The organism is Oceanobacillus oncorhynchi (assembly GCF_000821065.1).
GTDB lineage: Bacteria > Bacillota > Bacilli > Bacillales > Amphibacillaceae > Oceanobacillus > Oceanobacillus oncorhynchi.
The window spans coordinates 2,822,255-3,745,000 of the sequence record NZ_CDGG01000001.1 but is presented as its reverse complement, the minus strand read 5'-3'; the positions used below and the strand labels follow the sequence as shown (position 1 = coordinate 3,745,000).

The window sequence follows — 922,746 nt, the reverse complement described above, 5'->3', positions numbered from 1 at the left end:
GTTCGTTCTAATTACCATTGGGCTGGGGGTAGGACTTCTGTTGAATATTTATATGCCAAGCTTGGATAATAAATTAAAGAAGCTGCAAGCACAGTTAGAAAAGAATTTCAGCCGTATTCTATATGAATATTCTTTGTATATCCGGGATGAAAATGACGCGTGGCAAGGAAAAGAAATAGCAGCTACAGAGGATATCCTGGCTGAAGCAAAACAGTTAGTTATCCGGGATAGAGATAACCATTTATTACGAAATGAGCATACCTATTATAATTATTTTAGGATGAGAGAAAGACAGTTTGAGCTGTTGAAGAAAATGCTTCCGCTTGTTACGCATCTTCCAAAGACAGATCATATTGCCCTTGAGATTGCAGATTTCTTTGAGCGATTATCTAAAGCTGTCCATCCAGGAAATACAGCAATTACTTTTTTAGAGCAGTTAAAAGAATTAAAGCGGGAATTTCACGCGGAGGAGTTACCGGAAACGAGAGAAGCGTTTGAAACAAGGGCGCACTTATTTCAATTATTACATGAAATAGAAGAGTACTTGATTATAAAAAATAAATTCAAAAAAAGTGACGTAACGCCTTGGAAGAAAAGGAAAAAAGAAGCTTAGCTTTTCCTTTTTACATAAGATTGGAACCATATCAAAAGGCTGTGCCAAAATGAAATAATCATTTTGGCACAGCCTTTTATTTTTAAACAAATGCAGCCAGTCCAGCTGTAATTGCTGAAATAAGCATTAGAGCGACCATGAAATAGATAATCATTTTCGTGCGGCGTTCACGTTTTGAACGCTTTTTTTGCACAGATTGCTTTGCTGCCATGAAATATCCCCCTTTAGAATCCGATATCATCTACCGCTATTTTAACGTGAAATGATTCATCCGACAAGCTAATCGTATGGTTTTTCTTAAAATGTTCTTCCGGATTTTAATTAACGGATGAGAGAAACTTAGACTCCAATTCATTCTACTGTAAAAAAAAGAGAAAATATAGTAGCCTAGAAGGTAGGAGGTTACGCAAATGAGTGTGAATGAAGAAAGATTAGTTAATGAATTTTTAGAACTTGTGCAGGTAGATTCTGAAACAGGTTTCGAAAGAGAGATAGCATCGGTTTTAACCAAAAAAATGGAAGCTCTAGGTGTGCAGGTGGAAGAAGATAATGCAAAAGAGCAGACAGGTCATGGTGCAGGAAATTTAATTTGTACATTGCCTGCAACCAAAGACGGTGCGGATGCTATTTATTTTACTTCCCATATGGATACGGTTGTTCCCGGGAAGGGTATACATCCAATTATTAAAGATGGCGTGATTTCTTCAGAGGGAGAGACAATTCTAGGTTCAGACGATAAAGCAGGCTTAGCTGCCATGTTTGAGCTGATTAAAGTGCTTCAGGAAAACAATATTCCTCACGGCCAGATTCAATTTATTATTACTGTAGGAGAAGAATCTGGTCTGGTAGGCGCTAAAGCGTTAGATTCCTCGAAGTTAGATGCTCGTTATGGATATGCGCTAGACAGTAATGGAAACGTTGGTGATATTGTTGTGGCTGCACCTACGCAGGCGAAAATCCATGCAACCATAACCGGCAAAACAGCACATGCTGGATTGGAGCCGGAAAAAGGTGTTTCTGCCATTACGATTGCCTCTAAAGCTATTTCTAAAATGCCTTTGGGACGTATTGATAAGGAAACAACTGCTAATATCGGACGCTTTGAGGGCGGCAAACAGACAAATATTGTTGTAGATCATGTAGAAATTTTAGCAGAGGCACGTTCCTTGTCTGAAGAGAAGATGGAAAAACAGGTCGAGAAAATGAAAGCAGCTTTTGAAGAGGCTGCTGAAGAGCTTGGCGGTTCCGCTGATGTAAAGATAGCAATCGCTTATCCCGGCTATCATTTTAAAGCGGGAGATCAGGTGGTTGAAGTTGCCAGAGAAGCTGCAAAAGCAATCGGCAGAGAAAGTAAATTAGAACAGAGTGGCGGAGGCAGTGACGCCAATGTGATTGCAGGGTATGGAATCCCTACCGTTAATCTGGCAGTTGGCTACGAGGAGATTCATACGACCAATGAGCGGATTAAAGTGGAAGATCTTGTGAAAGTAACTGAATTTGTTGTGGAAATTGTTAAAATCGCAGCAAAATAAGATAAAGCTTCCATTCTTGGAGCGGCTTTCTGTGAAAAAGGAGAATGCATTCCATGATGGAGTGTGTTCTTCTTTTGTTAAGAATAGAGGTGTTATGATGGAACAGCCGGTCAATTCGAAAAGACGAGTTATCTTCCATATAGATATGAACTGCTTTTATGCTTCGGTAGAAATGGCGCATAATCCGGAATTAAAAGGAAAGCCGATTGCAATCGCCGGAAACCCGGAAGAGCGGAAGGGGATTATTGTTACAAGCAGCTATGAAGCCAGAGCAAAAGGCGTGAAAACGACGATGCCCGTGTGGCAGGCAAAAAAATTATGCCCCGATTTATTATTGATGCGGCCTAATTTTGACAGATACCGGGAAGCGTCCCGGGCTATTTTTAAGATGCTTTCAGAAATTACACCGCTCGTCCAGCCGGTTTCGATTGATGAAGGCTACCTGGATATTACTGATACGGAAGGATTCGGAACGCCGGTAGAAATAGCTAATTACCTGCAGCAGCGGATATTAAAAGAGCTGGATATCCCATGCAGTCTTGGTATTGCCCCGAATAAATTTCTGGCAAAAATGGCGTCAGATATGAAAAAACCTTTAGGAATAACTATCCTTCGAAAGCGGGAATTATCTAACGTATTATGGCCACTTCCAATTGAAGAAATGCACGGAATCGGGAAGAAGACTGCTGAAAAACTTCGAAAAGTATCTATTCATACAATCGGTGATTTAGCTGTACATGATGTCTATCAATTAAAGCAGCTATTAGGGGTTAATGGAGAAAGAATGAAGAACCTGGCCAATGGAATAGACTATCGGATTGTGGATCCAGAAGCGGTACATGATTTCAAAAGTATCGGTAGCTCACAGACATTGGCTCATGATTCAACAGATTGGGATGAACTTCACCAGCTGTTAGGCCAGCTTACCGACAATGTAGCAAGAAGAGTGAAACGAAAAAATGCGACAGGAAAAAGCGTTCAATTAATGATTCGTTTTCACAACCATCAAACGATTACGCGCAGTAAAACATTGCAAGGGTATATCGATGAAAAAGAAGATATTCTTTTTGTCGCAAAGGAGCTATTAAAAAAACATTGGAATGAAGAGCCTGTACGGCTATTGGGTGTCTCTTTGCAAAGTGTAGAGGAGAAGAGTCAAGTAGGAGAACAGCTTGATTTGTTTACTTACCGCGATAACGCTAAAAAAGAAAAGCTCTACGAAACCATGGAAGCATTAACGGATAAATACGGAAAAGATATATTTTTATCTTTAAAAAATGAAGAGAAGGACAAACAGCAGCCACGGACAAGCTTTCAAAAAGATTTCCTAGATGATTATAAAAAGCCTTGATTTTATATCTATTGAAATAGAATAAAATCAAGGCTTTTGTTTTTTTAAGATAAGAATTTCTTCAAAATATTTGAAGTAACCGTACCGCCCGAATAACGGAATGGCAAATCAAATTTCGTTGTTTGTTTTAAGATGCTTTTCTGATGTGAAAATGTATCAAAGCTGGCTTTCCCGTGATAGCTTCCCATTCCGCTCTGCCCGACTCCGCCAAACGGAAGATACGGGTTTGCTAAATGGAAGAATGTATCATTGATAGAACCGCCGCCAAATGAAACGTATTCCATTACCTGAGACTGCATTCTCGGATTTTCTCCAAAATAGTATAGTGCTAATGGTTTTTCTCTTGATTTAATCAACGAAAGGGCGTCCTCTATATTCTCAAAGGATAATACGGGAAGAATCGGTCCAAATATCTCTTCTTGCATAATAGGGTCTTCCCAATCTATTTTATCAAGAATAGTAGGTTCAATGATTAATTCTTCATCATTATATTCTCCGCCATGAACAATATGATCTTCATTTAAAAATGCTTTTAAGCGGTTAAAATGATCCAGATTTATGATTCTTGAATAATTTTCACCCTGGAGTACATTCTTGCCAAATAAAGACTTTATTTGCTTTTTCATTGCTTTTAAAAGCTTGAATTTAACAGATTCTTGTACTAATAAATAATCCGGCGCCACACAGGTCTGACCGGCATTTGTATATTTTCCCCATACAACTCGTTTAGCTGCCAATTGGATGTTTGCATCTTCATCTACAATTGCAGGACTTTTTCCGCCCAGCTCTAACGTTACCGGAGTTAAATGCTCGCTTGCGGCCCGCATCACGATTTTTCCAACTGCACTTCCTCCAGTAAAGAAAATGTGATCAAAACGCTGTTTTAACAGCTCTGTTGTTTCTTCGACAGCACCCTGAACAACAGTGAAATAAGACGGGTCGAAATGCTCTTCTGCGATTCTGGCAAGAAAATCGGATGTATGCGGAGCATGTTCAGACGGCTTTAGAATAACTGAGTTACCTGCTGCAATCGCTCCGATAACAGGTACTAATGATAATTGTAAAGGATAATTCCATGGTGCAATAACGAGCACAACACCGAGCGGTTCTTTTATAATATAGCTTTTCGAGCCTTTATGCGTTAATGGAGAGGCAACTTTTTCAGGCTGCATCCAGTAGCGGAGATTTTTAATGGCTACTTCCAATTCGCTTTGAATAATGCCAATCTCCGTAAGTATTATTTCATGATCAGGTTTATTTAAATCTTTTTTTAATACATCATATATCTCTTCTTCATTATCTTTGAAAATCTTTTTGATTTTTTCTAATTGTTGTTTACGAAACGTATAATCAACGGTATTTCCTTGATCAATATATTTTCGATGATCATCAACAATTTGCTGATAGTTTTCTTGTAAGGTCATCAAATCTGTCTCTCCCTTTCTCACTTCAAGAGGATGTGCAAGCTGTAAACGATGCACAAACTATAATTGAAACACACTAAAATCGCCGGCTATGGATGTATTCAAAAATACTTCTTTTGTCTCTTCCAGAAACGCATCCATATCTGAAAATTGATATCTTGAAGATATGTGTGTCAAGATTAGCTGTTTACATCCTGCATCAAGCGCTATTTTAGCGGCTTGTATATTTGTTGAATGAAAATAGTCCTCTGCAAGTGTCTCTTTATCTGCAGCAAAGGTTGCTTCATGAATTAACAGATCGCTATTTTTTACAAATTCTTTATGCGCCGCCTGATAGGTGGTGTCCCCAAGAATCGAAATAACCCTTCCTTTTTTGGGCGAGCCGATAAAATCAGAACGGTAAATTATCGTGCCATCTTCCAGAGTGACAGAAGGTTTTTCTTTTATTTCGCCGTAAACTGGACCGGGACGTATCCCTTTTTCTTTTAATTTATCTACAAGAAGCTCACCTGGCTTGTCTTTTTCAACAATACGGAAACCGAAGCTTGGTACACCGTGGACAAGTTTTTTTGCATATACTTCGATGGCTTCCGTTTCAAATAACAGTCCTTCTTTTATCTCTATAACAGTAAGAGGATACGTTAAATGCGTATAGCTTAATTTCAAAGCAGCTTGGATAAATTCCTTTGAACCCTCCGGACCATAAATGGTTAATGGTCTGTCTGCGCCTGCCTGAAATGAACGGCTGCTGAGAAATCCCGGTAATCCATAAATATGATCGCCATGCATATGGGAAATAAAGATTTTATTTATTTTTCCCGGTTTAATTTTAGTATGAAGAAGCTGATGCTGCGTGGCTTCTCCGCAATCAAACAACCAGACTTCATTTAATTCTTGCAGCATGCTGAGTGCAACGGCTGTTACATTCCTTTCTTTAGAAGGAAGTCCTGCTCCGGTGCCTAAGAAAGTAATTTCCATGTTTCAATCTCACCTTAATATTATATTATAATTTAAAATTTTACCCAAATATACGACAATCATCAACGCAGAAGGTCAAAAATTAGGAAGCGCTCTTCAATCAAGACAAAAAACTGCGATATAATGCTTTGCGTACAGCAAACGCCCGATTGGGTACATCAGTAAATATGCTATTTACTTTGTAAGAAAAGCATCGATTTAAAAGCCGGGTTGAATTCACCGTATACACTCTTACCGGAATCCCGTTTTTCATCGCTTCATTTATGAGCTGCTGACGCAGCAGCGTGTGTTTTATATGAACGGCTGTTGCGCCGATAGACAAGGCATATGCTAATAAATCTCTTCTTGATCGCTTGGTTAACCAACCGATATTTGAAATTTCATCAAAACTTGCCAGGCGCGTTATACTGGTATCAGAGAATGTAGAAAAGTATGTCCGGTCCAGCATTTGATATTGTTTAATAAGCTGATATGTAATTTTCTCCAGATTCTTATGTGCAATTTTATTATTTTTTAATTCTAAATGAAGAATCAAAGGTTTATCTTTGATCCAGATTAGAAATTCCTCCAGTGTTACGATCCGTGTTCCTGCAAATTCAGTGTGAAAGGATTTGCCCATGTCTAATTGTTTTAGCTCGTCCAGCGTAAATTGAGTAATCCATCCTTTTACTCCAAAAATACGCTGCAAACCTTCATCATGAAAAAGGACAGGAATATTATCCTTTGTTAATTGGACATCTGTTTCAATGCCATCAGCCTTCATCTCGTAAGCAAGCTCAAAAGCCGGGAAACTGTTCTCAGGGGCATAATTGCTTGCACCCCGGTGTGCGATAATGGACGTCATCGTGTCACCCCCAATCTTATTGTGTTAGATTTTCCCCCGTAAGTCAATGTTTAAACCAGTGTACGGGAGGATTGTTTCGTTGTACAATATATATAAACACAGGATATCCATCTAATAAATGATGTTCACACTTTGAAAGCAAGGTCACACACTTTAAATCATTATATGAAGTAAGGGTCGATAAATATGAGAATAGGAAGAAATCATTTTGTTAAAGATAAAAAAATTATTGTCACCGGTGCATCAAAAGGAATTGGAAGAGGGATTGCTATAGAAATCGCTGCTCATGGCGGCATACCTATTTTAATCGCAAGGTCACAAGAATTGCTGCAAGAATTAGCAGATGAAATAGAAGCAAATAACGGCATTTGCAGGGTTTATCCCATTGACAGATTTTCAAGGGAAGCAATTGAAGAACAGATTAATGATATGTTGGAGACAGAGAAGCGTATTCATGGATTAATCAATAATGCAGGCTTTGGTGTATTTGATTCAATCGAAGAATTAAATATGGATGAGGTAGAGGAAATGTTTCAGGTGAATGTTTTAGCAGGGATGCAATATGCAAAAGCCTTCCTGCCACATTTTCTGCAGTTTAAAGGGAAATCGCATATTATTAATATTGTTTCTCAGGCTGCAAAATTGCCAACACCAAAAGCAGCAGGATATGCTGCGTCTAAACATGCGATGCTGGGCTTTACAAATGTACTCAGACAAGAGACAAGGGGAAGCAGCCTGACGGTCACTTCTGTTAATCTGGGCCCGGTGAAAACAAACTTTTTTGAGATGGCTGATAAGGAGGGCAAATACCAGCAGAATGTAGAAAAGTATATGCTTTCTCCTGAAAAAGTAGCTTCAAAGGTAGTGCATTCTTTATTTTCTAATAGAAGAGAAATCAATATGCCGTGGTGGATGGAAGCTGGCAGTATTCTGTATCGCTTATTTCCAGGGTTAATGGAGAAACTCCTTCAATCTCAATTTGATAAAAAATAATAGAGTAAGTATATCTTATAAAACAGGTCTGCTTTTCCTGAGCATCATCTCTCAGTGAAAGCAGACCTGTTTCTTTGGCAATGCTGTAAAAGGCTTATGAAGTTGCGGAAACTCCGCCTTTTTTAACGATGCTGCTCATACTGTGAAGCTTTGGACAGCTGCTGCAGAATAGGATAAGCTGCATCGGTGATTTCGTTAATTGATTGGTGAACTGCAATATTTTTTTCTAATTGTTCCAGAGAGCTTGCTCCAAAGACGGTTGACGTAATCGCAGGATGATTAGCTGCATAATACATCGCTAATTGCTGCAGAGAACTGTCCGGCAACGCCTGTTCCAATTCATAATAAAGTGATTTTAATTCGCTGTAGGAATAGTCGAGGTAGCCGTCCTCCGCTTTTTTATCGAGAACTTCATCGGCTTTATTGCTTAGTAGCCCCTGTGCCAGCGGACCGCGGGCAACAACACCGATTTTATTTTCTTCTGCAATCGGTAGAATGGCTTCCTCTGGTCTTCTGTCTAAAAGACTGTACTGTGTCATTAAAATATCAATAGAGGAGCGGATGGCGTATTCCCGGACAACATTTGGACGGATGGACGAAATACCATAGGTGCGGATTAGACCATCTTTCTTTAGTTCATCAAAAGCTTCTATGGTTTCATCGATTGGATCCTCCAATGTGCCGCCATGAAGCATGTAGACATCAATATAGTCTGTATTCAGTCTTTGTAAACTATCCCGGACGGCTTTGTGGATATATTTCTTCGAAGGATCCCAGAACCAATCATCTTTACCTTTTTCAAAATGGTTTCCGACCTTTGTAGTCACAACTACATCCGATCTGCGATGCTTTATTGCTTCTCCAACGATTTTTTCATTCTCGCCAAAGTGATAAAGGTCTGCCGTATCTAAGTGATTGATTCCTTTATCTAACGCATAATCAATCATTTTTTTACCTTGCTGTACATTTGTTCCCAGCGACATACAGCCGAGAGTTAAATCAGAAATTTCGATATCGCTTTTGCCAAGCTGCCGTTTCTTCATGCTATTCCTCCTTGTAAATCCGGTATGCATATATTGTAGAGGGTGATAGAAAAGAATACAATTAATACACTTTTTTAACGAATGAAATAAGTCATTTCTATCAAATAGTTTGTGGGGCGGATGGGAATGATAATCAGTGTCTGAAAGTAATGAATGGTTAAGAAATAAAATACCGTTTGTCATAAAAAAAGAAATCGAATCAGAAGAAAAAAAGAAATAGACTTGCTACAATAGAGTTCTGCGAATAAAATGAATGGAAAGACACATATAAGGGAATTGCATTCAGCAGGAATTTCACAGGCGATTGTCCATAAAAAAGTACTTGTTCAAACTGCTGGCGGGTCAGCCTGTTAACCTGCACTAAATGACGAAAAGGTGGAGTAGCATATATGCAACGTTTTGAAGAAAAAACAATGACATCCAAAAAAATATTTGAAGGGAACATTATTGATGTACAACTAGATGAGGTACGGCTTCCCAATGGAGAAACAGCTCAAAGAGAGCTTGTCTATCATCCAGGAGCCGTAGCGATTATTCCAATTACACCAGATAATAAAATTGTACTTGTAGAACAATATCGCAAACCATTGGAAAGAACATTAGTAGAAATTCCGGCAGGGAAGCTGGAGCAGAATGAAAATCCATTAACTGCCGCAGTCCGTGAGCTGGAAGAAGAAACAGGGTATACAACAACTAATCTCTCGCAAGTGACCTCTTTTTACACCTCTCCAGGCTTTGCTAATGAACTGGTGTATGTTTACGTCACCAATGATTTAATTAAAATGGAAAATCCGCCGGCGGGCGATGACGATGAATTTGTGGAAATCATGGAAGTAACGTTAGATGAAGCAAAAGACCTCGTGGAAAAAGGGCGTATTCAAGACGCAAAAACGAACTATGCTGTTCTTTATTTACATGCTTTAACGAAATAAGAAAAAAGGTTTTCACCGGACGCGTTCTACCTGCTCTATTAAAAGATAAAAATTAATAGGTATGTTTTAAGAGGGATTCTCATAGTTTGAAGTATAGGAACTATAGTGAAGTCAGGAGGATCTCAATGTATAATACCTCTCAACATTTATTAATCGGGCATATAAAACGGCACACGACCATTTATGTATTTACTGCCATTCTTTTTTTGACAGGCATCGTGTTCGGGGCTATCTTGGTAAATAGTATGGATTTTGTACAAAAACAAAATCTGTTCTTTTACTTGGAACGGTTCTTTACACAGCAAACAAATGAAGGAGAAGTTATTGGACGGCAGGATATATTTATTCAAAGTCTTCTTTATCATATTAAGTATCTTTCTTTTATTATATTATTGGCATTGAGTATGATTGGGCTCCCTATTATTTGGATTATGATATTCATGAAAGGGCTCGTTGTCGGTTTTTCAGTCGGTTTTATGGTCAATCAGCTGGGAGGGCAAGGGCTTCTTTTATCAACGATATCGATTGCTCCTCAAAACCTATTGATTATTCCTATATATATCATTGCAGGAAGTGTGGCTATGATATTTTCAATTGGTTTATGGCAGAAGCTTTTATTAAAGCATCAGTACCAGGAAGTATGGCCGCCTTTTATAAGATTGCTTATCACTTTTGCAATTTTAATTGTATGTACAGCATTAGCAGCATTGATGGAAGCTTATCTGTCAAATACACTTCTGTTAGAATGGATAGAGAGGTACCATGGATAATCCTCCTGCGGGAGAATAAAGTATCTTTATCTTAACTCCTTTACATTTTACATTACTTGCTTATTGCTTGATAAAAGGTATTTGTTTTAATATAATAATTTATGTTATTTTATAATAATTATTATTAACAATTGAGAATACCTTTGACACATGGAAGATAGATGCATATAATAAAAATGTAGAGTGAGGGAGGCGACTATCCATGGAACACCGGATTGAAAAAATAAAAAAACAGCTACATTCGCATAGCTACAAATTAACTCCCCAAAGGGAAGCTACGGTTCGAGTGCTTCTGGAAAGAGAAGACGATCACTTAAGTGCGGAGGATGTGTATCTTCTTGTAAAGGAGAAATCACCAGAAATTGGTCTGGCAACCGTTTATCGTACATTAGAATTATTATCCGAATTGAAAATAGTAGACAAAATTAATTTTGGTGATGGTGTATCCAGATATGATTTGCGTAAAGAAGGCGCAAAGCATTTCCATCATCATTTAGTATGTATTGAATGCGGCTCTGTTGAAGAGATTGAAAATGATTTATTAGGTGAAGTAGAACAAATCGTTGAAAATGACTGGGGCTTTGAGGTGAAGGATCATCGCTTAACCTTTCATGGGATTTGTCGCCAATGTCAAAAAGCAGCTGCAGCAGAAAAAGAAGATGTTCAAAAAGCAACATAAGTAATGAGAGTAAAACCTTTTTCCGGGAGAGAAAGGTTTTATTTTTATTTGGAGCAAAATACATATTGATCAGCAACAGGGATAGCCGGCGGCAGAATGTCATTACATACTGCCGCCGGGCTGAGGCGGTGAAGAAAATCAAATATATCTTTTTAAAATGCGATCTACGCTGCCGCCATAGACCTCGCCAAACATATTTAAATGAACAAGCAAGTGGAAAAGCTGGTAAATCGGCTTCACGTCCTGATAATAATCAGCTAGTGGCATTGCTTCCTGATATTGCGAATAAAACGTATTGGAAAACCCACCAAAGAGTTCCGTGAAAGCTAGTTCAAATAAATGGTCCCCGTAAAGTATAGAGGGATCAATCAGATAAGGCTGTCCTGCGCCCCCTATAATCCAATTGCCTCCCCATAAATCACCGTGTAATAAGGAAACCTTAGGCTGACTGGGGAGATAAAGATCTAAATCACGAATCAATGCCTCTAGTTTTAAACGTCTATTTTGGTTCATCCGATTGTACTGCACCGCCAAATCTAACTGGGGCTGAAGCCGATGCTCACGATAATAATCCACCCAATTGGTGTACCACTCATTTGACTGAGTTAATTTTCCAACATAAGTTGACTGATCTAAACCATATGCTGTGGAGCCGCCGACTAAATGCATCGAGGCCAGCTGTTTGCCTAAATGCTGCTCTGCAGCTGCAGTTTCTTCTCCCTCAATCCACTCCATAATCAGCATCATTTCTTCATTTCCGGCGGAATTATCAAAGTAGTATACTTCCGGTACAGCAATTGTCTGTGTCGAACGAATTTTTTCCAGTCCATTTACTTCTATTTGAAAAAAATCACTGGCTGCACTTTGATTCGCTTTTATAAAATATTCCTGCTTTCCGGTTTTTACATAGTAAGCCTGATTAATATCGCCGCCGGAAATGGGCGTCTTTGTTTCGATAGCGGAGTTGTCACCTAATTGTTTTAATTTTTCTTCAAGCACCTGTAAGACCTCCTTTTTGATTAATTTTAGTATGGCAAAAATCTGGACGACACAAAAGTGTAAAAGTGTTTGTAGTTTAACTCTGCTTCCAATCATTGTATAATATTAACAGAAGGAGATGTACCGATTTTGTTCCTGTCCGCATCTTTTTCTTGTATTTTTGAAGAGCTTGTTTGCATATTCTAACTATAAACGTGTTTGGCTGCGATACAGCGTAACAGCACAGGGAGGTTAGAGTATGGAGAAGCATGTTAAGGAAACTGTTAAAATATTTATTTGGTTTATGATAGGTGCTTGCTTTTTTTCGGTTTGTCTGCATTTTATATATAAAGAGTTTCAAGAAATGCATCGTTATGATTTGCCGGAAGGACCAGCGGTTAAGGTGGTGGAGGAGGGGATTCCCTGGTTTCCATTTGATTTTCTGAAAGGGGAATAAATATGTTGAAATATGCATTAGAGGATTTTTTTCATTTTCTGCGGGTAGAGAAGGGATTGTCAGATAATACCATCACTTCTTATCAGAGAGATCTTACTGCTTACGAGAAACATTTGACCCAAATCGGCTATAATGTTTGGAATGAAATCACCCGAAATGATATTATGCGCTTTTTGTATGAGCTAAAAGACAGCGGTAAGTCGACTGCTACGATTTCGAGGCATATTTCTTCTATCAGATCCTTTCACCAATTTTTAATACGGGAGAGAATTGCTGATACAGATCCCAGTCTGCATATTGAAACTCCGAAAAAAGACCGGAAGCTTCCGGATACACTTTCTCAGGAGGAAGTAGATCGATTATTAAGCATAAACACTGCAACACCGCTGTCACTGCGCAATAAGGCAATGCTAGAATTATTATATGCCACGGGCTTGCGTGTATCTGAAATGATAGGCTTAAAACTGGAGGATTTACACTTGACGATGGGCTTTGTCCAATGTATGGGGAAAGGCTCGAAAGAAAGGATTGTTCCACTGGGAGACACAGCCAGAAAGACTCTGGAGGATTATATACAAACGGCGAGAAAAGAGCTTGTGAAGAAAAACAAACAGGAGAGTGCACTTTTTTTAAATCAGCATGGCCGTCCTTTAAGCAGACAGGGATTTTGGAAAATTTTAAAGGGATTGGCTATAAAAGCTGATATTCATAAGACAATCACTCCGCATACTTTAAGGCATTCTTTCGCCACCCATCTATTGGAAAACGGAGCAGATCTAAGAATTGTACAAGAGATGCTTGGACATGCGGATATATCGACAACACAAATTTATACGCATGTAACGAAAGCTAGGCTGAAGGATATCTATCAATCTTATCATCCGAGAGCTTAATTTTATCTTTATTAAATGTAAAAAAGTGTTTCAGCAAAAATTTCATTGACCTTTTGTTGTCAGACATCTAACATCTATAATAAATATCATACGGAACCATAGTTTCGGGAATATAGTACATAGGAGGTAGATACAAATGAAATCATTTAAACGTGTATTTTTAATTGTCATGGATTCAGTAGGGATTGGAGAGGCACCGGACGCCGCGAAGTTTGATGATTTGGGAGCGGATACACTAGGCCATATTGCAGAAGAAATGAATGGGCTGGATATGCCGACGATGGGAAGCCTAGGCCTGAGCAATATTCGTGAAATTAAAGGGATTGCTCCGGCGGACAAGCCTAAAGCACATTATACAAAAATGCAGGAGGCTTCTAATGGAAAAGATACCATGACTGGTCATTGGGAAATTATGGGACTCCGTATTGACCAGCCATTCCGAACGTTCCCGGATGGATTCCCAGATGAGCTTATTCAAGCATTAGAAGAAAAGACTGGAAGAAAAGTAATTGGCAATAAACCGGCATCTGGAACAGAAATATTAGTAGAGCTTGGAAAAGAACATGTCGAAACGGGCAGCTTGATTGTGTACACATCTGCAGATTCTGTTCTGCAGATTGCTGCTCATGAGGATGTGGTTCCAATCGATGAATTGTACCAGATTTGTGAAATTGCCAGAGAGCTCACGCTGGATGAGAAGTATATGGTAGGGCGTGTCATTGCCCGTCCGTTCGTAGGAGAGCCGGGGGCTTTTGAACGTACATCCAACAGACATGACTACGCGTTAAAACCTTTTGGGCGCACAGTGATGAATGAATTAAAAGATGCCGGAATTGACGTTATCGCACTTGGGAAGATATCTGATATTTATGATGGGGAAGGAGTGACAGAGGCAGTCCGTACAAAGGATAACGATGATGGAATGGTGAAATTAAGTGATACGTTGAAAAAGGAATTCACCGGCTTAAGCTTCCTTAACCTGGTTGATTTCGATGCAAAGTATGGCCATCGCAGAGATCCAATGGGATATGGAAAAGCGCTGGAGACCTATGATAAACAGCTGCCGGAAATACTTGATCAGCTGCAGGAAGATGATTTATTGATTATTACAGCTGACCACGGAAATGATCCGATACATCACGGAACGGATCATACCCGCGAATATGTGCCGCTGCTTGTTTACCACATAGGTATTGAAGAAGGGAAAGAGCTTCCGGTCAGGACAACCTTTGCGGATATCGGTGCAACCATTGCAGACAATTTTAATATTACATTACCGGAACATGGTACGAGCTTTTTAGACGATATTAAATAAATAGAGAGGGAGATTAACATGAATACGGTAGAGATAATCAATAAGAAAAAATACGGAGAAGCATTATCTTATGAAGAAATCGAGTATATGATAGATGGATATGTCAACGATACGATACCGGATTATCAAATCGCAAGCTGGTTGATGGCCGTATATTTTCAAGGTTTAAACAGTGATGAGACCTCTGCACTTACAGACTTCATGGTGAAGTCTGGGGAAACCATTGATTTATCCTTTTTAAATACCACAGTTGTAGACAAACACTCTACTGGCGGCGTAGGGGACAAGGTCAGTTTAGTAGTCGCTCCGATTATCACGTCCTTAGGCATCCCTTTTGCAAAAATGAGCGGACGCGGGCTCGGTCATACCGGCGGAACAGTAGATAAGCTGGAATCGATTAAAGGGTTTCATACAGAGCTTCCGTTAGACAGGTTTAAAGAGCAGGTGCAAGAATTAGGTATCGCGCTGGTCGGACAATCAGGGAATTTAGTACCTGCGGATAAAAAGATTTATGCTTTAAGAGATGTGACAGGTACGGTTGACTCTATTCCATTAATTGCAAGCTCCATCATGAGTAAGAAAATAGCCTCCGGAGCAGATGCCATCGTATTAGATATTAAAGTCGGCAATGGCGCTTTTATGAAAACAGAAGAGGAAGCAAGGAAGCTTGCGGAAACAATGGTTGCCATCGGGAAAAAGTTAAATCGGGAAACCGTGGCTGTTTTAACTAATATGGATCAGCCTCTTGGCACAGAAATCGGTAATGGAAATGAAGTGCTGGAGGCAGTAAAATTATTACGTGACCAGGAATATAGTCAGGATTTATATGATGTCTCTGTAGAGATTGCTGCGCAAATGGTCTATCTGGCCGGAAAAGCAACGACGGAAGAACAAGGCAGAAAATTGGTTGAAGAAGTGATTCAAAATGGAGATGCTTATGAGAAGTTTGTTACCTTTATTGAGGCACAAGATGGGGATATGTCCAGTATTCATGAAATCGAAGCAAAGCAATCTATTGATGTGACTGCAGAGAAGGCAGGGTATATTTCTTCTGTCGAAACACAGCAGATGGGAGAGGCTGCTATGCTGCTCGGCGCCGGCAGAAAAACAAAGGATGATCAAATCGATCATCAAGTAGGAATCACCTTTCATGTAAAGCTGGGTGATAAGCTGGAGGCTGGCGATAAGCTTGCAACCATCCATACTAATATAGAAGATAATGCAGCTGTCATTCAGAAAATAAAGGATGCAATTACAATTACAGAAACTCCCGTTCAAGTAAATCCAAGTGTTATTGGTGTTATCCATTAAATAGAGATGAGTGGAAAAAGAGCTTTAGAAATCACTGTATAGTGTCTAAAGCTCTTTTTTTCTTTTTTTAAAATGGATTGGTCGCCCATTGTGCAGATTGCTTAATAAAAATACGCTGATTTAATTTTAATTGAGCTGCGATATATTCGGCGATATCTTCCGGCTGCATAAACTTATCTTCGTTCTTTTCTTCTAATTCATCGCCAAAAGCTAGCTCAGTTGCGACTAAGCTGGGGGTCATGGTAAATACACGGATGTTTTCTCTGCGTACCTCCTGCATCAATGCTTCTGACATGCCCTGAATAGCAAATTTAGATGCGCTGTAGGCAGTTGAGCCTGCGGTTGCTTTTAATCCATTGCTGGAAGAAATGTTGATAATGTCTCCTTTTTGCTTGCTGACAAGATGCGGCAGCACTTCCTTCAGCATATGATATGTTCCAAAAACATTCACTTCAAAAATATGCTTCCATACTTCCTCATCCATATCCTGAAAATTACCGTAATCGCTTATTGCTGCATTATTAATCAAAATATCTGCTTTGCCTAATTGCTGTTCTAGCGTCTGAACCGCAGATTTGACTTGGTCATGCTTCGAAATATCCGCACTGCAGGTGACAACAGAAATACCTTCATTTTCTAATCCCTTTTGGACATTCTCCAGCTTTTCCTGGTTTCTGGCAATTAAACCTAGATGAACGCCTTCTTTTGCTAATTGGCGCGCAGTCGCTTTGCCAATTCCGCTGCTTCCGCCAGTTATATAAGCAATTTTTCCCCTGATATCTTGACTCATTTCCAAAACTCCCTTCTTTATCCCAATTCTCATCCTAGTATAGATGAGAGTTTGCTGAACAACAAAAAAGATGCTCTCTCCTTCATTTGTTAATCAAAAAAATAGTATGAAATAGCGTCAATATGGAAATCCTAACAGTATTATTGTAATTTGGAGGGAAGCAGTATGAAGAGACGAATCTTATGCATGATTGGATTACTTATTGGAACGATATTTTTTAACTATTCAACTGTTTTAGCGAATGAAGAGAACAAAGAAGAAACAAAGTTAGCTGAGGATGCGTTATCCAGTGTTTTAATCGAACAAAACACAGGCACCGTATTGTTTGATAAAGATGCGCATGAACAATTACCGCCAGCCAGTATGACTAAAATAATGACCTTGCTTCTTATTATGGAAGCTTTAGAAAAAGAGGAAATCTCCAAAGAAGACATTGTTGTCGTCAGTGAATATGCTGCTTCAATGGGAGGGTCACAGGTATTTTTGGAGGCAGGGGAAGAAATGTCAGTTGATGATCTGATAAAAGGAATCGCGATTGCTTCCGGAAATGATGCCAGTGTTGCCATGGCAGAGAAGATTGCTGGAACAGAAGAGGAATTTGTCCGGGCGATGAATAAAAAAGCGGAAGAACTTGCGTTAGAGAATACTCATTTTGCGAATACAACCGGGCTGCCGGCAGCCGATCATTATAGCAGCGCCTATGATATGGCAGTAATGACGAGAGAATTATTACACTTTGAAGATATCACAAATTATACATCCATTTACGAAGATTATTTACGACAGGGGGAGGAAAATGAGTTTTGGCTGGTAAATACAAATAAGCTGATTCGTTCATACCCGGGGGCAGATGGCATGAAGACGGGTTATACAAATGAAGCAAAGTATTGTCTTACAGCTACAGCCAAACGCGATGATATGCGGGTTATCGCTGTAGTTATGGGAGCAGAAACGCCTAAAGAACGTAACAAAATGATATCCGGATTAATGGATTATGGATTCCAAAGCTACAAAACAGAACAGCTTTTTGCCAAAGAAGAAACTGTGATGGAGCTCAACAAAATAAAAGCAGACCCGCATCATTTTGATATTGTTACTGAACAGAGTGTGCATACCCTGCAGAAAAAAGGGCAGGAAGAAGCAGCTGTCACAACAGAAGTTTCCATTCAGGATAATTGGGAATTCCCAGTTAAAAAAGGCACCGTGGTTGGAGAGCTCACCGTCAAAGAAAATGATGAGCCTGTATACGCTACCCCGCTTATTGTGAACGAGGATATCAGCGAAGCATCTGTTTTAGAATTAGCAAAACGTACCATGCAAAAAATGGTGAAAGCAGCCGATTAACACGGATTTCCACTTCTTTTGTCGAGTAGCAGGAAATAGTCATTTGTTTAGAGAATACACTAACTAAGGACGTTCCGAAAGTCTGTAAAAAGAGCTTGAGAAAGAAATTTCCTGTTCTCTTTCCCGGACTTTCTGAACATGTATTTTAAGCAAAAACACAACTATTTCACAACAAAGAGGAGGAGCATTTGCACATGGGATTACAAACAACATTTGAAGTAAGAGGCGATGTGCTGATTGTACGTATGGAAGGTGAGCTGGATCATCATGAGGCAGAAGGATTGAGAGATACGTGGAAGGATTGGATTTATATGCATTCCATTAAACATATCATCTTGAATCTAAACGGAGTTAGTTTCATGGACAGTTCTGGGCTGGGGGTTGTTTTAGGACGTTATAAAGAAATTGTTCAATTGGGAGGAGAGATGGTTCTTTGTTCTGTGTCTCCTTCACTGCATCGTCTATTTGATATGTCAGGCTTTTACAAAATTATACGTTTAGAAGAAAATGAAGAACGCGCACTTCAAGGCTTGGGGGTGACATCATGAGAAATGAAATGTCTTTTTCTTTTTCAAGTATCAGTGAAAATGAGGCTTTTGCCAGAGTTGCTGTCGCATCTTTTATCACACAGCTGGACCCGACAATGGAGGAATTAACAGAAATTAAAACCGTTGTTTCGGAAGCAGTGACAAATGCCATCATTCATGGCTATGGAAGCGAACCGCATCATAAGGTATATATTGACTGCGTTCTATACGATGGAGAAATAGAGCTGACCATCCGTGATGAGGGACAAGGTATTTTAAACATTGATGAAGCAAGGGAACCTTTATATACATCAAAGCCAGAAATGGAACGATCCGGCATGGGTTTTACGATTATTGAAAATTTCATGGATACCGTGGAAGTCATTTCTGCTCCTGAAAAAGGGACTTCCGTTTATATGAAAAAGCAATTATCCAAATCAAAAACGGTATATAATTAAGGTCTCTGTCGTGAATATTCATAAAACGGAGGAAAGAGAGCAGCTTTCCAATGAGCAGGTAAAGAAAATGATCCGGTTAAGCCAATCCGGTGATAACGAAGCAAGAGAAGAGCTGATCCGCCGAAATGTCCGGCTTGTCTGGTCTGTTGTGCAGCGATTTGTTAATCGGGGATATGATCCAGATGACTTATTTCAAATTGGGAGCATTGGGCTGATTAAAGCAGTGGATAAATTTGATTTATCCTATAATGTTAAATTTTCTACCTATGCCGTTCCCATGATTATTGGAGAGATACAACGTTTTATTCGTGATGATGGCAGTGTGAAGGTCAGCCGATCTCTGAAGGAGATGGGGAATAAAATCCGCCGCAAACGGGAAGAAATGTCGAAAGATTTAGGTCGTTCTCCATCTGTAAATGAGCTGGCAGAAGCTTTAGAGCTGGAACCAGAAGAAATTGTACATGCACAAGAGGCGGCAAAATCACCCCAATCCATTCATGAAACGGTCTATGAAAGTGATGGAGATTCCATTACTTTATTAGACCAAATCGCGGAGCAGGACTCCAGATGGTTTGAGAAATTATCCATTCAGGAAGCCGTACGATCGCTTACTGAACGGGAAAGGTTAATTATTTACCTACGATATTATAAAGACCAGACACAGACCGAAGTGGCTGAAAGGCTCGGAATTTCTCAGGTACAGGTATCCAGACTGGAGAAAAAGATTTTAGAGGATATGAAAAAAAATATGGATGCAGGCTAAGAGGAAAGCTTATTTGTGTGACTCACACAGATAAGCTTTTTTTCGTTCAATTGTATTTATCGCAGTGTAACTAGCTGGGACTAGGACTGCGATTATTCCTCACATCGAAGAACTTTTGTAAGACTCCCGCTGAGTAAAGCCTTGTTTTACATTTAAGGCTTATATTTTGTTCTCTTTTAACAAATACTATTGGTTAAGGAAATGAAGATAAGGGTGAGTTAACCATGGCAGAGCTTGTATATATAAGAATGCGGAAAAAAATAGTCCTAGAAACATGGCAGGAGCTCAAACTAAAAGATATTGCTTATATATCCACACAGTCAAACAAAAAGGAATTATTGGAAGATACGTCGATTTACCGCCTATCCAAAAAAGATAAAAATATCTTGGTAATTGACAGCTTTTTGGTAATTGATCACCTTACAAAGGAATATTCCGATATTGAATTTCAGCTGCTCGGACCGGAACAAACGCTGATACAAATTGAACCGCGTAAAAAAGCAACCCATCCTTTGGTTCTTACATTTGTCTGGCTGCTGCTGTTTGTCGGATCGGCAATGACTATTATGAACTTTCATTATGATGTAAGCATGCAGCCCGTCCAGCAAAAACTGCATTTTCTCCTGACTGGCACCGAAAATGAGTATCCTTTATGGATTCAGATTCCTTATTCATTAGGTCTCGGCGTAGGAACCATTCTTTTTTTTAATCACTGGTTTAAAAAAAGATTTAATGAAGAGCCAAGTCCGCTGGAAGTAGAAATTTTTAATTATCAGCAGGATTTACAGCAGTATATCAATACAATGGAAAATGAATTGAATGATCCAAGAAATTCTTCTTAATATCCTGCAAATTTTTATTGGCTTCAGCAGCGGGGTTGCAGTGGGTGCGGGTTTTGTTGCTTTTATTACGGTATTGGGGATTATTCCGAGACTGATTCAATTAAGCAAGACAGAGAAATACATCAAAGTTTATGGAGCGGCAGTTATTATTGGGTTATTAATCGGGACTTATTTCTCTTTTGCTCCTATTTCCACATCACAATCTGTGTTTGCATTGATGCTATGGGGATTATTTCATGGCATTTTTAACGGAATGCTTGCTGCAGCATTAACAGAAGTATTAAATGTTTTCCCGATTCTCTCACGGAGGATAGGTATGGACGGCTATGTGATTTTATTTATGATGGCCCTGATGCTGGGTAAAGTATTTGGTTCGCTGTTTCAGTGGGTTTATTTTGTCCGGTAAAATACAGCAGGTTTTTTATCCAAAATTATTAATTCTTGATAATTTAAGCTTCCAAACAAGAAGCTGAGACGCAAAACAGTTTTGCTTTTCCAATATAAGCTGACAAACAGAAGGTGATTACATGCAGACAGATAAAGAAAAAAAGAGCCCAATCTCTCCTCATATTGATGATATCTATGCGTATATGAAAAAGAGGGTAGGCTTAGAAAAATCGTATGATTTGGGCTACAGGGAGACAGTCGTCCTGAATCAGCGTATCCAGATGTACTATGTAAATGGTCTTACGGATACCTCCGTTGTACAACAGATTTTAAGAGTAATGGTTGAAATCAATGATAATGAATCAGAAAGTGACAAGATTGGAAAAATCATTGAAAACCGGCTGGTCCATCAGCAGGTAGAACATGTTCAAACAATGGATGAAGCAGTTGATGAAGTACTCAGCGGTCTGATAGCTGTATTTATTGATGGAAAAGAATATGCACAAATTATTGATGTGCGTAATTATCCCGGAAGAACTCCAGAAGAACCGGATACAGAGAAAGTCATTCGTGGATCAAGAGATGGGTATACAGAAAATATTGTAGAAAACACAGCGCTCACCAGAAGACGCTTGCGGGATGAAAGTTTGCGGAATGAAATGATGAAGGTTGGCGAACGTTCGAAAACAGATGTTTGTATCACCTACATTGAAGATATAGCTAATCCGAATTTAGTAAAGCACTTAAAAAATCTGATTGGAAAAATTCAGGTCGATGGTATGTCGATGTCTGATAAATCATTAGAAGAATTTTTACTGGTTAAAAAATGGAATATATATCCGCTGGTTCGATATACAGAGAGACCAGATGTAGCGACAAGTCATTTATTAGAAGGTCATGTCATTATATTTGTCGATACTTCTCCCAGTGCCATTATTATTCCAACAACTTTTTTTCATCACTTGCAGCATGCGGAAGAATATCGGCAAGTGCCGACAATCGGTACATGTATTCGTTTTATTCGCTTTCTTGCTGTGCTGGCTGCATTATTTCTTTTGCCGACCTGGCTTCTGTTTGCGGTTGAACCGTCTTTGCTGCCGGATAAATTAAGTTTTATCGGGCCCAATGATGAAGGGAACATTCCAATAACCGTTCAGATTATTATTGCAACGATAGGGATTGAATTCTTAAGAATGGCAGCGATACACACCCCGACTCCTTTATCCACAGCGATGGGATTAATTGCAGCTGTTTTAATTGGGGAAATAGCGATTGAAGTCGGATTGTTTTCGCCAGAGGTTATTTTATACATTTCAACGGCTGCTATTGGAAATTATGTGACACCAAGTTACGAGTTAAGTGTTGCGAATAAGGTAGTTACAATTATTCTGGTCCTTGCGGTAGGATTATTCGGTTTTCCCGGCTATATGATTGGAATCACCCTTTATATATTTTTTATTGTTCAGATCAGATCGATGAGAACGCCGTATATGTGGCCTCTGCTTCCTTTTAACTTAAATGCAATGAAACAAATTATATTTCGGATGCCGGTTCCGAATAACAAACATCGCCCGAGTATTGTACATCCTCGTAATAACTATCGCCGTCCTTGAAACGATTATTCAAAAAGACAGGGGCATGATCGGTTTCCAGTTACTTGCCGCCTGTAAAATGGAGGGACTGCGAAAAGGAAATACAGCAATCCCTCAACCTTTGTTTATGACAGCTTATTGATTGTTTCATCTCCTTCTGGCTGAAGTATTGTTTTTTGCTTTCATTATTTACTGTCTTGTGATAAAGTATTTAATTATTTAAACAATGGGGGAAAAAGAATGATACTTGATGCACACCCCTTTACCGTCAATACAAAGGGACATTTAGAAATTGGTGGTGTGGACACCATCGAATTAGCAGAAAAATATGGAACACCTTTATATGTCTACGATGTAGAAATGATCCGAAAGCATGCCAGAGCTTTTGTACAAGCATTTCGTGATGCTGGAATTACCGGAAGGGTTGCTTATGCGAGCAAGGCCTTTTCAACTATTGCGATGCTACAGGTTGCCAAACAGGAAGGACTATGTCTAGACGTGATTTCTGAAGGTGAATTATATACAGCACTTCAAGCAGAGTTTCCTGCTGAAAGAATTCATATGCATGGAAATAATAAGAATGAAAAGGAAATCGCGATGGCTGTGGAGCATGACATCGGCTGTATCGTGATTGATAATTTTCATGATATTGCACTGTTGGACCAAGAGCTTATCAAACAGGAGAAAACGATGGATGTGTTATTCCGGGTAACCCCTGGTGTGGAATCAAAGACGCATAAATACATTATGACAGGGAATGAAGACTCTAAATTTGGGTTCGACCTGCAAAATGGACAGGCAGAAGCTGCTCTTAAGAAGGTGTTGGGACATCCGAGAATCCATCTGAAAGGCCTTCACTGTCATATTGGTTCACAAATATTTGAAACAAATGGTTTTCGAGCAGCAACGGCTATCCTTTTTGCTAAGCTGGAAGATTGGAAGCAGAAATACAAATTTGAAGCGGATGTGTTAAATTTAGGTGGAGGATTCGGCATTCGTTATACCGAAGATGACCAGCCGCTTCCGCTGGCGGAATATGTGAAAGATATGATTGACAGCGTGGAAGAAAATTGCGATAAATATAAGATGAAATTTCCAGAGATTTGGATTGAGCCCGGCCGCTCCATTGTAGGCGATGCAGGAATTACGTTATATACAATCGGATCTAACAAAAAAATTCCTGGTGTGAGAGAATATTATTCCATTGATGGCGGGATGACAGATAATATTCGCCCTGCACTATACCAATCAAAATATGATGCGGTGATTGCAAATCGTCCGGAAGCCAGTCCGGAAAAAGAAGTTTCTATTGCAGGGAAGTGCTGTGAATCTGGCGATATGCTGATTTGGGACCTTCCAGTGCCGCGTATTGAAGATAAGGATATCCTGGCTGTATTCTCGACAGGAGCGTATAATTACTCGATGGCAAGCCATTACAATCGTTTGACCAAACCTGCTGTTGTGTTTATTGAAGAAGGGCAGGATCACCTTGTCGTCAAGAGAGAAACATATCAAGATATTGTTAAAAATGATCTGTCTTATGATGGGATAAAGAGCTTTACTTGAACGGAATAAGTGGTAAAATAAAGTATAATTGTTTTTAGAAGGAGATTTGCTGAAATGAAAAAAGGTTATATCGAAATGGAAAATGGAAATAAAATTGAATTTGAATTGTATCCAAATGAAGCGCCGGGAACTGTAGCTAACTTTGAAAAATTAGCGAATGAAAAATTTTATGATGGATTGACTTTTCATCGCGTAATCCCCGGTTTTGTCAGCCAGGGCGGCTGTCCAGTCGGTAATGGTACAGGTTCTGCGGGATATACAATCAAATGTGAAACAGAAGGGAATCCGCATAAACACGAGGAAGGCTCTTTATCTATGGCGCATGCCGGAAAAGATACAGGAAGCTCTCAATTTTTCATTGTTCATGAGCCGCAGCCGCATTTAAATGGCGTTCACACAGTTTTTGGAAAAGTGACCTCCGGTGTTGAGCTAGCAAAAGCAATGTCTAACGGAGATGTAATGAAAGAGATTCGTGTCGAAGGATAACATTATATTTCTCGCTTCATCGTTATCGTTTTTTTTACTTAAATTTTAAAATGGTGCTTTTCATTATATTGGAAATGCGTTATACTTTCAGAGTAAATACTGATTAAAATTTAAAAGGATTACCATACAAGAAATTTAATGAGGGGTAATTATGTTAATTCGCTTTAAAAGAAACTTAGAAAAAATTGCTATGGGCTTATTATCATTTATGCCTGAGGAAAAAGATGTAAAAAAATTGCAAGAAACGATTCGTGAATATGAAGAAAATGAAGATTTGCATTTACATTTGTGGAAAGAAGGCGATGATGTCCTCGGAGCAATCGGCGTACAAATCGTGGATGACAATCAATTGGTTATTAACCACCTTACCGTGAATCCATCTCATCGGGATCATGGAATCGGTTCACGAATGATTGCTGAGATTCATCGTATTTATTCAAATAAATACGAGATTGTGCCCTCTGAAAGTGTAAAAGCCTTTTACGAGAAAGCAAAAGATGATGATAAAAGCCAACCCTGATACGGGTTGGCTTTTCATTCGTTGCAAAGTCTATTTATTTCAAGTATTTTAGTACCAAGCTGCTCCTACAATTACTAATAAAATAAATAGTACAACGATTAAAGCAAATCCACCTGCGTAACCACCAGAATAACCACTCATTTTATTTCCTCCTTTTTAGTTCAATCCATAAATGTTTTGTGCTAACATTTATATTACGTTATAACTTATGTAAGCTGAGCAAATAGTGTATGGGCTTTTGCAATTAAATTATTACTTTTTAAAGTAAATGATGGATTGTTTTGGTCAGCTTGAGAGGAATTACAGCGATGATTCAAGGATATGAAGTTAAATTAGAAAAATTTGAAGGGCCATTAGATTTATTGCTTCATTTAATAAATCACTATGAAATCGATATTTATGACATTCCGGTTGCTCAGATTACACAACAGTATATGGATTATATTCATACGATGCAGCATTTGGAATTAAATATTGCCAGCGAATATCTGGTAATGGCTTCTACCTTGCTGGCAATCAAAAGCCAGATGCTTCTTCCCAAGCAGGAATTCGAAGAGGAAGAGATGGATGAAGCATATATGGAGGATCCCCGTGAAGAACTGATGCAGCGTTTAATTGAATATCGAAAATATAAAGAAGCTGCGGAAGCATTAAAAGAAAAAGAGGCGAAAGAGCAGCAGGTCTATACGCGCTCGCCAGTTGTTTTTGATTTTAAAGATGTTCTGCCTGAAAATGTGAATGCAGGGAATGCTTCTGTTTTTGATATGATTGGCGCTTTGAAAAAAATGATGCAGCGAAATCAATGGAAAGAGCCGCAAGATACCGTTATCGAACGAACGGAAATACCGATAGAAAAACGGATGGATGAAGTACTGCAGCAGGTTAAAAGCAGTAAAAATGGCATTGCATTCTATGCTTTATTTCCTGTTCCTACGAAATCATATATCGTATCCACTTTTGTAGCTGTTTTGGAATTAATGAAAAAAAGAGAAGTATATGCAATCCAAGAAAATCATTTTGAAGAATTATATGTTTATAGCATGGAGGAGTCATCGTGGAATTAGATTATTTAAAAGGGGTTGCGGAAGGCCTGTTATTTGCCGGCGGTGATGAAGGAATAACCGTGAGCGAGCTGAGCAATGTCCTTGATGTTTCCTTAGATGAGGTTCGTCAAATTGTAGATGAGCTTCAAACAGATTATAAAGAACAGAATCGGGGGCTGATGATTCTCAATGCTAATGGGATGCTCAGCTTAACAACCAAACCGGATCACAGTGAATATTTTAAGAAATGGGTTATTCAGCCCAAGCCAAGCAGGATGTCTCAGGCTGCGTTAGAAACATTGGCAATCATTGCTTATCAGCAGCCGATCACACGGACAGAAATCGATGAGATACGGGGTGTCCGCAGTGAAAGACCTTTGCAAACCTTAGTATCCCGGATGTTAGTAGAGGAATGTGGAAGAAAAGAAACAGTCGGCCGCCCGACTCTTTTTAGAACAACAAAGGAATTTCTCACCTTTTTTGGTTTGTCTACGCTTGAAGAGTTACCGGAATTAGAAACCTCCTTAGACTCTGAAGCGGATGCATCCGATGTTGATTTATTTTTCGACCAGTTTCCGAACGAGTAAATAACAAAACCTTACAGATAAGTGATTCCCGCTTATCTGTAAGGTTTTTTCTTTCCCCAATATACATAATAGCTTGTTCCTCACATATAAATAAACAAGAAGCATGTTATGACTGGCTGGCAGACAAGGAGTTAGAAATAATGCAGTGTTTAATGAGGAGGAGCCAAGCTGATGCGTTTGTTTATATGGATAATTGTCATTATCATTAGTTTTTTATCATTCCCAATTCATGGACATGCTGCGGTAAATGTATCCGCACAGCATGCTATTTTAATTGAACAGTCCTCAGGCAGAGTTTTATTTGAAAAAAATGCAGAGGAACCAGCTTCAATAGCAAGCATTACTAAAATAATGACTGCAATTATTGCTGTGGAGTCTGGAAAAATGAATGAACAGGCGACGGTTTCCAGAAATGCCATTTATACAGAAGGCTCATCAATTTATCTAGAGCAGGGCGAAAAGATGAAGCTGACAGATTTAGTGTATGGACTGATGCTCCGTTCAGGTAATGACGCTGCTGTAGCAATTGCGGAGCATGTTGGCGGAAGTGAAGAAGGATTCGTCTATTTAATGAATGAAAAGGCTAAATGGCTGGGGATGGAGAATACACACTTTGATAATCCACATGGGTTAGATTCTGATACACATTATTCAAGCGCTCATGATATGGCGATTCTCATGCAATATGCAATGGAAAATCCAATTTTTCAAGAGATAAGCGGGGAAACCAGTTATTTATCGGAGAACAGGACGTACCACTGGCAAAATAAAAACAAGCTGCTGACCTATTTTTATGAATATTGTACTGGAGGGAAAACAGGGTACACCAAGCAGACAGGCCGGACGCTTATTACCACTGCGGAGAAGGATGGAATGGAGTTAATTGCAGTAACACTGGATGCTCCAAACGACTGGCAGGATCATATTTCGATGTTTGAATGGGGATTTGACCAGTTTGAAATGAAAGAAATCGATATGAACGGGGAAACGATAACAAATAGGGAGACAACAAAAGATACTGTCCAGGTACCGCTTTATAAAAATAGGCATGATGACTGGGCAAAGGATGTTTATCTCGAACAAAACCGGCCGGTGCTTCAGACAAGTAATGCGCATCACGTGCATCATGAGGAAGATTTGTTGAGTGAGGTAATGCATGTATTTCATTCGATAATAAGGTGGGATGCAAATGATTAATTGGATTTGGATCTGCATGGCTGCCATTGGAATTATTTATGCAATGTTTTCAGGCAATATGGAAGCGGTGAATGAAGCTATTTTTGAAAGTGCCGCACAGGCGGTTACGTTGGCTATAGGATTGATTAGTATCCTGGTATTTTGGCTGGGCATGATGCGCATTGCGGAAGAAGCGGGTATTTTACGGGGACTTGCCAAAATTTTTCGTCCGCTTATTTCGAAAATATTCCCGGAAATACCTAAGGATCATCCGGCGTTGGGCTATATTTTATCTAATTTAACTGCAAATATGTTTGGGCTGGGCAACGCTGCTACCCCTTTAGGAATTAAAGCAATGGAGGAAATGAAAAAACTAAATAAGCATTCAGAAACAGCATCTCGTTCAATGATAACTTTCCTTATTTTAAACACCACCGGACTGACACTAATCCCCACAACGGTTATCGGTATCAGGATGCAATACGAATCTGCTTCTCCTACTGAAATTGTCGGAGTGACGTTATTGGTTACCTGTATTGGTACCATTGCCGGACTGATTATTGATCGGTTTTTTTATTATAAGAGTACGTGGAGGAAATCATGATGGGGTTTATCAGTGTAATTAGTATTTGGATGATTCCTTGTTTTATTTTGTTCATTATGATCGCGGCAAGCATGAAGAGATTACCGGCATATGATTTGTTTGTGGAAGGAGGAAAGGAAGGCGTAAAAACAGCTGTTTCTTTACTCCCTTTTTTAGTAGGAATGATTACTGCTATTTCGATATTGCGCAGCTCCGGGGCGTTAGATGCGTTTGTAGATATATTATCTCCTCTGCTAGCCTTTATTGGTTTTCCAGCAGAAGTTTTACCCCTTGCACTCATCCGCCCAATCTCCGGAACTGCAGCGTTAGGGATGACAACTGAAATCATTGCCACCTACGGGCCGGATTCTTTTATCGGGACAATTGCTTCGGTTATGCAGGGAAGCACGGATACTACCTTATATGTACTTACCATCTATTTCGGTGCAATCGGTATTAAAAAAATTCGTTATGCACTGCAGGCAGGATTATTAGCTGATTTAATTGCTATACTTGCAGCTGTATTTCTTGTTACAATGATGTTTGGGTAAATAATCAGCTGAAGTGGAAATACCTTTTCCCTAAAATTATACTTTCCCAACAGATAAAATAAGGCTATGATGAAGATATGTGAAAAAATATCTTTATCATAGGCTTTCTTATTTTTGTGAAAACAGCAGATTATTAGGTATAACAAGTGAAAATAGTATAATATAAGAAAGCGATACATGGATTGGAGCTCGGATATCAGTTACAGTATGTTATCCATTTTGGGGAAAATAAAAGAAAAAGATAGGAGATTTATATGTCAAAGCATGAAGAAAGATTACAAAAGGTTATTGCTCAAAGCGGAGTGACATCCAGAAGAAAGGCTGAGCAATTGATTCTTGATGGAAAAGTAAAAGTAAATGATCAAATCGTTACAGAGATGGGGGTAAAGGTAACCTCCCAGGATAAAGTAGAGGTAGATGGGGTTCCGCTAGAAAAAGAGGAATTTGTATATTATTTGCTGTATAAGCCTAGAGGGGTCATCTCCAGCGTGAAAGATGATAAAAATAGAAAAGTAGTTACCGATTTTCTTCCGGAAGTCGAAGAACGCATTTTTCCGGTTGGCCGGCTGGACTATGATACATCAGGAATATTACTGTTAACGAATGATGGGGAATTCGCTAATCAGCTGATGCACCCAAGTAAAGAGATTAATAAAGTGTATGTAGCAAAAATCAAAGGTATTCCTCATAAAAAGGAATTGTTAAAATTACGGAAGGGTGTTGTATCTGATGGAGAGAAATTAAAAGCCGTCGATGTTCATATGCTTTCCAATGACAAAGAAAAGAAAACTTCCATTATTGAATTGACGCTGCATGAGGGCAAAAACAGACAGGTGCGAAGAATGCTGGAAGCGATTGACTTTCCAGTAATGAAACTGAAGCGTGAGCAATATAGCTTTTTGACACTGCACGGATTAAATGCCGGTGAATATAGAGCACTCACGCCGAAAGAAGTCAATCAGCTTCGGAATATGTCCACAAAATTGTAAGATAATATTCAAATTTAAACGCTTTAGTCAATGTTATAATGAGTTGGGAAAGGGGGACGGAAAACTATGAGCAGGGAAGAAAGAGATATTCAAAAACAAAAAAAGAAACGAAATCGCTTCATTTTTCGTTCTTCTATATTAGTTGTGTTGGTTGGCGCAGTCATATTTGCACTATTTTCAAATTCAAAGGACGAGGATGAGATATACCGTGCAGGCGACGCTGCTCCTGATTTTCAATTGACTCAAGTAAATGACGCAGTTGATGAAGATGTTACACAGCTCAGCGATTTCGAAGGCAAAGGGGTTATGCTAAACTTTTGGGCAACATGGTGCGGACCGTGTAAAGACGAAATGCCGTATATGCAGGAATTATATCCGAAATACAAGGAAAAAGGCGTTGAAATTGTAGCAGTCAGTCTAGATGGAACCGAATTAGTTATTGATAATTTTATTGAAGATTATGGGTTGACTTTCGCTATTCCGCATGATACAAATTCGGATGTCAGAGACTTGTATCGAATCAGGCCGATGCCGACAACCTTCTTCATTAATCCGGATGGTACGATAAATGAGGTTGTCCAAGGAGCTTTGACATTAGAAAGATTAGAGGGGCATTTAGACGCAATCACACCGGATGCATCATGATAATCCATGAGAATGGGGGCAGACAATGAATAAAATAAAATGTGAATGCGGCCACATGAATCCTGAAGGTACCGTATTATGTGAAGCGTGCGGAAAACCGGTAGAGGGAAATCAGCATATCGACGGAAATGATGATAAAAAACTGTTGAATATGCGATATGATGGCAGTGCCCGCCGTTCACAAACATATCAGAAATCAATCATTGATAAGATTTGGAGTTTTTTCTCTTCTGTAAAAGTAGGGGTATGGCTGATTGTTTTAGCGTTAATTGCCTCGATTATGGGTACGATTTATCCGCAGGAACAATTTATCCCGCAGGATGCTGTATCAAGAGACCCTGCCATTTTTTATGAAGAAACGTATGGTATTTTAGGGTTGATGTATTATCAGTTAGGATTCCATCATATGTACAGTTCTTGGTGGTTTATCACTTTAATCGCGTTAATAGGTATTTCGCTGGTCATAGCCAGCTTAGACCGTTTTGTTCCGCTATACCGGGCATTAAAACATCAGAAGCCTAAAAAACACAAGAAGTTTTTATCCAGACAGCGATTATACAGTGAATCAGCTAATGCAGCTGATGCGGATGTAGACAAGCTGGTAAAGAGTTTAAAGAATTCCAGATATAAAATAACAGAAAAAGATGGCCATATATTAGCTGAGAAAGGCCGGTTTTCAAGATGGGGTCCTTACGTAAATCATATTGGTTTAATTATTGTATTAATTGCAGCTATTTTGCGTACGACACCTATCATGTTCTCTGAAGATTATATGTGGCTTCGTGAAGGGGAGCAGAGAGTTATTCCCGGCACAGATAACCAGTATTACATAGAGAATAAAGACTTTATTGTGGAAACACACAATGGAGAAGGAGAAGACGGTTTTCAAGAGGGATCTGTTGATGATGAAATTGCAACGAATTTCCAGACCGATGTTGTTATTTATGAAGCAACGAATGCGGATATCGTTGGTGCTGAACCGGAGCTGGAGCCAATTCTTGATTACTCAATCCAAATGAATAATCCGGCAAAATTTGATGGATACACCTTATATCAACAAGGTTATCAGTTAAATGAATTTGAAAATATGACTTTTTATATTCATGAAGAAGATGATGAAACGCAAGAATCTCTAGGCTCTTTCACGATTGACTTAACTAATCCAGACCGGGTGTATGAATTAGACAGCGGTTTCCAGGTAGAGTTAACGAATTATTATCCAGATTATATTATGACGGAAGAAGGAACACCGGCTTCAGAAACAGACTATCCCAGAAATCCGGCATTTGTAGTGACTGTGTATCCTCCTGATTCAGAAGAAGGAGAGGTCAGCTTTCTTGGAATTGGCATGAATGTAGATGCTACAGGAGAGAACCAATACAAAGTAGCAATTGACGGTGTGGAATTCAGGGATGTCAGCGGTATTACAGTTAGTTCCGATCGGACGCTTCCTTTCTTTTTAATTGGTGCTATGATCTTTATGATTGGGGTTATTCAGGGAATGTACTGGCAGCACCGGCGTATTTGGATTAATAAACAAAAGGACAATACACTGCTTCTCGCAGCTCATACAAACAAAAACTGGTTCGGACTCAAACGTGATATTGAAAAAGCAGTAGAAGGTACGAATGTCACTATGGTGAAAGACCAGCAGGAGTTAGATGAGTAAAAATGAAATGGTTGAGAAAGGATTGGAGGTAAATGAATGGGTATATACAGTGTTAGCAGTACCGCCCTGCTTATTGCTTTTCTTTTATATTTGGTTGCCACCTTCTTTTTTGGAGGAGCAATTCGTCAAAATAAAAACGAGCGTCATCAGAAAACAAAAGCAGGGACTATCGGTTTAGTTATTACAATAATTGGTTTCGCTTCGCAGCTCGTATACTTTATAGCAAGATGGGTGATGACTGGTCATGCGCCGGTGAGTAACCTTTTTGAGTTTACAACCTTTTTAGGGATGTCGATGATTTTAGCATTTATTATTATTTACATCTACTATAAAACAGCGTTTTTAGGGGTATTTGCTTTACCTTTGGCTACGATTATTATTGCATATGCAAGTATGTTCTCGTCAGATGTGGCGCCATTGGTAGCGTCTTTACAAAGTTATTGGCTCCCAATTCATGTTTCGACAGTATCTTTGGCACAGGGCATTTTATTTATCAGCTTTGTTGCCGGATTAATGTATTTAATTCGGCAGATTGACCAAACCAGAGCAACACTGCGTAATACCATGCTGGAACTAGTTATTTATGGTATCTTTTTATTTGTTGGATTTATTGTCATGACAAGCATATTTAATGCTGTTTCGTATCAAGCAACCTTTGAAGTGGAAGGGAACGGACAGCAAACCGTTGCGGAATATCATCTTCCGCCTATTGCAGCCCCTCAGGACAGCACGTTATTATCGGAAAATGTTATGAGTCCGTGGTTTGAAGTGCCTGGCTGGATGCATGGTGATGATGCAGGCAGAAAATTTAATACGGTGATTTGGTCATTCTTTGGAGGAAGTATTATTTATGGAATTGCCTTTTTAATTTCCCGCAAACGAATCGGGAAAAGACTGCAGCCTCTTCTGAAAGGGGTCAAACCGGATATGCTGGATGAAATTATGTATCGTTCAGTGGCAATCGGTTTCCCTGTCTTTACTTTAGGCGGTTTGATATTCGCGGCGATTTGGGCCCAGATTGCCTGGGGAAGGTTCTGGGGCTGGGATCCAAAAGAAGTATGGGCATTAATTACCTGGCTTTTTTATGCAGCATTCCTGCATTTGCGGCTATCCAGAGGCTGGCATGGGGAAAAATCAGGCTGGCTTGCGGTTGTTGGTTTTGCCATTATTATGTTCAATCTGATTGTCGTAAACCTGGTCCTTGCCAGTCTGCACTCTTACGCATAATGTAAGTTGCAGAAGGATGCAGGAAGGGTGTGCGATAGAAAAGAGAATTGTTATCACAGAGCTGGTAGCAATTCTTTTTTCTATGGACATAAATTTAATAGGCGTCATAACAGAGAGGAATGCTCTTAATTCCTTAACTTTTCAAACGGGTTCGTTTATAATGCTAATTAGAGTTGATATGAGGAGTGAAATATAAATGAGTGAAGCACAGAAATTATTAGTGGTAGATGATGAAGAAAGAATTCGACGTTTAATAAAAATGTACTTAGAAAAAGAGGACTTTGAAATAGATGAAGCGGCAGATGGGAAGACTGCCTTGGAAATGGCTCTGCAAAATAATTACAGCGCTATTATTTTAGATATTATGATGCCGGAAATGGATGGCATCCAAGTATGTGAGGAGCTGAAAAAAGAAAAGGATACACCAGTTATTATGCTGACAGCTCGCGGAGAAGAATCGAATCGTGTGCAGGGATTTGAAGTAGGTGCAGATGATTATATTGTGAAGCCGTTCAGCCCGAGAGAAGCAGTATTACGGGTGAAAGCGATTCTGCGCAGAGTTTCTAACTTGAATTATCAGCAATCCGATACGACTGCCAAAAATCTATTAGTGTTTCCACACTTGACTATTGACCATGATGGACACCGGGTTACAGCAGATAATCAGGAAGTCAGCTTAACACCAAAGGAATATGAGCTGCTTTGTTTTCTGGCAAACTCTCCGGATAAAGTATTTAATCGGGAGCAATTATTAAAAGAAGTATGGCAATATGAGTTCTTCGGCGATCTTCGTACAGTCGATACACATGTGAAGCGTCTACGCGAAAAACTAAATTCTGTTTCTTCCGAAGCTGCGAAGATGATTGTGACAGTGTGGGGAATCGGCTATAAATTTGAGGTTGAACAAGACTGATGTTTTGGAAAAGCGTTGTCGGAAAATTATCATTAACGATTTTATTATTAGTATCCTTTGTGTTATGTGTATTGATGTTTTTTTTAATGCAGTTCTTTGAAAATTATCATATACAAGAAGCTGAAAATGATATGTCACAAATGTCTGAGAAAATTTCTTCGTTGGTAGATTCAGATTATGATACGGAATTTATTGAGGATGCAACAGAAATGCTGAGAGATCCTTCCAGCCGTGTTGTCATTTATTATGCTGATGAGGAACAGTGGATTTCGGGCACTGAGGATACGGATTTGGATTTTATTAATGAATCGTGGATAATAAACGATGCAGAAGCACAAAACTTGACCAGCCAGGTGGCATCACAGAGTTCACAAGGATTAGTCGTGGACGAAAATGAGGTTATTTCGGTAGGCTCTCCTCTAGAGGACGGCGGGGCAGTATTTGTATTTAAATCATTGGATATGATTAACGAAACAAGAGATCAGACAACCAAGCTGATTTTATTGAGCGGCGGAATTGCTATTCTCTTAACAACTTTTTTTGCCGTATTCTTATCATCCCGGGTTACAGCACCATTAATTAAAATGCGGGAGGCAGCTTATAATTTGACCCGCGGGGAGTTCAACACGAAAGTACCTGTGCTGACACGGGACGAGATCGGTGATCTAGCGATTGAATTTAACCGGATGGGAAGCCAGCTTAATTATCATATTCAAGCTTTGAGGCAGGAGAAAGAGCAATTATCAAGTATTGTAAGCTCCATGGCCGATGGTGTCTTTACATTGAACAGAGATGGTGAAATTGTTGTCATCAACCCGCCTGCGGAAGCGTATTTAGATAATTGGAATTATGAGCATAAACAGGGAGAACATAAAGAGAGACAGCTTCCGACAAAACTCAAGGATGCGCTTAATGAAGTGATAGCTGAAGAAAGAGCGGTTTTAAAGGAGTCTGTTCTACAAGGAAGGAACTATGTGATGCTCGTCACTCCTTTATATGATGAATCTCATGTCCGCGGCTGTGTTGCTGTTATCCGTGATATGACAGAAGAGCGCCGCCTTGATAAATTGCGCAAGGACTTTATCGCAAATGTGTCACATGAATTACGTACGCCTATTTCCATGCTTCAAGGGTATAGTGAAGCCATCGTTGATGATATTGCCGAAACAAAAGAAGACAAGAATGAGCTGGCTAAAATTATTTATGAGGAATCGCTCCGGATGGGCAGACTAGTTAATGAATTACTTGATTTAGCACGGATGGAAGCAGGGCAAATCCAGCTCCATGTTGATTCTGTTGCTGTTCAGGCCTTTGTAGAGCGTATTGTTCATAAATTTCAAGGTATCGCCCAGGATAACGAAGTGGAGCTCACCTTAACGTTAGATATGCATGAACAAATCGGGGAGATGGACGCGGATCGTATCGAACAAGTATTGACCAATTTAATTGATAATGCCATTCGTCATTCGGAAAAAGGCGGAAAGGTAGAAGTACATGCGCTTAGTAATTCCGATTTCCTTCATGTGGAGGTAGAAGACAACGGCAGCGGCATTCCGGAGGAGGATCTGCCATTTGTTTTTGAACGTTTTTATAAAGCGGATAAATCAAGAGTAAAGAAAGAGAAACAGGGAACTGGCCTGGGACTTTCTATTGCCAAAAATATTATTGAAGCCCACCAAGGGAAAATTCAAGTGAGAAGCAGACTGGATATTGGCACAACTTTTAGTTTTGAAATACCTATGAAACATTCCTAAAAAAGGAAAGATATGATAATATAACGGTATATTTAAATATCTATTGAGAGACGGGAAGGTCGCCTCAGTTGGCATGCCTTCTCTTTCTCCAGCTCTATATATTAAAATAAAGAAACGGCAGCGGACAGGGTACTGATATAGGTTCACAGCCGGTCAGACTTTCTTTACGAATAAGATGGAGCTGGCTATAGGGGGGAGATAAGAAATGAATAAGTGGCTGAAGTTTTTAAGTATTATGCTGTTATCCTTCGTTTTTCTTGCGGCATGTGGTAATGATGAGGGAGCTGAAGAAAATGAAAGCTCTAATACTTCGGTAAGCACCAATGAGTCAAGCGGAGAAGCTCAGGAACTTGCCGAAGATGAAGTACGTATAACGATAACGATTGATGAAGGAAACGAGAATGTATCAGAAGAGGTCGTACAAGTAGAAGAAGGAGATATTCTTTTGGATGTGATGAAGGATACTTTCTATGTAGAGGAAGACAGCGGCTTTATTACTTCTATTGAACGTGTATCAGATGATGCAGATGAAGGAAAATATTGGATGTATTTTGTAGATGGTGAAGCTGCAGAAGTCGGCGCTGGAGAATATGAATTGAATGGCGGCGAAGAAATTATCTTTGATTTACAATCGATGGAATAAGAAATGAACACATACAAGCTGACATTACTTGCACTCCTTGCAACACTGGCTGTTGTAGGCAGATATGCGTTTCAATTTATCCCTAATGTTCAGCCTGTTACCGCAATTATTATTTTAACAGGTATTTTCCTTGGACCAATGTCAGCTGTTATATTAGGAATATTAGTAGTATTTCTTTCTAATATGCTGCTTGGAATGGGAATCTGGACTGTCTGGCAAATTATTTCATGGTGTGTCATTGGCATAATCGCAGGTATCATGGGAATCACTTGGAAAAGAGTACCATTTATTTTTATAATTATTTTTTCTGTGGTCAGCGGTTATTTTTACGGATTTATTATTTCTTTAACCACGTATCAGGTAACAGGATATTTTTGGCCATATTATTTGGCAGGACTTCCTTTTGACACAGCACATGCAATTGGTAATGCAGTGTTTATCACTCTTTTATATCCATTGCTTCATGCATTATTTCAAAGATATGCCAAAAATAGATTTCGAATAAAGGATTAACCGGTAAACGATCGAAAAACTGCTAAACGGCAGCCTTTTCGGTCGTTTTATTGTTTATTTCTTTTCCTGTACCAGACAGATAGAACAATAATAAAGAAAATACATGTCGCTAAGCTGGCTATTGCGAAGAAAATGGAAGTTTGAAGTAAATTAGTGAAGGAGTAGAAAAAGCCCATTGCTATTAAAGCAATGAAAACATACGCTTTTTTCTTATCCTTTCCAGACACGCATTTTATCGAAGTGCAGCTGACTGCAAGGCTCCAATATCAAGAAAGAATGTAAGTGAAACTATCTGGCTGGGGAAAACATGGAAAGCGTATTGTTTTCGCCAACGGTGGCATTAATCTGACAAACTTAGTTAAAGTAGTCTCATTCAGCAGAGGTGAAAATCCGCTTGAAAGAAATATCATTTATCATCCTGCATATATAAACATCCATCCATTCGTGATATACTTTTCTATGAAATCAAATGAATTTTTATGATATAAAAACAGGAGTCAAACAAATGTCTATATTTTTAACCTATGAAGAAATTCTGCTCAAATGCGAGGAGATAAATGCAAAATATGAAATAAACCAGGAACGATTTGATGAAATCGTCGATGGCATCCTGGTTAAAGAAGATGTGTCAGCGGATGATAAAATTGCTCAAGCATTCGCTCAGCTGCTTCAGGCGGTAAGTGAAGAAATCAGTGATATGGAATCGACAGCTGATCTTATGCCAACATGTCAGATGGGCTGTGCTTTTTGCTGCTACTTTCCAATTATTACAAATAAGATGGAAGCTATGCTGATCAAAGATGCTATTTCTAAAATGCCTGCAGATCGAAAGCATTTTATTGAAAATCATCTTAGCGATTATTATCAAGTTTATGAAGAAAAAGTAGAGCAGCTAAGTGGCATCGATATCATTTCTGATCCAGATGCAAAATACAAATACAAAAAAGAGCAGCTCCCATGCCCATTTTTGAACTTGAAAACGAATGCTTGTATGGTCTATGAAGTACGCCCGCTGCCGTGCCGAACCTATGTGAATTATACGAATCCCAAAGTCTGTGCGGATAATATCATGCCTAAGGAAACCATCAGTTATGAATTTCTGTATCAGGAATATATGGGTGCAATGAATGAATTATTACAATACCTTTATGAAAATGACAGGATAGAGAAAATGGATTATCCTGGAGATTTGTATCAAGAGGGTTTATTAATCAATTGGATGAAAGAGTCTGTATTATAACTTTTTAAGAGAATGCTTTTGTATGAATGGTGGTGTCAGGATGCTTTTTCAAGGGATTCTTATTGAATGTTTCCAAAAAATAAATCAAGAGCGTACAACCTCCAGTGTTTACAATCTTTTAATCGGGAAAAAAGCCATTCAGACTATACAGGATGCCAGATTTTATCATATTGCTGACTACTACGGCATTTATCCTGATTTAACGAAAACAGACTATTATCAACAGCTGCAACAATTACTGGAGAGGAATTATTTGCTGGCGGATGACGAGCAGAGGCTGCAAATAACAAAAAAAGGACAGGAGTGGCTTACAGCCAATAAAACAACGCTTGCTGGATTTTATGGTTCGACTTACAAAAACATGATTGAGTCCTTCAAGCAGCGGTTTCTGCTTTTCATTCAGACCTTTACAAACATTGCTAAGAACGAATATCGATTCATTCCTATTACAGATAATCACGAAATCGAACAATTTGTAAAAGGCTTTTATAAACAATATAAGCATCGTTCCATGGTATTGCTTCAGCAGCTGTATAAGGAATTAGAACATGCCTTATCGATGGTGTCTGATTTAGAAGCCTCGATGTTTGTTGACCGTCTGACGAGTTTTTCTTCTTATGGAAGCAGTTTGCAGCAGCTTTCCCAGGATTATCAGCAGTCTATTCCAGATTGTTATTTAACCTTGCAGAAGGTGTTTTATCATTTATTATACGTACAGGAGTATGGCGAAGAATATTCAATGCTTAAGCTTTTCGCTAAAGACTTGGGTACTGCGGATACACCTTTAAGCCAAACAGCACAATTTACACGCCGGTTATTGAAAAAACAGCATACTTTTGAGGAAATCATTCAAATTCGCCGGTTAAAAGCAAATACGATACAGGATCATTTTGTGGAGATTGCCATGCATGAAGAAGCGTTTCCTTTTTTTGATTACTTAGATTCAACGATTTACGAAGAAATTAAAGAAGTTGTACATAAAAAGCAAACCTATCGTTTAAAAGAAATTAAAAATAATGTTCATCCGGATATCAGCTACTTCCAAATTCGCTTGGCACTGGTCTTATATAATAAATAGGGGGTGAGAATCATTCACTTAGAAGAAGCATTACATCAACATTTTAATTATGATTTCTTTCGTCAGGGACAGAAAGAAATCATTTCTGATGTCCTGCGTGGAGAGGATGTCCTCGGCGTATTGCCCACCGGCTCTGGTAAATCTATCTGCTATCAGCTGCCTGCAAAGCTGTTAGATGGCATCACCCTTGTTGTATCACCGCTTATTTCTTTAATGGTCGACCAAGTAAAGGAATTAAAAGCGGCTTCCTTTAAAGAAGTAATTGCTTTAAACAGTTTTTTACCTTTTCAAGAACAGCAGAGAATATTAAAAAATTTAGATGCTTACCGGCTTATCTATGTTTCGCCGGAGTGGCTGCAAAAAAGTGCACATTTAAATTATTTGAAACAGCTGCCTGTTAAATTGTTTGTCGTCGATGAAGCGCATTGTATCTCACAATGGGGACACGAGTTTCGGCCAGATTATCAGCGGCTGCATGAAGCAATAGCAGCATTAAATCATCCGCGGGTATTAGCGCTGAGTGCTACAGCAACTCCAGACGTGCAAAGAGACATTATCCAGAGCCTGCATAAACCAGATATGAAAAAGCATATCTATCCAATGGATCGGAAAAATATTGCTTTTTGTGTAGAGGAAGCAGAAAATGATCAAGAAAAATTAGAGCGCATTACAGAAATTATTGCATCGTATGCTGTTCCCACATTAATCTATTTTACAAGCAGACAGGCTGCAGAGGAGGTTGCTTTGTCTCTGGCCGCCAAGCATCCGGAACGAAATATTGCCTATTATCACGGAGGAATGGAAGCAGCAGAGCGCCTGCGGGTCCAACAGCAATTTATGAGCAATCATATTGATATCATCTGCTGTACAAGCGCATTTGGAATGGGAATTAATAAACCGGATATACGGCTGGTCATCCACTACCATCTTCCACTTCAGATAGAGTCATATATTCAAGAGGTAGGCAGAGCTGGGAGAGATGGAAAATCCAGTGTCGGTATGATTCTTTATCAGAAAGGTGATTTTCGTCTGTCGGCGAACATGGTGAAAAATGAACTGCCGGCGATAGAGAATATAGACCATCTGGTTTCGACGATTGTTGCCCTTCAGCGTCAGCATATGGATTTACCGTCTCCAGAACAGCTGCATATGCTTTTGGATATCAACGAAGGAGCAGCACGTTTTATTCAAAGACAGCTCCAAAAGCATGGGCTCCTTCGCGATAATGAATGGTTGATAGATGAAGAGAAGTGGAAGCAGGTTAGAGTTAGTGTCATGAACTATCTGGAGAAAAGACAATTATATAAAAACAAGAAGCTCAATGAATTGTATCAATGGATCCAGACAAAGAATTGTTTGCGGAAAACACTTTACCATCCTTTTCAAAATGGATTTGAGAAGCCGTCTGATCAATGCTGCAGCAATTGCGGATTTGATTGGAGTAAGTGGATGCCTTCATCGTCTTTCAAAACTGCAGAAGCCTCTTATCCTGTGAACTGGCGTAAAAAACTTCAGCGAATTTTACATTTGGAAGAGGTATAAGATGAAACAATATGACCTGTTAAAGCAAATGTCCGTCAAAGAGCGAAGGATTCAATTATTTTTTTCACAAGGTTTATTATTCCTGATAGCGATAATTATGAGTTTTTTCCTTTTTGATTCCTTTTTCGATTGGATGCACCTTTTCAAATGGGATACAAAAGAAATTTTCATCTTTGGTTTTTTATCTGCTGTTATAATTGTTTTAATTGAAATTGCTATCGTGTATACAATGCCAAAAAAGTGGTGGGATGATGGCGGAATCAATGAACTTATATTTAAAAATCAGCCGATTGGTTTTATTTTTATATTCACGCTGACGGTGGCCATTTGCGAGGAACTTCTATTTAGAGGTGTTGTCCAGACAGCTTTTGGGTATGTATTTGCAAGTATTCTTTTTGCTGCTGTTCACATACGATATATTAAGAAGCCTGTTCTATTTTCCGCTGTATTAGCCTTAAGTTTTTATATCGGCTGGGTTTATGAACATACAGCTAATTTAATTGTACCTATTGTCATGCATTTTTTTATTGACTTTCTACTTGGTTTAGTTATACGGTTAAACAAATGAGGTGATGGCATTGAGTTCCAAACAAAATGATCAGGCAGAAGCATTAAGACAAGCTATTCAAGATATAACAGAACATAAACCGGAAGAAACCAGACAAGCAGGCTCAGATGAGGAAGAACAATTGGAACAGGCATCTGTTGAAATAGATATATTGAATCTTCCTCCAAGAAATGAAGTACATAAAGGCAACCATAAAATGCGCTGGAAACTGAATCTTCCATTACTGCGTTTTATTTTCATGGTTGTGGTTCTTCTGGCACTTGCCGGTGTCTTTCTTTGGTTTACTTAAATTAAGACAAGCATCATATCATTCAATAATCACATAAAATGTTATAATAAATGTACAAGCATAGGAAGAATATATATAATGAAACTTCATTCACCAGAAGTTTTTGCTTATCTCTGTGATAAACAGGTTTATATAATAAATAAACGCTATGCTCATTTATAACCCATTTTCAAAACGATACAAGCAGGTTATGTTCATCATTTGAAAATAGTGCATATATTAATATAAATACTTGTTGCAAAAGTGAAGAAGATAAGGGGGATGCAGTATGCGGATCGAACGAATTTCAACAGACCAGTTTAAAATTTTTCTCACGTTCGATGATCTAATAGAAAGAGGATTTACCCGTGAGGACTTGTGGCATGATGCATCTAATGTTCGTACGCTGTTTAGTGATATGATGTACGAAGCAAGCAGTGAACTGGGAATGGAGTTTGAAGGAATGTTACTTGTACAGGTGCATCTCATGCAAGCTCAGGGAATGCATATTTTTGTTACCCATCAATACGACGATGCCGATATTGAAATAGATGATGAATATATTGAAATGAAAGTGACACTTGATGAAAGCAAAGAGCTTATATTTTCATTTGATGACTTTGAAGATGTAATTGCTGTGGCCGGTTATTTACCGAATATGCATATCAAAGAATCGAATGTGTATTTTATGGAGAACCGTTATTTTATGATGCTGGATCCTTATGTGCAAACAGCCCGGCATAAGGAAAATATTATAGGACTGATGTCAGAATTTGCTCATCCAAGTATCTTAACTTCCCATCGTTTACAGGAATACGGCAAGATTATTTTTGAAAGCGACGCAATAGCTAAAATCAATCATTATTTTGCTTCCTAAAAGGATGGACAAATGGGGAAGCAGAAAGCCCCTTGTTTGATTAAAAACTTCTCATCCAGCCGGTCACCTCTTTCATTGCATATTTTGTATGAAAGTGTATACTAAACCATGAGTGAGTAAAACATTGATATAATGGTAGGGGGTAAATATTAATGGCAGGCGATAAAGCAGGAGATGCTTCCCAAGCTAAAAAACAAGAAAATACGGATGTGTTAAATTCAACGTTATCTATTGTGGAAACCGCATTAAATAAACTTGGTTACCCTGAAGAAGTTTTTGATTTATTAAAAGAACCTTTGCGTATGCTTACTGTTCGTATTCCAGTCCGTATGGACGATGGTAAGGTGAAAGTCTTTACCGGTTATAGAGCTCAGCATAATGATGCGATTGGTCCGACAAAAGGCGGCATTCGTTTCCATCCGGATGTTACGGAAACAGAAGTGAAAGCACTTTCGATATGGATGAGTTTAAAAGCCGGGATTGTAGATTTGCCTTATGGCGGAGCAAAAGGCGGTATCATTTGTGACCCGAGGGAAATGTCTTTTAGAGAACTGGAAGCTTTAAGCCGCGGGTATGTTCGGGCGGTAAGTCAGATTGTCGGTCCGACAAAAGATATTCCGGCTCCAGATGTATTTACAAATTCACAAATCATGGCATGGATGATGGATGAATATAGTAAAATCGATAAATTGAATAATCCTGGTTTTATTACCGGAAAACCAATTGTTCTCGGCGGGTCTCACGGCAGAGAATCGGCAACAGCTAAAGGGGTAACGATTGCTTTAAATGAAGCGGCGAAAAAGAAAGGCATCGATATCAAGGGAGCCCGGGTCGTTATTCAGGGATTTGGGAACGCAGGAAGCTTTCTATCAAAATTTCTGCATGATGCCGGAGCAAAAGTTGTCGCAATCTCAGATGCTTATGGGGCATTACATGACCCGAATGGTTTAGATATTGATTATCTGCTGGATCGCCGTGACAGTTTTGGAACCGTAACTAAACTATTTGATAAAACGATTACAAACAAAGAATTATTTGAGCTGGACTGTGATATTATTGTTCCGGCAGCGGTACAAAACCAAATTACAAGAGATAATGCACATAATATTAAAGCCTCAATTATTGTAGAAGCAGCCAATGGCCCGACGACAATGGAAGCAACGAAGATCCTTACCGACAGGGATGTCCTTATCGTTCCGGATGTTCTGGCATCAGCCGGGGGAGTTACAGTATCCTACTTTGAATGGGTACAGAATAACCAGGGCTTTTACTGGACAGAGGAAGAAATCGACAGACGATTACATGAAATCATGATTAATTCTTTTAACAATATATATCATATGGCAAAAACAAGAAAAATTGATATGCGGCTGGCAGCTTATATGATAGGTGTAAGGAAAATGGCTGAAGCTTCCCGTTTTAGAGGCTGGGTTTAATTCATAAGGAAATAAATAAAAAACTCTTCCATGATAAGAGTTTTTTATTTGTGTAGAAGAAAAGCTTTTGTATTGCGATGCAGTCTGCTTCGTTGTACGATAGTAAATGAAAAATTTTTACGTGATAATATAGAATAAATCAGCGATTGGTTCTCTGATTAATAGCGGATGAATCGTTTTTCTAAGTGATGGATGAAGGAAGGATAAGAAATGCTAGACGAAAAAATTATTATTATTGGAGCTGGACCATGCGGAATGGCGTGTGCTTTAGAGCTTCAGCAAAAAGGCGAAAACCCTTTATTAATTGAAAAAGGAAATGTTGTTCAGACAATCAGCAACTTCCCGACTCACCAAACGTTTTTTAGCTCAAGTGACCGTTTAGAAATTGGCGGTGTCCCATTTATCTCTGAAAATAAAAAGCCGGTGCGCAATCAGGCAATGGTCTATTATCGGGAAGTTGCCGAACGAAATGAACTGCGTATAAATGCGTTTGAAACATTAGTGTCTATTGAAAAAGATGAAGAGCATTTTTGCTTAAAAACTGTTAAAAATAATGGAAGTGAGAATGAATATCGTGCGGAAAAAGTAATTATGGCTACTGGATATTATAACCAGCCTAACTACTTAGATGTCCCAGGAGAATCATTGCCTAAAGTAACCCATTATTTTAAAGAGGCACATGAATTTTTTAATCAAAAAGTTGCTGTTATCGGCGGTAAAAACTCTTCTGTAGATGCAACGCTGGAACTGCATAAAGCCGGGGCAGATGTCACCGTCATTTATCGTGGAGATATCTATTCGGAAAGTATTAAGCCATGGATTTTGCCAGAGTTTGAATCACTTGCCAGAAATGGGAAAGTGGATATGGTTTTCGGCGCATCTGTAACAGAAATAACCGATACGCATTTAACTTATGAAAAAGAGGGGCAGGAAGTAACGATCGAGAATGACTTTGTCTTTGCTATGACAGGCTATCGTCCGGATTATAGCTTGTTAAAGCAAGCTGGTGTGGAGATTAATCTGGAGAATGGCAAGCCTGTTCATGATGAGAACACGATGGAAACAAATGTGAAAAATTTATATATTGCCGGCGTAGTAGCTGCAGGATATGATAATAACAAAGTATTTATTGAAAATGGACGTTTCCATGGAGAGCAAATTGCTGCATCTATCTGCTCCAGATAATGACATGCTTTGGAACAGATAAAGCGGGAGGCCTGTTCTTCCTCTCGCTGCCGCATGCAGCTTGAACTTTATTTCAGTAAAAATTATTGTGATATACTAATAGATGATGCAGATAACTAACCAATAAAGAAGGTAATAACATGAAAAAAGTGTTGATGATTGCAACAGGAGGCACCATTGCAAGTGATAAAAACGAGGAGAGCGGTAAACTGGCTTCTGGTGTATTAACTGGAGAAGATATTATTGAAAAATGTGATGTTCCCTCCGATATTCAGGTGAAGGTGGATTCTTTCTTTCAAAAAGCTAGTATGCATTTAAACTTTTCTGATTTAATAAAAATCAAAGAAAAGTTAGACGAGTACTTAAATGAAGAAGCTTTCGACGGGATTGTAATCACACAGGGAACAGATACACTGGAAGAAGCTTCTTATTTTATGCACCTTATTTCAAACTACCATATTCCAATTGTATACACCGGATCGCAGCGTTCACCTAAAGAGGTGGGGACAGATTCCTTTATAAATATTAAAAATGCAATTTTGGCAGCCTGCAGTGAAGATTTAAAGGATGTCGGTGTGACGGTTGTATTCAATGAGCGTATTTTCCATTCCCGTTATGTCCGAAAAGAGCATGCTTCGAATATCCAAGGTTTTAATGCTTTTGGCTACGGCTATTTAGGAATTATTGATAACAACACGGTTCGAGTATTCCAAAAGCCGACGTACCGGGAGCATTTAGAGTTAAAAAAAGAGCTCCCGACGGTAGATATTATTAAAGTATATATGGAAACTGACGGAAAATATATCCAAGCAGCGATAGACAATAAAGTAGATGGACTGGTTCTGGAAGGTGTCGGCAGAGGACAAGTATCTCAGGCTATGATGCCTGCGATTAAAGAATGTATCCGAAAAGGGATAAAAGTAGTAATTACGACCTCTGCTGTGGAAGGAGAAGTTTATCCTACCTATGATTATGAAGGAAGTACCTATGATCTTATGGAGAATGGAGTACTTTTGGGAAGAGATTATGATAGTAAAAAAGCAAGAATTAAACTTCTTGTGGGAATGGCAAGTAACGCGGAACTGGAACATTTATTTGATATATAATTGTTTACCGACTAAAGAAGAGGAGTAAGAATCAATGATAGCTGCTCTATCTGCTGGTATAGCCCCTGCTGTAGCTTTTATGACGTTTATTTATTTGCGTGACCGTATCACAGAGCCGCTTTGGCTGATAGTACGTATGTTTATCGCCGGCGCATTGATTGTGTTGCCGATTATGTTTATTCAGTATGGTATTCATGCGGAGCTGGACAATATCCCGATTGTTGCAGAAGCTTTTCTATTTAGTGCGTTTCTGGAAGAGTTCTTCAAATGGTTTATGTTCATGTTCTTAATTTATCAGCATGATGAATTTGATAACCATTACGATGGAATTGTGTATGCCAGTGCAATCAGTTTAGGATTTGCTTCCTTGGAAAATGTATTTTATTTATTATCAAATGGAGTTGAATTTGCATGGATGCGTGCACTGTATCCTGTTTCTTCACACGCTCTGTTTGGAATTATTATGGGATATTATTTAGGAAAAGCAAAAATGAAACCAAAAAACAAACACAAATACTTGACGATTGCCTTTGTACTTCCATTTCTGCTGCATGGAATATATAACTACATATTACTCGGATTAAATCAATTTATTATTATCCTGTCGATATTTTTAGCTGGTGTATGGTTTTTTGCGATTTATCGTTTAAAGCATGCCAGAATGTATGATATCCGTTTCCTCCCAGACAAAATGTATAAAAGTAATAGATAAGAAGCTGACGAAATAGTTGTTCGTCAGCTTTTTTTGTGGCAAAAAGACGATTAAAACCGGCATGAAACAGGACAGAAAATGTATCCGCGAGAAAGCAATTAATTCGATTTTCATTGTTTATGAATAAAAAGAGGAATTGCACAAAAAATAGACGTAGATAAAACGAAACTTCATTCAGCTTAAGATTATCTGCTGGATGTTAGTTGAGTGGTTCAGGGAGTTAGCGCCTGTTATCTCCAACCTCAATAAATATATTTTCACTCTCTATTTCGAGGCAGGAGTTTTACGGGCGGTTCTCCGTGAGAAAATTTCTCATTTGCCAATCTTTTGCCGGCTATCCCTTTAAATATTAGAAGCAGCTGGTATGAAAAGAAAGGTTTATAGGAAGAAAATGGAGGCATCAATATGAAAAGACATCGCAAGCCTATGATTTTTAGCTTTACCCTTTTTATATTTCTATCTGCATTTATTTTTGCAAAACCAGAACAGACAAGTGCATTTAGTGATCAAGTGATTCAACAAGGAGCAGTTGGAGATGACGTTATTGAATTACAAGCCAGATTAAAACATATCGGTTTTTATAATGGCAAAATAGACGGTGTTTTTGGCTGGGGAACTTACTGGGCTTTAAGAAATTTTCAATATGAATTTGGAATGGAAATCGATGGGCTGGCCGGGCAGGCAGCAAAGGATAAGCTGACGCAGGCGACAGAATTCGATAAAGAGAAGGTGAAGCAAGAAATGTATGGGACTGGCTCTGCTCCATCCGGAGGGAATAATGGAGGAGAAGAAAGTACCCCTACCAGCTCGGTAAATGTCCCGCAAGGATATTCTAATAATGATATCCAGCTAATGGCAAACGCAGTATATGGAGAAGCAAGGGGAGAGCCTTATGAAGGCCAAGTGGCAGTTGCAGCAGTTATCCTCAATCGGGTAAACAGTGAGCTGTTTCCTGATACAGTATCCGGAGTTATCTTTGAACCGAGAGCATTTACAGCAGTGGCGGATGGGCAGATATGGCTGGAGCCGAATGATCAGGCCCGAGAAGCAGTGCTGGATGCGATTAATGGCTGGGACCCCTCTGGTAATGCACTCTATTATTTCAATCCAGATACCGCAACTTCAGGATGGATTTGGACCAGACCACAGATTAAGACAATTGGAAAACATATATTCTGCAGTTAGAAAGGTGTGAAATGAAATGTATCGTTGGATTACCATTACATTGTTAACCGTAGCCCTTATTTCTGTTTCCATTTGGGGCTACCAGACAAATAAACAAAAAAATGATTTATACGTTCAAGCAGAAAATGAATATCAGAGATCCTTCCATGAACTCACCTACAATATGGATGTGTTAAACGACCAGATTGGGACCTCACTGGCAATGAATTCGCCAGATAAATTATCACCGCAGTTTGTCGATATTTGGCGAATCAGTTCCAATGCACATGCCAATACCGGGCACTTGCCAATGGGATTGTTGCCAATTCATAAAACAGAGCAATTTCTCTCAGAGTTAGGAGATTTCACTTATCAGACGGCTGTTCGTGACTTGGATAACGACCCATTAACAGAGGAAGAAACAGCGCAGCTGGAAGAATTCTATCAACAATCTGGAGAAATACGGGATGAACTCAGAGAAGCGCAGCATCACTCCTTAAGTGATGGTTCGAAATGGATGGACGTAGAACAAGCATTATTAAATACAAATGACGAAAAAGATAATGATATGGTCAATAGCTTCCAAGCGGTAGAAGAAACTTTTGATACCACTACGGAGGAAACGCCTGAAAACAGTACAACCAGTACAGAAACGGAAGAACATTCTTATAAAAATATAGCAGGTCACGATCTTTCAGAAGAAGAAGCCATGAAGGAAGCCGAAAAGCTTTTTGGCAAAGAAGACGGAACCGATTGGACGGTTACAAAATCTGGGGACGGGGCATTAACGCCAATGTATAGTGTCTCCTATGATGAAAATGGGGAAAGAGGCTACGCAGATTTAACTGTGCAGGGCGGCCATCCGCTTAACTTATTAGTTTCAAGAGAAATAGGCGGCAAGCAATTAAGCTTGAATGAAGGGTTTGAAATAGCAAAGGATTACCTTTCAGAGCTGGGATTTGATGAAATGGAGCTTTTCCAGAGCAGTGAATATGATCAAGTCGGTATATATTCTTTTGTCTATGAAGATGATGGAGTTCGAGTTTTTTCGGATGCTGTCGAGGTGAAGGTAGCTTTAGATAATGGAGATATTACCGGTCTGACGGCAAATAATTACTTTAAAAATCATACAGAACGGGATATACCAGAACCGGCTATTTCAGAAGAAGAAGCACGTGATGCAGTAAATCAGGGTGTGAAAATTCAAGAAAACCATCTAGCGATTATTGATGATAATCAGGGTGAAGAGATTCTCACCTATGAATTTTTAGGAACCAGAGATGACGCGACGTATCGCATATTTATTAATGCTGAAACAGGGGAAGAAGAAAAAATTGAGAAAATGACAGATGCGGAAATTAATTACAATTCTGTAATATAAGTAAAAACATTCTTAATAGTAACCGCCTTCGAGAATTTATTTTATACATTTTCGAAGGCAATTTTCTTTGTTATTCTTACAAATAAGAAGTCTTATGGAGCGTCTGACTTTAGAATCCTGAAAGCAGAGATATAGAAATGTTCAAGAAAAATTGCAGGTGTTCTCGACTGTTTAATAAATTGGGAATATGTTATGATAGAGTAGTGTAGAACTCGCTTGGCAATTGTCAGGCTTTTTAATGGCAGGAGTGAAGAGAATGGAGCTTATTTCAATTGCAATTGACGGTCCGGCAGCAGCTGGAAAGAGTACGGTTGCTAAACAGATTGCAAAAAAGCTGGGTATTATTTATGTGGATACTGGAGCGATGTATAGGGCGCTTACTTATCAGACCCTGCAGGAGAATATTGATCTGGAAGATGAAAAAGCGGTCATGGAAATTTTAAATAAGATTGATATCAGGCTTGCACAGGATAAAGAAGGACAGCGTGTATTTATCAATGAGAAGGATGTCACGGAGGCAGTACGCTATCCGGATGTTACAGCGTCCGTTTCGGTTATTGCGAAGCATCCATTGGTTCGAAAAAAAATGGTGGCTGCTCAGCAAGAGCTTGCACAGGATAATAGTGTTGTCATGGACGGACGCGATATAGGATCGCATGTTTTGCCGGATGCGGATGTGAAAATATTTCTTATCGCTTCTGTAACAGAACGAGCCAAGCGCCGCTTCGAGGAAAACAGGCAAAAAGGCATCCCCGCTGATTTACATACACTGGAAAAAGAAATAGAAAAGCGGGATGAACTCGACTCTACCCGTGAGGCATCCCCGCTGGTCAAAGCGGAAGATGCGGTTGAATTGGATACTACTTCCTTATCCATTGATGATGTGACAAATAAAATTCTCGAGATATGCCAGCCATTCATTGAAAAACTTGGCATTCGCTAACGTGTTGCTTTTTTGGAATACCTTGGACTCTGAAGGGTAAGCTTGTTAACGAATACCTTCGTTGTTAATTGTATGTGAATGGGGGAATAACCTTCCCCTGTTCCATGCAAAAGTTTAAAAACCGGAGGCGGGCCTCCATGCTGTATTATTTGGGTAAATTTTTAATAAGTATTCTTTTTTATCCGTTATTTCGAGTTAAAGTGACTGGCAGACAGCATATACCGAAAAAAGGACCAGTCATTATTTGTTCCAATCATACTTCTAACCTTGACCCGCCTGTGGTAGGAATGACAGCATCTAGAACAATCCATTTTATGGCAAAGGAAGAGCTTTTCAGCGGAAAAATCTTAGGTGGTATCTTAAAAAGGGTCCACGCTTTTCCGGTCAATCGGGGCCTGGCTGACCGGAATGCTTTAAGAGGCGGCCTGAAAATTTTAGAAGAGGGAGGAACGCTCGGCTTGTTTCCGGAGGGGACAAGAAGTAAGGATGGCAAACCGGGAAACGCATTGCCTGGAGTCGGCTTTTTTGCACTCCGATCACAACGGAAGTCGTTCCCTGTGTCATTATGAGTGATTATAAATTATTTCGTCGGACGAAGGTTGTTTATGGAAAACCAATGGATGCAGAAGCTTTTCGAAAAAATAAATCTTCTGCAAAAGAAATGTCAGAGGGAATTATGGAAGAAATCAGAAATTTATACGAAATTCATAAAAATTAATTGACTTTACTTGACAAATAAAACTAATTATTAGAAGTTATAGGTAGAACATATGAATAATCTTTTTCTATTCGAATGTGTGAATAGGCGAACTGTAACTAGGAGGCTAAGGATATGAGTGAAGAAAATAAAGACCTTCAAGCATTAGAAGTTGGTGCTACAGTGACGGGAACAGTTGTAAAATTAGAAGAAAAACAAGTTCTTGTTGATATCGGATATAAAACAGAAGGTATTTTACCGATAAGCGAACTTTCCACGCTCCATGTAGAGTCTACAACTGATGTGTTAGCTGAAGGGGAAGAAGTCACTTTAAAAGTAAAGAAAATCGATGATGATGAAGTTGTATTATCAAAAAAAGCTGTAGATGCAGAACAATCCTGGGAAGAGCTTGAAAGAAAATATGAACAGGGTGAGACTTTTGAGACAACAGTGAAGGAAGTTGTTAAAGGCGGACTAGTTGTGGATGTAGGAGTACGCGGCTTTATTCCTGCCTCTTTAGTTGAAACCTATTACGTGGAAGATTTCAGTGATTATTTAGATCGTACGTTAAAAGTGAAAATCACGGATATGGACCGGACCCAAAACCGGGTGATCTTATCCCATCGTGCGATTGTAGAGGAAGAAGAAAAAGACAGAAAAGAAAAAGTTCTGCAATCATTAAACCCTGGTGATGTAATTGAGGGTGTCGTACAACGTATTACCAATTTTGGTGTATTTGTTGATTTAGGAGGAGTTGATGGGCTTGTCCATATCTCCCAATTAGCGCATGAGCATGTTGAAAAAGCTTCAGATGTTGTTTCTGAAGGAGATAAAATCAAAGTAGAAGTTATTTCTGTCGATTTAGACAGTGAACGTATCTCTTTATCTCATAAAAATACGCTCCCTGGACCTTGGGCAGAAGTAAGTGAAAAAATTAAACCTGGTTCCACTGCAGAAGGTGTTGTCAAGAGACTGGTCAGCTTTGGAGCATTTGTTGAACTATTGCCTGGTGTTGAAGGCCTTGTTCATATTTCTCAAATTGCCAACCGTCATATCGGCACACCACAGGAAGTCCTTGAAATTGGACAGCCTGTTACAGTGAAGGTATTAGATGTGAATGAAGAAGAACAGCGCATTTCTTTAAGCATCAAAGAATTGGAGCAGGAACAAGAAGAAAAAGAATACAAGCAATATGAAAAATCCGATGATCAGCCCGGCTTTCAGCTTGGTGATGTGATTGGAAATAAATTAGATAAATACAAAAAATAATAACAATGATTATTAGAAAAAGAAGATTGTCTCGAAGTATCAAGGGACAATCTTCTTTTTTTATGCAGTAAAAGACGTTTATGCTTTTTTGTTGCCCAAAAACTGTGCCTATCGATGAACAGTTTTTTTCAGGCAATAAGACCGGGTAAATTTATAAATAATCCGTTTAAAAAATAGCCATACTAACACATAAGAAAAAGAGGTGGTTTGTATGGAAATTGAATATTACGCACAAGCAATTTTATTTGGAGTGGTTGCAGGGACACTGGCCAGATTAATCACATTACGTAGTGATTATAGGCAGTATCCTACCTATCTGCATGGCCGGATTATTCACTTATCATTAGGATTTATAGCTGCGTCACTTGGTGCATTGGCTATTCCTGCTTTATTGGAAATGGAATTTACTGCTGTAACCTTCTTAACGGTAGCCGCAACTCAATTTAGAGATGTCCGGAATATGGAGCGAAATACGTTAACAGAATTGGATCAATTCGAACTGGTCTCCAGAGGCAGCACGTACATTGAAGGAATTGCTATTTCTTTTGAAGGAAGAAATTATCTTGTTATGTTTGCAGCCTTTTTAACAACGTTTGCTTATATAAATTGGGGGTGGTTTCCTTCCACCGTTGTTGGTGTATTAACCATCGTTGCAGCGCTTAGCTTTATGAGCGGGTCTTCGTTAAGAGACATTGTCGAAATCGAAGAATCAGATATCTCCTTTGACGGGGCCGGCTTGTATGTTGATAATATTTATATTATGAATATCGGGATAGAAGAAAGACAGGAAGAGATTTTAAAATATGGAATGGGGTTTATCCTCACACCAAAAAATATAAATGTTATCACTACGATCAGCAACCTGGGTCAGCGGCAGGCCATATTACATGATGTTTCTGCTACTTTAGGAATTTATAAAGATTCGGGAACCCCTGCTTTAGCCCCTTTGATAAAACGTGATCTTGATGACGGTAGGCTGGGTGTTTTTATTTTACCGCTTGTCCGGGATGCAGATCTGGCTAAAAAAGTAATCGGCTCGGTTCCTGTATTAGAAAATGCGATTAAAATGCCTTCAGAAGCTACATTTTTAAAAGGGGGTAAAAAGTAAATGATTGTCGAAAAAGCGATTTTAGCTGTCATCACTACTAAAGAAGAGCAAGTTGGAGGAGGAGCTCCTATCTTTATCTGTGCCTCGAATGAGGAGCTTCAGTTATTTTCAACCAATCTGGAAGCGATTATGGACGGCATTGCACATCGTTTGAGTGATGAGGTCTATATTATTGTAAAACACTAAAAGTAAGAGGCTGCTTTAAATAAAATCATTTTGAACAAGCGTTAATATATTTCGTTGTGGAACTTTCCTACTTTTGCTAGAATAAAGACTGAGATGCAGTGAGATTGTGTATTACTGGGTCGTATAACCTGCTGATATTTTAGAAGGAATTTTGAAAAAAGAGAGGATGTTCCTTACGTGAGGAAATCTGTAGTAGCAATTGTTGGTAGACCAAATGTTGGTAAATCAACGATATTTAATCGATTAGTTGGAGAAAGAATTTCTATCGTGGAAGATACACCTGGTGTAACCCGCGATCGTATTTATTCGGAAGCAGAATGGTTAAATCAAACATTTAACATAATAGATACTGGCGGTATTGAAATGGTCGATGAGCCATTATTAAATCAAATGAGACAGCAGGCTGAAATTGCCATTGATGAAGCAGATGTTATTATTTTTATGCTTAACGGCAGAGAAGGTATTACTGCAGCCGATGAAGAGGTTGCAAAGCTTTTATTCAAATCCAATAAGCCGGTTGTTTTAGCCGTGAACAAGATGGACAACCCCGAAATGCGTGAAATGGTGTATGAGTTTTATGCCTTGGGATTTGGACAGCCGTTTCCTATTTCCGGAACACATGGTCTCGGGCTGGGAGATATGCTGGATGAAGTAGTGGCTCACTTTCCGGAAAATGAGGAAACAGAAAAAGAGGACGATACGATTTACTTTAGTTTAATCGGCCGACCAAATGTAGGAAAGTCCTCCCTGGTAAATGCTTTATTAAATGAAAATCGCGTGATTGTAAGTGAAATAGAAGGCACAACCAGAGATGCTATCGATACGAAATTACGTAAAGATGACCAAGATTTTGTGATTATTGATACAGCTGGAATGCGTAAACGCGGTAAGGTTTATGAAAGTACAGAGAAATACAGCGTTTTAAGGGCGCTGCGGGCGATTGAACGCTCAGACGTGGTCTTGGTATTAATTGACGCAGAAACGGGCATCAGAGAGCAGGATAAGAAGATTGCGGGTTATGCACACGAGGCAGGCCGGGCAATTGTTATCGTTGTAAACAAGTGGGATACGGTGGACAGTGACGAAAAAGCAATGAAGGATTTTGAAACAAAAATCCGGGCGCATTTTCAGTATTTAGATTATGCACCAATTGTATTTTTGTCTGCAAAAACAAAAAAACGGCTTCATACGCTGATTCCAATGGTTCAATTAGCAAGCGAAAATCATTCGAAGCGTGTTCAGACAAATGTTCTCAATGACGTGATTATGGATGCCATTGCAATGAATCCGACGCCAACATTGAAGGGGAGAAGGCTGAAAGTGTTATATGCGACACAGGTAGCTGTGAAACCGCCTAGCTTTGTCGTGTTTGTGAATGACCCGGAACTCATGCATTTTTCTTATGAACGATTTTTAGAGAATAAAATTAGAGATGCTTTTGATTTTGCAGGAACTCCGATAAAAATATTTGCACGGCGGAGACAGTAAAGGGGAGAGATACGATGCGTAAGGTTGCAGTACTTGGAGCAGGCAGCTGGGGAACAGCACTTGCAATAGTTTTAGCTGATAATGGGCATGAGGTGCGATTGTGGGCACATCGACAGGAGCATGTAGACGAAATCAACCAAACTCGCCGGAATAACAAATACCTGGACGTTGATATTCCCGACGCTATAACTGCATTTCATGACATGAAGGAAGCTGTAAAAGATGCAGATGCAGTTGTTATCGTTGTTCCGACAAAAGCAATTCGTGAGGTTTGTCAGCAGTTAAAAGATGATATTCATTCAAGCACACAGATTATCCATGCGACAAAAGGGATTGAGCCCGGTTCGTTGAAACGTGTATCTGAAATGATTTCGGAGGAGATTCCTGATTTCCCTTATGAGAACATTGTGGTGTTATCCGGACCGAGTCATGCAGAAGAGGTGGCATTGCGTCATCCGACGACAGTATCTGTATCAGCAGTCAATCTGGACAGGGCCCGTCAAGCGCAAGATTTATTCAACAGTGAAAATTTACGTGTTTATACAAGCGATGATATTTTGGGGATCGAAGTCGGAGGAGCTCTCAAAAATATTATTGCATTAGGAGCCGGTATTTCAGATGGTCTCGGCTATGGAGATAATGCAAAAGCAGCTTTGATTACACGCGGTTTAGCCGAAATTGCCCGCCTTGGTACATCCTTGGGAGCTAATCCATTAAGCTTCCTTGGTCTGTCAGGTGTAGGAGATTTGATTGTTACCTGTACAAGTGTCCACAGCAGAAACTGGAGAGCTGGAAACCTGTTAGGTAAGGGGATGAATCTCGACCAGGTTTTAGAAGAAATGGGCATGGTGGTAGAAGGTGTCCGGACAGTGCAGGCAGCACACCAATTTGCGGAAGAGCAGGGTGTTGAGATGCCGATTACCCAAGGAATCTTCCAAGTGCTTTTTGAGGATAAAAAACCAAAGGACGTTGTAGACGAATTAATGAGCCGGAATAAGCGTCAGGAAATGGATGATATAAGCAATCTTTTAAAAGAACGTTATTCGGATAAGTAACACATAACTTTCCTTCTTGCATATACTGTGACGAATGAACTGCAAGGAGGAAATCATGTGAATAATTTTCAAAAAGGTATGTTTGATAAGATACAAAAGAACACAAACATTCGTCCTGAGGAAGTCTATAAAGTAGCTGATTCGGTAAAGCATGCAAATTTTTCGGATGAAAAAACCGTTCGAAATCTTGTGAAACAGCTTTCACAGATGGCAGGTAAACCCCTTTCAAAAGAAAAAGAAGACAAAATTGTACAATCCATTGTCAAAAATAAAATGCCTGGGGATGTCAATTCGTTAAATAATTTATTTAAGAAATAGGTTTTTATCACAGTATAACTGGCTGTGCAATTCCCGTGTCACGAAAATGAGAGAACTCGAAAATTCTATGCGGGAATAGTGGCAGCCAGTAGCGGCCTGATACATCGGGTCTGCAGGATGTATGCTACAAAGGCGCCCAAGATAACATTTTACGATGGGGCGAGTAACCGCGGTCCCAGCCTTTGTTCTTTATTCAGCGGGGATAAAAAAATCTCCGCTGAATAAAGTTTCACTTTATAGGCAGTTGAGTATACAGATTTTCAAAATACTGCATAAGATAAATCGCACCAGCATTCAAGGAATAGAGTTGCTGAGGATATTATTTAGTCAACCTGTGGTGAAGATACCCCCTTTGCCGCAGGTTTTTATATGAAGAAAAGACAATTTCAACTGAATGCGAAAGAAAGCGTTTAAAATGTTCAATGTTTCGTCAGTTATCTTAGAGTACATCGCCCAGAAGTTATGTTATAATAGCATCTGGTAAAATGTATTTTGATTGAAATAGAGGTGAACGCTTTGTCAGTATCCATGTTAATGATGTATATATCCTTTGTCGGGATGTTTTTATTAATCTTAGCTACAGGCTTGATCGTCTGGAGCAGAACAAAGCTGCGAGGCTGGTTTGGCAGTATTATTACATTTTTAGCTTATATAAGTCTCGTCAGCGGTGCTTTGATTATTTTATATGTTACATTTAGTGGACCAACAAGATAGGAAAAGGAGTTTCATGATGAAATATACATATTTATTGACGATACCCTTTATGTTCTTGCTTTTAAGCGGCTGTATGTATCCTCAAAGCGAGCGGTCGGAAAATCAGATTCCGAATGAAGAACAGTTAGCTGTTGTCCAGCAGGCAGTTGAAACCTATAGAGAAGAGGAAGATGGTTTAGTGCCGATTCAGACGAAAGACAGCGACACACATATCTTTGAAAAGTATTTGATTGATTTTAAGCAGATGCTGGAGAAAGGTTATTTGTCTGAACTGCCTGGAAACTCTTTTGAAGAGGGCGGCGTCTATCAGTATACGATTATTGACCCGGAAGACGATTTGCAAGTCCGCCTTATTGATTTACAAACCACGGAGCAATTGCGAAGCGTCAATGTACGATTAGACGTTTACAGGCAAGAGCACACATATCCAGCTTACGGACAGCAGATCACAGATCAAATATATACGGTGGATTATGAAAAGCTCGGATTAAGTGAACCGCCGACTGCGAAAAGTCCTTATTCGCAGGCTGATTTGCCGATTGTGATGGATTTAGACGGCAAATTATATATTGATTATTCTTATGATTTGAATCAGGCGCTGGAAGAGGATAATCATGGCTATGAAGAGGGCGATGATATCCGTTATCTTTTAGTGGATAATTATCCGTTTGTTCCAGCATATTCCCTGCCTTATACCGTAGAAGATGGACAAGCCGTATTTATGGAAGAAGACTAAATAGAAAAGCCATGCAGTTTCAATAATTGAACTGTATGGCTTTTTTTGAAGAATAAGAATGTTTATAAAAATAGCCGCTCCGGAAAAACACTACGCTTTCCATGGGCTTGCGCTCAGCTTCCTTTAAAGAAAACTTGCTGATTGGCAAGCCGTCAGGCGCAGACAGAAGCATAGTCGCACTTATGCCCCGCGGGTAGAAAAAAAGAAGTTCACTTTTTTTCTGCGGGGTCTTCACACTGGGACTGGGACTGCGATTACTCGTCCCATCGAAGAGCTTTTGCGATTACTTGCCCCACCGAAGACCATTGCGCTTTCCCATAGGAGTCTCCGTGTTTTTCCACCGCTAGAATCAGCTTCATTTCTTTGAAAGAAAGCAAATAAAACATATTTCTTCAAAGATGGGAGCGGAGGGAAGTCGACTCCTGCGGGAAAAGCAACAGGTGAAGACCCCGCAGGAAGCGGTTTTCTTCCGAGGAGGCTGAACGTTGCCCGCGAAAAGCGACTTCCTGGGACTGCGATTACTCGCCCCATCGAAAACCGTCGCAGCGGACATCGCTTCGGCGAGGACACCGGTGATTTAAAGACCAACCAATATTCTTGGTTTTCTTTGTCGTCTTCAAACAAAACAGAATAAATAGATTCATGCTGCATATACATGAGATATAAAGTTTGTTTATAAACACCTGTGTTTTATTTGTAGCTTGCTTAGAGGACCTTTTAAAGTCAAATATGACGTCTGATGGACGTGTGATAAAAATGTGTAAAACTTAGTCATAATCTAATAGGACAACGTCATAGACTGTTAGTGTCCAACTATTACGGGTGATGTATATCAAAGTACGGAGATCGGGAGGGGATCTTTTGGAAAAAACAGATATTTTTAAGGATATATCGAAACGTACAAATGGCGACATATATCTTGGAATCGTCGGAGCAGTCCGTACGGGAAAGTCCACCTTTATTAAGAAATTCATGGAGTTGGTTGTACTTCCTAATATTGAAAGTGAAAGTGAAAGAGCAAGAGCACATGATGAATTACCGCAGAGCGCAGCAGGAAAAACCATTATGACAACAGAACCAAAGTTTGTTCCGAATCAGGCTGTTCAAGTAAATGTGGAAGATGGATTAGATGTAAATGTCCGTCTTGTTGATTGTGTTGGATACGCTGTAGAAGGGGCGAAAGGGTTTGAGGACGAAAATGGCCCGCGTATGATTCATACACCGTGGTACGAGGACCCTATCCCGTTTCATGATGCAGCAGAAATAGGAACCCGTAAAGTAATTCAGGAGCATTCTACCATTGGCGTTGTCGTGACAACAGACGGTACTATCGGTGAAATAGATAGAGAAGACTATATTGAAGCTGAGACAAGAGTGATTGAAGAGTTAAAAGAGGTTGGCAAGCCATTTATTATGGTAATCAATTCTACAGAACCGCACAGTCAAAAAACAACTTTGCTTCGGGAAGAGCTGACGGAGCAGCATGATATTCCGGTATTAGCGATGAGCGTAGAAACAATGACAGAACATGATGTCTATAGTGTACTGCGTGAAGCATTATTCGAATTTCCGGTACTTGAGGTAAATGTAAACCTGCCTAGCTGGGTAATGGTTTTAAAAGAAGATCACTGGCTTCGTCAAAATTATCAGGAGGCCATTCAAGATACCGTAAAGGATATAAAACGCTTGCGTGATGTCGACCATATCGTTGGCCATTTCAGAGATTATGAACATATTGAAGGTGCCAATTTAGCAGGGATGGAGATGGGCGAGGGTATTGCCGAAATCGACTTGCATGCCCCTGATCAGTTATATGACCATGTTCTGAAGGAGATTGTCGGGGAGGAGATTCGAGGTAAAGACCATTTATTAGAGCTAATGCAGGATTTTGCCTATGCGAAAAGAGAGTATGATCAAGTTTCAGGTGCTCTGCAAATGGTAAAACAAACCGGCTATGGTATTGCTGCTCCCAGTTTAGAGGATATGCAGCTGGATGAACCGGAAATCATCCGTCAGGGCTCCAGGTTCGGTGTCCGTCTGAAAGCTGTTGCCCCGTCTATTCATATGATTCGGGTCGAAGTAGAATCTGAATTCTCTCCTATTATCGGAACCGAAAAACAAAGTGAAGAGCTGGTCCGTTATCTGATGCAGGATTTTGAAGAAGATCCGCTGTCTATCTGGGAATCAGATATTTTTGGCAGATCGCTCAGTTCGATTGTCAGAGAAGGTATTCAAGCTAAAATCTCGTTAATGCCGGAGAATGCAAGATATAAATTAAAAGATACCCTAGAGAGAATTATTAACGAAGGGTCAGGCGGTTTAATCGCTATTATTTTATAAAAAAACACTTCTCGATAAGCAGCTAAATTGATAGCTGTTTATTTTTTTTATAATTTTTTTGTCAGAACGGCTAAAAAATCTGCAAAACACCGTATAGATTTATGGAAAGGTGACAATGCTTGTTGCATAAGAGTTTAGCCTGTTTCTCTTAAGAAAAAGGAATTTTTATGTAAAATCTCAATAAATTCTAGAGAAATCGATAGTTTTTGTTGAATTTTATTCCAAACTCGTTTATTATAAGCCTTGTCATCACATATTAGGGTGACTTTGATGAAACAGACCATGGGATAGGCAGACTAACTAGCCTATTTGTCTAAAGAACATCCTGGGAGGAGGTGAATGTCATGAATAAAACAGATTTAGTAAATGCTGTGGCTGAGAAGAGCGATCTTTCAAAAAAGGATGCAACAAAAGCTGTGGATGCAGTATTTGATGCAGTCATGGATTCACTGAAGAATGGTGAAAAAGTACAACTAATCGGTTTTGGTAACTTTGAAGTTCGTGAACGTTCTGCACGTAAAGGACGCAATCCACAAACAGGAGAAGAAATCGAAATTCCTGCAAGCAAAGTTCCTGCTTTCAAACCAGGTAAAGCTCTTAAGGATAGTGTAAAATAATATTTTACATATCCGGACAGGAGTGTACAAAAGGGAGGGATACGTTGATAAACGTGTCCCTTTCCTTATTTCTGCATGAGAAAAGCATCAAGGGGCTGAACAGCCTATTAAAGCAAAGATGTTATTTAAATAGATTTATTTTACATAAAGAATTCCATTTAAGGAGGAGTAATGTATGAATGATCAGAACGCAAAAGCAGATTATTTCGTTATTAAAGCATTAGAAGACGGTGTTCATGTTATTGGCCTGACGCGTGGAAGCAATACAAAATTCCATCATTCTGAAAAACTGGACCAAGGCGAAATTATGATTGCTCAATTCACAGAACATACTTCTGCTATTAAAGTTCGCGGTAAAGCACTTATTCAAACAAGTCATGGCGAAATAGAAAATTAATATAATAACATCCCCTTATTAGTATTTTACGAAGTGATCCATAGCCTCGCTCAAAAACAACTCCACCTGAAGAAAGTTAGGAAACAGCTGGAAGGTTATTTGTTTTCCAGTCCATGTGAGATAAAGACTTGTTCATTTCTGTGAGCAGCGGCGATGTTTCGATGCCGAAAAATATTCTGGATATTGTTTCTCTGACAGAAGCAGTTGGAATAGGGGTTTTTATTTTTTTGCACGATAGGACAGGATAAGGAAGGCTGTGGATTCGCTGAAAAACAAGCGAATGCGAGGTTTTCTAAGACCAAGCCTATAATAGAATAAGTTCTTTCGTTTTTATAACATTTAAAATGTGCTATAATAGCTAGAGCAAAGAAAGGCTGAAAGGGTCCGGGTGATAGTGTTGACTACATTTATTACAACAGATAGAGGTTATAGAAAAATACTGGAAAATAAATTATATGATTCTTACATTCATAAGCATATACGTTATCCAGTGATCGATGAAGAAAAGTGGAATTTATTGCTATTTCTTGTTGAACAACATAAATCATTAACTCCTTTGCAGCGTGAAAAGTATATTATTTCAACCATGCTTGTTCAAATCGCCCTGGATACACATGATTTTGTTCCGGTCAAACAACATGCTGATACAGAAAATGAAATGATTGAGAAGCAGCTTCAGGTCCTCTCAGGAGATTATTATAGCGGACTGTATTATTTATTGCTTGCAGAAGCGGGGGAAATTCAGTTTATCCAGATACTCGCGAATGCGATTCGTGAAATAAATGAACTAAAAGTTACTTTATACTATGAAGAACAATTACCGCTTGAAACCTGGTTAAATATCAAAATGAAATTAAATGCATCCGTGCTGGTACATGTTGCTAAATATCTGCATGATCCTGAATTAGAATCGATTATTCAAAACTGGCTGATGTATCGCCGTTTAGATACAGAAGAAGCAGATAACGGATATACTTTACTGCGCAAAGAGTGGGAAGCACGTAATAATAAAGCAACTTCGATTCCGCTGATTGACGGGAAATTGATTCGGGATTTTGAAAAAGCTGTTTACCGTGATGTTTCGGAATTATCCAGCTCTAGTTTATTTATGGAGCAATTTATTTATTCCCGGGAAACGAAAGAAATAAGAACGTCAAGACTTTAAAAGGAAGTGTAATGAATTATGGGTTTTTCATCCAAGGAAGAACGTGTCCATCACGTCTTTGAGAAAATATATGAAAACTACGATTCCATGAACTCGGTAATTTCGTTTAAACAGCATACGCTATGGCGTAAAGATGTTATGAAACGAATGCACGTATCGCCGGGAGACAGTGCATTGGACGTATGCTGTGGTACAGGAGACTGGGCTATTTCCTTAGCGAAAGCTGTCGGAGCTGAAGGAAAGGTCATAGGGATTGATTTCAGTGAGAACATGCTGTCTATTGCCAGAGAAAAAGGAAAGCAGGAACAGCTGGATGAGATTGAATGGATGCATGGCAATGCGATGGAGCTTCCTTTTGATGACAATCAGTTTGATTACGTAACAATTGGCTTTGGCTTACGAAATGTTCCTGACTATATGGCGGTTTTAAAAGAAATGTACCGGGTGGTTAAACCGGGAGGAATGGTGGTTTGTCTGGAAACCTCTCAGCCTACACTGATTGGCTATAGGCAGTTATATTATTTTTATTTCCGTTTTATTATGCCGCTTTTTGGAAAAGTATTTGCGAAAAGCTATCAAGAATATTCCTGGCTGCAGGAATCCGCAAAGGATTTTCCAGGGAAGGACAAATTGAAGCAAATGTTCTTTGATGCAGGCTTCAAGCATGTCGATGTCAAAATGTATGCCGGTGGCGGTGCTGCGATGCATATGGGGCATAAATCTTAAAATAAAGAATGAATTTACTAGTAAAATAAGGTGACGTACATGAGACTACCAAAGATTTATGGATTTTTAACAAAAGATATGGACACTATTGAAAAAACATTACAGAAGAGCATTCAGGCTGAACATCCCGTACTTCGAGACGCTTCTACAGCATTATTGAAAGCAGGAGGGAAACGCATTCGTCCTGTTTTTGTTTTGCTTTCATGTCAAATAGGGGATTATGACTTTGAAAAAATACAAAAAGTTGCTGTAACGCTAGAGCTTATTCATATGGCAACGCTTGTTCATGATGACGTGATTGATGAAGCTGAGCTGCGTCGCGGGAAACCGACAACTGCTTCTCAATATGGAAACCGGATTGCAATGTACACAGGCGATTTCATTCTTGCAAGAGCTCTGGAAGAAATAACAAAAATAGATGATCCGAGAATACATACTTTATTATCCAAAACACTTGTTGAAGTATCCATTGGGGAAATTGAACAAATTCAATTTAAATACCAATGGAATCAAAATTTTCGGGACTATCTGCGCCGGATAAAACGGAAAACGGCATTACTGATAGCGTGCAGCTGCAAACTGGGTGCGCTCGTCGGCGGGTTAAGTGAACAGGATGCAAATAAAATGTATCGTTACGGCTATAATGTCGGCATGTCTTATCAAATTATTGACGATATCCTAGATTTTACATCTACTGCAAAAGAACTTGGGAAACCGGCAGGAAATGATTTATTACAGGGTAATATCACGCTCCCTGTTCTATATGCAATGGAGGATCAGGAATTAAGAAATCAATTGGTGACATTGATCAACAGCAATCAGGACATTGATGAAAAAACAATGCAGAAGCTGATTGCCTGCTTAAAAAATACAGATGCTATTCAAAGAAGTTATGCAGTCAGCGACCTTTATCTGCAAAAAGCGTTGAAATCTTTAGATGGCCTGAAATCGTCCAGGGCAAAGAAAAGTTTACAAGATATTGCTACTTTTATTGGAAAAAGGCGTTCCTGATTAAATAAAGATATTGTTATTTGTCTGATAATTTGTTACTATTTTAGAGGCTACATTTTTCATTTATTATAATTACATAGGGGCAGGGTGATTTTAATGGAAAGAACTTTTTTAATGGTAAAACCAGATGGTGTGCAGCGTAACTTAATTGGAGATATTGTTGCACGATTTGAACAAAAGGGGTTTAAATTAGCCGGAGCTAAATTAATGACAATATCTACAGATTTAGCTGAAACACATTATGGCGAGCATAAGGAGCGCCCATTCTTTGGGGAACTGGTTGATTTCATTACTTCCGGACCAGTTTTTGCCATGGTATGGGAAGGCGAAAATGTCGTTGCTTCTGCTCGTACCATGATGGGGAAAACGAATCCATCAGAAGCACTCCCGGGAACAATCCGGGGCGACTACGGCATTAATGTTGGCAAGAATATCATTCATGGTTCGGACTCTTTAGAAAGCGCTTCAAGAGAGATTGACCTCTTTTTTGACGAGAAGGAATTGAATTCTTATAACAAACAACAGGATGCGTGGATTTATTAAACTGAAAGCGTTGTCGAAACCTCCGTTAAATATACGGGGGTTTTTGCGTACAAGCAGAGGAGGTTAACGAATGAAAGATGATTATGATTTAATGAAGCAGAAGGTGCATCAATCACTTAAACTGAATTTGAGCTTATATAAAGAAGCGCAGATGAAACGAAGAATCACGACTTTAAGAGATAAACATGGTTTTAGAAGCTACATAGATTATTTTTCAGCCTGTCAAAAGGATACCAAGTTATTGGAAGAATTCACAGAGAAATTAACTATAAACGTATCGGAATTTTACCGGAATCCAAATCGATGGGATGTTCTGCAAAAAAAGATTATTCCAGAATTAACAAAAAATAAAAGAAAAATTACGATTTGGAGCGCTGCCTGTTCTACTGGGGAAGAGCCATATAGTCTCGCAATGATGCTGGAAGAATACTTTCCGGGTTTACGTTACCAGATTCGTGCTACAGATTTTGATCAGGCTGTTTTAAGCGCAGCAAAACAAGGAAACTATCAAGAGCGTTCTTTAAAAGAACTCCCGGCTGCTCTGAAGAAAAAGTATTTTACATCACAGGGGACCATTTTTCAAGTTGATCCGTCTTTAAGAAAGCATATTCGTTTTGAACGCCATAATCTATTAGAAGATACTTACCCTAGAGATGTAGATCTTATCGTCTGTCGAAATGTATTGATTTATTTTACCGATGAAGCAAAAAATAATATATTCCATCATTTTAATAAAGCATTAACGAAAGGAGGCTGCTTATTCGTCGGCAGTACAGAACAGATATTTAATGCAGAACAGTTTGGTTTTTATTTAGAAGACAGCTTTTTTTATCGGAAACAATAATTTATACTACCCGAAACGGGCTTTTATATGGTATAGTAATTAGAAAACTTTCAACTATTTAAATGGGTAAAGTATATTCGATATTATCTAAAAAATATGACATGTTCATATTGCAAAATGTATGGATAATAACAACGTTTATACGTATCTTATTTTAATAGCTTTATAAAGATAAAGGAGAATGTGTAGTGCGCTACTTAACAGCTGGAGAATCACATGGAAAACAATTAACGACAATTATCGAGGGCCTGCCTTCACAGATGGAATTAAAGGCAGAAGATATTAATGAGAGCCTGCGCAGAAGACAAGGCGGGCATGGCAGAGGCAAGAGAATGCAAATTGAAAAAGATACGGTAGATATTACAAGCGGAGTACGTCACGGATATACATTGGGATCTCCTGTGTCACTGGTGATACATAATGATGATTTTAAGCATTGGACAGATATTATGGGAGCAGATCCGCTGGAGGACGGAGCCAAACTGCGCAGAGTCGTAACAAAACCTCGTCCGGGACATGCAGATTTAAATGGCGGTCTGAAATATGGGCATCGTGATATGCGTAATGTATTAGAACGCTCTTCTGCAAGAGAAACGGGCGCTCGAGTTGCTGCAGGTGCAGTGGCAAAATCACTTTTAGAGCAATTGGGTATCTATGTTACTGGATATGTGAAAGAAATCGCAGGGATTCGGGCAGAAGAAAAAAATGATTTAACAGCGAAAGAACGCGCTGAAATTTCTGGGGATTCTCCTGTAATGGTATTAGATTCTAATGTGGAACAGCCAATGATGGATGCAATAGATGAAGCGAAAAAAGTTGGCGACTCTATCGGCGGTATCTGTGAGGTTTATGTAGAGGGCCTGCCTGCCGGAATCGGTTCTTATGTGCATTATGATCGAAAGCTGGATAGCAAAATTGCAGCGAGTGTTGTCAGCATTAATGCTTTTAAAGGTGTGGAATTTGGAATCGGTTTTGAAGCAGCCCGCTTAAACGGCAGCGAAGTACATGATGAAATCGCATGGAATGAAGAAGATGGATATCATCGGACAACGAATCGTCTTGGCGGTTTGGAAGGCGGAATGAGTACAGGGATGCCAATCATTGTTCGCGGGGTAATGAAGCCTATACCTACATTGATGAAGCGCCCATTACAAAGTGTGGATATTGAATCCAAAGAACCATTTAAAGCAACAGTGGAAAGGTCCGATGCTTGTGCAGTACCGGCAGCTTCTGTGGTGATGGAGCATGTTGTCGCGTTTGAAATTGCAAAAGCCGTCACAGAACAATTTTCAAGTGACCGATTCCCGCAATTAAAACAGGCAATTGATCAGTACAGAGAAGAAATCAGGTGCTTCTAAATGAAACAATTAACAATCCAGTCCAGCCAGCGTAGCTATCCTATTGTGATGGAAGCTGGATTACGGTTTCACGTAAAGAAGTGGTTAAAGAAGGAATACAGCTCTATTTTGGTGATAACAGACGATAAAATAGCTGATAAATATTTACAGGATGTTGTAAGCAGCCTGGAGGGACAACACGTTTATTCTTACATTGTTCCAGCCGGGGAAGCTTCTAAAAACATGGATCAATATTACAAATTGCAGACAAAGGCAATCGAGAGCGGTTTAGATCGTAAATCGCTCATCATTGCTTTGGGCGGCGGTGTTATAGGTGATTTAGGCGGATTTGTTGCTGCAACCTTTATGCGTGGAATCGATTATATTCAAATGCCGACGACTATTTTAGCACATGACAGCAGTGTGGGCGGCAAAGTAGCTATCAATCATGAATCCGGTAAAAATCTGATTGGCTGTTTCTATCCTCCGGCAGCTGTTTTATATGACACAGAAACACTGGCATCTTTACCATACCGTGAAATTCGGAGTGGCTATGCTGAAATTTTAAAAGAAGGATTTATTTCTGATATTCATCTGACAGAAGAATTATTGTCGCTGTCTTTACAGCAGGTTACCACTGCGCAGCTGGAAAATCATTTAGAGGCTGGTATAAAAGTAAAAGCAGCTATCGTAGAAGATGATGAAAGAGAATCTGGTGTCCGGAAATATTTAAACCTCGGTCATACATTGGGACATGCGTTAGAAGCTAGATTGGGGTATGGAACGGTAACTCATGGAGAGGCCGTTGCGAATGGAATGCTATTTGCGCTTCATGTAAGCGAGGATATGTCAGGGGAAGAGCTCCCTTTTCATGAACTGCACCATTGGATGAAAATAAATGAATATCCTGTTATCGACATAGAAGAAAAGCGTATCGCCGAGCTCGTCAAAAGCATGAAGGCAGATAAAAAGTCCGTTTCCGGACATATTCAGATGGTATTACTGAACCAAGTGGGCGAGCCGACTGTCGCAAACTTACATGATTCCTCTGTGGAGGCTTATATCAGAACATATATAGAGAGGATGAACAAGCTATGACAAGAGGCGTGCGCGGTGCTACAACCGTAGAAAATAACGAAGCAAATGAAATTATTGAACATACCAGGGCACTGGTTCAGGAAATGGCAGAGAAAAATAATATTCAGGCAGAGGACGTTTCCCATGCTTTTATTTCAGTGACAAAGGACGTGAACGCAGCATTCCCTGCGAAAGCCTTACGTGACATTGAGGGATGGAAATATGTCCCAGTTATGTGTATGCAGGAAATCGATGTCCCCGGCAGCCTGCCCAAATGTATTCGAATTATGATGATTGTCAATACCGATAAACAGCAAAAAGAGGTTGAGCATACATTTCAAAGAGAGGCTGTAAAGCTGCGTCCGGATCTTTTAGAAAGAAAGGATAGTTAAGTAATGAGAAGCAAAGAAGTATTAAAACAGCTTAGTCCATATAAACAAGGGAAGCAGACAAAGGATATTCAAGAAGAATTCGGTCTTGATTATATCGTTAAATTGGCTTCTAATGAGAATCCTTATGGATTTTCAGATAAAGTGAAGGAAGTCTTCCAGATAAATGAGCCTGTATTTAATATCTATCCGGACGGCTATACATCTGAACTCCGCTATCTGATCAGCGAAAAATTAAATGTAAGACCGGAATCGCTTATTTTCGGAAGCGGTTCGGAGGAAATTATTCAGATGCTTTGCCGTTCTTATCTTACTGTAGGGGATCAGGTTATTATGGCAACACCGACATTCCCGCAATATAAGCATTATGCTTTAATCGAAGGTGCAGAAATCATAGAGCATCCTGTAAATGAGGATGGAAGTCATCCGCTTGATAAGATGCTTGACTCGGTTCAGGATAATACAAAAATTATCTGGATTTGTACACCGAACAATCCAACAGGCACTGCGCTTTCCAAAGAAGAGCTGGAGGACTTTTTAAATAAATGCCCTTCAGATGTACTTATTGCTTTAGATGAGGCATATGTTGAATTTTTGCAGCCTGAGAAGGATTTAAATGCTCTGAAACTGTTGGATAAATATCCAAACCTGATTGTTTTACGTACATTTTCAAAAGCTTATGGACTGGCAGGACTGCGTATTGGCTATGGAATCGCCGATCCATTGATTGTGGAAACCTTAGATAAAGTCCGTGGTCCGTTTAATACAACGTCTGCAGCACAGCAGGCTGCTGTTATTGCCTTTTCAGACCAGGATTTTATTCAGCATACGTATCAGAAAAATAAAAAAGTATTAAAGCAATTTCAATCCTTTTTAACTTCCATCGGCTGGGATTATTATGAATCAGAAGCGAATTTCTTACTTGTGAAAACACCGGAAAGCGGAATGGATGCTTTTGATTATTTAATCAAGCATGGTTTTATTGTCCGACCTGGAGAATTATTAGGTATTCCAAATACCATTCGTGTTACGATTGGAAAAGAAGAGGATATGAAGGTATTGGAGAACGTACTAAGAGATTATCAAGAACAATTAAATTAGGTAAGGTGAATGTATGAAAAAGCAGCAGGTATTGATAGCTGGACTCGGCCTCATAGGCGGGTCCATTGCTAAAGCGATTAGAAAAGAGTCCGAACATTACATAATCGGTTTTGATGTAAACGAAAATACACTCCATTTTGCTTCGAATCATGGTATCATTGATGAAGCTTTTACCACTTTTGAAGAAGCTGCATTAAAGGCGGATATTATTATTATTTCTGCACCTATTTCAGAGACGATTCAGCTTGTTTCCAGACTGGATGACATTCCTTTCGAAAAAGATGTGATTGTCTCTGATACAGCGTCTGTAAAAGGTTCTGTACTTATTGCTGCAAATGGTTTAAGCAATAAAGCCATCCGTTTTATCGGCGGGCATCCAATGGCGGGCTCCCATAAGAAAGGGATTGAAGCGGCGAAGGAACATTTATTTGAGAATGCCATTTATGTTTTATCCCCTCTTGATAATGCAACTGAGGAGAATGTAGATACATTAAGAGACGTTTTATCTGCAACCAAAAGCAACTTTGTTGTATTGCAATCTGATGAACATGACGAAATGACAGGAGTTATTTCTCACTTTCCGCATCTTATAGCATCATCACTTGTCCATCAGGCGAGAAAATGGGAGAAAAAACACTCCTACCTTCCGAAGCTTGCAGCAGGCGGATTTCGGGATATTACCCGGATTGCCTCCAGTAACCCGGTGATGTGGCAGGATATTTTTTATCACAATCAATCGAAAATGTCTGCCATGCTGGATGATTGGATTGTTGAAATGGAGCAGCTGAAAAAGCTGATTGAAGATAATGAAAAAGAAGAGGTTATTACGTATTTAGACAGCGCCAAAAATTACCGTGATGGATTAAATGAAGGCGGACGCGGTGCAATTCCGGCGTTCTACGATGTTATCGTTGATATTGCAGACCAGCCGGGTGCCATAGCTGAAGTGGCGCTTATTCTGGCAAATGCATCATTAAGTATTAAAAACATTGAAATCCTTGAAGTACGGGAAGGAATTACTGGTGCACTGCGCTTGAGCTTTTACACAAAAGAAGCGCAAGAAGCCGGTCAGAAGATATTAAAACAACGTGGATTTGAAACGATGATCCAATCTTAACGGCAAGGAGGAGAACGTATTGTCGCATGTTCAATTTGAATACACCTCACCAAGATTAGAAGGTGAAGTTATCGTTCCTGGAGATAAGTCGATATCACATCGTTCTATTATTTTCGGGAGTATTTCACATGGAATTACAAAAATATCAAATTTCCTTGACGGGGAGGATTGTCACAGAACGATTGATGCTTTTCGGGAGATGGGAGTACAGATTGAAAAAGAAGGAAGCTCCGTACTCGTTCATGGGAATGGGTTAGAAGGATTAAAAAAGCCTGCTGGAGCATTCGATTTTGGTAATTCAGGGACCACGACCAGATTAATGCTGGGTCTATTATCTGGACTGCCATTTGAAACGAAGATTTTTGGGGATGCTTCTCTTACAAAGCGTCCGATGGATCGTGTGGTTACGCCATTAAGAGAAATGGGTGCTGCAATTCATGGGCAGGAAGATGGAAAATATCTCCCGATTACCGTTCATGGAGGCGCCTTAAAAGGAATTACCTACCGCCTTCCGGTGAAAAGCGCTCAAGTAAAATCAGCTGTTTTATTGGCAGGCTTGGTTGCAGAAGGAGAAACTGTCGTACAAGAAGACACTGAAACAAGAAACCATACAGAAGTTATGCTTCAAGCCTTTGGTGCTGATTTAAAGCAGAAGAAAGAAGGAATTGTCGTTACAAACAAAGGGAAGCTGACAGCTTGTGACGTGGAAGTCCCCGGCGACATTTCCTCAGCTGCTTTCTTTTTAGCTGCCGGAGCAATTGTGCCCGGAAGTACAGTTACGTTAAAGAACGTCGGTTTAAATGCGTCCCGGACGGGCATTTTAGATGTAGTCAAGCAAATGGGGGCAGCTATTACTGTTTCTAATGAGCGCACTACAGGCGGTGAAAAAATTGGTGATTTAACCATTAAATATACTGCCTTAAAAGGGACGACAGTAGAAGGGGAAGTCATCCCCCGCCTGATTGATGAAATTCCAATACTTGCCTTGCTGGCAACACAGGCAGAAGGAAAAACGGTAATCAAGGACGCCGAAGAACTGAAGGTAAAAGAAACAGACCGCATTGAAGCAGTGTGTCAAAATTTAACAACACTGGGAGCAAATATCACACCGACCGAGGACGGAATGATTATTGAAGGACCAACCCGTCTAACAGGCGGCACCATTTCCTCCTATATGGATCACCGGATTGCCATGATGGGTGTTATCGCAGCGCTCGTATCAGAAAGCCCGGTAAAAATGGATGAAAAAGACAGTATCAATATATCGTATCCGACATTTTTTGATGACCTGGAAGCAATTTTGCAATAACATTTTCGTATATTTAAATTCTGGCTACAGTTCTAGTTATTTGAACTGTAGCTATCTTTTTTGTATGATAAATTGGAAGCAAAAGAAACACAAAAAGAGAGGGGTTCTTTTAAATGAACACCATTCAACAAGCAATCGAACTGGCTGAAAAAAATGAAACAGAAAAGGCGTTAGCATTATTAAGTGATTACCAAAAAAACGCAGATGATGATTCTCTGTTTCAAATAGCTGAACTATACCTGCAGTGGGGATTTCTAATTGAATCTAGAACCATCCTCGAACAATTGATTGAAAAATATCCTGAAGAAACGTCGCTGAAGCTTACCTTATCTGATATTTTTATTGAATCCGAAGAAGATGAGCTGGCGATTACGATATTAAATGAAATTCCGGAAGAAGATGAAGGATATGTTCAGGCGTTGATCCAGCTTGCGGATTTATATCAGGCTCAGGGATTATTTGAAGTTTCGGAGCAAAAGCTGTTGGAAGCAAAGCATATCGACCCTCAAGAGAGCGTTATTGACTTTGCGCTCGGAGAATTATTCTTTTCTATCGGCGAATACCTAAAGGCTATCAACTACTATGAGCGCGTCTATGCGAAAGCAAAAGAAATAGGGAATGTTGCTATAGAAGACCGGCTTGGAGAAGCATATGCTGCTGCTGGTGAATATGAGAAAGCACTTGAATTTTACAAAGAAGAGGAAGACCCGGAACCGGATAATTTATTTAAATATGGAATCACCGCCCATCAGGCTGATCGTAATGACATCGCTATAAAAGCTTGGGAGCATGTGTTGGAAATCGATCAAGACTATTATGCGGCGTATACCCAGCTTGCCAATGTATATAAGGAACAAGGGACGCTGGAAGAAGCTTATAAAGTTGCGGAACAAGGTTTGGAAAGAGACTCCTATCAAAAAGAACTCTATTTCCTGGCTGGAGATATTGCTCACCAATTAGGGAGAAATGCGGAAAGTGAAGAGTATGTCAGGCAGGCTATCGCTTTAGAGCCGGATTATAAGGAAGCTGTCTTATTTTTGATTGAACTGCTTAAAGCAAGAGAAGCATTTGATGAGATTGTTGAATTAATCCAAAGTATTAAAAACTCTGGTGCAGAGGATGCACTCTATGATTGGGAACTGGCCAAAGCTTATGTTGAAATAGAATCGTTTGGTGATGCATTAAATAGCTATCAGGAAGCATATACTAGTTTACAGCATGACAGCGACTTTTTAAAAGAGTATGGCTATTTCCTGACCGAGGAAGGAAGACTGCAAGAAGCCATTCCAGTCCTGAAAGCATATCTCGGCCAGCAGCCTATTGATGAAGATGTGCGTGAGCATGTGGAACGCTTGGAACAAGATTTATTGTAGGTGACATGTCTAGCTTTTAGAGAGGAGAGAGGGGAGAGCGGAATGCTATCATCTGTAACTGCAAAAGATAAGAAGGACTTCATCCAGTGGTTTTTAAACCATTACCGCTTAAAAAAACGGGAAAGTGTATGGATACTTAATTACTTAGTAAACCATATGGATATTTTAGAACATGTGCATTTTGTTAGAGATGTAAAGTATTGTCCTAGAGGCGTAATGATTTCCAGTCGCTGTTCAGAGAAAATACCATTTCGATTTTACAAAAATCATCTGGTAACAACGGACGCAGAGAAAACTTTTCATGACATCCGGTTAAACAAACAGGAAGCGTTATTTATCCAATTAAATTTTCATCAGGCAAACCAAAGCGCTTATTATGCTGCTGTATTAGAAGAAAACCCATTCTTGCCGGATGATTACTATTTAACAAAAGATGACAAACAGACCACATCTGAATTATTGGATCAGCTCCTGATTAATCAAAAACAGGAACGTTTGCGGGAAGCGATTGATGAGGCTTTAGATTCGGGAAATCATACGAAATTTTTAGAGCTGACAAAAGAGTTAGAGAAACTGCTGAATAAATCATAAAGAGCAAGCTTAAAAACGTATAAATCAAATGATAATGTTTAAAAGCAACCTATATTTTTATGGGTTGTTTTTTTTCGTAACTCAAGTTTCATACATTAAAAAGTAACTTCATTTCCATAGAAACAGGAGTTACGGCGTTCCGTTTTGCTTTCCGACGTCCTGGGGCTGCGATTACTCGTCCCATCGAAAACATTTGTACGTCGGAAAGCGGAGTGGTTGGTTGCAGGAGCTATGGACCATCACCAATTCCAAAAAGGCCGGATATTTAATCAAAAAGTAAGCATGTAATGGAGAACATATTCATCCGGGAATAGCAAGATATATATGCTTATTCTTAGGTGTGAAAATTGAATTTGTAACAAATAGATTAAATATTATTCATCATGGATAGAATAAGAAAGATTGGCAAATAAGCTTGGAATCGCGAAAAAGAGACCGTGTTTGTCATGGCCTGGGCCTGTCTGTCTATCAGTTGTATTTGCTGACAATTTATCCTTTCCTATATGTGTGAAAAATTGTTACAATATAGGCAAGTATTTTGGAAGGGAGGATTGTTTATGAAATGGACAAGGGTTGATTTGCAGAAATATGAACAAGCGAAGGAGTATATTGATACAGTGATTGTACCGTTAGCACCTTTTCAAATTGGTGCTTTAGATGCTACTGCTAAAAATGCAGATCAGTATGAGATTTTAACGCTTTTTGCCAGAGAGCTGGAGAAAGAATTAATGGGCAGAATTATGCTTACTCCGACTTATACATACATCAACTCGGCAGAGAGGTCCGAAGAGGCAGAGCGATTAAATCAGTGGACAGCTCATTTTAACGAACAGCCTTTTAAACAGGTGCTCTATATCAGCTTTGATCCGTCTTGGCGAAAAATAGCCAATGATTTAGAAGGAGAATTTATTTGGCTTCCAACTATTCCTTTAAAAGATGCCGAACCAGCTGCAATAAAAGACATGATAAGAGACCAGACTATGCAAACAGCAGAATTAGTCAAGTCCTTTTGGTAGAGTAAAACAAAATTATCAAAACATTTACAGTTAACCTAGGATATATATTGACCGAACCAATAGTTTACGCTATCATTATTAGTGTCCTAGTAATCTGATTTTATCTTAAAAATGTCCGTGACTATTTGAACACAGAGGGGGGAAAACCATGAGTGATGAAAAACGCGATATATCCCGCAGACAATTTTTAAATTATACGCTTACAGGCGTAGGGGGCTTTATGGCTGCCGGTTTGCTGATATCACCTGTTCGGATGGCAATCGATCCTGTATTGAAGTCCGGTGAAGGCGGAGATTTTGCAAATGTTGGACTAGAAGTTTCTGAAATCACTTCTGATCCACAGCGTGTCGATTGGACTGTCGATCAGGTAGATGGCTGGTATGAATCAGAAGTAAATCAAACAGCCTGGGTATATCGAAATGATGATGACGAAATTGTTGCCTTTTCCCCAGTTTGTAAACATTTAGGTTGTTTTGTTTCTTGGGAAGGAAATGACGACTATCCAGAGGAGTACTTCTGTCCTTGCCACAATGGCCGTTATTACAAGAATGGGGTGAATGTTCCTGGAACACCGCCATTGCAACCGCTTGATGTTTATGAACAGGAAGAAAGGGATGGCATGCTGTTCCTAGGTAATATTAGACCACATGAGGAGGCGTAATAAACAATGTTACAGAAGATTTATGATTGGATCGATGATCGCATTGATATTACGCCAATATGGCGAGATATTGCCGATCACGAGGTTCCAGAGCACGTTAATCCAGCGCATCACTTTTCCGCATTTGTATACTGTTTTGGCGGATTAACATTCTTTGTAGTAGTAATCCAAATTCTTTCCGGTATGTTTTTAACAATGTATTATGTGCCGGATATTGAAAACGCATGGCAATCTGTTTACTACCTGCAGACAGAAGTAGCACATGCTCAAATTGTCCGCGGTATGCATCACTGGGGCGCTAGTGTCGTTGTCGTAATGCTATTATTACATACTTTACGGGTATTTTTCCAAGGGGCATATAAAAAACCTCGTGAGCTTAACTGGATGGTAGGAGTTCTTATCTTCTTTGTTATTCTGGGACTAGGCTTTACAGGCTACCTGCTTCCTTGGGACAACAAAGCGTACTTTGCGACTCAAGTGGGACTAGAAATCGCGGAACAAGTACCATTTATTGGAGAAGCTCTTAAAACGCTTCTAGCTGGGGATGCTACCATTGTTGGTGCACAAACCCTGACACGTTTCTTTGCAATCCATGTCTTCTTTTTACCGGGAGCATTGTTTGCATTATTAGCAATTCACTTTATCTTAATCCGTAGACAAGGTATTTCCGGACCACTATAAAAAGGAGGGCAACCAATGCATAAGGGTAAAGGTATGAAATTCGTTGGTGATTCTCGGATCACAGCGGAAAGAACATCAAAAGTACCAAAAGATTATTCCGAGTATCCTGGTAGAACAGAAGCTTTTTGGCCCAACTTTTTATTAAAAGAATGGTTGGCCGGAGCAGTTTTCCTTGTAGGGTTTTTATGCTTGGTGTTGGCACACCCATCTCCGCTTGAAGGAATGGCTGATCCGACAGATGCAGCATATATCCCGCTGCCAGACTGGTATTTCTTATTCTTGTATGAATTATTAAAGTATCAATTTGCAAGTGGTAATTGGATTATTCTTGGAATTCTTGTTATTCCGGGAATTGGGTTTGGAGCGCTATTCCTTGCTCCATTCTTGGACAACGGTCCTGGGCGCCGTCCGCGTCACCGTCCAATTGCTGTTGGGATGATGCTTTTAGGACTAGCGTCCGTTATTTGGTTAACGTATACTTCTGCAGCACCAGTTGACTGGGAAGAGCGTGCCGAGCAAAACAAACCAATTCCTCCAGGCGAATCTATTGTTGATGAGAGTCACCCTGGATTTGCAGCGTATGAAACAAGCTGTCTAAGCTGTCATGGCGGAGAATTGGAAGGTGGAGCAGGTCCTGCGTTAGTCGGAGGAAATGAGCACACCAAAGAAGAAATTATGGATATTGCTGTCAATGGTATTGGTTCCATGCCTGCCGATCAGTTCCAAGGAACGGATGAAGAACTGGAACAATTAGCAGATTTTATCATTGAAACCAATGAAGCAGCAGCAGAATAAAGAATAGTCAGAAGCACCTTTGTCCACAATAAGGCAAAGGTGCTTTCTCTATTGATGATAATGACAGAAGGGAGAAATTGAATTGAAAATGCTGTCATACATATTATTAGATAAAAAATTTTTGATCCTGCTTTTCATGATAAATTTCCTGGGGACCATCTATGGTTATTACTGGTATGGATCACAATTAGAAATAACTCCGCCGATATTTATTCCGTTTGTCCCGGACAGTCCGACAGCCAGTCTGTTCTTTACGATTTTCCTGTTGTTTTTTATTTTTGGGAAAAACATACCCTACATCGAGGCATTAGCAATTGTTTCTTTATTTAAATACGGCGTCTGGGCCGTCGTTATGAATTTATTAACCGTGGCAACTGGTGGAAATATTGGCGAAGCAGGCTACATGCTGATTGCATCCCATTTAGGAATGGCTATTCAAGGATTGCTTTATGCACCGTATTACAAAATAAAGCTGCGGCATTTAACACTTGCCGGGATTGTTGTGTTACATAATGATATTATTGATTATGTCTTTGGCCAAATGCCTATTTATTCCGATTTAACAGAGTATATGAATGAAATTGGTTATTTTACATTTTGGTTAAGCGTGGTGTCTGTTCTGCTTGCTTATTACCTGACGGTTCACAAGAAACAACGGCATATATAAGAAGCTTCCTGAAGTTAGAGCCCTCAGAATTTCGGGCAAGATATAGCTATTTCCAAAGTATTTATGTTACTATTTCATCTATTCTTACTAATCAGAAAAACCTGACCGTCATACCAAGTCGCCTCTCATCATAAACTTAGAATATACATCAAAAGATCAGAGGTGATCTCTATGGCAGAGAAACTGCTTCGTGTGATGACAATCGGATTCATAGGGATGTTTTACCATGCAAACGATGTTCATGCTGCCTCTATTCCATCAGGAAACATTTACTATAACAGCTTAGCGCCGTCTCCGTTTATTTTAGGTGTCATAATTGTAGGCGGTTGCATTATTGTTACATTATCTTATGTAAGTTGGAAAAAATACAAAGGGGAAAATGCAGGGAATAAGCCGGTCCGCAAAAACGACAAATCAGTTGACTAAAATAGAGATACTGACTAAAATTGACCTTATGATACAGTAATGGGGGTATTAAGAAATGGTCGCTTATTTGATTTATTTTGTCTTATTAATGATTGTACCGATGCTTGCATCAGGAAAAGTAAAAAGCACGTATACAAAGTACTCTAAAAAACCAACATCTTCCGGAATGACGGGCGCAGACGTTGCCAGGAAAATTTTAGATGATAATGGTTTGCATGATGTACAGATTGGAATGGTTAAAGGGGAATTAACAGATCATTATGATCCACGTAAAAAGCAAGTAAACCTTTCTGAAAATAATTACAACGGCAGATCGATGGCTTCTTCTGCTATCGCAGCACATGAAGTAGGCCACGCGATCCAGGATCAGGAAGAGTATGCATTTTTACGCTTTCGAAGTGCTTTAGTTCCAGTAGCAAACTTCGGCTCTAATATTTCTATGTTCTTAATCATTGCGGGTATGCTTATGCAAGCAAGTAATATGCTGCTTCTTGGAATTATCTTCTTCGCAGCTGCAGTGCTTTTCCAATTAGTGACACTGCCAGTTGAGTTTGATGCTTCAAATCGGGCGATGACCCAGATGGTTTCAGCGGGTATTATCCGTAACAATGAAGAACGGGAAACAAAAAAAGTATTAAATGCCGCCGCAATGACCTATGTTGCTGCAGCATTGGTTGCCGTTGCTGAGCTTATCCGCTTTATTCTTATCTTTGCGGCAAATAGAGACTGATATGTAAAAAAAGGTGATCCGAAAGGGGTCATCTTTTTTTAGCTAAGGAATAAATATAAATAAAACCAAAAAAATCACTAGTTCTTTAAAATATTGGTATTCTTGCCGGGCAGATGTCCGCTCCGGGAAGCCGCTTTTCGCTGGCAACGTTCAGCCTTCTCGAAAGAAGCCCACTTTCTGCGGGGGCTTCACCTGCTGCTTTTCCCGCAGGAGTCGACAACATCCGCTCCCATCTATGTGGAATTACATTTTTATTTGCTTTTTTACAAAGAAATAACACAAATTCTAGCGATGGTTTTGATGGGGCAAGTAATCGCAATCCCAGTGTGAAGACCCCGCAGAAAAAAGCGAACTCCTTTTTTCTACCCACAGGGCATAAGTGTGACTTTACTTCTGTCTATGCCTATAGGCTTGCCAATCAGCAGGTCTTCTTTGAAGGAGATGAGCTCGGGGCCCACGGAAAGCGTAGTGTATTTCTTATTAGCCAATCATTCAGCTATGTAAGAGAAAGGAGCTAAGGATAATTTCCTAAGCTCCTTTTTATCTTGCCTAATCATTTAACGGCTTTTTATTCTCATCCAATGTGAAACCTTCTCCCATCACCTCATGCACGGTTGTCATCGAAACAAAGGCAGAAGGGTCTGTCTGATTAATGATGTTTTTCATCCGGACAATTTCATTTCGTGCGACTACACAGTAGAGCACATTCCTTTTCTCTTTGGAAAAGCTCCCCTGACCATTTAAAATTGTCACGCCCCGTTCCATTTTTTCCATAATCTGTTCTGCGATTTCTTCACTTTGATTTGAGATGATAAATGCTCCTTTTGCAGCGTATGCGCCTTCCTGAATAAAATCAATCACCCGCGCGCCAACAAATACAGCCAGCAGAGTGTACATTCCTTCAGACAGCTCAAGGAATGTCAGAATAGAAGTGATAATCACAAGAAAGTCAAAGACAAACATCGCTTTTCCGATACTCCAAGAAGTGAATTTGTTAATGATGCGAGCGATAATATCCACTCCGCCGGTTGTCCCGCCAAAGCGGAAAATAATTCCTAATCCAATACCGATAAACACACCTGCAAATAAAGCGACAAGTGTCATATCATCCTCTAATCCAATTTGAATCTGATAGATTTGAAAAATCCAGAGAAAAAGAGACACGGATAAAGTTCCAACCATGGTATAGACAAACGCATTCCTGCCTAGTATTTTCCATCCAATAAAAAATACCGGAATATTAAGGACAATATTCGAGATTGCCGGGTCGATATCCCATAAGAAGAAAAGCAGCAGGGTGATACCTGTAAAACCGCCTTCTCCTAGATTGTGCTGCATATTAAAATGGACAAGTCCAAAGGAAAAGATGGCTGCTCCTATTAAAATAAATACAATATTTTTTACTCGAACCTTCAACTTATTATGCCTCCTTATGTTCACGTTTCAACCGTAAAGCTGACGATGTGCCTATGTATGCAATTCCTAGTATTTACAGCTTGTTTATAGCCAATATCTATTATAGCCAATATAAAATCAAGTAACAATCCGCATACTGTACCAATTAGTTGTCAAAATCCTTGCTTTTAGCTAACATGAAAGAAGAGAAAAAAAGTATATTGATTTTAAAGAGGTGTCAGAAATGGAGAATACCAGCCATACATTAAAAGATGTCCAAAAACGTGTGGATCAATACATATCTCAATTTAAGGAAGGATATTTCTCTCCGCTTGCTTTGATGGCAAGATTATCTGAGGAGACAGGAGAATTAGCAAGAGAAATTAATCATTACCATGGTGAGAAGCCAAAGAAAGCAGAAGAGAAAGAAAATACAGTGGAGGAAGAAGTCGGCGATATGCTTTTTGTATTGGCCTGTTTAGCTAACTCGCTGGATTTTGATTTGTCGGATTCCTTCGAAAAATCGATGCAAAAATTTGAAACAAGAGATAAAAATCGCTGGACAAGAAAAGAGGAGGAAAATAATCATGGCAATTAAAATAATCGTAGCAGGTCCGAGAGGAAGAATGGGAAAAGAAGCAGTCCATATGATTTATGACACAGCTGATTTTGAATTGACCGCTTGTTTAGACCATAAAAATGACGGAAAGAAATTAAGTGATTTAGAAGGCTTTTCAGGTGATTTTAATGCCCCAATCTACACAGACATCGAAAAATGCTTTTCCGAGCAGCAGGCTGATGTATTTGTTGATTTAACGATACCTGAAGTCGGTTATAAACATACAAAAGCAGCTTTGAATCATGGCATTCGTCCAGTGGTAGGAACTACAGGATATACAAATGAGCAGTTAGAAGAGTTAAAACAGCTGACAAAAGAAAAACAAACCGGGTGTATTATTGCGCCTAATTTTGCTATCGGAGCTGTGTTAATGATGAAATTTGCAAAAATGGCAGCTGCCTATTTTCCGGATGTGGAAATCATTGAAAAGCATCATGAGCAAAAATTGGACGCGCCATCCGGTACGGCGAAGAAAACCGCGGAGCTTATTCAGGAATCCAGAAAATCGAAAAAGCAAGGTCATGCCGATGAAGAAGAAACCATTAAAGGTGTCCGCGGGGGAGATTTTGATGGCATGCGTATTCACAGTATGCGTCTCCCTGGTCTGGTAGCCCATCAGGAAGTGGTGTTTGGCGGTGCCGGACAAACGTTAACCATCCAGCATGATTCGATGAACAGAGCCTCCTTTATGGACGGCATCAAAGAATGTGTCCACCAGGTCATGGATTTGGACGAGCTTATTTATGGTTTAGAAAATATTTTATAAGAAATAACAGATATAAATAAAGGGGGAGCCGTCATGAATGTTGCATTAATTGCGCACGATAAGAAAAAAGAAGATATGGTCGAGTTTACAACTGCTTATACACATGTACTAAAGAATCATCACTTATTTGCTACAGGAACAACAGGGACCCGGATTATGGAGTCAACAGGTCTTTCGGTCCATCGTTTTAAATCTGGTCCGCTTGGCGGCGATCAGCAGATAGGCAGTATGATTGCAGAGAATAAAATGGACATGGTTATTTTCTTTCGGGATCCGTTGACTGCCCAGCCGCATGAGCCTGATATCAGCGCGTTAATGCGGTTATGTGATGTGTATCAAATTCCTTTAGCGACCAATATTGCCGGCGGGGAAATTTTCATGCACGGGCTGAATCGGGGCGATTTTCAGTGGAGAGAAATCGTGAAGGAAGATTAAGAAAGAAGGGGAATTGTGAAGAAAATAGGAATTACATGCTATCCAACCATTGGCGGTTCAGGAGTAATCGCTACAGAATTAGGTAAGAAATTAGCGGAAAAGGGTCATGAAATACATTTTATCACCTCCAGTATGCCCTTTCGTTTAGAAAAAGTGTATGTGAATGTGTATTATCATCAGGTAGAGATGAGTCATTACCCTGTATTTCAATATCCGCCTTATGATTTAGCTTTAGCTGCCAAGATGGCAGAGGTGATCGACCGCGAAAAATTGGATATTCTTCATGTTCATTATGCGATGCCGCATGCTATTTGCGGTATTTTAGCAAGAGATATGGCGAAGCATCCTGTAAAAATTGTCACTACCTTACATGGAACAGATATTACTATACTGGGCATAGATAACACGTTAAAGCCTATTATCCGTCATGGTATCGAACAATCCGATGCAGTTACCGTTGTTTCAGAAAGCTTGCGTAAACAAACTGTAGACATGCTGGATATCCAGAAAGAAATGGATGTAATTTATAACTTTATTAATGAAAATGAATACTACCCCCAAAAAGGGGCGGAGCTGCGCAGCCAATTTCAGATAAATGCTTCTGACAAAATTATGATTCATATCTCGAACTTTCGGAAGGTAAAACGGGTCCAAGATATCATAGATACCTTTAAAATAGTTAATGAAAGCATTCCTTCCAAATTATTATTAATTGGTGACGGCCCGGAATATTCAGATATGGTTCAGCATGTTAATGAATTAGGGCTGAAAACAGAAGTACATTTTCTGGGGAAACAAAATAATGTCAGTGATATACTGGCAATGGCAGATGTAATGCTGCTTATGTCTGAAAAAGAGAGCTTCGGGCTAGTATTATTAGAAGCGATGGCTTGCGGCGTGGCTGGGATTGGAACCAATGTCGGCGGTATTCCTGAAGTATTGACCCATGATAAAACAGGGTATATTGTAGAGCTTGGAGATATCGAACAGGCTGCATCATACGCTATTGAGCTTTTATCAGATCCGGAGAAGCAACACCAATTTTCAGAAGCAGCTATCGAGCATGTGCGGAATCATTTTGCATCCGCAAAGATTGTTAACCAATATGAAGCTTTATACGACAAGGTTTTAGAAGAAGGGAAAAGAGGCTAGAAGCATGCTACCATCTATTTTCCATAAGGCAGCAAACATAATTTCCATCATAGAAGAGCATCATTACGAAGCATACTTCGTCGGCGGCTGTGTACGCGATTATATTATCGGCCGTCCTATTCATGATGTAGATATTGCATCATCAGCTTTCCCTTCGGAAATACAAGCAATTTTCCCGAAGGTCATCCCGGTGGGAATCGAGCATGGTACTGTGATTGTCCGGTATGAACAGGAATCTTTTGAAGTAACTACTTACCGGACAGAAGGGACCTATACAGATCACCGCCGGCCGGATGAAGTTCATTTTGTCCGCGATATAAAAGAAGACTTAAAACGCAGAGATTTTACCATGAATGCCATTGCCATGGATGCCAATGGCAAGGTATTAGACCCTTTTGGAGGAAGAGAGGACATTGCCGGCAGACGAATCCAGACGGTAGGTGATGCAGCAGACCGGTTCAAAGAGGATGCTTTGCGCATTATCCGTGCGCTGCGTTTTTCCAGCCAACTAGGGTTTTCCATTGAAGTTAATACAAAAGAAGCTATGAAAAGCTGCAGAGCATTAATAGATAAATTAGCAGTGGAACGGTTAACCGTTGAATTAGAAAAATTATGTGCTGGTGCTTATTTTAGCAAAGCAGTGGAGTATATTTTTGAATTAGAGCTCTATCACCACCTGCCTATTTTTAAAGACACTCCGCTGCTGTTAAAGGAAATAGAACCTGTTGCTTCGCTTGCTCCTGTTTTTGCCTTTGTCGAGCTAAATAGTGAGTCTATCACAGCAGCAGACTGTACCAAGGCCTATAAATGTTCCAATCAATTAAAGCAGCAAGCAAACACGCTTGTAGATGCATATCATCGCTATAAAGAGAATGGAATAGATGCCTGGTTTGTCTATCAGCTGCCAAGGAAACAGTGGGACTTTTTCATATACTTAGTAAAACAGACAGATAAGAAAATCATCGATATAGAAGTATTTTATTCTATCCGGAAGAAGCTTCCTATTTTATCTAAAAAAGAGCTTTGCGTGAATGGATATGATTTAATGAAATGGTTTCCTGAACGTCCAAAAGGTAAATGGATAAAGCAGCAATTAGATGCAATAGAATATCAAATTGTTACCTCCAAGCTGGCAAATGAAAAATCGAAAATAAAGGACTGGATACAATGGAATCTACCCGTTCAAGATTAATCAAACTATTATCCGAAAATAAAATGAGCTACATCTCTGGCCAAGCGCTCTCTGAACAATTAGGCATTTCCCGGAATGCAATCTGGAAGCATATGAAGGATTTGGAAAGTGATGGCTATCATATTGATGCGAAAAGAAGTCAGGGCTACCGGATTGTTTCGTTTCCGGATAAAGTCAGCAGTAATACGATCCGCTGGGGTTTGGAAACAAAATGGATGGGGCATCATATTATTCATAAAGAGGCAACACCGTCGACTCAAATCATTGGACACGAAGCAGCACGGGACAATGCTCCGGATGGCACGATCATCATTGCAGAGGAACAGACAGCAGGCAGAGGAAGAATGAAAAAGAATTGGTTTTCGGATAAAGAAGGTTTATGGGCGACCCTCCTGCTCAGACCGCCTATTCCACCAAATAAAGCTTCCGAACTGACGCTGTTAACAGCAGTTGCTTTAAGAAAAGCACTCCATCAGCTGACCGGATTACCCATCGGTATCAAATGGCCGAATGATTTATTGATCGGAGATAAAAAACTCTGCGGTATTTTAACAGAAATGCAGGGAGAGCAAGACCGAATCAATTATGTTTTAATTGGTATCGGCTTAAATGTGAATCAGGTTGAAGCGAGCTGGGATGCTTCCATTCGGGATATTGCAACCTCCTTAAAAAGAGAGTCCGGGAACAGCTGGGATAAGATTAAAATCGTTCAGACAATATTAAAGCATTTTGAAAATACATATGAGATGTATTTAAACTATGGTTTTAAAGCTATTAAATCGGAATGGGAAGAACATGCCTTTAAAATAGATGAAAATATTAAAATCAAAACATTTCATGAAGAGTGGACCGGCCGATTTTTAGGGATTACTGACGAAGGAGCCCTGATTGTGGAATCAGCGGAAGGCAGTCCTGTAACGCTCTATTCTGCTGAAATCACATGGTTTGACCGCTAGAAAAAATAAAAATTAGATTGGAGGTGATCTGTTGCGATATGTTGTGATTGACCTGGAAACGACCGGAAATTCTCCGTCAAAGTCGGGAAAAATAATTGAGATAGGCATGGTTGCGATTGAAAATGATGAAATTAAAGAAACAAAGACGACCTTATTAAATCCGAATCAGCCTATCCCTCCATTTATTTCTCATCTGACAGGGATTCATGATGGAGAAGTAAAGGACGCCCCGTTATTTAGCGATGAAGCGGAAGAAATCACCCGGATTTTAAAGGACAGTTATATTGTTGCACATAATGCCGCCTTTGATGTCGGCTTTCTCAATATGGAATTAACGTCGAACGGTTATCCCGAATTAAAAAATCAGGTTCTGGACACAGTGGAGCTGTCGAGAATATTATTCCCGAGTATATCCAGTTATAAATTGAGTCATCTGGCTGCGCATTTCGAGCTGCATCATGACGATCCGCACCGTGCTTTATCAGATGCGTATGTAACGGCAAAGCTATTTATGAAGTTAAAAGAGAAATTAGATCATCTCCCATATGAAACGTTATTTAAACTAAAAAATCTCGAAGAAAAACTGCAATCCGACTTAGCGGCTATCCTGGATAACCGCCTGGAAGAAATAGCATTCCGAGAGCATCCGGATAAACAAATAAAGCATTATCAGGGTCTTGCTTTTCGTATGTCTGAAAAAGAGATGAAATCTGATGCGCAGATAGACATATCGTTCGGAGAATACTTAGATGCCGTTTATAAAGAGCAGGGATCGCTTTCGAGAGCCTTTTCTTCCTATGAGCCAAGGAAAGGGCAGCGGCAAATGTCAGAGACGATTTATGATGCCTTTTCTGCAAAAAAACATGCGTTTATCGAAGCGGGCACCGGCACAGGAAAATCTTTAGCTTATTTATTGCCAGCTGTTTACCAGGCGGTTAACCAACGTGAACGCCTCGTCATCAGCACGTATACAACTCAATTGCAGAGCCAGCTGCTGGAAGAAGAAATTCCTTTATTAAGGAAAATTATCACAAGCCCTTTTAAAGTGGCTTTAATGAAAGGAAAAAATCATTACTTAAATTTAGAGAAGTTTCTTTATGAGCTTGATTACGGTCCAAAGGATAATTATGATTTTGTCCTGACAAAAGCGATATTACTTGTATGGATCACGGAGACAGAAACAGGGGATATTGATGAGATTCAACTGCCGGCAGGGGGCTATATTTTCTTTCAGAAGGTTTCTGCTGATGTAGAGAAAACAATGAACCCAAAATCGCCCTGGTTTCACCATTCCTATTATCAGCTGGCCAGACGAAGGGCACAAAAAGCTGATGTTGTCATTACGAATCACGCCTTGCTTTGTACGGATATGTTTAATGACTATGCTTTTTTACCAAGCTATCAAAAGGCCATTATCGATGAGGCGCATCATTTTGAAGAAACAGCATCCCATCATTACGGGCTAAAATTGGATTACATACAAATGCAATTTACATGTAATTATTTAGGGACAGCTGATGAGGATAAACAATTCAGTTCCGTTCTGAAAGCTTCTGATATAGGACAAAGAGAAGCATTAGCTCATAAATGGAATACAGCTATCAGAGAAGCGAAGTATGATATTGATGAACTTTTTCATCTGATTGAGCGCTTTGTCAGGTCACAGCAGAAGAACGATAAAGCAACCAGTGATTTGGGAAGAGTCCAATATCGTATCAAGCCGGAAACCTATCAGCAGGATTCCTGGCAGCTTGCTCAGGATATGGCGGCACGATTGCGTATGCATTTTCAGAGGCTGTTGGAAGTTTTATCTCAATTAATGGATACATATTCCGTGGACAATGGAGATGAAAAACAATTTCTGGAAGATATCGGTCAAATGCAGGATGCGTTAGTAAAATATATAGAAGATTTAAAAGTGATGTTCCAGGAACAAAATGAGGTAGCATTGATTAAATGGGCTGAAGTAGATTTAAAAGGAAAGCATCATAGTGTATTCCTTTACAGTGAGCCGGCGGATATCGCGCCGATACTGGCTGAAGAATTTTTCTCCCAAAAAGAGAGTATCATCTTCACCAGTGCGACATTAACAATGGGAAGCTCCTTTACATTTATAAAAGAAAGATTAGGTGTAGCTGAGCAAGATTTATTAACAGAGCAAATTGCTTCCCCGTTTCAGTATGATAAACAGGTGCAATTGTTGATTCCAACTGATTTTCCAGATATTAAATATGGAAACATTGATGATTTTGTTTATGCTGTATGTGAAGCAATCTTGTCGCTGGCAGAGATTACTTCAGGCAGAATGCTTGTCTTGTTTACCTCCTATGACATGCTGAAAAAGGCAAATGATTTGTTAAAGGAAATGATGACAGAGCAGCAATACGTCATTATTGCCCAGGGAGTGACAAGCGGAAGCCGAAGCAGGTTAAAGAAAAATTTTCAATCCTATGATCAGGCAATCCTGCTTGGAACAAGCTCTTTCTGGGAGGGCGTAGATATACCAGGAGAGGATTTATCGGCGCTTGTAATGGCAAGGCTGCCTTTTCAGCCGCCAAACCATCCTGTTTTTGAAGCGAAGTCGCATCAGATGAAAGAAGAAGGAAAAAATCCGTTTATGAACCTGTCCTTGCCACAGGCAGTTATTAAATTTAAACAAGGTTTTGGGCGGTTAATCCGTTCCTCAGAAGACAGAGGAATTGTATTTATTTGCGATGGACGGATTAAAACAGCTAAATACGGGAAATACTTTTTGGAATCCATCCCCTCCGTACCTGTTCATTATGAAGCAACACGGCATTTGATAAGTAATGCCGAAGAATGGTTTCATCAATAAATAAGAACAGCTGCTCATCAGCGGGAATATTTCCTCCCCGCTGATGCAAAGTTATTTTTTAACGGTATTTGTTTACAGAAACCGCACATCTAGGTATAGTAAATGATGAAAGATAATCTTAGAAGAAACGGATGGAATGACATGAGGGAATCAAAAAATAGATGGGTATTATGGACATTGATTATAATCACAGTCCTCTTGCTTATCGGAATAGGCTACAGCATTTATTTATATCAAATAATCAACGATAGCCGGACAGCAGGATTTGATAACACGAAAAATCAAATAGAATCGCAGACCTCTTATCAAAATGTTCATTCGATACAGGGCTACTATGGGGAAAATAATTACCACGTATTTTATGCGAGTAATGAAGACAATGAGGAGCGTCTTGTTTTTCTCCCGTTAGAAGGGGAGGAACGTGAATTAATTGCGATTGATACGGAGGATATGATGAGTGAAGAGGCTATCATAGATGCCTGGTCATCCAGCTGTGATACATGCCGCTTTGCAGATATCAGCCCTGCCTATGAAGATGGTCAGGCTCTGTGGGAAATTACGTATCATGATAAAGATAATCGGTTTGTCATGGATTATTATTCGATTGATGGACAGAGTCTGGAAGAAAGATACACGTACGATAAAATGTTCCCATAAGCGGATGAAGCTGCCGGAAAACAGTAAAAGAATCATCTTTTTTAGCAGAAAGACACAACAAATAAGAAACGTTTAATAACAAGTTGGAGGATTTTAAGATGAAGATAACAATTCAAGAAGCACCGAAACACGTAAACGAGGAGGTAACCATTGGCGGCTGGCTGGCAAATAAACGATCAAGCGGCAAAATTGCTTTCTTACAGCTTCGTGATGGTACCGGATTTATGCAAGGTGTGGTTGTGAAAAGTGATGTTTCGGAGGAAGTATTCTCAGATGCTAAAAATCTGACGCAAGAGACATCTTTATATGTTACCGGAAAGATTGTAGAAGATACGCGCTCTGATTTCGGCTATGAAATGCAGGTAAGTCATCTGGAGGTTATTCATGAAGCAACAGATTACCCGATTACGCCAAAAAATCATGGCACGGAATTCCTGATGGATCATCGTCATTTATGGCTTCGTTCTAAAAAGCAGCACGCCGTTATGAAGATTCGCAACGAGATTATCCGGGCTACCTATGAATTCTTTAATACGAACGGTTTTGTAAAGGTGGACCCGCCTATTTTAACCGGTTCCTCTGCTGAAGGTACAACCGAGCTTTTCCATACGAAATATTTCGATGAAGAAGCCTATTTATCTCAAAGCGGACAGCTTTATATGGAAGCAGCGGCAATGGCATTAGGGAAAGTATTTTCATTTGGGCCGACGTTCCGCGCAGAAAAGTCAAAAACAAGAAGGCATTTGATTGAATTTTGGATGATTGAACCAGAAATGGCATTTATGGACCACGAAGACAGCTTGCAGGTACAGGAAAACTATGTCAGCTTCATTGTACAGTCTGTGTTAGCGAACTGTAATTTAGAACTGAAAATATTAGAAAGAGATACATCTAAACTCGAGAAAATCACAGCTCCATTCCCGCGTATCAGCTATGATGATGCAGTAGAATTCTTAAAGGAAAAAGGCTTCGATGACATCGAATGGGGAGAAGATTTCGGTGCGCCGCATGAAACAGCAATTGCCGAAAGCTATGATAAGCCTGTTTTCATTACAAATTACCCGAAAGACATCAAGGCTTTCTATATGAAGCCGGACCCGGAACGTTCCGATGTTGTGCTATGTGCTGACTTGATTGCTCCGGAAGGCTATGGAGAGATTATCGGCGGATCACAACGTATTGATGACCTGGAATTAATGGAGCGCCGTTATGAAGAGCATGGACTTACTGGACCAGCGTATGCATGGTACTTGGAACTTCGCAAATATGGCAGTGTTCCGCACAGCGGATTCGGCTTAGGCCTGGAAAGAACGGTAGCCTGGTTATCCGGAGTAGAACATGTTCGCGAAACGATTCCATTCCCAAGACTGCTGAATCGTTTATACCCTTAAAAAAGCTTTAAGTGTCATATCAGAGGCGTTGGAACCTCTGTTTTACAAATACGCAATCCCTGGATTACGTTATGATTATCCATAAATCCCTTGCTCGTAAGCGAGGGGTTTTTCCTATCTTCATTATGAAAAAATGCTATACTGTTATCTGAGGTGCTAGAATGAATAAAAAAATAAATTACCAAGAAATTATCCAAGATCAAATGACTGTATCCAAAAAATTGCTAACAACTTATTACGAATTAGGTCTAAATGAAACAGAACTTATTTTACTCATACAGATTACCCGTTTTGCTGATGAAGGAAACCATTTTCCAACCCCTTTTGAATTGGCCCAATCAGGGAGTTTTTCAGAAGAAGAGGCGGCCCGTATGCTGCGAAAATTAGTACAGAAAGGGTTTCTGTCTATTGAAAAAAATGATTCTGAGCAGACGCCTATCAGTGAATCATATTCTCTAGAACCATTAATGGAAAAATTATATGAGGAAGATGCCGCTGTAGTTAATCGTGATGAAGAAAACATAGGGAATATCTTTATTTTATTTGAACAGGAATTTGGAAGACCTTTGTCGCCATTTGAAATAGAAACTATTAACAGCTGGCTGGATGAGGACGGAATAGAACCATCATTAATAAAAGCAGGGCTGCGTGAATCGGTACTTATGAGCAAATTAAATTTCAAATACATTGACCGTATTTTAAGAGAATGGAAGAAAAAAGGGATCCACACAGTACAGGACGCCAGAAAAGCAAGTCAGCAATTTCATCAGGGCAAATCAGATAATAATCATCAAACCAATACACATCCTAAAAGAGATACATCCTTTTATTATAATTGGCTGGAAGGAGATTGAGTTTATGCTGAATAATACACAAATTAGAGAATGTTTAGATGCCATGGCAGAAATGTTTCCAGATGCAGAGGGGGAGCTTGTGCATTCTAATCCCTTTGAGTTAGTTATTGCTGTTTTGCTTTCTGCACAATGTACAGATAAATTGGTTAACAAGGTAACAGCAGATTTGTTCCAAAAATATAAAACACCGGAGGATTATCTTGCGGTGCCATTAGAAGAAGTGGAAAATGATATACGTTCTATTGGTTTATACCGGTCCAAGGCAAAAAATATCCAAAAGCTTTGCCGGACATTAATTGATAATTATAATGGGGAAGTCCCGAAAACGAAAGACGAATTGGTTAAACTTGCCGGTGTCGGCAGAAAAACAGCAAATGTCGTTGCTTCTGTTGCTTTTAATGAACCGTCAATTGCCGTGGATACCCATGTGGAACGGGTATCCAAGCGCTTAGGTATCTGCAGATGGAAGGACAGTGTTGTAGAAGTAGAAAACACACTGATGCGCAAGGTCCCAAGAGATGAATGGAGTGTCACACATCATCGGATGATTTTCTTTGGGCGCTATCATTGTAAAGCCAGGAATCCCAATTGTCCCGAGTGTCCATTATTGTATCTCTGCAGAGAGGGAAAAAAGCGGATGAAGAAAATAGAGGTATGAGCTCCTTAGAAAAAACAATAAAAAATAATCCCGGCCCATCAAAAAGGACCGGGATTATTTTTTTATTCCTCTGTGTTTTCTTCATCATTGCCATTGTTGTTGTCTGATTCGTTCTGAGGCGCAGGGTCATCCGTGCTTTCCTCATCGGAATTGCTTTCTTCCTGCGGCGCTTCCTGATTATCTGAATCCCCGTTGCTGTCACCATTATCGGAGGAATCATTATTTTCTTCTTCATTCCCATTATTTGAATCATTATCATCTGTATTCGTATCTTCGGATGAATCCGATTCAGAGTCAGATCCCGAATCGGAATCGGAGCCAGAGTCAGATTCCGATTCTTCCCCGTTCTCATCTTCTGGGGGCTCTTCCTCTTCCGTTTCTTCTTCGTCTTCTTCCTCTTCTGCTTCAGGCACAGTCACACTTGTAGATGAAGAAGGGCCGCGAAGATCGCTGTTTTCTTCACTTATTGGCGTGACGGAAATATTGTAGTCGCCTGGGGTAACTCCGCTTATGTTGATACTATTTGAGCCTACATTTTCAGTATCTCCATTTACGCTTACTTCAAAGTTAGCGGATGGGCCATCATAGCTCCATGAAACATTAATGGTTTCATCTCCGTCATATTCAGCGGAAAGACCGCTCACTTCTGGTATTTCCTCTTCTTCTTCCTCTTCTTCGTCATCCTCGCCGCCAGGTACTTGAACACTTGTTGTAGCCGGGTCGCTGCTTAATGAGCCTCTTTCGGCTATAACCTGTATCGTATACTCTGCGCCTTCTTCCACATCCGAAATTTCCATGGATGTGTCACTGGTAGAAGAGAGGGACTGCATACTGCCGCCATCAATGCTGGCACTTACGTCGAAATTAACGTCTTCTTCCGAATCAGTATCATAATCCCAAGAGACTTCAATGGAATTATTGTCTTCATTATAGCTTCCAGACAGTCCGCTTACTGCGTCCAGCTCTTCATAGCGTTCAGAAACCTGACTCGGTTCCGTGCCCTTGACAAATAACTCTGTTACTTTGTTATCACTTGGTGTACTGTCACTTGCTAAGGCAGCCGGATTCGTTCCTTTTTCAATCGTCAACTCAACAACAGAATCTGGACGCGTAAAGTCAGGTGTATCCATTCCTTCTGATAAATGACTCATTGTCTGTCTGAACATTTGCTGAGACAGGGTAGTATCCTGGAGTGGTACACGGCCGCTGCCTTCTGAATCATAACCGCCAGTCCACGCTGCTATCGTATAGTTGGTCGTGTAACCGACAAACCAGGCATCCCGGCTTCCTTCTTGACCATCCATTGTCGTTGTTCCGGTCTTACCAGCAACGTTCACTCCAGGCACTGCTGCATTTGTGCCCGTACCAGAGCTGACAACAGATTTTAGCATATCCGTTACCATATAAGCCGTGTAATCTTCCATCACTTGTTCAGATTCCGGTGTTAAATCAATTTCCCGGCCATCTGAGAATTCTACTTTGGTTACGGCGTATGGCTCTGTGTAATTCCCTTCATTCCCAAATACGCTATATGCTCCAGCCATTTGCATCGGGGTAACTTCTGTTGCTGTCCCGCCAATTGCTTCACGGAGATCAAGGTTATCTGAATCAAATTCAAAGCCCAGATTTTCAGCAAATTCCTTGGAATTTTCAGGACCGACTTCTTCCATCAGTTTTACTGCTGGGACATTTAGCGATTGCTGCAGTGCATATCTCGCAGTTACCCAGCCGTTATAGGTTCTAGTGGCATTCCTTATTGGATTCGAACCTTCAATTTCATAAGGGCCTTCATCATCTAACTGATGGTACGTTGACATTTGATTATATTCAATCGCCGGTCCATAAGACATAATCGGTTTTGCAGTGGAACCAGCCTGTGTTGTACCTCTTGTAGCATAATTAAAACCGCCTTCGTTATTCAGACTGCCGCCGATTGCTTGAATAGCACCGGATTGTGTATCTAATACAACCATGGCTCCCTGTGTATTATCAGGATAACTGATTGACGATTCTTCTTCATCAAGCAGGCTTTCAACATATGGCTGTGCATCGGGATCAAGCGTTGTATATACTTTCAACCCATCCGCATCAAGCTCTACATCGTCTAGTTTTTCGTCGATTTCTTGACGAACCTGATCAATAAATGCATCGTATGGTGTCGGATCAGGACGGTCTTCTGTTAATAGAGAAGTAACATCGACACTTCTTGCCTCATCTGCCTCTGCTTCTGTAATCTTGCCATGGCGCACCATTAAATTTAACACGGTGTTCATTCGTTCTTCCGTCAATTCCGGATTTTCAAATGGGTTATAGGCTGTCGGCCGCTGTGGCAAACCAGCTAAAATAGCAGCTTCCGGCAAAGTAAGATCATTTAAATCCTCTTTTCCAAAATAGGTTTCTGCTGCCTGAGCAACACCATAGGAATGACTGCCGTAAAAAATACTGTTTAAGTACATTTCCATGATTTCTTCTTTGCTATATTGTCTTTCCAGCTTCATCGCCATCCACATTTCCTGGACTTTAATGCTTACTTTTTTCTCATTACTTAAAAATGCACGCTCTACCACCTGCTGTGTAATGGTACTTGCACCCTGAGAGCCAAATCCGCCAGTAAAGTTTCCACGGATTGCTCCGCCGATACGTCTGACATCGATTCCGTTATGGTCAAAAAAGCGGACATCCTCTGTCGCTGTTACAGCATCGATTAGTAAATCCGGCAGTTCTTCAAACCTTACTTCCTGTCTTTGTTCATCTGAACTTAAATTGGCAAATTGATCGCCATTTTTATCATAAAGTGTCGAAGCAAAAGGAACTGTTAACTGATCTTCATCAATATCCGGTGCGGTTGCAATCCAATAGGCACCAACAGCAGTTCCGCTTAAGAATAAAATCAATAATAATAACAAAGTAATTTTAATGATTTTTTTCCAAATCGGCTGTTTCTTTTTCTTCTTTGTTTTCTTTCCTTGCTGCTTTCTTCTAGCAGCTCTTGTTTGGCTCGTTTGATCTGCCATTTTTTATACCTCCATATCTATAGGTAGAGCTTATCAACAACAGATAAAAAATCAACTTTTTTCTGGTAATGAAAGGGGACAGGGTGTCCCAATTGTTTTACATGATTATAAGAAATTGATTTCTTACCACCATCAAATTGCTCCTCCCAGCAAACAAATAAATCTTTTGCATCGAATAGATAAGTTTCTTCATAAGCTCTAAACCGTAAAATAATAAAGCTGATTCCACCGTGCTTTATTACTTGCTGCATGTGATGAACTTGATGTTCATGGATATTGGCAAGCGGAAAGGATGTTTTATTTTTCGTTTCCTTTGCCTCAAAATCAATATACTTTCCTTTATAAATGCCGTTGTAATCAGTAGTTGATGCTTGTTTAAAGTATGCTTCGGTAATTACTGCAGCACTCCGTCTTGGGTAATGGACATTTACAATTTGCACGGGTGTCGGTTTTTTATGAATAACTGCCTGTCCTTGTATTCGATAAAAATCAGTGGTTTCATTTATTTCTTCTTCAAGCGTCATTCCTCTCCTGCTAAAACTTGTTTGCTTTGGTTTTATGGTTAGTGGTTTCCGCTGACCATTTGGATAATTCATTTTGCCAAGCCTCCTAACACTCTATCCTAAATGAAAAACAGCAATATTGAAACATTACTGTTTCGGGCAGGATACATATAAAACCAGTACACCATATATTATAATATAAATTCAAGAAGGAAACGAATTATAGCGTGCGAAATCTGAAAAGATATGGACAAAATATGGAGAAATCAAATCATGTACTTTCCTTTGCCTCAGCCTTACATAGTCTACGCAAAAATGCATCTATTCATAAGGGTTGAAGCTTAAAAAATAACCTAATTATATTTCGCGGGCAGGGTGCACCCGCAAAATAAAATTAGGTTATTTGCTGAAAATACTTTTTAACTTAAGTGGAAGGACGGTCAGGACCTGCTATTTTTTTATCTCTTGTTTTCTCATTGTTATTCTTTTTGTTATTTGCATTCGTTTTTTGCTGTCCTTTTGACGGTTTCATGAATATTAACCTCCTTTTTCCTTGTAAATAGCTGCTTTCGTTTATTTACTGTATTCCTCTTGAAGGAAGAGTTGATGAAACCTCCAGCAGCATAAGGCTTCAATATATAGCTTGTCTAATTTTGTGCAAATCATTACAGTTTTGCACTAGTTTTGTTTTGATTATTCTAGTTTTGTCGAATGGGAAGGAGGTTTCCCTTCTCACGTGGAATAAGTAGCGCATCCACTTTTAGAAACGAACGATTTTATTTTTAAATATATAGGAGGAGAATAAAATATGTTACTTTCAAAATCTGCCCTTCCCGAAGAAAATAAAGGATACAGCAAAAAGGATATGGAAGCACAAATAGAACAAATTCAGGAACAGCTTGCATTAATTCATTTTAAGTTAAAAGCAAAAGTAGATAGTGAAGTATGGGTGCAATTTCAAACAAAAACAAATAGTTTAAAACAAACCGAACTGGAATTTCAAAGACTAAAACAGCTATTATAATCATTTACAGGTGATTTTATGTGTTGTTCATGACTTTTCTATCTATTATATGATAAAATTTATTTAACGATTTTATATAAAAGCATGCAGTTTGAAATTGAAGGATGACTATTTAAAATGAAACTCAGCGAACAAACAGAGAAGTTAAATCACCATTTAGAAACACTTCGGGAGAGGTTTGAGAAAAGCGAAGCTCCCAGTGACCGAAAAGACCGTTCATTTTTTAATATGGTAAAAGCAGAAACAGCTCCTATCTATGATTTATTAGAAAGCTGGGAGAGAGATGCTTCAGCCGCAGTAAAAGAAAGAAAAGCGTCCGTTCACCCAAATCAAGTTCAATCAACAAGGGAGAATATGGAATTATTGTTAATGCATAGTTATTATTTGGATGTCAGAAGAAAAAGATATATGGAATTATATACATCCATTCGATATGTTTTTGATTTACTGCTGGATACCTTGGAAGAAGAAGATAAATAAAGAGAGATGCGAAAGCGTCAGGAGGAACATTCACATGAAAGAAAAATTACTCGAAGAAGCAATTCAAATCAGAGCTAGAGCGTATGTACCCTATTCCGAATTTCCGGTAGGTGCCGCACTGTTAACAAGCTCAGGGAAAATCTATACGGGATGCAATATCGAAAATGCTGCCTATCCATCTACCTGCTGTGCAGAACGGGTTGCTATTTTTAAAGCTATTTCGGACGGAGAGACAGAATTTACAGAGATGGCTGTTGCAGCAGATACAAAACGTCCAGTGCCTCCATGCGGGACGTGCAGGCAGGTGATGAGTGAATTTTTTGCTCCTGATATGACCATCCACTTAACTAATTTAAACAAAGATGTACAGACGCTAACTACAGATCAATTATTACCTTTTTCATTCCAAAAGGAAGATATGGATTAAAAAGCCTTTGCGTTTATCAGAAAGCGTCAAACCGGCAATGATAAACTTTTTTTAAATGGAAATATTGGAGAGATTTATAAATTTTAGAAGGAGACTGATATTCAGTTTCCTTTTTTATGTTATAATAGCTTTAATAAATATAGAATAATGTTAAAATAAAAACACATGATGAAAAATGATAAGTAATAGTATATTTCAGAGGTGATTTGGTAATGAGTATTGATCGCGTTCAACTTAATGGAAAGAAAATTTTAGAAAAAGATTTTAAAACAGGAATCAGAGGGTATTCTCAGGAAGAAGTAGATGAATTTTTAGATATCATTATTCAGGATTATGATAATTTCAAACAGGAAATTGATCGTCTAAACGAAGAGATCGAAAAATTGAAAAGCAATCGTCCAGCAGCAGAAACACCTAGAGCACGTTCTACACAGCAAAGCTCACAGGTTAATTATGACGTGTTAAAACGCTTATCCAATCTTGAAAAAGCTGTATTTGGAAAAAGATACGCTGATTCAGAAGAATAACTGAAGAGATGATTGATTTTTTTAAAGAACTTTGCTAAACTGTTTTAGGCTGCTTAAATGTCTATGTAATCGCTATGTCCATTTTTGGATGTAGAGGAAAGTCCATGCTCACACAGGCTGCGATGCCTGTAGTGTTCGCGCTTGATGAAATCATAAGTCAAGGTAGTTTTTAATAAACTAACGGCAGACGAGCTGTACTAAGTCACTTTTTGTGATATGTCAGCTCTCTTGAAAGTGCCACAGTGACGTAGCTGGTTTGGAAACATACCAGGTGGAACGAGGTAAACCCCGCGAGTGAGCAACCCAAATAATGGTAGGGGCATCCTTTAGTAGGGAATGGAACCGAACAAGGGACAGCAACAGCTGTAGATAGATGATTACAACCGGCGTACAAGGCTTGACCACCGTTTGCAGTACAATGGAACAGAACATGGCTTACCGGACATTTAAAGGTCGTGCTGATGAACAAACAGATTCTATTTCCAATTAAATGAAATAGAATCTTTTTTTCTTTTAATGATAAACCTACTAATAATGACTAATGACCGAGAGGAATATTTAAAAATGAAACAAGTAACTTTAATTGCTACAGCAGCGATGGGACTTGAATCAATTGTTGCAAAAGAAGTAAGAGATCTTGGATATGAAGCCACAGTAGAAAACGGAAAAGTTATCTTTGATGCGCCAATTTCCGCTATCCCAAGATGTAATTTATGGTTAAGAACCGCTGACCGCGTAAAAATTCTTGTCGGCAAATTTCAGGCCAAGACATTTGATGAATTATTTGAACAGACTAAGGCGCTTCCCTGGGAAAGTTATATTGATGAAACAGGGCAGATACCTGTATCAGGCAAATCTGTCAAATCGACGCTATACAGTGTGCCAGATTGTCAAGCCATTGTGAAAAAAGCAATTGTAGAACGAATGAAATTAAAATATGGACTCATAAATAAGCTGGAGGAATCCGGAGCGCTCTACAAAACAGAAATTGCTCTATTAAAGGATGAAGCAACACTGACGATTGATACTTCCGGGACAGGCTTACACAAGCGAGGATACCGTGTCGGGCAAGGGGAAGCTCCTTTAAAAGAGACACTTGCAGCAGCGCTTGTTCAATTAACCAACTGGAAGCCTGACCAGCCCTTAATCGACCCATTCTGCGGCTCTGGAACGATTTTAATCGAGGCTGCACTCATCGGCCAAAACATTGCACCCGGATTTAATCGTGAATTTGCTTCAGAGGAATGGAGTTTTGTAAAACAGAAGCATTGGGATGCGGCTTTTGGAGAAGCAGAAGAGGTAGCGAACTATGACCAGCCTTTATTTATCACTGGTTCGGATATCAGCCATCAGCTGATTGAAACAGCACAGGCAAATGCGCTGGAAGCAGGGCTTGGTGATTTGATTGAGTGGAAGCAGATGCAGGTCAGCGATCTTACAATCAAGCAAAAGGACGGGTATTTAATCACGAACCCGCCATACGGAGAACGTTTAAGCGATAGGGAAGAAGTAGAGAAAATGTATCAGGATCTGGGGACTATCATGCGTCATCATCCATCCTGGAGCGCATACATTATTACGGCGTATGAGCAATTTGAAAAAGTATTTGGTAAACCAGCTACAAAGAAACGTAAGCTGTTTAATGGTTTTATCCAGACGAATTATTATCAATATTTCGGGCAGAAAGAGGATTAGAACCCCTCGTAATCATGCATTAAAGACGGCAGCAGGTAATCATGGAAAACGATTACCTGCTGCCGTCTTTTATTATTTTTCAAATGAATTCTTTTTGTCTTGTTCAGACACGTGCTTTTCTGCAATCCATTTAAAAAATTCTTTTTCAATTTCCGTTAACTCACGGTCCAGCTTATGCTTAAAATCAGTTTCGAGATGTTTATATATTTTTCTGTTCATCATTTATTGAATTTCTTCCCCTTATAAAATACCGTCAAATGGAGGAGATCCTGGCGGTGCATTTTGAATAATATCTATCATCGGAATCGTATATGCAAATAATATCAAAGCAATTGTGATTCCAATCCACAGCTTCCAATTTTCCATCCATTGCGGTGTAGGCTGTGCATCCTCTTCTTCTTCCGCAATAGGGTATTCTTCTTCCCCTTTAGGAGCAAATGCGATTAAATCCACAAAAATGTATACCATCAGTACAATACCGATAAATAAGAGGGTGCCTCCAACAGCCTGTGCAGTCTGATAACCAACCCATTCTGCCGCTTGCTCGGTACCGCCGTATTCGGAGAAGGAGGATCTTCTTGGTCCTCCTAAAAGTCCTTGAATATGCATTGCCCCAGACATAATCAGCATCCCGACAGCCCAAATAATGGTTTGATAAATTCCCAGCTTATGAATCTTTGGCGTCAGCTTTCTGCCTGTTAAATGCGGTATTAACCAGTATGCAATCCCAAAGAAAGTGAGGAGTACTGTCGTTGCAATCGTTAAATGAAAGTGTCCTGTTACCCAAATCGTATTATGAACAAGCGTATTCAATTGGTGAGATGCGTTAATAATACCGCCTGCTCCGCCAGGTATAAACGCAAGCATTCCGACAAACGGAGCTACAAAACGGACGTCCTTCCAAGGCAATTTTTTAAACCAGTCAAACAGTCCGGTTGCACCCTGTTTTCTGCCTGTAGTTTCAAACATAGCAAACATTGAAAATGCAGTCATTAAACTTGGTACAATAACCATAAAGGTAAGAACTACCTGAATAAACTTCCATGTTGGATCAATTCCAGGCTCTGTAAGCTGATGGTGAAAACCAACAGGAATGGAGAAAAATAAGAATAAAACAAAGGAAAGCCTTGCTAACGAATCACTGAATATTTTTCCGCCAATAATCTTTGGTATAATCGCGTACCATGCCATATATGCAGGCAATAACCAGAAATAAACCAGCGGATGGCCAAAATACCAGAATAATGTCCGGCTTAACAGAACATTAATCGTCTCTGCATACCCTAATGACCATGGGATAAATTGGACCAGCACTGCGACTGCCACACCAATGGAACAAATAACCCACATAATCATATTAATCGTAACCATAAATGCTAACAGCGGTGTTTTCTGACCTGGATGCGCTTTTTTCCAAACATAGACCTGATGCCAATTTACAAAAGCCGAAATCCAAGAGCCAACGACCACAAGCGCAAGCCCGATATAAAAGATAGGGTGTGCTTTTAATGGCGCATAGAAGGTATATAGAACATTTGCTTCTCCCAGTAAAATGGCTGTTCCTGTTAAAGCTGTTCCTATCGTCATCGTCCAAAAAGACAGCCAGCCCAGCTTCCGTTGTTTATCGGACATTCCGACGGTTTTACCTAATAAGGAATATTGAAAGCCGATAATGAAGAAGGTAGTCAGTACTAATGCCAGGATAACGCCGTGTAAAGTAAGAATTTGATAATAGCCGATACCAAGCGGAAGTTCAAAATCGCCTGAACGCACCAATACTTGTAATAACCCCATTAATCCTCCAATAAATAAGGAAATAAATGCAACATACATAAAGGAAAGATATAATTTCGCTTCCGGTTTTGTAATCGGTAAGGGTGTTACATTAATTTCTTCATTCGGCTGCTGTTTCATTGCCAGACTCATCGTCGACCACCTCCACTGTCGCAAACATCATATGGTGTCCTACACCACAATATTCATTACATACTAATGTAAATTCTCCCGTTTGATTAAGCTCTACTTCCAAGCTGCTGATATATCCGGGCTCCACCATCATATTGACGTTGGTGCCGGCGATATTTAATCCATGGATAACATCGGTTGTAACTGCCTGAAATAAAACGGTTGATCCTTTAGGTATTTCAATGTGAGATACCGCGTTACCTTCCTCGTCATCACCTAAATCGTAATTGAAGGTACTCGCAACAATATTAACAATATATCTATCATCATCTACTTGTGTCAGTCCGAGGTTTTCTCTCTCGAAGGCCTCGTTTGTTTCTACATTCTCAGGGTCAATGGTCGCACCGTGACTTTGCGGATGTGTACCTAAATAGAATGCCCCGAATCCAAGTATCAGCAGAAATAATACAAGTGCTCCGCCGCCGAAGATAAGCCATATCTTCTCGTATTTGTGTAAGTGCATCTTCTTTCTCCTCCTTCTTTATCGCGATAAAAATAATAAAAATACTGCAAACCAGCTGATAAGAATAACAACCCCTATAGTGATAACGGAAAAAAATGTACCCTTTAAATTAGGTTCAGGTTTTTTCATGTGATTCACCCCTTTTGTAACTTCTTGCCTATATGACTATCATATCGAAAATAAGTCTTGTGTACGTTATCAAATCGCACTTTTCACAATTCGTTCACTTATTCACAAATAAGGTGATTTGACTATTTTACAAACTTTTTGGTTAGAAAAGTTTATGTCTTTTTGGTGAACAAATAAAGAAAATCATTGACAAAATGTAATAGTACGGATTCAAAAAGTATGGTCCATTTTATAGGGTTTTTGCCTATCTCCTTATGAGGGAAGCATTGCATCATGCATGATATAAAAAGGGGACGGAGGGTTGGACTGGTTTGTTTAAAGCAATGAGATTTTCTATGTTTCCTGCAAAAGCAGGCAAGGCAATTCGATTATTCACTTCGATGGCATCCGCAGCAGAGGTGAGACCTTACCTGAAGGAATCATTCTTGATTACCAATAAAAAAAGCAGAACCCCTCTCAAGGATCCTGCTTGCATCTATAATAGTTTTTATTTTTTCTCAACGTTTGCCGCTTGTGGACCGCGTTCGCCTTCCACTACATCGAAGACAACTTCTTGTCCTTCTTCTAATGTTTTAAAGCCTTCTTCTTGAATAGCAGAATAATGTACGAAAATATCATTCCCTTCCTCTAATTGAATAAACCCGTAACCTTTTTCTGCATTAAACCATTTTACTACTCCGTTTTCCATGTTAAATTTCCTCCTAAATACTTCCACGTAAAACGCGTGTGATTACAAAGCAGAAGAACGAAATATGAAAAAGGCAGCCTCCGATAGAAGAACGGGATCATAATCATCCACTTCTGTCTATCGAAGCTGCCTTTACTTTCTAATGATTCCGTGCTATCTTCTTTGCTTGTACCCATATTAGCTTAAATTTTTTTCGTAGTCAAGAAAACCTTACCATTTTCTATAATAATCAAAAGGTTTTGAATATATATGATTTATTTTCTTTTCTCTAAATGGATTAATTTAAAGTTGAGAAACATATAGGCCATGAATTTCTGTTATAATAGGGTTGTTTAAAAACCTAAGGATAGATAAAGGGAAATGAAATAATATAGTCAATATAAGCTCTTGCTAAAATATTTTAAGTTCAGGAGACATATTATATAGAGGAGGATTATAAATGCAGGGAGAACAAGGCTACTTAGATTTATGCCGTAAAATATTAGCCACGGGAGAGAATCGTGATGATCGGACAAACACAGGTACTTATTCCGTTTTTGGCCATCAAATCCGATTTGATTTACAGAAGGGGTTCCCGTTGTTAACTACAAAAAAAGTTCCGTTCCGATTGGTTGCTACTGAATTATTATGGTTTATCAAAGGAGATACAAACATCCGTTATTTACTGGAACATAATAATAATATCTGGAACGAATGGGCTTTTGAGAAATGGATTAAAAGCGCGGAGTATACAGGCCCGGATATGACAAACTTTGGGATACGCAGCCAAGAGGACGCTGCCTTTAAAAAAGAATATGACCAGCAAATGGAGCTGTTCAAAGAGAAAATACTCCAGGATGATACCTTCGCTCAGACGTATGGCGATTTGGGTTCTGTCTATGGGAAACAGTGGAGAGATTGGAAAACATCTAAAGGAGAATCCATCGATCAATTAAAAGAAACCATTGAAGCAATTAAAAACAACCCAAACTCCAGACGCCACATTGTATCTGCTTGGAACCCGGAGGATATTCCGACGATGGCCCTGCCTCCATGTCATACGCTGTTTCAGTTTTATGTAGCGGATGGAAAATTATCCTGTCAGCTCTATCAGCGCAGTGCGGATGTGTTTATCGGTGTTCCGTTCAATATTGCCAGCTATGCACTGTTAACGCATTTAATTGCACATGAATGCGGGTTAGAAGCGGGCGAGTTTGTTCATACCTTTGGAGACGCACATATCTATTCCAATCATATAGAACAGGTCAACCAGCAGTTAGAAAGAGATATCCGGGAGATGCCGGCATTAAAGATAAATGCCTCTGGAAAATCGATTTTTGATATTGAAATAACGGATTTGGAAATCGAAAATTATCACCCGCACCCAGCCATTAAAGCGCCAATTGCCGTTTAAATAATGAAGCATACACAACTGAATGGAGGCTAACGCATGATTTCATTACTATTTGCCGCTAGCAGGAATAATGTGATCGGCTATCAAAATGGGATGCCCTGGCATTTGCCGCAGGACTTAAAATTTTTTAAAGAGAAGACAACAGGAAATACGATTATTATGGGAAGAAAAACATTAGAATCGATGAACGGGCCTCTTCCGAAGCGGCGTAATGTTGTGCTGACCAGAAATAAAGATTTTGCACTCGACGGGGTAGAAATTATTCATGACTTATCTGATGTAGAGCGCTGGAACGAAGCACACCCAGAGAAAGAATATTTCATCATCGGCGGCGGAGAGATTTATGAACAGGCATTGCCTATCGCTGACCGCATATATATTACACGGATTGACGAAGAATTCCCCGGCGATACATTTGCGCCGGATTTTGATGAAGCGGCGTGGGAGCTGACGGAAAAGGAAAAAGGCATAAAAAATGAGAAAAATCCGTATGACTATTATTTTCTGCAGTACGACCGCAAAAATTAACTTGTCTAACGATTTCTAAACATGCTATGATGGAAAGAGATTATGTTCTATTAGAGGACACAATATGAATAAAGAGGGTGTCAATGATGGGTATTGCAAGTATAGGCGTTCCAGGACTTATATTAATCGTGATATTAGCCCTTATTATCTTTGGACCTAATAAGCTTCCGCAAATAGGGAAGGCTGCCGGACAAACGCTGAAGGAATTTAAAAGTTCTACACGTGATTTAACGCAGGATATCACAGATGAGACAAAAGAGGTTAAGTCGATTGTGAAAGAAGAAAAATGAGTTTAGTCTCATATACGGAGTGAAGGATAATGAACATATTTTCAAATATCGGATTTCCCGGTTTAATTTTAATCATTATTGCTGCTTTAATTGTCTTTGGTCCAAATAAACTTCCTGAAATCGGAAGAGCGCTTGGAACAACATTAAAAGAGTTTAAAAATGCAAGTCAGGATATTTTAAATGACAATCCTAAAAAGAAACAATAATCAAATGCAGAGGTGTAGGGATTATTCCTTGCATCTCTTTTGTGTCATCAGTTAAAAAGGTGGGGTGAACTATGTCTGAACCAGAAGAGCAGATACCTGGAGAAAAAGAAATGAACGTTGGAGGACATTTGACAGAACTCCGAAATCGTTTAATTGTTACAGCGATTATATTCTTATTGTTTTTTATTGTCGGTTTTATTAATGTGAAAAGCATTTATCAGTTTTTTGTAGATGATATTGATATGCAGCTGACAGTCATCAGCCCAGCTGAGATTATTTGGATCTATTTTTCCATCGCAGGATTACTTGCCTTTGCCGCAACGATACCTGTTATCGTATATCAGCTTTGGGCATTTGTCAGTCCCGCTTTAACCGCAAAAGAAAAGCGAGTATCCTTAGGGTACATACCGGGATCATTAATTTTATTTGTACTGGGGCTTGTCTTTGGTTATGTGGTATTTATTAAATTGATTTTTCCATTTTTATTATCTTTGAATGATGATATGTTTAATATTATGTTTACCGTGGATCGCTATTTTGGATTTTTATTAAAAATAACACTGCCATTCGCCTTTTTATTTGAGCTTCCGGTGGTAACCATGTTCCTGACAAGCCTGGGGATATTAACTCCGGCATTTATGGTGAAAAACCGTAAATATGCTTATTTTATTTTAATTGTTGTCGGGGTATTGATAACACCGCCTGATTTTTTTCTGCAGATTGTTGTAGCAATACCGTTAATCGTTATTTATGAACTGAGTATCCAATTATGTAAGATGGTATATCGAAAGAAACAAGCACAACATGAAGCCTTTATGAATGAATAGGGGAGGGGAACTATGCGTCAATCTTTTTATCAATTCTTATTAACACATCGCGGGAAATTGGAGCAGGATGATTATTCTCAACTAGCAGATTGGGCATTCTACGATCATCATTTCCCGAAATACGCTGAAACGTATGATGAAATCAGCGAATACCTTGAATGGAATAGTCCATTTCCTGCTGCATTGGCAGCGTTTGATGCACTTTGGTCGGAATATGAATGGAAACACAGCAGCTGAAACAGGCTGCTTTTTTCATGGAGAAATCATATTAGTTCATCGCAAAAGCTTAAAGTAAGAAGTTAAACAAACGTTTGATTAATGACTTTTTGACGAATATCGGATGATTTCGACATTCTTTTGGCTTCCCAGCTGTTTAATTGGTGATTCCTGCGGTTTCCCGGGAAATGATTGCATGAATACGGGGGAATGTCTACACAGTTATATGGCTTCCGCATATTCTATAGCAGAACACAAAAAAGAGTAAATATGGATGGATAAGGGGTGGATAGTGATGGTTTTTCCACGCAGAAATCAAATGCCTCGTTCGCCGCAGCCCCCTTTTCGTAATGGACGCCATGATTTGAGAGGAATCCCGAGAGAAATAAGAAACACAAACGGAGCTGTAAATACAAAAGGCGAATCAAGAGGATTAGCAAGTTTATTGTCCGGGTCGGGAGGCGGAGGTGTCACGCAAAGCCTGGCTCAATCAGGAGGCGTTTCTACGCTTTCTAAAACGTTGGGAGGGGTACAGCAGGTTCTGGGTGTTGTACAATCAACAGCACCCTTAGTGCAAGAGTATGGACCGATGATTAAGAATCTCCCTTCGATGTACAGGATGATGAAGGCTTTTAAAACATTCAGCAAGGAAGACAGTGAGGAAATATCAGAGGAAGAGCGTATTCCTCCAGAACGTCCAAATCAAACAGCAGAAATCAATAAGCAGCCGGAGCAGATGGCAAAAATCAAAGAAGAACCTGTACAAAATAGAGAAAAGGGTGTTTCTACACCGAGATTATATGTTTAAGTCAAGCAGAAGGCTGAAATTATGATTAAAATAAGCCTTCTGCTTGATTTTTTTTTATAAAAAAGGAAAAATAGGGGGAGAGTATAGAAAAGAAGGAAAATAGCGATTGGAGGAAAAAAAGTATGTCACAACAAAAAGAACTCGCCACTTTTGCAGGAGGATGTTTTTGGTGTATGGTAGAGCCGTTTTATGAACGTCCCGGGGTAATCAGCATTCGTTCCGGATATACTGGCGGTCACGTAGAAAATCCAACCTATGAGCAGGTTTGCTCCAATACAACAGGACATGTTGAAGCGGTTCAAATAGAATATGACCCAAGCATTATGCCATATGAAGAGCTTGTAGAAACATTTTGGCAGCAAATTGACCCGACTGACGCAGACGGCCAATTTAATGATCGTGGTGAATCCTATCAAACAGCTATTTTCTATCACGATGAAGAACAGAAAGAAATAGCGGAGCATTCCAAAGAATTGCTGCAGCAAAGCGGAAAATTTAAAAAAGATATTGTTACGCCGATTCTTCCGGCTAAACCATTTTATGAAGCGGAGGAAGAGCATCAGGATTATTATAAGAAACGCTCTTTTCATTATAGAATGTATAAAAAAGGATCTGGACGAGAAGAATTTATCAAAGAGAATTGGCAAAATAAGCCTTCTGCAGAAGAATTACAAGAAAAGTTGACACCGCTGCAATACCATGTCACGCAGGAAAATGGGACAGAGCGTCCGTTTGACAATGAATATTGGGATAATAAAGAAGAAGGTATTTACGTCGATATTATTTCCGGCAAGGTTCTTTTTTCATCAAAAGATCAATACGATGCCGGCTGTGGCTGGCCAAGCTTCACCAAGCCAGTTGACCCGCAGCAGGTTACAGATGTGACGGATACTTCTCATGGTATGATCCGTACCGAAGTACGCAGTAAACAATCTGATTCGCATTTGGGACATGTTTTTGAAGATGGACCAAAAGAAGCGGGAGGATTACGCTATTGTATGAACTCTGCTGCAATGCGTTTTATTCCAAAGGACAAAATGGAAGAAGAAGGGTATGGAAACTTTTTATATCTATTCAAATAGATTATAATATTATTATGTAAACAAGAGAAGGGGAACAAAAGAATGATTCATAAAGACTGGGAGAACAGCGAAACTATTAAACAAATCACATGTGTACATGCTAATGCCAAGAAATTTATCGTTGACCGTAAGCTTACACCGGGGAAGGTGTATGATGTAAAAAATGAAACAGAAGAGTTTTACTTTATTATTGACAATAGCGATCGGATAGCAGGATTCAGAAAAGATTACTTTGAAGAAAAATAAAGCAAAAAATAGCATGAGATAAGCCTTCTGCTTTGGAGAAAGTCTTATCTCATGCTTACATAAAGCGTTTCTTTTTATTTTAAAATGCGTTATAATGATTTAATATGTCAATAATATTGGTAAAGAGGAGGAGAATCTCGTTGGCTTTCATTATTACTTCACCATGTAAAACAGAAAAAGCGGGGGAATGTGTAGAAGTTTGCCCTGTTGATTGTATAGAAGAAGGCGAAGATATGTTCTATATCGATCCGGATATTTGCATCGATTGCGGTGCATGTGAGGCAGTTTGTCCAGTAGAAGCAATCTATATGGAGGATGAAGTGCCGGAAGAGGAGAATGAATATATTTCATTGAACCGGTTATTTTTTGAAAATCGTTAATTATACAAAGGCTGCTTCCTTTTATAGAAGCAGTCTTTTTCTATATCCTCATATTTATTCTTTTCTATTTCTGTTGAGTAATGATTACGTGAACAGGAGATACTAAAGAAAATATGTAAATGTGAGGTGCATTAAATATGGATATAAAATCAATTTGGCAGGCAGATACCGCATTCCAAGACTTTCCCAAGCTCGATGAATCAAAGAAAACAGAAGTTTGCATCGTCGGGGCCGGATTAACAGGAATCACTGCTGCGTATCTGCTCTCGAAAAAAGGCATAAAAGTTATCCTGATAGAAGCTGACCGTGTGCTGAGTGGTGTGACTGGACATACTTCAGCAAAAATCACTGCCCAGCATGGTATCATTTATTCAGAACTGATTGAAACCATGGGCGAGAAAAAAGCAAAACAATATTATCAGGCCATGCAAGAAACCATGCATTTTATAAAAAATGAAATCAAGGAAAACCAGATTGATTGTAATTATGAAGAACAGGATGCGTTTCTATATACAAATGATAACGCTTATTTAGCGCAATTAGACAAGGAAGCAGAAGCATATAAGACCTTAGATATTCCAGGAGAGCTTACCTCAGAGATGCCGCTGGAGATTCCTTTTAAAAAAGCGTTAAAAATGACTGGACAAGCCCAATTTCATCCTTTAAAGTATTTACAATTTATGCTAGAGGAAGCTGTAAAAAACGGCACAGAGGTTTACGAGCAAACTGTTGCAATGAAGCTGGAATATAATAGACAGCATACGGTCTTAACAAAGGATAAGCACCGTGTTGCATGTGATTATCTGATAGCAGCTACTCAATTTCCGTATATTGATCATCAAGGTCTCTATTTTGCCAAAATGTATGCAGAGCAATCTTATATTGTATCAGGAAAATACACAGGTAAATACCCGGGCGGAATGTATATTAATGTAGAAAATCCAACCCGTTCTATCCGGACAGCTACGTTAAATAATAAAGATACCTATCTTCTTATTGGCGGCGAAAACCACCGCTCAGGAGAAAGCACGGAGGAGAAATTATGCTATGACAATTTAAAGGCGTTTGCTAAAGAGCAATTTGAGATAACGGACATTTCTTATCAGTGGTCTGCACAGGACTTTACCACGCTGGATAAAATGCCATACATTGGCCCTATAACTGACGATGATCCTTCTATCTTCATTGCTACAGGCTATCGAAAATGGGGGATGACCAATGGCACATTAGCTGCAAATATTATAGCAGATAGTATTGCTGAAAAGGATGAAAATCCATACAATGAATTATTTTCTCCGGCACGTTTCGCTTCCAAGCCGATGCTAAAGAATCTATTCAAATTTAATATGGAGGTTGCCGCAGAGCTTTTAAAAGGTAAGCTGGATTTTATTCCGCCAGGGACAATAGATGATTTAGAAATAAATGAAGCCGTCATTACAAGGGTAAAAGGCTCTCGCGCTGGTGTTTATAAGGATATGGAGGAAAAACTGCATGTTTTGGATACGACTTGTACGCATCTAGGCTGTGAGGTCAATTGGAATAGTGCTGATAAAACATGGGATTGCCCTTGCCACGGGTCTCGTTACCATTATGACGGCGAGGTGTTGGCAGGACCTGCGAAAGAACCCTTAAGAAAATTATCTCTGGATGATTAATACAGAAAAGGAACACTCTTTTTTCAAATAAAAGTGTTCCTTTTTTTATGCAGCAATCATTGACTTAACTTTTAATCCCATTTAGTGTAATATGGATGAATCTAATAAATTTGGATAAAAAAATAGTTCAAATTTAGAAAAAAGCAGGTGATCATATTGGAAATGGAAATAGGTAATATTATTACGATGATTGGTTCTATCGTCATTTTTATTAATTTATTACTGGCACTAGGTGTGCTATTTTTTGAAAAAAGAGATGTCGGCTATACCTGGGCATGGCTGCTTATATTATTTTTCTTGCCCATTGTTGGATTTTTAATTTATATCTTTTTAGGCCGCAGTCTAAAACAGAATAACTTTTATGGCTTAACAGCAGAAGAACAAAAACTGCTTAAAGAAGAAGTAGACACACAACTAAAACTGATAGAGGAAGAAAAACGGGATGATATCCCATGGTTAAATCAGTACAATGACATTGTCACCATGAATTTACGCTCTTCTCACGGCAGATTATCAGAGGACAATGAAATTTTCATATTTAAGGATGGCCATAAAAAGTTTGATGCTCTGCTGAATGACATCAAGGAAGCGAAACAAGAAGTCAATGTGCAATATTATATAATTCAGCCCGATCAACTTGGGAAAAGATTAAGAGACGCATTAATTACTAAAGCAAAAGAAGGCGTAAAGGTCCGCGTTTTATACGATGAAGTAGGATCAAAAAAGTTGCCATCCCGATTCTTTGATGACTTAAAAAAGGCGGGAGGAGAAGTGCGTGTGTTCTTCCCATCCTTCTTAAAGCTGATTAACTTCCGAATCAATAATCGAAATCACAGAAAAATGGTCATTATTGATGGTGAATTCTCCTATATTGGCGGCTTCAACGTCGGCGATGAGTACCTTGGAGAGGATAAAAAATTCGGTTACTGGCGCGATACGCATTTGAAAATATACGGAAATGCTGTCAACGACATACAGGTCCGATTTATTATGGACTGGCACCAGGCTGGAAAGGATAAGCTTCATGATGATTATAAGAAGTTTTGCTTCCATTTAGAGAAGCACCATGGAACAAGCCCGGTGCAAGTTGTTTCCAGCGGTCCAAACTCTGAGACGGAGCATTTAAAGAATATGTATATTAAGATGATTCTCTCTGCAAAAGAGAGTGTCTGTATTCAAACGCCGTATTTTATACCGGATACGAGTTTCATGGATGCTTGTAAAATGGCGCTTTTATCAGGAGTAGACTTACGAATCATGATTCCTTGCAAGCCGGATCATCCGTTCGTGTATTGGGCTACATGGGCATATGCAGGAGATCTATTAGAATATGGAGCGAAAATATTGCTTTATGAGAATGGCTTTCTGCACGCAAAAACCATTGTAGTGGATAAGAAAATGGCTTCTGTCGGAACAATGAATATCGATTCCCGAAGCTTCCGGTTGAATTTTGAAGTAAATGCGATTACGTATGATGAAGCCGTTTCTAATGAATTGCATAATATATTTGAAGAAGATTGTAAGTTAAGCTCAGAGTTAACACTTGAACGCTACCATAAACGATCCTTATGGATTAAATTTAAAGAAGATATTTCCCGTTTGCTTTCACCAATTCTATAAAATAGAACGGGCACAGCTTTATCACGCTGTGCCCGTTCTATTTTTAATATTTAACGTTAAAAGAGGTATACTCCGGATCTCCGGAAAGCTTATTGACATCCATCTCATTTACTTTTGCAAATCGAGAGGGGCCTTTTTTAATTTCTTCAAGAAAACGGTCTACATTATTATCTTCTCCATATGCTTCAAAGGCTACTGCACCGTCATCTTCATTTTTTACCCAGCCGACAATATCATGATTCATCGCAGCATGTTGGGTAAAGTACCGAAACCCGACTCCTTGCACACGTCCTTGAACTCTAGCAGATACATACTTCATAGAAAATCACCTCTTAATAGATATGATAGCATAATTTATTTATCAATTTACAGTAAAGTGATATAATTACATACATAAATATTCTGAAAATTATAAAATGAAAAGAATAATTAATCAAAGTATCTGAGCAAGGAGGGAGGGGACGTATATGGAATGGATGATTAGAAATATTAATATGGAAGAGATAGACCAATTTGCATCGATTTTAAAAGAAGCCGCCGAATGGTTAAAGAGAACAAATAAGGAAATGTGGTATACTAGCGAACTTACCAAAGAAGCATTATTAGAAAAGTATGCACTGAATGAACTGTTTATTGGGTTTTTAAATGGGGAATCTGCTGGAACAATAATTGTTCAGGAACAGGATCACATATTTTGGCCGCATGAAAATAAAAATGACGCTTTATATTTGCATAAAATCGCTATACGCAGAAAGTATGCTAAAGAAGGCGTTTCTGTTAACCTGATAGATTGGGCTAAGCAGCAAGCCAAAATGCAACTGAAAAAATATATAAGATTGGATTGTGCAGCTGACAGACCTAATTTATGTTATTTTTATGAGTGTCAGGGATTTCAGCAAGTCGGCCAAAAGACGGTTGGTGAATTTTTTGTAGCTCTTTATGAATATCAGGTTTGAGATTAATAAATCATTTTGATTTAGCCGTATGAATGAACAATGGAATATAAAATCAAAAGTGTTAAAAATTTAATTTTGTCTCACTATCTAAAGTATACTTGGTTGTGAGATAGATTGTTTTATTAGTTCTCATAATAAATATTATGTAGGGGGCGTTATAGGAAATAAAAAAATTAAAGCTTTTCAATTCGATATTTATAGCTTCTCTTCTTCACAGAGTTAAAATCAATAAAATGAACACTATATTCTAGCACATCATTGGCGCTTAATTTATGTGCTTTTGCAAAATCCTTTATTTCAAGTAATAACTCTTTATCATAGGTTGTTTTATATTGAATACGATCTTTAGGGCGAGATTTTTTATCAAACTGAATAACTCCTTGCTTTAAAACCGCTTGTAAGCCTGATTCTAATAAATAATTTGGGTGTGTATCATATTGAATGGCCAATGTATTTAATTGATCAATAATCGATTTGCTAACATTTGTTCTAAATTTTACTCTCGATGTATCTGTTGTCTGAATCAGCTTTCCATCAATTAATTTCCACATTATATTACTCCTTTATTATTTGATTATATGCTTTTGAATGAAGCCTTAAGTAATTTTCTTTATAGGATTCATAATGCTCTATTTCGTCATTGTATATAATATCTGCCAGTCTGGGAAGATACAATTTACCTTTTACCCAAACCCGAAAAACTGGATTACCAGATTGAGTAATTTCTTCAGTTATTTCACTACGCAGCTTCCATGTTTGAAAAACGAGTAGAAGTCCTTCGGCAAAGCTAAAACTGGCTGTAGTAATATTCATCACATAACCTTTCTTTTGAACCCAGCCATCACCATCTACAACTCCTCTAATAAAAGAGGGGAGGAACTCATTTGGCAGCTCAGGAAATTGTACAGATAATGACTTATTAGGCAGTACTCCCAACTTCGCTAAATCATTCTTAATTTCTTTTGAATTAATAACCAATGTTGCTGTTGTTCTTGTTTTATATTTTTTCGATAAAATATAATCTGCACCCATATATCTCGCCACTTGACGAAGTATTGTTTGATTTTTTTGAGTTAAGGAAACACTAGAGATGCTCTGATTGATACAACCATCAGTTATAAACAACCCCAAAATCCACGCCATTTCATGTGACCACGTTTTAAAGAAATTTTCATTAACTTTATGCTTTCGCGGCTGCCCTGAAGATTGCTCTCTGTTCATTTTAACTCCATGTTTATAGATTACATTGCGAATAGCCCGATCAGAGATACCGACTCGTGCAACCATTTCTTTATAAGGCATACCGCTTTTATACATTCTAATAATAGCTTCGTCCGTGACCCCTGGGTTTCTAGGCATTTTTTTATCTCCTTTTGTTTGGTTTCTCTAATTATACAAACAAACGTTCGTATAATCAAGTGGAAACCTAGGAGAATTTAAAAATTTATCGTATAGTGAATTGGATAATACGCTAGTAATCACTCATCACCTTTAGGCATATCCATTTTATCTACAGCATTTTTCAAATCATCATTGTTAATATGCGTATAAATCATCGTCGTTTGTATCGATGAGTGGCCGAGTTGGCGCCTTAACTTCGGTACATCATTAATTTCATTGTGATACCTCGTAGCAAAAGAATGTCTTAGTTTGTGAACGGATAAGGATGGTTTTCCGAAAGCATTCGCGTATTTTTCGATTAACTTTTCAATAGAACGCGCAGTTAGTCGTCTTGGTGTGCCTTTTGGTCCCATTGCAGCAGCGATAAATAAAGCTTTGTTTGTTTTCTCAACATGATAGCGTTTTGCTCTGATTTGTAAATATTCATCTAAATCATCCATCGCTTGCTTGCTGAAATAAACATATTGTTCTTTGTTTCCTTTACGAATAACACGTGCAGTAAATTTGCTGTGATCAATATCATCTAAATCCAGGTTCACAACCTCTGAAAGTCGTAATCCAGAGCCTAAAATAAGCGAGACAACCGCTGTATCACGTTCACGATTTAGGCGGTGAAAATTTGCAAGCTTTTTGTTGTCTTTATAAAGCTCACCATAATCATGGGCAACAAATTGGCGAAATCGTTCATATTCATCACCAATTAAGATTTTTCCTTCCATTTTATTTGCAGTTGTTTCCATACTTTCTTTGATGTCGTTGAATTCAAGCTTTGCCATCACATTACGTTTTAAATATGGCTGTAAATCACGTGTTTCAGCAATGTTTTGCAGGTAGTTGAAAAGCGATTTTAAAGCAGATAACTTGCGATTTATTGTGAGTTCCTTGTTATGTAATTGGTATTTAAGAAAGGTCAAAAATCGTTCAGCTTCCTGAACAGTTAGTGATTCAAGCGACTCAAGGGGCAGATCTTTCAATTCACCAGAATAAAAATTTTCGGTCACAAGCCAATTGAAAAAAATTTTATAATCGTGTGCGTAATTGAGTAATGAAGCTGCTGATAATTTTCTTTCTTTATGATTGATAAATTCCTCGACATACCAAGGAAGTTCCTTAAGAAGCGTTTGAAGTTTATTGTAAAGTTGCTGTTTTGAATGATTTGCCATTAGATCACCTCATAGATAAATTTTACAGGACTGTAATCAGAATTGCAATTATTACGTCAAATTTATATTTTACGTAATAATCTTTTTGGATGATATTTTATATACACCAATAAATAAATCTTTTTTCTCTGCCTGCCCTCTACATAAAAGCTTGTTTGGGTTTGCCTGCCCCCTATTTGTTCATGTTGATATTCTCTCTTGAATAAAATACCGGATTTATTCAAAGTAATAATTCAAAGAATAAATCCAACTGAAAAATAATCGCCAGTTGGATTGGATCGAGTTACGTATAGATCTAATTGAATAATTCACTTAATATCTGTTTTTTAATTTTAACTTCTAAACCAATAGCATATATCTTTCACAGACTTATTTCAAACTCATTCCATACCTATTGCTTCATCCACATCGGTTCTAGCATATTTCCATCAATATCAGACACCTCTAAGCCATACATTTGTTCTTCCGGCATCCCCATGTCGACATGATAAGCATCACCGCCGTTTACTTTCGCTAATCGGCCGAATTCTTTGACTGCTTCAGCACTTTCTAAGCTAAAGCAGATTAAAACAGCATTTTCTTTTTGAGTATCGGCAATCTTTTTACCTTGGAGAAACTGTTGATAGAAAGCATGCTCTAAAAGCATAATATAAAAATTTTCGTCCCATACCATACAGCTTGCATGGGTATCAGAGAAGTCATCGTTCTTTGTAAATCCTAGTTTTTCGTAAAAATCAGTGGCATTAGCAACGTTCTTGACTGGAAAGTTAACAAAAATCATTGCAGTCATTAAAACGCCTCCTTTTCATCAGTTTACTATAAATGGATTATAAAAGCTTCTTCTCGATTGCTCAATTTTTTTCTCTACGTGACATAAATGTAAAAAAACGCTATCTGTCGGGAATTAACGTATTAATATTTTTTCGCCTGCTTTATATTTTCAGGTAAAAAAATTACGATGAACTCGAAACCAGCATTCGAGCCATCGCAATAGAATATTTCATTCCAAAAATGGTTCCAATCATTTCATTAAAAACAATGACCAGAACCATTTTTAAATTGATTGTGACTGGTGTTATATCCCAGCCTCAGTTATTTTCGTTTTATCTGCTCTTATTATTAAAATGGTGAATTCCCCGATTGTTTTCTAATTGATCCTCAACCACTCCGCTTTGATAACTTTCATTCAATTGATTTTGCACAGCTTGAACGCCTTTGTTATCTTCAAATAGCTGGTTTTTCTTATTTTTATTCTTTTTGCTCATTACTGCCACCTCCTTATCTTTTAGTATGTACAAAACGTTGTAATAGCATGGCGATAATTACTTCCAAATAGTGGTTGTAGAACGACCTGTTCTCTTATCTCATCCGATGAAGCTATAGCTGCCATGCTGCTAAATTTGATTTACCAATCCTTTTATTCAATCTTTACCCGAATATCTGCTTCCAGTTCATCCCCTTCCAAACTGAGATATTCCCAGCCGCCTTGTAAACTGATGGTTTCTGTATGCTCTCCGTGGCCTTCAAACAATAATTTCTTCTCTGAATCAGCGGTATTCCAAAATACTTCTGCTTCTCCGCTTTCGATGTTTCCGTTATAGGTAATCTGAATCACCTTTCCTTCACTTCCATCAAGTGATGCCCCGCCAAATAAATTTTCTGTGCCTGAAAAATGTTGATATACCGCTTCATACGTTCCTGTATAATCATCTTCTCCAAATACTCTTTCTCCTTCTAATGATTTATCTTTTGTTAAGGAGGGTTCACCAAAAAAACCGGTAAGTTTATCGCCTGCTTTTCGTATACTTTCACTAAAAAAGTTTTCATCATCATTTGATCCGGAGGAACTGCATCCAACAAGTATAATAAAAGTAGTAGTAAAAGCGACTAAAATTAATAATTGTTTTTTCACCTATACTGAATGTCATATCGGAAAAGAAATCTGATTTTAAAAACATATATATGGAATACCCGAAGGATACGATCGGGAATAAAAGCCCCATAAATCGATTCTTTCTAGTCGATAAATAAAACTGGATTCCTAAAATCAAAACTCCTCCAACAAAGATAAGCAGCAGCTCCATTAGACTTAAATGCATAACCTGTCCCCTCTTTCATACATATAACATAACTTATTGAACAATTTTGTAATAAACGCGTGCCGTTATTCGGTAGATGACCACATAAACAATCAGGAAAACCAGAAAAGCGATCAGCACACTGATTGGGAATAAGTTCACCTGATTAATCATGATCAGAATCAAGTCACTTGCTGCTTCTGATCGTGTGTCTACAACGACAATATCCATATCTTCCTTTTTCATATTTGAGCGCAGCTGTTCTCCAAATGCTATTTCCTGATCGTCATTTACTCCTTGTTCCAAGCTGATTTGTGTAGAAACGTTTGTGCTTGCAGCATAGTCACCCAATATTTCTTTTTGCTGGTGCTCTATTTGTCGAAGGGTTTCTATATCATCAACAATCATGTAATAGGTGTCACTAATTAAACTTGTCGTTTCATTGTCTATAGAAAATTCTTTCATATCTTCCATGACAGTGGCGGGAAATTGAAAATCCATCAGTGAAAGCGTTCCATTTGTATATTCATCCCCTGTTCCATGTACATATACTTCATTTTCATCAAGCGACAGGTTATCTCCAGTTAACTGATTATAGCTTTCCTGATCGGTCATATATAAATTGATCGGACTCTCATTCGCTAACATGGAATAGGCATCTTTTGTAACTTCGAAGCCATCGCCCGCAGCAAGTGTTACAAAATTTAGATAGGTATAAGAAGATGAACCGGTAACGGTATTGTTGGTTTCAGAAGCTGTTTGATCAATCAGCTCACTTAATTTTGCTTTGATTTCTTCCTCTGTTTCATCTGTCTCCTCTGGTAATCTTACCTCTGAAATCACATTACCTGAATAGGTTGCATCATCACTCTCAGATACGATATATAAGGAAACCGCAATCGAAAGTAAAAGAATCACACCGACAGATAAGATGGTAATGTTCCCAAGACCTACTGCATTCTTTTTCATCCGGTAAAGCATGCCGGAAACAGGGATAAAATGGTTGGTCTGATAGTAATAGTTTTTATTATTTTTTAAAATTTTGAGTACAGCAATACTTCCGGTGGTAAATAAGAGATACGTACCGGCAATAATCAATACTGCTGCAAGAAAAGCATAAGGCATACCACTAATGGGAGATTGCAGGGTTAACACAATATAATAACCCCACCCAGTTAATAAAACACCAAGAATCGAAAAGAAGATTTTGGTTTTTGGCTCTTTTTCACCGACATTTCCGCTTTTTAAAAGCTCTATCGGGTTGGCTAATCGAATTTGAGAGATGTTCCCCAATAAAATCAATAGAAAAATGATGCTAAAGAAGCTTAGTGTCCATATCACCGCTTCGGAAGAAAACTCAGACCCAAGAGCTACATCCGCACCAATCATTTGGCGAATCAATAATACACAAACTTTATTAAGGATGGTGCCTGCAACAAATCCTACGACCATGCTGAATACAGCAATATATAAGGTTTCGTAAGCAAGCATTTCGCGTGACTTGCTGCCTTAATACTATGCGTTACCATCAAAATCGTTTGTCCCTCTTTATTAATTTGTCCGAAATGCTCCAGTAATTCATCTGTAGATTTGGAATCCAGGGCGCCCGTCGGCTCATCTGCCAATATTAATTCCGGATCAGCAATCAATGCTCTGGCAACTGCCGCTCTTTGCTTTTGACCGCCTGATACTTCATACGGGAATTTAGTCAAGATATGCTCGATGCCAAGTTTCTTTGCTATCGGCATTAGTTTGTGCTCCATTTCCTTATGCTTTTTTCCGGATAAAACAAGTGGAACAAAGATATTATCCTGTATCGAGAACATATCTAAAAGGTTGAAATCCTGAAATACAAATCCGAGGTTATTACGCCGGAATTCAGAAATTTCTTTTTCAGGTATTTGCACAATATTTTTCCGGTTCAGCAATACATTACCGCGTGTTGGCTTATCCAATGCCGCCAGAATATTTAATAACGTCGTCTTACCGGAGCCGGATTCCCCCATAATAGCTATATAATCTCCTGCGTCCACGCTGAAAGAGACATCAGAAAGTGCTTCTACTTGATTTCCTCCAAACCTCGTTGTATAGACCTTTCTTAAATGTTGAACTTGTAAAAGTGTCATGGTACATCTCCTTTTTTCCAACAACTTTCTTGTTGATAGGTAAAGAATAGCAAAAAAGAGAAATGTCAATCTACAGTTCTATCTGACATTTCTCCTTTGTTTCTAACATTTTTGTTAGATTGGCTATTCTGTTGTCATTTGTTTATCATCAAACACGATAGAAACCTTCGTTCCCTTTTTAGGCTCCGATTCAATTTTTATTTGATGCTCCAATTTCGTCAGGATTTGCTTGGAAAGGTAAAGCCCAATTCCACTGGCGCTCTTATGCTCGCGTCCTGTAAACCCTGTGAAATTTCTTTCAGCTACACGAGGGATATCTTCTGGGCGAATACCGATGCCTGTATCCTCTATCACGACAGCATTTTCTTCCAAGTAAATAGAGATGGCTCCTTCCTTTGTATATTTCAACGCATTGGATACAATTTGCTCGAGCACAAAGCTCAGCCATTTTGAATCGGTAACGATGCGTTGATCTATCCCGTCATAATGAACAGATAGTCTTTTCCGAATAAAGACAGAAGCATATTTTTTGAAGCTTTCACGAATCATGGCATCCAAGTCCACTTTTTGAAAATGATAATCCGTCGAAGTGCTTCCTAAACGTACATACTGTAATATCAATTCGACGTATTGATCGATTTTGAATAACTGTTCCCTCATTTCTTCCGTCACTTCCCTATCCTCATCTTGAAGAATTAAATGAAGGGCAGAAATCGGTATTTTTATCTGATGGACCCACATGGTGAAATAATCTAAAATCTCCTGCTCTTTTTCCGCTTTTGTATTTTCCAGCTGAGAATGTGCTGCACTCAATTTTTTCAGTAAATCCTGATAGTCACTTTCTATTAAATTACCCGGCAGCGGTAATTGCTGTATCTCCATATGCGTTTGCTTTTGTTGAAAGGTGGGGAGAAATGTATAATCAAATTCATAAATAAATTCACGAAAATATACAATCAGGGAGATGTATAAAATGGATGAAAAAATAACTGCAGAAATAAAACGTTCTTCAAAAGCAGAAGACATTCTAGCTCAAATTAATAGTAAAACGAAGCTGGGAGACTTACGAAAAATCGCAAAGGAGATAAAAAAAGATCATGAACTAGCTCTGGAGCTTTGGTCGACCGAAGCATTTTTACCCAGACTATTAGCCATCTTAATTATGGATAAAAAGCTTCTTTCAGAAGATGTGCTTAATAAGCTTGATGAGGATATGCAAATTCACACGTTTGATGAACGAAATAACTTAATGGACTGGTTAATGGCTAATCAGCTTACCAAGGACAAAAAGAGAATTGCATTGATGCAGTCATGGGAAAATAGCCCCCGCGCTCTCCAAAGGCGAGCTTTCTGGTATTATCAAGCGCGCTTGAGATGGACCGAACAAGCACCGCCTGATAATACTGCAGAGCTGCTAGCTGCATTAGAAGCTAATATTATGCAGGAAGAACCGGAAGTTCAATGGGCTATGAATTTCACAGCAGGCTGGATAGGTATTTATGATGAAAAGAATCGTACCCGCTGTATGAAACTTGGCGAGAAAACGGGCCTTTACAAGGATGAAATAGTAGCAAAAGGATGTACTCCCAGCTATTTGCCGGAGTTTATTACGATTGAAATTAACAAACGACATCATATTTAATCACCTTTAATTTACTGCTTTCGCGGTACAATTCTAATCCACCTAAAAATAGTGGACTAGAATAATAAAGGGAGCGCTTCTTTTATAAAAGAACCAGCACACCTTTTACTATCGATAAGCAATATTGGATACAATATTGCTTATCGATAGTTTTGCATTTGAGAGTAAATATCATATTAATTTTAGATTAACAGCTTTTCAAAACAGCTCTTCTTCATATTGTCTTTTTCGCACCCGCAATATATAGTGTCTTCACAGCACTGATTGAATAAACTGCCGCGCAGTTAACACATTAGCAAATTCATCATGAATCGTTGCCATCGACAAATGATGGATGGTATCCGCATCGATGAACTTACCATGATGATCTTTCATTCCAAACGCAGCAGTGGCATCTGAAAGCAGATACGTTTTATACCCTAAATTCCCGCTCATTCTTGTCATGGTAGATACGCAATGCGGTGTGGTTAAACCAACAATTGCAATGGTATCAATATGACATGCTTGCAAATATTCGTCTAAATCCGTTCCAATAAAAGCACTGTTCACTCTTTTTGTTATTACTTTTTCTTGTTCCAAAGGAGCGACCATTTGTTTAATAGGAAATCCCTTTCCTTTATAATAAAATACAGACTCCGGATTATCTGAAATGTGCTGAATATGAATAATCTCCCATTGATGTTCCCGACATCTGTCTAATACTTCCTTCATCTGTTCTTCTGCATCAGGATTATTCCGTTCACCCCATTTTTTATCATCAAATGCCTTTTGCACATCAATCATAATTATAGCTTTCTTTCCTTCCATAACATCACCCCATCATTCTTTTTATGCCTCTCCTCTTCTAACATCTTATTTTATATAAAAAGGCAAAGCTTTTACATCATCTTAAAAAGGAAATTTGAGTGTTTGGCTTTTCATAATTAGGAACTTAAGTTATTCTGTTTTATAAAAAAAGGTTGAGGTATTATATGGACCAAATCGATAGAGAAATTTTGAGGATATTACAGGAGAATGCGAAAATCTCCATGAAGGAGTTAGCAAAAGCCGTTCACTTAACCTCCCCGTCCGTCATAGAAAGAGTACGAAGATTAGAAGAGCAGCAAATTATCGAAGGTTATCATGCGCATGTCTCCTTAAAAAAGCTGCATCGTCCCATTATTGCACTTGTCATGTTTAAATCTACTGATTGTAAAGCGTTATCGAACTTTTGTAATAATCATCCGGATGTGCTTGAGTGTTATCGAGTTGCCGGAGAAGTGAGCTATATTGCCAAATTAGCCACACATTCAGTGGAAAGCTTAGAACAATTTATTGATGAAACGATGCAATATGGAACACCATCAACAAATATTGTGCTGTCTTCCTATGAAAAGAAAGTAATTGATGCGTTTGATATGGAAGAATAAAAAATGAGTGGATTGTATAATCCCTCTCATTTTTGTCATTCATTTCCAAATCTCTTCCAAAGACATTATAATCAATATACCTTTAAATTGATAAGAGCTTCCCTCTGACGCAATAAATACTAGTTGTATTCACTTAAAAATTCTTCTATTTTTTGTCTGGTTGTTTGATTAGCTGTACTTTCCCAGTTAGTGTCATAACTATGATCAGAAAACGGAAAATAATAAGCTTGGTTGTCTATATTATTTTCTTCGAGTTTTTCATGCAGTATCTCTATTTGCTCTTCAGGTATTACTTTATCTTTTAGACCGACAAATGAAATCGTGGGTGCAGAAGTTTCATTTACATACTGGATAGGAGACATTTGAAGATAACGATGTTTGATTTCTTCTGTTTTTGGCTGGCCATCCATGAGCTGTTCAAGCAGTGGCTGAATAAATTCTTTACTATTAGTATCATCATAGAGCTGTAATAAATCCGATGGCCCATATAGATTAATAATAGAATTTATTTCCACGGTGGAATCGGAATCCGTTTCTCTGGGAGCAAGGCTGTTTTCCTTTAAATCCGTATACCCTGTTAACAATGCTAAATGGCCCCCGGCAGAAGATCCTATTAAATTAATTCTGTTTATATCTAAATGATATTCATCCGCACGTTCAACAATCCAGTTTACCACATCATGTGTATCTGAAATTTGTTTTTGCCACATGTCGGGTCCATTTTGACTGTATTCCACATTAAATACAACATATCCTTTCGAATTAAACCATTTACTCCATGAGGAAACCTCATTTTTATCCCCGCTGCTCCATCCTCCGCCATGAATATTTACGATAACAGGACGATTTTCATCATTCACTTTTGTATCCCATACATCCAGTAATAAATCTCCATCTTCCGCAGTTTTATAAACAACATCTTCTTCTAAATCGGAATACGTATCTGTTCCAGAAAAAGAGAATGTATAGTTATCCATCAATGCAGTTTCTGCGTCAATACGATCTGCATAATATTGGTTTTGAATCCCAGATAGGAGCGCGATTCCTAAAAAAGAAATACAGTTGACCGCCCAAATCATTTTTAAAAATAATGCAGATTTTTTCCAAATAAGAAGGAGTAAAATAATGAAAGCTGCTACACCTAAAATGAATAATGCTACAGGGAATGTGAGCAGGTAAAATGAAATTTGGCCTGAATAGGAACCATATCCACTAGCAAAAAATGTGCGCCAAAGCAAAACACACACGCCAGTTAGCACGAGTAAACTAGCAATAATACCAATTTTGTTGAAAATAGATTTAAATTTTGTAAATGTCATTTCTTTTCTCTCTTTCGTTAGTATGTCTGAATAGCGGTACCCTGAAAAGAGATTTTTGAAACTAAAACCTGTTTGTCAGACTACTTTAAATGCGCTAATGTTCACTAGATTTATAACTTTACTTAATTGTTCGCCGTTATTATTTTTATCTATAACATTTTACTCTTATTATTTTTATTTACCACTGAACCATTATTTGGAGTGCACTGGAAGAAAGATTGATATCTCATCTTCTGTAGACATAATAAGTATTTGTTACCATTTCCCCCTTTTTTCTGGTAAGATTCTCTTCCTCTTTGCATTCATATGGCAGGAGAGCATGTTTTACAGATAAAACAAAAAAGATCAAAAACGCTTCATGTTATTTAATCTGGATAAAGAAAGCATTATGTAGTTAGATTGGGGTGTAGAAATTCTAGAATAATATATTTTTACACTCCCTTTTTTAAACGAACGTACCTCATACTAAATCATAGAGGGGTTTATCCCTCCTCTTAAAATAACTAACAAAGTCTTTGTTTATTTAAACTTGTGAGATCTATATTCTCCAATTGTTTTAATTGGTTAATTTTAATGGCTAGCATTTCTTCTGTTTTCTTTAATTCTTCCTGATGCTTCTGAAGTTTTTTTGATGCGCTTTTAAAATATCAATTCGTTCACTTAATACTTCTCTATCCCCTTTTAAAAAGCTCATCATTTCTTTTAAATCAGCGATGGAAACATTCGCATTACGTAAGCAGGAAATCACTTCTATCCAAGATAAATCTTCGTCATTCAACCCAGCAACGATAGCCCATGTATCTTCATGTCCCTCCATCAAGCTGCTTGCCTGATTAAAGGGGGTTCTACCCCAAAGATCGACTAAGAATAATACTTCATCCTGATTGTCGAAAGAAGCAATGGCCTCTTCCATTTTTGCTCTTACGTCATCCGGACCTTCACTCGGCATCAACGTAACAGCCTTGACATTCTCTTGCTCTCCAAAGATCATCGCTCCAGACTGCAAGATACCTGTCGCAAATTCACCATGGCTGGCAATGATAATTCCTACCATCTTTTTAACCTCCTTTTTATGTTTGTTAAGGATTAAACTTGTATGAGCCGATTCTAAATAATGATTTTTCAATATTTGAAGCGCTTTCATAAAAAAAAAAAAGAGAAAGGAGAGAAGAGTAGTTTAATGAAGTTAAGGATACGAAGTGCCTTTATTCTTCATTCACTACCATTCACTCCTCCCTAATTGAGTTAGTAATATCAAAAATATTAAATGATTATTCTACTAGCTTTCAATGAGTCATCTTTTAATAGTAGCAAACAAAGGTGCTAGAAAATCTAAATAACCGGTAATAAGCTAATTAAACGTTTCAATTATTAATTACTTCTTTATTCTATACTTTATATTTAATTCTCTCCTACCAGCCGTATTTTTTATATCCCCATTCTTTTTCAATATGCTCTTCTTTTTTTATAACGAGTGTTTCGTGAGGTATATCTTTTTCCACATTTAAACCAGGATATAGTGCGCATTCACTTCCTACTTTTACACCTGGGAAGAATATATTATTAATACCTGTCCTAGTATAGTCACCAATAAAAATCGCATTAGAATAGGTATCTGAATAAGTTCTTCCATTTATTTTGTGTATTTGAGGAGTGTCATTAAATCTTACGATTCCACATACACAGGCTGCAGCAATATCTACATATTGGCCAATCACACCATACATTTCACTATAATGAATAGCAGAAATACCTTTCATTGTAACACCCTCAACTTCCGCATTATGTCCTATCCTATTCTCACAACCAATTACAGTATTTGGTTCAAGTTTTGCATAATCTTTAACATACGAGTTATTTCCTATTAAAACAGGGCCATTTATAATAGCACCAGTATCAACATTTACATTATCCCCAATAATGACATTGCCATTAATGGTTACATTCTTACCTATAATTGAATTATTACCTATCTGAATATTACCGTTTATAGTTGATTCTTTAGAAACAGATGAATTGTCCCCAATAGAATATCCGTTTATTTCCTTAGTAAATGAATTAAGATAGTATGCATTCACATTTAATATATCCCATGGAAATTGTAAACTATGCACTTTATCCTGAGCAAATACCGGTTGAATCTTGTTTCCCTCTTTTAAATAATCATTCAATCCATTTTCAATAAATAACTGGTTAGGAATCATAGCCCCTGTCACACGTTGACTGAATCCGTAATTAGCGTACGAAATTGTTTCTAATGCATGCTTATCTAACTTAAATACTCCTGCAACTTCAGAATTAACATAGTGTTCTCGAGCATGGGCTAAAAATTGATTTACTTGATTATTCTCTACAAAAGCCCCAATCATATCAATACTTTTTTGTTTTTTTTCTATTAGTAGAACACTGGTATCTTCTTCTGATTCCTTAAGATATGTCAAATCGTCTAGACTTATAAGACAATTCCCCTTTTGAATAATAACTCCTTCCTTAAATTGTTCTAAATTGTTTCGTAAAAAAACATCTAAATTTAGGGTTGGATCAATACAATTTATTTCCCGATACTTTCGTAATAAATTTCTAGTTTGGTCTGGTTTATAACTAAGAAATACATAGATATCCGATTCCAATATACCGACTTTTAATAATCTATCTATTTGCCAAAAAATCATTTCTTTATTCAATATTGGAAGGCTATTAATTTGATAATGTTTATCAAAAGGAAACATTTTTGGCTCTATTTCACCACATAATATAAAAGCTTTCATTGTTTTCCTCCTCATCTTATCTTGGAGTTTTATTAATCTAAATAAAACTCCAAGATAAGAGTGTCTAGAGAATGTTAACCTCTGTCGGGTTTATTTATATATAGTATGCATCAAATAGTAATTTTTTGTTTGATACAGTGCAAACCCTAAATTAAAAGGCTTTCCATTCTTCATACAAGCAATAATTTTTGTATCAATTAACGGTGCTCCTTCTTCAACATCCAAAAATTCAGCAATTTTTGAATTAGCTAAGGTAGCACTAATTCGTTGATCTATAAATTCATAGGATACTCCTTGCTCATTTAAATACTCATAAATAGAGTTTTCGCAAATTTCCACATTTAAATCTTTAACAATTGATGCATCAAAATATTCTATCTCATAAATAACTGCCACTTTATCAGCATATCTAATTCGTTCAACTAACCAAAGTTCTTCTCCAGCAGCGATTTTCATATCTTCAGCTTGTACAGCATTCGCTTTTACTTTTTCCAATTTAAGTAATTTTGTAGAAGGTTCCATTCCTCTATTTTTCACTTCTGAAGTAAATCCAATTCCAGCTTTGAATCCAAAAAATTTTGGTATGGGGTTAACAAAAGTTCCTATTCCCTTTTTTTTGGATAGTATTTTTTCATTAACAAGTTCTTCAATTCCTCGTCTAACTGTTATTCTTGACACTGAAAGGTTATTAGATAATTCTAATTCTGATTCAATAATTTGATGTGGTTGATAAATACCCGCCTTAATTTGACTTAGTATATAATTTTTAACAATCTCATATTTAGGTGCGTTATTAGTCATAATAAATATCCTCTCTAACTATTATAATCTGTTGTTATTATACCATCAGAAAGAATATTAATCACTTTGTAAATTATTTCCAATAACCGTAGTATTGGTTAAAGAGTCTATCATTGTACTCATCAGCACCATCTAAATTTGAACTCTTAAATACAGGTATTTCTAACTCTGCTTCTTTTAGGCGTGAAATTACACCAATAATAACCGATTGCGCAATTCCAATTCCTGTAAAATCAGATGTAGGCCCTAAATCTGCTTCTACTCCTTCTATTCGATAAGCTGCATCTCCTTTTGGAGCATGATTATCAATAGTGACATCAGCAATTTCATAGATATTTTTCCCTGACTCATGCCGGGAAGAAACTGATTGGGTATGCTCCATAGACGTCAAAGCAATCACATTTGCTCCCAGCTTTTTAGCTTCAATACACATTTCAACTGGTATATTATTTCTTCCTGAATTAGAAACGACCATAATTGAATCCCCGGCTTCAACTTTATAAAGAGATAACATATTCTTGGCATATCCATCTAATCGTTCCATATAAGTGCTTTTATTTGGCATTTGATGCAACATTACTTCAGGTGGGAGAATACCTTTCACATAAGCTAGTCCTCCTGCCCTAATATAAATTTCCTCTGCTACCATATGGGAGTGACCTGATCCAAAAATATAAAAACGACCGCCATCTTTACAACTATCAAAAATTAACTCTGTAGCCTTATCAATTGATTTTTCTTCATTTTGCACAACTTGCTCCCATGTATTGCTCAAATAATTCAAAAACTTTTTAACTTCTGTTTTAGTAGTCATTTGATCTCCACCTTTTCTTATTATGAATTCATATTAACACAACATGTTATAACAAGTAAAGGATTTAATATGTTCTTCGATTTTATTAATTAATTTCTCCGCCTCGCCTACTTTAAAGAAACTACTTTGAGCCTCTGTGAGCGTCAAGTAGAAATGAACACTTTTTGCTAATTAAATTTGGACACTTTATTCCATAAAAATGGAAGAACGGTGTTTCATTCGGTAACTATCATCATCATGAAAATGTATGACTTCAGCTCGATGTAAAATTCTATCTAGAATGGCAGTTGTAATCCCTGGATCACCTAGTAATTCTCCCCATTCATTTGGGCCTTTATTAGAAGTTAATATAATAGAAGCCTTATCATAAAGGTCGTTAATAAGATGAAAAAATAAATTCGCTTCACGTGTATCCATTGCCATAAACATTAAATCATCAATAATCACTAAATGAGAGGAACGAATTCGTTTCATTCTAGTTTGTGATTTTCTGGTAACTTCTTCTGTTTTTAATGTTTGAATCAGTTGCCCCATGGAAACAAAAGAGACTTTATATCCTTTTTGTATAGCTTCTATTCCGAGCCCTGTGGCTAAATGCGTTTTCCCCACGCCTGGCGGCCCTAAAACGATTAAATTATAAAGTTGATCCAGCCAAGTAAACTCCTTTAACTGATTTACCTGTCTTTTGCTGAGCGATTGTTGCTCATCTAAATGAAACTCATCTAATGTCTTATAAGAAGGGAATGCAGCCCATTTTAATCGTTTTTCGATTAACTTTTCATCTCTCCGTTTTAATTCATATCCGCATAATCGTTTCAAAAGTACTTGATACGTCCAATCTTCTGACTCTGCTTGTTGAATCAGAGAGGGCAAATAATTTGCCGTCTCTGTGAGTCTCAACGATCGAAATTGCTGTTGTATTTCTTCTATCGAATGACTCATACCGGTGCTCCTTTCAATAACTCTATATAAGTATCCAATTCTCTTGTTTTTGGCTTGATTTGAAGTAGCGTATCGTCCATACCATGCAATGTTTGGATACCTTCTACTTGCTGTGGTCTTTGATTAGAAACAGCTTGTCTTTGGATAAACTCTACGACATCTCTAAACTCTGTTGCACTATATATTTTGCGTGCTACACACTCTTCTAAAGCTTGATTCCTTATTTCTCTTGCTAATGTTTGGGACACCTTTAAAATAAGAGATAATTGATCCCGTATGTATCGAGGATATCTAAGATGAATTTCCTGAAGGAAATCAGAAGCCATTTCCTTATCATCAAAGTAAGTCGATACCGTTTCTATATAGGCGGTTATTCCTTTAGAACGATCCCTGGTATGCTGGGAATCTTGAATAAGTTTTCCTTTTTCTATGCTTAACGTGTGTTTGGCAATCATCGCCCCATCCGATTTTTCCCGTATGATTAATTCGTTCTGTTCATTTATTTCAATAAAAACTGTTTTATCTTTCTTGTATGTACCAAGCGGTACGGAATAACGATTTGATTGGTAGATAATAGTATTGTCCTTACGAACATTTCTTGTTATACTATTATCGATATTTGAAATTGAAATTTTTTTGTTGACTGGTCTTAAGTGTTGTTTTTCTAGGGCAAACACTTCGACTGGTCTTTTTTTTGTTGTATTATGCACTTTTCCGTTTCCGGTTCGAATCAGCCATGCTAAACAGGATTCATTCCATTTATCTATATGGTGAAATACGCGGTTCTTCGCAAAATTCTTCTTCACAAATCCTACGACATTTTCAATCTTCCCTTTACTTTCTGGATCAGCTTTTCTACATACAAAGAGCTTTAATTTTCTCTCTTCCCTGTATGCTTGAAACTCACTGGTAAGAATGAGATCTCCTTCATTTTCACTTACTACGATAAGGGAATCCTGATCATAAGCTAACTCATGTGGAATTCCTCCAAAATACTGAAAAGTATCTTCGTGAGCTTGAATCATATCCTTTGTTGTAAAAGGACGGGGGAGCCACACAACATATTTGTAACGTGAGTGCGAAAGCACGAAACTAATAAAATATAATTTCTTCTCCTTTCCCTGGGATGTTTTCTGTATCGTCTGGCCAAAATCTACCTGGGCTTGCTGCCCCATTGGTGGGTCTGGAATAGCTTGATAGACACGCTTCATTTCTGTCTTTGGAATATGATATTTTTCCCGGAGGGCTTTGACATAACTCCGAACGGTACTTTCTCCAACACGTAGAGTTGGAAACCTTTCTTTTAACCAATCATGAACTTGAGCACTAGAAAGGTCCGGATGTTCCGTTAGCCAAGTATGAATAAGTAATTCATAGGCATCTAATTTCTTCTTTCTTGTCTGTGTGGAAGCTACCCACTCCGCCATTTCCTGAGGAGACTTTTCAAGGTATTTATATACCGTTGTCCTTGATATACCTAGTTTTCTAGCTATTCTTCGTATTTTAAATCCTTCTTGTTTTAGTTGATAGATTTCCATATACACTTTCCATGTTTCCACCTTTCTTACTCCTCCCATTTCTGTATCGTACAAACATGTATTATACAGTAAATGAAAGATTGCAATAGTTGTTAGTTGGTACCCAGCGGAACGGCGAGCATGTAACAGGCTGCCGCCCCTACGGGGCAACAGCCTGTTACATGCCTATCCCCCAAGAAAAGTGTTCATTCTTATCAAGCAATAATGGTCTACTTTAGTTTAGCAGTTACAGCCTCGTACATATCAGTTTTATATAAATCCTTTTCTGCAAAGTAAAATAAATAATCATTTGTAAGACTAAAAATTAAAGCTTGATATTTGCTTCTCAATTTCTCTGTTAAGTTAGAAGTTATTTCTCCGGGTATAAAGACAATTAATTGACTATCTAATAGGCCTATCCAAAAAGGAACTTTAATTGAAGAAATATCATTTAAGGTGTCTTTCATTTTAATAGTGGCACGCTTTCCTTCAATTTCTACTTCAATTAATCTGCTTTCTTCTACACTATTTTCCTCTTTTAACTTCCATTTTAATTCCTCTATAGAAATTTGTTCCTCTCTCTTAGAAATATTACTTACATCTTTAGTTTTTAATCTTATTGATTTTTCGACAAAAGAAATTCGTTCTAATGTTTCTTTTTCTTTTAAGTACTCTTTCTCTCTTATAAACTGGCCATATAGTGAATTACTAAAAAATCTAGATTGGCTGAAACTTTGTTTTTCTCTTGTAAACCGTGTACTAATATTTGCACTGCTTCCATTGATAAAACTTACTAAATCAAAAGACTCGTTCATTTTTTCATAAAAACCAGATAGAAAATCTGCTGAAATTAAATAATTACTAGAAGACAAAACAGTAGGGTGACATGAATAATTAACTATAGCTGTTTTGCTTGTATCAGTAATAATTTCAAATACGGTCATTATTTGATCTATCTTTTTCGAAGGTTGATGTCTATTCGTAGCAACTTTATGAATATTCGTTTTACTGATACTGTAATTAAAAGTTTTCATTTTATATTTACTCAATACTATTGATTCAGTTATTAATAAAATAAGATGCTCTTCCATGTAGCTATCATAGTCTCCAAAAATCCCTGTTAAACCACTCTTTATTTTTTTATTTGTATTAATCATTCCACTGGGGCCCGAATGGGTATGTGTTGCAAAAAGAAACAAGTCGAATTTATGAGAATCAGTTAAGACATTTTCTTTAATTATTTTTTTAACTTTATAACGTAATGTACTGTCAATACCTATCACATCAAGTGATATGAAAAATAAGTAATGATGATTGGATTCATCAAAAAATGTATGAGTTTTAACAAATAATGGATCGTGTTCTCCTTTACACTCTCTAACAGGACAATAACCGCTTAACCCCTTAACTTTAATATAATTAATTTTCTTTTCTGAAAAACCATATCGAATTACCATTAATATTCCTCCTTAATAACCGAACATCACCTATTATAATATGTTATAAATACATGATATTCAATAGTTAAATAATTACAAATAATTTACATATAGTTCCAATTACGAACATAAAGCAGACATCTTAGTGATATTTGATACTTATTTTCAATAGTATATGCATTAAATATATACTAGTCTTGCGATCTTTTTTTGCCGCCAAATACAGTGTATTTCACCTGTTTAATGCATTTATAGGCTTATAAGCATAACATGATAAATTATAAGAGATTTTATGTTGTATATCGACAAATACTGAAATTATGTGATGAGGGAGGTAGTTAGTAAATATCGCAGCGCTGACTCGCCATTCACTTTAAAAGCTACAAAACGTGGATCGATAGCTTTACAAAAAAGCGCCAATAAAATGAGGTCTCTTATCTCATTTTATTAGCGCTGCTCCTGGGTATACGACCTTATCCCTGTCAGACGAACTATGACTACAATTTCTCTAAAGATATAGTAGTCGATATAGGAATAAAGCGCATAATCTTCATAAAACATATATTCCATTTTCAACTGTTAAATCCATTTGATAAATGAAACCGAATCTATGGACTAGGAGCCAAATTCGAATATAATCAACGAGCCTCTAGATTAAACTTTTCTAAAATAGCAAATAAGGCAGCTTGTTGTAGTGACGTTGGCACTTCTATATTTTATTTGTTTTAAAGGCGATTGTATTCTTTGTAATAAACGGTCTATATATGCTGCGAGTATTCAACTATAAAACGAAAAAAGTTCAACTTAAATTAAGAGAGATTCTTTTGTGTTAGTAAACTATATTAAATGCTTCAAATATAATTTACTAATCTGTATAACATGGTTCACTTTTATATTTTTATATCATATAAAAAGAATCACTTTTCTGTTTTTGCCGAGGTTTATAGCTACCTAAAAAATAGCAGGCAAAATCACTGATAAGCAACTTTGCCTGCTATTTTTTCTAATTTTTTTAGAAATATATTTTGCTATTATTAATCTAAATTAGTTAGAGATTTCTTTTAAATTATCTCTGTAAAACTGTAGAGTTTAGCTTCTTTCCTAAAATGAGAGACATACATTTACGCTAATGCGCTTATTTATTTTTGTTTGTCTGATAACTTTGGTGTGAAACTTTATTTTTGTCTACAATAATATATTCATCTCTTATTGGTGTATTCTCCATTAAATTCGTTAACATCTCGATAACGCCTTTTTGAATTCTTTCCTGCGCCTCTACGGTCATACCAGAATAGTGTACTGTTAATCCTGTTTGTTTAAGAGAACGCCATGGATGATCTACTGGAGCTGGTTGTGGATACCAAACATCGCCGCCATATCTGATACGACCATCATTGACCGCGTGAACAATTGCATTTTTATCTACAATTGCACCGCGAGCACAGTTAACAAGTACAGCATTTTCTTTCATTTGACTTATTATTTCCTGGTCGAATTTATTCTCAGTATCTGCAGTTAAAGGTGATTGAATAATCACTACGTCAGAGCTTTTAATTAGTTCATCGAACGTAACATATTCGACTCCGATTCTTTCTTCTGCATCTTTCTTTCTAAACGGATCATTATATTGCAATTCTACATTAAAAGCTTTTAATCGTTCTGCTGTTAATTGACCAATTCGGCCAAAGCCAAAAATGCCGACTTTTTTATTTAATAGCTCATTGGCACCAGAACCTACTCTTGGCAGATCCCATTCACCTTCTTCCGCTTGCTTGTGCCCCTCTTCATAATTTCTTAAGAGCAGCAATGTTTCCATTACATTTTGCTCCGCAACACTTTCGTTATTACTGCCAGTTACCTCGGCTACCGTAATCCCTTTTTCTGCTGCTGCTTCTATATCGACATGATCAGAACCAATTCCTGCAGTAATTGCCAGTTTAAGATTTTTTGCTTTTTCGACACGTTCTTTTGTAATATATGCCGGTAAAAAAGGAGATGATATAACAACATCCATATCTTCAATATGTTGATCGATTTCTTTATCATCAGTTATCAATACTAACTCATCTTCTGTGCCGTTCAGAAAATCTCTTAAGCCTAAAGATGCCTCTTTAGTTAGAAGTTGTGAAGAACCTGTTGACGCTGGAAATAATGCAACGATTTTCATTATAATCCTGCTCCTTTTCATTATAAATTTTCTTACTTCTCTCTTCAGGGTCTTTTTATTTACTTTAGCTCTCCATATAACACCCCCTTTATATAGAAAAAACCACCATCTTATAAAAATCGAAAGCGATTTTACAAGATAGTGGTTAGTAATTAGCACATAAGGTACCATAGACCAATCCGCCATTTATTTCTATATTAAATTCAAGTTATTTAACAACAATAAGCAATTTTGTTCTCAAGCATTAATCGGATACAAACCGAAACAATTTATTTATTTGATAACATAGCTGGATATCAATATCATGACCGTAGTTAGTAATCAGCACCTACGTACCATTGGCTAAGCTACCTAAAATAGTGTAATAGCTTTACAGTCTATCTATTGGTTTGTCAAATATAAATATTGAAATAGCTTCATCATCTTCCACATTAATATCCGCAAATAGTTTTAAAAATTTTGCACCAACTAATTCTTCTAAATCTGAAGGCCGTACTTTTTCATACAGTTGCTTCACCATTTGTGTCCTGGCTTGCCAGATCATTGTATGCCCTTCCTCGGTTTGAGCGATAAACTTTTCTACAGGACTAAGGCTCCCATTCATATAAGCAATAGCCCAAGTACCATGAAATGAGACTTTTATTTTCTCGGGGCCTTTTCCGATATGCTGTTTACGATAGGACCGAACTAGATTGGCAAACTGCTGTTCGACTTTATGAATAGTTGTGGACATGTATAAATCCTCTTTCATAAATAGTATTAATCTAATCTCAAAAATAATTATACCACTTTTTTTACATTAATCATATTAAACCAATCAAATTAAGCCGAAACACTAGATTAAAAATTATCTTTAGCCCCCGCTACTTCCATACGGATATTTGCTCCGATTTAGATACAAACTGCGCAGACATGGCTTTTGCTCTCGCTTGAAGCAATACTTGCCTTCCCTCCGGAGTTCTCGTATATACCAGTTCCGCTTTACCTAAGTGCTTTTCCCAACAAGCCAGGAAAAGTTCTGCCATTTCCTTATTTTGTGCCAGTATCGCAGGAACAGCATGGTAATCGATACGGTTCCACCATAATGTCCGCTGTTTTCGGACAACTATATATCTGGGACTCTCAAGTGGATCCAGTACCTCGCGCAATGCCTCCACATATATTTTTTGTTCATAGATGGGGGCATTCTCTAACCAGCAAGTAATGACGCCATTTTCTTCTTCTGTCTGAATGAGGGAAACAGCTGGCTTTGTCTCTATCCAACTTGACTCAAATAAGGCCTGATATACGATAGTTCCAACTTCACTCATGCTTTTCTCGACACTAATATTACGAAATAAGATTTTAAGTAATCTCCAAATGAATGGAGAAGCAATAATAAGAGCAATAGCTATAATAATAACAACTACCCATAAAAAAGCACGAAAATTACCTTCCAGAATGCGGAAATTCGTTATTTCACCAAGTACATTATCTACAAAGAAAAAAATGATAGAAAGTATCGCGAGAATCAAAGCCTTGATGGTATTCGTAAATAATAATGGACGCGGCACCTGCTGTTTTTTGGCAGATATCTCTTCCGTTAAAGTCCCATCTATTTCAACTGCCGACTTCCAGCGCCGGAAAAGCTGCCCTCTCTCCCTTGCCAAATCACACATCTGCCGGTTGGACTGTTCCTTATCGATGCTGTAAAAGGGAGGTTCGGCCAATGATAGTCGACCAATCCCTGTTTGAATCACATTCTTCTGATGCCCTAGACCAATCAAGGCCTTAAAACGTCTTTTCAATGCAAGGTAATCCTCCCCGCCTTCTGAATTGGTAGCATCCAAGCAAACAAGATGCCATATATTGGCTGTTTTTTGCGGATTGTTTTTCTCTACACGAATGGCTCTTCCTCGCATCTGATTGGACAGCATAAAAGAACCAACATAAGAAGCAAGGACTAATGAATTAATAAACGGTGCATCCCAGCCTTCTCCAAGTAATGCAGCTGTACCAATTAATACAGTGATTTCGCCACGTTCAAATAATTTTGTCATCATTTGCACCATTCGATGCCGTGCACTGGTATTGATAGTGATTTCTACATAAGATGCATCATAGGACAGTTCCGCTGCTGTTATAGCAACATCCCATTGTTCGGCTAAATCTTCACAGGCTGCCAATACCTTCTTGGGAATAATAACAATCGATCCAGTTAAAACCCCAAGCGAGACATCCAATTCCCTGCGGCGCAATTGTTCAAAAACAGGTATAGCTCCCAAACGCCGGAGATCCTGCTCATCTTCTGCTTTCTTAGGCAAATCTTCTCGTCTAATATAATCTGTAAGAATAACCTGGCGCAGCTCTGTTCCTAATTCCTGTGCCTCAAAGGCTGTCACTTGCTGGATGCTGTTTAATTTCGACGGGCTCTGCACCAATAAACGGTTGATTCGATCATTCGCTGTTAAGACCACCCTGCGCTTTTCAACAGCTCCGAGACGTTGAAGGTAAGACTGTATTTCTTTTCGTACCGGCTCCTCTTCATCCATAATATGCTTATCTTGATATAGAAGATGTGTCAGCATGAGTTCCAGCCATTCCAAACTCCACTCCGGAATTTGTTTTTTCTTCAAGCCCATTATCGGAAGCGGCTTTGTCCAGGCAGTACTTTCCACTTCCTTTAAGAAAATAAGCATACTGGACAAATAAGCCGGCTCCGACAGAATTTCTTCTGCATATGTATCCGGATCGGTGATCCATGGATGTGCTTCTATTTTATCAATAAGTGCTGGGTTGTGACGTATGGATTTTTGAAATGCTATGACCTGACTTCGAAATTGGTTGATCTCCTCCTGCTCCTCATGGAGGGGGTCGGATATCCAGACATAATCTTGAAACGGAGCGAGCTCTGCTTCTCGTACCAGCTCTGCTATGCTTATTTCAGCATCAATCTCGCCGCACAGCTCCAAATAGCGGTTCCATTCCTGGATGGATACATCATATGGCGGGGTAGCTGTCAAAGCTACAATAGCTGGGTTAGTAAGATTTTTTCTAAAAGAAACAGCAGAACGCCACCATGCAGTGCGTAAATGATGTGCCTCGTCCAGTACCAATGTCTTTACATAAGAAGCAAGCTTTTCCTGTACTTCTTCCTCCTGACCAGTCATCCATTGATGAAACCCTTGATAGGTTGCGACTGTAACCAAAGCCTTTTCCTTTAAATCTGTTGTCATCCATTCCGGCTGATTACCGCTCTGATCAAATAATTCTACAAAACGGGCCACCCATTGGTCGCGGATGGCGATAGTCGGTGCCAGTATTAATGCAGGCTGATTAAAACGCAGCATCATCTCCAATCCGATAACTGTTTTTCCTGAACCTGGAGGAGCTACTAAATGTAAATGACGTTTATTCAGATAGGTGTCCATATCATCTATGATAGCTTGTTGATAAGATCTCCATGAATATTTAAACTGTATTCGCTCAGGGAAGCTCTCCATATCTGTCTCCTCATTTCCTTGCTCTCTATTCTATATTATCATCATGATCAGTGAAAGGAGATACGCTTATAATTGGCATTTCCATCGTTTATCCCTCTGTCACATCTTTTTATTCACATTATACGATTCAAGTGGAGAATCTGTCTATTGCTGCAATATTGAGTAATCATTTACTATTCTTTGTTCGTATCTATTTTAGTATTTTTACACTAGTTATACGAATGTTAATACGTGTTTTCATAGCTTAATATAATAACTTATAACATATTCTTATATACGAAAAAGCAACCAGCCTACAGAAGATTCATAGGCGGTTGCTTTCTTTGCGTTAAATCGCGATAAGGTTTTTAACATAAAGTAAATCTGTCATCTAGTCCCTATACTTAATAGGTCCACACTTTAGCTTGAAGTTCTTGTACTCCAAATTCCAATGCATCGTCTAAGTCTTCCTTATAAATATCCAGATGGCCATTTGTAATAGCACTACCCCTGTCTTCGCACACGTAAGTTTCATCCTGCTCCGGGATATGTATTTTCGTGCCAAAAGGAAGCGATTGCGGACATGCAATGGTCCTTCCTTCTTCTACTTCCTCACCAGATGCTGTGATACCATAGGCTGGATCACCAGGTTCTTTACCAGTAGATTCTGGACCAGCTGTATAAGCTGTCACTGTAAAAGAGGCTCCGTTTTGATCTGGTATTGTTACTGTTTGCCCAGCTTCAATATATGCAGCATCCGATATGGATGGATTTGCTGCAATAAGCGCATTGACATCTACTTGATAGTTTTGTGCGATACGATAGACATTATCTCCCGGTTGCACTTCATGCTGCTGCTCAGCTGCTGCCGCCCCAGTAAAGAGCACGAATCCAGCCAAAGCAAGAAAAATTGAAAAAATATACTTGATAATAACACCTTCCTCTCCAATATGATAGTAACTATCTACCCCACTTCTTAGCTTATAAACTCAAATTCTATCTATTTAATCTAATTGTAATAAAAATGAAAAAATAGAAATATATTTTATTCTATTGATTATTTTCCATAGATGACCAATCAATGAATTACTTTTTCGCCGCTTTTAGTGCGTAATTTATAGTTGTATGGTAATCTGTTAAATTATTCTTCTCTCCGTCTTATCTTCCTCTTTTAATTTTAAAATAATGAAGGCAATGATTTTATCCCATTTTCCTTCTTGTCCAATTATATAAAACAGCCTGTAAAAAAGAGAAGGAATCTCTATCAAGTCTCTAATATGTTGGTTGGGGGGTAACACAATGAGTCATCTGATTTATACAGAACAATTTGATAGAGAAACCTTATTCCTCATTGATAATGATAATCATTATCACTTGAATTGTCAATACATAATTACAATATTATTTATTTTAGGGAATGGAATCATTGCATTTAAGCGGTGCCTTACCCGTTCACGACGATTAAATCAAATGATGCCGGCGGGCACAAAACGGAGAAATAGTAGTCCTCTGCACGATCCCATTGCTTATGCCAAGCCTCATCCGCATGCCCCTCTCTTACATTATGCCGATAACGGCGAACCTCAGGTAATACATCCACTAGAATCTTCAAATCAACAACATCAGAAAATTCGGGCAGCGAGCTATAAATTCCATCAAGAATAATGACCTTTGAGGGCTCTTTCGTTATGGAGGATGAGGCCAGACCGCTTTCAGCTGAAAAAGAAAAAGGATGATATTGAACGCTTTCCCCGGCTATAAGCGGTAACAATGCTTCTTTATGCAGACGTTGCCAGTCAATACATCTGCGACATTTCCATTCCGATGTAGAAGTATTCCATTCCTCGTCTGTAATCGTCGCGTCGAAAAACGCATCACACTGAATAACAGTTGCTCCTACGTGTGAAGCAACCTCAGCAGCCAGCGTAGATTTTCCTGCACCGCTCCCCCCGTCCAAAGCCACCACTACGGGGCTGATTCGTCCTTTCAGGTATCCATTTATAGCGGATACGATTTGCTCGGAAGCTTTTCTTGTTACTTGAGTGTTTTTCACGATTATCCCTCCTCCGTGTCAGACACAAGATTAAATTCACTATCTACAAGTATTCATTTCTTTGGAATAAATGCTTATTAAACTAAATTTCCGGCTTCGGCTTGTTTGCTTCTTGCCATTACGAAAATTGTATCACAAGTAAATTAGCTGCATCGTGTTTTTAACAAAATTGCGCAGTTGGTATAATAAATACTTTTCCCTTCCAGTCCAAAAAAAGAACCATCAGATAAATGAGAGTTCTTTAACATGGAACGAATAAACCAAACCCATTAAGAAATTGGAAGCCGTTCTGTTTCTTCTTAACGACTGTTCACTTTTTTACTTTCTGAAAGCCAGCCTTCAAGATTGTAGGACATTTCCCAGAAATGGAGTTCGTATTCTTTTGCGATAATAAATTGTTCTTTTACCTTCTCTTTTTCCTTATCATTCATATCTTCAACTAAAGTGTTTAGTAAATTAATCATTTCGGTAGTTGAATCTTGAAACCAGTCACTCGCATACATTTTAATCCAGTTACGATAAATTTCCGGCTCTGGAGTGGCATTTTCATTCACTTTTCCGATGTCCGCATATAACCAATAGCATGGCAGTATGGCAGCCACAGTATGTGCTAGATTTCCAGACAGGCTTGCTCGATACAAATGCGAAGTATAGGCATACGCAGTTGGCGCTGGTTTGAAGTTATCTAAATCTGCTTGTGTAATATTTAAAATCTCAGCGTGCTCGTTATGCACGGTCAGTTCAGCCTCTGCTGTAAAGCGCGCTTTATCAGCTAAAAGAGCAGTCAGCTTAAAATCTTCGGCCTGGGATGCTGCAGTCGCGTGGATCTTACCGTAATGTTTTAAATAGTAAATATCTTGTAAAATATAATACTTAAATGTTTCTAGCGGCAAATCTCCTTTCACGATTCCTTGCACAAATGGGTGATGTAAACTTTGCTCCCAGCTTTCCTTCGTTGCAGCACGTAATTCATCCGTAAATTTCATAAAAAAAATCCTCCTTTAATCTTTTTTCTAAAGACTCGTAGAAGGAAGCATCTGCATACAAAAACATACACACGAAAAAATAGCGCATGGTTGTCTGCTTATTCTACTTCCCTCCGCTGGCCTTAACCAGATCAGGTTCTAAGGGTGCTAAATATACATTTATCTCAGCCGTTACGGCGCCCCTAGCAGAAAATTGAAATGTATTCGATTGTCTATTATGGTAGCAGAACAAATTGTTAAGTCAAGTCTTTTTTGTTTATAAGAAAATCAGCAAAGAAATAATCAAATCTATTAAAAAAATAGGTTTCCAAGAAGCTTAAAAAACTAGTGTGTTTCACTCGTTATCATGGATAAATCATTATCTTAATGCTAGTATCCTTCTGATTTACGGCGGTTTCTACAGCCTCTTTGATATTATCTAAACGATACTTATGGGTAATTACATCCTCGAGACCAAGGTCCTGACTGCCAATTGCCTGTATTGCTGTCGGATAACTGTTTGCATAGCGAAAAACACCGTGAATGTCGTATTCTGAATCGACGATATGGGTAATATCTACAGGTATTTCTGAGGATGCAGGTAATCCAACTAATACAATCCTTCCTCCGCGTTTCGTAATCGTCAGTGCATCCTGAACCGCCCGGCCATTACCTGAAGTTTCAACGGCGATATCCAAACCACTGCCAGCTGTTGCCTTTTCTATCTCCTCATGAATATTATCTTGTGTTGGATCAAATACCTTTGTCGCGCCAAATTTCTTCGCTAATTCTCTGCGATATGGTACCACATCCGAGCAATAGATTTCGTTCACTCCGAATATTTTCGCTGCCTTGATCGCTAACAGCCCAATAGGTCCTAAACCGGTTATCAGCATTTTATCATTGGGATGAACTTTTCCGCGCTGCATCGCATGAATGCCAACAGAAAGCGGTTCAATTAAAGCCCCTTCTTCATAGCTCATTTGATCCGGTATTTTAAAGGCGAAATCACTGCGAATCGTGACATATTCAGACCAAGCTCCGTCAACTGGCGGAGTTGCCATAAATTGTACTTCCGGGCAGAGATTGTATCGGCCTGATTTACAATATTCACAAGTTCCGCATACCACACCCGGCTCGACAGCTACACGGTCGCCTGCCGCAAGATTCTCAACCTGACTGCCAGCTTTAACAATATCTCCTGCTAATTCATGCCCTAAAATGAGTGGTTCTTCTACGACATAACGCCCGATTTTTCCGTGTTCGTAGTAGTGCACATCAGAGCCGCATACACCGATACACTGCACTTTGATTAATACTTCATTTTCCTTTGGTTCTGGTATATTTATTTCCTTAACCTCAATATCCAATGGCTTATTCAGAACTGCTGCCTTCATCTTTTTCATTCCGCTACACCTCTTTGATATGTATTGTTTTGCCAAGCGTATAAATACGTCATCCTATACTATTTTGGAAAAATAGAGAGCTATAATTTTTTAAGAACATATTCTTCATTGTAACATGCGTGTTGATATACGATAAATAAACGTGCGATCTTTCTCTTTTTATAGAATACAATGTGCTATAAGCTCTTCCTCTATTTTCTTAGAACAGCTTCTCAATGTAAGGCATTCCATTTCCTCCAAAATTAAAACACTATCTTTGTTCGAGATAGTGTCAATAAGAAGATGGCATGTATCATTTAAATTCATATTTTCTGCCTTATTATTTCGTATACAAGTGAGAAAGCAGCTTTCTGTTTTTTTCATGAAATTTTGAGTTGTGAGAAGAGACATAAATCTCATTATAGGCATCCGGCTTCATATACAGCTTTGCTTGATTCACTGTATTCGCTGCATCATTGTACGCGCCGGCAATTAAGTGCACCTTTCCATCGAATGAAAGAATATCACCGGCAGCATATAAACCAGCTATGTTCGTTTCAGCTTTTCCGGATCCTTTTACGAAAAAGTCCTGTTCAAGTTCTACTTTCAACGGACTTTCTTTAATAAATTTCAGCTCTCTGTCAAATCCATGATTAATGATTAAATCGTCCACTTCAAAACGAACTTTTTCCCCGGTTTTTTGGTTTTTCGTCAATATTTCTTTGACATGATGACCTTCTTCGTCTGCAAGCAATTTTTCTATTTTTGTATTTTTATAGATATGGACAGAGGAGGCTTCCAGATGAGCGATATGCGCTTCCATCGCTTTGAATTCCTCCCCTCGATAAACCAATGATACCTGTTCCGCAATGGGCTCTAATTCGGTAGCCCAGTCAATGGCCGTATCTCCTCCGCCGGAAACAATCACTTTCTTATCTTTAAACCTGTCAAGGCTCTGTACTGTGTAATGAAGGTTGCTTACCTCGAAACGGTCCGCTCCCTCTATATCCAATTTAATTGGTTCCAGAATACCTCCGCCAGTTGCCAAAATAACCGTTCGGCTAACGTATTTATGTCCTGTATTGGTTGTCACCACAAAACAATCTTCCATATTCTTTTCAAGTTTTTCCACTTTTTCATTTAAAATAACTTTCGGGTTAAATGTACGTGCCTGCGCTTCCATTTGCTCTATCAATTGAGCGCCGGTAATCGGTGTTAGTCCTCCTATATCCCAAATCATTTTTTCAGGATAGATATGAACCTTCCCTCCGAGGTTTGGTTTAAATTCGATAATGCGGGCAGATAGATCGCGCATCCCGCAATAAAAGGCCGCATACAATCCAGCCGGGCCACCGCCTATAATGGTTACATCTTTGCATTCTGTCATCGTCTAACAACCTTCCATAAGTTAAATTTTCTGTATTCTTTTTCTAATATTCGTGAGGATTCACACCAGATCGATAAAAAACACATGCTAAAATATTGGATAATATCTAGAATGATGCGCAAATTGGGAGATGAAAAATGTCTTCAATTACTTCAATTCGCGAACGCCTTAGTTGGACCTGGGACTGCGTTTACTCGTCCCATCAAAACCGCTAGATAAAGAAATCCTACTATGTAATGATAATGATAATCATTATCATTACAAATGTCAATGTGTCTTTTTTTATTTCTATCTTTTCGTTCCTGATTAAGCTACTTAAAAAACCGGTAAAAGTCATCTCATACACAGCAAAAAAGTCTTGTACCTAAAGGATTCTGCCGGTGCAGCTCTCTTTTTTAGTACAAGGCTTCAAATTTCTTTCTATGAAAACAGCTATACTAATAAACCTCAAACTCATATTCATCGGATACGCTTATTGCATTGCAGAATATTAACATAAGATTTCAACCTTCTCTGTTGACTTTCGGTATTTCCTTTGTTTCACTCGCTTCTTCATCACTTATGATGCCTTCTGCTGATTTTTTAAATGAAGTCAGTGTTTTCCCTAAGGCAGAACCAATTTCAGGCAGTTTTTGGGGACCAAAAATGATCAAAGCCAGAATAATAATCAGAATCAAGCCTGGGATACCGATATTGGAAAGCCCCATCCTGTTCCCTCCTCTTTTATTCTATCATTAAACATGCTGGCTGTTTTTACTCACTTGGACCAATTGGCCTCCTTCATCAAGAAACTGTTTTTTTTTGCAGTAGGGAGAACGGTGATATTCGGGCTTGACTTTGCTCCGTACTCACAACCAAATCTCTCACAGAAACCGCAATACTGACAAGCATTGATTGTTTCCCCATCCGGATTTTCATATGCCTCCGATAAATTTGCGGACGCCATCTGGATAGGATGAAGATTTAAATTCTTAGCAGCTTTTTTAAAGCGATCCAAGATGGGAGTGCTTTTCATTGGGCCTGTCGGATAATCGTTCTTCCGAGGAGCTCCCATTGGATTCTCTTCTCCGCTGATGCCAGTAATTTGTTCAAATTTATAAAAATAAGGCTCTAGCTCATCATAAGTGATGCCCCAGTCCTGTAATGTATAATCGTCGCTCAGCTTGTCCTTTCCATATTTTTTATCTGTTTCCGATTTGATTTCCAAGTCATATGGCAAAAAACGCCACGTATGTCCATTCCAATGATCTCCAGCACCGCCGACACCTTCTCCCAGAAGAAATGAACCTAATTGTCTCATGGGCAATGCATGTTCATCCCGTTTATTCCGAAATGTGATGGTTTCTTTCGAGGTATCCTGCATCAGCCCATAACGGACAGCGTAACGGTATTCATCATGAACCATATGAAAATCTTCTGTTCCTCTGTCACCGCCTCGTTCCAGACCAACGACTTTATATCCTTCCTTTGTCAACTCGGCAATAATACCGCCTGTCCAGCCAACCCCAACAGTGACAACATCTACCTTGTCCAATTTCTTTGCCATATCAACAGCCTCCTCATCGTATTACAAATGATCGTTTAATGCTTTTGGTTCCATCTCTATAAAGCTTTCATCCTCAATTTTATCGGTATAACTCATTTGACTGCCTGGATATTCCTTCATTTTCCAACCGCGCATTTTATCATTCCCGCCATATAAAGGATCAGCATAAGCACCTGCGAGTGTCGATGCACGCAGCATTTTGAAAAACTCAGAGGACGCAACCCCTTTTAATTTTACTTCGTCATTTTCAAATTTTTGCAATATTTTATCCTGCTGTTCTCCTTCCAAATCTATAAAAGACTCCTTATAATCATTTTGGCTTTCCTGCTCTAATGCACGAATTCCCTGCATAAAGATTTCATGACGTTTTAATGCAGACTGATAGCCTTGAAAAGGGGTTCCCTTACGAAAGGGACCTTGCATATATTCTTTATCATTATTTCCATATGCTCCTGCTAACTGATGATCAATAAAATAGGGAACTCCAAGAGCTAACGCGCCAGGTCCATTATCATCTTCTGGAAATATACGCTCCGTCGCTGCACCAAGCGTATTAAAATCAGCATGTCTTGTGAAATACATTAATGCCTGGTTGAAATTCTCCTCTTCTTTTACAGTAGGTGCAGCTGGCTGTTTCGTTCCATTTGGATACGTTCTAAAACTTCCTGCTTTGCGTACCCTTTCTTTATTTCAAGTTTATTTTTCTATGTTCTCTCTATACGTTTTGATACTTTCACTAGTTTTTAGTTCGTTATTACATCTATATGTTTTCTCTGATGGTCATATACCTTGTAAGTCAAAAAATACGAAGATTGGTTTGTTGTTATTTCTAATATTCTATGGCAATCAGGTCATCTCTAAACAGTCAATTCAATTAAATATATAGATAACTTCTTTTACTCCATTTGGTTTCTTAAAAGGAACAATGTTTAATTAAAGTGCCTGCTTCTCAAAAAAGAAACTTTGGATTTACGATGATTTTAGTAACCAAATGAATACAGACTTATCGTTTGAACTACGCAATATAGATTTATTTTCCGGAAAATACTTCAGCTGCGATGAAGCGCTGATAAAGCGATTTATAGAAGGTGTTCGTATAAAATGAAAACATTAGTATTCGTTTTTCACCCCAATTTGGCTAAATCTCGTGGAAACCAGTATTTAATTGAAGAATAAAGAAGCAGCCTAACGTTACTTTCCACGATGTTTATAGAGCTTATTCCAAGGAATAAATCGATGTTCAAGAGGAACAAAAGCTGGTAGAAAATCATGATCGTATTATTTTTCAATTTCCTTTCTATTGATACAGCGTCCCTCCATTGGAAGCAGCTGTTAACTTTGTCGGTGCACATTATTTACCGCCATTTGCGCTGAATGGTGTCGGTCATCAAGGAGGAACAACTTGCTGAAATCACAAAAGAGTATGTAGATTATGCGTTGAACCCGGAGCTGCTTACCCCCTGCTATAAAAAGACACAGCGGAGCAGCCGTTTGCTCGATAATGACAAACAAACTAAAAACCAAACCTTATTTTATTGGAAGGTTTGGTTTTTAGTTTGTCAGGATCGGCAATTTGCTCTGCAATTGCAATTGCTTCCTAAGGCATTAACTCATCATGAGGTTTAGTAAATTCAAAAAAAGAATTGCAGATGGGAAGAATATGCTTATACAATATAAAGCAAGGATGTTATTCAGTATTTTAAGAAATCATTGAAATTGTAAGAAACTGTCGAAATAAACAGCGTAAAATTGTATAAGAGGGGGAAGAACATGTCTATTAATTCTTTTGAAAACTATCCGATGTCTTGGAAACCGTTGCTCAATAAAAACAAAAAGCCAGTTTATCAAACTCTCGCCCAGCAATTGGAGGACGATATACTAAATGGAAATTTATTGCCAGGAACAAAGCTTCCCCCTCAGCGAGAGTTGGCTGATTATTTAGATTTAAATTTAAGTACCATTTCAAAAGCTTTTAAAATGTGCGGGTTAAAAGGCTTGTTAAGTTCATCTGTCGGCAGCGGAACTTTTGTAGCTTACGATGCGCTATCCAATGCCTATTTACTAGAGGATACAAAGCCAAAGCATTTAATCGAAATGGGCGCTACATTGCCTGATAATGATTCTTATAAACTACTTCAGCTCCAATTAAAAAGCATGGCACAGGAAACAGACTATGAAAAATGGTTTGGTTATGGCCGTGCCGGAGACAGTCTTTGGCAAAAAGACGCTGCCGTAAAATTTATCAAAAGAGGCGGCTATGAAACGACTGTTGACCATATCTTATTTGCAAATGGAGGACAAAATGCCATTACGGCTATATTAGCCAGTCTCTATAAATCCGGCGACCGTATTGGCGCTGATTCCCATACTTATCCTGGATTAAAAACGGTTGCCGCAATGTTTGGTATACACATCATACCGATCAAAGCAGAGAATCATATCATGAGCCCCTCTGCTTTTGAAGATGCCTGTAAAAACGAGCATATCAAAGGGATATATGTAGTTCCCGACTACCACAATCCAACAGCTTGCTGTATGCCTGTCGAAAATCGAAAAGAAATCGCAGCAATTGCTAAAAAGTATAACCAGATTATTATAGAAGACGCGACATATAACCTTCATCATAAAAAAGCATATCCGGCAATTGCCGCTTTTGCGCCTGAACAGACCATTTATGTTGCCAGTTTATCAAAGTCCATAGCACCAGGGCTGCGATTAGCTTATGTGGCGGCGCCGAAACAATATAAGGAGCTCATTTCAAAAGCACTGTATAATTTAAATATATCCGTCTCTCCCTTATTAGCAGAACTGGCAGCACGGACCATTGTATCCAACCAGTTTGAAGATTTAATTGAAGGACATCTTCATGAAGCGATTTGCAGGAATGAAGTTTTTGACCGTTATTTGGCTGATTGCACATGCTTGGGGGCTGATATAGGCATCTTCCGCTGGGTGCTGCTGCCAGGCAAAATAACAGGTGCGCAATTTGAATTGCTTGCCGCACAGCAAGGTGTACAGGTCTACGCAGCAGAACGCTTTGTAGTTGGTAACAGTTCTCCAGAAAGAGCTGTAAGAGTTGCCGTTTGTGCCCCGGAAACAACTGAAGAGCTCGAGCATGGCCTGATTATTCTTAAACGATTACTAGACAGCATCCTTTCATAGGATTGAAAGCATCTAAAATGCCTGAACTTTTGAGATGAAAGGATTCAGGCATTTAGATAAATATATGTGTTATTTCATTCTTATATCAAAAGATGTATACGCATCACTCTATGAAGCTCTTTTCTGTTTATTAATATCTGCCCAAATAATGATAGGTATAAGCAGTAATGAAAGAATCGCACCACCAATGGAAAGGAATGCATAACTGGAATTTGCTACAATCATTCCAGATATTCCGCCCCCTAACGCTCCGGACAAAGCAATCCAGACATCTACGGTTCCCTGCGTCTTCGCCCGGCTGTCTAATGAAGTAGAGTCTACAAGGATTGCGGTTCCACTAATCAAACCAAAATTCCAACCAAGACCAAGTAACACGAGCGCTGTAATAAGTACTGTCATCGAATCCGCAGATCCCAACGCAGCTAAAACACCAGAAGCAAGCAGCGTAACCGCAGAAGCAACAGCCATCGCAGCCCGGCCGACTTTATCGACTAAGCTCCCGGTTATTAAAGAAGGAAAATACATTGCGCCAACATGAAAACCAATCACTAGGCCGACAGCCTGCAAGTCATGCCCATGATGCCCCATATGTATCGGCGTCATAGTCATAATGGCAATCATAACAAACTGCGTTAAAACCATTACTGCAGCTCCTGCCCAAATACCTTTCCTGTTTTTGGGTAGCCCACCCATGTTTTTTTCTGTCTTTGAATGGCTGTTGCTTTTCTCGGAATTAGAGATGGCTTTCGCTACAAGCAGCGGATCAGGACGCAGATAAAATAAAAGTACCAATCCTGCTAGTATATAAGCTGCTGCTGCTAATATAAATGGGCCTGCCAAAGCAGGTACTCCCAGAAATATCGCAACATCTCCCATAAATTCCACCAGATTCGGTCCGGCAACAGCGCCTAATGTAGTAGAAACCATGGCCATACTTACAGCTTTAGCCCGTTGCGTTGAACCTGCCAAGTCTGTTCCTGCATAACGCGCTTGCAGATTGGTGGCTGTTCCTGCCCCGTAGATAAACAGCGCAATAAATAAAAGGACAATGCTGTTCATTAATGCAGCCATAACGACACCAATGGCCCCAATCCCTCCAGTTAAAAAACCTGCTGAAAGTCCAAAACGACGTCCGTAGCGTTGAGAAAGCCGTCCTACAAGTAACGCTGTCCCTGCAGATCCTAAGGTAAATAATGCTGTAGGAATCCCTGTTATGCTATCTGTTCCCAGCATATCCTGTGCGAGGAGCGCCCCTACGGTAATTCCCGCTGCAAGACCTGCGCCTCCAAATATTTGAGACATAATGACAACCATTAATGTTTTCTTATACAGTTGTTTTTGTTTTTCTGGAGAGTCAATATATGCTTGCAGCCAAGCTGAACTATCTCCAAGTTTTATTTCATTATCTTCCGCCATTTTATCCCGCCTTCATACTAATACAGTTCTTTTTTAGTAACAATCATAATATTTAGATAGCTTATCACGAATGAAAAAACCATACAACACAATAATTGTATGGCAAACAATATTATAAAATTATTGTATGGCGGCCAAATAGATGAAGCATTTCTATTCTATGACGCCCTTCTATGATTTCTTTTGAAACGCCGCCCCTGCTTTTATCTGTTTCTGGAATTGTTCTTTGCAGTTCTGTGAAGAAAAACACAAATTGCCCCTTTTTCATTTGCCGAATCCGTTCGCAAATGTTATACTCTATTCTCAATTAGTTATTCAATTTTAGAATAAAAGAACAATATAAGACAGCTTATTTCGTTCACAATTTGTTAATAATTCAAGTGAAATAATGCACTTTTTCACTTGGGTTCCTTGACAAATTATCTCTAATTTAGAATAATTATTACTAGATTATAATTATTGTTTTTATTGATAAAAATCAATAATTATAAGATTACTATTTTGCAAGGAGGACATACATTATGTCACTAATAGGTAAAGAAGTACAACCATTTCAAGCAACTGCATTTCATCAAGGTGAATTTGTAGATGTATCCGAAGAAAATTTCAAAGGTCAATGGAGCGTTGTTTGTTTCTATCCAGCAGACTTCTCTTTTGTTTGCCCGACCGAATTAGAGGACTTACAAAATCAATATGCTGAATTAAAAAATCTTGGTACAGAGGTTTATTCTGTTTCTACAGATACACATTTTGTGCATAAAGCATGGCATGAAGCATCAGATGCTATCAACAAAATTGAATATACGATGATTGGTGACCCTTCTCAGCAAATTTCCCGTAACTTTGAAGTATTAAGAGAAGATGCAGGACTGGCTGATCGCGGTACATTTATTATTGATCCAGACGGCGTTATCCAAGCTGTAGAAATTAACGCTGATGGTATTGGCCGTGACGCCAGCACATTAATCAATAAAATCAAAGCGGCACAATATGTACGTGAAAATCCAGATGAAGTTTGCCCTGCTAAATGGGAAGAAGATGGAGAAACATTAAAACCAAGCCTAGATTTAGTTGGAAAAATCTAAGAAAGCACGGTTAGCCGGTTAACGGCTGTAATTTAAATTTAAACGGGGTTCGGCGTTACGTGCGTCGAACTTCCTTTGTGTTATACAGCCTATCGATACAGATTTCTCCATCAGGGGAAATTCCGAGACAGCTATGAACAAAGAGATTCATTTTAGTTTTTCCGATTTTAATAGAGAAAAGAGGTTTACTATGCTCGATCAAGAAATCAAATCACAACTTAAAGAATATTTGCAGCTATTGGAAAATGACATTGTACTCAAAGTAAGCTTTGGCGCTGACGATGTTTCCAAAGAAGCAGAGGAACTGGTCAATGAAATTGCCGGAATGTCTGATAAAATCACAATCGAACAAGGTGAATTCCCGCGCACTCCGACCTTTAGCGTAAATCGACCTGGAGAAGATTCAGGCATTGCTTTTGCCGGTGTTCCACTTGGGCATGAATTCACCTCTCTTGTTCTTGCATTATTGCAAGTGAGCGGCCGTCCGCCGAAAGCAGATGTGAAACTCCTGGAACAAATCAAGCAATTGCAGGGACCGCTCCATTTTGAATCGTATGTCAGCCTTTCCTGCCATAATTGTCCTGACGTAGTCCAGGCCTTGAATTTAATGAGCGTGGTTCACCCTGCAATTACGCATACCATGATTGAAGGATCTGCATTTAAAGAAGAAGCAGACGATAATGGCGTGATGGCCGTCCCATCTGTCTTCTTAAATGGAGAATCCTTTGTTAACGGACGCCAAACTCTAAAAAGCATCCTTGAAAAATTAGGCACTACGACTGTGGATGTATCCGGCCTGAACGATAAAGAAGCATTTGATGTGCTTGTTGTCGGCGGCGGTCCTGCTGGCGCCAGCGCAGCTATCTATGCAGCACGAAAAGGAATTCGTACCGGTGTCGTAGCGGAACGCTTTGGCGGACAGGTTCAAGATACCATGGGCATCGAGAACTTCATCACTACCAAATATACAGAAGGTCCGAAATTGGCAGCAAGCCTGGAAGAGCATGTTCGCGATTATGAAGTTGATATCATGGACTTGATGCGTGCTAAATCACTGGAGAAAAAAGACTTATTTGAATTAGAACTGGAAAATGGTGCAACACTGAAAAGTAAAACAGTTGTGCTTTCCACCGGTGCACGCTGGAGAAATATTGGCGTCCCCGGGGAAGCAGAATTCAAAAATAAAGGGGTTGCTTATTGCCCGCACTGTGACGGCCCAATTTTTGAAGGAAAAGATGTAGCGGTTATCGGCGGCGGTAATTCCGGGATTGAAGCAGCCATTGATTTAGCCGGAATCGTTAAGCATGTCACAGTTCTTGAATTCCTTCCCGAACTGAAAGCAGATAAGGTTTTACAAGAGCGTGTATATAGCTTGCCAAACGTAACAGTTATCACAAATGCTCGTACTTCTGAAATCTATGGTGATCAAAAAGTGCAAGGGCTTCGCTATGTTGACCGTGAAACGGAAGAAGAACACAGCATCGAACTTGCTGGTGTCTTTGTACAAATTGGCCTTGTGCCAAATACGGAATGGCTGGAAGACACGGTGGAACGCAGCAAATTTGGAGAAATCATTGTAGATAAACGCGGTTCTACCAATATTCCCGGCCTATTCGCTGCAGGAGACTGCACAGACAGCGCATATAAACAAATCATTATTTCAATGGGATCTGGAGCCACTGCGGCTTTAGGTGCATTTGATCACTTAATTCGTAATTAAGGCGGAAAGACTAGCGGGAAAATCCTGCTAGTCTTTTTATCTATGAATCAATTTAACTTTTATTTGGCGCAAACATAGGCAACGCTGCCGATAGAATCTGGATTTTCCAACTGATCTATCATCGATGTAGCCAAGTCGGCCCCAGTTATACGTCCCTTCCCTTTTGGTACAGGCTTATCGAGACTTATTCGGTAAGTCCCTTTTGCTAAAAAAATACCAACTCACTCCTAAAAAGTGTAACTTGGTATTTGGGATTTTGATAACTTCCTTTATGTTAACTTAACGCACTATACTGCATGATATTCAAAAAAATTTCTATTTTAAAAACGTACTCGGCATAACGACAAGAACGACCTCTCCACGTGCGCAGAGAGTATCATCTGCAAAGATTTCTGTATGGACCTTCCATCTTTTCGGATGAATTTCCTCCACTGTTCCAATGGCCTTTAGCGGCGTATCCTGTGGAGTTGGCTGCAGGAATTCCACATGGAGGCCTGCAGTGACAAATCTGGGCGGTACCGAACCATCACCAATTTCATTTCCGTTTTTGCGGTGTAAAGCAAGTGCAGCCGAACCTGACCCATGACAGTCCATTAACGAAGCTATCAACCCGCCGTAAACAAAACCCGGGATTCCCATGTACTTTGAATCAGGCGTAAAAATGGTAATTGTCTTATCTCCCTGCCATCCAGTCCGCAGGTGGTGACCATCTTTATTTAGTCGGCCGCATCCATAGCACCAGGAAAAATCATCGGGATAAATATCTTGTATTACTTTTTCTATCTTTTCTTCCACACTGTCCCCTCCTTCGACTTTATAAATCTCAATAAATCAGATGGAATATAAGCTGGTAATCTGTCATGTTGTACTATCAATATATACAAGTTCTTCCTGATGTGCAATAATATTCTGATAAATAAATAGAAAGAACCTATTTTGAAAAATAATCAAAACAAGTTCTTTCTATATGAATAACCATCAAGCTATTCTGTTCGTTAAAGCTCCTTTTCTTTGACTTCCCCGGTTTCTTTATCTACCAGATACCAGCCTATGGTGTTTGTCATCTGCGCTTCCCCTTCTTCTCCTGAAAACACAAATGCTTGAACAGTATAATAGCCTTCTTCGTCCTCGTCATCTTGTACCATGGCTTTTACATCTTCCCGGTTAGTGTCGCTATGCTCATCTACATAGTCAAACACGTTTTTTGTCGCATCCTCTTCCGTTATTCCGTTTTCCTCCTGTTCATTTGCGTTTGAAGTATCTTCGGATTGGTTATCATCCTCTTCTGCTGTGCCATTATTGTCACCTGCTTCATTCAATAAAGGGTAGGTGGAAATAACTTGATCCGTTTCATTTACCAGCTGGAGCTCCTCGACCTGAAAATCGAGCGCAGTTAGTTGAAGAACCTGCTCAAAATCTTCACGTTCTTGTTGAGTCGGTTCTGCCTCCTCATTGATATGATATGTCACCATCGCTTGATTCCCATCTACCTCTGCTTCTTCGATTTCCAGACCTTCGTAGATTCCGGAGTGATAAGACCCGTTGTCGTTCGTTGTGGTTGCCATCGCTTCAATTGTCTGGCCGAAATCAAATAGTTCGCCATCCTCCGCAGATATTTCTTCTCCCGCTACAGCCCCGCTGATATACGTGTGCTCCCCTCGCTCTGTTTCTTCTGGAGACATAACATAGTATCCGCGATTCGGCTCTTGTTCGATTTCAACGGGATCCTGCCAATGATTTTCCGCAAAAGTCAGTCCTCTTTCCCCATCCTGATTAAAAAGGTTAAATTCATCCAAACCATACCGAAAGCCAATCTCATTCAGCGCTTCCCAAAACATCGCCGACTCCGTGGATGCCATACTTAAATCATCCTCTTCATTATAGTACAAGTTCACTGCTGTTCCGTCGACCTCAAAATTGGTCGTAGCAGAGAACAGATCACGTTGTGAAGGATCACTTTCCATTAATGATTGATGTATCCGCTCTTCACGTGTCATCTCATCCGCTGTCCGCGTGAAGTAAAGCAATAAATCCGTGCCATCCAGCCACTCGGCGTGAATCAGGTAGTCACCGGAGACTTGTTCTTCTGTATAGTCCTGCTCTTCTGCTTCGTTATCGGAATGGTTGTTTTCCTCCTCGTTTTCCACCGGGTTCTTATCAGATGCAGCATCCTCCTCTGGATTGTTTGAATCTGTCTCATCTCCATCTTCTTCTGAATCTGCCTCATTATTTGACGGTGTTTCCTCTGCAGAATCTGTTTCATTTGTATTATTGCATGCCGCCAATACGAAACTAAATAAAAACAGTCCTAAAACAACGCCTATTTTTTTCAAAATAATCCCTCCAAAATAATGGCTTCGTTAGTTAAAACTATTCCCGGGATTTAAAAAATAAAACGATGTTTGCTTTCTGAGGTTGGATGAGACATATAAATGTAAGCAGAGTTCAACAATTTGTTTTAGAAGAATTTCACAAATGCGTTTAGTTCCTCGCTAAGCATTTACAGTAAATTTATCCCTTCGAATAAACGGAAGCAATGTAGTCAATCCAATAATCCCCAGGATAACGCCAACCCATAAAGGAGAAGTGACTCCAAACCCGGCATCAATCGTTAATCCGCCAACAGATGAACCAATCATGAGTCCAAGATTAATCATAGAGTTATTTACTGTGGCTACCAGCGTTCCTGTATTTGAAACACTTAAAACCCTTTTTGCCATCGCCGGATTTAAAGACACTCCGGTTAAACCGATGATAATAACTGCGGCAACAGCGATGACAGGAATTTCCGCAAAGGATCCAAACAGAATCAGTGCAGCTGTCAGAATAACTAGCCCAACTGTCATGACAGGCATCATATGCAAGTCTGCTAATCTGCCGACAATAATATTACCAATAACCGTTGCTGCACCATAGACTCCTAGAATAAAAGGAACAACACCAGCGCTAAATCCTGTGACTTCAGTCAGGATTGGCGTAAAATAGCTGAATGCTGCAAAAGTAGCGCCGATAATAAATACATTCGTCGTATAGGCAGCCCATAACCGACCGTTTTTAAAGGAACTGATTTCTTTTTTGATACGGATACTTTTCTTTTCCTTTGATTCGAAGGCTGGAATCAGGAACTGTACGAATATGGCTGCGATAAATACTAAGACAACAACCGCCCAGAAGCTGGCACGCCAGCCTAAATACAAATTAAACACCATCGCAAATGGGACTCCGGCAGCAGTTGCAATCATTAATCCGCCTAATACAATGGAAGCCGCCCTCGCTCGTAGCTGATCAGGGACGAGTTGATAGGCAAGCGACATAGCTGTTCCAAACGTTGCGGAAGAAGCTATCCCTTGTACGACACGTGCCGCCATCATCACTTCATAATTGGGAGAAACGGCAGCAATGGTCTGTCCAATCAGAAAGACAAGTGTTAAAGCCATTAATCCTTTTTTTAACGGAACCTTTAGTAAAGCAATGGTTAGAATCGGTCCGCCTGCAATCATCCCTACTGCATACGCTGAAATTAGATAACCGATGGCTGCAATCGATACGTTAAATTCTTCTGATAGAGATGGCATAATTCCAGCCACTATAAATTCTGATGTTGTTTGCGAAAATATAAGAAAACCTAATATAAAAACTGCAAAAGGCAATTGTATCCACTCCAAATTTATATTCTATTTTACGGAACAGTACAGAGTAAGCGTTATATTATGATGTTCCATAAAAATTCATATATATCGTCCAAATCTTGTGTTTAGCTTCTTCCGTATCCTTTGTTCGTCTTCTGCATCAGCATATATAAAGAAAAGCTTTTCCTCTCCCACTTTCCACAAGCAGTAAATGCCATTTAATTCTTTCACGTGCATGTCATGGATTTATCCCCCTTTGGTTACTAGCTATTAACACCTTTTATTATGGTGAGCAAAATATCACTTGAAAAGTAGACATATTTTTCATACTCAGTATGGTAAAAGGTACAAATAAAGCCCTGTCCGGGTTACAGCTTTATAATTTTTATCCATATCTACAAAGCCAGAATGCTGTAAGGCAAATTGATTACTTTTCTTTATTTTCTCTGGTATGGTTAACATACTTCGTATGAAATAGTGACTGAAAGCTTTTACTATAAGGAGGAAAGTTCTTTTGGACGATTTATCAAAATACGGAATTGTAACTGCGCTTCAAGCAATTGGCGGTAAATGGAAACCGCATATCTTATTCATCCTTTTAGAAAAGGGCACAAAACGCTTCGGAGAATTACGACACCTCATGCCTGAAATAACGCAGGGGGTACTTACACAGCAGCTTCGGGAGTTAGAAAAAGACGGACTGGTTCATCGTGTTGTCTACCAGGAAATTCCGCCAAGAGTAGAATATTCTTTATCAGCACATGGAAAATCATTGGAGCCTATTTTAAGAGAGATGTGTGCGTGGGGTTTTACGCATGAGGAATTTATGGAGAAAAATAAAAATGCTTTAGAGGTCTGCAATAAATAATTGAAATGCTGGTTTGGAGAGTGAATTTTAAAATATAAAAACAGACCACTTGTTATCTTTTAATAAATGATACAAGTGATCTGTTTTTCTTCTTACTCCAGTTTTCAAACGTTAAGCATAAAATATACCATGGTTATCCTTTACTTAAATTAAAACTAAATGTTAATCAAGCAGATAAATGATAGCCGTCAATTCCAAATAGCAATAAAGAAGTACATATTAAAGAATAGTGCTTTTTAACAAAATCCTCCCCATTTATCTGTTTTATAGTATTAAAACAATAAATCAGCTTCCTTCCACCCGCTCTTTTGCCATTTTCCAAAGCAGAATTGCGGAAACTAATGAAGCAATAAGATTATAAAACATCGCATTGACGAAAGCAGAAGCATATAGACCGCTGTTTCCCCCGTCAGCATCAGCAACAACACTCCCAAAAAATATGCTTACTGCTGCCAGGCCGACAGCTGCGCCAACCTGCTGTAAAGTAGAAATAATTCCTGAGGCCATGCCTGCTTTGCTTTCTTCTACAAACCCTAATACCAGGTTTAAGAGCGGTGTCATGACTAATCCTTGGCCAATCCCTACAAAAACAAGTGCTGTAATTAAATGAACAGCTACCAAATCGCCTCCTGCAGTCCATACTTGCCAGATTAATACAGCAAAGGAAAAGGTATAAAAGACAGCGCCCCAAAAGATCGTCATCGTTCCAAAACGCTCTACCAGGCGGGGCGCTGCTATCGAAGCAGCAGTAAATCCGATACTGCAGGGCACAAAAAGAATCCCGGCGGAAAGCGGACTTAATCCCAGCCCTGTTTGTACTAATAACGCATAGCATAAGAAAAACACGGACGAAGTAGAATGTATCAGCAAGACGAGACTGCCGCCCATGGCAAACCGGGATTGGCGTAAGAGCATGGTGTCTACCAGCGGCTGCCTTTTAGCAAGGCGCCGTCTTTCCTGATGCCGCCAAAAACCAAATAGTATCCATGCTGCCGCCGCAAGGGATAAGAAACTCCATATCGTCCAGCCATGATTCTGTGATTCAATAAGCGGGACAAGAAATAAAATCAGTCCAAGACTGACAATAACTACTCCGCCCCAATCCAGCAGTGGACGCTCCGGAGCATGCGATTCCGGGATGAATCGTGCCGTTAGAATGGAGAAAATGCCGATGGGAATATTGATTAAGAAGATCATCCGCCAGCCGAGTCCTCCAAAATCGACTTCTACAATAAAACCGCCAAGCACTTGACCCGCAATAGCAGCAAGGCCTAATACCATCCCAAGCAAACTGAAAGCAATTCCTCTTTCTCTGCCTGAAAAATTGACCCGGATGGAAGAGTAGATTTGCGGCTGCATCATCGCGGCGGTCAGGCCTTGAAGTATTCTAGCAATAATCAGCATATCTGGATTAATTGCCAGCCCGCATAATGCAGATGTAATAGTAAAGCCAAACATCCCCACGATAAACAGACGCCTGCGCCCAAAACGGTCCCCGAGCCTGCCTCCAGTAATCAAAAGCACGCCAAAACCAAGTTCATAACCAGCAACGATAAAAGCGATTTGTGAAAAGCTTGCCCCCAGATCTCCTTGTATACTCGGAATTGCCACATTCACTATAAAAAGATCAAGAATGGTCATAAAACCGGCTAACAAAAGAATAAATAACCCTAATAATGTAGCCGGCTGTGATAATGTTGGATATCTTTCTTTCAATCTAAAGCCCTCTCTTTCATTTTTAAGTTTTTCTGCTCTCTCCCTTTCCAACAGAACATGATTTGATTATACTAATACATAAAAGTTTAATAAAACGAATCTTTTTAAATGAATAGTTTAATAATATTAAACTATTCATCAAGGAGGACAAATAGATGGAATTACGTCATTTAATCACGTTTAAAACAATCGTGGAAAAAGGCGGATTTAAACGTGCAGCGGAATATCTGGATTATTCACAGTCATCGGTGACGGTACACGTGAAGGAGCTGGAGAAGGAATTAAAAAAACCTTTATTCGACCGTATTGGCAGAAAAGTATTTCTGACAAACTACGGAACCCAATTTCACCCATATGCTGTTAAAATCGTTGATTTATACAATGAAGCAGCGGAAACCATGAATATGAATGATGCGCCAAAGGGCTGTCTTGTTATCGGAGTTACAGAAATCTTCTCACAATACAGGATTCCGTCCATTCTGATGGAGTACAAAAAAAGATACCCCGATGTGTCGTTATCTTTACGTTCTCTTGAAAATAAGGAGATTTCTGCCGCGCTTAAGAACGGACAAATTGATATGGCCTTTGTTTTGGAAAGAAATGTCTGGTTTGATAAAGAGCTGACGATTGAAAAAATAAAGGATGAATCGATTGTTCTGGTACGGCCTGTCTGCCCAGAAGATAGTGAAAATACGATTCTCTCCACCGAAGAAAGCTGCAGTTATAAAAGCATGCTGGAAGCATATATACAGGAAGAACAAATCGAGGCAAAAAATACATTAAACTTTTCCAGTTTGGAAGCAATTAAGCAATGCGTGCTTTCCGGACTCGGTTTTTCCATCTTGCCCTATTTCGCGGTAGAAAAGGAACTTGCTTCCGAACAAATTCTAGGTGAATTTATTTCATTAAACCATACAGGAAATGCGACGTTTATTGTGAACCATAAAAACAAACAGCTCTCCCCTGCTATGCAAGCAATGATTTCATTGATGAAAGAGCAGAGTCTGCATTGGGGTGAATGAAATAAAGAGAAAAACCCCTTATAATGGCTGGATAGAAACAGTAAGAAAATATATTTGGAAAGCAACTGCAAGAAAAGTGAGAACGCGCCATGATTTTCCGTTCAAAAATAGATGGTTTTTTCGTAACGTTTATGTCCATTGTGGTTTTTATTAATAGGTGCCGTAACGCTCTTACCTCCACTCATTGATAAAGAGGCATCCATGGGCATCGTCATAATAATGACTGCTATCTTTATTATTTTAGCAGGAGCCTTGTTATGGATGTCTTTTTCGATCAAGTATATTTTCTATGATAATTATCTGTTAGTGAAAGGCGGACCATTCAAGAGTAAAATCGCTTATCAAAGCATAAGGAAAATTTCGTCGACAAAAGATATCTTTACTGGTTATCGCATTCTATCTGCCAGGAATGGACTTGAATTATTTTACGATTCAGCCATCCTTGGCAGTGTAAAGATTTCACCAAAGAATAGAAGAGAATTTATCACGGAATTAAAAAAACGATCTCCTCATGTAATTATTCAGGAATAAACCTTTATTCAAGGAAAAGAACCCCAACTTGTCAGAGAATGTGGGGTTCTTTTATCTATTCATTCATTTCATAATTACCTTGCCCGTTTTTGTTTAAGTAGAAAGAACACTGGATGAAAATAAACGCGATAATTACAAATAATCCGGCAATCCAGCTTAAATGGACGATATTTATATACTGAATAATAAGACCGCCCAGCGCAGAACCTAACATCATTCCCACATTCATTAATGCAGTATTAAAACTCAGTACGGTTTCAGATGTTTGCGGCTTTAAAGATACTAAATAAAATTGCTTTGCCGGCGTGGTTGTCCATGTTGCTATTCCCCAAACTGCCAACGTGATAAATACGCCTGTCATGGTATATTGTGTCAATGCCAAAACAAATAACACAATAATGTGGATACATAAGCTAAGCGATATGGTTCGATCAGGCCCCCATTTATCTACCGCGTATCCTCCAAAAAGGGAGCCGATAAAAGCAAAAGCTCCTAAAACAAATAAAGCGATACTTGTTATCTCTATGGAAAAGCCAGCTGTATTACTTAACAATGGAGCAATATAGGCAAAGACCATGGTATACCCTAAAATCCAAAAAATGGTCGTCAATAACCCTGTAAGCACCCGTTTATCTTTGATAATCAGCAATTGCTGTTTAAACGGCAGCGGCTGGTTTCCTTCAATAGCCGGCAATAATTTATACAGTCCTGCTAATAACAATACCGTACCAAGTGCAATAATCAGGAAAATATACCGCCAATCTACATATCCTGCTAAAAATGTTCCTAAGGGTACCCCAAGTACTAAGGAGATAGTAAAACCCGTAAGCACTGTTGCCATGGCGCTTCCCTTTTTTTCAGGTGCTGCAATTTGAGCAGCATAATTGGTAGCTACTACAATAAATAATCCTCCGCTCATTGCCTGGATAACTCTGGACAGCATAAGAACGATAAAATGATAGCTGAAAAACGCAACCAGATTTCCTAGAATAACCATAACGATGGCGTATAAAAGGACCTTTTTACGGTCAAATTTGGAGGTTAAGATAACCAATACCAAAGCGCCAACAGCATAAGATAAGGAATAAATCGTAATCAATTGTCCGGCAGTTGAAATAGAAATATCCAAATCAAAAGAAATCAGTTCCAATATTCCTGAAACCACAAACTCCCCTGTTCCTGTTACAAAAGCTCCTAAGGCCAAAAGAATAATTGTAAATTGGTTTATATTGTTTTTCATTTTGTATCCTCTCCCTTATTTAAACATTGAATTTATTGTAAATCCCGTGTTAACATAAGTAAAATTGATATTTTTAATAAGGGAGATGAGTAATTACTCATGAGCATTGTTCGTTTTGAAATTATTGCGACCGTATTTGAATTGGGAAGCTTTACCGCTGCCGCTGAAAAATTAAATATGACACAATCGGCAGTAAGTCATGCAGTTGCCGGTTTGGAATCTGAATGGGATGTTTCTTTATTCATTCGTGACCGCAGAAAAGGAATCACCCTGACGGAAGTAGGACAAAAAGTGCTCCCTCATATCCGGGAAGTATTGAAGAGAATGGAAAGTATTCACCAAGAAATCGCTCTGGCAACTAACTTAGAGACTGGTATCATTCGCATCGGTACATTTGCAAGTGCTTCTTCTTGCTTATTGCCAAAGCTGCTTGCCAAATTCCAGAAAAAACATCCGAAAATAGAATTTAAATTTTACGAAGGCACCTACGAAGAAATTACAGAGTGGTTGAGCTCTGGAGTGATTGATATTGGATTTGTTGTAAAAGGAGAAGCTAATCCAAATTTCGATTTTGTCCCTCTTATCAAAGATGATATGGTGGTTGCCTATCACCCGGCACATCGATTTCAATCCGAGGATACAGTGGATATGGCTGAATTAGCGAAAGAATCTTTTATTATGCCCACAGGGATGTATCAATCCCATGTAGAAGCATTGTTTGAAGAAGCACAAATAAAACCTTCTATTCGTTTTGAAGTGCATGACTGTACAACGATTGCGAATATGGTGCAGGAAGGCCTGGGGGTCACGGTTGGTCCTGAGCTGTTTTTAAAGACGCAGCAAAACATAAAGGTCAGTAATTTAACGATTCGAAACAGCCGTGAAGTAGCACTTGCCTGCCAATCTATTGCGGAAGCCTCACCGGCTGTAAAGGAATTTCTTCATATTGCAAAAGGGGTTTCTTACTGAGCTGAATAAAAACATGAGGGGTGACAAAATTAACCTGTAAATGAGGAAGCAGACATTACTTAAAATATTAAAAACCTGATGATTTTATTTGAAATCGCCAGGTTTTTTGATGCGTTTCTATTTTTAGTCATTACTAACAGGATGATTTCCCAGAACAGATAGTATATTTGAAAAAGCAAAATGTGTGGTATCCTTAGAGATTTGCTCCAGCTCCTCCATTTCTTCACAAACCACTTCTGCCATGTAATTATACTCTCCGCCAATTCTCCATAAATCTATTATATTACTATTCTCCTTACAGTAATTCATTAACTTTTCACAGCTTTTGGTCTTAAATAAAACGAAGCCATGGATTCCTTTATTGAGCTCTTTATTATTTACCTCAACCGTATAACGCTTTATTACATAATCTTCTAACCTTTCTATCCTTGTTTTCACAGCAGGAGATGACATATTTATTTGCTTGCCGATTTCTGTATAGGTAAGTCTGGCATTTCTTTTTAATAAATCTAATATTTGATGATCGATATGATCCAACATCCTTTTCACCAGCTTTCCAATTACTTTAAAATTTAAAGTTTTCCATAGCATATACTTTAATCATTCCATTGTAAACAATTCAGTATCGAATTAAAATTTGATATGAGGTGATAAATATGACGTGTTCTATCTTCTCCAAGTATAAAATCGGGAACTTAACATTAGATAATAGAATTGTAATGGCGCCAATGACAAGAGGATTTGCTGATAACGAAACAGGTGAAGTGAATTACTTGATTGCAGACTACTATGGAAAACGGGCAAGGTACGGGGCAGGATTAATCATTACGGAAGGTGTCGCCATCAACAAACTGGCCAAAGGAACCTATGGGATACCAGGGATATATACGCATCGTCAAATCTTAAGCTGGAAAAAAGTCACGCGGGAAGTTCATCAATATAAAACAAAAATCTTTGCTCAGCTCTGGCATGTTGGCAGAGTAAGTCATCAGGAAATTCTAAAAGGGAATGCCCCTGTTGCGCCCTCTCCTATCGGTGCCAACGGACATGTGCATCGTTTGAGGAAACCTTTCCAAGCTCCCAGAGCTTTAAATAATATGGAAATTTATCAAATAATAGCTGATTACAAGGATGCAGCAAAAAATGCGATGGAAGCCGGATTTGACGGAGTTGAGATACATGCTGCGCATGGTTACCTGATCGATCAATTTATCAATGAGAAAACAAATGACCGTCAGGATGAGTTTGGAGGTTCCTTACAAAATAGACTGCGATTTTTAGATTTAATTATTAAAGAAGTAAAGAAAGTTGTTCCTAAAAATAGAATCAGCATTCGAATTTCTGAAAAAAAAGATGATGATAAGGATTATGTATGGGAGCATCCAGAAGAAATGGTATGCGCTATAACAGGGATTCTTTCCAAGCATCAACTAAAAATTGTCCATCCATCGGCAGAAAACTACGGTGATATGCTTCAACATAATCAAAAATCGCTTCATGAATTATTCAGGCAATACTGGGATAAAACGCTTATTGCTGTTGGAAATATAGCACCTGAAAAAGGGGCGTCCATTATTGGAGGTAATCAGGCAGACTTGGTAGCATTCGGACAATTATTTATAGCTAATCCAGATCTGGTCGTTCGTCTGAAAGCGAATCAGGAGATTTTTCCGTATCAGACAAAAAATCTGCATACATGTTTAATTTAAGCAGTATATCAAGTAGGATAAGCACTCCTTTATCTCGTTTCTAGTTAAAAGGAGTGCTTTAAAATAACAGTACTTAAAGAAGCGCAAAAGCCTGTTTAAAACGAAGGGTTTTGAAATAGAATGCCATCAAAATATTCGAAGCTTTTTCACTATATATTCTATGAGAACTGTTTATTTAGTTCTACAACCATCGCTCCCATTTTAGGTTTCTTCGGCTGAAATACTTTCTCAATGCCATTCTTCTCTAATTCAGCCGCAGTCACCTTTCCTATCGCTGCTGCTAAAATTCCTTGATTAAAGGCTTCCGCCAATTTCTCCTTATCCTCCTTCATAAATAAATTTCGCACCTGTGTTTTACTGGTAAAAACAACAACATCTACATTTTGAGAGGTAATGGTTTCTTTTAGTATCGATAAAATCTGCTGGTCTGGTTCTTTATAAGAATAGGGTTTAGATAAATAAACAGCATACCCAAGCTGTTCCAGACTTCTTTTTAAATACACGTCATCCTCATTATATGTCTGCAAATAAATTTGTTTTTCTTCGCCCTGTTTGACCGGAGGTAAAGATGCAAGCAAATTTTCCATTGTTCCATCTGCAGAAAGAATGGTTGGTATCAGGTGATGCTGTTTCATCCACTTTGTCGTTTTACTGCCGCGAATGGCAAGGGTTGAGCTTTTTAGTTTATCTATGAAGCTGGTATGGATATGGAGTTTCTTTGCGGATTGCTCTAACGTTTCTGCTCCTATCCCAGTAGTTAGTATGACAAAGTCAAATCTGTTTTCTACAAGCTTTTTTACATCCTGCTGACAAATCGAATCATTCAGCTGATACTCTCCTTGAATCGGTAATTGAATTGTGTTTCCGCCATGTTTACTGATTAGTGTATCAATTGCTTTTGCCTGACGAGATGCAGCAACAGCAACTTGTTTCCCTTTAAGTCCGTCCATATATTTCTCCTTTTCCTATAGCTTTAGTATTCATTCTTTTATTTATTATATTACAAATATTCCAGTGGTTCAGCAAATGATTTCAAAAAATAACTTCTTAATCATTTTCTTTTATCATACCAGTCAAGTGTGTTCATAAACTCCACATTTCTTATTTCCTCTATGGAACAATTCGTTCCCCGTCCATCTTTTAAAAATAGATGAATCTGACCTTCTCCATATCCAGATACTTTACATTCCAAGTCTTTATAATAATTCCCGTTTCGCATCACATTCGCTTGAATCAAAACAGGAGAATTCGTTGCAAAAGCTTGGTTCAATACTTTTGCGATGGCTTCCTCAGTCATCTCTTCTTTTGCTTTCACTTCGATTAGCTGATCATTCATTTCTTCTTTTTTGAGCGCTTCTGAATGGTCGCTTAACATCATGCCTAACCATTTCATAATTCCTCTGTCCTTATACCCGAACTGTTCAGGCGTAACTCGTGTAATCGATATTTTTTCCATGTTCACTCTTCCTTTCCAGAACGATGACCGCCTAGCAATTTCGCACGGTATCTCGCCATTCCGTTTTTAAGCAGACTAGAAGCATGCAGCAGGGAAGTATAACCATGTTTTCTTCTTACAAAATCAATCGTCTTATCCAGCTCTTCGTTTTCCATTGTTTCTTCTGCCGATTCAAATAAATTCAGTTGCAATGATTGCTTTATTTGAAGTTTTCCAAAAGTAACATTAATCACTCGTACGGGCATATTGTCTTTATAATGTTTATGAAAGATAAACAGCATGTGCGCTTTTAATTTTCTGGATGAATCCGTTGCTTCAACCTTTATCTGATGGCTAAACCCGCCTAGTACTGTATCTCTCGAATATCCAATGGTCAGCTTGACAACACCTGTCATGAGCCGGTGCTTCCTTAACCTTGCCACATTCTCATCTGTCATTTCCCGAATAACCGTTTCAATATCGTGTTTAACCGAATAATCTCTGTTTAGTATCTGATTTCTGCTGAAGGAGGTACTTTCCGGTGTGTACGTGTCCGATAACACGGTTCGATCTATTCCATGTGCATGAAAATAGAGCTGTTGACCAATCACACCGAACTTTTCTTTTAATTTGCCAATATCATATTGAGCCAAATCATACATATTTCGAATCCCTATCCGATTTAGATTGGCTTCCGTTTTTTGTCCTATCCCCCAAAAATCAATTAAGGCTTCTATCTTCCATAATTTATATGGAACGTCTTCATAACGCCATTCCCCAATAAAGCCTCGTTGTTCGTCATGCTTTGCCTGATGGTCGAGTGCCAATTTTGCTAAAAGCGGATTATCCCCTATTCCCACAGTTAACACTAATCCCAACTCTCTCCATACATCACGTTGGATTTTCCTCGCTATGTCATGCGTACTGCCAAAAAGTTTATGTGATTTCGTTACGTCGAGGAACGATTCGTCAATAGAATAAACAAGTAAATCCTCTTTCGCTACATAACGCTTAAAAATACGTAATATCTCCATATTCTTTTGTAAATACACTGCCATACGAGGCTCCACGATATCTATATTTGCTTTCTGCGGGATTTCATAAATCCTTGTTCCTGTTTTCACGCCATACTCTTTTTTTACTAAAGGAGAAGCGGCTAACACCAAACCGCCTTGATTATCCGGCTTGGATACAACTGCAATCCGGGATTTTAAAGGATGCTGCTTACGTTCGGCAGCTTCTACGCTTGCGAAAAAAGATTTGACATCTATACATATAATGTCCCGCCGAGGCTCCTTCGAATAATCCATCATGATAATGTTTTTCATCATACTCTCTCCTAATACGAATGGGTGTTTGTATACTCATTATACGAACGTATATTCCTATGGTCAACATAAATCCGTTTAAATAGTCGTGTTAATATATGGAAAGCTGAGATGAATAAAAAAACCCTTCGCGAAATGTTATCGCAAAGGGCCTTCCGTAGTGAATTATCCTGTTATTCCATTTCGATTTTGCGGTCATCTTTGTTCCAGTTAAGGCTAATATCATCTTTTTTACACCTGGAGATTCTGCTTCAGCTGAATTATTTAGTCATTCTTTTAAATGAATCATGTGAATATCCCTTTCATCATGTGATAAGGAAAGCTGATTGTATATATAGTCTTGATCAGGGTTGCTGGGGTTAGAAAAATACACGGTATCTATTTGCGTATAATAAATCGTACTTAAACACATTGGACATGGCTCTGTACTGGCGTATATCTCACACCCTTTAAGATTCGTTGTATTTAACGTTTGACAGGCTTCACGAACAGCTTGAATTTCCGCATGCGTAGTCGGATCGTTCGTTGCTGTTACTTCATTCACACCAGACCCAATTACTTTTCCATCTTTGACAACAACTGCTCCAAATGGGTCTCCCTGATGCTTTTGTTCATTTTCATTCGCTAATTTGACTGCTTGTTTCATCCATTCTTTGTTCGACATGTTGGTCCTCTCCTTTATGATGTTTCGTTTTACCAATTATGCTTGAGATTCTTTCAAAATACGTTCAATTTCTTTAAAATCAAGGCGCTCTGCATGTTCTAAAGGAGTAATGCCATCTTTATCACCAATATGGATGTCAGCACCATGGTCTATTAATAGCTTTACTATCTTCTGATGATTTTCCCCGCCGTTTCCTAAAATAATCGCTTCCAATAATGCAGTCCATTGTAAATTGTTTATATGGTTTACGTCTGTGTCAGAGTTCATTAAAAGCTCCTCTACCACATCAACATGCCCGCGCTCTGAAGCGGGAATAAGCGCCGTTCCGCCGAACCGGTTTGTTAATGATGTATCTGCTCCTGCTCCAACAGCAAGCTTCACGATTTTAAGGAATCCTTCAGCTCCAGCATATAGAAGCACATTATCCTGGTTGCTATTGCGGATATTTATATCTGCTCCTTGTTCGATAAGCGCCTTGACAGTATCTGTATGATATTTTTGCGTCGCAGCCATTACTGCGGTTACACCGTGTTCATCTGTTGCATCAATATCTGCTCCAGCTTCTATTAATTTTAAAACCGTTTCTGTATTTCCTTCTTCTGCTGCTGAAATTAACTTTTGATCCAAATTGGTTTCCTCCTTCTTTTCTTTCTGTGTTGAAAAACCTTCCCCTGTTTTGGCAGCTGCCCTGCGATAAAAATATTTCAGCTTTATCATAACCTTTACCCCTATATAAATATGTTATCATGGAGGTAGCTATATGAAAAATATTAATTTAATTATATTTACTTATTTTTTTAATATATAAAATGAAACTTCATTATAGGTAGAGCTTTGCAGACGGTTCTCTGCGATTAAAGTAGAAAGGATGTTTACGATGGATATTAGGCAGCTGCGCTATTTTATTGCTATTGTAGAAGAAAGGAAAATTTCTGCCGCCGCTAAAAGACTTCATATGTCCCAACCACCCTTAAGTCAACAATTAAAAGCTATGGAAGAAGAACTCGGTGCCACATTAGTCGAAAGAAGCGGTAAATTTTTAGAAATGACAGAAGCAGGGAAAGCTCTGTATACAAATGCGCTGCAAATAACTCAATGGATGGAAGAAACCGAAACAGAGGTAAAAGAGGTTGGCAAAGGGGTAAATGGGAAACTCACTATTGGTGTTAACACATTTTCCGTTAGCGAATTGCCACATATACTTGAACAATTTCAAAAGGAATTCCCAAAAATCACATATAAAATCCAACAAAATGAATCCTCCCATCTTTGCCAATTAGTCAGGGATAGAATTGTGGAACTGGCAATTATCCGAATGCCGTTAGATTTGGACGATTTTTCTGTTCTCCATCTCTATAACGATCCTTTTTATTTCATTACGTCTGAGGAGCAGACATCATTTGATAAAGAAGTATCACTTGCTGAAATCCAGCATTATCCTCTCCTGTTTCCAAGCACAGAGGGATTAGGTGCGCACTATTTGATTTTAGAGGCATTTTCTCGATTTAAACTGCACCCTAATAAGATAGGGGAGTGCTCTGACATTAGCCTTTTAATGGATTTAGTTGCGTCTGGATTCGCCGCATCTATTGTTCCGGAAACTCTGCTGAAACGATATCGCGGGTACCCTGTAGATGCTTATCGGATATCAAGTGCGATGGAGTTAAATGGACCAGTCGGGTTGATATGGCTCAAAGATCATAGCTTGTCTAAATCTGCTCAAAATTTTATAGAGTTGCTCCAAAAAGGATAAGTTCCTCTCTTTCACAGTATTTTATATGGGTTTGGTTCATACTTTTCTGTTTGATTTTGTTTAATTGTCTTTTATCCCCTACAGAATATATCCAAGCTCTATACACAGCTTTATTTTAAATTTTGTATATAGTTCATAAAAACACCTGCTAAAAACCGTTAATTTTATATACGCTTTTAGCAGGTGTTTTTAGTTTTTATACTGGAGGCTATCTATCTCATTCATGCTTTTTTCTATTTCATGGTCTGCTTCTGCTATCCCTCAACTCAAACCCTTTTCGTCTATATAATTAAAATTTAGTATTATTTTTGTCATCATCTGCCACCATATAAGGCCGCATCATATCATAATCCTCATGCTCTAAAATATGACAGTGCCACACAAACTCTCCGCTATATGGAGCGAATTTAGCGATGACTCTGGTAATGGTTGCAGCAGGAACCTCAATGGTATCTTTCCAGCCGCGGTGATTTGCTGCGGGGGCCTCAGGCGGTCCGGTAAATATGATTTTGCCATCTTGATTATATTGCTCCAGATCGAAAGGCTGATGCTCCAGCACCTGAAATTGGACAAGATGAATGTGAATTGGATGAGAGAAGTTGGTTGTGTTTGTAAAAGCCCAAATCTCTGTTGTCCCTAGCTGCGGATTTTCCGTGATTGGATCATGCCAGTGCTTGTTGTTGAGAAGTAATAAAGGACGATCAAATTCATCAGCAGATCCAACTAATTTTAAATAACGAATACCAGAAATATCATTTTGCTTTAATGAAGGAATAACAGATAAAGTTTGTGGCAAATGGCTTCTATCTTTATTTTTCAATGACTTTGTAACACGGATCTGCATGATATCTCCAGTGTCATCGTTTGGATCAGCGTCTGGTCCTAAGTCATTTTTTAATAGAATGGACTGACCAGCTGCTTTTGAAAAATCAATAATGACATCGATTCGTTCTGCCGGCTGAAAACCGATTTTTTCGATTTCAACGGGATGCCTGAGCAGCCCGCCGTCCGAACCGATTTGTTGAAAGTTTATATTAGAATCAAGCTGTAACTGGTAGGACCTTGTATTGGAAGCATTTAAAATCCGGAACCGATATTTTCTTGGTTCCACCTCTAAGAACGGCCATGCCTTTCCATTAACGATTATTGTATCTCCATTGTATGCAGGCAGAATAGACGGATTTGGCAGTTTTTTTGCTGCATCATCAGGCTGTGATGGGTAAAATAAGGAACCATCTGCGTTCAAGCTTCGGTCTGTAATCATAAGCGGAATTTCATAGTCCCCAGCAGGCAGGTTCAATGATTTCTCGTGCTCATCCCGAAGAATATACATCCCTGCCAGCCCTGCATATACATTCAGCCGCGTAATTCCCATAGCGTGATCATGATACCAAAGCAGGCTTCCGCGCTGATGATTCGGATACGTAAATGTTTCTCTTGAAAAAACAGGTCCGGTTTCTTGGAAGTTATTTGTGTACCATGCTTCCGGATGTCCATCGCTGTCAGCTTTTGTTTCGATACCATGTAAATGTACCACCGTGCGTACGATGGGGAGCTGTTCAAGGCCATGAATCGATACATCAACTGGAAGCAGATGCTTATTCGGCAATTGGTTAAGCCATGCCACGTGAACCGGTTCATCCCGATTTGCCTCAATCATCGGGCCGGGGAACTGACCGTTATACCCCCATAAAGTGGTTGCTGGTAAATCACGATGCAGCTTACGCTTGAATTGCTTCATCGTGATTTCATAGTGAACCCCGTCCCCTGTTTTTTTATCAGGCTTTAGAGGCTGTAGATTAGGAAGTGGATCCACAAATTTTTCTAGCTTACGGCGCATTCGTATTCACCCCATTTCTTTATAATGCGTGTTCAAAAAGTACGATAAATAGGACCAAGAAATTCAAGGCGATGAGATTTTTACGAACGGAGCGTATGTTTTGAATACGTGAGTATTGGAAAAATCCTGTCAACGCAGAAATTCGCTGTGGCATTTTTATTGGACTTTTTAAACATCCTTTCGTAATAGTAAATGTGACTAGAAGCAAAAAAGTGCAAAACTGATGTACACGTATACTAAAGTAATTAGGGTGATACAAAAGGCGTCATTTATGAAAAAATGACTTGGATAAGCTTTACATGATTTGTTTATTGTTTGGTGTGTCATGGTATGCTTTTTTATATTTCAAATTATATTAGACTAAATCATCTAACTTCCACAAAGTTTGACTATTTCATCTAACTTTTGATATATTCGATGATATAATCAAACTATTCTCTGAGATGAATAAGGAAGGAGCTGTTTTATTCATGTCAACGGAAGTTTCCATCTTCATTATGGATATAAGTAATTCGTCAAAAGAAAATATCGGGAAGGCATTAAGTGATTACCTGGGACAATTAAAAGAAAGTATTTCTCTATGGACCAAAAATACAGCTGGAACACAAATCAGTCACCGCGCCGGAGATGAATTGGTACTTGTGAGCAACGGCTATGCAACAGCATATACTCTTGCTTTTTATATCAGCCGCATCTGGAAATTTACTGATCATCCGCCTTATTTTGGCCTGTCATTCGGAACGATTAAAGAGGATGTAAGGGATATAAATATAGAGACATGGATTCATCCATTGATGAAACAAGCAAGGAACGCTAATAATCATCTGAAAAAACAGCCGGATAGATTGCTGTTTCGTTTTGCGTTGCCTGCTTCATCAAATGAACAAGACTTCACGGTTTTTAGCAAGCAGTTCGAAATCTTGATTAATACGAATTTAATGCTGAAGCAGGGACAAATCAACGAACAAACTGACATACAATCTCTCGTCTGTTCGTTATATCTCATACTCGGTCAACAAAAAAAGGTAAGCGAACACCTTAAAAGAACAACAGCTACCATATCCCACCATATGAAACAGGGCAAAACGCAAATCATCTTGCATGCTTTTGATAATATTGTAAAGGTGCTGGATTCATTAGGTGCACAAGATAACCATCGTCTAACAGATAAGCTGCAAACAAATATTAACCATTATATCATCACACATCTATCTGATTATTTCCCTGAGGAAAGGAGATTATCATGACAATATTATTGCTTGTTCTCGCACATTTGATTGCTGATTTTTGGCTGCAATCTGACCAGATGGTGAAACATAAAATCAAGCATTTAAAAAAACACATCCTTCACCACCTGCTGACAACAAGTATTGTACTTGCGGTAATATGGGGCTATCAATATGAGTTTCAGCATGTCATTTCCTGTTTTATTTCACCTTTAGCTTTTATTATAATCACACACCTTTTGATTGATTTATTAAAAATAAAATTTGTAGATTCCCTTCCCAAAAGCCCGACGGATAATATGAAGAAACTCGGATATTTTCTAGCAGATCAGGTCTTACACGTTATGATGATACTCCTGACCTGTTTCCTATTCTTTCATATGACAATTGCAGAGATGACAGCAAGTCTTTTAAACCTGAATGGGTCAAGCAGTTTAACTCTGCTCAACACAGCATTATTTTTTGTCATCATTTATATTTTGGCGACAAGTGTCAGCGGGCATATTGTAAAATTTATCATTGGTTCATTACCATCCGAATTTGCTAATTTTGAAGGTGAACTGACGTTGAAAAACCAAATAGCTGCCGGAAAGGAAAAAATCCAACCGAGCACAGACAATCGTTTTACAGAGGAATATCATTATTTCACTTACTCTCCCCCGCTTCGTTCGCGCGGCAAGCTTATCGGCTATCTGGAAAGATTGCTGGTGATACTATTAACAGCAGCAGGCGCATATCAGTCGATTGCATTTATCATTGCCGCCAAGTCGATTGCCCGATTTAAGCAGTTAAACGACCGGAACTGGGCAGAATATTTCTTGTTGGGTACGCTGTCTTCTATTTTTCTAGGGTTGGTGCTTGGACTTGTTGTACAAGGAGTTCTTATGTAAGCGATAAGGACTTTCACTAGATTGCCCCCTTTCCTCCAGCAAAAAAATCAGGCTGCTGAATATTGCTCAGCAGCCTGATTTTTGGTGAATCACCGTACTTACTTAATTTGAATCACAATCTTTCCTTTCGCATGATGGGTTTCGCTCAATCGATGCGCTTCCTTCAATCCGTTCTCGATAAGCGGGAAAGTATGTCCAATATACGGTTTTAATTTCCCATCCTCCATCAGCTTCCCTAATTCAGACAGTTCTCCTCCATCTGGCTCAAGCCATAAGAATCCTGCCTTGACTCCTTTTTGTTTGGCTAACTTTTCATCTGGCTGTCCTGCAATGGAAACGAGCCGTCCGCCTTCCTTTAATACATGGAAGCTTTTATTCAGGATTTCACCGCCCAGCGTATCCACGACAATATCATAATCTTGAAGAACATCTTCAAAGTCTTCCTCTTTATAATTAATGAATTGATCGACACCTAATTCTTTTAAAAACGTCTCATTTTTACCGCTGGCAGTCGAAGCTACATAGGCATCGAAGCTTTTAGCAATCTGAATGGCCATGCTGCCAACACCGCCGGAACCGGCATGAATCAACACTCTATCGCCTTTTTTTATTTCAGAGAAGTTCACAAGACATTGCCAGGCAGTAAGACCTGCAAGCGGAACTGCTGCCGCTTCTTCAAAGCTGATATTTTTTGGTTTCATCGCCAGCAGTTTTTCATCAACCGCTGTATAGGCAGCATACGTGCCATTTCGTGTAAGGGCCGGTCGAGCAAATATCTCGTCACCCACTTGAAAAGAGGTTACATTTTTACCGACTTGTTTGATGACACCTGCCGCGTCCCATCCTAAAATAATTGGAAATTCAAAAGGCACCCCTTCTTGCAGGTAACCTTCACGCAGCTTCCAGTCAATCGGATTAATGGACGTAGCGTGCATTTCTACTAATACCTGGTTATCTTTTATTTCTGGTACGGGAATATCGTCTTTTTCCTTTAGCTGATTTGCATCGCCGTATTGTTCGATAATAATTGCTTTCATAATCAAAACCTCCAGCGCATATTTTTCTGTTGCATTTTTAATAGTATCAAACGAATTTCTTTTTAACAATTAACAGCAATTCACTTGATAATCCCATACTTAAGGAAGATTGGAAATTATTATATTATCTATTCTCTCTTGATTTTTTACTCCAGTTAATTCATTTCATTATTATTTAAAAAATGCTGACAATGGTTATAATTAATGTTACTATTAGTAATATTACTAATAGTAACGTCAGCTTTAAAAGCTGACCAAGGAGGAACTGTGATGCTTTCTTTTTCATTCCTAGGTGCGTTTATTTTTGGGTTCATTGCACTTTTTACGCTGCTGGTAACTTTAGGGTTGCCATTAGGTGAATTTACTTTAGGAGGTAAATTCAGGATCTTACCTATAAAAATGCGAATAATAAGCGGAATCTCGCTGGTCATCCAAATGATTGCAATTATAACGATACTTGACGTTGGCGGGATAATTATAATAGATTTCCCTTTTTCTATCGAAAGAGGATTATGTATTTTCTTTGGATTTTATTTATTATTGAATACAGGGATGAACATCATATCTTCCAGCAAAAAGGAAAAGTATGTTATGACCCCTTTGTCTTTCTTGTCATCTATGTGTTTTTTTATTACAGCATTTTTTAACTAAAGGAGAATGGATTACGATGGATACTATTATTTTAGGCTTTCTGATGATTCGAGGTTCAACGATTTATGAGTTAAGGCAATCTATCAAACAAACCTTATCTAATGTCAGCAGCGACAGCACAGGCAGTATTCAAGCAGGAATCAAAAAATTATTGAAAAAGGAATGGATTACTTTTGAAGTACACATAGAGGGGAGTGTAAACAAAAAAACATATTATATTACAGAAGCTGGAGTAAAACATTTTAGAGAAAATATATCAACACCTATGTTATACAAGGAAAAAAATATGGAATTAAGTAAATTTTTCTTTCAAGGGTTCGCAGATCATTCAGAGCACGAAGCGTTTATCAACAGCTATCTGGAAGAATTAGAAAAAGAATTACATCGCTTGGAAGCTATTAACATAACGATTGATCAGAGAAATAATTTCAGCCGTGACTATATAAATAATTTAAAAGAAGCTGGCGGTGCAACAGAATTTATGACGGAAGAGGGAGTAAAATCAATTGCCTATTTCCAATATGCAACGCTGGATTTAGGTATAGAGAAAATTAAATTTGAAATCGACTGGTTTAGGAATTTTCAATCAAAATTAAAGGCAGAAAGGATGGAGAATGACAAGGGACAATAAAGCGGAACATTATTCCATTGCATGGCGATAATTATTATTCAATAAAAAGCTTCCCTTCCCCGCCATAAACCTTACACAGAATGAAATCCCAAATAAAAAAAACATCAAATTACTCACTTTATCGTAATTTGATGTTTTTCTTATTTTACCTTACATATTATAAAGGAAACTCGGACGCTCCCAAAAACGCTGCTTCGCCATCGCATCAATAAACTTCTGTCCGAATTGCGAATCGATATCCATCACGACTCCAGGCTGTCCTTCAATACCCATTTCCTTCAATAAATGAGCACTCTCTTCTCTAGCACCTATCGGCTTGAAATGATTGTACATATTCATAATAAAGGTACGGGCTTGATGATGAAAATAGTCATTGACTCCGGTACCGCCAACAAGATATGCACCCTCATAGCTTAACGGAGATCCTGTCAGAAAGTTTTGGTCTACATCAAACCTCATTCCCTCGCTGCTCTTTACTTCACCGAGCTTATTGCTGACAATAACGGGATGCATCCCGGCCTTCTTCCATTGCTTGAGCAAAGCATCCACTTCCTTACCCGGAAAACCTTCTGCCAGAAAAACAGCTACTTTCAGTGTATTCGCCACAAAATTGGTATTCATCAAGCTTACAGCCGGCGATGATTTCGTAGCAGTTGACTCTTCTACGTCTGGTACAGTAACACCAACATTTGACGCAACAGCCTCTGCAAGCTCTTTGCTGACCCTTGCCAAGCGGTCCACCATCTGCTGACGCACAGGTACATGAAGACATCTTCCCAGCTCAAAGCTATACGCTCCAATAATATGCTCCCGCTCTACAGGTGTCATGCTGTTCCAGAAAATCCTTGCCTGCGTATAGTGATCTTTAAAAGAATCCGCTGTTTTACGCTGCTTCAACCCTTCTACGGTGGAAGGATACGTAACAAAGCCTCCCTTGTCTGGCGGAACTTCTGATGGTGTATTATCCGCTAATATGTTTTTATGATAAGATACTTTTCCTCGGTCAATCACATGACGCGAGTTTCCATCCCGCTGATTGTTAAAAACCGGACAAACCGGCTTGTTGATAGGAAGCTGTTGATAATTTGCGCCTATTCGCACCTGCTGTGTATCTGTATACGAAAATAATCGCCCTTGCAGCAGCGGATCATTGGAGTAATCCATTCCCCGAACAATATTCCCTGGGTGAAACGCACTTTGTTCTGTTTCCGAAAAAGCATTATCGACCGTTTTGTTTAACGTTATTTTTCCTATTTTTTGAAGCGGGACTTCCTCCTCCGGCCAAAACTTTGTCGGGTCTAAAATATCGAAATCAAACATAAACTCCTGATCTTCACTGATAATCTGTACAGCAAGTTCATATTCCGGATAATTGCCCATTTTGATATTTGTCCAAAGGTCTCTTCGATGAAAATCGGCATCCTCGCCAAGTTTTTGTGCTTCGTCCCAAATCAATGGATGAACACCCAGGACAGGCTTGACATGAAATTTGATAAAATGAGCAACTCCCTCTTTGTTTACAAAACGATACGTATGAACGCCAAAGCCTTCCATGGTACGAAAATTCTTTGGAATAGCCCGGTCAGACATAATCCACATCGCCATATGAGTCGTCTCCGGATTACTTCCCATAAAGTCCCAAAATGTATCGTGTGCCGTCTGCCCTTGAGGATATTCATTATCAGGCTCCGGTTTGACAGAGTGAATCAAATCAGGGAATTTAATCGCATCTTGGATGAAGAAAATGGGGAAATTGATGGCCACAATATCAAAGTTTCCATCATCTGTGTAGAATTTAATAGAAAAACCTCGTACATCGCGAACGGTTTCATTACAGCCCCGTGAACCGATTACTTGTGAAAAACGTACAAATAACGGTGTTTTTTTGGAAGGATCCTGTAAGAAATCTGCCATAGTCACTTCACTCATAGATTGATACAGTTCAAATTCTCCATAAGCACCTGTTCCTCGAGCGTGCACGACCCGTTCCGGTACTCTCTCTCGATCAAAATGCGCTATCTTTTCTCTGGCAAGAAAGTCTTCAATCAGAGTCGGGCCGCGGTCTCCGGCAGTCAGTGAATTTTCATCATCCACGATCTTTTTCCCTTCATTAGAAATCATCTCTTGATTACGGGTATCCCGAATAGATGGTTCTAATTGCTGTTCCTTATGGTAATAGAATTTATTTTTAGCAAAAAAATGAAAAGTATTCATTGAAGGTTTCTTTCTGTGTATGACTGGAACAACTTTAATACACCATGCACCATAATTAGTCGGGAAGACGTCCGAGCTTCCACAATGAAAGAAGCCGTCTGTGCTGCACAGACGGCTTCTTTCATTTATTGGAGGACTACAGAAATTTCTCCATGATAACGTAGGCCTCCCCATTTTTCATAAAACTTCTATCTGTTTCCTGGAGACCAAACTTCCGATAAAAATGGCTCTTATTCTTTCTGGCATTACACCAAATTCTTTTCACATCATGTTTTTTCGCTTCCTCAAATACGGACTCTAACAATCTGCTTCCATACCCTTTTCCCTGTTCTGATATCAGCGTCGCAAATTTTCTAAATTGAGCTTCCTCTTTGTCTATAAACAGCGTAACAATGGAAATCAGTATATTATCTTTAAAAAGTCCCAAATGAATACCCGAAGCATCATCCTTTAACTTTATGTAGTTGAAATCCTCATTCGGCCACATGACTTCATGCCTAAGCTCCCATGCTTGTTCTTTCTGTATTTTTGAAATTTGAATTTCCATGATAACCTCCTTGCCTGCTGTGAAGCTGGTCAAAAACACATGCTTAGAAAAATGCCAGTATACTGTTGGCGTAAAATAGCGTAACTACTGTCAACGCCAGTAAAACAACCCCTTCCGCTTTTCCGCCAGTTGTTGCAGCGAATGGAAAACGAATCGTAATCTTTGCAGGGTACAGCAGCTTGATTCCCTGCTTTGTCGCAGCATCTAGTATAAAATGCGTAACCATACCAGCTAAAATCCCCATGGTGATCGACGGATTACTGATGAACTTAGATAAAATAAACGCCACCAGCGCTAAGAATAATAAACTATGTGTAAAGGTTCGATGACCAAAGAGGGTATTAACTACTTTCGAAACCGCTGGAAACCTCCGTCCGATTTTGCTGCCGCTATGGCAAATATCCGGAAGCAAGCCCCCTGCTGCGCCTGCTGCAATGAACCATTCGGGCTGATATGCATCTGTGATGGCGACGATGGCTGTCGTCGCTGTGATTCCAGCCATAATATGTGTTTTTCCTGTCATGCTCTTTTTTCTCCTTCATTTGTAAATTGCGTTATCTTATCATAACACTATCCTAAGAAAAAGAACATACGTTTCTTTCAATTAATTTCCTTTTATTCAAAAATGCAGCAAACATTATTGTCTGCTGCAGTCATGATTTGTCTACATGGTTAAATGATAACTGGCATCTAAAAGTTCAAATATTTCCTCTTCTGAAATAGAACCGTCCAGCAGAATGCTGATCCAATGTTCTTTGTTCATATGGTAAGCTGGCAGTATTCCATTTTCTTTTCTTAAAATCGATGCCAATTCCGGGTCGCATTTGACATTTAAAACGGCTGCAGTCCCTTCTCCTTCTATATTTAATTTCTCTTTGTTCACATCCATCAGCAACCCAAACCATTTGCTGTTTTCCTTATGCCGAAGCACAGCGTAATTAGAAAATTTAGCCCAAGGATAATCTGGCTCTGTATCGTATTTTCTTTTTGCATAATGTATAACTGCATCTCTGCTCACTAAAATCACCTTCATCTGATAAATTAAACGGGTAAATTGCTTTTCTTCATTTTATCAGCAGATACAGGTTTGTTAAATAGGATGCTGCACACAGAAGCTTAAAAATACCATGATATCCTGCTACCTCTAATATATACGAACAATTTTTCCCAAAGTCAGACGGTGGTGACTATGCCCCTCGTCAGCTCCATATCCTGCTGCAACCACAGAAAGAATATTCCCCTCTATCTCCAATAATGCTTTTACCTTTTCCAGATCAAAACCCAGCATCGGAACGCTGGATATACCGTAAGCGGTGAGCGCTAACAGCAAATACCCAAGCGCAATATACCCTTGCGATTGCAGCACCTCAGGAGCCATATCCAGCGTTTCTAAAAGAGCTTCCTTGTCACTTTTCTTCTTTTCCAAATTCATTTCCGGATGAAGGACATCATCTGCTTTCTCCCGCACATCCATCAGATTACTGTATAGCACGATGACACAGGAGGCAGTATCTAATTGCTTTTGATAAGCGGAATATTGGTAGAGCTTTTGAATCATGGATTTGTCTTTCACAATAACAAATCGCCAAGGCTGTGCATTGAATCCGCTCGGAGCCAAACGGACATGATCGATAATATTAGCTACCAGATTCGTATCTACCTCCTGCTCTGTAAAGCTTCGGACGCTTTTTCGCTCTTGCATCCATTTTAAAAAATATTCTGATTCCATTGAAAATCACTCCTACCTTATTTGTTACGTTTCATTATGATAGAAGTGACCTCCCTTTGTTTAAAAATATGTAAAGCCTGTATCGATACAGACGCCTCTTGCTTTAGAGATATTTGCTGCTTTCTATTGCTTCATGGATTAATTGAACACCTTCATGGATTCTTCCTTCTTGAATACTCGTTGTATTCAACTTTAAGAATTTATGTTTCTGCTTATAATCAGCTATATAATTTGTTTTATAGTCATCGACTAAAACATGACGTTTCGCTAATGCTTCATGAAGTTTCTGTATATTTATCTGTTTTAGCAGCTTGATTAGGGTATGCATTTGATGATTGTCATTAAATGCATACCCGGAAAAACAAGTATTTTATGCATGCCGCAGTATCTCTGTTTTCTGCTGATGTTTGGAGACGATTTTGTCTTTATGGTGTGCATATAGACCGCTCTCCATAAATGTCTGCATAATAACCTGGCTCAAAGAATTGGTATGGATATCAATAATTTCTTTAAAACTCCGAAAGGGCTCGATTAATTTCTCTGGCACGACAGTAATACCTAACCGCTGCCCTGGAAACATGATTTTAGAAAAACTTTTTAAGTAAATAACACGTTGATCATTATCCATTTCGTAGAGTGTTTTATAACTGTTGTCCCCTTCAAAATCTCCCAGGTAATCATCTTCAATCATATAAAAATCAAATTTCTCTGCTAATTCCAACAGCAGCTTTTTTTCCTGTTCATTCATGGTTGTACCAAGCGGATTATGCAGGCGCGGCATTAAATAAACATAGCTTGGACGCTTGATTTTAATCGTTTTCTCTAATTCCTGCAAATCTATTTTATCCAGCCCTCGGCAGCATGTGACATAATCTAACTGAAGGCGTTCTATAAGATTGATGACTTGATGATAGGTGGGCTGTTCAATTAGAATGGATTCCTTTCTGGTCAGCATGATTAAAGCAAGAATATGCAAATCCTGCTGTGTACCGCTTGTAATCATAATCTGCTCTTTTTTTGTGAATATCTGGTCCTCCAACAGCTTCTGAAATAAGGTTTTCAACTCCTCATTGCCGGTCGTTGCACCATACGTAAATAATTCTGTTTTTTCATTTTGGATAGCAGCTTCCAAGCATTACGAATAGCTGTCCAATGGAAAGTCCGTCCAGGAAGTGGAAGCAGTTGAAAAATCATATACCCCGTTAAAAGCAGCAGCTTTTTCTTTTCTGGAAATAATATAATAACCGACCTTGGCATATATTCTATTGTTCTCAACTAGATATTTAAGCGCCTGCGTTACCGTCACTTGACTTACTCCAAAGGCTTCCATTAATTTACGTACCGTCGGCAGTCTATCTATATATATTCCTTCCTCTATACGTTTTAAGATTTTATCAGCTACGAATTGATATTTCTTCATAAGCAGCCCCTTTCCCCTCTACAAACAGATTACCATGAAACTATTTCAATTGTATTTTCCTTTATGTTTGTATCGATACACCTAAAAAAAGAATTGCTTCCGTTTAGACATTTTTTCTATACTCTGGAATAGAAGGAGGAGGAAGTCATGAAAAAAAATAATGCATTACTGGCAGCAGTCACTTTTTCCATTATTATTGGATTGTCCTTTATGTTTGTGAAAATTTCTTTGACGTATGAAGGGCAATTACTTATATTGGCGCAGCGATTTACATTTGCTTTTTTGGGATTGCTTTTATTTCTTGTCATAAAACCAATCCATTTACGGTTGAATCGGAAGGAAATCATGATTATGATTATTATTTCCTTGTTCTACCCGATTATATTTTTCAGCAGTCAAATACTTGGTCTTGATCAAACAACGGTTACGGAAGCAGGAATCATTCAGGCGATTGCTCCGGCCATAACTGTTCTCTTAGCAAGTGTATTTTTGAAGGAACAGGTCCGAATAGTACAAGGATTAGGAATCGTTTTTAGCATTGCCGGAGTCGTTTTCCTGCAGCTGATGAACAGCTCGGGAGGCTATGATTTTCATCTGCTTGGCAACCTGCTGATTATCGTATCTATTCTTGCAACAGCATTTGGCAGGTAATGTCCAGAAGTGCAACAAAATCTATCGCACCAATTCAAATTACGATATATATCATGTTCATTGGTTTTCTGTTCTTTAATGTCATCTACTTCATAAACGGCGGTTCTGCCGGCGAGTATATCGATTCCCTGACAGAAATTCCATATTTATTATCAATTTTATTTTTGGGTGTCCTGTCTACATTTGGAACGTCTTTATTGTCTATTTATGCTGTGTCCAAATTGCCGGTTATTCAAGTAAGTGTGTTTAATAATGTGGCTACGTTAATTACCATCCTGTCTGGAGTACTGATTTTAAACGAGCCTTTTCATTATTACCATATTATCTGCGCAGCGGTGATTATTTTTGGCGTTATTTTGGTTAATGCAAAAAAAGAAATCAAGACATTCTAAGGTAAGTTAATCAATAAAATCAGTTTTTATGAATAAATGCTATTTTTCTTTATATCATCTAGTTTGTATCGGAGCAAAGGTGAGCGTCACTTCAAGAGATGAAGAGAAGCTGCGTAAAGCTGGAGATCTCGGAGCGGATTATCTTTTAAAAACAGACAGGGATTGGACAGCTAAAATGAAAGATGAAAAATTCGATATCATATTAGATAGTATTGGGCCGGCACTCTTCCCGAAAATACATTGATGTCTTAAAGCCAGATGGAAATTTGGTTAATTTTGGAGCGAGCTCCGGAGACAGTATTGACCTTTCTTTACCCTCCCTCTTTTACCCGCAATTTAATATCTTAGGAACTTCTATGGAAAGTAAGGAAGAATTCGAACAGTATAACGCATCACAACATAAAACCGGTGCTGATAGCGTTTATCCGCTTATTGAAATCGAACATGCATTGGAGAGAATGAAATCCGGGAATCAATTTGGCAATATAGGCTTGGAAATGGAATAAAAAAGCCGAGTTTTTCATTTTTACGTTATCGTTATGAAGAAAAATCGTTTGAGGTGAATCAATGCCTAGCTCCTCTTTTGTGATTCATAAATGATTGTGCTACGATAAAATCGTATATCAACTTCACAAGGAGGCTCTATGTATGGCTTTGGAAAATTTTGATGAATACCTGCAAAAATATGCTGAATTAATCGTTTCTACCGGTGTCAACATTCAAGAAGGACATTCTGTCGTTCTAACGATTGATGTTGAACAGGCTCCATTAGCACGTAAAATCACAAAAGCTGCTTATGAAAAAGGCGCAAAACGTGTTATTGTCAAATGGGGAGACGATAAAATCTCAAGACTTGGGTTTGAGCATCAATCAACCGAAACCCTAACAGATATTCCAGATTATCGCATTGAAGAAATGAACTATATTATTGAACAAGGTGCCAGCCGTATCAATGTTGTTTCCAATGATCCGGATGCCTTAAAAGGATTAGATGGTGAAAAAATCGCTGCAACGCAAAAAGCGTCTGGTGAAGCATTTCAGCCATTATCGCAAGCAACACAGTCGAATAAAATCTCATGGGTCGTGGCAGCTGCAGCCGGTCCGGAATGGGCAGCGAAAGTCTTTCCGGATTTAGATTCAGCGGAAGAACAAACGGATGCATTATGGGATGCTATTTTCAAAGCGATTCACTTGTATGATGACGATGCGATCCGCACATGGGAGGATAAAGATAAGACCCTGGAAACGAAAGCGGAATCATTGAATAAGGAACAATTTACAGCATTGCATTACACTGCGCCGGGTACAGATTTAACGGTCGGCCTGCCGAAAAACCACCGCTGGGAAGGTGCTGGAAGCTTTAACTCCCGCGGAGAACGCTTTATAGCCAATATGCCGACAGAAGAAGTATTTACAGCCCCAGATGCCAACCGGGTCGATGGCGTTGTCGTATCAACCAAGCCATTAAGTTATGCCGGTTCTGTCATCGAAGGGATGGAATTTCATTTTGAAAATGGGAAAGTAACCAAAGTGACTGCTGAAAAAGGCGAAGAGGTTATTCAAAAATTAGTCCAGCAAGACGAAGGTGCTTCCCGCTTAGGAGAAGTTGCTTTAGTTCCGGACGCGTCCCCTATTTCTCAATCCGGATTGACTTTTTTCAATACGTTATTTGATGAGAATGCTTCAAATCACTTAGCGCTGGGTTCTGCATACGCGTTCAACTTAGAAGGCGGAACGGAGATGTCAGAAGAAGAATTAAAAGAAGCTGGTCTGAATCGTTCAGCAACACATGTTGACTTCATGATTGGTTCGGATCAAATGGATATTGATGGCATTAAAGAAGACGGCAGCCGTGTTCCGGTCTTCCGAAAAGGTGCTTGGGCTTAATTTGCTCATTAGTAATAGTCAGTAAAAAAATCCAACTGCAAGCTAGTTGGATTTTTTTACATTAGTATATAAAATGTATCTATTCTGCTTTTCTTTTGATAGAAACCATTTTCCCATAAGTCCCTATCCTCCAAAGCCATTCAAACGGTCCATAGGAGAACTCTTTCAACCAGAGATGACTGAAAATCATTTGTGCCGCGAATAAAATGACTCCAACCCCAAGAGCGAACGCATAGCTTGGTTCCTCCCAAATCCCTAAATTGATAAAAACCGTTCGTCCGCTCGATTGAAACAAACTTACAAAAACCAGAGATTGCATGATGTAATTCGTAAACGCCATCTTACCGACCGATGTGAACGGGACAAGCAACTTCGACATGCTCCCCTTGCTAGTTCCTAAAAGGACAATGAATAAAATCATGCCGATTGTCACCAAAAAGGGGTAGAAGCTTTCCAATGGATGTAATGCAATTCTATCATAAAGGCTTGCTTTCCCTGCTAACCCAATCACAAGAAAAAGTACTGACAATAAGCTCATGGTTTTTCTTCGCTTTTCGATTATTGTAAGCAGCCCCTTCCGATACGCATACATACCAAACAGGAAAAAGCTGATGTGTGCGACCATGGAAGAAAATTCAATAATAAGATATTCTGTTCCTGTCGGCGGCTCTTTTGAGTCAGGCAACAGACCTTTCAAACCGGCTTCCAGAGACAAATGATAGGATGAGAAATAACTGATTACATCCGCTCCAATGGTATAGCCGATCCAGAAAAGGAAAGCAGTAATAACCAATCCGGCTGCTGACCAATTCATAAACAGCAGAAGGAAAAATCCCGCCATCCCATACATGAGCAGAATATCTCCCGACCAAATTGCAAAACCGTGCACAGCACCAACGAGGGCAAGCAAAAATAATCGTCTGAATAATACTGGATAAGGGTTGATTTGCTTCGTTTTTAGGCGATTATAAAGTAACATAAGGCTCAGGCCAAACATGAATGCAAACAGCGGCCGGGTACTGTCTGTTAATATAATCTCCTCTAAGCTTCTTAGTACTTCATTAACCGGAGACAAATTTTCCGTATCGACGGAAGACAGCCCCGGGACGTTGGCTAAAAAGATTCCAAGTAAAGCAACGCCCCGCATTTGGTCTAATATAGCAATTCGTTGATGTTGATTTTTTTGCTTCATTGATGTCATAGAATCCTCTTTAACTCCTTACATTAAAATGCCCAAGTACATTTTTTAGAATACTAGATTCTTGCTTAATCCCGTGGTTCTACACGCCAATCAGCCTCTCGCCGGGGATCAGCCGCACCAGAGATGTCATCATTCTCCCGATCGATCATCAAAGCCTGAACAGACCCGAAATACAGCGGAGTCGGAGCTTCACGAATCTCGTTATACCCAATATTAAGCAATCCTTCCCTTACATCTGCTTCCGGAGCGGATTCCATCACAAGCGCATTATCCGTCAGGTGGAAACGATCCGCTTCAACAACAGCTTCCAGGTCCGAGTCTTCTTGAACCCAGTCAGCAATCACCTGCGTAAGCATAATTGGAATACGTTCGCCTCCCGGACTGCCAATCCCTAAAACAGGTCCCTCCTCATCTGCCACAATCATTGGAGAGGACCAGGTAACGGAACGCCGTCCAGGCTCAGGTTCATTTTGCTCCGTTTGACCAATATCAAATCGAGACATTTGATTATTCAAAAAGAAACCTTCTGTGTAGACACCGGAGCCAAAGAAATTGGTCAGTGTATTCGTCATGGAAACAACAGTGCCGTTGTCATCAATCACTGTAATATGTGTCGTATTAGGGGCCGAGTCGTCATAACTCCGCTCTTCGTCCTCAGGAAGCAAGCTGTCACCGGAGATTTCTTCTGCTAAAGCAGCATTCTGTTCACGGTCAACGAAAGAATCAACCGGAACATCCACAAACGAAAGGTCACCGAAATCCGTATAAATAAATGCTTGAGCGATTCGCCACGACATCGCAATGTCATGCACAAATGGCGTGCTATTCCGTTCTTCTTCTAATGTTCCCCGCTCTTCAAGGATTTGCAGCATTTGAATGACGCTGGCACCAGGAAGCGGCGGCGGAGCACCAGTCACCTCGTATCCAGCAAACTCTCCGGTCACGGGGGCATGCCGTCCGACACGAAAGTCAGCAAGTGAGTCTCCGTCCAGACCTTGAATCGCTGCTAACGCTTCTCCAGTATCCCCTTCATAAAAGGAAGCTCCTTCACTATCACGGATATCACGCAATGCTTCGGCCAATGCCGGCTGTTCTAAAGTGGCTCCTGCCTCAATCGCTGTCCCATCCGGATAGAAATGCTCCAGCTGCTCAACCGGCAGACGGTCCTGAGCAGATTGAAGCTGCTGTGCTAACGTTGCAGATACCTCCGAACTTTCTGCCAAATCAATCGCCGGGTCAATTACTGTCTCCCAGTCAGCAGTCCCATAGTCATCATGTAATTCCTTTGTCCCGGCTACAAATCCAGGTACACCAATATCTGATGAAGGAATGCCGCCTTCAGGGACAACTTCACGATAATCATATGCCTCAGGGTCTTGACCCTGCTCTTGAACGAGTGTTACTCCGCCGCCGCCAATTCCTGATGCAAAGGGCTCTACAACAGAAATGGCATACGCCGCTGCAACGGCCGCATCCACGGCATTACCTCCATTTTCCAAAACAGTCATTCCAGCTTCTACAGCATCTGGATGCCCTGCGCTGACACCATAAGCCTCTGGCACATCTGTTTCAGGTTCTGGCTCTTCTTCATTTTCTGGCGGAATCAGTCTCTCGCTTTCATCTTCTGATGGATTCGGCTCAGGCTGCTGGTCCGTCTCTTCCTCTGAGACACATCCGCTAAGCAACAGCAATACCGTTGCGGTAAAAGTAAAAATTAAACTGCTCTGGCGCTGGTTACGCCTTTTCACCTGCATGAATGCAACTCCTTCCATGATGTCATTGCGCTTTTTTTTGTTAAATATCATTTATCTAACATTCCCGTATTCGTATAAAGACCATGGACACGATGGTCTTTTAATCCTCGGAAACGACCATCGCGAATCCATGAATTCTTTCTCCCGTTAAATCATCCGGCCAATCCAGCGGTGCTTTTTCCCAGCTTTGTCCTGCATCAAAAGAAAGATAGAAGCCGAGATTATTCACAGCGTAAAAAATACCTGACTGGAATGGATGAGAAGTTAACGCAAAAACAGAGGAGCATTCTGCATCCGGCAAGCCTTTGTATACAGGCGACCAAGAACCGCCATCTTCACGCCGTACTAAAATCGTTCTTGCACGGGATGGATCGTATGCTTCATAAGGACTCCTGGACGCAGCAGCCACCATTGTATCTGCATCCCCTGAATCTACGGCAATATCAACCAAATAGTTATAAGGCTCCAAACCCTCATTGAACGTCTGCCAGGAGTTTCCGCTATCAAAGCTTTCAGCATACCCGCCGCCCGCAGCTTCGTATATCCGTCCTGGAGCTTGCGGGTGTGTTGTTAAAGCATGACAATCATGTTGGGAATTCGGTTTTCGATCTTCCCAACTGCCCCCTTTATCTTCACTTTTCATCACGCCGCCAAGTTCAATGCCGACAAATATGCGGTTTTTCTCATGAATATCCGGTTCAATCCAACGTACGTGATGCGTGTACGGCCGAGGCGGGAAACTCCAGGAAGATTTTGAAGGTAAATCCAGTAAAGCCGGGCAATCAACCCAGGTTTCTCCTCCGTCTTCTGAACGAAAAAGCCCGCTCGGTTCGGTGCCTGCCCAAACGACATGACATCCATTTTTAACCTCTGTTGAACTGACCGCAACACTCATCACCCTGTTATGTGATATTCCTGATCCAGCGGGTACCCATGTCTTGCCGCTGTCATTACTTATCCATAACCCTTCGTTAAAGGTCCCTCCATACAGCCGTCCTTTCCGGCTGGGATCTGCAGCAAGGCATATAAATGAAACCGGGGCCGGTCTTTCCTCCATTATCCATTCCTGTGCCTCTTTCTTCATTTCATAAAGAGAACGTCCAGCTGAAAAATATAAAACTTCCATGCGGTTCACCACCTTGATTTATTTGAAATCTTTTAAGACAATCCAGATACCTATTTAATAGAAATATTCGGGAAACGATTCAATCTATCGGGTATATTTGTAAAAAAACTCCCTTTTCTACAATAAGAAAAGCTAAGAGGATATCGAGACTTAATAAAAAATCTTTTATAGTTTGCTTTATTCACCATAAATCAAACTTGTAAACGTCCGAACCTGACTTTTTATCACGGAGAAACGCCCGTAAAACTTCCGCCTTCAAATAGAGCGTGGAAAATGAATTTATTTTAGCGGGGGATAACGGCGCTGACTCCCACTGCATAATATTTCGTCTTATGATTCCATTTTTTCAAAGTGAAATACGCTGTGCTGTACAATCGGCATTCACTTGGTTACATATCAACATACTTTTCGAGTCATGCAAGTTATCGCTAGAGTATCATAAGTCATTCTACAGTCAAAAAGATTTTGTTAAAAATTTTTAAACGATCATTTTTTAATAAAAGTAAGATGGGTCTTATCCCATACAGAAAAGGCCTTACCATGGATAAGACCCTTTCCCGAGACAATGTCGTATGTTATTTCTTGAACTGCGGATGCTGGGTTATACAGAAAGTCTCCTACCTCTACGCTAAATCAATATTCTTTAAAAAAGCTTTCTGGCAATGTGCTAAAAATGCTCCAAAGACTGATAACTGCACCGATTAATGACACAATACTGATACCCACAGCCTGGAAGCTGAATACACCGGTCGGTACAAGGATGATAAACCCCAAGAAAAAAATAGATTGATAAATCGCTGAGATAACCCTCCAAAATTTATGGTTGAAAAAAGATAATAACACAGGAGGAATGAACAAAATAATCATTATGATAATACTTGCTTGGATAACTTGCGGATCATTTAACGACAGTGTATTGACATCCCGTTGAAAATAAGCAGTGACAAACAACGTTACGATGGATACAATCAGCATGAAAACTAATAAAACGAATCTTTTCAAACAGCATCCTCCTATTCGGTAAAAAATGTATGAAATTTGAGCCTCCCTCTTCTGGTTAAACTGCGCCTTGTAATTTGCCCTGATAGATAGAAATTAATCCAGGCAGCTGCTGAATATCCTGCGGTGTGATAAGCTCCGGCGGCTTGTCAAAAGAAACCATACCAGCTTCCATCAGCAGATAAGCCACAAATTGCGAGCAGAAGTAAGCATTTGACCGTGGAATGGGCTTATTAAACATGACTCCAAACAGTCCTATTACGTTATAGTGGTAATTGTCTTTTCTTTGCTTAAAAAATGCTAACGTTTCTTGTAATTTCTTGTTTTGTTTTGAACTGATTGCATAAGCATAGATGGAGCAGTCCGCTTTCTGAAACAGTTCCTCTTCTGTATTTTCCTTCACAAATCCTCCCCAAAATGGATTGCGTAAATGCTTCCTGCCAAAGCTGTATATTTCATTTAATTCCAAATCCAAGGCTAACGAAACATGATTGTATTCTGCTTTGGTATACAGACTAATAGCTTTCGTCAATAAAGTACCAGTGTTTGTAAATAACAAATAAATGTAGTCTTGTTTCATCGCTAGTAACTCCTGTATATTTTGATTTTTCGGTCTTTTCAAAATAGAGACCTTATGTCATTAAGATATATCTTTGTGCTCAATGTTTTTTATTGATAAGTAAGAAGCAACGATACCAATAAGACTAAGTGTCACCGGAATACCAATAAAGGATCCTATCGATAAGTCTTCATTACTGACACCAAAGAAAATGGCAATAATAACAGAGGTAATAATGGTCGTCCTAACTGATTTTTTAAGCATTCCAAAGAACAAAGGAACTAAGCTGACACCACTGGCAGAAAGGTCATATAAAATCGTATTTCTAAAATGTTCGATGAGCATGGGAATCGTTATGTCACTGTCAATAAATCCTAAGTTGCTGTTTAACATAGATAAAACAAATGCAGCAAAAATTCTGGACAGAAGCATAGAGAAAAAGGTAAAGCCTATGATAATCAATAGCTTCGAGATAATGATCTTTTTTCTGCTGATTGGGTATGTGAACATCAAGGTAATGGTTTTATCATTGTATTCTTCGATAACTAATTTTGAAATTAACACTCCTGAAAAAACGATGAATACCATTCGTGTTATACTGTCAATCAGAAATAAAAAATCTGTACTGCTGGCAGCAAATTGTTCCCTGTCTATATATAGCATGAAGAATAAAAATCCGGTAACGGCAAAGCATGCCGCTAAGGAGTTATTTATATATCGGCTAAAATTTATTTTTCTCATTTCCAAACTCATTAACTTAAAGATTTTTCTCACCACTCTTCCTATTGACATTGAAAATTACATTGTTGGCAGTAATATTCCGGAATACCCTCATCGCTACGTTACATCCTTGCGCTCCATATTTCTTATCGCTAAATACGAAGCAGCCGCACCAATAATGATAAATACCAATGATCTGACAATGAAGGAACCTATCGAAAGGTCTGATAGATTTTCATTACTTATGCCAAAGAAAATGGCAATAATAATCGATGTGATAATGGTTGTTCTAACAGATTTTTTGAGCATCCCAAAAAATAAAGGAACTAAGCTGATACCGCTGAAAGAAAGGTCATAGATCACGGTGTTTTTAAAATATTCCATTATCAAATGAATCGTTATGCCTCCATCGATAAAATCCAATCGGCTGTTTAACATGTATAAAACTGCTGCTACAAAGATTCTTGATACATGTATAAGGAAAAATGTAGCACAAATGATAATCAATAATTTAGAGATAAAAATCTTTTTTCTGCTGATGGGATACGTAAACATCAAAGAGATGGTTTTATCATTGTATTCTTCAATAAACAGCCTCGAAATTAATATACCTGCAAACACAATAAAAACCATTCTCGTGCTGTCAACAACAAAGAAAAAATCTTCACTGGTGGCACCAATCGTGTTTCTATCCGTATACATTGCAAAGAATAACAATCCGGCAAGAATAAAAATTGCTGCTAAAGCACCAAAGACATACTGTCTGAGATTTATTTTTCTTAATTCTAAACGAATTAATTTAAACATTTTTTCCGCCTCCAATTAAGGACAAGAAATAGTCCTCTAATGAAGCCGACTTCGTATTGATTGATGTAATGGAAACATCCTTTTCCATTAACTTCTTATAGATTTGATTTTGTGATGTCCCTGATTCATATATCCTTATTTTGTTCGTATCAAGTACTTTGAAATTTTTTATATTCAGCTCTGAATCAATAATATATACTGCTTTCCCGGCATCATCGGTTTCTAATTCTATATACTCTGCATTATTTTCTCTAATCGAATCCATGGAAACTTCTTCTACTAGATATCCATTATTCATTACGCCTATTGTGTCAGCAATTTGCTCTATTTCCGCTAAAATATGACTTGAAATCAGAATGGTTATGCCATACTCTTTATTCAGGCTTGCCAGTAAGTCTCTCATCTCAATAATGCCAACTGGATCCAGTCCATTAACCGGCTCATCTAATATCAACAGCTCTGGCTTCGTGATTACCGCTCTGGCAATTCCCAGCCGTTGTTTCATACCTAAAGAGAAATTTTTAACCGGCTTGTTATCGATGTTTTTTAGATTCACAAGATTCAAAGCGGTCTCTATCTCTTTTTTATTGTGATAACCCATGTATTCACAATGCAAATCCAAGTTATCCATTGCAGTTAGCTTCTCATAAAAAATGGGATATTCGATAATTGCACTCATCCTTTTAAATAACTCATAAGAAGTATTCGTCAATGTTTCGTTAAACACTTCAACGGCACCCTGGCTTGGTTTAAACAGATTTAAAATCATTTTCATGACTGTACTTTTACCTGCGCCGTTCGGGCCTAAAAGCCCATAGATTTCTCCCTTCTTGATATTCATATTGACATTGGAAACAACATGACCTCCATGAAAAGATTTTCCTAAATCATGTGTTCTTAAAATGTATTCCATAATAATAAATCCCTCCCTTTCTCTGCAAAATTGCTATATTAATAATCATAAACATTAAAATTATCTTTTTTCTTAACAAAGTCTTACGAATTTCTTAAGTTTGCAAAGAACGGGACGGAAGCGGATTTTTAGTTTTCCTGCGAAGACAGTTTCTTTAATTTCACAGTAAATACTGTTTTATCATAAGCTTTGCTGGATAATGATATCTCACCTTCCAGACTTTCGACTAATCTTTTCGTAATGGTAAGCCCCAGCCCGCTTCCTTGATACAGCTTATTTCGCGAGTCCTCAAGCGTATACAATCTTTCAAATACGCTTTCTTTATTCATTTCATCAATACCTTTCCCCTTGTCCCAAACCTCGATGTAAGCAAATGCGTTATCATGTTTTAAGTTTAACCCCACTACTTGACCATCCTTTCCATACTTGATGGCATTCGATATCAGGTTTCTAAGGATTCTGTCCAGAGCTTCTTCATTTCCAGCTACATAGATATGCTCATCTGGAATGTTAATGGAAACATCTAATCCTTGCTGAGTTAACATTTCATAAAACTCTAAAATGCTCTTTCTGCAAATTTCATTAATATGTATCTTTTCGAGTGTTATCTCCTTATCTCCAGACTCCAGCTTTGCCAAATCAAAAAACGTATTGATCAATGTCAGCAGCTCTGCCGCCTTTTCATGTGCTTTACGAACCTCTTTGCCCGCTTCTTTTTCGATAACTTTATTCGATTGAATGATTTCTAAATATCCAACAATAACAGTCAGCGGTGTTTTTAAATCATGAGAAATATTTGAAATCATTTTCCGAATCGATTCTTCCTTTTTTGTATAATCCGCCAATATTTTCTGATTATGGTTTAAAAGATGATTGATGCTGATCAATAAAGGAATAAGCTCTTTATCATCGGTAAAAACAAGCAGATTCTCACTGGTTTTATCAGCGATAATCTTATCCAATTTTTCATGCATATATTTTATTTGCTTGTCTCTTGCTATCTTTGCTTTATATTGAAAAATGATAATCCCGGTTAAAATCAGGGTAATCCCTATAAAGAAATAAGCCATGCCTTTTCCCCCCTTTTCAAAAGATATTCACACATCTATTCCCCTAGTTTGTAGCCAATTCCCCAAATGGTCATAATATAATGAGGCTCAGCCGGGTTGTCCTCAATCTTTTCTCTTAGTCTTCTAATATGAACATTGATGACATTTTCGTCTCCAAAGTAGTCGTTTCCCCAGACCGTGGTATATATTTGAGCCTTTGTAAAAACATTATTGGGATGCTTGAGAAACAGCTTTAAAATATCGAATTCCTTGGAAGTCAGTTTGATTTCCTTACCATGTTTTTGAACAGAGAAATTATTGATATCAATTGTTAAATCTTTATGGTTTATCACCTGCTCTTCTTTTTTTGTCTCCGAATAACTGGTGGCACGCCGCAATGCCGATTTTACTCTGGCGGAAAGCTCTATCATGGAAAAAGGCTTCGCTATGTAATCATCTGCACCAAGCTCCAGGCCTAGCACCTTTTCCACGTCCGTATCCTTCGCTGATACAATTAGTATCGGCACGGAGCTGTCCCTTCGAATTTGTTTCATTACCTCTATGCCATCTAATTTCGGCATCATAATATCAAGAATGATTAAATCAAATGTATCGTTTTGAAATTTTTGCATTCCTTCTTCGCCTTCCAAAGCAGTAACTACCTTATAGCCTTCTTTTTCTAAATAATTTTGTATCATTTCGCTTACTGAGATATCATCTTCTACGATGAGAATGTTATTGTTCAAGTGAGACAGCCTCCTATGAAATTTTAGTTTAATAGATTTCTATTATCTTTATTGCCGACTATACCCTTTTGCCTGCCTCTTTATATATTACAGAGATTTTTACAGGTATTTCATAAAGTTTAACACATTCCTTTGCACTTTATAGATGCACTTTGCCTAAGGATGCCTTTTATGGTAAAAAGAACATATAATATTCTGTTAAAAAATCATATTGTTAGCTAAGCAAATGGTTAGGAAAGGGAGGAACACTTTATTGGTATCTGATATAGCATTGATGAAACATCATGTAAACGTGTTATTTAAAAAGGATGATAATAATCGAATGACCTTTGTGAATGAGCCGCCAAACGAGGCTGCACCTCGTATTTTCATTGGCGGGACGCAGCTTGGTAATGTAGTAAGATACTCCAATGCCCTTGAGGAGAACGTAATAAAGAAGCTGGAACGAAGCATTCATGCAGATTTTGCTATAGACTTGGCAGAAATAATCACCATTTTAAACACAGACCGGCAAATCAGCAATTTTTGGACTGGACCTGCTTTCGTGTTTCCTGATGTCAGCAGCATAACAACAAAAGCAATACGAATTACCGACTTCAACAAAGACTGCCTGAAGCAAAATTTCCCATATATCTACGAAGTGCTTAAATATAAACAGCCTTGCTTTGCTATTATTGAAGATGAAGCAGCTGTATCCGTTTGCTGCAGCGCGAGACAAACTAATGAAGCGGCTGAAGCAAGCTTAGCTACATTTGAAACGTATCGTGGAAGAGCATACGCGATAGACGCTTCCATTGCTTGGGCAGCTGAAATTCAAAGTCAAGGATTACTTGCATTGTATAGTACCTCCTGGGATAACTTTGCATCCCAATCTGTAGCAAGAAAATTACATTTAATACAATATGGAACGGACATTCATATGAAATAAGACAATATCCCCGAACACAAGTCATTCTTAAATTAATGGACACAATTACTGAAAATCTGATGTATTCTTTTTCATGCTCGAGAAATAAACCGGGATGAAGATTAACGCAAAATCAAAAATAGGCCCCCTTGGACTTGGTCAGTGGATCCTGTAAACACTCTGGAGCTCTCGTTTAACTCTCTACACAACAAAAAATCCTGCTCGTAGCAGGATTTTTATCAAACATTCTTATTAATTATCAAAGGGCAGATCGTTACACAAACTTATTCCTGCCAGCACCTAATCCTGCAACCATCATTAACAAGCAAACAACGATGATAGCAATAATCGGCGCAGACCAGGCCTGCGTAATATCAAATAGAAGCCCGATAAATAACGGTCCAATGGCAGCAAAAATATAACCGACGGATTGCGCCATCCCAGACAGCGCTCCAGCCTGACGTCCATTACGTGCGCGCATGCCAAGCATAGCAAGTGACAGGCTGATGGCCCCTCCAAAAGTAACTCCAATCAGTGTTACCCAGATGAAAATCAGCGGAAGCGGTCCCCCGATTAGCAGTCCGATAAATCCAACTGCTGCACCGCCGCTGATTCCCAGTACGATCCCCTGCTGGTTAGAGAATTTCTCTGCCAGCACCGGTGCCAGAAAAGTAGACGGCAATCCGACAAACTGCACATAAGCTATCAGCCAGCCGGCAGCAGATACGGAAAATCCAAAGCTTTGCATGATTTCTGGCAGCCACGATACCATTACATAAAATATAAAAGATTGCAGACCCATAAATAACGTAACCTGCCAAGCCAATGGGGATTTCCACAGGTTGCTGTCATTAAAAGGCTTATTGCTTAACTCCACTTGTTCTTCTTTAGGCGCAGGGTTCCGGCTGATAACAAAAATCCAAACAATGATTCCGACAAGAGCCAGCACAGCCCACGATAATAAAGCCAATTCCCATCCTAAGCCTGCTCCTTTTGCAAGCGGAACTGAAAGTCCAGAAGCCGTGGCCGCGAATATTGCCATCGATGTGGAATAGACACTCGTCATTTGACCGACTTTATGCGGGAATTTTTCCTTGATGACTGCCGGCAGCAGCACATTCATTACTGCGATGCCAACCCCGATAATAGCTGTTCCGATAAATAATGTCGGTGTATATGGAATGGACCGGGTGCCTATTCCGGCGAACAGCAGGATCAGGCCAAGCAAGACCGCTCCTTCATTCCCCAGCTTCCGGCCAAGCTTTGGCGCAAGCGGCGATACTATGGCAAATGCGATAAGCGGTAAACTGGTAATCGTCCCCGCACTCCAGTTTTCCAGTCCAATCTGATCACGAATGGTCCCTAACAACGGTCCAACGGAAGTAATTGCCGGCCTCAGGTTAAAACCAATCACCATGATAGCAATCAAATATAGCATTCTCTTATTAGAGGATGCTTCCTCAGTCAGACTATTTGTTCTTGCTCTATTTTTCTCCATCTAATACCTTCTTTTCTACTTTCCACCCCCTTTACAGGAAAGGAGGAGGAATAATTTTGCACAATATATATATGTTATGGCAATGTACATCCTATTGTCAAGACACCCATTTTTAATAGACTGCAATCAACGCATCTGCTCTGCGATGCCCCAATGTGTTAACACTGATAAAACGCAGCTTCATCCAGGAAACAGTTTTCATATTAACCTGTACCCGCAAACTTCCAATCTAATAATTTTGAATAAAAGGTATATCTATGAAATTTATTGGAGAGCCTGTCAATATAACAAACTATTAATTGGAGGTATTTCCAATATGAAGTACAACCTAATGATAGGCATTGCTTTTCTTATTTGCCTATTCATTTTTATACCAACAGTACATGCAGATAATGGGACATTGTACAAAGTTGATACGGAAACAACAGAGTTAATGGATGCGCCTGCTCAGGATACAGTCCTTCTAAGTGAATTAAAAAAAGACTATAAGGTTACTATTTTTGAAGAATCCAATGGCTGGGGCAAAACATTTTATAACGGCGAACAAGCTTGGGTCGCGTTACATCACCTATCAGCAGTGGATGAGATACAGACAGAGCCAGAAAACGAACAATCCGATACAGAAGATAATCAAGCTGAAACAGCAGCTGCTGCAGCAGAAACAAATACAGAAACTGCCGAACCAGCAGAAAACGGACAACTGTACCGAATTCAAGCACCAGCAGTAAATGTACGCAATGCGCCTGATAAGAATGCAGCTGTCGTTACGCAGATGAATCATGGTGAGAAGGTTACTATTTTTGAAGAATTGTACGGCTGGGGCAAAACATATTATCATGATGAAGAAGTATGGATCACTTTATATTTACTTGATAAAGATGACGAATCAAATGGAAATAGTGACACATCAGAAGAAAATGAAAAAACAGAATCATTAGAAACAGTAGAAGAAACCGAAAATGAAGCGTCAGAAGCAACATCTGAGCCAAAAGACGGTGAAAGCGAAAAGGAAAATGGCGAAACAAAAGAAGTTCAAGCGGAACAAAGCACTGAAAATCCGCTTGCCGGCCGTCAATTTGTGATTGATCCAGGTCACGGCGGGAAAGATCCCGGTGCAGTGGGATCCGAAGCACATGAAAAAACATTAGCTTTAACCACAGCAAAAAAATTAGGAGAACAATTACGCCATCAAGGAGCTTCTGTTACGTTTACCAGAGAAGATGATACGTATCTCTCATTGGGAGAACGGGTCAACATAAGTAATTCTGCCAATCCAGATGCATTTATCAGCCTGCATTATAATGCGTCGGAAGACCAGGCTGCGCATGGAGTGGAAACCTTTTACAAGAATGAAAGCGAAAGCCAGATGCTTGCTGAGTATGTACAAACGTCATTGATGAGTCATGTTCATCTCGACAATCGTGGAGCTAAACAAGCAGATTTCCAAGTACTAAGAGAGAATCAGCAAACTGCGATTTTAATTGAGCTTGGTTTTATCAGCAATTCAGAGGAACAGCAGACAATTCAAACGGATAATTATCAAAATCATGCAGCAGAAGGTATTATTGCCGGATTAGAAGACTATTTCAGCTAAAATCAACGGATGAAAAGGTAAAAGTGTATCTAGGTGACACTTTTACCTTCGATTACGTTTTTTGGACTTCCTTTTAAATTACAATCTGTAATGAGCTGCTCAGGGGGAATATTACGAATCTTTCATTTTACGTTTAGAACTTTTTAGTTTTACAATCGCTATCATAATAGCTGCAACCCCGATTAATGGAAGCACAAGGAATAATGGTTCACCCGTACCAGAGTACATAATAGGTCCCCAAATGATAGGCACAATACCGTAAACAATAAGATAAATAATTCCCATTATAAATTCAAATATATGCTTTTTTTAGATATGGTTTTCACCCTTTTAATTTGAATCCAATCAGGAATGCTAACTTATCAAGTCAGGATTTTTTTAGGATGTTATTTTTAATCCCTTATAAAAAAGCATCCTCTTTCACTATCTTATTCCCTTATTTTGAAATTAATTAACGTACTTCCCTTTAGAGTCCGGGCTATCATTCCATTTCTTTTCACAAAACCTGAATGGATATTAATCCCTTTACAGTTTATTTATTAAACCGTTCTAAATGATAAAACTGATACGTATTATTCGTCAGCTGTTGTCGAACTTTATCAAAAGGCAGCTGTTTTACCTCAGCTATTTTCTTTATCACATCGATAATCATATTTGGATGTGTCATCTGATTTTGAAAAAGCTCTTTAAACGGCCATGGCCCATCTGTTTCTGCCATAATAAGTTCTAACGGATATTGTTTGATTAAAGACTGAATCTCCTCTTCATACCAGCAATCAGGCGTGATAGAAATCATATATCGATTATCTATCATACGGTTAATCGTAGCTTTATCCCCTTTAAACCAATGAAAATGGGCTTGTTCCAGTTGATATTTTTCAAGCATATCACAGACAACAGAGGCATCTTCATAAACAGCATGTAATACGATTGGCAGATTATACTTTTTTGCAGCCTGTACAAACCGCTCTAATATGGCATGATAAGGTGCAATATCCAGCGAGTCATCATTACGTTTGGTATAATACGGAAGCCCTACTTCTCCAATAGCCACGATTTTTTCGAATTTTTGTTCAATCTCCTGAAAGATACGATTGATTTCTTGATCAGGCGGCAATGCTTGTTCCGGATGCCAGCCGAAAGCAGGATAAACAAACGGATATTTCTGTGCTAACCACCATACCTTTTGACAGCTCTCAAAATCACTTGAAACGGCTATCATCCCATCTGCTTGAAGCGTTTGAATTAACTGTTCCTGCTCGTCAGGCTGGTACCAATCTAAATGAATATGTGCATCAATCATTATGCAAACTCCCTCATCAAATCAATCTGTTATATCCTTAAACAAATCCCCGGCTTTTCTTACATCCACATTTCCGCCGCTTAATACGACACCTGCTCTTTTGTTTTTAACAGAAAGCTTTTGATATGCTGCTAAAGCGACTGCTCCAGATGGCTCCACAACAAGTTTTAATCGCGTCCATAGGAAGTACATAGCAGCTTTTATCTCTTCTTCAGAAACCGTGATAAAATCATCTACATGCTTTTGAATGAAAGAAAAAGTAATTTTTCCTAACGAAGGTGTATTTAAACCGTCAGCTATCGAGTTTGGAGCTTCAATCGTCTGCAATTCTCCTGCCTTAAATGATTTCGTCGCATCATTGGATACCACAGGCTCCACTCCAATCACCTTGCATTGAGGCGACAGCTGTTTTGCAGCAATGGCACATCCGCTTATCAACCCGCCGCCTCCACAAGGAACGAGCAGATAGTCAAGCTCCCCGACTTCTTCAATCAATTCTTTTGCAACGGTGCCTTGTCCGGCTACAATTGGCTCCGCATTGAAAGGAGGAATTAATGTATAACCAAATTCATCTATTAAATCCTGCGCTTTTTCCTCTCGGGATTCCGTCTTGCGGTTATATCTTATAATCGTTGCACCATAGTCTTTCACAGCTGCTGCTTTGACTTGCGGCGCATCATCCGGCATGACTACTGTCGCAGGGATACCAAGTATTTTGCAGGTTAAAGCCGTAGCCATTGCATGATTTCCGGAAGAATAAGCGATTACTCCTTTATTTTGGGACGCTTTCGGCAGAGAGCTTATCGCATTATAAGCACCCCGAAATTTAAATGCTCCCATCCGCTGGAAATTTTCACACTTGAGAAACATTTGGTTTCCGGTTAATTCATTCAATAATGTTGACGTATGGACTGGGGTTTTATGTGCAATTCCTTCTAGGCGATTTGCTGCTTCTACTATTTTTTCATACATTTTGAATTCCTCCCTCACTTTTATATCAAGACAGGTTGCTATTTTAATAATTTTTAGTAATGCCTATATCCTCCTTTCGACAAATCGGACTAAATTTCCTGCTAAAATCTTTCTCAATTGATATAAAGAACAATCAAGTCACAGTTGTATATTTAAATCGAGTTTTTAAATGATATACTTAACTTTTTATATTAGTCTTCATTTTAAATGAAATTTGCATCGCTTGTGCCATTTGAATATAATTATATAAACTAAGCTTTTTTACATATTGAAAATATCTAATCATTTCTTATCCGGACATACAAGGAGGTCAACCATGATGATAAGTCCCCAAGCTGCTGACAAACTTAACGCCAGTATAGAAGATTTAAAAAATAGTTTAGAAGAAAAAGTTTCCAAAAAGCTTGATTTGGATAACTGTCATCGAATGATTCAAAGATTGGTTGAGCTTTCTTCCAGCTGTGAAGCATGTAACCAATATTTTGTTGATTTAGAAGGTCATATAGCCCAGCTTTTAGACAAGTCAGATCAGCTGACAAAAAATGATTTTAAAAACCATCACCAAATATTAAATAACATCCGTACACACCTCATGAAAAAACACAAACTAGTTGCGAAAGACTATTATCTCAGTATCTATATGTCCTGTGGTCTCAGCTTAGGACTAGTTTTTGGACTCTTATTCGATAGCCTTGCATTAGGTTTGCCAATTGGCTTAGCTGTTGGTATAGCGATTGGAGCAGGTTTAGACGCAGATGTTAAGAAAAAAGGAAGAACCATCTAGCATTCCAATCAGCCGTTCAATACAGCATTCTCCACAGATAAAACGTAGCATACGCTTCCCAGGTTGACCATGCTGCCGATAATTCTCTAATCTCAGCTTTTGTCGGCTTTCGTTCCATTCCCTTTACAAATTGGATGGCATTGATTAATCCCACATCATCAATAGGAAAAGCGTCCGGATACCGAAGACAGCGCATCAATACGTAATTCGCTGTCCATGGACCAATCCCGCGAATACGGATCAATTCTTTTTCCGCTTGCTTCAAATCATCTACATGTAATAAGTTTTCTTTTGATAAATCTCCATTTGCCATTAACTTTGCTACACCAATAATATATTCCCTTTTCCTTTTTGTCATTTTAATATCAGCCATATCTTCCGCAGTTAATTTAGAGATTTTTTCATACAAAGGGAAAATCCAATAATTTTTTCCATTATAATCCAAATGTTCTCCAAATTTTTCAACAAATTGACGTTTTAATGTGTACGCAAACTTCAGGTTAATCTGCTGGCCTAATATCCCCCAGCATAAGGCCTCAAATAAATCATTTAAACCCATAATCCGAAGTCCGTAAAATCTTTCAATGACTGGTTGCAGTAACAAATCCCGGCGACCCATTTCATAAAAAGGCAGCAGGTCGGTGTCAAAGTCAAACCATTCACAAATATAATTTACGATGGTCTCTTTATCTTCAAATGATTCCGGTTTTGTACCGGCTAAACACTCAACAGCCAGATAGTCACTTCCTGCTTCACTTATCTGTATCAATGTACGCAGATGATTTATTTCAATCACACGGGTAATCGTATTCTCCTCTATTTCATACATGCATTCATTTGGATCCCTCAGGAAATAGTCTACATTCACTTTAAAATTAAACGGCTCCGGTGCTTTTATGAAAATGCAGTTTTTACTTTCTTTCCAGCTTCTCACTTTCTTCGTCCCCCCTATCTTCAAGATCTGTTTTATATTTTGCTTGCGAATTCAGCAACCTACTATGGTTGTACAACAAGCAGCACTTATGCCAAAAGGCAAAGAGACGCTGTTTTCACACTGACCCTTTGCCTTTTAGTTAATGCTTGCATTATCATTTAACAAAAATTATTCTCCATCATTCTTTCTTAAAATATCCTTCACTCTTTCTCTCATCTCTTTCGTATAGCCTTGCTGTCCGCCGGTATGAATAAAAAGGATATTTTCCTGGTCAACATAGTTTCCGTTTTTAATTTCAGTCACTAACCCTTTAAAAGCCTTCCCTGTATAAACAGGGTCAAGAATCATTCCCTCATTTTTAGCAATATCCAAATAAAATGCCAGTTCTTCATCAGTTGCCTGACCGTAGCCAAGTCCAATATAGTTATCATTAATAGTAATAGAATCAAAATGATGGCTGATGTTTTCCAAATCATTTACTATTTCCATCACATCTTCTTTGAACACTTCTGCTATTTGGTCAACAGAATAGCCAATGATTTTCTTTCTGGTATCTGCCCCCTCATTTGCAAACCATAGCCCTGCATATGTTCCGCCAGAACCAATTGCAAGGTTGATAGAATCAAAATGAACACCCATCTCTACTTCCTGCTTCATGATTTCATTATAACAATTAATATAACCGTAAGACCCGATGGCATTTGAAGCACCTACCGGAATAATCAATACCTTTTTCCCTTGTTCTTCTAACTCCTGCTTCTTCTCCTCCATCGCATCTTCTCGGGATGCATCCGGCGGAATAATATTTACATTCGCTCCAAGCATATCGTCAAGAAACAGGTTTCCTTCATATTCTTTCGCTTCACCTCTAAGCACCAGATGGCATTCTAAATCCATCATGGCACAAATCGCGGCTGTCGCTCTGGCATGGTTTGATTGGCAGGCTCCTGTAGTAATGATTGTGTCATATTTATTATCCAATGCATAGGCAATAAGGTATTCCAGCTTTCTTATTTTGTTTCCCGAGACTTCCACTCCTGTAAAATCATCTCGTTTGATATAAATATTTTTCCCAAGTTCATTACTGAGTTTTTCCAGCTTTTTAATGGGTGTATCCAAATTAGCAATATTTAATTTACGCATAGTCGTTCCTCTCGCTTTCATCCAGTTTATACCTTTATGATAGCGAACAAGAACGAATATAAGCAAATAATAAATGAAAGGAATTTGTTATTTTAGTGTAAAGAATCGATGAAGAGGGTAAATTTTCTATAAGTCTGTACTCTTTTCCTGTCAGCATCAGCGGATAGAGACTGCAATTAGAAGAAAAGTTAAAAACAAGCAATTATACTTATTAAAAAAATAAAGTATGGGAGGTGTCACAACGTTTGAAAAGACCGTTGGGAGTTATAATAATAAGTTATATATTTGCTTTTAGTTCAATGCTTTTATTATTTTCTGCTATTTTTTATGATGCGGATACCGATTCCATGCGCAGTATAGCGGAACGTTTTGCATTACCGAATATACCTGAGCAATTAATGAGAGCAATAGTAGCTTTATTTTCATTAGTAATGGTCTATGGTTATATCCAATTGAAAAATGGGGCTTTTGGACAATGGTGGCTTATTTAGTCTATTTTGGAATGATTAGCTCTCTGCTCGTAAACAATCAAACCCACCTGCTATATATAGTTAATATGCTTCCTTCTCTGGCTATGCTAGCTTATACGATCTATGTAAGGAAAGCATTCTTTAATCCATCGAATTTTCAACATTAGAATAATTGAAAATGCCCTTTAAATAACAATAGAACTTCCTATTTCATAAGAAGTTCTATTGTTACGCCTATTCTATTTGAACCCAATCTTAAATGAAAACCCATATAAGAACAGAAACCAAAATAATCGCGGGCAGTCCAAGAAAATAAATATAAGTAAGACTTGAAAAACTCTTCTTTCGTTCGTAAGTATCGTCCAGCTTTTTTGTGACAAAAAGTGTTCCGATTAATGCAAGAACACATACGATAATCACCAGTATGATAAGGGTATTCAACATCTCCCTTTCCCCACCTTTATAAAATAGTCAACGCAGCCGCATAACAATAACCTCAGGCATTATGCAGCTGATTATTTGTTAAAGCAGCCTGTTGCAGATAATCTGAATCCAGCGTATAGGAAGCGGTCTTTTTCTTCCATTGTTTCACGACATCTACCCGATTTTCATATCCGAAAACATGGAAGGTCATTTCTTTATTTTTCTTTTTAAAATGAATAATATATGGGGGCATCTTTGTTTCAGGATGAAGAAACAAAGCTTCCTTCCCTGGAAAGATATGATTCTTATATAAAAATTGAGCTTCATTAAAAGAATCTATAAATCTCCTTTTTTCATCTCCATCAAGCGGTGCTCCGTCGAAGGTTATCGTACTGTTTCCTGCATCAATTTTAGGATGCAGTTCAAATTTATTTAAAACCCATCCTACCAAAGCGCTTGGCGGGCTGGTTAAAAATTTCAATATAATTCCTGCCAGCGTAATTAATATAAATGTCCATGTCATTTTCGAATTCCATCTCCCTGATAAACTATCACTTTCTAATTTTGATATAAGGTTACACAGCTTGCTGATTTTATCCTAACCTAGTTTTATTGTACTGGATATCCCAAAAATGATACCATCCAATTCGCATAAAAATCCCCCATCCACTTTACGAGCAGACAGATTTTTATCGCTTTTTTATTTTCCGCGCAAATGCTGAAGAGCTTTCGAAAATCTGGATATTCCTTCCCAAATATCTGTGGGCGTACTCCTGCCATACGTAAAACGAACAAATCCTTTGCTCTCACCAAAAATAGAGCCTGGAACAAAAGCAACTCCTCTCTTCAATGATTCATCCAGCAATTGAAATTCATCCACCGGATCTTTCAGCTTGCACCATAAATGAATCCCGCCATCTGGTTCCATGAATTCTGCCTGATCGCCTAAAAAATGAATCAGTGCTTTGGATAATTGCTTTCTCCGTACTTCCAGCTGCTTCCTGATTTTATGAATATGTTCATCGAATTGCGGAGATCCGATAAACTCATTTGCAACCCATTGCGGAAAAATACTATGTCCAAAATCAATCTGCTGTTTTGCATCAGCTAAGCGTTGAATAACTTTTTTCGGTCCAACAATCCAGCCGATTCGTAATCCAGATGCAACGATTTTGGATAAAGAACTGATATATAATACATTTCCGTTATCGTCCATTCGTTTTAAAGAAGCTGATACGTTTCCATCAAATGTCGTAATGCTGTACGGGTCATCCTCTACAACAGGAATGCCATACTCCGAGGAAATATCTAATATTCTTTTCCTCCTGCTTAAAGGCATTTGCACTCCGGTCGGATTTTGGAAATCCGGATTGATAAAAACCATTCGAATGCGATGTTTTTTATGCAGTTCGACGATATCATCCGGATTAATCCCATTTTTACTGCTCTTTAAAAGAAAGGGACGTAAACCTGCTGATTTAAATAATGGCAATGAGTAAGCATACGATGGATTTTCTATTGCGACAGCATCACCAGGCTTCAGTAAACATTGCACAATAAGGTGAAGAGCTTGCTGCGCACCAGAGGTAATCAGGATTGATTCTGCATCGATAGAGATTCTTTTATACTTATACAAATGATTAGAAATCGTTTCTCTTAAACGGACATTGCCTTGAGGGTGATCATATCCCAGATGCTCTGTAAAAGGCTTCTCTTTAAAAATGGAATGAAATTGTTCGGCCGGAAATAGATCCGCCGCCAGTTCTCCGCTTGCCATATTGATCATCTCATTATTTTGTGTTTCCGTCCGTATTTTTTGAACTAACGGCAAATTAGGAAGGAATGAACCATCCTCCACGTACCTTCCCCAGTTGGGAATTCTTTTATCGGATATTCCCCAGATATCCGTACTAATATGCGTCCCGCTGCCTTTCCTTCTTTCAACAATTCCAATGGATTGTAATTCATCATAAGCGGCCACTACCGTGCTGCGATTAACTTGCAGCTCTTTTGCCAGATGGCGTTCTGATGGCAGCGGGATATCCGGAGAAAAATCACCAGTAGAGATTCCGTTTTCGATATATGATGCGATTTGTTTGTATAGTGGTGTTTTCGCTGAACGGTCAAGTTTAAAATTCATGTGAATTCCTCGATTGTGTTGTAGATTTAAACGCGCAGTGAATAATACTGCCCAAAGCTCTTTATTCGTATACTAAAATGAATATATTCTTAATTTTAAACTTTATCTTATGGAATTCTTTCCTAAATAAAATGATACAAAAATAAAACTGCTAAACAAAGATATCTTCTACTATCATAGCGAACAATGACCTAAATAAGCAACTCACAGATGAAATGATCCAGATTTTATTCTTTCCAGCAAAAAAGCCCGAATCACAATGAAGTTACCGGGCTTAAATGCATGGAAATAAATTTTATTAATTATCCGTTAAACATATAACTCCGGCCTACGCTAATCAAGAAAATCTTTTAAACGTTTACTGTGTCTTAGATGCCTTAATTTCCGCAATGCTTTTGTTTCAAGCTGACGGACACGCTCTCTGGTCACGCCAAATACTTTTCCCAGTTCTTCCAGCGTTCGTGACTTCCCGTCATCCAATCCAAAACGGAGACGGAGAATACTTTCTTCCCGGAGAGGAAGGGTATCCAATACCTCCTCTAATTCCTTTTTTAACAGTCCATCCGCTGCATATTTGATTGGTATTATCGTGTTGGGCATCGTTGCTTTGTGGGTGGCAACATGGGCATGGAACCAAACTTCCATCCGTCTGACGGTTTCCATGGCAGGGATGATGATTGTTTTTGAGTCTTTATTTGGACTGCTTTATTCTTTTATTTATCAATTGTCATTCCCCTCCGTATGAAAATCGATTAGTATTTTCTTTATTATCGCCGGTGTATCTTTTGGAATTTGGAGAATCAATAGAGAAAAGATTTCGGAACATAGTTTATAAAATGAAAAATAACTTTCAGAGAAATTTTTCAAGGAGAAATACAAGCTGTACTTATGAGAAAGCTGTTTTTTCTCCTTCTGACTCGGCAAGAGAAGCCTTTATTCGCTCATTCACCGTCTTCTCATATCAAAAAATCTTCCTGCTCTTCGCAGTTTCAAGATCCCGTTGAATCTGTAATATCTGACGTTCTATCCACTTAAACTTCTTAAAACTTAACCAATGCAATGTTTTGAATAGGTAAAGATCGAGTGTTGAAATACCAACCTCTCTCTATTTGCAATAATATTCAATATATTATCCTCTCATGATAAAAGGACACCAAGTATATCCTTATTTGACGATGAAGCATCCTGTTCCGCAATGCTTCCAATAAACGAAAAAGCAAAAAATGATTGTTTTACAACTATCAATCATCTTTTGCTTTTTTAACTACAGCTCGTTATAGGAGTCCTCATAGGATTCAGCAAGTTCTATAAATCTTTCATTATCTAAAACATCTTCAAATAAAGGATCTGTCACAGCATAATCAATTAAGCTGGGGTCCTCATCCATTGCCTCTTCCAAATGATCCAAGCCTTCTTCTATCTCCCCGCGCTCAATATCGATAAAAGCCAGGCCGTAATAAGCAATTCCTTTATCTAACGGATGCTCCTCTAGCATTTCTTCGTAGAGTTCTTCTGCTTCATCCAGCTGCCCATTTTTTGTTAAAAGGATGCCTTTATAATCCAGATTATAAATGATATGCATTTCATCATCTACTTCTAATACGGCGTCAGCGTATTCCAACGCTTCTTCATAATCCTCTATAAGTTCATAAGCATATACAAGCATATCCAGTGCATCGACATCTTCCGGATGCTGTTTCAAATATTCTTCTAAATAAACAATACTTTCTTCTGTTTCATCTAAATAGAGCAGGCTGGCTCCCATACCATATAAAGCGAAATCTGCCTTGGGTTCAATTTCTAAAGCTTCTTCAAAATAAGTCAGAGCTTCTTCATCTTCATCAAGAAAAGATAGTGCATTTCCCATAGCAACATATTGTTCCGGTGCATTCGGATTTAAATCAATCGCTTCCTGCGCAGCTTCCATAGCCTCTTCATATTCGCCCAGATCTATTAACGCATATGCAAGATTGCTGTAAGCAGCTTCCATCTTGTCATCCAGTTCAATTGATTTTTCTAACGCTTCTCTTGCTTCTTCCGGTCGTCCAAGTTCAATGAGAATAAAACCCTTATCATTATAAAGGAAAGGCTCTTCAGCGTGATCTTCCAGAGATTCCTCGATTAGCTCTAAAGCTTCTTCATAATCTCCATTCGCGTATAGAGGCTGCAGCTTCATTGATAATGAATATGTACTGGTGCTTGAACCAGATGATAATTGTTCCGCTTCCTCTTCCTCTGCTCCCGATTCGTTTTCTTCCTCTTCCTCTGCTTGTTCTGAATTCGTGTTTTCCTCGGAAGATTCAGATGAAGAAGTTTCTGATGCAGTGGATTCCTCGGACGTACTGCATCCGGCAATAAATAGTAATAATGACATAAAAATAATAATTCGCTGTTTATTCATTTTATCCTCCTCTATTTGACAAATTATTCTTTAAAATGACATTTTTATTATAGTACAAATGGAACATAAATGGAAGACATATCCAAGACTGTTTTCACAAAACTTTTTGCTAACAGATACTTGTCTCGTGAGCTTCGTGAAATAATTCTCAAAACAGTAAAAGCGGCACAGGTATATGCCGCTTTTCTATCAAATTATCTATATGAATCATGTGCAGGGTGAAATAAATCTTCCTTTGCGTTTCTTACTATGGAAAAATGATCCACGTTTAATGAAATTCATTTTAATAACCTTTATAAACCAAGGTAATCTTTATTTTACCATAATAAATAGACGATATTTTCAAAAAATAAATTTAAGCTAATACTAAGTTGATATTACAAGCTTCGCGAATACCGAAGATTAACAAATGGTTCGCCTGTATCCGTCACGCCGCTTTTCTTTTCCTGCTTCCGAAATCCTCTTGCTTCATAGAAAGGGATTCCTCTTTGATTTCCATCCTGTACAGACACCCATTGCTCTGTTGCTCCTGCTTTCTTATGTTCTTCTGTAAGTATATTTAATAAATGTCTTCCTATTCCTTTGTATCGATATTTTTCCTCTACATATAATACAAAAACTTGGCTGACTCTGCTCTCCGTTATTGCACCGCCAATAACGCCTGCCACCTTTGAATTAACGATAGCAACATGGGTATAAGAGCCTTGTTCTATATCCGCCTTTACTCGTTCGTGGTTATACCATTCCTCTGCATGCTTGTTCCGGTACTTCTCACTTAACTTACCTTCTACAGTTTGTTTCCAGCCAAAGGAGCAAATAGCAGCAATGGATTTGACATGCTCTGTGACTGCTGTCTCAATAGCTATATCCATTTTGATTCCTCCCTTCTTTAACCCCGATATATGGTTTCTACTATCCAAATTCGATATCCATCCGGATCGGCAATAACCGCTTCCTTCACACCCCAGGGACGCTCAATCGGGTCTTGTATAATTTTTACGTTTCGATTTCTTAGAGATGAAACAGCTGAGCTGACATCATTGACCAGAAATTCTATTACCATTCCTTTTTCTACCGGTTCTGGCTCATCAATGATATGCAATAATATAGTTCATGCTCTGAAGTCCCTGCAGAAATGAAGGCCATACTTTGATCAGTAAAACCTTGCTCTAAATATAATATATCCTTATAAAATGCAATGGATCTGTCTAAATCCTTTACTGGAACAACGATTGTATTTAACTTTTCGATTCGAAAATCTGTCATCTTTATTCTCCTCTTCTTTACATGTTGGAAAATGAATGGAGGCTTTCCGCTACTTTTTTCAGTTCATCTCTGTTTAGTGAAAAATACTTTGTATTTCCTTCCTGATGCACCATAACAAGACCAGATTGCAGCAACTGATTTAAATGACGAGAAACCGTGCTTTGCTTCAGGTTCAGCTGCTGGATAATCTGTTGGGCGAACATCTCTTTATTTTCAGCTAATAAGTCAATGATTTGCAGTCTTGTCCTGTCACCCAATCCTTCAAAAGCAGTATAATAGTCTGCCAGCTTTTCTTTATTTCCTGCCGTTTCTATCTGCGGATCAAACATCAGGTAAACATGTTTATCAAATTGAATAAAAGAAAGCAGCCTTTCCATATTACAAACAGGAACAAAGGTTATCATTTCTGCTCTGTTAATGTTCTCCAATTCTGCGGTATCTGGATACAAGCCTGTGATTGCAAAAATCGCTTCTCCATTGGTACGATAGGATTTTGACAGTAAAGACTCTTGCTGTCTTACCCATGCTGCTAGCATTTTCTGCTTTTCTTCCCACTGTTTTTTCAAACCGGCAGCCCAAAAAGCCCTTATCAATCGGATAATGCTTTCTTTTATATCGGATAAACTATCATAATCCGCTGCATTGTTTTCTACTTTTTCTATCGGGACAGACCAGCTGAGCAGTACTGCTTTCACGGCTTTCTTACGATTATCAGGGTCCTGTAATTGCCTTTCGTCCAGGTAAACTTCCCGCATTGCCTCTTCCACAACCGGTATACGAGGCAGGTATTTATAGTAATAGTCCATTGTTTCTCTAATTCCATAAATAAGAAGCTCCATCATGTCTGACTCCTCTAGCTGCTTCCACCAATCGATAAAAGCATCCCAATCCATGGTTAAATCCGCGGTCTTTTGGATATAGAAATCCCTTAAAATCACTCCATGCGCAAAAACAGTTCTTAATAATTTCAAATCATTGTTAGCGTTATCTGATAAGTTATCCGATAAACTCCTTATCCATCGATTCTGCGCTGAGGAGCTGTTTAAATCGTAATCCGCCAGCTGGATATTCGTAAAAATATAGACTCCTAAGGAACGGACTGCATCCAGCTCTGTTTTCGGTAAAGCTGGTACAAATAAATTTCTCTCCACTTTGTCACCTTCTTCTTTATTCTATATTCGTATATTGAATATATTAATATAATGTATATCCTTCGTCAATCAGCTTTCGATTATATGATTGGATAACAGTTATTTAAAATGCGGCTCTATTAAGCGCCAGTTTATAAAAATGAAATGTATTTTTTGAATGAATTGTGAATAAATACACAAATTCATTTATTTGTAACATGTGAAATCAATCACAAATATAGGATTTTATATTACAATTAAAGTAACTAAAGGGAGGGGTTTTCATGAAAAAGAAAGATGCTATTGCACTTATTGCAGCTTTTTTAGTTCTTCTTATTATTTTAATTCTGCCTAATCCTGATTCATTGCCTCTAGTTGGACAGCGAGCGCTTGCTGTCTTAGCATTTGCGGTTGTTTTATGGGTTACGGAAGCAGTTTCCTATCCTGTCAGTGCGGTAATGATAGTCAGTCTGCTGGCCGTTCTTATCGGAATCTCCCCTGCTATCGAAGATCCAGGTACGATATATGGAACAAGTCAGGGGTTAAGCATGGCCGTAGAAGGATTCAGTTCTTCCGCTGTGCTGCTTGTTGGAGGAGCGCTTGTTTTGGCTACTGCTATGGAGATTACAGGTCTTCATAAACGCATCGCATTGTATATTATGTCAAAGGTTGGAACAAAGCCTGGAGCACTTGTGATCGGAACCATTATTGTCAGCTTTGTACTGGCGCTGTTTGTACCAAGTGCCACCGCGCGTGCAGGTACGCTTGTCCCTATCCTATTAGGAATTGTAGCTGCATTTGGATTGGCAAAGCAAAGTAAGCTTGCAGCATTATTAATGATTACCGCCGTACAATCTATTTCTATATGGAACGTCGGAATAAAAACAGCGGCCGCACAGAACATGGTTGCTTTAGGATTTATGGAATCTGCTTTTGGTATAGATGTGACATGGGGAGAATGGTTTCTCTACGCTGCTCCTTGGGCATTTATCATGTCTATCGTACTTTATATTGTTATGGTTAAACTAATTAAACCAAATATGTCGGAAATAAAGGAAGGAGTAAGCATAACGAACCAGCTGAAGGAGCTCGGGAAAATCAGTGGAAAAGAATGGCGCTTAATCATTATCGCCGGCTTGTTATTATTATTCTGGTCGACGGAAGGTGTTTTGCATCCCTTAGATTCTACTACAGTTACCATTGTTGCAGTTGCCATCATGCTGACACCTGTTATCGGTATCTTTTCCTGGAAAGAAGTGCAAAGAAAAGTACCTTGGGGCACATTAATTGTATTCGCAACAGGAATTTCATTAGGGATTGTTCTGTTAGCAACAGAGGGAGCAACCTGGCTTTCTTCTAATTCCTTTGAAATACTCGGGGTGTCTTCCCTGCCTCTGGTTGCGATGATTGCCGTACTTGCTTTATTTAATATTTTGATTCACTTGGGCTTTGCAAGTGCCACCAGCCTGGCATCTGCTTTTATTCCAATCGTTATTGCTCTGGTCGGATCAATGGAGCCAGCAGCCTTTAATGGTCCAGGTCTTGTCTTGATTATGCAATTTGTGATCAGTTTTGGCTTCCTATTGCCGGTCAGCGCTCCGCAAAATATGCTCGCTTATGGTACAGGTACATTTACTTTAAAACAATTTATCAAATCCGGTGTGCCGCTTACTGTGATTGGGTATTTGCTTATTATTCTGTTTAGTGCAACCTATTGGCAGTGGGTTGGATTGTTATAACGAGCTGAAAAAACGATATGGAAGCTGAATTATGTATGCTTCCATATCGCTTTTCTTTTTTCAGTAACTCAACTTTCGCACCTAAGAATAAGCAAATATATTTTGCTATTCCAAGATGAACGTGTTCTTCATTATCATACTTGCATTTTGGTTAAATATCCGGCCTTTTTGGAATTGGTGATGGTGCATAGCTCCTGCAACCAACCACTCCGCTTTCCGACGTACAAATGTTTTCGATGGGACGAGTAATCGCAACCCCAGGACGTTGCGGTCCTAGTCTGCCATGGGGGCGGCTTCAGCTAACTTGATAAGAAAACCGCTTTTCAAGTGGATCTTCAGCTCGCCCTGCGATGCACAAATGTTTTTGATGGGGCGAGTAATCGCAGTCCCAGGACGTGCAAGTGCAGGCGTTGTGACAACGCCTGCACTAGTACGTCCTGTACGTCGGAAAGCAAAATGGTCCGCCGCAGCGGTGCTTTACACTTCATCTTTTATTCTTGGTCAAGGGTGTTTCAACCCCTGTTTCTATAGAAATGAAGTTACTTTTTAATGTGCGAAAGTTGAGTCAATAAAATATAATATTGATAATAGTAAAAGCTGTATTCACTATAACTTGAATAGACTGTCAACATATACTTCAAGTGCCTTCATCCCAAAATTTCTCGCCCGCTATGCTATAATGACTTATGTAGTAAAGAAAAAGAAGGGGATTTTTGTTTTGATTGTTTTATGTACGATGTTAGTGATTGGATTGTTGCTTGGTTTTGTCGGGGCTGGCGGTTCCGGATTTATTATTGCTATATTGACGGAAGTTTTTGGTATTCCTATCCACACAGCGCTTGGAACATCTCTGGCTGCAATGGTCTTCACATCCTTATCGGGCACACTCAGTCACCTGCGGGAAAGAAATACCATGGTAAAAATCGGGCTGGCAACTGGGCTATTTGGTGCAGTTGGAGCTTTTTTTGGTTCCAGGCTGGCAAGCTTTATCCCGGAAAGTGAATTGAAATTTTTTACTGCCGGAATGCTCATTTTATCAGCCATATTGCTGTGGATTCGTGTAACAGCAGGATTTGGCAAGTTTGCCACACAAAAATTTGCTGAGAAAAACCGTTCCTCGAAAAGCAGATTTTGGATGACAGCTGCTGGGATCGGCATCATTACCGGCTTACTATCAGGTGCATTCGGGATTGGCTCAACGCCGTTTATCCAAATCGGGTTGCTAGTATTCTTTGGTTTGTCGATTCAGCTATCTGCAGGCACGACGATGCTTGTTATTATACCAATCGCACTGGTAGGCGGTATCGGTTATTATTCTGTCGGTTTTCTCGATTTGAAATTATTTGCAGAAGTAGTTATCGGAACAATTATAGGTTCTTATATCGGCGCGAAATTCACCACTCGTCTGAATCCAATGATATTAAAAATTGCAATGGTTGCTGTGCCGTTAATCGGCGGGATTATTTTATTGATTTAGATTCCTGTCCATTCGGAGAAAAGCCAGAAAGTGAAAGAAAAGATTACCCTATCAAAAAGGCGACAGCTCTTACTGCCTTTTTAATAGGATAATAGCTTTTAATCTCCCTTACTATACGCCCCGCTTATTTCCCCATACTAATGCATGTACCTGCGGAAGAACACGAACACGATTCAGCACTGTGGATGCCACTACCTGATCAATTAACCATTCATATTTATTTAATAAATGCCGGGATAATTGCTGTGGTTCGATTTCCTCTAAATCATCATTTCCAACTTGCAGAAAAAAAGCCAGTTTTGGATAGCGCTGATGCACTTTTTCTGCATAACGAAGGTCCTCTTTATCAAAAATTACTACCTTTAAGCTGGCATGCGCTAATCGATCATTGATTTCCAATTGATGGATGATATCATCTAGCGTCTCCCAGTTTGTTTTCATCTTAGAGCTTGGCGGTTTAGGAGAAATGGTCAGATCATCAATTTTTACAAACCAGTTTTGGTAGCGGCTTCCCTGTGTTTCCAGTGCAACCTCAATAGACTTTTCCTGAAGCAAATCAATCAGATTATCAATAGCAGATAACAAAGCCGGATTCCCTCCTGAAATCGTCACATGATCAAAGCAGCTTCCTCCTACTTCTTGCAGCCGCTGCCAAATGTCTTCACTCGTCATCTGAACAATATCTTCTTTGGCGCTTCCGTCCCATGTAAATGCGGAATCGCACCAGGCACATCGGTAATCGCATCCAGCAGTTCGGACGAACATGGTTTTTCTTCCGACTACCATTCCTTCACCTTGAATTGTAGGGCCGAATATTTCTAAGACCGGTATTTTACGCATGATTCATCCACTCCCGTCTTGCTTCCGCATAGCTTGTCGGTGTTTCAAATAACCGAACAAATTCCACCTGGCATTGGTTAGGGAGTTCCTGAATTGCCGCTTCCATTTGTTCAAAAATCCAGACGACCATATTCTCAGCAGTTGTGTTCATTTTGGGCAATGTTTCATTTAAATAACGGTGATCTAAAAATGTTTCAATCTTGTTCTTCCAAATCTCTTTTATATCACCAAAATCAATTACGAAACCCACCTTATCTACAAAACCGCTGATACCGAATACAACCTGATACGTATGTCCATGCAGATTCTTACACTTCCCCTCATAACAATGAAGATGGTGCGCTGCATCGAAGGAAAACTCTTTACTTACCATCACGCGTTTTTGGTGATAGGCCAATTCTTTTCTATGAATATCTTTATCCAGCTTTTGCAGCTCTTCGACAATACGAAACCCGAACATTACTGATTCATCTCCTGTCTTCTAACTAAGTATTGGTCTAATCCACGCTGGCGTAATTGACATGCAGGACATTCTCCGCATCCTGCTCCTCTAACCCCGTTATAACAGGTCAACGTCCGTTCTCTGACATAATCAAAGGCTTGCAGTTCATCCGCTAATTCCCATGTTTCTGCCTTATCCAGCCACATTAATGGCGTATGAATCACAAAATCTTCATCCATGGATAGATTTAAGGTGACATTTAATGATTTGGTAAAGATATCCCGGCAATCCGGATATCCGCTGAAATCTGTTTCACAAACTCCCGTAATAATATGTTTGGCATCAATTTGCTTGGCTAGAATGGTTGCAAAAGAAAGGAACAGTAAATTTCTTCCCGGAACAAACGTATTCGGTATGCCGCCATCCTCTGCATTCTCTACTTCAATGTCCTCCCTGGTCAGCGCATTGGGCGCTAATTGATTCAGTAAAGACATGTCTAAAATATGATGACTCAATCCCTGATCTCCAGCGATTTCCTTTGCCACCTCAATTTCTAAGCTGTGGCGCTGATTGTAGTTGAAAGTGACTAACTCTACATGCTCAAACTTTTCTAATGCCCAAAATAAACAGGTGGTGCTATCCTGACCACCGCTGAATACAACAACTGCTCGATTATTTTTTTCCATAAAAAAATCCCCTTTCCAATTTGAAAAAGAGAATTCTAAACACCCGAAAAATGCAAAAAACCATACCTAAGGCGCGGTATGGGTATCCTTAGTTTTTTATAGAGGGTGTTAGCTAGAACCTCTTCTACTTTGTATCGTAGATTTTATTCAATTTCTTTTACAATTGGCAGTATAACATATATTTCCTGATGATGTTATCCTGATTTCTTTTTTCAAACATGAAATTACGTTTCATCAACCAGTTTGGCTTTGCAGTGTTTGCTTTTTCTCTCTTTTTAATATTACAAAAGCTCCCTTTATTCGTTTCATTATCCACGATAAAGGGAGCATCATTACAGATTACTGCATGAAATTCTGCTTTCAGCTGCTATTGTATATTTTACTTTTTCTCACGAATCCCCATAAGCGTGTTTGCCCCTGCTGGCCAGTTTTCTTTTGCCAGTCTTGGAAATTGATTAATCCGTACATCAACAGATTCCGGAAACGGCGCAGGGCGTCCAGATGACTGATCTATCCCCATCACCATCTGTTCACTGGTTGCCACAGTATCATTTTCTTTGTTTTTCATTTCAAACCAAAGATGCACACGCTTTGCATCCCGGTTCAACACAGTGACCTTTGTAAGCAGCTCCTCGTTTTCATGCGCCTCTTTTACATATTTAATATGCGCTTCCAGCGTAAAAATGGTATAAGCACTTGCTTTTCGTCCTTCTTCATCCAGACCGATCACATCCATGAAAGCATCGAGGCTATAACTGAAAATCAATGCGTAGTATGCATCGTTCAGATGTCCGTTATAGTCTACCCACGCACGTAACACATTGCCCTTCCATACTTGTTTACTTTCTGTCATAGGAGATCAGCCTTTCTGCCGGCCAGAAGCCTTCTTCCTCTAAAAGCCCCATTAATTTAATCAAGAAACGGTCCCGGCGATGTTCAAGGTCATCGATAGAAATCTCTCCGCTTTGTTCAGCAGTCCCTGAAATCACTTTTTCACTTAATTCTTCCGTCAGTTCAGGTGCCACTAAACGGGTCCAAGGCAGCTTCAATGCAGGGCCGAATTGTTCAAGCATGTGCCGCATCCCGTCCTTACCGCCTGCTAAATGAAGCGTTAGAAATGGTCCCATCAGTGCCCAGCGAAGACCAGGGCCGTAGACAATGGCTTTATCTACCTCTTCCGTTGTCGCTACGCCATCATTGACAATATGAAGCCCTTCACGCCAAATTGCTTCCATAAGCCGGTCGCCAATGTGGCCGTCAATTTCACCTTTCATCACAAGCGGCTTCATATGCATGCTTTCATAAAGCTCCTCTGCCTTTTCCATATAACTGCGCTCTGTCTGCTTTCCTCCTGCGATTTCCACCAATGGAATTAAGTAAACGGGGTTAAATGGATGGGCAACAATGATTCGTTCTGGGTGATGCACACAATCTTCCTGCAGGACAGAAGGCATGTATCCAGAAGTACTTGAAGCGATAATCGCTGTCGGTTTAGCAGCAGCATCCACCTGCGCTAATACCTTTTTCTTCAAGGCTTCCTGCTCTGGAACATTTTCCTGTATCAAATCGGCTTCTTTTACAGCTTCCTCCAGCTCGTTGTAGAAGGTCAGATTCTCCTTTGCAGCTTCGTTGCTTATTCCGTATTCTTCTAATGTTGTCCAAATAGCATCTATCATTTTTTCTGTTTTTTCTTTTGCATCAGGAGCCGGATCAAAAGCATTGACCTTATGACCATTTGCTAAAAAGCGTGCAATCCAGCCATTGCCAATCACGCCGGTTCCTAAAACTGCCATTGTTTTTTGCGCCATATTTCACCTCTTAGGAATTAAATTTTTTAAGATTTAAATGTTCTCTTGCCTCTGCAGCCGTCATCGGCTCCAGCTTGACACTATTTAAAATGCTGACAGCTTGATCAACCAGCTGTTCATTTGTACCAAGTACACCTTTTTCTAAATATAAGTTATCTTCTAAACCGACCCGGACATTCCCGCCGAGTAAAGCAGCCTGTGCCACAATCGGCAGCTGCATACGGCCAATACCAAAGGCTGACCAATGCGCGCCATCAACCACTCTTCTTTTCATATATTCGATTGTTTCTGCATCCGCATCAGCGCCCCATGGAATACCAAGACAAAATTGATACATTGGTGTTCCTTCTACTAGTCCTTCAGAAATTAATTGGTTAGCAAGACGGATATGTCCTGTATCAAATACTTCCATTTCGGGTTTTACGCCGCTTTCTTTAATCAGCTTTGCGTGCTCCCGAAGCCAGTCTTCCGGCCCTAAATAAACTTGATTGCCAAAGTTTAAACTGCCGCAATCCAAGGTGGTGAGTTCCGGAAGCAATTCCCCGACCGGTTCATGACGCTCTTTTGGTGTCTGAATATCAGTCCCTTCTCCTCCACAAGTTGGATTTTCTAGATTTGGAACAAAGTCGCCGCCCCCGCCAGCCGTAATATTAATAATCACATCTGTATCGGATTCACGGATTCGTTCCACGGTTTCTCTAAAAAGGGCCACATCGTGACTGAGTTTCCCTGTCTTGGGATCACGAACATGGATATGTGCAATTGCAGCACCTGCTTTTGCTGATTCAATAGCAGATTCCGCAATTTCTTTTGGCGTAATTGGAACATGTCTGCTTTTCTCTGTTGTATCACCTGCACCAGTCAGTGCTGCAGTGATGATTCGTTTATTCTTCATTTTTTGCTTCCTCCTTTTTGGTTGGGGTGACAATAGGAACATGGTTAAAAATCTCGCCACTTTCAAAAAACGCAACAAGATTATTTATCCAATTATAATAGGCATTCCATTCATCCAGCTCCTGCTGTAATCTCTCCATTCGAACTTTTACTTCTTCTGAGGAATCCTCTGTCAAAAAAGTTTCTAAATGACGAATTTGTTCTCTGAGACGGCGTTCTAAACTCGTATTACGTTTTACAACCTCTGACCAGTTACTTGTAAATAAGGATATAAATGTTTGTGCATAATCGCGTTCTACATTGTAATGATCTTTGCGGCTGCCTTTCACGTATTCTTTCTCAGCGATATTAAATGAGATCATCTGTCGCATGACCTGACTCATTCTTGTTTTACTCATTCCAGTTTCTTCAGCCAGTGAATCTAATGTCATTGCCTCGCGATTCATATAGATAATGCCAAGCAGCCGTCCGACTGTCGAGGATACGCCGAACGTTTCCATGTTATCTGCGATTCGATCTGTGAGCAGTTCTTCGCAGGATTTGATTTCTTGAAGCAATTGATTATTTGAAAATGATTCCATCGTCAAGCTCCCCTTTAACTTGTATATGTGTCACTGTAACACGGATTAAATAAAATTGGAAAAATCAAGTTTGATAGTAAATGAGCGTAAAAGTAAGCAATTCTAAGATAAACTGCACTGTATACTTTGTAAAGTTTAAATTGCACAGATTTTACGGTTTAAATCGCTTTTTTCGGATTTTCATTTTTACCTGTCTGTTTATTATACTGAGTAAGTCTAAATTTTAGTTTTACGGAATAAGCAATGGAGGTGCTTGTAGTGCTTGAATTTAAAGAAGTAACTAAAAAATTCGAAGGAAATAATACTCCTTCCGTTCATAAACTGAACCTGAAAGTAGAACGAGGAGAATTTGTTGTTTTTATCGGCCCAAGCGGGTGCGGGAAAACAACTACGATGAAAATGATTAACCGGTTAATTGAACCTTCCGGGGGAGAAATTCTTGTAGACGGCGTGAATGTCCTCAAGCAGGATGCTGTCCAATTACGTCGATCCATTGGATATGTTATTCAGCAAATTGGTCTTATGCCCCATATGACTGTGGGAGAAAACATCTCTCTTGTGGGATCGCTTTTAAAATGGAATAAGGAGAAACAGAAAGAACGGGCAAAAGAACTTATTTCACTGGTTGACCTGCCAGAGGATTATTTAGATCGTTACCCACATGAGTTAAGCGGAGGACAGCAGCAGCGAATCGGGGTACTGAGAGCGTTAGCTACGAATCCCCCATTGATTTTAATGGACGAACCATTTGGGGCGCTTGATCCAATCACTCGTGACAGCTTACAAGAGGAGTTTAAAAAACTTCAAAAGGAAATGGATAAAACGATTGTTTTTGTTACCCATGATATGGATGAAGCGATAAAACTTGCTGATAAAATCGTGATTATGAATCAAGGAGAAATCGTTCAAGTCGGCACACCAGATGATATTCTTCGCCATCCGGCCAATGAGTTTGTAGAAGACTTTATCGGAAAAGACCGGTTATTAGAAAGCCGCCCGGAAGTAACACGCGTTGAACAAATTATGAATCCAAACCCGATTACGATTGAAGAAGAAAGCAGCTTAAAAGAAGCTATTCAAAAAATGCATGCCAATCGTGTCGACTCCTTGTTAGTAGTTGATGGAGCTGGAATTTTAAAAGGGTACATTGATATTGAAATGGTCGACTCCAATTATAAAAAGAAAAGCTATGTTCATGAAGCGATGGATACAGCAAAATATGCCGTGGATAAAAACAGCCTGCTCCGGGATACAATGCATCGTATGCTTCGTCGTGGCAGCAGTTACGTACCCGTTGTAACAGATAATAATAAATTAGCAGGAATCGTAACAAGGGCGACCCTTGCCGATATGGTTTTTAACACTATTTGGGGCGATGAAACAGAAGATATTACTGCTATAGAATAAAAAGGAGGCAAAAAATAATGCAAGCTATTAGAGATACACTTGCATCCTATGGATGGGAGCTGCTCGAAAAAACAGGAGAACATATGTACATTTCTATCGCTGCGATTGTTTTAGGTATTCTGGTTGCGGTCCCCTTGGGAATTTTACTCACTCGCATACCGAATAAAACAGCGGATCGGTTTATCTCGTTTGTCGGGATATTACAAACTGTTCCAAGTTTAGCTATTTTAGCTTTTTTGATGCCTTTCTTAGGCGTAGGTGTTGTACCTGCGATTATTGCTTTATTTATTTATTCCGTACTTCCCATACTTAGAAATACGTATACCGGCATCATGGAAGTAAATACAAGTTTAAAAGAAGCGGGTAAAGGCATGGGAATGAACACCTTTGAAGTTATCCGAAAAGTTGAGCTCCCTCTTGCTTTGCCTGTTATTATGTCAGGCATACGGTTCGCAACCGTTTATTTAATCGGCTGGGCAACACTGGCAGCATTTATTGGCGGCGGCGGTTTAGGTGATCTTATTTTCGATGGTCTGAATCTATATCAGCCTGAGCTTATTGTTTTAGGTACTGTGCCGGCAACGATTTTGGCTTTACTTGCCAGCGGATTATTATCGCTTCTTGAAAAAGGATTAACACCTAAAGCCTTAAGGAAAACTGTTTAAAAAGGAAGGATTATAAATGAAGAAATTATTGCTGATTCCCCTTCTTTCGGCGCTGCTCCTTTCAGGATGTGCCCTGCCAGGTCTCAGTGGGCCTTCAGAAAGTACGGTTCGAATTGCAACCTTAGATACGGTAGAATCCGAAATTTGGGGTAATATACTGTCTCAGATGATTGAGCATTATACAGATTTAGATACGGAGTTAGTAACGAATTTAGGATCAACGATGGTCCTTCATCAAGCAATGATGCAGGAGGAAGTAGATATGACTGCTACCAGATATACCGGCACAGATATTGCCGGCGTCTTAAATTACGAAGATATTACTGACCCTGAGGAAGCGATGGAAATCGTACAGCGGGAATTTGATGAAAAATTTGACCAGACATGGGGCGACTCTTACGGTTTCGAAAACAGCTATACGATTTCCATTACACAAGAATTTGCAGATGAAGAAAACATTACACATGTGGATGATCTGGAGCCTTTTGCCGATGACATGAATTTTGGTGTAGATAATGCCTGGGTCAACCGTTCAGGTGACGGGTACGAGGCTTTTACAGAAACACACTTTGCTTTCGGCAATGTCTATCCAATGGCAATAGGCTTAGTATATGAAGCTGCTGCTTCCGGTAATATGGACGCGGTTCTTGGTTATTCTTCAGACGGAAGAATTGCGGCGTATGATTTAAAAGTATTGGATGATGACTTCTTCCCTCCTTACGATGCTTCTCCTGTAGCGAGAAATGAAATCTTGGAGGAAAATCCGGAAATCAAAGAAGTCATGCAAAAGCTTAGCGATACCGTAACAACAGAGGATATGCAGGAAATGAACTATCAAGGTGACGTGGAATTAGTCAGTCCTGCCACCATTGCCCGCGAGTTTCTGGAAGAAAACAACTACTTTAAAGATAAGGAGGGCATGTAATGAGTGTCTGGGAGCAATTGATAACCTATGTATCTCAAAATGGTTCTTATATTTGGACAGAATTTTACCGTCACTTCTTAATGGCCGCTTATGGCGTGTTGTTTGCTTCCATCGTCTCCATCCCTATTGGTGTGCTTATTGCCAGATATGGAAAATTAAGTGGGTGGGTACTCACACTTGGAAGTATTATTCAAACTATTCCTGTATTAGGTTTTATGGCCATCACCATGGTTGCGATGGGATTAGGAACAACAACCGTCGTAACAACTGTGTTTTTCTATTCCCTATTACCAATTATTCAAAATACCTATGTAGGGATAACCGGGGTTGATCAAACGGTGAAGGAAGCTGCCTACGCTTCAGGAATGACACGGTTCCAGCTGCTGATGAAAGTAGAATTACCCCTTGCTATCAGTGTCATGATGGCTGGAATTCGTACAGCACTTGTTGTTGGGATTGGCGTTGTAGCAATTGGAACGTTTGTCGGCGCCGGAGGACTTGGTGCTATTATTGTGCGCGGAACAAACGCTACCGATGGAACAGCGATTATTTTAGCAGGTGCTGTTCCTACAGCCTTGATGGCAATTGCAGCAGATTTAATTATGGGTAAGATTGAAAGAATGCTGAACCCAGTGAAGTAAAATAAATAATAGAAATCATTATACATGTGTGTTCAAACATCCCGGCTTGTTACCAGAATTAACATAAACAAGCCGGGATGTTTACGTTTTATAAATGGCTTTATGCAACTTTTCTGGACTAGTCCCCTATCCAGCAGGATTTCTTTTTTAAATCATTGAATTAATCTGAAAAATCTTTATAATAAGGATAATACATATTATCCTTATAGCAGGATATATTTACAACGGATTTTCCATTTTAACGATTGAAAGGAGTAAAGCTATGAAACAAGTAATACAAGCATTAGGTACAAAATTAGCGCACGATCAAATCTCTGACAATGATACGGTGAGAGAGCTACATAGCAAAGACGAAACCTATCAACAGACAAGTCTTCCGGATATCGTTGTTTTCCCAAAATCAACTGAGGATGTTACGCATATTATGGAGATTGCCCAAGAATACCAAACGCCGGTAACGCCATTTGGAGTTGGGACGAGTTTAGAAGGACATGTCATCCCTTATAAAAATGGTATTACCATAGACTTTTCATTAATGAATCAGATTCTGGAAATAAAAGAAGGTGATTTACTTGTCAGGGTCCAGCCGGGTGTAACAAGAGAGCAGCTGAATAAAGAATTAAAGAAATATGGTCTCTTTTTCACCGTTGACCCTGGCGCAAACGCAACGCTTGGCGGGATGGCAGCAACCAATGCCAGCGGTACCACAACCGTAAAATACGGCGTCATGCGTGATCAGGTTCGAGATATGGAGGTGGTTCTTGCGGATGGGAGTGTAATTCATACAGGGAATTTGGCTGCAAAGTCTGCTTCCGGCTATCATTTGAACGGTCTTTTCATTGGTTCTGAAGGAACACTTGGCTGCTTTACCGAACTAACGCTTCAGGTATATGGCATACCAGAACATATTGTTGCTGCGCGGGCAACGTTTCCGAGTCTGACGAATGCCATCGAAGCGGTAACTTCTATTTTGCACGCGGGCATCCCTATCGCCAGAGTGGAGTTTGTAGATGAAGCCTCAGTGGAACAAATCAATAAATTCAGTGAAACCAATTATCCTGTTAAGCCGACGCTTTTCCTGGAATTTCACGGAAATGAATCTGGTTTACAAGAAGACCTTGCATTTTCTAAGGAAATTATGCAAGATCACGGCTGTGACCATTTTAATTCGGAAACAGACAATGCCGCCCGTAACCGTTTATGGGATGCAAGGCACAATTTGGCATACGCTTATATTCATGATTATGTCGGTAAAAAAATGATGCTGACAGACGTTGCTGTTCCCATTTCAGAATTAGCAAATTCCGTTATCTATGCCGGAGAAGAATTAAAAAAACTAGCTATTCCAGGAGGGATATTAGGGCATGTCGGTGACGGAAACTTCCATTCATTGATTATGATTGATATGGAGAATGAAGAAGAAGTTAAAAAAGCAAAACAATTTAATGAAAAAGTCGTTCAGTATGCGCTGGAGCGAGGCGGAACCTGTACAGGTGAGCATGGTGTCGGCGTTGGAAAGAAACCTTATCAACGCGTGGAGCATGGAGCAGCTCTCGACGTTATGACAAATATTAAAAAAGCGTTAGATCCAAATAATATCTTAAATCCTACTAAAATAGTAGATATCGATAACGAGGATAAGCTATGAAAACATTAGAGAAGATAAGCGCATTAGCCGGTAAATATTTTGCAGTACTTGTCATTATAGCAGCTGTTATTTCGTTTATCTTCCCTTCCGCCTTCCTTGTTTTTGGAAGCTTTATTACACTCTTGCTTGGCGTGGTTATGTTTGGTATGGGGCTGACATTAAAGCCTGTTGATTTCAAATTAATTGTTACAAAACCATTGCCGGTAATTATCGGCATAGCGGCACAATATACAATTATGCCCCTTGTTGCTTTTGGTATCGCTTATTTATTAAGGCTGCCCCCAGAGCTTGCAGCCGGACTTGTTTTATTAGGCTCTGTCCCAGGAGGCACCGCATCCAATGTGATGGTTTATTTAGCAAGAGGGAACGTTGCCCTGTCAGTTGCGATGACTTCCTTTTCAACGATGCTGGCTCCAATTATGACACCATTACTGCTTTATTTATTAGCCGGTCAATGGCTGCCCGTTAATCCGGTAGCCATGTTTTTGTCCATTATCCAAGTTATTATTATCCCTATTATTCTTGGTTTCTTGGTACAGCGTTTCTTCCCTGTTGCCGTTAAAAAAAGTATTGCCGTTGTTCCGTTAATATCCGTTACAGCCATTTTGATTATCGTAACAGCAGTAACAGCTGCCAATGCTGCCAATGTTGCTTCTGCAGGAGCACTTGTATTTGCTGCAGTGTTCTTACACAATAGCTTCGGATTATTTTTAGGTTATTTTACTGCCCGTTTGATAGGACTTAACGAAAATGATCGTAGAGCCATTTCCATCGAAGTGGGCATGCAAAATTCAGGGCTCGGCGTTTCCTTGGCAACAACGCATTTCAGTCCGCTTGCGGCCTTACCAAGTGTCTGGGGTGCGATTTGGCATAATATTTCCGGGCCGATTATCGCAACCATTTGGGCAAATAAATCACCCGATAAAAGAGATGTGAAATTAAAAAAAGCAAATTGAGGTCAATTCTACCATAAAAAAATCCAGGCTGAAATTTCGGCTTGGATTTTTTACGGTGTTACCTGCTATAGATAGACACTTAACCAGTCTTTGTTTGACGTACAACCCCAAATATACCCGCAATCATATAAAAGAAAGCCCCGATAAATACGCCGCCATAGGTGATAAGTAACGTAGCCGCTGCAAAAATAAGCAGTATAATGCCAGCAGCTTTTGATTTCTTATCCCCTTTAAACCATATAATGGCAAGGATGCAAATGATAATTGCTATCCCCATAATGCCGAAACCGATGGTAAATGCTTCTAATAATCCGCCCAAATGATTTGAATCTCCATATGCCTTATCGATGGTTTCCATGTACAATCCGATTGATAATATATAAGATAACCCGCCAAGGAGGCTTAGGCTTATTTCAATGGATCTCTTCATATACCGGTCTCCTGTTCTTTTTTATTTCAATTCAATCAAATGATAGAAAAACATCCTTTCTATGTGTATGTGCATCACAAAGAAAGGATGTTTCTATTATTTATACTCAGAAGCTTCCTAAAAAGGCTTATCCTCTTCCATCATTTGAATAAATTGATTCATCCCATGTAATTCTTCGGTTTTTACTAAAGGAAGAGACAATTTATCAAACAACGGTTCCGCTTGTGTTGCAAAGAAATCATCAAACATATGGACCGCTTGCGGCAAGGCTTCTATTTTTTCGAAAAGCTGAAATATTTTTTCTTGGATACCTTCTGAGTAATAAATCGAGTCTACTAAATCATAATGTAATACCGCTCCCGTTTGTCGATCCAGAAGTACAAGGATATATGGAAGAAATGGCCGGGATTCAGGTGTCCTCTGTACCGGCTCTCCTGCTTGGATGAATGCCAGCTCCGCCTCCACGCCATTGATTTTATCTATTTTATTCCTCATCCGTTTCCATTCTATTTCTGACATATCCAATTCTAAATCAGGGTCTTGGACAGCCTTTTCAACCAGATCAAATGTTGACAAAATGATTTGTTCGCCTTCTTTATTTAAAGCGAGTATTTTGCCGCTATCAAAGCTCGGAGTTATTTTAGACAGATTATCCGTACGTGAAAGGAATGATTCCAGTTTAGACATCACTTCTGTGAAAATCAAACTTTCTTCTTGATTAAAACTCCATGGGACGGTATCCGGAATCATGCTGGTAAATGAAGGCCATTGATTTTTCCCGCGATACTTTCTGTTGAGACTTTTAATTAAATCATATTCGTCCTCATTCAATTCCTCTCTGCTATTAAAATTAACTGTAAGAGAATACTGCATGAAAACAACTGCTAAATTATCATCAAATGGATCGTCATCCAGCAGATCCAGATAAGATAATAACCCTCTGCTACCCAGAAAACCGGAAACGCCATAACTTTCTCCTGCATTCCCCATGATGGAACAATAGACATAATCATTTACCCTATCCGACCAGACTGCAATAAATTGATTATCTTGAATTTCAAGCCATGGTTGTTTTTCTTTCACTTGATCAGCTGCATCAAATAATTGATTCCATTCCGATTCATCCGGCTCTATTTCCTCAGCGCCTTCTTCACCAAGAAGCCAGTCTTCGTAAAACACACTTAATTGATGATTGATGTATTCTACAAGTTCCTCATTGTCGGAAAACGTATACGTATTCTCGAAACCTTTTTCCAAAGGCTGGTTCCCTTCTGCCGCAAGACAGAATGGTAATGGCAGATCCATCGGCAGCTCCACTTTTTGTTCCAAAATAATCTCATGCTGCCAATCCAGATTCAAATCATAAATATAGGTCAGCTTATCACCGGGATTTTTCAAGAAATCCGTTAAGATCGCCGTTTTTTCATCAACGGCCCCTGTCTGTTCAAGTAGATCTCCTGCTTGTGGCACAATCGAGGTACCTTTCTGTGAAAAAAAGTGCAAATGTTCGTCAGACCACGCAAATGCAGTCTGCAGGAATAGATGCAATTCTTCAAAAGTACTCTGTTCCGATACGATTAGTGTTCGCTGTTTCGCGGGGTTCACATCTTTTACTTGAATATTTAATTGAAGAACCAAGAAAATACACCCTCTCTCTATTTTCATTTTGTCTGTTCATTTTCTATTATAGCTTTCACATTTAACTTAAGCTTTCATAGTAAAAAAATGCAACTATTTTTATGCGTACATCTGCCAGATAATCAGCCAAATAATAAACAGAATACTGCTGAAACCCGTTAGCAGATAGCCGGTCTTTTGCATTTTGGACAACGGAGCTTTTTTCCTGACCAAAATCATCATTACAACAGCGATAATACTGGTCGCGGTAAAGAGATAATTCCCTATAAAGTGTGGCAGCAGCTCGGAATAGGTGCGCATCGGGTTAGATAGCATACGGATAATCAGAACCGCTATATTCACTGCCAGTAAAGTTCCAGATAGCATTAATAACCAATTCCACTTTGCAATTGGCGCTTTTTTTCGTTTTCGTCTCCTTCGAAAAAATGCCAGCACCATTAACACAAAAGGAGAAATTAAAAAATAAACCATGCACCAAATAAACAGTCCTAAGCTAATGAGCAGAAAAGGAGTATTTTTGTCCATAGGAAGATAATCCGCATAAGCAGTTGAAATCTGTTCGGACATCCCATCATTTACATGAAAGTACATGACATTACTTGGTATAAATACGTCATCTCCGCTTTTTAATTTATAAACATAAGGACTTGTTTGTACATAAGTTGCTTTGAACCCTGCTAAATCCAATTCAATTTCATTGTCATCCATTGGCTTAACATCGAGTGGTGCAAGATATGCGTAAAGATTCATAAAACCATTAAACGTACGGCGTGCCGATAAATAAGATCCTTCTACTTCAGCAGCCGGCGGGAGGTTTTCTCGAACTGTTTGATCCCCTCTGCCCACTAATTCATCTGTCAGACCAAATAAAAGATCGATTTCATCTGCTTGATTAGTTAAGATGACAATCGCAAAATTATCTTCAGGAACAATTTGCATATTACTGGAGTAAGCGACCGTATTACCGGAATGGGTCAATCCTCTGTATTCGCCATCATATTCCCAAAAACCGTGAGCAAGTCCGGGAACTCCTTCTTCTGGAGCATAGCTTGTTGTAAGTAATTTTTGAAGTGTCTGGTCTTCTTGGAATAAAGAAGTCTTTTCTGGTTCAGACGGCATCAAAGCCTGTGCGAACTTTGCTAAATCGGCTGCTGTTCCATTTATTCCCCCGCTGGGATACATAGAAATATAAAAAGACTGTGATTCCATAAAATCACCATTCTCTCCAGGAAAATAACCTATCCCTTTATGACGCGTAATTTCCTGATTATCTTCTACAGGTAAATGCATGGTGGAATGATTCATTTCCAATTCATCAAAAATATGCTCATTCACATAATCATAAAACGGCTGTCCGGTAATCTCTTCAATAATATAAGCTGCTAAAGAAGTTGAGTAATTGGAATAAGCAACAACTTCTCCAGGCTTATAAACCTGTTCCGGCTCTGCTAATTTTAAGGATTCTTCCAAGTCAACCAACTGCTCCGGAGATTCAAACAGCAAATCAAAAATATATTCTTCAAAGCCTGCATTATGATGCATTAAATTCAAGATGGTAATGGGGTCATCGTAATTTAATTTGGTCAAAAATTCCTCCGGCAAATAAGTTCGTATATCCTCCTCTAAATCCAGTTCTCCCTGTTCAGCAAGCTGCATCGCAGAGACCCATACAAATAATTTTGTAATCGATCCCCATTCGAGAACAGTTGTATCCGGATTCATTGGAATTTGATTTTCTACGTCGGCATACCCATATCCTTTAGATAGAACAATTTGATTGTCTTTAATAGCAATGATTGCCGCTCCTGCTACAGTGCTACCTATGTATTCTTCAGCATATTCGTCAACGAACTGCTCCAGTTCTTCTATTGGAATACCAGATGGCGTTGTATTTTCTGCCGCTGAAAAAGTATAGGGAAAACATAAGCTGAAAAAAACTATGTGAAGAAAAATACTGATTCTTTTTATCATCTTGCTACCCTTCTCTCTTTTTGGTTAAATAAGCTTCTAAATAAACTGGCCAATTATTTTGAAATAACGTTCACATTACAAAGCTTCTCCGCCCCAAAATGATTTTTATATATTCATACTTCTTCAGAGAGTCTTTAAATCCCTTTTTATTTACGGATATGGCAAAAGAAAAACAACAGCTGCATGGGAACTGTTGTTTTTCTGATCATTGCACTATATTATTTATGCTCGCTCAGCCATTTCGCAAGTTCATCCAAATCATCATCACCAAGATCCGGAAAGGCCGGCATTCCTCCGTCTGTTCCATTTTCAACGATATCAGCAATTTCATCCTGTGAATAATTGCTGCCAACTTCGGTTAAATTTGGACCGGCTGCTCCTGACAAATCTTGACCATGACAGCTGGCACAATTATTTTGAAAAACTTCTTCTCCAGTTTCAATACTTGCAGATTCTCCATCTTCCGCTTCTCCCCCTGGATCAGATGATTCCGTTTCCTCACTGTTTTCCGTATTATCAGCCCCTTCATCACCGCTGTCACTGCCATTATCACCGTCACAAGCCGCAAGTACAATTGCTAAAGTGAATGCTAAAAACAAAAGATAGAATTTTTTCAACTTACTTCTCCTCCTTTGGATGATTTGAATTATTCACAAAATACGGGTAATGAATAGGCTATCTCGTATCAAATCAACTTCATGATTATCTCGAAGAAGCCAGTAAATGGAGACCCCGAAAATGTGATTGAACCAATAATGTTACATTATATTCTCAATTTTCATTTTACTCCTCTTTTCTTTTTAAAGCTTTATATATGCTTATATAATCCCCCTTAACAAGAAAAACATATATCATTTTTTCTATAACAGCTGGTGCTAATCATCTTACCCAAAAGCTTAAAGAATAAAGAGAATAATGATTAGGTAAAATGACAGGAATATGTTGATGGTTTCAATTCGGTAGGCGAGTTAAATTTTATAAAAACGTTAAATAATGGAGAGCAGCATATACCTATATGGTATGTAGAATTTGCAGTTTATATATTATAATAGAGACAGACATTTTGTATTCATGTAAAAAGTGCATAATCGAGAACGGTAAGATAGAAATTCAAGGATACAGCCATTCCCTTTTGTTTAAAAATGAAGTTATACGGGGATTTATGCTTACAAAGAAAAGTGCTAATGGTTGTACAAAGCTAAACGATTACTGCTAGTATAAAGATAAGAAAAGTCAACAGCAGGTATTCCTGATGGATACATATTTTACAAATTAGGAAATGGATATTATAAGTGAGGCCCCCCCTGCGTATTGTCCGAGGTTTATTAAACGCTGGTGAATAGTGACCTACAGGAGGAAAAGAATATGAGAAGTTTTCAAAGCCGGATTGCGGAACGTATACTTACACGGCTGAGTAATAAAGACAGTTTTACCGATCCTCAATTATTCAAATCGTTTCTAAAAGAAAAACAAAAAGAAAATGAGAAACCATATGACCTGCCAAAATATATCCAGACAAGGTTCAACATTGAAAAAAAGATGTTTGATGGAATGGAATGGTATATCTTTAATCAAGAAGAGAATCACTCAGGAAAATCCATCCTCTATTTGCATGGAGGCGGTTATATCAAGCAGCCCTCGTTATATCACTGGCATTTTCTTGGGAAAGTAGCAAGAGAAACCAAAGCTAACATATATGTTCCTATTTATCCAAAAGCACCCAATCATCATTATAAAGAGTCTTTCGAAAAAGTGCTTCCAATATACAAATGGATGTTAGAAACAACCGATAGCGATAATATTATTTTGATGGGTGACTCTGCTGGCGGAGGATTTGCATTAGCATTAGCACAATTGCTTTTGGAACAGGGGCTACCACAGCCCCGACATATCATATTAATTTCGCCTTGGCTTGATATTACGATGAAAAATCCAGAAGCTCATGAACTCGAACCTAAAGACCCGATGTTAGGTATCTATGGGCTGATTCAAATGGGAAAGGCATATGCAGGAGGTACTGACCGAGATAATTATTTACTAAGTCCGATAAATGGAGAGATACATGGGATAGGAGAAATTACTTTGTTTATTGGGACACATGAAGTTCTTTTACCAGATGCTAAAAAATTTCAAGAGATGGCTGCATCGCAAGACATCCACATTAATTATTTTGAATATCCGGAAATGAACCATATCTTTGTGCTTTACCCCATTCCAGAGGCCAGAGAAGCAACCAAAGAAATAGTAGATATTATAACAAACAGCTGATGTATTCGCTGCCTAACGTATTCAACTTCCTGTTCAGAAACTGTATCAAGCTGCGACCTTTTCAGGACAGCTTACAACAAAGCAGCCGCTAAAGCGTTGCTTTTCCCGCTTTTCTTTACATAAAACGAATTAAAAGCAAAAATAAAGTAAAATGACAGGTGCGGAAACAATATTACGTATGTAATTCCTAATTTGGTCCGCAGAGATGCCTCACCATTCCCGTGATAAAGATGCTTCACGCCGGAAAAATTTAAATTGGAGCAAATCGTTAAGGAATAAACAGTTCACGACCAATACAGAACAGAACAGCGACAAGCAATGTAACTGTCCAAACCGGCAAACGCTCCCCCAAAGTAATTATGTAATAATTCGAATGTAAGATAATCCCGCCTGAATACAGAGACGGTCATTCCAGAAATATAGAGCAGAACTGGAAGTGGCAAACGATCGTACAGAGGGAGCGTCAGAGCAAAAAAACTGGCAGGCTATATATAAATCCATGCTGGGAAACTTGTTAATAACCTATCCTTTATTTACTAAATAAATCAACACTATTAAAGCTCCAAATATAATGGAAAACCTGAGCCGTTTTGGCACGTTTAAAAACCATTTAGATGCCATTTCCTGACCAAATCCTGCTTTTTTATCATTATTCATTTTACCAACCCTATCTGCTGTAAAAAATCGCCCCTTTTCATTACCGTCAATTTGGGAGTAAAGCGTAATTTCATTCACAAGAAAAGCTATTTATCTTTCTCTGACTGTAATTTATCAATTTTTTCTTCTAATTGACTTATTCTTTTATTTCTTTTGATACACATGACGACGAGCGATACGATTCCTATAACGAGCAAAATAACAAGTAACAAAAAGAGTAATTGAATTATTACGTCTCCCATATTTAATCCGCCTACAGATGCTGACAAAACAAAATTCTCCTTCCCTTCACAAATTTTTCTTTAAAAAGATACTTGCACGTTGTTACCTATTCCGAAAATGTGCCCTGATATGGAACAGGTAATAATGCGCTAAAGATGCATAGTAGTTTATAAACTTCCAAAAATATCCCATATCTAAATAATATAACTTAACCCTGTCTTCTTCAACACCTGTTTTTAAAACGGCTTCATTTTTAATTCGCCAAATAAATCATTTACATTATCCATGTCCTCTTTTTCCCCGTAAAAAATCCGTGTTCGTTTAAAGACATCAAATCGTTGCCTTTCAGACTTCTTAATACCAAAAAACAATTTCAAATTAATACTGCGTCTTCTTCAATCTAATCCTTCCATAAACAAATCAATAATTTCTTTTGTTTCCTCCCACTCTCTGGCTGTCTCTTTTAAATATGCTTTCCCCAACATCGTAATTCTATAATATTTTCGCTTTCCGCCATGAGACACTTTACCATAGTAAGATTCGATTAATCCTTTCTTTTCAAGACGCTGAAAAACGGCATATAGTGTCGCTTCTTTAATCTGAAAACGACTTTCAGTCCGTAAGCTGATTTGCTTTGATATTTCATAACCGTACTGATCATTTTCATAAATCAGACGCAGTATAATCGATTCTAAATGTCCTCGTATAATATCACTTCTAATCATAACATATCCTCCTTATCACATAACCATATCTGGTAGAGTAATAAATCAACTGATTACTCTTCCTGTCAAAGTAATTATATATAAAACAGATTTATCATTTCAAATATCTATAAATATTATTATACCAGATATTAATACATTTAAAAAAATATATGAAACTCATAATTATAATATTGTATTTTCATAAAAGAGTAATTAATTAAATAACCACTCTTTTTACATTAGTAATTTAGTATTGACCTTTTTTAGACTTTTAATGAGATTTTATAAATGAGTGAGGAACAATCTTATAATATGAAAATACTATAAGATAAACAATCCGCACCCTGCTTTTTTTAAAACAAGATGCGAATAATAGAGGATCAAGGGAATTATTGCGAAGCTTTTAGCTGCAGCTGCTTCTCTCTTATCGCTGCTTAGCTATCCCTCCGAAGAAAAGACAGCCAATAAGCAATTGCACATATTACCCCCCAAACAAAAAGCGTAAAGAAAGCAATCCACGGTGACAGTTCGGTCACTTCATAAGCAGGCGTTCCGAGTAAGCTCATGCTCGCTTGATCCGGCAGGAATCGCAGTCCTCCTGGCCATTGTAAAATACCAGTCGCAATAAATATAGGAATCATAATCAAAATGGAAAGTGGTACGATGGCGCTGCGCGTTAATCCCGCAATGCTAAAAGCAATGATAGACATTAGCAAGTAGACCGCTGTCCAGCGTGTGAGATCAATCAAAATGCAGCTCATATCTACATCCGAAAAGATATGAATAATTAATCGTGACGGGATGATAGTAACCAATATTCCGCATAACACCGCCAGTCCCACCGCAACTATTTTTCCTTTCATTAATAGCTGACGATTAGGAACAGTAATTAACGTCATACGATTCTGCCCCTCTTGATATTCACTGCTTGCTGCATAAACAGGCAGAATAAGAAACGCGTAAATAGGAGCAAACATAACAAGACCAAAATCTGCCACTGTAGACGGAGGCATATCATTTCCAGGATAAAAAACAAGACCACTTGTGTCCAATATAGCAAGCCCAAGATTCATAATCGTGGTGATAATGATAAATAGTACGATTGTTGGATGTGAGATAATCTTAGTGAATTCAGATCGAACTACATCCGAGAAAGAAATGACAGTTTGCTCAGAAGCAGCTACCTTCATCGGGCGTCCCTCCGCTTCATTAGAATGAGTGAAACAATTAATACGCCAATAAGCCAGAGGGCTAACACCATCCCTCCCATTAGATTACTCGAACTGAATGGCGGTCCTATCACAGGCATAGCTGGTTCTTGTAATAAAAAATTACGAGCTGCGCTAATTGGTGTCCATGCGTCCACGGCTGGCGCAAATGAAGCAATCGCTTGGGACATGGTCACCCCAATAAATCCACCCATGATTAAAATACCCAAAAGGGTTCGCCGGGTAATAAGCGTGATGCCTAAAGATATCAAGGTAATCGCGACAAGGAAAAAGATACCCCCTGAAATCCGGATAAACACTTCAGGTGACGATAAGATATCTAGCTGCCAATCTTTGACCATAAAGTACGCTGTAACCAGCGATATGATGGCATAAACAATTCCAATGCCAAGTGTATAAAGGATTGTCGCAATAACCTTACTGATAATCATTTGCTTTCGGGAAGGCACTGCAAGCAAACTAATTCCTAATTGGCCAGACTGAAATTCAGCACCCGCAATGACTGCACCAAGTAATGGGAACAGGATTCCAGGATTAAATATTGCTGAACCGATGGTGCTGAAAAAATCTAGTTCTGCTTTGATGGGTCTTCTATACTCCCAGTGCATGCCATTCCCATCTAACGTTTTTAGGTTTCCCAAGAAGCCAGTTCCACTAAAATAATGAAATAAGAGACCGGCACCCAATAAGATAAAGGTGATAATCCAAACGCTTCGCAATGTAATTATTTTTGTGAATTCAGATCGTATTGCTGCTATCATGCTCATCACCAGCTTTCTTCGCTCTTGATACCAGTTAAGGCAAAAAAAGCTTCCTCAAGAGAATCATGATCTGCAACAACCTCTTCCAGCGATCCTGAATCAATAATCTTTCCATTATTGATAATCACAATATCATCCACTATTTTCGACGTTTCGTCCATTAAGTGACTGGAGAGTAACACCGTATTCCCATTTCGTGCATAGTCTTGCAGAAGTCGCCGCACACTCCGGATACCTTCAGGATCTAACCCATTTACAGGCTCATCGAGTATAAGAATTCGGGGCTCTCCAAGTAATGCAGCAGCCAGACCAAGACGCTGTTTCATCCCTAAAGAATACTTTTTCACTCTTGCTTTTGCCGCATTAGAAAGACCCACCATTTCCAGTACTTGAACGATTCTTTCTTTTGGAATACGATTCGATTCAGCTATCCACTTTAGGTGATCAATACCCCGGCGCTCCAGAACAGCCGCAGCACCATCTAGCATCGCACCAACTGTTCGCAATGGCTGACGATGATTAACAAATGGTTTACCTTCAATAAGCGCTGTGCCGCTGGTAGGAAAATCCAAACCGAGTAAAATGCGCAGTGTACTCGATTTCCCTGCTCCGTTAGGCCCTAAAAATCCAGTCACCCGGCCTGGTTGTGCTGTGAACGATACATTTTCAATGGCTGTTTTCTTGCCGTATCGTTTTGTTACATTATTAACTGCAATCGCTTCTGTTCCTGTCCTGCTATTTTTCGCATGCAAATACATCGCTCCCTTTCTTCCAATCGTTTTTTTCATGTACTTCTTTAGTATAGTAGCGAAAAATAAACTGCTGCATTTGACTTCATATACGTCTATTAACAGAAAGATTACAATTCTATAAACAAGGACCAGGTATACAAATACTACTGATTTCAAAAAGTCATTTTTTCACCTTCAAAAAACAGCTGGAAAATATGTTTTTTCCAGCCGCTGATTAATAAAAGTATATTAAACTTTAACGGTACTTTCTTTTACGCCCCCCTCATTCATGCTGCGTTTTTACCAATAATCACGCAGCTGACGGTTACAACAGCAATAATTACGGTATACAAATTAAATACTTCATTCAGAAATAAAAAAGAGAATGTAATCATTAAAAAAGGTTGTAAATATTGCAGTTGACTTACTTTGGAAATTCCGCCGACAGACAATCCTTTATACCAAAATACATACGCCAAAAATTGACTGATTACTGCTAAATAAATAAAGCTCACCCAGCCCGTTATAGGCACAGCTAAGATTTCTTCTGCATGAATAGAACGAATAACAGGTATTAAAAATAAGGGAGCTCCAATAATGACGGACCAAGCTATTGTTTGCCAGCTGCCTATTTCTTTAGCTAATTTAGCCCCCATCGCATAACTCAATCCCAATATAATGACAGATATAATCAACGCCATATCCGCCAAATGGATAGTTCCTAATCCTAAAGTAAATGCATATATAATCACAGATAAAGAAGCGATCGAACTAGCTACCCAAAATTTAAAAGCAGGCCTTTCATTCGCTATAATCATCGCAAAAAATGCTGTGGCCAACGGAAGCAATGCTAGTTCAACTGCCCCGTGAGATACTGGTAAATCTGCCATTGCATAGGTTGTTAACAGCGGGAAAATTAAAACTGCCCCAAACGCAATAATAAAAAGATCTCTGAATTGTTTTTTGGTCGGTACAGGTTGTTTATTGATTATCAAAAATAAGACAGCCAATAGCGAGGCTGGTATTGTTCTGCCAAGTCCAACAAATGTAGAATTAAAATATTGAACCGCTACATTCGTTGCTGGTAATGTGAGGCTGAAACATAGCACTCCAAGCATCCCCCAAACAAAACCCGATAAATGATTACGCTCTTCCATAAATACTGCTCCTTTTCATTGAATTATTGTACCGGTACATATAACATACTAATATAATAATTTTCATCATAAAAGAAGAGTTATCACGATGTGTACCGGTACAAACCTGAGCAGGGAGGTATTTTAATGAATAAATTTGAAAAAGTGGTTCGTTATATTATAAGTTTGATTAAAGAGGAGAAATTAAAACCAAGTGATAAATTGCCCTCGATCAGAGCAATGGCAGAAGAATTTTCCTGCAATAAAAGCACCATTATTAGGGCTTATCAAGAATTGGAGGGTAAACATTATATATACTCCATCAGCAAAAGCGGATATTATGTAATTGAAAGCATGGAACGTGAGGAAGATAACCTTGAAGTTTTTGATTTTTTATCGGCAAGTCCTGATTTGAATGTCATGCCGTATAAAGATTTTCAACATTGTATTAATCAGGCAATAGATATATATAAAAATGAAATATTCTCCTACTCCCCTTTTGAAGGTATTTATAGTTTAAGGTGCGAAATACAAAAATACCTGCAGGATTTTCAAGTTTTCGCAGATGTGAATAATCTATTTATAACCACCGGAGCGCAACAAGCTATTAATTTAGCTGTAAATATGCCCTTGCCTAATAAAAGAACGAATATTCTCGTGGAACAGCCTACATATTATGGCGCCTTGGAGTCTATCAAAAATACCGATTGCAATATCTATGGGCTGGATGTTTCGAAAAATGGTATTGACTTAGAAAGTCTGGAGCATATCTTAAAAAATCATGATATCAAATTATTTTATGTCATAACCAGATTTCAGAATCCCTCCGGCTTCAGTTATTCGAATGAAGATAAAAAAAGAATCCTCGCTTTAATTCAAAAATACGATGTTTACTTAGTTGAAGATGATTATTTAAGCGAATTAGATTTAGATACGAAAGCCGACCCTTTTTATAGCTTCGATGACACAAATAGGGTTATCTATATCAAAAGCTTTTCAAAAGTTTTTCTGCCAGGGATGAGGATTGCTTCAATTATCGTACCTGACAGGATGAAAAATGAGTTTATTAAGTATAAATTTACATCTGATTTTAATAGTCCGGCCATCTCACAGGGAGCTTTTGAAATATACCTTAAAAGCGGTATGTTTCATACTCACATTGAAAAAATAAAAAAGGTATACAAAAACAAGTTAGATATTCTGCTTGAAGCGTGCAAAACATATTTTGATGATTCTATTAAATACAGCAAACCCAATAATGGATTTTTTATTTGTATTTACTTACCTGACAATATCAAGGCGGCATATATAACCAATATACTGAAAGAACAAAGCGTGTACGTTAAAGATTGCTCAGATATGTACCTAGATGATTTTAATAAGGAAAACGCGATAAGAATATGCATTTCAAAAATCGAAGAGAATAAAATAGACAAAGGAATCGAAATTATCTCGAAAGTAATAAAACAGAACCGGAAAAGATTGAACTATATTGCGGATAATATAATGATTCCTTAATCGTTATTTTATTTTTGTCAAGAATTAAAAACCCAGCTAAAAAAACAGCTGGGTTTTCAAAGTGCCTGAATGATGTTCAAATATTTATTATAATCATCACCTTTCCGCGCATGGCAATACAGTTCACGTATATATATCCATCTAAAACGAAACTGGAATTGTAAAATAAAAGGATGTGCCCTTACCCCATTCACTCTCTGCCCAAATCTCACCGCCATGTTTATCAATTATTTTCTTACAGATAGCTAGCCCGAGTCCCGCCCCGCCAAAATGCCTTGATCGGGATTTTTCTGTACGATAAAACTGTTCAAATACAAACGGCAGATCTTTTTGTGTGATACCTGCTCCATTGTCTGTTACAGATACTTTTAGTTTTTGTTTATCCACATTCACTCTAATCGCAATAACCCCTTCTTCACCAACATATCTTTTCGCATTGCTTACTAAATTATCGAAAACCTGGGCGAGCTCGTTTGCATTAACAAGCAGATTCACCTCCGGAAAAGGCTTTATCACTTCTAATTGCATCGGCGCATCCATAAACTCCAGCTTTATTGGATGGATGATTGTTTCCAGCAGTTCTTGGGAATTCCAAACAGAAAAGCTTTCTTCTGCTGCCTTTATATCTAATTGCGAATATTGAAAAAGTGTTTCAATTAAGTGATCCAGATTTTCCGTTTTATTTTTAATTACCGAAATATAGCGTTGAAATCGGTCCTTGTCATGGATAACTCCATCCTGCAAACCTTCTACATAGCCTTTAATCGATGACATCGGCGTGCGTAAATCATGTGAAATACTGGCAATCAAGTTTTTTCGCGCTGTTTCGTGAGCAGCCTCTTTTTCCCGTAATTCTTTTAACTGGTCTTTCATTTCATCAAAAGCACGAGATAAATCACCTATCTCATCATTTTCCCGATAGGAAACAGCAAAATCAAGATTTCCTTCCCTGATATTTCTTGTTGCCTTTCCTAATTCTCCTAGGGGCTTTAAAACATTCCGGGAAATGACCCAGCCAGTAATCAGGGCCCCGATAATAAATGGGATAAGCAGAGCCAGCAAAACCGGAAGAAGCGTGCTAAAGGAAATACGATTGCTTGAGTTGACTCCAGAAAGCAGCGCAACCACTATCGGCAGCACCAGCATCGATGAAAAGGACAAAATCAGCTTCCCTCTTACACCCAGCCTCATTCTTTATCTCCCACAAATTTATAGCCTACGCCCCAGACAGTCTGGATCCATTTAGGGGTGGCAGTATCCTCTTCTATCTTTTGACGGATTTTTTTAATATGGATGGTTACGGTGTTTAAATCGCCATACTCATTGATTCCCCACACGTGATCATAAATTTGCTGGCGGGTCAAAACGTGGTTAGCGCTCTTAGCTAAAAAACGCAGCACCTCAAACTCCTTAGTTGTCAGCTCTATTTGTTTTGCATTTATTTTGACTGTATAAGCATTTATATTAATCTCTATATTATCAAAGGTTAAGACTTCTGTTTTATATTCTGTTGATGCGCTTCCCTCTTTTTCTACCGTTGAAAGCTGATCATATCTTCTTAACTGCGCCTTTACACGAGCAACTACTTCTCTTGGGCTGAACGGTTTCACCACATAATCATCCGCTCCTAACCCCAAACCTAAAACTTTATCTATCTCTGATTTTTTTGCACTCAGCATAATGATAGGGACAGCTGATTCCGCCCTTATCGTCCGGCATACTTCCATTCCGTCTAATCCAGGAAGCATAATATCCAGCACAATCAAATGTGGCCGGTATTCCCGAAAGACCGCAAGGCACTCCTCCCCGTCCGTACTAATCTCAACATCATATTGTTCCTCTTCCAAATAATCTTTGATTAATTCCGCAATCTCCAGCTCATCATCAACGACCAGAACCTTTTTATCCCGCATGACGCAGCCCCTCCTAATCCCGTCTTAAATATTAATAATTATAACAATACATCCTTCTTTTTGATAAAAATAAGACTGCCTATGTAAAAAATGACGATATAAACAAAGATGACTCCTGTATCAAAAAGGATTTCCCGGGATGCTTCCTGGTTGATAAATAAAGCAGGAAATGCGTTCATGATATGGACAATGGAATAAGCGGTAATCTCTCCATTTAATAAAGGGGCAAATATAAATAAAGCCAATGCTGTACCGATGGTTATTCCAACATTCAGTGATAATAACGCAATAAACATGAGCAGCATAGCAAAACCAAATACAGGCAGAATATAAGCAAACGCAGCTGTGTAGGTAAGCACGATCCCCTCTCCACCATAGATAGACGCCCCCTCTGAAAAAAGCGGTTCTCCTTGAACCACCAGCTGCTCGCCCCAGCCTAAGAAAAAGAAGCCTGTACCGTAAGCGGTGAGGGTGGTAAAAACAACCATAAAACAGATACAGACCAATACGCCGGCTGACTTTGCTATTAAAAATTGGATACGAGTAACAGGGCGTAATAATACCAGTTTAAAGGTGCCACGCTTATATTCTTCCGCTATCGATTCCGCAATAAAAATAGCCTGGAACATGATGATAAAAAGGGAGGATTCGGCTAGCGCCTCCAGCGGATACGACTGTCCGTTCAATAGATAAGCAGCTTGCTCTCCCCTGTCCGCCTGATACTGTAATATATTTACCAGCTGAACGGCAATCATAACCCCCATAAACAAATAGAGTTTTTTTGTTTAAAGAATTTGTAGATTTCATTCTTGATTAAACCTGTCATTTAATTCCCTCCACGCTTCCCATTAAATCAATTAATATAAGATTTCTTTCTTTTTAAATAACCAGAAGGATAATCCTGCAAATAAAACTCCGTATATGAGGACAACTCCAATATTTTGCAGTATTCCAGACCAACCCTGTATCTGCATCAACTCTTCAGGAAAATACATTAAATGATGCGCTAAGGAATACGGAGCAATAGCTGAGACACCATTTAAATTTAATCCAACCGTAATCAGGACCAGCGATATAATAATCGCCGTACTCATATTTTTAACTAAAACGGCAATAAAGCCCGCAAATATTCCGTACGCCATCGTCGGCAGCATAAATAAAGCATATACCCCTACGGTTACACCAATTCCTTTCATTGGCGGATAACTGACTCCCAAGTACTCTGTCACCTCTCCCCAGCCGATAAAATAAACTCCTAATGTATAGGATAAAATCAAAAAGAGAACCGTTGAAACAATAATAAATGCAAACAAAGCCATTAGCTTTGCCGATAACAGCTGCCATCGCGCAATCGGGCGCTGCAGGGATAATTTTAATGTTCCATTTCGGTAATCATTACTGATACAATCCGCTATCACGATTGGAATAAAAATAATCATAAATTGAGAGAAAATCTGGATCATCGATAGCGGAACAGATTGACCATAATAAAAATCCCAAACCGTCATTTCCGAACCACCTGGTTGATAATCATATAAATTCAAAAAGGTGATTCCCAGCATAACTGCTGCAAACACATAGATTTTTTTCATTTTAAAAAGTTTATATAACTCATTTTTTAATAAGCCCATTAATGTTGACCCCCGCTGGTTATGTTAAAGAAGGCTTCTTCCAAGGAATGAGTTTCGCTATCATTAATCAGCTCACTGACATCGCCTTCTGCAAGAAGTTTTCCGTCATTAAGAATCCCAACACGGTTACAAATTTGGCTAACTTCGTGCAGTAAATGGCTCGAAATAAAGAAAGTAATCTCTTTTTTCGAAGAAAGCTGCAGAATCATTTCTTTGATTTCTATCATCCCTTGTGGGTCCAGTCCATTTGTCGGTTCATCGAGAATAATTAATTGCGGATCATTTAAAAGCGCATTGGCAATCCCCAAACGCTGCTTCATCCCTAGTGAATAAGCAGCAACTTTATCCTTTGCTCTCCGTGTCAGCCCGACGAGTTCTAACACTTCATTTATTTTCTCTTTACCAATACCAGGGATTAAATTGACCATCAGTGACAGGTTCTCATACCCGGAAAGATAATCATAAAAGACAGGATTCTCTACAATCGCTCCGATTTGTGAAATTGCCTGTTTAAAATCTCCCCTTAGATTCAAGCCATTAATGACAACCTCTCCCGAATCAGGAAAAATCAAGCCGGTCAACATTCGGATCGTTGTTGTTTTGCCTTGTCCATTTCTGCCCAGAAATCCATATACATCCCCTTTTTTTATATTAAGATTTAAGTTATCAATGATTGTTTTCCCTTGAAATGATTTCGTCAGTTTATGTGTTTCTAATAATGTTTCAGCAGCCATTTTATTATTTCCTTTCTGTTGTTTTATCGTTATATTATCAAGTATAGATGCCAAAAATAAACTGCCGCATTTGAATTAATAAACAAGAGATAACAAATAGATTACATTGTTAAAACTCCAGCAAAAGAAACCTAACTCAGAATGAATACATCTCCTAGGCAGGGAGTGAAATAGAAAATAATAAACCTTTAATTATTTTTTTGCTATCAAGGAGGGTTGCCCAGAAAACAATAACTCAAAAGACTTTCCCCCAAAAACCACACTGCTATCAGGGTTCATTATCCAATCTAAATATTTGACAAAAAATTTTATTTATGCTATAATTTACTTTTATTATCTTTAATTATATAATAGGGTTCCCTTGGCCAGGGGACCCTTTTTTGCGTTCTAAATATCCTTACAGGAAAGGTGATACGTTATGGATTTATCCGATATGTTGAATTCCATCCAATTATCGCAGAATTCTAATGCAGTGATGGAACTTGTTCGTTTAAATGAGAAAACGAAAGAATGGGGCCTGATTCTGACGCCAGACGATGCAAAAACGCTGGTAGTGTCCAGAAATAAAGTGTTGCGGGATCATGCGAGAGTTGAGCTGAGCATCGGCGTGTTAAAAGAGCTAATTGAGGTATTTTCTACTTCTCCTTATATGGATCAAGAACATTATGTTGATACGCTGAACGAACTTCAAGAGATCTTTTATTATCTTAGGAATGAAACCGAAGATAAGTTTAGCGATGCAAAGCTTATTCAACTGATGAATGAGTTTTATAACGGGTCTTGTGCAGGGTCTATCGAATTGTTAAGAAGTAAAATGGAGGAACTTGCAGAGAATTTCAGAAGAAATATAGCACTTCCCAATTCTTTATTCAAAGGGGATGATTAACGCATGGAATCAGATGACAAATCAGCTCGTTTCCGGCATATTTCTAATAGAATAATTGACCGATCGCGGTTAATACGAAATCAATACACCTTGACCCTGCTGCAAGAAGGTCAGCGGTCAGCTATCATCTCCAGTCAAAAAGCTTACCAGATACAAGCAGAGATGATGCAGGTTCTGCAGCAATTGATTCTGCAGCATACTCAAGGCGAAAGTACATCAGTGACAATGGAAACAGCAGAAGGAATCATGACCTCTCTGCTTTATGCTATCGATGCTTACGCCCTTCAATGTAAGCATCCTGAAGAAGCGCTTGCTCATTTAAATATGAAAAACATAAAAGATATACATTCTAAAGGAGTTGAATTACTACGTCACTATTTTGAAGAGACGAAAAAAATATATCAAGAAGTGAAAAAGATAAAATTAGATGTGCCCGTCGATGCTTACAATACGACTATCGATGAATCATTACCTCTATTTTTGCAGCACTATGATATTATTTTTGAAGCTCAAAATACCATGGCGAGCATTGATTATCCTTTAGCCATAGACGATATGCGGCTCCAAGGCGTTTTCTATATAAAGCAGTATGTAGAACGTTTACGAATGGAGACAGAATTCTGCCATTTTTTTAGTCATCAGGATGTCATGTATATCTTAATAAATTACGGGAAAATAAGCCGATTTCAATATCAAATTGAATTATTCAATATATTTGAGTTAATGATAAACAATGTTGTTTTTTCACTGCTATCTGGGGGAAAGCCTAATAATGTTCGACTTTCGGAAGTTCAATTTGAACAGTTAAATCGAAAATTAATAACCTCCCCTACTGATCAAAGGACGCAGCTGATTCATGAAGCAGTCAATCAATTGCAAAAATCTCTGCAAACGGATCAAGCACTTACAGATTACATCAATTTGTACCGGGATGAATTGATGCAAAGGGTGAATCACGCTGCAAAAATCGGCAGCTTCGAAAAACTTATCATCAGAGAAATAAAAGAAACCGAAAAAACAATGGAATTCAAGTTAAATGAGAATGATCGGATGAGTGATATGGACTTACGCAGCCTGGTAGATCGTATCTTAGAAATTGACAATATTGAAGAAAAAGTACAACTTATCCGGAATAATTTTGTTTCACTGCATGATTATCTGGATCTTCTCCATGCTGAATGTCTGTTTAATGGTGATTATGAAGCGCTTTTTAAAACTTTTGGAGATATCGAGCTAGCTATTTTAGCCAAAATTGTTTTTTATGAGGAGTTACGGGAAGGTACTCATGAATTCTCCAATATGGTTGCTGACGGCGTTGAAACAGAGAATGAATGGGAAATGTACTATATTGCGTTCTTGCAGCAATTGGATGAAACGCGAATTAGAGTTATTGGAAACCTTATTTATAAAATCGATTATGAGGATATATCATTTGATTAGACAGGAATCATGGAAATGAGCTAGCCTCAGTAATTCACAGGGGCGGCGTCCGTAAATCTCCCTACTATATAAATTTAATTTTAAAACAGAAGATTTACGGACGCTTCTCCTTGAAAAATCATACTTTTGAAAATAGCCATGAAGATTATTTATGTTTTGATAGTCCGTTCTTGTTTCTAACGAGAAACTGGTTTCCTTAATAACAGCGAATACGCCGCCCAATTCCCATTAAAACCCGCTTCATAAAATCCTGCTTTATCGGCAAGCTTTGAAACCTCTTCTCTCCTCTGAAAATGTGGATCAAATATGGTCTCCGCTACCGTCAGGATACCACCTGGCTTTAAAATATTAAAAATTTCTTCCAATGCTGCTTGCCGATCTGGTATTTCCCCTAAGACATTGACAAGCAAGACATGATCACAAGGTGATTGCCGCAGTTGACCCAAACCAATTTTTCCCTGCACCAATTCAATATTCTTTAAATTTCTTCTTTGCACTTTTTTTTCTACCCTTTGTAACATTTCATCCTGAATATCTAACGCAGTTATTTTTCCGTTGAAGCCAACACGTTCTGCTGCTGGAATCGTCACCCTCCCAGGTCCGCACCCTAAATCAATCACATGCATTCCCGGCTGTATGCCAGATTGCTCAATAATTTCATTCGCTTTATTCGGTTTGGTAAAGGGATTATCCAGTTCCACCAGCCAACGCAGCCAGAATGGACAAGGAATTTCACGTTTTCGCGAAGCAAACCTCCAGGCATAGAAGATGCTAATGCTCATAGGAACCATTGCGAAAATAATCATTTTAAGCATTTTTGTCCAAAGCCCTCCTCTTGATGTAGGCTACATTTCTATCCGTAACATCTTCCTTGTTACTTTTTCTATCCGGCTATCCATCCCCTGTTGATGCGCTAGTTTCCCTAACCGCAATTCATCAACAATTTGCCCGTCTTTCATAAATAAGACCCGTTCACTTTTGGCAGCAACTTTCGCATCATGTGTCACCAGCATAATCGTTGTTCCTTCTTGATTAACCTGAAGGAAATAGTCCATCATTCCCTCCGCAGTCTTTGAGTTTAAAGCCCCTGTTGGTTCATCTCCAAAAATGATTTTCGGTTCATTGATCAAAGCCCGGCAAATTCCTGCCCTTTGCAGCTGCCCTCCAGAAACCTGGTTCGTCATGCGATATGCCAAATCGCCAATCCCGGTATTTTCTAAAAGCTGCTGTGCTTTCTTCGCCAATTCTTTTGTTTTTCTCTTGTTATCTCGCACAGCTGGGAGTACGATATTATCAATAATTGTTAAATTTTTTAAAAATGTCGGCTGCTGGAAGACAAACCCCATTTGCTGGCGGCGGATTTCAGCAAGCTCTGATTCTCCACATGCTGGCAGACGTTGATTATTGAATATTATTTCGCCGCTATCAACGGTGTCCATCCCGCTTAAAGCATAGAGAAGCGTTGATTTTCCCGATCCCGATGGTCCCATAATAGAGATGAATTCGCTTTCGTAAATGGTAATGGATACCCCCTGTAAAACGTTGATTTTTTCTTTTTCTATATCAAAAGATTTATGAATTTGTTGCCCATCCAGTATTTTTCTCATCATTTACTCCTTTATATTTTCTGCAATTGGTATTTTACCAGCTTGATTGGTTCCCAATTTTGTTGCCAATAAAGTAACAATAAGCATAAGGGATGGAAACCCCAAATAGATAAACGGATGACTGATAAAGGCAATCGAATCTACACCAAAGGAAGAAATAGCCATCCCTGCGATTGCTTCCCCAAAGGTATTCGCTAAGATACTGCCTCCTGCTACGCCAATTATCAAAATGAAAATTCCGCGAGCTGCATATTGTTTGGTCAAATCCTGATTCGTAAAACCAATTGCTTTTAACGTGGCAATTGCCGAGCGATCCTTAGTAACCACTAATTTCATAAATAACAAGCTTACTAGACCTGTTATGAACAAAGCCACGATTAAGGCAACATTCGCTGCTGTTTTCATCGAATCCATCGTAGAACCAAATACTTGCTGCTTATGGTGATGCGCATCTGTTACGCTGGCAAATGGCAAAACCTGTGACATTTTTTTAGCAGTAACAGCAGCCTGGTTAGCATGATTAAGCTGGATATAATAGTTTAACCACATCGCTGGAGCGGTTTCATCTGAAAAAGCAGCTTTTGCCGTTTTACCTCCATTTAAAATATTGGAGTATATCCCAGAGACGACAAAGCTTTCCGGACCTTCACCGGTAATGATTTCAATCGTATCACCAGCTTGTTTTCCAAACTCCTCTGCATTCAAAGAGGATAATGCAATTTCATTCGGTGCTTCTGGTGCTTTTCCTGCATTGTATTCGATTGGAAACGCAGCATGATCGCCAAGTTCAACGATTATTTTTTCTTCTGTACCATCCTCTTTTACAGCTCGAAAGGATTTGGAGGTAATCTCAACATACTGGTGAATAGAAGCATCATCATTTAAATAATTTACAATCTGTTGTTTATTCTCCTCCATTTCCTCAGATGGATATATACTAACCATCAGGTCCATTTCTCCAAAGCCAAGATATTTTGTGAAAGATGGTGAAGATACGGTATGGTATGTGTTCCAGGGAACAATTATGATAAAACAAGAAAGCAGTAGAACAATCAGCATTGTTGCATAAAGCTTCTTACGGGATAGTACATCCTTTATCCCTAGAAAAACATTGGTAGACATTAGCTTATTTTGACTGAGTAAGAAGTAATTTTTACGGGCAGTGTTTTCCTCCGGACTGCCCGTACGGATTGCTGATGCAGCAGAGATTTTTCTAAAACGTCTCAACAAGAAATAAATGTAACCAATCACCAGCAGGAAAACAAATATACTTCCAAGTATGGCAAGAAAAATACTCCAGCTATCATATTGGCTTTCCCCCATATACAGCCGGATATTCTCTAATAAAGGGTTACTGAAAATAAAAGATACTAACAGCCCAAGCAAGCTCCCTGCCAAAGCAAGAAATGCATATTTAGCAAGATAGATTTTTTTAATATCAGCCAGCCTTAGACCGATTGCTTTCATCGTACCAATCTCCCGATAATCCTCTTCTATCTGGATTAATAGCGTGAAACGAATACACATAAATGCAATGAGTACGATTAGAAAACTAACCAGCAGGATGATTGCAATCATGATTCCATCAGATAAACCGTTAATTACTTTAAACAAAGTACTGGTCAGTGCCGGGCCATTGGCTTCTAATCCTGCATCGGCATATGCTGTTTCAAATTCATTGGTTTTAGATGTATCATGCAGCTGGAATTCAATTAAATATTCCAGCGTTCCTTTTGATACCAGATCTTGATAATCATTTTCGTGCACTAAAAAACGCTTGGAGGAAGCTAAAGGCGAATTCATTTGCGCATCTCTGAGGAATCCGGCAACTTTAAATGCTTTTCCGGCAATCATTGCTTCATCCCCGATTTGAGCTGTTCCATCTGTCATATAGCCGATGGGAACGTATAGCTCTCCCTCTGCCGGATGGATTGGCCTTCCCTCCAAATCAAGCAGAAAATCAAAGGAAGAACTTTGGGTAGTAAAACCATTGTCCTGAACATTATCAATCAGGTTATTTCCACCTACTTGAATACTAGAATTAGTAATATTTAAAAAATCCAACACCTGATATTTTTTTACATTTTCTTGTTCTTCTGCAAAGTTATTTAAACGCTCCTTATCGATATTCCCATTATGCATTTGCAGGAAGTTTGGCACTTGCGCCTGTTTCGTGAGTGTCTCAATCGAGCCGATAAGGTTCAGGCTTAAAATAGCTGCTAAGCAGACAAGTGCTGTTGCCGCAGAGATAAATAACATCGTCGTGATACTAATCAGCTTGTTTCTAAAAAGATCATTGCGTATAACTCGAAAATACATACCCTCTCCTCTATTCTTTTGCCAAGATTTTCAGCAGCTTCTCACTGATTGCTCCTTGTTTTGTTCCGAGCAGTCTTTCTGCGTTAAAAGCAAAAGCTGTCATTTTTAGCAATTGTGCTTCTTTCGATAATTCAATGGTTCCATCATCAAAAACAGTAGAAGCATAGACAAGCAGCATCTCCACACTTTCATAAGGGTAGTTTGTATGAAACAGATTTTCTTCTAATCCATCTTGAATAATACTTGTAAAAATCGGTGTGACTTCTGTAATCAACACCTTCTGGATTTTCTGATGCATCAGGGCGTTTTGCGGTTTATGAATCTGTGTCATCAATTCTTCAGAGACTGTGCTGCTTACGTTTAAAGAAGTAATCGCCATAAGTAACCGTTCAATAACCGGCACTTCTTTCCTCCCGGCAATGGATTGAGCCGTTTCAATCACTTTTTTGTTATAACGGTCAATTATTCCATCCATAATCGCTTCTTTGCTTTCAAAATGATGATACAGCGTTCCTCTGGCAATCCCGATGCTCTTCAAAATGTCCTTCGTGCTTGTTCTGTCATAGCCCTGCTCATTAAACAAAGCTTCAGCCACATCCAAAATTTCATTTTTTCTTTCTTCTGCGTTTTTGGCTCTTTTCATTAATCTCCCTTCTTTCATTTTTAGACCGGCAGTCTGTCGGTAATGTGGTGTAATTAAATTATAAGAAATATACCTCAAATACGCTATTGGTCTCTGGTCTGACTTTTGTATATAGAACGAAATTTATTCAGTAGGAATTTTGTTTCCACTGAATGAACCTAAGAAATTCAGGGAGTTGGCTTACCTGATCTTCCGCTTACATAACCTGCTTTATCTAACACTCTATTTGTTGTTACTCTTCTTCTGACTCGCTCCACTTTTTTGGATTCGTATCATCAGCTATTTTCTCACTTACGATATCCTCATAATGTTTTACTTTATTTTCAAGAAAGTTTACTCTATCTTTTGCTTCTTCCAGTTGAGAATACGCTATTTCTTTTAAGTTCAAAAATATTGATAACGCTCCTCTATAGTCGAATCTCCTTGAAGACTCAGTGATACATAGCACTTTATTTCTTTAATGGTCATGCCGCATTCCTTTAAGATTTTTATGCCTTTAAGCCAATTCATTGATTCTTGATTAAACAATCTCTGTTTATTTTTATCTCGAGTTAATGATGGAATTAAACCACAATCCGTGTAATAACGAATGGTATGCTCGCTCATTTCCAGAATCCTGGCAGCTTCTTTTACAGTGTACATTACCATTTCTCCTTTACAAATAAGCATTGACTTCGTGTTACTCTAACCTGATATAGTAATTATACTTTAAATAATAGAGGGAGGAAATATCGATATGAAGACAAGAAAAATTGGAAATCTAGAGGTATCTCCTATTGGTATGGGATGCATGGGTTTTTCCCATGGGTATGGCAGTGTTCCGGATGAGAGCTATGCCATTGGAGCCATTCGGAAAGCTTATGGCTTAGGCTGTACGTTTTTCGACACAGCAGAAGTCTATGGAAAAGAAATGTTTTACCCAGGGCATAATGAACAATTGTTGGGCAAAGCTGTCGAACCTTTTAGAGACAAGGTTATTCTAGCAACAAAATTTCACTTGGGTGCAGAAGAAGCTGAAGGAGCAGCGGATTTGTATAATCCAATTCGCCGTCACCTGGACGCTTCATAAATACCCGAACGTAGTGCCGATTCCAGGATCCAAAAATCAAGATAGAATAATGGAAAACCTTGGAGCGTGGAATGTGCGTTTAACAGAAGAAGAAATTGAATCCATTGAAAATGCTCTTGAAGCGGTTACTATCTATGGACACAGAGGACATGTAGAATCGGAGCAGGCATCTTTCGGAAATAATTGGAAAGATAAAGAATAATAAATATACTGTTATGAGGTGATAAACGAACTTCATTCAATAGGAAAAAAGCAAAAATTCCCGTTGAATGAAGTTTCGTTTTTATCAAGTCTTCTAATTTTTTAATGAGAACTTTCTTTAACTTCTCTATTATTTCCTTTTTAACTGTGTCATTATTGCAAAAAACAGCATATACACCAACACCATAACAGCGATTGCAAAATAGCTTAATTGCAATCCGAAAATATCGGAGGCTGCACCACTGCTTATCGGGCCTAGCATCATTCCTACAGAGTAAGCCGTATTGTAAATAGCAAAGGTAACCCCATATGCTTGAGTTTGGCTTTGCTCAGCAATATCAGCAAGTTCAGGAAGCGTCGGCGCAAGAACTGTTCCCATACTGATGCCAATCAACCCTAATGCCGCAACCTGCAGCCACATCGTTGTCGGCATAACAACAAGCGTCAGTGATACTGCAGTAATTGCTAATCCAATCGTAATTGTTTTAGGATGGCCAATCTTTGTTGAAACACTTCCGACAATTGGTGCTGCAAACGCATAAGCGAGGGAGGGAACCCCAAATAATAAACCGATGATTCCTGGAGATGCATCAAAAACATTTTGCAGATGCATTGGAAATGTCGGCTCCAGCACGCTTGGAATGGCAGCTCCGATAACAACTGCTCCAACAACCAAAAGCAAGGTTCGGTTTTTCAATAACTGCCATGCTCCTGATGCGTCTTCTTCCTTTCGATGAGGTTCTTCCTTCAATAGAAATATACGCAGCAAACCATCAATAAGGGCAATCCCCGCAGCTGCAAAGAACGGAAGCATATATCCGCCCAGCTGATAGAGCCAGCCTCCGAATGTCGGACCTAGAAGGGTCCCCATTGCTTGACCCGACAGCGCAATTCCCATGACTTTCCCCCGTTCTTTAGATGGGTAGAAATCGGCTAGAAGCGCAAGCCCTGCTGTCCAGGTGGCTGCTGCTGCAATTCCTTGTAAAATGCGGCAAATAAGCAAGAGCCAAAACGTATTTGCAAATGCAAATAACAGGGTTGCAAGCGTAAGCCCTAAAATTCCCCAAAGCATCGGACCACGTCGTCCAACTTTATCGGAGATTACTCCAAAAACGGGAGTAGCGATTAATAGAGCTGCTGCATAACTGCCGAATAAAATACCGATCGCAGTTTGCGATATGCTTAAAGAATCAGCATAATCTGGCAGTATAGGAACAATCATTCCATACAGCAGCATATCGGTGAATATGGCCAGCGTGACGACAAATAAGGCGCTCTTTTGAGCTTTTTTTAAATTTCGTTTTTGATTCATTTTCTTTCCTACTTTCTGTAGATAGCTTTGTTGTTTTCATCAACTGCATATTCCCTTTTGCAATAGATAAATTTCCTCCCTTCTGCGTTTCATCCTCAAGAGGAAAAAGAAGAATCCGTTTTTACCGCCTCATTAACACTCCGCCTCCACCGATAACTGCAGTAAGACATTGCTGTTGTTATGTTACTGCCGCTACCCATTCTTAAATAATGAATATCGTCTCAATCAACTTTGTATAGTCAACGTTGACTATACAGGTATTTTTTTCTCTCTCCTGTAACAGAGAGAGAATTAGTTATTGCTTTGTTCTAAATAAGCCAATGCTTTCCGTACAAAATCCTGTTGCTGGCTGATAATAGCAAACATATTATCAAAAACCATCTGCACCATGGGAGGAATATTACCGTCCAATGCTGCCTCTTTTTCCTTCCAGCCATCCTGCACACTTTGATATTCTTCCTCCAAAAGAACTTGCTGCTCTTTCAAAGCTTGACGTGCTTCCTCTGCAGGCAGCTTATCAAAAAAAGAAATACCTGCATATAAAGAAGAAGGATATTGAACGGATGAGCTGGTTAACGCCTCACGAATCAAATCTTTAAGGTGTTCTTTTCCTTCTACGGTGATTCGATAGGTAAATTTTTGACGGTGACCAGTTTGTTCCACCTTATCAATCGCAATATACCCATCCTTTTCCAATTTTTTAAGCGCATGATAAATCGAGCCAATTAATACACCGCCCCATCTTTCTGCATCTGTCATCCGCAGTGCCTGTTGAATATCATAGCCGGCCATCGGTTTTGCGTCTAACATGCAGAGCACAAGCAATCTTGTCATTAATGTCACACCCTTTACTTAACGTTGAGTATTATATGATGAATATATTAGAATGTCAAATGCTTACGATACAAATGGATAAAATCGAATCTTTCTCTAGCATGTAAGATTACTCTCTTTTCTGCTTTCTATCCGCCTATTTTAAAGCTGAAAATATCCATCAACACCATTTATACTTAAATGCAACGTCTTCATCAGCTATTTTCACAAAATGAAAAGAACCTATACCTGCTAATGTGAACTAATTAACAGATACAGATTCTTTTTCACATTTGTTTTTATTCATTTTCAAGCGATTCCTGAAGCTTCCTTACTTCTTTAAGTTCCAAACCAGTTAATTCAGATATTTCTTTCTCTGAATAATTCCTATCTAGAAGTTTTTTAACAAACTTTCTTTCCGTATCTTCAATGCCTTTTTCGATGCCTTGTTCAATTCCCTGTTCTATACCCTGTTCTATACCTTGTTCTATACCTCGTTCCAACCCTTTTCTGGTTGCTTTTTCCTCGATTTCTCTGTACAGTCTTCCAAATGTCGGCGTGTCTCTTAACTTTTCCAAACCCATGATTTTTTTCTCCTCCTTTTCATTTTGTGCAATGGGCAACGTTTCATACAGTTGTTCCTGCAGTTCCGATGGAATCAGCATCATATAATCAATGAAATACAATAATGCGACGAGGTAATTTGTGTGGTGCGAATATTTTTCAAATGCCAGGCTGATAAGCTGTTGCTTGTAGCAAAACCTTTTTTCATGATCTTCAGCTTCTCTTCCTTTGTTATTGCTGATATATATTCCTGCAAGCACGGCTAAAGCAAATGGATTATCCGATTTTTTCAGTTCTTCCGTATCTTTCCCGTGAAATCGGTAGGTGTTATAGGCATAGGTTAATTCGGTACCATAAAAAGAGTAATAGAATGTATCTTGATGATCTTTCTGACTGGCATCCGTCAATAGAGCGATGGAATAAATCTGGTGAATTGTTTTCGTTTTGTCGTAAATCCGGTAAAAATATTTAAACATGCGTTCTGCAAATTCTTTTTTCCCGACCGCCTGCACTTCGATATGAATGAAGATATATTTTTCCTCTCCATTTTTCAACTGCACTTTAACAATTTTATCTGAATACTTGGTCCCTTTTTTGGATTTCATCACAAGCTGAAAAAGCTCCAGGTTTTTGAAGTCCACTCCCTGCTCAAAATCAATTTCCGGATACAAATCCGGTGCAAAAAAGGCCATAAATTCTTGAAAAAGTTCTTCAATCAAATTCTTCCAAAGCCCATCATAATCGGGATGATTTACGCGATAACTGTTTGTATTTTCTTTGACTGTGTTTAGCATTATTTTATCACATCTCCAAGTAATAATAAATTTGTTTTCATCATAGCGGTTTTGTATGTGGAAGGCAAAACGGTAAAATAGAATTTCTCCTGCAAAAACTGCCTGCGAAATGGGGATTTGTATGCAATGTTTTTCGTTTTTCAATCATCAAATGACATTCATTTTGGATTTTTAATGTTTTTTTGGACAACTGAAAATGGGGGCTGTCTTTTAGATCAAACGTGCTACGATGGAATAAGCAATGATATATTTTAATAAAGAGAAGGTTGTGCTTACCCCCTTTTCTATTGTAGGCAGCTCAACAGCATCAAATATTAGTATACATTTTTAAACCAGTGATGTTCTTGTGATGATATTGCTTATTGAAAAGACTGGAGGGAAAGAAAATGGAAGAAAATAAGTCCATTGCCAATCGAATCATGGTCATTGGCTGTCCTGGCGCAGGTAAATCGACATTATCCGCTCAAATTGCTCAAATAAGAAATATCCCCTTGGTACATTTAGACAGCATTCAATGGATCGACGATAATACCACCGCCCCTCAAGCAACTTTTGATGCTAAACTAAAAGAAGAAATTCAAAAAAAGGAATGGATTATGGACGGGAATTATGCCAGAACGTTAGCCTTGCGAATGGAATGTGCAGATATGGTTATTTGGTTAGATTTCCCCCGCAGCATCTGTTGCTATCGTATACTCAAGCGCTATGTAAAAAACAAAAGAAAGAAAAATCCGCATGGGAATCCAGATAGGCTGGATTTTTCTTTCCTGCGTTTTGTTTGGAATTATAAGAAAGAAAATGATTCTCAGATAAAGTCATTAAAGATTAAATACCAGGAGCAGCTTCATTTCATTCATATTCATTCTTGGCAAGAGCTCAAAGAATTCATGAAAAAAATTAAAAGCCTTCCTTAGCAGGAATATACGTATCGATATGAATATTTTTGAAACGAATCTTCATTCGGGGGCGGGGATTTTTATACAGTAATAAAGAGTGGCTCACTAAGACGTTAGCGAACGCCACTCTTTTAATTAAAGGGGATTGGTCTCAATCCCTATAGATGTAAACACGCCTGATTATTGATTATTGTTTTACGTCACTATGGAGCTCACGTGTTTTATAGATGATTTTACGAATACTATCCATCGACAGATTATAGATTTGCTCCAATTCTTCAAATGAATAGCCTTTTTCATATAATCGGTAAATCTCTTCATTTCTTTCAGTCAGGGCAAGACGTGATCCATTCGCTTCTCCCCATCCCGCCCTCCGGTTGGTTTGCTTTGGAATATAAACAAGCTCTCCTTGAATATATTTCTGAAGCTCCTTCAACAAATGAGGTGGAAGCACCTCTTTTCCATTTTTATATGACAAGCTGGAACATCCTTTCTATCAAGATGTATGGTCCGGACATGCATTAATTTTTTATTCATCATTAAAAACTCCTTTCATTTGATTTTTTACGTAAGCCTTTTCACTTTTAGTATACATTAGTTTAGGAAAGAAAAGGAGACCGCAACATAAATGCGGCCCCGTTTTTTATGATTTCCGCTATGCGGAAATCACCTCATATTTTGTGATCAATTTCAATCAGCCTCCTTTCCGATATTCTATCGGTCCGACACCCTTATTAACTCATATATTGCCCCTTCTGAACAAGGGGGAAAACGATTATAATTATTTTTTACCTCTTTCTTCGATTCGTCATTTCCTGATTTAGGCGGCCCGCTCCCCACATGTATATCCCATCCAAAGTAATAATCTGCTACACTATAAGTAAAGATAAATTTCTGATTAGCAGTACTTTAAAATGGGTAAACATAATAAAATCATTCACAAAGACTGCATTATAATGAATAGAGGGAGCGATGGACACAAATGAATAAATGGATGAAGATACTTGCTGCCTTGACGATGGCAATCTCAATGAACATGGTACTTACACTCACAGCATTTGCTGAAAATGAAATGAGCGATTTACATATTGAAGTAGAATTGCAGGAGGATGGTTCAGGCGTTGTGACAGAACATCGTCAAATGAATATGGATGAAGGTACTGAGCTTTTCATCAATATGGTCAACCTTGACGAGTCAGAGGTACTGGATTTTTCAGTTGAAGGGTTTACAGAAGAGCCCGATTGGGACTCTGATGATTCACGGGAAGAAAAGGCAGGAAAATATGGAACAGTATCTACAGATGATGGAGTTGAATTAGTTTGGGGAATTGGGGAATACGGAGAAAATACGTATACAGTAACCTATACATTATCTGATCTTGTACGTAATTTAGAGGATGGTCAGGCTATGCTCTGGAACTTCGATACCTTCTCCGATATTCCTGCGCAAAATTTGACAGTTGAAATCTCTGGATTTCAACCATTTACACAGGAGAACGTTAATTTCTGGGGATTTGGTTTTGATGGAGATATACAGCTGGAAGGCGATCGTATTGTATGGGAGTCAAATGGTGAAGCCGATGGAGATGTAATTGTTTTAACGCAATTTCCGGCTGATTTCTTCCAAGCTGAACGAACAGTAGACATGACCTTATCTGAGCAGCAAGAAGAAGCAATGGATGGGTCAACTTATAATTCAAGTGACAATTCTACGCTAATTGTTATCATCGTTAGCGCAGCCGTTGGTTTTTCTTTATTAATCGGTATTGGAACCTTCTTCTTTGTCCGTAAAACAAATCAAGTAAAAAAAGAAGCCGGCGCGTTGAAGCCTATCCATAAACGAATAGCGGAAAATAAAGGGAAAACGTATGCAGCCGTGCCTTTCGATGGAGAAGACTATGCAGGTTTAAGTGCCCTTTTAACGCAGATGAATCTTGGATATTTTGAAGATATCTTCCAAGCTTATCTGCTAAAATGGTCTGTGAATGAGAACATCTCGATGGAAGCAGAAGAAGAAAGCAAGGTTTTTGGAAAAAAATATCGCACGGCCCTTACTATCAACGATATTGAAAAAGAACAGAATAACTATCCGTTAGCCTTTAGTGAGCTTACGGATCAAATAGAAGATGAATCCTACAAAGGAACGTATGAAATGGCATTATGGATAATGCTATTGGATGCTGCAGACAGGAATGGCGTCGTTACGGATAAATCCATCCAGAAATGGGGTGAACAGCATGCGAAGGAAGTCAGTACATTTGCCGATTATCTCAAGGATTATTCCGAAGCCTATCTGGAGCAGCAAGGATTGTTCTCTTTTGAAGAAATAAAGGTGTTTGGATTTTTACAATCTATTATGGTGCCAAGTGATGAGGGAGAAAAACTAGCGGACCGTTTGATTCAGTTTGATAATTACTTGAAGGAATCAGATATCAATCAATTTTCAAATGCTTCCAAGCCACTTTCCTTGAAAGATATGATGCTATGGAGTGCTTTACTAAGTAAAAGCGATAAAGTATCTAAAAAACTAGAGGATTTAGTCCCTGAAGATAGGTACGAAGAGGACCGGGTATACCTGCAATTCTGGTATGGAACTTACTACACCCGTGCAAGCTGGACCACCGGGCTAGCCAGCGGCGGATTTCATTCCAGTACTTCAGCTGCTACTGCGGCAGGCGGCAGCGGTGGCGCCACCGGCGTCGGGGGCGGCGCTGGAGCTGGCGGAGGCGGAGGCGGCGGTGCCCGCTAACCATCTTCTATAGCTCCTTTAAAATTGAAATATAATGTATCTATCACTATAAGAAGAAGAGCTCAATTTGCTGTTTGAGCTTTTCTTCTTATAGCTCCTTCCCTTCTATTTTGCATTTTCTTTATCCTCCTTGTCTGAATTTTATAAAGTGAATTTATTAAGAAATTTCACAAGCCTTTCATTTACTTTATCAGATTCACGTCCAAGCCATATTAAGTGTCCCCACGTATCAAGTATACATAATTCAGAATCTCGTATTTGTTGATCCGCATAATAAGCATGCTCTAATGGAACAGAGCCGTCATATTCACTATGCATGATAAGCGTTGGACTCGAAATAGCCTGCAGGTTTTTAGAGGTAATTTCTTTTGTTTGAGATAAATCTATTAAAAATCCATAGCCCGATCGTTGGCGTTTGCTCATTCTTTGGATTTCATCGATATCTTTAGCCAGCACACTGTTTTTTATTTCTTTATATGAAAGATTACTAAAACTAGGTATCATCTGCTTAAACATAAATTCCGGAAAAATATTACTCAGACTGGAAGCCAGTTTCCATGTTGCTTTTTCCATAGCAGGACGAAATAAAATCTGTGCTGCCTTATATATTTTATCTTCTGGTGTCAGCCATTCTTTTGTAACAGCGCTTTGTAAAGTTAATGTTTTAACTCTCTCAGGATAGCGAGTTGCAAAATAAAGACCGCTCGGACCGCCAGCTGAGATAGCAAGCAGATGTACTTTGTCAATTTTCAAGTAATCTAATAGCTTTACATAATAATCACTGGCTTTGGATAAATTTTCTCCAATTTCTTTTGACGTCTTTCCATATCCTGCTCTTGATGGTGTAATTAGCATGAACCCGCTCTTAACCAGCGGCTTATACCCAAATTCCTCATAGCAGTTAGAATGCCCGCCATGCATTACGAGAATCGGTGTACCCTCCTTTCCAGTAATTGAATATTCGATTGTTTGACCATTTACAAAATAAGTACCGAGTATTCTTTCCATTAATCCCGCCACACCCTTTCACGTATTAGATAGACCAATTCATTCTTTACAAAAATAAACCGTCCGTTAGATATATTTTAAAGCTGTTTTATTACAACCTATCATAACAGAAACAAATGAAACCAGGCAGAATTCTAATTGTTTTTTAAATAAAAATTCCATTCGAGATGAAAATTATATTTGATACATGTAGATAGCAATAAGACAAACTAGCGACTTTTTTGATGGGACAAGTAATCGCTGTCCCACTCCCAGTCAGTTACACTACGATAAATTACCGCTATCACAAGAACACTCCCCATCCCCCAGTGAAATCATACTTTATCAAAACTTTATGTTAACTATATGCGCAGCTTATTTTGCTTTGCTATTCTTTAAATTACCGAAAAGGAGCTGAGTACATGGTACAAGAAAATAATGAGAAACCTATTTTAGAAATTAAAAATCTAAGCAAAAAAATTAGCGGGCAAACCGTAATCGATCATATTCATTTTTCGATTCAAAAAGGAGATATCTACGGATTTCTCGGGCCAAACGGTGCTGGTAAAACAACAACATTACGAATGATTACCCGTTTGATATTCCCTGATTCTGGCGACATATTTATCGACGGGCATTCCATAAAGAATGATTCTGTTTTAGCCCTTTCCAGAGTAGGAAGTATTATCGAAAACCCTGCTTTTTATCTTCATCTCACTGCTAAACAGAATTTAAACCTGAGTGCTAAATTAGCTGCCGTCAACGTGCCAAAAACAAGAATCAATGAAGTTTTATCCATTGTTGATTTAAAAGAAGCTATGGATAACAAGGTGAAAACATTTTCTTTAGGAATGAAGCAGCGTCTGGGAATTGCTAATGCCTTATTGTGCTATCCCAGCTTAATAATACTGGATGAGCCAACGAATGGCGTTGATCCAATGGGCCTTCGGGAAATGAAAACATTAATTAAGCATTTGGCAGAAAAAGAGAAGATTACATTTCTGATTTCCAGCCATATGCTGCGGGAAATGGAGGATTTATGTCATAAAGCAGCATTTATTCAAGGTGGGAAAATCGTCGAAGAAGGAGATATCTCCGAATTGTCAGGAGTCTACCAGGTCACTAATTTAGAAGATTTATTTTTTGCATGTATAAAGGAGAAGTTAACGTAATGAAGAATATATGGACACTGACCTCATTCGAGTTCAAACGTACGCTGACTTCCAAAATGCTGCTTGTCTATACCCTTATTTTTACGGCAATGTATGTTTTAACAGGCATCCTTTTTCATGTTTATGGTGCGGATTCTACCGTAGTTGCTGGGTATGGCCAATCATTCCCTGTGGAAATGCTTCAATCCAGTTTAACATTTACAGCTGTTTTTATAGCGATTTATGTAGGAGAAGTTCTCATACAGGAACGAAATAATGGTACCATCAAATTTGTTTTATTACGTTCTGTTTCCAGATTTCAATATTATCTTTCAAGAATTTTATCCATCCTTTTATTTTCGCTTCTTTTAACATCCATCATGCTTTTTATTGGTTATGTGGTTGGTATTTCTTTCTTTGGATGGGGAGATACGTTTGTTTTTTACTCCGTGGTTACAAGCGGATGGCACGGTGTAGGTGTTACGCTTTTAGCCGGATTAGCTTTTGGTTTTGCTTATTTCATTTTTGGATTAATCGCGTTATTGCTTTCACAGTTTATTCAGCGGATTTCTACGTTAGCAATGCTGATGGGAATATCTACACTCGTCGGACAATATATCATTATTTATGATCAAGTAAAACAATATGCGATTTATGAACACTTATTATTTTTCCACATTAATCTATTTGAAAAGTCCTTTTCCTATAGTGTCACTAGCTTTGGTGTACTTATCGCTTATCTATTGGTGATTGGAACAGCTGGATATTATCTATTTAAAAAGCAAGATCTGTATGTATAAGGGGGACGTATAGGATGCAACAATTAAAGCACGATGTATTTTATATCATCTATAATCGGAAATATCGGTTATTGATATTACTTACCATTTTATTGACAGCAGGATTAACTATTTACACTGCTGTTAATGTAAAGATAGAAGAAGATATTTTAATCCATTCATTTGAAAACTTTAGACAATTCTTTTGGTTACTCTGTGCTTATTTGATAGCCGATTTGCTTTCAACAGATTATCATTCGCAAACATTTAAAAATATTATTCCGAAATCATCCAACCGCAGCGATTACTATTTATCAAAAATAATGACTGCAACAATATTAGGCGTATTTATTTTATTGACACATGTTATAACAAGTTGGATAGTAATCGGTTCGGCTGCAGCAGGAATGGAATTAAATTACTTCAACATCTTCTATCTTTTCTTGGGAGCTTTTCTTTCTCTTTTCCTATTTTCAGCTCTATTGTCTTTTGTCATTACCCTTTCTGGAAAAGAAACAGTCACTATTGGCACGGGACTAGGACTTGTACTCCTGCAAATATTAGTAGAAGGTTTTGATCCAGCTATTTCAGCACATTTTCCAACGATGTATGTAGTCAGCTTAGACGATCTTATTTCAGAAAGCTTGTTAACGGCATTCATTTCGATTGGCAGCTATGTCATATTCACCCTTTTATTATTTATTGGTACAATAAAGATATTCCGTAAACAAGACCTTTTCATTTAGGAGGTACCGATGAATCAGAAAAAAATACTTATTGTTGAAGATGATACTGATTTAGCAAAAATGATAGAGAATTATTTATCCCGGGAAAATTATGATGCAGTAATTTGCAGACAAGGGGATAAGGCTCTAAGCACCATAAAACAATATCGACCGGATATGATTCTATTAGATTTAATGCTGCCTGAAATGGATGGACTGGAAATATTAAAGCAGATAAGAGCCTTCTCTGTATTACCAGTTATTATTATCAGTGCAAAGGAAGCAGAGGTAGACCGGGTGCTTGGTTTAAAAATCGGGGCAGATGATTACATTACGAAACCATTTTCGATTAAAGAACTTGTTGCACGGGTAGAGGCATTATTCAGGCGCTATGATTATACTGCATCCTCCCCTGTTTCAAGTAACATCATCGCATTTGATGATGTCATGATTGACCGGTCTTCGAGAAATGTAACAAAGGATGGAGCGATTGTTAATCTGACCATGAAAGAATTTGATTTGCTGGTATTCTTAGCACAGTCTCCCAATCAGGCTTTCCGTAAAGAACAGCTCTATGACAATGTTTGGGGAATACATGAATATGGAGATATCAACACCGTTACCATTCATGTACAAAAAATCAGAGAAAAGCTGGGGAACAGCAGATACATCACTACTTTACGCGGAATAGGCTACCGTTTCGACGGTGAAATACAATGAAGCAGCGTATTGTAAAAGAACTTATTTGGATGTGTATCGTTACAGCCTGTTTTCCGCTGCTGATTGCTTTTATGATAGTGCAGTCAAATATTATTTTCATTATTATCCTGATAACGACCCTGCCCTTTTTTCTATTCTCTGTTTGGATGATTGCCTATGTGAGAAAACGAATGATCGCTCCTCTCTCCATTTTGGCTGCGGAAGCTCAAAAAATATCTCAAGGGAATTTATCACATCGAATCTCCTACAAAAAAGACGATGAATTTGGACGCTTTATCACTGCTTTTGATCAGATGAGAAACACATTACATCTGCAAGAGCAGCAGCAGCAAACCTTTGAAAAGGAGCGTAAACATTTTATAGACAGTATTTCCCATGATTTAAAAACACCAACCGCTTCGATTTCTGCTTATATTGAAGCATTACAGGATAATATTGCGGAGAGCCCGGAGGAAGAACAGCGATATTTACAGGTCATTCAAAAAAAGATACATGTATTAAGTGACCTTTCCAATCAATTAAACTTAAGCTATGAAACGCCCGAAACGGTTCATTTGGAAACACAACCGATTAACTGCTATGAATGGGCCGTGGACTGGCTGGATAATATTCTTGTAGAATGCCAGACAATGGATAGACATGCCCAATTAGAAAATCATATTGACAGTAAGGATGATTCCAGTATCAGTATCGATGTTTATCAATTGGACCGGGCGCTGCAAAATATTCTAAATAATGCCTATCGACATATGAGAGATTTTCTATTGATTAAAATTAGTGTTGACGCTGCCTATTTTAAAATACACATAGTAAATGATGGAGCCCGTCTAAATAAAACGGATATCGATCGCATTTTTGAACGGTTTTATACGGAAGAAGGGCACAATGCTGAGGGGCATCTTGGGTTAGGTCTTTATATAACAGATACGCTGATTCAAGCAATGGATGGGGGGATAACGGCAGCGTTAAAAGGAGATCAAATCCATTTTGACATAGCATTTCCTATTGGAAGGGTTTAATTTGATTAATAATTATTCCTTTTGTGATATAGAGAAAAGCATTCAAAAGATTTTCTTCTGAATGCTTTCCCTTCTTTATTCCTTTTTATTTAATTCAAGAATAATTTATAACTATAAAACATGGATAACACCTGCTCGCCTGTTAAACAATCTAAATTTGTTATTTGAGCATGCTTCAAGGCCTTGTTAAACTGATTTTTTGTAAATAGCTTTTGATATTCTTTATTTACCCATTTATATACAAAATGTTGATACAAATCTTTGTCCCTGGATTGAATTTCAGATGCTTTTCTTGTAAGTTGAATAAAAACAGAATCAACTTTGGGTTTGGGATGAAAATAATCTCTAGGAATTCTTCTTAAAACCTTTATATCAACCTCAGGAAATATGAATAATCCTAAAGCCCTTCGATAATCTGTCAGCCGCTTCGCAAACCCTTCTTCCACAATCAGAAAGCAGAACTCGGCAGCACTTTCAAATACAATCTTTTTTATTATTTTTGTACTTATATTGTAAGGAATATTTCCGTAAATTTTATACGGCTGATTTCCTTTTGGAAACCTATAATTTAATATATTTGCATGGACAACCTGGACATTTTCAGAACGATTGATAGACTTTTGCGTCATAGATACAAATTTAGGATCTATTTCAACAGCAGTAATAAAATCACATATCTTCACAAGCTCTCTTGTGAAATGACCTCTCCCTGAACCAATTTCAATAACGGTATCCTGTTTATTAATATTTGTTCGAGATAATATCTCATGAATATGCTTTTTCGACGTAATAAAATTTTGACTGTCTTTTGGATTTATTCTGTTCATTATAACCCTCTATCCCATTGGTTATAACAAACTTTATTTACTGTTCATTATAACCATTTTGTATTTTTCTTGGTTTATAATGAACGTTTTTAACAACAGCAATGCTGCAAATCCCCATGCCTGCCCTCCTCTATCAATTTTTTAGAAGAACAGACGCTTATCTACAACTGCAATAGATGTAATTCCCATGGCAATTACCTCCAAATATAATTTTACAGATTGATTATAACAAAAGCTGGCAACGAAAAATAGTCTATCTCTAACATTCAGCTGTCGGCAATATTATCCGTACCTCCAAACCGCCATACCTGCTCTGTTTAATCACTGTCTCTCCCCCATGGGAAGAAATAATCTGTTTCACAATCAAGAGCCCTAACCCATGCCTAAGCTCACCAGAACGATTGCTCTCAAGCATATAGTGCGGTGTATTGTTTAAATGTTGAATTTGTTCCTCTGTTGTACCCTTACCATTATCCTCAACCGAAATAATACATTTACTTTCTCTTATAGCAATAGACAGATAAATGGTACAGCCATCCTCATTATGGTTCATACTGTTTTGAATCAGATTGCTTATCGCTCATTTACATCCTCATCCAAATGAAGCATTCCTTCCTCTGCCAGTTTTACAGCAAGGAATCCTGTTAAGAACTTGCTGATAGAACAAGCATTAAATACCGAATCATCATTCACTTTTCTGTTTCCTCCACCTTCCAGCTGGCCTTTATTTTCCGTTCTGTTGATTTGACCGTTTTCAAGCACTGTTATATTCAAGCTAGGAACATGATAAAATTTCATCCGTTCTTCCAGGTCCATGTTTTTCAGCTCCAAATTATCTCCTCCTAACCTAGTAATTTTAATACCTTTATACTAGAGTTTACATTACATGAGTTGTATTTCGCTTTTATTTCATCATTTTAAGGATACTTTTGGAATGTTTTATCATGCCTAGTAATCCAATCCCTTTTTTTGCGTCTTTCGTTAATTTCGCCCCAGCTATGTTTTTAATCTTTTCTTCCGCATTAGAATAATTACCAGCATTAAATATCGGTTGCGGATCATATTCAATTGCTAATTGAATCGCTTTGGTTTCCTCTTCTCCAGCTATTTTCTCCGATAAATACAAAGCCATATCTATCCCTGCCGACACACCCGCAGCAGTAATATATTTTTCTTGCTCCACGATTCGTTCTCTAACAGGAACAGCTCCATACTTACTTAGTAGATTGATTGGCTTCCAACGAGAGGTTGCTTTTAACCCAGCGAGCAACCCAGCTGCAGCCAACAGCATGGATCCTGTACAAACAGACGTCGTCCAGCTTGTGGTTTTGTCTACTTCCTTTATCTATTTCAACACTCGATTATTTTTCATCTCTTTCATAAATCCAATTGTTGAACCTGGTATTACTAAAATATCCGCACTTTTCATTTCGCCGATACTATATTTCACATTAATATCAACAAAACCTGAATCTGCTTTTATTTCTCCCCTTTTTTCCGCAACAAAATATACTTCTGTATCGTCCATATTCCTTAAAACCTCATAAGGACCTATGGCATCAAGCATGGTTATGCCATCTTACACGTAAATGATTACTTTCATATTTCCCTCCATTTTTATTAAGACTCTATTCTGAAACATAATTCTTTAGGTTTCTGATTAATACATCAGCTATACATCTAATTTTCAGACAGCAAATCTATATCGCAGCTAAAAAAGGATATACTTTTATAAAAAGCATATATCCTTTCATTTATGGTTAAATAACTATTAAAAAAGCAGATCTAATTGCAAATAATAAGATTGGAAACAACTATTTTTGACCATGACTCCAGCGTATCGAAATGTTGTTTCAGTTCGGTTTTTGTCATCCATAGCCCTGTAAGCTCCTCTTCCTCTGACTGAATATCTTTATGATTTAACACGATTTCATAAACAATCCCCAGATGGTCACTATCCACACCATCATTCGATTTGATAATACCTTTCATTTCCAGCTTTTTAACCATTTCTGCTTTTATTCCCGCTTCTTCTTCCAATTCGCGCCAAAGCCCATTCTCAATAGAAAGCTGAATATTTCCAGGCACTGCATCTTTTTCTCCAACGTGCCCTCCTAATAGCCCTTTTCTTCCAGCTAATCTGCTTTCTCCGACATTTGCTCCCCGCAAAATAAAGAAATATTCCCCGTTATACCGGACAATAACATAGGGAATTGGATGGCGTTGACTTGGATGGTACTCTAGTAAACTGCGTTCTGCAATTCTATAATCCATGAGAGGCAAATGCTTTGCTTTGCTGAATCCTAATGGAATTCTTTCTAAATCCGTTTCTTTGAAATATAAAATTTTTTCTTTTGTACTCGGTTTATTCTTTTGTAAAACGTCTGATTTTATCTTATTTAAACGTTCCCATTCCTTCGATTCAACAGGATATTGCGATCGTGCAATTAATATTTCTTCCATACTTTTTTCTCTTAGAGAACTTTCATCACTATCTTGAAATAAAGCATCCTCATTCTCTTTTATAAAAGCGTCCGTTGTTTCTTGTTTTATCATAATATCCCCTTTACCTTCATTACGCCCTACTCTCAGTACGCAAATTATTCCACCAGCTTATTCTGAAATGCATAAATCACAGCCTGAGTCCGATCTTGCACCTCTAACTTTCCTAAGATATTGCTGACATGAACCTTTACCGTTTTTAAAGCAATAAATAATTCATCGGCAATTTCCTGGTTTGCTTTTCCTTTTGTCATTAGCAATAGAATTTCCTTTTCCCGCTCTGTTAATTGCTCATGTAAAACTGTCTCCTGCTTTGTGCGCATACGGTTCATAATTTTCCCGGTGACTTCCGGCTCCAGAATAGACTGCCCTTCGTAGGTGGCACGAATCGCTTTGGCAATTTCACTGGCTTTCGATGTTTTCAACATATAGCTTGTAGCTCCCGCTTCCAATGCAGGATACACTTTCTCGTCATCTAAAAAGCTGGTAACGATTATAATCTTCGCCTCAGGCCAGGATTCAATTATTTTCTTCGTTGCTTCGATTCCGTCCATTTCCTTCATCACAAGGTCCATTAAGATAATATCCGGGCGGAGCTCTAATGCCAGTTCAATTGCGCGGGAGCCGTCATCTGCTTCTGCAACTACCTCAATATCCGGCTGTGAAGAAAGATATGCAGATACGCCGATTCGTACCATTTCATGATCATCGACAAATAAAACGTTAATCATTCGTTGTATCCTCCTTTCTTAAAATAGGCACCTTTACTTCCAAACGTGTACCTTCATTTGGGAGACTGATAATTTTTAATGTGCCGCCAACTTCATAAGCACGTTCATGCATGTTCTGCATTCCGTAAGAGCTTGTTTTGACAGCTTCTGTCTGAAATCCAACCCCGTCGTCCACAACACGCATAATAATGTTTTCATCACGTTCCAGTAATAAAACTTGCAGGTTTTCCGCTTTCGCATGACGCAATGTATTGGAGATAGATTCCTGAAAGATGCGGAACAGCTGATCTTCTACCCCTTTATCAACCTGGAATGCTTCTATTTTTGCATCGATTTCTAGAGGTACTTTTTGGGTTAATTCCTTTAAGAGCCCTTCTACCCCTTCCTGCAATGACTTGCCCTTTAATGCAACTGGACGCAGATGTAAAAGAAGCGCACGCATTTCCAGCTGCGATTGGTGAATCATATTTTCCACCATATTTAACTGTTTATTTAATGCCGGATCCTCCGGCGGTCCTGCCTCGTTGATTGCCGACATCAGCATTGAAGCTGCAAAAAGCTGCTGACTCACGGAATCATGCAGTTCCCGAGCTAAGCGGTTTCTTTCCTGTTCCACTACTTCCTGCAGGCTTTGTTCCCGTTCAGTTGCTCTTTCCGTTGCAATCTTTTGTACGTGTTCGGTTTGTATCCGCAGTTTTTCTTGGACTTGATTCATCCGTTCCGTAATAGACTCCAGCTCTTTAGGCACATCCTCTGTATCAGGATACCTTTCTCCCTTGATAATGCCCGTAAGCATTTTTTCAATTTTTTTCAAATTACCTTTCCAATAATAACCAATAACAGCCCCAACAATAGAACCAAATGTAATCACAAAAGCCAGCACAGTCAAAAGAAAGGAAACATCACCAATTTTCCCTTCCCATAGCGCGCTCCACCCCGCTGATTCATCTACGGTAAATGTAACAAAGGTTGTAACAATCGCGGCAATAGCCAAAACAAAGCTGCAGGCGATAGACAAGAGAACAAAACGGATAATTGTATTCATACGCGCTTCACCTCAATGTCCCCGGAAAATAAAGAGGTTACAATCTTCACTCTTTGATGTGCCGTATTATAATTTTTTGTTTCATAGTGAAGTGATTTGTTCATTAGCCGCCCGTGATACACTCCAAAAATAGATGCTCTGCCAAAGATGGAACTATGATGAATACTGACTTCTACTTCATAAGGCACATAAATCTCAATATTCCCTGCGAGATGCCGGATGGAGATGACCGCTGTATCATAAGGAAGGACCGTATTACTTAAATCAATCACACGGTCTCCATATATCCCATGCATATTGACGTCCTTCCATTGATAAGCCGTTTCCTCCGTCCGAAAATCATCAAAAAATCGTTCATCAAATAAACGATCCACCTGCACAAGGGGTTCTTCCTCTGTCAAACTCGATTTATTAGGCAGCTCCGGCTTCTCCTTGCTGGGTTCTTTCGTTGATTTGATATAATTTAAAATAATAATGGCAATAGCAACGACAATTAAAAACCGTACCGCAAGTAAATTAAAAACATTTAGAACGAAGGATATTGCAGCAATTGCAAATACAATCTTCCACCCAAGGGAATGCAGCCTTTTCCAGCTGAAGTAAACAAAGAAACCGGAAATTAATGCCGATATCAGGGCTCCTCCATGGAAGAAGACAATTTCAAAAACAAGAAGAATGGCGACGGTAATCCATATCCAATTTAGGTTTCTTGTGGGAATCTGCTTGAACATCCTTCCATTCTCCTTTCCTTGATTTCATATGTAAAATATACAGGCGCAAGAACAGCCTGCACCTGTATAAGTATACCATGATTTTTCATTTTCCAGCTATCAATTCTAGTTTATTTCTTTTTCGTCCAGTCTCTTTTCAATCGCAGCAATTTTATTATCGAACGTGCTTTGATAGTAGGCACTGTTTACTCTGTACTCCAGGTTTTCGATATATTGCTCCATTTCTTCAAACTTGGAGAAAGGCTTTTCTGGTGACTCATCCACGACACGATTGATTTGGTGATTTGCTTTGGCTATATTTTCCCGGCCCATCAGCTCCATACGGCGCAGATGCATATCCTTCAGGCGATGCTTCATTTCTTCGTATTTCTGCTCCAAATTTTCCAGCTGCGTGATTGCCTCTTCTCTGGACGCTTTCATGCGATCAGCACGATTTTGATATTCTTCATGCTCTTTTAAAGCAAATTCATGCATTTCCTCTTCCTGCGCACGTTCGGCAATTTGTGCTTGTTTTAAGCGCTTATCTGCAAGATCTTGTGCTTTCATATATTCACGAGCAAATTCTTCCTTCAATTTATACTGACGGTCAATCAGCTTTCTTACTTTTTCTTTTTCCTGTTCACTTTGGCGTAAATAATGGTTTAGTGCTGCAATCGGATTTTTTTGTTCCTTTTTGTCCATCATCGTGTGTAAATCTGCAGAAATAGATTCCTTCATTCGTGTAAAAATATTTGTTGACATCATCAATCTCTCCTTTGAATGTTATTCATTTTATTTATTTAACTCTGCCCACTGTTTTTCAAAATTTGTAAATGGGTCATCCTCTTCCTTTATTTCGTGGACAACAGAGGCTTCCGGTGTGTTCCAATTCTTATAGATAAGGTAAAGTGCATAAGCTGCGGCAACACCTAAAACTGCATAAATGTTAGAGAATGTGATGCTTACAACTATCAATCCCAGGATTACCCATCCTACTTTAGCAGCGGTGGAATCTGTGCTGATAAACTTTTTAAAGCATATATAGAGCAGCCATACACTTAATGCAAGTAATACCATCGGGCCAAGATTTGCGAGCAGTATCAGTAATGCAACAAGCCCTCCAATAAACAACATGAATTTTTTCATTCCGTTTTCCTCCTCTTGTTATTGTATCTTTATCTTACCGGGGATTTTGTTTTCTCGTAATGAGCCTGAGCAATATCTTTGTCTAAGCCTTAAGGTCTATCTCCTTCTAAACCTCCTAAGCAGCACAGTTACAAGCCAACAAGCAACAGCTGCTAAAATGCAAAAATGGAATGATACCTCTTCTGACTGAGATACCATTCCATTTCTATTCTGCCTATTCTGTTTTAAATGTAAGTCCTTTGTTCTCCAGCGCCTTTGTCAGAGCCGGCATCGATGCTGGACCAATGCCATGCAGGGCTAGTATTTCTTTCTTGGTATGAGCTGCCAGCTGTTCTTCTGTTGAGATACCTTCATGGATAAGTGCTTTTCCTGCCGGAGCAGAAAGCGTTGCTAGAAAGCCGCTCTTTGGTTTATTTTCTTTGTCACAAGTCGGACAGCTTTCACAATCTGAACTTTTAAAGAAAACATGTCCATTCTTACATACTTTTCTTTGTTTTTGACTAGTCATCTGATTTCCTCATTTCTTATTTTACATTTTAAAGAATAACATTCTAACCCATTAGTTTACATAATATAATTATGGTTATCTAAAGACGCTTCTCCATGATTATTTCTCCCTTCGGATCATACGCTCCTGTCCGGGCGAATCCGTGCTTTTTATATAATCGTTCTGCTTGGCTATTTCCCGGCACAAAGCTTAAACGTATGATTTCCACATCATAATGCTCATGGATGTACGCTTCAATTAATGGGATGAACTGATTGGCATAGCCCTGTCCCTGATAGCGGTAATCAATCATAAACCTGTCAAACCAGATACTTCTTTTTTCGTCAGAATAAAATCCGACCATAGCATAGCCGGCGGGTTTCTCACCAGCATAGAGCCCAAGCGATGTGGTCAATTGTTCAATAAAACTCTCTGCTAAACAAAAGGACACAGGCTCGATGAATGCTTTTTGATTTTCAGCTGCTTCTAACCCAGCAATTTCTCGCCAATTTTCCTTATTTACTTTTTTGATATAAAGAGACATCCATATGCACCGCTTTTCATTATTTATTCTTATTATAAGATAGTTCCAGTATATATGAAATCCCCCTGACACGATGTATAATTCCATCATCAGGGGGATAGTATCATTATTGTTATTCAGCTAACGCTTCTCTTACCTCCTCACGAAAATCTTCCTCCGTTACTAATTTATCCGTTAATGCCTGCACCTGCATTGCTGCAACCTCCAGTTCTGACAGATTGAGATCATTTGTAAATAAAATCATCTCAAACCGGTTTCCGTCCTCATCTTCTGCGTAAACGGTCTGATTCAAAACAAAAGCAGTGCTTCCGCCTTTTTGCGCTGTACGTATAATGGAGTCATTCTTTAATTCTAAGCTGAAAATAGCATCCAATTCCTCATAAAAAGCTTCCGAATAATGTTCTTTATTATTTAACATCTTCATGATTTGATGATAATCTTCCGCAGTAGCATGCGTCAGCCGATCGGACCAAACTTTTTGTATCGACATATCATTAAGCGGGGCAGCGGCTTCCTCTTTTTCCGCTTCGTCTAATGGATTCTCCTGCCATTCTTCAAAAAGGTCAACCGCTATTTGCCGGTAGGCATCATCATCCAAATCACGTAATGCTTCCTCTAATTGACCTTCTTCAATCCCCTTATCCTCTATTACTTTTTTGGGAATGATAATACTTGCTGTTAACGGATAGATAGGCTCGTGATTGTTCAAATTGAGTTCTTCTATCCGATTGTTTACTTCTTCTAACCCTAATCTTTCAATTAAATAATCGGTATTGGCATTGGAACTGAAATCCATCATACCTCGTGCAATTTGTTCCAGGGAAACGTCGCCTTCCTCGTCTTCCAATGTACTTTTCCAGGCATCATGTGCTCCGCCATCTGTATTCGGAAAATAGTATTTATCTACTTCCTCCATCGCTGCCATTTCAGCAGGATCGATATCCCCTTCTTCTGCCTGGCTGACAAATTCAATCGCAATGATTATTTTAACAACACTGGCAAGCGGCATAGCTAAATCTGTATTGATCTCTGCTAAGGCCTCATCATTCCAGGTGGCTAGAAAAGCAACCCGGTCCGAGTCTTGGTTTTCCTCGATAAATTCCATCAAAAGTCCAGTTGCGGGATCCAGATTTTCTTTGTTTTTTTCCAAAGCTTCCTCTTGTTCCATATCATTTGAACCGGCTTCCCGCTCTTCTTCCTTATCATTGGAACAAGCTCCGAGGAAAACCAGAAGACCTACAAACAATAAAGGATAAAATTTCTTCATGAAATCCCGCCCTTTCCGATTAATTTCCAGCCACATCCCGTTTTTTAAAGGTGAGCCATCCTGCTGCCATAAATACGATATAATAAACAAGAAGAACAGCAATGGAAAAACCAAGTGATGTTCCTTCAATTATCGGTGTTCCTTCAAAGATTTCTTGAAGGTTTAGATGTGCGGTCAACAGATATTTCGCAATTTCGTATTGGCTTACCATCATCGTAATGATCGGCGCAGCAATATAAATAACAATACTTGCCGCAATAGCCATGGCACTTCCTTTGAATAAAATTGCAATCATAAAGGATAAGGTTGCCACTATAATTAACGGTACAAGCTGAAAGAGGATATCCTTACCAATGGAAGCAATGATAGAGACTTCCGTATAGCCGGAACCCATATTATCTACAATGGTTGGATTCCAAGCATCCACACCGAAAAAAATAAGTCCAATAAGTAATGATAAAACGATTGTGTAGAGGATTAACACAACTGCAAAAAGTAACACCGTAATATATTTTGACGCTAACACAGTCCCTCTTCCCGCTGGTCGGATAAGTAATAATTTAATCGTGCCCCATTTATACTCATTTGAAATAATTTTAGCGGCAACAACAATAATAAAAATCGTGATAAAACTGATATAGGAGATATTTTCCGCCACGAAAGCCCACATATCATAAGCCGGAACCTCTAACCCCATCGACTGATATGCCTGCATGAGTTCCCCTTGGAAGGTTTGATTTATCATCATGCTTTGATCCACTACAAAGTTTGTAATAAGTGCACTGCCAATAAGGAGAATCGCCAGGATAATATACATTGCCCAGGTAGATTTATAATGATGCAGTTTGATAAATTCATTTTTTATAAGCTGGCTTAAATTACTCAATGACATTCTCTCCAATCAAATCGAAAAATTTATCTTCTAACGTGCCTTTGGCAGCTTGAACCTCATATACATTGATATCATGGATTAATAATTCTTTAAGAATCACTGGGATTTGTTCCCGTTTGACCGCCGTTTTTAAGGTAGTTTCATCCACTGCCTCTACAAATAAAGCATCCTCCTCCAAACGATCTAAATGCGCTTTTGCAGTCTGCGCATTACTTACAGAAATGGCGTACTCTGAAATATCACTGTCCTCTGCCTTTCGGTTCTTCTCTACATCCTCTACAGCGATTAAAGCACCATTTTTTATAACACTGATACGATCACACATCAGTTCAATCTCAGACAATAAATGACTGGATACAATCACACTGACTTTTTCTGTCTCTGCCAAAGTACGAATATATTGGCGGATTTCCTTCATTCCAGAGGGGTCCAGTCCATTTGTAGGCTCATCTAAAATGAGAATCGATGGTTTATGTAACAAGGCCTGGGCAATCCCCAGCCGCTGCCGCATTCCGAGAGAATACCCGCCAACCCGGTCATTGACCACTTTTTCAAGTCCAACTAATCGAACAACTTCTTCTATCCGCTCTTTTGTCGTACCTGGAATCATCCGGGCGAACTGTTCTAAATTCTTTCTTCCTGTTAAAAAGGGATACATCTCCGGATTTTCCACGATCGCGCCAACCTCTCTGATGGCTTCACTATAATCCGTTTGGATGCTTTTACCGACAATGTGGATATCCCCTTCTGTCAATTTCATCAAACCGACCATCATCCGGATTGTTGTCGTTTTACCGGCTCCATTCGGCCCGACAAAGCCAAACACCTCCCCTTGTTTTATTTGAAAGCTGACATCTTTAATAATTTCTTTATTCTTGATGCGCTTACTCACATTTTTTAATTCCATTGCAATTTCTGTCAATTCTAGTCCTCCTCTTCCAATCTTTCTTCTTAATCAGGTTATACGAAAGAATGGAATAAAAGTTTCAAATTCACCAATATTTTTAAATACTTCGTTTATTAAGGACAATCGTTCGAAAAAATCTTATGGAATGAAGTTTTATTTTATGAATCTACATTTTCCACGTGAAAATGTGTTAGCTCCTATTAAGTTTGTCTAATCTCTTTTTTCTTCCTTGCGTATATTGAATGAGAAAGGAGGGATAAGCTATGTGCGGTCATCACTCATCCAGAAAAAAATGCGAAGATCCTTGTCGCAACACAAGTCGTCGAGGGGGCGACTATCGTCAAAAAGATCATAAATCCAATCATTGTGACAACAGACATCAAAATCATCACAGATGTGGAAGCAGGCATGAAAATTATTGTCACTGCCGGAAACATCAAGGAAACGAGCAGCATCACAGATGCGGAAACAAGCATGAAAATGGTTGTTGTAACCGGGACGGTCACAGAAACGATCATCACCGATGTCGTGAATCGAACCATTGCGATAATAACAGAAATAAAAGGAAGTTCTGTTTTTGCTGTAACCATTTCTACTAATTAGAGCTTGCGGACAGATAACCCTCACTTTTTAAAAACAGCCCAAGCTATCAGAGGTAGAAATCTGATAGCTTGGGCTGTTCGTTAGAAAATGGTTCTTTTTTATTTTGGAAAACGCAGCTTATCCCTAATACTTTACTTATCTTTCTTTTTTCATGCTGTCAGGGAGCTTGGACAGCTGCTTACGGAATAAATCAATGAAATTTTTTGTTTTCCAGTACAATCACTTTGGCAGTCATGGAATGGCTCATTTTTTTGGTTTCCTCTACTAATCGGTCAATTTTTTCACAACATTGCTTCGCGCCGGCAACCAGTAAAGGTTCGCCTAAGAAATTAATATTTAACCCTCTTGCTAAGAAGCCACCAACAGACATTACAAATGGTACAGTAGGAGAGGTATTAGAAATAATAACCTTTTCACTTAGCTGATTTCTTTCTTGTAACAAAGCAGCAAACTCTTGTATTGCCGGCACAACATATTTACTATTTCTTCTTCCAATAGTGTATACCGGATTATTGTCTTCATCGATACCATGAAAAATAAGCTTACCGAGGTCATGCTTCGTTAATTTATTAAAATACCTGACGCTTTGTATCTCATCCTTGGTCAGCTTTCGATTTGAAGGTAGTTTTTTTAAATGATAGGCTGCTGCAAGTGAAGTGGTGTGCGTGCCTCCATAATCATTGTATATATAAATCAAATTACTTCTCTCCTTTCCGAAATACCACGTAATCAATTGAAATCTTCATGCTTGCTTTTCTAATTTTGTTCTCTCCGTTTTGAAATACTTTCCTGTTATGGATAATCAAGCTTTATTATTATCTAAATCCAAAAAAGAATACATATTACATACCTAAACAAACATTCGAAAAACAAAATGGCTTATTCTCTGGTCATATAAAAAGAGGATGAACGTATAACCATTCACCCCATTAAATAAATGTATTGATTTGCTTAAGATTTCGTATAATTCAAATTCCATATAACACCGGTGTTTAAAAGATTAAGTGGTGTTCTTGGTTTTTCTTAATGAAAGCATTCCTTCTTTTTGATTACGCAATTGATTTTTAAAGATACATATGGATACAAGCACTTACTTAATCATCCCCATTAGTTATTGAAAAAATTCTCAGTATAAAACGGCTGATCACTTTCATTAAAGTCCACGCCAATCCCTAGATGGCTGAAATCCCGATGTAAAATATTTTCTCGATGCCCCTCCGAATTCAATAATCCCTGATGCGCAAAAACACTGCTGAATTGCCCATATGCAAGGTTCTCCCCTGCACTTAAGAATGAAATATCATCTTCCTTCATCCGGTCAAAAGGAGATTGTCCTTCTAAATTAGTATGGCTGAAAAATTGATTTGCGGCCATATCTGTACTATGCTTTCTCGCTGTTTCTCTTACTGCTTCATCCCATTCTAAAATAGACAGCTCATGCTTTACGCGAGTTGCATTGGTCAAATCAAATAATTGATACTCCAAGCCTTCTTTTAGAGCCTCACTGCCAGGTGTATAAAGGGTGCTTTTGGCAGATTCCATATCCTCATCTATTAACTGAATTGCTGTTACTTCTTCTGATTCATGCAGGTCATAAAAAATGGTTGCGTAGGTTCCATCCATATGATATACATCATATTCGCCTTCGCTTTCAATTTTATAATTAAACCAGCCATTGCGGATCATTTCTTCCGGCTCCCCTAATGTCTCGTTTACAAACGACTTGGAATCTCCCAAGGCAATACCCTGCTGAGAGGATAGTAAATCCTGATTGGTAAAGAGTCCACGCACCATGTCTTGTTCATCATAAGCAACCATCATAAAGTTTTGATAGTTTTCATGATAGGTGAACCATTCCACTCCATACTCATTCTCACTTTGCCGCTTAGCTTCACCATACATTTCTTCCACCTGTCCTCTTGTGTCACCTATCTCTACATTGCCAACGGAGAATGATTGTTCCTCCGGAGTAGTGAGCTCCGGTGTTTCTACTTGTTCATACGAGGTGCCTGTTTCAGAATCAGTAAAGGATTGAAAAAAAGAAGTTGCTTCATCTGCTACTTGACGGAAGTAAAAGTCATTATCTATCGCTTCTGAAACAAAATCGCTTGCAGAGGAAAACGTATCACTGACAGCATCGGGGATGACATCGCGGACCGGGTCTTCCCATAAAGGCCTTGTCCAAATGGCTAACAGTATCATAAACAGCAATAATAATAATCGCTTGAAAATAGCTATCCCAACCTTTTTAAATACTTTAATGCAGCAGAAGGATTACCGCTGCTATTCTATTCTTTACGAAATCAACCTTGGCTAACCCTTAAAAAATAGTCAGCCCGCTGACTTATATAAATTATACTATCTCCAAATTACTTTCAACAAATCTAAACCTTTTTTATTCAGGAAAACGTCAACGTAAATGAAAAAATCCGCTTCTGTATTTATAACAGAAACGGATTTTCTATTCTTCCTACATCAAGGTCCCAAACCACACTGCAAGGAAAGTTCCAATGTAGTTTCCAATAATATAACCCAGTGTCCCAACAATTAATATCGGACCGACTAATTGCCTCCATCCTTTCGCAATCGCAAACGCGGCTGCAGTAGTTGGTCCGCCGATATTTGCATTGCTTGCCAGCAGGATTTCTTCTAAACTCATCCGGAATAGTTTTCCAAAAATAAGAGACAGCGTTAAATTGATTGCTACAATAATAAATGCAAAAACAAGCAATAATGGTGCCGTTTGAACAATTAACGTGATAGAAGCAGGTATTCCGATTACGACAAAAAAGATGTGAATCAGATACGTTCCTATTTCCTGACTGCCATTTAATCCGGAAAAATAATTTGGAAATACTGCTAAAGCGACAAAGGTAAGCGTCGTTAATACTAAATACTGATCTCCGATAATTCCATTCAACAGATTATTGAAGAAAGAAGCCTCTTCTCCACTTGGAATAATCCCGGCAAAAAATTCGGCAATTTTTAAGGAAACTATAACTAAAAAAAAAGCTGTTCCAATCGAAAGTGCCATGTCCTTCAAAGAAACTTCTTTCCTTTTCCAGAAGCTTTCTGCCAACGTTTTATCATCATCCGATTGATTCTTTTCTACCTCTTCCACATGCGGCGTCGGGTAACGTTTACGGATAAAATGAAGTGCAGGAATCATCATTAGAATAATAAACAGCAGTGCCATCATTAAATTATCCGCAACAACAGCGGCAGAAATAATTTCCCCCGGGGTTTCGAATTTAGCTGCCATAACAGCAAAGTTCACGCCTCCTCCAATATAGGAAGCACCGAAAATCCCACTCAATTGGTCTAAAAAAGGTATGTGATTCCGTAAAGTAAAAAATGCAATAATCGTTCCTGCAACTGTGCCAATGGAGCTCAATAGGAAAATGAGCAACAATCTGCTGCTTTCCTTCCATATTTTTTTAAGATTAACGTGAAATAACAAAAGCGGTATTGCTAACGGTACAATAACAGACCATACTGCATCATATACCGGCGATTCTGTGGGAATAATTCCAAAGTTGGATAAAGCCATCGCCCCGACTAATGCAATAATGGCCCCAGTCACCTTGGAAGCCCAGCTGTAGCGTTGTTCTAAAAAAATACTGACAGACGCCCAAATAATGATAATCCCCCAAAGCGTAATGCTATCATCTGCTTGAATCAATGTTTCTTTCATCCACTCCCCACCCCTTCTCTATTTTCGGTTGTATGTATCATATTTTACCACTTCATTTTAAATATTTGTTAGGTATTGTGGAGTGTTTTTTTGAAATTAACCTATCATGATGCAGAAAAATCCCCATCAAAAAAACCTCTCTAACCATTGTCAGAGAGGTTTTCAACAGGATTATTTCACTTGCTCTAATAACGCTAATTTATGGTTTAACGCTTGCAGCTGCTCATCATTTAATGGAAGCAGCGGCAAGCGAACACCGCCGACATGGACACCATTGCGATTTAATGCTGCTTTTACAGGAGCTGGACTCGGTGCTGCAAACATTTCCTGCATGACCGGCAGAATCCGCTGATGTATGGAAGCAGCTTTTTTCACGGCTCCCTGCTCATATGCAGCAATCATTTCCTGCATTTCATTGCCGATAACATGCCCGGAAACCGAAACAATGCCTATAGCTCCAACTGCAAGAGACGGAAGGGTCAAAGCGTCTTCTCCGCTGTATACAGAAAAGCTTGCATCTGTTTGGGCCGCCATTTCAGTTATCTTATCCATATTGCCGCTTGCATCTTTGATCGCCACAATATTATCAACCGCAGCCAAACGAATAACGGTATCTGCCGCCAGATCAACAGAAGTTCTGCCAGGCACATTATATAGCATGACCGGCAGCTGAACGGAATCAGCCACTGTTTTAAAATGCTCATATAAACCGTCCTGAGAAGGTTTATTATAATAAGGCGTTACAAGCATAATCGCATCCACACCAGTTTTTTCAGCTGCTTGTGATAACGCAATAGACCCTTTCGTCTGATTAGAACCGGTGCCCGCAATTACTGAAATTCTTCCATTTACTTTTTGTACCGTATGTGAAAATAATGCCAGTTTTTCTTCATCTGATAAAGTCGGTGACTCTCCAGTTGTTCCAGCTACCACCAATCCGTCTGAACCATTTTCGATAAGATGCTCGATTAACTGATCTAATGCCCCGTAATCAATTTCCTGCTGTTCGTTAAATGGCGTTACCATCGCCGTAACCACTTTTCCAAAATTCATAACAACACACCCTTTATATAATATCAACATTCTTTGATGAAAAATAGACGGATAGCACCGAAGTAAAGTGCCTTAAAAACTAGAGGGTGGAAAGTAATAAAGATAAGCAGAATCCGTATTATTGTTTGTTCCAACTTTTTCAGGGTCCTTTTCTCTTATCATCATGCATTACTTCAATTATTTCCACAAAATAAAAAGCACCAACGGAGACCGCTGCTGCTTAAACACTTAATGTCCTCTCAGCTGATAGCCCTCCACATAGTTTCCTATATGACAGCACTGGATTTATTCAATACCAGTACCAGTATAATAAGAATAAGGCTTATTATACTTCGGCAAATTCCCCTTTCCATATGCTTCATCGTCAGCCTATTCTGTCTCAGCATATTTACTAATGGTTTTTGCACCTCTACCGTTCACCTATGAATAATGAATTTGTCTGTATTATAGCAAGAATAACAGAGAAACACAATTGAAAAATAGAGGTTTTTTCAAAAGAGCCAAAAAAGCTTTACAGCGTGCGCATCCTCCATGGTGTTAAAAAAACATGATGAAGTTTCTTTACTGGTAAACTATGCAAAATAAAAAAATAGGTGATTCCCCCGCCCCTCTATTCTTCCTCTTGCAGAAAATCCATAGACAGGTATCTTTCTCCGGTATCAGGTGCGATACAAACCACCTTTTGCTCAGGTTCCATGCGCTTGGCAACTTCTGTAGCTGCATAAATAGCAGCCGCTCCTGATGGTCCGACAAACAGGCCTTCCTTTTGGGCAAGCTCTTTTAATAAACTTAATGCCTGCTCATCATTGATTTGAATGATTTCATCATAAACCGATGTGTTTAAGATTTCAGGAACAAAACCCGGGCTGGTTCCCACTAATTTATGCGAACCAGGCTCTCCGCCGGATAGTACGGGAGAACCTTTAGGCTCCACCACAGCAATATGCAAATCCGGAATATAAGATCTTAGCGATTCTCCTGTACCTGTTACAGTTCCTCCTGTACCCGCAGTACAAACAAACGCATCCAATTGATGATTCAAATCATTTAAAATCTCCAGTGCTGTTGTATTACGATGCGCATCTGGATTTGCTATATTTTTAAATTGCTGTGGAATAAAACTGTTTGGTATTTCTTGTTGCAATTCTAATGCTTTTTGAATAGCGCCCGGCATTTTTTCACTGCTTGGTGTTAAAACCACTTTGGCTCCATATGCTTTCAAAAGATTTCGTCTTTCCTGCGTACTATTATCCGGCATTACCAGAATCGCCTGATATCCCTTTGCAGAGGCAGCCATGGCCAATCCGATTCCAGTATTTCCGCTTGTCGGCTCAATAATCGTATCTCCGGCCTTTATCAGTCCTTCCTGCTCAGCAATATGAATCATATGCACTGCAGCCCGGTCCTTCACACTGCCGCTTGGATTAAACATTTCCAGTTTCACATATATCTTTGCAGCATTTTCAGGCTGCAGTTTATTTAGTGTTATCATAGGAGTATCTCCCACGAGCTCTGTAATATTATCCGCTACTCTCATTTTTTATTCTCCTTCCTCATCCTTTAATAAACGTTTATCTACTGAAATATTTGGATTTAACTTCGCCAATTCTTCTACAAAAGCAAGCTTATCCTTGGGCGAAATAGCTATCAGATCATATTTTCCGCTTCGAATCTGGATACGGTCCAATGATAATGCCGGTGCAATTAGCGGCATCTTAGATTGAAGAATCAATTCCATATTTTCTATATAAATCGTTTGCCGGATAGGGCCATAATAAACAATTAACCGATCTCTATCAATTTTATACCCCGTGCGGAACCAGAACCAGAGCAATATACCGCATAACAGCAGCATAATCGCTACATTGATCACCTGGCCCCTGAATAGGGGAATGAGCACCCCGCTAATCACAATAGCCCAGAGAACGATTGCCATCCATTTATCCTTCTTTGATTTAAAATACATTCAATTCCCCCATTCATTCGAACAATATTCCTTCTTTTATTATAGCTTTTGTATGACTTTATACCAAACTTCAGCAATCCGTTTCTGTTATTTTTTTAACAATAAGGAAAACTTATACTGACTCACAATATGTTCTTTAAAAAGAACAAAAATAATTTCAGGCTTTATAGAAAGGAAGATATACTAGAGGTTATGTACATTCTCATCCGAAACAGAGAGTACAGACAAAAGCAAAAAGAGGGGTATTCTCTATACCCAGGGGAGGCACAAAGGATACCCCAGTTTATTCTAAAGATAAATTAAAACGATACAGATGTTTGATCCTTTATAGGTGCCAGTAACCGGTCTACATGCTTCCATTCCAGCTTATCTAATGCTGATGTCACTTTCTCTTCTTTAAAATTCCATTTAGAATCCTCTAAATCACAACTAATCGGAACATCACATTTAATTTCGGCAAGCGTCCGGGATAAATAGAGCATATCCATATCTGTCTGTAATTTATTTTGCACCCCTTTTGGAAGCTTTTCTATATTATTTACTAATTCATCAATGGTTCCGAATTCCTGTAATAATTTCAAGGCTGTTTTTTCTCCGATTCCTTTTACCCCTGGATAATTATCCGAGGAGTCTCCCATTAACCCTTTTAAATCTATAATTTGTGCTGGTGTAAGTGCTTTTTTCTCATAGAAGTTATCTTTATCAAAGACTTCATAGTTCCCCTGACCTTTCCGCATAATAATCACGCGGATATTCTCCTTGACTAATTGCAGCAAATCCTGATCTCCTGACAAAATAAACACATCATTTTCCGGATTATACATATTGGCAAGGGTTCCCATGCAATCATCTGCTTCAAAGTTTTCTAAACCGATATTAGGAATATCAAAGGATTCTACTACTTCTTTTACTAAATCAAACTGCGGAATCAGTTCCACCGGCGGTTCATCCCGATTGGCTTTATAGCCGTTATACATTTCTGTGCGGAAGGTTTTGCTCCCCATGTCCCAGCAGCAAACCACATGAGACGGTTCAAATGTATGAATGGCATCTGTTAAATAGCGTAAAAACTGATAAACTCCGTTTGTCGGAACTCCTTTTGAATTATACATAAAATTTCCGCGGAAAGAAGTGGCGAAGAAGCCCCTAAACAGGAGCGCCATGCCATCTACTAATAAAACTTTTTTTGTTGTCATACTTCATTTCCTTCCTCTCTGTATCCAGTCAGGATAACATCCATCTGTTGTTTCATTTCCATTAAATCATCCATATCCACCTCTACAAACAGACGGTCAATAAATTGCTGATAAAGGACATCCGCTTCATGTACAAGCGTTGTTTTTTCCTGTTCTATTCCTTTATCCCACTGCGCTTGGTAAGAAGACTGAATTAACCTTCCGCCTTCTTCTACAAATGCTTGGATGTCTGATTCAATAATTGTATAAAGCTGTTCTTTGATTTCTTCTTTTTGATTCTGAACAAAGAAGGTTTTCGTATCTTTAAACTTAGCAAATAATTTTTGCAGCTCATTCTGCTTGTTGATCGATAGTTTTATCGTTATATCCGGTGTGTCAAAAGCCGTCATATCCCACTCCGAAATGGAAAAAACCGGATCCAGTTTTTTCGCTTCTTCAATCATTTCTTGCTGATTGGTTTTTAACAAGCTTTTTAACAGCTGTTCTATCCGTAAAGAAATCGCTAATAATTCCTGATGCAATTCAGATTCCATGTACTGAACCAGCTGTTCAAATTGCTTTGTGAGCTGTTCCCGTCCTGTTTTTCCAGACTCTGTAATGGTTGTCGGGTTATAAATTTCTTTAAACAGGTCATGAAAACGGATGGTAAAACGTCCATTCAAAAAGTACGTTTGCTTTTCTAATTTCTGATGCCAGCGGTTTTCGGTCGAAGAGATATCCCGTTTTTCTACATGTTGAACAAGTTGCTGATACGCATTCTCTAATGTTTCTTTCCGTTTCTTTTTTGCAGATTGATCCAGTTTTAAGGATTGGATAAATTGGTCCAATGCCTCCCCGGAACGTTCAATATCGCTGATTGCAGCTCTTTTCGCAAGGGCAGTTAAATCATGGTGAATAAAGTCATAGAACCGTGTTTCAAAAGCCTCCATCTGTTCGTTCAAGGTCTTCTGGTCTGTTTTTTCTGCCAAAGAAAGCTTGCTGGAAACTGGGTAAAGACGTGGAAAACGAATTCCCAATTGCGCTAATTGTTCTTTAACATAAGTGGTTACCAGATTTAATTCTGCCAAATTGCTGGCAAGGTCTGCGGCATTGACGATGAAGAACATTTTATCCAGCTCAAATACATCCTTTACACGTCCCAGCTGCATCAGAAAATCTTTATCTGCACGGGATAAAGCATGATTATAGTAGGTCACATATAAAATAGCATCTGCATGCTTAATATATTCAAAGGATACATTGGTATGTCTGGCGTTAATCGAATCTGCACCCGGTGTATCTACAAGCGTAATTCCCTGCCTTGTTACTTCACAATCATAAAAAAGATCCATCGATGCAATATAACACGCTTTTTCTTCATCTGTCACATATGACTGAAAATCATCGAAGGTTATTTTTATCGGAGTGCCAATTGCCGGTTTTGCCTCTTCATAACCTTCCAGCATCGCACGTAAATAAGCCTGATACATTTTTGGCAAACGCGCATCTGTCAGCACGTTCTCTGTTTTCAGCCATGTAATCAGCTCGTCCAGAGAAGCTTCCGGCGGTTCACATTCTTTTGCCAGTGTTTGAATATCGTCGGCCAGCATTTCCTCGGATTTAAAGGTTACTATAACATCCCGGTGCTGATTTTCACTGGTAACCGGACGAATCCGATTGACCGCAGCGGTTGTCGGATTCGGGGAAACCGGCAAGACACATTCCCCAAGAATGGCATTGGCAAAGGATGATTTTCCGGCACTGAAGGCACCAAATAAAGCAATCGTATAGGAACGCTCTGTCAGAGATATTTTTCGTTTCTTTAAATCCTGCTGGTAGCTTTCGAATCCCGGCAATTGAATCAGCTGCAATACATGATCAATATCACGGACGACATCCTGAGCTGTATTATCATGCCATTCCTTCTCTAAGGCTTCTTGTGCCTCCTCAGGCTCATCTGCCGGTATTTCCTCATTAGATATTTCCAAAGCAGCTGTGCCCTGCTCTGGAATCACTTGGCGGGCTTGCAGCTCCTCGTTCATTTCCGTAATAATTTCTGCCGGCACTTCCGGGTGTTCTTCCGCCTCATCTAAATAGTTGAAATAAGCTGACTCTTCCTTATCAAGCGCCTGATTAGCCTTTCGTTCTGATGCTTTCTTCTGCCATTCCTCCAATGCTTGTTTTAACTCATTTAATTTACTCTCATTTTTATTTTCAAGTTCTTTTTTCACTTCATTAGCCAGCTGTCTCATCTGTTTCTTAAAATATGATTTTAAACTGGCTGCAATTTCATTTGTATAATTTAAAACATAGTCGCCGTTTATCGTAGCACCTTTACGCAAATTATTTTCCAGCAGCTCATCACTTAATGTCCATTCCAGGAAAGAAACTCCTTTCTCCTGATAGGAAGAGTCGAGCTGGTTGCTTTCAATATACTCATACCACTTATCACGAAGCTTCCATTTTAATGTTGTCTCGACATTCTTTTCTAAAGCTTCCATGAAATTTTGTTTTCGTTCTAATTTAGCTTCTTTTGTTTTTTTACTGCTAGTGAATAACCCGCCGACCTTAAAATCAGACTGTACAGATTCTAAATATTCCTTCGCAAGCTCTCTTAAATCAGCTGGCATCAGATAAGCATTTTTCGCAGTCTGATCCACCTCCGTTAAAAAACCGGCTGCTATCTTTTCCGGCTGCTGCTCCAGATTTTCAATTTCGTTTGTTAAGCTTTCTATTTTCTGAGCCAATAATGCTTCATCAACGTCATCCAGGGATGCTTTCTGATTCGACATTTCCCGATGCACCTTTTCTTTATGGTCACGCACAATTTGTCGAATGCTTGCCTCCATCGTCATATACTCATGCTTCGATTGCAGCATATGAAACACTTTATCTTTCAGCTCTGACCACTCATTGTGCGGTGCTTCCGAATTTTTAAGAGATGTGTAGAAAATGGAAGAAGGGTGCAGATTCCATTGATCAAACGTTTGTTTAATTTTTTTATCAAATTCGACAAAAGGCAATTCTGCTTCATTATGCTTGTCTATCTGGTTGATAACAATCATAAATGGCAGTTCATTTTCCTGCATTGCCTGTAAAAATAATAGATTCACTTCGGATTGCACATGGTTATAATCCGTTACATAAATAAGATAATCCGATAAATGAAGTGAAGCTTCTGTCAGCATCCGGTCTACGTCATCTGCAGCATCAATTCCCGGCGTATCTAAAATAGCCGTATCCGGCGGCAAAATGTTATCCCCTGTGCTGATATGCATTTTTTTTATATCATTTTTATTGGTCGCAAACTGCTTGATTTGCTCCAGGTTATACGGTTCGTGATATTCCACCACGTCTCCATTGTGATAAAACACATTGACAGCACCTTCTCCAGATGAGATTTTAACAACATTCGCACTGGTAGGAATCGGGCTGTTCGCTAAAATCTCTTCTCCTAATAAATGATTGATCAAAGAAGACTTCCCGGCAGAAAAATGACCTGTTAAGGTGATAATAAACTCTTGGTTAACGTATTTTTCCAAGATATCAAGCATCTTATCTGCATTTACCTGATCTCCCTTGTTTTTCATTTCATTATAGAGAAACGCAATTTGTTGTTCTGTTACTCTTTTTTCCATATACGTGATCACAAGCCTTTACCCCTTTTTCAACTTATTCATATCTACTTTTAACGTCTATGACGTGTCTTTCTGTCTTTACGAGGTGTGGTTTAAGTACTTTATATAACACCTTCATTATACGCAATATTTGTTTTGATTTCTAGGTGCTAATCAGATTCTGATAAAGTGAAACTGACAAGCCTTCTTTGTTTTTAAAACGGGTGTCTTACAAAAGCCCTTCGATAGGACGAGCAAACACAGTATGCAAACACAACAACATATAAATAACCCCCTGCAAGCAGGAGGTTATCAATCTATTACTTTATCATTTAACAGCATGTTATGATTATTTTATTTTCTAAAATAGCCTTTCCAAAGGGAGATTCCGATGATAATAAGACAAAAAATAAATCCGTAAAGCCATACGGAAAGCATCGGATTAACAAACATCCATACTCACCCCCTCTTTAATTTGCCCGGGCCTGATTTTTTTCTGTTTCCTTCTCTTGTGGTAAAGAAGGATTTTTCAATATTTTTGCTAGAATCGTAATCGTTGCTATACCGATAAAAGTAGCCGCTGCGCCTGCAGACATGGTACTTGGGATAATACCAGTAAAGTAAATAAGAAGGTAGGAAAACAGACCTGCTGCCATCGAGATTTCTGCCGCTCTTGCTGGAGCTTTTTTCTTACTATAGATAGCATGTAATATCGGTCCCATCGTTCCTGCAGCAATACCAGAAATCCCAATCCACATGACATCGCCCATATATGCGGGCGGCCGCAATACAATTAAAAAGGCGATCAACCCTACCAGTGGAACAGCTAGACGGCTGATTTTCAGCGCAATTTTCTGCGCCTTCTCACTGCTTAGCTTGATAATTTTCTTTTTCACGAGGAATTTCAGGAAAATGTCGTTCGCGAACACCGTAGAAATGGAGACGAATATCCCGTCCGTCGTGGACATGGCTGCAGCAAGAATAACGATTCCAAAAAGAGCTACAAAGATTGCCGGAAAGGCCCAAACTACGTACTCCATCAATGCTAAATCAGCGGCTGCAACATTGTCCCCAAGCGCTGTTCTGCTGTATAATCCTCCAAAAAGAACAAGCAAACAAAAGGCTGCGGTAATAACATAGGTTAGAATCATTTTTCCCAGGTCTCTTTCATGCTTTAAGCCAAGCACTTTATTGAATAAATGCGGTGCAGAAGCAAAGGCCCACTGAATAATAATCGCGCCAGATATTGCTCCAAACGAATAGAAATGGAGCGAATCAGGGTTAAATACGCTTACTAAATTCCCATTCTGCACGCTGAGATTATCTGTAATGCCAGTGAAGGTTGCTGTAACACTTCCTTCCCAGAAAATAATAATTCCGGAAATAAATATAGCTAAGCCTGCAATTGCCATCATAACCGCTTGGACAGCATCTGTATAAATATCAGCAAATGCTCCTCCGGCATAAACATACAGAACAACAATGACTGCGATAAATATCAATCCGCTTGTATAAGACATCCCCAAAAGGTATTCAAAAATTCTTGCTCCTGCTACAAACTGAGCTGCTATATAAAAAATGTTAAAAAGTAAAATCAGCCCAGTTCCCACTCTTAAAATATCACTATTATAGAAGTCACCAAGCCAATCCGGCAGGGAAAGGGACTTTTGTTTTGTATTCAGCTTTCTTACTTTTTTAGCTACCATCAGCACTCCTATTGGCCCGCCGCCGATCATCGCCAAAAACAGCCAGAGGTTAGACAATCCCCAGTCATGAGTCCATCCCGGGTAACCCAGAAAAGTTGCTGCACTTAGATAAGTAGCAGCAAAGGACAGGCCCAGTACATAGGGTCCCAGACTTCCGCCGCCTGTAGCGAAATCACTGATGTTTTTCGTTTTTTTAGCACTTATGTAACCAAGGATCAGCATGACAGCTAGAAATATTGCAAAACCGATCCATGTATAAAGCATAATTGTACTCATCTCTGACCTCCTTGCACATACGAGTAAAACAGGAAATGTACTTCTCCGTTATCTCGGCTGAAAGCTGCCAAGCTTTCGCGCAGGATGATTATCGGGTAAATGGGGTGTTCCATTTCCAAACATATTTTCTCTAAGCGTCTTCCCTTCATATTCAGTCCGGTAAATGCCGCGTTTTTGCAATTCAGGAACAACTAAATCCACAAATTCCCGAAATGTATCCGGAGAATAGGTCTGCGCGATATTGAAACCATCCACGTCACCTTCAAATGCCCATTCTTCCATTCGATCTGCAATTTGTTCAGGTGTTCCGATAAATTTCACCGTACCATTGCCGAGTCCATGATTTTTAACAGCTTCCCGCAGTGTCCATTTCTTATTAGGATCTTTTGTATACATATCCAGATTTCCCTGTACTGCTTCTGTCTGTATATCTTCAATATACTGATCCGGATTATATTTTGAAAAATCGATTCCTGTATGTCCGGAAAGGAGAGACGCAGTTCCTTCGTAGCTGACGTGGTCTGTTAAATCTTCATACTTTGCCAGCGCTTCTTCTTCCGTTGACCCAATGATTGGCAAAATCATAGGAAAAACAAATATATCTTGCCGATTTCTGCCCTGTTCCTCTGTTCGTTTCCGAATATCTGCAACATAGGCCTTTAACGCATCCAAGGAATGATTTTTAGTAAAAACCGCCTCTGCATGTTTCGCTGCAAAATCTCTTCCTTTTGGTGAAGCTCCTGCTTGGAATAAAACAGGCGTACGCTGCGGAGAAGGTTCAACCAAATGCGGACCAGGTACATTGAAAAATTCACCTTCATGATTAATCAAACGAACCTTATCCGGCTGTGCAAATGTATCCTTTGCGCCATCATGAACAACAGCATTGTCATCCCAGCTGTGTTCCCAAAGTTTATAAACGACTTCGAGAAATTCATCTGCACGGTCATAGCGCTGTTCCTTAGGAAGACGGCTGGAAAGGCCAAGATTGACTGCCTCGCTTTCTAAATAAGAAGTCACCACATTCCAGGCAACTCTTCCATTCGTTAAATGATCCAGTGTAGATAGCTGCCTTGCGAGTGCGTATGGTTGTGCATATGTAGCAGAAATTGTTGGCGCAAAGCCGAGATTTTCAGTGACAGCCGCCATAGCAGAAATCGGAATCAATGGATCATGAGCCGGAAGCTGTACAGCATGCCGGACAGCTGCTTCATGACTATTTTCATATACACTGTAGGTTCCAAGCACATCAGCAATAAACATGGCATCAAATTTACCGCGTTCCAGGATTTTTGCTGTTTCTATCCAATATGACAGGTCATTATGTTTTGTCCCCTCGTCCTTTTCATGCTTCCATAATCCTGTCGAGTGAGGGGAAGGTGAATTTTGAATAAATCCATTCAGGTGAATTTGTTTTGTCATCGTTTCGATAAGCTCCTTTTCTCATAAATTTTCATCTTGACCGCTTCACCAAAATCTATAATTGACTATCTCTCATTTGATGCAGTCAGCCATTGATTTTGGTATCGGCCCTTACTTCTGAATTGCTGATTACTTAAGATTCATCGAAAGCATTTAAGGCATTCACACTATGTGCCACTGCGGACCCGGCTTTTAAAGCTGCTGCCACAAAAATCGCTTCTGATATTTCCTCTAGGCTGGATCCTGTTTTTTTGGCGTTTTTCGTATGCAGATCAATGCAATACGGGCAGCCTGTGGTATGTGCTGATGCCACCGCGATAAGCTCTTTCTCCTTTTCGGTCAATTTGCCTGCTTTGATAGATTTATGATCAAAAGCAGCAAATGCCTTGAATGTATCCGCATCAATGTCACCAAATTCGGTTAATCTATTAAAATAGGATGCTTTGTACAGCTCGTCTTTTTCCTCTTCATCAAACGCATTTAGCGCATTCACACCATGAGCAACCGCTGAACCAGCCTTTAGAGCTGTTGCAACAAAAATGGCCTCTGTTACTTCCTCTTTATCAGCGTTATTTTTTTTAGCATTCCCCACATGTAAATCAATGCAGTACGGGCACCCCGTAATGTGCGCTACGGCTACCGCAATTAATTCCTTTAATTTAACTGATAATTCACCCTCAGCTAATGCTTTATCGTTAAAAGCAAAAAAAGTTTGAAACGCTTCCGGTGCATATTCTTTTAATTCTGTTATCCGGTTAAAATAAGATTTTTGATATAAACTATCTGTTTTAGTCAATGAAATCTCTCCTCATACATTTAAAATTTTGGTTTGTCATACAGTGAAACTTCAATTAGTGAAGGTTTTTCGACGCACAACTCTTTATAATAGGACGGTTAATCGCAAAAGCTCTTCGATGGGACGAGTAATCGCAGTCCCAGTCCCAGTTTCAGTCCTAGGACATCGTGAACCTGGTCTGTTTCCTTTGCCCACTGATTTGTGCTGCGATAAAATCATACAAATTGTAAATCCATCTCGTTAATTTTCTTACAGCCACCATAATAATTAAACTTTACCTATCTAATTACTCGGTTTTAAGCCATGCTTGCCCCTTTGAAATTATTCCCTCCCTACCCTTGTTTAAAAATGAAAAAACCCCTTTTCCAGGAGAAGAGGGTTTCTTTACACACTGCCTCATCTCTCAAGTGAAAACTTGCTGGAATTAGCACCATTTTACTGCGTTTCCAGTAATGGTTGCTGCGGGATTATAGGACCAGTTCCTCCCCCGGCTCTTGATAAGGAATTACATTATTTAGTTTTTTAAGATTTCTTCATATGTTATCGAATTCTAAAAAATATGTCAAGTGGAAATTTTAATTTAATGAAGCGTTTCTTGATCAAAATCTATTGATAATATTAGCAGATATCTTTTTGCTGTAAGCGGCGACTGGTTGTTTTATCACATGTAATTATATTTTCCTGCTATAGAGTACGATGCTAAATCGATTGAGCAGCTTTTTTCATCGTGTCCTTAAAATTCATCATTTAGTTTACATAATAAAATTATGGTGAATTAATGTTTTTTTGTTTTCAGTAAAAACGCTTAGACCACATTCTAGCCTAAGCGTTTCCATTATTTGTTTACACTGGGTAAACCCCATGTTTTCTCTCGGTAAATTGCTTTTTCTTATTCTGATAAATGGTGAAACGTCTTGTCAGCTCGTTCCGAAGATGATCTGGATCAATGATATCATCAATAATCATTTCGGAAGCTAAGCGGTAAATATCAATGTTCTCTTTATAGGCGGCCTGCTTTTCTGCGATATATGCCTCCCTTTCTTCTTCTGGAAGCTGAGCGATTTTATTTGCTTCTACTGCATTCACTGCTGCTTCCGGTCCCATAACAGCAATCTGTGCATTTGGAAAGGCTAAACAGCAATCCGGATCGAAAGCCGGCCCTGACATCGCGTATAGACCAGCTCCATAAGCCTTTCGGACAATAACAGAAATTTTAGGTACCGTTACCTCACTCATTGCAAACAGCATTTTGGCTCCATGGCGAATAATTCCCTGCTTCTCCACTCTTGTTCCAATCATAAATCCTGGTACATCCGTTAAGAACAGCAGCGGAATTTCAAACGCATCACATAATTGGATAAATTTTGTTGCTTTATCTGCTGAATCCGTAAAAAGAACGCCTCCTTTTACACGTGGCTGATTAGCAATGATTCCTATACTTTGACCGTTGATACGGGCCAGCCCAGTAATTAATTCTGGAGCAAACCGCTTTTTTATTTCACAAAAACTGCCTTCATCAATTGTACGGTCAATCAGTTCATACATATCAAAAGCAGCATTTTGATTTTCTGGAATAATTTCGCTGATTGGCTTATCAAAGCTTTTTGGTTCTACAGATGCTGCTTTTTTTGGCTTCTCACGAAAATTAGCAGGAAAATACGTTAAGTACTTCTGTGCAAATTGAATCGCTTCTTCTTCGGTATCTACTAAAACATCGCCTACTCCTGAGGTTGTACAGTGCATCTTTGCTCCGCCCATTTCCTCTAAAGAAACCTTTTCGCCAATGACCTTTTCAGCCATTCGCGGTGAACCTAAATACATCGATGCGTTCCCATCAACCATGACAACAATATCACAAAAGGCCGGAATATAGGCACCGCCGGCAGCGGATGGACCAAACAATAAGCAGATTTGCGGCACTCTTCCTGACAGCTTAATTTGATTATAGAAAATACGTCCCGCTCCTCTTCTTCCCGGGAACATATCTATTTGATCTGTAATTCGGGCACCGGCAGAGTCTACCAGATAAACCATGGGCACCTCCAGCCTCTCAGCCGTCTCTTGAATACGTAAAATTTTCTCCACCGTCCGCTGTCCCCAGCTTCCTGCTTTGACGGTCGAATCATTTGCCATCGCACAAACTGTCTGACCGTTTATTTTTCCTGTTACTGTAACCACGCCGTCTGCCGGCAGGTCTTCATCCATCGCATTGGCAAATAAACCATCCTCAAGTGTCTCATGAGAATCAAAAAGAAGCTGGATTCTTTCTCTAGCAAAAAGCTTGCCCTTTTCAGCATTGCTGTCGTGATACTTTTGTTTTCCTCCCTTTTTTATTTTTTCTATACGCTCCTTAAGTTCTTGATTCACAGGCATATAAGCATTCTCCTTTCCGGCTTTAACTTCCATGGTAATCAGGCTTTCTTTTCTCTTGAAATGCAAGCAATCCTTCTTTTCTGTCCTTTGTCGGTATTAGTTTTACATAAGCTGCATGTTCCAATTGAACCGCTTCATCTATCGAAAGATCCATTCCTTGATTAATCGCTTGTTTAGCCTGCTTCATAGCAATCGGTCCATTTTGGCTTATTTTCCGGGCAATACTTATTGCTTCGTCTTGTAAAAAAGAAGTGGCGACTGACCGCTCAATCAGTCCAATGGCTAATGCATCCTCTGCTGAAATTGTTTTGGCAGTATAAATAAGCAGTTTCGCCTGGCCGATTCCAATTAATCTTGGCAAACGCTGTGTCCCGCCGGCTCCGGGTATAATCGCCAGAGAGGTTTCCGTCAACCCCAGCTTTACATGATTGGCCGCAATGCGCAGGTCACAGGCTAAAGCGATTTCCAGTCCGCCTCCAAAGGCGACGCCATTAATAGCAGCAATTACAGGAACCTCTATTTTTTCTATGGAATCGGCAAGTCTGCTAATTTTCTGTACAGCAGCAACAACTTCCTCCTCATTCATTGCCTTTCGTTCTTTTAAATCTGCTCCGGCACAGAAAGCTTTTTCTCCGCTGGCTGTAATAATCACACAGCGTATAGCACGATCCGTACTGATTTTTTGAATACAATTCTCTAACTCTGTTAGTAACGCGAAAGATAATGCATTGGCTGCTTCCGGCCGATTTAATGTGATAACAGCGATATGATTATCCACTGTTTCTACGTTTACAAGTTGCATAGGCGTTCACTCCAAACTGATTTAGTCAACGATTGCAATCGTATCTCCTTCATTAACAAAATCTCCTTCTTGCACCTTCCATTCCTTCAAAATCCCTTTTCCCTCTGAAGCAATCGGAATTTCCATTTTCATTGACTCTAGAATAACGACATCCTGCCCTTCTTCCACAGCCTCTCCCTGTTGCACTGTAATCTTCCACACATTTCCTGCCATCGATGCTTTAATCTCCATCTTAATTCCCTCCTGTAGTTGGTTGATAATATTTATCTAAAAAGTTTGTTGGTGTATTTCCTTTTTTAAATGCCTCATAGGTGATAATTTCCTGAAGCATCGGTATATTGGTTTTTATCCCTTCTATTTTGAATCGACCAAGCGCTTTTTCCAGCTTATTCCTCGCTTCTGCCCGGTTTTCCCCAAAAACGATCAGTTTTGCAATCATTGGATCATAAAAAGGAGTTACCATATCTCCGGATGCAACAGCACATTCATTACGGACACCTTCTCCTTCAGGCAGTTCCAGTGCTGTGATTTTTCCGGGCGATGGAAAGAATCGAATGGGATCTTCTGCATAAACTCTTATTTCTATCGCATGCCCGTTTCGGGTGATTTCTTCCTGTGTAAAAGACAGTGCCTGCTGATTGGCAATACGAATCTGTTCTTTGACAATATCAATCCCTGTTATTTCTTCTGTGACGGGGTGCTCTACCTGAATACGTGTATTCATTTCCAAAAAATAAAATTGCTCCGATTCATCAACTAAAAATTCAATTGTTCCGGCATTGGTATAATCAATTGCCTCCGCAGCGATAACAGCTGTTTCTCCTAATTTCATGCGAAGTGCTTCAGAAATAGATGGCGATGGGGCTTCTTCTAAGACCTTTTGATTCCGGCGCTGAATAGAGCATTCTCTTTCAAATAAATGAACCGTATGCTGATGACAATCTGCTAAAACCTGTACTTCAATATGCCTGCTGTTTGTTATGTGTTTCTCTAAAAACATTGCTCCATCCCCAAAGAAAGACAAGGCCCGCTTGGAGTTATTTTCAAAAGCTTTTCGCAGTTCATCCGAAGTGTGAACAACCTCCATTCCGATACCTCCACCGCCTGCAGATGCTTTTAACATCACAGGGTAGCCAATTTGCTCAGCAAAAGTGACCGCTTCTTCCAGCGATTCCACCGCACGATCAGTACCGGGAATTACAGGCACCCCCGCTGCTATCATCGCTTTTCGAGCTTCAATTTTACTTCCCATCAGACTTAAAATAGCCGCTTCCGGTCCAATAAAAATAATTCCTTCTTCTTTACAGCGTTCAGCGAATGAAGGGCTTTCACTCAAGAAACCGTAGCCTGGATGAATTGCATCGGCATTTGTTTTTTTGGCCACTTCTATAATTTTATCTAATTGAAGATAGCTTTGCTGCACTTGTGAAGGACCGATAGGATAAGCTTCGTCAGCTTCTTGTTTAAATAAAGCATTCTCATCTGCTTCGGAATAGACAGCTACCGTCCTGATACCTGATTCTTTGCAGCTGCGAAGAATTCTTCTGGCTATCTCACCGCGATTAGCAATCAATACTTTTTGTATCATGATCTTCTCTCCTTCTCTAGCAGCCTAGCTGTCTTGCAATAACCAAGCGTTGGATTTCAGATGTCCCCTCTCCAATTTCCAATAACTTAGCATCCCTGAGCAGCCTTTCTACTTCATATTCACGCATATAACCATAACCGCCATGAATTTGAATCGCCTGATTTGCCGCACGAAATGCCATTTCCGTTGCGTACAATTTTGCGTATGCTGCCTCTTTGGAAAAGCTTCTATTCTGATCCTTTAACCAGGCTGCTTTATAAACCATATTACGAGCAAGCTCAATTTCCATCGCCATATCTGCTAATTTAAATTGGATCGCCTGAAAACTGGAAATGGATTTGCCAAATTGTTTACGATCCTTCGCGTACTGCAAGGAACGGTCTAAAGCCGCCTGACCAATACCGACAGCTAATGACGCAATAGAAATCCTTCCTCCATCTAATGTTTTTAAAAATTGCTGATGGCCTTGATGTTCTGTACCAAGTAAATTTTCTTTGGGAACACGGACATTATCCAAGATGACTTCTGCGGTATCTGACCCGCGCACGCCCATTTTGTCATAATCACTGCGGACAGTCAGCCCTTCAGCATCTGTCGGCACAATGATGGCAGATATTTTATTCTTGTTATTTGCATCCTTTTTCGTGACTGCCGTTACAATAATAAAATCTGCAAAACTGGCATTGGTAATAAAACATTTTTCTCCTTGAATAATATATTCGTCTCCGTCTAATTTAGCAGTAGTTTTTGTCCCCCCGGAATCAGACCCTGCATTCGGTTCTGTTAAACCAAAAGCTCCAAGAGAACGGCCTTCAGCAATTGGTTTTAAAAACCGCTGCTTTTGTTCTTCTGTTCCAAAATAATAAATCGGGCTGGCACCTAAAGAAACTGCAGCGGCATAACTTAAGCCCGTACTTCCGCATCGGCGGCCGATTTCCTCTACAGCGATGGCATAGGAAACGGTGTCACCGCCCGAGCCTCCATAGCTTTCAGGAAATGGAATCCCTAATAAACCAAGCTCTCCCATGTCATGAAAAATATCTTCCGGGAAAGCTGCATTAACATCAATATCGATTGCTCTTGGACGGATGTTTTTTTCAGCAAAGTCAGAAACCATCCGCTGAATCATCTTTTGTTCCTTGGTTAAATCAAAATCCATTCTCGTACCCCCTTTTGACGAATTGAACACGCTTACATTATCATTTTATCAAAAGCTGGGAATTAGGCAAAGGAAAAGATAAAAATCTTTTTCTTGAGCAGCTGCTCTGACTTCTTTATTCAACTAAAATACAAAAATCTCCCTAACAATGTTTTGGCATTGTCAGGGAGTTAATATCATTTTTTTACGATTCTTCATCATTATTTTCAAATGGTTTTTCATACACTGTTTCTTTATATACTTCCATCACTTCACCGGTCTGATCGGCATCAATCATAAACGATCCGTTGCCATAACGATCGGAGGCGGATAACTCCAGCGGATATACCTTCTGTGTATCGCCATTTTTCGTTTTATAGCAAATCATTTCCTGATTATTTACCATAAAGAATCCTTGGATCCGATGCGGTTTTTTCTTTAATTCCTTCAGCATAAGCAATCCGCGCTTCGCCCGGCTTGCTTTTTCAAAGGATTTTAGCTTCATGCGTTTGCTGGCTCCGCGCTGCGTAATGATAAATAAATCTTTTGGTGCTTCCAGATCAAATACTTGTCCATTGACAACAAAATCATCCTCTTTTAAAGAGATCGATTTTACTCCGGCTGCTCTCTGCCCGACAATGGACACTTCTGCTTCTTCATACCATAGACCATAGCCTTTGTTGGTTGCGATAAATATATCTTTCCCGCCATCTGTACGGCTTACATGAACCAGTTCATCATCATTTTTCAGATTTAACGCAATTAACGCCTTACCACGTCGCTGCGCTTCATAAAGCTGAAATTCGCTGCGTTTGACCATGCCATTTCGAGTAAAGAACATTAGAAAGCCGTCTTCTTCTTTAAAATCACGTACAGGTATGACCTTAATAAAATGTTCTTCTTTTTCCAGCGGAACAATATGCGAAATATGCTGTCCCATATCTTTCCAGCGTATATCCGGAAGCTCGTGAACAGAACAAATAATATATCTTCCTTTGTTCGTAAATAACATGATATTATCCGTTGTATTGATTTCCAGGAGACTTATCGGATGATCATCGTCCTTCAGCGGTAAATCCTCACTATTGGAAGCTGCATAGGACCTTAGGCTGGTTCGTTTGACATAACCGTCTCTGGTTACGGAAACTAACACATCCTCACTTGCCACGGTCACCTCAATATTAATTTTCAGTTCTTCCACTTTTTCCTCGATATGGGTGCGGCGGTCATCTGCAAATTTTTTCTTGATTTGTCTTAAATCATTTTTAATGGTTTGCAATAATTTCTTTTCGCTTTCCAAAATAGCAGACAGCTTCTCCATTTGTTTTCTTAATTCGCTAGCTTCTTCCTCAAGCTGAACAATATCCGTATTTGTCAGCCGATAAAGCTGCAAAGTAACAATTGCTTCCGCCTGTGGTTCGGTAAAACCGTATTTAGCCATAATTTGGTTTTTTGCATCCGCCTTATCTTTTGATGCGCGGATGGTGGCAATCAACTCATCTAAAATCGAAATTGCTTTGATTAAGCCTTCGACAATATGTGCTCTCTTTTTCGCCTTATTTAAATCAAATCGGGTTTGATTCGTTACAACCTCGCGCTGATGACTGACATACGCATCTAGAAGCTGCGGCAGGGATAAGAGTGTCGGCGTTTTATCTTTGATAGCAACCATATTGAAATGGTATGTGATCTGCAGGTCTGTGTTTTTATATAAAAAGTTTAAAATACCCTCACTATTTGCATCCTTCTTTAACTCAACAACAATACGGAGGCCTGTCCGGTCTGTTTCATCGCGTACTTCCGCAATGCCCTCGACCTTCCTGTCAATACGGAGCTCGTCCATTTTCTTCACCATTGCTGCTTTGTTCACCTCAAAAGGTACCTCTGTCACAACGATTTGTTCACGGTTCCCTTTTAACGTTTCAATGGCTGCCTTTCCGCGAACGACAACCTTTCCTTTGCCGGTTTCATATGCTTTTTTGATTCCTTCGACCCCTTGAATAATGCCGCCGGTCGGAAAATCAGGTCCTTTCAGCACACGCATTAAATCATCTACACTTGATCCCGGTTTATCGATTCGCATAATCACTGCATCGATTACTTCTCCTAAATTATGAGGAGGAATGTCGGTTGCATAGCCTGCGGAGATTCCTGTAGAACCATTTACTAAGAGATTCGGAAATTTCGCCGGTAAAACAACCGGCTCATCGGTTGTTTCATCAAAGTTAGGAATGTATTCAACTGTCTCTTTGTCAATATCCCGAAGAAGCTCTGACGCAATCGGAGATAATCTTGCTTCTGTATAACGCATTGCTGCAGGGGGATCTCCATCAATACTGCCGTTATTCCCGTGCATTTCTATCAGTCTGTTACGTACCTTCCAGTTTTGGCTTAAGCGGACCATTGCTTCGTATACAGAAGAATCTCCATGTGGATGGTAATTACCGATTACGGTTCCAACCGTTTTAGCAGCTTTTCTAAAATTCTTGTCATGCGTATTTCTCTCTACATGCATGGCATAAAGAATACGCCGCTGTACAGGCTTCAAGCCGTCTCTGGCATCAGGCAGCGCACGATCTTGAATGATATATTTACTGTATCTTCCGAAGCGATCTCCGATAACTTCTTCTAAGGGGAGATCTAAATATTTCTCTGTTTGATCCAAATGGAATCACTCCTTACAATCCGAACTAATCTTCCTTATGAATATTTTCATTTTCTAAAATGGTTGCATCTTCTTCCAAACCAAATTTAACATGACCTTCAATCCATTTACGGCGGGGTTCTACTTTATCCCCCATTAACGTTGTTACTCTCCGTTCTGCACGCGCTATATCATCAATGGATACACGAATAAGGGTACGTGATTCCGGGTTCATCGTTGTTTCCCACAATTGATCCGCATTCATCTCCCCGAGACCTTTATAACGCTGAATATCATAGCCATTTTTTAATTCCTTCACTGCTTTTTGGAGTTCATTTTCATCCCAGGCATAACGTGTTTTTTCTTGTTTTCCCTTTCCTTTTGATACTTTAAACAGCGGCGGGAGAGCAATAAACACTTTTCCCGACTCCACTAAAGAACGCATATATCGATAGAAAAAGGTTAACAACAGCACTTGAATGTGCGCTCCATCGGTATCTGCATCGGTCATAATAATAATTTTATCATATTGGACGTCTTCCAAATTAAAATCTCCGCCGACTCCGGCACCTATCGTATGGATAATCGTTGAAATTTCTTCATTTTTAAAGACATCCTCCAGCTTAGCTTTCTCCGTATTGATAACCTTTCCCCGGAGCGGAAGCACAGCTTGGAATTTACGGTCGCGCCCTTGCTTTGCTGAACCGCCGGCAGAGTCTCCCTCTACAAGATAAAGTTCATTCTTTTTTGGGTTCTTTGATTGTGCCGGGGTCAGCTTTCCGCTAAGCAACGTATCTTTTCGTTTTCGTTTCTTTCCGGTACGTGCTTCCTCACGTGCTTTTCTGGCAGCTTCCCGTGCTTCTTTTGCACGGATAGATTTTTTAATCAGCAAAGAAGAAATCTCTGCATTTTCCTCTAAAAAGTATGTCAGATGTTCAGATACTACGCCATCAACGGCCGAACGGGCTTCTGTTGTTCCCAGCTTGCCTTTTGTCTGCCCTTCAAATTGCAGCTTATTCTCCGGAACACGGACGGACACAATCGCAGTTAATCCTTCCCGGATATCTGTCCCTTCCAAGTTCTTATCTTTTTCTTTTAATAACCCTGCTCTTCTTGCATAATCATTTATGGTACGGGTAATTGCTGTTCTGGCTCCAAATTCATGTGTACCGCCGTCCCTGGTCCGCACATGGTTTACAAAGGAAAGCATATTTTCAGCAAAGCCGTCATTGAACTGAAAAGCAAATTCAACTTCAATTTCCGATTGCTCCCCTTCAAATGAAACAACTGGCTGAAGCACGTCCTTCTCCTCATTAAGCCACTCTACGAAAGATTTTAGGCCTTCAGGATATTCATAAACCTGCTGCTCTCCATTGTGTTCATCCTTCAGTTCAATTTTTAGCCCTTTTAATAAGAAGGCAGACTCCCGTAAACGCTCGGAAATTGTTTCAAAATTAAATACCGTTGTCGAGAAGATAGATGGATCCGGCTTAAAATGAATGCAGGAACCTTTCTTTCTGGAAGGTCCTTTATCCTCTAAGGTCGTTGCCGGATGTCCTCCATTTTCAAAACGCTGCTCATATTTATGACCGTCGCGGTAAGTGGTTACTGTCAGCCATTCCGATAAGGCATTAACAACAGAAGCACCTACCCCGTGCAATCCTCCGCTTGTTTTATAGCTTCCTTGCCCAAACTTTCCGCCTGCATGTAGCACCGTAAATATAACCTCAGTAGTTGGTTTTCCGGTTGCATGCATTCCGATCGGCATACCGCGGCCGCTATCTTCCACAGAAATACTGTCATCTTTATGTATGGTTACCGTAATTTGATTGCCATGACCAGCCAGCGCTTCGTCAACAGCATTATCAACAATTTCATAAACAAGATGATGCAGCCCGCGAATGTCTGTACTTCCAATATACATCCCTGGGCGTTTTCGTACAGCATCCAGTCCTTCCAGCACCTGAATGGAGCTATCAGAGTATTGATATTCTTTCTCCACGAATCATCTTCTCCTTTCAATACTACCTCTATATACATCATAGAACATTCGTTCTTATTAAGCAAACAGAAAATTATCCTGCTTGTAACACGAACACGATGTTCCTGTATTAGCGTTCCTCATAAATGTTTATCCTCGATACGAGTCAGCGATTCAATCAGGACTTACATGATTAAAAGTATAAGGAGCTTCGGAAAAGCAGCTTGCACTTTCAAGAGGCCCTTTTAAAAAATGCCATGCTTTCTAATAAAGTGAAACTTCATTACAATCTTCTAACAGAAAAACAATTTTTGTTGATAAAAATCTGCAGGTTAGAATTAGAGGCAGCTATACTTATATTACGCTTCTTTCAACCCTTGTTCTATCTATATAACATGAAGCATCCTTTCGAGGAAAGTTTATAAACGCTTATCGGTGATAAATAAAACCTTGTTTATACACTATAGAGCAAAATTTGTTTCTCCGTCTAGTCTAAACATGCTTATTCCACATAAAGGGCAAACGCACTATATCCATATTTACATCATTAATATCTTATGGGAAAAATCGCAGAAAAGCAAGATAATCATTTATTTGCATAGAACCACAGCCAATTGTTGAACCCGTTTTTTAGCAATGAGAATATATGTAAAAGTTCTCCGGCAGGACAAGTAACTGCACCAATGCGGGGCAATTTAATGCCGTTTTTTGCTGCAATAACCGTTGCATGATCTCTGTGATAAGCGCATAGTCAGCAGAAGATGCTTTTCACCCGGGCAAGCTGCCGGCTGCATCCGCTGAAACAAAAAGACCGAGCCAGGCTTATCATGCCTGGCTCAGTCTTTAATTGTTTATACACTATTTTAATAAAACTGCGTGTAACACCTTAATGCAAAGGTCCATAACGACTTCAAAATCATGCTCTTTTAAATAATTATAAGCTTCTTCGTTCACAATTCCCTGCTGCGCCCAGAACATCTTACAATTCGTCTGTACAGCATCTTTCGCGACATCAGGCAGATGCTCCGGACGGCGGAAAACATTGATAATATCGATTGGTTCGTCTACCTCTGCCAGGGAGCTGTAGGCTTTTTCTCCAAGAACCTCATCAATGGTTGGATTGACAGGAATAATTTTATATCCTTCCTCCTGCATTCTATGAGCTATTTGATACGAGGTTCTCTCTGGATTAGCAGATAAGCCTACAACCGCAATCGTCTTCGCATTCTCCAGGATTTCTTTTATTCTTTCTTTACTTGGGTTTTCAATGGACATGGTAATTCCTCCTTTAGTTTGTGTTTAGAATCTCTTTTTCCACTTATTCAATAAAACCATTTTCCATCAGGTAATCCCTGGCAACATCTTCTGCAGCTGCATCCTCATAATCCACTTGATAATTCATTTCCTGCATTTCTTCATCCGTAATTTGTCCGCTCAGCTGATTTAATATGTCCTCAATCTCTGGATATTCCTCTAACGTATCTGCTCGCATTAACGGTGCACCCTGATACGGCGGAAATAGATTTTCAGAATCTCCCAAGGATACCAGCCCTAATTCTACCATATAGCTGTCTGTTCCATAGGCATCAATCACATCTACCTCACCGCCCGAAATGGCTCCCTGACGAAGGCCTGGATCCATTGTGTTTACCTCGTTGAAGTCCAGGTTATATACTTCCTGCATCCCGACATAGCCATCATAGCGGTCATTAAACTCGGATGTAAATCCGGCTGTTACCTGGTTTTCAATCGACTTCAAATCAGAGATATCCTCCAGATTGTTTTCTTCCGCAAATTCTTCTGTAACTGCTACTGTATACGTATTATTAAACAACATTGGCTCTAAAAGCTCCAAATTATATGCTTCTTTTATACCGTCTCTGGCTTGTGCATATACTTCCTCTGCTTCATTGGATTCCGCCTGTTCATCAAGCAGCGAAACGATAACCGTCCCTGTGAATTCCGGATAAATGTCAATGCTGCCCTGCTGGAGTGCGTTAAATACCATATCTGTTTTTCCAAGATTCGGTTCTATATCAACAGTGATATCACTTTCTTCCTCAATTAAAATTTTATAGAGATTCATAATAATTTCTGGTTCAGCTCCTAATTTCCCGGCTATCACAATTTCTCCCTTTTGGCTGCTTGGAATCATCAAGGGAATGGCGATGACAAGTACAACAATAACAAGCATCGCAATAAATGCCTGAATACCATATTTTTTAGACAGCTTTTCAAATAAACGCAGAATAAAATCAAGCATAACAGCTAATAAAGCGGCCGGTATCGCACCTAATAATACAAGCGGAATATCGCCGCCCCGGTCCAGACCGAGTAAAATGATATCTCCGAGTCCGCCAGCACCGATTAAAGCTGCGATAGTTGTAGTACCAACGATAAGAACCATGGAGGTGCGAATACCAGCCATAATAACCGGCATCGCAATTGGCAGATCTACTCGCATTAATTGCTTTTTTGTATTCATCCCCATGCCTCTGGCAGCTTCCCGTAAGGCAGGATCTACACCGTCTATCCCTGTGTATGTATTTCTTAGGATTGGCAACAGCCCATAAAGGACTAGGGCAACGATAGCCGGCTGGATACCGATTCCTAAAAACGGGATCAAAAAAGCCAATACAGCAAGACTCGGAATTGTCTGTAGAACTGCGGATGTGCCAATGATAGGCTCGGCAATGCGTGGATATCTGGTCAGTATAATGCCGATTGGCACAGCGATTAAAATCGCAATTCCAAGTGATATCAAAGAAATTTGCAAATGCTCCCAAATCGCCTGAAGAAGCATATCCTGCCGATTCTGGAACACGTTTATAAATTCCTTCATAAAACGCTCGCCCCTTCCTTCTCCTGTTGATAGAAGTATTGAAGCAATTCATCTCTTGTAACAATTCCGATGGTTTTCTGATTGTCATCGACTACCGGAAAATCAATCTGATTTACTGATTGAATTATTGCGTATGCATCCTCTATTGTACTCGTTGCAGGAATTGTCATGACATTTTCCGGCTCCCGGTCATGAGCAGCTGGTACATCATTTTTCATAACTTTCTGAACAGATGTCAGCCAGGCTGATTTTCGATTTCCAATGAATTCCTCCACAAAATCATTTTTAGGGTGTTTCATTAATTGTTCAGGCGAACCGCATTGAACCACACTCCCTTCTTTCATTAAACAGATCCGGTCGCTCATTTTCAATGCCTCGTCCATATCATGGGTAACAAATACAATCGTTTTCTTGATGTCTTTTTGTAATTTATCGATATCCATTTGTAATTGCTCCCGGCTGATTGGATCGAGTGCGCTGAATGGTTCATCCATCAATACGATATCAGGGTCTGCAGCTAATGCCCGGATAACACCGATACGCTGCTGCTGTCCTCCCGAAAGCTCGCTTGGATATCTTTTTTTAAAAATTGATGGATCGAGCCCCACCATATCCAGTAATTCATCTGTTCGTTTCTCTTTTTCTCCTTTTTTCCATTTCAGGAGTTCTGGAACAACTTGTATATTCTCCTGAACAGTCATATGAGGAAATAAAGCAATCTGCTGCAGAACATATCCAATATTCCATCGTAATGCGTCAATGGAATAATCACTTACCGGTTTCTCGTTTATGTATATTGTTCCTGCAGAGGGATCAATCAGACGGTTGATCATTTTCATTGTTGTTGTCTTACCGCAGCCGCTGGGACCGATAAGTGTCATAAATTCCCCTTTTTCGACCGTCAGATTAAACTGGTCGACAGCGGTTGTCCCATCAGGGTATGTTTTTGTAATATCTTTAAATGTAATCATAAGAATAACCTCCTTCATAAAAAGATTCCCGCTTGTGACTATTTAAAAACCTGCTGCTGTATTATTTTTCACTTTAAATCAAGGATAAGGAAAACAATAAATTAGTAAATGGAAAGCTTTGCTGTGTTTTTCTTAAAAATTTTTGTACTTAAACAGATTGGTTCATGCTAAAATAGCCATAGGAACATAGAATAAGAATTTGAAAAAGAGAGTTGGGAACGTATGGATTATATTATTTTCGGGATTATCGCATATCTCTTAGGATCTATTCCATTTGCCTTAATTATCGGCAAGCTTGGTTATAAAATAGATATTCGTGAGCATGGAAGCGGCAACCTTGGAGCCACCAATGCCTTCCGTGTACTTGGAATAAAAGCTGGAAGCATCGTTATCTTAGGCGACATTTTAAAAGGAACGGCTGCTGCTGTATTACCTCAATTATTTCATGCGGATGCCTATCCGTTGATTATAGGTATTATCGCTGTATTAGGTCATACTTATCCGATTTTTGCTAAATTTAAAGGCGGAAAGGCTGTTGCAACATCAGGAGGGATGATACTAGGGATTAATCCTATCCTATTTATTATTATGATTGCAACATTTTTACTGTCATTATATTTATCTAAATATGTTTCCCTTTCCTCTATGATTACGGGAGTTGTGGCCTTTTTCGCGTCGCTGTTTTTCCAAAATACCGGGTTGACTGTCGTTATCCTGATATTAACTGCTTTTGTAGCGTATCGGCATTGGGCCAATATTAAACGGATAATAAACGGAACAGAACCTAAAATAACCTGGATGTAGAAAGCCGATAAATTGAATATTTAAGCCGAATTCAGTATACTAGTGGCTATAATTAAAGATTGTTTGAACATCCTTGAGCTTCTAGTCTAAGCTTTCAGATGTTTATCAGGAAAGGACGTTTTTATGCATCAATTAAACACGATTCCATTAAAAAAACTTCCTTCAAAGGAAGAAAGACATAAATTATTCGGTTCTGTTCCTCCTGGTGAGAAGAAAAAACCGACTGAAAAAAACGAAATGGCTGACCTGCAAAATGTAAAACGTGATTTTCTTTTTGATTTGGATGTTGTCGGTGTTTCTAATGTAAAATACCCTGTCCGTGTCCTAAGCGGACAAGCTCCATTTGAACAAACCACCGTCGGCACGTTCACCTTTTCATCCAGCATCCCTGCGAATAGCAAAGGGACGAATATGAGCCGTTTTATGGAGCTGTTAGAGCAATATCATCAAGGCGGATTTACCGTTTCTATTGATGAATTAAAACAGTTCGCAAAGGATCTGGCCGTGAAATTGGAACAAACAGATGCAACGGTTTCTGTCAGCTTCCCGTGGTTCTATGAGCGGAAAGCACCTCAAACCTATGCTGCTGGTTTAAACCATGCAGAAGCATCTGTTTCCGTACGTTACTCCAAATACGAGGATTATCAAATCACTGTTTCTCTAAACGTACAAATAACAACATTATGCCCATGCTCCAAAGAAATCAGTGAATACAGCGCTCATAACCAACGTGGTAATGTAACCGTGGAAACTGAGCTGGAGCCAAGTTTTTCTAATACAGACGGGGATTGGAAAGGCATTTTATTAGAAGCTGCAGAAAGTAATGCAAGCGCCAGACTTCACCCTATCCTGAAAAGACCGGATGAAAAAATGGTGACAGAAGCAGCTTATGAAAATCCCCGATTTGTAGAGGATATGGTTCGTTTAATTGCTGCCGATCTTTACGAGCTGCCGGCAGTGATGAAGTTCCATGTAGCATGCCGTAATGAAGAATCGATCCATATGCATGATGCAATTGCTTCTGTTACCTATGATAAACGCAACAGACAAGGGTAACGACAAATGAAATATATTTTTATTGGATTGATTCGCTTTTACCAGCTTGCCATCAGTCCTTTTACACCAGCAACCTGCCGTTTCTATCCAACCTGTTCAGCTTATGCATTAGAAGCATTTCAGCGTTTTGGATTTTTTAAAGGTGGAATATTAACTATAAAGCGAATAAGTAAATGTCATCCATTTCACCCAGGCGGCGTAGATTACGTTCCGGAAAAAAAGGAAGAAGACAAAACAGCAGGAAAAGGGAGAGATATAATGGAAATCACCGTATCAGAACAAGCAGCAAAATGGTATAAAGAAGAATTAGATTTACAAAACGAAAAGAATATACGATTCTTCCCAAGATATGGCGGAGTCGGCGGCAGAATTGCCGGTTTTTCCCTCGGTATTAAAGCAGAAGCACCCGAAAATGAATCTGCTTCTACATTGGTAGAAGGCATTCATTTCTTTATCGAAGAATCAGATGATTGGTATTTTGAAGGTGCAGACTTATCTGTTTCTTATGACGAGACACAAAAAGAACCAAAAATTGAATATCCTGAGAACAACTGATTGTAAAAATGATATGCTAAAAACGCAGGCGAAGACATATGTCCGCCTGCGTTTTTTAATTATCTCAACTTTCGCACCTAAGAATAAGCAAATATATCTTGCTATTCCAGGGTAAGCATGTTCTCCATTACCATACTTGCATTTTGGTTAAATATCCGGCTTTTTTGGAATTGGTGATGGTGCATAGCTCCGCTCCGGCCAACCACTCCGCTTTCCGACGTACAAATGTTTTCGATGGGACGAGTAATCGCCGGCCCAGGACGTCGGAAAGCAAAACGGTCCGCCGCAGCGGTGATATACACTTCACCTTCTATTCTTTATCAAGAGTGTTAGCGAAGGAACAATCAACTTCTGTTTCTATGGAAATGAAGTTATTATTTAATGTGCGAAAGTTGAATAATTATTTAAACCGCTCTAATTGTTCCAGCCGGTTTTCTGATTTTAAAATTTTCCACTGGTATTCCCCGAATAAATCAAAATGGGGATATTTGGGCTTTAAATCAATCCAGGATTCATCCAATTGATATTTTCTACCCCATTCTTTCAACTTTTCCAAATCACTGCAACCCACTTTGGTTACTGTATTACAGCCTGGAAAACGGTCATCCAGCCAATAATGAGTAATAAAATCAATCTTTCCGGCACGGACATTCCGCTTCCACTCGTTTAACTCTTCTCTTTTTAATCCAAAAGCCATTCCTATTCCTCTTTCTTTAGAAAACTTGGTAGTCACCAAGCCTTTAGGTGACAACCTTAGTTACACTTATGCAGTAAGAAAGTTTATACTTTCTTAACTGCCAAGCTGGTTTTGATATGCTGCATGCCAATCAGGAAATTTTCTTCGAATAGACAGCGGCCGAAACGTATCTTTATCAACAATCGTATGGGTCGTCGTACCAGTGACAGCTAAATCTCCAGATCCATTCAAAATTTCATAACGGTAAACCGTACGCAAGCCGTCATAAGCATCAAGCCACGTTCTTACAACAGGTTTTTCACTATAACGAATTGCGTTTTTATATGAAATCTGAGCATCAATCACTGGAGAAACCACATTTTGCTGTTCCATTCCTTGATGGTAATTAAGCCCCAAGGCTTCTACAAACTTTGTACGCCCGATTTCAAACCAAACAAGATAGTTTGCATGGTAGACGACACCCATCTGATCGGTTTCTTGGTATCTTACTTCTATTGGTGTTTCTGTAACTAACAAACTTTCTTCCTCCTTGCTTCTCTCTCAATCAATCCATTCCTTGAACCATTTCTTCCATAAATTCATAGTCCATCGGTCCGATTCTTCTAGGCTGTTGTATGTTTCCGTCCGTGCCTATAAAATATGTCGTCGGTGCGGCATAGACAACATACGGCTCCGATAACGTATCCTCTCTATCTAAAGGAACCGTAAAGGTATGCTCATGCTCATCGATAAAATCGCCAACATCCGAAAGCTGATTCTCATGCTTCGTCATATTGACAGCAACAACTTCAACTTCATCCTGATAATCCTCATAAAATTCCTGTATCTCAGGCATTTCTTCAATACAAGGCGGGCACCAGGAATACCAGAAGTTTAAAATCACTTTCTTTCCTTGCAAATCAGAAAGTTTGAAAGTCTCTCCTTCTAATGTCTCCAGTTCAAAATCTGGAGCTGGCTCACCAGGCTCTACTCCGGCACTTTCCGCAGGTGCAATCGCAGCTCCCTGACTGGAAGATCCATCGTCTACAAGCACTGCTTCCTCTTCTTCAGCAGCATTGTCCGCAGCTCTGTTCTGAAGCACATTCGCGATAACAATTCCAACGAGCACTAATAATAAAACAAGCGAAAATATCCGTTTATACAATTTGTATCTCCCACCATCCACATTGTTTTCCTACTTCTATCGTAAAGAGAAACTTCACTTTTGTAAAGAATACAGACCTCAATAGGAATGCATAGAAAAAGAGCCTTGCTCTATAAAAAGCAAAGACCCTTTTTCTCTTACAAAGCAGCTGACTGCTTATGCTTTTACTTTTTCACGCAATACCATACGAAGGATACCGCCATGACGATAGTAATCAATTTCTACATCACTGTCGAAACGGGCAACTGCTTTAAATGAAGTTACTTTTCCGTCTTCATCTGTTGCAGTTACATTCACTAAATCGCCTGGTTTAACAGACTCATCTACTTCTACAGCAAATGTTTCTTTACCAGTTAATCCTAAGCTTTCCGCGCTGTCACCTTTTTCAAATTGAAGCGGCAATACGCCCATCATAACAAGGTTAGAACGGTGAATACGCTCGAAGCTTTCAGCAATTACTGTTTTAATTCCTAAAAGGTTGGTACCTTTGGCAGCCCAGTCACGGGATGATCCCATTCCGTAATCTTTTCCGCCGATAACGACAAGACCTGTTCCATCCTGCTGATATTTCATTGCAGCATCATAGATTGCCATGACTTCGCCAGTTGGCCAGTAAGTTGTATAACCGCCCTCTGTACCAGGAGCCAGCAGGTTACGGATACGAATGTTAGCAAATGTACCGCGCATCATGATTTCATGGTTACCGCGGCGAGAACCGTAAGAGTTAAAGTTTCTTGGTGAAACTCCTTTCTCTTGCAAGAATTTACCTGCCGGCATATCTTTTGCGATAGCACCTGCTGGTGAAATATGGTCTGTTGTTACAGAATCGCCAAACAATCCGATAGCACGTAATCCGCTTAGCGGTTCAACTGTTCCAGCTTCCGGAGTCAATCCTTCAAAGAATGGAGGGTTTTGGATGTAAGTAGAATCCTCATCCCATTCAAATAAAGGCTCATCTGTCGTGTCGATTTCATTCCACTTTTCGTTAGATTGGAATACATTTTCATACTCTTTGCGGAAAATTTCAGGTGTAACTACTTTTTCCACTTCTTCTTTAATTTCAGTAAGTGATGGCCAGATATCATTCATGTAAACATCGTTACCATCTTTATCTTTACCAATCGCTTCTTTTACAAGGTCGATATCTGTTGTTCCAGCAAGCGCATATGCTACAACAAGCGGTGGAGATGCAAGGTAGTTTGCTTTTACCAGCGGATGGATACGACCTTCAAAGTTACGGTTACCAGATAATACGGAAGATGCAATTAAATCATTTGCTGCAATCGCTTCTTCAATCTCTTCACGTAAAGGACCGGAATTACCGATACATGTTGTACATCCATAACCTACAAGGTTAAAGCCCAGTTTATCTAAATATGTTTGTAAACCGGCGTCCTCTAAGTAGCGAGTTACCACTTTTGATCCTGGTGCTAAGGAAGTTTTTACGTATTCAGGAACTTCCAGGCCTTTTTCGACAGCTTTTTTAGCAACCAGACCTGCACCTAACATAACATATGGGTTAGATGTGTTTGTACAAGATGTAATTGCTGCAATAGCAAGGCTTCCTGTCTTCATAACAGAAGTTTTTCCATTTGGATGGTTGATTTCAACTTCTTTATCAAATTCAGATTTATCTAATCCGAATCCTTGGTTACCTTCTTTTGCAGTAATTGCTTTATTAAATTCTTTCTTCATGTCAGAAAGCGCGATTAAATCTTGCGGACGTTTTGGTCCGGAAAGGTTCGGCTCTAATTCGGACAAATTGATTTCAATTACTTTTGTATATTCCGGATCAGTACCATCTGCGTCATACCATAAATCATTTTCTTTACAGTATTTTTCAACAACGCTGATTAATTCATCACTGCGTCCAGTCAGCTTCATGTAATCAAGTGTTTCCTGATCAACCGGGAAGAATCCGCAAGTAGCACCATATTCTGGAGCCATATTTGAAATTGTAGCACGGTCAGCCAATGGCATATCCTTTAGTCCTGGACCAAAGTACTCTACAAATTTGCCAACTACACTTTGTTCACGCAGCACCTGCGTTACCTTTAACGCCAGGTCTGTCGCTGTTGTTCCGTTCGGGAAGGAACCAGTAAATTTGACCCCGATGACTTCCGGTGCAGGGAAATAAGAAGGCTGTCCTAACATGCCTGCTTCTGCTTCGATTCCGCCAACACCCCAGCCAAGGATACCCAGACCGTTAATCATTGTTGTATGAGAATCAGTACCTACAAGTGTATCAGGGAACGTTTCATAAGTTCCATCTTCATTTTCTCGCGCATGTACAACGTCAGCCAGATACTCCAGGTTAACCTGGTGAACGATACCAGTTGCCGGTGGAACTGCACGGTAGTTATTAAACGCTTTTTGTGCCCAGTTCAAGAACTGATAACGCTCTGCATTACGTTCGAATTCCAATTCCATATTTGCACGCAGCGCATCTGGAGTACCATATTGGTCAACCTGTACAGAGTGGTCAATAACCAGATCTACTGGAACTTCCGGATTGATTTTATCCGGCTCTCCTCCAAGATCAACCGTTGCTTTACGGAGGGACGCAAGGTCAACGACTGCAGGTACCCCTGTAAAATCTTGAAGAATAACACGGGAAGGCTTGAATGGAACATCTGCTCCAGTTGCTTTATCCGTTCCCCAATGTGCTAATGATTCAACATGTTCATTTTTGATTTGATGGCCGTCTTGTTGCCTTAATAATGATTCTAAAAGAACACGGACAGAAAAAGGCAAACGATCTACTTTACCTAGCCCCGCTTCTTCCAGCGTCTTTAAACGATAATAATTGTACGTCTTACCGTTTAATTCGAACTGCTTTTTTGCATTGTACGCATTTGTGTTCGACATATTGTGTTACCCCTTTCATTTCCTCTCCTTCTCGCAAATAAATGAGAAGGTATTACTTTTTTTAATCCATACTGCTATTCAACTAAATAGAGCCTTCAATATATATAATATAGGAATCTAGCAAATAAAACAAATAATTATTGTTAAATAGTAGATAGTAAAAAGTTATGCCAAGAGATAAATATTACTTATATAATTACTGAATTATTAATAGTGAAAATAATAGCTGCCTGCAAAAAAGATAGAAATTCTGCGAAATTACAATTATTCTTTCTGATAAAACGCATTAATCAGCTTTTGAAAAAATAATTTCAAATGTGCTTCCTTTATGTTCATTATTATACATATGAAAATCTGCATCATGATTATGGAGGATTTTCTTGGTAATCAGCAACCCTAGCCCTGTACCCGATGTCTTTGTCGTAAAAAATGGCTCTCCAAGCCGATGTAAAATATCCTCAGATAATCCGCAGCCTTCGTCAATAACAGATATAATTATTTTTTGATCTGCTTCTTTTGCTTCTACAATTATTTTTCCAGGCTGCTCCATAGCTTCAATTGCATTTTTAATCAGGTTAATTAAAACTTGTTTAATCTGGGAACGATCACAAAGAACGGATGCATTTGTACTGCTTTGCAGCTTAATTTGAATATCCTTTTGATTTGCCTGGGACTGTAATAATAATTCCACGTCCTGCATCATTTTTGTAACACTTTCTTTAGAACGGTTATCTGTTAAGGGCTTTGAAATAAATAACAATTCCGATGTGATTGACTCAATTTTCTCCACTTCTTCAATCATCACATGAAAGTATTCTTCTTTATGCTGTGCACCAGCCTGAAGCAATTGCAGGAATCCTTTTAATGATGTCAGCGGGTTGCGTATTTCATGAACTAAACTTGCTGCAAGCTGTCCAGCTACATTCATCTTCTCTGAACGTATCATGATATCATCCAGCCTCATATCTTTTGTTTTTCTTTCTAAATAAAGTAAAAACTTTTTTTCGACATCAATATCCTGAAAAACATCATTTAACTCACATGAGAAAGATAAATTCTCCCCTTCTTTGGTCGGAATATCTATTAAAAGCTTTTTATGCTTTATTTCGTTGCCAACAAGTGCTTGTGAAATGATTTTTGAATCTATTTTAACCGGGATATCGCCCAGCTTTTTCCCGACTGCTTCTTTTGGCTCATAGCCAAGAATCTCATATACGGAATCACTTATATATTCTATTTCACTATCTGTATTAATCACGATCACTATTCCTTCTGTTTTTTTACTCAGCCAAGAAATAATGGCCGCTGAAAGCGTTGCATCGGGGTGTAAATTATGACGACTTTCAGAACTTTGCAAGTCATTGGGGTTCTTATTTTTGTGGTTTTTATCCATACCCATGCTCCTTTCAGAAGTTATTAAAAAGTATAATTTCATTCCATTGGGATTTTGCTGCGTTCCCAAGGGAATAAAACGCTAGATTACTCACTCATAAAAAACGATTTTCATTGAACCAATCGAGTTTATACCGGCAATTAGTCCCTAATTACCCTTTCTACATATTTTTTCGTTTTTTGAAGTGAGTGGTTTACTGCCAGTTTAACTGCGATAAATAATATGTATGATTATGACGAAACAATTATGATTACTTGTGTATATTTCTTAATAACTTTATAATGTACAAGTGAGGAATAATAACAAAGGTTAAATTAATGTTACTACAATTTTCTAAAAAAATAAATTGATAGTTGATAATAAATTAGCAATATTCGTAATTTTTTTATGTAAAATTAAGGTGAGGTGTACGATGATATCACTGTTTATTATCCTGTGGGGATGTTTATTAATTGGTCTGATGGCAATCGGTGGGTATTTTATGTTTCGAAAGTTTTTAAAGCGGCTCCCTAAAGAGGATGGGCGTTCCATTATGGATTGGGAGGAATATTATTTCGAAAAAACATTACATAAATGGTCTCAAGCAGAAAAAGATTTCCTGGAAGAGCTGGTTTCTCCTGTTCCCGAACTATTCAGAGATGTCGCCAGACAAAGAATCGCCAGTAAAATTGGAGAGCTTTCTATTCAAAAGGACGAGGAAAGCATTACACGCTCTACATTGATTGAAGGGTATATTTTAGCAACCCCCAAAAGAGACCATAAATTTCTGCGAAAAAAGCTAAAAGAAAAAAATATCGATATCGCACCCTACGAGCCTTTCTTCCAACAATCCAAAGAGGATTATCAGGAAAATTGGGAAGAAAAATACAAGCAGAAAAAATCTTAGTTTAGCGAAAAAGAAGCAAAGTGCAGAAATTTACGCACTTTGCTTCTTTGTTAATTGTACATATTGATAAAGCATTGCTATTCTCCAGGTACCAATCATCCCAAACGCCAGCAAAAAGAACATTCCTGAAGTTTCGCCAACTGAGATGCTTGTACCAATAATCAGTTTTATTATAATTCGGATAACTAATAATCCAATTAAAATAACCGGAAATATTTTTGACGGCTTAACATATATTTCTCCGTCCGAGAATTCTAATTTTGATGTTTTAATTAAAAAGATAGAAAATATTATTCCGACAGTCAGTGCTTCTGCGACTTGAAGCCAGCTTATCTGAAACATGGGGAACAAGAACATCAGTGCTCCCGTACTCATAAAAAATGGCGGTAATATAATCTTTTTTACAGATGCCGGCTTTCTAGAAGCGCGCATACGTACAAATATCATCACAATCGCCATAAATGCAAAGACAGCAGTAGTTGCAATTGCTAAATACATACATAACAACTCTTTTCTTTATACGCTGAAAAAATATCGGCAAAAACGATTTAGGCCGATACTTTTCATCGTTCCATAAAAATAATGTCTTAACCCTGATCTTAAATCATATTATTTCATTTTAAAATCCGGTAAATCCAAATAGATTAGCTAAAAATGCAGTAACCTTCGTCATCCAGTCAAAGAATAATGCGATTCCCATTAAAACCATTACCCAGCCGCCAATTTTCACCATTTTTTTACTGTGTTTCCGAAACCATTTCAATTTACCAATAAAGAAAGCAAGTAATAAGAAAGGAATGGAAAAACCTAAAATATAGCTAATCATCATAACAAGTCCAAGATTAGGATTAGTTGCAGCTAATGAGAATACCACCATTAAAATTGGTCCGGTACATGGTGTCCAGCCTAAAGAAAACGCCATTCCAATAAGGAAAGAACCAAAAAACCCTGCTGGACGATTTTTAAAATGAATTTTACGATCCTTCATAAGAAACTCGAAATTCAATACACCCACAATAACCAAGCCAAAAAAGATAATTAAAATTGCGCCAACCTGTCTGATGGTATCTTGATAGGTCATTAAAAACTCGGATACATATGTCGTCGTAAATCCAATCATTACAAAAATACTTGAAAAACCAATTAAAAAACAGACCGTATGTAATATTGCTTTTCGATCAAGCCGTTTATTATCCTGATTTATTTCATCCATGCTCATCCCGGTAATATAAGAAAGAAACACCGGATACAGCGGAAGAACACAAGGCGAAATAAATGAAAGAAACCCAGCTGCAAAAGCCAAGAAAACATTAATTTCTTCCATATGAAGCCCCCCTTACTCAATCATTTCTATTCTAACAGAGAAATTAAAAAATAAAAGTCAAATTTATGACAATATCTATACATTTTTATGAAAGGGGCTTTCAAATAATGCAGATATTTCTCCTCGCTTCAATCAAGGAACACCGGCTTCAGCATTCTGGTGAATTCCTTCGTGACGAGTAATTGCAGCAATGCTGTCAGGTTAGTACGACCGCTACGACGGGTTATGGTGAGGCGCGTAACCGTCCCCTGGAAAAACACTACACTAGATAGTTTTATTGCTATCTGAGATAAATTGAGAAAATGCATGAACCTGACAACATCGGTAAGCGCTGTCCATCATAAAGCCGGAATCCCTTTATAAGCATCCAGATTGTGCGTAGCTCTACTCCGGACAACCACTCCGCTTTCCGACGTACAAATGTTTTCGATGGGACGAGTAATCGCTGGCCCAGGACGTCGGAAAGCAAAACGGTCCATCGCTTTACACTTCACCTTCTACTCTTTGTCAGGAACGTTATCGAAGGAATAATCAACCCCATTTTCTATGGAAATAAAGTTCCTTTTCAATGTGCAAAAGCTGAGTAAAAATAAACTGAATGGATTAAATATACTCTCGTACATCATAAATTTTTCCGTTTTTAACATTTTCGTCATCCATTAAGATGTCGATTAAAATGCCTCCAATGATGTCTGCTCCCCTTAACAGATTATTCTCTTTTAGAGCGCGGAAGCTGTCTACGTCCTTAAACGCTTCCTGTGAACTGGAACGGATTGTCTCTTGCATTTCTGTATCCATTACACCCGGGCTAAATGCAATAACAGCATGCTCTGTTCCTTCCTGTTCTATTGCTGCCACTTGCGTATACATATTTATACTGGCTTTTGTAGAGCAATATACGCTCCATCCATACTTCGGTTTTTCTGCTGCTCCTGAAGTTATCATCGCTGCCAGAAGCTGGACATGATGTTCCGAAGCTTTTTTTAAGAAATGATTCGTTAAAGCCATTGGTGCAACTGTATTGATTTGAACCTGTTTCATCAAATCATCCATCTCGATATTTTCGGCACGGTCAATTGGATCAACTAAGCCCGCATTATTAATTAAGTATACTTTAGATAACGTTTCGTGAAACAGCATTTCATCCACGCTTTTGCATGCTTTTTGTAGAGAGGCCTGCTCAGATAAATCACATGCTATGAAATGATAAGTCGCATTATTTTGTTTCGCATAGTCATATAACTTGGTATTATCCGTCCTCGAAATTCCTATCACATTTATTCCAGACTCCAAGAATAGCTTAGCAACGGATGCTCCCAGCCCTTTGGAAGCACCTGTAATGATTGCAGTCTCCATAAATTCTGCTCCTCTCTATTTCTAATTATTATTCTATTCCCCATTTTTCTATATTTTGCACATGAAATTTTTGTTGTTTTGCCTTATAAAATTAGAAGCAGAAATCCTCTCTAAAATAAAAAAGATCCCTCTCAACAAGGTCTTACGCATTGAAAGCAGATCTTTTTTACATCCTTCTATTAATTATTTCATTTTCAAGTTAAAGTTCATTCCAATAATAAGCTAATGTTTCCATCCCTTTTTGAAAGCTGTCTACCGGAAAGCTTTCATTTGGAGAATGTAATCTGTCTTCTGGCGTACCAAAACCTAACAGAACAATTGGATATTGATAAGCTGCCTCCAACCATTCAACAACCGGAATGGATCCTCCCATCCTCAGGAAAACCGTTTCTTTTCCAAAAGCCTTGCTGTAACTTTTGGCAGCCTTTTTTATCAAAGGGTGATCTGGCTCTACTTTATAAGCTTTCGCAGAGAGCTTTTCTTTTTCAACATGAACATGTACACCCGACGGTGCAAACTTTTGAACATGATTCACTAATTTTTCTTGAATATCCTGCGGGTCCTGGCCGGGAACCAAACGGCACGTAATTTTAGCAGTTGCTGTAGATGGAATAATTGTTTTTGTCCCATCTCCCTGGTAACCGCCAAATAATCCATTCACTTCCAATGTCGGCCTGCCCATCGTATGTTCTTTTGCTGTATATCCTTTTTCCGATACAGTTTCCGGAATATTTGTTGCTTTTACAAAATCTTCTCCTGGCGCTTTTTCCATCAGTTCTCTCTCTGCTGATGTTAAGTCCTCGACGTCATCATAAAATCCGTCTATTGTAATAACTTCCTTCTCGTCCTTCATCGATGCCAGCAAATGACTCATTGCCATTAATGGATTTCGGACTGCACCACCGTACATTCCAGAGTGAAGATCATGATCTGGACCGGTTAATGTAATTTCAATTCCTGTAAATCCTTTCAATCCATATAAAATCGTCGGCTGGTTTTTCTCTGCCATCCCGGAATCCGAAATTACGGCAAAGTCAGCTTGGAATTGTTCTTTTTTATCCTGAAGGAGCTCGTAAAGATTTTCACTGCCTATCTCTTCTTCTCCTTCAATACAAACTTTTACATTCATCGGCAATTTTCCTTCTGTTTTTAAGAAAGCTTCAAAAACAGCAAGATGCATAAAAGTTTGTCCTTTATCATCACTTGATCCACGGGCGTAGATTCTTCCATCGCGTACTTCTGCCTGGAAGGGTTCACTGTCCCATAAATCAATCGGATCCACCGGCTGTACATCATAATGACCATAAAGCAAAACAGTCGGTGCTTCTGGTCCTGCTTCTGTATATTCTGCAAAAACGAGCGGATGACCTTTTGTTTCCATTTTCTCTACATTTTCAAATCCCAACTCATTTAAGTATCCTGTTAAAAAGTCAGCCGCACGCTGTACATCTTCTTTATGCGCCGGGTCCGTGCTGACACTTGGAATTGCTAAAAAATCATACAGCTTTTGTAATAAAGCTTCCTGATTTTCTTTCAGATAAGCAATTGCTTGTTCACTCATTACTTTTATTCCTCCTTCAGCATTTAAATATTAGCCTTTTCACTGTGTCAAAAAGCTTTCCACTAAACACGATATCTATTCCAAGCACGCAAAATTCAGCAGTCGCATAACAAATATCACCTGTTAGGCAACTGCCATTTTTTTCTTAAAATACTTCATGCCAAGCATCTTTATGCTTCAGCATTTCTTCTGCTATTTCCTTTGCACCTTCTAAGCTGTGGTTAGCTGCCCAGCCGCACTGTACTTCATTACATGCCGGAACTTCTGTTGCTTCTAAAACATCCTTTAGTGTTTTTTCCAGCATATCAAGAACTTCATCGTAATTATCATGATTTATTAAAGAAAGATAAAAACCGGTCTGGCATCCCATCGGACCGATATCTAATACGGCATCTGAATGATTACGAATATTTTCAGCCATTAAATGCTCTATGGAATGTAATCCGTCCATTTCCATATGTGCTTTGTTCGGCTGGGTAAAACGGATATCATATTTATGGACTTTGTCTCCGTGTGCTCCTTCTGTTATACCTACAAGCCGTACATAAGGAGCTTTTACTTTTGTATGATCTAAATTAAAACTCTCCACATTCATTTTTTGGGTCATATTGTCCTTCATCCCTTCTCTATTCTATCCTTTAGCAGGAACTGTATCTTTTTCCATCATACATGAAAAAAACGTGTAAGAAAAGTGGAGAGCGCTGATGTATACCAGCTGATATATCCTTCTATGTCAGATTCCGATTAAAAAAATCCAATCCCGCAGTTTTATATAGCTAACGGAATTGGATTTGTACCATGTTATACGATTGAAAAAACGCGAATCATAAAATGCTTGATATTATTTTGCGTCTGGGAAAACGCGGTCAATCATGCCGCCAATTTGATCAAAGAAGCCTTCAACTGGATTTCCATTGTCCATATCGTTGACATATCTGTCAGCTAAATCCAAGAAATCCGGATTGGATGTTACATATACGTTATCAATGGATGAGTCAACAGAACGTACAATATCTGCAATTCGTTCTTTTACATCATCTGTAATCTCCATACTGCCTTCATTATTTTCTTGGTTATTCCTGTTTCCTTCATTATCTATATCCAAGTTGGCTCCTACATAAGCGTTGTTTCTAGTTGTTAATACATAAGCATGATCAATTTCGTCCATTTCATCCGTTATTTTCTCAGCTGCCTCTTTGGACACATTATATTCTGCGTCTGTATTACGGTCAGAAACTCTGTCTATCGTATGGTCACGATTACGGTCTCTTGCATTATCATCGATATGCTGACCTTGATATCGAGTCGGCTCCACATTTCCATCCGAGTTATTCGGATTGGTATCGTCGTTATTCGTATTTTGACAAGCAACTAAGACCATCATAAGAACGGTTAATACCGCAAATAAGCGTAATTTCATTTTCATTCCTCCTTACCTATTTGCCTCTTATTATGGTTAGACAGATAAGGAATTATGCATATGAAAAACGTTAATTTATGGAAAGCTGACCATGAAAGTAGCGGTGATATTTAAGAAATAATGGAGAAGCTATGGAAGAAGCCTTTCACCAATAAGATTGTTTACCGGAATTCCTTCTTGATAAAGGAGTGAAAATGTTGATACCTGATTATGATAAAGCTTTATATTACACCATATGGGGACAGTGGGACAATTTATTCATATTAATGTCACGGACTAATGATGATTTACTCGCTAAAAAAATTGAGCATTTTCTGTATGCCTACCATCATTCTTCCAGTCAAAAATATGTTGATCAATCACACGATACTCTGCTTTATTATTTAGAGCATGCCCTTCAATTCAGCAGTCCATGGATGTATGAATTTGAATAATTTACCGCAATGTAACCAGCTGTAGTTTCACTTTACCGTGCTGAAGAAGCAGATGCCGGTCAAAACTGGAATTCCATCTGCTTTTTACAGCTTTAACTGGTATTCAAATGTCTGTTTGTAGACGGCTGTTAACGAACCTGGTGAAATTTTAATCACGTTTGTACTTCATTGTTCTATAATGATTCATCCTGGCCGCTGTCTTCATCATCAGAAACATCATCTGTTAACTCATTATTTTTTGGTTTTATTGGCGTTTTTTCTTGTTTTATAGAACGGTTAATATCAGACTCTTGTTCACCATAAAAAAAATTAATAATTGCACGATTATTTGCGTCTGTCATATCAAAATGTGCCTGTTCTACATCTACATTATGATTTGCCAATTCTGTAGCCATTACTTCGTTCATTGATTTATTTTCATTTTTTGCTAATTCCCTCACCTCTTCTGGAATAATCAACGTTGCAACATCCCAATCAGGCAAGGTTTCTATGTAAGGATTAATTTGCGAAATGAGCTCTCTCGGGTTTCCGTTTTGATTTTCACAGCTCACTCCTACAATCATTCTTCTTTGCTCTGCCAGTCCTCTGTTTTCACTCTCATCAACAATATGCGTTAATACAGAGTGGATGGGCTTGTCTTGAACACTGTTGATTTCCTCCAGCAGCTTATCTGCAGAACCATTCAATGCATTGACGTCTGTAACCATTAATTCATCATTCAATTCTAATTCAATACTGGGATTGATATCAATGGCAACATAAGCATGCGTTTCTGTATCACCCATTCCGTGAAAAAGCGGATATCCGAAAATCAACAGCATCAAAAGTACAATAGCTGATAATCTTACTGCGATAGGCGTCTTATCCCAATACCTTCTCCATCTGGGCTTTCCAGATACAGGTTGAAAAATAACTTCATCCCCTCGTTCCGCATGCTCTGTTAATATAATTCCCTTCTCAAAACTGCCATCCTTGGTAAGCAAAATGGCGTATTTGCGATGGATTTCCATCACAATTCCTTTATTCATTTTTCCACATCCTTGAGGTAATCCTTGAGGTAATCCTTAAGGTAGTCCTTAAGATAAGCATATTCACTGCCTAGCACAATAAAAATAGCTAAAATAAACTTGCGATTCCGTTCTAATGTTTTTTTACTTACTTCAACTTTCATTAATAACTTTTTAATTGGCAGCTTTTTTTTACGATAAACATACTCACTTAACTGGTTATCCTGATATAAAATATAAGCTACCTGTACTGCAGATTCCCTGGCGTCCCGATGCTTGGGGGAAGCATTTGTCAACTCCTCCAGTGTAAGCCGGTATGATTTTAGCTTCTCCTTGAATAAAATAATTTCTTCCCGTCTTTTGCTGTTCTCTGCTTCCATTTGGTGTTTTTCTTTTGCGGCAGCAATAACAAGCGGATTTTCCATTTGCTCCTCTTCATTTATTTCATCTAAAGACAGCAGATTCGGGCGTTTTTGATGATAGCGGATATAATCAATCACTTTTCTTTTCACAACAAGCTTTGCAAAGGATAGAAATGAACTGCCTTTATCTGGTTCATAAGAAAATATAGCATCATTAAAAGCCATTAATCCGACACTAAATTCATCATCTTTTTTAGGATCAATATATCGTTTGCAAACTTCTGATACACATTTAGCGATAAATGGCTTATACGTATGAAGCAGTTCATTTTGCAGTACAATATCTCCTTTTTGGATTGCTTCAATTTTTTCTTCAATAGGGGTGTCTGTTAATTGATTGGTCATCATCATTTGTCAGCTCCCCCTAACACTATATCATTCGTTTTTATTTTTATTTTTCCGGGTTTTAAATTTATATTCATCAAATATTTATTTTTATTTATTATTTTCATATCAAATAATCTCCATTTTTATCATTCTTATTAGTTATTGCGGTATCATCGCCCATACCCTTTCTCCTCAAAATTCAAAAGGAAAGCAAATCTGATATGAGGAGAGAGGATGGACAATCATTTCCTGAACCGCTTCTCGTAGGTGAGGATATTCTCCACACGTATCAAAATTTATTTGTCTAATCCGTTTTATTTTTCGTAGCAATAAAATCTAGTTTATTGGTTAAATATATACAGGCCATTCTAGCCTGTACATATAATACTACCCTATATCCAAAATGGTTACTATCACAAATGAATAACATTTCATTTAAATTAATATGACGAAAATCCATATTTTTGTAAAACATCCTCGAAAAATGTTGGAATTTGTAATGAAATGTTTAAATAAGAAATAAATATGTAAAAATGAAAAAGCATTATCCTTTGTCTATGATGAAAAAAGGAGAAATGCTGGGGTTTGGGATTTAATGAATTTTAAAAAGGATTGCTAATCCAGCATTCGCTGCTGGGATTTTGAATTAAATTCTTTATCGAAAATGCGGAGGAAAATCAAGTGAATTTTTCTGCCTTTAGCAAAACAGGATAAAATAATCGGCATTATTCGATTTTTTTTCCCTTTTCTCATATATTTTTATTGAAACATACGCAATTATTGAAATAATTAACATAGTAACTGCGATTACAAGAAGAAAATTTACTACAGAGAATAACGGGAAATCATTACTTTGATAACTAAGATAGGATACGATTGTTATCAAAGTAGCAACTATTATATTTCCAATTAAATATCTTTTTAATGATTTTATCGAAGGCTTCATGATTTTTCACCCTCTCAAACTTTCAGACTTCTTCACCCTTTTATGTTTCCGTTTACATAAAAGGTCAAAATAACTAATACTAAGAGACTAATTGCGAAAAGAAAGATTATCATGTCAATCTGGTCTGCAGTACTTGTTACGAATGCTTTGCTTGTTCTAAAGATAATGGTGAAGGAAAGCAAGAAAATGTTCAACCTCAAGCTGTAAGCTGTGATGCAGATAAGCCTATTGCTAAAATGGGTTATATTACAAATACTCCGTTTGAAGAAATGCAAGATTAAAGAAAATTATCAGGAGATTGGTATGCCGTAGTCACTGCATTTGGCTTTTGCTATACTCGGTGCTGCTTATGCGTATGCCATGACGAAATAATGATTAAAAACAGTAACTAGCGAAAAAAAAATACGGAGACTCCTGCGGGAGAGCGTAGTGTTTTCCTGCAGCGGTAATTATTAATTTCAATTTGTATAAACATCACATTTGTACTATTTTATTTCGGGGAATTTAATCTTCATATCTTCCTTTTACCATTTTCGTAAGTAAAGCAGCATCCCAAAAGAACAAAGAAAAGCAAAACGAAGCTATCTGTTAAGACAGAGAAGCCCACAGTCCATCTTAAAGTTACTGCTATCACTATAAAAGTCAAAGAAAGGATAATCTGTTTTAATTTAAAATTCACTGGGGCCACTCCCCTATCTTATGAATCAGCATCTTGCATTGCATGAATCCACTTAGGAATGATTTAAGTGATGAAATACTTCTTCTTTATCTTTAAATGGTGTTACCTGCTCTAAACCTTCCACAGAATCATCCAGATACAAATCTTTTTCAAACCAATCTACCGATGTCACCTGATCTGTCCGATATAAATATAGGTTATTTTCTACATAGCTTTCGTTGCTGTTTACTACAAGATATTGTATCTTTCCTACTTCTGTTAAAATAATATTATCGACGAGTCCAATTTTACCGTCTGTTGCATGTGCTTTAAATTCCATAAACTCTTCTATGCTTCTCAGGTTATCAGTTGCATTTTCAGGTGCAGCTAAATCCGGTTCCGGCGGTACACTGGCATCCTCCAGCTGTCCGTTTCCAGTTGCTACCGGACCGTGATCAGAATCTAACACCGCGTTTTCCTTATAGCTGTTCCACCCGAAATAATCCAATACCACTTCTTGATAGGAAGAAACGAAATCTTTATCTTCAGGCACCTCAGGACTCTCTCGAATCGTTTCCTTATCCCTGTCTACCTTAAGATAACCTTCCTCCAGATTAATTTCTTCCTGTACATGGAAAGGAAGCATTACTTTCTTACCCGGAAGCCACTTTCTTGTATCGACAACAATAAATCGCAGCTCCCAATCATCATTGAAATATAAATCTTTTACCTTTCCTATTTCTCCATCTGTTGCATGAATAGTTAAATTCGTTAATGTTGAACCTAGAAACATGACAACACCTCCAAAAAGGGTTTATCCTGGAAATCGCCCTTAAACTCCGCTCTAACGCCTCTATTATAAAGAATGAAAATGCATAATACAGACGGAAGATCAAGCGGGCTGAATTCCTGAATCATTTTATTATCTAATACCCTTTCAGCAAGGTGTTAAACAAATCTATTATAATTGTTAATTATTTGTAAAATAACTTATTGGCACATAAAGACCGACACGTCCATGCTCTTCATGATTTAACGTTGCGAAAATAACTCCAATAACATTGCCTTCCTGATTTATAACAGGACTGCCGCTATTCCCCCGGTAAACGGGGGCCTGGATCATCATGACTTCCTTTTCCCAGCCGGAAAGCTGCAGCGGACCTAATATCGTGCCCTCATTGGCAATTCCGTTAAAAAATAAAGGGTTGCCTATAAAACGGATATCGTCTTCATATTCGACGGGTGCTGTTTCATCTAATGTTAAATAAGGAAGGCCATTCCCCTCAACTTCCACAACTGCTAAATCTATCTCCGGCATTTCTTCCACTACTTCTCCTTGAAATAGGCCTTCTTCCGGAAAAGCAACCGTTATCGTCTGCTCATCCTCAATCACATGATAATTTGTTAAAATTGTGCCATCATCGGAGACAGCAAAACCGGTGCCTCTTCCATCATTTGTTTCAATAACCACGACAGCTTCCTTGGATGCTGCTATCTGTTCCTCCTGCGATAACCGGCTGGACGCTTGAAGGAAATCTACAGCAGGAACCGAAATTACTTTCGGGAATAAGGAAAGTACATATAACGTCATCGCAAAGGCTATCAGGATGGCTAATACTTTCGGAAAACGGCGCTTCGGTTTAGGCTCTTCTTCTGCGCGGGCTCTTTCCCACGCTTCTGCTTTTGCTTGCGTAACCAGCTCCTGCATTTCTTCCTCATCAATATCTTCTATTAAATCTTCGTCCATTGATTTTTTGAACTTGTCATTTTCCTCTTCTTCGTTCAACGTCCGGCCTCCTTTCTCTGCTTAGTGGATCACTTTCATTTTATTTTAATAGAAGGAGCCCTGCTTTTCTATTAAAACAGCGTATCTCCCCTGCAGTTTAGGCGGAGATACGCTTTCTTCTTCCTTACTCAACTTTCGCACATTAAAAAGTAACTTCATTTCTATAGAAACAGGGGTTGATCGTGCCTTCGATAACTCCCTTGACAAAAAATAAAAGGTGAAGTGTAAAGCACCACTGCGGCGGACCATTTTGCTTTCCGACGTACAAATGTTTTCGATGGGGTGAGTAATCGCAACCCCAGAACGTTGCGACATTAGTCTGCCTAGGGGCACGCTCTTCAGCTAACTTTTGCCAAGAAGAGCACTTGGCAAAAGTGGATCTTCAGATGGTGCTGATCCCTCAGGAGTCAAAACGGTCCGCCTCCGCTAGTAGGTATTCTATACGTGAAAAACAACTTACCAAACAGAAGTTTGAACCGAGAGAACATGTTTTTCATGCTGTATGGTAATGAAGAACATGTTCACCCTGGAATAGCAAGATATATTTGCTTATTCTTAGGTGCGAAAGTTGAGTTACTTATATTAACTAATTATTATACTTAAACACTTACCTTCAAAGAACCTTGCTGCATTTGATACATTTGATAATACGTTCCACGTTCTGCAATCAGAGTATCATGATTCCCCTGTTCGATAAGTCTTCCTTTATCCAGAACAATAATTTGATCAGCCTGCTGGATAGTAGACAAGCGGTGAGCGATAACAAGTGTCGTTCTTCCTTGCTTCAGTACCTCCAGTGCATGCTGAATCAGCAGCTCTGTTTCCGTATCAATATTTGCTGTAGCTTCATCTAAGATAAGAATCGATGGGTCAAAGGCAAGCGCCCGTGCAAAGGAAATTAATTGCCGTTCTCCTAATGAATAGGTAGATCCGTTTTCCGTCACTTCTTCATCATAACCGTTTGGAAGCTTTTCAATGAATCGGTCTGCCCCGACCGCTTTCAAGGCAGCAATCGCTGTTTCTCTCGTTATTTTTTCATCCTGCATCGTGACATTGCTCAAAATCGTACCCGAAAATAGAAATGGATCTTGAAGCACAATCCCCATATGACTGCGAATCTGCTGTCTGGACAAGGAGAATGTATCCATCCCATCGATGGTAATCCTTCCTTTTTGCGGATCATAAAAACGAAATAATAAATTCATAATCGAGCTTTTGCCAGAGCCTGTATGCCCTACAAAAGCAGCGGTTTGCCCCGCGCCTACATGAAAGGAAATATCTTTCAAGATATAATCGTCCTTTTGATAAGCAAAGGATACATGGTCAAAAGAAATCGTTCCTCTGTATTTATCGATTGCCCGGTTATCCGTTTCTTCCGCAGGCTGGTCTAACAGCTCAAATACACGGCTGCCTGCTACTCTTGCCTGTTCAATTAATGGAAGCTGATTCACGATATCTGTTACTGGCTCAAACAAGCGGTTAATATAATCGACAAAAGCATACAGAACACCAATTGATATCATACTTGCCATATCAAAAGAAGAAGCTCCAAAATACCAGATAAACCCGACAAAGGTGATGTTACGAAATACAGTCACTAAATTATAAGAGGTTAGCGCGCTTAAGCGGATTAATTTCTTTTGGAATGTATAATTGCGATGATTTAATTCTTCAAAATCCGCTTTCATTGCTTTTTCTCTGTTAAAAGCTTGAATAATCGGCATACCTTGAATCGCTTCGTTGATGTTACCGTTAATTTGACTAATCGTTTTCCGGATCACCTGATTATATTTACCGCCAAAATACTTATAACAACGCATCCAGCCATATAATAATGGAATCACAAGCAGGCAAAGTGCTGCGAGCTGCGGATCCAAAATAAATAAGGCAACAAAGATTCCTGCCATATAAACCAGGCTGGCGACTACAATCGACAGGACGCGTTCATATAAATCGCGAATCGCTTCTGTATCATTGGTGATTCTTGCAACAATGGTTCCCGCCGGCTGGTCGATATAATAATTAATCGGCAGCCGCTCCGTATGCGCAAATAAATCTGTCCGCATCCGCTTGACAATCTGATTTGCAGACTTTTGTAATAAAAAGGTTTGATAAAATTGAAAAACACCTGCAATAATCAATAAAACCATATATAATACCAGCAAACCGATGATTGGTGTCTTCTCCGGCTCGAAGAACGGATATGCTTCTTGAACAGATAACTGTTCCCCTTCCGCTCGAACAATATCATTATTCAAGGTAATCGTCAGCTCTCCATTATTCATCTCCCGTTCTCCTGTCAGAGGAAGCTCACCTTCAAAAACATAATAAGAAATTCCGATTTGTAATAAGGTGTAGGTAGCCCCTGTGGGGGTATCTTCGTTTTCCACGCGGTCCGATCGTTTTAACAGCTGTTCGTTATAAGGAGCTGTTGTATCATCTGCTGTTTCTACAGCTTCCCAATATCCTTCGACACCGAGAATATGATTATCGATGACCCGTTTAGCAATCAATGGTCCAGCTAATTCCAAAGCAACTGCTATCATTAAACAGACAAGACCTAAAATAATCCCTTTTTTATATTTTAAGGCGTATTGAAATAACCGCCTTTCCGTACTCTTCATCTTTCCACCTCCCTAGTCTCCCATCTGCTGCTGAACATATTGTTTGTAATACCATCCTTTTTCCCCCATCAATTGCTCATGGGTGCCCTCTTCCGCTATTTCGCCATCCTCCAAAACGATAATATGGTCTGCATGCGTTACTGCAGAGAGGCGATGCGCAGCTATAAATGTTGTTTTATTTTTTCGTTCCTCTTTCAGATGAGCAATAATAGCTGCCTCTGTTTTACCGTCAACTGCTGATAGCGAATCATCTAAAATAAGAATCTCCGGATTTTTAATAAAGGCACGTGCCAAAGCCACACGCTGCTTTTGACCCCCGGATAATGTAATTCCGCTTTCACCGACCTGGGTGTCTAACCCTTCAGGCAGCTGCAGAATGTCACTTGCGAAATACGCCAGCTCAAGTGCCCGGAATATTTCTTCATCGGTCGCAGCTTCTTTGCCAAATTGAATATTTTCCCGAATGGATTTGGAGAACATCATTTGATCCTGAGGAACATACCCTATCCATTCACGTAGCTGCTTTAACGGGAGACTTTCTATTTCCTCTCCAGAAATCACTATCTTTCCTTGTACATCCGGATACTGTCTCAGCAATAATTTAAACAGCGTTGTTTTCCCTGCTCCTGTTTTCCCGACAGCTCCAATCGTATCTCCAACCCGCACCTTAAAAGAAACTGCTTTTAAAGCCTTCTCTGCCGTATTTGGATAGGCAAAGGATACGTTATGAAATTGAAGCTCTTTCACCGCTTCAACTTGCTTCAGCTCCCTGACATCCCGCACATCAGGCGGGTAGGACAATGTCTGGTTCACCCGGTCTAAGGAGGCATTTCCCCGCTGGAGAATATTGATTAGCTCACCAACTGCGAACATTGGCCAAATCAGCATCCCCAAGTAAACATTAAAAGTCACTAAATCTCCTAAAGTTAACCTGTTTTCAAAGACAAGCATTGCTCCGTAGCCAATTCCGATTGTATAAGACAAGCCGACCAGAATTTTCATTGTCGGTTCAAATAACGCATCGATTTGGGCAACTTCCATATTTTTGTCATACACATCTTTTGTCATATTCTCAAACCGTGTTTTTTCCTGTTCTTCCTGGACAAAAGCACGAATTGCACGAACACCGCGAATGGATTCTAAAACACTGTTATTCATTTCCCCAAAAGCATCCTGTGCCTTGGTAAAACGACGATGTATCGCGCTTCCGTAAAAATTCATCATAACAGCCATAATGGGTAATGGAAGCAAAGCTGCAAAAGTCAGCGGCCAGCTGATGGTCAGCCCCATTACCGCAATAATCATCAGCATAAATATACTGGAATCAACCAATGTCAGGACACCAAAACCAGCTGTCAGACTGATTGCTTTTAAATCATTGGTCGATCTTGCCATTAAATCTCCTGTACGGTATTTCCCAAAAAACGTTGGAGACATCGATAAAAAATGATCCATCAGCTTGCTTCGCATCCATCGTTCTAAAATAACCGCTCCGCCAAAAAGCGTATAATCCCATAAAAATGAAATAATATAATGGACAATCAGCAGTACAATGTAACCTGTAATAACTGCCGTCAGAATTTGTACCGTCAATGTTTCAAATTGGATATGGTCGATAATATATCCGACTAATTTTGGAGGAATCAATCCAACTGCACTTGCCAAAATTAAAGCGATAATAGCGAACGTATATCGTTTCCAGTAATGCGCAAAAAACCAGCTTAATTTCTTAAATACGGCAAACATCCTTTCACCTGCTTTCTATACCAAGTTTTGCATTCTAAATTCATTTTCTGTTGAAATCCTCCCCGTAAAACGACCTGGAAGTTTCCTCCCTGCTTCAATTATTAAGAAAACACGTCAATTCCACATAGTAAACGGCAGCCAGGTCGCCTCTCCTTATTCACACCCCATTTTCTGGTTGAAAAATGCATCAAAAAAAGCGCACGCCATCTGTCGGCATACGCTTATAATAATCATCCTGCTTATTCCATTATCAGCCGGCCACACGGAAACCTGCGACCATACAAACACTTCTCCCTAAAAAAATTAAGAGAAAGCAAACCCGTTTACTGGAGGCCACAAAATTGTATTCTGTTGTATTTGATTTGATTGGTTGATTTGATACTGTAAATTCATCATTTTGTGATTCCCTCCTTTTTTATTTATTTGAAAATTGAATACCTTTTTATTATATATTCCTACAATTCCCAAGTCAATTGTTTTTTTAATTTTAATAAAATTATATTATTTGAAAGCATTTTTTTATATGTTTCTCACGATTTTTTTCACCCTATTTATTTTCATATAATAAATTCCGTGCTATTATTTTTATTTAAGGGAGATGAGAGATATGAATTTAGATCAACTTTTAGATTTCAACGAAAAATTTGTAGACAGCAAAGATTACGAAGCTTATACAACGGACAAGTTCCCGAATAAACGCATGGTTATTTTTACTTGCATGGACACACGTTTAGTGGAACTGCTTCCCAGAGCACTGAATATCCGGAACGGTGATGTGAAAATGGTGAAAAATGCCGGAGCTATTATCCGGAAGCCATTTGACAGTATTATGAAAAGCTTATTAGTGGCTATTTACAGCTTAAAAGCAGAGGAAGTTGTTGTTATCGGTCATCATGGCTGCGGAATGTCCAATGTAGATACAGAAGCGCTACAACAAACTATGCTTGACCGCGGTATATCGGAAGACACGTTACATACCCTGGAGCATTCTGGTATTAACCTTCATAAAGAATTCCATGGTTTCGAGAAAATTGAGGACTCTGTGACTCAAAGTGTAGGAATTATTCGCAATCACCCGCTTCTTCCTAAGGAAGTGAAGGTTCACGGGCTTGTTATTGACCCGGAAACTGGAAAATTAGACGTCGTTTCCAGAGAAGACTAAAATAATACAAAGAAAGGGCCCGCTCATTTTATGAAGCAGGCCCTTTTTAAACATTAAAAATGCTATTAGCTTATTTCTTTTGAATCGATTGAATAATTTCAATAACTTTATCTCTTGATTCTTCACTCTTATATTTTTTCATTTCATCCAGCATGACTGGCGCAGCTTTTTTTAGTGCAGCCGCTTCTTGAATCAGCTTTTCTGTTGTTAACGTCTCCTCTTCAACAACCTTCGCATATTTCTTTTCTTTAAAAGAATTTGCATTAATAATCTGATCTCCCCTGCTTGCCCCGCGAGAAAGCGGGATTAACAGCATCGGCTTTCGCAAAGCTAAAAATTCAAAAATCGCATTGGAGCCGGCACGGGATACAACAAAATCCGTAGCCGCGAAAATATCTTTTAGTTCCTCATGTACGTATTCAAATTGCGCATATCCTGGAACATGAAGAGCTGAATCTACTTTTCCGCTTCCGCAAATATGAATAATTTCAAAATGCGTCAGTAAATCATCCAACGCCTCACGGATCGTTGAATTAATTTTTTCCGATCCGCCGCTTCCCCCCATAACCAAAAGCACGGGTTTTTCTCCTGAAAGCTGGGCAAATGCTAACCCTGCCTTTTTATCACCTGTAAATAATTCATCCCGAATCACCGCTCCAACATAAGCAGCCTTCTTCTCCGGAAGATATTGCATGGTCTCCGGGAATGTCGCCAATACTTTTTTGGTAAATGGAATAGAAAGCTTATTTGCAAGTCCCGGTGTGAAATCAGATTCGTGAATCACTGAGGGGATGCCTCTTAATTTTGCTGCTGCAACTACCGGGACAGAGACAAATCCGCCTTTTGAAAAAACAACAGATGGCTTTCTTTTTCCTAAAATACGGAAAGCCTGCATCGTTCCCTTTAATACCTTAAACGGATCTTTAAAGTTTTCTTTGGACATATAGCGGCGCAGTTTCCCGGTAGATACCGGATGATAGGTCACGCCTTCTAATTTTTCAATCAAGTTCCGTTCGATTCCTTCATAAGAACCGATATAATCTACTTCATAACCCTGCTCCTGATAATATGGTATAAGTGCTAAATTAACAATGACATGGCCGGCAGTTCCGCCGCCAGTAAATAAAATACGTTTTTTATTTCTTTTTTCCATGGATCAATTCATCCTTTCCCAGATTATTATATCAGCGTATAATGGGCAATGCACCTATTAAATGTAATGAAAAACCGAATTACGAAATGTCAGGAAGATGAATGATGTACGAAACAACGAATCGAAGACAAAAAATCAAACTTTTTATTATCATTATGCTGCCAATCCTTGTGACCCAAGTCAGTATGAATCTGATGAATTTTTTTGATACGGTCATGTCCGGCCAAGCCAGCGCCGTTGATTTAGCAGGGGTTGCAATCGGATCCAGCCTTTGGATACCAATTTTAACAGCTGTAAATGGGATTGTTCTCGCAATAACTCCAATTATCTCTCAACTTATTGGCGCCAAAGAGAAAAAAGATATTCCGCAGGTTATTCAGCAGGGTATTTATTTATCTGTCGGTTTATCCTTCATTATTCTCATTGCCGGTTTTTTTGTTTTAGAACCTGTATTACAGCTGATGAGCCTGGAACCGGATGTACATCATGTGGCGAAATATTATTTAATTTTTCTTGCTGCGGGTATTATGCCATTATTTATTTTTCACACAGTCCGAAGCTTTATGGATGGGCTTGGACAGACGAGAGCTTCTATGATTATTATTTTAATTTCTCTGCCAATCAATGCCTTTTTGAACTATATCTTTATTTTTGGCAAACTGGGAATACCGGCATTTGGCGGCATCGGCGCTGGAATTGCAACGAGTATTACCTATTGGATAGTCAGTATCATTTCTTTATATATGATACATAAGGTTGCTCCATTTACATCGTATCAAGTCTTTCAGGTACGCTTTAAACCACAGATTTCCTATTGGCTCAGTCAATTAAAAATTGGTCTGCCAATCGGAATGGCAATGTTTTTTGAAACAAGTATTTTTTCTGTGGTAACGATGATGATGAGTGTGTATGATACAAATACAATTGCAGCCCACCAGGCAGCAATGAACTTTGCCGGATTATTATACATGCTGCCGTTAAGCGTCGGAATGGCGCTTACTATTGCAGTCGGGTTTGAAATAGGAGCGAAACGTTTTCAGGATGCACGAACCTATACGTATCTTGGAATTACAGGCGGGATGATTATTGCTCTATTTATCGGCATTATTTTGTTTGTATTCGATGATGCCGTTGCAGCGCTATACCATAATAACCCAGAAGTGATTGCCTTAACAAAACAATTTATTCTGTTTGCGATATTTTATCAGCTTGCAGATGCCATCGGGGCTCCTATCCAAGGAGCTTTAAGAGGATATAAGGATGTGAACGTCACCCTTATTCTCGCATTAATTTCTTATTGGCTTATCGGCTTGCCGGTTGGATTTTTATTTGCCAAATATACCAATTTTGATGCCTTTGGCTACTGGATTGGAATTATTGTCGGTTTAAGTGCAGGCGCAATTGCTCTGCTGCTCCGACTATTACACATTCAGCGTAAAGCAAAGCGCGGTTGAAAATGTTTTAATAAGAATTATAAAAAGCACCATGAATCATTTTGATTGATTCATGGTGCTTTGATGTTATTCCTACAAGAATAGTCCAACGATGGTTGCTGAAAGAATAGATACCAGTATAGACCCTGCCAAAAGCTTCATTCCAAATTTAGAAACAATGACAGCTTTGGCATTATCAATCCCTTTTACAGTACCTGCGATAATACCGATAGAAGAGAAGTTAGCAAAGCTTGTTAAGAATACTGTTACAATACCAACTGTTTTTTCAGAAAGCTGATCCAGCAATGGTTGTAATTCCAGCATTGCTACAAATTCATTTGTTACAATTTTTGTACCCATAATCGATCCAGCTTGAACAACTTCACCTGGCGCAATTCCCATTAGTACGCCTAGTGGAGAAATAATATAACCAAGAATTTCCTGCAGGGTAATTCCAGCGAAAACAGCTTGGATAATCCAGTTAACCAGTTCTAATGAGGCAATAAAAGCAATTAACATTGCAGCAACAATCAGTGCAATTTTCCCGCCTTCTAATGCACCATTTCCCATTGCTTCGAAAATACTTTTATCCTGACTGACGTCCGAGATATCCACTTTGTCTTCTTCCTTTGGAACGTTTACAGGGGCAATGATTGAAGCGATCATCAAGCAGCTGAACATATTCAACGGCAAAGCAACCAAAACATATTCTGGAGGCAGCATTTGAATATACGCCCCCACGATAGAAGCTGATACAGAACTCATTGCCGAGGCACAGACAATAAATAAACGATTTTCATTTAAATGGTGAAATTGCGAGCGTATTGCAATCAATGCCTCAGATTGACCGAAGAAAACACTATTTACACCATTAAATGATTCAATTCGAGGTAATCCTGTTATTTTGGAAATAACAGCTCCAATATACTTAATAATTATTGGAAGAACTTTTAAATAAGTAAGAACGGAGAGAATGGTTGCAAAAAAGATAATTAAGAGAAGCACATTGAAGAAGAATACGCCGCCCTCTGCCAACTCAAATCCACCTAACACAAATCCAATACCTTCTTGTCCGAACTCAATTAACTTATTGAATAAGTTTGAAATCCACCTGATAATGTCTTCACCAATTGGCGTGGAAAACATAAACCATGTAATAAGCAATTGTATAACTAACATAATACCAATGGCATAGAAGTTGATTCTTTTCTTATCATTCGACATTAAAAATGCTAGGCCGAGTGTAATGATAACTGCCAAAATCCCCAACAAAATGTCCATATTACCGCCTCCTCCACATTATTTCCTGTAAACGCTTTATCATATATAATAAAAAATTTACAGGAAAAGTTTCAAATCTACATATTAAAACAATACAAAACATTGCAATCCCTAAAAAAATAAATGTAATTATTTAATTAAGAACTCCCATTCAATTACTATCATATTAGTAATTGAAAATAATTTCAATGCTTGGAAAAGAGAATTAATAATTAAAAAAATTAGAAATAAATTGTAATATTTAGGATAAATACTCTATTTGTGTCATGTTAAATAAATCATATAATTAGATATTTACTGAAGAGGCTAATTTTACTTTCTTGACATATAAGAAAAAAACAAGAACACCACTTGATTTTTAAAACTTCGGTGTTCTTGCCAAAAAGATTTCCGATGCGACTCTTTTCGATGGGACGAGTAATCGCATTCCCAGTCCCAGTCCCAACCCCGACCTCAGAACGAGAGCCCTTTCTTACTCTTATAAAAAAAGTCTTGATATCAGCTCATATCAAGACTTTTACATTTTTAACCTTCTAGCAATAAATCATATGGATCTTCAAGCATTTCCTTGATTCGAACTAAGAATTGAACGGCTTCTTTTCCATCTACAATACGGTGATCATAGGATAATGCAATATACATCATCGGACGCACTTCAATGGAATCATCCGGCATAGCGATTGGGCGCTTAATGATGTTATGCATTCCCAAAATACCAACCTGCGGCGCATTTAAAATTGGTGTAGACATCATAGAACCAAATGTACCGCCATTTGTAATTGTAAAGGAACCGCCTTGCAAGTCATTTAAGGACAATTTATTGTCACGTGCTTTCGTACCTAAATCAACGATATCCTGCTCAATTCCTGCAAAGTCCTTGCGATCTGCGTCACGAACAACCGGAACAACAAGACCATCATCTGTAGAAACGGCAATACCGATATCATAGAATTTTTTAATGACTAATTCATTGCCTTGGATTTCTGCATTCAGAAGCGGGAATTCTTTTAATGCTCCTACTACAGCTTTAGCAAAGAAAGACATAAACCCTAGCTTGACACCATTTTTCTCTAGGAATTTATCTTTTCGCTGCTTACGAAGCTCCATTACAGAAGTCATATCTACTTCATTAAATGTAGTTAACATAGCTGTATTATGCTGTACTTCTACAAGGTTTTTAGCAATTGTTTGGCGGCGGCGTGTCATTTTAACACGTTCTACCGGCTTATCAAACTCTGTTTTCTCTGATTTAGGCTCTTCTTTTTTCGCCGGCTTCGATGGCGCAGACTCTTTTTTAGGAGCATTATTATGAGCATTCACATCGTCTGGACGAACTCTGCCAAGCGGATCACGTGTTTGTACTTCACTTAAGTCAATACCCAGTTCGCGAGCGCGTTTTCTTGCTGCAGGAGAAGCAATCACATCACCATTACTTTGTTCAGGTGCAGCTTCCTGTTTAGGCTCTTCTTTAGGAGCTTCTTTAGGAGCTTCTTCATTTTTATCAGCTTCTTCTGTCTTACTTTCTTCCTTGCCGGAAGATGCACCCGCTTCGCCATTTTCATCTAATTTGCCGATGATATCTCCTACAGAAACATCCTCGCCCTCATTACTGGTAATTTCAGCGATAACACCAGAAAATTCTGAGTTGACTTCCACGTTTACTTTATCCGTCTCTAACTCTACAATTGCATCGCCTTTCTCTACTTTATCGCCTTCTTTTACAAGCCATTCTGCTATTGTTCCTTCTGTAATAGATTCCGCTAATTCAGGTATTTTAATTTCTTGCACTTTATTTTCCTCCTTCAAATTCGTTCAATGCCTGGTCAATAATATATTGATGCGCTGTTTTATGCACAGTAGGTATGCCTCCAGCTGGTGCTGCACGCTTCGGTCTGCTGATAACGTGTAATTCCTGATCCTCTTCAAGAAGCTCTCTTAAATAATCATCTACAAAATCCCATGAACCCATATTTTTTGGCTCTTCTTGCACCCAGACGATTTCTTTTAAGTTAGGAAGTTTTTGGATTTCTTCTTGAATTGCTTTTTTAGGGAACGGATAGATTTGCTCTACACGTAAGGCGCGAATCCAATCGCAGTTCGCTTCTGCTTCTTCCATTTCCCCTTCAATATCAATCATTATTTTACCGCTTCCCAATAACAGACGTGTCGCTTTTTTCGGATCTGTATCAAAGTATGGTTGTTCACGCAACGTTTTAAATCCACCGGTCGTAAACTCTTCCGCACTGGAAGCCATCTTATAATCTCTGATAAGACTGCTTTTCGGTGTCATCAGAATCAAAGGACGTGCCTCTGGACGGGAACGCATTGCTGCCTGACGACGAAGCAGATGGAATAACTGCGCTGAGGAAGTAACATTCGCTACGATCCAGTTATTCTCTGCAGCCATCTGTAAATAACGTTCTAAGCGGGCACTGGAATGCTCTGGCCCTTGTCCTTCATACCCATGAGGAAGCAGCAATACCATATTTGATTTTTCATCCCATTTCGCTCTCGCTGAAGCAATAAATTGGTCAATAATCACCTGACCCGCATTGGCAAAATCACCGAATTGTGCTTCCCAGATAACAAGTGTGCTTGGAGAATACACACTATAGCCATATTCAAAGCCTAAAACTCCTGTTTCTGATAGCGGACTGTTGCGAACATCAAAGGAGGCTTTGACATCTGACAATCCATGCATCGGACTATATTTTTCACCTGTATTCACATCATGCAGGACAACATGGCGATGCGCAAAGGTTCCTCTTTCTGTATCCTGACCTGTTAATCGAATTGGTGTGCCATCTTTTAATATAGAGGCAAATGCTAACGCTTCCCCGGTTCCCCAGTCAGCTTTGTTTCCTTCTTCTAATGCATCTTCTCTGCGCTTCAGAATTCTTTCGGTTTTCTTAAAGCCTTCAAAACCTTCCGGACGTTTTAGAAGTTCTTTATTGATTCCCTTTAAAGTCTCTAAATCTACTGCAGTTTCAAATTGATCTAATCTATTAGATAATACTTCCGGCATAGACTTCGGCTGCGGCTCACCTATTTCCGTTTCTGTCATGCCCTTGTAAATATCAGACAGTTTTGTATCAATCTCGTTTTTAATTTCGTCAAATCCGCCGGATTCCAATAGGTTTCTTTCTTCCATCGCACGTGCGAACAAGGTAGATACCGATGGATGATTATCGATTTCACTGTACAATTGCGGCTGTGTCGTTCTCGGCTCATCCATTTCATTATGTCCATAACGGCGATAACCTACTAAATCAATTAAAACATCTTTATGGAATTTTTTACGATACTCACAAGCTATTTTCACTGCAGAAATACAAGAAATCGGATCATCTGCACTGACCCGGATAATCGGAATTTCAAAACCTTTAGCCAAATCACTTGCATAGCGTGTAGAGCGTCCGTCTACGCGGTCTGTTGTATAACCAAGCTGGTTATTCGCAATCAGGTGAACAGTTCCGCCTGTTGTATACCCCGGCAATCCGCTTAAATTAAGCGTTTCTGCAACGACACCTTCCCCGATAAAGGCTGCATCCCCATGAATAATCAGCGGCATTGCTTTATTCGTATCTCTAACAGGATAACCGCTTACATCACGTTCATCCTGTGCCGCACGGGCAAATCCTTCCACAACCGGGTTGACAAATTCAAGGTGTGACGGATTATGCGCAAGTGTAATTTTTGTGTTTACTTTACTTCCATGGATAACTTCTTTTTCTGCTCCAAAATGATATTTTACGTCTCCGGTCCAGCCATAGTTAATTGCTTTAGAACCTTCTGACGGCATCAATTCCTTGTCTCTTGTATAATTAAACTCGGAAAAAATCTTATCATATGGCTTTTTCAATACATTCGCAAGCACAGCTAAACGTCCGCGGTGCGCCATTCCCATCATTACATGTTCAATGTTATCTTCGTTTGCATATTTTACGAGATAGTCGATCATCGGAACCATTGACTCTAAGCCTTCGATGGAAAAACGCTTTTGGCCGACAAATGTTTTATGAAGGAATTTTTCAAAACCCTCTACTTCATATAAACGCTTTAAAATATCCTTTCTGTCCTCTTGATCAGGATCAAATCTTGCATTTCCTTCTTCAATCAAATCAAACAGCCAGGTCCGCTCTTCATCATTATTGACATGGTCATACTCAAACGTAATAGTTCCTGTATAGTATTTCTTCAGCAGGTTAATAACATCCAAACCTGTTTGAACATCTTCTTTTTCCCGTTCCCAGATCCAGGAGGCCGGGATTTTTTTCAAATCTTCTTCTGTTAAATTGTAATGCTTTAAATCAAGCATTACGGACGGAGCACTTTTATAGCCGCCAACAGAATAAATATCCGCATCTGTATGACCGTAACGCCGAATAGCCTCAACAAGTTTGATTGCTGAGGTTAATTTCGTCACATCAAAATCTTCTGATATATTCCCATTGGAAGCTGTTTGTTCACTGATAGGAAAGACTACTTCTGCCCCTGTCATCCAAGCAGGCGCTCCATATGCATCAAACAATGCTTTAATAGAAGATTCCACTTGTTCTGGATCTTCTTTGTACAATTCATACTGTTGTTCTAAATACCCCGCATTTGGTCCGTGAAACTGTCCCCAAAATTTTTCTGCAGACTCTTCATTTCCTGGCACGACTGATACCCCCATTGAATTAACTAATCCGTTCGTGAAAACGGTTCAAATTATTAATAATCCTATTGATTTCTTTACACCAACTAATATACATGATTTTTAAGGAGGTTACAAGGAATCAGAACCGATTTATTGGGATAATTCGACATTTTCTATTCTTCCATAAAAATATATCAAAACAGTCCCTTTTTTATATTTTTCTAACAATTAATTCAGTGACTTTTGAACACATATTTTCCGGTAAAAATACATTTAATTAAAATTAATATAGGAATAGTTCACAACCAGTGATTTTTCCGTTATAATAAGGACAAATTAGTAAACAAAACTTCATTCTGTCAGAGCATTTCGATTTCTGCAGATTGGCAGTTACATGCTTCAGGCTTGCAGGCAGTTCTTCATTCTTCTTTCAACAATTTCTATAACAGAAGAGATATGTTTACATACAGCTGCTGCAAGATAAAAGCGTATCCATAACCCAAATGAAAATACAACGCATTTCTTTATGATGTAAAATTGGATACCATCACTACATAAAAGGAGGAATCTTATCATGAAATTAGCATTGATTTTAGGAGTTGCTGTTACATTTATTGTTTCCTGTTTTTCAGCTGGCTACGAAGCAAAACCGGGAGTACCAAAAGAAGATCAGCGTACTTAAGATTTAAAATAACTTTATAGAAATCACTTTATGTACAATCAAAAAAAGATGCCTCCATTTTGCGGAGACATCTTTTTTAATGTAAATCAGGAAACCCCTGCTGTCTTAACGCTTCATAGATAATAATGGAAGCTGTATTGGACAGATTTAATGAACGAACCTCGTCATTCATATGAATTCGCAGGCATTTATCTTCTTTATCTGTCAGCAGTTCCCGCGGGATCCCTGTAGACTCTTTTCCAAATACAAAAAATTGATCCAGCTCCACGGAGGAAAAATCAAAATCAGTATAATATTTGGTTCCAAAGTTCTCTATATAGTAAAAGCTCCCTGCCGGATAGGTTTGATATAATTCATCGATGGAATCATATTCTTTAACATCAACATGCTCCCAGTAATCCAAACCGGCGCGACGCACCATTTTACTGTCTGTTGAAAAGCCAAGCGGACGGATAAGGTGTAACGTCGTCCCGGTCGCTAAACATGTTCTCCCGATATTCCCCGTATTTGCCGGGATTTCTGGTTCAAATAATACTACATGCAAACTCACCATTCATTCTCCTTCAATTGCAAATTCTAAAAGTGGATATCCCTAAAAGCTGGTTCTCTTCTTTCTATCCCAAAATCAATTATACACTAACTTATCTCAATCCGAAAAAACTTATATTCAATTTCCGGAGTCCAGGCAGCCGAGTCCTCATAAGACCAATAACGGTTGCGGCTGTTATCGGTATGCGCATTGACAAGCGGCATATTATCAGCATCTTTAGCTACTACAATCGTTGTATGATTCCATGTACCGTCGCCTTCAAAATCATAGCAAATCACATCTCCGGGATTTAATTCTTCCGGTGTTTGCATCTCGATTCCCCTGATTCCGCGTTCTGAACCGCTTAAATACCATCTGAACGAATGCGCCACAGACCAGCTGAAGCTCCAAGAATCTTTTCCATACCACCAGCCCCGCTCCCGGACCGGCTCCCCCCACATCGGGCCTCCTCCCGCCCGCAGACATTGGGAAATGTAATTCGTGCAATCATCTTCAAAGCGACGATATTCCGGATTATAGCTGTTCCACCAGCGCTCTGCATATTTCACTGCTCCCAGCCGGTTATATTCTATTTCACGATTATTATCCTTGAGGTTTCCTTGTTTTAATACAGGGGGCTGATTACTGCCGTTTTCCGCTGGAGGCTTTTCAATCGATTGATGTCTGATTTCTCTATCCGATTGTTTCACAAGCTGATAAGGGACGACCTGCTCTTCCGTATAAAAAAAATCGCCCTGCTTCATTAAATATACCAAGTGTACCGCATATCGCGTGCTTCTGGTTGTGTCATAGGACTGTTTGCTGAAGACGAGGCCTTTTCCTTTTATCTTCACAATTTGCGCCTTTCGCTTCTTACAAAGTCTCTGCTTCTTACGCCACCAATCTTGGCCCTCCTTGCTGCCCTCGAAAAATTGCTGCCAATATGTTGTAATATCGCCCATAAAAAATCGCCTCCTCATCACAGCTTATGCATAAAGGAGGCGAATTAGGTCTTAGAAACCGCTGGAATGGCCGTGAGTATTTCTTCTACTTTACTGTCATGGCCGACAGCGCATTTTCCATTTCAAATTGTACTTGTTCATGATTCTCTTTTTCCAGGGCTTTAGAGAGCGCTTCTCTCGCAGCATCTGTTCCTATCTTCCCTAATGACCAGGCAGCAGTACCACGAATAACCGGCCGCGGATCGTTTTCCATAACAGCTATTAAATCAGTTTCCGCGGATGCTTCTTTATAATGGCCCAACGCTAAAATAACATTACGCTGAATCGGCTTTTTCCCTCTCCAAAAGCCGGACATATGCCCGAACTTTTCTTTAAACTCCCGATTTGATAAATGAAGCATTGGTTTAAGTCTTGGTTTAACCAATTCTGGCTCTGGCTCTAATTCCTGGTGGAAATGAGAATCTTTATCCCGGTTCCAGGGACATACCTGCTGACACGTATCACATCCGTATAAACGATTTCCTATCTTATTACGGAATTCCTCCGGCAGAAAATCCTTTGTCTGGGTTAAAAACGCAATACAGCGCTGCGCATTCAATTGTCCTCCTTGTACAATAGCACCTGTAGGACAGGCATCTAAACAAATTGTACAATCACCACAGCCGTCCTCTACCGGCGAGTCAGGGATAAACGGAATATTAGTCAGCATTTCTCCCAGATAAACAAACGAGCCATATTCCTTGGTAATAATGGAGGTATTTTTTCCGCTGAAGCCAATGCCGGCTCGTTCAGCTACAGCCCGGTCGCTTAATTCCCCAGTATCTACCATTGACTTGATAACAGCATCCGGCACTTTATCTTTTATATACTCTCCCAGCTTATCCAGCCGTTCCCGCAAGGCAACATGGTAGTCAATCCCCCATGAAGCACGGGCAAAAATGCCGCGTCTGTCTCCTTTTGTCCCTCTCGGTGTTGTTTCCATTCTCGAAGGATAGGCGACGGCAATGGAGATGATAGACTTCGCTTCCGGCAGTAACCGCCTGGGCTCCGTTCTTTCCTCAATACTCCCTTTTTCAAAACCAGATTGGTATTTTAGTTCTTGCTGACGTCTTAACCGTTCTTTCATTTCTGTAAAAATATCAGCCGTTGCAAAACCAATTTTATCGATACCGATTGTTTTCGCGTAGGCCTGGATATCCTTTTTCAGCTCTTCTACTTTCACCATACCGCCTCCCTTCTATTATTTTTTATCCTGATGAACTCGCTTTAAACATCCGGACCGGGATTTCAGTTATGCATCCATGAAAAATCTTGCTCTTCGCATCCGGTTCAATACCGCAGCAATTTCATTTTTCCTTGGTCTGGCTAAATCTCCTGGATGTTTCCCGTTGCTTTTCGTCAAAGTTTCCAATCCTTGATCCATTTTTTTATCAATCTGATCGATCAATGCTGCAAACGAAGAAAAATGCTTCTTTTCATTCCGGTAAAGATATTGGATAATCTCTGCAATCATTCTTGTTTGCGAAGCATCTACCAGCTGTTCCGTATAAGCAAAAGAAATGGGTTCTTTTCCAAATAGAATTTGAAATTGGCCTTTAGCCTGGATTTTAAACCTTTTATCTGTCTGCTTCGGAAATGTAGAAGCAGACAGATGCCGCTTTTCTACGTTCTTGAAATTCGTCTGCTCTACCTTACTATCGGCAATAGGATCTTCTTTTATAATTTCCTGTGCTCTTTGTGTGACATTCTTTGGCTTATATTCCTCCATAAGAATAACCGTATCTGCCACGGCAAAATATTCTCCTGAGCCGCCAGTTACTAAAATAACTGATTTATCTGCTTCATCGACTAATTGTCTGATACGGTGTATAAATGGGGTGATTGGTTCATTTTTATGATCAATCAGTTTTTGCATGCGGCTGTCGCGAATCATAAAATTGGTTGCGCTGGTATCCTCGTCAATCAGCAGGGTGTCTGCTCCAATCTCTAAAGCTTCCATCACGTTTGCCGCCTGAGAAGTACTTCCGCTTGCATTACTTGTTGAAAAAGCAGTTGTATCTTTTCCATGCGGAAGGTTAGAAATAAATGGAGAAATATTCACCGATGAGATTTCCCTTCCATCTTCTGCCCGAATTTTGACAGCACTCGGGTCTGTACAGATAAATTCCCGGCCATCTCCCTCGCAATGAGGATAAACGCCGCGTTCGATCGCTTGAAGCAGTGTACTCTTCCCGTGATAACCGCCTCCGGTAATCAAGGTGACTCCCTGCTTGACCGCCATTCCTGTTATTGTTTTGCCATGAGGAAGCTTTAATTCTACCTCATCCTCCTGCGGACTTTGAAAAGCAATCGCACCTTTGGCAGGCAGATTACTTACGCCGCTTTTTCTTGGCAATACAGAGCCATTGGCAATAAAGCTCACCCAATTATTTTCTTTCATTGCTTGCCATATGGCCTCTTGCTGATCAGCTAATTGAACCGCCTGCTGAATCGTTTTATCCTGAATATGAAAAACAGAATGCTCGATGATAGATGGAATTACCTCATCGAATAACTTGATTGCTTCCTTTCCATTAATGGATCGTCCATTAGCCGGCAGACCTGCAGACAGACAAACCGTTAATCCCTGCTCGGAAATACGTACTGCTGTCCGCTCTAATATCTCCTGGCCCGGTCCATCAAAAGCAATCATGCCGCTTTTGCCAGAACCTTTAATAAATGTTTTATTTTGATACACTGCTTTATCAATCACTCTCGCAAACGCATCCTCTACTGCTATCTGTCGAGATTTTGTTTCCAGCCACTCAGCAGCTATATGCCGTTCCTTCTCTGGAATCCCGATTCTTATTTTAGAAGGGCTGGCAAATGGGTCTCCTTGAACATAGTCGATATAAAGTGTATACCTCGGATACGTGTAGCTTCCCGCAATTTGTTTATATGCTTTGTAGCTTTTTCGGTCAATTTGTAATAAATTATTTTCAAGACGCTTCATCCTGGCTCCTCCATTCTGCTTTATTCTTTATAAACAGGGTACTATACTTAAAGTGCAAGTTCAAAAAGTCCGGTAAATAGGACCAAGAAGTTCAAGGCGACGAGCTATTTCCAAACGGACTTCCACAGGATGTGGTGACTTCTGTGTTGTCCACAGGACGTGGACGGTTTTAACAGAAGTTCCTCTTTGTTTTATAATACGTGAGTAACGGTTTTGGTGGGGCGAGTAATCGCAGTCCCATTGGAAATAGCTTGTCAACGCACTTCCGCAGGATGCGGTGGCTTCTGCGCTGCCCACACGACGTGGGCGTTCTTAGTAGAAGATCCTTTTCCCGACGTGTCATTTTTATTGGATTTTTTGAACTTCCTCTTATAGGTGAGGAAACAAATATTTTACAAAATAAAAACGCAACACTTCGTAGACTAAGTACGAAACACTGCGTTATCACATATGTATGGAGCGGGTGAAGGGAATCGAACCCTCATCATCAGCTTGGAAGGCTGAGGTTTTACCACTAAACTACACCCGCATGATTTATAGTTGTTTTCAACGACAAAATTTATTATAGCAACGTATTCGATAAAAATCAACAATAAATTTAATTTTTTTCATGAAAACTTAACCGAAAATTAATATTTAATGAAAATATACCTAAGAATAATTTATAATACCAGTGCATATACTTCTATAATGCCCAAATGTTTCTCGTATAATCTGTTTACATTCGTCTGGTCGCGTAATAAACTATTATTATGCTTCACGGAGAGGAGAATTTTAAAATGTCAGTATATTCAACCATTCTTACCCAATCGGAATTTGTAGATAAGGATAGTCTCAGCTACCCATTTGAAGAAAGAGGATTACAGTTTGGCGATGGCGTTTATGAAGTGATTCGGATTTATAAAGGAGAGTATTATCTCCTGAAAGAACATGTGGATCGCCTGTACCGTTCTGCCGAAGCCATCAAAATCAAGATCCCTTATCATAAAGAAAAGATGACAGACCTATTACATCAATTAATGGAAAAAAATAATATGAAAAATGATGGAAAGGTGTATATGCAAATCACACGCGGCTCAGCTCCCCGGGATCATGCCTTTCCATATGAAGTCACACCTAATATCTATGCTTACCTTCAGGATCTGCCCAGAAATGAAAAGATTCTGGAGAACGGGGTAAAGACCATCTCACAGCGTGATGTCCGATGGGAAAACTGTTATATCAAAAGCTTAAATCTGCTGCCAAACGTTTTAGCAAAGCAGACAGCAAAAGAAAATAATTGCTATGAAGCCATTCTGCATCGAGATGGCGTGGTAACAGAATGCAGCTCTTCCAATATCTATCTCGTAAAAGACGGAAAAGTATACACGCATCCAGCTACTAATAATATTTTACATGGATGTGTACGAATGGCAGTGGAGCGCTTTTTAAAAGCTGAAAATATTCCGCTGATTGAAGAGGCTTTCCAAATTGAAGATATCCAGCATGCAGATGAAATGTTTTTATCCAGCAGTACATCAGAGGTACTGCCTGTTATTCAGCTCGACAATGTAGTTGTCGGAAATGGTGAACCCGGGAAAATTACCCGTACCTTGCAAAGAGCGTATGAACAGGATGCTAAAATTACTGATAAGTTAATTAAAAATGTGTAATGAAAACTGTCGCCTTGACCATGGGCGGCAGTTTTATTATCCTGATATAAATATCCGGAAACCCTGCTAATGACAGCCTTACATCACATCGACTAGTTAATCATATTACTCTTCCCACTGCGTTCATTTAAATAATGGATTCCTTTTTTAATCGAATATAATTTGCGGTGATATTAAGTTATTTCTTTTATTATCAAGACTCCAACCGTAAAAAATAAGAAGATAAACATATTAGTCATGTATAATATCCTTCTCTTCTTTACTTTTTTCCACAATCACGCCCGATTTCTTAATATTCCAGATGGGAGGTATCATTAAATTTATTCACTACATTCTGCTGAAAACTATTTTGGCTTAAAACAGTTACACCACCTGCTGATGAAGAAAAGTATGCATTAACAATCATCTCTGGTTCAAATTTCAACCACCAGGCTAGTATGTACCCTAATGTTCCTCCGCGTGTAACAATTAAAATGCTTTTCTCATTTTCTAATTCACATATCCTATCCATACAATTGGAAACCCGACTATAAAATTCTCGCCAGGTTTCACCGCTTTGAAATTCCCGATAATCTAGATCAAATTCACTTTTTGCTCTGGGATTTCTATTTGCTCTTGCCCAATCCTTTGTTTTCCCTGCAGCAACACCACTGTTTATTTCACGTAATCCTTTTTCCTGAATAACGTCTAATTTTAATTCTGCTCCAACTATATCTGCTGTTTGGAACGCCCTTAATAGATCAGATGAATACAAGACACAGGCATTTTTCTCCACAAATTCTTTTAATTTTTCTCCAATTTTTTTCGCTTGACCCTTTCCTGCTTCAGTTAAAGGAGTATCTGTCCAACCACCCGACATATTATTTAGATGATGTTCCGATTGACAATGCTGTATCAAGATAATATTGCTCATTTTGTCCTCCCCGCTTTTAATTAAATTATACTTAATTCCCAATCTGAGCAGTTTGTTTAATATTGATTTCCCTTATTAACAACAATATCTTTTTATTAAAATCGAAATTCTTGTAAAAGGTATTTAACTACTCTTCCTTTTAGAGATAATTAGTATAGTATTTAACTAACATCCGTCATTTCAGTTCAAATGTTATCTTTTTCATACATTCTCTTTTGAGGATAAAGATAGACTTCCTATGTACCCATCGTCATAACTTCCAAATTAGTTTTATCCTATTCCTGTATATGTATATCTATGACAAGATCGCAACCGAACACGCTCATTTTTTATAGTCTTTAAAATATAAGCAAAATGCTAAAATCAACGACAATTCATTTCCCGATTATTTGATATAAAAGAAAGACTATAACAATCGTTATTACTAGGCTGACTGCTATAATTTTCAAGAAGGATTTCCGTTTTATTTTACTAGGTTGTTCTACTTTCATTGCTTCTTTTTCCACTTGATAAGAAAGCATCTTCGACGGCACCGTATCTGATGCCGTTATTCCAAACAGCTGTCTGTGCTCTGCTATTTCAAACATACGCTCATCTGTTACTGCTCCAAACGTACGTCTGTCCAGTTCCTTCAGCAGTTTTGCTCTATCCTTCCGCTTGATTAAGCTTAATAAAAAATTTACTTTTATAATATGAGGAATCTCGTCTATTTGTAAACGCTTGGCTAATAGCTTTCCTGCAACTAAACGTTTTCGAAATGCTTTATATTCTTCTTTATCCGCTAAATAAATTTCTATCGAACTGGTAAATTGATGTTTATATATTTGATACCTTTTAATATCCTGCCATTGAATAAAAATCGCACGTTTTAATGGATGTTTGATAATAAACATATCCTTTGTCAGCGTGAGATACGGTTTTAAATCAACAAGCATTTTAATCGCAAGAAGTGTGGAACCCCCAAAAATCAAGGGAAGGATAGTAAAAATATAACCATCTACCGTATTCCCTTCCTTAAAAGAATAGATACATACCGCCATTCCCAGTATAAAATAAGTAAGAGAGAGAATAAGAGCTAAAAAACTCTTCCCTTTTGATACGTATAAATAAACTTCCTGTGCACCCAACATCATAACCTCCGAATCAATTTCGTATCACTCTATTGATTCTTTATTTTACCATATTTTACTTGATATACATTTAAAAAATATACAAATAAGCTCTATAGCTAATCCCACCTGTACAGTTAATCCTCATTGATTCGCATTCCGAAATAGTTTAAACTAAAATCATATAGAATGAAATTCATTTAAAAATTGAGGAGGAATTACATGTCTGCATCAACAGAAAAAAGACCCGTTACCACAACCGATTTTCAGAATATTAAGGTTCTTAGTGAACCGGAGTTTATTTCAAAAAATAAATATAGTTATGTCATCACCTCTGTGAATGAAGATAAAGACTATGAATCACAGATTTATGTACATAACTTGAAAGATGATTCTCACAAGCAATGGACTACAGACAATCATCGGAATCACACGTTCCGCGTTTCTCCGAATAAGGATAAATCCTTCTTCCTTTCCAGCCGCAGCGGAGCTTCACAGATTTGGCTAATAGCTGTTGACGGCGGGGAAGCAAAACAGATTACTACTTTTCCAAACGGCGTCTCCTCCCCTGTCTGGGCAAACGACGGAAAGTCGATTATATTCTGCTCCTTTCTGGAAAAAGATGATGATATTGCTTCCTTAAAAGAGTTAAGCAACGAAGAAAAAAAGGCAAAACAAAAAGAAGCACAAACAAAACCGCTTATTATCGACCGTTTAAAGTACAAGTCGGATGCCAGAGGATTCCATGACCAATCCACTGTACAAATCATCCAATATGATATAAACGCAGACAAATTTTATCAGTTTACAACCCAAGAGGCAGATCATCATTTGGTTGACCTTGCACCGAACGGCGAACATCTTGTCTTTGCAGCTAATTTTGAAGAAGATGCGGATGCTTCCCTGGTTTCTGATTTATATTTACTGGAGCTGCAGTCAAAGGAAATAACTAAATTAACAGACAGTAAAGGCAGCTACCACGACGCCAAATTCTCCAGAGACAGTAAAAAAATTATTGCTTGCGGGCATGAGTTTGAATATGCAGGCGCAACGCTCACTAAGCTGTTTCTATACGATGTAGAAAGCAAAGAAAGAAAATTGCTTTCTGGAGATTGGAGCATCCAGCCAGGTGATACAATGGTCGCGGACATGCGTCTTGGCAGCTCGGAAACTGGTCCTGTCTGGTCACATGACAATGCATCCATTTATTTTCTTGGAACAGATGCTGGAGCTGTCAATCTATATGAAACAGATTTAGAAGGAAATTTAAAAACACGTTACAGCGATGATAATCACGTATTCGGCTTTTCTTATCATCCAGAGACAGACAGCTTTATTTTAGGAATCAGCAAACCAAAAGATCCTTGTAATTTTTATAAGCTGGATGCAGATAATACCTTAAAGCAGCTGACAGATGTAAATAAAGCCTTTATTCATGAAGCAGCTTTAAGTGAACCAGAAGAAATCTCCTATACATCAAGCGATGGCTTAGAAATTCAAGGCTGGCTGCTTCGCCCTTACGGCTTTCAGGAGGGAAAGAAATATCCATTTGTTCTGGAGGTTCACGGCGGTCCGCATGCCATGTACGGTCAAACCTTCTTCCATGAACTCCAGCTTCTTGCAGCGAAAGGATATGTTGTCCTTTATACCAATCCGCGCGGCAGCCATGGGTATGGACAGGAATTTGTTAACGGGGTGCGGGAGAACTATGGCAAAGGAGATTATCGCGATCTGATGGAGGCGGTCGATTATTGCTTAGAACAGTATTCCTTCATTGATGAAAACCGTTTGGGTATGACCGGCGGAAGCTACGGCGGGTTTATGACGAACTGGATTGTCGGTCATACGAACCGTTTCAAAGCAGCAGTGACACAACGATCCATTTCCAATTGGTTAAGCTTTTATGGAGTCAGTGATATCGGCTTCTTCTTTACCAAGTGGGAGCACGGCGTGAATTTATTAGAGGATCCAACCGGACTGTGGGATATATCTCCGTTGAAATATGCAGAAAACGTGGAGACACCGCTTCTTATCCTGCATGGTGAAAAAGATTATCGTTGTCCAATCGAACAGGGAGAACAATTGTTTATCACATTAAAGCATTTAAATAAAGAAGTGGAATTCGTCCGTTTCCCGGATGCTAATCATGAATTAAGCCGAAGCGGCAATCCATCTCTGCGTACAGCCCGGCTGGAAAATATCTGTCGCTGGTTTAATAAATATTTGTAAAACGAAGCTTCACTCAACGGAAGTTTTGCAGATGGCTTCTCAGCAATAAGCATAATGTCTATTAAAAAATAGAGGCGACAATTTCTGTCAGCCTCTATTTTTAATTATCCTATGATGATACACTGCCAACTTTTGGCGCGTGATAACCCTCCTGCGTTCGCAATGTCTGTAAATACGTCTGTAAGGATTGAATATCTTCATTCTTCAAGTGCTGGTATTGCCATACGAGCTTTGCCGTTTCCAGACTGGTGAAATACGGAATATTCAGCTGTGTACAAAGCTCTCTCAATTGAAAACCAAATCGTTCTTTATCTCTGCCGACGCTTGGCACATTAATCACATAGGCAGGCGGATCTTGTAAAAACAGCTTTTTGAGGTTAGCTATTTCACGGTTTACCGCAGTAGAAGGAATCTGGTTTTTCTCCAGGTAAGTACTCGTTCCCTGTGTAGCGATTATTTCTGTGTTTCCGGCAATTTCCTGAATAAACGGGATGCTTTCTTCCTTATGGTGATCACTGATCGATACAAACCATTTTTTTGTATCATGCAGCTTGTGCTGGGAAGGAAACACCGCCTTACGAATTGCTTTTTCCAGCGTTATATCCATCCCGATAGCTTCCCCGGTTGATTTCATTTCCGGACCTAAAATATGGTCAACACCTTTTAATTTATTCTTAGAAAAGACAGGTGCTTTCACCGTGTAATATTCCGGCTCCTGGTAAGAAGAGAATTCTTTCATAAAATCCTGCAGAGACTCCCCTAATTGTGCATTGACAGCTAAAGCCACCAGCGGAATCCCTGTTACCTTGCTGACAACCGGAACCGTACGGGAAGATCTAGGGTTTACTTCCAGAACATATACTTCATCTTGGTAAAGAACAAACTGGATATTCATCATCCCGATAATCGGAAGCTCTCTGGAAATCTTTTTAGAGATTTGATAGATTTGCGCTTTTTGCTGATCCGTTAATGTGATAGCCGGGAATACGCTCGTACTGTCTCCTGAATGCACCCCTGCTTTTTCAATATGTTCAAAGATCCCTGGGATAATCACATTTTCTCCATCGCTCACGACATCGACTTCACATTCTAATCCAGGCATATAGGAATCCATTAATAACGGCCAGCATTGATCGTAGGTATCTACCTGTACTCTTTGTACATTGCTGAGTAATTCTTCTTTATTGTAACAGACAAACATCGACTGACCGCCAATCACATAAGATGGACGAATCAGAACAGGATATCCGAGCTGATGGGCTGCTTCCTTTGCTTCATCCACACTATGGACAATTTCGCCATGAATGTGAGCAATATCTAATTGCTCTAAGAAGGTATAAAATTGCTCTCTGTCTTCCATTTTATCCATATTTTCAGGCGCTGTTCCTAAAACAGAAACACCGGCTTCTTTTAACTGATTCATAAGGTTAATAGCTGTCTGTCCGCCAAATTGGACGAGGACGTCTTGAATATTCTCTTTTTCCATGACATTTAGTACATCCTCCAGAGCCAATGGTTCAAAATAAAGGCGATCAGCTACTGTATAGTCCGTACTCACCGTTTCCGGGTTATTATTGATCATAATTGCCTCATACCCGGCTTTTTGCAGTGCCTGCACAGCATGCACAGAGCAATAGTCGAATTCAACCCCCTGCCCGATACGGATAGGACCAGATCCGATAACCAGCGCTTTTTTCTTATCCGATACGGTCTGCACTTGATTGGATCCTGACCAGGTTGAATAAAAATAGGTAGAATGTTTCCCCGACGTTCCCGGGCACGTATCAACAAAACGATAATTAGGCGACAACCCATGATTTTTATAAAATTCACGCAGTACAGCCGGTTCAATATGGAGAAGTTTTGCTAATTGGACATCACTGATATTATACTGCTTTGCCTGCAAGATTTTCTCTTCTGTTATATTCTCCCAGCCGGTTGCTGCCAATTCCTTTTCCAATTGGATGATAGCTGCTATTTTTTCCAGAAAATAAGGCTGGATCAGTGTCCGCTTTGCAATCTCATCTACAGAGAATTGGCGCCATAAGGCTTCACCGATAGCGAAAAGACGTAAATCATTCGGCTCTTCAAGCAATGCTGTCAATGCGTCATCTGACTTTTCTGCAAAGGCTGTCCAGCGGAAGGATTGAATATTCATTTCCAGAGAGCGGACCGCTTTATTTAATGCGCCTTCGAAGGTTTTATCTAAGGACATGACTTCTCCTGTTGCTTTCATTTGTGTTCCAAGCGTACGATCTGCTTCGGAAAATTTATCAAATGGAAAACGCGGGATTTTTACAACGGTATAATCCAAATCCGGTGTAAAATGAAGATAGGTCGCTCCGCTGACGGGATCAACTAATTCATCCAAATGATAGCCGACTGCACATTTTGCTGCCACTCTGGCAATCGGATAGCCTGTTGCTTTCGAAGCCAGTGCAGAAGAACGGCTAACGCGGGGATTTACTTCGATAATACAATATTCATTTGTTTCCGGATGGAAGGCAAATTGAATGTTACAGCCGCCCACCACTTCCAGCGCACGAATTATTTTTATCGACGCGTCACGCAGGATTTTACTTTGTTCAGCAGTTAATGTCTGAGCAGGAGCGACTACAATGGAATCGCCGGTATGCACACCGACAGGATCGACATTCTCCATGTCACAAATAATTTGGCATGCGTCATTCTCATCGCGCATCACTTCATACTCCATCTCTTTCCAGCCTTTAATGCTGCGCTCAACAAGCACCTGCGTAATCGGGCTTAGATGGAGCCCCTTTGCCAACAGCTCGCAAAATTCTTCCTTATTATTTGCAAATCCTCCGCCTTCTCCGCCAAGAGTATAAGCTGGACGGAGAATAACCGGATAGCCTATCTTCTCTGCAAACGCCAGGCCATCCTCTATATTTGTCACAATTTGTGATTCAGAAATGGGCTCCTTGATGGAAATCATTAAATCTCTGAATTTTTCTCTGTCCTCTCCCTTTTGTATGGAAGCAATGGAGGTCCCGAGCAGGGTTACATCGTGTTTCTTCAGAATCCCTTTCTCATGAAGCTCTAAGGATAGATTTAACCCTGTCTGCCCGCCTAAGGTTCCAATTAAACCATCCGGCTTTTCCTTTTCAATAATTTTTTCGACGACCTCTACTTCTAACGGTTCTAAATAGACTTGGTCGGCGATGGTTTCATCTGTCATAATGGTCGCAGGGTTGTTATTGATAAGCACAACCTCCAGCCCCTCTTCCTTTAAAGCAAGACAGGCTTGCGTCCCGGCATAATCAAACTCTGCCGCCTGCCCGATAACAATCGGCCCCGATCCTAAAACAAGTACTTTCTTCATCCCTGGATGTATTGGCATATCTTATTCTCCCTTCTCCTCTATGTCTGCTGCAATAGCCGTTATCACTCCGATAAAAGTGAATAACTCTTCTTTCTCTGTTGTTAATGGAGGCAAAATACGCACGACATGCTCTCCTGCTGTTAATACAAGAACCTGTTTTTCTCTTAATTTCTCCACCCAGACCCCTGCTTTATTTTCAACTTCCAGCCCGATAAGAAATCCTTTTCCTCTTACCCCTGTAATAAGTGAATTGGTTTCAGCTATCTTCATTAACCCTTCAACTAACAGGGTGCATTTTTCCTGTAAATCTTGTAAAAATGCCGGGTCTGCAATTTTCTCTAATGTAGCCAGCCCAGCTGTTGCTGCCAGCGGATTTCCCCCAAAGGTGCTGCCATGGGTTCCTGGTGAAAAACTGTCCGCAGCTTTACTTTTTGCTAGTAATGCTCCAATCGGGAAACCAGAGCCTAATCCTTTAGCCAAGGTGATAGCATCCGGCTCAATATCGTACTGTTCATAGGCAAACAAAGTACCCGTCCTGCCGACCCCAGTCTGAATTTCATCGACCATAAACAGAATATCTGCCTGCTTACAATAGTCATACAGTGCTTTTATCCACTCTGCATCCGCCGGATGAACGCCGCCTTCTCCCTGGACCAGCTCCAGTAAGACGCCCGCTGTTTTATCGGTATCTATTTGCTCCAGCGCTTCCGGCTGATTAAACGGCAAATAAGTAAAACCAGGTGTTAATGGGGTAAAGCCTTTATGGATTTTAGGCTGTGCAGTTGCAGCCATCGTATAACCGGTTCTTCCGTGAAAGGAGTTTGAAAAAGTAACAATCTCTGTTCTTTCCAGCTTCTGTTGGTCCTTTGCATATTTTTTAGCCAATTTGATTGCTGCTTCATTTGCTTCAGCACCGCTGTTACAGAAGAAGGCCTGATCAAAGCAGCTTAACGAAACTAACTTTTCTGCCAATGCTTCCTGCTGGGGAATCTGATACAAATTAGAAACATGCCATAAGTTCTCTAATTGCTCGGATAACTTTCCCTGTACATAATCCGGCACATGGCCTAAACTACATGTTGCAATCCCGGATGTATAGTCCAGGTATTTCACACCCTGGTCATCCCATACATAGCTTCCTTTTCCTTTTACAATAGTAAGCGGCAAACGCTGATAATTTTTCATTAATGCTGATGTTGTCATTGTATTAGACATGCTCAAACTCCTTTTCACTTAAAATCGTCCCTACTTTTTCTCCGTCTAAATATTTCAAAATATCATTAGGTTCTAATCCATTTAAAATAACCGATTCCTCTACGCCGCCCTGCAAGCTTGCCAACGCCGAACGCACCTTGGGAATCATGCCGCCATAAATGACGCCGGAATCAATCAATGCTTCAACATCTTTTTTGGTTAAATGGTGGTGGATTACTTCTTTTTGGTCGATTGTTTCCATCACACCCGGAATATTACTGATCAGAACAAGTTTACAGCCTAATGCCTCTGCTACTGCACCAGCCGCTGTATCGCCGTTAATATTGAAACGGGTTTCTCCCTCGCCTGCTGCAATCGGGGAAATAACAGGAATACCGCCTGCATCCAGAATCATGTCAATCCAGAACGTTTCCACCTTGGTAACCTCTCCGACAAAACCAAGCTTCCCATTTTGAATTTGTTTTGCCTGCAGCAGGTTGCCGTCCACTCCGCTAAGACCAATTGCTTTTCCATTTTGATTTTGAAAGGAACTGACAATCCGTTTATTAATGGTTCCGCTCATTACCATTTGCGCAACTTCTAACACTTCTTCCGTAGTAACCCGAAGCCCATCGACAAATGTACTTTCAATATTCATCTGCTCCAGCGCCTGATTGATTTCCGGACCGCCGCCGTGAACAATAACAGGTTCACAAATCTTTTTTTCTTTCAGCTCGATTAACAGCTCATAAAAAGCCTTTGGCAGCTCCTGCAAAATACTTCCGCCTACTTTAAATACTACTTTTGTCATTAGAACACCTCACGTTCGATAGGATGCGTTGATCTGTACGTAATCATAGGTTAAATCACAGCCCCAGACAGTTGCTTTCTCCACGCCGTCTGTTAACCCGATAAAAAGGTGAACCGTATCTTTAACCAATTCCTCTACACAATTCGGTTCATGGAAGGCAAGCAGCTGCCCTTCCTTAATAATCTGCTCTGATCCAATCGCAAGCGATAACCCCTGTTTATCAAATGCTACGCCGCTTGCACCTAGAGCACTGATGATTCTTCCCCAGTTGGCATCTTCACCATAAATTGCTGTTTTTACCAGACTGGAGCCAATCACTGCTTTCGCCATCTGCGCCGCTTCCTGCTCCGATCTAGCTCCTTCTAAACTTACTTCAACCAGCTTGGTTGCTCCCTCTCCGTCCTTAGCTATCATTTTTGCAAGCTCCCGGCTGACGAATTGCCACGCTTCCATAAATTGATGCCATTCCGGATGCTGTGGATGAAGTGTTTCATTATTCTGCATTCCGTTTGCTAAGATAAGTACCATATCATTCGTACTGCTGTCCCCGTCCACTGTAATACGATTAAAGGACTGATCGGTTATTTGTCTTAATCCCTGCTGGAGACTTTCCGTTTCTACGTTTGCATCGGTTGTAATAAAGGAAAGCATGGTCGCCATATTCGGGTGAATCATACCCGACCCTTTCGCAGCGCCGGCAATGGTGATGACTTTTCCATCTATTTCAACCTCGACAGCAATATGCTTCGTTTTCGTATCCGTTGTTAAAATGGCATGTTCAAAATCAACAGCTGCTTCACTCTCCCCAATACGGGCAATGGCTCCTTTAATAACATCCATTGGAAGCATCTCACCAATGACTCCCGTGGAGGCAACAGCCACTAAGGAAGAGTCAATTCCTATTTTTTTGGCTGTAAGCTGCTGCATTTCTAACGCATCCTGATAGCCTTGTTCACCTGTATACGAATTGGCATTAGCAGAATTGACAACGACTGCCTGCAGCTGGCCGGAATGCTTTAGTGCCTGCTGTGTTACATCCAGTGGGGCTGCCTGAAATGTATTCTGCGTATACACTCCCGCGGCATTTGCTGGTACATCGGAATAAAGCCAGCCGAAATCACGCTTAGATTTCCGCAGCCCTGCGTGTATGCCTCCTGCAGTAAATCCTTTAGGCTGATCAATATGTGCATTTTCTAAAATTTTAAATGACTTCGATAATGTATGTTCCACCTATGATTTTCCTCCTCAAAGTTGTTCTCTTTTAGATTATGGAAATACTGGAATAAACTCCAATCCCATTGTCTCATCCCATCCGTTCATCAGATTAGCATTATGAATTGCCTGGCCAGCCGCTCCTTTTACTAAATTATCAATCGCCGACGCTATCACAATGCTGTTTGTCCGCTCGTCTACATACGCTCCAATATCACAGTAATTACTGCCCGTTACCCCTTTTGTTGCCGGAAAATGACCTTCTGGCAAAATACGGACAAAGGATTTCTCCTGATAGTATTCCTGTAGATAATCTAAAATGGAGGCGGTGGTTTCCTGACTTTTCAAATCTGCATATATTGTGCATAACAGCCCTCTTGTCATTGGAATCAAATGCGTTGTAAAAGAAACCTTTACATCATTATCTGCAAATTGGGATGCATAACGTTCAATCTCCGGGATATGCTGATGCTGACCAATTTTATAAGGAACAACATTTTCATTTGCTGAAGAGAAATGGGCTTTTTCACTTAAACCTTTTCCAGCTCCGGAAATCCCTGTTTTCGCATCGATGCGAATACCCTCTGTCTGAATTTTATTCCCATCAATAAGCGGGATTAATGCGGATAAAGCAGCAGTCGGGAAACAGCCCGGGTTAGAAATAATCGACGCTGATTTGATTTCCTCTGTAAAAATATCACTGAGTCCAAATACTGCTTTCTCCAGCACATCTGCAGAAGCAGGCTCTTTTCCATACCATTCCTTATATTCCTCTGAAGTAAGCCGGAAGTCGCCAGATAAATCGATACATTGAACGGAAGTATCCTGGAAAGAAGGAATAATATTTTTAGCGACACCAGCTGGGGCTGCTAAAAATAAAATATCAATCTCTTTTTCTAGCTCCTCGGTATTTAATGCTTCCATCTCTTTCGTAATAATACCGTTTAAATGCGGATAAGTAGCTGATAACTCCTCTCCTGCCTGTGATTGTGATATAATTTTAGTAATCTCGATTTCTTTATGTGATTGGAGAAGCCGGATAAGTTCAATCGCCCCATACCCGGTTCCGCCAATAATTGCTGCTTTCTTCAAAAACGCTCTCTCCCTTGTCTGAAAAATGAATTATTCATTATTATAAATTTTTATGTATGTTTATGCAAGGGAATTTATAAATATTAATGAAATTTCTTCAGATTAATTGTTTACTTGTATAATATATGAATAAAAAAGACACTGATCAAGCTTTATGATCAATGTCTTTTTCTTATCACACATCTTAAATAAATGGAATCCAAACCTTTGTATATCGGAGTTTTTGAAGCATCCTTAAATCAAGTTTCGTAGTATCTCAACTCAGATTCCTGTTATTTTCTCTTGTTTCTAACAGAAAAAAATTTATGCAGTCCTCCTGCATCTTCATTCAGCTTCCCGCACAAACCGTTCCAGAAAGCCATCCAATGTTTCCTTATATAATTCCTCATCTTTCACAAAGGACTCCCCGTGGCTCGCCTCATCCACAAGCAGAAGCTCCTTTTCACTTTTGGTATTTTCATAGAGCTCCTCTGTCATCTCAGTCGGCACAAAGACATCTTCTTTTCCATGAATATATAATATCGGAACTTCCGCTTTTGCAACTTGATCTAAAGCAGAGGCTTCCTTCAGCCCGTAACCGGCGCGCAGCTGTGTTACGAGACTGGTAGATGGGATAAACGGAAAGGAAGGCAAATGGAACATCCGGTCAATTTGGTAAGAGAATAATTCATTGACATCTGTATAAGAAGCATCCGCTACAACGGCTTTCACATTCGGCGGCAGTTCCTCCCCGCTTGCCATCAAAACAGAGGAGCCTCCCATGGAAACGCCATGTAATACAATTTCAGCATCATCACCGACACGTTCCATTACTTTATCAATCCAATCAAGCAAATCTAAACGGTCGTGCCAGCCAAAGCCGATATAATCTCCTTCACTCTCTCCATGTCCGCGCATATCCGCTGTAAAAATGTTATATCCTAAATCCTCATAATAATGCTGTCCGTATAAAGCCATATCTTTTCCGCGCCCTAAATAACCATGAGCAAAAATAACTACTTTATTCGTAGGCTGTTCTGCTTCCAGATAATATCCTTGTAAATCAAGATTATCATAGGAAGTCTGATGCCAAGTTTCAAACGGCTGTTCATCCGACCAGTCCCGCCAATCACCTTCTAATAAAATATCCAGTGTCTCTGCTTCCACTTCCAGGTCATCATTATCGTTTAAAAAATCTTTTACATTCCTTTCAATGGCGAGGTTATAAAAGAAAATCGCAGCAGCAAAATTTATAATAAGGAGTATCAGCACAACTCCTGAAATAATCCAAATCCATTTCTTCTTTTTCTTCACACCCTGACCCTCTTTTCTATCTAACATTCTAACTACCTATTATACTAGAAATTCCCTGAAGTATATAATCCAAGTTATGGGAGAATGCCAGGAAATTTGTTTAATCGTACATACACAAATAAACGTATAAGGCTTTGTTAGCGCACAAAGCCTTATACGTTTTACACATGCTTTTTGATTAAATATGTCGTCTTTCCATTAAATGAATGCCTAGTCCGGTAAATAAGACAGTCATCAATGTTAAAATACTGATCGGCAGCAGGAGCTCTGTAAAGGAATAACCGTACACTGCTGCTCCCTGAATAATATCTAAACCATATTTGATTGGATTCAAATTTGCTAAAAACAGCAGGACAGGATTGCTGACAATTTCTAACGGCCAAAATGCGCCGCCAATCATGGCTAAACTTACTGTAATAATACTGATCGCTGCATTAAACTGCTCCACATTTTTAACAAGTGCTGTAATCAAAATAGACATAGCAACAATAGCTAAAGCATATGGAATCAGCATCAGTAAAATTTCAATCATTCGATCATTAAAGGTAATTCCCCGCCAGAAATAGAAGAAACTAAAAATAATTATAATTTGCAGATAGCCTTCTATAAAACTGTAAAACAGGTTCGCAATATACATTTCTGATTTCTTAATTGGCGATAAAATCATCCGGTCCCAGACACCCATTCTTTTTTCTGTCAGGATTTTGACTACCCCATACGCGATGGTATAAATAGCGAAAAATAATGCAAAGCCGCCCACACGATGTACATTATCATCATATTGCCAGGATTCCTCTCCTGAAAAGCTGTGTACCGACAAATCAAATGTACCTTCCGAGGCAGCTTCCTGGTAGGATGAAACGACTTGATCGGCTTCCATTCCTTCTGCGTCTGCTGCCTCCCGGATTAATGCCTCTCGCATATCTGTTGTATATACTTCCTGGACCGTCTGTTGGATCAGACCTGCATTCGGAGATTCTACTCCTACTAAAATATCAAAACGATCCACAGATAAGATAACGCCCGTATCTGCATCCCCTTCCCTTAACTCTTCTTGCAATGCTTCTTTATCAACTTCATAAAAACGAAAGGCTTCCTGCTCCTCCAGAGATTGCTGGTAATCACTTGCTCCATCTTCCACATAGACAGGAACTGGAATTCCACCGCCTCCTTCCCCTACATTTAAAGAAGAAATAACCCAGGCAAAGACAATCGACATTCCTGTAAAAAGGAGAAAAGTAAATGGATTACGAATAAACTCCCTTATCCGTGCTAATAATATGCCTTTCATCGTGTGGACCCCCTTTTTGGAAAGCTTATCGCAGCAACTATAATCATCAGAGCACCAAAACCAATCATGTAAATAAGATAATTCGAAATTTCCTCTATGCCGCTTCCCCGGAGTAACTGAATATAAGCACTTAATCCAGAGCCGTTCGGTGTCATATTACCGATACGCTGAATCATTTCCGATAATTCTCCAATCGGGAAAAAGCTCCCTCCGATAAATGCCAAAATAGAAGTAACAACCCCTGAGAAAAAGCCAACAATCGCATCTGATTTAAAACGATAGCTGATAGCCGTTAATAGTACGGTGATTCCACCTACTGCAACAGCATAGGAAAAGGTAGTTAACAAAAATGCCAGCACATCCTGAAATGTGACTTGGAAAACAACATAAGAAAAACCAAAAATAATTAATAGCTGAATAAAGGCAATGATCATACCAGAAATTAGGATACTGAAGAAGTACATCCATCTCGGCATATCACCGACAATAATACGGTCAAACACCTGATCCTGCCTTTCCCTGGTTGCAAAGAAACCAATGGTAGAAGCAACATATAACCCGGTAAAAACTGCCATGGCAACCGTATAATAATCACGAGAGGAAATCGGATCCAGCTGTTCAATCTGTGTCTGCTCGCCAACGTTTGAGGCAGCCTGCATTTCATTCATATCTACATCCAAATCATTTTGCTGCAGAAAGGCCTGCGTAGTCAGATTCTCATCAAATTGCTCCAAAATTTGTGATAAGACAGATGAATAGATTCCATCCTCCTGATTGACATGCAGCGTTAAATCTGGTTTGGCAGTGTCCTGCCCGGAGATAGCCTGCAGCATATCATAGGTGAAATTTTCTGGTACTTCGATTAAACCGGAAAAGGAATCATCCGCCAGCACATCTGCTTTTTCGTCTTCCTGTATAACCTCTAATTCAATCATTTCCTGCAAATCTTCCCCTTGAAAAATATCCTCCCGGAGCATCGTAATCATATGCAGGTCTTCGCTGTCACCAAACGCCTCTGCCGGCGCACCAATTGCTTCCATTTCATTGATAAATCGCTCGACCTGATCCGCTTCATCTTCATGCTCCAGCCAGGCTACTTTTAATTCAAGCTTTGGACTGCCGCTTTCCATAAACCCTGCCAATGCAAAGCTTAAAATAAGAATAAGGATAATCGGCAACCCCAGAAGTAAAAAAATCTGGACAGGATTACGCCATAGCAGGAGCAATTGTTTTTTAACTAGTTGAAATATCATAGCAATCCTCCTCTAATCACGTAATGCTCTTCCGGTTAAGTGCAGGAATACATCCTCCAGCGTTGGGGACTTCACATGCAGCGAGCGTAAAGAAATATCATATTTATCCGTCATCGAAATAATTTCAGAAAACAAATTGACTTCCTTTGGCGTAATTAATGTAATCTCTTTTTCTTCCACATGCACATTTGTCACCGATTCATGGTCCTTCAAACGGGCAATAAATGCTTCACTCCAATGGTCAGCCTGGATTGAAATCGTATTTTCGGAAGAAAGAATCTGCTTGATTTCCTCCTTCGTCCCAGAAGCAATTAAATTCCCCTGATCCATAATATAAATACGGTCACACAGATAATCTACTTCTTCCATGTAATGACTTGTATAGACGACCGTCATTTGATTTTCTTTGTTCAAACGTTTGACAGTCTCCAAAATATAGCTTCTGGATTGCGGGTCGATGCCGACAGTCGGTTCATCCATAATTAAAATTTGAGGGCTGTGGAGCATAGCTACCCCAATATTCAACCGTCTTTTCATCCCTCCGGAAAAAGACTCTACCAGCGCTTTTCGCTTCTCTGTTAAACCAATTTGCTCTAAAATCTCATTCACCCGCTGTTTTAAAGTTGAGCCCTTCAAACGATAAATTCTTCCAAAGAAAAGCAGGTTTTCTTCCGCCGATAACTGCGGATAAAGTGCGATTTCCTGCGGTACAACCCCAATGGCTTTCCGTAATGGAGATGGCTTTTTAATGACAGACTTTTTCAAAAACCGGACGTCTCCCTGTGTCGGCTCAATCAATGTAGAAAGGATAGAAATAGCCGTTGATTTACCAGCTCCGTTCGGACCGAGCAGACCGACGATTTCTCCCTGTTCAATAAACATATTTAATGCCTTTACTGCTTCTATTTTTTTAAAATGCTTTGAAATATCAACTAATTCCAGCATGTTAGCCCCTCCTGTCAAATCTACTTATATTTTATCGTCTTCCCGAGCAAAGCAACACTTTCCTCCGTCACTAATCGGATGGAAAAAAAGTGACTCCAGTCATTTTTTCATCCAACACTTCTTCTTTCCTTGCTTAACACAAAAACAGCAGAACTGATTTTCAGCTCTGCTGTCATTAAGTAATTCATCCTTTTTCATTTTTAAATTGCCTTTGAGACCAAACCAGCGTAATAACGAATACGAGTGCGATGCTGAACAGAAAAATCAAAATTCCCATCTGCTGCTCATAAACCGGGTCAAAAGGCAGAAAACCAATATAGAATTCATCCGGCATTTGCAAATCGACCGGAATACATACGCGTAAGGACTCTAGAAAAACAGCCGGATCCTTGTAGGTTTGATAAATGCCTGAACCTGCTAAAAGACCATAAAAGCAATAGGGTAAGAATGCAGATATTTGAACGGCCGTTACATACCATCTGACACGATTATTCAGCCAATAATAGAAAAATGCAGCCCAGAAATTCAATGCAGCCAAAAACAGACACATCATAAAGAAATGATTCCAGTACAGCTCTATACGGGCAATATCAAACATAAATGGCAGATGATAACCGTAAAAAAAGACCGTCAGCAGGGTAATAGCTACTGCAGGCTTCCGGAAATAAGCAAGTGCGCTTTGTATCCAGCTGATTTTTTCACTGATCCACGATTTTGGCCTCCATCCAATAACAAGCAAGGGAGCCGCAACAAAAAGTAAACCGACAATTTGATACATATGTGCCTGCAGGGTCAGCCTGCCAATAATATTTAATGGACTTCCCACAGACAGAAATAAGACAACCATGCCGAAGAGAAAAGAGATAATATAAAGCATACCGCTCTTTCCCTTGGAAGGAATCATAAAAAAATAACAAACAATCATAAATGCACAAAACAAAAAGATTCCGCCATTCCACAGGGTTGAAAAATGAAATTCATCTAAAAATATTGCAATCATCTCTTCTTCACCAAACTTTTATTTAAGGTTACTTCTATTTTAAATTATGTAACGGCGGACTTCAGCAGGGAATTCGTACAATTTCTTGACATTCGTTCTTGAAACTTCCTCATTTACGAAATATCATGAGTAAGCGCATAAATGGCAAGCTGCGTCCGGTCACGTAAATCAGTCTTTTGCAGAATAACAGAAATATGATTTTTTATCGTTCCTATAGAAAGATACAATTCAGCAGCGATTTCTTTATTCGTTTTTCCCTGTCCAACCTTCTGAATAATTGCTCTTTCCCTTTCTGTTAGCTCAATATTTGCTGCAGCGCTTGTTTTTTTAGATTGCTTTAACAATCTCGGCATTACTTTCGCGGTCACCTCATCATGCAGCACCAAGCCGCCTTTCATCACGCTGTAAACTGCTTCAATAAGCTTTTTGCCGTCAGAGGTTTTCAACAAAAAACCGCTTGCTCCTTCATTCAGTGCTTTCAGTGCATATTCATCGTCATTAAAGGTCGTCAGAATGAGAATAGGCACATCCGGCCACCGCTCTTTGATTTTTCTAGTCGCCTCAATACCGTTCATATCCGGCATCCGGATGTCCATAAAAACAATGTCAACACGATGCGCGCTCATCTTTTCCATCGCCTCGATGCCATTACTTGCTTCACAGCTTATCCGAATTTGCTCATCCTGCTCCAAGATCATACGCAGCCCTTGACGTACGATTTCCTGATCCTCCACAAGCATCACGTGGAACATACATTATCATCTCCTTCCGTCATCAATATCAGCTGGGAATCCTTCCTGATAAAACAAACTTATCAGGTAACTGAAGAATCTCTAATTTCCCATCGAATTCCTCCACACGACTTTGCATATTTGTCAGTCCAAATCCTGGTTCATATGCTTTTACTTGATGTATTTTATTACTGATTTCAAAATGGATTGCCTGATCTGCAGATTTACTTAAAGTTACAAAAACCTCACGGCTGTTGGCATGACGCATGGCATTGGTAATCCCTTCCTGAATCACCCGATAAAGAACAACACTTTTAGCATTAGAAATCGGCACGGATAAAACCCCGTTCTTCATCGTGAAATGCACATTCAAATGACTTTCACTTTCTAACTTCCGGATCAGCTGGACGACCGTTGCGATACCTTCCGATTCCTCCACTTTTAAAGCTTTGACAGCATCCCTGGTTTCCTGCAGGCTTCTGTTTGCCAATTCCTTCATCTGTCCAACTTCCAGCTCTGGATATTGAATCGACAGCATCTCTATCTGCATCATTAATGCAGTCAAATGATGTCCGACAGAATCATGCATATCTCTGGCGATACGTGCTCTTTCCTCTGTTTTTGCATTTTTCTCCGCATCCACATGCTGCCGTTTCAGCTGCCTGTAGGAATCATTCAACTCCTCGTATAAACGCTTATAATACTGGTTATGACTCCATTGCTGATGCAGGAGAATGCTTATTCCCAAAATAAAAATGCTTCCAAGAAATAATTCAAGGGAAATCGATGAAAAAAAAGAAAAGAACATACACGCTGCTATTGCTGCAGCTGACAGCGTATAATATGCCTGTGTTTCTACCTGCCTGGCAGCTAATACCAGCAAAAACCATATTAAACTGATAGAAAATAAAACATTTTCCGAGAAAAAGAAACCGGCGCATAGAATAATGATGGTATTGCCTAAGAAAAGATACAGATTCTTCGTTCGAAACGATAAGAGAAAGAAAAAAGCCAGACTCAGTGCAAATAAAAAGAAATGATAAGGGATAAATGTACTGTTAAATAAGAGTAATCCAACCCATAATATTGAAAAAAACAGAAATTGCAGCCAAAATTGTTTCATCCTGTCCCCCTCTGGATTTACGACCTTATATCCTCTAAATAGGTAGTAACTACACGCCAGACTTCTATCTTCTCTTCAAATGTTTTATTATATTTTCCGGGAACAGGGCTTGTAGAAGGAAGCTTTATCACATCGACTTCCTGCTGGAGCGCCGGAGCAATAAACTTATGGAACATTTGATATGCTTTTGTTCCATTACAAGCGATCAGCTGAATAGAAGGATATGCCTTTAAAAGTCCTGCAATATCATTCGGCTCTTCTTCTTCAATATGCATATCCAGACTTCCTTGCCGATAGCAATAGCCGACAGTATCCCATAACGCCAAGTGATGCTTTTTCATTAAATGTAATTTTTCAGAATACGTATCTGCGGCTCTTTCATTTAAAATATGATACATAATCGGCCAGAAATGATTTCTGGGATTTCCATAATATTCTTGTTCTTTTAATGACTTTTTACTTGGCATGGAACCGACAATCAGCACTCTAGGCTGATTCCCGATAACCGGCGCAAATGATTGAAGCTTATCCATGATAGCCCTCCCCCTGAACCCTGTTTTAAAAAGATTGTTTAACAAATACATCTTTACAATTCTACACTTTTAATAAACTTAGCCGGATTTCCTCCGTAAACAACGTTTGCAGGAACATCCTTTGTTACGACAGAGCCTGAAGCAATCACTGCATTATCTCCAATCGTTACACCAGGATTAATGATTGCCCCGCCGCCAATCCATACATTATCACCTATGGTTACTGCCTTACCAAATTCTTTTCCGGAGTTACGCTCTACGGGATTGATTGGATGCGTTGCTGTATAAATATGTACACCTGGGGCCAGCATGCAATTGTCACCAATTCGTATCGGGCATACATCTAACATAACACAGTTAAAGTTTGCATAAAAATTTTCCCCAACATGAATGTTATAACCATAATCACAATGAAAATCAGGTTCAATAAACAGAGATCCCTCTGTTGAGCCAAATATTTCTTTCAGACAGCTTGTCCGTCTTACCGTATCATCCTCTGTCAGCCCGTTATAATAACGCATCATCTTTCTGACATGCAGCCGGTCCTTTACTAATTCACTATCTCCCGGATTATATATTTCCCCTGCCTGCATCTTCTCTCTTTCTGTTGTCATTACATCTCCTCTTTCATTTTGTTTTTGTCCTGTTTCCGAACACGGTTTTTAACCCATTGAATCATTCTTTTTACTTTGGGGAACAGAAACTCATATAGCCGCTTAAATTCTGCACCAAATAAGACCCAAAAAAGGATATACAGATGCCCTAATAAGAGAAAGACTCCTATACCGCTTCTTCCTCTGGCCTGCTGCCATATATATGCTATTTCATTCATACCCTCTGGACGATTAATGCTATATAGAAAGCCTGCAAGCGGTAATAACAGAGATAAAATAATAGCTAGAACGGCCAACACTTCAAATCGTCTTCTCACCCATTGGATAATACCAATCATCAATGCAGCTGATATAACCAGACCGTAGATAAGGAGCGTGCCGTTTGATAAATCAGTCATCCCGATGACTCCTCCTTCCATTTTTCAAGGAAAACTTGACATTCATTAAAGGAGCGTTGAAATCATATTTTTACTTTCTTAGAATCCCTTATACGCTTCATATCATGTCCAACATACGTTATTCCTTAAATTCTCTATACATTCTTAAAATACATGAAAATATATACTTCGATTTTAGCGTAACCCGGTCTTGAATTCCAGTAATCTTTGAAACAACAATTAAAAAACTGCCACCGAAGTGACAGTTTTAATGCTTATTTAAGATACTTCTTCAGCAAGCTCTCTTGTTCCAGTAACCTGCTTTTCTTTTTTACGCCGCGGTGTCATATTGAAAATTATATTTAATACAATCGCAGTAACACTTCCTGCAACAATGCCGTTGCTGGTTAAAATTTGCAATGAGTTTGGAAGTACATCAAATAATTCCGGCACGACTGTCACACCGAGACCCATTCCAATTGAACAAGCAATAATCATGGAATTCTCCGGCGACTCGGATATTACAGCACCAAGCATTTTTATGCCTTGTGCAACAACCATTCCAAACATCGCTAACATCGCTCCGCCCAGTACAGAGGTCGGAATAATCGTTGTCACGGCAGCAATCTTAGGGACAAATCCCAATACAATCAGCATCACCCCGGTAATCACAATGACACGTCTTTTTTTCACACCTGTCATCTGCATCAAACCGACGTTTTGAGAAAAGGCTGTGTACTGAAATGCGTTAAAGATTCCTCCAAGGAAAATCGCTAATCCCTCTGCACGATACCCTCTGGATAAATCTTTTTCATTTAATTTTTTATCCGTAATATCACCTAATGCAAAATAAACACCTGTTGATTCGACCAGTGACACCATCGCAACTAAAATCATTGTAATAATTGCCGACCATTCAAAGGTCGGTGTCCCAAAGTAAAATGGATGAACCATATGGAAATAAGAAGCCTCTGCAACAGCTGAAAAATCAACTCTTCCCATAAATGCAGCTGCAATCGTTCCTGCACCTAAACCAATCAGGATGGAAATGGATTTTAAAAATCCTGTTGTAAACCGGTACATTAAAATAATAAATAATAATGTTCCAAATCCAAGCGCGATATGCGCAGTTGATCCGAAATCGCCTGCTCCTTCTCCGCCGCCCAGATTATTAATGGCTACAGGAATCAAGGTAATTCCGATAATCGTTACAACGGAACCGGTAACGACTGGCGGAAAAAAGCGAACCAGCTTTCCAAAAAATCCGCTCACGACGACGACAAATAACCCGGATACAATAATCGCACCGTATATCGCCGTGATGCCATACTGTCCGCCGATAGCAATCATAGGAGCAACTGCGGTAAAGGTACACCCTAAGACAACCGGAAGTCCGATACCGATAAATTTGCTGTTTAATACTTGCAGCAGTGTCGCCACGCCGCACATTAAAATATCAATTGCTACCAAGTACGTTAATTGCTCTGTACTCAGTCCGAGAGCATCCCCGACAATCAGCGGAACTAAAATTGCTCCTGCATACATTGCTAATAGGTGCTGGAAACCTAATGCTGCCATTTTCATTGCCTGAGAGCCTCCTCTTTAAAAGCCACCTGATTATTTTCTAAGGAGTCAATAATAGCCAACGATTCTACTTTAATTCCTTTATCACGAAGTGCCTGTCCACCTTCTTGAAAGCCTTTTTCAATGACGATGCCGATACCGGCAACATCCGCCTTTGCCTGCTCTGCAATATCTATTAACCCAAGTGCTGCCTGGCCATTAGCCAGGAAATCATCAATAACCAGCAGGTTGTCGCCCTCTTTAATAAAATCATGGGAAACAGAAACCTTGCTTGTCGTCTGTTTTGTAAATGAATAAACCTCAGCAGTTAAGAGATTATCTGTTAACGTCAACGATTGACGTTTCCTTGCAAATATAACCGGAACACCAAGCTCCAGCCCTGCCATCGTCGCAGGAGCAATGCCTGAAGATTCCAACGTAAGAATTTTGGTTATCTTTTTGTCACGGAATCGATTCGCGAATTCCTTCCCGATTTCCTGCATTAATACAGGATCAACTTGATGATTTAAAAAAGCATCTACTTTTAACACGCTATCTGATAATACTTTTCCTTCTGTTACAATTTTTTCTTTTAGTAAATCCATGAATGATTCCTCCTAAAGTATTAAAAAGCCCGAAAATCTACCATGGAAAAAGTAGATTTTCGAGCTTTTTGTCGAATAATCAAGCAAGCGTGCATTGTTTTCAGACATAATACAAGCTTTTTAATACTTTTCCATAGTCAGTTTATTTACGGTAAACCGGTAGAAACTTGCAGGCCGTATCCCCACGATTATATGAAAAATATTCATTTTTGGGTTGAGTTAAAAAATAAAGAATGCCTATAGTATAGCACGTACAATCACAAAAACAAGCATAAGGGAAAAATTAAAATCTTTCTAATAATTCCGATTAAAAAATGCCTTTCTTATTTATTCTCCCATTCCAAAAATTCCAGCCTGTTTCCAAACGGGTCCTTGATATAGAATCTTCGCGCATTCGGAAGTTTACTGTCTCTTTTTGTCGGAAAGCCGGCATTTTCTAAATAAGTTTGCAACGCGTCGATTCCTGATACACTAAAAGCAGGATGTGCTTTTTTCATAGGGGAAAATGGTTCCTCGATTCCAATATGAAGCGCGATGTCTCCCTTGTTAAACCAGACCCCTCCATTTGCCTTTAGCGACTCCGGTTTTTCTTCTTCTGCAAACCCTAAAATATCACGGTAGAACTTTTTCGCTGTTTCCTCCGAACCCTTTGGTGCAGAAAGCTGAATATGATCTAATTTTTCTAATTGAAATGTCATGTTTGCTCTTCCTCCTTTGGATTGAAAGCTTATATCAAGCATAGCAGGATGAGGCGAGAAGTAAAAATCGTATTTTTGAATCTATTTGTATTTGTTTTACTTATTGGATAAAAGCTGCTAATCTCCCCCAATGAAAAAAATCTCCCTGTATCAGGAGACTTTTATTCAAATTATACACTTGTATATCCGCCGTCAACCAGCAAGCTTGCCCCTGTAATGAAAGAAGCTTCCTCACTTGCCAAGAATAGAACGGCATTCGCTACTTCCTCTGGTTTCCCAAGTCTTCCAATAGGATGAAGTCTTATTAAATCTTGCTTTGCTTCATCTGGCGCATCTTTGAGTAATGGCGTATCAATATAGCCAGGATTGACATTATTGATTCGGATTCCTTTTGCTGCATATTCTGCTGTAGCTGTCTGAGTCAGCAGCTTCACCCCGCCTTTTGCAGCAGCATAGGCGCTGACCCCTGCTTTGCCGACAAAGCCATGGATTGAATCGTTATTTACAATGGCGCCGCCCTTTTCTTGTTTTAACATTTGCTTAATCGCATATTTATTCGTTAGAAATACGCCTGTTAAATTAACGTCGATTACCTTCTGCCAATCCTTTAAAGACAATTCATGCAGGATTGTGCTGTTCCCGATTCCTGCATTTGCAAAAACGATGTCTAGACGGTCATATGCGGCAACTGTTTCCTGTATTAATTTTTGAATATCCACTTCATTAGTCACATCCGTTTGGATAAAAGTTGTCTTCAGTCCCTTATGATTGAGTTCATCTGACAGCTGTCTCCCTTTCTCGGACATATCAGAGAGTACTACCTTGGCACCCTGTTCAGCAAATTTCACCGCAGTTGCTTCTCCAATCCCGCTTGCTGCGCCTGTTACAATCACTACCTTATCATCAAATCGACTTGTCATTTTCAATACATCCTTTCTGTACTTCAGTTCAATTCATTAAATCGTATTGTTTCCAAGTCGGAAAAAGATAACCATTTTTTCCAAACTGATGCTAATGACAATGCAAATTTTCTCTTTCACCTTAATGAAAGAGAGCTTATTTAAAAATCGAGTAGAGGGAAAAGCTAAATAACTTTTCGCCCCTCTCACACCACCAGTACATACGGTTCCGTATACGGCGGTTCAATTTATATTTCAGTGTGTACTTTTAGATAACGGTCTAAGGCAAAGGGGATACCTCTTTGCTTTAGTCTTTTATTAGACAATGCTCTCTGAACAACTTTCGACAACCCAGTAAATCGGAAACCTTTCCTACAATAGGTTAGCCCCTTGGCTTCTTCCTTTGGTATACCAAGTTGTATGAGAGATTTAATTCTCTTTTTGTTGTTCTTCCATTGTTTCCAGATAATTACTCTTATTCTGGAGCGCAACTTCGCATCTATAGACTCTAAAACGCTCTTCATATTAGCTACCCTAAAATAGTTGACCCAACCATACATGACCTGTTTTAACTTGATGATTCTGTCGTTTAAGGAAATACTCCAATTTCGCTTTGTTAATCGGCGCAGTTTCCTTTGGAATTTTTGAACCGACGTTTTACTGGGTCTCGGTTGAAATTTCCTCTTATTTGAGTCATAGTAAAAACCAAAGCCTAGAAATGTTGTTTTCGTAGGGCGTGAGATTTTACTTTTCTCCATATTTACCTTTAGCCCCAGTTTCTCTTCGATAAATGTTGTAATGGAAGTAAGAACTCTATTTGCCGCCTTTTCACTTTTGACAAAGATAAGGCTATCGTCTGCGTATCTTACGAAACGCAGACCTCTTGCCTCCAGTTCCTTATCTAACTCATTCAACATAATGTTACTTAGAAGTGGACTAAGGTTGCCTCCCTGTGGGGTTCCTATAGTTGTATCTTCATATTTCCCATCGACCATCACACCACTTACGAGGTATTTTCGTATCAGAGAAATGACATCACCATCTTTGATTGTGTGCGAGATTATTCGCATTAACTTATCATGATGGACAGTATCGAAAAATCGTTCCAGGTCAATATCCACTAACCACTGGTATCCGTCATTGATATATTCCAATACTTGCGTGATTGCCATTTCGCAACTTCTTCTTGGTCTGAAACCATAACTGTAGTCACTGAATTGTTTTTCAAATATCGGGCTGAGCACTTGACTAATTGCCTGTTGGACAACTCTGTCAACCACTGTTGGAATACCCAATTTGCGCATCTTTCCATTTTCTTTCGGAATTTCTACGCGCAGTGCTGGCATTGGTTTGTATTTTCTTTTCTGGATTTGCGTTCGCAATTCCTCTTTGTGTTTCCTTAGGTATGCTTTCAGTTCATTTACTGTTACGCCGTCTACCCCACCTGCACCTTTGTTTCGGTACACTCGAAGATAGGCTTCGTTCATATTTTGATCGCTTAAAATCTTTTCTAAAATTTCCACACTCGTTTCTTCCTTTCCTTTCATGTGACGGAGAACACTTCTATTTTGACTATCCTCTGAGATACGCTCATACTTTCATCATTAACACATTCAGAAGTTTATTCTTCGTGCATTCATGGCGTAGAAACACTATAAATTGTTCAGCCCTTCATGATTTTCATCACTACTACGGCATCGGCTGACTTCTCACGATAAACCTTTTTCGACCAGCTTTCTTTTTAGGGGACTCCTCAGCTGTCCGTGAGACCTCCCAGGGTAAGACAACTATCTTTCCTCTTTTACTCGCCTAATTTACTCTGCAGGGTTACGCACATCTTTTGGATTTTGACTTGTTATGGAGCCTTATCCGCCTACAGAGCCTTCGTATCAGATTTCTGTTCGTCGAGCCAAGATTTTGATACACGCTTCCTTCAGCCTTTACCTCACGATAAATGCTTTGCGCTTCTCTAGTGGTTGGTCGATGTGTACCTCCACAGTGGATTTCCACCACCTAGATAGTCGCCATGCCTGGCGCACATATAAAAATCCCGGGAGCGAGGCCGCTGCCGGGATAGGATAATAAATTATGTATACAGGCCACATTTGCCGTACCATGCAATAAAAAGTTTTAAACCACCACTTCGCAAAGTGGGTGTCCGCAGAAACCTTCCTGTCTTCCATTCCTTTATGACGGCTCGACATTTCAATTTCGATGTAAAACTCCCTATTCCAACATTAGAGGTTAAAACTTTTATTGATACGAACAATGTAGCTTGTAGAATTTATCATACGCCTTTTTTCTAAAAAAAGCAATGATAAGGATAGCCTAATTTTTTCTTTTTAAACAGTTAAAAAGTAACCATCTTTTTTGATTTCTGATATCAATTCCTGTGAAATCAAATTCTATTTTTTATAAATACAGCTTCGTTGATCCCCGCCCTGTCTTATTTTTAGAGCCTGTTTTGGGATAGCTTCGGCGTTTGCTAGCTTTTGACGCCAGCCATCTTTCTAAAAAGTGTTCCGCATTCCCATCCTGCTGTGCTTCCAGAGCCTTCATCAAAATAAACGCAGAAGCCTTTGCATCTTCTAAAGCGTGGTGATGAATTAATGGAATATCATGATAATCAGCTACTGTATGCAAGCGGTGATTTTCTAAATGTGGCCATACACGCTGGGATATTTTCACAGTGCATAAGGAAGTAAAGTCAGGATGTCTTAAATCATATTTTAATAGCGATTGACGCAGCACACTCATGTCAAAACTGGCATTATGCGCTACTATAATATGCCCTTCCAGTTTTTCATACAAGGCAGGCCACAGGTCTTCGAAAGTAGGCGCATCCTGCACGTCATCCTCTCTGATACCGTGAATCCGGATATTCATACTGCGAAAATCACTCATCGGGTTGATCAGGGAGTAATACTCGTCCAAAATCTCCTGCTCATCAAAACGGACCACACCTATTGAACAGGCACTGTTTCTTTTTTCATTGGCTGTTTCAAAATCAATTGCTGCAAACTTCATCTGTTATCAGCTCCTAATAGCTTGTAAATCTTTGGCCGGTAGTTCGTAAAAATTCTTCCCTTTTTTAGTCTGCACGTTTATTTTTGACTGTTCCTCTAAATAAATCAATCGTGTCAAGGTCGCCATAAATTGACTGGCAAAGGCAAGACTTTTCATCGGACCATACGCTTTTGTTGTTAATTTAAAAGCAGTCATTTCTTCCTCTTCCATCAGCTCCAATAATTGCTGCAGCCGTTTTTCATGACGTTGGAATATATCTGTTATCCGTTCATTTAGGTCTTCAATGATATCACCATGCCCCGGCAATGCCTGGCGTACCTGATAGCCCTTCAATAGCTCCAGTGCTTCAAAATAAGCTTCCAGCGGATTGTGTTCCTCTCCCATCCATAACCCGATTACCGGGGAAAGATGGTTTAATACATGATCACCAATAATCATGATTTCTGTTTCCGGCTGATAGAAGCAATAATGATCAGGTGCGTGGCCAGGCGTCCATATCGTCTGGTATGACCGGTTTCCGAGTGTTATTTCATCATTATCTTCAAAAAATCCTTTCGGCTCAAATTTATAAATATGGGATTCATCTCTTATTTTTAAAGGAATCGGCGGAGCTCCATGTTTTTTGATTAAACGCTTTATTCGATTTTTACGAGCTTTCGCATCTCTTCCCTTATGCATTTCTTCATAACCGCGTCTGGACACATACACAGGAATTTCATAGATTTCTTGAAACCAGCGAGCTAAGCCGATATGATCCTCATGCGTATGTGTCAGCACAAGCTTTTCAATTTTATACTTACTTAGAACACGCTCCCATAAAGCTTTTGTTTCTGGTGCATGGATTCCTGTATCAATCACGGTATAACCATTGTCGCCTTTGATAAGATAACTGTTTACCTCTCCCATAGCCCCTTTAAACCGGACAACAAGACGGTAAATGTCATCTGTTATTTGCTCTAGCATGTCGAACCTCTCTTTTCTGCATCCTTTATATTGTTATTCTATCGCGATTTCCTGCTTTTGCAAACTGAAAGATACTGACAATTGGCAATGACTTGGTGTCCAGCCTTTAAAGAATAACCAATTACTGGTAGTCTAAATAAGGTGAAAGGAGCGGATAAAATTGAAAAAAGATACATTGAATATTATCTTTGCAATTATCGTTTGCACTACGATTATTACCATTGGGAGTATTTTGGCTATACAAATTAATAACAATCATAAAGCGAACGAGCTGATTATTGAAAAGTGTATGGAGAACTTGCATGAAGAAGAAAGTGTTACATTGGAAAAAGAAGAGCTCTGGTCTCCCGTAGTCTGTGAAAAATAATGTTGAAATTCAAATAAAAGCAGTTCATTTTAGCATATTTAATTTAGTGTTCTTCACAAAAGAAAGGGAGCGAAAACCGCTCCCTTCTACATTTATCTCTTATTCCCGAATTTGCCCTTCACCGGAAACAATAAATTTATTCGATGTTAATGCTTTTAAGCCCATTGGCCCTCTCGCATGCAGCTTTTGTGTGCTGATGCCAATTTCTGCACCAAACCCGAATTCAAAGCCATCCGTAAAGCGCGTAGAAGCATTATGGTACACCGTTGTTGCATCTACTTTTTGCTTGAAAGTTTCAGCGTGAGCTGCCGTTTCTGTAATAATTGCTTCTGAATGCTTCGTGCCATACGTATTAATATGATCAATTGCTTCATGCACATTCGCTACGGTTTTCACACTGATTTCTAAACCAAGATACTCCGTTCTCCAGTCTTCCGCTGCCGCCTCTTGAACAAAAGGTATCTTTTCTACAATACGTGCATCGCCATGAACTGTAACGCCCTGTTCCATCAAGGAAGCGATTAAATCATTTCCGTGCTGTTCAAACCAATCTGATTGAATAAGCAGCGATTCAATCGAATTACACACAGATGGTCTCTGCAGCTTCGCATTTAAAGTAATTTCCTTTGCCATCTCCGGATTTGCTGTATCATCAATATAAGCATGGCAGTTTCCGGCACCTGTTTCGATTACTGGAACACGTGACTCTCTGACAACGGTATCAATCAGGTTTTTCCCTCCACGCGGGATAAGCACGTCTAAATATGCGTTTAATCGAAATAGTTCACTTGCGGTTTCTCTGCTTGTATCCTCAATTAATTGAATCGCATCAGGAATAACCGCACTGTCTTCCAATGCTTCATGGATTACCTTGACAATTGCCAAATTGGAATGAATCGCAGATGAGCTGCCTCGTAGGATAATGGCATTTCCTGTTTTAACAGCAAGTGTTGCTGCATCAACAGTGACATTTGGTCTTGCTTCGTAAATCATGCCGACAACGCCGATTGGGACACGTGTATTAATAATCTTTAGGCCATTATCCTTTTCAATCGTTTCAAGTACTTCGCCGATTGGATCAGTTAAATCAATAATTTGCAGAATCGCATCCGCAATGGCAGCAATACGCTGTTGATTTAATTCCACACGGTCAAGCAGTGACGCAGACAAGCCTTTCTCTTTTCCAGCCTGGATATCCAATCGATTGGCTGCAAGAATCGCTTCCTCATTTTTTCTCAAACCATTGGCAATTTTTAATAATGCTTCATTTTTTTCCTTCGTCGTGCATGTTCCAATTTGATAACTGGCTTTTTTAGCAAGCTTTCCTTTTTCGATTACTTCACTCATGATAATTCCCCTTTCATTGTCTCAAATGATACCCACTTGTCACGGTGGATCACCTCAATTGTCGGTACAGCGTGAATATAATCTGATTCACGCAATTTCATAACGGCATCTAATTCTTCGGAGGAACATTTCACCTGTCCTCTCCCTAATAAAGCGGACTTTCCATAAACCTCGACAACATCCCCTTTTACAAAATAGCCCTCCACCGCCGTAATACCTGGGGAAAGCAAACTGCTGCCATGATACATTAAGGCTTTTTCTGCCCCTTCATCTATAACTACCCGGCCATCTAAATCCGAATGCAGGGAAATCCATTGTTTATTCGCCGGTAAATGCGCTTTTCTTTCACTGTCGATATAGGTGCCGTCGCCCTTCCCATCTAAAATAGCTGCCAGCTTCTCTTTTCCGTAACCCCGTCCAATAAATACCGGAATGCCCACGGAGGATGCCATTTTCGCAGCCATCAGCTTCGACTTCATCCCGCCTGTCCCTACTTTGGAGCCAGTCGCGTCTGTCTGTGCAATCAGCTCTGTGCTGAGCTTCATTAAATGGTCATAGCGTGTTGCGTCCGGATGTCTAGTGGGATTTTTATCATATATGCCATTGATATCAGTTAAAAGAATTAAATGATCCGCATGAATTAAACCGCCTACTAATGCAGAAAGCATATCGTTATCTCCAAACGTAAGCTCGTCAATGGCAATCGTATCATTTTCATTGATAATCGGGATGACCCGCCGCTCCAGCAATTCTTCCATTGTCGCATAAGCATTTCGATATCTCCCCTGATCAGAAAAATCACTTCTGGTCAAAAGGATTTGAGCAGCAGTAATATTGTATTCTTTTAGCTTTTCCATATAGGTCTGAATCAGCAGACCCTGACCGACTGCCGCTGCAGCCTGCTTTCCTTTTTGCGTAACAGGTCTTGAAGAATAGCCCAGCTGCTTAAACCCTGCAGCAATTGCTCCCGAGGAAACCAAAATCACTTCCATATTATTCTGATGAAGCAGCGCGAGGGCATGCACATGATCCTCCAGCTGCTGTTGGTCAATTTCCCCATGCGTATTGGTTAACGAGCTGCTTCCTATTTTAACGACAATACGTTTTGCTGCCATTGTCATCCCACCTCTCACTTTCTAAAAGCATTTCAACCAGGCAATAAAAAAACTCCTCCATCCCTTATAAACAGAAGGGACGAAAGAGTTTACTTCCGCGGTACCACCACAACTTAAATACGATTCTTTAACTGCGCCCGCCTGGACAACCGTATTTCACTTATTCCGAGATAACGTTCGGAAGACGCTTATGTTTTGCATAAGACTGATAAAGGCAGGTTCAGTAAATCAACAATGAGGAATCTCACAGCATTGGACAAATGCAATTAAAATTTGCTTCTATCCTCTGATTCCATCTCTGTCATTGTGACGGCTTACTTACTAGTCCTTCCATAACGTTCGATGTATTGATATTAATTATTATCAGATTTTTTCTCGTTGTCAATAGAGAAATGCATTTTATTTCAGGGAATGCGATAACATTGATTCTAAAATATCAGAAAAGTATACTGAAGACAAGCTATTCATTCGATATTAAAAGAAAAAGGAGGAGCTATTCCATGTGCTTAATCACCTTTGCCTATCATGCACATCCAAAATATAAATTCATTTTACTCAGTAACCGGGATGAATTTTATCATAGACCAACGCTCCCGGCAGCTTTTTGGGATGACATGCCGGATATTCTGGCCGGCAGAGATTTGCTCCAGCTGGGAACCTGGCTGGCCGTTTCCAAGCAGGGAAAATTTGCAGCAGTGACTAATTATCGGGACCCTTCTCTTCCAGCATCTAAGACATTTTCCCGCGGAGAACTCCCGGTAGATTTTTTGTTACAGAATTTTGACGGGGAATTGTTTTTAGAGCAGCTTTCAAAAAATCGTCATAACTACGCCGGATATAACATTCTTTTCCGTGACAAGGACACATTGTATCACTATAATAATGTGTATAATCAGGGTTCTAAGATAAGAGCAGGGGTTCATGGATTAAGCAACGATACGCTAAATACCCCCTGGCCAAAAGTCGAACATTCTAAAAAGGAACTGACGGATTATATTCAGTCACACCCGGAAATGAAAACAGAAGATTTATTACACAGCTTACAAAACAGGACACAAGCTGACAGCGAACTTCTGCCCCAGACAGGGATTCGTGCAGATTTAGAAAAAGCATTGTCTTCCATCTTTATCGAAACACCTGATTATGGCACCCGAGCATCCACTATTGTACTCATCGATCACCATAACAAGCTGACCTTTATTGAAAAAACGTATGATCAGGAGGAATTTCTTCAGCAATATGAATTTTTGACAGAATCTGATTAAAACTGCATACACAGGGAATGTTAAAAAAATAGAGTAAAAAAACACATAATAGAGGAGGTTGACCCATGACCTTATTTGAGGATCCGGCGTATGCCAGCCGAATGCTGACGCTGTTGACATTATCATTTCATATTATTTATGCCACAATCGGTGTCGGTGTTCCTTTAATGATTATGATTGCCCAGTGGATCGGGATCAAAAATAACGATAATCATTACCTGTTGATGGCCAGACGCTGGGCGAAAGGATTTGTTGTTACCGTTGCTGTCGGAGTAGTAACAGGTACGATTATCGGACTTCAATTATCTCTGCTGTGGCCGAGCTTTATGGAATTAGCAGGAAATATTATCGCGATGCCATTATTTATGGAAGTGTTCGCCTTTTTCTTTGAAGCGATTTTCTTAGGAATTTATTTATATACATGGGATCGTTTTGACAATCCGAAAAAACACTTGCTTTTATTGATTCCGGTAGCTGTCGGCGGCGGTATGTCAGCTTATTTTATTACCGTGGTGAATTCATTTATGAACAGCCCGGCAGGCTTTGACATCATAGGCGGAGATTTGGTTAATGCGAATCCGGTTCTGGCCATGTTTACTGTATCCATGCCGACTAAGGTTGCTCATGTGCTGTCTACAGCCTATATGACGATTGCCTTTATGTTCGCTGCGATTGCGGCATTCCGGCTGCTTCAAAAGAAAAATCAGGAGTATCATAAAAAGTCCCTGCATATGGCTATGAAGATTGGTTTAATCTTTGCAATCGCAACAGCTTTGATCGGTGATTTATCCGGTAAATACTTAGCAGAATATCAGCCCGAAAAGCTGGCTGCGGCAGAATGGCATTTTGAGACAAGCACGGAAGCGCCATTAGTGATGTGGGGCGTGTTAGATGAAAATAATGAAGCCAATTATGCCCTGCATATTCCTTATGCCTTGAGTATTCTTGCACATGGCTTCCCGAGTTCAGAAGTAACCGGTCTGGAGGAATTTCCGGCGGAAGAACAGCCTCCGCTCGTCATCCATTATTTCTTTGATACAATGGTCACCATCGGGATGTTTATGATTGCCTTATCTCTGCTTTACTGGTTTGGAATGCGGAGAAAATGGGCGTTCGTTGAAAAAACATGGTACCGCTGGCTGATCGTCGCAGGCGGACCGCTCTCCTTCTTAGCCATTGAAGCCGGCTGGTGGATGGCGGAAGTCGGGCGCCAGCCATGGATTTTAAGAGGGCTGATGACCATTGAGGAAGCTGCTACAACAAGTGATTATGTCGGCTGGATGTTTGTGTTATTTGCCATCCTTTACCTTATTCTGGGTGTCGGAACGGTTGTTGTATTAACGTATATGTTCCGGAAAAACCCGGTTGAAAAAGATTTAGAACGTATGCAAGGTGGTGACGAATCATGATATTAGAAATTATCGGTATTTCCGTACTCTGGTTATTCTTATTTGGTTATATCATTGTTGGATCCATTGATTACGGAGCTGGCTTTTTCAATGCCTACAGCATCGTTACCGGAAAGCAGCATATTCTTTCGAAAATCATTCAGCGTTACCTGTCCCCTGTCTGGGAGGTTACCAATGTATTCTTTGTCTTCTTCTTTGTCGGAATCGTCGGCTTCTTCCCGCAGTCTGCTTACTATTTCGGAACCATTTTACTGATTCCGGGCAGCTTGGCACTGATTTTACTGGCGATACGGGGTTCTTATTATGCATTTGAATCCTACGGAAAACAGGGGCATAAAGGATATGCCATTATGTACGGGCTATCCGGGTTGCTTATTCCGGCTTCCCTGTCGATTGTTCTGACCATTTCGGAGGGCGGCTTTGTCTTTATGGAGGATGGAAATCCGGTCTTAGATTACAGCGCCCTGTTTTTCAGCCCGTTAACCTGGTCCATTGTTGTTTTAAGTATTGTGGCTGTGCTATATATCTCAGCAGTGTTCTTAACCTGGTATGCAAATGAAACAGGCGATATGGATGCAACAAACTTAATGAGAAAGTACGCATTAGGCTGGTCCATTCCTTTGATTATTGCCGCTTCAGGAATAATTGTCGAGCTTTACTTCCATAACGAAGCTCATTTTGCAAATCTCTTAAGTCTCTGGTGGATGTTTGCTATTTCCTTTGTGTTATGGATATTGACCGTCATCCTGATTTGGAAGCGCCGAAATTATGGAATAGCATTTTGGCTCCTTACCGGACAATTTGCCTTTGCTTTCTTCGGTTACGGGATAGCCCATTATCCATACCTTTTATACCCTCATATCAGCATTCATGAAGGGTTTACCAATCCGGCAATGGCCATCTCGCTTATCGTTGTCTTTATCTTAGGTATGGCGCTTTTAGTTCCGTCTCTGTATTTATTGTTAAAGCTATTCCTGTTTGATAAAAACTATATTAAAGGAAAGAAGTGATAACATGTTGAACCAATTTCTGATTTTCATCGCTCCTTTCATCGTCCTGATTGCAGCAATTGCTTTAGCATTTGTCGCTGCAGCTAAGGATAGATAATGCACAAATGCCCTCAGCTAACCGATTTTTTAATCGGATTAGCTGAGGGCATTTTTTTGTTCCCCATATAAGCGAAAAATACAAAATATCCGTTTTAGATACGACTGTTTATTGCCGTTACACCAGTTGACTATTTTCCAGCTCCTTCATCGCTTTAAAGTAGCCGTCTTTCTTCCGCATCAGCTCCATATAAGTGCCTTGTTCAACGACTTCTCCGTGGTTCATGACAATAATCTGATCCATCTTTTCCAAGCCTGTTAAACGATGCCTGATGGTTACCACCGTCTGATATTTTGTTGCCTTTTCTATTTCCTCCATTATTTCCTGCTCTGTAATCGCATCTAAAGATGAGGTTGGCTCATCCAGCAGCCAGACAGAAGCATCCCGTAAAAACAGACGGGCAAGTGCCAGACGCTGTTTTTCTCCGCCAGACAGGTTCGTTCCCTTTTCCAATACTTGGTCCTCTAATGAAAAATGGCTTAATTGAACCTTTTCTAATGCTTCCTGGCAGGCTTCTTCCCCCGCCTCTTTATTCGCAAATCGCAGGTTTTCATAAATACTTCCGTAGAAAAAATGATTATGCTGCAGGGATACATTCATTTGTCTCCAAAGACTGTCTGGAGCAATTTTATCAAGCTCTTCCCCATTTACTAAAAGTTGACCGGATTGGATGGGAGCAAAAGTGAGCATCGCCTGCATCAGCGTCGATTTCCCTGAGCCGCTTGGCCCGACAATGGCGATATTTGTTCCCGGCTTGATTTGAAAAGCAGCGAGACGCACAGCCGGCTTCTTTTCAGTGGGATATTGAATGGAAACATCCTTAAAATCAAATTGAATCGGTACATCCGTTTCAATTTCATGAACAGCCACTTCGGTTTGCGTCTCCTTTTCCCAAACCTCGGTGAGACGTTTAGAGGAAGCTTTGCTTTCTTCTAAATGCGCAGGAAGCACTGCCATCGATGGCGTATCCTCAAACACCGTAATGGCAATCATAAACAGCATCGCTAACAGTGTTCCGGCAAGGTTTCCCTCTGATACATAAAACCCTGCCTGCACGAGAATAATTACTGCAATGAAAAAAGAAAAGAAGATAACAACGGCTTCCCGGATAGCAAGCTGGCGATTTTCTTTCGCCTTTATTTCTTCGTATTGCTTCATATTATTATCGAGCTGCTGTTTTTTTCTTTCCGCCTGTTGAAAGATTGTCAATTCCCGGAACCCGTACAGATAGTCTGTAAATTCCGAGGACAATGCACCTCTTTTTTCCCGCATCGTTACAGCTGTCTTTTTCTGAAACAGATAAAAGATGGATGGGAAAACAACCAGTACGATAATCACACCGCCAATCATTGTCATAGCCACCCCTATGGATAAATACATCGTAAAGAAAATCGTAGCTGTAAAAACAGCTGCCAATACCACCGGCGGATAAAACACACGTAAAAAGAAATGCTGTAAGCTCTCTACATCACCGACGATCCGTGCCAGAATATCCCCGCTTCTGTATTTTTGCAAAAGTCTGCTTGCCAGCGGCTCTATCTGATCATAAACCTTCAGGCGGATATTTTTCAGAATCGTAAAGGTACCGCGATGAGAAAAATAGCGTTCCCCGTATCTGCTGACAGCTGAGGTAATCCCCAGCAGCTTCACACTCGCTACCAGAATCATCAAGGTATAGATCGGCGGTGCAAAAGCGGCTTGTGAAATCAAATAACCGCTTGCTGCAAATAAGGAGACAGCGGTAATCCCCGCTAAAAATCCAAAGAAGATAGAAATCAGAATATCCCTTTTTTCTTTCAACATCATTTTTAAGACCAGACTGATATCCTTCATGCTTCCCGCCCTCCTTGCTGTGTATGGATCATTTTTCGATACATTTCATTGTTTTTGTAAAGTTGTTCATGTGTCCCCTCTCCTGCTATTTCTCCCTGATCCAGCAGAAAGATTTTATCGGCGTTACGGATTGTATGCAGGCGGTGCGCAACGGTAATCATCGTTGTTTGGTTTCTTAAGGTATCTAACGATTTTTGCAAAATATGCTCCGTCTGGATATCGAGACCGGTTGTCGGCTCATCAAAGAATAGAATTTGCGGTTTTTTCAGAAGGGTGCGGGCAATCGCAATCCGCTGCTTCTCTCCTCCCGATAAGCCTCTGCCTCCCTCTCCGATGATTGTATCTAATCCGTCTGGTAAAGCAGTAATCCACTTCCAGATTCCTGCATGCTCCGCAACCTCCTGTATGACTTTATCATGCTGTTCTTCCTGAGAGCCGAGTAATATATTATCCCGTACGGTTCCAGAAAACACATAGGGCTGCTGCGATAAATAACCAATCCGGCCGAACCAATCTGCTTTTTCTACCTTTTCTTGCGCAATACCGTCAATTAGAAAGTTTCCTTCTTTCGCCGGCAGAAAACCAGCTAATACATGCAGCAAGGTTGACTTACCTGCACCGGTTTTACCAATAATGGCAACCTGCTCATACGGTAAAATCCGCATCGAAGCCGGCGCTAATTGAAAGTTTCCCTCTTCATAATGAAAGGAAGCCTGTTCCAGCCTTAATTCGGGTGCTTTATCGGTTTTTAATGAAGCAGTTCCCCAAGAAACTGGAGTCGTCTCTTCATCAAGCACATCCTCCACCCGTGAGGCTGCGCCCATACTTGCGCGTCCGGAATGAAAAGCGGAGCCCAGCTGTTTCAATTGACTGAACAGCTCCGGCGCAAGAAGTAAAACAAAAAAGCCCGTAAAAAAGCTGAGATTTTGAAAAATAATCATCCGGATTGCAATCTCTAAAGCAATCAGACCGATACTCAGCATAGCGATAAATTCCAGCGCTAAGGAGTTTGTAAAGGCAACCTTCAGCACGCCCATCGTTGCATCCCGGAAGCTTGTACTATCCTGATCAATTTTATTTCTCTGCTCTTGAGACCGGCCAAATAATTTCACCGTCGGCAGACCCTGTAATGTATCCAGGAACGTTCCTGAAAAAGCTGCTAATTCAGACAGCTGTTCCTTTGATTTATCCTTTGTTTTTATACCAATAATCATCATAAAGACAGGAATAAAGGGAGCGGAAACAAGAATAATCAGTCCGCTTGTCCAATTTTGAATAAAAATAACTAACCAGACAATCAGAACAATGCCGACAGATTGAATAACCTGAGGGAGATACTGACTGAAATAGCCGTCTATTTCATCGATCGTATCCATAAATAAGCTTGTCTTCCGGCCAGACTGTCCTTTATCTGCATCGATCATAGGCTGGCTGGTAAAATGACGGAGCAATTTTTCCCGTATCGAAACCTTCGCAGTCTGAGCCATTTTTATGCCGGAGCCTTTTATCATATATTGAAAAACCGTTCGTACCAAAAGCATGCCAATCAATATAAAAACAGCAGGAAGAATAGATGAAAATGCCGCATTATCCAAAAACAGCTGCTGGATAATCGTTACCACGAGATAGCTCTGCCCTACGATGGCCAGTGCCATAAAAAGGGACGCCACCCCCATCCAAATCATCCTGCTCCGAAAATCTTTTGTAAATTCCTTTAACAACGGATCACCACCCTTAAACACAACATAATCAATTACAATATATCCTCTACTCCATTATACAACAGCATGCTTTTCGCCGCTCACCACACAGTGCGCTGCACCATTTAGAAATGAATATTTTATGAACATCCGCTATTTGTAGAGTTTTTTTAGGAAACACATATATTAACCTATATATAACTATTCCATGAATATAAGACAATAATAAAAAGATTTACAGGAGTGTCCTATCATGTCTAATTTTTTCCTTAACACCCCAACAAATTTTAATGTGAGCGAGAAAAGCCTTGGTGATAAATTACTTTATTATGGCGGAGTGGTTACTACATTAGGAAGTATTATGTCCCTCGTCGGATCAACGATTCTATACAATGAAGATGTAGAAGAGGAAGAAGCAGCTTTTGAAGAAAATTCACCTGTTACGAGCCGCCAGCTGTTAGAAATGCAGCAGCAGCTTGACCTTTTACAGAAAAAAATAGATCGATTAGAGAATCAAGGGCAGTAGATAATTCATTTCCTGTCCCTGATTCACCTTTTTAAAAGTTTATTCTTCTTAACTTAACAGATTCCGTTCTTTTTTCTCCCCCGTCCAGCAAAACGAAAGAAGCGGACAGTTTTCACATAACGGCGTCTTCTTACAATATTGTTTTCCATGCTCCACAATTAATGCGTGAAATTCCTGATGCATTTTTAAGTCATGCGGAAAGAAATTTTCCACTTCAATTTTAAGCGCATGATAGGTTTTGGGAAGCTGATAGCCGATTCGATGAAACAACCGCATCGCATAGTTATCCGCAATAAAACCGGCTTTATCAAAAGCATACAGCATCATCGCATCCGCAGTTTCCTCTCCGATTCCATGGATTGCCAGCAGTTCTTTACGGAGAACAGCTTGATCAACGCTTTGAATCCTCTCTACCTGAAAGTCATATTTTTGAAACCAATGCAGCCAGGCCTTAATTTTCTTCGCTTTCATTCGATAGAAGCCGCTTGGGCGTATTTTTTCGGCAAGCACTGCTTCTTCCATTTGTATTAAACGCTCAGCAGCTGCATCTTTCCCCAGGTTCGCCAGAGCCAACTCGACATTTTTCCAATTTGTCCGCTGAACCAAAATAGCGCTGATCAGCATTTGAAAATCAGAAGCTGCTGGCCACCACCCTTGAGGGCCATAGTAATGAAATAATTTTTGATATAATTCCGTATAGCTTATCTTTTCTGTCATCTGAATCTCCTCTTTTTCCATTAAACGAAAGTTCACTTAGCAGGAGTTTTACGAACGATTCTCCATGATAAAGCTGATTTCTTTTCTAATCACTCTAAACAAGATACACTAGCAATACATTTACGAAAGAAATGGAGAGCAACAATGAAATCTGTTCATGCTGATATTATACAATTCCGTGGAGGCCATTATCAATTCGGACTTTTTCAGGCGGAAAAACTAAAGAATTCACCCATAATCAACCATCGGAAAGCACTGCTCAGCAAACGCTGGAGAAACTTCCTTGTTGATGAAGAAGAAGTAAAAGCAGTATTCAAAGCATTTTCTCCGGCTATTTGGGAAGAAATAAAAGGATTAAGTGATGGATTAGGCATCCCCTGGAATGATGCCATTCGCGAATTCGGCGGTTACTATTATGAATACGGCCGCAGCGGCTGTTCCATTAATACCAAGCAGGATTACCTGGTACGAAATTATGATAATGCCCCCCATTCCTATGAAGGCCGTTATGTTTTATTCGCCCCCTCTGATTCCGGATATGCCAGTGCCGGTCCTTCCATGCAAATCACCGGGCGTACGGACGGAATCAATGAAAAAGGGCTGACGATGGGCTATAATTTCGTCAACCGTAAAAAATCCGGCGATGGCTTTGTCTGCAATATGATCGGCAGACTACTTTTAGAAAACTGTGCCACTGTGGAAGAAGCCGTTCAATTACTGCGTGAGATCCCGCACCGGAATACCTTCAACTATGTATTATTAGATACAACTGGAAAATCACTCGTTGTGGAGGTTTCCCCCCGCTCTTTCTTTGTCCGGGAAGATAGCAGCTGTACAAACCATTTCAATGCATTAACAGAAGAGAACCGGTACCGTTCAGATGAATCAATGGAACGGCTGGAGAGAATCCTAACAAAGCAGAGGGATATTCATACACCTTATGAAGCGTTTCGTATGTTAAATGATATCGAACAAGGAATCTTTTCTGAAAAATACGGTGCATGGGCAGGGACACTGCATACAGCACTGTACTTGCCAAAAGAACAAGCTGCTTGGTTTGCGTTGGGAGGCAATCGTCAGCCATTTATTTTCTCTTTTCAAAAATGGCTGCAGGGAGAAAAATTACATGCAACGAAGATAAAGGGACAGATTAATGCAACCGATTCGTTTATTAACGTATAGCGGCATCTTGCCTGTCGCATTTCGATGGCTTTACAATTGAGTTAGAAAGGATTATCCTAGCAACAAAGGAAAAGTAATTTTTAGAGAGTCAGCATCATTTAATTTATGAGTATAACTGACTTTAAGGAGGAAAACCAATGACTATGAAAAAAGCATTAACCCTTGCTGGTTCTGACTCTAGCGGCGGAGCCGGGATTGCTGCAGATTTAAAAACCTTTCAGGAGCATAATGTATATGGCATGACCGCTCTGACTTCCATTGTGACAATGAATCCAGAAGGCTGGGGACATGACGTTACACCGATTGATGCGGAAGTCGTTGAAAAACAATTGAACACGATCCTTTCTGTCGGCGTAGATGCAATGAAATCCGGAATGCTGGGATCTGTAGATATTATTAATTTAGGCGCAAAAAAAATTGATGAATACAATATTGAGAAGTATGTTCTTGACCCTGTCATGGTATGTAAAGGGGAAGATGAAGTGCTTCAGCCGGAAAACACAGACGCGATGCGTGAAGAATTATTGCCTCGTTCTCTGGTTGTAACGCCTAATTTGTTTGAAGCAGCGCAATTAGCTCAAATGGCTCCAATTAAGACCATAGAGCAAATGAAGGAAGCTGCTAAAAAAATTCACGCCTTAGGTGCAAAAAATGTTGTCGTTAAAGGCGGAAAACAGCTTGACCACGATAAAGCTGTTGACCTGTTCTATGACGGAATAGACTTTGACTTATTAGAAAGCGAAAAAATAGAAACAAGCTATAACCATGGAGCAGGATGTACTTTCGCTGCGGCAATCACTGCAAACTTAGCTCACGGTGAAAACGTGCACGATGCCGTAAAAGCAGCAAAAACCTTCGTTGCAGCTGCTATTGCTAACGGCTGGAAGCTAAACGAGTATGTTGGTCCTGTGATGCACGGAGCTTACAACAAAACAGACAGCAAAAAAGTAGAAGTATTCAGCGTATAATGAAAAAGACCTTAGAACATCCGGTGTTCTAAGGTCTTTTTCATTATATTAAATAGTTAATCCCGATCATGGATAAAGAATGTCAATACCAGCGCAATGATAGAAATTATTCCAGTGACAAGGAAAGAAACATTGACACCATGAACCATCCCTTGGATTCCCTGTTCAGGGATAGATGCTGTAGACATAATGGTAATTGGCAATGCTGTACCGATTGCTCCGGAAACCTGTCTTAAAGTATTGTTCACTGCTGTGCCATGCGAAATATACTTTTCGGGCAATACATTGAGACCTGCTGTTGTAACAGGCATCATCGCCATAGCCACCCCCAGCATTCTCAAGGCATGAATCGTTGCGATAAATATAAAGCTTGTTTCTGTCGTTAACGTGCTTAACATAAAGGTCGTACCGACAATCAGCACTAAACCAATCATTGCCAAATACCTGGCACCGTATCGGTCAAAAAGCCTTCCGGTAATCGGGTTCATTAACCCTTGTATAACAGCACCTGCCAGCAGAGCCAGTCCTGAATGAAAGGCGCTAAATCCTAACATTTGCTGCATATAAAGCGGCAAAATGACAGCAGCTCCGATCATTGTCATAAACGTAACCATACCTAATACCGTAGTAATTGTAAATATCCGATATTTAAATACCCGAAATTCTAAAATAGGTGTTTTCAAATGCATTTGTCTGGTAATAAACCATGCCAGCATAACTCCGCCGATGACTAAGGAACCGATAACCTGATAGCTTAACCAGCCTGCATTTCCAGCGGTGCTGAATCCGTATAGAATACCGCCGAAACCAAGTGTAGATAATAAAATGGATAACTTATCTAATTCAGGAAAGGTTCGTTTCGTCACATTTTTAAGTAAAAAGTAAGCGATAATTATGTTTAAAATAGCAATTGGCAGAACCATGAAGAATAATGTTCTCCAAGGAAAATGCTCTACAATATACCCAGATAGCGTCGGTCCGATGGCGGGTGCGAAGGAAATAACTAAACCGAACATTCCCATTGCACTGCCCCGTTTTTCCTTTGGATAAATTAAAATCAAAATGGTCTGCATCAGCGGCATCATAATTCCGGCACCCGCTGCCTGCAGAACACGCCCCAATAGTAGTGAGAAAAACTCTGGTGCAACGCCACAAACCAGTGTACCTATTGTAAACAAGGACATCGCGGTTAGAAATAAACTTCGCGTCGTAAACGTCCCAATTAAAAAGGCTGTAATCGGGATCATAATCCCATTCACGAGCATAAAAGCAGATTGCAGCCATTGTACTGTATTTGCATCAATATCTAAATCCGCCATCATATGAGGCAATGCCGTTCCTAGTAACGTCTGATTCAGAATAGCTACAAAGGCTCCGGATAATAAAACAATCAGAATGGGCGCCCGGCTAATATTTTTTGTATCTATTGATGATTCATGACTCTCATCCATTTACGACCCTTCTTTCATTAAAAATATATTTTTATTTAGCTATCGGTGAGTCATTATTTTTCATATAGTTATTTCTTTCCCAATTTTGCTTCACTATAAAACGAAACTTTATTCAGCCGGAGCTTTCGGTTCTCCAATTGAATGGTTTCAGTGTGAAAAAAGACAAAACCGGTGACTGTAAAATCACCGGCATAAACTGAAGCTTTATTCAGCGGGAGTTACCCCTGCTGAAATTTAAAAAGAACAAAGGCCGACCCGCAGTTTCACGGGACCGCAATAAAATTAATTCTTTAACGTATCGCACCACTCGATAAAGTTATGAACAACGGAATCAAGAAAATCAATGGTTTGTTCATCCGTCAGATTTCCTTGCTCGTTCATTTTGTTCTGAACGGAACCAATTAATACTTCATTTCCTGGCAGAGTCAATACCCCGACTCCGCGAGAATTTAAAATTTGACGAAGCTGTAGTTGAGCTTTTACTGTACCAAGGGCTCCCATTGAAGCTCCTACTACCATTCCAGGTTTATTTACCATAACTAAATCAACACGGGAGAACCAGTCAATTGCATTTTTTAACATACCCGAAATAGACCCATTGTATTCAGGTGTAGCAAATAAAATAGCGTCACTATCTTTGATACGCTGACGAATTTCTTTTACAATTTCTGGCGGATTTAATTCCTCATCCTGATTATAGAAAGGTAATTTTTCTATCGGCAAAATATCAATTTCTATTTTTTCCTGATAACGGTCCTTCATATATTCAACAAGTTGTTTGTTGTAAGATTCTGCGCGGTTGCTTCCAATCATTGCTGCAATTTTCATTCGTATACCTCCAATATTTCTTCGTTTAAAATGTTATGTTTATCACAAATGCTTGTCGTTTTTTAAACACAATTAATATTATTACCATAATCATTTATCTACCTCAAGATATCTGCTCAAGAAAAACGCCTTTCTAAAACACAAAAAATACTCTTATTAAGAAGCCTTTCACGGGTTATCTTCTTCCCATTGAAAAAGCTTTCTTAATAAGAGTTATTTTACGACATCATGATAACCAGGAGAAGCGCAGGCTCTCCAGCTAATAATATTTCAATTTTTAGAAGAACCAATTACGGTTTCTGCCGCAACCGCAGGAACGTTTTCTTTCGCAGCGGTTCTCAGAACGTTTGCCGCAATGGTCGGAATGATGGTGATTTCCACCCCCGCCATTATTTGAACCACCTACTCTGCGGCAGTTACTTGAATCGTTTACGTCGCTGCCACAATCATAATTTTCAACAACCGTTTCGTTCACATTGGATTCTCTGACTGGATAATAATTTTCATTGCGGACAATTGTGCGATGCACATTTTTAATTTCTGTCGGATGAATGTTTTTTACAGTTTTCACGCTATTAGTAGTACGAACCTCATGCCTTGTTGGATGAACACGTACATCCTCATCCCGGTTCGAATTGCGACAACGGCTACATTGACATTTATCTCGGCTCATTCGGACTCCCTCCTTTCCAATGCATAATACATCTTATGAAAGAAGGCGGTTTTGTCCTACGCAAATAACTATTAATCCGATAAATGTACGTTTTGTCTATATTGCTGGATTGTTACGTTTCATCGTTATAAACTCTATTCCTTTATATCGAAATTGATGTTCTTTAATAAAGTGATTTTTCTCATATAATTGGATTGCTCGTTTATTGAAAGACGCAACGGTAAGCCGAATCGCCTTGCCTCTATGCTCCTGCTCAATAAAATGAAGAATTCTTTTTAAAAATGAATCTCCGTTTCCTTTTCCAGTCAACTGTGGATTCATTCCCAAACCTAAATCAACACAATCTTCTATATAAGCTGCATTTCTATCTCCGGCAGGAACCTTGGCTGAACGGCCAGTGCAAAAGAAACCAATTAACCTGTGAGATGAATCTACCATTGCGTAATAGCCGCCGCCAAGCAATTCTACAATCGCACTAGTCGTTAACACATTATTATAAAAGTCATACGGTTTTTCGTACTTCCAGCAAAGTGCCTCCACTGCATACTTTTGTGTCATCCGAACAATATGTATATCCACTAAGCATCCCCACTTTTCCTGTAACCTTCCTATATTATTTCACATTTTTCATTCGAGGTGAATAAATATCTCATATCATCTGATTATCAAATAAAATAAGATGCACTCCTAATCTGTTATAGAAATAATATGGCTAGGAAAATGAAAGGCCGCAGCTCTCCCCTCTCTGTATAAAATGAAAAAGCTCATCATTAGTTAATGGATATCCCTGCAGGATTTAGTCCGTTACAGCCATTCAATCCGAAATCTCTGATTCCCCTTAATCCATGGAAGCAGCGGTAAATCATTTTCAATTACCTGCCCCAGCACATTTACCCTTTCATCCGCCGGTAAATCGGCTAAGGTGATTTGAATTTCACCCTGGTAACGCAAATATTTTTCATTATCTATCGTTACAGAACCTACAGGACGCTCCGCATTATTTTGAGCCTGAACACCTGATTCTCCAAATTGCGCATAGCTTCTCGATTCAACGGCACGGATACAATCTCTTGCATAATCCGCCCGGTTGGTCATTGCAGCCGCTGCTTTACGGATTATTTCAGAGTCTGCTCGTTTATCAGAAACAGCCCGGATTAGTATTTCATCCTTCTCGATATAGGCCTGAAATTGTTCCAAAGAATCCTCTCCTATTTCAACATCACCAACAACGATTTTATCAGCTTCACCAAATTTTTCTAATTCCAGATATGCAGCAAATGGGGAATACCCGCGGTGCTGTTCCAAGGTTGGCAATTTTTCGTATAGCGGGCCCCGTGATTGCTTATCTCCCGGTATAAAAGCCATTACGGTTAAACCAGCTTCTTTTAATGCCCTATTTTTTTGAATAAAATCTACGGACCCTAACCCGGTTTCCGGACGCGGATAATAATTATGCCATGCTTCTACTGATTCCATATGGAGACCTTTCGCCCTCAAATGATTTAACGCGTCCACGTCAATGGTACTGGCATTTAATGCAATCCGCATTTTATGTGATAAATCAATGATTGTCTGGTCATCAATACCGTAGTCAATCCTTAGACCGGAGAGTCCCCAGTTTAGTAATTGATCTGCATTCTCCCAGTTAAAGCCTAATGCCTGCAACGAATTTGGTGAAATATCCGCCATGAGTTCCATATCTAATTCAATCGCTGCTTTACCAAGCGCCTGAAGCTGCTCTTTGTATATTGTCTGATCATCCTCCGGAATATGCAAAGAGGTGAAAATGGAATGAAATCCACTTTCCTTCATTTTTCGAATATAGGGAATCTGTTGTTCTATTGGTGTATTCCCTAAATAAATAGAAATTCCTAACATAACTATCCCTCCATCTATTATATAAGAAGAAACAGGAGGCCGCAGCCTCCTGTTAATTGTTAAATTCCATCTGCCATACTATCCTTAAAGCCGAACGCATACGTAAATAAGAAACCAAATACATACGAAATAACAAGTCCTAGAAAATAGCTTATATACTGCCCATTTGTTATTAATGGTATCAATGATAAGCCTGAAACGCCAATTCCTGCAGCTGCTGTATTCATCACTGCCTGGAACGCTCCGCCGATGGATGCTCCTAAACAAGCGGTTAAGAACGGTCTTCCAAGCGGCAGGGTCACCCCGTACATTAACGGCTCACCAATCCCTAAGAAGCCAACCGGAGCAGCTCCTTTGATAATATTTTTTAAATGCTTATTTTTGGTTTTTACATAAATCGCAATCGCTGCGCCAACCTGCCCGGCGCCGCCCATCGCTAAAATGGTCAACAGTGCCGTTTCATTAAACGCATTAATCAACTCTAAGTGAATCGGTGTCAAACCGTGATGCAGGCCAACCGTAACCAATGGCAGGAAGAACCCTGCCAGAACGGCCCCTGCTAGAACGCCGCCCGTCTCAATCAAGGCAATCAACCCTTTAGTGATTCCATCGGATAATAAACCTGCTGCCGGCATAATGGCAAATAAGGATACAAATCCAACAACCAGCACGGTAATTAAAGGAGTAAAAATAATATCAACTGCATTCCACATCACTTTACGCACATTTTTCTCAACAACCGTCATCAGCCAGGCGGCAAAGATAACACCAAACAAACCGCCTCTGCCGGGAGTTAATTCCTCTCCAAAAATCGCAATATTTTCAAGCTGCGGGCTAAATAAAATCATTCCTGCTATAGCACCTAATACCGGAGTTCCGCCAAATTCCTTTGAAGTATTCCAGCCTACTAAGATTCCTAAGGAAGCAAAGATAACACCGCCAAACAAGAGCAATATCTGCATCCAGTTTTGCTCTGGATCCACCCCTGCGTTGACTGCAAAGTTCGCTCCGCCATTAATAACTCCTGATGCTACAAGGCCCGGAATTAAAGGTATAAAAATATTTCCAAGCTTACGTAAAAAGTTTTTAAAGGGGGTCCGGTTCTTTGCTTTCATATTTTGTTTATCCAGTGCTGCTTTTTCTTCAAACGTTAAATCATCCGCATTTGCGTCTTCCCCGATGCCAAATCCAGTCAGCTGGCTCATTTCTGCAGCAACCTTATTGACAGTACCAGGCCCGATTACGATTTGCAGTGTCTCATCTTCAACCACGCCCATTACGCCATCAATCTGTTTTAACCCTGCCAAATCAGCTTTCGAATCATCCTTTAAAGATAAGCGCAGCCGTGTCATACAGTGAGCAATCCGCTGGAGATTACCTTTACCGCCTGCCTGTTCTAAAATTTCCGCGGCCATTCTCTGTTCTTTCTTCATGGTAAACCCTCCCTTTATTTTGTCAGCGCATGTCGAACAAATCCATCCGAATTATTCAATCTATTCACCGCATCATCATAGGAGCATTCCAGCAGTATCATCACAATCGCAACCTTCACCTGGTTGTTTGCCTTTTCAAAATAGGAGGCTGCTGTATCATAGTCGGCTCCAGTGATTTCCATTATGTTTCGTTTAGACCTTTCCAATAATTTTTCATTCGTCGGCTTTAAATCCACCATAAAGTTTTGATAAACCTTGCCAATGCCTACCATTGCTGCAGTCGAAATCATATTTAAAGTCATTTTCTGAGCAGTCCCGGCCTTTAATCTTGTAGAACCAGTCAGCACCTCTGCGTCTGTTTTCAGTTCAATTGCTACAGAAGCATACTGGCTCATGACAGCATCTTTATTACAGGATACGCTGACTGTATTCGCTTTTTTCGAATCAGCATATTGCAAAGCGCCGATAACATACGGTGTACGTCCGCTCGCAGCTATTCCAATTACTGTATCGTTTTCTGAGAGCTGAATGTTTTTAAGGTCAGCAGCGCCGAGCTCCGGATTATCCTCCGCACCTTCTGCGGCTTCGTAAAGCGCTTTCATACCACCCGCAATAACTCCCTGAACCATCTCTGACGGCGTACCAAATGTAGGAACACATTCCACTGCGTCTAAAACGCCTAACCTGCCGCTTGTACCAGCTCCGACATAAATCAGTCTTCCATTTTTCTTAAACGATTCAATCGCATATTTTGAAGCTTTCTCAATTTGCGGCAGCTGCTCCTTGATTGCTGTTAAAACCTGCTCATCTTCTTTATTCATTGTCTCTAAAATTTCCATTGTCGACATCTCATCTAAATGCATCGAATGCTGATTTCGCATTTCTGTTGTTAACTTATCGAGCATATCATCACTCTCCTCTATTCGCTTATAACTCTATTTTAAATGTTTTTGAAATTAAAAGTCAATAAGTTTTATATATTTTATGAAATTAAATTTCATTTTATGATAAAAAAAGAAGCTATCTTCTTAATTTCACAACATAATCTCTAGCTTCTTGATATTCATCCAGCACATTTTCACCGATGATATTAAAAATACTGATATACAAGCTGTCTACCATCGTCAGCTGGGTCATTCTTGAAGTAATACTTCCAATCCGGAAATCCTGCTCTACATTCGGTGTCGCTAATCGAATATCTGCTTCTTTATATAGCGGGGACTTATTCATGTTCGTTATTGCAATAACCTTAGCTCCTTTTTCTTGAGCCAATCGTGCTAAATCTAAAACATCCTTCGTCTTTCCAGACATACTGATGGCTACAAATACATCCTGGCTGTTAAAATGAGGCACCTTTGACAGCATGTAGTGAAAATCTGCATTAAACTCCACTTCATATCCGAGTTTCGTAAATTTATATACCGCATCGAGCGCAGCAATCGATGAGCCGCCTACACCATAAAATATAATCTTACGAGCATTTTTTAGCACGTTGACTGCATCATCCAGCTCTTTTTTTTCTAAAGATTCCATCGTCAGCTCGATCGCATTTTTATTCACATGAACGACTTTTTGAAACAATTCATAGGGAGAATCTTTTTTCTGTAAAATAGAAAAGTCAGTGATATAATCATCTGTTACCGCTAACTCCTGTGCCAAGGAAATTTTAAAGGTTTTAAAACTTCCAATTCCGATTGTCTTTGCAAAACGAATAACACTTGCTTCGCTCACATCCGCCTTATTCGCTAATTCTTTCGTCGTCATATTTGGAATAAGCTCTGCATGATGTAAAATATACTTCGAAATCTTTTTCTCAGTTTTAGAAAATTGATGGAGCCGTTCGTTGATTCTAGTTAGTAGTGTTGTCGCCATGTCAACTTCTCCTATTCCAATTCGGTTATGTTCCTTAGTATAGCAAAAATCAGAAGCGTGTTCTAATGATTAATTAGAGGAACGATTTACTTCTAATTCCATTGTACAGGTATGTAACGTGTGCCCGCTGAGGTCTTCGGTGAATTCAGAAATAATCTTGAAACCTCTTGCTTTATAAAACGCCATCCCTTTTGCATTTTCCTTTTCTACATTTAGCTGAATAAACGCAGGTTTCAAATCCTCTATCCCATATTCTAATAACGCTGTTCCCATTCCGTTCCCTTGTGTATCCGGATACAAGTAAATAGCATAAAGCGTACTGATTCCTTTTTCTGATACCCGGCTAAAATTCGCAAACCCTTCTATTCGTTTATCCGACTCCACAACATATAGACTGGAAAGTTCGATACGTTGAAGCATGGTTTGATTACTATATGATTTATTTAAAAATGCATCCTGAATGCTTCTGGGTATAATGCCTTCATATGTATCATGCCAGCTTTGGCAAACAATACGCTGAACAGCACCAATATCTGTCTCTTCTGCCAATCTTACATGGTAATTCATACAGCTCACTCCCTTTGAACAAAATGATGTTTTTATTATAAAGCGAAACTTCATTTAATGATAGTACTGCTCTTCCATTTTAAAACAAAATTATGGTAATATGTTTCATTATCTACTAATAATTCAGAGGTGTGTCAAAAAATAAGGAGGGATAGGTATCGAAACGCTAAACAAAAAATATCTGACACGCATCCAGATTTGGGGAATATTTGTCGGAATTATTTTATTTATCTATGGATTGCTTCTATTTTTCACCGGTTTTTCTTCTGCTCTTATTGCTCCTGTTCCGGGGCTTATCCTGATGATATTAGGAAGCTTTTTATTTAAAACGGGAAAGTTTGCGGGAGAACTCAAAAAAGATGCATCAAGAATATATGTATTAGAAAATTTTTCAAAAATCATCTTTGGTTCCTGCTGCTGACTAGCATATTGGCCAGCTTAATTATTTTGTTTTATCTTATCTTTTTTATTTTTATTACATAGGAGAGAGGGAATTAATATGAAAAAATTATCATTTATCCTGATTTTGACCATTATCCTCTCAGCTTGTGGAACAGACAACCTAGAAGAAAGTTCATTTGACGTGGAAGTAAATTGCAGCTCTATGGAAGCAGGTACAGAAGAAGCGCTGGAGGAAAGAGTTTCTCTTTTTGAAAGGGATACGTATGAACCTTTAAAGGAAAAGCTTAATGAGGATGTATTGGTTTCTAAGGAGAACTTAGAAGAAGAACTCGCAACCGCCGTCTACTCCACCTGTATAAATGAGGAAGAATCGTATAATGACAGCTATGACAAATTATATTTTTCAATGCTGGAATATTTTTATGCTTTCATGATATCGGAAAAAGAGGAATCCCTGACAATAGAGGAAATAAACTACAAAGGACGTTCTTTTAATGATTATGCACTCAATATCGTATTGGATGACGGGCGTCAAGCAAATGTTTTTCGCTTTGATCCTCTTACATATTCCGGTGATGTTTTACAGCGGTTAGACGAAGAAGCCGTTATTGGATCATTGGAAGAATTATATGCTTCTGCCATCAAAGAGGATTTTATCGACAGGGCCTTTTCTGGATTGGAAAATCCGCTGAATGCTGCATTCCACAATATTCCCGACATTCTGGAAGAAAAAGATCTTGAAGAATGGGAGCCAGATCTTGATAAAAACGCAGAAGCATCTGATTTTTGGCATTTATATGCCATTATTATTGATGGAGATATAAAGGAACAAAATCTATTAAGAGAGAAAGAGAACTGGCGGGATATCAAATTATATCCAAGTTGGCGTACGTATCAAATGATAGAAAGGCTCGAGGAAGTTCACGCTATCTCCCCTGACATTCCCTATCCGGAAGGAGCACTCGAGAATGAGGAATGGTTCAAAGCGACGGACTACATGTCAGAGAATATGGAGGAAACCGTTAAAGATAACAAATTGGATAAGGATTTATACGAGATATACCAATATATTCACACAGGGGAAGGATACTTAAGCGATTTGGAGCTTTAGAAAAGATGTTAAATAAAAAACATCACTTTCGGAAAGGAGCATTTTTTTGGAATACTTGCACCCAAAATACTTTAAATGGATTCATATTTTAAGCAAATTTCTCGGTATTATCATCATTCTGTACGGAATTTTCATCATCATTCAGAATTTCCCGTCCATTATCGGGCCTGTTCCCGGGCTCGCATCTATTTTGCTGGGTGTTTATTTGTATAAAAGCGGAATGGAAGCAGGCCGTCTTTTGAGGTCGGACAGAAAAAGCAAGCAGGCTTTGGAAGAAATGTTAAAATACTATGGCTTATTTTTAATGATTAACGGACTGCTGTTTATAGCGGCAATCATTTTATACATTATCTCTATTTGTATATAGGGAATGCCACGCTTACAATAAAAAAATACAAATCAAGTACTTTCAACATGCTTGATTTGTATTTTTTTATATTTCCTTTCTTAAAGCTGATACACTACTTCCAGGCGTGCTTCTATCGATTGATTTCCCGGTTCAATTGGCGTAGACACCATCTTGAATACCTGCGCAGGTCCAACCCCTGGCGAAGCAGTCTGTTCGTTAATCTTTAATGGAACCGTGTTTAAATTAGCGCCAAGCTGTTCAGCTAAGCTTTCTGCCTTCTTCTTTGCATCTGTAAGTGCAAAGCTTAATGCTTCCATATAAAAGTTCTCCGGATCATTTACCGAAAACTCAATCGAAACAACTTCATTTACGCCATTTTCGGTGACACGATCAATGATTTCTCCAATTCGGTCCATATCATCCGTAACTACAGTGATTTCATTTCGAACCTCGTAGCCCTGTAATATCTGATTGCCATCCTGATAGCTATACATCGGTCTTGCAGAAAAGCTGGTAGTTTGAATCTGCTCTCTAGGAACACCAATTTGCTGCAAGGTATCCAGAGCCTGATTCATTCGTCCTGTATTTTCTTTCTGCGCTTCCTCTAAAGAGCTGCTGACGGTGGAAACAACCAATTGAATACGGGCAATACTCGGCGAAACTATAACCGTGCCCACGCCAGTGACCGTGATGGTCCCCTGCTGATTATTTTGTCGCTCATACATTCTATGCCCATAATTAGGCGGTCCATAAGTATAATACATTGCGAACATCCCTCCCTCATACCATCCTATGTTGTATAAGGGCTGTACCATTCAATAATTATCCGGAGAATCCCAGTAATCGGGGTCCTGCATTTGCAGTTCTTCGACAACATCCTCTAAGTCCTGAGGTGTAATCGTAAAAACGGGGTACTCCTTGGACGTCCGATTCACAGCATCATAAAAATAGCGAACGCTGCCGGGATATTCTTCATCCACGAGGAGTAAAGCAGCATCACTTTTATCAATCAGCCATAAATCCTTCGCCCGAAATTGGTACGCCCCCTGATACCCACCTCTATACAGCGGTTTGAAAAAATCGGCTGTCATCATTAATTCTTCATATTTTTCCTTGATCGGGTCCGGCCAACGTTCATCCTGATTTTCAAACGGCGGAAAAACACCTACTTGTACCTCATAGGTTTCTTTTAAATCCATTATCACAGCAGCAGCCCACAGCTCAATACCCATCTGTCCAGAAATAATAATCCATTCTAATCCTTCTTCTATAAAGGTGCGCAGCCTTTTCTCTAAAGCTGCCTTAATAAAAACAATTCTGGGATCATTTTCTTTGAAGATGCCTAATTCCGTCGGCTTATAGCCTGTTACATGTAAAATTTTCACAGTAATATCCTTTCTTCTTTACAAGCTTAAGTTATCTCCTATTTTAACGCAGGAATACTTGATTTGAAAGCTTGTCTCTGTTTAACAAAAAGGCAGTCCGCACTGCCCATTGTTATTTTCACCACATTCCCGGTCTTCTCGGCGGACGAATGCCTGGGTGATTTCTCATTTCTCCCATGTGTCCAGGAGGCATTTGTCCTGGTAAAGCGAACGGCGCAGAAGGGAATGGCGGACGTGGTCCAATTTGCGGTCTGCCCATAAAGGCATTTTTTCCATACGGGTGCGGATGCTGCTTTTTTATACTATGGTGATTTACATACGTTGTATGGACAGGATGAATATGATTAACAACAGATTCGGATGACGTGTGGACATATTGATGCTTTGTCGGATGCACAATGGTCTTTTCATTCGATCGCTGCGGATGAAATCGCTCTTTACCTTGCATCGTTTCTTCCTCCTTTTTGTTCTCTCTTTTTACTATATGTGATAAACGTACAAGTCGAGCAAGACAGATACCCAGATTTATTTTGATTTTTAATAATAGCCGGAAAGCCCGCTCTTTAAGTGATTTCAGAAAAATAATCGGTTAAAAAATTTGTGTATAAGCAGGTTTAGAAACTTTTTTCCTAAAAAGGTTGGCTTTTATCATTGTAGATGCTATAATAAGGATACTTATTTAGATTCGGTAGAAATACAGGATGGGATACATCTTTCGTCTTGAAATTTAACTTTGAACTAAATAGTAATAAACAGTGCAACAATTGCACGTGGAGGTAAAAGAATGAACACAGGTTCTGTAAAATGGTTTAACGCTGAAAAAGGCTTCGGTTTCATCGAAGTTGAAGGTGGAGACGATGTATTCGTACATTTCTCTGCAATCCAAGGCGAAGGTTTCAAAACTTTAGAAGAAGGTCAAACAGTTACTTTCGATATCGAAGAAGGAAACCGCGGACCACAAGCTGCTAACGTTGTTAAAAACTAATAAGCAGATAATCGAAAAAAGCTGATCATCATTGATCAGCTTTTTTTATTTATCATTTTTCTATAGGGAGGATTTAAAACAATGGTTACTTTTTTTATTCCGTAAAGACAGCAAGATTCTCCAATGTGGATTTTAAACCTATATCATGATCCTCCTTTCGTATTCCTTCAGGTACGTTCTCGCAAATGACAGTAACTTTTGTGCCTTCTGAAGCGTCTTCAAAAAGCCATTTTTGAATCATCTCTCCTGAAAATAACGAGTCTCCGGAATCGAAATTGACGGATTGAACGATGCGCTTGTTTGGAACCAGCTCCAAAAACCTGCCTTGCGTTACGTCTGTATTATCTGTAGTTTTACCAGAATGCGCACTATCCATTTCGTACGTAAGAGTTATCCTATAAGTTCCTCCCTGCCTAGGGTCAAATGCATCCACATGACCTGACATTCCTTTTGGCGGCAGCCATGAAATCAGTGCTTCCTGGTTTATAAATGCTTGATAAATGGTTTGTGGGGATGCCATAATCACTCTTGATGCAGTGTCTACCCTTCTTTTTATCGGTTCCTCCTTCATCAAAATCCCTCCTCTTTTTCAGTTTATCAAATCAAAACGCTTAAAATTTCTTATCAATTGCTCAACATCCTTCTACTAGTAAATCGATATCAACAAAATCCCCTCACCAATCAGGTAAGGGGATTTCACTTTTTTATATACCGTTTTAAAATTGCTCTATTAAAGCTGTCACAATCTGTTTCTTACGGGAAACAACACCTTTTAATAAAGCACGATCATTTTCATCTAAAGTGGCATGGAATGCTTTTTCAACATTAGCTTTTTCTGGTCCTACTGCTAATACTTCGGAATCATTATTTAGAATATCAGTTGCAACAAACAAGAATAAATCCAATCCTTTTTCATTTACAGTTGCCGTGATTTCACTTACTAATTCATCATGAAGCTGATAAATCTCACTGACATCGACTGCATTTACCTGAGCGATTTCTACCTTTGCATCGCCCATTGCAAATTCCTTAGCATCCATGGTAATCAATTCTTTAACCGTTTTATCACTGATATCTGCACCGGCTTTTAACATTTCTAAACCGTATTCTTCCAGGTCCACTCCAGCCTTTTCAGCCAATTCTTGCGCTGCTTTTACATCTTCTTCTGTACACGTCGGTGATTTTAATAATAAAGAATCGGAAATAATAGCGGATAATAATAATCCTGCAATGTGTTTATCTAATTCAATTTGTTTTTCTTTGTACATTTTGTTTAAAATAGTTGCGGTACATCCCACTGGCTCGGCACGGAAATAAAGCGGCTCTTTGGTTTGGAAATTGGATACACGGTGGTGATCGATTACTTCGTGGATAACCGCGTTTTCAATGTTATCAGCACTTTGCTGGAATTCATTATGGTCTACTAAAATAACATCAGCGCCATCTTCTAATTTCTGAACAAGTGCTGGAGCTTCTACTCCAAATTGCTCTAAAGCAAATTTTGTTTCCCCATTTACTTCACCTAAGCGTGCAGGACTTACGTCTTCCCCCAATTTTGTTTTTAAATCAGCGTAAGCTAATGCGGAACAAATAGTATCCGTATCTGGATTTTTATGTCCGAAAATAAGTGTTTTTGACATTTTTGATTTCCTCCCTCGACAAACTTTCCATATATAGATTATCACATTTAATGTCCTATGCTCCAGCCCTAATCTTGTTTCTGTAAAAAAATGCTGGAAATATTATTGATTCCGCCTCAAAATACTGTAAAAATAATCATTATTAGATTATAATTAGTATCATTGGAGGATTGATGAAATGACAAGAAAACAATTTAACTTAACACGTACTGCTTTGCTCACCTTTGCTTCCGAGCTGGATGATAATAGTATCGATGTGCAGGCAGACTATTTTGATACAACGATCCGCTGGCATTTAGGCCACGCGCTCGTAACCATGGAAAAATTCTTATTCCGCTACCCTGTAAAATCAGAAAATATACCAGCTGGCTATGCTGAACTTTTCAGCTCTGGGACAAGCCCAAAGGATTGGACGGAAGAACCGCCCAGTTTAGAAACGTTATTAGAAGCATTAGAGCTGCAACAACAGCGTATTAATGAATTTAATGATTTATTCTGGAAATCGAATGTACAATTTAAAGTTCCATTCGGCAGCGTTGAGACTCAGGGCGATTTGCTGATTATGCTTTCCTTCCGCGAAGCAGAGCTTTTGGGTAAAATCAAAGGCATGTATCAGGTTATTTCAAGGGATAAAAATGAGTAAACCTTATATTATTATTGGCGGCGGCATTTTAGGTTCCAGCACCGCCTATTATCTTTCAAAACAAGGTGCAGAGGTCATTCTGATTGACCGGCACGATGAAGGTCAAGCAACGGACGCAGCAGCAGGAATTATTTGCCCGTGGGTTTCCCAGCGCCGTAACAAAAAGTGGTATCATCTTGCTAAAAATGGCGCCCGGATATATCCATCGCTTATAGCGGATTTAGAAAATCTCGGCGAGAAGGATACCGGTTATAAACAGGTAGGAGCACTCAGCCTCCATACAGACTCCAAAAAAGTAGACGGTATGGAAGAAAGAGCGTATAAACGCCGGGAAGACGCTCCAGAAATCGGTGATATTATCCGTCTGGATGCCGAAGAAACATATCAGCGCTTTCCCATTTTGCAAAAGGATTACCAGGCTGTCTTTATCAGTGGAGCAGCGCGGGTCGATGGAAGAAAATTAGTAAAGGCTTTAAGAAATGCTGCCAAAGCAAATGGGGCTTCCCTTCTATCTGGAGATGCCAAATTATACACAGCTGGTAATACGGTAACCGGTGTGGAGTATAATAATGAGGTCATTGATGCCGAAAAAGTCATTTTGGCGAACGGAGCTTGGATGAAGGAAACCGTAGACCCTTTGGACATCCATCTGGATGTTTCGTTCCAGCGGGCACAAATTATGCATCTGGAAATTCCATGTTTACACACAGCACATTGGCCGGTAGTTATGCCTCCTGGAACAAAATATTTACTCACGCAGGATGACAACCGCTTCGTCATTGGGTCAACTCATGAGGATAAGGTTAATTTTGATTATCGCGTCACCGCAGCAGCCGTACATGAAATTTTAGATCAAGGGCTTGAGATTGCACCAGAGTTAGCAGAAGCAACCATTTTGGAAACCCGGGTCGGCTTTCGCCCGTACACACCCGGTTTCTTGCCGGTTATTGGCGAACTGCCTGCATATTCCAATATTCTTTTAGCAAACGGACTCGGTTCATCCGGACTGACGATGGGCCCTTATCTTGGACAGCAGCTTGCAAAATTAGCTTTACATGAAGAAACAGATATCATTTTAGAGCATTATGATGTATCATCTGCATTAAAGCGTCAGTAATGAAAAGAGGTGGCTCATTTGAAGGGATCTTATGTTGTTCTTATTATTCTTCTTCTGATTCTCCTGACAGGCTTCTTTACCTGGTTATGGCTGCAGAACTTTAATGAGAATCAAGAAAGTATTGCAGCTTTAGTTGATTACTTAGTATAAATATTGGAAAAAGGACCGGTTGAGCCGGTCCTCAGCTTGTAGAGAAAGTATGGTATTTTCTCTGCAAGCTTTTTTATATGGTTAAAATAATCAAGAGAAAAATAAGATATATCATGAAAATAAACTCCCATCTACCTACCCTTGCTTGGATAGGTAGATGGCAATCTTCTTCATGTTCTGGCAGGCTGCGGTGAGTAATACTTGCTCTCCCGCATTCTGCAATCCCCTCAACCTGCAGTAGCGAAGTCCATGCAGCTCTTTAGAGTCTGCAAAACTTCGCTCTACTTTTTCTTTTCTAAATTTGTATAGCTTTTTTCCGGAAACGGATAACCGGTTTAATCGCACGTGTTCTTTATGTTCTTCCCAAACATGACGGGTGACTACTTTCTGATGATTATTCGAGCGGGTACACTGTTTCAAAAGCGGACAGGATATACACTTTTTTGGGTCTGATTTAAATTCTCTGTAACCTTCTCGTGTCGTTGTTTTATATGGCAATTCTTCTCCATTCGGACAAGTATAACTATCTCGGTCTTCATCATAACGGAATTTCCACTTCGGAAATAACCCTTTCGTTGGATGATAGCGACGGTGAGCGATGACGCCGAATATATTCCGATCAGCTAATCCCTTACAGATTGGATTCGTTAAATAACCGGAGTCTAAAGCCACTGCTTCCACGATAAAATCAAACCGTTTGATTTGCCGGTCTAACCGTTTCAGATAAGGGACCGAATCATGTACATTTCCCGGAGTGACGTACGCGTCTGTAATAATATTATATTTCATATCTGTGGTTCGATGATCTAAGTAACAGAACATTTCTTGTTTGTGGTCCCGAGACATAAAACCACTTTCCGGATCTGTTTTACTTTTCCGAATGGTTTTGACTTGTTTCACTTCCTCTCTATCTCTTAGGACCTTTTTTCCATTCTGTTTACGATCCTCTTGAATGGCTTGGTTTAGTTCTTCTACGTAGTCTCGTGTTTCCACTTCGACTTCTTCCCGACTAAATTTATGTTTATTGGCATTCGCTTTCAAATGAGTGGAATCCGTAAAAAGAACTCTTCCTCCAACCATACGGTGATTCATAGCTTGGAGAACAATTTCATCAAAAATTTCTTGGAAAATCTCCGTATCTTTAAAACGGGTTCGACGGTTCCAACTGATGGTAGAATGGTGAGGAACTGGATCTGTCAGTTTTAAACCTAGAAACCAGCGGTAAGCATTATTTGTTTGAATTTCCTTTTCAAGTTGGCGTTCCGAACGAATGCCAAAAAAATACCCAACAAACATCATTTTGAATAAAATAAGGGGGTCTAGAGAGGGACGACCATTATCTTCACAATAATAAGGTTTTACTTTTTCAATAATAAAAGAGAAATCAATGTATTTATCTATTTTCCGTAGTAAATGGTCTTGGGGGACTAAATCTTCTAAACAAACAAATTCCATTTCATTTTGCATGTGTTTTCTCGTGTGAAACAAGCTCATCACCGCCTTTGTTTGGTACTTCTATTATACCAAATAATTACGGTCAATTGGGGCTGTTTCCCACATAAAAATAGACTGCCGAGGGTTTCTCGACAGCCTGAGGACCGGTTGAGCCGGTCCTTTTTTTGACACAAGTATATCTATTTTTCTAATACGCACATACGATTTCCCTGCCTCTGCTCTGTATCAAGCCGCTTTCTTTTTTTATCCTTAGGAAACATGGGTTTCCTTTCTTTTCTTATTTTGGTTGTATTCTACCTTTAAAACAAACTCCCCCATTTTTAAATAAGTAGCTTGAAATATCGGACTTTGAATGAATGTAAAAATAAATGTAAAGATAAATACCGGTCCACCAATAATCCACCCTATAACAAGCACACTGCATTCCGTGATAATCCGGACTCTGCCAATCGGCGCTTTCAATTTATCTGCAAGCGAAAGCATAAAGCCGTCACGCGGGCCGGATCCGACACCTGCCGCATTATACAGTCCTCCGCCAAACCCCATGATACAAATACCAGCTAATATAAATAGAATGTCCACCCACGTATTGGTCGCTTCCGGAAGAATTCCTGTCCAATGATAGAAATCCACAAATGACCCTACAAGAACGGCATTAAAAAAAGTACCTGCCTTTATGTATCTGCGGTCTAAAATAAAACAGACAACAATCAAAATCATGGAAATTATAATATTCCATGTTCCAATTGTAAACCCGACCCTTTCAAACATCGCGACATTTAATACATCCCACGGGTGGATGCCTAAATGCTGCATATTAATGGTCAGTGAAATACCGCCGCTGAAAATCATTATTCCCAGCAAAAAAAATAACCATCGAAATGATTTAACCAAAATAAGCTCCCTTCTTTCCAGATGAAATAATCCTTGAGGATATATCCATAATTATAATAAGTATACGCTTTTTGGGAGGAAATAAAAAGAGCAGGTTTACCGATGATTGGAGGAATCATGAAACCAGCTCTCTTCTATAATTATAAAACTTTATTTAAGAAGTCTTTAGTTCGCTCAGACTCTGGATTATTGAAAATGATATCCGGTGTATTTTCTTCCATAATAATACCTTCATCCATAAATAATACTCTATCCGCAACCTCTCTGGCAAATCCCATTTCATGTGTGACCACCACCATTGTCATGCCTTCTTTCGCAAGCTGCTTCATTACCTCCAAAACCTCACCGACAAGCTCCGGATCAAGTGCAGAGGTTGGTTCATCAAAAAGCATCATTTTCGGTTCCATAGCAAGAGCTCTTGCTATCGCTACACGCTGCTGCTGTCCTCCGGATAATTGGGACGGATACTGATCTGCTTTCTCAGCAAGTCCCACCTTTTCTAATAAAGCTTCTCCCCTTTGCCTTGCTTCTTTTGGAGAAAGCTTCCGAACCTTTTGAGGTGCAAGCATCACATTTTGAATCACCGTTTTATGCGGAAACAGATTAAACTGCTGAAAAACCATTCCAACTTCTGTTCGAATCATATTAATATCTGTTGCCCTATCCCTTATATTGTAGCCGTCTACAATCACATCTCCGCTTGTAATTTCCTCTAATAAATTAAGACACCGTAAAAACGTACTCTTACCTGATCCGCTGGGCCCAATCACACACACGACTTCTTTTTCTTCCACTTCACAATGAATTCCTTTTAAAACCTCATTATCTCCAAAACGCTTGTGTAAATCCTGCACTGTAATCATCAATACTTCAACCTTCTTTCTATATAACGCAGCAATAAGGACAGACTGAAATTAATTACTAAGTAAAACAAAGCTACTGTTGTATAAATCTCTACTGCGTTAAAATGATTCGATGCTATATATCTGCCCTGGAACATTAATTCTGGAACTAATATAACAGACAATAAGGAGGTATCTTTAATACTGATAATAAATTGATTACCAAGCGGCGGTATCATTCGCTTAAAAGCCTGTGGCCAGATAATATAACGCATTGTCTGGTGTTTATTTAGTCCTAAAGAACGTCCAGCCTCCATTTGCCCTTTATCAATCGAATCAACCGATCCGCGAACGATTTCTGCAATATATGCTCCAGAGTTTATCGCAATAACAACAACTCCGGCAGTAATGGAATCCATATTGTACTGGGTAATAATTGGTAATGCAAAGAAAATCCAAATAGCTTGAACAAGTACCGGTGTGCCTCGAATAACTTCTACATAAATAGATGCAATAATAAAAAAGAATTTATTTTTTGATATCCTGCCTAAACCGAATATAGCGCCTAAAGCAAAACCAATTAATAAGCCAATAATAGAAATTAATAGCGTATAATATAAGCCTTTACCTAACTGCGGTAAAAAATCAATTACCTGTGTAAAATCAAACATTTCCTCACCTCTCTGGTACATAAAATAAGGAGCCGTGCATAAGATTGCCAGCTCCTTATTTTATCCCTGCCAAGTCAACTGCACTAATGGTTCGCTTTTCAATTAAGCATTTGTTGCTTTATTTCTTACTCCGAAGCGCCAAACCATTTATCATAGATCTCATCATATGTTCCGTTTTCATGTAACGTTGCCAATGCATCGTTAATCGCAGCTACTAATTCCTCATTTCCTTTTGAAATTGCAATACCATAATCTTCTGCCTGATAAGTATCACCAACTGCTTTTAATCCATCACCAGTTGTTGCAATATAGTACTCTACGTTAGGAAGATCATATACGGCTGCATCAGCACTCCCATTTTCAACTGACATATATACTTGATCCAGCTGTTCATAAGTATCAATGGTCTTATCCTCCAGGTTTTCCTCTAAAAATTGTGAACTGGTAGATCCTAACCGGGTTGCAATTGTTTTTCCTTCTAAATCCTCTAAACTATTAATATCCTTATTATCCTCTGGGACAGCAATGGTGATACCGGATTCATAATAAGGATCACTGAAATCCACTGTACCTTTTCGTTCTTCCGTAATACTTATTCCAGCAACGGCAATTTCAAATTGCCCTGTTTGTAAACCTGGAATGATCCCATCGAAATTCGTTGTTTGAATTTCTCCATCAATTTCGAATCCCGCTTCTTCTGCAACTGCAGTAATTAATTCAATATCAAAACCAACTAGCTCCCCATCCTCCATAAATTCAAATGGAACGAAAGAATTATCACTTACAACAGTGTACGAATCATTTAAATCATAATCACCGTTGTCTGCGTCTGCTTCCCCATCATCTCCTGAAGTATCATCTCCACCACCACACGCAGCTAAAACTAGTAATAAAATAAGTGCCAGCATGAAAACCCAAGTTTTCTTTTTACTAAACATCCAAAAATACCCCCTACGAATTAGTTTCATTTATATGGATAAAATAAAGTACCATACATCTAAGTATAACAAAATTCTATTTTTATTAAAAATTCATTATTAACCCATATTTCAGAAAATATATGCAAATTTTGTGATTTCACCTCATCACCCGCTGATTACGTTCTTTAAACTTGGAATTCATCGGAAATCCTTTCTTTTTCATAGGTAAATCCCCAAATTCAGGTTTCTCAAGCAAAAATAACCGGAATCTGTTATACTGTTTTTGAAAGTGAATGATCCGGCAATTTACACAGGAGGAAAGAATCCGTATGGAAGAAAGTATCTCCATTTTGAAATGGAAAGCATTTGTTGAAAATAAACAGAGAAAAAAATTATTAGTGAAGGTAATCTGGAATGATACAGATAAATTAACGCTGCTTATTCCCCCAAACATGAAAGTAAATGCTTTTATTAAGGATGAAAAAGAAGGATTCCTTTTTTATGATATAGAAGGAAAATCAATTTCAGGACCTATTCCGTCCATCCTCCCCAGCAGTGCATTAGAGGACGGACAAATTCTATTAAAAGCAATATCTGATGGAACGGTAACCGCCTATGGAGAAAAAATAAATAAGAATGAAATGAACGCTTTACATTAAAAAATCTCTAGAGATAGAATATCTATCTGCTAGAGATTTTTTGTTAATGATTCGTTTTATCATCATATTTTGACCAGAATGTGGCAAGCACCGGACCAGAAATATTGTGCCAGATGCTAAAGAGCACACTTGGCACAGCAGCTATCGGCGTAGCGGAAAAGAATGTTAATGCTAAGGTGGAGGCAAGTCCAGAGTTCTGCATACCAACCTCAATAGAGACTGCCTTTTGATCTGAAAAGTTCAATTTAAACAGTCTGGCAATCGAAAAACCAAGCAACAATCCTAATAGATTATGCAGCACAACGACACCAAAAATAAGTAATCCAGATGTTGCTACGGCCTCTTTATTTACAGATACAACTGCTGCGGCGACGGCGACGATACCAATCACAGAAACAAGCGGCAGTACAGAAATACTTTTTTCTACTTGTTTACTGAATAATAACCGAATCACAAACCCTAAAATAATTGGAACAAGGACAACCTGTAATATTTGGATAAACATATCCTTAAATGAAACCGGCATCCATTGGTTCGCCAATAGAAGTGTTAATGCCGGGGTCAACACAGGCGCCAATAAAGTGGATACCGTTGTTGCGGATACAGATAAGGCCGTATTCCCTTTCGCTAAGTATGTAATGACATTGGATGCCGTTCCGCCAGGTGAACACCCTACAAGAATAACACCGACTGCAATTTCAGGCGGCAACTGAAAAACAACAGCCAAACCATATGCTAAGAGCGGCATGATAATATATTGTGCAAGTACAGTAATGAATACACTTTTAGGAGCTTTTAATACATCCTTGAAATCTTGAGGTGTAAGTGTCAACCCCATCCCAAACATAATAATTCCTAATAAAATACTTACATGCGGCGCAATCCAAGTAAATCCGCCTGGAAACAGAAAACTGACGATGGCAAATAAAATAACCCATAAAGCAAAGGTATTACCTGCAAAGGCACTGATTCTTTCTAAAATCTTCACTTCCAAATCCTCCTAAAAATACGTTCATTAATGGCTTCTTATCATAAAAATTCAAATAATTCAATCTTCTATCCCCTGAAAGAAAGAACTCAATGGAAGCCACATTGCATTTCTCCTTTTTAGCAAGAAATAAAAGATATTTCTTTATCATACCAAATATCAAATAAATACGTCTAGACCTTTTGTAAAAAATCACTGAATAAAAAGGACAGACCATTTTCATTTACTCTCACACAAGAAAAAATCTTGTCTTCTCTCTCCTTTTGAGTTAGTGATATCGGCTGTTAGTGTGGTGTTCAAAACGATTTAAGAATTGAACAATACCTATAATCATAAATCCATTAAAAAATACCAAAATACTCATTATTTGAATGATTTCGTATTTTTGATAAAGTGATATTTTGCATAAATACATGTCTCTTTTATCTCACTAATGCATAATAAATTACATAGAGCCATCCAAAAACACCATGAATAATAGCCCATAGAATAGATTGATTTACACTCCAAGAGATAGTTATAGCCAATACAGAACCGAACCCAACTCCAGTTTTCACTACGGAATCTTTGCTATTCATATTCTCTCCACCCTTTCATTCCAGATAAATGGATCCTTTGATTGTTCTTTTCCTTTTTTCAGTACTTCATTAACTATTTATGTCTGAATCGTAAGAAAGTATGAACCTTTCCCTTTTTAAGTTATTGAACTATTTTTAGATACAATACAAACCATAAAAATCGACTGCTCTCCTCCAGAATAACGGCTGTTTCTCATATATTTTTTAATTAAAAATCAAGTTCAATCCGCCAAGTGTTGCGAAAATTAAAATCAACAGGGTGAATACCCGCTGCGGAATAAAATTCAGTATTTTTGCTCCGGCAGATGCGCCGGCTAAAATAATCGGCACCATCATCATATTGACAGTGAAAGTATCAAACGTAATCATATCGAGATGAACATAAAAAGGAAATTTAATCAAATTTACTGTCAGAAAGAACCAGGCGCTTGTTCCAATAAATGCTTTTTTCGGCAGCCCTTTTACCAGCAGATAAATAGTCATTATCGCGCCTGCAGCATTTCCGACCATCGTAGTGAATCCTCCAAGAATCCCCATAAAAACTATAAACAATAGCGAGTTCGGAAGCATCTCATTAAAGCGGGAACCCAGCTTTTGCCGAATAAAATTCAATGCAATCATCATTAATACAATGACACCGATAACCGGTTTTAGCTGCGCATCATCAATATTCTGCAAAACAAAGAAGCCCATAATAATCCCAATCAATACCCACGTCACCAGGCTGATTAAATATTTCCATACCACATTCCTTCTATAATATGTAACCGCAAACAAATCACCTGCTAACAGCATCGGCAGCAAAAATCCGACAGAATCTCTCGCTGGAAAGACGAACATAATTAAGGTTACTGCTAAAATAACTAAGTTTGGCAGACCAGATTTAGAAAATCCTATCAGCAAAGCACACAGGCCAATCAGCATCCAATCCAGAGATCCGAGCTCTAACATCCTTCTTCTCCTTTATATTCTATTATTCTCGTTCTATGCTTCGTGTGGTTTAAGTAAAAAATAATCTGCGTTAAGCATATAATAATCCGGCTTGTTGAAACAAGTATTACTACTGCTTCTCCTGTTCTAATTAAAAATTATTCTGAATCGGAAAACCTTTCGATACTTAGCTTCTCCCAATATTTTCATAAAAAATCAGATTAACAGAAAAATCTTACTTTAAATCCCCTGTTGACTTATCGGGTTTATGAGGTTAAATTATAGTTATTCATTAAAACTATATGCAGGGAGGAAGTTCAATGAAAGTTCCAAAGTACTATTTAATTTTGTTTACCGCACTTATTTTATTTTTAGCAGCATGTAATACGGAAATGGGAGGTGACGAAGAAAGTGAAGCTGCCCCAACCGAAGAAGGTGAACAAGGATTAGATGTTGTAGAAGATACAAAAATTGAAGCAAGTGATCCGGACAGCTCTCCAGAACTAGCACTTAATCGAGGCAATACAGTAGTTGTCGGTCTGCAAGAACCAGGCGGTGTATTTACACCATATTTTAATACAAGCGGTTATGATGGCAATGTACAATCCGTTATGTTCCCTCCCTTGGTTGATATTGATGAAACGGGTGAACCTTACCCTCGTCTAGCTGAAGATTGGGAAATTTCTGATGATGAACTAACTTATACATACCATTTAAGAGATGATTTAAAATTTGATGATGGATCAGCTTTTACTGCAGAGGATGTAGCATTTACTATCACGCTTCTTCATGACCCATCCTATCCAGGTTCCACGGATATCACTGAAGCCAATGTAGTCGGCGGACTGGATTACAAAGAAGGCAATGCAGAAGAAATTGAAGGCATAAACGTCATTGATGACCAAACAATCGAATTCCAGCTGGAGGAGCCCAATGCAAGAGCATTAACCATGCTTGGCGGTCAAATTCTCAGCGAAGAATACTATGGTGCTGATTATTCAAAAGGTGATTTAGATTATATTAGTGATTATCATCTAGAACCAGTCGGTGCTGGTCCGTTTAAATTTGAAGCTTATAATCCAGGGGAAGAAATCCGCTTCACTTCTAACGGGCATTACTATAATGGCGAGCCGGAAATAGATACATTTATTTATAGAACCTCTGAAGGAGATTCACAGCAATTCTTCCAAACTGGGGAATTAGATTATAGTACTTTCCCGGCAGATCAGGATAATTTCGAATTATTACAGTCTTTAGGTTATGCAAATATTGACCTTTACACGTCTTCTAATTACAGCTATGTTGCATTTAACCATGAATCTGAAATTTTCCAGGATCCTAATGTCCGTATTGCTTTCAATCTTGGGCTGGACCGTCAAGCGTACATCGATACACGGTTCCAAGGCTATGCTGAATTAGCTAATGTTCCTGTTGCACCTGTTTCCTGGGCTCACACAGATGAGATTGAGGCTTTCCCATATGATCCGGAAGAAGCAAAACGATTGCTGGAAGAAGCAGGCTGGGAAGAAGGATCTGATGGCATTCGTGAAAAAGATGGTGAGAAATTAAGAGTTTATTTCTTTACAACAGATGGAAGCGGCGGAAATGATATTTTTGTCACTTTAGCACAGGAAAACTACCGTGATATTGGAGTTGACCTGCAAATTGAACAAATGGACTTCAATGCATTATTATCTCGCGTAGATAACGGAGACCATGATCTTGTATCTTTCTCCACTACGATGCAGCCAGATCCGCATATTGGTGTAGAGGCATTCCACTCAGAATATAATGACAGCACCTTTCGAGGTTATGATAATCCAGAAGTGGATGAATTGATTGATGCTGCCGTAGCTGTCAGCGATATTGACGAACGCGCAGAAGCTTATCATGAATTGTATGCAAAACTGCAAGAGGATCCGCCGATGATCCTGCTTAATTATAATAAAGTATTAGCAGGTACAAATGCACGGGTAGAAGGTTTTGAACCAAATGGCATTCGCGGCATTGCACCAAGCTTGGAGCTTTTGCGAATCGCGGAATAATAAAACCGGAATAAATAGTTAAGCAGTGATTATTCATACAGGTCCAATGATATAAAGCAGTTGATTCCTGTCTTCATCTTAGATAGGAATCTTCTTGCTTTTTTATAGAAATAAAAACTTTTTACATATTGTTTTTTAAAATTTGCAGCCTTATATCAATCATGAGTTAAAAGGAGGGCATCAACATGAACAATTATTTTGTCAAACGGTTGCTTTATTTAATCCCAACGCTGATTGGCGCATCTATTCTTATTTTCTTTTTGTATTCCTTGATTCCAGGTAATTTCATTGATACAGATCCAAATTTAACAGCGGAAAGAAAAGCGGAATTATATGCCCTGTACGGTTTTGACCAGCCTACCATTACCCGCTACTTTATTTGGCTGGGAAATTTATTTCAGGGAGATTTAGGTTACTCCCTTCAATTCCAGCGACCTGTTACGGAAGTTCTTAATGATTACATATGGAGCTCTTTTATCGTTGCTTTTGCATCTTTATTCTTAACATGGGGAATCGCACTTGTTATCGGGGTTATCTCAGCAACGAAACAATATTCTTTTTTTGATTCCTTTGTGACGATTCTTGTTTTCGGAGCAATGGCCATCCCCTCTTTCTTTCTCGGTCTAATCGCTATTAAATTTTTTGCTGTTGACCTAGGCTGGTTTCCTGCCGGCGGTATGACAACTTCAGGAGCGGATTATACTGGTTGGGCCCGTATAAAAGATATCGCAGAGCATATGGTGCTTCCTGTCATTGTTTTGACCATGCTTGGAATTGGCGGCCTGACCAGGTATTTCCGAACAAATATGCTGGAAGTAGTAAAACAGGATTTTGTGCGTACCGCAAGAGCAAAAGGGTTGAAGGAAAAAGTTGTTATTTATAAACACGCATTAAGAAATGCCCTTCTCCCCGCCATCACTTTATTTGCTTTTGAGCTTCCGGCACTATTCAGCGGAGCAATTATCACAGAGCAGATTTTCAACTGGCCGGGAATCGGCGCTATCTATATGCAGGCTTTTTCTGTAAGGGATTACCCTTTATTAATGGGCTTTACCATGTTTATTGCTGTACTAACTGTTATTAGTAATTTAATCGCAGATATTCTATATGGAATTGCTGACCCTCGTGTCAGAGTTAAATAGTAGAGGGGGCGAGCACAATGGCTTATTCAAGTAATGAAATGATTCAATCAGGTCACACTGTTCAAAAATCTTCTTTATGGAAAGAAGTTTTGAAACGTTTTTTAAAAAGAAAAATGGCTATTGCCGGATTACTTATTCTTTTATTAGTGTTTTTATTCAGTTTCGTCGGGCCTTTCTTTTCCCCATATATGACCGCTGGCACTAACTCGCAAGCTATTCACCAGGCCCCTAATTTATCACACTGGCTTGGAACGGATCACTTAGGAAGAGATGTACTTACCAGATTAATGCTGGCCGGCAGAATTTCCTTGACTGTCGGAATCGGGGCAATGTTCCTGGCCGTAACAATTGGCGGCATTCTTGGTATTCTAGCAGGATATTATGGTGGTATTATCGACCAAATTGTAATGCGTATTGCTGATATTTTAATGACTTTACCCGGCCTTCCGCTTCTTTTTATCATGGCTGCTATTATGTCAGAGTGGCAGGTGCCGGCAGAGCAAAGATTATATATTGTTATGATTATGTTAAGTCTGGTAAACTGGCCGAGCCTCGCGCGATTGATCCGCAGCCAGGTTCTCAGTTTAAGAGAAAGAGAGTTTATGGTAGCAACCGAAGTATTGGGGCTGCGTGATAAACGAAAAGTATTAAATCATCTTCTCCCAAACGTCGTTCCTTTATTAATTGTAACGGCTACATTAAGTGTCGGGGGAGCTATTTTAAGCGAATCGGTATTAAGCTTCTTCGGATTGGGTGTTGTCCCGCCGACTGCCTCATGGGGAAACATGATTAATACAGCGAATACGTTAATCGATTTTACCAACAGACCATGGCTTTGGATTCCTCCTGGTGTAGCCATTTTCATTACGGTTATTGCGGTAAATCTATTAGGCGATGGACTGCGCGACTCCATTGATCCAAACATGAAAGGAAGGTAATTACATGGCACAACAAGAACCGCTTTTATCCGTTCATCAGTTAAAAGCACACTTTCAATCAGAAGACGGATTGGTAAAAGCTGTGGATGGAATCAACTTTGACGTTTATCAAGGAGAAACTGTCTGCATCGTCGGAGAATCAGGATGTGGAAAAAGTGTTACAGCCATGTCTATTATGGGGCTGCTTCCCGATACATCAAAGGTAGAAGGAGAAATAAATTTAGCAGGTAAAGATCTCACCAAGCTTTCGAAAGGAAATATGCGCAGAATTCGGGGAAATGAGCTATCTATGATTTTTCAAGAGCCAATGACTTCCCTAAACCCTGTTATGACAATAGGAGAACAAATGACAGAAGTCTTATTAGAGCATCAGGCGATTTCCAAAAAACAAGCAACAAAGAAATCACTTGAACTGATAAAAATGGTTGGTATTGGACGCGGTGAACAAATTATCAAATCCTATCCGCATCAATTGTCGGGGGGCATGCTTCAACGCGTAATGATTGCCATTGCCCTTGCCTGCGACCCGAAGATGCTTATTGCAGATGAACCGACAACAGCGCTCGATGTCACGATACAAGCACAGGTATTGAATTTATTACAGGATTTAAAGGAAGAAACAAATATGTCCATGCTGCTGATCACACATGATCTTGGTGTCGTAGCTGAAGTAGCAGACAGGGTTGTAGTAATGTATGCCGGTAAAGTAGTTGAGCAAGGCACGGTGGAAGAGATATTTGCTAATCCGAAGCACCCTTACACAAAGGGTTTATTGCAAGCCAAGCCCGTCCTCGGATCCCGAAAGAAAAAACTGTATACCATTCCAGGGCAGGTTCCGAAGCTGGTTGATTTAAAGCCCTCCTGCTACTTTGCTGACCGCTGTGAACACTGCATGAAGATTTGCACACAGCAAACACCCGAGCTAAAAAGCGATGACAGCAGTGAACATAAAGTCGCCTGCTGGCTTTACGAAAATGAGGTGGTACACAAATGACGCAGGAATCGCTTATTCAAGTCCATCAGCTCGAGAAAAAATATAAAACAAAAGAAAAAATGTTTAGTAAAAACAATGAGTATATCAAAGCCGTTGATAATGTAACTTTTCATATTAAAGAAGGAGAAACATTTGGACTAGTCGGAGAATCTGGCAGCGGGAAAAGCACCATTGGTAAATCAATTCTGCGCCTTCAAGATATTTCCAATGGAGAAATCAAATATCATGGAAAAAATGTTTTTGAATTAGATAAAAAAGAAATGCGTCACTTGCGTACGAAGATGCAATTTGTCTTTCAAGACCCATTCAGCTCTTTAAATCCGCGGTTACGGATTGGCGATGCCCTTGCAGAGCCTTTACTGGACCACGGCTTAGCAACAAAAAAGAATGTGAAGGAAAAAGTGATGGAAACAATGGAACTATGCGGACTGCCGACGTACCATATCAATAAATATCCGCATGAATTCAGCGGCGGTCAGCGTCAGCGAATCGGCATCGCCCGTGCGATGATTATGAACCCGGAATTTATTGTAGCGGACGAGCCAGTTTCCGCACTAGATGTATCCATACAAGCGCAAATTATTAACCTTTTTCAAGAACTGCAGGAAAAAAGAAACTTATCCTATCTATTTATTTCTCATGATTTAAGTGTGGTAGAGCATCTATGCTCCCGGATAGGTGTACTGTATTTGGGTACCATGATGGAACTGGCCAGCAGGGATCAATTATACGAGAACCCGCAGCATCCTTATACAAAAGCATTGCTGTCTGCGGTTCCTATTCCTGACCCGACCAAACGGCGCGAACGTATTTTGTTGAAAGGAGATTTGCCTAATCCCGCATCTCCCCCTTCCGGATGCAAATTTCATACTCGCTGTCCATTTGCTATGGATATTTGTAAAAATGAAACACCTGTATTCAAGGAAAGAGAGCCAGGGCATTTTGTAGCTTGTCATTTAGTAGATCAAGAGAAAGCAAATACTTAAAAACAAAGGTGTATCCTATTAAACAAGCGGATGCACCTTTGTTTTCATTCTATTGATACCCATCAAATCTATTTAGCTGGAAGCTTTCTAAACTCACTGCCAGTTCCCTATCCGTTAATAACCTGGCTAAGCTTTCCCCAATTCCGCTGGCAAATTTAAAACCATGACCGGAAAATCCGCAGGCAACGACAATATTGGTATGCCCCGGCAAATAATCTATAATAAAATCTTCATCAGGTGTGTTTGTATATGTACACACCCTGCCTTCTTTAAGGTCTATATCCTTCGAGAAATGCTTACGCGCAAAGGCAAGTGTCTCCTGTTTATCTTCAGAATATGTTCCAAACGGAGCCAGCTCTCCCGGGTCCTCTAAAGGATGCCCTGCATCATGTCTGCCAATTTTCAATCCGGCGCTATCGATACTCGGAAAACCATAATATGTACTTTCCTGGTCAACATGTCCCCAGCCCGGAAACGATTCTTCCGTATAATTCGCTACTTCAGCTGCCGTAAACCAGGAAAATGTCTTCCGCACAGGCGTAAGAGGCAGCGAGATATCGAGCAGCTTTGTCACTTGATTGGTACCCTTTCCGGCAGAGATAAGTAGCTTCTTCCCTTTTATTTCGCCATCGGTTAATTTTACTGTAACTTGATCAGCTGTTGTTTCAATTGCTTGAACAGATCTGTTTGTATATAAATCCGCACCATTTTTTTCTGCTAAGATCCGATAGGCGCGAACAGCATTTTCACTGAACAATACGCCCGAATTTCTCTCAAAATAGCCGACAGCGTCAGCATCTAATTGAAATCCCGGCCAGCGATTGTTAATTTCTTCTGCTGTCATGACATCCAGCGGAAGCTGATATTCCTCTGCTGATTTTTGAACGGTCTCCAAAAACACATTTCCTTTTGCACCAAAATTTAGAACACCAGTCTTTAAAAATATGCGTTCCTCCGTTTTCTCATCCAGCTCTTCCCACAGCTTTTGTGCATGTAATGCCAATGGAACATAATTTCCGCCTTCTCCGTAGGCATGACGGATCAGTCTTGTTTCCCCATGATGAGAACCCTCTTCATGCGGAGGGTCATCGGAATCAATAAGCGCCACTGTTTGGCCCGCTTCTGTTAAATAATAGCCTGCCGACATCCCCATGGATCCCGCACCAATAATAATCACATCGTATTCCATTTTGAGCTCCCTCCCTATTCCTCTAGTCAGCAATTCGCTGTATTTTTTCATACAGTTCTGGATGTGTTTTTCGAAGCTTCACCGGTTTCCACGCCTTATTCACCCACATATGTGTTGTTTTTCCCGTGGTGAGTAATTCCCCGTAAGGTTCATCCGCTGTGGCATGATTCAACCCGTTAGCTTTCCAATCTTCTTCCGTTATTCTTCTCGCTTCATATTCAAAAACTAACCGAATCGGGGAATACTGCTCAATACGTGTGAACAATACAACCAAATCATCAAATCTTGCTGAGCTTTTATATACAGCATTCACGTCCAATACCGGTAAAAGCAGCCCCTCTTCTTCAATCGCGTGATAGGACATATCAAAATGCCTCATCCACTCTGTCCGCGCTACCTCAAACCAGGTAATATAGTTCCCGTGATGAACAACCCCCATTTGATCTGTATCCTTGTATTGCACTCGCATTTGGTGCTGATGCCATTCTTGTGCCATTCCTATTTCCTCCTATACGTTTCTCTATCTTACTTATTATGGGCGGTTTAACTTCTCCTCCGCCATTTCCTGCAAACGAAATTTTTGAATTTTTCCAGTGCTTGTCAGCGGCCAATCAAAAGCTGATATAACCCAGACATATCTAGGTATTTTAAAACGTGCTAGCTTATCTGTACACCACTGGACGATTTCCTTTCTCGTAACAGCTTCTCCATCATACACTTCAATAAACGCAGCCCCTATTTCTGTTGTCATCGAATCAGGAACCCCTATCACACCCGCTTGTGCAACGGCTGGATGTTCGGAAATAACCGCCTCTACTTCTCTTGGAGCAACCAGCTCTCCGGAAACCTTATACATTTCTTTACTGCGGCCTAAAAGCTGTACATAGCCATTTTCATCTATTCTTCCGACATCGCCGGTACGCAGCCAGCCATCTTTGTCAATAACTGCCGCTGTTTCTTCAGGCTTATTATAGTATCCGCTTGTCACAGATGGACCGCGGACAGTTAATTCCCCAACAGCTCCCGCTTCTAAATCCTTTCCATTTTGCGGATTGATGGTTTTATATTCTGTTGCGTGCCCTTGGAACTCCGAAAGCCCGCTGGAACCCGCTAATTTAGGACGCCCTACTCTTGTCGAAATCATTTCTAAAGAATCCCCCAGTTCTGTTGTCAGCCCCGAGGAGCTTACCTCCGTCTGCCCATACCCGGTAATCATTTCCGTCAATCCCAGCGTATCCATGGCTTTTTTCCATACGGGAACGGGAGCAGGTGCAGCCCCGCACCACATCGCAAAAAGCGATGACAAATCAAATTCTGACACCTTTGGATGATTTAATAAGTTTACCAGGGTAGATGGAACACATAAGTAATCATTCGCACGATATTTTTCCATTAATTCCAGTGATTTTAACGGGGATGCTCCAAGCGCAGAAATGAAAGAACCGCCAACAAAAGACATAGCCAGTATCGCTTCTACAATGGCAAAGCAGTGATAAAATGGCAATGGAGCAAATGTAATCCGGCCTTTCTCAATAGCCCGGCTGTAGCATGTACTAAACGCGCAGCGAAGCAGCATATCATGTGTCAGCATAACCCCTTTAGGACTTCCCGTTGAACCAGAAGTGTACATAATAATAGCTGCTTCATCCGGATATAGGGAGGCATTCCAACGCTGTTTCCATTCTGTATCAGAAACCTCCTGGCCTGCGTGCAGGAAATCCTCCCATTTAATAAAGGAATCCAAGATTTCCGTATCTCCATCTGTTTCCATACAGATTACTTTTTCCAGTGAAGCATCTTGAAATTCTTTTGTTTGCCATAACGCTGCGACTGTTTGAGCGTGTTGCTTATCCTTCACTGTCTCATGCACAACTAAATGATTCGTATCTGACTGCCGTAATATATAGGTTAATTCCGCTTTCGAAAGCATGGAATTAAGTGGAATGAACACAGAGCCGACCATCGATGAAGCTATCATAAGAGACGGATAGGCTGCATCATTATCCAGTAAAACAGCAAGATGATCGCGCCTTTTCACTCCATTATGTATAAGCGCTTTTGCTATTTCTACAGCATGGTCCCATACATTTTGATAGGTATACGTCATCCCGTTAATATGCATGAAAGCTTGATCCGCATAAGCTTCCACACTTTTTTGAAAATGAGCAGCGATAGTATCCCGATTCCAAACAGGATAAGCCTCCAATAACTCCTCTCTTCTTTCATTTACCGTTTTAGCTGTCTTTAGCCCTTGTTGATTGCCCATGAAAAAGAAAATCCCCCTTAAACTGTCTTTATTTTATGTAAATGCGATTTGTTTTCTATTATATCACTATATATTCCGTAAATTAAATGACAGGTTTTTAGCATAAAAAGAAGCAATACCTTCGTAAAAAAACAGGCATTGCTTCTTTCATGCTATTGTTCCGGTTGAATCGTAATCAAACTGATCTGACTCTGGTTAAGAAATCGTATTGGCAATGCAGAAGTCCCCAGACCGCTGTCAATATACAAATAACGCGCATCGCCTAATGGATATACGCCCTTCTGTAATTCCGGCAGCAGTCCCTCATCCGGAGCAACAAGCGCCCCTATGAACGGCAGTCTTACCTGTCCGCCATGGGTATGACCGCTTAACACGATATCCGCATCAACCTCCGGGTATTTCTGAATAACGGCGGGAGCATGAGAAAGTAGAATGGTATATTTATCCGTATCTACGTTGGAAAAAGCCGAAGACATATCTTCATGATTTGTGGATACGTCATTCACGCCAACCATATTAAACAGCTGGCCATCTTTTTCAAATTGTGTATGTTCATTGCTTAGAATGCGTACTCCTCTCTTCTCTAATCCGGCCAAAAAAGCCTCTTTCTCCGGATTTTCATGCTCATGATTGCCAGTGACAAAATAGGTATCCGGGTTTACCTGTACTAAAGCCTCTGCCAGTTCAAAGGCTATCTCCAGATCTTCTGTTTTCCGGTCAATCAAATCTCCTGTCAGCACAATGATATCCGCATCCAGCTCTCTCGCCTTTTCGAGCACCCTTTCATTATCTTCCCCAAACAACCGGCTATGTACATCCGTTATTTGCAGTACAGATAGCTCCTTATCAGCCTCCAGCTTCACACTGGAAAACTGCTCTCTATTAATCTTAAAAGTGTTTGTATCAAAATATACTTTAATCAGCAATGAAAGCATTGCCAGCAGGAGAACGCTTAATATAATCCCTCTTTTTAAATTGTTTTTGGTTTTCTTAGTTCGTTTCATCTTTTAACCTCTTTATCCATCTATTTTTCAGCAGGGAGCATATAACTGCTCCCTCTACCAAATTTTCCCCATTAAAAAACACCAGCACTTTTATTGTACTAGTGTTTTAGCATTTTAGGAAAACAATTTTTCCAGATAATAAGGCATTTGCTTCCGCCACCAAATCCAATCATGGGAAACATCTTCGCCCCATTCATCAAACCAGGCAGGAATCTGCTTCTCTTCAAACGCTTTTTTCAATGTATAAAATGAAGGCAGTCCATCCTGCTCCCAGTCCCCAAGGCCGGTACAGACAATAATATCGGCTGAACGGTAATGATCGATAAACCAGCCATCATTCTGATTCCAGATATAATCACTCGGTGAATTTTCATAGACAAGCGGGTCATTTCCATAATCTCCGAAAAAGAAGCGTGCATCGTATATACCGCTGAGGGCCACCGTCGTCTGAAAAACATCCGGGTGCCTTAAGAAAAAGTTGAGCGCATGATAAGCCCCCATGCTGCAGCCGGTTGTCATCATTGGATGGAACCAGTTTGTTTTATGTTGAATAAATGGAATTGCTTCTGAAATGACATAACGATCGTACGCCTCATGAGCTAATGCGCGGTCATGCGGCGGCTTGGAATCATGCAGCCAGCTCTCGCTATCCACGCTGGCTAACGCGAAAAATTGCACCTTTCCCGCTTCAATAAATTCCTGACACGCATCAATCATTCCAAAATCATAGTATTCATAATGTGACCCGCCGGATGATGGAAACACAATAATTGGTGTACCGCTGTGTCCATATCTGTTTAATGGCATCTCCCTTCCTAATTCTCCGCTCCAATGGCTTAACTGTTCCATCTGCATTGTCAAATCCCCTGTCTCTATTTTTTTCGTTCATGTACAAAACGAGTAATTTCATTAACCTCTTCTTCCGTATCCGCATTGATTGCATAAAATTGATTTCCCTGCAGATGGGCAAATGCTTCCGGCATACGCTCAGCAAACTTTACCCTGTCTCCGAATTTATCACGGATTGCTTTGGTATTGTTTTGGTATTGATAGGCGTCCCGCTGGGTAACTCCAATACAATATTGATTCGGAACATCCGGCTTCTTAAATCCGCTTCCTGTTACCAAAGAAGCATACTGTGCAAATAAATCAATCGAGTAAGCATAGTTATACATATCAATGGTGTAGCCGCCAGCCAGACGGTTATTATACTCCAGCGCCACGTAATCTCCATTTTCTAATTGGAAAAACTCAATATGAAAAAAACGTTCCTTCATGCCAAAGATTTTCACAATCGCTTTCCCGTATGCTTCAAGCTTCGGATCAATTTCCTTCTGAATAACATAGAATAGATCCAGCTGCCCCTGAACGAGCTCTAATGTCGGCACATTATATGTAAAACTTGTCTGAAAAGCAATATCTCCATTTTGATCCGTCAGGCCATCAAACGTACACAGCTTTCCGCCTTCCACATAAGGCTCCAGGAAATAAACGGTTGTTTCCTGCAATTCCGCTTCAAAATGACGTATATCTTCATCTGAACTCAATTTAAAGGTCGCAGCCGAGCCGACACCACTATCCGGCTTCGCAATTACAGGAAGCCCTAATTTTTCCACAGCTTTCGACAAATCCTCTTTATTTTTTACGACATAGCCCTCTACCACTGGCACACCAGCTTTTTTAAACAGCTTTTTCATTTCCGATTTAAACTTTACCTTTTTCAAGTCAGCTGTTTTATTCCCATACACATTAAATTGTTCACGAAGCTGCGCATCAAGCTCTAACCAGTGTTCATTATTAGACTCAATTCGGTCAATCGGGCCATGCTTAAAAAACAAAAACGCTACAGCACGCTTTACTTCATCAACATTTTCTAAACTATTGACCCGATAATATTCGCTTAACGATTTTTGTAATTCTGAACCTAATTGATCATAAAGCTCTTCCCCAATTCCAAATACTTGAACGCCTGCACTTTTTAAACGATGCGCAAAAGTCTGAAAATTCTTGGGATAATATGGTGAAATTAGGATATAATTCATATTATTTCTCCTTTCGTTACCTAGGTAAAAATCATTAGATTACCTGTTAAAATACCATTTTTTTAATTTAAAATCAATATAATTTTTAGAAAATTGTCAAATAAGATTAGATAATAAAAAAATACTCGAAAGAAACCGCCGTTTCATCCAATTTGATGAAGTTAATCAACCATGAACCAACTCAAACTCACAATGATTTCCGACGGATTCTATCAATTTTTAAACAGCTATCTCTATCACCAATTTGCACCTAAGAATCGAAAACATTCCGGAAGATGCTTTGACCAGGCTTCCTCATTATGCTCCTCATCCGAAAAAATATTTAAATCGATATGGTCGATAGGAATACCGCCTTTGACCAGCTGTTTATAATACTTTAGCGAACAGTCGATATACGCCTGCTTCATATTACCATACATTAATTGCCGGTCCGCGTCGTCACCCTCCTCTGTCCCGACTTGGACATACACACGCTGTTCCGGATCTAACGTTTCTCTTTCCATATAATGGTCAAATGCTTTGTTAGTAATCCAGTTAGCAAGCGAAAAAATCCCCAGGCCGCCGATTTGATCCTTATATTCAATTCCCATAAAAGCAGAAATATTTCCGCCAAGGGAGCTGCCAATCATTGCCGTATGGTATTTATCTGGTTTAGTTCGATAATGTTCATCGATAAAAGGCTTTACTACTGTCATAATAAATTCAGCAAATTCAGCGCCTCTTCCTCCCAATTCAATATCCTCCGGGAGCGGGCTTTCCGTTATTTTCCATGGTGTATATTCATTAATGCGGTCTCTTTCGCCATTATCAATCCCGACAATAATCATTTTGGGCAAATCCGGATTCCGTTTTATTGCCGGAATCACCTTCCATGAATAACCGCTGTAGGCTTCACTGCTGTAAAAAACATTTTGCCCGTCATGCATATACACAACAGGATAATGCCGATCCTTTTCTTTCCCATAATCCTTTGGCAATAATACCCGCACACGACGGTTCTCTTTTTTATAAGCCATTGGCAGCTCGTGGGATTCCAGCTTTAAATAAAAATAGGATTGTCTCATGTATATTCCTCATTCCGTCAAGATTCTTTAAGCGTTTTTAAAATTGCGGTAATAACAAACTATCATTCCATTTCATTAAATTTCAGAGAGTAATTCTCAATCTCACCCATGGAAGATTCTACTTCACTGATACTGTGCTGATTTTCTTCCAATGATTGTTGAATCTGACTGCTGTTTTGCGAAATACGGGCCATAGATTCCGAAACCTTCCTTAATATTTCTGCTGTTTTCGCTGTTTGTTCACGGACGGATGTTACTTCTTCCTGTGTTTCTCTAATCGCTTCCCGGCTATTTGCAACCTGTTCGTTTGTCTCCAGGATCAAATCGCTTACTTCAGCAACAGCTTTCGCTGATTGCTCCGCAAGTTTACGCACCTCATCCGCTACCACAGCAAAGCCTTTTCCTTGCTCACCAACTCTTGCTGCTTCGATAGACGCATTTAGAGCTAATAAATTTGTCTGCCCCGCAATCGACTCTACAATAGAAATCACCGATTTGATTTTTTCGGCACTGCCCGTTAATTGTTCCAACCTTTCTACGACAAGTGCCATATGCTTATCCAAATGGGACATGCCTGCATTCGTTGTCTGTGTCTGCTCCATCCCCTGCTGTGCTGATTCACTTGTGGCGGCAGCAATTTCTTCCCCTTGCTTGGATATTTGATTGATTCGATTTGCTTGATCTACCATTTTTATCACAGACTGATTCGTTTCCGAAGACAAGAAGCTCAAGTTCTCAGCTGTTTCTCTCATGGAAGTAATCAGGTTTTGATTCTTTTCATCCATCACAGCTCTTTTCTCTTCAATATCTGCTTCATATGCTTCTAAGACGATCTGCTGCTCGAAATTCAACAGCTTATTTACCACCTGTATCGCATACAAAAAGTTTTCTTTGTCCTGATATGTATCTGATACTAGCTTGGATATTTGAAAGAACAGCTCTTGAAAGGAAGCGATATACCATTTAGGCTGCAAACCAATATGTACATGCACCTGGGCAATCCTCCGGCGCTTGTCAATAAATGCTTGATTAATTTCTCCGGAAAACATTTCTATAACGTGTGTTGCCAATGTTTGTTTTAATCGGCTGACCGAACTGTTGTCTTCGATAATATCCATTAACTCTGGAGAAAGTGCCAAATTAGCATAGAAAGCATCGATAATAATATCAATATTTTCTTGAATCACCGGCTTCAATAATCTGGCAACAGCCAAATCCTGCTTTGTTAACCTGGATATTTTCAGCTGTAACGCTAAATCGGTTTGCTGCAGCTTCTCTAAAACCACAGTTACTTCTTTACTGCTTTCCAATAAACTCTCTTCTCTCTCATCTTTACGAAAAATACTTCTCAACCAACTCACTCCTAAAGCTTATTTTGCAAATGCTCATTATTTCTTACCTGCTCAGCAATCAAAATTTTGTTTGTTTTCTATTTCTTAGTAAAAGAAAATTGTATATGTATCTTTATCATGACACTATTATACAGGATGTGCGTGCATCTATGACTCTCTAAATAAAAAACATCTGCTTCAGAAATAAAGTTGATTCAAAAGTCCTATTATAAAATTAAGATTATTTCTTTTATTAAGAAAATAAATAGCGATTATTCCTTATAATCACCAGACCACTCCTGTTTCATCTTTTATCCCCCTTTTAAATAAAATCAAACAAAAAAGGCATCGATTGATCGAAAGCCTTTTTGTTTCAAAATAACATTATTCTTCTTACTAAATGTATTTTTATGTCTTCACCTATCCCTGAGGCTGTTCGGCATATGTTTTTTCAGGATCGTCCTGATTTGCATCAAGCGCTTCTTTAATCGCTTTTCGTAAATCACGTTCTATTGCCCATTGCTCCATCATTTCTGTCTTAGCAATAACCCGTAAAGTTACCGCAGCTGTATCAAACGTTTGGACACCAATTACATTGGGCCCTTCTACGATTTTAGAATTCATTTCTTTCATTTCATCACAAACGGTTTGAATAATGCCAACTGCTTCATCAATATTATCACTATATGGAATGACAATATCCACTAAAGCCTGCATATTCCCGCGGGTGTGGTTGCTTAGGGAGGTAACTTCCCGATTAGGTACATAGTTTAACGTGCCATCAAAGCTGCGAATTTGCATTGTTCTGAGCCCGACATCTTCTACAACCCCATCATATCCGGCAGCTGTTACATAATCACCAACATCCACCTGCTTCTCCAGCAGTAAGAAAAAGCCTGTAACTACATCACTGACTAATCCTTGCGCACCAAAGCCAATAGCCAGTCCTACCACACCAGCCCCGGCAACTAAACCAGTGGCATTAATATCAAAAATACCAAGAACAACCACTAGCGTAACAAATAGTAAAGCGTAAGAAAACGTACTAATGGTTAAAGACTGCAGCGTTTTCGTTCTGCCTGCCGACATTTTTTTCTTCACTTGTGCTTTGGAAAAGGAATTCCGAATAAATCGCTTTCCAATAGCACGTACAATATAAAATACAATAAGCGTTCCAATCAATTTTAAAAGAATAAATCCAGTATCTAATAGAAGCTGCTCCCAATTTATATTTTCTATCCAATCCATTTCATCTTCTCCTTTACTGCTCTCAATGATTGATGATTATATCAAAAGAGGAATCTAAAGTAAAATAAGACAAAATTCGATGAAATCATTCAATCAACAAAAACAGCATTCGATAAAGTGAAACTTCCTTCAGTGGGGATTTTTCGACGCACAACAGTTCTTCGGTGGGGCGAGTAATCGCAGCCCCAGCCCCAGCCAGTTACACTGCGTTAAATTTCATTTCAACAAATACAAAACATTTAATATGAAGATATCTGTTAAACAGAATCTTAGAAATCTATTCCCTAGCCGCTCAAATCACTTTCTTTTAAATCTTTAAAGACTTTATCGCTTTAGTATGTTAAAATACTAATGTGTTAAAAACCTGTTTATTGAAATTTTCTACTGGGGGAATAATCTTGAAAACTATAGCTATCATAGGTAGCTCCGGCGGCAACCTGTACAATTTAGGAGGAAAAAATCCAAGGAAATTATTAGACGAAATTGAAAACCAATGCAGTGCTGCAGATTTTAACATCGCTGCCGTTCAATTTATTGCTTCTGACGTTTCCATGGACCAAGCAAAAGCAAGCTCGAAAACAAGCCTTTTTAGTCTAGATGAAGAAGGGCAAGTTACACAAAGCCCTCCAAATACATTAGAACAAATAAACGAACAAGCAAAACAGACAGACGAGCAGATAGCTGCGCTTATACTTAATCAAACAGTGGATGGGTTAATCGTCATGAGTGCGGATCCAAAGTGCGCCAATCAAAATGTCATTAACGCAGCCATTCAAAGGAACATACCGATCGTCGGAACAGGCGGAACGTCCATGGCAACCATCAGCGCACAAGGTGCGAATGTTATTGCTAAATCAGGAACAACTGGTACAACGAACCGAACGCGAGCAATTTCTTTCATTAGCTCCCTTGCAAAATATTGGGATGTAACATATAAACCAATTATTGGAACCACGAGTAAAATGAATGCGGAAAACAGCGGAAGCATTTGGAAAAATATGAATATTCGCGGTATCATGGTTTCTGCATTGCCTGGTTTTATTGCGATGGCACTTGTTCTTGCGTTAAGTAAGATTCCGATATTCAGTGGTCTAGAAGATATTTTTGATATAATGATTGGAGCACTTCCGATTATTATCGCTGCAATTGCCGCCAAACAAGTGTCTAATTTAGACGAGGTATCAATTGTAGCCGGGGTTGTAGCTGGTGTATTATCCGTTAATGGCGGTATTATTGGCGGTCTCATTGGTGGTATTTTAGCAGGAGTTTTCGTACATTATTTCTTTCAAAAATGCATCAGCTGGAAATTTCCGATGACAACCGTAAATATCGTCACTGGAGGCCTAGCCGGTTTATCCGCAGGGCTATTAGTCTACTTTTTATTCGCGCCGATCGCATTGTTCATCGGGGATGGAATTAAAATTGCAATCGAGGCAGCCATTGCATATAACCCTATTTTAGCGGGGTTACTAGGCGGTCTGCTTATTTGGCCGGCCATTTTAGGCGGGATATACCATGCAGCTATTTTGCCAATCGTATTATTAGAAATGGAAAAAACAGGCGTAAGCTTCTTAGGAGCCATTGATATGGTTGGTTTAGTTATGGTATCTGCTGGAATCAACTTAGCAAACATCGTTGCTCCAAGGGAAAAAGGAGAAGCAGCTGCTGCAACCCCAGGATTCTTGATCAATATGGGATTCGGAACATTTGTGGAAGCAGCCTATCCGTTCATGTTCTCAAATAAAATCGTATTCGCCGGTGCCATTTTATCTGCCGGAGTCGGCGGCGCCCTAGTCGGCCTGTTCGACGTTCGCGGGACCGCCTACGTTCCAACATTCACCACACCATTTTTATCTGATAATCCATACGGATTTATCATCGCCATGCTTGCAGCTTTTATATTATCTTTTGCGATTACATTGATTGCAAATAAGAGAAAAAAAGTGGATATTGTAGATAAGGGCGTAAATGCTTAACAATTGAAAACAAACAGTATAGTTAGAACGATGACTAGAAGGGAAATCAAACGCATTACGAAAATAAAAGACCGATCCGAAGAGCTGGAAATATATCCAGCTCTTCGGATCGGTTTAGTTACCAACTGTATTTTAAATCAACTCTTATAAAGGCATGGTATATCCTGTTGAAATCGTGCTGCTATACTACATGAAATTACGACTACAAATGGAATATACAGCACTTTTCTTTTTTTAATAATGAATCCCTTTATCCAGCCATTTTGCAGCTGCTTCAAACATTCCCTCCGCTAAGGTTGGATGCGGAAAAATCATATCCTCCAACTCTTCTACCGTCCCTTCTAAGTACATGAAAGAAGTTGCCTGACTGATCATTTCCGTCACATGGGCGCCAGCAAGCACCACACCGAGGATTTCACCATACTTTTCTTCGGAGATAATTTTCATAAATCCGCTGTTTTCGGCAGAAGCTATTCCTTTTCCATTAGCGGCTAAGTCTACTTTTTGAGCTTTCACCTGATAGCCCGCTGCTTTCGCCTGCTCTTCTGTCATCCCAACACTTGCAATCTCAGGAAATGTATAAATACAGCGTGGCATAATGAAATCTTTTGGATGTGTTTCACCTAAAATATGACTGACTGCACGAATTCCTTCTTCACTCGCTGCATGTGCAAGCTGGTATCCGCCAATTAAGTCTCCGATAGCATAAATCCCTTTTACATTGGTCTGCATCGATTTATCCACTTTGACAAATTTGCCTTCATAGTTAATAGAAAGGTCATTCAATCCGGTCAAATTAGGTTCGCGTCCCACAGAAACAAGGACACTATCTGTTTCCAGACTCGTTTCTTTTCCGTCCTTTTCTAATTTGACCACCGTTTTCTTATCCTTCTTCAATTCCAGCACCTTTGCACTGGTATGCATGCCTATCCCTTTTCTTTTCAGCTCATTTGCTAGATAATCAGCTGCTTCCTTGTCTTCTGCAGGAATGATACGATCTGCCATTTCCACAATTTCTACTTTCGTTCCTAAGCTTTGAAAAATGCAGGCGATTTCCAATCCAATGACCCCGCCGCCGACAATAACTAAATGCTCCGGGACCTCTTCTATATCGAATATCGTATCACTTGTATAATAAGGAACTTCATTAAGCCCCGGAAGGTTAGGAACAAAAGGCTTGGAGCCGTTTGCCAGAATAATAGATTCCGCTTCCAGCTTTTCTGTTTTCTCTCCGGTATCAACCGTAATTATTTTTTGATTATCCACTGTTCCATAACCAGAATATAGCTTTATTTTATTCGCTTTTAATAGACTGTTAATCCCGTTTTGTAGCTGCTGAATAACCTGATTCTTTCTATTAATCATTGTTTTTAATTCCAATGAATATGAATCAACCTGGATTCCAAACTTTTTCGCATCTTTTATTTGATTGATCACTTCTGCATTTTTTAATAATGTTTTAGAAGGAATACAGCCACGATTTAAACAAGTTCCACCCAGGTCTCTTCCTTCTACCAGCGCAACAGACAAGCCCAGCTTTGCAGCTCGGATTGCCGATACATATCCTCCGGGACCGCCGCCAACTATCGCTACATCAAATTTTGTCATTTACTCCGCCCCTTAAACTAATAAACTGTATGGATTTTCAAGATTCGCCTTCAAGTCCGTTAAGAATGCTGCAGCTGGTGCACCATCAATTGCACGGTGATCAAAGGACAGACTAAGCACCATCATTGGACGAGCTGTCAGTTCTCCATCTACAACAACAGGCTTTTCAACAATTCTTCCAACACCTAAAATCGCTGTTTCCGGTCCATTAATAATAGGAGTGAAGGCATCAATGGCATACATTCCCAAGTTACTGATGGTAAAGGTACTTCCGCGCATTTCATCCGGTTTTAGTTTATTTTCTCTTGCCTTCTTGCCCAGTTCTTTACTAGTTTGAGTTAACGCAGCCAGACCTTTTTGATTTACATTTTTAATAGAAGGCACAATCAATCCATTATCTACAGCAACTGCCAGTCCGATATTGACTTCATTGTTCATCACAATTTCATCACCAATTAAAGAGGCATTTAATTTTGGATGCTTCATAAGTGCATTGGCAGTTGCTTTTATAATCACTTCGGTAAAGGATAACCGGTATCCCGTATCTTTTTCAATCACAGGAAGCAATGATTTACGCAGGTCAATAACATTCGTCATATCCACGTCGCTTGTCAAGGTTACATGCGGGATGGATTGAACGCTTTGTACCATTTTGTCAGCAACCGCTTTACGAAGTCCTTTGAGCTTTATACGTTCTGCTGGCTCAGATTCCGTTTCTTTTGAAATTTCATCTGCTTTTTCCAGATAAGAAAGTACATCCTGCTTTTCAATTTTTCCGCGCGCCCCTGTACCCGTAATTTGATTTAAATCAATTCCATGGTCAGCTGCTATTTTCTCTGCCAACGGCGTCACAGCTATCACACCTGCGACAAGAGCTGCTTCGACATCCTGTTGATGTACCCTTCCATTTGGACCAGAGCCGGAAATAGCGGATAAGGAAAGATCATTCTCGCGGGAAATTCGTCTGGCAGCAGGAGTCGCTCTGACTTTTCCGTCCTTATTTTCTTCTTGATCAGAATCGGTACTAACTGTTTGCTCCTGTCCCTCAGCAGATGCTTCTTCCTGGACATTTTCTACTGATTCAGATTCTTCGGAAGCTGCCGGCGGATTATCAGGAACTTTTTCTCCTGCTTCTCCTATATAACCAATACAAGCATTTACTTCGACCTCATCATCCACTTTAAAATATTTCTTTAGCAGTATGCCCTCTTCATATGACTCAACTTCAATATTGATTTTATCCGTCATAATTTCGAATAGGGGCTCCCCCATTTCAACAGAATCTCCCTCTTCTTTAAACCATTGAAGCAGGGTGCCCACTTCCATCGTACTGCTTAGCTTAGGCATAAATATTTCTTTAGCCACCTGAATCCCTCCTTTCTATGCTTTATTTAATGTTTCCTTCACTGCCTGGATAATATCTGGAACCTGCGGCACATGCATTTTCTCTAATTCCGGGTTATATGGAATCGGCGAAGAGGCACCGCCCAATCGTTTAATCGGCGCATCTAAATAATCAAATGCTTCACTCTCTGCAATCATACTGGCAATCTCTGCACCGTAACCGCCTCTTTTTACCGCTTCATGGACAACAACTAAACGAGATGTTTTGGAAACAGATTGAATAATTGTTTCTGTATCCAGCGGTACTAATGTGCGCGGATCAACAACTTCTGCACTGATGCCTTCCTTCTCCAGCTCCTCAGCCGCTTCTAAAGCACGGTGTACCATAATAGCTGTTGCTACGATTGTTACATCTGTTCCTTCCCGCTTAATATCTGCCTTTCCCAGCGGGATGCTGTATTGCTCTTCCGGTACGTCCCCTTTTGTTTTATAAAGTAATTTATGCTCATAAAAAATCACCGGATTATCATCATCCATCGCTGCTTTTAATAGTCCTTTTACATCATGCGCTGTAGAAGGCTGAACAACTTTCAAACCAGGAACATGAGCCACCCAAGCCTCTAAACTTTGCGAATGCTGTGCAGCTGCTCCTGTACCTGATCCGCTTGGCGTACGTAAAACCATCGGAACTTTTCCTTTTCCGCCATACATATAACGAATCTTCGCGGCCTGATTCACCATTTGATCCATCGCAATCGTAATAAAATCAGAAAACTGCAGCTCTAAAATCGGGCGCATCCCAGTCAACGCTGCACCAACTGCCGCACCGGCAATCCCAGATTCGCTGATTGGCGTATTTCGTATTCGCTCCGGACCAAATTCTTCAATCATTCCCCGGGTAACTCCAAAAGCTCCTCCATATACCCCTATATCTTCACCAAGAATAAAAACATCTTCATTTTGACGCATCTCTTGGCTCATTGCTTCACGAACTGCTTCTAAATATGTTAATTCTCTCATTTTCTTTCCTCCTTATTAAATACAGGTTCAAAAAGTAATCAAATTAGAAGCAAGAAGTTCAAGGCGACGTGTTTTTTATGAACGGACTTCCACAGGATCTGGTGACTTCTGTGTTGTCCACAGGACGTGGACGGTATTAACAGAAGTTCCCCTATGTGTATAGATACGTGAGTATCGGAAAAAACACGTCAACGCACTTCCGCAGGATGCGGTGGCTTCTACGTTGCCCACACGACGTGGGCGTTCTTAGTAGAAGCTCCTTTTCCTGCCGCTTATCATTTGAGGACTTTTTGAACGTTCACTTTAAGCAAATACATCCGTTAATAAATCACCCTTCGTAGGCATCGGGCCCTCTTCAGCAAAAGCAACTGCGTCTTCAATTTCTTTTAAAGCATCTTTTCGCAGTGATTCCGCCTGTTCTTCCGTGATAATAGATTCACTGATTAACAGTTCCTTAAGTCGTTTGATTGGATCTTTTTCTTTCCATTCTGTTTCTTCATCACGGGTACGATACTTTTTAGCATCACTTTTCGAGTGACCCTTCCAACGATAGGTTTTTGCTTCAATTAAGGTTGGTCCTTCCCCGTTTTTAGCACGCTCAAGCGCATCATTTGTGACATTCATCATTTCAATAAGGTCATTTCCGTCAGCTACCACTCCAGGGATGCCATAGGATTTTGCTCTTGTTGCAATATCCTCTATCTTCACCATTTCCTTCACAGGGCCAGACATGCCGTATTGGTTGTTTTCGCAAACAAAGATAACTGGCAAATTCCAAACTGCAGCAAGGTTCACTGCTTCATGAAAACTTCCTTCATTCGTAGCGCCATCCCCAAAAAAGCAGACAGTTACATAATTTAACTTTTTCATCGATGCTGTTAATGCCGAGCCGACAGCTAATGGAATCCCTCCGCCAACGATACCGTTTGCACCAAGATTACCCATTTCTACATCTGCAATATGCATGGATCCGCCTTTTCCCTTACAATAGCCTGTTGTTCTGCCGAATAACTCTGCCATCATTTTATCCGGCGTAGCTCCTTTAGCGATGCAATGACCATGCCCGCGATGCGTGCTGGTAATTTTATCTTCTTTCTCTAGTAAAGCGCATACGCCTGCAGCGCTTGCTTCTTGTCCTACTGCTAAGTGCGTTGTTCCATGGATTTTACCTTTTGCAAAGAATTGATCTACTTTCTCTTCGAAAAAACGGATTGTCCACATTTGTTTATAGAGTTCTACCAGTTTTTCATTTGTAATCTTATCTGGAACGTTTAATTTTGACATAAATTTCATCCTTTCCTTTTGTTCTTATTAGGCACAAATGTAAAAATGTGTGTAAATGAATATGCCTTGCTAAAGCGCAAAACACATCCTGATTAACCCCAGTTTATTAAAACTCTCTATCTTGAATAGAACGAAGCTTCCAAATAGTAGATTCTTCTGTTTGTTCTACGGCATCATAGGTAATAATCTCACCTTTTTTAATATCTTTCTTCGATACAACATTTCTATCAACCAACCCTAGCGGAAGAGCTTTTTGTTCTTTAGCTTCTTCAGCTTTTAAAATATGTCCATAAACGGTATAGCCGCCGATATAATCCAGATGCTCCCCTTCCTTCAAATCTTTTTTAGCTACTGTAACCGTTTCTGCCTGTAATCCATAATAAGGAGCAATCGTTGCCTCATGATCAATATATGCTTTAGCAATGGATAATGGCGTTTCTAAACTAGTTAAATGATATGGACGATATAACACATAATTTGGTCCATCTCCCATTTTTAAATATTGCATTTCTGCATTAACTTCTTCTTTATCAGAAGCAATGATGGCAAATACGCCTGGTGCGATTCCGTTGATAAACTCTACAATTCTTTTTCCATTTACCTCTCCGCCTTTGTCCTTTTCAAGAAAGACTTTTGGCAATTCTTGAACAGAGGCTTCAAAACCGTGCATTCCGGGCTTATCTGGTGAAAATCCAGTTGCATTTGCAACAGCATTCATCTCAACCATTGTTTTTGTTCCATCTTGGAAGGATGCAAGCATTTTAGGGGATGACCCTTTTTCTTTAGCCTCTGCTTCCGCCGTTGTCGGATTCGCTTCTAAATTTAACGGATTATTTTTCCCTTTTCCGAGTGCTACAATTTCAAATCCCATCGCATCCGCAAAATCATATAATTCCATAATTGCTCCAGGCTCATCCCCTGCAGATCCTGTATATACGACGCCGGCAGAATCCGCCATTTTTTTGAGCAGCGGTCCGACCGTAACATCCGCTTCAACATTTAACATAATAATATGTTTATTATTTAAAATAGAATCCCAGGCAATTTCTGCTCCTACATTTGGAATACCCGTAGCATCTACTACAACGTCTACTTCAGGGAGAGAGGTTACAAGTTTCATATCTTTTGTAGCAACTACTTTATCTTCCTGAACCGCTTTAGACGCTGCCTCTTTATCATTTGTTTCTTGAATACTGGCAGCATCGATTCCAGCATGTTTATAAGCATTTGTCACATTCTCTACTGCTAAATCGGAAGTAATTACTACCCGCATCCCTTTCATACCCTCAATTTGTGAAATCATCCCTCTTCCCATTTGTCCGGCGCCTACAAGACCAACTTTGATATAAGATCCTTCGTTTTGTAATTTTTCAAGTTTTCTATTTAAATTTAACATGGACACGCACTCCTTCTATGACTAATTTATAATCTGTGAAATGAAATTGTAGAACCTGTCTCTATATGAGGAATTTCTTTTTTTTCCAGATAAACCGTACCCGGCATATCATATTCCGTTTCACCTTCAAAATTAAATGTGGCATGGCCTAGCTGTGACAACGTTTCATTTGCTTTATCTCCAACATGAAGGATACGGAAAAGTTCACCGTTGATTATCATGTTATCGCCAGACTTAATGTCTTGATGAAATGCGCCATCGTGAATAACAGCAATCGTTTTCAAATCTTCTGGCACGGTATTATTAAATAAAATCAATATACCTTCCTCTTTCATCAGCTCTACATCTTCCCCAACTTCAGTTACATTTAAATCTAATTGTAATTGACTCATCTAAATCACCCTTCAACGCACAAAATTTTCTGTAAGAATTTCTAATAATCTTTATTTTATAAATCTACTATACATGACATCTCACCTTTTTACAAATGTTATACATATTTACATTTGTAAAAAATCTCGAGTTAATTAACTGTAAAGTCCAAAACTAGCAAGATAAGCAATAACTACTGCTATTGGTCCAGTAATTAATCTAGAGAATAATACTGCCGGAACTCCAACCTCAACCGTTTCTGCTTCTGCTTCCCCAAGCGTTAATCCAACTGGCACAAAATCTGTACCAACTTGCGGATTAATAGCAAACAATGCCGGTAATGCCATTTGTGGAGGTATATTACCATTTGCGATTTCCACACCAATGAGTACTCCGACAACCTGAGCAATTACTGCGCCCGGTGCGAGTAATGGAGATATTACTGGAATGGCAGCGATAAATGACAGGATTAGCATTCCAATAAGACTTGTTGCTAACGGAGCAACTAAATTAGCAATCATATCACCGATTCCTGTAAATGTGATGATACCCATTAATGCGCTTACAAAAGCCATAAACGGCAAGATATTTTTAATAACCGTTTCAATTGTATCTCGTCCTGATTGGAAGAAGACACTTACGACATTCCCCACTTTATTTCCCAGGATCTCAATAAATCTCATTATCGGATTCTTTTTCTTTCCATTACCGTTCTTAGATTCAGCTACTTTTGATTTTGCTTCTTCTTTTACCTGTTGGGCAACCTTTTTATCCATTAAATCTGGTGCATCATCATTCTCAACTTTTGCCGTTGTAACTGCTTCTCCAGATGCATCCACACTTTCAAATTGACTTTGACTCTCTACTCCTGATACGAAATTACCTTCATTAATAAACTTCATTAATGGCCCGGATGGCGAATTACTAAATGTGTTAATTGTCTTTACTCCCATTCGCGGATATACCCCGCTTCTCGCCGTTCCACCGCAATTAATAACTGCCGCTGCTATTTCTTCTTTCGGTACAGACTTTTCAAAACCATCTATCGCAATAGCTCCCGTTTGTTCTGCTAAAGCTTGTGCAACTTCATGGATTCCCCCGCCAGTTACAGAAATAATATATTTTTGTTCTTCACTAGGCTGAATTACTAATGGACCACCCCATCCAGAAGGTCCTTTATGAACTTTTACCGCTTTAAATTCACTCACTCTCTATCCCTCCCATAATTGTTCAACTATTACGCTGCGCTGTCTTGCTTATTTTTTAACATACGGGCTGTAATCATCTCTGTTACAACTCCTCTAATCAACATAACGACAATTCCGACCAACAGAAATCTTAAAGCTAACGGCCCTAATGATAAACCCAGTTCTGTAATTCCAGCTGCTACTCCCATATATACAAATAATTCTGCCGGGTTTGCATGTGGGAAAAGCCCGGTTATTGGATGGACAAATGAAACAGCTGAATCATAGAAAGCTGGTTTCTGTCTCTCCGGTAAAAAACGTCCAAATGTATAGCACATTGGATTAGTAAGGAAAAAAACGGCTAAAAACGGAAAAACAGTATATCGTAAAACAAAATATTTTGTACACTTTTGTGCAAAACTATTTACTCTGTCTTCCCCAATAAATTTGATTAAAGCATTTACTGCTGTAATTAATACAACGAGCATTGGAATAATACCCGTTACTAGCCCCATGAAAGTTTCTCCGCCTTCTTCAAACATTCCAATAAATCCTTCTGCAATACTGATTAAGAAATCCATGCTGCTTTCTCCCCTTTCTTCTCAAACTCTTTTTCAATCATTTTGACTGCTCCTTGAACGGCATTTTTCTCTTTAGCATCGAGAATCTCCATATTTTCAACTTCAAATAAATCCTTGCCGATTAATTCTTTTCTATCTTTAAAGCGAGCAAAAACGGTAATCCCTTTCATTATTTTTGCTTCAACTACCTGCAAATTTTCATCAGATACTAATAAAACCAACGCCCCTGTTCCAAACCTTTTTTTAAAATAACCTGTTCCTAAAAAACCTGACTTTCGATTGGTAAAGCTCTTTATGTTTGAACGATAATGCTTTACTTGCAGTTGTGTCATTAGAAACTGTACTCCCCACACAAAGGCAAAAATTAAAATGAAAGTTCCCCACATAACTTATCCCCCTCTTATATTTACAAATGTAATATTAATTTACGTTTGTAAATAGAATAATAAAACGCTTTCAAAACTTTGTCAACATTTATTTGTATTTTTTCAAAAGTTTCTCTGCGGTATCACTATCAATAACTAATGTAGTGATAAAGTTATTTTCAAGTGCAACATGCAACGGGAATAATTTGTAATCTCCTCTTACAATTGTAATTACTTCTGAAATATTTTTAATATCTTCCAACTTAACTCCTACTGTGCGATTATTTAATGGGTGGTCAACGAGTTCACCATCTTTATTAAAGAAATTTGAATTGATATCACCAATGGCCCCAGCATTCAAAAGACTTTGCTGATCTTCTTCCAATAAATAACCCATTTCTGTCATCGTGTTTTGTATTCCTGGATTCCCAATACCTACGATCGCTATATCAACTTGTTTTCCTTTAGTAAGAACTTCTTTCACATCTTTAGAACGTACAATATGATTCCTTAACTCTTCACTTTCGACAACTGCTGGAGCATACAGATAGGAAGAAGTTGAATTTAACTTCTGAGCAAGCTCAAAAAGCAGTGAATTGGTATGGTAACCAATATAGTTCTGTCCAATACCGCCAATCAGCGGAATAAGATGAACGGGTTTATTTGCTTGATATTGAAAAGCTTCGACAACTGCATATACAGAAGTTCCCCATGAAATACCAATTGTATTTATTTGATCCAGTTTTTTTTCAATATATCTCGCTGTCACTACCCCAAGTTTGCGCATAATTAATTCTGGGCCGCTATGTGCGGATTCAATCACAATTGCTTCTTTCAAATTATATTTTTGCTCCAGTTCTCTCTCTAGTTGAACCGTATGTACAGTACTATCCTTCAAGTATATTTCAACTATTTGTTTTTCTTTTGCCTGCTTCAGAAGTTTAGAGACAATTGGCCTGGATTTGTTAATTTTTTTTGCAATTTCCGTTTGTGTCCAACCTTCTAAATAATACAGTTTGACTACTTTTGTCATTAATCTTCTTTCTTCAATATTCATAATTTCAACCCCCTTACAAATGTAACACGATTATATCATATTTCTTCAGATTTTATGCAAACGCATTCAAATTTGAAGAAATTTCACTGTGCTGAAATTTTGCGGACACTTATTCTTTACAAAGAAGCAAAACACCATTTTGCAGCTCTTTATCCTTGGTGTATTGATGTATAACTACAGCTATTTTCCAATTGTGTGAATCATCTCGCCATTATAAACAAACATGAATAAAGGTTTTTAACCATCTAGATTATTGACTTGTTACTCCCCAAATTATATACTCATTATAAAATTACAAAATTTTTGTTTTTGAACATTTGTAAAATATAGGAGGATTCGACATGTCTCATAATCATTCTTTTTCTACACTTCATCGTGACAGCACCCTTCACCAATTAGAAGAACAACAATTCGATTTATTGATTATTGGCGGAGGAATCACAGGAAGCGGAATTGCCCTAGATGCTATCACAAGAGGACTAAAAGTAGCTTTAATAGAACGTTATGACTTCGCATCAGGAACAAGCAGCCGCTCAGGAAAATTAATCCATGGAGGTTTAAAATATTTACAGAACTTTGATTTTCCTGTTGTAAAAGAAACTGGATCAGAACGCGATATTGTTTATAATAATGCCCTTCATCTCGTTTACCCGATTACTATGAATTTTCCTTTGATAAAAAAAGAGTCTTATAATTTAGTAACTTTAAAAGCCGGACTCACCCTTTATGACAAACTTGCCGGTGTAAAAAAAGAGGAACGCCATAGCCTATACGGAAAAAAGAAAACGCTTCAAAACGAACCCCTTTTTAACAAAAAGATCGTTCAAGGAAGCGGATGTTATATTGAATATAGAACAGACGACAGCCGTTTAACACTGGAAGTAGCAAAAACAGCACAAGAAAAAGGCGCTGTAATTTTAAATTATGCCGAAATGACCGAATTCCTAAAAGATGAAAATAACATGGTTAAAGGAATCGTAGGAAGAGACCACTGTGCTAACCAGACATTCACTGTTTATGCTAAACACATTGTAAATGCTGCTGGCCCCTGGGTTGATGAAGTTCGTAAGAAGGATGAGAAAATAACCGGGAAGCATATGGTTCTTGCGAAAGGAATTCATATTGTATTTCCTTATGATAAATTACCAGTGAAATCCTCTGTTTATTTTCAACATAACGGAAGAATGATAGCCGTTATTCCAGTAGGAAACCGTACGTATGTCGGTTCAACAGAATCACTGTACAATAAAGATATGGATGATATACATGTGCATCTTAGCGAAGTTCAATATTTATTAGGCTGCTTAAAGGATATGTTTCCAAATGTAAAATTACAGGTTCAGGATATATCATCCAGTTGGGCAGGAATTCGGCCGCTTATTGGCGAGAGCGGAAAAAAACCTTCCGAATTATCTCGTCATGATGAAATTTTCGAATCAAATTCTGGTGTTGTTACCATTGCTGGCGGAAAATTGACTGGTTATCGTAAAATGGCAGATCGCATTCTAACTTATATCGATAAAAAACACAAATTAAATCTTCCTACAACTAAAACAGCAAATTTAAAACTATCCGGATCACAATTTAACAATATTAAAGAACTTTATGAGTATGCGGATCGGATTCATGGACGATATAGTCATTTAGAAATTTCACAGCAGAACATCACTAACTATGTATTGCGTTATGGATCAAACACTGAAAAATTACTGCAGACAATAGATAGCTATAACGGGCAGCAACTAAAACACGTACACAGGAACATTTTAGGAGAACTTCGTTATACAATCGAGCATGAAATGGTTTCAACATTAACTGATTTCTATGATCGTCGTACAAGCTATTTATTATTTGATTTAGAGCTTGTTAAAGAAACATTAGAAATAGTTACTAAAGAGATTGCTGATATTCTTCAGTGGAACGACGCCGTTAAAGAACAAGAAATCCGTCAAATGCAATACCAAATCAAAAAAGCACTCCATTTCAAAGAAGATTAGGGGGAACCAAATATGATGCAGGCAGTCGCATTAACTGGTAAAGAAAAGCTCGAATATCAGGAAAAGGAGATTCCTGATATCGATGACCATGAAATATTATTAAAGGTTCATGCCACTGGAGTTTGCGGGTCCGATTTACGAATCTTCCAAAACGGGGACAGCCGGGTAAGTTTTCCTAGAATTATCGGACATGAAATAGCAGGAGAAATCATCCAAAAAGGAAAATATGTTTCATCATTTCAATTAGGAGACCGCGTCACACTTTGGGCACATCTCCCTTGTGGCGAATGCTACTATTGCCAAAAAAATGACAGCCACTTTTGTGTAAAAGGAGAATCTATTGGCTACCAAATCGATGGCGGCTTTGCTCAATATATGGTGCTGCCGCGAAACTTTATTGAATATGGATCTATCCAGCGCATTGCAGATACTACATCATATGAATTAGCGAGCCTTTCTGAACCATTCGCCTGTGTGCTTAGCGGGCTGACTGAAGTAAAGATCAATGCCGGTGATGCAGTCGTTGTCTATGGAGCAGGCGCAATTGGGTGTATGTATATTGCTGCAGCTAAAAAAATGGGCGCCGGGAAAGTTATTGCTGTACAGCGTTCCAAAGCAAGGCAAGAGCTTGCTAAGCAAATCGGCGCTGATATAGTTATCGACCCAACTAAGGATAATACATTGCAAACCATTCTTGATGCATCAGGTGGATTAGGTGCTGATGTTGCCATTGTAACTGCTCCCTCTGCTTATGTTCAAAATGAGGCTTTGGAAATTGTACGAAAAAAAGGAAGAGTATTATATTTCTCAGGAAATAAGAAGGTTACTGAAACTTCAATTAATACAAATCATTTTATCTATAAACAATTAACTGTTGTTGGTACACACGGAGCTCCGCGTGATTTACATGTAGAAGCAGTGAAATGGATTGATGAAGAACTAATTGATTTCACTCCATTTGTCACAGATGTATTCTCTTTGCAGAATACAAAAAAAGCGTTTCAAACCGCTCTTGATAAAAACGGTTTGAAATGCGTAGTAACCCCTTGGAAATAATAAAAATTTTAAACGAGGCTGGGACAAAACCCAGTAAAAACAGAAAAAGTGACTTTCTACTAAGGCAAGTAGGAAGTCACTTTTTTAATTGGATAAAAAAAATGAAATAAATGTACAAAAAAAGGATACCTTCTGATAAAGTTAAAGTACCACTACAAAAACAGAATCGAGGTATCCTTATGTATAAATATTATAACGTAAATCAAATCGTTTTGCCATTAGATTTCGAGATGAAATTACAAGAAAATGATATAGCTTATACAGTCCATGAATTTATTGAACAGATTCCAGAAGAAGCTTTCACCGGTTTTATCCGTCAGACAGGCTGTCCAGCCTATCATCCGCGTATGATGATGAAAATTATTTTATGTGCTTATACCCAGTCAGTGTTCTCTGGCCGAAAAATCGAAGGATTATTAAAAGACAGTGTGCGGATGATGTGGCTTGCGCAAGGATATGAGCCCAGCTATCGTACCATCAACCGTTTTCGTGTGAATCCGGAAGTAAAAGAACTATTGCGTCAGTGCTTCGTTCAGTTTCGTTGTCAGCTGGTGGAAAAAGAGTTGATTGATGCAGAGGCTATCTTTATCGATGGAACCAAAATCGAAGCCAATGCCAATAAATTCACGTTTGTCTGGCGAAAATCGATTGAACGCTATCAAGCAAACCTTATCAAGAAATCGAATGCACTCTATGAAGAACTGGTAGAAAAAGAAATTATTCCAGAAATCGAACGGGAAAGCCCTGAGGCTCTAACGACAAAGGAACTTCAACAGATGGCAACGGATTTGGATAAGTCTGTCCAAACCTATACGGAACAAATCGAATCAAGGGAAGAAGCACAAGACCGAAAAGTTTTGCGTTCGGAACGAAAGCAACCAAAACAAGCCTTAAAAAAGGTACACGATTTCATTCGCCGTAAAGAAAAATATGAAGAAGCATTGGAGATTTTAGAAGAACGTAACAGCTATTCTAAGACGGATCATGACGCCACCTTTATGCGGTTGAAAGATGATCATATGAAGAATGGGCAGTTGAAAGCTGCTTATAATGTGCAATTGGCAACGGAAGGACGTTACGCATTAGCCTATGATATTTTTCCGAACCCTACGGACACACGAACATGGATTCCTTTTTTAGATCGGATAGAAAAGGATTATTTTGCGTTGCCTGATTTCCTCGTAGCAGATGCAGCTTATGGAAGTGAACAGAATATAGAAAATGTCACCCTGGAACGATTACGAACTGCCCTTATCACTTACAATATGTATCGTAAGGAGAAGAAGAAAAAATATAAAAACAATCCTTTTAACACCGCCAACTGGGATTATGATGCCAAACAAGATGCCTTTACTTGTCCAAACGGACAAGCTGTTACCTATCGTTATGATGCCAAGCGGACAGATAAGTATGGTTACCAGCGACAATTTAAGGTCTATGAATGTGAAGATTGTACAGGCTGTCCTTTACGAGAGCAATGTACCAAAGCAAAGGAAGGCAACAACCGAAAAATATTTTATAATGGAAAATGGGAAGCACAAAAGAAGACGATACGAGAACAGCTTTCAGATGAAGAAATGGGCAAGCTTTACGGAAAACGTAAAATAGATGTAGAGCCTTTCTTTGGATTCTTGAAGGCTAATTTGGGTTTCACTCGTTTCTCTGTACGAGGAAAACCCAAAGTGGAAAATGAATTGGGATTCGCCTTAATGGCAGTGAATCTGAGAAGATACGCTGCCTCTAGCCGCTTTTTATGTACCTACCTATCAATGATTTCAAAAAAAGATGGATTTCACATTAAAATCCGATGTGAAATCCATCTGTTCATTATTTTTGGCTAGTTATGTCCCAGCCTCGTTTCTTATATATAGCTTTCAACCAATTCCTGTGCCGTTCGATCATCAATAATTAATACGTCAAAATATTTACCTTGTAATGCCGCTTCTAGACTTTCTAATTTATATGAGCCTTCCACTATTCCAATAACTTCGGGTATCTGTTTAATTTCATTTAAGTCTAAACCGATAACACGATCGTTTAAGGGATGATTTAATTCTTTTCCAATCGCATCGTAAAATCTCGAACTGATATCTCCTACCGCTCCCGCTTTACGTAAAGATGCGAGGTCTTTCTGGTTTAGATACCCTATTTTTTCCATTGTTGAGCTTTTAAACGGATTCCCAAGACCAACAACCGCCATATCAACATTTCTTGCTTGCTCTAAAACATGAGAAATATCTTTTGACTCAACTAACCTTTCTTTTAAATCAATAGATTCTACCATCGCTGGAGCATATAAATAAGAGCAGCTTGAATTCATTTTTTGTGATAGATGGAAAACTAATTGATTGGAATGTAAATGAACATACTCGCTTCCCATTCCGCCAATAATTGGAACAATATGTGTGTCCTTTTTATATTTATAAGGGTACTCTTCTACGAAAGATAATAGCGTTGTTCCCCAAGAAAGCCCTAAGCTTTTTACATCCGTTAAGTGATTCGCTATATAAGAAGCAGCTGATTTTCCCAGCTGGCGTTTTATCATCTCAGGAGCAAAGCCCGCTGTGGATACCACAATAACTTCTTTCAAATCAAATTTTTTCATAATAGCGTTTTCCAACTCCACGCTATGTAACGTTTCATCTTTAATATAAATTTCTACAATACCCTCTTTTTTGGCATTATTTAACAATTTCGAGATAATAGGACGTGAAACATTTTGCTTTTTTGCAATTTTTGCTTGTGTCCATCCTTCATAGTAATATAATTGCGCAATTTTAACCATTAAACGCCGTTCTTCCCAACTTAGCATAACATCCGCTCTCTTCACAGTTTATAAATACTAATTATTAAACTTCCTTTATTCTTTATATTAATCATAGAATCTATACAGTGTAAAGTCAAATATGCCTAATGCTTTCCTAATTTAAGGTTTAGATATTTGAAAAGCGCTATAAACCCAAAATTAGGTTTATAGCGCTCCTTTGGAAATTTCAAGAAAAATCCTTCTGGTCTTTCAACAACACGGAAATACCTTCTGCTCCATCTTCTACTTTCCAATTAAGGGAAAGAATCTGCTTTAACTCATTCAGAGCAGGTTCATCCAAATTCAAATCAATTACCCCTGCTTGCTGTTTTTGATAATCCTTTCCATCCTCTTTCCCAAATTTCAAACTCAATAATCTCTCCAAGCCGCCAACCGTTACAAATTTAACAGCATAACCATCATGAATTACTTTTTCAAAAGCTGCTAAATCCTTTTCCGCTAATGCAATCAGCTGTTCAAAATCAAATTTTTCATTTATTTGCTTCCACCCTGATACATCTTTAGCTTTTACACCTGCTATTATTTCTTCATTTGTTATTCCGTTTACGCGCATTGTTTCAATCATATACGCTTCCATTAAAGATATCTTTGGCCGAGTCATGCTTAAATTCCTTTCTGCTGAAACTTTCCTGCATTTTTTTATTCTACAATAAATAATGATTAATGATTGCTGCAAATGCTTTTTCCGTATTCACCAATGCCCGTTCATCAATATCAAATCGAGGATGATGATGCGGGTAATGTGTGGCTACATCTTCGTTTCTAGAACCAACCCGGAAATAGGTCCCCGGCTTTGCTTCTAAAAAGTAGGAGAAGTCCTCTGCCCCCATAGCCGGAGAAAATTCTACTACATTCTCATGCTCAAAAGCTTTCTTGAATAAATCTCTGGCAAGGTCTGTTTCTTCTAGATGGTTGAATAATGCAGGATATCCTCTTAAGTAGTCCAGTTCATAAGCCGCATGAAATGCACTGGTGATTCCATCTAATATCGAACGAATTTCCGTTTCTACTTTATCACGTACTTCTGGATCGAAGCTGCGCACCGTTCCCTCAATACGTGCTGTATCAGGAATGACATTAAATGCGTTCCCTGCCTGAAAAACACCAATTGTCACCACAGCTGATTTTAACGGATCAATTTGCCGGCTGACTATTTTTTGCAAAGCCTCGACAATGCTCGTTCCTATTACCAGTGAATCCGTAGTATCATGCGGCCGGGCGCCATGACCGCCATGTCCTTTAATATCAATGGCAAACTTATCTACTGCCGCCATTTGATATCCCGCTCCTACACCAACTTTCCCGATTGGTATGTCTGATGCAAGATGAGCTCCAAATACATAATCTACATCATCTAAAATTCCTTCTTCTATCATGAACTTCGCTCCGCCAGGCGGTGTTTCTTCTGCTGGCTGGAATACAAAAACAATGCTTCCTTTCAGATTTTCCTTATATCGGCTTACTACTTTTGCCACGCCTAATAAAGCTGCTGTATGCCCATCATGACCACAAGCATGCATCACACCGGGATTAGTAGATTTATAAGCGGTTTCTTTTTCATCCTCAATTGGCAGCGCATCAAAATCTGCTCTTAAAGCAATCTTTTTGCCAGGCTGTGTTCCTTCCAAGACACTTATTAAACCATGCCCTCCGATATTTTTTTGAACATCTAAACCAAAGCTTTTTAATTTTTCTTCTATGTATTTTGCTGTTTTCTCCTCTTTAAAGGATAATTCTGGATGCTGGTGCATATACCTTCTCCAGTCTTTTACTTCTTCAAAGTTTGCATCAAATTCTTTAAATATGGAATGTATTATTTTATTATCTACTGTGCTCACTGTTTAATCTCCGCCCATCTCAATAGTATATATGACTTACCTAACACATGTTCAGAAATAAATTCTGAATTTTATATAAGTCTACCTATTTTATCCCGAGTTGTCAACTAGGATTTATGAGATTATATGAGCAGCAGCTTCCTCCTGCAAAAGAGGCTGCTCCTCTCTCTATCGTGAATCTGCCTCATTTAGACACCATGGTAAATAAAATTATTTCTTATACCAATCCGCCTTCTCCATATGAACAAAAGGAATATCTGTATCTACCATTCCTGTAACTTCAGAAACAGGGAAATCATTCCCCTTCAGCCATGATGCAAAATCAAATTTCACCGGCTGCTGATCACCGCCAAGGGCAATCCATGCTTCTAATTTCGATGGAAAATACGCAGTAGTATGTATTGTCCCTGCCCACTGCCCGTATAATTTAGAAAACACACCATTCTCTGTTCCATTTAAAAGCTGAAAAGCTTCCTTCCCATGAAGAAGATTGGCTGAGCTGCTTTCCATAATTTCCAGTCGTCTTTTCGAATCCTTCAAATAATGACGGTTTTCCTTCTTCAGTATTTGAAAATGATTCGTGCATGATGCTCCAGTCCTTACCTCTACATTTCTTGGAGAAGCCTCAACAATCGTTGATTCCGAATGATCTTTATCAAACAACACATAACTAAATGATCCCCGATGCGGAATTTGTTTTAGCAACGAAACAGCTTCTTCGATATTAGCGCATGTTTCTAAAATCATTCTTCCAATCATATGACAGACAAATCCATCTTTCGGGCGTTTACGATGCATAAAGGTATATCCCATTGCTAAACCCTTTTCGTTCATTCCGTCACAACGTCCCGTTACTTTCTGCGTAACTCCTATAACTGCGTATCCTGTATCCGTCGGTTGGAATACGGAATAAAAGCCATCGTATGTTTTCGGATGATAATCATAATTTCTGATCATATAATCTGCTCCTGTTATAATGGAACATCCGGAACGGTTCAAATTTACCCGATACCCTCCAAATTCAAGCAGTACTCTCTCCATCGGCCATTCAAGCGCGTCACCAAAACCTAATAATTCCTCCCATATTGCCGGTGCTATTTCTTGAAAAATCCTTTTTGTTTCTTTGATATCAATAGAAAATAAAGACGTTCTTACCTTCCATTGATTTTCACGATTCTTTACTAAGATATGATTTTTTAATAAAGTACCTTGATGATAGCCAAATTCATAATGTGTTCCCCGAAATTGAACAACACTTGATGATATTTTTTTCAAGTTAATTCCTCCTCCCGCAGCAGCTGCTCATAAACTGAAGCTATATTCAGTTAATTTTTTATCTTTTAAACAAAGATAAGCTGTGCTTACTCACTTCATTTAGACTGTGTCAGCACCATAAATCAAAAGACCTTTAGACCAAAACTGGACTTAAGCAGCATTATTTACATTAAAATAAATCCCCATTAGTCAATCGATAACTATTTATACGCTAAGTCTACAAAGAATAAGACAGAAAGGAAATGATTCTGCTTAGTGTATCATCATCCAGATTAATTCTCTCCGATTAGGCAATGTTTCTGGCAGCTGAAAAGTCATCAATCCACTTAAAATCAATGACTTTATCTGTGTACTCTCTTGCGATTTCTTTCGTTTTGTCTGTAGAACCAGTATCGACAATGATGATTTCCTCGCAGAGGTCCTTTACACTATCCAGACATTGCCGCATCACCTCTTCTTCATTTTTTACAATCATACAAAGGCTTACTTTTATCATATATATCTACACCACCAATACACAAGATGTAATAATATATGTTTTAAAGGTGTTATCGGAAACGGAGAATGAAAAAATGGTTGTATAAACCTTTTTCAATTACATATTCATTTGAAAAGGATGCCATGAAGGCCACATTGATTACTTACATGGGATAAAATTAGATTAGCTTCATATATATGTAATGAAACTTTATTCAGCGGAAGTTTTGCGTTTCCCCACTGAAGGATTAGTTGAGTGATTCAAGGAGGTAGCGTCCGTTATCTCCCGCCTAAATAAATTTATTCTTACGCTTTATTTGGAGGTGGGAGTTTTACAGACGATTCTCCGTGATAAATAGAAATATCGTAAAAGAACGGAGGCTTCCGATTGAAGGATATCACTGCGATTCTCATTCTTTATTCTGATGTAGCAGCAATTCATAAAGCATTAGTATCTTTAAAAAGGATTGAATCCAGATTACATTCTGTGATGGTTCTCCATGAACAGAACGTGTCTTTAGCAGGAATACTAGATTTCACTCCTATCAAGCAAATCCAATCGATTATATGCAAAGAGAATGATTCCGGGAAAACATTGAATGATGTGATTCAAAAAATCACCAATCCCTATGTATTATTTCTGCATGATACAGATTACCTTTCTCCAGCTATTCAAGCTGATTCCCTTCACCTTTCCCAATCAGAGTCATTTTTAACAACTGGCTGCCGGTATCAAAACCGTGTGATTCATCGGCCATTTCTAGTGTCTGCTCCTTTTCTTAAAAACCAGCAATTTCTATTAAACACCCAGCTGCCGTTTAAGGAGGCTCTTTTGCCAGCCTGGCTTAATGATAAATCGAGTTTAAAAAGACGCTATGAGGAAGGTCTGGTGCTGCAGTCAAGAAGAAGCAATTCAACCAGCACATTAGAAAAACAAAAATTCATAGAGAAGTACCAGCTGAATAAAATCCAAACAGCAAGTCCAAGTCTATCTGTCATCCTTTCCAATTATAATATGGAAAATCATGCAGAAACTGCAGTTGTTTCCTGCCTGCTTCAAAATGAATTGCCGGAACAGATACTAATTATGGATGATGGCTCAACAGACAATTCCTATCATCGGCTCAAACGATGGCACGACAGACAGCTGGTGAAGCTTTTCGAAAAAAAGAACGAGGGAAAAGCTGTCGCTCTCAACCATTTATTACCTCACGTGACATCCGATTTCATCTTAGAACTTGATGCAGATGATTGGCTGGATCCGGACGCTGTTTCCAGTATAAAAAAACGTCTGGCAACTCTCTCTGAAAATGTATCCGTATTATATGGAAATCTTCGAAAGTGGAAACAGCTGACGGGAGATGTTCTTTTTAAAGGAACAGCAAAGGGAAGGCATATCCATGGAAGAGCTGACCTTCTTTCCTATCGATTCCCTCTCGGACCAAGGATATACCGCACTTCTGCTTTAAAAAGAATTGGAGGATTTCCTGTGATAACATTTAAAGAAGGAAAGCTTTATGAGGATGTGAGCGTATTAAATCAATTGATTCAGAGCGCTCGTTTTCAGTATCATGATTTTACGATATATAATGTACGGGAGCATAAGGAAAGCATAACCAGAACCAGCCGTTCAGACTGGAATGAATTTTTGAGATTGCTGAAATAACAATGCCTTTAAAAATGCAGGTGCTTCTCTGAGCGCCTGCATTTTTGAAATATTCCTTACTAATCTATCCCTTCCTCCTTCAAAATCTCAGCTATTTTTTTCAAATCCACCACGGGGTTTTGGATAACTTCTTGCCTTGTGAAGACGGGTTTGCCTTTCTTGCACTCCACCACGAGGTTTTTGATAACTTCATGCTCTGTGGAGACGGGATTGGCATTCCTGCACTTCAAAAAACGATAATCCAAATCCAGGTATTGTCCAATTTTTATAAATTCGTCTGATGTAGCTGTAAATAATTGAATGATTTTTGTCCGCGGCTGACAAAACATGAGATTTGCAAGTCCGGCACCGTTTGGACTTATGATTACATCGGCCGAGGAAAAGAGAGCAATTTGCTCCTCTACCGTCAACGTACTCAATACAATTTTTTTAAATCCTTTTCTGGTCAAAAGCTCCAAAAGCTTTCCTTCATTGGCAACCTTTCTCCACGAAGCATCCTCCCGGCTAATATAGATTCGCTTTTCGGGATTTGCAGAGCGATAGGAATCCTTCTTCAATAATGCGCTTCGGAGGAATTCAATTGTCCATTTCACACAAGTTCCTGCATTGAATGGCACAGATGGCAAAATCAGCTGTTCTGCTTTCACATGCATTCCCGGTGTAAGCTGTAAGATTTTTTCCTCTGGAATGCCAAGCAGTTTAATCGTCTCCCGTTGAAATGGCAACGTCAGAGGGGGTAGAACATATTTATCTATCTTAAACCCGCTGAGCTGCAGTAAATGATAGCGTCCCAATGTATCATGCAGCCAATGCCAGTAATTGGCATGCCCGGCCCAAGCCAAAACACCCAGCGTCCCCTCATAAGCGGAAGCGGAAGGAATGGAGTTAACTGCAATCTTCTCAAAATAATTCCAATATAAATGGAAAACCATATCGTGAAAGTATGTGTTGTCAGGGGCCAGTGTATAAACCATGCCTTCCCCTTTATCGCACATCCATACACTTCCATTTTCTATCTTTGAAACATAAGCTTTGTCAAACTTATGACGCTCTCCAAACTTTGGTGGCTTTACCCAGTCGACCCATTCCGGTGAATCTCCTTTTGGAAGCGTATATGTTACCGTTTCGTCTGTATAGAATTCCTTATAAAAATCATGTATATCTGCTATTGGCGTTATTTTTTCAAGCCAATCCTTTGTATGAATAGATAAATCTACCATATATACATCCCCTCTTTTTCAATTAACAACCTTGCCTATGCCCTATTTTTTCACATTTCGCAGCGTACTCCATAATATGTAGAAAAGTATTTAAAAGTGTTGAACAATCGTCCAGCTATCACCAATTGGACCATTGCGTGGGTAATAGAAACAGGAGGAATATAAACATGATTAACGTAACCGTAACCGGTGCAGGCGGATTTATTGGCAAGAATCTGGTTGATAGATTACAGAGGATGAAAGGTGTTTCTCTCAAGCAATATCATCATGGGGACGACCTGTCACTGCTGCATGAGTATTTAAACGAATCAGATATTATCTATCATTTGGCAGGAGTAAACAGACCCCAAAATAGCAATGCGTTTGCTAGTGTTAATAGAGGACTTACAGAATCCATTGTCAACTATTTGAAAAAACATCATAAAACACCGAAAATCATTTTTACCTCATCCATTCAAGCAGAGGGGAATACACCTTATGGTTTGAGTAAAAAAGCTGCAGAAGAAGTGCTTCAAAATTATCGTATAGAGACTGGTGCAGATGTGTGCATTTACCGTTTGCCAGGCGTCTTCGGCAAGTGGTGCAGGCCGCATTATAACTCGGTGGTCGCTACCTTCTGCCATGAAATTTCCCATGATAAAGAGATTGAAATCCATGACGCTGATAAAAAGCTTGACCTCGTATATATTGATGATGTCATAGACAGTTTTATAGATTGTCTTGATCAGAAAAAACAGGATAAGCTGCTCTATAACCATATTAACCAGACCTTCCAAACGACAGTAGGCGAGCTCGCTCAAAAGCTTTATGAAATAAAGAACGTACGAGAATCTCTGATTATCCCTGATCTGTCTGATAAATTCACAAAATACCTTTATACGACCTATCTGTCTTATTTAGAAATGGATAACTTATCCTATGCATTACCTGCTCACCGGGACGAGAGAGGGAGTTTAGTTGAATTAATCAAATCACAGCAGGCCGGGCAGGTTTTTATATCAACATCACGTCAGGGTGTTATAAGAGGAAACCATTATCACCATACAAAAGTAGAAAAATTTTGTGTTATTAAAGGAGAAGCACGCATTAAATTAAGGAAGATTGATTCGGACAACCAGCTCACCTATCAAGTTACAGGTCAAAATATTGAAATAGTAGACATCCCTCCAGGGTACACCCATTCCATTGAAAACATAACGGAAGAAGAAATAATTGTTTTGTTTTGGGCCAATGAAATATTTGATCCGGAGAACCCGGATACAATCTCATTAGATGTTCAGCCGAATAAAACGGATGAACAGAAAGGATGATAACCTCATGTCAACGAATCAAACATATATATGTCAAAAAGACGATATTTGTCTTGTAGCCTATCCAAAATCCGGGAATAACTTCTTGTTATTTCTCGTCGCCACATTGTTATATCAAAAAAAAATGGACTGGGCCACGAAAGGAGCGATGATTCAAAACGCATCAAGTGAACCAATCGAAAACTTGCCCTCTCCACACCTTGTATGGAGCCATGACAGTTATGACCCATCCTATCCTAAAGTGATTTACCTGGTAAGGGATCCAAGGGATGTTGTCATTTCCTATTATCATCATTTCCAGAAATATCATGGAGAAAGTCGTGATTTTGATACTTTTTTTGCAGCTTTTATGAATGGGGATATTGCGCCTGGATCGTGGGACACGCAGACAGACAGCTGGCTCGATAATCAGGAGAAGGTCAAAAACGGCTTTCTGCTTGTGAAATATGAAGATCTTCTTGCAGATACGACGAAAGAAGCTAAAAGGATAATAAACTTTTTACACTTAGACAGAACCGAACAAGAAATCAATGAAGCAGTCCATTGGGCTTCTTTCGATAATATGAAAGCATTGGAACAAAAACAAAAAGAGCATTTAAATGGGTCTTCACAATTTACTAATCCTGCGCTTCCTTTTGTAAGAGAAGGTAAGGCAAATAAATGGAAATCTGTTTTAAGCCAAGAACAGCAGCAGCAAATCAGTAAAGCTTTTGATAAGACTTTATCAAAACTCGGGTATAAATAAAGCGAAACTTCATTCAGTGGAAGTTTTTGACACACAGCTCTTTTCGATGGGGCGAGTAATCGCAGTCCCAGTCCCAGGACGTTGCGAACTTAGTCTGCTGCTTTTCTCCATAATAAAAAGCTAGCTCAAAACGCCTTCTAAGCACAGAAGGCGTTTTTACTTTAGGAAGGTGTGATGAACCAATGCTAAAGCTATTACTGATCGCAGCTGATACTTCTCGCTTTACAAATAATAATTATGCTGCTTTGGAGCAGGAATTAGCAAAAATAACAAATTTGATGGTGTATCGAAAATCTGGACCAATCAATAAAATATTACGCAGGATCCCTGACAAACCGGATTTTATTTTAATTATAAATGATGTAGGAAAAACATTTGTCCCTGTTGTTACCGGCTTAGCTGATATTGACACGCCTGCAGGTCTGATGGTAAATGATGCACATCGTTTTGTGGAACAAAGAAGAAGATTTATAGTGCGTAATCAAATCAAGACATTCTTTGTCATATGCCGGCATAATTTTTACCAGCATTACCCTCACCAAAAACAGCATCAGGTGTTTTTTCTCCCACAATTCGCGAATACCTCCATCTTTAAAAACTATGGCAGTGTAAAAGCAATTGATTTAATGATGCTGGGAGAAGTTTCTTTTCCGCAAATCTACCCGTTGAGAGAAAAGATATTACAGCATTATCAAGGAATTCCTCATTTTTATCATCGTCCTCACCCGGGATGGCGAGATTTTACAAGCGAACAGGCGGAGCAATCATTAATTGGCGAAAATTATGCCAGGACCATCAATCAGGCGAAATTGTTTTTTGCCTGCGGCTCCGTACGTCAGGTTGTGACTTTTAAATATTTTGAGGTGCCGGCGTGCCGCACCTTGTTAATGGCGCCGACCTTACCAGAGCTTGAGGAGATTGGCTTGATACCGGGAAAGCATTTTGTGGATATAAACGAGGAAAACTTTTCGGAAAAAGCGGCATACTATCTGCAACATCCGAAAGAACGGGAACAAATAACCGAAGCTGGCTGGCGCTTTGTTCATAATCATCATTCAACCGCTCATCGGGCAGAGCAATTAACCCGCCAGATAACGAGCATATTATAAGGCCTTACGTTAGCTTTTATTTTAAAAACCCATCAAAAAAATAGTGAGTCTGCCTTTACAGGAGAGCTCACTATTTTTCATTTTTTCTGGGGGCTGTCCCAGATCCATCCCTAAAATTAGTGTTTTTGAATATGTTCCATTCCTTTTGTACCTCTTTCCAGATTGTTGCATTAATAAAGAACTTACACTGTAATAACATTTGCCTTGATAAGAATTTGTTCAATTTCACTGAATGACATTAATTCATCATCCGATTGGTATCGGGTGAAGCCTGCCTTTGGTAAGCCGGCATACCTTTTCTTCACCTCTTCGGAAGCATTGTCTGGCAAAATAACATAGTAATTTTCATCATATTTATAAGCGTTCCGGGATTCCGAATTTGACACTAATACTTCATGGATTTTCTCACCTGGACGAATGCCAATTTCCTTCATATGAATTGCTTTTTCAGCAAAGTGTTTTTCTAGAACACCAATTAAATCGACAATCTCACATGCTTTCATTTTCATAACAAATATTTCCCCGCCAACGGCTTTTTCGGAAGCATATATCAGTAAATCAATGGCTTGCGAAACCGTCAGGAAAAAACGCGTCATTTCTCTGGATGTAAGCGGCACGGTGTGATGCTTGACAATCTGTTCTTTAAAAAACGGAATCGCACTGCCATTTGTCCCAATAACATTGCCTCCGCGGATGCAGACAAAGCGCGTATGATCGCTTAATTGGTCAGCCTGAATGATTAATTTTTCTCCGATTGCTTTTGTCAGTCCATAAAAGTTGACTGGTTCCACTGCTTTATCTGTGGAAACGTCAATGACTTTCTTCACTTTTTGGTTTAAACTTGCTTTGATGATATTCTCCGTTCCGTTTACATTGGTTTTTAACGCTTCTAAAGGCTGTTCTTCACATATGGGTACATGCTTCAGTGCGGAAAGATGGAATAGATAGTCCACATTTTTTGCTGCTTCATTTACCGCTTCAAAATCTCTTACATCTCCAATCACAAATTTTAAGCAAGGATTATCCAGGAATTCTCTTTTCATTTTTACCTGAGCAAATTCATTACGTGAAAAAATCCTTATTTCCTTCGGTTGAAATGAAAGCAGCTTTTTGACAAGTTCATGTCCCCAGGAACCGGTTCCTCCGGTAATCAATATCGTTGTATTTTGAAACACATTTAAACACTCCTCCAGGAATAATGCCTATTGTTTTTATCATCAGTATAATAGATACATTAGAACACCACTGATGACTTGGATGACAGGAATTTCCCTCAAACAGGTTTCAACGTTCGTTTATTCCCTGCTTAGTTACTGGCATCATTACATTCAAATAGGTTCTAAATCAATTTATGAAAAAACTGGTAGACTGTACATGATAGACGTTTAAATAAAGATAAAAGAGGCAGCTGCTGCGGGTCCAAATTTGCTGTCCGTATAGTTAGAGCCTTTCATTAGATGCTGACCATTTTGCATATGACGAACCATCCTATTAAAAATGCTGGAAGATTAGCGAGGCTAATCAGCTAGATTAACAAGACTATTAAATTGTTTAGAAGACCGTTGATTTCCAGTGATATATCCAGCGCAGTCCTCCGTTTATATTAATCACTGATGAGGTATCCTTTCATTCTCAAATAAGAAATGATTGTCTGTACCGATTTCTCTATACTCTCTACATCCGTACTCACTGTAATTTCCGGCTTCACCGGAGCTTCATAAGGTGCATCGATTCCAGTAAACCCTGTAAGCTTACCAGCACGTACTTTTTTATAAAGCCCTTTGGGATCACGCAATTCACATGTTTCGATACTTGCATCTACAAATACCTCAATAAATTCCCCATGTTCCATCAGGTTACGTACATCATCACGATCTGCACGATACGGTGAGATGAATGCTGTCAATACAACCAATCCGGCATCTGCCATCAGCTTGGATACTTCCCCAATCCGGCGGATATTTTCTTTACGTTCTTCCGGTCCAAAGCCAAGGTCTTTATTCAATCCATGGCGGATATTATCTCCGTCCAAACGATAAGTCCGGACACCTAAGTGATGCAATTCTTTTTCCAGTTCAACTGAAATAGTCGATTTTCCAGAACCTGATAGCCCGGTGAACCATATTACAGCACTCTTATGGTTATTCAAACGCCTCCGATGTTCTTTTGTTACTTTCGAATAATGCCATTTTATATTTTCTGATTCGGGCATAAACAATTCCTCCTAAAACCATTGTTGATAAATAATCAAAACAGACGTCACCATGACGATTAGACTTAGCGGAAGTCCTGCTTTTACGTAATCTGTAAACGTATATCCGCCAGGGCCATATACAATCAGATTTGTCTGGTAACCGATTGGTGTAACAAAACTTGCCGAAGCGGCTATCGCAATAAGGACAGCTATTCCCATTGGATCGACTTGAAGTGTGTGTGCCATTTCCATTCCAATCGGAAGCATGATAACAGCCGCTGTGCTATTGCTTATCATTTCTGTGAACAAATTCGTCAAGAAATAGATCATAAACAATATAATCAGCAGCCCCAACGGCTTACCAATGTCCAACAAGACATCTGCGATCCATTCCGCCAGTCCTGTTTTTCTCATCGCTGCGCCAATCCCGAATGAACTGGCAATCAGCAATAAAACATTGAAGTGAACATATTTTTTAGCTTCTTGAGGTGTAATAATTTTCGCAGCCAAAAATACTAATACGGCTAATGCCATCGCTTTAAACATACTGAGCCATCCAAGAGTAACTGCCCCAATCATCCCGAGCAGCATGAGAATGGAAAACCAGCTTTTTTTTGCACTCTGTTTCAGGACTGCGGGGGTATCCAATGAAGATACAACAAAAAAATCATTCGACCGCTGGTATTTCTCAACAAAATCTGTTCCGGTCAAAAGCAATAAGGAATCTCCGGGCTTCAAAACGATATCCCCAATTTTGCTCTTAATCCGTTCATTATTCCGGTGTACTGCAATGACCCCAGCATCATACCGTGAACGAAACTGGGACTGTTTAATGGACTTGGATAATAGGGATGACTGGTCGGAAACCACAGCATCCACTAAATTGATTTTTCCATCCTTCAAATCATCCAGATCAATATTCGTCCCTGTTTCCAGCTCCAACCCTTTTATCTTTTGCAGGTCGGCAATGGTGGAAATCAAGCCGGTAAAAATCAAGCGGTCCCCTACTTGAATAACCGTTGTGGATCTGACCGGTGAAATCCGTTCCTTCCCGCGGATAATCTCAATCAGATAAAGTCCTTTTAAATCTCGCAGGCCGACTTGCTCTACACGCTTGCCAGGCTTCCCGAAAGCTTCTGTTACTTTCATTTCCGCAATATATTCCTTCGGTTCTTCCTTCAGTCTCTGGCTGAAGCCTTTGTTATCCGGCAGCAATTTATATCCGATTGTAAATAAATAAATGAGCCCGACCAGCGTGACTGGAATACCAACGGCAGCTAAAGTGAATAACGAAAACCCCTCGAGCCCAAAATCCAGCAGCAAACCATGAATAACAAGATTGGTAGACGTTCCCATTAGCGTTATCATCCCGCCCAGAATGGTAGCATATGACAATGGGATCAAAAACTTTGATGGAGCGATTCCGCGGTCTTCACACCATTTTTTAATAATGGGGGTGAGGGTCACCACAATCGGTGTATTATTCAAAAAAGCCGAAAATGCCGACGTCGGCACAAAAAATCGCATCATTGAATCTCTGGGGCTACGACTGTTTCGCAGCCATTTTTCCATCATTTGATGGATCAAACCGCTTTTCTGTACCACACCCGCAACAATGAATAATAACGCAACTGTCAGCATTCCTTCATTGGAAAAGCCGCTCAATGCTTCCTCAGCTGTCAATATGCCGGATAGCATCAATATAACCAGCACGGAAAAAATAACCATGTCTGGCCGGGCGACTTCGAAAACCAGTGCAGCAAACATGGCCAGAAGTAAAATCAGAACAAACATCATTTCCAATGTCATTGGGTATCAGACCCTCTTTTCATACATGTTCAAAAAGATTATTTTTGAACATGATTTATTGTTTTCGCTCCATTCCTTTAATTAGTACATCGGCAACCTCAGGACGTGAAAACTCTTTTGGCGGACGTTTGCCATTACGGAGCATATCGCGCACCTTTGTACCGCTTAAATGAACATGATTTTCCTTGCCGTGCGGGCATGTTTTTCCAGATGCCATATTTTCACAGACCTTACAGTAAAACGCATGCTCAAATGAAAAAATCTGAATACCGAGTTCTTCTTCATATTGTGCCATCAGCAGTTGTGCATCGTACGTTCCGTAGTAATCACCGACACCGGCATGGTCACGCCCTACAATGAAGTGCGTGCAGCCGTAATTTTTGCGGACAATGGCATGCAATATCGCTTCTTTCGGCCCTGCATAACGCATGGCGGCTGGATAGATAACGAGGCGTACACGGTCTTTCACATAGTAATTTTTCAAAATCACTTCGTAGCTTTCCATCCGAACATCAGCTGGAATATCATCCGACTTGGTTTCGCCGACAAGCGGGTTCAACAGCAGCCCGTCTACCGCTTCAAGAGCAATCTTTTGAATATATTCATGAGCCCGGTGCACCGGATTACGTGTCTGGAAACCAACGATTGTTTTCCAGCCTAAATCTGCAAACATTTGCCGTGTTTCGGACGGATCCATATAATACGCTGCAAATTGGCTGTGATCCGGACGCTGAAGCAGTGTGATCGGTCCGCCAAGATAAACTGCTTCTTTTTCATACACTTTCTTCACACCTGGATGTGCTGCATCCGTTGTTCCATAGATATGGAGCGCTTCCTTCTTTTTATCGTAAGCATACTTCTCCTCCAAGGTGATGGTTCCATAAATGATGCCATCCTTCCCTTTAAGAGCAATTTGTTCACCAATATTAAAAAGGCTAGTCTGTTCTTCTGTTGCCGGCAATGTAATCGGAATACTCCAGATTGTGCCGTCTGCAAGACGCGTATGCGCAACAACATTTTCATAATCAGCCTGCCCCATAAATCCGATCAGCGGACTAAATCCTCCTGTTCCAATCAACTCTATATCAGATAGCACCCAGGAATTCACCGTCATGGATGGAAGACTTTTCGCATTTCTGATTGCTTCCTCCTTTTTCTTTCCTGTTAACTCACGGCAGACTAACCTCCCGCCGTGTGGCTGGTTGACCATAAAATAACCTCCGAATTCCAATTTTATTAAAGTAATATATTAACAACAGTATAGGTCGAAATGGTGCGTGACATCATTTTTAGTCACAAATAACGCCAAAATAAGCCTCTGAGGCATCATTAGAATAATTAAAAGGAATAGAATACCCCGGCTATCAAGCCAGGGTATCTTTTATCCCTCTATTCTCCCAAAATGGGAAGCTCATATAACGAACCTTCATTCAGTGAAAGTTTCACGGATTATTCTCCATGAAATAATCTTTTCTACGCCGCTAAAGGAAAACGGGCGAAGTTGATTGCATCTACTGAAATATATATTTTGACATTATCTCCATAACCGCTTGTCACATCGATAACCAGGGCTAAATCTGCAGTAACTGTGGAAAGAATACCTTCGATCAAATTATTATCCGTAGCTACTTCGACCCTTGATCCAATTCGATTTGCCAATTCAGCAGCAAACGTCGCTTGAAACATTTAAACTCCTCCTTTACGAATTACTGACAAATTCAATTTTTTCAATTCGGACCAGCGCCTGTGCACCAGAAGCTTCAATAATTACAACATAATCATCCTGAACGGAAAGCAGCGTTCCAGAGATTGTGTCAAAAGGAGTAGTGACCTGCACTTGTTCGTTTACTAAGCCTAGCAGGACTTCTCTAATGTTCGTCGGCGTGCTGGGCGGTGTCGGTTTTCCTCCTCCCCAGTTACCAAAACCCAAATTTAGATTATTATTAGAATCGAGACTAAACCCTGGTAAATTCAGGGAAAAGTTATTACTTAGTGTGCTGTCATTATTGCTATCATTGGCGCTATTGGCCGTAACTAAATTTTGTGATAACTGGTTTAACAAATTTACTAACCTTCTTTGCCGTTCTGTTAAATTAGCCAAGCTTGTTCATTCCTTTCCATGATGTTTTTGGGGGCGTCTTTTCAGTAATTAGAAAACCCACAACATAATTGAGAAATCAACTGCTCCTTGCTTACAGCTGATATCCCTCCTCATTTATTCCTTTTAGCGTCACCACCCAGACGGGCTGTCCTCACCATTTGGGTACTGCTTTGCAAGGAATTTGCTATTTGTGCGTCTACGCATGAAATCTCGACGTATTCCGAAGATTGAATGATTCCCCATTCTGCTGTAACTTTACTTGCCATGGTTAGACTGTATCCCCTCTTATGCAGCAGTTATACCAGAGTGTTTGTCCCAGTATTTAGAGTCGTTATTGCTATATATCAGAGCAACATTCTTTAAGCCTCTCCCCTTACTTAATAGGAAGCGGAATGGACTTTTTCAGAACAACGTCTGTTTCATGTTATAAATAACACTCCTTTCATTTAGATATAAAATAATTTATGTTCTTTTTAATCGGTTAGATTGTACACATTCATTAAAATATCGTTTTTTGTACACAAAGGGCTGGACGAAAATCATAAAACGAAACTGCATTCTATTTTCCATGATATTTTTATAAGCATAAGATTAGAGAAAAAGGAAATCATTAAAATGGGATACCTATCATTGAAGTGAGGTGATAGCAATGAAATTCAAAAAACTGACTATATGTATGATTACTTGCATCCTTTCTGCGGGAATGTTGTTTGGATGCGGTACTTCGCAAGATGAGCAGCAGCAAGACAAACCATTTGAACATCCTCAGCGGGACGATTGGGGCGGTAAAGGAAATCAATAATGAATATTCATGAAGCCTCATTTAAGGTTTGATGGCTTCATGAATTAGAAAGTAAGCTTATTTGAGCTCTTAACTAAACAGATTTCATGTCTCCCATTAATTTGAAGTGATTGTTCATAGACCTTGGAGATTACAGGACCTTGACCGTTTTAAAGAACTTGGAATTTGATTATGTTTTTCCATTTTTTCAAGAAAAAATTATCCGAAACCGCAATATCCTTTAAATTTATTTTTAATATCTTCCTTCTATATACACCACGCTTAGGAATTGGTGGATTCTCCCCCGTCTACATGAAGCACTTGACCAGTGACATGCCTGGAATCATCTGATGCCAGGTAAACAAAGGTCGGCGCTACTTCAAAAGGCTGAGCCATCCGGCCAAATAAATTCCCTCCAGTCAAGGCATTTTCATCTGCAGAAAAGCTTGCTGGAATTAGTGGTGTCCAAATTCGTCCCGGGGCAATCGCATTGACGCGAATCTGTCGTTTAGCAATGTTTTTGGCTAAAGAACGTGTCCATCCGACAATAGCTCCTTTGGTAGCCGCATAATCCATTAATAAAGGCTCTCCTGCATAAGTAACTACAGAGGACGTTCCGATAATGGAGCTGCCCGCTTTTAAATGAGGCAGTGCTGCTCTCGTAGTGTAAAAATGCGAGTAAATATTCAATTTGAAGGTTTGATCAAATTGTTCATCGGTAATTTCAGTCACATCATTTTGCTGAAATTGAATCCCGACATGGTTACATAGTACATCCAATTTATTAAAATGATTTATCGTTTCCATAACAATATGTTCACACTGCTTTTTTTCACGTAAATCTCCTGGTAATAATAAGCATTTCTGGTCAAGCTCCTCGATCCTTCTTTTGGTCCGGTTAGCATCCTCGTGCTCATTTAAATAGGCAATGGCAACGTCAGCGCCTTCTTTCGCAAAAGCAATTGCTGCCGCTGCGCCCATCCCGCTGTCTCCACCTGTTATCAGCGCAACCTTTCCTTTTAATTTCCCACTGCCCTTATAATTGGGATTCTCAATAATCGGTTTGGGCACCATTAATTTTTCAACGCCCGGCTGAACCAACTGTCTTTGCTCCGGTTGTGTAAGAGGCACCTCTTCGTATTGCGTAATTTTACCGTATATCGGGTAATACGGATAAGGATCTTCTATTTTATTTTCTTCAAACCATTGCTGGTATGCCCGAATTTGTTTTAGCGCTTCCTCTGATAAGGATAGATCCCGGTCATTATTTTTGTTTTTCATAACGATCTCTCCCTCCTTTTCATAGGCTATGATTAGGCGGCTGCATATGTGAAGCAATACGGCATTTAGGCCCTTTCGTTTCCCATGCATATGTAAAACACGCCCCGTAAAACAACATAGAATTTTACAGAAGGAGGCAGTAAGTTGGAATTTGAATTTTACCCTAAGGTCAAACGCTTATTAGAAAATAAAGCAGAAAAGCTGGAAATGCACTATTTGAACTATAGCTGGAAAACACCGTCGATTAAAATCAGACCGCCATATTATACCGATCCTGTATATGAACCTTTTTATCCGCATATTCATTGAAGTAAATATTATAGAAATGATATTGAGAGAAAAAGTCTTAACTGAAAGATTACAGATATTTGCGATAGACGAATGAAATGAATCGGCTTTAAAGAAAACTTGGCATTCGTTAAAGAGAGTCTTGAAAGCGTATTTTGCTTTCTTAGAATCCCTTATACTCTGGAGTGCAAGCCTTTTGCGAATGCCTTAGTTGGGATTGGAGGTGGGGCAAGTACTGCGATTACTCGCCCCATCCAAAGCACTGCCCTTATACTTTATTCCTTGAATTCTTTATACTTCTTAATGTGTAATAAAAAAACATGGCATTTACTCCTAAATATTCGTGAGTAAATGCCATGTCTTTTTCGTCATATCTTGACTATAGGTCTTTCTTAATTTGTTCTATTTCTTGTGCTGTTAGTTCTGTTGCTTCCTTTATTTGTTCTTCATCTATTTTTAACAGAAGTAACTTTTTAGCTACTTTTATTTTTTCTTCTTCCATACCTTCATTTCTTATTTTTTCGGCAATAGACATTAGCCGTTTCCTCCCTTCTATTGTTAACCGCTCCTTTACAGTCTCCACTGACAAGTTATCACGAACATGTAAGAGATAAATCATTATTATACGACTTAGAAGAGTATAACAAGTAATTCATAATTTAATCAAAATTCTTTTTCATTCACTTCAAATAAGGCAAGATCGTATCCAGCACTTTTTGAACCTCAGCTGCTTGCTCAGTATATAATTTCTTAGCTTCCGAATCATCTGTCTGTAGTGAAAACCCCTCTAAATCAGCCTGTATTTTTTTTAGCGAAGCTGCTAGCAGTGGTCTTTCTTCTACCTCCGTTTTTGTATATTGGTCCTCATATAAATCAACATACAAGCTGCCGCGAGAATCAATTTGAGCTAAAAAAACATCTCTTACCTCTTCAGCTCCTTGCTTTTGGATTTCTCCTATTAACCATTCCTTCGAGTAACCAAGATTCTCCAAACTCTTTTTCATTATTTTACCGTCCATAATTAAGATGGCAGGACCATGCTCCTGTTCTAATGGAACGCCTAATGTCTGCGGAGTAACCGGCTGTTGATTGGTCTTCAACATAACACTCAGCTCTCCATTTGTTTCTAAAACAGCCATTTCTACATCAGAAACTTTAAACGTTCCTTTTTCCCTTAATAGCATTAATAACTCATTAATTGTTACTAGACTCTTCTTCATATTCTTATCTAATACCTCGCCATTTCGAATTAATATCGTTGCTTTGCCATCTGTTATCTTTGAAAAAATAATTGATTTCATCCCAAGGTACGCTAGAATAATCGGGAAAAACCCCCAAATAGTCAGTGACACTAATCCATTAATAATTTTTACATTCTGGTCCACTGACAACGTAGCAGCTATGGAACCGATAGTAATTCCCACACAATAATCAAAAAAAGTGAGCTGTGAAATTTGCTTTTTTCCCATCATCCGCGCCATTAAAAATAATAAAAAGAAAGCAGCTATGGAACGGATTAGTACCAATACAATTTCAGGCATCTCCTATCCCTCACCTTTCTAAAATACGTAATATATTAGTATTATCGGACAAACTATAGATAACAATTCATTAAATAAGGAGAATGAGAAATGAAGAAGCAAATAATCATTTTTACGCTTTTATTCATCGTCCTTTCCGGATGCGAAAATCAAGTCGGAGGAAATTATTTCTTTGACCACATTGATCAGCTGGAACAATCTTTAGACGAACCAAAATGGGATGAAATTACGACTCTAGCGGAAGAATTAAAAACTATTTTCAAAAATCACAAATGGAAAATCCAATTAATAGGTGATGAGGATGAGTATGAAGGATTGCATGAAAGTATTAACAATCTTATCGCGGCAGCTAAGGAAAATGATTCAACAAGTACCAGGCTTGAACTTGCTACTGTCAGATCATTTTTGGAGGATATTTATTCCTTATAATTCAAATTGGCAACACAGCTACACGACACTTATTAAAGAAAAAAGGCCTCTCTTACATGCAGAGAACCCTTTTTCTTCCTTATAATATACTTCTGTCCCAGAAGCGATGCGCTGCAATTGCATCAATGAATTGCTTGGAAAAATCATCTGGCTGCTGCTTATTGATAACAACACCCGTTTTACTTGGTAATTGCTTTTCTTTAAACCACTGCTCCCCTTCGTTCGAGACAGCAATCGGTTTGAAATGATCAAAGGCTTCCTGCATAAACATTTTAGCCTTTTTCTCAAACATTTTATCTGCTTTCATTCCTCCGGCAATATACACAGCATCAAAAGCAACCGACGAATCCGTAAGAAAGGTATGCTTCGCTTTAAGTGTACTGTTGTCATCTGCTGTGATAGAGCCCAGTCTGTCACTTAATATCGCAACTTGAACCTTGGCTGCTTGCAGATTCTCAATAACTTTTTTTACCTCCGCCCCATTAAATCCATCTGAAATAATAACAGCTGTTTTACGCGTTTCTGCTAACTTTGGTGTGTTCTCCTGACTTAATGCAGGCGATGCTTTAGTTACTTTGCTTTGAATATTTGCAGGCGGTACGCTCACATCAAGTTTTTGTGCAATCGCAGCAGCCAGCCCGTGATCCACTTTACCGAACATATCGACAATCTTTTGTTGCACCGGCTTATACTGTACTTTTCCAACTTCAAAACTAAATCCATCAATAATATGCTGCTTTTCTGCATTACTCATGCTATTCCAAAATAATTTGGCTTGACTGAAGTGGTCTTCAAAGCTTTTACTTCGGGATTGAATTTTTCTTCCCTCAATCTTTTCCTGATAGTGGGCAAACCCGCCATTCTTTTCATCTACTGTATGCGGTGAATTACCTGCTAAAGCATTATTTCGATAAGAGACTTGCCCCTTATTGATCGTTTGTCTGTGAAACCCATCCCGCTGGTTATTATGGAACGGACAAACAGGGCGGTTAATCGGTATCTCATGAAAGTTTGGGCCGCCAAGACGGAGCAGCTGGGTATCAGTATAGGAAAATAAGCGTGTTTGCAGCAACGGATCATTCGTAAAGTCGATTCCAGGTACAACATTCCCCACATGAAAAGCAACTTGTTCATTCTCTGCAAAAACATTATCTACATTTCGATTTAAGGTCATTTTTCCAATAATACGGACAGGAACATCCTCTTCCGGCCAAAGTTTCGTGGAATCAAGAATATCAAAATCAAAGTTAAACTCTTCTTTTTCTTCTAAAATTTGGACACCTAGCTCGTATTCCGCATAATTCCCCATATTAATGGATTCCCACAGATCACGGCGGTTAAAATCAGGATCTTTCCCGCCTAGTTTTTCCGCTTCATCCCACACAAGGGAATGAGTCCCTAATACCGGTTTCCAATGAAACTTAACAAAATGAGCTTTGCCCTCATCGTTCACAAATCGAAACGCATGAACACCAAATCCTTCCATCATTCGAAAGCTTCTGGGAATCGCCCGATCACTCATCAGCCACATAACCATGTGTGCACTCTCCTGATTTTGTGAAACCCAATCCCAAAAAGTATCATGAGCACCGCTTGCTTGCGGCATTTCATTATGCGGCTCAGGTTTGATGGCGTGGACAACATCAGGAAATTTCATACCATCTTGAATAAAAAAGATAGGAAAATTGTTGGCAACTAAGTCAAAGTTTCCTTCCTCTGTATAGAATTTCGTTGCAAATCCTCTAACATCTCTGGGGGTATCCTTAGAGCCGCGTGAACCGACAACCGTAGAAAAACGGGTGAAGACTGGGGTTTTTACATTCGGATTTTGCAAAAATTTTGCTTTCGTATAAGGTTTCATCGATTCATATAACTCGAATTCTCCATGAGCAGAGAAGCCGCGTGCGTGCACAACACGTTCCGGGATTCGCTCATGATCGAAGTGGGTCATTTTTTCACGGAAATGGAAATCTTCCATTAAGGTAGGGCCTCTTTCTCCGGCTGTTAAAGATTCCTCATCCTCCGATAATTTCACACCTTGATTCGTGGTCAGCTCTTTATCCTCGCTATCCGCACTCCGAAAATATTCTAATTGTTCATTTTTACTATTTGCATTTATTTTTTTATCTTCATTTATCATATGGTCGAACTCCCTTTCTAAATGTCGTGTCATTGCTGAACCTTTTGTTCCGAAAAAAAGTCTAAAGAGCAGGAAAGAAAAAGAATTTGATTTAGCTGTTCAAACATCCATTCTCGGCGGCTCCTCCATCCAGCCATTATTCAAAGACTCGCATTCAAATCATTACGCATACTGAAATTAGCACCAAAGCTTTGAGTGCCAAGAGATACGTTACAAAAAAAGAAGGTTGTTATCATCATATAAGTTTATCTGAAAAAGGTGCGGATGTTGAACTTGTCACAGTGCCCCCGGAGGTACCTGGCGCTTGAATATCATCCCGAAGAAGAATTTCCCCCGTCTCATTTAAAATTTCTTTGGAAAGTTCCTTGGTGCATCCAGGTACACATCTTCATGCGTAAATCCTTTGGGGGGCTGCGCTTTCCGCTTGAATCATCATTTCCATTTCTTCGACTTTGGGATGAAGTGCTTCTCATAACCCTGACGTGAGTTTTCGGGATTTTTCATTCTCTGCTGTTTCTATAAAATATTCCAAATATCGAAGAATCAATATTTTTTATTGGTATGTCATCCATAGAGCACCGAGTTCTGAGGAAGTCATTTTGGTTTATTGGGCATTAGTGCATTGCCCCCTCTATATTTATTGTTCGATTTAAAAAGTAGTATTTAGTTTTTTATGAATGTATACATATTACGGCACATGAGCACCGTAATAAAAATTCCATCTATAGTTAATAAGGAAACAGTTTTTATAACTGCCTCCTTCATTCATCAATCATTTCATATTGTCAGGCTTCTATTAATTAAAAATTATCCATGTTGGTTCCCTTTTTAGATACAATGGAGATATATCGATGTAAACAAAGCGGTGGATTTCATGTTCAAATAAATAAAATTCAAAGAAGGAATGAGGGAGACGGATGAAGGTATATATAGGTACATGTGTAACATGCAATAAAGAAATTTACTGTAAAGACGGCTTTTTAGATGGTGTGAACGAACGGGGCCGCTTGTATTGTTTTACCTGCTCAGAAGAACGACAGCAGGAAACGGAGCATAATAAAAATTAAATAAATCAACGCTTTTAGTAATGGCATTTTCTAATCCATTACCTTGACGCATATCGTATAATTACAAATAAATCGCCCCAAATAGTCAATTTATCAAATGGCAAAACTGCTTTGGTCTATGCTTTTCATATTCGTTGGAAATGCTGACTTTTGGATTCAGTCCAGGAAATATTTTAAGAATCGAGTAGAGGGAAAAGCTAAATAACTTTTCGCCCCTCTCACACCACCAGTACATACGGTTCCGTATACGGCGGTTCAATTTATATTTCAGTGTGTACTTTTAGATAACGGTCTAAGGCAAAGGGGATACCTCTTTGCTTTAGTCTTTTATTAGACAATGCTCTCTGAACAACTTTCGACAACCCAGTAAATCGGAAACCTTTCCTACAATAGGTTAGCCCCTTGGCTTCTTCCTTTGGTATACCAAGTTGTATGAGAGATTTAATTCTCTTTTTGTTGTTCTTCCATTGTTTCCAGATAATTACTCTTATTCTGGAGCGCAACTTCGCATCTATAGACTCTAAAACGCTCTTCATATTAGCTACCCTAAAATAGTTGACCCAACCATACATGACCTGTTTTAACTTGATGATTCTGTCGTTTAAGGAAATACTCCAATTTCGCTTTGTTAATCGGCGCAGTTTCCTTTGGAATTTTTGAACCGACGTTTTACTGGGTCTCGGTTGAAATTTCCTCTTATTTGAGTCATAGTAAAAACCAAAGCCTAGAAATGTTGTTTTCGTAGGGCGTGAGATTTTACTTTTCTCCATATTTACCTTTAGCCCCAGTTTCTCTTCGATAAATGTTGTAATGGAAGTAAGAACTCTATTTGCCGCCTTTTCACTTTTGACAAAGATAAGGCTATCGTCTGCGTATCTTACGAAACGCAGACCTCTTGCCTCCAGTTCCTTATCTAACTCATTCAACATAATGTTACTTAGAAGTGGACTAAGGTTGCCTCCCTGTGGGGTTCCTATAGTTGTATCTTCATATTTCCCATCGACCATCACACCACTTACGAGGTATTTTCGTATCAGAGAAATGACATCACCATCTTTGATTGTGTGCGAGATTATTCGCATTAACTTATCATGATGGACAGTATCGAAAAATCGTTCCAGGTCAATATCCACTAACCACTGGTATCCGTCATTGATATATTCCAATACTTGCGTGATTGCCATTTCGCAACTTCTTCTTGGTCTGAAACCATAACTGTAGTCACTGAATTGTTTTTCAAATATCGGGCTGAGCACTTGACTAATTGCCTGTTGGACAACTCTGTCAACCACTGTTGGAATACCCAATTTGCGCATCTTTCCATTTTCTTTCGGAATTTCTACGCGCAGTGCTGGCATTGGTTTGTATTTTCTTTTCTGGATTTGCGTTCGCAATTCCTCTTTGTGTTTCCTTAGGTATGCTTTCAGTTCATTTACTGTTACGCCGTCTACCCCACCTGCACCTTTGTTTCGGTACACTCGAAGATAGGCTTCGTTCATATTTTGATCGCTTAAAATCTTTTCTAAAATTTCCACACTCGTTTCTTCCTTTCCTTTCATGTGACGGAGAACACTTCTATTTTGACTATCCTCTGAGATACGCTCATACTTTCATCATTAACACATTCAGAAGTTTATTCTTCGTGCATTCATGGCGTAGAAACACTATAAATTGTTCAGCCCTTCATGATTTTCATCACTACTACGGCATCGGCTGACTTCTCACGATAAACCTTTTTCGACCAGCTTTCTTTTTAGGGGACTCCTCAGCTGTCCGTGAGACCTCCCAGGGTAAGACAACTATCTTTCCTCTTTTACTCGCCTAATTTACTCTGCAGGGTTACGCACATCTTTTGGATTTTGACTTGTTATGGAGCCTTATCCGCCTACAGAGCCTTCGTATCAGATTTCTGTTCGTCGAGCCAAGATTTTGATACACGCTTCCTTCAGCCTTTACCTCACGATAAATGCTTTGCGCTTCTCTAGTGGTTGGTCGATGTGTACCTCCACAGTGGATTTCCACCACCTAGATAGTCGCCATGCCTGGCGCACACATAAAAAAGAGCATCTTTTTACAATGCTCTTTTTCCATACTATGTTCGATTCCAAAAACGATGCTCTGCAATAGCAGAAACAAATTCTTCTCCAAAGTCTGTATTATTCGCAGCAAAAACAACACCAGCTAAATTATTATTTTGGGATGCTTGAATATATGGCTGCCCTGTAGAAGCAACACCAATTGGTTTATAGTGTTGATAAGCTGTATGCACATATTCTGTAACTTGGGAATCGAATTTTGCCTGATGCTTGGAACTGCCGCCAACAATATAAAGAGAGTCTACCAGATAGGGACTTGTCGTAATAAAAGTGTCATCAACTTTAAGTTCTCTTCCTCCAGCACCAGCAACAGTACCGAGTCTGTCACTGATGATGACAACAAAAACGCCATTTTGTTCTAAAACGTTAAGCGTCTCAGTGACCTCATTTCCAAAACCATCACCAATCAATACACCTGCTTTCTGCGTGTATGCATAACGAGGGGTATTGGACTGGCTAAGAGAAGGGTAGCTTGAAGAAACAGACACATTGGATCCGCTTGGACGATTCACTCCAATGTTATCAGCAACAATGGACGCCATTTCCTTATCAACATGGACAAGCTGTTTATCAACCACCTGCTGCCGGACAGATTCGCTTTTTACTTTTCCAACCTGATAACTTAATCCTTCGATTGTATGCTGCTTTTCAATCGGGGTTAAACTATTCCAAAAAATTCTCGGCTGTGAATAATAATCTTTAAACGATTCGCTCCTGGCTCTAATTTTATAGCCATCTACTTTCCCAGGGTAATCTTTGTAGCCACCCTCTTCTGGAGGCACTGTATATGGCGTATTATCAGCCAGTGAATTTTCATGATAATTTACCTTGTCAACATCGATACGTTGTCTCATAAAGCCCCGCCGCTGATTATTATGAAATGGACAGACAGAACGGTTAATTGGTAATTCCGCATAATTGGCACTGCCTAGCCGATGGTTTTGCGTTTCTCGATATGCCATCAATCTGCCCTGCAAAACGGGATCATTAGAAAAATCAATTCCCGGAACAACATTGCCAGGATTAAATGCAACTTGTTCTGATTCTGTAAAATAGTTATCAATATTTCGATTTAATGTCAATTTACCAATCATTTGAACAGGAACGAGCTCCTCCGGCCAAAACTTTGCAGGGTCAAGCACATCGAAATCGAATTTAAACTCATCCTCCATCGAAATTAATTGAACACCCAGTTCATATTCAGGATAAGCCCCCTTATCAATGGCCTCTCGAAGGTCCTTTCTATGGAAGTCGGGGTCGAGCCCGCCGATTTTCAGCGCTTCATCCTGCAGCAGGGAGTGCACTCCAAGAACAGGTTTCCAAACATACCTCACAAAGGTTGCGACATCCTGGTCATTAACAAATAAATACGTATTAATCGACCATGATTCCATCATTCGATAGCTTCTTAAAATCCCGCGGTCAGACATTATCCACAGTACCATATGAAGGGCTTCATCGTTATTAGCAACATAATCCCAGAAGCGATCATGGGCTCCGCTTGCCGTTGGGATATCATCAGATTGCTTAGCTTGGTACGCATGCATCGCATCCGGAAACTTCATCGCATCTTGGTTAATTAATACAGGCATGGCAATCGTTGTCAGGTCAACATTTCCTTCTTCGGTATACAGCTTAACGCCTTTGCAGCGCAAGTCTCTCGCGGTATCATACGATCCTTTAGCCCCTTGCACCGTAGAAAAACGAACAGTTATTGGCGTCTTTTTCCCGGCTTCCTGCAAAAAACCGGCCTTTGTCACATGCTTCATGGACTGATAACATTCAAACTCACCATAAGCACTGTAGCTTCTTGCATGAACTACTCTTTCCGGTATTTCTTCATGGACAAAATGCGACATTTTTTCAAAAAACTCATAATCCTGACGTAAGGAAGGTCCGCGTATACCAGCCTTTAATTGGTCCTGGTCCTGTGATCTCTTTTTCCCTTCCTGTGTTGTCATCGGCTTCCCTGAATCCTTTACGCGAAACTGATCTAGTTGGTCCTGCTTAACGTCTCTATTATCAGAATGTTGATTTCTTGATGATTTCTCATCCACACAATCACCCTTTCAAACCTTTAAGTATACATACCATTTCAATATTTACGTGATTTTTCTTAAATTAGAACACCATTTTTAGTACAATATGAGAAATCCTGAACTTGTACTTCCTAAAATCATCCTTTCTTTGGATTACTGAATCAAAAGTTATATTCGAAAATCTCAGCATGATTAAAGAGAACGTCCAAAGGGAGACGCGGTCTCTGTCTGCCTTCCATTTACGCCGGAATATACTCCATTCCAGACTTTTTATAGATTTTATTTCTAAAAAAATGCGACAACCGGAGATAAATTGGTAAGAGCAAGCGGCAATATGCTCGGAAAGCAAAGTTTGCATGAGCTTGCAGCTGGATCAGATACATTTTAATACATTCGCTTACCCGCTTCCATCTGCGGTATTTACGGTCTGAAGACAACTTATGGATTAGTCAGTACGCATGGTATTTTTCCTACAGCTATGACTTTAGATACTGCCAGTCCCATGGCAAGATCTGTTTCTGATTTAGTATGTATGCTTTATTATATGGCAGGTTTTGATGCAAATAATCCGGGAAGTCTGGATGTGTCCGTTCCAAATTATATATACGATTTAAATAATGGAATCCAAGGAATCAAAATTGGTACCCCTGCATACTTTCTCCAAGACCTGGCCCCTGATATAGAAATCCTTTTCAAACATGCCATGGAAACACTCCTCTATTTAGGTGCTGAAATAGTGGATGTAGAAATTCCTGAATTAGCTTTATCAACCTTTTCCGGCTATACGATAGCGGCTGGCGAAGCAGCTGCTTTACACCACCAATGGCTCCAGACCCATTCAAACGAATATTCTGCAGACATACGGAGTTTCTTTCTGGCCGGCGCTTTAACTGAAACACCGCAATATATCAGGCGCAGCAGGCCCGGAGACAATTGGTGAAAGGTTTTGAGAAAGCTTTTAAACAGGTCGATATATTGCTCGGTCCAAACATACCTATCACGCCTCATATCTATAGTGAACAATGGGTAGAGCAAAATCTGGAAGTTATCAGAAGATGTCTGCCATTTGTTCCAGTTAATTTAACCGGCACACCGAGCCTTGCCGTTCCAATGGGTTTGGACGGTAAAAAATAACAAAATATGGCTTTCGAAATAACGAGTGAATTTTTGATAAGGGGGTAAAATATAATTCGAGGACGACATTTGTACTGGAAGCTTCTGCTTCAAGTAACGCTTCAAAAATGAATGTTTTTCTCATAAAGAATAATGGGAGGGCTTTCCATGGATAACAATAAACGTAACTTTAACCGAAATGAACGCAAAAACCGCAATAATGAGAACCGCAATAATCAAGAAATCAATAACGTGGAATTTGCCAATGAAAATGAATTTATCGACGAGAATGCTTTCGAAGATAACAACAACCACAACAACGAGCGACGCAATAACCGCAACCGCAAATAGTTAAGCCCTGTTTTTGTCAGATACCTGAATCCTTGGAGAGTAATCCTGATTCAGGTATCTTTTTATAGCTAAACTTTTGGAGGAATTAATTAAGTTTTGCCTTTTTAGTAATTAATTTTTTCACCTTTCTGCTCCTGCTTTTCAAAACCTTTTCTTGGAAGCATCTTTCCATCATGCGTTTTTAAGTCATCCATTTTATACAGCTTTTCTTACAGTATATTTAAAATGAAGAAGTTGGTTTAGCCTTCCTCTTTTCTTCTCCAAAATTTGCTTATGATAAAAACGTGCTTCTTAGCAAATAATAGATTTAATTAATAACTAATTACGTCCATAAATACTTAAAGTTTAACTTATTTTTTGAAAATGAGAGGTGTGAAATGAAGAAAAAAATATTTTATGCGATTAGTTACCTGCTTCTGACTTCTTGTGCTTTTCTATTCATCCAAGAGCAGATATATGCGAAAGATAGATTTGATTTTGAGAAAGACGGAGATATTTTCTGGGATGCAAAAACGGAGGAAAAGGTAATTGCTTTAACATTTGATGATGGTCCGCATTCAAAATACACTCCTGCCATTCTCAATATATTAGCTGAATACGAAGCCGCAGCTACCTTCTTTGTGCTCGGAGCTCACGCAGAAAAATTCCCAGATATCATCCATCGGCAAGTAATGGAAGGGCATGAACTCGGCAATCACACCTATGATCACACCATGAAACTCAGCAGACTTAGTCAAGAAATGAAAGAAACCTCTGATATCCTTTACGCCATCACAGGAAATCGGCCAAAGCTTTTCCGGCCGGTCGGCGGCAGTTATAATGATGCGATTGTAAAGAAAGCCCGAGAAAACCAATTACATGTTGCACTGTGGTCTTGGGATCAAGATACGAAAGACTGGGACGGAGTAGATTATAAAACCATTGCAGATAACGTCATCAGCAATATCTCCCCGGGGGATGTCGTACTGTTTCATGATGCAGGAGGAAAAAGAGAGCAAACAGTTAAAGCTCTCCCGCTTATTCTTGATTATTTAGCTGAAAACCAATATAAAACCATTACAGTATCTGAAATGATGGAAATGGATGAAAAATTAAAAGAAAATTAATCAATTCAAGCTTTATTATTGCTGTCCCTTAATCATTTACTCCCCTAAAAATGAGCGGACAGCTGTTTTGTTCTTCAATAATAAATTTTTAGCTTACAGTTATCCTTTTCTATCCCCACAATATGGTTTATCTATTTAATTCATTATTTTATTTTCCCCAAAAGTTTATAAAACGGATTATTTCTGTTATATTCAAAGCTATTTATAGCCAATGGCAATCATTTTACCCTCACCCCTTCTTATCACGAATAATCGCGTTATTCTCCGTTATATGCGTTTTGACGTTATTTTTCCTTATGTTAATCTAATATGGTAAGTAAAAAATCCACTCAGGAGGTGAGAGCATTAATACAAACACAACAAATAATATGACAATGACTATTGAAAAAGAAAACGATTTTTATTTTCGAGAACCTGCAAAAGATGACGGGGCAGCTGTTTGGGAACTGATTAAAGCTACCAAGGTGCTTGATCTCAATTCTTCCTACAGTTACTTAATGTGGTGCGATATCTTTTCAGGGACCTCCATCATTGCAGAAAAAAACGGGAAAACGCTCGGTTTTATTTCCGGGTATAAAAATCCGAATAATCCGAATAAACTATTTATCTGGCAAGTTGCTGTAGATGCTTCCGCTCGAGGTAACGGATTAGCAACGAAAATGCTGCGCCAATTATTAAAGCGCGAAGCTTGTAAAAAGATTGATTATGTAGAAGCAACCGTTTCTCCATCCAATCAACCTTCTCAGTCTTTATTTAAAGGTCTCGCTAAAAAGCTTGATACGGAGTGTCATATCAGTGACTGCTATGTAACGGATGATTTTCCGGATGAAGAGGAAGAACATGAAGATGAGCTACTGTTTACAATTGGACCGATTGCTACAGAAAATAAATAATTAAAGGAATGATTTCATTGACAACAGCAACATGGAATGATGCGAAAATGAAAACGTTTGAAAATTTAGAATCTGAAGTAAGAAGCTACAGCAGAGGATGGCCGACTGTTTTTGAAAAATCAAAAGGCTATAAGCTGTGGGATACCGATGGAAAAGAATATATTGATTTCTTTGCAGGCGCAGGTACATTGAATTACGGCCATAATGACGATGCGATGCAGGAGAAATTAATTGAATATATTAAAAATGACGGCGTGATTCACAGCCTGGACATGGCTACGATTCCCAGAAAAGATTTTCTGGAACGCTTTACTGACGTCATTCTCAAGCCCCGAAATCTGGATTATAAAATTATGTTCCCTGGCCCTACCGGTACAAATACCGTAGAAAGCGCGCTGAAAATCGCCAGAAAAATAACTGGACGAGAAACAGTTATCAGCTTTACCAATGCATTTCACGGGATGACGATTGGCTCCCTTTCTGTGACAGGAAACTCCTTCAAGCGCCATGGTGCCGGAGTTCCATTGCATCATGCCGTTTCGATGCCATTTGATAATTATGTGGAGGACAATGATTCGATTGCTTATCTGGATCGCTTTTTAGAAGACAGCGGAAGCGGTGTTGCCCTCCCTGCTGCCATCATTCTGGAAACCGTTCAAGGAGAAGGCGGGATTAATGCTGCACGCATGGAATGGCTGAAAAAAGTAGAAGCACTATGCAGACGCTGGGACATTCTCCTGATTGTGGATGATGTCCAGGCAGGAAATGGCCGGACGGGCACCTTCTTCAGCTTTGAGCCGGCGGGAATTAAACCAGATGTAGTCTGCCTGTCTAAATCCATTGGAGGAATTGGTCTGCCGATGGCGATTACGTTAATCAAGTCAGAATATGATCAATGGGGACCGGGCGAGCATAATGGAACCTTCCGCGGCAATAATATGGCCTTTCTTGCTGCAACCGAAGCACTGAAAAATTGGGAAAATGATTATTTTGCCAATGCTGTACAAGAAAAAGGCGCATTTCTTAAATCAGAAATCAACAGATTGATTGACCACTATCCGGAGTTAAACGGAGAAGCTAGAGGCAGAGGTTTAATGCAGGGCATTGCTGTGGAGAAGGAAGGTTTAGCAGGTGAAATTTGTGCGGAGGCATTTGAACGCGGACTTATTGTAGAAACCTCTGGTCCAGATGATGAAGTGGTGAAATTCCTGCCGCCTTTGATTATTGATCAGGAAGGTTTGGTAAAAGGTTTAGACATTCTGGAAGACAGTATAAAGCATGTTTTAAAAAAATAGAGATATGGTTTACGGAGAGGAGAATTTATAAATGATCGTAAAATCACTGGAAGATTTAATTGGAACAGAAGATGAAACAAAATCGGAAAACTGGGAGAGCCGCCGCTTTATTTTAAATAAAGATGGTGTCGGCTTCAGCATGAATGATACCATTATCAAAGCAGGGACAGATAATTTCTTCTGGTATAAGAACCATATTGAAGCGGTTTATTGCATTGAAGGTGAAGGAGAAGTCGAAAAGGTCTCCACCGGAGAGGTACACCAGCTTAAGCCTGGCACGATGTATCTGCTAGATGAAAATGATAAGCACCGTCTGCGGGCACGCACCCAAATGCGTATGGTATGTGTCTTCAACCCGCCGTTAGTTGGAACAGAAACGCATAATAAAGAAGGATATTATCCGCTTTTAACAGAATAAATTACTTTCTAAAATCCTCTGATAAGAATAGCTTCTATCAGAGGATTTTTTTACGTACCTTATTTATTACAAACAACTGCTTCTATCCTCTCCTTTTTTGATATAGCTTTTACCTATAGCGAACGATACCTTTTTACAATTACCTTATAACCATTGTTTCATGGTAATATTTTATTTACTTATTACACTTCGATCAATTAAAGGAAAGGACGTTTTAAACATGCGGACGGTTCAGACAACACAGGTTTTAGGGAATAGTAAATTTAATAAATTTCATTTACTTATTTTTCTCTGGTGCTTTTTCGCCATTGCCTTTGACGGCTTTGATGTGGCCATCTATGGGATTGGGCTGCCATTGATGATGGAGGATTTTAATATCAGCAGAATTGAGGCTGGTGCAATCAGCAGCTATACGCTGATCAGTACCATGGTCGGCACCTTTCTGCTGGGCTCTATTTCAGATTTTATCGGGCGTAAAAAAGCGATTGCGATTTGCTTAATCTTATTCAGCCTCTTTACCTTTTTAGCCGGATTTGCACAGAACCCCACCCTTTTTATGATAATGAGAGTGATTGCGGCGCTGGGATTGGGAGGAATCATGCCAATCCTCGTAGCTATTATGGGTGAATATTCTCCGGTGAAGAAGCGGCCGTTAACCATTGCTACGATGTATTGCGGTTATTCCATCGGCGCGATTATTGCCTCCTTGATTGGTATGTATTTGATGGAAATGATGGGCTGGAGACTTTTATATTGGATTAGTATTATTCCGCTTCTTGCTCTGCCATGGTTTTTAAAGCAATTTCCGGAATCCGTTTCTTATTATCTAACCAAGAAAAAAGGCGATAAAATTGCAGAGATTCTCAATAAAGTTGATCCTGGCGGTAACTATCAAGCGTCTGATAACTATGAATATGAATCATTTAAAGAAAGCACGAAGGAAATTCCGATTAAAAAGGTCTTCTCTAATAAGCGAACCAGCAGTACCATCGCCTTTTGGATTGCAGTTACCTGCTCCATGCTCGTTATTTCCGGGCTGACAACCTGGCTGCCGCAAATTATGGTGGACGCCGGTCACGGTCTGACATCCAGCTTATCCTTTAATCTGATGCTTGCTGTCGGTCAAATTTCCGGTTCCATATTCGGCGGGATGTTAGTGAATCGTCTCGGTCATCGTTCCGTCTTAATCCTGATGTTTTTTATCGGTTCACTCTGTTTTGTTTTATTAAGCATCACTACAAGCTCGCTCTTACTGTATTTAATCATTACCTTAACCGGCGCTTGTACAGTAGGTACTCAAAATTTAGTGAATCCGTATATTTCAGAATTTTACCCGAGGGAAATTCGTACGACCGGATTAAGTATCGCTGTCGGTGTCGGACGGATTGGCGGTATCATGGCTCCCGTAGCCATCGCCCTCCTGTTATCAACCAATTTAGACCCGCAGCATGCATTTATGGCATTTGCCGTACCAAGCTTGATTGGAGCTGTTTGCTTTATTACTGTCAGAGAAAAACATGCAAGCTTTGACCGGGCAGTACCAGTGAAAAAGCATCAAATTGCCTAACGAAAAGAATTTACTATAAGATAAAGCCGCTGCTTCACGAAGAAGCAAGCGGCTTTATTTAATGGTCCTTTTTCCTATGCTATTGTTAAAAAGAATACTCGTTCTCCTTACCTTGCAATTTTACGTCCGTATATTATTTCGCATTCAAACACAAATGCAGTATCGGATAATCCCTCCCCTGGTCATCCTGTTCTGACTCTCCAGTAACTTGGAAGTTGTTTTTCAGGTAAAAAGCAAGAGCCGATGTATTATCTTTATTGACATCTGCTGTCTTAATACCGTCCTTTTCAATTAAATCATTTAAAATCCTGCTGCCAAGCCCCTTCCCTATTTGATCCGGGTCTAAGAACAGCATTTCTAGCTGAGACGCATTCACACCGGAAAATCCAACGAATGTAGTATCTTTAAACCACATTTTCATATCTAATTGCGGAAAATAAGCAGGAATCTCCTTCTTGAGCGCCTCCCTATCCTCTGATGCTAAAAAATCATGTGTTGCCAAAACAGACTTCTCCCATAATTCAATTAAGGCAGCGTAATCATCACTACCAGGCTTTTTCCATTGCATTATTACTTCCTCCATTTAAAAAATTGAAATAAAACATGCCTCACTTCACCAGCAAGGCATGTTTCTGTTATATATTCATTTTCGATTCATATTTATTTTTTGTCAACTTTGATAATACAAAAGCTGCTAACACAAGCAATACAATTGTCAGTACTACGGTCCACGGACTGCCAGTCACACCTGCAATCACAAAACCGATTATCGCAATGATTGCATTCGTCAATGCATAAGGGAACTGTGTTTTCACATGATCGATATGATCTGCACCAGCTCCTGTTGATGACAGAATACTTGTATCAGATATCGGGGAGCTATGATCTCCGAAAATACCGCCTGACAATACAGCGCCGATACAGACAAGCACTTGGGCATCTAATGCAACCGCCATCGGAATAGCGATTGGAAGCATAATGGCGAAGGTTCCCCAGGAAGAGCCGGAAGCAAGAGAAACGATTGCCCCGATAACAAAGAGTAATGCTGGTATGATAAACGCCGGCACTCTTCCCTGCATCAATTCTACAATATAATTCGCTGTCCCCATCTCACTGATAACCGTTCCAAGCGACCATGCAAGCACTAATGTCGCAGCAACATACACCATCTTTTGCATCCCGGAGGTATAAATATCGAATATCTCCGCAAACTTTTTCAGCCGGAAGCTGATTAATAAAACAAAAATGGTAATAGCCGCAAATAGATAAGCTGTGGTCAACGAGACACGAAAGTCATTTCCATCCACCGGCTCAAATGGAAATCCTTTTGTGGAAAGCAAGCCAAACAATGTAACGAATAAGACCGATAAAGGGAGCCAAATTAAAATAGCCTTGCCTTCTTGATTACTATCTGCTTCCTTATCCGGTCTCCGCAGCGGCTTGGAATCCTTCCAGTACAGTTCTCCAGTTTCCCTCACTCTCCGTTCTGCCTTTGCCATCGGACCAAAATCTAATTTAAATACGGCCATTAATGGAATCATTAACACCGCTGAAATAGCGTAGAACTGAAATGGAATGACTTGAACAAAGGTATCGAATTCCGATGTGGTTATTCCCAGCGCATCAAATTCACTTCTTATCAGCCCCATAATATAGACGCCCCAGCCAATGAAAGGAATCAGTACTGCAACTGGTGATGACGTGGAATCAATGATATACGCCAGCTTCTCTCTGGAAATTCTTGCTTTATCAAATATTTTTTCAAAAATAGGGCCTACAATCAAAGGTGTTCCCAAATCAGAGAAGAAAATAATCAAACCGCCCAGCCAGGCAGATAATTGAGCTTTCACTTTGGAATTAATCGATTTGACGGTTTTTGCTGCAAGTGCAGCGCCTCCCCCTGATTTTTCAATTAAAGCTACAAATCCTCCGATAAAAAATAGCAGGACAAGCACTGCCGCATTGTAGCTGTCCGTCAGTTGCGGAAAAAGAAAATTCCCTATCGTTTCTGTTGTCGCAGTTAATGGATTTCCTCCTACAATAATAAGTACGCCGACAAAGGCGCCTAAAAATAATGAAATAATAACGTTTTTCGTTAGAATCGCTAAAATCACTGCCAAAATTGGCGGAACTAGCGATAGCCATCCCATATGCTCCATCTGTCCTCTCCTTCTTTCTTGATGCTTTGCTAAATGAAGTATGAATGATATGTACATACATCCTTATCAGTTATTTCATCTCATAAGATAACGAAACTTCATTCAGTGGAGTTTTGCTTTTCTCCATGATAAATTGAAAATAAAAATTATTGCTAATTAATATATGTTCCTTATTCTATCACGGAAAAGATAAAAATAAATGAAACAAAATACCTAATATTTATGCATTTTAACGAATAATTATACTGAATAACTGGCTACACAGTTAAACCCGTCTATTTATTTATAGAGAACTTAATTCATTGCGATGGCAGCTTCTAATGAATTTCAAGAGATTCTCTCCATATCAAAAAAACCCTCAGCAAGAATGCTCAGGGTTTTTTACTGTCGTTGTCTTTATTTTGTTTCTCCTTATGCTTCTTTTCACTTTGCGAATCATCCTTCGATTTCGTCTTTCGTTTCTCATCCTTAGCTTCTATTTTTAAATCTTCCAATGGAACGTCATCGACAAACATCTGCTCTTCATGTTCATCCAGCATGGTTCTTCGCTCTTCATTCCGATTCGGTTTTCCGCTTTTTGAAGAACGCTTTTCATTGTTGGACATTTTCATCCACCTCTCTGTGTCTTTTTAATACTTTTCCTTTCTAAACAGATTACTAAACATTATTATGCGAAAATTTCTGCTTGAACAAATTTTAATAACCGTCACAGATTACTGCCACAAGTTTAAGCGGTACAGTATGTTCTAATTTTACCAGCGGAAAAAATGAATAAGTATCGTAAACCTGTTAAAAATACAGATATGTCAGTACAGTTTTCCCTTATGTTATCTAGGGGATAAGGCGGTGCAGCAGCTGCCTTCACAGAGCGGCTCGATGTATTGCAATCTTCAATCTGTCTGGCCGAATGTTCGACTAACCAATTATATACAACCTAAAAGGAGTGTTCCCAATGGGCAGAGATGAGCATAAGAAAAGAAAAAATAATTTTTTGTCACAAACTCCAAAAAATCAAATATCTGACGGCATAGATGTTGAATTTTCAGATGAGTTTGCTGATGCAGAAGACAGAAAAGCTCAAGCAAGAAGCCGCGCTGCTGATAAACGGGCACATGAAAAATAATTGGTACAACGGAGCGACTCGGTTCAATAACCGAATCGCTCCGTTACGTTATCCTTAAGTACTTCTACCTCTTACCTCTCAAAGTCCGCGTACAAATATTACGATTTTTTATTTACTTTCTTCCTGTATATTTCCGTTGTATTTAGGAAAATTATACACAGGAGGGGTTGTTCTATGGAGCACGGTTTTTTAACTATTGAGGAGTTTAATACGCTGATACAACAGTGGAACGGAAGAACAATTAAAATTACAAAGCATGAAATAAATGATATTGATCAAACAGTAATCCATCTGCAAAGCATATCCTATGACCAGAATACCCGCAGAATTGATGACTATGTACCAAAACATAGCTTACTTTTAAACGGAGACGGTCAAATCGAAGCGCTGCCAACGATGAGCGATGAACCGCTTCCGTCATCCAATTATGAAATCCCTTTGGAGGATAACTCTTTATTTGAATTTAATGGACAAAAGTTTTTTATTACTACGGATCGTGGAGTATATAAAATAGAGTTAGTTTAAATGACGGTAAAAAGGCTGCAATAGCCTTTTTTTGGCAGTTAAGAAAGTTTACACTTTCTTACTGGATAAGTGTAACTAAGGTTGTCACTTAAAGTCTAGGTGACAACCAAGTTTTCTTTATTATTGCAGGCAGTTATAATCAATTTAAAATGAAAGCGAAAAATATAGGAGCTATCCATTTTAACTGATAGTTCCTCACCCTCTATGAAAATATCATAACAAAGAATAGATTATCCGATTTGCAACAAAGGAATATTAAATCTGTTCAACGATCCTCCCCTGCTGACGCATTTCGGACAATGAACTATGAAACTGGCATTCCATTTCTTACAAAATAAGAAAGCATCTGCTACAATAAAGCTAATTGGATTATAGATTAGTACTGCTGTTTGAAAAGACTTTTGATAGTTCGCAAAATCACCTGTGGCCAGAGAGTCTTGCACAGTGGGTAGCAACAAATAGCTAGAGTAAAGGAAGGAATTATAGATGGTACATAAACAAACCAAACGGCCTATCGTGCTTATGGCCCTCGTATTATCTATGTTTATGGCTGCAATTGAAGGAACCATTATTGCCACTGCCATGCCTAACATTGTATCCGATTTAGGCGGGTTCACGCTGTACAGCTGGGTCTTTTCCAGTTTCCTATTAATGCAGGCAGTCACCACGATGATATATGGCAAATTAGCTGATTTATTTGGCCGCAAACCAATCTTTGTCATTGGTGTGGTTATCTTTCTGATTGGTTCTTTATTATGCGGATTAGCAGAAACGATGGCCACCCTTATTATCTTCCGGCTTATCCAGGGGCTGGGCGCCGGGGCCATTCATCCGATAGTAACTACCATGGTCGGAGACATGTATAATTTGGAAGAACGCGCCAAAGTACAGGGTTATTTAGCAAGTGTCTGGGGAATATCCTCTGTTGCCGGCCCGCTTCTGGGAGGAGTCATTGTACAATACATTGATTGGGCTTGGATATTCTGGATGAACATTCCGATTGGCCTTATCGGCTTGGCCGGAGTTGTCTTATTCTTTCATGAAAAAGTGGATAAAGAACAGAAAACCATCGATTATCTTGGGACAAGCTTCTTTTTTATAGCCATATCATCGCTGATTATCGTGTTTGTACAGGCAGGTACAAATTGGGCTTGGTTGTCACCAGAAACGCTCGGTCTTCTTGGACTCTTTGTCATTTGTATTTCCTTATTTATTTGGCAGGAGAAGAGATGCGCAGCGCCAATGATGCCTTTATCTTTATGGAAGAACAAATTAATGATCGTTGCCAATATCGCTACCTTACTTTCCGGTATGATTATTTTAGGTTTAAGCAGCTCTCTTCCTACGTATGTACAGGGAGTCATGGAAGAATCAGCGATTGTGGCCGGTTTTACCTTGAGCACCTTATCCATTGGCTGGCCAATTGCAGCCACTGCCGCCGGTCATATGGTATTACGAATCGGCTTTAGAAAAACAGCATTTCTTGGCGGTATCGCATTATTTGTGGGCACATTTCTCTTTTTCCTGCTTGATGCAGAAAAAGGGCCCATTTATGCCGGTTTCAGCTCTTTTATTGTTGGAATAGGAATGGGGCTGACTTCGACAACATTTATCGTAGCCATTCAAAATAGTGTGTCCTGGCAGGCAAGAGGGTCGGCTACCTCTTTAAATATGTTTATGCGTATCATTGGCAGTGCAATCGGTACTGCATTGTTAGGCGGTATTCTTAATCTGCGCCTGCAGCAATATTATCAGCAGCAAGCAATCGATGAAGATATGCCAAATACAGATGCTATTTTAAATGAAGGATTACGAGAATCTATCCCGCCAGATACACTGGCTTTAATGCAGGATGGGTTAACCCAGGCATTTCACACGGTGTTCTTTGGTCTATTCGTAATTGGTACACTGACTTTTATTATTCTATGGTTCTTCCCGAAGGATACACCTAAGGATACATAAGAATACCGGGCAAAAGGCGGTCCGGTTTTCTTATGTTAATCAACAATTATGGAATCCCCCTCATTTGAGGGCTGTTCATTTATTATGTTATTTGTTTTTACGCCGATACTGGATAAAATCACCACTGCAAATACAACTGTGAATCCTATAATGACATATCCCAGTATCTTATACCCTCTGGTTGAACCTTTGATAATCAAATAACCCCCTAAAATCAGAACAGCTAATAAAATTAACCATAGCATTGTATCACAACTGAACTGCGCCCTGTCAAGTAGACAGTGAAAAAACAAAAAATCTATGCGACAGCCTGGTGCCGGAATTCTAACGGTGCAAGGCTGTTTAATTTTGCTTGATATCGTTCTTCATTATAAAACGTTATATATTCGTCAATATCTTCCTTTAGCTCCTCAAACGACTTATACTGCTTTAGGTTGTAACATTCACATTTAAAGTGACCGAAAAAGCTCTCAATCGGAGCATTGTCAATACAGTTACCGACACGAGACATACTGCGCGTCATGCCAGCTTCTGTAGTAATATAACGATACTCCTTTGATGTATACTGCGAACCTCGATCACTATGAATCAATGGAGTTGTGTCAGGATTTGCTTGTATAGCCGCTTTGATGGTATCCATAACTAGAGGGTTGTCATTATAGCGTCCAACCTGGTAAGCAATGATTGAGCCGTCATAAAGGTCCTTAATGGCACTTAAATAAGCTTTACTGCCAAAACCATAATGCATGTGCGTAATATCCGTTACCCACTTCTCATTCGGCTTCTCTGCGGTAAATTCTCGGTTTAAAATATTTTCTTCAATATTTTCGTGACTTGTCTTCGTTGAATAACCATTCGACCGGCGAATATGCGATTTTAGGCCCATTTGATCCATTAAGCGTCGAATTCTTTTCTCGTTATACTGCTTCTTATATTTGCGGTTGATCACCATGGTTATTCGACGATAACCAAAGTTACCGTGATACTTTTTAAATTCTTCTTTCACTACTTTCATGAGCCATTCATTTTCTTTTTCGGATTCTGTTGGGTCATAGTTCAACCATTTATAGTATCCGGAGCGTGATACAACTAAGATTTCACAGAGTAATAGAATCGGAGTGTCTGTCTCCTGTTGGTAATCATGAATTGCTTGGAATTTAGCTAAATGTGTTCCTAGTCGCGCGGTCCCATCCCCCTTTCGATTTCCTTCAACTTTTTTAATAAGCCATTCTCCGCCTCTAAATACTGATTACGGTGTTCCAGCTCTTTAATACGAAGCTGTAATTCTTCCTCTTCTGTAAGTGTAGGCTTTGACTCCAGGGACTTTCCACGACGATCCTGAAGACCTTGTTCCCCATCTTTTTCATACTTGCGTACCCAGCTATATACTTGTTGATAAGAAACGTTATACTTTTCAGCTGCCTTATGATAGTCGCGGTCGTTGGCAATCGTATATTGTACAATTTCGATACGCTCTTGAAGATTGGTTTTACGCCCTTTAGTCACGGTTCCTCTTCCTTTACTAGTAGATTTTATCTCTTTCCCACTAGTATACTGATTTATCCATTGACGTAAAACCGAATGAGATGAAATATTGAACTTTTCACAAGTCGTTCTCAAACTGCCTTCTCCATTTAAATAAAATTCAACAGCTTCCCTTTTCAGCTCGCTGGAATATCCCTTCCATGTCCTCAAATCCTTTAAACCATAGCCCCCATTTTCTTTGTACTTGCGAACCCATACGTTAATCGTCGTTCGGTCGACAGCGTATTCTTTAGCAATCCTGCTTACAGACACGCTCCCCTCCATCACACGTAATACTGCCTCTATCCTTTCATTTAAAGTATGTTTACTTCTCCTTTTAGACATAGAAAATGCCCCCAATACAGTAGTAGAGAATTTTTATTATTTCTCTGTCCACTGTATTGGGAGCATATCACAACCCCTGTGTTCTATTTCAATTCCCTTCCATGCTAACATATCGAATCCTATTTTAAACTATTTTGATTATTATTAGTTCAATCTATCATTTCAGCCAAGAGGACTCCTTCCTCAAAAATTCGATGGAATTTTAGGTGGGAGGTGAATTGGCGGTTTTTTCGCTAGAATTTTTATTCCCTTTATAGTAAAATAAATTACAGAACGTTAGTTCGTTTTAGAGGGGTGGAAAGTAAATGGCGAATTACCAAACGATGCAAATATGGGTAAAAGATCACCGTATGTACGGATATTTCAAAGAAATGTGTCAAAATGCAAAGAATATGCATAACACGACCAATTTTTATATCCGGCAAGTATTTACAGCTTTCACGCAGGAAAAAGCGTTGCAGCCGCTTCAGGAAGAAGTGTTAGACGCTATCCAAAAACATATGCCAATAATCAACGATAACCAATTCGTTGTTTATCAAAAGAAGGTCGTAAAAGAACATTCCAAACCCGCCCGAGAACGAAAAGAAATCAAGTGTCATGTATTCAAAGAACCTTCTAGAGAAAACCCTTATGTTGATTACAATTTTTTGGATGCTCTTTTTAAATCCATGGCACAAGACTTTATCGCTCTCTGCCAACGCAATCGAGCCAAGGGGTTATGAAAACGGTGTTCCAAAATTGGAAAGCATTTTATGGCAGTTTACGAGAATATAAAACGAACCCTTCAAAGTTTAAGCAAGACCAAAAATTCCAGGATATAGTCGTAAGAAAGAAAAAGAAGTTCTTTTTTCAAACCAAGATTGTGTCATAAAAGAGAATAAGTTTATGAAGTTTCCTAAAACGAAGGAACGTTTAAACATCGGTAAATTAGGGTTTACGGAAGGAAGACTGAAACAAGTCCGCCTTATCCCAAAGTATGGTCACTACGTCGTAGAACTGGTTTTTCAAGTACCGTCAGGGAAGCATCGAAAAAACGGTACATGTCCCTTGATTTAGGAATGGATAACCTTGCAACCATTGTCACCAATACAGGACGAAAGCCTGTTGTAGTGAAGGGCAAAAATATCAAATCCATCAATCAACGCTACAACCAATTGAAAGCACATTACCACGGAATTCTTAGACAGGGTAAAAACACCAATGAAGGTCTGTTTACGTCTAAACGATTGGAGAAAATCAACTACAGACGCTTTAATCAAATCAAAGATTTATTTCATAAAGCGAGTTACCGAATCGAAAAAATAGCCCTGGAAGAGGATATTGATACCATCATTATTGGGCAAAATAAAGCGTGGAAACAACATGCCAAGATGGGGAAACGAAACAACCAATCGTTTACAACCATTCCGCATCGTCTTTTGATGGAAATGATTGAATACAAAGCTCAGAGACATGGAATCAAAGTCATTATGACAGAAGAATCCTACACATCGAAAGCGAGCTTTCTTGATCAGGATGAAATCCCTGTTTACGGTGAAAAGACTTCAAAAAAAGCTTTTTCAGGTAAGCGAATAAAACGCGGGCTTTATCAGTCCAAGAATGGAGTTATGATGAACGCCGATGTCAATGGAGCCGGAAATATTATGAGGAAAATATTTCGGGAAGCATTTGAAGAACCCTTCGCTTGCATTGAGATGCTGCTTCGACCGGCAGCAATCATTCTCAAATAAAAGTAGTCCCAAAGGCAGGACCAATGGGATAGCGGGGTTGGGTGTTTTTAGCACACCAACGTGTCAACTCCACTGGTGGTTAATCGTCATCTTGAAAGTCGACACCCCAGAAACCCCCACTTCAAATTTCAGTAGAAATTAAGTGGTGGGAGTATTCATTTCGCATAGCTGTACTGTAAAAATTCCTTTCAGATTACTTGCCTCCATTTTAAAAGCATTCATACCGTATTAACAAAAAGACCATCACTAAATTGTCGAAAATTTTCAACCAATGCTCCTTGAACTGTCCTTATATATCCTTCATCATTATAAGTGAGGATACATTTACTTCAAGATAGAAAGAGGTGATGGATGATGGTTACAGCTATAAAAAATCATGCGTGATTTTCTGCTGGATACTTTTCATTACCTCTGTATCAACGATTCATAAGCAGCAGAAAAACACCCCTTAACGTTCATTTCTAGTTTAAACCTCCTTGAAACGTTTTACTCCTATTTATTCGTAAAAGATAAAACGGGTTCAGGAAGAAAGGGGCACGTGCTTATGGCACAGAAAAAATGGTTTAACATGCAGACAGAGCAAGTGGAATCAGAGCTTGGAACAGATATAAAGCATGGTTTAAGCAAAGAGCAAGTGGAACAAGGCAGACAAAAATGGGGAAAAAATGAATTACCGGAGCCGGAGAAGGATCCAAAATGGCTAAAATTTTTACGCCAATTTAATGACACGTTAATTTATGTTTTATTAGCTGCCGCTGTTCTTACGATTGTTTTAGAACATTATGCAGACACTGTCGTTATATTAATGGTGGTTCTGATTAATGCGGTTATCGGCTATTTCCAAGAAAACAAAGCCGAGAAAGCATTGGAAGGCATTAAAAAGATGCTCTCTTTGGAGTCAACAGTTATTCGTGACGGGGAGCGCAAGGAAGTCGCTTCCAGCGATCTGGTACCGGGTGATATCGTATTATTGTCTCCAGGAGATAAAATTCCCGCAGATTTACGATTAACTGTCGCCAGCCGGCTGACAATAGAAGAATCCCCACTCACTGGTGAATCGACATCCGTCGAAAAAAATACAGACATCCTGCCGGAGGATACGGTCCTTGGAGATCGATTAAATATGGCTTTTTCCGGTACAGCGGTTGTATCCGGTTCGGCGCAAGGGATTGTTGCAGCTACCGGAGCAAATACGGAAATCGGTAAAATCAATCAGTCGATTGCAGAAGTAGAAGAATTAAAAACTCCTTTATTAAAACAAACAGCGCATTTTGGAAAAATGATTTCCATCGCTATCGTCAGCATTGCTGCTTTATTATTTGTTTTTGCAGCAGTTTTCTATGACTATCCGATTGGAGAGCTGTTACTCTACGTTATCAGCTTAATTGTTGCTGCTATCCCCGAAGGATTGCCTGCTATTCTTTCCATCATTCTTTCCTTAGGTATGCAGGTAATGGCCAGAAACAATGCCATTATGCGTAATTTGCCGTCTGTAGAGACACTCGGAGCAGTAACCGTGATTTGTTCGGACAAAACAGGGACGCTTACCAAAAATGAAATGACCGTCCAATCCATTGAACTCTCCGACAGACACTTGGATGTTACAGGAACCGGATACGCACCTGAAGGAAAAATTCTTGAAGACAATCAAGAAATAGATATTGCAGAGGATAAAGAGCTGCAACTGTTTTTAAGTAACGTATTAACAGTCAATGATGCCTATTTGCGAAAAGATAACGATGAAGAATGGACAATCAGCGGTGAACCGACAGAAGGGTGTTTGGTCACGCTGGCAGAAAAAGCAAATCAAGAAATAGACCGGCTTCCCCTCCTCTCTAAAATTCCTTTCGATTCCAGCTATAAATACATGGCAGGACTCGTGGAATAAGACGGAGAAAAAATCATTTATGTCAAAGGAGCCCCCGACCGGCTGTTTGATATGGCAGGTTTGGCAGAAGGTTCTGAACAACGCAAGCTTTGGGAGGATAAAACGCTCATACTCTCCAGCAAAGGAGAAAGAGTTATCGGCACAGCATATAAATACGTTGATAACAACAAAACACAGATTGATCACGAAGATGTTTGTGAAAGATTGAACATAATTGGTTTGGCTGGCATTCTGGATCCTCCTAGAGAAGAAGCGATGGAAGCAGTGAAAGTTTGTAAAAAAGCTGGCATCCAGGTGAAAATGATTACAGGAGATCATAAGGTAACAGCTCTGGCTATCGCTAAGCAAATGGGCATTACCGAACAAGACAATGTTCTCGAAGGTCGCGATTTAGACCAGATGTCTGAAGAGGAGATGCTGACTGCAGCCCAAAAGGTAGATGTTTTCGCCCGCACCAGTCCGGAGAACAAACTGCAGTTGGTAACCGCCATGCAGGAAAAACGATTCTGTTTATCCTGCCAACCAATGGCGCGGAAGCATTCTTGATTGTTTCTGCTTTAATCGTAGGAATAAATATGCCGCTCTCCCCGATTCAAGTCCTTTATGTAAATATGGTGACAGCAGTAACCGTTTCGTTCGCACTGGCATTCGAAAAACTGGAGCCAGGAGCAATGGAGCGGCCGCCGCGCCCGGCTAACGCAAAACTGCTCAGTCCCTACTATATTTTCCGGATTATTCTCGTATCATTGCTTGTCGGCGGAGCCATTATGACCATGAATGTAACCCTGCTTGGTGATCCGGAACACTATACACCGGAACAGTTAACAACGATTACGCTGCATTCCATTGTAATCGCACAGGTTTTCCATGTGTTTAATGTGCGAAATGAACGACATTTTGCATTTAATAAGGATTTCTTCTCAAACAAGATCGCTTTTATGCTTGCGGGCGTTCTGATCCTTCTTCAATTAACGGTGACGTATATTCCATTCTTAAGGAATGTATTTGATTTATATCCAATCGAGGCGCAATACTGGGTCTATCCTTTTGCGATTGGATTGATGACCTTTACCATTATTGAAATCGAGAAATATATTACCCGGAAGATTTCTGCTGCAAGAGCATTTAACAAAGAAAATGGGAAAGCATAACGACAAAAAGACAGGGATAATCCTTGTCTTTTTAATGTTATTAGCTGCTTGTCATCATGCAAGCTGTATGGAGTCAAATGACGTTAACATGCAAAAGAAGCAGAGAATCCCTTCCCTGCCTCACTCCGCTAGTTCTTTTTTGCTTGTTATTTCCATCCCTTTCAATGCCTGACCAGCCAATCGATCCGCTTCCCGATTCTTTTTACGTGAAATGTGCTTATACTCCGGGATAACTCCCAATTGATTCATTTTATTTTCAATTCGATCTGCCCATTTTGTTAATTCTTCCTCATAACAAGGCCACTCTCCCATTAATTGATTCACAACAACCTGGGAGTCGCCATAGAAAGAGACAGGCAGATGATGGACATCCAGTCTCTCCAATTCCACCAGTGCCAAGTGCAATGCAGCATATTCTGCTTCATTATTCGAACAAAGTTCTTCCACCATTGCATTTTTTCGTAAACGGTAAAAGGTATTATTCTGTTGATAATAGATGGCACAGCCCAAACCGGAATGGCTTGTTTCGAGGTCAAATCCCCCATCAAAATAAACAGTTATATCATGCGGTTCTGTTTGAATTTCTTCCATCTGCTTACGTAATTCTTTTAAACTCCATGTATGCTCATGAGAATCGACGAATACGACATTTTTCATACGTCCCATTTTCCTTATATCTTCAACGATGAATAACGCTTTTGATGCCTCCATGTCCTCAGAAGTAAAAGCTGCAGTAACCCCTTTGGGTGTCTGATAGGTATATTCGATTCGTACTTTCATCATTTTGCCTCCGGTCTATATATCGGGAAACGAAAAACTGCTCTCTTTCTCCGATAGTATTTCCATAACCCTCTATTTATACATCTGTCAGAAAAGCGATAAGGAATGAAACACCAACAGTAGCTTATGTTTATCCTATCAGCCCTTTCAATAAAAAAGATACACAAAAAATGGATTATAAGCAAACCAGCCATTGCCACTTTCAGAGAAGCGACAAAATAGCGATCCGATAAACTTTGTATTTGTTGCAATCATTTTTTATCGTAAACCCAAGCAGTTTCTCCAAAAAGATTCTTGTCATCATAGCCTTACTCTGATATTATAATGAGTGAGTACTCACTTTTATATGAAAGGTGTTGTGTTTTATGATGCAATTATCCAATATGTCCAAGAGCTTTGGAAAACAAACGATTCTGCAAGATGTCTCCATAGATATTAGCGCCAATCAAATCACCGGATTGATTGGTCCTTCAGGTACAGGGAAAACGACATTGATTAAATGCTTGATGGGAATGGAAAAATACGATACTGGTTCTATCCAAATCGATGATACAGCGGTTCCCAACCGTAAACTTTTAAACAAAATCGGCTATATGGCGCAAAGTGATTCGCTATACCATGATTTAACCGGTTTGGAAAACATTCAATTTTTTGCTCATATGTACGGGAGGAAAATATCCAATAAGGCAGTTCAGTCCACACTGAATCTCGTCCAGCTTGAACAGGATAAAAATAAATTGGTAGCCCACTACTCTGGCGGAATGAAACGCCGCTTATCACTTGCGATTGCTTTAATTAATCAGCCTGAGTATTTGATTTTAGATGAGCCTACGGTCGGGATTGATCCCGTGCTTAAATTAAATATCTGGGATCAACTGCATGATTTGAAAAAGGAAAGTACGCTGTTAATTACGACCCACATTATGGATGAAGCCATGAAATGTGACCAGCTGTTATTAATGAAAAATAAAGGAATTGCAGCAAGCGGTACGCCGCAGGAAATATTAGAGAACTTTGGCGTCAGCGATATTGACCAAGTCTTTTTAAAATTGGAGGAAATCGAATATGCGAATGCTTCAGCTGATTAAACGAATTTGCAAACAGGTTCTACGTGATAAACGTACGCTTGCATTATTATTTCTGGCTCCTATTTTTGTCATTACGCTATTGAATTATATTTTTCCAGATCCGGATGACGAGGTAACCATCGCTGCAGTTAATGTCAATGATGAGGTAATCGATATTTTAGAAGATAATGATATCATCGTAAAACAGGAAAACGAGATGGATATACAATCTTATCTGGAAGAAGGAAATGCCAGCGGTGTTTTAGAGGAAAAGGATGGGAATTGGACATTGACCATTCTGAATGATAACCCGATGGATGAGGGTCCTGCTATTCAGGGAAGCTCACAGGCTGTAATGGAAACAAATTTAAATGATCTTTCGGATAATATCGATAACATGATAAGTAATATGGAAGATATGTCAGCAGGCGTAGAAGAAATGATGGAGCAGCTACCTCCTGAGGTCGCAGAGAACATGGATATAAATATGGACACGAATATCAATACAGACATCGATTCTGAAATCGATATGGATAATGATCCGATTTCTGTAGAATATATCTATGGCGATGAAAGCAATACCTTTTTTGAAATTTTAAATCCCATTTTAGTCAGCTTCTTTGTATTCTTTTTTGTTTTTTTAATCGCCGGCATGTCAATGTTAAAAGAAAGAAGCAGCGGTACATTGGAGAAACTATTATCCACGCCAATCAGAAAATCTGAGATTGTATTTGGTTATTTATTCGGCTATGGGATTTTTGCTATTCTGCAGACAGCGATTATCATCCTATATTCTGTATATATATTAGATATGGAAATCGCCGGTTCCATCAGCAATATGTTTATTATTAATATTTTCTTAAGCTTCGTTGCCCTTGGACTTGGCCTTTTATTATCTACCTTTGTCAGCAGTGAATTCCAGATGATTCAATTCATCCCGCTCGTTATTATTCCGCAGATATTCTTCTCTGGAATGCTGAATGTAGATACTATGGAAACATGGCTGCAATGGATTGCGCCGATTATGCCTTTGTACTATGCAGGAAATGCGATGATCGATGTTGTTTTAAAAGGATTTACATTTGGAGAGATTCTGGCTCCCCTCTCTATTTTGTTTTTATTTATTGTTGTTTTTGTAACGTTGAATATTTTGGGTATGCGGCGGTATCGGAAGGTGTGAGAATTTAATGTGATTGCTGCAGGTTAAAAAGAATACGGATTTGTTATAACTATTATCAATCGAAAACTCTTTCTCCGCTTTCATGGGAAAGAGTTTTCTTTATTCATTTAGCCTTAAAGAACCCACTCATTATCCCTGTTAAAAATAAAATGTTTAACATTTTTAATTTTAATAATTGATGCGTGGTTATCCTTTTAATATAAAATTTATCCAGGATTGAATCATTTCCAGTCTATCTTTATTAAACAGATAAAAATTACGTTTCCCCTCCTTGACTAAGTAAATAACATGAGTATTTTTCATTTCCTTGAGATGGTAAGACAATTTGGTATTAGAAATATGGATCCCTTCTTCCTGCAAAATCGTCAGGATATCCATTGGACAAAAGCCACCTTCTGCTTCAGATGAATCCGGAAAAAACTCCCTCCTTCCTTGATCAAATCGCAACATCTCAATAATTCGAATTCTAATTGGATCCTGAAGTACCTTAAAAATATCAGTAACATGAGTATTTTTCATAATTTTATTATAACATTTCCCTCTTGACATTTCAATTTTTTTTGAAATAATAGTTACAGTTCAAAAAAAATTGAAATAAGGTGATTTTTATGAAATACACACGTCGAGAAACAATAAGCTTAATCAGTATTTGCATCGGATCTTTCTTAATTATTCTAGATACAAATATCGTAAATATAATTATTCCACCTTTGAGAGAACAATTATATTTAAGCAATTTACAAACCTCTTGGGTCGTAAATAGCTATGTATTGGTATTTGCTTCGTTCATCCTATTTTTTGCCAGGTTCAGTAAACGAATAGGTGCAAGAAATGCCTTTATCACGGGGATTTCAATCTTTATGGTTGGTTCGCTATTCTGTGGTTTCTCTAACACTTATGAACAATTGGTAATCTCTAGGATTATTCAAGGAGTTGGTGCAGCTATGTTTGCACCTATTGCAACAAAGCTCTTATCATCGACAGTAACAGAGCCAAAAAAAAGAGCGACTGCCTTTGGTATATGGTCCGGAACATCAGGCATCGCATTTGCCTTTTCGCCGATGGTTGGTGGTTTTTTAAATGAATTGTGGGGTTGGCAAAGCACCTTTCTTATCAATATTCCTTTTTCTTTAATTGTCATCTGGACTGGACTTGCTGCAATCAAGGATACAGAAAAAGAAAAAATTCCGATGTTTTTCAAGGAACAGGTGCTGGTTGCATTGTTTATCTTAATTTTCGTATTTATGATACAGGAATATAAAGTAATCTATCAGTTACCGCTGTTATTTACTTTAGGAGGAATCACTTTACTAATTTTTGGATATGCATATAGTATCAAGTTTAGAAATAATCAGACACAAGTAATAGAGCGGCAACTATTCACAAAACAGAATGTTGCCAGCTTAATAAATGGATTTACTTATAATTTTTCAATCTATGGAGTGATGTATTTCCTTTCTATTCATTTTCAGGAACATTTATTTTTGTCTTCGCTTGAGACGGGTGTGAAATTTTTGCCCTTAACGGTTTCCGGTATGCTAATATCCTCATTTTTGTCACCTGTTCTGGTCAATAAATTAGGACAAAAATGGACTCAGCAGCTATGCTTATTGGCTATTATTGCAGGCAGTATATTTTTGTTTACCTACTTCACAATAGCAGCATACTCTGTTTTTATTTTAATTAGTTTTATTCTTTTCGGTTTTTCTGGAGCTATAGCTCCCGTATTAATGAATGCAGCTTTTTTATCAACGGGAGAAAAATATCATAATGAAATTTCTTCATTAGTAAACCTTGCACGTCAAATTGGCAGTATTTTTGGTGTAGTAAGTGTTTCAATTATATTGGATATACTGGCAAATACAACGACCATTCTTTACTTTCTAGTAGTGATTATATTTATCTCATTCTTTGCTTTTCTATACTTAGCATTTGCATACAAACTGAACAATCAAAAATCCGGAATGCATGAATAAAGCCGCCACCTGGAAATATAAGCTTTCAAGATATGCAGGTGTTTTTCAAATAGATTCCTTTTTTATTTTGATAAAAGAAGGGCTGTTACATAATCAATTACCTGATTATGTAACAGCCCTCAACTCAAGTCAAATTGTACGAATACGATTCTATTCTCACTCAAAATATAGCCCATTAATTACTTTAGTGAGTAGAATATTTTCTTAAAACTTGATTACAACCACTACGCCAATTACGTTTGCCCCGCAGTATTAAACGGGAATCTGTAAGGCCTTTCATAGTCCGAAATATTTTTATTCTATAATTCTATTATCGTCCAAAATTTCCGGCTTATGTTTCATGCTGTCCAGTTCCGTAATTTCTCTAATCACTCTGCATGGGTTGCCAGCCGCAAAGGTATTGCTTGGAATGTTCTTCACAACAACACTTCCTGCCCCAATTACGCAATTATCCCCGATTGTTACTCCCGGACAAACAACCACATTTGCTCCAAGCCAGCAATCATTACCAATTTTAACCGGTTTCGCATAACACATATGCTTAGGCACACCGTCTTTATCCATAATGGCGCGGCGTTCATCTGGAAGCATTGGATGTACAGGCGTAACGATCGTCACATTTGGACCAAAATCACAATGATTGCCAATAACCACCTCTGCATCATCTTGAATGGTTAAATTAAAATTTGCAAAAAAATGATTACCAATCTTTGTATGTTTTCCGTAGTGAATATAAATAGGACCTTGCAGACGGCTGTTCTCTCCAATTTCATGGAAAATATTTGAAATGAGTGCTTGTCTCTTTTCCGTTTCATCTTCGAACGTGCGGTTATATTCGAAGCATAGGTTATGAGTTCTCAGCTTTATTTTTTTTAAATCCGGTTCTCCAGGTGAAAAAAGGGTACCTTTAAAGATTTTTTCTTCTTCTCTCATTTTTATTCTCCTAAGTGGAATCTAGCGCAGGATCAACAAGTTTGTTCCAATCGCTTTTTCCTGTAATTTTGTTTCAAAAGTTCATTCTACAAACAGACAAGCCAAACATAACAAGTGCTATTCATACTAAAAGTCACGATTGTCTGCCCATTGGTACTACCAAGGTATTGTAAATGACCAAAATTCGATTGCTTTTCCCACATTTAAGAATAAACAGTCTTAAAAAGATTTGAAGCCTACTTCAATGACTTGCCCAGTTTTGGTAGGGTGGCATTTCATTTTGCCATCTTATTATTTAAGTTCATTCTTATGCAATATTCGCACTTATTATAACATAATTCCATTGCTTATTTCTCACGCTGATTCACTTGCTGTATATCACTTTAGTAAACTAGTAGTTGTTTAAATGCTAATGCTCTATAGGATACTTCTAAAACTCCCAGCAAAGCATAAATAAGCCCTTTTTAGAGAGCTTATTTATTAGCCGGATTGTAATTAATATGATTTTATTCCCTTTAATTATATGATTCATTAAGTTTCATTATGAACAGAACGATTTCGAAAGTAATTGATAACAATCACGATAAAAGCAATCAAAGAAAATAAGCCAAACGAATCCATAAAAGCATGCAGCAGGCTTTCCTTTTCCATCGTTAGCCTCGCGATAAACAGAGCTAAAGAACTAAAGAATAATACAACTACAACCTTACTGAAAGAAGTATGTGTAATAGCCATGCCTAAGATAATAATGAATGAGCTTATTCCAATTATATTTACTAAGATATAGAGTCCTCCCTTTAATCAAATACGCATCCAAACAGCGATTAACTTAAATTTAATTCATAATGATAAAATTGTGAATCCCGGATATATCCATTCTTTTCATGTAATCCCTGAGAAGCAGTATTATCCGGTACTGTTTCCAAAACAATGCTTTTCGCATCTGTTTCCATAGCAAGATCCTTTGCTTTATTTAAAAGCTTTTCTCCTATTCCCTGATTCCTTGCTTCTGCATCTACATACAAATCATTTAGTATCCATGCTTTTTTCATAGATATGGATGAGAATGTCGGATAAAGCTGGGTAAATCCGACATACATTTGATGATCTCTCACCATAAATATCACAGAACCCTTGTGTTCTAAACGCTGCTTTATGTACGCTTTCGCACCTTCTATGTCTGATGTTTGTTCGTAAAACACACGATATAAATTAAATAAATTCGGTACGCCGTCTAAATCTTCCATTGTTGAATAGTAGTTTCCAAGGCCGACGATTACCTCCATCGTTAATATTCTGTTCACTTAATCCACTGTCAGCTCTTCGTTTATCGAACTCAAGTCTATCTCTTTCAAAAGGGCTGCATAGTCTCCTTCTAATTCATCAATGGATGTGACGCCCTCACTAGAACCAGAGATATCTTCCAGGAAATTTCCATATTCATCAATATAACTGATTTCGGTACCAGCCATCGAATAGATTTTCCAATGTCTATCCTCTTTTTGGAGTGAATACAGTATCGTTTGTTGATAGTTATGTATGGACTCATCTTCAAAATATGTTTCTTGTGACGTATAGATAATTGCGTTATCTTCTTCTTTTTCCTCCAAAACGATATCTGTAATCCATGTTTCCCCACCTATATCCATGATGCTTGTGAGTTCTCCCTCAACATCTTGCATTATTGGCGACTCACTATGGAAATAAGACAAAAACTTATCTTCATCCTCTTGATTTTTAGCTAAAATATTGTGTCTTATAACATCAAATAACTTTTCTTATTCGGGGTCTTCTACATTAGAAGAGGCTTCCACTTCCTCACTTAATATCTCTTTCTCATCCGCAGTCTTTTCCTGATCATTTTCTTGATTCTCTGTTTTGGTTTCTTCATTATTGCAAGCAATTAAAAATAAAAACAGAACAAAAATAAATGCTGTAAAACTTCCTTTTTTTATTATATCTTTCTCCGCTCTATTTAATAAGATTAGTTTACCTTATCTATTCTCAATTCACATATATTTTGACTTATTTGGATTTTTGAAGTTAGTTTAGTAATCCATTCCTTGTTAGAAGCTTAGAACAAAATTACAGAAAGAATTTGTCGCTTCTGTGAAGATTATTAACATGCCACAATAATAATTTGAAGTATCTGATTAATAAATCCTCAACAGCTTTATAAATAAAAATAATCACTACTTGTTTTTTACAAAGTAGTGATTATTTTTATATTTAATATTTGCTTGATTGCCAACTTAAGCATTGCTTAAAATTTACTAAGAATATAAATGATTTTCTACCCTGAAATGTTTATGTGTTAAAACAATAGTAAGTTCAATTACGAACTCATCTTTTATATAAACATCATATTATTTTTTGTATGTCGTGCTACTTTACTCATTACTTCGATTCTCTAAAAAGATACAATATTCACACTTTATCTACCCAGCAATACCCAGTTTAGAGAAAAAGATATACATCAGAAGAATCGATGCGATTATCGCCAAAGAGAACGGATATAAATATTTCCAATTTGTAACATCAACGGAATTATTCTCTTTCAGAACAAATTCTGTTTCCCTCGGTTTGATTTTTCCGATAATCAACATCAATCCTACACAAATAACAAATAATATTCCTAAGATATGAATGTAATTTAATCCAAAATCCCAGACCAATTGTGTTAAAGCATAAGCGAAGATAAATACTGCTAAAGATATTTTCGCCGCTATGGTAGGTACACGTTTTGTCAGATATCCTACAATTATAATTGTTAAGATTGGCACATTGTATAACCCATTGACCGTTTGTAAATAAACAAAAAATCCTTCCGGAACCAGTGCAATTAACGGCGCTACAATAATAGCAAAAAGGGCAATGCCAGTACCAATATACTTTCCTTTTCGTACAAGAGTCGCTTGTGTTGCATTTGGATTAATATAAGGCTTATAAACATTTATCATAAATAGAGTCACCGATGAATTGAGTGCTGAATTAAATGTTGATAACACTGCTCCTGCTAAAACAGCAGCAAAAAATCCAAGTAACGGGCTCGGTAACACATGTTCCACAAGTCTAGGATACGCATCTTCAGGTACTAATTCAGGACCGAATATATTAAAAGCAATAATTCCAGGCAAGATAATGATTATCGGCGTGAATAACTTAAATGCCGCCGCAATTAATAACCCTTTTTGCCCTTCCTTTAAGCTTTTGGCTGCAAGTGCACGTTGCATAACAAGTTGGTTGGTCCCCCAATAGAATAGTCCGATTAAAAGCAACCCGGTAAATAAAGTACTAAAAGGGACCGGTTCTGCGGATGAGCCGATAGCATTTAATTTTTCAGGTGTATCATTAACAATCGTGGTTATCCCTTCAAATATGGAACCATCTCCCAAAACGGCTAGACCTAATATTGGTATTAATAGGCCTCCAATGAACAAACCAACTGCATTTACCGTATCACTGATAGCAACAGCTTTTAGTCCACCGAAAATAGCGTAAATGGCACCGATTCCTCCAACAGTGACAGAAATGATCCAAAATGCGGTTAATCTACTGACGCCCAGAATTTCGTCAATATTAAAAATACCATTAAATGCAATAGCACCTGTATATAGAACGGGAGGCATTAAATTCGTGATATACCCAAGTAAAAAAAGAATGGTAACAATTTGTTTCGTTTGTTCATCATAACGATCAGCCAGAAAATCAGGAATCGTTATAATATTCCCTTTTAAATACCGAGGAAGAAAAAATATCGCTACAATAATAAGAGCAATGGCAGCTATTACTTCAAATGCCATGGAAGATAAGCTAAACTGATACCCCTCCGCACTTAAACCAATAAGCTGTTCTGTAGAAAGGTTTGTTAACAATAGCGACCCAGCAATCACCCATGCAGAAAGCCCTCTACCTGCTAAATAATAGCCTTCTGTAGTTTGGAGGTTTTCACCTCGCGTATAAAAATAAGAAATCAGAGCAACCAATCCCATAAAAAACAAAAACGATATAATTGTTATGAATGACATTGAAGGCCTCCTATGATAATAGTTTTTAACAAAATAATTATTTTCTAATGTCGTTCATTGATTTTTGTAGAGAATTAACCGCTCATTCCTCCTCGCCTACTTTTCCCATGTGAAGCAGTTTCTTGAATTTTTATACCTCTCTTACCTTGCTAATATGAAACTCAAATCAATTGGAAATTGATGAAATTGAGGCGCTTTCAAAATCATTCGTATACAAATTTATTTGTTAAACTTCCTAGTTTTTCTATTTCCACAGTTACTTCATCCCCAGGTTTTAAAAATACTTGTTTATCTTCTGATTCCCCCATAATCACTCCCTCTGGTGTGCCGGTTAAAATAAGATCGCCTGGTGTTAATGTCATATACTTAGAGATATAACTAATAATCTCATCACAATGAAAAATCATATCGGAAGTATTTGAGTTTTGTTTTTCCTCCCCATTTACAATCGTTTTAAGTTGCAAATTATTTGGATCCTCCACTTCGTCACTAGTTACTAAATAGGGACCGACTGGACTGAAATCATCACAGCTCTTGCCAAGCAACCATTGACTAGAAACAAATTGTAAATCGCGAGCGGATAAATCATTTCCTGTAACATAGCCAAATACATGATTTAGTGCTTCGTTTACAGGAATATTTTTTGCTGTTTTTCCAATGACCATTCCTAGTTCTACCTCGTAATCTAGCTTTTTTGTGGTTTTCGGAATTTTAATAGCTTGTTTATGTCCTGTTAATGTATTATTAAATTTGTTAAAAAGAATCGGTGTTTCGGGATAGGGTGAACCCGTTTCGTCTGCATGTTTTCGATAGTTTAACCCAACGCAAATAATTTTACTTGGTGAGGTAATAGCTGGTCCCCAATGAATATCTCCCTCTTTCAAATAACGAATCGATTCCGTTTCTACTTGTTCTATATAACTCGCTATTTCTTTCACCGCATCTTTTCCTCCATGGATAACTTCCATCACATCCGTTGGAATAGTGGCATTCCTATGATTTTGGAGCAATTCATCGAAATCGATAATACCTTTATCCGTTTGAATTCCTAAAACCTCTTTATCTTCCTTCTGAATAGTTAAAAATTTCATCATTATTCTCCTCTCTATCCAATTTCATAATGTCGACTATCCTTTACGCAATTTTAAAATTCCAGGTACATTCCGGTGTATAATATCCTCTATAATATGATCGGGAATCTTTGGCATCTTGGTTCCTTCTACAACATCGTTAATTTCCCACAATGTATCTATGGTTTGTGTTATGGTAAAGAACGGGAAATCTGAACCCAAAAAGATTTTATGTGTTACACCATATTCCATAGCTAATACCATTGCATTGTAATATTGCCATGGTCTTCCCCCTAAAGCGGATAAATCCATATACATATTCGGATTTTTACGAACTACTGAAATGCATTCACCAACCCAGGGATGCCCCATATGAGCAATAATTATTTTTAAATCTGGGAAAGCCCTTGCAATGGGATCTAAAGCGGCTGGTCTTGATGCATCTAAAAAACCTTCTGGAACAAAAGATGTCCCTTGATGAAATAGTATGGGAATATCTAATTCATTCGCTTTTGCATATAAGGCAAAATGTTTCTTGTCATCCGGATAGAAATTTTGATACATCGGCCCCAATTTTAATCCGCTTAAATGTAAATTCTTAACTGCATCTTCTAATATACTAGGCGCTAAATCATTGTTCGGATCTACACTCGCAAAGCCAAATAATCTATCCGCATGTTTGGAAACATATTCAGAAACATATTCATTCGGAACCCTCGTGCCGGTTGCCGGTGCATCAAACGCTAAAACGATCGCTCCATCTACATCTTTTATACTTTCTTGATGGTCTTCCGGTAATGCAATTAATTCATGTTTTTCTCCCCAGGCTCTTTGACAGGCTTCTCTCATCGCCCCCGTTACATGACCAGGTCCAAATAAATGGGTGTGACTATCAAGTATCATGGCAAGCAACCCCTCCTCGTTTATTCTGATTCTTCCTATTTGTTGATAAACCTTCTATTTAACTGTTGCTTTTTAATTCATCCCTCAATTCCTTAGGAAGTAAAAAATCAAAATCGCATCCTAACTCCGCTTGTAAAACTGTATTTTCAAATAACAACCCATAGCCACGATCATAAAATGGCTCTGGCTGTACCCATTTTGACTTCCTCTTCTCTAATTCTTCTTCATCAACAAGTAATTGAAGACGCCGATCATGGATATCCAATTTAATTTCATCTCCATTTTCAATTAATCCGAACGGTCCTCCGACAGCGGATTCTGGAGATATATGAACTACCAACGTTCCATAAGAAGTTCCGCTTATTCTTCCATCAGATATACGCACCATATCACGCACACCTTTTTCTAATAGTTTCTGTGGAATAGGTATTTGCCCTTCTTCCGGCATACCTGGAGCACCTTTTGGCCCGAGATTTTTCAAAACTAATACACTATTCTCCTCGACATCGAGATTTGGGTCATCAATCCGCTTCTTCATATCTTCCAAAGAATCAAATACTACTGCTTTTCCTTTATGTTGAAAGAATTTCTTGGATACAGCTGTTTTCTTAATAAGTGAACCACCAGGGGAAAGGTTTCCTTTTAAAACAGCAATGCCCCCGTCTGATTCAATTGGCTCAGTCAACGGAAAGATAACTTTTCTATCCAAGACATGGACATCCATCAAATTCTCTTCCACTGTTCTACCTGTTACCGTCATACATTCTCTATGTAAAAGAGGTTCCAACTCTTTCATTAGAGAAGGTACACCACCAGCTTCAAAGTACTCTTCCATTTGGTATTGTCCAGATGGCCGCAAATTCAATAAAAATGGCGTTCTTTTGCTTATCTCATCGAACGTCTCTAACGGAAGTTTCATACCGAGACGTTGGGCAATAGCAACCATATGAATAATACTATTTGTTGAGCCACCACTCGCCATCGTTACGGTGATCGCATTTTCGATAGCTTCTCTTGTCATAATATCTTTAGGCTTTAAATTTTCTTTTACTAATTGAACAATTCGATTCCCTGTCATCTGTGACATATGACGCCTTCTTGAATCGACAGCAGGTATTGCTGCACACCCAGGTAGAGCCATTCCTAATCCTTCTGCAATCGATGCCATCGTACTAGCTGTCCCCATTACCATACAATGTCCGTCACTCCGGCAAATAGCATTTTCTGCTTCTGCAAGTTGAGCACCATCCAAATTTCCTGCTTTATGTTCTAAGGTAAAACGATAACAATCTGTACAAGCACCGAGGCTTTCCCCGCCCAGCCTGCCATTCAACATCGGCCCTCCCGTTAGGATGATGGATGGTATATTCGCACTGGCAGCGGCCATTAATTGAGCGGGGACCGTTTTATCACAGCCTCCCAATAAAACAACTCCATCAATAGGATGGGCTTTCATCATTTCCTCTGTATCCATGGCCATTAAATTTCGTAACAGCATAGATGTTGGTTTAATATATGGCTCCCCAAGAGAGATCGTCGGAAATTCCATTGGTGTTCCACCCGCTTGCCAGACTCCTCTCTTTACATGTTCAACGAGTTCGTTAAAATGCGAATGACACTTGTTTAATTCACTAAACGTATTGCATATACCAATGATTGGCTTCTTTATATCATCTTCCGTATAACCCATTGATTTTGTAAAAGAACGATGTACAAATCCCCACAGGGTTTGATCAGCAAAATATGTCTCACTTTTTCTCGTTTCGTTACTCAAAGACAGTACCTCCTATCGATTGTTAAATGAAAATGTTGGTAACCCTTGTACATCCATGTTGATACGGAATAATCCCCCAGAATAAAGATGAGATGCTAACTCCTTTTCTGTTAATCCTGTACGAGCACTCGTAACGTATAATTCATTCCGTTTCTCTCCACCAAAGACACAAGAAGTAACACGAGGCACTGGCAGTTTGATTGTTTCTAATAAATTTCTATTATTAGGATCCCAGCAACAAATGACCCCTGCATCCCAATGTGCCACCCATAGATTCCCTTCCATGTCACCTGACATGCCATCAGGCAATTTAAATTTCTCTGGTATAATCACAACAGTTCTCTTATTGTTAATATCACCTGTATTCAAGTCATAATCGAAAGCTACTATCTTATATGCTAACGTATCAATATAATACATGGTTTGATAATCCGGAGACCAGGTTATGCCATTGGAACATCCAACAGATTGAATCTTCGTTGCTATCGAATAATCTAGTTGGAGACAAAATAATTCCCCAGTAAACTTTTCAGCATCTACTCCATTAACAGTTCCTACCCAAAAACGTCCGAATGGATCACATTTGCCATCATTAAATATATTTTCAGAATGCTTATTGGGATTCGTGATAAATGTCTTTTTTTCCGTTTCAAGATGGAATAAATAAATGCCGCTTTCTGTGGCCATAATCACTTCCTGTTCATTCTTAGGAGCAACACTTCCAATATGCTCGCCTATTTCCATTTTTCGATTTCGTTCATTTTTAGGATCATATATATATAAATTCCCTCGAGCACTGTCGATCCAATAGAGTACCTGGCCTTCGCTATCCCAGGAAGGACTTTCTCCTAAATGCGCCTTTTCATCTTGGACTAGTTCCCAAGTTTTATCCAACTATCCCACCTCACCACACTACTAATTTAAAAACACTCGTCTTACAATTCGCTCGCATTGGCTAAATGACCACCGTCAATGACTAAAACAGTACCCGTAATATAAGTTGCTTGGTCAGAAGATAAAAAGTAGACCCCATCCGCTACTTCTTCCACTGTTCCTAATCTTTTCATAGGTGTTTTCTCCGTTAAATTCAATGTCTCATCTCCTTTTTTTAATTTTTTATCCAATGGTGTATCAATAAAGCCGGGTGCTACTGCATTTACTCTAATATTGTACGGTGCCAACTCTACAGCTAACGATTGTGTCAATAAATTAATTCCCCCTTTTGAAGCATTGTAATGGGCTAAGTACGAACTGCCAGCCAAGCCATTTTTAGATGAGATATTTACAATGCAGCCAGGAATTTGATCTTGTATCATTCGCTTTGCTATCCATTGGCTGAGAATAAAATTTGCCCTAAGATTCACTTGCATGATCTGATCCCAATTTTCTATTGGAATTTCAATAACAGGTTCCCTAACAGCTAAACCAGCATTATTAACTAAAATATCTATCCCTTCCCAATAGGCATAAGTCTTCTCCGCTTTTTCTTCTATATCTTCAACATTTTGCAAGTCACAGACAATGGGCAGAATTCGATTATGATAGGTACGACACTCCGCAGCTAAAATGGATAAGTGCTCTTCATCGTTATCCAATATGGCAACACGACAATTGTTTTTTAGATACTTTTGAACAATCCCCTTTCCTATGCCCTTAGCTCCTCCAGTAACTAACACTCTTTTTTGCACATGAACACCCTCTCTCTTTTCAAGATTGAAACATTTACCATTTACTTATATCTGGCATTGTGACTTGTTTTCCATCTGAAGTGATTGACTCCTCAGATAAAATTCCAGGCAATGTCAGTTGTAAAGCCTTATAGATATCAATATTCAGAGGCTTGTCATGCATAATGCAATCTAGGAAATCTTTAATCATATAATAGTCTGCTCCCCAATGGTTAGCGTTTTTTGGTTCAACCGGCATTTTCAAATAATCTTCTGGTAAAAATTCAGGATAAAATGCTTCAAGATCCATCCATTCTTCACTAGATGGATTATAATCTTTTAACCATACGCGATGCTTCTCTCCAGGAACGCTTGGTGCTTCATAACAACCCTTGGTTCCTTGTAAGGAATAATACCGCATAATATGTGGTCGATTAGAAGTTAAATCTAATCGTATTTTTATCAGCGCATCACTTTCTGTTCTGCATAACATAATCGTTGTGTCATCAATTTCATTATCTGGAGATGTATGTGATCCGGAACCTAAACAATTTACATATTGAACGCTTTCGTTAAACCAATTTAATATAGGCCCAAGACTATGTGTCCCATAATTACAACCGCGTTTTCCCATGGTGTCTGTTTTCCGCCACGTTGGATCACCATTTTCATCGTATTGTAAATGTTTCACATTATGTATATACGCTCCCTCCGAATAATAAATCTCGCCAAATAAACCTTTCTTAACCATATTTTGTATAGCAACATTTTCTCGTATATAACAATAATTTTCCGCCATCATGTATTTCGCCTTACTTCGTTTGACTGCATCCAATAATAATTTACATTCTTCCAAAGTTGTTGCCGCGGTTACTTCTGACAGTACATGGATATCCTTATTCAAAGCTGAAATTGCTTGACGCGCGTGCATATGAATAGGAGATGTTAACACAACGACATCAATACCATCGTTAAGGAATTCCTCATAGTTAGAAAAGGTTTTGTTCACACCATATTTTTCTGAAAACTTCATCAGAGCTTCTTTATCCGTATCCATAATGGCTTTTACTTCTACATTATTAAATAAGTTAAAATCTTTATAAAAATCAGCTCCTCGTGTTGTACCAACTATTCCAATCTTCAGTTTATTCATATAAGATCTCTCCTAAATAAATTTATGAAACTTACAAATTAAACGAGCTAATGTAACATCTTTTGTTTAACTTTTTTATTCATGGTCGTTGTTTGCTGCCATCCTCAAATCCATTTTTTAGCATTTGAGGATGGTTATTATTCATATATTAAATGATCCCACTCTACGAAGCTACTTTAAAATTTTTGAATGAATGAAAAAGATACTAAATTAACTCTTTTAAAACATCCTCTATTGCTTGCAATGTGTTATCAATATCTTCTTTGGTGTGACTATAACTAATATGATTCCGTTTAATATTCATCGGCATTTTGAAAAAGCCTCGTTCAATCAGTTTCTTTCGATAACTGACATACATTTCAGCATCATTCTTCATTAAATCTGTATAATTTTTGGGTTCAAAATCCATAAAATATGTTGTCCAAACAGATCCAAATCCAGCTACATATGCTTTCATGCCTAGTCTTTCATGTATTTCGCGAATTCCATTTCTCATCCTATCTCCAAGTTCAAAAATATGTTTATGAACCGGTTCTGTTTCCATAATTTCCATAGTAGCTATCGTTGCTGAAGTACCAACAGCATGCCCATTGTATGTACCAGCAAACCAAACATCTCCACCAGGATTGGTATTGTACCGCTCCATATATTCTTTCTTGCCGGCGACTGCGGCCATCGGGAAACCGTTCGCCATTGCTTTCCCCATTGTTGTCAAATCAGGCGTTACACCAGCAACCTTTTGAAAACCTCCTAAGTCATGACGAAATCCTGTAATCACCTCATCAAAAATCAATACCGCGTTGTTTTCATCACATAAATCACGCAACCCCTGCAAAAATCCATCTTCTGGCATCACACAGCCTATATTATGTGGAATTGGTTCTACAATGATTGCCGCAACTTCATTCTTGTTTTTATGAAAAGTAGCTGCAACATCGTCTAAATCATTGAATGTACAAATCAGTGTATTATCAATTGCTTCATCCATCATTCCAGCAGAACCCGGATCACGTTTGCCGATCATATCAGGAGCACTTAACATGTTTCTTGCTACATAATCATGCCATCCATGATAGCACCCTTGAAATTTAATTAATTTAGTTCGATTTGTTATAGCTCTTGAAAGTCTAATAGCATGATAAGTAGCTTCTGAACCCGAATTGCAAAACAGTACCTGATCTGCTGAAGGAACATTTTTTGTAATTTTATCTGCACATTTAATCTCTAAATCAGTGGTACCTACTCCATATAAGTCTGTTGTTGAAAGAGCTTCAATTACTCGATCATTTACTGCTTTATAATTATGACCTAATATATATGGTCCGAATGCGGATTGATAATCAACATATTTGTTTCCATCCGCATCATAAATGTAAGCGCCTTCCGATTTAGTGAAAATTAAATGAGGATCAACATTTCTTATAGAAGTGTGTACGCCACCAGGGGTATATTTTATTGCCTCTTCATATAATTCTTTACTTTTCGTATTCAACATTTCTAAAAACCCTCCCTATTTTTAATTATGCAAAATGTAGAGCGAAACGACATCACCAAACGAAAGCGCTTTCTAATTGTTTTTAAAATGATCCTCCCCTTTACAATTTAAAATAGTCTACAAAATAAATACACATGAGACATTTCCTAACGAATAAAGCAAACGAAATACATAATACTGAACTTAGTTCTCCTTGTTGAACAAGTATAATGTGCTAATATTAGTTTTGTCAATAGTTAATTTTCTGTTTTATCTGTTAACCGTTGAAAAATACATGAAAAAGTCCGAACCGATTGAAATTCAAATGAATGTTAGAATTTCAATCGGTTCGGACTCTCCTTTATATCACATACCATTTTCTTTTAATGTCATATAAATCATAAAGAAACAGGTATACGAAATCACCTATTATATACTTTTTGCGATGTCTTGTGCTGTTTCACGAACTAGTTCTCCAATTTTTGAAAATCGATCTTTAGGTAATTGAGAGGTATGGCCTGTTACACTAATTGCAGTTGGAGTAGTATGGCGAGCATTAATTATCGGAGCAGCAATGCATCTAACACCAATCTCGCCTTCCTCATCTTCAATAGCATAACCGTTCTGGCGGACAGCACGAAGAGATTCCTTGAAAGTCGTCATATCAGTAATTGTATTCGGTGTTGCCTTATCCAAATTTTCAAATGTCACTATTTGGTCAAGCTCCGATTCACTCAAGTAAGCTGCTATTGCTTTTCCTAATCCCGTTAAATGAATTTCCGTCTTCAGGCCGGGATACGTGGAGAATTTTATGAAACTATCCGGTTCTTCTTTTGCTATATACATGATTTGATTTTCATGAAGGATGCCTAAATGTACAGTAAAACCCGATTCTCCCATCAAACGTTTCATATATGGTTTTGCCAATTCTATCATATTACTATCAGATACATACGTCATTCCAATTTGAAACATTTTGGGACCAATTTGAAAACGACCATTGAGATCTTTTTGAACCATATTATGGTACTCAAGCGTCTTCATAATTGCAAAAACCGTAGCTTTTGGTAAATCAAGCATTTTACAAATTTCTGTTCCCGTATATGTATCTTTCGACTCACTAATAAGTTTTAGTATTTTAATTGTTCTTTCCAAAGCTGGTACGTGATATTTTTCCAATTAGCTCCCCCCAATTACGTTATCTGTTTACAAAGGACTATATATGATTTGTTTAAAATATAACTCTTTGACCAATGAATTAGTTCAGTATATAAACTCGCGTTCGTAATATAGTACCATTATAAGAATATGTTTTTTCTTTTGTCAAGATATCATGTTTGCGTCAACTATTTATGATTACTCTTTAAAGATTTTTAAGACCTTTATTCGGATTAGTTAAACTTTTATTCTGATTTCGATAGAGAGTAAGCTTAATTTTGTTATGGAAAATAAAATATCATTTCATTTTCTCTAAAACCCAATGTAAAAGATATATATGTAATTAATTACTCTGAAATTTCACTCAATAAACCCCTTAATTACCAGGCGCAAAAATATTGAAACAATTATAGTACTAAGATTTACTTAAATGTATAAAAATATTGCCAATCGCAAGCTGTTTAAAAGGGGCTTGCAGTTAAATATAGAAAGCATTCTTTCAAATATTTATCCCTTGCCAATCTAAATATATTAATACGAGAAATATTCTCCAAGAAAATCTTGGAACAACCTGTTTTCTTCTGTATCCGCACGAGTAACGATATAAGTAGATGCCTTTGGAAGCTTTAACTCCGGTGTTCTTACTTCCAGTAATCTCCCTTCTATTAGTTCCCGATTCAAAGCGATTTTAGGAAGAAAAGAGAAACCTAGCCCTTCCTCGATAAATTTTTTCGTAATGTGGACCTGTGTAACAACCATAGTACGTACCTTGTGATACTTTACATGGATCGCATTTAATAGATCATCCCAGTATTCTGGATGATTATAGGTGAATAATGTCTGATTTTCAAATAGATCATGAATATCAATTGGCGGGCTGCTTTCTAAATCACCGCCATCATGGGAGCATACGCAAATCACATCATCTTCTTTTATTTTCTCCACTTGCAATGATCCTTGTACCGGTTTCATCTGCAATAGCCCGAGATCTGCTTCACCCTTTTCAATCATTTCGCTTATTTCCATGGATTCTTTTATCTGCACAATCACTTCCACATCCATGTGCCGCTCCATAAATTGTCTAATAATATATGGAAGAATGGAGGCAGCTAATAATGGAGAAATAGCGATGGTTAACTTTCTTTTATACCCTTGTTCCCAAGCCAGTAAATCATGAGTTCCACGGTCATAGCTGGATAATATTAACCGGGCATGCGGCAAAAATCGGCGTCCAGCTTCCGTAAGAATGATATTACGTCCAGACCGGCTAAAAAATTGTGTGCCAATATCTCTTTCAAGCTGTTTAATATGTGCCGTTACCGTTGGCTGTGCCATATATAGCTTTTCTGCCGTTTTTCTAAAATTTTCACTTTCTGCAGCCATAATAAAGGTCCGTAACCAATTTATATTCATCTCTTCCCCCTGATTGATTATGATTTTTAATCATTTAGTTAATAAATAACTAATATTCATTATTATATATCTCATTTATAATAGACACAAATAGTAAAAATGGAGGAATTATAATGAATTTTCGACCTGGTCTTGAAGGTATTACAGCAGTACAAACCAATTTGAGTTCTGTAGATGGTGAAAATGGCCGCTTGATTTTTCGTGGATACCATGCAGATGAATTAGCTCGTAAGTATACGTTTGAAGAAGTTATCTATTTACTCTGGTATGGGGAACTGCCGGCACAAAATGAATTAAAAAAATTGAAAAAGCAGCTTCATGAAGCAAGAAATTTACCGGAGTACATCATTCGTATTATTGATGAATTACCAGAAGATATGGAAATGATGGCTGTTTTAAGAACAAGTATATCTTCTTTGAAAGCGAATCCAGAATGGCCGCCAACATTAGAAGAAGCAACCCGTATCACAGCTATCATACCAACTATACTTGCTTATCGTTATCGATCTTTACACCATTTAGAATTTATTGCGCCTAATCATCAATTAGATCATGTGTCCAATTACTTGTATATGCTTACTGGTAAAATACCGAAAGACGCACATATCAAAGTTTTAAATGCTTATTTTATTCTTACGGCAGAACATGGTATGAATGCCGCAACGTTCACGTCCAGGGTAATTGCATCTACTGAATCTGATTTGTTTTCTGCCGTTTGTGGAGCAATTGGTGCTATGAAAGGGCCATTACATGGAGGTGCACCAACCGGTGTCATGTCAATGTTAAACGAGATAGGTACAATGGAAAATACCGAAGATTGGTTGAGAAAAAAACTAAATAACAATGAAAAACTGATGGGATTCGGACATCGTGTTTATAAAACAAATGATCCCCGGGCTGAGGCATTAAGCGATGTCATTGAAAGTTTATCGGCTAATGATGATTGGTTTGCCCTTGCAAGGTATGTGGAAAATACCGCAATTCGCTTGCTTAAAGAATATAAACCTGGACGAAGACTTTATACCAATGTTGAGTTTTATGCAGCAGCTGTTTTCAAAGCTATAGATCTGCCGGAAATGCTGTATACACCAACATTTACTGCAAGCAGGACAGCCGGATGGAGTGCTCATGTTCTGGAGCAAGCAGAAAACAATCGGATATTCCGTCCTCTTTCTGAGTATACTGGATTGGAGAATATGATTAATGAAAATACTCAAAGAGGCTAAGAGAAGACTAACCTCTTGGGCAAATACTGCACTAAAATATTAATCGATAAACTCTTAAATGTTCGTAAACATTATAAAGTGAAACTTCCTTCAGCGGGGTTCTTTCATCCCCTGCTGAAGGATGTTTCGCCTTATCTAATTCATGTTTACCGAACATAAAATAGTTATATTTACATTAACTACTGCTCTATCTTTCAGCAAAATTGGCTTTCTCACTAAAAAAATAAAGCTTAATACAAACTTTTTCCAGATTTCTGTTTAAACAAAGTCTTTCCACTCGTCTCACTCACTATATCAATAGTAACACCACGATTAATCCGCTTCGCACTCTCATACAAGAACAACCACGCAAGACCAATAGACAATACGAACATCAGCAGCAAGCCCAGACTGATTACGATCACTGGATTACTTGCTTTCCATGTAAGTAAAACGCCAAATAAACTAAATACGAAACCGAAAAATCCAGAACTTTCCGCGCCCAGATCAACAACAAATGGAGCTGCCTCACCAGGTACGAGCATTAATGCGTAAGGGATGCTTAAAACAGCCAAATACACATATGCCAACAATAATAGAAACATAGACGTTCCAAAGGTTAACCGCTGCTGGGGATTGCCCGGATTAAACCGTGCACCAATTGTTCCGATCCAAATGCCGATGGAGCTGATTCCGATGGTAATTCCAGCTTTCACCACAATTCCAAAGATGAACTGCCACCATGCCCAGCCAAGAAATACTCCTACAATACATTCCAAGATCGTTAAAATAATAAATGGCAGCAGCCAGCTGATCCATAGCTTTCCTAAGGCAATATCGCGGCCTGATAATGGGAGCGTGCGTAAAATCCACGCAGACAATCCTTCCCGTGCAATAGCCGCAGCAGCAAGCTGTCCGTTAAACAATGCATAAATAAATAAAAAGAAGCCTTGAGCAATGGGCCATGAAATATCATTAAATCCGCGAAGATCACTTAAGCGGATGCCACCACTGAAGAAACCAATAACCGGAAAAACGATGAAAAAGGCAAGCGGTAAAAATGTCATCCATTCTCTCATATCACGCTTAATGGAAAACCATTCTTTCTTCCCGATCGCAATAACTGGATGTGATACACCCTGCGCACGCTCTTTTTTAGGTTTACGCTTTTTCTTTTTCCCGCTTCCTTCACTTAGTCTAACCCAACCCGTGCGGAATCCTTTTTCAACTAATGTCGTCGTAAGTAAAATCAACACTCCGGCAAAAAGTATCAATAAAATCATTGGCAGGAAAAAGCTCATTGAACCATTTGCTGCCTGAATTAATGCATCACTTCCCCAGCTTACCGGTACCCAATCCGGTAAAACTGGAAGCCCTGCCATAAGAGACTCTGATAATGAACGGTTATTTGATATTTGCGGTAACATAAATATCAAATAGACAAACAATCCTGACAGAAAGGTCATCGCTGTCATCAATTCATTTGCTCGTCTTGCAGGAATAAGCTGTATGACAACCAAATTAAGCAGGTAGGCAATGGAAAGCCCAATGGTAGCCGCTGTAAACAACATACATACAAGTACGAAATAATAGATAATATTTGCGCCGCTGGCCACCCCATAAGCTGTAAGTGGTACTAAAAGAAATAAAAAAACAGTCAAAGGTGCGCCGATAAAACTTTGCATGTACTTCATTATAAAAATTTGTCTCGTTTTAATCGGCATGGTGAACAGAAACTCTAAATCGGTTGCCGAGTACAAGTGTTTAAACACTTCTGGCATCCCGATTAAAATAATCATTCCAATAATCATTAACAAGCTGAAAGAAAAGATCCCATCTAAAATGGGCTCAGTCACCGAACCGGCAATGTTCCATATCGCCTGAGAGACAAAAAACAACAGAACAGCCAAGACTGCAAAAACAAAAAGATAGGCAAAATAATTTTTAAGATTTTGTGATTTGAGTGTATTTACAAATATTCTGCGCTGATTCTTGAGCAAAACCTTTATCATGATGGACCACCTGGTTGATTTTCTTTCGCCATCTCCTCAATAATCGCTTCTTGGTCATCACTGCCTGTTAATTCTAAGAAAATTTCTTCAAGACTTCCCTCTGTACGTCCGTCTTTTTCCCTTAATTCATCCATTGTTCCAAGTGCGATGATAGCACCATCTGAAATAATACCGATCCGGTCACACATCTGTTCCGCGATTTCAAGAATATGTGTTGTTAAAAACACCGTCATGCCTTTATCGCATTCTTCTCTGAGCAAATTTTTAAGATTCCGTGCACTTTTAGGATCAAGCCCCACGGTTGGTTCATCTAAAAATAAAATTTCCGGATCATGGACGAGTGCTCCACAGATTGCAATTTTCTGCTTCATCCCATGAGAATATCCTTCTATTAATTCATTAGCCCGGTCCGTCAGTCCAAATATGGACAGTAACTGCTCCGCCCGTTCTTTAAAATGATCCGATGATATTTGAAATACAGATGCTACAAACTCCAGATATTCCCATCCAGTCAGTTTCGGATATAAATTTGGCTGGTCTGGAACATAAGCAATCTGCTTTTTCGCTTCAAGCGGATTTTTCCAAATATCATAACCATTTATTTCAATCGTTCCATTTGTTGGCTCAAGCAATCCAGTCATCATTTTAATCGTCGTTGTTTTTCCTGCCCCATTTGGCCCTAAAAATCCAAACAGTTCGCCTTTTCTCACTTCAAAATTAATCTGTTTGACAGCAGCTTGATTTCCATATTTCTTTTCAAGCTCTAAAATTTTGATAGATCGTTCACTCATTTTTTGCCTCCTTGTATATCCCATTCATTTATTCGGTAAAAGAGTAACTTTAATTTTCTGCTATTTCTTCAACAATCAAATCAATACATTTGTTATTTGTTTTTTTATACAATAAATATTATTAACTTTCAATTAATTCCTTTCAAATAGATTCCGCTAATATATGTGCATTATTAATTACTCAGCACCCTAATTATTACAAATCCTGCCCTGCGTGTAAAATAGTTTAAAGTACGATACTAGCTTTTTAAATAGATTTCATCATGCCATAACTTATTGATTTTCACGTCTCTCCAATGACTGACAATAAGCAGTGCAGCGATAATTGAACAATTAATCATCAAACCTGAATAAATTTGCCAGCCTAGATTACCCTTATGATGAATAATTTGAAAGATAAAATATGGAATTAGCAGCATACTTACTGCAAATATGACATATGTAATCTTATTATTCACTTTTAACACCTCCGCTTCCTTTTTGCTTCATCAATTTCTTTCGATTCAACGTTAAATAATAAAACTCTAAAGCTGTCATCAAATATATCCTTCCTTTGATGACAGCCCCTTCTCTTTAAACTTAAAAATACTCTTATAGAGTCCCTTGCTTCCGAACCAGACACATAATACCGCTAATAAGCAGGAAGATGCCAGGAATAATACCAAACCCTACGGTAACAATCGATCCTAAGATAGAAATCACAATGAAAATCGAACCTGCAATTTTCGGCTGTTTATTCCCTTTAATCAAGAAAATCGCTGCAAGGCTTAAAATAATCGCGAGGATAGAAGTAATGAGAAGCGCCCACCCTCCTGCGCCCATTCCTTCCATGACCGTATTCAGATCATTAAGATCCATTTCTGGATTTTGCTCTACTACTTCTTGAAGGAGGTCTTCATTATTTTGCAGAAATAACATAAACCCGCCTAAAGCTGCAACCAGTCCATATCCGACCATTCCAATGACACCTAATACAATTTCAACCGTTCTTTTCATTATCTTTATACCTCCCTAAATCTCTTATTGACCTGCAATATCTCTCTTCGTAAATATTCCCCAAGAAGCTGCTAAAAACACTACAAAATAAACAAGTAAAACCATGATGGAAAACGGCAACGTCATCCCGTCCACCCAAGGTGCGTCATTCGCATATTGGCTTAAATCTGTGTTCGCAAATAAGATATATTTAGCCCATGCATACTCCGAGAAAAAACTGACAATGGAATTCCCAGCCATCATTAGAAATACCGCTGTTCCAATGGCAAGTGCACTATTGCGGAAAATGCTTGAAATCATAAAGGCAAAGGTTGCCATCATTACTAAATTAACGAGTTTATAGCCATAGTTTGTAATTATCTCATGAATAACCGATACGTATTCCAAACCGCCGACCTTATCCATGACGATTTGCGGATTTAATCCTTGCACACCAAAGAACACGGCACCAATCACCCATGAAAAGACAACCACAAATAACAGTGTAATCAAAGCGAATAGCAGGACTGCCAAATATTTGGATAATAGTATTTTTGATCTGGAGATAGGACGGATAAGTAAAAGTTTTATCGTACCCCATCTAAATTCATTCGCAACAATCCCTGCTGCGATAATGATCGTTAATAAACTTACGATGGACAGCATGATGTTCATCTCCATCACAAATTGCCACGCATCATACCCCGCCGGCTGAATATCATTTTCTAAATAGTAATTGTTTTGCTCAATCAAACCCATATTAAAGTCTTCCAGGAGCTCTTCCTCTTCCATCTCCTTCGTCAGCTCTTCATTCTCTTCCTGCAGCTCCGCACGCCATGAATCCTGACTGTAATCCTCTCTTACGTCACCAAAAAAGCTTGTTAACATGCCATATCCCGCAATAATAACTGCTAAAAGTATGTACATGATCCAAGTGGATTTTTGTATATATATTTTATTTATTTCGTTTCGGATTAAATTCACCAGGTTACTCAATGACATTCTCTCCAATCAAATCAAAGAATTTTTCTTCTAATGTTGCTCTGGATACTTCCACTTGGTAAATGGAAATATCATTCCGCACGAATGTTTGAATGATGTTAGGGATCTCTTCTCTTTGACTTTGAAAGGATATCAAATCACTTTTTAGAACAGCCTCAATTTCATACTCTGTGCTTAACAGTTCCATTGCTTTCTCTGCAGGGGTTACTTCCATCTGAATCTGATGGGAATCCTGCTCTGTATCTGCTGCATCATGAACATTTTGAATCGTAATAAGCTCTCCATTTTTAATAATCCCAATCCGGTCACACATTAATTCGATTTCTGATAACAGATGACTGGAAATAATAACTGCAACATTTTGCTCTTCAGCCAAACGTCGAATATAGTACCGGATTTCTCCGATACCAGCAGGATCAAGACCATTTGTCGGTTCATCTAAGATTAAAACAGACGGATTGTGTAATAAGGCTTGAGCAATCCCTAACCTTTGCCGCATTCCTAACGAGTATTTGCCGACTTTTTCTTTGATCGCCTTTTCCAGGCCTACTAAGGAAATAACCTCCTGTATCCGCTCCTTGCTGACATTAGGAAGCATACGTGCAAAATGTATCAGATTTTGCATCCCTGTCATAAACGGATACATTTCCGGATTCTCAACGATTGCGCCAACCTCTTTAATGGCCTCCTTATAATCGTTTTTAATGCTTTTTCCTAATATCTGTACATCCCCGCCGGACATTTTTATCAGGCCTACCATCATTCGAATGGTTGTTGTCTTACCCGCACCGTTTGGCCCGATAAAGCCAAAGACTTCGCCTGATTTAATCTCAAAATTTAGCCCTTTAATAATTTCGTTTTTTCCAATTGTTTTCTTTAAATCAATTAATTTCATTGCTGGTTTTTCCAAAAAAGTTCCCTCTATAAAACATTGTTGCCTTTATTATCGGTATTTTTACAAAATAATGAAATTCATAAGTTTATTTTCACTATTTATTCTGCACGCTGCATACTTATAAATATAATCTCCATTGCTACGATAAAAAATTTCTCTTGCCTTTTTAGATGGGAATGATTCTCTGCTGTATCTATCAAAATACAAATATACATAAAATCCTAAATCATTGAAGTGAATACGAAGATAAATAAAGCGAAGATCGTTGTATTTCCCATAAAAAATTCCTTCATTCAAACATTGATAGAAGATCATTTCCGTTTCCTAATGTATTGATGAATAAAGCGACAATAATAAGCGGATGTATCTTTACTTTTTTCACGGGGAGTCACCTCCTGTTTCAAGGATGTTTATTTAAGTCCGAGCTCAACACCATACTTTCCGCCCTCTCTATCATTTCATTTTTCTCAACTTCGGAACCAATCATAATGATGGAATATCTTAACCCCTCTTCATCCCAAGTAATACTATTGACAACCCTTTCATAGTCCGCCTTCTTTCCCCGGATTTCCACATCAGCTTTTTCAATTTCCATCTCTTCAGGAGAATGAAAAATAGATAAGTAGAACATGGGCATATCCGCTTTGGAATAATACGTTAAATTTAACTCATTACGGGTTATTATTCCGTCGATGTGATGCATTTCGATATCCTTTAAATCAAATTCATTCTCGGGAAACAGATAAAATGCTTGTTGGAGAATTTCTTCTGCCTCTGCTAATGTTACTGTATCTGGAGCAAATGATTCTAAATCCTTTATTTCAACATCATCTGGAATATTCAAAGCGAAGGTATCTGCTGCAAATACTGGTGATAAATCGATTTCTTTATATTCCAGTTCTGTTCGGATGCCGCCCGCTTCGGAAATCATTTTAATAATAAATCCAGTTTTCTGGTCCACCCACAATGCTGTATCTCCAAATACATGATCAGAAACTTTTGCTTTTGCTTCTATATGGAATGTATCAAAATCTAGTATTTTTTCTTCCCCCATTAATTCAAGCGCATGAGAATACTTCGTGATGCCCAGCATTCCATTCATTTTCCCTTTAGAATCATGTGATTCTGCATCTTCCTCTGCTGTTATTTCCATCTCGAACGCACGATGATTATATTTATCATAGATAATTGTTTTTGTACCATCATTCAAAGCTTCCGTTCTTTTATCTTTCCCTGCCAGCTGGTCATGCGTAATGGTTTTTCTTTTGCCATTTGCGACGTATTCTTTTAAGATACTGTGCTCTATTAGTGCATTTCCTTGATATACTTTTGATTCGGATAACGTATAATAATGATCCATTCCTTCTCCTGCTTCAACCGCCTTGCGCATGATTTCTTCAGCAGATACGTTCATATCTTTTCGCCTCCTGATTTGGTAAAAGGCTGCATACGGGCCTATGTTCTTTTTATATACATTGGACGGTATGCAGCCTTTTTGATGTGGAAAATGCATTTGAAAAACTGATCTTTTCTATTGTTCTGAACTTAATATCATCTCTTCCGTCAACTCCAAAACTTCTTCTTCCATATCCGGATCATTAATCAGTAAAGAATAACGCAAACCATCTTCATCCCAGTAATAATTGTTGATGGATTCTTCATACGCTGCAACATTCCCTCTAATTTCAACATCTGATTCTTCTATTTCCATGTCCGCTGGAGACTCAAATATAGATAAATTAAACATAGGTATTTCATCATCTGATATATAGGTTAAATTTAATTCTTTTCTCTGCAATTCCCCGTCTGAACCATATAGTTCAATTTCGCCCAAATGATAATCTTCTTCAGAAAACATATAGAAAGCTTGCCCAAGCTCTTCTTCTGCTTCTTCTACGGAAATAAATTCAGAAGAAAAATTATCCTCCATATCTGTAATTTCTATCTCTTCCGGAATATCAAGTGTGAATGTATCTTCTGTAAAATCAGGCGAAAAGTCCAGCTCTGTATAAACTGATTCCATTTTAGAATCACCTGTTTCTGAAATGGTTTTTAGAATTATCCACGTTTCCTTATCTACCCAAATCTCCATATCTCCCATTAAACTATTCGCTTCTTTCGCCTCCAGCTTCATATGAAAGGTATCTCGATCCAATAATTGTTCGTCTCCAATTACTTCATAGTCATGAGAGTCTTCCATTCCAGCCAGCATATTTTGAAAAATCTCTTTTGGACTGATTTGAATACCTTCGAAAACGGATGTATCCATTTCCTGCGCTGTTCCGTCACTTTTATTATACATCACCATTTTTTCACCATTATTAAGCGTCTCTATTTCTTCTTCCCCTGCTTCTATATCTCCACGCATGATTATTTTCCGATTATTTCCTGAAGCGTATTCTTCCATTACCGATTCCTCTATGATGTCTTCTCCCTCATATACTGTCATTTCAGATTTTCCATAAAATTCATCTATTTCCTCTACCTCTGTTTCCACCACATTATGAATAATCTCCTCTGCAGATACCTCCACATTTTGTGAACATCCACCTAATACCAGAAACAAAATACTAGCTGCTATCAAGCTTGCTTTCCATCTAAATTTAGACATAATTTATCTCCTCTCTTTAATCCAGCAGGCAAACAACGTTCCTTTTCCTGCTGTTGACCAGATATTTATTTTTCCTTCATGGTTTTCCATAATAAATTTTGCAATACTTAAGCCAAGGCCTGAGCTTGTTCCTTTCCCTCTGGAAATATCATCTTGATAAAATGGTTCAAATACTTTTTTCATCTGGCTTTCTTCCATTCCTTTTCCTTCATTTTGAATCAGAAGTACCGTTCCATCTGTTCTCCACAGATTTACTTCTTCTTTTAATTCAGGGAAAACCCAATCTGGCAGTGATTTTGTTGATGCTATTGCCCCTATCCAAATTTCACCATGCTCTGGTGTATGACGAATACTATTATCCATGAGATTATCTACCAGCCGAATCATTTGTTTTGGATCCAATTCATAAGCGTTTCTAACATGCCATTCAGTAGTTAACTGAATATTTTTCTTCGCACAGGGTTCTTCATAGCCTGAAAATAACATGTCAAAAAACTCTTCTCCATTTACTTGCACCGGTTGGAGAATATTCTTAGAGGATTGCAGTGCTGTGAAAATAGATAAATCATCAATCAATTGCTTCATATGATTTAATTTATCATTGAGAATCAATTGGTATTCTGTCCTTTCTTCCTTTGATAAATCATGATTTTCCATAGCCTCCGTATATGTGCGGATTACCGTCAGAGGTGTTTTTAAATCATGTGATAAAGCAGCTACCATATATTCTTTTTCTTCCTGCTGTTTGACAAGTTCCTCTCTTGTTTCCGTAATTTGTTTTTTCATTTCCTCAAATTGGTTATTTAATTCTCCAATTTCATCTTTTGATTGATTTAGTTTTTTATCTGTATTTTTCCCAACAGCAAAAGCTTGCATATGCGCTTGTAACTGATGCAGCGGGCGATTCAGTTTACGGTTTATCGCTCGTATGACAATAACATAGAGCAGAATGAAAAAAATCCCTGAAAGAATGATTGTAAGTAATAGCTGCTGATTGGAGGTCTCAACCCAATCCGTTCTTCCTTGTGTAATTTCGTAAACACCAGTCAGCTGTTCATTCTCATCAAATACAGGCCTCTTATACACATACGTTTTTGGTCGTCTCTGCATCTCATTTAGATTTTTAAGTATTCTATCCTGATTTTGTAATGGATAATATCCAGTATTCCCCTCCATCGTTGAGAATACATGAAGGCCATCATAACGATATAAATCGATGCTCAGATTATCATCACCAATCTCTGTTAATTCTTGAAAACGGTTATTATCCAAAGATTGATATAAAGAAACATCATTCAAAGTCTCATTTAGATTGGAAACTAGTATTTGAAAATCAACATATTCTTTTAAATTTTCTTCTTGATTATAACTCTGTAAACTGACATAAAGCAGATACACCGCCACAACCGGCAGCAGCATCACCACAAGATGGCTCACCATCAGCCAATTTTTAATCTTCATGATAACGGCTCTCCTACAAAACGATAGCCTGCTCCCCAAACTGTTTGAATAAATTTCGCCTGTTTTCCAGTATCCTTTAATTTCGTGCGAAGACTCTTAATATGCACGGTCACCGTATTATTACCGTTCACATTTTTCAGCTGCCAAATATGCTCATAAATGTGTGCTTTCTCAAACGTAATAAACGGATTCCGGGCAAGTAAGAATAAAATTTCCTTTTCCTTCGCCGTCAGAACAAGAAGCTCACCCTCCAAAAATACTGCGTCATTTAAGAAATCAATCGCTAATCCATGTGCATACTGTGACATTTGCGCATCATAGCTTTTACTTGTATAACGCTGATATCTTCTTAAATGGGATTGAACCCGCGCCGTTAATTCCTTAAGACTGAACGGCTTGGTTAAATAATCATCTGCACCTAAATTCAATCCGCGTATTTTACTGTCATCCTCTCCTTTTGCACTGACGATTAATAAGGGTACATCGCTTTCCAAACGGATTTTTTCACACAGATCATAGCCATCCATCTCCGGCATCATCAAATCAACAAGTATGATGGAAAAGTCACCTGCTTTAAAATCCTCCCAGCCTTCTACACCAGTAGATGCCCATGTCGTTTGAAACCCTTCCCTGTCCAGATGATCCTTCATAATCCGGGCAATTTCATAATCATCTTCTACAATTAAAATGTTTGTTCTCTCTTCCATTGGAACCCCTCTCTCTGACTACTTTGAGTATAAATCATGCATGACGCTGTCTTTGAATTCTTTATTTTTAGTTAATAATTTCTATGTAAGAACGCGTTACAGTTTTCCCTTGCTGTAACGCGTTCTTTGATTAATCTCTGTCATAAGGCAAAAATACCGTTACGGTGGTGCCACGACCTTTTTCTGATTGTACCGAAATAGCCCCCTGATGCAGCTTGGCGATTTGCAGGGCAATGCTCATGCCAAGCCCTGTCCCTTCATTTCTTTCCTCTGTATTGGTGCCGCGATAATAGCGGGTGAACAAATGCTTTTGCGTTTCCTCATCCATTCCCGTTCCATTATCGGTAATTCTGATTTCCAGTGCTTTTTCTTCTTCAGATTGAGCAACTTCTACCTTTACAGCAGTTTCTGGCGGATTATGCTTCCAGGCATTATACATCAGATTATCAATCATTCTTTCAAACAACCGTTCATTCACTTCTATTTTTCTATCTGATTGAATCGGTTCATATACAACTGGATAATCCTTAAAGGTAACATCCTTTTGAAACTTCTCTAAAATTTGTTCCATATATTCATTGATACTCACCGAGTTAAACGTTAAGCTGCTGGCATCATTTTTCAATCGAAAGCTGAGCGTAAAATCTTCAATTAGATCTACCATATAATCACTTTTTTCAGTGATGGTATCTCCAATCTCTTGAAGCTCCTGCTTCGACCAATCGTATTCCTTATTTCCCAGCAAGCGCCCATAGCCCTCCATGGTGGTCAGAGGTGTGCGGAGGTCATGGGAGATCCCTGCCACCCATTCCTCTCTGCTTTTTTCCAGCTGTTCTCTTTCTTTTCGGGAAGCATCCAGCTTTTCTGCCATCTCATCAAATGCCTGAAAAACCTCTTTATACAACTTATATCTTCTTTTTAATTTGCCATTTTTTCGATATACTTTTTTCTTCTCCTGTGCTGTTAAAACTTCCTTATAGTTTCCATCCCCCATCCGGTTGAGCCAATTTGAAAAAATAAACAAAGGGCTTCCATAACGAAAACTCGTCCAAAAAGAGATTAAGAATGTTACTAGCAATATAACCCCAGTTAAACCAACGAATACTAGCGTAATATCTCTATACAATGTTAATGGCATATCCTGACTTTGTTCATTTGAAGTATATAAAATCCACGAATTACCTGAACCTCTATCTAGGTAAGTATACTGTTTTTCAGTGAAAAGATCGGGAGAAGTGTCTTTTTCAATTATTTCTAATGGCTGCCCTTCTATTTGCTCCTGATTACCAAACTGTTGAATAATAGCTCCTGTTTCATCATAAATAGAAAGTGTTCCTTCAAGCTGGTTTAATTTCTCTTCCACCTCAGGCTGGTCTGTTTCGGAAATTCTGCCGTTTGCATTCGTATTTTCTGATAATTCATTAATAAGAATTTTTCCTGGTTCTTGGTAACCTAGCACAAATAAATATGCATCGTCACTCGCAAATAAAAGCTCTTCTAATGTATATTTGATAGCATATTCCCCTAGCTGCTCTCTCTCCTTCATTTGTACAATGTCAAAACTGCTGTAATTCTCTTTTATATCTTCCGGTACATTTGCAGATTCAACCACTTTTCCCTCTTCATCAATAATTTGCAGCCACGTTTTCTCAGGTAATGCATCGCTGATTTCGTTCCCAAATTCTTTATATTCGTACGGATCGCCAATCTCAATTGCAAGTTCTTCTAGCTGCGTTTGATAATAATCCTCATCTCTTTCCACATTAGAAAGGGAATACAAACCGATAAAAAAAGCAGCGACTACAACAACAATCATCAACAAAGAAATAAACCCAAACTGAATTGAAAAATGAAAAAACAACCGGCTCCGTAATTTCTTCATGAGACATTTCCTTTCACCAATTTATACCCCAATCCCCGAACAGTGAGTAAAAATTCTGGTTTACTCGGATTGACCTCAATTCTTTCTCTGATTCTTCTAATATGTACCGAAACCGTATTCTCATCTGCAAAATGTTCAAAGCCCCAAACCGCCTCCAATAAATCTGCTTTGGAAAAAATTCTATTTGGATGCTTACATAAATAAAGAAGCAGCAAATAGACCTGTGTCGGGCATGGAACATCCTCTCCATTAACCGTTAACATACCTGCGCTTTCATCTAGCACAAAACGACCGAAGTTATATTTGCTGGATTTCTCTGGTATAGCGGCTTCTGTTTTAGCAGATCTTCTTAAATACGCTTTAATCCTTGCCGCCACCTCTAACGGATTAAATGGTTTGGTGACATAATCATCACCCCCTGTTGCAAATCCTGTTAACACATCTAAATCAGAAACTTTTGCCGTTAAAAAGAGAATATACGCATTTGTCAGCTCTCTGATTTTCGGGCAAAAATCAAAGCCGCTCCCATCCGGAAGCATGACGTCCAAAATAATCACTTCTATTTTATGTTGCTTTAATATCTGAATGGCTTCCTGCCCGGTATAAGCTTTATGTACACGCTGAAATCCTTCTTTCTTCAGCATCATTTCTAACATAGTTACAATTGCTTTCTCATCATCCACAATCAAAATATCTGTTTGATCCTCCATGTATGACACCTCCATTGGTATCGTACCATAGCAAGTTTACGAACAGTTGAACAAATCGAAGCTTTTTTAATTTATTGGTAATGTTCTGTTCAACTAGCAGACAGCTGCGTTTGCTAGAGTGAACGTAAAGAAACATAAGAAGGAGTAGTGGATATGAAGCACCAAGCAGAAACGGTTTTAACAGCCATTGGCATTTTATTATTTGGCGTACTATTCGCAGGAAGCATCCTGTTGTATGGCAATGTCGAAGGAAGCCCCAAGACACTGGAGTTAGTCCAGTCTTTTATGGAGGATGAAAATATAGTTGAATTCAGCGAACAACAAATCATCACTTATATAGGTTATTTATTTATCTATTTAGCTGTCATTTCCTTCACCTGGATAATCTTAGGGTCCGCAGCTATTTACTTATTGAAAAAAGAAACCAGAGGAAAATCGGCTGGGGTTCTATTAATTGGAATAGCCATACTTGGCACGCTTTCAACAATCGGTTTAGGGATTTTTGGCGGTATGATCTATTTGATTGCCGGAATCATGGTGATAACCCGCAGCGCTTCTGCCAGCAAGCATACCTAGGAAACGAGGAGATGAATTTATGTTTACAGTCGCTTTTAGAGAGTTTAAAAGTTTATTTACGAGCATTCGCTCAGGTTTAATAATTGCCGTCTTATTTGGTGTCACAGTCGGTGCTGCCAGATTAGTCCGCCAATTTGAAGCTCCCCTTCAGGATTTAGGACTTGGACAGGATGCTTACGTGATGGGATTAATGCTCTTATTGATTTTAGCCGCGCCTTTGTTTGTAACCAGCTTATCCCACAACATCGTCAATAAAGAAATGGATACACGAACCATCCGTTTTTTAGCAACAAAGACAAGTCGGAATCATATTATTCTTGGCAAATTTATCGGGAGTTTTTTATTTTGGGCTGTATGCCTTACTGTCGCTTTGTTACTTATCATTCCATTTTCAAAATCGTTTTCTATTTTAAATCTGATTCAAGCGATTATTTTTGTGTCTTACTTTATCGGCCTGACACTATTTCTATCAACCGTTATTCCAAAGCCATCTTTAAGTATGTTTTTAGGAATCATTATTTCGGTTGCTCTGCCGGTGCTTGGTTTATGGAGTACAGGGACAGACAATCTTTTTGTGAAGGCCATTGGCTATATTACACCTTATTTTTATTACATACAGGAAGAAACGCACAGTTACTATGCTTATTTCGTAGTGCTTTTCCCCGTTTTATTTATTGTATTAAGCTTATTCATCTTTAGAAAGAGGGATTTATAAATGGAAGCTTTGCAAACACATCAGTTAACTAAAACATACGGAAAGAAAATAGTTGTCGATTCCGTTGATTTACACATTCCCGAGGGTACGATTTTTGGCTTTCTCGGGAAAAATGGAGCAGGTAAATCCACGTTTATTAATATGGTAACCGGGCTTATCAAGCCCAGCTCCGGTTCCTTTGAAGTTTTAGGTCAGCCTGAAAAAAGGCTGGAATCGATTCAAAAAGAAATTGGTGTACTGCCGGATTACTCTACCTTTTATGATGATTTAACAGCATACCATCATTTAAACTACTTTCAAAAATTAGTCAAACAATCGCTTTCCAAACAGGATATTATCCATGTTCTCACCCAAGTCGGTTTAGAGGACGCTGTCCATGTCAAAGTGAAAAAGTATTCGTTTGGAATGAAAAAGAAACTGGGCATCGCTCAAAGCATTATTCATCAGCCTAAGCTGCTCTTTTTAGACGAACCAACATCCGGCGTGGATGCCAACGCCGTTTTGAACATTCATGCATTAATCAAGGAAATTGCTGCACAAGGAACTACGATTCTATTAACCTCTCACAATTTAAATGAAGTAGAGAAATTATGTGATGAGATTGCGATTATGAACAAGGGAAGCATTCAAACACAGGGAACGATGAAACAGCTGCGGGAACAGTATCAGCAGGACATCGTGATTCATATTCATCATCGCTCCCTCTCTGAAAAGGAGCAAGTACACTTACAGACTTCCTTCACAGAGCTTGTCGAAAAAATTCAAATCGAAGAAACATCTTCCGAAATCATTGTGGCTTCAAAAGAGTATATTCCGCATGTAAATAAACAATTTGTAAGACAGGACATCGATGTATTTCGGTTAGAAGTAGAAGAACCGTCCCTTGAGGAAATTTTTCTTAATCTAGAGTAAATGAAGTCTGTATAACAAAGCAGGAAAAATGAAAGGTGATTTAATTTGATAAAAGACATTCCAGCACCACAACGCAAACTATCCAAATATAGTATCAAGGTTTGGCTTATGAATGAAGTCCTTTCGAATGTAATTGGTTTAGGTATACTTGGTCTATTCCTCTATCTTAGCTATTATTTTTCATGGAGAGAATGGATAGTTTGGATCATCATGGGGCTGATTTTGTTCACGATTATTGATATGAGCTTCACCCCTTTCAAGCTCCAAAGACGGTATCAGCATTGGCGTTTTGGGGTCAGTGAGGAATTTTTACAATTAAGGTCAGGAGCGCTTTTTCAAAAACATCAGATGATACCCATGACGAAGATCCAATCCGTATCCATTCATCAAGGACCATTCATGAGAAAATATCAGCTTTATCAGCTGAAGGTCAACACGATAACAACAAAGCATACCATTCCCGCCTTAGATGAAACAGAGGCCATGGAACTGCGACAGCAAATCGCAACCTATGCGAATGTAAAGGAGCGGGACGCATGAATCAAGAAAAACGGTATCATCCCCTGCTTATGATCTACGATATTTGGCGCTTGATTAAAAACATGTTCTTCTTATTCTTGTTTTTATTTATTATTCGAGCAAATTCTGATTTTTGGCTGTTTACCTATGGACGTTTGGCAATCGTTTTGATATTTATGCTTATTCTTTTGGCCATTCCCATTCGATGGTTTACCAGCAAATATAAAGTTGGAAATGAAAATCTGCAGCTAAACCGGCGTCTCGTGATAACAAGCAGCCGAACGATACCCTATGCAACAATTCAGCATACCAGGCGGAAAGCTTCCCTATTCCATCGCATGGTCAACATGACCTCACTTACGTTGGAAACGAGTACAGCTGGAGATAATAGCACGGTAACCTTTCATGTTCTAACACAGAAAGAAGCACAGGAAATGGAAAAACACATTCGTGCAACAAGAAGCTTGAACCGTTCAGAAAATACCTATGAGAAAGAATTCCCGGGCCCGGTATCTGAAAACATTCAAACAGATACGTATAATGCAGATCCTATCGTTCATTTCTCGCCGACAGCCTATGATATTTTCAAAGCTTCCTTAGCATCCTTTAGTTTTATAGCTGTGTTTCCCATTGTATGGTCGCTTCTATCAAACTTCATACAATTCTTTTCTTTCGGCGCACAAGCGGAAGATGTGTTCACCGATATTCTGGACGCTTGGCCCTGGTGGATTATTCTCGTTTCCATCATCTTGATCATACTGATTGCGATAGCTGCCGGCACCGTGTTAACCATATTTCGATTTGGCAAATATGAAATTGCTTCTGATATCGAAAAGATTTACGTTACACAGGGATTTTCAGAGAGAACTACCTTTCGTATTTCCAAAGCAAATGTGCAAGCTGTCAGCGTACATCAATCATGGATCAAACGAGCTCTTGGAATTGCGGAAATAAAATTGATTTGTGCAGGAAATACAGGCAGTGAAGATGCAGAAGTGAACAGACTGTATCCTTTTCTTCCTGTACAGCGTGCATACACAATGATTGAAGAAATATTACCGTCTTATCAGGTAACTTCAGAAATGAATCGTTTGCCTAAACAAGCTTGGCTGCTTCAGATGCTAAAGCCCAGCTGGGTTTGGATGATTGCAACAGGCTTGCTTTATTATGTTAAACCTGACTTTTTAGGCTTGGAAATACCCTGGTGGATATTTTCTGTCTTTATTTTCATTCTGGTAATCATGTCAAGACTGCTTTATTTCTATCAGACGCGCTATACAGTGAACGACTCCATTGTACAGATTAAGACTGGCGGTTTTAATACAAAATTTTTCTTATCTAAGAGAACTAAAATAGCGGAATTGCAGCTGACACGTCATATCGTACAGCAAAAGCTGGGATTAGCTTCTATCGTAGTAAGCAATCGCGCAAGACCTGTTATGTATACAAGGATCAACAACCTTCCCATTGGATGGTGCCAAGATTTTAGCAGATGGTATACGTTAAAGAGATAGTGCATCCGCATTTATTTAGAGTTGAAAGCTTCTGCTTACATCTCAAAACAGGCGTGATTCCTCCATCATAGAATGACAGAGGAATCACGCCTGTTCCTTTCATGAAGCACTATTTTTGCTTTTTAAAAGAAGTAAAAAAGAACCTTGCTTCCTATTGCTAATAATAAGGAAACATAAGAAAAAACCTGTTCAGCTTTCGTTTTATTTCTGACAAAACAAATGATACTTATCATCAAAAAATAGAATGGGAAAAATCACGGATATATTTCTGGAAAAGCGGCAGGTTTCATGATGGCCATGATACCTGTTAAAAAATAGATATTCGTATTCCTTTTTCCTTCCATGCGGGCATTTTGTTTATCCTAACAGATCCTTCATATCCTACACAAATGATGTAAATAATAATTTTTAGGGTATAACATAGTAAGGTAACCGTAAATAACGATGAATGATGTATTGAAGGAGGGTGATATATCATGAAAATATTCCAAAGTATCTTATCTGGTTTCTGCTTTGTAATGATTTATGTCCTTATTATACTTTGCGCACCACTCATTCTAACATTACTTCATCTGTTAGGTCTGCCTCAGCATGCTTCTATCTTTGGCTCCGGTTTATTTGAAATGGAGACGAGTCAAGGCGGATTTTACTCTCAAATATCTTTATTAGGATGTTTTCTCTCCTTTTTCACGGGGGCAATCTTTTACTATATTTTATATCCGATAAAGGAAAAGCGCAGAAAATAATAGCCGAATTGTCTATTTTAATAAACGCAAAAAGTTTCCCCTGACCTTTCCGTTAATGGGAAGGTCTGAGGAATCTTTTGATAAAGAAACGCATACCTATTGCCCGCTGTTTTTCTGTATAATCCCGCTTTCCAATATTTGAATAATTCTTTCTGTCTCTATCTCTTCTTCATCCCAATTTATTTCCGGAAGAAACACATAACGCGCCACAATATACGATAAGATCGATGTAGCAACCGTGCGTATAATTGTGTCTGTCTTCATGTCAGCCAGCTGTCCTTTGTCTTGATAATACGTGACGATTTCCCTCAGTTTATCAAAAATATCATTCCCTACATATTCAATAAACTTTTCTTTTAAATCGGGATGAAACGGAATTTCTTGCACTAAAATCTTTAACATCGGCAAATTCTTTTGGATGAATTCTTTTCGATTCTCAATCATCGCCCGAATAAAATCTTGAATATATTCAAATTCCTGATCAAGCACCTTATTCAGATCTTTTTTTATCATGGGAGCAAGCCATTTCACCATCATTGGCGAAACAACCGCCATCAGCAGTCCTTTTTTCGATTTAAAATGCTTAAAAATCGTTCCTTCTGCCACCTCTGCTTTCGTGGCAATTTCACTCGTTGATGTGCCTGCATACCCTTTTTCTGCAAATAAATCCGTTGCAGCTTCTAATATTGCGATTTGTTTTTTCGTTAATTTTGGTTCATTGTTTTCCATTTTAACTCGCCTCTTATCACGTTAGACATATCTATCTATACTATATCGGATAAGTTACTGGTTTGTCATGAATAAAGGGATGATTTGATAACTTTATTCGCAGCTTGGTTGCAAAGTGGATTGATTGTTTGATAGCTCTTTCCATCTCTAACAGATTTGTCTCATCTACCGAATAATCTAAAAGCTTATTACAATCCTTCAAATCAATAATTGCTTGTTTTTATATCCTGCTCTTCACATTATTCTTTGGGAAATCTTCTATATCCTTATACATCTCTATAAGCACATTTCTTTAACAAATCATTTTAATTGTAAAGCTTGCTTCTTATAATCAAAAAAATTCATTTTGAAATAAAATGAAACTTCGCCAATATGATAAACTTGCTTTAAGTATCAAGATAAAACGAAATGTCAATTAGTGGAGTTTTCAGAATCATTAACAATGATAATAAATTTTTTATTATGAAGGGACGTGATTTTTTGAAGTTTATTGACATGAACGGTAAGAAGATAGAAATTCTATCTAAAAGGAATGGTAAACCAGCAATACTTATTTTGGCTGGAATGGGGTCTCCTTTTTATGAATGGGAAGAAATTATCTCTGCTCTCGAGGAAAACAGTCAAATTATCATGTTTCATCGTCCAGGGCTAGGTGAAAGTGAGTTCACTAATACAAAAAAGTCTACTGAAAATGTTACAAAAGAAATTATACAGATACTAGAGAAATTAAATATAACCGAGCCTGTCGTTCTTATAGGACATTCCTATGGCGGTTTATGTGCACAGCATTTATCAAAAATATATCCAAATAAAATAAGAGGATTATTACTATTAGTGATGTTAGTCTAATAATTGGACATACCAAATGGGGTTTTTTATACTAAATATAATAATCTTTAGGAGTGTCCAGGATGGTAAAACGATATGATAAAGAATTTAAAGTATATGCAGTAAAATTGGTAGTGGAAGATGGAAGAAAAGCAACCGAAGTAGCAAGAGAATTAGACTTAGTACCCCAGACGCTGCACAAATGGGTAGCCAGGTATAAGGAAGAACAAGAGGATAGTTTTGTAGGTAGCGGAAACCGCAGCCCCAAAGATCAAGTGGAATATGAAAAAGATAAGCGAATCCGTGATTTGGAAGAGGAGGTAGCTATCTTAAAAAAGGCAATGGGCATCTTCGCCAAAAAGTAGAGGTAATCTATGCATTTATCCATAAACACCGCCACGAATTTCGTGTCGAGAAGATGTGCCAAGTATGAGGTGTTTCCAAGAGTGGCTATTATGAGTGGAGAAATCGTCCTGTCAGCGATCGAGCCAACCGTAAACAAAAACTGACGGCCCGAATAAAACGTGTATTTATTGAGTCGAAAAAAAGATATGGAAGTCCTAAAATCACCCAGGTTTTACGTGGTGAAGGGACACCTGTTTCCCAAAAAACAGTGTCTCGTATTATGAAGGAAAATGGCTTGCATTCGAAAACGGTGAAGAAATATAAAGCGACAACGAATTCCAAGCATTCGCACCCTGTCTATCCGAATTTACTAAACCAAAATTTCCAGGCAGATAAACCAGGAAAAGTATGGGTAAGTGATATAACTTACATTTGGACCAAAGAAGGATGGCTGTATTTAGCGACCGTAATGGATTTATTTTCTAGAAGGATTATTGGCTGGGCAATGAGTCATCGGATGACCAAAGAATTAACACTCACAGCTTTAAGACGGGCTATTAATCAGCAAACGCCGCAAGAAGGCTTGATTCATCATTCCGATAGAGGCAGTCAATATGCAGCTAAGGAGTATCAAGCACTAATAAGAAAACATCATATCATCACAAGCATGAGCCGGAAAGGCAACTGTTATGACAATGCTTGTATCGAATCAATGCATTTGATACAAATGCTGAATAAATTTAATCAAGACAAATAACACCAAAATATAGATGGCAACCAGCAGCCGGAAGGAGACATCTGCACTAAATGGCAATTGAACAAATACTTCATCGTCTAATAAATTCCCCACAGCAATCAAGAATGACATGAATCCAAAATAAATTAATTAGGTTTGCCGCTTCCCTTTATTCATAAGGAAAATGGCAAAAGCATACAGGGCATGCAAGAATAGAATGATAATAACGGTTAACTGAAGGAAGCGGGACAGATTGGTTTCCTGATTGACATCTTCTGCCGTTCCATAGGAAACCGTCTGATCTACTCCACCTGCAAACGGAAGCTCATGATTCGAAATTTGCAAGATAATTTCCAGTTCACGCTTATCCGGATCCGCATAAAACAGACTGGTAATCGGCCCGCGGATATGTGACTGTTCCGTTTTCTCGGCAGTTGGGTAATTCACCGATTCTACAAGCTGACCATTTACCCTGATATTAACTGCCGTATGTATGTTATTCAGACGGAGTCCCAGAAAAGGAGGACTCGCATCCGGTAGCAACACCTTCAAATAATAACTGCCATATCCCAAGCTGTTTTCCTGATTTGCATTAACCATCCTCAGCTCATTTTGCCAATCACCAGGAACCTGAATCAACGTTTGGTCCGCCGCAGAAGAATTAGCTGGTGTATCTATGAATTGATTGGGGTAAAAAACCCACCCCCCATTAAAGAAATCGTCTCTTTGTCAGAAAAATCCCAATCTGTTAAATCAAGCACGCCCTCTGTGATGACAGGCTGCTCTCCTTTGTTATGGTAATTAATCCACATGAATCGAAAACTGATCAGGCACGTAAAAAATAATAATAAAATGGCAAAAACCTTGAAGTATGTATAGGTATTCTTATTTTTCATCGCAGCGACCGCCCTGCCGTTATTTGTTAAAGAACAGCCTTTTTTATAAGAATCAGCACCCATTGAGGGGTGCTGAACGACAGCAAGATTGCTCCATTCCAGAACATCTCACTTCACGACTTGGCCAATTCTTTTATATTTTTTAGAATAAAATCTATCATAAAAAGCATGGTATATTAACAAGATTCTCTCTTTTTCTAGTATTATAGCAAATAATACTACATAAAACCCTGCAGAATGAATATAAAGTCATGAAAAATACCTATTCCCTATTTTATAAAAGACAGTTGTCACTCATATAAATACATACCATAACAAGATTTTTTTATTCCATTTCTTTAAAATGTTCTTCAATCACATACGCTGTTTCTTCAATCGATTTATCTGTCACATCAATCGTAAAAATACCAAATCGTTTGAAAACCTGTTGTGAATAGTCGAGTTCGTTATATATTTTTTCTAAATCGGTATAACTGGTGGAATGATTTAAACCTAATGAATCTAAACGATTACTTCTAATTCTAGATAAATTATCTGGATGGCAAACTAACCCCACCAGCTTATGCGGATCTACATCTTCCAGTATCTGTGGTAAGGGAACCTCCGGAATCAGAGGTAAATTGGAAACTTTATACCCTTTATTCGCTAAATACATACTTAATGGTGTCTTTGAGGTTCGTGATACACCTAACAACACTAAATCGGAATCTATAAAGCCTTGCGGGTTCTTGCCATCATCATATTTGACCGCAAATTCAATAGCTGCGATGCGGTTAAAGTATTCCGTATCTAATTTATGAACTGTTCCAGGTTCTTCAATGGGACTTGAACCGGTTCTTGCTTGAATCATTTCAAAAAATGGGTGCATCAAATCTAAATACATGAGACCTGTCTGCTGACTGAAATTTCGGGCAGTTTCAGCTAGACGATGATTAACTAAGGTGCTAACAACAATCGCTTTATCCTTTAAGGCATCCTGCAAAATTCCCAATAACTCCTCTTCTCGATTTACTAATGGAAAGCGATAGCTTTTATTAAAATTCAAATCCGGATATTGTGCACTGACGGCTGTTAGTAACTTTTGTGATGTTTCTCCGAGTGAATCAGAAATAGAGTAGATGATGATTTCATTTTTCATAATAGATGGATATCCCCTTTTATTTATTTATTTATTTAATTCTGCATTTCTGGCTTGCTGCGTAATGTAATTAAGTATTCGAGACTTCGTAATTTTACCAATCACTTTTTTGTGATTTTCTTCTTCAACGACTGGCAGTGAATCAACTTCAAAATCTTGTAAGATAGTGGCTGCTTCCAGTATATTGATATTTTTTTGACAGACTTTAATATGCGGCATTCGTGTCATACACACTACAACTGGCGTATTATCAATATCTGAATTTAATGATGCCCTTAATAAATCCTTCCTGGATAAAACACCCACGAGAAGTTTTTCTTCATCCAACACGTACAGGGAACCAACATCATAAATAAACAAATTAGTGATAGCATCTCGAATCGATGTATTTTGGTTAATCACTAAGGGTGGAATCATAATTTCATCGATTTTCGTATCAAAGGTCTTAAAAAAGAAAAAGGCTTCTAAATCCGAACCTGAATACGTATAGCCGATTTTAGGTGTAGCTTGTAAAACACCTGCTAATGTCAAAAACGATAAATCTGAACGTAACGTAGCTCTAGAAACATCTAACAGCTCAGATATTTTTTCCCCGCTGACCGGCTGATAATCTTTTACTAATTGGATGATTTGTTCTTGTCTTTCACTTAATTTCATACTTGGACCTCCAAATAAAGCTATCAAACAATGTTAATATTTTATTTTCATTATACACATATTAATGAATCTTTTAAACTAATAATCACATATTTATGTATTGACACACATATTTTTGTCATATATGATGATTATTAAATAAATGTGACATACAATTAAATCATTGGAGGTTTCTTATGGAAAAATTAATTTATACATTTGATGAAGGACGAAGCGGGAACAAAGAATTGCTGGGCGGCAAAGGAGCCAATCTTGCAGAAATGACTCATTTGGGATTACCTGTACCTGAGGGCTTTACGATTACTACAGAATGTTGTATGAATTATTTAGCAGATGCTTCCTTTTTTGAAAAGCAATTAAAAGCAGAAGTTTTGAAAGCGATTCAAAATTTAGAGTCAGAAACAGGGAAATCTTTTACATCTACTGAAAATATTCTATTAGTTTCTGTTCGAAGCGGCGCTGTCTTTTCCATGCCCGGCATGATGGATACCATTTTAAATCTTGGCTTAAATGATCATAGAGTTCAAGATTTTGCCAAATTGACCAATGTGAACTTTGCCTATGACTGCTACCGCCGTCTCTTGCAAATGTTCGGTGATGTCGTTTACGGAATCCATAAAGAACAATTCAATGTGTTGCTGCATCAAATGGAGAAGCGTTTGAATAAAAAAGTAACTGATTTTAACGAAGCAGAGCATGTAGAATTGATTGAATCGTATAAGAATTTGTTCTCTAAGAATAAAGTAGCCTTTCCACAGGATCCAATGGAGCAATTATTCGAAGCAACGAAGGCTGTTTTCAAATCCTGGAATAACCAGCGGGCGAAGGTATATCGCGACCTGCACAATATTCCTCATCATTTAGGAACAGCGGTTAATGTCCAGTCAATGGTCTTTGGCAACAGCGGTGAGGAAAGCGGAACAGGAGTGGTCTTCACTCGCAATCCTTCTGTCGGTGATAATAAATTATTTGGTGAATTTCTAATCAATGCGCAGGGAGAGGATGTCGTTGCAGGGATTCGTACACCGGAGCCGATTGAATCTTTGCAAACCATTTTGCCAGAAGCTTATAATGATTTTATTAAACATTCTCATAAACTGGAGCAGCACTATAAGGATATGCAGGATATCGAATTTACAATCGAAAATGGTAAGCTGTATATTCTGCAGACCAGAAATGGAAAACGCACCGCCAAAGCTACCTTGAAAATAGTTTTAGATTTAGCAGCTGAAGGTTTAATCTCAAAGGAAGAAGCGATTATGCGCGTCTCTCCTGAGGTGATCGATCAATTGATTCATCCGGTCTTTGATACCGAAAAACTGACAGCAGTGGATGCTTTCGCAACAGGTTTACCTGCCAGTCCAGGCGCAGCAACCGGATCAATCGTCTTTACAGCTGATAAAGCAAAAGAATACACTGCTTTAGGAAAAAAAGTGATTCTGGTTCGTCAAGAAACCTCGCCAGAAGATATTGAAGGCATGGTGGTCAGCGAAGCAATTGTTACGAGCCGCGGCGGAATGACATCGCACGCAGCAGTTGTTGCCAGAGGAATGGGAACTTGCTGTGTCACCGGCTGTGAAGCATTAACAGTCAATGAAAGTGCCAAAACTGTATTATGTGGTAACCATACCCTGACGGAAGGCGATATGATTTCTGTTGACGGCAGTACTGGAAGTTTATATCTAGGGGAAATCCCGACAATTGTTCCTGAAAACGATCAGAGCTTGCAGCAATTACTTACTTGGGCAGACGAATGCGCTGAGTTGAAGGTTCGTGCGAATGCTGAAACATTACAAGACTTACAAACAGCGATTGATTTTGGTGCAACAGGAATTGGTTTAGCCCGAACAGAGCATATGTTTTTTGGGGAAGAGCGTGTACTGGAAATGCGCCGCTTGATTCTCGCTAAAGATGAAGAGGAAGTCCAGGCCGCTTTAAATAAATTACTAAGCTTCCAGCAAGAAGATTTCTATCAAATGTTAAAAACAGTTCAAGATAAACCAATGGTGATTCGTTTGCTTGATCCGCCAATGCATGAATTTTTGCCGCATGATGCCAATGAAATCAAGTCATTGGCTGATCAACTAAACAGATACCCGTCTGCTGTGGAGAAACAAATCGAAAAATTACAAGAAACCAACCCAATGCTGGGACATCGGGGCTGCCGCTTAGGTATTACTGAACCACTTATTTATCAAATGCAAGTCAAAGCGATTTTCAATAGTGCCATTCAATTAGCAAAAGAAGGCTTGACGATTTGTCCAGAAATCATGGTTCCTTTAATTTCAGAAAAAGCCGAGCTGGACTACGTTAAAAGCTTTTTAACCGAAACCATCGAAGCTACATTCAAGGAGCATCAAATGGAGCCCTTCCCTTACGAAATCGGGACCATGATCGAATTACCGCGCGCATGTATCATTGCTGACCAATTAGCAGAAAATGCCGATTTCTTCAGCTTCGGTACCAATGATTTAACTCAAATGACATTTGGATTTTCTCGCGATGATATCGGTAAGTTTATCAATACCTATAAAGAAAAACAGATTATGCAGCAAGACCCGTTCCAGGTTCTGGATCAAAGCGGTGTCGGCGAATTGATTAAGCTCGCTGTCGACAAAGCAAGACAAACGAAAGAAAACATGATGATCGGTATTTGCGGCGAAGTTGGCGGCAATACAGAATCGATTGCTTTCTTCCAACAAATCGGCATTGATTATGTTTCTTGTTCACCATACCGTATTCCAGCCGCTCGTTTAGCTGTAGCGCAAGCAGTATTAAAATAGAAAAACATACTATAAAAAATAGCAGCACAGACCAAAGCCATGGTCTGTACTGCTATTTTTTATAGTAGAGATGAAGGAAAGCTGACCAGCTCCTTGGAATCATTGTCAAATTCGGATTATAAATCAGCTTAGCCTCCCCTCTTATTTGAACCAGCATAAAATTAGCTTTAATATCCTTTTTGAATATCCACCTTATTTTCCAAGTCCTGCCCTGCTTCCACTCTTTTCAGGGTGTCAACAAAGCAATCCGCCGCTTCTTTTGCCGTTGTCACAGCAGATATATGAGGTGTTATTGTAATAGCAGGATGCTCCCAGAATGGATGCGATGCAGGCAACGGTTCTTCATGGAAAACATCCAGTACAGCAAACCGTACTTGCTCCTTTTCCAAGGCAGCCAGCAAATCCGCTTCAGCAACAGACTTTCCTCTTCCTGCATTGATAAATCCAATATTGCTCGTTTGATCAAATAAGCGTTTATCAAATAAATCTGCTGTTTTCTCTGTTAACGGCAATGTATTGATTACATAATCCGCTTCTTTTATAAATGAAAAATGGGAGTCAATAGCTGCAACTTGGTTAAAAGGTGCCTTCTGTTTTCCGCTTAAAGAAATGCCGTACACTTTCATTCCAAATCCGGATAGAATCTCTGCCAGTCTTCTGCCGATTTCACCGGTTCCGTAAATCACTGCTGTTTTCTCACTCAATAATACAGGAGAAAATTCCTTCCAGACCTTCTCCCCTTGCTGGGCTGCAAACGTCTGGTGCGCTTGGGTATCCCTTAACATATAGCTTAAGCAATATTCCCCGATGCGCTGTCCAAACGAGCAGACAGTACGTGTTAATAATACATTTTCATTCCAATTCTGATCATACAAAAATCCATCGACACCGGCGCCTAGAGAATGTACCCATTTCACTTTGCTGTAGTCCGTATCCTTCCGCAGCTGAAACCCGCAGAGAGCATCCGCCCATTCCAAGTCTTCCTCTGTTAAAGCGTCCTCTGTTATGTAACGAATTTCTTTATCCAGATTATAATGTTCTATGTGTTTTTCCAGTTCTTTTACCATTGGACTGGCAATAATGATTTTTTGAATGTTCATATTAACCTTCTCCCTTCTCTCTTTATTATAGAGGATTATTTTATTTTTTGAAAAATATCCATCATAATACTTTTATAATTCTGTTATTTATTTGGAAATACTCTATCCAAAATATATTCCGTTAAATAGGACTAGTCAATATATGTAAATATTGATATACTGAACATTTCATATTCCAGTATATAGGAGTTTACAAATCATGAAAGATGTTTTTTTAACCGTATTATTTTGCATGATAGCTTCCATTGCCGTCATAACCTTTTTCCCTTTTATAGCCAACCTGTTTACTGTTGGGAACTTACGCGGATTCTTTGATTTAACTATTTTCTTTCTGCTGGTCGTGATATTAAAGATTTCACTTGATAACAAAAAGAATCATGAAAAATGATGAATCACAGAAGTATTGTTAATCAAGAAATCCAGCAGGTTGACTTTTCAATTTTAATCGTTTACTATTGTTGTTAATTTAAAATCTAATTCGATGACGGGAAAGAGTAATTATCTCCTTCTTATCTACAGAGAGTTGACCCTGTGCTGAAAGTCAACGTTAAGAAAGCTAATGAAAATCCTCCCTGAGAAGCAAAGTTGAAGAGAAAAGTGGAAAGTGCCCGTTTAAAAACATAGAGATTGGAGCGGCACAACTGAGATAAAGGAAACACGGTGAGGTGACGAACCGATGTTGACTTATCGTAGGGCGTGACGTGAAATCTCTAAAGTTTGACGCTTGGAACTAGACAGTACATTAAACTTTGACGGCATTCTACCGATATCCAGAACGCGTATGATAGTACGTAGTGAAAATCCATTCCGAAAACCACTGCTTATGTTGGTTTTTTTATTTTTATGAAGAATGTAAGCCTCCCGATTCTCTCTGCGCAGAATCGGGATTTTTTAATTTTGATAATGAGGTGAAAAAAATTGAAGGAATCAAGTGCAGCTCGTGAATTAAGAATTCGAAACCAATGGGAAAGAGATCATACTTTCCAGCACTCTATTTCCAACAGAGAAGGTAAAGAAACCTTTGTTTTTTACGAAGGACCGCCGACAGCTAACGGACTGCCGCATGCCGGCCACGCTCTAGGCAGAACCATCAAGGACTTTGTAGCAAGATATAAAATCATGTCAGGCTATCAGGTTTTACGAAAAGCTGGCTGGGACACCCATGGATTACCTGTTGAATTGGAAGTAGAAAAACAATTGAATATCCGCGGCAAGGAACAAATTGAAGAATATGGTGTGGAGAACTTTATCGCGAAATGTAAAGAAAGTGTTTTCACCTACGAAAATGAGTGGAAGCAATTCACCGATGCGCTTGGATATTGGATAGATATGGAGAACCCTTATGTCACACTGAACAATGCGTATATCGAATCGGTGTGGCATATCCTTTCTGACATTCACAAGAAGGATTATTTATATCAAGGTCATCGTGTTGTTCCTTATTGTCCCCATTGTGAGACGTCTCTAAGTTCTCATGAAGTGGCTCAAGGATATAAAGACGTCACTGATTTATCTGCTACTGCCAAGTTTCAGATTAAAGGAAAAGACAATGAATATCTATTAGGCTGGACAACAACACCTTGGACACTTCCAGCCAATGTGGCTCTCGCAGTGAATCCGGAAATGGAGTATATGCGTGTGCAGCAGGGAAATGAAATATATATCGCAGCAAAATCATTAGTCCAAAATGTGATGAAGGAAGACTATAACGTCTTAGAAATTATCAAAGGACAGGATTTAATTGGTCTCTCCTACCATCCTCCATTCAATTTTATCACTGTTTCTAACGGATATGTCGTGATTGGTGCAGATTTTGTGACAGATACAAGCGGAACTGGGATTGTTCATGTAGCACCGGCCATGAAACTCCTCCTTCAATAATTTGAAAGCGTGTCTTACTTTACATGATAAAGTGCGAATTCTCCATTAAACGAAGAATTCGCACTTTATCATGTTAAATTATTTCAACACTTAAGCAAACGCTTACAATACTTCAAATAACCTTTGTTCCGCTTTTAGATGATCGGGAACTTTCTTCTTGTCGTGTTTCCCAATAATCCGCATTCTTAATTCCTAGCTTTACTGGATCAAACACAGGATCTTTACCTGCTTTTTTCTGTTCTTTATAATCCTTTAAAACCTTGAGTGCTACCCCAGATAACAGCAACGTGCTGATTAAGTTCAAATACGCCATGCTTCCTAATCCGATGTCTCCCATTGCCCATGCTGTAGATGCGGAAACAATAGCGCCGACAAAGGCAAAAATAAGTATGCCTATACGTAACGGAAATAAAAATAATTTTTCCTTTTTATTGGAATGGCCAATAATATACGTAGCACTAGATTCTGTTTTATAATAGTAAGTTATCATTGTGGTAAAACAAAAGAAAAATAAGGCAATAGCCATAAAAGCAGATCCAATACCCGGCAAAACGGTATCTACTGCCAGCTGCACATTTACTGAGCCAGCTTCTACACCAGGAACATTCACGACAGATGCTGCCCCTTCTACATTGTACATCCCTGTAATAAGAATCATAAAGGCAGTTGCCGAGCATATAATCCAAGTATCTACATACACAGCCAGCGCCTGAACCAGCCCCTGCTTTGCCGGATGAGATACTTCAGCAGCAGCTCCTTCGTAAGTTTCTGAACCTGCTCCTGCAGCATTCGAGAAAAATCCTCTTTGAACCCCCCATGATATAGCCGCTCCTATCATGCCACCAAACGTTGCTTCTGCACCAAATGCACTCGATATAATCAATGAAAACAAATCTGGAATAGCCCGAAAATTAAGCCCTAAAATAATAATACAGACTATAATGTAACCAATTGCCATAAAAGGTACTAAATACTCCGCAGTTTTAGCAATTCTTTTTACACCGCCAAAGACACATAACCCCATTAAAAGAACAAGGATAATCCCAATAACATATGGCGGAATCCCAAAAGCTCCCTCCATTGAAGCCGCAATCGTATTAGATTGAATATTCATCAGAAAAAATCCTGTTGCCAAAGTTGTTAATATTGCAAAAATAATACCCAGTTTTCTAAATCCAAGACCTTTTTCAATAAAATATGGCGTCCCGCCACGCAATTCTCCATTCACTTTACTTTTATAAACCTGCGATAATGTAATTTCAATAAAACTTGTAGCTGCTCCAAAGAAAGACATTACCCACATCCAAAATACTGCTCCCGGTCCCCCAAGTGTGATTGCTGTTGCAACTCCTGCAACATTACCAGTTCCGATTCTGCTCCCCAGTGACATTGAAATTGCCTGGAAGGAAGACACGCCGGATTCAGAAGATCTTCTCACAAACATTAGCTTGATCATATCTTTTAAATGTGTCACTTGCACAAATCTGGTCATAATAGAAAAGAATAAACCAATCACTAAAAAACTGAAAATAAAATACTGATTCCAGACAGCTCCGCTTAACCAATCTATAAATGCGCTCATATAACTCTCCCTTATCTATTTCAGATTTTTTAATCTTACTGCGATTTCCTCTGTTAGCAGTTATCTAAAGTCATTCGATTCTATTGGTTTTCTATAACTATGTCCGAACTAACTACATTTTCTCTATCCTGGAAATGATCCATAATTATTTTCGTCATATCTTTTGGACTTGCGTAGCTTTTCCGTTCTGCCGGCTTATCCTCCCGCCAGAGGCTGGTGTTCATATTCCCCATGTATGCCGCAAGCACTCTAATATCTGTGTCTTTTGTTAAATCCGTTAATGCTTCTGAAAACCCCCGCATTCCAAATTTACTGGTACTATATATGATTTCATCTGCTTTGGCAGCTTTTCCAGAATTGGAAATAATATTTAAAATATCTCCCTTATTCCTGCGTTGCATATCTGGTAAAACTTCTTTGGTGCAATAAATCGCTCCTTTTACATTTGTATCAATCAACAAATCGACTTCTTTATTATCCATTTCAGCTAATGATTTAAAAATACCGACCCCTGCATTATTTACGAGACAGTCTATGGAATCATGTGATTCATCTATTTTCTTGAATACTTCTGTCACACTTAAGGAATCTGTAATATCCACTTCAAAGATGGAAGATTTTCCTTTTAAATTTTGGGACACCTCCTCTAATTTATAACGCGTCCTGCCTAACAGACATACCTTATAATCAAGTTCAGAAAAAGCATACGCTAATTCTGAACCCAGACCGCTTCCAGCACCTGTAATAACCACTGTTTTCATAAAATCGACCACTCCTAAAAACCGAATGAACCCGTATGCTTTCTTAACCTGCCCCAAAAGAATCTAAAGACACCATTAAACTAAACTGGGCCAACCAGCAAACGCTTACAATACACTAAATAACTTTTCGTTCTTTTTTAGCCGGCTGCACACTTTCCTCTTGTTCCGGTTCCCAAAAATCTGCATTTTTAATTCCAGCTTTCAACGAATCAAATACTGGATCTTTTCCTTGTTTTTTCTGCACATCATAATCCTTTACGGCCTTTAAGACTGGTTTTGTCAGAAATAGCAATGCTATCATGTTTAACCAAGCCATGACCCCAAACCCTAAGTCGCCAAAACTCCATGCCAGGGCAGCTGAATTTGTACTATTATAAAAAACGGTGACTAACAGGCCGCATTTCAAGACAGTTAATGGCCACTGCAGCTTTTTTTTACGGTTACTGTTAAGATAGGCCAGACTGGTTTCCGCTTTATAGGAGTACGTAATCAAACTGGTAAATGCAAAGAAGAAGATCGCAACAGCAACGAAAGGTCCCCCTAATCCCGGTAAAATCGTTTCAACGCTTAATTGAACGTTGTTGGAACCTGCTTCCACAGCACCAATATTGTTCTCAACCATCGTGCCATCATCCAGCTGAACATTATACATACCAGTAATCAAGACCATAAATGCTGTAGCAGAACAAATAACCAGGGTGGTGATATACACGGATAATGCCTGCACTAATCCTTGTTTAACAGGATGGGAAACTTCTGCTGCTCCTGTTTCAAAGGTTTCACTTCCAAAGCCGGCGGCATTCGAAAAGGCTCCTCTTTGTACGCCCCAGGCGATTGCTGAACCTATGATTCCGCCAAATGTTGCACTTGGATTGATTGCGCTGGAAACAATTAATGAAAGTACATCTGGTATGGATGTGAAATTAACAGCTAAAATAACAACACATACGCCGATATAACCAATTGCCATAACTGGAACAATCGTCTCCGCCGTTTTTGCAATTCTTTTTACCCCTCCAAAAATAACAACAGCCAGTAAAATCACGAGTAATATACCTGTTATTGCCGGAGCTATACCAAATGCGTCATCAAGAGAAAGCGCTATAGTATTTACTTGAATCCCCGGGACAAGAATCGTCATAGAAACCATGGTCACGGCTGCAAAAATGACAGCAAACCATTCTTTCTTTAACCCTTTACCAATATAATACGGGACGCCTCCGCGGTATTCCCCATCCTGCTTCACTTTATAAATCTGTGCAAGCGTGGTTTCCATAAAAGCAATACTGGCAGAGAAAAAAGCCAAAATCCACATCCAGAATACAGCTCCCGGACCCCCTAATGTGATTGCAGTCGCTACACCGGCTATATTACCAATACCAATTCTGCTTCCAATCGACATCGATAATGCTTGAAACGAAGAAATACCTGCCTCCGACTTTCCGCCAGTAAATGTCAGTTTAAACATGTCCTTAATATATCGAAAATGAATGAAACGCGTTGCTATGGAGAAAAACAATCCCAGTGCCAGAATAAAAATAACCAACGCTGGACTCCATACAATATCGTTTAATCGCCCTATAAATTCACCCATGTTATCCCCCTTGTTCACGGGCCTAAAAACTAGAATCCATTTTAGGCCCCGCACCAGAAAATCGGTTAATATACTTTATATGCCTGACCCGTTTGCGCTCCAAAGACACTTTTTCGATAAGCTAAGCCAATCCGTTTGGAAGAAACAGGTTCGAACCCTTGGAATAGTTTACCATATTTTTCTTTTGATTTCTCCAGCATCGATGGACTGACATGATTAATCCGGATTCCACGCGGCATTTCAATGGCTGCTGATTTAACAAACGCGGATACACCGCCATTGGCCATCGCCGATGAGGATGCAGTTTTCAATGGATCATCCATCAAAACACCCGTTGTAAGCGTAATGCTTCCGTTATCTCTCAGATAATGTAAACCGATTAATACTACATTTACCTGTCCCAGCTGCTTGCTGTTTACCGCAATCATATTCTGTTCCGGTGTCAGTTCATCCACTGTGGCAAAATGGGCCGAACCTGCAGCGCAAATGATGCCATCCACCTGTCCTACCTTTTCAAAAAGCGCTCTGATGCTCTCTTCTGAAGTAATATCTACTGGATATTCTGAAGAATTCCGGCTGGCTTGGATGATTTCTGCATCGTCCTTTAATTCTTCATACGCTACTTCTCCGATGGATCCGGTTGCTCCGACTAATAGTATTTTCATGATTATCTCTCCTCTTCTAACTATAGTTCTAATTTTCTGTGTACAGTATCTCATAGTGTTTTTTAAAATGCATAGATTCTAGCTCATTCCGTTTTTAGATAACTATTCAACAAGATAAATTTATTTTCATGCTTTATTTTGAGGCGGGAGGTTTACGGATGTTTTTCCTTGATAAATTTTGAAAAGTAGAGGCAAAAAAGAATTCCTATTATTTAAAGCAATAAGAAAAACCAAGGAGAATACTTGGTCCTTAAAACACAGCTGTTCTTGCTAAAGAGATGTCCGCTGCGGGAAGTCGCTTTCCGCGGGCAACGGCTCAGTCTCCTCGGAAGAAAACCGCTTCCTGCCAGGTCTACCTGTTGCTTTTCCCGCAGGAGTCGACAACATCCGCTCCCATCTAAGAAGAAATATGTTTATTTGTTTTCTTCTTACAAAGAAATGACGCTAATTCTAGCGACGTTTTTGACGGGACGAGTAATCGCAGTCCCAGAAGAAATACACGGAGACTCCTGTGGGAATGCGCAGGGCGAAGACCCCGCAGAAAAAAGCGAACTTCTTTTTTCGAGGAGGCTGAGCTCAAGCCCACGGAAAGCGGAGTGTATTTCTGGGGTTGCGATTACTCACCCCATGAAACCCGTTGGAGCGGCTATCTTCAGCTTTTTTATATACTTTCCTATTCTTTAAATAAAAACTCCATCCATCTTATATATTTCTAAAAGGCATAAGATCGATGGAGCACTCTATATTTACTTTATAAATAAACTTAATATTAAAACAACTGCTAATCCAGTTAATCCAACTAACGTTTTCATAACTGTCCAAGACTTTAACGTGTCGGCTACACTCATTCCAAAATATCTATTCGCCATCCAAAAACCGGAATCATTCACATGAGAAAAAGCAGTCCCTCCACAAGCAATTGCGATTGTTACCAATCCTAGCATTGGTTCACTGACATCAAAATGCTGGATTAAAGGTGAAACCAGACTGGCAGCAGTAATCATTGATACTGTTCCTGATCCCTGTGTAATTCGAATTAATGCTGCAGTGATAAATCCGAATAAGATAATCGGCATATTAATTTGCTGCATTGAATCTGCAAGAATGTCTCCAATTCCAGTAGCTATCAACGTTTGTCCAAATACTCCTCCAGCACCAGTTATCAAAATGATTATCCCTGCCGGTTCTAAAGCTCTTGTAGTTATTTTTTGCAGTTCCCCTTTAGTAAAACCTCGCCTTGTTCCATATAACCATATGGTTAAAAGACTTACAATTAATAAGGCAATGATAGGATTTCCAATAAACATCAGAATTTCTCTAACTATATTCCCTTCATCCAATAATAAATCTGCCGTAGTATTTCCTAAAATTAAAATCAGCGGTGCAATCAACATAATAACAACACCGGCAAATCCCGGCAGTTTATCTGGATCATAGTTTACCTCTGATTCTTTAAAATGTTCAGGAACATCTACATGAATTTTTTTCGATATAAATTTTCCAAAAAGCGGTCCGGCAATTATCATGGCTGGGATACCTGCAATTACTCCAAATAAAATGACATAACCCAAATCAGCACCGATTATACTTGCAGTTGCAATAGGTCCGGGTGTTGGAGGAATAAACGTATGCGTAACACTAAGACCAGCTGTTAAAGGAATTCCATAATAAAGTAATGATTTTTTTGATTTCCTTACTAAGGCATAGGTTAACGGAACCAATATGACGATAGCAACATCAATAAAAACAGCTATAGAAATCAGAAATCCGCTTGCCCCTAGCGCCCAGACAATATTCTTTTCTCCAAATTTGTCCATCAAGGTTAAAGCCAATTTTTCAGATGCCCCGGATGCTCTCAATACTTCCCCGAATATTGTTCCAATTCCAATAATTAATGCCACAAAACCAAGCGTACCACCCATCGCCTCTTCGATATGTGCCAATAATTCCTGCGGCGGCATGCCAACAGCTAGCCCTACAAATAAGCTGGCTATAATCAGGGCTAAAAAGGCTTGAAGCTTTGTTCTGATAATCAGAAAAAGTAATATTACCATCGCTAGTATTCCTACCGTAATAATCCACGCAGTACTTTCCATAAAATATTAATCCTCCTTCTTTTATATACTGCTCTATTCAAGGGTATTCACTAGATTACTATTGCTTAAGGGAGTAAAAAATCAAAATCACACCCCTCTGAGGCTTGAAGAACATGATTTCTGTATAACTGGGGATAGCCTCGTCCTTCTTTAAATACAGGAGGCTTCCAAAACTCTTTTCTCTTTTGTAATTCATCCTCAGAAACCAGTACTTCAAGAATTCCATTTTCTATATCCAAATGTATCTTATCTCCATTTTTCAAAAGACCTAACGGCCCTCCAACAGCGGCTTCAGGTGCAGCATGAAGAACCACGGTACCGGAAGCCGTTCCACTCATCCGGCAGTCTGAAATTCGAACCATATCCCTGATTCCTTCTTTTAAAAGTTTTTTGGGAATAGGGATCCCTCCCGCTTCTGGCATTCCAGGCGCACCAACGGGTCCGGCATTTCTTAATACCAACACGTTGCTTTCATCTACCTGCAAATTATCATCATTTATTTTCTCCTCCATCTCTTGTATGGAATCAAATATGATAGCTTTTCCAGTATGCTTCATTAATTTAGGGTTTGCTATTGCTTTGGGCTTTATAATTGCCCCGGAAGGTACTAGATTCCCTTTTAATAATTTAATCCCTCCATTTTTATAAAGCGGCTTATGAAATGGTTTAATTATCTTTCTATATTCTTCTATTACTTCTGCACCTTCAATATTTTCTCCAAGCGTTTTATTCGAAACCGTTAATTCTTCTAAATGCAGCAGCTGTTTTAACTCTGTTAATAATGCAGAAACGCCTCCCGCATGATAAAATTCTTGCATTTGGAATTCTCCTGCCGGTCTTAAATTAGCTAATATCGGAGTTCTTTGCGATATTTTTTCAAAGTCATCTAATGTTAAATCAATCCCAAGTCTTTTAGCTATTGCTATTAAATGTATAACCGTATTGGTTGAACCGCCTACTGTCATTAAAGTGGTGATAGCGTTTTCAAATGAATTTTTCGTAATAAAATCGGCAGGTTTTATATCTTTTTCCACTAAATTAACGATAGCTTTTCCTGTTTCTTTTGCCATTCTTAATCGTTCATTCACTGTAGCTGGAGGAGTAGAGCTCCCTGGAAGCATGATGCCTAATGCCTCTGAACAAGCAGCTATCGTACTCGCTGATCCCATGACCATACAATGTCCATTTGTTGGAGCTAATTGGGCATTTATCTCGGATAATTCTTTCTCCGAGATTGTCCCTGCCTTGTATTCTTGCCAATAATGTCTACAGTCACTGCAGGCTCCCAGAGTCTTCCCTTTATATTCACCATTTTCCATCGGACCTCCAGTAAATAGAATGGCAGGTTTATTGGCACTAAAAGCTCCCATCAATTGTCCTGGGGCCATTTTGTCACAGCCTCCAATAAGAACAACACCATCAATAGGCTGTGCACTTATCATTTCTTCCGTGTCCATCGCTACTAGATTTCTATACAGCATCGTAGTAGGACTGGTAAACATTTCTCCAACAGAAATCGTTGGAAATTCAAGAGGAATCCCTCCTGCCATTAAAATTCCATTTTTTATAGAATTAATTATCGGTTTTAAATGTGCATGACATCTGTTGATTTCACTAAACGTATTACATATCCCAATAATAGGCTTATTATAATCATTCTCGTCATATCCAAGATTTCTTTGAAACGCCATTTTTATATACTCACTAAATCCTTTGTCTCCATATGATGTAACCCTTTTCAAAACAGTTCACCTCGTTGTTAAAAATTAAGAAATTTAGAATAACAAATTTAAAGCTAATTCTTCATTTGATTCCATATGCGCCTGCATGTACATCTTTGCCTGACTGCTATTTCTAGTTCTGATTGCTTCCGCTATCATCAAATGATAATGTGCTGCCTTTTCAATCATTCCTGGAACATTGGTATGTTTTCTTCCCATCGATAACTGCTCTTGAAAATCCTCATAAAATTTTATCGTATAAGCATTATGCGTTGCTTTAGCTATTAATAGATGAAAAGTTAAATCCTCTTCTTTGGTGTCTTCTCCTTTTTTAGCTAACTCCGCCATCTTATTTGCTGACTCAACAATTAAATCAATCTCAAATTGAAATGCTTGTACTGCAGCAATTCCAGCAAAAGAAGGTTCCACCATTGTTCTAAAACTGGTTAAATCCATTAAATCTCTTACTTCTGATTTCGATATAGAGTCATTGCTTCTTTTTGCATCGTATGTAACAAATGTGCCTCTTCCTTGCTCGATTTTAACAAAAGACTGGCTTTGCAGCGCTCTCAATACCTCTCTGACAGTAGACACGCCAACATCATACTTATCAGATAACTTAGCCAAAGAAAGTAACTTTGTGCCTTCCTCAAGACTTCCGCTCATAATTTCGTCTTTTAATTTATCGTATACTGTGTTAAAATTCCCTCTCAAAAAGATACCTCCTCTCAACTTATCTGATGAATATAATATACATCAGATAAGTTAGCTTTGCAATATACTATTTTAAAAATTATAAAATCTATTTTACTTATTTGATGACTAGAAGCTTGCTTACAAACAAAAAAAAGAAGCCGCTGCAAAAATACAGCGACCTCTCTTTCTCCTTACACCCATTTCGTCGTAATAACTTTCTTTCTCGTATAGAAATGTAACCCGTCTTTCCCATTGGCATGTAAATCCCCATAAAACGAATCCTTCCACCCGGAGAAGGGGAAAAATGCCATTGGCGCCGGTACACCAATATTCACACCAAGCATTCCTGCATGAATGGTTTCCCGAAATTGACGGACGCTTCCCCCATCTCTGGTAAAAATACATGCTCCATTCGCAAAGCGTGATTGATTAGACAGTTCAATTGCTTCACTTAAATCCTTCACACGAGCGATAGATAATACAGGCGCAAAAATCTCATCCTGCCATATCTTCATTTCCGAAGTAACTTGATCAAAAATGGTCGGACCGACAAAATAGCCTTTTTCCTTCACAGCTTCATCTTTTCGGCCATCCCGGACCAGATTAGCCCCTTCTTCTTGTCCAGCTTCGATATAGCTTAACGTACGTTCTTTATGCTTGTCACGTATCACTGGTCCAAGGAAAATTCCTTCATCTAAACCATTACCAATTTGAATTCCATTGGCTTTTTGTGTCAAAAGCTTGATAAATTCATCTGCAACGCTGTCCTCTACTGCTACTACAGAAGCTGCCATACAGCGCTCGCCAGCCGAACCAAATGCCGCATTCATAATTTGTGTTGTAGCATTATCCAGGTTGGCATCCTGCAGAACAATCGAATGATTCTTTGCGCCTGCCAAAGCCTGTACCCGTTTTAAATTATCCGTCCCGCGCTTGTAGACATACTCGGCCACCGGCTGCGAACCGACAAATGAAATCCCTGCCACTTGCGGATGATCTAATAATCCGTTTACGACATCGTGTGCGCCGTGAACAATATTGAACACACCGCCCGGGAGACCAGCTTCTTCCAGTAATTCCGCTAAACGATTGGCAAGCAGCGGTGTCCGTTCAGAAGGCTTCATTACAAACGTATTTCCAGTCGCAATCGCCATCGGAAACATCCAGCACGGCACCATCATTGGAAAATTAAACGGTGTGATTCCTCCAATAACTCCGATTGGATAACGGTATAATCCGGATTCCAACTCTGTTGCAATCGAAGCAAGCTGCTCTCCCATCATCAATGACGGCGCTCCTGTTGCGAATTCTACATTTTCGATTCCTCTTTGTACTTCTCCATACGCTTCCGCAAAGTTTTTACCATTTTCAAGAGTGATCAGCTTTGCCAGTTCCTCATGATTATCAACAAGAAGCTGCTGGTATTTAAATAGAATCCGGGCACGTTTTGGTACCGGAATTTCTTTCCAGGTTTCAAATGCCTCTGCAGCTGTTTCTATTGCATAATTAATATCCTCTAAAGTAGATAACGGCACGTGAGCAAGCACTTCTCCTGTCGCCGGGTTCACTACCTCTTCTGTTTTTGCTGTTTTCGCTTCGATCCATTTTCCGCCTACATAATTTTTTAATGTTTCTACTGTTGTCTGTGTCAATGAAAAAACCTCCTGTAATATTCTTTATTAAATAAGACTGTAAAGCACAATCGCCAATACTAATACGATACTTGGAACAATAATACTAACAAGGAAAACGGGTTTATATGCCCGGCTGTGCGTCTCGCCGCAAATAGCTCTTACCGTCGTAACAACGACTCCATTATGCGGAAGCGAATCCAGACCGCCGGATGCTAACGCAGAAATACGATGCATTGCACCAGGGTCTACTCCTTGCGCTAAATAAATAGGCGCTAGAATAGGCAGTGCAATCCCTAATCCGCCAGAGGCCGAACCAGTAATTCCGCAAATAACCGTTACCCCAATAGCCAGTCCCAATAATGGCGGTCCAGGCAGATTAACAAGTCCAGTTATCAAGGTATCAAATGCCGATACCTCTGCGGCAACACTTCCAAAACCAACGACCGCACAGGTATTTGCCAGTGCAACCAGTGCATTTTGTGTTCCTGCTGCCATTGAACTCCAAAATTCCTTAAGAAATTTCAACATCGTTAAGCAGGAAACAGCAATCCCTACAATTAATGCAATTAATAATGCCGTTGTCGGGTTCATAAACTGACCTAATATATTTAGTAAAACAATAACTAAAAAGAGAGGTAAAATAGCAACCACAATATTCGGCAGCGCCTGTGATTCATTTTCTTCCACAGCGGCAGCTGCCTCCTCTTTTTCTTTTTCCAGAACGGATTTTGGAGGAGAAAATTCTTCCCCGCCGGCAACCGCTTTCTTCACCATTGATCCAAGGTACAATCCGCCGGCAATCATAATCAGCAGGGAGCATAAAACTCCAATCCAGCCGCCTGCTGTCGGTGTAGTTCCAAAGAATTCTGTTGGAATAATATTTTGTATTTCCGGTGATCCCGGTGCAGTCATCGTAAACGAAATCGATCCAAAAATAAGTGCAGCAGGAATAAAACGATGCGGCAGATTGGCCGCACGGAACAGGGAAACAGCAATTGGGTAGACCGCAAAGCCAACTACAAATAAACTTACCCCTCCATATGTCATCACTGCTGCTGCCGCTACCACGGCAAACACGGCCCGTTTGACGCCGAATTTCTTTTTAATCCACTGGGCAATACTTTCCGCTGATTTGGTTTCATGCATAAACTTTCCAAAAATAGCACCCAATAAAAATACTAAAAACCATGAAGCAAAATACCCTGTAAAGCCCGTCATATAATTATCCAGTAATGCTGTTTCTAAATTCAATCCCCCTGTAACAGCTATAACTACTGAGCTGATCAGCGCAGCAACGATAATATGAATTCCCTTCATTGTCAGATAGACGAGCAAAGCAAGCGCAGCTATCAATCCGATAAAACTGATTATTTCCATCCCATTTATCCCCCTTGATATCATCCCTTCTATTACGACGTTTTTTCTATGCTAAACTGATACGAGAAACAAACATGATAAAGCTCCTCTACCTCTTCTTTTGTTGGTACTCTCGGATTATTTTGCGGGCTGCCGCTTGCCATTGCATCTTCCGCCATTTTACTGACAGCTGCTTCAAAATTCTTCTGATCGATTCCCCAGCCTTGTAAATTAGGAACATCTAACTCATAGCACAGTTTTTTTACTTCATAAACCGTCAGATCTGCAGCTTCCTCTTTAGAAAGCCTATCTGCGTCCGCATCAAAAAATTTCGCTAAATCAGCTAATCGATTCACACAATCATCTCTGCTGAAATCAAGCACAGCAGGAAGAAGCATTGCATTAGAAATCCCATGCGGTACATGGAACAACGCTCCAATCGGTCTGGACATACCATGCACTAAGCACACCGAGGCATTGGAAAAAGCCATCCCCGCCTGCATGGATCCAATAGACATTGCTTCCCGGGCAGCCACATTCTCTCCTTCGTTATAGGCCGTTCTTATATTCTTTACGATTTGTTCAATCGCCGATAAAGCCAGCGTGTCTGTCATGGACTGTGCTTTTTTCGAAATATAAGCCTCCACCGCATGACTTAAAGCATCAATCCCGGTAGCAGCTGTAACGGATTTAGGCGATGATATGCTTAGAACAGGGTCTACAATCGCTACATTCGGCATCAGTAATGGCTGCTTAATCATCATCTTGACATCATTCGTTGTATCAGTGATTACGGTAACATCTGTTGCTTCTGAACCTGTTCCGGCTGTAGTCGGCACTGCTATATGCGGAAGCGGCTGCTGCTCTATTTGTTTCTTTCCACCCATATACTCTCCAATATAAATCCCATTTACTGCAGCGACAGCTACTGCCTTGGCCGTATCAATACAGCTGCCTCCACCTACGGAAATAACGACATCACATTTTTCTTTTTTACATAATTCCAATGCCTCAGCAACATAAACATCTGTCGGCTCTGATTCAACCCCTAAATAGACAGCGCTTTCAATCCGTCCCTGCAAAAGGATATCACTGCACTCGCTGACATAACCAAGCTTCTCCATGATACGGTCACTGATAATCAGCGCCTTCTGCCCTTTTTCCGATGCTTCCTTCCCTATCTTTTTAAAAGCATCTTTTCCATAATGAATAGTCTGTGGTGTACGAAACACATTACTCTCTCCCATAAGTATCTCTCCTTCTCTCTTTCTTTCACTTTTTAAATAGCAAAAATCATGCCAAATTTTTAGAGCTCTGCTGTAAGCGTTTTAAAACAAAAAGTGTAGCTAAACAGCTACACTTCACTGAAAAGTTGTAGTTATTCTGCTACACTATTTATCCAAACCATGCTTTTTCATTTTTTTATATAATGTCGTACGGTGCATCCCGAGTTCCTTCGCTGCCTTTGATTTGTTGCCTCTGTTCTCTTCCAGCGCTTTCATCAGAACTTCTTTTTCTTTATTCTTCACTTCCCGCTGGAAGACGTAAGGCGTCTCCAGCAGGTCAAAACGCTTCAAATAGTTTGGAAGATGGTCTACATCGATGGTATCGGATTCAACTAAAATAACTAACTTTTCCATTGTATTTATCAGCTCTCGGATATTTCCATACCAGGCATAATTCATAAAAACAGCCATTGCTTCAGGTGTTACTTCTTTATCCGGAACATCATATTTCTTACACAAACTCGATAAGTAATGAGAAATCAGTACCGGGATGTCTTTCGGACGCTCTCTTAACGGCGGTATCGGGATTTCAATAACGTTGATCCGATAATATAAATCCTCTCTAAAGGTTCCCTCCCGAACCATTTCTAACAAATTCTGATTTGTCGCTACAACGATTCTTGCCTCCAGCTTTTCTTTTTGAACTGCTCCTACCCGTTCAAATTCCTTTTCCTGCAGCACACGCAATAATTTTGTCTGCATCATCTCAGGCATTTCACCAATCTCATCTAAAAACAGTGTCCCTCCTTTAGCTAATGCTAACTTTCCCGGTTTCCCGCCTTTTCTCGCACCTGTAAAGGCACCATCTGCATAGCCAAATACTTCAGACTCAAAAAGCTGCTCCGGTATGGCGCCGCAGTTGACACTGATAAATGGACCATGTTGATAATAACTCAGCTCATGGATGCTTTTAGCGAACATTTCTTTCCCAGTTCCGCTTTCCCCTGTGATTAAAGCGGTTGCATCTGTTTTGGCAACTTTTCGGGTAATCCGCTTCACATCCGTTATCTGTTCACTGGATCCCTTAATTTTTTCAATCGATGCATGCTCTATTCTGTTCTCCTGCAAAGGCTGCTTCACTCTGTCTTTATTTACAGCTGTCTGCATCGTTTTTTCCAAAAACCGATCATAGATTTGATATAGCTCTGTTACGCCTTCAAAAATAAGCATCCCGATTGCGCCCACCAGCTTTTCTTCTCTCCATATCGGTATCCGGTGCACCACCATCGGCTGCCCTTGGATGTATTGGATAACTCCCCGCTCCGGCATTCCATTTCTGGCTGTATGATGCAGATTGGTATTCTCAATAATTTCCTGTACTGGTCGTCCGACAGCATCCTTCTGATCAATTCCAGTAAAACGGCTGTAGGCTTCATTAAACTCAATAATGATTCCTTCCTGATTAACAACAGCAACCCCTTCATAAGCGCTTTCAAGAATAACATCCAAAATTTCGGCAGTATGAGAGGTTTGACTCAGCTCGTTCATATAAAACGATAAACATTGCTGTATTTCTTTTCTTGTTAATACGCCTGTCAGCTGCTGCTTCTCATTAACTGCAAAAAAGTAAGTATACGGCATTTTATAAAAATCGATGATGAACTCATCGGCTCGAATAATCGAAAAATCCTCCTGTGATATATAATTCGCAATCGACGCTTCGTTTTCCCCATCCAGGTACGCTTTCAGGATTGCTTTGGACGTAATGATTCCAACCGGATTCATAGATTCCCCTACAACAGGAAGGAAATCGGCTGCCAAATTATGAAGAAGCGCTGCTGCAGCTTTTACAGTTTCATTTAAATAAATGATCTCCGGATTCCTTCTCATCCAATTGCCGGCTTGACCATTTTCTTCATTTAATAGCTCTTGTGAATTCATTTGCAGCATGTTATCTTCCTCCAAAAATATAATGCTAAATGCTTTGATTATATTATCTTGATTATGCTTCTACAACTGAGTATACCATAGTCTTATAAGAGAATTCATTTCAATTTCACCTGTGATAACCGTACAAATAATGTTTCGTATACGTTAAAAAACACAGCATCTATCGATGTAGAAATCACCATAGATACTGTGTTTACATGTTGAAATCTTCTTTATTTCACTGCCTTCCTCCTCCTGCATTCAATAATAAATCTATCTCACAGGCAATAAAATAATTAAAATATAAAAATCAACTATGCTATAGTTAAGTGTATTTGCTTCTAAGAAGTCTTTTTATCAATAACTGCTCCTTCCGAATAAATCACCCTTCCGCTTTTCAAAATCTCCTCTTTTAACTCTTCTGGAGCATCTTCATACTTAAATCAAATCCAAAAATAGCAATGTATCTAACTCCTCTTCTAAAGCAAATGTTAATTCCACCCATTCTTCCTTCGTCATATTTGGAGCAACAAATGCTAAATCAATATCAGATTTTAGTGTATAATCCCCAACAGCTCTTGATCCAAAAAGAATAATTTTATGAATGGTATTGATACGTTGACCAACATGAGTTAACTGATTTATGATTTTTTGCTCAATCATCGTAAAATCCACTCCCTCCTTCTTTATACTTTTCTTTTAGAAATTTAAAGGTCTCCTTCATTTCAGGGAAATAACCTGCAATATTTTCATAAATATCTCTTGCCTTCTTTTCATCATATACATGGGAGGTTTCATTTCTATCACGGAGCATTTGCAGCCAAGCTTGTTCATTTTGAATCCAATCTACTGCATATGCTTGTTTTAATGTCTCTCTGGGGGATTTTGCTTCAATCCCTTCTTCTTCAAGCATTCGTTTTAACGTTTTCCAATAAAGCTCAAACGCAGTCTTAAAACGTTGAATTGTTCCATCGATAAACAAGCTATTCTTTGCACCTTCATTTAGAGCATCTTCCAGTCTTCCGATTGCTTTCTCCAAGTTAGCTAAGCTCTGCAATGTCTTTCTTGCCGACATATATTATTGCTCCCTCTATATATTTAAACGCAACAAGTTTATTGTTATGTATTTTACTATAATGCACGCTATATGGGCAGACCGATGGTAATTCAAAATAGTTCGCAGAGTTAAATACTTTTTCATTAGGTCGTACTACTCTTTTAAAATATTCCCAAATATTTTATCAAAAGCATATAAAATATGTTCTATCTGATCAAACGTCTATTTGGTGAGTTGTTTTTCACGGATAGAATATCCTGCTAGCAGAGGCGGATCGTTTTGACTTTTGACTCCTGAGGAATCAGCACCATCTGAAGATTCACTTTTGCCAAGTGCTCTTCTTGGCAAAAGTTAGCTGAAGAGCGTGCCCCTAGGCAGACTAACATCGCAACGTCCTGGGGTTGCGATTACTCACCCCATCGAAAAGAGTTGTTGCAACGTCTGCACTAGTACGTCCTGGGACTGCGATTACTCGTCCCATCGAAAACATTTGTACGTCGGAAAGCAAAATGGTTCGCCACAGCGGTGCTTTACACTTCACCTTTTATTCTTTGTCAAGGGTGTTATCGAAGGAACGATCAACGCCTGTTTCTATAGAATTGAAATTACTTTTTAATGTGCGAAAGAATTACAAACAAAAAAAGCGGCACCTATTTGTTAATAATAGATGTTCGCTTTTTTGTATATGATATTTTATTTCACTGCCTTTCTTCTCTTAAAAACCTTCGCAATCAATGGATAACAAAGGGATAAAACAGTCAGCAAAGCAAGAACAATCGCAATCGGAGAAGCAAATAAAATATCCATTGGAGAATCATAAACAATCATTGCTCTCTGGAAATTTTGCTCCATATCTCCTCCAACAATCAAAGCAAGAATTAACGGTACAACAGGGTAATTCAGAATACGCATCAACAACCCAATAACACCGGCAATAATTAAAATATAAAAATCAATTGTACTGTATCCAAGCGTATATGCCCCTAAGAAGGAAAGAATAAGAACAATCGGATAAAGCACATTCGGCGGTGTTTTTAAGATTTTCACCAGCATACCGACCATTAAGATATTAATAATTACTAAGATAATGTTTCCAATAAACATACTGTTGATCAGCGTCCAAATCGTATCCGGACTATTTTCAAATAACAAAGGTCCCGGTGTGATTCCAATCATAACAAGTGCTCCCAGCATCACTGCTGTTGTCCCGGACCCAGGTATCCCCATGGTCAGCATCGGAATCAGCGAGCCGACAGCCGATGCACTGTTTGCGGATTCTGGTGCAACCAGTCCTTCTACAGCACCCTTGCCGAATTCATCTTTATTTTTGGATATTTGTTTTTCTGTACTATAAGATAACAAAGAAGCAATCGTTCCGCCAGAACCGGGAAGTACACCGAGGAAGAATCCGATCGGGCCGCTTCGGATAATCGGGGCAAGCGATCGCTTCCACTGCTCCTTCGTAAACCACTTGCTCCCGATGTCCTGCCCATTTGATTTTCCAGAGTATTGCGGTTTAAGTAAATTATAAAGCACTTCCCCTATGGCATAAATACCGATGATAATCACAATAAAATTAATACCATCTGTTAAATGCGGCAATCCAAAGGTGAAGCGGTGTACGCCGGATTGCAAATCCACTCCGATTGTACTGATACCCAATCCTAAAAACATGGTTAAAAAGCCTTTAATAATATTTCCTTGCGATAAGGTCACCACAGCAGATAAGGCAAATAGGAACAACAGCAAAAACTCAGCCGGCCCAAAATTTAATGCAAAATTTGCCAGCGGTATTGCTAAAAAGATAAATCCGAAGATTGCCATCACACCGCCAATCAGCGAAGCCATCGCAGCAATAGACATCGCCTGCCCTGCCAGCCCCTTCTTCGTCATCGGGTATCCGTCAAACGTAGCTGCAATCGAAGAACCATCTCCCGGCGTATTAATCAGAATAGAGCTGCGGGAGCCTCCAAATAAAGCTCCGTAGTAAATCGCTGCCATTAAAATCAATGCGCTGACCGGCTCCATTCCAAACGTTAATGGAATAAGCACTGCCACTCCTGTTGCCGCTCCAAGCCCCGGCAGAATACCGACAATTGTACCAAGAACTGCTCCAAGTAAAAGCCATAACAAATTAGCAGGCTGGAGCGCTGTCCATAATCCATCTAAAATAATATTTACATCCATTCTCGCACTCCTCCTCTAAGGCAGACTTATTTGCAGCAGCTCTGTGAAGCCATACCAGGTTGAAACAGAAACAACCAGTGTTACAACTACATTTAAGAGCCATTTCTTCATTCCGTTTAAATAAAACATAAGTGCTCCCATAAATAATATCGTTGCAATCAAATAACCGACATGTTCAAAAATAAGCGTATATATCACGCAAATTCCAATAATGATTGCAATTAATTTAAATGATTTCAGCTGGGCAATCAGCTCTAAATCTTTATTCTTCGCATATATTTGTTTACGTACATTGACTAAATCTGCGATAGAAAATACCAGCAATCCAGCACAAACAAATAAAGGAAAAAACTTTGGTCCATCCGGGTTGCCTAATGTTGCCGGATCTAATTGTATAATCATCGTGCCATAGATAACGCTGCCAATAATAAACATGACAGGCATGGCATACCGTATTGCTACCTGCATCCTATTTTCCCTCCTAAGGCGTTAAGCCAGAATCCTCTACTATACCTTCAAAAAATTCATTTTGATCTTGTAAAAATTCCTTTGTTTCTTCACTGTTCATATAGAATTCTTCCAAATTATTATTCTCTAAATCTGTTTGCCATTCTTCTGTTTCTACCATTTCACTCAAATAAAGGTCCCAGGAAGCAATTTCCTCTTCACTCATTCCCGGAGGGCCCATGATTCCGCGCCAATGCGGAAATTCCATATCAATACCCTGCTCTTTCCAGGTTGGTATATCCGGAAATGCGTCTAGTCTTTCTGGCGATGTAACAGCTAATATATCCACTTCTCCTGCTAAATATTGTTCGGACAGGTCAGATAACGAATTGCTGGTGACATCGATGTGTCCGCCAAGTAATGCATTCATAATATCGCCGCCGCTGCTGTAAACAAGGAACTGTAATTCTGTCGGATCAATGCCGTATTCAATCACAGCTTGGACAAAGGCCAGATGATTCCCGCTTCCTAAAGATGGACTGACACCAATCACCAGCGACTTTGGATCTTCCTTCAACTGCTCCAATAACTCTGTACCGCTGTCAATCCCTGCATCTTCCCGGACTGCCACAGCAAGCCATTCCGTAGATAACATGGCTAATGGCGTAAATTCTTCATGGGTTAATTCTGTCTGACCAAGCAATGGACCTGTAATTAATAGACTGGAATTTAATGCAGCAAAATGCGCATCCTGCTGCATCAAATATTGCCAGCCTACTTCCCCGCCGCCTCCAGGCTTGTTCACTACTGTAATATCCTCTTCTACGGTCCCGTCCGCATTCATCGCCCGCTGTGCAGAACGCGCTGTCCTGTCCCATCCGCCGCCCGGACTTGCCGGAGCAATAATCTCTATGTTTTTTTCAGGAAAGGTCCCTTTCCCTTCACTGGTATTCTCTGAACATCCTGCCAGAAGAATACAGCCAATAAATAATAAGCATAAACGCTTCATGTCAACACCTCTCAAAATAAATAATTAAGTAAACGCTTTCAATGATAGGGTAATTATTGCAAACCCAAAGAGGAAAAACAATATTTCGAATTTTATTCACTTAACATTCTTTAATGCCTTTTCGTCCTTTTTATCCATTAAGTGAAAAAAAGAGAATAAAAAAACACCCTGATACCAGGATGTTTTGAGGTTTTACTGTAAAATATATCTTCTTTCCGGCCGGCCGATAACCCCATAATTTAAAATGGTAGTAGCTTCTTCGTCAGATACGATATGCTCCAAATATCGTCTGGCCGTTGTTCTTGAAATCCCGACCAGCTGGCACATCTTATCGATGGTTACCCCTTCTGGATGCTCCCTTAACGCTGCTTTTACTTTTTCTAATGTAATGGAATCAATCCCTGTCGGCAAAGGCATATTTGTCCCTTTTTCTTCTATGCTTCGCTGGTATCCCCCTGTCAAAAAATAATCGGTATCGTTCGCTTTAAATTCTCCCGTTTCTTCAAACCATATCCGATCCTTTACATATTGTTTTACCGTATTTGTAAAATCATCCACCGTCACTGGTTTAATTAAGTACTGGTATACGCCATAACGTTTTGCCAGCTGCAAATGCTGCCGGTCTGTAGATGCAGAGACCATAATAATATCCAGATCCGGAGAATGCATTCGCAGGTAATGAAGCAATTCTGTCCCTAATATATCAGGAAAATAAATATCAAGGATGATCAGATCTACTTTCTCTTTTTCTATCAGCTCCTTGAGTTCTTTGCCATTCAGCGCTCTGCCAACAACTGTGATCTCTGAAAAAGCCTGCAGATACTTTTCATGCAATAAAGCTACCCGATAATCATCTTCTGCAATAACCACATTCATTTTTTCACCTCTTCTCCTTTTGGTAAATAGATAGAAAACACAGTTCCACCTTCAGCTGGGGAAGTCACTTCCATCTCTCCACAATACTTTTTCACCGCTTCATAGACATGAAACAGACCATAGCCTCTATTTTCCCCTTTGCTGGAATATCCTCTGGTAAAAATCTGCCCAGTCTGTTCTTTCGTCATTCCCGGCCCTGTATCTTCTATATCTATCACAATATCACTTCCAACATCAGTAACCATCACGGTGATTCTCTGTTCCTCCGATTCTAGTACAGCATCCATGGCGTTATCTAATAAATTGCCAAGCATGATAGCCATATCTGCAGCAGCTATTTTCGTTTTATCCAGATGACTTGCTTCTTCTATGATAAGTGCTATTTTTTTCTCAGCCGCCTTCGCTAGTTTCCCTAATAAAATTGCCTGCGCTCCAGGGTCTTTAATGTTCTTTAACATTGGGAATGCTTGTCGCTTATCAGCGGTTTCTTCCTGAATCACTTTTAACGCTTCCTCATATTGCTCAAGCTGGATTAACCCCAACAGCACATACATCTTATTTTTAAATTCATGTGTCTGGGCACGCAGGCTATCTGCATAGCCCTCTATCTGCATCACTGTTTCTTGAAGCTGCTTCATATCTGTTTTATCTCGAAAACTGCAAATCGCACCGACAATCTGTTTATTTTCATATAAAGGAATGCAATTCGTAATAAATGTTTTCCCTTGGTAGACTTTTTCCTCATCATAGCTCGGCTTTCCAGAGAAAAGCGTCTCCGGCAGGCCAAGCAGTTGAATCGACTGCCGGAGCTCCATCGATGAATCTAGTAATGCCTTCGCAGAGGGATTAATCAAGGAAATCGCTTGCTTATCATCAATCACAATAATCCCTTCTTTTACTGCGTTTAACATGGCCTCCCGCTCACGGAACATTTCTGCGATAACTGCAGGCTCAATGCCCAGCGTATCCTCCTGAATACTTCTGGCTAAAAACAACGCTCCGCCAACGCAAAGAATCATCCCAATGGATGCCACGATAACTAATCTTGTGAGCTTACTTACTATGATAGCGTTGATCGATTCTTCCAAATACTCGACTGTAACCGCACCGATAATTCTTTCCCCGCCATTGGCATCCACCTCTTCATAGATTGGTGCAGTGGTCATAATAGCAGGTCCAAGCGCCCCTTCCCCAGACTCTGTCACATAAGAGCCATATAACAGCGTCTGGTCAAATTGCTCTGTTTCTTCCGTTATACCGATGTGGTTTTCATCTGGATGGATAATATATTCTCCGTCTCGTGTAACTACGGTCACAACCGGATTTTCTGCCTGCAGCCGCACACGGTCAATAATTCCCTGTAATTCGTCATGGTCACTGCTGCTGACAGCTTCCTCCAAAGCCGGCATAAAGGCCAGTCCATTAGCCGTCTGTCTGGATAATTGCTTGTATGTATCCTGGGCATTGCCAATCTCAAAATAAGCAAACACAGAAATAAATAATAAAATAAGAAAAGTAGATAAAGTCAGAAATATAAAGACAATCCGCTTTCGAATCGTCATATTTTTAATCAAAGAAAACATTTATACCTCCTTTTCTATTGATCCATGAGTCTATTTCGTTTTATGTAATGGCATTATCAGTTTATCGGAAATCTGGTGTTGGGGCAAGAGAACTAGATTCGTTGTAGCCCTGTTTCTATATACAATATGGATTATCTCTTTTGTTCTTGTCACATGAAAGAAAACCCTTACAAACAAAATACACATAGTAGGTTTATAACATCTCCTCAATTTAACTAGAACTTTTTCTCACAATTTCTTCTCTTTTTATGATATATTGTTCTTTATTCTAAAATATTTCACACACCCTTAGAAAAACCTATCACGAGGAGAGACAAGAATGACAACCATCTTATTTAAAAATGCCAAGGTGTTTACCGGCAAAAATACGGATTTTGAAGGGATTGACTTTGCTGTAGATACAGAAGCAGGCCAATTTATCAACAAAGAAACAGCAAACGCAGATGAAACGATCGACTTAAAAGGGAAATATGTCATGCCCGGCTTAATCAACGCCCACACGCATATTATCTTAGATCCTTTCTTCAAAATCGGCGGCCTTTCTTCGGTCAATGCATCTCAGACGGGAGCCGTCGTAAACACGTATATTGCAATTGATAACCTGAATAAACTTTTAAAACACGGCGTTACGTATATACGTGATGTTGGTTCTTCTGACAACATTGATTTACAGTTATCTAAATTAGAAAAAGAAAATAAAATAACAGCCCCTGGAATTATCGGATCCGGTCCTGCCATCGTAATGACAGGCGGGCATGGCGTAGAACTCGGATGGGAGTCGGACGGCGTAGATGAGATTCGTAAACATGCCCGCACCAATATTAAAAATGGAGCACGAAATATTAAAGTCATGGCAACCGGCGGCGTCAGTATGGATGGGGAAACACCTAATGATGTTCAGCTTAGCGTCGAGGAAATGCGTGCTGCGGTGGACGAGGCACATCATAAAGGCTATACTGCCTGTGCACATGCTCAAGGAACAGAAGGAATCAAAAACGCCATCCGTGCTGGAGTAGATTCGATTGAACATGGGATTTATTTAGATGATGAAGCCATCCAGATGATGCTGGATAATGATACTTATCTTGTTCCAACCTTAATGGCACCTTGGGCAATCAATCAACATCCGGAAAAACTGCCTGATTTTATGGTAAAAAAATCACTTGCTGTTCAAGAAGCACATATTGAAAGTATTGGCAAAGCAGCGAAGGCTGGAATTAAAATCGCAATGGGGACAGACTCCGGAACTGCTTATAATGACTTTGAGAAAGGGCCCTCTCAAGAGCTTGAACAGATGGTCGATGCTGGTTTAACACCATTGCAGGCATTACAATCAGCTTCTATCAATGCAGCAGAACTGTTGAAAATAAATGATTATGCAGGCTCTATTGAGACAGGCAAGCTTGCTGATTTTATTATTATTGAAGAAAATCCATTGGAGGATATCAAAGCTGTCCAAGCGGATAAAATTGTTTATAAAAAAGGGAAGAAAGTAGAATAACTCTACAGAAAACAACTGGACTTGCAAAGGTAAGATATATCTTGCAAGTCCAGTTGTTTATATTCACCACACTTTTTTTGCGTTTTCCAAATCAGTTAAACTGATAAAGCTCTTTTGCATTGGAGGCGGACAAATGCGATTATGCATTTTTATTTGTTTATTTATTTTCTTAATATCCTTTTCAGTTTGAGCTTCCTGCACAAATACACTGATTTCCTTTTGCAGCTTCAACCATGGCGGTAAATAGCCTGCATCCTTCGCTATTTTTTGAAAATGCTGGAACGTATCCTTTTCCATATAATCCTTCGTTAGCGGTTTTCCCTTTCCCGGCAAATTCTTTTCATAGCTATAATCGTTCTCTTTAATCATATCTCCAATTAAATCATTGTATTTCCTTTCCAAATAAATCCCCCCTGCTCTTATTTGTTTAAGCAATCCAATGAACCATTAAGATCAAGTGAATTTAAATAATACTTCTACTTTTCAGTATACTGTTTAATTATATATCGCGCTATTAATCTTCTTTATTATAAATAAAATGAAACGTGCTATGCTTTCTTAACAACTATCTCCACATAAAAAAGCTGCCCCATAAAGTAAAATACCTCATGGAGCAGCCAGACTGCATTGCAGTAACATCTATTGTGACATTTTTTTCTTTTCGGAGAAGAGCTTCCCTCTTTCCAGCCATTTTTGTTTGGCTTCTTTCCTTCGCTTTACTTCTGCTTTTACAAGCTTTGGATAAGTATCTTCAGCAAAGTCCTGGACGCTGTCCCAATCTGAAAAGAAAAGAACCTTCATATCTCTGGAACCATCCTCATTACGGCGTTTATTCAGGCAAACGCCAAAAATCCGGTTCGATTCCTCAATCATCTGTTTAAATAAAAGGGGATGTTTTTCCTGATCTCTGTACAGTTCTTCCATCATTCCCATATAATGCGAATCGTAATGATGGAACGGCATTTCGGAATCAATGCTTTTACTGCTGCGATAAACTTTACGGTTGTTTGCGTAAATCCATATTAAAGTACCATAATCCAGATTTTCCTTTGTACTTACGATAACTTTTTTCATGTTTGTCATCCTGTCTAGAGGAAAATTTAGCATGGTAAATATCATTCTTAAAATCTCCGTTTATTAAATAATGCTACCTCTACTCTTTAGTATACACTACTTTCACTTTAAAAGCTTGAAAACTTCGAAGAACCTACTTTGAAAACTCCATATTCCAGCTGTAGTAGTCATTTTCTTTATTCTTTTCATAGCTTAAATAAGCATTGAATTTCTTTCCTTTTTTACTTGTCAGACCTTTCACAAAGACTTTCTTATCCTTCAACAGTTTTTTCACCATGGTTTTCGTCGGCTTCTTCCGCATCGAAGCTAAATATTTATCATTTTTCCAAATGGCAAATGTACAGCCCTGCTTTCGGTTGTTGCAGCTAAAGGCTTTATAGCCATCTATTACCTTGCCTCCGCACTGCGGACAGGTTCCCACTACTTCATTGGTTGCCCGTGTCTGCGTTACCTTATTGATAATAACGTCCTCTCCATGCTTGATTGTTTCAACGGATTCTGATGTAAAATGAAAAACGAGCCGGAGAAATTCCTGCTTGCCCGCTTTTCCTTTTTGAATATCCGATAAGGCTTTTTCAAGACGTCCGGTGAACTCTAAATCAAATAAATCTTTTACAGGAAAAGTGGTAACCAGCCGTTTACCAAGCTCTGTACAAAGCAAATGCTTACTTTCCGTTGTAATATAGCCTATATCCTTCAACTTTTTAATGGTTTCAGCTCTTGTTGCAGCAGTGCCAATACTAAAACCGGTCAAAATACTGCCCATCAGCTCCTCGCTTTCATCCTCCTGGTAGCTTTTCCCGCATGTTTCCATGACACGCAGCAAGGTTCTTTCAGTATGATGCTTCGGCGGCTTGGTAACATGGGAAGTGACCTCAGAATCGCTCACCTGGACACGCTCCTGCTTCTCCACCGATGGCAGCAGGGTATCCTTAGATTGGATATTCTCTACCTTTTTCCATCCTTCTACCAGCTGTACCTTCCCTTTTGAATGGAAAACACCAGATAAATCCACATCCAGAATTTTGGTAGTCAGCTTTGTCTCTTCATATTCTGCTATCGGCATAAATTGCATAATAAAGCGGTTTTTGATGGCTGTGTAGACAATTCCTTCATCTGCCGAGAGCCGTTTAGGCTTCATATAAGTGGGAATGATTGCGCTGTGACTTTCCACTTTTGCGTTATTAAAGACACGCTTTGTTTTCATAAACTTCATTTCATCCTTATAAGGAAGCTCTTCGGAATGCACCTTTAAGACATGGGCTGTTTTTCCAACCAGGCTTTCTTCTAAGGCAGTACTCGCAGTTCGCGGATAGGTAATCAGTTTTTTCTCATAAAGTGACTGAGCCACCTTTAATACCTTATCAGATGTCCATCCCTTGAACTTATTCGTTATAAACCCTTGCAAATTGGATAAATTGAATAGAAACGGCGGAAATTCCTTTTTCTTTTCCACCTGCTTATCGGTAATTATGGCTTGTTTGTTCTGAATCACTTCGTTAATTGGCTCCAATAACTCTTTTTTCTTAAATTTATCCTCTTTGTTTTCGACATAAGTCCCTTCGTATTCGTGGTTAGCCGCCGTTTGAAAGGTTGCAGTCAGTTTAAAATAATCCTCTGGCTTAAAATTTTCAATCTCTTGATCGCGGTCATAGATTATTTTTAGAGTTGGGAGTAGCACCCGGCCTATATTTAACGCTTTGCTTTTACCCTGCTGATATTTTAACGTTGCCACGGATGTCAGGTTAATACCGATAACCCAATCTGCCCATTGTCTGCTGATTCCCGCATCGCGCAACGGCTTCATCCTATCGTTTGATTGGAGATTTTCCAGGCCTTGCAGTACTTCATTTTGCGTCCATTCATTTAAAAGCAGGCGATATACAGCTACCTTTGGCTTCACCCCGCCCCGATAGATGATACTGTCTGCAATCAGCTGTCCTTCCCGGTCATAATCACATGCTGAAATAATTTCGTCCACATCATTCCGCTTCATTAAAGCATGAATCGTTTTTAACTGTTTTGCAGCTCCGCCATCTGTCTGCGCCCGATTTCTTGGATTGCTTTTCACTTTATATTTAAATTCAGAAGGGATAAAAGGAAAATTATCCATTTTCCAGCTTCGCATTTTCCCATCATAGTCCTTTGCATCATACAGCTCGACAAGATGGCCAAATGCCCAGGTAATCACATAGCGCTCCCCTTCAAAATAACCGTCTTTCTTCGATTTTATATTTAATGCATCTGCAATATTTTTTGCGACAGATGGTTTCTCTGCTAAGATTAATCGGACTCCCATTTCGAATTCATCGCCTTTCCTTAAAAGCCATATCAGCTGGTTTTTCGCTATCATTTTTTTATATTAGAAACATTCGTTCGATATCTTATTATGCCATAGATTTCACTTTTTTTCTAATAGATACCTAAAACCGCAGTTTATCATTCGTGCTCGCTTATAATTTATCGTTATATGGTTAAACTAGCTTCATTGGTGATTGTAATCACCATATTTACTTACAGGAGGTGCCCCCATGTCTGAGCAAAATAAAAATCGCAACAAGGATAAAGGAAAGCAAAATAATCGCAATAAACACAATAAGACAGGCAATGATACAGAGTTTGCGAGTGAAAATAGTGAATTTCTGAACTTAGACAATAAGAAAAACAAACGAAAAAGGTAGCATCTTTACGAAAGGGCTGAGTGACCAGTTGACTCAGCTTTTTTGTTGCCTAGTTGTAAAACCGCTTCCCTTTTTTCATATTTATATGGAAATGTTTGTTGCTATCCATTATACTAAAAACAGACGAGGGTCAAAGAAGCCCTGTCCGCTTTATATCTTCATCATTTCCCTGCCTGAAAACATCTTCTTTAAAAATTCCTTCACAGCCTGATTCCATTTTTTATCGCTTCTGCTGCCACTGTATTTTTCTTCAAAACAAAGCCCGTACCTGGTTAAAATCCTGCGTATTTCTTTCTAGTGCAAATATTTCTTTTTATGCTCCTGTCGCCAAACCCGTTCCCAATAGTTTTTACAATTCTATATGTCCATTTACTTTGACTATCGAAGTTTTACAACCCGGCTAGAATACTTTATGATTAATTTAACATACTTACCTATTTATTGAATTGAAATTACACAAAAGGAAGGAAAGTCTAAAAATGAAAAAACATATAAAATTCTCCTGCTACAGTCTTCTGCTGCCTCTCATTTTTTTGCTTATTGCCTGTTCAGACAATACAAATAATGAAGATAACTCTGGTTCTGCCACAGATAAAACTACTGAAGAACCGGGTACAGCAGACGATGAAGACTTACCGGATGGAGAGGAATCAGAAGACCCTTCAGAATCAGATAACTCATCGGAAGATTCCTCCGAAAATGACTCTGATGATCAGTCAAGTGATGAAGCAGAAACAGATGCTTCGGAAGATAGCTCTGTTGAAGAGGAAGAAAGTAACGATAGTTCTTCGGAAGACGAAGAAGCGGGGAACGATCAGGCATTATCGGACTATTCTTCCGAAGAAATTGAGTATGCCCGCGTCTGGCTGCAGCTTGGGCCAAATCAAGATATCGATGAACTATACGTCGAACATATTCCAGCCGGCACCCCGCTTGATCCCAACGATGAAGAAAATGATATCAGCTACCCGGAAGAGGTGATTCAGGTCTCCGGTTCCCGTATCGCAGATGGCATGATTACGTATAGCGGAAATGGAGACGGTACCATTAATGTATATGACATTCCATATGGAAATCGCTGGTACGGAGGAATGCCTCGTCCGGATGATGTTGATTTAGAAGAGGTAAAGGAAGATATGCGAGAGATGATTGAAAATACCGAGACGGTCACCATTGAGCCTGGTGAAGAGGAAGATGTTATAGCTATTATTGAAAAAATGTATATTATTGATTAAGACGATTGGGGATTCTTGCAGAAAGCCTGATTGAATATAATATCGATTAAAGATAAGGCGGCTGGAAAGTATCTATTCCAGCCGCCTTATCTTTTATTTACACGTTAGGAAAGCATAAAATTTTAACGAAGAAGAATTTCAATGTAGTAAAAATTTTTAGGTACCAAGTCGGTTTTGATGGGGCGAGTAATCGCAGTCCCAGCCCCAACTAAGGCATTCGTTATCCTTTATTGAAAAAATCCTGCTAAATATTGATCCTGCGCGATAACGACATAGCTGCCATCAGGATTTTGCATCACATGGACAGTAAGCTCTACAGGAGGCAGGAGCGTATCGATGGCATTATATTTTTCAATCAACAGCTCGATGGTTTTCGAATCAACTTCTTCACGTGTAATGTCACCATTTTCAATAAGCTCAAGCAATTCCTGGTCTACTTCCTGATAAATGGACGTATCACTGATTCCTTCTATGGAAACCGTAACCATAATACTATCTGCCGATTCCGCCTGTGCTTCAACAATCTCATAATCCGCAGTAGACAATGCATACATCACAGCATCCGCTAATTCGATAATTTCTTGTTCTGTCACATTGGTCCCTTGCATATTTCGTTCCGTGTTTTGGATATATATATCCTTGAACATATCCCGCTGTGTCTCAGCTTCTGTTGTTTTCTCTTCTTCCGAATAAGTGTCTGGCAAACGCTCGATAGAGGCTTCCGCATCCTGGAAGACCGTCGCCTGAATAAGTGCATCCAAATAATCCGATGCTCCTGTTTCCAGTGTTTCCCTCTCTTCCTCGCTTATATCTGTTGTTTCCGCATCTGCGGGCTCTGTATCCTCTGCTGTCACAGTGACTGCCGGAATTTCAATTGGTTCAGCATCATTATGATTAGAGTATGTATACAAATAATTCTGATCATTCGTCAAATCATGAAACGTATACGTAAATTCCTGTTCCATTTCCTGCAGATGATTGGTCTCTTTTTCAATAACCATTTCAAGTGTGAATTTATCAATGTCAAAATCGGCGGGGTCAAAATCCACTCTTTCCGAGCCCTCGGTAATTCGGAGTGTTTGTTCCGCGATTCCTCTGCCTAACTCTTCGATATCTGTTTCATCCCCATTGTATGTAAGGACATAATCTTCATCTCTTGCTTCCATATCAAATTTGTTATGAATATCCGGGTCTATGGATACGAAAAAGGCAAATGGCATTTTCATCCTGCCTAATTGATTATTAAAGATATGTTCGAGTTCCTCCTGATCAGCGGTTGTTGTTGCAAAGCTCTCCATGACCTCCCCTTCAGCAGTTTCCATCAAAAAGTCACTATTGTCTCTATACAGAGCAAAGTTCCCCAGGTTGTAATAATCGATATCCTTTTCAAAGTCAAACACGCCATTCCCCGATAACGTTTCGCCTTCGATATTTTCTTCAAACTTCACGTCTAACGAGGTCATATCCTGCTCCAACTGCTCCATTTCCTCCAAAACCTCTGCAGCCTCAGGCTCGGAGCACCCGGCTAAAAATAAAATAATAATGAATCCAGCTCCAAAGATATAATTTTTCAAAATAAAGCTCCCTCTCCCTTCTTTTTTAATGTAAACGTTATACATATATTATACGGAGAGAACAACTGGTTGACTAGAGAGAAAGAGAAAAAAAGGTATAAATGCCCATTTAACATGCCACAGTACAAAATACTGTGGCAGCACCCATGTTATATACTTTTTTAAAGAAAACCCGGGAAATCATTCTATGAAAATCTGTGAATTGCCCCTAGTCGCCCTGCGATTATTTATTCCATGCGATTTATGACCACTTCTTGAATAATACAACAAGCTGAAATTTATTATCCTCCAGCTTAGCGTCTATCTGACCACCTAATTTCATAACCAATTGCCTGACAATATGCAAGCCTAATCCTAGCTGTCCGCCAGCTCTGCTGCTGTCCATCCGATACGACCGGTCAAAAATCCGATGGAGTTCCGTTTTGTCATCCAATACGGTGATATCATTTTCTGCTTCCAGCCTGACACATTCCTCTTCTTCTGCCAGCCTGATGGTAAAATAACTTTCCGCATATCGTAACGCATTTTGAACAATATTACTGATAATCCGATGGACTGCTTTTTCATCTGCTAAAATGGGGGGTACAGCCGTCTCGTCTATTTCTATCTGCAGCTTATTTTTCTCAAAATCATGGTAAAACAGCAGCATCGTATCCACTACCAGCTGATTCAAAGATACCTGCTGGATACTGAATTTCTGGTCCGAAGATTCTATTTGGGAAAGCTCATAAAACTGATCCACCATCATCGTTAAATGATCAATTTTCTTTTGAATAATAGCCAAAAAATCTTTTTTTTCTGCATCCGACAAAGAGGGATCTGCCATCAATTCAGAAAATCCTTTTATTGATGTTAACGGCGTTCTTAAATCATGTGAGAGATTGGTGATTTCCTGCTTTAATGCTTCTTCTCTCCTTTGCTTACGCTGTTGATCCTGCTTAAATAGATGAATTAACTGATTGATATTTTCAATAAACCGGAGCAAACCTCTGCTGTGTGTATTTGTACGGATTAGTTCGTTTGTGCCAAAGTTCTCATTAATGCCTTTGAGCTGACTGGTTATCCTTCTGATATCCCAATAAAGTAACAGCAGCATGCTGATACAAACGACTAATAATATACTCAATATAACAATAATCAACCAGCTGCTCACTGTCACCCCTCCTCCTTAATCCATATCCTGTTTCGTAAATCTGCCCGCTCCTATCCACAAAGCAATGATGCTAATGACAGCACCGGTCACCCAATAACGATAATCCAATTGTACAGATTGATTCATAAAGTGCATTAAATTATCCGTCAATAACGCACCTGGAGCAAATGTATATAACTCATTTAATCCATTCACCTGACGGAAAATAAGGAGCAACACATCATCGAAAAAAATATAGATAACTGCGACAATAATGATATTATATATATCAGCGATTTTCAGCATTTTTAATGCATGTATCAAAATAAAACCGCTGAGCACAATCGGCAGCATATTAAAGCTTGCAATGAAGAAATTGCTGACTACTCCTTGGTCCTCCGCAAAAAGACTCTGCCCTAATCCTATCATCAGAAGTAAACCTGCTGCACAAACCAACAAAAAATAACCTAGCGTCACAAGCAATTTTGACCAGAAGATGACGCTTCGAGAGATACCGAAAGAAATTGCCTGTTTTGTCAGCATAATATCCTTACCAGTCAATATGCTATTATACAAATAAGAGATAATAATTATTTGTATCCCCATACCAATGACATTCGAATAGAAAAAGCTGCTTGTGCCGTAACGGAAATCTGCATCTACACTGCTAAAAAAATATAAACAAAATGCAGCACCTGTAATTAGGAGAAAAAAGATAGCAGTAGTGAGATATAAGCTTTTCCTATGCAATATACGGTAGTTTTCACTTTTCAAATAGTTAATCATTTTTCGCCACCCCCCTCCACTAAACCTAAGAAATATCCCTCTAAATTCAGTGCTTCTAGCCGGAATTCCATCACCAATACATCATTTTTGATTAAAAGGCGGTTTATTTCTCCAGCCTTCTCAATGTGGTTTTGTATCGTGATAACCTGGTCAGGAAGGGATTTATATTGGATATCCTCATAAGTGCGTTCTAATAGCTGTGCTGTCTTGGCTGTGTCATCCACCTTTAAATGGATTTGTTTCCTGCTTTTTTCATCCAGAAGCTGCTTGCTTACATCCTCGACAATCACCCCGTTTTTGATAAATACAAACCGCGTTGCCAACAGCTGCAATTCCGTTAAAATATGGCTGGAAATCAAGATGGTTATTTGCTTTTCTTGATTTAACCGGATCAATAACCTGCGAATTTCCGTAATACCTTCCGCATCTAAACCATTAATTGGTTCATCAAGCACTAAACAATCCGGGCTGCTTAAAAGAGAAAGCGCGATTCCCAGCCGCTGCTTCATCCCCATAGAGTATTCTCTAAATTTTTTCTTCTTTTGATTGGCCAGCCCGACAATTTCCAATACGTCATATATCCGCTTCTTTTCCGCAACTCCCCTTTGAATCCGGAAGTACTCCAGGTTTTGAATTGCTGTAAAATCCGGGAAAAAGACCGGCGTCTCTATCATAAATCCCATTCTTTTTTTCGCCTGCATCATTTCTTTGCCGGACTTACCAAACAAGTAAATTTCTCCCGTTGTCGGCGTTAACTGCCCTGCAAGCATTTTAAAAATAGTCGATTTACCAGCACCATTTTTACCAATTAAGGCACAAATCTCTCCTTTTCCTACAGAAAAATCAAGCGGTTTAATGACTTCTTCCTGCTTAAATTTCTTAGTTAATGTATACGTCTGAATAACAGCACTCATTTTCTCGGCTCCTTCACTCTATTTTCTTGTTTCCAGTTTAGCGCAAGAGCCATTAAAATCCTTTAAGCAAATCATAAAGAATTCATAAAGAAAGACAGAACAGAATCAAACCAGCATGAACCCGACACCCCAAATGGTTCTGATATACTCTTCAGGTGTGACTTCAGCCATTTTTCTGCGCAGATTGGAGATATGGACACTAATGGTATTATCATCCCCGACATACGTGCCTTTCCAAATTTTTTCGTAAATCTCTCTTTTAGAAAAAGCATGCTCCGGATGACTCATAAATAAGAACAAAATATCAAACTCCGCATTGGTTACCTGCAATGATTTGTTCTCTAGTGTGACAGACAGCTTTTCAGGAAAGATAGTCAGACCACGCCATACCTTTTCGTCTTTTTGTGAGGGCTGGCCAATCGATTTTCGCAGCTGAACCTCTACACGGGCTTCTACTTCTTTCTGGTGAAATGGCTTGGTTATATAATCATCGGCTCCCATTTTCAAGACTTGGACTTTATCCTCTATTCCAACCTTTGCGGAAATCACAATAATGGGGATTGCGCTTTCCTCTCTGACCTGGGTAATAAATTCTTCGCCGCTTATCCCCGGCAGCATCAAATCTAATAAAATCAAATCGAATGGATTGCTTTTCAGCTGCAGCAGACCTTCTGTCCCTGAATAAGCAGAAACTGGCGCCATCCCCATTTTTGTTAAAATTACCTGCAGCAGTTTGCTGATTTCCTGATCATCTTCAATAATTAAAATTCGTTTCTCTTCATTCACGTTTACCACTCACTTTTGTATGATTGCTATTACTTTATTATAATAATCACTCTTTTGTCGTTTGAAAAGTGCACCTGTCTAAATCTTCACCAAAACAAATAAAGGAGTGCATAGGAAATTTAAAATGCATACTCCTTTATATAGAAAAAATAATCAATTAATAACCTGTTACAGCATTCTTTAATATAGGCATGTTTTCTGTGTTTAAATGCTTCCCCTCCACACATAAAACAGTCATCTGAGAATCTGTTCCTGCAGCATGAAGCGCTCCTTTTTCCCAAAATGCTGCTTTACCGGCAGTCAGAGGGATTTTGTTCTCCTCCTCGCCGCAGACCCAGCCTTCTCCAGATACAATCATGAAAAGCTGATCCGCCTGTGCTTCGTGGAAAGGAATGTTATCCTCTATTCTTAAATACATATAACTCATTCTTATATCATCGGCATCAAATAAAAGACGATGCGCAGTAAATTTCGTTGTCTCTGAATCCATCGATACACCGGATTCTTGCTCAAACGAAATAATCTTCAAATGAACCAGCCCCCTATTCTGATTAAATCGCAAAACCTATTCCGCTTCATAACGAATCATCGTCCACATCCCAATATCTTTAAAGCCCATTCGTTTATAAATGCTTCCAGCCGCAGGGTTATCATAAAAAAGACAAAGCGACTTCCCCTCTGCTAATAATGCAGTGCATAATTTCTCCATACACTTCGTTGCATAGCCTTGACGCTCATACCCTGGGCGCGTACAAACAGCAACGATCATGGCAGAATGGGAATTTTCAGCGGTCGTCGATGCAGATGCAACCATCGTCCCTTCCTCATCACGAATAAAATAGGTGCGTCCTGTCTTATTTTTCTCTGCATGCTCCCTCGATTCAACAGTTATATTACTTGCTGCAAATTCCGGAATAGACTCCAGCATTTTGATGTTCTCTTCATAATCAACAGGCTGCAAATATTCTACCTGCTCAGCTTGTTCTAAAGTCGTTGTGTAGCTTAATTCTTCACAAGCTGCATAATACATTTCTCTATGTACATGAATGACTTTATCCATGTGTTTAAGCAAAGGGGTGACAGCCAGTTTCAGACCACTCACATTGCACCGCTGTTTATAGTCGTTAATTATCTCTGTAAACCCTTTTACATCATATTCCCCTTCACTGTAAATAATGAAATTCTCACAATAGCGCAGGAGAACAGCGATTAAATCTTCCTGTTTCCATTCTCCCCAGACTTCTTGAATATCTGAATCATAGCCAAACGCTTCAATATCTCGGAATAATAAACAAATTTTCTGCAGCCTTAGGCTCAACTAACTCCATTACTTTTGCATGATCCTCTTTTGTCAGCTTTCGTATCATCCTGCTTCCTCCAATAGACGTCAATAGTAGCTTCTACATGATTAAAATCTTACATTCTTCCAGTTAAGACATTATTTCTTCTCTTACTCCTCATCGCATTCCCATCAATCAGAAACATGAATCAATATTTTCCCGGTACTCTTCCTGCTGCTGATAAAATCATGTGCTTCCGCTATTTTTTCAAGAAGAAACACTGCACCGACTTTTATTTCTAATTTTCCGCTCCTTATCAATTCAAGGACATTTTGAGATACGGCTTCCAATGTCTCCGGCCTTTCTTTTCTAGTGGTACCTAAGCTGAATCCCAGTACAGACCGGCAGCTCGCATGCACGTCCTTTGTATTAAAATTTCCAATGCCGCCTGATGAATTCCCAAAATGAACCAGCCTGCCAAAATGAGATAAAACCTTCATACTTCTTTCTGTTATCTCTCCAGCCTGCGAATCAAAAATAATATCTACACCTTTACCATCTGTTGTTTCTTTTATTTTTTCATCAAAATCCGTATATGTATAAACATCATCCGCTCCTAATTCAAGCGGCACGCTGCTTTTTTCAAGGCTGCTGACCGTACCAATAATTCGTTTGGCCCCGAGCAATTTGACCATCTGAATAATCGTTGAACCGACACCACCGGCCGACGAATGGACTAAAACCGTATCATCTGGAGTTATTTGCGCTAAATCATGTGTTAACTTATAAGATAAAAATCCGACAGTCGGGCATGCTGCAGCCATTTTAAAATCTAATTCATCTGGAATTTTAAAAGTAAGTAACTCCGAGGCCAGGACATATTCCGCATAGGCGCCCCCTTTTGGAAAGCATATAACGCGGTCACCAGGCTTGACACTTTCTACAGATGCTCCAACCTTCTCGACTGCTCCAGCGGCATCTAAACCTAAAATCATCGGGAAATTCGCCTTCGCTTTGTTGCCGGTTCTATTCTTAATATCAGCATAATTCACGCTGGTATAAATCACTTTAATTAAAATTTCATCGGGTTGAGGTTCTGGCTTTGGTATTTCTTTGAATTGCAGCACGTCTGATCCGCCAAATTCATTCATCACAACCGCTTTCATCTTATTTCCTCCTTTTTTATGTCAGCTCTTTCTTAAACAGAACGCGATCATTGCCAAACCCATCATAATTTGCTTTTACTGCTGCACCATCTACTGTTTTGTCTCCTCGCTCGATCACAAAGCCCATTTTTTGATGAAACGCAATCGATGTTTTATTTACGGGAGAAGTGATGGAGCGGATGATTTTCCGATCAGCCATTTTAACTTTGGTGAAAAATTTCTCATAAAGTGTTTTTCCAATGTCTTTCTTCCTGTAATCCGGGTGTACACCGACAAAATGAATATATGCTTCATCTGACTGATCTTGAGATAAAAATCCAATTAAAAAACCTATTATCTCGTCATCTTCTTCTGCGATAAAGCTGGTATTCTTAAAATGTTGAAAAAATAATTTAGGCAGCATTCCTGCCATATCACGCCCGCCCCACCAGTCGTTTATCTGCGGAATCAGGACATCATAATCCGAACTTTGTAAACTGCGAATTTCCATTCTACATTCTCCCTTTTATTTGAAACGATGTACTATCATTCGTATAAATTCTTTTATTTACCATGATAAAACAGCTGAATATTCTTATTGTTATTACTAATATATCAAAAAATTATAATGATTTCTTTCTTTGTTTGAATTTTTTTGGAATTTATATTTAATTTTTCACGCCCGTATGTTAACCTTGATTTAAATTAGGTTGACAAAGAGAGGAGCGTTTTTTTGTTCAAATCGTTTAAAAATCAATTCATCCTTTCGTCAGTTGTTTCAATATTATTCATCATAAACACTTACTTACTTTTTAATTTTACTTATCAAATCAGTAACATAATGGCAAATTTATTTTTGTTCATCACCTTAGCTTCCGTTTTCAATACTGGTTTATTAGCTCAAAAGTATTTTCATTCAAAACAATCTTCTCTAAATGATTCATAGTACGTATTCAAAAAAGTTCGACAAAAAGGAGATTTGGAAAGCCCACCTCTCCAAATCTCCTTTTTCTCATATCCCTTATTTCCACACATCTTCAGCAATTCGCACAACATGCCGGATTTTTTCCCATTGCTGTTCCTCACTCAATAAATTTCCTTCCTCTGTAGAAGCAAACCCGCATTGAGGACTCAGGCAAAGCTGATTCAACGGTACATAGCCCGCCGCTTCTGTAATTCTTTCTTTAACAGCTTCCGGATCTTCCAGCTCGCTGAACTTAGACGTGATAAGACCCAGCACAATAAATAAATCATCACGGTTCACATGACGCAAGGGTTCAAATCCGCCCGAGCGGTCATCATCAAACTCCAGGAAAAGACCATCCACCTGTAGGCCGCCAAAAATCGTTTCTGACACCGCCTCGTAACCGCCGCTTGACATATAGGTAGATTGGAAATTTCCCCGGCAAATATGCATTGTTACCAGCATATCATCTGGTCTGTTCGCAATCGATTCATTGATTGCTCTCGCACATAATTCAGCTGTTTTCTCTGGATTTCTTCCTTTTTCAATCAACGAATTTCTGCCCTTCTCTGAGAAAAAGGTTGCCCAGGACGTATCATCCAGCTGTAAGTAGCGGCAGCCTTCATCGTATAATGCCTGAATCACCCCTTGATAAGCAGCAACCAGGTCATCAATAATGGCTTCATCATTTTCATAAATTCCTTCTTCAAACTCCGCCCGGAAAAAGAGCATGTTCGGGCTCGGAATCGCAAATTTTGCAACCGCATCTCCAGCAATACCATGCAGGAATTTATAATGCTCAATCATATAATGATTACTAAAACCAATTTTACCGGTTACCTTAATGCCTCTTTTTTTCGTTTCCACACCAGTGAATTGCAAGCCTTGTTCCGCGCTATAGCCTTCCACGCCATCTAAGCCTTCCAGAAAATCAAAATGCCACCAGGCACGGCGAAACTCCCCATCCGTCACGGATTGAAGTCCTGCTTCTTTCTGCTGTTCTACCAGTTTGATAATTTCCTCATCTTCCATTTGACGCAATTGTTCTGAGCTGATTTCCCCTTTTGCCTTTTGTGCACGCGCCTCTTTTAAACGCTGAGGACGAAGAAAACTCCCTACATGATCTGCTCTGAATGGAGCCCGTGTATTTTTTGTCTCTGCTGATATTGCCATCGAATACCCCTTCCTCTTTATCTGCTATATTCATTCTATATTCCATTAAAAAAACCCCTTCCGAAAATAGAAGAGGTTCGATATGATAAAATCTCTTCTTATCTTCAAGCAAAAATGCTTCTGGAATTAGCACAGTACAAATCAACGTCTGCTGCTAAGGCTTCAGCGGGCCAGTCCCTCCACCTTTCTCGATAAGAATATATGGAATTATACGAATAATTACAGTTTACTTTACATGGAAGCAATGAATTCGTCAAGGAGAATCCCAAAATATAGGAACCTTGCTGCAATTGATTTTAAATCAAGATTACGTTAACTTTTTTTATCGGAAAAAATTTTATAATCTTCACTAATCACAAAAGCAGCCAAATACAAGCAGAAAAATAAAATAGCTGCTCCTTCCCACGATACACTATTCCTCGTAAATAAGGACTCAATAAAAAATTTATAAAAACAAACACTAAGGAACCATTGAGCCACATAACTCAAAAGCATTACTTCCTTTGTCTGCTTTATTTTCGCTGCTTCAAGGATTAACATGTATAACAAATCAAACAGCATCCCCAACACATAAGACAGAAACAGAAACCCGCCGAAGTAAAGAAAATTCATAAAAACAGTATCAAAAAATTGTATTTCGATAAGTTTCCAGCCTGCTAAAATATTAGATAATCCATGTGTTATCAACATTGGATTGACGACAATAGCCGTAATACTAGCTATTAGCAGACCAGCAATAAGCAGATTGGCAATAAAGGTCGCAATCTATTTGTTTCTTATTCACAATGGTTAGAGCCCTCCATATGCTATAACACGTTTTTAACGCCAAATCGTATTAACTTTCAAAAAGCACTTATAAATCTTAATAACTGTCTTATATTGCTATATGATAATTTCATTGTTATCATTCTTTGAAGTTTTTTAATATATATCTTTATTTTACCACTATATTTACACATATCTTTTACTAAGACTTCTTTAAGGGATGAAATACACAATTTCGTTCCCCCGTTCTACATCAAAAAAGTACCAGACATCTAACAATGATAAATTGTTACAATGCCTGGTACTTTATTTAGCTTGATATTAGAGCCTTAGCTGACACGATTTCCCGGTTTTATCTCTTCTTTTAATTTAAAAGAAAGAATAAATCCAACGATAGCAATAATTGCTGCTACGATAAAGGAAACATTCACACCATGAATAATACCATTGATATCCTCACCTGGTATAGCTGCAGTGGACATGATTGTTACAAGCACTGCTGTACCAACCGAGCCAGCTACTTGGCGGAATGTATTATTCATTGCTGTCCCGTGCGGAATCAATTCGTTAGGCAGCTGGTTCAATGCCATGGTTGTCATAGGCATCATTACCATGGCAATCGAAATCATGCGAATGGCATTCGTGGTTGCCAGATAGTTGAAGCTTGTATCCGCAGATAAATTCGTGAATGCAAAAGTTGTCAAGGCTAGCAGTAACAAGCCGCCTCGAGCAAGCCATTTTCCTCCGAATCTATCAAAAAGATAACCGGTAATCGGGTTGGAGAATCCCATTATAATCGCACCGGGCAACAAGACAAGCCCAGATTCAAGCGCCGAGAAGCCAACCATATTCTGCATATATAACGGCAAAATAACATTTGTCCCAATCATCGCAGCGAAGACCAGCATTCCAAGCGCCGTTGCTAACGTGAATGTGCTGTGTTTGAATACCCGGAATTCAAGAAGCGGTTCTTTCAAGTTCAACTGTCTGGTAATAAACCAATAGAGAGAAATGCTGCCGATAACAATCGTAAGAATGACCTGAAGACTGAGCCACCCTGCGTCGCCGGCGACACTGAAACCGTATAGAATTGCACCGAAGCCGACTGTAGAAAGGATGACCGATAAAATATCCAATTTCGGTTTCTTCAGCTCTGTTACGTTTTTCAATAAGAAGTAAGCCGCTATCATATCTAAAATAGCAATCGGCAGTACAACATAGAATACACTGCGCCATGGGAACTGATCCACGAGCCAGCCTGAGAGACTCGGGCCAATCGCCGGCGCGAATGCAATAACTAGTCCAAACAGTCCCATTGCTGTACCTCTTCTATGAACAGGAAAGGTCAGGAATAATATCGTCTGCATCAGCGGCATCATAATGCCGGCCCCTGAAGCCTGCAAAATCCGCCCAACCAATAACAATGAAAAGTTTGGTGAAATTGCTGCAATAAACGTGCCGATAGTGAACAATCCCATTGCAGTCATAAATAATTTACGTGTTGTGAATTTATCAATTAAAAAAGCCGTAACTGGAATCATTATCCCATTTACGAGCATAAAAACCGACTGTAGCCATTGCGCTGTACTCTCACTTAAATTCAAATCTTTCATGATGGGTGGAAGTGCAGTCCCTAGCAGCGTCTGGTTCAATATGGTGACAAAAGCACCGGATAATAATACCGCGAAAAGCGGAATATATTTTTTAATTTCAAATGTATTTTCGCTTTCCATTTTATACCAACTTCCTTACAAAATATTTACTTTTTAATCAACAATAGAACACAATATCATATTTGAAAGAGAACAACAAATCATTCCGCTTATTTTGTAACATTTTTATTCAGTTAAGCCCTTTTTACATCAAAGGATTTTGCTTTGGTTAATATGGATAAGCTGATGAAAAGCTTTTCCGATGTACACTGTTTAATTTCATAAAAAAACCATTGCGTGCTCTATTGATGAGATACATGAATGGTTTTAAAATGATTGGTAATTTATTTTAACTTAAAACAGCTTTTTATAATCTATCATAATAAAGAAAAAAATTAATCCCATATATTAGGACGTTCTACCCCCATTGTTCTCATATAACTTAACAGTTGTCCTGTATGCACAGATTCATGATATGCAATCCGCAATAACATATCGCCCAGTTTTCTTTTATAACCAACATCTGAACGGTCAATTTCAATATTTTCTAAATCATTTATATGTATTGTCTTAATATATTTAATAAATTCATTGCGGTACTTCTTAGCTAATTCCAATTCATCATCCACTGTTGTAAATACTCTATCCTCAAAAGGATTAGATATATTGGTTAACGCCCTACTCCCTCTGCCAAGGATAATTTGATGATAGAGAAACTCCCCTTCTAATACATGCCTAATCATTTCAGAGCAGCTGATTGCATTTTCATCAGGTCTCCATTGCAGCAATTCTTCTGGGATTGCTCTCCAAACTTTTTCGCTTCTGCGCCGGACTTCTTCAAAATTAAGAGTAATCAATTCATTTGTATTCATTTCATAATCCTCCTGTCATATTGTATAACCTATTGTAGCACGCAGATACTTCGGCTATAATCGAAGTATAAATGTTTTGGGAGGAATAATAATGGGCAGCAGACCTGATTTTTCATATGTTGCAAAACTAATGGCTGATTCATCAAGAGCTGCGATGTTAGAAGCTCTTCTTGATCTTGATGGACTTCCTGCAAGCGAATTAGCAAAAAGGGCAAATGTATCTTTGCAAACGGCAAGTGGTCATTTATCAAAACTGGTAGAAGGAAATTTACTTCGCGTGGAAAAGCATGGCCGGCATCGTTATTTTCGAATTGCGAACGCCGAGGTTGCTCAGGCAATCGAAATGTTGACTGTTCTTGCTCCGTCTGCCCAGGTGAATTCGTTGAAGGATTTTTCACGCTCTGAAAAAATTCAAATTGCCAGAACATGTTATGACCATTTAGCAGGTAAGCTTGGTGTATTAATAACAGAGGCCTTGGTAGAAAAAGAATATGTGGCGGAAGATCAAGACGTTTTTATAGTAACGAAGGCTGGAGAAGAATTCTTTAACAGCTTTAAAATCGACCTGGATGCTTTACGACAAAAACGAAGACACTTTGCCCGAAAATGTCTGGACTGGAGTGAAAGACGTTATCACCTGGCAGGATCTCTCGGAAATGCCATTTTACTTCAATTGTTTGATTTAGGCTGGATTGAGAGATTACCTGGCCGTGCTGTAAAAGTTACTGATACAGGAATAAAAGGATTAGAGAAATCCTTTGGTATGGATACGAGTAAGTTGGGTTGATTTATCCTATAGCCTTATGGGAAAAAACATCATTTGAGCTGTCGCAAATTCGGCTTACTTCAAATGATGTTTTATTTCTCCCAGTTATCAGCATTATAAAGCGCTGTGATGTACGCTGTGCACATTAATTATTTAAGAAAATCATTTCGCTCTTCTTGATTATTGTATAAGCCATGTCCTCTGAAGTATATCCAGTATGCCTTCTCAAATCTTTACCTAATTATTCTTCTTTTATTCAAGCTATTTTCCCCTTCTTTAATCGACTTTGCAATAGCTTCACATTTGGAGATTGCCCATATGTAATGTTTGAAAGTATTCGCAGCAAAATATCCATATAAATTACTGGTCTTTGTCCATTTATAATATTTCTTCGTCATAATTTCTTCATTTGTATGAGATTGGATCAACTTCATTACCCGATGATGACTTAACTTCAATTTTTTTATGGCTTGATTCATCGTTACATCCTGATAGTTTTCCCGAATTTGCATATTAAGCGGCTTGATTGTTCTCCACATATAACCTGGTGCCGGCATAAACGGCGTATCTCCATCCATCCCTTCTCTGTACCATCTTTCAAGCATGGCATGCCATTCATATAAATGCATCAATACATCCCGAAAATTTTTATCTCTTTCTTCTGTCTCTATTGTCATACTTCTTTTTCTAGGGGGTATAGATTCAATGATTTCAAATAACGCTTTAAAATTCTGTTCGCTCTCTGCTAAAAGAATTTCCTTCCCGTTCTTTTCTGTCATGATAATTACCTCCTCTTTTACTACATTTTAACATCAGCATGAAAGGTAGGATAGCTTACTAATTTTCTAAAAAATAACACATCTCATTTTAATCATAGGAGCGGTTCATAAAAACGACTCTCCAGCCATCTGGATCTTCGATGGTAACTCCTTTGTCTTTCCAATAGGGATTCTCTGGCTCTACTTCGTTATATCCCATTTGGGCCAAACGATTTACGACATGCATGATTTCATCTTTATTTTCTATATAAAAAACCAGCAGATTATCTTTCGTAGGTGCAGGGCATGGGCTTCCGTCTTGATGAGATGTAAATTCTAAATGATAGTCTGTATGAGGCAATCCGAAGATAACTCCCTTAATCCCTCTGTCTCCTTCAAATACTTCTATTTTTGTTAAACCTACACCCGTTTCGTAAAAGCTGATTATTTCATCAAATTTATCTGTCGGTCTGGCTATCCTTACTTGCACTGCTGAAAAATTATTAAATTTCATACTGCCACCTGCTTTTTAATATTTTTATTTGAATACACGATTTAAATAGAATAGATCTCTTCCTCAACCACAGGCAAAATATCATTTTCAATAATTTGATAAAATAGCACTTGTTCTTCAATAAAAGGCGTGTGTGCGGAATTTTCAAAGGTATACATTTTCTTGAACGGAGCTTCGATGGAATCATAGAAATGTTTCGCTTGCGTGTAGGTTGTTTGATAATCATGCTGACCTTGAAGTATAAAGACAGGCAACGGAAGCTTGGGAACAAGCTCTGCTAAATCTGCGGCGGCCATTACATGCCCCAGTGACTGCCAGCCTAAAACAGCCCCTTTAAAACTATTGATTCGTTCATTAAATGTATAATTCGCACACGAAAAAACGTGCTTCAACCTTTCCAGATTGGAGTAACCCTCTCTTTAAAACCCCCCGCCATACTTCTCGGTAAATTTAGTCCTGATGGCGCCATAAGCTCGATTTTCATAAAAATTTTCATCAAAAGCCACATTTTCAATTTGCTTGACAGCACGTTTATCCTTCCTGTCCCTTGCTGTTTTTAAAATATATTGATAGGCTTCTTTTTCTGATTCCAGTTGAGAACCTATCTGCCCCACTCCAATATACGCATAGAAAAGATCCGGACGTATTTGCGCCGCCAGACTGCCCAGGTAGCTGCCCCAGGAGTGACCAAGAAGAAACACTTTATCCCGTGCGTATTTATCTCTTAGATGATTTGTTACCTCAATTGTATCTTCAATTAACTGCTCCACCGTAACCCCTTTTTTAGCTGTATCCGCATCATACGACATTCCAGTACCTCTCTGGTCCCAATAACACACATCAAAATATTGCTCCAGGTTTACCCCATGTGCTTTATTGACGGGATAAGCTGGAAACCCTGGTCCGCCGTGCAAGAATAAAAGTAATGGCTTATTTTGATTTAAAGATTCTACAATGATTCCTTGCTCTGCACCATTGATTTCTACATATTCCTTTAGGATTGTTTTGTTATCTTCCTTGTTTTCCGTATACGCTGATTGCATGTTGACAGCTCCTTATTTATAAAAATACGATATTATCCGTCCGCAGAATAACGCTCTAAAAGCTTCTCTTTATGAGACTGGAATACTTCCTCCAAGGAGATGTTATATTTATTAGCGATGACGATAACGTTCCCCAGTACATCTCCTAATTCCTCTGCTAATGCATTTCTATTTTCGGCAATTGATTCCGTTGCCTCATCCGGTCTGTCCCTGCCAATTTCCAGTGCTCTTATGGCTCTTGCTACTTCTCCTGTTTCCTCTGCTAAAAAACCGATCCGGATGAAAATATCTAATTCCGACCAGCCTCTATGTTCGTAATAATTATTTACCCATTGTTGAAATTCAGTTACATTCATTTTTTTCACTCCTCGATTCAGCTATTGAATTTCCCTTCCCTCTTAATGATATTCGAAGTTAAAACTGCACACGAAACCCATGAAAAGTATGAACTCCCGTGCCAAATCGCACAAAATCATGCTTCCGTAAATACTCCACTGCATTTTTAACTTCATCTAAAATTTCAGGAAGAAGTCCCAATGTATTATGCGCTCCATAAATCATGGAGACATGATTTATTTGCGTGAGCCTCTCTAACGAATTTACTAAGTCTGCCGGATTGGTTGTCGGAAAAAAAGCATAGATTGGAGTTTCATCATATAGCAAGTCCCCTGTAAATAAATATCCGGTCTCTTCATCAAAAATCACAATATGACCTGGAGAATGGCCGGGAGTATGGTAGATAATTAATGTTCTATTCCCCAGCTCCACCCTATCACCGTCTTTTAAAATTCCAGTTGGCTCACCCTGGAAGGGTTTATATGTATTCGGGTCAAAGCTTTCCGGCACAGGAATCGTAATATCCCTTGCTGTATTTTGTCTTATTTGTTCTAATGACAACCCTACAATACCATGAACAAGCCAAGCTCTTTCCGCTTCATGAACAAATATCCGGTCATATTCTCCATGACTTCCAATATGATCGGAATGTACATGCGTCGTGATAACATCAATGGGCAGAGGCGTCAGCTGATCTGTGATTCGCTTCATATTATCAATACCCAAGCCAGTATCAATTAATGCTGCTTTTGTGTCTCCAATAAGCAAAAATGAATGCACTTTTTCCCAATGACCAAGCTCACTAATGGCATATGTTTTTTCATCTATTTTTCGAACGGTAAACCATGGATCATTTAACATAACCTTACCTCCCTCTCAGACTACTAATACTATATTATCAGAAAATATGGCTTAGACACTCTATTTCCCCTCTGCTATTATTTATATGAAGAGAAAAATACGAAAGGAACCTTCATATGAAAAAGAAAAGAATAATTATATTTTCAGGAATTCTTCTTTTTATCTTAATCATTACTATATTTTCTAACAACTTTTCTTTAGAAGAAAGAGAGGAGGATGAAATTGTAGCAGAAGAAATACTGGATTATACATTTGAAAATTACGATTTTCTTTCTGCTAGATGCCTTTAGATTACTTTATAAGAGAATGAAAGTGATACTTTAAAGTCTCCATCATTTCTTCATGTGTAAACTGCTCTGGATTTAATAAGTGATGCATCGCCATCCCATCGACGATAGCATGAAGCCTGTTAACCTCCATCTCTATGTCAAGTCCATCTTTTGCTATATCTAATAATTGCAATGCGTGAACAACATTTTTAAATCCTTCATGCATGTCACCATAGACTTTATCACTTAGCTCCCGAAGTGTTTTATCGACCAGAACTTTTGCTGAAAAAGCTAACCATACCCCCATTTCTATTTTTCGTTCTTCATCGACAGGCAGTACTTCACTTACACCCTCTGTCACAAGCTCTAACGGATCCCTGTCTTTTGAAAATTTCCTTGCTTTCGCTCTTTGAATAACCCGATCAGATACAAGCTCCATGGAAAAGTGCAGCAATTCCGACTGCGTTGCAAAATAATGTCTGACAGCACCAACTGATAAACCTGAAGCTTGCGCTATTTTTCTGACGGTTGCATGTTCAATCCCCTCTTCTACAATAACTTTCCATGTCGTTTCTGCAATTTGAATTTTACGTTTTTGATGATCTACTTTTTTTGGCATATTTTTATTTTAGCACACTTGTATTAAATAAACAATCATGCTATTATTAATTTAATACAGTTGTACTAAATTAATAATAGCATGTGTTTCATTTGATTGGTTGGCTGATTATAGCTTGTGAAATTGGATTTTGGGTGTTTGTTTTAGCTGGATTATGTTCCAGATATGTATGGAAAAAGAAGAAACTAGGTACCTTCCTGTTGATTTGTACGCCTGTTGTAGATCTCATATTGCTTATTGTAACGGTCATTGATTTAAAAAATGGCGCTGTTGCTACTACGATACATGGAATAGCCGCGGTTTATATTGGTGTAAGTATAGCCTTTGGCCACCGGATGATTCAATGGGCAGACGGCCATTTTAATTATCGATTCGGAAACGGTGATAAGCCGGTAAAAATAAAGTACGGGAAAGCGCATGCCAGAAAAGAACGTGAAGGATGGTACCGGCATTTGCTCTCCTTGTTCATCGGCGGCGGGATATTAATAATCATCACTCTCTATATTAACAATTATGCTCAGACTGAATCATTAATGCGTATTATGCTGCTCTGGTCTCTTATTGTAATCATCGATTTTGTAATAAGTTTCAGCTATACACTTTTCCCTAAAAAACAAAAAGTATAGTGTGAAATTGGGGAAATTGGCTTTTCGATTAGAAGGATAGGTCTTCACAGTGAACTGCTCTCACCGGTATAATCCTAACTAGTTATTTAGTGAGGAGCGCTTCTTTTGGAAGGAAGTGATAATCAAAAGGTAACTGCGTTCTTTAAGCAAGAAATCAGTTACCTTTTTGATATTCATTTTTTCATCAGAAACTCATTCCCGGCAATTCCAGGTGTTGTCATCTCTTTTGGATCCAGAATCGTATCCAGTTCCTTCTCTGATAAAAGGTCGTGCGCCTTGCAGATTTCTTTGATAGTCAGCCCTGTTTCAATTGCCTGCTTAACTACCTTGGCAGCTGTTTCATATCCTAAATGTGGATTCAATGCGGTGATAATGCCATAACTCTCTTCCACATACTCACGGCATCTCTCTACATTTGCTTCTATACCGCTTACTGCATAGCTTGTAAATACATCTAAGCCATTATCCATTATTTTAAGAGACTGCAGCAAATTAAAAATAATAACAGGCCCCATCACGTTTAATTCAAATTGCCCGGCTTCAGATGCCATACAAATCGACTGGTCATTGCCTGCAACTTGAAAAGCAACCTGGTTGACCACTTCAATCATGACCGGATTTACTTTCCCAGGCATAATGGAAGAACCCGGCTGCTTTGCAGGAAGAATGATTTCCTGAAAGCCTGTCATTGGTCCGGATACCATCAAACGCAAATCATTACAAATTTTGGACATATTCATTGCCAACACTTTCAATGCCGCTGAAAGTGCCGTATAAGCATCTGTATTTTGTGTGCCATCCACTAAATTTTTCGCTGAATGAAGCTTTACACCAAGCTGTTTAGATAGTTGTGTTACCGCCTTTTCCATGTACTCGGGTTTGGCATTAAGTCCTGTCCCAACAGCTGTTGCACCAATATTGACCGTCAGCATTGCCTCTGCTGCCTGCGTAATTCTATTAATATCCCTGCTAACCACTTCCGAATAAGCGCTGAATTCCTGACCTAACAGGATTGGTACAGCATCCTGAAGGTGAGTTCGTCCCATTTTTAGCACATTCTGAAATTCTGCTTCTTTCTTCACCAGTTCTTTTTCCAATCGCTTCAAGGTCGCTATCAATTCCTGAGCCATGCGATAGGAAGCTATTTTTAATGCCGTTGGTATCGTATCATTGGTGGACTGGGACATGTTGACATGGGTATTAGGCGAACAGAAATTATAGTCGCCTTTTTCTTTTCCCAATATTTCCAAAGCACGGTTGGCCAGCACCTCATTCATGTTCATATTAATGGAGGTGCCTGCTCCTCCCTGAATGGAATCCACGACAAACTGATCCAATAGTTTTCCTTCCATCACTTCTTCGGCAGCGCTTACAATTGCTCCCCCAATAGATTCTGGCAGCATTCCAGTATGCATATTGGCCAGTGCCGCTCCCTTTTTCACCTCGGCAAGCGCGAGAATCAGCTCTTTATGAACTGGGATTTCCGTGATGGGAAAGTTCTCAAGAGCACGTACCGTTTGAACGCCATAATAAGCATCCTGAGAAATCGTTTTTTGTCCTAAAGAATCTTTTTCAGTTCTAAATCCTGTTTTATTCATCATATACACTTCCTGTACAAATACTAATCTATCACGTTCATTATACTACCAAAAGGGAATAATTCCTACCCAATCTCTATTTTCCTGTTCGTTCCCTGCTTCTCTAATAATATTTGTATCATTTGCTGCTTTATCTATAATTGTTAATAGTTCTTCCTGGTCTGAAAAAGAAAGCGTATCTGGAACAGCAAAGGGATTAATCACAAATTTAATATCACTTTTAAAAAAGCTCACAGATTTTTTGATGCTATTTTAATTGTTATATGAAAGGCCACAGATAATTGACGGAAACAAAAAATAAAGAGATTGTTTCATTTCTCACTTTAGAAAATAAAATAGTCTATGCCGCTGCAAATACAATAAAACCAAACATACCTGCCTGAAAAAAACCTAAAATTAAGAATAGTCCCCGGTTTGCATCTTTATTCACGATATCCCCCTGCTCATTTATTTCTTATAATCTTCTTCCTCTAAAATAAAAAGATTCTCTACATTTATTTGAAAAAGCTCGGCTATAATCATGGCTAAAGGAAGTGATGGATTGTATTTTCCTTTTTCAATTGAAATAACGGTTTGTCTTGAAACGCCAAGCAGCTCAGCAAGTTTTTCCTGAGAATAATCAAATTTTCGTCTGAATTCCACCATATTATTTTTCAATCGATTTCAGCCCCTTCATGATTAATGGTAAAGTAAAGGTTACTTGACGTCAAATAACCTTTACTTTAATTATTTAATATTCCGTTTGAATATTGCAGTGTAACTGGCTGTAAAATATTTATAAAATCATAACTAACAGCCGCTGTATTTCGTACGCTTTTTGTAGATTGGAAATTTTGATACAATGACCCTAGGAAGCAGGGTTCGACATTTCAACAATCGAATGACCTTACAAAGGAAAGAGTGGGATTTTATTGGCAGGCTTATTAGAAAACATATCCCAATTATCTGGAGCAATCCTCCTGATATGCGCTGTTTATTATTATTTTCATTTAAAAAAAATCAAAAAGGAAAGAAAATTAACAGCCGTGGAACGAATCGTTTATGTCCTGACTCAAATTGCGATTTTCCTATGGATGGGCAGTAATTTACTTCTGTTTCTGGATCGAATTTATTAAAGGGCGGTAATGGCCTTTAATATGCCATACCGCCCTTTAATGGAATGATAATCTCTTGTTATTAAATAACGATGGAGATAACTAACCTCAATAACAAAATGGCTATTTAAACAATCTGGTTTAAAACATTAAAAACGTACTTACAATGTAGTAATAATCGGGCCTTCCTTCGTCAGAATAATCGTATGCTCATATTGCGCTACAAAGCTCTCATCCGTCAGGAAAGTCCACCCGTCATCCGATTGGTAAACTTCCTCTTCCAGTGTAGAGATAAACGGTTCAAAAGCAATAACCATACCGTCTTTTAAAATTTCATCATCCCAGCGGGAGTAGTAATTGAAAATATGGTCCGGCGCTTCATGAATAGATCGGCCAACACCATGCCCCGTAAGGTTTGTTATAACAGTTAAATCATTTTGCTTGGCTGCATTGTGCACCGCTTTTCCAAGACCACTTTTTTTCGCACCCGGCTTTGCCTTCTTCAGACCAGCATCAAATGCTTCTTTAGCAACGTCACATATTTTCTGCAGGATTTCCTCTCCATTTCCGACTACAAAGGAAATTCCAGTATCGGCAAAATAACCGTTTTTTGAGCCTGACACATCAATATTAACAAGGTCGCCTTCCTGAATAATCCGTTTTCCCGGAATACCGTGGGCTACTTCTTCATTTACGCTGATGCATGTATATCCAGGGAAATCATATTCTCCTTTTGGTGCAGATTGTGCTCCTTCTTTTTCAAACATCTCGCCTGCTATTTCATCCAGCTCTTTCGTTGTGATTCCAGGTTTTGTACATCGAACTAATTCATTTCGAATGGCTCCACAAATTTTACCGATCTCTTTTAGACCTTGAAAGTCTTCTTCTGTCTTTGCAATCATTGTGTATCCTCACTTTTTAAGTATTTTATAATTTATATTTCATTTTGATTTTATCATAAACAGTATGGATTTTTCTTCAACTAAAAATTCTTTGTAAAAAATAAACAATCAAAAGAGCTATCTTTTTTTATTCTTATAATGGCGTATCATACAGCCAGTTATATATAACTCAACTTTCGCACCTAGAAAAACTTAATAAAATCAATAAGCTCAAGTACTTGTAGCTACTGTAGTAGGTTGCTTGACACAGATTTTAAACATGAAAAAACACCTTTCCGTTTGGTATAGTTGATTTGTCTAGAATCACTACCAAAACAGAAGAGGTGTCTCCTACCATGATAGCGAATAATGCCCCGAATAAGCAACTGCCAACTGAAATAAAATCTGTATTTAAAGAATTAGGTGTTCTAAAACATTTGCGTAACGCTGGAATTACCAAGTCTTTTGGCATTTCTAGTGCTATTATTTTTCAATTAATCTTTCGTCTCATCTTTGAACATAAAAATTGGTTTCGTATGCTGGATAGTAAGAAGTCCGCAGATCTTCCGGCGAAAGATACGGTTTATCGCTTTTTAAACAAGTCTACTTTTAATTGGCGGCGTTTTCTGCTTGTCTTGGCTTCTTCTGTCATTTCAAAAGTATCTGCCTTTACGAGTCATCGTCGTCCTAAAGTATTTATCATCGATGATTCCTCTTATGACCGGAATAGAAGCAAAAAAGTAGAGTTATTAGCCCGGTGTTTTGATCATGCTTCTCAAAAGATGAGGTTTTATAAAGGGTTCCGCATGTTAACTTTGGGATGGTCCGATGGCGCAACTTTTATGCCTGTAGACTTCTCTTTATTAAGTTCGAAAAAGCATCAGATCAATGGTATTTCTAAAGACATCGATAAGCGCAGTTCTGGATATAAACGTCGCCAGGAAGCCTTACAAACCGCACCGGAACAAATTCCGGGTATGCTTCAGCGTGCCATGAATGCCGGGATAGATGCTTCTTATGTGTTAATGGATTCCTGGTTTACCCAACCGCCTCTGATCAAAGACATCAAAGAACAAGGACTTGATGTGGTTGGCATGGTTAAAAATTTAAAACAACGTTATCTGGTAGATGGCAAACATGTCAGTTTAAAAGAACTTTATCGTCTGGCAAAACCGGCATTCGGCAAGAAAAACATTCTTCGTTCCATTCACACCACACAAGCCAACGGTGTGCCGGTCAAAGTCGTATTTGTGCGTAATCGTAATAAAAAGAGCGACTGGCTCGCTATTTTGAGTACAGATTGTACCCTTAGCGATCAAGAAATTATTCGTATCTATGGGATGCGCTGGGATATTGAAGTCTTTTTCAAGACAACCAAATCGCTTTTGAATCTACAAAAAGAGTTCCAAAGCCGGTCTTATGATGCCCTTATCAGTCATACCACGATTGTATTTACAAGGTATATCGTGCTTTCTTGGCAAAACCGTTGTAACTCGGATGATCGAACACTAGGCGACTTATTTTATGAATTATGTGATGAAATTGATGAACTGGATTGGGCTGTTGCTTTACAGCAATTAATCGAGATTCTTGATGATGTCATCCAGCATACCAATAAAGCAATACAAAAATTAATCAAAAATCAAGTACAGCAATGGGTGGCAGGTTTACCTAACTATATCAAGGGTTACATGTCTATTTCAGTGTGCGAAAGTTGAGTATATAATAAATACTACTTTAACTATTTTTAGAATTTAACGGTTTGTATCGCCACGATTTTATAAAAAATAATAAGAGGACTTTCGTACATAAATGCATTACGAAAATCCTCTCCTATACATATTTAATTATAATGGTCTCGGCGTATTAACTTCCTCATCAAAATTTATTTTTAACAGCTGCCCTGCATGCACCAAGCCTGAACCGAAGCCATACAGAAGCGCTTTATCTCCATTCTGCACTTTCCCATTCCGAATACCAAGGTCCAGTGCCAAAGGAATGGTTGCTGCTGAAGTGTTCCCAAATTTCTCAAGGCTATAAAGTGTTTTTTCGATCGGGTGTCCTATTTTTTCACAAATCGGTTCAATCAATCTCAGGTTGGCACTATGCGGAATAAACCAATCTACCTCATCTAAGCCGGCTTCCGTTTTCTCTAAAAGCTGTTCAATGCTTTTCGGCACCTTCCTTACTACCCATTTAAAAACTTCTCTCCCGTTTTGGACAAGATATTTTGTGTCAATTAGCTCTACATCATTCACCTTGTTAGCTAAGCTGGTTTGATATACATGCTGTGCGCCGCTACCATCGCTGCCCAAATGGAAGCCGATAAAATCTTCAGCGTCCTCATCTTTTTCCACTAACACTGCACTGGCAGCATCACCGAATAAAATACAGGTGCTTCTGTCGGTATAATCCGTTACTTTTGAGAGCGTTTCTGCTCCAATCACAAGCACCTTCTTATGAAGGCCGGAACGAATTAAACTATTCGCCGTATGCAGACCATAGACAAACCCCGCACACGCTGCACCTAAGTCAATGGCCCCTGCCTGCTTGATTTTCAGCCGATTCTGTATAATGCTTGCAACAGACGGGTAAGGAAAATCCGGCGTGCTGGTTGCTACAATAATCATATCGACATCTTCCACTGTTTTATTATATCTTCGCATTAAATCTTCCACAGCAGCTACACATAAATCACTCGTAAATTCATCTGAACGCGCTATTCTTCGTTCGTGAATTCCAGTTCTCTGTACAATCCAATCATTTGTTGTCTCCACCATTTCTTCCAGATCGAAATTCGTTAATTTCTTCTCAGGTACATAGCTTCCGATCGCAGTCATTCTTGTTCCAATCATCGAATCCCTCCAAAATAATTAGAAGTTAGTATTATTATCTGGTACTAATTATAACATAAAACGAAACATCAGTCAGTGGGAGTTTTTCGGACGGTTCTACGTAATAAAAAATATATGATAGGTTCTGTAAAATATAATGCATGGTATTTATCATTCTATATCAAATCATTCCAATCCATATTTCTCAGTGTAACATGGTGAGCCTCTACTTCTCTCATCTATGCTGCCAGATGGCGTAAATCCAATAAAAGTAACATCGCATAATTGAAGGCACTTCTTCCAACGACTTTTTTATTTTACTTAGATAAACTGCCTAAACACATTCTTTCCAATCATTATAGCAATATTCGCTATTCTTCCCTCATTTTCAACAAAAATGTCAGATTATGCGCTTTCCCGGGAAATATTCCATGTCATTAACGATAATATTTTTAGCAATGCAGAATATGAAGCCAATACCTTCATTAATTATAAAACGAAAAACTTCACGCAGCAGGAGTTTTAGACACACAAAAGTTCTTCTTCGGGGTAGGTAATCGCAATGGTTTCAGTGGGCGAGTAATCGCAGGCCCAGTCTCAAGGCGTGGCGAACTTAGTCTGTTTCCTTTCTCCCACTGAGTTATCTTGAGTAATTCAGGAAGTTAGCTCACCAGATTTCCCGCCTAAATAAATTCATTTCACGCATTATTTTAATGTCTCCAGACTGCCGATATTCTAGAAGTCCGTTATGTTTTATCATTGTTTCGGTATTCGTAGGATTTCACTTTAATATCTAATGATTGATATAATCCTTTTCACAAAGCTTTAAACAACTTTCTTCAGCATATCAATCGACATTAGTTTTTTATAAAATTTTTAACTAAAAGTCTAAAAAAATATTTATTTAAATATTATGAATAATGTAAATTATAATTATAAAAGGCAAACAAATTTTATAATAGACAAATGGAAAGAGTCCTGCACAAATCCAAATTTGAAACATCACTTTTGAATAAATTCTATTCATCATTTCCATTTGCTTTTGTCTCTTTATTGAAAAACAAACGTCAAGGGGTCCCCTTGACGCTGTTTCAAACTCTATTTTTCATAACACTTTAACAAACTGCTAAAAAAACCTTTAAGAGATAAAATAACACACAGTTCAAAATACCCTTACGCAAGTTCAATCAAATACCTGCTGGATAAGTCATTTCATTTTCCCTCTGGCCTGTTTTACCTCGATTCACGAACTGTCCGCTCTTCTCTTTCATCCCGCTGCATATGACTTTGCTCTTCAGCAGGGGTATTGCCATTCTTCATAAAGAAGCTGATTACAACCCCAATCAGAGAGAGTATTGTAATGACCATAAAGGCTGTATTAACACCATGGATCATTGGATAAGATATATCCGGATTATGCTCTGCAGACATTTCCGTTGTTGTCATTATGGTAATGACAATTGCTGTTCCAACAGAGGCTGAAACCTGACGCATCGTATTCGTCATCGCCGTACCATGTGGAATCAAGTCTCTAGGCAGCTGATTTAAACCGGCAGTTGTTACAGGCATCATGACCATAGACAAACCGAACATCCGGATCGCATACAGAATCGTAATCATTAACATTGATGTGGACGGTCCCAGATTGGTAAATGCAAATGTAGAGATGGTAATAATGATAAGCCCGGTTACTGCGAGCCACCTCGCACCGAAACGGTCAAATATTTTACCCGTGATGGGAGACATCATTCCATTCACTAAAGCGCCGGGAAGAAGCGCAATTCCTGCTTCCATCGCAGTAAAACCGCGTGCATTCTGCATATAAAGCGGAACTAACGTTTCCGTGCCAATCAATCCCATAAATGCAATCATGGGAATAATCGTTGATAAAGTAAAAATAGGATTTTTAAATACCCTAAACTCCAGCATAGGCGTCTCCATACGTAATTGCCTGATAATGAAACATACTAGCGCTACCGTTCCGACAATCAGGGTAGTAATCGTAATGGGACTTGCCCAGCCATTGTTTCCTGCACTTGTAAATCCATATAGAAATCCGCCAAAACCGAAAGATGACAAGATAATCGATAACATATCCAATTTCGGATACGTTAATTCCGTAACATTTTTCATCACTTTAGCTGCAAATACAATAACGATAATTGCTATAGGCAGAATAAGAAGAAATACGGCGCGCCAGGAGTAATTCGTGATAATCCATCCGGACAATGCAGGACCAATCGCTGGAGCAAAAGAGATTACCAGCCCTACCAATCCCATCGCTACGCCGCGGTTCCTGACAGGAAAAAGTAGTAAAAACACAGTCTGCATCAGCGGCATGATTACGCCTGCACCGCTGGATTGAATGATCCTTCCTAAAAGCAGCATACCAAAGTTCGGAGCCATGGCAGAAAAAGCGGTTCCGACAGCAAACACGGTCATCGCAGTAATAAACAGCTGCCTAGCCGTGAAACGTGCCATTAAAAATGCCGTGACTGGTATCATAACGCCATTGACGAGCATAAAAACCGTCGTCAGCCATTGTCCGGTATTGGCACTTACATCCATTTCGTCCATGATTGGCGGGATGGCAGTAATCATCGTCGTCTGGTTTAAAATTGATATGAACCCACCTGTAAGAAGTACGATAATGATAGGTGTTTTATTAAATGATTGCACTTTTCTATGACACCCTCCTTCATATAACAAATTACAATAGTGACCATGTTACAGGAATGATTTCGTTTTGTCGACGATTGTGCTTTACATTTCCCCGCCATAGCAAGGTAAGAAATTAAAGCAGAGAACAACAAATTTAACGCGCTTTGGTTAAGAAAAGATGTATTTAAAGGATGGCATGATTTCAATCTAAACCCGCCATATTAATAAAGGAAGCTCCCGCTTGCTATCTCCCCTTCAAGTAAACAAGGCAGTTTTTCTTTTCCTTTCAGCCAATCGTTGAACGAAAGGAAATAGGGATCACCATTTCCTCCAATCCCCGCCATTACACCCCGGTCTTTAGGGCAATAGACCACCGTATGAAGTGTTCCAAAGTATTCTTTATAATCCTTGAAAAATAATGGCGATTCTTCATCGTTAAATATATGATACGCAGAAATTGGAGTAACATTTTTCTTTTCCAAGGCTTCCAAATAATTTTTACGGTGCAGCGAACCTTGAATGAATGCTCTATTTTTTTCACTTAGCTGCTTAGATTCAAAATGATTCGTACATATCAGCGGTGTCCTTTTATAAACAATCTGTTGCTCAAGTGATACTTCCACAACAGCATTATTTCCTTCTCTATCCATGATGGAAAAGTTCACGCAATACTGATGGGGAACTTGTTTGATAAGTGAAATTGCTTCATAAATGTCAGCACATTGCTCCAAGACCATTCGGCATATCGTCGTTGCCAAAAAGCCTTTTTGACTGACCTTTTCATTTACTAAATGCAGCCCAATCACAAGCCCCTTTTCATTCATGCCATCCAGTCTGCCAGTAATCTGCTGACTGAACCCGATGCTTGCATAGCTGTTATCCGGATTGAGCAGAACCAGTCGAGCATCATATAATGCATCACTAAAATCATAATTTCTCACATACAAAGAGTCATTGGCCAGTGTGGTACAGCCCATGGAAGGCATTTGTATATTGTACCCTCCAAACAGCTGCATTGCTGTATCTACATGAATGTTCATCCCTGCAGCCAGCCCCTCTATCTCGTTCAAAAGACTTGGCGAAACTTTCTCTATTTGTTTTCTTGCTTCCAGCATGTTTCCATTCGTCTGTAATTCCGTTTGCTGTTTCCATTTTGCATTCGATTTCAGCGCAATGCCCTGTTTCCTGCCGATTTCATACATCTTCCCTTTTAGTTCCATGACTTCCACCTGCAGTTTTTTTCTATGCTTCATTGCTTCGCCCCTATATAACTGACAGGCATAATGATGTCGGCTGTTTCCATCTGGTCACCGCGATACCATTCCAGAATAGAACCAGCAGGAGTCCAGCTGTTTGTCACGCAATAATCCATTAAGCTGCGATAAGCTCTTTCAATTTTTGAAAAGTCTTCATTAAAAGGAAGACCGACACAGAAGCTGCCCCGCATTTTTTCTGAAAAAGCATCTGGAAAGAGTGCTGTATTTATTTCTCGGGATACACCGAAGCCAATCTCTGCTTTGACTTGATTTCTGTTTCCGGATATATACCGTAAATACATGTTGTTAATCGGAATATAGTGCTGTTTCATCTGTTCTCTTCTGAAAACAAACTCCCGGCTAAACTGTCCCGCAGCGGATTCTGCCTCAAACCAAATGACTTTCTCTCCCGTTTTTTCAAACATATAAATCTCTTCTTTCTCATTATCACTTTCTAAATAGCGAAGACTGACTTCCAGCTGTCTCTGATTTTCTTTTATGGTTTGAATCCATTTCTTCTTCATCTGCTTCCGGCTGTTTTCGTTCGCTTCTAAATAAAGCTGAATATCACGGATAGGAACCTTAGCTGCCCGCAAGCTTGCAATCAGCTTGGCGAGAGGAATTTGATCTTCGGCATACATGCGGTAGTTACTGCTCTCCTCCCTTACTGATTTCAGAAGATGCTTTTCTTCATAAAAACGAAGGGTGCTTTTTGGTATTCCAGTCTGTATTGAAAAGACCTGTATCGTCATCAATATGTTTTCCTCCAATTCCCTTTCTTAACTATAAGCATAACCCTTTAAGTAACTTGAATGTCAAGAAGTACTTTGCGGACTGTTACTTCAAAAATGCCATTTAAATTCATTCAATCATTAAGTTTTTGAAGCCCTTAATGATTGAATTGTCTTCACGAAATGAATCATCTGTTCCCGCCAAAAAAATCAAAAAACACTGAAGCAGCTGCATTTCAGTGTTTTCTTAACTAGATTTTGATTAGAACGTTATGTTTCTTAAACTTACTCGCTTTCCGAACTAATTTTCAAAAGGTTATCATACTATACATCAACAGCTTCATCCTTCATATAGAGCTAGCAAAAATTAATGAATTTTCAAGTAAGTCCAACTGAACATACCACTAAAATACTTCCAGCTGATTCATAAAATCCATTACATCAGAAGAAACCCAATAATCTTTGATTTTACCCTTTTCAATACGGAATATGTCCGTTCCATCAAAGGAAACAAGCTTTCCTTTCTCTGCTTTTGCTCCCTCCATATTACCATTATAAATGCCTTCAAAATTCCAGCGGGCGGAAACATAGTTTCCTTCTTCAATGGGCTGAACCACTAGGGACATGTTTACATTTTCAAAATAGTATTTAGCAGATTCAACAACATCCTTTAATGCTTTTATCCCTTTTGCGCTGCCCGAATCTTTGCCATCTGTTCTTGCTTGATGTACTGTGCAATCCTCATCAGTAATGTCATGCAGAATAGATATGTCTTCATTCCAGGCATTCATCCATGCTTGATAAATTTCTTTTCCATTCATATTATAAACTCCTCTCTTGATTAATAGGATTCCATTAATAACATGATACGTTAGTAATTTCCCGATTAACTTCCTATTCTTTTTTAGTATCTGCTTATTTTGCAGATTGCAGCAATGCAAACTTATACTCCCCGAACCTTTTTCCACTTTCTAATCTTCGTCCGGAATGTCTTAAACGGCGCCACTGTATTAATATGGATCCATTTCCAAATCGCCCAGCTGGAAGGAGTCGTCGTCGCCCATTGTCTGCCACCCTGCTCAAATAACTCTTTATCCTGATAGCTTTCTACCAACTGAATGACCCGGTCAACATCTTGATGAAACTTCTCAATCAGATTTCCCAATGAATCATCTGCATACGTATCATAGAAGCTTTGATAAAGGCCGCCGAGATTATTCCATTTATAATCCGGCGTTGGCGTGATAGCATCTTCCCCATTTTGATTGGCCTGCTCCCAGAATAAGATTAAATTCATCCATCCCAGCTGATAAGCAATCATTTGTGCCGGCGTTCTGTCTACATCATCTACAGAGACATCTTTATCTGAATGATTCACTGAATCAAATTCACTAATAAATAAATTGGCTCTCTTAGTGATTTCATCAATTAGAGCTTGTTTACTCTCGTATCCCTGCATGTCATCCATCCTTTCTGATATGTAAATTGTTTTATTTTTAATTCTTTGCCAGAGACGGATGCTTTCTTTTCCTTGCAAAATATAAAAATATCAATTGACCTATCAGAACAAGTACAAAAAATCCGCCTAAAACCATAAATGCAAGAAATCTTAATTCAGGAGTCTGTACCACCCCTGCTCCGTCAACATCTCGAACGCCGATAGCAACAGATGCTGCTATAAAAAATAGTATCCAAACGATACTTGTTGTCCACCAAATTTTCATCATATGTATCACCTATTTGTTTTCCTGTAAAATAGTTGTAGACAAAGCGGGAGCAGCCGATTGTAATCTCCCAATCCAGATTCGTGTTAACTTACTTCATTCCGCTTCAGATGCAGATCGATATACATTATCGCCGCGTCTGCTCCGAACTTCCTTCCAGGCACTGATTGCGTCTTGCAGTGATTTTCCCTTATTCGCCGAATCATCAAAATAAGCACGAATAAACGTATTATATTCAAATTGTCCGGAAATCGTTGTACGCTTTCCTTTCTTTTTATCTTCTTCTAATTGATAATAATGATCTACTACGTCTTGATATGTTTTTCCAGCATTGGCTTTGAGATAATTCTGCAAGGCTACAGAGAAATGAAACTTCGGGCCAATCACACGTTTAAAAAATTCTCTATGCTCCTGCGTGCATTTAAAATTGGCTTCAATCACCGTTTCCAAACTCATCGAAGCTGCTTTTTTCCGTTTTTCTGGATATGCAGGTGCTTTTTTAGACTTGGCAGCTTGTGATAGCTCCCCTGTTTTTAAATAATGGATGATACGTTCTGCAATTTCTGTTTTAGCTCCTGAAGTTTGCATTCCTTTCTTTCTGCAAAAATCCTGCAATTCCACCTTCAACCAATAGAAATCTAAAAAATCTTCTACCGAAATGTTCTCATCCAAATAAGGACGAGTCTCTTTATTCTGTCTGTTCATTTTTTCGCTCCCCCCTGACGTGCAGCTTCATCTCAGATAACCGCCGTTATTGATATCAAAAGTAGCTCCTGTATAATGTTTCGACTTATCCGATAACAAGAACACTACTGTTTCAGCAACATCCTTAGCAGTTACTGGTGTATCAACTAATTCGCTATGTAAATATTCTTCTTTTCTCCACGAAGGGATGACTTCCATCATCGAGGTGTCCACCATCGTCGGCGCAACAGCGTTTACCCGGATGTATGGAGAAAAATTCATGGCACAGCTTTTCGTCAGCCCCAGAATTGCTGCTTTTGAAGCACCATAGATTGCATCCGAGCTCCCTTCCATCCCTGCAACGGAGGACATATTGACAATCACGCCAGGTTGCTTTGCTTGAAGCAGCTTTTCACCAAACAGCTGCGAGAAATAAATGCCTCCCTTTACATTCACATCTAATACCTTGTTTATTTCATCCTCTTGATAATCTGCAATATTTTTTGCTAAGTAGATACCCGCATTATTCACTAATCCGTCTAACTCGGGATGTTCTGTTTCCAGATAATGAAAGAATGCAGAAACTGCTTTATAGCTGCTGATATCTAATGCATATGTAAATAATTTGTCGCGATGATCTATCCTCTGTTTTAAATCATCCAGTCCTTCTTGATTCCTATCACACGCTATAACAGCCGCGCCTTCCTCTATACACTGCCGGACCACTTCCTTCCCTATTCCAGCAGCTGCACCAGTGACGATAATTTCTCTATTTTGAAGCACCATTAAAATCTCCTTTATTTCCTTTTATTATATATCCATTTCCTCAAACTCTTTCATGCAAATCTATCGCGACGAAATAGCTCTATTCTTATGACCGATATACAAAAATATTCGATTAGATACAATCAGCAGAAACCCAAGAATAATATAAACAAATAAAAAAGCGGCAATAAAGCCTGCAACATTTGAATAACTTCCCACGCCTGCCGGAATCTCACCATTGGGGTTTAAAAAGAAATAGGGGTAAAACCCGTCCATTAATCCTCTCAAGCTTGAAATAACACAATAAATAACCGGATAAATCATCCAATAAAAAATATATTGATAGCTGTATCTTTTCTTCGTCTCCAAAAGAAGCCAATTGATAAAGACGGCTATCGGAATAAAATAATGCAGCGTCACATTCGTGATGGTGCGGATGCCAGTATATTCACCCCCGTTGGCAAGAAGAAAATGATAGGTAGAAATGCAGACAAACATATATATAACGGAAGCATTTTTGAAAAAATCCAAGAATGGACTCTGATTTTTACGATTTAAAATGGCGAGGCTGCTGCACAGAAAGGTTATCGCGACCATTAAATTCGCTTGAAACGTAAATTTCGTTATTGATACCAAAGGGTCCGGAGAGTAGGCAACGTGTAAAATAACACTGATAAAACCTGTAAGCCCAATTAACAGATGAAAACCCAGCTTTAACCTGAATGGTCTTTCAATTACATTTCCCATATAAATACCCCTATTTTATTTTCGATACAAAATAGCGCAGCATAATTAAGGCTGCTCTGTTAGCTGATTTGCAGCTGCTCCTATTATAGAATTCTACATATTTACTATAACTCCTGCTCTTATAGTTGAATTTAAACAGTTTATTAATGCAGAAATGATCTCCAAATTAACTTTCCCCTTCCCTGCTTCACATTACATCCGTCACCCATCTCAGCACGCCTCTAAATGACCAAAAGAGAATCCGAATCGGAAGAATGATAACTTCCGGAATCCAAAAAAGAATATCAAAAAACAAATCGGTCTTTGTATAATCTCCTTTCCCCTTTTTGCTTTTCCTTGTTTTCGATTTCTTCTTTTCCCACCAGTCACTCATTATGCTATTCCTCTCCTTTCTTATTATCTTTCTTTACGGATTACAGCCGGGAAATGTTTCAATTATTCAACAGTTTATAGAGGAAATGCTTTCTTGTTAAATAGATTTGTAAACTTCTCATGTTTTCCCTTGCAATTCTTATTGAATGAAATAAAATAATTAACAAGAGATAAAATTAAGTTACACATGTCGGAGGGATAAAATGAGTACGCTACAACAGATGGATCATTCCAGTCTGCAACATCTTCATGAAAAAACAAAGAAAGAATTGGATGCAATCAAGAAAGAAAATCTATCTTTAAATATGGCGAGAGGAAAGCCAAGCGCTGAGCAGCTGCAATTGTCATTGGAATTGTTAGACAGCGTTACTTCTAAAAATATTGGGGATAACTTTTCTGTTTTAAATTATGGGATGGTAGATGGTCTGCCAGAAGCAAAAGCATTATTTAAAGATCTATTAGAAGTAGATACAGAGGAGATTTTAATCGGAGGTAATGCCAGCCTGAATATCATGCATGATTTGATTTCAAAAGCATTGATTAAAGGCGTTATTGATAGCGAAACTCCTTGGGGTAAAGAAGATGCAATTAAATTTATATGCCCTGTCCCTGGCTATGACAGGCATTTTACGATTTGTGAACAATACGATATCGAAATGATTTCGGTAGAGATGCTGAATGACGGTCCGGATATGGATAAGGTGGAAGAGCTTGTACGCAACGATGCGTCCATCAAAGGAATGTGGAGTGTTCCGAAATATAGTAATCCCGAGGGTATTACATATAGTGATGAGGTCGTGGAACGTTTAGCTAAAATGGAAACAAAAGCAAAGGATTTTAAAATTTTCTGGGATAATGCGTATGCCATTCATGATCTGACGGATCATCCTCCAAAATTAAAAAATATATTGGAAGCATGTAAGAAACATGGAAACCCAAACAGAGTATTTATGTTTGCATCTACTTCCAAAATGACTTTCCCGGGCTCTGGTGTTGCAGTCGTAGCAGCAAGCAGGGAAAATATCAGCTTTATTAAAGAGCAGTTAAGTGTGCAGACAATTGGTCCTGATAAAGTAAACCAGCTGCGCCATGTCCGCTTTTTTGAAAACTATAGTAATCTCCTGGAACACATGAAAAAGCATGCGGAAATTATGAAGCCTAAATTTGATGCCGTAATAGAAATACTTCATTCCAAACTGGATTCCTATGGCATTGCAACATGGGCAGAACCGGATGGAGGCTATTTTATCAGCTTAGACACGATGGACGGCTGTGCTTCTGAAGTAATCCATCTTGCCAAAGAGGCTGGAGTCACCTTAACTGGAGCCGGAGCAGCCTTTCCATATGGGAAAGATCCTCGTGACAGAAACATTCGTATTGCGCCATCATTCCCATCGTTAGAAGAAGTGGAAAAAGCAATCGACGTGTTATGTACATGCATTATTCTTGTAAGCACGAAAAAATTATTATAAAAGATAAAACATGCCATTTGCCGGGTTAGCAGGCAAGTGGCATGTTTTATATAGTAGAATTCTATTCCACTCTAAACCGAACCACTGCTTCCAACAGCCTCTTCGCATAAGCACTCTGCACATTTGCCAGATTTTTTGTCTCTATCTGCTCAACGATTTTTCCTTCATTTAAAAACATCACTTGATTACATAGATAAGCAACGGTTTGCAAGTCATGTGCGATAAATAGACACGTCATATCCATTTCTTTTTTTAACGTATCGAGTAAATCTAGGATTTGTGCTTGAACAGAAACATCCAGCGAGCTGACTGCTTCATCCAGAACCAAAAATTTTGGCTTCGTACTAATTGCCCTGGCGATACACACCCGCTGTAACTGGCCGCCGCTTAACTCATGCGGATAACGTTCTGCTAACTCCTTAGACAGACCGACTTTCTCCATTAAACTTTCCGCTGTTTCCTGTATCGGATGATTCCGGCTGAAAGCCTTCAAGGGTTCCATGATAATATCTTTTATCTGGAAAGCAGGATTGGCTGAGGACGTATAGTCCTGAAAAACAACACTCATCTGCCCTCTCTTTTCCTTCCTCCACGCTGCTGGATTTTCCCCCTCCAGCAACAGACTGCCGCTGTCTGCTTTTTCCAAGCCTAATATCAATCTGCTTAATGTACTTTTCCCACTGCCGCTTTCCCCGACTAAGGCAGCCCAGTCTCCCGCATGAATCTGAAAGGATACGTCCGCTAAGACGGATAACCTTTCTTTTCTGAAGCCTTTTCCTGCTTTCGGATATGTTTTATAGACCTTCTTTACTTCAAGCATGATAGGAATCCTTTCTCATCGATTGTTCAAACGCACGGGTCAGTTTGATTCTTGTATCCACCAAGTATTTTGTATATTCATTTTGTGGATGCTGAAATACATTTTCTGTCCTGCCATATTCCACTTGTTTCGCGTCTTTCATCACAAGCACATCTTCCGTCAGCTGTTGGATAACGCCGAGATCGTGAGAAATAAAAATAAAGGTAGTCCCCGATTGAGCCTGGAGATGCTGAAATGTTGCAATGACTTCTTTTTGGGTAATAGCGTCCAGCGCAGTGGTTGGTTCATCCGCAATAATAATATCAGGCTGTACGGCTGCTGCAATGGCAATCATACATCGCTGGAGCATCCCGCCGGACAATTGATGCGGATATTTCTTCAGCACCTGTGCAGCTTCCTTTATCCCCACTCTTTCTAATTCTCTCAAGGATACTTGTTTTGCCTCTGTCCTGGAAATTATCAAATTCTCACATAGCGTTTCCTGCATCTGCTTTCCAATGGTATCTAACGAATCAAAGGCGGACATGGCATCTTGCAGAATCATGCTGATATGCCGGGCTCTTATATCTCGAATTGATTTTGTCTTCATCCTCAGCATATCCGCATCTTCAAAATAGGCTGCACCGGAAACGGTTATCCAGGGCGCTATAAGCCCCAGCATCCCCTTCACCGTCATTGACTTGCCGCTGCCGCTTTCCCCGACAATGCCCAAACTGCGGCCGCGTTCCAATTTAAAAGATATATCTTCAACGATAACCTCGTTTGATTGTGTATCTTGTATCGATAAATTTTTCACTTCCAGCATAACCAAGCAATCACCTCATTCTTTTACCGCGCTTTCCACGCTTAACATTAAAGGCATCCTGCAGACTGTCCCCAAGAAAATTAAATGCCGCTACCACAACAAGAATTGCTATTCCCGGAGCAAGCATTAATTCCGGATAGATGGTCATCACGTTCTTCGCTTCGTTTAACATCATTCCCCATTCAGGCGTCGGTGCCTGCACTCCCAGCCCGAGGAAGGATAAAGCGGAAATCATTAAAATCACCGAACCTGCATCAAGTGTGGCCAGGACCGAAATCTCGCCTACCGTATTTGGCATGATATGCTTTTTGAAAATATGCCATCTGCTGAAGCCGGAGACTCGGGCAAACTGAATATAGTTTTTATCGGCATATTTAATGATAATCGAACGGACCATACGTGTGTACCATGCCCATTTTGCAATAATACTGGCGATCACGATATTGGTAAGCCCTGGTCCCATCATTCCGATAATGGCCAGAATCATCACTTCACTTGGAAAGGACATAAAGACATCGCAAATCCTCATAATGATCTCGTCGATTTTCCCGCGAAACAGTCCGGCGATTCCTCCAATCAATGTTCCAATCACAATCGTGACAATCATGGTTATAAAGGCAATGAAAACCGTCGTGCGAATCCCGTATAACAGCCTTGAAAAAATACATCTCCCCAGCTGATCCGTACCAAGCGGATAGGTTGTACTTATTCCCGCCAGTTTTTCTTTTACATTGACATCAATTGGACTATGCGGCGCTAGCCATGGCGCGAAAATTCCTGCCAGTACCACAAGGGTTAAGAAAATGATACAAATCATGGCGGAACGATCTCTCATCAATTTATTTAAACCCCCCATGATTATACCTCTTTTCTCATTCTTGGATCGAATATGGCAGTAACAATATCTACCAGTAAGTTACAGATGACAAATAAAACCGCCATCAGAAAGACATACGCTTGGATAACGGGATAATCATAATTGAATATCGCTGTCACACTCAGCCTGCCTATCCCCGGCCAGGCAAAGATATTCTCGACAATGACAGTGCCTGCAATTAATTTGGGAATCGACATGCCCAGTGCTGTAATAGCAGACTGAAGAGAGTTTTTGAAAATACGCTTTAAAATAATACCCTCTTTCATCCCGCGGGCTTTTGCATAAAGTACAAAATTCTCGTTTTTGTTTTGCACCATATTATTTCGAATCAATCTCACATAGGTGGAAATATAAGCAAAAGCTAACGTTACTGCCGGCAGAATAACAGATGTCCAAGAGCTCATCCCGCTTGTCGGCAGCAGATTTAATTTAATCGAGAAAAACCATATCAGCAAAAGCCCGATCCAATAACCGGGCATGGCCTCTGCAATAAAGACAAAGCCTCTAATGGTCCGATCAATGATGCTTCCTTCATAAATCGTACATAGAATGGAGGCAGAGACGCTGATAAAAACAATCATTACGAAGGCAACCAACGCAAGCATCAGCGTAGCTGGCAATGCCTGCCCGATTTCTTCGATCACCGGTTTATTATTAACAAAGCTGTTTCCGAAGTCACCTTTGATACTGCTGGTCACCCATGTAATATATCTTTCAAAAAATGGTTTATCGAGGCCCAGCTCCTCGCGCATCTCTGCAACAGCTGTTTCTGTCGGTGTGATTTCATTTACCCGCAGCGCGACTTCCGCCGGATCACTTTCGCTCAGATTAATGAGAATAAACGCCAAAAAGGATATTCCTATTAATAAGGGAATGATGCTTATGATTCTTTTCGTAATATAACGCTTCATTTACTCCACCTACATTCTTACATTAAAGAACCAAAAAAGCGGACCTTCATCCGCTTTTTTAATTTACTCTGTATCAAAATACATGTTTTCAAATGGAACTTCATATTGAGAGACATTAAACGTGACACCCTGCAGTTCTGGTCGATGGACTGCTTTTGTACGTGAGTATGTGAGCGGGATGTATACTGCTTCATCATGGATATACGATAACACTTCCGCATACATCGCTTCTCTATTCTCCTCATCATGCTCAATCATCAAATCGGTAATTGTTTCGTCCAGCCACGCTTTCTTGTCCAGCCCTGTCTGCGCCTGATAATCGCCATGCGCCGGGATTCTCCAGGAGGACAGGTAAGATTGCGGGTCATAAGGCGTTCCCCATGACAAGGAATATTGCAAATCAAATTCTCCTGATTTTTGTCTGTCTAAAAACGCCTGCTTCTGCTCTCCAGTGATATGCAGCTCCACACCTATCTCCCGCAAATCAGACTGAATATATTCACTGATCGTCTTTTCCTGTGCATTATCCGAATTATAATACAGGTTAAGCTCTAATTTCTCGCCATCTTTATAACGATATCCATCATCACTATTCAACTCCCAGCCGGCATCATCGAGCAGATTATTAGCTTTATCCGGATCATATTTCCTTTCCTCCAGTCCAAGGTCGCTGTAAGGAACTGTCGATGCAAGCAAGGTCGGCGCAACAGATTCTGATCCATTTAAGATACCATCCGCAATCGATTGTTTATCAACCGCATATTGCAGCGCTTCTCTTACCTCGATTTCGCCAGTGATGGGACGATTGGAGTTCAATAAAATCGCTCTGGAAGCGACCGGCTCACTCATTTCGGTTACGTACTCTCCCTGCTCTTCCAGCGCGGAGAAAGAGTCCAGGTCAATCATATCTCCATCGGATCCAAAAATCAGATCGACCTCTCCTTTTTCAAGGGCAAGCAGAATGGTCTGATGATCCGGCATCACCTTCCATCTTACTGCATTCACTTTAGGCTGTTCTCCCCAATATTCTTCGTTGGCAGTGAACACAGCCTCCTGATTCTCTTTATGTTCTGATAAAACCCACGGCCCTGTTCCCGAATAACCGCTGATGCCATCCTTTGTCGTTCCATCCACAAAGTCATTGGGAGATAAAAAACGAAACGGGCGGGTAAGTCCCAATTCCGTTAACGTCGGATAATACGGATGCTTTAACACAAGCTTATACGTATATTCATCCACTACCACATTTTCGTCAATCAAATTGACTAAATCCAGCCAAGCATGACGTTCTTCATTATCCATGATGGCATCCATATTCTGTTTTACCGCCTCTGCGTTGAACTTTTCTCCGTCAGAAAAGGTAACATCCTCTCTTAAATGAAAGGTATATTCCAGCCCATCCTCTGAGATATCCCAGCTCTCCGCCAGCCAAGGCTCTACACCGTCTTCCGTATTCTTGACCAGTGATTCAAACACCATATTCTGGGCTGCCATTTCCCCGCTGTATAAATGCGGATTAATATCGCGGATATCCTTCGAGCTGGCATATACGATTTCATCTTTAGCTGCTTTATCATTTTCCGAATTGCTGCAGCTTGCCAATAAAAACAAAAACAATACGGAAAGCAGCCCTATATTTATTTTTCTCATTTTATTACTCCTATTATTCTTGGTGTCATGCCTGATGAAGCAGCTCACGCAAAAGGAATACTATAAGACCTTATCCATATGCAGTGTTTTCCAGACTGGATCTGACTCAGCCAGTCTTTCTTCAAAGCCCAGCGCTTTCCAGAAGGGAATACCGCCAGGCAGAAATGGATGAGAATGCAGATAAACCTTCTCGTATCCTACTGTTTGAATCGACTTTAAAGCCGTTTGATAGAGGGCAGTGCCAATTCCTAAACGTCTATATGCCGGATCTATATAGCATCTTACCAATTCCGTGGTCTTCGTTTGCGCGTAAAATTGCTGCAGCTCGTCAAATCGATTGTCATAGGGCAAATAACCAATTGTACCAAGCACATTGCCCGCTTCACTTAAAGCTGCAAATAACGCCGCATCCCTTCTATCTATATAATGTGCATAAAAATGAAGCATATCCGGCGGTAATTGCTGATGATCCAACATCGGAAATACTTCTTTTCGAATCGTTGTCATAAAATCCACTACCTGCGCAGCGTCCTTTTGTTCAACCTGTTTCACACGATATTTTACAGGTGTTTGTATAGACATTTCCTATCAGCGTCTCCTTGCTCTGATTGATTCCTTCATGTTGTTCTCTCTTCATAGCTGCAGGCAACATCAACTCGTTTCTCTATTGATGTTACCCTGCAACAACGCTTCATCATAAAAATTCATTTTCTATTATACTCTATTTCCCGGTTTTAAGATAGAATTTGATGCGCTCAACAGCAGCCATGTAATGATTACAAATGGAATGGTTAATACAGGCAGGCCGTATGGGATAAGCAGAATAGATAAGCTCGCAGAAATCGGAACCGTCAATAGTGCTCCTATCAGACCGTACACAAACATACCTTTCGCCCCCTTGGCATTGAATGTATGGCCCACTGCTATGGCCGTCAAAATCGCATTGTATCCATACAGCCCAAGCTGCATCTGATCATTTTCTGCCCCTAATATGTAAGCAAAAGCTAAGGCAGCGACAGCGGATATAATGGTGCTCGCGCTCACTCTGATCCCGGCAATCAGAATTCCTGCCAGGATCAGCGCTCCCGCCCACACAGAATCCAATAGAAAGATTTCACTGATGCTTTTAAAAAATGCGGTAATCCAGTCCATTCCGCTTCCTTCAATATACTCCCAATGCATTAGATTCTGCGGTATAAGCTGATCACTCATTATGAATAAATCTAATTTATAAGGAAATAAAAATATCAGCCATGATGTAATAATGAATGGAAAAGTGAGAACCGGAATACGCACAAAATAATTATTTAAAGCTACGGTTGCTAATGCGGATAATCCAGTTCCTGCAAAAGCAAGCAGCCACAGATACGGCCCATCCAAAAAAATGAGAATAGCTAAACAGCTTAACACCGCGTTATAGCCCATTAATCCATCCTCTATAAAACTTCTATTCTTCGTGAGCACATAGCCTATAACATTCGCTATTATCACACTTAATAAGGATACTACGGCAAATTGCCAGGAAACAACAAGAATGCCCAAAAAAATGAAAAGTCCTGTTTTCCAATTCGCCAGCAGGATTACTTGGGAAAAACTGTGCAGCGTACTGATCAAATAATATTTTCCAGAAATTTGTCGCTCCATCTTAACTACCTTTCCAAAGGCCGGGGAAGCAAGCTTTCGAACATCTCTAAAGCTGCTCTCAGATATCCCGCTTGTCTTCCCCACCGTTTTTAAACTCTTTTAATATTTCCGTAAAAATACAGGAGACATGCCAAACCATACTTCTCGTAAATACCCATGGCACATTTGCAGTATCTCTTCGATGATTTGCGTCTGGTTGGCCAATATTCTCAAAGAAAACCCCGGGACCGGACACCTCGAGATACCGAAGTTCACGTCCTTCTGCTCCATCATATCATAGATATTTTCAATTACTTCATCTGTCATATAAGGACTAATAACCATCATGGAGCCTAAATGACTATACCCTTCCATTCTTCCAAACACAGAAGGATTATTTTTAGCCGGTTCCGTTACAACGCGGTCAAAAACGCCTAATTCCTTATGGATAAACACTTCATTTTGCAAATCTACCTTGTCATAACTGAATTGCTTTCCGGTTGGTGACCATCCAGGTGTAATAATATCAGAGCAAATCAATGTCGAGGTATTATCTACATAAAATTGGTTGAGCTGTTTATACGACCCTTCCCGATAAACGATCAGCGGATCAGGGATATACTCCAGCAGACTGTTCGATTTCAAGGTAAACTTCCCATACTGATACGCAGGCTCTCCTGGGGATTTATATACTTTGGTTGCAGATTGCGTTGTCAAAATTGCCCGGGCATTTTCATTCACCCTAATATCCATGGAATATGTATCTCCAGATAAATAGCCGCCTCCAGGATTTAATAGATAATAGGTTAATTGCCCGGAATCGTCTAAATAGATTGGACGCATCACTTTGAAGGCACCTCGGAAATATACATCCGCAGGGACCGTTTTATTCTTCTTCTCCGTTAATTCAAGCTGAAGCTCTCCGGTCCATTCCTTCTGCATCTTAGACGATCCCTCGAAGCAGTACATTATCTTTCAGCCAATCAATTACTTCGTCCAATCCTTCATTATTTTTCAAATTCGTAAAAATAAAGGGTTTATCTCCTCGAAATTCTTTCGTATCTCTTGCCATGATATCTAAGTCCGCTCCAACATATGGCGCCAAATCCGTTTTATTAATAATAAATAAATCCGACTTAATCATGCCCTGCCCGCCTTTACGGGGAATTTTCTCTCCCTGGGCTACATCAATGATATAAATAGAAAAGTCAACAAGCTCCGGACTGAATGTCGCTGCCAGATTGTCCCCGCCGCTTTCAATGAAGATCAATTCTACGTCGGGAAAACGTTCTATTAATTTATCGATAGCAGCAAAATTCATGGAGGCATCTTCTCTGATAGCGGTATGCGGGCACCCGCCCGTTTCCACACCAATAATCCGGTCATCCTCCAGCACACCATTTTTCATTAAAATTTTAGCGTCTTCTTTGGTATAAATATCATTCGTAATAACCGCCATGTCCATTTCATTATTTAATTGTCTTGTTATTTTCTCTACTAACTCTGTTTTTCCAGCCCCTACTGGACCGCCAATACCTACTCGAATCGGTTCCATCTCCAAATCTCCCTTCTAAGACATAAATATCCTTACTTTTACATGCTCATGCTTCATTTGTGAAATTTCCAGACCGGGCGAAACAATCCCAAAATCCGCTATCGTTAAAGCAGCTATTTCTTCCGCGACACTGTTTATTAATTGCTGACTCTCCAGCAATATCTTCTGCCCGTCTGTCTGCCCCAGCGGAATAGCTCTTACTGCATTCTGTACCAGGTTGGAAACCAGGGAATATAAATAAAACCCAAGTCCCTCCCGAGGTTGTATCCTGTGATAATGCGCAATAACTGCAAAGACAATGGCGCTGTGCCCGAATGATTTCCCTTGCTTTATTCGTTTTAGATAATTTGCAAGTATTCCGTATTCAAACAGACTTTCTGCCAGCTTCAGCATCCGGACTCCCATTTGGGTATTTCCTTCCCTTGTTTCCTTTGGAAGGTTCTGGACATAAAGCAGCCGGTCCATATGCCAAATCCGCTCCAAATCATTTTCACACAGCGCCTCGCATACAAGTTGAAAAGCAAGCCCTTCTGTATATTTCACCTGTTCCCTGAAATACGTATCCAGCCATTCTTGAAATGAGATCCTGTCCTTCACAACATCTTCTTGAATATAGGTTTCCAGTCCAAATGAATGGCTGAAACCGCCAATAGGGAAGTTTGAATCGCATAACTGAACAAAGGTGAGCAATGAATTAGTCATGGCTATGCCCTATATGTTTAAACGCTTCTTTTAATTTGCGCTCTTCCCGCTGATAAGAAATGTCTAGCTGTTTCAGCAATTCTTCTACAAGATAATCATATTGGACAATCATATTATCCGCTTCAAATTGTGCAGGAAGATGACGGTTTCCTAATTGGTGCGCAATGACGCCCATTTCATGAATATCTTTAGGGCGGATAACAATCACGTCGTCCTGATAGACATCAATAAAAATAATATTGGATGTATCTTTATATAAAACGTCACCCTTTGTCAGGGCCTGTCTTTCTTTTAAGGAAATACCAATATCTTTTCCATGGTCTGTTTTCACCCGTAAAATACGCTTCAGCAAATCGGCACTATCCAGGTAAACCTTTTCTTTATGCAGCTTTGCAAGCTCTGCTTCTTCTATATCATTTATATTCATCTCAATTTTTTCAACCAGCATTGGTCATCACCTCAAAATAAAAAGTATCGTTGCCCCATCGCCACCTCTTTCAGCGGTTCACAGGTTATGGCTTCACCGTCCACTTTTACTTCATATGTTTCCGGATCCACGTCAATGGTTGGTGTCTTATCATTCAGCTTCATATCTTTCTTCGTCAGATTACGAATGTTCTTTACAGGCAATACCGTTTTCTCTAAACCCAGCTCTTCCTTTATCCCCTTTTCATAGGCTGCAGTGGATACAAATGTTAAGGATGTTCGTTGCACTGCTTTCCCATGCGCTGCAAACATCGGGCGATAAATAACCGGCTGTGGTGTTGGAATCGATGCATTGGCATCTCCCATCACACTTTCAATAATCGAGCCGCCTTTTACAATCAATTCTGGTTTCACACCGAAAAATTCCGTTGGCCAAACAACTAAATCAGCATATTTCCCAGCCTCTACCGACCCGACATACCCGGAAATACCATGGGTAATCGCCGGGTTAATCGTATATTTTGCAACATAACGTTTTACTCTATTATTATCTGCAGTTTCTGTATCTCCCTCAAGTATACCGAGCTGTTTTTTCATTTTATCCGCTGTCTGCCAAGTTCTTAAAATAACCTCGCCAATCCGCCCCATTGCCTGTGAGTCGGAACTGATAATGCTGAGTACACCCATATCATGCAGAACATCCTCAGCAGCAATTGTTTCTTTGCGGATACGAGAGTCAGCAAACGCTACATCCTCCGGTATCGACGGACTTAAGTGATGGCAAACCATCAGCATATCGACATGCTCTTCAATCGTGTTGACCGTATAAGGCATGGTCGGATTGGTAGAAGAAGGAATCACGTTTGGATATTGTGCTGACTTAATGATATCCGGAGCATGTCCGCCGCCTGCACCCTCTGTATGATACATATGAATGACGCGGTCTTTCAGTGCTGCCATTGTATTTTCAACAAATCCGCCTTCGTTTAAGGTATCTGCATGCAGCGCCACCTGTACATCGTATTTATCCGCAACTGTCAACGCATGGTCAATCGCAGAAGCAGTCGCTCCCCAATCCTCATGTACTTTTAAACCGATTGCTCCGGCTTCGATTTGCTCTGCCAACGGAGCCATCGAAGCAGCCTGTCCTTTCCCTGTATATCCAATGTTCACCGGATAGTCTTCTGCAGCCTCCAGCATCTTATGAATATTCCATTTCCCCGGCGTAACGGTTGTTGCTTTTGAACCGGAAGATGGTCCTGTACCGCCGCCAATCAATGTTGTTAAACCAGATGCAAGCGCCGTTTCAATCTGCTGCGGTGAAATAAAATGAACATGGGCATCAATCCCGCCAGCAGTCACAATTTTACCTTCCGCTCCGATAATATCAGTCGCTGCACCGATGGTAATATCGACGTCATCCATCACCAGCGCATTACCACTCTTGCCGATTCCGCATATTTTACCGTCTTTAATGCCGATATCCGCTTTATAAATCCCTGTGTAGTCCAATATAATTGCATTTGTCAATACCGTATCTGCAGCTTCATCATTTAAAGCAAGCGGATTTTGACCCATGCCATCCCGTATGACTTTTCCTCCGCCAAAAACAACTTCATCCCCATACGAGGTATAATCCCTTTCAATTTCAATGATGAGATTCGTGTCAGCTAACCTCACTCGATCACCCGTTGTAGGTCCGTACATTTCCTCATACTGTTTTCTGGGAATATTATAAGCCATTTACTTTCTCCTTCCCGACACTTCCATCTGTCATATTATTAAACCCATATATCTTTTTCTCTCCGGCAAAGTCCACCAGCTCCACCGTCTTTTCATCCCCTGGCTCCAGACGGACGGCAGTTCCTGCTGGAATGTTCAACCTTTTTCCAAAAGCGATATCCCTGTCAAACTGTATCTGTGTGTTGATTTCATAGAAGTGAAAATGTGATCCAACCTGTACTGGACGGTCTCCTAAATTAATGACGGTTACTTTCGTTGTATCTCTTCCTTGGTTAATTTCTATCGTTCCTTCTTTCGGCAGCACTTCTCCAGGTACCATCAAAATCCCTCCTATTTAATTGGCTGATGCACAGTTATCAACTTTGTTCCATCTGGAAACGTTGCTTCTACCTGAACATCCTTAATCATTTCAGGTACCCCTTCCATGACGTCTTCCTCCGTAAGTATGGTTGTGCCAAAGCGCATTAATTCAGCAACACTTTTGCCATCTCTTGCGCCTTCCATTAATTCATAAGTAATCAGTGCAACACTTTCCGGATGGTTTAATTTTAAACCTCTGTCCTTTCTTCTCCTTGCAAGGTCAGCAGCAACAACAACCATCAGCTTATCCGTTTCTCTTGGCAACAGATTCATCAGCTTCCCTCCTTGATTTACATGATGATACATCATTTAAAAAATCATCTCGTTATTCCCAATAGTTCGATAATTATTGGGATGCAAACTGGTATTTCTAATCCAGCATTGAAGAATAGATTACATAGCCAGCTTCAACAATTTATATTAATTTTTCGAACAACTTTATATGTTATATTACCTAACATATAAAGTTATGTTAATTATCATAAGAGTTATTTTATAAAAATGCAAGTCTTTTAACTAAATTGGTTTTGAATAATTTCTACGGAAGGTACAAACACACTGATATATCTACAAAAATAAACCAGATTCTATATTGCTTATTTCGCAATAGAATCTGGTTTATTTATTAAATCGTTATGAAAAAATTTATGATGAAGCATATAAAACGCAACTTCATTCAGTGGGAGTTTTCAACGCACAAATGTTTTCGATGGGGTGAGTAATCGCAGCCCCAGGAGATTGCGAACTTAGTCTGCTGTTTTTCTCTCACTGCGTTAGCCTAAGTGATTCAGGAAGTTAGCTCATCTGATTCCACGCCTGAATAAATTTATTTTTACGTTTGATTTTGACGGGAGTTTTACAGACAGTTTTCTAAGATAAAATTATACTTTGAAATAAGACCGGGCGTGAAGTGAACATAATCGATTATACTCCCCATTCCATTATTCCCGGCATTTTCATATCACTTATCAAACCAATAAGCCAAAAACTTAAACTCTCCCCATTCTTTATATAGCTGCTGCAATTGTGATTTAGGTGGAAGTTCACCAGCGAAATATTTATTTTTTACATGCTTTTTAAATTCGCTGTCTACTGGCAAAAAGTCGTATCTTCCTAATAACATTAAAATAATGCTGAGTGCATAAGGTCCGACGCCTCTAATTTCTTTCAGCTTGTGAACGACATCTTCAGTCGGCATTTCTGGATTGGTAAGTTCCTCTAAGTCATATACACCATTACATATGTTTAATGCAAGATCATAAATATAATCACTTCGATAGCCTAATTTGATGCTTTTATTTAAAAAGGTTTTATCTTTTTTTAAAACTGCTTCTGGTGCAGGAAAAGTAAATAATTCCGACTCATTCGAGTATCTTTCTCCTAAATGACTCACAAAATTCGTTGTCATGGCAATGGTCCGGCTCCAGGTCGTATTGGTTGTGAAAATCGTCTTTACAATATCTTCAAAGATGCTTGGGGAGCGTAAAAGTCTTCCTTTATTTTCCGCTACGATTTCCTGCATATTCTGGTCAGCGCTGCACATTTGATAAAAAGCACGAAAATCCTCATCTAAACGAAGCATCCAGTTAACCTTGCGAACAACCTCTTCACTTTCTTCTCTCGTTAACGTTTGCTTACCCACTGTTTCTATCATCAATGTATTTTGATTCTGTGTTATATGCAGCAGAACGATTTTACCAGTTGAAAGCGCTTCTACCCTTTTTAAAACACTTCTGTCATCGTTAGCTTGAAAAGGCGGCAGTAAATACCATCCGTGATCGGTAACAGCAGCTTTAAAATTGAATTGTTTTGGCAGTTCAATAGCATTTCTCAACACGATTTCCTCCTGACTAAGAACTATTATTTTATATAGGGGGGTCAAAACCTCTAGTCTAGTTGTAAAAAGGAGTGGAACCAATATAACGAAACTTCACGCAGCGGGAGTTTTTGTTCTTCTTCATGATAAACAACGCATCACCGTATCTCCAAATGATCGGACATCCGATAAATAATCATACCCTTCAGGTGACCCGAAGCTGTTAAACATCCGTACAGCTACTATATTTTCCTGTGGAATCACTAATAACGTTACTCCTGTATATCCCAGTATCTGATACGATTCTTTAGGAACGCTTTGTCCAATTTCTGTTTTTTCAGCCGGTAAGTCTTTCACAAACCATAAAAAGCCATTTTGCGGAAGGTTTTTATCTACCGTTGATGGGCTTTGTACCGTTGCAGCCATCTGTATTATTTCTTTCGGTATCATTTGTTTTCCGTTTAGATAGCCTTCCTTAAGATGGACATAGCCCCAATATGCCAATTCACGTGCAGATACATACATATTCATTTTGTTGCCTTCCGTGCTTTCACTAACATTCCAATTTTTATCAGATTCATCTCCAAGGATAACATCCACAAGCTTCTCATGTTTTTGTGCGTACCAATCTGATTCATTAAATTCGAAAGGATTAAAAACCTGTTCATGAACAATTTCAGATACCGTTTTACCAGTTGTTTGTTTTATGAGCTCCGTTAATACATCTATTCCAACCTGTCTATATGACCAATTTTCTCCTGCAGGAAATTCTCGAAATACCGTATCTTCTTTTTTATGTAAACCATGTGTATGGGTTAATACATGCCTTATTGTTGTATCCTTCCATATATCTTCATTAAGTCCAGGCAAATAATGCAGTATCAAATCATCTATGGTTTTAATTTTCCCATAATAGACTGCGCATGCCACAGCAAATCCGATATAGCTTTTCCTGACAGAGGCTACATGAAATTGGGTATCTTCCTGAACTTTTCTTGAACCTGATTTGTTTGATTGGCTTCCAAAATAGTCTTCTAATACTACTTTATCGTTGTGAATTACAAAAGCAGCAGCTCCGGAGCAGGTTACCTTTTCCGCTGTATTTAGGACATGTTCTGTTATAGGAACAAAATCTTTATTCTTTTTTGAGCTAAGAAACATTATATCCCCCTGTCTGTTGAATATCCGTTATTTTTTAGGTGAATTGCATTCTTCTTAATTCAATTAAATCATTAATCACAACATCTGCTTGCGAAAGCTCTTCTTCTTTCGCAAAATCAAAGCTGCATCCTACAGCTGTCAATCCATTATCTTTTGCTGCTTTAATGTCTGATATCCGGTCTCCAACCACCGCCGCTTCCTCTATTCCATATTTCGTTAAAATAGTTTTGACTAAATCAGATTTACTAAATGATTCGATTTGTTCAATACTATAAGTCTCTGAAACCCAGTCATCTAAATGATAATAATCCACAATCGCTTTTAAATAGGCTGGTACTCCATTACTGGCGATGAATATGGTATAACCATCCTTTAATAAAAACTCAAAAATATCCTGTACATTCGGATATAATGCACCTTTTCCGTTTTTTATATTTTCAATTAATCTATCTTGAAAATAATCATTGACTTGCTCTCTTTCCTTCACAGAATGATTCGGCAGTAAAGTTTCCCATACTACCGGCAATGGAACTCCCATAATTTCCCGGAACTTATCAATTGGGATGGAGTCTCCCCATTTCCCTAAAGAAGCTAAATAGGTAAACGTATCTTCTAATGACAATTCTAAAATTTTATCTGTTTGAAATAATGTTCCGTCCATATCAAAAATTACCGATTTCATACTTCCTCACCTCTTTAATACGGAATAAAAGTCCCTTTTAATTTATTTTTATATCTTTCTACCTTCTTTATTTTCTTGAAAGTAATCAGAGATAACAATGCAACAGCGATTAGCGTCCACTCATGCGTTTCTCCTCTGTTATCTATAACCTTCATTAGAATAATCACTCCTTGATTTTGACTTTCACAGTAAGATATTTTCATCAATATACATTACTTGTATTCTTCTAATTTTCCAACATGATCTCAAAGTCTTTCACAAAAACAGCATTCCCGGTAATTTGAATATCATATGACTCCCCATTCTTAGATACCTGAACACCTACCCTGCCATCTTTACCAATTTCATGTCCCTGCTCCACCACAAGCTTCATCACATCTTTCCTATCTTCTCTTATATAGTCAGTATAATAAGCACCCATTACTCCCGACGCTGTTCCTGTTACTGCATCCTCTACAGTACCTGAAAATGGAGAAGAGAAGTGCCTTGCATGCATATCCGCATCTGTATCATACGTTTCGATACAAATTGGATGTACAGACGATTTAGGCATCTCCTTTAAAATTGCAGGAAAATCTTTATTCTCTGGTTTCATTTTACGAAAAGCTTCTAAATTATTTATTGGAATCAGCAGTGTCCAAGCACCTGTGCTTCCATAAAGAATTGGTAAGTTATCATGTATATCCGATTCTTCTATCCCAATCGAATGAGCTAAATCCATTTTAGAGCCATGGAACGCTACAAATTCCGGTGCAGCCTGTCATTGTTATCGTTATTTCCTTTTCAGGAGCAGAATCAAGCCTTACTGGTAAAATCCCTGCTTTAGTTTCAATCGTTAATTCTGTTTTATCTCCGAACAGTCCTTTTGTTTTTAACGCATACACCGTTGCCATGGTCGCATGACCGCATAAATTCATTTCATGTCCAGGTGTAAAAAAACGTATCCCTAAGTCTGCTGTTTCTGATTTAACTGGAAATGCCGTTTCATTGAATCCTACTTTAAATGCGACTTCCTGCATTTGCTCATCTGTCAGCTCATCCCCATTTAAAACAACTCCAGCAGGGTTTCCTTTATTCGGCACCTTACTAAATGCATCATAATGATATACTTTGACCGATTTCATGCTATGTCCCTCCCGTAATCATATTAAAATTCTCGACGGAAAAACGAAATACTTATCGAGAATTTTAATATGCTGCTTCGTTTATACTTTCCTATTTGTTATAAACTGGCTCTACTTTGCTCAATGCAACGCCAGCCTTTCCAAAACGAAGGAAGATGCAAGCTGGCATCAAAAGAATAAAAGCCCCGATCATTAAAGCAATTTTTTCCGTAAATAATTCCGGAATAGCTCCCGCTAAAAAAGTTCCCAGTATGGAGAATAGTCCGCCAATAACATAGGTGGAGCTCCTGACTCTTGTTAAGAATTCATCTGGCGTGATCCCTTGATGAACAGCGCCTTGTACGATAAAAGCCATAGATAGCGCACAATCAAAAACGGCCATCCCAAAACACATCATAATAAAAACGTTTGTTGCTGTAATCATTAATATTCCTATCCCAGAGATAATCAGCAAGAAACTCATCAGCAACACCCAATTTAGATTTTTGAATTTATTGATCAAAAAGATGCCAACAATATTACCTACGCCAGCACTCGATAGCAAAATACCAATAAACCCTTCAGACAACTCTAATGTAATCCGAGCGTAAAAGATTATAGTTAATGTAATAAACACCGTTGTGAAAGCTAATATTGCCATGGCTATTGTGCTAATCAGCTGTTGTGGGTTAGCGATTAAAATCTTCAATCCAGCGATGGACCTTCTTAAAAACACATTCCATTTACTTTTTTGCAGCTCTTCCGTCTCTGTTTCTTTGAACTACCCCCTCTTACCAACCTTCAAGGTTGCTTGAAGTGGGAGATTCCTAAGAACACCAACCCATTGGTCAGTTATGGATTAGGCTAGCCCCGCAGTCCCTGCGGTTATTCGTAATGCTTCCTTACGAAGATTCCTGCTTGCGTTCCTATCTCTTTGGTGATGGCATTGACAGATACCACACGTCCATGCACGCAAAGCAAGATTTTTAACGTCTGGGTTTTGGTGTCCACAATGGGAACACAGCTGGCTGGATGAAGATGATTTGTTTTTTGTTCGGATAGATACGAAAACGAAATGCTTTTTTTACTTTCATAGCTTCTTACCTCCTCCTGTCCATTATATCAGAAGAAGGATGATTTTGGAACGTTTGTTCGATTTAGTGTTGGACAGTCGAGACACTCCAAAGCAATCTTTTGTGTATTGGAGATTCATCTCCCCCCTTACCTCTACGCGCTTGAAGAGGGAGTTTTCTCTCCTTTTTTTGATAAAGCCTTCTTTATTACGAATAAAACCAATCAACAGAGCAGAAAGAAGAGATAAAATCCCGCAAATAAGCAGCGTTAATACCGAGTCTGTTTTTGCTAATAATATTCCACCCAACGCAGGGCCGATAACAGTAGCAATAGCATCAGCAGCTTCAATATTGGTATGTGCTTTTAACAGATTTTCTCTGCCGGCAATGGCAGGAATCATTGAAGTAAACGCCGTTCTGCTGATTAAGGCAAGTAACCCCATTACGAACAGCAAGGAAGCAATAATTACTGCATTGACATTCTGTGTTGCCAGAAGAAAGGCGAGCATAAAAATGCCTATTCCATATAAAAAATGACAAGAAGATGCAATTCTGACCTTATTCTTCGTTTCTACCCATGTTCCGATTGGGATGGCAAATAGAACCGTACCCAATTGCTGGGACAAAGCGACAAGGGCTGTAACTAGCGGCGAACTGGTTAGACCTAATACAACTAAAGGAATCAATAGCTCTCTAAACCTTCCATTTAAAATAGAAAGAAACTCTGAACCCCACATCCGTCTAAAATCTTGGTTAATGAGTATCGATTTCAATTTAATTCTCTCCTCTTTAAGGGAGATACACTGCTTCCAGGAAATGCCTGAAAAAATTCCTATCTGCGTATAACTGATATTCCTACCCGCCATAGTGCTTGTTCTGTTTTGTAGGTATCTCCCTGTTTCATCATTCCGTTGCATGTATGAAGAGAGATTGTTAAATTGGACAATCCATTTTATATAGCTCCTTATTTATTTTCTTTACATGCCCATGCATCTATCTCTACTTTAAATTGCGGACCGGCCAGCCCGGCAACAAAGACCATCGTTGTACAAGGAAGGTGATCCCCTAAAAATTCGCCAATTGCTTCTCTTCTTCTATCCGCATCCATTTCCCCGACAATATAAAAAACAAGCTTCGTCAGGTTTTCTACGTCCATATCCGCTTCCTGTAAATTGATGCGAATGTTTTCAAAGGCCATTTTTAATTGCTCCACGGAATCCTCTGATACATTGCCTTCCACATCCATCCCTAACTGGCCCGACAAATTTAACCACCGTATGTCTCCGGAGACTTCGATTTGATGACTATACGGAGCTAACGGTTTATGTATATCCTTTGGATTTCTGGATTCTATCACTTTCATTCCTCCTGCTATTCTATTATTTTTTTATTAGCTTAATTAACAAGAATAATTATTCAATATATCGATTTGCAGATTAATTATTATTTCGCGCATTTATCTGATAACATCAAGAGGAAAGCTTATTTAATAAAGAAATAAAGCGTTCCCCTCTATCTTTTTAACAGTCTTCTAATCAGATAAATAACAAGGACAACAGCTATCACCGTAATAATCATTCCTGGTATTCCGATATTTCCCATCATTTATTAATCCCCTTCTCTATTTCAATACGATTTAATTGTGAGAATTTTATATATTCTGTTCTTTCATGTTAACATATTCCTAATGTTGTTGTAATTAGCTGGGAAAATACATTCTAAGAAATCTCAATTTCCTTAAAACCTCCCAGTTTATTTGAATATATTTTTCAACATTCAATCCCATCCTGAAGTAAATACAATATGCTCCGCACTATCTAAACTTGGGTGACGCAGCAGCCCACTTTTTTCCGCAACCCTTAACGAAGGTATATTAGATGGACGAACTCTCGATATGATTGGTAATTCAGAAAGGTGTTCACGAGCTAAATACACAGAATATCTGGCTACCTCCGCAGCATATCCTCTTCCCCAAACTTTTGGTGAAAATCTATAGTACAAGTTTAACACTTCGCGCCCTTGCCAATTTATATTTCTTACGCCTCCAATCCCTACTACATCCGAGCCCTTATGCTCAGAAATCATCCAATAACCACAGCCATGTGTTATCCAGTACTTATTCCAAAGCTCTATCTTTTCCAGAGCTTCATCCATGTTTTTCATTGGTCCGGAAGGCCGGTATGTATTTGTTTTAGGATCTCCTTCAATCTCAAGGACAGCATAAGCATCTGCTTCTGATGGCTTTCGAAGAATTAGATTTTCTGTTTTTACTTGTTCAAAGACTTTTTTGATTAAAGCATTCATTATAAATTCCTCTCTTCTTATACAATATTGATTTTTATAATTCTAATTATTTAAATTGAAATGAAATGATACCATTATGCCCTCTTTATTTTTTTATTACCTCAAGCTGATATTAATTGCTCCCATATTAAAAGGCTATTTAACAAAGAAAGACCTGTGCCCATCTTTTACATAGCACAGGTCTTTCTAGACAGATTAGAAAATCTGACGTTTTTATTTATTACACCGACTGTATCGCTTCTTCAACAGCTGTCTGTCCAGCTACTGCGCGGAATCTCTTGCCGATGGTTGTATCATTTTTCAAGCTGGTATAAATTACTTTCGCAATATCTTCCCGAGGGACTTCTCCACGTTCCACATTGGCTCCAAGATTTACTTGATTGGTGCCAGGTTCATTCGTTAATAGTCCTGGATGAATAATGGTATAGTCTAAATCGGAGTTTAACAGCCACTCATCTGCATAGTGTTTCGCTACGACATAAGGTGCAAACGATTCAGGGGCTGATTGAATAGCTTCACGGCTGGTATCAAACGAACTAATCATGACAAAACGTTTAACATTCGCCTGTTCTGCCGCTTGAATGGTTTTCACCGCTCCATCCAAATCAATCATCAGGGTTTTATCCTTTCCAGTTTTCGGACCGGAACCAGCTGTGAATACGACCGCGTCCACACCCTCTGCTGCATTAGAAATTGTATCGACTTCATCCTCTAAGTTAACAACGGCCGTTTCCGCACCTAAATCTTTAAAATAATTCGCTTGTTCTTCCTTGCGAATCATCGCACGTGCCTGATCCCCATTGTCTTGAATCAGCTTGACCAGATGCTTCCCTATTTGTCCATTTGCTCCAACTACTAAGATATTCAACACACTCACCCTTTCTTTTTGACTTCTCCCTGTTTATTGTAAAGGTTTCAGAATGAGATGTTAAATAATTGGATTGTGTAGAAAAGCGTGCTGGGTAGTCAGCGTGATTTCATTTCGTCTGAATGCCTGCCCTGACGTTAATCCCATCCGCCAGATTAAACTAACAAAGCTACTTAAGGTTTTCTATTCATCTTATTCCCCCCTGCTTATACTCCTTCTCACGCCTCCCCCATACCAAAACCTAGTAAAAGCAAATAAACAAGTGCTCCCGTTAAGTTGAGAGAAATTATCAATCCAAATACGGCAACAACCTTTTTTTCATTCTTTTTAAAAAGAGCAGCTACACTTAAGATGATTGATAACGGAGCGCCAATAAATTGAGCAATAAGTATAGTTTGAGCTAATACTAATGGTTCTATATCAGCCACGGCAAACAATAATAGAAATAATAGTATAGGCAGCCCGAGTGATAGATAACTGATCCAAGAATACTTTTTCATCAAGAAAGCCTCCATTCTTCGTAAAGCCTGATAGATATTTCACAGAACAGCTAATTTAATTAAAGTAATATTATTCAAATTATTTTAACACAAAGCTGCTGATATAATCATGATTATTTTATTTACGTGCCCACAATCGCAAAAACAGGGCTTATCACTCCAAACAACATGGTGATAAGCCCTGGCTGCTATTTAATGATTGTATTGACCTGAATAAGCTCCGGCTTTGCCCCCAGCACTAACAGAAATACTTGTGAATAGGAAACTTGTTCTAAACGCTGCAGGATAGACAGCAATTTTTCAAAATCCTTTTGCTTTTTTAATAAATTCACTTCTTTCTGATAAAGGTGTATAACAGACTCCCGAATAAAAGGAGGTTTGGTTGCTTCTTCATTTCTTACTAATAGTTCCCCTAAATATTTATAAGGAATCTGCAACTGTCTAGTCAGACTCACGATATGCTGTAAATACTCATACAATTCTCTGTAATCCCTTTGAAGCTGGTCAAGCTCTTCCTCTATATGATATAAACTATTTATATTAACAAACATAGATATCTCCTCTTTCCCATGGTTTTTCCAAACCAATAATTTGTGTCAGCTCTTTACTGTGTTCTCTTCGCTTCCGGCGCATCGCTGCCCGCTTTTCGCCAGATTCATATAAGAATTTTTCTTCTGCTGATTCCGGTACAATGGGTGCTACTTTCACAGCCTTTTTGTTGCTGTCCAGGGCAACAAAGGTAAGAAAAGCAGTGGCAGCAATTTTTCTCTCCCCTGTAATCATATCCTCGCCAATCACCTTACAAAAAATCTCCATCGATGTATTGCCTGTATAGGAAACAAAGGATTCAATACATACCGAATCAGACTGACGAATCGGATGAAGAAAATCAATTGAGTCCGTAGAGGCTGTGACACATTCCTTCACTCTGGCATGCCTTCTTGCAGAAAGCGTGGCATTATTATCTAATTTCTTCATCAATACACCTCCAAAGAGGGTATTGTAATTATTTAAATCATTGATTAGCACTTGATCCGTACTAACTACTCTGCTTTCGTTTGGATGCTTATAACTGTTCATATTTCAAGTGTTCCCTTCCTTAATAAAATTGCTTTATTTTTACTCTATACTTATCTTAAATCCTATCGTTCTATAATAAAAATAGTAATTATTTATTTGAACTATAGATGAAATCTATGGAAGCGCCATATTTAATTATTTTTTGCCATCTTTAAACATCAATTGTTCCTGCATAAACTTCAGCCACTCTTTGGTAACAAAAGTAGTATAGCTATTCTTCTTCCAAATAATTGCTAATTGCCATAAAATCGAAGGATCCGCAATTTCAATACTGACAACGTCTTCCTTTAGCGTGTCAATAATACTTGCCGGGAGAATACTTACCCCAAGGCTTGCCGTAATCATCTGTTCGATAAAGTACCACTGTGAGCTCTCCGCAATCACCTTAGGAATAAAACCAGCAGTCTTACACGCCTCGGTTATACGATCATTTAAGATGAAATCTTCACTAAATAAAATAAAGTCATCATCCTTTAATTCAATAAGACTTACTTTCTCCCTATCAGCAAATTTATGAGAGCGCGGGACCAGCAATTTCAACTGCTCCTCAAGCAGAAAAAATTGATGAAAGGTATCCGTATCTGTCGGCAGCACCGTAATACCGACATCGACCTCATCATTAATGATGCTCTCTTCAATCCGCTTACTGCCACTTTCTAATAATTCAAAGCTGATATCCGGATAGCTCTCATGAAACTCTCCAAGCGTGTGAATAAACAGCCTTACATTCATAATCGGAGGCAGCCCTATTTTAATATGCCCCTGCTTCATTCCTAACAAATTATTCATTTCTGTCGGAAGATTTTCATATAACCGGACAATTTCTTTTGCCTGCTGTAAAAAAGCTTTTCCCGCATCAGTAAGCACCATTTGCCGTTTATGACGGTCAAATAATTCCATTCCTAATTCTGCTTCTAGATCCCGTAAAAGCTTACTAATCGTAGGCTGTGAAATATACAGCTTTTCTGATGCCTTAGTCATGCTGCCAGTTTTGACGATTTCTATAAAATAAATCATGTGTTTTAGTTCCATTGTTTTGCCTCTTTCTTAATTAGGGTAGTTATTTTAAGTTTACCATTTTAAAGGTTAAGATAACCATTCAAGTATTGTGGATAGCCGCTGAATTTGGCGGAAGGCAGTTTTTCTAATTCTGTTGTAGAAGCCATTTCATTGGTTATATTGCTATTGTTAGCGACGGAAACTTTTACAAACAAAAACACGCTCTAACGTAACATTATTCTACGTTAGAGCGTGTTAAATATTTAAATTATCTCTCGAAAAAATCTACATCAAATTCATATTTTATATAAATCCAACAAAGAGCGTCCCACTGCATAGTCTTTGTCGTTACTAATCTCTTTTATTCTTTTGGAAGCTCAATTTCGAAATCGAGTTCTTCGCCTAAATCATCGTAACTTTCCGAATCATATGGAGCAGAAAATACTAATCGAACAGACTCTACGTCTTCTGCTTCAGAATTTTCAAGCATGTAATAGAAAGTATCGTTCGCTTTCGTTCCAGCCATCATTTCTCCGTCAATATGTCCGCTTAACCACAAATCAGGCTCAATCTGCTCTCCCGTACTTGTAGCCATTCTACCTTGTCCAGCGTAGAAAGTAACATCATTATCCGACGTGTTCTCTACGGAAACATCTACTTGAATATACTCGATATGATCCGTCTCCAGCATATCCGCTGTTTCTCCTTCAAAGCTAGCCTCAGCAGTAGCAATCTTATCAATCGTTAGAACAATTGGACCAGTTTCGAAAGTTTCGCCTTCTTCCCACATTCTATGTAGTGTGCGAGTACCGTCCTCTGTTTCTTCTGTTTCGCCCGGTTGTGGCGATTCCGAATCTTCCGTTTGCTCCTCTGTGTTACCTTTGTTTTCTTCTTCCGTGCTTTCTTCAGAATTTTGCGCGTCCTCTTCGCCTTCTGCTTCACTTCCACACGCAAAAAGAACCAATGATAGTAATAAGAATAATACCGTTAATAAAATCTTCTTCATTTACTAATTCCCCCCTATTTTTCTAAGCTCAATATGCTCACCCCTAACATACTACATTATTTCCAATAGAATGAAAAGATGTTTATTAAAGTCTATTTAAAATATTTTATCGCACTAATTCTTTTATGTGCTTTACATATCTACACGCACGATTTTAGTCGTGTGATTCGAAATCTAGAATATTACACTTAATGAATGCTTCCACAAATACGTTAAAATTGCGCCATAACAGATTTAACGGGGATTAATGACTACTGATGGCCGAGATCGAACTGACACTCCTTATGGAACACGGTTTTGAGTCGTGCCAAGGTATCTCGAAATGCTTAAACCTATATTTTATGCGGATAGAAGTCGATTAAACTTCGCCAAACTCCTAACCACTTCGCAAGATTTCCACCTCCACGACACATTCTCGCGTTCTTTGAAACGTCAATGTAAATCCCCTGTAAAATTATCCACCGATATGTTACGCTAACTCCAACGTGAAATTTACCATTAATGGAAAAGGAGTTCGTTTACATGGCGAAAGAGAAAAAGAAGATAACCCCTTCCCGTGCCATTATCGGAACAGCAATATGGGTTATCGCAATTGCATTTATCATAATTAACGTAACTAACCCGAACGACAATGACGAGGACGTAGCTAATGATTCCGTGAGTTCGGGCGAAGCAGCTTCCGAGGAACAAGCAGCGAGCGCAGAGGAATCCGTCGATCCTACAGATACTGCGGAAGATGAAAACGAAGAAGAAAATGTATCATCTAATGAAAGAAGAAAGTATTCAGAAGAAACCGAACAACGAGTTATTGACTATTACAACGAACTTATTGTGGAAACAGACGGGCTTATATTAGAGATTTCTCAAGAAGATAATTACGACCAAATTTACGTTATGCTGACTGACGAATTCAAGTATCTAGAGGAAACTGATCAACAAATTATTGTAGACGAGTTAGGTAATAAAATAGAAAACTTTACAAGAGCAACACTGTTTGCAACGCCAGCGAGCGATTTCCTATACGTATACTTCGTTGACAGCCACGGTAATCACCTTGCGGAAACTGGCCATTTCGACAAAGGATGGTCAGTCAATTAAATCTACATAGAACCTACCAGAGCGCTAATATTAACGGATTGACGTTTTTATTCAGCATAAATTCCCAGCATATTTACATTGATAAATGCTCATACTTAAGTTCTCTATAAGTAGTATCTTCGATGGAAAGTGCCACTATAACCAGAGTAACTCAAGTCGTTCAGATAAATGTACATTTTATACATCGCCCACTACTCTCCCCGTGCGTTTAATTAAGCTAATCTAGTCGCTCAATATTGAGTATGTCAGTTGGTTCTCTACGAAAAAATCCCCGTTAAAGCTGCATCTCAACAGCTTTAACGGGGATTAATGAATACCGGTGGTCGGGGTCGAACCGACACTCCTTACGGAACACGATTTTGAGTCGTGCGCGTCTGCCAATTCCGCCACACCGGCATGTGTTTGGAGGCGGTAACCGGATTTGAACCGGTGATAAAGGTTTTGCAGACCTCTGCCTTACCACTTGGCTATACCGCCATTTATTCTAGAGCGGAAGACGGGATTCGAACCCGCGACCCCCACCTTGGCAAGGTGGTGTTCTACCACTGAACTACTTCCGCAAAAATGGCTGGGCCACCAGGATTCGAACCTGGGGTACACGGGATCAAAACCCGATGCCTTACCGCTTGGCTATGGCCCAACGATTCTATTATTGATTTATGTAGTATTAAATAAAAAAGGGGCGACCGGTGGGGATCGAACCCACGTGTGCCGGAGCCACAATCCGGTGCGTTAACCACTTCGCCACGACCGCCATATTGGCAGGGGTAGTAGGAATCGAACCCACATCAAAGGTTTTGGAGACCTTCGTTTTGCCGTTAAACTATACCCCTATGATATTTTATAAATGGTGGAGGGAGTAGGACTCGAACCTACGAACCCGATGGGAGCGGATTTACAGTCCGCCGCGTTTGGCCAACTTCGCTATCCCTCCACTAAATGAAAGGTGGCTCGGGACGGAATCGAACCGCCGACACAAGGATTTTCAGTCCTCTGCTCTACCGACTGAGCTACCAAGCCAAATCTTATTTCAAATGTTTAAGTGGCGGTCCGGACGGGACTCGAACCCGCGACCTCCTGCGTGACAGGCAGGCATTCTAACCAACTGAACTACCGGACCATTTTGGTTGCGGGGGTAGGATTTGAACCTACGACCTTTGGGTTATGAGCCCAACGAGCTGCCAGACTGCTCCACCCCGCGATATGAATTTAAGAACTTACATGGTGGAGGATGCAGGGCTCGAACCTGCGACCCCCTGCTTGTAAGGCAGGTGCTCTCCCAGCTGAGCTAATCCTCCATTTGGTGACCCGTACGGGATTCGAACCCGTGTTACCGCCGTGAAAGGGCGGTGTCTTAACCGCTTGACCAACGGGCCAGTTAATTTTTTCCAACTAATAGACAAATAAATAATTTCACAGGCAGATATTAAAAGTTAAATTTCAAATCTACGACTAATCGGCGATTAACCGATATTCTACCATGAAGGTACTGTGAAATAAGTTATTGCCTGGCAACGTCCTACTCTCGCAGGGGGAAGCCCCCAACTACCATCGGCGCTGAAGAACTTAACTTCTGTGTTCGGCATGGGAACAGGTGTGACCTCTTCGCTCTCGCCACCAGACTTGTTCATTTATCTTGTACAGGGATTTGCACCCTGAAAACTAAATAAGAGTAACGTGACATGAAAAAACTTAGATAAGTCCTCAATCGATTAGTATCCGTCAGCTGCACGTGTCGCCACGCTTCCACCTCGGACCTATCAACCTCATCGTCTCTGAGGGATTTTACTCACTTCAGTTTTCAAAGAGCAATTTGTATTGCTTCGCTTCAAGCAGCGACTCTATTAATATAACATGAAAGCAAATTTGTTGTCAACAACTTTTTTTATTTCATGTTAGCTGAGCGCCCGCTCAAATCAGCAACGAAATTAACTTTACCATGCTGAAAATAGAAAGTCAACGATTATTTTAAAATTTATCCGAAGTGGATTTTAAAAACAGCTTCATATAGGGGAACTGTAAGTTTAACAAATGATAGACAACGAAACAAAACGTTGCCATACCAGCTTTCAGAGAGCTCACTTTACATATTACAGCAATGGAGAATATACTTCTTCTTTTTATTGCTATTTTGTTTCTTCATCCTTTTCTCTTTGCAGATGTTCCATTATAAAGAAGCAAATGGACAGAAAATAACTACGTTCTTTTTAACTTTTCTTCTTCCCATTTTAAAAAGCAGATGAAAATCAGTCCAAATTTTCTTTTTATCAAAAAACAAGTTACACTCTCTCCACACACTTCAAGCATAATTAGGAAAAACTTTAATATATAAATTTGTAATAAGAAGTCTTGCTTCCTCTCTAAGTTATTATAATCACCAATTAATTGTTACTCTTTTTTATCGGGGATTCCATTCAAATTCTCAGTACCACTTATACAGTAAATCATTATTCAACGCGTTTTTTTAAATTCTATACTGAACAATGAAGAAAAAGTTCCTTCTTCTATAATCTCATCCATCCCCAGATTCCTTTTATTCTAAAATAACCTTCTGCGGATATAAGATAATATATAGTAGACACCAAAAATTACTTACGCTACAATTTCAAAAATTGCAGAATAAGTAATTTGTTTTCTTTCTGGAATGTTCCATTTAGAAATCCTCATTATACTTCTTCTAACTTCTTTACTTTATACATTCTCTGAAACACATCTGGATTTTTGGTGGGGACAAGTTTCATATCAATAATATCCTTCTCTTCTAAATAAGAAATAATCGCATGTAAATCCAGACTGTAGTGTTCAATTTCCGGCAATTCTTTAATAGAGGCATATGACCAATAGTCTTCTTCTTCGTTTAATAAGTTTAATAAATGTGTTGAAGCAGACTCCGCTTTATTCAGCAGGACAAAATCCATTGCAATCAGCATAAGCTCAATTCTCTTTTCTAAATTCTCTGTGCTGTCCATTAACTTTTCATATAGCTTGTAGACTTCTAAATCAATGCTCTTTACCTGGTTCCAGACAGTTACTTCTGGATAATAGCCCTGATCAATAACGGATAGCCTCGCTAAATAATGAAGTGCATTTAAAATTTTGCTGTATGAATCCATTACTTCTTTTGCTTCATATAACGCTTTTCCTTCACTATAGTTTTTTAGAAGCTTTCCAAAGTCAATTATTTTTCTAAGTGTACGTTTTTCCTCTGGAAAAGATTGAAGCTCCTCTTTTAATTCTTTTATAAATTCATTCCTGTCATAGGCTTTTCTTCCATAAATCACCCATTCTGCTGCACGTCGATATCCGCTCGTATCAATCCAATCCATCAGAAGTGATTTCGTTACAATGTGCATCGCTACGGTCTGACCATTTACTTCATAATGTTTTACAAACCAATCGACTTCTTGTTTTTCGACAATAATCAATAAGATGCTATCAAATTCATCTGTAATTGGATGATCAAAAAGTGTTTTCTCCACAATAAGTATTCCTAATGTATTTGGATTGCTTGCATGCTCCTGATAAATCATTCTTTGAAAATTCTCCATGTCTATTGTTGCCTCCCTGTTTTGCCTCTAATAAACATAATTCGATATATACTTTAAAAAAACCTTTTTTGCATCGTAAAGAAAGGATAAAATTTTAATTTTTGATTTCTCGCCGGGAGAAAAATACGGAATCCCCAATCAAACGGAAACGATTCGCCGTCATTGTATGGCTGACCTCGCTATATTTTCTTTAAAATTCATTCTTCTAATATTCTATGATATACTAAATTTGTAACTTAAGGGGGATTTAAATGGCGAAACAATTGACTTATTCAAGTAAAATAAATAAAATACGCACCTTTGCCTTAATCCTTGTGTTTGCTGGTATACTAATCATGTATGGCGGGCTTATGGTTCGTAATATTCAGTGGCTCATGCTCGGTCTGTTTATATTGGGCATACTGATGATTGTACTGAGCTGTGTTGTATACATATGGATTGGCACCTTATCCTTGAGGGCAGTTCCTGTGGTTTGTCCAAACTGCGAAAAACCTACAAAAATGCTGGGACGTGTAGATGCTTGCATGCATTGCAAAGAACCGCTGACTTTGGATAAGAACTTAGAAGGTAAAAATTTTGATGAACGGTATAATCATCGCAAATTCCGTGAAGAAAACAAATAATAAAAAGGCACCATGCTTTGGAGGATTTCGTTAAAGGAACATCCCGCAAACATGGTGCTTTTTTTATATAATAATTAAAAATCGGCCTCGCCTGTTTTCTTATCAGCGAACCCGATTTTTAACATGCTTTACTGTTCATTTGCTGCCTGCTGCTCTTTGCAGGCATTGCATGTACCATAAACCTCCAGGCGGTGATGGCTTACATCAAAACCTGTCACCTGTTCAGCCAGTGATTCCACTTCCTCTAAAGAAGGATAGTGAAAATCAACAATCTTTCCACACTGATTGCAAATGATATGATAATGATCTGAGGTATTACAGTCAAATCTGCTCGAAGCATCTCCATATGTGAGTTCTCTAACCAGTCCGATATCTTTTAATACACGTAAATTATTATAAACGGTCGCAACACTCATATTGGGAAATTTTCCTTCAAGTGCTTTATATATATCATCCGCAGTCGGGTGAGTCATTGAATTAAGCAAATACTCCAGCACGGCGTGTCGCTGTGGTGTAATCCGGACGCCTGATTTTTTCAAAGTATCGATTGCTTGCCGTAATTTAACTTCAGACACCCTAAACACCTCTCTTCCCAATTAATAATATTATTATATTATAATTCTTATAATTAGTGTATCGCCCTGTGTGCATAATGTCAATTAATTCACGTTAATCAAACATCCACATGGAGAGACTTTTCATCTCCGCCAAGCTGCTGATTGACATACCTGGCAGCAACAAATAAATAATCAGACAACCGATTTAAATAAACGAAAACAAGCTTATTATCCACTTCATCTTCCAATCCTACAGTCAAACGCTCTGCCCGTCTTGCTACAGTACGCGCGTGATGAAGGGCACTCGCTGCTCTGTGACCAGATGGCAGGATAAAATTCTTTAAAGGTTCGAGTGATTGGTCCCATTCATCAATCTGTTTTTCCATCTCATCAATATGCTTCTGTTCAAGCTTCCAATAAACTTCCTTCCCCTTTGGCGTCGATAATTCTGCACCAACATGAAAAAGAATGGTCTGTACGCGGTGCAGCTGATCAAGAAAAGCAGCCTTTTTATCCCAATCCGTTTCTTCGATATAGCTTACTGCCAAGCCAATACTGGAATTCACTTCATCACATGTGCCATACGCCTCTACTCTTAGATGGTTCTTTGGTACGCGTTGCCCATAGACTAACGATGTCTGTCCTTTATCTCCTGATCTGGTATAGATTCGCAAAGCTGCTCCACCCCAATCCCTCTATATTTTAATCCGCTTTATTTTCCTTCAAATAATTTAACGCATCTACAACATGATCTTTAACCCGGACTTTCCGATATTCTTTGATTAGCTTTCCTTCTTTATCTAAAATAAATGTAGAGCGCTCAATACCATAATATTCCTTGCCAAAGTTTTTCTTTAGCTTCCATACTCCAAATTGATCAGCTGCCTGATGATTTTCATCAGAAAGCAAGGTAAATGGCAGTTCATGCTTGTCGATAAACTTTTGATGACGTGCTTCCGGATCCGGGCTGATCCCGACAATAACCGCATCCAGCTCTCTGAATCTTTCATGATGGTCTCTGAAATCACATGCTTCTGTGGTGCATCCTGGTGTCATATCTTTTGGATAAAAATATAAAACAACGTACTTTCCTTGAAAATCTGATAAGCTGACTTCCTCCCCGTTTTGATTGGGCAGGGTAAAATCTTTTACTTTTGTTCCTAATTCGACTTGCATCCAATCCCTCCATTTAAACAATCGATCTTCTTCCTTAAATATAGCACATTGCAGGGTAAGATTCATTTATCATTGTCTCTGCTGCTGATTTGTACAACTTTTAATACAAAAGCAGCCGGCAATATGTAGCCAATCAGCGCTTCTGAGATAGCAATGATTCTGCCGATGCCGACGGGCGCTAAGTCACCATAGCCGAGAGTCAGCAAAGTGACCCCGCTGAAATAAATAGAATGAACAACCGATCCCCATATCGTCACTTCTCTAAGCTCTCCATGCTCCACAATGACGATTCCTTGAAAGGATAGAATAAAATAGATTAAGCCGTAGCCAACCATTGTAATGCAATAAACAATCAGCATAGCAATAAAAATTTCTAAAGAAAAATGTCCTTCCTTCATTTGTATACGTGAATGAACTAATTTATATTGAATGAAATCATAGATGCTTTTTCCAATTAAAATGATAATCGTAATAAGGAATATCCAAGGGATACTCATCTCTTTTACTCCTCCCCTACTGCCTTCCCTCATTAAAAAAACAACTAGATGCAAACGTCAAAATATGAGGAATCTCAATTTGTAATATCCGCTTTTCCTATGTATATGCAGAAACCAAAACAGTTTGTACAAGTTTTCTATGCAATTTTTTGTTATATTAGTAACTGGGTAAAATATTACAGAAAACCAAATTGTTCATTTTACCTTTTAAATGAACTTGTAAAAGCGTGTCATAACCTTTACAAGTTGGGAAGAATGAGGAGGAAACGAAATAATGAAATTTACAAATTCTGAGAAGCTGCATCAAGAAGCTTTACAACATATTGTCGGCGGGGTGAATTCTCCTTCCCGCTCTTATAAAGCTGTAGGCGGGGGCTCTCCTGTCTATATGAAAAGAGGACAAGGTGCTTATTTCTGGGATGTGGATGATAATAAGTATATTGATTATTTAGCTGCATATGGACCGATAATAACTGGCCACGCTCACCCGCATATCGCAAAAGCGATTGCTGAAGCAGCCACAACTGGTGTTCTATACGGGACACCAACGGAGCTGGAAAACACATTTGCGAAAATGTTAAAAGAAGCAATGCCTTCATTAGAAAAGGTACGTTTTAATAATTCAGGCACAGAGGCTGTGATGACGACTATCCGTGTAGCCCGCGCCTATACAAACCGTACCAAAATCATTAAATTCGCAGGCTGCTACCACGGCCATTTCGATGCTGTATTGGTAGAGGCAGGATCTGGGCCTTCTACACTGGGCACGCCGGATTCAGCCGGAGTTCCTGCTTCCAGTGCTGCAGAGGTAATCACCGTTCCATTTAATGATTTAAATGCCTTTAAACAAGCCCTTCATCGCTGGGAAGGTGAAATTGCAGCTGTGCTGGTTGAGCCGATTGTAGGAAACTTCGGAATTGTCGAACCGTTCGAAGGCTTTTTACAAGAAGTAAATGAGCTTACCCATCGTGCCGGTGCGCTAGTTATTTATGACGAGGTAATTACTGCCTTCCGTTTCACCTATGGAAGTGCGCAGCAAATCTACAATATCGAGCCTGATTTAACAGCAATGGGTAAAATCATTGGCGGCGGTCTTCCAATTGGCGCTTATGGCGGACGCAAGGATATTATGGAGCAGGTTGCACCACTCGGGCCTGCCTATCAGGCCGGCACCATGTCCGGAAATCCCGCTTCAATGGCAGCGGGTATTGCATGCCTAGAGGTGTTACAAGAAGATGGGGTATATGAAGAATTAGAACGTCTTGGAAAACGGCTTGAAGAAGGTATCTTGGAAAAAGCAGAAGAATTTGGTATCCACATTACTATAAATCGCCTTTGCGGAGCTTTAACCGTATACTTTGGCGTTGATAAAGTAACCAATTACAGTGAAGCAGATGCTTCAGACGGAGAGGCCTTTGCAACCTTCTTCCAGCTTATGCTGAACGAAGGTATTAATTTAGCTCCTTCTAAGTACGAAGCATGGTTCTTAACAACAGAGCATACAGACTCTGATATTGAAAATACCATCGATGCTGCAGGTCGTGCATTTGCAAAAATGGCTGAGAAAAAATAATATAATGGCACGATAAAAAAAGCATTTCCCGGAGAAATCAACCTGATATGCTCCCTTTATAGTAGACAGAGAAATAATAAAAATTCTCTCCTACTAGGAAGGGAGTATTTTTAATGTCTAAAAGAATAACCAAACATACGCTAGAAGAACGTATGGAGATTGTACAAAAGGTGACGGAAGAAAAGAAACCGATTAGTAGAGGATATTGATCGATATATCCAATTTTATAATAAAGAACGTTACCAGGAGAAATTAAACAGCCTGACACCGTTGGAATATCGGGACCAGGCTGTTGCATAGAGTTTTTGTTTTTTTACTGTCTACTTGACGGGGCACAGTTCAACCTCTGGGAAATGCTTTTTTATCCTGTAAATGAATTTTATTCATCCAAATTTTGAATCTGATACAAATCATAATAATGACCGCGGAGCCGCATTAATTCCTCATGCGAACCTATTTCTACAATTTCCCCATTTTCCACAACAACAATGCGATTTGCGTGAGTAATGGTTGCTAGACGGTGGGCAACAATAAACGTTGTCCGGTCTGAAGCAAGCTTCTCCAGTGTTTCCTGAATAAGATGTTCACTTTCTAAATCAAGTGCTGATGTTGCTTCATCAAAAATTAACAGCGGCGGATTTTTCAAGAAAACACGCGCGATAGCTATCCGCTGCTTCTGGCCGCCAGATAACTTCACACCGCGTTCTCCCACCATGGTTTCATAGCCCTCGGGCATTTCATCAATAAAGTCATGCGCATTTGCTGCTTTAGCCGCCCGAATGACTTCCTCTCTCGTTGCCTCTGGATTCCCCATCCGGATATTCGTTTCAATTGATTCGGAGAACAGAATATTATCCTGAAGCACCATTCCAATATTGTCCCGCAGCGCCCGGGCCTGCATATCCCTTAAGTCCATTCCGTCGATTTCAATCGACCCGCTTGTGACATCGTAAAAGCGTGGAATCAAACTGATTAGTGTCGATTTTCCTCCCCCACTCATTCCGACAAAGGCTATGGTCTCTCCTTTTTGGACATGAAGGTCGATATCCTTAAGCACTGACACTTCTTCCTCATCATATCGGAAGGAGACATGGTTAAAGGATACTTTTCCTTTCAGTCTTCCCGGATCAACCGCACCCTTTTTGTCCGTAATATCATATGGCTCATTCATTAATTCAAATACACGGTCAATAGACGCAATGGATTGTACTAACGTCGTTGATGAGTTGATCAGTCTGCGTAATGGACTGTACACCCGCTCCATATACCCGACGAAGGCTACCATCGTTCCGAGTGAGGTGTTGCCCATAATAACCTGATAACCTGCAAAAGCAATGACGAGCAGCGGCGCCAAGTCAGTAATCGTATTGGTCACGGCAAAGGTTCTGGCGTTCCAATCCGTATGCTTTAAAGCCCGGTCCAGGAAATGACGGTTTCTTTTATCAAACTGCTCATCTTCATAATCTTCCAGCGCAAAGCTTCTTGTCACCGGCACCCCTTGGATACGCTCATGCAAGTGGCCTTGTACTTCTGCCAGAGCTTGTGACCTTTCTCTTGTCAGACGGCGTAAGCGCCCGAAAAAGTATTTGACAGAAATCCCGAACAGCGGGAATAAAATAATCGATACAAAGGTGAGCGGCACATCCATGGTAAACATAATAATGATAGCAATTAAAATGGTTGTGACATCCAGCCAAATATTCATTAACCCGGTCATCACAAAATTTTTCGTCTGCTCCACATCATGAATTACCCTTGAGATGATTTCACCTGTTTTGGTCTTCGAATAGAATTTCAGGCTTAGCTTTTGAAGATGATCGAATAATTTTCCTCTGATATCAAAAAGAATTTTATTCCCGACCCACTGCGCTAAGTATTGACGAATATACTCAACCGGCGGGCGGACAATTAAAAATACGACAAAAGAAATACCCATAATCCAGAATAAACGGGTTATTCTCTCGGATTGGGTCATGTTTTCTACCGTAACAATATCATCGATAACGTATTTCAAAATCAAAGGCATTAACAGCGGAATACCAAATTTAACAACACCGATGAGTAATGTCCAAATAATCTTCCATGTGTATGGTTTTACAAATTTCATATACTGTTTGATGCTGCTCATTTATCAACTTCCTCTACTTGAAAAGGTATTTCGTTTTAATATCCCTCTAAATAAAAAAAGGATATCCTCGTTATGTCATCCGTAACAAGGATACCCTTTTACTCAGTCGAATTGCAATCAAACCGCTCAAACATCGCTAAAAATATTTGTTTTCTTTTCAAATTTAATGATACGTTAAGTACATTTCATACCAATCATCGACAAACCCCGGAGAAAAAGGACCCTTTCCCTGGCGAATCCAATGAATTAATACTTCTAATTGCTGATAAAGAATATGATGAATTTCTTCTGGGTATTTCATCAAAACTTTATTTTCTTCATATTCATCTTCATCAAGAAGATTAAATGTCATATCAGGAAATACCTTCACATCTAAATCGTAGTCAATGTATTTTAGCGATTCCGCACCCTCATCGTAAACAAATGGGGAGCTGAGATTACAGTAATAATGAATTCCATCATCCCTAAGCATACCAATAATATTAAACCAATGCTTCGCATCAAAATAACAAATGGCCGGCTCTCTCGTCATCCAGGAATGACCATCGCTTTCAATGACTTTTGTCCGATCATTCGCTCCGATTATAATACTTTCCGTCCCTTTTAATACGACACTATTTTTCCAGATTCTATGAAGTTGTCCATTATGTTTATAACTTTGTATCATCATTTTGGAACCAGCGTTTGGAGAAACCATCCAAAATCTCCCTCTCCATTTTCATACAGTGATTTATGAATTATCTTATATTATAAGCCTTCAGCCATAAAAGTTAAAGGATAAGTCCTTTTTATTTCCATAATGGTTTCTTCATTGATATGTAGAATCATTAAAAGGGTTTCCGTAATTGGAAACCCTTTTGGGTAAAACAGATGTTATTGCTTGTTTTGTTGAGATTGTTGGTTTTGCTTTTTCACTTCTTGTGCATCTGTTTCTTGAGCAAACTCAGTACCATATTGTCCTTGAGCTGCTTGTTGGTTTTGCTTTCTTACTTCAGCTGCGTTTGTTTTTGCAGGATTTTGTTGGTTTTGTTGATTTTGTTTTTTAGCCATCAATATCACCTCCGCAATAATTAATTTGTCCAGAAGCGCATTTCTTTATCCAAACTTTTTTAAAGAAATATTTTTAGCGTGTTGAAAACCCCGGTAAATAAAGCATTAAGGCGTTTTTTTGATGACAAAAATTTTTATCAGGATTTATATTTCCTCGTTGCATTCAATAAAATTTCATTTTCCTTCTAAAAAAGGTATCATTTTTTGATGTGGAACAGGAAAAGGAAATTCTTTCAGCTCTTCTAAAGAAACAAATTTTAAGCGGTCATCCTTTACTGTTTCCTGATTTGTGATTGCTTTACGTACGTCTACATTCCAAATGATATGTGAAAAAACATGCTTGATGGATGTACACGATGCTTTGATATCCACATCTAACCCATAATTCTCTTCCAGCCATGGCTGCCAGTCCTTTTTTACAATATCATCGGCAGGAATCATTGGAAATTGCCATAATCCTGCCAATAGTCCAGAATCCGGTCTTTTTTCAATAATATATTTCCCTTCCTGATTTTGGATCAGCAATGCAATATATTTTTTCTTTTGCTGCTTCTTCGCTTTCTTTTTCACTGGCAGCTTTTCCTGGATTCCATCAACGTATGCTTGACAATGCTCCATCACTGGGCAGAACATGCACATAGGCTGCTTCGGTGTACATATTGTCGCACCTAAATCCATAATAGCCTGATTAAAGGAGGAGGGATCTTCCTTTGAAATCATTTCCGCTACGTAGTATTCAAACAACTTTTTGGTGGAGCTTAAAGCAATATCTTCTTCAATGTGTAATACACGGGAGAAAACACGCATTACATTACCATCTACTGCCGGAATCGGCTGATTATAAGCAATAGAAAGAATCGCCCCTTTCGTATAAGGGCCAACTCCTTTTAAGTCACCGAGCTGCTTCGGGTCATCCGGGATTTTTCCATCATATGTTTCCACAACCTCGCGTACTGCTGTTTGTAAATTTCTTGCGCGGGAATAATAACCTAAGCCTTCCCATTGTTTTAAAACATCCTGCTGTTCGGCTTCAGCCAGTTCATATACCGTTGGATATTTCTCCATAAACCGATTAAAATAAGGGATGACCGTATCTACTTTTGTTTGCTGAAGCATAATTTCTGAGACCCAGACGCGATAAGCATCATTATTTTCGCGCCAAGGTAGATCACGTTTATTTTCTTCGTACCATCTAAGTAAATCTTCTTGAAAAGCGGAAATATTTATTTGTTCTAATCTTTTATCGTTCATGTTTTCACGTCCTATGTGTTAAAATAATATTGGAGTGCTTTGATGGAAGCAACTTAAGGAGGATATGTAACTATGGATACTGGTACGCATATTGTTATGGGTGTTGCACTTGGCGGTTTAGCAACATTAGACCCAAATGTGCAAAGTAATCCTACTCTATTTCATGCCGTATTGGTTGGAACAGTCGTCGGATCACACGCTCCTGATTTTGATACAATTTTTAAATTAAAAAGTAATGCAACGTATATAAGACAGCACCGCGGAGCGTCTCATTCACTCCCTGCTATTCTTATGTGGAGCCTGCTTGTATCTGGAGTAATTTATTTATTTGTTCCAGAAGTGAGCTATTTGACTCTCTGGCTATGGACTTTGTTAGCTGTGTCCATCCATGTATTTGTCGATTTATTTAATGCGTATGGTACACAGGCATTTCGGCCATTTACCAAAAAATGGATTGCTAAAGGGTTTATTAATACATTTGATCCTTACATTTTTTTCTTGAATGTAGCTGGTATCGTTGCATGGGCATTAGGTGCCAATCCCGGATACACTTGGCTGATTATTTATACAGTCATTGTATTATATTACATCAAACGCTATATGGACAAAAGGGAAATCGTCCAGAAAATCAAAGAATATTTTCCTGATACAGAGATTGTCGCTACGTCCCCTACGCTTAAACAAAATTATTGGCGCGTTGCTATTACGACAAGCGACCGTTATTATGTAGGCAGCGTTGAGAATCGGCACATTGAGATTGTTGATGAATTTTATCGAGTTCCTTTACCCGATACAGATGTCATCAAAGCTGCGATAAAAGATAAAAATATCTCTTCATTTTTAAATTTTTCACCGGTGTACCGCTGGGAAATAAATACGGATGAAGAGGATATTATAGAAGTCCGTTTTATTGATTTACGCTATCGCAGCAAAGGGTATTATCCATTTGTAGCTGTGGTAAAGCTGGATAAGAGCCTGGAAGTAATTACTTCCTATACAGGCTGGATTTTCTCAGAACAGAAGCTTCAAAGTAAATTGATACCAAGCGACTCAAGTCCTTAAAGCTTATACAGGAAGTGAATACGGTAACCCCGCAAATGGTTCAGGCGTTTGAAACAGCGGTACCTTATTTCAATAACTAAAAGGAACAACTCAGGTGAAACGGATTTCGCCTGAGTTGTTTTTATTCAGCTCACTTTTTTTCCTAATAAGGAGATTGGCAAGGCTTCAATATTTTCACTTTCTTCATTTAATAAATCAATACGATAACCCCATGCAAATACCCCATTAATATAGGATATTCTGAATTTATAGCCTGTTTCCATTTTAAGCTGATAAATTTTCTCTTTTTCAAAATCATCCGGACTCATTGTATATGCAAGCGCTACTTGCATTTTTCTTTCACATATTTGCATCTCTGAAATATTCCCGAGCTGCTCTGCTTTTTGAGCCTGCTCTTTTAGTTTCCCAATTTCTTGGTGCAGCTGTTCTATGGAATAATCACTATATCGAAATTTCATTCTTCTCCCCCTTACTGTCGATTCCTATTGTACCAAATATAACAGAAAAGTAACCTACATTTATTCCTGATTTTCCATGTATTTCTCAACAAATTGCTGAATCATATCGAAATGGAAGCCTTTTCTATATAAACCTTCCATTACTTTTTGCTTGAGCTGGAAGCCTTCATATTTTTTTACATGTTTTTGATACAGCTTTTCTCCTTGAAATTTCAAGGCCTCCCACTCATGATTTGTATCCTCTTCCTGATCCATAGTCTGAATAGCTTCAAAAACAAGCTGCTGATTAAATCCTTTTTGAAGAATCGTATTTTTTGCTTGGTTTATCTGTTTTTGAAAAGAATCCTTCGAGCTTTGCTTTATTTTTTTTCCCAGCAGCTTTTGAACTTTTTCTTTCTGCAGGGCTGACGTATATTGCTCTAAAGCATTTACTGCAATTTGTCCGCTAATCCCCTTTTCAAACAGCTCCTGTTCAATGACTTTTGGACCTTTTGAACTTGTATTCATACGCGAGCGCACAAACATTTCAGCAAATTGCTGATCATCAAGCAGTTTTTCTTTCTTCAATCGTTGCATAATAACAGCAATTTGTTCCTCTTCCACTTCTTTTTTCTGTAAATACGTAATCACTTCTTTTTCCGAACGTATTCGATAGCTTAAAAAGTGAATAGTAAGGGTATATACTTTATGGAGATTATCTTGTTCCTTCAGTGTTTCGATGAGTTCATTATCTAATTCCATTCCTTTCTCCAGACGAAATTGAATGAGAATATCCTCACCGACACTAAATCCATATTCATCACCAGCTGATGTGTTTAAAAATATATTGTAGCGATGCTTCTGTTTTTTTTGCGTTGTAATTCGGGTAATTTTCCGCAACTTCATTCACCTCTCTTTTTATCATAGCAAAAAATGAAGCAAGCAGATAACATGAAATATATACTTTAAAATATCATCTAAAGGAGGGTTCAATATTATGAACATACTAATAACCGGAGGTACAGGGTTTTTTGGCAGTAAATTAGCTGCACACCTCACTGGCCTTAATCATAAATTATACATTCTGACCCGTTCTCCTGAGAAAAAATCAAATACATCGCACTTGACTTTTAAGGGATATGATACGACCGCAGATGAACTTCCGAGAATAGATGCTGTCATTAATCTTGCAGGAGAATCATTGTTTGGATACTGGACGAAAAAAAAGAAGGAAACTATCCTTACCAGCCGCCTTCGTGTCACCAAGTATCTTGTCCAATTAATGAAAGCCATGAAGGAAAAACCAGATGTATTTATTAGCGGCTCCGCAGTAGGATTCTACGGGATGTCTGAAGATTTTATCTACACTGAGGCAACAACGCAGCCTGGTACTGATTTTCTTGCATCTGTAACAAGGCAATGGGAGAATGAAGCGAGTGAAGCCGAAGAATTGGGAATTCGAACAATCTACGCCCGGTTTGGCATACTGCTTGGCAAGGACAGTGGTGCATTTCCGCTTATGTCATTGCCGGTAAAATTATATACAGGCGGACACATCAGTGATGGCGAGCAATGGCTTTCCTGGATCCATGTTCAAGATGCCGTAAACTTAATCACCTTTGGCTTAGAACATCATACCCTAAAAGGGCCGGTCAATATTACTGCTCCTACTCCTAAACGTAATAAAGATTTTATGAAAAAAGCAGCACAGGTATACAAACGGCCGAATTGGCTTCATTTGCCGGCTGTATTCTTCTATCTTACTTTGGGAGAAATGGCGCAGCTCCTGGTAAAAGGACAGTACGCGTATCCAGAAAAGGCGCTCGAACACGGATTCACGTATGATTTCCCCTCCCTCGATCAGGCTTTATTAGATTTGAAAAATAATTAAATCATGTAAATGCTTTTTCACTTAAAAGAGCAAAGAAAAAAATGCTGGTTTTGTATAGGAGCATGCCGTGTTATTTTCCTGCATGCTCCTTGTTATTTTCCGTTTTATGAGGCACTTTGCAATCCTCTTATTTTGATGCCTCTTGCTGAATCAGCTCTAATTGCTCTGAGGTTAAACCTGTCACCTGTAAAATGGCCGTTCGGCTTATCCCCTGCTCTAACATTTTGAGTGCCGTCTGTTTTGCAGATTCCTTTAGTGCGGACTCTGCTTCAAGCCTTTTTCGTTCCGCTTCATTTCTTTTGATTTCCGCCTCTTCTTTCTGTTTCTCTGCTTTTTCTTTTTGTTTTTTTGTTTTATCTTTCTTCGCCTTTATTTCTTCATTCTCTGCTTTCAGCTCTTCTTTCTCCATTTTCATTTCTTCTCTTTGCTCTTTCATTTCTTCCATTTCCTGCTCTAACAACTCTCTATCCTGCTTCTTAGATTGCTCATCTAAAATTTGCTTCAAACGGATTTCATATTCCCGCCGTTCTTCTTCTGTACGGCTTAAATCTTCCCAGACCCGCATCGCAACATTTAACGTTTTATCGACCATCGCAATCTCCTCCAGTTCTTGATAGATATCATTATATAAAGTGAAACTTTGTTCAGTGGGGTTCTTTACACCCCACTGAACATTTAGTTGAACCAATCGGGCCGTTACTGGCTGTTAGATCTTCCACTTAAAATTTTCATGACTTTTCTATTTTTAATGCCGATTTCGATATTTTGAAAGTAAAGCTGCTGAATCGGGCTTCTTCCTGATTTGGCTAAAATGGCATTGAGAAAGACGACAGTGATATCCTTATTCTTTTCGTTTCCAAATAGTTGTTTAAAAGCATAGTCTACTTTTAAATCCATTAATTGAATATCCGGTATTCGATGCAGTGCTTTGTTAGTCCGCTCTTTTCTTCTTTGATATTTGTTGTATGACCTGGATTCTTCCTGTACATGCAGAGAGGGTGTTTCTGATGAGGAGTATACTTTTCGGAGACATATTTGGGGCATAAAAAACACATCCTTTTATTTTGATAAGGTGAGTTTCTGAGATGTCTATCTAAACAAATCATACAGAACAAATGTTCCTCAATCAAGTTGTTTTTTATGCTATTTTCTTATCTTTGTGCGGTAACCATTCTCTCCTGCTTCTTTCTCTCTCCTTCTAGTTTCGAATCAGCAGCTGCTGTGCTGGTCCAAAATATACTTACAAAAATTTCATGCTTTATTATTAAAAAAACACTTGCATTTTACCAAAAAAATCATACAATAAAATTATCAAAAATGAATTTGAAAAGAGCTGATGAACAGCCTATTCGGCTGTATTGATAGAAGATCAATTAAATAGGGAAGGCAAATGGTGCGCCACCGGGGTTTCCTGGTTCTAGCGGGTTCGATTCCCGCCCCGAATTTTTGTTTCCAAGCTACTTTAAAAATAAAAATTCGAGGGCGGGTGACTCACTAGCTGCGGCTTTTTTGCTAATGAATGTACCCGCCTGGAAAAAGGAGGGTATTTTTATGCTTAAAATACGTGATTTAATGGAAGTGCCAGCTTTATATGAATTGATGACAGCCCCCGAGGTATACCCATTTGTCAGGCAAAAAGCTGCAACCGTGGATGAATTTTACTTTTCAACCAAGCAGACAATAGAAGCGGAAGACCGTGGAGAATTAATTTCCAGAACGATTTTAGATGAATATCAGCAGCCAATTGGTACGATTAATCTTTTTGATATAGAGGATAATTATGGATTTTTAGCTACTTGGATCGGTAAGCCGTATTTTGGTAAAGGCTATAATCGCCAAGCAAAAGATGCCTTCTTTCATGAACTTTTTACTACTAAAGGCATTGATGGTATCTTTATGAAAGTGCAAAAAAGTAACAAACGTTCCTTAAAAGCTGTTTTAAAGCTTCCTTACGTTACTTTTGCAAATGAGTTATACGACTCTATGTATAAACGCATTAACGCACATTCTAATGAAGCAATATATGATTTATTTGTGATTACAAAAAAGCATTACTTGTCCTATCAGCAATTTCACTCAGAAGCTGCTGTCAACTCTGATGAGGAAGTATCCTAAATAAAATAGCCTTAAGAAATAACAGCTTCTGATGATTTCTTAAGGCTATTCGTTTGGGATTTCCATCGAAATTCTTTAATCTTCCCCAATTTTCTTATCCTGTTTTTTCGGCAGCCTTCCCGCTCGTTTAGCAGATTCTCTCAGCAAAAATTCAACGTGGCTATTGACACTGCGAAACTCATCCTTTGCCCAGCGCTGCAATATGTCATAAAGCTCCGGATCGATACGTAATGGAAAGTTTTTTTTCTTCGCCATAGTAACCCCTGCTTATTGGTAAAGCGATCCTGTATTGATTACCGGCTGTGTTCCTTGATCGGAGACAATGGCAACAAGCAGGTTATTAATCATCGCCACTCTGCGTTCATCATCTAAATCCACTACATTATCTGCTTCCAAGCGGGAAATAGCATCCTGAGCCATTCCGACAGCACCCTGAACAATTTGCTCCCGGGCTGAGATAATTGCACTTGCCTGCTGACGCTGCAGCATCGCCTGAGCGATTTCTGTAGAATATGCTAAGTGTGTTAACCTCGCTTCAATCACTTCTACTCCGGCAACCTGCAGACGATCTTGAAGCTCTGTTGTTAATTGGTTTGATACTTCATCTGCATTTCCACGTAAGGTTAATTCTTCATTGGTGAAAGAATCATATGGATACGTTGTTGCCACAGCGCGAATAGCTGTTTCACTTTGAATCTCCACAAAATCTTCATATTGATCTACGTCAAAAACGGCTTTGGCTGCATCTACCACTTTGAAAACAACCACTGCAGCAATTTCAATTGGATTTCCGTTTACATCATTTACTTTCAATCGATTACTGTTAAAGTTACGAACTCTCAAGGAGATTGTTCTGCGCACAGAAAATGGCACAGTTATCAAAATTCCTTCACGCCGTACCGTTCCCATATACTTACCTAAGAAAATAACGACAATCGATTGATTAGGCTGCACGATGGTTATCCCGCTAATTAGAATACCTGCAATTAAAACAAGCACAACCCCTAAAACAACATACGATTGAACAATACTGAATACCCCTAATGCAAGTAAAACAACAATCAGACCGATTCCAATTGCGCCATTAATGCTCCAAGCTTTACGTTCCTGCATGAAATCCGCTCCTTCATATCTTTATTATACTATAATGATATCATTTTTGTATTAAATTGTAAAAGATATGATGTTTACACTGCCTGTTCCTCCACAAATTTTTGGATTGGATTCATTCTCGGATTTACAATTAACGTCTCCCCATCCGTTTCAACTGTAATACTGTCTAAAGCAGCAGTAGAATAAATCAGCGCATTAATTTCGTATAGATGTTCAATCACCCGAGGAACAGGATGACCGTAGTTATTATCTTTGCTGTAGGTTAAAATAGCAATTTCAGGGTCTACCGCTTCTAAAAAAGACATACCCGTACTTGTATTCGAACCGTGATGCCCGATTTTAATCAATTCCGCGTCGACATCATGTTTTTTTTGTATTTCTTTTTCTTCTTTTTTACCGACATCGCCCATAAAAAGCATATCTGTTTCTTCATAATTAAGCTTTAAAACTAACGAGGATGCATTAGGAGAAGTCAAAGACTGCGCTGCATTCCAAATATCCAGTGAAATCATTGGATCAATCTCAATCGGAGTATCTTTTTCAGCAATCGTCAGCGGTATTTGTAAATCACGAATCCGGTTCATGTACGCTGCAAATGTTTTTGTCGGGTGAAGCTTGCCGATATCAAGCACACCGCCTACATCTATCTCATCCAGGACCTTTACTAAACCGCCAATATGATCGACATCTGGGTGGGTAGCAATCATTAAATCAATTTCATTAATCCGCCGTTCCTTAATATAGTTAACCAGAGCATCGCCAGCCTCCGGAGGTCCGCCATCAATTAAAATAGTCCGGTCTAAAGGCGTCTCGATTAAAATACTGTCTCCTTGACCAACATTAATAAAATGCACCTTCATTACAGGCATTTCCTGTTCTGCATGGGCGGTTGAAGGGATATGAAATTGTATTGTTATCAGTATTAGTAAGAGGATGAAAACGCTTTTTCGCATATTTTAAATACCTTCCCTTCTTTTTCATTAGTGTGAGCAAAAAGAAAGCTCGATATGACGACAGGTGATTGGTAATTGTTGAAAGGAATTTCTGCCATTGTTTTATGCAGGCGATATGTAAGTAAGATGTCACATTTAATTTTTTCTTTTTAAAACAGAAAAAGAGGTTATTACCTTTAATTGGCAATAACCTCTTTTTTAATTAAATCCGTTCTATCTAGTGAGAGGAGCGATTACGAACTCGGTATACAATCATTAGAATTGCACCGGCTGCCAGTAATCCTAAGCTGATAAGCAATAAGTTGAACATGGATGTTGCTGTACCTGGCAATGCTTCTCCATCATCACCTTTATCGGTCTCAGCACCTTCTCCAACTTTAGGGTCTCCCGATTGTTCAACGGAATCTCCATCTGTTTTGCCTTTTCCATCAGCGGTTGATTCACCAGAATCTGTTGCTTCTTCCCCTGATTCTTCTGGTTTTTCAGGATCTGTCGACTCTTCTCCCGGCTCTCCTGGAGTCTCAGGATCTGTCGACTCTTCTCCCGGCTCTCCTGGTGTTTCAGGGTCTGTCGGTTCTTCTCCCGGCTCTCCTGGAGTCTCAGGGTCTGTCGGCTCTTCTCCCGGCTCTCCTGGTGTTTCAGGATCTGTCGGCTCTTCTGATTCTGCTTTCACAAAACCAAAGTCTAATGTTGGATCATGTTCTCCGTCTTCTGTTAAATGTCGAGATATTGCAAACCATATAGATGAGTCAATTGAATTATCATTGCCCACTTCTTCCAAGGTTGGGACATATCCTTCCAAGGCTTCTGCGGATGCTTCACGATCAATTCGTACAATGTACGTTTTATCGATTGGCAGATTTTCAAAGATATAATATCCATTTTCATCTGTGGTTACTGGTCCTACTGGATTTCCGTAGACGTCTGTTACTGGATTTCCGTCTTTATCTTCAATCGTTAAGACGACTCCTGGGAGCGGAATATCCGTTTCGTCTTGCAGGCCGTCTTTGTTCACATCAATCCATACATAATCCCCTACACTTACTTTTGCCGGGCGATTAGTGATAGTGAATCCATCTGCCGCATTTCCTTCTACATTATCCGTTACATACCCGTTAACAGCTGCTTCTTCCACTGTATAGGTAATCTCTGCTCCAGCTGCAAATTTAGGCATATTTGTAAACTCAAATGTCCAACCCGTGTCCGCAGTGATTTCTGCTGAATCCACTTCTTCTCCATCTGCTAACAAACTAACAGTGATGGAATCTGGGCGTTGATCAACATAATCATTGTCATCCCAGATTTTCGTTCCTTCTAAATCAATCAACTCTGGCTCATGCGTATTCGTAATGACGTAGCCGTCCTCCGCATTTCCAGTTGTTTCTGCCTCATAACCGTCAACGGCTGCTTCTTCCACCGTATACTCGATTAATTCGCCGTTTTTAAATTTATCCAAGCCCGTAAAATCTGATTGCCAGTTATTTAATTCATTCAATTCGATGAAATCTATTTCTTCCCCATCAGCTAGTAAATTCACTGTAATGGATGCCGGACGAATGCCATCCTGGTTTTCCGCATCCTCCCATGCTTTAGAAACATGAACACTGGTTTGTGCCGGTTCATGATGGTTGGTTAACAGGATATTTCCATGGTCGGCATCATTGACAGAGACTTCATAGCCTTCTGGCACAGATACTTCTTCTACGGTGTAGTTAATTTCTTCACCGCCATTTTGGTATGCATCCAGTTCAGACCATGTATGCATCCAGTCATTTTCTGCAGACAGAATAACCGTATCGCCAACTTCATTTTCCCCTGCATATAATTGAACCTCAATCTGTTCAGGGCGAATGCCGTCTTGGTTATCATTGTCGTTCCATCCTTTTGAAACAGTAACCGATGTTTGTTCTGGCGTGTAAGCATTAGTGACAGTCACACTGCCGTCATCACCGGTTTCCAGTTCGGTTGAATACTCCGCAACGGAATCTTCCGTCACACGATATCCAATTTCTTCTCCATTACGATTTTTCGGCAAATCTTCAAACGTATGGGTCCAACCGTTTTCTTCATTCAATTCAGCTGTTCCAACAATTTCCGATGCATCATTGATGACATTTACAGTCACGCTGTCTGGGCGGACCCCATCCTGATTCTCTGCATCATCCCATACTTTGGTAACAGGAATTTCAACTGTATCTGGTGTACGGTTGTTTGTAATCAACACGTTTCCATTAACTTTTTCTACAGTTGGCTCCTCATAACCTTCTGGGACATTTGTTTCTTCTGCCGTATAGTTGATTTCCTGACCGCCGTCTTGGTAAACATCTAATTCTGTCCAAGTATGCGTCCAATCATTTTCTGATGATAAGCGAACAGGTTTGTTAACGGGTTCTCCATCAGCGAATAATTGAACGGTTACATGTTCTGGTCGGACGCCATCTTGGTTATTGCCGTCATCCCATCCTTTCGTAACAGTCAAGGATGTTTGTTCTGGCGTGTAGCTGTTGGTAATGACAAATCCATCTGCTTGTTTTACAGCAGTTGCCCCGTAGCCTTCGATGGCATCTTCTGTAATACGGTATTGGATTGCTTTCCCATTATCAAATTTCGGTAATCCTTCAAACACATGAGACCATTCGCCATTTTCATCTGCAGTTACTTCTGCTGTCTGGACAATTTCAGACTTTCCATTGATGACATGAAGCGTAATACTCTCTGGTCTGTTTCCATCTTGGTTATTGCCGTCATCCCATACTTTTGAAACTGGAATATCAATTAATTCCGGCTCATAGCTGTTGGTAATCGAAATTGCTCCGTGATTTTCGTCATTTATATCTGACTCATATCCTGCTGTAACATCGACTTCCTTCACTGTATAATCAATCGGTTCTCCGCCATCGCGATTCGCATCTAAACCAGACCATGTGTAGGACCAATTATCTGCTGCTGTAATGAGCACCTCATTTCCTAAGGCTTCTCCGTCTGCAAGCAATTGGACGCGAATGCTGTCTGGACGCTGACCGTCTTGATCATTTTTATCATTCCAGAATTTATTGACGGTAACAGAAGTCTGCTCTGGCGTATGTTCATTCGTTACAGTAAATGTTCCATTACCATTATTGGAAATAGAAGTGGAATAATCTTCTACTGTATCCTCTGCCACGCTGTACGCAATTTCTACGCCATCACGATATTTTGGTAAGTTCTCAAAAACATGTGACCAAATTCCATCGTCATCAGCTGTTATTTCTTCCGTTGCTACAACGTTAGAACGATCATCATAAAGATGAACCGTAATGCTTTCCGGTCGTGCTCCATCTTGGTTATTGGCATCTTCCCATGCTTTTTCTACTGTAATATCCGTCATTTCCGGCGAGTAACTGTTTGTGATGGTATAGCCATTTTCAGTACTTCCACTAACAGTACTTTCGTATCCAGCCGGCACATTTGATTCTGCAACAGTATAGTAAATCCGCTCTCCATTTTGGTATTCATCTAAACCGGCAAACGTAAATTCCCAATTATTAGTTTCATTCAAAATGATGAAGCGCTGTGTTGCTTCGCCATCTGCAAACAGACGTACTGTAATGCCGTCTGGGCGGGCGCCATCCTGGTTATTTGCATCTTCCCATACTTTTTCTACCGGGATATCTACCGTACCTGGTGTATAGCTGTTTGTGATAACAAATCCGTTTTCTGCATCTCCGGCAATATCACTCTCATACTGCTCTGGTACGTCTATTTCTACAACGGTATAAGTAATCTTATCTCCGCTATTATCCAGCTCCGGTAAATCTGTAAATGATCCTTGCCATTCATTTTCATTGCTTAGCGTGATATTTTCCGTATCAGTCTCCTCACCATTTGCAAATAATGCAACTTCAACGGATTCAGGACGATTGCCATCCTGGTTGTTCGCATCCTCCCAAGCTTTCTCCACTGGAATTTCAGTAGTTGGAGATACGAATTCATTTGTAATCGTTAATCCATCTTCGGAAACAGATTTTTCATAGTTTTCTGGGACAGTTACTTCATCGACCGTATAGTTATACTCATTACCCTCGATATCAGTTTTATCCAAGTCCGTCCATGTATATTCTGTTTCACCGTCTTCCAAGGTTACCGGATTTCCAACTGCTTCTCCATCTCTGGATAATTGCAGTTCAATGGATTCCGGGCGATGTTTTTCGCCGCCTTGCCATTCTTTCGTGCCTGTTACATTAATTTTTTCCTTGGTGTTTTCGAAATTAACCTCATGAACGATTTCATTTTCACCATATGGCTCATCTACATTAATTTCGATTTCTTTATCGGATAACACGTAGCCATTTGGTGATTCAATTTCTACCAAGATATAGGTCCCTAAGAATAAGTTTCCTACTTCTAAAATACCATTCTCAGTAGTAAATTCGCCCATTAATACTCTCTCTTCATTTACAACTCGATATAATTCAAAAGTTGCTCCTGAAGATTTGATTACTTCTTCAGTAGCTGAATCAACTTTAGAAAGTTGGATAGCTCCACGATCTATTCGGAATTCTCCACCAACCCATGAAAATTGTCTTGCTGAGATTTCGTTTGTTTCTCTCGTTACTGTCTCAATTTCTTTCCCCTTAAGGTCTACTGTATTATTAACAGTTTGCCCATTTTCGGCAATAACGATAGTGGTATAAGTGATTGTTAGAGCTTCCGTTAAATCTTCATCAAAAGAGATATTTAAAATTGTTTGGCCATCTTCAGTAGTTTCTGTTTCAAGCGTATAACCAATCTCTTCACCACTACTTGTAACAATAGTCAAGCTGTCTTCTACAAATGACAGACCAGCACTAATTGTATCTGTAAGTGTTGCATCACTTATTCTTGAAAGGCTTTCATTAGCAGTGATTTTCCATTCAAGTTCTTCACCAATATAAACTTCGCTTACATCAGGCAGAACTTCTTTATTCAACACGTTATCCCATCTGTCATAATGCACAGATGAAGAATAAGGATATTCTCCTTCTTCAGTTGTTACTTCCGCATGGTTTACATAATTTTCTTCTGAAATGTCTGGAACTCTTGTTTCAAACTGAATGACATATCTTTCAGTTACTTCACCATTAAAGTTAACAGTAAGTTCATTACCCTCAACTTCTACAGTATAATCATCATTAAGAGTTAATTCAGTATCAGTAATTGTTGTATTACCACCTGCATCTACTTCATAAACAGATACTGTGATACTGTCTTCAATGATTTCTCCGTCATAACCTAATGTATCAGTAACTGAAACATTTTCCCCAAGATTATGCTGATGATAGTTAAAGTACACTTGCCAAGCGATTCTTCTATCAGATGCATCGGACCAACTATCTGAATCAACAAGATTCCCTTCTTTAAAGCCACTATTCCAAGCATTTTCTATTACACGTTGGCTAGCATCGTCTTCTTCGTTAATTTCACGATTATTTTCCGTTGTTCCTTCAAAATGTGCGTGGTTTCTATAAAGACCAGCTTCATCTTCATTAGAATGAGGAATCAATGAATTTACGTCTTCATCCACAAATTGCTCGTCATAAGAAGTAGTATAGTTCACTACTAATTCTGCTTTTTCTATTTCCCGATTGAATACAATTGTAAAGCCATTTTGGTATCCACCCTCAATTGGAGCAAGTGTATAATCTTCTCCTGAAACAAGATTTTCATTACCAAGAGTAATTTCAACTGTCCCTGGCAATAAGATTAGCCCATCATTTGTGAAGGTATCAGTAATGGTAAAACCTTCATTGATGTCTTCTCTCGTAGGATCGACATTTAAACGCCAATTAATTGTTTTCTCATTATAGTTAATTCCATCAAAACTCTTTTGATACGTATTTGCATGTGGACGGATTGTAGCATCTCTATCTTCGCCACCTTCACCAACACCGTCACCTTCCATACCTACAGTGTTTGTAAATGCATCCGCATTATTGAAATTATCAATACTAGTCGTATATTCAATTGTAATTGTTTCCGTACCAACATCTGGCAAATCAATTGTTAATAAGCCATCTTCTTCATCATGAGTCGCTCCAGGGAATTCATTACCATTTTCACCTGTAATTGTAATGTTTGTTAATGTTAATCCCTCTGGCAATTGGTCTGTTACGGTAACATCGCCCAATAGATGTTTTGCTTTGTTTACAGTAACTTTCCAAGTAACTGTACGATTTTCATAATCAATGTTGCCCGCTTCTACTTTCTCAAGAATCGGGCCTCTATCGAACTGAACTGTTGCGTCATCATCGTTCAATTCTTCATCACCATCAAAAAGAATGGCTGTATTTGTGAACCCATTATTCTCTTGGTATTCACCCTCATTAACTTCTGACCAATTAATTTCAGTCAGGTAAGTGATTGTATATGTTTGATCTGGGCTTACTTGACCTAATTCGATTGGGAAGTCATCAGCTTCGATACCAGAATCTCCACCATTTAAAGAGATATTAATAGACCCTGGAACAATTTTTAAACCGTCTGGTAATTGATCCTCAACCCTGGCATCATCAATAGACATACCATTTTCATTAACGATAATGGTCCATTCAATCTGGTCACCCGATTCTGAATCAACTCGATTTCCTTCTTTCTGGATCGGATTACTTCTTTCACCTCCAGAAACGGTTGCTTGTGCTTCCAAGTCAATATTATCACTTACAAATGTCGCATCATTGGTGAACTGTGCTACATTAATATCTTCAATTGACGTTGTATAATTGACCTGATACCCGCTTCTTCCATCGATAGAATCGAATGTCATTTCAAACCCATCGCCAGTAAGAGTTGGGGCGTTAAAATCGTCAATTGGATTTCCTACGATTTCATTACCATCCACATCGATAGTGATTTCTCTAACTTCAAAATCACGTGCTTCGCCAAGACCGTTTGGAATAACATCGGCCAGCATTCCATTCTCTATTGCCTCGTCAGCACCATTCACAATATTAACTGTCCAATAAACTTCTTTTGCATTGACAGGGCTATCCGTACGACCGGATTTATCTAAATCTGTATTAACTTCTGTCGGTGTAACTTGAACAGTTAAATCTCTTTCACCATCGCCATCAAAATCAATCTCTTGCTCCCATTCCTCAGTGAATATTTCTCGGTCAAAATTTAATTGGAAACCTACGTATCCATTTTGAACACTTTGATCCTCAATGTTCTCATCGAATGTAAAAATCAATTCACCATCATTAATGGTAAATGTTCCTACTTGGGTACCTTCTACCATTATAGGTTGATCTGGCGTATTTACCCAATGTAGAAATACATCTGGCAATGGCATAGATGCTGTATCTCCAGCTTGAATGGTTTCATCTGTTTCCCAGCTATATTGAACCTCATAAGTTCCATCAAAATCAACTTCATGACCGTCTTCAACATTTTCACCATCTAGTCTAAACCACTCAAAGGTAAAGATATTCCCTAACTCAGCCTGAGGTCCAACCTCAGAGGCAGCAGAAGGCGCAATATTTTCTTCTTCAGCCGCTTCTTCCTCTACAGCTTCCTCGGTCCCTTCTTCTTCAGCCTCTTCTTCCTCTACAGCTTCTTCGGTTCCTTCTTCTTCAGCCGCTTCTTCCTCTACAGCTTCCTCGGTTCCTTCTTCTTCAGCCGCTTCTTCCTCTACAGCTTCCTCGGTCCCTTCTTCTTCAGCTGCTTCTTCCTCTACAGCTTCCTCGGTCCCTTCTTCTTCTTCAGCCGCTTCTTCCTCTACAGCTTCCTCGGTCCCTTCTTCTTCAGCCACTTCTTCCTCTACAGCTTCTCCGGTCCCTTCTTCCGTTGACCCCTCTTCTACAGCTTCCTCAGTGGTCTCTTCTCTTTCAACAACTTCTTCTTCCTCTTCTAAAGGCAATTGCAGCTTCAATGTACCCTCAGCTTCTGAATGCTCCAGTGCCGATTCATTAAACGTGACACGAATTATATCTTCTGTTGTTTCAAAGGAGGCAATTTCCACCTCTTCCCCTTCCGAAGATATTGTGCCCTCCTGTTCGATTAATGCTACAGGAGAATTAAAATCTACAGGCTGGTTTACATCTTCTAAATCATAGTCTGCAAGCGACCAGTCTATATGTAGAAGCCAACCATCATCTTCCTCGGAAAAAGATCCTTCAGAAATGCTTTCAAAATCAAAGAACGTATCATTTTTGTTTTCTTCTGCATACGCCATTTGTATAGGTGCAATACCTGTTACAACGGACTGCATAACAAGAAGAAAAATCATAAATATACTGGCTCTTTTTGCTCTTCTCTTCAATTATTCCAGTCCTCCTTTTTTATTTAGTTTTTAATCACTGCTGGAATACGGAAAACCGACACCTCCTAATATCTCTGTATCTTTAAAATGATTTCTATTCTGCTGAAAAGCATAAAAGAACGTGTTCTAATAGATGAATAGATGATTGCTATTCACAAAAACGCTCTGACCTTAAACTTATTCAACTGACAGAAACATTTTAAAGTTTCATTTGACTGCACACTCATCCTCTAATCCGTACCATTTTTCTAGTATTCATGAAGTAAAATTTCAATTTATCCCGTTATATTAGAAATGAGCTTTTGTAGTCATTTTTATCATAACTTACGGAGTATACCCAGAAAATAGTATGTATATATACAAATTCTATACAGCCTGATAATCCAGAAATATACCAATATCTGTATGAAACTAACTAAAGATACCTTCCTTCTATTAAGCAGATAAAACACTTAATAAAAGGAAGGTTCCATGAATGTACATCTTATTCTGTTGGAGGCAAGTCCACCTCAAAAAATACTTTCAATCCTTGCTCCCTCAAGCTTACTATCTGCAGCCCCTTCCCAAAATGCTGATGCAATCGTTTATCCACATTAAAAATCCCAACACTTGATTTACTGTCAGATTCTCTGTTTAAAATGGTTTGCATTTCCGCTTCTTCTATACCTGCCCCATCATCCTCCACCGTAATCGTTGCTTTGTTTCGGGAGATATTTTTTATACATCTGATGGTGACGGTTCCTTTGCCCTGTTTGTTTCGAATACCATGCTGTACCGCATTTTCCACTAATGGCTGGATGGAAAGGAATGGAACATAGATCTCCTCTTCATCTTCCAGATCCCACTTCACCTGTAAAGCTTCGCCAAAGCGTACCTGTTCAATATACAAATAGGAGCGGACGATATTTAATTCTTCCTTCAAGGGGACCAGCTCTTTCATATGCTGAAATTGAAATTTACTTCTCAATAAATTACTTAATTCGTTCAGGAGTCTTCTCATTCCTTCTACGTCTAATTCGCTTAACGCCATAATAGAATTCAATGTATTAAATAAAAAATGCGGCTGTATCTGTGCCTGCAGCCAAGAGGTCTCCATCTGTACCTGCTTCTCGGCAACACGCTTCAATGTTACCAAAGAATCCATACGTGCTTTCAGTTCAACCGGTTCGACAGGCTTGGTGATATAATCATTTGCCCCGGCTAAAAAAGCTGCCTGTATATCCGTTGTTCCTCCGGTAAGCAGCAGGACAGGCAATTCTGTCAGAGAAAAGCGTTCCCGAATTATTCTGGTAAGCTCATATCCTGATATTTCCGGCATCATTACATCTGAAATAACGAGATCCCACTCCCGCTTTTTCATTTTTTCCACAGCCTGTTTAGCGCAGGAAACAAATACCGGCTGATATGCATCATCGGGAATAATCGCCTTTAAAGCCAACAAACTTGACGGATTATCATCGACAACCAGGACAGATGGCATCTGAGCATTCTTTTTGTTTGGCTGTACTGTTTGTTTCTTATCTTCTTTCGGCACCGGCTTTTCTACTGTGCTTTCAAAGACCAATGCTGCCGCTTCTTTCCTTGCCAGTGCTAACGTGAATGTAAAGGTTGTCTTTTCTCCTTTTTTAGAAGAAACTTGGATTTTCCCGCCATGAAGTTCTACTAACTGTTTCGTAATATTTAATCCTAATCCAAAACCGCCTTCTGACATTTTATTTTCCGGGTGCCCCTGTTCATAAGGCTGAAAAATGCGCTTTTGAATCTCCTCGCTGATTCCGATGCCTGTATCTGTTACTTGAATTTCTGCGTCATATTCTTTGATAGAAGCAGAAACTGTGATTGAACCTTGATGGGTAAATTTAATAGCATTTCCTATCAAATTAAACAAAATTTGTTTCACCCTATTTTCATCTGCATATACCGGAGGAAAGTCTTTAGAAATCAGATTGACGATGGGCACATTCTTTAAATCGGATGAAAAACGCAATGCATCAATAATCCCTGTGATAATCGGATTCAATGCAATCACCTGTCGATTTAAACTTGGTTTATTAACCTGTAAGTTTCTAGTTTCCAATAAATCTGCCAGCAGCAGATTCATTTGCTGCCCTACGTTCAAGACGGTATTCAATTCCGTCATGCTCTGTTTGGACAAATTTGTTTCTTCCCTGTCCCGCACCGCCTTGGAAAGCAATAATATACTATTTAAAGGATTACGGAATTCATGAGATGTATTTGCCAGAAATTGATCTTTTTCCTCATTCACTTTTTTCAATCTCTCCGCTAAATCTTTTGTCTCCTTATGCTTTTGAAAATATCTCTGAAACCAGACAATCGTATAGCAGGTTACTGCCATTAACATATCAAACGGATAAAAAGTCAAATAAATACTTTTTCCTGACCATATATAATTCCATATCCCATGGTTGGAAATTGCAATAAACCCAAGGAGCATAAGATTTTTCGCCTTTGGATTATTCTTAAACATCAGAATAATCGAAGTGCTGGTAACAACTACAGTAAAAAAAGCAAATATATTATATATGGGGCGAAGCGCTAAAATTTGCGGCATAGGCAAAAAGATAGTGACCACAGCTAATACTGCCATCCCCCATTGAAAAAATGGAAAGATTTTATTCCAATAAGGCAGCTTTTGATGATCGGTACATTGAACCAATGCATAAAAAATGATTAAATACACCGTATGGATCATCCAAAATTCTAATTCATAATTCAAATTAAAAAATTGCTGCAGCAATTTTTCACCAGTATAAAACAAAAAACCTGAAAATAAACTAAAGGCCAGCAACGAGAAAGAAAGTACTTTTCTATCTCTTCCCCCAATAAAATAAATAATCAAGGTGTATACCGTATGCATGAACAGAATAGCTGCAATGACAACTTGTGAATAGTTTGTGAGCTGTATTTCTCTCGTAATCGTTTCATCTGTCCCAAACCGAAGCGAGAGATAAATACCGCCATCTCTGCTGTCGATAAAATTGGCAGCCTGAATGACAAGATCTATATTTCCATTTTCATCCGCTGAAAAAGTCACTGTTTTAGGCATAATATCCGCAACATACGCAGCTTCTGTTTCCGCCAACCGACCCGTCTCCGCTACTATCTGTCCATTCACATAGATTTCCGATGATGTACGGATGTTTGGTATGTATAATTTAAAATTCCGGTCATCCTCCGGCTGTACCCTTACCTGCAGCCTATAAGTCCCATAACCAAAAGGAGAGCCCAGATTATTCTTCCAGCCGTGGGGCACTTGAATTGTTTCCGGCACTTCAGCAGAGAAGACATCATCCTGCATCAAAAAATGCGAGGGATAAAACTCCCACTCCCCGTCCAACAGCATCGATTGCCCTTCTTCTACTTCCCATGAGCTTAAATCAAGCTTTCCTTCTTGAATATCGGGAGTTATATTTTCTTGAAATAACCCTGCCCAAATTAGACGCAAAACTGACAAACTGATTATACAGAGAATCACAAAAATTCCCGATCGGATAGTATCCCGCTTCATTTATATCAACTCTTTTTCATGGATATCTCTAAATCCATGATTTTTCTTTTACAATCTCTGCCGCTTCCGCATCAAAATCGGTTAAACCTTTTAATTTTGAAATATTGTAGGAGGACGATTTCTCATAACGATGCAGATATGCTGACAATCGAATGATAAGCTCCAGCCATAAATCTCTCAGTATTTTTCTCTCGCTAACAGCCCAAAGGTAATCAAGGCCGGCTAAATACTCGTCTTGATACGCGTCCAGTACTTTGAAGTACTGCTCGGTATTTATGTTCTCTTTTTTTAATAAATCATACGCTGCAAGCTTAAATTCTCGCGACTGAATCTGTACATCATAATCGATATCAATTTGATAAAATTCTTTTTGACTGATAATTTTAATAGGTGCGTCTATTTGCTGCATGACCTTTCTAATCTGATATACCGTTGTATACAACTGAGCATTCGCTTTCTCCCAGGGAAGGTTACTCCACAGCAAATCAATCAATTCACTTTTCCGGATAGTATCTTCATGATGATGAATAAAATAAGCAAATAATTCTTTTGCTTTGGACGTTCTCCATTTTATATCAATCCGCTTATTCCCTTGGTATATTTGCAAAGCTCCTAAATCCCTAAGGACGGTCGTCCGGTTTTCAACTGCTTTATCCTGATCTGTCATCTTTCTTTCAATTATCCGCTGTACAGTTATAGCTAAACGTTCCTGTTTTACAGGCTTTAATATGTAGTCTACTGCATTTAGTTCAAAAGCTTTAATCGCATAATTATCATATGCCGTAACAAAACCAATATGTAAGGAAGGATTGATGTTTAATAGCTGTTCCGCTAAGTCTGTGCCTTTCATAGCAGGCATATGTATATCTATAAATACAGCGTCTATTTGTTCAGTCTGAATATGTTGAATCAAGTCTTCTGGATTCATATATTTCCCTGAAACATGCACTCCTTCTATTTTACGCAACAGTAAATCCAAATATTGTAATGCCAAAGGTTCGTCATCAATAATAGCAATTTGAAGCATAGAATCTCCCCCTGATTATTTATCTTTTAGTATTTCTAGCATATATATATTCAAGGATACATGATGATAAATAGTAGCTATCTGATTTTTTTCTATACAAATTCTATACAAACGCCTGCGTTATCATCCATACTTCCAGTTGTCTTTCCCCTGCTTCAGCTTTCAAAATATGATTATGAAATTTTCTGTTATTTCAATAATATCCTATTACGCGATATAAATTTGCTTTTTATAGAAGTTTTATACCGGTATTAAATGGAATAAATAATTATTTATTGCTGTTTCCACTTTTCAAAATCCGAACATACGATAGGATGAGTAAATAAAGCTTCATCCGACAGGAATACTTTTCTTTCCGGACGAATGAAGCTCTTTTTTACTATTACCTTACTTATCAGGTACTTCTATTTCAATGAAGGCGGCAGAATACCCCACACTGAATATATTATATATCTATTTCAAAGGATACGCTCGTTCCCTTATTCAAAGAACTGATAATGGTTAATCCTTTCCCGTAATGCTGATGCAATCTTTTTTCTACGTTTAATACACCTACTCCTGATTCGCTATCCGATTCTCCTTTTAAAATGTTAGGAATGTCTGCTTCATCTATTCCTGCCCCGTCATCTGTTACGGTAATCACTGCTTTGGAGCGGGCAGGATCTTTTTGAAAGCTTATGGTCACCGTTCCTTTTCCCTGTCTGTTTCTAATTCCGTGCTGAACCGCATTCTCCACTAATGGCTGGATGGATAGAAAAGGTACATTGAATCCCTCCTGTTCATCCAGCTTCCATTTTACCTGCAAAGCTTCTCCAAAACGGACTTGCTCAATAAATAGATAAGAACGAACAATGTTTAATTCTTCTTCTAAAGGTATCAGATCCTTCATTTGCTGAAACCGAAATTTACTTCTCAAGAAATTGCTGAGTTCATCGAGAAGCTTGCGCATTGCCTCTACATCCCACTCACTCAAGGCCATAATCGAATTCAGTGTATTAAACAAGAAATGCGGCTGTATCTGAGCCTGCAGCCATGCGGTTTCTAATTGTAATTGCTGCTCAGCAACACGCTTCATTGTGATTAAAGAGTCCATCCGGGCTTTCAGCTCGACTGGCTCCACAGGTTTGGTAATATAATCATTTGCTCCGGCCAAGAAGGCCGCCTGAATATCAGTATTTCCTCCGGTCAGCAGCAGGACAGGGAGTTCTGTCAGGGTATAACGTTCTCTAATCATGCCGGTAAATTTATAGCCTGATATTTCCGGCATCATAATATCGGAAATGACTAGGTCCCAGTCCCGCTTCTTCAGTTCTTCGAGCGCTTGCTTCGCACTGGTCACCGTCATCGTATCGTATGCATCTTCTGATAAAATGGAGTTTAATGCTAATAAACTCGCCGGGTTATCATCAACCAGTAAAACTGCCGGAGTCTGACCGTCATGTAATCGTGTTAATTCAGCATCTGCCTTTTCCGGATACTTGACATCCGTTTGTTTCGTCTGATTAGATAGCTGTACAGCTGATTGCGGAGAGGCTAATTCTAAAGTAAACGTAAAAGTTGTTCCCTCCCCTTCTTTCGAGGAGACCCAAATACTTCCTCCATGAAGCTCAACCAGCTGTTTCGTAATACTTAATCCCAGCCCGAATCCGCCCTCCTGCATTCCACTTGTTGCATTATCCTGTTCATAAGGAAGAAACAACCGTTTTCGCATTTCTTCATTGATTCCAATACCTGTATCCGTCACATGGATTTCCGCATACTTTTCTTTTTTTGCTGCGGATATAATGACTTCTCCCTGACTCGTATATTTAACAGCGTTTCCTGCTAAATTAAATAAAATCTGCGTTACGCGATTTTCGTCCGCATAAACTACTGGAAATTCCTTAGGTATCTTATTGACCATTTGCAGCTGCTTCATATCTGATGAAAGCTGTAATAAGTCCAGGACGCCGGTTGCAATAGGCTCCAGGGCAACTGCCTGCTTGTTCAACCGCGGTTTCGTACGATTTAAATTCCTCGCTTCCAGCAAATCTGTTAATAAAAGGTTCATTCGCTTTCCGACGTTCAATACCGTATGAAGTTCACTTACACTCCGCGTTGACAATACTGCTTCTTCCCTATCCATGACAGCCTTAGAAAGCAGCATGATACTATTTAAAGGATTGCGGAACTCATGAGAAGTATTCGCCAGAAATTGATCTTTTTCTTGATTCATCCGCTGTAAGCTGGACGCCAATTCTTTTGTTTCTTCATGCATTTGAAAATACCCTTTAAACCAGACAATGATATAGCATACGACCGCAACAATCAGATCAAATGGATAAAACGTTAAATAAACACTTTGTTCCCTCCATGTTAAATCCCATATATAATGATGAACGACAGCAAAAAAACTAAGTACAAGGAACATATTCGTTGCAGGATTCTGTCTATACAGCCGGACTATAGAGCAAAATGTAACGATAATAACTATAAAAGCAAATAGATAATAAACAGGAAATAAAAATAGAATCTGCGGTATGGACAAAAATAAGGTTATTCCCATCATGGTAAATATACTCCATTTATAAAAAGGAAATATCCTTTTCCAATATGGCAGCTCCAGATGATTGGTACATTGCAGCAAAGCATAACACCCCAGCAGAAGCAAGGTATTCGCTATGCGAAAATCGAAATCATAAGGTATATTGAAAAACTGGTGAATCAGTTTTTCTCCATTACTTAAAAGAGATGTCATAATCATGCAGAACATCAACATTGAAAAATACAATAGATACTTATCTCGATTTCCTATCAGATATAAAATGAAGGTATATATTGCATGAATTAAAAAGATAACAATGATGCTGATTTGAAAATAACTGGACAGCTGCGTTCCGCTTGAGATAGCCTGCTCTGTCCCAAATCTCACAGAACGAATAATACCGCTGCTTCTGATATCTTTATAGTTGGCTGCTTGAATAACGATATCGATAATTCCTTCTTCATCTGCTGTAAAAACGACTCTCTGCGGTAAATTTTTTGCAGTATATTGTTCTTCTTCTGCAGCTATCTCCCCCGATGATGCCAGTTTCCTTCCGTTAACATAGATCTCCGATGAACTGCGAATACTTGGTATGTATAATCCATAATTTTGTTCTGCATCACGATCCACTTTTATTTGCAGTCGGTAGCTGCCATATCCATAGGAAGAACCTAGTATATCATTCCATCCTCTGGGGACTTCTATAATATCTGATTCCCCCTGCACCGAGCTCTCCTCCATAATAAAGCGGGAAGGGTAAAACTCCCACTCTCCATCTAAAACCAGTGTTTCTTCCTCTCCCGGATCCCAAGTTTGGATATCAAGCATCCCATTTTGAATATCGGGCTGTACCTCCTCTTGAAAAAGCCCCGTCCAAATCAAACGGAAAGCAGATAAACAAAGCATAAAAACAAGCAAAATAACTGTCAGCTGAATCGCATTTTTTTTCATTCTTCTCCACTCTTCCAGTTCCATTTTCTAATGCTATAGTTTTTCATTTACTAATATTCGAGCTTCTTCGTCAAAGCTTACCAGTGCACTTATTTGAGAAATATTACGAGATGAAGGAGACTTATTTTGAAGAGTATCCTTTATCAGATTATCTACGATCTGCAGCCAAATGTTCCTTATCTCCTTTCTTTCTTCCAAAATCCAATCCGATTCTATCCCTTGCAGATAATCCCCTTGATATGTTTCTAATAATTTCATATGTGCTTTAACTGATATATCATTCTCCTGCAAGGCTCTCCATGCTGCTTGTTTCCAGCCAATAGATTGAATAACCACTTCTTCTCCTAAAGTTATTTCATAAGATTCCTCCTGACTGACTATCTTAATCGGGAATCCCATTTGCTGAATTACCTTTCTTATTTGATACACGGTGGAATACAATTGTGAATTGGCCTTTTCCCAGGAGAGGTGCGTCCACATGAAATCTATCAATTCTTCCTTTCGAATGGTATTTCTATGGTTTTGAAGAAAATAAAAAAATAGCTCCTTTGCTTTCGACGTTCTCCACTTTACTTCTATCGGGCTCTCTTCCTTATAAAATCGAACTGCACCCAGGTTTTTGATATGATACGCTGCCTTTAGCGGGGTTTTATGTAATATTTCATCCTTCTCTTTGATGCGTTCAATGGTCAATTGCAGCCTTTCTAACTGTACCGGCTTCAAAATATAATCTAACGCATTCAGTTCAAATGCTCTGACTGCATACTCATTATAGGCTGTGACAAAAGCAATATTTAGAACGGGCTTGATATTTAACAGCTGTTCAGCTAAATCGATTCCTAGTATATCAGGCATATGAATATCCATCAATACGGCATCTACATCCTCCGTTTGAACATGATTTATTAACTCTGTCGCATTGTTAAATTTACCGGTAACCTGTACTCCTGCTATTTTATTTAAGAGAAAATCCAAATACTGCAACGCCAATGGTTCATCATCAATGATACAAATCTTCACGCTTTCATCTCCATCCGTTTTTATCGTATACATAATATTAGAAAAACTTCCATTGCGGTTAAAGCGAGTTTGAAAACATCTTTTTGCTTTTTATACAGATGCTATCTGGTGATAAACGATTCTATTGCTTTGATTTTCAAAAACTGGTCCTTATTCTTTTTATACCATATATTGCACAAAAAAACCTTACTTTCTCACACATTTTAATTCTTTTATACAGCGGGATCGTCAGCTTTAAAGCAGGAGGTTAATTTTTCTCGAAATATTATACACTCAACTTTCGCATCTTAAAAAGTTAACTTCCTTTCCGTAGAAATAGGAGTTGATTTTTTCTTTGGCAACTCCCTTAATAAAGTAATAAGAGGTGTAGTGTAAAATACCGCTGCGGCGGACCGTTTTGCTTTCCTAGGGGCACGCTCTTCAGCTAACTTTTGCCAAGAAGATCGCTTGGCAAAAGTGGATCTTCAGATGGTGCTGATCCCTCAGGAGTCAAAACGGTCCGCCTCCGCCAGTAAGGTGTTCTATACGTGAAATATCTGAACAAACAAAAGATTGTTCAGATAGTTCAGACAGTTCAGATGGAAGAGATTTTTTATGGTGCATGGTAAAATGTTCAGCAATGATTACTTTTTGTGCATGAAAGCTATTCTTGATGTTAATTATTCATGCTGTCATCATTCGAACTGCTAAACCAACCATTTGAAATAACGTAATGATCGTGTCATCAAGTGATAGAGATACTATTTCATCCAAATCAACAGGATGTTATTTCTTATATTCGCTGTAGAATCCTAACTAAGCGGAGGCCAACCACGGAGACTCCTATGGGAACAGGGCGAGCTGAAGATCCACTTGAAAAGCGATCTTCTTTTCAAGTTAGTTGAAGCCGTCCCTATGGAAAGCGGAGTGGTTGGTCGGAGCGGAGCTATGCACAATCAACAATTCCAAAATGGCCGGATATGTAGCCAAAAGCAAGCATGCTACTGGAGAACATGTTCACTCTGAAATAGCAAGATATATATGTATTCTTAGGTGGGAAAGTGAGTTATACATAAAAAAAGACCAGCTAACGCAATCAATGAGTCAGCTGATCTATTTTATGCTTTATTTTATTTGATATGCCTAATACCATTTCACCTTATATTAAGATGCATTGGAAACAACAATTTCTTCGTCTTCAACATCCACATGAATGTCTGTTACATCTTCTCCTTCAAGGATCAAATCTGTTAATTGATCCTCTACTTTATCCTGGATAACACGACGTAATGGTCGTGCGCCAAAGCGTGTATCATATCCTAATTGAACAAGACGTTCTTTTGCTGCATCAGAGATAGTGATGGTAATTTGATTTTCCTTCATGGTTGCTTCTAAATCATGCAGCATAAGGTCTACAATTTGCAGTAAATCTTTTTCTTTTAATTCATTGAAGTTTACAATCGCATCGAAACGGTTCAAGAATTCAGGTTTGAAATAGGTGCTTAAGTTTTCCATTGTCGCAACAGATTCATGTGTTTTCGCATTAAACCCGACACTTACTTTTTTCTCACCAGTTCCAGCATTACTTGTCATAATGATAACCGTATCCTTAAAGCTTACTCTTCTGCCGTGAGAATCGGTTAAATGACCGTCCTCCATGATTTGCAGGAACGTATTTTGCACATCTGGATGTGCTTTTTCAATTTCGTCCAGCAACAGAATAGAATATGGGTTTCTGCGGATGCGTTCGGTCAGCTGTCCAGCTTCTTCATGACCGACATATCCTGGCGGTGAACCGATAATTTTAGACACCGCGTGTTTTTCCATATACTCACTCATATCCAGACGAACCAGCGCATCTCTCGTACCAAACATTTGCTCAGCCAGTACCTTCGTCAACTCTGTCTTACCAACACCGGTAGGACCGACAAATAGGAAGGAACCGATTGGACGCTCTTTTGCTTTTAATCCGGCACGGCTGCGGCGGATGGATTTCGCAACTTTCTCTACTGCTTCTTCCTGTCCGATAACTTTGGAACGAAGATCGTCAGCTAAGTTTTTCATTTTTTCTTTTTCATCTTTTTGCATTTTCGTTACAGGTATACCTGTTTTTTCTTCTACAATTAATTGAATATCAGAAACGTCTACATCCAGTGTTTTCTCGCCGTCTTCAACTTTTTCCAATTGTTTTTGTAATTGGATTTCTTGATAACGGAGATTTGCAGCACGCTCATATTCTTCTTTTTCGGCTGCTTCCTGTTTTTGTTTCACTACTTCATCTAAGCGCTCTTGCAAGGAATCAGAATCTTTCTGAGCATTAGCAAGATTTAATCTGGAACCGACCTCATCCATTAAGTCAATTGCTTTATCCGGCAGGAAGCGGTCTTGGATATACCGGTTGGATAAACCGACAAATGCTTCAACGACTTCATCAGAATAGCGGACTTCATGGAATTTTTCATAACGGTCCTTGATACCTTTTAATATTTTCACTGCATCCTCTAAGGATGGTTCTTTTACGATAATCGGCTGCAGACGTCTTTCCAGCGCCGCATCCTTTTCAATCTGGCGATATTCTTTCAATGTTGTTGCGCCAATTACTTGCAGGTCACCGCGTGCAAGAGCTGGCTTCAAGATATTGCCTGCATCCATTTGTGAGCTTTCTGCAGTACCTGCTCCAACAAGCAAATGGATTTCATCGATAAATACAATCACGTCGTTACGCTCTTGCAGCTCAGCAATCAATTTATTCATCCGCTCTTCAAATTGACCGCGGATACCAGTGTTTGCGACTAAAGAAGCGACATCCAGCAAGTAGATTTCCTTGTTCATTAATTTAGCAGGAACATTTCCTTCTACAATATTTACAGCCAGTCCCTCTGCTATCGCTGTTTTACCAACACCTGGTTCACCGATTAATACCGGATTGTTTTTATTTCTTCTATTTAATGTTTCGATAACTCGTTTAATTTCTTTATCTCTGCCAATGACAGGATCAATCTTTCCTGCTCGTGCTTGATCAGTAATATTTTTTGCTAACTGATCAATCAAGCCATTTCCATTGTTTGATTTTTGTTGTGTTCTCGTGCGTGCGTTTGCACCACTTTGCTGATTTCCTTGGAAAAAGTTGTTGGCAAATGATTGATCCATATTGCCAAATGGAGAATTAGAGAAAAAGTCGCTGTTCATCATATTTCCTTGTATTTCTTGTAAACATTCATGGCAAAGATGCACTTCCATACGCTGTCCATTCATTTGCATTTGTGCATTAATCGTTGCCTCATTTTGTCCACAGTTTTGACATTTCATTTCTCATTCCTCCTTATAACTTAGTCAGATAGCCTATTTATTCGTTATTTTGACTTTGACTATCTTTGACTATATTTACATTATACTCTGACCTTCTTTGACTTTCAAGTGTTTTAGTCAAATTTTTTTACTTTTTTTTGACCTTTATCTTTTATGCTAGTTTACATATAGGCTAACCCCTTAGCCCGCAAGAGATTTAACAGCTTATATATTCGTCTGATTTTTGGCCAAAGAGGTCAACACACACAAATTTCTTATAAAAAGAAGACTTTTCTTTTCCATAAGGATGATTTGTTTTTGAAGTATATCAAAAAAACTGTCCTTTTAGAAGCGTAACGGTTTATCAGAATTGTTTCTTCTGACTTTCATCCGTTTCTTCTATATAAGGACAGTTCAACTTAATAAGGAAACTGTTTTGGCAATTGCTTGCTTAGCCATAAATCGTCTAAACTTTTAAATTGGTACCCTTCTTTCTTTAACTCCTGAATGACTTTTTCCAAAGCGGTTGCATTATCACTGGAAACTGCGTGAAGTAAGATAATGGCTCCTGGATGTATCTGCTTCATAATTTCATCGTAAGCATAATCTGCACCTTTTTGTGAGTTGGTTTCCCAATCTTTAAAGGCTAATGACCAAAATACATGGACAAGCCCTAGCTCTGTTGACCATTTTAATGTATCTGTACTAAAGGTTCCCCGGGGCGGCCTGACATAAATTAATTCATCCTGACCACTGACCTCTGCAACGGCCTGCTCTAAATCCTGCAGTTCTTTGTTAATGGCTTCCTTATCCATCACGGTAAAGTCCGGATGGTGATAGGAATGGTTGCCAATAATATGTCCTTCATCGACCATCCTTTTGACCAGTTCAGGCTCACTCTCTACATAATGCCCTGTCACAAAAAAAGCGGCAGGAACCTCTTCCTGCTTTAATACATCTAATATTTCCGGCGTAAACCCTTGCTCATAGCCATTATCAAATGTCAGATAAAGGTTTTTATCACCGGAATCGTCCACATAAAAAGCATTGTATTTATCCAATACCTCCTGATAAGAGCCAATTTGAGGCGGTGTATGATTGGAGTTCTTTTGATATCCCCATCCGTATGCGTAGCCGGTATTCATTGGAAATACGCATAAGAAAAAGGCAAGTGAAAGCAGCAAAGTGATTGTTCTTTTCATTTCAAGTTCACCTACTTTTTTCTCTTACCTTTTCCTTTATAACTTCATTTTATTCACTTTTTAAAGAACCATTGCAGCAATCCATCCGAAAATAAATAAGGGAATATTATAATGGATGAAGGTTGGCACGCATGTATCCCAAATATGGTCATGTTTTCCGTCCGCATTGAGTCCGGAAGTTGGTCCAAGCGTACTGTCTGAAGCTGGCGAACCGGCATCTCCCAATGCTCCGGCTGTACCGACTAAAGCTGCTGTTGCTAAAGGCGAAAAGCCAGTTGCCAAACAGATAGGAACAAATAGAGCAGCAACAATCGGGATTGTTCCGAATGATGTCCCGATACCAATCGTAATAACCAGACCCAGCAGTAACAGAACAAATGCAATTAACGGCTTATTATTTCCTAATGCAGAAACAGATACCTCCACTAATTCCGATACAGCTCCTGTTTCCTGTAAAACATTTGCAAAACCGGCAGCTGCAAAAATGATAAAAGAAATCATCCCCATCATGGAGATTCCTCCTGCCATCACAGAATCCAGTTTTTTAAATGGCAATGCTACCAGAACGAACATAGCAATAATCCCCGTCAATGCTCCCAGAATCAAATCTTGCGTTATAATTTGAACGATAAGTGCCGATATAATAGCAATAATCGTCATTACATGCTGTTTGCCGAAAGTGATTTCTTCGACCAGATCTTCTGTTTTTATTTTTTCTTCCTTCATTGAATCTTTAGATGCTTTATCTTTTCTATAAGTAAATAGAATACCGATTAAAAGTCCAACAATCATTCCAGAACCGGGAATAAGCATAGATAAGGTTACTTCATATAAAGTAATTTCTCCCCCATTGGAGTTTAGGCCATCCAAAATCAATCTTTGGAAAAGTAAACCAAAACCGGCCGGAATCATCACATAAGGTGCTTTCAAACCAAATGTCAGAGCCAATGCTACAGCCCGGCGATCCATCCGCATTTGATCAAATACTTTTAACAGGGGAGGAATCAATATAGGAATAAAAGCGATATGAACCGGCACCGCATTTTGTGATAAACACGCAACACCAGCTAATGCAAAGAGCATCATTGTTTTCTTCCCTGTTAATACACGAATAATAAAATTCACTAAAATTTTTGTAATCCCTGTATAACTGATAGCCACTGCAAAAGCTCCTAACAATATATAGCTTAATGCTGTATTTGCAGAGTTCCCCATACCAGCTACCAGCAATTCAACAGAATCTGCAAATCCTAACCCGGACATTAACCCGGCAGCAATTGTTGAAATTAAAATAGATAAAATAACATTAACCTTTAATAAACATAAAACAGTCATTAATAGGACTGCTGAAAGAACAACCCATTCCATTTTTCTTCCCCCAATAATCATCACATTTCTCTTTAATACTTTACCATAATAAAGCAATAAAAATTAAATTGCAATATATTTTTGCTGAATATGTAAAAAGGACTGTCTTTTCGACAATCCTTTGACGTTTATTTCACTTTAAAGGAGAAAGATAAATAATCCTGTACAGGGATCCAAGCTCCTATTCCTTGCTTAGTTACATTCTTAATTTGAATGGTTTTATTGGATCCTTTTAATTCAATATATACTTCCCCGAATGTCACCTGCCCTTTCTCATTAACGGCCGGCGCATAAGCATCCAGTATTCCATGCTTTTCCATTGGGATATTATACGAATTAGTTAATTTTGTATTATGACCGATAACGGCCTGATACGAAAGAGGAAGCTTTGTATTTTCGCTGGCTTTTAACAGCATCATCGTTTTTATTTGTTCTGGATTACTTATTTTACTGGTCAGGGCGCCATTTATTTCTTTTTCTTCCTGCTGATAATAGCTCATCTCCTGGGCTTTCTCACCGCCGACATTATTCATTTCATTTTTATTGATATGCTGGTATTCCCAATTAATATTTGATTCCGCAGATTGATAATTGATTGGCCACCTTCCCAGATAAACCATACCGCGATATCCAATTGCTATAGGAGATGGTTTGATACTGCTTTCATTCAAAATCTTAATCAGCTCCGGATTTTCGATTGGAATGCCGACGTCTTCGATCAACTCTTTCGTTAACTTGCTTGGTTCAATAATCTCCTGGTCTTCTGTTGAATTCGGAAATGTGTTTTCTTTTGAGATATCCAATACATGGCTGGGTATATTCAATCCTTCTTTTATTTCTTCAGCAAAGCTGCTGATCGGCATCAAAAGCCAGGTTAAACATAAAAGAAGTGTAAAAAAATAAGCACGATTGCATTTTATCATTCCCGTACCTTCCTTTCTTTTTGTTTTATTTTTTCTGAAAGGAGGGAAACTATACACGAGAAGCCTTGAGACTTTTTGGAAATTATAAAGCAAGCGGAGCAATGTAAAAAAGAGACACCGGAATGTCTCTTTTTTACATTTTGTTAGATTCTGTTATTTCATGCAATACACTTATTTTACAAATACACTATATTTTTTCTCTAAACGATCCTGCAGCATGCCGATTAAAATACATACCGGCCAATAAATAAGCGCCACCAGCACGTACATGGTCATTGCATCAAATTCTCTTCCAGCGACAATTTGCGCTTTTTGAAATAACTCAGGCACTGTAATCACTGCTGTCAAAGACGTCGCCTTCACAATATCCATAAAAACGTTTGTTAAAGGCGGAATGGCAATTCGTGTAGCCTGGGGCAGTATAATCTTACGCAGTGTCAGCCAATAAGACATATTCAACGCCCGTGAAGACTCCCATTGTCCTTTTTCCACACTATTTAATGCCGATCTGTCGATTTCTGCAATATATGCGGCACTATTCAGACCTAATCCAATAATTGCCGCATGGACAGCGACAAGCTGAATTCCAGCAGAGGGTAAACCCAGATAGAGGATATATAAAAAAACAATAATTGGTGTTCCCCGCATAAAGGATATATATAGTCTGGCCGGCCATCTCAGGAAAATATTTTTAGAGCCTCTTGCCAAAGCTAACAACAGCCCCAAAACAAGTCCAATCAGCATACTGCCGATGGAAATCAGTAATGTTATCGGCAGCCCGCCAAGAACAAATGGCAGGCTCTCCCAAGCTAATTGAACATCAAAAAAACCGCCAAAATCAATATTGGTTATATTCATTTTAAACCTCTAAAAATCCAGACCTTCTACAATTTCGACTTCTACATCCGGTTCTTGTGAAGCATCTTCTTCGTAAAATTCTTTGGCCAGTTCACTTAATGTTCCGTCTTCACGCATATCATTTAAAGCACCATTCATTTCCTCCTGAAGCGTTGTAGATTCTTTTGGCATCATAAGAGCCTGCTCCGTCGGATTAAATTTTAAGGTTGGGTGCAAGTGCAAATCAAAATCAGGAAATGCTGCTACCCCAAATTTAGTTAAATAATAATCGTTTAATACTAAATCCGTTCTGGCTGTACTGATATCACTTAGATAAGCTTCATTCGGAGCATTGCCATAGGTTACCACTTCTGCTCCATAATGTTCTGCAATTTGGCTGTAGATAGTCGAGGCTGCCCCGCCGGCTTTTTTACCCTCTAAGTCTTCCAATGTTTCTATTCCTGAATTATCCGATTCTCTGACTGCTGCGACAATGTACGAATATTTATATGGATCCGTAAATCCAAATTTTTCTTGATTGGTTTCTGTGATCGTAGCATCATTTGCTCCTACATCAATTCTGCCGCTATTGATTGCGGTTGCTAAATCATCCGCTCCCATGATTTCAAATGATACCTCTAAATCTAAGCGCTCCCCAATTTCTCTCATAATCTCTACGGTATAGCCTGTCAACTCATCATTTTCATCGTAGTAGGATGCACCAATCAATGTTCCAGAAGTCCCTGCTACAATTTCCCCTTTTTCCTGTATGCTCTCCCAATGTTCATCTGTTCCCTCTTCCTGGTCTGCAGACCCGCAAGCAGCCAGCAACAATGTCGCTAGAAAAATAAAGCTAAAAACAAATATGTTCTTTCTCATTCGAAACCCTCCCTGTATTATACTTTTTGCATAAAATCAGTATAACAAAGAAAGATTTGTATGAAAACACTTTAGTATCCTGTTTAGGCTTTTCAATTTATTATATTAGTACAGAAATAAATCGGAGGCACATGCTTTTTAATTTCATTCTTTTAAAAACCAAGAATACCGCTTGGTCTTTAAAACATCGGTGTTCTTGCCATGGAGATGTCCGCTGCGGGAAGTCGCTTTCCGCGGGGCATAAGTGCGACTATGCTTCTGTCTGCGCCTCACGACTTGCCAATCAGCAAGTCTTCTTTTCACCCGCAGGGCATAAGTGCGACTTTGCTTCTGTCTGCGCCTGTCGGCTTGCCAATCAGCAAGTCTTCTGTAAAGGAGATGAGCTCGGGGCCCATGGAATGCGTAGTGTTTTTCTGGGGCCTAAGATTACTCACCCAACCATAACCCGTCGCAGCGGTCGCATTAACCTGACAACATTGAAGATCACTCACCCCATGAAACCCGTTAGAGCCCTATATTCAGCATTTTTATGCTTTCCTATCCTAAAAAAAGAAACGGCAAGCTGACTCACCGTTTCTTTATTAATCTCTTTTCCAATTTAGAAGGGCTGCATTAAAAATACCGCCAATAATAATAATGATTCCAAATAAATAAAACCAAATCAATAAAATAATGATAGTACCTAAGCTGCCATAGGTAGCAGAAAAATTCCCCAGGTTATGTACATAAAAGGAAAACCCCCAGGAAACCAGCTGCCACGCAAGCGTTGCAAATGCAGTGCCCCAGACAACCTGTGAAAATTTGAGACTCCGGTTAGGTGCCAGCTTATACAAAAAGAGCAGTACAATAAAGAAGATAAAAGAAGACACAACCCAGCGCAAGGTTCCCCATGCTGCTAAAAAAGATTCTGTAAAACCAATCCATGAAAAGAGATACGTGCCAATCATTTTTCCGAAAACCGGAAGCAGTAAGGCTAAAATAATAATTAAAACCATCCCTATAGTAAGTACCATCGCCACAAGCCGTGAAACGATAAATGACCGGTCTGTTTTTATCCCGTAAGCGTAATTAAATGCTCTTGTAATTGCATTGACCCCGTTGGATGCTGCCCATAATGTTCCAATAATACTGATGGAAAGCAGTCCGCTGTTTTGAACAGTTAATGATTGCAGATTTGTTGTAATCAGCCCCATCACCTGTTCCGGTGCAAAATCACCAATTGTTTCTAAAATTAAATCCATATCAATTGGCAAATACGGAATCAAATTAAGTAAGAAGATTAAAAAAGGGAATAAAGACAAAATAAAGAAGTAAGCAAGCTGAGCTGCTAGTCCAAACACATCCACTTCCCCATAATGCCTCCAAAAATATTTACCCACACTCTGCAGATTTCGAATATTTTTCTACCTCCCCTTCCCACTTTGAAGACGGCTTGTTCAAAAAAGGAGAAGGCCGATGCTACCAAAGATAAACATTCCTTTTTTTAACTTTCACTTTAAGGGGATGTCCAAAAATCCCAATACAAATGCCACGGCAAATTTCTGCGTTGCTGGAATTTTTGAACACGCACTTTAATCCTTCAAATTTGAACATCCTATACTATTCTATTTCTTTATTTGAAAATTTATTCGTTACTTTATCTAATGTTTGTTCTACTTGCTCTAAAGCATTCATTGCATTGGCTGACCCGCTTTCAAAAGCTTCGTTCACCTTGTCCACTGTACTTTGCAGACCTTGAATTGCTTCAGAAGGATTGCTGATATAATAAGATGAAGCAGATTTTACCTCTTTTACTTTTCCGCAGGCATAACTGCGTGCTTCTTTATCCAATAACGCTACTGCACCTCCTGCTACCGCTCCTGCTACAACACCTAAAATAATTTTACGTTTTCCCATTAGTATCTCTCCTTTAATCTAAATGATGCTTTTCTTTTAAAAATTGAAGCAGCCCATGGCAGCCCTCTGAAACTAATCGATATGTCTGATCGAAATCCCCGGTATAATATGGATCAGGGATATCCTCTTCTTCTATGTCTTCCACAAATTCCATTAATTTCACGATAGCTGCCTTTTCCTGATTGTTGGATTCTGTAAGTGAATTATAATTATTCTGATCCATCGCAACCATATAATCAAATCGCTCATAATCATCTGCTGTAAGCAATCTTGATTCCATTCCATCACAGGAAATCCCCTGCTGCTCAAGTATCTCCCTTGTCCCGGAATGCGGTGATTCCCCAAGGTGCCAGTCGCCGGTTCCGCAAGAATCAACCTGAATCTTCTTTTCCAGCTGCTCTCTCTCCACAAAATCTCGAAATATCGCTTCCGCCATCGGGGAACGGCAGATATTCCCTAAACATACAAATAATACACGCACCAATACCTACACACCTCATTACTTATCTCTCTACTGCTTTTAAAAAAGCTCTTCCCATTCTATACCCCAAATATTAAAAAAAGGCTGGGATATTCTACATTAACTCCATTATAAGCAACTTAGTCTGATAAGCAAAGACTAAATTGCAGAAAGTTGTTATTCTGTTTCCATTTTTGTCGAAAAATATTTAGTTAAAACAAACTCAAATCCCAGCTGTTCGCAATATGACGGAGTAATTTAATTCCTGCAACACTATTTCCCTGCTTGTCCAAAGCTGGTCCAAATACACCAATACCACAGCCGCTTAAAAATGGCAACTCATTTTCACGCACTCTTGGAGGGACAACTGCCAGAATCCCGCCTGAAACACCACTCTTTGCAGGAATACCGACATAAGAAGCAAATTTCCCTGAAGCATCATACATCCCGCATGTCAACATTAAAGATTTGGCAATACGTACGATATTCCTGGGAATAATTATTTCTTCTGTTTCAGGGTGAATGCCATCATTCGAAAGAACCAGGCCTATACGGGCTAAATCATCTGTCGTAACATTAATCGAGCATTGCTTAAAATATGTTTCTAAGGTTACTCCTAAATCCGATTCTAAATACCCTTCTTCTAATAAGTAATAACCAATGGCTCGATTTCGCATGGAAGTATCACGTTCCGATACATATACATCAATATCAATTTCCGGACGGCGGCCGATTATTTTTTCCATTAATTGAAATAATGGCTCCAGCTTTTCATCTGATGTGTTCCCGCTTAATAATGATGAGGTAGTAATTGCTCCTGAATTGACCAGAGGATTAAATGGCCTCTGGTGTCCCTTAACTTCTAAGTGCATAATAGAGTTAAACGCTTCCCCTGTCGGTTCCACATCCACTCTTTGCAGGACATAAGCTATTCCTCTGTCCATACATGCCGTAATAAAGCTAAGAACTTTAGAAATACTTTGAATAGAAAACTCATGCTCCACATCACCAGAGCGGATTTCTGTTCCTTTCTTACCAATAATCGTAATGCCTAAAGAATTGGGATCTGCTTCTTCTAATTTTGGTATATAATCAGCAACTTTTCCAGTGTCTGTCTGTTTTTTAAAAAACTCTACCCAGCCATCTACATATTCTTGAATCCATTGCTCCGTTTTTTCTGTATTTAAATTCACATGTCCTTGTACCATTTTGACACCCCTTTACTATATATTGAAACTATCTTCATTCTAAAACTTCTTATAAAAACTATACCCCGTAAATCATCATTTTAGCCGTCAATCTTTTCCATGATGCATTTATTTTCTTACCTGACAGAGAGTTTGGCCGGAACAATCAACCAAATGATAAAAAAGCACTCCTTTTTTCGGCAGCTAAAAACCACAAAAACTTCTGTCATTACTGCATTTTTGTGGTTTTCACTATTGTAGCATGAAGCATCTTATGTAAGAAAAACCAAGAATACCGCTTGGTCTTTAAAACATCGGTGTTCTTGCCGAAGAGATGTCCGCTACGGAAAGCGAAGTGTATTTCTGGGGTTGCGATTACTCACCCCATGAAACCCGTTGGAGCGGATATATTCAGCATCTTATGTAAAAAACCTCCCGTATGAATGGCTCTTCAATAAAAAGCATTGTCATTCACGCGGAAGGTTTTTCATTTATCTTATTCTATTAAAAGAATCTGTTTATTTTCCAATAAACATTTGAGTCCAATAGTTGCCATCTTCTACATGACCAATTCCAATGTGAGTGAAATCACCATTCATGATGTTTTCACGGTGTCCTTGGCTGTTCATCCATGCATCTACAACTTCTTCTGGAGATTGCTGTCCTTGAGCAATATTTTCACCCGCAGTATTGTAATCAATACCGAAGCTTTGCATCATATCAAATGGAGAACCATAGTTCGGGCTATTATGATCGAAGTAGTTATTTTCTTGCATATCTTGTGATTTCGCGCGAGCGACTTCACTTAACTCAGTGTCTATTTCAAGCGGTGCAAGACCTTCTTTTTCTCTTTCTTGGTTAGTTAAGTCAACTACTTCTTGCTCAAATTGACTTACCTCTCCATCCGCTTGATTATTTTCTTGATTTTGCTGAGCTGCTTCCTGATTTCCAGCCTCTTCCTGATTTGCTTCTTCAGATGACTGATTTTCAGCTGGCGCCTCAGCTTCTGTATTTGGAGCTGCTTCTCCGTTTATCGTATTAAAGCAATCGAAATTGCTCGTATTTAATGTGTCCCAACCTTGCCCGTTCACAGTATAATCGTTCTGTGCGGAATTTTGAGGAAAGGCCCCTGAATTTGCAGATGCTTCTACATCTGAAACGAACGCTCCTCCAAATAATACGGTTGCTGACAATGCAGTAGCAATGCCTACTTTCTTAAACATGCACATACACTCCTTTTTTTGTTGTTTTGTTTTGTGCGAAATCATCATAACACAGGGTTTTCTGTAATATTTGAAATAATCAAGGCAAGGTTTACCAGAGCTCTTTTTCCCACTCTATTTTTTTGCTTCTAAACTTGTAAAACCTTATCAAATCTACTATTCTAAATGAAGTATAATTCTCCTGCTTTGGAAATTACTCAATTGACAGGAAATCATTTCTATAAAATGAATATTGACAAGTTTCTACAGCAGGTCTAATGTTACATCATAAGCACATTTGTAACAGAAATGTTACTTGATTTCATTTTGCTTATGTTTTATTTTAAAAACTAGTTCTTTCTATATAATAAAGGGAGTTCAATACCCCCAAAAAAGCAATCATTTGATAGAATAGTATTTTAAGAAAATGAAATAATTTTGTTATTATTTATCGATAACCAGTAGACCTATAGCAGCAGCCGATTTAAAATACACGCTGCGCTGGTTACGATATTTTGTCGTGATTTGTACATTATTACTATAAAGAATCAAAAAATGTAATCATTTAAATTTAGATATGTATATGTATGAAATGTATAAAAACGGATATGAAACAGACTGATATAAAGAAATGTTTTTTCATTCTTTTTGAGGTTTATTGAATATTCACTTACAGAGGAAATTTAGAAATCCAATAAAAATAAGGCGTTGGAAAAGGAACTTCTTGGTCTTATTTACTGGTCTTTTTGAACACGTACTTATATGGAAAAGTGCCGTAGCTTATCTTTTCTGTCTAGAATCAAAAATAAAAATGGAATTATAATGGAGGATTTTATATATGTTTTCAAGTGCTGAAATTGGTATTGATTTAGGAACTGCAAATATTCTGGTGTATTCAAAATCAAAGGGAGTTGTTTTAAACGAACCTTGTGTAGTAGCAATTGACGTGAATACAAAGCAAGTAATGGCTGTCGGAACAGAAGCAAAGGAAATGGTCGGTAAGACGCCGAAGAATATCATCCCGATCCGCCCTTTAAAGGATGGGGTAATTGCAGATTATGACGTTACTGCTCAATTACTGAAGGAATTACTTAAAAAGGTAAGCAAAACATTAGGGATGTCTATGCGTAAACCGAATGTCATTGTATGTACCCCATCAGGCAGCACAAGCGTAGAAAGAAGAGCGATTCATAATGCGGTATCAAGCTATGGCGCAAAACAAGTTCATTTAATTGAAGAGCCTGTTGCTGCAGCAATCGGTGCGGATTTACCGGTGGATGAGCCTTATGCAAATGTGATCGTGGATATTGGAGGCGGTACTTCAGAGGTTGGTATTATTTCCTTTGGAGGTATTGTATCCTGTAACTCTGTACGTACTGCAGGAGATAAAATGGATGAAGAAATTATTCAGCATATCCGGAAGCAATATAATATTTTAATCGGAGAGCGCACTGCCGAAAATATCAAAATGGAAATTGGGTATGCACATCCAAATCATAAAGAAGAAACAATGGAAATCCGCGGCCGTGATATGGTTACTGGACTTCCAAAAACAATCGAAGTTACTTCTACCGAAATTTATGCGTCCTTAAAAGAATCTTTAGAACAAATTTTAGAAACGATTCGTTCAACATTAGAAGAATGCCCGCCAGAATTGAGTGGTGACATCGTTGATAACGGGATTGTTCTTACAGGCGGCGGTTCTCAACTAAATGGAATGCAGGAGTGGCTTGCAGAAGAGCTTAGCGTTCCTGTTCATATTGCTCCAAATCCGTTAGAATCTGTTGCTATTGGAACTGGACGGGCGTTGAAAATGATTCATAAATTACAAAAAGCAGCAAAATAGAATTTATTTTTCTCTGAGGTGCACCCAGAAATAGAATAAATTGCGATATTTAATTCATTTTTGCTCTATCATAATCATATACGGGGACTTATAACCCCTGTATATGATTAAAATAGCTTTTCCTTTTAAAAATTAGAGTTTTAAAGGGCTTTTTAAAGCTGTCTAAAAGAATGTTAGAAAGAAACGAAGCAACGAGCTCACTTAGTTTCTCTCTCCATCTTTTATATTTAAAGTACAATCGTCTCTTTTGAGTAAAATCAACCAAAGGTTCTTCCTTTTTTTAAAATACCAATAGGGGAGTTCTTTTTCTCGTGCTCTTTAATGAAATCGTTTTCTGTATTAGTTTATCTTTGTCAAGAAACTGTGGAGTGTGTTTCCATCGATATTTTTTCTTTTATTATTACTCCCCTTTTCGCCATTTCGTTAATATAAGCTTTTCCCGGGATGATTTTTTCAGGCGGATACACTCCTTTTTTGGTGACAACCCCTCCTGCAATCATCTGTGCAGCAATAGATATGGTGTTTGCTGTCGCCCGTGCCATCGCCGTCACGCCTGTCTCCTGATCTTTATACGTTACCATTTCATAGGTGAATATTGTTTCTACACGCTTATTATAGCCTGTAATCACAGCACGTAATAAAACAGCATCCTCTTTATCCTTTAAATCAACAATGGGGTCAAGCACCTTCAGCAAAACCTTGCGGGGGCTGACTTTTACGCCATCGATAACCACCTCATAATTGTTTCTGGTTAAATTCAAATCGACCAGTAGCTTGAATTTTTCTGCATGCCCGGGATAACGTATTGTTTTATATTCTAATGTCTCTAAATAAGGAAAAGACTTTGTCAGTGTTGACGTTCCGCCTGAGGTGTGAAATGCCTCCAACTCTCCAAAATCAGCAAATTCTATCGGCTCTATTTCAGATAAGGATGGCACGGTGATTAATTTATGATTCCGGATAATCTCTGATGGATCGGTATAATGATCTAATACACCTTCCATAGAAAATACATGATTATATTTTAAAGGAGCTTCCGGCTGGACAGGAATCCCGCCTACAAATAATTGAATGGAAGCTGCTTTTTCTAATTTGCTGGCACCATAACCGGATAATATATTGATCATACCGGGGGCTACACCTAAATCAGGGATAATCGTTACACCGGCAGCCCTCGCCTCTCCTTCCAGCTCCAGCACTTTATCCGTAATATGGTCAATATGACCTCCCAGATCTACGACCGAGGTGCCCACTTTGATGCCTGTTTTCGCAACCGTCTCATTAAAGGTATAAAATAAAGCATTCACTACTACATCAAAACGGCTCATAAAATCAGCGAGCTCCGCTTCATTTTTTGCATTTACCTGATAGGCCGTCATCAGAGGCGATTGAAGCTGATAACAAATATCCTGAGCCCGCCCTAAATCGATATCTGCAAGACCAATTTCTTTGATGCCCTCACTATTTGCCAAATCTCTTGCAACTTCTTTTCCCATGAGGCCGGTTCCTAACACTCCTATTTTCATGCTAATTCCTCCTTTTCGCTTCCTGCTTTTCAAGGCAACCTATCATGATAGTCTATGCATCTGTATCAATTTGGGCACGCTGCAGCTTCCCGCTATAATCGACATAGACTGCCTTCCATTCTGTAAAAACATCAAGCGCCTGCACACCGGAATCACGATGACCATTCCCCGTGCCCTTTGTTCCTCCAAAAGGTAAATGGATTTCCGCTCCTGTTGTTCCGGCATTGACGTAAACAATCCCCGTATCTAAATCACGCTGCGCTTGAAAAACTCGATTGACATCCTTGGTGAATATAGAACTGGATAAGCCATACTTCACCTTATTATTTGCAGCAATGGCTTCTTCAAAATTATTTACTTCAATGAGTGAAACAACCGGCCCAAAAATTTCTTCCTGTGCAATTCGCATATCTATCGAAACGTCAGTAAATAGCGTCGGTTCAAAGTAAAAGCCTTTCTCATAATTTTCTACAGTAAGCTGTTTGCCGCCAGCAGCTAATTTTGCTCCTTCTTCTTTCCCAATTTCTATATATTTTAAGATTTTATCTAAGCCGGTCTGATTAATGATTGGACCAATCTTATTATTGGAATCAAGTCCATCTCCTATCGTCAGGTTTTTCATCGCTTTTAATAAACGTTCTTCCAGTGTTTTTCGAACAGCCTTATGGACAATAACGCGGCTGCAGGCGGTACAGCGCTGGCCGCTTGTTCCAAAGGCGCTCCAGAGAATCCCTTCTACGGCTAAATCAATATCTGCATCTTCCATTACAATCACAGCATTCTTCCCGCCCATTTCAAGGGAAACCTTTTTCAATTGTTTCCCGCATTCCGTTGCTACCTTTCTGCCTGTTTCATTGGAGCCGGTGAATGAAATAACACGGATTGCATCATGCTCAATCATTGCCTGCCCGACGATAGCACCAGAACCATAGACAACTTGAAGAATTCCTTTTGGCAGTCCTGCTTCCTCAAAAATCCTTGCTAATTCATTTGCCATAAGCGGGGTTTCCGAGGAAGGCTTCCAGATAACTGCATTCCCGGAAACAATTGCTGGAAACGATTTCCATGTCGCAATTGCAATCGGGAAATTCCATGGCGTGATAATCCCGACCACCCCGACTGGGCATCTCTCGCTCATCGCAAATTTATCCTTTAATTCAGAAGGGGTAGTCTGCCCAAATAAACGCCTTCCCTCTCCTGCCATATAAAAAGCCATATCGATTCCTTCTTGAACCTCTCCCCGTGCTTCTTCAATGACTTTCCCGTTTTCCAATGTTAATAGCTGAGATAACCTTTCCTTCCGTTCCTTCATCATTGTTCCTGCTTTATACAATAGTTCTGCACGCTGCGGCGCAGGTACCAGTGCCCACTCCCTTTGTGCAATACGTGCTGATTCTGCTGCCTGTGTAATTGCTTCTGCACCGGAATTAGGAACTTCTGCAATTACTTCTCCATTTGCCGGATTATAGACCTTTTCCTTATTTGTTACCTCTGTCCATTCACCGTTAATAAAGTTTTTTAAATTTCTCTCTTCTTTTGTAAGCGTTATCATTTTGATTTCCTCCCTTTTAAAAAATGATTCAATCACATTTCTCAGGTAAGTTCATTCATCAAATTGATTTGAGATGATTATAAAATTCATATAGCTTGAAATACGCTGACCGTTTCCCGGACTCTTTGAAAGATTCAAAAAGATTAATTTGGTCTTGCGTTCTTCTTTCTCACAAAATAATTTACTCTTTCTAATTTTAGTATAATGGAACTGCCAATATGTTTACAACTAATTTCAAATAATTTTCAGAAATTGACATATATACTTACATTGACTTATGTTTGACGGATAATAGACAATCTTCATCTTCATCGTTAAAAAAATTAGCTGGATAAAGTCCGGTTAAAACCAAACTGCATCCAGCCAATCAAACGCTTTTTTAGGTTGCTTCAATTAAAACATGATTTTTTTTATTTTTTCACGAGGCATTTCCTCACCAGTGAATTTTTCGAATGCAAGCGCCCCCTGCCAAAGCATCATGCCAAGGCCATTAATCGCTGTACTGCCACCTTCTGCTGCTTGCTGGAGCAGCTTTGAGCGCTGCGGGTTGTACACTACATCGGTAACAACAAGATCATCACGAAGCACGTCTAACGTATCGTCGATAATGCTCAGATCATCAAGCGGCTTCATACCAAGGCTTGTAGCATTAGCAAGAACGAGGCTTTCAGCAACTTCGCGGCGAAATGCTTCTTTATCCTCAAGCGGTAAAATATTTGCTTTTACTTGGTATTCTTGCATTTCTTCATTGATGTATTTCACGTTTTTTTCTGCATTGCTGAAAAATTTATCATCACGGGCGAAAACACTAATTTCCCGGATACCTGATTGAACAAGCTGCGTGGCAATTGGTGTAGCAACCCCGCCAGAACCAACTAATGTGACTTTTTGTCCTTTAAGTTCGACGCCGTGTTCAAGCAAATTAGACACATAACCAAGCCCGTCTGTGTTATATCCTTTTAGCTTGCCGTTTTCGTTCACAACAGTATTGACAGCACCAGCATGCTTCGCACCTTCATCAAGCTCGTCCAAGTATTGAATCACTTCCATTTTGTTTGGCATCGATATGTTAAACCCAATAGCTCCTATAGCTTTCATACCTTCTACAGCCTTCTCTAATTCATCGTTGCCTACTTCAAATGCAAGGTATGCATAATTTAAATCTTTCAGCGTATAGCCTAAGTTGTGCATACGCGGAGATAAGCTGTGCCCAATCGGTGTAGCGAGAAGCCCAACCAATTTCGTGTAACCATCTATTTTTTCTAAGTTTTTTTCAAAATCTGCTGCCATCCTATCCATCTCCTCTATTTTATTCTTACCCTTAAGAAAAAATCTTTTTTCTTCGGGAAGCGATATAAAGTGCTAACAGAATACCCAGTACTGCAATCACCATATCAAACACAAGGGTCATGCTGATTCCAATATAACCAACAAGTGACCCGGTAATGATTGGAACCAAAATAAAAGCGGCACTTGATGCAATATTTACATAAGCTGTTGTTGTTCCTTTGTTTTTCCGGAAAAAATCAGTCATGATACTTAACGCCAGCTGGAAAAGTCCTGAGGTAAATAATCCTAATAAGAAGGTGCTGACCAGAACAACCGGGTAGGACTCAACAAAGAACAGTAAAAGCATTGCAATAAAAGCTATAATTGGATAAACGATTAAAACAGTAATCGGCTTAATAAATCGATCCAGAACTACAGCAAGCAATATTACTGAAACCAGAGCACCAACGCTGAAATAGCTGAGCAGCTGAACAGAATCATGTTCACTTAAGCCGATAAACTGTTCGCCAAGTTCAGGTAACCATGTTTGCCAAACAACAAATAATGCCGTTGAAGTAAAACCAATTAAGATAATAGCAAGGCCTTCTCGCATCATGGATGGCTTGGCTTTTAATACTTTCTTATCCTGTTCTTTATCTGATTCCTCATCTTCTGAAGCATCGCCATTTTCTACGTCTGGGAAAGGCATAAAGAACAAGTAAACGCCGCTAATGACATAAAGAATACCGAGGATAAAGAATGACCATCCCCAAAATATGCCATTTGCTGCTAAAAAGGAAATCAAGAATGGTAAAACGGTTGCTCCAATAGAGACAAAAGCTTTAACTAAAACAGTTGCTGTGCTCGATTTTTTCGGAAATGATTCAATCAGCGCCGGGTATGTCCCTGAATCCAATAACGAGTTAGCAATCCCAGCAGTAATCGCGAATGCAAATGCTAAATAATAGCTTGATGTCAGCGGCATACCGAGCAAAAACAGTAAATACAAAAAACTCGCCGCAATAATAATTGGCTTACGGCCGATTTTGTCAGAAAGCCTGCCCACAAAAAATAAAGCCGCTAATTTCCCAATACCGATAGCTGAAACGAGAAAACTGACCTGAGAGGGAGTCACATCATACAGTCGAGATAAATTACCCATATTAGAAGCAATAATAATATTGATCATGCCGAGCATGAAAAAGTTTAAATAGAGGCCAATTGAGGTCTTTATATAAGGATTGTTCAACTTCTGTCCTCTCCTTTTGTTGTTACTAATTGATATACTTAGAATTAGTATTAGTATGAGCGGCTTAGAAAAATCTATTCTCCTTCATTAATGGGCTTTTCTTGCTTTATATTGGAAAGACTAAGAAAACCAAAAATATCACTTAGTTTTTTAAACATCCGTATTCTTGCTAAGAAGATGTCCACTGCGGGAAGCGAAGTGTATTTCCGCGACCTAAGATTACTCACTCCAAAAAACCTGTTGGAGCGGTTATATCCAGCTATTTCTATAACCATTCTTATTCTTTAGGAAAGATTGTCCTTTATTAAAAGGCTCTAAAGGGTATCCCAGTACTCAAAGGAATCGATAAAGTTATGTTTATGCCAGAATAAAACTCCCCGCTGAAGGAAGCTCCGTTTTATGATATACTGGACATTGATTTTATAGAGGAAGGATTTTACGAATATGGAAAAACAGACAGAACAATGGTCAACAAGACTTGGATTTATTTTATCCTCTGCCGGTGCCGCAGTCGGTTTGGGTGCTATCTGGAAATTCCCTTACATGACCGGGATGAACGGTGGGGGAGCATTTTTCTTTATATTTATATTATTTACTGTTCTGATTGGCCTTCCGCTGCTTATTGCCGAATTTGTTATTGGCCGCGGCGCCCAGAAGGAAGCTGTCAGCGCTTATCAAAAACTAACCCTCAAACGGAGTATCTTTTCATTTATTGGGCATTGGGGCGTTGCCGGGGCTTTTATTTTAATGTCCTTTTACAGTGTTGTCGGGGGCTGGGTACTGATTTACAGTCTGATGTCTATCCCAGGTATGGTTATCTCAGATAACGGTGATTATGCTGCTTTATTTGATACTATTACCGGAAACCCGCTGCTTACGATTGCAGGACTTGCATTCTTCGTATTTTTAAATTCCTTTGTTATCTCTAATGGGATTCAGAATGGTATTGAAAAATATAGTAAAATACTGATGCCTTTATTATTTCTTTTTTTCATTATTATCGTGATTCGTGCATTAACCTTTGAAGGTGCCATGGAAGGCGTACGTTTCTTCCTGCAGCCTGATTTTTCCCAGTTAAATGGTGAAAATATTTTATATGCATTGGGACAGGCCTTCTTTTCACTGGCAATCGGAATCTCTGTAATGGTAACCTACAGCTCGTATCTGGCTAAAAATGTCAGCTTAACAAAATCAGCAGCTTCTGTTTCTGTTATGAACATTCTGGTATCCTTACTTGCCGGATTAGCGATCTTTCCAATTGTATTCTCATTTGGTCTTGAACCGACGGAAGGACCTGGATTATTATTTATCGTTCTTCCGGAAGCATTCTCGCAAATGCCTTTTGGTGAATTATTCTTGAGCTTGTTCTTGTTCTTATTCTTATTTGCGATTTTAACTTCTTCGTTTAGTATGCTGGAGATTATTACCTCTTCAGTGAATGAAAGAGTAAAAGCTTCCCGGAAACAAATTGCCTGGGTTGCCGGAGTGGCCGTATTTATCTTTGGGATACCAGCCGCTTTATCATCCAATGCCCTTGCTGATTTTCACATTTTCGGAAAAACAGCATTCGACGCAAGTGATTTCTTAGTCAGCAACATTATGCTTCCTGTCGGCTGTTTATTTATCGCCTTATTTGTAGGATTTAAAATGAATCGTGCATTAGTCGAGCAAGAATTTCATGCAGGAAATCCTTTTGGCAACGGAATGTTCCAAGTATGGTACCAGATATTACGTTGGGTTGCCCCAATTACAATCGTGATTGTTTTCCTTTATTCACTTGGAATATTCGAGCTGTTTTAATAAAGCGAATAAAATCTCTCTGCTTTTGCAGGGAGATTTTTTTAAAGAATAAGAAAGCATATAAAAAAATGCTGAATACAGCCGCTCCAGAATTTGTGTTATTTCTTTATAAAAAAGTAAATAAAACATAGTTATTCTTAGATGAGAGCGGATGTTGTCGACTCCTGCGGGAAAAGCAACAGGTGAAGACCCCGCAAAAAAAAGTGAACTTCTTTTTTTCTACCCGCGGGGCATAAGTGCGACTTTGCTTCTGTAAAGGAGATGAGCTCGGGGCCCATGGAATGCGTAGTGTCTTTCTGGGGTTGCGATTACTCACCCAACCATAACCCGTCGCAGCGGTCGCATTAACCTGACAACATTGAAGATTACTCGCCCCATCGAAAACTGTCGGAGCGGACATCTCCTTGGCAAGAACACCGATGTTTTAAGTGGTGTTCTTGTTTTTTTATTGCATAAACACTTTTTAAATCGGACAATAACGGGAACTATATAGTAATGAACTAATACTATGCTATTTTAAGAAGCCATTTGGAAAGGAGCCATTTGAGTATGGTAAATAAAATTGTTATTGTCGGCGGTGTCGGCGGCGGTGCTACGGTCGCAGCACAAATACGGAGAAACGACCCCAATTCTGAAATTCATATTCTTGAACGATCTGGTTATGTATCCTTTGCTAACTGCGGAATGCCCTATTTTATTGGAGGAGAAATTACGGACCGGGATCGGGTGATTTATTCTGAAAATGATTTTGCAGAGAAATATCAGCTTTCTATTGAAACCTATGCAGAGGTTACACATATTGAAAGAGAAAAGAAAACCATTTTCTTTGAAAAAAATAATAAACCCTATGAGATGGACTATGATACATTGATTCTTTCTCCCGGAGCACGGGCTGTTATTCCGGATTTAGATGGTATGGAATCCAATACGTTCACATTGCGGATCATCGAGGATATGGACCGGATAGAAGCATTTATTTCAGATAAAAAACCAAAAACAGCAGCCATTATCGGCGGCGGATTTGTCGGCTTGGAAATGCTTGAGAATCTGCATAGAAGAGGACTCCAATGCTCGCTTGTCGACCATTCCGAGCATGTCATGTCAAGGTTAGATGCTGATATGGCAAGCCATGTCGATGAACATATAACAGAGAACGGGGTAGATCTTTATCTGAATGATAAATTGGAAAGTTACTCCAATCACGGCACTACCCTGCATCTTCAAAGCGGAAAAAGCCTTCAGGCAGATATGACATTAATGGCTGTCGGTATTACACCAAATATTGAGCTGGCAAAAGATGCTGGCTTGGAATTAGGAGAAACCGGGGCAATTAAAGTGAATGATGTCATGCAGACCAGCGACCCTGCTATTTATGCGCTGGGAGATGCTGTCGAGGAAGTTGATTTTATTACAAAAAAGCCAGCACATGTAGCATTGGCATGGCCGGCGCATCGTCAGGCTTTTGTTATTGCATCCCATTTAAACGGCGAAAAGATTCAGCGTGACGGGATTTTAGGTTCATCTATTTTCCGTGTTTTTGATTTAACGGTTGCTATCACCGGGCAAAATGAAGATGCGTTGGATAAATTAGATATCCCTTTTGAAGCAGTTCTGTCCAAAGGTTATTCTCATGCCGGCTACTATCCCGGTTCGGAAAAGCTCTGGATGAAGATTGTATTTGACCCGAAATCCGGACAATTATTAGGAGGCAGTGTTATCGGGCCAAAGGGAGCGGATAAGCGCATGGCCGTATTAGCCACAGCAATTAAAGGAAAACTCACTGTAGATGATTTAACTGACCTGGAGCTTGGCTACAACCCGATTTATTCAGGCTCTAAGGATGCTATTAATATTTTAGGATATAAAGCAAGGGAACAATGGAAAAAAGCAAATAAATGACACAAGCCGGCTGATAACATCCAGCCGGCTTGTTTTTAATGATCTTCAAATTGATAAACTAATTCATATCTTGTTTCATCTAATAATTCTGCAACATGCACACGGACGCCGTGACCAAATACAATCTCATCATCCGTCATCGCTACAATCATCGCCCGGGTATTATTATGGATATCCAAATAAATATCCCCGACAGCAGGCTGTAATGCATCATCATTCTCTGCTAAATAAGAAATCGATTCATCCTGCAGCTGTTTTTCTTCCGGAACAAGGGATTTATCGAAATAAGCAATTTCTTGGCTTGCCTCGGCTTTCCCTGGAACCATCACAACATATTCACTATGTTTAACACCATTATCGCGTGTTGTAATTACATTTCCGTCTTCTACCCGCTCTACCTTCTCGATTTCATTTAATGAATAATGATCTAAAAAGTCCGGAGTAGGCTTCACAATCAAAATATAATCACCAGCTTTTGGTTTTGCATATTGATCAATCGTATATCTTTTACCATAAAAAATAAATGTATCATTATGTTTAGGACGGTAAAAATTAATATCTTTTGCGGTTGTTAATACTTGTTTCATATCCTTTAACCGATACATGTGAACAGATTTTTTGAACATTGGTTTGACAGAATATACCTTATGCAATTCATTTTCATAAAATACAAACTGACCTTTTCTTACTTGAAAAAGCTTCATTTAATGACCTCCTTGATTAATCAATTCCAAAATAAGGTACGCTCTTCTTCTCTATATTCCCTTATACTCGTAAAAATGAAACATGTAAAAACTTTTCTTTTCAATTTGAGAAGTGATAGATTGTTTTAATTGAGGATCAGGGACTAATATTGCTATGCGCAATAAAAGAAGCTTTAGCTAGTTACAGGTGCGTTCAGCGCCTTCACACTAGACTTTTTTAACCTATCTGGTGATTTTCCAACGTAAGTATAACACGCGAAACAACCGAATGCTACCCAGTTTTTGTATAACTTCAAAATTAATTTCACCAAATCATTTTCCTGATTCAAAGCTTTCTTTCAATAATGATAATTCTTCCCAGCGTTGCATCTTTTCTTCTAATTTATCTTCTACCTCTTGCTGTTCTGTAAATAAAGGCTGTACCTTGCCAATATCACTTCCAGCTTCCGCAATTTCCTGTTCAATTTCTGTCAATCGTGATTCGAGCTGAGTAATTTCATCCTCTATTGTTTCCCACTCACGCTGTTCCATGTAAGATAATTTCTTTTTCGTTTTTACAGATACAGCCGCTTTTGATTCTTTCGGAACTGAAGCCTTTGTCTGCTTTGGAATCGCGTTGGTTTCCAGGAATTCGCTGTAGTTTCCATAATAAACAGAAACCTCCCCTTCCCCTTTGAATACAAAAAGCTTGTCTACAATACGGTCCAGGAAATAACGATCATGCGAAACGGTAACTACGACTCCTGGAAACGACTCCAGATATTCTTCTAAAACAGCCAGCGTTTGCGTATCTAGATCATTTGTCGGTTCATCTAAAAACAAAACATTTGGTTCATGCATCAATACTTTGAGTAAATAAAGGCGCCGTTTCTCACCGCCTGATAACGTGCGTATATAAGACCATTGCTGTGCTCTTGGAAATAGAAATTGCTCCAGCAGCTGCTCTGCGGTAATTACCTGACCATCTGCAGTATGCATGACTTCGGCTACTTCTTTAATATACTCGATAATACGCAAATCTCCATCCAAATCTTCGTCATCCTGGGTATAATAACCGATTCGCACTGTCTCGCCGATCTTTACCTCTCCCTTATCAGGCGAAATACGCTCTGCCATCATATTGAGCAAGGTTGTTTTACCTGTACCATTAGGACCTATAATACCAATTCTGTCCCCAGGAATAATCTGATAGGAGAAATCATGAATCAGTGTCTGCCGGCCAAAATCCTTTGAGATTTCCGTCAGGTCAATAACGTCATTTCCAAGCCGCTTCGAGCCCGCTTGAATAGCAAGATTTTCTTTTTTCGTATCAAATTTCTTTTCCTTCATTTCCTCTGCCCGTTCGACCCGGGCACGCTGCTTCGTCGACCTCGCCTTAGCCCCTCGTTTCAGCCAGGCAAGTTCTCGCTTTAATGTATTGCGATGCTTTTGCTCATCACTTATTTCCTGCGCTTCTCGTTCTGCTTTTTTCTCTAAAAACAGTTCATAATTCCCTTCATAAACATAGAGATTTCCTTTATCCAGTTCAAAAATACGATTAGTTACCCGGTTCAGAAAGTAACGGTCATGCGTCACTAATAAAATCGAGCCGCGATAGCTCTGTAAATATTTCTCCAGCCATTCGACCGTTTCGTGATCAAGATGGTTGGTAGGCTCATCTAAAATAAGCAGATCAGCAGGCTGAATCAGCGCTTTAGCAATAGCAACCCTTTTCCGTTGTCCGCCAGATAACTCATGAACCTTCTTGTCAAAAGCTGTAATCCCAAGCTTCGTTAAAATTGTTTTTGCATTAGCATTAGCCTCCCATGCCTCTGCCTGATCCATTTTTTGCTGCAGCTGTAACAGCTTCCCCTGAAACGACTCGTTCTCCGGTTCCTTCTCCAAATTTAACAGGGCTTGTTCATAAGCACGCATCAGTCTCATTTGCTCTGATTCTCCATAGTAAATCTGCTCAATCACCGTTAATTCCTCATAAAGATCCATTTCCTGTGCAATATATTCAATCTGATAATCCTTTGCGTGTTTTATTTCACCTTGATCCGAATCATCTATTCCTGCAATGACTTTTAAAAAGCTTGACTTCCCTGTTCCATTCACGCCAATCAAACCGATTCGCTCCAATTCACCGATGGCCGCATGGATATTTGTAAACAGATTTTTATCTCCATAAGACTTGCTGATATTTTCAATACGTAACATCACGCATCACTTCCTTCATAAAAATATGATTATGATTTATCAGACTCTTTCTTTTCCTTAATCCACGTCTTAATCATTAGAACGATAAGTAATAATAACCATGAAGTAACCAAGTAGAAAATAAGCTGACTGGCTTGACTCATCTCTTGAAAAAATGTAAGCAGGCCAACCCACACAATGAGAATAATCACAAATTGTCCAAGCAGTAATTTCATTTCTAACGCCTCCTTAAAGTTTAGGTTATCTATGTATTCTTGATTTTACTATCTATAAAAAAAACGCCTAACGTATATTTTATCGCATACGCAGGCATTTTTCTATCTATATTCATTATCTTTTCGTAAAGGAGACGTTCATTTATTCATGTTTAATTAAAAATCCTGTTCCTTATCGATGTTCAAACGCAGCCTCTATTATACGAAACTTCACTCCGTGGGAGTTTTACGGACAGTCCTCCGTGATAAAACAAGTATTTCCGCTTATAGATAAAGATTTCATGCTTGTTTTTAAATCTTTACGAATTATTCTTTCTTCATCTGCTCAAACTGCTTCATCATCTGCTCATAACTTAAAGCGCCAATCGATTTAAATTGAATGATTCCTTCTGCATCAACCATATACGTCACGGGAATCGGCTGAATTCGATACAAATTACTGACTTCGCCTTCTTTATCTAATAAAACAGGAAAGGTCAGCTCAAGTTCTTGGATAAATTGCCCCACTTGCTCCGTGCTCATTTCTTCATCCGTTAAGTTTACAGAAAGAATGACTGGATCATGCTCCTGATAAAACCGCTCCATATCCGGCATTTCCTGCTTGCAAGGTGGACACCAGGTTGCCCAGAAATTAATCATGACCCGCTTACCTTTAAAATCAGACAATTGCAGTGTTTCTCCGTCAAGTGTTTCCAGCGTGAAATCCCGAGCCTTATCCCCAATCTCTGCTCCCTCCTGCACTCCCTCTGCATATGCAGGATGTATTGTTAGTAAAAAAAGAAGCAAACTAATCATTAACATGTTAATTTTTTTATTTCTCCTCATATAATCACCTCTGTCTTAATTTCTCCGATACTGTCTACGCCATACAAACGTTATCCCGTTTGTTATAATTTACTTAAAAATGAAAGGTTTTGAAGTGTATGACATTACCAAAAGGAACAAAAAACTGTATTACAGATGTCCCGGATGTGCAAGTAGGTCACGTGACGCTGTATGAGCACCTGAATGAAACAGATACGATTTGCACGGGAGTTACAGCTATATTGCCTCATTCCGGAAATATATTCAGAAAAAAAGTCGTCGCTGGAAATGCTGTTATTAATGGCTTTGGGAAAACGACAGGGTTAATGCAGATAGACGAGCTTGGTGTTTTAGAAGCTCCTATTATGCTGACAAATACCCTAAGTGTCGGAGCAGTGATGCAGGGAACCTTAGCTTATATGCTGGAGGAGACAGAAGAAATCGGTGATACAGCAGGCACAATCAATTTAGTTGTCGGGGAATGCAATGACGGGTACTTGAACAGCATCCGCTTACAAGCTGTCAAACCGGAGCATGCTGGAAATGCTATTCAAAACGCAACATCCGAAAGCAGTCTGGAAGGAGCAGTGGGTGTCGGAACCGGCATGCAGTGTTTAGGATATAAAGGAGGCATTGGCACTTCTTCCAGAATCATCTCTGCTGAAAACAAAAAATATACGCTTGGCACACTAGTTGTAAGTAATTTTGGCAGACGTGAACAGGCTTTATTTCCTGTGAATTCTACAGAAAATCCGGATACACCTGACGGATCGATTATGATGATTCTTGCTACAGACGCTCCATTTTCCGACCGCCAGCTTAAACGGCTTGCCAAGCGTTGTGCAGTTGGGCTGGGGAGAACAGGGAGCACGATAGATAATGGAAGCGGAGATATCGCTATCGCCTTTTCCACAGCCGCAAAAATTGAGCATCATGCCAATCAGATAATTGAGCCTATGACAATGATTCGAGACGATCATCCAATCATGAACCAATTTTTCCAGGGTGTTGCAGAAGTGATTGAAGAAGCCATTTACCGTTCCTTACAGCAGGCAGAAACAACTGTGGGACGCGGAGGGAGAACATTGGAAAGGGCACCGATTTAAGAATTCTTTTTATTGGGCTGTATTTCTTCTTCCTATATGAAAAAAAGCCATTATCCATGCACAATTGGATAATGGCTTTTATGATTACTATTTCGATTTATGATAGAAAGATTTAGGAACATCTGAACGGAAAAACATCAGTGTATTTGTTTTCGGATGGTAAAGTGCCAGCGCTTTTGCGTGCAGACCCAGCCGGCCAAGTATACGGCGATTTCCACCGCCATATTTCTTATCGCCTACTACCGGATGGCCGAGCTCCTGCATATGGACCCGGATTTGATTCTTTCTGCCCGTTTCCAGCTCTACCTCCAGCAATGAAAATTGTTGATTGGATTGAATAACCCGATAACGCGTCGCGGCCCGCTGCCCATCATTTTTAACTCGGCTGGAATACATTTTATGTGTCGGGCTTTCTTTTAACCAGGAAACGATATACCCTTTTTCTTTGGCGACCTTTCCTTCCACTAAAACAACATAGGTTCTTTCTTTCACGATATCCTTCCAATTATCCTGGAGTTTCCGTTTCACTTTTTCACTTTTTGCAAAAACCATTACTCCAGACGTTTCCTTGTCCAGTCGATGGACGACAAAGATACGGTTGGCAGGATCCTCCTGTTTTACATAATCCATCAGCTGATGAAAAGCAGTTTGTCTTCTCTCTTCCTTCGTCGCAATTGAAAGCAATCCTGCTTCTTTATCGATGACAATAATATCTTCATCCTCATAAACGATTGACATGCCAATAAAGACTTCCTGCTTCACCGCTTCTTTATTCTTTAATATTTTAACAACCTGTCCCTTTTCCAGCATGTAATTATGCTGCGTTTGAATGCGATCATTCACAGAAACCTGTCCTCTGGTTAAAATAGACTTTACGGAATTACGGCTGCGGTTCGCTAAAACCCCTCTCAGAAAAGAAAATAGTTCTCCCGGCTCCGTCACTTCGTAAGTCAAAAAAGGGGCAGCTTTTTTCGATCGGGGACGTTTTTTGTTTTTCATCTTAAATCTCCTTTGTTCTTACACACCGTATAGAATTTCATTTTTTACAAACCTTTTTCATTATATACACCCTTGGAAATAGAAGCTAATCCTCGTCCTTCACATCAATATCCTCTGGGATTGGTTCATCTAAGTATGCTTGAATGACCTTCCTATACTTCTCGACCTGTTCGAAATATGTTGTAAATTGTTCTTTATTGATTAAATAGTTTTCCCCATCATAAATCGCACGTATCTTCCCTTGTAAAACATAAGTACGCACAATGGATTCATCTATTGATAAATACGCTGCTGTTTCTTTGATTGTTAGATACATTTAAATAAATTGCTTTTGAAGGACGTCATGATACGCTTCATTTTTCTGCATTTGTTTTTTTGCAAACGGGCATAAAGGGATAATATATTTGTCGTTTTCTCGTGCATATAGAACAACTTGCTCCAGCAGCTGTTGAGCAATCCCCTGGCTTCGGAGTTCTTTTGCCACATACGTATGATCAATAACTAAACGGTTCGATCCTGATTGTACAAAAGTAATTTCTGCTTCCGGATCCTTGATATCCTCCCCAACGTAAAATTTTGTTTCTCCTTTATGAATGGTAGCCATGTTAGCCCTCCTAAATATCTACATTTCTTTCATTATACTCTTTCAAGTTTCTGGTCTCAAGACATTATTTTTGTAAGCGTTTTAAATATTAAGAAATTAAACTCTTTTTTTAAAATAGATTGCTGGACGAAACCAGATACTTCTTTCTACAATGAACATGAGGTGATTTTTTGAATACTTATATCCGACAATTATTACCATCCGATAAAATATTAATGGAAAATATGCAGACAGAAATAGAAGATGATTATATTATACGCATTTTTGAGATTTTATGTACTGGAAACCACGTACTTTTTGGACTTTTTTATAATAATCAATTAGTCAGCACAGCCGGCTATTCTGTTTTCGCATCCGCCTATGCCATGCTAGGCAGATTAAGAAGCGATATTCGTTATCAAGGAAATGGGTATTCCAATCGGATAACTAAATACGTGCTGGATCAGGCATTCCAAAACAAAGACGTGGAATGGGCAGGTGCAAACACACAAGCTCATAACGCTCCGGCACAAAAGGTATTGAACCGTATCGATTTGGAAAAGCAGACCGAATTTTATGGATGTACAGCAAAAACATTGGATGGCATATCAGGTGCAGAGGAAACTTGGCGGGAAATAACGCAGACAGATGAAAAACTGAAATTATTAAATACATACCATGTTCATGAAAATACGTTTTTTCCGCTTGAATGCTATTATCCTTTTCCAAGCTCGCCTAAGCTTTTTCAAGAAGATCAAATAAAGAGCTGGCGATTCTTTCAAGAGAATGGCCATCCTCCATTAATTACAAAGAAAAATATAAAAAAAGAGGTGTATCTTCACGCTATTTACCCATATAAAGATTTATTTCAGCGCAGAGGGTTATGGAATACTATTGCGAAAGCGCAGCATGCGTTACAAATACAGCATCCAGATAAGAAAGTCCATGTATGGATTGATATTCCCGCAGCCATTATCGACCAGCTGCCTAATGCTCATCCATTTGAATTAGATTCTCCATGGCTGCTCTATGGAATAGACAGAGAAGCGTGGGCAAACCTCTAAAAAAAGCAGGCGATGCATTTAAAAGATACATCGCCTGCTTTTAGCCTTCATGCTTTTTAATATTCGTGAAACCTGCTTTCTGCATAGCCGGGAATTGACCAGATATTTTCTCCATGTTCTTTTGCCTCTTCCTGCGCTTGCTCCAGCTCTTCTAAGTACTTTGTATTCGGCTCATACACAAAGCCGACCCTTGCATACCCTTCTTCGACTAATAACTGGTTAACATTATCACCATCTGCCCAGATATAGGCAAGCATCCGGTCGTAATCGTCTCTTTCAGGATTTCCTCTTTCTAACTCGACCGTTTCCCCTTCCGGCATCAGTTCTTTGGCAAAATCACTTGCTTCCTCGCCAAATGGCTGTACTTCCGTATCAGGCTTCACACTTTCCGGGGTATCAATCAAGAGTAAGCGGACCCGCTCTCTTGTTCCATCTTCCAGATGAACAATCACAGTATCACCATCAACGACCCGTTCCACAGTGACTAATTCTCTTCCTTCTGCCGGTTCATTGTCTTCTAAAAAATCCAGCAGCTCGCATCCTGTTAAAACAAACAGCGACGCGAACAGAATAAACAGCTTTTTCATTTCTTACATCCTTACCATTATCCATATTCTTTTTTTTGAATTATTTATTAATAACCACGTTCATGCTGGTATAGATTAATCGACGGCGCTTTCCCATCTAAATAGTTCTTTAAATTCGGAATAAAAATATCTTCAATCACACGCTGATTATAAAACTCCGTTGCTCCTGCGGTATGCGGTGTCAAAATGACATTTTCCATCTCCCAAAGCGGATTAGATGCTTCTAACGGTTCCTTTTCAAATACATCCAGCCCGGCACCGGCAATTTCATTATTCTCTAACGCCTCAATCAGCGCTTTCTCATCAACAATTGACCCTCGTCCGATATTGACAAAGAAAGCATCGTTTTTCATCTGTTTAAATTGCTCTGCGCCAATCAGACGATGGGTATCCTCTGTTAATGGCAAAGTAACAACTACATAATCACTTTGCGGAAGTACTTTATCTAATTGATGCGGCTGATACATTTCATCCACATTTTCTGCAGCTTTCCCTGAATGACGGACTCCAAGCACCTTCATCCCAAAGGCTTTTGCTATTTTAGCTGTTTCCTGTCCTATTTTCCCTGTGCCAAGCACTGCCATTGTCTTGTTATGGATTTCCCCGCGAAGTTTTGCGTGGTGCCATACTTTTTCCTGCTGCTGTCTGACATAAGTATGAATTAACCGTGTAAATCCTAGAATATACGCAAAAATTGTTTCGGAAATCGGATAGCTGTGCACCCCGTTTGCGCTTGTTAATTGAATGTTCTTTTCCACAATTTTATCTAAGTTTAACGAATCGACCCCTGCACTCCAGGATTGTACCCATTTCAGCTGATTGCTTTCCAGATAGGTACTTTCTTTATCCTTGCGCCAATTAACAAGGATTTCTGCTTGCTTCAGAATATCATCAGAAAGTTCTTTGCCTGTATGGATTTCCCAGTCTGGAGCAGCCTTTTTTATTTCTTCTACATACGTATCCTCCAGATTTAAATGAATTGCCATCGTCCTTTTTGCCATATATCCTCCTATCCGACACCATTCTCATAAACATCGATGGTACCTGTCTCTATATTCTTATCATTATCTTAGCAATTGCTCAGCCATATCGCAACGACTGCGCATTCTTTGTATTTTTCGAGAACAAGTAATACAATTGTGAACGGAGCCTATATCTATTTAAAGACATTGATAAAACGGAATCACAGCAATGGATTTCGAAAGGAGAAACAATAATGAATGCTATTCAATTACCTGAGGCAGTCCAAGAGCTGCTTGAAAATAATAAAAAAGAAGTAACAGATCGCGAGGAATTGATTCGTTCCGGCGGATACCTCCCGCCAAGCGATGATTTATTGATTGATGCCATTGTCGCATTAAGTATGGGTAAAAATATATTATTAAAAGGACCGACCGGCGCTGGGAAAACAAAATTTGCGGAAACCCTCTCCTCTCTTTTTCAGCGGCCGATGTACAGTGTAAACTGTTCCGTTGACTTAGATGCAGAAAGCTTGATGGGGTTCAAAACGCTTGCTTATGAAGAAGAAAAACAGACAATTGAATTTGTTCCGGGGCCAGTTACCAATGCAATGAAGCAGGGAACATTTCTTTATATTGATGAAATTAATATGGCTAAGCCGGAAACCTTGCCGTTGATTAATGGTGTTTTAGATTATCGCCGAACGATTACGAACCCTTTCACCAACGAGATTGTGACTGCTGCAGACGGGTTTGGCGTTATCGCGGCGATCAACGAAGGCTATATTGGAACAGTTCCTTTAAACGAAGCATTAAAAAACCGTTTCATTGTCATTGACGTACCTTATATTCAAGGAGAACAGCTGGAACAATTAATTACTGAATCGACCAAACTGACAGACAAACAGCTGATTGGGCGTTTTGTGACACTATCCAATGATTTGATCACAGCGGTAAGTCAAGGAAAATTGTCAGAGGATGCTGCTTCTATCCGCGCCCTGCTGGATGCTTGCGACCTCTCAACCTATCTTCCGCCTAAACGCGCTATTTTACGCAGTATTGTGGATAAGCTCGAAGAAGATCGTGAGAAAGCGTTTGTGGGGAATTTGGCAGACACGTTATTTTAATTAAAGAGGAGTAACTTTGATATGTACCGATTTCACCAAACAAAGGTTGACACCCATTTATTTATGCAATTGCAGGATTTAACGACTGTTTTGGCGAAGAATGAACAATTGCAATTCGAGTCCAGCTTTGGTTCCTTTATTGATATAACAGAAAACAAAGTAACCGCTGGCCGTTTTTGGGACCGTCTCCCGGCTGAAATGCAGGAAGCGGGCGCGAAATCAGATGTCATCCTGCGCACATTAGGCACCCTGCATCAGACCGATGTAAAAATCCTGCAGCAATTCAAAAAGGATTGGGAAGATTCCCTTCTTCCCAAATTCGCAATTCAGCTGATGACATTATTAGAAGACATTCGTTTAGAGGACGCAATCCGGAAAGAACGTCCGGGCACGAAGCGAAACTTTTCTTACAGGCGAGCGTATTTCCATCACTATTTCACGACCCAGCTGCAGTCCAATGTCACACGCAGCTATGCAACCGATGAAATATTTTGTATGATTTATTTATTGCTTTTTGCCAATCAGCCAGACCCGGGGTTTCCTCGTGTGGAGAAAGCACAGCTGGAGATGCTCGACAGTATAAAAGGGCATCTGTACAGCGTCTTTGAGACAAAGCATACACGTGATAATGTGGCGTTGACCGAACAAATCATGCGAAAAATGCAGCAAGCAGGCTATACAGATTCAATTCACGAATACTTCATCCTGCCAATCGGGCATGTCGAATCGTATGAAAAAAATACGCTGTTTGATGAATTAACACGTACCGATCCGTTAGTGAATGACGACCAGCAGGAAGAAACAAATGAAGAAAATGAATACTTCGATGAAACCTTCTCTACCTGGCATCGTGAAAATAAAAATGATGACCGCAAGCAAAACTTTCTGCAATTTGAGTTGGAGCAAGGCACAAAAACCTCGATGCTTGGCGGCGGTGCCCGGGAAACAGAAGACGGCGATCAAGCAATGGCTGCGATTCAAGGAACTTCCGGTCAGAGTAAACAAAATGACTATTCCGATAAGGAAACGCTGACCAAAGAAGAAAACACTTCTGAAAACAGTAGTGAATCAAGCTTTGGGAAAGAAAATGAACATGCACAGATGTTTACAGAGTATGCAGAGACTCCTACAGAGGATGAACAATTACAATACCGGCAGTTTGTAGAGGAAATTGATCCCTTTAAAAGAAAACTTGCCAAAACCATTCAATTAACGTTAGAGCATAAACAGGATACACCGAGAACAGATTTATTATTTGGCAGGCTCTCTAAAAAACTGCTTCCTATCTTTTTAGAGGATTCTCCACGTGTATTTTATAAAAAGGAACAGGAATCAAAAGAATTCGATGCGGTCTTCACCCTATTGATTGATTGCTCTGCCTCGATGGAGAACAAGATGGAAGAAACAAAACGCGGTGTGACCCTGTTTCATGAAGTGTTAAAAGAGCTGCGCATTCCGCATGAAATCATCGGTTTCTGGGAGGATGCCAATAAAGCGAGTGACAGCTACCAGCCGAATTATCTGCAATATATCCAGACTGTGGAGGATTCTTTGTATAAAGAGCAAGGAGCTAAAATTATGCAGCTGGAAGCACAAGAAGACAATCGAGATGGCTTCAGTATTCGTCATGTCACTAAAAAATTAATTCCCCGCAGCGAGAAAAATAAATTTCTGCTGATTTTTTCCGACGGACAGCCGGCAGCTTCCGGCTATGACCAGAATGGCATTGTGGATACGTATCAGGCTGTAGCCGAAGCCCGCAAGCATCAGATTGATGTAGTTGGAATGTTTCTCGCAAACGGTCAGATTGAAGAAAACGATGATACAATGATGCAAAATATTTACGGGAAAGAACGCATCATGGTTCCAGATGTGAGCGCCCTGCCAGAGCATTTCACTCCGCTGCTCAAGCGTTTATTACTGAAAGCAATTTGATAAAACGAAACTTCACTCAGTGGGAGTCTTTCGACGCACAAATGTTTCCGATGGGGCGAGTAATCGCAAAAGCACTTCGATGGGACGAGTAATCGCAGTCCCAGTCCCAGGATGTGCTAGTGCAGACGTTGCGACAAATGTTTTCGGTGGGGTGAGTAATCGCAACCCCAGGACGTCGCGAACTTAGTCTGCTTCCTTAATTCTCCCACTGAGTGTTAGCTGAGTGATTCAGGGAGTTAGCGTCCGTTATCTCCCGCCTAAATAAATTTATTTTTACGCTTTATTTTGAGGCGGGAGTTTTACGGACGGTTCTCCGTGATAAAGTGTTTTTTCCCCATACAAAAGGCGAGCATTTTTCGGAAATGCTCGCCTTTTATGATTAAATGCAAATATATACTATTTTTCTGAATTTTATTTCCAAACCAATATAACCTGGATAGCTTTATTGAACTTCCATGTGCAGATCGCCTGTTTTTGCCCAGCCTTTCATCTGCAGTGCCTTGTAAGTCATTACAGAAATAATTGCCGGCGTAATCACACCAACTACAATATACATGACTAAAACGCCCGCACCTTGGTTGGCTAAAATATTTAATGGCGCAATAAACGAGTTTAATCCTAAACCGGCTAGCTCATAGGGTACTTCAAAATCAAATATTAAAATAGCAATGGGTGCACAGATAATCGATGATGCAAACGGTCCGATAACTAAGCGCGGATTCTTCACAATATTTGGGACCTGCACTTTCGGCGTTAAGAAGAATTGTGCAATATTTGCACCTAAATTGTTTTGCTTGACCGACATGGCAGTGAACCCTACAAATTGAGCTGTGCAACTAATCAATGCCGCAGCACTTGATACGGGATCAAGCTGTAGTGCAATGGCTATAGCCGCGGAAGATGCCGGCGACATTAAAAAGATACTCCAAATTAATGAAATAACAATCGCTGAAATAAACGGAGACCCTGTAGTAGAGCTTGCGATGATTGCACTGATTTTCTCAAGTAATGGGGTTGTCACGGCCGCTAAACCAACACCTGCAACTCCCCCTACAAAAATAGAACAAAACGGAATTGCCATCATATCAAGCGATGTTTTCCCTGTTACACGCTTTCCGACCCAGGTAGCAATAACAGCAGCCAGTACTGCGCTGATAGGCTGTCCTGTAATAAGCGTCCAGCTTCCGTCAGCCGTCATAGATAAAGCATTCGCGCCAACCGTACTGGAAGCCATCGCTCCAAAAATAACTAATGTATTTCCCCCAAGCTGATAGGCTATTCCAGCTCCAATCGCCGGCGCCAGCATCAGCTGAGCTGCATTACCAATCAATAGAAAACCTTCCCACCCTGTAAATGTTCCGATTGTTTCAATCAACAATCCGATACCAAGCGTCACTAAGACGGCGTTCGCCAATCCTTGTGATGCTTTGTACATTCGATCAATTATGTATTTCTTTGTTGACTCTTTCACTTTTCGTACCTCCTAATAATTCACTTAAATTCCTTTTCTTTAAATTAGTGGGAAATGTTATTTAATTCTAAACAGAAAGTGCTATTTATCATAAACCCATTTCTTTTTTGCGTCAATAATTATTTTTTTCTGAATGTTTATCTTTCCGATGAAAATGAACGTTTTTGGTTGTTTCCGACTGAATTTAATGATATTCTATCATTAAGAGGTGAAAGTAATGCTGACAGATGAACGCCATCAATTTATTTTACATCGTCTAAATGAAAGCGGTGTAGTTAAGTCTGTAGATTTAATCGAGAGACTTAACTGCTCTGAGTCCACTATACGTAGGGATCTTGCTCATCTAGAAGAAAAAGGGCTCCTGCTCCGCATCCACGGCGGAGCAAAATTGAACGCTACATTTGGAGCGGAATTGACCTATCAGGAGAAAACAGTCAAAAACAGTCAACAAAAGAAAAATATAGGAAGGCATGCTGCCTCCCTTTTAGAAGAGAATGATGTGATTTATTTAGATGCAGGGACGACAACACTGGAGATGATACCGCATCTTGCTAATTTGTCGATTACCGTTGTAACAAACGGTATTGCCCATGCTTCGATGCTTGCAGACAGACAAATTGAAGCCTATCTCGTAGGCGGTAAATTAAAGCATTCCACAAAAGCAATGGTGGGCGCGCCAAGTCAACATTCTTTAATGAATTATCAATTCACTAAAGCCTTTCTCGGCGTAGACAGCATTGATATGACATATGGCTGTACCACGCCGGATCCGGAGGAAGCAACAATGAAACAGCTTGCTATTGAAAGAGCTTCAGACACATATTTTCTTGCAGATGACAGCAAATGGAACAAAGTCAGTTTCGCAAAAATATGTAATTTCTCGGATGTAACGTTTATTACGGATAAAATATCAACGATTCACCAACCCTATTTAAATCACACAACTATTTTGGAGGTAGATTAGATGATCTATACAATCACTTTAAATCCATCGATTGACTATATTGTTCCGGTCGACAAATTGGATTTAGGCGGGCTGAGTTATATGAATAATGATTATAAGCTCCCCGGCGGAAAAGGCATCAATGTATCACGAATTTTAAAGGCACTCAGGGCAGACGCTGTTGCTCTTGGATTTGTCGGAGGCTTTACCGGAAAATTTATTGAAGATGCTTTAGACGAATTAGATGTTCGGACAAACTTTGTTAATATCCAGGAAGATACCCGCATCAATATTAAGCTGAAAGCTGATCAGGAAACCGAAATAAATGGACGCGGTCCTGCTTTATCGGATGAAGAAGTGGCAAGGTTCCTGAAGCAATTTGAAGAAGTGAAGGATGGAGATACGGTAATTTTATCCGGAAGCAAGCCCCCTTCCCTTCCAGACAACTTCTATGAGCAATTAATCCAAAGAGCAACCGATCAAGGTGCTGCGTTTGCGATTGATACAACAGGTGCTGCCCTTGAAGCATCCTTGAGCTACCAGCCGTTATTAGTGAAGCCGAATATTCATGAGCTGGAAGCATTATTTGATGTGAAGCTGCAAACAGATGAAGAAGTCATCGCTTACGGGAAAAAGCTCTTAGAAAGAGGGGCAAAACACGTGATTATTTCCATGGGTGGAGATGGTGCATTACTTATCACGAAACAGGGAAACTATAAAGCAAAAGCACCAAAAGGAAAGCTGATTAACTCCGTAGGTGCCGGCGACTCCATGGTTGCAGGATTTATCAGCTCCTTCTTAAAATCGGGAGATCCGGCCGAATCATTTAAAACAGCAGTTGCTTCTGGCAGCGCTACTGCTTTTTCAGAAGACCTGGCTACTGCAGAAGCCATTGAAAAGCTGCGTTCCCAAATCCAAGTAGAAACCATTTAATTTTTAAATAGAAAGGATGAGAAACATGCAGGTAACCGATTTATTAAAAAAAGATGTTATGATTTTAAACCTTCAAGGCACATCGAAAGAAGCTGTCATTGATGAAATGATTTCAAGTCTTTATAAAAATGGCATTATAACAGAACAAGCATCATTTAAAGAAGCTATCCTGGCTCGCGAAGACCAATCCTCCACCGGCCTCGGTGACGGAATCGCCATGCCACATGCGAAAACAGCAGCTGTAACTGAACCTACTGTCTTATTCGCTAAAAGTGAAGCAGGAATCGATTATGATTCCTTAGATGGACAGCCTGCCCACCTCTTCTTTATGATTGCTGTTCCTGATGATGGAAGTGATACGCATCTGCAAACCATCGCAGCGCTATCCCGTCTTTTAATGGAACCGGATTTTACAGGTGAATTAAAAGAAGCAGGCACTCCAGATGAAGTACAAGCGCTTTTTGCAGAAGCAACCGAAGAAAACGATGCTCCGGAAGATGAAGCAGCGGAAGATAAAAACGAAGAGATGAATGTCACCGACCTATTGAAAAAAGACGTCATGCTTCTTGATCTTCAAGCTTCATCCAAAGAAGCAGCAATAGATGAAATGATTGCAAACCTTTATAAGCATAATGTTTTAACAGAGCAGGCATCTTTTAAAGAAGCTATATTGGCTCGTGAAGAACAGTCCTCTACCGGGTTAGGCGACGGTATTGCAATGCCGCATGCAAAGACAAAAGCAGTAACCGAACCTACTGTTCTATTTGCTAAAAGTAAAATTGGAGTAGATTATAATTCCTTAGACGGACAGCCTGCACACCTTTTCTTTATGATTGCTGTCCCTGAAGGCGGAAACGATACGCACTTACAAACACTGGCTGCTCTTTCCAAACTGTTGATGGAACCTGTCTTTGTAGCAAAACTGAAAGAAGCATCTACTCCGGATGAAGTGCAGCAGCTGTTCCTTGATGCAACACAAGAGGATACAACAGAGGAAAAAGCAGAGGCGCCCGAATCAGGCAGTTCTGCCAGCAGTGATGAAAAACCTTTCGTCGTAGCAGTAACCGCTTGTCCCACTGGTATTGCCCATACCTATATGGCAGAGGATGCTCTCAAGAAAAAAGCAAAAGAAATGAATGTAGACATCAAAGTAGAAACAAATGGTTCAGACGGTACGAAAAACCATTTAACAAACGAAGACATTGAGCGTGCTTCCGGCGTTATCATTGCTGCCAGCAAAAAAGTGGAAATGGCCCGCTTTGATGGCAAGCACGTTGTTGAGCGACCGGTTGTAGACGGCATTAAAAAAGCAGAGGAACTTATTACCAAAGCATCGGCGCAAGATGCTCCCATTTATCGTGACTCCGGGGAAAAATCTGAAGAAGACGGCGAATATGAAAAACAATCCGCCTGGGGTAAGATTTATAAGGATTTAATGAACGGGATTTCCCATATGCTTCCATTTGTTATTGGTGGCGGTATTTTAATGGCTATTTCCTTCTTGTTTGAAAGTTTCTTAGGAAGTGAATCAGAATTCTTCTTATTCTTTAACAGCGTAGGAGATACAGCATTTAATTTCTTAATCCCAATTCTTGCTGGTTATATCGCCATGAGTATCGGCGACAGACCTGGTTTAATGCCTGGTATTGTAGCTGGTATGATGGCAGTACAGAGTGATGCCGGTTTTATCGGCGGTCTTATCGGTGGTTTTGTAGCTGGTTACTTGGTGGTATTAATCAAACACTTATTAAAAGATCTGCCACAGTCTTTAGCAAGTCTTAAACCAATTTTATTATATCCTGTGCTCGGATTACTTGCCACGGGAATAGCAATGTACTTTGCAATCGGACCAGTTTTTTCTAAACTAAATAGTTTCATCCTTAGTTTCCTTGAAGGTATGGGAACAGGAAATATTGTTATACTCGGTATCCTTCTTGGCGGCATGATGGCTATCGATATGGGTGGACCATTTAATAAAGCTGCTTATACTTTCTCTATCGGAATCTTTAATGATACAGGAGATGGAGCATTTATGGCAGCTGCCATGATTGGTGGTATGGTTCCTCCATTAGCAATCGCCCTGGCAACAACCTTCTTTAAAAATAAATTCACCCCAGATGAGCGTAAATCTGGAACAGCGAATTATATAATGGGACTATCCTTCGTTACAGAAGGCGCTATTCCATTCGCAGCTGCTGATCCATTACGCGTGATTACCTCATCTGTTATCGGTGCTGCAATTGCTGGAGGATTGACTCAATTCTTCCATAGTACCATTCCAGCGCCACATGGCGGTATTTTCGTTGTTTTCTTAGGTAATGCATGGTGGTTCTTCTTACTATCATTACTTATTGGTACAGTTATCTCAGCGTTAATACTTGGTATATGGAAAAAACCAGTTTCCAAATAAGAAAGAATCCATACCTGGATTTTCAAAAGGAGAGTTCGACAAATGTTGAACTCCCTTTTTTTAATAAATAAAGAGCTCTGGCACAATTGTTATACCAGAGCTCTTTATTATATCGAAACTATTTTCTCTTGTAATTTTTATGATTTACTACGGTTTTAATCGGCTCTCCAGTAGATGGGTGATTTCCGATACGGACAATAACTGAATTCTCGCGAATAATAAGCACTTCTGCTTTCTTACCTTTATATTCTCCGCGAACAATACTAATCGTTTCACCGACCTCAGCAATATCCTCCTGCTTCACCGGTTCTTGTTCTAAATTTTCTTCTTCCATGTTATAACCTCCCTTAATTCATAGCGGACTAGTAATTTACCTCATTCATCGTACCATAAGTGTATAAGGAATTATATTTTTTTTCAAAAGAAACGCTAAAAATTTATTTCTACGCTCGAATCTTATATAATCAAGGTATCTTAAGGAGGATGTGTTATGAACCTTGTTTTTGACCCTAAATGGGATAAAGCGCTTCCCGATACAGACCGTCGTAAAATTGAACAAACGTTTCAAAAATTCGTATTGCCGAATACTGCCGGTAAACAAATAACATTCACCCCTTTATGGCAAGCAAGAAATCACCGGTCTGATTTATTGGTTACTGTTTTAATTAATAATTATAGCAGCCAAGCGTATTCCTTTGGAAACACCACACTAAAATACGTAGAAGACAACGCAGTAAAAGCCGAAAAGACATTCACTTTAGAAAGAGTTTATGTACCTCTAGACTCTAGCATGCCCTGGACATTTATTTTTCCGGAATCCAGCTTTATAAACAGCTCTATTAACTTACATGGCAGCTTAATTTGTCACAACTTAAACGACCTTGATCCTCCTGATTGATTATGACGGATAATGGCTAATTATGATGAAAAATAACCGTCATTATATTTACTGGTTAAATCTGGTATCGGAAAACAGATAAAAAAACGTACCCTTTGAACTAAGTTTCGTTTTATAATTAGTATATTACTTGGATATTCATGCATAGGTAGGTACTTTTTCTTTTTTAAACCGGGATTTAACTATCATTTTTTATTAAAAAACTATTACAAGATTTTAATTCATACAATCCTATGCTATATTTGAAGATAGGTTTCATCATGAACAAGTTGAAAATCCATATCCCTGCCCTTATAGTATTAAAAGCTCGAACAGATTAGTCGAAACCTGTAAGTCAGCTTCAAGAATCAACATCGCATAATTATTCATTTTATATTGACATCACGAAAATACTTGCTCAAATGACAGGAGAGGATAATATTGAGTATGACACCAACTTCGAATTCAACTTTGAATTTTATTGACGCATTTACGTTATCTGAAAAAACAAATTTAAATATTTCAATCCTATCTTTAAGAGATTTGGATGATTTTCAACTTGATTCATCAAATATACCGGATTTAATTATGATCCCAATTTATCAATACAACGATATTACACGCATTCTTGAACAGGAACAATTAAAGGATGTTAAAATTGCAATCATCCTGCCTAATTTGCATATGAAGGATATTATCCGATTGTATGAATTTGATATAGATGGATATTTTGTTAAAAATATGAGCCTGAATGAAATCATATCAGGAATCCGTTTTATCAATGAAGGATGCATTTATGTTTACCCCGAGTTAGCTAAAGCATTACACGATGAATTTTTAACTTTATCTTCTACGTTACAATCCCGTCCGGATGGTCTTCTTACCAAACGGGAATGGGATGTTTTACTTGAAATATCCAGAGGAAACAACAATGAAATTATTGCCAATAACTTAGAAATCTCTGATAAAACAGTGAAAAACCATGTAACCACCGTTTTACGTAAGTTAAATGTTAATGACCGGACGAATGCGATGCTGTTAGCGTATCGGAAAGGCTGGATCTAAAAAATAAAAAGTATAACTAAAACGAGAAGCCTATGAAATATATAGACTTCTCGTTTTTATAATGAATGGTTTGTAAAGCACTCAGGCATTCTAAAACTGCACTTTATGCTTTACACACTCTCTTTTCAGCTATTAGCTGCCCTGAGATAATTCTGTTTGCACTTGTTGTACTTCTTGAGGTGTTGCTGTTTGACCAGGCTGATAATAACCATGCTGCAATGCATATTGATATACTTTCAATTGGCGTGCTTCGTCCCGATTTCTTAGTTCTACAAATTTTTGGCGCAACGCAGGGTTATTCGATTCAGAAATATAACCGGCGTAACCTTTCAAACTTGCATTAAGACCGTTTAAATAATCATTTACCATCTCTTTATCCTGAAACATTTTCAAATCACCCTCCTACTGTAAAAATGACATTAATTGTTGTTGTGCATTACGAGCATCCTGCGCATCAAATTGCAGGATTGATTTAAACTCCGGATCTTGTGCCTGTTCAGCATATGCCTCCAGCTTATTCACAATCATCCCGTGCTCTCCAATAACCTTACGCAATGTTTCCAGTTCTGTTTGCGTTAATTGGTTCATCAGACAAACCCCTTTCCAAAAATTTATCAAGGTTATTATGCCCGGTGAACTCATTTATATGCCTTTGGATAGGTGCGATAAAGAAATTTTTTACTGTTTTAATGCATCAAGTCTGTATCCAAAATTTATATTCTTCCATATCAAGTACTTCTATCGATCCTGACCAATGCAAAACAGTTCCAATAAAATCCGGAATATCTAAGTCTGACATCTCATATACTTCTCCATTATTTACGGTAGCAGTAGCATCCTCTACAAATACAACTTTGAAACCTCTATCATATGCAGCAATTGCTGTAAATAAACAACAAAATTCTGTGTTAAGGCCAATAATGACAAGCTCGTCCACTTTATATTTCTGACACTTTTCCAATAAATCTGTTTGGTAAAAAGCACTGGGAGTTTCTTTTTGAATTATTTCTGTAGCATATTTTTTAAAAGACGGATAAATCTCTGCACCTTTTCCCTCAATATAGAACGGATCTTCTCTATTTTCACTAGTATGTTGAATAAAAAAAACAGGAAAATTCTGATTTGAAAAATCCTTTAATACCGTCTCCATATTTTTTACACGTTGCCCTAGACTATATTGTTCATTAATCAGCTCTTTCTGCATATCAATTGCTAATACTGCCTTCAATGTAGCTCCCCCAATTGTATTTAAAATTTTTTAATTTATTGAATCAATATATACCATTAGAATCAGCTCTCTAATTTAAATTCCTGCTTTTTTGCCAAAAAAAGAGTTTCCTTATATAGGAGAACTCTTTTCATCAGCTTATTTTTTAGTGCTTTTTATCTTTTCCGGATAAAAAGTTATTTGCTTCTTTTCATTTTAATAATACTTAATTTGACCTTGAAGCGTTCCAGTATATAATTCAAACTTATATTCATCAAAATTTGTAAAATAAAAAATGGTTTATTCCTTGAATATACATTTAAATCCCTCTATGTCGAAATTTCTTTTATTAAGCCTTTAATCTCAAAACATCGCTTGTCAGCTTCGGATCAAACCCGTAGATTTCTTTCTGCTTGTATGAATGGATTTCCTCATAAATAGTTATCATATAATCCAGTAATTGCTCATTTGTTTTCTCTTGTTCATCCCAGTACATAATATCCAATTCTATTTCTGTATGAGATACTAATGCCTGGAATCGATAAGAAATCCTTTCTGATACCTTAAAGCCTTCACGGAAATAAAAACGCAGGCGTTTCTCTGTATCTTCATCCCTTTCATCCACTGGCTCTACTTCCAAAATAATCGTTTTCCGTTTGTTTTTTAGCTGTTGAATCAACTTTTTACCTATTCCCTTTCCCCGAGCCCTTTCAGAAACCCATAAAAAGTCAACAAAAACAAAATCGGCATACTCCGCATACATCATAATATGTAAATCACTTTCATCCTTATGATAATGATTGGGCTTATCCACCAGTAAAGCTTTTAATTGCTCTTCTGCTTTCATTTCTTCCACTGGAAAATATCCGTTTAATCGTTGAAACCAATCCATTGTAAAACCTCCTGAAAAATTTTTTGCTTCCCTTTTTTATTTGCTGTCTCCAGTCACAGCTGACTATTTGACAGGAGAGATAGACACACGAATACAGCGTCAAGGCAATGAACGCTTTCCTTGATAAAAGGCCGATGATTTCATAGAATCATCAGCCTTAAAATCATACTTCGCATTCCTCTACTCTTCCATCAAAAGCACTGCTTCTTCTTCTACAAATTCACCTGTCCGCTGAAAGCCGCTATGTTCATATAATGTGATGGCAACATGATTTTCCTTCACGGTAGATGTACGTAACGCTTCTTTCGGATAATTCTTTTGGAAGTCTTCCATAAATTTCTTTAAAGAAGCTTTTCCATATCCTTTGCCTTGAAAATCCTTCGCAATCATAAACCGGTCCATCCACCATGAATCCTTATCATAAATATCACTTGCCGGATAATAGCATAACATGAGAAATCCGACCATTTCCTCCTCATGATAAATCGCATAAGGACGTTTCTCTTCCTTTTCATAAACTGCTTCCAAAACAGAATACCAATTAGGAGCTATAAAATCTTTTTGATTATCATTCACCTTTAATAATGAGCATTTTTTATAGTTCGAGCTGTCAACCTTCTTAAATGTAATTGTCATCCTCACTCATCTCCCTTAGTTATAGATGATACTTTCATTTTAAACGATAGGAAAAAGAATGGACAGTAATTACTCAAAGATATCTGGTTTAAAATTCCTGATGCTTCAAAATGATACGTGCTTTTCCGCAATTTCTTTTTCGAGTCGTTTCCGTACATCGCTCGCAGGTGAGCTCTGGCTTTGCTTTTCGCCATATTTCCGGACGTTTATCGCCTCGTTCTCTTTTTCCTCATCACCGACAACAAAAATATACGGTATTTTTTTCATCTGTGCCTCTCTTAATTTTAATCCCAGCTTTTCTTCCCGATAATCTGCTTCAATACGGATACCTGTTTCTTTGAAAGTATCCATTAATTGATTTGCATAGGAATGATGTGCAGAGGAAACTGGTAAAATAATGGCTTGAACAGGAGCCAGCCAAACTGGAAAAGCGCCTGCAAAGTGTTCAAGCAGAATACCAAAAAAGCGGTCGATGGATCCATAAATTGCCCGGTGGATAACAACAGGGCGCAGCTTTTCATTTTCTGCATTGACATAAGTTAAATCAAATTTTTCCGGCATTTGAAAATCAAGCTGTAATGTCGCACATTGATGGCTGCGTCCTAAGGCGTCTTTGATATGAAAATCAATTTTTGAGCCATAAAATGCGCCATCACCTTCATTTACTTGGTAAGGCAGCTCCATACGCTCTAACACATTTTCTAACGCCTGTTCTGAAGCCTCCCAAGCAGCATCCTCTCCCATAGATTTCTCTGGACGTGTAGATAATTCAACTGCATAGCTGAAGCCAAACACCCCATATATTTCATCAATTAAACGAATGGCTCTTTCCATTTCCGCCTCTACCTGATCTTCCCTTGCAAAAATATGGGCATCATCCTGACAGAAAGTGCGGACCCGGAGCAGTCCATTTAAAGCGCCGCTGTATTCATGACGATGGACTTGACCGAATTCCGACAGCCTGATTGGCAAATCACGATAAGAACGCAGCTTTTGCTTATAGATTAACATATGTCCCGGGCAATTCATCGGCTTTAATGCGAAATTGGTATGATCGACTTCCGAAAAATACATATTCTCCTGATAGTGATCCCAATGGCCTGACTCTTCCCAAAGCTGCTGGTTCATCAGAAGTGGTGTACGCACTTCCTGATAGCCTGCTTTTAATTGTGCTTCTCTGGAAAATTGTTCAAGCTCCTGGCGAATAATTTGACCATTCGGCAAATAGAACGGCATGCCAGGCGCTTCTTCAGAAAACATAAACAGATCCAGCTGCTTTCCTAATTTACGGTGATCTCTTTTTTCTGCTTCCTCTATAAAATGCAAATGTGCTTCTACATCTTTTTTCTTCGCAAAGGCAATGCCATAAATACGCTGCAGCATTTCGTTATTACTGTCGCCCCGCCAATATGCTCCTGCCAGCTTTATAAGATGAAATGCTTTAACATACCCAGTAGATGGTAAATGTGGACCTCTGCACAAATCAGAGAAATCTCCTTGTTCATAGATTGTGATTGCTTCATCAGCCGGGATACTTTCTAACAACTCTACCTTATAAGACTGATGATGTTTTTTGAAATAAGCTTTTGCTTCTTCCAAGGAGAGTTCATACGAATGAATTGAAAGATTTTCCTGAATAATCTTTTGCATCTCTTTTTCGATTTTCATCAAATCTGCCTGTGTAATGGATTCCTGACATTTCATATCATAATAGAACCCATGTTCAATCACCGGCCCAATACCAAACTGAACGTTTCCTTTTCCGTAAAGCCGCTCAACAGCCTGTGCTAAAATATGTGCTGCAGTATGCCGCATAACCTCCAGACCTTCGTCTGAATCCAGTGTTAACAATTCAATTGCACTCTCTTCGGAAATAGGATAACTTACATCTACCAGCTTCCCATTCACTTTTCCAGCAACAGCTTTCTTCGCTAAGCCTTTTGATATTTGTTCAGCGATTTCTTTTAAGAAAACTCCTTTTTCTACATCATCTTCTCTTCCATCCGGAAATCTAATTTTCACTTCATTTTTCATTTTCTTCATACTCCTTCTTCATTTTAGGCAAATAAAAAAAGCATACACTTCCCTCTATACAAAGGGACGAATATACTTCTCCGCGGTTCCACCCAGATTCCCGCCAAGTGATTGGCAGCTTCATTTTGCAGTAACGTTGCATATGACGGCATCAGTTGTCACCCTGACTCAGCTCGGAGGTGGTAAATTACGCTTCTTGGTTAGAGAGCTCTCACCTTCTGCTCCCCTCTCTTTAAACCTTCCAAGTAATTCATGTCCTCTTCTTCGCTTCTCTTGAATAAATTATAAAATATCATACTAAAGTTTTTTAATTTATGCAAGGGGAATTTTTTATTTGATAATTACACTTATAATGTGTGTTCAAAAAGCCAGATAAATAAGACCAAGTCGGCTAAGGCTGTAACGTCCTGGGACTGCGATTACTCTCCTTACCGGAAACGTTTGTGCGTCGAAAATTAAAGATGACGAGCTATCTCCAAACAGAGCGTATGCTTGAGAGTATTGGAAATAGCTCGTCAACGCAAAAATTCGCTATGTCATTTTTAGTGGGACTTTTGAACATTCTCTTATATTTCAATAGCTTATCTGATTAGACTATTTAGATGTTTAAAGAATGCTGTTTTTTTCATTCAATAACCTCCCAGACACCAGAAATTCCGGGCGTTTCTCCACTTGTCCACCATTTTGCTTGGAAAACTTTTCCGTTATAGATAACTTTGTCTCCTCCAAGATAAACAGCATTAGCTTCCCATACCGGATAATTAGGGACTTCTGGTTCCGATTCTTCCGGGTCTTGTTCTGTCCCATCTCCGTCAAAGTCAACGTCTATAACATTATAGAAAGCATTCGCCGTATCATCCACATCCCAAACACCTAAAATAACATGGTAACCAGTCCTCTCAGGAATCGTTACTTGATGCGTTACTTTCTCCCCAGGTCTCGCCCCTCCATCATACACTTCATAAAATGGAATAAGTTCAAATTGGTCTCTGGTTAATGGTTCATTCGGATTCCAATCGGGTTTAGTTATATAATAATGCCATTTCGTTGTTGCATGCATCGCTGTTAAATGCCAAGTAAATGTATTAACTCCTGAATTCAAATCAACTTTTTCCCATCGATCTGAAGTCTGCTCATCTAATTCAGGAAAAACCCCCCCCGCCGAAGCAATTTCCCCATCTGAAATACTTACTCCCGGAAATCCTTTTGGTGCTTCTAAGCTTTGTGGCTCCCATTGAACACCGCCGCAATTTGTATTCACCTGTTCATTACACAATAACCCTCTTGATTTTGGCTGCTCAATATACCCATGTGCAGCAACAGCTCCTAGCCCAACAAACATAAAAAAGACGAGCGAAATAACGGTTGTTCCGAGATACTTCAGTGACTTACCATGAAATAACCTTTGCATAAAACTCCTCCTTTACTTGTTTAGACGGTTATAGATTAAAATCCAATGTTTTCTTAATGATATAATATTTTGGCTAATTTTCATTTAATTTACAACCGTCTTAAATTTATATTATCACTAAAAATGAAAGCGTCAACATAGATTATAATGTTTAATACAATTGTAACATTTTTGATACTTATGTAACAATACATTCTTATAATTCAAAAAAATCATAGCATTCCAATAAAAAATTTCGTTATAATTCTTTTACCCTGCCCATATCTTATAAAAAGGAGGCTGCTTTCTTGAGTGAAAATCTGGCAAAAATAAATAATAAATGGATTCGGCTGGCTGTTTTAATCATTGTATTCATCAATACAGCTGCCATGCTGTTAGGCTACAAACTCATCCCTTTATCGAACGAAGAGCTTGTTTCCGTGCTATCTCTCATCGCTTTATTCATATCCGAAATCTGGAATCATTGGAAAAATAACAGCTATACCCCCTCCGCAAAAGAAGCGGATAAACTGATGGAAAAGCTGAAACGTTAAGATAGAAAAAGCTGATGGACAAGGTCCTGCCCCTCTATATTTAGAGAAGGCATCCCCTTATCCCTCAGCTTTAGCTTTTTATTCCATCTCCCCATAAATCATGTCCAAATGTTTCGGGAGCACTTCAATCGTTGCTGGTGTTTTATTTAAAAATTCGCCATCACAATCAATATTTTGTTCCGGGGAAGTAGATACTTCTAAACGGTTTGTCCGAAAATAAATAATATCATCATCTTTTTCATTTTCCGGATAATCATCCTGTATCTTAGCTTCCAGCCATTTCTTTAAATACTTCAGTTTTGCTTCTTTGACAATCAGGACATCGAATTTTCCGTCCTGTACATCTGCATTCGGAAAGAAGGATTGAATCCCGCCGAGAAAGGAACCATTTCCAACAACCAGCAATTCTGCTTTCTCATCATAATCGAATTCCTCACTATGCAATTTCAATGCAAAAGCTTCATTTTGAAAAGCAAGCCTGGATGTATTCAGATAATAAGAAACCCTTCCGAAAACCTGCTTATTTGCTTCATCCATTTCTTCAGCAACCTTGGAAATAATACCGATGCCCCAGAAATTTAAAAAGTAATTTTCCTCATATTTACCCACATCGACCTGCATTCGTTTCTGCATGATAATTTGCTCTAACGCTTCTATTGGCTTTTGGCTGATGCCAAGCGTCCGGGAAAAATCATTGCATGTTCCGCCTGGCAAAATAGCAAAAACCGGCCTGTTTTTCAATGGAACGAGGGCATTCATAATTTCAAAAACAGTTCCATCTCCCCCACCCGCAATCAGTAAATCAACTTCTTCCGCATGCTTTTCAACAAAACGTTCTCCATCCCCTTCCTTTTTGGTCTGCAAGATAGTTACCTCTTCAAATATTTCCGTTAATCTAGATTGAATTTTATCTAATTGTTGTGCCAGCTTTTGTTTTCCGGCGTTCGGGTTTATAATTAAAGCGACTTTTTTCACCATTTCCGCTCCTCACAAATCCATATTTTACTGCATCAATATGTTTAAAGTTCTCCATTACATTTATAAATAATCATAAAGTGAGACTTCATTCAACGTGAGCCTGCGCCTGTTATCTCCTGCCTAAATAAATACTTTTTCACACTCTCTTGGAAGACGTCAGTTTTACAAGCGCTTCTTCATGAAAAATACCTTTATTCCATTGTACATGAGACCTGCTGTTCTTGCTAAAACACAGCCTAAATTATTTGTAAGATGTTATTCCTTCAAAAGAAAAAAGCTGGCGAAACGTTTTCCTAGAACATTCTACCAGCTGTTAATCTATTCTTATTTAGAATTCTGTCTCTTTTACTTCTCCGGTAGTCTGATCTACCGTATACCATCCATACGTAGCGGTATGTGCTAAGCCGTCATCCTGATCAACAAGCTCATATACCTGTACCACATAGTTTCCTTCTTCATCCTGGTGACTAGTAACAACCTCTAAACTATCGTCGACCATATTTAAGTGTTCTTTAACTAATTTTTCAGCTGCTGCAGCATCAATCGATGAGGCATTCTCATCTGTATTCTCTTCTTCATTCTCTTCTGATTCCGGATTCTGATTGCTCTCAGAGTTGTCCATATCGGTATCGTCTGATGTATCACTGTCACTGGTATCTGTACCACCCTGACCAGAATTATTTTCCTCACTGTCAGGACTTACCTGATCATTTTCTTCTTCCGTTGCATTTGCTTCATTATTAGCTGTATCTTCATCTGTTGATTCATTTGTTTCTTCTGCAGCTGCTCCATCCGTATCCTGGTCTGCAGTGTCATTGTCTGTATTATTTTCCTGTTCGGTCTGATTCGAATCCGCTTCAGCCTCACTATTTGAAGTATCTCCGTCATTTTCCTCAACTGGAATATCTTCTGTTTCCACATCAGATACGATCCACTTCTCTTCATTCCAGAAAATAGAATAAGTAACGCTAAGCATATTATCCGTCTGTTCCTGCTCTACTTCATACAAATTATCTTCTGCTTTTTCTAATTCATATGTTTCTTCTTCATCAAACCAGACAGGTTCTTCGGAAGCAACTATGTAGATGGATCCCTCTTCATTCTCTTCAAAATAAGCATCTGCCATCTTTGCTGCTAAATCCTCGGACATAATGGTCGAGAATTCCTCCTGAAGCTCTTCCGGAGAATCAAAATCCGTTACTTCTCCGTCTTCCGCTGCATTTTCAATCACATTTTGGAATGCTTCATTGTAGGTTTGTAATACCTCTTCTGCTTCTTCTGCCTCTAATTCAGGGATTTCTTCTTTCTGTTCATCCGGTTCTGGCATTGGCTTTTGAGCTTCTTCGTCATCATTATTGCTGCAGGCTCCCAGCAATAATACGATAGCCGCAGCTACAGCCATCAGCCTAAACAATCTGCTTTTCACTATATTTTCCCCCATTTCTAATTTCTTCTTCTTTATCATACACCTTTTCCAGTAAATTAGAAATATCTTCAAACAGGGAAAAGTCATGCAAGCCGCTACCTTCTTTTTTCAATCGTTAACCAGGGTCTGCCTCCATCCCAATGTACCTGAACAGGGATTTTAAATGTTTCACTTAATAAAGCATCGGTTAAAACATCGTGCTTTTCTCCAGTCGCTACTAATTTTCCGTCACGAACTAAGGCCACGTGGGAAATGGCTTCTGTAATTTCTTCGATATGATGTGTAACATAAAGCAGGTGCGTATTCGCTTGTATATCGTTCATTAATTCCAGTACCTCTTCACGCGATAAAATATCTAAACCGGAGCAGGGTTCATCTAAAATCAGTATTTCCGGTTGACTCATTAACGCCCGGCCAATAAGAACTCTTCTTCTTTCCCCTTGCGAAAGCACTTGATATTTTTTTCCTTTTAAGTAGTCTAATCGAAGGTCTGAAAGAATCTGATCAGCCTGCTGCCAATCCGCTTCAGATACCTCTTCATAAATCCCAAAGGAAGCAAATTTACCGCTGATAATCACATTTTCAACCGGCTCCAGCTGGATCGTCTCTTGAAAACGCTCCAATGCACTGCTTACATAGCCGATTGATTTTCGTAATTCAGATAAATCTGTTCTTCCAAAAAGCCGATCCAGCACGGTCATTTTTCCAGACGTCGGATAATTATAACCAGTAATAATATTTAAGAGCGAGGTTTTACCTGATCCATTTAAACCTAAAATCGCCCAATGCTCTCCCTCTTTAATTTGCCAATTAATATCCTGTAAAATTTCCTGATCATTTCTGCGCCATGTTATCTCATTAAAATAAACAATGTTCTCCATTTCTTATCCCCTCTATCTAATTGAAAAGTCTGTTAATTATTCCGCTAGAATACTATAAGATGTGCTGCTTTTCTAGTAAAATGCACTTTATGATTTCTGTTGCCGCTAGTTTTTCGGTTAATTCTATCTATTTGTTTATTGTCGGCTGCTTAGGTCTTTTTCCTTCTCCACCTTAACAATTTCATAATTATCAGAATATCCAAATCATAGCACTAAGCCGCTGTCAGTTCAATCTTATTTATTGAATTGTTAAGTTTAGTCAGCAAACAGATTGATAATTCTATGAAAAGGAGTTATTTCATGCATTTATCCATGTCTTTGCAATTCAGCTTCATATATCATATCCCCTGCTCCAGAGACCAATAGCCGTACCTGTCAGCCAGATATATACCGAGGCATAGAGAATACGCTGAAGCAAACCGCCGGGCAGACTGGTCAATACAGGCTGTAAGAAAAGACTGAAAAGAGCTGCTGAAGTGACTGTCGTACAAATCATCGTCCACCAAAATAGACGCGGCATTTTTTTATAAATCGCAATACTGATTAAAATCATCGCAGGAATCTGCACAATCATTCCCGGGAGTGCTGTGAACGTATGCCAATAAAAATGAATATCTGCAGGAATGATACCAGAGATGCCATAACTCACTCCAAAAATTCCAATAAAAATACTTGCTATTTTAGCAGAACGAACCTTGGGCCATAGCGGGTACAGCAAAACAGCACCCATCAAAACAGCTAACCCGGTTAAGAAAAATGTCCAGTTCATCAGCCAATGGTAGGGTGAACAGATAGCGTAGCTTGCAAGTACATACGTATCCGTTCCACAAGCCGTTACTCCAAGGTCACTCATCGGTTGATTCATAAAGCTATAAGGAGCTGTAGTTGCCCGGATAACAACTGCTTCGATGATAAAATAAGCACTTAAAGCAATCCAGCTGAGCAGACCGATTAGAATAGATAATCTGTTAGATTTACGTAATAAAAATATTACTGCAACAGCCGCCAATGCAACAATCAGCATTGTTATTGCGTGAAATTCATAACGCATTTTCTTCTGCCTCCTCTGCTAATTGAATATATGGTCATTTGGCAAAGTTATATTCACTAATTCATATCCCTTTCTTTCTACTTACGTTGCTTCCCCCTGCAAGGATTCATTCCATTTAGTTGGAAGCTTTATTATTTGAAAAGGCCACCCTTCTTTTTTAAGGATGTCCTTTTCAAGCAAAGTATATTTAAAATGAAACTTCCCTCAGTGGGAGTTTTCCCGCCAGTCACACTGCGATAAATTAAACCTGCAAATACTGTCCTGTATATGAAGCTTTGTTTTCCTTTATCATCTCTGGTGTTCCTTCTGCAATCACCTTTCCTCCTTTTGCACCGCCTTCAGGACCTAAATCTACCACCCAGTCTGCTGCTTCGATTACCTGACTGTTGTGCTCCACCATAATCACTGTATTTCCTGCATCCACCAGCCGATTTAACAGCTTGAGCAGCTGAATCGTATCATTCGGATGCAATCCACTGGTCGGCTCATCTAATAAATATAGTGACGTCTTTTTCCCTTGCTTCATTAATTCTTTGGCCAGCTTTAATCGTTGCCCTTCTCCTCCAGATAAAGTGGTTAAGGATTGTCCCATTTTCAAATAGCCTAAACCGATTTCTGTTAGGAGCTTTAAGATGGCTTGTATCTTTTTCTCCCCTTCAAATATAGAAAGGCATTCATGGATAGAGCTTTCTAAAATATCATTGATAGAATAGCCCTGGTATTTTACTGCTAATATCTCTTGTTTAAACCTTCTCCCCAGACATTCCGGACAAACGACCTCTAAATCAGGGAAAAAGAGCATATTGGTCGTTACATAGCCAAGTCCCTGACAATTTTCACAGCGACCTCCTGCTGTATTGAAGGAGAAATGCTTTGCTGTGAGCTTCTTTTCCTTTGCTTCCGGCAGCTTAGCAAACATAGCTCGAACAGGTGTAAATAAATCAATGTAAGTTGCCATATTGGACCGTTTCATTCTGCTGAGCGGAGACTGGCCGACAATAATCATCTGATCAAAGACATCCAGACCAGTTATTTTTTCAAAGTCTTCATGGATGGCATCATTCGCTTTTGCCAGCACTTCAAATAACAGCGATGACTTTCCTGAGCCTGAAACACCAGTTACTGCGGTTAAGCAGGCTGTCGGAAAAGTTACGGTCACATCCTGAAGATTATTGGCAGCAGCGTGATGTATTGTTATCCCGGCTTCGTATTTCTTTGTCCGATTATTCATTTTCCGAGGCTTCTCTGCACGCAAATATTGCCCTGTAACTGACTTTTCCTGCTGAAGCAATTCCTGCAGTGTTCCTTGACCAACCACAGTACCTCCAAGCTTTCCAGCTCCCGGTCCAATATCAATAATATAATCTGCCTCCCGCATGACATCCACATCATGCTCAATCAACAGAACGGTATTCCCTAAATCACGCAAATGCTTTAAGATACTAATCAGGCCGGCTGTGTCCTTCGGGTGCAAACCGACTGTCGGCTCATCCATAATATATAATACACCGGTAAGTGCAGAATCTAAAAGTGCAGATAACCGAATACGCTGTGCCTCCCCGCCGGATAACGTAATCACTTGTCTATCCAGTGTCAGATAACCCAGCCCTATTTTGATAATTCGGGAAAGCTTTGTTTTTATATCCTCCACAAATGTTTCGACAAGCTGATAACTTGTCTGCTCCAGTGATGCTTCTAATTTATCTATCCAAGCTGCCATTTCCTCTAAAGAATGGACAACCAGCTGTGGAATTGTCCAGCCTTCAACGGTAACTGATCTGCTCACTTCATTTAAACGTTCTCCATGACAAACTGGACAAGTCTGCGAATAGAAATAAGCATCTGCTTCGGCTGAAGAACCATCATGCTCTGCATATCGGCGCCACATCGAGGTTAATACGCCGGGGAATTTTCCTTTTTCTACTGTTTTTGGAGGCTTTACGTTTGGAAACAGCTGCTTCACTTCATCACTTTCTACACCATAGTAAAGAATAGCCTTTTGCCCTTCATTAAAGTCCCTGATAGCTACGTTATCGGCATCCGGAAGCTGATAATATTGAAAAGCTGCTTTTAAAACAGCAATTTGATATTCGCCATAACGCCCGGCAAAAATATCCACAGCGCCATCCTCTAAAGAAAGCTCCTCATGAAAAACTGATGGCAAATGAATAGCTACTGTTTCTCCCAATCCTTTACAGTTCGAACAAGCTCCTTCGGTTGTATTATAAGAAAAGTGCGTCCGAGTCAGCTTTTCCATTTTTACATTACAATTCGGACATAAGATATATTCTGTAAAGCTATCCGCTTCTTTTTCCACGTTTCCTTCATAAGTCATTGGATTAATGCTATATTGACAGCTTGGGCATGTTCTTTCTCCATGCTTTTCAAATACCATTCTCAAGCTGGTATACATATCTGTCATCGTCCCCACTGTCGAACGTGGATTCCGATTGGTGATATGCTGATTGATACTGATTGCAGGTGATAACCCGCTGATAGAATCAACTTTGGGTTTGTTGATTCCCTGCATCCCCATTGATTCTAAATATTGACGCTGACATTCATTGAATAAGGTGTCCAGAGCAAGCGTGCTTTTCCCAGACCCAGAAGGGCCTGTAACCACAATCAGTTTGTTTTTAGGGATAGACACAGAAAGATTCTTTAGATTATTCTCCCGCGCTCCGTTTACGGTCATTACATTATGCATGTTGATATTCCTCCTCCCTGATTTTTGTTTTCTTTCTGTTTTCTGTTTTCAAGTGCAATGTTTTTTTCATGGTGACATGATGAACGATAGTTTTAATAACCAATTGCATCTTGATATCCCTCCTTTCTAACATCTATTACCATCATATAACATTTGTGCAAGTGCAAAGTTTGAGTTAAAATGATAAGCTATAATAACGTTCAATTAACCAAAACCCGTCATGGGTCTATAAGGTTTTAATCTAATCTTTGGAGGTAATCATGGAACTGCGGCCAATCGATATTGCTAAGAAACTAGATGTAGGAACAAGTGCATTAAGACACTATGAAGAATGGGGCATTGTGCCAAAAGCGATTCGGAAAGCAAATGGATATCGTGTGTACACTGAGGTCCATGAAGCTTATTTTCAGTGTATCCGGGCTATGTACCCTGGTTTTGGGATGGGGACCGTCCGCAGAGTGATGCCTCTGCTGCAGGAAAATAAATATATTGAAGCATTATGGGAAGTCAACCAAGTGCAGGCTGAGTTATTTGAAAGAAAACAGCAGGCATTGGATGCTGCTTCTATCTTAAGTCCAGATAATATACAGGATTTCATGAAAAAACAGCAAAAGAAATATTATTCGATTGGAGAAGTAGAAGACGAATTACATGTTGCTGCAACCACCCTCAGACATTGGGAAAAGGAAGGGTTAATCACTCCTGAAAGAAATCCGGAAAATGGTTATCGACTATATACAAGGGAGGATATGAGGAGAATATTGATCATCAAAACGGTACAATCCTCTGTTTATTTATTGGACACCGTACGCGATATCCTGGATAAGATACAGCATCATAGTTTAACAGATGCCAGAAAAATTGTTATTGATGCACTGGATTATATGGATTATCAAATCGAGCAGCAATTAAGAGGAGCTTATTATCTATATAGACTGATTGATTTGTTGAAGAGCAAAAATACAGCTGTTTAATCTTTTTTCTGGGAACGCTTCGTATTTTTTAACGCTGTAACACAATGCCCATAAAAATATAAAACAGATATTCCATAAAATGGAATATCTGTTTTATATTTTATTCAAATTCCCAATCTAATTGCGGTTTTTTGGTAACACAATCAATATGCACATCTGCTTTATTCATTCCGCCAAAAGTATGATTAGAGCCAAAAGCAACATGGACCGTTTCATAAGCTTTTTCATCTTCTAAAATATTTCCAGTGATTCTCGCAGCATGGTTCGTGCCAATTCCAAGCTCAGCTGCCAGACGCCCATTTCCTTCTCCAAGAAGGGTTAATAGCAATTCCCCCTGTTCTCCGGTTGCTTGAACAAGCCGTCCTTTTTCAACTGTCAAAACAACAGGCCCATCTACCAATCCTATTCCTGCCATGGACCCATTTATTTCTATTTTCCCTTCAGCCAGTCCTTCTACAGGAGCAATATATGCTTCCCCAGATGGAAGGTTTCCTGATGCTGTTTTACCGCGGAATATTCCTGTGCTTGCTATCCCATCTCTGCCTTCTAGCGGAATACGGAGTTTAAGATTTTTTTCTTTTCCAGTTGTAATGGTTACTGCTTTCGCTTTTGTCAGCTTAGCGGTCATTTCGTTTGTTTCTTTTTCTACGCGCTTGTAATCTGCACTCATTGCTCCTTGAAGAATCATATCTTCCGTAATTCCTGGCATCGTAATCACACTTACCCCATGGGCATTTGCATTTTTTCTTGCAGCCGTATGAGTAAGGGAATGCTTGGTCAGGCAGAATACAAGATCATATGAAAGCATCGCTTCAGAGATTGCTTCCGATGGTTCTTCTCCCGATTTACTGCGGTCCGACATTATTTGTAAATTTGTATTCCAGCCATCCTGCTCCAAAGCCTCATTAAATTTCTTTCCCAGAGCTTCTGTACTATGATCTGTTACCACTAAAATTATCGTATCTTTCTCTGCAAATACATTATTCTTCATTAATTTCGCAACGGTTTGCTGAAAAGAATTCATTTTACTGCCTTCTTTCTATGCCTTAAAAATTATAATCTATTTAAGTGTGCTTTTGCTGCATAAGCAGCGACTTTTCTTGGCAGAAATACCTTTAGTCCACTTGCATTTACTGCTCTCTTCTCATGCTCTTCATTGTAACCCATACAATCAAGGACAATCAAATCTGCTCCCCGGTTTTTTAAAGCTCTTGCAGCTCCTTCTATATTACTTTTTTCATAAGGAGAAGCTACTTCCACAAGCTTTTTTATTTCCGGATGATTCCACTTTTCAATCAACGAATCTCTTTGTTCTTCTAAAGGAATAATTAACCCCAGATTTCCTGACGGCATTACCTTGTGGACAGCTTGGTTTAACTCAACGTCTGGATAAATAATTGGCTTGGTCCCTTGTAAAGTTGGAAAATCTCCTGTACAAAGCATAATAATTACTTCTGTCTGTTCTTCCAACATATCTCTTTCTTCCTGGAGCAGTGGAAGAAGTTTTGATTTTCCCATTTTCACAGAGCCTCCGTTTCTGACTCTGGATATATACGTTATGTCCGAAGCATCCGGAGCAACGGTATGAAATGAATCCACATCAAGCCGGTCCAATGCTCCTTTTTCAACGATTTCTGTTTCTGATCCAAGAATTCTCTGAATAGAAGGAGTAACATCTGTACGCGGAGCTTGTCCGATAGTTAAGACGCCAACGTTTCCTTTTCCCATCTTAGGCTTTCCCTAATGTTTGCAGATGTTTCATCGATCCATAAAGTTCTTCCATACGATTATACTCTGCTTCATCATAAAATTCGATTTGCTTCTGAGTAAATTCTTTAGCTACTTCAATTGAAAAACGGACAGCCTGTGCAACATCCACTTCATGGCTTGCTCCTGTACCGCTTCCCGGAACAGCTGTCTGCGCAGTTATTGCTACACCAATAACTGGTGCATCTGTCGCAACTGATGGTTGGAGGATACTGTTAATATGGAAAACATCATTTCCATATGGAGTAATATCCTGTGTGGTGACCGCAAAAGTGACTGGTAATTCTCCCGTTGTCATCTCCATAATTCTTATTAAGTCATCGTTGAATTTTAAAACATATCCAGACTTCACAGTTGGTGACAATGCTATTCCGCGGTGATTAAATACTTTATTTCCTTTTGTCGTATCGATAGATAATACTGCATCCATCTCTGGGAATACTTCATATTGATTCATCGTCAAAATATCAACCGGTGATCCCATAAAGTCTACAGGCTTATGTGGCTGAGTTGGTGCATTTGGACAAATATGTGTGGTGATATAAATATCTCCAGGCAGGCGATCTCCTTTTTCAGCCATCGTTGCTAGTTTCAAAGCTGTTGTAACTGCTGCAGCCGCACCATCCCCATCAGAGACAAACCCGATACGATTTGGACGTGCACCAAGTCCGCCTAATCTTCCAACAATACCTAAAGAAGGCGCTTCCCCTCCGTCTATTTTTCCATTTGTTCCTTTAATCACTATTTTAATGAAATCAGTCGAACCAGCTTCTCCATTTACTGTCTCAAAACCGGCATCGCAATAAGTCATTTCATCGAACAGTTTTACAATTTTTTCACCATTGATACTTGGATTATCTAATAATTCCATAACTTCCATTGTATATTTTAAAGACATTTTATCTTCAGCTCCTTAACGTGTTTTGTATATTCTTTTAAATAATTGATTTATTGATAATTGGCTCTACCGTTTTTAATAGCTTCTGATTGTACATGGTAGAACTTAAAAGTAAGTTCTCTTTTGGTACTGACATAACAGCTATTTTTATGCCTTCTTTAATTTCTGCACTAACAAGCGGTTTCCCAGTCTCGACATCGAAAGTCATAATTAGATCAGGAAATGTTCCTTTACGCTCTCCGTTCTTTTCTGCGGTCATATATTCGTTCCAAAAAGTAAGCTCTAAATCATCAATGCGAACATAACCAACATCAAATCCACCTGTTTTATCTAATTGAAATTCATTCACTTTACCAGAATGAATAATTCTTCCTTTTAAGTACGTCACTGCTTTTTCAATCCGTTCTGGACCCTCAGGTACAGATAAAAATTCATTACCTAGTTCAATTGCCTGTGTTATTGCTCCAACTGCTGCATTTTCCTTAATATACTGTGTATCGACTGGATTTCGGCAAACACCAACCATGCCTCCTGCTTGCACTGAGATGGAGCGGACTGCACTGGAAGTAAGGTCTAATGTACCTGTGATGGAACCAGCTGCTTCTTTATCACCTTTCCCTCCAGCAAAGGTTTGAATCGATTGATAATCCGCTACTTCGGAAAGATTCATTGACCCCATGGAACCTGTTGGATGTGCTCTCCCATTGGAAGGGGCATCTACTACTGGCAAGCCAGTAGCAGCAGCTTGCAGCCAGCCATTAATCGTTGTTGAAGCACCATTTTCATTTGTCATTAATGCTGCAATCGGCTTGTCAAATTCCATTTTCATTCGATGAATTGTATTAACTAATTGATCGGAATCAACATACATTTCTTTAGCGGAAGGAGCTCCTACTAAGGAAACACAAGGAACAAATTCATTGTCCTGCAATTCATCGACTGTAATCAGCTCCGGATTCCCCAAAGCAAAAGCAAGGTCGGTCTTTTCTAAGCCGTCAGCGATCCAGCCGCCTCCACCTCCGCCAAGAATACATCCTCCATATACAGCACTGATTGCATCTTCTTTTGTCAACATTTTTCTAACCATTGTCCAATCCCCCTAATTATCTTGCTTTCCATAAAGATGAAAAGAAGCTATAAATCGCATCACCGGCGATAAATCCGGCTGCCATCGTATACATTGTATTTTCTGCCTCTTGGCCTCGAAGCTTGATAACTGCTATTCGAATAATCAGTCCGGCGATAACAGCCCAGCCGGCAAGTGGGTTAACAATCAGCAAACCTGTCGCAAATAAAACTCCCATTTGACGTTTTGGACCGCCAATAAGCTGGATAATTGCACCAGGAATGGCCCATATTAATATCATCATGCCTACATTTCCTGTCAGACCCGATTCAATTGTTGCTGCATAAACTGCATCAACAGGTGGAATGAGTCCTTGTTCAAAGAAACTCTCTGCGAATAAAAAAACAACGACAAATGCGACACCAAATCCGATAAACGCACTTTTAAGCTGTTGCTTCCTTCCAAACAATTCCTGCTCCAGAGTGGCCCCTTTTCGTAAAATAACACCTGTTTTCAAATCAAATCCCAAGTCTGCAAAAGCAGGTCCAGTCGAAGCGGTATATCCTGTTAGTAACGCAAGGGCAATCGGTGGAAATCCAATCATCATTCCGATTAATAAGAAAATCAGCGTTACTGCAAATGCAGGAAACCATCCAGAGTGCATAGCGGCAATTCCGACAATCATCTCACTGATGATAGCAGCAAGTGCAGCAAATAAAACAAATATAACAATCTGCCATACTGGCATGTCTGTCATAATTCCACCTAAAATTGCGACTACCACTGCACCTAGAGCATAAAATAGATAACCAAGTCCAAAACCAGTTTTGATATCCTTTTCTGTACGTGTATATTCACGCTCTGGAATCTGTTCATTTATTTTTCTCTGTTCTTTTCTCGATTTGACAAGGATGAAAATAAACTGTAACAGTGCTACACTTCCCGCACCAATCATCATGCCATGTGGAATATAATATGCATTTAAGTCTAATCCAAATAAAGGATCAGAATATCCCATAAGTAATAAACCTATTCCAAACATGGCAAGAGCCCAAATATTACCGATAAAAGCTACACCAAAGGCTGACATCGAGATGCCAAAGTAAGAACCAATTACCCCGCCAACAATGCCCAAACTTAAATATTTGGCTTTCTTTCCACCTTCATCTCCTGCTTTGATAGCTTCTGCAGTTGCTATTCCTGATGGCCAAGCTTCATCTGAACCAAATAACTTTGTGTCAAACACTTTATATAAGATTAAAGCATCGATAGCAAGAGCAATTCCTGAACCAATCAGCATAGGTATTATCAACTCAGGAACTCCCATTGCATAAGGTAATCCAATTGGAATCAATAAACTGTTTGCTGCGCCAAAGGTTGCAGCAGATATCGTTGTTTGCACCAAATTCTGGTTTTCCAATGTACGATATTTATAAAACATCTGCATCGGAATCCTCGCAATTAGCATTGCAATTAGAGCACCAATAATAGAGGTATTCGGAGTAATCCCCAGTGACGTAATTAACTGCATCCCAATAATCGCACCTAAAAACGCGATAATAATAGAGAATATAATAAATGTAGGATCAAACGTTTTATTCTTCATCTTTTTCCCTGCTTTCTATTAGCTGATAGGCTATCGCCTGCGCTTCGACTAAATCAATCACAGGAATTTTCACCCTTTTCTGTAAATAGTTCTTTAAACGTATTGTTGAAAAGCCTGTACAAGCGAATAAAATAACATCAGCACCCGATTCTATCTGCTCATGAACAAGTGTCAATAGTTCCTGTTTTGCGTTCTCTTTGAATAAATCTGTTGTTTTACTTAGTTTTGGTGAAGAAGTATAAGCGTGGAAACGACTTCCGAGCTCTTCTTTCATTCTTATTGGAGCCTCTTGGGTTATCCCAATAATTCCAACCTTACTCCCTACCATACTGGCAGCATGTGCACCTGAGACTCCTGCACCGATTATTGGAATATCTGTTTCCAAACGAGCTTCATCTAATGCCGGATCCGCCGCACAGCTGATGGTAATTGCATCAATATCCCTTTCTTGGGATAGCTCTTTTGCCAGAGAAACAATTTTGGGTATCGCTGCTGCTTCCGATTCATTATCATATATACCATTCGGCTGCTCTCCGATACATTTTGTTTTTGAGGCAATTTGATACAACTCTTTCATTCTTGTTCCATGCTCCATCAAAATATTTTCATTATCTGTTGATAATACTCTGATAATTCCTAACATTACTTCATCTCCTTTCCGGCTATTATAAAGAGTTATAAATTATTTTAGAATGTTAAAAATGTGCAATATATTTACAATAAATTTTCACACTTTTTTCAACTGCAAAAAAAGTGCATACGTTTTATCTTTCTAAAAATGACTAAAAATAAACTCATTATAGCTGTTATGAAATCAATTAAATGCCCTGGTTCCCAAAAAAAACTGGAGCAACACTCAAATTCTATCAGTAGAGTCTGAGTATTGCCCCGGTTTCTTTCATTTCCACAATCTTTTATTCATATCAATATTTTTTATCGTTTTATCTTTCAAGATAATTCTTTTATTTTCAAACAAAAACGCAATATAAAACCTGCTTCCGGATTACTGATATCCATATTTAACTCCTCTTCAATTTTATTAATTCGGTAATTTAAGGTACGTCTGTGAATAAATAATTTTTCAGAAGTTTTAGAGACATTTCCGTTATTATCCAAATAAACGATTAGCGTATGCAGTAAATCATCATTTTCTTCCCGAAGCAAGGGAGACAGAACTGTGTCGGTATATTTTTGCACAACATCTTCCGAGGTTAAATTAATCAATATCTCATAAATTCCTAATTGGTCTTGGATATAAACATTTTCTTCCGGTTTTACCTTTTCCCCTATTTCCATCATTTTTGTAACAGAATGCATCGACTGATCGAAGTTTTGAGGATCTGATATGCAAGAACTTATTGAAATACGAATCGGTTCTGCACTGTTTCTTGCATTATATTGTACAACAATCTGCTGCCATGCCTTAACAAGCATTGAATAATTCACCTTTTTCCCATAATGAAATGCATAAAAATAATTATGTTTTTCAAAAATTAATGTCTGACCAAATTCGAATTTCTTTATTAGAACGTCCAATTCTTTCCTGATGAGACAGGAGGAATCCACCAACAAATTCGCAGGCTGGTTCGACTGTCTTATCCATGGCGCTTGAAAGTGTACAATGGTTATTCCCTTATCTTCATTCTCCTTTAAATCATTTAAAAAAGATTCCATTAACTCTATTTCATATAGCCGATTTTTTTGATAATAAATCTGATCACTCATAAATAGTTCACTCAATTTATTACTCATTTTCTTCATAGTGACAGAATCTGTTTCGGCTAATTTTTCATCTGCATAGAGCACATGAATAATTCCAAAGATTTGATTCTTTGACGTCAAAGGAATCAGCATCCTATTTTTATATCCTTGCATTTTATAAATAATAAATGATTGATCATTGAATTCTGCTATCCATCCTTCAATGACTTTTAAATAAGAAGCAGCTTGTGGAGGAGAAAATAAAGCGTTCTTTTTCCTCCATCCATCTGTTTTAAAATAAGCAGAACGATACAAAAGTTTTCCTTCCAGATCTTCCACATAGACAGAAGCTTTCACGACTTCTGCCATACTTTCAATTGCCTGCTCCATGGAAATAAAATTTGATTCTTGTATTTGAGTAAATGGATGATGGGTTTGAATTTGCAGTTGTTTCTCTTCATATAATTTTTCATATAGAGGCATCAAAATATTGATATACGAAATATTCTTTGGAATAGATATAATCGGAAAATCTCTTCTGCTTGCCAATTCAATCATTTTTTCTGGAAGCTTATTAATAAACCTTCCAAGTTTGACTACAATCCCAGACGCACCTTTCTCAATTAAAGTACGGACAATGTCAACTTGCTTTTCTTCGTCATCCTTAATCGAATAGAAAGTAGTCATAATCAATATACCGGGTGTAACCCAATCCAGCACTTCAGGAACCTCCATTACTTCAACAGAATTAATTATATTATTTAACCCCTCATGCCCTGTAATTAGTGTTCCTTCTGATAACTCTCCAATTTTTAATGCTTCTGCAATTCTCATAAACGTACTCCTAACCATTTCCTAATCTCATTTATAATTTTCAAAACAAATTATTGGTTCACTATCTGAAATAGGATATTACAGTATCTTACCTCTTTACATTATTTGAAGTCAAATACATCAAACACTTTTATATCACATTAATAAACAGCCATGAACCTCAATAATCCTGAGTTTATGGCTGTTAGTTTCTTATTAAAGGCTGCACTAAAAATTAACCTTTTAGACAATTCCTATACTTTTTTATAAACTTCATCAAGGGAATCCAATGATTCATTTTAGTATAACTTTAGAAAAAACCTCTCAAACTCCTTCTTCCTCATCCGGCACATACTCTAAAATATCCCCTGGCTGACATTCCAAAGCCTCACAAATCTTTTCCAATGTAGAGAACCGAATCGCTTTTGCTTTTCCATTTTTCAAGATAGACAGATTTGCCATGGTAATACCAACCTTCTCTGTTAATTCCGTTACACTCATTTTACGTTTTGCCAGCATCACATCAATATGAATCACTATTGCCATATCATCACCCCTCACACGGTCAAATCATTTTCTGTTTTAATTTCTAACGCATTTTTAAACAGCTTCTGTAAAAGGGAAGCAAATACAGCAACAACAAATGAAACAAACAATGGCACCATGCCAATTATAATTACACCTGGAGCATCATCCTTCTCGGCAAACAAATAAATAAACGGCATCGTCAGAATATAAATCCCAGTAATTGTTAAGGCACATTGTTTAATCTTTTTCAGAGTAAAAACAGCCTCTTCTGAAAAGGTCTGATTTTGGTCAATCAGCCTCAGTAGTTTTAAGGCTTGGTAAAGTGCCAGATAAAATGGAATCGTTGTTAAAAAAACACCAATTACAATTGGATATATGACCCATTTAACCATCGCAGAACTATCCGAAATATCGATGATAATTTGCGGAATTAAAATAACCGATAGGGCAATCATAATTAATCCCATTAAATAAATAACTGTTTTCAAAAATGTCGTTGAGCTTTTCTGCATCATAATCACCTCGTTTATATATATATAAAATACTTCTCTTAATTAACTTTTACTTCTGGCAATTCCTTGATTACTTCCTTCCAATAACCCTTCTATCTTCGCCTGTGATTGTTTTAACATTGCTACAATCAAGAAGCTGACAATGACTAATAACAGCCAGGAGCTTACTTTTCCTAAATGTACCATGCTCCATACTTCTGCCTGGTTTGGATATTCCCATGCCTGGAAAAAGGTTGCTATATTCTCGGCTATCCATATAAAGAAACCAATCAGGAAAAAAGAAAGGACGATGGGCATACGATAGCGTTTATTGCCGACCTTATAATCCACCCATGCTCTTAAAAATACGATAAGTACTAATGCAGACAGCCACCATCTGATGTCCAGCCAATAATGATGGGTAAAGAAATTCAAATAAATTGCAGCTGCCAGCGGTCCTGCTAAAAAGATAGATGGCCATTTTACCAGCCGAACATCTAATCTTCTCCATGCCTGACACAAATAGCTGGCGACACTTGCATACATAAAACCACTGTATAGCGGAACTCCAAAAATCTTCGTAAACGCTTCTTCCGGATAGACCCATGAGCCCATATTCACTTTAAAAATTTCTAAAGTCAATCCAATGATATGAAATAAGGTAATGACGACAAGCTCTTTTTTCGTTTCTAATCCGGAGGCTATCATAAAAACCTGTGTGATGAGACAGATAACCAATAGCCAATCATATCTTGACAGGAAAGGCAGATCGATAAACTTTGTTATCGCTAAGGACGCAAAAATAATGACTGGAAAGATACAGGACAGCGCCTGTTCATAACCAAATCGGATAAGCTGTTTGATTGCTTTCATTTTCTCAATCTCCAATTTAAAATTTTATTATTAACATTGATTATAGATAACTATTTATCGAAAATCAATAAAAATATTTCAACTAAGAATAAATTTCTTCATTCCCCCTGTTATAACAGGCTATTGCATCTTTTCAAAATTAAATGGAACATTTCTGATAGAAATTATAATTAAGCAGGATACCCGCTATATGTTAAAACTATATCTACCAATATGTTTTAAGTATTTTACAGACTTTTATTATTCTGTATATAATTAATCTATTAAGCATAAGTAAATACATACTTACGAGGAGTTGCAGCGATGTTAAACATAAAATACGATATTGTAGGTTCTTTTTTAAGACCCGATGAAATCAAGATTGCCCGTGCAAAATATTTTAATGGAGAAATTGATTTGAATGCATTAAGAGAAGCAGAAGATCAGGCCATTTCCGATTTGGTGGAGAAGGAAGTGGCACACGGTCTCAAATTTGTTACAGACGGTGAGTTCAGACGCAGATGGTGGCACCTTGACTGGCTGAAAGAATTTGACGGCTTTACTACAAAGCATTTTGATAAGGTAATCAACGACGTCACGAACAAAATTGAGCTAGGATGTATTGAAGGGAAAATTTCTTATAACAAGAATAAGAATCATCCAGAAATAGAAGCCTGGGATTATTTACATAGCCTCGCTAAAAATTACGATGGCGTAGAAGCAAAAAAATCTATCTCCGGACCGAATATGATTCTGGTTGATCATTTTCTTCAGCTCGGCATCAAGGATACACCATATTATGGCACCGATATTGACCTCGTTATTGAGGATATTGGAAAAGCCTATCAGGAAGCCGTTCAGGATTTATACGATCATGGATGCCGTTACTTACAGATTGATGATACGTCATGGACCTATATGATTGATGACACATTCAATGAAAAAGTATCCGCTCTGGGTTATACAAAAGAAGAGGTTTTAGAATGGTTTAGACGAGCTTCTGCCAAGGCTTTGGAGAAAAAACCCGAAGACATGACAATTGCAACGCATTTCTGCAAAGGAAACTTTAAAGGAAACCCGCTCTTTTCAGGATTTTATGATTCAGTCGCAGAAGTTATCAGCACGATTCCTTATGACGGTTTCTTTGTGGAATATGATGATGCCCGTTCCGGTTCCTTTGCACCTTGGGAAGTGCTTAAAAATACCGGCGCTACATTTGTAGTCGGTCTTATCTCTACCAAAAATCCGGCATTGGAAGCACATGATGATATTAAGAAAAGATATTTGGAAGCCAAATCCGTCGTGGGCGATAACATTGCACTATCTCCACAATGCGGTTTTGCTTCCGTGGAAGAAGGAAATTCTATTGATGAGGAAATACAGTGGAAAAAGATTGACCTCTTAGTTTCCTGTCAGGATTTCCTCTAAAGAAGAATGCTCTCCGGAGCTGCGAAATAATAAAGCATTAGAAAGCGTGGCTGTGCCAGACTTCTAATGCTTTTTCCATCTCTAGAAATTCTAATAGATGCTCTTAGAATTTATCTCCTCTCCAGCTCTAATAAACTTTCTTTCATCGGAATACCTCCGCGAAATCCTGTCAGCTTGCCATCCTTTGCAATCACACGATGACATGGAACCAGAATCATTACTGGATTGGCGCCGATTGCGGCACCAACAGCTCGTACCGCTTTCGGTTTTTCTATTTTTTCCGCTATATTCATATACGAAACTGTTTCTCCATAAGGGATGTGCTGCAGCGCTTCCCAAACAGATTCTTGAAAAGCAGTCCCTTTTAAATCCATTGCCAAATCAAATTCTTTTCGTTCACCATCTAAATAGGAAATCAGCTGCTCTTTGTAACAATTAATTTTCCCCTCATCATGTACCAGTTCTGAGTCTGCTCTTTTTTTATCTGCCCAGGCTTCAATTTCATCTATTTCTTTATTTTGAGATCCGACATAGCATAATCCATTATCAGTTGCCGCAAGATAGAACGACCAGCCGTTATGCTCTAATTTTCCATAATAAATTGTTTCTTCTTGGTTATGCTTCATTGCAGACACCTTCTCCCTGTACGCTTTTCTAAATTGACGCGGTGTTTGTTGATTCTTTTCTTTAAAAAGTGTTGTGAAGCGAGTTGGATTTGTTATACCGATAAGATGAGCTATCTCCTTCACAGATAAATCCGTTTCTATTAAGCAGTCCTTTGCTTTTTCCAGCCGAATTTGCTGCAAATAAGCCAATGGAGTTATTCCTGTCCACCTTTTAAACACGCGATGCAAATGATAAGGACTGCCATGACACGCTTCTGCAAGCTCATTTAATGTTAAAGACGTTGCATAATTTTCTCTGATATAATTTTCCGCCTGTGTTACCCATTCTTCATCCGGAAGGCTGCTTCCTCCAGATTTACATCTCTTACATGGCCTATATCCAGCCTGTAAAGCATCTTCTGCCTTTTTGAAAATGGTAACATTATCAAAGTTGGGAACTCTTGATTTACAAGAAGGACGGCAAAAGATTTTTGTTGTTTTCACCGCATAAAAGAATTGCCCGTCATACGATTTATCATTCTCTATAATTGCCCTTCGCTGCTCTGCAGTTATTTTTGTATCCAACAGCAACCACCTCTTCTTTCATTGTACACCTGAAAGATAAGAAATAAAGAATAATCCAATTAAAAAGCAAGATATGAAAGTTTCTACTTTCCTCTTACAACTTGTTTTTGTCTGGCTTTCTGCTGGAATAAAAAGGGTATTACTAAATACAAAGCATAGGCAAAAGTCATCCAGGATGAAAAAGCAATTACCTGTGTCTCGTGTAAGTCAGGAAATATCATTTGATAATTTGAAAAAACAAAGCTATCCAATAGTAAACCAATCATGGTTCCTACAATTCCAAATCGTATCGCGGCATACTCCTTTTTATCAAATAGGGTATAAAGATAGATGACCAGCGTTAATAGAATGGCTGTTCCAACGAGAAGTGCTCCGGAACTATACATAAATGCATCTGTACCAGGCGGAAAAAGAACAGCTTCTCCAAAAATCCGGAAAAATAAGGTAGCTGCGCCCCAAACGATGACACCCCATGCTGCTGTGAACAAATAGGTTTTCATTCCGCTGCCTCCTTCTCGCTTAAATTTGTAAGAGCCTCTATAATCTGCTCAAATTCCTGATATACTTTTTCAACGGGAAAATCTTTTTGCAGTAATGCCTGCATCGCCAAGCCATCCACCATGGCATTAAACATAATTCCCCATGCTTCCATAGAAACACCATGCACCGGAGATGCCGGCCATATTTTTAATAGATTCTCGGATAATGCCTGATTTTCTGCCTGCATAATCTCTGAGAGCTGATTTCTGATCTTCTCATTTTTGAAACTGGCTGCTGTCATTAAAATAAACAGCTGATGAAAAAAAGAATTATAGGAACAGCGGCTTTTAGCCGAAGCAATCGCCTGCTTTAGCACATAGGTATTACTTTTAGAAATTTCATACCAGCTTTTTTCACATATGTCCTCGACAATGCTCAAGAGCAGCTGTTCCTTGGTCCGAAAATGGTAATAAATCGTCCCTTGAGTTACTCCGGCTGTATCTGCTACCGCTCTCAAAGTAAACTTCTCCGTCCCCTTCTCAACCAGACATTCCTTGGCATATTGAATTAACTCCTGCTTGCTGACTCCATTAGGTTTTGCCATTCGCACACCGTCCTTTTAGTTATTCAACTGACTAACTTTAAAATATCATAACCAAATACTTTTTACAATGATTCTTCCGGATGTTATTACACGACATAAAAGCCTGTTGCTATACCGAAAAAAGAATACCTTTTCGAATTGAATATTTATACAAATAAATGTATAATAATTCAAAAGCTATCGGAGGGATATTATGCTTGATAAGACGATGGAAGAATTATCTTTAAACAATTGGCAGCCTTTATCTACATTACTTTATGACGGCTGGGTGCTGAGATTTGCGAATGGTTATACCAAACGGGCGAATTCCATTCAGCCTATCCTCTATTCCACTTTAGAATTGGAGCAAAAAATAGATGCATGCGAGAAAATCTATGCAGAAAAAAATTTACGTACCACGTTTAAAATCACGCCTTTTATTCAGCCAGAAAACTTAGATGATATATTAAAGGAGCGGGCTTATTCATTGGTGGACTATACCAGTGTCCAAACTATAGCTTTAGATACTATCAGCGAGCCGGCTCTCCATAGGGTAAGAATAGATGAAAAAATAAACAGAGAGTGGCTGGATTGTTTTTGCCAACTTAATAATGTAGAAGAAAAAAATAAGGATACTATGATGCAGATGCTATCCAATATCGTAACGCAAAAGTGCTTTATATCCCTCTATTATAATGAAGAAGTAATTGCCTGCTGTCTTGGTGTTATCGAAAGGGAATACATAGGGCTTTACGATATTGTCACCGATAGTCAATACAGGAATCAAGGATTTGCCGAACAGCTGATATTGCACTTACTAAAATGGGGAAAAGATAAGGGAGCAAAATACAGTTACCTGGCTGTTTTGCTGAATAACGAATCTGCATTGCGGCTCTATTCCAAAATTGGTTTTTCAGAAGTTTACAGATATTGGTACAGAGTAAAAGAAAATAAGTAAACGCCCGTTCTTCTGCCGGAACTGCAACAGCAGATCAATAAGCTTGAAGAAGGGCCGATTGTATCTATTATTATAAATACACAATCAGCCCTTCTTTTCTTTCTAAAACAATAAATTATTTTATTATCTCAGCCGGTATCCGGCATATTACCGCTTCATAACGTTTTGAGGCTCTCCTTCTAAAAATGCCACCGTATTATCAAAAGCAATTTTAGCTCGTGCTTCCATGGCTTCATCTGTTAAAAAGCCGACATGTGGAGTTAAAATAGCATTTTTCGCATGCAATAATTTATAGTCTCCTGGAATTGGCGGTTCCATATCAAACACATCAATACCAGCTCCTGCGATTTTGCCGCTGTTCAACGCATCTGCCAACGCGTCATTATCCACAATCGGCCCCCGTGCACAATTAATTAAAACAGCTGTTTCTTTCATCAAGCTTAGTTTTTCTTTAGAAATCAGCCCCTTCGTGTTCGGCATCAGCGGCACATGTAAGGTTACAATATCTGATTGAGCCAATACCTCATCTAAATCCATATACTCCATGCCCAGTTCTACTGCTTCTGGATTGATGCTCGCCTGGTTGGAGGCAACTAATTTAGCGCCAAATGCTTTGAATAAACGGGCAGTCTCGATACCAATTTTTCCTGTACCGATAATACCGACTGTTTTTCCTTTGATTTCTTTTCCCTGAAAAGCTCCAGGGTAATCTGCAGCACGGATATCACTATTCCCCTGCGTTACGCGGCGATACAAATCCATCACCAGGCCAATGGCTAATTCAGCAACTGCCTGATTGGCATATCCAGCTGCATTACATACGAGGATATCTTGATTTTTTGCATCTGCAATCCCTACATGATCCACTCCTGTAAAAGCAACATTGATTAATTTTAAATTGTCATTTTGATTAATTACTTCTGTCGGATACGGATTATTTGCAATCATTACTACATCTGCATTCTCACTCCGTTTGGCCAGTTCTTTCGTATCGGTTGTTTTTTCATTATAGTAAACAAATTCATGCCCTTTCTTTTGGAGTGGTTCTGCTAATTTTTCAATAAGTGAATCTGGAACATTTAGCGGTTCTAATAATTTGACTAACATACCTGTCATTCAATCCTTTCTGCTATCCTTCTTAGCTGCTGGTTTAGTTTTTTTGTCTACATTTTAAACTATCTATTGTTTCATTATAATGATAAACATTATGTTAACTCAAGAAATGACCATCATTCTTTTCGGTCACATCTAATTCATTTTGAACATTGCGTCCCTTTTAATCCAGTTATGCAGCTAAATTTTAACTTCTGTTCCTATCATTTGAATACAGTAAAAACGTGCCTGTCTTCATCAATCTATTCTGCCGGATAACTGTAAACAGCTATTGTATGATGATACACTTATTAGATAAAAGCTGGAAGTACATAACATATATTTAAAGGGGATAAAACCATGTATTTTGATCGAATTGATTATCATCACGCGTCTGCTTACGAACCGTATATGCAAAAATTTCAAAAAGACGAGGAAGAACTGACAGAAACAGATATGGATGTAATTGAATATTATGCTGGAAACCATATCGGCTTCTTTCTGACCTGGATTATTCAACATCAGTTTGAAGGGGAATTGTTAAAAGAAACAGCAAATGAAGATCTCCAGGCTGTACGAAACGAAACAATGTCCGGGATAGAATTTTTTATTAAAAATTGTGATGGAAAATTCACAGAGGAAGATGTCTCTGAAGAAATTTTTCCGTTTGTAAATGCTTATTATGAAAGATACTATCTGACTGATTATGGATTATGGGTAATAGATGATTTAAAAGAAGTACCATTTGGTTTCATCGGTACATGGGAAAATTATCATGATTTCGAGTATACTATCGATCATGCCTACCAAGACTACAAAGATCAGAAACTCTATCTGAATTAAAGAAGAGCTTCTCTTAAACATACATATGTCTAAGAGAAGCTCTTCCATTCATTGATACTTTTTTTGAAGTCTCTTGTTACTCTTCTTTTACTTGAGATTCCTAAAACACATCATTTTACCGTTTCTTTTTGACTTATCAAGGCATCCTCCAGTCGATTCACTGCTACCACTAAAGCATATACAGATGCCGCAGTGATATCCTCATGAATGCCTGCTCCCCAGTAAATTTCTCCCTGATGGGAAATACCAATCTGTGCACAAGCCTCTGCAGCGGAATCTTTACCTAAAGATTGCTGTTCATAAACTTCTAAAGCATAATCGATGTCAAAATGCGCTTTTAACGCATTACTGATCGCATCCAGACTTCCGGCTCCTTTACCTTGCAGCTCGATTTGCTCCTTTTCTTTTTGGATGGTTAACGTTACTTCCTGCCCGGTTCCTTTATTAAAATAGTAATCTACTAATTCAAAGTTTGGATGATATTCCACATAATTTTCTCTAAAGACCTGATAAATTTCTTCCGCGGAAAGCTCTCTGCTTGTTTGATCAGACACTTTTTTCGTTGCATATCCCATTGCTTCGTTCATTTTATACGGAAGTTTTACGCCAAAGTTCGTTTCCAGAATATAACCGATTCCGCCTTTTCCGGACTGACTGTTGACCCGAATAACATCTGCCTGATAATTTCTGCCGATATCTACTGGATCTACTGGAATATAAGGAACATCCCACTTTTCCGTATTTGTTTCCTGACGGTATTTCATCCCTTTGGAAATTGCATCCTGATGTGAACCAGAAAAGGCTGTAAAGACAAGATCGCCGGAATACGGATGTCTTTCATGCACTTCTGTTCGAGTCAGCTTCTCATACTTTTCACGGATGGCATTCATCTGACTGAAATCCAATTCCGGATCAAACCCTTGGGAATACATATTCATTGCTAAGGTAATCAAATCGACATTCCCTGTACGCTCACCGATGCCAAATAACGTACCTTCTACTCGCTCTGCACCAGCTAAAACGCCAAATTCAGCATCACTCACGCCACTTCCACGATCGTTATGCGGATGAATCGATAAAGTAACTCCATCCCGATAAGCCAGATTTTTGTGAATATATTCAATTTGATTAGCAAAAATATGCGGCATCGCAATTTGAACAGTGGTCGGGATATTGATGATTGCTTTATGATCAGGTGTCGGCTTCCAAATATCTAACACACTATTACAAATATCTAAAGCATAATCTACCTCTGTTCCTGGAAAGCTTTCCGGACTATATTGGAAATAGATATCTCCTCCTGCTTCTTCCGCAAGCTCTTTCACTAAAACAGCTCCATTTAGAGCAATTTGTTTAATTTCCTCTTTAGATTTCTTAAATACTTGCCTGCGCTGAGCTTCCGAAGTGGAGTTATATAAATGCACGATAGCTCTTGGTGCACCTTGAATTGCTTCAAAGGTTCTGCGTATAATATGCTCTCTTGCCTGCGTGATCACCATAATTGTTACGTCATCTGGAATCATATTATTATCAATTAATTTCCGTAAAAGATTAAACTCCGTATCAGAGGCAGCCGGAAAACCAACTTCGATTTCTTTAAAGCCGATATCTACTAATAGCTGGAACAATTCCAGCTTTTCTTCCAAATTCATTGGAATAGGCAACGCTTGGTTTCCATCCCGCAAGTCCACGCTGCACCATGTTGGAGCTTTCTCCAAGGTTTCTTTCTTCACCCAGTCATAAGATATTGTCGGTGGCATAAAATATTGTTTTCCGTATTTTTGATGATTAAACATGATACATTCCTCCTCAAATTTAAATTGAAATAAAAAAAGCCTTTCTTCTCCAGCAATTCACTTTGCTAGGAGACGAAAGACTTATTCTTACGCGGTACCACCCCGATTTCATGGTAAACCAAATTACCATGCACTTATCCAGATACAGACAAAACTGTCTTATATCCTTCCCGTGTAACGGTGGGGTTCCGTCCTTAATTACTTTCTTAACTTGATTTCACTAAGGCTGCTCTAAGGCGAGTTCCCTGCTTCCCTGTCATTGCTTCTCATCAGCCAGCAACTTTCTGTAAACAAGTCAGACAAGTACTATTCCTTATCCTTGCATTCCAATTTTGATATTTTCACTATCTTATCAGATTTATCAGAGAATGGGAAGGGGGAATTTTAAAAATATTTTTTGTTGCTTGTAAATTCATATTGAAAACATCAGCTTGGCACTATTTGTATCAAATATTAAATGTTTTTTAATAACCCTCCAAATTCATAAGCAAAATTTCATTCAGGGAGTTAACACCCGTAAAATCCCCGCCTAAATAAATTCATTTATACTCTCTATTTGGAGGGAGAGGTTTACGTAAGGTTCAAATAACAGAAGATGCCTACCCTTTTTTATAGTCAGCACGGACAAAAGGCCAGCTTACTTTTCCCTGTTTCTAATCTCCTTCTCCACCTTCCGCAACGCTTTTTTAGATCCCCGCTCCAAATCATGCTGCATTTTCAGAGAATGATAATTCTCGAATAAAGTATCCATATCGTAACCTGCAGGATATAAATCCTTCCCTTTAATCTCTAAGGAGATTCGCTTTACATTCACCGTAATCAGCTCATTTTTATAAAAAACGACCACATTATATTGTGAATCAGCTCCTTCATAGATAATTCCGAAATCATCGTATTCCAACAGCTTGACCCGATCTCCTTTTTCGTACTCCGTAAATACAGCTGATTTCTGTTTAACTGTCTTAGGCTTTCTAATTTTATTATGATTAACAAGGTCAAAATGATATTCTTTATTATTCATATATTCCTTCGCTTTTTGAAGAACTTGTTCTTTCATGTTCATTTTCCTGGAGATCCACAGCGCATTACTTTCTCCTGATTTCCCCATAATCAATTTATACAGCGGCTCTAATGTTTCACTATTAAATTGCATCGCCGCATTCATGAAGTCCGGATGCATTTCTGAAAAACGCTTGATTTCACCATAGTGGGTTGTAGCTACAGTAATACAGCCCATCTGATAAAATTCTTCTAAAATAGAGATAGCAAGAGCTGCTCCTTCATTCGGCTCTGTTCCGCTGCCAATCTCATCAAAGAGTACTAAAGAATGATGATTCGCCTGCTGCATAATCTCAGCTATATTTTGCATATGAGAGGAGAATGTACTTAGCGCATTTTCCATGCTTTGATTATCGCCAATATCCACAAAAATATTTTCGAATAAGCTGATTTCCGTTTCCTTATTAGCCGTTATATGAAACCCTGACATCACAGATAATGTCAGAAGCCCAATCGTTTTTAATACAACGGTTTTTCCGCCGGCATTTGGTCCGGTGATAATCAGGCTCCTGAAATCTTCACCTATCTCAAAATTCAAAGGCACTGCTTTCCCTGTTAACAGCGGATGTTTACAATCGATCAGTTTCATATACCCATGGTCATTCAATTTGGGCTCAATTCCGTCCGTCTGCTTACTAAATTTAGCTTTGGCAAACACCATATCATATTGGCCAATCAATTCCATATTTATTTTTAATTCGCTGATATTCTCTAAAATCATTCCCGATAAAGTTGCCAGAATTTGATATTCTTCCATCTGCTCCTCAGCTTTTAATACAGCAAGTTCATTATTTAATTTACTGACTGCAGCAGGTTCAATAAAAACCGTAGAGCCTTTGGAAGAGGTGTCTACAATGACGCCATCGACATGATGCTTATAAGCAGCTTTTACTGGAATTGTATATCGATCATCTTTTTTACTGATAAATGCTTCCTGGATATATTTTTTATACACACTGCTTTTCAAAAATCGGTTTAAACGTTCCTCCATCTTCGTCTCAACAGCTTGGATATGGTTTCGAATCCGTTTTAATTCTTTGCTTGCTGCGGAATCGATTCGATTTCCTTTTATCGAAAAATCAAGCTCTTCTTCTATACTTTGAAATACGGCCATTGAATTTGCATAAGAGGCTAATACAGGTGCAAAAAATGCTTTATCGAGCATGTATTTTTTGATTTTCCGGCAGCCCCGCAGGAAATCCGATACATTTACTAGATCATCCGGCTGTAAGATGATTCCCTTTTCTAGATTTTGCATGATATTTTCAATATTGGAAACGCCCAGGAAAGGAACACGGCTATTCGTATTCAAAATGGCCACCGCTTCCGTCGTTTCATTCAATCTGCTTTTCACCACGTTAATATTTGAGCTGGGCTTTAATTTATCCATTAACTGCATTCCCAGCCCGCTGATACAATAAGATTTGATAATTTTTTTTAGTTCATTATATTGCAGTTTATCAAAGGTTATCTCATTCATTTTTTGTTCTCCTTTACGATATGCGTTGAAGTAATCAAGTTCCTCTCTTGTTTACAAGGGAGCGTAGAATGAAGATACCTGCCCATTAGATTTCAATACGTATCTTCTCATCCATTTTGAGAATGAATTTTATCAATAAAAAAAGCCGCAGGAATACCGCAGCTTTTTTACATAATAACCCATCTGTCATGTACATCTGTTTCAGAATAACAACAGATAGCACAACGAGACAAGACGATTATGATGAGGTGCTTATAAGTTCAGCAGGTATCTTCATAGGTTGAAATAAATACATTACAAATAAAGGGTCTACTCACCCTAATTATTTCTATATTTATTTCGTTTGAAATTATCCTATTTAGAACCTACTACAATACTCACACAGCACACTCCTTATTTATTTAAATAGCATTGAAATCTAATTTATAATCACATTATACAATATTTAAAAATGAAATGGAACTGCAAATTTATATGAGATGTATTTCTTCTTACATTAGGTCAAGGCATCCCATCTCTTTTCTATTTCAAGTATTGTTTGACGTCTTCTATGGTTTCCAATTCATCTATATGATCTATTATTGCTTCCAGTGTGCTTATTTCCTGTTCGTGTATCTTTTTCTTTATATCTTCTGAAGGTGGAGCTACAAACTTTGTGATTAATCGAATTGTGGTATTGGCTATACCTTCCGCTCTGCCTTCTTCCTTCCCTTCATTCCGAAAAATCTCCGCTAATGTCATTGTCAACTCGCTTCCTTCTTGATAAGTGTTTCCTATATGGTCGATTATATCATAAAATTGTTTTTTGGTAAGATGCCGCTGGACACGGAAAATATAATAAAACAACGTCTTCAAATACGCTGTGGCTCTTGCTTGATCCTGCAGCTGCCGCAGGTAATCGACTGCCTGATAGATGGTATTTACCATGGCGTGGATATCCTTTTTGCGGATATCCCGAAACACCATCAGAATAATTCGCAGGAACACATTCAATTGGACATTTTCGTCTTTATAACCAGATACATCGTATAGAAAAAATTCATAATCAGGGACATATTTCTGCAGATCGGGCGGGAAATCCTTATACTCTTCCAGCAGGTACAAACGAAAGTTCGCTGACCATAAAAATTCCCTCTCAAGATTGAATAATTACATGTTTCGCAAATACCTTGCAGGGGTATAATAAAAGGAAAGGAGTGGATTACAAATGCATGAACAACATAATCATCACAACGCGCATCATTCCGACCATGAACATCATCAAGAGAAGCATCATGCTCATTCCCACCACGATCATCATGAGCATATGATTGCAGATTTTAAAAAGCGGTTTTACATTTCGCTTGTACTGGCACTGCCGATTATTCTGCTTTCGGATATGATTCAGTCGTTCTTTAATTATTCGCTAACATTTGCAGGGGACCATTGGGTTGAGCTCATTCTGGCATCTATTATTTTCTTCTACGGCGGCTGGCCATTTTTAACAGGTGCTGTGGACGAATTAAAACAAAAATCTCCTGGAATGATGACCCTGATTGGATTTGCAATTACTGTAGCCTATGTTTATAGTGCCGCTACTGTATTGGGTTTGGAAGGTCATGATTTATTCTGGGAATTAGCAACACTGATTGCCATTATGCTGCTGGGGCATTGGATAGAAATGAAATCTGTCAGCAAAGCCTCTGATTCCATGGAATCATTAGTAGAGCTGATGCCACAGGAGGCAACCAAAATAGACAAAACGGGCAACACCGAAGTCATCCCCGTTTCAGAGCTAAAAAAAGGGAATCATGTTCTGATTAAACCAGGTGAAAAAATACCAGCAGATGGTATCATTATTAACGGAAAATCCTCTGTGGATGAATCCATGCTGACTGGCGAATCGGTCCCTGTTGAAAAACAAGTGAAAGATGAAGCAATCGGCGGTTCAATTAACACATCTGGTTCATTGACAATTGAGGTTTCTAAAACAAGTGAAGAAGGCTATCTTTCACAGGTGGTTCAGCTTGTTAAAGAAGCACAGGAAAGTAAGTCAAAAACGCAAAAGCTTTCCGACCGTGCAGCAAAATTACTGTTTTATGTTGCTATAACTGCCGGAATCCTTACATTTGTTATTTGGATTTCTCTTGGCTATGGAATGGAAGAAGCGATGACACGAATGGTAACAGTTCTCGTTATTTCCTGTCCACACGCCTTAGGGCTGGCAATTCCTTTGGTAGTTGCCCGTTCCACTTATCTGTCAGCTCAAAACGGTTTGTTTATCCGTAATCGTGCAGGCTTTGAAGATGCACGAAAAATCGATACAGTCGTATTTGATAAAACAGGCACGTTGACCAAAGGGGAATTTGCTGTAACAGATATTATTTCCAGCAGCAATATAACCGAAAAAGAGCTTCTGCAAAAAACAGCTTCTATTGAAGCACAGTCGGAGCATCCGATTGCTGCAGGGGTTGTTGCGTCTGCGAAGAAGCAGCAAATAAACTTGACCACACCAGAAACCTTTGATTCCATAACAGGTGCAGGTGTAAAAGCAAAATTGGAAGGTTCCTGGCTTCTAGCAGTAAGCCCCGGTTATATGGATAAAAACGGAATCCCTTATGATAAAGAAGCTTTTAACCAGCTTGCTGATGCAGGTAAAACAGTAATTTTTGTTCTGGAGGAAGAACAGTTCATTGGAATGATTGCCCTTGCTGACCAAGTCAAAGCTTCCTCCAAAGAAGCTGTACGCCGTTTACATGAGCTTGGCATTGAAGCACAGATGCTGACTGGTGATAATCAGACCGTAGCGACCGGCGTGGCCAAAGAAATCGGCATTGACCACGTTATCGCTGAGGTGCTCCCAGACCAAAAAGCCGATCAAATCAAACAGCTGCAGGCAAATAAAAAAAGAACAGCGATGACCGGCGACGGCATCAATGACTCCCCTGCTTTAGCCACTGCTGATTTAGGAGTAGCAGTCGGGGCCGGTACAGATGTCGCGATGGAAACAGCTGATGTTGTCTTAGTGAATAGTGACCCGGTCGATGTTGTTTCCATCATAGAGCTTTCCCGCTCAACCTATCGCAAAATGATTCAAAACCTTTGGTGGGCAGCAGGCTATAATATTATTGCCATTCCATTAGCAGCAGGAATACTAGCCCCTTGGGGCATTGTACTAAACCCTGCCGTTGGCGCAGTATTAATGTCACTCAGTACGATTATGGTAGCGTTCAATGCCAGGTTATTGAAAAATAAACATGCCTAAAGAAGGCCTCTGCCATGTAGAAAAACGCAAATCGGCTGGCGCGTCTGATTTGCGTTTTTTCTATTCTTTCAATAATCACCTTATATCAGGATTGTTTTTATATTCCAGTCCCTTTTGATATTCCGCTTCCTGAATGTCACCCGGCACCATGCTTCCACCGGTAGCCCAAATTAAATGCGTATCTCCATCGGTCACTTTCAGTTCATTTTGAACGACATAAGAAGGTCCCATCAACCCGGTTACAGCAGAAGGTTCCAAATGAATGCCCTCTGCATCAGCCATTTCTGCAATTAGGCGGAACATTTGCTCATCACTTACCGTATAAATTCCTTCTAACAGCGGCTCCATGACTTTTCCGACAAAACCAGAGGGTCTGCCGACAGCTAGCCCATCTGCGGCTGTTTGATTGTCTAATCCAAAGTCATTGACGGAAATCTCATTATGCAGTCCTGTCATCATTCCGACCAGCATACAAGGGGAATGAGTCGGTTCTGCAAAATAACATTTTACAGCGTCACCAAAGATAACCTTCAAACCAAACGCAACACCGCCCGGGCCTCCGCCGACACCGCAAGGCAAGTAAACATGGAGCGGCTTCTCCGGACTCACTTGAATTTCCCGTTCTTCGAATTGCTTTTTCAAACGAATAGCTGCCACCGTATATCCTAAAAATAAATCCTTAGAATTTTCATCATCGATGAAATAGCTTTTCGAATCATTTTCAGCTTCTTTTCTTCCCTCTTCCACTGCCTTGCTATAATCAGATGGATGCTCCATAACCTGAACTCCGCGCGATCTTAACAAATCTTTTTTCCATTGCTTTGCATCTGCAGACATATGGACAATGACTTGAAAACCAAGCTTGGCGCTGATGACGCCGATACTCAGACCCAAATTACCTGTAGAGCCTACAAGAATCGTATACTGCGAGAAAAATTCCCGATACGTTGCTTCCGTCATTTTACTATAATCATCTGTTTCGGATAACAAATGATGCTCCTGTAACAGGGTTTCTGCATATTTGAGAACTTCATAAATACCGCCTCTGGCTTTAATCGAACCGGAAATCGGCAAATGACTATCCAGCTTTATGTAAAATGCACCAGGGATTTTTTGACCTGTAATCGTTTCGATTCTGGCCTTGATTTGATTCCCTTCTATCAGCGGTGATTCAATAATTCCCCTGTCCTTTTCCGTTTCGGGATAGGCCTTTGCTATAAAAGGTGCAAATCGTTTTAAGCGTTCCTCCGCATCTTTCATATCTTTTAATTGAAGCGGCTGGTCTTGCAATGCTTCCTTATTATCCTTCACACCTGGATTACTCCAATAAAACGGGGTGTAATTTAATATGGGGCCCAGATCCGGAAATTCTCTGATCCATTTCTCCATCGGTTTCCCCTTTACGATTGTCATTATCCTGTCACCTCTTTTTGAAAATTGTTCTGTTAAGCTAGATTATAACACTCTCCACTTAAAACAAATAATTTGATGGCAGGTATTCTATTATGTTTTTTCTTCGCTTAACCACGTTTCCCTCGTTAATTTCATTTGCATAGAATCGATCCATTCCCCTTCAAATTCCAGCTCGTTTTCATTGATGCCAACTTTCACAAAACCAATTTTTTCATAAACATGCCTCGCCCTTGGATTAAATTCCAAAACGTCCAGGGTCAGATAATGAAGTGTCGTGTTTTTAAACACATAATCGATAAGAAGCTGTGTCGCCTCTGTTCCTAAGCCGCGATTTCTCCCCTGTGGACCGATAAGTATTCTGAAATTCATACTATGCGTGGATTCGTCGTATAAATTGATTACTGCTTCGCCCACCAAAATGTCCAGGAATGAATCAACAATAGCCAAGTCCAGACGGTCCGTTTGAGTGTGTCTTGAACGGTACCAGCCAAGAATATTTTCTTCTTCCTCCTCAAAGTCAAAATCCATATCGCTTCCAGTTAATTTTAAAACTTCCTCATCCGTCAGGCATGCATTTATATGAGGAAAATCTTCTTCCTTAAATGGCCGAAGTGTAACCTTTTCACCTTTCAGCCAAGGTTTATGACTTAAATCTATCATACCGCAGCTCCCCCTTTTTCATTAACATACATGGATATAGTCCTAATTTCCAATGAAAGCCATTCTTTTTCAATCGAATTGACACAAAGAAAGTCATAGAAAAAGCACCTTGTTATCTGCCTGACTTAACAAGGTGCTCTGCTTATTTCTTAAACGCTTTATATATAAAATAACCAATGATACCAATCACTGCATAAACTGCAAAAAAGACAATAAAGCCCCATAAGCCCATGACAGCATCAGCAAATTCCATATTTCCGCGTTGTGTATAGGCCTGCTGAATCTCCACAGCAAATACAAGGACGACCATTACGGTAAATGTGTAGAGAAAAGCCAAAATGGCAATACTCCACTTTATTTTAGATAGAATTTTAAATACTACATAGACAATAAAGAAAGTTACGATTCCCAGGATACCAAAAATCCAGAAATGCAATTCTTTATCTGTCATATTCGAACCAAATGTACTGGCAATCACATCATGCATATCATTGATTAAATCGACAATCAACATAATTGCTTCCCTCATAGCAGACTCCCCTCTGTCAGAAAATGCTTATAATCATAGCCTACACGAAAACAAAAAATAATTCCTTACTTATCTCTTTAAATTTATACAGCTTTACGCAATCAAAGGAAGTATGATAATGGGGAACATGTTCATCTTGGAATAGCAATATATATATGCTTATTGTTAGGTGTGAATGTTGAGTTATTTAAAAAGATTATTTATGCCGTACACGATTTATACATAACTCGCTGTATTCATTAAGACTATATTCTTTAAGAACAGCGCTACTTATCATTTAAATAATTCCTTGGAATCGCAATATAATTTCTGCAATTAATGCCGAACCTATAAATGTTCCTAACATGACTAAGCTTGCCACAACAATCGTCTTCCATCCTAATTTCACAAAATCTGTCCACGAACGGCCGATGGCAATACCGGCATAAGCTAATATAGGCGTTGCAAGTGCGAGAAGCTCGACCTGACTCGTCCATTCAACAATTTTCTCCGAACCGGGCATCCATGGCATAGATACCAGAACGCCTATCAGTGAAATATAAGCAATACTCGGGAAGTTAACCGGTATAAGTTCTCTTAAAATAAATCCAGCTAAACAAATCAGTATGAGTGTGATCATCCCAGGAAGCGCTGTTAATGGCATAATTTCATAGCCTGCCCAATTTCCTATAAGGGCTGTAAACCCAAAAATAACTAATAATAATGTCCATTCTTGTATGTTTTTTAATAACATCATTAAGCCCTCCTTATCATTTAGACGATCTGCTTCGAGTCATCACACGGTATATTTTTTCTGTCAGCGGCAAACCAATAAACAGGCTGACCCATAGTCCAGTTGAAAGTGATAATAAATTACTTGCTCCAGCAAATGCGACAATTTGGGTCTCTAAATCTGGAAATGCAGCTACGAGCGAACCGCTGGCTGCTGCCATCATACTGCCGCTTCCTACTCCTGAGGCCATGGCAAAAGAAAGCGGATTTAACGGAGTAATCGTTGCAAGAAGACCGGAAATCAGCCCCAAGAATACGGCTCCAAAAACCGTTCCAAAAATATACATTGCCATAACACCGCGGCCTTCCGGAGAATTAACTCCAAATTTATCCATGATCAGCCCTACATTTGGCTCTCTCCCAATCGAATGAGTCATTCCAACAGCTTCTCGTTTCAACCCCAGCCAAATTGCAACAGGGAGAGCAAATAGTATTGTCCCTAAATTACCAAGTTCTTGCAAAAGCAATGCCGGACCTGCAGCAATTACTTCCGGTAAAGATGGGCCAATGATAACTCCGATTTTTGCTAATAATAAAGCAACTCCGAGCACAATAATAGGCTCTGCATTTTTTGATTGCTCTTCTTTAACCAATGGGGTAAAAAATAAAACCAGCCCGATAATTAAGGCATATAGCATAGGTAAAAGTAAAATTACTCCGGGACCGACCGTGATACTAAATTGTCCAATTGCTTCTGTTATCAAAACAATGACAAGTACGATAGCATGCAAACGCCAATCCTTCCATAACCCCATAACTGTACTGGATTTTTTACTCATTTTGGAACCCTCCTTTTAATTTTTATTCAGCAATTCTACTTGTCTTAATTGACCAATCATTTCATAGACAGCTGTAGAATCTTTATGATTCTTCCCGTTATAACTGGCGATTTGAAATAATTGGTGTGCGGATTGACTGGAGACCGTCGGGATTTGCTGACCTTCAGCAAGGTCCCGGTATAAATTCATATCTTTCATCATATTCGCTAATGAAAATTTCACATCATTAAATGTGTCTTTTAACATATTTGCTCCAAAAACATCCATTACACGTGTTTGCGCAGATCCATTTTGTAAAATAGAAGCAATTTTCTCCTTGGAAACACCCGCCTTTTCACCAGTAATAAGTGCTTCACTCAACAAGGTGATTACTCCTCCAACCACCATGTTATGACACAATTTCACAATTTGTCCTGCACCGCTTTCCCCTACGTATTCGATATTCTCCCCCACCGCTTCTAAAACAGGTAATACCTCTGGAAAAGCTTGTTCGCTTCCTCCGGCCATAATCGTCAGCGTACCATTATGAGCACCTTCCGGACCGCCGCTTAATGGGCAATCAAAATATTCTATTTCATATGTTTTAGCGATTTCATGCAATTGTCTTGTAATTGCTACATCATTTGTGCTCATATCTAAGATATAAGCCCCTTTCTTCATCACAGAAAATGCTCCCTGCTCTTGATCTGTCATTAATTGCTGAATAACGGAAGGAGACGGCAGGGATAAAATTATAACATCAACCAATTTTGCTAATGTTCTAACATTTTCAGCACCAATGGCTCCTTTATCCGTCAATGCCTGTACAAGTTCATCATTAATATCAAAAACATGTACATGATAATCTTTTTTTAATAAATTGGAAGCAATTCCAGCTCCCATTAATCCGCATCCGACGATTCCTATATTTTTCACGAAACTCTCCCTTTCCTGGTTGACTTCATTTAAATAATAGACAGACGGCGAATATCAGGTTTATTAGAATATAGATGTGCATTCCAGGATATGAGCCGTCTGTTTATTATCTTTTTATGCTTTAATATAAACAGTTTTATACTCTGTCCAAAAATCTAATGCTGTTGACCCTTGTTCACGAGGACCAATGCTGGATGCTTTTTTGCCGCCAAATGGATATTGATTTTCAAAATAATTAGACGGTATATTCACATGTGTAACCCCCGATTCAATTTCACGAATAAAATGAAACGCTTTATTCATATCATTGGTATATATCGTTGACGAAAGCCCAAATTCATTATCATTCGCCAGCTCAATTGCTTCCTCATACGTATCTACTATTGTAATTCCCATTACCGGACCAAAAATTTCTTCCCGGTTAATCGTCATTTCCTTTGTTACATTACTGAATATGGTCGGCAAGACAAAATATCCTTTGTCCTTTCCGTCGTCTGTCAAACGCTTTCCTCCATATTCCAATGTGGCTCCTTCATCTATAGCAGAGTGAACATAATGTAAATAGGTGTTTAACTGTCCTTCATCAATTACCGGGCCATTATCTACGTTCTCTGTAAATCCATCAGCAATAACTAATTTTTCTGCCCGTTTTACTAATTTTTCAATTAATTCTTTTGCGATAGACTTTAATACAATCACACGGCTGGTCCCTGTACAACGCTGTCCATTATCTAAAAACCCGCTAATCACCAGATTTTCAACCGTTTCGTCAATATTGGCATCTTCAAGAATAATAGATGGATTTTTTCCGCCCATTTCAGCCTGCATTTTTGCTCCGCGAGTCGTTACAGCTTTTCCAAGCGCCAATCCTACATCCGTTGACCCTGTAAACGATACAGCTTTGATTTTCGGATGATTTCCAATAGCGCTCCCAATCACGCCGCCAGGCCCCGTTACCATATTAATAACTCCAGCAGGTACCCCAGCCTCTTCAAATAATTCCATGATTTTCACACTAATTAGCGACGTATTGCTTGCAGGCTTAAAGACTACGGTGTTTCCTGCGATAATTGCCGGAGCTATTTTCCAAATCCCGATACCTAACGGAAAATTATAAGGAGCTATTACACCAACCACCCCGAGTGGTTCTCGAATAGTATAGCCGAAGATACCATTATCTTGAGAAGGTATGGTTTCACCTGTCAGTCTGGTTGCTTCTCCGCTAAATTGCTTCATCGCCTCAATCGTTTTACGTACTTCTCCATGTGCCTCCCGGAGTGATTTGCCAACTTCTTTTGTAATAATGACAGCCAATTCTTCCTTATTGCTTTCAAGAAGCTGAATCAAATTGAAAATGACATCCCCTCTTTTCGGAGCTGCTGTGCGCGACCATTTTAAAAAAGCGTTTTCAGAAGCTTGTATAGCTAACTCGACATCTTCCTCATTAGATTGTTGGAAAAAGCCTACTATTTCATCTGTTTTTGCAGGATTTATGCTTGCGTATGTTTCATTTGTTTTTGATGGAACCCATTCCCCATTTATAAAATTAAAATACGTATTGCTCATTTCTAAGTAGCCTCCTTTGAATACTTGATATATTTCATCTTAAAATGAAAGCGCTTAAAATTAAATAGGGCGAGCAACAAAGATTACCCATCTTTTTTGATGCTCGCCACATATAGACGAAAGGCTATCACGAAATCAATCCAATCCTTCTCATCATCAAATTGAATGTCTAATGCTTCCTCTATTTTTCGTAAACGATAGTAAAGTGTATTGGCATGTATATGCAAATGCTCAGCAGTTAGTTTATGATTTTTATTTAAATGGATAAATACTTGAAGTGTTTCAATAAAGCTTTCATCCAGTGAATATAAATGCTGCAGCTTATCATGCATAAACATTTTCAGAACATCCTCGTCTACTTCATATAAAAGCCTCTCAACTCCCAGCATAGCATATTCAACTATCTCCATCTGGTGATGTTTGGCATATCCAATGGAGCGAATAGCTTCCTGATAGGAAACAGACAGTTCCTTTATATTCGTTTCTCTGCCAATACCATAAATAACCTCCATGTTATTCCAATATTTTTTTATTTGTTTAATAAGCTCCACTAGCGTTGCATTAATTATGTCTAATAATACGGAATAATCCTAATTTTCGGTTTTTCCTGTTTTAAGCCATAAAAAAATCCTTTATAATGAATTGGTCAGGTGAATTTCTGTCCAAATCCAATATAAAGGAAACCACTTATGGACAAGAATACACGAAAAAATGCATTTGGTAAATGGATTGCACCAATAAATTTCAAAAAACTTTGCGAACAAGTAACGATTCATCAACAAGATACCTATACAAAAAAACTGACGACAGAAGCCTATTTGAAGTTGATGCTTTATGCGCAGGTTCATGAAACAGAAGGACTCCAAGCTCTAAGCGATGCACTTTTAGATGCTGATTTTCAGAAAGCGAGCGGAATAGAAAGCATTAGTGCTTCCCAGCTTTCCCGTAAAAATAATGAAATCAATCCTTCTATCTTAGCGACCCTATTTTTAGATTTGGTTTACCAGATCAAAAGCTATGAAAACAAAGCCATGAAAGGACTCCCTTTAAAGATTATTGATTCCAGTACGCTGCCCCTTAACCTCACCCGTTATAAGTGGGCTAAGTTTCGAAAAACCAAAGCGGGGGTTAAGTTACATTTGCGATTGGTTTTTATGAACCAGGATACGGTTTATCCGGAAAAAGCTGCGATAACACCAGCGAAGGAACATGACCGCAATCAATTGGAAATACTGGTGGATGATAAGGAAGCCATGTATGTCTTTGATCGTGGCTATATGGATTACGAGCGCTTTGACCGAATGACAGACGATGGTTACTTTTTCGTATCCAGACTTAAGAAAAATTCTGTCACACGGAAGGTTTACGCTTTTTCTGTTCCTTCCAACTCCAACGTGTTATCCGATCAAATGGTTTATATCGGATCCACGCAAAAGCGTTGTGAAAATGTGTTTCGTCTCCTCGAAGTAACCGATACAAAAGGAAATCAATTACGATTAATTACCAATCGATTTGATTTAGAATCCGAGGAAATAAGCAACATTTATCGTTCACGCTGGTCAATAGAGCTGTTTTTTAAATGGTTGAAACAGCACGTGAAAATCAAACACTTTTTTGGAATGAGTGAAACAGCTTTACAAAATCAAATCTATTTGGCACTTATCACCTATTGTTTACATGTACTCATTCAATTAGAAACACAGAGTGAGAAGAAATTACTCCGTATTGTTCGCTGGTTAAAGGCAGCTATATGGAAACCGGCTTATCTTTGGCTGCGTCGTTTTGAAAAGAAAACGGTCCCTTGATAAAGAAATGAGAACAGGAAACCACCAGGAATATTGGCACAAATGTATATATTTACCAAATGGGCAGAAACACCTTTATTAGGTTGTTGATTTTTTGGCGAAAATTACTGAGAACTATTTAACAGAATATTCTTATTATATTTATGCAACGCTAGTGAATAAGCTCATATAAACGATTCTTTTTTGGCTCCGGTACAATAACAATTACCTGAAAGGTACGCGTAAAAATTAAACTGTCTATTCCCAGTGACTGACTAATTCGCTCTATTGACTGGATAAATCGTTCTTTTTCTATTAATTTATCTAGCTGCCATAATGATTTATCCTTCCCTTCCATTATCATACATTGCACAGTCCAATCTTTCTTCCATTTCACATATTGTAAAGCATGCTGCAGATCTCTATCTGAAATTCCTTCCATTAACTGATTAAACACTTCTTCTCTGAAATGGATTTCTTTTTCAAAAAGCGCATTGTTTTTAACCAATTCTAATGCAATGGGAAGGCTTGCTTGTTCAATAGCAATTTTGCTCATATAAGAAAAATCATTAAAGGCTTTTTCAAATTTCAATAATCCCAGCCTTTCATTTCCTCTTACAATAGGAAAAATATTTTCTTTATCGTATTCTTTTATCTCATGATCAAACTGAACCGGCGATTCAATAATTTTTTCCAATAAAGAAATGACATTTTCAATGCCTCGCCCTTCAATAATTAATTCATAAAATTGATTATGAATAGCATACGATTGTCTCAGTAAATTATTTTTCTCCTTTAAATCCTGGTAAACATTCGAATTATCGATTGCGATAGCCGTTTGATCCGCAACCACTTCAATAACCTGCATATCCTCTTTTGTAAATATATTTTTTCGGCTGAAATTATTGACAACAACCATGCCATAGCAGCGGTTCTTATTTACAATCGGAACAACAAATGTGCTTTTTATTTTTCTTTCTTTGATTCCTTTATAATAATATTGATAGTTTTTTGCAGTCATATTTTTCATATAGTCATCAATTTCTTCTTCCGAAGTGAATAGTTTTGACTTTTTTTCTTGAAACACCCTGCCAGCAATTGATTCACCGGGAGCGAATGCAATTTTTTCAAATGCTTCCTTATTCACATCCTGCCCTTCAGCAAATTTAAGTGTTTTCGTTTTTTCATCATATAAATAGATAATAAAAACTCCTGACACATCAATTAACTCCGTGGCTGCTATAATAACACTTTTTAGGATTTCTTCTATTTTTAATGACTTTGTCAGCATTTTATTTATTTCCAGCAGTTTTTTTGCTTTATGAATATCCTTAAAGTTTTCATCCATTCATTTCACCACTTTTCCAAAAGTCTAAATAAATAATTTATTTATTATCTTATCACAATTACTTTAAAATAATTGTGATATCTCAAAGTATCACGATAAAATGCCTCGACAAACACAAAACGCCCCTGGAGTTAGATGATTCCATCTAATTCCAGGGGCTGTCGTACTATATATAAGAATTATCCCACAATGGATGCATACCATTTTTGAAACAAGGTAAAGGCTTCTTCGTCATACGCAATAAGATACACACGCATCTCATTCTCTGATAAAAAGTCATGAATGACTGAGACAGCAATGTTAAACGCTTGTTCCTTTGGATATCCATAAACGCCGGAAGAAATAAGCGGAAAAGCAATACTTTCCATTTGATACTCCTTCGCTAAAGCAAGCGAATGCTTGTAGCAGTCGGCCAATAGCTTTTCTTCATTTCTTTGCCCACCGTGCCAAACTGGTCCGACAGTATGGATAACATATTCAGCCGGCAGCTGATAGCCTTTTGTTATTTTCGCTTGACCTGTTTCACAGCCGCCAAGGTTCCGGCATTCCTCATACAGTTCAGGTCCTGCCGCCCGGTGAATTGCTCCATCAGCCCCGCCTCCTCCAAGCAAAGTAGAGTTAGCAGGATTTACAATAGCAGCTGCATTGACTTTTGTAATATCACCTTGAATGATGTTAAAAGACATAAACGTCCCTCCAGGTAAATTATTAATCCTTCTAATCTAGTTATTTCCCATTTTCATAATAGAGAAATGACTGCATAGGAAAATACAAAAAATAACATTAAAACGGATAATACTTATTGGTAGCTGGATGATTATGAAGCGTCTGTAGCTGACTTATGTAATATAATTATAAGGAAGTGAGGTTTGTGTTGCAAATAAAGATGGATTCATTTACCAGTCCTCTGGATTTGAAATCAAAAAAATCGCTCATTATTTAAACCCTATTAATGCAAGGTATCTAAATAATGAACGAATCCATTACTTGGCTAAGGTATAGATGTTTACAATTCCTTTTATATGTTCCATCGTCTTCTCTGCTGCTTCATCCGCATTCAAATGACGCCGATTATTCAATACAGTGATTAACATCCCCTGCCATACCAGCACGGTTCTCTCGTTAATAATAGCAGCTGTTTCTTCAGATAGCATACCTTCCTGAACAGACTTATACAATTCATTTCGGCTTCTCGATGAAAGGTTATAATCCGTTATAATAGTCTTTATATCTTCTGAAACCTCTCCGTATAAATCTGATTGGTAGACATTATAATAATATTTCAATAATTCTTCTGGATTTTCTCCCAGATCAGCTAAAAAGATAGCATAATAAATTTCCGGATCTTCAAAAGAATGTTTACAAAAGCTTTCCCAACTCAATAAGTATTTATCCAAAGGATTTTCTTCCTTTTCCATATATTCAGGAAGACCTTCAATATATTTATTTAAATATTTCAGTGCTGCAAAAAAGATGAGGTGAGAAACTTCCTGAAAATAATTATAGATAGTGGCACTATTATATCCTGCTTTCGTAGCAATCTCTCGTATAGTAACATTTTCAATGCCCTTTTGCTCAATAATTTCAACTGTAGCATCTACGAAATATTGCCACATGCGCTGCATTTGAATTTCTTTGTTTGACATTTGGAATCCCTCCCTTACTCTTTATTAATTATGCAGAACTACGTTACTACTATAAAGGTTTTTCAATTGGGAATCAACAATAGTCGGGAAAGAACAAACAAATGACACAAAATTGCCTATAAAAGCTATCCGTAAAACAGCAAAGCAGCATGCGCTCTTTTTTCCGCGAATGCTGCTTATACATTGAAATGTCAGTTGATCAGGCTGCCTTGATTTATTTTACATAAATACAATTTTAATTGAATCTTTACATCAAATATCAAACTGGAATTGATCAACTCCTGTTTATCAGCGTATTGACCATATATATGAAAGGCTGTTTTACTGAATTATTTATCCTTGAGATGATATCGAAATCCTGCTTATCCGGTTTTCGATTTAACCTCTTCTTCCTTTTTTACTTTCGAATATTTAAATTCACTTTTCAATGCTTTTAATATCGTATATGTCATAAATAGCATAAATATAATAAACGGAGTGGACACTACAATGACTACTGTCTTTATCGTTTCTAAGCCTCCAGCTAATATAAATACGGCTGATATACAAAAAATAACTAATCCCCAGATAAACTTTATCTTGTTATCAGGATTAATATTCCCTTCAGAGCTAAACATTGCAAGCACAAACGTGCCTGAGTCGGCTGAAGTGATGAAAAATACTAAACATAGAAGCATCATTAAAGCACTGGTTAGAGAGCTCAATGGAAAATATTCCAGGAACGAAAATAACGCCTGCGTAACATCTGTGTTGACAGCATCGCCCAGCATACTATTCCCCAGGTCATGGATGAGGTGTATACCTGCTCCGCCAAAAATGGAAAACCAAATAAAGCATAATATAGTGGGGAAGAAAAGAACTGCAATGACAAACTCCCTGATTGTCCTTCCTTTTGATATTCTGGATATAAATGCGCCAACAAACGATGCCCAGGTTAACCACCATGCAAGGTAAAATATTGTCCAATTGGAAACCCAATTTTGCTGGTCGCCATTAAAAGGAGCTAACTGTGAACTCATTGTCAATATATCACTTAAATAACTTCCTGTCCCGCTGATAAAAATATCTATTATCTGTTTTGTAGGCCCTATAAGGAAAATAAACAGCATCAAGCTAAGAGCTAACAGCATATTAAAATTAGAAAGATATTTTATCCCGCGATTGACCCCTGTAAGCGCAGATATCATAAATAATATCGTGCCAACAATGATAATAATCATTGAAACAGCTATTGTATTAGAAAATCCCCAAAGAAAATTTGCTCCCTCAGAAATTTGAATTGCTCCTAATCCAAATGCCTGAGCAATACCTATAACTGTAATGAAAATTGCATAAATATCAATTGTTTTGCCCCATGGCCCATAAATTCTATCACCCAAAACAGGGTAAAAAATAGAGCTTACTCTGGCAGGAAGATTTTTTCTAAATTGAAAGTAAGCCATTCCTAATCCAACTAAACCAAACAATGCCCATGGGTGTAATCCCCAATGAAAAAATGTATACTTTATTGAAAGTTCGGCTGACTCAGAAGTTAATCCTTCACCAACAGGCGGGGACGTATAATGCATGACGGGCTCGGCAGTCGCCCAAAAAACCAATCCAATCCCCATCCCTGCAGCAAATAACATGGATATCCAAGACAACGTACTAAATTCAGGCTGGTCCGAATCCTTTCCTAATTTTATCGAACCATATTTTGAAAACATAAGATAGATACTGGTAATTACAATTAATAAACTAACCACAAGATAAATCGGGCCAAAATAATTCACATTAAAACTCAAGAAAGCAGGAGCAGCTTTTTCCAACCACTCTCTAAATACAATACCAAAGACCATAAAGGATAATGAAATAATTAAAGAGACACGTAAAATCAAATTATTTTTAAACATAGAAATTCCTTTCTAATTCATTTTTAATGAAAACAAAGATAGGTTTCATAGCCCCGCCTTAGGTAAGCGTTTACAATTAAACATTCCTTCTTTTCTTTTTTAAGTCAGCTAACTTCCTTTCCATCTTCTGCATACTCACTTTTTATTTCAGACTCATCTTTCATTAAACCTTTTAAAATTGCGTAACACATGATTAAAATTAATAAAGCAAGCGGCGAAGTGAAGACTATAAGTACTGATTTTGCAGTCTCTAATCCTCCAGCTATAACTAAAATAATTGCATAGCTAAAAAGAACACCTCCCCAGATCAGCTTTATTCTATTAGGCGGGTTAAGGCTCCCCCCTGAACTGAACATTGCTAACACAAAAGCTCCAGAATCTGCTTGTGTGATAAAAAAGACTAAGCTTAACAGCATAACTAGAATGCTTGTGAAAGAACTCATTGGAAAATAATCAAGAAATGCAAATAACGCAGAAGTAACATTTGAACTAACAATATCTCCTAACACTGTATTCCCTAATTCATGTATCAGGTAAATACCTGTACCTCCAAATACAGAAAACCATACAAAACACATCAGTGAAGGCACAACGAGTACTGCCAGCACAAACTCTTTAATTGTTCGTCCTCTGGATACTCTTGCGATAAATGCTCCAACAAACGGAGCACATGACAGCCACCATGCAAGGTAAAACACAGTCCAATTTGAAATCCAATTTTGTTCTTCACTATTAAACGGAGCCAGTCTGGTGCTCATGGATAAAAAATCATTTAAATAACTGCCAGTACCAGTAATAAACACATCAATTATATGTTTAGCCGGTCCGAAACCAAATATAAATAATGTAATCAGAATGGCTAGTATCATATTAAAATTAGAAAGATACTTGATACCACGTTTCAGTCCGGTAACTGCAGACGTCATAAATAATATGGTACCAATGATTATAATTACTATGGAAACAGCTGTTGTATTAGATAATCCCCATAATATATTAGCCCCTTCAGAAATTTGTAGGGCTCCTAATCCAAACGAATTCGCTAAACCGATAGCAGAGATAATGATTACAAATATATCGATGGCGTTTCCGATTGGACCGTATATTCTTTCTTTTAAAAGCGGATAAAAAATAGAACTAAATCTAGCAGGCAGCCCTTTTCTAAATTGAAAGTAAGCCATACCCAGCCCAATAATCCCATATAACCCCCAAGGCTGGAGCCCCCAATGGAAGAAAGTATATTTTATCGCAGTATCCGCAGATTCTGCAGTAGAGCCTTCCCCTTGCGGCGGATATAAATAGTGAGTAATTGGTTCAGCAGTTGCCCAAAATACTAAACCTATCGCCATACCGGCTGCAAATAACATTGAGATCCATGAAACAGTGCTGAACTCAGGCTTCTCGGTATCTTTTCCTAATTTAATATTTCCAAATTTCGAAAAAGCTAAATATGCGCATATTCCGACAACGATAAAGCCTGCGAACAAATAAAAAACTCCAAAGTAATTAACGTTAAAACTTAAAAACGTTGGAGCCATTTTTTCTAACCAATTTCTAAATAAGAGACCCAGAACAATTAAACAGCAAGAAATGATTATTGAAACTCTTAAAACGATATGTTGTTTGATAATAATCCTCCTAAACCAATTTAAAAAGTTCCAACTTTCTGACTTATTTTTTTATAGTACAGCTAGATAAATGAATATATTTAGCTAGGTAATCTACTTGAAGTCATGGTCTTTCTTATTTCATTCTGCTTTCCTGAAATAAAATGAATATTAAAAGATTTTTACCCTCAAGCCATCTGTGAAAAAATCCTGCATGTATCTACACGTGCATTTCGTTTTATGACAATATTTAATTCACTAAAGAATCCAACCAAATTATTACTCTTTTATAAAACTTGAAATATATCATATCACTCTCTTAATCTTTTTTATTTCCAGCCGCGATATTGAACCGGCGCCTCAATATCATACCCTAATTCATCGGCTGCCGCTTTTGCCCAATACGGATTCTTTAGTAAGGCTCTCCCGAGTACTACCACATCTGCTCGTTCATTTTGTAATATTTCTTCCGCTTGTATGCCATTTGTGATCAGTCCAACAGCACCAGTAGCAATCATTGTTTCTCGTTTAATTGCTTCACATCGCGGCACTTGATAACCGGGATACGGGTTGATTTCGGCTGGCACAACACCGCCGGAACTGCAATCAATAAGATCGACACCTTGTTTTTTCATTTCATTTGTGAAATAAATCATATTTTCCAAGGTATTCCCCTCTTATGGTACTCATCAGTAGAAATTCGTACGAATACAGGTCCGCTCCATTCTTTTTTTACTGCTTCTATAATTTCAGAAAGAAAACGGTAACGATTCTCCTGTGACCCGCCATATTGATCTGTTCATTTATTTGCTAACGGGGACAAAAATTGGTTGATTAAATATCCATGCGCTCCATGTATTTCCACGACATCAAAAGCTGCTTCCTTTGCACGCCGAGCTGCTTGTCTGAATGCTTCAACTGTTCGTTCGATATCTTCGGCGTCCATTCCAATAGGAACCTTACTTTTACTGTTAAAGCGAAACGAAGAAGGAGCGAAAATGTCAGAGTCTACTACTGCCTTTCTGCCTGCATGGGCTAACTGGATACCTGCTTTTGCTCCATATGCATGTATCTGTTCATTCAAATCCTTTAACCCTTCTACATGAATATCATCCCAAATTCCTAAATCCTCCACAGAAATACGCCCTTCTGGCTGAACTGCGGTTGCTTCCGTGATAATCAGTCCAACCTGACCGACTGCCCGACTCGCTAAATGTGTCAAGTGAAAGGGTGTGATGATTCCATCTTCTTTACATGAGTACATACACATCGGTGACATAACAATTCTATTCTTTATCTCCATGCCACGAAATGTTATTGGTGTGAATAATTTGGGCATATTCAGTCTTTTGCTCTCCTTTTTCAGTTTCTCATATCGATTAACTAAATGATTCATTTTGCAGGGGTTAAAATTGTACCCCCTGCATCTAGATATTTTTTAGCGCTTCTTTTATTTCTGTCTCACCTGTAACAAGGTCAAATGCACGGTGATATGTTTTTTCTTCATTTAAAGCTGCAACAGCAGTCTGTGCTACGTCTTCTCGCGGAATTGTATCTCTAACTACATAATCTGCTGCCTTAATTTTTCCTGTACCCGGTTCATTTAACAAACCGCCCGGGTGGAGAATCGTGTAATTCAAACCACTCGCTTGAAGGAACCTGTCCGCATAATGTTTTGCAACTGGGTTACAAAATGTTTTCCAATTTGACCATTTGCTCCTATTACAAGAACTTTCATGTAATACTCCCCGCCCTCTCTTTAAATTCAGTTTAAATATGAGGTTGTTTATGCCGGCCTTTGATTCATCCCTTATTATCTCTCCAGTAATACCAGAATTTATTATTCTTAGCTAACAGATCAAAATGAACTGGCTGTAATTATTTAATTAACCAAACACCATTCCCAATATTCCGAACATTCACCATAAATCTCCTACGGTATATCCTTCTGTGAATGGATCCGTTTCATCTAAAATATACTTTGTAAATCCATAAATCCATGCTTGCCCGCCTACTTTTATGCGGATAGCATCCCTTTCCCCAACTTTTGAGGTTCCCGAAATATTTCCTTCAAAAATAATACCAATCAGCCCTTCATTTCTCCATCTGTCGCCTACTTTTAATTCTCCCTTGGCGTATTTAACAGCTATTAGGGCAGAAGTTCCAGTCCCGCATGCACATCTATCCAGAGCACCAGTCCATGTACTTTCGTCATTAAAATCAATCTCACCGGTATACATCGTATTTACAATTGTAGAATCAGCATCTGGATTATCTGTCGGCCCGTGCATTATGGAAATCGTAATCCCAATACCTGGATAATCCGGATGTTCAGGGACTTCAAGCTGTTCCTTTGCTGCTTGTGTACAAAGAGCAGAAATTCTTGTTATTTCTTTCCCTTGATCCGGTACAAGCTCAAGCCAATCAAATTGTCTGCTATTTATAATGCAATAATACATTCCGCCCCAGGCCACATCGACTTTTACTTTACCAAGGGTAGGAACATCAATCTCTGCATCGATATGGACCGCATAAGATGCCACATTATCAAAATAAACCTGCGTTACTTTACCATCTTTACAATCTGCTGTAATAGGAATGACTCCTGCAGGTGCTTCAAGAGCAAACTTTGTTACAGGCTCCTGCATTGGTATCATACCAGTTTCCAAAAGTGCTGTCGCAACACTTATTGTATTACCGCCTGACATCATAGGATATTCCAGCTGTTCCATTATAATATATCCCGCAGCTGCATCAGGATGCTTGGCAGGCACAATAAGGTTACAACAAATAGGCGGGTATCCTCTGGGCTCCCTAAGCATCAATTTTCTCAGCTGATCATCATTTTTTTCAAGCCAAAGCGCTTGCTCATATACTGATTTTCCCGGAATTGTCGGAATCCCTGACGTAACAACCCTCATAGGTAATCCGGCATGCACTTCTATCGCATCAAACGATCTTTTAATTCTCACAGGAAATCCCCCCTATAGACAGCTTTTTCATTCTTAATTATTAATCGCGTGTAACTATTTCGCAGTAACATCGATTACAAATTTACCAGCTAGTGTTTTAGACAAGAAAGCTTTTTGAGCTTCTACAATATCTTTTAATGGAAATTCTTTTGCTATGGCTGGTTTGATTTTCCCTTCTTCAATATAACGAATCAGATTCTGGAAGGCTTCTTTTGTTTGATAGGTACTACCAAACAAACTTAAATCTTTTAAATAAAGATCCCGAACATCAAGCTCTACAAGCGGCCCGCCAATTGCTCCAATAACGCCGTATTTTCCGCCTTTCTTCAAAACTTCTAAAAGCTCCGGCCACATCTTTCCGGCAGCTACGTCTAAAACGACATCCACCTTCATTTTTCCAATTTTTTCAACGTAGCTGTCCCCTCGATAGATTATTTCATCAGCGCCGTAGCTTTTAACTCTTTCTACTTTATCACTGCCGCAAACAGCAATAACCTTCGCACCTCTTACTTTCACTAACTGTACGAGTGCAGCGCCAACGCCCCCTGAAGCACCAGTTACCAGAACGACATCATCTTTTTCGACTCCCACTCTGGAAATAAGGTTTTCAGCGGTTCCATATGAACAAGGAAAAGTGGCAAGTTCCTTATCAGATAAACTGGAATTGATTACAAAAGCTTCTTCTGCCAGTACAGTTGCATATTCGGCAAAAGCACCATCACATTCTGAACCAAATGTAATTGATTCTAAACCATTTTCACTTGTTTCTCTTTGTTGAACGGAACGTATTAGTATTCTTTCGCCAAGTCTGTCTTGACTGACACCTTCTCCGACAGCTACTATAATGCCGCAGCCATCTGCTCCCTGAATCCTCGGGAACTCCATCGCCTTCCCGAGCCATGAACCATCATCTGTTACTTCTTCCTTGAATCCTGATGCTCCGCCTTCATTCGTTTCTGATTTTACACTTTTTGAATACCACCCTATACGCGTGTTCACATCTGTATTATTTACAGCTGCTCCGCCAATTTTCACCAGTACTTCTCCTGCTTTTGGAGTTGGTACATCAATATCTGTACGGTATTCTAACTTTTCAAACCCGCCATTTCCTGTTAAATATACTCCACGCATTTTTTTTGGTATTGTATTCATCGTTTCTCTCCTTTTAAAACATTTCACTATGCCAGCTAGTATTAATCTAAATTAAAAAACATTCTAAATACTTGGATGACAAAATTTCATCCAACGTATTTCTTTTCAATTCTGAGGAATAATATAAATAATATTACTCCATATTTTCTACATTTTAGGAAGTTGTTTTTTGAAATTTATTATTCCTCAGAGCTGCTTTTTAATTTCACCTTTATGAAGAAGGATAACCTTAATCCACCTCTACATACATACACTCTTTCAATTTTATATCCGTATTAGGTAATAGCTCTGGAACTACAGGCTTCTGCTGGTTAATTAATCTGCGCACTGCCAAAGCATTTTTGGGTTGATTTACGAGTAAAGCCGCCTCGATTACATTACTTTTATTTAGATAAAAATAGCTAAATTCCTTATCTTCTACATTTCCCCGTAACACTGTCGTTTCCCAATTTTTCGTATGTCCAAAATATTGTAACCGGTAATCGTATTGATCGGACCAAAAATATGGAACGGTAGAATAAGAGGTTTGCTCTCCTCCCAGCATATTTTTCGCAACACATTTACCATGATTGATTGCATGGTCCCAATGTTCTATGTGAATGTTATTTCCTAAAAATGGCCACATCGCGCAATCCCCGGCAGCATATACATTTGGTAATGATGTCTCACCAAATTCATTAACGATATAACCACGGTCAATCTGTAATTCTTTATCAAGCAATGCTGTATTTGGAATAACTCCGACACCTACAATGACTGCCTGGCATGGAATGGTTTTCCCTTTCTCTGTCAGAACTTCTTCAACCTGTGTCTCTCCATTAAATTGTACAACGGTATCTTCCATAATAGCTTCTACGCCTTCAGCTTGATGCATTTGAAGGAAATATTCTCCCATTTCGTCACCTAGAATGTGAGCTAAAGGGAGTGGTGCACGCTCCAACAAAGTTACTTCTTTACCCAGCTTTTTGAATGAAGATGCAAGCTCTGCTCCAATAAAACCTGCTCCAACAATAGCAATCTGTTGAATATCATCCAAATTCCCTCTTATTGCTTTTGCATCAGACAATGTCTTCAAATAGTGAACACCTTCCAGATCAGATCCTTGTATCGGCAACCTTCTTAAGCTGGAACCTGTCGTTAATAAAAGCTTATCCCAGTTTATTGTTTCTCCATCTGATAAAACGGCGCTTTGCTTCTCTGAATCAATCAAAACGATTTCAACACCAAGCTTCAAATCGATTTGCAGCTCTTCAAGATTTTCTTGCGTATGCAAAGCGATATCCGTTTCTGTGGATTCACCCAGCATAAATTCCTTTGAAAGCGGCGGGCGGTCATACGGCAGCTCTGTATCTCGGTCAATTAACACAATTCGGCCTTCATACTCCTCATTACGCAGCGCTTCGGCTGCATGTATTCCTGCTATACCAGCTCCGATAATCATAATCGTTTCAGCAGAATTAGTCATCTTTCATCCTCTCCAATCTTCTTTAAAACGGAATATATTTTACATTTCTGTATCATATTAAATTATTTCGCTTCATCATTCTCCATATATATCCAAAGCTTTTATCCATATCGAGCCGTCTTGTTCCATTACGTCATAGACAGACAATGGCGTAACAGCTGGCCCCTCTAATACAGAGCCGTCGCGAATGTCAAAACAAGCAAAGTGAAGCGGGCAATATAAACAATGGTCCTCTAGTTCCCCATCCACCATTTCTGAATAGGCATGCGAACAAATGCCATCTACCGCATACACGGAACCGTCTACTCTTGCCAGAACTACGGTTTCTTTTCCAAGAAATATATCAATCATTTCCCCTTCTTTAACTGAATCACTTGCTGCTGCAAAGGTATACTTATTTTCCTCTAACGGAAGGTTTTCTGTCTGATTTGTCATTTTTTTATCTCCCTCCTCGATAGCTTCTCAAAACGAAAACAGTGTTTTTGGAAGAAGGGATATAATGATGTTAAAATCGTCTCCCACCACTATATCCCTACCTATCGTTTAGTTCTTTTCCATTTCGTCCTGCACGTACTTCTTAAAATTGGCAACTCGCCAGTCAATTGGCGTCAGCGTGCCGCCATCTTTATATGATCTGGATTCATTTCCTTGCTGTGCAAGTGCGCAAGCCTCCCAATCCTCTTGACAGGTTACATCCCAGAATTCAACTGCATCATCGATATATGCGTCATCTTTTTCTAAAACATCCGGGTCAAACAACCAGTATCCTTTCACCACAGATTCATCTGCTTTAATCGGGAAGATTGCCGCAATAAATACATAGTCAGAAGCCATGCAGATATAAGAATGCGGGAAAATATGCAAATAAGCAATTTTACGCTGATCCTCTTCACTTAATCCAGGGAATACAGGCCGGTAAGCTTTCCCGTCTACATTCACGCGCTCAAATCCAGGATTTAATCCCATAGATCCAACGTGTTTGATAACCTTTGTTTCCGGCACCTCTTCATCAACCCATTGTCTAGGCTGCATTGGCGGAGTTGCTTTGCTTAATTCCGGATGAATCGTGCCGCAATGATAGCATTCCTCTGCGTTATCCATTAACAATTTCCAATTTGCTTTTACATTATAGGTTCCTGTTTTACCAATTTTCAGTCTGTGCATTTGGTATTGCTCATAAATAGACCAGGATTCTGGCAAATTAAAACTCTCTTTTAGTGAAGGAGCTTCTGAATCCGCATTGATCCAAATAAATCCATCCCATGTTTCTGTTCTTATGCTAACCAGGGAATGCTCACTTCTATCAAAGCCTTCATCTTCATCCGAAATATTTGGCGCTTTTGTCAATTCACCAGTATCCCCACTATACATCCAGCTATGATAAGGGCAGATGATTCTCCCTCTAGGGAAGTTTCCTGCCTCTGTCGTACACAAGCGGGAACCGCGATGGCGGCAGACATTATAGTACGTATTAATTTCGCCATCTGAACCGCGGGTAACAATAAAATTCTCATGTGCAATCTGAACTGTCTTATAATCGCCGCTGTTCGGGATTTCTTCTTCTCTTCCTGCAAGCAGCCATGTCTTAAACCATATTTTCTCTAACTCTTCATGAAAGTGATTCGGATCATAATAATCACTCCCTGGAGACGTAGGCTCAAACTTTGCGTAACTTGGAAAACCGCCTTCAATTGATTTCATACTATTAACCTCCCATTTTAAATAGATTTATAAGTTAAAAATTTTCAGCAATTGTTTTTGCTTGCACAAAATGCAATAAATACTCTAAAGTTCCTGTTTTCTCCCCAGTACCGGACATATAATAACCGCCAAATGGCTGGATTCCTACTAATGCTCCTGTACATTTACCGTTTAAAAATAAATTTCCGCATTCCATTTTTCTTCGAGCATAGGAGATTTGTTCACGATTGTTCGTATATAAAGCTCCTGTCAATCCAAACTGAGTATCATTATATACATCGATTCCTTCTTCAACACTCGATGCTTTGCATATAGCCAGAACCGGCCCAAAAATTTCCTCTTTCATTATCCTTGATCCTGGAGCGACATCTTTGAAAATGGTTGGCGTAATATAATACCCTTCCGTATTATCACTGTTGCCGCCAAAAGCCAGTTTTCCTTCTTCTTTCCCAATTTCTATATATTCGTTGATATTTTTAAACGCTTTATCATCAATCACAGGACCAATTGGATTATTTTCAGTACCTGGGCCGACATGAAGTTTTTTCGTACGTTCAACAATTTTATCAACCATTTCATTGTAAACGCTCTCATGAATGATAGCTCTGGAGCCCGCAGAACACTTTTGTCCTTGGTAACCAAATGCCGATGTTACAATTCCATCTGCAGCAGCGTCTAAATCTGCTGATTCATCTACAACAATACCGTTCTTTCCGCCCATTTCAGCAACAACCCGCTTTACCCAGCGTTGATTTGGTATTCTTTTATGAGCCAATTCATCGATGTGCAGACCTGCTTCCATGGAACCGGTAAACGAAATAAAATTGATATCTCTGTGTGTTACTAAATCGTCCCCTATTTCTCTGGAGGAACCTGGAATATAATTAATAACTCCATCAGGAACACCTGCTTCATGCATGATTTCCATAAATTTAGCTGCTACGATTGGAGTCAAGGAAGCTGGCTTCAATAGTACAGTATTGCCGGTAACGATGGCGGACACAGTCATTCCCGTAACAATTGCCAACGGGAAATTCCAAGGAGAAATGACAGCTCCAACCCCAAGCGGCTTATATTCAAGATGGTTTTCAATCCCCGGTATGGTAACCAGATTTTCTCCCTGTTCAAGCTCGATGGCTTTACGAGCATACATTTCCAGAAAATCAATTGCCTCGTTAATTTCTCCATCAGCTTCCGCCCAATTTTTACCTGCTTCATATATTTGCCAGGCAACCAATTCCGGTTTGCGCCGCTCCATAATTTTAGCTGCTTTGAATAAATAACGGGCCCTTTCCAGGAAAGTTATAGCGCCCCAGCCTTCATGTGCTTTTTTGGCAGCAGTTATTGCTTCTTCAATATCTTCTTTACCAGCTTGGCTAACATAACCGATCACTTCATGATGGGAAGCCGGATTATAAGAAGCCAGTTTGTTTTCTTTTGAAACTTCTTTTCCTCCAATAATCAGAGGATATTCCTTGCCAAATTCTGTTCTTACATATTCTAAATTTTTATTTAATGCTTCTCGATTTTCAGATTTTCCCCAATCTGTCGGCATATCGTTTTTAAATGGTGTGATAGGCAATAAAGACACCTCCTAAAGATTAATACATTGCAGGCTCAGACCATAATTTCACTGGAGTACCTAATCCGCGCTCTTTCGCATTTTGATAAATCTGATAGCTGTTTGCTGTATCTGTTGCGCAAATACCCAGTGTTACAAAGAAGATGCTGTCATCGTCATTTTCCCGAATAACTTTATCTCCTTTAATTACCTGACCTAATTCAATAATATCGTCCTGAGCTAATTTACCAGCTTTTGTAAGTTCAGATAAAGGATATTTATCATCTTTTAAACGGAGCTTATAATCCATGCAATATTTATTAAATCCTTCTAAAATAGCTTCGTTTTTATGATCCCACATCGACACTCCAGAGTGGAAAGATCCTTTTTTAATCCATTCTTTCGGAATATATTCATTTCCTAAGTTGACGTTTGTTGCTGTATATACAATATCAGATTGCGCTACCGCCTGTTCTACATCTTTACAGATTTCAAAATTATAGCCTAAATGCTTCCATCTATCAGCGAATTGTTTTGCGCGATCCTCATTCATGTCATATAGTCGTACGGTTTTAATATTTTTCATTACTTTGCTTGTTGCCTCGATATGAGCATTTTGAATAACACCGCATCCTACTAATCCAAGTACTTCCGAGTCTGGACGGGCACAATACTTCGCTCCTAGAGCACTGGAAGCCCCTGTACGTAAAGCGCTTACAATAGTATCATCCATAACCGCAAATGGATATCCTGTATCTTCATTATAAAGAATAATCATTCCATTTGATCTTGGTGTCTGTCTTTCTACCGGGTTCAAAGGATTACTCGGGATACCTTTAACAGCAGCAACACGCATTTCTTCTGAACGGATCAAAGCAGCGTGTACACCAATTCTTTTACCTGAGTAGTTTCCTTCTTCCCATAACAGGTGTAATAATTCTGGTTCAACCACTTTATCTTCTGCCAACCATAAATTTACTTTTTCTACATATTCCAGAATCATATCCATATCTTTTGCGCCGCTTTCAATACATTCCTCTTGAGACAACCATAAAACGTCTACTTCTTTAGAATTACTCATTAAACAAACACTTCCTTTTTTTTATTTTTTAGTTAACTTTCATTTAAGTAAAGATATTTCGTTCTTTTGGTTAATGTTCTATGCTATTTCTCATAAATCCCTTCTTTCAGATAATCAAGTTCGAAAAGTTAATTACGGTTATATTATAATCATGATTATAATATAACCGTAATTATTAATAAATGCAATACTTTATTTATTAAAAATTTATAAAAAATTATTTGTATTCAATCATGATTATGATATAATCTTGATTGTGTAAGCGATTCCAATTATATCTATTAATTACATTTAAGTCTAGTATTTGTTTTTTAAGGAAGTGATTTTAAACTTATAACTACTACTAAAATTTGTTAAAATTACCATAAGACGAGCTGGGATAATTTGTCGGATTACTTTAGGGAGTATTGAAACTGGGAGGAGATTTTTTGTTTAAGGAAAATAGCGTTCTTAGTATATCTTTAATATTAAGTATTTTGTTTGTAATCATCGGGGTTGCTTTTAATGATTGGCTAGGGCAGAAAGCATCTGTATTTTTGAATTTTACAGTCACTTATTTCAACTGGTTTTATTTACTTGTAGGCACTATATTTGTAGGGTTTTGTCTTTTTCTAATGTTTTCGAAATATGGAAAGACACGGTTAGGAAAAGACACTGATAAGCCTGCTTATAGTACGTTGTCATGGATTTCCATGCTGTTCAGTGCAGGCATGGGGGTTGGTTTGGTGTTTTGGGCAGTTGCTGAACCAGTTTCACATTATATAACACCTCCAACTGGAGAAGGTGCAACAGCAGAAGCTGCCACCGAAGCAATGAAAGCCACCTTTTTTCATTGGGGGATGCACCCTTGGGCATTATTCGGAACTGTAGCTTTAGGTTTAGCTTATTTTCATTTTCGAAAAGGGCTTCCACCTTCCATAAGTTCTATTTTTTATCCGTTGTTGGGGAATCGGATTTATGAAACTCCTGGCAAAATAATTGATATTGTTTCTGTATTTATCACTGCAGTTGGTGTAGCTAGTACATTTGGATTAAGTACTTTACAAATTAACAATGGAATGAATGCTCAATGGGGAGTGCCCATTACATTCCCTATTCAAATGCTTATCATCGGATTTGCTACTTTGTTATTTATTATTTCCTCGTGGTCAGGATTAAATCGGGGATTGAAATATTTATCTTACTTCAACATAGTACTTTTAGCTTTTGTTGTGTCTATCATACTTATCCTAGGGCCTACCAGACAAATCTTTGAAATACTGATCTCCACTACAGGAAGTTATGTAGGAAGTATACTGCCTACGAGTCTTCGGATGGAACCTTTTAATAGTGAAGGAAGCAATTGGATAGGCACATGGACGGTGTTCTACTGGGCCTGGTGGACCACATGGTCTCCTTTTGTAGGCTCATTTGTGGCCAGAATTTCGAAGGGAAGAACCATTAAGGAATTTGTTTTGGGCGTATTATTAGTACCCTCCTTGATATCCTTTATCTGGTTTTCAGTTCTCGGAGGCAGTGCTATTCATTTAATTCATGATTTAGGCAACAGCCAATTAGCGGAAACGATAAACGCAAATGTAGACGGAGCTTTGTTTGCTTTTCTAAGTGAATTCTCACTGGGCAACTTTTTAAGCATATTGGCTCTCTTGCTAATTTTTATTTTCTTTATCACCTCAGCAGATTCCGCTACATTTGTATTAGGGATGCTGAGCAGCAATGGTAAACCAAATCCGTCAAGAAATCTTAAAATAACATGGGGACTAATCACTGCAGGGTCTGCTGTCGTTTTCCTATTAGCCGGCGGACTGGAAGCAGTCAGAACAATAGCTATCGTCATAGCCACCCCATTTACCATTATTACTGTTTTTATTTGCTGGGCAGTGCTGAAAGAGTTAAGAAATGAAGATAAAATTAGACACTCTAAAATCGCAAATAAAAAATATAAAGTGGCTCGATATAGTGATTACAATTATAAATCCCGCGCTAAATAAGTGTACAAGTTATACAGAGAACATTTAGGATCAACATTGTAAAAAAAAGATTCCATCTATCAAAATATGATAGATGGAATCTTTTTGTGTTCACCATTATTTTTTGGATTGAATAAACAACAACGCCAACACAGCTCCAACGAAAGCAAACATACCTGCCCAGAAGAAGCCTTGCTGGAAACCTTCATTCAGAGCAACGACTGAATCAGCAACGTCACTCGCTCTGGTTGCTGCACCGGCAATCGCAACCATAATTGATAGACCAATGGCAGAGCCGATTTGGAAGTTCGTATTGTATAAACCGGAAGCAAGCCCTGATTTTTTGGGCTCTACTTCTGATACAGACGCTGTTGTAGAAGCTAAATAAGCAAGTGCATTTCCAAGCACTGCAACAAATGAAGGGATTAATACACTTATAAAGTAAGTGCCATCCACTGTTGCAAATTGTGAAAATAAAATATTACCCAATCCGAGAATCACAAAACCTGTAGCCATCGTCATTTTTATACCTAACTTAGCCAACACCTTTTCAGCTACGACGATCATGAAGAATGCCATAAATAATGGCACAGGCAATACTGCCATTGCGCCGGCTGTCGGAGAGTACTGTAACACTTGCTGCAGATAAAGAATCAACATATATATTAACGGGAACCATGCTGCCTGTGTTAAAAAGACACCGATATTACCAATACCTAAGTCAGGTGTTTTAAATATATTAAGTGGTAGTAGCGCTTCTTTCATCTTGGATTCTACAAGAAGGAAAATCAGAAACAGAACAACACCTGCAATAAGCGAAATCATAACATTGCTTGATGTCCAGCCGCTGTGTTCCGCTGATACAATGCCATAAACAAGCAACATCAGAGATGCTGTGACTAGAACAGCTCCGACATAATCAATACGTCCTTTCAATCGTTGACCAGATTTTTGTAATAGTTTAGGACTGAAAATCAAAACGATAATGCTCAATGGTACATAGATGAACAATGTCCAGCGCCAGCCGAGTGTCCCAGTTAAAAGTCCGCCAAATACAATTCCGAATGCCCCGCCTGCTGCCCCCGATAAGCCCCAAAAAGCAAGTGCTTTTGCTTTTTCAGCCGAGCTGAAACTAAACAGCCGCATAACCATAGATAGAGCTGAAGGGGCAATTAAAGCGGAACCCAAGCCTTGAATTCCACGGAATATATTTAGACTTAGCTCGCTCCAGGCTAAACCAGCAAATAAAGATGAAACTGCCAAAATTAGAACACCCAAGCTAAAAATACGGCGATTGCCATATAGATCGGCTAATTTACCTCCTAATAACAGGAAGCCTCCAAATATGAGCAGAAATGCACTCATTACCCATTGTAAGCTTTCTTGCGTATAACCGAGTGTTTTCTGAATGGACGGTAAAGCAATTTGGATAATAGACGCATCCATGATTACAAGGAAGTTCGCAAAACATAAGAGAAACAGTGCTTTCCACCGTTTAGGATCTAGTTGTGAGATGGTATTTGTATGTGTAGACATCGTTGTATTACCTCCAATAGTGCATGTACCTAATCATCATAAAGATGCTATTTATATATTTATCAATTGATCTTTCCCGATTCTTCTCCAGAATTTAAAGAAAGGCTCTCTTTTCTTGCCAAGCTGTGAATAATTTTCAATAATTCTCTCTACAATTTCGTATAGCTCTTCCGGCTCCAGGTCCTCTTTCAGAAGCATCCCCACTTCTGCATCAAAGCCCTTGCCCTTTCCACCTACATATAAATTGTACTGATCCTTGAATTTCATAACGCCTATATCGCTGACCATTGGTTCTCCACAGCCAATCGGACAGCCTGTATAAGCCATTTTTAATGTGAAAGGAACCTGTTTGCCGGCAAATCGTTTATTAAGTTCTTTTGCTACAGGCATCCCTTCTCTTTCTTCCCCTTTACAGAAATTGCAGGTTCTCAAGCTCTTAACGTAATTTCCCACTGGATAACAAGCCAATCCGGCACTTTCAAATTCCTTTATAATTTCTTCTTTATCACTTTCCGGTATTTCGATATAAAGCTGTTGAAAAGTGGTTAATTCCAGCTCTTCATTTTCATCCATATATTTAGAGATGGTCAGCAGCTGGTTGGCATTTAATTTTGATCCGAATCCGATACCTCCATTGACGGCGATTTTAATCTTTTTTCCATCACTCTCCATATAAACTCCCCCCTCTTTATACTTTTTCATCATTTTTATACAATACATTGGTAAGGTATTTTTAATGACAGAAAAGAAATGGACTCCATAAAGAAATAAAATCTCTTTACGGAATCCATTTCTTTCTCTTAGCTGACTTCTAACAGCTTTTTGATTTCTTCTTTATTTTGCTCAAACCCGGTCATGCTTTTCGCTTTTTTCCTTAAACCCAGCATAGACGATCGAGAAAAAACAATACCGGGAACGATTCTATTTCCTGTTATCTTTTTTAATTCCTTCTCTTTTTCGGGCTGTTTCGCTAAGTCATATTGTTTATGCGGGATTTGATGTTCTTCCAAAAAGTTTTTCAAATCCTGGCAATCTGAGCAAGTTGGTCTAGTATAAATCTCCAAATGATATGCAGTCATTTGCAAAATTACCTCCTCCAAATATGATGACATTAATTATTTACTTACTTCAATATTGAATGAATAAGTGTGTACCTTATTACCGAATTCAAATTCTGCCCAAATTTTATACATTCCCTGCTTTGGAAAATGAGCATGGAATGTGGTTGTGTCGTCAGAATCTGGATGAACATGGATATATTGTTCTGCTGCTTCATCTACAATGACTACATGCCCTAAAGCACCTAAATGCGGTTCAGGAGTTTCTCCATGCATATTAAAATCTAAGGGTACTGCTTTTCCGGTCTCTGCTTTGACGTCATCTAACGTAACGGTTTTACCATCTACTTCTTTTGTCCAATCATCATCAGGGTTTAAGGCAGCTTTTCCTGTTTCCTCCGTTCCTACTTGCACAGGACTTGGAGCTACTTGATATGCTTTTTCCTTTGGTGTAATATCAACAAAGGCTTTGTACGTACCATCCTTTAAAGGCTGGTTAATGGTATAATGACCTTCCTGCTCTTTTTCCGGATGCAAATGATAATACTGCTCTAAATCATTCGATACCATAATAAAATGCATTTCTTTTTCATGTGCTAAAGCCAGTTCCGGCGCTTTTCCGGCATTATCCTCTAAGGCGATAGATATTTTTCCGTCCTTATACGTTACATCTACTTTTACCTCTGATTCACCTGAATGATTATGGTGGTGATGGTGATGACTATGATCCATATTTACTTCCTCCTTTGATTTTTTCATATGATGATATACTGTGTTTTCATTGGTCTCGACAGATTTTATGAGGAGAACTTTATAAAAAGAGGTTACCTCTTAATTTGCCGGTGATAACTCTTCCTCTGTTACCCATTTATGGTATTGAACTTCTTCTCCAGTATCTGTGGTTTCAAAATCAACCATATAGACAGTGATTTCATCTGCCGAATCGATTTCCGCATGAGCACCGTCCATTCCTTCCATATGATCGGCATTCAATACAACCTCCGTACCAGGATCTAATGGGGCAGCATCTGGATTTTCCAACTCTTCATGGATGACCCACTTATGATTCTCGATCTTCTTTCCATCTTCTGTCGTATAAGATACGGTGTAAACCGTTGTATCAAATGCACCGGAGACTTCCGCAACAGCACCATCCATTCCTGGCATATGATCGGCACTTATGATTGCCTCACTGCCGATTTCAAATGTCGGTTCCTTTGCTTCTTGAAGACCTGCAGGGATGTCTCCAGAACTGGACATTTCTTCAGCTGAATGATCCATCCCTTTATGCTCATGCTCATCTGCGTGTTCATCGTGTCCCATTTCTCCGCTTGCCAGTGGATTTTGCCCAGTAATAATGGCAAACGCTGCGAAAACAGCCACTACATAGATAATCCCTAAGGAAACCCATTTCTTAATGGACATATTATTGGCCCCCTTTTAATTTCAATCGTTGTAATCGTAAAGCATTTAGTACAACGGATACTGAACTGAATGCCATCGCTGCTCCGGCAACCCATGGAGCGAGCAGTCCAATTGCTGCGACTGGAATGGAAGCTGAGTTATAGAAAAAAGCAAAAAACAGGTTCTGTTTGATATTACGCATTGTTTTTGCACTAATTTGTACACTGTCTGCTACGCTATTTAAATCGCCGCGCATCAGCGTAATATCCGCTGCTTCAATCGCTACATCTGTTCCTGTACCAATCGCCATGCCGATATCTGCTACAGCTAACGCTGGTGCGTCATTGACACCGTCACCAACCATGGCTACTTTTTTGCCTTCCTGCTGAAGTTTTCTAACCTCATCTGCTTTTTGCTCGGGAACGACTTCTGCGATAACACGATCTATTCCTACCTGTTTTCCAATTGCATCAGCTGTCCGCTGATTATCTCCAGTCAGCATAATGACTTCTAATCCTTGCTCGTGCATTCTTTGGATAGCTGTCTTAGAAGTCTCTTTCACAGTATCTGCCACCGCAATAACACCCGCTAATTGATTTTCCAAACCAATTAACATCGCTGTTTTCCCATCTGATTCAAGGTCTGCCATATTATCTTCTACAGAAGAGACATCAATATTCTCTCGCTTCATTAGCTTTCTTGTACCGACAAAAATCATTTTCCCATCTACAGATGCTTGAATACCGTATCCCGGTATCGCTTCAAAAGAATCGGTTTCTTGAATCTGAACGCCTTTTGCTTTTGCACCTTTTACAATTGCTTCTGCCAATGGATGTTCAGAATTATTTTCAGCAGAAGCGACGAAAGCGAGCACTTCTTCTTCTGTAAATCCTTGCTCAGGCAGAACATCTGTTAATTCAGGTTCTCCTTTGGTTACTGTTCCTGTTTTATCTAAAACAATTGTGTTCAGGTTACGTGTATTTTCTAAATACTCTCCGCCTTTAAACAAAACTCCCAGCTCTGCTGCTCTGCCTGAACCGGCCATCACAGATGTCGGAGTAGCCAGACCAAGCGCACATGGGCAGGCGATGACCAATACCGTAATCGCAGGGACTAAAGCAGAGCGTAAATCGCCAGGTGCAACAAAGAAATACCATACAAGTCCCGTCACAAGTGCTATTCCTACAACGATGGGAACAAATACGCCAGACACTTTGTCAGCAACACGCTGAATGTCGGCTTTACTTCCCTGTGCTTCCTCAACTACCTTTACAATTTGAGACAGAGCTGTATCCTTACCAACCTTGGTAGCTTCCATCGTCAGCAAGCCATTTTTATTAATAGTCGAACCAATAGCTACATCTCCTGTCTTCTTATCAACAGGAATACTTTCCCCAGTAATCATCGATTCATCAACTGCTGATTCCCCTTTTACAATTTGACCATCCACAGGGATTTTTTCACCAGGACGTACCATAACCACATCACCAACGATTACTTCTTCAATTGCAATTTCTTGTTCTTTTCCGTTTCTGATGACGCGGGCAGTTTTTGCCTGCATGCCAAGCAATTTTTGAATTGCCTGACCTGTTCTTCCTTTGGCACGAACTTCAAATAGTTTTCCAAGCAGGATTAATGTGATAATAACTGCCGCAGCTTCAAAATAAAGCTCTGGCATACCAGTCTGACCTTGTACCTGCCACTCGTAGCCGAGGAAAATACTATAAACAAAAGCAACCGTTGTTCCTAATGCAACAAGGACATCCATATTCGCACTGCCATTTTTCAATGCTTTATATGCGGATTTATAAAATTGTGCACCAACAATAAATTGGACGGGCGCCGCTAATGCCAGCTGTACCCACGGATTCATCAGCATATCCGGTGAATAGATAAACGACGTAAATTCAAAGTGTGTTACCATTGTCCATAATAAAGGAAGGGTTAAAATGGCTGAAAAAATAAATTTCCCTGTCTGATGTCGAATTTCTTCTCCTTTATTATTTGCTGTTTCTTCTTTAGATGATTGCACTTTTAAGCTGTAGCCTAATTTTTTTACAGCTTCCATCATATCGCCTGCAGTAACTTGGCCTTGGTCATAATCTACTGCTACGTTTTCTAAAGCAAAGTTGACAGAAGCGTTAGAAACACCTTCCATTTTATTTAATCGTTTTTCAATTTTATTGGCGCACGCTGCACAGGTCATACCCGATATATCAAATGTTTGCTTATCATGCGCAACATGATAGCCTAATTTTTCAATTTTATCTTCAAAATCCTGCACATTTGTTTTATCAGGATCATAAACAACCTTTGTTTTTTCAATTGCAAAGTTGACATTTGCATTTTCCACGCCTTCTATTTTGTTGAGCCCTTTTTCAATTCTATTGGCACATGCTGCACAGGTCATGCCTTGAATTTGTAAGTTTACTTCCTTTTGTGCTCCCATTTTCTCCACCTCTATTATACCCTTTGGGGTATTAAAAATTCAAAAAGGAAATCGTGCTGCTGAAAGCACGATTATCCCCTTCTTATTTAAGCGACATCATAGCCTTGTTCTTCAATTACTTCTGTAATTTCTTTTAAATTTACTTTATCAGCATGGTAGGTTACGTCTACTTTTCCATCTTCTAAATGTACTTTGACAGATTCAACTCCATCCAATTCTCCTACGTTGCCCTCAATTGAGTTGACGCAATGGCCACAAGACATTCCTTGAACATTTAACGTTTTATTTTCCATGTAAATTACCTCCTAATTTTTAATTCATCTTCATATTACCATACCCTAGATAGGTATTGTCAAGTTAAAAATTTTTACTTCATTATTTTTGAGATAGTTGTCATAAACTCTGCAACAATTTCTGGGTCTTTACTCTCTAACCTATCCATTACACATGTGTTTATATGGCTTTCCAGAAGCAGTCTTGAAACAGAATGCAATGCAGATTGCACCGCTGACATTTGCGTTAAAATATCATCACAATATACATTCCGGTCAATCATTCGTTTAACACCTTTGACCTGCCCTTCAATCCGGTTCATGCGATTCATTAAATTTCGCTGAAGCTCATCTGTCATATGCGTGCTGGAATCTTCTCCATCTTCAGCGCAACACATTTTCTTCTGTTCGATCGGAGCCATTTGTTCAGTTGTCTTACCCATATCTATTCTCCTCTCTTGTTTCAAGGATTATTGATTATTCAACCTAATCCGCTTCTAAATACCCTTATATAGTATGCAAACAAATAAAAGTCCATCTATTTTAATCAACAGGTAGTATATGTAAAATATTATTTTCTATTCTTTTTATTAATAATAGCCAGAGTGAATTATTTCAAAGCGGCTATGACAACTCCCAAAAAACGCATTACTTACTTATTATTATGCGAATAACAAATCTAACTTCCTGCTTTTTAGGAAAAGTATCTTTAGCATCGGAAATTTAATTCATTGAGTAAAATACATGTATTTTACTTTGAAACGTAATATTTTATTAAAAATGAGAAAACATTCTTATTATGAATATTCTTGATTCAATAGGTGATAAATTAAATCCATTCTCTTTTTATTCTCAAAATCTAATTGATAAAAATGGTATATATTTAGCTTTATTGTACAAGTTATTACATGAAAACCAAATCATCTATAGTAATAGGAAAACGCACTTTTTTCAGCAGAAAAAAGTGCGTTTTCTTTCCATACCTAATGATAATATAACTATCTTTACTTAAAATTATACGCTGTTACAATCTTCTCTCTATTCATAGACAAATCATTAAAGTATTCATACAGATTAATGCCTAAATAGGACCCAGAAATATTATATACTTTCTCATAACCTAAGTTATTTAGAGCCATTACCATGTTGTAGCTTCGTTGACCTGACCGGCAATGTATATATACAGGTTCATCTTTCGGAATTTCTGTTAATCTGTCTCTAAATTCACTTAAGGGAATATTTATTGCATGTTTTAGATGACCAGCATTGTACTCTCCTTTTTCACGGGCATCAATGATAAAAGCATGATTCTCCACTAACTCACGTACACAGGAAACCCTTACTTCTTTATATCGGCCTTCTAATTGATTTAATGCTACAAGCGCTGCATGATTAACAACATCTTTTGCCGTTCCCAGCATTGGAGAATACGTTAATTCAAGTTCTTTTAAATCATCTAAAGTCCCATTCATCGTGATTATCGTTGCAATGACATCGATCCGTTTATCGACATTACCTTTTCCAATCGCTTGTGCACCTAAAATCCGCCCTGTCGGGTATTCATATACTAATTTAAAATGCATTGGATTACTATTTGGCATCAAACCTACTTTATCTCTAGGCATCACATAGACAGAATCAGATGATATACCGGCTTGTTCCGCTGTTCTGACATTTAAACCAGTGGAAGCTGCATTTAAATCAAAAAGATGAATAGAGGAAGAGCCAATAACCCCTTGATTCCTGCTTCGAATTCCATACATATGATCTGCAGCTGCTCTGGCCTGCTTCTGGGCAGGTCCCGCCAGTGCTAACCTGGCCGGTTTGTGTAATAATCGATGGTATACTTCTATGGCATCTCCGACTGCATAAATATTTGGATCACTTGTAACGTAATTCGTATCCACTTTGATGGCGCCTGTTTCACCGATTTGAAGACCTGCTTCTTCCGCTAAGCGCGTTTCTGGTCTGACACCAATCGCTAAAACAACTGCCTCTGCTTTTATCCTTCTTCCAGAATTGGTCTCTACAAAACCAGCATCTATTTTTGCTAAGCCGTCATCTAAAATAAGATTGACTCCTTGGTCAACCATTTCTTTATGGAGAATCTGGGCCATATCGTAATCAAATGGAGGCATTACTTGACTGGCAAACTCTACTAAAGATATATGATAGCCTGCCAGCTTTAGATTTTCAGCAACCTCCACACCAATAAATCCCCTCCAATCACTGCAATATTTTTTATATCTTCTTGTTTTATGAAGTCATTCATATTTTCAATATCAACCACATTACGAACTGTGAACACGTTGGGATGATCGATGCCATCCAAATTTGGCCGAATTGGTTTCGCTCCAGGTGAAAGAACTAAAGAATCATACGGTTCTTCGTAAGTTCTATCCGCAATCAGATCTTTAATAGTAATTGTTTTTTTATCACGATTAATTTTCATAACCTCTTGATTTACTCTTGCTTCAATATTATATCGGTTTTTAAATATATCTGGATTCATTAAAACAAGATCTTGACTATCTTCTACAATTCCACTTAAATGATAGGGTAAGGAGCAATTCGAGAAAGATACATGCGGACCTTTTTCAAGCATAATAATTTCGGCATGTTCATCTAATCTTCTTACTCTGGCAGCAACGGATGCTCCGCCAGCAACTCCTCCAACAATTAATATTTTCTTCCCCATTGCTATCACACCTTCCGTTATTCTATTTCACCCTGCCAAGCCATCATGCCGCCAGTGATATTTATTACATCGTAACCCTGTTCAGTTAAAAAATCACATGCGGTGGAACTTCTGCCTCCGGAATGGCAAATCAAGTAATAATGTTCATTCTTGTCCAACTTTTCTAATGAATCTGCTAACTCCCCTAAGGGAATGTGTTTCGCTTCAGGGATTTTCCCCGCCGCTACCTCAATCTCTTCTCTAACATCAATTATGTTTATATGTTGGCACTGTCTTATTTTTTTCGCTAATTCGTTTACTTGTATACTTTTCATAACATCCTTCTCCATTTCTGCTTCCTCCGCGGGGTATACATATAGTGATAAAGACCCGTGAAAAACTTACTCTTGAAATGATAATAATTTATAACCGGAATCCGCAATCACTGTGAATGCTTCCATGAACTCATTCCGCCTTGTACATTCACAACCGCTTGAAAGCCTTTCCGCTTAAGAAATGATGCAGCACGGCTACTGCGCATTCCGCTTTGACAAATTAGAAATACTTCTCTATCTGAAACCAGCTCATTCCACCTGCTGTTTAGTTCGTTTAAAGGAATATTTTTCGCTTCTTTTATTTTATTTGCTTGAAATTCCCCCTTTGTTCGAACATCGATCAGCTGTATATCACTCTTTTTAAGCTTTTGCTTTAATTCCTCCGTAGTTATTTGTTTAATTCCCTTTCGTTTCAATTGATTGAGTATTATAACAAGCAGCACAAAAATCGCTATGATTGTATATATCATTTTTTTATCCTTCCTCCAATACATTTGGGGTAGTTCAGGTGCTTCGCAGTCCTTCACCTTAGCTGCGAATGCTTTATCATAATTGGTAAAAGGTAATTTATTTGTTTACACCACATCTATTTACCCCATACCCGTACGTGTATTATTATTACTTAAAAATTTTTGCTAAGATAGACTGAATTGCTTTGTCTATCCTAGCGGCTCTTCACTAATAAGTTGACTGCCTGGTCAACAAACTCGGTGGTATCTTCTCCTTCTTCTACTGCCTTTTGAACGCACTCAACAAGGTTTGAACTAACTATAACTCCCATTGTACGATCAATGGCAGTACGTGAAGCAGACAGCTGCGAAACAACATCACGACAGTCCTGACCCTCTTCCATCATTTTCAAAACGCCTCTAAGCTGCCCTTCTATACGTTTAATCCGATTTTTCATCTGGTTATTATATTCCACCATACATCGCCTCTTTCTAATTAATTTTATAAATCCCTCATATTTATCCAAGATTTCGCAGGTATTACTTTTTAAACTGGCTTTTGAGCAATGATTTGAATAACATGAGCTGTTCCACTATGAAAATTACCTTCACTGCGCTCCACTTCTCCCATAAAGAAATGAATCATTTTCCAATCTTTAAAGACTTCTAACACTTCTTGAGGGTCATATAGCATATCCTCTATTTTCGGACCGCCGCTCTCATAAGGTATTTGGTAAATAGAAAAAACCTCAGAGACATAATAGCCGCCTGGTTTAATAGACTCCTTCACATTTTCTAATACCTTATGACGCAGCTCTGAATCAAAGTGACCATATATACAAACTATTTCATCCCATTTATTTTTAGTCCAGTCAGCTTGATTTAAATCAACCATTTCAGTATTAACATGCACATTTCGTTCATCGGCGAGATTTTTCAACTTTTTGATGCCTTCTTTAGACGAGTCCCATGCAGTGACATCCAAGCCTTCTTCAGCTAAAAATACTGCATTGCGTCCTTCCCCCTCGGCAATTGCTAAAACTTCGCCTGAAAACGGATGATTTTTATGCATCTCTTTCAAGAATTCATTCGGTTCTTTTCCGTACACATATTCATTTGTATTAAATTTCACATCCCAATGATTCATCTAATTACTCCTTTCTTCATCAAAGATACCATTACTCCTATAGGTACGCCAAATGTTTTAACTTATCGGGTATTAAAACGCTATAATAAGAATTTATTTTTTATTTAACATAAGCAGGAAATACTCCCCAGATGAATATTAGAGAGTATTTCCTTTTTTAATTTTAACGTTTTTCTTTGCCATGAAAATGTTTTTTTAAAAAGGAGATTACACATCTCTCTGTTATTCCTTACTATAAATCCTTCTTAATATCTTTATATCCTTCTTTTACGTTAATGATATTTCTAAAGCCTTTTTTCTCTAACAGCCCAATTGCAATGGAGCTTCTAACCCCTGACTGACAATGAACGAATACTGGTTCATTCGTATCAAAAGGTACTTCCCTTTCTAACAATTTACCATGTGGTATATGCACAGCTTGTTTTAAATGACCTTGATTCCATTCACTCTCATTACGGACATCCAGCACATTTTTCTCTTCACCGGTGATATCTTTACTATGCACATGCTGAGAAATAACTTCATCTCCTGGTTTTACATATCCCTTTACAATGTCAAAACCAATTAATTGTAAGACATGCGCAGCATCTTGGACTGTTTGGTTATCACCTACAAGGTTAATGGGCTGATCATAATCTAAATACCAGCCGATTTGATTGATAAAGTTTTTATCAAACGGAATATTAACAGTACCATGTTGATGTCCGCCGTGATAGGCGCTTCGCGTGCGAATATCAAACGTTTGTAATGCTATGTCCTCCGCAGGATATACAATGTATGGTTTAAAATAGTCACTGCCATACTGATTAATTTTTTTCATTTGAGCAAAATGATGCGGCGGTTCCGGCTGGTCTGTTGTTAATACTGTAATAAATGTTGCTTCATCAAGTGCTTGAAATGCCCAGTTGTTTATTTTTTCATAACCTAATGTCGACATCGGAACTGCACCAAGTGATTTTCCGCAAGGGCTTCCGGCACCATGCCCTGGCCAGATTTGAATATAATCAGGTAAAGCTGTTATCTCCTGAATGGATTGATACATCTGTTTTGCACCGATTTCTGTGGAGCCGCTGACTTGTACCGCTTTTTCCAGCAAATCTGGGCGTCCAACATCCCCAACAAATAAAAAGTCTCCTGAGAATAATCCCATTGGTACAGAAGATCCGCCTCCTTTATCTATAAGCAAGAAGCTGACACTCTCCGGGGTATGTCCGGGTGTATGAATAACCTTTAGAGAAACGTTGCCAACATGAATTTCATCATTATCCTTAACGAATATCGTACCATCCGGCATATTTTTATAGCCTAAAGTGTCATCTCCTTCACCAGATACATAAATTCTTGTCTTTAATTTTGCTGCAATATCACGAATACCTGAAGCAAAGTCTGCATGAATATGTGTTTCTGCAGCATGCGTAATTATTAAGCCTTCAGCTTCTGCCACTTCAATATATTCACGAATGTCTCTTTTTGGATCAATAACAATCGCTTCCCCTGTACGCTGGCATCCAACTAAATAAGAACTTTGTGATAAATGCTGATCATAAAACTGTTTAAAAAACATAATAATTTCACTCCTTGGTTTTTAAATAAATAGATTATGTTTCGCTTTTTCTGTTTCACCGATATACGTACCTACACCGGCAAATTCAATTTCTGAGCGTAATTCTTCTTTCTTGATTCCCATGACATCCATACTCATCGTACATGCAATCAGTTTAATATCCTGCTCAATTGCTTTGTCTATTAATGCTGGCAAACTATCTACATTTTTCTGCTTCATAATAAAACGCATCATCCGGTTACCTAAACCAAGCATGTTCATTTTCGATATAGGCATGTTGACAGGAGTACGAGGTAAAAATAAATCAAATAATTTTTCCATCCCCCGTTTCTTCACTTTTTCTTTATTATTAAGCTTTAGAGCACTTAATCCCCAGAAGGTGAAGAAAATCGTTACCTCTCTGCCAGCTGCTCTTGCTCCATTAGCAATGATAAATGCCGCAAGTGCTTTATCCAATTCACCACTGAATAGTACAATTGTTGTGCCATTCGAAGTTTCTTTTATTGCCATATCCTTATTAATTTGTTCTTCTTTTTGGATAATTGCTCTAATATGCTTATTGCTTTTCTCTAATTCCACAATGGAATGACCCGTTTGAGCAGCCCAGCTTCTTACATCACTATGAAAACCAAAATCAGTAACTTTAACTTCTATTTGCTTCCCTGCATCCATTTTTTGAACTTCCGCATTTAAACTGACAATTGGTCCCGGGCATTGCATGCCGCTATAATTAACAAGCTTACGATTATCTTGAATTTTTAATTCTCTCTTTTCCTCAGCAAGAGAACTATTTTTCTCAGCAAAAGCTGAATAACCACCATCTAAATTGACAACCTCAAATCCTTTACCTGCTAAAAATTCACTTGCCTTTTGACTCCTGGCGCCAGATTTGCAATGAATATAATATGTTTTATCATTTTCAGGATATTTGTGTTCAATTTCCGATAATGGAAAATTGTACGCATATTGAATGTGACCTGCTTCATACTCCGAGGTTTCACGTACATCTAATAATTGCCCATTCTCACCTAACCTCTCTAACTCTTCTTTTGAAAAGTCATTAATATGTTTTGCTTGATAGTTTGCCATAATAATCTCCCCTTTGTATACCTATAGGGGTATAATAACTGATGATTAAAGAGATGTCAAATACCATATAGGGTATTTTATAAGCTATAATTATTTCCTAATATTAAATAAGCAAGGGGAGAGACATACAAAAATATAATAAAAATTGACAAACTGGATTAGCAGCGTGCAGGAAATTCTGAGATTACTCTCCTCAACGAGAAGGTTTAACCTCACTACTTTATTTTTTCACCTTATTTGCATAACGTCTTTTTTTGATAAAACAAGGCTTGCATTATTTTTTCTGGGTTAAATCCAGAAATCCGTTTTCCATTTATAACAGTCTGTGGTACAGATAACCTTTTTGTTTTTGAAATTAATTGATACATTGCAACAGGATTCATATCCACATTCACTTCTTTATAAGGAGCTTCAAAAGAATCCAAAAAACTTTTTACCATGCTGCATACTGGACAAAATGTTGATGTATATATCGTTATAACTTGACTCATCCCTATTCCTCCTTAATTATTAGCTGTCTGCATATTTAAAAGATAAGAACAATCAAATAATATCCGTCCAGATTTTTAAGGCAGTGGCAAAGATTAACAATGCTAATATTGCCTGTAATATTTTGATGTTCATTTTTTTCCCGGTATTTGCACCAATTGGAGCAGCAATTAAGCTGGCAATTATCATGACAGCTGCCGGCCCGTATAATACCTGATCTGTAATAATTTTTCCTATAGCTGAACCGATAGAGGATAAAAAGGTAATTGCTAATGAGGAAGCGATTGTTACCCTTGTAGGTATCTTTAATATTACAAGCATAATCGGAACAAGCAGAAATGCTCCAGCGGCACCTACAATCCCAGCTCCCAGCCCCACAATAAATGCTGATATAACTGCAATCAAATGATTAAATTCCACTTGACTATTCTCTTTATCCTCTACATGCTGCTTCGGTACAAACATCATTACTGCGGCAATAGTGGCCAGCATGGCATATACCAAATTAATATTACTATCTGATAATAAATCAGAACCAAATCCGCCTATAAAGCTTCCAACTAAAACAGAAATTCCCATCGTTAATATTAAGGATTTATTTAGATATCCATCCTTTCTATATGCCCACATGCCGCCAATTGTTGAAAAGAAAACCTGAATAGCTAAAATACCAGCAACCTCTGATGAAGATAATGAGCCTACTCCAAGCAGTACCGGAATATATAATAAAAGTGGATAATTAATAATTGAACCGCCAATACCTAACATCCCTGATACAAACGATGCAATAAGCCCGATAAAAAATAATACAATAATAAAACCTAATTCCATTTGATCACCTGTTTTCCTACCAATACTAGCAGGCTGATTTCTTATAATCTTCTAGTAAAAGCATAATGTTTGTGCGATTACTTAAAACGATAAAGTGTGTCATCCCTTTGTTATTGGAAATTTTTCTTTCGTCCATGCTACATATCTGCCTTTTACGTTCAATACATTTTTAAAATTATTTACCTGTGTCAGGCTGTCAGCAACTGCTGAACGGGCATCAGAACGACAATTGCATCAAATAAATTTTTTTAGGTAATTCTTCAATTTGATCAACATGTGTGCCTAACATAATATGGTCGCACCAGCTATTCTTCCTTCTTCCCAAATTATCGATTCACCAGTTTGTTGACAGCCAATTAAATAAGGTTTTTTGTGCTAAATTTTCATCAAAAAAGGAGCGAAAAATATGCCTTCTCCTTCATCATCTATTATTTTTCTTTGTCTGCAACTTCAAGGAATGATTCTAAATATCGGAATCCTTTTTGAATGGTTGGATCCTTCAATAAACGGTACATTCCATATAAGGAAAAATTAACAGTATTATCATTCTGTTTGTACTGTTCATTTGTCTCCTTTATAACCTTGACTGCCTTATCCAGTGGAATAATATCATTTATTCCTTTTAATGCATATTCAACAGATGCTGTATCGTTTAAAAAGTCATTAACGAACTGAGAAACTTCATCAGCCTTCTTTAATAACGGGACTAATTTAGGCAATAAATGCATCAGTTCCAGAAGGGAAGTTAAATGTTCCTGGTTAATATGCAGGTTTTCTATTTTTTCTTCTATTTCATTACTAATAGTAGATAATGATTGTTTGTCTTCGATGACATTCTCAATAAAATCCAATTTATCATCCAGCTTCTGTACTCTTGATACAAAATCAGGGAGTTTTTGGACGAGATAATATAGAGCGTCTACCTGTTCCTTTTTCTCCAGTTCTTGTATTACATCATCCATCGTGGACTGCTTTTGAGTAGTGTCCAATTTTAAAACCTCCTTTTCATGAATATACTAATATTCATAAACTTGTATTATTTCACTACATCGTTCCTTTCAACATTCCATTCCAGTACATTATTGGCAGCAGATTTTTCTTCACAATATACATACTGCTTCTTTCTTTTGATTGGTCAATTGGAAAAGTTTCTTGTGGATTTTTATCATAATCAAATTCCGCCATCACTAATTTGTTGACACCTGTCACCAATGGACAGGATGTATAACCATCATATTTTGCTTTCATCTGTCTGCCATTCATAATAGAAAGAATATTTTCAGCAACTACAGGGGCTTGTTTACGTATAGCTGCTCCTGTTTTAGACGTTGGAAGACCAGATGAATCACCAGCACTAAATATATTTTGGAACGTTTTATGTTGAAGTGTGTAAGGATCAACATCCACCCAACCAGCTGCATCTGCAAGCGGGCTGGCCGCAATAAAGCTGGGAGCCCCCATTGGCGGCGTAACATGGATCATGTCATAATTAACTTCCATTTTTTTATTTGTTTCTATATTTTCAAAGACCGCTAATTTATTCTCCCCATCTATTTCAATCAAATCTGTCATATAAGTGGTTTCGATACCTTTTCGATCAATAACCTGTTCTAATGTTTTCGCATAGGTCGGAACTGCAAAAATATTACCTGTACCAGAAATAAATTGTATGTTTGTTTTTGCGCGGACACTAGATTTGTTGAAATAATCATCTGCCAGGTACATAATTTTTTGTGGAGCTCCCCCGCACTTAATTGGGGTGCTCGGTTGAGTAAATATGGCGTTTCCACCTGAAAAGTTTCTAATATTTTCCCAAGTGCTTTCCACGAACTCGGGTGAGTAATTACTGCAGACACCATTTTTTCCAATTGCTTCTTTCAGCCCTTTAACTCTGTCCCACTTTATTTCAATACCAGCTGCTACAACTAGAAAATCATAATTAATCTGTGAGTGTGCATCTGTTATAACTGAATTTGTATCTGGGATAAATTCTGTCACATTTTCTTTAATCCATTGAACGCCGTCAGGCATAAGGGTTTCCTGTTTTCGATGAGAATCTTCTAATTTAGATTGACCGCCGCCAACTAACGTCCATAAAGGCTGATAATAATGGTCCTCTGAAGGATCAATAATCATTATATTTTCTTTTAAATAAGGTGCATTTCGAATGATTCGAGATGCAATGGAAATCCCCGCTGAACCCGCACCAACAATAACAATTTTTGAAAATTTACTTTCACTCAATTTTTCTCCCTCCTAATTAGTCGTTTTAAAGATAGGTTGAAAAAATTCTACTTAATTAATCAAAGCTTCTCAGGTTACATTACTTTGATCAGCTTTATCTGAGAAATCGATTAATCATAAATTTGCTGTTATTATTATCCTACTATATAAAAACCTTTATAAATTATAGAAGAATGTTATGGGCCATAATATTTTATTATTCTTTAAAGGAAAAACCGTTTTCACAATAAAACCCGGTTTAAAAATACATTTGGCTCTTCAGGTTACATTGTCAATGCCAGCTCTAAATCAAGCTCTAACAGTATTTTCAAAAGGCATCAGACAGTATAGATTATATTGTGAGTTAAACTTATCTCGACATCGGAAAAGTGCGAAAAGAAAATTTGACAAGCCTTATACAATTAACGATTTATTAATAGAGGATTCCGTATTCTTTTCTCAAACGTATTAAATGGACATGCTCATGTAGATATCTATATTGGAAATAATCAGTTTATCTATGCAGACACAACTACTGGTGTAGCTGCTTTATCCTTACATATCTCTTACTAAAGCTCAGATTCTGATAATTATAAGGGTTCATTAATTTCACTTCATAAAAAAAAATCTGTACCATTGCTATTTTCCTTCATAGCTGGATACAGATTTCCCCTGATATTTTCCTGATTTTGAAAAATACTTATTTTTTGTCTCTCCCCTTAAAAATACTATTTTGAGTATAACTGTACAAACTTTAAACTCATCCCGTATTAACAGGAGTCATTTACATACTGCCCGTCCTCCACAATAGACTTTAGGAACTTCAGACCTTCTCTATATGTAAAAAATAATAGATTAAAAGTTAGATTTCCGATCTTTTAAAAATTGAGTAAATAAATTGATGCTATTTTTGGGAAATCTTGTTGTTCTTTTTACAATCCATAAATCTCTAGAAATAGTTATATTCGAAATAGGCATATGTGTAACAGCCCCTAATTCAAGTTCATGCGCCACAGAAAGTTTAGGGATTATTCCAACACCAAGACCAGATTCAACGCCGCTGATAATTGCCTGGGTACTCCCAAGTTCTAAATAATGTCGTATTTCTTCCAAAACATTATTTTCTGCAAATACCGATTCTATAATTTTTCGCGCACCTGCATCCTTTTCCCTTAAAAGGAGCCTTTCCTCCGTTAAATCTTCTATATTTATCCTCTCTTGATTTTTCCAGCGGTGGTTTTTCGGAATTATCAGTATCAGCTCATCTTTGGCAAATTTCTCAATGTGAAAATCTTTATGCATAACCTTCCCTTCTACTAAAGCGATATCGATTTCCGAACTTTCTAATTTAGAGATGATGGTAGGTGTATTTCCGATAGCTAAACTAAATTCAATATTTCTGTATTTTTTTTGAAACTTACCTAACACTTTTGGCAGAAGATATTCTCCGATTGTTAAGCTGGCTCCAACATGTAATGTTTCCTCTTTATCATTAGATATATTGCCCATTACTTCTTGAGAACGTTTATAGTATTCAACGATTTCCTTAGCGTATGGATATAATTTAGAACCTGCATTTGTAACACGTATTGTACTGCCATCCCGATCAAACAAAGCAACACCATAATGATTTTCCATTTGTCGTATTTTACTCGTTACTGCGGGCTGCGTTACATAGCTTGATCGAGCTACTTGGCTAATACTGCCCTGTTCAATTACCTTACAAAACATTTCCAAGTTATCTATATTCATAGTAATAACCACCTTTTTCATAGAGAGATTCAAAAAAAGACATTTTAAAATCATATTTGCTAAAATTCTTTATGTCTATGCGTATAATTAGTGTTAATACTCTTTAACATAATTATTCATTTATCTCACTATGTAATTTCTATAAAATTTCTTTATCCATTTTTATTATTTTCTTACTGGATAAACATAAGCTACAAAACGGTTTGGAGCATTACTAACCATATGAAATGGTTAACAGGAAGTTAAAACAAGAACTATCGTGTCTTCCTGCAATCGTTTATTTCAGATTTTCTCCAGTTACCATAAATAAAGGGGATGTTTTTTAACATTCAATGCAATTAGTTTATCAATTATCATTCTCTCTATTAAAGGTTATTATATATTTCAGGAGAAAGGAATAATAAGCCAAAAAGTATGTATATGCCCTTCCGTATGGACTCCTATTTTCCCGTGGTGCCGTTCAATAATTTCCTTTGAAATCGCAAGCCCTAAGCCGGATCCCCCAAATTCACGTGACCTGGAAGTTTCTACACGATAAAATCTTTCAAAAATCCGTTCTTTATCTTTTTCTGGAATCTTTCTTCCAGGACCTGTTATAGAAATTTTATATTCATCAGCGTTTTTTTCTCCTTTTATGGTAATTGGCCCTGCGCCTTCATAATAACGAATGGCGTTATCTATTAAATTGCTGATAACCTGAGAAATACTTGTACGATTTATAACAGCTGTACCTTGATGGGCATCAATCTCTATATCAATATGCTTCTTTTTCAAGGACCACTGAAATATTTTAATTGATCTTTCAATGAATTCTTGCATATTTATTGGTTCTTTTTCGTAAAAAGAATATGCTTGCATATCGTCCCATTCCTTTAACTGTTCCATTTGTTCAACTAACTGTGTTAACTTTGACGATTCTGCATAAAGAGATTGGTATAATTTCTTATCTCCTTCCATGACTCCGTTTTGTAGGGCAAGTAAATAACCATTTAAGTTTGTTAACGGTGTACGAAATTCATGAGATAAATCAGATACAAGATTTGTCCTATGCTGTTCATTGGTTTCTAATTGTTGAACCAAATCATTAAAATGACGGATTAATTCACTTACTTCTCCATCTCCCTTTACATAAATGGAGCTTGGGTACTGCCCTTTTTTCATTTCTTTTGTAGATTGGATTAATTCTTTTAAAGGCTGGATCATTTTTTTTGTTAAATAAAAATGAATCAAACTGCCTACAATAACAGCAGAAACACTAAACAACCATAAGTATTGAAAAAGCGTTGCTTGGAATTGACTCTGCTTTTGAGCAGTCATCGAGGTTAGTCCATCTGCCAGCGTACAAGCTGTATTATAAATTGCCCAGCTGCTAAACATTACAAAAGCTACAATTATGATGATATTGATAAATGTCAATTGAAATAAAAAACGTCTTGGAAGAAAACTCCTCCCCCATTTATTCTGTAACAAATTTATACCCCATTCCTCGAACTGTCATAATACGCTTTGGAGATGCAGGATTCTCTTCAATTTTTTTACGCAACTTTTTGATGTGGGCATCAATGGTTCGGTCGGATACTAATTTATCTGCATAAGGATATAATTGCTCCATTAAACTTTCCCTGGAAATCACTATATTAGGATTTTCCATAAAATAGTACAAAAGATGAAATTCATGCTTGGTTAACTCTAATTGCGTATTAAATAACAATACTTCCCCTTTTCGAGGCTTAATACAAAGCCCATTGTAAGCAATTTTTTGGCAAAACTGTCCTGTACGGCGAAGAACTGCTTCTATATGAGCAAGAAGCTCATCCGGGTCAAAAGGTTTTACTAAATAATCGTCTGCTCCCATCTTTAACCCATTAATCTTATCTTCTGTACGTGATTTGGCTGAAAGCATAATAATAGAAACCTCATTACGTTCTTGTTCACGAATCCACAAACAGAATTCTTCGCCGCTTAACTTTGGAAGCATAAGATCTAGAATAATAAGACAAGGATGTTCCGTTAAAAAAACCGCTTTTGCCTCTTCTCCGTCTGCAGCTGTAAAAACTTCATAATCCGCTTTTTGTAGATAAATACGGATAAGTTCACGTATCATTTTGTCATCCTCAACAACTAATACTGTCTGCTTCATCCCCATTCCTTCTTTCTAATCTTTTATAAAAAATTACTTCATTTTCTCAAACTCTTGAACCATAAAATCATAGTTCAAAGAACCAAAGGCTTTAAATGCCACTACTCCATTTGAGTTTATCATATATGATGTGGGTATTGGTTGAATCATATATTGTTCGGCGACTTCTATTTTCTCATCCAGTAAAATTGGAAACGTTAATTCGTATTCATTTACAAAATCCTGCACCTGCTGCAGATTATTTTCTGTCTCTGTTAAATTAACTGCTAAAATAACAATATCCTTGTCCTGATAAAAGGCTTCCATATCCGGCATTTCCGCTCTGCATGGCGGACACCACGTCGCCCAGAAATTAATCATTACTTTTTTCCCTCGGTAATCAGATAACTTCACTGTTTCACCTGCCAGCGTCTGGAGTTCAAAATCTGGTGCCATATTTCCAACCTCCAGACCGACTTCCGTGTTTTCTCCTGCCGCCGAGTCCCCCTCTTCATTATCTGCTGCTTCTAATTGCTCTCTCACGTCTTCCTCTACACTGCTATTCTCTTCTACAGGCACAAATTCATCCGTGGATTGTCTGCTGGAATCTATAAAATCATACAGTGCCCACCCAATCATTCCTACAATAATCATAGTGAAAATCCATTTTTTCATTACAACGCTCCTCCTCTTAGCCTAACCTAGACAACCAAGTATCCTCTACCAAATCAAGTAAAAAACCTGAAATAAAAGGCATCCATCCAAAGAACAAAACAATACCCATGATAATCATCATTATTGCTCCAATTTTCATAATGATATTACTATGCCGGACAATCCACCTTGTTTTTCCTATAAACAAGGTCAGAACAAGAAATGGAATTGCAAAACCGATAACATATAAAAAAGTGTAGAATATTCCCTGACCAGGATTGCTTGCAGCTAAAAATAATATAGACCCAAAAATCGGCCCAATACAGGGTGTCCAACCGGCAGCAAAACCTAACCCTACAAAAAATGTGCCGACATATCCCGCTTGTTTTTTTCTTGAATGAAAACGATGCTCTCTCATTAAAAAAGGTATATTTATCCATCCTGCTATAAATAAACCCATAATGATAATAAAAATACCTGCTATTCTTTGTATAAATAATCCCGAATCTCCAAACAGCAAATTCTGTACCCATTGTCCCAGAAGAGAAGCTCCTGCTCCCAAACTAATGAACACCAGCGAAACTCCTAATAAAAAAAGCAAAGAATGAGCAAATAGTTGACGAAGAATTTGAACATTCTTGTTTCCCTGTAACTCTTTTACACTAATTCCAGTTATGTATGACATATAGGCTGGAAAAATCGGTAATACACAGGGGGATAAAAAAGATAATACGCCTGCCCCCATTGCTAAAAACATACCAGTAAGCAGCATTGTATCTGCTTCAATCATACTCATTGTTTAAACCCTCGCTTTGTTTTATAGAATAAATTGGATAATGCTAAAACAATAATAAAAAAGATACTAATAAACCATGGGTCCATCATATAACCAAAAACCGTTACGAAAGGCTGCATGAAAGATAAGGTTATTATACCGAGCGACCAGCTGCCCAGGATAATAAGCAACAATAATTTTATTTGAATCCGTTCCCTGAGGAAAAAGTATAAAATTATTAGAACAGAGAGCAGTAATAAGTATCCGAATGCATATACATTATCTTTTAAAATAATTTCAAGAAATTCGTATAAAAAAGAAGCAACTAAAAATACATGTACAAAGGATTCCATAAAAGGACACAAATCCAATTTCTTTTGTTTATCCTTATAAATCAGCATAATAATACTTGCAAACACTGCAAAATAAAAAGCCATTGAATTAGCAGGATAAGCCAGTATTGTTAATGGATCAGACAGGAAACTGGAAAGATTTAGTATGATTTTCCCTGCCCACATAAAGAGAACAAAATTAATTAGTTGGGATACGATTTCTGCTATATGCTTTTTCTTCATTTTTATAGGCAGGTTACTCATGATATAAAATGAAAGGCACCCTACCAAAAAGCTGGCAGCAATGATTCCTGCCGCAATTAATTTACTTGCTATCACCATTCAGATACTCCTCCATTTCAAACGCTCTCCTTTCCTATCGTACTTGTTTAATGTGAAAATTTGATGAAAGGATTTAAAATAACTTTTCATAATAAAACGGGTCTAATTTTTTTAGTTTCAGCAAAATGTCTGCAATAAAATAAGTAAACTCAAATGCGTGTAGTTACTGTGAAATATTCTGTGAAAAGGTTTCAAACATAAAAAATACCTCTTTAATTTAGGTTAGTTAATTTATCCATACCCACTTTCAAAACAAAACCTAAATTTACAGAGGGAACCGTTCCAACGTATTTATCTTGGGTGATTCTTTTTATAATCAAAATAGGGGTGCTGCATAATCAATTAACTGATTATGCAGCACCCCTATTTTTTATTTTTAATGATTTATAATTGTCTTTCTGGGACACTTAACACTTCAGCAAGGCTTTCCACATATTTTATTGCTGTTTCAGCTGCTATACTTCCATCCCCGGTCGCTGTTACAATTTGCCGAAGATTTTTTGCTCTAATATCACCAGCAGCAAAGATTCCAGGGATTTCTGTCTCCATATTTTCATTGGTAAGAATATACCCTGTATCATCTGTAATACCCAATTCTGTAAACGGGTCATTTAATGGAAGCATCCCAATATAAATAAATATCCCATTTGTATTAAAGTCATAGACTTCATCAGACTTCATATTTTTTAAAGTAATACTGCTTACTTTTCCATCTGTTTCATTAAATTTTTCTGGAACAGTATCCCAAATGAAATTAATTTTTTCATTATCAAATGCGCGCTGCTGCAGAATTTTTTGGGCGCGAAGCTGATCACGTCGATGGATAATAGTGACTTTATTTGCGAATCGAGTTAAATAAACACCCTCTTCAATTGCAGAGTCTCCTCCACCTATAACAACGATATCCTTCTCCTTAAAGAATGCACCGTCACATACTGCACAGTAAGATACACCGCGCCCTCCAAGCTCTTCCTCACCAGGAACACCAATTTTTTTGTATTGGGCTCCAGTCGCAATAATTAAAGATTTTGTACGATATTCTTTTTTTCCAGCATGGATAATCTTATAACTTCCATGATTCTCAATGGACTTGATATCCCCGTATGCATATTCTGCTCCGAATTTTTTTGCATGCTCAAACATTTTATTCGATAAATCGGGTCCTAAAATATGCTCATATCCGGGATAGTTTTCCACGTCCTCTGTATTTGCCATTTGACCGCCAGGAATTCCTCGTTCTAACATTAAGGTATCTAAATTTGCACGAGACGCATAAACAGCTGCTGTCATTCCAGCAGGTCCTGCACCGGCAATAATAACATCATACATTTTTTCTTCAGACATTTAATTTCCTCCTTAAATAAAAAATAAGTTCATTCCTCCCCTCTTTCTAGAGAGGCACTCCTATGAATGTTTCCTAAATAAAATCTCTCGTTTATTTTATATTCAATTGAATAATTAAATATAAAATAAAAAAATATACTGTCAACATGATTGCTTTATTTAGTAAAATAACACTGTGCTGACAACTAAAACTAATCCTGCAATAAATTGAATTAATGTTATTTTTTAGAAGCTGCCAAGATGGCAGCTTCTATCTTATTAATTAACGTAAAATAATTATTTCTAATGACTTACGTTTAAATATTTATCCCATTCATAAACACTGTCTTCCATACTGAAAGCTGTAAAGCCATTTTCCTTTAGCTTTTGTGCCGCCATAGCAGAAGCTGCACAAAATTTCCCCCGGCAGTATACAATAATTTCATTATCCTTTGGTAATTTTTGAAGATATACATCTAAACGATCCTCTGGTACAGAAATAGCCCCTTCAATATGCCTGTAATTAAATTCTTCTTCTGTTCTTAAATCTAAAAGTGTAATATTATCTTTTTCTAATTTTTCATATAACTCTTCCAACGTAAGTACGTTAACATCATCAATATTCTCTAAAAAATCCCTTTTTATTTGATTAATATCAGAAAGATGATTTTCACTAATCTTCCATAAAGAATTTAAAAAATCAGCAACGGAGTCATCGGAAAGTGAGTAGTATGCATAAGTCCCTTTTTTTGTAAACTTTACTAATTTAGAATCATTTAGAACTTGAAGATGACGGGACACATTTGCAATGGCCATCCCGGAAAGTTCAGCCAGTTTTTCCACTGTTTTTGGTCCATGTGTTAATAAACTTAATAATTCAAGACGTTTATCACTAGAAAGGCTTTTCCCAATTCTTGATAACTGTTTATATAATTGATCTTTATATTCTGTTGCAGATAATAGAGATTCCCTCATACTCATCACCTTTTCATGAAGTGTATTTAAATTGATATTAGATTAAAATAGAATGATACAGCCAAGTATTAATGTAAATTTCACCATATCAACTATTCAATCGTTTAATTGAATTATATAGTGAAAAAGATTTTTAGTCAAGTGTTACCTCAGCTTTACCGCGTTAATAAGAGTTTTTTTAATAAGTACAATTTTTCTAAGAAAATAAAAAAAGTTTTTCGTTGTATTCTTACAAAGTGAGAATGAATTAAAGTTGTTTTAACATATACTCTAAAATTTCATAGTCCATCCATTACTGCAAACAAAAATAGAGACTTCCATTCTTCCTGTGAAGTCTCTATTTTAAAACTCTTAGATTTGCACCCTGGCCTGCTGAATCAATGACTATGCCCATGATGGTGATGCTCTTCCATCACATACTCTGCCTGACACATAATTGTATCTTCATGAGGATGCTCCCCTGTTTCTACTTGAATCGTGACATGACCGATATTCTCTTGCTCCAATTCATGCTCAATTTTCCGGAGCAGCTGCTGACTTTCTTCCACAGTCATCTGGCCATCGACAATAATATGGCAGGAAAGCACATTCTGTCCGCTGGTTACACTCCATACATGCAGGTCATGAATTCCCTCGACACCATCTATATCACTCATCTTTTGAACGACATTTTCTAAATTCACGTTGGCAGGGGTCCCTTCCATCAATACATGGATAGAGGCTTTCGTTACCCGCCAGCCGCTTACTAAAATAAGCAATGCTACCAGCACACTTGCCACCGTATCTGCCCAAGTCCATTGAAAGAAAATGATAAGAAGTGCTGCAATAATCGCACCTACTGATCCTAATAAATCACCTAAAACATGAAGGAACGCAGCTCGCATATTCAAATTATTTTCTGTATCTCCGCCGCGCAGCATGATAAATGCTACAATAATATTGACAAGCAAACCAATAACAGCAATGATTAACATTCCCGTGGAAGCTACTTCCGGCGGATCAAACAATCGCTGATAACCTTCATAAAAAATATAGATGGATACAATAAGTAATGTGGCACCATTGATGACCGCTGCCAGTATTTCAAAGCGCTTGTATCCATATGTCTTCCCGTAATTGGCAGCTCTTTCTCCCAATTTAAAAGCAATTAATGCAATTAATAAAGAGATGGAATCACTCAGCATATGTCCCGCATCGGCTAAAAGAGCTAAGCTGTTTGTCAGCAAACCTCCAATAACTTCTATAACCATAAACGCCGTGATAACAAGAAAACTAATCAGCAGCGTCTTTTTGTTTGCACCATGTGTATGATCATGGCTGTGATGATCGTGTCCCATGCTAAAACCTCCTTTATGTTTATATTCATATATACGCATATAGTTCGCTTGCAGAAATCTTCCGCCTGCCTTCTAATTTAAGAAGCACCGCTATTTTTTTGGATATATCTTTTCATCATTAGGTTAGTATGTAATCATATACAAATATTAAAACGATTACTTTTATAACATCAATGGTTTTGATACTAACTATGACAAGCATGGTCTATCATTTGTTTTAATATCAGCATAACGTGCTCATCATCATGAGAATAGTAAAGCGTGGTTCCTGCCCGGCGATATTTCACAAGCCGAAGATTCTTCAAAAATCGCAATTGATGAGATACGGTCGATTGCCTGATATCCAACGTATCTGCAATTTCATTAACGGAACATTCTTTTTGAAAAAGCAGATGAAGAATTCGGACTCTTGTCGGGTCTCCTAATGCTTTAAAGGTCTGTGTAACGATAAATAATGTTTCTTCATCGATTTCCTTAGAAGGACTATTTTCAAACTCCAGCTCTTCCATTGTTTTATTGGCCTCCCTTTTAACTGTTGTTATTTATTAATTTGCTTATATGAACATATTAACATATAACCATTTAACTTTCAATGAGAAGCCTTTTTGTATCCTTCTTTTTAGAAGGCATTAAATACAAAAAGGCAGCTCCCATCACCCATTCAGCAAATTTCCTGTTTTCAGCAGGTGGTGATATGTAGCACCTACCATCCCTGAGTGATTTTTAAAATAACAGGTGTTGATTTCTAACCAATCCTCATTTAATTCATATGCTTTTAACTGTGATTTTAATTCACTAATAAACGAATCACGATTAGAAATTCCTCCTCCTATTAATATTTTTGCTGGATTAATAATATAAAAAATATGATATATTAAATTCGCAATATGATCATAAAACGTGGATATAATTTCTATTGCGTCTGCATCGCCCTCATCAAAGGCTTGAAACACCGCTTCTCCAGTTACTTGGCTTAGCGGAATTTCTTTTACAGATGAAAATTGTTTTCGTATAACTGCCATCGTAGCTTTAAGATTTAAGGAATTACTGAAAAGGTTCGGTGTTTTGTCCGGGCTGGTTTTCATATATCCAAATTCACCTGCGCGGTGCGAGACACCTCTATATAACTGATTATTAAGAAATAAGGCTCCTCCGATGCCGGTGCCAATGGTCATACAAACAAAATCGGTATCCTCCCGAGCATTCCCCAGCCATTTTTCTGCATAAGCCACGCAATTAACATCATTTTCAATCGTAACAGGAATAGACAGCTTTTCATCCAGATAGGATTTCATATTGAAATGATCAAAATCTCTATATGCTCCACCATTTTCAATGTAGCCGCTTTCCGCATCAATAAAGCCTGGAGCGCTGATTGCCAGCCCATTGATTTCGTTGTATTTAGAAGAGGCAATCTCTACAATCTTGTCCAGTACAAAGTTACCGTTTGTATTTTTTGAAGAGAATAATTCTACTTCTAATATATCTCCCTGTTCATTTAATATGCCATATTTTATTTCCGTACCGCCTATATCAAATGCTAAATACTGCTTCATTATAAATCCCCCAATATGAACTTATATCAAACGATGCTATTCTACAATTTTGTAATATAATTACTTCCCCTGCAAGTTCCTTATACATTACGAATAAATTCTTATTGCATTTCTTGCTTCTTTTGCTTGATACAGAGCCAAATCCGCCCTGGCAAACCACTGCGAGATATCTACTCCCTCTTTATATACCGCCATTCTTTCCCTGGTGCGAAATGCGTTTAGAATACATCACTGCCGTACCAATCGCGAGGAATATCACATTCAGAATGCTTGGTACGGCAATAAACCTCCAAATATAGATTGGAACAGACGTGCTAAGCAAATCCGTCCGGACAATAATAAGGCTGAGAAGGCATTCTATAATAAAAGTAAAAATCACCAGCCAAATGGATAATTTATAATGAAACCAGAGCCAGTCCTTATCCAGCCTTGCATATTCCTTTTCAATTTCAGGAATACTGGTGGCATTTTTTTCGTCTGGATCTAACGTTATTGTATTCTGTCCCATAGCTGCCCTCACACTTTAATTATCTTTTTCTGCCATGAAGCAGGTCCAACGTATATGAAAAATTCCATTAGATACTAAGAAGCTATCACGCTTTTCACTAACGTCTAAAAACTGCAGAGATAATGATAATTTAGTTTATTTTAATCAAATTAGTTCTTATTTCATATTAGCATATCACTAGCGTTGCATAAATATAATAAGAATATTCTGTTAAATAGTTCTCAGTAATTTTCGCCAAAAAATCAACAACCTAATAAAGGTGTTTCTGCCCATTTGGTAAATATATACATTTGTGCCAATATTCCTGGTGGTTTCCTGTTCTCATTTCTTTATCAAGGGACCGTTTTCTTTTCAAAACGACGCAGCCAAAGATAAGCCGGTTTCCATATAGCTGCCTTTAACCAGCGAACAATACGGAGTAATTTCTTCTCACTCTGTGTTTCTAATTGAATGAGTACATGTAAACAATAGGTGATAAGTGCCAAATAGATTTGATTTTGTAAAGCTGTTTCACTCATTCCAAAAAAGTGTTTGATTTTCACGTGCTGTTTCAACCATTTAAAAAACAGCTCTATTGACCAGCGTGAACGATAAATGTTGCTTATTTCCTCGGATTCTAAATCAAATCGATTGGTAATTAATCGTAATTGATTTCCTTTTGTATCGGTTACTTCGAGGAGACGAAACACATTTTCACAACGCTTTTGCGTGGATCCGATATAAACCATTTGATCGGATAACACGTTGGAGTTGGAAGGAACAGAAAAAGCGTAAACCTTCCGTGTGACAGAATTTTTCTTAAGTCTGGATACGAAAAAGTAACCATCGTCTGTCATTCGGTCAAAGCGCTCGTAATCCATATAGCCACGATCAAAGACATACATGGCTTCCTTATCATCCACCAGTATTTCCAATTGATTGCGGTCATGTTCCTTCGCTGGTGTTATCGCAGCTTTTTCCGGATAAACCGTATCCTGGTTCATAAAAACCAATCGCAAATGTAACTTAACCCCCGCTTTGGTTTTTCGAAACTTAGCCCACTTATAACGGGTGAGGTTAAGGGGCAGCGTACTGGAATCAATAATCTTTAAAGGGAGTCCTTTCATGGCTTTGTTTTCATAGCTTTTGATCTGGTAAACCAAATCTAAAAATAGGGTCGCTAAGATAGAAGGATTGATTTCATTATTTTTACGGGAAAGCTGGGAAGCACTAATGCTTTCTATTCCGCTCGCTTTCTGAAAATCAGCATCTAAAAGTGCATCGCTTAGAGCTTGGAGTCCTTCTGTTTCATGAACCTGCGCATAAAGCATCAACTTCAAATAGGCTTCTGTCGTCAGTTTTTTTGTATAGGTATCTTGTTGATGAATCGTTACTTGTTCGCAAAGTTTTTTGAAATTTATTGGTGCAATCCATTTACCAAATGCATTTTTTCGTGTATTCTTGTCCATAAGTGGTTTCCTTTATATTGGATTTGGACAGAAATTCACCTGACCAATTCATTATAAAGGATTTTTTTATGGCTTAAAACAGGAAAAACCGAAAATTAGGATTATTCCGTATTATTAGACATAATTAATGCAACGCTAGTGTTAGCATATATGGAAAAAATAGTTGTAATTTTTGTTTTTTATCCAGTGATTCAAATTAAAAACAGCCTTTATACTTTTTGTTGTTGAAGTATAAAGACTTTCTTTGAATTTCTCTAAAGCTTCTAGAATTTTTTATACATATCAAACTGCAGAAGCATTAAAACCATTGGGAAGCTATCATTAAAAAACAATGAACTGCAAAGCAAAACCATTTGTCAGCGGATACGCTTTTTGTTGCGCCGCTTTACCAGCTTGGAAATTAGTAAATAAATGACAATTCCTGTGCTCGCACCACCACTATCAATCAAGACATCTCTCACCTCTCCGGATCTCCCGGGGATAAATAACTGATGCACCTCATCTGTGATGGCATACAGAATACAAATCAACAAGGCAATACCTATACCTCGCTTGCCAAATACACCGCTTCTTCTTAATCCGTTCAAAACGAGAATGCCCAGTATTAAATAAGCAAAAAAGTGCGCATTTTTTCTAATGATATGATGCAGCTCTTCTATATGGAACTGGAATGAAGAAGCAAGATTCTCCAAGGTGTTTATAATTATTTCGGTAATTCCTGAACTGAGTTCATTGGAAATGGCAGCAGGCTGATGGGATAAATAAAAAATAAGCGCCATCCAAAATATCACTGCCGCCCAGGAGAAGATTTTGTACATGTAACTAGCTCCTTATATATGTGTTTTATCTGCATGAAACATGCACTTATTCAAGTGGCACCTTTCTAAAGCGTATCAGACGGATACTACTCGCTTCTTATGTATGAGAAAAATAATAAATGGTAACCCCTTTAAGAAAGGAATTATTTCCCTTAAACTTTCTATAATAATGTTTTTACAGAAACCTTTTGCGCACTCCAGCCAAGGCTTTTTGCCCAAGCCCGCATCTCAGACTTTTCCAGCCTATCTTCGCTTTCATAAATAGTTCCTAAAAAATTGGCAAATCCGCTTAAGCCGCCAACATCATCACATACGGAGATACCTTGTTTATGAATACAAACTGGTTTATGCTTATCCAAAACCATTGCTTCTGCTTCCGCCAACTCCTCTTGATCTATCAAATTTCGATGTAATAAATCCGCACAATCCTCATATTTGGTGATTTTTACCGTCCAATCATCTCCAAAATCATACTGATAAATGAGTTCATCTGTTACGGGAAACAATTTATTGTCCTGTATTTCTTCCGCTTTCGCAGCGATTACCTTATCCACTTCCAGACGCTCCAGCAAGTTTTCCACATCCCCCTCTAAAGTAAACGCTGAGCGCATTTCAGCAAGAGTTAATTCAACTAATGGCGCTTTCCGGATGGTTCTCATTTCTGTATCAGGATTTTGCTTTTTCCGTTCCAGATAATCCGTAAATGATTCTTTCACTTCAATCATTGTAAAATAATTTAACATTTCCTTCATATCCTGCTTCGCTATTTCCGGCTGCTCCAGTGTCCCCTTATATATGAAAGGCCCTGTATACTTCTTCCTCAACCATGTATGGATACTTCCACTTTTATAATCTTCGTCCCAAAAAAGATCACTTTCTGCTTCAGAAGGAGGTTGAAATAGCGTACCTACTAAATCAGACCAGCCCTTTACCATGCCTCCGGTCAGTTTCTGAAATACAGGATCAGGAAGTTGAAATTTGCGCAGATGCGCATTTTGCCATCCAAATAGTTTTTGAATTGCATAATGAAGGTTGTGCAGCGGCATATCAGATGGAATCAGAATGTCTCGGGATATTGATCCACCAGTTAAAGTCTCCCCATACCGATTCAGCATTCTTTTTTCATAATCCGACAAATAAGCGTCTGTTAATTCCAGATGCAGACGTACGGGGGTAAAGTTTTTATTTGACTTGTCCATATTATTTTTCCTCCTTCTTTTAAATAGATTAAATTATATAGAGAGCTCTAATATTAACGCTTTTCTATCATCACATGATAAAATACGCTATCATTATGATAATAAAAAAGATTATTATTCCTGTAGGAGTTTTTAATAAATTCCCAATAATAACCAGATCCTTCATCACATGATGTCATTATAGCATTCACAAAAGGAACGTTCCTACGATTGTTATTTATTTCAGGGTCATAAGTATATAGTGAAGAAAATTAAAGAGCACCATACCTCGAACAAGGCCTGTTTATAGATTAACGGGTTTGCAATCTCTGCTATTCATATATAGAAAAAACGTTCCTATTTTCCCTAATGAATTTAGTAAACGTTTTGTTTCATTTATATTTGACTGTCATAAAGATTTCAGATGTATGAAACTTTTTAAGTAAGCATCTCTACAAAATAGCACAGATATTTATTCAAAGTCTTTACTTAAAATATCCACGCGTTCTTCAAAGGATACTTCGCGGTGAATCTCATGTAACATCCATACATACCCATAGCTGTCAGCAAACATTGCATTAGAGATGCCCATTTCTTCCATCCTTGTAACAGGCTGTATTTCTGTTGCATTCGCAGCCATCGCTTTTTCATATGTTTCTTGAATGTCCGGAACTGCAATATTGAACCAAAAAGATTGTGTTTCCCCTTCTTTCGGAGCAAATAATTGATATTCAGGATTCTCATCAAGCATGTGAAAACGCGTCCCGTAAATGGTAAATACCGCTTCATTATTTCCTGCTTTAAAATTTGTTTCTTCTACTACTTCTACATCAAAAATAGACTTGTACTGCGCTAAAGCTGCTTTGCTGTCTTTTACAACAAAATCAAATTCCACTCCGTTAATCATTTGGCATTCTCCTAACTTTTAATTAATTCCTATCTTCTACAATACGCTTGTTTTTATTCTACTTTGTCAGTACCTTTTCAGCAATCACCGGAGCACACAGAAAAACCAAATTTCTTCAGCGCTCACGCTTTAAGCAGATATAATGATTATTTTAAAACGTGATTTAATCTGGTCTAATCATGGTGTATCAGGAGCCACTATTCATTATAAAGTTTCCTTATTAATTTTGGTGATATTTTTTAAAAATATCACCAAAATCTTTCAGTGTATTGTCATTGTATGTCGTATTTAGCCAATCAAAAGCAAATTTCGCAGCTTTTTCAAATTCATTCGCTATGGTTCCTTCCTGAAAACGGTTGTCAGTGAATAAGGTTTTGGATAAATCAAGACTATCTTTTGCATAACCTTTCACACGTGCATCACTGTCTTGAATATGTGAAATGGTAACTAATGATTTATATAAATCAGCAATAGCCTCGCCTTCCTTTTTCTCAATATCTACGGAAATAGCTTGTCCTCCAATCGTAAATTTTATTTCAAGGTCCAGATCAATCGTACCAGCCGTTTCTACTGTGACGTTCTGAATAGGATAGCGGTAGTAATCATAGCGATAAATATTCCGCTTACTGCTTGTTGCCTTTTCCCCATCTAAGTGGATGAGGAACGATTCGTAAAGCAGTATTCATCTGATTTCGATTTAATCAGAAAATGAATTTGTTCCCCTTCTTCATGCAATACGTAATCATCTGATTCCGTTTTATCGAAGTTATCCGGTTGAATAATTTTACCAATATCACTCAATCCTAATGCATCACTGGCAATCTTTTTAAACATGCAGTACACTCTCCTCTGATGGAACTTGCCTCAGCTGGATTTTATCATCCAGCATGAAAGGTTTGTTCTGTAATAAATTGTTCTTATAATGCTATATTAATCTAATCATCAAATAATAGAAATTGATTAGGTGAAAAATATATGAATGGCACAAATGGATAAAAAAAGAACTATTTGTTCCGTTCTTTTACTTATCCTACAGTGTTCTGTTGATAGTTCTGTCTTCATCTAGTTCTCCATTTACTTCCATTAAAATAACCGTTATCAATGTATGGTGGTTCAGTTTTTATTTCTCAATCATTCTATTTTGAGACAGCATACCATTCGCTGCCTTTTTCATCCCTTTACTCTTCCATCCTCGACAACACCGTCACAGCCTCTACATGTGTGGTAATTGCTATTGGAACGCAATTCGTTTTCCTCGTTTTCAGTATTGGAATACAATTCATTAAAAGATTCCTTTTTTTTATTTTTTCTCGGAGGTTTAAAACTATTTCCATCTAATGAATCGACTGTTCCAATTTTGTAAATAAATGTTAACTTATATGGATTGTCATTTCCTTCATTATCCACACCACCAACTATTACTTTCTCTATTATACTTTCAAAAACATATCGATCAAAAGTATTTAGACCATTTTCTTTTTCTAGTAATTTTCTAAATTCTAACAATCGTTCTTTAATATCTTTTTCATCATCAAGACTTGATTGTAAATAGGCTTTTCTTCGTTTCTTGTCATCGAGTTTTTTGATTGTCTTATTATATTTATCTTCATATGTTTCTTTATCTAGCCTACCCTCTATATGCATATCAATCAACTTATTTTTCTTTTTCTCTAAAGCTTCAATTTCTATCTCAATTTTAGAAACCTTCTCATATGCTGTATTTACACTTAAACTCTCTTCCATTCTTTCCAAAAATTCTTCTAAGACATCTTGATTATTATTACACATAAGACGATAACTTTCTAAAAATGCTTTTTCAATTATTTCTTCCTGTATCCCTTTACTCTCTGGGCAATATTGTTTTCCTTTTTTTGTACTAGTCATACAATGCCATATTATTTTATGATATGAACTGCCACCATGCCAACTTCGTCTCGACAATATGCTTCCACAATAAGGACATTCAAGCAAGCTGCTAAAAGCGTACTTACGACTATACTTTTCCCTCTTGCCACCATTTCTGTCTACTCTAAGTTTGTTCCGATTCCTGCGTGTTCTAATCTCTTCTGCTTTTTCAAAAATTTCAGCACTGACAATTGGTTCATGGTTATTTTTTATATAGTATTGATCTTCTTCTCCAAAATTACTTAATCTACGTTTTGTAATAGGATCAACTGTAAAGGTTTTCCCCATTAAAAGATCACCTTTATATTTCTCATTCTTAATAATACGAAGTATAGTTGCGTCTTGCCATTTTGTATTGCCTTTTTTTGTTTTATGGCCTAAAGCTTCCAACTCTTTTGCTATCATCTTTCCTCCTGCACCCTGCACATATCTTTCAAATATATATCGTACTATTTCTGCTTCTTTTTCATTTATAGTAAGCGTTTTATCTTCCGGGTTATAATCATAACCAATGCAACCTTGAAAACCTATCAGCTCCCCTCTGCTCATTTTCATTTTTAAGCCTTTTTTTACATTAGCAGAGATATTTTCAACTTCCTGTTGAGCAACCGAACTCAATACTACAAGTAACAATTCTCCATCCATCGTAAGCGTATTAATTTTTTCATCTTCAAAGAAGACTGCAATATCTTTTTCTTTAAACATTCGAACGTATTTAAGCGTGTCTAAAGTATTTCTTGCAAAACGAGATATTGATTTGGTAATAACCATATCAATATCTCCATTCATACAATCATTTATCATTCTTTGAAAATCTTCCCGCTTAACCGTTTGTGTTCCTGTAATCGCTTCATCAGCATAAATACCAGCAAATACCCATTCCGGATTGTTATTAATTAAATCCTTATAATAGGTAACTTGTGACTTATAACTACTTAATTGATCCTCATCATCTGTACTAACCCGACAATATGCAGCTACTCGACGCTGTTCAATAGCTTTGCCTCGCCGATGGCTAAAACGGGAATTGTTTCCTTTTATAATTTCAACCTCTGACATTACAAATCCCTCCTTGGATTTTATTACCAATATTCTACGGCGATTTAAAATAAAAGTCAGCCTGTAATATCAGAGATAATATGATAATCTTTCATTAATTTACTTTTTGCCATTTTATATTCTTCCTCTGAAATTAACTTATAAGTCAGTAATTGTTTTAACATAGAAATTTGCATACTGTATTTAATCAAATTCTTTTTCATAAAAACCTACCTCCTCAAAGAATTTCAAAATAAAAAATCAGACGGCTGTTGGTACAGCTCCACGGGAATTTCACCCCTGCAAGTATTTCTTCCAGCCCTACTCATAGCTTGCGACGCTCCAAACGCTCGAACCATGACGGTAGGGGAGTATCATTATACTGCTAATGAGTCATCGCCAGTAATCCACCACGATTACATTAGATTCTTTGTTTATCGCTCGTTTCAGCAGAAAGTCATGGCGCAAGAATCAAGTAGCTCTTCATCAGCAGAACGTATCTGATTTTCCAATTTATAATGCATGAGATTAATCATGCTTTCTTTATCAAAGAACGTTAAAAATCATTCTCCCACTTTAAGTGACTGCTAAAAGAAAAAGGAAAGTTCCATATGCCACACATCTATTTTTTTAAATAAGAAATGCTGACTTTCCTTTCTCTCCTTCCTTTGCTATTACTACAAATAGAAAGAACCATTTTGCCAAAAACGAGTAAAAACCAAAAAAAGAAATCATAAATTGAACTTGCATGTGTTTGGTAAATGTTCTACATTTGTTAAGCTGTTACGATTAAGAATTTAATACTAATTGGCTATAACGTGTTTATGATATTATGTATTTAAAGGAAAGAATAGGTAGGATTGGAGGAATAAAACTTGAACATTCATGAATACATTAAATTTCTTCGCAGAGCAATCAATAATGTGGAAGAAGTGTATTTTGGAAACCAAAATTGGATTGATTCTATGTTAAATGTTCATAATATTAAATCTCAGGATAAAAAGCGTGAAAAGCTAATGCCATATTTGAGTATGCATAATGAGCGAGTTTTCTGTTATGAGCTTTATCATCAATTGCGTAAAATTATGGAAGAAAATAGGTTGAATGAAAAAGTGATTTTACAAGCTGAACTTCGCAAGGCTCAAGTAAGTGATGAAATCACACAATTATTTGGAGTAAATAGTACAGACGGAGTATATTACCCTGACTTTTTAATACATGAACCGGGTACATATGAAAATCAAGACTTAATTATTGAAGTCAAAGCTAATCCTAAACTTTCTACAACAGATATGCTAAATGATATTAAGAAAATTGATCAATTCATTAATAGATACAACTACAAAAAAGGAATCTTTTTAGCAATAAATGTGAATAAAGAAAGGTATAATCAACTAATGACAAATGATCATCTTCTAAATAGTTTAGAAGAACAAATTAATTCTAAAAATGAAATCTTACTTATGTTTAGAGAGTCAGCAAAGGAGCCCACGATCTCAATAAACCTAGCAAACTTGTTACAATGAAAAAGCTAAATATTAACTTATAATCATCATGGGCTGCAAAACTATCACCACTTCCTTTAATCACCTTTACAAAGTGGTGATAGTTTTAGCTAATAATAATCATTTGTCTTGTAATCCTCCAAATTGTCTCTTTTCTTATTTAAAACATTTCTGATTTGTTCCTAATACAACATTGAATTTTCTCAAAGCTTTCTTTATCAAATATCAACTAGGAAGAACGAGGATTAAAATGCTTAAGAATAAAAACCCTAAGTCAATTCAAATCTTAATATAGCTGTAATTAATTTTGTTTCTAAGCGTCTACGTGTATAATCATCTACTACCATTTGAGAAGCACCAAAATCATCTTGTACTAACCGTAACGATAGTTTATTTATATAAGGTTCATAATGTTTAAGCACTGCGTTTATAGCTTCTACCTCACCCTTTGAAGCTTCTGCAATAATAGAGAAAGGTAACAATTCATTTACTGAATTAAGAGAAATCAATTGATTTTGATCCATCATCATTCCCCTCCAATCTCTGTTTTAATTCTTCTAGTGCCTTCTTTCTTTGATATTGTACTGTGCTTCGAGCACGACCCAATATTTTTCCGACTTCCTTATCTGTCATATTCAAGAAGTAGGATAAAAGAATAACTTCTCGTTTTTTATCAGATAAGTGACAAAGTGAACGAATTAGTTCTTCATTTTTTAAAATGACTTCATATCCTAAAACTTGAAAATAATACCCTTCCAGGACATAATCATCAATAACTGCAAGTTCTTGAGGTTCAAAATTTGATAAAGTTGTAAAAGATACCTCTACTTCACGCTGGCGTTGTAATTGTCTTTGGATGTTAATCACTTCATTTTTTAAAGTTTTCTTACAATAACTATCAAAAGTATGCTTTTTATGCTCTTCATAGGAAGTTAACTTCATAATTTTCAGCTCCTTCCATTTTCGTAAAAGCAGTGATAGCATTAATTCCTCCTCTTCCTTTGTCATTACTACAAATAGTAGTACATATTTTGCCAAAAATGAGAGAAGATCCTTATAAAGACAAGAAAAAACCCGAATAACAAATAAGTTATCGGGCTGTAATAAAGTATTGACTATTTAATCCATATCTATTATTAATTTGTTATTAGCGTCTAATATCTAGTAGAGAGCAATAAAGCAACCCTCTCTTATAACGAAGATACAGGTTGCTTTATTGTGTTATTTCAAATGATATTTAAATTAAATCTTCTTTTCTACTATACCTAGGTTAGGTATTTATTTAATTAAAATATATACACAAAACTTATTTCATTTTGTGCTTTTTTATCACTCTTAAGAATGAATGATACTTATATACCCGCTTATTATTCCTCTCCATTCTGCTGTGCTTTACCAGAAGGTGGAATATGACGTAATCGTGTTGCGGAAATAATTGCTGCTACTCCTGCAATTATAGCTGAAACGATAGCGGCAGTATTTAATCCACTGGTGAACGCATTTTGAGCCGCCATAATCAAAGACTCCCCAAGCGTTTCCGAAACATTAGAAGCTGAGACAATAGCACCATCAATACTGTCTGAAGCTGCTGCTGCAACATTTGGAGGCAAATCTTGAGGTAGTGTATCGACAATTTCACTGCGATAAGCTGCTACTCCAATACTTCCAATTACTGCGACCCCAAGCGAAATACCTAAATCATTAGCTGTTGTCGCAAGACCAGAAGCTCCTCCTGCTTTTTCTGGCGGAACAGAGCTAACTACTAAATCGGTAGTTAAGGCCATCGATGGAGCTACACCAGGATAGGTGACCACAAAACTTGCAATAACAAGTGCAAGCCCCGTACCAGCGTCAAGTTGTGTAAAGAGTATATAACCAATCACTTGAATTGCTAGACCTATTGCAATAACATTACCTGGACGAAAACGGCGTGCCATCATCGGTGAAAGCGTAGAGACTACAATCAATACTGCGGCAGCTGGAAGAATAGCAAATCCTGCCGTCATCGGCGAAAGTCCTTGTACCTGCTGCAAGTATTGAGTGAAAAGAGAATATACTCCACCAAGTGCTGCTGCCGAAAGTAAGAATACACTAAGCGCACCACTAACCGTACGATTTTTAAACAACCGAACATCTAATAAAGGTTGTTTTGCTCGTAGTTGTCGAACTACAAACCAAATTCCCACTAGTATACCTGCAACTAACAAAGTAATTGTTGGACCTACAGCAGCTTGTGCTGCAAATTGTTTAATGCTGTAAATTATCGCTAGCAATGTAGCAACTAATAATAGAGCACTGAATAAATCAAGCTTTCCACTATTTTGATCACGGTGTTCAGGTACTAGAATAGGTGCACCTAGTGCAACAACTAACATAACTGGTACTGCTACTAAAAATGTCGCTTGCCAGCCAAATACTTCTAAAAGCAGACCGCTTAATAATGGTCCAAGGGCTACACCGGCTGAAATTCCACCTGCCCAAATACCAATCGCAACCCCGCGTTGTTCAGCATTTTGAAACAGAACGAAAATCAGTCCAAGTGTAGCAGGTACCATCATTGCTGCTGCTAAACCTAAAACAGCACGCCAAGCAATCATCATGGATGGATCACTTGTTAATGCTGCCAATATAGAAACAACTCCAAACAAGATAGCACCTATTACCATTAATAATCGTTTCCCTACTCTATCTCCAAGAACTCCCATTGCGACTAAGAATCCTGCCATCACAAAACCGTATATATCAAGAATCCACAACAATTGCGTACTGGAAGGCCCTAAGTCAGCTGCCATACTGGGGGCAGCTAAGAACAAAATAGTTAACATCATGAACAGTAATGTTGAAGGTAAAACTAACACGACAAGCCCCCACCATTGTCGAGCATTTGCACGAGGTACTTCAGGATTATTAGAATTAGCCATGTTGCACACCTCCTATATTTGATATGATACTCACCCAATTGTTATTTTTTAAATCTTTCAACATTTGGAATTCCTCCTTCATTATGAAAGATATTTGATTTCATTTTCTATTATTGTGTAGAAAAATCTCTGATTGTTTTTTCATTTAATTTTAAGGTAGTTAGCCGATCGACTTCTATTCCATTTTTAAAAAGAATTAAAGTTGGAATACCTATCACGTTATACCTCTGAACAGCAAATTCTAGGTCTTTATCTACGTCAACATCATAAAACATGACATTTTTTATTTCTTCTGCTGCCGATTCAATAATGGGAGTCACCTGCTGACAACCTTGACACCATCCTGCCGTAAAGTTGAGTACAACAGGTTTTTCTTCCATTTTGACTAAAGTACAAAAGTCATCTGTTTTCAATTCCTTTAGCATAGAGATATCTCCTTCACCATGAAAGATAGTACCTTAACTTTAACCTCTATTATTGTGATGAAAAGTCTCGAACGACTTCCTCACTTGCTTCCGGTGCAGTTACTCTGTCTGCCTCTTCCCCGTTTTTGAAAAGAATTAAAGTTGGAATACTCATCACCTGATATTGCTGGGCAAACTCTAACTCTTCATCTACATCAACATGATAGAATGCAATCTCTTCTTCCAACTCTTCTGCAACTGATTCAACGATAGGAGCTAGCTGCTTACAGCCTGGGCACCAGTCTGCGGTAAATTTCAACACAACAGGTTTTTCTTCTGCTTTTACCAATGTGTCAAACTCATTAGCTCTCAATTCTTTGACCATTACAAATCCCTCCTTTCCTTTTCCTTGTTTAAAAAAGTTACTTTAAAGGATTCGTCTCTATAAATGTCTCTACATCCATGGCAGCCATGCAACCTGTTCCAGCTGCTGTGACAGCCTGCTTGTATCTTTGATCTTGCACATCACCTGCTGCAAACACACCTGGTATATTCGTATTTGTCGTACCAGGTTCAACCTTAACATATCCATTCGGGTAAATATTGATGGCTTCTTTCAAAAAATCGGTGTTAGGTATATGACCAATCGCTAGAAAGACACCATCTGTTTCAATAAGTTGTTCTTCCTGGGTTTCTTTATTCTTAACACGAATTCCTGTGAGCTGATTATTTTGAGAAAGAATTTCCATCGGTATACTGTTAAAAATCCAAGATATTTTCTCGTTATTCATTGCTCGATCTTGCATAATCTTAGAAGCTCGCAATTCGTTCCTTCGATGAATAACCTGTACTTCTTTCGCAAACTTTGTTAAAAATAAAGCTTCTTCCATAGCAGAATCTCCACCGCCAACAACAACCACTTTTTTATCACGGAAAAAGAAACCATCGCATGTTGCACAGGTACTTACTCCGCGACCAAGGTTTTCTGCCTCTCCTGGAATCTCCAACATTTTCGCCCGGGCACCAGTAGAAACAATCACAGATTCCGCTTGAATTTCACCGAGACCATCTGCTTCTAAACGAAAGGGACGACTTGAAAAATCTACTTCTTTTACTAAAGCCGTTTTAAATTGTGCTCCAAATCGTTTCGCTTGTGCCCGCATGGTATCTATCAATTCTGGTCCCATCACTGGATCAGAAAAGCCCGGGTAATTTTCGACCGCTGTTGTCAATGTTAACTGTCCACCTGGTTCTGGACCTTCTAAGATTAATGGTTCCATATTTGCTCTGGCTAAATAAATGGCAGATGTTAAACCAGCAGGACCTGTTCCTAAAATGACTGTTTTATACATAATCCACCTCTTCATTAAAAAAATACTTATATATTTTAAAAGGACATTCAGTGAAGGGTAAAATTTTCCTTCACTGAATGTTAGGCTATCAACCTAAACTTTCCTCTAAACCGTTTCAGCTGACGATTTAATATCAGAAAGAGAAACTTACAATACTAGGATTGCCTTATACGTTATTTCTTCGATGAACTTTTTGGCTGATCTGTTTTTGCATTCTCAGTCTTTGCTGATTCTTTTGGTGAGCAGCAAGAGCACGTTGGTTTAGCCATTTATATCACCTCCTTAAAAATAAGGTGTCATATGATAAACCACTCCTTATCCAACTTCTAAGAGCCGTTTAATCTCCTCTTTATTCATTTCAAACCCTGTCATACTTTTTCTTGTTTTTCTTAGACCTAAAATGGAGGATTGAGAAAAGACAATTCCGGGAACCACTCTAGCCCCTGTTCGACTTTTAAGCTCTTTTTCTTTTTCTGGCTGCTTGGTTAAATCATATTGTTTGTGTGGTATCCGATGTTTTTCCAAGAATTTTTTCAAGTCTTGGCAATCAGAACAAGTTGGTCTTGTATAAATTTCTAATTGATAATTAGCCATTTATCTCACTCCTTCCATTTGATTTATATTAAAATGAGTTACTCTTTTACTTCTAAAATAAATGGATATACATGAATTTCCCCATCAAATTTGAATTCTGCCCAGACTTTATACATCCCTGGATTTGTGAAATGAGCATTAAACGTCGTGGAATCATCTGACGCAGGGTGAACATGGATATATTCTTCTACCTCTTCATCTACAATCACCACATGACCTAAAGCACCAAGGTGTGTTTCCGGTTGTTCCCCTTGCATATCAAAATTCAAAGGAACCTCTTCTCCAGCTATTGCTTCCACTTCTTCTAAGGTCACTGTTTTTCCATCTACTTCTTTTGTCCATTCATTATCCGCATGTAAATGTGCTTTGGCTGTTTCTTCTGTTCCAACCTGTAATAGGTTTGGAGCAGGTGTATAAGCTTTGTTTTCCGGCACAATATCAACAAATGCTTGATACGTTCCATCTTCTAAGGCTTGATTAACTCGAAATCTTCCTTCCTCTTCTTTTTCAGGATGGAGATGATAATACTCTTCCAAATCGTTAGAGATCAGAATAAAATGCATTTCTTTTTCATGCTCGATAGCGAGTTCTGGTGCTGCTCCTGTATCATCTTCCAATGAGATGACAAGTTCTTCATTATCATAGGACACATCCGTTTTTACTTCTGAATCCGTTTCATGTCCATGCTCGTGCTCATGTTTATGGTCCATGTCTTCTTCCTCCTCTGAATTACTTTCTGTATTATGGTCTTCATGATCGGTCCCATCTTCTTGTGAAGCTTCATCATTATTATGCTCCTCATGCCCAGCCTCTTCGTCACTATGTCCATCGTGCTCCATTTCACCACTGGCCAAAGGATTGTTTCCTGTAATCACACTATATCCTGCAAAAACAATGACTACATAGACAATCCCTAGAGATACCCACTTTTTTACGGACATAATTATTGGCCTCCTTTTAGCTTTAATCGCTGTAATCGTAAAGCGTTAAGCACTACAGATACAGAACTGAATGCCATTGCTGCTCCAGCAACCCAAGGAGCTAATAGACCAATTGCAGCAACTGGAATGGAAGCCGAATTATAGAAGAAGGCAAAGAATAAATTTTGCTTGATATTACGCATGGTCTTTGCACTGATTTCCACACTGTCTGCCACGCTGTTCAAATCTCCACGCATTAATGTTATATCTGCTGCTTCAATCGCTACATCTGTTCCCGTACCAATTGCCATCCCGATATCGGCTACAGCTAAGGCAGGTGCGTCATTGACACCATCACCGACCATCGCTACTTTTTTATCCATATCTTGTAGCATTTTAATTTGCTCTGCCTTTTGTTCCGGCACTACTTCCGCAATCACATGATCAATACCAACTTGTTTTCCAATAGCTTCTGCAGTCCGTTCATTATCCCCTGTAAGCATAATGACCTCTAAACCTAGTTGATGCATACGGTGAATAGCAGCCTTAGACGTTTCTTTCACTGTATCAGCAACCGCAATGACACCAGCTAATTGGTTGTCTATTCCAATTAACATCGCTGTCTTACCTTCTGATTCTAACTTTGTCATTTGGTTTTCCACAGAATCAACCGTTATATTTTGCTGTTTCATTAGTTTTCTGGTTCCAACATAAATCATTTTTCCATTTATGGAAGCTTGAATACCGTATCCCGGGATTGCTTCAAAGGAATCTGATTCTTTTACTTGAACCCCCATTGCTTTTGCACCTTTAACAATCGCCTCTGCAAGTGGATGTTCTGAATTGTTTTCAGCCGAGGCAACGTAATAAAGAACTTCTTCTTCCGTGAAATGTTGATTCGGAAGAACATCAGTCAATTCTGGTTCTCCTTTGGTGACAGTTCCTGTTTTATCTAACACAATCGTCGTTAGGGAACGGGTATTTTCCAAATACTCTCCACCTTTAAATAGAACACCGAGTTCTGCTGCTCTTCCTGATCCAGCCATCACAGAGGTTGGAGTTGCCAAACCAAGTGCACATGGGCAAGCAATCACAAGTATAGTGATAGCAGGAACTAATGCGGAACGGAGATCACCAGGTGCAACGATAAAATACCATACTAGAGACGCCGCAATAGCAATTAACACAACAATGGGAACAAAGATACCCGATACACGGTCAGCTACCCTTTGAATATCAGCTTTACTTCCTTGTGCCTCTTCAACCACTTTAACAATTTGAGAAAGAGCTGTATCTTTACCAACTTTGGTCGCTTCAATTGTCAGCAGACCATTTTTATTAATCGTTGACCCAATAGCTACATCCCCTGTTTTCTTATCAACCGGAATACTTTCACCCGTTATCATTGATTCATCGACTGCGGATTCCCCTTTGACAATTTGCCCATCAACTGGAATCTTTTCACCTGGTCGTACCATGATGGTATCACCAACGATAACTTCTTCAATCGCAATCTCTTGTTCCTCCCCATTTCTGATTACCCTAGCTGTTTTTGCCTGCATACCAAGTAATTTTTGAATAGCCTGACCAGTACGTCCTTTGGCGCGAACTTCGAATAGTTTTCCAAGAATGATCAAAGTGATAATCACTGCCGCAGCTTCAAAATAGAGTTCTGGCATACCGACTTGCCCCTGTACTTGCCACTCGTAACCCAAGAAAATACTATAGAAGAAGGCAACGGATGTACCTAATGCAACAAGAACGTCCATGTTGGCACTGCCATTCTTCAAGGCTTTATACGCAGATTTATAGAACTGAGCCCCTACAATAAATTGTACTGGTGCTGCTAAAGCTAACTGTACCCATGGGTTCATTAACATATCTGGCGAATAAATAAAGGACGTAAATTCAAAATGTGTCACCATCGTCCACAATAACGGTAAAGTTAAAATGGCTGAGAAAATAAATTTCCCTGTCTGATGACGAATTTCTTCATCCTTACTATTGGCAGTATCTTCTTTAGAAGTTTGTGTTTTTAAGCTATAACCAAGCTTTTTGACCGTTTCAATCATATCGTTTACCGTCACTTGACCTTGATCATAATCCACTGCCACGTTTTCTAATGCAAAATTCACGGAGGCACTTGCTACACCTTCCATTTTATTTAATCGCTTTTCAATTTTAGTAGCACATGCCGCACAAGTCATACCGGAAATATCAAAGGTTTGTTTATCATGTGCTACATGGTAACCCAATTTTTCAATTTTCTCTTCAAAATCCTGTACACTTGTGACAGATGGATTATAAGTAACTTTTGTCTTCTCTATTGCAAAGTTGACATTGGCTTCTGCCACACCATCCATTTTATTTAAACCTTTTTCAATCTTGGTGGCGCATGCTGCACAAGTCATACCTTGAATCTGTAAACTAACTTCTTTTTGTGTTTCCATTTTTTTATTTTCCTCCTTCCTCATACCAGGACAGGGTATAATATAATTGAAAAGGAAATCGTGCAGGTTTTGCACGATTATCCTTTTTATTTAACGAAAAAAATGAAGCATGTTTTGCTGCACATTCCTTATGCAACATCATATCCTTGGTCTTCAATCGCTTCTGTGATGTCTTTCAAGTCCACTTTATCTCCATCAAAAGTGATATCGACCTTTCCATCTTGTAAATGAACTTTGACGGATTCAACACCGTTTAATTCACCAACACTGCCTTCAATGGAGCTGACGCAATGCCCGCAAGACATGCCTTGTACGTTAAGTGTTTTGTTTGTCATGAATCATCCCTCCTTTCTGATTACATTTATATATTACCATACCCTAGTTAGGTATTGTCAAGTGAAAAATTTATTTCATTATTTTAGAAATCGTCGTCATGAATTCAGATATAACTTCTGGATCTTTTTTTTCCAATTTTTCAATGACACAAGTATGAATATGACTTTCCAATAGTAATCGAGAAACAGCATGTAATGCCGATTGTACGGCAGCCATTTGATTTAATATATCATCACAATATACATTTCGGTCAATCATTCGTTTTACTCCCTTTACCTGTCCTTCAATGCGACTCATTCGATTCATCAGCTGCTTTTGAATATCATCTGACATAATTACCTCTCCGTCTTTACAACAGTTTTCCTTTTGATCCATATGGGGGACTAGTTGAGCAATCTCCTTCATGTAAACGCTCCCTTCTAAAATCAAATAATTACTTTATATTTCCTTACTGCCAATATACCATACCCCCAGAAGGTATTCAAGTATTTTATTTAAAATAAATAAAAAGCTTATAGAGAAAGTTATTTCATTTTCTCTATAAACTTTTTATGAAGGATTGTTCTCTTATATTATTTAGAGTACTGATTAATAACTGCTAACAATTCATCAATAACTTCTTCTTCATTTCCATCCTTAATAGAATGAGTCATACATGTTTTTGCATGTCGTTCCATGACAGAAAAGCCAACTTTCTTTAAAGCTGACTGCACGGCAGATAATTGAATAAGAATATCCATACAGTAACGATCATTTTCAACCATATTTTGAAGTCCACGAACTTGGCCTTCTACACGTTTTAAACGATTAATTACACGTTCCTTTTCTTTATCTGTCCGTGGCTCCACTGCCTTTTTTCCTTCTGTTGCATTTTGTATTATTCCTTCTGATTTCATCATTATAATCGCTCCTTTAATTTATATTTATATATTATCTCGCATTTAGGTATCATTACTCTCTTTTTAAATAATTCATAGTAACGAAAACCTGAGTACACATTGCTCATAAAAAGTGGCGGGTAAAAAATGAATCACACTTTAGCTTTTTAGTTCGATTTTCTTTCATGCTTACTTATACCCCATCAGCCAGTAATACATTATTTCTCTCCCCTTTTTTACAATGCTTGTTGATTCCCAAAAACAGAGGAATACGTCTTCCATCCGCCATCTACATTTTTCACTTCAAATCCATTATTTTTTAGAATACGACTAGCTAGATACCCTCTTAAACCAACTTGACAACTTACATAAATGGTCTGATCTTTTGGTATAGTATCAAGAGAATTTCTTAACTCATGTAGCGGAATATTAACAGATCCTTTGATATAACCAGATTCACGTTCCCCTGAGTTACGAACATCAATTAATAACCTCCCATCAGCAACAATCTGGTCTACTTCATGCCACTGGATATGTTCTAATTCCCCGTCTATGATGTTCGCAGCTACATACCCTGCCATATTCACTGGATCTTTTGCTGATGAATAAGGCGGTGCATAGGATAACTCTAAATTTGTTAAATCTTCTACAGTTAACCCGCCTTTTATGGCTGTAGTGATAACGTCCATGCGTTTATCCACGCCTTCTTCTCCAACAGCCTGAGCACCGAAGATTTTTCCTGTTTCTTTATCAAAAAGTAACTTTAGGGAAATTGGTACAGCTTCTGGATAATAATTAGCGTGAGAGCTTGGATGAACATGGACCACTTCGTAGGGAATCCTTAGCCGTTTAAGTGTTTTTTCATTATTTCCTGTGGATGCAACGGTCAAATCAAACACCTTTGCAATGGATGTGCCTACTGTCCCTTGATATTTCTCTTTTTTACCCATTAAATTGTTAGCCGCAATACGACCTTGTCGATTCGCTGGTCCAGCAAGTGGAATCATTGTCTTTGTGCCTGTGATATAATCTGCTACTTCGACCGCATCCCCAACCGCATAGATATGATCATTGGATGTTTGCAGATAGTCATTCACGATGATTCCTCCACGTTGCCCTAATGAAAGTCCTGCTGATTTCGCCAGTTCATTTTCCGGCATAACACCGATAGAAAGAATCGTCATATCTGTTTGAAGTTCCGTCCCATCAGAAAGTATAATCTTCTTTCCTTCCTCTGCAAATGATTGAACTCCATTGTCCAGAATCAATTGAACCCCTTTTTCTCTTAAATGCGTGTGCAGAATAGCTGCCATTTCCATATCAATCGGTGCCATGATTTGATTGGCCATTTCAACTATGGTAACCTTTATCCCTCTGTTAGCAAGATTCTCCGCCATCTCAACACCAATAAATCCACCACCAACAATGACAGTTCTTTGTGGCAGGTGATTATCCACATAACGTTTGATAGCATCTGTGTCGGGAATATTTCTTAATGTAAATAACGAATTATTTTCCTTTAACCCTGGTATCGCAGGTACAATTGGTTTGGCTCCCGGTGATAACAATAATTTATCATAGGATTCTTTGTACGTTTCTCCGCTTTTTAGGTTATTAACTGTCACCTGTTTTTTATCTGTGTCGATGTTCACTACTTCACTCAAATTACGTATGTCGAGATTAAATCGTTCCGACATACCTTCCACAGTTTGTACTAATAATTTATTGCGATCCTTAATTGTTTCTCCGATGTAGTAAGGTAATCCACAATTCGCAAATGAAATATGTTCTCCTCTTTCGAAAAGCACAATTTCTATTTCTTCACTTATTCTTCTTAACCTTGCGGCGGCTGTTGCCCCACCTGCTACACCACCTATGATAACAACTTTTTTTGTCATGATATTTCCCTCCCAAGTCATTTATTGAAATCTGGACCTTAATCCGTCCATAACCAGTTATAAAGTAACATCTTTTTTTGATTAAAAATGACATTTTAATAATTATTAACACATTCATTCATGTTTGGTTGTTTTGTCTTTGGATGACATTGACATTCTACTTTATCTTTAAATGACATCTTCTTTTTGGATTTAATCCATTTGTCTTTTTCCATTCTGTACCACATAACAACGGCGCGTATCACGATATCAATACCGATTGCTACCCAGACACCTGCTATCCCTAACTGCATTTGAATTGCTAAGAGATATACAAAAAGTGTTCGAATCAACCACATCACAATCGTTGTTAAATACATAGGGTATTTTGTATTTCTAGCACCTTGATATGCTCCTGTAAGAATAAGCAATATCGCTAGAAAAGGCTGGAATAATGCTGCTATTTTTAGTGCAATACTTATTTCAGATACAACTACTGGATCTTCACTGAAAAAACCGCCTATCCATTCTCCAAGAATAAATAATAATACTCCCATGAAAACCATAAATACAGCTGATAGAATGGAGATTAATTTTGCATAACTTTTAGCTTCTTCATAATTACCTGCTCCTACTTGTTTGCCTACAATAATAGTTGCGGCAGCAGCAAAACCATAAGCAATCATATAAGAAAATGTCTCGATATTCCCTGCTATTTGATGTGCTGCAAATGTACTTGTACCTAATGCAACAATGAAGCCAAAATAAACGACCTGCCCTATTCTCATTGCCAGGCGCTCACCTGCTGCTGGAGCACCTAAACCTAAAAGCTCTTTTTGATAAACCTTATCAAACCTCCACCAGTTCTTTTGAAACATAATCTGATTATTTTTCTTAATATATAAAATAAGCACAAATGTACCAACCAGACGTGCAATTACTCCGGCTAATCCAGCCCCTACGATACCTAGTGCAGGTATAAACAAGAAGCCAAAGATAAAGATATAATCCAAAATAATATTGACAATATTTGCAATAATAACTGCTTTCATTGGTGATTTTGTATCTCCAACTCCCCTTAAAATACTACTCATCACAAACATATAAGCCATGAGTATAGAAGGAACAGCAACAATTCTAAAGTATACTACACCAATCTCTAACACTTGTTGTTCTACACCAAGAAGGCTTAAAAGAGGTTCTGCAAAAATCAGTGTTAACATACCTGTTAGGCCACCTACAATAGTGGTCAAAATTACTCCTTGCTGTGCAACTTTTGAGGCACGTTCATAGTCGCCTGCACCAGTTGCATTAGCCATTAACACATTGACACCAACACCTATTGCCATAAAAATTGCAAAATAAATTGCTAGTATAGCGTTCGTTACCCCAACTGCAGATACTTCATCCAAACCAATTTGAGCAACAAAAAATGTATCTGCAAATCCTAGCATCGTCTGAAAAAAGTTTTCTATTACAGCCGGAACCGCTAATATAATAATTATTTTTATCTTATCATTGGTACTTAGCCCTTTCTTTAATGTTTGATCTGCAACATTCATCAAACAGCCCTCCATTCAATCTAATTACAGGAGCTTTTCATTAATATATTTAAAGTTTCCTTAAAAACATAATATCATACCCCCGTATAGTATTCAACAAGAAAAAATTTACAGAAAATAATTTTGCATTACTTTCATTTCTCATTGTCCTCAGCGTTGAATTTTTAATAATTTTAACAATTCTATGAACATGAACTTTTTATTTTATTTAGGTGTTATAATAATGCTATATATTTTATATGGTAAGGAGTTGTCTATTTGAAAAATCAAATAGTGTTTGTTTGTTTGTTTCTTTTGGTTATTTTAGCAGCTTGTAACAGTAATACTAATCAATCATCTGAAGTAGATGTTAAATCATTAATACACGATTACAGCACAGATCAAATAAGTGCTACCTCTGCTTCAGTAGATACTAGCCAATTAGTAGTTGAAAAAGATAATAAAGAAGTCAATTATGATTTACCTGATGATGAGTTTTATGTATCGATTGCTCCCTTTATCAATGAAACACACCCATGTACATTCCATAGTCTTACAGGATGTCAAGGTGAGCTAGTGAATACTCCATTTGAAGTTTATATCGAAAATGCCAATGGAAATGTACTTATTGATGAATCGATTGAATCCTTTGACAACGGCTTTATTGATTTATGGCTACCAAGAGATCAGGAGTTTAAAGTCATTATTACTTTAGATGACAAACAGGTAGAATCAACCATATCTACATTCGAGGATGACCCAACTTGTATTACGACAATGCAACTTATTTAAATTTGATAGAAAGCATTTGTGAGTTTGAAAAACCCTAGAGCTAGGGTTTTCTTTTAATAATAAGAATATCATTAGAAAAACTTTAGATTGGGCAATATGTGGCTTTTAAATAAGGTTTGATTAAAAATACCATGTAAACTCGTGTTTTACGTTAAATAAAAGAATCCATTTTGGAAAAAGATTAATCAAAATGGATTCTATAGTTCGAGTAAAGCATAAAATAGTGAAGTTATACTTATTCAATTAATTGAAGCTATTATCAATAAGGAGTTTTTACCCGGCACAGCATGATAATTTTGATACATCTTTATCAAATGTAAGAGCAGCTAATTTTAAACCCTCTGCCATTGTTAAATACGGTGCAAGACTTTCTTTTAAATCCTCTACGGTTAATCCAAACTTAACGACTAATGTAGCTGCATAAATCACATCTCCTGCATTTTCAGATACAATATGAACTCCAAGCACTTTCAATGTTTTTGAATCAGCAACAAGCTTAAAAACCCCTGTTGTTTCATGATTTACTAACGCTCTTGGAATGGTGTCTAAAGGCAACACAGATGTTTTGACTTCATATCCCTTTTCTTTTGCTTGTTTTTCTGTTAAACCAACTGTTGCAATTGCCGGATTTATAAACGTTATGCCAGGAACAACAGACAAATTTAATTTTTTATTTAACCCACGAATCGCATTGTCAGCAACAATTCCACCTTCATAGGCTGCTACATAAACAAATTGAGGTCCCAATGTTACATCTCCTGCTGCATAAACCTTCTCATTACTTGTCCTAGCATAATCATTTATCACGATTTCTTTTCGTTTTCCAACTTCAATACCTGCTGCACTTAAATTTAAAGAATCCGTATTTGGTTTTCTCCCTGTTGCCACAAGTAACTGCTCTGATTCCACAACTTTTTTCTTACCATTTACCGTTACGTAAATCTTTTTGTTTCCTCCAACTTGTTCTACCCACTCAAAGGTTGCCCCTTTCACAAGATTTATACCCTGTTCAACTAAAGCCTTTTCTACAGCTTCTGAAATCTCTGGGTCATATTCTTTTAAAAGACGTTCACTTCTTTGCATAAGCGTTACTTCTGAACCTAAATTATGAAATAGTTGCCCAAGCTCCATTCCGATATATCCTGAACCAATAACCGTTAAGCGTTCAGGCACCTTTTTTAATTCAAGTAGTGTTGTACTTGTTAGATAATCCACTTCTTTAAGTCCTGAAATTTCCGGTAAAGAAGGAGAAGCACCTGTTGCAATTAAAAAGTGCTTTGCAGAAAGTTTCTCTCCGTTGACTTCAATTGTATTTTTATCAATAAATTTAGCTTCACCCTTAATTAAATCAAAGCCATATTCATTAATTAAATCAATGTATTTTTGGTGCCTAAGCCTATTAACCAATTCATTTTTTTGCCTGATTAAAGGTGCTAATTCTACATCTCCCGCGGAAATTTGCAATCCTTTAAATGGATTCACCTTAGCCAAATGATTGATTTTCCCAGCTCTAAGAAGTGTCTTTGATGGAACACAACCTGTATTCACGCATGTTCCTCCAATGGTTTCACGTTCAATCATGACTACTTTCGCCCCATATTCAATTGCTTTAATCGCAGCCGAAAAAGCTGCACCACCAGAACCAATGATAAGTAAGTCATAATCCCCTTCATTACCTAGCACCATATTTTCTTGTGATGGTACTTCTTCTATTTCTCCAGGTTGATATTTTGCTTCTTTAATCGCCTTGTTTGCAGTTTTAACTCCAATATTCTCAGGTAACTCAAATACTGCTTCACCACGACGAAAACTAGCTTCAACATTATTAGCTCCTATATTTTGAAGTGCTAATGCTACATGCTCTTCACAACCTGTACAAGTCATTCCGTGAATGTTTATCTTAAATTTATTCATTTACTCATCATCCTGTTCTATATTTTTTCTTATTCCTTTTATTGTTCCCCAATCAGTGTTTCAATTATTGGACATTCATGTAGTTGTTTTTCATCTGGGCACCGTTGTTTTAAATCTTTTAGCATGACTTCAATTCGCTTTAAATCTTCTATTTTTTTTTGTACTTCCTTTTCTTTTTTGGAAACAAATTCAAACATATTTTCACAGCGAACTTCATCTTTATCTACAATCCCAAGTAATTTATAAATTTCATTTAAAGAGAAACCAAGCTCTTGAATATGTTTAATAAAACCTACTCGCCTAACATCATTATCTGAGTATACCCGATAACCAGCATTTGTTCGAGAAGGTTCCTTTAATAATGATTTTTGTTCGTAATATCTAATTGTCTCTTTATTCACTCCACATTTTTCTGCAAATGCACTAATACGATAACTCACATATTTCACCTCCTATAAAAATAATAAACCGTGTATCTAGATACACAGTCAAGTATATTATTAAATTTTTTTTAAAGTATCCTACCAATTAGTTTAAGTACATTTATAAAAATAATATATGTAATTTTTGATAAATTCAGTATACAATTAACTGTTTGATTAAGTAAGTCCTTTATAAGGAACATCCGTTTAAATCAAAATCCAAATGGGGAAAATTACTCAAATATTTTATAAATATCACGTCTTTTTTACAATGGAGCGAGTAAAAAGTTGGGCATAAATTGAACATCAGACTTGATAGATATCATGTAACATGGAAAAAAGTAAAATACCCCTTTTTCATCGATTAATGAATTTTAAAATTGCCAGTATGAACTAATCACACTGGCAGCTTAATAATTCTTTTTTACATGTCTAACGCTATATTATGGACCATACTCTATTCTACCTTCACCTGTCCCATCATGCCGTTGTCTTCATGTTCAAGAATATGACAATGGAACATATACACGCCTTTTTGCTTGAATTGTATAGCTATTTTAACTGTTTCATCTGGTTCAATAGAAATACTGTCTTTCCATCCCCGCTCATTTTCTGGTGGTTCTTCTCCATTTCGAGAAAGTATTTTAAATTGAGCTCCGTGAATGTGAAATGGATGAATCATTCCGCCCATCATGTCAGGTTTATTGTAAATTTCCCACACTTCAGTGACCCCTTGATCTTGTGTGAAATCAATTCTTTCCGGATCAAATTTCTTTCCATTTATCGTTACCATATCCATCATTCCAAAGAGTTCCACGTTTTTTGTTACTGGTAAGTTCATCTCTTCTTCTGTAATTGAAATATCATTCATCTCTTCTGGAATACTGCTATCCTCTCCACTTTGACCAGAAACTTCAAATGGTAAAAGGATCGAACCATCCTCCTCATTTATTAACGCCAACCCATCTTCAGAGTTAAGCTGCGAAAAATCAATAATTATTTCCGCCCGTTCTGATGGGGTCAGTGTAATTTCATCTAGTGTCACTGGTTTATTCAGGAAACCTCCATCCGTTGCAACTTGCACAAAGGAATCCCCTGTATTCAATTTAAAAGTGTAATTCCTCGCATTGGACCCATTTAAGAGACGAAGACGAACCTTTTCTTTCCCTACGGTCAACTTCGGATTTAACGTCCCGTTTACCAATGACGTATCACCGATTGTTCCATCATCATTCATAGCAGCACTGTAATTCAATTGTTTCTGATCATCAAATGTTTTATCTTGGAAAATCAAGGGAATATCATTCTTTCCATACTCATTTGGCAATCCAAGACTCTTAGAGTTGTCATCTTCTATATAAATCAATCCTGCAAGTCCATTGTAAACCTGTTCAGAGGTTTTCCCTTCTGGATGGGGATGGAACCATAACGTCGAGGCTTCTTGTGTCACTTCAAATTCGATCAGCTCTTCTTCTCCTGGCTTTAATGAATTATGTGGCCCACCGTCTTCTTCACCTGATACTTCCAGCCCGTGCCAATGAAAAGTTGTCTCCTCATCTAACTCATTTATCGTTCTAATTTTCACCGTATCGCCTTCTTCAAATTGAAGCACTGGTCCTAAAAATGACCCATTGTATCCATATGTTTTCGTATTAGTACCATCGAATATTTCAGTCTCTCCTTCTTGTGCTCGAACAGTGTATACAACTTCTTCTTCATTATCGCTTTCAAGCAAAGGAGGTATTTTCAATTCATTTTCCCCTGTTGAACCATTTAAACTTACCACCTCATCATGACTCATATGACCATTCTCAATTGCATCATCATCCATAGATGAATGATCCATTCCTTCTTCCATGGAATCAGACTCTTGTTCCATATCTGAGTTTTCTTCAGGTGGTGATTCAACATTCCCTGCACAAGCCGATAAGACAAGTATTGTCAATAAAAAAATTAAACTTATTAATAATGATTTTCTTTTCATATACCATAACTCCCATTAAGAAAATTTTACATATTAATCCATCTTTAAAGGCTAACATTCAATAACACTTGACTATTAGCCAATTTACTTGATTCAAGAATTATATTTGATTATTGTTTCATCACTTAAATTACGATTATAGATGTTAACTTTTCTCCTTTCATTAGATACTTGATACCAATTTATGTTAATGATTCATTATCCTTATGACGTAACTATATTTTAAAACTATCGAGAATTTATCAAGAAAAAGTTAATGTTTGATGAATTACATAATTAAATATAATCATAAAATATCTAAATGGAGAATCATTTACAGTTTTAAACCCTTCACCTTAATGATAAATCTTTAATCATATATGGGGACTACAAATATTATGCAAAACATAGATGTACATTTCTTTATCTATTCCGGAAATCAACTAGAACGTTAAAAGTTATTAACAATCAACCTTTTTCCATAAAGGCGTTAATATACTTTGTGGATCAGAAGTGATTCGTCGATTGTATTTTACTCATTTACATTATCCATTAAAACGAAATCAGCTATTGCAGCGGTCACCTTTACCCAAGTCAGCTTTTTCTCACATTACTTTAATCTTTCAACTAGAAAAAACTGATTTTCACCTAACGGAAAACCAGCTTTTTCATTTTTATATTTAGACACTAAATTCATAACCTTAATCTTAAACAACTTCTTTCAAATTTTACAATGAAACTTTTGAACCTTTACATCTAAAGTTTTTCTTTACAGATTGAGCTTTTTTCCGAGTATAATAATAGCATTATACTATTAACACTTAACCTATATTTCATTTTCATACTAAATTTTAATCAATCTTCAACAATTGGGCATTAATTGCACAAATAATTGTACTTAATGACATGACAGCAGCACCAATAGCTGGTGTAATAACGATACCGACATTATATAATACACCTGCTGCTAGTGGGATGGCTATCACGTTGTAACCTGCTGCCCATCCTAAGTTTTGTATCATTTTTCTATAACTAGCTTTCGATAACTTCAAAATATTTAAGATATCAACAGGATCACTATTTACTAAAACAACATCCGCTGTCTCAATTGCAACGTCTGTACCAGCACCAATCGCAATACCCAAATCAGCTTCAGCTAAGGCAGGCGCATCATTGATTCCGTCACCAATCATGGCAACCTTTTTGCCACCTTCCTTCAGTTTTTTCACATTATCCGATTTATCATGTGGTAGAACCTCTGAAATAACTTTTGATAGTCCAAGTTTTTCACCTACATAATTTGCAACACGATTATTATCACCTGTCATCATAACTGTTTCAATGCCACTATCTTTTAATTGCTTGATAACTTCATAAGAGGATTCACGAATGATATCCGCTAAAGCAATCATTCCTTGCAATACATTGTCTCTTAATACAAAAACAACTGTTTTCCCTTGTTGGGCTAGCTTTTCATACGTTTCTTCATCGAAATCTATATTATTCGCTTTCATCGCTCCAGGGCTAATGACTGCGATTTCAGTTCCTTTCACATCAGCAGTTAATCCTTTACCAGTTAAATTTCTATAATTCGTTACCTCATATAGCTCTAAATTACGATTTTTTCCTTCCTTCACAATTCCTTTTGCAATTGGATGATCGGATTGGGTCTCAACTGAATAAGCTAACTTCACTAATTCATCTTTACTTACATTGTTACTTGGATGAATATCAGTAACCCCGAAGTTTCCCTCAGTAAGGGTGCCTGTCTTATCGAATACAACCCGATCTAGCTTTCGAGCATTTTCAAATGGGGTACGATTACGAATCAACAAACCATTCTTAGCAGCAATAGACGTTGATCTTGAAGTAACTAAAGGCATAGCCAGACCAAGTGCATGCGGGCAAGCTATAATCAGAACGGTAACCATTCTTTCTAGCGCAAATTCAAAATCCCCTGTCGTACTCCAGTAAGCAATCGTGATGATTCCAGCAACCACCGCCACATAAAATAGCCATTTTGCTGCAATATTAGCAAACCCCTGTGCTTTTGATTTGGTATTTTCCGCCTCGCTTACTAATTGAATAACTTGAGATAAATACGTGTCATTTCCAATTTTATTTACCTTAATTTTTAATACACCTTCACCATTAACGGCCCCACCTATTGCTTTCATTCCAGGTCCTTTTTCCACAGGAACGGATTCACCTGTTAACATAGATTCGTCGACGGTAGATTCTCCTTCAAAAATTTCCCCATCAATGGGTATTTTTTCTCCTGATTTAACTAGAATCTCATCTCCAGGGTGTAATTCTTCAACAGACACTTCTACAATATTTCCGGACGCGTCAATTTTATGTGCCTCTTTTGGCATTAGTTTAATTAATTCTTCGAGTGCTTTTGAAGCACCCATTATGGACCTCATTTCTACCCAGTGACCTAACAACATAATGACAATTAACGTAGCTACCTCAAAATAAAAGTCACTGCCATCAATCAAGAAGGCTGTTAAGGTGCTATAAATATAGGCTGTTACAATGGCAAGTGAAATTAACAACATCATCCCTGGTGTTTTTGTTTTTATTTCATCCCATGCACCAAGTAAAAACGGTTTTCCACCATAGAAAAACACTATGGTAGAAAGTAAGAAAAGTACTATCGTGTTACCCGTAAAGTTTACTTCATAGTTGAATAACATTTGGATCATCGGTGACAGATAAGTAATCGGTATCGCTAACACTAAAGATACCCAGAAACGCTTTTTAAAATCATCTATCATATGCTCATGATGACCGGCATGTCCTCCTCCATGTCCGTGTCCCGAATGGTCATGACCATTATGATTATGATGCTCACGGTGATCATGGCTATGGTGTTCATGATCATGATGCTCGTGGTTATGATGTTCGTGATTATGGTGCTTGTGCCCATCGTGTTCACTATGGCTTTGGTTATTCTTCTTACTATCGTGATTTGCCATGCTATCAATCCTCCTAGTGAATAATTATGTTAAGATCATTTTCTATATAGTGTGCAATAGGTAATTTTCTTATTACTAAGACATCATACAAATTCCCCTGTCAAGGGTTATTAACCCACTTATATCCTACACCCCACACAGTTTTAAAATAGTCATCTATTGGAAATCCTGTTTGACGGATTTTCTCTCTCATATTCCGCACGTGTGAATCAACTGTTCTTCCCCCTGTTTCAGAATCAAACCCCCAAATCAAATCAATCAAATGTTCCCTAGCAAATACTTGATTCGGATTCTTCATAAAGTGTCCAATCATAATAAATTCTTTAGGCGTTACCTTGATTGGGTTAGTTTTATAGGATAATTCAAACTGATCCCTATTCCAAATTAAACCATTCACCTCAATATAACTCTTTGGTTCTCTTCTACGTAATATAGCTGACATCCTAGCCAATAATTCTTCTTCGTTAAATGGCTTTGTGATATAATCGTCTGCACCTAACCGCAATCCTTTTACAATATCCTCATGTTGGTCACGGGCAGTTAACATTATAATTGGTACATCAGAAATGCCTCTAATTTCTTGGCATAATTCCCATCCATCCATCTCAGGCATCATAATATCTAGTAAAACAATGTCAAATGTTTCTTGATTTATATAGGACAATGCTTCAGTAGCACCTAATGCTTCTTTACAAACATATTTATGAGGTTGTAAATACAACGCAATTAAATCTAACATTCGCTTCTCATCATCAACGATAAGAACTTTATTCATTTCTTTTCCCCCTTGCCAACTTGATAATGATACTTGTGCCCAGTCCTATTTCGCTTTTTGCTTCAATACTACCACCATGGGATTCAATAATTTCTTTTGAAATAGCTAGACCTAGCCCAGTTCCTCCACTTTGTCTTGAACGTGATTTTTCCACACGGTATAACCGGTCAAATATATATGGAAGATCTTGTGCAGGAATTCCTTCTCCATCATCTGTAGTTGTAATAATGATATACTGATCAGTCTGCTTTACCTCTATTAAGATTTTTGAACCTTCCTTAGAATGCTTTTTCGCATTATCTAGGATATTTATTAACACTTGTTGAAAACGTTCTGGATCAATATAAGCTTTTATTTCATCAAGGCAATTCACATGAAGTAATATTTTTTTCTCAGCTAACGCTGGTCGAATACGTTCAATTATTCTTTGAATAAGCTCACATAAATTCACTCGTTCGCGTCTAATCCGAAAATTATTTTGATCTATTTTAGCTAATTCAAATAAGTTCTTAATTAATACCGTTAATTGCTCTGTTTCTTCTCGAATTATTTCAACATATTCTTTAACTTGTTCTTCAGACGTACCTTGACGATTAATGATATCTGCATATCCTTTGATATATGTTAATGGCGTCCGCAGCTCATGTGACACACTGGCCAGGAACTCATTTCTAGCCTGTTTTAGTTCTTTCAACTCCTGTGATAGCTTGGTGATGGAATTAGCTAATTCACCTAATTCATCTTTCCTTTTTGTATGTAGTGCTATATTGTGTCTTCCCTTACTTAATTGTTCTGTCTCTTCTTTCATTTTAATTAACGGTTGTGTAATAAATCGAGACAAAATAAATATAGTCATAATTGTTAACAACACAGTGATAAAGCTAATTATCAAAAACTGATTGCTAAGCTGATCAACTGTTCTTTTTACATAACTTGTATCGGCAAACATAAACACATGCCCCTTATGTTCCCCGCTTATTGTAATCGGACTATCTGTCACGATATAATTTCCTTCACTCCACCTATCTTCAACTATTTTACCTTCTGTAGGTATTTCTTCATCATTAGTATGTTCTACCACATTAATCATTTCTTGTTTTACAGGGTCAGATGAAATAATAATCTCACCTTTCTCATTTGTAATGATAACGATAAATTCAGACGCTGATTCCATAATACCGACATGTTCTAATGTAGGTTGATCGAAATGATCTTCTAAAACGTCACGATGTGTGTTCCCGCGTGCCAGCAGACTATTCATAACTTCATCAATACGATCATTTACTAGGTTCGTATATAAAATAAAAAACAAAAAAGATTCAATAACCAGAATAAATACAAAAAACAGTAATCCAATTTTAAAAGATAATTTATTAAACATACTACACCTCTATAACCAATAAGTAAGTGTATCCAACACACCAAGAATTAAAAGTAACAAACCAGCAATCTTTTGGGTGACAGCTCCTATTTTTCTACTTCTTTTTAATATGGCACCACTTGCACCAAAATACCAAATTAAAAATATAACAATCAATAGCGGAAGAGAAGTGCCAATTCCAAACACAGCTGGAAGGACTGCACCATACGAAGTTATCAATACAATTGGCATTAATGTTAAAAGAAAGAGCACAAACATGGTTGGGCAAAAAGCTAATGTAAAACTTACTCCCATTAAAAAGCTGCCTAAATAACTATCTTTAAGTACCTTTGTGGGAAAATGAAAAATACGCCATGTTTTCTTCCATTGAAATATCCCAATCATAAATAACCCTACTATAATTAGCATTGGACCTATTGCTTTACGTATAATGGGTAGAATTTGTGAAAGCGTGCTATATACCTCTCTACCTAACAACCAAACAATAATCCCTAGTATAGAATAAACTACGACCTTCCCTAAGACAAATAACAATACATGCAACCATGGAACTTTATCAACTAATGATTTATTACCATAAATCGTAATTGCACTGAGGTTACTTGTAAGCTGACAAGGTGCAAGAGCTCCAATCACCCCAAGAAAAAAGGCAAATAATAATGGTAAATGTTCTAAACCATTAGCGAGATCTATTATTGGTTCCATTAATGTGTTACTTATCTGGTTAAATAGTTCAAACATATATATTCAACTCACTATATAATAATTTTATCACTTGACCTTGGTAATAATTAAATGATTTTTTCTTTAACTTCTTGATATATGTGTCGCTCCGAAAAAATGAGAATGAGGCTATCTTGATAATATACCGTTGCAAAGACATGTTTAAGAAAAAGTATATTTGTTAGGATGGTAAAGCTAACTATCTACATCACCTTCACTTATACTACTGTTCACTTTCAAATCATTACTCTTTTTTTCCTTTATTATTGATTTTAGTCGTTCATATTCCAACTCGTTAATTTCACCTTTAGCTAAGCGTTCTTTAATTATTTGTAATGGTGTTCTCTTTTTATCTCCTTTAATAAAACTTGCTATTAAAAAAATACCAAAACTAATTAATCCTATCCAGAAAATAATCATTAGAATCACTGTCCAAAATGATCCATACCCATTCATCATATGCAATTTACATCACCTTCTCATTTGGTCTATTATCATTTATTATAGCTTTTATTTATCAAGAAAATATGCAGGCCTGCCAAGAAAAATGAATTCCCCTGTTTTACAAAGCTGAATCTTTACTTTATATCAGATAAATATTAAATAATCTTTAGAACTTTAGACAATCTGCACATAAACTGCAAAATAATAGGGTACTGTAACAATGAATTCAAAATAATGAAAGGAGCAACATTAAATGGCAATTAAAAAAATTATAATAGGGTTAGTATCTTTATTTACAATCTCCGTACTATCCGCATGTGCGGGAGAAACGGAAACGGAAGATACAAATAATGAAAATAACACGGAACAAAACTCCGAGGAAAGTACACAGGACGATATGGAAGGCATGGACCATTCCGAAATGCATATGTCTGGCTCTGGAGATGTACCCGAAGGTTTAAAGGAAGCAAACAATCCAACTTATGAAGTTGGCAGTCAAGCTATAATTGAATCGGATCACATGGAAGGTATGAAAGGTGCTGAGGCAACAATAGTAGGAGCCTACGATACCACAGTTTATACAGTTTCTTATATACCCACAACAGGTGGTGAGAAAATAACCAATCATAAGTGGGTCATTCATGAAGAATTAGAAGACCCTAGTGAAACACCGTTAGAATCTGGTGATGAAGCTATTATAAATGCTGATCATATGGAAGGCATGAATGGGGCAACAGCTGAAATTGATTCAGCAGAAGAAACCACGGTATATATGGTAGATTTTGTTTTAACTACAAATGGAGAAGAAGTCACAAACCACAAATGGGTAACAGAAAGTGAATTATCCTCAGTAGAATGAAATTAGAATTAACTAGCATATAATTTCTAACTCACCTTTTTGTAAACAATACAATCCCATTTAAAAATATATTCAAGAGGAGGAAGATGTCCCCTCCTTTTGAAGGGTTATAAGCAAATTACAGAAGAAATCTTCTATAAAAGATATCTTCTGTAATTTTTTGTCTTCTTTTATTGAATACGATAAAAGGATTTGATATTTGACAAGAAAATTATTTCTATAATTTTTTATTCTGCAAAGAATCTGCATAACTTCCCATTACTATTAAAAAAATATATTCAAATGGAGTGTTAAATTTATGTACGATTCATGTCCTATAAATGAAAAAAATCCCCAAATAAATCCAACTGGATTACATTGTATGATAACCAGTAGTTATTCTGTTACTATTCCAAAACCCATTAGAGATATTTTAAACTTAAGCCCTGGAGATGAGGTGATAATTAGTTCAAAACATAAATCTAATGAATTAATAGTGCAAAAATTTAGTGGAAATTCAATAGAAAATATAATGATATTAAATGAAAGAGGCTCATTTAGAGTACCAAAAGAATTTATTAAATTTCTCAATTTGGAAATAGGCGACATTTTTAGCCTATACCTTAATAGAGAGAAGCAAATCGTTTTGTTGAGAAAACAATCATGAGATAGGCAATTCAATCGTCAAGCTAAAGACAGTTGTTTTCAAAACGTTTCCTTCTTCTATCAATTTTTTAGAACTTTACGAGGTACACGAAAGAGGCTTCATAAAAATAAAATACTGTCGATTATTGTTATAATCTTTATACAATACTGTAACATATGATCACATTTTGTAATCTTTATGTAATTTTTTTATGATTTCTATTGTGATATGCACATGCTAAAATCTATTTAAGAGCGAAAAATCTATTACATAGAATTTCAAACTTAACTACAAAATAACTAGAATTTCTAACATTAAAAGGAGGAACACTTATGGCAACACCCAATCTTAGAGTGAAAAAATATGTACTTTCAAGTGCACTTGCTACTTCTATAGCATTAACTCCATTTTTAGGAGATAGTGTGTTTGCAAGCGCTGGCGAAGGCTCTTCTAAAGGCGATATTTCTATTGAAGAAAGCAACTTATCCAATTTTCAAGTAGAGCAGCAACCACCAACTACAACTGAAATTGTAAACACATCTATACTCCAACAAGGCAGTGTAGGATCTGAGGTAGAACATGTACAAAATACTCTACAATCACTTGGTTACTATTCTTATCAAGTAGATGGGGTTTTTGGTGATATTACTGCACAAGCAGTGAGAGATTTCCAAGCGGATCAAGGTTTGCAAGTAGATGGTATTATTGGGTCAAATACAAAGAATGCATTAGCATTACCTGCTGATACACCTTCTTTACCTCAAGACACCATATCTGAGACTAATGATGAGGAACTTGCCCTTGAAGAGACTGGAAATTCCAATGAATTAACTAACACAAATGTATCTAGTGAATCAAGCGAATCGGCAGCTATTTCCCCTAGTCATGATAATATTGTTGCTGCAGCAGAGAGTGTTCTCGGAACACCTTATGTATGGGGTGGAACTACTGCTTCCGGATTAGATAGTAGCGGTTTTATTCAATATGTATTTAATCAAGTAGGCATTGATGTTGCTCGTACACACCGTGATAATTGGGTAAATACTGGTGTACGTGTTAACTCTCCTAGTGTGGGGGATGTTGTATTCTTTGAAGGTACTTATGACGTACAAGGTGCGTCCCATAGCGGTATCTATATTGGAAACAATCAAATGATTCATTCCGGAGATAATGGGGTTGTCGTAGCAGATATTAGCATTGATTACTGGCAAAGTCACTATATTGGTGCAAAATCTTATAGATAATAAAAAACGATTGAAACAAAAAATGAGCCATCATAATTTGATGGCTTTTATAATACTCTCACACTTTTGTCAATTTTCTATTTTTATTTGCTTCTCTATACAAATAATACTATTCATGATAGCTCTCTGCTCTTGTTCTAATAAGTTAATTATTTTTATTAATTCAGGAATAGCATGATCTACCGTATACAGGTCATCTGCCATCAAACAGTAAGTGACCTTAACCAATTTTTCTTCCATTTCCGCAAAATACAATTTCCGATTCAATTCATGTGTTAATAAGCGGCCTTTTTCATTATCTTTAACCATCTAATTCCTCCTTCAATTAACCTATTTCCTAGCACATACACATAATTTTATTTAATTATATCGTGCCTTAAAACGGAAAGTCAGCATAAAAAAGGAATTTAAAACAAGTATTCGTTTAACTGCATAAGGCAGACCTATAAATAAAAAACAATGAATCCATGTGGGTTTCCTATTATTAGAATCATCTTTTTTATCTAGTTATAACGAAGAATAATAAAAAATGATTATTTTCACTCTATAATCAACCAGTTCCTATCTTTCTCCAAGGTCAATTCATACTGTGAAAATTGCACTGCCTTTATTGTCTAATCTAAATATCTCACTGTTACCCAGGCCTTTATTTGGTTCTCTTTATACAGGGTTGATTAACTCAGAAAAAGCATATTCTTGATCAATTAAGGGCAAAGCATTATCTTTTACATAATAGGCAAGTTCACTAGATAACATATATTTTTTATGAAACGATTCCTCTTTATTCTACAATCATCTAGTTTTCACCTTTCAATATGAAATAAACATATACATATACTATTCTCCTGTTTCAGCAAAACGTTTGATTCTTTTCCCTATTTCATCACGAACCCGTTGAAATACAATCCATTTTTCTTCTTCATTCCCTTGAGCTTTGGCTGGATCATCAAAACCCCAATGGTCACGTTTCACTTGTGGCGGTGTCATTGGACATTTATCCGCAGCGTCTCCGCATAAAGTGACTACAAAGTCCGCATTGTTTAAGATTTCCGGGTCGATAATATCAGATGTTTGGTTCGAAATATCAATATTGACCTCTTGCATTGCCTTTACTGCATTGGGATTTAAACCATGTTGTAACTGCTAAACTAAAGTAGACCATTATTGCTTGATAAGAATGAACACTTTTCTTGGGGGATAGGCATGTAACAGGCTGTTGCCCCGTAGGGGCGGCAGCCTGTTACATGCTCGCCGTTCCGTCAGGTACCAACTAACTATTGCAATCTTTCATTTACTGTATAATACATGTTTGTACGATACAGAAATGGGAGGAGTAAGAAAGGTGGAAACATGGAAAGTGTATATGGAAATCTATCAACTAAAACAAGAAGGATTTAAAATACGGAGAATAGCTAGAAAACTAGGTATATCAAGAACAACAGTATATAAATACCTTGAAAAGTCTCCTCAGGAAATGGCGGAGTGGGTAGCTTCCACACAGACAAGAAAGAAGAAATTAGATGCCTACGAATTACTTATTCATACTTGGCTAACAGAACATCCAGATCTTTCTAGTGCTCAAGTTCATGATTGGTTAAAAGAAAGGTTTCCAACTCTACGTGTTGGAGAAAGTACCGTTCGTGGTTATGTCAAAGCACTCCGGGAAAAATATCATATTCCAAAAACAGAGATGAAGCGTGTCTATCAAGCTATTCCAGATCCACCAATGGGGCAGCAAGCCCAAGTAGATTTTGGTCAGACGATACAGAAAACATCCCAGGGAAAGGAAAAGAAATTATATTTTATTAGTTTCGTGCTTTCGCACTCTCGTTATAAATACGTTGTGTGGCTCTCCCGTCCTTTTACAACAAAAGATATGATTCAAGCTCACGAAGATGCTTTTCAGTATTTTGGAGGAATTCCATATGAGTTAGCTTATGATCAAGATTCCCTTATCGTAGTAAGTGAAAATGAAGGTGATCTCATCCTTACCAGTGAATTTCAAGCATACAGGGAAGCAAGAAAATTAAAGCTCTTTGTATGTAGAAAAGCTGATCCAGAAAGTAAAGGGAAGATTGAAAATGTCGTAGGATTTGTGAAGAAGAATTTTGCGAAGAACCGCGTATTTCACCATATAGATAAATGGAATGAATCCTGTTTAGCATGGCTGATTCGAACGGGAAACGGAAAAGTGCATAATACAACAAAAAAAAGACCAGTCGAAGTGTTTGCCCTAGAAAAACAACACTTAAGACCAGTCAACAAAAAAATTTCAATTTCAAATATCGATAATAGTATAACAAGAAATGTTCGTAAGGACAATACTATTATCTATCAATCGAATCGGTATTCGGTACCACTTGGTACATATAAAAAAGATAAAGAAGTTTTTATTGAAATAAGCGATCAAAACGAATTAATAATACGTGAAGAATCGAATGGAGCAATCATTGCCAAACACACATTAAGTTTAGAGAAAGGGAAATTGATTCAAGATTCTCAACATACCAGAGACCGTTCTAAAGGAATAGCTGCCTATATAGAAACGGTATCGACGTACTTTGATGATAAGGAAATGGCTTCTGATTTCCTTCAGGAAATTCACCAAAGATATCCTCGTTATATACGAGATCAATTATCTCTTATTTTAAAGGTATCAAAAACAGTAGCAAGAGAACGAAGGAACCAAGCTTTAGAAGAATGTGTCGCACGCAAAATATATAGTGCAACAGAGTTTAGAGATGTCGTAGAGTTTATCCAAAGACAAACGGATTCTCATCAAAGGCCTCCGCAAATAGAAGCTATCAAAACATTGCATGGTATGGATGATACGCTGCTTCAAATCAAGCCAAAAACAAGAGAATTGGATTCTTATATAGAGTTATTGAAAGGAGCAACGGTATGAGTCATTCAATAGAAGAAATACAACAACAGTTTCGATCGTTGAGACTCACAGAGACGGCAAATTATTTGCCATCTCTGATTCAACAAGCAGAGTCAGAAGATTGGACATATCAAGTACTTTTGAAACAATTGACTGGATATGAATTAAAACGTAGGGATGAAAAATTAATCGAAAAACGATTAAAATGGGCTGCATTCCCTTCCTATAAGACGTTGGACGAGTTTCATTTAGATGAGCAGCAATCACTCAGCAAAAGACAAGTAAATCAATTAAAGGAGTTTAACTGGCTAGATCAACTCTATAATTTAATCGTTTTAGGACCGCCAGGTGTAGGTAAAACACATTTAGCCACAGGGCTGGGCATAGAAGCTATACAAAAAGGATATAAAGTCTCTTTTATTTCCATGGGGCAGCTGATTCAAACATTAAAAACAGAAGAAGTTACCAGAAAATCACAAACGAGAATGAAACGAATTCGTTCCTCTCATTTAGTGATTATTGATGATTTAATGTTTATGGCAATGGATACACGTGAAGCGAATTTATTTTTCCATCTTATTAACGACCTTTATGATAAGGCTTCAATTATATTAACTTCTAATAAAGGACCGAATGAATGGGGAGAATTACTAGGTGATCCAGGGATTACAACGGCTATCCTAGATAGAATTTTACATCGAGCTGAAGTTATTCATTTTCATGATGATGATAGTTATCGAATGAAACACCGTTCTTCCATTTTCATGGAAGAAAGTGTCCAAATTTAATTAGCAAAAAGTGTTCATTTCTACTTGACGCTCACACATGTGCCTCAATACCTGCACTTTTCACTTCCCAAGCATCTCCAAGATATTTTTTCGCCCAGCCTTCAGCCATTTGGCTTCTGCAAGAGTTTCCAGTGCATAAGAAATAAATTGTTTTTTTAGACATAATCATTCTCCTTGTTAAAATAGAATCAGTGTTAAATATAGTCCTACTAATGTAATCAATAAGATAGGAAGGGTTAAAATAATACCTGTTTTAAAATAAGTTCCCCATGAAATCTTAACGCCTTTTTGTGATAATACATACAGCCATACTAATGTTGCCAGAGAACCAATCGGTGTGATTTTGGGACCTAAATCTGATCCAACTACATTCGCATAAATAAGTGCTTCACGTAACACACCAGATGTATTTGTTTCCGCAATGGCTAATGCATTAATCATTACGGTAGGCATGTTATTCATAATGGAGGATAGGAATGCTGCAATAAATCCCATGGCAACCGTTCCAACAAATAAACCTTGGTCAGCTACGGTTTGAATCATACTTGCAAGTGCCGATGTAAGCCCTGCATTCCCTAATCCATAGACCACCACGTACATTCCAATGGAGAAGAATACAATATTCCATGGTGCCCCTTTAATTACTTCTTTTGTATTAACAGCGGTACTGCGTCTTGCCATCAAAATAAAGAAAATCGCAATGACCCCAGCAATAATAGAAACAGGTACATTAACAAATTCACTCGTAAAGTACCCAATTACTAATATACCAAGTATAAGCCATGATAGGCGAAACATTTTTAAGTCCCTGATCGCCTCATTTGGTGTTCTTAATTTTGATACATCATAATCTCTAGGTATGTTTTTTCTAAAATAAATTAATAATACCGAAATCGTTGCGATTAAAGAGAATAAATTTGGAATAATCATTCTTGAAGCATATTCGACAAAACCGATACCAAAGAAATCGGCTGAAACGATGTTAACTAAATTACTAACAATAAACGGTAAAGATGTCGTATCAGCGATAAACCCACTTGCCATGATAAATGGAAAAATCATTTTTTCTTTGAAATTCAAATGACGTACCATCGCAAGTACAATCGGTGTTAGAATGAGTGCTGCACCATCATTCGCAAATAAAGCTGCGACAATTGCACCCAAAATGCTAATATATACAAACATCTTTATTCCATGCCCTTTTGCTATCCGTGCCATATGTAATGCTGCCCATTCAAATAATCCAATTTCATCTAATACTAATGAAATAAGAATAATGGCGACAAATGATAATGTTGCATTCCAAGTGATGCCAATAACTTCAAGTACATCACTAAATCCCACTACTCCTACGAGTAAAGCAATAATAGCTCCTCCCATGGCAGACCATCCAATATTTAAATTCTTTGGCTGCCAAATGACTAGGACTAGGGTTAAAACAAATATTATAATGGCGAGTATAAGTGTTGCTGACAAAATAAGACCTCCAAACCTAACAACAAGAAATTCGTGTGCCTTTCTCTTCCAGTTCTTTTAATTTATCATCTTGATCGGGTAATTGATTCAAAATCGGTTTGATAAATGAATAATACTCACTCTTACTATTAACCGTATAAAATATCCATTGTCCTTTTCTTTCTTCCTTCACTAACCCCAAATCTTTCAGTTTGCGTAAATGTTGGCTAATGGATGGTTGACTGGACTGAAATATTTCAACGAACTCACAAACACAACAAGTTTGTTCATTAATTAATTTCAGCATAGTCAGCCTTGTTTTATCGCCAAGTAATTTTAAAATACCAGCAGCTTTCTCCAATTCAATTGTAGTTTGCAGCATTTAAATCCCCCTTTTTATGAAATAATAATATAAGTATATAACTATACACTTATATATTCAAATAAAAAAATTTAGTGCAATCTTATTTCCTATTCTTTTAATTCCTCATAGGCTTCCATAAAATGTTGAAAAGAAATGTTTCCAAACGTATTTTCATCATTGCGAAATAGACGATCAAACGTGATTTCCTTTGCCTTCTCTAAAGTACATTGTCTGCTGTTCATAAGCAAAGAAAAATATGCCATAAAGTATTCTTTGCTTAAATCTCCGCCTTTATTAATAATCATTCAGACCACCTCCAAAAAGGGAGGGAAAGTAAATGATACTTTCCCTTTGTTTTTTATTTCAGCAACACGAATTGGCAGCATTTAAATTCGTACTACATACACCAGTTTCAGGTAATTCCAGTTCGACTTTCTCAGAGGCTTCATAATCCCCCGATAAATAAGCTACAATGGATCGAACCTGTTCATGTCCAGTTGCCATTAGGAATGTTGGTGCCCGACCATAACTTTTTGCTCCCACGATATAAAAATCCTTTTCAGGTTGTCGCAATTCTTTTTCTCCATGCGGGCGTACTGTTCCGCAACTGTGTATATTTGGATCAATTAAAGGTGCAAGGTCTTTAACACTTTCTGTTGCTGTATCAATACGGGTTCTCAGCTCACTTGAATTGGAGAAGTCTGGACGATTGCCAGTATTAACAACCATCTCATCTATATCTGAAATCGTTGTTAACTCTCCTTTCGATTCTCCTATAAGCTCTATTTTGCCTTCTTTTTCATGTATACGTTGAATTCTAAAAGGAGTAATTACTTCAAATGTATTTGCATCTACTAAATTGTGTATATGACTTCCTAATGCTCCTCTTGCCTCAAGTGCATCCAGTTCTTCTCCTCCAAATGCATCTTTTACGCTGTTTTTCCTTAAAATCCATATAATTTCCGTTGCAGGATGTTCTTCTTTTAATTTTGCTAATTCCAATAACGAATTAATAGCAGAATGACCACTTCCGACAACAGCAACACGTTTGTTTAGATAACGGTCCTTATCTTTACCAAGAATATCTGGAATGCCATAGAAAATTTGATTTTTTATATCTTTCTCTTCTTTTAACCATATTCCATTTGAATTTGCAGGATTAGGGTTTCCCCAAGTTCCGGTCGCATCTATGACTGCTCTTGCTTCAAATTGTACCAGTTCGTTACCTTGTTCTGCATAAATCACAAAAGGTTGTTGATCTCGATTAGCTGTTTTCATTTTATCTGTATTTTTGCGGCTAATGGAAATAACCTTAGTATTCATAAACAAAGAATTTTTGATTTCTGGTGTATTCGATAACGGTTTTAAGTATTGGTCAACTAACTCTTTACCAGTAGGTAATTCATTTTGATTCGGTACATTCCAATCTTGTTTTTTAAGAAGCTTCAATGCCGTCTTATCAATATTATATTTCCAAGGTGAAAAGACTTGGACATGCCCCCATGTTAAAATATTCTCTCCCACTTTAGAGCCGGATTCTAATAAAATAAAAGGTTGGTCGTAACTAACTAAATGGGCTGTCGCGGCAAGACCTACTGGTCCAGCACCAATGACTGCAATAGGTAAATGTTTGTTATATTGATGATTGCTTACTTGTTGTAGTTCTTCTTGCGGTTGACAACAATTTGTTTTAATTTCTATAGGTTTCACGTTCATCATCCTCCTAAATTTTCACTAATTATTTCTCCATTGTTATCCTATCTTCTTTATAAATTCTGTTTTATATGCTTTATTACGAACTTACTATCAGAGCCTCCCCCTCTTAATGTCGCAGAAGAAAAAGATCGTTGCCCTTCAAGTCCAACATAATAAAGTCCGGGAGTATTTTGACTGATACCAGCTTTCTGTAGTGGTCTTCCCTCCACATCAAATTTTTCTATTGTCTTTAGATATCCAAAATCAGAACGATATCCTGTAGCGAAAATCACAGTGTCTACAGGCTCTTGGTTGCCTTCTGACCAGACAACACCATCAGAATAGAAACGTTCGAACATCTTTTTTTGATTAGGGTTACCAACTTCTAACTTTTCTTTGTATCCAGCCAAATCAACTGTTGAGCTAGGAATTGGAACTGCTTTTCCGAACCTCCAGAAAGGAAACTTATCAAAGCCGATTGCCTTCACCCAATAGTGTAAATCTATTCCTAATATTTTTTGTTTTACTAACTGCACAGACTTACGAACTGCAAGTGTAGTGTTACTCACTTCTGATAATTCCATAGCAATCTGAACAGCTGAGTTTCCACTTCCAACAACGATTACTCTTTGACCAATATACTGATCAGGCTTTTGATAGGAAGAAGAATGAAGATAATTGCCACGAAAAGTATTCATGCCATTCATTTGTGGTAAATAAGGATTATGAAAAGAACCGGTAGCATTAATAATCGTTTTTGCTTTATAGGATTTTCCGTCAGAAGTTTCAATAGAAAATCCTTTTTGGTTACGACTGACCTCATAAACCCGTTGATTAGTTAAGATGGGCAATTTAAAACGTTTGGTGTAGGTGTTCAAGTAACTTATAACATCTTTTTTGGTTGGATAACCTCGCTTGTCATTTTTCATTCTCATGCCTGGTAAAGAAGATAAACGTGCAGGAGAAAAGAGCTTTAAACTATCATAATAATAAGACCATGAACCAGTTGCTTGCGTATTTGCCTCAAGTATTAAATAATTCAATCCGTATTTTGTTAAGTAATACCCCGACGCAAGGCCAGCCTGTCCTCCACCAATGATGATAGAGTCATAAATCATTTTGTTCCTCCTTTTATTTGCAAAATGCAAGCATTATTTTTTTATAAATTTATCTATCTTGGAGCAGGAGCACAGCAAGAACCAATTTTACCCATTGTATTATTAAGTAGCTGAATAGAGCGAAGCACCGTTTCTTTTTCAAAATCAGTCATATGGGCAAATATTTCTTCTAAATAAGTATTTATCTGTTCGTCAATGATTTCAGCTATATTCGTTCCTTCCGCCGTTAACTCAAGCGTATGAATACGGCGATCATTTAGACTTGGTGTCTTATTAACTAAATTCATTTTTATTAAAGATTGAACCTGACGACTAAAAGTAGTAATATCCGTCCCTAAGGCTTCTGCAACTTCTTGGACAGACGGAGCGAGTTGACGATTGATTTCATAAAGAATATGGCTTTGAATTAATGAGATATCAAGTCCATCTGCTGAACAACAATTTTTATTCAAAAGACCAAATCGACGTGTTATCATTTGAAAAAGGTCACGAGTATTTTCCATATTTAAATCACCTCTTTTATTTGTTATACAATATTTATTTGCAAAATGCAAGTAAATTTTATTAATTGAACTTTAATAGGTTAAAGTTTAACATAATCAAGTTGCCATAGCATGTAAAATGTAATTTGTAAAACCATGATCTTCGATTGTATAACCTTCTGCGGTAATATGTGCATTGACTAATTTTATTTCTCGTTCGGCTTTTAAAAATTGTTCTTCAACTTCTTACTTCAATATCATCCGCTCGCTAAATATCCCAATAAAGGTTATAGCGTCGAAAAAATGTTTTCATATGTAAGTTAATGCAACTTTGTTCATCTGACCTTCTCCTGCAATTCCATAGTTCCAAAGTTTTTTTCCATGTTCGGAATCACATATTTTAATTACATCTAGATTACCTCTTTTCTTCATAATTTTATTTTTCATTTAATAGAGCTACAAAAAAACTAGAACAAGGAGAGGACGAGAATGAGAAACGTTCATTGTAAATCACTCCTATTATTTTTTAGCTAACATCAAAAAAGCCATCTGTCGGTTAATACCGATCAAATGACGTTTTAAGTGTATTTATTGGTTTTGTAATAAAGGTTTATAATTCTATAAAAACATGTAGTCTGTTTTGATTACTATTGTTTTTCCAATAATGAATTTCTATAATTAGTTGGCGAGACTCCCTGATGTCTTTTAAACTTTACAGAGAATTGAGTACTGTCACTATACCCAACTTCTAAGGCAATATCTGTTATTGATAATTCTTTAAAGAAAAATAACCTTTTGGCTTCTTCCATTCTTAGTTCGTGTATATAATTTAAGGGAGTTTTTCCCTTTATTTCTTTAAAACTACGTTGTATATAGTAGGGATTTTTATTCAAAATATTACCTAGCAATTTTAAAGTTATCTTTTCTTTATAGTGTTCTTGTATATATTTCAGTACATCTTTTGTGATTTCCTCTTTATATCCTAGCCAATCCATTTGATTTGACTTACATCTAGTACAAGGTCTGAATCCTTCGTTAATAGCTGAATTTAAATCTTTATAGATAATGACATGTTTTGGGTTAGGAGTTCTAGCTGTACAAGAAGGACGACACACTGTTTTGGTTGTCGATAAGGCATAATAAAACATACCATCATATTTTTCATCGTTATTTTTGATTGCTTTCCATTGTTCCTTGTTCAATTCAATCTCTCCTTCTAAATTCGGAGTCAATATCTATAATGCTATATTTTAAAAGTTCATGTACAGTTAAAACAAAAGGTCGGTTGTGCACATCTACCTCCATTATGTGAAGGAGATTATTATATGAATTTTATTGAAAAATTTCAATCCGTAGTGATTTTGATAGCTGTAGGAGTAGGACTATTTTTAGGACAGTATAGTATCTTTGAAAAGAATGCAGAAACTTTTATTCTTCCATTTTTATTATTCATGCTGTATGGGTTATTTTTAACTATTCCATTACAAAACCTTAAAGCTGCTTTAAAAAACGTAAAATTCTTAGGTACAAGTACTGTACTTAATTTTGTATGGACACCAATGTTAGCATGGGGATTAGGAGCAATTTTTTTATCTGATCATCCAGCTTTATGGCTCGGTTTTATTTTATTTCTTGTTACTCCATGTACAGATTGGTATTTAATCTTTACATCCATTGCGAGAGGGAATATGTCTCTTTCCACATCGGTATTACCAGTTAACTTAATTTTGCAAGTTATGTTGCTGCCGGCTTATTTATTCATTTTTGCAGGCACAATGGAGACAGTTGGGTTATCCACTATAATAGAAAGTATCATCTTTGTCTTATTTGTCCCATTTTTACTAGCCAATATAACACGTTATTTATTTAATAAGAAGAAGGCATTCTTAGAAAAGAAATTAATTCCATTTTTTTCCTTATCACAAATTGTATTTTTGTGTTTAGCTATTGTAGCAATGTTTGCCTCGCAAGGCTATTATTTAATAAATAATTTGGAAGTGATCTTTTTAATCCTTATTCCACTTTTACTATTTTTCATAATAAACTTTTTTGTTGCTCAAACGGTAGGAAAAGTATTTAAGTTTAGCTATGAAGATACAGTAAGTTTAAATATGACAACTATTGCAAGAAATTCACCTGTTGCTTTAGCAATAGTAGTAACAGCTTTCCCAGACCAACCACTAATTGCTCTTGCACTTATAATTGGTCCCTTAATAGAATTACCAGTATTGGCGATAGTATCTCAAAGTTTATTGAGAATTAGAAAACTAGTAAAGTAAATGTTCTTTAGTTTAATGTAAGAATAATCTCCTTTCGAGGTTCTATATTTTCTTATCTCATCTTTCTATTTATTAAATTGCATAAAAAGAGAGAACCGATAGCAAAGAAAGTTCACATTAAATCACTTGATTTCTCATTAGATAATCACACTTAAAACGTCATTTGAACGGTATTTACCGACAGATGACGTTTTAGGTGTGATTATAGATATATGTAATTTTCTTTACATCTATTCAAATCTATAGCTTTTACTGACCTTAAGTTACTGCCTATATATACATGTTATAATTAATAGCAAATTTAACTATAATGAAAGTTTCCTTAATTTGCTCATAATAATATCTCGATAGTTTTTGCTTTTACATTTCTTGCTGCTGAATTTTTTCAGCTATATATTTTGCATCATCACTAACACCATATAGAAGGGCTGAGCTTCTTTTACTCTGCCAGCTTAGCCCTATGAAATACAATCCAACTACATTAGTAACACCAAAACAGTGTAACGGTCTCCCGTGACTACTTAAAGCTCCTTCGATTTGTATCCATGAATAATCATTGCGATAACCAGTTGCCCATATCACATTTTGAACCTGTTTAGATATACCATTATTAAAGCATGCCTTACCTTCTTTAATTTCTATTAGCCTGCCTACGATTTCTACATTTTTTTTAACCGTTTTATAGTCATTTCCTATTAACGGCTCTCTTTCCCTTAATATTTTTCCTATAAAAGAATTTGGCTTTGCCCGACCAATTCGGAATTTTTCTAACCACCAAAAGAGACTTCTTCCAGCAATAACCTGAGGAACACTTTTCATTGGTTTACTTTGGGACAATGTAACCTGATGTGTTTTATTTAATTCCGCCGCAATTTGAACGCCTGTATTACCTGCACCTATGATTAAAACATTACCTTTAGGTATTTGGGAAGGGTTACGATATTTAGAAGCATGGATATCAAAACTTGCTGTACCATCATGAATGTTTGGAACAAAAGGATTGTAAAAAGCTCCAGTGGCAACAACTATTTGTTTAGCTTTATACGTTTTACTTTGAGTGATTACTGAGAACTTTTTCTCCCCATTTTTTGATAGTTTTATGACTTTTTCATTATGAACTATCGGCAAGTCATTCTTTATTCTAAATACGTTTAAGTAATCTGCCATTTCATTTTTATCTGGAAAGCCTTTTGGATCTCCTCGAACATGAAACCCATGTAATTGGCTGTAATTCCTAGGAGTAAATAAGCGTAATGAATCATAACGTTTTCGCCAAGAAATGCCCGTTTGCTCATTCTCATCAATAATTATAAAACTTACATTTTTCTGTTTTAGCGAATATCCCATAGCTAACCCTGCTTGCCCTCCACCAATTACAATAACTTCATATTCCATTGAATATCTCCCTATAAGAAATATTTTTATCTTCTAATTTGAGAAAATCGAAAATAATGCGCTGAAGGTGCCATTCTCCATCATAATATAAATCCCTAAACCTATGAAAACAATCGGGACAATCCAGCGTTCATATTTCTCAATTTTCTCTGAGATATATTTCATAGATGCCATTTGATAGCTGACATAACATAAGACCCCCACCATGATGAAAAAGACGAGACTGACAACTGCAATTTCAACTATATTTAATGTTGTAAAATACGGAATATAAATGGAAAAGTCATCAGCACTAGAAGCTAATACAATAAAGGTGACAGTTAGAAATAGTTGATTAAATCGTTCAGATGATAAAAGAGATAAAATGTTGCTCTCATCTGAATCTTCCTCACCCTTAAGCCATACTTTTATACCTAAATATATTGGTAATAGTCCAAGCAAGCCTATAACCCACTGTTGTGGAATAAAGTTTGCACCGAAAGCTGCCAACAAACTTATCAATATAATGATTGCTGTACCTAAATATTGCCCTACAATGATATGCTTTGTTTGCTTTTGTTTAACTGACTGCGTAAACAAAAGCATTAAAATAATTAAATAATCAATTCCTGTCGCTATATAAACTACAATAGCAGATAAGACTGTTGTACCCATTAGCATGCACCCGCTTAATTTTAAATATAATCTTGAAGGGCTCCCGATGTATAGAGAGCTCTGTTCATTTTATTCTTTTACCCTCATAAGCCTCAATCCATTTAAAGCAACTAAAAGGGTTGCTCCCATATCAGATAGAATGGCAATCCACAGAGTTAACCAACCCGGAATAACCAACAGTAAGGCCACTATTTTAATAGCAATAGCAAAGGTAATGTTCGCTTTGATGATATTTAGTGTTTTACGACTGAGTTTAACAGTAAACGGAAGCTTTCTTAAATCATCACCCATAAGAGCAACATCTGCCGTTTCAAGTGCTGTATCTGTACCAGCACCGCCCATTGCTATTCCAACTGAAGAAGCTGCTAATGCTGGGGCATCATTGACACCATCACCAACCATGGCTACATTACCATACTCCGCTCTCAATTGTTTAATATAGTCCAATTTATCCTGCGGCATTAATTCTGCTTGAATATCAGATACGCCTACGTGTGTACCGATTGCATCAGCAGTACCTTTATTATCACCAGTCAACATAATTGTCTTTTTGAGACCTAACTGATGTAACTTTTGAATCACATGTTTGCTGGTTTCACGTACTTCATCAGCAACTGCAATAACGGCAAGTATATTTTCTTCCGTTCCAATAATCATGGCCGTTTTCCCTTGATTTTGAAGATTTTTAACCTTATCTTCAAAATCTTGGCTAAAATCAGGAACAAATAATTCCTTGAAGAGTTTTGGGCTTCCTATATAATAGGTTGTTCCTTTTACAATTCCTTTTATACCCCGGCCTGTAATAGAAGAAAAGTCTGTTACACTTATATCTGAGTACGGGATATTTTCTTGCTCTGCTTTTTTCATAATTGCTGAAGCAAGAGGGTGTTGCGAACGGTATTCAAGCGCTGTAATGATGGAAAGCAGCTCTTTCTCTTCTACCTGTTTATTTAATAAGTTAAAATCTGTTACAACGGGAACGCCTTTCGTGAGTGTTCCTGTTTTATCAAATGCAATGGCTTTTAATCCGCCTATTTCTTCTAAGTAGACACCGCCTTTGACCAGAACACCTTTTTTTGCAGCATTGCCGATTGCTGAAACAATCGAAATGGGAGTCGAAATAACCAACGCACAAGGACATCCAACAACCAGCGTGGCTAGACCTAGGTACACCCAGTTCCCCCAACTTCCATCAAAGAATAAAGGCGGCACGATAGCTACTAATGCTGCAATAACCATAATGCTTGGCGTATAATATTTAGCAAATTTATCCACAAAAGCTTGAGACGGCGCACGTTCTCCTTGCGCTTCCTCCACTAAATGGATAATTTTTGATATCGTTGTGTCTTCAACAAGCTTTGTAATTTTGACCTCAAGCAGCCCTTCTTCATTAAGCGTTCCTGCAAATACTTCATCGTCAACGGCTTTTTCAACAGGAACCGATTCGCCTGTTATCGCTGCTTGGTTAATAGACGAATATCCATTTACAATGACACCATCCATAGCAATTTTTTGCCCTGGTTTAACAAGCATAATATCCCCAATTGCAATATCATTTACATGAATAGTTATTTCTTGTCCATTCCGTCTGACAATAGCTTCCTTTGGTGCAATATCCATTAATGAATGGATGGATTGCCTTGCTCTATCCATGGAAAACCGTTCCAGCGCTTCACTAATAGCAAAGAGTATAACGACAATGGCAACCTCCGCCCATTCCCCAATAATGACACCACCGATTACAGCAACTGTCATGAGGGTTCTCATGTCAAACTGGAATCGAATTAAGTTTTGCAAACCCACTCTAAACAGCGATAATCCGCCTACTAACATAGATGTGATAAATAACAATGCTGTAACGATATTTTCATTTCCGTTTACAAACATAGAAAGGAAACCGAAAGCCATAAATAAGGTCGAGTACAGTAATGTACTATGTTTTTTATAAAATGGAATTTTTTCCTCCTTATCAAGCTCTTCACTTTTTGGGTCTTTCCCTCCATATTCAGCAGTCACCTTAAGATTTTCAAAAGCTCCTGCTTTTTCTAGATCCTCTGTTGTTGCTTCCCCGTAAACGGAAATTTTAGAGGCTCCAAAGTTTACTTTGGCCTCTTGTACACCTTCTAATGCTTTTACGTTATCTTCAAAGGTTTGGGCACAGCTTGCACAACTAAACCCTTGCACACGATAAGTGCTCATTGTTTCTTTCGGTAATGATTCAGACATTTGCTTCCACTTCCTTCTTCTGAACCAGCGTAATGGCCATTAATTGTTTAATTTGTTCATTCTCCAATGAATAAAATGCTAATTTTCCTTCCTTGCGATATGTCACAATTTCTTGTTTATGAAGAGTTCGTAAATGATGAGAAGCTGTAGCTATCGAAGAACCAATAATGTTGGCGATGTCACATACACATAACTCGTCCTCTTGACATAGAGCATAGGAAATCTTTGCTCTATTTTCATCTGCAAGTATTTTAAATAATCGAGAAATACTATAAATATCATGTTGTAGCAAATCTTCTTGTATTCGATTGACTTTTTCTTCGTCATAACAAAAAATTTCACACATATCTTTATTACTCATTTTCTTCACTCCATTACATTCAAATGTTTATTTGATTATAGTATAGTCCTTTTCTTCTAATCATTCAAGTATTTATTTGAATATCATGAAGGATAAATTTCTTTCAATTATTAAATCTTGGAATATGAGTTTCCTACCCAACCAAAATAAGTATTGATAATTTGCTTTATGACTCCTCACAAATGGCATATTTATTTACATTAGAATAAATCATTGATTTTAAGTAATTAAGATGTTAAGAAAATATATGAAATTTGGTTGTATAAAGCGATCACCACTTGTCTAGTACCAAACAGAGCAAGTGATGATCGCTTATACATTTTTTCATACTCTTTATACAAAATTTCTTTTATTTCTATATTACTATGCTCGACCATCAGAATCCTCTAATCGTCCAATTTCATTCATTATTGCCCGTTTTTCTAGTTCTAATTGGTCAATTATCTTAATTAATTCAGGAATAGCATGATCTACCGTATATAGATCATCTGCCATTAGGCAATAGGTGACTTTAATTAATTTTTCTTCTATTTCTGCAAAATATAACTTTCGATTTAACTGATGAGCAAGTAGATTCCTTTCTGTTTTTTTAAATAACATCAAATCCTTACTATTTTTTAATCATACATTGTGAAAAAATGTTTAATCAATTATACTGTGCCCTCTAGTATAAAGTCAGCACTTAAGGAGATTTTGATATAACCACACTCTATAATCTATAGACAACAATTTAGTGTTAAAAAACTATCCATTCACTAAACTTCATGGTGAGCATTTAAATCTGATAATAACAAATGGCAATCATCACCTATTTATTGTAGATTGAACAGGTAGTGATTCTTTATACTTTCCGGCTAAAAATCTTCTTATTCAACAACCATCCAGTTAGAATCTTTCTCTAATGTGAGGTCATATTGTGAAAGTTGTGTTGCTTTTGTGGTATTATCCAAATACTTTACAGTAACCCATACTTTAATTTGATTATCTTGTTCTTGAAATACTGGATTTACAAGCTCAGAAAACGTATAATCTTTTTCAATGGCTGGTAAGGCATTGTTCTTCACATAATAAGCAAGTTCTTGATTCGTTGCTGTTGGGTAAGAGGAAAAGAACGTCACTAAAAACTCCATGACTTCTTCTGCCGTTTCTGATTCTACCGTTCCATCACTTTCCACTTGTTCTGGTGTAAAATTAGATTTTTCGGGCTTATTCCACAGAGTAGGGTTTTGCGTAATGACCAGATTCTTTTGTTCATCTTGATAGAGTACAATACGATAAGTTGAACTTGTTAATGAGCTGTCTTTATCTTCCATGATTTCTTGCTGTACGGAATAAATGACGGAAAACGTATTTTCTGTTTCTTCCGTTATTGACCAAATATTTATATCTTTTACAGTAGAACTAGTAGGAATATCCTCTCGAATCATATCACTATTTAAAGCTTGCAATTCTTCGGTTAAATAATCTTTCAATTTTTCGGTTCGTTCTTCCAATGCTTCAGTTTCATTTTCCCAAGAATAGTAGTCTGTTACAAAGTTTCTTGTAAAACTTTCAATGGCAGTTGTATCTTGAATACGGCTTTCTATAATTTCTCTTTCATGGATCGTATGCTGGTCAATCGCTGTAAAGTTTTTGTAGATCCCAAACGCAAGACTACTAAGAAGCAATATCCATAAAAACAACACGGATTTTTTTCGTTTCCCAATCGTTCTTACTTTTATCTTTTTCGTTTTCTTCGGGTTTTTTTGCTTTTCTTTTATACTAAAAGGCAGCTTCATGTTATCCCAACCTTTCCTTAGTTTTTGATACGTCCAGCACCTACTAGATGTTCTTGCCAGTAAGAAGATGTTAAATCCGCATAACCGATCGGATTCCCCGCATGGAACATTTGATTGTTTCCAACATAAATTCCATTATGCGTAATGTAGTTGGCGGTGTTGTAAGTCGAATGGAAAAATACTAAATCTCCTGGCTTTGCTTCTGATAGAGGGATGTGTTCTGTAGCTTCATACTGTTCTTGAGCGGTACGAGGTAAATTAATTCCTGCTTCACGGAAAATCCATTGTATAAGTCCACTACAATCAAATGAAGTATCAGGATGAGCCCCACCAAAAACATATGGGAAACCCTCATATTTTAAGGCTTCTTCCATCACCAGTCGAAAGGTATCATCATCAAAGGACGGCGTTTCACGAAGATAAGGTTGAAGTAAATCTAAATAAAACATATTGCCATAGCCGTACCTCCAACCACCGTTTTTCTCTATCGCAATGGGGTTAGAGTAGCTGACTTTCTTTCCTCCTGATCGCTCTTTCGCAAAGCTTTCAGCTAGATCAAAAGTGTAAGAGTTTCCTCGTCCTGCCACATAATCAATAAAAGCCCCGCCATAGTTATAAGCTTGAAGTACGGTCGAATCATCGACACCTTTTGTATCTGCTGACTGCAATAAGTTCGCAAGGTATTTCGTTCCCTGTTTAATAGAAGCTTCCGTATCTAACGTGTTCGGTGGTAATCCTAATGATTCACTTGATTGCATAACATCCTCGGCATTACCACCACTTTCAACAGCAATAATCGCAAGTAAAATCGGCACATAGTCGCTGATTCCATATTCATTTGCGTATTTTTCCACCATTGGTTGATGAGCCAGCACATCTTTGGATAGAGATACATTTTGCCAATCATTTGGTGAACCTAAATCCATGGAAGAATCAAAATCTCCTGCTTCATCGGAAATAAAGATAGCAACAAAGGCAAGTAATCCTAAGAATGCCAAGAAACCTATCCCACCGATAATCAGCATGATTTTAAGCTTTAAGAATGTCATGATTTTTTCCTCCTAACGGTTTGTCTCTGGCGTGGAGGTTTCACTTTTTGACGTGTTCGTTTTCTAGGAAGGACAGGTCGCTTAATCACCTGTTGTTCTTTTCCTTTCGATGTTTGTTTCGGCAGTCGGGTAGGGTGTGTTCTTTGACTTTGCTTCTTTCTTTTTGTGGATACTTGATAAGGCTGATTCACTTTTCTATTTTGATTCTGTAATCTTTGAATTTTTTCTTTTTGCACAGGCACTTGTTTTCTTTTATGACTTTCAGGATTCAGACTTTCTTTCGGCTTCATTTTCTGTTTCTCTTTTGTGAATGAGGAAGGAGAATTCTTTTGTACCGTAGGCTTATTGGAGTAAGCAGTGATATTTTTCTTCTTTTTATCCAAAGCTTGTCGTCTTTCCGCAATCGTCTTTCGATGTTTACTTGTGCGTTCGGTGTTTTCACGTTGTCGCTGCTCTTTGGCTTGTGACACTCCTTGTTTAAAATCCTTGCCTGGCCGTTGAATTTTTTCTTTTCCTTGAGCCAAAGCGTATTTCGTTGTGGTTGGTAAATCTTTGACTTGCTGTTTTCTGTGGTTGATATTCGCTCGTACACGATTTTTCGTGTCTAACACTTTTCCAGTGGTTTGTCCGATCTTTTGACTAAATGATTTTCGCTCCTGATTAGGTTTCTCTGTTTTGTTTGACCGCATAGAGTGCAGACTTTGTATAGGTCGACGGAGAGAGAAAGAATGTTGTGTTTTTCCTGATTTACTCATCATTTTGCCAACGGTTGCTCCAGCCGTTACACCTGTTAACGTACGACTAATGGAACGTTGTAACCTTCGACCACTGCGATAGGCCATCTGTTTCGGGCGACGCATAACGCTCCGTCCAACTTGTTGGGTGTCGCTGCTTTGTAAACGAAACATACTCATGATGTCGCCAAGCTTCATATAAATCCCTGCAAAAGTCACAATTTGCAGAAAAGCAATTAAGAAAAACGGATAGGAGCTGGTTAAGCTATACAGCATGGACGAAATACTAAAAGCTATCGTTATCACGAGTGTGATTCCAGCACGCAGCATAATCACGTTAAACAGTTTTAAAATGGCCTGTTTACCCATGTTTTCAAAAGTCGGTATCATGGAAAGCAGAAAACTAATAGGTAGAAATGTCGCAAACACAATAAATAGAAGTTGGGAGAAAATCATCATCCCCGATAAAAGAAATACAAATATGGAAATCCCGATATTAAATATAAACAAGAAAAAAACCATCCCTAAGCGAGTAGTCGTTTTGGTAATGGTCAAATTTTTATTATCGTGATCCTCAATTTCTGCTTGCACGGCTGCTTCTCGATCTTCTCCATTGTTTGTATCAGGACTGATGGAAACTAAAGCGTCCACTCGTTCTTCTCCAATCGCTTCTTTGTCCGAGTTATCAAACTGCAATAATAACCATGGTTGCTCCACTTGAATGGAAAAAAGGTTATTTCGAATCATATCGACACTATCACTTCCTTGACTGTTGGAGTTAGGCATAAGAATGTTTGTACCTAAGTCAAGTGCTGCTTCACTTACATCTGCGGAAAAATCATTAATTTTTGTAATATAGGTTGGGGCAAACGCAATAAAAGCCGCTGATACGATAAACACCACTAGGAAATTCAAAATAGCACGAAAAGCCTTTGTTGTTTCTCGTTTCATGAGACCTGTATAGGTAACATAAATTCCAACAATCAATACAAAGAGAAGAAGGAAACCAACATAAAAACCTTCTGTTCCAAAACCTTGTGCAGTAACTCCAGCCAATGTTTGCATATTCTGTCCGATGGCGGTTGCTGTTTCAGAAATAAAATCAAGAGAATACGCTTGTTGTACTAAATAACCAGTGGCATTGGAAAGATATAAATTGATAATCCAAATAAAATTGGTGATCGTGTACAGTCCGTACATGACTTGTTTTCCGATTCCATCATCCCAATTCCACGGCAGCCAATCCCACCCCGAATCCACAAAAAAATCTAACTGATAATGGTCGAGTGGATACAAGGAATAAAGATTGTCCTCTGATACCGTATCATCAACTAATCCAGCAGCCTGTGTTACAGTAAACAGGGAAAGAAACAATAAAAAAATGACCGCACCAATGAGTACCGTCATCCATACAATCTTTTTCAGTTTTGGTTTGTTCATCTTATCACTGCCTTTCTAGGACAGGTGGTCGAGTGTCGAAAGCGTCAAATAAATCTTCAAACACAGGATGAACCTGAATAATCCCAACTCGTCCATATAAATCTTGCATAAGGCATTGTCCATTTTCCAATTCTCTTAATCGACGTTGATTGGCTTCATCTTCCGCGTCCACGCCAAAAAATTGCAGCGTTTTTTTAATTTCTGTACTATCCCTGGAACGAAACGCAAATTTCACACCAATATTATTCTTCAATTTTTCGTCTGTTAGATCGTCAGCGTTCTGGGTAACAAAGTACACACCTGCATTCATGGAGCGGCCAGCACGTACCAGTTTATTAGAAAGTGTTTTCCCTTGTGCCACTTGTAAAAAGCTCCAGGCCTCATCAACATCTACAATTTTAAAAATACTGCGATCAGAGTGAATGAAGTCTAAGGCAAATGTAGAAATAATAATTAACATGGCGACACTCAACAATTCCATTGTCGTGTATTCTTCAAAGTTGGTTTCCGCGTCAGGCAATACTAAATCTGCCACCTGTATAATATTGAGCTGTTTTTCTAAGCTGATAGAATTTTGAACCGTTCCGTCTGAAAAGAGAAGGTGGGCAAAGTCATAATCGGTAAAACTTTCGATATGATCTGCAATAGTGGAAGCAAGCGGATTTGGATCACTCCTTAGTTCATGAATCACCAGCATTAAGCCGCGTTCCTCTTGTTGACCGATTGCTCGAATAGCTCGTCGTAAGACAGGAAACTTATCACCATCCCGACTGGAAATACCCGTTAAGAAGGTAAGAATATCAATCGCTAAACTTTCCGAATCCTTCTTATTTTTCATAATGACAAACGGGTCAAGCAGCCCTTGATTGCTTTCTTCACTGGTTAAATTAACGATATTAATTTCATCAGCAATATCAGGTAAAGCTTCTTTCCAGCCGCCACGTTCGCCCTTAGGGTCGACAACCAATGCTTGACCACCAAAAAGAACGGCATAGTATACCAGTAAGTTATTGGAGAACGATTTTCCACCACCAAGTGAACCTAAAAAAGCAGAGGCCAAAGCGTTCGTGACAGAGCCTTTTACACCTTGACTAGCGAGACTAGGATTGAGATAGACATTTCTTCCCGTATCTAAGTTGTACCCAAAATAAATGCCTTCATTTTCTCCTAACATTTGCGTTGCACCAAATCCAAGGCCAGCTAAAAAATCCGAAGTGACATACTGTACATAGTCGGAGATATAGCGTTTACTGGCAGGAATAAATTCACCATGTAAACCCAACATATCGCCAAATGGGCGAACAAGTTTTACATTTAAGTCATCATAAAAATCTTTGACTTCATTACAGCGTTGTTTGAGTTCATCCAAACTAGAAGCAGATACCCGAATGACATAGCTTAACTTATACATGGATTCTTTCGTCTGATCGAGGACATCCTCTAATTCATTGACTTGTTCCAAAGCTTCCAACACGTTATTTCCCGTTTCATTATCTGAATCCATCGCATGGTTATCTAAATCCTTTAATTCCTTTTTCTTATTGCGTACGGTTGATAATGCTTTTTTATTGGTGACTATCTCGACATGCATAGAGGTGTCGATTGGAAACGTGAATTGTTGTTGCTGATAGTAAAAGATTTCATCACTGGGAAATTCCAAATCACCAACAATGGAATTAATGGTAAAGTAAGCAACATAAGTTGTTGTATCTTCCTGTTCCAACTTGATGTAACGCTGTTTTTCTGTAATCAGACAGCGTGTGGGTTTAATGAGGTCATAACGTTTGACGTAAGTTTCTTTTTCACCTTTCTCATAAGAGAGGTTATAACTGTAATCTTCAAAGGCAATACCCGTTTGTCCGTGTAAGTGTTCGATTAAATACCCCATGTCATTTTTCGTTAAAGGCCGAACCTTAAAACGCTTAGTGATTTTATTTTGTAATAATTGTTCCATTTTTAGAAAACGAGCAACTTCACTATGTGGCATAGAAACAAAATCACCCATTAAATGATGATTCACGTCTCGAACAAAGGTTGAGAGAGACGCCGTTACTGATTCTCCCATCGATTTCATACTGACTTCTTCTTCATTCAACAAAAGCTTAAATCCAATAAAGAAACGATAATCGACTTGATGTTCTCCAATCATGGAAACAAGGGCTTCTGTTTGATCGTCAATTCGATTGTAAGCTGCTTCTTGCAGCCTTCCTGTTACAAGTTCTTTACTTCGTTCTTGTACCGAACGAATACTGCTCTCGGTGCTTATCTGTAAGGCATGGATTTTTCCATCTTGATTTTGGGCAATGAGTTGACGAAAGTGTTCGTGTACTTGCATTTTTTCATCTTCAGATAAGAAGGAATAGTTGTATGGCAATAATTCGTAATAAGCAAATGCTTCTCCATCATGATTAAAAACAAGGTTATTTTCGATATATTTAATTGGATAACTCATACGATTTTCCCCCTTACCGCTGTAATGGTTTCATTGACCGATTGTTTTTTAAATTTGACTGGCTTGTTTGCATAGGTCACTTTAGGGCGAAACCAATACGTGATAACAGACTTTAGGAAACCATAAGGTTTTTTGCCGTCAAAGCTCTTTTTACTCATAAACCATGTCAACGCTACTGGAACACCAACATATTTTAATAGTACTCCATCAATCAAAGAGAGGGGAGGAAGGTTTCCAAGTAACATAACGGCCAAAAGAGAAAGCACAAACCAAGTCATCTGCGAAAAAGTGACAGGAAAGGGCAAACGAAAATCGTTGATCGCATAAATGACTTTTTCCACCGACCAAATTCGTGTGTAGCTCTTTAATTTTTTCACGTCTTAACATCCTTTCCAAAGAAAAAAGCAGCCTGTGTCTAAACAAGCTGCCTTTCTATTTATTGCTTATATTCAAAGATTCCATGGGAGGTAACAAGAAAATCACCATTGATTTCAAGATCACGTCCGTATGAACTGTAATCAAAATAGTATTGTAAACTGGGATCTACACCACTAAGCATTCCAGTTTCCTCTATATAATACCGAGCTACATCTTCCATACTTTCACAATCAGAGTAACATTCAATAGCATCTTGATGTTCCAATAATTCTTCGACGCTATTAAACCAATAACTCTGTATTTCGGAGAGAGCGTCATACAAGGGAGTGCCTTCAATTTCCTGTACCATTTCACATAAACGATTGATTTCGGAAATCGGCGTGTACTCATGGATTTCAAACGGCAATTCAAAGTCGTGTATGGCGTATTCTTCATATTCACCGTTTAACCCAATTCGTTCTTTTACTTCCTCTACATCAATAGGTGGCGTAAACCAAGCACCAACCGTTTCTCCTTCATTATATTTTCCGAGGTTTGCTATATACACTTGCATTTCCATGTTTTAAAGCCTCCTAACAAAAGAAAAACAGCCTGTTAGTACAAGCTGCTTTTCCATTTATTTTAGATATTCAAATATACCATTGGCAGTCACAAGAAAATTGCCATGAATCTCAAAATCTCGCCCAATAGCTTGATAATCAATATAGTCTTCAAGATTAAAAGGGACTTCTGCAAATAGACGGGTTATACCTGATTCTTCCATCCAAAATTTCGCTATATCTATTAAATCGGTACAATCAGGGTAATAAAGGATTTTATACTGATTTTCAAGTAATTCTTCTAAGCTATTAAACCAATGTTTTTGTACTTCGGGAAGAGCGTCGTATAAGGGGGAACCTTCCATTTCTTGCACCATTCCGCATAAACGATTGATTTCAGAAACAGGTGTGGATTCGTCTATTTCAAAGGGTAAATCATAATCAAAAATGGCATATTCTTTGTATTCCCCGTCCAAACCTATACGTTCTTTCATTTCCTCCAAATCAATAGGTGGTTCAAACCAAGATCCTCTGATTTGATCCTCCTTATATCTATCAAGATTCACAATAAAAACTTGCATTCTCATGGAAATTCACCTCTTTTCTAAAAAAGAATCATAAAAAAAGCACCAGCAAGGTGTTTACTGGTACATCACATAAACTTATTTATCCCTTCCGCGCTACCGCTTGGATCACCATTTGTCTGCAGAACATAAGGAAAGCACTTATCTTCCACAGACAAACGGTACAATTTAAGCCCCTATTATCCTGTTAAATAGGTTTAATAACACATCTTTTACACCTGAAGCGTTAAAGACTAGTCCAACAGCAACGAGAGCAATAATCAGAAAACCTATCAATTTGGAAAACTCACGCTTAAATCCTAAATAAATGCCAATCACAACAATAGCCATTAACACTAAGGATTGTGCGTTGTCCAAAAACCAGTTATAAATATTCTGCCCGAAATTCATTTGACTGTCTCCTTTCTATTTTTCATCATTTTTAGTGGACGGAAGGCGAATCGCTTTCTCTACAGGAACAGTTTGTTGCAAAAGTATCTTTTGATGACGGTCCGATAACTCTGCTTGTGCTAACATATCTTTGATGACAGTGGTTTGATTGATTTCATCCACTTCTGTTGCTAACTTCCAAGTAGGAGCAACCTGATGAGCTAACCATCTCAACGTTTTATCAAATGTGTACGGTTCTGGTTTTGTCGTTAAAGAAATTTTTCGATTCACACCTAAATCCAAAAAGCGTTGCCAATCTGCATTCATTTTCCAACTGCTCCGCCGTTTTTTCTCATCCTTATCTACAAAACGAATGTAACGGTTAATGATGGAGAAGGCGGTTTTTCCTGCGTCCTCATAAGTCATTAAGTCAACAATCGCATGGTAGGCTCGATCATTTTTAAGTCGAATTTCAAAACGATTTTTCACCTCGGTGTCCTCGATAGACGTACCAAATTTCACATACTGCTCATAATCTTTTTCATAGATACTAAAATATACGTCGCTTTTTAACGAACCGATATATAAGGTATGACCCATGTCAGGTTTATCTTCTGCATGAACTAGTTCACCCGAACGATAGCTTTTAAAATTGCGAAATACCGTGACACATTCTTCATTTCTGCATTTTTGAGTGAGAAAGGGGATATCCAAAATTCCTGTCTTATCATTAATGGCAAGGTCAATTCGCTTAAAGACACCACCCACACGAAACACTTCCATAAAAAAATCAAACCATGTGCGTTGTTGGGCTAAAAGGAAATTTTCAAATTGACGACAACCTTTCCCTTTTAGTTCAAGCAGACATCCTTTGTCCTCGTCAGGAGATACCATTACCACAATATCTCCATAGACATATTGCTCAAAGTACGAGTAAAAAGCAAAATCTTCATGAAGCATATAACTCTTTTTTAACTGCAAAATATCTTCAATCACTGGTGTAGGATTCGTTGTTAAAAATCGAATTCGCACATAGTCAAATAATATCTCCAAAGGTGCTTCTGGGTTAAACTGTTCTAAAATATCAAACAAAGTAGTTTGAATAGCTTCTGAAGGTGTCACTTTTCCTGTCTCAATTTCACTTAGATATTGTCTTGAAATCCCAACGTGTATCGCCAATTTATTTTGGGATACGCCATATTCCAATCTCTTTTCTCTTAATACGTGATACCAAGGCATTTGATACACTTGCATTCCTCCTAACTAAAAAAAAGATGTCAACTTTGACTTAAAAGCTGACATCTTTGTGATATATCCCTAACCGTTGTGCCATCAGGCTTTATTGGCTTTTGGAACAGTTTTCAATTGTTTTTCTACCCCCCTGTTAGAAATGGGGGGTTAAGCGTGGCTATCGCCACGCCGGCTTAGCCCAGCACAGCGGCTTTCGCTTCGCACGCCGCCGCACTGGTCAGCCTTCATTTGCAAGTTTTCCTATCTCTACTAAAAAGTCATGTTCTTTAGGGACAAGCGGCGTGTAAAATTCAGAAATCACACTATCCCCTTTATCGACATAGCCTCTTCCTTTAATTTGTTTAAGAAAGAATTGTTTTTGAACATCCGAGCCAAACATCATACCGTAGCCCAGCTCTGACATCCGCCCTAAAGCAACCCGAAAGCTAAATTGATCTCTAATACCGTCTCCGAGATATTTTGCGTCTGGACGTTGACAGGCGAGGATAAGGAAAAAGCCAGCTTGCCTGCCTAACATCACAATTTGTTTCAATTTACTCATCACTTTTGTACTTTCTTTTCCGATCATTTCCATAAATGAAGTGTACTCATCAAAGATTAAAAAGCGGGCAGGTAAACCTAAATAGGCATAGTTTTCCCCTGTTTTATAATTTGACATTTGCTTCATTTCTTCATTCCGCTTCATCATGTTTTCATAGAATTGATCGATACAAGCTGTCATATCCTCTTTTTTATAGTACACATCAGGCATAACAGTAGCTAAATCGGCCAAATCAGCATTTTTTGGATCTAAGACATAAAGTTTAGCTTCTGTTTTGAGTAAGGCTTCAATCAGAGTGAGAATAAAATAACTTTTCCCTCCGCCTGTTCCACCAGCTATAAGCATATGAGGGAGCTTATCATATTCCCAATAAAATGATTCCATCAATTTTAAGCTGCCATTTTGCGCAATGACCTCATCAATGGAAATACGGTTCGCTATCATATCGTAGAATAAAGTATATTCCACAAAAGAATCGTGCAATTCTTTAGATACCAATTCACAGTACAAACCGCTTTCTAATTTCTTCTCCAAATTTAATAACGGTTCTTGAAATTTTCCAAGCGTGATTTCAACTTGAATATACAATAATCCTTTATCAAAACGATAAAACATTTTCGGAAAGTGACTGATTTTCTCCTTGGCTTTTCCAGATGGAATATCCTTAAAAAAGCTTTCTTGTGTAACTTGTTTTGACTCATACCAGCCGTTTTCTAAAATCATCTTGGCGAGTTTTTGACGGTGAAAAACCTGTTTGATTTGATGGTAACGGTAGCGATAATAAACAAAGACACAAATCATTGTGATAACAACACTGATAAGCAATGTTACCAATCCATAGAGGCTGATAAAATGATATTGAAATTCTTTGAGCTGCCACTCCGCAGATAGTAGAAATGATAAGTGGAAAGGTGTAAAGAAGAGAAGCCATGTGCCAAATAACCGAAGAAATACAAATTGAAATACAAGGGTAGCGTCTTTTTCTCGAATACGTTTCCCTCGACTTTTAAAAATTTTCATCCTTATTTATCCTTATCGGATGGTGTTTTAGAGGCTTTTTCTGCAATTCCTGAAGCTCCTTTTCCTCTTAGCACTAAATCATCTGCCTTAATATACCAATCAACATCCGCACCACGAAACGTCGCGTTAGCAACTGTATCTGCGACCGGGTTAATGATATCTACTTCTGCATTATAATCAAATTCTTTTAGTGGAACAGAAGCAGGAAGACTCACTTGAATCATCCGGCCTTGTTCTCTCGATTTCAAATCATACGTGCGTTCCTTAACCTCTGTAGATACCGTACCATCCTCATTTTGAAGAAATACTTCCCTGCGTAATGCGGAAAACTTTAGTAAACCAAATGTTTTTTCTTTATCAATTACAATTCCTTGTGCTAATCTCATGTGTTACTCCTCCTTATGCTTTGATCATATCGTCAGCATGTAATTTATAGCTTGTAAAACCACGATCACCAATTTTATAGCCTTCTGCAGTAATACGTGCATTGACTAATTTAACTTTGTCTTCATGTTCAAAGAATTTTTCTCCCGCTTCTTGTGGAAGAACTACCTCAATATCATCTGCCCGTTGAATGTCGGAATACAGATTATAACTGCGGGACAGTGTTGTCATGCGCCCGTTAATCCGACGTTGTTCAACATTACCTTCTCCTGCATATTCTAAATTTCCAAACGTTTTTTCCATGTTTGGAATGACGTATTTTAATTCCATTGTATATACCTCTTTTCTTTATGATTTCATTTTTTTATCTATAAAGTAAAACAGTTTGCTTAGGTGGAGCACGAGAATAATAAAGAACCATCTTTGTATCACTTCCTTCATTCCAAATTTTTAATTGCTTATAAAATGAGATTTATTTTAAATATCATTTATTTTCTTCCAATAAAAAAGCATTGCTACTTTTTTATAATGAAGATGTTTCTAAAAATTAGAAAAGCTGACCACAAAAATAAAACACTACCATTATTTCAGATAGTGTTTTATAGATAGATTACATATACTATTCAATTCCAAATAATAATTTAATTAAATATTTCTCTCTAAATATAGAAAAGTAGTTGTATTTTAATTTCATTTTCTTCTTATTAATTGGTATTTAAAAAGCAAGACCCCACTCATCCCATTTATTTCCATTTTTTAATCCATTTTTAAATATTTGCTTTTTCATTTCATCTGAAAAAACTTCATTAAAGTCCCAATGTCTCTGTATACCAGATCCATTACCAACTATAACCTGATTAAAATAACCTGAAAGTTCTCTTAGACTTTTATTTTCCCAACCTAGTTTCCAATATAAAGTAGCTATTAATGTTCCGATAGGAGAAAAATATTTACCTTGGTTATTTTCTGAAGAAAATTTAATGTAAGAAGTAATGGTTGTCTCCTTATAGCTATATATTTTTTCAAATGTCGGACTCCAATCTTCTTTTTTCTCACCCATGTAGACAATACTCGCAGTGCGCCAACAGGCTAAATCAGCAATACAAATCACATCTATCATTTCACTTGGGTGAGTTGTATATTTATAATCACTTTCAGATAATTTACGTTCTATATTTTCTAAAGGCATAGAACCTTCAGATTTCCACACATGTGAATGTGCCAATACGCCATATATTATTGGGCTGTTTAACTCTTTATATGGTGTAGTTCCTTTCCTTGATTCGAGAGATTCACGTATAATTTTTGCTGTTTTTACTGATTTTTCAATATGTTCGGCTTTAAGTGTGATTTTACATTCAAAAGCTGCAAGTACCCCACTTGATAAGTAAAGTTTTTTGTCAAGTAATTTCCGCGGATATTCAGGTTTCAATACTAATACATCGATTTGCGGGCTTGCTGTTCCATCTGGTGTTATGATTCTTCCTTTTGTAACAACTTGAAAATTTGCTGGGAGCCAATCTTTTAATAATGTTGCCCAATTTTCTTCTCCTTGATCTCCAGCAGTTCCTGGGTCTTCGACTGCACGTTTTTGTATACGTTGATACTCTTCATTTATTTCTCTCATTGTAGAGTCAATAAACAGTTGTAAATCGTTCAAACTCTTTCCCCCTTTCTTTTAGTTATGTATAAAATATAAATTAGCTTATTTTATAAATCTTCATTTTAATTTCTCAATTTTTATCTATTAATATTTTTCCGTTTATTATCGTTTAAATTTTCTATGTGTCACTGAACTTGTTCCAAGGGTTATCTAGAAAAAACCGAATCTACCACGATTATTATCATGAGTAAATTCTATTAGATTAATATTTTTTTCCAAATCTTTTGAAACTGAATCATTTTCTATTACAATCATTTGTTCACTTGAAAAATTTTCTGCAATAAATTTAAAAAATTTATTCTGTACTGACTTCGGAAGTTTTTCATTAGCTTCGAGATCTCTAAATGCATTTACTGGAGAATCAAGAATCAGCAAATTTGAATGAGGAAGTCCTTTCACTTGACAATACATCAATAATGTTATATGAAAAATACTTGCAATTATCGAACGATATCCTTTTCCAAACGTTTCTCTTTCTTCACCATTTATTAAAAAATCTAATTCCTGATCACTGTTTTTGTAAAATTTTATCGGAAGAGATTCATTTTCATAAAAAAGACATTCTTTTAGATTTGTTTCAAGTAACGTAGGAAATGTACCTTCATTTAAAGCATTTATGATTTCCTCATCTGAGCTTTTATTAGGACTTTGTTGTTTCTTCGAAGAAGTTTCTGATATTAACTCTTTTAGATAACCGATTTGATGGTTTACATATTCAATATCAGAAACTATAACTTCGTATTCCAATCTATTATTCCAAGTTTCATTTAATGCCGCCAATTTAGGGTTTAGAACCTCTTGTAAACGATATTTACATTCTTCGATTGCCTTTATAGCCTTTGTTAAATCTTCTTGTAAAGAATCAATAATACTATTAACAGTAAAGGTTGATTTTTCTAATTCCGAAAGATTGATACGAATTTTCTCGATTTCATAATCACATGCTTCATTAACATGATTCATATCAATATCTCCATGTTCATGTTGTTTATTTTCGCTGATGTCTTCTCCGCAATGAGGACATTTTGTAACACTTAATTGATTAAGCAGAAAAGATCCTTCATCAATAAACTGGAGTCTCTCAATGTCAGATAAATATTGCTCTCTAAGAAGGTCAAATTTATACTTTAAATTTTCGTTGTAATTAATATCAGATTGAATCTTATTTTTTAAAACTTCATTTTTGGATATCTCATTATTCAAGGTTGAAATTTCCATTTGGATACTTTCCAATTGGTTTTCATCTTCTTTACTAAAATACACTTTGGAAAATTTATCCTTGTTTTGTTCAAGAGTACTTAACTTTTCATTTTCATCCATCAATAATTTTTCCAACAATTCTACGTTAGCATTCTTCTTTGCAGACCAAATTTCTTTTTTTTCAATTTTCACAAGAGAACTATCATCTTTATTAGTTAATAAGAATTTAAATATATTTAAGCGTAAAGTTCTTTCAGTAAATGAACCTGTATAAATTGGAGATCGTTCCGAAATCATAACTTCTTCTTTTATTAGTATAAATGGAGCAAAATATCTAAAGCTAAAATTTACTTTATCATTAGTTTGACTCTTTTTTATTTCTATAGGTTGGTTAAATCCGCATAAATTTAAAATCAAAGAAGAAATATTCTTGTTCTTACTTAATTTACTGTCTAGAGGAATAGGTACAGTATCATCAATATTCTCAAAAGGTGCACTTGGATAATATTGGTACTTAGAGTCTATCAAAGACCTAGAAATAGTCGATGTTTCTCCACTACTATATTCTTCAATTTCTAAATGAGCATATTTATAACCTTTACTTAATGTAATCTTTTTAGGTAACTTGGATTTTCCTAAAACAAAATCAATACACTGAAAGACATAAGTTTTTCCAGTATTAGAAGGCCCAACTAATAAGTTTAATCCTTTCTTAAAGGAAATTGATTTTGAATCAACATATTCTCCTGTTAGAACTAATTTATTTATTTTAAAACCTTTCATTCTAGATCTCCTTTGTGTTAGAGTATTCAAATTCATTTAACCAAAATTTTGGATTATTATAAATATGTTTTTTGATTTCTTCTACTAATTCTATTTTGCTTTTTTCATTTACTTTACTTATATTTGTTTTAATTTTTTCAGCATAAGGAGTTTCTAAATAATCTACAAAAGAAATTGTTAATTGATTTGAAGAGTATCTAATGCCACTAGAAGTATAATTTGTAGTTAGTAAATTCCTACTATCTAAAAGTAAGATAGATTGTTGAATTATTTTTCTACGAACTAATATTTCATTTTCTCTATTTGGAATAGATGGATGAAGACTTTCCATTTTCGAATTAAAATCATTTATGTGCAACACATAATAATCAAGTAGTAAAATTTCATCAATATCCAATTGATTATCAGGCATATTTCTAAGCAACATTAGAATTCTTAAGGCTGTCTCTAGAGTACTATTTAACATATCATTTTTATTTATCATCATTATCCACCCAATCAATCCTATTCTCATTGGCAAGATGATGGCAAATTCCATGAGTGTCATCTGCTCTAACTACACTAGATAAAGGATGAGAACTAAGATTCATTAATCTAGCTCTATCAGTCACTGCTCGAAGCCTCTTAAAACCATCATCAAATTCCGATTCTAATGTGTCTATAATATCATTATAAACGTCATCTTTTAATGAAGTTACTATATTGTTATTATTGGGACGAGTATCTCGTTCAAGATCAAGCAGTGTTGAAGCAGTGAAGTAATATACTCTTTGTCTTTCAAAGTGATTTTTTAATTTAGGATAATTTGAGAGTTCGCTCTCATCAATTTCTACTTGGCCACTTTTTTGAAAACTATCTTCATATGCAGTAAATAATTTTGAAATGTATACATTCTCACTGTCTTGAATAGATGCTGGTGGTTTGGGAGGAATTTCTCTTTTTTTCTTTAAACCCCCGCCAAAAATAGAAGCGAATGATAATGTTCCTTCAAATGATTTAATTAACTCTAAAGGAGTTTTATGGTTAAATATTTTAAAATCAATATTATTAATATGGGTTAAAAATTCTTCTGATAATTCTATTGATTTATTTTTAGAAATTTTATTTTTACAGTGTTTATCCCACTCAGAAATAAATTGTCTTTTTAACTCCTCAGGTTTTTCAAGAAGCTTATTTACAGAATTACCAACACCTTTTTGGCAAACAAAATAATAATTTGATGGTAGTGTAAACTCGCCTATATAGGTAAAATAGCAAAGTTTTCCGATTTCAATCCAAATATTCCCCGGTGTTAATGGTGTATTATAATGCTTACATTGATAGTTATCCCAAACTACTGATTCATCGTCATCTGTATTTATATAAGCAATAACATCACGCCCCATATCACCAGCACCACCACATCTAACAATCTTTCTATATTCATGACTCAATGTTTCAGTGGCCCAAAGCTCTATAAACATCTCAAATTCATCCGGAGAAAATATATCCATACGCTTTATAGGATTTATCGCTGATCCAAATGTTACATCCTGATTTGTTAACATATATTTAGGTTCCGGTTTCCTTATTGGTACTTCTTTCTTTAGATTTGTCATAAAAATACTCCTTTGTATCTACTTAACATTCATTCTATCTTAATACAAAGAAATTTTAAAGCGATTTCAGGAGAATTTACTTAATCATAAATTGTTTCTTTACTGTTTTATAGTCTTATTTTCTTCTCTTCTGAGCCTTCTGATTGGTCTCACTTAATTGAACTATAATTAGAAATTTTAGTGGAAATAATAAATATTATATTTACAAGTTTGAAATGATATATTTAACTCCTTACATATAGATATCCTATTTCTTAATTTGAGTTTATTTTTCTTATATACAATTCACAAACAGAAATTTACTGGAGGTGCACGAGAGCAAAAATTATACAATGTAACTCACTCCTTCTGCGTCTTGAAAACGATAATCAACTCGTCCATATATCACACACCAAAAAACAACCATTGATTCTCCTTGTTTATCTAGAATTAATTTTCCGTGAAGAAAAAAAGGATAGTCTTCAATCTCAACCTCAACCTCAACCTCATTCATTATAAAATGATCCTCAATCCACTCCATTACCTTTTCTTCGTATATTTCTTGTTCATTCAAAGAAAAAATTTACTTTCCGTTGTTTTAATGGTGGACACAAAAATAGACACTTCAATTTTGAAGTGTCCATCTATTACATACTCAATTTCCGTAATAGAATTGTCTTTTACTGTTCTTTACTTTTCTAGAATATTTCGTCGTATCAAAACTCATCCAAAAGTAGTAAATTAGTGGTAAAATGAATTACTTAACTATTGAAAAACATTGGTAAATTCAATGTTTATACGGATAATCTATTTTTCACACTTTTTTTATAGTAAAAAATTAAAAATTAGATTAACTATTTTCAAGCATTTCTTCGTATTTTTGAATATCTATTGTGTCTTCTAAATCGCAAAGACGACTATCTAACCCTCTTTGTACATCTTCTTCTGAAATACCTGTTGCTCTTAAATCCTTTTCTATTTCTGCCTTTACATTATCATCAAGTAACCAAATAAAAGTTGTGACATTCATAATTATTCTCCTTTTATAATTAATTTTCTAACTTGGTTTAATTTAACTGTCCAATTATTTCTGACTCACGTTGCTTCCAATTGGAAATACAATATGGTACATATAGTAACTTCAATTCTCCTTGTTCTTTGTATGGAGCAAACCGAAAACTATTTCCTTCTTTAACTAAAATCATGGTATCTGTTTCTAAACCATCATAAAAATATATGGTTACAAACAATTAAAAACGATAATCAACACGTCCGTATATTACACACCAAAAAACAATCATGGATTCTCCTTTTTTATCCCATACTAATTTCCCATGAAGAAAAAACGGATAATCTTCAATCTCAACCTCATTCAGCACAAAATGATCCTCAATCCACTCCATTACCTTTTCTTCATATATTTCCTGTTCCTCCAGAGACATCATATATCTTTCTCCTTTCCTGCTTTTACACCATTAAAAAATGCTTGTCAGATGAGAACAATCCAACAAACAAAGAGAATGATTTCCTATAAACTTTCTGCAATTCCAGCCATTATATATTGCGCACATGGCAAAGCAATCGAATTTCCAAGTGCTTTGTATCTTGCATTATCACTAATTACTTTTCCTTCATAATCATGGGCTGTCCATCCTTCTGGCAATCCCATTAAACGCTCACATTCCAATGGTGTCAGCTGCCGAATAAATCCTTCTTTTTCTTTCCCTTCATACCAAAAAGAGAAATAATTTACTCCTGCTGCTAGCAAAGTTGGAAAAGGGTCACTTGATTGCCCAAAACTTCCGATGAATCCATTTTGATTTTTTGCTTTCGCTGCACTTCGCATGCGTCTTTCTTGAAAGGGACGGATGACGGGTATTCTCCCCCCTGTTTCTTTAAAAGATATTCGACTGGTTCCGGCGGTGGACAGCCTGTTTTTTCCGCTAGACGCAGGAAACGATTGCAAATCACGGGCTTTAAATAGTATTTCTTTGGCACGTTTTCCTCTAAAATCTGCCACGAGGAAGATACGTCTTCTTCTTTGAGCGAGAGTGGGGATTCCCCAATATTGGGCGTCCAAGAGCCGCCAGCACATATCAATCTTACTCCCTCGGACCATTCCTGCGTTTGCCCATGCTCCAGAAGCAGGCATTGGAATTTCGGTATTTGTGAAGGCCTCCAGGACGGCTTTAAAATCCATCCGGTCATTTGATGAAAAAGCTCCCATGACGTTTTCCCAAACAGCGATAACTGGATATGTTCCATTGGTTGCCTCCCTCATTTCTTCTATAATTCGTAATGCTTGATAAAACAAACTGGATTGACTTCCTGCTAACCCTTCTCTTCTTCCGATATTTGATAGGTTCTGACATGGAGAACCAAACGTAATAACATGAACAGGAGGTATTTCCCCTCCATCAATTTTTGTAATATCTCCAAGATGAAGTATATTAGGAAAATGACGTTTCGTAATTGCAATTGGTGCCTTCTCAACTTCACTTGCCCAAACAGGTTTCACTCCATAACAAGAAGCAGCTAAAGGAAATACACCGATTCCATCAAATAAACTTCCTAACGTAAGAAGTTTCACATCAATCACAACCTTTATTTCATTTATTAGAGGTTCATTTTTTAAAAGAAAACCAGTAAATACTCAAAAATAATTTCCAATTTTGACATAAAAAAATAGACGTTCATTTTTCTGAACGCCTAAAATTTTTAAACTTACTTATTATGGAATTTTTATTTTGTTGTGTCTCCATATACCAGATTGATTCCCACCGAAACGTCAACATGGTGTTTTAGCACTTTTTTGCGCCCATTTTGACCATCTGGCACAAATTGGTAATGCTTGTGAAACACCGTCATACTAAGGATTTCGACGTATTCTTCCGTTGTATCCCAACTATAACCTCCACGTGCCCCGTATTCGGAAACATATCCACCGGCTGTACTTCCTTCGTCTCATAACCGCCGTCCTCTAAAATACGCAAATCCCTTGCCAGTGTCGAAGGATTACAGGAAACATAAACAATCCGCTTCGGCTTCATCTCCATCATCGCATCCAAAAATTCGGGATCACAGCCCTTTCTCGGAGGATCGACAACAATCACATCTGGATCTAAGCCTTCCTTCTTCCACTTAGGCATCACTTTTTCAGCCTGTCCAACAGTAAACTCTGCGTTATCTATTCCGCTATGCGCTGCATTTTTCTTTGCATCTTCAATGGCTTCTGGAACAACCTCGATTCCATATACTTTTTTTGCTTTTTGGGCAAGGAAGAGCGAGATTGTACCTATTCCGCAGTATGCATCGATTACTACATCATTTTCATCAATAGCTGCATACTCCAGAGCTTTATCATATAGCACCTTTGTCTGAACAGGGTTTACTTGATAAAAGGACTTCGGCGAAATCGCAAAGGTTAAATCGCCTATCGTATCGTGGATATAAGCTGCTCCCCACAATACGTTTGTCTTCTTCCCTAAAATTACATTCGTGCGCTGGTCATTGATATTCTGCACAATCGAACGGATAAATGGAAACTTCTTTGTCAGTTCTTCGATGATTCGCTCTTTGCCGGGAAGCTTGGCTGTACGCGTTACAAAAACAACCATCATTTCTCCTGTAAAATGGCCTGTCCGCATCATAATATGACGCAGCTCGCCTCGATGTGTTTCTTCATTATAAGCCTGGACACCATATTTATTCATTAAGTGCCGAACAAATGGCAGCACCTCATTCATTGCATGGCTGTGCACATGACAGGTATCTTGATTTTGCTGAATCCGGTGGCTTCTTTTCTGATAGTAGCCTGTGATTAATTCACCGTTTTTTTCATCGACAGGAATTTGTATCTTATTTCGGTAATGAGAAGGGTCTTCCATCCCAATGATTGGATGTACGGGAACATGCTCCAGATGCGCTACTTTTTTCATCACATTATGGACCTGATTCTGTTTCATTTGTAATTGAAGGGCATAGCTCATATGCTGGAGCTGGCAGCCTCCACAATATACATGGCAGGTTGGATCCACACGTTCCGGACTGGTTTTCTTCAGCTCTAACAGCTTCCCAAAACCATATTTTTTATTTGCTTTGACCACTTTAATAACGGCTTCTTCTCCCGGTAAGGTCTTCGGAATAAACAAAGGATAGCCGTCCACTTTTCCTACGCCGCTTCCTTCATGGGTAATATCTTCAATTGTAATAGTTAATTGTTCATTTTTTTGAACAGGGGTATTTCCTGTTGATTTTGCCATTGTCATCTTCCTCTATTTCCGTAATCACTTTAATTCACCTTATTTTATCACAGGCTTTTAACAAACAACAACTGTTCATATACTCAAGGAGACAGGAGCAAACAAAAAAGCCTCTAAAACAACTTCATGTGGTTTAGAGACCTTTATTTTTATTCCAGCTCTTCTTGATGCTCGATGAAATCTGCTGGAACCATAAACTCGATATGTTCCTGAAGATTGATGAATTCTCCCGGCAGCATGCCACCGTATTCCCCATCAATATTCAGCTGCATTTTATCCTCATTCGTCACTTTAACACGCTTTGCCTGTGTATAGATGATATTTTTACTTTTTAAGTGTTCCCCGCGAAGGGCAAGTGATGCAATTTGAATAAATTCTGCAAGATTTGTTTTCTTTAAAATGAGAACATCAAAGTACCCATCATTTAAACGAGCATCGGGAGCAAGCTTTTCAAAACCGCCGACGGAATTCGTATTAGAGATTAGAAATAGCATGATATCTTCTTCCAGTACATGTTCATCGTACTCAATTCTGACATGTGCCGGCTTTAAAGAAGGAAGCATCTCAATGCCTTTCATATAATATGCTAATTGACCTAACATTGTTTTTAATTTGCTCGGGACATCATATGTTAATTCTGTCAGTTTTCCTCCGCCGGCAATATTAATAAAATAATGCTCGTTGACTTTTCCGATATCTAATTTCAGCGAATTGCCTTCTAAGATAACATCTACAGCTTTATTAATATCTCTGGGAATTTGAAGTGCTCTGGCAAAATCATTTGTTGTTCCAGCAGGCAATATCCCTAACTTTGGCCGATATTCCTGTTCGGCTACGCCATGTACGACCTCATTGATCGTACCATCGCCGCCAGCCGCAACAATTAAGTCATAGCCTCTTTCTACAGCAGTTCTTGCAGCGTCGATAGCATCCCCTTCACATGTTGTCGCATGTGCGGAAGTTTCATAGCCGGCAGTTTCCAGCTTTTCTAAAATATTGGGTAATGCTTTTTTGATTGCTTCACGTCCCGAAGTTGGGTTATAAATGATTCGGGCCTTCTCCATGTTCTTTCCTCCCCATACGGTCCATCTTGCAATTGCTTCTTTACAGACACGTATTATATAAAGTATAACTTCATTCTTTGCTTTTCTTCTCCTTAGATGAAAGGAAACCTAGAGAACCTCACAACATTCCATAGCAAATATTTACTATACGTATTACAGAACGGTGATATTCACTGAAATCTCTCTCAAAATAGATACATAATAAAAAGCAGTATTTATCCATGATCTGACATGACTAACCTATGAAGTTCCTTTATGTTGAAATTATAATCGTATTAAATAAACTCGTCTAATCCATATCATAGACTTTTTTGATGTGTTTGAAAAGCAAAATGAACAAAAAATAACAAGTCTCGATAAAATGTGTTGTTTTTCTACAATGATGGTCCATTTTCTTTTCATCTTTTTTCACATTGGAGAGGCTGCCACATTTCATTTCTGCGACAGCCTTCCCTTGTTGCTTCTTTTATTTTATTACCATTCTACCAAGAAAGCTTATCGTTTCTCCAGCTCCGCAGCAAGAATTTCATTTACCAGCGGCGGGTTCGCCTGTCCTTTTGTTGCTTTCATAATTTGTCCGACAAGGAATCCTTTTGCTTTTTTCTTTCCATCCTTGAAATCAATGATAGATTGTTCGTTTTGATCAAGAATTTCATTCACGATTGGCTTCAATTGCTCTGGGTCTGAGATTTGAACCAGGCCTTGTTCTTCGACAATTTTTTCTGGGTCGCCGCCATTTTCAACCAGCTCTGCAAATACCTTCTTCGCAATTTTAGAAGAGATTGTGCCGTCTTCAATCAATTTAACCATTTTCGCCAGAGCATCTGGTGTAATTGCCAGCTCTTCAATCTCTTTATAATGCTTATTCATATAGGCAGAGACTTCTCCCATTAACCAGTTGGATACTTGTTTGATATCTGCTCCGTGCTCTGCTGCTTCCTCAAAGAAATCAGACATCTGCTTAGATGCCGTTAACACATTCGCATCATATTCTGATAAGCCTAATTCGCTTACGTAACGCTCTCTTCTGGCATCTGGAAGCTCAGGAATTTCACTGCGGATGCGTTCCTTCCAAGCCTCATCAATATATAATGGTACAAGGTCCGGCTCAGGGAAATAACGATAATCATCCGAACCTTCTTTGATACGCATCAGAATCGTTTCTTTTGTTTTTTCATCGTAACGGCGTGTTTCCTGCAGGATTTCTCCGCCGGATAATAATACTTTTTCCTGACGTGTTTCTTCAAATTCTAATCCTTTTTGAACAAAGGAGAAAGAATTTAAATTTTTCAGTTCTGCTTTGGTACCAAATTCCTCTTGTCCGATTGGACGAAGTGAAATATTGGCATCACAGCGCAGGGAGCCTTCCTGCATCTTCACATCCGATACACCTGTATACTGAATAATATTTTTCAGCTTCTCCAAGTATGCATATGCTTCTTCTGGAGAACGCATATCCGGCTCAGATACAATTTCAACTAATGGTGTTCCCTGACGATTGTAATCGACATAGGAATAACCGTCTTCCCCATGTGTTAATTTTCCTGCATCCTCTTCCAGGTGCAGGCGGGTGATACCAATTTTTTTCTTTTTGCCGTTTACTTCAATTTCAATCCAGCCATTCTCGCCGATTGGCTGATCAAATTGCGAGATTTGATAAGCTTTCGGGTTATCTGGATAGAAATAGTTTTTACGGTCAAATTTCGTATCTGTTGCAATTTCACAATTGAGTGCCATTGCCGCTTTCATCGCAAAGTTGACTGCTTCTTCATTTAAGACTGGCAGTGTGCCCGGATAGCCTAAGTCAATCGGATTGACATTCGTATTTGGCGCGGAACCAAATTCATTTGTACTCGGGCTGAATATTTTTGATGCGGTTTTTAATTCTACGTGTACCTCAAGTCCAATAATTGTTTCGAAATTCATTACTTGGCACCTCCTAGTTGAGGTCGTTTTGTATGGTGTTCTGTTGCTTGTTCAAATGCATGTGCAGCACGATAAACAGTGCTCTCATCAAAATAGTTTCCGATAACCTGCAAGCCGATTGGCAATCCATCCTCGGAGAAACCGCAAGGAATAGAAATACCAGGAACGCCTGCTAAGTTGACAGGAATCGTTAAGATATCATTCACATACATCGTTAATGGATCACTTGTTTTTTCACCGACCTTAAATGCCGGTGTCGGTGTTGTCGGTCCAACAATCACATCATATTCTTCTAAAATTTTATCAAAGTCATTTTTAATTAATGTACGTACTTTTTGTGCTTTTTTATAATAGGCATCATAGTAACCAGAGCTGAGGGCAAAGGTTCCAAGCATAATACGGCGTTTTACTTCATCACCGAAGCCTTCACTGCGGGATTTCACAAACATATCCAGCATATTTTCTGCATTATCTGAACGGACACCATAGCGTACGCCGTCAAAACGGGCTAAGTTCGCAGAAGCCTCAGAGGATGATAATAAGTAATAAGTTGAAAGTGCATATTTAGAATGTGGCAAGGATACTTCTTCCCAAGTAGCTCCAAGGGATTCATAGACCTTCAATGCCTCTAAAACAGCATTTTTCACTTCTTCGGAAACACCTTCTGCTAAGTATTCTTTAGGAACAGCTATTTTTAAACCTTTTACATCGCCAGTTAATGCTTCTGTATAAGCCGGAACTTCTACATCTGCACTGGTAGAGTCCATTTTGTCATGTCCTGCAATGACTTCCAGTACACGTGCATTATCTTCTACCGTACGGGTCAATGGGCCAATTTGGTCCAAAGAGGATGCAAATGCCACAAGGCCAAAACGGGATACACGTCCATAAGTCGGCTTCATTCCTACAACACCGCAGAATGCTGCCGGCTGACGAATCGATCCGCCTGTATCCGATCCAAGTGAGAATAATACTTCCCCTGCTGCGACTGCTGCTGCAGAACCACCGCTGGAACCGCCGGGAACGTGATCTGTATTCCATGGGTTACGAGTCGGCTCATAACCGGAGTTTTCATTGGAAGATCCCATCGCAAATTCATCCATATTTAATTTACCAACTGCAACCGGATTTTCAGCATCCAGCTTGTCAACAACGGTTGCATTGTATAACGGGTCCGTGAAATTATCTAAAAATTGACTTGCACAGGTAGTACGAAGTCCTTTCGTTACGATATTGTCTTTAATACCAGCCGGGATACCAAATAATACACCGGATTTATTCTCACGTTTGTCCAGTTCTCTTGCTTTCTCCAGCGCTTTTTCTTCATCAAGTGTCAGGAATGCATGCACATCTCCGTCCACTTCTTTAATTTGCTGATAAGATTCTTTCACTAAGTCTTCTACAGTAATCTCTTGATTATGTAATTTTGCTTCCAATTCTTTTATCGTATAGTCAAATAAAGACATGAATATGTTTGCCTCCTTTTATTCTAGAATCGATGGAACACGGATTTGTCCATCCTTTTGGTCAGGAGCATTCTTCAATGCATCCTCTTGTGTAATCCACTTTTTAGGTTCATCTTTACGCATCACATTTTTCAAATCTAATACGTGTGTGGTTGGCTTCACATTATCTGTATCTAATTCATTCAGCTGCTCAGCATATTCAATGATAGCACTCAGCTCATTCGCCATTTGTTCCACAGCTTCATCATCAAATTCCAAGCGTGCGAGATTAGCTACATGCTTTACTTGCTCTTTTGAAATCTCTGCCATTTGCTTAACCTCCAAAATAATCGTATTTATTTATAATATGCTATAAAAATAGCACTTATATTCGAGCGTGCATTTAGAATAAACATCATTCAGCCTATACACTCATTAAAACAACATTATATCATTTTTATAAGATGTTTTATATTAATTATTGCTATATAAATTGAAATTAATATTAGTAGCATTATTAACATTCGTGGTGGTATTAATAATAGTACTATGAATAACACTCTTATTAATACCGTTATTAACACGGATTCCACTTATGATAATAGCAAAACTTGCTTATACAAGGCAAGTTTATATTGCTGCATAACAAAAAAACCAAATTATACTATAATTTACAATTAACATTATAGAATAACTTGGTTTTAGACATAAAATTATATCAAATGTGAGCAATATGCTTATACATTTGGTTTACTTCTCTATAATACTGTGCCGCGTCCTTGTAATTATTATTACCTTCATAGCGTTTTGCCAGCAGCTCGGAATAAAGAATAAAATTCCCGTAGTCCTTTTGCTTCTTTAATAATGGAAGTAAATCTTTGACCAATAATTGTTCAAACAGATTGAACTGTTCTTCAAGCAGATAATTATAGCTGCGCAAGATGTATTTATACACAAGGTATGGCTGTTTATCCTTTAAATCATAGAATACACTTAATCCGTAATCAATATACTCTTCTGCCTCATCATAATAATTCGAATGATAATATTCACGTACGAGTGAAGCTGTGATCTCCACTTTGGTATTCGCTGACACGTCTGAATCATTTAAAATCCCTTTATAGTATTCAATCGCTTTTGTCGAATCACCCTTTGAAGCATATAGATAACCAAGATTCTGGTGAATCTTTTGAACGACTTTTTTATCATGAATGGTTTCTGCAAGCTGCAGACCAAGTGTGAAATTTTTAATTGCCTTTTCATAAAGCTTAATATGAGTATAACAAATTCCTAAAATATTATGGGCACGTGCACAGTGCAGGAAGCTATATTGCTTCATATACATTTCCAGAGCCTCTTCTGCATATTCGATTGCTTCAAGGGAGTTCCTCAGCTTAGAATGTGCCATCGAAATATAATACTTCAAGTCGGCCTCTGCCTTTTCCTCCAGGCGATGATCCTCTGTAATTTTTTCTGCCCGTTTATATTGATACATGGAATGATAATAATTCTTCACCGCAAAGCTGTAGCGTCCATTAAATAAATACCAGTAATACTGTTCTTCTACACTAAACGTGTTTACAACCTCTTTTAACTGCGTAATTTTATTGGCAGCCAAATCGATTCTTTCAATGAATAAAAAATAATTAATCTTATGAATCTCAAACATAATGAGATGATTAGAATAATTTTTATCCATCAGCATCTGGATTTCCTGATAGGCAGCTTCCATGTCTTTTTCTTTGGTATTCTCATCAAGCATCTCATACCAATTCTTACAGAGTTCGCCGATTTTCTCCTCCTGGCTCTGATCTATTGTAATACAAAGCCGGTGACACAGCCTTCGGATAATATCCTCATTCGGTTCTGTTTTTTGATTCTCAATCTTCGATAAATAGGATAAAGAAACAATTCCCTCCGATAGCTCCCCTAGAGTCATTTTCTGCTTTGTACGCTGGATTTTGATATACGTCCCAATCGCTATCATGTTATCTTTCACCCCACACTTTTATACTTTTATCACGGCATAGCGGTTCGTGATGCAACCGTCTCTGTAATAGAGAAATTATGTTTGACTGCTTATCTAATTTTTTCATAAATAAAGAAAATTAGTGCGAAAGTGCTTAAAAACATTTTCCAATGATAAGCTATTTTAATTCCTTTGTCATTATATCTTCTATAAACCCATTGTACCATACTCTGCCGTTCTTCAATTTGGGAAAATCAATAGAAGAATCATTAAATAACTTTCGCCTTCCCGGAAAATTTTCTTAAAAAAAGAAAATTCACTGCTGTTAGCTGATAAACTGCTAGTAACAGTGAATTTCCTGATGCTTTAATCATAAATATGAACTTGAATTTCATCCTCACCCGCATTACGGTAAAGCAGGCTCTCCGTCTTTTGGCTGGAAGTAATATTAACTTCTATATCATAATAGTTTGGAAACATATCTTCAATCAGACCATACACATACTGGGTAAAACCGATAACCTCTCCCTTGCCGTAAAATTCTATCGGGACATCGATGCGTAATTTCTGAAGCTCCTCATCTATATAGAAGCCTTCCCCTACCATTCCGACATAGTTTGGAAAGAAATCACGAATTTCATTTCCAAAGCTTGTTACAAGCTCTTGATCATCATAATATTTTTCCTGACCTTCATCAGAAGGGAAGAGGATATTTTCTTCTTCTACATCCTCCCAGCCGTCAATTGAGCTGCTCCCTCCATCCACATTTGTTTTAGCTACAAAATTTCCCGGCACAGGAGAAGCTTGCTCCTCTTCCCGGTAAATACCGATCATAATAGGAACATCACTGAGCTCTTCATCATTTTCACGAATATCATTGACAATATCCTGTGCAATTTCTGTTGCTTGTTCCATCATTGCACTTTCAGAGATATCTTCATATTGGTAAGGCTCTCCAGTATCTGTCTGGAATTGATAAACAGATTTCATCGCAAGTCCTATAGAGATTCCTTCTAAATTGACATTTCCATCCTCTGTCTGTGTTAAATAATTTTGTTCTAGAACATGTGATAAATAACGCGGATTTTCCCTGAAAGTCTCTTCATCTGACCCCAGGCTTACTTCAGGATTTAATTCATCAATCCAATTATAAACACGATTACTGTCAAAATACTGTCCTTCCTGAAAATAATAATCTTCCGGACTATATGAATCCATGGACAGCCGGCGCAATCCTTCTTCCATTTCATCGATGTCCACACGGTTAGCTACCTGATTGGTAATAACACCTCTTGCCTCACTTGGCTGATATGGTAAAATCATTCGGTAATTTTCCCCTGAAAGTCTATTGCTAGGCACGATAGAAGTCTCTTCCTGGCTGCTGGCATCCTCCTGGACGACTTCCTCCTCGCTGGATGACTTCTGCTGCACACATCCGCTTAAAAACAGTGCCACTACACTAATGGATAGCATCCATTTTTTCAAAGCGAATCACTCCTCTCCCTCGGTCGCTTCTTTTAACTCTGTTTCACTCCACACTTCTATCCCCATTTTTTCTGCTTTTTCCAGCTTTGATCCGGCGTCCGCTCCAGCAATAAGGACATCTGTTTTTTTACTTACACTGCCTGTTACTGCCCCGCCTAACGATTCAATCAGCTCTTTCGCTTCTTTTCTCGTATACTGCTCCATTTTACCAGTCAATACAACTGTTTTTCCAGAGAATAAGCTATCTGTTTTTATTTCTGATTTCTTTTGACCGGTGTAAGTCATATTTACACCCAGCTCTTTTAATTCCTTCAATAGCTGCGTCACTTTTTCTTCTTCAAAATATCGGACAATGGAATCTGCCATTTTCTCGCCAATTTCTTCAATGGCTACAATTTCCTCCAAGTTGGCATGCTGAAGCCGCTCCATGGTTTCAAATTCCATCGCCAGAGTCTGTGCTGCTTTTGAACCAATAAAACGAATCCCAAGTCCGAACAATAATCTTTCCAATGAATTGGCTTTAGAAGCCTCAATAGCATTTAAAAGATTAGTAACGGATTTTTCGCCCATCCGTTCTAAATTCAACAAATCCTCTTTTTCCAATCGATATAAATCAGCAATGGTATGGACCAAATCTTCACGGAAAAGCTGAATGATAACTTTTTCTCCTAAACCATCAATATTCATCGCATTCCGGGAGACAAAGTGAATCAATCCCTCCATCAATTGTGCCGGACAGTTCGGATTGATGCAGCGTAATGCTACTTCCCCTTCTAGACGAACCAGTTCATTGCCGCAGTCCGGACATTCCTCAGGCATATGAAATTCTTTTTCTTCCCCGGTCCGCTGTTCGATAATCGAGCGGACAACCTTTGGAATAATATCGCCTGCTTTTTTGATAACTACCTGATCCCCAATCCGGATATCCTGTTCACGAATTAAATCCTCGTTATGCAAGGAAGCCCGCTGCACAGTTGATCCTGCTATACGGACAGGTTCAAGAATGGCTGTCGGAGTCACTACGCCTGTTCTGCCGATGCTTAATACAATATCTTTTAAAGTAGTTACAACTTCTTCTGCCGGGAATTTATAAGCAATCGCCCACCGCGGGCTTTTCGCAGTAAAGCCCAGTTCATCCTGATGATCCAGGCTGTCTACTTTCACCACAATCCCGTCAATTTCGTAATTTAAATCCTTGCGGTGTTCGGTCCAATACGTAACGAATTCCAATACCTCTTCAATGCTCTTACATCTTTTCCATTCTTTATTTGTTTTAAATCCCAGACGATGCAAGGCCTCTAAGCTTTCACTATGACTGGTGATATTACTGTTTTCCCATTCACCGACGCCGTATAGAAAAATATCTAAATTACGTTTAGCTGCAATTTTCGGGTTCAGCTGCCTCAATGATCCAGCAGCTGCATTTCTCGGGTTGGCAAACGGTTCTTCACCCTTTTCTTCCCTTTCTTTATTCATCTCTAAAAAGGACTTATGCGGCATAAAAGCTTCGCCGCGAACCTCCAAAGTTCCAGCTTCTTTGATACTTAATGGAATACTTCGTATCGTGCGCAGGTTAGATGTAATGTCTTCACCAATTCTTCCATCGCCGCGAGTGGAACCCAGAACAAATTTGCCCTCCTGATATTTTAGAGAAATCGCTAAACCATCTATTTTCAACTCGCACACAAAAGTAACCTCACCAGATACGCCTTCTTGAGCCCGTCTGGCAAAATCTCTTAGATCCTGCTCATTAAAAGCATTGCCAAGGCTCATCATTGGCGTTTCATGCGTTACCTTCCGAAAAGCATCAAGCGGTTCTCCACCAATCCGCTGAGTAGGAGAATCCTCTCTAGCAAGGTCTGGATACGCTTTTTCTAAATCCTCCAGCTCCCTTAACTTCTGATCATACTCCGAATCGGGTACAGTCGGGTTGTCCAATACATAATAGGAATAACCATATTGATTAAGGACTTCTACTAAGGAATCCATGCGTTCTTTGATTTCTTGTTTGTTCATTCCATTTTACTCCTTTGTTATGGGGGCAAATTTTGCAAGAAGACGTTTGATGCCTACCGGAGCAGGAAATGCTACATCTAATTCCAGCTTTTCTCCTTCTCCCTGTACTCTTACAACCGTACCCGTTCCCCATTTTTTATGAGCAGCTTTATCACCGACAGACCAGCTTTTAGATTCTGCTCCGCTGGACTTATGTGCCTGCATTTTTTCAGCCCGTCTCTTCGGTGGTGCTTCCTGCTTCTGGCTCGAGCCAAAGCTCTTTCGCATGCTGCCAGCTCCGCCAAATGGTGATTTTTTGGTTGTTTCCATGCCATCCATCAATTCCACCGGAATCTCATTGATAAATCGGCTGATTGGGTTCATATTGGTACGTCCATATAAAGTACGCATTTGAGCATGCGTCAAATAAAGCTCCTCTTCTGCTCTGGTAATACCGACATAAGCAAGACGGCGTTCCTCCTCCATCTCTTCCTCGTCAAACATCGAGCGGCTGTGTGGAAATACATTCTCTTCCATTCCAATTAAGAAAACGACAGGGAACTCCAGTCCTTTTGCTGCATGCAATGTCATCAGGGTGATTTTTTGAGAGTGATCCGGATCCTCTTCATCGACACGGTCAATATCTGCAATCAATGCTAAATCGGTTAAAAAGGCGATGAGTGTTTTGTCTTCTTCACTTGCTTTTTCAAATTCTTGTGTAACAGTTTTAAACTCTTCTAAGTTCTCCAGTCTAGACTGCGCTTCAATGGAACGCTCATTATTCAGCATTTCTTCATAGCCGGTCCGTTCCAGCACAGCTTCTACCATATCCGTCGCTGTCAGAAACTCCTGCTGCTGTGTAAGCGAGCTGATAAGGCTACCGAATCCTGCTAAAGCATTGGCTGCTTTTTTCGAAACACCGGTGAAATCAACTTCCTTCACTGCTTCAAAGAGAGAAATATCATGCTCTGCTGCATATGCTTGCAAGCGTTCAATCGATGTTTTTCCTATTCCTCTTTTAGGTTCATTTACCACACGCTGGAAGCTGATATCATCATCGGGATTCGTAATTAACCTTAAATAAGCAATCATATCCTTGATTTCTTTACGGTCATAGAAGCGTGTACCGCCAACCATTTGATAACTGATAGCTGATTTGACAAATGTATCCTCAATTGCACGGGATTGTGCATTGGTACGATACAATATAGCAATGTCACTTGGCTGGTATTTGCCTGACCGAGTTAACTGCTGAATGGTATCTGCAATATATAAAGCCTCTTCCTGCTCAGTTGCTCCTTTATAATAGGATATCTTTTTTCCGTCATCCTTATCCGTCCAAAGATTTTTCGGCTTTCGTCCAGAGTTATTGCCAATTACTTTATTCGCCGCCAGTAAAATCGATTTGGTAGAGCGGTAATTTTGCTCCAGCATGACAGTTTTCGCTGACGGGTAATCTTTTTCAAAGGACAGGATATTCGTAATATCTGCTCCGCGCCAACGGTAGATAGACTGGTCTGAATCGCCGACTACACACAGATTTTGATACCTTTTGGCAAGCTGTTTGACCAGAAAGTATTGTGCATGGTTTGTATCCTGATACTCATCGACATGAATATATTGGAACCGTCTCTGGTAATATTCCAAAACTTCCGGTACACGGTCAAATAAATGAATCGTCTGCATAATCAGGTCATCAAAATCTAAGGACTGATTTTTCCGCAGCATTTTCTGATAGCCTTCATAAATCTGCGCTACTTGGCGGTCATAGAAATTACCGGCATTCTTCGCAAATTCATCTTCTGTAATCAGCTCATTTTTTGCTGTACTAATCTGTCCAAGCATCGCCCGGGGATCAAATTTCTTTGGATCAATATTGAGATTTTTAAGTACTTGCTTTACAACAGATAATTGATCTGCACTGTCTAAAATGGAAAAGTTCGAGGAATATCCAATCCGGTCAATGTCCCGGCGTAAAATCCGGACACACATCGAGTGAAATGTAGAGACCCACATATATTCACCTTGAGGACCGACTAATTCCGCTACCCGCTCCTTCATTTCTCTTGCCGCTTTATTGGTAAAGGTAATCGCTAAAATATTTCGAGGAGCTACTTCCTTCTCTCCCATTAAGTAAGCAATTCGATGTGTCAATACGCGTGTTTTCCCGCTTCCGGCTCCTGCCATAATTAAGAGCGGACCTTCTGTATACCGTACAGCCCTCTGCTGCTCCGGATTTAATGTATTTATCATCGCTTCCAGCGTTTGCTCCATCTTATCTCTTCCTTCCTTGGTTATTCTCCTTTTTACATATCCTCTTTAACAGCAGCTACTGTCTTGAGTGATTGTTTTATATCCGTATAAATACTGTTTCCAACAATAATTGCATCAGCATACTCTTTCATCTCTTTGGCCTGCTCCGCTGTCTCAATACCGCCGCCATAGAAAAGCTTGGTGTCATTAAGTTCTGCCTTCACCTCGCGAACGACTTCTGCATCACCATAGGTACCGCTGTATTCCACATAAAAAATGGGCAGATGAAAAACATGCTCTGCCATATATGCATATGCCTTTACATCTTCTATATCGGGCAATTCACAATTCGTATGCTGGAAAGCTTTTGCTTCTGGATTTAAAATGCAATAACCTTCAAAGTATACCTCACTGTACTCCATCATGTCGATATATTCCTTGATTGCTTTTTGCTGTATATCCATCACATATTTTTTCTCTTTTGAATTCAATACCATCGGAACAAAATAAGTATCAAAGCCTGGAGTCAATGCTTCTTCATTCGAGATTTCCAAAACCACCGGTACCATATGTGCTCTGCGAATTCTTGATAATAAATCTAAAACCCCGTCTAATGTGACATCATCAGTGCCGCCGACTATAATCGCATCGGTCCCTGATTCACAAATTTTATCTAAATCTTCATCAGATATTTCCTTTGCTGGATCTAATTTAAACAGATGCTTCCATTCATTTATATTCATAATCAGTACAAATCCTCCATTATTACATTCATCTCTTTATTATAACAAAAATCGGCAAATGAATAGAACGGATAAGGTAAAGATTTTCAATATCTTAAGCAAAAACTTATTTACAAAATAGTGTTTATAAAGTGAAACTTCCTTCAGTGGGGATTTTTCAACGCACAACGCTTTATGATAGGCGAGTAATCACAACGCCGGCCAGTTACACTGCAATAAAATAAAAAAAGAGAAATCGAAACTATTTGCCTTATTTCAATAGTTTCGATTTCTCTTTTAGGCATTATTCTTCTGATTCTTCTTTTTCTTCTTCTCCTTTGATATGCAGCCTTTTCAAAACCAAATTATAGCCGTCACTGCCATAGTTAATGCAGCGTCTCACTCGGGAGATGGTTGCAGTGGAAGCTTTTGTTTCCTGCTCGATGGCACTGTATGTTTTTTCTTCTGTCAGCATTTTCGCAACCCGTAAACGTTGTGCCAGGGATTGGATTTCTGACATAGTAGCAATATCATCAAAAAACTGATAACACTCCTCACGCGTTTTTAATGATAATATAGCATCAAACAATTGATCGAGCTGCTCCCCTCGTAGCTTATCTATTTGCACTTCAATTCCCCCTTATTTTTCCTGTCCTTCTCTGTACCATTCTGAAAAGAAGAATAGGAAATAGTATTTTATTCATCCAACGAAGCTTCCTTCTCTAAACAAGAGCTTATTTTCGTCCATCAGGACAACTTTATTATACTAACGCATCGTAGCCGGAATTACAATTTCCCTTTTTTTCACATCCAGCAATCCCTGCTGTGTAATACGGAAGAAAGGAAGGTGGAAGGCAGAAAGAAATAACAGGCTGTAAATCGGATCTTCATATGCGTATCCGTGTGCTTTCAACACCTTTTTTATTTCCTTGTTCATCGGAATCAATTCTTCCATCGCGTTCTTCGACATCACTCCTCCAAGGGGAAGCGGCATTTCTGCTAAAATCTCTCCCTGGTCCACCAATACAATTGCTCCGCCCAGCTCTCTCATCCGTTTCGCGGCAATACGGATATCTTTCTTAGAATTACCAATATGAATAACATCTCCCGTAGCTGAAAAACTGCTGACCAGCGCACCGAGCTTCGGAGCAAATCCGCGAATAATTGTATTTACCCGCCACTTGCCATGCTTATCAATTAATGCAATAAATTGCTCGCTTTTACTGGAGGGAATCTGATCAGCACTGACATCTGATACAATCGTATATGGCTGGATAATCACATCATTGACCATATCCATCCCGATTGGACTCGAAAACTGTAAATCCTCGTCCGTCAGCTCCCAGTCAAATTCAACTGATGTAATATCAAATTCTTCCCAATTAATGACGGATGGATAAGGAATTGCTTCGCCGTCCTTTTTGATCCATTTCCCTTTGCTTATCACGCTCTCCGGATGCGGATTTTGTTTATCTAAAAGGATATTTATATTAGCAACTCTTCCCGGCGCAATACTGCCGAATTCTTCCTCCATATTAAAATGTCTGGCAGGATGGTAGCTCGCCATGCGATAAGCCGTTTCTGCAGGCAGTCCATTCTCTATTGCTTTCTCAATACAAACATTGATTATGCCATCCTCCATAAAGGCTGGTGTTGGTCCATCCATTGTAAAACTCATATTATCAAATTGCGATAATCCTTTATCGAGAAGGCCTTTAATTATTTCCGGCAAATCTGGACGGATTGGTGAGTAACGAAGACTGACACGATAACCAAGCTCCAGCCGTTTTAACACATCCTCCGCCGTCATTGATTCATGATCACTCGAAATGCCGAAAAGCTTCATTTTTGTCAGAGTGCGGGATGACGCGCCCGGCAAGTGGCCTTCTATCGGCTTGCCCAGCTTTTTCATCTCCTGAATCCAGTACAGCAGACGATCACCGCCTGTCAGCAAGCTCGGCCAGTCCGTCAGCTCTCCTCCCTGAATAACCAGCGGATGCTCTGCCCAATCTAATACATCTCTCGTATTAAACACATGGTCATCCTTCAGTATGGTCTGGCTGTCAAAACGATTCCACCAAAACATATTTACCGGCAATTTAGAAAAAGCATTTATCATAGAGAACGTTTTCTTTTTATTTAACAGCAAATACCAGGTTAAATTATCATTTACAAAGGTCGTCGTTCCCGTTTTCGCAGCATACATCACCGTTTCTTCCGGATTAGCAGCCTGAAAAGGGTGAGCATGCGGCTCAATATAGCCTGGCACTACAAATTTCCCCTGACAATCATAAAAATTTGTCCCTGTTGTCTCTTCAGGCAGATTTTCACCAACATAAACAATCCGGTTCTCATAAATCCAAACGTTTGCTTCCATCCATTGATTTGTATATACATTTAAATAGGTTGCATTGGTCAAGATAGTGCTGGGTGCAACCGTCCCGTCGATTACATTGACATGCTGTCGTAATTCCCGATTTCTCCATAATGTCATTAAGCAACTCTCCACTATTTGTCATTTATTTTTATTCTATCATAAATGTAGTGCTTTAATATAATAAAGTTGACTTTTTCTCTTATGAATAGGTATAGATCGGTACTGCGTTTTTATATTTTATATACTTGCTCCAGCAATTTTTACAGCATGGACAAAGGAGCTAATGCAATCTAGAAAAAGACAGAGTCCGATTCCAGAAATTTATTGATATCACGATTACCACCTAAATCCAATTAGAAAAACCAAGAATACCGCTTGTTCTTAAAACATTGGTGTTCTTGCCAAAGAGATGTCCGCTCCGGGAAGTCGCTTTCCGCGGGCAACGTTCAGCCTCCTTTAAAGAAGAATTGCTGATTGGCAAACCGTCAGGCGCAGACAGAAGCATAGTCGCACTTATGCCCTGCGGGTAGAAAGAAAACCACTTCCTGCTCAGGTCTACCTGTTGCTTTTCCCGCAGGAGTCGACAACATCCGCTCCCATCTAAGAAGAATTATGAGGAAAAACACGTAGACTCCTATGGGGAAGCGTAGTGTTTTTCTGGGGGTTGCGATTACTCACCCCACCATAACCCGTCGCAGCGGTCGCATTAACCTGACAACATTGAAAATTACTCCCCCCCATGAAATCCGTTGGAACGGCTATACTCAGCACTTTTTTATACTTCCTTACGTGCAAAAACAGTGCAGTTTCTACAAATTTCGCAAAAACTGCACTGCATCTTATTTAAGATATGATCGGATGTTTCAAAGAAATCCGAGTTACTTGAAAAGTTCCTTTTGATCATAAAGCTGTTTACATTTTATTTAATGTACATCCCCTGTAAAGTAAGTTGCAATTTGCGGGAAGATGCATAACAGAATGATAAACAGAACCATAATCAGGGCATAAGGTATCACGCCTTTTACAATTTCGGCGATGGTATTGTTTTTATCCAGCCCTTTTAAAACAAACAGATTTAAACCTACAGGCGGTGTAATTAGTGCCAATTCCATGTTAATTACCATGATAATAGCAAACCATATCGGATCAAATCCTAACGCAGTAATAATCGGATACAGGATTGGTACGGTAATAACCAAAATAGAGACAGTTTCTAAAAACATTCCCAATACAAGTAATACAATGTTAATCAGAATAAAGATAACCCAAGGTGATAAATCTGTCGCGGTGGCAGCTGCTGTAATCTGCTGCGGAATTTGCAATATAGTTAAGATAAAACCAAGCAGCTTAGCACCAATGATAATAAATAGAATCATCGCACTCGTTTTAACTGTGGACAGGATCATCACTTTCAAATTAGCAAACGTCAGATTCCGATATACCACAATGGCAATGAGAAAGGCTAATACCGCGCCGACTGCAGCCGCTTCTGTCGGTGTGAAGATTCCTGAGTAAATTCCGCCGATAATCACAATCGGCAGCAATAGCCCCCAGATGGCTTTTTTAGACGCTTCCCACCGTTCTGCCCATGTAGCAGGTTCTTCTTTTATATGCCGCATTTGAATAGAAGAAAAAATCATAAAGCTTAACGTTAAGATAATCCCTGGCACGACACCGGCAATAAATAATTTTCCGACGGATTCCCCGGTGAGTGAACCGTATAAAATCATCGGCACGCTCGGAGGAATAAGAATACCCAGCGTACCGCCGGCTGCCAATAATCCAAGCACATATTTCTTTTTATATCCCCGGCGAACCATTTCCGGAAGCGCTACGGCGCCAACTGTTACAGCTGTTGCCACACTGGATCCCGAAATAGCAGAAAATATCGCACAACAGAAAACGGTCGCTATACCTAACCCCCCGGGAAAATGTCTGAACCATCTGCTCGCCATTTCGTACAAATCCCGTCCTACTCCGCTGACAACAAGGATTTGACTCATCAGTATATACATCGGCAAAGCTGTCAATGTAAAGTCATCCAAAGCTGAGTACGCTATAATCGGAATTTGTGCAAAAGCAAAGCTTCCCCCGTTAAATAGAAACATTCCGAGTACAGCAAGCATCCCTAAAGAAAATGCAACCGGGAGACCGATAAGCAAGAATGTAGCTAATCCTCCAGCAAAAAATAGATTCATAGATGGTCTCCTCCTTTATGTACATTCCCGTCAATCAGCTGCAATATAAATGCGATAATGAGCAGAACGCCGCCTATCGGAATAAATAATTCAGGTAAATACATCGGTATACGCAGCAAGGAGGTGGAAATAACTCCTAATTCAAATGTCATAAAAACATGTTTAAATCCATACCATGTCAATATCGCACTAAAAAGTAATCCAAGCCCGTTACAAATATATGCGAATATCCTGCGAGCAGCGTCATTCACACGATTTACCAATAAATCTACTGTAATATGCGCATATGTCCTCACTGCATATGCCGTTCCCAAAAAACAGCTTCCTATAATCGCATACGTAGATAATTCCGTGGCCCATGCAGTCGGCATACCAAAGAATGATCTGGATATTACTTCATAAAACGTCATCAACGTTGTCGCGAATATTAAAATCCCAGCTAGATAACCCGCGTATTTAATTAATAAATCAGAAAATTTATACAATCTATTCATGCTGTAACTCCTTCCAAGTGATGAACAACTTTTATTCGCCATCTACTATATCTAATAATTCACTGCCTGCTTCTCCAGCCTCTTCTTCAAAGATTTCCCACACCGGCATTGCAGCTTCTTTCCATATATCGAGTTCATCATCAGTTACTTCATATACTTCCATTCCTCTGTCTTTCAGCACTTGGAGTGTTCGTTCATCTTCCAGCTTCGTTTGCTGGCGAATCCATTCTTCGGTCTCATTGGCAGTTTCTTCAATTAATGTTTGTGTATTTTCAGGCAAATCATTCCAAAATTCTTGATTAACGCCCAGAATAAATTCAAAATAAGTATAATTATTTATCGTCAAATAATCTGTTACTTCATCATAACTGCGCTGCACCATTGCTGTTGTTCCAGATGTAGCACCATCTACGGTTTGCCTTTGCAATCCCATGTATACTTCTCCGCCTCCCATAAACACCGGAGATGCGCCATAAGCTTGAATTAATTCAGAAGGGAGTGTTCCTACACTGCGGATTTTCAGACCTCTAAAATCTTCTGGAGATTCCAGCGGACGTTTATTATTCGCAAATTGTCCAAAGCCATAATCACCAAACATCAATACTTTCACACCGACGTCTTCCATTTCGGAACGAAGTATATCTCCGAATTCACCATTCAAGGCTTCCCCTGCTTCCTCATATGCTTCAAATACATAAGGGACATCAAATATTCCCATCGCAGGTACTGTAGAAGACCAGATTGTAGAAGAATTCATTCCCATTTCTACACCGCCTGTTAAAAGCGACTGGTTCATATCTGTATCAGACAGCAGCTGCCCATTCGCAAAAATCTGCATATCTATCTGGCCGTTTGATTTCTCTTCTATTTTTTTAGCAAATTCTTCTATTCCCTCTGAAATATGATGACCTGATGGCAGGTTATAAGCTAATCGAATCGTAGCCGGTTCATACTCCTCGCCGCTCGCTTCTGTTTCTTTCGGGGTCTCGTCACCATTGCTGCAGGCCGATAAAATGACTCCTGTAAGAAGCAGCAGGAATGAAAAATAACGTAATTTCTTCATTCCATCATCTCCTTCATCGTGCGTGTTCTATCTAAATGGCGGATTCTCCCAAGCGGTGTTTTAGAAGAAAGACTCGCTGCAAAGTCAGCCGCTTCGAACAGCTTATTGATATCTACTCCTGTTTTAACCCCCATCCGTTCAAACAGATATACTAAATCTTCCGTTGCCAGATTCCCTGCTGATCCTGGAGCGAACGGACAGCCGCCGATTCCGCTGACTGCTGTTTCAAATATCCGCACGCCTGCCGTGTACGCAGCATATGCATTCGCTAAACCCAATCCTCTCGTGTCATGGATATGGAAAGAAACATTTGTATCTCCTGTCACATCGAATACTTTTTTGAATAAACGATTCACAGCATCTGGTGTCGCGATGCCAATTGTATCTGCAATTCCAATTCTGTCCGCTCCGGCCTGTACCGCTTTTTCTGCCAATTCAAGCACTTTTTCTTCCTCTACATGCCCTTCATAGGGGCAGCCAAAGCTGACCGCAATCGAGAAGCAAATTTCCATCCCTTTTGATTTTGCTTCTTTTGCTACTTCCGTAAACATTTCGAAATTTTTATCAATCGTCATTCCTAAATTTTTATCGCTGAAGGTTTCTGTTGCAGAGGCTGCCCAATTCAGTTCCAAATGCGGAAACTCACTTGCCCGCATAAACCCTCTTTGATTCGGAATCAATGCAATAGGCTGTATATTCTTATTTGAATGGATCTGCTCTAATAACGCTTCGGCATCCGCCATCTGTGGAACTTTTTTCGGATGAACAAAAGAGGCAGCCTCAATTTTTTTAATTCCTGCTTCTGTGAGCTTATCGATAAACTTTGCTTTTTCTTCTGTAGAAACTTTTTTCGGTTCTATTTGCAATCCGTCACGCGGGCTTACATCAATAATAGTAACCTGTGTCATCAGATGATTCCTCCCTCTTTTAACCTTTTAAAATCCTCATAGGAGAAGTTTAGAAATTCCTTATAGATTTCCTCATTATGCTGACCCAGCATCGGCCCGTTTGCTTCAATTTCTCCCGGCGTTTCCGAAAGCTTCGGTACAATGCCCGGGGTCTTTATTTTTTGGCCGTCATCCAGCACAATTTCCTGGATCATATCTCTGGATTGGTAATGTACGTCCTCAATAATATCCTTGATACTATAAATCGGGCTGACCGGCACGGAAGCTTCGTCTAAAATCCGCTGCACCTCTTTAATCGGATATTGTTTCGTCCATGATTCAATGACACTATCAATATATTCCACGTTATTCACCCGGTCTTGGTTCGTTGCATATTTGGGATCTTCTGCCATGTCCTTTCTTCCGATGGCTGTCATCATACGCTGGAAAATACGGTCTCCATTTCCGCCGATAATGACGTAGGAACCATTCGCACACAGGTAGGAATTAGACGGAGCTACACCCGGCAGTGTACTTCCTGTTCTCTCGCGAATCTCCCCTGTTAAATCAAACTCCGGAAGCATTCCTTCCAATAAGCTGAATACGGACTCATAAAGAGCAACATCTACTTCCTGCCCCTTTTTTTCCTCATCCCGATCGCGGACTCGTAACGCCATCAATGTGCCGATAACAGCATATAATCCGGCAACCATATCTCCAATAGCAATTCCGACCCGAACCGGCGGCAAATCCGGGTAACCCGTTAAATACCTCAGTCCTCCGACTGCTTCTGCTACACTTCCAAATCCGGCTTTTTCCCGATATGGGCCTGTCTGGCCATAACCGGATATTCTTGTTAATACGATAGAAGGATTCACTTTCTTCAGCGTTTCATAGCCTAATCCCCACCGTTCCAACGTTCCTGGTTTAAAATTTTCTAAAACAACATCCGCTGTTTTCGTCAGATTCTTAATAATCTCCTGTCCTTCCGCTTCACGAAGATTGACGGTAATCGATTTTTTATTCCGTGATTGAACATGCCACCAAACGGATGTATCCTTGTACATGACTCTCCAGTTTCTAAGCGGATCACCATTTTTCGGTTCTTCTACCTTAATCACTTCTGCTCCAAATTCAGAGAATAATTTTCCTGCAAAAGGAGCAGCTACAATATTTCCTAATTCTAATACCCTTATTCCTTCAAGTGGCTTTTTCTTGCTCAATCTAATCCCTCCAACTCATCTCTGTTCAAATTCAGAAAGTGTGTAAAATCTCTTTCAATATGCTGTTTCATTAATTCTTTTGCAGCATCTGCATCCTGCCTGGCAATGGCCTCCCATATTTGCTCATGATCCGCAAATGCTGTTTCTCTATGTGTCGGGTCTTTATCCACAATGACTTCCCGATAAAAACTATTCACCCCGCGCAGTGTCCCGAGCATGGATATGAGAAAAGGATTTGCACTGGCTTCAATAATAATATCGTGAAAAGCTACCGTGACATGTTTTTCATTATCATCCTGCTTTTCTTTATGACGGGCGGTATTTTCCACTTCCTGCTTCATCAAGAGCAGCTGTTCATCTGTCCGTCTGATAGCAGCGTAATAAGCGGCAAGTGACTCCATCCCTATCCGGCATTCGTACAAATACCTGAAATCTGTAAGAGAAGGCTCTACAACCGTAACACCGCCGGTTTTTGATAAATTCAGAAATCCCTCTTTTTCCAGCATCCGTATCGATTCACGAATAGGGCTCCGGCTAACATTTAATGCTTCTCCTATCTTTTCTTCTATTAATCTTTCTCCAGGTTTGAATTTTCCGACAATAATTTGCTCTCTCAAGTAATCGTATACTTGGCTTTTTAAGGTTTTCTTTACGATTTCTACTATGACAATCACCTCTTGTATACAGTATGCAAGTTCATTCGTTCATATTATTACAATAAAAGTAAAAAGTCAAACTATTTCAAAGATAAAAATACAGATTTTTCTTCATTCAGAAAAAATAAAAGCTCTGCACCCATAACTGGACGCAGAGCTTTTATTAATTCATTCGATTTTTAGGATCATACGATTACTTTTTACTTAATTGATCCACCGCTAAAATAGCTTGGGCAACATCATCGGCAGTGATTTCTTTAGAAAGGTTGCCCATGGTTTCTCCTTCTTGTGTTGCTGCAGCTCCAACCTTTTGTAAATCTTCATAGGATACTTCGTCCAAATGCATTTCCTCCAAGGTCGTCGGCAGGCCTAGTGACTGATAAAAGTCGATGTATTTTTGGATTTCCTGTTCTGGATGCAATTCCAGTACAAGCTGTGTCAGCGTACCATAAGCAACTTTTTCACCATGCGTTAGATGATGGATATCTCCATCCAGCACGGTAAAGCCATTATGGATGGCATGTGCAGCAGCTAATCCGCCGCTCTCAAATCCAAGTCCGGATAAAAGGGTGTTTGCTTCTACAACTGCTTCCACTTGCTTGGTCACCAGATTTTTTTCTACTGCTTTATATGCTGCTTTTCCGTAAGCGAATAAGGTTTTCTCACACGCTTCTGCAATAGCACGTGCAGCAATGCTCGTCTTTCCTCCTGCCATTGCTTCTCCATTACTTTTAATCGTTGCTCTTGCTTCCACCCATGTTGCCATGGCATCAGCTATTCCAGAAGCAAACAGACGGGCTGGTGCACCAGCTACTACTTTCGTATCTACCAGCACTAATTCTGGATTTTTATTATAAAACTTATAGGATTCAAAAACACCCTCGTCATTATAAATAACAGATAATGCACTTGTCGGTGCGTCTGTTGATGCAGTCGAAGGAACAATAACAACACTTACTTCCAGCTCATCCGCAACGGCTTTTGCTGTATCAAGTGTTTTTCCTCCTCCGACACCAATGATAAAGTCGGCCTCCGCTTTATTACCTTCTTCTGCTATGCGGCTGATTTCTGTTATAGAGGCTTCGCCATTAAATGGAACAAAATGAAAATCGATATTTACATCTTTCAGGCTGCTCTCAACCGTTTCCTCCGTTATCTTCCAAACCACTTCATCAGATATAATTAATGGTTTCTTCCCAACTGCTTCAACATATTTGCCAAGCTCGTTTAAAGCTCCTTTTCCTTGAACATATTTGCTCGGTGAAGTAAAAATAACATTAGACATCAAATCTCTCCAATTCTTATATTTCCCTTTATTATACCCATCATTTGGATTGCCAAAACAGTAACGTACCCTTGCATCACATATTCAGAAAATAGAAATATTTTTTCGCAATAACTTTTAAAATGCAAATAAAAATGCAAAGGAGATTTCCGTCCTTTGCATTTTTCTACCTCTATTTAGCTATATCGCTCCGGTAAAAAAAGTTACCATTCAGTTCTGCTTTATCCAGCTGCTGATACACTTTTTCTGCAGCCTGTGAAAGTGTGTCTGCACGTCCGCCGATCAGGAGCACTCTTCCTCCGTCATTGACAAGCTTTCCATCTGCCTTTTTTGTTCCGGCATGAATAATATAGGTGTCTTCTGTATCTTCAAATTGAGGAAGCTCATTCCCTTTATTATACGCTCCTGGATACCCTTCCGATGCAAGCACGACACCGACACAGGCTTCCTTATGCCATTCTAAATGCGGGTTCTTTTTCGCCAATACATCCTGCAGAACCTGGAGTAGATCATTCTTTAATAAAGGAAGAACGACCTGCGTTTCCGGATCGCCAAAACGTGTATTGAACTCAATTACTTTAGGGCCTTTTTCCGTCATCATTAAGCCCGCATAAAGAATCCCTGTGAATGGTCTGCCTTCTTCCAGCATTCCTGCTGCTGTTTTTTCTAAAATCTGTTCAACAGCGAATTGATAATCTTCTGCCCTCAAATCCGGAATCGGAGCAAAAGCTCCCATGCCGCCTGTATTGGGACCTTCATCATGGTCAAACGCCCTTTTGTGATCTCTTGCTGCCATCATTGGATAGACCTTATCTTCATGGACAAACGCCATTAAGGAAAATTCAGCGCCCTCTAAATACTCTTCAATCACCACAGTAGAGCCGGCCTGATCAAATGCTTTGTCCACAAGCATATCATCGATCGCCTGAACAGCTTCCTCCTCTGTCATCGCCACAATAACACCTTTTCCAGCTGCTAAACCGTCTGCTTTGATTACAATAGGAGCACCAGTTTCCGCAATTCTCTTTTTCGCCTCTTCAGCATCCTGAAAGACACCGTAAGAAGCAGTAGGGATATCATATTTTTTCATGAAATCCTTTGCAAAGCTTTTACTGCCTTCCAGCCATGCTGCTTCTTGTGTGGGGGCAAAAACTGCAAGGTTTTCCTGTTGAAACCGGTTGGTGATTCCGGCATTTAACGGATTCTCAGGGCCAACAACCGTTAAATCAATTGCCGCTTCTTTTGCAAAAGCTGCTAATTCTTCTATGTTCATTTCATCAATGGGAACACATTCGGCTTCTTCTTCCATGCCGGCATTTCCAGGAGCAACATAAATCTTGTCTAACTGCGGGTTTTCCTTTAACTTTTTGATGATACTATGCTCTCTGCCGCCGCGTCCTACAACTAATATTTTCATAGCTTCCCCTCCGTTTTCAAACTTCTCAAGATGAGTGAATTTTTTTATCAGTTCGTAACTTAATTAGAATATTTGGTTGTCACCAGGCCTTTAAATGAAAACCTTCGTTACACTTATGCAGTAAGAAAGTTTATACTTTCTCAACTGTAAGAAAAACCAAGAATACCACTTGGTCTTTAAAACATCGGTGTTCTTGCCAAAGAGATGTCCGCTACGGAAGTCGCTTTCCGCGGGCAACGTTCAGCCTCCTTTAAAGAAGAATTGCCAATCGCTAAGTCTTCTTTAAAGGAGGCTGAGCGCAAGCCCATGGAAAGCGTAGTGTTTTTCTGGGGTTGCGATTACTCACCCCACCATAACCCGTTGGAGCGACTATTTTCAGCATTTTTTTATATACTTTCCTATTCTTCAAAAAAGCTCCTGGATAAATAAATCGAGCAGAAATACAGGAGCTCTATCTATTAATGTTTAAAATGACGAACAGCTGTAGTCACCATCGCAAGCCCATATTGATTACATACATCAATCGAATCTTGATCGCGTTTGGAACCGCCCGGCTGAATAATCGCTGTGACACCGGCTTTAGCTGCTGCTTCTACGGTATCTGGCATCGGGAAGAAGGCATCTGATGCAAGCACAGCTCCTTTCGCTTTATCTCCAGCCTGTTTAATGGCAATCTCTGCTGCTCCAATCCGGTTCATCTGACCGGCGCCCACACCAATGGTCTGTGCATCCTTTGCAAGTACGATTGCATTTGATTTCACATGTTTCACAGCTTTCCAAGCGAATAGTAAATCAGCTATTTCTGCTTCAGTCGGCTGCTTTTCCGTTACCACTTCTAAGTCCTCGTTCGTCACTTCTTTGACATCTAAATCCTGGATAAGAACTCCACCATCAACGGTGGTCATCCGTTTTTGGTCAGCCTGCTGATTCGAAACATCCAATTCTAAGAGACGGATATTTTTCTTCTCTGTTAGTAAAGCAAGTGCATCCGCCTCAAAAGAAGGTGCAACGATGATTTCTAAGAAGATCGAAGAAAGCTGCTCTGCTGTCTGTACATCAACCGGACGATTGCAGGCTACAATCCCTCCAAAAATAGATATAGGATCCGCTTCATACGTACGTCCAAACGCTTCTGCCAATGTTGCCCCAATACCGATGCCGCATGGATTCATATGCTTGACCGCTACTGCAGCAGGTTCACTATAGTCCCGCAAAATTTCTAATGCTGCGTTGGTATCCTGGATATTATTATAGGAAAGCTCCTTGCCATGCAGCTGGTTGGCAGTTGCCAAGGTTGCTTCATGTTGAATAGGCGCTTTGTAAAAAGCTGCCTGCTGATGCGGGTTCTCTCCATAACGTAAATCCTGCACCTTTTCATAAGTTACGGTATATGTTTCTGGAAATACTTCTTCTGTCTGTGTTTGGAAATAAGCTGCAATCATCGCGTCATAATGCGCAGTATGACGGAATACTTTCGCTGCTAATTGCTGACGAAAAGCATAGTTATCCTCTTCCGTTTCCAGAGCTGCTAAAACAGATGGATAGTCAGACGGGTCGGCAACAACGAAGACATCTGCAAAGTTTTTCGCTGCAGAGCGAAGCATGGAGGGTCCGCCAATATCAATGTTTTCAATAATTTCATCATGGCTTACCCCTGATTTTTGAACTGTTTCTTTAAACGGATAAAGGTTCACTGCTACAAGATCGATTGGAGCAATATGATGCTCCTCCATTTGCGCACGATGATCTTCATTGGTTCGTTTTCCTAAAAGCCCGCCATGAATCATCGGATGCAATGTTTTTACTCTGCCATCAAGCATTTCCGGAAAATTTGTTACTTCCTCTACCGGAATCGCCTGGACGCCAGACTCCTTCAATAAACGGATGGTTCCGCCGGTTGATAAGATTTCAAACCCTTTTGCTTCGAGTCCTTTTGCAAATTCTGCGACCCCTGTTTTATCAGATACACTAATAAGCGCACGTTTTTTCATTATAATTCCTCCGTTACATTCTGCATAAGTTGATTGATTACATTTGGATATAAGCGATGCTCCACGGCTTGGATTCTCGTTTTCAGCTGCTCTTCCGTTTCTTCAGGCAGCCTTTCTATTTCTTCCTGTGCAATGATTGGACCGGTGTCCATGCCCTCATCTACATAGTGAATCGTTACTCCTGTCTTGGAAACGCCGGCTCTATAGGCTTGGCCAATCGCGTCTTTCCCAGGGAAGTCCGGTAAAAGGGAGGGGTGTATATTAACAATCCTGCCTTCATATTGTGAAAGTAAGGTCTCCCCGATAAGCCGCATATAGCCTGCTAAGAAAATCCATTCGACTTCTAAATCCTGAAGTTTTTCAGCAATCACTTTTTCATATTCCTGCTTGGAAGCATACCTTTTTGGCTCTAACACAAGCGTCTCGACGCCATAACCTTGAGCCTTTTTAATAACCGCTGCTCCCGGCTTATCACAAACAAGCAGTACGATCGAGCTTGCAATTTTTTTATCCTGCATCATGGCATCAAAATTACTTCCTGTACCTGATGCAAATACACTGAACCGCTGTTTCATGAAGAAATCTGCACCCCTTCACCTGCAATGACCTCTCCGATAACTGCTGCTTCGACCTTGTTCTCCTGCAATAGATCACAGACTTTCTGCGCTTCTTCATTGGATACAGCTAAGACCATGCCAATGCCCATATTGAAAATACGATACATCTCACGTGCATCGATTTCTCCTCGTTTTTGCAGGAACGGAAAAATCTCCGGAACATTCCAGGCTCCTGCCTGCACTGCTGCTCCAAGACCTTCTGGCAGCATCCGAGGAATATTTTCATCAAACCCGCCGCCGGTAATGTGTGCAATTCCTTTAATATGTACCTCTTCTTTTATAGCTTTAACCGCTTTTGCATAAATCTTCGTCGGTTCCATCACGGCTTCACTTAGAGGTTTTGATAATCCATCAGGAGTTTCTTCAAAATCCAGACCTTCAATCAGCTTACGGACAAGCGAGTAGCCATTGGAATGAATTCCGCTCGAAGCGAAGCCAATCAGCGTATCTCCCTCTGCAATGGTTTTTCCTGTAATAATCTCTGCTTTCTCGACGATACCTACCACAAAACCAGCTAAATCATATTCATCTGCATCATACATCCCCGGCATCTCTGCTGTCTCACCGCCGATTAATGCAGCGCCGGCCTCCTGGCACCCTTCGGCAACACCAGAGACAATCGCTTCAATCCTCGCCGGGTCATTTTCTCCGCATGCAATATAATCTAAAAAGAAAAGCGGATCGCCTCCCTGAGCAACAATATCATTGACACACATCGCTACTAAATCAATCCCTACCGTATCATGCTTATCCAGTTCGATTGCTAGCTTTAATTTGGTGCCAACGCCATCTGTCCCGGAAAGCAGGACAGGCTCTTGATAGGATAAGGAGGATAAATCAAATGCTCCTGCAAAGGAACCTAAAGAGCCCAGCACCTCTTTACGATGTGTTTTTTGAATATGTTTTTTCATTCGCTCTACTGCTTCGTAGCCTTTTTCAACATCTACACCTGCTTGTTTATAAACATCTGACATCTTTTCGCCCTCCAACATGGTTTTGATTCTAGTGTGTGTTTCAAATGGAATATCCTCTTCTAGCAGTTTGATATGTCCATTTCCTTCTCATCTGCCGGAGCAACTGGATACAAGCCTGTCATACAAGCCATGCAGACACCTTGATTGATCGTTTTATCTTTGACGATGGCGTTCTCTAAGCCTTCTTCAGACAGATAAGCGATACTGTCTGCCCCAATGATTTCTCCAATTTCTTCAATGCTGTTGTTTGCTCCAATCAATTCTTCCTTCGTAGACATATCGATTCCATAATAACAAGGGTCTGTTATCGCCGGAGAAGCAATCCGTACATGCACTTCCTTTGCACCAGCATCTTTTAACATTATTACAATTCGTCTGCTTGTTGTTCCCCGAACAATCGAATCATCAATCATAATGACACGTTTTCCCTCTACGATTCCGCGGACTGGAGAAAGCTTCATCTTTACACCAAGCTCTCTCAGCTCCTGGGAGGGCTGAATAAATGTTCTTCCAACATAACGATTTTTGATAATCCCCATTTCATAAGGCAGCTTGCTTTCCTCTGCGTAGCCAATGGCAGCTGAAATACTGGAATCCGGTACTCCTATCACTAAATCTGCATCAACCGGCGCTTCCTTAGCCAGCTCTTTTCCCATCCGTTTCCGGGATGCATGGACATTGACATAATTTAAATCACTATCCGGTCTGGAAAGATAGACATATTCCATCGCACACATTTGTCTCTTGCCACGCGGAGCAAACCGGAAGGAAGTAAGACCGTCTTGGTTAATTTTTATTAATTCACCCGGCAATACCTCCCGCTCAAAGGTTGCACCGATTTGATCGAAAGCACATGTTTCCGAAGCAACGACATACGCTTCTCCTATTCTTCCAATAGAAAGTGGTCTGATTCCAGCCGGGTCCAGCGCAGCATATAAAGTATCATCCTCTAAAATAAGATAGGCGTAAGCTCCTTTGACACGGTTGAGCGCTTCCGAGATGGTTGCTTCCGTGACCTCTCCGCTTCGTTTCATTAAATGAGCTAACACTTCTGTATCTGAGGTCGTTTGAAAAATGCTTCCCTCTTTTTCAAGCTCCTCACGCAATGCGGTAGCATTCATTAAATTTCCATTATGTGCTAAAGCCATCCCGCTGGTAAGTGACTGGAAAAGAAGGGGCTGTACATTTTCCAGCCCTTTTCCGCCCTGGGTAGCATACCTTACATGCCCTAAAGCAATTTTTCCGTTTAAATCATCAAATTTTACTTGCTTAAAAACATCATTAACCAGTCCAAGCTGTTTATAGCCTGTTAATTCCTTATCTTTGCTGACAACAATTCCGGCACCTTCCTGCCCGCGATGCTGCATCGAATGCAGACCGTAATAGGTTAATTCTGCTGCTTTCTCATGTCCCCAAATTCCGAATACGCCGCATTCCTCGTTTATGCCTTTGATTTCAGCAAGCATGGAATAGCCCCTTTCCAAAGTGCTTTTAACGCTGCTGCATCTTCCTGTAGAATCATCTCGTTATTTGCCGTAACCGTTAGTTGATTATCTGCTGTTACCTGACCAAGTCTGGCTGCATCCGCAAATACATCTTCAAAAGCGGCCTGGTGCTCCGGCTTTACGGTAACAAGAAAACGTGATTGGGTTTCACTGAATAACGCAACCGTTGCATCTCCTGTAAGTGTCACTTCTGCACCCAGCGCTTCACTGGAGAATAATGATTCCGCTAATGCAACTCCTAACCCGCCCTCTGCAAGGTCATGCGCAGATTGGATTTTACCCTGCCTGATTAAAGAGAGCATTTTTTCCTGACGTTCCGCTTCGATCGTTAAATCCAGATGCGGTGCTTTTCCTTCGTATTTTCCATCCTGGATAAATTGCAATTCACTGCCGCCAAATTCATTTTTCGTTTCCCCGATAAGATAAATATTGTCGCCCGTTTTTTGGAAAAAGCTTGGCGTAATATGCGCCGTAGATTCATGCAAGCCAACCATGCCGACAACCGGTGTCGGATAAATCGATTTCCCTTTGGACTGATTATATAAGGAAACATTTCCACTGATAACCGGCGTTTGTAATGCTTTACAAGCCGCACTCATTCCATCCACGCTTTTTTCCATTTGCCAGAAGATTTCCGGGTTTGTCGGATTACCGAAATTCAATCCATCTGTAAGACCTAATGGCTTCGCTCCGGAGCAGACAATATTGCGGGCTGCTTCTGCAACAGCAATCTTCCCGCCTTCTTCCGGATCTAAATAAATATAGCGGGAATTACAGTCGGTTGTGATGGCCAAGGCTTTATCCGTACCTTTGATACGAACGACTGCTGCGTCAGAACCAGGTGTAACAACCGTATTGGTCTGCACCATGGAATCGTATTGGTCATAGACCCACTCTTTACTTGCAATCGTCGGACGCTGCAGTAATTGTTTCAACGTTTCTCCATGATGATTCACAGCTGGTGTTTGGACATCGATTTGCTGAAAAGCTTGATAATAAGCAGCTTCCTTCGATGGCATATGATAGACTGGTGCATCATCCGCCAAAGAATCCACTGGAATATCGGCTACAACCTCATCGTGATGCTTGATACGGAAGACTTTTTCCTCGATAACCTTTCCGACTGGAACAGATTTCAAACCGTACTTTTCAAAAATAGCTATGATTTCTTGTTCCCGGCCAGCTTTCACACAAAGCAGCATTCTTTCCTGCGACTCAGACAGCATCATTTCATAAGCGGTCATATTTTGCTCGCGCTGCGGCACAAGATCTAAGTTCATTTCCAGCCCGGTACCTGCTTTACTCGCCATTTCACTGGCAGAAGAGGTTAAGCCGGCTGCTCCCATATCCTGCATGCCGACAAGGGCGTCAGAATGAATGACCTCCATACATGCTTCAATCAGCAATTTTTCCATAAATGGATCGCCGACTTGTACAGCAGGCCGGTCCTTGTTGGAATCCTCTGCTAAATCATCTGATGCAAAGGTCGCGCCATGAATGCCGTCTCTTCCTGTTGGCGGTCCTGCATACAAAATCGTATTGCCGATTCCCGCAGCAATTCCCTTTTGTACTTCATCATGATTGATCAGTCCCACACACATGGCATTGACAAGCGGATTATCTTCATAGCTGTCATCAAATTGTACCTCTCCGCCGACGGTTGGAACACCAACACAGTTTCCATATCCAGCAATCCCGGCAACAACTTCAGAAAATAGATACTTGGTACGATTCGTTGTTAACGGACCAAAGCGCAAAGAGTTCATTAACGCAATCGGGCGTGCTCCCATGGAGAATACATCACGGATAATGCCGCCGACGCCTGTTGCTGCTCCCTGATACGGCTCAACAGCGGAGGGATGATTATGACTTTCCACCTTGAAAACAACTGCCTGCTCATCGCCAATATCAATGACTCCTGCACCTTCTCCAGGTCCCTGCAAAACATTCGGGCCCTCTGTCGGGAACTTTCTTAAGAGAGGCTTTGATGTTTTATAGCTGCAATGCTCTGACCACATAACAGAAAAGATGCCTGTCTCCGTAAAATTCGGACGACGGCCAAGGATCGTTTTGATTTTCTCAAACTCTTCATCACTTAAACCCATATCCTGATACAATCGGTCTTGTTCAATTTTCTCTGAATCCATATTATGCGTTAACTGCATTGCTGCTCCTCCAATTCGCGATCATAGATTGAAATAGCCTTAAGCCGTCTTCACTTCCTAATAAAGCTTCCACTGCCCGTTCCGGATGCGGCATCATACCCAGCACATTACCTGCTTTATTGCGAATACCGGCAATATCTTCAACGGAACCGTTTGGATTGTTTTTATAGGTAAATACGATTTGATTATTGTCCTTTAATTCCTGTAACGTTTCCTCATCACAGAAATAGTTGCCTTCTCCGTGAGCGATTGGAAAACGGACAACCTCGTTCTTATCATACAACGTTGTAAAAACCGTCTCATTATCCTCGACCACCAATTCCTCCTGATGACACATAAACGAAAGATTTTTATTGCGCATTAATGCTCCCGGCAGGAGGCCTGCTTCCGTCAATATCTGAAATCCATTGCAAATTCCCAGTACAGGCTTGCCTTTTTCCGCATGCTCTCGAATCTTGTTCATAATATCCGATGTAGATGCCATCGAACCAGACCGTAAATAATCTCCATAAGAAAAACCGCCCGGAATCAGAATGCCATCCACATCATCTAACAAATGCGTATCTGTATACCAGACAAGGCTGGCTTCAGCACCTGCAACCTCTCCGGCTGCATGATACATGTCCCTGTCACAGTTGGAACCTGGAAAAACAATCACAGCTACCTTCACAATTATCGTGCCTCCTCTAGCTCAATCCGATAATCTTCAATAACCGGATTCGCCAATAATTGCTCACACATCTGCGTTACTCTTCCCTCTAATCCAGGCCCATCCTCTACTTGAAGTTCAATATATTTTCCGACACGAACATCTTCCACCTCTGGATAATCCAAAGAATGAAGCGATGTTTGAATTGCCTTTCCCTGCGGGTCTAACACACCTTGTTTTAATGTAATATATACCTGTACTTTTCTCATAGCTGCGCCTCCAAACGATTTAATATTTCTTCATATACAGTAATCAAATCTCCTGTTCCTTGACGAAAAACATCTTTATCTAATTTTTCATTGGTTTCGATATCCCATAATCTACACGTATCCGGGGACACCTCATCAGAGAGCAGAATATTACCTTCCTTGTTTCTGCCGAATTCCAATTTAAAATCGACCAGACGGACACCGATAGCAGCAAAAATTTCTGTTAAAGCCGTGTTCACTTTTCTTGCCTTCTCTTTGATACCAGCTAATTCTTCCGCTTTAATATCTGTTAGATAAAGCGCATGCTCATCATTAATCAACGGGTCTCCTAAACGATCTTCCTTATAAAACAGTTCTGCCAGCGCAGGCTCAAAAGGCGTTTTCTCCTCGATGCCGAGACGCTTGGTAATACTTCCTGTCGCAATATTCCGAATTACCACTTCTAGCGGAATAATATCTGTTTTCTGAACTATTTGGGTAGTGGAATCCAGCCGCTCGATAAAATGCGACGGAATTCCTTTGTTATCTAATGCTTGGAACAGGAGGGAAGAGATCTCATTGTTGAGTCTCCCCTTCCCGGTAAACTGAGCTTTCTTCTCTCCATTAAAAGCTGTTGCATCATTCTTATACGAGAGAATCAAGTGATTTTCATCCGTGTCTGATTGATAAACCTTCTTTGCTTTTCCTTCATACAAAAGCTCGAGTTCCATATGGGAATTCCTCCTAGGCAAGTCCAATTTTTGTAAAGATTTGATCGACGTTCTTTAAATGGTAGGTATAGTCAAAGCAGCCATCGATTTCTTCCTGGGTTAATTTACTTGTAATCCGCTCATCCTGCTCTACCAATTCCTTAAAGGAAGTCGCTGTTTCCCAGGCTTCCATTGCTTTTGGCTGTACGATATCATAAGCTTCCTCACGCGCCAATCCTTTATCGATCAGCGTTAACAATACACGTTGTGAGAAAATAACCCCGTGAGTACGGTCAATGTTGCGCTTCATATTTTCAGGGAATACTGTTAAATTCTCTACAATATTTCCGAAGCGGTGCAGCATATAGTCGAGTGCAATCGTCGCATCCGGCAAAATGACACGCTCTGCAGAGGAGTGCGAGATATCACGTTCATGCCACAAAGCCACATTTTCATAAGACGTAACCATATAACCGCGGATAACGCGTGCCATCCCTGTCATATTTTCAGAGCCAATCGGGTTACGTTTATGCGGCATCGCAGAAGACCCTTTTTGGCCTTTTGCAAAGCGTTCCTCTACTTCTCTTGTTTCTGTTTTTTGCAGGCCGCGGATCTCCGTTGCAAACTTTTCAATCGATGTAGCAATTAATGCCAGTGTAGATAAATAAGCTGCATGACGGTCACGCTGTAAGGTTTGTGTGGATACCGGTGCCGGCGATGTTCCCAGCTTTTCGCAGACATATTGCTCTACAAACGGATCAATATTGGCATAGGTCCCAACCGCTCCAGACATCTTTCCAAACTCTACATTACTTGCAGCAAGCTCAAAACGCTCGACATTACGCTTCATTTCTTCATACCATAAGGCCATTTTCAAGCCAAAGGTCGTCGGCTCTGCATGCACACCATGGGTCCGCCCCATCATCACCGTATGTTTATGTTCTTTCGCTTTTTCTTCTAAAATACGGACAAAGCGATTCAATCCATTTCTTAAAATGTCATTTGCCTGTTTCAATATATAAGAAAGAGCTGTATCCACCACATCGGTTGAAGTCAAACCATAATGGACCCATTTTCTTTCCTCGCCTAATGTTTCCGATACAGCGCGGGTGAATGCAACCACATCATGGCGTGTTTCCTGCTCGATTTCGTAGATACGGTTGATATCAAAGGAAGCATTCTTACGTAGTTTGTTAACATCCTCTTTCGGAATAAATCCAAGCTCGCTCCATGCTTCACAAGCCAAAATTTCCACTTCCAGCCATGCTTTGAATTTATTTTCCTCCGTCCAGATATTGCCCATTTCTTCTCTTGTATAACGTTCGATCATTGGTTTGCTGCCTCCTCAAAAATATCTAATTGTTTCCGTAAAGCTTCTGTTGTTTCAGCTGTAAATGTGATGTGTCCCATTTTACGTTTTTCTTTCGGTTCTTCTTTTCCATACAGATGAAGAAAACCAAAATCATGATTCGCAGTAAATTCGATAGCTTCCGGAAGGGATTCTCCTAAGATATTGATCATCGCGGTCGGCTGATGCAAGCTGACTGGAATAAGCGGCAGTCCGCAAATTGCCCGGATATGCTGCGTAAATTGCGATACATTACATCCTTCGATTGTATAATGTCCGGAATTATGCGGTCTTGGTGCCATTTCATTCATATAAATCGTACCCTCGCCGACAAACATCTCAATCGCAAAAGTCCCGACAATCTCCATGCGTTCCGCAATTTTCGCTGTCATCGCATACGCTTTTTCTTCAAAAACCGCCTCTATCTCTGCCGGCACCGTTGTTTTGTACAGAATATGGTCACGGTGTTCGTTCTCAGCGATAGGGAAGAAGGTGATATATCCTTGCTGCGACCTTGTAAAGACAACCGAAATTTCCTTATCAAAAGGAACCCATCGCTCTATTATACAGTAGCCATGCTCTTGGAAAAACGCTAATGCTTCCTTTTTATCTTCTTCTGTTGTGAGTTTCAGCTGTCCTTTTCCATCATACCCTCCCCGGCAGGTTTTAATGACTGCCGGAAGCGGAATAATGGATAGCGCTTCTTTACAAGCTTCCTCTGTTTTCACGATGCGAAATGCCGGCACGGAAAGCTCTAACTCATCCATCAGCAGCTTCTCTTTTTCCCGGTTCTGTGTAACCTCTAATGCCAACGCACCCTGCGGAAGCTTTCCTGCGTTCTGGATAAGCTCTGCAGCATCTAAATCGACATTTTCAAATTCATATGTAATCACATCGGTTTTTTCAATCAATTCTTTTACAGCTGTAATTTCTGCATAGCCTGCAACAATCTGCTCATCGGCAACCTGTGCAGTCGGGCAGTTCGGTGTCGGGTCTAAAACAACAATGCGGTATCCCATGTATCTGGCAGCAATCGCCATCATTCTGCCAAGCTGACCGCCGCCAATAATTCCAATTGTCTGAGGTGGCAAGATTTGTTTAATAGGTTGCAAGCTGATCCCTCATTTCCTGAACAGCGTCTTTCATTCCTGTACGGTATGCTTCTAATGCCTTTTCTGTCTCTTTATCAAACGTACTGATAATCTGCGTTGCTAAAATAGCGGCGTTT

871 protein-coding genes, 13 tRNA genes, 1 rRNA gene, 2 other RNA genes, 22 pseudogenes, 6 riboswitches and 1 other annotated feature (2 of these 916 only partly in view) are annotated in these 922,746 nt (G+C 38.7%); of the genes and pseudogenes, 269 read left to right on the top strand and 640 right to left on the bottom strand.

Annotated elements, in window-relative coordinates; all coding sequences use genetic code 11:
• Window positions 1-613, top strand: the 3' portion of a protein-coding gene (locus tag BN997_RS17965) for an aromatic acid exporter family protein (protein WP_042534272.1). 368 nt of this gene lie to the left of the window's left edge; only the last 613 of its 981 coding nucleotides appear in the window; its start codon lies beyond the left edge, outside the window; its stop codon occupies window positions 611-613.
• 82 nt (window positions 614-695) lie between these two features.
• Here the strand turns inward: BN997_RS17965 and BN997_RS23010 are convergent, their stop codons facing one another.
• The gene (locus BN997_RS23010; protein WP_139089138.1) at window positions 696-824 is read right to left on the bottom strand and encodes a DUF4044 domain-containing protein; all 129 of its coding nucleotides are present in this window, start codon (window positions 822-824) and stop codon (window positions 696-698) included.
• Between the two features lie 199 nt (window positions 825-1,023).
• On the opposite strand from BN997_RS23010, the gene BN997_RS17960 reads away from it, so the two are divergent.
• Both BN997_RS17960 and BN997_RS17955 read left to right on the top strand, forming a co-directional pair.
• A complete protein-coding gene (locus tag BN997_RS17960; RefSeq protein ID WP_042534270.1) occupies window positions 1,024-2,145 on the top strand; it encodes a M20/M25/M40 family metallo-hydrolase in 1,122 nt (373 codons plus the stop codon).
• 97 nt (window positions 2,146-2,242) lie between these two features.
• Window positions 2,243-3,496: a DNA polymerase IV gene (locus BN997_RS17955; RefSeq protein WP_419880316.1), complete on the top strand. Its 1,254-nt coding sequence runs from the start codon at window positions 2,243-2,245 to the stop codon at window positions 3,494-3,496.
• 44 nt (window positions 3,497-3,540) lie between these two features.
• Here BN997_RS17955 and BN997_RS17950 read toward each other — a convergent pair whose 3' ends face one another.
• The 3 genes from BN997_RS17950 to BN997_RS17940 all read right to left on the bottom strand — a co-directional run bounded on the left by BN997_RS17950 (window position 3,541) and on the right by BN997_RS17940 (window position 6,742).
• Window positions 3,541-4,920: an aldehyde dehydrogenase gene (locus tag BN997_RS17950; RefSeq protein WP_042534268.1), complete on the bottom strand. Its 1,380-nt coding sequence runs from the start codon at window positions 4,918-4,920 to the stop codon at window positions 3,541-3,543.
• Between the two features lie 60 nt (window positions 4,921-4,980).
• Entirely contained in the window at window positions 4,981-5,898 is a 918-nt protein-coding gene (gene rnz, locus BN997_RS17945) for a ribonuclease Z (RefSeq protein WP_042534267.1), read from the bottom strand.
• A 100-nt stretch (window positions 5,899-5,998) separates the two neighbouring features.
• Window positions 5,999-6,742: a glycerophosphodiester phosphodiesterase gene (locus BN997_RS17940; protein ID WP_042534265.1), complete on the bottom strand. Its 744-nt coding sequence runs from the start codon at window positions 6,740-6,742 to the stop codon at window positions 5,999-6,001.
• Between the two features lie 186 nt (window positions 6,743-6,928).
• Between BN997_RS17940 and BN997_RS17935 the strand changes: the two genes are divergently transcribed.
• Entirely contained in the window at window positions 6,929-7,735 is an 807-nt protein-coding gene (locus tag BN997_RS17935; protein ID WP_042534263.1) for an SDR family NAD(P)-dependent oxidoreductase, read from the top strand.
• A 122-nt stretch (window positions 7,736-7,857) separates the two neighbouring features.
• On the opposite strand, the gene BN997_RS17930 is transcribed toward BN997_RS17935, so the two are convergent.
• Entirely contained in the window at window positions 7,858-8,778 is a 921-nt protein-coding gene (locus BN997_RS17930; RefSeq protein ID WP_042534261.1) for an aldo/keto reductase, read from the bottom strand.
• A gap of 389 nt (window positions 8,779-9,167) precedes the next feature.
• Here BN997_RS17930 and BN997_RS17925 point away from each other — a divergent pair, with 389 nt between their 5' ends.
• The 3 genes from BN997_RS17925 to BN997_RS17915 all read left to right on the top strand — a co-directional run bounded on the left by BN997_RS17925 (window position 9,168) and on the right by BN997_RS17915 (window position 11,159).
• Window positions 9,168-9,710: an NUDIX hydrolase gene (locus tag BN997_RS17925; RefSeq protein WP_042534259.1), complete on the top strand. Its 543-nt coding sequence runs from the start codon at window positions 9,168-9,170 to the stop codon at window positions 9,708-9,710.
• A 125-nt stretch (window positions 9,711-9,835) separates the two neighbouring features.
• The gene (spoIIM, locus tag BN997_RS17920) at window positions 9,836-10,480 is read left to right on the top strand and encodes a stage II sporulation protein M (protein ID WP_042534257.1); all 645 of its coding nucleotides are present in this window, start codon (window positions 9,836-9,838) and stop codon (window positions 10,478-10,480) included.
• A gap of 202 nt (window positions 10,481-10,682) precedes the next feature.
• Complete coding sequence (locus tag BN997_RS17915) at window positions 10,683-11,159, top strand: ferric iron uptake transcriptional regulator (RefSeq protein ID WP_042534256.1); 477 nt, start codon at window positions 10,683-10,685, stop codon at window positions 11,157-11,159.
• A gap of 138 nt (window positions 11,160-11,297) precedes the next feature.
• On the opposite strand, the gene BN997_RS17910 is transcribed toward BN997_RS17915, so the two are convergent.
• Window positions 11,298-12,158 carry a fructosamine kinase family protein gene (locus tag BN997_RS17910; protein ID WP_244882403.1) on the bottom strand — a complete coding sequence of 287 codons (861 nt, stop codon included), beginning with the start codon at window positions 12,156-12,158 and terminating at the stop codon, window positions 11,298-11,300.
• A gap of 238 nt (window positions 12,159-12,396) precedes the next feature.
• Here BN997_RS17910 and BN997_RS17905 point away from each other — a divergent pair, with 238 nt between their 5' ends.
• The 4 genes from BN997_RS17905 (at window position 12,397) to BN997_RS17890 (ending at window position 16,113) form a co-directional block, all read left to right on the top strand.
• On the top strand, window positions 12,397-12,594 hold the full coding sequence (locus BN997_RS17905) for a DUF4227 family protein (protein WP_042534254.1): 198 nt from the start codon (window positions 12,397-12,399) through the stop codon (window positions 12,592-12,594).
• 2 nt (window positions 12,595-12,596) lie between these two features.
• On the top strand, window positions 12,597-13,487 hold the full coding sequence (gene xerD, locus BN997_RS17900; protein WP_042534252.1) for a site-specific tyrosine recombinase XerD: 891 nt from the start codon (window positions 12,597-12,599) through the stop codon (window positions 13,485-13,487).
• A 136-nt stretch (window positions 13,488-13,623) separates the two neighbouring features.
• Complete coding sequence (gene deoB / locus BN997_RS17895; protein WP_042534250.1) at window positions 13,624-14,802, top strand: phosphopentomutase; 1,179 nt, start codon at window positions 13,624-13,626, stop codon at window positions 14,800-14,802.
• An 18-nt stretch (window positions 14,803-14,820) separates the two neighbouring features.
• Window positions 14,821-16,113 carry a pyrimidine-nucleoside phosphorylase gene (locus BN997_RS17890; protein WP_042534248.1) on the top strand — a complete coding sequence of 431 codons (1,293 nt, stop codon included), beginning with the start codon at window positions 14,821-14,823 and terminating at the stop codon, window positions 16,111-16,113.
• A 67-nt stretch (window positions 16,114-16,180) separates the two neighbouring features.
• Here BN997_RS17890 and BN997_RS17885 read toward each other — a convergent pair whose 3' ends face one another.
• Window positions 16,181-16,903, bottom strand: coding sequence for a 3-ketoacyl-ACP reductase (locus BN997_RS17885; RefSeq protein WP_042534246.1), 723 nt, complete (start codon window positions 16,901-16,903; stop codon window positions 16,181-16,183).
• A gap of 165 nt (window positions 16,904-17,068) precedes the next feature.
• Here BN997_RS17885 and BN997_RS17880 point away from each other — a divergent pair, with 165 nt between their 5' ends.
• The 10 genes from BN997_RS17880 to BN997_RS17835 all read left to right on the top strand — a co-directional run bounded on the left by BN997_RS17880 (window position 17,069) and on the right by BN997_RS17835 (window position 25,388).
• Entirely contained in the window at window positions 17,069-18,247 is a 1,179-nt protein-coding gene (locus BN997_RS17880) for a D-alanyl-D-alanine carboxypeptidase family protein (RefSeq protein WP_042534244.1), read from the top strand.
• Between the two features lie 194 nt (window positions 18,248-18,441).
• The gene (gene spoIIAA / locus BN997_RS17875) at window positions 18,442-18,795 is read left to right on the top strand and encodes an anti-sigma F factor antagonist (RefSeq protein ID WP_042534242.1); all 354 of its coding nucleotides are present in this window, start codon (window positions 18,442-18,444) and stop codon (window positions 18,793-18,795) included.
• A complete protein-coding gene (gene spoIIAB, locus BN997_RS17870; protein ID WP_042534241.1) occupies window positions 18,792-19,232 on the top strand; it encodes an anti-sigma F factor in 441 nt (146 codons plus the stop codon). The genes spoIIAA and spoIIAB overlap by 4 nt, the downstream gene beginning before the upstream one ends.
• A 10-nt stretch (window positions 19,233-19,242) precedes the next feature.
• On the top strand, window positions 19,243-19,995 hold the full coding sequence (sigF, locus tag BN997_RS17865; RefSeq protein WP_042534240.1) for an RNA polymerase sporulation sigma factor SigF: 753 nt from the start codon (window positions 19,243-19,245) through the stop codon (window positions 19,993-19,995).
• Between the two features lie 224 nt (window positions 19,996-20,219).
• Window positions 20,220-20,837, top strand: a complete 618-nt coding sequence (locus BN997_RS17860) for a stage V sporulation protein AA (protein WP_042534238.1) — start codon at window positions 20,220-20,222, stop codon at window positions 20,835-20,837.
• Entirely contained in the window at window positions 20,815-21,243 is a 429-nt protein-coding gene (locus BN997_RS17855; protein WP_042534236.1) for a stage V sporulation protein AB, read from the top strand. Before BN997_RS17860 ends, BN997_RS17855 begins: the two co-directional genes overlap by 23 nt.
• A 121-nt stretch (window positions 21,244-21,364) precedes the next feature.
• A complete protein-coding gene (locus BN997_RS17850) occupies window positions 21,365-22,837 on the top strand; it encodes a spore germination protein (protein ID WP_042534234.1) in 1,473 nt (490 codons plus the stop codon).
• A 219-nt stretch (window positions 22,838-23,056) separates the two neighbouring features.
• Window positions 23,057-24,382 (top strand): diaminopimelate decarboxylase, encoded by a 1,326-nt coding sequence (gene lysA, locus BN997_RS17845; protein ID WP_042534232.1) that lies wholly within the window; start codon window positions 23,057-23,059, stop codon window positions 24,380-24,382.
• A 54-nt stretch (window positions 24,383-24,436) separates the two neighbouring features.
• Window positions 24,437-24,868: a peptidylprolyl isomerase gene (locus tag BN997_RS17840; RefSeq protein ID WP_042534229.1), complete on the top strand. Its 432-nt coding sequence runs from the start codon at window positions 24,437-24,439 to the stop codon at window positions 24,866-24,868.
• A gap of 151 nt (window positions 24,869-25,019) precedes the next feature.
• Complete coding sequence (locus BN997_RS17835; protein ID WP_042534228.1) at window positions 25,020-25,388, top strand: GNAT family N-acetyltransferase; 369 nt, start codon at window positions 25,020-25,022, stop codon at window positions 25,386-25,388.
• Window positions 25,389-25,436: 48 nt separating this feature from the next.
• Here BN997_RS17835 and BN997_RS17830 read toward each other — a convergent pair whose 3' ends face one another.
• A complete protein-coding gene (locus BN997_RS17830; RefSeq protein ID WP_040981479.1) occupies window positions 25,437-25,529 on the bottom strand; it encodes a YjcZ family sporulation protein in 93 nt (30 codons plus the stop codon).
• Between the two features lie 167 nt (window positions 25,530-25,696).
• Here BN997_RS17830 and BN997_RS17825 point away from each other — a divergent pair, with 167 nt between their 5' ends.
• The 58 genes and pseudogenes from BN997_RS17825 to BN997_RS17520 all read left to right on the top strand — a co-directional run bounded on the left by BN997_RS17825 (window position 25,697) and on the right by BN997_RS17520 (window position 79,665).
• Window positions 25,697-26,452 (top strand): segregation/condensation protein A, encoded by a 756-nt coding sequence (locus tag BN997_RS17825; protein ID WP_042534226.1) that lies wholly within the window; start codon window positions 25,697-25,699, stop codon window positions 26,450-26,452.
• Window positions 26,443-27,018: an SMC-Scp complex subunit ScpB gene (gene scpB, locus BN997_RS17820; protein ID WP_042534224.1), complete on the top strand. Its 576-nt coding sequence runs from the start codon at window positions 26,443-26,445 to the stop codon at window positions 27,016-27,018. The genes BN997_RS17825 and scpB overlap by 10 nt, the downstream gene beginning before the upstream one ends.
• A gap of 171 nt (window positions 27,019-27,189) precedes the next feature.
• Complete coding sequence (locus BN997_RS17815; protein ID WP_042534222.1) at window positions 27,190-28,215, top strand: D-alanyl-D-alanine carboxypeptidase family protein; 1,026 nt, start codon at window positions 27,190-27,192, stop codon at window positions 28,213-28,215.
• A complete protein-coding gene (locus tag BN997_RS17810) occupies window positions 28,208-28,798 on the top strand; it encodes a nucleoside recognition domain-containing protein (protein ID WP_042534221.1) in 591 nt (196 codons plus the stop codon). Before BN997_RS17815 ends, BN997_RS17810 begins: the two co-directional genes overlap by 8 nt.
• Complete coding sequence (locus BN997_RS17805) at window positions 28,798-29,328, top strand: spore maturation protein (RefSeq protein WP_042534219.1); 531 nt, start codon at window positions 28,798-28,800, stop codon at window positions 29,326-29,328. The genes BN997_RS17810 and BN997_RS17805 overlap by 1 nt, the downstream gene beginning before the upstream one ends.
• Before the next feature lie 254 nt (window positions 29,329-29,582).
• Entirely contained in the window at window positions 29,583-30,317 is a 735-nt protein-coding gene (locus BN997_RS17800) for a pseudouridine synthase (RefSeq protein WP_042534217.1), read from the top strand.
• Window positions 30,318-30,383: 66 nt separating this feature from the next.
• Window positions 30,384-30,962 carry a thiol-disulfide oxidoreductase ResA gene (gene resA, locus BN997_RS17795; RefSeq protein ID WP_042534215.1) on the top strand — a complete coding sequence of 193 codons (579 nt, stop codon included), beginning with the start codon at window positions 30,384-30,386 and terminating at the stop codon, window positions 30,960-30,962.
• 25 nt (window positions 30,963-30,987) lie between these two features.
• A complete protein-coding gene (resB, locus tag BN997_RS17790) occupies window positions 30,988-32,631 on the top strand; it encodes a cytochrome c biogenesis protein ResB (protein ID WP_042534213.1) in 1,644 nt (547 codons plus the stop codon).
• Between the two features lie 36 nt (window positions 32,632-32,667).
• Complete coding sequence (gene ccsB, locus BN997_RS17785) at window positions 32,668-33,858, top strand: c-type cytochrome biogenesis protein CcsB (protein ID WP_042534211.1); 1,191 nt, start codon at window positions 32,668-32,670, stop codon at window positions 33,856-33,858.
• Window positions 33,859-34,054: 196 nt separating this feature from the next.
• Window positions 34,055-34,771, top strand: coding sequence for a response regulator transcription factor (locus BN997_RS17775; protein ID WP_042534207.1), 717 nt, complete (start codon window positions 34,055-34,057; stop codon window positions 34,769-34,771).
• A complete protein-coding gene (locus BN997_RS17770; RefSeq protein ID WP_042534205.1) occupies window positions 34,771-36,525 on the top strand; it encodes an ATP-binding protein in 1,755 nt (584 codons plus the stop codon). The genes BN997_RS17775 and BN997_RS17770 overlap by 1 nt, the downstream gene beginning before the upstream one ends.
• A gap of 205 nt (window positions 36,526-36,730) precedes the next feature.
• Complete coding sequence (locus BN997_RS17765) at window positions 36,731-37,168, top strand: DUF4430 domain-containing protein (RefSeq protein WP_042534203.1); 438 nt, start codon at window positions 36,731-36,733, stop codon at window positions 37,166-37,168.
• A gap of 3 nt (window positions 37,169-37,171) precedes the next feature.
• Complete coding sequence (locus tag BN997_RS17760) at window positions 37,172-37,681, top strand: ECF transporter S component (RefSeq protein ID WP_042534201.1); 510 nt, start codon at window positions 37,172-37,174, stop codon at window positions 37,679-37,681.
• Window positions 37,682-38,186: 505 nt separating this feature from the next.
• Window positions 38,187-38,921: a YkgJ family cysteine cluster protein gene (locus tag BN997_RS17750; protein WP_042534197.1), complete on the top strand. Its 735-nt coding sequence runs from the start codon at window positions 38,187-38,189 to the stop codon at window positions 38,919-38,921.
• 40 nt (window positions 38,922-38,961) lie between these two features.
• A complete protein-coding gene (locus BN997_RS17745) occupies window positions 38,962-39,999 on the top strand; it encodes a YpbB family protein (RefSeq protein WP_042536277.1) in 1,038 nt (345 codons plus the stop codon).
• Between the two features lie 3 nt (window positions 40,000-40,002).
• Window positions 40,003-41,541, top strand: coding sequence for a RecQ family ATP-dependent DNA helicase (locus BN997_RS17740; protein ID WP_042534196.1), 1,539 nt, complete (start codon window positions 40,003-40,005; stop codon window positions 41,539-41,541).
• A gap of 1 nt (window position 41,542) precedes the next feature.
• Window positions 41,543-42,109 (top strand): CPBP family intramembrane glutamic endopeptidase, encoded by a 567-nt coding sequence (locus tag BN997_RS17735; protein WP_042534195.1) that lies wholly within the window; start codon window positions 41,543-41,545, stop codon window positions 42,107-42,109.
• 10 nt (window positions 42,110-42,119) lie between these two features.
• Complete coding sequence (locus tag BN997_RS17730; RefSeq protein WP_042534193.1) at window positions 42,120-42,398, top strand: hypothetical protein; 279 nt, start codon at window positions 42,120-42,122, stop codon at window positions 42,396-42,398.
• A gap of 268 nt (window positions 42,399-42,666) precedes the next feature.
• Entirely contained in the window at window positions 42,667-43,254 is a 588-nt protein-coding gene (locus BN997_RS17725) for a genetic competence negative regulator (RefSeq protein ID WP_042534191.1), read from the top strand.
• Window positions 43,255-43,406: 152 nt separating this feature from the next.
• Window positions 43,407-44,690 (top strand): Glu/Leu/Phe/Val family dehydrogenase, encoded by a 1,284-nt coding sequence (locus BN997_RS17720; RefSeq protein WP_042534190.1) that lies wholly within the window; start codon window positions 43,407-43,409, stop codon window positions 44,688-44,690.
• 210 nt (window positions 44,691-44,900) lie between these two features.
• Complete coding sequence (locus BN997_RS17715) at window positions 44,901-45,875, top strand: YpdA family putative bacillithiol disulfide reductase (protein ID WP_042534188.1); 975 nt, start codon at window positions 44,901-44,903, stop codon at window positions 45,873-45,875.
• A gap of 140 nt (window positions 45,876-46,015) precedes the next feature.
• Window positions 46,016-46,981, top strand: coding sequence for an asparaginase (locus BN997_RS17710; protein ID WP_042534186.1), 966 nt, complete (start codon window positions 46,016-46,018; stop codon window positions 46,979-46,981).
• 34 nt (window positions 46,982-47,015) lie between these two features.
• Window positions 47,016-47,693 (top strand): glutamic-type intramembrane protease PrsW, encoded by a 678-nt coding sequence (prsW, locus tag BN997_RS17705; RefSeq protein WP_042534185.1) that lies wholly within the window; start codon window positions 47,016-47,018, stop codon window positions 47,691-47,693.
• A 426-nt stretch (window positions 47,694-48,119) separates the two neighbouring features.
• Entirely contained in the window at window positions 48,120-48,878 is a 759-nt protein-coding gene (gene sleB / locus BN997_RS17700; protein WP_042536275.1) for a spore cortex-lytic enzyme, read from the top strand.
• A 16-nt stretch (window positions 48,879-48,894) separates the two neighbouring features.
• Window positions 48,895-50,238, top strand: a complete 1,344-nt coding sequence (gene ypeB / locus BN997_RS17695) for a germination protein YpeB (RefSeq protein ID WP_042534182.1) — start codon at window positions 48,895-48,897, stop codon at window positions 50,236-50,238.
• Between the two features lie 256 nt (window positions 50,239-50,494).
• Window positions 50,495-51,181 carry a (d)CMP kinase gene (gene cmk / locus BN997_RS17690; RefSeq protein WP_042534179.1) on the top strand — a complete coding sequence of 229 codons (687 nt, stop codon included), beginning with the start codon at window positions 50,495-50,497 and terminating at the stop codon, window positions 51,179-51,181.
• A 137-nt stretch (window positions 51,182-51,318) separates the two neighbouring features.
• A pseudogene (locus BN997_RS17685) lies at window positions 51,319-51,899 on the top strand (lysophospholipid acyltransferase family protein).
• Window positions 51,900-52,013: 114 nt separating this feature from the next.
• Window positions 52,014-53,147, top strand: coding sequence for a 30S ribosomal protein S1 (gene rpsA, locus BN997_RS17680; protein WP_042534177.1), 1,134 nt, complete (start codon window positions 52,014-52,016; stop codon window positions 53,145-53,147).
• Window positions 53,148-53,358: 211 nt separating this feature from the next.
• Window positions 53,359-54,255 (top strand): YIEGIA family protein, encoded by an 897-nt coding sequence (locus BN997_RS17675; protein WP_042534175.1) that lies wholly within the window; start codon window positions 53,359-53,361, stop codon window positions 54,253-54,255.
• Entirely contained in the window at window positions 54,256-54,441 is a 186-nt protein-coding gene (locus BN997_RS17670) for a capping complex subunit for YIEGIA (RefSeq protein ID WP_042534173.1), read from the top strand. It abuts the gene before it with no gap.
• Window positions 54,442-54,618: 177 nt separating this feature from the next.
• Window positions 54,619-55,929: a ribosome biogenesis GTPase Der gene (gene der / locus BN997_RS17665; protein WP_042534171.1), complete on the top strand. Its 1,311-nt coding sequence runs from the start codon at window positions 54,619-54,621 to the stop codon at window positions 55,927-55,929.
• Between the two features lie 14 nt (window positions 55,930-55,943).
• Entirely contained in the window at window positions 55,944-56,984 is a 1,041-nt protein-coding gene (locus BN997_RS17660) for an NAD(P)H-dependent glycerol-3-phosphate dehydrogenase (protein WP_042534169.1), read from the top strand.
• Window positions 56,985-57,041: 57 nt separating this feature from the next.
• Complete coding sequence (locus tag BN997_RS17655; RefSeq protein ID WP_042534167.1) at window positions 57,042-57,302, top strand: stage VI sporulation protein F; 261 nt, start codon at window positions 57,042-57,044, stop codon at window positions 57,300-57,302.
• Between the two features lie 516 nt (window positions 57,303-57,818).
• Window positions 57,819-58,016, top strand: a complete 198-nt coding sequence (locus BN997_RS17645) for a DUF2768 family protein (protein WP_042534163.1) — start codon at window positions 57,819-57,821, stop codon at window positions 58,014-58,016.
• A gap of 13 nt (window positions 58,017-58,029) precedes the next feature.
• On the top strand, window positions 58,030-58,752 hold the full coding sequence (locus BN997_RS17640; protein WP_084612976.1) for a hypothetical protein: 723 nt from the start codon (window positions 58,030-58,032) through the stop codon (window positions 58,750-58,752).
• An 861-nt stretch (window positions 58,753-59,613) separates the two neighbouring features.
• Window positions 59,614-61,092, top strand: coding sequence for a stage IV sporulation protein A (gene spoIVA / locus BN997_RS17630; protein WP_042534158.1), 1,479 nt, complete (start codon window positions 59,614-59,616; stop codon window positions 61,090-61,092).
• A 344-nt stretch (window positions 61,093-61,436) separates the two neighbouring features.
• Entirely contained in the window at window positions 61,437-61,709 is a 273-nt protein-coding gene (locus BN997_RS17625; RefSeq protein ID WP_040981409.1) for an HU family DNA-binding protein, read from the top strand.
• A gap of 175 nt (window positions 61,710-61,884) precedes the next feature.
• Window positions 61,885-62,106: a trp RNA-binding attenuation protein MtrB gene (gene mtrB, locus BN997_RS17620; protein WP_040981406.1), complete on the top strand. Its 222-nt coding sequence runs from the start codon at window positions 61,885-61,887 to the stop codon at window positions 62,104-62,106.
• A 397-nt stretch (window positions 62,107-62,503) separates the two neighbouring features.
• Window positions 62,504-63,271 (top strand): heptaprenyl diphosphate synthase component 1, encoded by a 768-nt coding sequence (locus BN997_RS17615; protein WP_042534156.1) that lies wholly within the window; start codon window positions 62,504-62,506, stop codon window positions 63,269-63,271.
• An 18-nt stretch (window positions 63,272-63,289) separates the two neighbouring features.
• Window positions 63,290-63,997 carry a demethylmenaquinone methyltransferase gene (gene menG / locus BN997_RS17610; RefSeq protein ID WP_042534154.1) on the top strand — a complete coding sequence of 236 codons (708 nt, stop codon included), beginning with the start codon at window positions 63,290-63,292 and terminating at the stop codon, window positions 63,995-63,997.
• A gap of 39 nt (window positions 63,998-64,036) precedes the next feature.
• Window positions 64,037-65,008 (top strand): heptaprenyl diphosphate synthase component II, encoded by a 972-nt coding sequence (gene hepT / locus BN997_RS17605; protein WP_042534152.1) that lies wholly within the window; start codon window positions 64,037-64,039, stop codon window positions 65,006-65,008.
• A gap of 96 nt (window positions 65,009-65,104) precedes the next feature.
• A complete protein-coding gene (ndk, locus tag BN997_RS17600; protein ID WP_042534150.1) occupies window positions 65,105-65,551 on the top strand; it encodes a nucleoside-diphosphate kinase in 447 nt (148 codons plus the stop codon).
• 70 nt (window positions 65,552-65,621) lie between these two features.
• Window positions 65,622-66,395 (top strand): CheR family methyltransferase, encoded by a 774-nt coding sequence (locus tag BN997_RS17595; RefSeq protein WP_042534148.1) that lies wholly within the window; start codon window positions 65,622-65,624, stop codon window positions 66,393-66,395.
• Between the two features lie 188 nt (window positions 66,396-66,583).
• Complete coding sequence (gene aroC, locus BN997_RS17590) at window positions 66,584-67,753, top strand: chorismate synthase (RefSeq protein WP_042534146.1); 1,170 nt, start codon at window positions 66,584-66,586, stop codon at window positions 67,751-67,753.
• Window positions 67,754-68,830: a 3-dehydroquinate synthase gene (aroB, locus tag BN997_RS17585; RefSeq protein WP_042534144.1), complete on the top strand. Its 1,077-nt coding sequence runs from the start codon at window positions 67,754-67,756 to the stop codon at window positions 68,828-68,830.
• Entirely contained in the window at window positions 68,827-69,201 is a 375-nt protein-coding gene (gene aroH / locus BN997_RS17580; RefSeq protein ID WP_042534142.1) for a chorismate mutase, read from the top strand. The genes aroB and aroH overlap by 4 nt, the downstream gene beginning before the upstream one ends.
• Window positions 69,202-69,204: 3 nt before the next feature.
• Window positions 69,205-70,299, top strand: coding sequence for a histidinol-phosphate transaminase (gene hisC, locus BN997_RS17575; protein ID WP_042534140.1), 1,095 nt, complete (start codon window positions 69,205-69,207; stop codon window positions 70,297-70,299).
• 13 nt (window positions 70,300-70,312) lie between these two features.
• Window positions 70,313-71,416 carry a prephenate dehydrogenase gene (locus tag BN997_RS17570; RefSeq protein ID WP_042534138.1) on the top strand — a complete coding sequence of 368 codons (1,104 nt, stop codon included), beginning with the start codon at window positions 70,313-70,315 and terminating at the stop codon, window positions 71,414-71,416.
• Between the two features lie 19 nt (window positions 71,417-71,435).
• On the top strand, window positions 71,436-72,725 hold the full coding sequence (gene aroA, locus BN997_RS17565) for a 3-phosphoshikimate 1-carboxyvinyltransferase (protein ID WP_042534136.1): 1,290 nt from the start codon (window positions 71,436-71,438) through the stop codon (window positions 72,723-72,725).
• 113 nt (window positions 72,726-72,838) lie between these two features.
• A complete protein-coding gene (locus BN997_RS17560) occupies window positions 72,839-74,098 on the top strand; it encodes a tetratricopeptide repeat protein (RefSeq protein ID WP_042534134.1) in 1,260 nt (419 codons plus the stop codon).
• Between the two features lie 42 nt (window positions 74,099-74,140).
• Window positions 74,141-74,689 (top strand): ReoY family proteolytic degradation factor, encoded by a 549-nt coding sequence (locus BN997_RS17555; protein ID WP_042534132.1) that lies wholly within the window; start codon window positions 74,141-74,143, stop codon window positions 74,687-74,689.
• Between the two features lie 557 nt (window positions 74,690-75,246).
• Window positions 75,247-75,705, top strand: a complete 459-nt coding sequence (locus BN997_RS17550) for a DUF2487 family protein (protein WP_042534130.1) — start codon at window positions 75,247-75,249, stop codon at window positions 75,703-75,705.
• Between the two features lie 148 nt (window positions 75,706-75,853).
• Entirely contained in the window at window positions 75,854-76,366 is a 513-nt protein-coding gene (locus BN997_RS17545; protein WP_042534127.1) for a QcrA and Rieske domain-containing protein, read from the top strand.
• A gap of 6 nt (window positions 76,367-76,372) precedes the next feature.
• The gene (gene qcrB / locus BN997_RS17540; protein WP_040981375.1) at window positions 76,373-77,047 is read left to right on the top strand and encodes a menaquinol-cytochrome c reductase cytochrome b subunit; all 675 of its coding nucleotides are present in this window, start codon (window positions 76,373-76,375) and stop codon (window positions 77,045-77,047) included.
• Between the two features lie 15 nt (window positions 77,048-77,062).
• Complete coding sequence (locus BN997_RS17535) at window positions 77,063-77,842, top strand: menaquinol-cytochrome c reductase cytochrome b/c subunit (protein ID WP_042534122.1); 780 nt, start codon at window positions 77,063-77,065, stop codon at window positions 77,840-77,842.
• Window positions 77,843-77,930: 88 nt separating this feature from the next.
• Window positions 77,931-78,509, top strand: a complete 579-nt coding sequence (locus tag BN997_RS17530) for a lipoprotein heptaprenylglyceryl N-acetyltransferase LhaT (RefSeq protein ID WP_042536273.1) — start codon at window positions 77,931-77,933, stop codon at window positions 78,507-78,509.
• A 171-nt stretch (window positions 78,510-78,680) separates the two neighbouring features.
• Window positions 78,681-78,935 (top strand): sporulation protein YpjB, encoded by a 255-nt coding sequence (locus tag BN997_RS17525; protein ID WP_042534119.1) that lies wholly within the window; start codon window positions 78,681-78,683, stop codon window positions 78,933-78,935.
• Window positions 78,936-78,990: 55 nt separating this feature from the next.
• Window positions 78,991-79,665 carry a zinc metallopeptidase gene (locus BN997_RS17520; RefSeq protein ID WP_042534117.1) on the top strand — a complete coding sequence of 225 codons (675 nt, stop codon included), beginning with the start codon at window positions 78,991-78,993 and terminating at the stop codon, window positions 79,663-79,665.
• Window positions 79,666-80,214: 549 nt separating this feature from the next.
• Here the strand turns inward: BN997_RS17520 and BN997_RS17515 are convergent.
• Window positions 80,215-81,081, bottom strand: coding sequence for a YitT family protein (locus BN997_RS17515; RefSeq protein ID WP_042534115.1), 867 nt, complete (start codon window positions 81,079-81,081; stop codon window positions 80,215-80,217).
• Window positions 81,082-81,304: 223 nt separating this feature from the next.
• On the opposite strand from BN997_RS17515, the gene BN997_RS17510 reads away from it, so the two are divergent.
• From BN997_RS17510 to nth, 11 genes are all read left to right on the top strand, one after another.
• Window positions 81,305-81,658 (top strand): nucleotide pyrophosphohydrolase, encoded by a 354-nt coding sequence (locus BN997_RS17510; protein ID WP_042534113.1) that lies wholly within the window; start codon window positions 81,305-81,307, stop codon window positions 81,656-81,658.
• A complete protein-coding gene (gene dapB / locus BN997_RS17505; protein WP_042534112.1) occupies window positions 81,648-82,445 on the top strand; it encodes a 4-hydroxy-tetrahydrodipicolinate reductase in 798 nt (265 codons plus the stop codon). The genes BN997_RS17510 and dapB overlap by 11 nt, the downstream gene beginning before the upstream one ends.
• A 33-nt stretch (window positions 82,446-82,478) precedes the next feature.
• Window positions 82,479-82,880, top strand: a complete 402-nt coding sequence (locus BN997_RS17500; protein WP_042534109.1) for a methylglyoxal synthase — start codon at window positions 82,479-82,481, stop codon at window positions 82,878-82,880.
• Between the two features lie 15 nt (window positions 82,881-82,895).
• Window positions 82,896-84,032, top strand: a complete 1,137-nt coding sequence (gene bshA / locus BN997_RS17495; RefSeq protein WP_042534107.1) for an N-acetyl-alpha-D-glucosaminyl L-malate synthase BshA — start codon at window positions 82,896-82,898, stop codon at window positions 84,030-84,032.
• Window positions 84,033-84,036: 4 nt separating this feature from the next.
• Complete coding sequence (locus BN997_RS17490; protein ID WP_042534106.1) at window positions 84,037-85,224, top strand: CCA tRNA nucleotidyltransferase; 1,188 nt, start codon at window positions 84,037-84,039, stop codon at window positions 85,222-85,224.
• A complete protein-coding gene (locus BN997_RS17485; RefSeq protein ID WP_042534104.1) occupies window positions 85,200-86,180 on the top strand; it encodes a biotin--[acetyl-CoA-carboxylase] ligase in 981 nt (326 codons plus the stop codon). The genes BN997_RS17490 and BN997_RS17485 overlap by 25 nt, the downstream gene beginning before the upstream one ends.
• 31 nt (window positions 86,181-86,211) lie before the next feature.
• Window positions 86,212-89,016, top strand: a complete 2,805-nt coding sequence (gene dinG, locus BN997_RS17480; protein ID WP_244882402.1) for an ATP-dependent DNA helicase DinG — start codon at window positions 86,212-86,214, stop codon at window positions 89,014-89,016.
• A gap of 141 nt (window positions 89,017-89,157) precedes the next feature.
• The gene (locus BN997_RS17475; protein WP_042534101.1) at window positions 89,158-89,673 is read left to right on the top strand and encodes a hypothetical protein; all 516 of its coding nucleotides are present in this window, start codon (window positions 89,158-89,160) and stop codon (window positions 89,671-89,673) included.
• 98 nt (window positions 89,674-89,771) lie between these two features.
• Window positions 89,772-91,064, top strand: a complete 1,293-nt coding sequence (gene asnS / locus BN997_RS17470; protein WP_042534100.1) for an asparagine--tRNA ligase — start codon at window positions 89,772-89,774, stop codon at window positions 91,062-91,064.
• Between the two features lie 161 nt (window positions 91,065-91,225).
• Window positions 91,226-91,918: a DnaD domain-containing protein gene (locus BN997_RS17465; protein ID WP_042534098.1), complete on the top strand. Its 693-nt coding sequence runs from the start codon at window positions 91,226-91,228 to the stop codon at window positions 91,916-91,918.
• A gap of 4 nt (window positions 91,919-91,922) precedes the next feature.
• Window positions 91,923-92,576: an endonuclease III gene (gene nth, locus BN997_RS17460; RefSeq protein WP_042534096.1), complete on the top strand. Its 654-nt coding sequence runs from the start codon at window positions 91,923-91,925 to the stop codon at window positions 92,574-92,576.
• A 62-nt stretch (window positions 92,577-92,638) separates the two neighbouring features.
• Here nth and BN997_RS17455 read toward each other — a convergent pair whose 3' ends face one another.
• Both BN997_RS17455 and recU read right to left on the bottom strand, forming a co-directional pair.
• A complete protein-coding gene (locus BN997_RS17455) occupies window positions 92,639-95,590 on the bottom strand; it encodes a transglycosylase domain-containing protein (protein WP_042534095.1) in 2,952 nt (983 codons plus the stop codon).
• Window positions 95,591-95,607: 17 nt separating this feature from the next.
• Window positions 95,608-96,186, bottom strand: coding sequence for a Holliday junction resolvase RecU (gene recU, locus BN997_RS17450; RefSeq protein ID WP_042534094.1), 579 nt, complete (start codon window positions 96,184-96,186; stop codon window positions 95,608-95,610).
• A gap of 715 nt (window positions 96,187-96,901) precedes the next feature.
• Between recU and BN997_RS17445 the strand changes: the two genes are divergently transcribed.
• The 6 genes from BN997_RS17445 to BN997_RS17425 all read left to right on the top strand — a co-directional run bounded on the left by BN997_RS17445 (window position 96,902) and on the right by BN997_RS17425 (window position 100,246).
• Window positions 96,902-97,117 (top strand): hypothetical protein, encoded by a 216-nt coding sequence (locus BN997_RS17445; RefSeq protein ID WP_042534092.1) that lies wholly within the window; start codon window positions 96,902-96,904, stop codon window positions 97,115-97,117.
• A gap of 117 nt (window positions 97,118-97,234) precedes the next feature.
• The gene (locus tag BN997_RS17440) at window positions 97,235-97,597 is read left to right on the top strand and encodes a DUF1798 family protein (RefSeq protein ID WP_042534091.1); all 363 of its coding nucleotides are present in this window, start codon (window positions 97,235-97,237) and stop codon (window positions 97,595-97,597) included.
• 34 nt (window positions 97,598-97,631) lie between these two features.
• Window positions 97,632-98,024, top strand: a complete 393-nt coding sequence (locus tag BN997_RS17435; protein WP_042534089.1) for a cytidine deaminase — start codon at window positions 97,632-97,634, stop codon at window positions 98,022-98,024.
• A 212-nt stretch (window positions 98,025-98,236) separates the two neighbouring features.
• A complete protein-coding gene (gpsB, locus tag BN997_RS17430) occupies window positions 98,237-98,551 on the top strand; it encodes a cell division regulator GpsB (RefSeq protein ID WP_042534087.1) in 315 nt (104 codons plus the stop codon).
• A 57-nt stretch (window positions 98,552-98,608) separates the two neighbouring features.
• Window positions 98,609-98,994, top strand: an RNA gene (gene rnpB, locus BN997_RS22745) — RNase P RNA component class B.
• 121 nt (window positions 98,995-99,115) lie between these two features.
• Window positions 99,116-100,246 (top strand): THUMP domain-containing class I SAM-dependent RNA methyltransferase, encoded by a 1,131-nt coding sequence (locus BN997_RS17425; protein ID WP_042534085.1) that lies wholly within the window; start codon window positions 99,116-99,118, stop codon window positions 100,244-100,246.
• A gap of 72 nt (window positions 100,247-100,318) precedes the next feature.
• On the opposite strand, the gene BN997_RS23300 is transcribed toward BN997_RS17425, so the two are convergent.
• The 5 genes from BN997_RS23300 to BN997_RS17410 all read right to left on the bottom strand — a co-directional run bounded on the left by BN997_RS23300 (window position 100,319) and on the right by BN997_RS17410 (window position 103,491).
• Entirely contained in the window at window positions 100,319-100,468 is a 150-nt protein-coding gene (locus tag BN997_RS23300) for a hypothetical protein (protein ID WP_175297064.1), read from the bottom strand.
• Window positions 100,469-100,486: 18 nt separating this feature from the next.
• Window positions 100,487-102,160 carry a b(o/a)3-type cytochrome-c oxidase subunit 1 gene (locus BN997_RS17420; protein WP_425311630.1) on the bottom strand — a complete coding sequence of 558 codons (1,674 nt, stop codon included), beginning with the start codon at window positions 102,158-102,160 and terminating at the stop codon, window positions 100,487-100,489.
• Window positions 102,141-102,674, bottom strand: coding sequence for a cupredoxin domain-containing protein (locus BN997_RS17415; RefSeq protein ID WP_042534081.1), 534 nt, complete (start codon window positions 102,672-102,674; stop codon window positions 102,141-102,143). Before BN997_RS17415 ends, BN997_RS17420 begins: the two co-directional genes overlap by 20 nt.
• Window positions 102,675-102,692: 18 nt before the next feature.
• Complete coding sequence (locus BN997_RS22740; protein WP_084612974.1) at window positions 102,693-102,803, bottom strand: cytochrome c oxidase subunit 2A; 111 nt, start codon at window positions 102,801-102,803, stop codon at window positions 102,693-102,695.
• A 487-nt stretch (window positions 102,804-103,290) separates the two neighbouring features.
• Window positions 103,291-103,491 (bottom strand): cold-shock protein, encoded by a 201-nt coding sequence (locus tag BN997_RS17410; protein ID WP_042534079.1) that lies wholly within the window; start codon window positions 103,489-103,491, stop codon window positions 103,291-103,293.
• Window positions 103,492-103,930: 439 nt separating this feature from the next.
• Here BN997_RS17410 and BN997_RS17405 point away from each other — a divergent pair, with 439 nt between their 5' ends.
• The 12 genes from BN997_RS17405 to cls all read left to right on the top strand — a co-directional run bounded on the left by BN997_RS17405 (window position 103,931) and on the right by cls (window position 112,742).
• On the top strand, window positions 103,931-104,884 hold the full coding sequence (locus tag BN997_RS17405) for a thymidylate synthase (protein ID WP_042534077.1): 954 nt from the start codon (window positions 103,931-103,933) through the stop codon (window positions 104,882-104,884).
• Window positions 104,885-104,920: 36 nt separating this feature from the next.
• Window positions 104,921-105,412, top strand: a complete 492-nt coding sequence (locus tag BN997_RS17400) for a dihydrofolate reductase (RefSeq protein ID WP_042534075.1) — start codon at window positions 104,921-104,923, stop codon at window positions 105,410-105,412.
• 86 nt (window positions 105,413-105,498) lie between these two features.
• Window positions 105,499-105,702 carry a twin-arginine translocase TatA/TatE family subunit gene (gene tatA, locus BN997_RS17395; RefSeq protein ID WP_042534073.1) on the top strand — a complete coding sequence of 68 codons (204 nt, stop codon included), beginning with the start codon at window positions 105,499-105,501 and terminating at the stop codon, window positions 105,700-105,702.
• Between the two features lie 35 nt (window positions 105,703-105,737).
• Window positions 105,738-105,908: a twin-arginine translocase TatA/TatE family subunit gene (tatA, locus tag BN997_RS17390; RefSeq protein WP_040982187.1), complete on the top strand. Its 171-nt coding sequence runs from the start codon at window positions 105,738-105,740 to the stop codon at window positions 105,906-105,908.
• A gap of 71 nt (window positions 105,909-105,979) precedes the next feature.
• Window positions 105,980-106,735: a twin-arginine translocase subunit TatC gene (gene tatC / locus BN997_RS17385; RefSeq protein ID WP_042534071.1), complete on the top strand. Its 756-nt coding sequence runs from the start codon at window positions 105,980-105,982 to the stop codon at window positions 106,733-106,735.
• A gap of 12 nt (window positions 106,736-106,747) precedes the next feature.
• Window positions 106,748-106,972: a YozE family protein gene (locus tag BN997_RS17380; RefSeq protein WP_042534069.1), complete on the top strand. Its 225-nt coding sequence runs from the start codon at window positions 106,748-106,750 to the stop codon at window positions 106,970-106,972.
• A 274-nt stretch (window positions 106,973-107,246) separates the two neighbouring features.
• Window positions 107,247-107,759: a VrrA/YqfQ family protein gene (gene vrrA, locus BN997_RS17375; protein ID WP_052485075.1), complete on the top strand. Its 513-nt coding sequence runs from the start codon at window positions 107,247-107,249 to the stop codon at window positions 107,757-107,759.
• Window positions 107,760-107,881: 122 nt separating this feature from the next.
• Window positions 107,882-108,841: a peptide-methionine (R)-S-oxide reductase MsrB gene (gene msrB, locus BN997_RS17370; protein ID WP_042534068.1), complete on the top strand. Its 960-nt coding sequence runs from the start codon at window positions 107,882-107,884 to the stop codon at window positions 108,839-108,841.
• A gap of 42 nt (window positions 108,842-108,883) precedes the next feature.
• Window positions 108,884-109,087 carry a DUF6501 family protein gene (locus BN997_RS17365; RefSeq protein WP_042534067.1) on the top strand — a complete coding sequence of 68 codons (204 nt, stop codon included), beginning with the start codon at window positions 108,884-108,886 and terminating at the stop codon, window positions 109,085-109,087.
• Window positions 109,088-109,227: 140 nt separating this feature from the next.
• Window positions 109,228-109,467, top strand: a complete 240-nt coding sequence (locus BN997_RS17360; protein ID WP_017796848.1) for a 4Fe-4S dicluster domain-containing protein — start codon at window positions 109,228-109,230, stop codon at window positions 109,465-109,467.
• Window positions 109,468-109,604: 137 nt separating this feature from the next.
• The gene (locus BN997_RS17355) at window positions 109,605-111,122 is read left to right on the top strand and encodes an FAD-dependent oxidoreductase (RefSeq protein WP_042534066.1); all 1,518 of its coding nucleotides are present in this window, start codon (window positions 109,605-109,607) and stop codon (window positions 111,120-111,122) included.
• 162 nt (window positions 111,123-111,284) lie between these two features.
• Complete coding sequence (gene cls / locus BN997_RS17350) at window positions 111,285-112,742, top strand: cardiolipin synthase (RefSeq protein ID WP_042536270.1); 1,458 nt, start codon at window positions 111,285-111,287, stop codon at window positions 112,740-112,742.
• Between the two features lie 43 nt (window positions 112,743-112,785).
• Here the strand turns inward: cls and BN997_RS17345 are convergent, their stop codons facing one another.
• Window positions 112,786-113,061 (bottom strand): acylphosphatase, encoded by a 276-nt coding sequence (locus BN997_RS17345; protein WP_042534065.1) that lies wholly within the window; start codon window positions 113,059-113,061, stop codon window positions 112,786-112,788.
• A 148-nt stretch (window positions 113,062-113,209) separates the two neighbouring features.
• Between BN997_RS17345 and BN997_RS17340 the strand changes: the two genes are divergently transcribed.
• A complete protein-coding gene (locus BN997_RS17340; RefSeq protein WP_042534064.1) occupies window positions 113,210-113,698 on the top strand; it encodes a GNAT family N-acetyltransferase in 489 nt (162 codons plus the stop codon).
• Between the two features lie 173 nt (window positions 113,699-113,871).
• On the opposite strand, the gene BN997_RS17335 is transcribed toward BN997_RS17340, so the two are convergent.
• The 9 genes from BN997_RS17335 to BN997_RS17300 all read right to left on the bottom strand — a co-directional run bounded on the left by BN997_RS17335 (window position 113,872) and on the right by BN997_RS17300 (window position 121,348).
• Window positions 113,872-114,249, bottom strand: a complete 378-nt coding sequence (locus BN997_RS17335; protein ID WP_042534063.1) for a hypothetical protein — start codon at window positions 114,247-114,249, stop codon at window positions 113,872-113,874.
• 4 nt (window positions 114,250-114,253) lie between these two features.
• Window positions 114,254-115,057, bottom strand: coding sequence for an LAGLIDADG family homing endonuclease (locus BN997_RS17330; RefSeq protein WP_042534062.1), 804 nt, complete (start codon window positions 115,055-115,057; stop codon window positions 114,254-114,256).
• Between the two features lie 119 nt (window positions 115,058-115,176).
• Window positions 115,177-116,262: a tyrosine recombinase XerS gene (gene xerS / locus BN997_RS17325; RefSeq protein ID WP_042534061.1), complete on the bottom strand. Its 1,086-nt coding sequence runs from the start codon at window positions 116,260-116,262 to the stop codon at window positions 115,177-115,179.
• Window positions 116,263-116,653: 391 nt separating this feature from the next.
• On the bottom strand, window positions 116,654-117,052 hold the full coding sequence (locus BN997_RS17320) for a VOC family protein (RefSeq protein ID WP_042534060.1): 399 nt from the start codon (window positions 117,050-117,052) through the stop codon (window positions 116,654-116,656).
• A 313-nt stretch (window positions 117,053-117,365) separates the two neighbouring features.
• Window positions 117,366-117,527, bottom strand: coding sequence for a hypothetical protein (locus BN997_RS23295; RefSeq protein ID WP_175297063.1), 162 nt, complete (start codon window positions 117,525-117,527; stop codon window positions 117,366-117,368).
• A 152-nt stretch (window positions 117,528-117,679) separates the two neighbouring features.
• Window positions 117,680-118,174, bottom strand: a complete 495-nt coding sequence (locus tag BN997_RS17315; protein WP_052485074.1) for a hypothetical protein — start codon at window positions 118,172-118,174, stop codon at window positions 117,680-117,682.
• A gap of 220 nt (window positions 118,175-118,394) precedes the next feature.
• On the bottom strand, window positions 118,395-119,831 hold the full coding sequence (locus tag BN997_RS17310) for a hypothetical protein (protein WP_042534059.1): 1,437 nt from the start codon (window positions 119,829-119,831) through the stop codon (window positions 118,395-118,397).
• Window positions 119,783-120,466 (bottom strand): ABC transporter ATP-binding protein, encoded by a 684-nt coding sequence (locus BN997_RS17305; RefSeq protein WP_084612973.1) that lies wholly within the window; start codon window positions 120,464-120,466, stop codon window positions 119,783-119,785. Before BN997_RS17305 ends, BN997_RS17310 begins: the two co-directional genes overlap by 49 nt.
• A 123-nt stretch (window positions 120,467-120,589) precedes the next feature.
• Window positions 120,590-121,348: a sensor histidine kinase gene (locus BN997_RS17300; protein WP_175297062.1), complete on the bottom strand. Its 759-nt coding sequence runs from the start codon at window positions 121,346-121,348 to the stop codon at window positions 120,590-120,592.
• A gap of 91 nt (window positions 121,349-121,439) precedes the next feature.
• Here BN997_RS17300 and BN997_RS17295 point away from each other — a divergent pair, with 91 nt between their 5' ends.
• Window positions 121,440-122,108, top strand: coding sequence for a DNA alkylation repair protein (locus BN997_RS17295; protein ID WP_042534058.1), 669 nt, complete (start codon window positions 121,440-121,442; stop codon window positions 122,106-122,108).
• A gap of 252 nt (window positions 122,109-122,360) precedes the next feature.
• Here the strand turns inward: BN997_RS17295 and BN997_RS17290 are convergent, their stop codons facing one another.
• Window positions 122,361-122,915 (bottom strand): cysteine hydrolase family protein, encoded by a 555-nt coding sequence (locus BN997_RS17290; protein WP_042534057.1) that lies wholly within the window; start codon window positions 122,913-122,915, stop codon window positions 122,361-122,363.
• Between the two features lie 164 nt (window positions 122,916-123,079).
• Between BN997_RS17290 and BN997_RS17285 the strand changes: the two genes are divergently transcribed.
• On the top strand, window positions 123,080-123,517 hold the full coding sequence (locus BN997_RS17285; RefSeq protein ID WP_042534056.1) for an Lrp/AsnC family transcriptional regulator: 438 nt from the start codon (window positions 123,080-123,082) through the stop codon (window positions 123,515-123,517).
• A 119-nt stretch (window positions 123,518-123,636) separates the two neighbouring features.
• On the opposite strand, the gene BN997_RS17280 is transcribed toward BN997_RS17285, so the two are convergent.
• The 19 genes and pseudogenes from BN997_RS17280 to BN997_RS17190 form a co-directional block, all read right to left on the bottom strand.
• Complete coding sequence (locus BN997_RS17280) at window positions 123,637-124,836, bottom strand: alpha/beta hydrolase (protein ID WP_042534055.1); 1,200 nt, start codon at window positions 124,834-124,836, stop codon at window positions 123,637-123,639.
• A 772-nt stretch (window positions 124,837-125,608) separates the two neighbouring features.
• Window positions 125,609-125,890 (bottom strand): annotated as a pseudogene (locus BN997_RS22735) (PTS sugar transporter subunit IIA); the annotation flags it as partial.
• A gap of 358 nt (window positions 125,891-126,248) precedes the next feature.
• Entirely contained in the window at window positions 126,249-127,604 is a 1,356-nt protein-coding gene (locus tag BN997_RS17270) for a hypothetical protein (RefSeq protein WP_042534054.1), read from the bottom strand.
• A 90-nt stretch (window positions 127,605-127,694) separates the two neighbouring features.
• The gene (locus BN997_RS17265; protein WP_042534053.1) at window positions 127,695-128,405 is read right to left on the bottom strand and encodes a GntR family transcriptional regulator; all 711 of its coding nucleotides are present in this window, start codon (window positions 128,403-128,405) and stop codon (window positions 127,695-127,697) included.
• 73 nt (window positions 128,406-128,478) lie between these two features.
• Window positions 128,479-129,219, bottom strand: coding sequence for an SIS domain-containing protein (locus BN997_RS17260; RefSeq protein WP_042534052.1), 741 nt, complete (start codon window positions 129,217-129,219; stop codon window positions 128,479-128,481).
• Between the two features lie 186 nt (window positions 129,220-129,405).
• Window positions 129,406-130,161, bottom strand: coding sequence for an IS21-like element helper ATPase IstB (istB, locus tag BN997_RS17255; RefSeq protein ID WP_042528871.1), 756 nt, complete (start codon window positions 130,159-130,161; stop codon window positions 129,406-129,408).
• On the bottom strand, window positions 130,158-131,738 hold the full coding sequence (gene istA / locus BN997_RS17250; RefSeq protein WP_042535626.1) for an IS21 family transposase: 1,581 nt from the start codon (window positions 131,736-131,738) through the stop codon (window positions 130,158-130,160). Before istA (BN997_RS17250) ends, istB (BN997_RS17255) begins: the two co-directional genes overlap by 4 nt.
• Before the next feature lie 170 nt (window positions 131,739-131,908).
• Window positions 131,909-133,135, bottom strand: a complete 1,227-nt coding sequence (locus tag BN997_RS17245) for a neutral/alkaline non-lysosomal ceramidase N-terminal domain-containing protein (RefSeq protein ID WP_042534051.1) — start codon at window positions 133,133-133,135, stop codon at window positions 131,909-131,911.
• A 1,117-nt stretch (window positions 133,136-134,252) separates the two neighbouring features.
• On the bottom strand, window positions 134,253-135,284 hold the full coding sequence (locus BN997_RS17240) for an NAD-dependent formate dehydrogenase (protein ID WP_042534050.1): 1,032 nt from the start codon (window positions 135,282-135,284) through the stop codon (window positions 134,253-134,255).
• A 370-nt stretch (window positions 135,285-135,654) separates the two neighbouring features.
• Window positions 135,655-136,017 (bottom strand): Na-translocating system protein MpsC family protein, encoded by a 363-nt coding sequence (locus BN997_RS17235; RefSeq protein ID WP_042534049.1) that lies wholly within the window; start codon window positions 136,015-136,017, stop codon window positions 135,655-135,657.
• Window positions 136,018-136,147: 130 nt separating this feature from the next.
• Window positions 136,148-138,766, bottom strand: coding sequence for a DEAD/DEAH box helicase family protein (locus tag BN997_RS17230; protein ID WP_042534048.1), 2,619 nt, complete (start codon window positions 138,764-138,766; stop codon window positions 136,148-136,150).
• A 383-nt stretch (window positions 138,767-139,149) separates the two neighbouring features.
• Window positions 139,150-139,632 carry a LysM peptidoglycan-binding domain-containing protein gene (locus BN997_RS17225; RefSeq protein WP_244882401.1) on the bottom strand — a complete coding sequence of 161 codons (483 nt, stop codon included), beginning with the start codon at window positions 139,630-139,632 and terminating at the stop codon, window positions 139,150-139,152.
• Between the two features lie 557 nt (window positions 139,633-140,189).
• Window positions 140,190-140,798, bottom strand: a complete 609-nt coding sequence (locus tag BN997_RS17220; protein WP_042534047.1) for a uridine kinase family protein — start codon at window positions 140,796-140,798, stop codon at window positions 140,190-140,192.
• Between the two features lie 299 nt (window positions 140,799-141,097).
• Complete coding sequence (gene tenA / locus BN997_RS17215) at window positions 141,098-141,784, bottom strand: thiaminase II (RefSeq protein WP_042534046.1); 687 nt, start codon at window positions 141,782-141,784, stop codon at window positions 141,098-141,100.
• Between the two features lie 91 nt (window positions 141,785-141,875).
• A riboswitch (TPP riboswitch) is annotated at window positions 141,876-141,978 on the bottom strand.
• A 150-nt stretch (window positions 141,979-142,128) separates the two neighbouring features.
• Window positions 142,129-143,169 (bottom strand): NAD(P)-dependent alcohol dehydrogenase, encoded by a 1,041-nt coding sequence (locus BN997_RS17210; protein WP_042534045.1) that lies wholly within the window; start codon window positions 143,167-143,169, stop codon window positions 142,129-142,131.
• Window positions 143,170-143,488: 319 nt separating this feature from the next.
• Window positions 143,489-144,535 carry an NAD(P)/FAD-dependent oxidoreductase gene (locus BN997_RS17205; protein ID WP_042534044.1) on the bottom strand — a complete coding sequence of 349 codons (1,047 nt, stop codon included), beginning with the start codon at window positions 144,533-144,535 and terminating at the stop codon, window positions 143,489-143,491.
• Window positions 144,536-145,038: 503 nt separating this feature from the next.
• Window positions 145,039-145,242, bottom strand: a complete 204-nt coding sequence (locus BN997_RS17200; protein WP_042534043.1) for a twin-arginine translocase TatA/TatE family subunit — start codon at window positions 145,240-145,242, stop codon at window positions 145,039-145,041.
• A gap of 89 nt (window positions 145,243-145,331) precedes the next feature.
• A pseudogene (locus BN997_RS17195) lies at window positions 145,332-146,081 on the bottom strand (GMC family oxidoreductase); the annotation flags it as partial.
• A gap of 21 nt (window positions 146,082-146,102) precedes the next feature.
• A complete protein-coding gene (locus tag BN997_RS17190; protein ID WP_052485071.1) occupies window positions 146,103-146,663 on the bottom strand; it encodes a gluconate 2-dehydrogenase subunit 3 family protein in 561 nt (186 codons plus the stop codon).
• Between the two features lie 1,188 nt (window positions 146,664-147,851).
• Here BN997_RS17190 and BN997_RS17180 point away from each other — a divergent pair.
• Complete coding sequence (locus BN997_RS17180; protein WP_042534041.1) at window positions 147,852-149,243, top strand: aminotransferase-like domain-containing protein; 1,392 nt, start codon at window positions 147,852-147,854, stop codon at window positions 149,241-149,243.
• A gap of 108 nt (window positions 149,244-149,351) precedes the next feature.
• Here BN997_RS17180 and BN997_RS17175 read toward each other — a convergent pair whose 3' ends face one another.
• On the bottom strand, window positions 149,352-150,659 hold the full coding sequence (locus BN997_RS17175; protein WP_042534038.1) for an MFS transporter: 1,308 nt from the start codon (window positions 150,657-150,659) through the stop codon (window positions 149,352-149,354).
• Window positions 150,660-151,180: 521 nt separating this feature from the next.
• On the opposite strand from BN997_RS17175, the gene ahpC reads away from it, so the two are divergent.
• On the top strand, window positions 151,181-151,744 hold the full coding sequence (gene ahpC / locus BN997_RS17170; RefSeq protein WP_042534036.1) for an alkyl hydroperoxide reductase subunit C: 564 nt from the start codon (window positions 151,181-151,183) through the stop codon (window positions 151,742-151,744).
• Between the two features lie 190 nt (window positions 151,745-151,934).
• Window positions 151,935-153,464, top strand: a complete 1,530-nt coding sequence (ahpF, locus tag BN997_RS17165; protein ID WP_042534034.1) for an alkyl hydroperoxide reductase subunit F — start codon at window positions 151,935-151,937, stop codon at window positions 153,462-153,464.
• A 315-nt stretch (window positions 153,465-153,779) separates the two neighbouring features.
• Here the strand turns inward: ahpF and BN997_RS17160 are convergent, their stop codons facing one another.
• The 3 genes from BN997_RS17160 to BN997_RS17150 all read right to left on the bottom strand — a co-directional run bounded on the left by BN997_RS17160 (window position 153,780) and on the right by BN997_RS17150 (window position 157,114).
• The gene (locus BN997_RS17160) at window positions 153,780-154,259 is read right to left on the bottom strand and encodes a PaaI family thioesterase (protein ID WP_042534032.1); all 480 of its coding nucleotides are present in this window, start codon (window positions 154,257-154,259) and stop codon (window positions 153,780-153,782) included.
• Window positions 154,260-154,459: 200 nt separating this feature from the next.
• Complete coding sequence (locus tag BN997_RS17155; RefSeq protein ID WP_042534030.1) at window positions 154,460-155,797, bottom strand: hypothetical protein; 1,338 nt, start codon at window positions 155,795-155,797, stop codon at window positions 154,460-154,462.
• A gap of 159 nt (window positions 155,798-155,956) precedes the next feature.
• Window positions 155,957-157,114 (bottom strand): MFS transporter, encoded by a 1,158-nt coding sequence (locus BN997_RS17150; RefSeq protein ID WP_042534027.1) that lies wholly within the window; start codon window positions 157,112-157,114, stop codon window positions 155,957-155,959.
• Window positions 157,115-157,607: 493 nt separating this feature from the next.
• Between BN997_RS17150 and BN997_RS17145 the strand changes: the two genes are divergently transcribed.
• On the top strand, window positions 157,608-157,961 hold the full coding sequence (locus BN997_RS17145; protein ID WP_084612971.1) for a winged helix-turn-helix transcriptional regulator: 354 nt from the start codon (window positions 157,608-157,610) through the stop codon (window positions 157,959-157,961).
• Between the two features lie 285 nt (window positions 157,962-158,246).
• On the opposite strand, the gene BN997_RS17140 is transcribed toward BN997_RS17145, so the two are convergent.
• Window positions 158,247-159,677, bottom strand: a complete 1,431-nt coding sequence (locus BN997_RS17140) for an MFS transporter (protein ID WP_042534024.1) — start codon at window positions 159,675-159,677, stop codon at window positions 158,247-158,249.
• 155 nt (window positions 159,678-159,832) lie between these two features.
• Here BN997_RS17140 and BN997_RS17135 point away from each other — a divergent pair, with 155 nt between their 5' ends.
• Together BN997_RS17135 and BN997_RS17130 are read left to right on the top strand one after the other, a co-directional pair.
• A complete protein-coding gene (locus BN997_RS17135; RefSeq protein ID WP_042534022.1) occupies window positions 159,833-160,699 on the top strand; it encodes a LysR family transcriptional regulator in 867 nt (288 codons plus the stop codon).
• Window positions 160,700-160,900: 201 nt separating this feature from the next.
• On the top strand, window positions 160,901-161,230 hold the full coding sequence (locus BN997_RS17130; protein ID WP_244882400.1) for a PH domain-containing protein: 330 nt from the start codon (window positions 160,901-160,903) through the stop codon (window positions 161,228-161,230).
• A 55-nt stretch (window positions 161,231-161,285) separates the two neighbouring features.
• On the opposite strand, the gene BN997_RS17125 is transcribed toward BN997_RS17130, so the two are convergent.
• Complete coding sequence (locus tag BN997_RS17125) at window positions 161,286-162,470, bottom strand: MFS transporter (protein ID WP_042534020.1); 1,185 nt, start codon at window positions 162,468-162,470, stop codon at window positions 161,286-161,288.
• Between the two features lie 99 nt (window positions 162,471-162,569).
• On the opposite strand from BN997_RS17125, the gene BN997_RS17120 reads away from it, so the two are divergent.
• On the top strand, window positions 162,570-163,439 hold the full coding sequence (locus BN997_RS17120) for a LysR family transcriptional regulator (RefSeq protein WP_042534018.1): 870 nt from the start codon (window positions 162,570-162,572) through the stop codon (window positions 163,437-163,439).
• A gap of 123 nt (window positions 163,440-163,562) precedes the next feature.
• Here BN997_RS17120 and BN997_RS17115 read toward each other — a convergent pair whose 3' ends face one another.
• Window positions 163,563-163,979 carry an Lrp/AsnC family transcriptional regulator gene (locus tag BN997_RS17115; RefSeq protein ID WP_175297061.1) on the bottom strand — a complete coding sequence of 139 codons (417 nt, stop codon included), beginning with the start codon at window positions 163,977-163,979 and terminating at the stop codon, window positions 163,563-163,565.
• A 116-nt stretch (window positions 163,980-164,095) separates the two neighbouring features.
• Between BN997_RS17115 and BN997_RS17110 the strand changes: the two genes are divergently transcribed.
• Window positions 164,096-165,148, top strand: coding sequence for an alkene reductase (locus BN997_RS17110; RefSeq protein ID WP_052485070.1), 1,053 nt, complete (start codon window positions 164,096-164,098; stop codon window positions 165,146-165,148).
• A 158-nt stretch (window positions 165,149-165,306) separates the two neighbouring features.
• Here the strand turns inward: BN997_RS17110 and BN997_RS17105 are convergent, their stop codons facing one another.
• From BN997_RS17105 to BN997_RS17085, 5 genes are all read right to left on the bottom strand, one after another.
• Window positions 165,307-166,098: a uroporphyrinogen-III synthase gene (locus BN997_RS17105; protein ID WP_042534015.1), complete on the bottom strand. Its 792-nt coding sequence runs from the start codon at window positions 166,096-166,098 to the stop codon at window positions 165,307-165,309.
• Window positions 166,099-166,199: 101 nt separating this feature from the next.
• Window positions 166,200-166,604 carry a hypothetical protein gene (locus BN997_RS17100; protein WP_042534013.1) on the bottom strand — a complete coding sequence of 135 codons (405 nt, stop codon included), beginning with the start codon at window positions 166,602-166,604 and terminating at the stop codon, window positions 166,200-166,202.
• A gap of 2 nt (window positions 166,605-166,606) precedes the next feature.
• Window positions 166,607-167,911 (bottom strand): Y-family DNA polymerase, encoded by a 1,305-nt coding sequence (locus BN997_RS17095; RefSeq protein WP_244882399.1) that lies wholly within the window; start codon window positions 167,909-167,911, stop codon window positions 166,607-166,609.
• 268 nt (window positions 167,912-168,179) lie between these two features.
• The gene (locus BN997_RS17090; RefSeq protein ID WP_042534010.1) at window positions 168,180-168,575 is read right to left on the bottom strand and encodes a nucleoside deaminase; all 396 of its coding nucleotides are present in this window, start codon (window positions 168,573-168,575) and stop codon (window positions 168,180-168,182) included.
• Window positions 168,576-168,611: 36 nt separating this feature from the next.
• The gene (locus BN997_RS17085) at window positions 168,612-169,202 is read right to left on the bottom strand and encodes an ankyrin repeat domain-containing protein (RefSeq protein ID WP_042536252.1); all 591 of its coding nucleotides are present in this window, start codon (window positions 169,200-169,202) and stop codon (window positions 168,612-168,614) included.
• Between the two features lie 250 nt (window positions 169,203-169,452).
• On the opposite strand from BN997_RS17085, the gene BN997_RS17080 reads away from it, so the two are divergent.
• Entirely contained in the window at window positions 169,453-170,328 is an 876-nt protein-coding gene (locus BN997_RS17080; protein ID WP_042534008.1) for a LysR family transcriptional regulator, read from the top strand.
• 289 nt (window positions 170,329-170,617) lie between these two features.
• On the opposite strand, the gene BN997_RS17075 is transcribed toward BN997_RS17080, so the two are convergent.
• Entirely contained in the window at window positions 170,618-172,168 is a 1,551-nt protein-coding gene (locus BN997_RS17075) for a multicopper oxidase family protein (protein ID WP_042534006.1), read from the bottom strand.
• 470 nt (window positions 172,169-172,638) lie between these two features.
• Here BN997_RS17075 and BN997_RS17070 point away from each other — a divergent pair, with 470 nt between their 5' ends.
• On the top strand, window positions 172,639-173,415 hold the full coding sequence (locus BN997_RS17070; RefSeq protein ID WP_042534005.1) for a hypothetical protein: 777 nt from the start codon (window positions 172,639-172,641) through the stop codon (window positions 173,413-173,415).
• Entirely contained in the window at window positions 173,412-174,284 is an 873-nt protein-coding gene (locus BN997_RS17065) for a DUF3307 domain-containing protein (RefSeq protein WP_042534004.1), read from the top strand. Before BN997_RS17070 ends, BN997_RS17065 begins: the two co-directional genes overlap by 4 nt.
• Window positions 174,285-174,382: 98 nt before the next feature.
• Here the strand turns inward: BN997_RS17065 and BN997_RS17060 are convergent, their stop codons facing one another.
• Entirely contained in the window at window positions 174,383-175,321 is a 939-nt protein-coding gene (locus tag BN997_RS17060; RefSeq protein ID WP_042534003.1) for an NADP-dependent oxidoreductase, read from the bottom strand.
• A gap of 270 nt (window positions 175,322-175,591) precedes the next feature.
• On the opposite strand from BN997_RS17060, the gene BN997_RS17055 reads away from it, so the two are divergent.
• Window positions 175,592-175,972 (top strand): hypothetical protein, encoded by a 381-nt coding sequence (locus BN997_RS17055; protein WP_042534001.1) that lies wholly within the window; start codon window positions 175,592-175,594, stop codon window positions 175,970-175,972.
• A gap of 16 nt (window positions 175,973-175,988) precedes the next feature.
• Window positions 175,989-176,603, top strand: coding sequence for a PadR family transcriptional regulator (locus BN997_RS17050; protein ID WP_042533999.1), 615 nt, complete (start codon window positions 175,989-175,991; stop codon window positions 176,601-176,603).
• Window positions 176,604-176,753: 150 nt separating this feature from the next.
• Here BN997_RS17050 and BN997_RS17045 read toward each other — a convergent pair whose 3' ends face one another.
• The 8 genes from BN997_RS17045 to BN997_RS17010 form a co-directional block, all read right to left on the bottom strand.
• On the bottom strand, window positions 176,754-178,817 hold the full coding sequence (locus tag BN997_RS17045; RefSeq protein ID WP_042533998.1) for a catalase: 2,064 nt from the start codon (window positions 178,815-178,817) through the stop codon (window positions 176,754-176,756).
• A gap of 136 nt (window positions 178,818-178,953) precedes the next feature.
• Window positions 178,954-179,358 carry a GNAT family N-acetyltransferase gene (locus BN997_RS17040; protein ID WP_042536250.1) on the bottom strand — a complete coding sequence of 135 codons (405 nt, stop codon included), beginning with the start codon at window positions 179,356-179,358 and terminating at the stop codon, window positions 178,954-178,956.
• 49 nt (window positions 179,359-179,407) lie between these two features.
• Window positions 179,408-179,887 (bottom strand): metal-dependent hydrolase, encoded by a 480-nt coding sequence (locus BN997_RS17035; RefSeq protein ID WP_042533996.1) that lies wholly within the window; start codon window positions 179,885-179,887, stop codon window positions 179,408-179,410.
• 141 nt (window positions 179,888-180,028) lie between these two features.
• A complete protein-coding gene (locus BN997_RS17030) occupies window positions 180,029-180,382 on the bottom strand; it encodes an MmcQ/YjbR family DNA-binding protein (RefSeq protein ID WP_244882398.1) in 354 nt (117 codons plus the stop codon).
• 126 nt (window positions 180,383-180,508) lie between these two features.
• On the bottom strand, window positions 180,509-181,093 hold the full coding sequence (locus BN997_RS17025; RefSeq protein ID WP_042533994.1) for a nitroreductase family protein: 585 nt from the start codon (window positions 181,091-181,093) through the stop codon (window positions 180,509-180,511).
• 103 nt (window positions 181,094-181,196) lie between these two features.
• A complete protein-coding gene (locus BN997_RS17020; RefSeq protein WP_042533993.1) occupies window positions 181,197-181,421 on the bottom strand; it encodes a hypothetical protein in 225 nt (74 codons plus the stop codon).
• 42 nt (window positions 181,422-181,463) lie between these two features.
• Window positions 181,464-182,225 carry an aminotransferase-like domain-containing protein gene (locus tag BN997_RS17015; RefSeq protein WP_042533992.1) on the bottom strand — a complete coding sequence of 254 codons (762 nt, stop codon included), beginning with the start codon at window positions 182,223-182,225 and terminating at the stop codon, window positions 181,464-181,466.
• Between the two features lie 3 nt (window positions 182,226-182,228).
• Window positions 182,229-182,513 carry a GntR family transcriptional regulator gene (locus BN997_RS17010; protein ID WP_042533990.1) on the bottom strand — a complete coding sequence of 95 codons (285 nt, stop codon included), beginning with the start codon at window positions 182,511-182,513 and terminating at the stop codon, window positions 182,229-182,231.
• Window positions 182,514-182,660: 147 nt separating this feature from the next.
• Here BN997_RS17010 and BN997_RS22345 point away from each other — a divergent pair, with 147 nt between their 5' ends.
• The 5 genes from BN997_RS22345 to BN997_RS16995 all read left to right on the top strand — a co-directional run bounded on the left by BN997_RS22345 (window position 182,661) and on the right by BN997_RS16995 (window position 185,443).
• Window positions 182,661-183,164, top strand: coding sequence for a DMT family transporter (locus BN997_RS22345; protein ID WP_052485068.1), 504 nt, complete (start codon window positions 182,661-182,663; stop codon window positions 183,162-183,164).
• A complete protein-coding gene (locus BN997_RS22340) occupies window positions 183,164-183,556 on the top strand; it encodes a DMT family transporter (RefSeq protein ID WP_052485067.1) in 393 nt (130 codons plus the stop codon). Before BN997_RS22345 ends, BN997_RS22340 begins: the two co-directional genes overlap by 1 nt.
• A gap of 28 nt (window positions 183,557-183,584) precedes the next feature.
• Window positions 183,585-183,800: a zinc-binding dehydrogenase gene (locus tag BN997_RS22730; protein ID WP_084612970.1), complete on the top strand. Its 216-nt coding sequence runs from the start codon at window positions 183,585-183,587 to the stop codon at window positions 183,798-183,800.
• Window positions 183,801-183,822: 22 nt separating this feature from the next.
• Entirely contained in the window at window positions 183,823-184,062 is a 240-nt protein-coding gene (locus BN997_RS22335; RefSeq protein WP_052485066.1) for an MDR/zinc-dependent alcohol dehydrogenase-like family protein, read from the top strand.
• Window positions 184,063-184,204: 142 nt separating this feature from the next.
• Window positions 184,205-185,443, top strand: a complete 1,239-nt coding sequence (locus tag BN997_RS16995; RefSeq protein WP_042533989.1) for an aminopeptidase — start codon at window positions 184,205-184,207, stop codon at window positions 185,441-185,443.
• Between the two features lie 79 nt (window positions 185,444-185,522).
• On the opposite strand, the gene BN997_RS16990 is transcribed toward BN997_RS16995, so the two are convergent.
• From BN997_RS16990 to BN997_RS16945, 10 genes are all read right to left on the bottom strand, one after another.
• The gene (locus tag BN997_RS16990) at window positions 185,523-186,644 is read right to left on the bottom strand and encodes a DUF418 domain-containing protein (RefSeq protein WP_042533987.1); all 1,122 of its coding nucleotides are present in this window, start codon (window positions 186,642-186,644) and stop codon (window positions 185,523-185,525) included.
• Window positions 186,645-186,709: 65 nt separating this feature from the next.
• A complete protein-coding gene (locus tag BN997_RS16985) occupies window positions 186,710-188,398 on the bottom strand; it encodes a gamma-glutamyltransferase (RefSeq protein ID WP_052485065.1) in 1,689 nt (562 codons plus the stop codon).
• A 100-nt stretch (window positions 188,399-188,498) separates the two neighbouring features.
• Entirely contained in the window at window positions 188,499-189,524 is a 1,026-nt protein-coding gene (locus tag BN997_RS16980) for a WD40/YVTN/BNR-like repeat-containing protein (RefSeq protein ID WP_052485064.1), read from the bottom strand.
• Between the two features lie 633 nt (window positions 189,525-190,157).
• Window positions 190,158-190,526, bottom strand: coding sequence for a hypothetical protein (locus BN997_RS16975; protein ID WP_042533985.1), 369 nt, complete (start codon window positions 190,524-190,526; stop codon window positions 190,158-190,160).
• Between the two features lie 55 nt (window positions 190,527-190,581).
• The gene (locus BN997_RS16970; protein ID WP_042533983.1) at window positions 190,582-191,103 is read right to left on the bottom strand and encodes a hypothetical protein; all 522 of its coding nucleotides are present in this window, start codon (window positions 191,101-191,103) and stop codon (window positions 190,582-190,584) included.
• 60 nt (window positions 191,104-191,163) lie between these two features.
• Window positions 191,164-191,823: an ABC transporter permease gene (locus tag BN997_RS16965; protein ID WP_175297059.1), complete on the bottom strand. Its 660-nt coding sequence runs from the start codon at window positions 191,821-191,823 to the stop codon at window positions 191,164-191,166.
• Between the two features lie 96 nt (window positions 191,824-191,919).
• On the bottom strand, window positions 191,920-192,609 hold the full coding sequence (locus BN997_RS16960) for an ABC transporter permease (protein ID WP_042533981.1): 690 nt from the start codon (window positions 192,607-192,609) through the stop codon (window positions 191,920-191,922).
• Window positions 192,602-193,522, bottom strand: coding sequence for an ABC transporter ATP-binding protein (locus BN997_RS16955; RefSeq protein WP_042533979.1), 921 nt, complete (start codon window positions 193,520-193,522; stop codon window positions 192,602-192,604). Before BN997_RS16955 ends, BN997_RS16960 begins: the two co-directional genes overlap by 8 nt.
• 128 nt (window positions 193,523-193,650) lie before the next feature.
• Window positions 193,651-194,592, bottom strand: coding sequence for a sensor histidine kinase (locus tag BN997_RS16950; protein WP_042533977.1), 942 nt, complete (start codon window positions 194,590-194,592; stop codon window positions 193,651-193,653).
• A 35-nt stretch (window positions 194,593-194,627) separates the two neighbouring features.
• Window positions 194,628-195,317 carry a response regulator transcription factor gene (locus tag BN997_RS16945; RefSeq protein ID WP_042533975.1) on the bottom strand — a complete coding sequence of 230 codons (690 nt, stop codon included), beginning with the start codon at window positions 195,315-195,317 and terminating at the stop codon, window positions 194,628-194,630.
• A 253-nt stretch (window positions 195,318-195,570) separates the two neighbouring features.
• On the opposite strand from BN997_RS16945, the gene BN997_RS16940 reads away from it, so the two are divergent.
• Complete coding sequence (locus BN997_RS16940; protein WP_042533973.1) at window positions 195,571-196,245, top strand: GNAT family protein; 675 nt, start codon at window positions 195,571-195,573, stop codon at window positions 196,243-196,245.
• A 253-nt stretch (window positions 196,246-196,498) separates the two neighbouring features.
• Here the strand turns inward: BN997_RS16940 and BN997_RS16935 are convergent, their stop codons facing one another.
• Window positions 196,499-197,722: a CynX/NimT family MFS transporter gene (locus BN997_RS16935; RefSeq protein WP_084612967.1), complete on the bottom strand. Its 1,224-nt coding sequence runs from the start codon at window positions 197,720-197,722 to the stop codon at window positions 196,499-196,501.
• Between the two features lie 316 nt (window positions 197,723-198,038).
• Here BN997_RS16935 and BN997_RS22330 point away from each other — a divergent pair, with 316 nt between their 5' ends.
• Complete coding sequence (locus BN997_RS22330) at window positions 198,039-199,316, top strand: N-acetylmuramoyl-L-alanine amidase family protein (RefSeq protein ID WP_052485062.1); 1,278 nt, start codon at window positions 198,039-198,041, stop codon at window positions 199,314-199,316.
• Window positions 199,317-199,848: 532 nt separating this feature from the next.
• Here BN997_RS22330 and BN997_RS16925 read toward each other — a convergent pair.
• Both BN997_RS16925 and BN997_RS16920 read right to left on the bottom strand, forming a co-directional pair.
• Complete coding sequence (locus tag BN997_RS16925; protein ID WP_042533971.1) at window positions 199,849-200,619, bottom strand: TatD family hydrolase; 771 nt, start codon at window positions 200,617-200,619, stop codon at window positions 199,849-199,851.
• 21 nt (window positions 200,620-200,640) lie between these two features.
• The gene (locus tag BN997_RS16920) at window positions 200,641-201,591 is read right to left on the bottom strand and encodes a threo-3-hydroxy-L-aspartate ammonia-lyase (RefSeq protein WP_042533969.1); all 951 of its coding nucleotides are present in this window, start codon (window positions 201,589-201,591) and stop codon (window positions 200,641-200,643) included.
• A gap of 316 nt (window positions 201,592-201,907) precedes the next feature.
• Between BN997_RS16920 and BN997_RS23590 the strand changes: the two genes are divergently transcribed.
• Complete coding sequence (locus BN997_RS23590; RefSeq protein ID WP_244882397.1) at window positions 201,908-202,375, top strand: glycine zipper domain-containing protein; 468 nt, start codon at window positions 201,908-201,910, stop codon at window positions 202,373-202,375.
• 16 nt (window positions 202,376-202,391) lie between these two features.
• Here the strand turns inward: BN997_RS23590 and BN997_RS16910 are convergent, their stop codons facing one another.
• A complete protein-coding gene (locus BN997_RS16910; RefSeq protein WP_042533967.1) occupies window positions 202,392-203,309 on the bottom strand; it encodes a DNA-3-methyladenine glycosylase family protein in 918 nt (305 codons plus the stop codon).
• Between the two features lie 168 nt (window positions 203,310-203,477).
• A complete protein-coding gene (locus BN997_RS16905; RefSeq protein WP_042533966.1) occupies window positions 203,478-204,452 on the bottom strand; it encodes a D-cysteine desulfhydrase family protein in 975 nt (324 codons plus the stop codon).
• 245 nt (window positions 204,453-204,697) lie between these two features.
• Between BN997_RS16905 and BN997_RS16900 the strand changes: the two genes are divergently transcribed.
• Window positions 204,698-204,943 (top strand): hypothetical protein, encoded by a 246-nt coding sequence (locus BN997_RS16900; protein WP_042533964.1) that lies wholly within the window; start codon window positions 204,698-204,700, stop codon window positions 204,941-204,943.
• A 475-nt stretch (window positions 204,944-205,418) separates the two neighbouring features.
• On the opposite strand, the gene BN997_RS16890 is transcribed toward BN997_RS16900, so the two are convergent.
• The 8 genes and pseudogenes from BN997_RS16890 to BN997_RS23585 form a co-directional block, all read right to left on the bottom strand.
• The gene (locus tag BN997_RS16890; RefSeq protein ID WP_042533962.1) at window positions 205,419-205,868 is read right to left on the bottom strand and encodes a YfmQ family protein; all 450 of its coding nucleotides are present in this window, start codon (window positions 205,866-205,868) and stop codon (window positions 205,419-205,421) included.
• A 177-nt stretch (window positions 205,869-206,045) separates the two neighbouring features.
• Entirely contained in the window at window positions 206,046-207,485 is a 1,440-nt protein-coding gene (locus BN997_RS16885; RefSeq protein ID WP_042533960.1) for a MocR-like pyridoxine biosynthesis transcription factor PdxR, read from the bottom strand.
• A 333-nt stretch (window positions 207,486-207,818) separates the two neighbouring features.
• Window positions 207,819-208,055: pseudogene (locus BN997_RS16880) on the bottom strand (sigma-70 family RNA polymerase sigma factor); the annotation flags it as partial.
• Window positions 208,056-208,749: 694 nt separating this feature from the next.
• The gene (locus BN997_RS16875) at window positions 208,750-209,886 is read right to left on the bottom strand and encodes a tetratricopeptide repeat protein (RefSeq protein WP_042533956.1); all 1,137 of its coding nucleotides are present in this window, start codon (window positions 209,884-209,886) and stop codon (window positions 208,750-208,752) included.
• A 377-nt stretch (window positions 209,887-210,263) separates the two neighbouring features.
• The gene (locus BN997_RS16870; protein WP_042533955.1) at window positions 210,264-210,758 is read right to left on the bottom strand and encodes a GNAT family N-acetyltransferase; all 495 of its coding nucleotides are present in this window, start codon (window positions 210,756-210,758) and stop codon (window positions 210,264-210,266) included.
• Between the two features lie 17 nt (window positions 210,759-210,775).
• Window positions 210,776-210,949, bottom strand: coding sequence for a VOC family protein (locus BN997_RS22995; RefSeq protein WP_139089134.1), 174 nt, complete (start codon window positions 210,947-210,949; stop codon window positions 210,776-210,778).
• Window positions 210,950-210,957: 8 nt separating this feature from the next.
• Window positions 210,958-211,152, bottom strand: coding sequence for a VOC family protein (locus BN997_RS16865; protein ID WP_042533953.1), 195 nt, complete (start codon window positions 211,150-211,152; stop codon window positions 210,958-210,960).
• Between the two features lie 17 nt (window positions 211,153-211,169).
• Entirely contained in the window at window positions 211,170-212,303 is a 1,134-nt protein-coding gene (locus BN997_RS23585) for an ArsR/SmtB family transcription factor (protein WP_052485060.1), read from the bottom strand.
• Between the two features lie 263 nt (window positions 212,304-212,566).
• On the opposite strand from BN997_RS23585, the gene BN997_RS16855 reads away from it, so the two are divergent.
• Together BN997_RS16855 and BN997_RS16850 are read left to right on the top strand one after the other, a co-directional pair.
• Window positions 212,567-214,021 (top strand): DASS family sodium-coupled anion symporter, encoded by a 1,455-nt coding sequence (locus BN997_RS16855; protein ID WP_042533951.1) that lies wholly within the window; start codon window positions 212,567-212,569, stop codon window positions 214,019-214,021.
• Between the two features lie 718 nt (window positions 214,022-214,739).
• Window positions 214,740-215,498, top strand: coding sequence for a sulfite exporter TauE/SafE family protein (locus BN997_RS16850; RefSeq protein WP_084612964.1), 759 nt, complete (start codon window positions 214,740-214,742; stop codon window positions 215,496-215,498).
• 111 nt (window positions 215,499-215,609) lie between these two features.
• Here BN997_RS16850 and queE read toward each other — a convergent pair whose 3' ends face one another.
• The 7 genes from queE to BN997_RS16815 form a co-directional block, all read right to left on the bottom strand.
• Entirely contained in the window at window positions 215,610-216,338 is a 729-nt protein-coding gene (gene queE, locus BN997_RS16845) for a 7-carboxy-7-deazaguanine synthase QueE (RefSeq protein WP_042533949.1), read from the bottom strand.
• The gene (gene queD / locus BN997_RS16840; RefSeq protein WP_042533947.1) at window positions 216,331-216,798 is read right to left on the bottom strand and encodes a 6-carboxytetrahydropterin synthase QueD; all 468 of its coding nucleotides are present in this window, start codon (window positions 216,796-216,798) and stop codon (window positions 216,331-216,333) included. The genes queE and queD overlap by 8 nt, the downstream gene beginning before the upstream one ends.
• Complete coding sequence (gene queC / locus BN997_RS16835; protein ID WP_042533945.1) at window positions 216,798-217,466, bottom strand: 7-cyano-7-deazaguanine synthase QueC; 669 nt, start codon at window positions 217,464-217,466, stop codon at window positions 216,798-216,800. The genes queD and queC overlap by 1 nt, the downstream gene beginning before the upstream one ends.
• An 82-nt stretch (window positions 217,467-217,548) precedes the next feature.
• A riboswitch (PreQ1 riboswitch) is annotated at window positions 217,549-217,594 on the bottom strand.
• Window positions 217,595-217,845: 251 nt separating this feature from the next.
• A complete protein-coding gene (locus BN997_RS16830) occupies window positions 217,846-218,319 on the bottom strand; it encodes a thioesterase family protein (protein ID WP_042533943.1) in 474 nt (157 codons plus the stop codon).
• Window positions 218,306-219,274 (bottom strand): 3-hydroxyacyl-CoA dehydrogenase NAD-binding domain-containing protein, encoded by a 969-nt coding sequence (locus BN997_RS16825; protein WP_042533941.1) that lies wholly within the window; start codon window positions 219,272-219,274, stop codon window positions 218,306-218,308. The genes BN997_RS16830 and BN997_RS16825 overlap by 14 nt, the downstream gene beginning before the upstream one ends.
• 10 nt (window positions 219,275-219,284) lie before the next feature.
• Window positions 219,285-220,169 carry a beta-keto acid cleavage family enzyme gene (locus tag BN997_RS16820; protein ID WP_042533939.1) on the bottom strand — a complete coding sequence of 295 codons (885 nt, stop codon included), beginning with the start codon at window positions 220,167-220,169 and terminating at the stop codon, window positions 219,285-219,287.
• The gene (locus tag BN997_RS16815) at window positions 220,159-220,749 is read right to left on the bottom strand and encodes a GbsR/MarR family transcriptional regulator (RefSeq protein WP_042533936.1); all 591 of its coding nucleotides are present in this window, start codon (window positions 220,747-220,749) and stop codon (window positions 220,159-220,161) included. The genes BN997_RS16820 and BN997_RS16815 overlap by 11 nt, the downstream gene beginning before the upstream one ends.
• 258 nt (window positions 220,750-221,007) lie before the next feature.
• Between BN997_RS16815 and BN997_RS16810 the strand changes: the two genes are divergently transcribed.
• The 6 genes from BN997_RS16810 (at window position 221,008) to BN997_RS16785 (ending at window position 226,991) form a co-directional block, all read left to right on the top strand.
• On the top strand, window positions 221,008-222,156 hold the full coding sequence (locus BN997_RS16810; protein WP_042533934.1) for a betaine/proline/choline family ABC transporter ATP-binding protein: 1,149 nt from the start codon (window positions 221,008-221,010) through the stop codon (window positions 222,154-222,156).
• A gap of 17 nt (window positions 222,157-222,173) precedes the next feature.
• Window positions 222,174-222,821: an ABC transporter permease gene (locus tag BN997_RS16805; RefSeq protein ID WP_042533932.1), complete on the top strand. Its 648-nt coding sequence runs from the start codon at window positions 222,174-222,176 to the stop codon at window positions 222,819-222,821.
• Window positions 222,822-222,837: 16 nt separating this feature from the next.
• The gene (locus BN997_RS16800; protein WP_042533930.1) at window positions 222,838-223,746 is read left to right on the top strand and encodes an osmoprotectant ABC transporter substrate-binding protein; all 909 of its coding nucleotides are present in this window, start codon (window positions 222,838-222,840) and stop codon (window positions 223,744-223,746) included.
• A complete protein-coding gene (locus BN997_RS16795; RefSeq protein WP_042533929.1) occupies window positions 223,746-224,387 on the top strand; it encodes an ABC transporter permease in 642 nt (213 codons plus the stop codon). Before BN997_RS16800 ends, BN997_RS16795 begins: the two co-directional genes overlap by 1 nt.
• 262 nt (window positions 224,388-224,649) lie before the next feature.
• Window positions 224,650-226,035 carry an FAD-binding oxidoreductase gene (locus tag BN997_RS16790; protein ID WP_042533927.1) on the top strand — a complete coding sequence of 462 codons (1,386 nt, stop codon included), beginning with the start codon at window positions 224,650-224,652 and terminating at the stop codon, window positions 226,033-226,035.
• Window positions 226,032-226,991 carry a bile acid:sodium symporter family protein gene (locus BN997_RS16785; RefSeq protein WP_042533925.1) on the top strand — a complete coding sequence of 320 codons (960 nt, stop codon included), beginning with the start codon at window positions 226,032-226,034 and terminating at the stop codon, window positions 226,989-226,991. Before BN997_RS16790 ends, BN997_RS16785 begins: the two co-directional genes overlap by 4 nt.
• A 79-nt stretch (window positions 226,992-227,070) precedes the next feature.
• Here BN997_RS16785 and BN997_RS22320 read toward each other — a convergent pair whose 3' ends face one another.
• From BN997_RS22320 to BN997_RS16765, 4 genes are all read right to left on the bottom strand, one after another.
• Window positions 227,071-227,421 carry a hypothetical protein gene (locus BN997_RS22320; RefSeq protein WP_052485059.1) on the bottom strand — a complete coding sequence of 117 codons (351 nt, stop codon included), beginning with the start codon at window positions 227,419-227,421 and terminating at the stop codon, window positions 227,071-227,073.
• A 117-nt stretch (window positions 227,422-227,538) separates the two neighbouring features.
• A complete protein-coding gene (locus tag BN997_RS16775; protein ID WP_042533923.1) occupies window positions 227,539-229,059 on the bottom strand; it encodes a plasmid pRiA4b ORF-3 family protein in 1,521 nt (506 codons plus the stop codon).
• A 99-nt stretch (window positions 229,060-229,158) separates the two neighbouring features.
• Window positions 229,159-231,030 (bottom strand): serine hydrolase domain-containing protein, encoded by a 1,872-nt coding sequence (locus tag BN997_RS16770; protein WP_052485058.1) that lies wholly within the window; start codon window positions 231,028-231,030, stop codon window positions 229,159-229,161.
• Window positions 231,031-231,248: 218 nt separating this feature from the next.
• The gene (locus tag BN997_RS16765) at window positions 231,249-231,647 is read right to left on the bottom strand and encodes a c-type cytochrome (protein WP_042533922.1); all 399 of its coding nucleotides are present in this window, start codon (window positions 231,645-231,647) and stop codon (window positions 231,249-231,251) included.
• Between the two features lie 748 nt (window positions 231,648-232,395).
• Between BN997_RS16765 and BN997_RS16760 the strand changes: the two genes are divergently transcribed.
• Window positions 232,396-233,298, top strand: coding sequence for an alpha/beta hydrolase fold domain-containing protein (locus BN997_RS16760; RefSeq protein ID WP_042533920.1), 903 nt, complete (start codon window positions 232,396-232,398; stop codon window positions 233,296-233,298).
• Window positions 233,299-233,820: 522 nt separating this feature from the next.
• Here BN997_RS16760 and BN997_RS22985 read toward each other — a convergent pair.
• The 7 genes from BN997_RS22985 to BN997_RS16730 form a co-directional block, all read right to left on the bottom strand.
• Window positions 233,821-234,033: a hypothetical protein gene (locus BN997_RS22985; RefSeq protein ID WP_139089130.1), complete on the bottom strand. Its 213-nt coding sequence runs from the start codon at window positions 234,031-234,033 to the stop codon at window positions 233,821-233,823.
• A gap of 8 nt (window positions 234,034-234,041) precedes the next feature.
• Entirely contained in the window at window positions 234,042-234,224 is a 183-nt protein-coding gene (locus tag BN997_RS16755; RefSeq protein ID WP_042533918.1) for a hypothetical protein, read from the bottom strand.
• Window positions 234,225-234,572: 348 nt separating this feature from the next.
• Complete coding sequence (locus BN997_RS16750; protein ID WP_042533916.1) at window positions 234,573-234,902, bottom strand: PadR family transcriptional regulator; 330 nt, start codon at window positions 234,900-234,902, stop codon at window positions 234,573-234,575.
• 416 nt (window positions 234,903-235,318) lie between these two features.
• Window positions 235,319-236,074, bottom strand: coding sequence for an ABC transporter permease family protein (locus tag BN997_RS16745; RefSeq protein ID WP_042533914.1), 756 nt, complete (start codon window positions 236,072-236,074; stop codon window positions 235,319-235,321).
• Window positions 236,071-236,874: a hypothetical protein gene (locus tag BN997_RS16740; RefSeq protein ID WP_042536227.1), complete on the bottom strand. Its 804-nt coding sequence runs from the start codon at window positions 236,872-236,874 to the stop codon at window positions 236,071-236,073. The genes BN997_RS16745 and BN997_RS16740 overlap by 4 nt, the downstream gene beginning before the upstream one ends.
• A 5-nt stretch (window positions 236,875-236,879) precedes the next feature.
• A complete protein-coding gene (locus tag BN997_RS16735) occupies window positions 236,880-237,662 on the bottom strand; it encodes an ABC transporter ATP-binding protein (RefSeq protein ID WP_244882396.1) in 783 nt (260 codons plus the stop codon).
• A gap of 230 nt (window positions 237,663-237,892) precedes the next feature.
• Entirely contained in the window at window positions 237,893-238,762 is an 870-nt protein-coding gene (locus BN997_RS16730) for a DMT family transporter (protein WP_042533912.1), read from the bottom strand.
• Between the two features lie 126 nt (window positions 238,763-238,888).
• Here BN997_RS16730 and BN997_RS16725 point away from each other — a divergent pair, with 126 nt between their 5' ends.
• Window positions 238,889-240,259, top strand: a complete 1,371-nt coding sequence (locus BN997_RS16725; RefSeq protein WP_042533910.1) for an aminotransferase-like domain-containing protein — start codon at window positions 238,889-238,891, stop codon at window positions 240,257-240,259.
• A gap of 141 nt (window positions 240,260-240,400) precedes the next feature.
• On the opposite strand, the gene BN997_RS16720 is transcribed toward BN997_RS16725, so the two are convergent.
• From BN997_RS16720 to BN997_RS16700, 5 genes are all read right to left on the bottom strand, one after another.
• Entirely contained in the window at window positions 240,401-241,450 is a 1,050-nt protein-coding gene (locus tag BN997_RS16720; protein ID WP_042533908.1) for a sensor histidine kinase, read from the bottom strand.
• On the bottom strand, window positions 241,447-242,172 hold the full coding sequence (locus BN997_RS16715; RefSeq protein ID WP_042533906.1) for a response regulator transcription factor: 726 nt from the start codon (window positions 242,170-242,172) through the stop codon (window positions 241,447-241,449). Before BN997_RS16715 ends, BN997_RS16720 begins: the two co-directional genes overlap by 4 nt.
• Window positions 242,173-242,210: 38 nt before the next feature.
• Window positions 242,211-242,927 (bottom strand): ABC transporter permease subunit, encoded by a 717-nt coding sequence (locus tag BN997_RS16710; protein WP_042533904.1) that lies wholly within the window; start codon window positions 242,925-242,927, stop codon window positions 242,211-242,213.
• A 102-nt stretch (window positions 242,928-243,029) separates the two neighbouring features.
• Entirely contained in the window at window positions 243,030-243,803 is a 774-nt protein-coding gene (locus BN997_RS16705) for an ABC transporter permease (RefSeq protein WP_042533902.1), read from the bottom strand.
• Complete coding sequence (locus BN997_RS16700) at window positions 243,803-244,537, bottom strand: ABC transporter ATP-binding protein (protein WP_042533900.1); 735 nt, start codon at window positions 244,535-244,537, stop codon at window positions 243,803-243,805. The genes BN997_RS16705 and BN997_RS16700 overlap by 1 nt, the downstream gene beginning before the upstream one ends.
• 418 nt (window positions 244,538-244,955) lie before the next feature.
• Here BN997_RS16700 and BN997_RS16695 point away from each other — a divergent pair, with 418 nt between their 5' ends.
• On the top strand, window positions 244,956-245,423 hold the full coding sequence (locus BN997_RS16695) for a DUF6323 family protein (RefSeq protein WP_042533897.1): 468 nt from the start codon (window positions 244,956-244,958) through the stop codon (window positions 245,421-245,423).
• Window positions 245,424-245,426: 3 nt separating this feature from the next.
• Window positions 245,427-246,863, top strand: coding sequence for a DUF6179 domain-containing protein (locus tag BN997_RS16690; RefSeq protein ID WP_042533895.1), 1,437 nt, complete (start codon window positions 245,427-245,429; stop codon window positions 246,861-246,863).
• 176 nt (window positions 246,864-247,039) lie between these two features.
• Here the strand turns inward: BN997_RS16690 and BN997_RS16685 are convergent, their stop codons facing one another.
• From BN997_RS16685 to BN997_RS23575, 6 genes are all read right to left on the bottom strand, one after another.
• Window positions 247,040-247,678 (bottom strand): class I SAM-dependent methyltransferase, encoded by a 639-nt coding sequence (locus tag BN997_RS16685; RefSeq protein WP_217492003.1) that lies wholly within the window; start codon window positions 247,676-247,678, stop codon window positions 247,040-247,042.
• A gap of 30 nt (window positions 247,679-247,708) precedes the next feature.
• Window positions 247,709-248,470: an ABC transporter ATP-binding protein gene (locus BN997_RS16680; RefSeq protein ID WP_042533894.1), complete on the bottom strand. Its 762-nt coding sequence runs from the start codon at window positions 248,468-248,470 to the stop codon at window positions 247,709-247,711.
• A 3-nt stretch (window positions 248,471-248,473) separates the two neighbouring features.
• Window positions 248,474-250,789: an ABC transporter permease gene (locus BN997_RS16675; RefSeq protein WP_042533892.1), complete on the bottom strand. Its 2,316-nt coding sequence runs from the start codon at window positions 250,787-250,789 to the stop codon at window positions 248,474-248,476.
• 10 nt (window positions 250,790-250,799) lie between these two features.
• Window positions 250,800-251,432: a TetR/AcrR family transcriptional regulator gene (locus tag BN997_RS16670; protein WP_042533890.1), complete on the bottom strand. Its 633-nt coding sequence runs from the start codon at window positions 251,430-251,432 to the stop codon at window positions 250,800-250,802.
• A 232-nt stretch (window positions 251,433-251,664) separates the two neighbouring features.
• Window positions 251,665-251,820 carry a hypothetical protein gene (locus BN997_RS23580; RefSeq protein WP_244882395.1) on the bottom strand — a complete coding sequence of 52 codons (156 nt, stop codon included), beginning with the start codon at window positions 251,818-251,820 and terminating at the stop codon, window positions 251,665-251,667.
• Complete coding sequence (locus BN997_RS23575) at window positions 251,817-252,074, bottom strand: MerR family transcriptional regulator (protein WP_244882394.1); 258 nt, start codon at window positions 252,072-252,074, stop codon at window positions 251,817-251,819. Before BN997_RS23575 ends, BN997_RS23580 begins: the two co-directional genes overlap by 4 nt.
• A 94-nt stretch (window positions 252,075-252,168) precedes the next feature.
• Here BN997_RS23575 and BN997_RS23385 point away from each other — a divergent pair, with 94 nt between their 5' ends.
• The 3 genes and pseudogenes from BN997_RS23385 (at window position 252,169) to BN997_RS23725 (ending at window position 252,703) form a co-directional block, all read left to right on the top strand.
• Window positions 252,169-252,501, top strand: coding sequence for an aldo/keto reductase (locus BN997_RS23385; RefSeq protein WP_042533888.1), 333 nt, complete (start codon window positions 252,169-252,171; stop codon window positions 252,499-252,501).
• Window positions 252,446-252,559 (top strand): annotated as a pseudogene (locus tag BN997_RS23880) (aldo/keto reductase); the annotation flags it as partial. The gene BN997_RS23385 and the pseudogene BN997_RS23880, both read left to right, overlap by 56 nt.
• Before the next feature lie 15 nt (window positions 252,560-252,574).
• On the top strand, window positions 252,575-252,703 hold the full coding sequence (locus BN997_RS23725; protein ID WP_276325307.1) for a hypothetical protein: 129 nt from the start codon (window positions 252,575-252,577) through the stop codon (window positions 252,701-252,703).
• Between the two features lie 129 nt (window positions 252,704-252,832).
• On the opposite strand, the gene BN997_RS16655 is transcribed toward BN997_RS23725, so the two are convergent.
• The 3 genes from BN997_RS16655 to BN997_RS16645 form a co-directional block, all read right to left on the bottom strand.
• Complete coding sequence (locus tag BN997_RS16655) at window positions 252,833-254,014, bottom strand: MFS transporter (protein ID WP_042533886.1); 1,182 nt, start codon at window positions 254,012-254,014, stop codon at window positions 252,833-252,835.
• Window positions 254,015-254,305: 291 nt separating this feature from the next.
• Window positions 254,306-254,848 (bottom strand): PadR family transcriptional regulator, encoded by a 543-nt coding sequence (locus BN997_RS16650; protein ID WP_042533884.1) that lies wholly within the window; start codon window positions 254,846-254,848, stop codon window positions 254,306-254,308.
• A 278-nt stretch (window positions 254,849-255,126) separates the two neighbouring features.
• Window positions 255,127-256,185 (bottom strand): Rpn family recombination-promoting nuclease/putative transposase, encoded by a 1,059-nt coding sequence (locus BN997_RS16645; protein ID WP_042533882.1) that lies wholly within the window; start codon window positions 256,183-256,185, stop codon window positions 255,127-255,129.
• 386 nt (window positions 256,186-256,571) lie between these two features.
• Between BN997_RS16645 and BN997_RS16640 the strand changes: the two genes are divergently transcribed.
• Entirely contained in the window at window positions 256,572-257,099 is a 528-nt protein-coding gene (locus BN997_RS16640; RefSeq protein WP_042533881.1) for a P-loop NTPase family protein, read from the top strand.
• Window positions 257,100-257,268: 169 nt separating this feature from the next.
• Here the strand turns inward: BN997_RS16640 and BN997_RS16635 are convergent, their stop codons facing one another.
• The gene (locus BN997_RS16635) at window positions 257,269-257,559 is read right to left on the bottom strand and encodes a CD3324 family protein (RefSeq protein WP_042533879.1); all 291 of its coding nucleotides are present in this window, start codon (window positions 257,557-257,559) and stop codon (window positions 257,269-257,271) included.
• 504 nt (window positions 257,560-258,063) lie between these two features.
• Between BN997_RS16635 and BN997_RS16630 the strand changes: the two genes are divergently transcribed.
• The gene (locus BN997_RS16630; protein ID WP_042533877.1) at window positions 258,064-259,830 is read left to right on the top strand and encodes a DUF2207 domain-containing protein; all 1,767 of its coding nucleotides are present in this window, start codon (window positions 258,064-258,066) and stop codon (window positions 259,828-259,830) included.
• A 141-nt stretch (window positions 259,831-259,971) separates the two neighbouring features.
• Here the strand turns inward: BN997_RS16630 and BN997_RS16625 are convergent, their stop codons facing one another.
• Window positions 259,972-260,838 carry an alpha/beta fold hydrolase gene (locus tag BN997_RS16625; protein ID WP_042533875.1) on the bottom strand — a complete coding sequence of 289 codons (867 nt, stop codon included), beginning with the start codon at window positions 260,836-260,838 and terminating at the stop codon, window positions 259,972-259,974.
• 401 nt (window positions 260,839-261,239) lie between these two features.
• Here BN997_RS16625 and BN997_RS16620 point away from each other — a divergent pair, with 401 nt between their 5' ends.
• Genes BN997_RS16620 through BN997_RS16600 form a run of 5 tightly spaced genes read left to right on the top strand, consistent with a single transcriptional unit; the run spans window position 261,240 to window position 265,211 of the window.
• Window positions 261,240-261,989, top strand: a complete 750-nt coding sequence (locus BN997_RS16620; RefSeq protein WP_042533873.1) for an ABC transporter ATP-binding protein — start codon at window positions 261,240-261,242, stop codon at window positions 261,987-261,989.
• Window positions 261,989-262,768 (top strand): ABC-2 transporter permease, encoded by a 780-nt coding sequence (locus BN997_RS16615; protein ID WP_042533871.1) that lies wholly within the window; start codon window positions 261,989-261,991, stop codon window positions 262,766-262,768. Before BN997_RS16620 ends, BN997_RS16615 begins: the two co-directional genes overlap by 1 nt.
• Before the next feature lie 14 nt (window positions 262,769-262,782).
• Window positions 262,783-263,493, top strand: a complete 711-nt coding sequence (locus tag BN997_RS16610) for a hypothetical protein (RefSeq protein ID WP_042533870.1) — start codon at window positions 262,783-262,785, stop codon at window positions 263,491-263,493.
• A gap of 9 nt (window positions 263,494-263,502) precedes the next feature.
• Window positions 263,503-264,192 carry a response regulator transcription factor gene (locus BN997_RS16605; RefSeq protein ID WP_042533868.1) on the top strand — a complete coding sequence of 230 codons (690 nt, stop codon included), beginning with the start codon at window positions 263,503-263,505 and terminating at the stop codon, window positions 264,190-264,192.
• The gene (locus tag BN997_RS16600; RefSeq protein WP_042533866.1) at window positions 264,189-265,211 is read left to right on the top strand and encodes a HAMP domain-containing sensor histidine kinase; all 1,023 of its coding nucleotides are present in this window, start codon (window positions 264,189-264,191) and stop codon (window positions 265,209-265,211) included. Before BN997_RS16605 ends, BN997_RS16600 begins: the two co-directional genes overlap by 4 nt.
• Window positions 265,212-265,300: 89 nt before the next feature.
• Here the strand turns inward: BN997_RS16600 and erm are convergent, their stop codons facing one another.
• The 15 genes and pseudogenes from erm to BN997_RS16525 all read right to left on the bottom strand — a co-directional run bounded on the left by erm (window position 265,301) and on the right by BN997_RS16525 (window position 276,284).
• Window positions 265,301-266,038: a 23S ribosomal RNA methyltransferase Erm gene (gene erm, locus BN997_RS16595; RefSeq protein ID WP_042533865.1), complete on the bottom strand. Its 738-nt coding sequence runs from the start codon at window positions 266,036-266,038 to the stop codon at window positions 265,301-265,303.
• 259 nt (window positions 266,039-266,297) lie between these two features.
• Window positions 266,298-266,591 carry a sensor histidine kinase gene (locus BN997_RS16590; protein WP_042533863.1) on the bottom strand — a complete coding sequence of 98 codons (294 nt, stop codon included), beginning with the start codon at window positions 266,589-266,591 and terminating at the stop codon, window positions 266,298-266,300.
• A 20-nt stretch (window positions 266,592-266,611) separates the two neighbouring features.
• On the bottom strand, window positions 266,612-266,869 hold the full coding sequence (locus BN997_RS16585; RefSeq protein WP_042533861.1) for a serine hydrolase: 258 nt from the start codon (window positions 266,867-266,869) through the stop codon (window positions 266,612-266,614).
• 73 nt (window positions 266,870-266,942) lie between these two features.
• Window positions 266,943-267,605, bottom strand: a pseudogene (locus tag BN997_RS23375) (DJ-1/PfpI family protein).
• Window positions 267,606-267,823: 218 nt separating this feature from the next.
• Entirely contained in the window at window positions 267,824-268,594 is a 771-nt protein-coding gene (locus BN997_RS16575; RefSeq protein ID WP_052485056.1) for an NUDIX domain-containing protein, read from the bottom strand.
• Window positions 268,595-268,638: 44 nt separating this feature from the next.
• Window positions 268,639-269,271 (bottom strand): response regulator transcription factor, encoded by a 633-nt coding sequence (locus BN997_RS16570; protein ID WP_042533859.1) that lies wholly within the window; start codon window positions 269,269-269,271, stop codon window positions 268,639-268,641.
• On the bottom strand, window positions 269,264-270,316 hold the full coding sequence (locus tag BN997_RS16565; RefSeq protein WP_042533858.1) for a sensor histidine kinase: 1,053 nt from the start codon (window positions 270,314-270,316) through the stop codon (window positions 269,264-269,266). The genes BN997_RS16570 and BN997_RS16565 overlap by 8 nt, the downstream gene beginning before the upstream one ends.
• Window positions 270,313-271,047, bottom strand: a complete 735-nt coding sequence (gene liaF / locus BN997_RS16560) for a cell wall-active antibiotics response protein LiaF (RefSeq protein ID WP_042533856.1) — start codon at window positions 271,045-271,047, stop codon at window positions 270,313-270,315. Before liaF ends, BN997_RS16565 begins: the two co-directional genes overlap by 4 nt.
• A gap of 105 nt (window positions 271,048-271,152) precedes the next feature.
• On the bottom strand, window positions 271,153-271,788 hold the full coding sequence (locus tag BN997_RS16555) for a PspA/IM30 family protein (RefSeq protein ID WP_042533854.1): 636 nt from the start codon (window positions 271,786-271,788) through the stop codon (window positions 271,153-271,155).
• Between the two features lie 30 nt (window positions 271,789-271,818).
• Window positions 271,819-272,172 carry a lmo0954 family membrane protein gene (locus BN997_RS16550; protein ID WP_042533853.1) on the bottom strand — a complete coding sequence of 118 codons (354 nt, stop codon included), beginning with the start codon at window positions 272,170-272,172 and terminating at the stop codon, window positions 271,819-271,821.
• Between the two features lie 214 nt (window positions 272,173-272,386).
• Window positions 272,387-272,680: an RNA polymerase alpha subunit C-terminal domain-containing protein gene (locus BN997_RS16545; RefSeq protein WP_042533850.1), complete on the bottom strand. Its 294-nt coding sequence runs from the start codon at window positions 272,678-272,680 to the stop codon at window positions 272,387-272,389.
• Window positions 272,681-272,759: 79 nt separating this feature from the next.
• Window positions 272,760-273,203 (bottom strand): GNAT family N-acetyltransferase, encoded by a 444-nt coding sequence (locus BN997_RS16540; RefSeq protein WP_042533848.1) that lies wholly within the window; start codon window positions 273,201-273,203, stop codon window positions 272,760-272,762.
• 112 nt (window positions 273,204-273,315) lie between these two features.
• Complete coding sequence (locus tag BN997_RS16535) at window positions 273,316-274,470, bottom strand: serine hydrolase (RefSeq protein ID WP_175297058.1); 1,155 nt, start codon at window positions 274,468-274,470, stop codon at window positions 273,316-273,318.
• A 19-nt stretch (window positions 274,471-274,489) separates the two neighbouring features.
• Window positions 274,490-275,356 carry an ABC transporter permease gene (locus BN997_RS16530; RefSeq protein WP_042533845.1) on the bottom strand — a complete coding sequence of 289 codons (867 nt, stop codon included), beginning with the start codon at window positions 275,354-275,356 and terminating at the stop codon, window positions 274,490-274,492.
• A complete protein-coding gene (locus BN997_RS16525) occupies window positions 275,349-276,284 on the bottom strand; it encodes an ABC transporter ATP-binding protein (protein WP_042533843.1) in 936 nt (311 codons plus the stop codon). The genes BN997_RS16530 and BN997_RS16525 overlap by 8 nt, the downstream gene beginning before the upstream one ends.
• A 393-nt stretch (window positions 276,285-276,677) precedes the next feature.
• On the opposite strand from BN997_RS16525, the gene BN997_RS16520 reads away from it, so the two are divergent.
• Window positions 276,678-276,872 (top strand): hypothetical protein, encoded by a 195-nt coding sequence (locus BN997_RS16520; protein ID WP_139089124.1) that lies wholly within the window; start codon window positions 276,678-276,680, stop codon window positions 276,870-276,872.
• Between the two features lie 190 nt (window positions 276,873-277,062).
• Here BN997_RS16520 and BN997_RS16515 read toward each other — a convergent pair whose 3' ends face one another.
• The 21 genes from BN997_RS16515 to BN997_RS16415 form a co-directional block, all read right to left on the bottom strand.
• A complete protein-coding gene (locus BN997_RS16515) occupies window positions 277,063-277,569 on the bottom strand; it encodes a DUF3189 family protein (protein ID WP_042533839.1) in 507 nt (168 codons plus the stop codon).
• Between the two features lie 410 nt (window positions 277,570-277,979).
• Window positions 277,980-279,074, bottom strand: coding sequence for a CAP domain-containing protein (locus BN997_RS16510; protein WP_042536219.1), 1,095 nt, complete (start codon window positions 279,072-279,074; stop codon window positions 277,980-277,982).
• A gap of 268 nt (window positions 279,075-279,342) precedes the next feature.
• Entirely contained in the window at window positions 279,343-280,566 is a 1,224-nt protein-coding gene (locus tag BN997_RS16505; RefSeq protein WP_042533837.1) for a DUF819 family protein, read from the bottom strand.
• Window positions 280,567-280,737: 171 nt separating this feature from the next.
• A complete protein-coding gene (dapA, locus tag BN997_RS16500; RefSeq protein WP_042533835.1) occupies window positions 280,738-281,619 on the bottom strand; it encodes a 4-hydroxy-tetrahydrodipicolinate synthase in 882 nt (293 codons plus the stop codon).
• A gap of 239 nt (window positions 281,620-281,858) precedes the next feature.
• Window positions 281,859-282,039, bottom strand: a riboswitch (Lysine riboswitch).
• Window positions 282,040-282,229: 190 nt separating this feature from the next.
• Entirely contained in the window at window positions 282,230-283,156 is a 927-nt protein-coding gene (gene cysK / locus BN997_RS16495; protein ID WP_042533833.1) for a cysteine synthase A, read from the bottom strand.
• A gap of 3 nt (window positions 283,157-283,159) precedes the next feature.
• Window positions 283,160-283,585, bottom strand: a complete 426-nt coding sequence (locus BN997_RS16490) for a PH domain-containing protein (RefSeq protein WP_042533832.1) — start codon at window positions 283,583-283,585, stop codon at window positions 283,160-283,162.
• 299 nt (window positions 283,586-283,884) lie between these two features.
• Window positions 283,885-284,781 carry a 5'-3' exonuclease gene (locus BN997_RS16485; RefSeq protein ID WP_042533831.1) on the bottom strand — a complete coding sequence of 299 codons (897 nt, stop codon included), beginning with the start codon at window positions 284,779-284,781 and terminating at the stop codon, window positions 283,885-283,887.
• Window positions 284,778-288,410 (bottom strand): dynamin family protein, encoded by a 3,633-nt coding sequence (locus tag BN997_RS16480; protein WP_244882392.1) that lies wholly within the window; start codon window positions 288,408-288,410, stop codon window positions 284,778-284,780. The genes BN997_RS16485 and BN997_RS16480 overlap by 4 nt, the downstream gene beginning before the upstream one ends.
• A 437-nt stretch (window positions 288,411-288,847) precedes the next feature.
• The gene (locus BN997_RS16475; protein WP_042533829.1) at window positions 288,848-290,359 is read right to left on the bottom strand and encodes a sodium:solute symporter family protein; all 1,512 of its coding nucleotides are present in this window, start codon (window positions 290,357-290,359) and stop codon (window positions 288,848-288,850) included.
• Window positions 290,360-290,407: 48 nt separating this feature from the next.
• The gene (locus BN997_RS16470) at window positions 290,408-291,781 is read right to left on the bottom strand and encodes an LLM class flavin-dependent oxidoreductase (protein WP_042533827.1); all 1,374 of its coding nucleotides are present in this window, start codon (window positions 291,779-291,781) and stop codon (window positions 290,408-290,410) included.
• 133 nt (window positions 291,782-291,914) lie between these two features.
• Window positions 291,915-292,583, bottom strand: a complete 669-nt coding sequence (locus BN997_RS16465) for a carboxymuconolactone decarboxylase family protein (RefSeq protein WP_139089122.1) — start codon at window positions 292,581-292,583, stop codon at window positions 291,915-291,917.
• 387 nt (window positions 292,584-292,970) lie between these two features.
• A riboswitch (SAM riboswitch) is annotated at window positions 292,971-293,081 on the bottom strand.
• A 339-nt stretch (window positions 293,082-293,420) separates the two neighbouring features.
• A complete protein-coding gene (locus tag BN997_RS16460) occupies window positions 293,421-294,950 on the bottom strand; it encodes an acyl-CoA carboxylase subunit beta (protein WP_042536216.1) in 1,530 nt (509 codons plus the stop codon).
• A 22-nt stretch (window positions 294,951-294,972) separates the two neighbouring features.
• Window positions 294,973-295,752 (bottom strand): enoyl-CoA hydratase, encoded by a 780-nt coding sequence (locus BN997_RS16455; protein ID WP_042533823.1) that lies wholly within the window; start codon window positions 295,750-295,752, stop codon window positions 294,973-294,975.
• Between the two features lie 21 nt (window positions 295,753-295,773).
• A complete protein-coding gene (locus BN997_RS16450) occupies window positions 295,774-295,983 on the bottom strand; it encodes an acetyl-CoA carboxylase biotin carboxyl carrier protein subunit (RefSeq protein WP_042533822.1) in 210 nt (69 codons plus the stop codon).
• A gap of 1 nt (window position 295,984) precedes the next feature.
• Entirely contained in the window at window positions 295,985-297,340 is a 1,356-nt protein-coding gene (locus BN997_RS16445; RefSeq protein WP_042533820.1) for an acetyl-CoA carboxylase biotin carboxylase subunit, read from the bottom strand.
• A gap of 16 nt (window positions 297,341-297,356) precedes the next feature.
• On the bottom strand, window positions 297,357-298,499 hold the full coding sequence (locus BN997_RS16440; protein ID WP_042533818.1) for an acyl-CoA dehydrogenase family protein: 1,143 nt from the start codon (window positions 298,497-298,499) through the stop codon (window positions 297,357-297,359).
• A gap of 184 nt (window positions 298,500-298,683) precedes the next feature.
• Entirely contained in the window at window positions 298,684-301,143 is a 2,460-nt protein-coding gene (gene parC, locus BN997_RS16435) for a DNA topoisomerase IV subunit A (protein ID WP_042533816.1), read from the bottom strand.
• Window positions 301,144-301,168: 25 nt separating this feature from the next.
• A complete protein-coding gene (gene parE, locus BN997_RS16430; protein WP_042533814.1) occupies window positions 301,169-303,124 on the bottom strand; it encodes a DNA topoisomerase IV subunit B in 1,956 nt (651 codons plus the stop codon).
• Window positions 303,125-303,961: 837 nt separating this feature from the next.
• Window positions 303,962-304,378: a CoA-binding protein gene (locus BN997_RS16425; RefSeq protein ID WP_084612960.1), complete on the bottom strand. Its 417-nt coding sequence runs from the start codon at window positions 304,376-304,378 to the stop codon at window positions 303,962-303,964.
• Window positions 304,379-304,421: 43 nt separating this feature from the next.
• Window positions 304,422-305,945: an ABC transporter permease/substrate-binding protein gene (locus BN997_RS16420; RefSeq protein WP_042533812.1), complete on the bottom strand. Its 1,524-nt coding sequence runs from the start codon at window positions 305,943-305,945 to the stop codon at window positions 304,422-304,424.
• Window positions 305,942-306,916 (bottom strand): ABC transporter ATP-binding protein, encoded by a 975-nt coding sequence (locus tag BN997_RS16415; protein ID WP_042533810.1) that lies wholly within the window; start codon window positions 306,914-306,916, stop codon window positions 305,942-305,944. Before BN997_RS16415 ends, BN997_RS16420 begins: the two co-directional genes overlap by 4 nt.
• 222 nt (window positions 306,917-307,138) lie before the next feature.
• Here BN997_RS16415 and plsY point away from each other — a divergent pair, with 222 nt between their 5' ends.
• From plsY to yidD, 3 genes and pseudogenes are all read left to right on the top strand, one after another.
• On the top strand, window positions 307,139-307,720 hold the full coding sequence (gene plsY, locus BN997_RS16410; protein WP_042533808.1) for a glycerol-3-phosphate 1-O-acyltransferase PlsY: 582 nt from the start codon (window positions 307,139-307,141) through the stop codon (window positions 307,718-307,720).
• A gap of 123 nt (window positions 307,721-307,843) precedes the next feature.
• Entirely contained in the window at window positions 307,844-308,776 is a 933-nt protein-coding gene (gene folE2, locus BN997_RS16405) for a GTP cyclohydrolase FolE2 (RefSeq protein ID WP_042533806.1), read from the top strand.
• Window positions 308,777-308,782: 6 nt separating this feature from the next.
• Window positions 308,783-309,004 (top strand): annotated as a pseudogene (gene yidD, locus BN997_RS23290) (membrane protein insertion efficiency factor YidD); the annotation flags it as partial.
• A gap of 428 nt (window positions 309,005-309,432) precedes the next feature.
• On the opposite strand, the gene BN997_RS16390 reads toward yidD, so the two are convergent.
• The 6 genes from BN997_RS16390 to BN997_RS16365 all read right to left on the bottom strand — a co-directional run bounded on the left by BN997_RS16390 (window position 309,433) and on the right by BN997_RS16365 (window position 315,433).
• On the bottom strand, window positions 309,433-309,633 hold the full coding sequence (locus tag BN997_RS16390; RefSeq protein ID WP_042533804.1) for a hypothetical protein: 201 nt from the start codon (window positions 309,631-309,633) through the stop codon (window positions 309,433-309,435).
• A 98-nt stretch (window positions 309,634-309,731) separates the two neighbouring features.
• Entirely contained in the window at window positions 309,732-310,028 is a 297-nt protein-coding gene (locus tag BN997_RS16385; RefSeq protein WP_042533803.1) for a hypothetical protein, read from the bottom strand.
• Between the two features lie 93 nt (window positions 310,029-310,121).
• Window positions 310,122-310,544 (bottom strand): acyl-CoA thioesterase, encoded by a 423-nt coding sequence (locus BN997_RS16380; RefSeq protein ID WP_042533801.1) that lies wholly within the window; start codon window positions 310,542-310,544, stop codon window positions 310,122-310,124.
• A gap of 28 nt (window positions 310,545-310,572) precedes the next feature.
• Complete coding sequence (locus tag BN997_RS16375) at window positions 310,573-311,172, bottom strand: TlpA family protein disulfide reductase (RefSeq protein ID WP_042533799.1); 600 nt, start codon at window positions 311,170-311,172, stop codon at window positions 310,573-310,575.
• A gap of 156 nt (window positions 311,173-311,328) precedes the next feature.
• Complete coding sequence (gene acnA / locus BN997_RS16370; RefSeq protein WP_042533797.1) at window positions 311,329-314,040, bottom strand: aconitate hydratase AcnA; 2,712 nt, start codon at window positions 314,038-314,040, stop codon at window positions 311,329-311,331.
• Between the two features lie 286 nt (window positions 314,041-314,326).
• Window positions 314,327-315,433: an ATP-binding protein gene (locus BN997_RS16365; protein ID WP_042533795.1), complete on the bottom strand. Its 1,107-nt coding sequence runs from the start codon at window positions 315,431-315,433 to the stop codon at window positions 314,327-314,329.
• Between the two features lie 412 nt (window positions 315,434-315,845).
• Here BN997_RS16365 and BN997_RS16360 point away from each other — a divergent pair, with 412 nt between their 5' ends.
• Window positions 315,846-316,319 carry a DUF2621 family protein gene (locus tag BN997_RS16360; RefSeq protein WP_042533793.1) on the top strand — a complete coding sequence of 158 codons (474 nt, stop codon included), beginning with the start codon at window positions 315,846-315,848 and terminating at the stop codon, window positions 316,317-316,319.
• Between the two features lie 30 nt (window positions 316,320-316,349).
• Here BN997_RS16360 and BN997_RS16355 read toward each other — a convergent pair whose 3' ends face one another.
• The 6 genes from BN997_RS16355 to BN997_RS16330 form a co-directional block, all read right to left on the bottom strand.
• Window positions 316,350-316,817 (bottom strand): CcdC family protein, encoded by a 468-nt coding sequence (locus tag BN997_RS16355; RefSeq protein ID WP_042533791.1) that lies wholly within the window; start codon window positions 316,815-316,817, stop codon window positions 316,350-316,352.
• A gap of 121 nt (window positions 316,818-316,938) precedes the next feature.
• On the bottom strand, window positions 316,939-317,643 hold the full coding sequence (locus tag BN997_RS16350) for a cytochrome c biogenesis CcdA family protein (protein ID WP_042533789.1): 705 nt from the start codon (window positions 317,641-317,643) through the stop codon (window positions 316,939-316,941).
• A 603-nt stretch (window positions 317,644-318,246) separates the two neighbouring features.
• Entirely contained in the window at window positions 318,247-318,999 is a 753-nt protein-coding gene (locus tag BN997_RS16345) for a (S)-benzoin forming benzil reductase (RefSeq protein WP_042533788.1), read from the bottom strand.
• A 199-nt stretch (window positions 319,000-319,198) separates the two neighbouring features.
• Entirely contained in the window at window positions 319,199-320,560 is a 1,362-nt protein-coding gene (locus BN997_RS16340) for a dipeptidase (RefSeq protein ID WP_042533786.1), read from the bottom strand.
• 145 nt (window positions 320,561-320,705) lie between these two features.
• Window positions 320,706-321,167: an S-ribosylhomocysteine lyase gene (locus BN997_RS16335; protein ID WP_042533784.1), complete on the bottom strand. Its 462-nt coding sequence runs from the start codon at window positions 321,165-321,167 to the stop codon at window positions 320,706-320,708.
• Window positions 321,168-321,401: 234 nt separating this feature from the next.
• The gene (locus BN997_RS16330; RefSeq protein ID WP_042533783.1) at window positions 321,402-321,980 is read right to left on the bottom strand and encodes a YhcN/YlaJ family sporulation lipoprotein; all 579 of its coding nucleotides are present in this window, start codon (window positions 321,978-321,980) and stop codon (window positions 321,402-321,404) included.
• 194 nt (window positions 321,981-322,174) lie between these two features.
• Here BN997_RS16330 and BN997_RS16325 point away from each other — a divergent pair, with 194 nt between their 5' ends.
• Window positions 322,175-322,414, top strand: a complete 240-nt coding sequence (locus tag BN997_RS16325) for a YhdB family protein (RefSeq protein WP_042533781.1) — start codon at window positions 322,175-322,177, stop codon at window positions 322,412-322,414.
• A gap of 173 nt (window positions 322,415-322,587) precedes the next feature.
• On the opposite strand, the gene BN997_RS16320 is transcribed toward BN997_RS16325, so the two are convergent.
• The 6 genes from BN997_RS16320 to BN997_RS16290 form a co-directional block, all read right to left on the bottom strand.
• Window positions 322,588-323,442, bottom strand: coding sequence for an anti-sigma factor domain-containing protein (locus BN997_RS16320; RefSeq protein ID WP_042533779.1), 855 nt, complete (start codon window positions 323,440-323,442; stop codon window positions 322,588-322,590).
• A complete protein-coding gene (gene sigI, locus BN997_RS16315) occupies window positions 323,439-324,191 on the bottom strand; it encodes an RNA polymerase sigma factor SigI (RefSeq protein ID WP_042536212.1) in 753 nt (250 codons plus the stop codon). The genes BN997_RS16320 and sigI overlap by 4 nt, the downstream gene beginning before the upstream one ends.
• Window positions 324,192-325,847: 1,656 nt before the next feature.
• Window positions 325,848-326,567, bottom strand: coding sequence for a PRC-barrel domain-containing protein (locus BN997_RS16305; RefSeq protein WP_042533776.1), 720 nt, complete (start codon window positions 326,565-326,567; stop codon window positions 325,848-325,850).
• Between the two features lie 177 nt (window positions 326,568-326,744).
• The gene (locus tag BN997_RS16300) at window positions 326,745-327,560 is read right to left on the bottom strand and encodes a S1 family peptidase (protein WP_244882391.1); all 816 of its coding nucleotides are present in this window, start codon (window positions 327,558-327,560) and stop codon (window positions 326,745-326,747) included.
• 599 nt (window positions 327,561-328,159) lie between these two features.
• Window positions 328,160-330,184, bottom strand: a complete 2,025-nt coding sequence (locus tag BN997_RS16295; RefSeq protein WP_042533774.1) for an ABC transporter ATP-binding protein — start codon at window positions 330,182-330,184, stop codon at window positions 328,160-328,162.
• 12 nt (window positions 330,185-330,196) lie between these two features.
• Window positions 330,197-331,930 (bottom strand): ABC transporter ATP-binding protein, encoded by a 1,734-nt coding sequence (locus tag BN997_RS16290; RefSeq protein WP_042533772.1) that lies wholly within the window; start codon window positions 331,928-331,930, stop codon window positions 330,197-330,199.
• A 607-nt stretch (window positions 331,931-332,537) separates the two neighbouring features.
• Between BN997_RS16290 and BN997_RS16285 the strand changes: the two genes are divergently transcribed.
• Complete coding sequence (locus BN997_RS16285; RefSeq protein ID WP_042533770.1) at window positions 332,538-333,092, top strand: beta-class carbonic anhydrase; 555 nt, start codon at window positions 332,538-332,540, stop codon at window positions 333,090-333,092.
• Window positions 333,093-333,162: 70 nt separating this feature from the next.
• Here the strand turns inward: BN997_RS16285 and BN997_RS16280 are convergent, their stop codons facing one another.
• On the bottom strand, window positions 333,163-334,245 hold the full coding sequence (locus BN997_RS16280; protein WP_042533768.1) for an undecaprenyldiphospho-muramoylpentapeptide beta-N-acetylglucosaminyltransferase: 1,083 nt from the start codon (window positions 334,243-334,245) through the stop codon (window positions 333,163-333,165).
• Window positions 334,246-334,349: 104 nt separating this feature from the next.
• Between BN997_RS16280 and BN997_RS16275 the strand changes: the two genes are divergently transcribed.
• Window positions 334,350-335,699, top strand: coding sequence for an MATE family efflux transporter (locus tag BN997_RS16275; protein ID WP_042533766.1), 1,350 nt, complete (start codon window positions 334,350-334,352; stop codon window positions 335,697-335,699).
• A 72-nt stretch (window positions 335,700-335,771) separates the two neighbouring features.
• Here the strand turns inward: BN997_RS16275 and BN997_RS16270 are convergent, their stop codons facing one another.
• The 8 genes from BN997_RS16270 to BN997_RS16235 form a co-directional block, all read right to left on the bottom strand.
• Window positions 335,772-336,959: a NupC/NupG family nucleoside CNT transporter gene (locus BN997_RS16270; RefSeq protein WP_042533764.1), complete on the bottom strand. Its 1,188-nt coding sequence runs from the start codon at window positions 336,957-336,959 to the stop codon at window positions 335,772-335,774.
• Window positions 336,960-337,484: 525 nt separating this feature from the next.
• A complete protein-coding gene (odhB, locus tag BN997_RS16265; RefSeq protein WP_042533762.1) occupies window positions 337,485-338,747 on the bottom strand; it encodes a 2-oxoglutarate dehydrogenase complex dihydrolipoyllysine-residue succinyltransferase in 1,263 nt (420 codons plus the stop codon).
• Window position 338,748: 1 nt separating this feature from the next.
• Window positions 338,749-341,619 (bottom strand): 2-oxoglutarate dehydrogenase E1 component, encoded by a 2,871-nt coding sequence (locus BN997_RS16260; RefSeq protein ID WP_139089118.1) that lies wholly within the window; start codon window positions 341,617-341,619, stop codon window positions 338,749-338,751.
• A gap of 737 nt (window positions 341,620-342,356) precedes the next feature.
• Window positions 342,357-342,830 carry a tRNA (cytidine(34)-2'-O)-methyltransferase gene (locus tag BN997_RS16255; protein WP_042533758.1) on the bottom strand — a complete coding sequence of 158 codons (474 nt, stop codon included), beginning with the start codon at window positions 342,828-342,830 and terminating at the stop codon, window positions 342,357-342,359.
• A gap of 86 nt (window positions 342,831-342,916) precedes the next feature.
• Entirely contained in the window at window positions 342,917-343,771 is an 855-nt protein-coding gene (locus BN997_RS16250) for an amidase domain-containing protein (protein ID WP_042533756.1), read from the bottom strand.
• A gap of 85 nt (window positions 343,772-343,856) precedes the next feature.
• Window positions 343,857-344,993 carry a tRNA epoxyqueuosine(34) reductase QueG gene (gene queG, locus BN997_RS16245; protein WP_042533755.1) on the bottom strand — a complete coding sequence of 379 codons (1,137 nt, stop codon included), beginning with the start codon at window positions 344,991-344,993 and terminating at the stop codon, window positions 343,857-343,859.
• 69 nt (window positions 344,994-345,062) lie between these two features.
• Window positions 345,063-346,763, bottom strand: coding sequence for an ABC-ATPase domain-containing protein (locus BN997_RS16240; protein WP_042533753.1), 1,701 nt, complete (start codon window positions 346,761-346,763; stop codon window positions 345,063-345,065).
• Window positions 346,764-347,218: 455 nt separating this feature from the next.
• A tRNA-Gly gene (locus BN997_RS16235) sits at window positions 347,219-347,292 on the bottom strand.
• Window positions 347,293-347,542: 250 nt separating this feature from the next.
• Between BN997_RS16235 and dat the strand changes: the two genes are divergently transcribed.
• Window positions 347,543-348,415, top strand: a complete 873-nt coding sequence (gene dat, locus BN997_RS16230) for a D-amino-acid transaminase (RefSeq protein WP_042533752.1) — start codon at window positions 347,543-347,545, stop codon at window positions 348,413-348,415.
• Between the two features lie 289 nt (window positions 348,416-348,704).
• Here dat and BN997_RS16225 read toward each other — a convergent pair whose 3' ends face one another.
• Together BN997_RS16225 and BN997_RS16220 are read right to left on the bottom strand one after the other, a co-directional pair.
• Complete coding sequence (locus BN997_RS16225; RefSeq protein ID WP_042533751.1) at window positions 348,705-349,328, bottom strand: histidine phosphatase family protein; 624 nt, start codon at window positions 349,326-349,328, stop codon at window positions 348,705-348,707.
• A gap of 374 nt (window positions 349,329-349,702) precedes the next feature.
• The gene (locus BN997_RS16220) at window positions 349,703-350,461 is read right to left on the bottom strand and encodes an STM3941 family protein (protein WP_175297057.1); all 759 of its coding nucleotides are present in this window, start codon (window positions 350,459-350,461) and stop codon (window positions 349,703-349,705) included.
• 198 nt (window positions 350,462-350,659) lie between these two features.
• Between BN997_RS16220 and BN997_RS16215 the strand changes: the two genes are divergently transcribed.
• Window positions 350,660-352,666 (top strand): S9 family peptidase, encoded by a 2,007-nt coding sequence (locus BN997_RS16215; RefSeq protein WP_042533748.1) that lies wholly within the window; start codon window positions 350,660-350,662, stop codon window positions 352,664-352,666.
• Between the two features lie 109 nt (window positions 352,667-352,775).
• On the opposite strand, the gene carB is transcribed toward BN997_RS16215, so the two are convergent.
• The 23 genes from carB to BN997_RS16105 form a co-directional block, all read right to left on the bottom strand.
• Window positions 352,776-356,027 (bottom strand): carbamoyl-phosphate synthase (glutamine-hydrolyzing) large subunit, encoded by a 3,252-nt coding sequence (gene carB, locus BN997_RS16210; protein ID WP_042533746.1) that lies wholly within the window; start codon window positions 356,025-356,027, stop codon window positions 352,776-352,778.
• A 3-nt stretch (window positions 356,028-356,030) separates the two neighbouring features.
• Window positions 356,031-357,224 (bottom strand): aspartate aminotransferase family protein, encoded by a 1,194-nt coding sequence (locus BN997_RS16205; protein WP_042533744.1) that lies wholly within the window; start codon window positions 357,222-357,224, stop codon window positions 356,031-356,033.
• Window positions 357,217-358,014 carry an acetylglutamate kinase gene (gene argB / locus BN997_RS16200; protein ID WP_042533742.1) on the bottom strand — a complete coding sequence of 266 codons (798 nt, stop codon included), beginning with the start codon at window positions 358,012-358,014 and terminating at the stop codon, window positions 357,217-357,219. The genes BN997_RS16205 and argB overlap by 8 nt, the downstream gene beginning before the upstream one ends.
• A gap of 9 nt (window positions 358,015-358,023) precedes the next feature.
• Entirely contained in the window at window positions 358,024-359,244 is a 1,221-nt protein-coding gene (argJ, locus tag BN997_RS16195) for a bifunctional ornithine acetyltransferase/N-acetylglutamate synthase (RefSeq protein ID WP_042533740.1), read from the bottom strand.
• A 36-nt stretch (window positions 359,245-359,280) separates the two neighbouring features.
• Complete coding sequence (gene argC, locus BN997_RS16190) at window positions 359,281-360,318, bottom strand: N-acetyl-gamma-glutamyl-phosphate reductase (protein ID WP_042533738.1); 1,038 nt, start codon at window positions 360,316-360,318, stop codon at window positions 359,281-359,283.
• Between the two features lie 324 nt (window positions 360,319-360,642).
• Window positions 360,643-361,611 carry an alpha/beta hydrolase gene (locus tag BN997_RS16185; protein ID WP_042536207.1) on the bottom strand — a complete coding sequence of 323 codons (969 nt, stop codon included), beginning with the start codon at window positions 361,609-361,611 and terminating at the stop codon, window positions 360,643-360,645.
• Between the two features lie 178 nt (window positions 361,612-361,789).
• Window positions 361,790-362,902, bottom strand: a complete 1,113-nt coding sequence (locus BN997_RS16180) for an ABC transporter permease (RefSeq protein WP_042533736.1) — start codon at window positions 362,900-362,902, stop codon at window positions 361,790-361,792.
• The gene (locus BN997_RS16175; RefSeq protein WP_042533735.1) at window positions 362,899-364,155 is read right to left on the bottom strand and encodes an ABC transporter permease; all 1,257 of its coding nucleotides are present in this window, start codon (window positions 364,153-364,155) and stop codon (window positions 362,899-362,901) included. Before BN997_RS16175 ends, BN997_RS16180 begins: the two co-directional genes overlap by 4 nt.
• Window positions 364,156-364,167: 12 nt before the next feature.
• The gene (locus tag BN997_RS16170; RefSeq protein ID WP_042533733.1) at window positions 364,168-365,100 is read right to left on the bottom strand and encodes an ABC transporter ATP-binding protein; all 933 of its coding nucleotides are present in this window, start codon (window positions 365,098-365,100) and stop codon (window positions 364,168-364,170) included.
• 184 nt (window positions 365,101-365,284) lie between these two features.
• Window positions 365,285-366,100, bottom strand: a complete 816-nt coding sequence (locus tag BN997_RS16165) for a cytochrome c oxidase assembly protein (protein WP_042533731.1) — start codon at window positions 366,098-366,100, stop codon at window positions 365,285-365,287.
• A gap of 113 nt (window positions 366,101-366,213) precedes the next feature.
• Window positions 366,214-366,852: a response regulator transcription factor gene (locus BN997_RS16160; protein WP_042533730.1), complete on the bottom strand. Its 639-nt coding sequence runs from the start codon at window positions 366,850-366,852 to the stop codon at window positions 366,214-366,216.
• 28 nt (window positions 366,853-366,880) lie between these two features.
• Window positions 366,881-367,954 (bottom strand): sensor histidine kinase, encoded by a 1,074-nt coding sequence (locus BN997_RS16155; RefSeq protein WP_042533728.1) that lies wholly within the window; start codon window positions 367,952-367,954, stop codon window positions 366,881-366,883.
• A 17-nt stretch (window positions 367,955-367,971) separates the two neighbouring features.
• Window positions 367,972-368,487, bottom strand: coding sequence for a DNA-deoxyinosine glycosylase (locus BN997_RS16150; protein ID WP_052485055.1), 516 nt, complete (start codon window positions 368,485-368,487; stop codon window positions 367,972-367,974).
• Window positions 368,488-368,540: 53 nt separating this feature from the next.
• The gene (locus BN997_RS16145; protein ID WP_042533727.1) at window positions 368,541-369,101 is read right to left on the bottom strand and encodes a maltose acetyltransferase domain-containing protein; all 561 of its coding nucleotides are present in this window, start codon (window positions 369,099-369,101) and stop codon (window positions 368,541-368,543) included.
• Window positions 369,101-369,499, bottom strand: coding sequence for a hypothetical protein (locus tag BN997_RS16140; protein WP_042533726.1), 399 nt, complete (start codon window positions 369,497-369,499; stop codon window positions 369,101-369,103). Before BN997_RS16140 ends, BN997_RS16145 begins: the two co-directional genes overlap by 1 nt.
• Before the next feature lie 258 nt (window positions 369,500-369,757).
• Window positions 369,758-371,062, bottom strand: coding sequence for a nucleobase:cation symporter-2 family protein (locus BN997_RS16135; protein WP_042533724.1), 1,305 nt, complete (start codon window positions 371,060-371,062; stop codon window positions 369,758-369,760).
• Window positions 371,059-371,646: a xanthine phosphoribosyltransferase gene (locus BN997_RS16130; protein ID WP_042533723.1), complete on the bottom strand. Its 588-nt coding sequence runs from the start codon at window positions 371,644-371,646 to the stop codon at window positions 371,059-371,061. The genes BN997_RS16135 and BN997_RS16130 overlap by 4 nt, the downstream gene beginning before the upstream one ends.
• A gap of 114 nt (window positions 371,647-371,760) precedes the next feature.
• A riboswitch (purine riboswitch) is annotated at window positions 371,761-371,862 on the bottom strand.
• Between the two features lie 107 nt (window positions 371,863-371,969).
• Window positions 371,970-372,344, bottom strand: a complete 375-nt coding sequence (locus BN997_RS16125; protein ID WP_042533722.1) for a VOC family protein — start codon at window positions 372,342-372,344, stop codon at window positions 371,970-371,972.
• Between the two features lie 170 nt (window positions 372,345-372,514).
• Window positions 372,515-373,264 carry an SDR family NAD(P)-dependent oxidoreductase gene (locus BN997_RS16120; protein ID WP_042533721.1) on the bottom strand — a complete coding sequence of 250 codons (750 nt, stop codon included), beginning with the start codon at window positions 373,262-373,264 and terminating at the stop codon, window positions 372,515-372,517.
• Between the two features lie 227 nt (window positions 373,265-373,491).
• On the bottom strand, window positions 373,492-374,766 hold the full coding sequence (gene ltrA / locus BN997_RS16115) for a group II intron reverse transcriptase/maturase (protein WP_042528596.1): 1,275 nt from the start codon (window positions 374,764-374,766) through the stop codon (window positions 373,492-373,494).
• A 569-nt stretch (window positions 374,767-375,335) separates the two neighbouring features.
• Window positions 375,336-375,523: non-coding RNA, 6S RNA (ssrS, locus tag BN997_RS22715), on the bottom strand.
• Window positions 375,524-375,655: 132 nt separating this feature from the next.
• Complete coding sequence (locus tag BN997_RS16110) at window positions 375,656-376,270, bottom strand: 3'-5' exonuclease (RefSeq protein WP_042533719.1); 615 nt, start codon at window positions 376,268-376,270, stop codon at window positions 375,656-375,658.
• Between the two features lie 6 nt (window positions 376,271-376,276).
• Window positions 376,277-377,233 carry an MBL fold metallo-hydrolase gene (locus BN997_RS16105; RefSeq protein ID WP_042533717.1) on the bottom strand — a complete coding sequence of 319 codons (957 nt, stop codon included), beginning with the start codon at window positions 377,231-377,233 and terminating at the stop codon, window positions 376,277-376,279.
• 160 nt (window positions 377,234-377,393) lie between these two features.
• Between BN997_RS16105 and BN997_RS16100 the strand changes: the two genes are divergently transcribed.
• Window positions 377,394-377,600 carry a hypothetical protein gene (locus BN997_RS16100; protein ID WP_042533715.1) on the top strand — a complete coding sequence of 69 codons (207 nt, stop codon included), beginning with the start codon at window positions 377,394-377,396 and terminating at the stop codon, window positions 377,598-377,600.
• A gap of 99 nt (window positions 377,601-377,699) precedes the next feature.
• Here BN997_RS16100 and BN997_RS16095 read toward each other — a convergent pair whose 3' ends face one another.
• Window positions 377,700-378,947, bottom strand: a complete 1,248-nt coding sequence (locus BN997_RS16095; RefSeq protein ID WP_042533713.1) for a glutamate-5-semialdehyde dehydrogenase — start codon at window positions 378,945-378,947, stop codon at window positions 377,700-377,702.
• Complete coding sequence (proB, locus tag BN997_RS16090; RefSeq protein ID WP_042533711.1) at window positions 378,944-380,062, bottom strand: glutamate 5-kinase; 1,119 nt, start codon at window positions 380,060-380,062, stop codon at window positions 378,944-378,946. Before proB ends, BN997_RS16095 begins: the two co-directional genes overlap by 4 nt.
• 500 nt (window positions 380,063-380,562) lie before the next feature.
• On the opposite strand from proB, the gene BN997_RS16085 reads away from it, so the two are divergent.
• The 4 genes from BN997_RS16085 to cydS all read left to right on the top strand — a co-directional run bounded on the left by BN997_RS16085 (window position 380,563) and on the right by cydS (window position 383,843).
• Window positions 380,563-381,327 (top strand): NRDE family protein, encoded by a 765-nt coding sequence (locus BN997_RS16085; RefSeq protein ID WP_042533709.1) that lies wholly within the window; start codon window positions 380,563-380,565, stop codon window positions 381,325-381,327.
• Window positions 381,328-381,392: 65 nt separating this feature from the next.
• On the top strand, window positions 381,393-382,736 hold the full coding sequence (locus tag BN997_RS16080) for a cytochrome ubiquinol oxidase subunit I (RefSeq protein ID WP_042533707.1): 1,344 nt from the start codon (window positions 381,393-381,395) through the stop codon (window positions 382,734-382,736).
• Window positions 382,733-383,746, top strand: coding sequence for a cytochrome d ubiquinol oxidase subunit II (locus BN997_RS16075; RefSeq protein WP_042533705.1), 1,014 nt, complete (start codon window positions 382,733-382,735; stop codon window positions 383,744-383,746). Before BN997_RS16080 ends, BN997_RS16075 begins: the two co-directional genes overlap by 4 nt.
• A gap of 4 nt (window positions 383,747-383,750) precedes the next feature.
• Complete coding sequence (gene cydS, locus BN997_RS23875) at window positions 383,751-383,843, top strand: cytochrome bd oxidase small subunit CydS family protein (RefSeq protein ID WP_374705745.1); 93 nt, start codon at window positions 383,751-383,753, stop codon at window positions 383,841-383,843.
• Window positions 383,844-383,960: 117 nt separating this feature from the next.
• Here the strand turns inward: cydS and cydC are convergent, their stop codons facing one another.
• Entirely contained in the window at window positions 383,961-385,676 is a 1,716-nt protein-coding gene (gene cydC, locus BN997_RS16070) for a thiol reductant ABC exporter subunit CydC (protein WP_042533703.1), read from the bottom strand.
• A complete protein-coding gene (gene cydD, locus BN997_RS16065; RefSeq protein WP_052485054.1) occupies window positions 385,673-387,397 on the bottom strand; it encodes a thiol reductant ABC exporter subunit CydD in 1,725 nt (574 codons plus the stop codon). Before cydD ends, cydC begins: the two co-directional genes overlap by 4 nt.
• 232 nt (window positions 387,398-387,629) lie before the next feature.
• Here cydD and BN997_RS16060 point away from each other — a divergent pair, with 232 nt between their 5' ends.
• Window positions 387,630-387,902 carry a hypothetical protein gene (locus BN997_RS16060; protein WP_042533701.1) on the top strand — a complete coding sequence of 91 codons (273 nt, stop codon included), beginning with the start codon at window positions 387,630-387,632 and terminating at the stop codon, window positions 387,900-387,902.
• Window positions 387,903-387,950: 48 nt separating this feature from the next.
• On the opposite strand, the gene BN997_RS16055 is transcribed toward BN997_RS16060, so the two are convergent.
• Complete coding sequence (locus tag BN997_RS16055; protein ID WP_042533699.1) at window positions 387,951-388,619, bottom strand: endonuclease III domain-containing protein; 669 nt, start codon at window positions 388,617-388,619, stop codon at window positions 387,951-387,953.
• A 144-nt stretch (window positions 388,620-388,763) separates the two neighbouring features.
• Between BN997_RS16055 and BN997_RS16050 the strand changes: the two genes are divergently transcribed.
• Together BN997_RS16050 and pdxK are read left to right on the top strand one after the other, a co-directional pair.
• Window positions 388,764-389,801: a C45 family autoproteolytic acyltransferase/hydrolase gene (locus BN997_RS16050; RefSeq protein ID WP_042533697.1), complete on the top strand. Its 1,038-nt coding sequence runs from the start codon at window positions 388,764-388,766 to the stop codon at window positions 389,799-389,801.
• A gap of 137 nt (window positions 389,802-389,938) precedes the next feature.
• Window positions 389,939-390,769 carry a pyridoxine/pyridoxal/pyridoxamine kinase gene (gene pdxK, locus BN997_RS16045; protein ID WP_042533696.1) on the top strand — a complete coding sequence of 277 codons (831 nt, stop codon included), beginning with the start codon at window positions 389,939-389,941 and terminating at the stop codon, window positions 390,767-390,769.
• Window positions 390,770-390,825: 56 nt separating this feature from the next.
• Here pdxK and BN997_RS16040 read toward each other — a convergent pair whose 3' ends face one another.
• The 10 genes and pseudogenes from BN997_RS16040 to BN997_RS23280 form a co-directional block, all read right to left on the bottom strand.
• Window positions 390,826-392,220, bottom strand: a complete 1,395-nt coding sequence (locus BN997_RS16040; RefSeq protein ID WP_042533693.1) for a DHA2 family efflux MFS transporter permease subunit — start codon at window positions 392,218-392,220, stop codon at window positions 390,826-390,828.
• Between the two features lie 282 nt (window positions 392,221-392,502).
• Window positions 392,503-393,048 carry an NADPH-dependent FMN reductase gene (locus BN997_RS16035; RefSeq protein WP_042533691.1) on the bottom strand — a complete coding sequence of 182 codons (546 nt, stop codon included), beginning with the start codon at window positions 393,046-393,048 and terminating at the stop codon, window positions 392,503-392,505.
• A gap of 445 nt (window positions 393,049-393,493) precedes the next feature.
• Window positions 393,494-393,721: pseudogene (locus BN997_RS23570) on the bottom strand (CotD family spore coat protein); the annotation flags it as partial.
• Window positions 393,722-393,817: 96 nt separating this feature from the next.
• Complete coding sequence (locus tag BN997_RS16030; protein ID WP_042533689.1) at window positions 393,818-394,300, bottom strand: GNAT family N-acetyltransferase; 483 nt, start codon at window positions 394,298-394,300, stop codon at window positions 393,818-393,820.
• A gap of 225 nt (window positions 394,301-394,525) precedes the next feature.
• Window positions 394,526-395,599: a DUF871 domain-containing protein gene (locus BN997_RS16025; RefSeq protein ID WP_042533687.1), complete on the bottom strand. Its 1,074-nt coding sequence runs from the start codon at window positions 395,597-395,599 to the stop codon at window positions 394,526-394,528.
• 59 nt (window positions 395,600-395,658) lie between these two features.
• Entirely contained in the window at window positions 395,659-397,032 is a 1,374-nt protein-coding gene (locus BN997_RS16020; RefSeq protein ID WP_042533685.1) for a PTS transporter subunit EIIC, read from the bottom strand.
• Window positions 397,033-397,046: 14 nt separating this feature from the next.
• Window positions 397,047-397,937, bottom strand: a complete 891-nt coding sequence (gene murQ, locus BN997_RS16015; RefSeq protein WP_042533683.1) for an N-acetylmuramic acid 6-phosphate etherase — start codon at window positions 397,935-397,937, stop codon at window positions 397,047-397,049.
• Window positions 397,938-398,052: 115 nt separating this feature from the next.
• Window positions 398,053-398,904 (bottom strand): MurR/RpiR family transcriptional regulator, encoded by an 852-nt coding sequence (locus tag BN997_RS16010; RefSeq protein ID WP_042533681.1) that lies wholly within the window; start codon window positions 398,902-398,904, stop codon window positions 398,053-398,055.
• 69 nt (window positions 398,905-398,973) lie between these two features.
• Complete coding sequence (locus BN997_RS16005; RefSeq protein ID WP_042533680.1) at window positions 398,974-399,471, bottom strand: GNAT family N-acetyltransferase; 498 nt, start codon at window positions 399,469-399,471, stop codon at window positions 398,974-398,976.
• A 231-nt stretch (window positions 399,472-399,702) separates the two neighbouring features.
• Window positions 399,703-399,873, bottom strand: a complete 171-nt coding sequence (locus tag BN997_RS23280) for a hypothetical protein (RefSeq protein WP_175297055.1) — start codon at window positions 399,871-399,873, stop codon at window positions 399,703-399,705.
• A gap of 97 nt (window positions 399,874-399,970) precedes the next feature.
• On the opposite strand from BN997_RS23280, the gene BN997_RS16000 reads away from it, so the two are divergent.
• A complete protein-coding gene (locus tag BN997_RS16000) occupies window positions 399,971-400,984 on the top strand; it encodes a hypothetical protein (protein ID WP_042533679.1) in 1,014 nt (337 codons plus the stop codon).
• A gap of 46 nt (window positions 400,985-401,030) precedes the next feature.
• Window positions 401,031-401,351 carry a DUF5362 family protein gene (locus BN997_RS15995; protein WP_042533677.1) on the top strand — a complete coding sequence of 107 codons (321 nt, stop codon included), beginning with the start codon at window positions 401,031-401,033 and terminating at the stop codon, window positions 401,349-401,351.
• Between the two features lie 80 nt (window positions 401,352-401,431).
• On the opposite strand, the gene BN997_RS15990 is transcribed toward BN997_RS15995, so the two are convergent.
• The 3 genes from BN997_RS15990 to BN997_RS23720 form a co-directional block, all read right to left on the bottom strand.
• A complete protein-coding gene (locus BN997_RS15990; protein WP_042533676.1) occupies window positions 401,432-402,097 on the bottom strand; it encodes an SIMPL domain-containing protein in 666 nt (221 codons plus the stop codon).
• A 51-nt stretch (window positions 402,098-402,148) separates the two neighbouring features.
• Entirely contained in the window at window positions 402,149-402,718 is a 570-nt protein-coding gene (locus BN997_RS15985) for an SLOG family protein (protein WP_042533674.1), read from the bottom strand.
• 118 nt (window positions 402,719-402,836) lie between these two features.
• On the bottom strand, window positions 402,837-403,166 hold the full coding sequence (locus BN997_RS23720) for a CotD family spore coat protein (protein ID WP_052485053.1): 330 nt from the start codon (window positions 403,164-403,166) through the stop codon (window positions 402,837-402,839).
• Between the two features lie 336 nt (window positions 403,167-403,502).
• Between BN997_RS23720 and BN997_RS15975 the strand changes: the two genes are divergently transcribed.
• Window positions 403,503-403,703 (top strand): cold-shock protein, encoded by a 201-nt coding sequence (locus BN997_RS15975; protein WP_040982314.1) that lies wholly within the window; start codon window positions 403,503-403,505, stop codon window positions 403,701-403,703.
• A gap of 94 nt (window positions 403,704-403,797) precedes the next feature.
• Here BN997_RS15975 and BN997_RS15970 read toward each other — a convergent pair whose 3' ends face one another.
• Window positions 403,798-404,274, bottom strand: a complete 477-nt coding sequence (locus BN997_RS15970) for an SRPBCC family protein (protein WP_042533672.1) — start codon at window positions 404,272-404,274, stop codon at window positions 403,798-403,800.
• Window positions 404,275-404,419: 145 nt separating this feature from the next.
• The gene (locus BN997_RS15965; RefSeq protein ID WP_042533671.1) at window positions 404,420-405,343 is read right to left on the bottom strand and encodes a manganese-dependent inorganic pyrophosphatase; all 924 of its coding nucleotides are present in this window, start codon (window positions 405,341-405,343) and stop codon (window positions 404,420-404,422) included.
• A 178-nt stretch (window positions 405,344-405,521) separates the two neighbouring features.
• On the opposite strand from BN997_RS15965, the gene BN997_RS15960 reads away from it, so the two are divergent.
• Genes BN997_RS15960 through BN997_RS23715 form a run of 3 tightly spaced genes read left to right on the top strand, consistent with a single transcriptional unit; the run spans window position 405,522 to window position 407,253 of the window.
• The gene (locus tag BN997_RS15960) at window positions 405,522-405,986 is read left to right on the top strand and encodes a DinB family protein (protein WP_042533670.1); all 465 of its coding nucleotides are present in this window, start codon (window positions 405,522-405,524) and stop codon (window positions 405,984-405,986) included.
• A complete protein-coding gene (locus BN997_RS15955) occupies window positions 405,979-407,103 on the top strand; it encodes an NAD(P)/FAD-dependent oxidoreductase (RefSeq protein ID WP_042533669.1) in 1,125 nt (374 codons plus the stop codon). The genes BN997_RS15960 and BN997_RS15955 overlap by 8 nt, the downstream gene beginning before the upstream one ends.
• 18 nt (window positions 407,104-407,121) lie before the next feature.
• Window positions 407,122-407,253, top strand: coding sequence for a hypothetical protein (locus BN997_RS23715; protein WP_256706186.1), 132 nt, complete (start codon window positions 407,122-407,124; stop codon window positions 407,251-407,253).
• A 135-nt stretch (window positions 407,254-407,388) separates the two neighbouring features.
• Here BN997_RS23715 and BN997_RS15950 read toward each other — a convergent pair whose 3' ends face one another.
• The 5 genes from BN997_RS15950 to BN997_RS15930 form a co-directional block, all read right to left on the bottom strand.
• The gene (locus tag BN997_RS15950; RefSeq protein ID WP_076611967.1) at window positions 407,389-408,747 is read right to left on the bottom strand and encodes an IS1182-like element ISOih1 family transposase; all 1,359 of its coding nucleotides are present in this window, start codon (window positions 408,745-408,747) and stop codon (window positions 407,389-407,391) included.
• 210 nt (window positions 408,748-408,957) lie between these two features.
• Window positions 408,958-409,560: a YczE/YyaS/YitT family protein gene (locus BN997_RS15945; protein WP_374705747.1), complete on the bottom strand. Its 603-nt coding sequence runs from the start codon at window positions 409,558-409,560 to the stop codon at window positions 408,958-408,960.
• Between the two features lie 182 nt (window positions 409,561-409,742).
• Complete coding sequence (locus BN997_RS15940; protein WP_042533665.1) at window positions 409,743-410,465, bottom strand: amino acid ABC transporter ATP-binding protein; 723 nt, start codon at window positions 410,463-410,465, stop codon at window positions 409,743-409,745.
• Window positions 410,465-411,115 carry an amino acid ABC transporter permease gene (locus tag BN997_RS15935; RefSeq protein WP_175297054.1) on the bottom strand — a complete coding sequence of 217 codons (651 nt, stop codon included), beginning with the start codon at window positions 411,113-411,115 and terminating at the stop codon, window positions 410,465-410,467. Before BN997_RS15935 ends, BN997_RS15940 begins: the two co-directional genes overlap by 1 nt.
• Before the next feature lie 125 nt (window positions 411,116-411,240).
• Window positions 411,241-412,053: a transporter substrate-binding domain-containing protein gene (locus BN997_RS15930; protein ID WP_042533663.1), complete on the bottom strand. Its 813-nt coding sequence runs from the start codon at window positions 412,051-412,053 to the stop codon at window positions 411,241-411,243.
• Between the two features lie 311 nt (window positions 412,054-412,364).
• On the opposite strand from BN997_RS15930, the gene BN997_RS15925 reads away from it, so the two are divergent.
• Window positions 412,365-412,694 carry a hypothetical protein gene (locus tag BN997_RS15925; protein ID WP_042533662.1) on the top strand — a complete coding sequence of 110 codons (330 nt, stop codon included), beginning with the start codon at window positions 412,365-412,367 and terminating at the stop codon, window positions 412,692-412,694.
• A 43-nt stretch (window positions 412,695-412,737) separates the two neighbouring features.
• Here BN997_RS15925 and BN997_RS15920 read toward each other — a convergent pair whose 3' ends face one another.
• From BN997_RS15920 to BN997_RS15915, 3 genes are all read right to left on the bottom strand, one after another.
• Window positions 412,738-413,682 (bottom strand): bile acid:sodium symporter family protein, encoded by a 945-nt coding sequence (locus tag BN997_RS15920; protein WP_042533661.1) that lies wholly within the window; start codon window positions 413,680-413,682, stop codon window positions 412,738-412,740.
• A 422-nt stretch (window positions 413,683-414,104) separates the two neighbouring features.
• Complete coding sequence (locus tag BN997_RS23275) at window positions 414,105-414,260, bottom strand: hypothetical protein (RefSeq protein ID WP_175297053.1); 156 nt, start codon at window positions 414,258-414,260, stop codon at window positions 414,105-414,107.
• Window positions 414,261-414,464: 204 nt separating this feature from the next.
• The gene (locus tag BN997_RS15915; protein WP_042533660.1) at window positions 414,465-415,211 is read right to left on the bottom strand and encodes a sulfite exporter TauE/SafE family protein; all 747 of its coding nucleotides are present in this window, start codon (window positions 415,209-415,211) and stop codon (window positions 414,465-414,467) included.
• Window positions 415,212-415,510: 299 nt separating this feature from the next.
• On the opposite strand from BN997_RS15915, the gene BN997_RS15910 reads away from it, so the two are divergent.
• The 5 genes from BN997_RS15910 (at window position 415,511) to BN997_RS15890 (ending at window position 421,295) form a co-directional block, all read left to right on the top strand.
• Window positions 415,511-417,235 (top strand): ABC transporter substrate-binding protein, encoded by a 1,725-nt coding sequence (locus BN997_RS15910; RefSeq protein ID WP_042533659.1) that lies wholly within the window; start codon window positions 415,511-415,513, stop codon window positions 417,233-417,235.
• A 185-nt stretch (window positions 417,236-417,420) separates the two neighbouring features.
• Entirely contained in the window at window positions 417,421-418,377 is a 957-nt protein-coding gene (locus BN997_RS15905; protein WP_042533658.1) for an ABC transporter permease, read from the top strand.
• Window positions 418,378-418,394: 17 nt separating this feature from the next.
• Entirely contained in the window at window positions 418,395-419,315 is a 921-nt protein-coding gene (gene opp4C, locus BN997_RS15900) for an oligopeptide ABC transporter permease (protein WP_042533657.1), read from the top strand.
• Between the two features lie 4 nt (window positions 419,316-419,319).
• A complete protein-coding gene (locus BN997_RS15895) occupies window positions 419,320-420,309 on the top strand; it encodes an ABC transporter ATP-binding protein (protein WP_042533656.1) in 990 nt (329 codons plus the stop codon).
• Window positions 420,306-421,295 (top strand): ABC transporter ATP-binding protein, encoded by a 990-nt coding sequence (locus BN997_RS15890; protein WP_042533655.1) that lies wholly within the window; start codon window positions 420,306-420,308, stop codon window positions 421,293-421,295. The genes BN997_RS15895 and BN997_RS15890 overlap by 4 nt, the downstream gene beginning before the upstream one ends.
• Before the next feature lie 49 nt (window positions 421,296-421,344).
• Here the strand turns inward: BN997_RS15890 and solA are convergent, their stop codons facing one another.
• From solA to BN997_RS15845, 9 genes are all read right to left on the bottom strand, one after another.
• The gene (solA, locus tag BN997_RS15885) at window positions 421,345-422,484 is read right to left on the bottom strand and encodes an N-methyl-L-tryptophan oxidase (protein WP_042533654.1); all 1,140 of its coding nucleotides are present in this window, start codon (window positions 422,482-422,484) and stop codon (window positions 421,345-421,347) included.
• Between the two features lie 22 nt (window positions 422,485-422,506).
• Window positions 422,507-422,980, bottom strand: a complete 474-nt coding sequence (locus BN997_RS15880; RefSeq protein WP_042533653.1) for an acyl-CoA thioesterase — start codon at window positions 422,978-422,980, stop codon at window positions 422,507-422,509.
• A gap of 36 nt (window positions 422,981-423,016) precedes the next feature.
• On the bottom strand, window positions 423,017-424,750 hold the full coding sequence (locus BN997_RS15875) for a class I adenylate-forming enzyme family protein (protein ID WP_042533652.1): 1,734 nt from the start codon (window positions 424,748-424,750) through the stop codon (window positions 423,017-423,019).
• A gap of 152 nt (window positions 424,751-424,902) precedes the next feature.
• On the bottom strand, window positions 424,903-425,754 hold the full coding sequence (locus BN997_RS15870; RefSeq protein ID WP_042533651.1) for a metallophosphoesterase: 852 nt from the start codon (window positions 425,752-425,754) through the stop codon (window positions 424,903-424,905).
• Between the two features lie 114 nt (window positions 425,755-425,868).
• Entirely contained in the window at window positions 425,869-426,609 is a 741-nt protein-coding gene (locus tag BN997_RS15865; RefSeq protein ID WP_042533650.1) for an esterase family protein, read from the bottom strand.
• A 17-nt stretch (window positions 426,610-426,626) separates the two neighbouring features.
• Complete coding sequence (locus BN997_RS15860; RefSeq protein WP_042533649.1) at window positions 426,627-427,796, bottom strand: ATP-grasp domain-containing protein; 1,170 nt, start codon at window positions 427,794-427,796, stop codon at window positions 426,627-426,629.
• A 236-nt stretch (window positions 427,797-428,032) separates the two neighbouring features.
• On the bottom strand, window positions 428,033-428,860 hold the full coding sequence (locus BN997_RS15855; protein ID WP_042533648.1) for an alpha/beta hydrolase: 828 nt from the start codon (window positions 428,858-428,860) through the stop codon (window positions 428,033-428,035).
• A gap of 62 nt (window positions 428,861-428,922) precedes the next feature.
• Complete coding sequence (locus tag BN997_RS15850) at window positions 428,923-430,212, bottom strand: globin-coupled sensor protein (protein WP_052485051.1); 1,290 nt, start codon at window positions 430,210-430,212, stop codon at window positions 428,923-428,925.
• A 399-nt stretch (window positions 430,213-430,611) separates the two neighbouring features.
• Window positions 430,612-431,439: a mechanosensitive ion channel family protein gene (locus tag BN997_RS15845; protein WP_042533647.1), complete on the bottom strand. Its 828-nt coding sequence runs from the start codon at window positions 431,437-431,439 to the stop codon at window positions 430,612-430,614.
• Window positions 431,440-431,837: 398 nt separating this feature from the next.
• On the opposite strand from BN997_RS15845, the gene BN997_RS15840 reads away from it, so the two are divergent.
• Complete coding sequence (locus BN997_RS15840; RefSeq protein WP_042533646.1) at window positions 431,838-433,415, top strand: PTS sugar transporter; 1,578 nt, start codon at window positions 431,838-431,840, stop codon at window positions 433,413-433,415.
• Between the two features lie 234 nt (window positions 433,416-433,649).
• On the opposite strand, the gene lpdA is transcribed toward BN997_RS15840, so the two are convergent.
• The 10 genes from lpdA to BN997_RS15790 form a co-directional block, all read right to left on the bottom strand.
• Entirely contained in the window at window positions 433,650-435,023 is a 1,374-nt protein-coding gene (gene lpdA / locus BN997_RS15835; RefSeq protein WP_042533645.1) for a dihydrolipoyl dehydrogenase, read from the bottom strand.
• A gap of 12 nt (window positions 435,024-435,035) precedes the next feature.
• Window positions 435,036-436,388 carry a dihydrolipoamide acetyltransferase family protein gene (locus BN997_RS15830; RefSeq protein WP_042533644.1) on the bottom strand — a complete coding sequence of 451 codons (1,353 nt, stop codon included), beginning with the start codon at window positions 436,386-436,388 and terminating at the stop codon, window positions 435,036-435,038.
• A 15-nt stretch (window positions 436,389-436,403) separates the two neighbouring features.
• Window positions 436,404-437,387, bottom strand: a complete 984-nt coding sequence (locus BN997_RS15825) for an alpha-ketoacid dehydrogenase subunit beta (protein ID WP_042533643.1) — start codon at window positions 437,385-437,387, stop codon at window positions 436,404-436,406.
• Between the two features lie 303 nt (window positions 437,388-437,690).
• The gene (locus tag BN997_RS15820) at window positions 437,691-438,671 is read right to left on the bottom strand and encodes a thiamine pyrophosphate-dependent dehydrogenase E1 component subunit alpha (RefSeq protein ID WP_042533642.1); all 981 of its coding nucleotides are present in this window, start codon (window positions 438,669-438,671) and stop codon (window positions 437,691-437,693) included.
• Window positions 438,672-438,777: 106 nt separating this feature from the next.
• Complete coding sequence (locus BN997_RS15815) at window positions 438,778-440,067, bottom strand: NAD(P)H-dependent oxidoreductase (RefSeq protein ID WP_042533641.1); 1,290 nt, start codon at window positions 440,065-440,067, stop codon at window positions 438,778-438,780.
• A gap of 26 nt (window positions 440,068-440,093) precedes the next feature.
• Complete coding sequence (locus tag BN997_RS15810; RefSeq protein ID WP_042533640.1) at window positions 440,094-440,459, bottom strand: PTS glucitol/sorbitol transporter subunit IIA; 366 nt, start codon at window positions 440,457-440,459, stop codon at window positions 440,094-440,096.
• A 135-nt stretch (window positions 440,460-440,594) separates the two neighbouring features.
• Entirely contained in the window at window positions 440,595-441,647 is a 1,053-nt protein-coding gene (gene srlE, locus BN997_RS15805; protein WP_042533639.1) for a PTS glucitol/sorbitol transporter subunit IIB, read from the bottom strand.
• 29 nt (window positions 441,648-441,676) lie between these two features.
• Window positions 441,677-442,207: a PTS glucitol/sorbitol transporter subunit IIC gene (srlA, locus tag BN997_RS15800; RefSeq protein WP_042533638.1), complete on the bottom strand. Its 531-nt coding sequence runs from the start codon at window positions 442,205-442,207 to the stop codon at window positions 441,677-441,679.
• Window positions 442,195-442,593: a transcriptional regulator GutM gene (locus BN997_RS15795; RefSeq protein ID WP_052485050.1), complete on the bottom strand. Its 399-nt coding sequence runs from the start codon at window positions 442,591-442,593 to the stop codon at window positions 442,195-442,197. The genes srlA and BN997_RS15795 overlap by 13 nt, the downstream gene beginning before the upstream one ends.
• Before the next feature lie 88 nt (window positions 442,594-442,681).
• A complete protein-coding gene (locus BN997_RS15790) occupies window positions 442,682-443,629 on the bottom strand; it encodes a sugar-binding transcriptional regulator (RefSeq protein ID WP_052485049.1) in 948 nt (315 codons plus the stop codon).
• A gap of 341 nt (window positions 443,630-443,970) precedes the next feature.
• Here BN997_RS15790 and BN997_RS15785 point away from each other — a divergent pair, with 341 nt between their 5' ends.
• The 3 genes from BN997_RS15785 (at window position 443,971) to BN997_RS15775 (ending at window position 448,523) form a co-directional block, all read left to right on the top strand.
• Window positions 443,971-445,626, top strand: coding sequence for a glycerol-3-phosphate dehydrogenase/oxidase (locus BN997_RS15785; protein WP_042533636.1), 1,656 nt, complete (start codon window positions 443,971-443,973; stop codon window positions 445,624-445,626).
• A gap of 12 nt (window positions 445,627-445,638) precedes the next feature.
• Window positions 445,639-446,682, top strand: a complete 1,044-nt coding sequence (locus BN997_RS15780; protein ID WP_052485048.1) for an alcohol dehydrogenase catalytic domain-containing protein — start codon at window positions 445,639-445,641, stop codon at window positions 446,680-446,682.
• Between the two features lie 179 nt (window positions 446,683-446,861).
• The gene (locus tag BN997_RS15775) at window positions 446,862-448,523 is read left to right on the top strand and encodes an IS1182 family transposase (protein WP_084612956.1); all 1,662 of its coding nucleotides are present in this window, start codon (window positions 446,862-446,864) and stop codon (window positions 448,521-448,523) included.
• A 20-nt stretch (window positions 448,524-448,543) separates the two neighbouring features.
• Here the strand turns inward: BN997_RS15775 and BN997_RS15770 are convergent, their stop codons facing one another.
• The 5 genes and pseudogenes from BN997_RS15770 to BN997_RS15750 form a co-directional block, all read right to left on the bottom strand.
• A complete protein-coding gene (locus BN997_RS15770; protein ID WP_042533635.1) occupies window positions 448,544-449,494 on the bottom strand; it encodes a sugar-binding transcriptional regulator in 951 nt (316 codons plus the stop codon).
• A 181-nt stretch (window positions 449,495-449,675) separates the two neighbouring features.
• Window positions 449,676-450,110 (bottom strand): hypothetical protein, encoded by a 435-nt coding sequence (locus BN997_RS15765; RefSeq protein WP_042533634.1) that lies wholly within the window; start codon window positions 450,108-450,110, stop codon window positions 449,676-449,678.
• A gap of 43 nt (window positions 450,111-450,153) precedes the next feature.
• Entirely contained in the window at window positions 450,154-451,326 is a 1,173-nt protein-coding gene (locus BN997_RS15760) for a M20 metallopeptidase family protein (RefSeq protein WP_042536191.1), read from the bottom strand.
• A 231-nt stretch (window positions 451,327-451,557) separates the two neighbouring features.
• Window positions 451,558-452,622: a C45 family autoproteolytic acyltransferase/hydrolase gene (locus BN997_RS15755; protein WP_042533633.1), complete on the bottom strand. Its 1,065-nt coding sequence runs from the start codon at window positions 452,620-452,622 to the stop codon at window positions 451,558-451,560.
• 295 nt (window positions 452,623-452,917) lie between these two features.
• A pseudogene (locus BN997_RS15750) lies at window positions 452,918-453,118 on the bottom strand (glycosyltransferase); the annotation flags it as partial.
• Window positions 453,119-453,487: 369 nt separating this feature from the next.
• Here BN997_RS15750 and BN997_RS15745 point away from each other — a divergent pair.
• Window positions 453,488-454,765, top strand: coding sequence for a glycosyltransferase family 2 protein (locus BN997_RS15745; protein WP_042533631.1), 1,278 nt, complete (start codon window positions 453,488-453,490; stop codon window positions 454,763-454,765).
• A gap of 59 nt (window positions 454,766-454,824) precedes the next feature.
• On the opposite strand, the gene BN997_RS22310 is transcribed toward BN997_RS15745, so the two are convergent.
• Window positions 454,825-455,985, bottom strand: coding sequence for a glycosyltransferase family 61 protein (locus BN997_RS22310; RefSeq protein WP_052485047.1), 1,161 nt, complete (start codon window positions 455,983-455,985; stop codon window positions 454,825-454,827).
• A gap of 167 nt (window positions 455,986-456,152) precedes the next feature.
• On the opposite strand from BN997_RS22310, the gene BN997_RS15735 reads away from it, so the two are divergent.
• From BN997_RS15735 to BN997_RS15725, 3 genes are all read left to right on the top strand, one after another.
• Window positions 456,153-457,295: a polysaccharide biosynthesis C-terminal domain-containing protein gene (locus BN997_RS15735; RefSeq protein WP_042533630.1), complete on the top strand. Its 1,143-nt coding sequence runs from the start codon at window positions 456,153-456,155 to the stop codon at window positions 457,293-457,295.
• Between the two features lie 7 nt (window positions 457,296-457,302).
• On the top strand, window positions 457,303-458,040 hold the full coding sequence (locus BN997_RS22305) for a sulfotransferase domain-containing protein (protein WP_052485046.1): 738 nt from the start codon (window positions 457,303-457,305) through the stop codon (window positions 458,038-458,040).
• 182 nt (window positions 458,041-458,222) lie between these two features.
• Window positions 458,223-459,149, top strand: a complete 927-nt coding sequence (locus BN997_RS15725; protein WP_042533629.1) for a glycosyltransferase — start codon at window positions 458,223-458,225, stop codon at window positions 459,147-459,149.
• A 182-nt stretch (window positions 459,150-459,331) separates the two neighbouring features.
• On the opposite strand, the gene BN997_RS15720 is transcribed toward BN997_RS15725, so the two are convergent.
• The 6 genes from BN997_RS15720 to BN997_RS15695 all read right to left on the bottom strand — a co-directional run bounded on the left by BN997_RS15720 (window position 459,332) and on the right by BN997_RS15695 (window position 465,253).
• Window positions 459,332-460,324 (bottom strand): polysaccharide biosynthesis protein, encoded by a 993-nt coding sequence (locus BN997_RS15720; RefSeq protein ID WP_042533628.1) that lies wholly within the window; start codon window positions 460,322-460,324, stop codon window positions 459,332-459,334.
• A gap of 428 nt (window positions 460,325-460,752) precedes the next feature.
• On the bottom strand, window positions 460,753-461,361 hold the full coding sequence (cysC, locus tag BN997_RS15715; RefSeq protein WP_042533627.1) for an adenylyl-sulfate kinase: 609 nt from the start codon (window positions 461,359-461,361) through the stop codon (window positions 460,753-460,755).
• Between the two features lie 12 nt (window positions 461,362-461,373).
• On the bottom strand, window positions 461,374-463,152 hold the full coding sequence (locus tag BN997_RS15710) for an SLC13 family permease (protein ID WP_042533626.1): 1,779 nt from the start codon (window positions 463,150-463,152) through the stop codon (window positions 461,374-461,376).
• Window positions 463,153-463,207: 55 nt separating this feature from the next.
• Window positions 463,208-464,362, bottom strand: coding sequence for a sulfate adenylyltransferase (gene sat, locus BN997_RS15705; RefSeq protein WP_042533625.1), 1,155 nt, complete (start codon window positions 464,360-464,362; stop codon window positions 463,208-463,210).
• A 263-nt stretch (window positions 464,363-464,625) separates the two neighbouring features.
• Window positions 464,626-464,838: a hypothetical protein gene (locus BN997_RS15700; RefSeq protein WP_042533624.1), complete on the bottom strand. Its 213-nt coding sequence runs from the start codon at window positions 464,836-464,838 to the stop codon at window positions 464,626-464,628.
• 13 nt (window positions 464,839-464,851) lie between these two features.
• Window positions 464,852-465,253, bottom strand: coding sequence for a DUF2642 domain-containing protein (locus tag BN997_RS15695; RefSeq protein WP_042533623.1), 402 nt, complete (start codon window positions 465,251-465,253; stop codon window positions 464,852-464,854).
• Window positions 465,254-465,902: 649 nt separating this feature from the next.
• Between BN997_RS15695 and BN997_RS23270 the strand changes: the two genes are divergently transcribed.
• Complete coding sequence (locus BN997_RS23270) at window positions 465,903-466,055, top strand: hypothetical protein (RefSeq protein ID WP_175297052.1); 153 nt, start codon at window positions 465,903-465,905, stop codon at window positions 466,053-466,055.
• A 261-nt stretch (window positions 466,056-466,316) separates the two neighbouring features.
• Here BN997_RS23270 and BN997_RS15690 read toward each other — a convergent pair whose 3' ends face one another.
• Window positions 466,317-467,315 carry an SDR family oxidoreductase gene (locus BN997_RS15690; protein ID WP_042533622.1) on the bottom strand — a complete coding sequence of 333 codons (999 nt, stop codon included), beginning with the start codon at window positions 467,313-467,315 and terminating at the stop codon, window positions 466,317-466,319.
• A gap of 144 nt (window positions 467,316-467,459) precedes the next feature.
• Here BN997_RS15690 and BN997_RS23265 point away from each other — a divergent pair, with 144 nt between their 5' ends.
• Complete coding sequence (locus BN997_RS23265) at window positions 467,460-467,624, top strand: hypothetical protein (RefSeq protein ID WP_175297051.1); 165 nt, start codon at window positions 467,460-467,462, stop codon at window positions 467,622-467,624.
• 358 nt (window positions 467,625-467,982) lie between these two features.
• On the opposite strand, the gene BN997_RS23260 is transcribed toward BN997_RS23265, so the two are convergent.
• Together BN997_RS23260 and BN997_RS15685 are read right to left on the bottom strand one after the other, a co-directional pair.
• Entirely contained in the window at window positions 467,983-468,138 is a 156-nt protein-coding gene (locus BN997_RS23260) for a hypothetical protein (protein WP_175297050.1), read from the bottom strand.
• A gap of 145 nt (window positions 468,139-468,283) precedes the next feature.
• Entirely contained in the window at window positions 468,284-469,144 is an 861-nt protein-coding gene (locus tag BN997_RS15685; protein ID WP_042533621.1) for a DUF421 domain-containing protein, read from the bottom strand.
• Window positions 469,145-469,234: 90 nt separating this feature from the next.
• Between BN997_RS15685 and BN997_RS15680 the strand changes: the two genes are divergently transcribed.
• The gene (locus BN997_RS15680) at window positions 469,235-469,573 is read left to right on the top strand and encodes a DUF4363 family protein (protein ID WP_042533620.1); all 339 of its coding nucleotides are present in this window, start codon (window positions 469,235-469,237) and stop codon (window positions 469,571-469,573) included.
• Between the two features lie 79 nt (window positions 469,574-469,652).
• On the opposite strand, the gene BN997_RS15675 is transcribed toward BN997_RS15680, so the two are convergent.
• Window positions 469,653-471,713, bottom strand: a complete 2,061-nt coding sequence (locus BN997_RS15675; protein WP_042533619.1) for a catalase — start codon at window positions 471,711-471,713, stop codon at window positions 469,653-469,655.
• Window positions 471,714-472,630: 917 nt separating this feature from the next.
• Here BN997_RS15675 and BN997_RS23255 point away from each other — a divergent pair.
• Window positions 472,631-472,780, top strand: coding sequence for a hypothetical protein (locus tag BN997_RS23255; RefSeq protein ID WP_175297049.1), 150 nt, complete (start codon window positions 472,631-472,633; stop codon window positions 472,778-472,780).
• Window positions 472,781-473,040: 260 nt separating this feature from the next.
• Here the strand turns inward: BN997_RS23255 and ltrA (BN997_RS15670) are convergent, their stop codons facing one another.
• Both ltrA (BN997_RS15670) and BN997_RS15665 read right to left on the bottom strand, forming a co-directional pair.
• Entirely contained in the window at window positions 473,041-474,315 is a 1,275-nt protein-coding gene (gene ltrA / locus BN997_RS15670; protein WP_042528596.1) for a group II intron reverse transcriptase/maturase, read from the bottom strand.
• Between the two features lie 557 nt (window positions 474,316-474,872).
• Window positions 474,873-476,933 (bottom strand): catalase, encoded by a 2,061-nt coding sequence (locus BN997_RS15665; protein WP_042533618.1) that lies wholly within the window; start codon window positions 476,931-476,933, stop codon window positions 474,873-474,875.
• A 373-nt stretch (window positions 476,934-477,306) separates the two neighbouring features.
• On the opposite strand from BN997_RS15665, the gene BN997_RS22705 reads away from it, so the two are divergent.
• The 8 genes from BN997_RS22705 to BN997_RS15630 all read left to right on the top strand — a co-directional run bounded on the left by BN997_RS22705 (window position 477,307) and on the right by BN997_RS15630 (window position 483,658).
• On the top strand, window positions 477,307-477,855 hold the full coding sequence (locus BN997_RS22705) for an amidase family protein (protein WP_338112861.1): 549 nt from the start codon (window positions 477,307-477,309) through the stop codon (window positions 477,853-477,855).
• Complete coding sequence (locus BN997_RS23710) at window positions 477,852-478,049, top strand: amidase family protein (protein ID WP_052485043.1); 198 nt, start codon at window positions 477,852-477,854, stop codon at window positions 478,047-478,049. The genes BN997_RS22705 and BN997_RS23710 overlap by 4 nt, the downstream gene beginning before the upstream one ends.
• Before the next feature lie 147 nt (window positions 478,050-478,196).
• Window positions 478,197-478,379 (top strand): hypothetical protein, encoded by a 183-nt coding sequence (locus BN997_RS15655; protein ID WP_042533617.1) that lies wholly within the window; start codon window positions 478,197-478,199, stop codon window positions 478,377-478,379.
• A 377-nt stretch (window positions 478,380-478,756) separates the two neighbouring features.
• Window positions 478,757-479,485, top strand: coding sequence for a polysaccharide deacetylase family protein (locus BN997_RS15650; RefSeq protein ID WP_042533616.1), 729 nt, complete (start codon window positions 478,757-478,759; stop codon window positions 479,483-479,485).
• A gap of 374 nt (window positions 479,486-479,859) precedes the next feature.
• Window positions 479,860-480,378, top strand: a complete 519-nt coding sequence (ectA, locus tag BN997_RS15645) for a diaminobutyrate acetyltransferase (protein WP_319022553.1) — start codon at window positions 479,860-479,862, stop codon at window positions 480,376-480,378.
• A 47-nt stretch (window positions 480,379-480,425) separates the two neighbouring features.
• Window positions 480,426-481,673, top strand: coding sequence for a diaminobutyrate--2-oxoglutarate transaminase (gene ectB / locus BN997_RS15640; protein ID WP_139089208.1), 1,248 nt, complete (start codon window positions 480,426-480,428; stop codon window positions 481,671-481,673).
• Between the two features lie 31 nt (window positions 481,674-481,704).
• Window positions 481,705-482,091 (top strand): ectoine synthase, encoded by a 387-nt coding sequence (locus BN997_RS15635; RefSeq protein ID WP_042533613.1) that lies wholly within the window; start codon window positions 481,705-481,707, stop codon window positions 482,089-482,091.
• A 220-nt stretch (window positions 482,092-482,311) separates the two neighbouring features.
• A complete protein-coding gene (locus tag BN997_RS15630) occupies window positions 482,312-483,658 on the top strand; it encodes an MFS transporter (RefSeq protein ID WP_042533612.1) in 1,347 nt (448 codons plus the stop codon).
• A 133-nt stretch (window positions 483,659-483,791) separates the two neighbouring features.
• On the opposite strand, the gene BN997_RS15625 is transcribed toward BN997_RS15630, so the two are convergent.
• The 3 genes from BN997_RS15625 to BN997_RS15615 all read right to left on the bottom strand — a co-directional run bounded on the left by BN997_RS15625 (window position 483,792) and on the right by BN997_RS15615 (window position 486,422).
• Window positions 483,792-484,226 (bottom strand): GNAT family N-acetyltransferase, encoded by a 435-nt coding sequence (locus tag BN997_RS15625; RefSeq protein WP_042533611.1) that lies wholly within the window; start codon window positions 484,224-484,226, stop codon window positions 483,792-483,794.
• 67 nt (window positions 484,227-484,293) lie between these two features.
• On the bottom strand, window positions 484,294-485,817 hold the full coding sequence (locus BN997_RS15620) for a Na+/H+ antiporter NhaC family protein (RefSeq protein WP_042533610.1): 1,524 nt from the start codon (window positions 485,815-485,817) through the stop codon (window positions 484,294-484,296).
• A 371-nt stretch (window positions 485,818-486,188) separates the two neighbouring features.
• Entirely contained in the window at window positions 486,189-486,422 is a 234-nt protein-coding gene (locus tag BN997_RS15615) for a hypothetical protein (protein WP_042533609.1), read from the bottom strand.
• Between the two features lie 347 nt (window positions 486,423-486,769).
• On the opposite strand from BN997_RS15615, the gene BN997_RS22700 reads away from it, so the two are divergent.
• The 3 genes from BN997_RS22700 (at window position 486,770) to BN997_RS15605 (ending at window position 489,427) form a co-directional block, all read left to right on the top strand.
• Window positions 486,770-486,940 (top strand): YfhD family protein, encoded by a 171-nt coding sequence (locus tag BN997_RS22700; RefSeq protein WP_084612954.1) that lies wholly within the window; start codon window positions 486,770-486,772, stop codon window positions 486,938-486,940.
• A gap of 174 nt (window positions 486,941-487,114) precedes the next feature.
• Window positions 487,115-487,465, top strand: coding sequence for a protein YmzB (locus BN997_RS15610; RefSeq protein WP_042533608.1), 351 nt, complete (start codon window positions 487,115-487,117; stop codon window positions 487,463-487,465).
• Window positions 487,466-487,951: 486 nt separating this feature from the next.
• Window positions 487,952-489,427: an MDR family MFS transporter gene (locus BN997_RS15605; RefSeq protein ID WP_042533607.1), complete on the top strand. Its 1,476-nt coding sequence runs from the start codon at window positions 487,952-487,954 to the stop codon at window positions 489,425-489,427.
• Window positions 489,428-489,725: 298 nt separating this feature from the next.
• On the opposite strand, the gene BN997_RS22695 is transcribed toward BN997_RS15605, so the two are convergent.
• Window positions 489,726-491,296, bottom strand: a protein-coding gene (locus tag BN997_RS22695) for an IS3 family transposase (RefSeq protein WP_139088971.1) whose coding sequence is annotated in 2 segments (ribosomal slippage) — window positions 489,726-490,633 and window positions 490,633-491,296 — 1,572 coding nt in all. Because the reading frame shifts where the segments join, the coding sequence is not laid out codon by codon here.
• Between the two features lie 305 nt (window positions 491,297-491,601).
• On the opposite strand from BN997_RS22695, the pseudogene BN997_RS22690 reads away from it, so the two are divergent.
• The 4 genes and pseudogenes from BN997_RS22690 (at window position 491,602) to BN997_RS23765 (ending at window position 496,065) form a co-directional block, all read left to right on the top strand.
• Window positions 491,602-493,026: pseudogene (locus BN997_RS22690) on the top strand (RNA-guided endonuclease InsQ/TnpB family protein).
• A gap of 544 nt (window positions 493,027-493,570) precedes the next feature.
• On the top strand, window positions 493,571-494,914 hold the full coding sequence (locus BN997_RS23775; protein ID WP_338112895.1) for a cation-translocating P-type ATPase: 1,344 nt from the start codon (window positions 493,571-493,573) through the stop codon (window positions 494,912-494,914).
• Window positions 494,915-494,965: 51 nt separating this feature from the next.
• A complete protein-coding gene (locus BN997_RS23770; protein WP_338112894.1) occupies window positions 494,966-495,460 on the top strand; it encodes an HAD family hydrolase in 495 nt (164 codons plus the stop codon).
• A complete protein-coding gene (locus BN997_RS23765; protein ID WP_338112893.1) occupies window positions 495,457-496,065 on the top strand; it encodes a cation transporting ATPase C-terminal domain-containing protein in 609 nt (202 codons plus the stop codon). Before BN997_RS23770 ends, BN997_RS23765 begins: the two co-directional genes overlap by 4 nt.
• Window positions 496,066-496,185: 120 nt before the next feature.
• On the opposite strand, the gene BN997_RS15580 is transcribed toward BN997_RS23765, so the two are convergent.
• Window positions 496,186-496,848 (bottom strand): reverse transcriptase-like protein, encoded by a 663-nt coding sequence (locus tag BN997_RS15580; RefSeq protein ID WP_319022556.1) that lies wholly within the window; start codon window positions 496,846-496,848, stop codon window positions 496,186-496,188.
• 362 nt (window positions 496,849-497,210) lie between these two features.
• Here BN997_RS15580 and BN997_RS15575 point away from each other — a divergent pair, with 362 nt between their 5' ends.
• Window positions 497,211-497,933, top strand: coding sequence for an ABC transporter ATP-binding protein (locus BN997_RS15575; protein WP_042533605.1), 723 nt, complete (start codon window positions 497,211-497,213; stop codon window positions 497,931-497,933).
• Window positions 497,911-499,092, top strand: coding sequence for an ABC transporter permease (locus BN997_RS15570; RefSeq protein ID WP_042533604.1), 1,182 nt, complete (start codon window positions 497,911-497,913; stop codon window positions 499,090-499,092). Before BN997_RS15575 ends, BN997_RS15570 begins: the two co-directional genes overlap by 23 nt.
• Window positions 499,093-499,278: 186 nt before the next feature.
• On the opposite strand, the gene BN997_RS15565 is transcribed toward BN997_RS15570, so the two are convergent.
• The gene (locus BN997_RS15565; protein ID WP_139089108.1) at window positions 499,279-499,641 is read right to left on the bottom strand and encodes an ArsR/SmtB family transcription factor; all 363 of its coding nucleotides are present in this window, start codon (window positions 499,639-499,641) and stop codon (window positions 499,279-499,281) included.
• Between the two features lie 59 nt (window positions 499,642-499,700).
• On the opposite strand from BN997_RS15565, the gene BN997_RS15560 reads away from it, so the two are divergent.
• Window positions 499,701-501,068: an MFS transporter gene (locus BN997_RS15560; protein ID WP_084612953.1), complete on the top strand. Its 1,368-nt coding sequence runs from the start codon at window positions 499,701-499,703 to the stop codon at window positions 501,066-501,068.
• Window positions 501,069-501,362: 294 nt separating this feature from the next.
• On the opposite strand, the gene BN997_RS15555 is transcribed toward BN997_RS15560, so the two are convergent.
• The 13 genes from BN997_RS15555 to BN997_RS15495 all read right to left on the bottom strand — a co-directional run bounded on the left by BN997_RS15555 (window position 501,363) and on the right by BN997_RS15495 (window position 516,641).
• On the bottom strand, window positions 501,363-502,001 hold the full coding sequence (locus BN997_RS15555) for a sugar O-acetyltransferase (RefSeq protein WP_042533601.1): 639 nt from the start codon (window positions 501,999-502,001) through the stop codon (window positions 501,363-501,365).
• Window positions 502,002-502,825: 824 nt separating this feature from the next.
• Window positions 502,826-503,287, bottom strand: a complete 462-nt coding sequence (locus BN997_RS15550; protein WP_042536185.1) for a GNAT family N-acetyltransferase — start codon at window positions 503,285-503,287, stop codon at window positions 502,826-502,828.
• An 18-nt stretch (window positions 503,288-503,305) separates the two neighbouring features.
• Window positions 503,306-503,683 carry a hypothetical protein gene (locus BN997_RS15545; RefSeq protein ID WP_042533600.1) on the bottom strand — a complete coding sequence of 126 codons (378 nt, stop codon included), beginning with the start codon at window positions 503,681-503,683 and terminating at the stop codon, window positions 503,306-503,308.
• A 756-nt stretch (window positions 503,684-504,439) separates the two neighbouring features.
• Window positions 504,440-506,029 carry a solute:sodium symporter family transporter gene (locus tag BN997_RS15540; protein WP_042533599.1) on the bottom strand — a complete coding sequence of 530 codons (1,590 nt, stop codon included), beginning with the start codon at window positions 506,027-506,029 and terminating at the stop codon, window positions 504,440-504,442.
• Window positions 506,030-506,232: 203 nt separating this feature from the next.
• Window positions 506,233-507,123: a fumarylacetoacetate hydrolase family protein gene (locus BN997_RS15535; protein ID WP_319022557.1), complete on the bottom strand. Its 891-nt coding sequence runs from the start codon at window positions 507,121-507,123 to the stop codon at window positions 506,233-506,235.
• A 33-nt stretch (window positions 507,124-507,156) separates the two neighbouring features.
• A complete protein-coding gene (locus tag BN997_RS15530) occupies window positions 507,157-508,002 on the bottom strand; it encodes an amidohydrolase family protein (protein WP_042533597.1) in 846 nt (281 codons plus the stop codon).
• Window positions 508,003-508,060: 58 nt separating this feature from the next.
• Window positions 508,061-509,776, bottom strand: coding sequence for an IlvD/Edd family dehydratase (locus tag BN997_RS15525; protein WP_042533596.1), 1,716 nt, complete (start codon window positions 509,774-509,776; stop codon window positions 508,061-508,063).
• A 12-nt stretch (window positions 509,777-509,788) separates the two neighbouring features.
• Window positions 509,789-510,670: an SMP-30/gluconolactonase/LRE family protein gene (locus tag BN997_RS15520; RefSeq protein WP_042533595.1), complete on the bottom strand. Its 882-nt coding sequence runs from the start codon at window positions 510,668-510,670 to the stop codon at window positions 509,789-509,791.
• A 41-nt stretch (window positions 510,671-510,711) separates the two neighbouring features.
• Window positions 510,712-511,464: an SDR family NAD(P)-dependent oxidoreductase gene (locus BN997_RS15515; RefSeq protein ID WP_042533594.1), complete on the bottom strand. Its 753-nt coding sequence runs from the start codon at window positions 511,462-511,464 to the stop codon at window positions 510,712-510,714.
• A gap of 34 nt (window positions 511,465-511,498) precedes the next feature.
• The gene (locus tag BN997_RS15510) at window positions 511,499-512,596 is read right to left on the bottom strand and encodes a Gfo/Idh/MocA family protein (RefSeq protein WP_042533593.1); all 1,098 of its coding nucleotides are present in this window, start codon (window positions 512,594-512,596) and stop codon (window positions 511,499-511,501) included.
• 205 nt (window positions 512,597-512,801) lie between these two features.
• Complete coding sequence (locus tag BN997_RS15505; protein ID WP_042533592.1) at window positions 512,802-514,091, bottom strand: aspartate aminotransferase family protein; 1,290 nt, start codon at window positions 514,089-514,091, stop codon at window positions 512,802-512,804.
• A 408-nt stretch (window positions 514,092-514,499) separates the two neighbouring features.
• Entirely contained in the window at window positions 514,500-515,249 is a 750-nt protein-coding gene (locus tag BN997_RS15500) for an IclR family transcriptional regulator (protein WP_042533591.1), read from the bottom strand.
• 510 nt (window positions 515,250-515,759) lie between these two features.
• Window positions 515,760-516,641: a LysR family transcriptional regulator gene (locus BN997_RS15495; RefSeq protein ID WP_042533590.1), complete on the bottom strand. Its 882-nt coding sequence runs from the start codon at window positions 516,639-516,641 to the stop codon at window positions 515,760-515,762.
• Window positions 516,642-516,754: 113 nt separating this feature from the next.
• Here BN997_RS15495 and BN997_RS15490 point away from each other — a divergent pair, with 113 nt between their 5' ends.
• A complete protein-coding gene (locus BN997_RS15490) occupies window positions 516,755-517,867 on the top strand; it encodes a citrate synthase/methylcitrate synthase (protein WP_042533589.1) in 1,113 nt (370 codons plus the stop codon).
• 230 nt (window positions 517,868-518,097) lie between these two features.
• Here BN997_RS15490 and BN997_RS15485 read toward each other — a convergent pair whose 3' ends face one another.
• From BN997_RS15485 to BN997_RS15430, 12 genes are all read right to left on the bottom strand, one after another.
• Window positions 518,098-519,858 (bottom strand): putative ABC transporter permease subunit, encoded by a 1,761-nt coding sequence (locus BN997_RS15485; protein WP_042533588.1) that lies wholly within the window; start codon window positions 519,856-519,858, stop codon window positions 518,098-518,100.
• Complete coding sequence (locus BN997_RS15480) at window positions 519,855-520,649, bottom strand: ABC transporter ATP-binding protein (RefSeq protein WP_042533587.1); 795 nt, start codon at window positions 520,647-520,649, stop codon at window positions 519,855-519,857. Before BN997_RS15480 ends, BN997_RS15485 begins: the two co-directional genes overlap by 4 nt.
• A 239-nt stretch (window positions 520,650-520,888) precedes the next feature.
• Window positions 520,889-521,107, bottom strand: a complete 219-nt coding sequence (locus BN997_RS15475) for a hypothetical protein (protein WP_042533586.1) — start codon at window positions 521,105-521,107, stop codon at window positions 520,889-520,891.
• A 133-nt stretch (window positions 521,108-521,240) separates the two neighbouring features.
• Window positions 521,241-521,645, bottom strand: a complete 405-nt coding sequence (locus BN997_RS15470) for a DUF4064 domain-containing protein (protein WP_042533585.1) — start codon at window positions 521,643-521,645, stop codon at window positions 521,241-521,243.
• Window positions 521,646-521,669: 24 nt separating this feature from the next.
• Window positions 521,670-522,620: an ABC transporter permease gene (locus BN997_RS15465; protein ID WP_042533584.1), complete on the bottom strand. Its 951-nt coding sequence runs from the start codon at window positions 522,618-522,620 to the stop codon at window positions 521,670-521,672.
• On the bottom strand, window positions 522,613-523,536 hold the full coding sequence (locus tag BN997_RS15460; RefSeq protein WP_042533583.1) for an ABC transporter ATP-binding protein: 924 nt from the start codon (window positions 523,534-523,536) through the stop codon (window positions 522,613-522,615). The genes BN997_RS15465 and BN997_RS15460 overlap by 8 nt, the downstream gene beginning before the upstream one ends.
• 385 nt (window positions 523,537-523,921) lie before the next feature.
• On the bottom strand, window positions 523,922-524,935 hold the full coding sequence (locus BN997_RS15455) for a LolA family protein (RefSeq protein WP_042533582.1): 1,014 nt from the start codon (window positions 524,933-524,935) through the stop codon (window positions 523,922-523,924).
• Window positions 524,936-525,052: 117 nt separating this feature from the next.
• Window positions 525,053-526,132 (bottom strand): LolA family protein, encoded by a 1,080-nt coding sequence (locus tag BN997_RS15450; protein ID WP_042533581.1) that lies wholly within the window; start codon window positions 526,130-526,132, stop codon window positions 525,053-525,055.
• 3 nt (window positions 526,133-526,135) lie between these two features.
• Window positions 526,136-527,593, bottom strand: a complete 1,458-nt coding sequence (locus tag BN997_RS15445; RefSeq protein WP_042533580.1) for a HAMP domain-containing sensor histidine kinase — start codon at window positions 527,591-527,593, stop codon at window positions 526,136-526,138.
• Window positions 527,590-528,300, bottom strand: a complete 711-nt coding sequence (locus BN997_RS15440) for a response regulator transcription factor (protein ID WP_042533579.1) — start codon at window positions 528,298-528,300, stop codon at window positions 527,590-527,592. The genes BN997_RS15445 and BN997_RS15440 overlap by 4 nt, the downstream gene beginning before the upstream one ends.
• 130 nt (window positions 528,301-528,430) lie before the next feature.
• Window positions 528,431-530,182: a sensor histidine kinase gene (locus BN997_RS15435; protein WP_042533578.1), complete on the bottom strand. Its 1,752-nt coding sequence runs from the start codon at window positions 530,180-530,182 to the stop codon at window positions 528,431-528,433.
• A complete protein-coding gene (locus tag BN997_RS15430) occupies window positions 530,179-530,892 on the bottom strand; it encodes a response regulator transcription factor (protein WP_042533577.1) in 714 nt (237 codons plus the stop codon). The genes BN997_RS15435 and BN997_RS15430 overlap by 4 nt, the downstream gene beginning before the upstream one ends.
• A 153-nt stretch (window positions 530,893-531,045) precedes the next feature.
• On the opposite strand from BN997_RS15430, the gene BN997_RS22280 reads away from it, so the two are divergent.
• From BN997_RS22280 to BN997_RS15400, 6 genes are all read left to right on the top strand, one after another.
• Window positions 531,046-531,468 carry a DUF4064 domain-containing protein gene (locus tag BN997_RS22280; RefSeq protein ID WP_052485040.1) on the top strand — a complete coding sequence of 141 codons (423 nt, stop codon included), beginning with the start codon at window positions 531,046-531,048 and terminating at the stop codon, window positions 531,466-531,468.
• Window positions 531,469-531,487: 19 nt separating this feature from the next.
• A complete protein-coding gene (locus tag BN997_RS15420) occupies window positions 531,488-532,183 on the top strand; it encodes an ABC transporter permease (protein WP_042533576.1) in 696 nt (231 codons plus the stop codon).
• Entirely contained in the window at window positions 532,184-533,095 is a 912-nt protein-coding gene (locus BN997_RS15415) for an ABC transporter ATP-binding protein (RefSeq protein ID WP_042533575.1), read from the top strand.
• A 45-nt stretch (window positions 533,096-533,140) separates the two neighbouring features.
• Window positions 533,141-533,635, top strand: a complete 495-nt coding sequence (locus tag BN997_RS15410; RefSeq protein ID WP_042533574.1) for a PH domain-containing protein — start codon at window positions 533,141-533,143, stop codon at window positions 533,633-533,635.
• A complete protein-coding gene (locus BN997_RS15405; protein WP_042533573.1) occupies window positions 533,632-535,128 on the top strand; it encodes a PH domain-containing protein in 1,497 nt (498 codons plus the stop codon). The genes BN997_RS15410 and BN997_RS15405 overlap by 4 nt, the downstream gene beginning before the upstream one ends.
• A 476-nt stretch (window positions 535,129-535,604) precedes the next feature.
• The gene (locus tag BN997_RS15400) at window positions 535,605-535,874 is read left to right on the top strand and encodes a hypothetical protein (RefSeq protein ID WP_042533572.1); all 270 of its coding nucleotides are present in this window, start codon (window positions 535,605-535,607) and stop codon (window positions 535,872-535,874) included.
• Window positions 535,875-535,970: 96 nt separating this feature from the next.
• On the opposite strand, the gene BN997_RS15395 is transcribed toward BN997_RS15400, so the two are convergent.
• Window positions 535,971-536,603, bottom strand: coding sequence for a TetR/AcrR family transcriptional regulator (locus tag BN997_RS15395; protein ID WP_042533571.1), 633 nt, complete (start codon window positions 536,601-536,603; stop codon window positions 535,971-535,973).
• Between the two features lie 408 nt (window positions 536,604-537,011).
• Here BN997_RS15395 and BN997_RS15390 point away from each other — a divergent pair, with 408 nt between their 5' ends.
• Both BN997_RS15390 and BN997_RS23870 read left to right on the top strand, forming a co-directional pair.
• On the top strand, window positions 537,012-537,452 hold the full coding sequence (locus tag BN997_RS15390) for an alpha/beta fold hydrolase (RefSeq protein ID WP_052485039.1): 441 nt from the start codon (window positions 537,012-537,014) through the stop codon (window positions 537,450-537,452).
• A gap of 62 nt (window positions 537,453-537,514) precedes the next feature.
• Window positions 537,515-538,500 (top strand): annotated as a pseudogene (locus BN997_RS23870) (IS3 family transposase); the annotation flags it as partial.
• A gap of 162 nt (window positions 538,501-538,662) precedes the next feature.
• On the opposite strand, the gene BN997_RS15375 reads toward BN997_RS23870, so the two are convergent.
• From BN997_RS15375 to BN997_RS15360, 4 genes are all read right to left on the bottom strand, one after another.
• The gene (locus BN997_RS15375) at window positions 538,663-539,151 is read right to left on the bottom strand and encodes a hypothetical protein (RefSeq protein WP_042533570.1); all 489 of its coding nucleotides are present in this window, start codon (window positions 539,149-539,151) and stop codon (window positions 538,663-538,665) included.
• A 35-nt stretch (window positions 539,152-539,186) separates the two neighbouring features.
• Window positions 539,187-539,408: a hypothetical protein gene (locus tag BN997_RS15370; protein ID WP_139089104.1), complete on the bottom strand. Its 222-nt coding sequence runs from the start codon at window positions 539,406-539,408 to the stop codon at window positions 539,187-539,189.
• 325 nt (window positions 539,409-539,733) lie between these two features.
• On the bottom strand, window positions 539,734-540,546 hold the full coding sequence (locus BN997_RS15365; RefSeq protein ID WP_042533568.1) for a pyruvate, water dikinase regulatory protein: 813 nt from the start codon (window positions 540,544-540,546) through the stop codon (window positions 539,734-539,736).
• Between the two features lie 27 nt (window positions 540,547-540,573).
• The gene (locus tag BN997_RS15360; RefSeq protein WP_042533567.1) at window positions 540,574-541,203 is read right to left on the bottom strand and encodes a CBS domain-containing protein; all 630 of its coding nucleotides are present in this window, start codon (window positions 541,201-541,203) and stop codon (window positions 540,574-540,576) included.
• A 176-nt stretch (window positions 541,204-541,379) separates the two neighbouring features.
• Between BN997_RS15360 and ppdK the strand changes: the two genes are divergently transcribed.
• Window positions 541,380-543,986 (top strand): pyruvate, phosphate dikinase, encoded by a 2,607-nt coding sequence (gene ppdK, locus BN997_RS15355; RefSeq protein ID WP_042533566.1) that lies wholly within the window; start codon window positions 541,380-541,382, stop codon window positions 543,984-543,986.
• 167 nt (window positions 543,987-544,153) lie between these two features.
• Here the strand turns inward: ppdK and BN997_RS15350 are convergent, their stop codons facing one another.
• A complete protein-coding gene (locus tag BN997_RS15350; protein ID WP_042533565.1) occupies window positions 544,154-545,086 on the bottom strand; it encodes a D-2-hydroxyacid dehydrogenase in 933 nt (310 codons plus the stop codon).
• 199 nt (window positions 545,087-545,285) lie between these two features.
• On the opposite strand from BN997_RS15350, the gene BN997_RS15345 reads away from it, so the two are divergent.
• Window positions 545,286-545,474 carry a hypothetical protein gene (locus BN997_RS15345; protein ID WP_042533564.1) on the top strand — a complete coding sequence of 63 codons (189 nt, stop codon included), beginning with the start codon at window positions 545,286-545,288 and terminating at the stop codon, window positions 545,472-545,474.
• 530 nt (window positions 545,475-546,004) lie between these two features.
• Window positions 546,005-546,946: pseudogene (locus BN997_RS15340) on the top strand (class I tRNA ligase family protein); the annotation flags it as partial.
• 133 nt (window positions 546,947-547,079) lie between these two features.
• Here BN997_RS15340 and BN997_RS15335 read toward each other — a convergent pair.
• The 18 genes from BN997_RS15335 to BN997_RS15245 all read right to left on the bottom strand — a co-directional run bounded on the left by BN997_RS15335 (window position 547,080) and on the right by BN997_RS15245 (window position 569,386).
• Window positions 547,080-548,549 carry an alanine/glycine:cation symporter family protein gene (locus BN997_RS15335; RefSeq protein ID WP_042533562.1) on the bottom strand — a complete coding sequence of 490 codons (1,470 nt, stop codon included), beginning with the start codon at window positions 548,547-548,549 and terminating at the stop codon, window positions 547,080-547,082.
• Window positions 548,550-548,629: 80 nt separating this feature from the next.
• Window positions 548,630-549,310, bottom strand: coding sequence for an SDR family oxidoreductase (locus tag BN997_RS15330; RefSeq protein ID WP_042533561.1), 681 nt, complete (start codon window positions 549,308-549,310; stop codon window positions 548,630-548,632).
• Between the two features lie 115 nt (window positions 549,311-549,425).
• Window positions 549,426-550,904 carry an alanine/glycine:cation symporter family protein gene (locus tag BN997_RS15325; RefSeq protein ID WP_042533560.1) on the bottom strand — a complete coding sequence of 493 codons (1,479 nt, stop codon included), beginning with the start codon at window positions 550,902-550,904 and terminating at the stop codon, window positions 549,426-549,428.
• A gap of 65 nt (window positions 550,905-550,969) precedes the next feature.
• On the bottom strand, window positions 550,970-551,569 hold the full coding sequence (locus BN997_RS15320; protein ID WP_042533559.1) for a short chain dehydrogenase: 600 nt from the start codon (window positions 551,567-551,569) through the stop codon (window positions 550,970-550,972).
• 746 nt (window positions 551,570-552,315) lie between these two features.
• A complete protein-coding gene (locus BN997_RS15310; RefSeq protein ID WP_042533557.1) occupies window positions 552,316-553,665 on the bottom strand; it encodes a GntP family permease in 1,350 nt (449 codons plus the stop codon).
• A gap of 65 nt (window positions 553,666-553,730) precedes the next feature.
• Complete coding sequence (locus BN997_RS15305; protein ID WP_042533556.1) at window positions 553,731-555,407, bottom strand: dihydroxy-acid dehydratase; 1,677 nt, start codon at window positions 555,405-555,407, stop codon at window positions 553,731-553,733.
• 33 nt (window positions 555,408-555,440) lie between these two features.
• Window positions 555,441-556,100: a FadR/GntR family transcriptional regulator gene (locus BN997_RS15300; RefSeq protein ID WP_042533555.1), complete on the bottom strand. Its 660-nt coding sequence runs from the start codon at window positions 556,098-556,100 to the stop codon at window positions 555,441-555,443.
• A gap of 173 nt (window positions 556,101-556,273) precedes the next feature.
• The gene (locus BN997_RS15295; RefSeq protein ID WP_042533554.1) at window positions 556,274-557,734 is read right to left on the bottom strand and encodes a CoA-acylating methylmalonate-semialdehyde dehydrogenase; all 1,461 of its coding nucleotides are present in this window, start codon (window positions 557,732-557,734) and stop codon (window positions 556,274-556,276) included.
• A gap of 27 nt (window positions 557,735-557,761) precedes the next feature.
• Entirely contained in the window at window positions 557,762-559,093 is a 1,332-nt protein-coding gene (locus tag BN997_RS15290; protein WP_175297048.1) for a GntP family permease, read from the bottom strand.
• Window positions 559,094-559,125: 32 nt separating this feature from the next.
• A complete protein-coding gene (locus BN997_RS15285) occupies window positions 559,126-560,319 on the bottom strand; it encodes an iron-containing alcohol dehydrogenase (RefSeq protein WP_042533553.1) in 1,194 nt (397 codons plus the stop codon).
• Window positions 560,320-560,463: 144 nt separating this feature from the next.
• On the bottom strand, window positions 560,464-562,248 hold the full coding sequence (locus BN997_RS15280; protein ID WP_042533552.1) for a sigma-54-dependent Fis family transcriptional regulator: 1,785 nt from the start codon (window positions 562,246-562,248) through the stop codon (window positions 560,464-560,466).
• A gap of 417 nt (window positions 562,249-562,665) precedes the next feature.
• Window positions 562,666-562,890 (bottom strand): nucleotidyltransferase domain-containing protein, encoded by a 225-nt coding sequence (locus tag BN997_RS15275; protein WP_226894955.1) that lies wholly within the window; start codon window positions 562,888-562,890, stop codon window positions 562,666-562,668.
• Entirely contained in the window at window positions 562,883-563,302 is a 420-nt protein-coding gene (locus BN997_RS15270) for a nucleotidyltransferase substrate binding protein (protein ID WP_042533551.1), read from the bottom strand. The genes BN997_RS15275 and BN997_RS15270 overlap by 8 nt, the downstream gene beginning before the upstream one ends.
• A 675-nt stretch (window positions 563,303-563,977) precedes the next feature.
• Window positions 563,978-565,471, bottom strand: coding sequence for a tripartite tricarboxylate transporter permease (locus BN997_RS15265; RefSeq protein WP_042533550.1), 1,494 nt, complete (start codon window positions 565,469-565,471; stop codon window positions 563,978-563,980).
• 15 nt (window positions 565,472-565,486) lie between these two features.
• Window positions 565,487-565,939 (bottom strand): tripartite tricarboxylate transporter TctB family protein, encoded by a 453-nt coding sequence (locus tag BN997_RS15260; RefSeq protein WP_042533549.1) that lies wholly within the window; start codon window positions 565,937-565,939, stop codon window positions 565,487-565,489.
• 13 nt (window positions 565,940-565,952) lie between these two features.
• A complete protein-coding gene (locus tag BN997_RS15255; protein ID WP_042533548.1) occupies window positions 565,953-566,927 on the bottom strand; it encodes a tripartite tricarboxylate transporter substrate binding protein in 975 nt (324 codons plus the stop codon).
• A 192-nt stretch (window positions 566,928-567,119) separates the two neighbouring features.
• Window positions 567,120-567,803 (bottom strand): response regulator transcription factor, encoded by a 684-nt coding sequence (locus tag BN997_RS15250; protein WP_042533547.1) that lies wholly within the window; start codon window positions 567,801-567,803, stop codon window positions 567,120-567,122.
• On the bottom strand, window positions 567,800-569,386 hold the full coding sequence (locus BN997_RS15245) for an ATP-binding protein (RefSeq protein ID WP_052485038.1): 1,587 nt from the start codon (window positions 569,384-569,386) through the stop codon (window positions 567,800-567,802). The genes BN997_RS15250 and BN997_RS15245 overlap by 4 nt, the downstream gene beginning before the upstream one ends.
• Window positions 569,387-569,705: 319 nt before the next feature.
• On the opposite strand from BN997_RS15245, the gene BN997_RS15240 reads away from it, so the two are divergent.
• On the top strand, window positions 569,706-570,887 hold the full coding sequence (locus BN997_RS15240; protein WP_042533546.1) for a metal-dependent hydrolase family protein: 1,182 nt from the start codon (window positions 569,706-569,708) through the stop codon (window positions 570,885-570,887).
• A 63-nt stretch (window positions 570,888-570,950) separates the two neighbouring features.
• On the opposite strand, the gene BN997_RS15235 is transcribed toward BN997_RS15240, so the two are convergent.
• The 3 genes from BN997_RS15235 to BN997_RS15225 form a co-directional block, all read right to left on the bottom strand.
• Window positions 570,951-571,289, bottom strand: coding sequence for a DnaJ family domain-containing protein (locus BN997_RS15235; protein WP_052485037.1), 339 nt, complete (start codon window positions 571,287-571,289; stop codon window positions 570,951-570,953).
• Window positions 571,290-571,526: 237 nt separating this feature from the next.
• A complete protein-coding gene (locus BN997_RS15230) occupies window positions 571,527-571,961 on the bottom strand; it encodes a hypothetical protein (RefSeq protein ID WP_042533545.1) in 435 nt (144 codons plus the stop codon).
• A gap of 133 nt (window positions 571,962-572,094) precedes the next feature.
• Window positions 572,095-574,260 carry a DNA topoisomerase gene (locus BN997_RS15225; protein WP_042533544.1) on the bottom strand — a complete coding sequence of 722 codons (2,166 nt, stop codon included), beginning with the start codon at window positions 574,258-574,260 and terminating at the stop codon, window positions 572,095-572,097.
• Between the two features lie 232 nt (window positions 574,261-574,492).
• On the opposite strand from BN997_RS15225, the gene BN997_RS23250 reads away from it, so the two are divergent.
• Both BN997_RS23250 and BN997_RS15220 read left to right on the top strand, forming a co-directional pair.
• Window positions 574,493-574,642: a hypothetical protein gene (locus BN997_RS23250; protein WP_175297047.1), complete on the top strand. Its 150-nt coding sequence runs from the start codon at window positions 574,493-574,495 to the stop codon at window positions 574,640-574,642.
• Between the two features lie 479 nt (window positions 574,643-575,121).
• Window positions 575,122-575,877, top strand: coding sequence for a hypothetical protein (locus BN997_RS15220; protein WP_042533543.1), 756 nt, complete (start codon window positions 575,122-575,124; stop codon window positions 575,875-575,877).
• A gap of 227 nt (window positions 575,878-576,104) precedes the next feature.
• On the opposite strand, the gene BN997_RS15215 is transcribed toward BN997_RS15220, so the two are convergent.
• The 12 genes from BN997_RS15215 to BN997_RS15155 all read right to left on the bottom strand — a co-directional run bounded on the left by BN997_RS15215 (window position 576,105) and on the right by BN997_RS15155 (window position 588,920).
• Window positions 576,105-577,451, bottom strand: coding sequence for a DUF6612 family protein (locus BN997_RS15215; protein ID WP_042533542.1), 1,347 nt, complete (start codon window positions 577,449-577,451; stop codon window positions 576,105-576,107).
• A gap of 241 nt (window positions 577,452-577,692) precedes the next feature.
• A complete protein-coding gene (locus BN997_RS15210) occupies window positions 577,693-578,604 on the bottom strand; it encodes a sensor histidine kinase (protein ID WP_042533541.1) in 912 nt (303 codons plus the stop codon).
• 15 nt (window positions 578,605-578,619) lie between these two features.
• Window positions 578,620-579,369, bottom strand: a complete 750-nt coding sequence (locus BN997_RS15205; RefSeq protein ID WP_042533540.1) for a hypothetical protein — start codon at window positions 579,367-579,369, stop codon at window positions 578,620-578,622.
• The gene (locus tag BN997_RS15200) at window positions 579,366-580,283 is read right to left on the bottom strand and encodes an ATP-binding cassette domain-containing protein (protein WP_042533539.1); all 918 of its coding nucleotides are present in this window, start codon (window positions 580,281-580,283) and stop codon (window positions 579,366-579,368) included. The genes BN997_RS15205 and BN997_RS15200 overlap by 4 nt, the downstream gene beginning before the upstream one ends.
• Window positions 580,284-580,388: 105 nt before the next feature.
• The gene (locus BN997_RS15195; protein WP_042533538.1) at window positions 580,389-581,069 is read right to left on the bottom strand and encodes a response regulator transcription factor; all 681 of its coding nucleotides are present in this window, start codon (window positions 581,067-581,069) and stop codon (window positions 580,389-580,391) included.
• Window positions 581,070-581,226: 157 nt separating this feature from the next.
• On the bottom strand, window positions 581,227-581,598 hold the full coding sequence (locus BN997_RS15190; protein ID WP_042533537.1) for a cupin domain-containing protein: 372 nt from the start codon (window positions 581,596-581,598) through the stop codon (window positions 581,227-581,229).
• A gap of 36 nt (window positions 581,599-581,634) precedes the next feature.
• Window positions 581,635-582,387 (bottom strand): GNAT family N-acetyltransferase, encoded by a 753-nt coding sequence (locus tag BN997_RS15185; RefSeq protein ID WP_244882388.1) that lies wholly within the window; start codon window positions 582,385-582,387, stop codon window positions 581,635-581,637.
• A gap of 153 nt (window positions 582,388-582,540) precedes the next feature.
• The gene (locus BN997_RS15180; RefSeq protein WP_042533536.1) at window positions 582,541-583,515 is read right to left on the bottom strand and encodes a quinone oxidoreductase family protein; all 975 of its coding nucleotides are present in this window, start codon (window positions 583,513-583,515) and stop codon (window positions 582,541-582,543) included.
• Window positions 583,516-583,531: 16 nt separating this feature from the next.
• Window positions 583,532-584,005, bottom strand: coding sequence for a GNAT family N-acetyltransferase (locus tag BN997_RS15175; RefSeq protein WP_042533535.1), 474 nt, complete (start codon window positions 584,003-584,005; stop codon window positions 583,532-583,534).
• Window positions 584,006-584,515: 510 nt separating this feature from the next.
• Window positions 584,516-585,631 carry a 5-methyltetrahydropteroyltriglutamate--homocysteine S-methyltransferase gene (locus BN997_RS15170; RefSeq protein ID WP_042533534.1) on the bottom strand — a complete coding sequence of 372 codons (1,116 nt, stop codon included), beginning with the start codon at window positions 585,629-585,631 and terminating at the stop codon, window positions 584,516-584,518.
• A gap of 95 nt (window positions 585,632-585,726) precedes the next feature.
• Window positions 585,727-585,829, bottom strand: a riboswitch (SAM riboswitch).
• Window positions 585,830-586,725: 896 nt separating this feature from the next.
• Entirely contained in the window at window positions 586,726-588,129 is a 1,404-nt protein-coding gene (locus BN997_RS15160) for an MDR family MFS transporter (protein ID WP_042533532.1), read from the bottom strand.
• 314 nt (window positions 588,130-588,443) lie between these two features.
• On the bottom strand, window positions 588,444-588,920 hold the full coding sequence (locus BN997_RS15155; RefSeq protein ID WP_042533531.1) for a DinB family protein: 477 nt from the start codon (window positions 588,918-588,920) through the stop codon (window positions 588,444-588,446).
• A gap of 91 nt (window positions 588,921-589,011) precedes the next feature.
• Between BN997_RS15155 and BN997_RS15150 the strand changes: the two genes are divergently transcribed.
• Window positions 589,012-589,707 (top strand): ArsR/SmtB family transcription factor, encoded by a 696-nt coding sequence (locus tag BN997_RS15150; RefSeq protein ID WP_042533530.1) that lies wholly within the window; start codon window positions 589,012-589,014, stop codon window positions 589,705-589,707.
• A gap of 212 nt (window positions 589,708-589,919) precedes the next feature.
• Here BN997_RS15150 and BN997_RS15145 read toward each other — a convergent pair whose 3' ends face one another.
• The 7 genes from BN997_RS15145 to BN997_RS15120 all read right to left on the bottom strand — a co-directional run bounded on the left by BN997_RS15145 (window position 589,920) and on the right by BN997_RS15120 (window position 594,086).
• A complete protein-coding gene (locus BN997_RS15145; protein ID WP_042533529.1) occupies window positions 589,920-590,465 on the bottom strand; it encodes a ClbS/DfsB family four-helix bundle protein in 546 nt (181 codons plus the stop codon).
• 88 nt (window positions 590,466-590,553) lie between these two features.
• Complete coding sequence (locus tag BN997_RS15140; RefSeq protein ID WP_042533528.1) at window positions 590,554-590,958, bottom strand: VOC family protein; 405 nt, start codon at window positions 590,956-590,958, stop codon at window positions 590,554-590,556.
• 41 nt (window positions 590,959-590,999) lie between these two features.
• Entirely contained in the window at window positions 591,000-591,350 is a 351-nt protein-coding gene (locus BN997_RS22275; RefSeq protein WP_052485036.1) for an alpha/beta fold hydrolase, read from the bottom strand.
• Window positions 591,351-591,377: 27 nt separating this feature from the next.
• On the bottom strand, window positions 591,378-592,001 hold the full coding sequence (locus tag BN997_RS22270; protein WP_052485035.1) for an alpha/beta fold hydrolase: 624 nt from the start codon (window positions 591,999-592,001) through the stop codon (window positions 591,378-591,380).
• 32 nt (window positions 592,002-592,033) lie between these two features.
• Complete coding sequence (locus BN997_RS15130) at window positions 592,034-592,357, bottom strand: MazG nucleotide pyrophosphohydrolase domain-containing protein (protein WP_042533527.1); 324 nt, start codon at window positions 592,355-592,357, stop codon at window positions 592,034-592,036.
• Between the two features lie 58 nt (window positions 592,358-592,415).
• Window positions 592,416-593,198, bottom strand: a complete 783-nt coding sequence (locus tag BN997_RS15125; protein WP_042533526.1) for an MBL fold metallo-hydrolase — start codon at window positions 593,196-593,198, stop codon at window positions 592,416-592,418.
• Between the two features lie 291 nt (window positions 593,199-593,489).
• The gene (locus BN997_RS15120) at window positions 593,490-594,086 is read right to left on the bottom strand and encodes a TetR/AcrR family transcriptional regulator (protein WP_042533525.1); all 597 of its coding nucleotides are present in this window, start codon (window positions 594,084-594,086) and stop codon (window positions 593,490-593,492) included.
• Between the two features lie 92 nt (window positions 594,087-594,178).
• Here BN997_RS15120 and BN997_RS15115 point away from each other — a divergent pair, with 92 nt between their 5' ends.
• On the top strand, window positions 594,179-594,712 hold the full coding sequence (locus tag BN997_RS15115; protein ID WP_042533524.1) for a 2TM domain-containing protein: 534 nt from the start codon (window positions 594,179-594,181) through the stop codon (window positions 594,710-594,712).
• Window positions 594,713-594,885: 173 nt separating this feature from the next.
• Here the strand turns inward: BN997_RS15115 and BN997_RS15110 are convergent, their stop codons facing one another.
• The 4 genes from BN997_RS15110 to map form a co-directional block, all read right to left on the bottom strand.
• Window positions 594,886-596,310, bottom strand: a complete 1,425-nt coding sequence (locus BN997_RS15110) for an aspartate ammonia-lyase (protein ID WP_425311629.1) — start codon at window positions 596,308-596,310, stop codon at window positions 594,886-594,888.
• 45 nt (window positions 596,311-596,355) lie between these two features.
• Window positions 596,356-596,544: a hypothetical protein gene (locus BN997_RS15105; protein ID WP_042533522.1), complete on the bottom strand. Its 189-nt coding sequence runs from the start codon at window positions 596,542-596,544 to the stop codon at window positions 596,356-596,358.
• A gap of 213 nt (window positions 596,545-596,757) precedes the next feature.
• The gene (locus tag BN997_RS15100; RefSeq protein WP_042533521.1) at window positions 596,758-596,967 is read right to left on the bottom strand and encodes a helix-turn-helix transcriptional regulator; all 210 of its coding nucleotides are present in this window, start codon (window positions 596,965-596,967) and stop codon (window positions 596,758-596,760) included.
• Window positions 596,968-597,565: 598 nt separating this feature from the next.
• On the bottom strand, window positions 597,566-598,306 hold the full coding sequence (gene map / locus BN997_RS15090; protein ID WP_042533519.1) for a type I methionyl aminopeptidase: 741 nt from the start codon (window positions 598,304-598,306) through the stop codon (window positions 597,566-597,568).
• Window positions 598,307-598,641: 335 nt separating this feature from the next.
• Here map and BN997_RS15085 point away from each other — a divergent pair, with 335 nt between their 5' ends.
• A complete protein-coding gene (locus BN997_RS15085; protein ID WP_042533518.1) occupies window positions 598,642-600,003 on the top strand; it encodes an IS4 family transposase in 1,362 nt (453 codons plus the stop codon).
• A 129-nt stretch (window positions 600,004-600,132) separates the two neighbouring features.
• Here the strand turns inward: BN997_RS15085 and BN997_RS15080 are convergent, their stop codons facing one another.
• The 11 genes from BN997_RS15080 to BN997_RS15030 form a co-directional block, all read right to left on the bottom strand.
• Window positions 600,133-601,140, bottom strand: a complete 1,008-nt coding sequence (locus BN997_RS15080; RefSeq protein WP_042533517.1) for a ketoacyl-ACP synthase III — start codon at window positions 601,138-601,140, stop codon at window positions 600,133-600,135.
• A 1,212-nt stretch (window positions 601,141-602,352) separates the two neighbouring features.
• Complete coding sequence (locus BN997_RS15075) at window positions 602,353-603,798, bottom strand: MDR family MFS transporter (RefSeq protein WP_042533516.1); 1,446 nt, start codon at window positions 603,796-603,798, stop codon at window positions 602,353-602,355.
• A gap of 203 nt (window positions 603,799-604,001) precedes the next feature.
• A complete protein-coding gene (locus BN997_RS15070) occupies window positions 604,002-605,033 on the bottom strand; it encodes a C45 family autoproteolytic acyltransferase/hydrolase (protein ID WP_042533515.1) in 1,032 nt (343 codons plus the stop codon).
• Window positions 605,030-605,788 carry a MerR family transcriptional regulator gene (locus tag BN997_RS15065; RefSeq protein ID WP_042533514.1) on the bottom strand — a complete coding sequence of 253 codons (759 nt, stop codon included), beginning with the start codon at window positions 605,786-605,788 and terminating at the stop codon, window positions 605,030-605,032. The genes BN997_RS15070 and BN997_RS15065 overlap by 4 nt, the downstream gene beginning before the upstream one ends.
• Window positions 605,789-606,171: 383 nt before the next feature.
• Window positions 606,172-606,588, bottom strand: a complete 417-nt coding sequence (locus BN997_RS15060) for an ester cyclase (RefSeq protein WP_042533513.1) — start codon at window positions 606,586-606,588, stop codon at window positions 606,172-606,174.
• Between the two features lie 122 nt (window positions 606,589-606,710).
• A complete protein-coding gene (locus tag BN997_RS15055; RefSeq protein ID WP_042533512.1) occupies window positions 606,711-607,226 on the bottom strand; it encodes a ClbS/DfsB family four-helix bundle protein in 516 nt (171 codons plus the stop codon).
• A gap of 37 nt (window positions 607,227-607,263) precedes the next feature.
• Entirely contained in the window at window positions 607,264-607,494 is a 231-nt protein-coding gene (locus tag BN997_RS15050) for a DUF3923 family protein (protein ID WP_042533511.1), read from the bottom strand.
• A 93-nt stretch (window positions 607,495-607,587) separates the two neighbouring features.
• Window positions 607,588-608,196 (bottom strand): DUF6434 domain-containing protein, encoded by a 609-nt coding sequence (locus BN997_RS15045; protein ID WP_042533510.1) that lies wholly within the window; start codon window positions 608,194-608,196, stop codon window positions 607,588-607,590.
• 27 nt (window positions 608,197-608,223) lie between these two features.
• On the bottom strand, window positions 608,224-608,958 hold the full coding sequence (locus BN997_RS15040; protein ID WP_084613039.1) for an SDR family NAD(P)-dependent oxidoreductase: 735 nt from the start codon (window positions 608,956-608,958) through the stop codon (window positions 608,224-608,226).
• A 63-nt stretch (window positions 608,959-609,021) separates the two neighbouring features.
• Entirely contained in the window at window positions 609,022-609,687 is a 666-nt protein-coding gene (locus BN997_RS15035; RefSeq protein ID WP_042533508.1) for a Pr6Pr family membrane protein, read from the bottom strand.
• Window positions 609,688-609,874: 187 nt separating this feature from the next.
• The gene (locus BN997_RS15030; RefSeq protein ID WP_042533507.1) at window positions 609,875-610,060 is read right to left on the bottom strand and encodes a hypothetical protein; all 186 of its coding nucleotides are present in this window, start codon (window positions 610,058-610,060) and stop codon (window positions 609,875-609,877) included.
• A gap of 202 nt (window positions 610,061-610,262) precedes the next feature.
• Here BN997_RS15030 and BN997_RS15025 point away from each other — a divergent pair, with 202 nt between their 5' ends.
• The gene (locus tag BN997_RS15025; RefSeq protein ID WP_042533506.1) at window positions 610,263-611,531 is read left to right on the top strand and encodes an aspartate aminotransferase type Ic; all 1,269 of its coding nucleotides are present in this window, start codon (window positions 610,263-610,265) and stop codon (window positions 611,529-611,531) included.
• 61 nt (window positions 611,532-611,592) lie between these two features.
• On the opposite strand, the gene BN997_RS15020 is transcribed toward BN997_RS15025, so the two are convergent.
• The 31 genes and pseudogenes from BN997_RS15020 to BN997_RS14880 all read right to left on the bottom strand — a co-directional run bounded on the left by BN997_RS15020 (window position 611,593) and on the right by BN997_RS14880 (window position 635,595).
• Window positions 611,593-612,351, bottom strand: coding sequence for an ABC transporter ATP-binding protein (locus BN997_RS15020; RefSeq protein WP_042533505.1), 759 nt, complete (start codon window positions 612,349-612,351; stop codon window positions 611,593-611,595).
• On the bottom strand, window positions 612,344-613,156 hold the full coding sequence (locus tag BN997_RS15015) for an ABC transporter ATP-binding protein (protein ID WP_244882387.1): 813 nt from the start codon (window positions 613,154-613,156) through the stop codon (window positions 612,344-612,346). The genes BN997_RS15020 and BN997_RS15015 overlap by 8 nt, the downstream gene beginning before the upstream one ends.
• A 10-nt stretch (window positions 613,157-613,166) precedes the next feature.
• A complete protein-coding gene (opp1C, locus tag BN997_RS15010) occupies window positions 613,167-614,012 on the bottom strand; it encodes a nickel/cobalt ABC transporter permease (protein WP_042533501.1) in 846 nt (281 codons plus the stop codon).
• 2 nt (window positions 614,013-614,014) lie between these two features.
• Window positions 614,015-614,944 (bottom strand): nickel/cobalt ABC transporter permease, encoded by a 930-nt coding sequence (gene opp1B / locus BN997_RS15005; RefSeq protein ID WP_042533498.1) that lies wholly within the window; start codon window positions 614,942-614,944, stop codon window positions 614,015-614,017.
• A 63-nt stretch (window positions 614,945-615,007) separates the two neighbouring features.
• Complete coding sequence (gene nikA / locus BN997_RS15000) at window positions 615,008-616,594, bottom strand: nickel ABC transporter substrate-binding protein (protein WP_042533496.1); 1,587 nt, start codon at window positions 616,592-616,594, stop codon at window positions 615,008-615,010.
• A gap of 60 nt (window positions 616,595-616,654) precedes the next feature.
• Window positions 616,655-617,176 (bottom strand): GNAT family N-acetyltransferase, encoded by a 522-nt coding sequence (locus BN997_RS14995; RefSeq protein ID WP_042533495.1) that lies wholly within the window; start codon window positions 617,174-617,176, stop codon window positions 616,655-616,657.
• Between the two features lie 132 nt (window positions 617,177-617,308).
• On the bottom strand, window positions 617,309-618,322 hold the full coding sequence (locus tag BN997_RS14990; protein ID WP_052485033.1) for an urea transporter: 1,014 nt from the start codon (window positions 618,320-618,322) through the stop codon (window positions 617,309-617,311).
• 15 nt (window positions 618,323-618,337) lie between these two features.
• Window positions 618,338-619,159 (bottom strand): urease accessory protein UreD, encoded by an 822-nt coding sequence (locus tag BN997_RS14985; protein WP_042533494.1) that lies wholly within the window; start codon window positions 619,157-619,159, stop codon window positions 618,338-618,340.
• Window position 619,160: 1 nt separating this feature from the next.
• Complete coding sequence (ureG, locus tag BN997_RS14980) at window positions 619,161-619,772, bottom strand: urease accessory protein UreG (protein WP_042533493.1); 612 nt, start codon at window positions 619,770-619,772, stop codon at window positions 619,161-619,163.
• Between the two features lie 15 nt (window positions 619,773-619,787).
• Window positions 619,788-620,474 (bottom strand): urease accessory protein UreF, encoded by a 687-nt coding sequence (locus BN997_RS14975; RefSeq protein ID WP_042533492.1) that lies wholly within the window; start codon window positions 620,472-620,474, stop codon window positions 619,788-619,790.
• On the bottom strand, window positions 620,467-620,922 hold the full coding sequence (locus tag BN997_RS14970; protein ID WP_042533490.1) for an urease accessory protein UreE: 456 nt from the start codon (window positions 620,920-620,922) through the stop codon (window positions 620,467-620,469). The genes BN997_RS14975 and BN997_RS14970 overlap by 8 nt, the downstream gene beginning before the upstream one ends.
• An 11-nt stretch (window positions 620,923-620,933) precedes the next feature.
• Window positions 620,934-622,643 (bottom strand): urease subunit alpha, encoded by a 1,710-nt coding sequence (gene ureC / locus BN997_RS14965; RefSeq protein ID WP_042533488.1) that lies wholly within the window; start codon window positions 622,641-622,643, stop codon window positions 620,934-620,936.
• Window positions 622,633-622,962 carry an urease subunit beta gene (ureB, locus tag BN997_RS14960; RefSeq protein ID WP_042533486.1) on the bottom strand — a complete coding sequence of 110 codons (330 nt, stop codon included), beginning with the start codon at window positions 622,960-622,962 and terminating at the stop codon, window positions 622,633-622,635. Before ureB ends, ureC begins: the two co-directional genes overlap by 11 nt.
• An 11-nt stretch (window positions 622,963-622,973) precedes the next feature.
• Window positions 622,974-623,276: an urease subunit gamma gene (locus tag BN997_RS14955; protein ID WP_042533484.1), complete on the bottom strand. Its 303-nt coding sequence runs from the start codon at window positions 623,274-623,276 to the stop codon at window positions 622,974-622,976.
• Window positions 623,277-623,964: 688 nt separating this feature from the next.
• A complete protein-coding gene (locus tag BN997_RS14950; protein ID WP_042533482.1) occupies window positions 623,965-624,837 on the bottom strand; it encodes a DNA-3-methyladenine glycosylase family protein in 873 nt (290 codons plus the stop codon).
• Between the two features lie 123 nt (window positions 624,838-624,960).
• Window positions 624,961-625,980 carry a serine hydrolase domain-containing protein gene (locus tag BN997_RS14945; protein WP_042533481.1) on the bottom strand — a complete coding sequence of 340 codons (1,020 nt, stop codon included), beginning with the start codon at window positions 625,978-625,980 and terminating at the stop codon, window positions 624,961-624,963.
• 34 nt (window positions 625,981-626,014) lie between these two features.
• Entirely contained in the window at window positions 626,015-626,662 is a 648-nt protein-coding gene (locus BN997_RS14940) for an HAD-IA family hydrolase (protein WP_042533480.1), read from the bottom strand.
• A gap of 14 nt (window positions 626,663-626,676) precedes the next feature.
• Window positions 626,677-626,817, bottom strand: coding sequence for a hypothetical protein (locus BN997_RS23245; protein WP_175297046.1), 141 nt, complete (start codon window positions 626,815-626,817; stop codon window positions 626,677-626,679).
• A 71-nt stretch (window positions 626,818-626,888) separates the two neighbouring features.
• Window positions 626,889-627,786: pseudogene (locus tag BN997_RS14930) on the bottom strand (PhzF family phenazine biosynthesis protein).
• Window positions 627,787-627,877: 91 nt separating this feature from the next.
• Complete coding sequence (locus BN997_RS14925; RefSeq protein ID WP_042533477.1) at window positions 627,878-628,474, bottom strand: MFS transporter; 597 nt, start codon at window positions 628,472-628,474, stop codon at window positions 627,878-627,880.
• 150 nt (window positions 628,475-628,624) lie between these two features.
• The gene (locus tag BN997_RS22685; protein ID WP_425311628.1) at window positions 628,625-628,789 is read right to left on the bottom strand and encodes a zinc ribbon domain-containing protein; all 165 of its coding nucleotides are present in this window, start codon (window positions 628,787-628,789) and stop codon (window positions 628,625-628,627) included.
• Entirely contained in the window at window positions 628,752-628,859 is a 108-nt protein-coding gene (locus BN997_RS23865) for a helix-turn-helix domain-containing protein (RefSeq protein WP_084612950.1), read from the bottom strand. Before BN997_RS23865 ends, BN997_RS22685 begins: the two co-directional genes overlap by 38 nt.
• A 23-nt stretch (window positions 628,860-628,882) precedes the next feature.
• Window positions 628,883-629,611, bottom strand: a complete 729-nt coding sequence (locus BN997_RS14920) for an MFS transporter (RefSeq protein WP_042533476.1) — start codon at window positions 629,609-629,611, stop codon at window positions 628,883-628,885.
• A 191-nt stretch (window positions 629,612-629,802) separates the two neighbouring features.
• Window positions 629,803-630,201, bottom strand: a complete 399-nt coding sequence (locus tag BN997_RS14915) for a RidA family protein (RefSeq protein WP_042533474.1) — start codon at window positions 630,199-630,201, stop codon at window positions 629,803-629,805.
• 413 nt (window positions 630,202-630,614) lie between these two features.
• The gene (locus BN997_RS14910) at window positions 630,615-631,142 is read right to left on the bottom strand and encodes a GNAT family N-acetyltransferase (protein WP_042533473.1); all 528 of its coding nucleotides are present in this window, start codon (window positions 631,140-631,142) and stop codon (window positions 630,615-630,617) included.
• Between the two features lie 220 nt (window positions 631,143-631,362).
• Complete coding sequence (locus BN997_RS14905) at window positions 631,363-632,010, bottom strand: SDR family oxidoreductase (protein WP_042533470.1); 648 nt, start codon at window positions 632,008-632,010, stop codon at window positions 631,363-631,365.
• 218 nt (window positions 632,011-632,228) lie between these two features.
• A complete protein-coding gene (locus BN997_RS14900; protein ID WP_052485032.1) occupies window positions 632,229-632,510 on the bottom strand; it encodes a hypothetical protein in 282 nt (93 codons plus the stop codon).
• A 188-nt stretch (window positions 632,511-632,698) separates the two neighbouring features.
• Window positions 632,699-633,061, bottom strand: a complete 363-nt coding sequence (locus BN997_RS14895; protein WP_042533466.1) for a hypothetical protein — start codon at window positions 633,059-633,061, stop codon at window positions 632,699-632,701.
• Complete coding sequence (locus BN997_RS14890) at window positions 633,051-633,590, bottom strand: acyl-CoA thioesterase (protein ID WP_042533463.1); 540 nt, start codon at window positions 633,588-633,590, stop codon at window positions 633,051-633,053. Before BN997_RS14890 ends, BN997_RS14895 begins: the two co-directional genes overlap by 11 nt.
• A gap of 135 nt (window positions 633,591-633,725) precedes the next feature.
• Window positions 633,726-634,622 (bottom strand): cidABC operon transcriptional activator CidR, encoded by an 897-nt coding sequence (gene cidR / locus BN997_RS14885; protein ID WP_042533461.1) that lies wholly within the window; start codon window positions 634,620-634,622, stop codon window positions 633,726-633,728.
• 328 nt (window positions 634,623-634,950) lie between these two features.
• Window positions 634,951-635,595 carry a hypothetical protein gene (locus tag BN997_RS14880; protein WP_042533459.1) on the bottom strand — a complete coding sequence of 215 codons (645 nt, stop codon included), beginning with the start codon at window positions 635,593-635,595 and terminating at the stop codon, window positions 634,951-634,953.
• A gap of 522 nt (window positions 635,596-636,117) precedes the next feature.
• Here BN997_RS14880 and BN997_RS14875 point away from each other — a divergent pair.
• Window positions 636,118-636,693, top strand: a complete 576-nt coding sequence (locus BN997_RS14875; protein ID WP_042533457.1) for a hypothetical protein — start codon at window positions 636,118-636,120, stop codon at window positions 636,691-636,693.
• Window positions 636,694-637,007: 314 nt separating this feature from the next.
• Here the strand turns inward: BN997_RS14875 and BN997_RS14870 are convergent.
• The 14 genes from BN997_RS14870 to BN997_RS14805 form a co-directional block, all read right to left on the bottom strand.
• A tRNA-Leu gene (locus BN997_RS14870) sits at window positions 637,008-637,089 on the bottom strand.
• 7 nt (window positions 637,090-637,096) lie between these two features.
• Window positions 637,097-637,170: transfer RNA gene (locus BN997_RS14865), tRNA-Cys, on the bottom strand.
• An 11-nt stretch (window positions 637,171-637,181) separates the two neighbouring features.
• Window positions 637,182-637,253: transfer RNA gene (locus BN997_RS14860), tRNA-Gly, on the bottom strand.
• 5 nt (window positions 637,254-637,258) lie between these two features.
• A tRNA-Gln gene (locus tag BN997_RS14855) sits at window positions 637,259-637,333 on the bottom strand.
• A 41-nt stretch (window positions 637,334-637,374) separates the two neighbouring features.
• Window positions 637,375-637,447, bottom strand: a tRNA-His gene (locus BN997_RS14850).
• Window positions 637,448-637,452: 5 nt separating this feature from the next.
• Window positions 637,453-637,526 (bottom strand) — tRNA-Trp (locus BN997_RS14845).
• Between the two features lie 15 nt (window positions 637,527-637,541).
• Window positions 637,542-637,627: transfer RNA gene (locus tag BN997_RS14840), tRNA-Tyr, on the bottom strand.
• Window positions 637,628-637,640: 13 nt separating this feature from the next.
• Window positions 637,641-637,713: transfer RNA gene (locus BN997_RS14835), tRNA-Phe, on the bottom strand.
• A gap of 23 nt (window positions 637,714-637,736) precedes the next feature.
• Window positions 637,737-637,813: transfer RNA gene (locus tag BN997_RS14830), tRNA-Asp, on the bottom strand.
• A 4-nt stretch (window positions 637,814-637,817) separates the two neighbouring features.
• Window positions 637,818-637,894 (bottom strand) — tRNA-Met (locus BN997_RS14825).
• 21 nt (window positions 637,895-637,915) lie between these two features.
• Window positions 637,916-637,991 (bottom strand) — tRNA-Val (locus BN997_RS14820).
• Window positions 637,992-637,994: 3 nt separating this feature from the next.
• A tRNA-Glu gene (locus tag BN997_RS14815) sits at window positions 637,995-638,069 on the bottom strand.
• Window positions 638,070-638,199: 130 nt separating this feature from the next.
• Window positions 638,200-638,315: ribosomal RNA gene (rrf, locus tag BN997_RS14810) — 5S ribosomal RNA — on the bottom strand.
• 1,044 nt (window positions 638,316-639,359) lie between these two features.
• Entirely contained in the window at window positions 639,360-640,241 is an 882-nt protein-coding gene (locus tag BN997_RS14805) for a nucleotidyltransferase-like protein (protein WP_042533455.1), read from the bottom strand.
• A 251-nt stretch (window positions 640,242-640,492) separates the two neighbouring features.
• Here BN997_RS14805 and BN997_RS14800 point away from each other — a divergent pair, with 251 nt between their 5' ends.
• Complete coding sequence (locus BN997_RS14800; protein WP_042533453.1) at window positions 640,493-640,864, top strand: YgzB family protein; 372 nt, start codon at window positions 640,493-640,495, stop codon at window positions 640,862-640,864.
• 128 nt (window positions 640,865-640,992) lie between these two features.
• Here the strand turns inward: BN997_RS14800 and perR are convergent, their stop codons facing one another.
• From perR to BN997_RS14780, 4 genes are all read right to left on the bottom strand, one after another.
• Window positions 640,993-641,439 (bottom strand): peroxide-responsive transcriptional repressor PerR, encoded by a 447-nt coding sequence (perR, locus tag BN997_RS14795; RefSeq protein WP_042533451.1) that lies wholly within the window; start codon window positions 641,437-641,439, stop codon window positions 640,993-640,995.
• Between the two features lie 98 nt (window positions 641,440-641,537).
• On the bottom strand, window positions 641,538-642,095 hold the full coding sequence (locus BN997_RS14790) for a cob(I)yrinic acid a,c-diamide adenosyltransferase (RefSeq protein ID WP_042533449.1): 558 nt from the start codon (window positions 642,093-642,095) through the stop codon (window positions 641,538-641,540).
• A 28-nt stretch (window positions 642,096-642,123) separates the two neighbouring features.
• Window positions 642,124-642,597 carry a thioredoxin-dependent thiol peroxidase gene (bcp, locus tag BN997_RS14785; protein ID WP_042533447.1) on the bottom strand — a complete coding sequence of 158 codons (474 nt, stop codon included), beginning with the start codon at window positions 642,595-642,597 and terminating at the stop codon, window positions 642,124-642,126.
• A gap of 62 nt (window positions 642,598-642,659) precedes the next feature.
• Window positions 642,660-643,094 carry a potassium channel family protein gene (locus tag BN997_RS14780; protein ID WP_042533445.1) on the bottom strand — a complete coding sequence of 145 codons (435 nt, stop codon included), beginning with the start codon at window positions 643,092-643,094 and terminating at the stop codon, window positions 642,660-642,662.
• A 274-nt stretch (window positions 643,095-643,368) separates the two neighbouring features.
• Here BN997_RS14780 and BN997_RS14775 point away from each other — a divergent pair, with 274 nt between their 5' ends.
• Both BN997_RS14775 and BN997_RS22675 read left to right on the top strand, forming a co-directional pair.
• Window positions 643,369-644,667: a glutamate-1-semialdehyde 2,1-aminomutase gene (locus BN997_RS14775; RefSeq protein ID WP_042533443.1), complete on the top strand. Its 1,299-nt coding sequence runs from the start codon at window positions 643,369-643,371 to the stop codon at window positions 644,665-644,667.
• 195 nt (window positions 644,668-644,862) lie between these two features.
• A pseudogene (locus tag BN997_RS22675) lies at window positions 644,863-644,967 on the top strand (IS3 family transposase); the annotation flags it as partial.
• A 79-nt stretch (window positions 644,968-645,046) separates the two neighbouring features.
• Here the strand turns inward: BN997_RS22675 and BN997_RS14770 are convergent.
• The 4 genes from BN997_RS14770 to mutY all read right to left on the bottom strand — a co-directional run bounded on the left by BN997_RS14770 (window position 645,047) and on the right by mutY (window position 649,096).
• Window positions 645,047-646,795 (bottom strand): ABC transporter ATP-binding protein, encoded by a 1,749-nt coding sequence (locus tag BN997_RS14770; RefSeq protein ID WP_042533441.1) that lies wholly within the window; start codon window positions 646,793-646,795, stop codon window positions 645,047-645,049.
• Between the two features lie 163 nt (window positions 646,796-646,958).
• Window positions 646,959-647,492: a nucleoside tri-diphosphate phosphatase gene (gene ntdP, locus BN997_RS14765; protein WP_042533439.1), complete on the bottom strand. Its 534-nt coding sequence runs from the start codon at window positions 647,490-647,492 to the stop codon at window positions 646,959-646,961.
• A 176-nt stretch (window positions 647,493-647,668) separates the two neighbouring features.
• On the bottom strand, window positions 647,669-647,845 hold the full coding sequence (locus BN997_RS14760; RefSeq protein WP_040984584.1) for a gamma-type small acid-soluble spore protein: 177 nt from the start codon (window positions 647,843-647,845) through the stop codon (window positions 647,669-647,671).
• Window positions 647,846-648,019: 174 nt separating this feature from the next.
• The gene (mutY, locus tag BN997_RS14755) at window positions 648,020-649,096 is read right to left on the bottom strand and encodes an A/G-specific adenine glycosylase (RefSeq protein WP_042533437.1); all 1,077 of its coding nucleotides are present in this window, start codon (window positions 649,094-649,096) and stop codon (window positions 648,020-648,022) included.
• Between the two features lie 72 nt (window positions 649,097-649,168).
• Here mutY and BN997_RS14750 point away from each other — a divergent pair, with 72 nt between their 5' ends.
• Window positions 649,169-650,158, top strand: coding sequence for a metal-dependent hydrolase (locus BN997_RS14750; protein WP_042533435.1), 990 nt, complete (start codon window positions 649,169-649,171; stop codon window positions 650,156-650,158).
• 125 nt (window positions 650,159-650,283) lie between these two features.
• Here the strand turns inward: BN997_RS14750 and BN997_RS14745 are convergent, their stop codons facing one another.
• Together BN997_RS14745 and recX are read right to left on the bottom strand one after the other, a co-directional pair.
• On the bottom strand, window positions 650,284-650,616 hold the full coding sequence (locus BN997_RS14745; RefSeq protein ID WP_042533433.1) for a YfhH family protein: 333 nt from the start codon (window positions 650,614-650,616) through the stop codon (window positions 650,284-650,286).
• A 60-nt stretch (window positions 650,617-650,676) separates the two neighbouring features.
• Window positions 650,677-651,495: a recombination regulator RecX gene (gene recX / locus BN997_RS14740; protein WP_042533431.1), complete on the bottom strand. Its 819-nt coding sequence runs from the start codon at window positions 651,493-651,495 to the stop codon at window positions 650,677-650,679.
• A gap of 97 nt (window positions 651,496-651,592) precedes the next feature.
• Here recX and BN997_RS14735 point away from each other — a divergent pair, with 97 nt between their 5' ends.
• A complete protein-coding gene (locus BN997_RS14735) occupies window positions 651,593-652,486 on the top strand; it encodes a TIGR01777 family oxidoreductase (RefSeq protein ID WP_042533429.1) in 894 nt (297 codons plus the stop codon).
• A gap of 127 nt (window positions 652,487-652,613) precedes the next feature.
• Here BN997_RS14735 and BN997_RS14730 read toward each other — a convergent pair whose 3' ends face one another.
• Both BN997_RS14730 and BN997_RS22265 read right to left on the bottom strand, forming a co-directional pair.
• The gene (locus BN997_RS14730; protein ID WP_042533427.1) at window positions 652,614-653,078 is read right to left on the bottom strand and encodes a hypothetical protein; all 465 of its coding nucleotides are present in this window, start codon (window positions 653,076-653,078) and stop codon (window positions 652,614-652,616) included.
• Window positions 653,079-653,182: 104 nt separating this feature from the next.
• On the bottom strand, window positions 653,183-653,530 hold the full coding sequence (locus BN997_RS22265) for a PD-(D/E)XK nuclease family transposase (protein ID WP_052485031.1): 348 nt from the start codon (window positions 653,528-653,530) through the stop codon (window positions 653,183-653,185).
• A 507-nt stretch (window positions 653,531-654,037) separates the two neighbouring features.
• Between BN997_RS22265 and BN997_RS14720 the strand changes: the two genes are divergently transcribed.
• Window positions 654,038-654,601, top strand: a complete 564-nt coding sequence (locus BN997_RS14720; RefSeq protein ID WP_042533425.1) for a GNAT family N-acetyltransferase — start codon at window positions 654,038-654,040, stop codon at window positions 654,599-654,601.
• Window positions 654,602-654,676: 75 nt separating this feature from the next.
• Here the strand turns inward: BN997_RS14720 and BN997_RS14715 are convergent, their stop codons facing one another.
• From BN997_RS14715 to BN997_RS14620, 19 genes are all read right to left on the bottom strand, one after another.
• Entirely contained in the window at window positions 654,677-654,856 is a 180-nt protein-coding gene (locus BN997_RS14715) for a type II toxin-antitoxin system antitoxin (protein ID WP_042533423.1), read from the bottom strand.
• 12 nt (window positions 654,857-654,868) lie between these two features.
• Complete coding sequence (locus BN997_RS14710; RefSeq protein ID WP_042533421.1) at window positions 654,869-655,714, bottom strand: SPFH domain-containing protein; 846 nt, start codon at window positions 655,712-655,714, stop codon at window positions 654,869-654,871.
• Window positions 655,715-655,788: 74 nt separating this feature from the next.
• Window positions 655,789-656,574 (bottom strand): ComEC/Rec2 family competence protein, encoded by a 786-nt coding sequence (locus BN997_RS14705; protein ID WP_244882386.1) that lies wholly within the window; start codon window positions 656,572-656,574, stop codon window positions 655,789-655,791.
• Window positions 656,575-656,884: 310 nt separating this feature from the next.
• Window positions 656,885-664,945, bottom strand: a complete 8,061-nt coding sequence (locus BN997_RS22980; protein WP_052485030.1) for a Cna B-type domain-containing protein — start codon at window positions 664,943-664,945, stop codon at window positions 656,885-656,887.
• A gap of 484 nt (window positions 664,946-665,429) precedes the next feature.
• Window positions 665,430-668,474 carry a hybrid sensor histidine kinase/response regulator gene (locus BN997_RS14690; RefSeq protein ID WP_042533417.1) on the bottom strand — a complete coding sequence of 1,015 codons (3,045 nt, stop codon included), beginning with the start codon at window positions 668,472-668,474 and terminating at the stop codon, window positions 665,430-665,432.
• Between the two features lie 28 nt (window positions 668,475-668,502).
• Entirely contained in the window at window positions 668,503-669,501 is a 999-nt protein-coding gene (locus tag BN997_RS14685; protein WP_052485029.1) for a response regulator, read from the bottom strand.
• Between the two features lie 445 nt (window positions 669,502-669,946).
• Entirely contained in the window at window positions 669,947-672,976 is a 3,030-nt protein-coding gene (locus BN997_RS14680; protein ID WP_084612948.1) for an ATP-binding protein, read from the bottom strand.
• Between the two features lie 33 nt (window positions 672,977-673,009).
• Window positions 673,010-673,996, bottom strand: a complete 987-nt coding sequence (locus BN997_RS14675; protein ID WP_175297045.1) for a response regulator — start codon at window positions 673,994-673,996, stop codon at window positions 673,010-673,012.
• Window positions 673,997-675,139: 1,143 nt separating this feature from the next.
• The gene (locus BN997_RS14670; RefSeq protein ID WP_042533413.1) at window positions 675,140-677,284 is read right to left on the bottom strand and encodes an ATP-dependent Clp protease ATP-binding subunit; all 2,145 of its coding nucleotides are present in this window, start codon (window positions 677,282-677,284) and stop codon (window positions 675,140-675,142) included.
• Window positions 677,285-677,682: 398 nt separating this feature from the next.
• The gene (gene pdaA, locus BN997_RS14665; protein WP_042533412.1) at window positions 677,683-678,465 is read right to left on the bottom strand and encodes a delta-lactam-biosynthetic de-N-acetylase; all 783 of its coding nucleotides are present in this window, start codon (window positions 678,463-678,465) and stop codon (window positions 677,683-677,685) included.
• A gap of 60 nt (window positions 678,466-678,525) precedes the next feature.
• Complete coding sequence (locus BN997_RS14660; protein ID WP_042536167.1) at window positions 678,526-679,833, bottom strand: Na+/H+ antiporter family protein; 1,308 nt, start codon at window positions 679,831-679,833, stop codon at window positions 678,526-678,528.
• 128 nt (window positions 679,834-679,961) lie between these two features.
• Complete coding sequence (locus BN997_RS14655) at window positions 679,962-680,696, bottom strand: YfkD famly protein (protein ID WP_226895241.1); 735 nt, start codon at window positions 680,694-680,696, stop codon at window positions 679,962-679,964.
• A gap of 231 nt (window positions 680,697-680,927) precedes the next feature.
• Window positions 680,928-681,614 carry an amino acid ABC transporter permease gene (locus BN997_RS14650; protein ID WP_042533407.1) on the bottom strand — a complete coding sequence of 229 codons (687 nt, stop codon included), beginning with the start codon at window positions 681,612-681,614 and terminating at the stop codon, window positions 680,928-680,930.
• 9 nt (window positions 681,615-681,623) lie between these two features.
• On the bottom strand, window positions 681,624-682,472 hold the full coding sequence (locus BN997_RS14645; RefSeq protein ID WP_042533405.1) for a transporter substrate-binding domain-containing protein: 849 nt from the start codon (window positions 682,470-682,472) through the stop codon (window positions 681,624-681,626).
• A gap of 581 nt (window positions 682,473-683,053) precedes the next feature.
• Window positions 683,054-683,869, bottom strand: a complete 816-nt coding sequence (locus BN997_RS14640; protein ID WP_042533403.1) for a YihY/virulence factor BrkB family protein — start codon at window positions 683,867-683,869, stop codon at window positions 683,054-683,056.
• 202 nt (window positions 683,870-684,071) lie between these two features.
• Window positions 684,072-684,368: a hypothetical protein gene (locus BN997_RS14635; protein ID WP_042533401.1), complete on the bottom strand. Its 297-nt coding sequence runs from the start codon at window positions 684,366-684,368 to the stop codon at window positions 684,072-684,074.
• Window positions 684,369-684,381: 13 nt separating this feature from the next.
• Entirely contained in the window at window positions 684,382-684,849 is a 468-nt protein-coding gene (locus BN997_RS14630; protein WP_306432744.1) for a low molecular weight protein-tyrosine-phosphatase, read from the bottom strand.
• A 191-nt stretch (window positions 684,850-685,040) separates the two neighbouring features.
• On the bottom strand, window positions 685,041-686,036 hold the full coding sequence (locus BN997_RS14625; protein WP_042533397.1) for a glutaminase: 996 nt from the start codon (window positions 686,034-686,036) through the stop codon (window positions 685,041-685,043).
• Between the two features lie 497 nt (window positions 686,037-686,533).
• A complete protein-coding gene (locus tag BN997_RS14620; RefSeq protein WP_042533395.1) occupies window positions 686,534-687,238 on the bottom strand; it encodes a CAP domain-containing protein in 705 nt (234 codons plus the stop codon).
• 817 nt (window positions 687,239-688,055) lie between these two features.
• Between BN997_RS14620 and mreBH the strand changes: the two genes are divergently transcribed.
• Window positions 688,056-689,063 (top strand): rod-share determining protein MreBH, encoded by a 1,008-nt coding sequence (mreBH, locus tag BN997_RS14615; RefSeq protein WP_042533393.1) that lies wholly within the window; start codon window positions 688,056-688,058, stop codon window positions 689,061-689,063.
• 353 nt (window positions 689,064-689,416) lie between these two features.
• Here mreBH and BN997_RS14610 read toward each other — a convergent pair whose 3' ends face one another.
• The 4 genes from BN997_RS14610 to BN997_RS14595 all read right to left on the bottom strand — a co-directional run bounded on the left by BN997_RS14610 (window position 689,417) and on the right by BN997_RS14595 (window position 694,659).
• Window positions 689,417-690,589: a saccharopine dehydrogenase family protein gene (locus BN997_RS14610; RefSeq protein WP_042533391.1), complete on the bottom strand. Its 1,173-nt coding sequence runs from the start codon at window positions 690,587-690,589 to the stop codon at window positions 689,417-689,419.
• Between the two features lie 52 nt (window positions 690,590-690,641).
• Window positions 690,642-692,141, bottom strand: a complete 1,500-nt coding sequence (locus BN997_RS14605; RefSeq protein WP_042533389.1) for an aldehyde dehydrogenase family protein — start codon at window positions 692,139-692,141, stop codon at window positions 690,642-690,644.
• A 393-nt stretch (window positions 692,142-692,534) separates the two neighbouring features.
• Window positions 692,535-693,431, bottom strand: a complete 897-nt coding sequence (locus BN997_RS14600; protein ID WP_042533387.1) for a shikimate dehydrogenase — start codon at window positions 693,429-693,431, stop codon at window positions 692,535-692,537.
• 31 nt (window positions 693,432-693,462) lie between these two features.
• Entirely contained in the window at window positions 693,463-694,659 is a 1,197-nt protein-coding gene (locus BN997_RS14595) for an MFS transporter (protein ID WP_042533385.1), read from the bottom strand.
• Between the two features lie 444 nt (window positions 694,660-695,103).
• Between BN997_RS14595 and BN997_RS14590 the strand changes: the two genes are divergently transcribed.
• Both BN997_RS14590 and BN997_RS14585 read left to right on the top strand, forming a co-directional pair.
• Window positions 695,104-696,459 (top strand): sodium-dependent transporter, encoded by a 1,356-nt coding sequence (locus BN997_RS14590; RefSeq protein ID WP_042533383.1) that lies wholly within the window; start codon window positions 695,104-695,106, stop codon window positions 696,457-696,459.
• A 549-nt stretch (window positions 696,460-697,008) separates the two neighbouring features.
• Window positions 697,009-698,358, top strand: coding sequence for a CoA-disulfide reductase (locus BN997_RS14585; RefSeq protein ID WP_042533381.1), 1,350 nt, complete (start codon window positions 697,009-697,011; stop codon window positions 698,356-698,358).
• A gap of 35 nt (window positions 698,359-698,393) precedes the next feature.
• Here the strand turns inward: BN997_RS14585 and BN997_RS14580 are convergent, their stop codons facing one another.
• The 4 genes from BN997_RS14580 to BN997_RS14565 all read right to left on the bottom strand — a co-directional run bounded on the left by BN997_RS14580 (window position 698,394) and on the right by BN997_RS14565 (window position 702,301).
• Window positions 698,394-699,062: a hypothetical protein gene (locus tag BN997_RS14580; protein ID WP_042533379.1), complete on the bottom strand. Its 669-nt coding sequence runs from the start codon at window positions 699,060-699,062 to the stop codon at window positions 698,394-698,396.
• Between the two features lie 312 nt (window positions 699,063-699,374).
• On the bottom strand, window positions 699,375-701,261 hold the full coding sequence (locus BN997_RS14575) for an ABC-F family ATP-binding cassette domain-containing protein (RefSeq protein WP_042533377.1): 1,887 nt from the start codon (window positions 701,259-701,261) through the stop codon (window positions 699,375-699,377).
• 29 nt (window positions 701,262-701,290) lie between these two features.
• Window positions 701,291-701,476 carry a hypothetical protein gene (locus tag BN997_RS14570; protein WP_042533375.1) on the bottom strand — a complete coding sequence of 62 codons (186 nt, stop codon included), beginning with the start codon at window positions 701,474-701,476 and terminating at the stop codon, window positions 701,291-701,293.
• Window positions 701,477-701,782: 306 nt separating this feature from the next.
• Entirely contained in the window at window positions 701,783-702,301 is a 519-nt protein-coding gene (locus tag BN997_RS14565) for a TlpA disulfide reductase family protein (RefSeq protein WP_042533373.1), read from the bottom strand.
• Between the two features lie 98 nt (window positions 702,302-702,399).
• Here BN997_RS14565 and BN997_RS14560 point away from each other — a divergent pair, with 98 nt between their 5' ends.
• Window positions 702,400-703,386, top strand: a complete 987-nt coding sequence (locus BN997_RS14560; RefSeq protein WP_042533371.1) for a P1 family peptidase — start codon at window positions 702,400-702,402, stop codon at window positions 703,384-703,386.
• A gap of 87 nt (window positions 703,387-703,473) precedes the next feature.
• On the opposite strand, the gene BN997_RS14555 is transcribed toward BN997_RS14560, so the two are convergent.
• The 3 genes from BN997_RS14555 to BN997_RS14545 all read right to left on the bottom strand — a co-directional run bounded on the left by BN997_RS14555 (window position 703,474) and on the right by BN997_RS14545 (window position 704,989).
• Window positions 703,474-704,385 carry an RluA family pseudouridine synthase gene (locus BN997_RS14555; protein WP_042533369.1) on the bottom strand — a complete coding sequence of 304 codons (912 nt, stop codon included), beginning with the start codon at window positions 704,383-704,385 and terminating at the stop codon, window positions 703,474-703,476.
• Window positions 704,386-704,470: 85 nt separating this feature from the next.
• On the bottom strand, window positions 704,471-704,701 hold the full coding sequence (locus tag BN997_RS14550) for an excisionase family DNA-binding protein (protein WP_042533367.1): 231 nt from the start codon (window positions 704,699-704,701) through the stop codon (window positions 704,471-704,473).
• The gene (locus BN997_RS14545; RefSeq protein WP_042533365.1) at window positions 704,702-704,989 is read right to left on the bottom strand and encodes a GNAT family N-acetyltransferase; all 288 of its coding nucleotides are present in this window, start codon (window positions 704,987-704,989) and stop codon (window positions 704,702-704,704) included.
• A gap of 170 nt (window positions 704,990-705,159) precedes the next feature.
• On the opposite strand from BN997_RS14545, the gene BN997_RS14540 reads away from it, so the two are divergent.
• On the top strand, window positions 705,160-706,032 hold the full coding sequence (locus BN997_RS14540; protein WP_042533363.1) for a GNAT family N-acetyltransferase: 873 nt from the start codon (window positions 705,160-705,162) through the stop codon (window positions 706,030-706,032).
• Between the two features lie 56 nt (window positions 706,033-706,088).
• Here BN997_RS14540 and BN997_RS14535 read toward each other — a convergent pair whose 3' ends face one another.
• Window positions 706,089-706,619 (bottom strand): thermonuclease family protein, encoded by a 531-nt coding sequence (locus tag BN997_RS14535; protein WP_052485027.1) that lies wholly within the window; start codon window positions 706,617-706,619, stop codon window positions 706,089-706,091.
• Window positions 706,620-706,666: 47 nt separating this feature from the next.
• Window positions 706,667-707,620, bottom strand: a complete 954-nt coding sequence (locus tag BN997_RS14530) for a D-2-hydroxyacid dehydrogenase (RefSeq protein ID WP_042533361.1) — start codon at window positions 707,618-707,620, stop codon at window positions 706,667-706,669.
• A gap of 215 nt (window positions 707,621-707,835) precedes the next feature.
• Between BN997_RS14530 and BN997_RS14525 the strand changes: the two genes are divergently transcribed.
• Both BN997_RS14525 and BN997_RS14520 read left to right on the top strand, forming a co-directional pair.
• Window positions 707,836-708,705 (top strand): ATP-binding protein, encoded by an 870-nt coding sequence (locus BN997_RS14525; RefSeq protein ID WP_175297044.1) that lies wholly within the window; start codon window positions 707,836-707,838, stop codon window positions 708,703-708,705.
• 21 nt (window positions 708,706-708,726) lie between these two features.
• Complete coding sequence (locus tag BN997_RS14520) at window positions 708,727-710,640, top strand: vWA domain-containing protein (RefSeq protein WP_042533359.1); 1,914 nt, start codon at window positions 708,727-708,729, stop codon at window positions 710,638-710,640.
• Between the two features lie 442 nt (window positions 710,641-711,082).
• Here BN997_RS14520 and BN997_RS14515 read toward each other — a convergent pair whose 3' ends face one another.
• Window positions 711,083-712,111: a PTS sugar transporter subunit IIC gene (locus BN997_RS14515; RefSeq protein ID WP_042533357.1), complete on the bottom strand. Its 1,029-nt coding sequence runs from the start codon at window positions 712,109-712,111 to the stop codon at window positions 711,083-711,085.
• 217 nt (window positions 712,112-712,328) lie between these two features.
• Between BN997_RS14515 and BN997_RS14510 the strand changes: the two genes are divergently transcribed.
• Genes BN997_RS14510 through BN997_RS14500 form a run of 3 tightly spaced genes read left to right on the top strand, consistent with a single transcriptional unit; the run spans window position 712,329 to window position 716,397 of the window.
• On the top strand, window positions 712,329-713,075 hold the full coding sequence (locus BN997_RS14510) for a DeoR/GlpR family DNA-binding transcription regulator (RefSeq protein WP_042533356.1): 747 nt from the start codon (window positions 712,329-712,331) through the stop codon (window positions 713,073-713,075).
• On the top strand, window positions 713,076-713,987 hold the full coding sequence (pfkB, locus tag BN997_RS14505; RefSeq protein ID WP_042533354.1) for a 1-phosphofructokinase: 912 nt from the start codon (window positions 713,076-713,078) through the stop codon (window positions 713,985-713,987).
• A gap of 25 nt (window positions 713,988-714,012) precedes the next feature.
• Window positions 714,013-716,397: a PTS fructose transporter subunit IIABC gene (locus BN997_RS14500; protein ID WP_244882385.1), complete on the top strand. Its 2,385-nt coding sequence runs from the start codon at window positions 714,013-714,015 to the stop codon at window positions 716,395-716,397.
• A gap of 118 nt (window positions 716,398-716,515) precedes the next feature.
• On the opposite strand, the gene BN997_RS14495 is transcribed toward BN997_RS14500, so the two are convergent.
• Complete coding sequence (locus BN997_RS14495; protein ID WP_042533352.1) at window positions 716,516-716,731, bottom strand: DUF2187 family protein; 216 nt, start codon at window positions 716,729-716,731, stop codon at window positions 716,516-716,518.
• A 156-nt stretch (window positions 716,732-716,887) separates the two neighbouring features.
• On the opposite strand from BN997_RS14495, the gene BN997_RS14490 reads away from it, so the two are divergent.
• Together BN997_RS14490 and BN997_RS14485 are read left to right on the top strand one after the other, a co-directional pair.
• Entirely contained in the window at window positions 716,888-717,295 is a 408-nt protein-coding gene (locus BN997_RS14490) for an SLAP domain-containing protein (RefSeq protein ID WP_042533351.1), read from the top strand.
• A gap of 426 nt (window positions 717,296-717,721) precedes the next feature.
• The gene (locus BN997_RS14485) at window positions 717,722-718,339 is read left to right on the top strand and encodes a response regulator transcription factor (RefSeq protein ID WP_226895178.1); all 618 of its coding nucleotides are present in this window, start codon (window positions 717,722-717,724) and stop codon (window positions 718,337-718,339) included.
• Between the two features lie 132 nt (window positions 718,340-718,471).
• Here the strand turns inward: BN997_RS14485 and BN997_RS14480 are convergent, their stop codons facing one another.
• The 7 genes from BN997_RS14480 to BN997_RS14450 all read right to left on the bottom strand — a co-directional run bounded on the left by BN997_RS14480 (window position 718,472) and on the right by BN997_RS14450 (window position 724,519).
• Complete coding sequence (locus BN997_RS14480; RefSeq protein WP_042533348.1) at window positions 718,472-718,726, bottom strand: spore coat protein; 255 nt, start codon at window positions 718,724-718,726, stop codon at window positions 718,472-718,474.
• A 15-nt stretch (window positions 718,727-718,741) separates the two neighbouring features.
• Window positions 718,742-718,927, bottom strand: coding sequence for a hypothetical protein (locus tag BN997_RS14475; RefSeq protein WP_042533346.1), 186 nt, complete (start codon window positions 718,925-718,927; stop codon window positions 718,742-718,744).
• Window positions 718,928-719,033: 106 nt separating this feature from the next.
• Window positions 719,034-719,567 carry an isochorismatase family protein gene (locus BN997_RS14470; RefSeq protein WP_042533342.1) on the bottom strand — a complete coding sequence of 178 codons (534 nt, stop codon included), beginning with the start codon at window positions 719,565-719,567 and terminating at the stop codon, window positions 719,034-719,036.
• A gap of 328 nt (window positions 719,568-719,895) precedes the next feature.
• Window positions 719,896-720,438 (bottom strand): GNAT family N-acetyltransferase, encoded by a 543-nt coding sequence (locus BN997_RS14465; protein WP_042533340.1) that lies wholly within the window; start codon window positions 720,436-720,438, stop codon window positions 719,896-719,898.
• Window positions 720,439-720,618: 180 nt separating this feature from the next.
• Window positions 720,619-721,074 carry a GNAT family N-acetyltransferase gene (locus tag BN997_RS14460; RefSeq protein WP_042533338.1) on the bottom strand — a complete coding sequence of 152 codons (456 nt, stop codon included), beginning with the start codon at window positions 721,072-721,074 and terminating at the stop codon, window positions 720,619-720,621.
• Between the two features lie 105 nt (window positions 721,075-721,179).
• Window positions 721,180-723,108, bottom strand: a complete 1,929-nt coding sequence (gene thrS / locus BN997_RS14455; protein ID WP_042533336.1) for a threonine--tRNA ligase — start codon at window positions 723,106-723,108, stop codon at window positions 721,180-721,182.
• 625 nt (window positions 723,109-723,733) lie between these two features.
• Window positions 723,734-724,519, bottom strand: coding sequence for a lytic polysaccharide monooxygenase (locus tag BN997_RS14450; protein ID WP_042533334.1), 786 nt, complete (start codon window positions 724,517-724,519; stop codon window positions 723,734-723,736).
• Window positions 724,520-724,806: 287 nt separating this feature from the next.
• Here BN997_RS14450 and BN997_RS14445 point away from each other — a divergent pair, with 287 nt between their 5' ends.
• On the top strand, window positions 724,807-725,052 hold the full coding sequence (locus tag BN997_RS14445) for a phage holin (RefSeq protein ID WP_042533332.1): 246 nt from the start codon (window positions 724,807-724,809) through the stop codon (window positions 725,050-725,052).
• Window positions 725,053-725,130: 78 nt separating this feature from the next.
• On the opposite strand, the gene BN997_RS14440 is transcribed toward BN997_RS14445, so the two are convergent.
• The 5 genes from BN997_RS14440 to uvrA all read right to left on the bottom strand — a co-directional run bounded on the left by BN997_RS14440 (window position 725,131) and on the right by uvrA (window position 732,095).
• Window positions 725,131-726,030 carry a diacylglycerol/lipid kinase family protein gene (locus tag BN997_RS14440; RefSeq protein ID WP_244882384.1) on the bottom strand — a complete coding sequence of 300 codons (900 nt, stop codon included), beginning with the start codon at window positions 726,028-726,030 and terminating at the stop codon, window positions 725,131-725,133.
• A 328-nt stretch (window positions 726,031-726,358) separates the two neighbouring features.
• Entirely contained in the window at window positions 726,359-727,456 is a 1,098-nt protein-coding gene (locus BN997_RS14435) for a hypothetical protein (protein ID WP_042533328.1), read from the bottom strand.
• Window positions 727,457-727,551: 95 nt separating this feature from the next.
• Window positions 727,552-728,337 (bottom strand): ABC transporter ATP-binding protein, encoded by a 786-nt coding sequence (locus tag BN997_RS14430; RefSeq protein WP_042533326.1) that lies wholly within the window; start codon window positions 728,335-728,337, stop codon window positions 727,552-727,554.
• Between the two features lie 331 nt (window positions 728,338-728,668).
• On the bottom strand, window positions 728,669-729,388 hold the full coding sequence (locus BN997_RS14425; RefSeq protein ID WP_042533324.1) for a DUF998 domain-containing protein: 720 nt from the start codon (window positions 729,386-729,388) through the stop codon (window positions 728,669-728,671).
• A 241-nt stretch (window positions 729,389-729,629) separates the two neighbouring features.
• Window positions 729,630-732,095 carry an excinuclease ABC subunit UvrA gene (gene uvrA, locus BN997_RS14420; RefSeq protein WP_042533322.1) on the bottom strand — a complete coding sequence of 822 codons (2,466 nt, stop codon included), beginning with the start codon at window positions 732,093-732,095 and terminating at the stop codon, window positions 729,630-729,632.
• A gap of 260 nt (window positions 732,096-732,355) precedes the next feature.
• Between uvrA and BN997_RS14415 the strand changes: the two genes are divergently transcribed.
• A complete protein-coding gene (locus BN997_RS14415; protein ID WP_042533320.1) occupies window positions 732,356-733,069 on the top strand; it encodes a MerR family transcriptional regulator in 714 nt (237 codons plus the stop codon).
• Window positions 733,070-733,169: 100 nt separating this feature from the next.
• Here the strand turns inward: BN997_RS14415 and BN997_RS14410 are convergent, their stop codons facing one another.
• From BN997_RS14410 to BN997_RS14365, 10 genes are all read right to left on the bottom strand, one after another.
• Window positions 733,170-734,093, bottom strand: coding sequence for an aminopeptidase (locus BN997_RS14410; RefSeq protein ID WP_042533318.1), 924 nt, complete (start codon window positions 734,091-734,093; stop codon window positions 733,170-733,172).
• A gap of 29 nt (window positions 734,094-734,122) precedes the next feature.
• Window positions 734,123-734,797 (bottom strand): AroM family protein, encoded by a 675-nt coding sequence (locus BN997_RS14405; RefSeq protein ID WP_042533316.1) that lies wholly within the window; start codon window positions 734,795-734,797, stop codon window positions 734,123-734,125.
• Between the two features lies 1 nt (window position 734,798).
• Entirely contained in the window at window positions 734,799-735,734 is a 936-nt protein-coding gene (locus BN997_RS14400) for a DUF1177 domain-containing protein (RefSeq protein ID WP_042533314.1), read from the bottom strand.
• 37 nt (window positions 735,735-735,771) lie between these two features.
• Window positions 735,772-736,821 (bottom strand): DUF917 domain-containing protein, encoded by a 1,050-nt coding sequence (locus BN997_RS14395; RefSeq protein ID WP_042533313.1) that lies wholly within the window; start codon window positions 736,819-736,821, stop codon window positions 735,772-735,774.
• A gap of 16 nt (window positions 736,822-736,837) precedes the next feature.
• Entirely contained in the window at window positions 736,838-738,406 is a 1,569-nt protein-coding gene (locus BN997_RS14390) for an OPT/YSL family transporter (protein ID WP_042533311.1), read from the bottom strand.
• On the bottom strand, window positions 738,396-739,049 hold the full coding sequence (locus BN997_RS14385; RefSeq protein ID WP_042533309.1) for an aspartate/glutamate racemase family protein: 654 nt from the start codon (window positions 739,047-739,049) through the stop codon (window positions 738,396-738,398). Before BN997_RS14385 ends, BN997_RS14390 begins: the two co-directional genes overlap by 11 nt.
• A gap of 305 nt (window positions 739,050-739,354) precedes the next feature.
• Window positions 739,355-740,941, bottom strand: coding sequence for a PucR family transcriptional regulator (locus BN997_RS14380; protein ID WP_042533307.1), 1,587 nt, complete (start codon window positions 740,939-740,941; stop codon window positions 739,355-739,357).
• A gap of 303 nt (window positions 740,942-741,244) precedes the next feature.
• Window positions 741,245-741,466 (bottom strand): helix-turn-helix domain-containing protein, encoded by a 222-nt coding sequence (locus BN997_RS14375; RefSeq protein WP_042533305.1) that lies wholly within the window; start codon window positions 741,464-741,466, stop codon window positions 741,245-741,247.
• Window positions 741,467-741,477: 11 nt separating this feature from the next.
• A complete protein-coding gene (locus BN997_RS14370) occupies window positions 741,478-741,963 on the bottom strand; it encodes a DUF2975 domain-containing protein (RefSeq protein WP_332094141.1) in 486 nt (161 codons plus the stop codon).
• Between the two features lie 39 nt (window positions 741,964-742,002).
• Window positions 742,003-742,812, bottom strand: coding sequence for a DUF817 domain-containing protein (locus BN997_RS14365; protein ID WP_042533300.1), 810 nt, complete (start codon window positions 742,810-742,812; stop codon window positions 742,003-742,005).
• Between the two features lie 303 nt (window positions 742,813-743,115).
• Between BN997_RS14365 and BN997_RS14360 the strand changes: the two genes are divergently transcribed.
• The gene (locus BN997_RS14360) at window positions 743,116-744,219 is read left to right on the top strand and encodes a 5-methyltetrahydropteroyltriglutamate--homocysteine S-methyltransferase (protein ID WP_042533299.1); all 1,104 of its coding nucleotides are present in this window, start codon (window positions 743,116-743,118) and stop codon (window positions 744,217-744,219) included.
• A gap of 110 nt (window positions 744,220-744,329) precedes the next feature.
• On the opposite strand, the pseudogene BN997_RS23860 reads toward BN997_RS14360, so the two are convergent.
• The 4 genes and pseudogenes from BN997_RS23860 to BN997_RS14345 form a co-directional block, all read right to left on the bottom strand.
• Window positions 744,330-744,809: pseudogene (locus BN997_RS23860) on the bottom strand (methylated-DNA--[protein]-cysteine S-methyltransferase); the annotation flags it as partial.
• Between the two features lie 60 nt (window positions 744,810-744,869).
• Window positions 744,870-745,415, bottom strand: a pseudogene (locus BN997_RS23360) (bifunctional transcriptional activator/DNA repair enzyme AdaA); the annotation flags it as partial.
• 77 nt (window positions 745,416-745,492) lie between these two features.
• Window positions 745,493-745,909 carry a DUF5367 family protein gene (locus BN997_RS14350; RefSeq protein ID WP_042533296.1) on the bottom strand — a complete coding sequence of 139 codons (417 nt, stop codon included), beginning with the start codon at window positions 745,907-745,909 and terminating at the stop codon, window positions 745,493-745,495.
• The gene (locus BN997_RS14345) at window positions 745,906-746,493 is read right to left on the bottom strand and encodes a TetR/AcrR family transcriptional regulator (RefSeq protein ID WP_042533294.1); all 588 of its coding nucleotides are present in this window, start codon (window positions 746,491-746,493) and stop codon (window positions 745,906-745,908) included. The genes BN997_RS14350 and BN997_RS14345 overlap by 4 nt, the downstream gene beginning before the upstream one ends.
• Window positions 746,494-746,686: 193 nt before the next feature.
• On the opposite strand from BN997_RS14345, the gene BN997_RS14340 reads away from it, so the two are divergent.
• Window positions 746,687-747,430: a GNAT family N-acetyltransferase gene (locus tag BN997_RS14340; RefSeq protein WP_042533292.1), complete on the top strand. Its 744-nt coding sequence runs from the start codon at window positions 746,687-746,689 to the stop codon at window positions 747,428-747,430.
• A gap of 147 nt (window positions 747,431-747,577) precedes the next feature.
• On the opposite strand, the gene BN997_RS14335 is transcribed toward BN997_RS14340, so the two are convergent.
• Window positions 747,578-748,546, bottom strand: a complete 969-nt coding sequence (locus BN997_RS14335) for a 2-hydroxyacid dehydrogenase (RefSeq protein WP_244882383.1) — start codon at window positions 748,544-748,546, stop codon at window positions 747,578-747,580.
• 336 nt (window positions 748,547-748,882) lie between these two features.
• Between BN997_RS14335 and BN997_RS14330 the strand changes: the two genes are divergently transcribed.
• Window positions 748,883-749,365 carry a DUF7832 domain-containing protein gene (locus BN997_RS14330; protein WP_042533290.1) on the top strand — a complete coding sequence of 161 codons (483 nt, stop codon included), beginning with the start codon at window positions 748,883-748,885 and terminating at the stop codon, window positions 749,363-749,365.
• Window positions 749,366-749,475: 110 nt separating this feature from the next.
• Here BN997_RS14330 and BN997_RS14325 read toward each other — a convergent pair whose 3' ends face one another.
• From BN997_RS14325 to BN997_RS14315, 3 genes are all read right to left on the bottom strand, one after another.
• Window positions 749,476-751,161, bottom strand: a complete 1,686-nt coding sequence (locus tag BN997_RS14325; RefSeq protein WP_042533288.1) for a 2-isopropylmalate synthase — start codon at window positions 751,159-751,161, stop codon at window positions 749,476-749,478.
• Between the two features lie 65 nt (window positions 751,162-751,226).
• Window positions 751,227-751,490 (bottom strand) — a binding site (T-box leader).
• Window positions 751,491-751,798: 308 nt separating this feature from the next.
• Window positions 751,799-753,700, bottom strand: a complete 1,902-nt coding sequence (locus BN997_RS14320) for an endonuclease MutS2 (protein ID WP_042533286.1) — start codon at window positions 753,698-753,700, stop codon at window positions 751,799-751,801.
• Window positions 753,701-754,222: 522 nt separating this feature from the next.
• Window positions 754,223-754,804, bottom strand: coding sequence for an Rpn family recombination-promoting nuclease/putative transposase (locus BN997_RS14315; RefSeq protein WP_052485025.1), 582 nt, complete (start codon window positions 754,802-754,804; stop codon window positions 754,223-754,225).
• Window positions 754,805-754,907: 103 nt separating this feature from the next.
• Between BN997_RS14315 and BN997_RS14310 the strand changes: the two genes are divergently transcribed.
• Window positions 754,908-756,944 (top strand): copper-translocating P-type ATPase, encoded by a 2,037-nt coding sequence (locus BN997_RS14310; RefSeq protein WP_042533284.1) that lies wholly within the window; start codon window positions 754,908-754,910, stop codon window positions 756,942-756,944.
• A gap of 75 nt (window positions 756,945-757,019) precedes the next feature.
• Here BN997_RS14310 and BN997_RS14305 read toward each other — a convergent pair whose 3' ends face one another.
• The 8 genes from BN997_RS14305 to BN997_RS14270 all read right to left on the bottom strand — a co-directional run bounded on the left by BN997_RS14305 (window position 757,020) and on the right by BN997_RS14270 (window position 764,089).
• Window positions 757,020-758,357 carry a D-serine ammonia-lyase gene (locus BN997_RS14305; RefSeq protein WP_042533282.1) on the bottom strand — a complete coding sequence of 446 codons (1,338 nt, stop codon included), beginning with the start codon at window positions 758,355-758,357 and terminating at the stop codon, window positions 757,020-757,022.
• Between the two features lie 90 nt (window positions 758,358-758,447).
• On the bottom strand, window positions 758,448-759,017 hold the full coding sequence (locus BN997_RS14300; RefSeq protein ID WP_042533280.1) for a GNAT family N-acetyltransferase: 570 nt from the start codon (window positions 759,015-759,017) through the stop codon (window positions 758,448-758,450).
• A 142-nt stretch (window positions 759,018-759,159) separates the two neighbouring features.
• Complete coding sequence (locus tag BN997_RS14295) at window positions 759,160-759,546, bottom strand: hypothetical protein (RefSeq protein ID WP_042533278.1); 387 nt, start codon at window positions 759,544-759,546, stop codon at window positions 759,160-759,162.
• A 277-nt stretch (window positions 759,547-759,823) separates the two neighbouring features.
• Window positions 759,824-760,282: a hypothetical protein gene (locus BN997_RS14290; RefSeq protein WP_042533276.1), complete on the bottom strand. Its 459-nt coding sequence runs from the start codon at window positions 760,280-760,282 to the stop codon at window positions 759,824-759,826.
• A 13-nt stretch (window positions 760,283-760,295) separates the two neighbouring features.
• A complete protein-coding gene (locus tag BN997_RS14285; RefSeq protein WP_042533274.1) occupies window positions 760,296-761,096 on the bottom strand; it encodes a DUF3100 domain-containing protein in 801 nt (266 codons plus the stop codon).
• Window positions 761,097-761,111: 15 nt separating this feature from the next.
• On the bottom strand, window positions 761,112-762,011 hold the full coding sequence (locus BN997_RS14280; protein ID WP_042533272.1) for an NAD(P)-dependent oxidoreductase: 900 nt from the start codon (window positions 762,009-762,011) through the stop codon (window positions 761,112-761,114).
• A 114-nt stretch (window positions 762,012-762,125) separates the two neighbouring features.
• The gene (locus BN997_RS14275; RefSeq protein WP_042533270.1) at window positions 762,126-763,577 is read right to left on the bottom strand and encodes an aldehyde dehydrogenase family protein; all 1,452 of its coding nucleotides are present in this window, start codon (window positions 763,575-763,577) and stop codon (window positions 762,126-762,128) included.
• A gap of 83 nt (window positions 763,578-763,660) precedes the next feature.
• Complete coding sequence (locus tag BN997_RS14270; protein ID WP_052485024.1) at window positions 763,661-764,089, bottom strand: PucR family transcriptional regulator; 429 nt, start codon at window positions 764,087-764,089, stop codon at window positions 763,661-763,663.
• Between the two features lie 177 nt (window positions 764,090-764,266).
• Here BN997_RS14270 and BN997_RS14265 point away from each other — a divergent pair, with 177 nt between their 5' ends.
• Window positions 764,267-765,382 carry an IS4 family transposase gene (locus tag BN997_RS14265; protein WP_042533189.1) on the top strand — a complete coding sequence of 372 codons (1,116 nt, stop codon included), beginning with the start codon at window positions 764,267-764,269 and terminating at the stop codon, window positions 765,380-765,382.
• A gap of 151 nt (window positions 765,383-765,533) precedes the next feature.
• On the opposite strand, the gene BN997_RS14260 is transcribed toward BN997_RS14265, so the two are convergent.
• The 14 genes and pseudogenes from BN997_RS14260 to BN997_RS14195 form a co-directional block, all read right to left on the bottom strand.
• Window positions 765,534-766,709, bottom strand: a complete 1,176-nt coding sequence (locus BN997_RS14260) for a GAF domain-containing protein (protein ID WP_042533268.1) — start codon at window positions 766,707-766,709, stop codon at window positions 765,534-765,536.
• Window positions 766,710-766,888: 179 nt separating this feature from the next.
• Entirely contained in the window at window positions 766,889-767,395 is a 507-nt protein-coding gene (locus BN997_RS14255; RefSeq protein WP_042533266.1) for an O-acetyl-ADP-ribose deacetylase, read from the bottom strand.
• 297 nt (window positions 767,396-767,692) lie between these two features.
• The gene (locus BN997_RS14250) at window positions 767,693-768,355 is read right to left on the bottom strand and encodes a TetR/AcrR family transcriptional regulator (RefSeq protein ID WP_042533264.1); all 663 of its coding nucleotides are present in this window, start codon (window positions 768,353-768,355) and stop codon (window positions 767,693-767,695) included.
• A 362-nt stretch (window positions 768,356-768,717) separates the two neighbouring features.
• Window positions 768,718-770,247, bottom strand: a complete 1,530-nt coding sequence (locus tag BN997_RS14245; RefSeq protein WP_042533262.1) for a BCCT family transporter — start codon at window positions 770,245-770,247, stop codon at window positions 768,718-768,720.
• Between the two features lie 104 nt (window positions 770,248-770,351).
• Window positions 770,352-771,863, bottom strand: coding sequence for a BCCT family transporter (locus BN997_RS14240; RefSeq protein WP_256706300.1), 1,512 nt, complete (start codon window positions 771,861-771,863; stop codon window positions 770,352-770,354).
• A gap of 320 nt (window positions 771,864-772,183) precedes the next feature.
• Window positions 772,184-773,193: pseudogene (gene namA / locus BN997_RS14235) on the bottom strand (NADPH dehydrogenase NamA).
• 88 nt (window positions 773,194-773,281) lie between these two features.
• Window positions 773,282-773,623, bottom strand: a complete 342-nt coding sequence (locus BN997_RS23540; RefSeq protein WP_256706299.1) for an SDR family oxidoreductase — start codon at window positions 773,621-773,623, stop codon at window positions 773,282-773,284.
• A gap of 150 nt (window positions 773,624-773,773) precedes the next feature.
• Window positions 773,774-774,826: a proline racemase family protein gene (locus tag BN997_RS14225; protein ID WP_139089098.1), complete on the bottom strand. Its 1,053-nt coding sequence runs from the start codon at window positions 774,824-774,826 to the stop codon at window positions 773,774-773,776.
• A 54-nt stretch (window positions 774,827-774,880) separates the two neighbouring features.
• Entirely contained in the window at window positions 774,881-775,978 is a 1,098-nt protein-coding gene (locus BN997_RS14220) for an alcohol dehydrogenase family protein (RefSeq protein WP_042533258.1), read from the bottom strand.
• A 229-nt stretch (window positions 775,979-776,207) separates the two neighbouring features.
• Window positions 776,208-777,443, bottom strand: a complete 1,236-nt coding sequence (locus tag BN997_RS14215) for an NAD(P)/FAD-dependent oxidoreductase (protein ID WP_042533256.1) — start codon at window positions 777,441-777,443, stop codon at window positions 776,208-776,210.
• Between the two features lie 75 nt (window positions 777,444-777,518).
• Window positions 777,519-777,878: a Rieske (2Fe-2S) protein gene (locus BN997_RS14210; RefSeq protein WP_042533254.1), complete on the bottom strand. Its 360-nt coding sequence runs from the start codon at window positions 777,876-777,878 to the stop codon at window positions 777,519-777,521.
• Window positions 777,879-777,986: 108 nt separating this feature from the next.
• Window positions 777,987-779,144 (bottom strand): aromatic ring-hydroxylating oxygenase subunit alpha, encoded by a 1,158-nt coding sequence (locus tag BN997_RS14205; protein ID WP_042533252.1) that lies wholly within the window; start codon window positions 779,142-779,144, stop codon window positions 777,987-777,989.
• Between the two features lie 34 nt (window positions 779,145-779,178).
• Window positions 779,179-780,720 carry an L-glutamate gamma-semialdehyde dehydrogenase gene (pruA, locus tag BN997_RS14200; RefSeq protein WP_212928317.1) on the bottom strand — a complete coding sequence of 514 codons (1,542 nt, stop codon included), beginning with the start codon at window positions 780,718-780,720 and terminating at the stop codon, window positions 779,179-779,181.
• A 25-nt stretch (window positions 780,721-780,745) separates the two neighbouring features.
• Complete coding sequence (locus BN997_RS14195; RefSeq protein WP_042533248.1) at window positions 780,746-781,786, bottom strand: ornithine cyclodeaminase family protein; 1,041 nt, start codon at window positions 781,784-781,786, stop codon at window positions 780,746-780,748.
• A 428-nt stretch (window positions 781,787-782,214) separates the two neighbouring features.
• Here BN997_RS14195 and BN997_RS14190 point away from each other — a divergent pair, with 428 nt between their 5' ends.
• The gene (locus BN997_RS14190; RefSeq protein ID WP_084612943.1) at window positions 782,215-783,777 is read left to right on the top strand and encodes a BCCT family transporter; all 1,563 of its coding nucleotides are present in this window, start codon (window positions 782,215-782,217) and stop codon (window positions 783,775-783,777) included.
• 96 nt (window positions 783,778-783,873) lie between these two features.
• On the opposite strand, the gene BN997_RS14185 is transcribed toward BN997_RS14190, so the two are convergent.
• The 38 genes and pseudogenes from BN997_RS14185 to BN997_RS13995 all read right to left on the bottom strand — a co-directional run bounded on the left by BN997_RS14185 (window position 783,874) and on the right by BN997_RS13995 (window position 820,470).
• A complete protein-coding gene (locus BN997_RS14185; protein ID WP_042533246.1) occupies window positions 783,874-785,292 on the bottom strand; it encodes an MFS transporter in 1,419 nt (472 codons plus the stop codon).
• A 51-nt stretch (window positions 785,293-785,343) separates the two neighbouring features.
• Window positions 785,344-785,964 (bottom strand): nitrite reductase, encoded by a 621-nt coding sequence (locus tag BN997_RS14180; RefSeq protein WP_042533244.1) that lies wholly within the window; start codon window positions 785,962-785,964, stop codon window positions 785,344-785,346.
• Between the two features lie 128 nt (window positions 785,965-786,092).
• Window positions 786,093-786,371: a glutaredoxin family protein gene (locus BN997_RS14175; RefSeq protein ID WP_042533242.1), complete on the bottom strand. Its 279-nt coding sequence runs from the start codon at window positions 786,369-786,371 to the stop codon at window positions 786,093-786,095.
• Between the two features lie 36 nt (window positions 786,372-786,407).
• On the bottom strand, window positions 786,408-787,082 hold the full coding sequence (locus tag BN997_RS23355) for a hypothetical protein (protein ID WP_042533240.1): 675 nt from the start codon (window positions 787,080-787,082) through the stop codon (window positions 786,408-786,410).
• 99 nt (window positions 787,083-787,181) lie between these two features.
• A complete protein-coding gene (locus BN997_RS14165; protein WP_084613035.1) occupies window positions 787,182-787,769 on the bottom strand; it encodes a YdhK family protein in 588 nt (195 codons plus the stop codon).
• 7 nt (window positions 787,770-787,776) lie between these two features.
• Complete coding sequence (locus BN997_RS14160) at window positions 787,777-790,203, bottom strand: heavy metal translocating P-type ATPase (protein ID WP_042533236.1); 2,427 nt, start codon at window positions 790,201-790,203, stop codon at window positions 787,777-787,779.
• Window positions 790,204-790,289: 86 nt separating this feature from the next.
• On the bottom strand, window positions 790,290-790,496 hold the full coding sequence (copZ, locus tag BN997_RS14155; protein WP_042533234.1) for a copper chaperone CopZ: 207 nt from the start codon (window positions 790,494-790,496) through the stop codon (window positions 790,290-790,292).
• 74 nt (window positions 790,497-790,570) lie between these two features.
• Complete coding sequence (locus tag BN997_RS14150) at window positions 790,571-790,918, bottom strand: metal-sensing transcriptional repressor (RefSeq protein ID WP_042533232.1); 348 nt, start codon at window positions 790,916-790,918, stop codon at window positions 790,571-790,573.
• Between the two features lie 561 nt (window positions 790,919-791,479).
• Window positions 791,480-793,173: pseudogene (locus BN997_RS14145) on the bottom strand (FAD-dependent oxidoreductase).
• 17 nt (window positions 793,174-793,190) lie between these two features.
• Complete coding sequence (locus BN997_RS14140; protein WP_306432742.1) at window positions 793,191-793,502, bottom strand: rhodanese-like domain-containing protein; 312 nt, start codon at window positions 793,500-793,502, stop codon at window positions 793,191-793,193.
• A 92-nt stretch (window positions 793,503-793,594) separates the two neighbouring features.
• Entirely contained in the window at window positions 793,595-793,957 is a 363-nt protein-coding gene (locus tag BN997_RS14135; protein WP_052485023.1) for a rhodanese-like domain-containing protein, read from the bottom strand.
• Between the two features lie 194 nt (window positions 793,958-794,151).
• Window positions 794,152-794,412 carry a metal-sensitive transcriptional regulator gene (locus BN997_RS14130; RefSeq protein WP_042536145.1) on the bottom strand — a complete coding sequence of 87 codons (261 nt, stop codon included), beginning with the start codon at window positions 794,410-794,412 and terminating at the stop codon, window positions 794,152-794,154.
• Window positions 794,413-794,483: 71 nt separating this feature from the next.
• Window positions 794,484-795,083 carry a class I SAM-dependent methyltransferase gene (locus BN997_RS14125; protein ID WP_042533228.1) on the bottom strand — a complete coding sequence of 200 codons (600 nt, stop codon included), beginning with the start codon at window positions 795,081-795,083 and terminating at the stop codon, window positions 794,484-794,486.
• A gap of 232 nt (window positions 795,084-795,315) precedes the next feature.
• On the bottom strand, window positions 795,316-796,647 hold the full coding sequence (cstB, locus tag BN997_RS14120; RefSeq protein WP_042533226.1) for a persulfide dioxygenase-sulfurtransferase CstB: 1,332 nt from the start codon (window positions 796,645-796,647) through the stop codon (window positions 795,316-795,318).
• Between the two features lie 21 nt (window positions 796,648-796,668).
• On the bottom strand, window positions 796,669-797,736 hold the full coding sequence (locus tag BN997_RS14115) for a DsrE/DsrF/DrsH-like family protein (protein WP_042533224.1): 1,068 nt from the start codon (window positions 797,734-797,736) through the stop codon (window positions 796,669-796,671).
• A gap of 233 nt (window positions 797,737-797,969) precedes the next feature.
• Entirely contained in the window at window positions 797,970-798,227 is a 258-nt protein-coding gene (locus tag BN997_RS14110) for a glutaredoxin family protein (RefSeq protein ID WP_042533222.1), read from the bottom strand.
• Window positions 798,228-798,279: 52 nt separating this feature from the next.
• The gene (locus BN997_RS14105; protein WP_042533220.1) at window positions 798,280-799,056 is read right to left on the bottom strand and encodes a sulfite exporter TauE/SafE family protein; all 777 of its coding nucleotides are present in this window, start codon (window positions 799,054-799,056) and stop codon (window positions 798,280-798,282) included.
• Between the two features lie 428 nt (window positions 799,057-799,484).
• On the bottom strand, window positions 799,485-800,045 hold the full coding sequence (locus tag BN997_RS14100) for a DUF1641 domain-containing protein (protein WP_042533219.1): 561 nt from the start codon (window positions 800,043-800,045) through the stop codon (window positions 799,485-799,487).
• Window positions 800,046-800,100: 55 nt separating this feature from the next.
• Entirely contained in the window at window positions 800,101-801,300 is a 1,200-nt protein-coding gene (locus tag BN997_RS14095; protein ID WP_042533217.1) for an FAD/NAD(P)-binding oxidoreductase, read from the bottom strand.
• An 834-nt stretch (window positions 801,301-802,134) separates the two neighbouring features.
• Window positions 802,135-803,031, bottom strand: a complete 897-nt coding sequence (locus tag BN997_RS14085; RefSeq protein ID WP_042533212.1) for a LysR family transcriptional regulator — start codon at window positions 803,029-803,031, stop codon at window positions 802,135-802,137.
• 384 nt (window positions 803,032-803,415) lie between these two features.
• The gene (locus BN997_RS14080) at window positions 803,416-804,501 is read right to left on the bottom strand and encodes a sensor histidine kinase (protein ID WP_042533210.1); all 1,086 of its coding nucleotides are present in this window, start codon (window positions 804,499-804,501) and stop codon (window positions 803,416-803,418) included.
• A complete protein-coding gene (locus BN997_RS14075; protein ID WP_042533208.1) occupies window positions 804,488-805,171 on the bottom strand; it encodes a response regulator transcription factor in 684 nt (227 codons plus the stop codon). The genes BN997_RS14080 and BN997_RS14075 overlap by 14 nt, the downstream gene beginning before the upstream one ends.
• A 33-nt stretch (window positions 805,172-805,204) precedes the next feature.
• Entirely contained in the window at window positions 805,205-805,825 is a 621-nt protein-coding gene (locus BN997_RS14070) for a peroxiredoxin family protein (protein ID WP_042533206.1), read from the bottom strand.
• 16 nt (window positions 805,826-805,841) lie between these two features.
• On the bottom strand, window positions 805,842-806,600 hold the full coding sequence (locus BN997_RS14065) for a cytochrome c biogenesis CcdA family protein (RefSeq protein ID WP_042533204.1): 759 nt from the start codon (window positions 806,598-806,600) through the stop codon (window positions 805,842-805,844).
• Window positions 806,597-807,253 carry a hypothetical protein gene (locus tag BN997_RS22965; protein WP_042533201.1) on the bottom strand — a complete coding sequence of 219 codons (657 nt, stop codon included), beginning with the start codon at window positions 807,251-807,253 and terminating at the stop codon, window positions 806,597-806,599. The genes BN997_RS14065 and BN997_RS22965 overlap by 4 nt, the downstream gene beginning before the upstream one ends.
• 384 nt (window positions 807,254-807,637) lie before the next feature.
• Window positions 807,638-808,597, bottom strand: coding sequence for a thioredoxin-disulfide reductase (trxB, locus tag BN997_RS14055; protein WP_042533199.1), 960 nt, complete (start codon window positions 808,595-808,597; stop codon window positions 807,638-807,640).
• Window positions 808,598-808,879: 282 nt separating this feature from the next.
• Window positions 808,880-809,551: an ArsR/SmtB family transcription factor gene (locus BN997_RS14050; protein WP_042533197.1), complete on the bottom strand. Its 672-nt coding sequence runs from the start codon at window positions 809,549-809,551 to the stop codon at window positions 808,880-808,882.
• A gap of 377 nt (window positions 809,552-809,928) precedes the next feature.
• On the bottom strand, window positions 809,929-810,888 hold the full coding sequence (locus BN997_RS14045; protein ID WP_042533195.1) for a cation diffusion facilitator family transporter: 960 nt from the start codon (window positions 810,886-810,888) through the stop codon (window positions 809,929-809,931).
• Window positions 810,889-811,073: 185 nt separating this feature from the next.
• Window positions 811,074-811,397, bottom strand: coding sequence for an ArsR/SmtB family transcription factor (locus BN997_RS14040; RefSeq protein ID WP_042533193.1), 324 nt, complete (start codon window positions 811,395-811,397; stop codon window positions 811,074-811,076).
• Between the two features lie 144 nt (window positions 811,398-811,541).
• Window positions 811,542-812,444, bottom strand: coding sequence for an ROK family protein (locus BN997_RS14035; RefSeq protein ID WP_042533191.1), 903 nt, complete (start codon window positions 812,442-812,444; stop codon window positions 811,542-811,544).
• 181 nt (window positions 812,445-812,625) lie between these two features.
• Complete coding sequence (locus BN997_RS14030) at window positions 812,626-812,952, bottom strand: hypothetical protein (protein WP_042536142.1); 327 nt, start codon at window positions 812,950-812,952, stop codon at window positions 812,626-812,628.
• 332 nt (window positions 812,953-813,284) lie between these two features.
• Window positions 813,285-814,400 (bottom strand): IS4 family transposase, encoded by a 1,116-nt coding sequence (locus tag BN997_RS14025; RefSeq protein WP_042533189.1) that lies wholly within the window; start codon window positions 814,398-814,400, stop codon window positions 813,285-813,287.
• 356 nt (window positions 814,401-814,756) lie between these two features.
• Window positions 814,757-815,218, bottom strand: coding sequence for a VanZ family protein (locus BN997_RS14020; RefSeq protein WP_042533187.1), 462 nt, complete (start codon window positions 815,216-815,218; stop codon window positions 814,757-814,759).
• Between the two features lie 161 nt (window positions 815,219-815,379).
• Window positions 815,380-816,417, bottom strand: a complete 1,038-nt coding sequence (locus BN997_RS22615) for an IS1096 element passenger TnpR family protein (protein WP_139089096.1) — start codon at window positions 816,415-816,417, stop codon at window positions 815,380-815,382.
• Window positions 816,418-816,868: 451 nt separating this feature from the next.
• Window positions 816,869-817,303, bottom strand: a complete 435-nt coding sequence (locus tag BN997_RS14010; RefSeq protein WP_212928292.1) for a VOC family protein — start codon at window positions 817,301-817,303, stop codon at window positions 816,869-816,871.
• A gap of 220 nt (window positions 817,304-817,523) precedes the next feature.
• Window positions 817,524-818,137 (bottom strand): annotated as a pseudogene (locus BN997_RS14005) (PH domain-containing protein).
• A 336-nt stretch (window positions 818,138-818,473) separates the two neighbouring features.
• The gene (locus BN997_RS14000; RefSeq protein ID WP_042533185.1) at window positions 818,474-820,267 is read right to left on the bottom strand and encodes a recombinase family protein; all 1,794 of its coding nucleotides are present in this window, start codon (window positions 820,265-820,267) and stop codon (window positions 818,474-818,476) included.
• 56 nt (window positions 820,268-820,323) lie between these two features.
• Window positions 820,324-820,470: an SHOCT domain-containing protein gene (locus BN997_RS13995; RefSeq protein ID WP_042533183.1), complete on the bottom strand. Its 147-nt coding sequence runs from the start codon at window positions 820,468-820,470 to the stop codon at window positions 820,324-820,326.
• 651 nt (window positions 820,471-821,121) lie between these two features.
• Here BN997_RS13995 and BN997_RS13990 point away from each other — a divergent pair.
• On the top strand, window positions 821,122-821,772 hold the full coding sequence (locus BN997_RS13990; protein WP_042533181.1) for a hypothetical protein: 651 nt from the start codon (window positions 821,122-821,124) through the stop codon (window positions 821,770-821,772).
• A gap of 248 nt (window positions 821,773-822,020) precedes the next feature.
• Here the strand turns inward: BN997_RS13990 and BN997_RS13985 are convergent, their stop codons facing one another.
• The 14 genes from BN997_RS13985 to BN997_RS13920 all read right to left on the bottom strand — a co-directional run bounded on the left by BN997_RS13985 (window position 822,021) and on the right by BN997_RS13920 (window position 835,045).
• Window positions 822,021-822,275, bottom strand: coding sequence for a helix-turn-helix domain-containing protein (locus BN997_RS13985; protein ID WP_042533179.1), 255 nt, complete (start codon window positions 822,273-822,275; stop codon window positions 822,021-822,023).
• Window positions 822,247-822,735, bottom strand: a complete 489-nt coding sequence (locus BN997_RS13980) for an RNA polymerase sigma factor (RefSeq protein ID WP_052485022.1) — start codon at window positions 822,733-822,735, stop codon at window positions 822,247-822,249. Before BN997_RS13980 ends, BN997_RS13985 begins: the two co-directional genes overlap by 29 nt.
• A 383-nt stretch (window positions 822,736-823,118) precedes the next feature.
• Entirely contained in the window at window positions 823,119-824,672 is a 1,554-nt protein-coding gene (locus BN997_RS13975; protein WP_042533177.1) for an MFS transporter, read from the bottom strand.
• Window positions 824,673-824,782: 110 nt separating this feature from the next.
• Entirely contained in the window at window positions 824,783-825,097 is a 315-nt protein-coding gene (locus BN997_RS13970) for a thioredoxin family protein (RefSeq protein ID WP_042533175.1), read from the bottom strand.
• Window positions 825,098-825,146: 49 nt separating this feature from the next.
• Window positions 825,147-825,461: a thioredoxin family protein gene (locus tag BN997_RS13965; protein WP_042533173.1), complete on the bottom strand. Its 315-nt coding sequence runs from the start codon at window positions 825,459-825,461 to the stop codon at window positions 825,147-825,149.
• A 37-nt stretch (window positions 825,462-825,498) separates the two neighbouring features.
• On the bottom strand, window positions 825,499-826,428 hold the full coding sequence (trxB, locus tag BN997_RS13960; protein WP_042533171.1) for a thioredoxin-disulfide reductase: 930 nt from the start codon (window positions 826,426-826,428) through the stop codon (window positions 825,499-825,501).
• Between the two features lie 315 nt (window positions 826,429-826,743).
• On the bottom strand, window positions 826,744-827,022 hold the full coding sequence (locus BN997_RS13955; RefSeq protein WP_042533169.1) for a glutaredoxin family protein: 279 nt from the start codon (window positions 827,020-827,022) through the stop codon (window positions 826,744-826,746).
• Between the two features lie 38 nt (window positions 827,023-827,060).
• On the bottom strand, window positions 827,061-827,963 hold the full coding sequence (locus BN997_RS13950; protein WP_244882382.1) for a hypothetical protein: 903 nt from the start codon (window positions 827,961-827,963) through the stop codon (window positions 827,061-827,063).
• Between the two features lie 2 nt (window positions 827,964-827,965).
• Window positions 827,966-830,392, bottom strand: coding sequence for a heavy metal translocating P-type ATPase (locus BN997_RS13945; protein ID WP_042533167.1), 2,427 nt, complete (start codon window positions 830,390-830,392; stop codon window positions 827,966-827,968).
• A gap of 128 nt (window positions 830,393-830,520) precedes the next feature.
• A complete protein-coding gene (copZ, locus tag BN997_RS13940; RefSeq protein WP_042533165.1) occupies window positions 830,521-830,727 on the bottom strand; it encodes a copper chaperone CopZ in 207 nt (68 codons plus the stop codon).
• Between the two features lie 70 nt (window positions 830,728-830,797).
• Window positions 830,798-831,133: a metal-sensing transcriptional repressor gene (locus tag BN997_RS13935; RefSeq protein WP_052485021.1), complete on the bottom strand. Its 336-nt coding sequence runs from the start codon at window positions 831,131-831,133 to the stop codon at window positions 830,798-830,800.
• A 167-nt stretch (window positions 831,134-831,300) separates the two neighbouring features.
• Window positions 831,301-831,627, bottom strand: coding sequence for a metal-sensitive transcriptional regulator (locus tag BN997_RS13930; protein WP_374705724.1), 327 nt, complete (start codon window positions 831,625-831,627; stop codon window positions 831,301-831,303).
• Between the two features lie 215 nt (window positions 831,628-831,842).
• A complete protein-coding gene (locus tag BN997_RS13925) occupies window positions 831,843-833,504 on the bottom strand; it encodes a CoA-disulfide reductase (RefSeq protein WP_042533163.1) in 1,662 nt (553 codons plus the stop codon).
• Between the two features lie 95 nt (window positions 833,505-833,599).
• Complete coding sequence (locus BN997_RS13920) at window positions 833,600-835,045, bottom strand: MATE family efflux transporter (protein WP_042533161.1); 1,446 nt, start codon at window positions 835,043-835,045, stop codon at window positions 833,600-833,602.
• 258 nt (window positions 835,046-835,303) lie between these two features.
• Here BN997_RS13920 and BN997_RS13915 point away from each other — a divergent pair, with 258 nt between their 5' ends.
• Complete coding sequence (locus BN997_RS13915; protein WP_042533159.1) at window positions 835,304-835,816, top strand: CueP family metal-binding protein; 513 nt, start codon at window positions 835,304-835,306, stop codon at window positions 835,814-835,816.
• A gap of 273 nt (window positions 835,817-836,089) precedes the next feature.
• Here BN997_RS13915 and merA read toward each other — a convergent pair whose 3' ends face one another.
• From merA to BN997_RS13875, 8 genes are all read right to left on the bottom strand, one after another.
• Window positions 836,090-837,730 (bottom strand): mercury(II) reductase, encoded by a 1,641-nt coding sequence (gene merA, locus BN997_RS13910; RefSeq protein WP_042533157.1) that lies wholly within the window; start codon window positions 837,728-837,730, stop codon window positions 836,090-836,092.
• A 38-nt stretch (window positions 837,731-837,768) separates the two neighbouring features.
• Window positions 837,769-838,170: an Hg(II)-responsive transcriptional regulator gene (gene merR, locus BN997_RS13905; RefSeq protein WP_042533153.1), complete on the bottom strand. Its 402-nt coding sequence runs from the start codon at window positions 838,168-838,170 to the stop codon at window positions 837,769-837,771.
• A 439-nt stretch (window positions 838,171-838,609) separates the two neighbouring features.
• Window positions 838,610-840,136: a multicopper oxidase family protein gene (locus BN997_RS13900; RefSeq protein WP_042533150.1), complete on the bottom strand. Its 1,527-nt coding sequence runs from the start codon at window positions 840,134-840,136 to the stop codon at window positions 838,610-838,612.
• Between the two features lie 830 nt (window positions 840,137-840,966).
• On the bottom strand, window positions 840,967-843,096 hold the full coding sequence (locus BN997_RS13895; RefSeq protein WP_042533148.1) for a copper-translocating P-type ATPase: 2,130 nt from the start codon (window positions 843,094-843,096) through the stop codon (window positions 840,967-840,969).
• A 100-nt stretch (window positions 843,097-843,196) separates the two neighbouring features.
• Window positions 843,197-843,871, bottom strand: a complete 675-nt coding sequence (locus BN997_RS13890) for a response regulator transcription factor (RefSeq protein WP_042533146.1) — start codon at window positions 843,869-843,871, stop codon at window positions 843,197-843,199.
• Window positions 843,864-845,252, bottom strand: coding sequence for a sensor histidine kinase (locus BN997_RS13885; protein WP_042533144.1), 1,389 nt, complete (start codon window positions 845,250-845,252; stop codon window positions 843,864-843,866). The genes BN997_RS13890 and BN997_RS13885 overlap by 8 nt, the downstream gene beginning before the upstream one ends.
• A gap of 9 nt (window positions 845,253-845,261) precedes the next feature.
• Window positions 845,262-845,993: a cytochrome c biogenesis CcdA family protein gene (locus BN997_RS13880; protein ID WP_042533142.1), complete on the bottom strand. Its 732-nt coding sequence runs from the start codon at window positions 845,991-845,993 to the stop codon at window positions 845,262-845,264.
• Between the two features lie 177 nt (window positions 845,994-846,170).
• Complete coding sequence (locus tag BN997_RS13875) at window positions 846,171-846,434, bottom strand: SHOCT domain-containing protein (RefSeq protein WP_042536130.1); 264 nt, start codon at window positions 846,432-846,434, stop codon at window positions 846,171-846,173.
• A gap of 238 nt (window positions 846,435-846,672) precedes the next feature.
• On the opposite strand from BN997_RS13875, the gene BN997_RS13870 reads away from it, so the two are divergent.
• From BN997_RS13870 to BN997_RS13860, 3 genes are all read left to right on the top strand, one after another.
• Window positions 846,673-847,278 (top strand): YdhK family protein, encoded by a 606-nt coding sequence (locus BN997_RS13870; protein WP_042533140.1) that lies wholly within the window; start codon window positions 846,673-846,675, stop codon window positions 847,276-847,278.
• 298 nt (window positions 847,279-847,576) lie between these two features.
• Window positions 847,577-847,924 carry an AbrB/MazE/SpoVT family DNA-binding domain-containing protein gene (locus tag BN997_RS13865; protein ID WP_042533136.1) on the top strand — a complete coding sequence of 116 codons (348 nt, stop codon included), beginning with the start codon at window positions 847,577-847,579 and terminating at the stop codon, window positions 847,922-847,924.
• Window positions 847,925-848,235: 311 nt separating this feature from the next.
• On the top strand, window positions 848,236-849,147 hold the full coding sequence (locus BN997_RS13860) for a C40 family peptidase (RefSeq protein ID WP_042533134.1): 912 nt from the start codon (window positions 848,236-848,238) through the stop codon (window positions 849,145-849,147).
• 69 nt (window positions 849,148-849,216) lie between these two features.
• Here BN997_RS13860 and BN997_RS13855 read toward each other — a convergent pair whose 3' ends face one another.
• Both BN997_RS13855 and BN997_RS13850 read right to left on the bottom strand, forming a co-directional pair.
• Window positions 849,217-849,456 (bottom strand): hypothetical protein, encoded by a 240-nt coding sequence (locus tag BN997_RS13855; RefSeq protein ID WP_042533132.1) that lies wholly within the window; start codon window positions 849,454-849,456, stop codon window positions 849,217-849,219.
• Between the two features lie 528 nt (window positions 849,457-849,984).
• Window positions 849,985-850,281 (bottom strand): annotated as a pseudogene (locus BN997_RS13850) (arsenate reductase); the annotation flags it as partial.
• 190 nt (window positions 850,282-850,471) lie between these two features.
• Between BN997_RS13850 and istA (BN997_RS13845) the strand changes: the two are divergent.
• Both istA (BN997_RS13845) and istB (BN997_RS13840) read left to right on the top strand, forming a co-directional pair.
• Window positions 850,472-852,052 carry an IS21 family transposase gene (istA, locus tag BN997_RS13845; RefSeq protein ID WP_042533131.1) on the top strand — a complete coding sequence of 527 codons (1,581 nt, stop codon included), beginning with the start codon at window positions 850,472-850,474 and terminating at the stop codon, window positions 852,050-852,052.
• Entirely contained in the window at window positions 852,049-852,819 is a 771-nt protein-coding gene (gene istB / locus BN997_RS13840) for an IS21-like element helper ATPase IstB (protein ID WP_042533127.1), read from the top strand. Before istA (BN997_RS13845) ends, istB (BN997_RS13840) begins: the two co-directional genes overlap by 4 nt.
• Window positions 852,820-852,856: 37 nt before the next feature.
• Here the strand turns inward: istB (BN997_RS13840) and BN997_RS22610 are convergent.
• The 9 genes and pseudogenes from BN997_RS22610 to BN997_RS13805 form a co-directional block, all read right to left on the bottom strand.
• Window positions 852,857-852,982 (bottom strand): annotated as a pseudogene (locus BN997_RS22610) (arsenate reductase); the annotation flags it as partial.
• A gap of 14 nt (window positions 852,983-852,996) precedes the next feature.
• Window positions 852,997-854,295, bottom strand: coding sequence for an arsenic transporter (locus BN997_RS13835; RefSeq protein WP_042533125.1), 1,299 nt, complete (start codon window positions 854,293-854,295; stop codon window positions 852,997-852,999).
• 16 nt (window positions 854,296-854,311) lie between these two features.
• Window positions 854,312-854,656 carry an ArsR/SmtB family transcription factor gene (locus BN997_RS13830; protein ID WP_042533123.1) on the bottom strand — a complete coding sequence of 115 codons (345 nt, stop codon included), beginning with the start codon at window positions 854,654-854,656 and terminating at the stop codon, window positions 854,312-854,314.
• An 89-nt stretch (window positions 854,657-854,745) separates the two neighbouring features.
• Window positions 854,746-854,943: a hypothetical protein gene (locus BN997_RS13825; RefSeq protein ID WP_042533122.1), complete on the bottom strand. Its 198-nt coding sequence runs from the start codon at window positions 854,941-854,943 to the stop codon at window positions 854,746-854,748.
• 58 nt (window positions 854,944-855,001) lie between these two features.
• Entirely contained in the window at window positions 855,002-856,348 is a 1,347-nt protein-coding gene (locus tag BN997_RS13820) for an NAD(P)-binding domain-containing protein (RefSeq protein ID WP_235817428.1), read from the bottom strand.
• 56 nt (window positions 856,349-856,404) lie between these two features.
• Complete coding sequence (locus BN997_RS13815; protein ID WP_042533120.1) at window positions 856,405-857,451, bottom strand: flavin-containing monooxygenase; 1,047 nt, start codon at window positions 857,449-857,451, stop codon at window positions 856,405-856,407.
• Window positions 857,452-857,504: 53 nt separating this feature from the next.
• Entirely contained in the window at window positions 857,505-857,954 is a 450-nt protein-coding gene (locus BN997_RS13810) for a MarR family winged helix-turn-helix transcriptional regulator (protein WP_042533119.1), read from the bottom strand.
• Window positions 857,955-858,050: 96 nt separating this feature from the next.
• The gene (locus BN997_RS23855; RefSeq protein WP_425311627.1) at window positions 858,051-858,122 is read right to left on the bottom strand and encodes a hypothetical protein; all 72 of its coding nucleotides are present in this window, start codon (window positions 858,120-858,122) and stop codon (window positions 858,051-858,053) included.
• A 458-nt stretch (window positions 858,123-858,580) separates the two neighbouring features.
• Window positions 858,581-859,135, bottom strand: a complete 555-nt coding sequence (locus BN997_RS13805; RefSeq protein ID WP_078059879.1) for an Ada metal-binding domain-containing protein — start codon at window positions 859,133-859,135, stop codon at window positions 858,581-858,583.
• Window positions 859,136-859,258: 123 nt separating this feature from the next.
• Between BN997_RS13805 and BN997_RS13800 the strand changes: the two genes are divergently transcribed.
• Window positions 859,259-860,212 (top strand): arsenic resistance protein, encoded by a 954-nt coding sequence (locus BN997_RS13800; RefSeq protein WP_042533117.1) that lies wholly within the window; start codon window positions 859,259-859,261, stop codon window positions 860,210-860,212.
• Window positions 860,213-860,572: 360 nt separating this feature from the next.
• Here BN997_RS13800 and BN997_RS13795 read toward each other — a convergent pair whose 3' ends face one another.
• The 56 genes and pseudogenes from BN997_RS13795 to purE form a co-directional block, all read right to left on the bottom strand.
• Window positions 860,573-861,607, bottom strand: coding sequence for a flavin-containing monooxygenase (locus BN997_RS13795; RefSeq protein ID WP_042533115.1), 1,035 nt, complete (start codon window positions 861,605-861,607; stop codon window positions 860,573-860,575).
• Window positions 861,608-861,640: 33 nt separating this feature from the next.
• Entirely contained in the window at window positions 861,641-862,261 is a 621-nt protein-coding gene (locus BN997_RS13790) for a CadD family cadmium resistance transporter (protein WP_042533113.1), read from the bottom strand.
• Between the two features lie 69 nt (window positions 862,262-862,330).
• Entirely contained in the window at window positions 862,331-864,487 is a 2,157-nt protein-coding gene (locus BN997_RS13785) for a heavy metal translocating P-type ATPase (protein WP_042533111.1), read from the bottom strand.
• The gene (locus tag BN997_RS13780) at window positions 864,480-864,848 is read right to left on the bottom strand and encodes an ArsR/SmtB family transcription factor (RefSeq protein WP_042533109.1); all 369 of its coding nucleotides are present in this window, start codon (window positions 864,846-864,848) and stop codon (window positions 864,480-864,482) included. Before BN997_RS13780 ends, BN997_RS13785 begins: the two co-directional genes overlap by 8 nt.
• 363 nt (window positions 864,849-865,211) lie before the next feature.
• Window positions 865,212-865,448, bottom strand: a complete 237-nt coding sequence (locus tag BN997_RS13775) for a hypothetical protein (protein ID WP_042533107.1) — start codon at window positions 865,446-865,448, stop codon at window positions 865,212-865,214.
• Window positions 865,449-865,714: 266 nt separating this feature from the next.
• Window positions 865,715-866,626 (bottom strand): conjugal transfer protein, encoded by a 912-nt coding sequence (locus BN997_RS13770; protein WP_042533105.1) that lies wholly within the window; start codon window positions 866,624-866,626, stop codon window positions 865,715-865,717.
• 17 nt (window positions 866,627-866,643) lie between these two features.
• Window positions 866,644-867,675 carry a bifunctional lytic transglycosylase/C40 family peptidase gene (locus BN997_RS13765; protein ID WP_042533103.1) on the bottom strand — a complete coding sequence of 344 codons (1,032 nt, stop codon included), beginning with the start codon at window positions 867,673-867,675 and terminating at the stop codon, window positions 866,644-866,646.
• A complete protein-coding gene (locus BN997_RS13760) occupies window positions 867,672-869,849 on the bottom strand; it encodes a CD3337/EF1877 family mobilome membrane protein (protein ID WP_042533101.1) in 2,178 nt (725 codons plus the stop codon). The genes BN997_RS13765 and BN997_RS13760 overlap by 4 nt, the downstream gene beginning before the upstream one ends.
• A 4-nt stretch (window positions 869,850-869,853) precedes the next feature.
• Window positions 869,854-872,301 carry a conjugal transfer ATPase TcpF gene (locus tag BN997_RS13755; RefSeq protein WP_042533098.1) on the bottom strand — a complete coding sequence of 816 codons (2,448 nt, stop codon included), beginning with the start codon at window positions 872,299-872,301 and terminating at the stop codon, window positions 869,854-869,856.
• The gene (locus BN997_RS13750) at window positions 872,298-872,678 is read right to left on the bottom strand and encodes a conjugal transfer protein (RefSeq protein WP_042533096.1); all 381 of its coding nucleotides are present in this window, start codon (window positions 872,676-872,678) and stop codon (window positions 872,298-872,300) included. Before BN997_RS13750 ends, BN997_RS13755 begins: the two co-directional genes overlap by 4 nt.
• Before the next feature lie 59 nt (window positions 872,679-872,737).
• Window positions 872,738-873,238, bottom strand: a complete 501-nt coding sequence (locus tag BN997_RS13745; RefSeq protein WP_042533094.1) for an antirestriction protein ArdA — start codon at window positions 873,236-873,238, stop codon at window positions 872,738-872,740.
• A gap of 57 nt (window positions 873,239-873,295) precedes the next feature.
• The gene (locus BN997_RS13740; protein WP_042533093.1) at window positions 873,296-873,805 is read right to left on the bottom strand and encodes an antirestriction protein ArdA; all 510 of its coding nucleotides are present in this window, start codon (window positions 873,803-873,805) and stop codon (window positions 873,296-873,298) included.
• 165 nt (window positions 873,806-873,970) lie between these two features.
• Window positions 873,971-874,192: a hypothetical protein gene (locus BN997_RS13735; RefSeq protein WP_042533092.1), complete on the bottom strand. Its 222-nt coding sequence runs from the start codon at window positions 874,190-874,192 to the stop codon at window positions 873,971-873,973.
• A 15-nt stretch (window positions 874,193-874,207) separates the two neighbouring features.
• Window positions 874,208-875,425: a MobT family relaxase gene (gene mobT / locus BN997_RS13730; protein ID WP_042533091.1), complete on the bottom strand. Its 1,218-nt coding sequence runs from the start codon at window positions 875,423-875,425 to the stop codon at window positions 874,208-874,210.
• Window positions 875,426-875,595: 170 nt separating this feature from the next.
• Window positions 875,596-876,983, bottom strand: a pseudogene (locus tag BN997_RS13725) (FtsK/SpoIIIE domain-containing protein).
• Window positions 876,984-876,985: 2 nt separating this feature from the next.
• Window positions 876,986-877,369: a YdcP family protein gene (locus BN997_RS13720; protein WP_042533087.1), complete on the bottom strand. Its 384-nt coding sequence runs from the start codon at window positions 877,367-877,369 to the stop codon at window positions 876,986-876,988.
• Window positions 877,370-877,382: 13 nt separating this feature from the next.
• Entirely contained in the window at window positions 877,383-877,697 is a 315-nt protein-coding gene (locus BN997_RS13715) for a YdcP family protein (RefSeq protein WP_042533085.1), read from the bottom strand.
• 385 nt (window positions 877,698-878,082) lie between these two features.
• On the bottom strand, window positions 878,083-879,027 hold the full coding sequence (locus BN997_RS13710; RefSeq protein ID WP_052485018.1) for a DUF6602 domain-containing protein: 945 nt from the start codon (window positions 879,025-879,027) through the stop codon (window positions 878,083-878,085).
• Window positions 879,028-879,180: 153 nt separating this feature from the next.
• Complete coding sequence (locus BN997_RS13705) at window positions 879,181-881,013, bottom strand: AAA family ATPase (RefSeq protein ID WP_042533083.1); 1,833 nt, start codon at window positions 881,011-881,013, stop codon at window positions 879,181-879,183.
• A 1-nt stretch (window position 881,014) separates the two neighbouring features.
• Complete coding sequence (locus BN997_RS13700; protein WP_139089095.1) at window positions 881,015-881,551, bottom strand: ABC-three component system middle component 2; 537 nt, start codon at window positions 881,549-881,551, stop codon at window positions 881,015-881,017.
• Complete coding sequence (locus BN997_RS13695; RefSeq protein WP_052485016.1) at window positions 881,487-882,611, bottom strand: ABC-three component system protein; 1,125 nt, start codon at window positions 882,609-882,611, stop codon at window positions 881,487-881,489. Before BN997_RS13695 ends, BN997_RS13700 begins: the two co-directional genes overlap by 65 nt.
• Before the next feature lie 325 nt (window positions 882,612-882,936).
• Window positions 882,937-883,164, bottom strand: a complete 228-nt coding sequence (locus BN997_RS13690; protein WP_244882381.1) for a hypothetical protein — start codon at window positions 883,162-883,164, stop codon at window positions 882,937-882,939.
• Between the two features lie 276 nt (window positions 883,165-883,440).
• Window positions 883,441-883,620, bottom strand: a complete 180-nt coding sequence (locus BN997_RS13685; protein WP_042533080.1) for a hypothetical protein — start codon at window positions 883,618-883,620, stop codon at window positions 883,441-883,443.
• A gap of 220 nt (window positions 883,621-883,840) precedes the next feature.
• Window positions 883,841-884,035 carry a hypothetical protein gene (locus tag BN997_RS13680; protein WP_042533078.1) on the bottom strand — a complete coding sequence of 65 codons (195 nt, stop codon included), beginning with the start codon at window positions 884,033-884,035 and terminating at the stop codon, window positions 883,841-883,843.
• Between the two features lie 83 nt (window positions 884,036-884,118).
• Complete coding sequence (locus BN997_RS13675; protein WP_217492000.1) at window positions 884,119-885,180, bottom strand: DNA cytosine methyltransferase; 1,062 nt, start codon at window positions 885,178-885,180, stop codon at window positions 884,119-884,121.
• Between the two features lie 274 nt (window positions 885,181-885,454).
• Window positions 885,455-886,852 (bottom strand): 23S rRNA (uracil(1939)-C(5))-methyltransferase RlmD, encoded by a 1,398-nt coding sequence (gene rlmD / locus BN997_RS13670; protein ID WP_042533074.1) that lies wholly within the window; start codon window positions 886,850-886,852, stop codon window positions 885,455-885,457.
• 149 nt (window positions 886,853-887,001) lie between these two features.
• Window positions 887,002-887,916, bottom strand: coding sequence for a diacylglycerol kinase (locus BN997_RS13665; RefSeq protein WP_042533072.1), 915 nt, complete (start codon window positions 887,914-887,916; stop codon window positions 887,002-887,004).
• Window positions 887,917-888,411: 495 nt separating this feature from the next.
• Window positions 888,412-889,842 (bottom strand): Asp-tRNA(Asn)/Glu-tRNA(Gln) amidotransferase subunit GatB, encoded by a 1,431-nt coding sequence (gatB, locus tag BN997_RS13660; RefSeq protein ID WP_042533070.1) that lies wholly within the window; start codon window positions 889,840-889,842, stop codon window positions 888,412-888,414.
• On the bottom strand, window positions 889,842-891,308 hold the full coding sequence (gatA, locus tag BN997_RS13655) for an Asp-tRNA(Asn)/Glu-tRNA(Gln) amidotransferase subunit GatA (RefSeq protein WP_042533068.1): 1,467 nt from the start codon (window positions 891,306-891,308) through the stop codon (window positions 889,842-889,844). Before gatA ends, gatB begins: the two co-directional genes overlap by 1 nt.
• An 18-nt stretch (window positions 891,309-891,326) precedes the next feature.
• Window positions 891,327-891,617, bottom strand: coding sequence for an Asp-tRNA(Asn)/Glu-tRNA(Gln) amidotransferase subunit GatC (gene gatC, locus BN997_RS13650; protein ID WP_042533066.1), 291 nt, complete (start codon window positions 891,615-891,617; stop codon window positions 891,327-891,329).
• 388 nt (window positions 891,618-892,005) lie between these two features.
• Window positions 892,006-893,274: a helix-turn-helix domain-containing protein gene (locus tag BN997_RS13645; RefSeq protein ID WP_042533064.1), complete on the bottom strand. Its 1,269-nt coding sequence runs from the start codon at window positions 893,272-893,274 to the stop codon at window positions 892,006-892,008.
• A 348-nt stretch (window positions 893,275-893,622) separates the two neighbouring features.
• On the bottom strand, window positions 893,623-894,741 hold the full coding sequence (locus tag BN997_RS13640) for a CamS family sex pheromone protein (protein ID WP_042533061.1): 1,119 nt from the start codon (window positions 894,739-894,741) through the stop codon (window positions 893,623-893,625).
• A gap of 6 nt (window positions 894,742-894,747) precedes the next feature.
• On the bottom strand, window positions 894,748-896,757 hold the full coding sequence (ligA, locus tag BN997_RS13635) for an NAD-dependent DNA ligase LigA (RefSeq protein ID WP_042533054.1): 2,010 nt from the start codon (window positions 896,755-896,757) through the stop codon (window positions 894,748-894,750).
• A 6-nt stretch (window positions 896,758-896,763) separates the two neighbouring features.
• Complete coding sequence (gene pcrA, locus BN997_RS13630; RefSeq protein ID WP_042533052.1) at window positions 896,764-899,010, bottom strand: DNA helicase PcrA; 2,247 nt, start codon at window positions 899,008-899,010, stop codon at window positions 896,764-896,766.
• Window positions 899,011-899,042: 32 nt separating this feature from the next.
• Window positions 899,043-899,735, bottom strand: a complete 693-nt coding sequence (locus BN997_RS13625) for a heptaprenylglyceryl phosphate synthase (RefSeq protein WP_042533050.1) — start codon at window positions 899,733-899,735, stop codon at window positions 899,043-899,045.
• Window positions 899,736-900,015: 280 nt separating this feature from the next.
• Window positions 900,016-900,339 (bottom strand): YerC/YecD family TrpR-related protein, encoded by a 324-nt coding sequence (locus tag BN997_RS13620; protein ID WP_042533048.1) that lies wholly within the window; start codon window positions 900,337-900,339, stop codon window positions 900,016-900,018.
• A gap of 138 nt (window positions 900,340-900,477) precedes the next feature.
• Complete coding sequence (locus BN997_RS13615; protein ID WP_042533046.1) at window positions 900,478-902,205, bottom strand: adenine deaminase C-terminal domain-containing protein; 1,728 nt, start codon at window positions 902,203-902,205, stop codon at window positions 900,478-900,480.
• 806 nt (window positions 902,206-903,011) lie between these two features.
• Complete coding sequence (locus BN997_RS13610) at window positions 903,012-904,286, bottom strand: TRAP transporter large permease (protein ID WP_042533043.1); 1,275 nt, start codon at window positions 904,284-904,286, stop codon at window positions 903,012-903,014.
• Window positions 904,283-904,780: a TRAP transporter small permease gene (locus BN997_RS13605; RefSeq protein ID WP_042533041.1), complete on the bottom strand. Its 498-nt coding sequence runs from the start codon at window positions 904,778-904,780 to the stop codon at window positions 904,283-904,285. The genes BN997_RS13610 and BN997_RS13605 overlap by 4 nt, the downstream gene beginning before the upstream one ends.
• 31 nt (window positions 904,781-904,811) lie before the next feature.
• Window positions 904,812-905,843, bottom strand: coding sequence for a TRAP transporter substrate-binding protein (locus BN997_RS13600; protein ID WP_042533039.1), 1,032 nt, complete (start codon window positions 905,841-905,843; stop codon window positions 904,812-904,814).
• Window positions 905,840-906,751, bottom strand: a complete 912-nt coding sequence (locus BN997_RS13595; RefSeq protein ID WP_042533037.1) for a hydroxymethylglutaryl-CoA lyase — start codon at window positions 906,749-906,751, stop codon at window positions 905,840-905,842. The genes BN997_RS13600 and BN997_RS13595 overlap by 4 nt, the downstream gene beginning before the upstream one ends.
• The gene (locus BN997_RS13590) at window positions 906,751-907,953 is read right to left on the bottom strand and encodes a CaiB/BaiF CoA transferase family protein (protein WP_042533035.1); all 1,203 of its coding nucleotides are present in this window, start codon (window positions 907,951-907,953) and stop codon (window positions 906,751-906,753) included. Before BN997_RS13590 ends, BN997_RS13595 begins: the two co-directional genes overlap by 1 nt.
• Window positions 907,950-908,627 (bottom strand): GntR family transcriptional regulator, encoded by a 678-nt coding sequence (locus tag BN997_RS13585; RefSeq protein WP_256705992.1) that lies wholly within the window; start codon window positions 908,625-908,627, stop codon window positions 907,950-907,952. Before BN997_RS13585 ends, BN997_RS13590 begins: the two co-directional genes overlap by 4 nt.
• A 175-nt stretch (window positions 908,628-908,802) precedes the next feature.
• Window positions 908,803-909,894, bottom strand: coding sequence for a glycerol dehydrogenase (locus BN997_RS13580; RefSeq protein ID WP_042533033.1), 1,092 nt, complete (start codon window positions 909,892-909,894; stop codon window positions 908,803-908,805).
• A gap of 172 nt (window positions 909,895-910,066) precedes the next feature.
• Window positions 910,067-911,311 (bottom strand): phosphoribosylamine--glycine ligase, encoded by a 1,245-nt coding sequence (gene purD / locus BN997_RS13575; RefSeq protein WP_042533031.1) that lies wholly within the window; start codon window positions 911,309-911,311, stop codon window positions 910,067-910,069.
• A gap of 458 nt (window positions 911,312-911,769) precedes the next feature.
• A complete protein-coding gene (purH, locus tag BN997_RS13570) occupies window positions 911,770-913,302 on the bottom strand; it encodes a bifunctional phosphoribosylaminoimidazolecarboxamide formyltransferase/IMP cyclohydrolase (protein ID WP_042533030.1) in 1,533 nt (510 codons plus the stop codon).
• Window positions 913,302-913,877 carry a phosphoribosylglycinamide formyltransferase gene (purN, locus tag BN997_RS13565; RefSeq protein ID WP_042533028.1) on the bottom strand — a complete coding sequence of 192 codons (576 nt, stop codon included), beginning with the start codon at window positions 913,875-913,877 and terminating at the stop codon, window positions 913,302-913,304. Before purN ends, purH begins: the two co-directional genes overlap by 1 nt.
• Window positions 913,874-914,893 (bottom strand): phosphoribosylformylglycinamidine cyclo-ligase, encoded by a 1,020-nt coding sequence (purM, locus tag BN997_RS13560; RefSeq protein ID WP_042533026.1) that lies wholly within the window; start codon window positions 914,891-914,893, stop codon window positions 913,874-913,876. The genes purN and purM overlap by 4 nt, the downstream gene beginning before the upstream one ends.
• Window positions 914,894-914,952: 59 nt before the next feature.
• Window positions 914,953-916,359 (bottom strand): amidophosphoribosyltransferase, encoded by a 1,407-nt coding sequence (gene purF / locus BN997_RS13555; protein WP_042533023.1) that lies wholly within the window; start codon window positions 916,357-916,359, stop codon window positions 914,953-914,955.
• Window positions 916,335-918,563, bottom strand: coding sequence for a phosphoribosylformylglycinamidine synthase subunit PurL (purL, locus tag BN997_RS13550; RefSeq protein ID WP_042533021.1), 2,229 nt, complete (start codon window positions 918,561-918,563; stop codon window positions 916,335-916,337). Before purL ends, purF begins: the two co-directional genes overlap by 25 nt.
• Window positions 918,547-919,233 (bottom strand): phosphoribosylformylglycinamidine synthase subunit PurQ, encoded by a 687-nt coding sequence (purQ, locus tag BN997_RS13545; protein ID WP_042533019.1) that lies wholly within the window; start codon window positions 919,231-919,233, stop codon window positions 918,547-918,549. Before purQ ends, purL begins: the two co-directional genes overlap by 17 nt.
• 2 nt (window positions 919,234-919,235) lie before the next feature.
• Window positions 919,236-919,481, bottom strand: a complete 246-nt coding sequence (gene purS, locus BN997_RS13540; protein WP_042533017.1) for a phosphoribosylformylglycinamidine synthase subunit PurS — start codon at window positions 919,479-919,481, stop codon at window positions 919,236-919,238.
• Entirely contained in the window at window positions 919,478-920,191 is a 714-nt protein-coding gene (gene purC / locus BN997_RS13535) for a phosphoribosylaminoimidazolesuccinocarboxamide synthase (protein WP_042533015.1), read from the bottom strand. Before purC ends, purS begins: the two co-directional genes overlap by 4 nt.
• Before the next feature lie 13 nt (window positions 920,192-920,204).
• Window positions 920,205-921,500 (bottom strand): adenylosuccinate lyase, encoded by a 1,296-nt coding sequence (gene purB / locus BN997_RS13530; protein WP_042533014.1) that lies wholly within the window; start codon window positions 921,498-921,500, stop codon window positions 920,205-920,207.
• Window positions 921,497-922,630 (bottom strand): 5-(carboxyamino)imidazole ribonucleotide synthase, encoded by a 1,134-nt coding sequence (purK, locus tag BN997_RS13525; protein WP_042533012.1) that lies wholly within the window; start codon window positions 922,628-922,630, stop codon window positions 921,497-921,499. The genes purB and purK overlap by 4 nt, the downstream gene beginning before the upstream one ends.
• On the bottom strand, window positions 922,617-922,746 hold the end of the coding sequence (purE, locus tag BN997_RS13520) for a 5-(carboxyamino)imidazole ribonucleotide mutase (protein WP_042533010.1). The gene runs 362 nt beyond the window's last position; 130 of the gene's 492 nt are visible here — the last part of the coding sequence; the start codon falls outside the window, past its right edge; it ends in the stop codon at window positions 922,617-922,619. The genes purK and purE overlap by 14 nt, the downstream gene beginning before the upstream one ends.

Coding starts and splice junctions, on each gene's coding strand:
- purN (WP_042533028.1), bottom strand. CDS start 913,877: ATGAAACAGCGGTTCAGTGTATTTGCATCAGGTACAGGAAGTAATTTT.
- BN997_RS22965 (WP_042533201.1), bottom strand. CDS start 807,253: ATGGTGATAGCAAGTAAATTAATTGCGGCAGGAATCATTGCTGCCAGC.
- BN997_RS17335 (WP_042534063.1), bottom strand. CDS start 114,249: ATGTGGAAATTAATTGATGGAAAGCTGATTCAGACAACAGATACATCG.
- BN997_RS15440 (WP_042533579.1), bottom strand. CDS start 528,300: ATGGAAGAGAGAACAAACATTTTAATTGTAGAAGATGATTATGAAATT.
- BN997_RS17245 (WP_042534051.1), bottom strand. CDS start 133,135: ATGGTAATTCGATATGGTTTTTCAGAAAAGAAAATTAATTATATTAAA.
- BN997_RS17260 (WP_042534052.1), bottom strand. CDS start 129,219: ATGACTACTAAAACAGAAGTTAAAAAGTTTTTGAATTATTTGAGCAAT.
- BN997_RS17760 (WP_042534201.1), top strand. CDS start 37,172: ATGAACACATACAAGCTGACATTACTTGCACTCCTTGCAACACTGGCT.
- BN997_RS16610 (WP_042533870.1), top strand. CDS start 262,783: ATGCAACAATTAAAGCACGATGTATTTTATATCATCTATAATCGGAAA.
- spoIIM (WP_042534257.1), top strand. CDS start 9,836: ATGTATAATACCTCTCAACATTTATTAATCGGGCATATAAAACGGCAC.
- BN997_RS16150 (WP_052485055.1), bottom strand. CDS start 368,487: ATGGATAAGCTTCAATCATTTGCGCCGGTTATCGGGAATCAGCCTAGA.
- BN997_RS17265 (WP_042534053.1), bottom strand. CDS start 128,405: ATGACTAATAACGCACCTAAATATGAGATTGTTAAAAATTATATACTA.
- BN997_RS16950 (WP_042533977.1), bottom strand. CDS start 194,592: ATGGCTTATTTCTTTATAGGGATTACCCTGATTTTAACCGGGATTATC.
- BN997_RS16685 (WP_217492003.1), bottom strand. CDS start 247,678: ATGCTTAAAATGATTATTTTCGCAATGGTTCCTATGAGCATTAGCATC.
- BN997_RS15020 (WP_042533505.1), bottom strand. CDS start 612,351: ATGCTTGAAGTAAAGAAGGTCTATAAAACATATCCGAAAGCAGGAAAA.
- BN997_RS16180 (WP_042533736.1), bottom strand. CDS start 362,902: ATGAAAGGCATATTATTAGCACGGATAAGGGAGTTTATTCGTAATCCA.
- BN997_RS16345 (WP_042533788.1), bottom strand. CDS start 318,999: ATGGAGACTGCAATCATTACAGGTGCTTCCAAAGGGCTGGGAGCATCC.
- BN997_RS15940 (WP_042533665.1), bottom strand. CDS start 410,465: ATGATTACAGTGCAGGATTTACACAAGCGTTTTGGAGATAATGAGGTT.
- purF (WP_042533023.1), bottom strand. CDS start 916,359: ATGCTTGCTGAAATCAAAGGCATAAACGAGGAATGCGGCGTATTCGGA.
- BN997_RS14125 (WP_042533228.1), bottom strand. CDS start 795,083: ATGAATCATTGGGATGTGAAATTTAATACAAATGAATATGTGTACGGA.
- BN997_RS15910 (WP_042533659.1), top strand. CDS start 415,511: ATGAAAGTTCCAAAGTACTATTTAATTTTGTTTACCGCACTTATTTTA.
- BN997_RS16655 (WP_042533886.1), bottom strand. CDS start 254,014: ATGAATCAAAAACGAAATTTAAAAAAAGCTCAAAAGAGCGCCTTATTT.
- BN997_RS17425 (WP_042534085.1), top strand. CDS start 99,116: ATGAAACAAGTAACTTTAATTGCTACAGCAGCGATGGGACTTGAATCA.
- BN997_RS17180 (WP_042534041.1), top strand. CDS start 147,852: ATGTCTATTAATTCTTTTGAAAACTATCCGATGTCTTGGAAACCGTTG.
- BN997_RS17940 (WP_042534265.1), bottom strand. CDS start 6,742: ATGACGTCCATTATCGCACACCGGGGTGCAAGCAATTATGCCCCTGAG.
- BN997_RS14955 (WP_042533484.1), bottom strand. CDS start 623,276: ATGAATCTGTTGCCAAGAGAAACGGATAAGCTGATGGTTGTTGTTGCT.
- BN997_RS15230 (WP_042533545.1), bottom strand. CDS start 571,961: ATGAAAAAAGTTATCGTAAGTACAAAGGAAAATCTGGATTATGGTACT.
- ahpF (WP_042534034.1), top strand. CDS start 151,935: ATGCTCGATCAAGAAATCAAATCACAACTTAAAGAATATTTGCAGCTA.
- BN997_RS15550 (WP_042536185.1), bottom strand. CDS start 503,287: ATGGAGGTAATCGTCGGCCTTGGAAACTACTATTCAACAATGGAAGAT.
- BN997_RS16170 (WP_042533733.1), bottom strand. CDS start 365,100: ATGCTGGAATTAGTTGATATTTCAAAGCATTTTAAAAAAATAGAAGCA.
- BN997_RS16510 (WP_042536219.1), bottom strand. CDS start 279,074: ATGATACTGTTAGCCATTTGGACAAGGCCTTTATGGGAAGACCCGGTC.
- BN997_RS17710 (WP_042534186.1), top strand. CDS start 46,016: ATGAAAAAAGTGTTGATGATTGCAACAGGAGGCACCATTGCAAGTGAT.
- BN997_RS15335 (WP_042533562.1), bottom strand. CDS start 548,549: ATGAGCGCATTTATAGATTGGTTAAGCGGAGCTGTCTGGAATCAGTAT.
- BN997_RS16440 (WP_042533818.1), bottom strand. CDS start 298,499: ATGGATTTTGATTTAACCAAGGAACAAAAGATGATTCAGCGGATGGTT.
- nth (WP_042534096.1), top strand. CDS start 91,923: ATGCTGAATAATACACAAATTAGAGAATGTTTAGATGCCATGGCAGAA.
- BN997_RS13900 (WP_042533150.1), bottom strand. CDS start 840,136: ATGAAAAGAAAATCATTATTAATAAGTTTAATTTTTTTATTGACAATA.
- BN997_RS23385 (WP_042533888.1), top strand. CDS start 252,169: ATGAAGACAAGAAAAATTGGAAATCTAGAGGTATCTCCTATTGGTATG.
- tatC (WP_042534071.1), top strand. CDS start 105,980: ATGTCTGAACCAGAAGAGCAGATACCTGGAGAAAAAGAAATGAACGTT.
- xerS (WP_042534061.1), bottom strand. CDS start 116,262: ATGGCAAATCATTCAAAACAGCAACTTTACAATAAACTTCAAACGCTT.
- BN997_RS15200 (WP_042533539.1), bottom strand. CDS start 580,283: ATGAGTGCTGTTATTCAGACGTATACATTAACTAAGAAATTTAAGCAG.
- BN997_RS16540 (WP_042533848.1), bottom strand. CDS start 273,203: ATGTCTCTTTATATCAAAAAAGTAAATAAGGAAAATTGGCGAGAAATT.
- BN997_RS16385 (WP_042533803.1), bottom strand. CDS start 310,028: ATGGCTTTTGGATTAAAAAGAGAAGAGTTAAACGAGTGGAAGCGGAAT.
- BN997_RS17340 (WP_042534064.1), top strand. CDS start 113,210: ATGGAATGGATGATTAGAAATATTAATATGGAAGAGATAGACCAATTT.
- BN997_RS15270 (WP_042533551.1), bottom strand. CDS start 563,302: ATGTCGGCAAGAAAGACATTGCAGAGCTTAGCTAACTTGGAGAAAGCA.
- BN997_RS15570 (WP_042533604.1), top strand. CDS start 497,911: ATGCGAATGCTTCAGCTGATTAAACGAATTTGCAAACAGGTTCTACGT.
- ndk (WP_042534150.1), top strand. CDS start 65,105: ATGGAAAGAACTTTTTTAATGGTAAAACCAGATGGTGTGCAGCGTAAC.
- BN997_RS17560 (WP_042534134.1), top strand. CDS start 72,839: ATGAACACCATTCAACAAGCAATCGAACTGGCTGAAAAAAATGAAACA.
- BN997_RS14320 (WP_042533286.1), bottom strand. CDS start 753,700: ATGAATGAGATAACCTTTGATAAACTGCAATATAATGAACTAAAAAAA.
- BN997_RS14325 (WP_042533288.1), bottom strand. CDS start 751,161: ATGTTTAATCATCAAAAATACGGAAAACAATATTTTATGCCACCGACA.
- BN997_RS16360 (WP_042533793.1), top strand. CDS start 315,846: ATGATATCACTGTTTATTATCCTGTGGGGATGTTTATTAATTGGTCTG.
- BN997_RS17090 (WP_042534010.1), bottom strand. CDS start 168,575: ATGTCGAACAAAGAATGGATGAAACAAGCAGTCAAATTAGCGAATGAA.
- BN997_RS17800 (WP_042534217.1), top strand. CDS start 29,583: ATGTCAAAGCATGAAGAAAGATTACAAAAGGTTATTGCTCAAAGCGGA.
- copZ (WP_042533165.1), bottom strand. CDS start 830,727: ATGACAAACAAAACACTTAACGTACAAGGCATGTCTTGCGGGCATTGC.
- BN997_RS13975 (WP_042533177.1), bottom strand. CDS start 824,672: ATGGCTAATTCTAATAATCCTGAAGTACCTCGTGCAAATGCTCGACAA.
- BN997_RS17100 (WP_042534013.1), bottom strand. CDS start 166,604: ATGGAAAAAATATCGATTACACGAGTTACGCCTGAACAGTTCGGGTAT.
- BN997_RS14485 (WP_226895178.1), top strand. CDS start 717,722: ATGACACCAACTTCGAATTCAACTTTGAATTTTATTGACGCATTTACG.
- BN997_RS17905 (WP_042534254.1), top strand. CDS start 12,397: ATGGAGAAGCATGTTAAGGAAACTGTTAAAATATTTATTTGGTTTATG.
- BN997_RS16720 (WP_042533908.1), bottom strand. CDS start 241,450: ATGAGGCTGGGTGTAAGAGGGAAGCTGATTTTGTCCTTTTCATCGATG.
- BN997_RS16590 (WP_042533863.1), bottom strand. CDS start 266,591: ATGAACCATAATGAGGATGGCTGTACCATTTATCTGTCTATTGCTATA.
- BN997_RS15455 (WP_042533582.1), bottom strand. CDS start 524,935: ATGAACGTATCTGCTGAAGAAATCATGCGCAAGGCGGTTGAAGCAGGA.
- BN997_RS17510 (WP_042534113.1), top strand. CDS start 81,305: ATGGAGAATACCAGCCATACATTAAAAGATGTCCAAAAACGTGTGGAT.
- BN997_RS15390 (WP_052485039.1), top strand. CDS start 537,012: ATGTCAATTAGTGGAGTTTTCAGAATCATTAACAATGATAATAAATTT.
- BN997_RS17330 (WP_042534062.1), bottom strand. CDS start 115,057: ATGCCTAGAAACCCAGGGGTCACGGACGAAGCTATTATTAGAATGTAT.
- BN997_RS13985 (WP_042533179.1), bottom strand. CDS start 822,275: ATGGATCAAAATCAATTGATTTCTCTTAATTCAGTAAATGAATTGTTA.
- BN997_RS16460 (WP_042536216.1), bottom strand. CDS start 294,950: ATGCCTGTGAATCAAGAACTTAAGGAGCGTATAGAAAAAATAAAAAAG.
- BN997_RS14450 (WP_042533334.1), bottom strand. CDS start 724,519: ATGCAAAGGTTATTTCATGGTAAGTCACTGAAGTATCTCGGAACAACC.
- BN997_RS14180 (WP_042533244.1), bottom strand. CDS start 785,964: ATGGAGAGTGATGGAAAAAAGATTAAAATCGCCGTCAATGGAGGTATC.
- BN997_RS15860 (WP_042533649.1), bottom strand. CDS start 427,796: ATGAATTATATCCTAATTTCACCATATTATCCCAAGAATTTTCAGACT.
- BN997_RS17175 (WP_042534038.1), bottom strand. CDS start 150,659: ATGGCGGAAGATAATGAAATAAAACTTGGAGATAGTTCAGCTTGGCTG.
- BN997_RS17890 (WP_042534248.1), top strand. CDS start 14,821: ATGAATACGGTAGAGATAATCAATAAGAAAAAATACGGAGAAGCATTA.
- BN997_RS22280 (WP_052485040.1), top strand. CDS start 531,046: ATGAAGCACCAAGCAGAAACGGTTTTAACAGCCATTGGCATTTTATTA.
- BN997_RS15450 (WP_042533581.1), bottom strand. CDS start 526,132: ATGTCTAAATTTAGATGGAAAGCAAGCTTGATAGCAGCTAGTATTTTG.
- BN997_RS16805 (WP_042533932.1), top strand. CDS start 222,174: ATGCAAGCTATTAGAGATACACTTGCATCCTATGGATGGGAGCTGCTC.
- istA (WP_042535626.1), bottom strand. CDS start 131,738: ATGGGAGGAGTAAGAAAGGTGGAAACATGGAAAGTGTATATGGAAATC.
- BN997_RS13895 (WP_042533148.1), bottom strand. CDS start 843,096: ATGGCAAATCACGATAGTAAGAAGAATAACCAAAGCCATAGTGAACAC.
- BN997_RS17715 (WP_042534188.1), top strand. CDS start 44,901: ATGCTAGACGAAAAAATTATTATTATTGGAGCTGGACCATGCGGAATG.
- BN997_RS15345 (WP_042533564.1), top strand. CDS start 545,286: ATGAAAGATGTTTTTTTAACCGTATTATTTTGCATGATAGCTTCCATT.
- BN997_RS15160 (WP_042533532.1), bottom strand. CDS start 588,129: ATGGAAAGCGAAAATACATTTGAAATTAAAAAATATATTCCGCTTTTC.
- BN997_RS14065 (WP_042533204.1), bottom strand. CDS start 806,600: ATGAGTATGATTGAAGCAGATACAATGCTGCTTACTGGTATGTTTTTA.
- BN997_RS16885 (WP_042533960.1), bottom strand. CDS start 207,485: ATGAATTTTAAACTTGACCGTTCAGCGAAAACACCACTATACAAACAA.
- BN997_RS15490 (WP_042533589.1), top strand. CDS start 516,755: ATGAATTTTCGACCTGGTCTTGAAGGTATTACAGCAGTACAAACCAAT.
- BN997_RS14010 (WP_212928292.1), bottom strand. CDS start 817,303: ATGATTAACGGAGTGGAATTTGATTTTGTTGTAAAAGACAGCAAAGCA.
- BN997_RS17080 (WP_042534008.1), top strand. CDS start 169,453: ATGGATATTAGGCAGCTGCGCTATTTTATTGCTATTGTAGAAGAAAGG.
- BN997_RS14290 (WP_042533276.1), bottom strand. CDS start 760,282: ATGATGTTATTAAAAAACATACAAGAATGGACATTATTATTAGTTATT.
- BN997_RS17930 (WP_042534261.1), bottom strand. CDS start 8,778: ATGAAGAAACGGCAGCTTGGCAAAAGCGATATCGAAATTTCTGATTTA.
- BN997_RS13740 (WP_042533093.1), bottom strand. CDS start 873,805: ATGAGAATGCAAGTTTTTATTGTGAATCTTGATAGATATAAGGAGGAT.
- BN997_RS15890 (WP_042533655.1), top strand. CDS start 420,306: ATGACGCAGGAATCGCTTATTCAAGTCCATCAGCTCGAGAAAAAATAT.
- ureG (WP_042533493.1), bottom strand. CDS start 619,772: ATGGAACCGATTCGAGTAGGTATTGGCGGTCCAGTAGGGGCTGGAAAA.
- cmk (WP_042534179.1), top strand. CDS start 50,495: ATGGAGCTTATTTCAATTGCAATTGACGGTCCGGCAGCAGCTGGAAAG.
- BN997_RS14440 (WP_244882384.1), bottom strand. CDS start 726,030: ATGGTGAAAAAAGTCGCTTTAATTATAAACCCGAACGCCGGAAAACAA.
- BN997_RS14255 (WP_042533266.1), bottom strand. CDS start 767,395: ATGTCTTTTAACATCATTCAAGGTGATATTACAAAAGTCAATGCAGCT.
- BN997_RS22310 (WP_052485047.1), bottom strand. CDS start 455,985: ATGGTAGATTTATCTATTCATACAAAGGATTGGCTTGAAAAAATAACG.
- BN997_RS17415 (WP_042534081.1), bottom strand. CDS start 102,674: ATGCACTTACACAAATACGAGAAGATATGGCTTATCTTCGGCGGCGGA.
- BN997_RS23280 (WP_175297055.1), bottom strand. CDS start 399,873: ATGATTTTTGAAAAATTTTCTAATACATATATTCTTGATGCATCTTTT.
- BN997_RS14735 (WP_042533429.1), top strand. CDS start 651,593: ATGAACATACTAATAACCGGAGGTACAGGGTTTTTTGGCAGTAAATTA.
- BN997_RS15150 (WP_042533530.1), top strand. CDS start 589,012: ATGGGCAGCAGACCTGATTTTTCATATGTTGCAAAACTAATGGCTGAT.
- BN997_RS16155 (WP_042533728.1), bottom strand. CDS start 367,954: ATGAAACAATTTTGGCTGCAATTTCTGTTTTTTTCAATATTATGGGTT.
- BN997_RS13790 (WP_042533113.1), bottom strand. CDS start 862,261: ATGGGTACAACAGTCTTATCTGCTATTGTAGTTTATATAGCGACAGGA.
- BN997_RS15875 (WP_042533652.1), bottom strand. CDS start 424,750: ATGGGCAATCAACAAGGGCTAAAGACAGCTAAAACGGTAAATGAAAGA.
- BN997_RS16320 (WP_042533779.1), bottom strand. CDS start 323,442: ATGAATAAAGGAATTGTGATGGAAATCCATCGCAAATACGCCATTTTG.
- BN997_RS15970 (WP_042533672.1), bottom strand. CDS start 404,274: ATGAAGGAGGAACCGATAAAAAGAAGGGTAGACACTGCATCAAGAGTG.
- BN997_RS13880 (WP_042533142.1), bottom strand. CDS start 845,993: ATGTTTGAACTATTTAACCAGATAAGTAACACATTAATGGAACCAATA.
- BN997_RS14270 (WP_052485024.1), bottom strand. CDS start 764,089: ATGGAGGTTATTTATGGTATTGGCAGAGAAACGAATATAAAGGAACTG.
- BN997_RS17070 (WP_042534005.1), top strand. CDS start 172,639: ATGTCAACGGAAGTTTCCATCTTCATTATGGATATAAGTAATTCGTCA.
- BN997_RS14985 (WP_042533494.1), bottom strand. CDS start 619,159: ATGCAGAAGGAATGGACCGGAGAGCTTCAGCTTGAATTAACGGAGAAG.
- BN997_RS16790 (WP_042533927.1), top strand. CDS start 224,650: ATGAAACAAGTAATACAAGCATTAGGTACAAAATTAGCGCACGATCAA.
- BN997_RS13645 (WP_042533064.1), bottom strand. CDS start 893,274: ATGATAGCGATTGGGACGTATATCAAAATCCAGCGTACAAAGCAGAAA.
- BN997_RS14300 (WP_042533280.1), bottom strand. CDS start 759,017: ATGATAGATTTAAGTCATAAACCTTGGCTGAAAGGTGAAAAGGTTACA.
- BN997_RS15735 (WP_042533630.1), top strand. CDS start 456,153: ATGATTAACGTAACCGTAACCGGTGCAGGCGGATTTATTGGCAAGAAT.
- BN997_RS16600 (WP_042533866.1), top strand. CDS start 264,189: ATGAAGCAGCGTATTGTAAAAGAACTTATTTGGATGTGTATCGTTACA.
- BN997_RS16240 (WP_042533753.1), bottom strand. CDS start 346,763: ATGAAGCGTCTTGAAAATAATTTATTACAAATTGACCGAAAAAGCTAC.
- BN997_RS14260 (WP_042533268.1), bottom strand. CDS start 766,709: ATGGATGAAAACTTTAAGGATATTCATAAAGCAAAAAAACTGCTGGAA.
- BN997_RS16725 (WP_042533910.1), top strand. CDS start 238,889: ATGAATAAATTTGAAAAAGTGGTTCGTTATATTATAAGTTTGATTAAA.
- BN997_RS16800 (WP_042533930.1), top strand. CDS start 222,838: ATGAAGAAATTATTGCTGATTCCCCTTCTTTCGGCGCTGCTCCTTTCA.
- BN997_RS22615 (WP_139089096.1), bottom strand. CDS start 816,417: ATGGACAAGTCAAATAAAAACTTTACCCCCGTACGTCTGCATCTGGAA.
- dapA (WP_042533835.1), bottom strand. CDS start 281,619: ATGAATTTTGGAAAAGTGGTTACGGCGATGGTAACGCCATTTAACGAA.
- BN997_RS17660 (WP_042534169.1), top strand. CDS start 55,944: ATGCGTAAGGTTGCAGTACTTGGAGCAGGCAGCTGGGGAACAGCACTT.
- BN997_RS14940 (WP_042533480.1), bottom strand. CDS start 626,662: ATGAAATCGGTAATTTTTGATATGGACGGAACATTATTTCAAACAGAT.
- BN997_RS17675 (WP_042534175.1), top strand. CDS start 53,359: ATGGAAATTGAATATTACGCACAAGCAATTTTATTTGGAGTGGTTGCA.
- BN997_RS14690 (WP_042533417.1), bottom strand. CDS start 668,474: ATGAAGCGGGATACTATCCGATCGGGAATTTTTGTGATTCTCTGTATA.
- BN997_RS15790 (WP_052485049.1), bottom strand. CDS start 443,629: ATGAATATTGAAGAAAGAAGATTAATGACAAAAGTAGTCAAACTGTAT.
- BN997_RS17110 (WP_052485070.1), top strand. CDS start 164,096: ATGACGTGTTCTATCTTCTCCAAGTATAAAATCGGGAACTTAACATTA.
- BN997_RS14550 (WP_042533367.1), bottom strand. CDS start 704,701: ATGTATCTAACAATCAAAGAAACAGCAGCGTATTTATCAATAGATGAA.
- BN997_RS15365 (WP_042533568.1), bottom strand. CDS start 540,546: ATGAAAAATGAAATCATCATCTACTCTATTTCTGATTCACTCGGAGAA.
- BN997_RS15540 (WP_042533599.1), bottom strand. CDS start 506,029: ATGTCATTCATAACAATTATATCGTTTTTGTTTTTTATGGGATTGGTT.
- BN997_RS15675 (WP_042533619.1), bottom strand. CDS start 471,713: ATGATAAATGAAGATAAAAAAATAAATGCAAATAGTAAAAATGAACAA.
- queD (WP_042533947.1), bottom strand. CDS start 216,798: ATGTTCGGGTTTCGTATTGTCGAAGAGCTGCAAAAGCTGGATAAAGAT.
- BN997_RS14035 (WP_042533191.1), bottom strand. CDS start 812,444: ATGAAGCAGTATTTAGCATTTGATATAGGCGGTACGGAAATAAAATAT.
- BN997_RS14475 (WP_042533346.1), bottom strand. CDS start 718,927: ATGAACCAATTAACGCAAACAGAACTGGAAACATTGCGTAAGGTTATT.
- BN997_RS14390 (WP_042533311.1), bottom strand. CDS start 738,406: ATGAAGAATAAAACGTTTGATCCTACATTTATTATATTCTCTATTATT.
- BN997_RS23250 (WP_175297047.1), top strand. CDS start 574,493: ATGTCTGAGCAAAATAAAAATCGCAACAAGGATAAAGGAAAGCAAAAT.
- BN997_RS13830 (WP_042533123.1), bottom strand. CDS start 854,656: ATGCTGCAAACTACAATTGAATTGGAGAAAGCTGCTGGTATTTTAAAA.
- BN997_RS15560 (WP_084612953.1), top strand. CDS start 499,701: ATGAAATACACACGTCGAGAAACAATAAGCTTAATCAGTATTTGCATC.
- BN997_RS15245 (WP_052485038.1), bottom strand. CDS start 569,386: ATGTTTTCTTTGATTAAAAATATGACGATTCGAAAGCGGATTGTCTTT.
- BN997_RS17925 (WP_042534259.1), top strand. CDS start 9,168: ATGCAACGTTTTGAAGAAAAAACAATGACATCCAAAAAAATATTTGAA.
- tenA (WP_042534046.1), bottom strand. CDS start 141,784: ATGAAATTTACGGATGAATTACGTGCTGCAACGAAGGAAAGCTGGGAG.
- BN997_RS17935 (WP_042534263.1), top strand. CDS start 6,929: ATGAGAATAGGAAGAAATCATTTTGTTAAAGATAAAAAAATTATTGTC.
- spoIIAA (WP_042534242.1), top strand. CDS start 18,442: ATGGGATTACAAACAACATTTGAAGTAAGAGGCGATGTGCTGATTGTA.
- BN997_RS14770 (WP_042533441.1), bottom strand. CDS start 646,795: ATGAGCAGCATCAAACAGTATATGAAATTTGTAAAACCATACACATGG.
- BN997_RS16715 (WP_042533906.1), bottom strand. CDS start 242,172: ATGCGGGATAAAAAGGTTCTGGTCGTTGATGATGAGCTGGAGATTGCG.
- BN997_RS15145 (WP_042533529.1), bottom strand. CDS start 590,465: ATGACAGAAAAGAACGGGAAGGAAATTCTTTTAGCAGAGAGCGAACAG.
- BN997_RS23255 (WP_175297049.1), top strand. CDS start 472,631: ATGAAGGTATATATAGGTACATGTGTAACATGCAATAAAGAAATTTAC.
- BN997_RS15605 (WP_042533607.1), top strand. CDS start 487,952: ATGGTACATAAACAAACCAAACGGCCTATCGTGCTTATGGCCCTCGTA.
- BN997_RS17555 (WP_042534132.1), top strand. CDS start 74,141: ATGCTATCATCTGTAACTGCAAAAGATAAGAAGGACTTCATCCAGTGG.
- BN997_RS16985 (WP_052485065.1), bottom strand. CDS start 188,398: ATGCAGGTGAAAAGGCGTAACCAGCGCCAGAGCAGTTTAATTTTTACT.
- BN997_RS14460 (WP_042533338.1), bottom strand. CDS start 721,074: ATGACAATTACATTTAAGAAGGTTGACAGCTCGAACTATAAAAAATGC.
- BN997_RS23260 (WP_175297050.1), bottom strand. CDS start 468,138: ATGTCTATTGCCGAAAAAATAAGAAATGAAGGTATGGAAGAAGAAAAA.
- BN997_RS17750 (WP_042534197.1), top strand. CDS start 38,187: ATGTCTATATTTTTAACCTATGAAGAAATTCTGCTCAAATGCGAGGAG.
- BN997_RS16555 (WP_042533854.1), bottom strand. CDS start 271,788: ATGTCAACAAATATTTTTACACGAATGAAGGAATCTATTTCTGCAGAT.
- BN997_RS14535 (WP_052485027.1), bottom strand. CDS start 706,619: ATGAAAAAGCTGTTTATTCTGTTCGCGTCGCTGTTTGTTTTAACAGGA.
- BN997_RS15895 (WP_042533656.1), top strand. CDS start 419,320: ATGGCACAACAAGAACCGCTTTTATCCGTTCATCAGTTAAAAGCACAC.
- BN997_RS14140 (WP_306432742.1), bottom strand. CDS start 793,502: ATGGAGAAGGATGTTATGAAAAGTATACAAGTAAACGAATTAGCGAAA.
- BN997_RS14945 (WP_042533481.1), bottom strand. CDS start 625,980: ATGTTTCTTAGCTCAAAAAAGAATAAAGATTTTGTTCCTATAACAGAA.
- BN997_RS17345 (WP_042534065.1), bottom strand. CDS start 113,061: ATGAAGTATGTATCTGCTAGAGTTCAAGGACGTGTGCAAGGAGTCGGG.
- BN997_RS15055 (WP_042533512.1), bottom strand. CDS start 607,226: ATGCAGGGATACGAGAGTAAACAAGCTCTAATTGATGAAATCACTAAG.
- BN997_RS15430 (WP_042533577.1), bottom strand. CDS start 530,892: ATGGAGGATCAAACAGATATTTTGATTGTGGATGATGAGAAAGCAATT.
- BN997_RS15035 (WP_042533508.1), bottom strand. CDS start 609,687: ATGGGAAATGTAATTGAAAGACCATTCAGGTTAAAGCTGGGTTTTCAT.
- BN997_RS16970 (WP_042533983.1), bottom strand. CDS start 191,103: ATGAAACAAGACTACATTTATTTGTTATTTACAAACACTGGTACTTTA.
- BN997_RS15680 (WP_042533620.1), top strand. CDS start 469,235: ATGAAGAAGCAAATAATCATTTTTACGCTTTTATTCATCGTCCTTTCC.
- BN997_RS15060 (WP_042533513.1), bottom strand. CDS start 606,588: ATGAATGGAAAAGAAATTTATCAAGCATGGATGAATGCCTGGAATGAA.
- BN997_RS22345 (WP_052485068.1), top strand. CDS start 182,661: ATGAAAAAAAATAATGCATTACTGGCAGCAGTCACTTTTTCCATTATT.
- BN997_RS17065 (WP_042534004.1), top strand. CDS start 173,412: ATGACAATATTATTGCTTGTTCTCGCACATTTGATTGCTGATTTTTGG.
- rlmD (WP_042533074.1), bottom strand. CDS start 886,852: ATGGCAAAATCAACAGGAAATACCCCTGTTCAAAAAAATGAACAATTA.
- BN997_RS16485 (WP_042533831.1), bottom strand. CDS start 284,781: ATGACAACAAAAAAAGTTTTATTAGTAGATGGCATGGCGCTCCTGTTT.
- BN997_RS17915 (WP_042534256.1), top strand. CDS start 10,683: ATGGAACACCGGATTGAAAAAATAAAAAAACAGCTACATTCGCATAGC.
- BN997_RS14995 (WP_042533495.1), bottom strand. CDS start 617,176: ATGTCTATACAAACACCTGTAAAATATCGTGTGAAACAGGTTGAACAA.
- BN997_RS17805 (WP_042534219.1), top strand. CDS start 28,798: ATGGGGTTTATCAGTGTAATTAGTATTTGGATGATTCCTTGTTTTATT.
- BN997_RS15635 (WP_042533613.1), top strand. CDS start 481,705: ATGATCGTAAAATCACTGGAAGATTTAATTGGAACAGAAGATGAAACA.
- BN997_RS14050 (WP_042533197.1), bottom strand. CDS start 809,551: ATGAGGGAATCTCTATTATCTGCAACAGAATATAAAGATCAATTATAT.
- BN997_RS16925 (WP_042533971.1), bottom strand. CDS start 200,619: ATGATTGATGCACATATTCATTTAGATTGGTACCAGCCTGACGAGCAG.
- BN997_RS22265 (WP_052485031.1), bottom strand. CDS start 653,530: ATGCCCCAAATATGTCTCCGAAAAGTATACTCCTCATCAGAAACACCC.
- murQ (WP_042533683.1), bottom strand. CDS start 397,937: ATGCTCGATAAGTTAACAACAGAAATGCGAAATCAGCATTCGATGCAT.
- BN997_RS17440 (WP_042534091.1), top strand. CDS start 97,235: ATGAAACTCAGCGAACAAACAGAGAAGTTAAATCACCATTTAGAAACA.
- BN997_RS15785 (WP_042533636.1), top strand. CDS start 443,971: ATGTCTCATAATCATTCTTTTTCTACACTTCATCGTGACAGCACCCTT.
- BN997_RS15690 (WP_042533622.1), bottom strand. CDS start 467,315: ATGAAAAACAAAAATAATGACCGGGATCTATCCTTATCAGAGGAAGCG.
- ccsB (WP_042534211.1), top strand. CDS start 32,668: ATGGGTATATACAGTGTTAGCAGTACCGCCCTGCTTATTGCTTTTCTT.
- BN997_RS16980 (WP_052485064.1), bottom strand. CDS start 189,524: ATGGAAGTTTTATATTTTTCAGCTGGACGTTCTCTTTATGAAATGAAG.
- BN997_RS15140 (WP_042533528.1), bottom strand. CDS start 590,958: ATGAAATTTAATAATTTTTCAGCAGTGCAAGTAAGGATAGCCAGACCG.
- BN997_RS14590 (WP_042533383.1), top strand. CDS start 695,104: ATGGAAAAACAGACAGAACAATGGTCAACAAGACTTGGATTTATTTTA.
- BN997_RS15685 (WP_042533621.1), bottom strand. CDS start 469,144: ATGCCTGAAATTGTATTGGTACTAATCCGTTCCATAGCTGCTTTCTTT.
- BN997_RS15025 (WP_042533506.1), top strand. CDS start 610,263: ATGAGTACGCTACAACAGATGGATCATTCCAGTCTGCAACATCTTCAT.
- BN997_RS16960 (WP_042533981.1), bottom strand. CDS start 192,609: ATGTTTAAATTAATTCGTTTAGAATTAAGAAAAATAAATCTCAGACAG.
- BN997_RS15775 (WP_084612956.1), top strand. CDS start 446,862: ATGTATAAATATTATAACGTAAATCAAATCGTTTTGCCATTAGATTTC.
- BN997_RS17355 (WP_042534066.1), top strand. CDS start 109,605: ATGGATATAAAATCAATTTGGCAGGCAGATACCGCATTCCAAGACTTT.
- BN997_RS14265 (WP_042533189.1), top strand. CDS start 764,267: ATGGACAAGAATACACGAAAAAATGCATTTGGTAAATGGATTGCACCA.
- BN997_RS17530 (WP_042536273.1), top strand. CDS start 77,931: ATGCTGTCATACATATTATTAGATAAAAAATTTTTGATCCTGCTTTTC.
- BN997_RS23270 (WP_175297052.1), top strand. CDS start 465,903: ATGAAATTCAAAAAACTGACTATATGTATGATTACTTGCATCCTTTCT.
- BN997_RS16295 (WP_042533774.1), bottom strand. CDS start 330,184: ATGAAGAGTACGGAAAGGCGGTTATTTCAATACGCCTTAAAATATAAA.
- BN997_RS14605 (WP_042533389.1), bottom strand. CDS start 692,141: ATGATAACGCTTACAAAAGAAGAGAGAAATTTAAAAAACTTTATTAAC.
- queE (WP_042533949.1), bottom strand. CDS start 216,338: ATGCGTAAAATACCGGTCTTAGAAATATTCGGCCCTACAATTCAAGGT.
- BN997_RS16040 (WP_042533693.1), bottom strand. CDS start 392,220: ATGGATGAGAGTCATGAATCATCAATAGATACAAAAAATATTAGCCGG.
- BN997_RS15405 (WP_042533573.1), top strand. CDS start 533,632: ATGAATCAAGAAAAACGGTATCATCCCCTGCTTATGATCTACGATATT.
- BN997_RS13760 (WP_042533101.1), bottom strand. CDS start 869,849: ATGAACAAACCAAAACTGAAAAAGATTGTATGGATGACGGTACTCATT.
- ureC (WP_042533488.1), bottom strand. CDS start 622,643: ATGGCTTATAATATTCCCAGAAAACAGTATGAGGAAATGTACGGACCT.
- BN997_RS15120 (WP_042533525.1), bottom strand. CDS start 594,086: ATGCCAAAAAAAGTAGATCATCAAAAACGTAAAATTCAAATTGCAGAA.
- BN997_RS16050 (WP_042533697.1), top strand. CDS start 388,764: ATGAAATCTGTTCATGCTGATATTATACAATTCCGTGGAGGCCATTAT.
- BN997_RS16000 (WP_042533679.1), top strand. CDS start 399,971: ATGAAAAAATTATCATTTATCCTGATTTTGACCATTATCCTCTCAGCT.
- BN997_RS16605 (WP_042533868.1), top strand. CDS start 263,503: ATGAATCAGAAAAAAATACTTATTGTTGAAGATGATACTGATTTAGCA.
- BN997_RS14520 (WP_042533359.1), top strand. CDS start 708,727: ATGTACCGATTTCACCAAACAAAGGTTGACACCCATTTATTTATGCAA.
- BN997_RS17125 (WP_042534020.1), bottom strand. CDS start 162,470: ATGAAAAACAATATAAACCAATTTACAATTATTCTTTTGGCCTTAGGA.
- BN997_RS13970 (WP_042533175.1), bottom strand. CDS start 825,097: ATGCTAAAGGAATTGAAAACAGATGACTTTTGTACTTTAGTCAAAATG.
- BN997_RS17955 (WP_419880316.1), top strand. CDS start 2,243: ATGGAACAGCCGGTCAATTCGAAAAGACGAGTTATCTTCCATATAGAT.
- pfkB (WP_042533354.1), top strand. CDS start 713,076: ATGATCTATACAATCACTTTAAATCCATCGATTGACTATATTGTTCCG.
- BN997_RS16425 (WP_084612960.1), bottom strand. CDS start 304,378: ATGTCCATTGAAAACCCAAGTAAAGAAAGAATAAAAGAAATCCTGGAG.
- BN997_RS15325 (WP_042533560.1), bottom strand. CDS start 550,904: ATGGGTGAATTTATAGGGCGATTAAACGATATTGTATGGAGTCCAGCG.
- BN997_RS13965 (WP_042533173.1), bottom strand. CDS start 825,461: ATGGTCAAAGAATTGAGAGCTAATGAGTTTGACACATTGGTAAAAGCA.
- BN997_RS17020 (WP_042533993.1), bottom strand. CDS start 181,421: ATGCATACCCTAATCAAGCTGCTAAAACAGATAAATATACAGAAACTT.
- BN997_RS15290 (WP_175297048.1), bottom strand. CDS start 559,093: ATGGAAATAATCAGTTTTATCGGATTGATAGCTGCGCTTGCTTTGCTC.
- prsW (WP_042534185.1), top strand. CDS start 47,016: ATGATAGCTGCTCTATCTGCTGGTATAGCCCCTGCTGTAGCTTTTATG.
- BN997_RS15280 (WP_042533552.1), bottom strand. CDS start 562,248: ATGCTGCAAATGAATTCACAAGAGCTATTAAATGAAGAAAATGGTCAA.
- BN997_RS14970 (WP_042533490.1), bottom strand. CDS start 620,922: ATGCTGGTTGAAAAAATTGAGATGAATATAAATGATATAGAAGAAGCA.
- mreBH (WP_042533393.1), top strand. CDS start 688,056: ATGTTTTCAAGTGCTGAAATTGGTATTGATTTAGGAACTGCAAATATT.
- BN997_RS14425 (WP_042533324.1), bottom strand. CDS start 729,388: ATGCGTTATGAATTTCACGCAATAACAATGCTGATTGTTGCATTGGCG.
- BN997_RS16625 (WP_042533875.1), bottom strand. CDS start 260,838: ATGGAAAGAATACTCGGTACTTATTTTGTAAATGGTCAAACAATCGAA.
- solA (WP_042533654.1), bottom strand. CDS start 422,484: ATGGAATACGATGTGATTATTATTGGTGCGGGATCCATGGGGATGTCG.
- BN997_RS16710 (WP_042533904.1), bottom strand. CDS start 242,927: ATGATTGCCGTTCAGCTGGTAAATATATTACAGTATCAGGCGGACAGG.
- BN997_RS17075 (WP_042534006.1), bottom strand. CDS start 172,168: ATGCGCCGTAAGCTAGAAAAATTTGTGGATCCACTTCCTAATCTACAG.
- BN997_RS17960 (WP_042534270.1), top strand. CDS start 1,024: ATGAGTGTGAATGAAGAAAGATTAGTTAATGAATTTTTAGAACTTGTG.
- recU (WP_042534094.1), bottom strand. CDS start 96,186: ATGAATTATCCAAATGGTCAGCGGAAACCACTAACCATAAAACCAAAG.
- cydS (WP_374705745.1), top strand. CDS start 383,751: ATGTTGAACCAATTTCTGATTTTCATCGCTCCTTTCATCGTCCTGATT.
- BN997_RS14375 (WP_042533305.1), bottom strand. CDS start 741,466: ATGGCAATAGTGATTCATATTGATGTGATGCTGGCAAAACGTAAAATG.
- BN997_RS14285 (WP_042533274.1), bottom strand. CDS start 761,096: ATGAGTAAAAAATCCAGTACAGTTATGGGGTTATGGAAGGATTGGCGT.
- BN997_RS16470 (WP_042533827.1), bottom strand. CDS start 291,781: ATGACAAAACAAATTCACCTGAATGGATTTATTCAAAATTCACCTTCC.
- BN997_RS16905 (WP_042533966.1), bottom strand. CDS start 204,452: ATGCGTAAATTAAATATTGCTAATTTGGATACACCCATTAAAAAGCTG.
- BN997_RS16005 (WP_042533680.1), bottom strand. CDS start 399,471: ATGAATTACCATGTAAGATTGGCAGAAGAGACAGATATTGGTGCTGTT.
- BN997_RS14490 (WP_042533351.1), top strand. CDS start 716,888: ATGAACCTTGTTTTTGACCCTAAATGGGATAAAGCGCTTCCCGATACA.
- BN997_RS17010 (WP_042533990.1), bottom strand. CDS start 182,513: ATGAAGAAATATCAATTCGTAGCTGATAAAATCTTAAAACGTATAGAG.
- xerD (WP_042534252.1), top strand. CDS start 12,597: ATGTTGAAATATGCATTAGAGGATTTTTTTCATTTTCTGCGGGTAGAG.
- BN997_RS14910 (WP_042533473.1), bottom strand. CDS start 631,142: ATGAATGCTTTAATCAAAAAAGTCTTTGAACAAGTAAAAACAGAAAAT.
- BN997_RS14705 (WP_244882386.1), bottom strand. CDS start 656,574: ATGAAGGTGCATTTTATTAATGTTGGTCAAGGAGACAGTATTTTAATC.
- BN997_RS16875 (WP_042533956.1), bottom strand. CDS start 209,886: ATGAATAAACAGCGAATTATTATTTTTATGTCATTATTACTATTTATT.
- BN997_RS15625 (WP_042533611.1), bottom strand. CDS start 484,226: ATGCAATGGAAAAAGCCTGGTAGTGATGATTACGCTGCCTTAATTGAA.
- BN997_RS16130 (WP_042533723.1), bottom strand. CDS start 371,646: ATGGATTTACTAAAAGAAAAAATTGTAACAGAAGGAAAAGTATTATCA.
- BN997_RS17490 (WP_042534106.1), top strand. CDS start 84,037: ATGCTACCATCTATTTTCCATAAGGCAGCAAACATAATTTCCATCATA.
- BN997_RS16670 (WP_042533890.1), bottom strand. CDS start 251,432: ATGAAAAGAGCCAAAAACGCAGAAGAAAGAAAAAATGAAATTTTGGAT.
- BN997_RS15265 (WP_042533550.1), bottom strand. CDS start 565,471: ATGGATGTAAATATTATTTTAGATGGATTATGGACAGCGCTCCAGCCT.
- BN997_RS14775 (WP_042533443.1), top strand. CDS start 643,369: ATGAAATTTACAAATTCTGAGAAGCTGCATCAAGAAGCTTTACAACAT.
- BN997_RS14805 (WP_042533455.1), bottom strand. CDS start 640,241: ATGGAGAATTTTCAAAGAATGATTTATCAGGAGCATGCAAGCAATCCA.
- BN997_RS17130 (WP_244882400.1), top strand. CDS start 160,901: ATGGGCATCGTCATAATAATGACTGCTATCTTTATTATTTTAGCAGGA.
- BN997_RS23775 (WP_338112895.1), top strand. CDS start 493,571: ATGGCACAGAAAAAATGGTTTAACATGCAGACAGAGCAAGTGGAATCA.
- BN997_RS17525 (WP_042534119.1), top strand. CDS start 78,681: ATGGCAGAGAAACTGCTTCGTGTGATGACAATCGGATTCATAGGGATG.
- resB (WP_042534213.1), top strand. CDS start 30,988: ATGAATAAAATAAAATGTGAATGCGGCCACATGAATCCTGAAGGTACC.
- BN997_RS13995 (WP_042533183.1), bottom strand. CDS start 820,470: ATGAAAAAGAATTTGATTAAATACAGTATGCAAATTTCTATGTTAAAA.
- BN997_RS15945 (WP_374705747.1), bottom strand. CDS start 409,560: ATGATTTTCAGCGGCGGTATTTCACTGACCATTAATATGCAGCATTTA.
- BN997_RS16645 (WP_042533882.1), bottom strand. CDS start 256,185: ATGCTAAACACAGTCAAAGAAAATACAAACAGTTATCGCGTAAATCAT.
- mutY (WP_042533437.1), bottom strand. CDS start 649,096: ATGAACGATAAAAGATTAGAACAAATAAATATTTCCGCTTTTCAAGAA.
- BN997_RS23245 (WP_175297046.1), bottom strand. CDS start 626,817: ATGAAGGTTATAGATAACAGAGGAGAAACGCATGAGTGGACGCTAATC.
- BN997_RS13860 (WP_042533134.1), top strand. CDS start 848,236: ATGGCAACACCCAATCTTAGAGTGAAAAAATATGTACTTTCAAGTGCA.
- BN997_RS17520 (WP_042534117.1), top strand. CDS start 78,991: ATGGTCGCTTATTTGATTTATTTTGTCTTATTAATGATTGTACCGATG.
- BN997_RS15225 (WP_042533544.1), bottom strand. CDS start 574,260: ATGGGAGTCCGATTAATCTTAGCAGAGAAACCATCTGTCGCAAAAAAT.
- BN997_RS15275 (WP_226894955.1), bottom strand. CDS start 562,890: ATGATTGAGCAAAAAATCATAAATCAGTTAACTCATGTTGGTCAACGT.
- cysC (WP_042533627.1), bottom strand. CDS start 461,361: ATGCCCGAATCAGAAAATATAAAATGGCATTATTCGAAAGTAACAAAA.
- BN997_RS17880 (WP_042534244.1), top strand. CDS start 17,069: ATGAAGAGACGAATCTTATGCATGATTGGATTACTTATTGGAACGATA.
- BN997_RS16700 (WP_042533900.1), bottom strand. CDS start 244,537: ATGGCTGCTGAAACATTATTAGAAACACATAAACTGACGAAATCATTT.
- BN997_RS15110 (WP_425311629.1), bottom strand. CDS start 596,310: ATGAATAAAACAGGATTTAGAACTGAAAAAGATTCTTTAGGACAAAAA.
- BN997_RS14345 (WP_042533294.1), bottom strand. CDS start 746,493: ATGGCAAAACCTAATGGAGTCAGCAAGCAGGAGTTAATTCAATATGCC.
- BN997_RS17200 (WP_042534043.1), bottom strand. CDS start 145,242: ATGGGGCTTTCCAATATCGGTATCCCAGGCTTGATTCTGATTATTATT.
- BN997_RS15070 (WP_042533515.1), bottom strand. CDS start 605,033: ATGAAGCATAGAAAAAAACTGCAGGTGGAAGTCATGGAACTAAAAGGG.
- BN997_RS16475 (WP_042533829.1), bottom strand. CDS start 290,359: ATGAGTACAATTATGCTTTATACATGGATCGGTTTTGCAATATTTCTA.
- BN997_RS16705 (WP_042533902.1), bottom strand. CDS start 243,803: ATGGGCTTATTAAAAAATGAGTTATATAAACTTTTTAAAATGAAAAAA.
- map (WP_042533519.1), bottom strand. CDS start 598,306: ATGATTGCAAAGACAGAAGAAGACTTTCAAGGTCTAAAAGAGATCGGT.
- ahpC (WP_042534036.1), top strand. CDS start 151,181: ATGTCACTAATAGGTAAAGAAGTACAACCATTTCAAGCAACTGCATTT.
- BN997_RS14730 (WP_042533427.1), bottom strand. CDS start 653,078: ATGGTCGATAAAACGTTAAATGTTGCGATGCGGGTCTGGGAAGATTTA.
- purM (WP_042533026.1), bottom strand. CDS start 914,893: ATGTCAGATGTTTATAAACAAGCAGGTGTAGATGTTGAAAAAGGCTAC.
- aroH (WP_042534142.1), top strand. CDS start 68,827: ATGACAAGAGGCGTGCGCGGTGCTACAACCGTAGAAAATAACGAAGCA.
- BN997_RS17190 (WP_052485071.1), bottom strand. CDS start 146,663: ATGTATTTCACAAGACATGCTGATTTTAATACGCTTGGTGCAGCGACG.
- BN997_RS15615 (WP_042533609.1), bottom strand. CDS start 486,422: ATGTCCAACAATGAAAAGCGTTCTTCAAAAAGCGGAAAACCGAATCGG.
- BN997_RS15710 (WP_042533626.1), bottom strand. CDS start 463,152: ATGACATTGGAAATGATGTTTGTTCTGATTTTACTTCTGGCCATGTTT.
- ectA (WP_319022553.1), top strand. CDS start 479,860: ATGACTATTGAAAAAGAAAACGATTTTTATTTTCGAGAACCTGCAAAA.
- BN997_RS17050 (WP_042533999.1), top strand. CDS start 175,989: ATGGATACTATTATTTTAGGCTTTCTGATGATTCGAGGTTCAACGATT.
- BN997_RS23720 (WP_052485053.1), bottom strand. CDS start 403,166: ATGCAAGGTAAAGAGCGATTTCATCCGCAGCGATCGAATGAAAAGACC.
- BN997_RS13800 (WP_042533117.1), top strand. CDS start 859,259: ATGAATTTTATTGAAAAATTTCAATCCGTAGTGATTTTGATAGCTGTA.
- BN997_RS17435 (WP_042534089.1), top strand. CDS start 97,632: ATGAAAGAAAAATTACTCGAAGAAGCAATTCAAATCAGAGCTAGAGCG.
- BN997_RS13605 (WP_042533041.1), bottom strand. CDS start 904,780: ATGAATAGATTGTATAAATTTTCTGATTTATTAATTAAATACGCGGGT.
- nikA (WP_042533496.1), bottom strand. CDS start 616,594: ATGAGAAAAATAAATATAGGGCTGCTTTCCGTATTGTTTTTGTTTTTA.
- BN997_RS17320 (WP_042534060.1), bottom strand. CDS start 117,052: ATGACTGCAATGATTTTTGTTAACTTTCCAGTCAAGAACGTTGCTAAT.
- BN997_RS13770 (WP_042533105.1), bottom strand. CDS start 866,626: ATGAAGCTGCCTTTTAGTATAAAAGAAAAGCAAAAAAACCCGAAGAAA.
- BN997_RS17850 (WP_042534234.1), top strand. CDS start 21,365: ATGCAGACAGATAAAGAAAAAAAGAGCCCAATCTCTCCTCATATTGAT.
- BN997_RS14175 (WP_042533242.1), bottom strand. CDS start 786,371: ATGACTGCATATCATTTGGAGATTTATACTAGACCAACTTGCTCAGAT.
- BN997_RS17640 (WP_084612976.1), top strand. CDS start 58,030: ATGATGAAATATACATATTTATTGACGATACCCTTTATGTTCTTGCTT.
- BN997_RS14275 (WP_042533270.1), bottom strand. CDS start 763,577: ATGAGCAATACGTATTTTAATTTTATAAATGGGGAATGGGTTCCATCA.
- BN997_RS14340 (WP_042533292.1), top strand. CDS start 746,687: ATGCTTGATAAGACGATGGAAGAATTATCTTTAAACAATTGGCAGCCT.
- BN997_RS14150 (WP_042533232.1), bottom strand. CDS start 790,918: ATGGGTAAGACAACTGAACAAATGGCTCCGATCGAACAGAAGAAAATG.
- BN997_RS15530 (WP_042533597.1), bottom strand. CDS start 508,002: ATGATACTTGATAGTCACACCCATTTATTTGGACCTGGTCATGTAACG.
- BN997_RS16280 (WP_042533768.1), bottom strand. CDS start 334,245: ATGGAAAAAAGAAATAAAAAACGTATTTTATTTACTGGCGGCGGAACT.
- BN997_RS16935 (WP_084612967.1), bottom strand. CDS start 197,722: ATGGAGAAAAATAGAGCAAGAACAAATAGTCTGACTGAGGAAGCATCC.
- BN997_RS17545 (WP_042534127.1), top strand. CDS start 75,854: ATGAGTGATGAAAAACGCGATATATCCCGCAGACAATTTTTAAATTAT.
- BN997_RS17825 (WP_042534226.1), top strand. CDS start 25,697: ATGATTCAAGGATATGAAGTTAAATTAGAAAAATTTGAAGGGCCATTA.
- tatA (WP_042534073.1), top strand. CDS start 105,499: ATGGGTATTGCAAGTATAGGCGTTCCAGGACTTATATTAATCGTGATA.
- BN997_RS16990 (WP_042533987.1), bottom strand. CDS start 186,644: ATGACATCAATGAAGCAAAAAAATCAACATCAACGAATTGCTATATTA.
- BN997_RS16060 (WP_042533701.1), top strand. CDS start 387,630: ATGTCTAATTTTTTCCTTAACACCCCAACAAATTTTAATGTGAGCGAG.
- BN997_RS15350 (WP_042533565.1), bottom strand. CDS start 545,086: ATGAACATTCAAAAAATCATTATTGCCAGTCCAATGGTAAAAGAACTG.
- BN997_RS15175 (WP_042533535.1), bottom strand. CDS start 584,005: ATGGAAATTCGCAGTTTACAAAGTTCGGATTATGATGTCCTGATTCCG.
- purB (WP_042533014.1), bottom strand. CDS start 921,500: ATGATCGAACGTTATACAAGAGAAGAAATGGGCAATATCTGGACGGAG.
- BN997_RS15310 (WP_042533557.1), bottom strand. CDS start 553,665: ATGGAAAGTACTGCGTGGATTATTACGGTAGGAATACTAGCGATGGTA.
- BN997_RS16095 (WP_042533713.1), bottom strand. CDS start 378,947: ATGAGTGAAGTAATCGAAAAAGGAAAGCTTGCTAAAAAAGCCAGTTAT.
- BN997_RS15930 (WP_042533663.1), bottom strand. CDS start 412,053: ATGTTTAGTAAAAAGAAAACTTGGGTTTTCATGCTGGCACTTATTTTA.
- BN997_RS13810 (WP_042533119.1), bottom strand. CDS start 857,954: ATGGAAAATACTCGTGACCTTTTTCAAATGATAACACGTCGATTTGGT.
- BN997_RS16630 (WP_042533877.1), top strand. CDS start 258,064: ATGAATAAATGGATGAAGATACTTGCTGCCTTGACGATGGCAATCTCA.
- BN997_RS15975 (WP_040982314.1), top strand. CDS start 403,503: ATGAACACAGGTTCTGTAAAATGGTTTAACGCTGAAAAAGGCTTCGGT.
- BN997_RS16865 (WP_042533953.1), bottom strand. CDS start 211,152: ATGACAGATTTTCGAATCGAAAAGTTAAATACAATCGTTGTTCCAGTA.
- BN997_RS13935 (WP_052485021.1), bottom strand. CDS start 831,133: ATGAAGGAGATTGCTCAACTAGTCCCCCATATGGATCAAAAGGAAAAC.
- BN997_RS15435 (WP_042533578.1), bottom strand. CDS start 530,182: ATGAAGAAATTACGGAGCCGGTTGTTTTTTCATTTTTCAATTCAGTTT.
- BN997_RS17455 (WP_042534095.1), bottom strand. CDS start 95,590: ATGGCAGATCAAACGAGCCAAACAAGAGCTGCTAGAAGAAAGCAGCAA.
- BN997_RS15650 (WP_042533616.1), top strand. CDS start 478,757: ATGAAGAAAAAAATATTTTATGCGATTAGTTACCTGCTTCTGACTTCT.
- BN997_RS14625 (WP_042533397.1), bottom strand. CDS start 686,036: ATGGTACAAGGACATGTGAATTTAAATACAGAAAAAACGGAGCAATGG.
- BN997_RS17305 (WP_084612973.1), bottom strand. CDS start 120,466: ATGACACTTTTACAAGTTCAACATTTAAGAAAGGTCTATACAACGAGG.
- BN997_RS17835 (WP_042534228.1), top strand. CDS start 25,020: ATGTTAATTCGCTTTAAAAGAAACTTAGAAAAAATTGCTATGGGCTTA.
- BN997_RS17485 (WP_042534104.1), top strand. CDS start 85,200: ATGGAATCTACCCGTTCAAGATTAATCAAACTATTATCCGAAAATAAA.
- BN997_RS13745 (WP_042533094.1), bottom strand. CDS start 873,238: ATGGAAATGCAAGTGTATATAGCAAACCTCGGAAAATATAATGAAGGA.
- BN997_RS17235 (WP_042534049.1), bottom strand. CDS start 136,017: ATGTCCACAACTATTCATAAAGTCGAACAGCAGTTTGCCAATCTAGTT.
- BN997_RS16785 (WP_042533925.1), top strand. CDS start 226,032: ATGAAAACATTAGAGAAGATAAGCGCATTAGCCGGTAAATATTTTGCA.
- gpsB (WP_042534087.1), top strand. CDS start 98,237: ATGAGTATTGATCGCGTTCAACTTAATGGAAAGAAAATTTTAGAAAAA.
- ntdP (WP_042533439.1), bottom strand. CDS start 647,492: ATGGTTTCTCCAAACGCTGGTTCCAAAATGATGATACAAAGTTATAAA.
- ureB (WP_042533486.1), bottom strand. CDS start 622,962: ATGGTACCTGGAGAAGTGCTGCCGAAAGAAGGAACGATAGAAATTAAC.
- BN997_RS22340 (WP_052485067.1), top strand. CDS start 183,164: ATGTCCAGAAGTGCAACAAAATCTATCGCACCAATTCAAATTACGATA.
- BN997_RS17410 (WP_042534079.1), bottom strand. CDS start 103,491: ATGGAAAACGGAGTAGTAAAATGGTTTAATGCAGAAAAAGGTTACGGG.
- BN997_RS15610 (WP_042533608.1), top strand. CDS start 487,115: ATGGAGCACGGTTTTTTAACTATTGAGGAGTTTAATACGCTGATACAA.
- BN997_RS15855 (WP_042533648.1), bottom strand. CDS start 428,860: ATGAGACAATCCTATTTTTATTTAAAGCTGGAATCCCACGAGCTGCCA.
- BN997_RS16565 (WP_042533858.1), bottom strand. CDS start 270,316: ATGAATACAATTATCCGTTTTGTTCTCTTGTCTATCGCCTGCAGCTTT.
- BN997_RS15845 (WP_042533647.1), bottom strand. CDS start 431,439: ATGGATTGGATAGAAAATATAAATTGGGAGCAGCTTCTATTAGATACT.
- BN997_RS14645 (WP_042533405.1), bottom strand. CDS start 682,472: ATGAGAAAGAACATATTTGTTTTTAGCTTTATTTTTCTAGCGACATTG.
- BN997_RS15990 (WP_042533676.1), bottom strand. CDS start 402,097: ATGTATTATACTTATGGACCGCCTAATTATGGGCATAGAATGTATGAG.
- BN997_RS13610 (WP_042533043.1), bottom strand. CDS start 904,286: ATGAATCTATTTTTTGCTGGAGGATTAGCTACATTCTTGCTTATCGGT.
- BN997_RS14720 (WP_042533425.1), top strand. CDS start 654,038: ATGCTTAAAATACGTGATTTAATGGAAGTGCCAGCTTTATATGAATTG.
- thrS (WP_042533336.1), bottom strand. CDS start 723,108: ATGAAAAATGAAGTGAAAATTAGATTTCCGGATGGAAGAGAAGATGAT.
- pdaA (WP_042533412.1), bottom strand. CDS start 678,465: ATGAAAAGAACAATCACTTTGCTGCTTTCACTTGCCTTTTTCTTATGC.
- BN997_RS14305 (WP_042533282.1), bottom strand. CDS start 758,357: ATGACAATCGTAAAGGGGAAACCGATGGAGAAATGGATCAGAGAATTT.
- BN997_RS14880 (WP_042533459.1), bottom strand. CDS start 635,595: ATGAAGAAGATTTTATTAACGGTATTATTCTTATTACTATCATTGGTT.
- BN997_RS13945 (WP_042533167.1), bottom strand. CDS start 830,392: ATGGAAACACAAAAAGAAGTTAGTTTACAGATTCAAGGTATGACTTGT.
- BN997_RS17950 (WP_042534268.1), bottom strand. CDS start 4,920: ATGACCTTACAAGAAAACTATCAGCAAATTGTTGATGATCATCGAAAA.
- menG (WP_042534154.1), top strand. CDS start 63,290: ATGGGTTTTTCATCCAAGGAAGAACGTGTCCATCACGTCTTTGAGAAA.
- opp4C (WP_042533657.1), top strand. CDS start 418,395: ATGGCTTATTCAAGTAATGAAATGATTCAATCAGGTCACACTGTTCAA.
- BN997_RS14000 (WP_042533185.1), bottom strand. CDS start 820,267: ATGTCAGAGGTTGAAATTATAAAAGGAAACAATTCCCGTTTTAGCCAT.
- BN997_RS15285 (WP_042533553.1), bottom strand. CDS start 560,319: ATGGGAGAGAGTAATGTGTTTCGTACACCACAGACTATTCATTATGGA.
- opp1B (WP_042533498.1), bottom strand. CDS start 614,944: ATGAAGCGTTATATTACGAAAAGAATCATAAGCATCATTCCCTTATTA.
- BN997_RS17535 (WP_042534122.1), top strand. CDS start 77,063: ATGCATAAGGGTAAAGGTATGAAATTCGTTGGTGATTCTCGGATCACA.
- BN997_RS16535 (WP_175297058.1), bottom strand. CDS start 274,470: ATGAAGAAATTTTATCCTTTATTGTTTGTAGGTCTTCTGGTTTTCCTC.
- BN997_RS15580 (WP_319022556.1), bottom strand. CDS start 496,848: ATGATGAAAGTACGAATCGAATATACCTATCAGACACCCAAAGGGGTT.
- BN997_RS14185 (WP_042533246.1), bottom strand. CDS start 785,292: ATGTCTACACATACAAATACCATCTCACAACTAGATCCTAAACGGTGG.
- BN997_RS16855 (WP_042533951.1), top strand. CDS start 212,567: ATGAAAAAGAAAGATGCTATTGCACTTATTGCAGCTTTTTTAGTTCTT.
- BN997_RS16290 (WP_042533772.1), bottom strand. CDS start 331,930: ATGTTTGCCGTATTTAAGAAATTAAGCTGGTTTTTTGCGCATTACTGG.
- BN997_RS17810 (WP_042534221.1), top strand. CDS start 28,208: ATGATTAATTGGATTTGGATCTGCATGGCTGCCATTGGAATTATTTAT.
- BN997_RS15700 (WP_042533624.1), bottom strand. CDS start 464,838: ATGTTTCAAGCGACGTTTGCTGCTGAATTGGCAAATCGAATTGGATCA.
- BN997_RS16490 (WP_042533832.1), bottom strand. CDS start 283,585: ATGTATTTTAAATCAAAGAAGGATAAATGGATGGCAATCGTTCTCTGG.
- BN997_RS14400 (WP_042533314.1), bottom strand. CDS start 735,734: ATGTCTTTAAAATATACAATGGAAGTTATGGAATTATTAGATAATCCA.
- BN997_RS15965 (WP_042533671.1), bottom strand. CDS start 405,343: ATGTCAAAAACACTTATTTTCGGACATAAAAATCCAGATACGGATACT.
- BN997_RS16955 (WP_042533979.1), bottom strand. CDS start 193,522: ATGGAATACATTTTAAGAACACATGATTTAGGAAAATCTTTTCATGGA.
- sleB (WP_042536275.1), top strand. CDS start 48,120: ATGATTTTTAGCTTTACCCTTTTTATATTTCTATCTGCATTTATTTTT.
- cydC (WP_042533703.1), bottom strand. CDS start 385,676: ATGAAGGATATCAGTCTGGTCTTAAAAATGATGTTGAAAGAAAAAAGG.
- BN997_RS16890 (WP_042533962.1), bottom strand. CDS start 205,868: ATGACATGGACATTTATATTAATTACGCTGGCAGGAATTATATTGAAA.
- BN997_RS22730 (WP_084612970.1), top strand. CDS start 183,585: ATGAATAAATGCTATTTTTCTTTATATCATCTAGTTTGTATCGGAGCA.
- BN997_RS16575 (WP_052485056.1), bottom strand. CDS start 268,594: ATGATAAAACAAGAAACAACGGACGCTTTTATAAAAGAGAATGAGGAT.
- msrB (WP_042534068.1), top strand. CDS start 107,882: ATGTCACAACAAAAAGAACTCGCCACTTTTGCAGGAGGATGTTTTTGG.
- cysK (WP_042533833.1), bottom strand. CDS start 283,156: ATGAGAGTAGCGGATAATATTACAGAGCTCGTGGGAGATACTCCTATG.
- BN997_RS13735 (WP_042533092.1), bottom strand. CDS start 874,192: ATGAATTTCGGGCAGAATATTTATAACTGGTTTTTGGACAACGCACAA.
- BN997_RS13950 (WP_244882382.1), bottom strand. CDS start 827,963: ATGTCCGTAAAAAAGTGGGTATCTCTAGGGATTGTCTATGTAGTCATT.
- BN997_RS14370 (WP_332094141.1), bottom strand. CDS start 741,963: ATGATGCAGAAAAGCTCAACGACATTTTTGAAAACAGTTATTTATTTA.
- BN997_RS16520 (WP_139089124.1), top strand. CDS start 276,678: ATGAAAATTATTGTCACTGCCGGAAACATCAAGGAAACGAGCAGCATC.
- BN997_RS16160 (WP_042533730.1), bottom strand. CDS start 366,852: ATGTTCCACGTGATGCTTGTGGAGGATCAGGAAATCGTACGTCAAGGG.
- BN997_RS17860 (WP_042534238.1), top strand. CDS start 20,220: ATGGCAGAGCTTGTATATATAAGAATGCGGAAAAAAATAGTCCTAGAA.
- BN997_RS16340 (WP_042533786.1), bottom strand. CDS start 320,560: ATGAGTGAACAAGCAATTGCTTATCTGAAAGAAAATCAGGAAGCTTTA.
- BN997_RS16365 (WP_042533795.1), bottom strand. CDS start 315,433: ATGGATAAAAACCACAAAAATAAGAACCCCAATGACTTGCAAAGTTCT.
- BN997_RS17105 (WP_042534015.1), bottom strand. CDS start 166,098: ATGGACGGACTTAAAGGGAAACAAGTTGCTGTTGCTGCATCTCGTCAG.
- BN997_RS15825 (WP_042533643.1), bottom strand. CDS start 437,387: ATGAGAGAATTAACATATTTAGAAGCAGTTCGTGAAGCAATGAGCCAA.
- BN997_RS14495 (WP_042533352.1), bottom strand. CDS start 716,731: ATGGAAGAAGAAAATTTAGAACAAGAACCGGTGAAGCAGGAGGATATT.
- BN997_RS17775 (WP_042534207.1), top strand. CDS start 34,055: ATGAGTGAAGCACAGAAATTATTAGTGGTAGATGATGAAGAAAGAATT.
- dat (WP_042533752.1), top strand. CDS start 347,543: ATGTCAGTATATTCAACCATTCTTACCCAATCGGAATTTGTAGATAAG.
- BN997_RS16110 (WP_042533719.1), bottom strand. CDS start 376,270: ATGAAGTTTGCAGCAATTGATTTTGAAACAGCCAATGAAAAAAGAAAC.
- plsY (WP_042533808.1), top strand. CDS start 307,139: ATGGATTATATTATTTTCGGGATTATCGCATATCTCTTAGGATCTATT.
- BN997_RS14105 (WP_042533220.1), bottom strand. CDS start 799,056: ATGGAATTAGGTTTTATTATTGTATTATTTTTTATCGGGCTTATTGCA.
- BN997_RS15080 (WP_042533517.1), bottom strand. CDS start 601,140: ATGATTGGAACAAGAATGACTGCGATCGGAAGCTATGTACCTGAGAAG.
- purL (WP_042533021.1), bottom strand. CDS start 918,563: ATGCAGTTAACGCATAATATGGATTCAGAGAAAATTGAACAAGACCGA.
- BN997_RS15545 (WP_042533600.1), bottom strand. CDS start 503,683: ATGCAAGATGTTGAGGGAGAACTCACAAGCATCATGGATATAGGTGGG.
- BN997_RS23575 (WP_244882394.1), bottom strand. CDS start 252,074: ATGTACACTGTAAAAGAAGCTGCCAGGATTCTGGAAATGAGCGAGCAT.
- BN997_RS16830 (WP_042533943.1), bottom strand. CDS start 218,319: ATGACAGAAAGTAAACAAGTATGGAAGGGCAATGTGTTACGTGCGTGG.
- BN997_RS22320 (WP_052485059.1), bottom strand. CDS start 227,421: ATGAAGAGATCCATTGAAATAAGCCTAAGCCTCCTTGGCGGGTTATCT.
- BN997_RS23275 (WP_175297053.1), bottom strand. CDS start 414,260: ATGAATAGCAAAGATTCCGTAGTGAAAACTGGAGTTGGGTTCGGTTCT.
- mtrB (WP_040981406.1), top strand. CDS start 61,885: ATGAATGATCAGAACGCAAAAGCAGATTATTTCGTTATTAAAGCATTA.
- pdxK (WP_042533696.1), top strand. CDS start 389,939: ATGACTATGAAAAAAGCATTAACCCTTGCTGGTTCTGACTCTAGCGGC.
- BN997_RS17445 (WP_042534092.1), top strand. CDS start 96,902: ATGTTACTTTCAAAATCTGCCCTTCCCGAAGAAAATAAAGGATACAGC.
- BN997_RS16010 (WP_042533681.1), bottom strand. CDS start 398,904: ATGGCGACAACACTACTAACTAGAATCAACGAACGGCTCCATCAATTT.
- BN997_RS15780 (WP_052485048.1), top strand. CDS start 445,639: ATGATGCAGGCAGTCGCATTAACTGGTAAAGAAAAGCTCGAATATCAG.
- BN997_RS16350 (WP_042533789.1), bottom strand. CDS start 317,643: ATGGAAGAAATTAATGTTTTCTTGGCTTTTGCAGCTGGGTTTCTTTCA.
- BN997_RS14415 (WP_042533320.1), top strand. CDS start 732,356: ATGGAACTGCGGCCAATCGATATTGCTAAGAAACTAGATGTAGGAACA.
- BN997_RS13600 (WP_042533039.1), bottom strand. CDS start 905,843: ATGAAGAAATTACGTTATTTTTCATTCCTGCTGCTTCTTACAGGAGTC.
- BN997_RS16080 (WP_042533707.1), top strand. CDS start 381,393: ATGACCTTATTTGAGGATCCGGCGTATGCCAGCCGAATGCTGACGCTG.
- BN997_RS16215 (WP_042533748.1), top strand. CDS start 350,660: ATGTCTGCATCAACAGAAAAAAGACCCGTTACCACAACCGATTTTCAG.
- BN997_RS16105 (WP_042533717.1), bottom strand. CDS start 377,233: ATGCTAGAGCAAATAACAGATGACATTTACCGTCTTGTTGTCCGGTTT.
- BN997_RS13825 (WP_042533122.1), bottom strand. CDS start 854,943: ATGATTATTAATAAAGGCGGAGATTTAAGCAAAGAATACTTTATGGCA.
- BN997_RS15950 (WP_076611967.1), bottom strand. CDS start 408,747: ATGAGCTTGTTTCACACGAGAAAACACATGCAAAATGAAATGGAATTT.
- ligA (WP_042533054.1), bottom strand. CDS start 896,757: ATGAACAAACAAGAAATCAAAGAACGCATGGATTCCTTAGTAGAAGTC.
- BN997_RS15015 (WP_244882387.1), bottom strand. CDS start 613,156: ATGCTGGAAGTGAAAAATTTATCGATACAAGATACACAATCAAACGAG.
- resA (WP_042534215.1), top strand. CDS start 30,384: ATGAGCAGGGAAGAAAGAGATATTCAAAAACAAAAAAAGAAACGAAAT.
- BN997_RS17115 (WP_175297061.1), bottom strand. CDS start 163,979: ATGTTGGATCATATCGATCATCAAATATTAGATTTATTAAAAAGAAAT.
- BN997_RS16570 (WP_042533859.1), bottom strand. CDS start 269,271: ATGATTAACGTTTTATTTGTCGATGATCATGAAATGGTACGAATCGGC.
- BN997_RS15495 (WP_042533590.1), bottom strand. CDS start 516,641: ATGAATATAAATTGGTTACGGACCTTTATTATGGCTGCAGAAAGTGAA.
- BN997_RS13715 (WP_042533085.1), bottom strand. CDS start 877,697: ATGGAATTAAAATACGTCATTCCAAACATGGAAAAAACGTTTGGAAAT.
- BN997_RS14110 (WP_042533222.1), bottom strand. CDS start 798,227: ATGAGTCAAGTTATAACGATATATACATCAACATTTTGTCCAGTATGC.
- BN997_RS13885 (WP_042533144.1), bottom strand. CDS start 845,252: ATGTTTAATAAATTATCTTTTAAAATTGGATTACTGTTTTTTGTATTT.
- BN997_RS14410 (WP_042533318.1), bottom strand. CDS start 734,093: ATGAATTCTTTTCAGCAAACCGTTGCGAAATTAATGAAGAATAATGTA.
- BN997_RS13680 (WP_042533078.1), bottom strand. CDS start 884,035: ATGATGTCTCTGGAGGAACAGGAAATATATGAAGAAAAGGTAATGGAG.
- BN997_RS17290 (WP_042534057.1), bottom strand. CDS start 122,915: ATGGAAGGAAAGAAAGCTATAATTATGATTGATGTGCAAAAGGCATTT.
- BN997_RS16220 (WP_175297057.1), bottom strand. CDS start 350,461: ATGATGTTGGGTGCACAGGAAGTTTATTTATACGTATCAAAAGGGAAG.
- BN997_RS16620 (WP_042533873.1), top strand. CDS start 261,240: ATGGTACAAGAAAATAATGAGAAACCTATTTTAGAAATTAAAAATCTA.
- deoB (WP_042534250.1), top strand. CDS start 13,624: ATGAAATCATTTAAACGTGTATTTTTAATTGTCATGGATTCAGTAGGG.
- BN997_RS15575 (WP_042533605.1), top strand. CDS start 497,211: ATGATGCAATTATCCAATATGTCCAAGAGCTTTGGAAAACAAACGATT.
- BN997_RS14710 (WP_042533421.1), bottom strand. CDS start 655,714: ATGCAGGAACGTAAAGCTTGGAGCATTAATGGCGCAATTGGAATCGGT.
- BN997_RS14975 (WP_042533492.1), bottom strand. CDS start 620,474: ATGACTAATTCATTGCTCACCTTTGTTCAGTTATGCGATTCAAACTTC.
- BN997_RS16205 (WP_042533744.1), bottom strand. CDS start 357,224: ATGTCTAATACAATGACAACATCAGCATTAATGAAAAATTATCAGCGT.
- BN997_RS22700 (WP_084612954.1), top strand. CDS start 486,770: ATGGGCAGAGATGAGCATAAGAAAAGAAAAAATAATTTTTTGTCACAA.
- BN997_RS16505 (WP_042533837.1), bottom strand. CDS start 280,566: ATGAAAGAAACATTGATTCAAGCAGATGATAGCATTACGCTTTGGGGG.
- BN997_RS13980 (WP_052485022.1), bottom strand. CDS start 822,735: ATGCTATCACTGCTTTTACGAAAATGGAAGGAGCTGAAAATTATGAAG.
- BN997_RS17310 (WP_042534059.1), bottom strand. CDS start 119,831: ATGCTTGCTTACGAAACCTTATATATTGCTGTATTCAGCATGGTCGTA.
- BN997_RS16745 (WP_042533914.1), bottom strand. CDS start 236,074: ATGAAGGTAGCTGCTTCTGAGCAAACTGTCATTTCTTTCTCGGATGTA.
- BN997_RS16175 (WP_042533735.1), bottom strand. CDS start 364,155: ATGATATTTCAACTAGTTAAAAAACAATTGCTCCTGCTATGGCGTAAT.
- BN997_RS15795 (WP_052485050.1), bottom strand. CDS start 442,593: ATGTGGGGAACTTTCATTTTAATTTTTGCCTTTGTGTGGGGAGTACAG.
- BN997_RS15395 (WP_042533571.1), bottom strand. CDS start 536,603: ATGGAAAACAATGAACCAAAATTAACGAAAAAACAAATCGCAATATTA.
- BN997_RS15935 (WP_175297054.1), bottom strand. CDS start 411,115: ATGTTTGATTTTACACAGGTAATTGATTTTTTACCGCAGTTAGGTAAA.
- BN997_RS15030 (WP_042533507.1), bottom strand. CDS start 610,060: ATGAGTGACTGGTGGGAAAAGAAGAAATCGAAAACAAGGAAAAGCAAA.
- BN997_RS16250 (WP_042533756.1), bottom strand. CDS start 343,771: ATGGGCGATATTACAACATATTGGCAGCAATTTTTCGAGGGCAGCAAG.
- cidR (WP_042533461.1), bottom strand. CDS start 634,622: ATGGAACTAAAACACATGATTTATTTTATAGAAATCGTCAAAACTGGC.
- BN997_RS15815 (WP_042533641.1), bottom strand. CDS start 440,067: ATGTTAAATTTAAATAGAAAACTTGAAAAATTACAAAACGAAGGATCT.
- BN997_RS16120 (WP_042533721.1), bottom strand. CDS start 373,264: ATGACAAGTCGATTTGATGATAAGGTAGTGATTGTAACAGGCGCAGCA.
- BN997_RS16450 (WP_042533822.1), bottom strand. CDS start 295,983: ATGGAGATTAAAGCATCGATGGCAGGAAATGTGTGGAAGATTACAGTG.
- BN997_RS14430 (WP_042533326.1), bottom strand. CDS start 728,337: ATGGAGAACATTGTTTATTTTAATGAGATAACATGGCGCAGAAATGAT.
- BN997_RS14530 (WP_042533361.1), bottom strand. CDS start 707,620: ATGGCAAAAAGGACGATGGCAATTCATTTAAATCTGGAGGATACGTAT.
- BN997_RS23590 (WP_244882397.1), top strand. CDS start 201,908: ATGATGATAAGTCCCCAAGCTGCTGACAAACTTAACGCCAGTATAGAA.
- BN997_RS13875 (WP_042536130.1), bottom strand. CDS start 846,434: ATGATGAATGGGTATGGATCATTTTGGACAGTGATTCTAATGATTATT.
- BN997_RS15555 (WP_042533601.1), bottom strand. CDS start 502,001: ATGAGAGAAGAAGAAAAAATCTTTAAAGGTACCCTTTTTTCACCTGGA.
- carB (WP_042533746.1), bottom strand. CDS start 356,027: ATGCCAATACATCCAGGGATGAAGAAAGTACTTGTTTTAGGATCGGGG.
- BN997_RS17465 (WP_042534098.1), top strand. CDS start 91,226: ATGAATAAAAAAATAAATTACCAAGAAATTATCCAAGATCAAATGACT.
- BN997_RS17230 (WP_042534048.1), bottom strand. CDS start 138,766: ATGGAGAGCTTCCCTGAGCGAATACAGTTTAAATATTCATGGAGATCT.
- purD (WP_042533031.1), bottom strand. CDS start 911,311: ATGAAAATATTAGTTGTAGGACGCGGCGGCAGAGAGCATAGTATCATC.
- BN997_RS16615 (WP_042533871.1), top strand. CDS start 261,989: ATGAAGAATATATGGACACTGACCTCATTCGAGTTCAAACGTACGCTG.
- BN997_RS15510 (WP_042533593.1), bottom strand. CDS start 512,596: ATGAATAAACTGAAGATTGGAATAGTTGGTACAACACGAGGAGCTGAT.
- BN997_RS14405 (WP_042533316.1), bottom strand. CDS start 734,797: ATGGGAAAAGGAAACGTTGGCGTCTTAACTATCGGACAAGCTCCGCGT.
- BN997_RS16920 (WP_042533969.1), bottom strand. CDS start 201,591: ATGTATGAAAAAATAGTAGAAGCAGCAAATCGCCTAGAAGGAATTGCA.
- BN997_RS17500 (WP_042534109.1), top strand. CDS start 82,479: ATGAATGTTGCATTAATTGCGCACGATAAGAAAAAAGAAGATATGGTC.
- BN997_RS15820 (WP_042533642.1), bottom strand. CDS start 438,671: ATGTCAAAATTAAACGTTCCAGATAAGATTACAAATGAAAAACTGGTA.
- BN997_RS14510 (WP_042533356.1), top strand. CDS start 712,329: ATGCTGACAGATGAACGCCATCAATTTATTTTACATCGTCTAAATGAA.
- purH (WP_042533030.1), bottom strand. CDS start 913,302: ATGAAAAAACGTGCGCTTATTAGTGTATCTGATAAAACAGGGGTCGCA.
- BN997_RS16415 (WP_042533810.1), bottom strand. CDS start 306,916: ATGATTACATTTAAAGATATTACAAAAACATACCCTGATGGGACAACC.
- BN997_RS13855 (WP_042533132.1), bottom strand. CDS start 849,456: ATGGTTAAAGATAATGAAAAAGGCCGCTTATTAACACATGAATTGAAT.
- BN997_RS15630 (WP_042533612.1), top strand. CDS start 482,312: ATGCGGACGGTTCAGACAACACAGGTTTTAGGGAATAGTAAATTTAAT.
- liaF (WP_042533856.1), bottom strand. CDS start 271,047: ATGTTCAAGCAGATTCCCACAAGAAACCTAAATTGGATATGGATTACC.
- BN997_RS15880 (WP_042533653.1), bottom strand. CDS start 422,980: ATGGCACAAGAATGGCATCAGCACCAAATGCGAGTGCAATACAAGGAT.
- gatA (WP_042533068.1), bottom strand. CDS start 891,308: ATGTCTTTATTTGACTATACGATAAAAGAATTGGAAGCAAAATTACAT.
- BN997_RS13780 (WP_042533109.1), bottom strand. CDS start 864,848: ATGAGTAATAAAGATATGTGTGAAATTTTTTGTTATGACGAAGAAAAA.
- BN997_RS15565 (WP_139089108.1), bottom strand. CDS start 499,641: ATGTCAAGAGGGAAATGTTATAATAAAATTATGAAAAATACTCATGTT.
- BN997_RS14650 (WP_042533407.1), bottom strand. CDS start 681,614: ATGAATATAACCAATATTGATTTTGGCGGTTTTTTTGATGTTCAATTA.
- BN997_RS17725 (WP_042534191.1), top strand. CDS start 42,667: ATGCGGATCGAACGAATTTCAACAGACCAGTTTAAAATTTTTCTCACG.
- merA (WP_042533157.1), bottom strand. CDS start 837,730: ATGAATAAATTTAAGATAAACATTCACGGAATGACTTGTACAGGTTGT.
- BN997_RS14085 (WP_042533212.1), bottom strand. CDS start 803,031: ATGAATATAGATAACTTGGAAATGTTTTGTAAGGTAATTGAACAGGGC.
- BN997_RS16735 (WP_244882396.1), bottom strand. CDS start 237,662: ATGAAAAAAACGATTGGAAGAAAGGGAGCGATGTATTTGCATGCGAAA.
- BN997_RS15505 (WP_042533592.1), bottom strand. CDS start 514,091: ATGTTGAATACGAAAAGTAAAGAATTATATGAAGAGGCAATAAAATAT.
- BN997_RS17300 (WP_175297062.1), bottom strand. CDS start 121,348: ATGGAGATACAGCAATTACCGCTGCCGGGTAATTTAATAGAAAGTGAC.
- BN997_RS14045 (WP_042533195.1), bottom strand. CDS start 810,888: ATGGGACACGATCATCACAGCCATGATCATACACATGGTGCAAACAAA.
- BN997_RS13595 (WP_042533037.1), bottom strand. CDS start 906,751: ATGACACAGGTTACTATTATTGATGTAAGCCCGCGTGACGGATTGCAA.
- lpdA (WP_042533645.1), bottom strand. CDS start 435,023: ATGACAAAATTTGATGTAGCGATAGTTGGCGGCGGTCCCGGAGGATAT.
- BN997_RS14245 (WP_042533262.1), bottom strand. CDS start 770,247: ATGTTTAAAAATAATTTGATTTTACGTGTCTCTTTAATTATTTCATTA.
- spoIIAB (WP_042534241.1), top strand. CDS start 18,792: ATGAGAAATGAAATGTCTTTTTCTTTTTCAAGTATCAGTGAAAATGAG.
- BN997_RS16330 (WP_042533783.1), bottom strand. CDS start 321,980: ATGAAATTACGCTTATTTGCGGTATTAACCGTTCTTATGATGGTCTTA.
- BN997_RS17210 (WP_042534045.1), bottom strand. CDS start 143,169: ATGAAAAAGATGAAGGCAGCAGTTCTGAATAAGCCATTGGATATTGAG.
- BN997_RS14575 (WP_042533377.1), bottom strand. CDS start 701,261: ATGTTACGTATTGAAAATATCAGCAAGTCTTATGGAGATAAAAATCTG.
- BN997_RS14480 (WP_042533348.1), bottom strand. CDS start 718,726: ATGTTTCAGGATAAAGAGATGGTAAATGATTATTTAAACGGTCTTAAT.
- BN997_RS14685 (WP_052485029.1), bottom strand. CDS start 669,501: ATGCTTCAAATTGCTATTATTGATGACGAACCTTTGGCATTACAATAT.
- pcrA (WP_042533052.1), bottom strand. CDS start 899,010: ATGGAGCAAACGCTGGAAGCGATGATAAATACATTAAATCCGGAGCAG.
- BN997_RS16145 (WP_042533727.1), bottom strand. CDS start 369,101: ATGACAACAGAAAGAGAGAAGATGCAGGCAGGGGAAATATATAATCCG.
- BN997_RS17095 (WP_244882399.1), bottom strand. CDS start 167,911: ATGAAAAACATTATCATGATGGATTATTCGAAGGAGCCTCGGCGGGAC.
- BN997_RS14465 (WP_042533340.1), bottom strand. CDS start 720,438: ATGGATTGGTTTCAACGATTAAACGGATATTTTCCAGTGGAAGAAATG.
- BN997_RS15330 (WP_042533561.1), bottom strand. CDS start 549,310: ATGAAAACAGTGGTTATTACAGGTGCTGGAAGCGGTCTGGGTTCAGAA.
- BN997_RS14030 (WP_042536142.1), bottom strand. CDS start 812,952: ATGGGACAGAATACAATAACGTTAGATCCAGACGAAAAAAATGCCACC.
- trxB (WP_042533171.1), bottom strand. CDS start 826,428: ATGTATAAAACAGTCATTTTAGGAACAGGTCCTGCTGGTTTAACATCT.
- BN997_RS15770 (WP_042533635.1), bottom strand. CDS start 449,494: ATGCTAAGTTGGGAAGAACGGCGTTTAATGGTTAAAATTGCGCAATTA.
- opp1C (WP_042533501.1), bottom strand. CDS start 614,012: ATGGGGGGTTTAAATAAATTGATGAGAGATCGTTCCGCCATGATTTGT.
- sigI (WP_042536212.1), bottom strand. CDS start 324,191: ATGATGACCAATCAATTAACAGACACCCCTATTGAAGAAAAAATTGAA.
- BN997_RS14310 (WP_042533284.1), top strand. CDS start 754,908: ATGCATGAACAACATAATCATCACAACGCGCATCATTCCGACCATGAA.
- purC (WP_042533015.1), bottom strand. CDS start 920,191: ATGGAACTCGAGCTTTTGTATGAAGGAAAAGCAAAGAAGGTTTATCAA.
- BN997_RS16025 (WP_042533687.1), bottom strand. CDS start 395,599: ATGTTAGGAATTTCTATTTATTTAGGGAATACACCAATAGAACAACAG.
- BN997_RS14570 (WP_042533375.1), bottom strand. CDS start 701,476: ATGAAATTACTGCTTGGACAATTTGTGATTATTCTCATTGTGTGGGTT.
- BN997_RS15415 (WP_042533575.1), top strand. CDS start 532,184: ATGGAAGCTTTGCAAACACATCAGTTAACTAAAACATACGGAAAGAAA.
- BN997_RS23770 (WP_338112894.1), top strand. CDS start 494,966: ATGGCAGGTTTGGCAGAAGGTTCTGAACAACGCAAGCTTTGGGAGGAT.
- BN997_RS14895 (WP_042533466.1), bottom strand. CDS start 633,061: ATGTTTGTTAATATAAATAGTTTATATCATATAGAGGAAGAGCTTGAC.
- proB (WP_042533711.1), bottom strand. CDS start 380,062: ATGGCAGCAAAACGTATTGTCGTTAAAATAGGAAGCAGCTCGTTAACC.
- BN997_RS14365 (WP_042533300.1), bottom strand. CDS start 742,812: ATGAAAGCAATCAAACAGCTTATCCGATTTGGTTATGAACAGGCGCTG.
- BN997_RS16335 (WP_042533784.1), bottom strand. CDS start 321,167: ATGACCCAAAAAATGAATGTGGAGAGTTTTAATTTAGATCATACAAAA.
- BN997_RS15865 (WP_042533650.1), bottom strand. CDS start 426,609: ATGCAGATGGAACAGTTAAGCCATTGGAGCGGAGAATTAGGAAGGGAG.
- BN997_RS22330 (WP_052485062.1), top strand. CDS start 198,039: ATGAAGTACAACCTAATGATAGGCATTGCTTTTCTTATTTGCCTATTC.
- BN997_RS17420 (WP_425311630.1), bottom strand. CDS start 102,160: ATGAAACAGCAGCCGAATGAAGAAATTAATGTAACACCCTTACCGATT.
- BN997_RS15260 (WP_042533549.1), bottom strand. CDS start 565,939: ATGCAGGTAGCAATACGGTATGCCATGCCTGTCATGTTTATTATTGGC.
- BN997_RS17770 (WP_042534205.1), top strand. CDS start 34,771: ATGTTTTGGAAAAGCGTTGTCGGAAAATTATCATTAACGATTTTATTA.
- BN997_RS22305 (WP_052485046.1), top strand. CDS start 457,303: ATGTCAACGAATCAAACATATATATGTCAAAAAGACGATATTTGTCTT.
- BN997_RS17720 (WP_042534190.1), top strand. CDS start 43,407: ATGGCAGGCGATAAAGCAGGAGATGCTTCCCAAGCTAAAAAACAAGAA.
- BN997_RS15925 (WP_042533662.1), top strand. CDS start 412,365: ATGGAAGAAAGTATCTCCATTTTGAAATGGAAAGCATTTGTTGAAAAT.
- BN997_RS13685 (WP_042533080.1), bottom strand. CDS start 883,620: ATGAATGTCACAACTTTTATTTGGTTACTTGATGATAATGTAAAGGCA.
- BN997_RS15445 (WP_042533580.1), bottom strand. CDS start 527,593: ATGAAGATTAAAAATTGGCTGATGGTGAGCCATCTTGTGGTGATGCTG.
- BN997_RS16825 (WP_042533941.1), bottom strand. CDS start 219,274: ATGGCGCAAAAAACAATGGCAGTTTTAGGAACCGGCGTGATTGGCAAT.
- BN997_RS14020 (WP_042533187.1), bottom strand. CDS start 815,218: ATGTACAAAATCTTCTCCTGGGCGGCAGTGATATTTTGGATGGCGCTT.
- BN997_RS16750 (WP_042533916.1), bottom strand. CDS start 234,902: ATGATTAGAAGTGATATTATACGAGGACATTTAGAATCGATTATACTG.
- BN997_RS13695 (WP_052485016.1), bottom strand. CDS start 882,611: ATGACAAATCTAAAGAAAGAAGTACCAATAAGGAAACCGGAACCTAAA.
- gatB (WP_042533070.1), bottom strand. CDS start 889,842: ATGAATTTCGAAACAATTATTGGACTTGAGGTACACGTAGAATTAAAA.
- BN997_RS16455 (WP_042533823.1), bottom strand. CDS start 295,752: ATGCAACTTGTAAACGTAGAAACAGTGGATAATCATATCGCTGTTATC.
- rpsA (WP_042534177.1), top strand. CDS start 52,014: ATGAGTGAAGAAAATAAAGACCTTCAAGCATTAGAAGTTGGTGCTACA.
- BN997_RS14635 (WP_042533401.1), bottom strand. CDS start 684,368: ATGGGAAAACGTAAAATTATTTTAGGTGTTGTAGCAGGAGCGGTAGCA.
- BN997_RS15870 (WP_042533651.1), bottom strand. CDS start 425,754: ATGAAACGAACTAAGAAAACCAAAAACAATTTAAAAAGAGGGATTATA.
- BN997_RS14160 (WP_042533236.1), bottom strand. CDS start 790,203: ATGGGAGCACAAAAGGAAGTAAACTTACAAATTCAAGGCATGACCTGT.
- BN997_RS23295 (WP_175297063.1), bottom strand. CDS start 117,527: ATGAGCAAAAAGAATAAAAATAAGAAAAACCAGCTATTTGAAGATAAC.
- BN997_RS16055 (WP_042533699.1), bottom strand. CDS start 388,619: ATGACAGAAAAGATAAGCTATACGGAATTATATCAAAAATTATTTCAT.
- BN997_RS14680 (WP_084612948.1), bottom strand. CDS start 672,976: ATGAAAAAAAATGCGATTCAGCTGACAGTTATTTTGCTTGTTTTTATG.
- BN997_RS14500 (WP_244882385.1), top strand. CDS start 714,013: ATGCAGGTAACCGATTTATTAAAAAAAGATGTTATGATTTTAAACCTT.
- BN997_RS16730 (WP_042533912.1), bottom strand. CDS start 238,762: ATGGAAGAGCGTAATCATTTATCGGGTTTTGTTTGGGGGATGCTTGGA.
- BN997_RS17365 (WP_042534067.1), top strand. CDS start 108,884: ATGATTCATAAAGACTGGGAGAACAGCGAAACTATTAAACAAATCACA.
- BN997_RS15065 (WP_042533514.1), bottom strand. CDS start 605,788: ATGACGATACAGGTCTTTTCAATACAGACTGGAATACCAAAAAGCACC.
- BN997_RS17745 (WP_042536277.1), top strand. CDS start 38,962: ATGCTTTTTCAAGGGATTCTTATTGAATGTTTCCAAAAAATAAATCAA.
- BN997_RS14250 (WP_042533264.1), bottom strand. CDS start 768,355: ATGTCAAACAAAGAAATTCAAATGCAGCGCATGTGGCAATATTTCGTA.
- cstB (WP_042533226.1), bottom strand. CDS start 796,647: ATGTTTTTTAAACAGTTTTATGATCAGCATTTATCACAAAGTTCTTAT.
- BN997_RS13925 (WP_042533163.1), bottom strand. CDS start 833,504: ATGACAAAAAAAGTTGTTATCATAGGTGGTGTAGCAGGTGGGGCAACA.
- BN997_RS13765 (WP_042533103.1), bottom strand. CDS start 867,675: ATGACATTCTTAAAGCTTAAAATCATGCTGATTATCGGTGGGATAGGT.
- BN997_RS14330 (WP_042533290.1), top strand. CDS start 748,883: ATGTATTTTGATCGAATTGATTATCATCACGCGTCTGCTTACGAACCG.
- ypeB (WP_042534182.1), top strand. CDS start 48,895: ATGTATCGTTGGATTACCATTACATTGTTAACCGTAGCCCTTATTTCT.
- BN997_RS17735 (WP_042534195.1), top strand. CDS start 41,543: ATGAAACAATATGACCTGTTAAAGCAAATGTCCGTCAAAGAGCGAAGG.
- BN997_RS15725 (WP_042533629.1), top strand. CDS start 458,223: ATGCTAAAGCTATTACTGATCGCAGCTGATACTTCTCGCTTTACAAAT.
- BN997_RS14715 (WP_042533423.1), bottom strand. CDS start 654,856: ATGGCGAAGAAAAAAAACTTTCCATTACGTATCGATCCGGAGCTTTAT.
- BN997_RS14890 (WP_042533463.1), bottom strand. CDS start 633,590: ATGAACAGTTATAAGCATCCAAACGAAAGCAGAGTAGTTAGTACGGAT.
- BN997_RS17120 (WP_042534018.1), top strand. CDS start 162,570: ATGAGCATTGTTCGTTTTGAAATTATTGCGACCGTATTTGAATTGGGA.
- BN997_RS17400 (WP_042534075.1), top strand. CDS start 104,921: ATGATTTCATTACTATTTGCCGCTAGCAGGAATAATGTGATCGGCTAT.
- BN997_RS14295 (WP_042533278.1), bottom strand. CDS start 759,546: ATGAGGGAAGCAATTATGTTGATTGTCGATTTAATCAATGATATGCAT.
- BN997_RS16420 (WP_042533812.1), bottom strand. CDS start 305,945: ATGAAGGAATTTATAAACGTGTTCCAGAATCGGCAGGATATGCTTCTT.
- uvrA (WP_042533322.1), bottom strand. CDS start 732,095: ATGCATAATGTAATGACCGTAAACGGAGCGCGGGAGAATAATCTAAAG.
- BN997_RS17550 (WP_042534130.1), top strand. CDS start 75,247: ATGAAATGGACAAGGGTTGATTTGCAGAAATATGAACAAGCGAAGGAG.
- BN997_RS16445 (WP_042533820.1), bottom strand. CDS start 297,340: ATGATACAAAAAGTATTGATTGCTAATCGCGGTGAGATAGCCAGAAGA.
- BN997_RS14670 (WP_042533413.1), bottom strand. CDS start 677,284: ATGAAATGTCAAAACTGTGGACAAAATGAGGCAACGATTAATGCACAA.
- BN997_RS15180 (WP_042533536.1), bottom strand. CDS start 583,515: ATGAAAGCGGTTGTGATGAATGAATTTGGCGGATCAGACGTGCTGCAA.
- BN997_RS17205 (WP_042534044.1), bottom strand. CDS start 144,535: ATGACAGAATGCAAAGATGTAACCATTATAGGCGGTGGCCCGGCTGGA.
- BN997_RS13665 (WP_042533072.1), bottom strand. CDS start 887,916: ATGGAGAAGGCCCGAATCATTTATAACCCAACTTCGGGACGTGAAGCA.
- BN997_RS16650 (WP_042533884.1), bottom strand. CDS start 254,848: ATGACAAGATTGCTTGTGCTCTGCATGTTAGACGCAAAACCGATGGCC.
- BN997_RS16690 (WP_042533895.1), top strand. CDS start 245,427: ATGGAATCAGATGACAAATCAGCTCGTTTCCGGCATATTTCTAATAGA.
- BN997_RS16140 (WP_042533726.1), bottom strand. CDS start 369,499: ATGACTGATTTATCAAACGGCACGCTCCTTATCTACGGTCTGGTTATA.
- BN997_RS16075 (WP_042533705.1), top strand. CDS start 382,733: ATGATATTAGAAATTATCGGTATTTCCGTACTCTGGTTATTCTTATTT.
- BN997_RS15765 (WP_042533634.1), bottom strand. CDS start 450,110: ATGACTCGGCCAAAGATATCTTTAATGGAAGCGTATATGATTGAAACA.
- BN997_RS15370 (WP_139089104.1), bottom strand. CDS start 539,408: ATGAAAAATAAGAATACCTATACATACTTCAAGGTTTTTGCCATTTTA.
- BN997_RS15905 (WP_042533658.1), top strand. CDS start 417,421: ATGAACAATTATTTTGTCAAACGGTTGCTTTATTTAATCCCAACGCTG.
- BN997_RS16770 (WP_052485058.1), bottom strand. CDS start 231,030: ATGATAAAAAGAATCAGTATTTTTCTTCACATAGTTTTTTTCAGCTTA.
- BN997_RS15420 (WP_042533576.1), top strand. CDS start 531,488: ATGTTTACAGTCGCTTTTAGAGAGTTTAAAAGTTTATTTACGAGCATT.
- argB (WP_042533742.1), bottom strand. CDS start 358,014: ATGACAAAAGTAGTATTTAAAGTAGGCGGAAGTATTTTGCAGGAGCTG.
- BN997_RS15170 (WP_042533534.1), bottom strand. CDS start 585,631: ATGGCAATATCAGCAGAGACAAAAAATACACGGGCTCCATTCAGAGCA.
- istB (WP_042528871.1), bottom strand. CDS start 130,161: ATGAGTCATTCGATAGAAGAAATACAACAGCAATTTCGATCGTTGAGA.
- BN997_RS14875 (WP_042533457.1), top strand. CDS start 636,118: ATGGCGAAAGAGAAAAAGAAGATAACCCCTTCCCGTGCCATTATCGGA.
- BN997_RS23355 (WP_042533240.1), bottom strand. CDS start 787,082: ATGGATCATAGTCATCACCATCACCACCATAATCATTCAGGTGAATCA.
- BN997_RS23300 (WP_175297064.1), bottom strand. CDS start 100,468: ATGATGAACAGAAAAATATATAAACATCTCGAAACTGATTTTAAGCAT.
- BN997_RS17045 (WP_042533998.1), bottom strand. CDS start 178,817: ATGAATACTTTTCATTTTTTTGCTAAAAATAAATTCTATTACCATAAG.
- BN997_RS13890 (WP_042533146.1), bottom strand. CDS start 843,871: ATGAATAAAGTTCTTATCGTTGATGATGAGAAGCGAATGTTAGATTTA.
- BN997_RS16270 (WP_042533764.1), bottom strand. CDS start 336,959: ATGGACATTTTGTTGGGGATTTTGGCAGTTATCATTACACTCGGCCTA.
- BN997_RS14220 (WP_042533258.1), bottom strand. CDS start 775,978: ATGAATACAATACCAAAAAAAATGCGTGGAGTATATTTAACAGGAAAT.
- mobT (WP_042533091.1), bottom strand. CDS start 875,425: ATGCAAGTGTATCAAATGCCTTGGTATCACGTATTAAGAGAAAAGAGA.
- BN997_RS22995 (WP_139089134.1), bottom strand. CDS start 210,949: ATGGTAATAGAATTTCTGGTCAATGATGTCAGCTCAGCTGTTTCATCT.
- purS (WP_042533017.1), bottom strand. CDS start 919,481: ATGAGAAAAGTACAGGTATATATTACATTAAAACAAGGTGTGTTAGAC.
- sat (WP_042533625.1), bottom strand. CDS start 464,362: ATGGTCAACCAGCCACACGGCGGGAGGTTAGTCTGCCGTGAGTTAACA.
- BN997_RS13930 (WP_374705724.1), bottom strand. CDS start 831,627: ATGATGAAATCAGAAGGAATAATACAAAATGCAACAGAAGGAAAAAAG.
- BN997_RS16640 (WP_042533881.1), top strand. CDS start 256,572: ATGGAAGAAAATAAGTCCATTGCCAATCGAATCATGGTCATTGGCTGT.
- BN997_RS14525 (WP_175297044.1), top strand. CDS start 707,836: ATGAATGCTATTCAATTACCTGAGGCAGTCCAAGAGCTGCTTGAAAAT.
- BN997_RS17280 (WP_042534055.1), bottom strand. CDS start 124,836: ATGACATTTACAAAATTTAAATCTATTTTCAACAAAATTGGTATTATT.
- BN997_RS16165 (WP_042533731.1), bottom strand. CDS start 366,100: ATGATTGCAATATTTTTAGATGAATTTCATTTTTCAACCCTGTGGAAT.
- BN997_RS16740 (WP_042536227.1), bottom strand. CDS start 236,874: ATGATAGCAGCAATACGATCTGAATTCACAAAAATAATTACATTGCGA.
- BN997_RS17285 (WP_042534056.1), top strand. CDS start 123,080: ATGGACCAAATCGATAGAGAAATTTTGAGGATATTACAGGAGAATGCG.
- BN997_RS16815 (WP_042533936.1), bottom strand. CDS start 220,749: ATGGAATCATTTTCAAATAATCAATTGCTTCAAGAAATCAAATCCTGC.
- BN997_RS14745 (WP_042533433.1), bottom strand. CDS start 650,616: ATGAAATTTCGATATAGTGATTATTCCATAGAACAGCTGCACCAAGAA.
- BN997_RS13700 (WP_139089095.1), bottom strand. CDS start 881,551: ATGGAATTTGCCATCATCTTGCCAATGAGAATAGGATTGATTGGGTGG.
- ppdK (WP_042533566.1), top strand. CDS start 541,380: ATGGAAAAATTAATTTATACATTTGATGAAGGACGAAGCGGGAACAAA.
- queC (WP_042533945.1), bottom strand. CDS start 217,466: ATGGAAAAAAATAATCGAGCAGTTGTTGTATTCAGCGGTGGTCAGGAT.
- BN997_RS16135 (WP_042533724.1), bottom strand. CDS start 371,062: ATGAAAATGGCAGCATTAGGTTTCCAGCACCTATTAGCAATGTATGCA.
- BN997_RS13865 (WP_042533136.1), top strand. CDS start 847,577: ATGTACGATTCATGTCCTATAAATGAAAAAAATCCCCAAATAAATCCA.
- BN997_RS16820 (WP_042533939.1), bottom strand. CDS start 220,169: ATGAAGAATAAACGAATCATCACTGCAGCACTGACTGGTGCAGGTGAT.
- BN997_RS17135 (WP_042534022.1), top strand. CDS start 159,833: ATGGAATTACGTCATTTAATCACGTTTAAAACAATCGTGGAAAAAGGC.
- BN997_RS17840 (WP_042534229.1), top strand. CDS start 24,437: ATGAAAAAAGGTTATATCGAAATGGAAAATGGAAATAAAATTGAATTT.
- BN997_RS13755 (WP_042533098.1), bottom strand. CDS start 872,301: ATGAGTTATCCAATTAAATATATCGAAAATAACCTTGTTTTTAATCAT.
- BN997_RS16965 (WP_175297059.1), bottom strand. CDS start 191,823: ATGAGAAAAATAAATTTTAGCCGATATATAAATAACTCCTTAGCGGCA.
- BN997_RS15620 (WP_042533610.1), bottom strand. CDS start 485,817: ATGGAGCATATGGGATGGCTATCGCTAGTTCCGCCAATTTTGGCAGTG.
- BN997_RS15050 (WP_042533511.1), bottom strand. CDS start 607,494: ATGATGAAAATTTGGTGGACAACAAGTATCGTTTGGATACTATTTTTT.
- qcrB (WP_040981375.1), top strand. CDS start 76,373: ATGTTACAGAAGATTTATGATTGGATCGATGATCGCATTGATATTACG.
- BN997_RS14205 (WP_042533252.1), bottom strand. CDS start 779,144: ATGAAATCAATTGAAGGCGGTTTTCCAAGTTACGCAAAGTTTGAGCCT.
- BN997_RS17815 (WP_042534222.1), top strand. CDS start 27,190: ATGCGTTTGTTTATATGGATAATTGTCATTATCATTAGTTTTTTATCA.
- BN997_RS13870 (WP_042533140.1), top strand. CDS start 846,673: ATGGCAATTAAAAAAATTATAATAGGGTTAGTATCTTTATTTACAATC.
- BN997_RS22740 (WP_084612974.1), bottom strand. CDS start 102,803: ATGAAAAAACCTGAACCTAATTTAAAGGGTACATTTTTTTCCGTTATC.
- BN997_RS14380 (WP_042533307.1), bottom strand. CDS start 740,941: ATGAGAATTGCAGAAGCATTAAAAATTGGAGAGTTATCAGAAGGAACA.
- BN997_RS15250 (WP_042533547.1), bottom strand. CDS start 567,803: ATGAATGTGGTTATTGCAGAAGATGATTATCGGGTAGCTTTATTGCAT.
- BN997_RS16305 (WP_042533776.1), bottom strand. CDS start 326,567: ATGTTTCTAGGTTCAACATTAACGAATTTAACTATTCATGCAACAGAT.
- BN997_RS14660 (WP_042536167.1), bottom strand. CDS start 679,833: ATGGAATGGGTTGTTCTTTCAGCAGTCCTATTAATGACTGTTTTATGT.
- BN997_RS17035 (WP_042533996.1), bottom strand. CDS start 179,887: ATGACAGGAAAAACACATATTATGGCTGGAATCACAGCGACGACAGCC.
- hepT (WP_042534152.1), top strand. CDS start 64,037: ATGAGACTACCAAAGATTTATGGATTTTTAACAAAAGATATGGACACT.
- BN997_RS14600 (WP_042533387.1), bottom strand. CDS start 693,431: ATGGCAGCAGATTTTGAAAAAAACTTAGAAAAAATAGATGGTTACACG.
- BN997_RS15240 (WP_042533546.1), top strand. CDS start 569,706: ATGACAACCATCTTATTTAAAAATGCCAAGGTGTTTACCGGCAAAAAT.
- BN997_RS15915 (WP_042533660.1), bottom strand. CDS start 415,211: ATGTTAGAGCTCGGATCTCTGGATTGGATGCTGATTGGCCTGTGTGCT.
- gatC (WP_042533066.1), bottom strand. CDS start 891,617: ATGGCAGAGATTTCAAAAGAGCAAGTAAAGCATGTAGCTAATCTCGCA.
- acnA (WP_042533797.1), bottom strand. CDS start 314,040: ATGTCGAACACAAATGCGTACAATGCAAAAAAGCAGTTCGAATTAAAC.
- BN997_RS15955 (WP_042533669.1), top strand. CDS start 405,979: ATGAGTAAACCTTATATTATTATTGGCGGCGGCATTTTAGGTTCCAGC.
- BN997_RS17570 (WP_042534138.1), top strand. CDS start 70,313: ATGAAAAAGCAGCAGGTATTGATAGCTGGACTCGGCCTCATAGGCGGG.
- BN997_RS14070 (WP_042533206.1), bottom strand. CDS start 805,825: ATGAAAAAATGGATTTTCACTATGATTATTGTAGGAATGATTGGGTGG.
- BN997_RS17625 (WP_040981409.1), top strand. CDS start 61,437: ATGAATAAAACAGATTTAGTAAATGCTGTGGCTGAGAAGAGCGATCTT.
- bcp (WP_042533447.1), bottom strand. CDS start 642,597: ATGCAAGTCGAATTAGGAACAAAAGTAAAAGATTTTACCCTGCCCAAT.
- BN997_RS15085 (WP_042533518.1), top strand. CDS start 598,642: ATGATAGCGAATAATGCCCCGAATAAGCAACTGCCAACTGAAATAAAA.
- BN997_RS15155 (WP_042533531.1), bottom strand. CDS start 588,920: ATGAATACAAATGAATTGATTACTCTTAATTTTGAAGAAGTCCGGCGC.
- BN997_RS15485 (WP_042533588.1), bottom strand. CDS start 519,858: ATGATAAAGGTTTTGCTCAAGAATCAGCGCAGAATATTTGTAAATACA.
- srlA (WP_042533638.1), bottom strand. CDS start 442,207: ATGGATTTCTTAATCAGTATTGCAGAAGGATTTATTGGAATGTTTGAA.
- BN997_RS13580 (WP_042533033.1), bottom strand. CDS start 909,894: ATGTCTAATGTTATTTTTACTTCACCGAGCAAATATGTTCAAGGAAAA.
- BN997_RS17475 (WP_042534101.1), top strand. CDS start 89,158: ATGAGGGAATCAAAAAATAGATGGGTATTATGGACATTGATTATAATC.
- BN997_RS15130 (WP_042533527.1), bottom strand. CDS start 592,357: ATGAATGTAACTGAATTTCAACAATGGGTAAATAATTATTACGAACAT.
- BN997_RS17830 (WP_040981479.1), bottom strand. CDS start 25,529: ATGAGTGGTTATTCTGGTGGTTACGCAGGTGGATTTGCTTTAATCGTT.
- BN997_RS17670 (WP_042534173.1), top strand. CDS start 54,256: ATGATTGTCGAAAAAGCGATTTTAGCTGTCATCACTACTAAAGAAGAG.
- BN997_RS16550 (WP_042533853.1), bottom strand. CDS start 272,172: ATGAAAAAATTCATGTTGTTTATTGGAGGGCTTGTTGCATTACTGATA.
- BN997_RS14915 (WP_042533474.1), bottom strand. CDS start 630,201: ATGAAAGTGATAGAATCCAGAAATCCAAAGGATATACATAAACCGTTA.
- BN997_RS15125 (WP_042533526.1), bottom strand. CDS start 593,198: ATGTTAAATGATCCATGGTTTACCGTTCGAAAAATAGATGAAAAAACA.
- BN997_RS17380 (WP_042534069.1), top strand. CDS start 106,748: ATGCGTCAATCTTTTTATCAATTCTTATTAACACATCGCGGGAAATTG.
- trxB (WP_042533199.1), bottom strand. CDS start 808,597: ATGTCTGAAGAAAAAATGTATGATGTTATTATTGCCGGTGCAGGACCT.
- BN997_RS14395 (WP_042533313.1), bottom strand. CDS start 736,821: ATGGTTAGAAAAATGTTGACAAAAGAAGATGCAATCAGTGCTGTATAT.
- asnS (WP_042534100.1), top strand. CDS start 89,772: ATGAAGATAACAATTCAAGAAGCACCGAAACACGTAAACGAGGAGGTA.
- vrrA (WP_052485075.1), top strand. CDS start 107,247: ATGGTTTTTCCACGCAGAAATCAAATGCCTCGTTCGCCGCAGCCCCCT.
- BN997_RS16695 (WP_042533897.1), top strand. CDS start 244,956: ATGGATTTATCCGATATGTTGAATTCCATCCAATTATCGCAGAATTCT.
- BN997_RS14335 (WP_244882383.1), bottom strand. CDS start 748,546: ATGACAGGTATGTTAGTCAAATTATTAGAACCGCTAAATGTTCCAGAT.
- BN997_RS14075 (WP_042533208.1), bottom strand. CDS start 805,171: ATGAAGCAGACAGTATTAGTTGTTGAGGATGACAAAATGATACGTGAA.
- BN997_RS13705 (WP_042533083.1), bottom strand. CDS start 881,013: ATGAAAGGTTTTAAAATAAATAAATTAGTTCTAACAGGAGAATATGTT.
- folE2 (WP_042533806.1), top strand. CDS start 307,844: ATGCATCAATTAAACACGATTCCATTAAAAAAACTTCCTTCAAAGGAA.
- BN997_RS13795 (WP_042533115.1), bottom strand. CDS start 861,607: ATGGAATATGAAGTTATTGTAATTGGTGGAGGGCAAGCAGGGTTAGCT.
- BN997_RS14210 (WP_042533254.1), bottom strand. CDS start 777,878: ATGACAAATCAGACAGAAAACCTTCCGTTAGAGGAAAATAAGTATACC.
- BN997_RS16275 (WP_042533766.1), top strand. CDS start 334,350: ATGTACGAAACAACGAATCGAAGACAAAAAATCAAACTTTTTATTATC.
- BN997_RS15205 (WP_042533540.1), bottom strand. CDS start 579,369: ATGATTAACTATTTGAAAAGTGAAAACTACCGTATATTGCATAGGAAA.
- BN997_RS14585 (WP_042533381.1), top strand. CDS start 697,009: ATGGTAAATAAAATTGTTATTGTCGGCGGTGTCGGCGGCGGTGCTACG.
- BN997_RS13920 (WP_042533161.1), bottom strand. CDS start 835,045: ATGAATGTTGCAGATCAAACATTAAAGAAAGGGCTAAGTACCAATGAT.
- BN997_RS15480 (WP_042533587.1), bottom strand. CDS start 520,649: ATGAGTGAACGATCTATCAAAATTTTAGAGCTTGAAAAGAAATATGGA.
- BN997_RS14560 (WP_042533371.1), top strand. CDS start 702,400: ATGACATTACCAAAAGGAACAAAAAACTGTATTACAGATGTCCCGGAT.
- BN997_RS16870 (WP_042533955.1), bottom strand. CDS start 210,758: ATGGATATAGCTATTGAGACAGCAGTCACAGAGCATGTCAAATCCATT.
- BN997_RS16795 (WP_042533929.1), top strand. CDS start 223,746: ATGAGTGTCTGGGAGCAATTGATAACCTATGTATCTCAAAATGGTTCT.
- BN997_RS14800 (WP_042533453.1), top strand. CDS start 640,493: ATGGCGAAACAATTGACTTATTCAAGTAAAATAAATAAAATACGCACC.
- BN997_RS14115 (WP_042533224.1), bottom strand. CDS start 797,736: ATGGCAAACTATCAAGCAAAACATATTAATGACTTTTCAAAAGAAGAG.
- BN997_RS16035 (WP_042533691.1), bottom strand. CDS start 393,048: ATGAAAATTGCAGCAATGATTGGAAGCAACCGCGCAGAATCTTACAAC.
- BN997_RS15045 (WP_042533510.1), bottom strand. CDS start 608,196: ATGAACAGACAGAATAAAGAGACTCGTCCTTATTTGGATGAGAACATT.
- BN997_RS23010 (WP_139089138.1), bottom strand. CDS start 824: ATGGCAGCAAAGCAATCTGTGCAAAAAAAGCGTTCAAAACGTGAACGC.
- BN997_RS15400 (WP_042533572.1), top strand. CDS start 535,605: ATGAAAATATTCCAAAGTATCTTATCTGGTTTCTGCTTTGTAATGATT.
- BN997_RS17055 (WP_042534001.1), top strand. CDS start 175,592: ATGCTTTCTTTTTCATTCCTAGGTGCGTTTATTTTTGGGTTCATTGCA.
- BN997_RS14900 (WP_052485032.1), bottom strand. CDS start 632,510: ATGAAAAAGTATTCTTGGATCAGTTATCTATCACTCGGGCTGCCTATA.
- BN997_RS17595 (WP_042534148.1), top strand. CDS start 65,622: ATGAAAGATGATTATGATTTAATGAAGCAGAAGGTGCATCAATCACTT.
- BN997_RS14215 (WP_042533256.1), bottom strand. CDS start 777,443: ATGACTAATTCTGCTGAAACGATTATGATTATCGGAGCTGGTATAGCA.
- BN997_RS14350 (WP_042533296.1), bottom strand. CDS start 745,909: ATGAAAACCTATTTGTTCACAGCAGCATGGGGTGTCATCGTTTGGGGC.
- BN997_RS17240 (WP_042534050.1), bottom strand. CDS start 135,284: ATGAAAATCGTTGCATTATTTCCAGCGTCAACAGGTTCTTCACAACTT.
- copZ (WP_042533234.1), bottom strand. CDS start 790,496: ATGGAAAATAAAACGTTAAATGTTCAAGGAATGTCTTGTGGCCATTGC.
- ectB (WP_139089208.1), top strand. CDS start 480,426: ATGAAAACGTTTGAAAATTTAGAATCTGAAGTAAGAAGCTACAGCAGA.
- hisC (WP_042534140.1), top strand. CDS start 69,205: ATGAGAAGCAAAGAAGTATTAAAACAGCTTAGTCCATATAAACAAGGG.
- BN997_RS15535 (WP_319022557.1), bottom strand. CDS start 507,123: ATGATGAAATTTTTAACTATTCAGAAGGAAGATAAAGAGGTTTTAGGA.
- BN997_RS14760 (WP_040984584.1), bottom strand. CDS start 647,845: ATGGCTAAAAAACAAAATCAACAAAACCAACAAAATCCTGCAAAAACA.
- BN997_RS14025 (WP_042533189.1), bottom strand. CDS start 814,400: ATGGACAAGAATACACGAAAAAATGCATTTGGTAAATGGATTGCACCA.
- BN997_RS17060 (WP_042534003.1), bottom strand. CDS start 175,321: ATGAAAGCAATTATTATCGAACAATACGGCGATGCAAATCAGCTAAAG.
- lysA (WP_042534232.1), top strand. CDS start 23,057: ATGATACTTGATGCACACCCCTTTACCGTCAATACAAAGGGACATTTA.
- BN997_RS15255 (WP_042533548.1), bottom strand. CDS start 566,927: ATGAAGCGTTTATGCTTATTATTTATTGGCTGTATTCTTCTGGCAGGA.
- BN997_RS16020 (WP_042533685.1), bottom strand. CDS start 397,032: ATGAAGAAAGAACAGAGAATGGCCGCGGAAATTTTAGAACAGGCAGGC.
- rnz (WP_042534267.1), bottom strand. CDS start 5,898: ATGGAAATTACTTTCTTAGGCACCGGAGCAGGACTTCCTTCTAAAGAA.
- BN997_RS15320 (WP_042533559.1), bottom strand. CDS start 551,569: ATGAAAATACTATTAGTCGGAGCAACCGGATCCATCGGAGAAGTAGCG.
- BN997_RS13720 (WP_042533087.1), bottom strand. CDS start 877,369: ATGAGATTAGCACAAGGAATTGTAATTGATAAAGAAAAAACATTTGGT.
- aroB (WP_042534144.1), top strand. CDS start 67,754: ATGAAACAATTAACAATCCAGTCCAGCCAGCGTAGCTATCCTATTGTG.
- BN997_RS14610 (WP_042533391.1), bottom strand. CDS start 690,589: ATGAAAATAGGAGTGTTAGGAACCGGCCTCATGGGAAAAGAAGTTGCA.
- BN997_RS17405 (WP_042534077.1), top strand. CDS start 103,931: ATGCAGGGAGAACAAGGCTACTTAGATTTATGCCGTAAAATATTAGCC.
- BN997_RS16995 (WP_042533989.1), top strand. CDS start 184,205: ATGGCTTTGGAAAATTTTGATGAATACCTGCAAAAATATGCTGAATTA.
- BN997_RS16125 (WP_042533722.1), bottom strand. CDS start 372,344: ATGACATTTCAATTAGAAAAATTAGATCATATTCAGCTTTCTGCACCA.
- BN997_RS16760 (WP_042533920.1), top strand. CDS start 232,396: ATGAGAAGTTTTCAAAGCCGGATTGCGGAACGTATACTTACACGGCTG.
- BN997_RS13785 (WP_042533111.1), bottom strand. CDS start 864,487: ATGTCTGAATCATTACCGAAAGAAACAATGAGCACTTATCGTGTGCAA.
- BN997_RS15960 (WP_042533670.1), top strand. CDS start 405,522: ATGACAAGAAAACAATTTAACTTAACACGTACTGCTTTGCTCACCTTT.
- BN997_RS14135 (WP_052485023.1), bottom strand. CDS start 793,957: ATGATATATACAATCATAGCGATTTTTGTGCTGCTTGTTATAATACTC.
- BN997_RS13775 (WP_042533107.1), bottom strand. CDS start 865,448: ATGTTATTTAAAAAAACAGAAAGGAATCTACTTGCTCATCAGTTAAAT.
- BN997_RS16545 (WP_042533850.1), bottom strand. CDS start 272,680: ATGACTAGTCAAAAACAAAGAAAAGTATGTAAGAATGGACATGTTTTC.
- BN997_RS15470 (WP_042533585.1), bottom strand. CDS start 521,645: ATGAAAAGAACGGTTGAAATTGTATTAGGTGTCATTGGAATGGTCGGA.
- BN997_RS14385 (WP_042533309.1), bottom strand. CDS start 739,049: ATGTTAGGAATTATCAGAGTATTATCAACAGATAATGAAAATATTTTG.
- BN997_RS14555 (WP_042533369.1), bottom strand. CDS start 704,385: ATGAAAAACAAAAAACGTCCCCGATCGAAAAAAGCTGCCCCTTTTTTG.
- istB (WP_042533127.1), top strand. CDS start 852,049: ATGAGTCATTCAATAGAAGAAATACAACAACAGTTTCGATCGTTGAGA.
- BN997_RS14620 (WP_042533395.1), bottom strand. CDS start 687,238: ATGTTTAAGAAAGTAGGCATTGCTACTGCATTGTCAGCAACCGTATTA.
- BN997_RS16355 (WP_042533791.1), bottom strand. CDS start 316,817: ATGTATTTAGCAATTGCAACTACTGCTGTCTTTGCATTTATGGCGATT.
- BN997_RS14580 (WP_042533379.1), bottom strand. CDS start 699,062: ATGAAGCTTTTTCAAGTAAGAAAAGGTCAGTTTGTATTTTATGAAAAT.
- BN997_RS14040 (WP_042533193.1), bottom strand. CDS start 811,397: ATGGAAGAGCTGGAGTTTGAAAATAGTCCTTCTAAGGAAATCGATGAA.
- BN997_RS23865 (WP_084612950.1), bottom strand. CDS start 628,859: ATGAAAGTAAAAAAAGCATTTCGTTTTCGTATCTATCCGAACAAAAAA.
- BN997_RS17885 (WP_042534246.1), bottom strand. CDS start 16,903: ATGAGTCAAGATATCAGGGGAAAAATTGCTTATATAACTGGCGGAAGC.
- BN997_RS15220 (WP_042533543.1), top strand. CDS start 575,122: ATGAAAAAACATATAAAATTCTCCTGCTACAGTCTTCTGCTGCCTCTC.
- BN997_RS13815 (WP_042533120.1), bottom strand. CDS start 857,451: ATGATTTATGACTCTATCATCATTGGTGGAGGACAGGCTGGCCTTGCG.
- BN997_RS14360 (WP_042533299.1), top strand. CDS start 743,116: ATGTTAAACATAAAATACGATATTGTAGGTTCTTTTTTAAGACCCGAT.
- BN997_RS17295 (WP_042534058.1), top strand. CDS start 121,440: ATGGATGAAAAAATAACTGCAGAAATAAAACGTTCTTCAAAAGCAGAA.
- erm (WP_042533865.1), bottom strand. CDS start 266,038: ATGAACAGAATAAATCCAAAAGACAGTCAAAATTTTATTACGTCGAAA.
- BN997_RS16225 (WP_042533751.1), bottom strand. CDS start 349,328: ATGAGCAATATTATCTTGATACAGCATTGTCAATCGGAACATCATCTA.
- BN997_RS16325 (WP_042533781.1), top strand. CDS start 322,175: ATGTTGATACCTGATTATGATAAAGCTTTATATTACACCATATGGGGA.
- BN997_RS14655 (WP_226895241.1), bottom strand. CDS start 680,696: ATGCCGATCAGCAGCTTTGCTGAAGAAATAAAAGAAGGATTGAATATA.
- dapB (WP_042534112.1), top strand. CDS start 81,648: ATGGCAATTAAAATAATCGTAGCAGGTCCGAGAGGAAGAATGGGAAAA.
- BN997_RS14545 (WP_042533365.1), bottom strand. CDS start 704,989: ATGGCTACCATTCATAAAGGAGAAACAAAATTTTACGTTGGGGAGGAT.
- BN997_RS17855 (WP_042534236.1), top strand. CDS start 20,815: ATGATCCAAGAAATTCTTCTTAATATCCTGCAAATTTTTATTGGCTTC.
- BN997_RS16285 (WP_042533770.1), top strand. CDS start 332,538: ATGAATTTAGATCAACTTTTAGATTTCAACGAAAAATTTGTAGACAGC.
- BN997_RS14750 (WP_042533435.1), top strand. CDS start 649,169: ATGGATACTGGTACGCATATTGTTATGGGTGTTGCACTTGGCGGTTTA.
- BN997_RS14195 (WP_042533248.1), bottom strand. CDS start 781,786: ATGAGTAATTCTAAAGAAGTAGACGTTTTATGGTTGTCTCAAGAGGAA.
- BN997_RS13615 (WP_042533046.1), bottom strand. CDS start 902,205: ATGACATTATGGAGAAATCGGGAATTACGACAGCATGTCAATGTAATC.
- BN997_RS13955 (WP_042533169.1), bottom strand. CDS start 827,022: ATGGCTAATTATCAATTAGAAATTTATACAAGACCAACTTGTTCTGAT.
- BN997_RS15655 (WP_042533617.1), top strand. CDS start 478,197: ATGGATAACAATAAACGTAACTTTAACCGAAATGAACGCAAAAACCGC.
- BN997_RS17025 (WP_042533994.1), bottom strand. CDS start 181,093: ATGGAATCAGAATATTTTTTAAAATGGATGCAAGAGCGAAAAAGCGTC.
- cls (WP_042536270.1), top strand. CDS start 111,285: ATGGAAATAGGTAATATTATTACGATGATTGGTTCTATCGTCATTTTT.
- BN997_RS17270 (WP_042534054.1), bottom strand. CDS start 127,604: ATGAAAGCTTTTATATTATGTGGTGAAATAGAGCCAAAAATGTTTCCT.
- BN997_RS22270 (WP_052485035.1), bottom strand. CDS start 592,001: ATGCAATCAGCGTATACGGAAAACAAGGAAGATAACAAAACAATCCTA.
- BN997_RS16675 (WP_042533892.1), bottom strand. CDS start 250,789: ATGTATTTTCGAGTTATACGCAATGATCTTTTTAGAAACAAGCTGATT.
- BN997_RS14780 (WP_042533445.1), bottom strand. CDS start 643,094: ATGAGTATCCCTTGGATATTCCTTATTACGATTATCATTTTAATTGGA.
- BN997_RS16085 (WP_042533709.1), top strand. CDS start 380,563: ATGTGCTTAATCACCTTTGCCTATCATGCACATCCAAAATATAAATTC.
- BN997_RS15810 (WP_042533640.1), bottom strand. CDS start 440,459: ATGAGTCAATTACAATTAGATTTAAATGTAACTGAAGTTGGGGAAGAT.
- BN997_RS17765 (WP_042534203.1), top strand. CDS start 36,731: ATGAATAAGTGGCTGAAGTTTTTAAGTATTATGCTGTTATCCTTCGTT.
- BN997_RS14565 (WP_042533373.1), bottom strand. CDS start 702,301: ATGAGGAGAAATAAAAAAATTAACATGTTAATGATTAGTTTGCTTCTT.
- istA (WP_042533131.1), top strand. CDS start 850,472: ATGGGAGGAGTAAGAAAGGTGGAAACATGGAAAGTGTATATGGAAATC.
- BN997_RS16680 (WP_042533894.1), bottom strand. CDS start 248,470: ATGAGAAAAATACTGGATGGGCAACAAATTCATAAATCTTTTGATATA.
- BN997_RS15360 (WP_042533567.1), bottom strand. CDS start 541,203: ATGAAATTAAGTGAAAGACAAGAACAAATCATCCAATTAGTAAAAGAT.